Genomic DNA, 907,716 nt, shown 5'->3' with positions numbered 1-907,716 from the left:
TGGAAGTAGAAGATGTACCAAGATTGCGCGAGCTGCTTCAGCGCCTCACGGGATCGCCAGCGGGTCCGGAGGAAGTAGCCCGCGTGATCCAGCGACGGTCCCGAGATGGACACGAACGACGCGATCCGGCCGGCCAGCCGCTCGCTCGTGACGAAGTGCCAGGACTGGATCGATCCCCAGTCGTGGGCGAGCAGCTGGATCGGCTGATCGGGCGAGACGGCATCGATCACCGCGCCGAAGTCCTCCTCGAGCCGCTCCAGCCGGTACGCCGCCCGCTCCCGCGGGTGGTCCGACTCCCCGGCGCCGCGGACGTCGTACGCGACGACCCGGAAGTGTTCGGCCAGCCGGGTGGCGACCGGCTCCCACAGCTTCGCGTTGTCCGGGTAGCCGTGGACGCAGACCAGCACCGGAGCGCTCGGTTCGCCGTACTCGTAGAGCGCTATCCGGGTGCCGTCCGCACTGGTCACGTGCCGCATCCGTCAGTAGTCCTCGATGACGAGCGTCTCGAAACCGATGCCTGCGGCAACCAATCTGCGGCGCAGGGCGGGACCCATGGCGACCGCGGTGGTCACCTGGCCGGAGGTCTTCGGGAGGGTGTCGAGGGCCAGCGAGAGCGCACACTCGGCCAGCATCTTCGCCGTCTCGTCGTAGCCGGGATCGCCGCCGGACACCTCGGTGATGACCCGCTTGCCGCCGCCCTCGCCGACGAAGCGCGCCTTGAACCAGGACTTCGCCCGGCGCTCCTCGCTCGGTCCGTCACCGGCCTTGATCCGCTTGAGCAAGACCTTCCGGGCCGGCGGAAGCTGCGCGGCGGCCGCCAGCAGACCGATCCCCGCGATCCCGCCGACAACGGTGGGCAGCCGTTTCAGGGCGGCAAAGTGCGAGTAGCGGAAGTCGGGTCCGTAGTCGTCCAGGAGCAGTGCCGAGTTCGCCACGACCTGCGGGTCGACGGTCGGCAGCGGGACGGCCCAGAATCCTTGGCTGCGGTGGATCTTGCCGGTCACGACCTTGACCGAACGACCCTCCGGCCGAGGCTGGACCCGGCGACGGGCGCGGTGCGCCTCGAGGTGCTGCTTGCCGCGGGACAGCGCCGTCACCACTGTCTCCCACGTCCCGCCGGACGGCTTGCCACCGCCGCGGATCAGGCCCTTCACGGCGATCGGGACGTTCTTCGGCAGCTGCTCGACGGTGTACTGAACCCCCAGGTCGTACGGGATCGAGTCGAACCCGCAGCAGTGGATGATCCGCGCGCCGGTCGCCACCGCTTTCGCGTGATAGCCGACGTACATCCGGTCGACGAACTCCGATTCGCCGGTGAGGTCGAGATAGTCCGTACCGGCCTGCGCGCAGGCCGCCACCAGCGGTTCGCCGTACCGGGTGTAGGGGCCGACGGTGGTGACGACGATCCGGGCGGCTTCGGCCACCGCTTTCAGCGAGGCGGGGTCCTCCACGTCGGCGATGAGCAGGTCGACGTCGACGCCGAGCTTCTCGCGAACGGCCTCCAGCTTGGCGCGATTGCGTCCAGCCAGAGCCCACCTGAACTCGGCCGGTGCGTTCTTGGCGAGGTACTGCGCGGTGAGCGCGCCGGTGAATCCCGTCGCGCCGAACACGACGACGTCGTACTGGCGGCTCATCGCTTGGCTGCTTTCTCGGTGTCCGCGCGGCCGCCCGCACCGGAGGCGCGGGAGGAGGCTGCGGCGCCACGGGCCTCGATGTCGGCCAGCGCGGCCCGGTCGGACTTCGGCACGTTGAACCGGGCGCCGAGCTCGACCAGATGCGGAATCAGCGCGCGGAAGATCTTCAACGGCCCGATCCAGCCCGGCACGTGGACGACCCGGGAGCGTTTCCTGATGCCCACGGTGAACTTCTCGACCGCGAGGTCGAGCGGATAGGTCTTGCCGATCAGCGGAACGCCGGTGCGGACCTTGCCGAAGACCGGGTGCTCGTCGACGCCACGGACCATGTCGGTGTCGACGAAGGTCAGGTGCGCGACGCCGACGGCCACGCCGAGGTGCCGCAGCTCGGCCCGCAGGCTGTTGCCCATCGCCTCGACGCCGGCCTTCGCGACGTTGTAGGACGCGAGGCCGGGGATGTGCACGATGCCGGCCAGGGAAGACACCAGCAACAGGTACCCCTTGCTCGCCAGGAGATGGGGCAAGGTCAGGTGGACGGTCCGCCAGACGCCGTACAGGTCGACGTCGAGGACGCGCTCCCAGACGGCCGGGTCCATGCTCCGGGTGAAGCCCGGTGCGGCGATGCCCGCGTTCGCGACGACGACGTCGATCCGGCCGTAGCGTTCGGCGATCGCCTCGACCGCGGTGCGCAACGACTCGGCGTCGGTGACATCGGCCTCCCACCAGCCGGCGTCCGGTCCGCAGTCCTCGGCCACCTTCTTCAGCTCGTCGGGTTCGAGCCCGACCAGCGCCAGGGTCGCGCCGTCGCCGGCGAGACTGCGGGCGACGGCGGCGCCGATCCCGCGGGACGCGCCGGTGATGAGTACGACCTTGCCGGTCATCGGGAACCTCCGACTGTTGAGTGGATACTCAACAGTAAGTGCTTGTTGACGGATTACTCAATACACTGGCCGGGTGAGTCAACCCTCGTCCGCCCGGCTGCAGCCCGAAGAGCGCCGGACCCAGATCCTCGAGGCCGCGCGGCGCGTCCTGGAGGCCGACCCGCATCGCGAGCTGAGCGTCGAACTGGTCGCCGCGGAGGCGGGCGTCTCCCCCGCACTGCTGTTCCACTACTTCGGCTCCAAGAAGAAGTTCCAGTATGCCGTGATCGAGGCGGCCGCCGCCGAGGTGATGCTGCGCACCGCTCCCGACCTCTCGCTGCCCCCCGCCGAGCAACTCCGCAGCGGGATCCGGGCGTTCGTCCGGGCGGTGCTCGAGGCTCCGCAGCTCTACCGCGCGACGCTGCTGATGTCGGCGGCCGGCGACCCCGCAGTACGGGCTCTGCATTCGGAGTTGCGGCAGGTGTTCAGCCAGTGGGTGATCAACGCGGTGGCCGAACGCGGCATCACGGTCACCCCGAGGGTCGAGCTCGCTTGCCACGGCTGGCAGGGGTACGTCGAACAGACGCTGCTGACCTGGATCGACAACCCGACGGTGTCCGCCGCCGAACTGGAGGACCTCTGCGAGCGATCCCTCGACGCGATCCTCGGGACAGCGAAAGGCTAGCGCGCCGTGTCGGAAGTTGCGTTAGCGATAGCGGTGTCCAGGTGCGTGCATCGCGGTGGCGGAGGAGCGGCCTCGATGCTTTTCCATCATTGCCGTTTCTCCGCTGCCGCGAGGTGCGTGCCTGGGCGCGGGTAGCGCAACGCAACTTCCGACACGGCGCGCTAAGGTGCCCGGGTGCTGAAGGTTGCTACGGCGAACGTGAACGGGATCAGGGCGGCGTACCGGCGAGGGATGGCCGGGTGGCTCGAGGAGACCGATCCGGACCTGTTGCTGTTGCAGGAAGTCCGGGCGACGGACGAAGTACTGCGCGACCACCTCGGCGGCGACTGGCACATCGCGCACGCGGAGCCGGTCAGCGACGGGCACAAGGGCCGGGCCGGCGTGGCCGTCGCGAGCCGGCGGCCGATCAAGCAGGAGAACGCCGAGATCGGGCCCGAGCGGTTCAGCGGGAGTGGGCGCTGGATCGAGGCCGACGTCGTCCTGGACGACGGGTCGACGCTGACGGCGATCAGCACCTATGTCTTCACCGGCGAGTTCGAGACGCCGCCGCGGCAGGCCGAGAAGTACGCCTTCCTGGACGCCTTCACCGAGCGGTTGTCGGTACTGCGCGCCGACGGGCGGCACGTCCTGGTCTGCGGTGACCTCAACATCGCGCACCGCGAGGTCGACCTGAAGGCCTGGAAGGCGAACCGGAAGAAGAGCGGCTTCCTGCCCGAAGAACGCGCCTGGATGGATCGGTTGTTCGAGGCCGGCTGGGTCGATCTGGGCCGGCGGTTCGGCGGCGAGGGACCTGGGCCGTACTCCTGGTGGTCGTGGCGTGGCAAGGCGTTCGACAACGACGCCGGCTGGCGGATCGACTACCAGATCGCCTCTCCGGAACTCGCGACCGCTGCGACCTCGTGCGTGGTCCACCGGGCGCCGACGTACGCCGAGCGCTGGAGCGATCACGCGCCGGTCGTCGCGACGTACGAGCTCTGAGGCCGTCCACAGGGAAAGCCTGTGGAAACCCGCAGTACGCGGGCGGCAGGTGCGGGGTAGTCTCCCGGCATGTCCGAGTTGAAGCCACCAGTTGCCACCCGTAAGCCGATCGAACGCAGCCACCACGGAGACGTCTTCGTCGACGACTACGAATGGCTGCGGGACAAGACGAACGACGAGGTGCTGGACTACCTGCGCGCCGAGAACAGCTACACCGAGGCCCGCACCAAGCACCTCGAATCGTTGCGCGAGGCAATCTTTTCGGAGATCTCCGACCGGACCCTGCAGACCGACCTGAGCGTGCCCGCCCGCAGCGGCGGCTTCTGGTACTACACGCGCACCATCGAGGGCAAGCAGTACGCGATCAGCTGCCGGGTCAAGGCGACCGGCGACGAGCCGCCCGCGACCGACGGCGAGATCCCCGGCGAGGAGGTGCTGCTGGACGGCAACGAACTGGCCGGCGACTCCGAGTTCTTCTCCCTCGGCACGGTCGACGTCTCCCCCGACGGCCGGCTGCTGGCGTACTCCGTCGACCTCACCGGTGACGAGCGGTTCACCTTGCGCATCAAGGACCTGGACAGCGGCGAGCTGCTGCCGGACGAGTTGCCCGGCGTGCACTACGGCTCCGCCTGGTCGACCGACGGCTCGACCATCTTCTACACGAAGGTCGACGACGCCTGGCGCCCGCACCAGGTCTGGCGCCACACCCTCGGCGAGAGCGAGGACGTGCTCGTCCTGGAGGAGCCGGACGAGCGCTTCTGGGTCGGGGTCGACCTGACCCGCAACGAGCAGGCAATCCAGATCTCCCTCGGCAGCAAGCTGACCAGCGAGGTCTGGCTGCTGGACGCCAACAACCCGGCCGGTGAGCTGGTCGTGGTCGCGCCCCGCCGGGAGGGCGTCGAGTACGACGTCGAGCACGCCGGCGACCAGTTGCTGATCGTGCACAACGCCGACGCGTCCAACTTCTCGCTGGCCACCGCGCCGCTGGACTCCCCCGGCGACTGGACCACGCTGATCGAGGGTGACGAGTCGAGCCGCCTGCTGGGCGTCGACGCGTTCGCCGACCACGTCATCCTGTACCGGCGCCGCGACGCCCTCACCGAACTGGCGATCATGCGCCGCGACGGTGGTTCGTTCGGTGCGCCCGAGGCACTGACCTTCGACGAGCCGATCTACACCGTGTCACCGAGCCGGAACGACGAGTGGCACGACACCCGGTACCGGTTCGGCTACACGTCACTGGTGACGCCGGGGACGACGTACGACGTCGACGTGGTCACCGGCGAGCGGCGGATGCTCAAGCAGCAGCCTGTGCTCGGTGGAGTCGACCTGAGTGCCTACACGCAGTACCGGGAGTGGGCGACGGCGGCGGACGGGACCCGGGTGCCGGTCTCGCTGGTGGCCCGCAAGGACGTCGCCAAGGACGGGAACGCGCCGGTCGTGCTCTACGGGTACGGGTCGTACGAGAGCTCGATGGACCCGTGGTTCTCGATCCCGCGGCTGTCGCTGCTGGACCGCGGCGTCGTCTTCGCGATCGCGCACGTGCGCGGCGGCGGCGAGCTCGGCCGGAGTTGGTACGACAACGGCAAGATGCTGACCAAGCGGAACACCTTCACCGACTTCATCGCAGTCGCCGAGCACCTGGTCGAGGACGGCTGGTCGAAGCCGTCGCGGATCGTCGCCCAGGGCGGCAGCGCCGGCGGCCTGCTGATGGGTGCTGTCGCGAACCTGGCGCCCCAGGCCTTCGGGGGCATCGTCGCCGAGGTGCCGTTCGTGGACGCGCTGACGACCATCCTGGACCCGTCGCTGCCACTGACTGTGATCGAGTGGGAGGAGTGGGGCAACCCGCTGGAGGACCCCGAGGTCTACCGGTACATGAAGTCCTACGCGCCGTACGAGAACGTGACGGCCCAGCAGTACCCGCGCATCCTCGCGATCACCAGCCTGAACGACACCCGCGTCTTCTACGTCGAGCCGGCCAAGTGGGTGGCGAAGCTGCGCGCGACGGCCACCGGCGAGGTCGACGTCCTGCTCAAGACCGAGATGGAAGCCGGCCACGGCGGCCGCAGCGGCCGGTACGACGCCTGGCGCGAGGTCGCCTTCACCCTCGCCTGGGAACTGGACACCCTCGGCCTGGCCTGAAAGCTACGCAGCGGATGTGTCGTGTGACACATTCAAACGCCCCGAATGGCGCATTGAGCGGCCATTCGGGGCTTTTGACGGTGAAACCTGAGAACAGTTCTCAGCCCCTTTCCGGCCCCGAAAGCCCGCAAATCAAGCCGATCTTGTGCACAGCGGGCGTGCGGCGCGCAGAACCAGGGCACTGAGCGTGCAGCAGGCGGCGTTTCCGGTGCGCTGAGGGTGCCGGGAAATCTCAGGGAACGTTCAGGCTGTTTACACACTCATCGTGGAATCTTGAACCTCACTCGAGCGTTGCTCTCCATGTAACGACGAAGGGAGTTTCGGTGGCTCGCACGGCTCGTGTCCGTTCAACGGACGACGGTATCGACGGTAAGGACAGCGTCGGTCTCTACCTGGAAGAGATCGCTCGCACTCCTTTGCTGACCGCGGAAGAAGAAGTCGAGCTCGCTGAGACGGTTGAGGCAGGTCTCCTCGCGGAGCAACTGCTGGCCGAGGGGCGGGTTGGACGCAAGAAGGGCGGAGCGCCCAAATATGCGACGGAGGAAGAGCTCGAGTGGCTGGCCGAAGAGGGCCAGCGCGCGCAGCAGCGGTTCGTGACCGCCAACCTCCGCCTGGTGGTGTCGATCGCCCGCCGTTACGGACGGTCCCAGATGCCGCTCCTGGACCTGGTCCAGGAAGGCAACACGGGGCTGATCCGGGCGGTGGAGAAGTTCGACTACCGCAAGGGATTCAAGTTCTCGACGTACGCGACCTGGTGGGTGCGGCAGGCCATCACCCGCGGTATCGCGCAGCAGGCCCGAGTGGTCCGGCTGCCGGTGCACGTGGTGGAGCAGCTGAACCAGATCGGGTCGGCCCGGCGGACGCTGGAGCGCAAGCTCGGGCGTGAGCCGGAGATCGACGAGATCGCGGCGGAGCTGGACCTCGACCCGGAGCGGGTGACCGACCTGATCCGGATCGGCCGGGACCACATCAGCCTGGACAACCCGATCGACGACGAGGGTGAGACCTCGCTGGGCGACCTGATCGCGGCCGAGACCGCGCCGGGCCCCGACCAGCTGGTCGCCGACGCGTCGGACCGCTCGGGCCTGTTCAGCCTGGTCGATCAGCTCGACCCCCGGTCGGCTGACGTGATCCGGCGCCGCTACGGACTGCACGACGGCCGTCAGGCCAAACTCGCCGACATCGGCGCCGTGCACGGCATCTCCGCCGAGCGCGTCCGCCAGATCGAACGCGAGGCCCTAGGCCGCCTCCGCCTCCTGGCAGACCCAACCCTGGCCGCCTGACAATCCACCACCAACTCCCCCAGAACCCCCGAGCCGCCCCGGCCCGGGGGTTCTCCACACTCCCAGCAATCACAACGTCCAGCCAGCCAAGCGCCCGCATTGCCCAGCCAGCCCACCTGACCAAGCGATCCCAATGCCCAGCCAGCCAAGCGCTCGCGTTGCCCAGCCGGCTCGGACGATCGCGGTATCCAGCCGGCCGAGTGGACGCGGGTGCTCAGCCGTTCGGGCGGCTGATGATGCTCAGTGACTGTTCCAGGTGTCGATCAGCTTGAGCAGGTCGGTCAGCTCGTGAATGGTGGCGTCGGGGACGCCCTCGGTGTGGCCGATCTGGCTGGTGGGGATGGCGCTGTGGGGGATGTGGGCCGCGCGCATGCCGACGTTCTGGGCGCCCCAGACGTCGTCGAACAGGCGGTCGCCGACGAAGAGGCAGCGAGCGGGTTCGGTCAGGCCGACCGCTGTCATGGCGGCGCGGAACGCCTCCGGGTGCGGCTTCGTCCACGGCACCTCGCTGGTGTAGACGGCGCCGTCGATCAGCTCGAGGATTCCGTCCCGTTCGAAGATCTCCTCGTGCCGGCGGCGCGGCCAGATGGTGTTCGACAGCACGCCGATCTTCAGGCCGCGGGCGCGCAGCCCGCGCAACGTCTCGGCGGCATCCGGCGCCAGCTCGGTGTGCGGGTGCCACTGCAGGTCGTACTCCGTCAGTGCCTCCGCCGTCAGCTCCACCTCGGCGAGCAGGCAGACCTCTTCGAGCGTGCTGCTGCGGTGCTCGTCGCGGGACCGCAGCCACACGGACTCCTCAGCCGCGACCAGCTTCGCCGCCAACTCGTCGGCCCGCTCCTCGTCGACCAGGCGCGCCACCGACCGCCATACGTCGTACAGGTCGATGTCGTGCCAGGTCGCCAAGGTGCCACCCCAGTCGAACAGGACGGCCTCGATCGGTTCACTCTTCGCGTTCGTCACGGCGGACACCTTGCCAGATTCCGCCGACAGAACTCGCCCGAATTTCGCTCCCAGCTCAGCTGACGCGGGCGATCTTCTGGCGTTTGGCGAGCCAGAGCACGGTAACGGCGTACAGGGCGATGGCGGGGATGTCGAGCACGAACACGGGCCACGGCGCTCCGCCCTGGTCGGCCCAGCTGTCCAGGTCACCGACGGCCGCGGGCAGCATGAACGCGATCACGTTGTTGACCGTATGCAGCGCGATGCCGCTCTCCAGTCCGCCGGTCCGGATCGTCAGCCACCCGACGGTCATCGCGAACAGGAAGACGTCGGCCATCGCCCAGCCGGTGTAACCGTGCCCGAAGACGAACGCCACGCTGCTCACCACCAGCGCCGGCCAGGGCGAGCGGAACAGCCGCTTGATCGTCCGCACGAAGGGTTTGCCGTCGGTGTTGTCCGGACCGTAGGCACCCACCGCCTGGACCAGCCAGCCGCGGAACACGAACTCCTCGGCGGCCGACTGGAACGGGACCAGCAGGAGGATGACCAGCGCCGGTACGACGAACTTGGCCCAGCCGACGAACGTCCCCTCCTCGGCGACGTCGGGTCCGGTGTCGACGTTCGGGAAGAGCGCCTCGAAGGCGGCGCCCAGGGCGACGTTCGCGACCAGGTAGAGGAAACCGGGAAGGCAGCACAGCAACATCCAGCGCCAGCGGATCTTCAGCACCACCGAAAAGACGCTGAGCGCGGGACGCCGCTGGATCAGCCGGACCGTCAGCAGGACGAACGGGGTGAGGATGGCCAGCATCAGCAGGCTGACCGCAAGGTCCTCGGTCGAGTTGCCGAAGAATGAGTTCGGCCCTTCAGGCTCGGCGAACTCGCCGGTGATCGCCGCATGCGCGATCCCCCACACCGTCACCACGATCAAAGTGGCGGCGATCGCAAAGCCCGCCAGCGCCAACGTCCCCACCAGCGGACGCCACCACCGATGCCCGGGAGTCCGCGCCAACCGGTGGTACGGCGTCCCAGGAGGAGCAACCTCCAACGGCCGCTTAACCGGCTGATAAGGCACGCCGTACTGCGGATACCCCGCGTAGGGCCCCGGCACCCCCGGCTGCCCGTACGGCGGCGGACCGCCCGGCTGCCCGTACGGCGCTGGCGCCCCCGGCTGCCCATACGGCGGCGGCCCTGGCTGCCCGTACTGCGACGGCACCCCGGGTTGTCCGTACTGCGGTGGTCCTGGCTGCCCGTACGGCGGCTGCCCGTAGGGCGGGGCCCCAGGTGCGGTGCCAGGCACTACACCGCCCTGCACCGGAGCCCCACCCGGATGCGGCGCCACACCGCCGTACGGAGCCGGCTGCTGCGGCACGGGTTGCCCCGGCGCCTGCCAACCCCCCGACCCTGCAGCAGGCTGCCCAGCCGCCTGCCATCCCGCGGACCCCTGACCTGGCGCAGGCGCCTGCGACGGTTGCACCGAGTCCTGTACAGGCGAGGCGCCCGGAGCCGGCCGTGTGGACGGCTGTTCGGGGGAAGGCTGCCCAGGTGCGGGCCACGGTGAGCGTGTGGGCGTGGGATCAGCCGCCGGCTGCGACGGATCAGCCGACGGTTGCGTGGCCGACTGCTCGGCGGACTGCTCAGACGTCGGGGTTGTCTGCTCCGCGGGTGGCTGATCGGGGTTCGACCGGTCCGCGTTCGGCGGGTCCAGGTGGGGATCCATGGCCAGACTCTATGAGAGGCACGCAAAGTCGGGGCGAAGTGCGGTGGCAGGGCGGTTCGGGCTGGCATGCTTTGCGGATGAGTGGGGTGGCGGTTCGGGTCCGGGTCGGGTATGCGCTGGGGTCGGTCGCGACCGGATCGTTCGGGACCGTGCCGGGGTTGTTGCTGTTGCCCTATCTGACTGACACTCTCGGGATCGCCGCGGCCCTCGCCGGGGCGATCGTCTTGTTGCCCAAGGCGCTCGACGTCGTGCTCAACCCGGTGGCCGGCCGGATCTCCGACCGACACCAGTCCCCAAGAGGCCCGCGCCGCCCGTTCCTGCTCCGTGGTGGTCTCACCCTCGCGGCCTGCTTCGCTCTCCTGTTCGCAGTACCGGATCTGGATTCGAAACTGTTCGACGCCACCTGGGTGCTGCTCGCGTTCGTCGGTTGCGCGACGGCGTACGCGTTCTTCCAGGTCCCGTACGTCGCGATGCCCGCCGAGCTCACCGACGACTACGCCGAGCGCACTCGCTTGATGAGCTGGCGAGTCGCCGTGCTGACAATCGCGATCCTGGTCAGCGGCGGCAGCGCGCCCGCCATCCGCGACGCGATCGGTGGACGAGACGGGTACCGCGTCATGGGCCTCACCGTCGCCCTCCTCCTCGCCATCGGCACCGTCGGCGCGTACTACGGGACGCGCACCGCCCCCATCGGCCCTCCCCGCGAGACCACCGGCACCTTGCGTGAGCAACTCCAAGTGGTCGCGCACGCCGCCGACTTCCGTCGGCTCCTGACCACGCTGGTCCTGCAGGCTCTCGCCATCGGCACGATGCTCGCCGGCATCGACTACCTCGCCCGCTATGTACTGCGAGATCCGGGCGCCGCCACCATCGCCTTCGTCTGCGTGGTCGGTCCCGCGCTCCTGGTCAGCCCGCTGTGGCTTGCCATCGGCAACAAGCGTGGCAAGAAGCAGGGCTTCCTCATCGCGTCGGCCGTGCTCGGGTTGGGTGCGATCACCATCAGCTCCGCCCAGCATGTTCCGACGTGGTGCTTCTACCTCGCGACTGCCATCGTCGGGATCGGCTTCACCGGCGTACAAGTGTTCCCGCTGGCGATGCTGCCCGACGTCGCCGCAGTGGACGCGGCCCGCAGCGGGATCCGCCGAGCCGGCGTCTTCACCGGTATCTGGACGGCCGGTGAGACGCTCGGCCTCGCACTCGGCCCCGGCTTGTATGCGTTGGTGCTCGCGGCCGGCGGCTATGTTTCCTCGACCAACCGTGACGCCGTCCAGCCGGACTCGGCGTTGACGGCGATCGTGATCGGAATGTCGGTGGTCCCTGCTTTGCTGATCGGCGTCAGTTTCTTTGCGCTGCGGCGCTACCGGCTGACCGCCGACGAGGTTCTGGAGGCTCGATGAGCGACGTACTGGCCCGGCTGCGCGCATTGCAGCAAGGCGATCTGCCGACCCATGGCGGCAGCACGCTGGCCTATGTCTACGACTCCGGTCTCGCCGAGGCCGACGACATCGGCCGGCAGGCCCTCGCCCTGTACGGCGCGACGAACGGTCTCGACCCCACCGTGTTTCCCAGCTTGCGCACGTTGGAGAACGAGGTGGTCGGCTGGGCCGCTCGCCTGCTGCAGGGCGACGACGCGGTCGGCACCGTGACGTCGGGTGGTACCGAGTCGATCCTGCTGGTCGTCCAGACCGCACGCGACGCATCGCCTGGAGTCGCACAACCGAGCATGGTCTTGCCGAGTACTGCGCATGCCGCGTTCCACAAGGCCGCCCACTACTTCGGGGTGCGCGCGATCGTGGTCGACGTCGACCCGGCGACGTACGAGGCTCGCCCGGAGGCGATGGCGGCGGCTTGCGATGAGAGCACCGTGCTCGTGGTGGCGAGCGCACCGTCGTACGCGCATGGTGTCGTCGATCCGATCCCCGCCATCGCCGAGGCGGCCAGTGCACGGGGTATCCGCTGCCATGTCGATGCGTGTATCGGCGGGTGGGTGCTGCCGTATCTACGGGCCGATGGCGTCGACGTCGCGCCGTTGGACTTCGCAGTACCGGGAGTGACGAGCATTTCGGTGGACCTGCACAAATACGCCTACACGCCGAAAGGCGCGTCGATCCTGCTGCACCGGACGCCCGGGCTGCGGCGGGCGCAGTACTTCGCCCACGCCGACTGGCCCGGGTACACGATGCTCAACTCGACAACCCAGTCGACCAAGTCGGGTGCACCACTGGCCGCCGCGTGGGCCGTCATCCAGCACATCGGTGACGACGGCTACCAACGCCTCGCCCGTACGTCGTACGACGCGACCCTGCGCCTTGCCGAAGCAGCCGAGTCCGTGGACGGCCTCACGGTGCTGGCTCGCCCGGCGACGACGCTGATCGCCTTGCAGAGCGACGAACGCGCGGACGTCTTCACCATCGCCGACGAACTCGGCGCCCGTGGCTGGTTCGTCCAACCGCAACTCTCCTTCCGCGACCAGCCGGCCTCGCTGCACCTGTCCATGAGCGCCGCGACAGCGCCGCGCCTCGACGACCTCATCACGGCCCTCGGCCAGGCAGTAGCCGCAGCCCAGACAGCCGGACCCGTCAAGATCGCCCCCGAACTGGCCGAAGCAGCCCAAGCGATCGACCCCGCCCTCCTCGACGAAGCCGCCTTCGACGGCCTCCTCGAACTAGCTGGCCTAGGAACCGCCGAAACCCTCCCCGACCGCATGGCCCCAGTGAACGCGCTCCTCGACATCGCTCCCCCACGCCTCCGCGAAGCCCTCCTGATCGCCTACCTGGACCGCTTGATGCGCCCCACCTCCTGACATGAAAGAGTTGCGCGAATGGTGACCGATCCGACCCCTGGGCCGACAGCATCGACACGTGCCCTCCCGCAGGCCGTGCTGACTCCGCTGACTGGTTCGGCGATCTTCCTCGTCCTACGGATCGAGCCCGGTGGTGAGGAGGCGGCTCGCGAGTTGCTGGAGCGTGTTTCCGGGCTGACCAGGGCGGTCGGCTTCCGGGTACCGGCCGGCAACCTGTCCTGCGTCACCAGCATCGGCTCGGACGCCTGGGACCGGTTGTTCAGCGGACCGCGTCCCGCCGCGCTCCACCCCTTCACCGAGCTGCAGGGCGCCAAACACAAGGCCGTCTCGACTCCCGGTGATCTGCTGTTCCACATCCGCGCCGGCCAGCTGGACATGTGTTTCGAGCTGGCGCAGCAGATCATGAAGCAACTCGGTCCGGCCGCGACCGTGGTCGACGAGGTCCACGGCTTCAAGTACTTCGAGATGCGCGACCTGCTCGGCTTCGTCGATGGCACCGAGAACCCGACCGGCACCGAGGCCGACGAAGCGGTCCTGATCGGTGCCGAGGATCCGGAGTTCGCCGGCGGCAGCTACGTGATCGTGCAGAAGTACCTGCACGACATGACCGCCTGGCACGCGTTGACCGTCGAGCAGCAGGAGCGGGTGATCGGCCGGACGAAGCTCGAGGACATCGAGTTGGACGACGACGTGAAGCCCTCGAACTCGCACCTCGCCCTGACCGTCGTCGAGGACGCGGACGGCAACGAACTGCAGATCCTGCGCGACAACATGCCGTTCGGCTCGATCGGCAGTCAGGAGTTCGGCACCTACTTCATCGGCTACGCCAAGGACCCCGGCGTGACCGAGCTGATGCTGCGGCGGATGTTCTGCGGCGAGCCCGAGGGCAATTACGACCGCATCCTCGACTTCTCCACCGCCGTCACCGGCACGCTGTTCTTCACGCCGTCGGCCGACTTCCTCGACGACCTGCCACCCGCGCCCTGACGGCTGTGTCGCCGAAAAACTGTCGGTGGTGTGGGTGAGACTGGACTCATGTTGCTTGCGGATGTGGTCGCCACTTCGACCTCGCTGAGTCAGACCAGGTCGCGCCGCGCCAAGGCCGATCTGATCGCCACACTGCTCACCACCGCGACCGACCCGGTGGAGACCGAGATCGTGGTGACCTATCTGTCCGGTGAGCTTCGCCAGCGGCGGACGGGTGTGGGCTGGCGGACGCTGGCCGACGCGCCCGAGCCGGCCGTGGCACCGTCGCTGACGATCGAAGAGGTGGATCAGGCCTTCGCCGAGCTGTCGTTGTTCGCCGGTGCGGGGTCGCAGGCGAAGCGGCGGGAGGCGGTCGACGCACTCTTCGGCCGGGCAACCGCGGAGGAGCAGCGATTCCTGCGACTGCTGGTCAGCGGTGAGCTGCGGCAAGGCGCTCTCGACGGCGTGATGGCCGATGCGGTCGGCAAGGCGACCGGGATCCCGCTGGAGAAGATCCGCGCGGCGACCATGCTCCGGGGTGCGGCGGCGCCGGTCGCGGTCGCAGTACTGACCGAGGGCGAGGCAGGGCTCGAGCAGTTCGGGCTCGAGGTCGGGCGCGGAGTGCAGCCGATGCTGGCGCAGTCGGCGACGAGCATTGCCGAGGCACTCGCGAAGACCGGGACGCCGGCCGCGATCGAGTGGAAGCTGGACGGGATTCGTATCCAGGCGCACCGCAACGGCGACCAGATCGTCGTCTACACCCGCACCTTGGACGACATCACCAGCCGGGTGCCCGAGGTGGTCACCGCGGTGCTCGAGCTCAAGGCCGAGCAGCTCGTGCTCGACGGCGAGCTGATCGCGCTGCGCCCCGACGGCCGCCCAGAGGCCTTCCAGGTCACCGGTTCCCGTACTGCGACACGCGCCGCGACCGGCCCCGAGACGGTCCCGCTGACGCCGTACTTCTTCGACATCCTGCACCTCGACGGACATGACCTGCTCGGGCTCGACTCCACCGAGCGGCACGAGTGGCTGAGCACGGTGGTGCCCGAGGAGCGGCGGATCCCGCGGTTCGTGACCGAGGACGCGGCCGCGGGTGAGGCGTTCTTCGACGACGCGGTGAAGCGCGGCCATGAGGGCGTCATGGTGAAGTCGCTGTCGGTGCCCTACGAGGCCGGCCGGCGCGGGTCCGGTTGGGTGAAGGTGAAACAGACGCACACCCTCGACCTGATCGTGCTCGCGGCGGAGTGGGGGCACGGACGGCGTACCGGCTGGTTGTCCAACCTGCACCTCGGGGCGCGGGACGAGGAGACCGGCGAGTTCGTGATGCTCGGCAAGACGTTCAAAGGGCTGACGGACGAGCTGTTGCGCTGGCAGACCGAGCGGTTCCAGCAGCTCGAGGTCAGCCGCGACGAATACACCGTTTATCTGCGCCCCGAGATCGTGGTGGAGATCGCGTTCGACGGCGTCCAGACGTCGACCCGCTATCCGGGCGGGATGGCGCTGCGGTTCGCCCGGGTGCTGCGCTACCGCGAGGACAAGACCCCGGCCGAGGTGGACACTGTCCAGGCTGTCCGCGCGATCCACCAACCCAGCGAAGGACCGATCGATGAGCAGTGAATCCGTCGAGCCAGACCCCGAGGTCGAGACCCGCCGCCTGGCGAACGAGTCCCTGCGCCAGGACGACCCGACCGGCTGGTTCGAACGCCTGTACTCCGCCGCCTCCGACGGCGCGGCCGTCGTCCCGTGGGACCGCGGTGCCGCCCACCCGTTGCTGACCTCATGGATCGAGTCGGCCGCGCCCGCCGGTGAGGGTCGACGGGCGCTCGTCGTCGGCGCGGGCACCGGCTGGGACGCGGAGCTCGTCGCCGACCAGGGCTTCAGCACTACCGCCTTCGACATCTCCCCGACCGCGATCGAGACCGCCCGGCACAACCATCCGGACTCCAAGGTGGAGTACGAGGTCGCGGACCTGCTCAACCCACCGGCCGACTGGCAGCGCGCATTCGACCTCGTCGTCGAGATCTACACCGTCCAGGCGCTCCCGATCGCGCTGCAACCCGAAGCAACCAAGCGGGTCAGCGAGTTCGTCGCCGCCGGCGGCACCCTCGTGGTCATCGCCGCCGCCCGCGACGACAACACCCCGGACAACGCAATCGAAGGCCCACCCTGGCCCCTCACCCGAGCCGCCATAGAAGCCTTCACCACCCCAGACCTCCACCTGATCGACCTAGACCGCTCCCCCAGCCCCAACGACCCAACGCTGTACCGCTGGCGAGCCGAATACCTCCGCGACTAGACAGGTGCCGTGGTCAGCAGTCGGCGCACAGGCCCGGCGATGGTCACACCTCCTGTGACGCGCTCCGGGTGTCCCGGGCGACAGGAGATAGTCCGCACCGGGCGCGGACTGCACCCTCAGGGAGCGAGCCCGTGCGCAGGAATCGGGGACTATGTCCTGTCGGTCGGTGCACCAACAGTCGGACTCGCTGGCTTACGAACGCGGCTCGCGTTGATCAAGCCGTCGTTGCCGGCTTCTCGTGAAGGCGTCGAGCTCGGCGGTGCCAATCTCGCAGTCGGTCTGGTGGCGAGTTTCGCCGCCTTCCTGCGGTGCCGGCCGACCCTGAAGGCCAACAACTTCACCGGTTCGTCGGCGCGGCCAGAGCTCCCTCCAACGGGTACCAGCGTGGGATCTCCAGCTGGCAAGATGCTCGGCCTCACGAGCGCGGGTGCCTACTCTCGCCTTCGTGCGACGAAGGAGCGCCCAGGGCGGGTGGGAGCCAGCGCCGTGTGAGCGGCGCAGGAGCGAACGTGGCGTCGGCGTGGGGAATCTCCCCCGGGTCAGAGTGCCGGTGGGCGGCGTTCGTACGGGGTGCTGAGGACGATTGTGGTTGTGGTGGAGACGTTGGCGCGGGCTCGGATGACGGCGAGGAGATTCTCCAGGGCGGCTGGAGTCGCCACCCGCACGATCAGGACGTAGCTGGAATCGCCCGCCACCGAGTAGCAGGACTCGATTTCGCGGACATCCCGCAGTCGTTCCGGCGAGTCGTCCGGTTGCGACGGGTCGATCGGCCGGATCGAGATCAGCGCCGTCAACGGCAGGTCGAGCGCGGTGTGGTCGATCGTTGCCGCGTACCCCTGGATGATCCCCCGCTGCTCCAGCCGCTTGACCCGCTGGTGCACCGCCGACGTCGACAACCCGGTCGCCTTCCCGAGGTCGGTGAAGCTCATCCGGCCGTCCGAGGCGAGCAGCGCCACAATCTTGCGATCCAGGTCCTCCATGCGCCGACCCTACTCCGGCGGGGCCTCCGCATGTGAAAGCATCTCGCCATGGCTGACAGGTTGATGTTGCTGGACACCGCGTCGCTGTATTTCCGCGCCTTCTTCGGTGTCCCCGACACGATGAAGGCTGCCGACGGTACGCCGACCAACGCGATCCGGGGGCTGCTGGACTTCATCGCCCGCCTGGTCGAGAACCACCGCCCGACCCATTTGGTCGCCTGTTGGGACAACAACTGGCGCCCGTCGTGGCGGGTCGAGCTGATTCCGTCGTACAAGGCGCAGCGGGTCGAGTTCGTCACCGCGGGCGGGGATCAGGTCGAGGACGTCCCGGACCGGCTGGAGGTCCAGGTGCCGTACATTCGCGCCTGCCTCGAAGCCCTCGGCATCGCCATCGTCGGCGCGCCCGACCATGAGGCCGACGACGTGATCGGCACGCTCGCGCACCGCGCGACGATGCCCGTCGACGTCGTCACCGGTGACCGGGACCTGTTCCAGCTGATCGACGACGCGCGCGGCATCCGGATCGTCTACACCGCGGCCAAGGGTGTCGGTCGCGCCGACGTGTACGACGAGAAGGCGCTGCTCGCGAAGTACCAGATCCCCGCCAACCGGTACGCCGACTACGCGACTCTGCGCGGCGACGCGTCCGACGGACTGCCCGGCGTCAAGGGGGTCGGCGACAAGACGGCCGCGTCGCTCATCACGGCGTACGGCGATCTGGCCGCGATCCGCCTCGCGGCCGCCGACCCCAGTACGCCGATGTCGCCGTCGGTCAAGCGCAAGATCCTCGACGCGAGCGACTACCTCGATGTCGCACCGAAGGTCGTCGCCGTTGCCAAGGACGCCCCGGTGGGCACGTTCGACGCGACGATGCCGGCCGAGGTTCGTGATCCGGAGCGCTGGCTCGACCTGGTCGAGCTGCTCGAGCTCGGCGGCAGCGCCCAACGGGTCATGTCGGCCCTCAACCTCGTCCCGAAGGGAACTGCATGACGAGCACGCTCGAGTTGGCAGGCCGGTACGGCGACAGCATCATCGAACTCCGCCGGGCCCTGCACATGGTCCCGGAGTACGACCTCGAGCTGCCCAAGACGCAGGCGCTGATCCTGGCCGCGCTCGAAGGTCTCGATCTCGAGATCACCCTGGGCAAGGAGCTGTCCTCGGTCACTGCCGTACTCCGCGGCGGAGCCGGTCCCGGGCCGGTCGTCCTGCTGCGCGGCGACATGGACGCGCTGCCCGTGACGGAACGCGTCGACGTCCCGTACAAGTCGACGCATCCCGGGCTGATGCATGCCTGCGGCCACGATCTCCATGTCGCCGGCCTGGTCGGTGCTGTGAAGATCCTGCACGAGCTGCGCGACCAGCTCGCGGGCGATGTGGTGTTCATGTTCCAGCCCGGTGAGGAGACCACCGGTGGCGCGCCGATCATGATCCGCGAAGGGCTGCTCGACGTCGCCGGCCGGCGCGTCGATTCGGCGTACTGTCTGCATGTCCAGTCGGCGGGCGACCCGCTCGGCATGTGGAGCAGCAAGGCCGGCCCGCTGATGGCGGCCGCCGATCAGCTCAGCGTGCGGGTCGTCGGTGAGGGCGCGCACGGCTCGGAGCCGTTCAACGGCAAGGACCCGATCCCGGTGCTGTGCGAGATCGTCGGGGCGCTGCAGACCATGGTGACGCGGCAGTTCGACGTGTTCGACCCGGTGGTGCTGACGGTCGGCAAGATCGCCGGCGGCACGAAGGAGAACATCATCCCCGACGACGCGTTCTTCGACGCGACCGTCCGGAGCTTCTCGGCCGAGTCGCGAGCGAAGATGCAGGTCGCCGCACCGCGACTGGTCGAGGGCATCGCGGCCGCGCACGGGTTGACGGCGGAGGTCGAGTACCGGGTCGGCTACCCGGTCACGGTGAACGACGAGAAGGAGTACGTGTTCGCCCGTCAGGCGATCGTCGACCTGTTCGGCACCGACCAGTACCGGGAGCGGGAGCACGCCGAGTGCGGCGCCGAGGACATGTCCTATGTCCTGAACGAGGTCCCCGGCGCCTACGTGAACCTCAGCGCCTGCGCCGCCCCCGTCCCCGCAGCCGCCGCCGACAACCACTCCCCGCTGGCCGACTTCGACGACTCAATCCTCCCCAACGCCGCCGCCCTACTCGCCGAACTGGCCGTCCGCCGCCTCGCCCGCGGCTGATCCCAGGTCCTACTCAAGCAGGCCGAGGCGAGCCGGACCCACCGCCGGCGACTCAGCGGCCGAGGCCCGCGTCGCGAGCGCGGATGATCGCCTCGGCCCGGTCGGCCACGTGCAGCTTGGCGAAGATGTTCGACACGTTGTTGCGGACCGTCTTCGGTGACAGGAACAGCTCGGCCGCGATCTGGGCGTTCGACCGGCCGGCCGCGACCAACGCCAGCACTTGCTGCTCGCGGGAGGTGAGCTGAGGGAACGCGGCGGGCCCGGTCGCCACCGGAGCGCCGGCGAAGAACTCGGCCACCCGCCGGGCCAGCGCCGGCCCGAAGATCGCCTCGCCGCGCGCCACCGCGGTGATCGCCCGCAGGATCTCCGTCTGATTGGCGCCCTTCAGCAGGTAGCCCCGAGCACCTGCCCGCATCGCGGCGAAGAGTGTCTGGTCTTCCTCGGCCATCGTCAGGATGACCACGCCGATGTGCGGGCTGTCGGTGGTGATCCGCCGGGTGGCCTCGATCCCGTCCAGTTCCGGCATCTGCACGTCCATCACTACGACGTCCGGCTGCAGATCAGCGGCTCGGGCGACGGCCTCCAACCCATCGGCGGCCGTTCCGACGACCTCCACCCCGTCGAGCGATCCCAGCAGAGCGGCCAGACCGTCGCGGTAGACGGGATGATCGTCGACCAGCATCACCCGCACGACCTCAGACATGAACCAACTCCGGTACTGCGTCCAACGGCAACTGGACCCGTACTACGGTGCCGCCGCCTGCCGGGCTGCTCACACTGCACACTCCCCCAAGTTCCGCGGCGCGCTCCCGCAACGACAGCATGCCCACGCCCGCCGTCATCTCCTCGGCAATACCGATCCCGTCGTCCTGCACGGTCAGTTCGAGCGCCGGCCCATCGGTCAGACGCAGCGCGATGTCGCAGCGCGAGGCCGCCGCGTGCCTGGCCACATTGGTCAGCGCCTCCGAAGCGATCCGGTACGCCGCCACCTCGACCCCCGCCGGCAAGGCTCCCAGTGGCGACGCGTCGACCTGGACCTGGAGACCACCCAGCCGGAATCGCTCGGCCTGTTGCTCGATCGCCCGGACCAACCCGAGCTCGTCCAACGCGGGCGGCCGCAGGTCGTGCACCAACCGCCGGACGTCAGCCAGAGCGGCCGCAACCTCAGCTGTTGCGTGTTCGAGCATCTCGTCAGCCTGCTCGGGTGCGGACGAGGCGAGGTTCCGGGCGGTCTCGATCCGCAGTGCCACCGCGCCCAGGCCGGGACCCAGACTGTCGTGCAGATCCCGCCGGATTCGGCGCCGCTCCTCTTCTCGCGCGGCCACCAACCGGCTCCTGCCCTGCTGCAACTCCGCGCTCAGCTCACTCGCCCGAGCTGCGGCCGCCGCCTGACGAACCAGGTCACCCAGCAACCGCTGATCACGATCGGACAAGGCGGTTCCATCGCCCGGACACAGCACCAGTCGCCCCACCGACTCGCCGCGGTACCGGACCGGAAGCGCGATGGTCGGACCGGACTCGGTCCCATGCGCCACTACCGCCCGGCCTCCCGACGAGCGCTCGATCTCGACTCGAACGTAGGGCAGCCTGAACGCCTCGGCCAGGGTCCGTGCGACTGCCCGCAACTGCTCGTCGGGATCCGCCGCCGATTCGAGTCGTTCCGCCAGCGTCGACATTGTCGAGTACGGGTCCTCCCGCGAACCGCGAGCCAACCGGCGTACTGCGTGCCAGAGGCGGCTCCGCAGCGGCGCGTAGACCACAGCCACCACCGCGATCGCGGCGAGGGCGGCACCGCGCTCGCTCAGTACGCCGCCGGCCAGCGCGAAGACGGCGAGGTCCACCGCCACCACCAGGACTGCCAGCAGGCCGTAGAGAAAGGTGGCCGGCAGCAACCGATCGATGGCGTACAACCGGTGCTTGGCCACCGCGCCGACGATCGCGGCGGAGGTGAGGGCGATGGCGGTACCGAACAGGATCGCGGGCACCGCCGGCGGGTTCTCCAGCGGCACGAACAGCAGGACCATGTCCACCAACGCGGCCCACATCAGCCAGCGGATCTGCGCGCGCCGCTCCCGGGACGCGATGCGATAGCGATGCACCGTGACGGCGAACGGGACGAGCAGGCTCGCGATCACCGCCAGATAGGCGATCCGGAGCAGCGGCTCCCAGACCTCGTACGGCAGATCGACGCTGAAAGGATCGACCGCCAGCCGAGTGATCTCCGGTGGCAGCGCGGCATCGTGGTACCGGATCATCACCGACATCGGCACTGCCACCAGCAGCGCCGGCAGGAGCGCGGTCAGCGCGAGGCTGACGACTGAGAGCCGGCGCCACCATCGCGCCGTGACCAGGCGCCCATCCGGAAACAGCAGGATCAGCAACGGCAGGCCCAGCAACAGAACAGCGCCGAACCGCGAGTAGAACCAGTACGCCGCGGAAGCACCCGGCAGACCTGGTGAGGTGTAGATCGCGTACGCCGCCCAACTGGAGGCGAAGCCGTCCACGATCCACACCAGGCCGGAAAGCGTCAGCAGCCAGGCTATGGGGTGACGTGGCAGCCGATGCAGCAACAGAACGCCGGGCAGCGTCTGAGCGAGCCCGGACAGGACGGCCGCCCAGCCCGAATCCAGTTCGGCCGCGGCCGGTACCCCACCGCGGTTCCGCAGGTCGAGCACCACGGTCAGGACAGACAGCGCCACGGCAGCGATCGCGAGCAGTAGCTGGGAATAGTACGGCCTCTCGAGATTGTCAGAGAGGGCCGTGGAGCGCGGTGTCGAGCCAGGACATGAAGGCGCCGTAGTCGGCGCTGATCGACATCGTGATTTCGGTACCGTTGTCGCTGCGGCTCATGCGGGCAAGGGGATCAAGGGCGACCCGTTCCCGTACGAACCGGATGCCCGGCCAGAACAAGGCGGCCGCGAGTGTGAGGCCGTCGTGCTGCATCGACCCTGGGTACCGCTGCATCCACCGATCGGAGTGCGCTCGCAGGATCCCCGCCCAACGCGGCGCGTCGGGAGCTGTCCAGCACCGGTAGATCGTCGTGTCGGGCGTGATCTCCATTGCGGGATTGAAGGTCACGTCGGACACCACGAACGTCGGACGCCAAGGCTCGAGCACGGGCAACATCCGGATCGCCGCTTCCGGATCGACCCGGAAGTTGTGCTCGGCCCGCGACGGATCCCGGTAGAGGATCGCGCCACCCATCTGCGTGACCACCAACTGCGGGATCAGGTCCGGCCGTTCGGCGTACACCGTCGCGAGATTCGACAGCGGCCCCATCCCGACCCACCGCACCCGCCCCGGTGCCGCCGCACACACTTCCGCCACGGCCGAGACCACGTCGGTGTCCTGTTTCGCCATGTCGGGTGGGAACAACCCGTCCACGAAGTACAGCCGGCTGTTCCCGAGGTCCGACCCGGCAACCACCTTCACCTCCGGCCGCCCCACCAGATCGAGCAGATACCGCAGGAACCGCGCCCGCTCCCCGCCGTACTCGTCACTCGTGATCACCAACGCCAGCTCCGGCACCCGCCGCGCCGCAACCACCAGCGCCACCGTGTCATCCGGATCCCCACCGATATCCGTGTCGACAATCATCGGCGCCCTCGCGATCGCCGCCACCCCACCGTCCGGCGGCGGCCCACCCGCGATCAACGCATCGGCGCCCTCCCCGAACTCCTCAAAGCTCACGCCCAAGCCCGCGAGCGCCATCCACTCCTGGCCCGGATCTCCCTCGCCCTGGCTGCCGCTCATCAGTACCTCCGCGTGATTGTGCTGAACTGAGAACATTCTGTACGAACACTCGTTTGTCATCGTCGTTGCAACAACGGTCATAGGCGGCCCAGATCGCGGCGCCGTCGCCTGGAGACACCCGGGCGTGGTCCAGTGTCCGCTGCAAGAGCTCGACGTGTTGCTTGTCGCCACGACGGACGAACGAATCCAGAAACTCCTGGAGCCGAGGATCGGTGTCTCCACCGCTGATCCAAGCGCGGACCTCTGCGCGATATTGCAGCGCATCGTGCTCCAACTGAGGACGGTAATCCCGGCCCGCGTCTCGTGCGGATGCAGCGTCCTGCGCGCGATCAGCCAGTGCGAGGAGGTTGACGACCTTGATCCCCTCGCGCACCCGCGGGTCCTGCAGGCGCGGTGACACGCGTCCGCGGCTCAAGCCGGCGAGCAACTCCGGCGCGTTCCGCTGCCCGGTCTGGGCCGGCCCGTCGGCATTGATCCGCACCGGACTGGTCATCGGACCGTCGAACTGTTCCTCGATGCTGTTGATCGCCAACTGGTGGGCGAAGGTCTTCGTCTCCTCGACCGGCAGGACGTAGAAAGGCCGGCCTTGCCGCGTCTCCTCCGGCCTCAGGTGAAGCTCGTACCCCTTCTTGCTGCCGGGATGTGGATCGTGGGGAGATTCACCGAGGAAGGCATACCGGCCGTTGAAGGTCGTCTCGGGATAGACCGCGGAGAGGAGTTCCTGAACCGTCCCTTTGAAGCTGGTGTCGAACAGGGTGACCCTGCTGCCTGGGCGACCCACCGGTATCTGATTGGCCTGTAGATAGTCGCTGAGCACCCGGAAGCCACCGATGGTGTCCGCAGGATCCACCCGGGAAGCAACGCGTCGGTAGCCCTGCACCTCGGGGAACTGCAGCCCTTGATGGTGCTCCAGATCCTGCAGGGCGTTCTCGACGAGGGCGCGCGACAAGACGATGTTCGAGAGATGGCGCCGGACGAAGGGGCCGTCGAGTCTTCTCATCGCGATCGCGAGACCGTGTCCGTCCCGGCCGAGCGCGACAATACGATCGGTACGCCGGGAGCCGACGTCCTCGCGCAAGTCAGCGAGCATGTCGTCGGCGATCCTCACCAGCAACGCCGCCGGGAGCTTGTGAGCCACGACGTAGGCGTCCCGCAGCGTCCGCCTGTCGTCGTCATCGGCGATGTGCAGCTTCATAGCGACACGAAGAGCTGCCTTCTCGCCGCGGGCGAAGAGGGAATCCGTGAGATCAGTCGCCATGGCTCAAGTAGCTCAAATTTCGCGGCGGGCCGTTGTGAGTTATCCACAGGGGCCGACCCGGAGCGGGGACGCTGAGGGCGTCCCCGCTTGGCGGGGGTCAGCCTGCTGGTACTGCGGTTGCTGCGTTTTCCTCGTCGATGTCTACGACCGCGCCGCTGAACTGGGCGTTGTAGAGGCGGGCGTAGGCGCCGTCGGCGGCCAGGAGTTGTTGGTGGTTGCCTTGTTCGACGATTGCGCCGGACTCCATCACGAGGATCAGGTCCGCGTCGCGGATGGTCGACAGGCGGTGGGCGATGACGAAGCTGGTGCGGTCCGAGCGGAGGGCTGCCATTGCTCGCTGGACCAGGACTTCGGTCCGGGTGTCGACCGAGCTGGTCGCCTCGTCGAGGATCAGTAGTTGCGGGTCGGACAGGAACGCGCGGGCGATGGTGAGCAGCTGCTTCTCACCGGCGCTGACGTTGCTGCCTTCTTCGTCGATGACCGTGTCGTAGCCGTCCGGCAGGCTGTGCACGAAGCGATCCACGTACGTCGCCTTGGCCGCGGCGAGCATCTCCTCCTCGGTGGCGTTCAGGTTGCCGTAGAGGATGTTGTCGCGGATCGTCCCGCCGAACAGCCAGGTGTCCTGCAGCACCATCCCGATCCGGCGGCGCAGGTCGTGCCGGGTCAGTTCGGTGATGTCCACACCGTCCAGCGTGATCCGGCCGTCGTTCAGTTCGTAGAACCGCATGATCAGGTTGACCAGCGTCGTCTTGCCCGCGCCGGTCGGCCCGACGATCGCGACCGTCTGGCCCGGTTCGGCGACCAGGCTCAGGTCGGTGATCAGCGGCTTGTCCGGCGTGTAGGAGAACGACACGCGCTCGAACTCGACCCTGCCATGCGCCTCCGACAGCTTCGCCGGGGTTGCCTCGTCCGGCACCTGCTCGGTCGCGTCCAGTACTTCGAACACCCGCTCGGCCGAGGCCACGCCCGACTGCAGCAGGTTCGCCATCGACGCCACCTGGGTGAGCGGCTGGGTGAACTGGCGGGAGTACTGGATGAAGGCCTGGACGTCACCCAGCGACATCGTGCCCGACGCCACCCGGAGACCACCGATCACGGCGATCACCACGTAGTTCAGGTTCCCGATGAACATCATCGACGGCATGATCAGCCCGGAGATGAACTGCGCCCCGAACGAGGCCTGGTACAGCTGCTCGTTCTTCTCCGCGAAGCTCGCCTCGATCTCCTTCTGCCGGCCGAACACCTTGACCAGCTCGTGGCCGGTGAAGGCCTCCTCGATCTGGCCGTTCAGCGCGCCGGTATGACGCCACTGGTCGACGAACCGGGTCTGCGACCGTTTCGCGATCGCCGCCGTCAGGATCATCGAGATCGGGATCGTGACGAGCGCGATCAGCGCCAGTACCGGTGAGATCACGAACATCAGCGTGACCACCCCGATCACCGTCAGCAGCGAGGTGAGCAACTGGCTCAGGGTCTGCTGCAGGCTGGACGAGATGTTGTCGATGTCGTTGGTGACCCGGCTCAGCAGCTCACCGCGCGGCGCACCGTCGAAGTAGCTCAGCGGCAGCCGGTTGAGCTTGTCCTCCACGTCGGACCGCAGCTCGAACACCGTCTTCTGGACGACGCCGTTGAGGATGTAGCCCTGGATCCAGGAAAGCAGGAACGACCCGGCGTACAGAGCCAGGACCAGCAGCAACACGTTACGCAGGGCATCGAAGTCGATGCCGACGCCCGGGATCAGGTCGATCCCGCCGAGCAGGTCCGCGAACTGGTGGTTGCCCGAGGCCCGGGCCTGTTCGATCACCTGCTCCTTGCTCAGCCCTCTCGGCAGGTCCTTGCCGATGGCACCTTCGAAGATGATGTCGGTCGCCCGACCGAGGATCTTCGGCCCGAGCACGGACAGCCCGACGCTCGCGATCGCGAGCAGGATCACTCCGAAGACCTGGAACCGGTGCGGGCGCAACCGCCGCAGCAGCCGCTTCGCGGACGGGCCGAAGTTCATCGACTTGTCGCCGGGGATGCCGCCGGGCGGGCCGAACGCGCGTCCGGTGGTCGGGCGGTCGGTCGCCTTGACCGTCTCGGCCGGCTGGTCGTCGCCGGGCGCCTGTTCCAGCTTCTGATCCGTCATGCTGCTTCCTCCGCGGACCGCTGGGACTCCACGATCTCGACGTACGTCGGACAGTTCTCGAGTAGTTCGTGATGGGTGCCCTGACCGACGATCGCGCCGTCCTCGAGCACGATGATCTGGTCGGCGTCGATGATCGTGGACACCCGCTGGGCGACGATCACCACGCAGGCCTCGGCGGTCACCGGCGCCAGCGCGGCGCGCAGTCGCGCGTCGGTGGACAGGTCCAGCGCGGAGAACGAGTCGTCGAACAGGAAGATCTGCGGCTTGCGGACCAGCGCCCGGGCGATCGCGAGCCGTTGCCGCTGACCGCCGGACACGTTGGTACCGCCCTGCGAGATCGGTGCCTCGAGCCCCAGCGCCATCCCCTCGACAAAGTCTTTGCCCTGGGCAATCTCCAGTGCTTCCCAGAGATCCTCGTCAGTGGCCTCGGGGTTGCCGTAGCGCAGGTTGCTGGCCACCGTGCCGGAGAACAGGTACGGCCGCTGCGGCACCAGACCGATCCGCTCCCACAGCAATTCAGGGTCGATCTCCCGTACGTCGACGCCGTCCACGAGTACCCGTCCGCCGGTGGCGTCGAAGAGTCGCGGGACGAGCGAGAGCAGAGTGGTCTTGCCCGCGCCGGTGCTACCGATGATGGCGGTCGTCTGGCCCCGCGACGCGGTGAAGCTGACCTCCCGCAGTACGGGCTCGGCGGCGCCGGGGTACTGGAAGGACGCGCTGTCGAAGACCAGTTCGCCGGTGCCGGCGAACTTCCGGATCGGGGTGGCCGGCGGGCGGACCGACGACTCGGTGTTCAGCACCTCGCTGATCCGGTCCGCGCAGACCGCGGCCCGGGGCACCATGATCATCACGAAGGTCGCCATCATCACCGAGAACAGGATCTGGATCAGGTAGCTGATGAAGGCGGTCAGTGCGCCGACCTGCATCGCGCCGTCGTTGACCCGGGAGGCGCCGAACCACAGCACGGCGATCGTCGACAGGTTCAGGATCAGCATCACCACCGGGAAGACCAGCGCCATCAGCCGGCCGGCCCGGATCGCGGTGTCGGTGACATCGGTGTTCGCCTGGCCGAAGCGCTCGGTCTCGTGCGGTTCGCGGACGAACGCCCGGACCACCCGGATGCCGGTGATCTGCTCGCGCAGGACCCGGTTGACCGCGTCGATGTTGGTCTGCATCTTGCGGAACTGCGGCACCATCCGGCCGGCGATCAGGCCGATCGATGCCGCCAGCAACGGTACGGCGACGGCCACCAGCCAGGACAGGCCGACGTCCTCACGGACCGCCATGATGATGCCGCCGACCATCGTGATCGGCGCGGCGACGAGCATCGTGCAGGTCGTCACCACCAGCATCTGCACCTGGGTGACGTCGTTGGTACTGCGGGAGATCAGCGTCGGCGCACCGAACTGGTTCACCTCGCGGGCCGAGAACTCGCCGACCCGGTGGAACACCGCGGCGCGCACGTCACGACCGAACAGTGCGGCGGTCTTCGCACCGAAGTAGACCGCCGCGACGGTACAGATGATCTGGACCAGGCTGATGCCCAGCATCCAGCCGCCGGTCCCGACGATGTAGCCGGTGTCGCCCTTGGCGACCCCGTTGTCGATGATGTCGGCGTTCAGGCTGGGCAGGTAGAGGGAGGCGATCGTCCCGATCAGTTGCAGGACGACCACCATGGACAGGTTGCCGGCGTACGGGCGTAAGTGCGTACGCAGCAGGCGAAGTAGCATCAGCGATCCCCGGAGTCGTGGATTCGGACACCGTCGAGCGCGAAGTCGACGATCTCCTCGGCGGTCAGCGTCCGACCGGCCGAAATCATTGGGTGGGAGGCGGAGAAGATGACCAGCCGCATCCGGTGACAGACCTCTTCCGGCGTCAGCCGCAACTGGTCGGCGTCCGGCCGGATCAGGTCGGCGAAGACCTCGTCGGCGCGGGCGTTGTCGGCTTCGGCCCGGGCCCGGTCTTCGGGCGTGCCCTCGAAGTCCGCCCGCCGGTTCATCCGCAGCGCGAAGAAGAGTTTGAAGACCTTGCTCAGCCGGGTCTGGGAGATGTCGACGGCGGCGATCAACCGCTCCCGCAACGGGAGCTCCAGGTCGACCTGGCCGAGCGCCTCGATCAGCGGCTCGACGTCGAAGGCGGCCTTGAAGGTCGCCTTGATCAGCGCGTCCTTGCTGTCGAAGGCGCGGAAGATCGTGCCCTCGGCGACACCGGCGGCCTCGGCGATCTGCCGGGTGCTCACTTCGACGCCGTACTTCTCCAGCAACGGCAGGGTCGCCTGGACCAGCGCGGCGCGGCGCTCGTCGGGCGGCATCGGGGTAGCTCGTGGGCTCACCCGATCGAGGCTAACTGAGTGAGTACTCACTCACAACTGCATTTACCGATCTTTCAGCAGTGTCGCGATCCCGTCCAGCACCCAGGCCAGCCCGAACTCGAAACCGTGGCTCGAGTCGTACGGCGCGTCGAACTCCTGCCCGACCGTCGTCCCGACCCGGCTGGCCAGCGGAAACTTCTTCGTGTCACCGATCTTGTCGAGCAGCGGCTCGTGAGCCTCCCACCACTCCTTGTCGGTGATCCCCGAGCTCCGGATCACCTGAGCCGCCTCCACCGCACTCCGTACTGCGCCGTGGACGTACCCGTTGACCAGGGCGACCGCGGCATCCATCTCGACATCGGTCAGGCCGATCCCCTCGACCGCACTCAGTTCGTACTCGTACTTCGCCATCACGCCCGGGCCGAGCGGCGGCCGGCTCACCCCGACCTGGAGCAGCCAGGGGTGCTTCAGGTACATCTCCCGGCTCTCCCGAGCGACCTCGTCGAGTTTGGCCCGCCAGTCCCCGTCGACCTCGCGCAGCGGCAGTTCGCGGTACACGGTGTCGAGCATGACGTCGATCAGCTCGCCTTTGCCGGGCACATACCGGTACAGGGTCATCGCGCCGACGCCGAGCTCGTCGGCGACCCGGCGGATCGACATCGCGGCGAGTCCCTCCGCGTCGGCGATCCGGAGCGCGGCTGTGACGATCCTGCCGACGGTCAGGGCGGGCTTGGGCCCACGGGTCGGTTTCGCCTGGGTCCCCCACAGCAGCTCGAGGCTCTTCGCCGGGTCACCACTGCCGCTGTACTCCTGAACCATGTGCGCGATCCTCCCCCGTCTGGTTATACTCCCGCAGTTACTTCGTACAGCGTACTCAGTGAGGGTGGGGGAGCTTGACCTCTAGTTGTGTTGAGGTTCTACGGTCAGAAACTGTCGGTGGTCGAGAGGATCATCGGCCTTCCCTCGTCCTCGACACCGGAGCAACGCCGTGAGTATGGAAATGACCGCGTGGACCTCGATGTACCACGCCATGCACAGACAGGACGAGAAGCGGCCGTTCTCGAAGGAGACACTGCTCCGGATTCTCGCCTTCGCGCGGCCCCACCGGCGGCATCTGATCTTCTTCCTGATCCTGAGCGTCGCCGGCGCGGTCCTCGCGGTCGCGACGCCGGTGCTGGCCGGCCGGGTCGTCGACGCGATCGTCAAGGGGCAGGAGCTCAGCGTCCTGCTCTGGCTGGCCGGGGTGATCGCGCTGATCGCGGTCGCGGAGGCCGGCCTCGGGCTGGTCACCCGCTGGCTGAGCGCGGGGATCGGTGAGGGGCTGATCCTCGATCTGCGCACGGCGGTGTTCGACCACATCCAGAAGATGCCGATCGCCTTCTTCACCCGGACCCGGACGGGCGCGCTCGTCTCCCGGCTGAACAACGACGTGATCGGTGCCCAGCGGGCGTTCAGCGACACGCTGTCCGGCGTCGTGAGCAACCTGGTGATGCTGCTGCTCACCCTGTTCGTGATGCTGCGGATGTCCTGGCAGATCACCCTGCTCGCGCTGGTGATCCTGCCGGTCTTCGTGATCCCGGCCCGCCGGATCGGCAACCGGCTGGCCGCGCTGGAGCGGGAGGCGGCCAACTACAACGCGACCATGAGCACCCAGATGACCGAGCGGTTCTCGGCACCGGGCGCGACGCTGGTCAAGCTCTTCGGGCGGCCGGTGCGCGAGTCGCACGAGTTCGCCGTCCGGGCCCGGCGGGTGCGCGACATCGGCGTACGGACCGCGATGGTCCAGTGGGTCTTCGTCACCTCGCTGACCCTGGTCTCGGCACTGGCCCTGGCGGTCGTCTACGGGCTGGGTGGCTTCTACGCGCTCCGCGACCAACTCGACGCGGGCACGGTCGTCGCGATGGCCCTGCTGCTGACCCGGCTCTACTCCCCGCTGACCGCATTGGCGAGCGCTCGTCTCGAGGTGATGACCGCGCTGGTCAGCTTCGAGCGGGTCTTCGAGATCCTCGACCTCGAGCCACTGATCAAGGACAAGCCGGATGCCGGGGTCGTTCCTCCGGGGCCGGTGTCGGTCGAGTTCGAGAACGTCCGGTTCGCGTATCCGTCGGCGGACAAGGTGTCGCTGGCCTCGCTGGAAGAAGTGGCCAAGCTCGACACCCGCGGCGGCGTCGAAGTACTGCACGGCATCTCGTTCAAGGCCGAGGCCGGACAGATGGTCGCGCTGGTCGGATCCTCCGGCGCCGGCAAGTCGACCATCGCCCAACTGATCCCCCGCCTGTACGACGTGGACGAGGGCTCGGTGAAGCTCGCCGGAGTCGACGTACGCGACGTGACGGCGGAGTCGCTGCGGGACACGCTGGGGATGGTGACGCAGGACGGTCACCTCTTCCACGACTCCATCCGGGAGAATCTGCTGCTCGCGCGTCCCGAGGCCACTGAGGACGACCTGTGGGAAGCCCTGACGCGAGCACGCCTCGGCGACTTGATCCGGTCACTGCCTGATGGGCTGGACACGGTCGTCGGCGAGCGCGGGTACCGGCTGTCCGGTGGTGAGCGGCAGCGGCTGACGATCGCCCGTCTGCTGCTTGCTCAGCCGCGGGTGGTCTTGCTGGACGAGGCGACTGCGGCGCTGGACTCGACGTCGGAGGCGGCTGTGCAGGCGGCGTTGGCCGAGGCACTCGAAGGCCGGACGGCAGTGGTGATCGCGCACCGGCTCTCCACTATCCGGGCGGCTGATCAGATCCTCGTGATCGAGGACGGACGGATCGTCGAGCAGGGCACGCACACCGAGTTGCTGGCCGCGGCCGGAAGGTACGAGGAGTTGCACCGCACGCAGTTCGAGCAGGCGGGTGCGGGCGGAGAGGTTCCGGTCGCCGCGGTCTGAGCCGGTCGCCGCGGTCTGAGCCGGTCGCGGCGGTCTGAGCCGGTCGCGAGCGGTCGAAGTCAGGGTTTCGAGCGAGACAGGGAGTACAGGGTTGGCTGGGAATGTGCAGGCGGGGGCGCTGGCCGGGTTGGCAGCGGTGTTTGTTCCCTCCGACCCACCCCGCGAGGGACGAGTCGCCTTCTGGAACCCCACCGGAGGCGAGCTCCCCCTCGGCGTAGGTGAGCAGGCATCACTCGAACTGGCGGTGAAGGACGAGCGCCGCGACGGCGAGCGGAGCGAGCCGGGCGACGATGCCGAGCGTCGCGGTGGGTTGGTTGCTCGGGTGGTTCGGGTGATCGAACTGCCGGTTGACCAGGCTGTGGCTGTTCTCGGGCGTGCTCGGACTACTCCTGGGGCTCATCCTGCGGCAGCCTTCTGGGGTGCTGCCTCGCTTATCGCGCTGCAGTTGGTGGCTCGTGGGCGACTGCTTCCGGGGGTCTCCCCCGCCGGGCATGACGCCTGGCGGGTTGGGCCGTTGGATGCTGCTGATGTCGACCGGGTTCTGGCGCTCGCGGAGTCGATTCCCTTCGAAGCGCGTTGCCATCCGGTGGGTGAGCCCGAGTTGCGGGTGCCGATGGGTGAGGAGCTTGTTCGGCAGTTTCTTGATGCGGTTGCTGACGGGATGCCTCGCTCCCCCGGTGCTGTGAAGGCACACGGCACCACGCTCTTCGCGGCGAAGGCGCCGCAGCAGGTGCCGCGGCTGCGCGCCTGGGCGGACGAGGTGTCGGCCGGCCTCGACACCGGCGTGCGGATCTCGCTCCGCATCGAATTGCCCGAGTCGCTCGGTTTCCGGGCCGTAGTACAGCTGCACAGTCTGCAAGACCCGACCCTCGTGCGCGACGCCTCCGACGTCTGGGCGGAGGACGTCAACGGTTTCGGTCCGCGTGCCCGCATCGACGCCACGCTGGCGATCCGGCGTGCGTCTCGCGTCTGGTCTCCGCTGTCCCGGCTGCTCGACTCCGCAGTACCGGATCGGCTCGAGCTCGCCGATGAAGAGGTCGCCGGATTGCTGGCGACCGGTGCTCAGCGGTTGGCGGCCGCCGGCGTCGAGTTGCACTGGCCGCGCAATCTCGGGCGTGAGCTGACCGCTCGCGCCGCAATCACTTCAGCCGACGGACCACCGTCCGACATGCCGAGCTTCTTCGGTGGTGACAGCACCCTCGACTTCAGCTGGCAGGTTGCCCTTGGCAACGACCCGCTGACCCAGGCCGAGCTGGACCAGCTGGCCGAGGCGACCCGCCCGGTGGTCCGGCTGCGGGACCAGTGGATGCTCGTCGACCCCGAGCTGGCCCGCAAGGCTCGCGAGCGCATCCTCAAACCGGTCACCGCGATCGATGCGCTGAGCGCCGCCCTCACCGGCACCACCGAGGTCGACGGCAAGCAGATCGCCGTGACTCCGACTCGCTGGCTCGAAGAGCTCAGAGCCAAGATCGCCGACCCCGAGCGCTCGCAGGAGGCGATCGATCCGCCCGTGGCTCTGCAGGCGACTCTGCGCGACTACCAGCTCCGCGGCCTGCGCTGGCTCGCCCGCATGACGGACCTCGGCCTCGGCGGTTGTCTCGCCGACGACATGGGTCTCGGCAAGACGATCACCCTCATCTCTCTCCATCTGCACCGCCAGCAGACCGCCGACACCGAGGGCCCGACCCTCGTGGTCTGCCCCGCCTCACTCCTCGGCAACTGGGAGCGTGAGGTCCAGCGCTTCGCTCCCGGCACGCCGGTACTGCGCTTCCACGGCTCCGGCCGCTCACTCGACGGCGCCGATACCGGGTTCGTGCTCACGACGTACGGGACTCTGCGCCGCGATGCCGCCCGCTTAGCCGGTCACCGCTGGGGCCTGCTCGTCGCCGACGAAGCCCAGCACGTCAAGAACCCGACCTCCGGTACTGCGAAGGCGTTGCGCACAGTGCCCGCCCTGGCCCGAGTCGCCCTCACCGGTACTCCGGTCGAGAACAACCTCTCCGAGCTGTGGGCGATCCTCGACTGGACGACCCCCGGACTGCTCGGCCGCCTGAGCACCTTCCGCACCCAGTGGGCGACACCGATCGAAGCGGACAAGGACGAGGCAGTCGCCGAGCGGCTCGCGAAGCTGGTCAAGCCCTTCCTGTTGCGGCGGCGCAAGTCCGACCCCGGCATCGCACCCGAGTTGCCACCGAAGACCGAGACCGACCAGACCGTCTCGCTCACCCGCGAGCAGGTGGTGCTCTACGAGGCGACCGTGCGCGAACTGCTCGACGCCGTGGCCGCCAGCGACCAGATGGCCCGGCGCGGCCTGATCGTGAAGCTGCTGACCGCGCTCAAACAGATCTGCAACCACCCGGTGCAGTACCTCAAGGAGGGCGACGACGCGCGCCTGGCCGGTCGCTCCGGCAAGCTCGAACTGCTCGACGAGTTGCTCGAGACGATCGTCGCCGAGGACGGCGCGGTGCTCGTCTTCACCCAGTACGTCGCGATGGCGCGCCTGCTCGAGCGCCACCTCGCCGACCGCGGCATCGCCACCGAACTGCTCCACGGCGGTACGCCGGTGCGCAAGCGCGAGGAGATGGTCGAGCGGTTCCAGGCGGGTGAGATCCCGGTGTTCCTGCTGTCGCTCAAGGCGGCCGGCACCGGGCTCAACCTGACCCGGGCCGATCACGTCGTCCACTACGACCGCTGGTGGAACCCAGCCGTCGAGGACCAGGCAACCGACCGGGCGTACCGGATCGGCCAGACCCGGCCGGTGCAGGTGCACCGGTTGATTGCCGAAGGCACCATCGAGGACCGGATCGCGGCGATGCTGACCAGCAAACGCGCGCTCGCGGACGCAGTACTGACGGCTGGGGAGGCCGCGCTGACCGAGTTGACCGACACCGAACTGGCCGACCTGGTGGAACTGAGGGCAGCCCGATGAGCGGCGAAGCGGCCCGCGGATTCCCGGCCTTCCCCGCGCAGGGCGGCCGGCGCAGTACGCGCGGGAAGTCGTGGTGGGCGCGCGCCTGGGTGCAGGCTCTCGAAGACACCTCCCTGGACGCGGACCAGCTCCGCAAGGGCCGCCGTACGGCGAACTCGGGGCAGGTCGGCACGATCACCATCAGCCCGGGTCGGCTCGCGGCGACGGTGTACTCGCCCGAGGACGTCTACGAAGCCGTTGTCGAGATCGATCGGCTCGATGATGACGAGTGGAGCCGCTTCCTCGATCAGGTGGTAGCCCGTGCGGGGCACATCGCCGCGCTGCTCGACGGCGAGATGCCGCACGACCTGGTCGACGCGGCTGCAGATGCGGGTGTTCCGTTGCTTCCCGGGATCGGCGACCTCGACCCGAGCTGCACCTGCGACTCCTGGGAACTCCCCTGCCAGCACGCCGCCGGTCTGTGTTACCAGGTCGCGTGGCTCCTGGACGAAGACCCGTTCGTGCTGCTCCTGCTGCGCGGCCGCTCGCGGGAGACCCTCCTCGAAGACCTCCAGCGCCGGTCGTCGGGTCCGACACCTTCAACGGCTCCGGCATCTTCAGAGATACATCATGAAGGCGTTGTGGCGACTGACGCGGCAGCGCTCGAGCCCGCCCAGTTGCCAGAGCTGCCCGAGCTCCCACCCAAGGTCGCCATCGACGACCTGGTGGTCAGCGGCACGCAGCCGTTGGCGGAGCTGGAGGCAACCACCTTGCCGCTGCTGGTGCTCGACGCCGCCCGACGAGCCCGCGCCCAACTCAACGCCCTGCTGTCAGGCGCACCCGACCCCTGGGTCCTCGACGAGTGGCAGGACAGCATCCGCCTCGCCGCCGACCATCCGGTACTACGCGAGCGGGTGACCGCCACTTGGGATCGGCCGGACGCCGTCGCGCTCGGAGTACAGGCCTGGACGTACGGCGGGGCGCCGGGGCTCGACGTACTCGAGAACACGTGGACACCAGATGCCGGTGACCTCGCTCGGGCACGGACCGAGTTGCTCGCGGCTGCGGATGGCGAGCTGGAGATCGTTGTCGAAGGCAATCGGGTTACTACCGGGGGAAGCGTTCGCTGCCAAACCCGGTTGGACCGCACCGGCCGCTGGCACCCGTACCAACTCGTCGACGACGAATGGCACCCAGCCGGCCCACCCGACCGCGACCCCACGCCCGCCCTCGCAGCGCAGGACGCCTGGTAGTCGTTCCTCCTGGAGAGGCGGTGGCGTTCGGGGTAGTAAATCGCGTGCGCCGCCGGCCGTCGGCTGACTAGAGTGCCGAGTGATCAGGGAAAGGAGATGAGTTGATGACCGCCTTTGCGGCTGCTGCCGTGTGCAGCGCCCTGCCCCGAAACGGTCACCTCCATCTCTGAAAGGTCTTTCTGTTGTCTTGGATCACCCGTGCGGAAACTGCTGCCGATGTGGCTGCGATCCGCGAAGTCAACCTGCTCGCGTTCGGCAAGACCTACGAGCCGGACATTGTCGAGGCACTGCGCGCCGACCCCTCGGCCTGGCTGCCCGGCCTGTCGATCGTGGCCACCACCGCAGACGGCGAAGTGGTCGGTCACGTGCTGCTCAGTCGCTGCGCCATCGGCGAGAACCCGGTGCTGTGCCTCGGGCCCGTCGCGGTGTTGCCGGCGTACCAGGGTCAGGGTGCCGGCAGTGCCGTCATCTTGGCCGGGCTGGCGGAAGCTCGCCGGCAAGGTGAGCATCTCGTCGTCCTGCTGGGTCATCTCGACTACTACCCGCGGTTCGGTTTCCGGCCGGCCTCGGACTTCGGCATCGACGGGCCGATCAGCGGTCCGCACCTGATGGTGCTGCCGCTCGACGACCATCCGGTCCCGGCGGGCACCATCAGTTATCCGCCAACCTGGGAGCTGTAACTCCCGGTAAAAGGTTTCGGCGAACTCGCCGAATCACTTGCGCGCGCACCTTGTATACATGAAACAGTCGACGGAGCCGCCCCTACCCAGGAGGACGAAATGCCCCGTCGAACTCCGTCAGCACTGAACCGCTCCAGTCTCCGCACAGCAACCGGCCGCGCGCGCCGGCCGGTTGCTCTGACGGCCACCGCGGCCGGCGTCCTTGGGCTCGCGCTCATCGGCGCAGCATGTTCACCCGTCGAGCCGGCCGGAGACGAACCCGGCGGCCACGCCGCCGCCCCAGGGCAGGACGTCTTGGGTGACGCCGCGGACCCGGCCGCCGTCAAGAAGGGCGGCACCCTGACCGTCGCGCTCTCCGCCGACCCCGACAAGCTCGATCCGACCCTGTCCCGCAGCCTGTACTCGCGCTACGTCTTCCACACCATGTGCGAGAAGCTCTACGACCTCGGCCCGGACGCCAAGATCGTGCCGCAACTCGCGACGGCGCTGCCGGCCGTCTCCCCCGACGGGCTCAGCCTGACCATCCCGCTGCGGGAAGGCGTGAAGTTCGCCGACGGCGGCACGCTCGACTCCGATGCGGTGAAGGTCTCCATCAACCGTGGCCTGACCCTGGCCGGATCCGGGCGCAAGAGCGAGCTCGGCCCGATCACCTCGATCGACACCCCCGACCCGAAGACCCTCGTGATCAAGCTGTCCAAGCCGTTCGCGCCGCTCACTGCCGCTCTCGCCGACCGCGCCGGCATGGTGCTCAGCCCGGCCGCCGTCGAGAAGCTCGGCGCCAACTTCTCCACCGCACCGGTCTGCGTCGGCCCGTTCAAGTTCGCCAACCGCGTCGCGCAGAACTCGATCAAGGTGGTCAAGGATCCCCTGTACTACGACGCGTCCAAGGTGCACCTCGACGCGATCGAGTACCGGATCATCACCGACTCCAGCATCCGGTCGGCCAACCTGCGTTCGGGTGACGCCCAGGTCGCCGACTCGCTGTCGAGCCAGGATGCGCCGACCCTGCAGAAGGACAGCAACCTCACCGTGCTGCAGTCGCAGTCGCTCGGCTACCAAGGCCTGACGGTCAACATCGGCAACGCGGACGGCGTCGGCAACCCGACCAAGCAACTCGGCACCCCGATCGCCAAGGACCCCCAGGTCCGCCAGGCGCTGGAGGCGTCGATCGATCGCGAAGCACTGGTCAAGTCGATCTTCAACGGACTGAACGTGGTCGCCTGCTCGCCGATCTCCCCCAAGAGCGAGTTCAGTTCCGACGCCGCGCAGAAGTGCCCGTCGCACGACCCGGCTAGGGCGAAGGAGCTCCTGTCCCAGGCGGGCGTCAGTACGCCGTACAAGGTCACGATGATCACGTCGAACAATCCGGACAGCCTCCGGCTCGCCCAGGCGCTGCAGGCGATGGTGAAGGAGGGCGGGTTCGAGCTGATCATCAGGCCGGTCGAGTACGCGTCCCTGCTGGACCAGCAGGATCGTGGTGACTTCGAGCTGCTCCAGCTGGGCTGGTCGGGCCGGGTCGACCCGGACGCGAACATCTTCAACTTCGTCGGCTCGAGGGGTAGCCAGAACGTTGCCGGGTACAACAATCCCGAGGTGGACAAGCTGCTCACCGACGCGCGGCAGTCAACCGACAAGGCGCAGCGGGTGCAGCTGTACGGGCAGGTGGTGACCAAGCTGCAGGAGGACGACCCGCTGATCTACCTGTACCGGCAGCGCAACCTGACCGGCGTCACGAAGAAGGTGCTCGGCGTCCGCACCTTCCCCGACGGCGTCATCAGAACCGCCTTCGCCGGCTACGCCCAGTGAAGCATTACCTGCTCGGGCGGCTTTGGCAGTCGCTGGTCACCTTGCTGCTGGCAACGATTGTGGTCTTCCTCGGGGTCCGCGCGCTGCCCGGTGACCCGGCGCTTGCGCTGGCCGGTGAGGACCGCGATCCGGAGTCGCTGCGCGCGATCCGGGAGCAGTACGGGCTCGACGACTCGCTGCTCGTCCAGTTCTGGGAGTTCGTCAGCCATGCGGCGCGCGGCGATCTGGGCCGCTCGATCAGGACGGGAGAGAGCGTGACCTCGATGCTGTCCAGCGCTCTCCCGGTCACGATCGAGCTGTCCGCGCTGGCGATCCTCGTCGCCGCGGTCGTCGGCGTCGGCGCAGGTGTGGTCGCCGCCGTACGCCGGGGGCGCCCCGCCGAGTGGGCCGCCAACGCCCTTGCCCTGCTGGGTTTGTCGGTACCCAACTTCTGGCTCGGGCTGATGGCGATCCTCTACCTCTCGGTCGCCCTCGGCCTGTTCCCGGCATCGGGTTTCGTCCCGTTCTTCACCGACCCGATCGGCAACCTCCACCACCTGGTCCTGCCCGCCCTCATCCTCGGCACCGGCCTGGCTGCGGTGATCATGCGCCAGACCCGGTCCTCGATGCTGGACGCCCTTTCCGCCGACTACATCCGGACCGCCGAAGCGAAGGGACTCCCACCGCGAGCAGTGATCGGGCGCCACGCACTGCGCAACAGCCTGATCGTCGTGATCACGATCGTCGGCCTGCAACTCGGCGCGCTGATCTCCGGTGCCGTGGTGACCGAGCGCATCTTCGCACTGCCCGGCTTCGGCAAGCTCACCGTCGATGCCGTCTTCCAGCGCGACTACCCCGTCATCCAGGCGGTCGTGCTGGTCACCGCGACGGCGTACATCCTGATCAACCTGCTCGTCGATCTCCTGTACTCCGTAATCGATCCGCGCATCCGAGTCCGAGGTGAGGCGTGATGGCCGTCGCCGATGTCACCACGATCGCACCACCCCCGACCGCGTCGCGCCGTCGCAAGGTCGTACGCCGGATGCTCCGCAACCCGCTGGCGATCGCAGGACTCGTAGTACTGGGCATTGCTGTGGCGGCAGCCGCCTTCGCGCCGTGGTTGTCACCGCACGAACCGACGCTGACGCAGCTGGATCGAGCCTTCGCACCACCCGGTACCGCGGGTTATGTCCTCGGCACCGATGATCTCGGCCGGGACGTGTTGTCGCGGATCATGTTCGGCCTGCGTGCCTCCCTGCATGTCGGACTGCTCGCGGTCGCCACGTCACTGGTCGTCGGCGTACCGCTCGGGCTGATGGCCGGCTACTTCCGGGCGCTCGACGCGCTGATCTCGCGGTTCACCGATCTCGTGCTCGCCTTCCCGTTCCTGATCCTCGCGGTCGGGCTGGCCGCGATCCGCGGCGCGAGCCTCGGCAACGCGGCGATCGCGATCGGGATCGCGCAAATCCCCGGCGTGATCAGGATCGTCCGCTCGGAGACGCTGCGGCTGAAGTCGCTCGACTTCGTGGCGGCCGCGATCGTCGACGGCGCGGGTGATCTGGGGGTGCTGGGCCGGCACATCCTGCCCAATGCCGCGTCCGTCATCATCGTCCAGGCCACGGTCGCGATCCCGGCCGCGATCCTCGGTGAGGCCGTGCTGTCCTTCCTCGGGCTCGGCATCCAGCCGCCGGCGCCGAGTCTCGGCACGATGTTGTCGGATGCCCAGCAGTTCGCGGCGCGGGCGCCGTGGGCCGCGGTGATGCCCGGCGTGGCGATCATGCTGCTCACGCTGGCTTTCAACATCGTCGGCGACAGCCTGCGCGACGCGCTCGACCCGAAAGCGAGCCGCCGATGACCGGTCGCAGCTCGATCCGAAGGGGATGCCGCCGATGACCGGGTCAGCAGTCGAAGGGCGGCCGACGACCAGCAGCGCCGTCCTCGAGGTGAAGGACCTGTCGGTGACCTTCCGCACCGAGGACGGGCCGCTGTCGGCGGTCGATCGGGTCAACCTGCAGGTGAGCGACGGCGAAGTACTGGCCATCGTCGGCGAGTCCGGCTGCGGCAAGAGCGTGACGGCGATGAGCCTGGCCGGGCTGCTCCCCCGCACCGCGACCGTCGAAGGCTCCGTCCGGCTCGACGGCGTGGAACTCATCGGCGCCGACAAGCGAACCCTTCGCTCGATCCGCGGTCGCGAGGTGGCCTACATCTTCCAGGAGCCGATGACGTCGCTGAACCCGGTCTTCACGGTCGGCTACCAGATCAGCGAAGTACTGCGCGTGCACAGCGGACTGTCCAAACAAGCGGCCCGGAAGCGAGCGGTCGAGCTGCTCAAACTGGTCGGCATCCCGTCAGCCGAGCGCCGGGTCGGCGACTATCCGCATCAGCTCTCCGGTGGGATGCGCCAGCGCGTGATGATCGCGATGGCCGTCGCCTGTGACCCGAAGGTGCTCATCGCGGACGAGCCGACGACCGCGCTCGACGTGACGATCCAGGCGGGCATCCTCGACGTACTGCGGGCGCTGCGTGAACGACTCGGCACCAGCGTCGTACTCATCACCCACGATCTCGGCGTAGTCGCGGATCTCGCCGACCGAGTTGCCGTCATGTACGCCGGACGCGTGGTCGAGACGGCCGAAGTCCACGAACTCTTCGCCCGGCCTCAACACCCTTACACCGCAGGACTCCTGGGCGCATCACCGGCAGCCGGCCGCCACGCGGGCACCCATCGCCTCAACGAGATCCCCGGACTCGTTCCCGTCCTGGCCGAGCAACCCGACGCGTGCACCTTCGCCGACCGCTGCCCACGAGCCATCGACACCTGTACTACGAAACAACCCGCGCTGACCGCCGGCGTGGCCTGCTGGAACCCGGAGGGCAGATGACCGAGTACGCGCTCGAACTCGAGAACCTCGTCATGCACTTCGGGCCGGTCCGGGCCGTCGACGGCGTCTCGCTGCGGATTCCGAAGGGCTCTGTCGTCGCGCTGGTCGGCGAAAGCGGTTCGGGGAAGTCGACGGTCGGTCGCTGCATTGTGCGGTTGCTCGAGCCGACCGAGGGCACAGTCCGGCTCGCCGATGCCGACATCACCCACCTCAGCCGTCGACGGCTCCGCCCACATCGACGGGACGTGTCGATCGTCTTCCAGGACCCCGCGGGCTCCCTGGACCCGCGGCTGTCGGTCGGCGACATCGTCGGGGAACCACTGCGGCTGATGCGGCAGCGTGGAGCCCTGCCTTCCGAATTGCGGAACATCCCCTCCGCAGTGGCCGACGCGCTGCGCCGAGTCGGCCTTCGCCCGGAGGTCGCCCAGCGATCACCGCATGAGTTGTCGGGTGGCCAGCGGCAGCGCGTGAGTATCGCCCGGGCATTGATCTCGTCGCCGCGACTGCTGGTGGCCGACGAACCCACCAGCGCGCTCGACGTGTCCGTGCAGGCATCGGTACTCAACCTGCTGGCCGACCTGCAACGCGATCTCGGCTTCGCGTGTCTGTTCATCACCCATGACCTGTCGGCCGTCGAGTACCTGGCTGACGAGGTGGCGGTGATGTACCTGGGTCAGCTGGTCGAACAAGGCCCGCGCAAGCGCATCTTCGGCGTACCGGCTCACCCCTACACGCAGGCGCTGCTGTCGGCGGCTCCAGTGCCGGATCCGTCGACCCAGCGCGTACGGCGGCCCGTACTGCTCGGTGACGACCTGCCGTCGGCCATCGACCCGCCACCTGGTTGCCGGTTCCACACCCGCTGTCCAGTGGCGATCGACAAATGCCGGACGGTCGTGCCGGAGTCCCGGGTGATCGGGCAAGGTGGACACCAGGTCGCCTGCCACCTGGTCAACGACGACGGCACCGGACCCGACGTACGCCTCCCAGCGGACACAACGGCAGGCACGACTGCAGGCACACCGGCAGACGCAACGGCTGAGACGTCAACAGACACAGCAGACGAGGCAAGAGGAGTTGCTCGATGACCTTCACCACCCGGCCCACGCTGCGCGGCACGTTCGGGATGGTCTCGTCCACGCACTGGCTGGCCTCCCAGTCGGCCATGCGGCTCCTGGAGCTCGGCGGCAACGCCTTCGACGCCGCAGCCGCCGCCGGGTTCGTGCTGCACGTGGTCGAGCCGCACCTGAACGGTCCGGGCGGTGAGGTGCCGGCCATCATCGCTACTGCCGCTGACCCGACACCACGGGTGCTGTGCGGACAGGGGGCGGCTCCGGCGGGCGCCACGATCTCCCACTTCCAGGAGCTGGGACTGCAGCTCATCCCGGGCTCCGGGCCGCTGGCGGCCGCAGTACCGGGTGCTGTCGACGCCTGGTTGCTGCTGCTGCGGGACCACGGCAGTCTGCCGCTGCGGGCTGTGCTGGAGCCGGCCATCGGGTATGCGCGGCATGGGCATCCGGTGATCGCGCGGGTGGGCGAGACGGTGGAGATGGTGCGGGAGTTGTTCACCGGTCACTGGCCGACGTCGGCTGACCTGTGGCTGCAGGGCGGGGAGGCTCCGCGGGCCAACCAGTTGTTCCGCAATACGGCGTACGCGGAGACGCTTGAGCGGTTGCTGGCCAGTGCCGAGGAGGCCGGCTCGGATCGGGTGGCACAGGTCGAGCGGGCTCGGCGTACCTGGCGGGAGGGGTTTGTCGCGGAGGCGATCGACCGGTTCTCCCGCTTGCCGCATCGCGACTCGAGTGGCGAGGACCATGCCGGGTTGATCACCGGCGACGACATCGCGTCGTACGAGGCGAGCTGGGAAGCGCCCGCGACGTTCGACTGGCACGGGTACACCGTCGCCAAGACCGGCCCGTGGGGTCAGGGGCCTGCGCTGCTGCAGTCGCTGGCCGTGCTGGCCGAGTTGGGTGATCCAGCGTCGCTGGACCTGACGAGCGCTGAGGCGGTCCACACGACAACTGAGATCACCAAGCTGTCATACGCGGATCGCGAGGCCTGGTACGGCGACGGCGTCGACGTACCGCTCAAGACGCTACTCTCGCCGGGGTACTCCGCTGAGCGGGCTGCGCTGATCGGCCCGGACGCGTCGTACGAGCTGCGACCCGGCAGCCCGGACGGCCGGACGCCGCAGTTGCAGTCGATCGTGTCGGGGGTCGTGGGTGACGCGAGCACGGGTGAGCCGACTGTGTCGTCCAACGGCGTCACGCGCGGCGACACCTGTCATATCGACGTGATCGACCAGTGGGGCAACGTCATCTCGGCGACTCCGAGCGGCGGATGGCTGCAGTCCTCACCGACCATCCCTGAGCTCGGCTTCTGTCTGGGCAGCCGGTTGCAGATGTTCTGGCTGGAGGAGGGCCTGGCGTCGTCTCTTGCCCCAGGGCTGCGGCCGCGGACCACACTCACACCGACCCTCGTACTACGTGACGGTGCGCCGGTACTCGCCTGCGGGTCGCCCGGTGGGGATCAGCAAGACCAGTGGCAGCTGCTGTTCCTGCTACGGCACCTGGCCGGCGGGCAGGAGCTGCAGGAGGCAATCGATGCGCCTGCATGGCACACGACCGCCTTCCCGTCGTCGTTCTACCCGCGGGCCGCAGTACCGGGCAACGTGACGATCGAGAGCCGCCTAGGCCCGGTTGTGCGGGACACACTGATCAGCAAGGGCCACCAGGTCGTCGAGACCGACCCGTGGAGCCTCGGACGCCTCTGCGCGGTCTCCCGCACCCCGGACGGCATCCTCGCCGCTGCGGCGAACCCCCGAGGAATGCAGGGCTACGCCACCGGCCGCTAGCGCGGGGTAAGCGCGCTGGGTGCTAGCTGGCCGGCGTGCGGAGTGCTGGCGCGGCGAGAGGGGGCCGGGCGCGGGGGCAAGCGCCAGCGGCGCGCAGCGGGCTAGCCGGCCGGCGTGCGTAGTGCTGCCGCTGCAGCGGCTTCCACGTGTTCTCGGGCTGCTGTTGTGGCTTCTGCACGGTCGCCGGCCGCTATGGCGTCAACCAAGCGGATGTGCTCTTTCCACGAGTGCGGAGCGCGCTGGGCGGCGCCGAGGCGGAAGACCCAGTGGACGTGGTGATACATCGCGGCCGACAGCGACGCCAGCCAGCGGTTGCCGCTCATCTCGATGACCGCGAGGTGGAGCGCACTGTTGAGCTCGGCAACGAGATCGAAGTTCTCCGCCTCGGTCGCAGCTCGCGCGTCGTCCAGCAATTGCCGCAGTCGGGCGACATCCTCCTCGGTCGCCCGCTCCGCCGCCAGCCCGGCCGCGAGCGTCTCCAGCTGCTCCCGTACTGCGAACAGGTCCCGGATCGCGGTCTCGTCCAGCGTCGCCACCACCGCACCCCGGCGGGGCAGAATCTGCACGAAGCCCTCGGCCTCGACCACCCGCAGCGCCTCCCGGACCGGATTGCGCGACACGCCGAAGTCGTCGGCCAGCCGGTTCTCGGTCAGCCGTTCACCCTGCGCGTACTCACCGTCGACGATCCGCCGACGCAACTCGGCCAGCACCTGATCCCTGAGCGCGAGGTGGTCGCCACCGATCGTCCGCGCTCCCCCGTACTGCTGGTCCACCCGAGCTCCCCTCCTGTGCCATGGTTCCGCAGCACCCTACCGGTCCGGTCGACCAGGAACGCGCAACCGGGAGGACCGGAAACCCGCTTGTCCGCGCCGAACCGGTTCGGTTACCTTGCGGCCTTGACTACTACGATCACTGCCCTGTCGGATCCCGACTACCGGCCGTTCAGCCGGCGGCTCGCGTGGCTCGCGTCCGACGCCGACGGCAACCCGGTCGGCTCGGCTTACCTGACGTTGTTCACCAGGCCGAGCCAGGCCCACTTGTCCGAGCTCGAACTCGCGGTCCATCCCGCCGAGCGCCGCAAAGGCATCGGGTCGCAACTTGTTGCGGTCGCAGCCGATGCGGCCCGGGTGGCCGAGGCGCGGATCGTGCTCGCGGATGCTCGTGTCGGCTCGCCTGCCGATCACTTCCTGGCGCAGTGCGGTTTCACCGTCGGGCTCAGGCTGATCTTCACCAGGTTGCCGCTCGCCGACGTCGACACCGCAGTACTGGCTGCTGTCGCGGAGGCCGAGCATTCCGGCTACCGGCTCGTGTCCTGGCAGGGGGTGGTGCCGGACGAGCTCGGCCAGACGTTCACCGAGGCCCGATCCGCGATGGACGACGCGCCGGTCGGCGAGATCGACTACGGGCCCGACGTGTGGGATCTCGACCGGACGAAGGCCGCCGCGCTGCGGATCGAGCGGCGCGGCGAGCACCTCTCGACGGTCGCCGTGGTCGAGGAGGCCAGTGGACGCATCGTCGGATTCACCGAACTCGTCGTACCGGCTGACGGCCGCGGCGACGCGCAGAACTACAGCACGGCGGTGCTGAAGAACCACCGCGGCCACGGCCTGGCCCGCTGGCTGAAGGCGGAGTCGATCCGCCAGGCCCGCGACCGCTTCCCGAACCTCGGCGGCCTGCTCACCGACATGGTCGACACCAACGCCGCCATGCGCCGCGTCAATGCCGACCTCGGCTACCGCACCACTCACGAGGTCCACCGCTACAAGCTCACGCTCTCAGAGCAGACCGGCCAGGCGGTACAGGACCAGTGAGCCGGCCACCGCGACGTTGAGGCTCGCCCCGCTGCCGACCATCGGGATCTCCACCACGACGTCGAGCTGGTCGAGCGCCTCCGGCGGGATGCCGGTGCGCTCATGGCCCAGTACTGCGATCGTCCGGTTGCGAGCCGCCGGGAGATCGCCCAGCCGCACCGATTCCTCGGCCAGCTCGACCCCGACGACCGTCGTACCGGATTGTTTCTGGTCGATCAGCCAGCGCACCGGGTCGTGCCCGGTCCAGTGCACACAAGTCCTTGTTTTCAAGGTGTTTCCCAGTCCCAACGCCTCCGGCACCCACGGAAGCTTCGGTACGGCGAGACACGCACCGACCGCATCGCAGGTGCGCAGCAGCGTGCCGAGATTCACCCCGTGCTTGGGCCAGAGAGGCGCAATGAGCAAGTGATCCCAGCAAGAATGCGATCGCCGTCGCCTTTGCCGCTTCAGCTCCTTCGGGCTCCGCACCCGAACCTGCGCCCCACTCACACCCGAACGGGAGCAACCCTCCCGCACCACAAGCCAACCGTCATAGAAGAGATGCTTAGCGGCGCACCCAGGCCATCGACGGGATCAGAAACCATCCACAGTGTAGACCAGCTTGAAGGCCATCAGCTGCCGAGGACTCTTTGGACCGCGGCGGTGGTGATGGGGTGGTAGTTGGGGCGGGCCGCGGTGAAGACGTCGGTGGCGAAGGTGTGGCCGGATTCCGTGGCGGCCAGGGCTTTGTAGACGGGAAGGACAAGTTTCATCCGGCCTACCCGGGTGAGGAAGTTGGCCAGTTCCTCGTACGCCGGGGTGTAGTTGCTGGCGGCCACGATCGCGTACCAGCGCCGGGCGATCTCGCCGTTCGCGGTGCCGGTGAGGTCGAACTCCCGGTCCAGTTGCTGCAACTGCGCAGCGGTCAGTACGTCGGGGGCGGCGTCCAGGAAGCGGAGCCACTCCTGCGTCGTCCAGTGCTTGGCGCCGGCCGGTACCTCGCCGGTGGCCAGCCAGCGCTCGCGGAGCTCGTCGACGATCTCGAACCGGGCGGAGACCGCCCTCTCCGCGAAGGCCGGGATCCCCGGTTCGTCCAGCCAGGCCGCGAGTTCGGCCGGCCTGACCAGGCCGGGGTGCTTGTCCAGCAACTGCTCCTGCAGGTGCCCGACGAAGTCGTCGGTGTTGATGCTCCGGAACGCGAACCGGTCGAAGTACCCGCGCAGGAACGGATCGAAGATCTCCCGCGTGAACCGCTCCTCCAGCCAGGCCAGGAACCAAGCGCCCTTGAGCGGTCCGAGCCCGGTCGTGCCGTGATACTGCGACCGGTGGTTGAGCCCCGGCAGCTCGACCGCCTGCTGAGCAGCGGGAAGCGGATCCAGCTTCACCACCGTCGCGTGCTGCTTGATCGCGGTCTCCATCACGGCCAGCTCGTGACCGTAGACGGCCTCGACGATCCGGTTCTCGACGTACGACGTGAAGCCCTCGTTCAGCCAGATGTCGTCCCAGCTGTCCTGCGTGACCAGGTTGCCCGACCAGCTGTGCGCCAGCTCGTGCGCCACCACGCTGACCAGCGACTTGTCGCCGATCACCACGGTCGGGGTGGCGAACGTCATCCGCGGGTTCTCCATCCCGCCGTACGGGAAGGACGGCGGGAGCACCAGGATGTCGTAGCGGCCCCACCGGTACGGCCCGAAGAGCGCCTCGGTGACCCGCATCATCTCCTCGGTGTCGCAGAACTCGGTCGCTGCCCGCTTGGCCATCTCCGGCTCGGCCCAGACGCCCGCGCGGTCACCGATCGGCTCGAACACCAGGTCACCAGCGGCGATCGCCAGCAGGTACGACGGGATCGGCTCGGGCATCACCACGTCGTAGGAGCCGCTGCGGTGCGACGTCGTACCGTTGTCGGCGCTCATCAGCACCATCAGCTCGGGTGGTGCCGTCACGTGGGCGGCGTAGCCGAAACGGACGCTCGGAGTGTCCTGCACGGGCACCCAGCTCCGGGCGTGGATCGCCTGGGACTGGCTGAACATGAACGGCATCATGCCGCCGGCGGTCATCGACGGCTCGAGCCACTGCAGCCCGGTGGCAGTCGGGGCGGTCCGGTAGCTCACCCGCACCCGCTCGTGCTGCTTGGTGCGGATGGTCAGCGCGGAGCCCAGCTCCGCGTCGGGCACCGCGAGGCTGTACTCCAGCGGCTCCCACTCCCCGCCCGCACCGCCGGCGCCCTCCACGGCCAAGATGGTGAGATCTCGCGTATCGAGGACCAGCCGGTCACCAGGGCCACTCCAGGCCAGCGTGTGCGTGGCCGTGCCGGACAGCACCTTGGCGCTGAAGTCCAGGGCGAGGTCGAGCGCGAGGTGGGTGGTGCGCACCAACGCCGGCTCGGCGTAGGAGTGGCGGTCGTGGGTCACAAGGGCTCCCGAAGGCAGAATGTCGTTCGCAGGACACTACCCACGCAAAGGCCCGATGACGCGGCCGATCAGGGCCACGGGCAGCACCGTGCCAAAACTATTTCCGGCGGCCAGGCGCCGCTTGCCGGACCAGCAGACGGGGAGCATGGATGGCGCAGAGGCGACCGGAGCTCGTCCTCCAGCGGAAGCCGTTCGGTTCGTGGCTGCTCGGCCCGGCGGGCCAGAGCCCGCGGCAGCTGCGGATCCGCACCCAGCTGCTGCTGACCACATTCTCGCTCGGGACGAACATCGTCGGGGCGTCGGTCGTCTTCGTCCTGATGGTCTTCGTGCTGCCCGGGCCGCCCGCGAACCACGAGCTCCAGTTGGTCCGGGCGATCGCCTTCCCCGGCTATTTCCTGCTGGCCCTGCTGGTCGGTGCGATCTGGAGCACCCGGTACGCCGTCCGGGTCACCTCGTGGGTCCTCGAAGAGCGGCCGGCCACCCGCCAGGAGCAGATCGCGACCCTGCGGCTGCCGTTGCGGCTGACCATGATCGAGGTGTTCCTCTGGCTGCTGGCGACGGTGCTGTTCAGCGTGCTGGCCCTGATCTTCCAGCCCGACAACATCCTCCGCATCCTGGTCACGACCTTCGACGGCGGCATCGTGACCTGCGCAGCGTCGTACCTGCTGACCGAGTTCGCGCTCCGGCCGGTCGCCGCGAGGGCGCTGGCCGACCAGGCGCCACCCAAACGGTTGCTGGCCGCCGGTCTGAGCACGCGAACGGTGATCTTCTGGGCGGTCGGTTCCGGGGTTCCGGTCGCGGGTTTGATGCTGACGGCCGTGCTGGCCCTGATCGAGAAGGACGTCTCGGCCACCCGTCTCTCGGTGATCATCCTTGCCCTCGGCACCGTTGTGCTGGTGTTCGGCTGGCTGCTGACCGTCCTGACGGCCCGATCGGTCGTCGCGCCGGTCCGCTCGGTGCGCAACGCGCTCACGGTGATCGGTGACGGCGAACTGAACGTGACCATCCCGGTCTTCGACGGCACCGAGCTGGGCTCACTGCAGGCGGGCTTCAACCGGATGGCCGCCGGGCTGCGCGAGCGGGAGCGGATCCGCGACCTGTTCGGCCGGTACGTCGGTCCTGAGGTGGTGCGGGAAGCCTTGGCCGGCGACTCGCTCGGCGGCGAGGAGCGGTTCGTCGCCGTACTGTTCGTCGACCTGGTCGGGTCCACCGAACTCGCGGCTGTCCGGCCGCCGGCCGAAGTGGTCCAGCTGCTCAACAAGTTCTTCGAGATCGTCGTCGACGAAGTCGATCGCCAGGGTGGCTTTGTGAACAAGTTCGCCGGCGACGCCGTACTGGCCGTCTTCGGTGCGCCGGCCGAGCTGCCGGATCCGGCCGGGAGCGCTCTTCAGACCGGTCGCGCGCTGGCCCGGCGGCTGACCGAGGAGTTGCCTGAGGCAACGGCTGGGATCGGCGTCACCGCCGGTACGGTCGTCGCGGGCACCGTCGGCGACCTGCGCCGGCACGAGTACACGGTCATCGGCGACCCGGTGAACGAGGCCGCCCGGCTGACCGAACTGGCCAAATCCGTCCCCGGCCGGCTGCTTGCCTCGATGGCCGCGGTCGACGAGTCAGCGCCCGCTGAGGCGGCGTACTGGAAGGCGGGCGAGGAGGTCACCGTCCGCGGCCGCAATCGCCCTACTCAGCTGGCGATTCCCTGCTAGTCAGGTACTCGTGCAGCATCGCGGCACTGTGCAGCATCATGCGAGTACGCCCGTCATGAGCCGCGCGCCGCTCCGCCAGGGCGGCCCGCAACGCCTCCGTGCTGCCCGCCTTCCGCAACCCGTCCAGCACCGGCCGGATCTGCTCGAACCCGTACCGCCCACGCCGCAACATCGCGATGATCCGCGCATCCCGCACCTGCACAGGCCCATACCGCCGGTACTTCGTCCCCGCCTCCCGCACCGGCATGAGCAACCTCGCCGACTCCCAAACCCGCAGAGTAGACGTCCGTACGCCGAGGTGCGCAGCCAGTTCGCCGACCAGCAGCTCCGGCCCATTGATAACCGGCGGCCCGTCGAGGAACTCCTCGGCCGCGGTACCGAGCGCTTCGCTCGCCGCGTCCGTGGCGAGCCGCTGCTCGTGCAACGCGGCATGACTCGCGTCGATCAGCCGGAACGCCAGCGCCTGATCGTCGGCATGGACCGCGGCCATGATCGCGGTCGCGGTCTCCCGGCCGAACCCGGGCGCCAGCGCACGGTACGTGAGCAACGCGCGCAGATGCACGTCGTCGTACTGCCGATAGCCCGACTCGGTCCGCGGTACTGCGGGCAGGATGCCGACATCCTCGTAGTTGCGGACCAGTTGCGTCGAGATGCCGGCTCGCCTGGCCAGGTCGACCGGTCGCAGTCCCATTGCCTTGGGTCCGCGGCTCAGCGGCCGCCGGCCACGTCGACCATCGAGCCGGTCATGTAGGACGCTCGGTCGGAGGCGAGGAAGGCGATCAGCTCGGCGACCTCTTCCGCCTTGCCCGGTCGGCCCAGCGGCGGCGTACCACCGATCCGGTCGAGCCGTCCCTCCTCGTGGATCTCGGTCTCGATCAGCCCGGGCCGCACGCCGAGCACCCGAATGCCCTCCTTGGCGACCTCGTTGGCCAGGCCGATCGTCATCGTGTCGACAGCAGCCTTGCTGGCCGCGTAGTCGACGTACTCGCCGGCCGAGCCCAGCACGGCGCCCCGCGAGGAGACGTTGACGATCACTCCCCCCTTGCCGCCGGCAACCGTCGACATCCGGCGTACGGCGGCGGCCGCGACCAGGAACGCGCCGATCGTGTTGATCCGGAACACCCGCTCCAGCCGCGCCAGGTCGTAGTCGGCGACCCGGCCGCTCGGCGAGATGACGCCCGCGTTGTTGACCACGGCACCGATCGGACCGAGCTCGGCCGTCACCGCGTCGAAGAGCCGCTCGATCTGCTCGGCCTCGGCAACGTCGGCCTGGACCGCGAAGGCCCGCCGGCCGAGCTTCTCGCACGCGGCGACCACCTGGTCCGCCTCGTCCGAGCGAGTGCGATAGCTGACTCCGACATCCCAGCCGTCCGCCGCCAGCGCGACGGCCGCCGCCGCGCCGATCCCACGACTTCCACCGGTGACCAAGGCGGTTCCCCGCCGACCCTCATGCTTCGTCATGACCCCAGCTTTTCACGCCGTGGCAGGTGGCCTGGACAGCTGGAGCTGCACCTCGTTGTCGCCGAAGCCCAGCGCCCGGTAGATCCGGATCGCGTGGTAACCGGGATCGGCCACCATCACCAGCGTGTGCGCCCCGAGCTCGTCGAACCCGTACCGCGAGGCACGGTGCACGAGCGTGCTCGCGATGCCACGGCCCCGGTCGTCCGGATGCGTCTGCACGCTCTGGAACCGCGCCACGCCCGAGCCGTCCGACGCGAGACCGAGCGACGCCTGCAGCCGGTCCCCGTCGAAGGCGCCGAACCACCGCGCGTGGCCGGCGTCGCACAGCGCCCGATCCGCCGCGACACGTCGCCGATTGAACTCGCGATACCCGTCGTCGACCTCCATCGTCGCCGACGTCAGCGTCAGCTCGACCAACTGCTCCCAGTCGCCGTCACCGCTCAGGAACCGGTACTGCGACGTGTCGTTCGGGCGGGCCGGTTCGCGGACCTCGGTCGCGGTCATCACCGTGCTGCGCTCGATCTCGAACCCGGCCGCCTTGAGCTCCTCGTCGCTGCCGACCACACCGTCCGTGCTGTCGACCCCCAGCGAGCGATGGGCCGCGTCAGGGAACTCGTGCTCGAAGGTCTCCTCGCGCGCCACCGCGTCCCCCGGCGCGAACGGCGTACGGAAGAGCAGGTAGTTGCCCCACCAGAAGGTCGGGTTGCCCGGAGTCCTGACGACGACGTACTCGCCCTTGTCGGTCAGCACACTGCCGCTCATCTCGAGCAACATCAGGTCCGTCCGGAAACCAAGGCTGGTGATCGCGATATCCACCTCACCATCCTCGCCGGGACGTCAAGACGATTTGTGCTGGGCCGCGTTGGCGATGTTGCGTTGCATGCCGCCGAAGACGATGCCGTGGAACGGTTTGATCGCCCACCAGTACAGATGTCCGGGCAATCCGTGTGGATGGAAGAGCGCTCGCTGCCGGAACACGGTGCGCTGCTGGTCGTCGGTGTCGACGACCAGTTCCAGCCACGCCAGCCCTGGTAGCCGCATCTCGGCGCGCAGCCGGAGCAGCTTCAGGTCCTCGACCTCTTCCACCCGCCACCAATCGAGCGGGTCACCGACGGACAGGTCGTTCGGGTTGCGCCGCCCTCTTCGCAGTCCGGGGCCACCGACGACACGGTCCAGCACTCCGCGAGCCCACCAGCCCAGGCGCCAGGAGTACCAGCCGTTGGCTCCGCCGATGCCTTCGATCACCGACCAGAGCCGCTCCGGCGTCGTGGAGACCGCGCTCTCCCGCTCGTCGACGTACAGCGAACCGCCCGACCAGTCCGGATCTCCGGGCAGCGGGTCGCTGGGCGCGCCTGGCATGGCGGCCGAGGCCCAGCTGGTGCTGACGTCGAGATCCCGGACGCGCTTGAGGGCGAGCTCGACCGCCTCGTCGAAACCGATCAGGCCCGGCGCCGGATCAGCGACGTACTGCGCGATGTCGTGTTCCTTGCAGACCACTTCGTGGATGAGGCTGTCCACCAGCGGGCGGGCGATGCTGCTCGGTACCGGTGTCACCAGACCGACCCAGTGACTCGACAGCGACGGGGTCAGCAGCGGAAGGGTGATGATGCGTCGACTGGTGAGGTGAGCGACGGCGGCGTACCGCTGCATCATGTCGCGGTAGGTCAGGACGTCCGGTCCGCCGATGTCGAAGCCGCGGTTGACCGAGTCGGGCATCGCCGCACTGCCGACCAGATAGTGCAGGACGTCGCGAACCGCGATCGGCTGGATCCGGGTGGTCAGCCAGCGCGGAGTGATCATCACCGGTAGCCGGTCGGTCAGGTAGCGGAGCATCTCGAAGGACGCCGAGCCGGATCCGAGAATGACCGCGGCCCGGAGCACCGTCGTCGGCACACCCGAGGCGAGCAGGATCTCGCCGACCTCGCGCCGCGAGTCGAGGTGTCGGGAGAGTTCTTCGCCCTGCGGATAGAGCCCCCCGAGATAGACGATGCGGCCGACCCCGGCGTCGCGGGCCGCCGCGCCGAAGGTCAGGGCGGTGTGACGATCGCGCGACTCGAAACGCTTGCCGGTGCCGAGGGCATGGATCAGGTAGTAGGCGACGTCCACCCCTTCGAGCGCCGCGTCGACCTGATGGCGATCGCCGGCATCCGCCTCGACCACCTCGACCTGGTCGTACCAGTCGCGGTCCTGCAGACGGCGTGGGTTGCGGGCCATCGCCCGCACCCGGTACCCCGCCTTGAGCAGCTCGGGGACGAGTCGCCCACCGATATAGCCGGTGACACCAGTGACCAGAACCAGCTTCGACGTATCCATGGGAGCCGTCAGGTGCCCCTTCCGCGCGCGCTCATGCCCTTCCGGTTGACATGCAGCCTTCAGGCTGCCTATTTTGATTAGGCAGCCGATTGGCTGCATGAATGGAGTGGTGATGGACGACGAGGTGTTCCGGGCGCTGGCGGATCCGAGCCGCCGGCAGTTGCTGGACAGCCTGAACGAGCGGAACGGGCAGACCCTGAGTGAGCTGTGCGCCGGGCTCGACATGGCCCGGCAGTCGGTCAGCAAGCATCTGGCCGTGCTCGAGAGCGCGAACCTCGTCACCACCCTTCGGCGCGGCCGGGAGAAGTTGCACCACCTGAACGCCGAGCCGATCAACGCCATCGCGGACCGCTGGATCAACCAGTACGACCGTCGGCGCGTGCAACTGTTCGCCGATCTCAAGACAGCATTGGAGCAGGAACCCGTGAGCGACAACGACTTCGTCTACACGACCTACATCAAGACCACGCCCGAGCGGCTCTGGCGTGCACTCACCGACCCGGCCTTCACCCAGCAGTACTGGGGTGTACAACACCGGACCGACTGGAAGGTCGGCTCCCCGATCGATTGGGTGATGGGTGACGTCACGATGTCCGGACCCGGTCAGGAGGTCCTCGAGTACGACCCCTACCGCCGGCTCGCGTTCACCTGGCACCACATCACGCCGGAGTTCGCCCAAGCGGTCGAGATGCCCGACGACCAACGCGACAAGGCCGCCGCCGAACCACTCTCCCGAGCCAGCTTCGATCTCGAACCAGACGGCGACCAGGTGAAACTCACCGTCATCCACACCGGCTTCGACCCCGGCAGCGTCATCCGCGCCATGATCGACGAAGGCTGGACCAAACTCATCTCAGACCTAAAATCCTTCACCGAATCCCCCACCTTCGACCAGACCGCGGCCAGCGCCAACTAGCTGTGGGCGGCGGCAGCCGCATCCGACACCAACTGGCTAGGGGCGACGGCAGGCCGCGGCTGGCACCAACTAGTGCCTCGTCTAGCAAGGTTGGGGAGGTAGTCAGGTCGGCTGTGTCTGCTGGAGGTCAGGTCCTGCGGCTGGGTGGAGGGCAGCAGTTGGCCCTGAACTGGTTCGGGGAGGATTTTCGCCGGACTTGGGGAGGATCGTGCTACCGGTGTGGGGAGAAGATCCTCCCCGAATCGGTGGGAGCGGGCAGTCGACGGTTCGGGGAGGGGTCGGCCTGGCCGGGTCCGGCCTCTGCCGGCTTTGTGCACGGGCTGAGCGTTCGGAGCAGGGTGGAACGCTCAGGTCACGCACAAGGGTCGCCGGCAGGCTCGCCCCCGGGGGGTGGGCAGCGGAGCTTCAGCCCGTCAATCTGGATTGCTCGCGAGACTCGCCACGCTCAGCGGTGGGTCGTCCAGGGCGGCATTGATGTGGTGGGGATCCGTGGGTTCCGGGGCCCAGTCGGTTCACGGCGGCGTCGCCGGTTGACCGGCTCGCTGCTCGCGGGCCGGCAGCGCGCCTGGCACGGTCGGCGGCCCCGGCTCCGGATCCAGCTGCTGTCGTACCCACCCGCAAGACCTGTCGTCCAGCCGCCCTCAGCACACGACTACCTTCCCAACGTTGCTAGACCCAGCACTAGCTACGGACGGCGGTGGATTAGGAGGGGGAGTACTGCGGCGGCGCCTGATTCCCTGAGTTTGGCGGTGGCTACGGTGATTGGCCATTGGGAGGATGATGCGTCGACCACCAGGAGGACCGAGCGGCCGGTGATCGTCTGTGCTGTCGGGGCATCGACCGAGACGCCGTCGCGCCAGACCTTCGCCTCTTCCGCAGAGGAGAGGTCATCGCTGAAGGCAGTGCCGTCTACGGTCAGCTCGGCTCGTTCCAGGCGGCCGGTCTCGGCCAGGTGGTTGGCGACCTCGGTGACAAGCTGGCGATGGCCGGCCGCCGGCAGGGTCACCACGACCTCCGGGCGCCGGGACCACGCGTCCCGCCACCGGGAGAGCGCAGCAACGCACCCCGCCTTCAACGCCTCCAGGGCGGCAGGCTCCGGAGTGGAGCTGAAGACCGACCGGATGACCTCACGCCACTCCGGCGCATCCGCGTACACGATGCTCCGGCCCGGCTCGGCCGCCAGCGCCGGTGGGATCCGGCCCTTCGCACCGAACGCACCGCCGGGCCACATCTTGCGTGGCTCCAGGACGTGCGTCTCTCCGCGCAGCAACCGGGTGATCGCCTGCACCGTGTCCGGATCAGGCTTGGCGGTCAACGGGTCGGGCAGCAAGCCCAGACAGACCGAACACCGCCCACACCGCTCGGCGGACGGATCGTCCAGCGACTCCTGGAGTAGTTGCATGAGGCAACGTTCACCGCGGGTGTAGGCGCGCATGATGTCGGCCTCGCGGCGGCGTACCGAGACGATGCCGTCGTAGTGGGCCGCGTCGAAGGTCCAGTCGGCGGGCGTCCGGACCCAGCCGCGCTCGACCCGCTCGACCGCGCCGTCGACCGCCAACTGCTTCAGCATCAACTCGACGCGTCCCCGGCGCAGGCCCGTCTCAGCTTCCAGCGACGGCACGGTCGCCGGTTGGTCGGGCCCATAGGCCTCCAACCCGCGCAGCAACCTGTTCACCTGCTCGGGAATCGGAATGGTCGCCGTCGCGAAGTAGTCCCACACACCGGCATCCGCATCCGACGGCAGCAACGCCACCACGGCATGGTCGATGCCACGCCCGGCACGCCCGACCTGCTGGTAGTACGAGACCGGCGACGGCGGCGACCCGACGTGCACGACGAACCCGAGGTCAGGCTTGTCGTACCCCATCCCCAGAGCTGAGGTGGCCACCAACGCCTTCAACTCGTTGCCCCGCAAGGCATCCTCGAGGCGCTCCCGCTCCCCCGCCTCCAGACCGCCCGTATAGGCGGCGACCGGGACAGCCGCTCCATGCACCTCCTGGATCGCAGCGGCCAGCCGTTGCGCATCGGAGACCGTCAACGTGTAGACGATCCCCGAACCCGGCAGCTTCGGCAGATGGTCGACAACCCAGGCGAACCGGTCCAACGGCGACAACGCATCGACCACGGCCAGTTGCAGACTCGATCGCGCCAGCGGGCCTCGCAGTACGAGCGTCGACTCGCCCAACTGATGCGCGACGTCATCGGTCACTCGCGCGTTGGCAGTCGCGGTCGTCGCGAGCACCGGCGTCTGCGGGTTCAGCTTCTGCAGTACGTCGGACACGCGCCGGTAGTCCGGCCGGAAGTCGTGACCCCAGTCGGAGACGGCATGTGCCTCGTCGATCACCAGCAGACCGATCTGCCCGGCCAACCCGTCCAGCACCCGCCGCCCGAAGCCAGGATTGGCCAACCGCTCCGGCGACACCAGCAGTACGTCGATCGCCCCCGACCGCAGATCACCCTCGATGCCGGACCAGTCGTCCACGTTCGACGAGTTCAGCGTCGCCGCGCGCAACCCGGCCCGGCCGGCCGCGGCCACCTGGTCGCGCATCAGCGACAGCAACGGTGAGACCACCAGCGTCGGCCCTGCCCCCTCGGACCGGCGGATCGCCGTCGCCGCCCAGTAGACGGCGGACTTGCCCCAGCCGGTCGCCTGGACGACCAGCACCCGGGCATTCGGCTCGCACAGCGCGGCGACCGCGGTCTCCTGGTCGTCCCGCAGCCGCGCGCCGTCACCGGCGATCGCGCGGATCACTCCCGCGGCGGTCGTCGCCCGATCATCCGACAGCTTGATGTCACCCATGCCGACGACCTTAGACGTCGCCACTCCCAGCCTGCTCGGCCGCACGCGGTCGCTGTGGAAAACTCAGCGGCAAGTCCCCGGATGGCAAGGATTTCCGCCCGAATCGACCAGCCGTTGCGGGCCCGGGCCCTTGGTCGCCAGGACGTCGTACGGGTTGGCCAGGCCGCAGCGGTCGAGGGAGAGGCAGCCGCAGCCGACGCAGTCCTGGAAGTCGTTGCGCAACTGCTCCAGCTGGACGATCCGCCGGTCGAGCTCGGCCTGCCAGCACTCGGAGATGCGGGCCCAGTCCTGCCGGTTCGGCGTCCGGTTGTCCGGCAGCAGGGCGAGGATCGCGGCCACCTCGGACAGTGGGATGCCGACCCGCTGGGCGATCCGGATCATCGCCACCCGGCGCAGGCTGTCGCGCTTGTACCGGCGCTGGTTGCCCGAGGTCCGGCGGCTGACGATGAGGTTCTGCCGCTCGTAGAAATGCAGTGCGGAGATCGCCACCCCGCTGCGCTCCGCCAGTTGCCCGACCGTCAGCTCGCCCGGCTCGATGTCCACTCGTTCAGCCCTCCGCTCGAACCTCAACCATGGTCGAGGCTAGCCGAAGGAGTCAGCCGACGGGGATCCGGCGCCCGATACTCGCCGACATCAGGGCCGCGATCGCGCACAACCCGCCGGCCAGGTACCAGGCCAGGTTGTAGCTTCCCTGCACGTCCCGGATCAGCCCGGCACCCGAAGCCGCGATCGCCGCACCGATCTGGTGCGAGGCGAACACCCAGCCGAACACGATCGGCCCGTCCACCCCGAACCACTCCCGGCACAGCGCGACCGTCGGCGGAACCGTCGCTACCCAGTCGAGGCCGTAGAAGATGATGAAGACCCAGACACTCGGCTGCGCCGTCGGACCGAGCAGGGACGGCAGGATCAGCAGGGACAGCCCGCGCAGCGAGTAGTACGCGATCAGCAGGTACCGCGGGTCCCAGCGATCCGTCAGCCACCCCGACAAGATCGTCCCGGCGATGTCGAAGACCCCGACCAGGGCGAGCAGCGATGCGGCAGTGGTCGGCGGCATCCCGTGATCGTGGGCCGCCGTGACGAAGTGCGTACCGATCAAGCCGTTGGTCGACGCGCCACAGATCGCGAACCCACCGGCCAGCATCCAGAACGCAGGCCGATGCATAGCCGACCGGAGAGCAGTCAACGCCCGTACTGCGCTGTTCCCGGTCGCCTCGACCCGCAACCCCGCAGTACTCCCCTCCGGAGCGCCGTACGCCCGCAGCCCCACATCACTCGGGTAGTCCCGCATGAACACCAGCACCAGCGGTACTACGGCCAGCGCGGCACCCGCAGCGACCAGCGCCGGTACCCGCCACCCGTACGAGGTCGCCAGCCGGGCGATGAGCGGAAGGAACACGAGCTGACCAGTGGCGCCCGCTGCCGTCAGGATGCCGGTGACTAGTCCACGGCGCGCCACGAACCAGCGGCCGGTGATCGTGGCGACGAACGTCATCGACATCGAGCCGGTACCGATCCCGACGAGGAGGCCCCAGCAGAGCAGCAGTTGCCAGGCCGAGTCCATGAAGATGGTCAGACCGCTGCCGAGCGCGATCAGGACCAGCGCGCCGCTGACCACCTTCCGGAGACCGAGGCGGTCCATCAGCGCGGCCGCGAACGGCGAGATCAGGCCGAACAGCAGCAGGTTGATCGACACCGCCGACGAGATCGTCGCGTGCGACCAGCCGAACTCCTCGTGCAGCGGCTCGATCAGCACGCTCGGTACGGACCGGAAGCCGGCCGCTCCGATCAGGGTGACGAAACCGACCGCCGCGACAGGCCAGGCGCGATGCCACCGGACCGTCTTCTTCTCCAGAATCTGTGTCACCAGATGAGTTTGCGGTAGCTTCGGCCACCGAAACAGTGGCCAGATCGCCATCGTGTGTCAAAATGTGGCCATGGCTGTCCACATCACGCCACACCGCGTCGCCGTCCTGGCCCTCGAGCCGGTCGTCGGCTTCGACCTGACCATCCCGCCGACCGTGCTCGGCGAAGCGACCACCCCCGACGGCACCCGGCTGTACGACGTGAAGATCTGCGGGCTCGACAAGACCCCGATCCACGCCGGTGCGGGTTTCTCCCTGATTCCCGACCACGGCGTCGAGGCGCTCGCCGAGGCCGACACCGTGATCATTCCGGGCACCTACATCCACCAGCCGCGCCACGAGGGCACCCTGCCCGACGACCTGGCGGCCGCGCTCGCCACGATCCGGCCGGGCACGAGGATCGCCTCGATCTGCACCGGCGCCTTCGTCCTCGCCGCGGCCGGCCTGCTCGACGGCCGGCCCGCGACGACGCACTGGCGACGCGCCGACGCCTTCCGCGCGCTCTATCCGAAGGTGCTGCTCGACGAGGACCTGCTCTTCATCGACGACGGGGACATCATCACGTCAGCCGGGCTCGCGGCCGGCGTGGACCTCTGCCTCCACCTCATCCGGCGTGACTTCGGGAGTGAGGTCGCCAACCGCTCGGCCCGGCACTGCGTCGTGGCGCCCTGGCGTGACGGCGGTCAATCACAGTTCATCGAACGCGTAGTACCGGACGAAGGAACCGACGGTACTGCGCCTACGCGGGCCTGGGCGTTGCGGCACCTGGAGGAGGAGATCACCCTCAGCTCTATGGCGGCGCGGTCCGGGATGAGCGTGCGGACCTTCAGCCGCCGCTTCAAGGCCGAGACGGGCCAGTCGCCAGGGAGTTGGCTACTGCAGCAGCGTGTCCGCCATGCGTGTCATCTGCTGGAGACGACAAGCCTGTCGGTCGAGCGCGTTGCCGAAGCAGCCGGCCTGGGCACGGCCGCTTCGCTGCGCCATCACCTGCGCGGTGAGATCGGCGTCTCACCGCTCGCCTATCGCAAGACCTTCCGCGCCAGCTGACCCGCACGAGCTGATCGTCAGAGGATGATCAGCTCGTGCGGACGCTGGTTGAGCGACTCCACGCCGTCCTCGGTGACGACGACGATGTCCTCGATCCGGGCACCCCACCGGCCGGGCTGGTAGATACCCGGCTCGATGCTGAACGCCATCCCCGCTTCGAGGATGAGCTCGTTGCCACTCACGATGTACGGCTCCTCGTGGACGTCCAGCCCGATCCCGTGGCCGGTCCGGTGAATGAAGAACTCACCGAAGCCGGCTTTGTCGATCACGTCACGGGCCGCCGCGTCGATCGACTCCGCACTCACGCCCGGCCGCACCGCGTCGACCGCGGTCTGCTGCGCCACCCGCAGGACCTCGTACGTCGCCGCGACGTCGGCGTCTCGCGGTTCGCCGATCGCGTACGTCCGGGTCGAGTCCGAGTTGTAGCCCTCGGCGATCGGACCGCCGATGTCGACCACGACCACATCGCCCGGCTCGATCACCCGGTCCGACACCGAGTGATGCGGACTCGCGCCGTTCGGGCCGCTGCCGACGATCACGAAGTCGGCGAGCAGGTGTCCCTCCTCGACGATGGCCGCGGCGATATCCGCGCCGACCGCCGCCTCGGTCCGCCCGGCGCGCAGCCACTCGCCGACGCGGGCGTGCACCCGGTCGATCGCGGCGCCCGCCTTGCGCAGCGCGTCCACCTCCGCCGGGTCCTTGCGCATCCGCAGCTCCCGCACGATCGGTCCGGCGAGCACCTGCTCGGCTCCGGGCAGGGCTGCCCGCAAAGCGAGCACATGCAGCGCCGGCGTGAAGTCGCTGACCGCGACGCGATCGGGGGCGCCGAGGCGCTCGGCGGCCACGGCGTACGGGTTGTCGCCGTCGACCCAGGTGAGCACGTCGATGCCGAGCTCGTCGGTCGGTACGTCGGCGAATCCGGGCGCTTCGAGCTTCGGCACCACGAGTGCCAGCGGGCCGTCGGCGGGGATGACCAACGTGGTGAGGCGTTCGAACGAACCGCCTTCGCGGCCGAGCAGGTAGCGCAGGTCCGACCCCGGCGCGATGAGCAGACCGGTGCCGGCGGCAGCCTCCCTGGCCCGCTCCAACCGGGCACGCAGTACGGCGGAATCGGGGGCCGGTGGGTGTGCGGATCGACGTGACATGAGTCCGACCCTAAGCCAGATTCGCAAACTGTCCGAGGCGATTGTTAGAACTGTGGCTCGGTCGGATCGGTACTTGCGAAAGGGCACCACCATGGCGCTTCATCACGTCACTCACGGCGAGGGCACTCCGGTGCTCGCCCTGCACGGCTGGACTCCGGACCACCGGTTGATGACCGGTTGCCTGGAGCCGATCTTCGCGAACCGGCCCGGCTACCGGCGGCTCTATCCCGACCTGCCCGGCATGGGGCAGAGTCCGGCCGGAGAGATCGACAGCTCGGACGGCATCATGGCCGCGCTCCGGGACTTCGTCGACGCCGAGATCGGCACCGAGCCGTTCATCGTGATCGGCGAGTCGTACGGCGGCTACCTGGCCCGCGGGCTGGTCGCCGAGCGTCCGGACCAGATCCTCGGGCTCGGCCTGATCTGCCCGATCGGCGTCGCCCTGGAGCACGCCGACCGGACCGTGCCGGAGCATGTCGTCCTGGAGTCCGATCCGGCGGTGCTCGCGGGCCTGACCCCCGCGCAGGTCGAGGACTTCACCGGGATCGCCGTCGTGCAGACGGCTGAGACTCTCCGGCAGTATCAGCAGGACATCGAGCCGGGCCTCGACGCGGCCGACACCGAGGCGATGGCGCGGATCCGCAAGAACTGGGCGCTCACCATCGCGCCGGAGAGCGGCCCGGTCTTCACCAGGCCGTCGCTGATCCTGTGCGGCCGGCAGGACTCGAGCACCGGCTACGCGGATCAGTACCCGCTGCTCCCTCACTACCCTCGCGCCTCGTTCGTCGTCCTCGACAGTGCGGGCCACAACCTCCAGATCGAGCAGCCCGCGCTGCTGGCCGCCCTGATCGACGACTGGCTCTCGCGGATCGCCCGCGAGCCAGACTTTCCAGAAGGTCTGCCCACGGAGCCTACTAGCCGGTAATGTCGTGCCATGGAGACCGGAAGGCGCCCGATCGGCTGGCCGCTGCTCGTCGCGTTGACCAACGGGCGGACCAGGATTCCTGACCACCGGCTCGCGGCGGCGGTCCGCGACCAGGTCGTGCTGGTGACGGGTTCGTCGTACGGGATCGGCGAGGCGACGGCCAAGCGGCTGGCGCGGGCCGGTGCGACCGTGCTGTTGCTGGCGCGGACGGCCGGGCAACTGGAGACCGTCGCCGACGAGATCCGGGCCGAGGGCGGCAAGGCCTTCGCCTACCCGGCGAACCTGGCCGACCCGGTCTCGGTCGACGAGGTGGTCGCGAAGGTGCTGGCCGATCACGGTCACGTCGACGTCCTGGTCAGCAACGCGGGCAAGTCGATCCGCCGGGCGGTGGCGGACTCCTACCAGCGTTTCCACGACATCGAGCGGACCAATGCGGTCAACTACCTCGGTCCGGCCAAACTCGTGCTCGCGCTGCTGCCGTCCATGCGGGAGCGCGGCTCCGGCCACATCGTCAACGTGTCGACGGCCGGAGTGCGGACTCCGCCGATGGCGCGCTGGTCGGCGTACCTGGCCTCGAAGAGTGCGTTCGACATGTGGCTGCGGTGCGTGTCGCAGGAGGTGCGCGGCGACGGAGTGACGACCTCGACCATCTACATGGGTCTGGTCCACACCCGGATGAGTTCACCGACGCCGATTCTGAACCGGATGCCCGGGTTGAGCCCGGAGCAGGCCGCCGACCAGGTCTGTACCGCGGTGGCCGAGAGACCGCACAACATCACCCCACCCTTCGTCCGGCCGGCCGATGCCTTGGGCAACCTTTTCCGGGTGCCCACGGATCGCCTGTTCGAGCGGTACTTCCAGCTGACCAACCGCAACCGCAAGGACCGCTGATGAGGATGCGCCGGGTGGGAGTGCGGCCGATCGGGCCGATGCGGCCGCCTGACTGGCTGGTGCACTCGGCTGCCGAGCTGAGTGGCGTGTCGGTCGCGGTGGTCAGGTCCGGGGTTTGGCGGTCGGCGCGGCCGACGCAGCTCGTGCCGATCGAGCGGGCGTTGCGGCAGTGGGGTCAGTCGATCGCGGCGCTGGGCGCGATCGCGGCGATCCGGTTCCCGGACCGGCCGGCCGTGATCGACGAGCGCGGCACGATCACCTACCGGGAGCTCGACGAGCGGACTTCACGGCAGGCGGCCGCGCTGCACGCGCAGTACGGGATCGACGGCGGAAGTAAGGTCGCGGTGCTGTGCCGCAACCATCGGTGGTTTCTCGAGGCGACGCTGGCGGCCTCCCGGCTCGGGGCTGACGTGCTGTTCGTGAACACGGAGTTCGCGCCGCCGCAGCTCGCGAGTCTGCTGGAGCGGCATCGTCCGGATCTGCTGATCCACGACGAGGAGTTCACCGCCGGCGATGTTCCCTCTGTTGTTGCCTGGGGCAATGGTTCGGTGACGCTCGACGGGCTGGCCGAGGCCCAGGCGCCCACCGCGCCGCTGCCGGACAAACCTGGGCACGTCACGATCCTCACCTCTGGAACCACGGGCACTCCGAAGGCCGCGCCCCGAGCGCCGACTGCCTGGGGACTGGCCGGGCTGACCGCCAGCACGCTGAACCGGATCGGCTTGCGCGCCGGCGAGCCGATGATGATCTGCCCGCCGCTGTTCCACGGTCTCGGCCTGCTCAACTCGATGCTCGCACTGTTCCTCGGCTCCCCACTGATCCTGGCCCGCCGGTACGACGCGCAGGCGGTGCTCGCGTCGGTCGAGCGCAACCGGGCCGGCGCGATCGTCGCAGTACCGGTGATGTTGCAGCGGATGCTCGATCTCGGCCCCGAGGCGATTGCCGCGTATGACCTGCGATCGCTGCGGGCGGTGATCTCTGGCGCATCGGCATTGGGGCCTGCGTTGGCCGAGCGGTTCATCGCGCAGTTCGGTCCGGTCCTGTGCGATGCGTACGGGTCGAGCGAGATCGGGATCGCGACGATCGCCACTTCTGCGGACCTGATCGAGGCGCCGGGCACGGTCGGGCGGCCCTGCCTGGGCAGCTCGGTCCGGATTCTCGACGACCACGACCGGCCCGTCGACGCCGGCATCACGGGCCGGATCTTCGCCGGTGGCGGGCTGGTCTTCGGCGGCTACTCGGACGGCAGCAGCAAGACGGTGGTCGACGGCCGGATGAGCACCGGCGACCTCGGTCACCTCGACGCCGCCGGCCGGCTGTTCGTCGACGGCCGCGAGGACGACATGATCGTGTCGGGCGGCGAGAACGTGTACCCGGTCGAGGTCGAGAACTGCCTGATGAGACATCCCGGGGTCGCGGAGGCGGTGGTGATCGGCGTACCGGACGAGGAGTTCGGTCAGCGACTGGTCGCGTACGTCGTACCGGCTGCCGCGAGCGCCGTGACCGAGGACGAGCTGATCCAGCATGTCCGCAGCAACCTCGCCCGCTACAAGTCACCCCGCCAAGTGATCCTGGTGGATGACCTCCCCCGCAACGCCACGGGCAAGATCCTCCGCAGCAAGCTCCCCACGGACTAGTTCAGGGGCAGCAGCCGGCTGGTTCGCCTGGGGGCAAGGTGCGAGGTGGCGGGCCGGTATAGGTGATGGGGATGCTTTTCGGCAGCGGACCTTTGATGCGGACCTTGTCCAGTTGTTGCTCGCGGGCGTGGGCGAGCAGGCCGACGGAGCGGGAGAGGACGAACAGGCCGCGTGCGAGTTCGGGCGCCAGGCCGAGTTCGGCGTAGATGGTGGCGGTGGCGCCGTCGACGTTCATCGGGATCGGCTTCGAGCCTTCTGCCAGCACGCCCTCCAGCGCCAGGGCGACTTCCAGGAAGTAACCCTCGACGATCCCGTCGCGCGCGGCATGCTCGATCGCGTGCATCAGCGGATCGCGCCGCGGGTCGACGGGATGGAAGCGGTGACCGAAGCCGGGGATGAAAGCATTGCGCGACTTGTACGACGCCACGAGCGAGCGGGCCGCCGAGGTCGGTGACTCCCCCGCGTCGACCGCGGCGCGGAGCTCGTGGAGAACCTCCATGCACTGCTGGCCGGCCCCGCCGTGGACGTCGCCGAGCAGGTTCACCCCGGTCGCCATCGCGTTGTTGAGCGCGAGGCCGCAGGAGGCCGCCATCCGGGCAGCGGCGATCGAAGGAGCTTGCGGGCCGTGGTCGACGGCGGCGACGAGGGTGAGTTCGAGCAGTTTGGCCTCGTCCTCGGAGGGCAGTTCGCCGTTGACCATCAGCCAGATCATCTGCGGGAAGCTGACGGTACCGATCAGGTCCTCGATCGCGTATCCCCGCAGACGGATCTCACCAGGCTGGATGTCGGCGATCGACGTCGCCCACCAGTCCGCCGCTTCCTGAGCCTGGTCCGTCATACGGCTCCTCCCTCGTGAAGGCTGGTGATCTCGTCGGCGCTGTAGCCGAGCTCGGTCAGAATTTCGTCAGTATGCTCACCCAACCCCGGCGGCCGCCCACCCGGCCCCACCGACGCGCCGTCAACGTGAACGCTGCTCCCCAGCACCTGTAGGGACCGCTCTTCACCCGATGGCATGGGGACTTCGTGGAGCAGGCCGCGGGCGGCGATCTGCGGCAGCGACAACGCCTGCTCGACCGTGAGCACCGGCGCGACCGGCACCCCACTGTCCACCAGCAACTCGTCCCACTCCACCGCGGTGCGCTCGCTCAGCGTCTTCTCCAGCTCATCCTTCAGCTCCATCCGATGCACCTTCCGCGCCTCCCGCGTCGCGAACCGCACATCGTCGACCAACTCCGGCCGACCGAGCCGCCGGCACAGTTCGACGTACTGCTCCTGCTTGTTCGCCGCGATGTTCAGCGCCCCCGACGCCGTCGCGAACGTGCCCGACGGCGCCGACGTGACGTTTTCGTTGCCCATGGCAAGCGGTACGCGGCCGCCGATGACGAAGTCGGAGACCACCCAGCCCATCGCCGCGATCGCGGTCTCCAGCATGGACACATCCAGGAAGCTGCCGGCCCCGGTCCGAGCGCGCTTGACCAACGCGGCCGAGATCGCGAACGCGGCGGCGTACCCACCGAGCGTGTCGGCGATCGGGAACCCGGTCCGGAGCGGCGCCGTCTCCGGCGTACCCGTCACGCTCATGATCCCGGACAGCCCCTGAATGATCTGGTCGTACGCCGGCCGCGTGCGCATCGGCCCGGTCTGCCCGAACCCGGAGACAGCGCAGTACACGAGCCCTGGATTCAACTCCCGCAACACATCCCACCGGAATCCGAGTCGCTCCAGCACCCCCGGCCGGAAGTTCTCCAGCAGCACATCGGCTTCACGGACCAACCGCTCGAAGACCTCTTTGCCACCCGGCGACTTCAGGTCCAGCGTCAGCGACCGTTTCCCCGCGTTCTGCGCGAGGAACGAGACCCCCAGACCGGCCTTGCTCAGCTCCGGATCGGCACCGAGGTTGCGAGCCAGATCGCCCGCCCCGGGCACCTCGACCTTGATCACCTCGGCGCCCATCAGCGCCAGTTGGTAGCCGGCGAACGGTCCGGCCAGCACATTGGTCAGATCCAAAACCCGGACACCGGCCAGCAGGTCAGGAGGCACTGAAACCGCTCCAGCCACTGGAGGCGATCGTCGCGGCGCACCGGCGTACGGCGGCGACGTAGCCCGGCAACCGTTCGTCGTTGAATCGCGTCGTCGGCCCACCGACCCCGACAGCGGCGACCACGCGCCCATCGGACCGGAGTACCGGAGCGGAAACACCCGAAGCACCCAGTTCGCGCTCTCCGTGGGTCACCGCATAGCCGCGCTCCCCCGCCCGTACTGCGGCCAGCCGGAGCTGCTTGCCGAAGTCAGCCCCATGCGGCGACTCACCGGCGACCGCGTCGATCACCGACGGATCATCGGCGAGGACGGGCGGATCACTCAGCAGCACCCGCGCCGCAGCCCCACCCCACAACGGCAATGCGGAGCCGACCGCGATCGTGTGGCGAACACTCAATGTCCCCTGCGCTTGCGCGAGACACACCCGCGTCCGCCCCACACGGATGTAGAGGTTGGCCGTCTCACCGGTCTCCGTGGCCAGCTTGTTCAGTGCCGAACGCACGATCGGCGGAACCTCCATGCTCGCGCTGCTCAACCGAGACCAGCGCAGGAATCCAGGCCCGATGGCATAACGCCCGGGACCGGTCGAAGCGACCAGCCCGCGTTGCTCCAGGGTCGTCACCAGTCGCAGTACTGTCGTTTTCGGCAGTCCGCTCGCGACAGTCAGGTCGGCCAGCGTCCAGTGCGGGTGTTCGTCGTCGAAGCGCTCGAGCAAGTCCAGCGCCCGATGCACGCTGCGCACCCCGGGAAGCTCCCCGTCTCCGTCCATGCCACGCCCCTTCCGTTCCCCGCACGACCTTCCGACGATAACCCGCCGAACCACGGAACGGAATCTCTGTACCTCCTAGTGGAATATTGCTACGGTCGCTGCAGGCCTTTCCAAGGAGGTACCCAAGTGCCACGCTCTGTGATCGTCGCCGCCGGGTTGACCGTCAGCCTGCTGCTCAGCGGCTGCTCGGCTCTGGAGGGCGGCAGCGTCGCCGGCGACTTCCCGTCCCGCAACGTCGAGATCATGGTCCCGGCCGCTCCCGGCGGCGGCTGGGATCTCACCGCGCGGCAGCTGCAGCATGTGATCCAGGAGGACAAGCTGCTGCCCGATCGCTCCGTCTCGGTCGTCAACGTGACCGGCGCCGGTGGTGCCGTCGGCATCTCGAAGCTGGTCACCAAGAACCGCAAGGATCCGCACACGCTGATGATCACCGGCCTGGTCATGGTCGGCGCGCTGACCCTGAACCAGTCGAGGATCACGATCTCCGACACGACGCCGATCGCCACCATCACCGCGGAGCAGGAAGTCCTGGTGGTGAAGGCCGACTCACCGTTGAAGTCCCTGAAGGACCTGGTCGAGAAGTACCATGCCGACCCGTCCTCGGTCAGCTGGGGTGGCGGCACGATCGGCGGGACGGACCACATCACCGCGGGCACCCTGGTGAAGGCCGCGGGCGCCGATCCGTCGAAGGTCAAGTACATCTCGTACTCCGGCGGCGGCGAAGCCACAGCGGCGATCCTGTCCGGCGACGTCACGGTCGGCGTCTCCGGCGTGAGCGAGTTCGAGGAGCAGATCACCGCCGGCAAGATGCGGGTGCTCGCGACCACCGGCACCGAGCCGGTGACCCTGAACGGTAAGCAGCTCCCCACGATGAAGTCCGAGGGCTACGACGCCGAAGTACTGAACTGGCGTGCGATCGTCGCCCCACCGGACATCCCGGCAGCCGACCGGCAACGCCTGATCGAGTTCGTCAGTAAGGCGAACGCCTCCCCCGAATGGGCCGAGATCCGCAAGAAACAAGGCTGGACCGAATTCTTCAAGACCGGCGACGAGGCCACCAAGTTCATCGCCGACGAAACCACCCGCGTCGAGGCCCTGCTGAAGGAGCTCGGAATCGTATGAGCGCAACAGAAGAACCCGTGAAGGCGTCGGAAGTCGAGGTCGAGGCGTCGCGGTTGGTGCGGATCGTCGCGGCCGTGGTGCTGGTGGTGTTGAGTGGCACGTTCCTGGTGGGTGTGTTCGACATCCGCAGTCCCAAAGGCCTCGACCCGGCCGGGCCACGGTTCTTTCCGTTGCTGGTCACCTCGGCGTGGTTGTTGCTGTCGATCGGCTACCTGGTCGAAGGATTGCGCTCTCCCCGTACTACGGACGAGGGTGACCGCAGCTGGTTCGAGCCGGTGGCGATCTCGGCCTTGCTGGTGCTCTACGCGTTTCTGGTCGTGCCGCTCGGCTACCTGATCGCGACCGCTCTGCTGTTCTTCGTCGCGGCGCGAGTCCTCGGCAGCCGCCAGATCGCGCGCGACCTCATCGTCGCCGTCGTGATCTCGGTTGTCGTCTACATCGCCTTCACCCAGTTCCTCGACATCTCGCTGCCCGAGGGGGTGCTGGGACTGTGATCGCCCAATCCGTCTTCGGCGACCTCATGCACGGGTTCGGCACGGTCCTCGACCCGATGAACCTGCTCTGGGCAGTGCTCGGCGTCACGCTCGGCATGCTGGTCGGCATCCTGCCCGGCATCGGCCCGGCGCTGACGATCGCGTTGCTGCTGCCGATCACCTTCAACTTCTCCGACCCGATCGGCGCCTTCATCATGTTCGCCGGCATCTACTACGGCGCCATGTACGGCGGGTCGACCACCTCGATCCTGATCAACACACCCGGCGAGTCCGCCTCGGTGGCGACCGCGATCGAGGGCCACAAGATGGCGCTCAAGGGCCGTGCCCGGGCCGCGCTGGCGACGGCGGCCATCGGCTCGTTCGTGGCCGGCACCATCTCGACCGTGCTGCTGACCTTCGTGGCCAAGCCGATCGGCAACCTGGCCGGCCAGTTCCAGTCCACCGACTACTTCGCGATCACGCTGCTCGCGATGGTCGCGGTGACGGCACTGGTCGGTCACTCGCTCGTCCGTGGGTTGCTCTCGCTCAGTGTCGGCCTGTTCATCGGGCTGATCGGGCTGGACAGCCTGTCCGGCGCCCAGCGGTACACGTTCGGCACGTTGCGGCTGCTCGACGGGGTCGATGTGGTGATCGTCATCGTCGGGCTCTTCGCGATCGGCGAAACGTTGCACGTGGCATCGAAGTTGCGGAGCGCGCCGGATCGGCCCGCAGTACTGGAGAAGGGGCGGCTGCGGACCGGGTACCTGAACAAGAACGACTGGAAACGCTCGTGGGCGCCGTGGTTGCGGGGTACCGCGCTGGGTTTCCCGTTCGGGGCGATCCCTTCGGGCGGTGCCGAAGTACCGACGTTCCTGTCGTACACGATCGAGCGGCGGCGGGCCCGCAAGGCCGGGCGCAAGCATCCGGACGAGTTCGGGGACGGCGCGATCGAGGGCGTGGCCGGCCCGGAGGCGGCCAACAACGCGTCGTTCTCCGGCGTGCTGGTCCCGTTGCTGACGCTAGGACTGCCGACCTCGGCGACGGCCGCGGTGATGCTGGCCGCGTTCCAGATCTTCAACGTGCAGCCCGGCCCGCAACTGTTCGAGGACCAGGGCACTTTGGTCTGGACGCTGATCGCGTCGCTCTACATCGGCAACCTGATCCTGCTGATCATGAACCTGCCGCTGATCGCGATCTGGGTCCAGGTGCTGAAGGTGCCCCGGCCACTCCTGTACGCCGGGATCCTGGTGTTCGCGTGCCTCGGCGTGTACTCGCTGTCCGGCTCGGGGTACGAGGTCCTGATGGCGCTGCTGATCGGGGTGATCGGATTCTTCATGCGCAAGCTCGACTTCCCGATCGCACCCGTCATCCTGGGTGTCATCCTCGGGCCGGCGATGGAGGAGCAGTTCCGCCGGTCGCTGGTCATCTCCAACGGCGACGCGAGCGTGTTCTTCACCCGACCGCTCAGCCTGGTCATCATCATCTTGACCGTGCTCGCCCTGTTCGTTCCGTACCTGCCGCGGATCGTCGCCCGGGTCCGCGGTACGCAGGCGAGTCGCGACCGGCTGACTTTCGGTGAGGACGACTGATGAGAGAGTGGGCCTCGTGAAGATTCTGGTGGGCTACGTTCCGACGCCCGAAGGCGAGGCCGCGCTCGAGGCGGCCGCCGCCGAAGCCGAACTGCGCGGAGCGTCCGTCCTCCTGCTCAACACCAGCCGCGGCGACGCCTACATCGACTCCCGCTACGCGAACCAGCAGGAGCTCGACACAGCCGAGGCCCGGCTGCGCGAACGCGGCGTCGAGGTGACCATCCAGCAAGCGGTCGGCACCGGCGACGTGGCCACCGAACTGCTCCGCGCGGCCGAGCACAACGACGTCAAACTCATCGTCCTCGGCCTCCGCCGCCGCAGCCCGGTCGGCAAGCTCATCCTGGGCAGCACAGCCCAACGAGTCCTCCTCGAATCCCCCGTCCCCGTCCTAGCCGTCAAGGTCCCCTCCTCCCGCTACGACTAAATCCGTAGGAGCGGCTGGGTGGGGGCGCCTAAACTGGGCGACGACATGCCTGAAGCCCGGACCGAATCGCAGAGTCCTTCCCCCGCCACCGGTCCCTCCCCAGAGACCGGCCGGCGGCCGTCGCGACCGCGCCGTCGCCGTAAGAAGCCCGCCGGTACTGCGGGCGCGCCCGCCGCGTCAGCGCCGCCGTCTGGCGACCTGGCGGAGTTGGCGGCTCGGTTGCAAGAGCTGACCAACACCGATCGGGAGCAGCTCGGGCGGCGGTTGGAGCGGTTGCGGGGGTTGCGGGAGGAAGGCAAGCGCAAGAACGCGCTGTCCGACATCACCGCACGGATCGAGCAGGCCGAGCAACGCGTCGAGCAGCGCCGGCTCGCAGTACCGGAGATCTCGTATCCCGAGGAACTGCCGGTCAGTCAGCTCAAGGACGACATCGCGGCCGCCATCCGCGACCACCAGGTGGTGGTGATCGCGGGTGAGACCGGGTCCGGCAAGACGACCCAGATCCCGAAGATCTGCCTCGAGCTCGGCCGCGGCGTCCGCGGCATGATCGGGCACACCCAGCCGCGCCGGCTGGCCGCGCGCACGGTCGCCGAGCGGATCGCCGAGGAGCTCGACACCGACCTCGGCGAGACGATCGGGTACGCCGTCCGGTTCACCGACAAGGTCAGTGAGCGCTCGCTGGTCAAACTGATGACCGACGGCATCCTGCTCGCCGAGCTGCAACGCGACCGCGAGCTGAGCCGGTACGACACGCTCATCATCGACGAGGCGCACGAACGCAGCCTCAACATCGACTTCATCCTCGGCTACCTCCGGCAACTGCTCCCCCGCCGTCCCGACCTCAAGGTGATCATCACCTCGGCGACGATCGACCCCGAGCGGTTCGCCGAGCACTTCGCCGACGCCCAGGGCGAGCCGGCCCCGATCGTCGAGGTCTCCGGCCGCACCTACCCGGTGGAGACCCGCTACCGCCCGATCAACGACCCGGACGACCCGAGCACGCTCGACCGCGACCAGACCCAGGCGATCCTGGACGCCGTCGACGAGTTGGCGGGCGAGGCGCCGGGCGACGTACTGGTCTTCCTCAGCGGTGAGCGCGAGATCCGCGACACCGCCGACGCGCTGGCCGACCACAACCTGCGCAACACCGAGATCCTGCCGCTGTACGCGAGGCTCTCGAACGCCGAGCAGCATCGCGTCTTCCAGTCGCACGGCTCCAGCCGCCGGATCGTGCTCGCCACCAACGTCGCCGAGACCTCGCTGACGGTGCCCGGCATCAAGTACGTGATCGACCCCGGCACCGCCCGGATCAGCCGCTACTCGCACCGCACCAAGGTGCAGCACCTGCCGATCGAGCCCGTCTCGCAGGCCAGCGCCAACCAGCGCAAGGGCCGCTGCGGCCGGACCAGCGACGGCATCTGCATCCGCCTGTACTCCGAGGAGCATTTCGAGAGCCGCCCGGAGTTCACCGACCCCGAGATCCTGCGCACCAACCTCGCCTCCGTCATCCTGCAGATGACCTCGATCGGGCTCGGTGACATCGCCGCGTTCCCGTTCATCGACGAGCCCGACAAACGCAGTATCACCGACGGCCTGCAGCTGCTGACCGAGCTCGGCGCGATCGACTCGGCCAAGGCGAGCGACCGGACCCGCCGGCTGACCCCGGTCGGGCGCCAGCTGGCCCAGATCCCGCTCGACCCGCGTCTGGCCCGGATGATCGTCGAGGCCGACAAGCACGGCTGTGTCCGCGAGGTGATGGTGATCGCCTCCGCGCTCTCCATCCAGGATCCCCGCGAGCGCCCGACCGACGCCGAGGCGCAGGCCACCCAGGCGCACGCGCGGTTCCGCGACCCCGGCTCCGACTTCCTCGGCTTCCTGAATCTCTGGAACTACCTCAAGAAGCAGCAGAAGGAGCTGTCCGGCAACCAGTTCCGCCGGATGTGCAAGAGCGAGTACCTCAACTACCTGCGGGTGCGCGAGTGGCAGGACATCTTCGCCCAGCTCCGCCAGGTCGCCACCCAGATCGGCGTCACACTCAACACCGGCGAGGCCGCCGACCCGCAGGCCGTCCACATCTCGCTGATGTCCGGTCTGCTGTCCCACCTGGGCATGAAGGACCCCGCCAACCAGCACCAGTACCTCGGCGCGCGCGGCACCAAGTTCGCGATCTTCCCCGGCTCCGGCCTGTTCAAGAAGCCACCGCAGTTCGTGATGGCCGCCGAACTCGTCGAGACGTCCAGGCTGTGGGCCCGGGTGAACGCGAAGATCGAACCGGAGTGGGCCGAGGACATCGCCCAGCACCTGATCAAGCGCAGCTACTCCGAACCGCACTGGGAGCGCAAGGCCGGTGCGGTGATGGCCTACGAGAAGGTCACCCTGTACGGCGTACCGATCGTTGCCCGGCGCAAGATCAACTACGGCTCGGTGGACCAGGAGGTCTCGCGGGAGCTGTTCATCCGGCACGCGCTGGTCGAGGGCGACTGGGACACCCACCACAAGTTCTTCCACGAGAACCGCAAGCTGATCGAGGAGGTCGAGGAGCTCGAGGAGCGGACCCGGCGGCGCGACCTGCTGGTCGACGACGAGACGCTGTTCGCCTTCTACGACGAGCGGATCGGGCCGGACGTCGTCACCGGACGCCACTTCGACACCTGGTGGAAGAAGGCCCGGCAACGCGATCCCGACCTGCTCGACTTCGAGCGGTCGCTGATCGTCCGGGAGGGCGCTGAGGTCAAGGAGGAGGAGTTCCCGCTCACCTGGTCGCAGAACGGGATGACCTTCGACCTCACCTACGCCTTCGAGCCGGGCACCGACGCCGATGGCGTCACCGTGCACATTCCCCTGCTGGTCCTGAACCAGGTCACCGCCGACGGCTTCGAGTGGAGCGTGCCGGGCTTCCGCGAGGAGCTCGTCACCACCCTGATCAAGTCGTTGCCCAAGGCAATCCGGCGGAACATCGTGCCGGCTCCCGATCATGCCCGGCAGATCCTGCCTCAGCTCGATCCCGCCTCGGGCCCGCTGGTCGACGCGATGGCCCGCGAGCTGCGCTCACTGCGGGACGTGACCATCGAGACCGAGGACTGGGACTGGTCGCGGGTGCCCGAGCACCTGCGGATGACGTTCCGGGTGGTCGACGACCAGGGCAAGACAGTGGCCGAGGGCAAGGATCTTGCGGCGCTGAAGCAACGACTGAAGCCCAAGACCACGGCCGCGATCTCGAAGGTCGCGTCGAAGGCGGTCAGCGGTCTGGAGCGCTCCGGCCTGACCGACTGGACGTTCGGCGACCTGCCGCGGAGTTTCTCCGAGCATCGCAACGGGCTGACCGTGGCGGGTTATCCGGCCTTGGTCGACGAGGGTAAGACCGTGGCGATCCGCCTGCAGGAGACCGAGCGCGACCAGGCCGCGGCGATGTGCACCGGCACCCGGAAGCTCCTGCTGCTGACGATGCCGTCGGTGATCGACGTGGTGCAGCGCAACCTGACGAACCAGCAGAAGATGACCCTGCTGGCCGGTCCGCACCGCAACGTCGGCGAGCTGCTGGACGACGCGATCTCCGCGGCGGTCGACCAGTTGATGGCGAAGGCCGGCGGTCCGGTCTGGAACCTCACCGCTTTCTCGTTCCTCCGCGACGCCGTCCGTTCGGACCTGGCCGACACGGTGCTGACGATCCTGCATCAGGTCGAGCAGGTGCTCGGGCACGCACGCACGGTGGACAAGCAGATCTCCCGGTCGTCGAGTCCGGCCCTGCTCGCGGCGTTGTCCGACGTACGGGGTCAGCTCGAAGGGTTGGTGCATCGGGGGTTCATCACCGAGACCGGGGCGCAGCGGCTACCCGATGTGGCGCGGTACCTGCGAGGTATCGAGCAGCGCCTCGACAAGATCGGCGCCAACGCCATGCGCGACCGGTCCGGGATGGCGATCGTGCACATGCTCACCGACGAGTACCAGAAGCGCCTGAGGGCTGTTCCGACCGGGAAGTACCCGAGCCCGGAGCTCCTCGAGGTGCGCTGGATGCTCGAGGAACTCCGGATCAGCCTGTTCGCGCAGACCCTCGGTACGCCGTACCCGGTGTCCGAGAAGCGGATCCGCAAGGCGCTGACCAGCGCCTAGGGCATCGGGGCGTCCAGGAAGGTCACGACGACATCGCTGACCAGGTTGGAACGGGCCATGCCGGTGAAGTGGGTCGAGCCTGGGAACACCGCGAGCTGTGACGCCGGGACCCCGACGAAGTCTCCGTTGACGTCGCCGCCGCGCAACTGCAGGAACCGCACGGCGTGCTCGAGTTTCACCGCATCGCAGTCGCCCACGGTGATGAGCGTCGGCGCCTCGATTCCGCGAATCTCGTCCTCCGACCAGCCGTCACCGCCGATGTCGTAGCCGCCGAGCTTGGTCAGCAGGATCTGGAGGTGTTCGAGATCCGGATGCGGCGACTTCGCCAGGTAGGCGGCCTCCATCGGGGTCCCGGCGATCATCTCGACCTTCATCTCGCCGACCGCCTCGGCGTTCTCGACCCGGTCACCGTCGGGGTGAAAGGAGACGGAGGAGATGATCGCCTTGCGGATCAGGTCGGGGTTGCGGATGGTGAGGTACAGCGCCACGGCACCGCCGACGCTGAAGCCGAAGACGTCGACCTTGGCCACGCCGAGGTGCTCCAGCAGTCCGCGAACGTCGGAGGCCAGGTCGACCGTGCCGAGCGGCCGATCGATGTCATTCGTCCGCCCGTGCCCCTGGAAGTCCGCGGCGATCACCTGGCGGTTCTCGGCGAGCGCCGGCAGCACCTCGCCGAACTGCTGCTCGATGTCGAACAGACCACCGTGCAAGAGCAGCAACGGCGTGCCGCCCTCGCCGTGGATCTCGTAGTACATCTGCAGGCCGTTGACCGGGGCGTACCCGGTCTGCGGTGCGTTGGTCACAGCTCTTCTCCCCTTGATCGGATGCCCCATTTCCTATCAGGCCGTCGGGGCATCACACCGATGGGTCGGGAGTATCCGCGCAAGGGGTGAGGTCGAGGGCGTCGAGGGCCTCGGAGAGTTTCGTGAGGGCCGCGACCGCCTCGGCGAACGCCTCTTCGCCGAGCAGTTCGGCGAGCTGGGTCGCGTGGTGGAGGTGGTGCGGGTTGATCGCGGAGACGGCAGACCGGCCCTCGGCGGTGATCGCGACCAGCTTGGCCCGGCGATGAGCCGGATTGTCGCGGTACTCGATCAGACCGCGACCCTCCAGTACGTCGGCCGTGCGCTGGACCGCCTGCCGCGTGATACCCATCTGCCGGGCGATCCCGGAGACCGTCAGCGGGTCCCGCAGGACGGCCCCGAGCACCTGCCACCAGGCCGCCGTCACCCCGACCGGCCGAGCGAGATGCTCGGCCAGTTCGAGGAACTGCCCGCTGAGCTTGAACGAGGTCAACGCGGCGGCACCGAGGAGTTCCTGATCACGGTTCACGAAGAACCACCCTGTCAGGCCGACATCAGTTCGTAGAAGCCGGCCGGGTCCTGCTCGCCGTAGAGCTTGTACCAGGAGTCGAGCACCGGCGCCTTGTAGAGCTCCAGCCGCTCGAAGATCGCCCGCGCGAACTCCACCGGCGCGGTGGCACCAGCCGTGATCAGGTCGCGGTCGACGACGACACGCTCCTCCTTGTAGTGCTGCCCGCCCGCATAGCCGAGGCCGTCCAGGAACGCGGCCGCGTTGCTCGTGTGCGCCCGGTCGTCCAGCAGCCCGGCCAGCGCCAGCGCTCCGGTAGCCCCGCAGATCGCCGCCACCGGTACGCCGGCGTCGAGGAACTCGCGGGCCTTGTCGACGTACGGCTTGTAGGCATCGGTCGGCCACAAGTCGTTGCCCGGCAGGATCAACATCGCGCTGTCGGCAGGCTTCAGGTCCGCGAGCAGCGAGTCCGGCAGGACATGCAGCCCGCCCGCCGTGGTGACCGGCTCCAGCCCAGCGCTGACGGTCTGAATCTTGTACCGCCCCGGCGTCTGCTGCCACGTCTCGTTGTTGATGTGAGCCGTGACGTACCCAATCTCCCAGTCGGCCAGGGTGTCGTAGACGGCGAGGTGGACGATGGCGTTCTCGTTCGCATTCATGACAGCATCTTGTCACTTTGACAACCTGTTGTCAATGGTCTGGCTAGGGCACGAAGGCCCGTTGGGACTGATGGCGGAAGGCACGCGGCGAGACCGCATGGGCGGCGGTGAAGCAGCGGGTGAAGTAGGACTGGCTGGAGAAGCCGCAGCGGGTGGCGATCTCGGCGACCGGGGCGGAGGTTGCCGCCAGCAACGAGGCCGCCTGCTCGAGACGGAGGTTCGCGACGAAGTCCGTCGGGGTCGTCCCGTACGCCGCCCGCAGGGTGCGGGACAGGTGCGCGGGACTGACGCCGGCCAACTCCAGCAAGCGGGGCACTCCGCCGCGCAGGTTCTCCTCGGCTCGCATCGCAGTACAGGCTCGGGCCAGCCAGTCGGGGGCCGAACTGCCGGATGCTCGCGCCGGCAGCTCGTCGGGTGAGATGTGCGGCAGCAGGTCGATCCAGAACCGCATCAGGTCGAAGTGCTCCGGCTCGTCCGCGAAGCGTTGGAGCGCGCTCTCGAAGACCTCCGCCACCACGGCGGCATCGCGAGCCCGGAAGGCCACCGGCCGCGCGGCCGCGTCCCAGCTGCCGGTCGGGTTCGTCCGGGTCAGGTTGAGAAAGCCCTGCCAGGCGGAGCTCGGAAAGGCGACGTTGATGAACTCCAGGCCGTCCGGCGCCGAGCCCCTGATCGCATGCCGGTCGCGCGGCCGGACCAGCACGACATCACCGGCCACCAACGGCGTCGTACCGGTCGGGAGGAGATGTTCGCCGTGCCCGGTGAGCACGCCCATGAACTCGTGGAAGTCGGCGTGCGTGTGCAACTCGGAGTCGCGGGCGCGCGGCGCGAACCGGACCCGGGCCGCGTGGAAGGGCCGGCCCAACGCGGACCACTCGAAGCGCAGTACCTGGCTCACCTCAACAAGCTACAAGTTTGCGTCAGCGGATTGCTAGTACTCAGGCGCCGTCACGCGCAGGCTTTCCGGTATGACTTCAGTGGCAGACAACCAGGTCAGCGCGAGCGCGCTGGAGCGCTATGAACGCGACGGCTACGTCATCTTCCGCAACGTGATCGACGCCGAGTTGATCAAGGAAGTGAACGACCATGTCGCCTGGTTGCAGGCCCGGCACCCCGACGTCCGGCCCGAGCAACTCGGTCATGTGTTCCTGCGGGACGACCCGTTCTGGGTGCGGCTGGTCAGCGACCCGCGGCTGGTCGAGATCGCCTCGGCCTTCGTCGGGCCCGATGTCGCGCTGTTCGCCTCGCACTACATCTCCAAGCCGCCGTACTCCGGTCAGCCGGTGCTCTGGCACCAGGACGCCGCGTTCTGGCCGCTCGATCCGATGAGCGTGGTGACGCTCTGGCTCGCAGTCGACCACTCGACGCCGGCGAACGGCTGCGTCCGGGTGATCCCGGGCAGCCACCTCGGCCCGGTCGCACCGGTGCGCGACAACGACAGCGTCGCCAGTGTGCTGGGCCAGGAGATCGCCGTCGAGGTCGACGAGTCGCAGGCCGTCGACATCGTGCTGGCGCCGGGCGATGTCGAGGTGCACCACCCGAACATCGTGCACGGCAGTACGGCGAACACCTCGCCGGACCGGCGGTGCGGGCTGACCATCCGCTACATCCCGACCTCGACCCGGATCACCGCCCCCGAGGTCCCCTATCCCAGCGCGTTCCACCTGCAGGGGTCCCCGGGGGTGAACAGCTACCAGCCGCGGCCCCGGTACGTCGAGGGCCGCGACTATCCGTTCGTCGGTCGGTCCGAGTGGATCTAGCCCGTCACTCCAGGCAGATCCGGGTGGATCAGACCCGTCGCTCCAGGGCAGGTCCGAGTGGATCTAGTCCATCACTCCAGGCAGATCCGGAACGGGTGGCCGGCCGGGTCGGCGTAGACCCGCCAGCCGCGGTCGCTCCCGGCCGGTGGCGCGTCCACCGGGTCGAGGGGTTCGGCGCCGAGGGCGACGACCGTGGCGTGGCCGCTGGCCAGGTCCTCGACGATCAGATCCAGATGGAGCTGCTGCGCCTCCGTGCCCGGCCAGGTCGCCGGGACGTAGTCCTCCGAACGCCGGAAGCCGAGCGTCGACCCGGGGCCGGTCAGGCTCCGCCAGTCGCCGTCCCCGTGCTCGTCGATCTCCAGACCGAACAGCGTCGAGTAGAACCGGGCAAGCTCGAGCGGGTCCGGGCAGTCCAGCACCACCGAGCCGAGCCGCCCGGCACTGGTGCCCGGCTGCTCTGCCACCTGAGTCATCTGTTCCTCCAGCTTCCTGTTCAGGAAAAATCAATCGGGGTTACCGCGGCCAGGCCCGTCCTGGTCTGAAGGCCCGGCTGCAAACAATGGCAGGTCCGACCGACACTTCGCACCTTTCGACACGCCTTGTTGACCAGTCACAGAATCCCCGCCTGGCAGAGTCCACCCATGTCCTTCGTGAAGGAAAGGCCCGATGCCCCGCCAGGTTTCTTCGAGGTCGAGGCGGCGGGACTGCGCTGGCTGTCCGTGCCCGGAGGTGCCCCGGTAGTCCAGCCCATGGACGTCTCCCCCGGCCAACTCGTCCTGCCACGACTGACAACCACCGACCCCACCCCTGAAGCCGCAGAAGACTTCGGCCACCGCTTGGCCGTCACCCACGCCGCCGGCGCCGCGTACTTCGGAGTACCGCCTGACGGCTGGACCGGCGACGGCTACATCGGCAACGCCCCGCTGCCGCACCCGCCGGAGCCTGTGGAGTCGTGGGCGGAGTTCTACGTGACCTACCGCGTGCAGCCCTACCTGCGCATCGCCTACGACAGCGGCGCAATCAGCGACCTCTCACCGTTCGAGCGTGTCTGCAACAAGATCACCGACGACGCGCCGGAGTCGCCCAGCAGGATCCACGGTGACCTATGGTCGGGCAACGTCGTGTGGACCGGCCTGGGCGCTCACCTGATCGACCCGGCCGCGCACGGCGGCCACCGGGAGACCGACCTGGCCATGCTCGCCTTATTCGGCCTCCCTCACCTGGAACGCGTCCTGGCCGCCTACGACGAAGCACACCCGCTGGCAGCCGGCTGGCGCGAGCGGGTCGGGCTGCACCAGCTTCACCCGTTGCTGGTGCATGTGGTGCTCTTCGGTGGCTCCTACATCGACCAGGCGGTCGCGATCGCCAAGCGCTACGGCTGAGTAACGCAAGGAGTTTGCTGAAAGATCTTGACTCTAGGCGTGAGCGGACGAACACTTTCGGTCATGATACGACTCGTCCGCCCCCGTCGTCGGGTCTCGCTGGCCGGCCTTCTCACAGCCGCTCTGCTGGCGACTCCCCTGATCGCACTCACCACGCCTGCCGCCGCTGAACCGGCCGCAGTCCCAGCACCCGCCCTCATCCCGAAGCCGTCCTCGCAGCAGGCGCTGGCCGGCCAGGAGTACTCCCTGAAGCCCTGGAGCATCGTTGGCGTCACCGCCAGCTCCAAGGAGCGCCGCGCCGCCCAGAAAGTCGCTGACCAGCTCACTGCACAGCTGCGGCGCGCCACCGCCTACCCGCTGCCCGTAGTACCGGCTCCAGGCGTGGCCGACATCAGGCTCTCCACCAACGGACCGTCCACGCTCGGAGCCGAGGGGTACCAGCTCCGCGTCGACACCAAGGGCGTCAGCGTCACCGCTGCAACGCCCGAAGGCCTCTTCCGTGGCGTAACCACCCTGCGGCAGCTACTGCCCGCCAAGGCCGACGCAGCAACGCGCCAGACCGGCCCCTGGAAGTTGGCCGGTACTGCGATCGCCGACTCGCCACGGTTCGGGTACCGCGGCGCCATGCTCGACGTGTCCCGGCACTTCTTCTCCGTTGCCGAGGTGAAGCGCTACATCGACCTCATCTCGCTCTACAAGCTCAACAAGCTGCACCTGCACCTCGCGGACGACCAGGGCTGGCGGATCCAGGTGGACTCGTGGCCCCGGCTCACGACGTACGGGGGCAGCCTGGAGGTCGGCGGCACACCCGGCGGCTCGTACAGCAAGGCTGAGTTCGCCGAGATCGTCCGGTACGCCGCCGATCGCTACCTGACCGTCATCCCCGAGATCGACACCCCTGGCCACACCAACGCGGCCCTCGCCTCGTACGCCGAGCTGAACTGCGACGGGGTGGCTCCGCCGCTCTACACGGGCACCAGTGTCGGATTCAGCTCGCTCTGCGTGGGCAAGGACATCACCTACAAGTTCCTGGACGACGTGTTCCGTGAGGTCGCCCAGCAGGCGCCTGGTGACGTGTTCCACCTCGGCGGCGACGAGGCCCACTCCACACCGCACTCGGACTACCTGACCTTCGTCCCCAAGGCGGCTGCCTTGGTCACCAAGCAGCACAAGCGGGTGATGGGCTGGCAGGAGATCGCCGAGACACCTCTGCCGGCGGGCAGCATCGCGCAGTACTGGGGCACTGATGACGCACGCTCCCAGGAGCTCGCCCGCAAGGCCGGTGCTCAGGGCGCCAAGGTCGTGCTGTCTCCCGCGAACCGGGCCTACCTGGACATGAAGTACAACGCCAGTACGCCGTACGGGCTCGACTGGGCCGGTCTGGTCAGCGTGGAGAAGTCCTACAGCTGGAACCCGTCCACGCTGATTCCGAACCTGCCGGAGGGCGCCATCGCCGGAGTCGAGGCGCCGATCTGGACCGAGACGCTGGACGACCTGGACAAGCTCGAGTTCATGGCGTTCCCGCGGCTGCCGGGTGTGGCCGAGCTGGGCTGGTCGCAGGCCTCAGCACTCGACTGGACGGCGTACAAGGAGCGTCTGGGCGGGCAGGGGTCGCGCTGGGACGTGCTGAGCGTCAACTTCTACCGCGCACCGGAGATCAACTGGCGGTAACGCGGTACCCGCTGACAGCACCGCCTGGCTCTACGACTGCAGCACGCGGTCCAGGAGCCAGGCGGTGTCTTCGTCCAGGTCCTGCTCGGCCACGGTGAACTCTGACGGCTCGCTGTCGGCCGTGTCGCTCACCTGCAGGCGGTAGACGTACCTGTCGGGCTGTGGGCGGCCAGAGCCCAGCCGTGCCCCGGCCAGGCCGCGCGCGACCTTCTCCAGGCGCTCCCTGTCCGGCTCGGCCGAGGTGTCCAGCTCACCGCCGGCCACCAGACCGGCGAAGCCGCCGCTGCGTTCCACTCTGAGGATCACCCGGCCACCTTGTCCCGCTGCGGGTCCGCTGTCCAGAGCCGCACGACACGCCGGAGAAATTCACCCCGGCCGGGCAGCCATCACCCGGCGTACAGGACGCCTTGTCCAACCTTGTCGGCTCTCGGGGCCGCTCGACGGGCCGTTCGGCGGGACGAATCAGCAGGTCGGCCGGGGTTTCGTTGTCTTTCCGGCAGGCCCGCGCGGGCGCCCGGCGCGCGACCGCGCGTTTCACGGAGCGTGGCGGCAGGCAACTTTCCGCGACACGTGTTCGCGGTCACCCCCCACACGAGCCCCTGAATCGGCTACAGTTATCGCGTTGCAGTTTTGGACTCCCACTGACTTTTGCTGTGCTGTACGGCCGGTTTCGTCGTCTGGGGCCTTTCGGCGACACGCGGTTCATGAGGTGTGGATCGCGTCTTGTTACAAGCCATCAAGGAGATAGACAACAATGGCTGTCGGTACTGTCAAGTGGTTCAACGCTGACAAGGGCTTCGGCTTCATCACCCCGGATGACGGTGGCGCGGACGTGTTCGCGCACTACTCGGCCATCCAGACCTCGGGCTTCCGCTCGCTGGACGAGAACCAGCGCGTCGAGTTCGAGATCACCCAGGGCCAGAAGGGCCTGCAGGCGGAGAACATCCGCCCGATCTGATCCCCGGATCAGTCCTTCTAAGAACTGAAAACGAGAGGGCCGTACACCACCCGGTGTGCGGCCCTCTTCAGTAACTCAGCTTTCAGCGCAGCCGCGGGATGACCTCGGTGGCGATCTGCTCCAGCATGTCCTCGCTGCCGGCGTAGACGCCCTCAGCGCGAGGCCAGTGGGTGATGACGTCGGTGAAGCCCAGGGCTGCTGCACGCCCGGCTACGTCCTCGAAGGCGTCGCGGCTGCTCAGCGCGTAGCGGGCGGAGTCGAGGGAGAGGTACCGGTCGAACGGCCGGCCCTCCAGTACGTCGTCCAGCCGGTGGCTTAGGTCGCGGACCGAGCCGAACCAGGTCTCGAAGTCGTCGGACTTGAGGCCGGTGGTCACCCAGCCGGCGCCGTACCGGGCCGCGAGGCGCAGGGAGCGTGGGCCGTTCGCGGCCATCACGAACGGGATGCGGGGTTGCTGCACGCAGCCGGGCAGCGTGCGGCCGTTGCGGGTTGCGAAGTACTGGCCCCGGTAGTCGACCCCGTCGGTGGTCAGCAGCCGGTCGAGCAGGTCGACGAACTCCGACAGCCGGTCGACCTTCTGGCGTGGCGTCAGCTCGTCGCCGCCGAGGATGGTCGAGTCGATCCCGCCGCCCGAGCCGATCCCGCACAGGATGCGGCCGGCCGAGATGTCGTCCAGGGCCAGCAGGTCGCGGGTCAGCGTCAGCGGGTGCCGGAAGTTCGGCGAGGTGACGAAGGTGCCGAGCTTGATCGTCGAGGTGGCCAGCGCCGCCGCGGTCAGCGTCGGCGTCGTGCCGTACCAGGGTGAGTCCTGCAGACCGCCCCAGGTCAGGTGGTCGTAGGTCCAGGCGTGGTCGAAGCCGAGTTGCTCCGCGCGGCGCCACTTGGGCTCCGCCTCGGACCACCGGTACTCCGGCAAAATCGTGATTCCGAATCGCATGGTCGGCACAGTAACCCGCCGCCGCGCGGGCGGGACGCGCCGGTGTGGCCGAAACCACGATAGTTGCGTTTCGCCACAATCTTCGGCACGGTGCTTACGCAGTCCCCCCCGATAAACCTGACAAGGAGGCGCGCCGAAGCGAGGCGTGATTCAGCTGTGGCGATCGATTTCGACAGCCAGCAAGCAAACCCTGACCACGCAAGCGAGCACCCTGCTCTCGCCGCACCACCACCGCCCGGCAGCCGAAGTACCGGCTCCGGGCTCGACCGGATCGTCTTCGGCGTCACCGCCGTGATCGCCCTGGCCTTCGTGGCTTGGGGTTTCGCCAGCGCGACCAGCCTCGGTACGGCGTCCACCTCGGCGCTGACCTGGGTCGAGACCAACACCGGCTGGCTGTTCGTCCTGCTGGCCTCCGGCTTCGTCTTCTACGTGGTGTGGCTCGCGGCCGGCCGGTACGGGCGGATCCCGCTCGGCGCCGACGACGAGGAGCCCGAGTTCAAGACCGTCTCCTGGGTCGCGATGATGTTCAGCGCCGGGATGGGCATCGGCCTGATGTTCTACGGCGTGAGCGAACCACTCTCGCACTTCATGAAGCCGCCGCCGGGCACCGTCGAAGGTGGCACGGACGCGGCCCTGCAGACCGCGATGGCGACCACCCTGTTCCACTGGACCCTGCACCCGTGGGCGATCTACGCGGTCGTCGGTATAGCGATTGCCTATGGCACCTTTCGGCGCGGCCGCTCGCAGCTGATCAGCTCGGCGTTCGCGCCGTTGCTCGGCAAGCGCACCGAGGGACCGATCGGCAAGGTGATCGACAGCCTGGCGATCTTCGCCACGCTGTTCGGCTCGGCCGCCTCACTCGGGCTCGGCGCGCTGCAGATCGGGTCCGGCGTACAGATCCTGGGCTGGATGGACAAGACCGGGAACGCGGTGCTGGTCGGCATCATCGCCGTGCTGACCGCGGCCTTCGTCGCGTCGGCGGTGTCGGGTGTTGCCAAGGGCATCCAATGGCTGTCGAACATCAACATGGTGCTGGCCGTCTCGCTGGCCGGTTTCGTCTTCGTGGTCGGTCCGACCGTGCTGATCCTCAACCTGCTGCCGACCGCGATCGGCGACTACCTGCGCGACGTGGCCGACATGGCGGCCAGGACCGAGGCCAGCGGAGGCGACGCGATGGCGACCTGGTTGTCGTCGTGGACCGTCTTCTACTGGGCCTGGTGGATCTCCTGGACGCCGTTCGTCGGGATGTTCATCGCCCGGATCAGTCGCGGCCGAACGATCCGGCAGTTCGTCACCGGCGTACTGCTGGTTCCGTCGCTGGTCAGCCTGGTCTGGTTCTGCATCTTCGGTGGCGCGGCGATCGATTCCCAGCGGCACGGCGCCGACATTGCCGGCCAGTCGACGAGTGAAGGGCAACTCTTCGGGCTGCTGGACCAGTACCCGCTGGCGTCGGTGACCACGATCCTGGTCGTCGTCCTCGTGGCGATCTTCTTCGTCTCGGGTGCCGACGCGGCGTCGATCGTGATGGGCACGCTGTCGCAGCGCGGGTCGATCAACCCGCGGAAACCGCTGGTCATCTTCTGGGGCGTGCTGACCGGCGCGGTCGCCGCCGTGATGCTGCTGGTCGGCGGAGGCGGCGCGAAGGCGTTGCAGGGTTTACAGAACCTCACGATCGTCGCGGCCCTCCCCTTCGCCCTCGTGATGGTCGGCCTGGCGGTCGCACTGGCAAAGGACCTGCGGACCGACCCACTGATGCTCCGCAAGGCGATCGGCACCGAAGCAGTCGAGGCCGCCGTCATCGAGGGCGTCACCACCCACGGCGCCGACTTCTCCCTGGTCGTCACCGGCAACGGCGAGGAGAACCCACCGACCAAGAAGTAGCAGCCGGTCGCGTCAGCGCGTGGGGGTCGGGAAGGTGGCTAGGTGGGTGGTGCCGATGCTGCCTAGCCAGACCTTTCCGGCTCGCTCGCGGACGCCGGTCGGCATCCGGAAGTCGGGGTGCTTGCCTCGTAGGTCGTGGACCAGGTTGCCCTCGTCGTCGTACGCCTGGATCTCGATGATGTCGGCGGCCTTCGGCTTGAATGCCTCGGGCAGGGCCCAGACGACCTTCCGCAGTACCGGGGGTTTCGGCAGCAGGAGGTCGAGCAGGGCGTTGCGGGGCGAGCCGATCGCGACCCAGATCAGGCCGTCGGAGCCGCGCGCGATGTTGTCGGGCAGGCCGGGGATCGTCGTCACCAGTTCGGGCTCGGCGCCGGGATCGGTGAGGTCGAGCTTGAAGAGCCCGTAGCTGGCGGTCTCGGCGAAGAACAGGGTTTGGTGGTCGCTGCTGAGCGCCACGCCGTTGGGGAACGGGCGGTTCGTGGTCAGCCGGGTCACCTCGCCGTCCGGGGTGAGCCGGTACAGGCTGCCGGTCGCGGAGTGTTCGAGCAGGTCGGCCATCCACTCCTCGATACCGAAGCGGGTGGACGAGTCGGTGAAGTAGATGGTGCCGTCGGGCAGCACGTCCGCGTTGTTGCAGAACTTCATCGGCCGGCCGTCGATCTCGCCCAGCAGCGTCTCGATCCGGTTGTCCTGGTCGAGTGTCAGCAGCCCGCGATGGGCATCGCAGATCAGCACCTTGCCGTCGGGCAACCATTCCAACCCGAGCGGTCGGCCACCCGTGTCGGCGAGCACCTCGACCGTCGTACCGTCCGCGCTGACGCGAAGAATCCGCCCGTCCACCAGGCCGGTCAGAACGTTGCCATCGGCATCGATCAGCGGGTCTTCCGGTCCAGCACCTGGGACCGCGACGGTCCGTACTTCGATCCGCCGCGGCTGCCTGGCTTCGGGCGCGGGCGGCGGGGTCCACCGAACAGGGGCGATGCTCGACTTGCGGCTCATGCCCCGAGCCTAGTGGTCAAACAGTTTCAAGATCCTCGAAGCGTGGCGATTCCGCCCCCCGCGGCTGGACATACTGGCGCCGCGCTGAGATTCCGGCGCCCGATGAGGGGAGATACACGTGACATTCGGAAAGTCGAAGGCACTCGCCGTGGCCGGCTCCGTGGCGGTCCTGGCAGCAGGCGTCACTACGACGGCCTCAGCCGCTCCGGCGGTCTCCACGAGTCCGGCGGCGGCCGCAGCGTCGTGCTATGCCAGCAACGGCAGCCTGTACTGCGGTAATCGGGCCGGCGCCTCGATCTACCTGAGCCCGCGCTACGACACGCCGTCCGGCAACCCGGTCGAGATCGTCGACACCCTTCGGACCGGGTTCAGCTACTTCAAGTGCTACACGATCGGCCAGCGCCACGGCGGCGGCAACAGCATCTGGTACCACACGTACGGCGACGACAAGGGCCGCTGGGGCTACGTCCCGGCCGTGGACGTCTGGACCCCGACCGACCCGTTCCCGGGCGTCAACTTCTGCTGATCGACGGGTGAACGGTGCCGAACGCGGCTGCCAGCGGCGGGAACAAGCAGCGCACGTCGGCACCGTTGACCCAGACTCCGATCGCGAAGCCGGCAGTCGCCACGAGGAGGGGGGTCGCGACAGCGGCTGACTACTCCCCCGTGGCGCCGTCCAGGCGTTCGCGGAGGAAGTCGGCGTGGCCGTTGTGGCGCGCGTACTCCTCGATCATGTGGGCCAGCACCCAGCGCAGGGTGTAGCGGCCGTCCTCATCCTCACCGACGTGGCCGGGCTCGAGGTCCGCGATGGCGGCTCGCGCGCGGTCGAGCGCTTCGTCGTACCGGTGGAGGTCCGCGGCGAACTGGCGCGGCTCGAGGTCGAGCCAGTCGCCCTCCGGGTTCGTCGGCGTCGCGTAGAGGGTGGGGACCGGCTCGTCGGTGAAGGTGCCGACGAACCAGCCGAGCTCGACCTCGGTGAGGTGCCGGATCAGGCCGTGCAGCGTCATCGAGGACGGCGCCACCGTGGCCGCCCCGAGCTGCTGCGGGGTCAGTCCCTCGCACTTCCAGCGCAGGGTGGCGCGCTGGAACTCCAGGAAGCCGACCAGCGTCTCCTTCTCGCCGGCTTCGGTGGGCGGGTCGGGTCTGCCGTTGAGATCCATGACCCGGAACCTACCGCCTGCCACCGACATCCGGCCGACCATCGGGTCCGGCGGTCGGTCCGGCGGTCGGGTCCGGCGAACGGGTCCGGCGATTCCACCCAGCGGACGAGCCCATCCGGAGGCTCCTCCGATACGGCGTAGGCTGGTCCGCATGACTTCGACTGACTCCCCCCGCCCGTACGGAAAGTACCCGGTCCGGATCGGCGTCCAGATCCAGCCGCAGCACGCCGACTACGCCGTCATCCGGCGGACCGTGGCCGCCGCCGAGGAGATCGGCGTGGACGTGGCGTTCAACTGGGACCACTTCTACCCGCTCACGGGTGAGCCCGACGGCCTGCACTTCGAGGCCTGGACGATGCTCGCGGCCTGGGCCGAGGCGACCGAGCGGATCGAGTTCGGCTGTCTGGTCACCTGCAACTCCTACCGCAACCCCGACCTGCTCGCCGACATGGCCCGCACGGTCGACCACATCAGCGACGGCCGGCTGATCTTCGGGATCGGGTCGGGCTGGTTCGAGCGCGACTACGACGAGTACGGCTACGAGTTCGGTACCGCCGGCGGCCGGCTCGACATCCTGGGTGAGGCGCTGCCGCGGATCGAGCAGCGCTGGGCCAAGCTCAACCCGAAGCCGACCCGGGACATCCCGGTCCTGATCGGTGGCGGCGGCGAGAAGAAGACACTCAAGCTGGTCGCCCAGCACGCGAACATCTGGCACGGTTTCGGCGACGCCGAGACGATCGCCCACAAGCACGAGGTGCTGGACGCGCACTGCGCCGCGATCGGCCGCGACCCGGGCGAGATCGAGCGCTCCACCGCCGTCGGCCACAAGAGCCCGGAGCAGCTCGGCAAGGCGATGCTCGACGTCGGCACCCGCCTCTTCACCGTCCACACCTCCGGTCCGGACTACGACCTCGGCCTGCTCCGCGACTGGGTCGCCTGGCGCGACGAGGTCAACCAGGCCTGACGGCCGCACGTTCGGAGTACCGGCCGCGCGCCGGTACTCCGGACGTGGGCCTGACGCCCGGCTTCGCTAGGATTTCTGCCATGCCTACGCTGCCTACTGACGGTTCGGTGCTGCCCATCACCCGATGGGGCACGGACGTCATGCACCACGTGAACAAGCCGGTCACCGAGTTCGGCCCGGAGTTGCACAAGCTCGTCGCGGACATGGTCGCCACGATGAACGCGGCCGAGGGCGTCGGGCTGGCCGCGAACCAGGTCGGCGTCGACCTGCAGCTGTTCGTCTTCGACTGCCCGGACAAAGCCGGTCAGCGGCACCAGGGCGTCGTCTGCAATCCCGTGCTCGAGCTCCCCGAGGGCAAGGACCGTCAGCTCGACGAGGGCGACGAAGGCTGCCTGTCCCTTCCCGGTGCCTTCACCAAGTGCGCCCGTCCCGACTTCGCCCGGGTCACCGGCGTCGACGAGAACGGTGAGCCGGTGACGTACGAGGGCGACGGCCTGCTCGCGCGGTGCCTGCAGCACGAGACCGATCACACCCAGGGCATGGTGTTCGGCGACCGGCTGTCCCGCAAGTACAAGAAGCGCCTGTTCGCCGAGGCCGAGGAGTTCGCCGAGGACTACCCGGACGACTGGCCGGTCTCTCCCATGCTCAACCAGGAGGAGCACGACCACAGCGGCGAGGGGCTGAACGCCTGACCGCCGCCAGATCGACGGCCGCGGGGCTGGCGGCGGACGTCCGGGCGGGACGCCGTACTGCGCTCGACATCGTCGAGGAAGCTCTCGACGCGGTCGCCCGCCTCGATCCGGTGCTGCACTTCATCGACACCTTGGACGCGTCCGGCGCACGAGCAGCGGCCGGCCGCGTCGACCCCGGCCTGCCTCTCGCCGGCGTCCCCTTCCTGATCAAAGCCCGTACGCCGGCCGGCTCGCCCGTCGTCACCAGGTTGCTCGCGGCCGGTGCGATCGCGATCGGCACGTCGACCCGGGCACGTCTGGACGCCGACTCGCAGACGTTCGGCTGGAACGGCCGGGACTTCACCCGCAATCCCTGGGATCTGTCCCGGTCGCCGGGTGGATCGTCAGCGGGGGCCGCGGCGGCCGTCGCGGCGGGCGTAGTACCGATTGCCACTGGTGGGGACAGTGCTGGGTCGTTGCGGATCCCTGCCTCGTTCTGTGGCGTTGTCGGCTTCAAGGGAACGGCCGGCCGGGTGCCGCGACCGGGTGGCCGCTCGCTCGCCGGGTTGATGACGTCGGGCATCATCGGCGCGTCCTTGGAGGATGTCGCTACCGCGACGAGCTTGGTCAGTGGGCCGGATCGGCTTGATCCGAGTGCCTTGCCGCGCTGGCCGGTGCCGGAGTTGTCGGCTGGGCCGTGGCGGGTCGCGTACACAGCCACGCTCGGGCGGCATTCCGCGGACCCCGCTGTTGATCGCTTGGTGCGTGGCAGTTTGGCGGGCTTCGTAGTACAGGATCCTTCGCTTTCCTGGCTTGCTGTTGACGACGCTTGGCTGACGCTGCGGGCGCTTGATGCCGGGAAGGACGTGGACGGGGCGGTGTTGCGCGAGGCGGTGCGGGTGCGGAACCACAACAGCACGGCGCTGGCCGACCTCTTCGATCAGGTCGATGCGTTGGTCACGCCGACCACGTTGACGGTTGCGCACGGGTACAACCGGCACGAGGACAACATCATGGTGTGCGACCTCTGCTGGGGATTCAACGTCACCGGGCATCCGGCGGTCAGCGTGCCGGTCGGTCTCGTCGACGGTTTGCCGGTCGGGGCTCAGGTCGTCGCGCCGCATGGGCGAGATGACGTCGCGCTGTCCGTTGCCGCGAGCATCATGACGCCGCTGTCCCCGCCAGGTTTTCCGTTACCAGGCTGACGATTCGAGGTTGTCGAGGATGGCTTCGACGGATTCCTCGGGCGTCTGGCCGGTGGTGTCGAGCCAGAGGCCGCGGCGCGGAATGTCCTGGAGGCCTTCCTGGAGAGCACGCACCGCGTCGGTCAGGGTCATCCCGGGGCCTTGCCAAGCACTGTAGGAGCTGTATCCGCGGCCGAGTTCGCGTTCGACGATGGAGTCGACGGACGGCACGAGTACTACGAGGTGCGGGTCGGCGATGCCCTTGAAGGAGTCGAGCCAGCGGGCGACGTACTCGCCGAGAATGATGTCGGAGCAGACGAAATCGAAGCCCGCCTCGAGATAGTGGCGGGCCACCAGGGCGCTGGCGTCGTACCGGAGTTGAAGCTGGCGTAGCGCTTCGGGCTCCGGGTCGGGGGTCATGCCGACGGCGCCGGCCACCACAGCTCGGAAGTACACGTCGCCGTCGACCGTCGCGGCGGGCGGGCCGAGGCGGCTGGCGAGCAGTGGTGCGATGGTGGACTTCCCCGCGGCCTGCATTCCGGTGATCAGCACGACTTTCTGCATGCCGTCCATCCCATCATGCGCGTCCAGCGATTTCCGGAACTCCTGTCCCGACAGGGTGCGGCGCCGCTAGGCTGCGTGGGTGAAGGCGATGTCGGGTGATTCGGGGACCAGGCGCCCCGCAACGCTCGACGATGTCGCCCGTGCCGCCGGGGTCTCGCAGCCGACCGCTTCCCGGGTGCTGAACGGCTCCTCCCGCAAGGTCGCGGAGAGCTATCGCGAGCGGGTGCTGCAGGCGGCTCGCGAGCTTGGGTACACCCCGAACCTGCCGGCTCAGGCAATGGCCCGCGGTACTTCGCGGACGATCGCGCTGGTGCTCAGCCTGATCTCCGACCCGTATTTCTCCGCGATGGCGGCCGAAATCATGAAGCAGGCCGAGGCGATCGGGCTGCACGTCTCGATCGCGGTCACCGAGCGGCAGGCCGACCGGGAACTCGACCTGGTCCGCGAACTGCGCGGACAGCAGCCGCGGGCGATCATCCTGGCCGGCACCGGGTACGTCGATCCGCCGTCCTCGGAGCAACTCGTCGAGGAGCTGCGGCGCTATGAGGAGACCGGCGGGCGGGTCGTCCTGATCAGCCGGTCGGACCTGCCCTTCGAGACGGTCGACTTCGACAACCACGAAGGGGCCCGGCAGCTTGCCCGCGAACTGGCCGGCCTCGGCTACCAGCGGTGTCTCGTCCTGGGTAGCGGCACTCCCCTGTTGTCCATGCGGCAACGCGTCGAGGGTTTCGTGACCGGCCTGATCGAGTCGGGTGTCGCCGACGCGGCCACCCGGGTGCATAGCCCCGACTTCAGCTGGGTGGGAGCGCGGGAGTTCGTGCTCGGGTTGAGCGATGCCGAGCTCCGCGAGCTGCAACTTGTCTTTGCGGTCACCGACGACATGGCTCTTGGAGCGTTGGCCGGTCTGCGGGAGCGCGGGCTGCGGATCCCGGAGGACATCGGGGTGGCCGGCTTCGATGACATCAGCACGCTGCGCGACGTCGTACCGAAGCTGACGACTGTCCACGTGGCTCTGAACACCGTTGCTCAGGAGGCGGTTTATCGGGCGACCACGACAGATGCTGAGCTGGCTCGGCGCACCGTCCCGGCGTACCCGGTGATCCGGGCCAGTACGCCGCCTGTCTCTTAGGAAGCTAGGCGCTGACCTGGACTGGTTGGTTCGGCACCGGGCTCGGGGCGGTTGATCTCGGCCCAGACCGCGTCGAGGGACAGGCCGAGGACGTCGGCGATCGCGGCGATGGTCGGGAAGGCAGGGGTCGCCACCCGGCCGGTCTCGATCTTCCGGAGCGTCTCCGGGGAGACGCGGGCGTCCAGGGCGGTCTCGAGCATCGAGCGCTCGCCCCTGGCGCGACGCAGCAGGGCGCCGAGGCGCTGTCCGCGCTCGACCTCCGCGGACGTGAGCGGCAGTCTGACCATGACCCGATGATAGTACCGGCATAGTATGGCCGGTATAGTTATTGGCTCCGCGTGTGAAAGGCGCCGCATGATCGAGATCCTCACCCCCACCGAACTGCCCCGGGCGAAGGCGGCAGGTGCGCTGGTGGCTTCCATTCTGCAGACGATGAAGAGCCGCAGTGCGGTGGGTACCAACCTGCTGGACATCGACCGCTGGGCCGCCGAGATGATCCTCGACGCCGGAGCGCAGTCCTGCTACGTCGACTACGAGCCGTCCTTCGGGCGCGGGCCGTTCGGGCACTACATCTGCACGTCGGTCAACGACGCCGTGCTCCACGGCCTGCCGCACGACTACACGCTGGCCGACGGCGATCTGGTGTCCCTCGACCTCGCCGTCTCCAAAGACGGCCTTGCCGCCGACTCGGCCATCAGCTTCATCGTGGGCGATACCCGGCCGCCGGAGAGCGTCGCGATGATCGACGCCACCGAACGCGCCTTGACCGCCGGGATCGCCGCCGCCGGCCCGGGAGCCCGCATCGGCGACATCTCCCACGCGATCGGCACCGTGCTCAGCGAGGCGGGCTACCCGATCAACACCGAGTTCGGCGGACACGGCATCGGCTCCACGATGCACCAAGACCCTCACGTCTCGAACACCGGAAGGCCGGGCCGAGGCTACAGACTGCGCCCGGGCCTGCTGCTCGCCTTGGAGCCGTGGATCATGGCAGACACCGCCGAACTGGTCACTGACGAGGACGGCTGGACCCTCCGCAGCGCCACCGGCTGCCACACCGCCCACAGCGAACACACCATCGCCATCACCGACTCCGGAGCCGAAATCCTCACGCTGCCGAGGTAGGGCGGCGGCCGAAGGCGTCCAGGAGGAGAAGCTGGGCTGGGGCGTTCGGCGGCAGAGTGTTGCTGGCGCCGGGGCCGAAGGTGCCCATGGACTGCATCTCGGCTCGGTGGGGTTTGACCATCGCCCAGAGATGGTCGGTCAGTTGTCGGTCGAGGGTTGGGTCGAGGTCGGCGCCGATGGCGATGTCCCAGGCGTGGACGACGAGTTCGCCGAGGCGGAAGCGGACGAAGGTTTCGAGGGTGATGTCGCCGCTTGGATGGTGGAGCGGTCTGTCCTGGTCTGCCGTGGCGAAGGCGGCTCGTTGGGCTCCGCAGGAAGTGGCCAACGCGGTCAGCGGATCGGCGCCTAGCTGGTCTGCGTCCAGGTCGGCGGTTGCCTCGGTTGCGGATGCGCCGGACAGGAGGCGTACCGCGAAGATATTGCCGGCCACGATGTGGTTCACGACCTCGCGGATTGTCAGGTCGGCGGGTGTGGGGTTGTCCCAATCAGTTGCTGGTACAGCGCTGACGGTCCGTGTGAGTTGAGCGTCGGCTGCCGCGAAGAGGTTCACGACTGGTGAGGCTACCGGCATTGGCATCGGTACTGTCGGGATTATGTCTCGGGTCTTTCAGAGAATCGTGGCCGCGATGGATCGGTTCAATGGGGCTCATCCGTGGTCTCACAACGATGTGTATGCGGGCTTCGTCCCGCACCATGCGCGACGGGTCCGGGCTGCTGGTGGGACGGCGGCTCTGGATGTGGGGTGCGGGACGGGGAATCTCGTTCGGCGCCTTGCAGGTGTCTTTCCCGCGGTGACAGGGGTCGAGGCCGATGGCGCGACCGCGGCGCTGGCTCGGCGTACGACCGCGGACCTCACCAACGTCCGCATCCTGACGCAACCGTTCGACGAGGTCGACGAGGATCGCTACGACCTCATCACCTTCGTGGCGGTGCTGCATCATCTGCCGTTGCAGGGCACGCTCGAGAAGGCGCGGGAGTTGTTGCGCCCGGGTGGGCGGCTCGTCGTGGTCGGCGTCAGTCGGGGGTCGCGCGCCGATCTGCCGTGGGAGGTCGCCTCGCTGATGCTCAATCCGATCGTCGGTGCTGTCGTGCATCCGCGCCGAGCGAGCAAGCCTCCCGTCCAGATGACCGCTCCCACCACCACGGCCGCGGAATCGTTCGAGGAGATAGCCGGCACAGCTCGACGCCTCCTGCCCGGTGCGCGGCTCAGACGCGGTTTGTTCTGGCGTTACACGTTGTCCTGGACTGCTCCGCGCCAGGCCTCTTGAGTGATGGAGTAGACGACGGCGTCGAAGGTTTCGCCGTCGGCTTCCAGTACGGCGTTGTGGTCGAAGGTCATCCCGATTCGCTTCATCACCTCGACGCTCTTGGTGTTCGGAGTGTCGGTCGAGGCGAGGACCCGGGGTAGGTCGAGGTCGGTGAAGGCGTAGGCGAGCCACGAGGCCGCGGCTTCGGTGGCATAGCCGTGGCCCCAGTGGACGCGCGCCAGGCGCCAGCCGATCTCCAGGTCGTCCGGATGCCACGGTTCGCGGGTCAACCCGCCCGCGCCGAGGAACGCACCGTCGGTACGGCGTTCGATGGCGAGGAAGCCGATGCCTTCGGCAACGTACTGCCGGTTCACGGCCGCCGCGATCTCGTCCGACTCGGCCCGGCTGAGCGACTTGTCACCGAGGTACCGCATCACCTCGGGGTCGGCGTTCAGTTCGGCCCAGGCGGGGAGATCATCGTCACGGAAGGGCCGGAGCAGCAGGCGAGCTGTGGTGCGCAAGAAGACCTCCGCGGCCGTTTTCGGAAGGGACTGCTTCTCGCACGATCCCACGTTCGCGGGGCCGGCCCAACCTGTTGCTGCCCGCGAAATTGCGTGCTTCGACGGACTGCGGGCCTTATCGTGGGGTGATCAACGACCTTGCGCAGCTCGGCACGCCGCTCGGGCCGATGATCCGCGTCGGCGGCGGGTTCGCCAACCGGCTGTACCGGCTCGACACCGACCAGGGCTCGTTCGCGGTCAAGGAGCTGAACCTCGCCGACCGCCGTTCGGCGTACCACGGCGACGACGTGTTCAGGCTCGAGCGAGCAGCCTTCGCTGCCGGCATCCCGATGCCGGAGCCGATCTCGGCCGGCCGCCACACGCTCGTGCATCGGTGGGTCGAGGGCGAGAAGGTGGCCGAAGCGCCGGTCTCGGCGGCGTACGCGTTCGAGATCGGTGAGATCCTCGCGCGCCTCCACTCGCTCGACGTTGACTGGACCGCCGGCCCGAGCGAGGACCCGGTGGCCCGGGACTGGCCCGAGCTCGCCGAGCGGGCGACGGCGACCGACCAGCCGTGGGCCGACGAGCTCGCCTCCCAGGTCGAGACGTTCCTCGCGATCGCCCAGTTCGTCGACACCTGCGAACGCCCGGGCCCTGTCGTGCTGACCCACCGAGACATCCAACCGTGGAACCTGCTCGCGCGAGACGGCCGACCGGTGCTCCTCGACTGGGAGCTCTCGGGCATGCTCGACCTCTCCGGTGAACTCGGCTCAACCGCCCTGAGCCTTGCGAAAGGCCCCGGCTTCGACGACATCCAACCCACCATCTTCCGCTCAGTCCTCGACGGCTACGTCGCCGGAGGCGGAACCCTGCCGCCTTCAGGGCCCAGCTGGTTCGTATTCATGATCGGCGGCTGGCTGAGCTTCACCAGATGGAACATCCTCCGCTGCCTCGCCGGAGTCGAGGCGAGTACCGGTCCGGATCTCGCGCTGTCGCACGAGTCCGTCCGCAACGGCGTGCGCGGCCTCCCCGACCTGTTCGGCCGGCGTCCACAGCTCGAGGCCCTGCTCGTGTGACCGACCAGCACGCGGGGATCTGCCCTTTCGTGCAAGGGCTTTCAGTGCAGCCTCAAACTCCTGGTGGCCGGCGAGATGTCGGCGCTACGCTGCGCGAATGCCCGAGTTGGAGTCGAAGCGCGCCCAGGTTGCCCGCATTCGCCGTACTGCGGTGCGCGCGCTCGCGGACTTCCCGGTCGAGGAGCCGCGCCTCACGTTCATCGCGCACGGCGAGAACACCACGTTCCGGGTCGACTCCCGCGACGCCCGGTACCTGCTGCGCGTCCACCGGCCGAACCGGCACGGCCCTGGTGTCGATTCGCGGCTCGCGGTCGGATCGGAGCTGGACTGGCTGGCGGCTTTGCAGGCAGACACGGAGCTGAACGTACCGACGCCGATCCGGGCTCGCAGCGGACAGTGGACCACCGTCGCCGACGGCCTGGTCTGCTCGCTCCTCGGCTGGCAGGCCGGGCGGATGCAGTCGGCCAATCCGCGACCCGTGCACTTCCGTCGCTTGGGTGGTGTGCTCGCTCGCTTGCACGATCAGGCGTCGGGGTGGACTCCGCCCGCCGGGTTCGTCCGGATGCGGTGGGACTGGGAGACCTTCTTCGGCAACACGATGGAGTACGGCGGGGTATCCGCCGCAGGGTGCTGGGACCTGCTGCCGGCGCCGGTCCGTGCGCAATTCGACGAGATCGCGCGCCGGATGCGTACTGTCATGGCGGATCTTGGATCGGGGCCGGACGTCTTCGGGCTGATCCACGCGGACCTGCACCTGGAGAACGCCCTGTTCGACCGTGACACGGTCCGGCTGATCGACTTCGACGACTGCGGCTTCGGCTACTGGCTCTACGACCTCGCCGTACCACTGTGGGAGTACCGCAGCCACCCCGACCATGCCGAGATCCGAGCGGCCCTCCTCGCCGGCTACGCCGAAACCCGCGAACTCCCCGACCTCACCCACCTGGACAACTTCATAGCCACCCGAGACGTCGCCTTCGGCCTATGGTTCGCCGGCATGGCCCAGGTCAACCCATCCTTCGCAGCCGACCTCAACAAGGTGATGACGTCCATCCAAAAAGCCCTCACCCAAGCCCTGTAAAGCACCTGAGTTGTGTGCCGACCGACAGGATGTACCCCTCAATTTCTGTCCGTCAGCATGGCGGCTGAGCGTGCGCAGCGCCCCGACTGCCGTCTATGTCCTGTCGCTCGGGACGGGCTGGCGCCAGCAGCTTTCGCGGCAGACTAGGTGCGGCGGAGGAGCGCCGTAGCTGGGGGTGGCTAGCAGGCGACGGAGGAGCCCGGCGTGGGTGGGCGGTTTACGGGCGGGTGGCGTAGAAGGTTACTGCGGCGGCGGAGGCTACGTTGAGGGAGTCGACTCCGGGCGCCATGGGGATTTTGACGGTGAGGTCTGACTGGTCGAGGACGTGGGGTTTTAGGCCGTGGCCTTCGGTGCCGAAGATTAGGGCTAGCTTCTCGTCGTGGCGGGCGGTTAGGGCGTCCAGGGTGATGGAATTGTCGGTGAGGGCCAGGGCGGCGACGGTGAAGCCGTGGTCTTTCAGGACCTGCAGGGGCTCCGGCCAAGAGGTGAGGCGGGTCCAGGGGACCTGGAAGACCGTTCCCATCGAGACTTTGATGGAGCGACGGTAGAACGGGTCGGCGCAGGTCGGGGTGATCAGCACTGCGTCCACGCCCATCGCGGCGGCGGCGCGGAAGCCTGCGCCGACGTTGGTGTGGTCGACGATGTCGTCGAAGATCGCGATCCGCTGGCCGCCGAGGAGTTCTTCCAGCTCTGCGGGCGGCCTGCGCCGGTACGACGCGAGGGCGCCGCGGTGCACGTGGAAGCCGGTGACCTGTTCGGCCAGCTCCTCCGTCACCACGTAGACGGGTGTGGTGGGCCAGCGTTCCAGCACGTCTGCCAATGAGTCCAGCCAGCGCGGCGCGAGCAGGAAGGAACGCGGTTCGTACCCCGCCTCTGCGGCGCGCCGGATGACTTTGTCGCCCTCGGCAATGAACAGCCCGTGCTCCTCCTCGAGCAACCGGCGCAGGTTCACCTCGCGAAGCTGCACATAGTCCGCCAGCCGCCCATCCGCGGGATCGTCGATGGTGACGAGCGAGCTCATGACTCCTCGGAATCCTCGGAGGAGGAGGCAGAGCCGGCGCCGGGCGCGGACGCCGAGCCGGCCGTGGGCGCCGAGCCGGACGCGGTGGTCAGCGTGGCGGCGACGTCGACGACGTTGCCTATGACAACGATCGCGGGTGCGCCGACACCGGCTGCCGACATCGTCGTGGCGATCTCCGCGAGCGTCGAAGTCACTTGCTGTTGACCCGGTAGTGTTCCGTCTGCAATCGCGGCCGCCGGGGTTGCCGGGTCCTTGCCGTTGGCGATCAGCGTGGCTGCGATGACCGGCAGATTCTCCACCGCCATCAGCAGAACGAGCGTGCCCCGCAACTGAGCCAACGCCTCCCAGTTGATCAACGAATCCGGGTGTCCCGGCGGAATGTGCCCCGACACCACAGTGAACTCATGCGTCACCCCCCGATGCGTGACCGGGATCCCCGCCACAGCCGGTACTGCGATCGAACTGGTGATCCCCGGTACGACGGTCCAGCTGACCCCGGCAGCAGCACAAGCCAAGGCCTCCTCAAAGCCCCGCCCGAACACATACGAGTCACCACCCTTGAGCCGGACAACCACCTTGCCCTGCAAAGCCCGATCGACCAGGATCCGGTTGATCTCCTCCTGCTGCGCCGACCGCCCTCGCGGCAACTTCGCCGCGTCGATCAGCTCCACATCGGGATGCAACTCCTCCAGCAACGGCTGCGGCGCCAGCCGATCGGCGACCACGACATCCGCCTCGGCCAGCAACCGCCGCCCGCGCACCGTGATCAGATCCGGATCGCCTGGACCGCCACCGACGAGATAAACGCCCGGCTGCTTGGCCAGCGAATCCCGCGCACCGAGCGCGCCTTCGCGCAACTCCTCCAGGATCGCATCGCGCACCGCCGCCGACCGCCGGTGATCGCCACCGCCCAGTACGCCGATGGTCACCTGATCATGTTGCCCCGAAGCCGGCGTCCACGCCGTCGCTCGGGACCGGTCGTCCGAACGCACACAGAAGATCCGCCGCGACTCTGCCTCCGCCGACACCTGGTCGTTGACCGCGGCATCATCCGTCGCGACCACGACGTACCAGGCACCCTCCAGATCGCCGGCGGCGTACCCGCGCTCGATCCAGCGCAGGTCGGGATTGCTCAGCAGACCCTCGATCGTCGGCGTGATGGCCGGTGAGATGACGTCGATCTGCGCGCCCGTCTCGAGCAGGCGCGGCAGCCGCCGTTGCGCGACGCCACCGCCGCCCACGACCACCACGCGGCGGCCGGTGAGCACGAGACCGGACAGGTACGGCGCGGTCACGCCTCGATCCCCGCCGACTCGAAGGTCGCCATCTCCGCTAGCGCCCGGACGGCACAGGTGAGGATCGGATAAGCCAGTACTGCGCCCGTCCCCTCCCCCAGCCTCAAGTCCAGATCCACCAGCGGCTGCAGACCCAACGTCTTCAAAGCGACCGCGTGCCCAGGCTCGGCCGAGCGGTGCCCCGCGATGCAGTAGTCGATCACCGAAGGATGCAGCGCCTGAGCAACCAGTGCGGCGGCACCCGCGATGACACCGTCCAGGATCACCGGCACCTTGTTGGCAGCCCCACCGAGGATGTACCCGGCGAGCGCCGCGTGCTCCAGTCCGCCGTACGCCGCCAGCGCGGCCAGCGGCTCCGAAGCCGGTACGTCGTGCAACGCCAGCGCGGCCCGGACCACCTGGGTCTTGTGCGCGAGTGTGGCGTCGTCGATGCCAGTACCGCGGCCGGTCACCTCTTCGGCCGTCCCGCCACTGAAGGTCGCGATCAGAGCGGCAGAAGCAGTCGTGTTGGCGATCCCCATGTCACCGGTCAGCAGGCACTGGTAGCCGTCCAGCACCAGCTTGTCCGCCAGCTCGAAGCCGACGGTGAGGGCAGCCATCACCTCCTCCGCCGTCAATGCCGCTGCGACCGAAAGGTCCCTGGTCCCGGGGCGAACCTTCGCGTGCACGATGTCCAGCTCGGCAACGTCTGAGGCCACGCCGACATCGACCACCCGGACGTCCACGCGGTTGTTGGCCGCGAACGCGTTCACCGCGGCGCCGCCACCGGCGAAGTTCGCGAGCATCGCCGCGGTGACCTCCTGCGGCCAGGGCGACACACCCTGCGCGTGCACTCCGTGGTCGGCGGCGAAGACCGTCACGACGGCCGCGGTCGGGACCACGGGCGGGCAGAGCCCGGTCATCCCGGCCACCCGGACCGACAGCTCCTCCAGTACGCCGAGGGAACCGGCCGGTTTCGTCAGCCGCAGCTGACGCTCCGTGGCCGCCCGCATCGCGGCCTCGTCGGCCGGACCGATCCTGGCCAGATACTCCTCCACCGCTGATCCCTCCATCCGAGCGGTCGCCTGGACGCGACCAGCTCCGATCTTCGCATCCCGGAGCCGTTGTCCAAGCCAGGGTCCGCTCACTGACCGAGGTGGTGCCGCGCGGAACGCTTCCCCCAAGCCAGTAATGTCGGATTCACCACATGTCCGCGAGATTCCCGGAGGACCATCAGATGTCGCTCGATCGGCCAGTCGCACCGGACCCGTACCAGCTGCTTCCCGAGGTCGGCTCGTTCACGGTCACCAGTACCGACGTCACCGACGGCAAGCAGCTCGATGAGGACTTCGTCTTCGCCGGCGGCAACAAGTCCCCGCAGCTCAGCTGGACGGGCTTCCCTGAGGAGACCAAAGGCTTCGTCGTCACCTGTTTCGACGCGGACGCCCCGACACCGTCCGGCTTCTGGCACTGGGTCCTGGTCGGCCTGCCCACCTCGGTGACCGAGCTGCCGACGGGCGCCGGCACGACCGAGCGCCTGGAGAGCGGCGCCTTCCACCTCCGCAACGACTACGGCGCCAAGGCGTACGGCGGCGCAGCCCCGCCCCCCGGCGACCACGTGCACCGCTACTACTTCGTGGTGCACGCGATCGACGTCGAAGCCCTCGACATCGACGGCGACGCAAGCCCGGCCGTGGTCAGCTTCAACCTCGCCTTCCACACCCTGGCCCGCGCCATCATCACCCCGACGTACCAAATCCCCACCGAAAGCTAGCCCCCGGCCTCCGGCGCCGCCGCAATTTCGGCGGTCGACCCCCGGTCTTGTGGGTTGCCACCCCTGATTCAGGGGTGGCAACCCATCACTTCGGGGGTTGACCGCCGAAATGGCCAGCGCTAGGCGAACTTCTCGCCGGATTCTGCCTTCCGAACGAGGAGGGCTGGGGGTTCGAAGCGGGTGCCGTACGTCCGGGCGAGCTCGCGACTCCGGGCGACGAACCCGGCGAGGCCGCCCTCGTAGGCGTTGATGTACTGGAGTGCGCCGCCGTGCAGAGGCGGGAAGCCGATGCCGAAGATCGAGCCGATGTTGGCGTCCGCCGTCGAGCGCAGTACGCCCTCCTCGACGCACTTGACCGTTTCGAGCGACATCGCGAACGCCATCCGCTCCTGCAGGTCGATGAACGGTACGTCGGCGTCCTCCCGCACGAAGTGTTCCCACAACCCGGGCCACAGGTGCTTCGGCCCGTCCGCCGGGTAGTCGTAGAAGCCGGCGCCGGCCGCCTTGCCCTTGCGGTCGAACTCCGTCACCAGCCGGTCGGCCACCGCCATCCCCGGGTGGTCGTCGAACGCGCCGGCGTTGTCCCCGGCCGCGCGGGCCGCGTCCCGGATCTTCATCGGCAGCGTCAAGGTGACCTCGTCGAGCATCGCCAGCGGCGGCGCCGGGAAGCCCAGCTGGGTCGCCGCGCGCTCGATCGTCACCGGATTGACGCCCTCGGCAACCATCGCCGCGCCTTCCATCACCAGCGTGCCGAACACCCGCGAGGTGAAGAAGCCCCGGCTGTCGTTCACCACGATCGGCGTCTTCTTGATCTGCCGGACCACGTCGTACGCCTTCGCCAGCGCGCGGTCGGAGGTCTTCTCCCCCACGATCAGCTCGACCAGCGGCATCCGGTCGACCGGTGAGAAGAAGTGCATGCCGACGAAGTCGTCCGGCCGGTCGATGCCCTCGGCAAGCGACGTGATCGGCAGCGTCGAGGTGTTCGAGCACAGCAACGCGTCCGGCTCGACCACGCCGGCGATCTCCGCGAAGACCTTCTGCTTCAGCTCCTCGCTCTCGAACACCGCCTCGATCACCAGATCGCACCCGGCCAGGTCGTTCGGATCCGCGGTCGGCGTGATCAGGCTCAGGAACGCCTCCGCCTTCTCCGGCGTACTACGGCCCTTCTGCACCTGCTTGGCCAGCAGCTTCTCGGAGTACGCCTTGCCCTTCTCGGCCGCCTCCAGCGAGACGTCCTTGAGCACCACTTCGATGCCTACCTTCGCGCAGACATAAGCGATCCCGGCGCCCATCATCCCCGCGCCGAGCACACCGACCTTCCGGGCCCGGTACTCCGGTACGCCGGCCGGCCGCGACGCGCCAGCGTTGATCGCCTGGAGCTCGAAGAAGAACGCGTTGATCATGTTCTTGGCGATCTGCCCGGTCGCCAGCGAGACGAAGTACCGGGACTCGATCCGGCAGGCCGTGGCGAAGTCGACCTGGCTGCCCTCGACGGCGGCGCTCATGATCGCCCGCGGCGCCGGGTACGGCGCGCCCTTGAGTTGCTTGCGGAGATTCGCCGGGAAGGCCGGGAGGAACGCGGCCAGCTTCGGCGAGGACGGCGTACCGCCGGGGATCTTGTAGCCGTCACGATCCCACGGCTGCTTGGCGTCACCGTCGTACGCGTCGATCCACCGGTACGCCGCGGCGAGCAAGTCCTCGGCCGGGACGACCTCGTCGACGATCCCCACTGACTTGGCGTGCGCGGGCTTCATCCGCTGACCCTGGAGCAGGACCTTCATCAAGGCGTCCTGCAGGCCGAGCATCCGGACCGTGCGGGTGACGCCCCCACCGCCGGGCAGCAGGCCGAGGGTCACCTCGGGTACGCCGAGCTCGATCCGGTTGTCGTCGGCAACAATGCGGTGGTGGCAGGCGAGCGCGATCTCCAGCCCGCCGCCGAGTGCCGCACCGTTGATCGCGGCAACCACCGGCACACCGAGCGTCTCCAGGATGCGCAGCTGGCGCTTGACCTCCTCGACCGTCTCGAAGACCTCGGCCGCGTTCTCCGGCTGGATCTGGGACAGCATCTGCAGGTTGCCACCGGCAAAGAAGGTGGACTTGGCGCTGGTGATGACCACGCCCTTGAGGTTGTCCTTCTCGGCTTCCAACCGCTCCACCGTGGCGGCCATCGCGCCAAGGTAGGTGTCGTTCATGGTGTTCGCCGAGGCGCCCGGGTCGTCCATCGTGAGCGTTACAGTGTACTTTCCAGGGCCGTCAGCGTCCTGTGTCCAGTCGATCATGCCGCAAGCCTCTCGATGATGGTCGCGACGCCCATGCCGCCGCCGACGCACAGGGTGGCCAGACCGTAGCGCAGCTCGCGCCGCTCCAGCTCGTCCAGCAGGGTTCCGATCAGCATCGCGCCGGTGGCGCCGAGCGGGTGACCGAGCGCGATCGCACCGCCGTTGACATTCACCTTCTCGTGCGGGACGCCGAGATCCTTCATGAAGTGCAGCACCGCCGCCGCGAACGCCTCGTTCATCTCGAACAGGTCGATGTCACCGACTTCCAGCCCGGCCTTGGCCAGCGCCTTGCGGGCGGCCGGCGCGGGACCGGTCAGCATGATCGTCGGGTCGGTACCGCTGACCGCCGCGGCGACCACCCGGCCACGCGGTGCCCGGCCGAGCGCCTCGCCGGCCTTCTCGTTGCCGATGGCAACCAGAGCGGCGCCGTCGACGATGCCGGAGGAGTTGCCGGCGTGGTGCACGTGGTCGATCCGCTCGACCGTCACGTACTTCTCCAGCGCCACCGCGTCGAACCCGCCGTGCTCACCGATCGCGGCGAAGGAGGCCGGCAGCCCAGCCAGGGTCTCGGCAGTGGTGCCGGGCCGGACCAGCTGGTCATGGTCCAGGATGCGCAGTCCGTTGCGGTCGTCGACCGGTACGACGGAGCGTGCGAAGTACCCGTTGGCCCAAGCCTTCGCGGCCCGCGCGTGCGACTCGGCGGCGTACGCGTCGACGTCGGTGCGGGAGAACCCGTCGAGGGTGGCGATCAGGTCGGCGCTGATGCCCTGCGGGATGAAGTTGGTCTGCATCGCGGTCTCCGGGTCCATCGCCCAGGCGCCACCGTCGGAGCCCATCGTCACCCGCGACATCGACTCGACCCCGCCGGCCAGGATGAAGTCCTCCCAGCCCGAGCGGATCCGCTGCGCGGCCTGGTTCACCGCTTCGAGGCCGGAGGCGCAGAACCGGTTGAGCTGGACGCCGCCGGTCGTCTCCGGGTAGCCCGCCGCCAGCACCGCAGTACGGGCGATATCCATGCCCTGGTCACCGATCGGGGTGACCACGCCCAGGACGACGTCGTCGATCGCCTCTTCGTCGAGTTGCGGGTGTCTGACCCGCAGCTCCTCGAGCAGGCCGGTGACCAGCTGGACCGGCTTCACCTCGTGCAGCGCGCCGGCCGCCTTGCCCTTGCCGCGCGGTGTCCGGATCGCATCGTAGAGAAAGGCTTCAGTGCTCATGGGGATCCCGTCGGTCGAGTCGTCCCGTTGATTGTGACAGTTCTGGTGTCATGATCGTCAAGGGGGGCTCGTTATGATCTCCGCCATGTCAGAAACCACGGCGGACGAGGCGACCCTCACGGTCGACGAGCTGTCCGCACGGGTCGGGATGACCGTGCGCACGCTGCGCTTCTACGCCGGCCGCGGGCTGATCCCTCCACCGGTACGCCGGGGGCGGGTCGGGTACTACGGCCCCGAGCACATCGCCCGGCTCGACCTGGTGCGTGAACTCCAGGCGCACGGGTTCACACTGTCGGCGATCGAGGGCTACCTGGACCGCATCCCCCCGGACGCGACCCCGCAGGACATCGCGCTGCACCGGACGCTGCTGACACCCTGGATGCGCGACCTGCCCGAGACGCTGGACCGCACCGCGCTGGTACGGCGTACCGGCCGGGAGTTGAGTGACGACGACATCGAGATGCTGGTCGCTCTGGGGGTGGTCGAGCCGACGCCCGACGAGGACGTATTCCAGGTTGCGACGGCGCATCTCAGCCTCGGGGTCGAGCTCCTCGATCTCGATCTCCCGGTCGAGGCCGTGCTGGCCGCCGGCCGGATCTTCGCCGAGCACGGCCGCGCACTGGCCGAGGAACTCACCGAGGTATTCCGCACCAAGGTCTGGCCGCACTACCGCGACTCAGGCGGCCCTCCGGAACACATCCAGCAACTCGTCGAACGCTTCAAACCCGTGACGATCCAGGGCCTCGTGCTGGCCTACGAACGAGCGGTCGGGGAAACCCAACGCGACACCGTCCGCCGCTCCGGCACCAAACCACCCCGCCGCTGACGCGGCGGCTGCCGCGCCCGGGGGTCGGGGCGGCGCCGAGGCCGCGCTCGGTGCCAGCGGCAGCGGTCAGGCCGGGTTGGTGAAGCGGAGATAAGTGAGGCCCCGGAGGTCCAGGTAGGTATCGGTGGGGGTGGTGACGACGCGGAGCAGGACTTCGTCGCAGCCGGTGCAGCGGGCGATCATGCCGGGGGCATCGAGGTAGACGCGGGTTTCGGCGAAGGCGCCGGTTCGGCCGCAGCTGGTGCACTGGCCGATGGCGGCGGTGACGTCGACGGCGAAGATTTCGCGGAGCATGCCTGCTGCCGCGTTGCCGTCCAGATGGGTGGGAACGTCCGCGGTCATCGCGGTCCTCCTGTCGGTCCGAAGCGTTCGGTTCTGACTCGGGCCGGGTCGTGCCCGGCCGCGACGAGCAGGTCGGCCACCGTTTCGACGAATGGTGTCGGCCCGCAGACATACGTGGTCGGCTCGTCCTCGGGCCGGAAGGCCACCGCGTTGAGCAGCTCGGCGTCCACGCGAGCCGGTGGGCGCTTCTCCCCCGCCGGCGCCTCGCGGGTGTAGGCGAAGGTGATCTCGACGTCCTCGGACGCGGCGAGCTCCTTCAGTTCGGGCACATAGATCACCGACGCCGGCCCGCGTACGGAGTACAGGAGTCTTGCCGGGGTGGTGCTGGCGGCGGCCGCGTGGGCGCGCAGCATCGCCATCAGCGGTACGACGCCCGAGCCGCCGCCGATGAGCTGGATCGGGCCCTCCTGCTCGGGTTTCCACACGAACCAGCCGCCGACCGGGCCGCGGATCTCCAGCGGGTCACCGACCTTGAGCACCTCGACCAGGTACGGCGAGACTTCGCCCTCCGGCACCTGTTCGACCGTCAGTTCGATGGTCGTCCCCGTCGCCGCCCAGGCGGAGGCGATCGAGTACGACCGGGACGCGCGATAGCCGTCCGGCGCGGTCAACCGGACGTCCAGATGCTGCCCGGCCAGATGGCCGGGCCAGTCCGGTACGTCGAGAACCACGGTCCGGGCGGTCGCCGTCTCGGCCCGTACCTCGGTGACGGTGCCGACCTGCCAGGTCAGTCGCCGGCGTAGCGCTGTTCTTTCCATGGGTCTCCGTACTCGTGATAACCGGCCGTTTCCCAGAAGCCCAGGTCCTCGGTGTCGGACAGAACCAGGCCGCGCACCCACTTGGCGCTCTTCCATAGGTACAGGTGCGGCACCAGCAACCGGGCCGGCCCGCCGTGCTCCGCGGCCAGCGGCTCACCGTCGTACTCGTAGGCGATCCACGCCTGCCCGTCGAGCAGATCCTCCAGCGGCAGGTTGGTCGTGTACCCGCCGTAGCTGTGCACCAGCACGTAGTCGGCGGCAGTCTCGACGTCAGCCAGCAGGACGTCCAGCGAGACGCCCTTCCACTCCGTACCGAGCTTCGACCACCTGGTCACGCAGTGGAGATCCTTGGTGATCTCCTCGCTAGGCAGCGAGGTCAACGCCGCCCAGTCCCACCGACTCACCTCACCGGCCTCGTTCGCAACGGTGAACTCCCAGTGCTCCGGCAACACCCGCGGAGTAGGCCCCGCCGACAGCACCGGAAACTCATGAGTCAGATACTGCCCCGGCGGCAACTCGGCCCCACCCCGCCGACGACCGGTGAACCCAGGCGACACGATCCCCATGAACGGACCTCCTTCAAACCGAAACCACTCCCGGCAGTCAATCACGAACTGCCGGGATCACGCGGTTCCTACAGGCCCATGGTGCGGCCGATGATTTCCTTCATGATTTCGGTGGTGCCGCCGTAGATCGTTTGGATTCGGGTGTCGAGGTAGGCCTTGGCGATCGGGTATTCGGTCATGAAGCCGTAGCCGCCGTAGAGCTGGAGGCATTTGTCGACGACCTTTTTCTGGAGTTCGGTGGTCCACCACTTGGCCATCGCGGCCTCGGAGACGGTGAGGGTGCCGGCGTTGAGTTCCTCGATGCAGCGGTCGACGAAGACGCGGGCGATCTGGGTCTCGGTGGCCAGTTCGGCCAGGACGAAGCGGGTGTTCTGGAAGGAACCGATCGGGCGGCCGAAGGCCTGGCGGTCCTTCACGTACTGCAGGGTCGTTTCGAGGATGCTCTCGCAGGCTGCCGTCGCGACGACGGCGATCGTCAGGCGCTCCTGTGGCAGCTTCTCCATCAGGTAGACGAAGCCCTTGCCCTCCTCGCCGAGCAGGTTGGCGGCCGGGACCCGGACGTTGTCGAAGAACAGTTCGGCGGTGTCCTGCGCCTTCAGGCCGATCTTGTCCAGGTTTCGGCCGCGCTCGAAACCCTCCGCTCCGCGCTCGACCACGATCAGCGAGATGCCCTGGTAGCCGGCGTCGGTGTCGGTCTTGGCGACGACGATGACGAGGTCGGCGAGGATGCCGTTGGAGATGAACGTCTTCTGGCCGTTCACGATGTAGTCGTCGCCGTCGCGCCGGGCCGTCGTGGTGATGCCCTGCAGGTCGCTGCCCGCGCCCGGCTCGGTCATCGCGATCGCGGTGATCAGCTCACCGGAGCAGAACTTCGGCAACCAGCGCGCCTTCTGCTCTTCCGTCGCATAGTCGAGCAGGTACGCCGAAACGATGTCGGTCTGGATCGTGAAACCCGGGCCGCTCGCGCGCGCCTTGGTCAGCTCCTCCATCACCACGGCGTTGAAGCGGAAGTCACGAGCGCCACCACCGCCGTACTCCTCGGGCATCATGAAGCCCAGCAGGCCCGCCTGGCCGGCTGCCGTCCACAGTTCGCGCGGGACGATGCCGGCTTCCTCCCAGCTCTCGTGGTGCGGCATGATCTCCTTCTCGCAGAAGGCGCGCGCGGTCTCCCGGAAGGCATCGTGATCGGCGTCGAAGAGGTGACGTTCCACGGGCGGGTCTCCTTGGGTCGATCAGTCGGCTTGGGTTGGCCGGCTAGGGCTGGTCGGCTTGTACTGCGGCGCCGGAGGCGAGCAGGTCGTCGATTGCGGTGACGCCCCACTCCGCCAGGGCCTCGCGGGTGTGCTGGCCCGGTCGTGCCGGGGGCCGGTCGAGTTGCGCAGGTGTGCGGGAGAAGCGCGGCGCGGGGGCGGGCTGGCGGATGCCGTCGCGGTCCACGAAGGTGCCTCGGGCAACGAGATGCGGGTGGTCGCCCGCCATCCGTAGTACGGGTGAGACGCAGGCGTCGGTGCCGTCGAATCGTTCGGTCCACTCGGCCTGCGTGCGTTGGGCGAACGTCTCGGTGAGGAGCTTGTGCAACGCGGGCCAGTTCGCTACGTCGTACCGGTCGGGCGCCTCGATGCCGAGCAGGTGGATCAGTTCGTCGTAGAAGCGGGGCTCCAGCGCACCGACGGCCATGTACTCGCCGTCGGCGGTTTCGTAGACGTCGTAGAACGGGGCGCCGGTGTCGAGCAGGTTCGTACCGCGCTCCTGCTTCCAGCTGCCACCGGCGAGCGCACCGAGCAGCATCGTGGTGAGGTGCGCGGAACCGTCGACGATCGCGGCGTCGACCACCTGCCCACGCCCGCTCCCCCGCGCCTCGAACAGAGCAGCCAATACGCCGACCACGAGATAAAGCGAGCCGCCTGCGAAGTCACCGAGCAGGTTCGCCGGAACCTGCGGCGGCCCACCGGCGCGACCAATCAGATGAAGGGCACCCGACAGCGCGAGGTAGTCGATGTCGTGACCAGCCGACTGAGCCAACGGACCGTCCTGCCCCCAACCCGTCATCCGGCCGTAAACCAGCTTGGGGTTGATCTCGTGACAAGCCTCAGGCCCGAGCCCGAGCCGCTCGGCAACCCCGGGCCGGAAGCCTTCAACCAGTACGTCGGCCGACGCGACCAACTCGAGAACGGCGGCCACGGCTCGCGGGTTCTTCAGGTCGAGCGCGACACTCCGCCGCCCACGATTCACCAACTCGAACTCCGGCGCCCCCATCGCGAGCCCGCCACCGGGCCGATCGATCCGCAGGACGTCCGCCCCCAGCTCCGCCAGCATCATGCACGCGAACGGCGCCGGCCCGATCCCGGCCAACTCGACAACCTTCACCCCATCCAGTGGCCCCATCCACCCATTGTGACAGTACAACTGTCACAGTCGTCAAGTCATCTTCAGCTTGAGCGCCGCCGGGAGGAGGGCGAGCGGGAGCACGACCGACAAGGTGGTGACGGCGAGGAGCAGGGCGGAGAGCACCGGCGAGCCGGATTCCAGGTGGTGGGCATGGAAGGCGAGGTGCGGGATCGAGTAGGCGAGGTAGGCCAGCAAGGCCACGAGGACGAGACGGCGCTCGAGCCAGATCGCGGCGGCGGCGAGCACGATGCCGATGCCTAGCGTGGTGCTGCCGAAGTCGCGGAAGAGATGCTCGCTGTACGGCGGCGTCCAATCAACGGTCGGCACGTCGTTGTAGAAACTCGCGGGGAACACCAGGGTCCACACCCCGACAACCAGTTGGACTCCCGTCAGACACAGCAGGCCAACCCGTAGAACCCGCGCCGGACCCGGCCGGCTGCCTCTCGCCCTCGCGGCGTCCGGCTGGGCGCGCCTCCTCCCCTGGCGGCGCTCACTTCCCCGCCTCGCTCGGGAGACGGTCGTTGAGGTAGTCGGTGAAGGTCTTCTGGCCGAAGGGTGGGGTTTCGGCGATGGCGGCGCCGCGGGCGTAGGCGCGGAACGTCTTTCCGGGAAGGCGCACCGGGAGGATCGGGCGGTGGGGCTTGGCGGCTTGTTTCCAGAGGTGAGCCAGTGCCGGGAGAGTGTGTTGTTCTGGGCCGCCGATGTCGGGGGCTCGGCCGGTGGGTGGGGCGGTTGCCAGAGCGGTCAGGCGGGTGGCCACGTCCTCGACCGCGATGGGTTGGAGCTTGACGGCCGGCGCCAGCAGGACGGGGAGGAAGCGTTGGGCGGTGAAGATCCGGTCGATGAGGTTGTGGAACTGGGTGGCGCGGAGTACGGAGTACGGGATGGAGGACTGCTCGACCAGGCGCTCGACTGCGAGTTTGTGGCGGTAGTACGGGAGCGGGATGCGGTCGATGCCGACGATCGAGACGACGATCAGGTGTTCGACGCCGGACGGACGCAGCGCGTCGATCAGGTGCTGGGTCTGGGTGATGTCGGCGCGGCCGAGGCTGGTGGCGAGGTGGAGCACGGTGTCGACGCCGTTCACCGCTCCGCGCAGGCCGGTGCCTTTGGTGAGGTCGCCGGTGGTCAGGCCGGGGCCGCTGCGGCGGCTCAGCACCCGGACGTCGTGGCCGGCCGCGCGCAGGGCAGTGACCGTCGGGCGGCCGAGGGTGCCGGTTCCGCCGGTGACGAGGATGGTTCGCATGCTGGTTTCCTTTCGGTCACCAGCCCAGACCGGACGCCCCGCCGATTCGTGACAACTGTTTCTCGACGTGGCCGAGCTTGTCCGGGTTCATCGCGAGTTCCAGGCTGCTGAGCTCGTCGCCGTCGAAGGTCAGGTACACCACGGCTCGCACCCCATCAGGGCCGACGGCAACGAGTACGTGCTCGCCGTTGGCCTGTGCGAAGTACGGAAGGATGCCGGCGCCGAAGCGTTCCAGTACGCCGACCAGGTACCGCGCAACGCGCTCGCGACCCGCGACGGGATTGCGCGCGGCGTTGACCTTGCCGCCACCGTCGGCGCGGGAGACGACATCCGCGGCGAGCAGCGATTCGAGTCCCGCGATGTCGCCGAGCTGAGCGGCGGCGAGGAAGCGCTCGACGAGCGTGCGCCAATGACCCGGGTCGGCCCGGTGCGATCGGTGGTCGGCGGCGACCCGCTTGCGCGCTCGTGAATGGAGTTGGCGGGCGTTGTTCTCCGTCGTACCGATCAGGTCGGCGACCTCGCGGTGGGAGTAGGCGAAGGCCTCCCGCAGCACGTACGCCGCACGCTCGGCGGGCGTGAGCTTCTCGAGCACGGTGAGCAGCGCGAAGGAGACCGACTCGCGCTGCGCGACCTCGTCGAGCGGACCGAGATCGTCGAGCTTGCCGCCGGTCAGCACGGGTTCGGGCAACCACGGGCCGACGTACGTCTCACGCCGTGCGCGAGCCGAGGTGAGCTGGTTGAGGCAGAGGTTGGTGACAGTCTTCGCGAGGAAGGCGGCCGGCTCGCTGACCGTCCGATGGTCGACCGACTGCCACCGCAACCAGGCGTCCTGCAACACCTCCTCGGCCTCGCTCACCGACCCGAGCATCCGGTAGGCGATCCCGAACATCCGCCCCCGGCACCGCTCAAACACCTCCAGCTGCTCACTCACCCGTCCATCTTCACAGGCGAAGCGTCCGGACGTCGCGGGAGAGGAGGGCCGCCATGGTGATGATCACGAGAAGGAGTCCGCAGCCCAGCATCGCGGGCCGGGTGCCGAAGGCGACGACGGCCGGTCCGGCGAGCATCAGGCCGATCGGTGACATCAGCAGAGAGCCGAGCGCGTCGTACGAACTGACCCGCGAGAGGGTGTGGGCCGGGATCTTGACCTGGACCGTCACCGACCAGAGCACCGCGATGAGGCTCATCCCCACGCCAGTGAAGAACATCGCCACCATGACCGTGGGCAGCGGCGCGTCCACGCCGAGCAGGATGAACGGGGTCGGCATGGTGACAGCGAGAGCGACGACGCCGGCGAGGATCGTGCGGTGCGGCTTCCAGCGCATGGCCAGGACGGCACCCAGCAGGGTCCCCGCGGACTCGGACGCCAACAGCCACGACCAGGCCTTCGCGCCACCCAGCTCGGCCGTTGCCAGGGCAGGACCGATGACGCCGATTGCGGCGGCATAGCAGGCGAAGTGCAGTGAGGACTGCAGGACGACCACCCAGACCCACTCATGGCTGCGGAACTCGGACCAGCCGTCGCGCAGGTCGGCGATGAAACTCGTCCTGCTCTCCGGGAGCGGAAGCGCGTTGCGCGGGCGGACGAAAGCGAAGGGGATCGCGGCGGCGACGAGGGCCACCCCGCAGACGACGAGGGTCCATCCGCCGCCGAGCAGCGCGACGAGAAAGCCGGCCGCGACCACGCCGAGGATGCGGGCGGCGTTGCGGACCACGCCGATCAGGCTGTTTGCCGCATGCAACTGTTCGACGGCGACCAGCTCGGGCACGATGGCCGCCAGTGCGGGGTTCATGATCGCGAGGCCGATTCCGGACACAGCGGCGGCCACTCCGAGCAGCCACCACGGCGTGCGGGCGTCGATGAGCATGATGCCGAGGGCTGAGAACGACACCGCGGAGAGCAGCAGCCCGGCCACCACAACCTTGCTGCGCCGGACCCGGTCCGCGATCACGCCGCCGACCAGTACGAAGGCGAGCAACGGGATCGACTCGCAAGCCATCACGATCGACAGACGAGTAGGCGTACCGCCCGGCGAGGCGAGCACACCGAACGCGAGGGCGACCGGCGCCGCGACCGAAGCCGTGATGGCGAGGAATCTCCCAGCCAGCAGCAGGAGAAAGGGAACGTCGCGCAGCAACGCGGCTTCGGCCGTCCGGGTCGCCGTGGCGTCGGAAGTCATCCCACCCAAACCGTCTTCTGCACCACCAATACCTACAGGGCCGTCACGTCCGGGCGCACCTCGTTTTCTTTACTTGAACGTCTCGGCTGCTTGCTGGATCGTGCGGTAGTACTGCGTCCAGCCTGCCTCGTCGAGGACGTCGGCGTCGGGGCCGCCGGTGCCGTCGATGAGTTCGCGGACGATGTCGGCGTGGCCCGCGTGGTGAGCTGTTTCGTCGACCATGCGGATCAGGAGGACGCCGAGAGTCGTCGCGCGGCGGTCCTCCGGCCAGTGGGCGACCGAGCCCGGTGCGTCGAGGTCGAGGGAATTGATCGTCTCGTCGGCGAACAAGCAGGCGCGCTGGTACAGGCCGATCAGGTAGTCGCTCGTCTCCGTCGGCAGGGCCCACATGTCGGCGCCCTCCCAGATGGTGCCGTCCTCGACCCAGGCGAGCGTCTCCGGTGGGACCCGCCCGAAGCACTCCCCGAGGTACCCGTACTCAAGCCCGGCCAGGTGCTTCACCAGGCCCAGCAGGTTCGTCCCCGAGGGCACGAGTGGCCGGCGGCGGTCGTGCTCGCTCAGCCCGTCGAGCTTCGACAGCATGACCGCACGGCTGCCGCGGAGTTTCTGGTGTAGCTCTGCTTTGACGTCCACAGAACAGACGCTAGATCAGCCCGCCGACAATTTCGGCGCACCGGGCGGGACGAACGGAAGATCGCTCGGCGCGCCGCCTTCGATCAGAGCGAGCAGGGCCGCGGTGTCGAGGTGCTCGTCGATGGCGTCGGCCAGCAGGTCCAGCCGCGCCTCACGCTGGGCAGCGAACGACACCGAGCCGTCCGGTGCAGGCTTGCCGGTCAACGCCGCGACCTCCCTCAGAAAGGCATGCCGCCCGGCGTCGTCGTCGAAAAGCCCGTGCCAGATGGTCCCCCAGACCACCCCGTCCCGGCAGCCACCCGGGAACTCCGCCGCCGACCCGGTCACCGTCACGACGCCATGATGAATCTCGTACGCCGTCGGCGCCGGCCGCGCGAGCACCTTCTCGGCGAAAAAGGTGGTTGCCACTGGCAACAACCCCAGCCCGCGAGACGAACCGCCGCCCTCAACGCCCGCAGGATCCGAGATCGCCCCGCCCAGCAACTGATAACCGCCACAGATCCCCAGCACCGGCCGCCCCGCCGCGACGCGAGCAGTGACCGCGTCAGCCAGACCCGTCGAGCGAAGCCAAGAGAGGTCAGCGGCGGTCGCGCGCGACCCCGGCAGCACCACGAGGTCGGCATCGCGGACCTCCGCGGGGCTCGCGGTGAAGAACACGCTCGTGGTCGGCTCGACGGCGAGCGCGTCGAGATCGGTGAAGTTGCTGATCCGCGGGAACCGCACCACCGCGATCGTGAGCACCTCCGACTCCCCCGCCGTCCGCCGAGCGGGTACGTCGAGTGCATCCTCCGAGTCCAGCCACAGATCGGGCAGCCACGGCAGTACGCCGTACGTCGGCCGCCCGGTCACCGAGCCGAGCATGTCGATCCCGGGCTGCAGCAACGACACGTCGCCGCGGAACTTGTTGACCACGAAGCCGCTGATCAACCGCTGGTCGGCCGCGTCGAGCAAGGCGACGGTGCCGAACATCGATGCGAAGACCCCACCCCGGTCGATGTCACCGACCACCACCACCGGCGCGCCAGTGTGCTGGGCGAGCCCCATGTTCACGTAGTCCGACTGCCGCAGGTTGATCTCGGTGGGACTCCCGGCGCCCTCACTGATCACCACGTCGTATCGCGAGGCGAGATCGTCGTACGCCGCGAAGGCCGCCTTCGCCAGCTCGGCCCGTTCGGTGAGGAAGCCGCGGGCGGTCAGCTCACCCCACGGCTCCCCCATCAGGACGACGTGACTCTTGCGATCGCTGCCCGGCTTCAGCAGCACCGGGTTCATCGCGGCCTCGGGCTCGGCACCGGCCGCGACCGCCTGGATCCACTGGGCGCGACCGATCTCCGAGCCGTCAGCACACACCATCGAGTTGTTCGACATGTTCTGGGCCTTGTACGGCGCGACGCGGACGCCCTGGCGCGCCAGCCAGCGGCAGAGCCCGGTCACGACAGTCGTCTTGCCCGCGTCGGACGTAGTACCGGCCACCAGGAGAGAACCCACACGGGGATCCTAAGCGGCCGGTACTGCGGCTAATGTTCGGGACAGTCCTCTTCCGGACGGCTCTGCTCGGACGACGGCACCTTCGGGGTGACCGGCCGGTCCTGCGAGTCCGTGCTCGGCAGTCTCGGTGTCGCGCCCTGGAAGCGGGTCGCGGAGGTCCGTTCGGGGGCCGAGAGCGGCTTGGCCACGTTCTCCAGCGACTGGCCCTCGGCGTCGACACCGAAGAACCACGCGATCAGGCCGCCGATCAGCATCACCGCGGCGCCGATGATGTAGCCCCAAAGCGTGATCGCTGCTCATCCGTGCTCCCTCCCAGCCGGGCCCGATACTGTCCGTACGAGCCCGTACCCCAGGCGTCACCGAGCCGAAACGTGCGGTGTGGCAAGCCGGGTTCGGGTGGCTGGATACAGTGGCTGGCATGGAGAACGAGATCGCGATCACCGACGCCAAGGACGCCAGCCGGTACGAGGCGCGTGATTCCGAGGGCAACTTGATGGGGTTCGTCGACTACCAGTTGAGCGGCGACGTGATCGCCTTCCGGCACGCGGAGACGCTGCCGGAGTACCGGGGTCGTGGCGTGGCCGGCCGGATCGCCACCAAGTCGCTCGACGACGCGCGGGACGCCGGGCTGCGGGTCAACCCGTCGTGCCCCTACTACCAGGACTTCTTGAAGGAGCACACCGAGTACGCCGACCTCGTGGTGGCGCCGCAGTGACCGCGCCGGAGCTGGGCAGTCTCACCTGGCGACCGGCCGCTGAGGTGCCCGAGTTGCTGGCCGAGCCGGTCCGCGCGGCCCTGGGGGGCCTGCCTGCCTGGGCGGCCGCGATCGATCCCACACTGGCCGACACGGCCGCATTCTGCGCGGAGTACGACGTACCGATGGCTGCTTCGGCGAACTGTGTGATCGTGCACGGCAAGCGGGCCGGCGAGTCGACGTACGCCGCGGTGATGGTGCTCGCCACCCATCGGGCCGATGTGAACGGGGTGGTCCGCAAGCATCTCGGCGTACGGAAGATCTCGTTCGCCGCGCAGGATGACGCGGTCGGCGCGACCGGGATGGAGTACGGCGGCATCACGCCGATCGGCCTGCCCGGGGACTGGCCGGTGCTGGTCGACGACGCGGTGGCCCAGGCCGGGCTGGTCGTGATCGGCAGCGGCGTCCGCGCCTCCAAGCTGCTCGTCGACGGCGCGGACCTCGCGAAGCTCGCGAGCGCCACGGTGCTGGAACTCGGGACGCCCGGCTGATCTGGCGCTAACATGCTGGGGTGACGGTGGCGGGTGGAGAGGGTGGGCCGACCGCGCTGCGCATCATGCTCGGCGGGCACCTGCGCCGGATGCGTGAGGCCGCGGGGATCAGCCGCGCCGACGCCGGCTGGCAGATCCGGGCCTCGGAGTCGAAGGTCAGCCGGATGGAGCTCGGCCGGGTCGGCTTCAAGGAACGCGATGTCAGCGACCTGCTCGACCTGTACGAGATGAAGGACGCCCAGGAACGCGAGCGGCTGATGGAGCTGGCCCGGGCGGCGAACAACCCTGGCTGGTGGTCGCGGTACGGCGACGTGATGCCGAGCTGGTTCGCCAACTACGTCGGGCTCGAGGTGGCGGCCAAGCTGATCCGGACCTACGAGGTGCTGTTCGTTCCGGGGCTGCTGCAGACCGAGGACTACGCGCGGGCGGTCGTCCAGCTCGGCAAGGCGTATCTGCCGGCCGAGGAGATCAACCAGCGGGTGGCGTTGCGGGTGACTCGCCAGCAGATCCTGACCCGGCCCGATCCGGCCCGGTTGTGGGTGGTGATCGACGAGGCCGTGCTGCACCGGCCGGTCGGCGGCCGCGCGACCATGCGCGAGCAGATCGAGTACCTGATCAAGGTCTCGCAGCAGCCGAACATCACCTTGCAGATCATGCCGTTCAGCAGTGTCGGCTATCCCGGCGCGGGTGGCGCGTTCAGCATTCTGCGTTTCCCCGAAGGCGATCTGCCGGACGTGGTCTACATCGAGCACGCGGCCAGCGCGCTCTACCTGGACAAGCTCGAGGATCTCGACGAGTACGCCGCGATCATGGAGGCACTCACGATCGCGGCCGCCCCGGTCAACGCGACCCAGGCCCTGCTCGTCGAAGCCCTCGAGCGGATGAGCTGACCGCTCTCCACCATTTCGGCGGTCCACCGCCGAAATGGTGGGTTGCCACCCCTGAGTACGGGGTGATAACCCACAAGGTGGGGGGTTGACCGCCGAAATGGGTTCAGGCGACGGTGATGTCGACCTTGATGTTGCCGCGGGTCGCGTTGGAATACGGGCAGACCTCGTGCGCCTTGGCGACGAGTTGCTCGGCGGCCTCCCGCTCCAGCGCCGGCAGGGTCACGACCAGCTCGGCCTCGAGGCCGTAGCCGGCGCCGCCGTTGATCGGGCCGATGCCGACGGCCGCGGTGACGGTCGAACCGGTGACGTCCTGCTTGGTGACCCGGGCCACCGTCTTCAGCGCACTGTGGAAGCAGGCCGCGTAGCCGGCCGCGAACAGCTGCTCGGGGTTGGTGCCCTGGCCGTTGCCGCCCAGTTCCTTCGGCGGCGCGACGGTGACGTCGAGCTTGCCGTCGTCGGAGGCGGTGCGGCCGTCGCGGCCACCCTCGGCGGTGGCGCGGGCGGTGTAGAGAACCTTCTCAACTGCGATCGTCATGAACCAGACTTCCTTGTAGTGGGCGTGTTTCAGCGAGTGGGGTCGAGGATGAGCTTGCCGACGGTACGGCGGGCTCGCATGTCCTCGTGAGCGGTGGCGATCTCGGACAGGCCGTACTCGCCGCCGAGGATCGAGCGCAGCTTGCCGTCCTGGACCAGGCCGAACAGCTCGGACAACGGGTCGGCCAGCATGCCGGGAACCTTGAAGCAGTCGGCCAGCCAGAAGCCGGCGATCGTCTTCGAACCCTTCATCAGGCGGCCGGGCGCGATCGGCTCGGCCTGCTGACGCGACGCGGCACCGAAGGTGACCAGCCGGCCGAAGGGGCCCATGGCATCGAACGACTCGTCGAGGGTCTTGCCGCCGACCATCTCGAGCACGATGTCGATCGGCTTGCCGTTGTTGGCTTCGATGATCCGGTCCTTCAGGCCCTCGGGCTCGCCGTCGATCGCGGCGTCCGCTCCGAGCTCCAGGATCTGCTTGCGCTTCTCCTCGGTGGAGGCGGTCGCGATGACGCGACCCGCGCCCCAGAGCTTCGCCAGCTGGATCGCGAGCGAGCCGACACCACCAGCACCGGCGTGGATCAGGACGGACTCGCCCGGCTGCAGATGGGAAGAAGTCTTGAGGAGATGCCAAGCACTCGTGCCCTGGACGACGAGAGCCAAGGCGTCGGCGTCACTGACACCTTCCGGTACGTCGAACGCGGCCTGCGCGTAGCCGGTCACCTTCTCGGCATAGCCGCCGGTGCCGACCAGCGCGACGACCCGGCGCCCGTCCTCGGTGTGGCCGACGACCTCGCCGCCCGGGATCAGCGGCAGCGTCGCCTTCGAGAGGTAGCTGTTCTCCACCTGATGGGTGTCGGCGTAGTTCACCCCGGCCCGGTCGACGGTGATCAGGACCTGACCTTCGCCGGCCACCGGCTCCTCGATGTCGACGACCTGGAGAACCTCCGGTCCACCGAACTCGCTGATCTGTACGGCTCGCACTTTGTCGCGCTCCTTCGCTTTGCGTCTGTTGGAATCGCTGCTGCCTTACGCTGTACTATACACTGTACGTTATGGAGGTGAACGAGATGCCGGACACACGTCCCCGAACCCCGCGGAACACGCTCAGTCCCGAACTGATCGTCCGGACCGCGCTCGACCTGATGGAGGCCAAGGGCGCCGACGCCTTCAGCCTGCGCGGCCTCGCCGCCGAGCTCGGAGTCGGCCCGATGGCGCTCTACACCTACTTCCGCAACAAGGACGACCTGTACGACGCGGTGCGCGATCACCTGATGGCGCTGGTCCCCGGCGTACCGGAGGACGCGGCCTGGCCGGACCAGGTGCGAGCGGTCTGCCGCGGGCTGCGCGCGTTGATGCTGCAGCATCCTTGCCTTGCGCAACTACTCGCCGGCCGCCCGTTGAGCGGCCACGAGACGGCCCGGGTGGCCGAAGGCCTGCTCGGCGTACTGCGAGCTGCCGGGTTCGACGCCGAGACCGCGGCCCGGACCCACACGACGTTGTTCACCTATGTGCTGGGGGCAACGTCCTGGGAGATCCAGATGGCGGCCGAACGGCGCGACCCCGAAGCATGGCGCCGGCTGCGGACGACGATGGAGTCGCTGTCGTCCCGAACGTATCCGACGGTCGTCGAGCTCGCACCGGAGCTGGCCCGAACCACGGGTGGCGACGAGCAGTTCGACTACGGCCTCGACCTGTTGCTGGCTGGTCTCGAGGTCAGAAAACCATCGTGACGATGGCGACGATCCCGATGATCACGATCAGCGCGCGCAGGCCGGTCGGCGGGAGTTTGCGGCCGTAGCGGGCGCCGATGAACCCGCCGATCGTCGAGCCGACCGCGATCAGGGCGGCCGCCAGCCAGTCGACGTCCGCGACGATGATGAACAGGATCGCGGCCACCGCGTTGACGACGGTGGCGAGCACGTTCTTCAGGCCGTTCATGCGCTGCAGGTTCGAGTCCATGCCGATGCCGAGAATCGCCATCAGCAAGACGCCCTGAGCCGCGCCGAAGTAGCCGCCGTACACGCCGGTCAGGAAGACGGCCGGGATGACCCACCAGGCGCCGCGGTGGGTGTGCGTCGGCAGGATGATCCGCTTGGACAGCCACGGTTGCAGGGCGACAAGGACACAGCCGAGCAGGATCAGCCCGGGGACGACGGCGTTGAAGGCCGAGCCGGGCAGCTTGAGCAACAGGACGGCACCGACGATGCCGCCGATCAGCGACGCGGGGATGAGACGCAGCATCCGGCCGCGCTGGCCTTGGAGTTCGCGCCGGTAGCCGATCGCGCCGGCCGCAGTACCGGGTGACAGGCCGACGCTGTTGCTGACGTTCGCCAGGACCGGAGGGATGCCGACGGCAAGCAACGCGGGGAAGGTCAGCAACGTGCCGGAACCCACCACCGCGTTGATTGTGCCCGCGCCCACGCCCGCCACCAGGACGAACAGCGCCTCGAACCATGTCATCGCTGCCAGACTCTACGCACCTGACGCGTCATGCTGCTCATCAGTCCGGCTCGTGAGCAGGCGTTCGGTAGGGATTCCTGTTGGGGTGCGGTGAACGTCACACGGCCCGGCTCCCACCGGTTGGGTGGGGCCGGGCCGCGCGTCAGTACGTCGTACCGGAGGTCAGCGCTCCTGCGGAGGACCGTCCTGGACCGGCGGGGTCGGCTCGGGAGCCGACGTGACGGCCGGCGTCGCCTGGGCCTGCTGGCTGCGCGAACTGACTGCAGCGTTCTGCGCGGCCGCAATCGCTTCCTGTACTGCGTTGTCGGCCTCGGCGACCGCGGCGTCCGGGGTCGCCGCCGTGCCCATCCCGCTGTCGACCTGAACCGCGGCGGAGTCGCCCAGCTCGGGCTCCGGGAACGGACCCTCGGCCTTCTGGGTGATGCCGGCGATCTGGCCGACGGCACTGCCGAGGCCTTCCATCGCCTTGCCGATCTCGCTCGGGATGATCCACAGCTTGTTGGAGTCGCCCTGTGCGATCGACGGGAGCATCTGCAGGTACTGGTAGGCGAGCAGACCCTGGTCGGGCTTGCCGGCGTGGATCGCGTTGAAGACGGTGGTGATGGCCTGCGCCTCACCCTGCGCCTTCAGGATCCGCGCCTCCCGCTCGGCCTGCGCGCGCAGGATGCGGGACTCCCGGTCACCCTGGGCGGTGAGGATCGCGGACTGCTTCTGGCCCTCGGCCGACAGGACGGCCGACTGGCGCATACCTTCGGCAGTGAGGATCGCGGCGCGCTTGTCGCGGTCCGCGCGCATCTGCTTCTCCATCGAGTCCTGGATCGACGGCGGCGGGTCGATCGAGCGCAGCTCCACCCGGTTCACCCGGATGCCCCACTTGCCGGTCGCCTCGTCCAGCACGTACCGCAGCTTCTCGTTGATCTCCTCGCGGCTGGTCAGCGTCTGCTCCAGGTCCATGCCACCGATGATGTTGCGCAGCGTGGTCATGGTGAGCTGCTCGATCGCCTGGATGTAGTTGGAGATCTCGTAGGTGGCCCGGACCGGGTCGTTCACCTGGAAGTAGATGACGGAGTCGATCGACACCATCAGGTTGTCCTCGGTGATGACGCCCTGCGGCGGGAACGCGACCACCTGCTCGCGCATGTCGATCGTGTAGCGCACCTTGTCGACGAACGGCGTCAGCAGGTTCAGGCCCGGCTGCAGCCCGACCTTGAACTTCCCGAACCGCTCCACGATGCCGACAGTCTGCTGCTGCACGACCCGGACTGACTTGATCAGTGTGACGACCACCAGTAAGGCGACCAATGCCAGCACTATGAGGAACGCGGTCACGTGACCCTCCCACTCGAAGAACCCTCAGGACGGACAGTCTTTCCTATCGACGGGCCACTCCAGGCAACGGTTCCCTCACAATCCGAGAACCCACCCACCAACCCCCGCGCTGTCCGCACCCCCGACCCTACTTCCACCGCCGTCCCCATCCCCTCCCGCCACACCCCACCCGCCCACCCGAACCGGCCCCTGTTCGTCCCCGGGCTCGTGACGCTACGCGTCACCTCGCAGTACCGGATGCGCGGCGGCCTCAGCTGCTGCCGTGTGGTCGCGCCCCACCGTGGCGCCGGAGCTCGCACGCTCGCCGGCCGCCGGCTCACCTGCGGGCCCAACCTCGCCGTGCCCCCGTACTGCGAGGTAGATCGGGTTTGACCTCCAGTGCAGTTGAAGTCCGAGGATGCTCCCCATGGTGACTGTGAACCCGGAACTGCTGGCTCGGCTGGAGCGGGAGCGAAACGTGTGGATGTGCACCCTCCGACCGGACGGCTCACCGCACGTGACGCCCGTGTGGTTCGTGTACTCGGAGGCAACATGGTGGGTCGTCAGCGCGGAGCGAAACCGCAAAATCCGCAACCTGGCGCAAGACCCACGAGTCTCGCTAGCCCTAGAAGACGGCCGCACCCCCGCGGTAGCCGAAGGCCGAGCCCGCCTCCACCGCACCAACTTCCCCACCAAGATCAAAACCGCCTTCGCCGACAAGTACCAAGGCTGGGACATCACCACACCGGAGCCCGGCGCCGGCGCACGCGTCCTGATAGAGATCCCAGCAACCCGCTGGCTCCTCGAAGGCCGCGCCCAGTGAGCACCCACGTGCAGTCGGTCCGAGCTCCCCACGCAGGCCTTTCGGGCCCCTGTCACGGCCCCGGCGTCGTTGTCCACTGTTGCAGCGAGATAGGTGGACGCCGCGTGCCTTCGATGCCTCTCCCGTACTGCGAGCTGACGCGCAGCATCACGAGGTATGCGGGTGCCCCGCGCAGCCTTCCTCCCCCGGGTACTACGAGGTGACGCGAAGCGTCATGAGCCCGCGGACGGGCGGCACCGTCCCGCCTCCTGTACTGGCGAGGTGATGCGCAGCGTGCCCGATGGTCCTACCGAGCTGGCGGAAGGGCGCCGCCATCGCTCCCAGGCCCCGGATCCGTCTAAACCCTCGCGTGCGGGCTGAACTGTCTCACGGCGGATCCGGCCGCCGAGAGCTCGGCCCGGACTGCGGATGCTGGGCAGTGCGAGGGCCAGCCTGCGAGTCGACCGGCGACGCGAGGACGCGAGGACGCGGATCAGTGTGAGGCGCGGGATGTGCGGAGGCATGGGTTTGTGCCCATCGGCACGTGGCCGATGGGCGTCTCAGGCGGCGGCTTGAGTGCCGCCGCCCGATAGGCGCGGTGGTGCTACGGGCCGGCGGAGGGGGTGCCGCTGTCGCCCCAGGGGTCGAGCAGTGCGGTGGCTTCTGGGGTGAGCCAGGACAGGTCTCCAGTACCGGGCTGTACGCCGGTACCGGCGTACAGCTTGGGGTGTGGGGCGGGTTGCGCGCCGGGCGGGGCGGTGAGGTTGGTGGTGGGGATGCGGTTGGGCTGTTCGTGGTGGGGGTTGACGCTGACCTGCCCGGGCGAGGGCGAGGTGTACCTGGACAGGTCGGTGAGGTTGGCGAGATCCGCTGCGCTGGTGATGCCGGGGCTGGTCCAGGTCGGGCGGGCGACGTGGACGACGCCGCCGGTGATGGTGATGGCCCATTGCCCGGAGTGCACGGCGCGGTGGTGACCGGCGCACAGCAGCACCAGATTCGTGATCGAGGTCGGGCCACCGTCGATCCAGTGGATCAGGTGGTGGGCATGGCACTGCCACGGCGGCGCCTTGCAGACCACACAGCCCTTGTCCCGCCTCATCAAGGCCCGCCGGATCGGCCGCGTCACGAAACGCTGCTCGGTGCCGACATCCAGCGGTTGGGAATCCGAGCCGAGGACGATCGGCAGGATGGCAGCATCACAGGCCAGCCGCCGGATCGCGGAGGCGGACAGGTTGTCGCCGTACACCAACTCCCCCACCGCGTGGGCGGTGGCGGTGCGCAGGTCGTCAAAGTCGATGGTGATGATGATGTGCGGAACACCCGGCCCACCCGACGTACCAGGGTCGCTGTCGCTGCGGGGCGTGTTGGCGGCGGCGAGATCCAGAATCAAGCTCAACGCGTCGGCCTGGCGCTTGTCGTGCGGACGCGGGTCCAGCTCACCGTCAACGGTGCGGTGAGGCTTCGACAACCGGTTGATCTGGGTGCGGAACTGTTCAGCGTTCTCGCCGGCCAGGTAGCCGCTGAACTTCACGCCGCCGTCGGCCCGGTGCAGGGTAAGGGATTCGCGGGCGTGGGCGTCGTGTTCGGCGGGTTCGGGGCCGTCGGTGTCCAGCCGGGCCAGCACCTCGCGGCCGAAACCCAGCAGCCCGTCCGGGGTGAGCAGCTGAGCGGCTTCGATCATCTGCTCCTCGGCCACCCGCAGCAACTCGACCGGGACCGACGCCGGGGCCTTCTTCAAGGTGGTGACGATGGCTTCGGCCTGGCCCGGGTTCAACACCAGGGCCGGTGCCGGGGCGTCGGCGGTGGTGGGTGTCGGGTCGGCGGGTGCTGCCGGGTCCGGCAGCGCGGCGGTGACGGCGGTGTAGCTGCGGAGCGCCTCGGCGGTCGTGAGATCGCGCTTGATCTCGCGGCGGTTGCGGTGGTGACGCAGCGACAAGAACTCGACGGTGTCACGGGCGCCATGCTCGGCCGCGAGGCCGCGCTGGTCGAAGTCCGCGACCAACTGCAGGCGATACGCGGTCAGAGCGGAGAGGGCAGCCTCGACCGCGTCGAGAGTGGACAGCAAAGCGCTGTCACCGAGCCTCGACGGCGGGAGTAGCTGCGTGGTCTCCATGCAGCAAACTCTAGACACCGCCACCGACAATTTCCGTGCCCAGACCGCCTTGTTTATAAGGAGAATCGCGATTGGCAGGAAGTGGTCAAGTTGTACACAGGGAGGCCGATCCTGTGGACAGCGACGTGATGTTGCGTAGGGCAACCACTGGCCTGCCCGGCGGCACACACGTCCCAGTTTCTCCAGTTGCAAGACCAACGACGGCAGGCTGGTTCGTCGCGCCGCTTCCTGCTCGTCGCCTACCTCACGAGGTGATGAGAGGCGTCATAAGCGCTCGGCGGACGTTCGCGGCAGGTACGTGAGGGTTCGACGTACTCCGTCCCGTGTCCTGCACTGGCGAGGTGATCTGTAGCGTCACGAGGCGGAAGGCGACGGCGTACAGCCCGTACTCCGACCCTGCCTAGCGAGATCACGTGCCTCCCCCGGCGGACGCGATGCGGGGAGGCACGCAGGGGTTCGCCGTACTCCGTCATGCGTCTTGCGAGGTGACGCGCAGCGTCACGAGCCGGCTGGCTCGTGCAGCTCTTCGACAGATCGGTTTGATGCGAGTTGATGTGCAGCATCACGAGACACGCTGAGGCCCGCCGGGAAGGCCGTCTCGTACTGCGAGGTGACGCGCCGCGCCAAGCGCCTGGTGGCACACCACCTTGCCAGCCGGTCGCCGGGCTCCCCCTCCGCGGACTGCGAGGTGACGCGCAGCGTCACGAGCACGCCGGTCCCGGGCGCCGCGTGCTGCCTCTCCGGTGTTGCGAGGTGACGCGAAGCGTCACGAGCCCCGGTGGCGGATGCCTCACCCGGCCGGGGTGTCGGGCTGGCCGCGCCCTTCTCTACTGCGGGGTGACGCGAAGCGTCACGAGCCCCCGGCGGCAGACGCCTCACCCCGCCGGGTGACGGGCTGCCCGCGCTCCTCTTTGTACTGCGAGGTGACGCGTGGCGTCACGAGCCCGGCGGTGGAGTGGCTCGGCGCCCCTCGGCTTGGGTGGCTACTTCGGTGGGTCGGGGTCTTGAGTTTTGTCGGGGGTGCCTAGTTCGGGGTGGTGCTGGTTGAGGGGTTCGCCGATGGGGTAGACGACGGCGGTGGCGCCGTCGATGGACATCACCTCGACGCGGGTGCCGGGGGCGAAGGTGGACATCTCGTCGTACGGGCGGGCGGTCCAGAGTTCGCCGTTGAGTTTGATGGAGCCGCCGCCGTCGGGGTGGATCTCCTTGACGACGACGCCGCTGCGGCCGATCACGTGGGCCGAGCCGGTCATCAGCTGGGGGCCGTGGTGGAACTTGCGGTTCAGCAGCGGGCGGATCGCGGCCAGCATCGCGCCCGCGGTCAGCAACCCGACGACGATCTGCAGCCACAGCAGGCCGGGGAAGATCACCGCCACGCCGCCGGCGGTGACCGCGCCCGCGGCCAGCATCAGCAAGGTGAAGTCCAGCGAAGCGAGCTCCGCCAGGCCGAGTGCGGCGGCGAGCGTTAGCCATGCCGCCCAGACGTTCTCTCGCAGCCAATCCATCATTTGCCAACTCTATCCGCGATCGGGACCTCAAGCAGGCCCTCCGGCCGATTGGACGCGCGGCGGGCTCGTGGGGATTCGTTCAGAGGGCGCGGGCGAAGTACCGGCCGTCTTGGTGGTCGAGGCTGAGGGCGAGGTCGAAGGTCTCGCTCAGGGTCTCGGCGGTCAGTGCCTGTTCGATCGGGCCGGCGGCGACGACCCGGCCCTGCTTCAGCAGCAGGGCGTGGGTGAAGCCCGGTGGGATCTCCTCGACGTGGTGGGTGACGAGCACCATCGCGGGGGCGCCCTCGGCGGTCGCGATCGAGCTGAGTGACCGGACCAGGTGCTCGCGACCGGTGAGGTCAAGACCGGCCGCCGGCTCATCCAAAAGCATCAGTTCCGGGTCGGTCATCAGTGCGCGAGCGATCTGGACCCGCTTGCGCTCGCCTTCCGACAGCGTCCCGAAGGTGCGCTCGCTGAGGTGGCCGATGCCGAGTTCGGTCAGCAGCTCCTTGGCCCGCTGGTGGTCCAGCTCGTCGTACTCCTCACGCCACCGGCCCAGTACGGCGTACGAAGCGGAGACGACCACGTCGGCAACCCGCTCCCCCTTCGGCAGCCGGTCGGCGAGGGCCGCGCTGGTCAGGCCGATCCGCGGCCGCAGCTCGAAGACGTCGATCGCGCCGAGCACCTCGCCGAGCAGTCCGACGACGCCGGTGGTCGGGTGCATCTGGGCCGCGAGGATCTGCAGCATGGTCGTCTTGCCGGCCCCGTTCGGGCCGATCACGACCCAGCGGTCGGTCTCCTCGATGGACCAGTCGACGCCGTCCAGCAGACGCGCGTCACCGCGCACGATCGAGACACCAGCCATCTCCGCCACCGCAGTCATACGGCAAAACCTACGGGGTGCCCCCGAGCACCCGACGCCGACCCCGCCGAGTCGTCCGAAGAACCAGAAGCTACGGATGGGACAATGGCGGGTGTGCTGACCACTGCCGCCTCGGTGCGCTTCACCGTGTGGACCAACGCCATGCTGAACGGCGCCTGCGACCCCGACACGGCCGCGCACAAGATCCTCGGAGAGGACGTCGGGCATCACGTGTCCGGGCTGGCCGCGCATCCGGCGCCGGCGACGTTGCCGGTGGCACTCAACTTGTTGCGGGCGGCCGGTGCGACCCAGGCGCATCTCGCGTTGCCGATTCCGGGCCACCCGATTGGGCTAGCGGGGCCGCCGACGTTCAACGAGGCCGCGCTCGAGATGGGTGAGGCGGTTGTCCTGACCGGGGCGGACATCGGGCTCGTACCGGCGTACGTCGGACCGGCGGTGCAGTGGACCGTCTGGCCGGCGACCAGTCCGTTGCCGGCCGACTTCGGTGAGGCCGATCGCGGCCTTCGTACTGCGCTGATCGAGGCGGCCGAGTCGCTGGCCGCGTTGGATGTGGCCAAGTGGAAGCCGGAGGTCGCGGACGCGCTGATGGACATCCGCAGGATCGGATCGGGCAAGGGCGACGACCTTGCCCCCGGCTACGAAGCGCGGGCCGTGAAGACCGCCGCGACCGCACGTCGCTGCCTGGCCATTGCCGAGGCAGCGCTGGAGGACGACGGGTCAGCTGTCACCGGAGCCGAAGCAGACGCCCGCCGGCGGACCTTGCTCGACCTCGGCGCCGCCGCCCGCCGCGCCCTCGTTGCGGCCTGCGGCCCACCCCCCACGTCCCGCTGACCGGCCGACCCCTGACCCGCTGGCCGCACAGTCCAGCGAGCTCCCATCCAGGCGGCGGACGGATTGGCATGTGGACCGGTCACCTGGCGTTCACCGGATTTAGGTAGCGTCTTCCTTGTCATGACACAGGCTGCGCACGAATCGCCCCCCATCGATCGCCCGACCCTGCTGGTCACGTTGACCGGTACGGACCGCCCGGGCCTGACGTCCGCCGTCCTCTCGACGCTCGCGCTCCGCGGTCTGGACGTGATCGACGCGGAGCAGGTCGTACTGCGAGGCCGGCTGGTGCTCGGCGTCCTGCTGTCGGCGCCGCGGGACCACAAGGTGCTGAAGAAGGAGCTCAAGACCCTCGCCGAGAACCTCGACGTCGAGATCGACGTCAAGAAGGGGTTCGGCGACAACGAGCCGCGCCGCAAGGGCCGCACCCAGGTGACCGTGATCGGCAGCCCGTTGACCGCGCAGGGCTTCGCCGCGATCGCCGGCCGGATCGCCGACACCGGCGCCAACATCGACCGGATCAGCCGGATGGCGCGCTATCCGGTGACGGCGATGGAGATCGCGGTGTCCGGTGCCGACCCCGACTCGCTGCGCAAGGTGCTCGCGCTCGAAGGGGTCGTTCAGGGTCTGGACGTCGCAGTACAGCCCGGCGGTCTGTACCGGCGGGCCAAGCGGCTGATCGTGATGGATGTCGACTCGACCCTGATCCAGGGCGAGGTGATCGAGATGCTCGCGGCGCACGCCGGGCGGCTCGCGGAGGTCGCGGCGGTCACGGAGCAGGCGATGCGCGGGGAGATCGACTTCGCCGAGTCGCTGCGCAGCCGGGTCGCGGCCCTCGAAGGGCTGCCTGCCTCGGCGCTCGACGAGGTCTACGAGGCGATCGAGCTGGCGCCGGGCGCGCGCACGCTGGTCCGGACGCTGAAGCGGCTCGGGTACCAGTTCGCGATCGTCAGCGGCGGCTTCAGCCACATCACCGACAAGCTGGCCGCCGAGCTCGGCATCGACTTCGCCGCCGCGAACGTGCTGGAGATCGTCGACGGCAAACTCACCGGCCGGGTGCTCGGCGAGATCGTCGACCGGGCCGGCAAGGCGACCATCCTGCGCCGCTTCGCCGAAACCTCCGGTACGCCGTTGTCGCAGACGGTCGCGATCGGCGACGGCGCCAACGACCTGGACATGCTGGCCGCGGCCGGCCTCGGGGTCGCCTTCAACGCCAAGCCCGTCGTCCGCGCGGCCGCCGACACCCACGTCAGCGTCCCGTACCTCGACACCATCCTCTACCTGCTCGGCATCAGCCGCGAGGAGGTCGAAGCAGCCGACGCCGACCTCACCATCGACTGACCGAAGCAGCAGACACCGGCGCCGCCTAGGTACTACCGGCCGTCACCTTCCCGGCCGTCACCTCCCCGACCATCGCCGCGGGTGGCGCGGTGATCGGCAGGCCCTTGCCGTAGTCGCGCAACGTGAGCCGTACCCGGGTGGCCAGGTCGGCGCCGTCGTCATACACGTACTCGATCCGTCGCGGGAGATCCTTGGCATCCACCGCGACGGAGATTTGCATCTCCCGAGGCGCCGCCTCCTTGATCCGCGTGTTGAGCAGTTCGCCGAGGACGGCGGCCCTGGCCCCCAGGTGCGAATCGATGGTGATGATGTACTCCTGCGCGTGGTCGGCGCCGTCGATCACGATCTGCCCTCCACGCTGGAATTCGGTCACGAACATGGTGCCGCCGATCACCTGGTAGCCCGCCGCGAGGCCGATCACCGACTCCGCGACGAACACCGCCTCCTTTTCGGCCGGGTCGCTGCCGCGCGGGTTCAAGCGGGCCCACGGACGCTTCGGGTTGCCGGTCAGCTTGTCGTCCTTCGTGTACACGACGCCGCCGATCCGGATCATCGGAGGGTCTCCGGCGGGAATGGAGACGTCGGTCCCGGCCTGGGTCCAGCTCACGTTCGCCTTGATGGTCGCTTCGTCCGGCCCCTCCTTCGCAATTGCGACGGCTTCCACGCTGAAGGTGCCCTTGGCCCGCAGTGCACCCAGGACCCGCGGGCCGAAGTTCTCCTCTGTGAGTTCGGCAGGCGTGACAGACACCGGAGCGAGTTCCCCGTCCGCGTTCCCCTTCGTGCCCTGACAGCCGACGGACAGGAGCAGTACTGCACTCAACGCAAGGGCGCGTTGCAGGGTGATACGCACAGCCGACTCCTCGAGGACGGTACGAGGGTCGTGCTGCGAGCGGATACTCAGGCAGACCCGGGACGTGATCGTACGGCCATTTCGGCGCGGGAGTTGTACGGCGGGGAACGCTCCGTCGGCCCAATCGAGTGATGAAGCGTTGACAGGGGGCGATGAGAGCGCTCCCATTGATTCAACACCTGCCGTCGTTCGCGGCGCCCGCCCCTGGGAGGTTCACTGTGCGTTCCCGCCCCAACCGTCCGTCCACCCGCCGCACCATCCTTGCTGGTCTGCTCGCATCTGCCCTGGTTGCCACCGCGTTGACGGTTGCGGCGCAGGCCAGTGTTCCGCCGCCACCGCCGGGGTGGACGACGATCTGGAGCGACGACTTCAACGGCGCCAGCGGCTCGTTGCCGTCGAGCGCCAACTGGATCATCGACACCGGCCACTCGTACCCCGGTGGGCCCGCGAACTGGGGTACCGGCGAGGTCCAGAGCTACACCAACAGTCCGAACAACCTCAGCCTCGACGGCGCCGGCAACCTGCGGATCACGCCTCGCCGCGACAGCGCCGGCAACTGGACGTCGGGGCGGATCGAGACCCAGCGCAGCAACTTCAAGCCCCCGGCCGGCGGAGTGCTCGCGATGGAGAGCCGGCTCCAGATGCCCAACGTCACGGGCAACGCGGCACTCGGGTACTGGCCCGCGTTCTGGGCGCTCGGTTCGCCGTACCGGGGGAACTACTGGAACTGGCCGGGTATCGGCGAGTTCGACATCATGGAGAACGTCAACGGGATCAACTCGGTCTGGGGCGTGCTGCACTGCGGCGTGAACCCCGGCGGTCCCTGCAACGAGACGACCGGCCTCGGCGCCAGCCGGGCCTGCCCCGGGACGAGTTGCCAGTCGGGCTTCCACACCTACCGGTTCGAGTGGGACACGAGCATCTCGCCGAACCAGTTCCGCTGGTACGTCGACGGCCAGCAGTTCCACTCGATCAGCCAAGGGCAACTCCCGGCCGACACCTGGAACAACATGACCTCGCACGCGGGCTACTTCATCCTGCTGAACCTGGCTATCGGCGGCGCCTTCCCGGATGCGCTCAACGGCCCGACGCCCCGGCCGGAAACCGTCCCCGGCCACCCGCTGGTGATCGACTACGTGGCCGTCTCCACTCGCGGCGGTGGCGGCGGAGACCCGACCACTCCCCCGACCACTCCGCCTGGCGGCGGCAGCGCCTACAGCACCATCCAGGCCGAGTCGTTCAGCCAGCAGGGCGGTGTGGGCGTCGAGACCACCACCGATTCCGGCGGCGGGCAGAACCTGATGCAGGTCGGCAACGGCGACTGGGCGCTCTATCGAGGAGTGAACTTCGGCAGCTCGGCCGCGCGTCAGTTCATCGGCCGGGTGGCATCCGGGGCCGCGGGTGGCGTGAGCGGTCTGGTGGAGGTGCGGCTGGACAGCAGGTCGAACCCGCCCATCGGCAGCTTCGCCATCGCCAACACCGGCGGCTGGCAGAGCTGGCGAACAGTCCCGGCGAACATCACCGGCGTGACCGGGGTCCACGATGTCTATCTGACCTTCACCAGCGGCCAGCCGGCCGACTTCGTCAACCTCAACTGGTTCACCTTCAGCCAGTGAGCGCACCCGAGGATCAGTGATCGGAAGAAATCAATTCTGTTGCTGGGAGGGATATGGGCGGTAACCTGGAATCATAGCCAGAGGGGGGCTTGAATGGCCGCACGTCGATCAACACACATGGCGTTCGCCGTGCTGGCGACTCTGTTGCTCGTCGGCGGTACCTACGGGATCGCCCGTGTCGTCCTGATCGATTCATCAGGCCCTCCCTCACCATCACCGTCGGCCGGCAATTCCCCCGGATCGTCCAGTTCATCCGGATCGCCCACTTCGTCAGGCCATCCAGAATCACCTGGCGGCACCGGAGGAAGTACGCCGGACCAGCCCAGCGAAAAGCCCACCAGCGGTTCCAAGCCGAATGATACGAGGGCGATCAGGATTTCCGGCCCGACGGTCAATGACGAGTATCCCGTGACAAAGGGCGAGGGGTTCAGGTTCCCGGCACTGGGCGACTGCGCCGTTATCGTCAATGTAAAAGCCGAACTCCCGGTCCGGGTCCGGTCGTACCGCGTGCGAGGTGCGCAGGTCCGGATTTCCAGCGAGCCATGCTCCTTACAAGGTGGCTATGAATCCAATGATCTCGGTCGATGCTCGGCTGGGATGGTACTGAAGCCCCGGACGGACTCCCTGCAAGAAAGGCATACCTGCAACATTCGCTTCGCAAGACCTCCAGGACTTGAAACGGGAACCGCCACTCTGTCCATCGAGCTGGGAATAACCTGTACCTCGCGTTCCAAAGCGCCATGCCAGCGACTCGGGAAGGGACACACGCCAACTCCCCAGCAACCCGTCGAGGCGATCGTCAGCTCAAGAGTTACGCTCCGCTTCGCCGCCGACGAGTCGGTCGCCACCACAAACACCGATCCTCCGAGTCCATCCACGTCGGAGTCACCTTCAGAGCCCACCCCATCCCAGCCAGGTTCGCCGTTCGAGACGTCCTCGCCAACTCCCTCTGAACCTTCCGCGGATGGGACGTGATCCCAGTTCCCGAAACTGAGCCTGCTCCCGAAACCGAGGCGCCGGCAAGTTCGGTCCGGGAACGACTGTGGGCACTGGCCAACGTCATCGCCCCGACGACGGTGGTGACAACGCTGCTGTTCTACTTCGGCCAGGTGGCGACGACGGCGCGCTTTCGCTACTTCGGTGTCTACCTCGAGATGGTCGACCTGACCCTGCAGGAAATGCTGCTGTACGGGGTAGAGGCGGTCTATCCGCCGCTCATCGTCCTTGCGATTCTGTGCCTGCTCGTCCTTGCCGCCCACACAGTGATCCGGTGGCTGCTCTCGTCACCACAGCGCGACGCTGTCACCGGTGGATCGGTCTCCTGATGGTCCTCGCCGGGCTGCTGGCGTTCACCAGAGGTGTCATTGGGATCCTCGTGCCGCGGGTGGCCCGCACCGAGGCGATCGCAACGACTCCGGTGGCCCTGGGGTTCGGTGCCATAGCGCTCGCCTATGGTTTCTGGCTGCTGCGTACCGTCGGTATCCGCTGGGACCGGAGCCGTCAGACCCGTGGTGTCGTCACAGAAGATCCCGCTGAAGGTGATACCCCTCCTCGGACCGGCGGCGACTTGGCCGACTGGCTGGAATCCCCGGCCGTTCGGCAGATCCACAGGTATGCACTCGCCTGTGTGGCGGTGACTGTGGTGGCAGGATCCTTCTGGACAGTCAACAGTTTCGCCGCCGCCTACGGACGGGGCAGGGCCCTGGACGACGCCGAGTCACTCACCTTCCGTCCTGAAGTGGTGTTGTACACCAAGGAATCCCTCCGAGACCTTCCCGATGGCGTCGAACAGACGACGCTTCCGAAGGTGCCGACGGACTTGTTCCGCTACCGCTACCGAGGCCTGCGCCTTCTCGTCGAGTCAAATGGCCGACTGTTCCTGGTCCCCGCCCACTGGGTCGCCGGCACCAGCCGCACGCTGGTCATCCCCTACGACAACAGCGTCCGCATCGACCTCGTCGCGCGCTGACTGGTCCGGCGCGCAGGACGATCCGGCAGCCAACGGCTGGCCGTCGAGGGTGCAGCGCATATTCTTCGGCTATGTCAGAACAGCAGGTTGGGGTGACGACGAGCGGGCCGGGTGCCCTGTTCGCCATCGGCGGGGCCGAGGACAAGCTGAAGAAGCGGCTGGTCCTGCAGGAGTTCGTCGAGGCGGCCGGCGGGCCGAAGGCGCGGATCGTGGTGGTCCCGACCGCCTCCGCGCTCGGGCCGGACGTGATCGACGTGTACTCCGCCCTGTTCGCCGCTCTCGGCGCGGCCAGCGTGGTCGGTGTCCGGCCGGAGAACCGCGAGGACGCCGACGATCCCGCGTTCATCGAGCCGCTGACGAAGGCCACCGGCATCTTCATGACCGGCGGCAACCAGCTCAAACTGAGTGGTGTGGTCACCGGTACGGCGTTCGGCCGTGCCGTCACTGAAGCGCATGCGCGCGGTGCAGCGGTCGGCGGTACGTCGGCCGGCGCCAGCATCCTGGCCGAGCACATGATCGCCTTCGGCCGATCCGGCGCGACCCCGCGGCAGCGGATGAGCCAGCTGGCCGGCGGCCTCGGCCTGGTCCAGGGCGCGATCGTGGACCAGCACTTCGCCCAGCGCAACCGGTACGGACGGTTGCTGTCGCTGGTCGCGCAGTCCCCCGGGCTGCTCGGGATCGGCGTCGACGAGGACACCGCGGCCGTCGTACGGGGATCTCATCTGGAGGTTGTCGGGCGGGGTGCGGTGACGATCTTCGACGGCAGCCGCATCACCTCCAACGCGCACTACGCCAGCCGCTCGGAGGCGATCCTTGCCTCCGGCGTGGTCCTGCACGTCCTGCCGGCCACGGCGACGTTCGACCTGAAGGCGCGGGTGCTGCTGTCCTACGGCCCGCAGCCGCCGGCCGAGGAGATCGCCTCGATCGAGGCCGCCGAGGCGGACCTGCGCAAGCTGGCCAAGGAGATCGCCGCCGAGGGTGTCTCCCCGGCGTACTACGCCGAGCGCAAGCGGCGGGCGGGCCGTCGTACGGCGAAGTCGGTCGATCCGTCGAAGAAGGCGGCCGCGTCGAAGAAGTCCAGAACGTCGGCCGCGACCCAGTCCAGACCGGAGGCGACCGAGCCTCTGAGCGCGGCCGCCGAACTCAGCCGACCAGACACCGAACCCTCACCGACAGTGGGAACAGATGACTGAGCTTTTGGCCTCGCCTCCGGCTCGGCGGGTCATGGGGCTCAACTCCCGTCCTTCCCTCGTCGCTCCAGTCGCTTCGCTCCCTCCGCTCCTCAGTCCAGGCCGGGAGGCCCCATGACCGACAGCTCAGCCACCATTGAGGGCTCGCCGAGCCCCGACCTGAAGATCATTGAGACGCGGGTCTATCGCGGGCCGAACATCTGGAGTTACGAGCCGGCGATTCATCTGGTGGTCGACCTGGGATCGTTGGAGCAGTTCCCGTCGAACACCATTGACGGGTTCACCGAGCGGTTGCTCGAGTACCTGCCCCGGCTGGATCAGCACCACTGCTCGCGGGGCCGTCGCGGCGGGTTCATCGAGCGGCTGCACGAAGGGACCTGGCTCGGCCACATCGCCGAACACGTCTCGCTGCAGCTGCAGCAGGAGGCCGGCCACGACATGCGGCGCGGCAAGACCCGCCAGGTGAAGGGCGTGCCCGGCCGGTACAACATCGTCTACTCGTACGCCGACGAGGGCGTCGGGCTGGCGGCCGGCGAGCTGGCCATCCGGTTCGTGAACTATCTCGTCCAGCCCACCCCGGACTTCGACTTCACCACCGAGCTGGAGAAGTTCATCCGGCAGGCCGAGCGGAGCGCCTTCGGTCCGTCCACCCAGGCGATCGTCGACGAGGCGGTGTCCCGCGACATCCCGTGGATCCGGCTGAACAAGGCCAGCCTGGTGCAGCTCGGCCAGGGGGTGCACGCGAAGCGGATCCGCGCCACGATGACGTCGGAGACCGGTTCGATCGCGGTCGACGTGGCCGGCGACAAGGACCTGACCACCAAGCTGCTCGCCTCCGCCGGCCTGCCGGTCCCGCGCCAGGCCTCGGTCCGTGACGTCGAGGACGCCGTCTCGGCTGCGAACAAGATCGGCTACCCGGTCGTCTGCAAGCCGCTCGACGGCAACCACGGCCGCGGGGTCTGCCTGAACCTGCAGGACGCCGACGCGGTCCGCGCGGCGTTCCCGATCGCGGCCGACCAGTCGCGGCGCGGCTCGGTCATCGTGGAGAGCTTCGTCACCGGCAAGGACTACCGCTGCCTGATCATCAACGGGCGGATGGAGGCGATCGCCGAGCGGGTGCCCGCGCACGTGGTCGGTGACGGCGTCCACACGGTCGCCGAGCTGGTCGACATCACCAACGCCGATCCGCGCCGCGGTGTCGGGCACGAGAAGATCCTGACCCGGATCACGGTGAACCAGGCCGCCCGCGACCTGGTCCGCTCGCAGGGTTTCGAGCTGGACGACGTACCGCCCGAGGACACGATGGTGAAGCTCACGCTCACCGGCAACATGTCCACCGGTGGCATCTCGATCGACCGCACCTTCGAGGCGCACCCGGAGAACGTCGAGATCGCCGAGGAGGCGGCCCGGATGATCGGGCTGGACATCGCCGGCATCGACTTCATCTGTCCCGACATCACCCAGCCGGTCCGCGAGACCGGTGGCGCGATCTGCGAGGTGAACGCGGCACCCGGCTTCCGGATGCACACCAACCCGACGATCGGCGACCCGCAGTACATCGCCAAGCCCGTCGTGGACATGCTGTTCCCGCCGGGGGCGACCAGCCGGATCCCGATCGTCGCGGTGACCGGCACGAACGGCAAGACCACCACCTCACGGATGATCAGCCACGTCTTCAAGGGGATGGGGCGCAAGGTCGGGATGACGTCCACCGACGGCATCGTGATCGACGAGCGGCTGGTGATCCGGTCGGACGCGTCCGGGCCGAAGTCCGCCCGGATGGTGCTGCAGAACCCGCGGGTCGACTTCGCGGTGTTCGAGGTGGCCCGCGGCGGGATCCTGCGCGAGGGACTCGGGTACGAGCGCAACGACGTCGCCGTCGTGCTGAACATTCAGCCCGACCACCTCGGCATGCGTGGCGTGGACACCCTCGACCAACTGGCCGACGTGAAGGCCGTGCTGGTCGAGGCGGTACCGCGCAACGGCTTCGCGGTCCTGAACGCCGACGACCCGCTGGTCCGCAAGATGCGTCGCAAGTGCTCCGGCGAGGTGGTCTGGTTCAGCATCGCCGAGGCCGGCACCGAGGTCCGCGAGTACATCGAGGGGCACTGCCGGCGCGGTGGCCGCGCGGTCGTCCTGGAGCGGTCCGACCTGGGCGACATGATCATCATGAAGCACGGCCGGCGGTCGATGCAGCTGGCCTGGACACACTTGCTGCCGGCAACGTTCGGCGGCCGGGCGATGATGAACGTGCAGAACGCGATGGCCGCCGCGGCCGCCGCCTTCGCCGCGGGCGCGCCACTGCACGACATCCGGCAGGGGCTGCGGACCTTCAACACGTCGTACTACCTGTCCCCCGGCCGGCTGAACGAGATCGTCGTCGACGGCCGCACGGTGATCGTCGACTACTGCCACAACGCGCCCGCGATGCGGATGCTCGGCGACTTCGTCGACAAGCTCGGCGAGAGCCTGAACGCCTCGTCCGAACTCGGCAGGTCCTCGCGGATCGGCGTGATCGCGACCGCGGGTGACCGGCGTGACGACGACATGCGTGAGCTCGGCGAGGTCGCCGCGCATCACTTCGACGTGGTGATCGTGCGCGAGGACGCGCGGCTGCGCGGCCGCCAGCGCGGCGGTACGGCGGAACTGGTCGCCGAGGGCGTGCGGACGGCGATGGACAACGGCGCTCGTTGCCGTCAGGTCGAGATCGTGCTGGAGGAGCTGACCGCGGTCCAGCACGCGTTGTCGCGGTCGAACCCCGGCGACCTGGTGGTGCTCTGTGTCGACCAGCACCAGCGAGTGCTGTCGCACCTCGAGTCCGTGTCCCACCTCGCCCAGGCCGGTGCACGCTTCGGTGACGAGGGTGGCGATCCGGACTACGTGAAGGCGGAGCCGGAGGCCGAAGCCCCCACCGAGTAGACGGTTCGTGAGCGGGGACACACAGGGTGTCTCCGCTCACGGGAACTCGGGTGGGGCAAGCGTCGTTGGCCTGTCCGTGAAGACAAAGCTGCTCCTGATGACCGGGCTGGTCGTTGCCCTCCCCCTCCTGTTGAGCTCGTGCGGATCCTCCGAGCCGAAGACCGAAGAGGCCGCGGCGACGACGCCCGGCGTACTGGTCGCGGATGCCTGGGTGCGCGCGACCGTCGGCTCCAAGGACACCACGATGACGGCGGCCTTCATGGCGCTGACCAACCCGGGCAAGAACGACATCTCGTTGACCTCGGCAACCTCTCCGGTGGCCGGTATGGTCCAGCTGCACGAGATGGCGATGAAGGACGGCAAGATGGTCATGCAGGAGAAGACCGGTGGCATCAAGGTGCCGGCCGAGTCGCACGCGCATCTCAAGCCCAGCGGTGACCACGTGATGCTGATGGGCCTCAAGCAGGCGCTGAAGCCGGGCGACGAAGTACCGGTGACGTTGAAGTTCTCCGACGGTTCCTCGCACGACCTGACCGTGCCGGTGAAGGCGTTCACCGAGGAGGAAGAGCACTACCACCCGTCGACGACACCCAGCCCGACACCTTGACCGGACGCCCGTCCCGGCGGCAGCTCTTCGGGTACGCCGGAGCCGCCGCCGCAGGCGCCGCTGCCACCGGCGGAATCGTTGCGCTAGGCAATGACAGGCCTCAGGCGGTTGTTGCCCGGGACATCGACCCGCATGGCGATCACCAGCCGGCCATCGCAGCCGCCTCGCCCAAGCATGCCGAGCTGGTTGCACTCAATCTGCTGCCGACCGCCGACAAGGCAGCACTCGGCCGGCTGATGCGTCTTTGGACCAACGACATTGTGGCCCTGAGCGCCGGCCGTCCAGCACCTGGTGACACGGCTCCCGAGTTGGCCGTTCCCGGCGTGGCGTTGACCGTGACGGTTGGCTTCGGGCCCAAGGTCTTCACGCTGCCGGGACTCGCCAACCGCAAGCCGCGGGGGTTCAGCGAAGTACCGGCGATGTCGCATGACCGGCTGCAGCCAGGCTGGACTGGTGGCGATCTGCTGGTCCTGGTGGGTGCCGATGACGCGGTTTCGGTCGTCCACGCCGTACGGCGAATGGTGGCTGACGCGGCGCCTTTCGCGAAACCCGTGTGGCGGCAGACCGGGTTCTGGAACAGCACCGGGCCGGACGGCAAGCCGGTCACCGGGCGGAATCTGTTCAACCAGGTCGACGGCACCGGCAACCCCTCGCCCGGTACGCCGGAGTTCGACAGCACGGTGTGGGCCGCCGACGGCAGCACCACCCTGGTCGTCCGGCGGATCAAGCTCAACCTGGACACCTGGGACGAGTTGACGCGTTCGGAGCAGGAGCGTGTGGTCGGGCGAAAGCTGTCGAACGGCGCACCGCTGACCGGCGCGGCCGAGCACGACGAACTCGATCTGGAAGCGCGCGACGCCGACGGCCGCCTTGTCATAGCGGCGAACGCCCACTCGCGCCTGTCCCACCACTCGGAGAACGACGGCCGGCGGATCTTCCGCAAGGGGCTCAACTACGTCCAGGACACCGGAGCCACCCGCGAGTCGGGCCTCATCTTCCTCAGCTACCAGGCCGACCTGGTCAGCCAGTTCCTTCCGCTCCTGGCCCGTCTCGACGCCGCGGACGCCCTCAACGACTGGACCACCACCATCGGCTCCGCGGCCTTCGTGATCCCGCCAGGTTTCCGCAGCGGCGAGTGGCTGGGCCAGACTCTGTTGAGCTGACCCCGGAGGGTGAGTTCGCCATCACCCTGGGTGGCCTGAAGGGCCGAAATGCGGCAAGCTTGCTGTCGAATGAGGGGGGACTCGACAGTGAGGACCTGAGACATGCGCAAACAGCTCTCCGCCCTGACCTCAGCCACCGCCCTGCTCCTGGTGACGATCGCCCCGCCGGCCGCCGCCGCAGTACCGCCGACGCCCCGGATCACCGGGACGGTGGCGAGCGGGTTCCAGTCACCGTGGGGTCTCGCGATCCTGCCGGACGGTTCCGCCCTGGTCTCGGAGCGAGACACCGCCCGGATCAAACATGTCACCCCGGCCGGTGTGGTCCACCAGATCGGCACTGTGCCGGGCGTCCGGCACGGAGGTGAAGGCGGCCTGCTCGGTATCGCGGTGGCGCCCACCTTCGGCACCGACCGGCTGCTCTACGCCTACCACACCGCCTCGGGCGACAACCGTGTCGTCCGGATGACCTACAACGGGACCAGCCTCGGTACGCCGCAGACGATCGTCACCGGCATTCCGCGGGCCAACATCCACAACGGCGGCCGGCTGGCGTTCGGGCCCGACGGCTTCCTCTACATCAGCACCGGCGACGCCGCGAACACCGCCAACTCCCAGAACCCGAACTCGCTCGGCGGCAAGATCCTGCGGGTCACCCCGACCGGGAGCCCCGCGCCCGGCAACCCGAGCGATACCAGGGTGTACAGCCTGGGCCACCGCAACGTCCAGGGTCTGGCCTGGGACGAGGGCAGCCGGTTGTGGGCCAGCGAGCTCGGTCAGAACACCTTCGACGAACTGAACCAGATCAGGCCGGGTGGCAACTACGGCTGGCCGACCTGTGAGGGCACTTGCAACGACTCGCGGTTCATCAACCCGCAGGCGACCTGGTCGACTGCCCAGGCATCACCATCCGGCCTCGCCTTCGCCAGCAGCACCTTGTGGATGGCGGCGCTGCGCGGCCAACGGCTCTGGGCGATCCCGGTCAACGACGGCGCTCGCGACGGCTCACCCGTCGCCTCCTTCACCAACCAGCAGGGCCGGCTGCGGACCATCACTCCGGCCGCGGACGGCTCCCTGTGGCTGATCAGCGAGACCAACGGCACCATCCTGCGCGTCGTCCTCGGCTGACGGCCGGCGGCTGAGACGGACCGGGAGGAGACGGCGTTTGGGATCCTCCCGGTCGATCCAGTCGAGGTCGTCGGACAGTACTGCGTCGTTGCCGCGGCCGTCGTCGGAGCGAACAGCGGCCGGCAGCGGAGGAAGGGCTCGCACCTTGAGGGCGACCATCGGGATGGCGAGCAGGACGGCGAGCACCAGCCAGGGCCAGTACTCGCGCAGGATCGGCTCGAAGGTGTTGAAGAACGCGTCAGTGCCGGCGTTGGCGAGTTCGTCCGTCGACCGGCCCTTTGCCGAGCTCACTGCCTGCACAGCCTCGACGATCGCGAACGAGATCAGGTAGAACGCGGTCAACGGCAGCCAGGAGTACGCCGATGGCCAGCCGCGCCGCCAGCAGGCGACGTACAGAACGATGGTGAGGCCGATCGCGACGAGCAGGCCGTTGAGTTGCCACAGCCAGAGCCAGTCCACCAACTCATCGGCGGGACGCAACGCGTACCAGGCGACCGGCACGGACAACGCGAAGGCGGCGAGCACCGTACTACGGGTGCCCAGGGCACCCAAGGCGGCACCAAGAACGCTTGCCACCAGCAACGAGGCCGGCAAGTCCGTGGCAGACAATGCAGTGTCCGACAAGGTGGGGCCACTCAGCCACCAGGCGCCCCCGGCAACGACCAGCACCAGCGGCACCGCGATCCGGAGCCGCCCGATGATCAGCCCGGCCAGCACTCCCCCAGTGAATCCGCCCAGCACGAGCAGATCCAGCCGGGTCCCGACGAAGGTGGTCGAGCCGGCCGGCAGCCCGGTCAGGTACGTCGGCGCGAAGCCGGCCACGAACCAGGCGAGGACCGCCGCCGGTATCGACCACAAGTAGCGCATGGGAACCCCGTTCCGCCCCGGGCGGGTGGGGTCCCGGGGGTATCAGTGCTGTGCTCGTTCGACCTTCGCCTTCAAGGTCTCCGGGTTATCGACGGTAGCCCCCTCGGCCCGCAACCAGGCGTCAAGACTCGCCCGATCCTGCAGCGACATCACCGCGACCACGTCACCGGGCTGCGCCTCCCGGACGAGCGCCTGCGCCGCCTCGAGCTCGGTCGGGAAGGCCGGTACGTCGTCGACACCGACCGAGCTGGTGCCTTCGCGGAAGACCGCTTCCAGCTCCTCCGGCGGCCGGCCGCGCAGGTACTCGCCCTTGTGCCCGATCACCACCCGGTCCGCGCCGCGGGCGCCGATCGCGCCCATCGCGGTGACCATCTCGTCGGCCCGGTCCCCCGGTGAGCCCAGCGCCAGCAGCAGTCGCCCACCTGGCCGGCGCACACCGTTCATGATCTCCAGCAGCGCTTCCAGGCCGGCCTCGTTGTGCGCGAGGTCGATCACGACGGTGAAGTCGCGGACGGAGTACATGTTCATCCGGCCCGGGTTGTTCTCGGCCGGCGAGAACGTGCTCAGTCCTTCGATCACCGCGGCGCGCGGCAGCCCGAGACCGAGGGCGGCCGAGGCGGCGGCGAGCGCGTTCTCGACGTTGTAGTGCGACAGCCCGGACAGCGTCATCGGGACGTCGACGATCTTCAGCAACGGCTCGGCATCGCTGGACTGGTCGAGCACGGTGATGAACCCGTCCAGTACCGTGGTGGCGCGGCCGCCCTCGTCGAGCACGGTCCGGATCGACGGCGAGTCGGGATCGCGGGAGAACACCCAGCACTTGGCCGGCGAGTCGAGCCGCATCGCGAACGTCCGCGGGTCGTCGCCGTTCACCACGCACCAGCCGCGCGGCCGGGTGATCTTGGTGATCACGGCCTTCACCTCGGCGAGCTGGTCGACGGTGTCGATGCCGCCCAGACCGAGGTGGTCGGCGGTGACGTTGGTGACGACGGAGACGTCGTTGTACGCCACGCCGACGCCGCGACGCAGGATGCCGCCGCGCGCCGTCTCGGTGACGGCCAGCTGGACACCTGGCTGCGAGAGCACCTGACCGGCACCGCTCGGACCGGAGAAGTCGCCGTACTTGACCAGGTCGCCGTCGAAGTACACACCGTCGGTGCTGGACCAGCCGGTGTGCAGGCCGGCCGCGCGACCGATGTGCGCGATCATCCGCGAGGTGGTGGTCTTGCCGTTCGTACCGGTGACAGCGACGACCGGGACCTTCGGCCGCAGCGTCGGCGGGGCGTTGCCGGCCGGCTCGCTCCGGACCCGGTCGCCGACGGCGGCGACCACCTCGGGCAGATCGTCGGAGCCGAACGCGTCGATCACCTCGACGATCGCCGCGGCGAGGGCCCGAGCGCGGCCTTCATGCGCCCACGGGTACGCCACAACGAGCTGATGCACGTCCGTCCCGGACCGCACCCGTACGCCGATCCGCCCGATCCCCGCCTCCCGCGCGACCCGCCGGACGATGTGCCCGACGACCCGTACTGCGAACCGCTGCCGGAACCCGGAGCCAATGCGCCCCGGCCTGGTCGCGCCCAGCCCGAGCGCGGACGCGTACGCCTTCGCGGCCGGCGCCGGTGCGTCGATGAGTGCCGTCAGATCGAGCGTGAGCTTGACCGCGGCACGACTGAAGTAGAGGTTGGCCCCGTCCAGAACGCGGAGCTCTACCAGCGAGCTGGCCACTAGGCGCCCATCGCGTGGAAGCCGCCGTCGACGTGGATGATCTCGCCGGTGGTGGAGGGGAAGAAGTCGCTGAGCAGGCCGACGATCGTCTTGCCGGTCGGCTCCAGGTCGGACGGGTCCCAGCCCAGCGGGGCCCGGTCCAGCCACGGCTCCTCGAACTTCTCGAAGCCCGGGATCGCCTTCGCGGCCAGCGTCTTCAACGGCCCGGCCGAGACCAGGTTGCAGCGGATCCCCTGTGCACCCAGGTCGCGCGCGAGGTAGCGCGACGTCGACTCCAGTGCCGCCTTCGCGACACCCATCCAGTCGTAGCCCGGCCAAGCGACCGTCGCGTCGAAAGTCAGGCCGACGATGCTGCCACCGCGGCTCATCAACGGCGCACACGTCACCGCCAGCGACTTCAGGCTGTACGCCGAGACGTGCACCGCCTGCGCCACGTCCTCCCACGGCCCCTCGAGGAACTTGCCGCCGAGGATCGTCTCCGGGTTGCCGTAGGCAATGGAGTGCACGACGCCGTCCAGGCCGTCGACGTGCGCGCGGATCGCGTCCGGCAGCGCCGCCAGGTGCTCGGGATCGGTGACGTCCAGCTCGAGCACGGGCGGTTCGACGGGCAGCCGTTTGGCGATCCGTCTGGTGATGCCGAGGGCGCGACCGAAGTTCGAGATCAGCACCGTGGCGCCTTGTTCCTGCGCCACCTTGGCGGTCGCGAAACCGATCGAGGAGTCGAGCGTGACGCCCGCGACCAGGATGCGCTTGCCGTCGAGGATGCCCACCGGCATGCCCTTTCTAGAGGAAGGAAGGTGGTCAGTTGCCCATGCCGATGCCGCCGTCGACCGGGATCACCGCGCCGGTGATGTACCCAGCTTCCTCAGACGTTATCCAGCGGACGGCCTGGGCGATCTCCTCGGTCCGGCCGAACCGGCCGAGCGGGATCTGGCTCAGGTACTGCTTCTGGGTCTCCTCCGGCAGGACGGCGGTCATGTCGGTCTCGACGAAGCCCGGGGCGACCACGTTGGTGGTGATCCCGCGGCTGCCGAGCTCACGCGCCATCGAGCGGGCCATCCCGATCAGGCCGGACTTGCTGGCGGCGTAGTTCACCTGGCCGGGTGAGCCGAGCATGCCGACCACCGAGGAGATGAACACGATCCGGCCCCGGCGCAGCCGCAGCATGCCCTTGGCGGCCCGCCTGGCGACCCGGAACGAGCCGGTCAGGTTGGTCTGGATGACCGCGTCCCAGTCGTCGTCGGACATCCGGAGCAGCAGCGTGTCGCGGGTGATGCCGGCGTTCGCGATCAGCACCTCGACCGGGCCGTGCTCGGCCGCGATCGTGTCGAACGCGGCGTCGACCTGCGCGGCGTCGGTGACATCGCACTTCACCCCGAGAAAGCCCTCGGGCGGTTCACCGCTGCGGAAGGTGACGGCGACCTGGTCGCCCGCCTCCTTGAAGGCGGTCGCGATGGCCAGGCCGATGCCCCGGTTCCCGCCGGTGACCAGTACCGATCTCGCCACGTTTCCATCTCCTCACTCAACCGACCGCCGCCCGTACGGCGCTGCCGCACGAACGGTATCGCCCGCCCTGGCTGGTACTGCGAACCGGGCGGCCCCCGGCGGTCCGCAGTACAGCTGGTCAGGAGTCTTCGAGCCGGAAGCCGACCTTCAGACCGACCTGGTAGTGGTCGATCGCGTTGTCGACGATGTGGCCGCGGATCTGGGTCACCTCGAACCAGTCCAGGTGCCGCAGCGTCTCGCCGGCCCGGGTGATCGCGTTCGTGATCGCCGCGTCGACGCCCTCCTTGGAGGTGCCGACGATCTCGGTGACGCGGTAGGTCCGATCGGTCATGACAGTTCTCCTTCGCCTGGGTGCGCCGCGACTTCCGTGGCGGCGTACCGTTGGTGTTGGTGAGGAGAATAGATGCCACAGCGTCATAAGCGGGGTCGTGAACGGGCCGGCGAAACGGTCATCTCGGTGACCAGTGCGCAGCCCGGCCGGTCGGAGGACCTGGAGAGCCGCATCTTCCGGTATGCCTGGATGATGTCGCTGCGGGTGGTGTGTTTTGTCGGTGCCGTGCTGACCCCGTCACCGTGGCGCTGGATCCTGCTGGTCGGCGCGGTCTTCCTGCCGTCGGTGGCCGTTGTCCTGGCCAATGCGCGACGGACCACGAAGGTGTCCGGAGCCGACGTCTTCGTACCGCCGGCCCGGCCGGAACTGGGTCCGGAACGCGACACCAAAAAGTGATCCGCGTCGGGACTGGATTCTCACGATGGATCCGTGTCAGAATCTCCCGCGTGCTCTGAAGTGCATGGATGAAATTCAGAGACTTGATGCGGCGTCGGACGGCTCCCCCCGTGGCTGTCCGACGTCGCTTCATTTTGCCCAGGCTTTTGATTATTGAGTGGTCAGGAACAATTGCGCTGACCGACCGGAATGCCCCTCAGGAGACCCTGCCGTGACCGAAACCCCGTCCGACGAGGGACTGGCGTCCGTCTGCTCTGCAAGGGGATGCGGCCGGCCCGCCACCTGGGCCTTGTTGTGGAACAACCCGAAGATCCACACGCCCGACCGGCGGAAGACCTGGCTGGCCTGTGACGAGCACAAGCAGAGCCTGTCCGACTTCCTCGGCGCGCGTTCTTTCCTGCGCGAGGTGGAACCTTTCTCGGGCTGAATCCACGCCTTCGGCGGGCGTTACAGCAGAAAAAGTAAATTTCCGGTTCAGAATGGCGCAGAGCAGCATCACTGGCCAGCATCACTGGCCGGCCGGTGATGCCGGTCAGCCGCCGATCGCGGACATCGGCCGGACCGGCTGCAGAAAGCTCGGGTCGTTGATCCCGTGGCCAGGCAGTTTGCCCCGCATCGCGCGCCGCCAGCGATCGGCGAGTTCCTCGTCGCCGGCCCCCGCGCGCAGCGCCGTCCGGAGGTCCGACTCGGTCCGGGCGAACAGGCAGTCGCGCACCTGACCGTCGGCGGTCAGCCTGACCCGGTCGCAGTCGCCGCAGAACGGGCGGGTGACGCTCGCGATGATGCCGACCGTGGCGGGCCCGCCGTGCACGGTGAACGATTCGGCCGGCGCGCTGCCCCGGGCCGCCGCGTCGGTCGCTTCCAGGCCGAAGCGCTCGCCGAGCATCTCCAGGATCTCGTCGGCGGTGATCATCTGGTCCCGGCTCCAGCCGTGCTGGGCGTCCAGCGGCATCTGCTCGATGAAACGCAGCTCGTAGCCGTGGTCGAGACAGAACTGGAGCAGCTCGGGGGCCTGGTCGTCGTTCACACCCCGCATCAGGACCGCGTTGACCTTCACCGGCGCGAGCCCGGCTTCGTGAGCCGCCGCCAGGCCGGCCAGCACGTCCTTGAGCCGGTCCCGCCGGGTCATCTGCAGGAACGTGTCCTGCCGGATGGTGTCGAGGCTCACATTCACCCGGTCCAGTCCGGCCTCGCGCAATGCCTCCGCCTGCCGGGCCAGGCCGATCCCGTTGGTGGTCAGCGAGACCTGCGGGCGGGGCTGGAGTTGCGTAGTACGGGAGACGATGCCGACCAGGCCGCGGCGCAGCAGCGGCTCACCGCCGGTGAAGCGGATCTCGTCGACCCCGAGGTGGGTGACGGCGATCGAGACCAGCCGGACGATCTCGTCGTCGGTCAGCAGCTCGGGCTTGGCCAGCCAGTCGAGACCTTCCTCGGGCATGCAGTAGGTGCAGCGCAGGTTGCAGCGGTCGGTCAACGACACGCGCAGGTCAGTGGCGACCCTGCCGAAGTTGTCGGCCAGGCCTGAGTGGGGAGTACTGAGCGCCGTCACGTGCCCCAGCCTACGTCGCGGTGGGCAGCCGAGGGTGGGGCGTTTCGGTGGATGGCTTAAGTTCGAGCTGTGCGTCGTCTGATGAATCCCCGCTGGATCGCCGCCGCGTTGGTGATCCTCGCCCTGGCCGGAGCCTGTGTGGAGCTCGGCCGGTGGCAGCTGCACCGGCTGGATTCGCGCAAGTCGCACAACGGGATCACCCGGATCAACCTGGCCGCGCCGCCGGCTCCGCTGGCCGAGATCGTCGGTCCGCAGCGGGTGGTCGGCGAGCAGCACGACTGGCGTACTGCCGTGGTCACTGGGCGCTACGACGCCTCCAAACAGGTCGTACTGCGCTACCGGAACGTGAACGACCGGCCCGGCTTCGAGATCGTCACGCCACTGCTCCTGTCGGACGGCACCGCGATCCTGGTCGACCGCGGATTCCTGCCTCGGCAGGGTGGTGAGCTGGCCCCGAGCAGCATCCCCGCCGTACCGTCCGGCGAGGTCACGGTCACCGGCCGGCTGCGCCGCAGCGAGCGCGGCGGAAACACCAGCGGCGGTACGCCGAGCGACGGCACCGCCCGGCTGATCAACGGACCCGAGTTCGCCAAGGTGCTCGGGCTCACCCTGTACGACGGGTATCTGACGATCGACCAACAGGTTCCTGCCAACGACCCGGCCTTCCGCGGCTTCCCGGGGCCGCAGATCGACGACGGGCCGCACTTCTTCTACGCGCTGCAGTGGTTCTTCTTCGCGCTGCTGGCCCTCGGCGGGCTGATCTACTTCTCCCGGCGCGACGTGACGGAGGCCCGGTCCGGGCCCGACGATTCATTGCCCTCCGCAACGACTTCGGCGGAATCGCAGCGGAGTACGGCGGATTCGTAGCGGCGGTTGCCGTTGCCTGCGGCCACCACCGGCGTGTCGGCGCGGGATGGCGCGGTCTGAGGCAGGATGGTGCCGTGGACCTCGGACTTCGCGATCGCATCTACATCGTCACCGGTGCCAGTGGTGGGCTCGGCTTCGCTACCGCGAAAGCCCTGGCCGCCGAAGGAGCCCGGTTGGTGATCTCCAGCCGCAACGAGGAGTCGATCTCCCGGGCGGCGGCCGAGCTCGGCGACCAGGTCGTCGGCATCCCGGTCGACAACGCCGACCCGGAGAGCGCCGAGCGGCTGGCCGCGACCGCGATCGCCAAGTGGGGCGCGCTGAACGGCGCGCTGATCAGCGTCGGTGGACCCCGGCCCGGGACCGCGATGGACACCGAGGAGGACGACTGGCGGGCCGCCTTCGACAGCGTGTTCCTCGGCGGGCTGCGGATCGCGCGCTCGGTCGCGCGAGCGGGTACCGACGGGACGTCGATCGCCTTCGTGCTGTCGTCGTCGGTCAAGTCACCGATCACCGGACTGGCGATCTCCAACGGCCTGCGCCCGGGCCTCGCGATGGTGGCCAAGACGCTGGCCGACGAGCTCGGGCCGAACGGCGTCCGGGTCAACGGCCTGATGCCCGGCCGGATCGCGACCGACCGGCTGAAGGAGCTCGACGGCAAGTCCGGCGACCCTGACGCGGCCCGTCGCGCCGCCGAGAAGACGATCCCGCTGCGCCGCTACGGCATGCCCGACGAGTTCGGCCGGGTCGCCGCTTTCGTCCTCTCCCCCGCCGCGTCGTACCTGACGGGCGCCATCATCCCCATCGACGGCGGCGCCCTCCGCGCGCTCTGACGCACTAGGACCGCGCTACTCCTCGGGCTGGGCAGGCGCCGGCTCGGCAGGCTCCTTCGGGCGGTCGCGGTCCTTCGACGGCTGGACCCGCTTGGGCTCGCCGGGCATCTTCGGGTACTCCGGTGGGTAGGGCAGGTCGCCTTCGCCGAAGTCGCGTTCGTGTTTGGCGGACAGCTCCAGCAGCGAGTCCAGCGAGAACGCCTTCTCGCCGACGGCCGCGTGCAGATCCCCCACCTCGGCGAACCGGGCCGGCATCGTCAGTACGTCGAAGTCGTCCGGCTCCACCTCGGACACCTCCTCCCACCGCAGCGGCGCCGAGACGCGGGCCCGTGCGTTGGGGCGGACGGAGTACGCCGAGGCGATCGTGCGGTCGCGGGCCATCTGGTTGAAGTCGATGAAGACGCGTTCGCCGCGCTCCTCCTTCCACCAGTTCACCGTGACCTGGTCGGGCATCCGGCGGGACAGTTCGCGGCCGAGCGCGATGACGGCGCGCCTGGCCTGGATGAAGTCCCAGCGTGGCTCGATCGGGACATAGACGTGCAGCCCCCGACCGCCCGAGGTCTTGGGGTAGCCCTCGAGGCCGTGCTCGGCCAGCAGTTCACGGAGTACCGGAGCTACCACCGCCGCGCTCTTGAAGTCCGTGCCGGGCTGGGGGTCCAGGTCGATTCGCAGCTGGTCGGGTGAGTCCAAGTGGGGGCGCCGGACCGGCCACGGGTGGAAGGTCAGGGTGCCGAGGTTGGCCGCCCAGGCGACCACGGCCAGCTCGGTCGGGCAGACCTCGTCGGCGGGCCGGCCGCTGGGGAACTTGATCGTCGCCGTCTCGACCCAGTCGGGCGCGCCCTTGGCGACCCGCTTCTGGTAGAACGCGTCGCCCTTGTTGTCCATCCGGGTGGACAGCTTCGCGCCCTCGAACCAGCCGCCCGGCCAGCGCTCCAGCGTGGTCGGCCGGTCCCGGAGCGCACCCAGGATGCCGTCGCCGACCGCGACGAAGTAGTTCACGATGTCCAGCTTGGTCAGTCCCCGGTCCGCGAAGTACGGCTTGTCCGGATTGCTCACCCGGACGGTCCGCCCCGCGATCTCGAGCTCGATTGCCTTGGTCGCCGCCATGCCGCGACGCTACCGCCCGGCACCGACCAAAACCCCCGCAAGCACGGCGGAAAGGGAACTTTTCTCAAGGTCTACCCACGCTAGGTGACTGAGCGGTAACGTTCCTGCACCTCGTTCCTGGGGCGTGAGGCCTCCGGGACACTCTTGAAGGAGCACGAGGATGAAGAAATCCGCCCTGCTCGCCGCTGCCACCGCAGTGGTGACCACCACCGCCCTCGGGCTGACCGGGGCCGGCACGGCCACCGGTGCGCCCACCGCAGACCCGGGCACGACCCCCGCCGCCGCGGTCGCCCGGGCCAAGGCCGCGATCCCCGGCAATCTCGGGGCACTCAAGGCCACCGGCGCCGACACCTTCCTGGTGAAGGACGTCGTGCTCGACGCCGACGGCACCAGTCACGTCCGGATGGACCGGATGATCGGCGGCCTGCCCGTACTGGGTGGCGACGTCGTCGTCCACCAGACCAAGGACGGCGCCGTGAAGGACGTCAGCCTGACCCTCAGCCGGTCCGCGAACGTCGACCGGACGCCGAAGGTCAGCCCGGCGGCCGCCACCGCCAAGGCGGTTGCCCGCGGCCTCAAGGCCGAGGGCAAGCCGAGTCTGGTGATCGAGGCCCGCAAGGGCACGCCACGGCTCGCCTACCGGGTCGCCAGCGGCGGCACCCAGGCCGACGGCACGCCCAGCCACGTCACCACGACGATCGACGCCCTGACCGGCGCCAAGCTCGTCACCGAGCAGCACATCCACACCGCGACCGGCGACGGCCAGAGCCTGTACTCCGGCACGGTTCCGCTCGACAGCACCCCGGTAACGGGCGGGTTCAATCTGACCGACCCGGTCCGCGGCAACGCCCAGACCCTCGATGCCCAGAACAAGACCGATTCGATCTGGTGCCAGATCTTCGGGTTCGGCTGCCCGGTCGCGGCGAAGTTCCTCGACGCCGACAACCACTGGGGCAACGGCCTGAACAGCAACCGGGCCACGGCCGCGGTGGACGCGCACTACGGCGCGGCGACCACGTGGGACTACTTCAAGCTGAACCACGGCCGCAACGGCATCTTCAACGACGGCAAGGGTGTCCCGAGCCGCGTGCACTACGGCACGAACTACGTGAACGCCTTCTGGGACGGCAAGCAGATGACGTATGGCGACGGTGACGGCGTCGTCGCGGGCCCGCTGGTGTCGATCGACGTGGCCGGCCACGAGATGTCCCACGGCGTCACCTCGGCGACCTCGAACCTGACGTACTCCGGTGAGTCCGGTGGCCTGAACGAGGCGACCAGCGACATCTTCGGTACCGCGGTCGAGTTCTACTCCAACAACGCGAGCGACCCGGGCGACTACTACATCGGCGAAGAGATCATGAAGGACCGCCCGGCCCTGCGGTACATGGACAAGCCGAGCAAGGACGGCAACTCCAAGGACTGCTGGTACTCCGGGATCGGCAACATCGACGTGCACTACTCGTCCGGCGTGGCGAACCACTTCTTCTACCTCGCCTCCGAGGGCAGCGGCGCCAAGTCCATCGGCGGTCTGCCGCACGACTCGACCACCTGCAACGGGTCGACCGTGACGGGGATCACCCAGGCCAAGGTCGCCAAGATCTGGTACCGCGCGCTGACGGTGTACTTCACCACCAGCACGAACTACGCGCAGGCCCGGGTCGGGACGCTCAACGCGGCCACCGACCTGTACGGCGCGGCCAGCCCTGAGCGGGCTGCCATCGCGGCTGCCTGGTCAGCCGTGAGCGTCAACTAGCAGGCCGTCCGCCGGGTCCTGTCCCACTGGGGCGGACAGGACCCGGCGATCACGGCTGTCTTACGGCGGCCGGGCGGGCGGGGTTTTGGTTGACCGGCCGCAGATACTGGAGCCATGACCAAGAGCACCAGGCAGTACGCCGTACAGAAGTCCGACGAGGAGTGGCGCGCCCAACTCTCGCCGGCGGAGTTCCAGGTACTGCGCAAGGCCGGCACCGAGCGGCCGTTCACCGGGGAGTACACCGACACCAAGACGATCGGCGTCTACAAGTGCCGCGCGTGTGACGCGGAGTTGTTCCGCAGCGAGACCAAGTTCGACTCGCACTGCGGCTGGCCGTCGTTCTTCGCCCCACTGGCCGAGGACCGGGTGGAGTACATCGAGGACCACGACCTCGGCATGAAGCGGGTCGAGGTCCGCTGCGCCAACTGCGGCTCCCACCTCGGCCACGTCTTCGAAGGCGAGGGCTACGGCACCCCCACCGACCTCCGCTACTGCATCAACTCCGTCAGCCTGTCGCTCGCGCCTGCGGAGTAGGCACCTCGACGAGCCTCCGGTTTGCGATGATCTACGCAGCGGCGGTTGCCGCGGGGAGCCGGACAGGTGGGGTGCGATGCCGAAGGAAAGTCCGGCCGTGCAGTGGGCGGCTGAGTTACAGCAAACCAGCCGGCTGGTACTGGGCCTACGCCGCGACAAGGTCGCATGGCTGGCGTTCATCGCCCTCGTCGGCATCGTCAACGGCGTCAATGCTGTTCAGGAGCTCCAGGCCGACACCTGGAGTGCCTACGACTACGTACGCGCTGCCATCGCCGTCGGCGCGGTGTACCTGGTGCTGAGTTCGCTCAACACCGTGCGCGGCGGACGGTCGCGGGTGATCGTCGACGACGCTGGTGTCTCGGTCGGCCAGGGCCGGCTCGCCTGGTCCGAGATCGAGCGGATGGAGGTAGCGGACGGCAAGGTCGTCCTGTTCTCCGGTGAGCGGAAACTCGCGGTGAGCGACCTGGTCCTCCGCCACCCCAAGCAGTTCGCTGTCTGGCTGGACACCGAACTTCGCACCCGGGTCTGACGCAACCTGCGGAGGTCTCTCGGTAGCCCACCCCAAAGGTGGAGGCCGGTTCCCCCTCGAGGACGATGCCGGCGAGGGGCGCGGCAGGGGATGCTGCGGGCATGGAACTTAGGACTGGGCTTCCTCCGGGGCAGCGGCGGGTTGAGGGGTTTCCGCGGTTCGGGACGCATCTGTCGAAACCGCCGCCGGCTGTTCCCGCCGACCCGGTGATCAAGGTGCGCGGGGCGGTGACCGAGAAGTTCGATTTGCCACTGGCCGAGCTCTCGGCCCTGCCCCGCAAGGAGATCCGGGCCGACTTCCACTGCGTGGCGGGCTGGTCGGCGACCGATCTGCTCTGGGAGGGCGTCTTGTTCGAGACCTTCTATCGGGCCCACCTCGAACCAGTACTGCGCCCCGACGCCACGATCACGCATGTCGGGTGCCGGGGACTCGACGGGCACGAAGGCGCGTTGACGATCGAGGACATCCTGGCGGACGACGTACTGATCGCCGTGAATCTCAACGGCCGGCCGCTCGACGGGGATCACGGAGCACCGGTTCGCCTGGTCAGCCCTCGTCAGTACGGGTACCTCAACATCAAGCACCTGTCCCGTATCGCGCTGCTGACCGAGGCTCCGCCGATCACCGAAGGTCCGGTGATCAGGAGTCATCCCCGAGGCAGGGTGTGGGAAGAGGAGCGCCACGGCCTGTTGCCCGGCCGAGTGGTGCGGCCCTTCTACCGGAGTCTGATCCGGCCCATCCGGTACCTCAGTTCCCGCGGATCGCGCCCGTCCCAGTGACGGGTCAGATCGGGGTGGCGAGGGCGACCGGGTTGTTGTCCGGGTCGGAGACGTAGGCCTGGCGTTCGCCCCACGGCATGGTGGCCGGCTGCTGGAGCACGGTGTAGCCGGCGGCGCGGAAGGCCTCGACGGTCGCCTCGACATCGTCGACGTACACGAAGAGTTCGAAGCGTGGAGCCGTGCCGACGGTGATGCCGAGCTGCGCCTCGGGCCAGCCCGAGTCGGCGATGCCCAGTGAGGACTCGCCGCGCTCCAGCCCGACGTAGTGCGGCTCGCCTTCCAGCGGGAACTGGTACCGCGACTCGTAGCCGAGCAGTGCGTAGAACTCAAGTGACCGGCGCACGCTGGTCACGTACAGCACCGGGAAGGCTTTGCGCTCCATCGCCTCAGGCCAGGTTCGCGACGAGATCGCTCAGCTCGGTCCGCTTGCCGGTGTAGAAGGGGACCTCCTCGCGCACGTGCCGGCGAGCGGTCGAAGCCCGCAGGTCACGCATCAGGTCGACCATCCGGTGCAGCTCGTCGGCCTCGAAGGCCAGCATCCACTCGTAGTCGCCGAGCGCGAACGACGCGACCGTGTTCGCCCGTACGTCGGGGTAGGTGCGCGCCATCTTGCCGTGCTCGGCGAGCATGAACCGGCGCTCCTCGTCGGGCAGCAGGTACCACTCGTAGGACCGGACGAACGGGTAGACGCAGACGTAGCCGCGCGCCTCCTCGTCGGCCAGGAACGCCGGGATGTGGCTCTTGTTGAACTCCGCCGGCCGGTGCAGCGCGAACTGCGACCAGATCGGCGCGAGATGGCGGCCGAGCCGCGAGCGACGCAGTACGTGATAGGCCTTCTGTAGCGCGTCGGACGTCGGCGCGTGCCACCAGACCATGAAATCGGCGTCGGCGCGGAAGCCCTCCACGTCGTACCAGCCGCGGATCACCACGTCCTCGTCAGCCCCCAGCTTGCCCAACTGCTCGGCAAGCTCCGCCACCAGCTCGTCCCGATCCGCCTCACCGAGCGGCGTCTCCACCTTGAACACCGACCACATGGTGTAGCGGATCACATTGTTCAGCTCGCGCGCCTTCGGCTTCGTCTCGGTCACTCACCCATTGTCGCCATCCAATCGAGACACCGTGCACCCGGGTTGCCTCTAGGGTGCGCCAAACAGGCATCACAGGGGGGAAGCACAACGAGGGATCTGCCCAGGATCACAGCGGTTCTGGTCTGGCTCGCCGCACTCACCGCGATACTGGCGGCCGGCTGGCGGTGGTACGAGTATTTGACCTTCAAAGACGATCTCCAGAGCTATGACCCGGACGCCGTCCGTGCCGTCGAAGTGATCTGGGCCGTGTTCGGGGTCGCCGCAGCGGTGGTGTTCATCGTCTGGCTGCGCCGGGTCCGGGCGATCGCGGAGCGGCTCACCAAGGCACCGCACCGGCACGGCCGGGGCTGGGTGGTCGGCAGCTGGTTCGTGCCGGTCATCGCGTTCTGGTATCCCAAGCAGATCGTCGACGACGTCATCGCGGCCAGCGACCCCCGGACCCCTCCGCACGCCGAGGAACTCCCGCCGCTGCGGCTGAAGGTCGTCACGATCTGGTGGGCCACCTGGATCGCCGGCAACGTGATCGAGTTCGCCGACCCAGGTTTCTTCGCCGACCAGCCGTCCGCCCGCGATCTGCTCACCCAGACGCTGGCCATCACCGCTTCCTCGGTGCTGACGGTCGTCTGCGCGGTCTACGCCGTCCGGGTCATCCGGCTGATCACCGACCTGCAGGCATCCCGGCCACAGGTCGCCTGGTGGGAGACGGCCGACACCAGGCTCGGTTAGCGGGTGACGCGGCCGGTTTCGTAGGCCCACATGACGATCTCGACCCGGTTGCGGGCGCCTAGTTTGGTCATCACGCTGGCGAGGTGCGTCTTCACGGTGCTGAGGCTGATGTGCAGTTCCGCGGCGATCTCGGAGTTGGTCCGGCCGCGGGCCACCGTGATCAGTACCTCTTCCTCGCGGCTGGTCAGCGGCTCGACGGGCTGAGCCGGTGGCCGGCCGAGTCGCGTGTCGGAGAAGGCCGCGAGGAGCCTGGCGGTGATCTTCGGGGCGATCAGGGCATCGCCTTCGGCTGCGGCGTGGATCGCCTGGGCGAGGAGTTCGGGGCCGGCGTCCTTCAGCAGGAAGCCGCGGGCGCCGGCCTTCAGCGCGCCATGCACGTACTCGTCGAGGTCGAAGGTTGTGATCACCACGACAGCCAGTGGATCAGCCACCTCGGGTCCGGCCAACTCGCGGGTCGCCGCGATTCCGTCCATGCCTGGCATCCGGATGTCGAACAGGCACACGTCCGGTCGGAGCCGCCGCGCAAGCGCCACCGCTTCCAGCCCGTCGACGGCCTGGCCGACCACCTCGATGCCCGGCTGGGCGCCGAGGATCATCGACAACCCGGTACGGATGAGTTCCTGGTCGTCGGCGACCAGCACGCGGATCGTCATCTGGCCGCGCCCGATCTCGGCAGCACCGCTTCGACGGTCCAGCCGCGGTCCGGGCCGGGCCCTGCCTCGAAGGTTCCGCCCAGCAGCGTCGCCCGCTCGGTCATCCCGACCAGCCCGTACCCCGACGAGTTCCAGGCGCTGGCGCCGGCATCTCCGTCGTCGCGGACGGTCAGCCTCACGCAGCGCTCCTCCCCCGCGACCCGGACGTCGATCCGGGTGGCGTGGCGCGCGTGCCGGACGGCGTTGGTGATCGACTCCTGGGCGATCCGGTAGACCGCCGCACCGACGGCAGGCTGCAGGTCCGCGAGATCGCCGGTCAGTTCCAGCTCGACCCGCGGCCGGTCCCCGACGCTGCGGACCAGGCGCTCGAGATCGGCCACACCCTGGGGCGGGGCCATGGACGCCGCCTCGTCCTCCCGCAGATTGCCCACCATGACGCGCATTTCGGCGAGGGTACGCGAGGCCTCCGCCTCGATGACCATCAGCGCGTCGATGGCAGCCGACGGATCGGTCGCGGCGACGACTCGGCCGGCCTGGGCCCGGATCGCGATGGCCGACACGTGGTGGGCGACCGTGTCGTGCAGCTCGCGGGCGAGAAGCTCGCGCTCTCGCAGCCGCATCTCTTCGCGTTCCTGCAGCCGGGACGTGGTCCAGTAGCGAACGCCATGGCCGAGCGTCGCCGGGAAGAACAGGAAGACGCCGCCGGCGATCGCCTCGCCGAGGCCGTTGAAGTCGGCCGCGCTGCCGGTGACCAAGGCGATCAGGAGGATCACCAGCCCGATCCCGATCTCCCGTCCAGAGCCCCAACGGACGAGCGAGTAGGGCAGCAGGACCACGGCGACCATCGTGTTGAGGCCGATCGGCGGCAGATCGCTGACCAGGCTCACCACGCTTCCCAGCGTCACGACGCCGAACACGACGGCCGGCACCGTCAGCGGATGAGTGCGCCGCCACAGCAGCGCGAGGATCGACCCGGCGGCGAGCACTATTGCGACTGGTCGCCAGGGGACGTCCTCTCGCAGTACGCCCTCGAGGACTGCCGTGGGAAGCAGTACGGCGACCAGCGCCCAGTCACGCCAGACCCGCCGTGGCGGGTGCGGCGCACGCGGCACGGCCAAGAAGGACTGCACCGCGTTTCTCAGCATGGCCACAGCGTAGAGAGCCGGAGCGGATCAGGGATCGGCCGGAAGTACGGCACGCCGGTCGGCCGGACGGCCGAGACAGGTCCGGCCCTTCGTCCGAGGTGCGGAGGGCCGCGGCTGGCCAGGCTGAGAGCACTGTCCCGCTGGGCCCCGAGGAGAACACCGATGATGTCGAATGCTTTGTACCGCTTGGGCCGGTTCGCCGCCCGTCGTCCCTGGACGGTGATCGGAACGTGGGTCGCGCTGGCCGTCCTCGTCGTCACCGCGGCCGGCGTCTTCGGCCAGAAGCTGGAGAACACCTTCGGAGCGCCCGGACTCGACTCGCAGCACGCGACCGAGCTGCTGACCGCGGCCGGCAACGACCAAGCCGGCCTCACCGCCCAACTGGTCGTCACCCCGCGCGACGAGCAGGCGACCTTCTCCACCTCCGCGGAGACGCGGGCGGCCTGGACGAAGCTGCAAGCAGACGTCGCCAGTCTGCCCAAGGTGCTCGACACCAGCGGCGCGACGATCTCCCCCGACGGGCGCGTCGCGATCCTCCGGCTGCAGTACCCGGTGATCGAGGACCTGGCCGTGGCCGACCTGGAGAACCTGCAGGAGTTCGCGGCCAAGGAAGCCGCCGGCTCGCCACTCCGCATCGAGATGGGTGGCGACCTGTTCTCGGCGTTCGAGGAGGCGGAGACCGGCCGCGGTGAGCTGATCGGGCTGGTCGCCGCCGTGATCATCCTGCTGGTCGCGTTCGGCTCGCTGATCGCGATGGGGCTGCCGATCGGGCTGGCCCTGTTCGGGATCGCGCTCGGTACCAGTTCGTTGTCGCTGGTCACCTATCTGATCGACATTCCCAGCTGGGCGCCGGTGATCGGCAGCATGGTCGGTCTCGGGGTGGGCATCGACTACGCGCTCTTCCTGGTCACCCGGCACCGCGAGTACCTGACACAAGGACTCGCGGTCGACGAGTCGATCGGCCGGGCGGTCGCGACGGCTGGTCAGGCCGTCGTCATCGCCGGTGGCACCGTGGTGATCGCGATCCTCGGCCTGGCGGTCGCCGGCGTACCGTTCCTGACCGGTGGCGGGGTCGCCGTCTCGATCATCGTGCTGATCATGGTCGCCGCCTCGATCACCTTGCTGCCCGCGTTCCTCGGACTGGCCGGCCACTGGATCAACCGGCTCGCAGTACGGCGTCCGCGGACGACGGCCGGTGCCGGCTGGCAGCGTTGGGGCCGGCACGTCTCCAGGAACGCCAAGGCCTACGTCGTTGCCGCGACCGTCTTGCTGCTGGCTTTGGCCGCACCGGTGTTGGCTCTGCGCGTCGGTACGCCGGACGAAGGCACGCTGCCCGACAGCCGGACGGAACGCCGCGCGTACGACCTGGTTGCCAAGGGCTTCGGTCCCGGTCTGAACGGCCCGCTGGTCGTTGCCGTCGACATCTCGCGGGACGCCAGTGTGGTGCAGCCTCTGCTCAGCGCCATCACGGCCGACAAGGGCATCGCCGCTGCCGCGCCTCCTCAGGTGAAGCAGGGTGTCGCGACGATCGTGGCCTTCCCGACCACCGGGCCGCAGGACGACGCGACCGTGGCAACCATCCAGCGGCTCCGCGCCGACGTCTTCCCCGTCGTACTCGGGCAGAGCTCGGCTCGCGCCCACATCGGTGGCCAGACAGCGCTCTCGGCCGATCTCGGCGGCAAGGTCAGCGACCGGCTGCCCTGGTTCATCGGCGCTGTGGTCCTGCTGTCCTTCCTGCTGCTGATGCTCGTCTTCCGCTCGGTGCTGGTGCCGTTGAAGGCAGCCCTGATGAACCTGCTCAGCATCGGCGCCTCCTTCGGCGTGATGGTGATGGTGTTCCAGTGGGGCTGGGGCGCGGACCTGATCGGGCTGGAGTCGACCCTGCCGATCCTTCCGTTCATCCCGATGTTCATGTTCGCGATCGTCTTCGGCCTGTCGATGGACTACGAGGTGTTCCTGCTGTCCCGGATCCGCGAGCGCTACCTCGCCACCGGCGACAACGTCAGCTCGGTCATCGAGGGCATCGCGAGCACCGGGCGGGTGATCACCTCGGCGGCGCTGATCATGATCTCGGTCTTCCTCGGCTTCGTCCTCGGCGACGATCCGACCGCCAAGATGTTCGGGCTCGGCCTGGCGATGGCCATCTTCGTGGACGCGACCATCGTCCGGATGGTGCTGGTGCCCGCGACGATGAAGCTGCTGGGCGACGCCAACTGGTGGCTCCCGGCCTGGCTCGACCGGCTCCTGCCGCACGTCGACCTCGAAGGCGAGACGCCGCAGTCAGACCCCGGCCCTGCCAAGGAGGAGGTGCTCGTCTAGCGCTTAGAGGTTTTAGCTGGCTCACCGGCAGGCGACTGCAGGTGAGCCAGCACCCGCGTTGCCGCCTTCGCTGCCGACGCGACACAGGCTGCGATACCGACGCCCCGGTACGCCGCGCCGCAAACGGCCAGGCCGGGCTGATCGGCTACAGCCGCCTCCACCCGGTCGATCCGGTCCAGGTGCCCCACGGCGTACTGCGGAAGCCCGCCGCCCCACCTGGTCACCAGCGAGCCGACCACGGGTGCCTGCAGACCTATGGCTGTCCGCAGATCCGCAGCAGCGAGTGCTGTGAGCTCCTCGTCGGAGCGTTGGAGTACGTACTCCTCACCGAGCCGCCCGACAGAGCAGCGCAGTACTGCGAGGTCTCCCCCGGCGTCGGCGGACCACTGCCACTTGGCGTGGGAGTAGGTGGACGCCTTGATGGTGCGGCCCTCAACGGACGGCACCAAGAAGCCGGAGCCGGTCGCGTTGGAGGGCCAGTCCTCCTTGCGTACTGCGAGCGTGACGATCGCCATGCTCGCGTACTCGATGGCAGCGAGCTCCGTCGAAGCCTGCGGAACCACGTCGGCCAGCATGCGAGCCGCTGGGGTGGCAGGGACGGCTATGACGACGGCATCTGCTTGCAGGAAGGTCGGGGCCGGCACTGGGCCCGACTCCAGCTCGTAGCCGTTCGCAGTACGGCGGATTCGGCGTACGGTCGCTTGGCGCTGGATCTGGACTCCGCGCGCGACCAGGTCGGTCTCCAAGGCGGTGATGAGCCGGTTGATCCCGCCCCTCAGCCCGGCGAACACAGGTTCACCGGCAGCGTTGCGGCGCTGACCGGTCTCTCGCAGCTCAGCAGTTGCCGCCAGCAGGCTGGGAGCGGTCCGCAGCCTGGCGTAGAGCTCCGGTACTGCGGCCGCCAGCGAAATCTCCTCGGCGCGACCCGCGTAGACGCCGCCCAGCAGCGGATCGACCAGCCGGTCGGAGACGGCCTGGCCCATGCGTTCGGCAACGAACCGGCCGATCGCGACATCCTCCGTCAGCGCGGGCGCCGGAAGGTCAGGCTCGTGCGCGACCGCCTCGGCAGCCTCCTTGCCCAGTACGTCGACCGCGGCGCTCGCGTCGGAGGGCACGCCCATCACGGTCGGCGGGATGGCGCGGATGCGGTCGCCGATCCAAAGCCCGGCCGACGTCGTTGCCGGATGCACCAAGTCGTCACCGAGCCCGACGGCCCGGATCAGGTCGACCGCCTCGGGACGGCGGGCCAGCACGGACTCCGCGCCGAGGTCGACCGGGACACCCTCGAGCTCGCCGCCGGACAGCTTCCCGCCGAGCCGTGGCGATGACTCCAGCACGGTGATCTGCGGCGGGTTGGGTCCGGTGGCTAGCGCATGTGCCGCGGCCAACCCGCTGATCCCGCCACCGACGACAACTACAGAATGCTCCACGGGGGCAATCAGATCAGACCGTCAGAGAGCGGCGGTAAGTGAGGTTGGGGCGGCCTTGGTAGATGGTCTCGCCGACCACCTCGAAGCCGGTGCGGTCCAGCACGGCCCGGGATGCCGCGTTCTCCACATGGGTCCCGGCACGCAGCTCTCGGAGGCCGTAGTCGCGGGCTGCCAGGGCACACAGCTCGAGTACTGCGGCCGTCGCCAGCCCTCGGCCGGTGGCGCTCTCCGCGATGCGGTAGCCGAGTTCCGCCGAACCGTCGGCGACGTCGACCAGGTTCACCCGGCCGAGGACCTTGCCCTCGGCATCCACGAGCACGTGGAAGTGGAGCTCTCCCGCATCCTGGTCGTCCACCAGCGACTGATGCCTGGCGTCGAACTCCGCGAAGTACTCGTCACCACGGTCGGCGATGTGCTTCGCGAAGTACTCGCGGTTCTCCAGCTCGAACGCGAACACCGCCGGCGCGTGGTCAGCCCGAAGGCGCTCCAGCCGAATCCCGTCCGGCAACGCGCTGGTTTCAGCCACGGGCGGACTTGCTGTGGACCGCCTCGACCACCTTGAGGAGGACGTCGGGGTCGGTGTTCGGGGGGACGCCGTGGCCGAGGTTGAAGATGTGGCCGGGGGCGGCCTTGCCCTCGGTCAGGATGCGGTCGATCTCGGGCTCGATCGCGTCCCACCCTGCGAAGAGCAGAGCGGGGTCGAGGTTGCCCTGGACTGGCTTCGGCTTGCCGCCCGCCACCGTGATCCGGCGTACCGCCTCGTCCAGCGGCACTCGCCAGTCGACGCCGACGACATCCGCGCCGGCCTCGCTCATCAGACCGAGCAGCTCACCCGTGTTCACCCCGAAGTGCAGCCGCGGTACGCCGTACTGCGCCAGCGCGTCGAACACCTTCGCCGAGTGCGGCTGCACGAACTCCGCGTAGTCGCGCGCCGACAACCCACCGGCCCACGAGTCGAACAGCTGGATCGCCGAGGCGCCCGCCTCGATCTGCACGGACAGATAGGCGATCGCGACCTCGGCCAGCCGGTCGGCCAGCGCGTGCCAGAGCTTCGGATCGCCGTGCATCAGCGCCTTCGTCTTGGCGTGATCCTTGCTCGGCCCACCCTCGACCAGGTACGACGCGACCGTGAACGGCGCACCAGCGAACCCGATCAGCGGCGTCGCACCCAGCTGGGAGGTCAGCTCCTGGACCGACTCGGTGATGTAGGTGACGTCCGCCGGCGTGACCGGCCGCACCGCTTCGAGGTCGGCCAGCGACCGCACCGGCGAGGCGACCACCGGGCCGACGCCGGGCTGGATCTCCAGGTCGACACCCACCGCTTTGAGCGGCAGCACGATGTCGGAGAAGAAGATCGCCGCGTCGACGCCGTAACGGCGTACCGGCTGCAGCGTTATCTCCACAACGAGGTCGGGCCGCTTGCACGACTCGAGCATCGTGGTGCCTTCGCGGATCGCCCGGTACTCCGGCAACGAGCGACCCGCCTGGCGCATGAACCAAACAGGCGTATGCGGCACCGCCTCCCCCCGAGCAGCCCGCAGAAAGGCGGAGTCCACGAGGGCATCGGTAGCACTGGGTGATGAAGGAGATTGCGTCACAGGCACAAGACCGATGATCCCACGCTGTGATCACCCCGGTCACACGCGTTTCCCCCTCCCACCCACCGGATCCAGGAGCACCACAGAAGTCGCCGCCGGATCAGGAGCACCACCACGGTCCTGGGGCCTCCCGCCCTGGACTGAGGAACGGAGGGAGCGAAGCGACCGCAGAGACGAGGGAAGGGCGGGAGATAAAGCCCCAGGACCCGCCGAGCCGAAGGCGAGGCAGAAAGCACAGCGAGAGTTGAGCCTCCCGGATCACGAGCACCACCCGCCCCGCCCCTCGGATCACGAGCACCACCACGGTCCTGGGGCCTCCCGCCCTGGACTGAGGAGCGGAAGGAGCGAAGCGACTGGAGCGACGAGGGAAGGGCGGGAGTTTAGCCCCAGGACCCGCGGCGCCGGAGGCGACGCAGACAACACAGCCCGTGCCCGGAACCGGTCACCGGCGCGTCGTCGCCCGCGTCGGTGAGTAATCAGTCGTAGGCTGCGAAGCATGGGTGCCCGCAAGCAGGTCGACGCGCCACCCGCGGAGTTCGCCGAGGCTCTGACGCAGTTGCGTGAGGCCCGGTTCAGGCCCGAGGTGTTCGTCGAGGAGATGCCCGCGCCGCAGCGGATCGCACCGCACGCGGCCGCGGTCAGCGCTGACGTGACGGTCGACGGTGACGATGTCGCCACCGGCCGGCTGGTCGTCCTCTACGACCCGGCGGGGAACGACGCCTGGCAGTCGACCTTCCGCTGTGTCGCGTACGTGCGTGCTGCCGTCGAGCCGGAGATGGTGACGGACGCGCTGCTCGGTGGCGTGGGCTGGACCTGGCTGATGGAGGCTTTGGCCGACCGGGGCGCGGAGTTCCTGGCGCCGAGCGGTACCGTCACCAGGGTGGTATCCGAGAGTTTCGGCGGGATGGCCGACGACGACGCGACGGCGGAGATCGAGATCCGTGCGTCCTGGAGCCCTGTCCCGGGCCCGGACGGGATGGTCGACGTGAGCCCCCATGCCGAGGCCTGGGGCGAGGTGCTCTGTACGGCGGCGGGACTCCCGCCGGTACCGCCGGGGGTGGTCGCGATGCCGACCCGGCGCGGTCAGCGGGGCCGATGAGCCCGGCCGAGACCCAGCAGCAGCCGCCCGTCCCGGACGACCCGACCGAGAACCTGCCACTGCTCGAACTCCGCGACGGACTGTCGGACGTGATCGACACCGCCCCGGCCCTGGCCGAGGTCGTGGAGGCCTTCCGGGCCGGCGCCGGCCCGGTCGCGGTCGACGCCGAGCGCGCCTCCGGCTACCGCTACTCGCACCGCGCGTACCTGGTCCAGCTCCGCCGGGTGGGTTCCGGTTCGGCGCTGGTCGACCCGATTCCGTTCGGTGACCTGTCCTCACTCGGCGACGCGATCATCGACGCCGAGTGGATCATCCACGCCGCGAACCAGGATCTGGCCTGCCTGGCCGAGGTCGGCATGGTGCCGCGCACCGTCTTCGACACCGAACTCGCCGGCCGGCTGCTCGGCTACCCCAAGGTCGGGCTGGCCTCGCTGGTGAGCGAAGTCCTCGGCTACAAGATGCGCAAGGAGCACTCGGCGGCCGACTGGTCGACGCGTCCGCTGCCCGGCCCGTGGCTGATCTACGCCGCGCTGGACGTCGAGATGCTGATCGAGCTGCGCGACGCGATCGAGGCCGAGCTGCGCCGCGAGGGCAAGTGGGAGTGGGCGCAGCAGGAGTTCACCGCGATCCTGAACGCTCCGCCGCGCGAGCCGAAGCCGGATCCGTGGCGGCGTACGTCGGGCATGCACCGGGTGCGCAACCGCCGCAGCCTGGCCGTCGTCCGCGCTCTGTGGGAGGCGCGCGACCAGCTCGCCGCCTCCGCCGACATCTCCCCCGGCCGCATCCTCCCGGACGCGGCCATCGTCGAGGCCGCCGCCGCGATGCCGGTCGACCGCGACAGTTTGCAGCGCCTGACGGCCTTCAAGGGCCGCGGCGCGCACCGCCACATGCGCACGTGGTGGGAGGCGATCGACCACGCCCGCCGCCTGCCCGAGAGCGAACTCCCCAAACAAGGCCCCCGGTACGACGGCCCGCCGCCGGCTCGCGCCTGGGCCGATCGGGACCCGGACGCGGCAGCTCGGTTGTCAGCCGCCCGCGCGGCGGTCAGCGAGATCGCGGAGGCCCATCGCCTCCCGACCGAGAACCTGCTCTCCCCCGACACCATCCGCCGCCTCGCCTGGGCCCCACCGGCCGACGCGGACCTGGCAGCGGTCACGACCTTCCTGCGCGACCACAACGCCCGCGAATGGCAGATCGGCCTCACCGCCGAAGCCCTCACCGACGCCCTCGCCACCGAGGCCGCCCCGATCGAACCCCTCGACCCGGACGACGCTCCCTAGACTTCCCGCACGTCGTCGCCGGCTCGACATCGAGGACCTCGTCCGGCCTAGGACTCGACGTCGTCCGGCTGGAGTGCGCCGAGGATCAGCTCGAGGCCGAAGGCGAACTCGGCGTCAGGGTCGTAGCCGGGCGCAAGGAGCTGTCCGGCGACGACCTCCGCGAGATGCGGGTAAGTGTCGGCCGGGAGTTCCTGCGCAAGATCCCCCGCGACCTCCTCGAGCTCCGCGGAGTTCGCGAACGGCAGACTCACTTCCTGGATGACGAACCCGTACAGATAGCTGTCGATCACCGAGAAGGCCCGGGTCGCCATCGCGACGGAGAAGCCTCCTGCTCGCAGGGCTCCCAGGACCGCGTCGTGGTGGCGCAAGAGCGCCGGCCCGGTCGCCTTGCCGGAGTCCATCAGGCTCACGGCCCACGGATGGCGCCGCAGTACGGTGCGCGCCGAGTTCGTCCGGTCGCGGAGCGCCTGTTTCCAATCGTTGGTCGAGGCCGGCAGCTCGATCTCGCCGAAGACCCGGTCGACCATGCCGCCGAGCAGTTCCTCCCGACGGGCCACGTGGTTGTACAGGGACATCGCCTCGACGCCGAGCCGGGCGGCGACGGCCCGCATCGTCACGCCGGCCTCGCCCTTCTCGTCGGCCAGCGCCATCGCGGCGGTGACGATCCGCTCCCGGCTGAGCGGTGCCCGCTTCGCTCTCGCGCCCCGCTCGGCCATCTCTCCTGCTCCTCCACGGCTTGACGTACTTACAGCGTAAGTCTAGCGTGACTTACATCGTAAGTTCAGCACCAAGGGGGCAGCATGCGGAAGGTCTGCATCATCGGAGCATCGGGCAAGCTCGGGCGGTACATGGTCCGGCACGCGCTGGATCGCGGCTACGAGGTCGTCGGCGTCTGTCGCGAGCGCAGCGTCCCGAAGCTCGCCGAGTTCGCGGAGCGCATCACGGTCCACCCCGGCCCCACGAACGACCCAGCGGTGATCAAGCAGGCGGTCGCCGGATGCGATGGCGTACTGACCGTGCTCGTCCCATGGGGTGTGAAGCAGTACTCATCAGGTACTGCGCAGGCGGTGCTCGACCACGCCGAGCCCGACGCGCGTCTGGTCTTCTCCTGCGGCTGGCACGTCGCGCGCGACGGACAGGATCAGTACTCCAGGCGTTTCCGGGCGATGGTCCAGGTCGCCACCGTGCTGGCCCGGCTCGTGCGGGCGGTCGAGATCGACGACCAGGTGGAGGCCTGCCGGCGGATCTTCGCCAGCGACCGGCGGTGGACCGTCGTCCGTGGCAGCGACCTCGAAGAAGGCGAGAGTCAGGGCCTGCCGGTGTGGAGCCGCCACGTCGGCGACCCCATCCTGGCCAGCAACCTGACCCGACGCGTCGACTTCGCCCTCTTCATGGTGGAGGCACTCACCGACGACAGCCTCGTCCACGAAGCGCCGGCGATCGTCGGCCGGCTCTCCCCCAGCGCTACGGCAGCGTCGACTCGATCGCAGCGGTGAGCTCGGCCGACTCGGGCAGGGTCTGCGGGCGGAAGCGGGCCGCCACGGTCCCTTCGGGGGTGACCAGGAACTTCTCGAAGTTCCACTGGACGTCGCCGGCCGCGCCGTCGGCGTCCGGGCTCGCGGTGAGTTCGGAATACAGCGGGTGCCGGCCTTCGCCGTTGACCTCGAGCTTGGCGAGCATCGGGAACGTCACGCCGTACGTCGTCGAGCAGAAGGTCTCGATCTCTTCGGCCGAGCCGGGCTCCTGGCCCCCGAACTGGTTGCAGGGCACGCCGAGCACGGTGAAGCCACGGCTCGCGTACTGCTTCTGCAGCTTCTCCAGGCCCTCGTACTGCGGGGTGAGGCCGCACTTGGAGGCCACGTTGACCACCAGCACCGCCTTGCCCTTGTACTCACCCAGAGTGGTCTCGGCGCCGGACAGGGTCTGCAACGGGATGTCGTACAGGCTCATCGAAAGTCCTCAATCGGTGGGGAGGTGGCGGGCCAGGAAGATCTCGGTACGGCTCCATGCGAGCGCTGACGCCTCGGCATGATGGAAGGCGGGCAGCGGGTTGTCGAAGGCGTGCCCGGCTCCGGGATAGCGGTAGATCTCGTTGTCGGGCCCCTCGACCGCAGCCGCGATCTGGTCGACCGTCTCGCGGCTCAGGTACTCGTCGGCGTCCCCGAAATGATGCAGGCTGACCGCGTCCACCTTCGGCGCAAGGCTGACCAGCTGTGGGAGGGCAGACCCGTAGTAGCTCACCAGCACATCCGCGGACGACTCGGCAGCCACGTTGAAGCCCAGTCCTCCACCGAAGCAGAAGCCGACAATCCCGACAGGTGTCTCACGACTGCGCAGATAATCCAGTACGGCGATCGAGTCGGACACCGCGGTCGCCCAGTCGAGCTGGCTGGTCAGAGCGATGGCCTGGTCGAGCAGGTCAGGTGCCGACTCGTCCAGCTCCGCGTTGTCCAGGCGCCAGTAGATCTCCGGCGCGACGACGTAGTACCCGAGGGTGGCCAGGTCCAAGGCTCGCTGCTGGATGTAGTCGGAGACGCCAAAGATCTCCTGAAGCAGCAACAAGCCCGGCCCGGATCCACCGGCGGGCTCCCACACATGCGTCGGGATCAGCCCCGAGCCGGTATCGATCTCCAAGGTCACACAGCGAGCCTAGTCGACCACCCAATGATCAGTGTTCCGCCTCCACGGATTCCCGTCGCACTGCGGGCGCAGGCGCGGGCATCCACGCCGTGCACTCGGCGATGGCCGCGCTGAGCAGGTTGTAGAGGCGCTCATCGGGGTCTGGCACGCAGGCCTGCGAGATGCCCTCCACTGCGCACGACACTGCCCGCGGAGCAGTCCGGCGCGCGAAGTCCGGCGTACCGCGGTGTGGTCGGGCTGTGAAGGTCCGTGCCCACTTGGCAGCCGCCGGCACTGAGTCCAGCGCCTCCTGGGCCTCCGGCCGCAGGCTGTCGAGCGGCCGGCCGTCCAGTGCGGCCAGGTTGCGCTCCCCCACCAGCAGGGCGACAGCGAGGATGTACTGGCGCTCCTGAGAGACCACCGGCAGCGCTTGCTCTACGCACACGGCCGTCACCCGCGGTACGACATGCGGGTCGTCCGGCGTCAGGCCGATCACCGACGGGATCAGCGGAGCGAGCCGGACCCGGCCGGCGTCCGTCGTACAGTCGTTGACGTCCCGGGCCACATTGGCCAGCAGTGGATGAGTACAGGCCGGGTGATCCGACCAGGGTTCGCCCGCGAGGTACGAAGCGAACTCCATGAAACAGGCGCCCTTGCGAGGATTGCGGTGTTTGCCCCTGGACAGAACCGGGACGGCAAGCTCGAGATTGTTCATTGCGACTCCTGAGACGACTCCCTTCCCTTCAGCATGCGCCGGATCCGCGCCACGCGCCACGGGTTACGCCAACTCGCGCCGCCTGTGAGCAGTGGCACAGGCGTGGCGGGTTGGGAGGAGGTGTTACCGACGGGTAGCCTAGGCCTGCTCCCACTCCTGATTCACAGAGGAGGGCCCTCGTGCCCCGTGAGATCCGCGATGTCGTTTTCGTCGACGGCGTTCGCACCCCGTTCGGAAACGGCAAGGCCACCGGCCTGTACGCCGAGACGCGCGCCGACGACCTGGTGATCAAGTGCATCCGGGAAATTCTCCGGCGCAACCCGTCGCTGCCGCCGGAGAAGGTGGAAGAGGTCGCCATCGCGGCCACCACCCAGATCGGCGACCAGGGCCTGACCATCGGCCGGACCGCGGCCCTGCTGGCCGGTCTGCCGAACACCACTCCCGGGTACTCCGTCGACCGGATGTGCGCCGGCGCCCTGACCGCCGTCACCACCCTCGCGTCCGGGATCGCCTTCGGCGCCCAGGACGTGGTGATCGCCGGTGGCGTCGAGCACATGGGCCGCCACCCGATGGGCGAGGGCGTCGACCCGAACCCGCGGATCATCTCCGAGAAGCTGGTCGACACCAGCGCGCTGGTGATGGGCTCCACCGCCGAGAACCTGCACGACCGGTTCCCCTCCATCACCAAGGAGCGCACCGACGCCTTCGCCGTCGCCTCCCAGGAGCGCGCGGCCAAGGCTTATGCGAACGACCTGATCCAGCCTGACCTGGTACCGATCGCGATCCGCTCGGCCGAGAAGGGCTGGGGGCTCGCCACCACCGACGAGCCGATGCGCCCGGGCACCACGATGGAGGACCTGGCCAAGCTGAAGACCCCGTTCCGTCCGCACGGCCGGATCACCGCGGGCAACTCGGCCGGTATCAACGACGGCGCCACCGCGGCGCTGCTCACCTCGGCCGAAGCGGCCGAGGAGCTCGGCCTGAAGCCGAAGATGAAGCTGGTCTCCTACGGCTTCGTCGGCGTCGAGCCCGAGGTGATGGGCTTCGGCCCGGTCCCGGCCACCGAGAAGGCGCTGAAGCTGGCCGGCCTGACCATCGACGACATCCAGGCCTTCGAGGTGAACGAGGCGTTCGCCGTCCAGGTGCTCGCCTTCCTCGAGCACTACGGCATCGCCGACGACGACCCGCGGGTCAACCCGTACGGCGGTGCGATCGCGTACGGTCACCCGCTCGCGTCGTCCGGCATCCGGCTGATGACCCAGCTGGCCAAGCAGTTCGAGCTCAAGCCCGAGGTCCGCTACGGCCTGACCACGATGTGCGTCGGCCTCGGCATGGGCGGCACCATCATCTGGGAGAACCCGAACTTCGAGGGGACAAAGGCATGAGCGAGCTGCAGGCTCTGATCGACGAGGCGCTCGCGATCGAGAACGACGAGTTGGTCACGCTTGCGCCGAGCCGCGACGTCGTGCTGCCGAACAAGGCCGGCACGATGGCGCTGATCACCCTCGACAACGGCCACGACCACACCAAGCCGAACACCTTCGGCCCCAAGGGTCTGGCCGAGCTGAACAAGGCGATCGACGCCGCGCTGGCGCGTGAGGACGTCGTCGCGATCGGCGTCACCGGCAAGCCGTTCATCCTGGCGGCGGGCGCGGACCTGAGCGGCGTACCGAAGCTGGCCGGCCGGGAGCAGGCGCTCAACCTCGGCAAGATCGGCCACGGCGTGATGCGCAAGCTGACCGACGGGGGCAAGCCGTCGTTCGCGTTCGTCAACGGCGTGGCGCTCGGCGGCGGGCTCGAGGTCGCGCTGCACGCGCAGTACCGGACGATCTCCGTCGCGGCCGGGATGATCTCGACGCCCGAGGTGTTCCTCGGTCTGCTGCCGGGCTGGGGCGGCAACTTCCTGCTGCCGAACCTGATCGGCGGGGACTTGGCCGTCAAGGTCGTCGTCGAGAACGCGCTGAACCAGAACAAGATGCTCAGCGGTCCCGAGGCGGTGAAGTTCGGCATCGGCGACGTCCTGCTGGACTCGGCCGACTTCCTCGAGCAGTCGCTGTTGTGGGCGAGCAAGGTGCTGACCGGTGAGATCACCGTCGAGCGGCCGGAGATCGACCGGGGCGAGGCGTGGGACGCAGCCGTTGCCCGAGGCAAGGGTTTTGCCGACCTCAAGGTGAGTGGCGCGGCGCCCGCGCCGTACCGGGCGCTGGAACTGATCGCGGCCGCCAAGGACAACGACCGCGATCGCGGTTTCGCCGCCGAGGACGAGGCGCTGGCCGACCTGATCATGAGCGAGGAGCTGCGCAGCGGCCTCTACGCCTTCGACCTGGTCAACAAGCGCGCCAAGCGCCCCGCAGGTGCGCCGGACAAGTCGCTCGCCCGCCCGGTCAGCAAGGTGGGCGTCGTCGGCGCCGGCCTGATGGCGGGTCAGCTGGCGCTGCTGTTCGTGCGCCGGCTCGAGGTGCCGGTGGTGCTCACCGACCTCGACCAGGAGCGGGTGGACCGCGGCGTCGGCTACGTGCACGGCGAGATCGACAAGCTGCTGGGCAAGGGCCGGATCCGTCCGGACAAGGCCAACCAGCTGAAGGCGCTCGTCACCGGCTCGGTGGATCGTGCGGTCTTCGCGGACGCCGACTTCGTGATCGAGGCGGTCTTCGAGGAACTGCAGCTGAAGAAGACGATCTTCGCCGACCTGGAGAAGATCATCCGGCCGGACGCGATCCTGGCGACCAACACCAGCTCGCTCTCCATCACCGAGATGGCCGCCGGTCTGCAGCACCCCGAGCGGGTCGTCGGGTTCCACTTCTTCAACCCGGTCGCGGTGCTGCCGCTGCTGGAGATCATCCGCGCCGACCAGACCGACGACGCCGCGCTGGCGACGGCGTTCGCGGTGGGCAAGAAGCTGAAGAAGTCCTGCGTGCTGGTGAAGGACGCGCCGGCCTTCGTGGTGAACCGGCTGCTGACCCGCTTCCTGGGTGAGGTCAGCGCGGCGGTCGACGAGGGCACGCCGATTCCCGAGGCGGACAAGGCGTTGTCGGCCCTCGGGTTGCCGATGCCGCCGTTCGTCCTGCTGCAGCTGGTCGGCCTGCCGGTCGCGCTGCACGTCGCCGAGACGATGAACCGCGCCTACCCGGAGCGGTTCGCGGTGTCCGCGAACCTCGCCAAGGTCGTTGCCGCCGGCAAGAGTTCCTTCTACGTCTGGAGCGCCGAGGGCAAGCCGTCGGTCGACCCGGAGGTCGAGGCCCTCGTCACGGTCGGCGACCAGCCCTCCACCGCTGAGGAGCTGCGCACCCGGGTGCTGACCGCGCTCGCCGAGGAGATCCAGATCATGCTCGACGAGGGCGTGGTCGCGGAAGCCCAGGACATCGACCTGTGCCTGCTGCTCGGCGCGGGCTGGCCGTTCCACCTCGGCGGCATCACCCCGTACCTGGACCGCAGCGGCATCGCCGAAAAGGTCAACGGCAAGCCCTTTCTCCCGGAGGGACTAGCCAGCCTTCCCAAGGGCCTGGCCGGCCTCGCCTAACCGCAGGGCACTCTGATCCGCTGGGGGTCGGTCCGGCGCCGGAAGCCCGGTCCGGCCCCCAGCAAACCTTCTTCTGTTCGCAACACACCGGGCGGAACTTCCGTCCGGGGTGACCAGTTGTCCCTGGTGGACGTGACGAACTGGGGAGAACATGAGCAAGCATGCGGAACAGAAGTCTCAGGCTCGCGAGAAGGCGGCGGCGTTGCATGCCACGCAGTTGCGGGCTGAGCGTCGCCGGCGACTGCTGCTGGCCGTAGGGGCTGTTGCGGTGGTCCTCGTCGTCATCGGCGGGCTGGTCGCCGTGCGACTCGCCGGCGGTGGCAAGAAGGAGACCGCTGCCGAGCCGTCCGGGTCGGCCGACAGCAACCTGATCTCCACGCTGGCGAGTATCCCGGCCGAGACCTTCGCGGCCGTCGGCAGCGACGGAGTACAGGCTGCGCCGGCAGCCATCACCGCTCCGCACCTGCTCTCCCCCGACGGCAAACCCAAGGTCCTGTACGTCGGCGCCGAGTTCTGCCCGTACTGCGCCGCGGAGCGCTGGCCCGTCACGGTCGCGCTGTCCCGGTTCGGCACCTTCAGCAACCTCGGCACGACCCACTCGGCGGCTGCCGACGTCTACCCCAACACCGCATCGCTCTCGTTCCACGGCTCGACCTACACCAGCAAGTACCTCGCCTTCACCGGGGTCGAAACGACCACCAACGAAGAGGTCAACGGCCGGTACGCCCCGCTGGACAAGCTGACGCCGGAGGATCAGAAGACCTTCGACACGTTCAACCAGCCGCCGTACGTGAAGAGCTCGGGGTCGATCCCGTTCGTCGACCTGGGCGGGCAGTTCGCCAACGCCGGCGCGACGTTCACCCCCGAGGTGCTGGCCGGCAAGACCCAGAGCGAGATCGCGAACGCCCTCAAGGACCCGGCGAACCCGATCGCGCAGGCCATCGACGGCTCGGCGAACGTCTACACCGCCGCCCTGTGCCAGCTCACCAAGAACCAGCCGGCGGCCGTGTGTTCGACGGACGCGGTCAAGACGGCCGCCGGCAAACTCGGGCGGAGCTGACCAAGTGAGGGCTGACCAAGTGAGCGAGACCGCCACCCGCAAACCGCTTGGCTGGCTGCCCTGGACGACGTTGGTCCTGTCCGTCGCCGGGGTCGTCGTCGCGGCGTACCTGACCTATGAGCACTTCACGGCGGGCACGACCCTCGCCTGCCCCAACACCGGCGTGGTCAACTGCGGCAAGGTGATCAGCAGCGAGTACTCGAAGCTCCTCGGCATCCCGGTCGCGCTGCTCGGGCTCGGGTTCTTCGCCGCGATGACCGTGCTTTCCCTGCCGCCGCTCTGGCGTACGACGTCGCCGTGGCCCAGCTGGCTTCGGCTGGCCGCGGTTGCCGCCGGAGTCGTCTTCGTCCTCTACCTGATCTGGGCGGAGCTGTTCCAGATCGACGCCATCTGCCTGTGGTGCACGGTCGTGCACGCGCTCACCATCGTGCTGTTCGGCCTGGTCGTCGTCCGCCAGGCGCTGCCGCCGATCGAGGACTAGGACCTGAACTTCTTCACCGCCGCCACCAGCTGGGCCGGCGTCTTCCCCGTGTGTTTCTTGACGATCGCGGCGTACGACGACGGCCCGGTGTTGTGCAGCGCGAGATCGGTGTAGAGCGCCGCCATCCCCTTCACACCCTCGGTCGACACCAGGTACTCCGCCGCCCACCAGGACTGCCCGTACGACCGGTCCCCGTTCGCGTCGAACTCCGCGTCGCCGGGCAGCACCTTCATCGACGCCAGGTACTTCGACCGGACCGTCTTTCGATACGGATCGACGGTCCACCGTGGGTCGTCCTCGATCGACCGACAGCGCACGTACTCAGCGACGCCCTCGACCAGCCAGACCGGCGCCCGCACGCCGATCGGCACGGTCGCGACATGCGTCATCTCGTGCACCAGCAGGTCCTCTTCCAGATCCTTGCGCACGGCCGGGTTGATCACGATCCGGCTGCCGACGGGAGCCGCGGTCTGCGTGGTCAGCGGCTCACCGTCGTACAGGGTGACCGCCTTCGCCGCGATGGTCCAGCCTTTGCCCGTGCCGGTCGTCCAGAGCAGCGACATCACCCGGGGCTCGGACATCGCCACCACCATCACCGCGCCGTTCCAGGGTCGCGGCCAGTGCCGGCGTACGGCGCCAACCGCGGTTTGGGACACCCCGGCGATCTTCTGGCCGAGCGCGGCCTCGGTCTTGTCCACCACCACGACCACCCGGCCGCGACGGAGCACGGTGATCGGCTGGAAGTCCCAGGGCTGGCGGTGCCCGTCCTCACTCAGTGTCTCCTCGATCGCGTCGTCCGCGACCAGGATCCAGCGGCCGGCCCGGGCCACGAACGTGTAGCCGAGATCGGTCTGCACCGGCCGGGGATCGAGCTCGGACAGCTGGTAGCGCATCATCACCCGGGTGGAGAAGGCGGTCTTGCCGAACTTCTCCTCCATCGTCGGCGCCAGCCGCTCGTCGGCCACGAAGTACCGCAGCGTGGTGAACCGGAACTGCCGGAGGTTGCCGAACAACACCCGCTGCTCGGCCACGAACTTCGGCTGCTGCGGGTCGACCGAGGCCAGGAACCCTTTGAGATCACCGCGCAGTACCGCCGTCGCCCGCGTGGCCAGGATCGCGTCGAGCGCCGCCTTGCGCGCCTTCGGCGAAGCTTCCTGCGCCTGAGCCCGGGCGGCCCCCTCGACCGCGGACGCCGACCCACCGGGTGCGGTGCCGTCGTCCCACCTGGTCGCGACAACAGTCCCCGTGGCTGCCGCCAGCACAAGCGCAGCCGCGCCCGCCAGAAGGCGCCCCCGCTGCATCACCATGTCCTGCTCCTTGCCCACCCCGGTCCTGGCCGGACGGATACTACCCGCCAAATCGCCTGATGGGAGGGCGTTGTGCAGGACAGCTTCGGAGGCGCCTTCGCGATTGCGCTGGTCCGGGTTCTACGCCGAGGTGCTCTCGCCCGTGCGCTCGGTGTGGCCGACCCGGCTCTTGCGGTAGCCGTAGACGAAGTAGATGGCGAAGCCGAGGGCCATCCAGATGCCGAACCGCAGCCAGGTCTCCAGGGTCAGGTTCAGCATCAGGTAGATGCAGATCGCCGCGGCCAGCAGCGGCACCACCGGGTTGCCGGGCACCCGGAACGAGCGCGGAACGTCCGGCCGGCTGCGACGCAGCAACGGAACCGCGATCGCGACCATGGTGAACGCGGCCAGCGTGCCGATGTTCACCATCTCCTCCAGCTTGCCGATCGGGGTCAGCCCGGCCACCAGGGCGACCAACACGCCGATGCCGATCGTCAGCCGGTACGGCGTACCGAACTTCGCGTGCGTCTTGCCGATCTTGGCCGGCACCAGGTGGTCGCGGCTCATCGCGAACAGCACCCGCGCGGCGCCGATCATCAGTGTCAGCACGACGGTGGTCAGACCGGCCACCGCACCGGCGGAGATCAGCGTCGCGAAGCCGGGCCGGCCGACCGAGCGGAACGCCTCCGCCAGCGCGGCCTCACTGTGGATGTCGGTGTACTTGACCATGCCGGTGATCACGATGCAGACCAGCACGTAGAGCACCGTGCAGATCGCCAGCGACCCGATGATGCCGCGGGGCAGGTCGCGCTGCGGGTTCTTGGCCTCCTCCGCGGTCGTCGCGACCACGTCGAAGCCGATGAACGCGAAGAACACCAGCGACGCACCGGACACCAGGCCCATCACCCCGAAGGTCGACGGCGCGATCCCGAACAGCGCCTGGAACAACGGGGTGGTGATCGTCACCTCACCGGTCTCGGTCGGCACACCCGGCGGGATGAACGGGGTCAGGTTCGAGCCCTTGATGTAGAACAGCCCGGCGATGATCACGAACAGCACCACGAACAGCTTCACCGCGACCAGCACCAGGTTGACCCGCAGCGACTCCTTGATGCCGATCGTCGCCAGCGTCGCCAGCACGAGCACCAGCAGCATCGCCAGCACGTTCACGTCGCTGTCCGGCCCGATCGACTCCGGCCAGCCGAGCCCGATCTGTTCCAGGAACAACGCGGCGTACGACGACCAGCCCTGCGCCACCACACTTGCTCCGAGCATCAACTCGAGCAGCAGGTCCCAGCCGATGATCCAGGCGAAGATCTCGCCGAGGGAGAAGTACGAGAACGTGTACGCCGAACCCGACACCGGCACCGTCGACGAGAACTCCGCGTAACACAACGCCGCCAGGGCGCAACAGATCGCCGCCAGCACGAACGACAACGCGATGCCCGGACCCGCGTAGGCCTTGGCGGCCCGGCCGGTCAGGGTGAAGATCCCGGCGCCGATGATGACGCCGATGCCGAAGACGGTGAGGTCAAGGGCGGTGAGGCGTTTCTTGAGCTGGTACTCCGGCTCGTCGGTGTCCGCGATCGACTGCTCGATCGTCTTCGTTCGCAACAGACTCATCTGTACGCCTCCTCGTACTCGGACGGAACGCTCCGAGCCTGCCCGCCTGACGGCACGAGGTCAAACCGCCACTCAGCGTTGCGGGACGTACTCCTTGAGGTAGATCCACAGCGTCGCTTCGGTGAATCCGGTGCGGGTCAACAGGATCCGGTCGCGCGCGGCCTGGTCGGTTCCGTGCCGGGCCAGATCCTCGTACAGGTCCGCGACGGCGGTCAGCCCGAGCCGCTTCACCAGGAAGCGGACGGCCAGCCAGCTCACGCCGTACACGTCGGCGCTGCTCTGGTAGAAGCCGGCATCCGAGGGCAGGGCGGTGAGCTGCGGCAGCGCCTCGTCGATGACTTCCTGCTCCCACTTCGCGACCTCGCCCGGTCCGCTGATCGCTTCGATGCCGCGCCACGAGACGTACTCCGCGGCGCCCTCGGCCAGCCACAACGGCTCGTAGCCGCCGAGGTCCGCGGTCGCCACATGGGTGATCTCGTGCGACAGCAGGATCTCGTCGACGCGCTCGCGTTCCTTCGGGTTGATCACGATGTAGGCGCCGGCCACGGTACCGTCGGCGGTGTCCTGACCGGGCAGCGACGAGAAGGTCGACCCGGCGCTGGCGGCCGACTCGATGTCCTCGTCGGCGAACCGCGCGTCCCGGACCTCGGTGTCGTCCAGCGCCGCGATCAGCACCGAACCACGCCACTTGCGCGGCCAGTAGGCGGTGACCTCGGTCAGCGCTTCCTTCGCCTCCTCGACGATCGCGCGGCCGCTCCTGGTGTCGCCCTTGTTGACCAGCACGAGCACCCGCGGCGCCCGATGCACCTCGAACCGGCCGAGGTCCCAGGGCTCCTGGTGCGCGCCCGGACCGAGATCCTCGTCCAGGTCGTTGTCGTCGGCCATCACCCAGCGACCGGCACGCTGCACGAAGGTGTAGCCGAGCTCGGTGGTCACCGGCGTCATGTCGACGCCCGGGATCTGGTAGCGCATCAGCACCCGCACCAGGTACGCCGAGGAGCCGTGCTCGCGGACCGCGGCCTGGTCGAACCGCTCCTCGGCCTGGCTGTAGCCGATCTCCTGCAGGCTGAGCTCGACCAGGTTGGCGAACAGCACCTTCTGCGCCTGCCGAAGCTTCTTGTTCGCCGGATCGACGTCCTGCAAGAACATCCGCTCGTCGACGATCCGCACAGCCTTCGCCCTGCGCAGCAGAATCGTGTCGACAGCCATCCGCCGGGCAGCCACCGCGGCAGCCGTCTTCGAAGGCGGCTTGGTCCCCTGGTTCGGCTGGCTCACCGGCGGCGTGGTCAAGGGCGCGACAGGCCTGGCCCGGGCATCCCGCTCACGGTCCTCGACCGCGTAGACAACCCCGGCCGAGACCACGGCCACGGCAATCAGCAGGCCCAGCCAGCGGCGGGGCCCGTGGGGCGAAACCTCAGCGCCGGGCGGGGCGGCGCTAGGTGGTGTCGAACTCACGTCGGGTCGATTCCTCCGGTCCGCCCGTCTGTCACAGCCCGGCTACCCTACTCGCTCCAGCCAGATCCACCACCGACACGCCGTACAGACCTCCTGACGTACTGCAACAAATGCCCCGCGGGTCCGGTGGGAGCGACACTTCTCAGGTTAGGCCGCCGCGCGGAGGGCTTGGAAGAGGGCTTTTTCGGTGAGGCCGAGGTGTTCGAGCATGATGCGGTTGCGTTCGGCCTGGGTCGAGCCGAGGGCGGCCAGTTCCTGGTAGAGCGTGCCGACCTCGATGCCGCCGTACTTGGTGAACAAGTAGTCGACGGCCAGCCAGGACAGCGGGTACGAACTGCCCGAGTTCTTGAAGAACACCTCGTCGGCCGGCAACGCCTTCGCCTTCGCGAGGTACAGCGACCTGACCTCCACGCGGTACTTGTCGAGGGCAAGATCCTTGGCGCCGTCCATCGGCAGGAACTCGACGTACGTCGCCGCCCCCTCCACCAGCCAGCGCGGCGCATAGGCCCCGTACGACGCGCTGGCGACGTGCGTGAACTCGTGAGCCAGCGTGCGCGCGTCCACCTTGGCCCGGTTGCGCGGGTTGATCACGACGTACGAGTCGGCCCGCTCTCCCATCGCCGTCTTCTCGCCCGGCAACGTCCGGTAGACCCAGGTCGCCATCGCCAACGCGTCCTCGGCGTTCTTCGGCACTGTGTAGTCGGCGCCCCGGACCACCTTGTCGTCCAGCGCGATCACCACCCCGGAGCCGGTCCAGCCACCCGGCCAACTCCTACTGACAGCCTTTACTGCGCTGACCGCCTTGGTGGCCAGCGCGCCGGCGAGCTTCGCCTGGTCGCGCTCGACCACGATCAGGACTCGTGGCGCCCGCTTCACCAGCACCTCGCCGAGATCCCAGGCCTCTTGGTGGGAGCCGCGCGGAAGCAGATGATCCATGTCCGAGTCCGAAACCAGCAACCAGCTGCCGTCGGTCTTCTGCGTGAAGGTGTAGCCGAGCATCGTCCGGACCGGCTGGGGGTCGATCCCGGTGATCTGGTACGTCATCGCCACCCCGACCAGGTACGTCGACGGGCCGTACTTGTCGACCAGCCGCTGGTCGAACTGTTCCCTGAGCTGGTCGAAGCGCAGGCTCTGGAAGCCGAACTGCTGAAGGTTCGCGAACAGCATCTTCTGCCGGGCGACCAGCTTCTTGTTCGCGGTATCGACGTCGCGCAGGAACTCGGCCGGATCGTTCTCGCGGACCGCCTGGGCACGGCGTACCAGCACCTTGTTCACGCCGGCCGCACGAGCCGTCTCGTCGACCTCCGCCGGGCCGGTCGTCCGCGGCGTGGTGACGCCTGTCTGTCCGGCCGTGCCCGCACCGGACCGGTGCAGGGCAAGACCACCGGCGACAGCACCGGCGACCAGGACCAGCGACAGCAGCACCGGCCAGAGCCGATACCGCCGGGGAGCCGCGGAGTGACGCCCCCTCGCCGGTCCCCCGTCAGGCGCCGCCCGGCCTGCCGCTCGCTGTGTCTGACTCACTGCTGATCGCGTCCCCTTGATGCTTGGCGATCATCTCGATCACGTCCCGGGCCAGCCCTTGACCGGTCAGGCCGATCTGCTGCAGGACCGCGTCGCGCTTGGCGTGCTCGAGGAACTCCTGCGGGATGCCGAAGTCGCGGACCGGGGTGGTGACACCGGCGTCGCGCAGCGCCTGGGAGATCGCGGCGCCACAGCCACCGGCCCGGCCGTTGTCCTCGATCGTGACGACGAACTTGTGCTTGCCGGCCAGCTCGATCAGCTTCGGATCGACCGGCTTGACCCAGCGCGGGTCGACCACGGTGACGCCGAATCCCTGTGCCTGCAGGCGTCCGGCCACGTCCACCGCGGTCGCGGCCATCGAGCCGATCCCGATCAGCAGGACGTCGGTACCGGTCCGGACCAGCACGTCGCACCCGCCGACGCGGTCGATCGCGTCGATGTCGGGGAACACCTCACCCTTCGCGTACCGCAGTACGGTCGGGGCGTCGTCGACCTGGATGGCCTCGTTCAGCAGCTCGATCACGCGGGCGCCGTCGCGCGGCGCGGCCAGCCGGAGCCCCGGCACGACCTGCAGCAGCGACATGTCCCACATGCCGTTGTGGCTCGCGCCGTCGTCACCGGTGACACCGGCCCGGTCGAGCACGAAGGTGACACCGCACTTGTGCAGCGCGACATCGAGCAGCAACTGGTCGAAGGCACGGTTGAGGAAGGTCGCGTACAGGCCGACCACCGGGTGCAGCCCGCCCATCGCGAGGCCGGCGGCGCTGGTGACCGCGTGCTGCTCGGCGATGCCGACGTCGAAGATGCGGTCGGGGAACTCCTGCGCGAACGCGGCCAGGCCGGTCGGGTGCAGCATCGCGGCGGTGATCGCGACCACGTCCGGCCGGCGGTGCCCGATCTGGACGAGCTCCTCGGCGAACACGTCGGTCCAGCCGCGCGGCTTGTTCTTCGGCCGGACCTGGTGGAAGTTGTCCTCCTCGTCCTGCTCGGCAGCGGCGTACCCGAAGCCCTTCTGGGTGACCGCGTGCACGATCACCGGGCCGCCGAACGCCTTCGCCTTGGTGAGCGCGTCCTCCATCGCCTCCCGGTCGTGACCGTCCACCGGGCCGACGTACTTGAGGCCGAGGTCCTCGAACATTCCCTGCGGGGCGAGCACGTCCTTGAGGCCCTTCTTCACCCCGTGCAGCACCTCGTACATCGGCGGGCCGACGTACGGCGTCCGGCCGAGGTTCTTCTTGACCAGGTCGAGGATCTTCTCGTACCGCGGATTGACCCGCAGGCTGGTCAGGTGGGTGGCCAGCCCGCCGACGGTCGGGCTGTAGGAGCGGCCGTTGTCGTTGACGATGATGACGAGCTTGAGGTCCTTGGCCGCGGCGATGTTGTTGAGCGCCTCCCAGGCCATCCCGCCGGTCAGGCCACCGTCGCCGATCAGCGCGACGACATGGCGGTCCTCGCCGCGCAGCCGGTACGCCTTGGCCAGCCCGTCGGCGTACGACAGCGAGGTCGACGCGTGGCTGTTCTCGACGATGTCGTGCTCGGACTCGGCCTGGCTCGGGTACCCCGAGAGGCCACCCTCCTGGCGCAGGGAGCCGAACTCGGCCGCCCGGCCGGTGAGCAGCTTGTGGACGTACGTCTGGTGCCCGGTGTCGTAGATCAGCCGGTCCCGCGGCGAGTCGAACGCGCGGTGCATGGCCAGCGTGATCTCGACCATGCCCAGGTTCGGCCCGAGATGGCCACCGGTCCGCGACACGGTCTCGACCAGTACGTCGCGGATCTCCGACGCCAGCTCACGCAACTGGGACTCGGTCATCCGTTTGAGGTCCGCCGGCCCTCCGACCGTCTCCAGCACGCCCATCGAGCTCCTCCGCAGGTTGTCCTCGAACGCTTGAGTCTATGCACGGACAGCGACGAAACCGAACCCGGCAGCCGTCACGATGCGTTTCTCACACTCCAGCACGCTCCCGGGAGCGCCTTGCTCGCTTGTGATGTCGGCCTCACCTAATGTGATCGGTATGGACCCAGACCGGGGCGGTGGGGTGGGAGAAGTATGGACACAGTGAGGACCCTGTTCTGCAAGTACGACGGGACGCCGCACCGTCTGCTGGAGTCCATCAACCTCGGTGAGGACGACCACGGCCTCTGGGTCGGCTCCCTCCCCGGCTCGAGAGGCCAGCGCGCCGACGGCACCTGGGTCACCATCGACCACCACCGAGTCCGCCTCTACCCACGCGGCCAGTGGTGGAGCGCCCTCTTCAACGACGAGCCTCACCTCACCCGCATCTACTGCGACATCACCATGCCCCCGGTCTTCGGCGTCGACTCGGTCACGGCGGTCGACCTGGACCTCGACGTCCGCCTGCTCCGAGACGGCACCATCAAGGTGATGGACGAAGACGAGTTCCTGATCCACCAGAAGCTCTACAACTACCCACCCCAGGTAGTAGCCACCGCCCAAGCCACCTGCGCCTGGGTAGTAGCCAACATCGCGGTCTCCGAACCCTTCACCACGACGTACCAGACCTACCTGGAGAAGCTTCGCTCGCTCCCCACCACCCAGTGAGTACGGCGGCGGTGGGTCAGCGGCCGAGGAGTTTGTATTTGGCTTCTGTGGTGGATTTGGAGGGTTTCCACCAGGTGGGGTTTTCGCGGTACCAGGTGATGGTGGCGGTCAGGCCGGTGTCGAAGTCGTAGCTGGGGTGCCAGCCGAGTTCGGTGCGGAGTTTGGTGGTGTTGTTGGAGTAGCGCAGGTCGTGGCCGGGGCGGTCGGGGACGTGGTCGTAGGCGTCGGCGGGGTGGCCCATCAGGGTGAGGATCTTCTCGATGATCTGCCGGTTGCTGCGTTCGTCGCCCGAACCGATCAGGTAGGTCTCGCCGATCCGGCCGGCCGCCATGATGCGGTGCACCGCCTCGTTGTGGTCGTCGACGTGGGTCCATTCGCGGACGTTGTCGCCGGCGCCGTACAGCTTGGGTCTGTCGCCGAGCAGCACGTTGGTGATCTGGCGTGGGATGAGTTTCTCGACGTGCTGGTACGGGCCGTAGTTGTTGGCGCAGTTGGAGATGGTGGCCTGTACGCCGTACGAGCGGACCCAGGCGCGGACCAGCAGGTCGGAGCTCGCCTTGCTGGCGGAGTACGGGCTGGACGGGTCGTACGCCGTCTCCTCGGTGAACTGTTCGTCCGAGTCGAGCGGGAGGTCGCCGAAGACCTCGTCGGTGGAGATGTGGTGCAGGCGCTTGTCGTACCGGCGTACGGCTTCCAGCAGCGTGAAGGTGCCGAGGATGTTGGTGCGGACGAACGGGGACGGGTCGTTCAGCGAGTTGTCGACGTGCGACTCCGCCGCGAAGTGCACGACCACGTCGGTGGCCTGGACCAATCCGTCGATCAGCGGCGCGTCGCAGATGTCGCCGTGGACGAAGGTGATCCGGTCCGACACCGGATCGAGGTTGCGCTGGCTCCCGGCGTACGTGAGCGCGTCGAGCACGGTGACCGCAACCTCAGGAAACCTCCGCACGGTGTCGTGCACGAAGTTCGACCCGATGAATCCGGCGCCGCCGGTGACCAGCATCCGCTGCATGCCGGTCACGATATTCCAGCCTCGGCGTGACCGGTCGCACCGGTACGGTGACCGCATGCGGAACGTCCGGGTGGTCTATCGCAAGTACGACGAGAAGCTCCACTGGCACCAGTGGATGCGCTACCTCGGCGAGGACCAGTACGGCGTCTGGCTGGGTGCCCCGCCGAACTCGGTGTCCCAGCGCGGCGACGAGCCGGTGGTGACGCAGGAGCAGGCCCACGTCCAGCTGTTCCCGCGGGACGGCTGGTTCACCGCGCTCTTCAACGACGAGCCGCGCTCGACCGAGGTCTACATCGACGTGACCACACCGGTCGAGTTCGGCGACGACCTGTTCACGATGATCGACCTCGACCTGGACGTCGTCCGCAAGCGCGACGGCTCGATCTACGTCGACGACGAGGACGAGTTCGCCGAGCACCAGGTCAAGTACGGCTACCCGGCCGACGTGATCGACCGGGCCCAGGCCACCGCGGACTGGCTGGTCACCGCGGTGGTCACCGAGGAGCCGTTCCTGACCGTCTTCAAGACCTACCTCGACAAGGTCCGCTGAGCAGAGCCCTCGACGTCAGCGGACCTGATGGACGCGCACCGTCACGTCGTCCAGGCGTAGCGGGTTCGGCACCCGGCCGTTCTGGCCGGCGAACATGTCGGCGACCGGCGAGACGGTGAGGAACAGCGACTTCCCCGCCGGGACGTCGACCGCGATGCCCGGTAGGTCGACCGTCCGCTTCGCGCCGCGAACGACGCGCGGTTCACGCAGCGGCATCGTGTTGTTCTGGATGATCTTCGCGTCGAGCGGAGTCGTGCCGACGCTGAGCGCGAAGAAGGCACCCGCATCCGGCAGCAGGCTGCTGACCCGGGCCTTGAGCCGAGGCACTCCGGCAACAGTGATCGGCCCCTTAGCCAGCACCGTCGACACCGGCACCGCGGTACTGATCCGGCCCAGCCGGTACTGCGTGTTCGCGATCAAGTGTCGTTGCGTCAGGCAACGACCATCGGCGGTGGCCAGGTGGTAGCTGCCGAAGCCGCGCAGGCCGGTCTGCACGCCCTTGAGGTTGAGCGCCATGAACCGCTGCGCCAGCGCCCCGAACGACGGGCTGCCGAGCGCGATCGAGCACGGGTCGCCGGGAGTCACGAAGCCGGGCGGAACAACGCTCGGAAGGGTGTGGCCGCCGTTGTAGCCGACGAGGAGTGACTTGGCCCGGGCCCGCCGCGTCAGCGCCAGGTCGAAGTTCTTCAGACCCTGGTTGAGGTTGAACAAGTTGTCCGGCAGGCCCTGCCCGATCAGGACAGGGATGTCGAGCTTGCGGCCCTGCCGGACATGCCAGGCCGGGCCGTTCTTGGCGAAGAAGGCGTCGAGGTCGCGACCGGCCTGTCCGCTCGGCCACTGGCCGGTGGTGACCAGCCCGACGAACGCCGCCGCCACGGCCGGCGGGAGGTTCTTGCCACCGCCGGCGAACAGGATCGACAGCCACATCGTCCGGGCCGCCTCGTCCGGCGCGAGGCTCTCCTTGAGGTCCCACCAGGTGACCTCGGGCGCCAGCGCGTCGAACCGGGTCCGGCCCTTGTCGCGCAGTTCGGTGAACGCGCCGGCGAACTGGAAGCCGCCGCCGTACGAGCCGCCGATCGCGCCGATCAGCGGGTCACCCGGGCGCTGCTTGGTGACCCAGTCGAGGGCGGCGATCAGATCGACCAGCTTGATCACGTCGCGGCCTTCGAGATCCGGGTTCATCACGTGCGCGACCCCGGTCGACTCGCCGAAACTCCGCTGGTCGAAGCTCAGTACGCCGTACCCGGCGTCGAGCCACGACTTGAAGGCGGCGGGGTCCTTGGTGCGGCTCCCACCCCAGCCGTGGCTGTGGATGATCAGCGGCACGGTCTTGGCCGCCGACGCTCCGGCCGGCTGGAAGAGCGAGTAGCAGATTCGCACCGGCGTCGTCGTACCCGGCTCGGGCACGCTGGCCACGCAGGCATTGGTGGTGGCGACCGTGGCCGCCTGAGCGGTGGCGTTCGTGGTGCTGACGGTGTCGGCGTGAGCCGTGGCCGGCACCAGCGCCGGGGTGACGAGGGCAAGGACAGTGACCAGACGGGCGGCAGTACGGCGGCGCATGTGACCCCCAGTGAGCACGGTATTCCGGTGCGGACACGCTAGATCATCGGGGACGGCTCGAAAAGATCGAGTGCTCCGCTGTGGGCGAACCGGCCCGTGCCGGCTGGTTGTCCCCTGCGACACTGAGGCCGTGCATATCGCGATCGAGATCGTCGCCCTCGTCGCCGTGGTGGCAGCCGGGGCCGCGCTCGCCCGGCGGATCGGGGTTTCGGCGCCCCTGCTGCTCGTCGTCGTCGGCGTCGCGGCGTCGTACCTGCCGTTCGTCCCGCGGGTGGAGCTGTCCCACGAGGTCGTCCTGGTCGGCTTCCTGCCGCCACTGCTGTACTCCGCGGCGATCAAGACCAGCCTGGTGGACTTCTCCAAACACCGGCGATCGATCGGCCTGCTCTCCGTCGGCCTGGTGGCCTTCACCGCGGTCGGCGTCGGGCTGGTCGCCTACTGGCTGCTCGGAGCGCCCGCTGTCGCTGACGGCCAGGAGGCGCTCCCCCTGTGGGCCGCGTTCGCGATCGGCGCGGTCGTCGCGCCGCCCGACGCGGTCGCCGCCACCGCGATCGCCAAGAAGGTCGGCCTGCCGAGGCGCGTGGTGACGATCCTCGAGGGCGAGAGCCTGCTCAACGACGCGACCGCCCTGGTCTGCCTGCGGACCGCGATCGCCGCCGCCCTGATCGCGCCGACCTTCCTGCACGTCAGCCTCGACTTCCTCCGCGCGGCCGGCGGCGGCGTCGTGGTCGGTCTGATCGTCGCGATCGTGCTGGCAAAGGTCCGCAAGCGCTTCACCGACCCGGTGATGGACACCACGCTCAGCCTGACCGCCCCGTTCATCGCGTACGTCGCGGCCGAGAATCACTACGTGCACGCCTCCGGAGTACTCGCGGTCGTGGTGACCGGTCTGCTGCTCGGCCACAAGGCGCCGATCATCCAGTCGGCGGCCTCGCGGATCTCCGAGCGGACCAACTGGCGCACGATCCAGTTCCTGCTCGAGAACGCGGTGTTCCTGCTGATCGGCCTGCAGACCCGGTGGATCCTCGACGATCTCTCGGAGAGCCCGCTGTCGGCGTGGACCATCGCGACGGCCACGGTCGGCGTCTTCCTCGCCACCGTCCTGCTCCGGCCGATCTGGGTCTTCCCGGCCACCTACCTGTCCCGCAAGGTGCTCGGCCGGTCCCGTCCGGGCCCGATCAGCTGGAAGGCGATCGCCGTCGTCTCGTGGGCCGGCATGCGCGGTGTCGTCACGCTCGCGGCCGTGTTCATCCTTCCGGAGAACACCCCGCATCGCGAAGTACTGGTCTTCATCGCGCTGGTCGTGACCGCCGGGACTCTCCTGCTGCAGGGCTCGACTCTGCCTTGGCTGGTACGCCGGATGGGGCTGCCCGGCCCCGATCCGGCGGAGGACGCGTTGCAGGAGGCCGCAGTACTGCAAGCAGCTCATCGCGCGGCAGAAGTCACGCTCGACGAGCTCGTCACCCCCAACGACCCGCCGGAAGTCGTCAACCTGTTGCGGCAGCGCGGTGAAGCCCGCGCGCTCGCCGCCTGGGAGCGGCTCGGCCGGCCGGAGACGGATCTGGAGACGCCGAGCGAGGCCTATCGCCGGTTGCGGATGGCGATGCTGGAGACCGAGCGGGCGCACATCCTCAAGGTCCGCGACGACGGCCTGGTCGCCGACGAGGTGCTGCAGCGGGCCCAGATCGCGCTCGACATCGAGGAGTCGATCCTGGACCGGGCGGAGGCCGACGACGTCGGTGGGCAGTCGGAGAACCTCACCGCTCCCCCGTCGCAGACCGGCGACTGCGAGCACCTGGCCTCAACTCCTTGCGTCCTGACGCCCAGGACGCCTGAAGGCTGCGAGGAGTGTCTGGCCGAGGGCGGCACCTGGGTCCACCTGCGGCTGTGTCTGCACTGTGGTCACGTCGGCTGCTGCGATTCCTCGCCCGGTCGGCACGCCAGCAAGCACTTCGACGAGACGACTCACCCGGTGATGCGCAGCTTCGAGCCGGGCGAGACTTGGCGTTGGTGCTTCGTAGACGAGAAGCTGGGCTGATGGCGGACTGTCTCTTCTGCTCGATCATCGCCGGTTCGACCCCGGCCCACCTCGTCTACGACACCCCTGAGGTGCTCGGGTTCCTCGACATCAGGCCGGTGTTCAAAGGGCACACGCTGCTCGTACCGCGCGAACACATCGCGACCATGGTCGAGTTGCCCGACGAGCTGGCGCTGCCGCTGTTCGGCGCCGCCCGCTCAGTCGCGGCCGCGGTCCGTACTGCGTTCGACGCGCAGGGCTCCTTCGTTGCCGTCAACAACGTCGTCTCGCAGTCGGTGCCGCATCTGCACGTCCACGTGGTCCCGCGGACCAAGGGCGACGGGCTACGTGGTTTCTTCTGGCCGCGCACCAAGTACGCCGACGACGCCGAAGCAGCGCAGTACGCGGAGAAACTCCAGAGCGCACTCGCCGAGTGAGCTCTGGAGTCTCTGATCCTTACGGCCGCTCGGTTTCCCAGGCGACGGTGTCGGTGCCGGCGGCCAGGGTGCGCAGCGCGGCTGCTGCGGCGGGCGGGGTGTCGGCGGTCTGGTGCAGGCCGGGCTTGCGGTCCTCGATCGTGAACTGGGCGCGGGTGAAGACCTCGGCGTCCTTGGTCTTGACCGCGCGCACGCAGCGGAAGTCGGCGACCATGGCCTCGCGGGTGATCGTGGTGTTCACGTAGCCGCGCAGGTTGTTCTGGAAGCGCAGGTGCGGGTTCCAGCGCAGCCACGGATGCGAACCGGATGCCGAGTCGGCGCCGTTTCCGCCGCTGGTGATCGACGAACAGACCAGCTCGGAGCCGACCGTCCGCGAGGTCGGGTCGTCGTAGTTCAGCTTCAGGTCCGAAGCCCAGTGCGCGTGCACGTCACCGGTCAGGACGACGGGGTTGCGCACCCGCGCGTCGAGCCAGCCGCGGGTGATCCGCTCGCGTGAGGCGACGTACCCGTCCCAGGCATCCATCGAGGTGCGCTTCAGCGGGCCCTCGGTGTTGTCGCGCTGGGCGAAGAACACCTGCTGGCCGAGCACGTCCCAGCGCGCTTCCGAGCGGCGGAAGCCGTCGATCAGCCACTTCTCCTGCCGGTCGCCGGTGATCGAGCGCTTCGGATCCGCAGCCTCCGGGCAGTCCTTGTAACCGTCGCCGCAGCCCTGGTCGTCGCGGTACTGCCGGGTGTCGAGCATGTGGAAGGTTGCCAGCTCACCCCACTTCACCCGCCGGTAGAGCTGCATGTCGATGCCCCGCGGCTTCGAACTCGCCCGCAGCGGCATGTTCTCGTAGTACGCCTGGAAGGCGGCGGCCCGTCGCTCGAGGAAGCCGTCCTCCGGCTTCTCCGGAATCTCGTCGGCCCAGTTGTTGTCGACCTCGTGGTCGTCCCAGACGACCAGCCACGGCGCGACGGCGTGCGCGGCCTGCAGGTCCAGGTCGGTCTTGTACTGCGCGTGCCGCTGCCGGTACGACGCCAGGTCCGTCGTCTCCGGTCCGTCGTGGTCGCGCACGTTCCCACCCGGCGCGACGTAGGTGTTTTTCGTGTACTCGTACTGGTAGTCGCCCAGGTGCAGCACCAACTCGGGCCGGTCCTCGGCCAGCCGCCGGTACGCCGTGAACCAGCCGTGCTCGAACTGCGAACACGACACGAAGGACATCCGCAGTTCGCGCGGAGTCGTCCCACGAGCCGGCGCGGTGAGCGCACGGCCGGCGCGCGACACCCAGTTGCCGACGCGGAAGCGGTACCAGTACTCGCGTCCCGGCCGCAGCCCTTCTAGGGTCACGTGGATCGAGTGCGCGTGCTCCGGTCGCGCCGCGGCCACACCGGCCCGGACGACGTGGTGGAAGCGCTCATCGGTCGCCACCTGCCACTGGACGGCGTACGAGCGGGCCGGCATGCCGCCGAGACCACTCTCGGCCAGCGGGTCGATCGCGAGCCGGGTCCAGAGCACGAACCCGTCAGGCCACGGGTCGCCGCTCGCGACGCCGAGCGTGAACGGGTTCCGCGGGATCGGGGTAGCGGCTGCGGTGCTCGGCGTGGCCAGGCCGGACAGTCCGGCAACGGCCGCAGTGGAAGCCAGACCGGCTTTCAGGACGGTTCTACGGGAGGTCTGCATGGCACGACGCTTCCCGCCCAGGGCGGCCAACGATTGACATCCAGGTGACGACTGAGTGACACCAATTGACGAAGTCAGTGGTCAGTCCATGGTGCGGTCCAATCTGCGAGTCAGACGCTCGATGGCACGCTCGACCGCCGCACGGACGGTGACATCCGGATCGTCCAGCAGGTCCCGCAATGCCTCCGCGTGCTCGAACTCCCCGGCAGCACCGATCGCCCGTACTGCGGCGGCGCGCACCCGGGGCAGCTCGTGCTCCAGCATCGGCAGCAGCACATCGATGAGCTGCCCCAGCTCTCGTTGGGCCGCGATCCGGGCAACGTGTTCGCGCACCCGCCACGCTGGATCGTCCGCGACGAGCAGCAACGCGTCGACCACATCGTCACGCCAGATATAGAGGAAAGCGCGCGCTGCCCACACTCGGATCCAGTAGTAGTTCACCGGGTCGACCGGCCGCGACCACCCACCCGGATTCGCGAACCCCGTGATCGCCACCAGCTTCGGCAGGTCGGCACCGAACGCGTCCTCACCCGAGATCTCGCCGGTGAGGAACGCGACGCACCAGTCGATCACCACGTCCTCGCCGTACTGCGCGCAGGCCGCGGCGATCACCTCTCGCGGGTGCTCGCGCTCCTTCATGCCGGACAGTCAACCCGATGCCACCGACAGTTTCCGGTCCCTGCGAGTTTCAGCCGCGGGCGAGGACCTCGATCATGAACGCCTTGATCGTGCCGACGCTGGACTTGCTGCCCGCGCCAGAAAGCTGCACCCCGGTCAGCCGGTCGGCATGCACCACGGCGGCGTACCAGATCGGTACTCCGCTGACCGAGGCGCCGATCGCGAAGCCTTCGTCGCCGACACCTTCGAGCTGCTTGCGTCCGCGCGCCTTCTTCGACTTGGCCTCGGCGACCATCTCGCGCGAGAACGCGGCGTACTGGCCGGCGTCGGCGCGAGTGATGCTGACGATCCCGCCGCCCTCGACCGGCTTGACGGTGGTCCAGGTGCAGACGGAGTACGGGCCGCGTTTGCCGGCCACGACCTTGCGCACCGGAAGGCCGAGCCGCGCGCTGATCTCCGCCGTACTGAACATCTCGCACAGCGGCTTGGCGGCAGCCTGCGTCGGCTCCTCGATCTCCGGCAGGCTCGGAGCGGGCTCAGGGGCGGCAGTCTTCGGCCGCGTGACCGGCCCGGCTGTGGTGGGCCCGTAGGTGGTCGGTTCCTCCCCAGCACACCCCGCGACCAGCAAGGCGCCCGCAACGAGCAGTACTGCGAACCGCACGATTCCCCCCGGAAACAAGACCCGGTACGGCGTACTCGGGTGGCTGCCCAGAGTACGCCGTACCGGTGTCTGCTCAGTTGCCGATCAGTGGCCGATCAGCTGGTGATGAGGGAACGCAGTACGTACTGCAGGATGCCGCCGTTGCGGTAGTAGTCCGCCTCGCCGGGGGTGTCGATCCGGACCACGGCGTCGAACTCCTTGACCGAGCCGTCGGTGCCGGTGACCTTGACGTGCACCGTGCGCGGGATCGTGCCGTCGTTCAGCGCGGTCACCCCGGTGATGTCGAAGGTCTCCTCGCCGGTCAGGCCGAGGGACTCCGCATTCTCACCCTCGGGGTACTGCAACGGCAGGACGCCCATGCCGATCAGGTTCGACCGGTGGATGCGCTCGAAGGACTCGGTGATGACCGCCTTCGCGCCGAGCAGCGCCGTACCCTTCGCGGCCCAGTCGCGCGACGAGCCCGAGCCGTACTCCTTGCCGGCCAGGATGACCAGCGGGATGCCGGCCGCGACGTACGCCTCGGAGGCCTCGTAGATCGAGGTGACCGGCGCGTCGTCCTTGGTGAAGTCGCGGGTGAAGCCGCCCTCGGTGCCCGGCGCGATCTGGTTGCGCAGCCGGATGTTGGCGAACGTGCCCCGGATCATCACCTCGTGGTTGCCGCGCCGCGAACCGTAGGAGTTGAAGTCCTTGCGGTCGACCCCGTGCTCGGCCAGGTACTTGCCGGCCGGGCTGTCGGCCTTGATCGAGCCGGCCGGGGAGATGTGGTCGGTGGTGACCGAGTCGCCGAGCTTGGCGAGCACCCGCGCACCGGCGATGTCGGTGACCGGCGACGGCTCCTTGGCCATCCCGTCGAAGTACGGGGGCTTGCGCACGTAGGTCGACTGCGGATCCCAGTCGAACGTCTTGCCCTCGGGCGTCGGCAGCGACTGCCAGCGCTCGTCACCGGTGAAGACGTCGGCGTAGTCCTTGGTGAACATCTCCTTGTTGATCGAGGAGGCGATCACCTTCTCGACCTCTTCGGCGCTCGGCCAGATGTCGCGCAGGAACACGTCGTTGCCGTCCGTGTCCTGGCCCAGGGCATCGGTCTCGAAGTCGAAGTCCATCGTGCCGGCCAGCGCGTAGGCGATCACCAGCGGCGGCGACGCCAGGTAGTTCATCTTCACGTCCGGGTTGATCCGGCCCTCGAAGTTGCGGTTGCCGGACAGCACCGAGACGACCGCGAGGTCGGCTTCCTGGACCCCGGCCGAGACCTCCTCGGGCAGCGGGCCCGAGTTGCCGATGCAGGTGGTGCAGCCGTACCCGACCAGGTGGAAGCCGAGCTTCTCGAGGTACGGCGTGACGCCGGCCTTGTCGTAGTAGTCGGTGACGACCTTCGAGCCCGGCGCGAGCGACGTCTTGACCCACGGCTTGCTGCTCAGGCCCTTGTCGACCGCGTTCTTCGCGAGCAGCGCGGCGGCGAGCATCACCGACGGGTTCGAGGTGTTGGTGCAGGAGGTGATGCTGGCGATCACGACGTGGCCGTGGTCGAGCTCGACCTCCTGGCCGTTCAGGCTGATCTTGGTCTTCTTCGTCGGCCGGCCGCCGGTGCTCGAGCCGTGCGGGACGTGCGGCTCGTCGTCGGTGTTGCCGTGGCCGTTCGGCGCGTCACTGGCCGGGAAGCTGCCCAGCTCGGACGGGTCCACTTCCAGCTCTTCGGTCGCGTAGTCGACCAGCGCGCCGCGGAAGCCTTCCTTGGCCTCGCTCAGCGCGACCCGGTCCTGCGGCCGCTTCGGGCCGGCGATCGACGGCACGACGGTGGACAGATCGAGCTCGAGGTACTCCGAGAAGCGCGGCTCGACGGCGGCGTTGTGCCACAGGCCCTGCTCCTTGGCGTAGGCCTCGACGAGCGCGACCTCGTCGTCGCCGCGGCCGGTCAGGCGCAGGTACTCCAGCGTCACGTCGTCGATCGGGAAGATCGCGCAGGTGGAGCCGAACTCGGGGCTCATGTTGCCGATGGTGGCCCGGTTGGCCAGCGGCACGGCCGCGACGCCGTCGCCGTAGAACTCGACGAACTTGCCGACCACACCGTGCTTGCGCAGCATCTGGGTGATCGTCAGCACGACGTCGGTCGCGGTCGCGCCGGCCGGTACCGCGCCGGTCAGCTTGAAGCCGACGACCTTCGGGATCAGCATGCTCACCGGCTGGCCGAGCATCGCGGCCTCGGCCTCGATACCGCCGACGCCCCAGCCCAGCACGCCGAGGCCGTTGACCATCGTGGTGTGCGAGTCGGTGCCGACGCAGGTGTCGGGGTACGCCTGGCCGTTGCGGACCATCACGGTCCGGGCCAGGTGCTCGATGTTGACCTGGTGCACGATGCCGGTGCCCGGCGGGACGACCTTGAACTCGTCGAACGCGGACTGGCCCCAGCGCAGGAACTGGTACCGCTCCTTGTTGCGCCCGTACTCCAGCTCGACGTTGCGCTCGAAGGCGTCCTGGCGACCGAACACGTCGATGATCACCGAGTGGTCGATGACGAGCTCGGCCGGCGCGAGCGGGTTGATCTTGGTCGGGTCGCCACCGAGCTCGGCGACGGCCTCCCGCATGGTGGCCAGGTCGACCACACACGGCACCCCGGTGAAGTCCTGCATGATCACCCGCGCCGGGGTGAACTGGATCTCGGTGTCGGGCGCCGCGTTGGCGTCCCAGTTGCCGAGCTTGGTGATGTGCTCGGCGGTGATGTTCGCGCCGTCCTCGGTGCGCAGCAGGTTCTCGAGGAGCACTTTGAGCGAGTACGGCAGCGTCTCAGCGCCCTCGATACCCGCCAACCTGAAGATCTCGTACGACGTTCCGTTGACCTCGAGTGCACCCTTGGCACCGAAGCTGTCGACGCTGGCCATCAACCTGCTCCTCTATCCGGTCCTGTTCCGCTGACACCATCCTGCCGAGTCCACCCGCCACCCAACAGCTCAGGCTGCCCTAACCTCCGGGCCCACAAACTCTCTCGACATCAAGATACACGATATCAAGCCACCCCCACGAGCCCGAATTTCAAGTCACTGCGGCGGCCGCGATCCGCGCACCCAGTGCTTCAAGCTCGTCCAGTACGTCGATCGCGCCCCAGACCTGGTTGCGAACGCGTCTGGTGAGCGGGCGGATCACGCCGGCCCGGTGCAGCCGCTCGATGGCGGAGTACACGCTGCTCAACGGTCCGCCGATCGCTTCCACGGCATCGTCGGCGGAGAAGACCGGCGTGGCGGCGAGACCGGCCAGCAGTCGCGCCGCGGCACTCCCCCGGCGTGCCGCGACCGCCATCTGCCACAAGTCCGGCATGTCAGCGATTCTCCGAGCGGTCACCTGCGACTCCCGCGCGGCGACGGTCGCTGCGGTCGAGAAGGCCAGGATGAGCGGCTCGATCCGTCCGGCGCGGTACTCGGTCAGCAGGCCGAAGTACTCGGCTCGCCGTGCGACGAGCGCTGACGCGAGGGGCACCACCACCTGCCGGGTCGCGCCGCGACGACGCAGTACGGCGTTGATCAGCGCCCGCCCGATCCGGCCGTTGCCGTCGGTGAACGGGTGGATCGACTCGAACTGGGCATGCACGATGGCCGCCTGCGCGATGATCGGCACATCGGTGCGGTTGGCAAACGCAACCAGGTCTTCCAGGTGGCCGTCTACCGTGTCTGCCGCCGGGGGCACGTACAGGGCGATCCGGGGCGAGTAGTCGCTGCCGCCGATCCAGTTCTGGACATCACGGAAGCGCCCGGCGTAGGCGCGCTCGTACTCGTCGTCGGCCATCAGCGCCCGATGCGCGGTCAGCAGGTGGTCGACGCGGAAATCGGCACCCGCCTCGACCGAACTGATCATCGCCACGAGCGCTTCCGTCGCCGCGACCATCGACGTAGCGGACGAGTTCGACTTGATCCCGTGCAGCGCCCGGGCGAAGTCGTCGACGGACGCCTCGATCCGCTCGATCTTCGACGAAGCGACCGACTCGGTCCGCAACAGCAGCGTTTCCAGAGCTTTCAGGTCGGCGCCGTGCGAATGGTCGAGCGCGACGACCTCCCGGACACACGCCTCCATTGCCACGCCCACGGCAGGCGTCACCTGAACATCCAGGTCCGCAATCAGCGGTGGCCGCATGGTGACGACCTCTCGCAGCATCCGGTCCTCGATCGTCCCGCCGCGCTGCGACTGGCGCCATGGCCGCACCTCCGGCACATGCGGAGGCCAGGTCTCCCTCGTCATCGGACCGTCCTAAGTCGGAATAGCGCCGGAGTTATTCCGACTTAGGGAGTCTAACTCGGAATAACTAGTTCTTTATTCCGACTTACCGGCGCCGTCAGGAGATCCCGGGGAGGACTGTGGAGGCGATCAGGTCCAGGTGGTCGAGGTCGGTGAGGTCGAGGATTTGGAGGTACTGGCGGGTGGAGCCGGCTTCGGCGTACTGGTTGAGGCGGTCTACGACCTGGGTGGGGGTGCCGATGATGGCTGTGGTCTGGAGGTCTTCGGGGTTGCGATTGATGGCGGCTGCGCGGGCTTTGACCTGGGCGTCGTCCTTGCCGACGACGACGGTGTGGGCGGTGGAGAGTGCCAGCGTCTGCGGGTCGCGGCCGATGGCGCGGCAGGCCTCTTGGACGCGGTCGAACAGGACTTTGGTGTCCTCGGCCGTCTTGAAGCCGGCGTTGAACTCAGCGGCGTACTGCGCGGCGAGGGCGGGCGTGCGCTTCTTGCCGGCGCCGCCGACGATGATCGGCGGATGCGGGTCCTGGAGCGGCTTCGGCAGGGCCGGGGAGTCCGTGAGTCGGTAGTGCTTGCCGTCGAAGTTGTACTGCTCCCCCGCCGGCGTCGTCCACAACCCGGTGATCAGCTCCAGCTGCTCGGTCAGCCGGTCGAAGCGGCCGGGCGTGTCCGGGAAGTCGATCCCGTACGCCGCGTGCTCCGCCTCGTACCAGCCTGCGCCGAGCCCGAGCTCCACTCGGCCGCCGCTCATCTGGTCGACCTGCGCCACCGAGATCGCGAGCACGCCGGGATTGCGGAACGTCGCCGAGCTGACCAGCGTGCCCAGCTTGATCCGGCTCGTCTCGCGGGCCAGGCCGGCCAGCGTGATCCACGAGTCGGTCGGGCCGGGCAGGCCGTCGCCGTCGCCCATCGCGAGAAAATGGTCCGACCGGAAGAACGCGTCGAAACCGCACTCCTCCGTCTTGCGGGCCACCGCGAGCTGGTCGTCGTACGAGGCACCTTGCTGGGGTTCGATGAAGATCCTGAGCAACATGCGGATAACGCTATCTCGCGGTTGTGTACAACTTCTCCAGGTACGACGGCTGCCAGTCCGGACCGCGATCGTTCAGCCGCCTGACGAGCCCGTGGACGTCGAGCCGCGACTCGACCGGGTTGTCCCACCAGTCGGGCACGCTGTCGTACCACCGGTCGATCCGCAACGTCCGCCCGGCCGCGTCGACCCGCGCGAACAACCACCCACCCTGCTCACCCTGCGACTCCGCGATCCAGAGGTCACCGAGAAGTTCGGTCAGCAGCTCGTCCCCGTGCTGCGGGTCGTCCACCGCGGGCGGCTCGAGGTCGAACCGGTAACTCGGCGCGGCCGGATCGAGCACCTGCACCTGAATCGTGAACCCGGACGGCACGATCTTCGTCCGGGCGCGACACCAGTCCCGCAAAGCCCGGAACGCGGCAGTCTCCTTCGGCCGAGGCCGAGGCCGCTCAACCTCAGCCCGCATGGCCTCCTCGATAGACCCCGGCACCGGCTCAACCCGAGGCCCGTCCCCACCCACAACCCCCAGCCCCGGAATGGCAACCGAACCCCCCGAATCCGGCACCACCAACCTCTCCGGCACCCCGGTCCGCGCACCCCCCGAACCCTCACCCTCAACCTCAACTTCACTCGTCACCACCGCGTCCGCGGCAGCTCGCGGATCGGCGCCCGCTCCTGCAGTCGCGCGAGCATCCGCAGACCCGCCGGCGTGGGCAGTCGCGCCAACTTCGGCACCGCCCGCAGCCGACCCCGGACCCGCGCCAGCATCCACAGAATCGTCGGCGTCGGCGTAGGTAGTCGCGCCGGCGTCGGCAGACGTGCCGGCTTCGGCACTGCTGCTCGCATTTGCCAGCTCATGATCCGAGAGCTGACCGTTCGGCAGCCGGCCGTTGTGCGCGGCAGTGTCCTGGGAGTCGTATTGGAGCGGGCCTCCCTGGATCTCGCCGCTCTCGAGATCGCGCGGGTCGGTCGGCGGCTGCGGGTCGGCGTACTGATCTGGCTCGGAGTCTTGGGTTGCTTCAGAGTCCTGAATTGGGGCGATTTGGGCGGTTACTTCAGTGGCGGGGAGGTCGCCGAGTTGGTCCGCGGTCCAGTCGGCGTCGCCGATGATCTGGTCGTGGAACTCGTCCTCGCCCATCCGGTAGTCGGGTTCACTGAACGGTTCGAGGCTGCTGAACCCGTTCGGCGGCAGATCCCGAGCCTGCGGCGCAAACGGCGAGCTCCCCGAGGCGTAGTACTCGTCCTCCGGATCCTCCTCGACAATCGCCGCAATCTCAGCCGTCGGAGCCTCATCCTCAACCTGAGCCCGGCCGTCCTCCAGCTCACCACGCGCGAGCGAGCCATCCTGCAGCGCGTCGTCCCGTACTACGACCTGCTCCGAGCCGTCATCAGTTGCCTCGTCAGACGCCTCATCGGCGAGCCCTCCAGACTCACTGAGCCCGAGCACACTCTGCTCGGCAGAAGCCTCCTCGTCAGACACCTCTTGATCGGAAGCCACCAGCTGGGCACGCGCCTCTCCGGGGGCGTCGAACGCAGCACGATCGAGGTCCAGGAAGCGCTCCTCAGTCGGAGGCTCATCGGCGTGAAGCTGTTCGCTGGGACGTCCGTCGGTAGGAGCCGCTTCGGTGGGAGGCGCTTCGATGGGAGGCGCTTCGGTGGGGCGCCGCTGGGCGCGGAGATCCTCGGCGCGAACCTCTTCGGTCAGAGGCTCCTGGTCGCGGTTGTCCTCGGTACGGAGCTCCTCGGCCGGCGCGCGGTGGTGAAGATCTTCGGCACGGAGGTCTTCGGTCGGAGGGTCCTGGGCGCGGATGTCCTCGGTGTGGACTTCGGTTAGGGGGTCTTGGTCGCTTGGTTCCTCAGTGCGGAGGTGGTCGGCGGTTGGTTGCTCGGTGGGAGCGGGTTCGGTGGGTTGGGTTGGGCCTGCGGCGTTTTGGGCTGCTAGGTAGGCCGCTACGTCTTCCACCCATACGCCGTTGATCCAGGCGCCGCCGATCCATTCCCGTTGTGCCGGGGCTGGGGCTGGGGCTGGTTCTGGCTCAGGTTCCGGCTCGGCGTCTGCGGCCTCGTCGTACTCCGTGATGGGCTCGAGCGGACCGGTGGGGGCATCGAACAGCTCCGGGGCCGCGTCGGGCTCACCGGGCGCCGGCTCGTACGACGCTGAGGTCGGGGCGAACGGGCTGGAGGGTGCCTCGTGTGAGTCCGCGGTCGCCTCGGGCTCGTGGCGCTCCGGCGCGAGCGCGGACGGCTCGGGGGCGGGCGCGAACGGAGAGGAGGTTGCGGCCGGCTCGTGAGTGGGGTCGTGCGGGGTGGGAGCTTGTCCGTACCGCTCGTGGGTGCTCTCGTCCAGGTCCGGTCGTCGCTGAAGCGGCCCGAGGTCACCCTGCCGCGTCTGCGGGGTGCCGGTTTGGGTGGGTGGGTCGAGGGGTGGGGCGAATGGCGAGGAGATCGGTGGCGACGACTCGTGGCGTGCCTCGGGGTGGCTTTGGTCGCGGGTTGCGTGGAGCGCGGCGGGTGATTCGGAGGGGGCCGCGGTCTGGGCCTGCGGGGTGTTGTCGGGGATGGGGGTGATTACGCCGGTGTCGTCGTCGGGGGTTACCGGGGCGGGTGGGGCGACCGCGGCGGGGGCGTCTGGGACTGCTGTTAGTTCGCTGGTGGCGTCGTCGGCTGACCATGCCGGTGGGGTGGCGGGGGTGTTGCGGACTACGTCCGGTACGTAGGTTGCTGCCGCTGGGGCGTCTGCGAAGAGGCTCGCGTAGAAGTCCTCGCCGTCGTTCACCGGGCCGCCGACGCGGGGCGGCTCGGAGGACGGGAGCGGGCGGTCCATCGGTGGGGTCTGCGCTTCGTGCCGAGCGGGCGCGGAGTACGGCGTACCAGCGGTCGGGTCGCCATCGCTGTACCGCTCGTCGCCTTCCGCCCGTCCCCCGGCGTATGGCGAACCGGATCCCGGCGCGTGCGGCGCGTCAGAGGATCCGTACGGGGCGTCGCTAGGCCCCGCGGGATACGGCGCGCCGGCGGGAGCCGGGCCCGCGGAGTACGGCGTGCCTGCGGGCGGGGGCGCAGCGTTGGGTGCGGGGGCGGGTGCGGGTTCTTGGTCTTCGTGTTTGCGGCGGCGGAAGAGGCGGGGTTTTTTGGCGACTACGCCGTAGCCGTCGGCTCGGGGGTCGGCGGTTTCGGGCTGGTACGGCGGGTCGTCTTCCGGCTGGGGTTCGTAGGGCGGCTCGGGTGGGTGGGGCGGGGGCTCGGGGGCGAAGGGTGAGGCCGGGCGGAACGGCGGCTCGGGGGTGAACGGAGGCTCGGGGGTGAACGGGGGCTCGGGCTTGAACGGCTCGCTCCCGCCGATCACCAGGTTGGCGTCGTCGCCGATCGGCTGGCCGGTGAACGGGCTGATTCCCGGCGGTACGACGACAGACTCCTCGTCCTCGTCCTCGTCGATCGGCTCGAACCCGGCGCCGTCAGTCGGCGCGTCCTCGTCCGCGGAGCCGTTTGGCTGGGCGCCCGCGCCCTCGCCCCCGTAGGCAACCGACCCAGCCCCAGCACCAGCAGCCGACCCGGCTGCATCAACCGAGCGGGCGCCGGCCGCAGGAGCGCCAGCCGCCGGGGCACCGACCTCGTAGTCACCAGCCGGATAGGCGCCGATTGGCGCCGCGGCGGGGGCGGTGGGGTGGGTGGTGGTGTTGTCGAAGGCGGCTGCTGCTGTTTGGGCTGCCTGGATGTCTGGGTGTTGGGGTGAGTGCGGTCCGATGCCCAGTCGGTCGAACAGAGCGAGTAGGGACTCCAGGGTGATGCCGGTGGTGGCTGCTGTGCGGATCAACTCGACGCCGACCGGGAGGAGGTCGTCCAGACCGCCGAGGTAGTCGGCCCACTCCGCCGCCCACTCGATCATTTCGCGGGCGGCCTCCTCGTCGGAGGTGAGCCATTCGCCGATCGGGAGGAAGCCGTCGTCCAGTGGCTGCCAGGGGTCACCCGGGTACGACGCGCGCGCCCACGTCCCGTTGAAGCTCCCGTACACGAACCCCAGGTCGCCCGCCGCGATCCGCCGCTTGACCTCCGGCTGGCCGATCCAGTCGGGTGCCCCGGCCAGCAGGTCGGCCTCAGCAGTTTGCGTGTGCTGCGTGTGGAACCCGAACAGCACCGCCCGCCCACCGTCGAGGCGGACCATCCGCAGGTCGCTGCCGGTCTCGTCCTGGTGGTACCAGCCGTGATCGTCGGCGTACCAGCGCCGGTCGAAGCCGGTGGCATGGGCGACGGCGGCGAGCGCGCTCCAGCGGGCGCGCAACTCCTCCGGGTCGTCCAGGTCGACGAGCGGCATGGGGTCTCCTGCTCAGGTACCAGTCCAGCGATTCCAAGCCAGCACGCTACCCGAGACCACCGACAGCTACACGGGACGCTCAGCGGGTCGGGGTTCGAGCACAGCCACGCACTCTATGTGATGCGTCATCCCGAACAAATCGAACGCCCGCAGCGAGGCCACGCCGTACCCGAGACCCCCGAACGTCTTCAGGTCCCGCGCCAGCGCCGCCGGGTCGCACGCCACGTACGCGATCTTGCGTGGCGTGAGCGCGGCGATCCGCCGTACGACGTCCTTGCCCGCACCGTCGCGCGGCGGGTCGAGGACGACCAGGTCGACCGACTCCAGCCCTTGCCGCGCCGCGTTGTTGAGCACCTTGGCGACATCACCCGCCTCCAGCGTCACCGCCGGCAGGTCGTGCAGGTTCCGCCGGGCGTTCTTCACCGCGGCCTTGCTGCCCTCCACAGCCAGTACTGCGCACCCCGCCTCCGCCAGGAAGGCCGCGAACAGCCCCACTCCGGAGTACAGGTCCATGGCCGTCTCACCCTCGCGCGGCTCGAGCCCGGACAGTACTGCGTCCACCAGCATCTCGGGAGCGGCCGGGTGAGCCTGCCAGAACCCATCGGCCTCTACCCGGAACCGCCTGTTGCGCACGACCTCCACAACCCGCCCACCGGAGTTGTCGTCGGTCAGTACGGCCGTCTTGCCCTCTGACGACACCACTGCCTTCACCGACGAGGCGTCCGGCCACTGCTCGTGCAGTACTTCGGGAGTGCCCGGGTGCGCGATCAGGCACCTGTCGATCTGGATCAGGTCGTGGGAGCGGTGCCCGTACATGCCGGGCCGGCCGTCGACCACGGCGTACCGCATCCGGGTCCGCCAGCCAAGGCCGTCGTCGCCGGGCGACTCCATCACGATGTTGCGCTCGATCCCGCCGATCCGGCGCAGCGTGTCCGACACCACGGTCGCCTTCAGCCGGCGCTGCTCGACGATGTTGGCGTGCTGGAAGTCGCAGCCGCCGCACCGGCCCGGCCCGGCGTACGGGCAGGGCGGTTCGATCCGCTGCGGGGAAGGGGTCAGTACCTGTACTGCGTCCGCCCGCAGGTACTTGGCGTTCTGCTCCGTCACGCGGGCGTGCACCAGTTCCCCGGGTAGCGCGTGCCGCACGAAGACCACCTGGCCCTCGTAGCGCGCGACACAGTGCCCGCCGTGGGCTACCGGCCCCACTTCCAGCTCCAGTAGCGTCCCGACGATCTGCTCTGCCGTCACCTGTCTCCTGAACTCTTGCGCGCGCCGCGCCGTACTTGGCCGGCTACGCGGTCAACACGATCCTGCCGCTCCTCAGCCGCCTGGGACGAGATCAGCTGGTACGGAACGGACGTAACCATCACACCAGGTGTGAACAAGAGCCGGCCCTTGAGCCGTAGTGCGCTCTGGTTGTGCAGGATGTGCTCCCACCAGTGCCCGACGACATACTCGGGGATGTACACCATGACTACATCCCGAGGCGACTGCCGCCGGATGTCTCGAACGTACTGCACGATGGGGCGAGTGATCTCCCGGTACGGCGACGCGAGCCGCTTGAGCGGTACCGGGATGTCCCGGGCCTCCCACTCGGCCTGCAGCGCCTCCGACTCGGACCGGTCGACGTCGACGGTGACCGCCTCGAGCATGTACGGCCGGGCCGCCTTGGCGAAGGCCAGTGCCCGCAGGGTCGGCTTGTGCAGCTTGGAGACCAGCACGATCGAGTGCACCCGGGCCGGCAGCGTCAGCTGGTCGCTGGCATCCACTGCCATCTCCCGGCCGACCGTGTCGTAGTGCTTGCGGATGCCCTTCATCATCGCGAACAGCACGGCCATCGCGATGATCGCGATGTAGGCGCCGTGGGTGAACTTGGTGACCAGCACGATGACCAGCACGGTGGCGGTCAGCGACAGGCCGATCGCGTTGATGATCCGGGACCGCATCATCTTGCCCCGCTTGGCGCTGTCGGTCTCGGTCTTCAGGTGCCGGGTCCAGTGCCGGATCATGCCGAACTGGCTGAGCGTGAACGAGACGAAGACGCCGACGATGTAGAGCTGGATCAGCTTGGTGACCTCGGCGTCGAAGGCGATGATCAGGCCGATCGCGGCCAGCGCCAGCAAGACGATGCCGTTGCTGTAGGCGAGCCGGTCGCCCCTTGTGTGCAGCTGCTTGGGCAGGAAGCCGTCCCTGGCCAGGATCGACCCGAGCACCGGGAAGCCGTTGAACGCCGTGTTGGCCGCCAGCACCAGGATCAGCATGGTCGCGGCGATCACCAGGTAGAAGCCAGGCGGGAAGCTGGAGAAGACCGAATCGGCGATCTGGGCGATCACCGTCTGCTGGTTGTACGAGTCGCCGACCGGCCTGCCGTCCCGGTAGAGCTGGGTCGCGGGATCCTCGGCGTACCGGAGATGGATCTTGGAAGCCAGGTACAGGATGCTCATCAGCATCGTGATCGCGATCGCGCCGAGCAGCAGCAACGTGGTCGCGGCGTTCTTGCTCTTCGGCTTGCGGAACGCCGGTACGCCGTTGCTGATCGCCTCGACCCCGGTGAGGGCCGCACAGCCCGACGAGAAGGCGCGCGCCAGCAGGAACGCCGCCGCGAGGCCGGTGAAGACCTCGTGACCGGGCTCGGGATGGATGTCGAAACCGGCACTCTCGGCCTGCGGAAGGCTGGAGTTGGCCAGCCGGATCAGACCCCAGACCGACATCCCGATGATGGCCGCCATGAAGATGTACGTCGGGATCGCGAACAGCGCACCGGACTCACGGACCCCCCGCAGGTTCAGCGCGGTCAGGATCAGCACCAGACCGACCGCCACCGATGCTTCGTGCCCGGCCAGGAAGGGTAGCGCGGAGCGCGCGTTCTGGACGCCGGACGAGATCGACACGGCGACCGTCAACACGTAGTCGACCATCAGCGCACTGGCCACCGTCAGTCCGGCGGTCGGGCCGATGTTGACCGTGGCCACCTCGTAGTCGCCGCCGCCGGACGGATAGGCGTGCACGTTCTGCCGGTACGAGGCCACCACGACCAGCATCACGAAGGCGACCAGCAGGCCGATCTTCCAGGAGAACGAGTACGCCGCCAGACCGGCCAGCGACAGGGTCAGGAAGATCTCGTCCGGGGCGTACGCGACCGACGACAGAGCGTCGCTGGCGAACACGGGGAGCGCGATCTTCTTCGGAAGCAGCGTCTCGCCCAGCTGCGTACTGCGCAGCTTGCGTCCGATCAGGATGCGTTTGCCGATGTCGCCTAGTGCGGGGGTCACACCGGTGATGTTAGAGGGAGCCCCGGTCCGGTGTAGCGTCTATCCCTGCCGAGACCGATGCCAGCGGCCCCACCGGGGCAAGGAGTGATCACGGAGTGCACGTCGTCATCATGGGATGCGGCCGCGTCGGGTCGACACTGGCCCGGACGCTGGAGAAGCGCGGCCACACGGTCGCCATCATCGACCAGTCCGCCGACGCCTTCCGCCGGCTGAGCCCGAACTTCGCCGGCCGCACCGTCACCGGGATGGGGTTCGACCGCGAGGTCCTGACCGACGCCGGGATCGAGGACGCCGAGGCGTTCGCGGCGGTCTCCAACGGCGACAACTCCAACATCCTGGCCGCGCGTGTCGCCCGGGAGAACTTCGGCGTCGAGAACGTCGTCGCCCGGATCTACGACCCGGGCCGCGCCGAGGTCTACCAGCGGCTCGGCATCCCCACCGTCGGCACGGTGAAGTGGACCGTCGACCAGATGATCCGGCGGTTGCTGCCGAGCGGTTCGGAGCCCGAGTGGCGCGACCCGTCCGGTACGGTCCGGCTGGCCGAGGTGCACGTGAACTCCGGCTGGGTGGGCCGGCTCGCGCTGGACATCGAGAAGGCCACCGGCGCGAAGGTCGCGTTCCTGACCCGGCTCGGCGAGGGCCTGATCCCCAAGCCGGACACGGTGATCCAGGAAGGCGATCTGGTCCACGTCGTCATGCTCGAGCGCGACGCCGTGGCGATCGAGTCCCAACTCGGTACCAAGCCTGAGGAGCTGTGATGCGGGTAGCCATCGCCGGCGCTGGCAACGTCGGACGATCGATTGCTGCGGAGCTGCTGGAGAACGGCCACGAGGTCCTGCTGATCGACAAGGACCCCCGGGCGATCAAGGCCGAGTCGGTACCCCGGGCCGAGTGGCTGCTCGCCGACGCCTGCGAGCTGTCCTCCCTGGAGGAGGCCGCCCTGCAGCGCTGCCAGGTGGCGATCGCCAGCACCGGTGACGACAAGACCAACCTGGTCGTGTCGCTGCTGGCGAAGACCGAGTTCGGCGTTCCGCGGACCGTTGCCCGGGTCAACCATCCGCGCAACGAGTGGATGTTCAACGAGGCCTGGGGTGTCGACGTCGCGGTGTCCACGCCGCGGATCATGTCGGCACTGGTCGAAGAGGCGGTCTCGGTCGGCGACCTGGTCCGGCTGTTCACCTTCCGCCAGGGCGACGCGAACCTGGTCGAACTGACCCTGCCCGAGGACTCCCCGATGATCGGCCTGCGGGTCGGCGACATCGACTGGCCGATCGACACGGCCCTCGTCACCATCATCCGCGAGGGCCGCGTCCTGCGCCCCGACCCGGAAGGCACCCTCGAGCTCAACGACGAACTCCTCTTCGTCGCCGCCGACGAAACCGAGGAGCAGCTCGAGGACATGCTCTCCCCGCACCACCGCAACAAGTAGTCGTCCGCCACCGCCCGGGAACTACTGGGCGGTGGGGACTGTGCTCGTTTCGATGGGTGGGTAGGGCGACTCCGCGAGGCCGAGGTTTCGCCAGACGAAGCGGGGAATGCGGGCGAGGAAGCCGCGGAGGAACAGGGAGCTGTGGGCGACCGTCGGCTGGCTGTGAACGCCGGGTGAGAACCAGGCCCAGTCGCCGGCGAGCTCGAAGGACGCCGGTGAGCTGGCCATCAGGTACTCCATCTGCCGTGGGTGAATCACGTCGTAGGCGTACTTCGTGTCCTGGGCGTGCACCCCGAACTGCTCGTTGAAAGCGCCGCTCTCGAAGCTGATGCCATGGCCCAGCCCGCGCCGGCCGACTCGCAGCGGCGGCATCTGGGTAGGCAGCTGGAACCCGAGGATCGCCTCGCTGTGGTTCTCGGTGACGGTCCTGGTGTGGGACCGGCCCTCGCTGTCGGTGGTGGTCTCGGTGCGAGTGGTCTTCCAGTGGTGGGTGAAGGCGACGAACGGCGGCCCGTCACCATCACGTCCCCGGATCACCTCGCTGGTGCTGTGATCATGACCCGACCGCGTCACCGGTGTGACTTGCAGCAGGCTGTCGTCACGGCCGATCCAGTACCAGTCCGGGTGATGGTAGAAGGTCAGCCGCGGCGGCTGCTCCGGCTCGATCCAGTGGTCCAGCGGAGCCGCGTCGACCGCAGCGGCGACGGTGTCGAGTTGATCCAGCCACGGGCCGAGCAGGTCGACCTCCTTGCGGGGCGGGTCGAGCACAACCAGCTGGTCGCCGTCGATGCTGAGGTTCACACCGGGCTGGCCCGCCGCCATCGCGGTCAGCCGCTCGCACAGTTGCGGCGTCACGGCCTCCGCGGCGAAGGCCGGGTTCATCGCTCCGAGCTGCCAGCCAGGACCGAGCTGCGCCGGCGTGGGTACGCCGACGACGGCAACGCCGTACCGGGGCTGGGTTTGGCCGCCGGTGATCCACAGCTCGGGGAGGCGGCGGGACAGGGTGACCATCCCGACCCAGCCGGACCAGTGCTCCGAGCGGTACTCGATGACCTGGAACGGCCTGCCGGAGGTGGTGAAGCCGGTGATCTGGTCGTCCGGCTTGCGGTGGAAGCCGATGCCGAAGGGCGGGTTGTGGAGTCTGGCCACCGCGTCGAAGGTAGGGCTGTTCACGAACGCCCAGCCACGATCCCGCAGCGACTGGATGTACCGCTGTCGCCGGAGGAGCAGCACGACCGCGACGGCGACTCCAACGCCTACCAGCAACAGGATGATCAGACCGGTGACGCCCACAACCACTTCCTTGCCTCGCACCCGGACCCCCGACCGGCCCGATTGTTCCCCATCACGAGGGCTAACCGAGCGAGTCAGCCGCGAAGGTGAGCTCCGAGAGCACCGCCTGGATGGCCGGACTGGCATCGGCACTGCGCCGCCAGGCCGCGTGCACCTCGCGCCTGGGCTGCCGCCGCAACGGCCGGGACGCCAACTCCTCCCCCAGCGGCGGACGGGCCAGGCGAGGGATCAGAGCGATCACATCGCCGGAGGCGACCAAGGACAGCTGCGTGGCGAAGTCGTCGACCAGATGCCGTACGTCGGGCTCCTCAGCCCCATCGGCGAACAGCCGCCGGAACCACTGGTGACAAACCGTGCCAGGCGGGCTGGTCACCCACGCGTGGCGAGTCAGCTCGGCAGCGGTCAGCGGTGTGTCGAGCTGCGCCAGTGGATGCGTCCGACTCATGACGACGTCACCGTGGTCGGTGTGCAGGTGGCGCTGGGTCAGCGATCCCGGCAGCGAGACGGGGAGCCCGTCGGCATCGTGGAGCAGAGCGAGGTCCGCAGTACCGGCGTCGACGCTGCGCAGGGCCTCGTCGGGATCCTGCTCGGTGATCTGAACCCGCAGGTCCGGACAGCGGGTCGACAGCGGCAGCAGGGTCGGCGCGAGGAGCCCACGGATGGCGGTGGAGAACGCGACGATTCGCAGTACGCCGCGGGGCGCACCATCCGCGACGGACGCGGCGGCCTCGGCGCAACGCTCCAAGGCCTGGAAGACGTCAGGCGCCGAATCGACGATCGCCTGCCCGGCCGGTGTCAGCACGACCCCACGCCCGGACGGAGCAAGCACCGGTACGCCGACCTGGCGCTCGAGCCGCTTGAGTTGCTGCGACACCGCCGATGCCGTGAAGCCCAGCTCGTCAGCAGCCCGCGCGAGCGTCCCGAGAGCCGCCACCGACCGCAATGCCCGTAGTGCACCCACTTCGATCATGAAGCACAGCTAAGCACTATCGCCAAAAAACCATCGCTGGACCGCAGCTGTCAGGCCACGGCAGGCTCATCCCCATGACGTCTGCAGCGCACCTCTTCGGCACCAACCTCGTCGCCATGGTCACTCCGATGGAACCCGACGGCTCGATCAGCCAGTCCGGGGTCGGCAGTCTGGTCGACCACCTCCTGAGCACCGGCTGCGACGGCATCGTCGTCGCCGGGACGACCGGCGAGTCCCCCACCCTGACCGAAGCCGAGACCAACAACCTCATCCGCACGGTCGCGGCCCGGGCCGGCGACCGGGCACGGGTCATCGCCGGTATCGGCACCAACGACACCGCCTCCAGCGTCCGCCGCGCACGCGAAGCCGAGGCCGCCGGAGCCGACGCGCTCCTGCTCGTCTGCCCGTACTACAACAAGCCGACCCAAGCCGGCGTGACCGCCCACTGCCTCGCGATCGCCGACGCCACCGAGCTCCCCGTCATGCTGTACGACGTCCCGCCGCGGGCCGGCATCGCGATCGAACGGGCAACCCTGATCGAGCTGGCCGGCCACCCCAGGATCCGCGCGGTCAAGGACGCCAAAGGCGACCTGTTCGAGGCGATGACCGTGATGGCCGGTACGTCGCTCGCGTACTACTGCGGCATCGACGAGCTCAACCTTCCGTACCTCGCCGCGGGCGCCGTCGGTGTGGTCAGCGTCGTGGGCAATGTCGCCGCCAAGCACAACGCCGACCTGATCGGGGCCATCCAAGACAGTGACCTCGAGTCGGCGCGGGCGATCCAGTACTCGCTGCTCGGCCTGGCCGACGCGATCATGGGCACCGCCCAGGGCGCGGCGATGGCCAAGACGGCACTGGCCGAGCTCGGCATCATCCCGCACCCGACCGTCCGCCTCCCCCTCCTCGAGCCCGCCCCCGCCAACCGCGACCACCTGACGCAAGCGCTAAAGGCCATCGCCCTACCCGCCTAGCCGACCGCCACTCGGACTTTGTGCACCAGCTGAGCGTTCTGGCGGGCCAGATCTGCTCAGGCCGTGCACAAAGTGCCGGTTTCAGGTGGTGCGGGGGTGGGGGGTGGCTGGGTCGGGTGGGGAGGGCGGCGCGTGGTGGCCGAACCAGGCGTCGAGTACGGCGTCGTCGCCCAGCTCGCCGAACGGCGCGGGCTCGCGCTCGACGATCCGCAGGAACGCCAGCAACCGCCGCGCTGTCTCCCCCATCCACATCACCCCTCCCAGATTGTTGTATCGGGCAACGAGCCCGCAACGTTTCACCGGGAGGGGAATCCGCTACTTCTTCACGCCCCGCAGCAGACCGGTCACATGATCGCGGGTCTCGTCCCACTTGTCGGGCGGGAGGGAACCACGAAGGACGGAGTACGCGAGCCAGAGCGCCAGCGCGTAGAGCGGGAGGCCGAGGCCGATCTTCGCGATGCCGAGGGCGTTCAGCTGCTCGGTGAGGTACAGCGGGATCTGGATCACCAGCCGGAGCGCGAAGAGACCGGCGAAGACCATGGTGGCCCGGTTGAAGCCGCGGTACATGTCCGGATCGCGACGCCAGGCGCCGCCGGTCTGGGTGATCAGGCCGTAGAGGGCCCCGAACAGTGGCCAGCGGACGGCGATCGAAAACCCGTAGATCAGCAGGTAGACGCCGCTGAGGATCATGCCGGGCAGGTAGACGTTCTCGGCCTTGCCGCTGCGGTGCGCGACCCAGGCGGAGAAGGCGACCCCGATGAAGCCGCCGAGCACGTTGCGCAGCGGCTGCTTGCGGACCAGGCGGAGCAGCGCGACCGCACCACCGCAGGCGACCGCGACGATCAGCGCGAGGCGGAGGTCGTGGTCGGAGGCCGCGTAGACGACCATGAACGCGATCCACGGCAGACCGATGTCGAGCAGCGCACCCCAGCCGCCGAGGGCGTGGAAGAAGTCCTTGTCACTGCTCGCCGCCGGCTTGGCGGGAGTCTCCGGGGATTCCTCCGTGGAGGCAGCAGACGACTCTTGCATCGAATCACTGGCCGGTTCGTCGGTGGCGGGCGGCACGGTACCGACCGCTTCCATCTCCGGTTTCAGAATCTCGACGAGCTTCTCGTTCAGGTCCTCGTCGAGCTGGTCGCGTTGGGTGCCGCGCGGGTCAGCCATGCGCGGCCATCGGACGGAGCTCGTAACGCGGGTTGAACATCACCCGGTCCCCGTCCACGACACCGATCCGCCCGGACGCGATCAGCTCCGAGCCAGGATGGATGCCGGCGATCTTGCGCCGGCCCAGCCAGACCAGCTTCACCGTGCCGGTGCCGTCGTACAGCTCACCCTCCAGCGCCGGTACGCCGCCGCGCGGGCTGAAGGTGATCGTGCGCAGCGTGCCGTACAGCGTCACCAGCTCCCGGTCCTGACAGCCGGTGATGGACCGCGCGCCACAGTCGTGCGCGTAGTCCTGCAGTACTTCGGCGTCCCGCTGGTCCCGGTCGCCGGCCAGGCCCCTGAAGGCGCGCTTCCACAGCCCCCCGGGTTTCTCGCTACCCATGAGGCCAGTGTAATCCGCTCGGGCGGGAACTCGGCCGGTATCCGGACATTCGCGTCAGGCCTCTTCCTCGGTGGCCGCCTGGGCCCCGGCCGGCAGCCGCAGCGCGAGCGATTCGCGCGGCGCCATCGGCTCGTTGCCACGGACCACGACGACGTTGCGCAGCGACTGCTCCATCGGCGGCGCGGCGTCCGGCTCGACCGCGGCGCGGCCCAGCACGGTGGCCCGCAGCAGCCAGCGGGGGCCGTCGATACCGATCACCCGCGAGGTCTGGCTGAAGATCTGGCCTTCGGGGTCCTCGACCGGGACGACCAGCACCAGCTCGGTGCCGAACGGTCCCTCGGTCTCCGACGCGGTGCCACCCATCCGGGTCGCCTCGGCGGCGATCTCGCGCCGGACCTCGGCCCAGATGCCGCTCGTCTTGGGGGCGGCGAACGCGCGCAGCTCGAGCGCGGAGTCCTCCAGCACCAGCAAGACGGCCTGGACGTCGCCGCTGGCCTCGTCGACCTGCAGCCGCAGCTCCATCCCGGGCATCCCGGTGATCACCAGCGCGCCGAGATCGATCCGGTCCTCGGCCTCCAGCGTCGTGGCGTCGACCTCGGTGGAGTCGAACGGGCCGGCGCTCCGGCCGACCGGCGCAGCGGCCTCGGCCGCTTCGTCAGAAGCACCGCCTTCAGCGGCGGCGTCCTCCTCGTCGCCGAAGAAACCGCCGGTCGTCTCGGCCTCGTCGTTCTTGCCCTTGCGACGGAAGATCACTGCCTTGCCCCTCTACGTCTTTGTGAATTGCCACAGCCTTGTGAGATCACAGGCTCGTTCGTCGTACGGATGGGCCGGCACCTGTCGCGGCCCGCCGTAGTCTCGCGCATGCCGCAGGTCAACGGCGTGCACCTGATCAGCGTGTCACACCACCGAAGCCACCGGTCGAGCCGTGCCCGCCGTCGCCCCGAGCCGACCCCGGCAGCGTCCGCACCTCGACGAACCGGACCTTCTCGACCTGCTGGACGACCAGCTGCGCGATCCGGTCGCCCCGCTTGACGGTCACCTCGGTGGCGGGATCCAGATTGATCAGGCACACCTTGATCTCGCCACGGTAGCCCGCATCCACAGTGCCCGGTGCGTTGACGATCGACACCCCGTGTTTCGCGGCCAGCCCGGACCGCGGGTGCACGAACGCGGCGTACCCGTCCTGCAGGGCGATCGCGATACCGGTACCGACCAGGGCCCGCTCCCCAGGCTTCAGGGTCACGTCACTGGCCGCGACCAGGTCGGCTCCCGCGTCCCCGGGATGCGCGTACGCCGGTACGGGCAGGTCTTCGTCGAGCCGCTGGATCAGTACCTCAGTCATGGGAGGTGACCCTATCGACGCGGTCCGGCAGGTCACGTGCCAGGCTGGTGCCGTGGAGCACTATCGGGAACGGCTGAGCGTGCCAGTGCGCTGGTGGATCATCGCGGCTGCCTTGGTGGTCACCCTGTACGTCATCATCGCCGTCCCTGCCGGCGTCGGCGCGGGCATAGCGGTCGCCGGGATCGCGGCGGCCCTCCTGATCACCTTGTTCATCCGGTACGGCGGTGCTGTGGTTGCTGTCGACTCCGAGAAGCTCCGGGCCGGCCGGGCCGTCATCGAGCGGGAGTACCTCGGCAAGGCGGAGCCCCTCACGGGTGAAGCCGTCCGCACCGCGTTCGGCCGCGACTGCGACCCGGCCGCCTACCTGGTACTCCGCAGCTACGTGCGGGGCGCAGTACGGGTCGGGATCACCGACCCGCAGGACCCAGCGCCGTACTGGTTGATCGCTACCAGGAACCCCGAACGGCTCGCAGCGGCTCTGACAGCCGACAGCGTGGCAAGATCCTGAGTGTCGGACTAAGGAGGCAGTCATGGTCGGAGCCAAGATCGGCTGGAAGCTCGTACTGATGGCGTTCACGATCGTGGTGTCGCTGGTCGCCAACAAGGCGGTGACGACCGCCTGGAAGCTCGGGTCGGGAGGTCAGCCGCCCAAGGGCAACAAGGCCGGCTACATCGAGATCGTCACCTGGGCTGTCGCCAGTGGCGCCTCCGCGGCCGCTGCCAAGCGGTTCGCCGAGGACCGCGCGGCGAAGTACTGGCTCAAGTCCACCGGGACGCTCCCGCCCGGCTACGACAAGCAGGACTAGATACCGAACTCCTGTCGCAGCGACTCAGCGATAGGGCCTGTCGGCGGCTCCCGAAGCTTGCCGTCGACGTACACGTCCAGCACGTCGTCATAGAAGGCCAGGAGCCCGGCGAGCTCCCGGACCTCCTTGAGAGGCTCCGGGTAGCTCCAGATCAGGTCCTTGCTGCCCACGACCGAGTAGTACCGCGCATGCCCCTTGTAGGCGCAGGCACTACGCCGCTCGCTCGGCAGCAGCTCTGCCACCACGTCTTCACGCGGCAGGTAGAAGCGCGTCGGCAGGTTGGTCTCGAACACCAGGGTTGGCCTGCTGCTCTCCGCCAGCAGTACTCCGTCAAGCTCCAGCCGGACCGTCCGCGAGCTCGGCCGGACCGCCACCCGGTGGTACGGCTCCCGCGGATGCGAAACGAGCGGCTCATCCTCCTCGTACCACTCGTCGATCGCCCCGAAGTCCAGTACTACGTACTCGGCCAGCTCCGGATCGTCGGGCCGGAAGCCGGTACCCGCCAGCCCGGCAACGTCCACCACCTGGCCAGGACAGGAGTGCGCCAGGAACGGGATACCCGGATGCAGGATGCCGTCCGGCGCCGGTACTGCCTCCACTGAGGACTCAGCCAGCTCGGCGCGCAGCTCAGCCACCGGTACGGCGTACGAGGCCACCACCCGGCGTGGCTCCCAGACCAGCACGGCCTGGACGGTGTCCACCAGCTCGCGGCCGCCGGCGCTCGCCCGGAGCCGCATCTCGGTCGGTTCGTAGCGCAGCAGCCCGAGTCCGGCCGCCCACAGGTCACCCATCCGCGTGCTCATGGCCTCAGGCTAAGCACCCGCCGCGGCATCTGTAAGAGGACATGACAACGGGACCGTCCCCCCTTGGTCGGGGGGACGGTCCCGTAAGCCGGTACGGACTCAGCCGAGCAGGGCGAAGGCGCTGGGGTTCAGGCAGCGCAGTCGCGGCAGATCAGCTGTCCGTTCTTGCTGTTCGCGAGCTGGCTGCGGTGGTGAACCAGGAAGCAGCTCGAACAGGTGAACTCGTCGGCCTGGCGCGGGAGGACCCGTACCGCCAGCTCCTCGTGGCTCAGGTCGGCGCCGGGCAGCTCGAAGCTCTCGGCGGCCTCGGCCTCGTCCTCGTCGACCTTGCCGGAGTTCTTGTCGTGACGGCGAGTCTTCAGTTCCTCGATCGACTCTTCGCTGGAGTCCTCGTCCGTCTTGCGCGGGGCGTCGTAATCAGTCGCCATGGTGTTCCCTGCCCTCTTCGTACCCGTGGTGTTGCCTGCTGAGCCCTTGAACGGGTAAAGCGGCCGAGAAATTCCGTCCTGGAAGCTCTCGTCGCCCGAAACCCTTGACAGACAGGCTGGCAGCGGCATCAATACCGCCCCCGAGGCAGGGATTGTGCCCTATCGACAGGCCTTCACGCGCGCCGGGGTCCACCTTTCTGCCCGCGTGTCGCGGATTGAGACAGTACCGAACAGTCGATTGCTCATTAGTGTGCGGAATGCGCAGTAACGAGCAGTTCTACGATCTCAGTGGGTTGGCGGCAGCGAGAGCATCGTGCAACGCGCTGAACACGGCCGGGGTGGCGGCGATCGACATCTCCGGCGAAACCGGGGCTCCGTGCAGGCCGCCGACGGTCGCGCCGGCCTCGGCGGCGATCAGTGCGCCGGCGCCGTAGTCCCACGGGTTCAGGCCGCGCTCGTAGACCGCGTCGAGCCGGCCGCAGGCGACGTAACACAGGTCGATCGCGCCGACCCCGATCCGGCGGATGTCGCGGACCTTGGCGATCAGCGACTGGACGACCTCGGCCTGGACCTCCCGCCGGGGCGCGTCGTACCCGAAGCCGGTGCCGACCAGCGCCTTGCTCAGGTCTGAACAGTCCGACACCTGGATCGGCTTGCCGTCCAGATACGCGCCGCCACCCAGTGTCGCGGTGAACATCTCGCCCTTGGGCGCGTCCACGACCACGCCGGCCACCGTTCGGCCGTCGTACTCGACCGCGATCGAGACGGCGTACGTCGGGATGTCGTACAGGTAGTTGACCGTGCCGTCGATCGGGTCGACCACCCAGCGCACGCCGCTGGAGCCGTTGACGTCGTCACCCTCCTCGCCCAGGAACGAGTCGTCCGGCCGGGCGGCCAGCACCCGGGCCCGGATCAGCTCCTCGGACTCCCGGTCGACGGCGGTGACGATGTCCGTCGCGGTGCTCTTCGTGTCGGCCACCGTGATCGTGCCCCGGCGACGCTCGACGATCAGCTGGGCCGCTTCGGCGGCGACCTCGACCGCCAGTTTCAGCAGGTCCTGGGGGTTCTCGGAGTTCATGCAGATTCCTTCGCGGCCGGTGCGGCTTGGTCGGTGACAGTTGGCTTGTGGGAGGTGGGTGCTCCGGGGCGGCGGAGGGCAGGGCAGCAGTCAGGGCGGCAGTTGTCCCAGCCGGGGCCGAGCTTGCCGACACAGGGCCGCGGCGGCTGTTCACCGCGCTCTGCGGCGGCCCTCTCGACGATCAGGTCGCGCAGCATTGTCACGAACTGGTCTCCGGTGCCAGGAGTCGCAGCACGCGCCATCGGAAGGCCGAGCTTCTTCGCAGTCGTCAGTGCCTCGGTGTCGAGGTCGTAGATGACCTCCATGTGGTCACTGACGAACCCGATCGGTACTACGGCGACACCGGGCACACCGGCGGCTGCCAGCTCCTCCAGGTGGTCGTTGACGTCCGGCTCGAGCCACGGCACCTGCGGCGGACCGGACCGCGAGCAGTAGACCAGGTCGGTCCTCCGCTCGACGCCTGTACGCCGCTCCAGCGCCGCGCTGATCTCGGCGGCCACGTCCTCGTGCCAGCCGACATACGCGTTGCCGTCGGGTCCGCTGGTCGCGTTCATCGCGGTCGGGATCGAGTGGGTCACGTAGGCGATGGCGGAGCCCTCAGGCAGCTTGCTGAGTGCCTCGGCGGTCGACTCGACGAACGAGCCGACGAACCCTGGGTGGTTCGCGTAGTGGCGCAGCTTGTCGAGCACCGGCGCCCCCTCGACCGCTGCGGTCGCGTCGGCCAGGTTCTCCCGGTACTGCCGGCAGCCGGAGTACGACGGGTAGGCGCTCGTGACGATCACCACAGCCCGCCGTACGCCGTCGGCCGTCATCTGGCGCAGCGTGTCGACCAGGTACGGCGCCCAGTTGCGGTTGCCCCAGTAGATCGGCAGGTCGAGGCCGGCCTCGTCGAACGAGCTCCGGAGAGCCTGCAGCAGCTCCCGGTTCTGGTCGTTGATCGGGCTGCGGCCACCGAACGAGTAGTAGTGCTCACCGACTTCCTTGAGCCGCTCGTCCGGGATGCCCCGGCCGCGGGTCACGTTCTGCAGGAAGGGCAGCACGTCCTCGGGCTTCTCGGGGCCACCGAAGGACAGCAGCAGGACGGCGTCGTACGGAGTCGGGTCAGGGGATGGATCAGGCGTCGGCTCGACGGGCATACCTCGATGATCCCAGGCGCGCCGGAAATCGATGCGCCTGGACCCCCGGGTGCCAGCTAGGGTGAGCACGATTTCCCATGCTGAAGCCCTACGTACACCTCATGCGCCGCCCCGGCGCCCGTGCCTTCTTCGTCGCCGGGATCGTCGGGCGTATGCCGATCTCGATGATCGGTCTGGGCATCGTCATCCTGATCGCCCGGGAGAGTGGCTCCTACGGTCTGGCCGGAGCGGTCTCCGGCGTCGCGGTGGTCGCCGGCGCGCTCACCGGGCCGATCCAGGGCCGGCTCGTCGACCGGTTCGGCCAGCGCCTGCTGCTGCTCGTCGGCACGGTGCTCTGCACGATCGGGCTGGTCGGTCTGCTGGTCGCGGTCCGCGCGGACGCGCCGTCCTGGGTGCTCTACCTCGTCTCGTTCGTTGCCGGTGGCACCCGTCCGCAGGTCGGCTCGTTCGTCCGCGCGCGCTGGACTCATCTGCTCGGCCGCGGCCGGGCCCTGCAGACGGCATTCGCGCTCGAGGCAGTCGGCGACGAGGTCGTCTTCATCGTCGGCCCGGTCCTGGTCACCGCCCTCGCCACCCAGGTCAACCCGTACGCCGCCCTGGCGTCGGCCGGCGTCCTCGGTCTGGGTGGCGGCATCTGGCTGGCGGCGCTGCGGGGCTCCGACCCGCCTGGCCGGGGCAAGTCCGACGGTACGGAGAAGGCGCCACTCCCCTGGCTCTCGTTGCTCCTGCTCAGCATCATCGGGCTGGGTCTGGGAGCCACGCTGGGAAGCGCTGAGGTGGTCACTGTCGCGTTCACCGCCGAGGCGGGACAGCCGGGCATGTCGGGTGTCGTACTGGCTGTGTGGGCGCTTGGGTCGCTGCTGGCCGGGCTCTGGTACGGGTCGGTGCACTGGCGGGCGCCGGTCGAGCAGCGGTTGCTGCTCGGGACCATCGCGCTGGCCATCACCTTGGCTCCGCTGCCTTGGGTCGGCAACATCTTCGCGCTCGGCGCGGTCCTGTTCGGGGCCGGCCTGACGATCGCGCCGACCATGGTCGCGGTCACCGCCTGCGTCGAGGAATGGGTGCCACCGCAACGCCTCACCGAGGCGATCACCTGGACCGTCACCGGCCTGCTCCTCGGTGTTGCCCCGGGCAACGCCGCGGCCGGGCACGCAGTCGACCTCTGGGGCGCATCGACGGCGTACTGGGTGCCGGTCACGATCGGGATCGCGTGCGCGCTGATCGCGAGCGTCTCGGTCACCTTCGCCCGGCCGCGGACCCGCTTCGCCCACAACTGACGACTTGAGTCTCCCCCGGTGGGAGACGCGAGGGTGGTGGCATGAACGAGCTCTACTCGATCGGTGAACTGGCCCGGCGGACCGGACTGACGGTCAAAGCCATCCGGTTCTACTCCGACCGCGGGCTCGTACCGCCGACCGACCGCAGCCCTGCCGGCTACCGCCGCTACAGCCTCGCCGACGTCGCCCGCCTGGATCTGGTCCGCTCGCTGCGTGAGCTCGGGCTCGATCTCGGCACCATCCGCCAGGTCCTGGATCATGAGCTCGAGCTCGCCGACGTCGCCGCCGCGCACGCCGAGGCGCTCAGCGTCCAGATCCGGAGCCTGCGGTTGCGGCGCGCGATCCTCACCGCGGTGGCCGAGCGCGGCTCGACTCCCGAGGAGCTGAACCTCATGCACCGCCTGGCCCGACTCTCCGACACCGAACGGCAGCACCTGCTCGACGACTTCCTCGACAGCGTCTTCGGATCCGACCCGCGCTTCGCCGGACCCCGGCGGACGCTCACCGCCGAGCTCCCGGACCATCCGACGTCCGAACAACTCGACGCCTGGATCGAACTCGCCGAGCTCACCCAGCAGCCCGGCTTCCGCGACACGGTGCGGCAGCTCGTAACCGTCTACCCGTTCGGCGATCTCCGGCGGCCGGATCTCGTCGCGAGGATCCGCTCGCAGGCCGGGTCCGCGATGGCCGCCGGCATCGCACCCGACTCGGCCGAGGCCCGCCCGATCGCGACGGCCATCGTGTCGGAGTACCAGGCGACCGTCGGCGCGGACTCGGCTGAGCCGCTGATCGAGTTGCTGACGCGAGCGAACGACCCGCGCTGGGCCCGGTACCTCGAACTGCTTGCCATCATCAACGAATGGGCGCCACCCGAGCCGCTCGCGCCGACGTACGAGTGGGCCATCGGGGCTCTAAGTCATGCGGGGTAGTGGGGCGTTCCAGCCGCGGCGGATCGCGAACAGGCGGATGACGAAGCAGACGATCGCGGCCGCGAGGGTGGTCCAGGCCGCGTTGTAGCCGAGGGCGTCGACGACCACCACGATGCCGGCGCCCAGGAAGGCGGGAGTCGCGTAGATCTCGCTGCGCAGTACGACGGGGACGCGGTTGGAGAGCAGGTCGCGGATGACTCCGCCGCCGATCCCGGTGATCGTCCCGACCAGGGCCGCGGACAGTGGCGGCAGGTCGTACTCCAGCGCCTTGCGCGCGCCGGTGACGCAGAACAGCGCGAGCCCGGCGGCGTCGAAGATGTTCACCAGCCGCTCGACCCGCCCGATCCCGGGATGCAGGAAGAACGTGATCAGCCCGGCCGCCACCGGCACCACCAGGTATCGCCAGTCGACCAAGGCGGCCGGCGGCGTCGCCCCGATCAGTACGTCGCGGATGAACCCGCCACCCAGGCCGGTCACCAGCGCGAGCACCTGGATGCCGAACACATCCAGCTTCTTCCGCACGCCGACCAAGGCTCCCGTGATCCCGAACACGAAGATCCCCACGAGATCAAGCACCTGCAAGGCCCACCCGTTCACTCCCGAACCGTAGCGACCCAGCGCCGAGCCGTACTACACAGGGCCTTCCCCGACTTTGTGCACCGCCCGAGCGGCCAGCCGGCCGGAATCCGCTCGAGCGGTGCACAAAGTGCACCAAAATCCAGCGGCGCCGGGCGGGGTGGGCGACTAGGGTTCGGGGATGAGTGGACCGCCCGTCGTTGACTACACCGCCACCTCGGCCAGGCCGCACTGGAGCGCTCTCCCCGAGGCACTCCGTACTGCGCTGGCCGTTGCCCTCGGCACCGAGATTGCCCAGGCCGGCCCTCCGGTCGGGTCCGGCTTCACCGGTGGCTTCGCGGCCCCGCTCACGCTGGCCGACGGTCGCGAGATCTTCGTGAAGGCCGCCCACGAGTCCCAGCACCCCTACACGGCGTACCAGCGCGAGGCCGAGCTGGTCCCGCGCCTGCCCAGCACCATCCACGTCCCCCGCATCATCGCCACCGCCCACGCCACCGAACTCGCCGATCCGGTGACCAAAGGCCGGTGGTTCGCAGTCGCGGCCGACCGGATCAGCGGCCGGATGCCGGGACTCCCGTGGACTCCCGAGGACTTCGCGACCGTGACCGCCACCTGCGAGTCGATGGCCGCCGCCCTGACTCCCAGCCCGTACGCCGACCTCGAACCGTTCACCGCCCAGATCGAGTCGCGCGACTTCCCGCGCCGGCGACCGGCCGAGATCCTGGCCGGCGAGGAACCGCTTCCCGACGGGTTCCAGCCCTGGCTGCCCGCCCGTCTGCGGGAGCTTCAGGACCTGGTCGATCTCTATCCGACGGCACTGGCCGGAGACTCGGCGGTCCACTGCGATATCCGTCCCGACAACCTTCTGATCGACCAGGACAACACCTGCTGGACGCTCGACTGGAACTGGCTCTGTCTCGGCCCGGCCTGGTTCGACTGGGTCGGCCTACTTCCGTTGGCCCACCGCGACGGCATCGACACGTTCGCCGCGCTCGAGGCGAGCCCGCTGACGTCCGCCGTACGGGCTGAGGATCTCGACTGTTACGCGGCCACGATCGCCGTCTACATGCTTCACAAGCTCGACGCGCCGCCACCACCCGGCTGCACCCCGGAGATCCGCCGGCATCAGCGTCTCTACGCCTGGGCGTTCCTCGACTGGCTCGCCATCCGTCGCGAGTGGGCGTAAGGGCCTAACTTGGAGGTATGAGCAAAGGGCCGACCACCAGGTACAAGGTCGAGGTGCAGGACGGTGCGCGGACGTCCCGGCGTGAGGACATGGTGGTCACCGAGGAACCGCTCGAGCTCCGCCTCGAGTGGCCCGGCCGTCCGCCCGAGCCGCTGGTCGTCACCATGCGGACGCCCGGATCGGACTTCGAGCTCGCGGCGGGCTTCTGCCTGGGCGAGGGTTTCGCCGTACGGCCTGGCGCGATCTCGACGGTCGCCTACTGCACAGACGTGAAGCTGACCCGCGAGCAGCAGTTCAACACGGTCACGGTCACCTTCGACGGGCCGCCCGACCGCGAACCACCCCAGCGGTACGGCGTCACCTCCGCCGCCTGTGGTGTGTGCGGCCAGCAGAGCCTGGACGAGCTCGCCGAGCGCGACTACGACCCGGTCGACCCGGTGGAGGTCCCGCTGGACGTCGTACTGCGGCTGCCCGAACTCCTCCGCGAGGCGCAACCCACCTTCGGCCGGACCGGCGGGCTGCACGCGGCCGGGCTCTTCACGGCCGGGCGCCGCAAGGTCGTAGTACGGGAAGACGTCGGCCGTCACAATGCTGTCGACAAGGCGGTCGGCTGGACCGTCCTCAACCAGCACAGCCGCAAAGGTCTGGTGCTCGTCGTGAGCGGCCGGATGGGCTACGAGATCATCCAGAAGGCGGTCGCCGCGGGGATCGGGATGATCGTCGCGGTCGGCGCGCCGTCGAGCCTGGCGGTCGACCTGGCCCGGCGGTTCGACGTCACGCTGGCCGGTTTCACCCGCGGTGAGCGGTGTGTGCTCTACAGCGCGCCCGACCGCGTCCTGCGCTGACCCAAGATGATCCGCGCCGACCCAAGGCGCTGACCCATCCGGTGGCCGTTCCGCTCCGAACACCATCCGACCACAGTCACCGACGACCCCGAGGATGCGACCGTGAGCGAGGAAACGGCCTTACCGTGGCCGCGGGTGGTCGATCCGGCCGCCGGCAGCCCGGCCGACCTGATGGCGCGGGTGGCCCGCGGTGACACCGACGCGTTCGCCGAGCTGTACGACCTGATGGCGCCGCGCGTCTACGGCGTGATCCGGCGGGTACTGCGCAACCCGGCCCAGTCCGAGGAGGTCACCCAGGAGGTGATGGTCGAGATCTGGCGCACCGCCACCCGGTACGACGCCGACCGCGGCTCGCTCACCTCCTGGGTGCTGACGATGGCGCATCGCCGGGCGATCGACCGGGTCCGCTCCGAGCAGTCGTCCACCGACCGCGAGCAGGCGATCGCGGCGGCCAGCGCCACCACGGAGTACGACGAGGTGGCCGAGGCGGTCACCACGAATCTCGAGGTCGAACAGGTCCGGCACTGTCTGTCCTCACTGACCGAGCTGCAACGGGAGTCGGTGACGCTGGCCTACTACGGCGGATACTCGTACCGGGAAGTGGCCGAACTGCTGGACGCCAAACTGGCGACGATCAAAGCACGCATGCGCGACGGCCTGATCCGGCTGCGCGACTGCCTGGGTGTGACGGGGAGGTGAGGGCCATGACGACACCGGAAGTGCACGCGCTCACCGGACCCTACGTACTGAACGCTTTGCCCGAGGACGAGCGAGTTGGTTTCGAGGCGCACCTCGCCGACTGCCGGTCCTGCAGCGCCGAGGTCGCCGAACTGCGGGAGGCCGCCAACAAGCTCGGCACTGCGGTCGCCGCCGACCCGCCACCGGCGTTGAAGGCGCGGGTGCTCGCCGAGATCGCCACCACCCGGCAGCTCCATCCGCTGGTCAGACCCGAAGCACCGGCCCCCGAGCCGGCGGTCCAGGTACGCCGGAAGTTCAACCGCCGCTCGTTCTTCAGCCTCGCCGCGGCCGGTCTGGCCGTCGCCGGAGCCGGCGGCGTCGCGATCGACCAGTACCGCGACAACCGCCGCACCCAGCAGGAGAACGAGCAACTGGTCGCCCTCCTGGCCGAGTCGGACGCCCAGACCGTCCGCGGCCCCCTCAAGAGCGGCGGCCAGGCAACAGTCGTGATGTCACCCGGGAAGGACCGCGCCATCGTCCTGCTCCACAACCTCCCCGAGCTCCCGGAGGACAAGACCTACCAACTCTGGCTGATGGACAAGTCCCGCGACATGCACTCAGTAGGCCTGGCCACCACCGACCAGCCCAAACTCATCCAGGGCGGCATCGTGGGCAAGATCGCCCTGGGTGTCACCGTGGAGAACAAACCAGGCGCCACCGAACCCACCCTCAGCACCGCCACCGTCATTCCGATGGCCTGATCAGCGACGCTCGGGGGAATCGGCCAGCAGGGTGTCGATTTCCTCCCGGGTGGCGGCTGGGAGAGGTCCGAAGGGGATGGCGGCGGCGTGTTCGGCGGCCTGGTCGGGGGTGCGGGCTCCGGGGAGGGGGACGATGCGCTCGTCGAGGGCCCAGAGGTAGGCGAGGGCGCCTTGGGTGAGGGTTCGGCCGTCGGTGGTGAGGAGTTCGCGGACGGCTTCCAGGCGCTTGAGCCAGTCGGCCATCGCGTCATCGTCGAAGTAGGTCCACCACGGGGTGTGCCGGCGGACGTCCTCCTCGCCCGGGCGGTTCGACACGTTGTACTTACCCGTCAGCAGGCCCATCGCGAGCGGGGTGCGCGCGAGGACGGCGAAGTCCTGCTCGTGAGCCGCCTTCAGCACCTCCGGGTTGTGTCCGAAGACGTTGAGCTGCGACTGCACACTGACCGCCGCCGACTTCCCGAACGTCGCGATCATCTCCGGCGCATCGACGCTCGTGCCGAAGTCCTTGACCTTGCCATCGGCAACAAGTTGCTCGAGGGTCGCGACTACTTCCTCAGCCTCGGCCTGCGTCTCGGCGCCGCCGTGCAACTGGTAGAGGTCGATCGCCTCGACACCCAGCCGGCGCAGGCTTGTCTCACAAGCGGCCCGGACAGCCGCCGGCGAGACGTCCTTCCCACCGCCCGTCCGAGTCTCCTCGTCGAACAGATTGCCGAACTTGGTCGCCACCACCACCTCACCACGCACACTGGACGGCAGCTGACTCAGCGCCCTGCCGACCACCCGCTCGCTGTGCCCGGCGCCGTACACGTCCGCGGTGTCCAGCAACCTGATGCCGGCCTCGACCGCGGTGTGGATCATCCGGATGCTGACGTCGTCGTCCACCTCGCCCCAGCCCGCGGGCCGGCCGTCGAACTGCCACGGTCCCCCGATCGCCCAGCACCCGATCCCCAACGCACCGGTACGCCGTCCGCCGCGCCCGAGTCCTCGTTCTGTCACGTCTGTCATCGTCTTCTCCCAATCCTCCGCAGGGCATGCGGAGCCACGGCACACGCGGTCCGCGTGTGCCTGATCGTCAATCAGTGAGTTTTGTGCAGTAGTTCAGTCGCGAGGTGGCGGGTCGACGCCGTCCTCCGCGGCCTGGTAGGCCGCGATCTTCCAGTCGATCACCTCGAGGTCGGCTTCCAGTTGCCGCAGATCCGCGATCACCTTCGCCCGGTGCTCCCGCAGCAACGCGAGCCGCCCGGCCCGGTCCCGGTCCCCCTCGCGCACGTGCTTGGTGAACCGCCGCACCTGCTCGATCGGCATCCCGGTCCGCCGCAACCGGATCAGCACGTCCAGCAACCCGATGCTGAGCTCGTCGAACCGCCGCCGCCCACCACCGTCCCGCGGCAACTCCCCCAGCAGCCCTTCGCGGTCGTAGTACCGCAAAGTGTCGATGGACAACCCGGACAACCGAGCCGCCTCACCGATCGTCACCCCACCGTCCGGCACCTGGATCGAGGTCATGCCTCTACCCAACTACCTGGACCCCACTCCAGGTCAAGCCGATCAGGACTCGAGTTTGAGGAAGGTGGCTCGGGGGACGTATTCGTAGCGGTCGGGCATGCAGGTGAGGATGATGACCTGGCCGTGGTCACCGGCGCGGCCGAGCAGGGTGCCCATGTCGCGGAGGCGGGCCTTGTCGGACCAGCCGAGGGCGTCGTCGAAGATGACCGGGACGCTGCCTTCGCCGGTGCTGACCAGGTGGCTGATCGCCAGCCGGGTGATGATCGCGAGCTGCTCCTGGGCGCCGGTCGAGAGTGCGTCGACGCGGAGCCGGGCGCCGTCGAGTTCGCGTTCGGCGACGGCCAGGTCGTCGTCCAGCCAGACCCGGAACGACGGTCCGTAGACGCTGCGGCCGAGCGCCTCGATCCTGGTCTGCAACGGCTCCGAGTACTTCGTCTGCGCCTCCGCGCGATGGCGGCCGAGGGTCTCATAGACCCGGCGAGCCGCATCGGCGCGACGCTTCAGGCTCTCGTGCTCGGAACGGATCGCGGCCAGATCCAGCTCGGCCGTGTCGCGCCGAGTCGCCAACCCGTCCCGCCCGGACTGCTCCAGCCGGCCCTCGGTCGTCCGCAGCGAGTCGCGCAGTACGTCGCGCTCGCCCTGCAGCCGGGTCGCGACAGCCAGCGCATCGGCCAACTCCCCAGCGACCTGGTCGGCCCCGGCAGCGTCGACCTGCTCCTGTACTGCGGTCAGCTCCTCGAGAACCGCCTCGACCTCAGCAGTCGCCTCGACCTCAGCCGCGTCAACCTCGTCGTCGGCCAGCACCGACCGCGCAGCCTCCAGCGCCTCGACGGCAGCAGCCAACCGCTCCCCCGCCAGCTCGGCGCGCGCCCGCGCCTGCTGTGCCTCCGACCGGTCCTCGTCCGCCGCCTTCCGCGCCTGAGCCGCCGCGAACTCCGCATCCGCCAGCAACCGCTCCGCCTCGGCCAGCCCGGACCGCGCGTTCTCCAGCCGCCGTTGCGCGACCGCGAGCTCGCCGACATCCATCGGCTCGGGGATCTCGAGGTCGGCGAAGTCGAAGGCGTTCTCGTCGGGCTCGAACTGCTCGAACAGCGACATCTGCCCAGGAACGTCCTCGACCGCGGCCTGCTTGGCCGGCGGCTCCTCGACCGGCTCGCCTTCGACGAACCCGAGCCGCGAGGTCAGCACAGCGATCCGCTCCGCGGGGTCGCCGCCGGACGTCAACGACCGCTCGGTACGCCGGGCCTCCTGCAACTCCGCCGACGCCAGATCGGCCTTGCGCAACAACTCCCGCGCGGCCGGCAGATCCTTGACCCGGGCCTTCTTCAGCAGCTCCTTCTCGCGCCGGACCGCCTCGTCCACAGCAGCCCGCAACGTCGCCGCCTCACCACCCGCACGCACCTTGACCTCGAGCAGCCCCGGTACGCCGACCACCAGCTCGCCGGACACCAGCAACTCCGCCGAGCCGTCCTCATCCAGCGACGCCGGCACCTTGCGACCGGACCCGGCATCCAGCCCGGTCCCCGACAACTCGACCGCCTCGCCACCAAGCCGCCGTACCGACACCTCCGGTACTCCGGCCGCCAGCGCCGCGCGGGCCTCGACGACCTTCGCGCGCGTGTCTTCCAGCGCGTTGACCAGCTCGTCGTCAACCAGAATCGCGTCGAGCACCGCCCCGGCCGCAGCGATCCGGCCGCGCACCTCGACCAGCTCGGCCTGCTGACCGAGCAACCGATCGAGCTCGGCCCGATCCATCAGCGACGAGACGAGCCGCTCCACGTCCTGTACTTCGGCCCGCCGCTCGTCCCGGAGCTCGAAGACCTCCGCGAGCGCGGCCTCGGCCGCATGCACGGTCTCCGCCGCCTTCCGCGCGACCTTGTCCGCTTCCTTCCACCGCTCGGCCAGTTCGCCGTCGGCCTTGGTGAACCGCTCGACCTCGGCCAGCAGGCGCCCGCGCTCGAGCCTGGTGCGCGTGTGGTTCTCCAACCGGGCGCGCGCGGTCTCGGCACGGCTCCGGATCGAATCGCGCCGGAGCAGGATCTCGTCGGTCGCCTTCTTCCGCTCGCGCAACTCCTCGACGGTCAGCAGGTGCTCGTCCAGCCGGGCCGACAGATCGGCCAGGTCGAGAGCGAGCCGCTCGGCGCGGCGGATGTCGGCGACCACTTCGTCCATCGCCTTGAGCGCCTGCTCGGCCGCGAGCTCGGCGTCCGCGACGTGCTTCGCCGACCTGGCGAAGTCGCCGGTCGGGCGGCCACCACGGGTCCAGTAGCGCAGGTACTCGTGCTCCACGGCGCTGACCAACGGCATCGAGGCGCCGTCGACCGGCGTACCGGATTCCGCGGTCACCGCGGTGATCAGGGGCTCGGCGTCGGCCGGGGTCGGCAGGACCAGCGACTGCCCCTGGCCGACCATCAAGGTCTGCCACAAGACCGGATCGACGTTCTCGGCGAACAGCCGCTCGGCCTCGTTGTGCGCCTCGCGCCCGGTCCAGGTCTGCCGCCGGCCGGCCGGATCGACGACCGACAACTCGGTGGAGCGGTTCTTCAGCCAGCGCTTGGTGTAGGTCAGCTCGCGCCCGCCCAGGGTCAGCTCGACGGTCACCTCAGGTGCGACGTCCTGGCCGACCGGCTGGATGTCGCGGATCCGGGTCGACTTGGAGTCGTCGGGGAAGTCGAAGACCAGCGCGAACGCCTCGACCAGGCTGGACTTGCCGACCTCGTTGTCGCCGACGATGACTGTGGTACCGATTGCAGGCAGGTCGACCGTACGGTCCTTGACGCCACGGAAGTTCCGCAGCGTCAGTCGATGCAGCCTCATCCCGCGTCCCGCGCCAGCCGGTGCATCAGCGTGAGGGCCGCGCCCGCGCCCTCGTCACCGCCGGCCAGCGCCTGTCGCAACTCCTCCATCGCGGCCCGTGCGGGACCGCTCAACTGCAACGCGTCCAGGTCCGCCGCGTCGGGCGCCGGCCGGACAGTCCAGAACTTCGCCCACCGCTCGACACTGGCGAACACCTCGCCCTGCGCGTCCACCATCGCGTCCAACCGGCTCAGCAGCGGCAACGGGAGCGACCCGTCGGCGGCAAGCCGGACGTAGGTCCGCTCCTTCTCCGGCAGTTCGGCGAAGAAGTCCTCCAGCGCGGTCAGCGACTCCTCGTCGTACAGCTCCGCGTGGTGCTCGACCATGTGCCAGGCGCCGACCCGGATCGGCTCGACCTCGATCGTCGCCGGCTTCTTGCCCGTGGCCGGCCCCAACGTCACCTTCAGCACGTTGCCCGGATGCGTCTCCTCGGGCGCGGTGACCTCCTGCGTCCCGGAGAACCAGATCCGCTCGGTCACCTCGGTGGTCGAGTGCCGATCGCCCAGCCCGACGTAGTGCAGCCGCCCGTCGGCCACCGCTGCTTCGAGCGCCGCCTGGTCGATGGTCGGTACGTCGGACATCCCACCGCTGAGGCTGGTCAGTTGCCCGTGCGCGAGCAGGATCCGCGTCGTGCCGGCAGGCGCGGGTTTCAGCTCGGCGTACCCGGGAGCGGCCGGGTCGGAGACCGGCCGGCGTGAGCGCCAGGGCGCGCCGACGATCTCGACGCCCGGCACGATCTCGAACGGCCTGCTGTCGGTCACCACGATCACGTGGTCCGGCGCGTGGCCGGACCACTGCGCGGACGACCAGAGCGAGCCGGGCTCGAGGGCGTCGTGGTTGCCCGGCAGCAGCACCACCGGTACCTCGATCCGCTTCAGTGCCTCGCAGGCCCGCAGGATGGTCTGCCGCTCGACCTGGTTGTGCTCGAACACGTCCCCGGTGACGACCACGAAGGCCGCGCCGGTGTCCTTGGCGACGTCCCCGATCCGCATGACGGCGTCCAGCCGCGCCTGAGCCCACCGAGCCTGACCGTCCGGCCCCAGGAACCGGCGCATCATGCCCAGCTGCCAGTCCGAGCTGTGCAGAAAGGTGATCGAGTCGTTCATCGCGTTGAGAACGCTAACCCGCCCCACTCGGCTGCGCCCAATCAACACACCCACAACCCCCGGAGTGCCCGCCATCCGAACACCGAAATCGGGTTGAAGCGGCGGTAACCGGCCGCGAGGATCACTGTATGGACACCTACCTCGAGACGGAGCGGCTCGTGCTGCGGCGGTTCACGGCCGGGGATGCCGAGCTGCTGGTGGAGCTCGACTCCGATCCCGAGGTGATGCGGTACATCACCGGTGAGCCGACGCCGCGGGACGAGATCGTGCAGTTGGTGCTGCCGGAGATCCTCGCGCAGTACGCGACGCATCCCGGGCTCGGCACCTTCGCCGCGTACGAGAAGGCGAGCGGGCAGTTCCTCGGCTGGTTCGGGCTGAAGCCGACCGGCGAGGCGGGCACGGTCGACGTCGGGTACCGGCTGAACCGGTCGGCCTGGGGCAAGGGCTATGCGACCGAGGGCACCCGCGCGCTGATCGACAAGGCGTTCGGCGAGCTCGGGCTGGCGCGGGTGATCGCCGACACGATGGCGGTCAACACGAAGTCCCGCCGGGTGATGGTCAAGTCCGGGCTGCGGTTCGTCCGGGTCTTCCACGAGCACTTCGACGACCCGCTGCCGGGCACGGAGTACGGCGAGGTCGAGTACGCGATCGACCGCGGTACCTGGCAGGCTGCCGCCCTGAGATGATGCCGTGGTGCCTGACGACCAACGCCCGTACGCCGTACTGGACATCGACGCGACGCTGTCCGACACCAGCCGGCGGATCAAGTTCCTGAATCGCAAGCCGAAGGACTGGGACTCGTTCTTCGCGCACGCCAAGGACGATGCCGTGCTCGAGGAAGGTCTCGCGGTGGCCACGACGCTGGCCGCGGACCACGAGATCGTCTACCTGACCGGCCGGCCCGAGCGGCTGCGGCGGGACACGGTGAAGTGGTTCGAGGACAACGGCTTCCCCGAGGGCAAGCTGCTGATGCGCGGCAACAACGACCGGCGCCCGTCAGCGGTGATGAAGCTGGCCCGGCTCCGGACGCTCGCGCAGCAGCGGCGGGTCGCAGTACTGGTGGACGACGACGTGAAGGTCTGCGACGCGGCCGAGAAGGCCGGTTATCCGGTGATGAGGGCCGACTGGGGACTCGATGCCGAGACCCAGCCGGCCCTCTTCGAAGCTCAGGAGAAGGAAGGCCGCACCTGAGCTACCGGCCCTGGGCTACTTGCTGAGACCCATGATCAGCGTGTTCGGGTACGGCGGGTATGCGGGCAGGTAGAAGTTCTGCACCTTCGAGCCGTGCAGGAACGCGTTGCGGGCGTAGATGAGCGGGACCAGCGGCGCGTCGGCCATGATCTGCTTGTCCAGCGCGCCCCACATCCCGGCGGCCCTGGCCCGGTCCTGCTCGGCCGTCGCCGCGTTGATCGCGGTGTCGACGGCCGGGTTGGAGTAGCGGGACATGTTGTAGCCGCCGTTGCCGATCTCCGAGGTCGCGAACAGCGGCTGGATGTTGCCGAGTGCGCTCGGGAAGTCCGCCTGCCAGCTCGAGACGGTCAGGTCGTAGTCGCCCTTGGCGCCGGTGACCAGCTCGGTCCACGGCTCGTTGGCCAGCGGCTTGAGGGTGACGGTGATCCCGGCCCGCTTCAGGCCCTGCTGGATCGCCTGGGCGACCGCCGACCCGGTGGGCTGGTCGGTGTCGACGGCCAGGACCAGGCTCAGGTTGCTGACGCCGGCCGCGGCCAGCATGGACTTCGCCTTCTCCGGGTCACCCGCGGGCGGAGCCTCGTACTGGTCGTACTTGCTGTAGCCCTCGATGCCGGGGGTGATCAGCGTGGTGGCGATCTCGCCACCGAACTCCGGGCCGCCCTCGGCGACCTGGACGGCCTGCTTGTCGACGGCGTACTGGATCGCCTTGCGGACGGCCGGGTTCGACAGGGCCGGGCGCTTGTTGTTCATCGCCAGGTACTGCAGCGCGCCGGACGGCGAGGTGGCGACCCGCGCCTTGACCGCCGGGTTGCCCGACACGGTCGGGATCAGCGCGGCCGGGACCGACGTACCGGTGGTGGCGGCGAACTTGTCGTCACCGGAGTCCGCGATCAGCCGCTGGTTGACGACATCGGCCTGCAGGCCCATGGTGAACACGATCGAGTCCGGCAGACCGGTCCGGGCCGGGTCGGTCGCCTTGTCCCAGGAAGGGTTGCGCTCCAGCTCGAGCTTCGAGCCGGGCGCGTACGACTTGACCTGGTAGGGGCCGCTGGCAACGGGTTTCTCGCCGTAGTGCGCCGGGTCGGTGTCGGCCTTCTTCGGGACCGGCGAGAACGCGGGCATGCTGACGATCCAGGGCCAGTCGCCGAACGGCTTGTTCAGCTTGAAGACGATGGTCGTGTCGTCGGGCGTCTCGACCGAGGCGAGGGAGCCACCCTTGTACGGACCGGTGTACTTGTCGCCGCCGACCAGCAGCGACTTGTGGTACCCGAGGCCGCCGCTCAGTTCCGGAGCGAAGGACCGCTCGATGCCGTACTTGATGTCGGCGGCAACGATCGGCGAACCGTCGGCGTACTTGAGGCCGGGCTTCAGCTTGTACGTCCAGGTCTTACCGCCGTCGCTGACCTGGCCGGTGTCGGTGGCGAGGTCGGGGACCAGTTCGGCCGCCTTGCCGGGCGCGGTCTTCCACGAGGTCAGGCCGCGCAGGATCAGGTGGATCGAGCTCGTCCCGAGGTTCTGGCTCTTGGCCGGGTCGAAGCTGATTTCCTTGCTGGTGGTGAGTATCTGGAGCGTGCCGCCCTGCTCGGCGACCGCGGTGCCGCCACCGCTGGGAGCGGACTTGTCATTGGCGTTGCAAGCAGTAACCGCCAAAGCCAGCGAGGCCACAACGGCAACCGCTCGGGTAATGCGTTTCATAGTGTCCTCTCAGACAGTGGGGGGCTCGAGAGTTCCAGGGAGGCAGGCGGTTCGGGGAAGTAGCACGCGGCTTTGTGGTCGGTGCCGCCGCCGACGGGCTCCAGTACCGGCCGGGTCGTCGCGCAGACGTCCTCGGCCTTGTAACAGCGGGTCCGGAACGGGCAGCCGGACGGCGGGTCGATCGGCGTCGGCACGTCACCGGTCAAGACGATCCGGTCGCGCACCGCACCAGGCTCCGGCACCGGTACTGCGGACAGCAGCGCGCGCGTGTAGGGATGAGCCGGCGACGAGTAGACCTCGGCGGCCGGCCCTTCCTCCACGATCGTGCCGAGGTACATCACCGCGAGCCGGTCGGCCACCTGGCGAACCACGGCCAGGTCGTGGGCAACCAGTACATAGGACAGGCCGAGCTCGTCGCGCAGATCGGCCAGCAGATTCAGCACCTGCGCCTGGACCGAGACGTCGAGCGCCGAGACCGGCTCGTCGCAGACCAGCAGATCGGGCTTCACGGCAAGGGCTCTCGCGATACCGATCCGCTGACGCTGACCGCCGGAGAACTCATGCGGGTACCGCTCCAGGTGTTCCGCGGACAGGCCGACCTGGGTGAGCAGCTCGACCAGTTGGGCACGGGTCGGTTTGATGCCCTGCGCACGAAATGGCGTGGTGAGGATCGTGCCGACGGCCTGACGCGGATTGAGCGAGGCCTGCGGGTCCTGGAAGACCATCTGGATCTTGCGGCGGACCGGCCGGAGCCGACGACCGCGCAGCTTGGTGACGTCCTGGCCGGCGATGAAGACCTTGCCGGCCGTGGGATCGAGGAGTCGCGTGGAGAGCCGGGCAAGCGTTGACTTGCCGGAGCCCGATTCGCCCACCAGGCCGACGGTTTCGCCGCGGCGTACGACGAAATCGACGTCGTCGACGGCCTTCACCGACTGCGATCGCTGCCAGGGCACCGTGCCCAGGCCGAAGTACTTCTTCACCCCGTCCAGCCGGAGCAGCTCGTCCGTTGACGTCTCGGTCATGGCGCGACCTCCGGCCGGCGGCCGAGATGGCAGGCGGCCTCGTGGTTGCCTTCACCAGGTCTCGGCGTGAGCTCTGGGCGCTCGGTGATGCAGCGCTCCCCCACGCGTTCGGTGTAGGCGCAACGCGGCTGGAACGGGCAGCCGGTCTTGACCGATCCGGGCGACGGCGGACTGCCGGGGATCGTGGTCAGCCGGTGCCGCGGCGGTACGTCGACCCGCGGCATCGCGCCGAGCAACCCGAGACTGTAGGGATGGGCCGCGCGATAGAACAGGTCCTTCACCGAACCACGCTCGGCCGCACGACCGGCGTACATGACCAGTACGTCGTCCGCCACCTCCGCGACGACTCCGAGGTCGTGCGAGATCAGCACCAGCGCGGTCCCGAACTCCGTCTGGACGTCCTCGAGCAGCCGCATGATCTGCGCCTGGACGGTGACATCCAGGGCAGTCGTCGGCTCGTCCGCGATCAGGACCTTCGGGTCGTTCACCAAAGCCATAGCAATCACGACCCGCTGCCGCATTCCCCCGGAGAACTCGTGCGGGTAGTCCTTCGCCCGCTGGGCCGCCCCGGGGATGCCGACCAGGTCGAGCATCCGGACGGCGCGCTGGAAGGCTTCCTTCTTGGAGACGTCGTGGTGCAGCCGGTACGCCTCGGCGACCTGCCAGCCGACGGTGTAGTACGGATTGAGCGCGGAGAGCGCGTCCTGGAAGACCAGCGCGATGTCGTTGCCCCGGATCTTGCGCAGCTCCTCGCCGGGCAGGCCGACCAGCTCGCGACCGCCCAGCAGCACCTCGCCCTTGACCTCGGCGTTGCTGGGCAGCAGGCCCATCACCGCGGCCGACGACACGCTCTTGCCCGAACCGGACTCGCCGACGATCGCCAGCGTCTTGCCCGGCGCGACGGCGAAGTCGATCCCGGCCACGGCCGGCACCAGACCGCCTTCGGTCCGGAAGGTGACGTGCAGGTCGTGCACCTCGAGGACGGGTTGGTCAGCCATGGGTCACCCTCGGGTCCAGTACGCCGTGCAGCAGGTCAACCACCAGATTCGCCATGATCACCAGGAACGCCGAGAACAACGTCACACCGACCACGACCGCGACGTCGAGCTGGCCGACGCCGCTGATCAGCAACTCGCCGAGTCCCTGCATGCTGAACACCTTCTCGGTGATGATCGCCCCGCCGAGCAGGGTGCCGAGATCGAGCCCGAAGATCGTCACGATCGGGACCAGCACCCCGCGCAGCCCGTGGACCAGCACCACCCGCCGCTCACCGGCGCCCTTGGCTCGCGCGGTGGTCACGTGGTCGAGATTCATCTCTTCCAGCATCTGCGCCCTGGTCAGCCGGATGTACGACGCCGACGAGAGCGCGGCGAGCACCAGCCAAGGCGTGATCAGATGCCAGGCCCAGTCGATCGGGCTCTCCGAGAACGGCACGTAGCCGTTGACCGGCACCATGTTGAGCCAGAACCCGAACACCAGGATGGCCAGCAGCCCGACCAGGAACGACGGTGCCGAGACCCCCACCAGCGCCGCACCGACGGCCAGCCGGTCGAACAACTTGCCACGCTTGAGGGCTGCCCCGACGCCGAGCGAAACACCGACGACGAGCCAGATCACCGCGGCACCGAGCGCGATCGACGCGGTGATCGGCAGCCGGTCGAGAATCAGCGTGGTGACCGGCCGGGCCAGCGGGAACGAGTACCCGAAGCAAGGCGCATTGCACTGCACCGCCGCGGCGCCCTCGCCATAGGTTCGGCCGGCGACGATGCCGCGCAGGAACGCGAAGTACTGCTGGATCGTGCTCTGGTCGAGCTGCATGAAGTGCCGCGCCTGCTCCAACCGGTCCGGAGTACAGGGTTTGCCGCAGGCGAGCCGGGCGGGATCGGCCGGCAGCGCGTAGAAGATCAGGTAGACCGCGAAGCTGAGCGCGAGCAGCACCAGCAAGGTCGCGAACAGCCGGCGGATCAGGAACCAGACGAGATCAGGCATCAGTTCGCCCTCCGCAGCCGCACGTCGAACGCATCCCGTACTCCGTCGCCCAGCAAGGTGAATCCCAGCACGGCGAGGAACAGCATCGCGCCCGGGAACAACAGGAACCACGGGTCAGCACCCGTGTAGACCCAGGCGATCGAGTCCGAGATCGACCGCCCGAGACTCGGTGTCGGCGGTGGTACTCCGACGCCCAGGAACGACAGCGCCGCCTCCAGCCCGATGTAGCCCGGAATCGCCATGGTGGCGACCACGAGCACCGGTCCGAGGAGATTCGGCAGCAGCTCTCGAACGATCACGTGCCAGCCGCTGGAGCCGACGCTGCGGGCCGCTTCGACGAACTCGCGGGTGACCAGCGACCTGGCCTGGTTGCGGATCAGCCGGGCCAGACCGGCCCAGCCGAACACGCTGATCACCAGGATGAGCAGCAACCAGCGCGGGAAGCCGGCCGGCACAATGATGCCCAGGGCAATCATGAAGACGAGCTGCGGGAAGCCGAACAGAAAGTCCAGCAGCCGCGACACGACCGCGTCGTACCAGCCACCGAAGTACGCCGCGCTGATCCCGACCAGGGTGCCGACGACCGTGGTCACCACCGTGCAGACCGCGGCGATGAACAACGAGGTGCGAAGACCGAGGACGACGATCGAGAACAGGTCCCGGCCGGTCAGTGGCTCGACCCCGAACCAGTGGTCGGCGCTGACCCCACCGGCCACACCCTGCGGCGCGTTGCCGCGGGCGGGGTCGAGCAGATTGATGTTGTAGGTATAGGCGTCCTGACCGGCCAGCCTGACCAGCAACGGCGCGGCGGCCGCCACCACGACCAGCCCGATCACCAGCCAGGCCCCCACCCGCGCACTCCGGTCCCGCCGGACGCGACGCAGAGCCTGACGGGTCGGCGAGACGGCCGCGGGGACCGAGGAACTCACGTGCACTCCTGACAACGATGGACTGAGACGCCAGCCGAACGACGGTAGGCCAGAGTCTCCCACCATCCAGCTCACATCTTGGATGATGAGAATGTCAGTCCACGCACAAGGGTTTGCCCGCGGGTCCTTTCAGAGCGCGGCGAGTTACTCCTCGTCGATCAGTTGCCAGTTGCGGCGGGGCAGGTAGCGAAGCGCCAGATAGGCGGCGGCTGCGCCCAGCAGGAACCCGGGGATCGACCAGCGCCACCCGAGCAGCGGCTTCTCCTCGATCTTCAGAGCGGTGACCGGCGTGTCACCCGCGACCGCCACGTCCGGCGATGTCTCCGGTACGGCGGGCGCGGTGGTCGGTGGCGCGGTGGTCGGCTGGCGGCCGGTCTTCGGTTTGCCATGAAGCAGGTCGAGGGAGACCAGCAGTTTGATCAGCTGGACGCCGTCGGTGGGGCGGTGCCAGACCGGTGTGCCGTTCAGCCCGTCGGTGCCGTTCACGTCCACGACGGTCGCGATCCACGGCCCGCCCGGCGCGTCCGGATAGATCACGTCGCTCCGCCACGGCGTCTCGTCGTGGATGAGCCAGGTCGCCTTGATGGCCGGCCCGATGGCGTGTTCCCCGCCTTCCGGTGCCGCTGGAGTGTCGAGCAGTCGCTGCAGCTGCTCGTAGGCCTTGTCCTGGTAGCCGGTGGCAGCCAGTTTGCCCACCTCCGGCGCACTCAGCAGCACGCTGGTCGGCCCACCGGCCTGAGCCGGCAGCACGCCGACCCCGACGATGCCCAGCACGATCAGCAAGACGGTACGGCGTACCCAGTGCCTCATGGCGGTCTCCTGTCCTTCGACTACCTCTGGTACACCGCCGCCGGCGTGCTGGTTCCCGGTTACTTGGTCAAGTCGACCGCTCGCGCCTTGTCCGGCACGCCTTCGAGGCGGAAAGTCACGCCGTTCCGTACCCAGACGAGCGTCGGCCCGGCGACTCTGACTCGCTGCTCGTCACCGGTCGTTTTCAGCAGCACGAGTTCATGCGGCGTACTGAACCAGTACGCGTCAGCCGCCGGCAGGTACTCCAGCTCCGAGTAGTACTTCTTCAGGTACATCGGCGACAGCTCCGCCTGGAACTGCTCCAGCCGTACGCCGGCCGGCCGCCAACTCATGGCCACGAAACCAGGTGTGGCCTCTATCCCCGTCGGCGTCCCCAGAGCAGCTGGGACGACCGGTGTGAAGCCGGCAACCTTCGACGCTTCAGCCATAGTCAGCTGGCCCGCAACCGTCGGCGGAGGAGGTGCACTGGACGGCCCGCTGGGGACCTGCACCGCCCCCACTCCCCCGATGTTGAGCCACTCAGCCACGGCAGCACGCACTGGCGGCGCAACCAGAGCACCCGCCAGCAGCAGAGCCACCAGCGCCAGCAACGCGCGCCACTTCTCCTTGACGGCTGCGGCGAAGGTACGGCGTACGGGAGGCTCTGCAACTCGCTCGAGCACCTTGGCGGCCACCCCGTCGGCGACAGGTGGCACGGCAGCACTGCGGCCGAGTGCGCGGAGTTCATCCTCCAACGAGCTCATCGCTGCACCTCCTTGTCCGGCAGCTGCGCCCGCAAGCGCCCCAACGCCCGATGCAACCGCGACTTGACCGTGCCCCGCGGCCAGCCCAACACAGTGGCTGTCTCCTGCTCATCCAGCTCCAGCAGATAGCGACAGGTCACCACCAGCCGGTACTGGTCAGGTAGCGCCTGTACTGCGGCCAGCAGCTCGGCCCTCCGCTCATTGGACAAGGCCTGGTCGGCCGGATCGAGCACTACGTCGTGCAACACCGCCGACTCTTCCCGACGCGCCCGGCGACCGCGCGAGCGCAGGACATTGCGGGTCTCGTTGGCCACGATGCGCAGCAACCAGGGCCGGAAGGCCGCGTCCTCCCGGAAGGTGTCCAGCGCCCGGTACGCCTTGACGAACGACTCCTGGACGACGTCGTCGGCGTCCGCACCGGCCCCCAGGAAGACGGCCGCCCGCTTCGCTACCGGGGCGTGCAGCATCACCAGCTCGCCGTACGCGGCAGTCTCCCCACCCCGCACCCGAGCCAGCACCGCCGCCTCGTCACCTGCGCTGATCACGCCTCCCGTCCGCTTCCACACTGTCTCTACACCACGGACATCCTTCTGGTTCCACAAATCTTCTGGGGTGTGGGGGTCGGCTGCCATAAGGTCGAGGTTGTGCCAGAAGTCGATGCTTCCTTCCTAGACCTTCCCCGTCACGAACTGGCCGGTGCTGCCTTGCAGCGGGCCAAGGATCTCGGGGCCACCTTCGCCGAGTTCCGGCTCGAGCGCATCCGGTCGGAGTCGATCACGCTCCGGGACGCCGTGCTGGAGAGCGCGAGCGACGACGAGGATCTCGGGCTCGCCGTCCGGGTGATCCACGACGGCACCTGGGGGTTCGCCGCCGGTGTCGCGCTGACGACCGACGAGGCGGTCCGCGTCGCCGAACAGGCCGTCCATATGGCTCAGGTGTCGCGGCCGATCAACTCCGAGCCGATCGAGCTCGCGGACGAGCCCGTCTACGACGACGTCAGCTGGATCTCGTCGTACGAGGTCGACCCGTTCACCGTGCCGCGGTCGGAGAAGGTCGCGCTGCTCACCGACTACAGCAACCGGCTGCTCCAGGCGGACGGCGTCTCGCACGTGACCGCGCACGTCGACTCGGTCCACGAGTGCAAGTTCTATGCGAACTCCGAAGGCACCTCCGCCACGCAGCAGCGGGTCCGGATCGGCCCGGACATCCAGGCGGTCGCAGTGGACGCCGAGACCGGCCGGTTCGACTCCATGGCGAGCTGTGCGCCACCGGTCGGCCGTGGCTGGGAGTACCTGACCGGCACCGGCTGGAACTGGGATGAGGAGCTCGCCCAGATCCCCGGCTGGCTGGCCGAGAAGATGAGTGCGCCGAGCGTCGAGGCCGGGACGTACGACGTGGTGATCGACCCGAGCAACCTGTGGCTCACCATTCACGAGTCGATCGGCCACGCGACCGAGCTGGACCGCGCCCTCGGGTACGAGGCCAACTACGCCGGTACGAGCTTCGCCACCATCGACAAGCTGGGCAACCTGCGGTACGGCTCCCCCATCATGCACGTCACCGGCGACCGTACTGCGGCGCACGGCCTGTCCACTGTCGGGTACGACGACGAGGGCGTTGCCGGTCAGCAGTGGGACCTGGTCAAGGACGGCATCCTGGTCGGCTACCAGGTCGACCGCCGGATGGCGAAGGTGAACGAGGACCTGCTCGGCACGGCCCGCTCCAACGGCTGCGCGTACGCCGACTCCGCCGGGCACATCCCCATCCAGCGGATGGCCAACGTGTCGCTGCAACCCGCTCCGGACGGCCCGTCGACCGAGGAGCTGATCAGCCAGGTGAAGAACGGCATCTACATCGTCGGCGACAAGTCCTGGTCGATCGACATGCAGCGGTACAACTTCCAGTTCACCGGGCAGCGGTTCTACAAGATCACCGACGGCAAGCTGGCCGGGCAGCTGCGCGACGTCGCCTACCAGGCGACCACGACCGACTTCTGGGGCTCCATGGAAGCAGTGGGCGGCCCCCAGACGTACGAGCTGCACGGCGCCCTCAACTGCGGCAAGGCCCAGCCCGGCCAGAGTGGCGCGGTCAGCCACGGTTGCCCGTCCGCACTGTTCCGTGACGTCCGCATTCTCAACACCACGCAGGAGGCCGGCCGGTGACGACCGCCATTCAGCTCAGCCCGCAGGACACCATCGAGCGCGGCCTGGACCTGGCCGCGGCCGCAGGGGCGTCGGGGTGCGTAGTACTGGTCGCTGAGACCTCCAGTGCCAACCTGCGCTGGGCCAACAACACCCTGACCACCAACGGCGCCATGCGCGGCTCCACAGTGACCGTGATCGCCACTGTCGGCGCAGGCGAGGGTACTGCGGCCGGTGTGGTCGGTCGCTCGTCCACGACCGAGTCCAGCCTCGGGGAGCTCGTGTCGGCGGCTGTAGCGGCCGCACGCGAGTCCAGCCCTGCAGAGGACGCACGGCCGCTGGTGGACGGCGCTGTCAGCCCAGACTGGGACGCAGAGCCGGACGAGACCTCCGTCAACGTGTACGGCGACTTCGCACCCGCACTCGGCGAGGCACTCCGCAAGGCCGGCAAGGAGAACCGCTGGCTCTACGGCTTCGCCGACCACGAGGTCGTCACCCTGTACGTCGGGTCGTCCACCGGACTCCGGTTGCGCCAGAGCCTGCCTCGCGGCTTCGTCTCGGCAACGGGCAAGGCAGGCGACCTGAGCCAGTCGGCCTGGGTCGGAGCGGCCACTCGCGACTTCAGCGACATCGACCCGCTGGCGATCGACACCGAACTCAACCGCCGGCTCGGATGGGCCACCCGGACCGTGTCGGTCGACGCGGGCCGGCACCCGACAGTGCTCCCGCCTGCTGCGGTGGCTGACCTCGTGACCTTCCTGTACTGGCGTCTGGAGGGCCGCGACGCGTACGAAGGCCGCAGCGTCTTCTCCAAGCCGTCCGGCGGGACCCGGATCGGTGACGTCCTGTCTCCGCATCCGGTCGGCCTGCGCTCCGACCCGAACCTGTCCGGGCTGGAGACCTTCCCGTTCGCCGTGGCCAGATCGTCAGGCGGCTCGTCAAGCGTCTTCGACAACGGCCTCACCCTCAGCGCGACCGACTGGATCCGCGGCGGCAAACTCGAGAACCTGATGCAGAGCCGCTTCACCGCCGACCTGACCGGCGCGGCCGCGGTGACCCCGTCGATCGACAACTACGTGCTCTCCGTCGACGGCGCGACCGGTACGACGGACGACCTGGTCGCGGGGCTGGACCACGGTCTCCTGCTCACCTGCCTGTGGTACATCCGCGTGGTCGACCCGCAGACCCTGCTGCTGACCGGCCTGACCCGCGACGGCGTCTACCTGGTCGAGGGTGGCGAGGTCACCGGCGCGGTGAACAACTTCCGGTTCAACGAGAGCCCGGTCGACCTGCTGGCCCGCTTCACGGCGGCCGGCGCCACGGTCCCGTCGTTCTCCCGCGAGTGGGGCGACGACTTCTCCCGTACTGCGACCCCGCCGCTGCTGGTGCCCGACTTCAACATGTCCAGCGTCAGCCAAGCCTCCTGATCAACACGAAGGCCCGGCGCCCCGTAGTACGGGGTGCCGGGCCTTCGTCAACCCAGACGACTCGCGAGCCGGCGTCTCTCAACCAGGTTCGCGGATCAGCAGGCGTCGATCAGACCTGCGGGCCGCCCTGCGGCGCCGGCGGGTAACCCGGGTAGCCCGGCTCGCCGGTACCGCCCGCGGCACCGAAGCGCTCGGCGGCCTTCGGGTCCGGACCGTACTGGTTGTCGCCGGCGTTGCCCTCCTGCGCGTAGAACACGATGAGGACGATCCAGCCGATCACGATGGCGAAGATCAGCAGCAGCCACCACGCGGAGCGGTTGGTGTCGTGCAGGCGCCGGGCGGCGACCGCGAGCGACGGGATCAGGATGGCGAGGCTGAAGATGCTGCCCAGCAGACCGGAGCCGGTGTCGTTCGTGGTGCCGAGGGCCCGGTCGATGATGCTGATGACGATGCTGATGAGCCAGCTGAACAGCACGAACATCCAGAATTCTTTACGCCGGGCCCGGCCACTGAACTGCGCGTACTTCTTGAGGGGATCCAGAAACCAATGCATGTGGTGACTCCATAGCTTGAAGGTGAGACGCGGACCGAGCCTGTCGGAACACACCGGGTTCGTCAATGCAACATTTCGCTTTGGTGACCACACCGCAACACGGCACGCCGCACAGTTAGAGCCGGCTTCAGGTTGGCGGTGTGGGATTTTCAGGTTGGCGGCAAGGGTTTCGCCTGAGTGACCCGCCACAGGGTGCGGCCGTCCTCGGTGTACGCGTCGGCGCCGCCGAGCTCCCAGCGGTCGGCCAGTTCGTGCACCAGGTCGAGGTCGAAGAACCGGCCGGCGAACCCGTCCTTGGCGTACAGACCGTCGCCGATCTCCTGGCAGCTGCCGAAACGGCTGTCATCGGTCGACCACACCGTGTAGACGAAAAGCCCACCCGGCCGCAGCACCCGGCGGATCTCGTTGACCAGGGCCCGTAGTTCGGTCCGTGAGAAGGCCATGTTCAGCACGACGTTGGCGTACACCGCGCCGACGGTCGCGTCGGCCGGCGGCAGCGGGTCGCGGACGTCGTGCAGCGCGGCGGTGACGCGATCGTCCAGTCCCTCGCGCTGCGCTTCGAGCCGCAGCCGGTCGAGCGCCGCCTCGCTGAAGTCGGTGGCATGGACGCTGAACCCCTGCCTGGCAAGGTAGAACGCGTCCCGTCCCTGCCCGGCGCCCAGCTCCAGCACATCATCGATGCCTGCGGCACCGAACAGCTTGGCCGTCCAGCGGGCTGCCGCCGACGGTGCCGAGCCGTGCAGGCTCGGATCCTGTGCGTACGCCGCCTGCCACCGCTCTTGCTGAGCCCTTGCGAGCTCCACGTATCCAGTCTTCATCTTGCTCCCCGTGTTCGCCTCGCCGCTCTGATCAACCGGCAGACCCGCAGCAGCCTACGCGACGAATTGAGTAGACGTACTCAAGCGTGCACCCGTTCCACCTGGCGATAGTGAGCTTGACCATCGAGGAGGCCGCCAGATGAACGCCCACCCCACCCACTTCCAGTGCCCTGTCTGCCGCACCCCACTGCAGTTGGACGTCCGCCTGACCCCCCAGCCTCAACCATTCCGGCAACCCACAACTGCAGCCGCCTCGGCCACACGCCCGATGCCCGCACCGCCTCCACCCGCAGCGCCTGTGGCAGCACAACCGCTGCCCGCAGCGTCCGTCGCGACACCACCGCTGCCTGCAGCTCCCGTGACGACATCGCCGCTGCCCACAGCGCGCTTGGCCACTCCAGCGTTGCCGCCGCGCTCCTTCGCCCCGGCCACGCAGCCAACGCGCCCGCCAGCACCGCCGACGCCTGCGCGGCCTGCTGCGGCAGCCCCGACGCCCAAGCGCGCAGCGTCGCCCACCTACCAAAGCTCCCTGCGCCAATCGGCACCGCCGAAACCCAAGCAGCCCCGCAGGCGTCTGAGCCCGCAGGCGACACTTCTCAGCCTCGGTGTCCTGCTCCTGCTCGCCGCCGGCGTCACCTTCCTCGCCGTCAACTGGGACAGCCTCTCGATCCCGGTCCAGGCTTCGATCATCGCCACGCTGGCCGCACTCTCCCTGGCCGGTTCCGTCCCGGCCGCGCGCCACAAACTGACCGGGACAGCCGAAGCGCTCGCCATCCTCGGCATCGGTCTGCTCGCCGTCGACCTGTACGGCGCCCACGCGCTCGGCCTCACCCCCGCCCGGGCCGTCGACGGCCTCGTCTACGTCGGCCTCGCCGCCGCACTAGTTGCCGCGGCCAACCTTCTGATGTCACGCATCGCACCCACAGTTGTCACGTACGGTGTCGCCACCGTCATCATCGGCCAATTCGCGTTGCCGTTCATCATGGCCGGCCAGACCGGACTGGCGCTCTTCTTGTTCGGCCTGTTGCTCCAGGTGACGATCACCGTGTACTGGTCCACCGAGGGAACGAAGGCCGTCCGCGTCACCGGCGCCATCTGCGCGGCCCTGGTGTTCTGGGCCCTGATGATCACCGGCACGGTCCGCATCTACCTCAGTCTCGCTGCCCACTACTCAGCCCAGGCCCGCGCGGACTTCGGCGACTTCTTCGACGGCTCCCTGACAGCGCTCCCTCCGGTCCTGTTCACCACCGTCGTCATCGTCCTGGCCGCGGCGACCGGCATCTTCCTGCTCCGCAAGTTCGCACTCCCCCGCGCCCTACCACCAGCACTCGGCGAATCCACCTGTACTGCGGCCGCCGCCTTCGCGGTGGCAGCATGTCTGCCTCAGCTCCCCACTGTCGGCCGCTGGCTGGACACCGCCCTCGCCACAGCCCTGGCACTCGTCGTGCTGCTGATGGCCCAGCGGACCGGCGTACGGGCTGCTATGGCCTGGACCGCGGCCGGAGTCGTTGCCATGGTCAACCTCTTGTTCTGCCTCCTCGTTGCGGACGTCGTCCAGCTCGGCCTGATCTCCGCGATCGCCGCCGGACTGGCCGTCATCGCCGTCTGGCGCAAGCGGCTGAACCGACTGCCGGGTTCGATCACCGCGAGCCTCGCTGCCCAACTGGCGGTAGTCCTGCTGACCTACGACGACGTCTTCAACCTCTGGACCGGCGGCATCCTGCTCTCAGTCGTCGGTGCCGTCTCCATCACCGTCGCGTGCCTGATAACGGAGCCGCCTTTGGAGCGCTGGCTACTCGGATGCGCGGCCGCCGCGGCCGTACTGGCCGGAGTCTTCGCGGTACTGGAAGGCAGCACCAGCCTCTTCGGCGCCACCCTCACCATCACCGCCGCCCCCTTGGTTGCCTACGGCATGCGCCCAGCACGCCGGCAGGCCCACCTCACGGCCGTGCTACTGCTCGCCATCGCCAACACCGCCTTCGCCCTAGGCGCCGGCGCGACCACCATTGAATGGTTCACCCTGCCACCAGCAGCCGTCATGCTCGCGGCCGGCATCTACAGCTGGCGCGACCAGTCAAGCTGGATCTTCCTGGGCCCCGGCCTCCTACTCGGCTTGGTCCCCTCAGCACTAATTGCCAACAGCAACGACGACTACCTCCGCACCACTTTCGTAGTAGCAGCCGCCGTAACCATCATCCTGATCGGCACCCACTACGCCTTACAGGCCCCCTTCATCATCGGCGCCGGCGTCCTCCAAAAAATCGCCCTCTGGCAACTCCTCGAAGTAGCCCCGCTCATCCCCCGCTGGATCACCCTAGCCACCGCCGGCCTAATCCTCCTCACCGTCGGAGCCACCTACGAACGCCGCCTACAAAACGCCAAACAAGCAGCCCGCTGGCTAACCGCCCTCCGCTGACCGGCAATCCGACAGGCCGAGCGGTGTCACTGCGCAGAGTTCTTGCGCATACTGGAAATTCCGGACAGCGGCGACGCGGGGGGCGTATGGAAGACCAACACGACCCGCCTGAGTCATCGCAAAGCCAGATCCTCACGCATACCTTGCTGAAGCTCAGAATGCACGAGGGCCTGACTCCCGCCCGCCTGCAACGAGACCACCGCAACTCCGCACCACTCCTCAACCTGCCCGCAGTCCAGCAGTTGGCAGCAGCCGATCACACAGACCCGTCCGAGGCGGCACTGGAAATCGTGCGCCAATGCGTCCACTCCCTCGACGACCCCACCCATCGCCTGGTCGCCGACGCTGTCCTTGCCCTCCGCCTGTTCTCGGACGACTACCGGGCATCCGGCATCCCGGAGCGAACGATTCGCGACCTCGAATCCGACGGCCTCGGACGCCGGCGTACCGCGCTGCTGCGCGACTGGCAACGATTACATACCGCCCTCGGATCGGCAGCCGACTCCCCACCCGCCGACCGCACGCTCCGCGAAACAATCGAACTCCGCGTCCTCAGCCACCTCGCCGCCAAACTGGCCGAACTCGGCGACCGCCCTCCGTCCGTGCCGCCGCAGCCGGCTGCGCGGACCACGGTTCCGCACCCCGCAGGTCCCAGGCACTTCAATCAAGTGCTTGTGATCGGCGGCGCGGTGATGGACGCCATCTTCCGCACCAAGCGAATCCCCGGCCACGAAACCTCCGGCCGGGCCTACGACTTCAGCCTTTCCCCCGGCGGCAAAGGGCTCACCCAAGCCGTCGCAGCCGCACGGCTCGGCTTGGACGTGGCGTTGGTAGCGGCCCTCTGCGACGACCAGTTCGGCGACCAGATCATCGACCACCTGCAGGCTGCGAACGTCGACATCTCCCTGATCAAACGAGTCCCCTCGGCCCGGACTCCATTCACCGGGGTCTTCGAGCAGGGCGAGGGCGACAGCACCGCCCTGATCTGGCGCAACGAGGAGGAGGTCAGCCTCGACCCACGCGACATCGTCGAACTGACCCCGAACCTGGTGAACTGCGAGGCGCTCCTACTCACCTTCGAGATTCCCCGCGAATCAGTCCAGCAAGCTCTCGCTGTGGCCCACACCGATCCACGGTCGAGGCCGCTGACCATCGTGACTCCCGGCCAGCCCTACGTGGACGAAGAGCTCTCCCGGCCCTCTCTCCGGATGATCGACTTCATGGTCGCCCACGCCTGGGAGCTTGAACAGTACGAACCGGCCAGGATGACTCACTTCGACCCTGACCGGGTCGGACAACACGTCCTGTCCCGAGGCGTCGAGACTCTCTGCCTCCTCCGCAACAACGGCGGCTCGATCTATTCGGATACCAAATCCCTGCCGGGCACCTTCCGCCTGCCGACGTTCGGATCACCTTCCAGAGAATCGTCCAGAGCAAGAGACGTCTTCTGCGCGGCCCTCGCGACCAAACTCCTCGAACACGACCGAACCCTCACCCCCGAGGTAGCCAAATGGGCCACCGCCGCCATGGCCTGCACCACCGACCCCCTGGGCCGGCCGGTCCAACTCCCCGACCGCTTTCGCGTCGACCAGCAACTGGCTGCCCTTAGTTAGAAAACGACTCGCGGCATTACTGTTCCCCGGCGCGGAGATGCAACGATTGTGACCACACATAACGGAGGAGGGTTCAACGGGTGGCGGAGCGCAATGACGAATGGGAACCGCCGAGTGCGCTGGTGCTGACTCACGTCCTGCAAAAGATGCGAGCGCGGGGTGGGCTCACCATCGCCCGGCTGAACGATGATCCTGGTCGTATCGCTGCTCCGCTGTTGCAGCTTCATGCCAGTCAGCGTTTCGCCAATGTGCACAAGGTCGATCTCCCCGCTGCTGCCTACGGAGTCGTCTCCCAATGTGTTCTGGAGACAATCGATGGGACCCATCGGATCGTGGCCGACGCAATCCTCGCGCTCGGGCTGTTCTCCGAGCAGTATCTGGCTCACGGCATCGAGGAGCGAGTCGTTCAGGCCTTGCGCGCCGATTCCCTCGGTACGCGCCGCGGTGCACTGCTGGGCAATTGGGTTCGTCTGCACGATGCGCTGGGTCTGCCGGCCGCCGAAGCACCTAGCGATCGCACCCTGCGTGGCACGACCGAGCGCGAGGTGCTGGACGAACTAGCTCGGCAGCTGATCCGACGAGAGGTGAACTCGGTCGGATCGCAAAGCGTGTCCACGCCGACATCAGTTCACGCCCGCACCAACAGCTCGGCCGGACCGCGAGGACGCGTGATCGTTGTCGGTGGCGCGGTCATGGACGCTACCTTCCGCACCAAGTCGCTACCGCAGAACGAGACGTCCAGTGAGGCCTACAGTTTCGACCTGTCCCCTGGGGGCAAAGGCGTCTCGCAGGCAGTCGCAGCCGCTCGTCTTGGCTTGGATGTCTCGCTGATCGCCGCGGTGGCCGACGACCGCTTCGGGCACGGAATCATCGACTATCTCCGCGGCGAGCGGGTGAACACATCGCTGCTCAAGATAGTCCGCCAGGCCCGCACACCGTTTACCGGCATCATCGAGATGGAGCTGGGTGACAGCATCGCCGTGAACTGGCGGAACCAGACGGAGATCAGGCTCGAGGTTCGCGACGTAGAGGGCATGCTGCAGGAGCTGACCACCTGTGATGCGGTCCTGGTGACTTTCGAAATTCCTCGGGAGACGGTACAGCGGACCCTGGAACTGGTGCATTCCGTCGATCATGACCGTCCATTGGTGATCGTCACCCCAGGACAGCCGTATCCGGACGACGACATCTCGCGCCATTCACTGGCCCAGATCGATTACATGGTGGCGCACGCCTGGGAGCTCGGACGCTACTCCCCGCCTGGCCAAGACAGGTTCGACCCAGATCCAGTGGCCCGGAATCTTCTGGCCTACGGGGTGGAAACTCTCTGCATCCCCGGCAACGGCGGGTGCACGATCTACTCCAACACCGAACTCGAGACCTTCAGCGTCCCCAGCTTTCCTTCGATCTACAAGGAGTCGTCAGCGGCTCGCGACGCCTTCTGCGCCGCGCTCGCGGCCCAACTGATCGACGGCGGAGGCGTCTTCTCCGAACAGCGAGCCATGTGGGCGACGGCAGCCATGGCGTGCGCGACCGCCGACTTCCCACTCTCCAACTCGATGCCCGACCGCGGCCGAGTCGAATCTCTGCTCAGTCGCTCACGCTTCATCGTGAGACCGCAGGCGACTGGTGACCGCGACTCAGCGATGCAACCGCCGCTGTAGCTCCGGTGGAACGAACTCCGTCGTACCTGTGACCCGGCAGCAGAAAATCATCGAGTCGAGCAGGCGAGCCCTACTCTGCTGAAACTCTCCGCCGTGCATGGCTCCCAACTCCGCCACATTGGTTGTGTCGAATTGTGCACGCAACTGACGCGGGCTCACATAGCGGTTCCGATAGTACATGTACGGCCGAGCCTTGATGGTCATCCATCGTTGCCAGTTCGCAGCAAGATAACTGGAACCGGTGAATCCAAGGTTAGGGTCCACAGCCGTCGTAAGTAACTGAACGTCGGACCTGCGTCGCCGCATATCACTACGCACCCTGGCCAGCAGATACGAAATAGCATTGGGGGGCGCGACGTCGAACGAGTAGACGCGGGATATGTCCCACACCCCCGCCATCGGTACCTTGAACTGGGTGGCGATCTGACGTCCGACACGACGCCACTCCAGCGGAGACACGCTGCACAGACTGATCGGCTGGCCGTAGACGGGATCAACCAAGGCGTAGTTCAAGGCGCCGGGACGAGCGTTTCGCAAGTAGTGCAGGTGCGTGAAGACCGCCTCGGCATCGGCGCCGCTGTAGTCCGCGACGAATCGCAGGTCCTGCAACTCGAAGACTCCGGCCGGCACCAGACGCTCCACTTTTGCCTGATCCGACAACAGTTCATCCGCACTCCTGGCAATCTCCGCCCCCACCTGTCGCCGCGTCAACCGTCCGCCGAACCCGGCGACGCGTGGCAGATGCAGCAAGGCTCGCACTGCGAGCGCTCGCGGCTCAACCCCCCGCCGTCGGGCAGCCTCCTTGACCAGTCGGCCGAACTCGGAGGAAGGGTCACGGCAGTCGTCGAGCGACAAGTTCGCACTCGGAGTGGCCGTGCGGGGCGACGTCATAGTTGCGAGGGGCATCTGATCGGTTGCCTGACGCTGCTGCGTTGCCGGCGCGATCGCCAGCTGTGTGGAATTGCCACTCACTCAGAGCGCCTGCCCGTCCGTTCATTACTGCGATCAACAGTGTCAACCAAAGCGGCCAGGCACTGGCCAGTGCTCACTTCTACAAGCTCCGAGCCCTGCGCACCCCCGCGACACGCCGGCTTGTTAAACCCGAGACCTCATGACCTTCAAGTAACGATCCAGCAGAGAGAGGGTCACGACACCGTTCGAGCTGCCAATTGGCAACTGCCTCGGCCACTTGGCAACGTCCCCCACGGAACTTGCTGTGGCATGACGGAATTCAGGCAATTCCCCCGCGAAACCTGGCGTTCCGGCATACACCAATACTTCGCATTGACACCCTTTTGACCTGTCGTTCACTGGAATCAACGCAAAACAGACGGGGCACCGGGCCAATCTAGCTCAGTACCGGTGAAAAGCAAGTACTTGTCGTACGCGAATCGGAGGGATCCTCTCATGCCGCAGAATGACATTCTGGTGACGCTCGTCGTACTGGCCACCGCGGTGCTTCTCATCTCGTTCTGGAGGCAGATCCTCTTCATCCTTCTGTTCGGGGTGATCGTGGTCTTCTGCTTCGGCCTCTACAGCGTCGCCGCAGCCGTTCAGCACTGATCCGACGACCCGCCCGGGCCCGCCCCGGGCGGGTTATTTTCGTACGCTCGTCGGGTGACCGAAGACGCCGCGGACCTCAGCCTGGTCGAGATTCTCGATCAACTGGACGGTCACAAGCTCTCGGCCCGCGAACTCGTCACCGACTGTCTGGACCGGATCGAGAAGTCCGAGCCCGAGATTCGCGCCTTCGTCACCAGGACGCCAGAACTGGCGATGGCCGCCGCGGACTCCGCGGATGAAGCTCGTGCGCATCACCGGACCGTGGGCGTGCTGGCCGGCGTTCCGGTGGCGGTCAAAGACCTGTTTCTGACCAATGGAATCCTTACCACAGCGGGAAGCAAAGTCCTCTCTGCTTTCTATCCCGAAGAGGACGCAGCGGTCTGGGAGCGGTTGGCTGGGGCGGGGGCCGGCCTGCTGGGGAAGACCGCGACTCACGAGTTCGCATACGGCACCGGTTCCGCGTTGACCCGGAATCCCTGGGACATCCGGAGAAGTCCTGGAGGTTCGTCCGGCGGATCGGCTGCAGCGTTGGCCATGCGGATGGCTCCGTTGGCGATCGGTACAGACACCGGTGGCTCGTTGCGGATTCCGGCCGCGGCGTGCGGGGTATCGACGTTGCGGAGCGGCGCCGGCCGAGTGTCGCGGTTCGGCGTCATCCCGCTGAGTCGGTCGTTCGACGTCAGTGGACCGATGGCTCGGCGGATGCTCGACGTGTCGCTGGTGATGCGAGTACTGGCCGGCTTCGACCCGCGAGACCCGGGCAGCAGGGACGTTGCCATCCCGGCGTACCCGCTGGCACCACCCTCGGATCTGGGCGGTGTGCGGATCGGCTTGCCGATCGAGATGTCGTGGAAGGAAGTCGACGAGCAGTTGGCCGACGTCTGCCGAGACGCCTTGGGAGAACTGGTCCTTCGGGGTGCCGAACTCGTGGAGATCGGCACCCCGACCCTTGCCGAACAGATCCTGCGAGATTCAGTCGGAGTGTTCGACACGATCACGACGGTTGAGGCCTTGGAGGTTCACGATCAGCTGCTGCGTCCGCACAGCCACTTGTACACGCCGCAGGTTCTCGGGCGGGTCCAGATGGGTGCTGGCATCACTCCCGAGCGGTATGCCGAAGCGCAGCGTCTTCGCGGGCTCTGGGAGGACAGATGGCGGCAGATCATGGCCGACCATCGGCTGAATGCGATCGCCCACCCGACCCTCGACGCACCGCCTCCACTGCTCACTACGACAGGTGAGCCGAAGGGCCCGCACATCCGCCTTTCCGTGCCTTGGTCGGTAGCCGGCTTCGCTGCCCTCAGCGTCCCTGCTGGCCTGGATGAGCGAGGTCTCCCAGTAGGCCTCTCACTCGCGGGACTACCCGAGCGAGAGGGCGAGTTGCTCGGCCTGGCAATCGTCATCGACGAAGAGCTACAGAGCTGGCGTAAGCAGCCCAACTCACCACGGGCGGCTCGGGGGAATGCCTAGTATCTCGTACAAGGGGTTGGGCATTTGGCCGGTTACTGGGATGGGTGGGCGGGTGTCCAGGTCGGTGTAGCCGAGGGTTAGGCGGTAGCCGTTCAAGGGGTAGCGGGCGAAGGTTTTGTCCAGGAGGGCTGTTGCGGTTAGGCGGTCGAGGTGTTCGGGGTGGGCGGTGGTGTAGGCCTCGATTTCGCCGCGGAGTAGGCCCCAGAAGGTGTCTGGGGTGAGTAGGTCGGCTTCGGAGAGGATGTCGGCCAGGGGGTTCAAGACGCCTAGGAAGAGGGCGTCTACCAGGTACTGGCGGAGGATGTGCCAGGGCTTGCGTGGGAGGACTCGGTCGTGGGTGTCGGGTTCGGGGCCTCGGGCCGGGATGGGGGTGGTGGAGATGTTGATGTCGTCGACCAGGTCCTTGACGACGAGGCGGGTGGGGACGCCTTCGGGGCCGCAGATGATCGAGAGGTTTTCGCCGTGCGGGTTCACCGTGATGCCGTAGTGGTGCATCAGGTGGAGTAGTGGGCGGACGAGAGTGGAGATGAGTTCGGCTACCCAGGTGGTGGCGTCAGCGGTGGAGGCGGCGATCATGGCGGCCACCAAGGGCTCGCCTGCTGCGTCTCGGTGTAGTACTGCGGCCAGCGGCCATGCCGTCTCGCCCGCCTGCAGGCGTGGCGTCAGCGGGTCTCGCCAGATGCAGCCGAGCGTCTCAGTCCACTGGTAGGGCACGCCCTCCGAGAGCTGCGGGTGGCGAACAGTCACCGACGCGACCTCACCCAGCAGTTCGGTCCCCAACCGGTTGAACACCTCGTCGCGATACCAGAGCCCTCGCAGCCACTGGGTCACCATCGGGGCCGCCAGAGTGCAGTGTGCCGGGATCCCGCGATACACCGAGGTGTTGAGGATCTTCAGTGGCAGTTTCACCTGGTAGCGCAGGGGTTGCGAGACGTTCACCATCGTCCGGATCGACTGCGTGGGCAGGTATTCGTCAGGCCCCTCCCCCAGTACCACGATCTCGCCAGTTGCCAACTCACGAGCCCACTGCGTCCGTACTACGTGGTCAAGCTGCCACGGATGACAAGGCAGCCACACATACGAGTCCGGGTCGACCAGTTGCGAGCGGAACGCTTCAAGTGCTTCCGGCGAAAGCTCCCGGCCAACCACCGCGTGCTCCGACAGCTCCGGGGTCCCCCGGAACTCGGCCAGCCCGCGACGTACGGCCAGCCAGACCAGGCGGAGCGGAGTACGGGCTTCGGGGGTGTAGCGGAGGCTGTCGGCGGCGGAGAAGCCTAGGCGGCCCTTGTTGGCCACCAGGAGTGGGTGGCCGGTCAGGTGACCCTCTAGCTCCGAGTGCGACAGGCCTAGGAGGTCTGCGTTCGGCACGGCAGTAGAGGCCATCCGTACGTCGGCAGCGAGCGTGCTCGACAGCTCGGCCACATAGCCGGCCACTGTGGACCCGGCGAGCCCCAGGATCCCCGCTGCGTCCACCAGGAACTGCACCGGGTCAACAGCCTCCTCACTCTCGTCGTTGCCGAGAATGCCGGTGGCAGTACGCCGTACCGAGCCGGGGACGACCTGGTAGCTCCCGAAGGCGCCACGCGTCGCGGAGAACGTGTAGGTCGCCGGGCCGAGCACAAGCCGCTCACCGTCGGACCCATCACCGTCGGGCTGCAGGAGGTCCTCCGTGCAGAGCTGCGAGATCAGCTGGGCCAGCAGTTCCGTGGACCGCTCTGTCCAGCTCATGCGGGGACGGAGAAGGTCGTGAACGCAGTGGACTTGGGCAGCCGGAAGATCTCGCGTCCGGCAACGCTGTTGAGGATGGTGGCGTTGCGGATCGCCCCGATGCCCAGGTCGGGTGCTGCAACACCGTGACTGTGCAGGTCCGCGTTCGCCACGAACAGCCTGCCGGTCAAGGGATCCTCTGTACCGACACTGTGATCCCGGTTGACCACCCAGCGCCCGGCCGCGTCCTTGTGCACCAGCGGCTCCAGCGCTGACAGGAACGGCAGCGGCCGGTTGCGGTAGCCAGTAGCGGCCACCACTGCGTCTGTCACGTGCTGGAAGGTTCGGCCGCTGTCAGCGTGCCGCATGGTCAGCTCGATCCCGTCAGCACGGGCAACCGCCGACTCCACTGCCACCCCGACCTGCAGCTCCACGGGCGCCACAGCCGCAGTACCGAGGTCGCGTTGGTAGAGCACGTCGTGGATCTCCTCCAACGTGTCCGAGGAGATGCCCTTGTAGTGCCGCCACTGGTCCTTAACCAGCTTGTCGCGCACCGGCTCCTCCAACGCGTGGAAGTAGTCGACGTACGACGGTGTCGTCATCTCCAGCACCAGCTTGGAGTAGTCCAGAGGCGTGTACGCCGCTGTGCGGGTCAGCCAGCTCACGCCCGGCCCACCAGCTGCGTTGGCCCGCAGGAGGTCCAGCGCGCACTCTGCGCCCGACTGCCCCGATCCGACGACTGTCACGCGTCCTGCGCGCAGCAACTCGTCCCGGCGATACAGGTAGTCCGCAGAATGCAGGAACCTCTCCTCCGGCAAGTCGGCCAGTGCAGCCGGTACTGCGGGCTCAGTGCCGACACCCAGCACCAGGTGCCGAGCCCTGAACACCTCGACGGACCCAGCGCGCTCCACGGTCAACGCGAAGACATCACCGTCGAAGACCACCTCGGTCACCTGATGCCCGAAGTGCAGTGAGTCCAGTTGCGCAGCACACCAGCGCAGGTAGGCCTCGTACTCCAGCCGGGTCGGGTGGAACTTCTCCCGCACGTAGAACTGGTACAGCCGGTCGTTGTCCCGCAGGTACGACAGGAACGACAGCGGGTGCGCCGGTTCCACCAGGCTGACCAGGTCGGCCAGGAACGACACCTGCAACATCGCGTCGTCGAACATGAGGCCGCGATGCCAGGTGAACTCCGGCCGGCCGTCCAGCACGGCCAGGTTCACCTCGTCGACACCACTGGCCAATGCGGCCAGGCCGAGGTTGAACGGCCCGCAGCCGATCGCGATCACGTCGTACGGGGCGGTAGTCATCTCAGGCCTCCACTGCGCGGTTGCGCATCATCAGTAGTGCTGTCTTCTCGGGGAGCTGTAGCTCCCCCTGGGGGTCGAAGCCGGCAGCTCCGAAGGCGCGTACCGAGCCGACATTGGTGATGTCCGGCTCCGCGACCACCCGCGTGCACCGGGGATCGGCCCGGAACAACGCGTCGGTCAGCGAACGCAGCAACCTGCGACCCAGTCCCTTGCCCAGACGTCCGGGGTCGCCGATCGCCACGTGCAGGCCCCAGTCGTGCTCCTGCCAGTCGTAGTACTCGGCGAGCCTGTCGTGCCGCACGCGGTACAGCTCGACGTAACCGAGGTCGTCGCCGTCGATCGAGGTCAGGCAGGGGATGGAATGCTCACCCGCGGCCTGGTTCTCGATCTCCTGCGTCCAGCGCTCCACCGACCAGTGCTGTTCCCACCACTTCTCGATGTGAGGCTGGGCCATCCACCAGGCGACGGTCGAGGCGTCTGCCGCGGTTGCGGGCCGCAGGTCGAAGCCGTTGTCCAGGTGCAGCAACGGCGCGACATCACACATCACCGTGCGTCCAACCGAAGGGGGTTCGGCACCTCCAGGTAGACCGACTGCGCGTCCAGGGGCGCCACTACCTCGTCGATACCGCGCAACCTGGTCATCATGTTCGCCTTGCAGGGCAGCTGGTCCGCGGAGAGCCAGCGCTGCGCCAGACGATCCCCATCCGGCCCGGCAGCCTTCAATGACGGCAGTGCCTCCGACAGCCGGTCACGGACCACACCGAGCAGCTTGTCCTCGTCCGCGAGCCCGTCAACGGCCAGCGAGCCCACGACGGCCAGCGCCTGGTTGTGGAGCATGTAGTAGGTCAACCGGTCGTCCACGATGGCGTCTTCCACCACGGCCAGCGTCGAGTCTGGCAGGCCGGTGACCTCGAGCAGACCCTTCAGGTACGACGAGGCAAGGTAGTAGCCCTGGTTGTCCCGATAGGCCCCGCCCACAACGCGCCCGGCGTCGTCCAGGCGAACGAGAGTGTTCTGCTGGTGGGCCTCCAGCCCGATCCCCGTCTCGGCGTACAGGTGGAGCATCGGGACGAGTAGCTCATCCACGTACGACGCCACCCACGCCTCTGCCCCGCCATCGCCATGCCCAGCGACAGCATCGCCTAGACGGCTGAGCTCTCCAGGCCGCGGCGCTACCAAGCCGGCCAGACACATGTAGTCGTCAATGCCAGCCGGTACTTCGCGCACAGCGACGTCCAGCCCGGTCAACAGAGGGCCACCCTCATCCAGCGCGATCCAGGCCGGGTCGCGCACGATGGAGAACCGCGGATGCGCAGTCGCAGTACCGGCGTCGTAGGCGGCATCCAGGAGCCGGTTGATCTCCAGGCCGCGGCGCAGCTCGGTCGGCGTCGACTCGCGCCGGGAGTTCGTGATGCGCAGGCCCAGTGAGAGCTTGAGCATCACGGGCAGGTCCGGGTGGTAGACCGTGCGCAGGCTCGACGTCGGGTACCACTGGGCACCCAGCGGGCCCAGCGGCTCCATCCGACCGTCAGCGATCAGTGCGGCGACCCGTGGGCGCTTGACCAGGTCAGCGGCCTGCCACGGATGGGCCGGCACCAGGACCCGGCCGTCGGGCGGAGTGATACCGGCCAGCGCGGCCATCAACTGCGGGGCGTCCAGTCCCTGCAGCGATGGCGCGCCGGCCACCTGGTCCGACGAGACCAACTCGGCGTCGATCGCGAACCAGTGCACCGCGAAACGGCCACCGAGCTCCGGCGAGTACTCCGCCAGCTCGGCCCCGCTCAGTCCGTCCCGGCTCTTCGGAGCCGGGTGGTTCAGATGGCCGTACAGCAACGCCTGCTCGCCCTCGAGGAAGCGGCCGGGGCCGTACTCCACCGGCTCGGCCACGAAGGTCGCCACGTTGCGGACCGACTCCGCCGTCCGGGCGGCCAGGTCGTCGATCTCGCCCGGGTCCGCATCGACGGACAGCAACCGCACGAGGCGCTCCGGCGTCACCGGTACGTCGTCCACGCAGACGTCGGTGAACTGGTGCAGCCCGGTCCTCGACGCGTGCAGCACGGTGGCCGTCACGGTCGAGTCGCCGACCTTCAGGGTCAGCAGACCGGGGTCGACGGAGACGGAGGTCTCCCGGGTGTAGCAACGCAGGATCGCGTTGAGGTGGGCTTCGGCCGATACCGCGGCTGGTGAGATCACGCTGCTCCCTCGCAAGACAGAACGTCGTGGCCGGTCGCCACGACCTGGTCGAGCAGTTCCCCGATGTCCGTCGCGGTGGCGTTCGGGTTGAGCAGCGTCAACTTCAACGCCACCGCCGCCGGCCGGCCACCGCGGGCCGGGATCCTGGTCCGGCCGATCAGCACCCGCCCGGACGTCAGCAACCGGCGCCGGACCTCACCCTGGACGGCATCGAGCTGACCCGCTGTCAGCCCGTCCGCCGCCAGTCCCCGCCCCGCGATCCGGAACAGCACCGTGGTCAGCGTCACCGGCGCCAGCAACTCAAGGTTGCTGTCGGCAACGATCCTGGCCGCGGCGGCGTGCGCGAGCTCGTGACAGGTGTCGAGCATCCTGCCCAGTCCGGTCCGGCCGTATGCCGTCAGCGTGGTGGCGACTTTCACCGCGTCCGGCCGCCGGGTGGTCTGCAGGCTGCGGCCCAGCAGGCCGTCCAGCCCGGAATCGATGTCATCGGAGGGGTTCAGGTAGTCCACCGACCGGCCCAGTGCGGCGAACCGCTCCCGGTCCGCGACCAGCAGCATGCTCGTCGCCGCGGGCTGCCAGCCGATCTTGTGCAGGTCGAGCGTCACCGAGTCGGCGGCCGGCAGCTCGGCCAGCAACGGCGCGAGCCGGTCCGAGAACAACGCGCCGAACCCGTACGCCGCATCGACGTGCAGCCAGACACCGTGCCGGCGAGTCAGCGCGGCGATGTCCGCGATGGGGTCGACCGAGCCGTAGTCCGTCGTACCGGCGGTGGCGACCACCGCGACCGGCGTCCGGCCGGGCTTGCCGAGCTCGTCGGCGAGGATGTCGGGGCGCATCCGGAAGTCGGCGTCGCCCTGGATCGAGATGGCCGCGTCCTCGCCGAGCCCGAGCGCCGCGCACGCGCGCTGGACCGAGAAGTGAGCGAACTCGGAGCAGAACACGACCGGCTTCTCGAGACCGTGCAGGCCGTCGGCCCGGACGTCGATGCCGACGGCCGCCGCCGCGCTGTCGCGGGCGATCAGCAGCGCGAGCAGGTTGGAGATCGAGCCGCCAGGCGTCAGCACGCCGTCGGCAGTGGGACCGAAGCCGGCCATACCGGCCAGTGCCTGGACCACCCATCGCTCGATCGCGAGCGTCGCCGGACCGGAGTCGTAGGTGTCCATCGACGCGTTGCTCGCGGACGCCAGCGCATCGGCGTCGACGGCGACCTGGAGCACCGGCGGCTGTAGGTGGGCCGCTGCGTGGGGGTGGCTCAGGTCGATCCCGTCCTGGTCGAGCAGACCGGCGATGAGGTCCAGCGCGGCCGACTCGCCGACGCCGGTCGACGGGACTCGCGGCGCGCCCAGCAAATCCGCAGTACGCCGAAGGACGGTGGCCGGCGTACCGGCCGGCAGTGGGCCGCGGTGGCGGTCACTCACTGCCGAGGCCAATGGCCAGCGGGGCCGGCCATCCACCCCCTGGTCGCTATCGATCGGGCTGTGCAATGCGTCGACGGACGGCATCCAGCTTCTCCTGGGAAAGTTGTTGAGTAAGGCAGCCCTTACTTAGGTGGCCCTAACTTACTAACCTCGGAGCTGTGGGTGTCAACCGGGGTGCTGTGCGTGATGTCACACATGCGAGAGCCGCCGCCCGGCCCTGCCCGGAGCGGCGGTGGTTGGCGAACGACTCAGCGACCGTAAGGGGTCCGGGTCAACGTGAAAGTCGCCACATTCAGATGTGTGATGGCGTCGCCCTCGCGGACGACGCGAAGCTTCTCGCCGGCGAAGTAGCCGTCCCGGCCGCGATAGAGATCGGGACCGAGCGGCGAGAAGCGGCAGGACATCGCTCCGGACAGCTGCAGGATGCCGCCCGAGACGGACATCGTCAGCGGCGTGTTGCCCCAATACCAATGCCCCAGCAGTTCCCCGCCCTGAGCGAGCTCCGGCTCGGGCAGCCACTCGGCCGGCAGCGGCGGCTCGTACGTCGCGAGCGTGCGCATCAGGTCGAGCGGCACCGACGCGCACTTCCCGTACGTCGCATTGCCCAGCGTCACGGCACCGATCCGCCGGGCCCGGTCGACGAACAACCCGGCCAGGAAGCCAGGCATCGACCCCGTGTGTCCGACGAACAGGTGTGGGTCGTCGGCATGCAGCCGCAACCCCAACCCGTACGACGCGGTCAGCGCCTCGCGCGGATCCGATGCCGCCGGCGCGGCCATCTCGTCGACGGTGTCCCGGTTGAGGATCTCGTAGCCGGGATCGATCCAGAACGCGGCGTACTTCGCCAGGTCCTCGATCGTGCTCCACAACTGCCCGGCCGGCGCCATCGCCATCGAGTCGTACGCCGGCTCCGGCTCGAGCCGGCCACTGAACGGATGCACCGAGAACCCCTGCGCGGCGGGCGCCACCGGGAAGTACGTCGTACGGCGCATCTCCAGTGGGTCGAGGATTCTCGACGCCACCAGCTCCATCCAGGGGGCGCCGCGCAACCGGGCGGCGATCTCACCGAGCAACGCGTAGCCGAGGTTCGAGTAGTGGTGCCGCCGGTCGGGTTTGCCGGCCGCCTGCGACTCGTCCATCGCGGCGGTCAGCTCGTCGAAGGAGACGCCCGGATTGCGTTCCCACCAAGGGCCTTCGGGCTCGGCGTTCATCCCACCCGAGTGCGCCAGCAGTTGCCGAACACTCAGGTCACCGAACGCCACCCCCGGAAGATGCTTGCCCACGGCATCATTCAGGGTGAGCAAACCGTCGTCGCGGCACTGCATGATCAGTACCGCGGTCAGCGTCTTCGTGATCGACCCGATCCGGTACTGCACGTCCGGCCCGGGCGCCAGCCCTTGCCCGTCCGCGAACTGCCCGCGCGACCCCGTCCACACCAGTGCGCCATCCCGCAGTACACCGGCATTGATCGAGGGCAACCGCCACTCACTCTGGGCTGCCGCAACGTCGGCGTACAAGGCTGCGGCAGTGTCAGGGCGAAGCGTCACTCAAAGGCCTCCGGGGAAGGGCAGGAGCAGATCAGGTTGCGGTCGCCGTAGGCGCCGTCGATCCGGCGGACCGGCGGCCAGTACTTCGTGGTGCGGTCGACCGACTGCGGGAACGCGGCCTCTTCGCGGGTGTAGGCGTGCTCCCACTTGTCGTTGATCACCGACGACGCGGTGTGCGGCGCGTTCACCAGCGGGTTGTCGCCGGCCGGCCACTCCCCCGCCGCGACCCGGTCGACCTCGTGCCGGATCGCGATCATCGCGTCGCAGAACCGGTCCAGCTCGCCCAGATCCTCGGATTCGGTCGGCTCGACCATCAGCGTGCCCGCGACCGGGAACGACATCGTCGGCGCGTGGAAGCCGTAGTCGATCAGCCGCTTCGCGACGTCGTCGACGGTGATCCCGGTCTCCTTGGTCATCGGCCGCAGATCCAGGATGCACTCGTGCGCGACCAGGCCGTTCTCACCGGTGTAGAGCACCGGGAAGACGTCCTCGAGCCGCTTGGCCACGTAGTTCGCGGTCAGCACCGCGGCCTTCGTCGCCGAGGTCAGCCCTTCGGCGCCCATCATCCGGATGTAGGCCCAGGAGATCGCCAGCACGCCGGCCGACCCGAACGGCGCCGCGCTGATCGGACCGACGCCCGACTCGGGGCCGGCCTGGTCGAGCAGCGGGTGGTTCGGCAGGTACGGCGCCAGGTGCTCGGCAACCGCGACCGGACCGACACCCGGACCACCGCCGCCGTGCGGGATGCAGAACGTCTTGTGCAGGTTCAGGTGGCTCACGTCGCCGCCGAACTCACCGGGCTTGGCCAGCCCGAGCAGCGCGTTCAGGTTCGCGCCGTCGACGTACACCTGGCCGCCGTGGTCGTGGACGATCTGGCAGACCTCGGTCACGCTCTCCTCGTACACGCCGTGCGTGGACGGGTAGGTGATCATGATCGCCGCGAGCTTCTCGGCGTGCTCGTCGGCCTTGGCGCGCAGGTCGGCCAGGTCGATCGTGCCGTCGTCGTTGCCCTTGACAACAACCACCTTCATCCCGGCCATCACCGCGGAGGCCGCGTTGGTGCCGTGCGCGCTGGCGGGGATCAGGCAGACGTTGCGGTCTTCGTTGCCCTGGGCCCGGTGGTAGCCACGGATCGCCAGCAGACCCGCGAGCTCACCCTGCGAGCCCGCGTTCGGCTGGATCGAGACCTTCGCGTACCCGGTCACCTCGGCCAGCCAGCGCTCCAGCTGGCCGATCAGCTTCACGTACCCGGCGGCGTCCTCGATCGGCGCCAGCGGGTGCATGTCGGCGAACTCCGGCCAGGTGACCGCTTCCATCTCGGTGGTCGCGTTCAGCTTCATCGTGCAGGAGCCGAGCGGGATCATGCCGCGGTCGAGCGCGTAGTCGTAGTCCGACAGCTTGCGCAGGTAACGCAGCATCGCCGTCTCGGACCGGTGGGTGTTGAAGACGGGGTGCGTCAGGTACTCCGAGGTCCGGAGGACCGTCTCGGGCAGGCTGCCGCCGCCGAGGGTCGCGTCGTACGTGACTCCGAAGGCGCGGCAGACCCGGCCGAGCGCGGTGGCGTCGGTCTTCTCGTCGCAGGAGATGCCGACATGGTCCGCGTCGACGAGCCGCAGCCAGATGCCGTTCTGACGGGCGTTGTCCACGACGTCAGCCGCCCGGCCGGGCACGCGAGCCAGCACGGTGTCGAAGAACTGCTCGTGCACAACCTCGACGCCACCGGCCTTGAGCGATGCGGCGAGGCTGTCCGCGTTGCGGTGCACCCGGTCGGCAATCGCCTTCAGTCCGTCAGGACCGTGGTAGACGGCGTACATCGAGGCGACGACGGCCAGCAGCACCTGCGCAGTACAGATGTTGGAGGTCGCCTTCTCGCGACGGATGTGCTGCTCGCGCGTCTGCAAAGCCAGCCGGTACGCCGGTGCACCGTCCGCGTCAACCGAGACGCCGACCAGCCGGCCCGGCAGTGAGCGCTCGAGGCCGGAACGCACGGACATGAATCCCGCGTGCGGGCCACCGTAGAAGAGTGGGACACCGAAGCGCTGGGACGAGCCGATGACGATGTCGGCCCCGGCCTCACCCGGCGCTTCGAGCAGCGTCAGGGCGAGCAGGTCGGACGCGACGGCGACGAGGGTCTCCCGCTCGTGCGCCGCGGCGATCAGCGGCTTCAGGTCGCGGACGACACCGCCGGACCCGGGGTACTGGACCAGGAACCCGAAGAAGTCGCCCTCGGGCAGTCCGTCGGTCGTGTCGGCGGCGACGACCTCGATGCCGAGCGCCTCGGCCCGGGTCTCGACGACGGCGATGGTCTGCGCGAAGCAGTCGGCGTCGACCAGGAAGCGGTTGCTCTTGCTCTTGCGGTTGGAGCGGTGGGCCAGCGTCATCGCCTCAGCGGCGGCGGTGCCCTCGTCGAGCAGCGACGCGTTCGCGGTCGGCAGGCCGGTCAGGTCCGACACGACGGTCTGGAAGTTCAGCAGCGCCTCCAGCCGGCCCTGCGAGATCTCCGGCTGGTACGGCGTGTAGGCCGTGTACCAGGCCGGGTTCTCGACCAGGCGGCGGACGATCACCGACGGGGTGAACGTGCCGTAGTACCCCTGGCCGATCATCGAGGTGGCGACGGTGTTGCGCGCGGCGAGCTGGCGCAGCTCGGTCAGCGCGTCGACCTCGGAGGCCGGCTCGGGCAGCCGGAGCGGCTCGGTCGACCGGATCGACGCGGGCACGGCGGCATCCACCAGCGCGTCGACATCGGCGTACCCGAGGGCCTGTACCATCCGGGCGACCTCGTCCGGGCGCGGGCCGATGTGCCGGTCGGCGAACACCGCCGAGACCGGCGACTGGGGCGTTGGGGTGGAGGAATCTGACGCAGTCATTGAAGAGGCTCCGTTGCTGACAGTTGCCGGTGGCCTCCCCCTCTGTCACGCAGCGCACGCTTCAGAGTCGCCTAAGGCACTCGGTCCATGGGCCTGAGAGGTTCCGGGGAGGAATTGCCCCTTCGGCGCCCAGCCAAACAACGTTGCTGAGACTCTCCCGAGTGCTGTGTACGGCTGTGGTCGAGCGTACCTCAGCCGGTCATCCGGGCGCGGCGACGGGCAGCCAGCTCGTCGTTCGCGTGCGCCTGGTCGGTCTCGCCGTGCGCGTCGAGCCGCTCGGTCGGCAGCTCCGACAGCGAACCCTCGACCTCCCGCCAGACGCCACCGAGCGCGATCCCGAAGACCCCCTGGCCGCCGGCCAGCAGATCGATGACCTCGTCCGGCGAGGTGCACATGTAGACCGAGGCGCCGTCGCTCATCAGCGTGATCTGGGTCAGGTCATCGATGCCACGCTTGCTCAGGTGGGCGATGGCACTGCGGATCTGCTGCAGCGAGATGCCCGCGTCGAGCAGCCGCTTGATCACTTTGAGCAACAACACGTCGCGGAAACCGTAGAGCCGCTGGGTGCCGGAACCGGTGGCCGGACGCACGGACGGCGAAACCAGCCCGGTCCGGGCCCAGTAGTCCAGCTGGCGGTAGGTGATCCCCGCCGCGGCACACGCGGTCGGGCCGCGGAAACCGACGTCGTCGGGCATCGGCGACAGGTCGTCGTCGAACAGCAAACCCTGGACGCCGGCGCTGGCGGCCGCCTCGGCGTGTGCTTCGGACGTCGACTGCGCCGTCAGATCAGTGTCGCCGGTGCGTGTCACGCCTGAGCCTCCCTGGGTACCGACTGGAACGGATCACATCCGTGGAGTTACAACACCCCACAACTCCTTCAAGGTAAGCCGCCACCCAGGCCCGGTCAACGACAACCGCCCCGAGCCGGAGGCGTGTCGCGCCACCGACACGAATCGTTACCTGTCCGGCCTTGTACCACCCTGACTCAAACCGGCTGTCACGACCTCTCCGCCGGCAGCCGAGGGAGCCTGCTGGTCAGCTCTTGTCGAAGTCTTCCGGGGTGACCTGGTCGAGGAACTCGCGGAAGCGTTCGACCTCTTCCTCTTCGACCACCTCGTCGTCCTCGTTCTCGCTGTCCGGGACGGGGATGCCGGCCTCGGCCAGGATCTCCTCGGTGCAGAAGACCGGGGTCCCGGTGCGCAGGGCCAGCGCGATCGAGTCGGACGGGCGGGCGGAGATCTCGGTCTTGTCGTCGAAGACCAGGATCGCCTCGAACACGCCGTCGGTCAGGTTGACGATCCGGACCTGGCTCAGGGTGTGACCGAGCATCCGGATGGTCTCCGCGAACAGGTCGTGGGTCAGCGGCCGGGGTGGTTCCATCCCCTGCTGGGCGAAAGCGATCGCGCTCGCTTCGGCCGCACCGATCCAGATCGGCAGGTACCGCTCGCCGCCGACCTCCCGGAGCAGCACGATCGGCTGACTCGAGGGCATCTCAACCCGGACTCCGACCACGTCGACTTCGCGCACACGTCCAGCCTACTCTGCGCACCAGGCCGGGGCTGCCCCACCGCCGCCCGGCGGCGCGTAGTACCGGGGTCAGCGGGTGAGGCGGGAGCGGACCAGTGCCGCGTGCAACCGAACCGCCAGGGCGGCCAGTTCCAGCGTCTTGTCCTCGCGCCGCGGCTGGACCACCTGCTCGATCAGGCCCACCTCCCGATCGGCCGCCGCCCGGAACGGCCGCAGGTGGCGTGGCTCCACCCCGTACTGCGCGAACTCCGCGGCCGCCTTGGCGATCAGGATCGCGTCCCCGTCGTAATGGTTGCCGCGGGCCACCACGAGGTTGTGACTCTCCAGCTGTTCGAGCAGTTCGGCGGTGATGCCCGCCGCTTCGCGCAGCTCGTCCCGGGTCAGCTTCAGCTCGGTCCCGTACGTCGAGAAGTCCTCGGCATCCGGCAGACCAGCGGGCTGAGGCAACTGTTCCGGCGCCGCGGGCCGGCCACCGGCGGCAGGCGGCCGCAGTCCCCGGTCCATCGCGCTCAGGTGCTCCTTGATCACCTTCAGCGGCAGGTACTGATCACGCTGCGCCGTCAGCACATAGCGCAGCCGCTCGATGTCGGCCGCGCTGAACTTGCGGTACCCCGACGCCGTCCGGGCCGGGGTCACCAGCCCCTCCGCCTCGAGGAAGCGGATCTTGGAGATCGTCACGTCGGCGAACTCGGTCTGCAGGAGCCGCAGCACCTCACCGATGCTGTGGCTCCCGACGGCGTTCGCCCCGGCCCCGACCCCGTCGCGCCAGCCGGAGTCTCCGACCGCTGGGTCAGGCCTGACCACTGGCGTAGTAGACCAGGCGGTACTTGCCGATCTGCACCTCGTCGCCGTTCGACAGTTGCAGCTCGTCGATCCGGTCCCGGTTGACGTAGGTGCCGTTCAGGCTGCCCACGTCGCGGACCTTGACACCGGACGCGTCACGGCGGAACTCCGCGTGCCGCCGGGACACGGTGACGTCGTCCAGGAAGATATCGCTGTCGGGGTGCCGGCCGGCCGTGACCACGTCGACGTCGAGCAGGAACCGGCTGCCCGCGTTCGGGCCGCGCTGGACGATCAGCAGGGCCGAGCCCTGCGGCAGCGCGCCGACGGCGGCCTCGTCCTCGGCGGACAGTTGCTCGCCGGAGTCGAACCGCTCGGTCTCCGGCTCGACGCTGATCGGTGTGAGCATCGCGGTGTCGGTCACGCCGGGGGCGGTCACCGGACGGTCCGCGCCAGGGAGCATCGTTCCGCACTGCGAGCAGAACCTGCTGCCCTCGGAGTTCTCGTGCCCGCACTGGTTGCAGAACGGCATGCTGTGATCCTCCCGATCGCCGGCGGTCCGGCGACGTTCTCAGTTGGCCCCGTATGACAAGTGTGGACTGCGACCCCAACCCTCGACCGGCGGTTGAGGTCTGATGAACCTACCAGCTAGCGCCCCGCGACCGAAGTTGGCCGAGGGTTGGCGGGGCGCCGGCGGCCGGTCAGCTCTGTTCGAGCTGTCCCTTGTAGGTCTCGGCGTCCATCAACGCCTCGATCTCCTCGTCGTCGTCCACCTCGATGTCGAGCAGCCAGCCCTCGCCGTACGGGTCGGTGTTGACCAGGTCGGGCTGGTCGGCGAGCGCCTCGTTGACGGCGCGCACGGTGCCGTTGAGCGGCGCGAACAGGTCGCTGACGCTCTTGGTGGACTCGAGCTCACCGCAGGAGTCGCCGGCCCGGACCGCGGTCCCGACCTCCGGCAGCTGCACGTACACGATGTCGCCGAGCGCGTCCTGCGCGAAGTCGGTGATACCGACCCGCACCGGGCCCTCGCCGCCCTTCACCCACTCGTGCTCGGCCGTGTACTTCAGGTCTTCGGGGTACACCTCGGTCCTCCATCACTCAAAGGGAACTGCAGCTGAGGAAATGCGCGGTACTGCGGTACTGCGGTACTGGTCCGGCTACTTGGTCGGGCTGGGCGCCGGGCGAGCGTAGCGATGCTCCTCCGGGACGTGCAAGGCAGTGATCTGGACCTGCGGCAGCTCGGTCACCTCGGCCGTGCCGCCGATCTGCGGACCGGTCACCTCACTGACCAGCCCACCGGGGAAGTTGGCCGCCTCGGCCAGGTTGTGCGACTCCCCGATCGCCTCGATCACGTACGGCGACTGCACCTTCTCGCCGTCGATCTTCACCCCGGGCGCGTCGTCGACCAGGTCGGTACTGGCCACCACCCGGACCTGCCCGTTGATCTGGATCGCCTCGGCGCCCGCGTCGCGCAGTTCCTCGATCGCGTCCAGCAGGTTGCTGGACTGCATCTTGGTGTTCGGGTCGTTCAGGGTGATCCGGACGCCGGGGCCCTGGGCAGGCAGCGTACCGGCCAGGATGCCGAGCACGCGCACCTGCTGCTCGGCCTGTTCGCGGGCGGTCTGCGCCTTGTCCGCGCTGGAGGTCAGCGTGTTCTTGCGCGCCTCCAGCTCGGTGATCTCGGTTTCCAGCCGGCGGGTGTTCTGGCCCAGGCCGTCGAGGATCGCGATCAGGTCCTCGCGGCGGGCGTTCTGGTAGCCGTCGTCGGCCCGGTTCACCCGGACCTGCACGACCGCCATGCAGGCGACCAGGGCGAGCACAACGGCCACGATCGCCTGACCGCGCGACGGCTTGAACCCGGCCCGCAGTCGCCGCAGCGCCAGGTTCGGCGTCTTGGGCTTGGGCATCGGCGTCGGCTTGACCGGCGCCTCCTGCTCGGACGCAACAGGCTTCACTTCATCCGGCTTGTCCGGTACCGCGGGCTTCGGCTCCGCCGGCTTCTCGGGCACGGCAGGCCTCGGCTCGGCCGGCTTGCCCGGTACGACGGGCTTCGGCTCGGCCGGCTTGTCCGGTACTGCGGGCTTCGGCTCGGCCGGCTTCTCCGGTACGGCAGGCTTCGGCTCGGCCGGCTCCGGTACGACGGGCTCCGGCTCGGCCGGCTTGTCCGGCTTCGGCTGCTCGGGTGGCGGGGTGGGGTCGTCGGTACTCATGTCAGGCCCTGAAGACGTGGCGGCGGATCGCCGCCATGTTGGTGAAGATACGGATGCCGAGCACGACCACCACGCCGGTCGACAGCTGGGAGCCGACGCCGAGCTGGTCGCCCAGGTAGACGATCAGCGCCGCGATCAGCACGTTGGAGACGAACGACACGACGAACACCTTGTCGTCGAAGATGCCGTCCAGGAACGCGCGCAGCGCACCGAAGACGGCGTCCAGCGCCGCGACCACCGCGATCGGCAGATACGGCTGGGCCCAGTCGGGCACGTCGGGAGCGACCAGCAGACCGACGACGACGCCGATCACCAGGCCGAGGACGGCGATCATCTCGGACCCACCTTCGCGTACCGCAGCGCGATGGTGGAATCGGCCGGCACCAGCAAGGAATCCTCCGTCGTGATGGTCATCCGGATCTGGAAATTGCTGACCAGGTACTGCACCCACTGGCCACCCGAGCTCTGCGCGAACCGGGCCGGCATGGTCGCGGTGTCCCCGATCGCGAGCACCGTGTACGGCGGGGTCAGGGAACTGTAGTCGACCGTGATGGCACTGCCCGCACCCCGGATCGCGGTCAGCGACGTGAGCCGGTGACCGTTCACCGAGATCGCCTCGGCCCCCGCCGTCCACAACCCGTTGACGAGTTGCTGCAGGTCGACGTCGAGGAGCCGGCCCTGCTTGTCGTCGGAGTCCTTGGCGTCGTCGACGACCGCCTTCAGCCCCGGACCGGTTGCCGCGACGGCACCGGTCTGCAGTTCGAGGTCGTCCAGCTTCTGCTGCAGCGCGGCACCCTCGCTCGTGTTGCTCAGCCCGCCGGCCTGCAGGCTCCGGACCTCGTCGGCCAGCTTGGTCTGCCGGCCCCGCAGGTCGTCCAACCGGCCGTCGGCCTGGTTGATCCGGGCGATCAGCTCCTTGCGCTGCTTCTCGGCCTCGGGCGCGCTGCGATAGTTCTGCGACGCGGCGACGGCCAGCAGGAACCCCAGGAAAAGCAGCGCGATCACCAGGATGATCCGGTGCGACCTCTTGGGCTTCTCCCCCTGCGGACGCCGCGAGCGCGCCGCGACGGCGTACCCCTCGTCCAGCGGGTGGGCCATCAGGTTGTTCAGCAGCGACATGGACGCGTCGACGCGGCGCTGCCCGGGTGGAGCCTGGCCGGGGGGAGATCCGGGTGGAGACTGGGTCACGACTAACCCGCCGGGTCCTTGATCGGCTTCACGGTCTGGATCAGGTGGCGCAACTGAGCGAAGTACAGAGCACCGGCCCAGTAGTACAGAGCGGTCCCCCAGATCGCGAAGGCCCAGCCGAAGACGCGGGCCAGCATGTTCAGCGTGCTGTCACCGTCGCCGAGCAGGAGCAGCGGGAAGGCGTACAGCAGGCAGAAGGTCGCGGACTTGCCGAGGAAGTGCACCGGCAGCGCGTTGAAGCCGCGGCGGTGCAGCGCCGGCAGGGTGAAGGTGAGCAGCAGGTCCCGCAACGGCAGCGCGATCGCCAGCCACCACGGGATGATGTCGCGCAGCGCGAGACCGAGCACGGTGGCGAAGATGTAGAGCCGGTCGGCGACCGGGTCGAGCATCTGACCGAGCCGCGTCGTCTGGTTCATCCGGCGCGCGATCTGGCCGTCGGCCCAGTCGGTGAAGCCGGAGATCATCAGCACGACCAGGGCCCAGCCGTCCTCCTCCGGACCGAGGATCAGCCACAGGAACAGCGGTACGCCGAGCAACCTGATGAAGCTGAGCGCGTTCGGGATCGTCAGCACCCGGTCGGACACTTCCAACTCCGGCACGCGATCCTCTCCCCCTGCTCCCGAATCGGGCGACCGCGAGCGGCGCCCCTGTCCCGGTCGCTACTGTACTTGGGCCCGCCACGGGGTTTCGCCCGGCCACACCGGGGAAGGCCGGGTTCTTCCCCGACTAGGTGAACGCATTCACAACAGCGGGGCTACGGCGCCCGCGGACCGGTGACCCGAAGGTGATCCGATCGAGATCTTCCCGTAGCTGGAGCCCGTACTACGGCCGCCGGCCGACGAAGCAGAGGAACTCGGTCTGCAGGTCGGCGCCGGCCGGCGGCGGGACCTTCGGACCGAACGCCCAGGGCTGCCGCAGCGCCTCGTCCATCGGCTTGAACTTCTCGTAGACGTGCGCAACCACCTCCTGATCGAGCCGTTCGTCTCCCCCGGTCGCCCGAGCCAGATCCCAGCTGTGGATCAGTACGTCCTCGGGCAGCGCACCGAGCATCTCGCCGAACGGCATGAACCCGACCGGCGTCGGCAACTGGGCATCGGCACAAGCCGGGTCGTCGATCGCCTCGACGAGTCCCGCGCCGATCTCACGCCAGGCAGCGGCCAAGTCGGCATCGGGTTCCGGCTCGGGGACCACCCCCATCTCGGTCACCGGTACGCCGTACAGGCTCTTGGGCTCGGTGCCGCGCACGGTGGCCAGCACGCGACGTTGCTCGTTGATGACGTGGGCAACGACCTGGCGTGCGGTCCAGTTCGGGCACGGGGTCGGGTCGTCCCAGCGATCGGCGGGAACTGCCTCGATCCGGTCGAGGAAGCCGCGGGCGACCCGGGCGAAGCGGTCAGCGTTTTCGGACATGACGAAGTAGACCTTCCTGCAGGTGATGTGAGGTGGTGATGGATTCAGAGCGAGGCGAGCAGGGATTCCAGAGCCTTCGGTACGCCGGTGCGCCAGCCGCCGTTCATGATCGTGTGGGCCTGGCGTTGGAGTGGATCGTCGGGGTCGAAGCCTTCGTGCAGGAGGAACAGCCGGGTGCCGCGACCTTCGGGCTCGAGCGTCCAGGTCAGGGTCCAGTCCACCCGGTCCGGATCGGCCGCGTCGCGCCAGCCGATCCGCACGACCTTCTCCGGTTCGAAGCCGAGCACCTCGGCCTGGACCAGCCCGGAGAATCCGGTCGACGGAATCGCCCGGCTCTCCATCGTGTAGTGGTGCCCGACCTCCAGCCGGAAGTCACCGGGCATCAGCCACTGCGCGATCAGCTCGGGCTCGGTGAGCGCCCGCCAGACCTTCGCCGGCGGATGCGGATAGTAGGTGTCGACCTCGATCGTGGTCGGGTCGCTCATGCGTCCTCCATCCGGTCGAGCACCTTGCCCAGCTCGGACATCCGCTCACGCCAGAACCGTTCGTACGGACTCAGCCAATCCTGTACTTCGGCCAGCGGAACGGGCTCCAGCCGGTAGATGCGCTGCCGCCCCTCCTTGCGCTCGCTGACCAGCCCGGCGTCGCGTAGTACGCGCAACTGCTCGGAGAAGCTCGGTCTTGCCATCTCGAAGTGGTCGGCGAGCTGCTGCACGGGCTGGGGCCCGTCGTCGCGCAGCAGCCGGAGCACCTCCCGGCGGACCGGACTGGCGAGCGCGGCGAACACGCGATCCTCGATGCCATCGGCAACAACACTCGGGCGGGCCATAGGCTCGAGTATAGGTAGGTTTTCTCCTACATATCAACTCCGGCCCTTCCCCGTTCTATGGTGGGCTGAGGTTTTGTCGAGGGGAGTCCGCGTGAAGTTCCTGGTGCTGATCTATGGCAACCCCGAGTCCCGCAAGGTCTGGGACGGGCTGTCGGACGAGCAGAAGCGGGAGTCGATGACCGGCTACACCGCCCTGAACGAGGCGCTCACTTCCGCGGGCGAGCTGGTCGTCTCGCACTCGCTGGCCGAGCCCGAGGCCACCAAGCAGGTGCGCTTCGACAGCGGCCGGCCGATCACCACCGACGGCCCGTTCGCCGAGGTGAAGGAGCAGTTGGCCGGCTTCTACCTGCTCGACTGCGACAGCATGGAACGCGCGCTGGAAATCGTGCCGCAGATCCCCGAGGCGCCGTACAGCATCGTCGAGGTCCGGCCGATCCGGGACCTGAGCGCACTCGGCTGATGCCCGCCATCGAGGAGCTGCTGCGCGAGCTGGCGCCGCAGATCGTCGGCCCACTGGTCCGCCGGTACGGCGGGTTCGACACCTGCGAGGACGCAGTACAGGAAGCGTTGCTGGCCGCGTCGCAGCAGTGGCCCGTCGACGGGGTGCCGGACAACCCGCGGAGCTGGCTGATCACCGTCGCGTCCCGGCGACGGATCGAGATCCTGCGGAACGAGGCGGCCCGGCAGCGACGCGAGGAAGCCGTCGCTCTGTCAGCCGTGGAGCCCGCCGCCGCTCCGGCAGTTGACGACACGCTCACACTGCTCTTCTTGTGCTGCCATCCGTCCCTCACTCCCCCGTCCCAGATCGCGCTGACCTTGCGTGCGGTCGGCGGGCTCACGACGGACGAGATCGCGCGCGCGTTCCTGGTGCCGGAGTCGACGGTCGGGCAGCGGATCAGCCGGGCCAAGGCGTCGATCAAGAAGGCCGGCGCGGAGTTCCGGATGCCACCGGCCGACGAGGTGCCGGAGCGGCTGACGGCGGTCCTGCACGTGCTCTACCTGATCTTCAACGAGGGCTACACGGCGAGCTCGGGCGAGAGCCTGCATCGCGTCGAGCTGAGCGCCGAGGCGATTCGGCTGACCCGGCAGCTCTACGCCCAGCTCCCCACGGAAGGCGAGGTGGCAGGGCTGCTCGCACTGATGCTCCTGACCGACGCCCGTCGTCCGGCCAGGACCTCGCCGGACGGCGCGCTGGTCCCGCTGCCCGAACAGGACCGCTCGTTGTGGAACCAGGCATTTGTTACTGAGGGCACCGAGTTGATCGAGGCAACGTTGCGGACGGCACCGATCGGTCCCTATCAGTTGCAGGCGGCAATCGCCGCTGTCCACGGCCAGGCTGCGAGAGCTGAGGACACCGACTGGCGCGAGATCCTGGTGCTCTACGAACTCCTGGAGACGCTCGCTCCCGGCCCGATGGTGAGTCTGAACCGGATCGTGGCCGCGGCGATGGTGCACGGCCCGGCGTACGGGCTGGAGCGGTTGTCGGCTGCCGCTGATGATCCGTCGCTGAAGAACCACCACCGGGTCGAGGCGGTCCGCGGCCATCTGCTGGAGCTTGCGGGCGACAAGGATGCCGCCCGCGATGCCTACCGCCGTGCCGCCCGTCTGACTCTCAGCACCCCGGAGCAGCGCTACCTGACAAGTCGCGCCGATTCGCTCTAGCTTTCTTTGAGCGCTTGGTGGAGGCGCTGGACGCCTTCCTCCAGCTGGGCGGAGTTTGGCGTGCAGACGTAGCTCAGGCGGAGGTGCGGCGCCGGTGGTTCTGCTGTGAAGTATGGAGTGCCTGCCGTGATCGCTACCCCGCGGCGCAGGGCTGCGGCGGCGATGGCACGGTCGTTGGAGCCGTCTGGCAGGCGCAGCCAGAGGTGATAGCCGCCTCTGGGTTCGTTGGCCGGTAGTAGTTGCGTGGTGGCCAGTGCCTTGAGTAGGACGAGCCGGCGGTCGCGCAGTGCATCAGTGAGCGTGCGGAGATGACGGGCCCAGGCAGGCGAGCCGACCAACTCCAACGCGGTCTCCTGCAGCGGCCTTGGCACGAACAGGCTGTCGACGGCCTGGACCGCCCGCAACCTCTCGTACGCCGGGCCGCGCGCGGTCAGGGCTCCGATTCGCAGACTGGGCGACGCAGCTTTGGTCAGCGACCGGACATGGACCACTACGCCGTCCGGGTCGTCTGCTGCCATTGCGGGCTGAAGGGGTGGGGAATCGCTGTGCACCAGGCGGCGGGCGAAGTCGTCTTCGATCACGAAGGCTCCTGCGGCTCGAGCGACCTCAACCACCTCGCGACGCCGCTGTGGCGACAGGACTGTCGCAGTGGGGTTGTGGAAGAGCGGCTGGCAGACGAAGACCCGCGCCCTCGTGGCCTCGAAGGCGTCAGCCAGCAGGTCTGTTCGGACGCCGTCTGCGTCTACCGGCACAGGGACTGGGCGCAAGCCGGCCGCGCGAGCTACGGCGAGCATGCCGGGGTAGGTGGGTGACTCAACGAGTACTGGCGAGCCCGGGACCGCTAGTGCTCGCAGCGCGGTGGTCAGCGCGCTCTGGGCTCCACTGGTGATCAGTACGTCGGAGGCATCGAGTGAACCGGACAGTCCGCCGATGTCCCGAGCGAACCACTCCCGAAGCTCAGTGACTCCCTCCACCGGCGGCCGCGACCAGGTGCCTGGTCTGCGACCCGCTCTGGCTAGTGCGGCGGCTAGTGCGCGCTCCGGCTGGAGTACGACGTGGAGGTAGCCGCCGTTGAGGTCGATGACCTCGGGTGGTGGGGAGGTGAGGGTGGCGAGCACCCCGGCGGCGTCCGCAGTACGGGGGCCGACGTCTAGAGCTGCATGGGGCGGGTCGGCGCTGAGGGCGACCTCTTGCCAGGACAGGTCTCCCGGCGCGACTCTTCGGCGTGCAGCCGCCTTGAAGACACCGGCGCCCGGCTGGGAGCTGACGAGCCCTTCGGCAACCAGCGAGGCGATCGCCCGCGAGACCGTCACCGGACTGACCTGGTACTGCGTCACGAGGGCCCGGCTGGACGGGATCTTCTCGCCTTCGGAGTAGCGGTCCAGCTCATCGCGCAGAGCCGCGACCAGACGAGCCACACTGCTACTGTTGTTCATGACAGCCCAAGATAGCGCTACTGTCCCGATCGCGATATCGGTGCGCACCGGAACGCTCCTCGCCGCGCTCGGAGTCGTCGCCTTCTCGCTGAGCTTCCCGGCCACGGTCTGGTCACTGGACGGCTTCGGGCCGTGGACGTCGACCGGCCTACGGGCGCTCCTCGCCGGCCTGGTGGCGGCGATCTGTCTGGGTGCAGCGCGAGTGCCTGTCCCTGCCCGGGCTGACTGGCCGGGTCTGCTCACCGTGGCTGGCGGCTGCGTGATCGGCTTCCCTCTGCTGACCACCCTGGCCCTGCAGACCTCCACGACTGCCCACTCAGCCGTAGTCATCGGCATCCTGCCGCTGGCCACTGCAGTCATCTCATCTCTACTGACCGGCCGCCGCCCCTCCCGCACCTTCTGGACGGCCGCCTGCCTCGGTGCTCTTGCAGTGGGCGCCTTCACTCTCCTGCAAAGCCACGGCCGGCCGACAGCCGGCGACGCCTACCTCATAGGCGCTCTACTCCTGTGCGCCGCCGGCTACGCCCAGGGCGGCCGCCTAGCGACCCACCTCCCCGGCTGGCAAGTGATCGCGTGGGGAGTCGTAGCGGCCCTCCCGGTCTCCGCCGCTGTCACTTTTCTAGCCCTCCCCCACGAACCAATCCACCTGACCACCAAGGCACTGACCGGCATGACCTACATCGCCCTCATCTCCCAATTCGGCGCCTTCGTCGCGTGGTACCGCGGCATGGCCCTCATCGGAGTCCCCAAAGCCAGCCAACTCCAACTAGCCCAACCCCTGATCACCCTCCTCTGGGCCGTACTCCTGATGAACGAACACCTCCCCCCACTAGCCATAGCCACCGCCCTAATCGTCCTAACCTGCATAGCCACCACCCAACGAACCCGCGCCTGAAGCAACCCGGTCGCGGCAGTCCGCGCACAACCTTCATGCAGCGACGCCTGGCCTCCAGTCCGTCCCGGGCCGCGGCGGCAATCCGTGCCCGCCGTCGGCCCACCCCTCTCGCCGCATACCCTGCCTCGATGATCGTTGTCCCACAGGCGTTCGCCCGATCCACGGTCGACCGCGAAGGAGACGCCGGCACGCGGTGGCTCATGCTGCTACCCGAGTTGGTGGCCGAACTGCTGGAGCGCTGGGACTGCGAGCCACACGGTGAGCTGATGTACGGCGGCGTCGGAGTTGTTGTTCCGGTCCGTCGGCGGGACGTCGGAGACGCAGTACTGAAGGTGTCGTTTCCTCATCCCGGCAACGTGTATGAGCCGGATGCCTTTGCGGCATGGCGCGGATGCGGTGCCGTGGTGCTGCACGAGCGGGACGATGCGCAGTACGCGATGCTGTTGGAGCGGGCTCACTCGATGACGCTTGCGTCGGTCGGTGACGAGGATGAGATCGCTCGCGTTGCCGGTCGGCTCAACCATCGGCTGGCGATCGCCGGTCCGCCGGAGCTGCCCAGGCTTCGGGACCAAGCCGATGAGTGGGACGAACGGCTTGTGAGGGATGCAGGCGAGCTGTCGCATGGGATGTCGCGCCGCGTGGTGGACGCTGCCAGGGCGACGATCCGGGAGTTCGGGCGTGTCCAGCCGGAGCTGCTGGTGCATGGTGATTTCCATGGCAGGAACATCCTGCGCGCCGATCGCGAACCCTGGCTGGCCATCGATCCCAAGGGCTGCACGGGCGATCCGGCGTACGACGCCGGCACTCTGCTCAAGACGCGCGCGCTGACCCTCCTGGTGACTTCCGATCCTGCGAAGGCTGTCTTTCGCTTTCTGGATGTCTTCAGCGAAGCCGCCGAGCTCGATCGGGAACGCGTCCAGCGGTGGTCGCAGCTGCACGCCGTCCAGACCGCGTTCTGGGGCCGCCGCCACGGTTTCCGGCGGGCTCGCTCGGGACCGGAGTTGCCGCGTTACATCAACCTCGCGGAGAGGCTAGCGGAACTCCTCACCGAACCGAGGCCGGTGTAGCGGCGTCTACCTGGTTGACGAGGTCTTTGGATACCAACTGGAGGCGCGCTGTGAGGCAGCAAACTGGGGTTATCGGCCGGCGGCTCGCTCTGCTGGGTTCGGTGGTGGCGTTGACGGTCACCGGTTCGACTGTTGCTGGGGCGACTGGTGCCGGCTCAGCTGACGCCGGTGCGGCTGATGCCGGGGCGACTGGTGCCGGTTTGACTGGTGCCGGTTTGACTGGTGCCGGTTTGACTGGTGCCGGGGCCGGGCGGGTGGCGGCTTCGTTTGTGTGGACGGAGACTCCGGTCGGTCGGGGAGCCGGGTTCCTCAACGACGTGGCTGCGCATCCCGCGGCGACCTGGGCGGTGGGCGGCGATCTGGTGGACGACGAACAAGAGCGGCCGTTCGCGCTTCGGTGGAAGGCCGGCCGGTGGGTTGCGACGCCGCAGCCGATGCGGACCAACTCGACACTGGAGAGCGTCGCGATCGCCGGGCCCACCGACGTCTGGGCAGTCGGTGAGAATCGCGCCGACCCCGCCCGGCCGAAACCGCTCGTCATGCACTGGAACGGGTCCGCGTGGCGCGTCGTACCGGGGCCGCGCGTACCGACCGGCTCGTTCGGCGACGTCACGATCGCACCCGACGGCACCCCGTGGATGACCGGCTGGGCCGACGTCAACGGAGCGGAACACGCAGTCGTCTACCGGTACGCCGGGCGCAAGTGGCACCGGCTGGCCAGCGGCTTGGAACAATCCATCAATGGCAACGCCCTGACGGTCATCTCCCCGACCGACGCCTGGCTCGGTCTCAATGCCGGGATGGCTCACTACGACGGCAAGAGCTGGAAGCTGGTAGACGACGTGCCGAGCGACGGTTCCCACATTCCGACCGCGCTGGCGGCCGTGGGACCGAAGGACATCTGGGCGGTCGGCGTACACCATGGCGGTGGTCCGACTGGCGAACGCCCGATGATCCTGCACTACGACGGAGTGTCGTGGAAACGAGTGCCCGCACCAGCCGGCCCGGCCCAGCTCCATGACGTTGCCCTACGCAACAATCGTCCAGTCGCGGTCGGCGAGCGCTTCGAGATCGACGGCGACATCATCAAGGCCAAGCCCCTCGTACTGCGCCTGCGCGGCTCGGCCTTCGTCGACGCCGGCAGCCCGACCAACGCCGAAGGCGTCCTGACAACGGTCGCCACGACCCCGACCAAACTCTGGACAGCTGGCATCACCATCACCGACCAGTTCGTCCCGTACGCCGCCTACACCAAGTAGCCCGTCGACTCCGTGCACCGCCTGAGCGTCGGGTTCGCTCAGCGACGCTCAGGTCGTGCACAAGGTCAGCCCGGCTGGTGCGTGTGGGTTGCTGGGTAGGTGATGGTGCGGAGGACCTTGGCGGGGGCGCCGGCCGCAACGGAATACGGCGGGATGTCTTGGGTGACAACGCTGTTGGCGCCGATGACGCATCGCTCGCCGATGGTCACGCCGCTGGTGACGACGACATTCGCACCGAGCCAGACGTTGTCGCCGATCCGGGTCGGTCCCTTGGAATCGAACCCTTGCCACGGGACCGGCCGGTCGGGGTCATCGAAACGATGGTTGGCGTCCGTTACGAAGCACCCGTTGGCGAGCATGCAGTGCGAACCGATCTCGACCGAGTCCACGGCGGCAACCATCACCGCGATGTTGAGGAACGCCCCCTGGCCGATCCGCACCCTGCCCTCGTCCCCGATCGTGATCCACACGTCCGGCTCGAACATCGTGTTCGCACCGACCTCGAGCCGCCCGTCCGCGAACGCCTCGAGCACGTTGCCGTGCAACGGCCAGCGAGCAAAAGCCTCCCGCCGCATCAGGTGCCAGTTGATCCGCGCCCGGTTCCAGGGAAACGCATTGCGCTGATACCAACGCCACTTCTGCGCCCACAACCTGACCTGACCGCGAAGATCGTCCACGCCCTCAGGCTACGTCTTGGAGGCCGACGGGCTGTTCAGTCAGCGGCCACGCTCGGGCCAGGTTTGCTTCAACCCATCGACGAGCTCGACGAACAGCGCGAAGGCTCGGTCCACCCGGTCACGATCGTTGGTGGCGAGGAGGTCCAACTGCAGCCCGCGCGCCTGGGCCACGATCATCGAGGCCACCAGCGGCGCTTGCTCGCGAGGACACCCGTCGGCCCCGACCAAGCCTTCCATCAAGGTCAGCGAGTCCCGGACGACTTGCTGCAGGAAGCGCTCGTACTGCGCCGGCTCCCGCACGGCCTGCGCGAACACCTCGAACAGCAGCCGGTAGATGGGCAGCCGCTCAGCACTCGTCGTCTTCTGCCACCAAGAGGCGAGGCTTCTCAGGTCGGCAGGCGAGCCGGCCAGCTCAGCCGCGTCGGCCAACTGCTGGCGCAGCAGCTCGATCACCTCGGTGATCAGGTTCTCCTTCGTACCGAAGTGGTGCAGCAGAGTGCCATGACTGACACCCACCTCCGCGGCCAACGGTCGCATCGCCAGCCCGGCGAAACCGTGCGTCAGGACGTAGCCGGCCACCGCGGCGAGCAGTTCGGGCCGCCGGTGCTGGTACCGAACCCGCCGGCCGTCGATGTGCTGGTCTGTCTGTTCGCCCACCTGGGTGACGGTACGCCCTCCGGAGATAGTTTGACCATTCGGTCGAGCTACTTCTAGGGTCACTTTCATGGCAGCTGAGTTGCTTCGTCTGCACCATGTCGGCCACGTCGTTCGCGACATGCCTGCCGCGCTCGCCTTCTACCGCCGGCTGGGATTCGTCGTACCGGCACCGAGTTATCCCGCGATGCCGAGCCGGGAAGGCGCCGAGCCCGAACCTTTCGGCGCGGCGAACACCCATGCCGACTTTCCCCGCGACTTCCTCGAGTTGGCCACGGTCGTCGACGCCGGCGGGCACGTGCCGGTGGACGCATCGCTGGTTCCGTTGCAGGCTCCGCCCGAGGTGCTGCCCACCTTGCTGGAGCGAATCAACGCCACCAGCGCCAACTTGGCCGCCTGCCTGGAACGCTTCGAGGGTCTGCACATCCTGATGTTCTCCTCGCCCGACATCGACCTCACCGCCGCGCGGCTGGCAACCGCCGGCGTGCGGCACGGCGGGGTGAACACTGTGCGCCGTCCGGCCGGCACCGAGATCGAGACCGTCCGCTACCTGGAAATCGATGGGGAGCAGCCGGGCGCGGTGGCCGAGGGCAGGATCGGCGTCGTCGCCGAGCTGGACCAACGGATCCAGGCGACCCGACTGACCGATCACCCCAACGGCGCAGTCGGTCTCGTCGGAGCGACGCTCTGCTGCGCGGACTCCGAACTGAACGCAATCCAGACCCGGTACGAGAGCTACCTCGGCCGCCCACCCCGCACAGACGGCTCCACCCGGGTCTTCGACCTCGACGGAACCACGCTGACCCTGCTACCCGAATCGGCACTCGACACCTCATTACCCGGCGAACGCCCGCCCGCTCTACCCGCTCTCGTCGCCTGCACAGTCGCCGTCCGCGACCTCACCACAACCCAAAACCTGCTGCGTGACCACGCAATCCCAGTACGACGAACGCCGACCGGTGACGTCTTCGTCCCAGCCACCACCGCCTTCGGCGCCACCATCACCTTCCGCCAAGCCGTCTAACCCCCACCCCATCTCAAACCACCTGACGCCACCAGCAGGACCAGACCAACCTGCGCTGCCGACGCGCCCTATCGTTAGGCAGCATGACCCAGCAGCAGCCGCCGCCGTTCCAGCCACACCCGCAGCCGCAGCAGTACCCGCCTCCGTACCAGCCGCCGGCTCCGATGGGGATGCTTCACCTGACCATCCAGGGCAGCTCGCTGACGAGCAACATGATCCCGCCGACAGTCCACCTGAACGGCTACCCAGTACCGGTCAAATACGGCCGGAACGATATCCCGGTACCTGCCGGACCGCTGCGCATCGGCATCTACTCGCAGTGGATGCGCGTCTTCGGCAAGGCGATGCTCGACTGCACAGTGCAGCCGAACCAGGTGGTACCGGTGTTCTACGCATCCCCGTATCACCAGTTCGCCTCAGCCGGCAGCATCGGCCACAGCAAGGTAAAACGCAACGGCATCGGCGCAATCTTCGGCCTGATCGGCGTCGTCTTCGCCGTAATCCTGCTGATAATCGTCCTCTCAGCACTCAGCTAATGTCCCGCGGCGGACCGTCAACCTCGACAGCAACTCGTGGATGAGGCCGACGCCCTACGCCCGCTGGCAGCCGAACGCAGTACAACCGGCACCCGGTCGCCATGCGCGCTCCGGCCGGCTCACCCCGAACCGGATCACCGAGAAGACGATCGCCAAGCGCCCACTGGCAGACGCGACCAGCGCCGTGGTGAGTGGGACGGCGGCGACGCACGCAGTACAACCGGCACTCCGGTCGTGATGGGCTCCGGCCGATGCCGAGCAGGTTCAGGAGATTTCGCGCAGACCTCGACCTCGCGGCTGCGGTCGTGCGCGCGTCAGCGGAAGTCGCGGGAGGTGGTTTTGGCGGCTAGGGGGAGGCGTTCCAGTTTGTCGGCGACCAGGTTGGTGACGCCGGAGGAGCGTTCGAGGCGTCCCCGGATGATCATCGCGCTCGACTCCCGGGCGATCCGGCGATAGCGGTTCCAGACGCCGCCGGAGCAGACGACGTTGATCATGCCCGTTTCGTCCTCCAGGTTGAGGAAGGTGACGCCGGCCGCCGTGGCTGGGCGCTGGCGATGGGTCACCACCCCACCGACGTACACGCGGCTGCCGTCCTCGGCGGTGGACAGCTGGTTCGCCCGCAGGATGCCCCGCGCGTCGAGGGCGGCGCGGACGTGGCGGATCGGGTGGTCGTCGGGTGAGATGCCGGTGGCCCACAGGTCGGCCATCGTCGTCTCCATCCCGGTCATCCCGGGCAACATCGGCGGCGGACCGGAACTGCTCACCCCAGACAAATGCCCAGGCCGCTCCTCGGCAGCACGTCCCGCATTCCACAACGCCTGCCGCCGCGACAACCCGAACCAGTCGAACGCCCCCGCAGTAGCCAAAGCCTCCACCTGTACTGCGGTCAGCCCGGTCCGCCGCACCAGATCCGCCATGTCGGCGTACGGCCCGTTCTTCTCCCGCTCCTCCACGATCACAGTCGCCGCCGGCACCCCCACCGACTTCACCCCAGCCAACCCCAACCGCACCACCAACCCCCCATCCCGCCGATGCACATCCGCATCGAACGGCACCTCCGGATCAAACTTCCCCACCTCACCCTGCTTCTTCTCCAAACAACCATCACTACCAGTAGCAACCACGATGGAGCCTGGTTCGAGGGTGGGGTGGATGTGGGAGGTTTGGATGTCGGGGCGGAGGACTTGTACGCCGTGGCGGCGGGCGTCGGCTACCAGGGATTGGGGGGAGTAGAAACCCATGGGCTGGGCTCGGAGGAGGGCGGCTAGGAAGGCTGCTGGGTAGTGGAGGCGGAGCCAGGTGCTGGCGTAGACGAGGAGGGCGAAGCTGATCGAGTGGGATTCGGCGAAGCCGAAGTTCGCGAAGGCTTCGATTTTTTCGTAGATCTGGTCGGCGGTCTCGCCGGTGATGCCGTTCGCCGCCATCCCCTCGTACAGCTTGGTGCGCAGCGAAGAGATCTTCTCCACGCCTCGCTTGGAACCCATCGCGCGCCGGAGCAGATCGGCATCCTCGCCGGTACACCCGCCGACCGTCATCGCGATCTGCATCAGCTGCTCCTGGAACAGCGGCACGCCCAGGGTGCGCTCCAGGACCGACTCCAGCTTGGGATGCAGGTAGGTGACCGGCTCCTCCCCCAGCTTGCGGCGGATGAACGGATGCACCGCGCCACCCTGGATCGGCCCGGGTCTGATCAGCGCGACCTCGATCGCCAGGTCGTAGAAGCTGCGCGGCCGCAACCGCGGCAGCGTGCTCATCTGCGCCCGGCTCTCCACCTGGAACACCCCGACCGAGTCCGCCTTGCAGAGCTGGTCGTAGACGCCTTTCTCCTCCTTCGGGATCGTGTCCAGGGTCCAGTCCTCGCCGAGATGCTTGCGGACCAGGTCCATCGCGTACTGCAGCGCGGCCAGCATGCCGAGCCCGAGCAGGTCGAACTTCACCAGCCCCATCCAGGCGCAGTCGTCCTTGTCCCACTGCAGCACGGTCCGGTTCTCCATCCGGGCGTGCTCGACCGGTACGACGTGCCCGACCGGGATGTCGGTCAGCACCATGCCACCGGAGTGGATGCCGAGATGCCGCGGAAACTTCAGCAGATCCTCGGCCAGCGCCACCACCGGCGGCGGGATGTCGTGATCGACACTGCTGCGCACCGCGCCCCACGCATCCACCTGTTTGGACCACGCGTCCTGCTGCCCGGTACTGAACCCGAGCGCCTTGGCCATGTCCCGTACTGCGAGCTTCGGGCGGTAGGTGATCACGTTCGCCACCTGGGCCGCGTTGCGCCGGCCGTACTTGCCGTAGACGTACTGGATCACCTCCTCGCGCCGGTCGGAGTCGAAGTCGACGTCGATATCGGGCTCCTCCTCGCGTGCCGCGGACAGGAAGCGCTCGAACGGCAGGTTGTAGAAGACCGGGTCGATCGCCGTGATCTCCAGCGCGTAACAGACCACGGAGTTCGCCGCCGAACCACGGCCCTGGTAGAGAATCCCCTTGCGCTGGGCGAACTTGACGATGTCGCGGACGATCAGGAAGTAGCCCGGGAACTTGAGCGTCTCGATCACCGTCAGCTCGCGCTCGACCCTGGCGGCGGCCTCCTCGCGCAGCCAGGGCTTGTCCGCGTAGCGCTTCTTCACGCCGTCGCGGCACAGCTTCTTCAGCCACTCCATCGGGGTGAACCCCGGTGGCACCTCCTGGTGCGGCAGGTTCGGCTTGGCCGCGCGCAGGCTGAACGCCAGTTGGTCGGCCAACTCGACGGTGCGCGCGACGGCACCGTCGTACCGGTGGAATCTGGCGAGCATCTCCTCTCCGGATCGCAGGTGCGCCGTGCCGGCCGGTGGCAGCCAGCCGTCCATCGCGTCGAGGCTGCGCCGGGCCCGGACGGCGGCGATCGCGGCGGCGAGCTTGTGCCGCCGGGGCTGGGCGTAGTGCACGTTGTTGGTGGCGATCACCGGCAGGCCGGCGTCGGCCGCGAGCCGCGCGAGGATCGCGTTGCGCGTGCTGTCGGTCGGCAACTGGTGGTCGATCAGCTCGACCACCACCCGTTCTTTGCCGAACAAGGCGGTCAGCCGGTCGAGCTCCCGCGCCGCGGCGGCTGGTCCCTCCGCTTGACCGCCCAGCTCGAGCGCCCGGCGTACCAGGCCCTTGCGGCAGCCGGTGAGGATCATCCAGCTGTCCCCACCGATGGCCGCAAGCTCCTCCAGGTCATAGATCGGGCGACCCTTCTCTTTGCCCCGCAACTGCGCCTCGGTGATCGCGCCGGCCAGCCGGTGATACCCCTCCTGGCGCTCGGCCAGCACCAGCAGATGGCTGCCCTCGGGGTCGGCCATCCCGTTCTGCGGTTTGGTCAGCTCGAGGGACAGTTCGGCGCCGAACACGGTCTGCAGCTCGGCGTACTCCTCCGCGGCCTCGGCCATCCGGACCACGCCGTAGAACCCGTCGTGGTCGGTCAGCGCGAGCCCGTTCAGGCCGAGCCGGACCGCCTCCTCCACCAGGTGCTCCGGGGAGGACGCGCCGTCGAGAAAGCTGTAGTACGAGTGGCAGTGCAGCTCGGCGTACGGCACCACCGGGCCCTCCGGGGGACGCGGTTTGTCCGCCGGATCCGGATCGTACGGCGGGCGGTGCCGCGACCAGGCCGGCCCGTCTCCCCCGTCGGCGTCGAGCAGCTCGTCAGCGGGCCCGGGCGGCCGTGACCGGTCCGACAACTTCCGCTCCAACTCCGACCACGGAATCGGCGGGTTGTCCCACCCCATCAGAGAACTCCGGCGCCTGACGTCATACTCCGATGTTCGAACATCTGTTCGAAGGAGTCAAATCGGGGATCCTAGGGCCGTCCGACGCCGGGGACGGTGACCGGGAGGGTAAGAACCGCGCCGGTCCGAGGCCCGTTGATCAGCCGGTCAAGGTTGTCGGCGATGCTGTCGGCCGGCCGCCACTCAGCGGTCAGGATGAACAGCGTCCGCCGGTCGGGGCCGCCGAGCGCGAGAGCGAACGAAGACTGACTTTCGGTCAGTTCGACCCGCTGCAGGATCTCGCCCCCCTCGGCGACGCGCACGATCGACGAGTCGGCGGCCGAGACCCAGATCGCGCCCTCCGCATCGAGGCAGATGCCGTCCGGCCCGAGCCCCTCGGCGAACACCCGCCGGTTGGACAGCCCACCATCCGGGTCGATGTCGAACGCGGTCAGCCGGCCGGCAAACGACTCCGCGATGATCAGCGTCCGATCAGCGGGCGTGATCACCATTCCGTTCGGGAACTGGATGTCGTCCGCAACCTGACGGACCGTGCCATCCGGCGTGACAAGCTTGATGTAGCCGGGTTTGGGTGCCTCACCGCCGGCGAAGTCGAAGTCCGCGCCGTTGACGTACGTGTTCCCGCGCCCGTCGACGACGATCTCATTGCCGCCCTGCTCGGCATGGACGACCACCGACCCGTCGGGCTCGTGACGCCGCAACTTGTCGCCGGTCGTCAGCAGTCGGCCGTCGGGCAGCCAGTCGATCGACCAGCCCATCGACGGCTGGTCCGGCGCGGGCCTGTACTCCGGCGTACCGTCCGGACTGACGGCGACGATCTGCTGGTCGATCCAGTTGCAGAACCACAACCGGCCGTCATGCCACCGGGGCGACTCCGGGATCCCCAGCCCACTCAGCAGGATTGTCGGTTCGGTCATCACGCCACCTCTCATCAGTTTCCATCGGCCACTTCCTCCCTCTACACGAACGGCGACCACCCCGATCGACAGCTACGCCGACTTCAGGATGATTTCATCGGCGACCCACTGAGCAACACCTGCGGGATAGGGCGCCGGAAGGCCGAGGATGACGTGCTGGAAACCGGCATGGCCGGCCTTGGTGATCGCTTCGCGAGTGGCGACGGGCTGCTCATAGGACACCGGCAGGTGGATCGAGCGAGTGATCGAGGCTGGGTCGCGGCCGATCTCGGCGCAGTACTTGTCCAGTAACGCGCTGCGGCTGACGGCATCGTCCAGGTCTTCGCCGGTGTGGTTCCAGAGGTCGGCGTGCTCGGCGACCACGCGCAGCGTCGCCTTCGACCGTCCGCCGATCATGATCGGCGGGTGCGGGCGCTGGACAGGCTTCGGGTTGCCGAACGCCGTGGTGAGGTTGTGATGGCTGCCCTGGAAGTCGAACGGCTCGGTCTCGGTCCACAGGCGGCGGATGATTGTGCACGCCTCGGCGAGGCTGGCCACGGCGTGGGCGGCGTCGTTGTACGGGAGGCCGTGGGCGTCGTACTCGCGTCGGGCGGCCGGAACGCTGGGGCGGGAGCCGGCGCCGATCCCGAAGTCGAGCCGGCCGGCGGAGACGATGTCGACGGTCGTGGCGATCTTGGCCAGCAGCGCGGGTGGGCGGAAGCGGTTGCTCGTCACAAGGAGGCCGAGGCGCAGGCGCTGGGTCTGCGCGGCCAGGGCCGACAGCAACGTCCAGCCTTCCAGGATCGGGCCGTCCGGATCACCGCCGATCGGCATCAGGTGATCGAACAGCCAGGCGTGCTCGATCGCCGGGATCGCATCAGCCTCGCGCCAGACCCGGAGCACTTCGGCGTACGAGACCTGTTGTGCGGCGGTCATGATCCCGCAACTCGGTGGCATGAAACTCCTTTCCGCGAATGCGGATCAGCGGCGGCGGAGGCTGGGGTCGAGCAGGGCAGGCGGGGCGTCGAACTTCTCCTGCGGAGCCAGGTCAGTGCCGGGGGCAACGATTTCATCGATGGCGTCGAGCAGGTCGCCGGGCAGGACGGTGTCGGCCGCGGCGAGCTGTGACCGCAGGTGCTCCAGCGTGCGCGGGCCGATGATGGCGCTGGTGACGGCCGGATGGGCGGTGACGAAACCGAGCGCCAACTGGATCATCGTCAGCCCTGCCTCGTCGGCGACCTTCGCCAACCGCTCCACCGCTTCGAGCCTGGCGCGATTGGCGGCGAGGGTGAGATCGAAGCGTTCCGGCAGGATCGCCGAGCGACTGGTGGTGATCTCGCGGCCTTCGCGGATCGCACCCGACAGCCACCCCGACGCCAACGGGCTCCATGCGAGCACGCCGAGCCCGTACTCCGCGGTCACGGGCAGCACGTGCGTCTCGATGCCGCGCTGGAGGATCGAATAGCTGGGCTGCTCGGTGACATAGCGACTCAAGTGGTTCGCCCGGGCGGCCCATTCGGCCTGCACGATCCGGTACGCCGGGAACGTCGAGCTGCCGAAGTACCGGATCTTCCCGGCGCGTTGCAGATCGGTCAGGGCCGAGAGCGTCTCCTCGTCGCTGGTCGCCGGGTCCCACCGATGCATCTGGTAGAGATCGACATGGTCGACCCCGAGCCGGCGCAGGCTGTCGTCGAGTGCTGTGACGATCCAGCGACGCGAACTGCCCCGATGGTTGCGCTCGGCACCCATCGGCATGGTTGCCTTGGTGGCCAGCACGATCTCGTCCCGGCGGCCGGCGATGGCCTTGCCGACCATCTCCTCGGACTCGCCCTGGCTGTACATGTCGGCTGTGTCGATGAGGTTGACCCCGGCTTCGAGCGCGGCGTCGACGATGGCGGTGGCCTCGTCCTGGGTGGTGCGGCCGATCTGCCCGAAGTTCATCGCGCCGAGCGCGAGAGTACTGACCTGTACGCCGGTCCGGCCCAACGTGCGGTACTGCATGGTGATTCCTCCTGAAGACTCTGGCATCATGAGAGCGAAGCGGAACGATGTTCCGTTAACGACTATACGGAACGTTGTTCCGTTTGCAAACCGGAGGACGGCACGGTGGCTGACAGCAAAGACGGCTCGGGGGTGCCCACTGCGCGGAAGCGAGCAGACGCGGGGCGCGACACGCCTGCGCCGCCGAAGCAGTCCGATGGCGGGCGCGACGTGGCTGCGCCGCGGAAGCGGGCTGATGCTCGGCGGAACGAGAAGACGTTGCTGGATGCGGCGGCCGAGGCGTTCGTCGCGTCCGGTGTCGACGTGCCCGTCCGGGACATCGCGGCCAGGGCCGGCGTGGGGGTCGGCACGATCTACCGCCACTTCCCGACCCGCGCCGATCTCATCGTCGCCGTCTACGAGCACCAGATCGAGGCGTGCGCCGAGGCCGGCCCGGCACTGCTGGCCAGCTCCAGTACGCCGCACGCCGCGCTGGCGAGCTGGATCGACCTGTTCGTCGACTTCCTGGTGACCAAACACGGCCTGGCCAAGGCGATCCAGTCCGACGACGCCGCCTTCCAGACTCTGCACGCGCGGTTCATCGACCGGCTCGTTCCCGTCTGTGCCGAGCTACTCGACGCCGCCGCGGCTGCAGGCGAGATCCAGCCCGGCACCGAGGCCTACGAACTGATGCGCGGAGTAGGCAACCTGTGCATCGGCGCCGACGGCGATTCCCGCTACGACGCCCGCCGCATGGTCAATCTCCTGATCGCGGGCCTCCGCACTCTTTGATCCCACAGCTCTGCCGCGGCGAGTAAATGGCGGCGAGCGCAGAAGAGGTGATGCTGGGCGGCCAGCCGATGGCGCTGGCGATGCGCGGCGAGCAGGTGGCGCCGGGCAATCCACAGATGACGCTGGACCGGGAGCCGGTTGCGCTGCCGTTGGGAGACGAGCAGGCGCCGTGGAGCGAACGACGGCTGGCGTGCGGCGGAGTACTTGTGGTGTCTGTGGATGGGTGGGAGGTGATGCCGGGTGGTGCGATCAGTCATAACTGGCTTCTGTCCACCACTGGTTGTTGCGGACCGCGAAAAGCCAGGCGCGCCCGTCGGCGCCTACCAGCTGGAAGCGAGCCAGGCGGTTCTCGGCGGCGGGATCCCACCAGTGTTCGTCCACCGGCCAAGGACCGGCCCAGGCGACGACCGGGTGAAGTTTGTTGCTATCGGCAACTTGTGGTGCCGGTTCGAAGCGGAAGGCGGCCGGAGCACCGGACAGCACGCCGCGGGCGCTCACCGAGACCTGGCGGCCGTCCGCCGAGAGCACCTCCGCGGGTTTCGGTACCGGATAGACCGAGCTGGGCGCCGGGGTCGGCCAGCGGCTCCCGGTCTCGGTGATCGCGCCTGGCCACGGGAGCTCCGGCGGATTGGCCGGTACCGGGCGATCGCCCCAAGGGATCAGCGTCTGCCGCTCCAGGAATCCTCTTCCGCCGCCGACCACGACCGAGACGACCCCGCCGTGCCCGAGCATGCTCTGCACCCGGGACAGCGCCCGGTGGATCCGCTCGTCCGGGCCGCCTCCCCAGAGGCCTTCGGCATGGGCGCCGACCGGGTCGATCTGCTCCGGGATCAGCCGGATCCGCACCACCGCTGACGTCAGCTCACTGGTCGCAGTACCGCTGCCCTGCAGTTGCCAGCGGACCCGATCGACGAGATCGGTGGCGCTGAACCAGCGGGGATGCAACCACTCCCGCTCGTGCACCTGACCCGACTCGGTGCCGACCTCGACCCGCAGAGTGGTGCAGACGAGACCGACCTTGGTCAGTTGCTCGATGAGCTCGTCGGCCACGGACCGCACCGCGAAGGCGACCTGGTCGACGCGATCCACAGGCGGCTCGAAGTCGAGTTTGCGGGCCAGCTCGGGAGGCGCCTGCCGGGCGACCACCGGGCGGTCGTCGTCACCACGGGCCAGCCGATGCGCAAACTCGCCGTCCGGTCCGAATCTGGTCAGTACTTCGGTCGCGGGCAGGCGCGCGAAAGCACCGAGCGAGCGCAGCCCGAGCCGGCGGAGCAGATCGGTGAGCGCGGGCCGCTCGAGTGTGTCGACCGTGAGCGGCGCGAGGAACTCCGCCGACCCACCTCGCGGGATCACCATCACCCGCGTCCGCGCCGAACTCGCCCGAGCCGCCTGCTCGGCAGCGAAAGGCCCATCGGCGACTCCGACCCGGCCACCCGGTACGTCGAACGTCTCGAGCCGGTCGAGCAGCTTCTCCGCCGCGGCGGCCTCGCTGCCGTAGAACCTGCTCGGTCCGCGCGCCTTCAGGGCACACATCCCCGGGCGGATCACCTGGATGCCTGGCGTGAGCGCCTCCAGGCAGCTGATCACCGGGTCGAAGGCGCGGGCGTCGATCACCGGGTCGTACTTCAGCACCACCAACTCCGGACACCTCGACTGCGCGTCCCGCGCCCGCAACCCACGGCGTACCCCCTCGGCTCTGGCAGTCGCCGAACTGGCCAGGACCCGCCCCTTCGCCAGGACTGCGAGCGGCGCGTCCGGCGAACATCCTGCCGCCACAGCAGCCGCCGTGACCGGCCAGTCGGGTATCCACACCACCATCACCCGATTCCCTCGCTCCGGCTGGTTGGCAGGCGAGGCGGGCTGGGGGTGGAGCGGCGAAGTGCGGAGTGTGCTCATCAGCCGATGACTCCGCGGTGGGCGACGTCTTCGAGCAGACGGACCAGCTCGTCCGAGCAACTCCCCGCAGCCGAAGCAAGAGCCTCAGCTTCCAGCGATACCAACTCTTCCCGCCCAACAGCCGCCTCCGGAACAAGCACCGGAGGAACAGCCTTCGGCCGCGGAACAACAGGCGGAACAACAGAACGTCGTCGTGGATGGCGAGGCATGGTCAAAGAAGTGCGGGTACGCATTAGCTGACGGCTTCCCAGTGGGTTGGGGTTTCTTGGGGGGTGGAGGTAGTGGCTGGGCGGATGGTGCCGTCGGGGGCTGGGAGCCAGAGGTGGTGTTGTTGGGGGCGGACGGCGGCGCCTCGGCCGGTGACTGCGACGGTTGCCTGCCGACCGGTCAGGTAGCCCTCGCCTTCGCCCAGGCCGGTCCAGGTGTTGGTCTGCACCTCCAGGCGGGCTTCGCTGCCCGGCCAGGAGCCGACCGCGATCAGCATCGCGCCTCTGGTCCGCAGCCGGGCCGACAGCCGGGACGCCTCCCCCGGCGTGACCTCCCCCGGCGGCCGGACCACCACGACCGTCAGGGCGTCGACCAGGGCGGCGACGACGCTCAGCCAGTCACGCTCCGGATCGGGCACCAGCACCAGCCGCTCGAGATCGACGCCGAGCCCGCGGGCCGCTTCCGCCCCGAACGAGGGCATCCCGACCACTCCGCACCAGGCACCCTCGGCGGACGGCCCGGCCATCATCGCCATCACCAGCGCCGTGGACCCGCGCACGGAGTACACCGAGCCACCTCGCAGTACGGATCCGGGCAAAAGGTCGGAGATGGCTGGCAGAGTGGGCAGGGCCCGGTCGACGGTGGCCGTGTCCAGCGCTTGCTGGACCCGCGTCTCGGTCGTCCGTGGCGCCAGCACGGTCGGCACCACCCGCTCATCCGACGCCTCCCGGAGCCGCGCGGCCTTCTGCTCCTTGGCCCGGGCGAGCAGCGTGCGCGCTTGATCCAGCGCGGTCACCGGGCTCCGATCAGCCGGACGCGCGGGCAGCTCAGCAGCAGAAGTCCCCGTCACACCCCCATGTTCGAACACCTGTTCGACTCCTGTCAATCGGCCGCCCAGCAAGCTGTGGACAACTAGACTCACGGGCGTGCGAAGGGTCGAGCATCCGCGGTACCAGGACGCGGTACGGGAAGTCGAGCAGAGCATCGACCGGGCCTGGGAAGACCTCCGCGCCGAGTTCGGTACGACGGACGAGCAGGAGCTGGCCGAGCTGGTCCTGCAGGATCCCGCCGAGTTCGACTGGCGGGTGGTCGACGGCGCACTCGACCGGCTCACCTGCGACGAGTGTGGCGCGCGCCTCGGCGCCGGACCGCACGGCTGCGCGAATTGCGATCTGGCGAACGGCTTCCGGTTCGCCGCCCGCGAAGTGGACCGCCCGAACGTGCCACCAGGCAACGAACACGCGATCCGGGTCGCCTCGGCGGTCGCCCGGACCAGGCACCGGTACTCACCGCGCGCCCGCTGCGGCTACGAACTCGCGCTGCCCGACCTCCTCGCCGGCACGCAGCCCACGACGGCCGAGGCGCAGCGCTACAAGGCACTGATCAACCAACTCGCCGACCACGAGCTCGAGGAGCTGATCACCGTGGCGGATCTGCAGCGAAAGGACCGGGTGTGAAAGAGCTTCTGGCCGAGGTCGAGCAGCACCACGACGACTTGGCCCGCTGGCTGGGCAGCGAGGCCGGGCCGGCTCTGCTCGACACGATCCAGGCCGCCCATCTGCCGGAGTTCTCGCTCGTCACCATCGACGGCGACCAACTCGACCTGGCGGCTCTGAACGAGGCGCTGGCCGGCAGCAACAACGCAGTACCGGGGCTGACGATCGGGATCGAGGAGTTCGAGGTGGCGATCCGGACCGCCGAGGTGGCCGTCTGCCGGTTCCTCGAGGTGCACTCGATCGGCACGTCGCGACGCTCCACCGCCGTACTGGTCACCGATCCCACCGCCCGGTACGGCGTGCGCTGGCTGAGCGTGCAGGAAACCGCGGCGCCCTGAACCCCCGGCGAGGCGGCGGAATCTGAGAGGGTAGAGCCATGCCGAGATCGATTGCCACCAACACCGAGGTCGACACCGAAGCGCTGCTGGAGTTCGTCCGCCCGCGCCACCACATGCTGCTGATCACCCGCCGCGCGGACGGTACGCCGCAGGCCTCGCCGGTGTCGGGTGGCGTCGATCCGGAGGGCCGGATCGTCATCTCGTCGTACCCGGAACGGGCCAAGAGCAACAACGTGAAGCGGGACGCGCAGGCCAGCGTCGTCGTGCTGTCCGACGACTGGAACGGCCCGTGGGTGCAGATCGACGGCAGCGGCGAGGTGATCGACCTGCCGGACGCGGTGGAGCCGCTGGTCGAGTACTTCCGCTCGATCTCGGGCGAGCACCCGGACTGGGAGGAGTACCGCGAGGCGATGCGCAAACAGGGCAAGTGCCTGATCCGCATCACCCCCGAACGCTGGGGCCCGGTCGCCACCGGCGGCTTCCCCGCGCACCTGGCCTAGTCACCGGAACAGGCCGACCACCAAGCTGATCACCAGGAGCTTGAGCAACCAGTCGCCTGCGTGGATGGCGGCAAGCCGAGGGTTCACGCCGTCCCAGATGACCGAGCCGGTCAGCAGGACGAAGGGGAAGCCGGCGAAGAGCGCGAGGCCCAGGACGAGTACCGGGCCGACACTGGTCAGCTCAAGTTGGGACGCCAGCCCGGCGATCACGGCTGCCACCAGCGCACTCCGTCCCAGTTCCAGCAGCACCTTGGCCGGTGACGGCTTCTCCTCAGCCGAGGCAGGAGAACCGAGCAGAGCACTCCGGGACTTGGCGAAGACGACGTACCAGACACTGCTGACCCCGAACACGGCGGCGGCTGCGACGACAACAGCAAGAACGACCTTCATCTCGGGTATCTCCCAGGTTCTGGGGCCTCAACGAGGCCCTCACATCCCTAGGTAGAAGCCGGGCCAGGCTTTTCGACATCACCCCTTGGTGTAGCGGCGGGCCATGGTTTCGGTGATGCGTTGCATGGCGCCTTCGAGGTGTTCCCGCAGCGCCGCTTCGGCGCCGGGCTCGTCATGGGCCAGGCAGGCGTCCAGGATCGCCTGGTGCTCGCGACGGGTCTGCTCGATCCGCGCCTTCGTCTGCCGTGAGCCGAACCTGTACCGCTCGCTGTTCTGCCAGACCGGCTCGATCGCCCTCGGTAACCACCGCGAGCCGCCGGCCCGGTAGATCGCGAAGTGGAACTCCGTGTGCGCCTGCCGGGAGGCGATGATGTCGCCCACCTTCGACAGCCGCACATGCTCGGCCAGGGCCGCCCTGGCCAGCGTCGCGTCGGCATCGGTGAACCTGCTCGCCGCGGCCCGTACTGCGAGGGTCTCGAGCGCGAGCCGGGTCTCGTGGGTGTCGCGGAGGTCCTCCATCGACAGCTCGCGTACCCACGCGCCCTTGTGCGGCACGATCTCGACCAGCCCGAGCGCCTGCATCCGCCGCAACCCCTCGCGGATCGGCATCTGGCTCATGTCGAGTCGCTTGGCCAGCTCCTCCAGCCGCAGCGCGGTACCGCTCGGGAGCTCACCGGACAGGATCAGCTCGTGCAACTCGGCGGCGGCTTCCTCCGCGAGTGTGCGCCGGCCGCTCGGTCCCCCGGGCGTGAGCTCGAGTCGTCGGGTCATGGGGTGTGGGCTGCCTCTCTCCTCCACTGCACCGCGTCTGGGAGGTAACCGTAACTGCCCGTGGGCAATCTGCGGCACATCTGACCCCCGCACTCGCCGATTGCCCACCCGCTGTCTCAAAAACACCCGTGCCAACTGCCGCCGCAGCTCAGAACCGGGTGAGGTCGAGCAGCACCCGCCTGTCCGCGGACCCAGCGGCCAGCAGGTCCAGTGCAGCCTCCACCTGCGGCGCAGCCACGATCTCGAGCACCGGGCGCACCCGTGACGGCGCGATGTCGGTCAGTACGGCGGTGACGGTCCCCGCCTCGATCGTGGTCCGCTGCATGTTCACCGGCAGCACCCGCAGGTCCCGGCCGATCAGCTGGTGCAGGTCGAGGGTGGCGAACTCCCCTGCCGTGTAGCCGAGCGCCACCAGCCGTCCGCCCGGCGTGATGTGGCTCATCACCCCACTGGTGACCGGACCGCCGACAGTGTCGATCACCGCGTTGCACCAGGGCAGCTCGCGGCCGACCTGACCCAGCTCGTCGACCCGGACGATCTGGTCGACCAGGCCCTCCAGCATCTCCACTGACTCGTCGCTGCGGGCCAGTCCGATCACCTTCATCGCCCCGGCCGCCCGGGCCACGGCGGCACACAGCTGGCCGACCAGCCCGGTGACGCCGGTGACGACGACCGTCTCGTTCTGCACGATCTGACCGACCCGCCGTACTGCGGTGTGCGCGGTCAACGCAGGAGCCAGCATCGCCACAGCAGAAGCCGGATCCAGCCCACTGGGCAGCAGGTGCACCGACGGATCCGGTACTACGGCCAGCTGTCCCCACGTCCCGGACCGGGAGACCCCCAGTCCTCCGCCACGGACCACCACCGGCGTACCGGCCGCATAGACGCCTGAGCTCACCACTACGCCGGCACCCTCGGATCCCGGGATGAACGGCGGCTGCATCTGCTGGGCCAGCTTGCCGGCCAGCACGGTCCGGTCGAGCTGCGTGACGGCGGCGTACTGCATCTCCACCAGCGTCTCGCCTTCGCCGGCGGCGAACTCCAGCTCCTCGATCTTCAACTGCTGGCCGGGCCCATAGCAGCGAAGCGCCAAGCCCCGTCGCACACTCATCCGGCCACCCCGCTCATCCCCGTGTCGATCAACCCTGCAGCGGGTCCCTGGATTTGATATCTGATCACATCTCGGTCCTGCGGAAAAGCCCTGTTCACGCCGAAAAGCCCCCCTTCTTCAGCGGCCGGGTGAGCTGCTCGCACACCGTTGATCGAGCTGCCGCCCGGCCTCGGTCCACCTGATCGCCCATCGGGAAAGGCCAGTCGCTCCCGGCCAGCACCCGATCCGCACCGAAGGTCGCCCCCAGCAACACCCGTACGCCGTCGTCGTGCACCAGGTCGTCCACATAGAACCGCTGCAGCGCCTGCGGCACCGTCAGCGAGAGTGGTCCGATCCCTGGTCGTGCAGTGTCGATCCCGCGCTGCCAGCGGCCGGCCAGCGCGGCCGTGACGCCACCACCGTGGCACAGGCAGAACCTGATCCCCGGGAAGCGCCCGACAACATCCCCGAACACCAGCTCCGCCACGGCAAGCCCTGTTTCATAAGGGTTTCCCAGCAGGTTCGACAGGTAGTACCTGCCGAGCCGTTCGTCGTGGCTGTGGCTCGGGTGAATCAAGGTGAAGGCCTCCAGCTCGTGGAGCACCTCCCAGACAGCGTCCAGCCCGGCAACCCCCGCAGTACCAGCCGGCCCGGCCCCAGCGGCTGGCCCGGTGAGGCCCGCAGTACCGAGGGCGAAGCCGCTGAAGACGCCCTCGCTCGCCAGTGCGGAAGCAACGGCCGCAGCGGACGGGTCATGGAGCGGCAGCTGTCCGAGCACACGCAGCTGCGGAGTAGCCAACTCCCGCATCCCCTGGTTGACCAGCGCGGCCCACTCGACGCCCTGGTCGTAGCGGAACAGCGCAGGCGGCACGGAGACCACAGCACCGTCCAGCTCCTGCTCGTCGACCCACGCCAGCAGTGCAGCGGGATCAGCCAGCCGCTTCAGCGGCAGCCGCTCACCGTCCACCAGCAGGAAGCCGTCATCCACAGCAAGCCCGAACAACCCCTGATAGGCCGCCGCGAGCACAGTCGGCGGTATGAGGTGAGTGTGGACGTCCCAGCCGGCCATGTCAGCGGGCATCCTCGTCGTTGTCGTAGAACGACGGCCGCACCGGGTAGTGCGGCCCGTCGTACACCTCGAGCAGGACAGAGGTCTCCTCTGCCCTGGTCGGCCCGTGCACGACGCCCTTGGGGTTCCAGTAGAAGCTGCCCTTGGTCAGGGTCGTCCCGGTCGGCAGGTACACGTACCGGCCGGACAGGCAGAACATGAACTGGTTCGACGCGTGCTGGTGCGCCTCCGGAATCCCGGAGCCCTTCTCGAAGCGGACCAGCGCGATCGACGCCTCCGACTCCTCGTCCCGCCACAGCATCTTGTGCGACAGCCCGGCCAGCGACTTCTCGACCCACTCCAGGTCGTCCGTCTGCAGCAGCACCTCGCTCAACTGCTCGTCGAAGGAGCTCATCAGACACCCTCCCGCGGTACAGGACGGCCAGTGATCCCCGTGTAGAGCTCCTCGGCCACACCTGCCGCCATAGGAGCCACTGCAGCGATATGCCCATCCGGCCGAACCAGTACGACGGTGTCAGCCGGTACGCCGTACCGGCTGGTCGCGATGCTGCCCGGGTCGAACAGCGAGCGGTCGCGAAGGCCGGAGTCCAGCGGTGCATCCCACCGCGACACCGCGAAGTGCTTCAGCGCAGGCGAGTCGTTGACCGGCACAGCAGGCCGCCGCCGTACGTCGGTGAAGTACAGCGCGACGAACGACTCCCGGCACAACCCATGGATCGTCTGCCGTCCACGCGGCCCCTGCAACGCCAGGTCAGGCGCCCTGTCCCCGGCCCGTACTGCGGGCGGCTCGGCACTGGTCATCACCATCGACCAGTCGCACACCCCGTCCACATCCAGCCGTACGCCGAGCAGCGTGCGCGTGTACGCCGTCGCCCAGTCGCTACCGGCTGCGGTGACAGCGCCCCGCTGGTGGGACATGTACTTGCGGGCAGCCTCGGCCATCTCGCCCGACCCGTTGATCGCCACCGGCCGCTGCTCCTGCTCGTACCCGTCCAGCAAGGACGGGTCGGCCCATCCGCGCATTACCCAGGCAAGTCGCCAGGGCAGGTTCGAGGCGTCCAGCGCGCCCGTGTTGAGGCCCAGCGCCCACATCGGGGTGATCAGGTGGGCCGCGTCGCCCATCAGGAACACCTTGCGCTCGGCGGACCAGCGGTCGGCCACCCGGTGGTGCACGTTGTAGACGACCGAGCCGAGCAGCTCGATCCGGTCCACCTCGCCGATGAACTGCTTGACCTTCACCAGCATGTCTTCCTCGCCCGGCTGGTCCGCGCCCTCGGCCAGTGGGAAGAGGAACCGCCAGCAGTTGGGCTGGCGGATCAGCACCATCCACTCGGACCGGTCGGAGAAGTAGGCCAGGTACGGGTAGTCGCGGGCGTTCGAGACGTCCAGGTCGACCACCACGTCGATCAGCATGTACCGCTCGGGCAGGGTCTCCCCCGTCACCGTCGCACCCAGCGCGTCTCGCACCTTGCTGCGGCCGCCGTCGCAGGCCAGCAGGTGCGACGCCTCGATCTCCCGCGTCCCGTCCGGGGTGGAGACCGTCAGCACCACCCGGTCGTCGAGCACCTCGAAGGACTCCAGCCGGTGCTGCTTGCGCACGACACCGGCGCCACCGGACCGCTCCAGCGCGGCCTCCAGGATCGGCTCCATGTGCTGCTGCGGCAGGTTGATCACAAACGGGTACTGCGTGTCGTTGACCAGCTCGGCCAGCTGGACCGAGGCCCGCGGTGTGTTGGTGGCCCGGTCGATGTCGCCGATCTCGTCGATCCGCAGCGCGGCCTCGAGGATGCCCTCCAGCGCGCCGTACCGGTCCCAGATCTCCAGCGTCCGGGTCAGCGTCGTACCGGCCTTGGTGTCGGAGGAGAGCGTCGCGTCCTCCTCGAGCAGCACGAACGGCACGCCGTAGTGGGCCAGGCCGAGCGCGGTCGTCAGGCCGATCGGCCCGGCGCCGACGACGGCGACGGGCAGCTGGTGGTCAGCGCTCACTCAGGACTCCTTGAAGGTGTCTAGCCGGGCGAAGACGCGCTCGCGGGTCAGCTGCGAGCCGGTCATCGCCGCCGCGTCGGACAACAGGAAGAGCAACGGTCCGACCACATCCTCGGGGTCGCCGATCCCGGTCGTGTCACGCCAGTGCTCCAGGTCCGCACCGATGTTCGCAGAACGGAACTGCTCGGTGTCGACCACCCCCGGCGCGATCACGTTCACCCGGACCCGGTACTCCGCGACTTCGGCGGCCAGTGTCCGGGCGAAGGCACCCAGGGCCGCCTTGCTCGACGCGTATGCCGCCGCGCCCGGGAACCCGGTCGCCGCCATCCCCGACGTGAACACGATCACGGACCCGGTACGGCGCTCCACCATGTGCGGGACCACCGCCTGGCAGACCCAGACGACACCGTCCAGGTTCACCTTGAGCGTCTGGGTCCACTGCTCGGGATCGGTGTCGAGCACAGCGGCACGCGGCTGTACTGCGGCGCCGGCGACCAGCCCGTCGATCCGGCCGTGCCGCTCGACCACGCCACTGACCGCCTCGAGCACGGCCTCCCGGTCCGAGACGTCTACCTCCACGTACTCGACACCGGCAAGGCCAAGACCACGGGTGAGGTCGAATACGACCGCAGTACCGCCACAGCCGGCCACTGCGGAGGCCAGCGCAGCGCCGATGCCGTGCGCTCCACCTGTGATGACGACAACCTCGCCGGTCGCGTCGAAACTCACCTTCATGACGTCCCCTCGCGCTGGGAGCTCTGCAAATTCTGACCCCGCCCCGCCACCCCGGTCAGGTTGGAGGTCATCGTCTCGGTGATCCGCTGTACTGCGCCAGCCAGGTGGTTGCGCAGCGCCCGCTCGGCAGCATCGGCGTCACGGGCGATACAGGCATCCAGGATCGCCTGGTGCTCCTGCCGGTTCCGCTCGATCTGGAAGGCGGTCTGGCGGCTCCCGAACCGGTAGCGCTCACTGTTCTGCCATACCGGCTCGATAGCGCGGGCAAGCCACTGCGACCCACCGGCCCGGTACAGGGCAAAGTGGAAGTCCGCATGCGCCTGCCGAGCTCCGACGGAGTCCTCCGACCGCGAGAGCTGCAGGAGCTCGTCCAGCGCAGTACGGGCTTTCTCCGCATCCTCTTCACTGAAGTGCTCAGCCGCAGCCCGTACTGCGAGACTCTCCAGCGCCAGCCGGGTCTCGTGGGTGTCGTGCAGGTCCGCGATCGACAGTTCCCGCACCCAGGCGCCCTTGTGCGGAATGATGTCGACCAGTCCGAGCGCCTCCAACCGGCGGAGGCCTTCCCGGACAGGCATCTGGCTCATCTCGAGCCGGTTGGCCAGCTCGACCAGGCGGAGCGGAGTACCGCTCGGAAGCTCGCCGGACAGGATGAGCTGGTGCAGCTCGGCCGCTGCCGTCTCGGCCAACGTACGGCGACCACCACGGCCTCCGCCGGGCAGCAGGGCCAGCCGGCTGCTCATGCGAGGTCCCGCCGGACCAGGGTGTTGCGCAACTCGCCGATCTTGTCGGCCCGCGTCACCACCTCGTCGCCTTCCGCCAGGAACACCTGCGGCTCCCGCGCGTTGCCGATCCCTGCCGGCGTCCCTGTCAACAGCAGGTCGCCAGGGCGCAGGGTCATCCCGAACGAGAGCTCGCTGATCAGCGTCGCCACGTCGTACGCCATCTGCTTGGTTGAGGCGTCCTGCATCACCACACCGTTCAGCAGGCACTGCAGGTGCACGTCCTGCGGGTCGCCGAACTCGTCGGCCGTCACGATCCACGGGCCGAGCGGCATGGTCTGGTCGATGCTCTTGCCCTTGAGCCACTGGCCGCCGTGCTGACGCTGCAGGTCCCGCTGCGACACGTCGTTGGCCAGCGTGTAGCCCCAGACGTGGTCGAGCGCGTCGGCGACGGGGATGCTGCGCCCGGCCTTGCCGATCACCAGCGCGAGCTCGGCCTCGTAGTCCCACTTGGCCGAGATCGCCGGGTCGTACGCGATCTCGTCGTACGGGCCGACCACGACGTCCGGTCCCTTGGTGAAGAAGGTCGGGTGGTCAGGCCGGTCGACGTCCTGGCCCTCGCGCTTGCCCTTGCTCTCCTCGAAGTGGTCCCAGTAGTTCCAGCCGGTGCACAGGATGTCCCGGCGGAACCGCCGCAACGGCGCGCACAACCGGACCGATGCCAAGGGCAACCGTTCGGCGGTGGCGATCTCGTTGCGCACAGCAACCAGCCCGGCCGGACCCGCCTCGATCACCGAGACCAGGTCGGCCGCGTTCAGCAGGACGACGTCCTCGCCGTCCACACCAGTGCCATCCAGTACGGCGGGCAACTCCCGCCCGGCGTGTTCGATCGTCACGAACCGCATGTCAGGTCCACTCGACGCCGCGCACGTGATCACCCCCTCCCGGGCTGCGTCGGCCGGCTGTCTTGTCTGTTCGCTTGCTCATGGGATCACCGCGATCGCGCTGATCTCGATCAGGTAGTCGGGGTGGGCCAGCTTGCTGACCTCGACCATGGTCGAGGCGGGCAACGGCTCGTGGAAGAACTGCGCGCGGATCTCGTGGATCTTGGCGAAGTCCTCCATGTTGCGGACGTACACATCCACCCGGCAGACGTCGTCCAGCGTGCCGCCGGCCTCCCTGACCGCGGCCTGCACGTTCTCGCACACCTGCCGGGTCTGCTCGCGGACGTCGCCGAGGCCGGCGATGCTGCCGTCCGGCCGCCGCGCGGTCATCCCGGACACGAACACCAGCCGGCCGGTCGCCTCGATCGTGGTCGCCTGTGAGAACACCCCGTTCGGGCTCCGCAGCGCCGCACTGGTCAGTTGCCTCTTCGCCATCAGCTCAGCACTCCTCCGGTCGGGACGACGGCGCCGACCGCCCGCGCGGCCTGCAGCAAACCGTCCAGCCCCGACCTTTCGATCAGTACGCCGTTGCGCCGCTGCTGCGCCGCGCGTTCGGCCTCGATCTCCCCCGGCACATACAGCCGGTCCACTCCGGGAGCCGTCGCACTGGCATGCACCTTCGCGGCCAGCGCGGACGACCGCTGCCGGAACCCCTCGACGCCACCCAGAAGTTCCGGGTCGATCGCGAAGAAGAGATGCGCGCAGTCGTTCGGCCGATCCGGCTCCCGGTACAGCGGCCGCACCTGGTCACCCCAGCCACCACCACTCAGTACTCCGGTCAGCACGTCGATCATCAACGCCAGCCCGAACCCCTTGTGCCCGGCCGCGGGCAGCAACATCCCCAGTACCGCGGCCTCCGGGTCCGTGGTCGGAAGCCCGGACGGGTCGGTGGCCCAGGTGTCGGGAATCGGCCGGCCCGCCGATGCCGCCAGCCGGATCTTGCCCAGGGCAACAGCCGACAGGGCCATGTCGAGCACGATCTCCGGCCCGCCGTCGGTCGGTACCGCGATCGCCAGCGGGTTGTTGCCGACGATCCGCTCGGCCCCGCCGGGAGCCGGCATCAGCGGCGTCGTGTTCGACATCGCGATGCCCAGACAGCCGGCTTGGGCCGCCTGCATCGCCCACCGGCTGGCCGCGCCGAAGTGGTGCGCGCTGCGGACCGAGACCAGACCGATCCCGTACCGCCCGGCCCGCTCGATCGCGTGCCCCATCGCCTGCGGGCTGGACAGCTGGCCCATCCCGCCGCGCGCGTCGACCACCAGGGCCGCGCCGGCGTCGTGCAGGATGTCCAGCTCGTGTTCCCGGGTGACCCCACCGGCGTTGAGGCGTTCGACGTACATCGGGACGAGCATCACGCCGTGCGAGGTGACACCGCGCAGGTCGGCCTCGACCAGCGCGACCGCGATCCGGGTCGCGTCGGCCGGCTCGAACCCGAGGGCGCCGAAGACGGCGGAGACGGTTGCCTCCAGCCAAGCGGGCCGGACGAGCACGCGGCGATCGGCGTCGGAGGCCTGGGTGGTCACCTGGTCTCCCGTGCCCACGGCAGCAGCAGGTGCTCCAGCAGCACGAGCAGGTAGAACAAGACGATGGCCACGATGCTGAGCATCGTCATCGCGGCGAAGGCCAGCGCGGTGTCGGCATTGGCCCCCGACTGGGTGATCACGTAGCCCAGGCCGGAGGTGGCGCCGACGAACTCGGCGATCACCGACCCGATCACGGCCAGCGAGATCGCGACCTTCAGGCCGGTGAAGATCTGCGGCATCGCGTACCGCAGCCGCAACTTGAAGAACTCCTGCGACTTGCTGGCGTTCAGCGACTTGAGCAGCTCGACCAGCTCGACCGGTGTCGACTTCATCCCGCTGGCGGTCGAGATCACGATCGGGAAGAAGGCGACCAGCAGCACCATCAGCACCTTCGGTGCCTGACCGAACCCGAACCACACCACCAGCAGCGGCGCGATGGCTACCTTCGGGATCGCGTTGACGGCCAGCAGCAACGGATAGAGCAGCCGCTCGACGACCACCGACCGGACGATCAGCAGCGCGACCGGTACGCCGATCACGATCGACAGCAGGAAGCCCTCGACCGTCTCCACCAGCGAGACCCAGGTGTGCTCCAGCAGATATGCGGGCTGGGCCAGGAAGGCAGCAATCACGTCGCCCGGATTGGGCAGCAGGTAGGCCTCGATCGAGAACACGATGGTGGCAAGCCACCACAGTCCGAGCGCCAGGACCAGACCGACCAGCGGCAGCAGCACCGCCGCAGCACGGGAGTGCGTGAGCCAGGAGCGCTTCGTCATCGCTGCGCCTCGGGCAGGTCGACGGGGCGCTCCTGCTCGGACAGCAGGCTGTGCAGGTGCGCGCTGATCTGAGCCACCTCGGTCAGGTGGGCGTTCTGGCCCAGGGTGCGCGGCCGCGGGATGTCGATGGTGACGATCTCGCGCAGGCGCCCCGGCCGCGGGGTCAGCACCGCGACCCGGTCGGCCAGGACGACGGCCTCCTCGATCGAGTGGGTGACGAAGACGATCGTGGTGGCCAGCTCCATCTGGATCCGTTGCAGTTCCGCCGACAGCTCGGTCCGGGTCAGCGCGTCGAGCGCCGAGAACGGCTCGTCCATCAGCATCACCTTGGGGCTGCGGATCAGCGACCGGCACAGCGACACGCGCTGCTGCATGCCGCCGGACAGCTCGTGCGGCAACCGCCGCTCGAACCCCTTCAGCCCGACCAGTTCGAGCAACTCGTGCGCCCGGTCCCGGTACTGCGCCTTGTCCCGCTCGGCGTCGCCGCCGGAGATCTCCACCGGCAGCATCACGTTCGACACGACCGACCGCCACGGCAGCAGGGCCGGTCGCTGGAACATGAAGGAGACGTCCCGGCGCGGGCCGGTGACGGCCTCACCGGCCACCTCGACCCCGCCGGACGTCGGCGACAGCAGTCCCGCGATCAGCCGGAGCAGTGTGGACTTGCCACAGCCGGACCGGCCGATCAACGTGACGAACTCGTTCTCCCGGACGTGCAGGTCGATGTTCTCGAGAGCCCGGACCCGACCCCCGCGACCCTCGAAGACCTGTCCCACACCGTCCAGCCGGATCATGTCAGCCCTTGGGTGCCAGTGCGGCGTCCACCACGTCGGCCGGCTTCATCGAGCCCTCCTTGATGACCTTGTACTTGGTCAGGGCGTCGATGATGCTCTGCACCCGGGCCGTCTCCACCTCACCCGAGGCACCCTTGAAGTTGTCCGGCTTGACGAACGGCCTCATCAGCTCCAGTTCCTTGGTGGCCACCTCGGCGTTGGTGTCCGGAACGTACTTCTTCAGGATCTGCGCGGCGGCCGCCGGGTCCTTCATCGCCTCGTCCAGACCCTTGAGCAGGGCCGCGGTGAACTTCTTCACCTGGTCGGGGTGCTCCTTGACCAGGTCGTCCCGGACGATGATCGAGTTGCCGTAGAGCTCCTGCACCTTCGCGCCGTACGACAGCACGACGGCCTTGCGCTTCTTGTCCTTGTCGGCCGCCTCGAGCAGCGGCACGCCGACCACGAACTGGCCGATGCCGTCGACCTTGTCCGCAGCGAGCAGCGCGGGCAGACCCCCGGGCGGGGAGGGAACGAACTCGACGGCGTCCTCGGGGATGCCGACCTGCTTGGCGTAGAGCGGGAAGGTGACCTGGTTGGTCGAACCCGGCTGGTCACCGATCCGGAGCTTGGGCGTGGTGACCAGCGACTTGGGGTCGCCGGCCTTGATCTTGCCGCCCTCGAAGGCGGCGATCGCGGCCATCGAGCGCTGGTGGATCATCCCGACCGTGGTGACCGGCAGCTTCTGCTTGGCCAGCGTGATCACCAGCGCGGTGAAGTCCCCGATGCCGTAGTCGGCCTGACCGCCGGCGACCAGCTTCATCACGTCGACGGTGCCGCTGCCGGGCGTGATGGTGACGTCGAAGCCGGCTTCCTTGAAGTAGCCCTTCTCCAGGGCGACATAGGCATAGGCCTCACGGCCGAAAGTCTTGAACGAGGTCAGGTAGCTGACCTTCTCCAGTTTCGTGTCCCCGTCCGTGCCTGCCTTGCTGTCGGCATTGCACGCGCTCACTCCGGTTGCGAGTGCAAAGACCGCCACCAGGGCGACGGCCGAACGTCTGAACCTCATGCTGGACCTCTCCTCTCCGATATTTGATCAAACATCAAATATGGAAGGGTGGTCAATCGGCCCTCGGGGACTTCACAGTGTCTTTACGTGCACCATCCGACACTGTCCGGATCCCCTCAGAATCCGACTGCCGCCCGTCCTGGAGCCGCTTCCCCATGCCGTCCCGTCACCGGGCCGGCACCCCGCCCCGACCACAGACCGTACCCGCCCGGACAGCAGATCGCGACGCCAGTCAGCCCCCAACGTGCCCCACCCACGACAAATTTGTGTAAACCCGAACCAACTGTGATCTCCATCATGCAAACGCTCTCTACCCACGGGAACTGTGCTCAGCTCGCGAACGTATAGACCCCGCCGTCCCAATCCCACCACCCACAGAATCGTTGCCACCCACCCACGTGCGCGGCCTTCTGCAGTCGGACCTGCCCTCCACGCACGGTCCGGCCACGCTGATCGTTCGTTCCGACCTGATGATTTGGTGTGGGGATGAGGACGGCGCTGGTGGTGCATCCACACCCGGACGATGAGGTGTTCGCGACAGGAGCGGCAACGATTGCGCTTGCCGACGCGGGATGGCGGGTGGTGCTGCACGTCGCGACCGGAGGTGAGGCGGCGGAGAGTCGAGCGCTCGGTGAGGTCGACGCTCGGACGCTTCGGACAGCGAAACTCGGCCGATCCTGTGAGCTGCTGGGAATTGCGGAGTGGGGCTGGCTGAGCGAGCCGGGGCGATGGGTCGACCGAGGCGGGGTGGGGCCGGGGACGCTTGCAGCCGCAGGCAGCAGGGTGGTGGCGGATGCCGTTCGCCAAGTGCTGACGGTGCTGCAACCCCAGCTCGTGGTGACCGTTGGTGTCGACGGTCTGACTGGGCATCCCGATCATGTCGCGGTCGGCGCGGCCGTCCGCGAGGCTGCGGCAGGTGAGTTCGATGTGCTTGGGGCTCGACTCCGGGCGGTTGATGTCGCGGCGGCGCGGGCGGAATTGGAGCGGCTCGTCGCGCAGGCTGACCGTTCGCGACCGGGAAAGCCACGGACGGTGGGGTCTGGGCGGGTGGTCGGCGTGGCAAGTGGTGTGGAGTTGGAGGAGGTTCGCGCCGCCCAGGACGACGTACGCCGAGCGAGCGCGGTACTCCGTCGCCAGCAGGCGCTGGATGTCTATCAGGCGGGGTTGGGGACCTTGCCACTCGAGCAGGTGGTCGAGGCGTCGGAACGCCTTGGCGACTCTGTTCTGCTCCGAGCCATCCTTGATCGCGGCCGGTGGGACCGAGATCTGTTCGCGCGCACGCCGGCAGTGCGTGCTACCTCCGTGGAAGGACAGTAGGCGGCGGTCACTCGGAGGAGGGAGCCGGGAGGCCGGGGCGGGCTGCGAGGATGAGTTCGTGGCGAATGTGTTGATGCGCGGGTCGACCTACCTGCGCTGGGTCTACCTGTTGCTCGGTGCCGCTCTGGTCCTCGCCTTCATCCTGGTCGACAGCGGTCTCGTCTCGTTGCTCGACGACCTCGGCATGCCGAACGTCCTGACCGGCATCCTCGCCGCGATCGTCGTGGCCGCCCCGCCCCTGATCCTCGGTGCCCTGCCGGCCGTTCGGGAGGTGGAGGGGATCGCGGTCGAGTCGTTGCTGGGTGTCCGGTTCGAGGAGCGCCCGCTCGGCCCGTCCCGGACCTGGGCGCAGCGCCGGCGGACCACGCTCTGGTTCTGCATCCACCTGGTCGCGGGCGGGTTCGTCGGCGTCCTATCCACGATCGTCTTCGGCATCGGCGCCGTGTTGCTGGCGGCCCCCTTCCGCGCCCCCGGCTCGCGGGAACTCCTGCCCGGCCTGAACTACCAGGTCACCGGCCGCTGGACCGACGTGTGGATGCCGCTGGCAACCATCGTGGCGATCGTCGCGCTGTTCCTGCTGTCGTCTGCCATCGGCGCCCTGCTCGCGTACGCAGCCCCGCGGCTGCTCGGGCCGACCCCGGCCGAGCGGATCGAGCTGCTCGAACGCCGTACCGCGACCCTTGCCGAGCGCAACCGACTCGCTCGCGAGCTCCACGACAGCGTGGGTCACGCGCTCAGCCTGGTCACCATCCAGGCGGCCGCCGCCCGGCGGGTACTGGCGACCGATCCAGCCTTCGCCGAGACCGCCCTGGCCGCGATGGAGACTTCGGCCCGGGCCGCACTCGCGGATCTGGACCACGTTCTCGGGCTGCTCCGCGACGATCGCCGGCCAGGCTCGCAGACCGCGCCGCAGGCGACACTCGGCAACCTCACCAGGTTGGTCGAGGCGACTCGCGCCGGTGGCATCACGGTCGGCGTACGGCGTACCGGGGATCTCGAGGAGTTGCCCGCGGCGGTCTCGCGGGAGGCGTACCGGATCATCCAGGAGGGCCTCACCAACGCGATCCGGCACGCGGGCCGACCGGCCGACGAGGTCAGTGTCGACCTGGTGATCAACCTCGACGAGTCCGGCCTGCAACTGGAACTGACCAACCCGGTGACCGCGGGCACCACCGACCACTCCGGCGGCGGCCGTGGGCTGGCCGGGATTCGTGAAAGGGTCGCCGTACTGCGCGGCACGGTCGAAGCCGGCCTCGTCGCCGGCACCTGGCGGCTTGCGGTGACCCTCCCGGTCGCCGTCACCACGAGGCGCGGTTGAACACACGGTGGTTGAGGTGGGGATGAACATGGAGGAGACAGTGCAGATTTCGGTGGTCGTGGTGGACGACGAGCCGCTGATCAGGAGCGGCCTGCGCGCCATCATCGACGCGGAGGCCGACCTCACGGTCGTCGGCGAGGCCGGTGACGGCGCCGAGGTGCTGCCGGTGGTTCGCCGTACCCGGCCCGACGTCGTCCTGATGGACGTCCGGATGCCCGCCGTCGACGGCATCCAGGCGACCCGTCTGCTGCTGGACGGCCTCAACCCCGCGCCGCGCGTGCTGGTCGTCACGACCTTCGAGAACGACGACTACGTGTACGACGCACTGCGGGCCGGCGCATCGGGCTTCTTGCTCAAGCGCACTCCCCCGGACGACATCATCGCGGCGATCCGCACGGTCGCGGGTAGCGAGTCGCTGCTGTTCCCCGAGGCGATCCGCGCCTTGGCTCTCGCGCATGTGAACGAGCAGCAGAAGCAGCCGACCGGGCTCGACGAGTACCAACTCACCGAACGCGAGCAGGAGGTACTACGCCTGATGGCGCGCGGCCTGTCGAACGCGGAGATCGCCGCCGAACTCATCCTCGGCGTCCAGACGATCAAGACCCACGTCGCCAACCTGCTCGCCAAACTGGGCGCCCGCGACCGCACCCAGGCAGTCATCCAGGCCTACGAGTCCGGCTTCGTCCCCCTGCGCTGAAAGCCGTTGCTGGGAGGCCAGGCGGCACCACGGGCCGCCCGTCCAGCGGTGACCGGGCACCGCGCGCACGCCCAGTCCGTGAGCGGTCAGGTGTCCAGGGCCTCGTCGGCGAGGTCGCAGGCGTTGTGTAGGGGGTCGATCTGGTCGGCCTGGACGGCGATCCGCTGCAGCAGCATCCGGAAGATCATCCGCTCGCCGTCGTCGAGGCTGCCCATCACGGCGTCCTCGCTGGCCGAGAGCCGGCGCTCCAGGTCGCAGAGAGTCTCCCTGCCCTGCTCGGTCGGCACGATCAAGCGCGCCCGGCGGTCACTCGGATCCGCCTGCCGCTGCACCAGACCGGCTTTCTCCAGGTCGTCCAGGAGATACGTCATCACCGTGCGGTCGACGTCGAGCTGGGCCGCCAGGTCGAGCTGACGCTTCGGGCCCTCGCTCACGCTGGTGGCCAGCACCTGGTAGCCCCGCGGCCCGCCCGGTACGTCGGCCAGCGCCTCGGCCGCCGTCTTCGCGTAGCGCCGGAACACGACGCCCAGCGCCCAGCCGAGGTCAGCCTCGACCGAGGTTCCGCGAGCTGCCCGGGCTCCTGCCTCCGGCGACGAACTGGTCATGGGACCCATCGTACGTGTTCATGCATCTCGGAATACGATCTGCCTTGAATATGTTCTGCTCGACAGACTATCTTCAGAGCAGCTCAGATTGAGCGACTCACCGTTGTGTTGCAGAGAGGAACGACATGACCACCCTCCTTCGCGTCGACGCCAGCATCCGGATCGACGGATCCGTCAGCCGGGCGCTGGCCGACAGTGCCGAGGCCGCCTGGCGCGCGGAGCACCCGGACGGCGTCGTGGTCCGGCGGGATCTCGGCCGCGATCCGCTCCCGTCCAACGTCTGGCCTGCCGTGGCCGCACTGTCGATGGGGCTGGACGCAGGTCCTGACGCCAACCGCGCCGACACCGCCGAGGCGAGCGCCCTGGCCGCCGAGCTCTCGGCCGAACTCAGGAACGCCGACGCGGTGCTGCTCGCAGTACCGCTCTACAACTACGGAATCTCCCAGCACGTGAAGACCTGGATCGACCTGCTGCTGCTCGACAGCGACCTGCTCAGCGGGTCCTCGCTCCAGGGCCGACCGGCCATCTTCACGCTGGCTCGCGGCGGTGGCTACGGCCCCGGCACCCCGCGCGAAGGCTGGGACCACGCCACGCCGTACCTGGAGCGCATCTTCGGAGACCTGCTCGGCATGACCGTCCGGCAGGCCGTCGCCGAACTCACGCTGGCACCGGTCACCCCGGCGATGGCGGACCTGATCCCCGCGTCCAAGGCCGCCCAGGAGGAGGCGCACCTCGCTGCCAAGGACCACGGAGTCGCCGTCGCGAAGGAACTGATCGCCGCCACGGTCTGATCCAGTCCCAGCAGCGCAGGTCAGGGTGATCGCGCTGGACGTCTGTTGATTGTTGCTAGTCGCCTGCAGGTGCCGTGCTCGAGCCGGCGCTCTGCCAGACAGACAGCGTCACCGACAACGTCACCTCGGCAGGATCAGCCAGTACTGCGATCCGCTCCGTCAGCTCGGCCTTGGCCGTGTGCCGCGCACTCGGTGTCATCGCCACCAGCCGCTCGACCGCGGCATGGTCCAGCCGCATCGCAACCTCCACGACTTCGCTACCGGTCCGCACGAACGAACCAGCCAGCGAAGCGGTCAGCCGCTGCTCCTTCTCCTGATCCACCCGAACCAGCCCCAGTACTTCGACCAGCTCGGTCAGGTGGGTCTGGTTGGGCGTCACCACCAGGAGCGAACCACCGGGCGCGAGGATGCGGGCCATCTCCTGGGCGTTCCGAGGCGCGAACACGTTCAGCACCAACGCGGCGGCCTGATCCTGCACGGGCAACTCACGCCATGCATCACAAACCACGGCCCCGATCCGCTCCGGATCCACCCGAGCCGCCCTCCGCGCCGCATACCGCGACACATCCAACGCCAACCCCCACTGCCCGCTGGCGGCTCCAACCACCCCCGCCAGGTAATACCCAGTGCCAGCCCCCACCTCCACCACCAGCCCACCCTCCACGGCGCTCCCCTCGCCGCCGCTGCCCTCGCCGACGCGGCGCACGCCAAACTCGCCGCGCTTGTGCGCAAGCGCCTTGGTGCTGGCAGCGATCAGTGCGTCGCGGATCGGGGTGTAGTGGCCGGCGGAGAGGAAGGCCTCGCGGGCTTCGATCATGTCCGCCGAGTCGCCCTCGATGCCGGTCGAGGCCGAGGGCAACAAGTTGAGATAGCCCTGCTTGGCGAGGTCGAACGCATGCCGTCGCGGGCAGACCGCAGTACGGGCTGTCAGGGACAGTGCGTCACCGCAGACCGGGCAGCGCAGTACGGAGACCAGGTCGGGGTGCACACCCCGGAGACTACCTACTACCGCCGTCTTGAAAGGCTTGCGCACCATGCGCCTGACCGCTGAGACGTCGTCCGACGGAGTTCGCCAACAGCTCTTCACTCTTGGTGAGCTGCCCGGCGTGCTGTGGACGCCGGAAGGCGCCGTCGGTGCACGCCCGCTCATCCTGATGGGACACGGCGGTGGCGAGCACAAACTGGCGCCCGGCATGCTCGCCCGTGCGCGCCGCTTCGTGATCGAGTGTGGAGTTGCAGCGGTGGCGGTTGACGTGCGCGGCCATGGCGAACGGCCGCGAGACGCGGCGTTTGACCGGCTGGCAAGTGAGGAGCAGGCTCTGGTGGCGGCCGGCGAAGAGACGTCTCCGCTGCTTGCCGACTTCCAGGCGCTCGTCGCGCGCCCGACTGTGACGGAGTGGCAAGCGGTCCTGGACGCGGTCCAGCAACTCGATCACATCGGCGCCGGTCCGGTGGGTTATTGGGGGCTCTCGCTCGGGTGCGGGCTCGGTGTTCCGTTTGTTGCCGCGGAGCCCCGAGTCCGCGCTGCGGTGTTGGGTCTGTTCGGGGCGCTTGCATCGGTCGAGGCTGCCGCAGAGATCACTGTGCCGGTGGAGTTCCTGGTGCAGTGGGACGACGAGCGCGTGCCACGGCACGAGAGCCTGGCCCTGTTCGACGCCTTCGGCTCAGCCGAGAAGACGCTGCATGCCAACCCCGGTCAACACGGTGAGGTTCCGGGGTTCGAGCTGGACAGCGCGCTGAGGTTCTTCGCCCGGCAGCTCGGGAGTTAGCCGTTGATGTCGCGACTGGTCAGGCGGGCCCAGGCTGCGGCATAGAAGACTGCCAGGTAGGCGGCTTGCACCAGGAGGTTGCGCACGATCGCGTCCCAGTACGGCGGGTCGCGCAGCAGGTCGGCGAACGAGGGCCAGCCGTACATCAGCAGCCACGGGTGGATCTCGTCGATCTGCGGGATCGCACCCAGGATCCCGAACACGATGAACGCACCGAACGTCGCCGCCATCGCCGCGAGCGGAGTCGACGTCAGCGACGAGACGAACAACCCGATGCCGGCCAGTCCGAGCAGCGACAAGGCGACCAGGATCGCGATCCCGAACGCGCGCAGCAGTCCGTCGGCCAGCGACACCGTCGTCCCCGACAGCAACACGACATCGCCGACCGGGAACAGCACGACCCCCGCGATCAGCCCGGAGAGCCAGATCGTCAACGTCGCGGTCACACAGAACACCACAAGCGCGACCATCTTCGCCGCGAGCAGCCGGGATCGTCCGGCCGGCGCGGTCAGCATGTTCCGCAGGGTGCCGAGACTCGCCTCGCCCGCCAGCGACTCCCCCGCCACGACCGTGACGGCGGTGGGCAGGAAGAACGGCAACGACAACGCGAGGCTCGCGACCACAAGGAAGAAACCATTGCCGGCGACCTGACCGATGAACCCGTCGCCGCCCTCGGCTCCGGACAACCTGATCGCGACACCGACCAGCACCGGTACGCCGGCCAGCACCGCGAGGGTGACCCAGGTCCGCGCCCTGCCGAAGACGAGATGCAGCTCGGAGGCGAACAGCGCGATCGTGTGCCGGCCGGCGGTCGGCCGGCGGGCGCCACGGTCGCTCACCTTGGCCAGATCGCGACGATCGGCGGTTTCACTCAGCGACATCGAAACCCTCCCCGGTCAGCGCCACGAACGCATCCTCCAGGCTGGGATGCTCGACCCCGAACCCGTGGATCCGGACGTCCGCGGCGACCAGCGCGGCGGCGAGCTTGTCGATCGGCAACTCCCCCGGATCACCGTCGACAACTTCTTCCAGCGTCCGTACGTCGGTCAGCCCGAGGCCGGTCAACGTCGTCGCGGCCCGCTCGAGGTCGGGCGTCCGGACGACGAGGCGTGGCCGCAGCTCGGAACGGAGCTCGGCCATCGTCGACTGCCGGACGATGCGCCCGCGGCTCATCACGGCGGCATGCGTGCAGAGCTGTTCGACCTCGGCCAGCAGGTGGGTGGAGGTGAAGATCGTCGTACCGTCGGCGGCCAGCTCGCGAATCAGCGAACGGACCTCGCGGGTGCCCTGCGGGTCGAGACCGTTGGTCGGCTCATCCAGTACGAGCAGGTCGCGGCGCTGCATCAGCGCGACGGCGATCGCCAGCCGCTGGCGCATGCCGAGCGAGTAGGCGCGGACCTTCTTCCCCGCGGCGTTGGACAGGCCGACCCGTTCAAGGGCCTGGCCGGCGCGCAGCTTGCGCGTTCTCGGGTCGGCGGTGCGGTCGGCGGCGTCGAAGCGGAGCAGGTTGGCTTGTCCGGTCCAGAACGGGTAGAAGGCCGGGCCTTCAACCAACGCTCCGACCCGGGGCAACACGGACAGCTGAGCCTTCGGCATCGGCTCGCCCAGCAACTCCACCGACCCCGAGGTCGGCGTGATCAACCCGAGCAGCATCCGGATCGTCGTCGTCTTCCCGGATCCGTTCGGCCCGAGAAACCCGAAAATACTCCCGGCCGGAACTTCCAGATCAATACTGTCCACCGCCACCTGCCCACCCCGAAACCGCTTGGTCAGCCCCCGAGTGACAATCGGCAACTCACCAACCGCACTGGCCCTCGGAACAGCCGACCGATCAGCACTGCCGGATGACGCCAGAGCCGCCCCACCGGCGTGGGTGGGTGTGGCCGTAGCTGGCGGGCCGACCTGGGTGGACGCAGCGAGAGCCGATCCGCCGGCCTCGGCGGACGAGCTCGGAGCTGACTCGTCCGCCTGGGTGGGCATGGAGGGAGCTGGCTCGCCGGCCTCGGCTGGGGTGGGGGGCACGGTTGGCACCGGGGTGGGGAGTTGGGGACTCAGCGGGGGGCCTTGGTGGCGGCTGCTTGGAGGGCTTCGGGGGTGACCAGGCCGGCGAAGACCCGGCCGTCGGTAGTGATCAGCGCGTTGACCATCTTGCTCGACACGATCTTGCCGGTCCCCCACGAGCCCTGGACGGTCGGTGACTTCGCCAGGAGCTGGTCGAGCATCGGGTTGCTCGGCGCCTTGCCGCGCAGTACGACGACGCTGTTCCAGCCTTCGCCGATGACGGTCGGGCGATCAGCGGACGGCTTCGCGGGCACCGGGGTGCCGGGCTTCGGCTTGATCGGCGGAGTCTGCTTGCCCTCCACCTTCGACTTGCCCTCCAGCTTCGACGGGAGCTGCTTCTCCGTCACCTTCACACCCTTCGGCGGCGTGAACGCGAACGTGCTCGCCGACGGTACGTCGAAGGAGACCGCCGAGAAGCCGAGCTGCACCGCCGGGTCCTTGCCGGTCCGCGGCATCACCGTCACCTGCAGCGGGATCCAGTTCTTCGAGTCGACCGCGAGCGTCACCGAGCCGACAGTGGTCTGATCCGTCTTCGGCACCAGCCGCAGCTTGTACGCGTCGCGGCCGGCCACCTTCTCCGTGCCGCTGACCTCGACCTTCGTCGACGGGTCGATCGCGGCCAGGAACTTCTTCGCCACGGCCTGCGGGTCGTAGGTCTGCTTCTCCGGTGCGATCTCCGGCTTGGCCGGGCGCGCCGTGCGCGCCGGCAGCGTCAGCTTGGTCGCCTCGCGCCGGGCCGAGTCGTAGACCCAGGCGGTCTTGCCGTCCGTGGTCAGCACGCGCTCGGCCATGTCGTCGAGCACCGAGACGCGAGCCTTGTCCGGCCCCGCGAAGGCCACCCGCGCGGTGTGGTCACCGGTCAGCAGGTCGAGGAACTGGTTGGCCTCGCCCTCCATCCCGGGCAGCGACGGCAGGCCGAGATCGGTCGAGGACGTGACCGTGCCCGACAGCCCGTCCACCTTGGCCGTCTGGACTCGCGCCAGCAGCTCCTGCGCGGTGATCTTCGGCAGGTCCGGAGACGCGTCCGCGACCATCGGCCCGAACGCCCCCACGCCTGCGACCACCGCAACTGCCGTAGCCGGAACCAACCACCGTCGACCGCGCTTCGCTGCACCCATGTCTACAAGACTCGCACCGCGCACCCGCCGAACCAAGCCGCTCAGGGTCGGTTCACCCAAAAGAGTGAGCGCCAACTACAACGCTCGCAGTACGTCCCCGGCGGAACGTACTACGAGCGTCGGATTCCCAAAGGTCAGCGGCTCTGCAGTGCGTCCAGCGCGACGGTCATCGCCGCCGCCACCCGGAAGTCGAGCCGCGAGTCCGGCACGCTGACCCGGTACCGGTCACGCACGGACACCTTGCGCTCGACCGACAGCACCGGCTGACCGCTGGCCCGGTCCACGAAGTCGAAGTGGAAGATGAACGGCAACGGGATGTCACCGACGATCGGGACGAACTGCCAGACCCGCCGGACGATCGCGATGGTCGGGTTCCGCTCGGCCCCGTCGGCCTCCAGGCCCGGGCCGGCCAGCTGCCAGCTGGACCGCAGCAGGCTCTTGCCGAACTCCTTCTTGAACCAGCCGATGGACTGACCGTTCGCGTCGAAGACGTCGTACCCGGCGCCGAGGTCGAGCCGCTTGCGGGCCTTGAAGGAGAACACCGCCTGGCTCTTGGTGTCGTCGGCGTAGAAGGTGACCTCCTCCTTGAAGGCCATCCGCTTCTGCTGGGCGAACGCGAGCAGCTGCCCGTCGGTGCCGTCGGGGTTGGTGACGATCAGCTCGTACCTGTTCGCCATCATCGTGATCCGCTGCTTCATCGAGAAGGCGGGGACATACATAGGCGCAGGGCCTTGAGGTGGGACGGTCATGCGGACGAGTCTTTCATCTCCACCGGCTCATCCACCGCAGCTCCACACGCCAGTGCCCCGAGCCGTACGCCGCGGGCCAGTCCTGCCGCCTCCACGGAGTCCGAGGCCAGCTCCAGCTGGATCGACCCAACTCCTTGCAGTACGAGGTCACGCGCTAACTCCACGCCAAGCTCCACTGCCTCGTCCACTGTCCGCGCCGGCCGCCACAGCACCCCGAAGTCCGCTGCAGGCTTCTCACCCCCGACCTGTACTACGAGTGCCTCCGCCGCCTCCAGGTACGCCGCTGCCGCGACCTCCGCCACGATCAACCGCACAGCCTGAGTCCCCACAGTCCGTACTGCGCCCGCAGCCGCCGCAGCGTCGCCAGCGATCACCGCACCGGGCTCTGACCCCGGCAGGCCGCGCTGACCCCAGGCCTCCTGATGCACAGCCCAGGACAGCGGCCTCCGCGCAGCCCAGCCACTGCGAACCAGCTCCGGCGCCGCAGCGAACTCCTCCACATGGCCCACGCACAGGTAGCCCACCAGCTCCACGTGCGACGGCAGGTCCAGCACTGCAGCGACCTCGCCCGGCTCGAAGAACGACACCCAGCCGACGCCCAGTCCTTCCGCACGCGCCGCAAGCCACAGGTTCTGGATAGCGATCGCCGCGGAGAACCAGGTGGTCCGCGGATCGGCATGGCGGCCCAGCACGTGCCTGCCGCCTCGTCCCGGGTCGCAGGTGACGGCGATGTTGAGTGGTGTCTCCAGGATCGCCTCGATCTTGAGCCCGTCGAACGCACTGCGCCGGTCAGCGGGCAGTGAAGCGGCGAACGCGTCCCGCTGGGCAGCGGCGAGGTCCCGGATCTTGCGGCGAGTGGCGACGTCCCTGATCAGCAAGAAGTCCCATGGCTGACTCAACCCGACACTGGGCGCCCTATGCGCCGACTCCAGCACCCTGGTGAGCACATCGTCGGCAACAGGCTTGGCCAGGAACCCACGCCGCACATCACGCCGCTCGGCCAGTACCCGGTGTACTACGTCCCGCTCCCCCACCGGGTAACCAGGAGCAGCTGTAGTCGCCGGGAGTCGGCCCACGGCGACAGTGGCCCGCTCGGAAGCCCGCTTGGGTACTACGAGCTCAGCCCCGCTCAGCACCACGGCTGCCTCCGCGACACTCGCAGTACCGGCTAAGCGACTGACCTGGTCGCTTGGAGTCGGCACTGCTTGGGCGGCGAGTTCCTGCTTGGTTGCAGTCACCAGTGATGCGCTCAGTGACGCCGCCAGGCGTTGCAGCCCGGGCTCTGTCTCTCTGCCTTCGACCGTGAGCACGTGAGTCACGTCCGCAGGGTCCAGCTCACCCAGGGCCGAGTGCACGAGATCCCGCAGCTCCCGGTACGACGTACCCGAGCGCAGGCCGACGCCTAGGACGAGGCTCACTTCTCTAGTCCCGCGTGGATCCTGGCGGCCGCCACGAAGCGGGCCGGTACGTCGGGGGTCGCCGTCCAATGCAGGTGCAGGTAGGAGGCGTGGATCTGCGAGCGGGCGAAGCCCTCCTGACCACCGGGCAGATACCACGCGGCCGGGACCCCGCTGTCGAACTCCACCGTCGTGCGGTGGAACTCATGTCCGTGCACGCGGCGGCCCTCGTCGAAGAGCGCCGTGGTTGACGCGGCGACGGCGGTGCGGTAGCCGAGCGTGAGGCGGCTCGTCATCTGTGCCTTGGCTGGGAGGACGCCGGTCAGTTGGTGGCCGTCGAGTTCGCGGCACAGGTAGAGGAGGCCGGCGCACTCGGCGACGACCGGCAGGCCGCCCGCGATCTCGGCGGCCACCTGCTCGCGCAAGACAACGTTGGCGGACAGTGCTTCGGCATGCAGCTCGGGGAAGCCACCACCCAGATAGAGGGCTGACGTTGCCTCGGGCAACGACTCGTGCAGTGGGTCGAAGGTGACGACGTCGGCGCCGGCGGCGGTCAGTAGCTCGGCCGTCTCGGTGTAGCGGAAGGAGAAGACGGGACCGCCGGCCATCGCGATGACCGGTCGACCCTCTTCGGCCGGCGCGACCTCGGCCGATGGTTCCCAAGGGACCACGTCGAGCGGTGCCGCTGCCCGTGCGGCAGCGATGAACGCTTCCAGATCGACCCCTTGGCGAACCAGCTCAGCCGCCGCGTCGACGGCCGCCGAAGCCTGCTCGCGCTGCTCGTCGGCCGGCACAAGACCGAGGTGCCGACTCGGAACGGTCAGCCGCGTGTCCCGGCGCAGTACGCCGAGCACCGGTACGCCGGTCGGCGCGACGCCGGCCCGGACCTCGGCCTCGTGCCGGTCCGACCCGACCTTGTTGAGAATCACGCCGACGATCCGGACACCGGTGTCGAAGGCCACAAACCCCTGGACGACCGCCCCGACGCTCCGGCCGGCCGCGGACGCGTCGACCACCAGCACAACCGGTGCCTGCAGCAACTTCGCGACGTGCGCGGTGGACGAGAAGCCTTCGGTGCCGAGAGCGCCGTCGTAAAGGCCCATCACCCCTTCGACCACAGCGATGTCAGCCCCGGCGCACCCATGCGCGAACAGCGGCGCGACCCGCTCCTCGCCCGACAACATCGGATCGAGATTCCGCCCGGGCCTGCCGGTCGCCACCGCATGGAAGCCGGGATCGATGTAGTCCGGCCCGACCTTGAATCCCGCCACCACATGCCCGGACCGGCGCAGCGCAGCCATCAAGCCGACGGCCACTGTCGTCTTCCCAGCGCCCGAAGACGGCGCCGCCACCACAACCCGCGCAGTCACCACTCGATGCCCTTCTGGCCCTTCTGGCCGGCGTCCATCGGGTGCTTGATCTTGGTCATCTCGGTGACCAGGTCGGCGGCGTCGAGCAGTCGCTGGTCCGCGTTCCGGCCGGTGATCACGACGTACTGGTGGCCCGGCCGCGACGTCAGCGTCTCGACCACCTCGTCGACGTCGACCCAGCCCCATTTCATCGGGTAGGTGAACTCGTCCAGCACGTACAGATCGTGCGTCTCTGCGGCGATCCGGCGCTGGATCTCCCGCCAGCCCTCGAGCGCGTCGGCGGCGTGGTCCTCCTCGGAGCCGGCCTTGCGCGACCAGCTCCAGCCCTCGCCCATCTTGTGCCACTCGACCGGCCCGCCCCGGCCCGTTGCCTCGTGCAACTGTCCGAGCGCCTTGAAGGCACCCTCCTCGCCGACCTTCCACTTCGCGCTCTTGACGAACTGGAAGACGCCGATGTTCCAGCCCTGGTTCCAGCCGCGCAGCGCCATCCCGAACGCCGCGGTCGACTTCCCCTTCATCTCCCCGGTGTGCACCATCAGCAGCGGCCGGTTCCGGCGCTGCCGGGTGGTCAGCCCGTCCTGCGGTACGACACTCGGCTGTCCCTGCGGCATCAGGCGGCGCTCCGATCGGTGACGGCGCGAACAAGATTGCCCGCGGCAACTTCTCCCAGGTCCAGGTACTCCGCGCCGAGGTCGGCGGCGAGTTCCGCGGCGAGCCCGAGCCGGACGCCACGACGCGGCTCGCAGTCGACCACGACCGACGCGATCCCCTGCTGAGCCAGCCATCCGGCCGCCTGCTTCGCCTTCGCAAATGCCTTGTCGCCGGCCGTCGCCCGGCCGTCCGTCACGAGCACCAGCAAGGGCCGGCGACGCGGATCGCGGATCGCGGCGATTCGCAGTACGTCGGAAGCTTTCAGCAGGCCCTCTGCCAGCGGGGTGCGACCACCGGTCGGCAGCGATTCGAGCCGCCGTACTGCGGCTTCGACGCTGCCCGTCGGCGGAAGGGCGACGGTCGCGTCGGCTCCGGCGAAGGTGACCAGGCCGACCGTGTCGCGGCGCTGGTAGGCGTCGAGCAGGAGCGAGACGATCGCGGTCTTCACCTCGGTCATCCGCTTCTTCGTGCCCATCGAGCCGGAGGCGTCGACGCAGAAGAGGACGAGATTGCCTTCGCGCCCTTCGCGGACCGCGAGCCGTACGTCGGAGGTGCGGACGGCGAGACCGGGTCCTTTGCGACCGCGAGTGTGCTGGTGGGCAGCGGCGCTGCGGATGGTCGCGAGGAGGTGCGGACGGCCCGATTCGCGACCGACACGGGCACGGTCGCCGACCACGCGGCCGACCTCGGTCAACGCCCTCGAACGCCGTCCGGCAACACCGGCTCCGGCACCTTGGACACTCAGCAGACGAGCCTTGTACGGCGTGGAACTGGCGGCCACCTCGCCCGTCGGCGCGGCACCGGAGTTGGCGCCGTCAGCGTTCTCGCCGGGCTGCCCCGGGACGCGGTCCGGCTCCCCCGAGTCGGCGTCGGTCGATGCGCGTGAGGCGTCGGCTCGATTGTCGGGGCTCGCCGGATCGTCGGCGCTGTCGTCGTTGTCTGCTCCTGGCGGCGTCTCGGGGCCGTCGCCCTTGGAGTCGCCGTCCGGGCCTCCGCCTGAGCCGCCGCCGCCTGAGTCGCCGCCGTCTGGGCCGCCGCCGTCGGGGTCGTCGTCCGGGTCGGGGTCTGGTGGAGTGCTGTTCTGGATGGCTTGTTCGAGTTGCTCGTCGTCCAGGCCGGGAGCGTCGAAGGGGTTGCGGCGCTTGCGATGCGGGAGGGCGAGTTTCGCGGCGGCGCGGACGTCTTCCACCTCGACGACGGTCCGGCCCGACCAGGCGGCGTGGGCGATCGCAGTACGGGCGGTGACCAGGTCCGCGCGCATCCCGTCGACGTCGAACGAAGCGCAGATCTCGGCGATCTGGCGCAGCGCGGCGTCGGTGAGGATGACGTCCGCGAGGCGGGACTTGGCCTTGGCGATGCGCTCGGACAGTTCGGCCTGCGCACCGGAGTACTTGCTGATGAAGGCAATCGGGTCCGCTTCGTAGGCGAGCCGGGCGCGCATCACCTCGACGCGGACGGCCGGGTCGCGGCTGGCGACCACGTCGACGGTGAGACCGAAGCGGTCGAGCAGTTGCGGGCGGAGTTCGCCCTCTTCTGGGTTCATCGTGCCGACGAGGACGAAGCTCGCCGGGTGGGTGATCGAGACGCCGTCGCGCTCGACGGTCGCGCGACCCATCGCGGCGGCGTCGAGCAGTACGTCGACCAGGTGGTCGTGCAGGAGGTTGACCTCGTCGACGTACAGGAGCCCGCGATGCGCGGCCGCGAGCAGGCCGGGTTCGTAGACCGTGACGCCTTCGGAGAGTGCTCGCTCGAGGTGCAACGAGCCGAGAACACGATCCTCGGTGGCCCCGACCGGCAACTCAACCAGGCGAGCCGGTCGCGAAACCGCCGTCAACTGCGCCTCGGCGTGAAGGCGGTCGGTTGGCGCCGAGTGGGGGGCATCCGGGCAGGTGGGGTCGGGGGCGATGGGGTCGCAGGAGAAGCGGCAGCCCTCGATCACCTCGACGGGCGGGAGGAGCTCGGTCAGCGCGCGGACGGCCGTCGATTTCGCCGTACCCTTCTCGCCGCGGATCAGCACGCCACCGATCGCCGGCGAGACCGCCGCGAGGATCAACGCAAGCTGAAGATCCTCCATCCCGACCACAGCGGTGAACGGAAATCCCATCGACACCGGCCGGCCGCTGAAGGAGCTCGACACCGCCGCCACCGGACGGCCGCTGGACGAGCCGGGCTCCGTCGCGATCGGAGTGCCGGACCCGGTCGGCGCCGGGCGGCCGTCGGGTGAGCTGGGATTTGTCGGAGCAGACCGCATGGGCGGTGGTTCCCTTCGTCCTGCGGGTGTCCACGCCCGCCTCGGCACTTGGCACGCCGGGCGCGCGGAGAGCGCTCCCTGACGGACGATCGCGGATGTCCTGGCTTCCGGGCCTGAGCCCGGTCACAGTGGCGGGACCGCCCCGGAATCCAGCCCCGACAGGGCCGTCACCGGTGTTCCTCCACAACCGTCCCGGCGATCATTCCACACCACCCACACGCCGGACCGCCCGGAGCAGGTGAGCGTCATCACCGACAGACGACAAAACCACCCTGCCGGCTCCGTCGGGGTGCCCAGCAGGTGAGCAGCCCGCGCCGACGGTCCGCCCACACCCGAGGGGCTGCGGGGATGCGGCTCTCGCCGAGCGGCGACGGAGCTGCCGCCCCATCCCGCCGGCAGCGGCGGGAATCGCCGCGAGGGGTCTAGTTGGTGAAGGCGGCTGAGAGGTGGGTGGCCGCTGAGTCGCCGGGGAGTTCGCCTACGCCGGTGAGGGGGGTGACGGTGATGTAGCCGGCCAGGAGGAGGGTCTCGTCGGTGTCGGGTTCGGTGGGGGGTGGGAGGGTTCGCAGGGTGATGAGCTGGTCGCCGGTCGGGGTTGTTTCGAGGACCAGGCGGGAGCGTTCGTACGGCGCCAGTCGGGCCCAGCGGGCGCCTTTGAGTTCGCTCACCGGTACGTCGGGCACGTTGACGTTGATCACCGTGCCGACCGGCTGGTCCCGCAGCCAGGTGAGCGCTTCCGCGGCGACGGTGCCCGCGGTTTCGAAGTACGAGGGATCCTCGGAGTCGATGCTGATCGCGAGCCCGGACAGCCCTTGGGTGGCGGCTGTCAGCGCGGCGGCGACGGTGCCGGAGTGCAGGATCGGGCCGATGTTGTGGCCGTGGTTGATGCCGGACACAACGATGTCCGGCGGCGGCCCGAAGGCGCCCAGCCGGGCCAGTGTCACCGCGATCCCCGGTGTCCCGTCGATCCCGACGAACCCGTTCTCGCCGACCTTCGACGCGATCCGCCGGCCGATCATCCGGGCCCGCGACGATCCGACCCCACTCTGATCGTCCCAAGGCGCCACCACCTGGACTTCGTGGCCGGCCTCCTCGATGGCCGCGGCGAGCGCCTGGATGCCCAGGGACTCGTAACCGTCGTCGTTGGTGACCAGGACTCGCAACTGTTCGGGCGCCATACCTCAACCCAACCACACCCCGGACGCCTCCGCGCCGACTCGCGCCACCCCGGAAACCGCCTCACCCAGGCAAGCGGGCTGTCCCGTACGCCGCGCCGCGAGACGAGATGTCCGGATCCGGCCAACACTCCTGGTGATCAACCGGTTACGAACGCTTGACGCCCGAGTGAGCACGTCGGAACAATCCGAGACGCCGGAAAGCGGTTGCCGCCCATCCTGGCGCTCCGCCTACCCACCCCCGGCGCTCCGCCCGCCCACTCCTCGGAGGCCCCCAATGCCCACATTCCAACGGCGTACTGCCGCCACCCTCCTCTGTCTGGCGATGCTCGGCGCAGCGGCGCCCGCGGCGGCCCACGCCGCCGGCCTCGCCGAGCAGCGAGACCGAGCGGCCGACAGTGTGAACGCCGACTGCGGCACCGGCACCTACCACGCAGAGGTAACACTCAGCGGCAGCACCTGGACGGCCAGGAACGGCAGCACCACCACCTACACCGGCACCAGCATGGCCACCGCGATGCAGACGGCGATCAACCGGCTGACCGCGGGCCGTACCTCCAAGCAGCGCGTGGTGGTGCGCGGCTCGGGATCGATCAGCAAGGACGCCCGGGTGTCGCTCGCCAGCTACACCACCGTCGACATCTGCGGCACGATCAACGTCACCGGCTCCGGGACCGGCGACAAGGCCCCGATCTACGCCCGCAACGTCAACGACATCGAGGTCCAGCACCTGACGATGACCGGTGCGCCGCTCTACGGCATCTTCCTGCGCAACGTCAGGAACGTCGTCATCGGCCAGGTGGACATGCGGCTGTCCGGCGGCCTCGGCATCCGGATCGACAACCGCGGCGACACCAGTCAGTGGACGAGAAACGTGCGCATCGACAACGTCTACGTCTCGGGCACCGGCACCCACGGCGTCGAGACGTACGGAGTCGACGGGCTCACCATCGGTACCGTGACCGCCCGCAACACCCGCGACTCCGGCCTGCTGCTCAACCAGACCATCAACGCCACCATCGGGACGGTCGATGCCGACGGCGCCGCCACCGGTACCGGGTACGCGGCGTTCCGGATGGCCAACCGCAACGGCCGGGTCGCCACCAGTTACCCGACCAACATCCGCGTCGGCACGGTCATCGCGCGGGGCGGCGGTCGCGGTGTCTTCTGCGTCTCGGAGAGCGGCGGCGCCGTCATCGACCGGGTGACGATCTCGAACACCGGCAACAACGCCATCCTGATCGAGAACTGCTACAACGTGAATATCGCGGCCGTCGGCGGCACCGTCACCGGCGGCGGGGAGATCCGGCTGGCCGCCCGCACCGAGTTCGCCAACAACCGCGACATCCTGATCCAGAACCTCACCGTCCGGAACTCCCGGATCACCGAGAACCCGTGCGGAACGAACACCACCTTCCGCGCCATCACCCTCGACAACAGCACGATGAACGTCTGCTAGCCCCGACACCGACACCGGACCGCGCCTGCCTCAGGCGCGGTCCGCGATGCCTACCTCAGCCGCGGTCCTCGATATCGCCTTCGGTTTCCAGTACTGCGGTGCGCAGCGTCTCGAGTGCCTCTGCACTCGGCTCCGACCACAGTCCGCGCTGAGCCGCTTCGAGCAGCCGCTCGGCGATCCCGTGCCGGGCCCACGGGTTCGACTTCCGGAAGAACTCGGCGACCTCCGGGTTCGCGACGTACTCCGTGGTGAGCGTCTCGTACATCCAGTCGTCGACCACGCCGGCCGTCGCGTCGTACCCGAACAGGTAGTCCACCGTCGCCGCCATCTCGAAGGCGCCCTTGTACCCGTGCCGCTGCATCGCTGCCATCCAGCGCGGGTTCACCACCCGGGCCCGGAAGACCCGCTTGGTCTCCTCTTCGAGCGTCCGTGTCTTCACCTGCGCCGGTACTGCGGAGTCGCCGATGTACGCCTTGGGGTTGGAGCCGGTCAGGTGCCGGACCATCGCGACCATGCCACCGTGGTACTGGAAGTAGTCGTCGGAATCCATGATGTCGTGCTCGCGGGTGTCCGCGTTCTTGGCCGCGACCTGGATGCGGGCGTAGGCGCGCTCCATCGACGGTCGGGCCTCGGCGCCATCGAGATCCTTGCCGTACGCGTACCCACCCCAGACGGCGTACACCTCGGCGAGCTCCGCGTCGGTGCGCCAGTTCCGCGCGTCCACGAGCGGCAGGAGCCCAGCCCCGTACGAGCCGGGCTTGGAGCCGAACACTCGCGCAGTTGACGACCGTACGTCGTTGCCCGCAGCAACGTCGGCGTCGACGTGCGCCTTCAGGTAGTTGCTCGCGGCATCTTCATCGAGCGCGGCCACAGTACGGACGGCTTCATCGAGCAGTGAGACGACGTGGGGGAAGGCGTCGCGGAAGAAGCCGGAGATGCGGATCGTCACGTCGACCCGTGGTCGCCCGAGCTCGTCGAGCGGGACGACCTCGAAACCGGTCACCCGCCGGGACGCCTCGTCCCAGACCGGGCGGCAGCCCAGCAACCAGAGCACCTCGGCGAGGTCGTCGCCCTGGGTGCGCATCGCGGACGTCCCCCAGATGGTCAGGCCGACCGACCGCGGCCACTCCCCCGTCTCGGACTTGTGCCTGGCGAGCAACGAGTCGGCCAGCGCGACGCCGACGTCCCACGCGTTGCGGCTCGGGATCGCCTTCGGGTCGACCGCGTAGAAGTTGCGGCCGGTCGGCAGGACGTTCACCAGACCACGAGTCGGCGACCCGGACGGGCCGGCTTCGACGAAACGGCCGGCCAGCGCGCGCAGTACGTTGGTCAGCTCGTCACCGGTCCGCGCGAGCCGCGGTACGACCTCGTCTGCAGCGAACTGCAACGACGCCTGGACCTGCGGCGCCTCGCGGCCGAGCACCTCCGCGATGACGACGGGCACCTTGCCGGCATCCCACGAGAGTGTCTCCATGCCCACAACGAGCTTGCGCGCAACGGATTCCAGCAGGTCGACGCCGTCAGCTCCGCTCACCGCAGGAAGGTCCGCCAGCGTCGCCAGGTCAGCGAGCTCCGGTACTGCGGCTCCGGGGTCCGCCAGCATCGCGGCCTCGTCGACTCCGAAGGTCTTTGCGAGTGCCGCGCGCAGACCGGGCACTGCGCCCGAGACGCCGCCCCACATCTGCTGCGCACGCAGTACGGCGAGAACGAGGTTGACCCGCGCTTCGCCGGCCGGCCCGCCGCCGAGGATGTGCAACCCGTCGCGGATCTGCACGTCCTTGATCTCGCAGAGGTAGCCGTCGAGGTGCAGGACGAACTCGTCGAACTCCTCGTCCTCCGGCTTCTCGGAGGTGTGCAGGTCGTGATGCAGCTGAGCCGCCTGGATCAGGGTCCAGATCTGCGCGCGCAGGGTCGGTACCTTGTCCGGGTCGAGCGCCGAGACGGTGGCGTACTCATCGAGCAAGTACTCCAGCTTGGCCATGTCGCCGTACGTCTCGGCCCGCGCCATCGGCGGTACGAGGTGGTCGACGATGACGGCGTGGCCGCGACGCTTGGCCTGCGTGCCCTCACCCGGGTCGTTGACGATGAACGGGTAGACGAGCGGAAGGTTCCCCAGTACTGCGTCCGGCGCGCAGTCGGCCGCCATGCCGATGCCCTTGCCCGGCAGCCATTCGAGCGTGCCGTGCTTGCCGAGGTGAACGACCGCGTGTGCGCCGAAGCCGCCTTCCTCCTCGGGCGCTTCCAGCCAGCGGTACGCCGCGAGGTAGTGGTGCGAGGGCGCCATGTCCGGGTCGTGGTAGATCGCGACCGGGTTCTCGCCGAAACCGCGGGGCGGCTGAATCATCAGGACGACGTTGCCGAACTGAAGGGCTGCCAACGCGATCGCCGGCTCCGGACCGGACTGGTCGACGTACAGGGAACCGGGCGCCTCACCCCAGGCCTCGATCATTGCCTGCTGCAACGTTTCTGGGGTCTTGCTGAACCATTTGGCGTAGGTGGAGAGCGGGATCTTCGCGACCGCGCCTTCGAGCTGGTCGTCGGTCAGCCAGTCGACGTCGTGACCGCCCGCCGCGATGAGCCGGTGGATCAGGCCGTCAGCGCCGTCCGCGCCCTGCAGGTCGTCGAGGTTGAGGTCCGGGCCGAGGTCGTAGCCGGCGTCCTTGAGCTGGCCGAGCAGGACGACGGCCGAGGCCGGGGTGTCCAGGCCGACTGCGTTGCCGATGCGCGCGTGCTTGGTCGGGTACGACGAGAGGACGAGTGCGAGCTTCTTGTCCTTGGGCTCGACGTGCCGGAGCTTCGCCTGGCCGACCGCGATACCGGCGAGCCGGGCGCAACGCTCCTCGTCGGGCGCGTAGCTGGCGATGCCCTCGGCGTCGTACGCCTTGAACGAGAACGGGATCGTGATCAGCCGTCCGTCGAACTCCGGGATCGCGACCTGCGTGGCGGCGTCGAGCGGGCTGATCGCGGCGTCGCTCTCGAGCCACTGCTCACGGGTCGAGGTCAGCGCGAGCCCTTGGATCAAGGGGATGTCGAGTGCGGCGAGCGCGCCCGCGTCCCAGGAGTCGTCGCCACCGGCTGTCGCGTTGGAAGCGACCGTGCCGCCTGCTGCGAGGAGGGTGGTGACCAGGACGTCGCATTCGCGGAGGTGTTGGAACAGCTCCGCGTTGTCCTCGTGGGTGGGGTCGAGGCCGCGCAGCGTTCCGCAGTACACGGGGAGAGGTTGCGCGCCGGCCTCCTCGATCGCGTCGGCCAGGGCGTCCACGAAGGCGGTGTTGCCGGAGATCTCGTGCGCGCGGTAGTAAACGATGCCGACCACTGGGCGGGTGTCTTTGGTGTATTTGCGGCCGGCGCGGATCCCGTAGGTCGGGAGCGTCTTGGGCGGGTCGAAGGCGTCGCCGGTGAGCAGGAGGGTGTCTTTGAGGAAGCCGGCCAGGTTGCCGAGGTTCTCGGAGCCGCCCTCGCGGAGGTAGCCGAGCGCTTCGGTGACAGCGCCCGCCGGGACGGTGGAGAGCGACATGAGCTCGGCGTCCGGGGCCGCCTCGCCGCTGAGCACGACGGTGGGGATACCCGAGGCGATGACCGCGTCGAGCCCTTCCTCCCAGGCGCGGCGACCACCGAGCAGGCGGACCACTACGACCTCGACGCCGTCGAGGAGAGTGGGGAGCTCCGCCAGGTCGACGCGGGCAGGGTTGGCGACCTTCCAGCCTGCCTGCGCCTGCGAGGCGGCCAGCAGATCGGTATCGGCAGTGGAGAGCAGCAAAAGGTTCGCGGGCACGCGCGGCCGGTCCTTCCTCGGGGTGTCCACGCCCCAGGTGGCAGGTACGACAGCAGCAGTTCCTGACTCCCACGCAAGCGCGGTCACAGTGGCGGGACCGTCCCGGACTCACACCGGGTTCCTGCTCAAGCCGTCGATGACGTGGGTGACTCTAGCCGACCCACCCGCCGGCTACTCCGCCACGGTCGCCCCACACGAAAAGCGTGTGTGCCCCCGGGACTGGGCGCACACGCCGCGGACGGGTGCCTAGATCATTACGCCCACGTGACCGGCACCTTCAGGTACATGCACCAGTTCCCACTGCCGTTGTTGGCGCGGGCCTTCATCTTGCTGCGGGTCGCCGGGCCGTACGATCCGTCGGCGGTCACACCTATGTACGACTGCACGGTCTCCAACGCCGCCTCGGTGGCGGAACCGAACTGCCCGTCCACAGCGAGCGCCGTGCTGAACTTCTTGACGCCGCCACTCAAGGGGCGTGGCCCGTAGCACTCGTTGAGAGTCAACTGGAGCTGTCGGACCCCATCGCCGCTCGTACCCCGGTAGAGATGGCAGTCCAGGCTCCTGTGGGTTGCCGACCTCCAGGTCGGCACGACGTTCGCGCCGTTGCTGACGTTCTTGACTCGTCCATAGGTGCCGCAGACGACGCCCGCCTGGGCGGGACCTGCGGCCACGAGGGATCCGGCCGCGCCAACGGCCGAGACCATGCAGATCATCAGGATCTTCCGTGGAGCTTTCTTCAACCGGAGCAGACCGCCGAAGATCGCTGTGAGCTTGGTGCTGAACGTTCGCATCGACATGATCCTCTGTGAGAGACAGGCAACACCGCGAACCTATGCACACCCACTTTCCACTCGATTTCTGTTCGCTTTCCACTGAGGATTGAGTCAGCCCCGCGATCGCCCTGGTGCCGGCCCGACGATCGCGTCCTCCGCACGACCGGCGAGCCCGGTGCTGGATCGAGCGAGCTTGGTGCCGGATGCGGTGAGCTTGGTGCTGGATGCGGTGAGCTTGGTGCCGGATGCGGTGAGCCCGGCGAGGAGATCGACCATCGCGATGGGCCATCCGATGAGCCGGCCAACTTGGAGCTGACGTGCCAGCCGTGTCACCGGCGCAAGTCGGCGACGAAGGTCGTGCGGGTCAGCAGCGCCTCGGTCTGGCGGATGCAATGGCGCTGCGGGATCTCTGGGAACAGGCGGCCCTCGCGCTGCGCCCGGCGGCGACCCGGCGACCCCGGCGACCCCGGCGACTGGAGCCTGACCTGGTGGGCCTGACGCGGGTTCGCCGCCGTCGACGGGTGACAATCCGCCCGATACGTTGATCGTCCGGTTGGCGGCGGCGTACGGGATCCAGGGTTGCTCAAGTTCCCCTAGATGGCGTCGGCGCGGCTGCGGGACGAGCCGCTGAACTGGTCGATCCGGCTCCTCGGGTGGGCACGCAGGACGGTGCTGACCGCGGACGACTACCTCTCCGCGTACGTCTTGGAGTGGACGCTGCACCACCTAGGTATAGCGACGGAGAATGCTTGCCATAAGCAACATTAGCCGGTTACCCACAGACGGAGGCCTCCTTGTGCACAACTTGGCCAGTTCCTGCCAACTCCGATTCTCCTTATAAACAAGGCGGCATGAGCACAGAAACTGTCGGAGGCATTGTCTAGAGTTTGCTGCATGGAGACCACGCAGCTACTCCCACCGTCGAGGCTCGGTGACAGCGACCTGCTGTCCACCCTCGACGCGGTCGAGGCTGCCCTCTCCACTCTGACCACGTACCGCCTGCAGTTGGTCGCCGACTTCGACCAGCGCGGCCTCGCGAGCGAACACGGCGCCCGCGACACCATCGAGTTCTTGTCGCTGCGTCACCACCGCAACCGCCGCGAGATCAAGCAAGACCTCACGACCGCCGAGGCGCTCCGCAGCTACACCGCCGTCACCGCCGCCCTGCCCGACCCGGCAGCACCCGCCGACCCGACACCCACCACCCCCGACGCCCCGGCCCCGGCCCTGGTGTTGAACCCGGGCCAGGCCGCAGCCATCGTCACCACCTTGGAGAAGGCCCCGGCGTCGGTGCCGGACGAGTTGTTGCGGGTGGCCGAGGAGCAGATGATCGAAGCCGCTCAGCTGCTCACGCCGGACGGGCTGCTGGGTTTCGGCCGCGAGGTGCTGGCCCGGTTGGACACCGACGGCCCCGAACCCGCCGAACACGACGCCGCCGCCCGTGAGTCGCTCACGCTGCGCCGGGCCGACGGCGGCGTGAAGTTCAGCGGCTACCTGGCCGGGGAGAACGCGGAGGAGTTTCGTACCCAGATCAATCGGTTGTCCAAGCCTCACCGCACCGTCGACGGTGAGCTGGACCCGCGTCCGCACGACAAGCGCCAGGCCGACGCGTTGACCTTGATTCTGGACCTGGCCGCGGCCAACACACCCCGCACCGACAACGACCCCGGCACCGCGAATTCACCCGGCGTGCCGCACATCACCATCACCATCGACTTCGACGACCTCCGTACCGCCACCGCCCACGCCGTCGGCGAGCTCGTCTATGGCGACAACCTCTCCGCCTCCGCCATACGCCGCCTCGCCTGCGACGCCGCCATCCTGCCCATCGTCCTCGGCTCGGACTCCCAGCCCTTGGACGTCGGCACCGAACAACGCTTCGTCACCCGCCCGATCCGGCGCGCGCTGATGAGGCGGGACAAGGGCTGCGTGGTCTGCAAGGCCCCGCCGTGGCAGTGCCACGCCCACCACCTGATCCACTGGATCGACGGCGGCCCGACCTCGATCGCCAATCTGGTGCTGCTGTGCGCCGGCCACCACCGCGCCGTGCACTCCGGCCAATGGGCCATCACCATCACCGGCGGCGTCGTCCACGTCACCCGCCCCACCTGGACCAGCCCCGGCATCACCAGCGCCGCGGATCTCGCCAACCTGACCGACCTGTCCCACTACTACCCGCCGACCTCTCGCCAGCCGGTCAGCGTCAACCCGCAGCACGAACACCCCAACCGGCTCCCCACCACCAGCCTCACCCCGAAGACCGGCTCACGCCCCAAGGTGCAGGCCGGTACCGGAGACCTGTCCTGGCTCACCCCAGAAGCCACCGCACTCCTCGACCCCTGGGGCGACAGCGGCACGCCATCCGCCGGTCCGTAGTACCACCCGCGCCTGCGGCGCCTCGGGAGCCGCTGGCGGTACCACCCGCGCCTCGCAAAACCTGTCGGCGCAAACGCACCACCCAAGCGCCCGTCGACCACAGACCGGGCGCCAAGAGCCGCGCCCGGACGCGGCGCCGTCGACGCAGTGACGTGACAGGTGACCGATGGGCAGTGGGCAGGGACGGTGATGGGTAGGCGGTGAAGGTGGTGGGTGGGCAGTGGGCGGTCAACGGGAGCGGTCGGCGGTGCCGGGTGGCGGTGACGGTGACGGGTGGGCGGTGACAGTGACCGGTGGCGGCGGCGGTGATGGGCGGGCGGTCACAGTGACCGGTGGCGGCGGCGGTGATGGGCGGGCGGTCACAGTGACCGGTGGCGGCGGCGGTGATGGGCGGGCGGTCACAGTGACCGGCGGCGGCGGCGGTGATGGGCGGGCGGTCACAGTGACCGGTGGCGGCGGCGGTGATGGGCGGGCGGTCACAGTGACCGGCGGCGGTGGGCGGTGATGGGTGGGCGGTGACAGCGACCGGTGGCGGTGGCTGTGCATCTGGCATGGAGGGCGTGTCACGGGAGGCGTGTTCGGATCTGTTGGCTGGAAGTGCCTTGTGCGGTTTCCGGGCGAGTACGGGATCTGTTCCGTCGACCAGAGCTCAGTGTCGATGGCAGAGTCGGGTGAATCGTCGGTGCCTGAGCTCTTACCTTTGACACCGGTCAGCTCACTCCTGAGGAATGGCCGGGCTCCGGGTTGTAACGCTGATTGATCTGGCTCTTGTCATCGGCGGCTGGCTGGTGGGCTCGTCGCAGGTCGGGTTTCTGAAGTCCGCCGTGAGCTAGTCGACGTCCTCGGCTTCCGGGGTGCTGGAGGACGGTTGGAGACTCGGTGGCATCGGCAGGGCGTACTTGGCGGAGAGGAAGCTCGTCTGCGCGAAGTAGGTCGCTTGCTTCGCCACGTCGCCGAGAACGTAGGCGTTGGTTCCCGCGCCGGCGACCATCGAGATGAGCGGGATCGCCTTGGTGACCTTCTCCACGGGGACACGCTGACCACGGGCGAACTGTTGCATCAGCTTTTCGACGGCCGCCATGAGCTTCTGATCGTCCCGAAGCTTCTGGCTCCACTTTGTGCGGCCGAGACCCGCGTTGAAGGCCGATGACGCCTCGTACATGGTGACGGCCTTTGTGCTCTGTTCCTTGTACGCGCGCAGCACCATCCGGTCGACGAACTGACGCTGATCCGGGTCCATGGCGTCGAACCCGTAGGCATACGCCACCCGAGTGGCGATCGCCGTGCTGAGAACCTGCATGACCACCACGTCGAGGGTGATCGCGGCGACCCCTCCGGCCACCGGTACGAGCGCCAACGCACCCAGGGCACCGCCCTCGGCTGCGCCAATGGTTCGCCAGCGGAGGGCCATCCGGCGTGTCATGTCGTCGAGATGCTTCAGGTCGAGCGTTTGCAGGTCCGCCAAAGTCGACACGTCATGCCCTTTGGACCTGTGGTGCGCCAGCACGGTCTCGGGGTCCATGAGTTCGGCCGTCCACTCGGTGGCGAGTTCCAGCAAATGGACGGCGCCCTTCGCGACTGGAACAAGCGCACCATCGAGAGCCAGCTCGGCGGTGTCCTTGACGCGTTGCGGTGTGATGTCGGTCAGCATTCGCCCGGCCTTCGTTGCCGCCCCGCGCGCCGAACTCCCGGCAGCACTCAACGCGGAGCGAGCCTTGGGCGGGAGCAGAGAGCTGGGCTGCGATTTCTTCAACCAGTGTTCCTGCAGTTCCTCCCACCGTTTGCGCTCGTACTCCAACATCTCCGGCGGCAGTCCGTCGAGTTGGCTCACGGCGACGAGACTAGTGCCGATTCCCGACTTCCGGCCGCCCTGCGCGGAATCACCACATTTGCTAGTTGGTGGGGGCAGATTGGAGGAAGGTCCAGTGGTGGCCTTCTGGGTCGGTGGCGGTGTAGGAGCGGTAGCCGTGGTGGGTGATTTCCTTGGTGATGGTTGCGCCGTTCGTCGTACTGCGGGTGTAGTGCGCGTCAAGGTCGTCGACGTAGACCCAGACGGCGTGGTCGATCGGACGAGGGCCGGCGGGGCGCTCCTTCTGTTCGAAGAGCAGGACCATCGAGGTACCGACGCGGAGTTCGTTCCAGGCGGGGTGGTTGGTGTCGGCGGGGATTTGCGACGAGGAGTCCAGGCCGAAGGCTGTTTGTAGCCAAGTGGCCGCGGCGGTGGGGTCTTCGTAGTACAGGGCGATGCCTAGGCGGTCGATCTCGCGGGGTTTCTGCACGCCTGAGGCGCGGTCGGCGAACCAGGGGATGACGCTCTCCCAGAAGTAGAACGCGTTCTTGCCGCCCGGTACCAGGGACTGCTCGACGCTCACCCGGGTGCCACCGTCGAACGGTTCGAAGCGGATCTCCGTCGCGGTGTCGTCCACCGAACTGCGGTAGGCGAGCAGCGCGCCTGGTTCCCACTGGGTGATCCGGCCGAGCTCGAGTACGTCCTCGTCGACGCCTTCGCCGCCGTGCCGGTAGATCTCGAGGATCCGGCCGCCGACGCCGGGCTCGATCGCCATTCCGATCGCGCGGGCGGCGTCGAAGAAGTTGATCGGGCCGCGGACCCACCACAGGTCGATCTCGGCGGTGAAGACGCGGAACGCCGTCGCCGGATCGGTGGCCACCTCGACGGATGCTGACGCGGATTGCTTCGTCACGATGTCTCCTCCCGCTCGATGTGCTTCTTGAAGGCGCCCAACTGCTCCTGCCAATGCGCCTGAACCTGATCAAGCCACGCCTGTACTGCGACCACCGGCTCCTGCCGCAGCCGGAAGATCCGCACTCGGGCATCGTCCGGAACCCGCTCGTCGGTGATCAGGTCGGCGGACAGCAGGATCCGCAGATGCCGGCTCATCGCCGGTGCCGACGTCCCGGTCGCCGCGGCCAGCCGGCCGGCCCGCTGTGGTCCCTCCCCCAGCAGCCGGACAACCTGCCGCCGCGTCGGATCAGCCAGTACTTCGAAGAAGCGATCCACGTCGTCTGCCATGCGACAATAGTTACACTACGCGTTAACTATTAACAACACCTCAACCTAAAGTCCGACGTTGGAAGACAGCCGGGCGTCAGGCGAGGACGAAGTACCGGAGCCAGAGGTACGGCGCGGCGTACGAGTCAGCGGCGGACTAGTTGGACGTGGGTGGCGGCGGGCGAGCTGGTCTGTTCGGCGACGCGGTACTTCGTGAGAGCGTCCTCGAGGTTGTCGAAGAGGCGGATGCCGGCGCCGGCGAGGATCGGGACGATGACTACGTGCAGTTCGTCGATGAGGCCGGCGCGGAGGTACTCCTGGATCGTGGTCGCACCGCCGGCGATGACGACATCCTGACCAGCGGCCGCGGCGAAGGCGCGCTCGAGGACCTTCTCGGCGGGCTCGTCGGTGAAGTGGAAGGTCGTGCCGCCCTCCATCGGGATCGACGGGCGCAGGTGGTGGGTGCGGACGAAGGTGTCGTGGTGGTACGGCGGGTTGGGTCCCCACCAGCCCGTCCACGACTCGTCCTCCCACGGGCCGCGGTGCGGGCTGAACATGTTGCGGCCCATGATTGTGGCGCCGACGTTCTGGTCCCATCGCTTGAGCTGAGCGCTGTCGAGTCCGGTCGCGCCCTCCTCCATCGCCGCGAACATCCAGTCGTGCAGCCCCTCCATCCCGTCCCCGAACGGCGCGTCCAGCCGCTGGTTGAGGCCGGTCGCGAACCCGTCGACCGTGATCGAGAAGTTGTGGACCCGTACCTTCGCCATGGCTTGTCTCCCAAAGAGTTTGTTTGCCTTCACCCCCACGTCGGAACCACCCGAGCGACTTTGACATCGCCCAGCGACGATTTATCCGGTGGACAGTGCCCGGCGGGTTCAGCAGGCTTCACATCATGACAAGCAGCGAGGTTTGGGACGAGGACACGGCGATCCGGTACGACGCGTCGTCGGCCGAGATGTTCGGACCGGAGGTACTCGACCCGACTGTCGACTTCCTGGCAGACCTGGCGGGGTCAGGTGCCGCACTCGAGTTCGCGGTCGGTACCGGCCGCGTCGCCATCCCACTCGCGACCCGCGGCGTGGCCGTCACGGGGATCGAACTGTCCGAACCGATGGCGGCACAACTGAGGCAGAAGGTCGACGAGACAACGCTGCCCGTGGTGATGGGCGACATGGCAACGACTCGAGTGCCTGGCGAGTTCGACTTGGTCTACTTGGTTTTCAACACCATCTCGAACCTGCGCACCCAGGCCGAGCAGGTCGAATGCTTCCGCAACGCGGCCCGCCACCTCAAGCCGGGCGGCCGCTTCGTCATCGAACTCTGGGTGCCCGCCATCCGCCGGATGCCACCGGGCCAGTCCGTAGTACCGATGAGCATGGGTGAGAACGGGCATCTGGTCTTCGACACCTACAACCTGGCCACGCAGGCGTGCACCTCACACCACTACTTCCACGAGGCAGACGGCACAACGCGCTACGGCTCCGGAAACTTCAGATACATCTGGCCGGCCGAGTGCGACCTGATGGCCCAACTGGCCGGCCTGGAGTTCGAGGCCCGGTACGCCGACTGGCACCGCGCACCTTTCACCTCGGACAGCGACAGCCACATCTCGGTCTGGCGAAAACCGGCAACGAGCTGACCAGCAGTGCCGCGGCGGCGATTGCGCCGACCAGCACAGCGGAGGCAGCGCGGGGGTTTTAGTGGGCCGCGTAGTGGGCTGCCAGCAGGTCGAGGCCCCAGTCGTTGCGGAGGTCTCGCCAGACTGAGTGGATGTGGTTGGCGTCGTCTTGGGTGTTGTCGTACTCCGCCAGAAACGTCGGGCCGGCGATCGAGTAGTAGTGTCCGCCGCCCGGCTCCGTCGCGCCGGCCCACGCGAAGGTCAGGCGCTCGATCCCGTGCTCGGTGATGTCCTGCCACGTCTGCAGGCCGATCGGGCCGGCGGCTCGGCCGATGTACTGGCCGATCAGCAGGCTGAAGAGCTGTCGCTGCTCGGGGTTCAGTTCGCCGTACGGGAGGCCTCGCAGCAGCACCTTCGGGTCCGCGATCGGGTCGAAGCGAGTGAGGATGTCGTCCGGTGCTTTCTCGGAGACGATGGCGAGCTCGCGCTGCCCGGCCTCCAGCGAGTTCAGGAACTCGAAGCCCAGGTCCTGCTCAGCAGCCAGCGTCCGCAGTCCTTTGTGCGGCCCGGACAGCACCATCGCCGGCTCCGCGCCGAAGAACTGCGGTGTGAAGCCGACCGCACCGGCCACAAACGTGACATGCAAGGCGACGTGATGCCCGTTGATCCGCCACGCCCACGGGTCGAAGCCGGACGGATCGCCAAGGATCCGGAGGAAGTAGCGCTGCTCGGAACCGAGATCGACCGTTGAGCCCGGCTCGGACTGAGGCAGCGATCGCCGGATCGCCTCGGTGAACATCACCGCCCGCGCGTCCGCCAGACCGCGCTCGCTCAACGCGATCTCGAGCAACCGCAGGGCAAGCCGGCGCTGTTCGAGGGACAACTCCCCCAGCGTCACGCCAGGGCGGTCGCCGGGCAGGTAGGTCCAGGTCTGGTGGTCAGGCGTGTCGACGGGCGCCGTGATCTTGGCGCGCAGCTCCGGGCTGAGCGCGGCCAGCAACTCAACAGCTGCATCGCGGGATTGTTCTACAACCATGCCGATCGCTCCCGTTCCGTGGGTTCGTGGACCGTCCACTGCTCGAACGGACGGTCCAGCTTGTAGCGGTAGTCGGGCTGCCGCAGCAGGACCCGGGTCTCGGCGTTGCCCGGATTGCGCAGCGTCTCAAAGAACCTAACCGACCAGTGGAACCACCGCATGCAGAAAAGCCGCATGGTCAGCCCGTGCGACACCAGCAGCACGTTCCGCGGCGAGTCAGGCGTCTCGAAGTCGCGATGCATCGTCTCGAGGAAGCTGGACACCCGGTCGTAGACGTCGGAGCCCGACTCGCCGTGCGTGAACCGGTAGAAGAAATGCCCGTACGAGTTCCGCAGCGCCTCCTGCCGGACGATGTCCTCGGTGTCCTGGAAGTTCGCCCAGTCCTGCTCGCGCAGCCGCGGCTCCTCCCGAGCGAGCCCGATCAGGTCGTCCAGCCCGAGTGAGTCGAGTGTCTGCAAGGCCCGCAGGTACGGCGAGACGTAGACGCGCACCGGCTCCCCCTCGAACAGCTCGCGCAATTGCTTGCCGGCCTCGGCCGCCTGCTCATGCCCGTAGGCGGTAAGCGGGACGGCATGTCGGGCGTCGTCTCGTACACCTGCTTGTCCAGGTTCGCCGTTGACTCCCCGTGCCGGATCAGCGCGATCCGCAGTGGCCGATGACTCAGATCCATGGCCGCTCCCCCCGTCGTGGACGCATCGCCAGGATTGCCGCGGTCGCGGCCGCGGCGTAGGAGACACGCCGGGCCAGCGACGCAGTACGCCGGATGTCGCCGACCCCCGGCGGGAGTCCGTCGCCCAGCGTCCCGCGATCCTCGACCTCGTCGCCGTAGGTGTTCGTCCCACCCAACCGCAGATCGAGCGCCCCCGCGAACGAGGCCTCGACCGGCCCCGCGTTCGGGCTCGGATGCCGCCCCGCATCACGACGCCAGATCCGCCACGACTCCCCCGGCCGCCCTGACACCAGCCCAGTCAGTACTGCGCACGCCCGCGCCGGCCCCAGATTCGCCAGATCGTCGAGCCGCGCCGACGCCCAGCCGAAGTTCCGGTACTGCGCGGACTTGTAGCCGACCATCGCGTCCAGCGTGTTCACCGCTCGATACCCGACCAACCCGGGGATCCCGAGCAACCCGCCCCACACCAACGGCGCGACAGTCGCGTCCGAAGTGTTCTCCGCCACGGACTCGACAGTCGCCCGCGCCAGCTCATCCGCGGACAGATCCGTCGCATCCCGGCTGCACAAGTAGCTGAGCCGCCCTCGCGCCGCGTCAAGGTCCTTCGCCTCGAGCTCCGTCACCTCGAGAAGGGCCGCCATCAACTCAGCCTCGCGCTCAAGACTCCGCCCACCGAGCACGGCCCACGTCGCGGCCGCCGTCAACACCGTCCGCGCAACCGGCCGGCCACTCGTCAGCCGCTCGGCAACCACTCCGGCCGCCACGACCGACCCGACCAGCACCCCCGCGTACGCCGTACCGGCCGCGCGCGAATCGGAGTACAGCCTGGTCTCGAGCCGGCCCGCGACCTGGCCGAAACCCGCCACCGGGTGGAAGCGACGCGGGTCGCCGAGCCAGCGATCAGCCGCAAAGCCGAGGAGAACACCTAACGCTCTGGACACCTCGCGAAGTCTGCCAGGCCCGGCAAGTTCAAGGGTGGTCGCAGTGTGGAAGGGTGACGATCATGGGAATCGCAGACCAACTGCTCGGGGTGGCGGGGCGCGGCGAGTTCGGTGTCTGGCTGGGGCGGCTCGACGGGATCGCGGTGTTCAGCCACCAGGCGGAGCGCACGCACTATGCCGCGAGCACGATGAAACTGCCGGTCGCGGTCGCGATGATGCGCAAGGTCGAGGCCGGCGAACTCGCACTCGACCAGCCGGTCACCGTGCACAACGACTTCGCGTCGGCGGCGGGCGGCCGGTTCGGGGTGAACCCGGCTGAGGACGAGGCGCCGGCGACCTGGGCCCGGATGGGCGAGCAGGTCGAGCTCGGCTGGCTGGCGACCGAGATGATCACCAACTCCAGCAACCTCGCCACCGACCTCGTCCTGGAACTGACCGGCGTCGACGCGGCGAACGCAGTACTGGCCGAGTACGGCTCCGGTGCGAGCGTGATCCGCCGTGGCATCGACGACACGGCCGCGCAGGCCGCCGGGATCAGCAACCTGATGAGCCCGGCCGACCTCGCCGGTGTCTTGGTTGCTGTCGGCAATGACAAGAGTGCCGAGGGCGACTATGTGCGCGATCTGCTGGCGGCCAACAGCTGGAACGGCGAGATCCCCGCGCTGCTTCCGGCCGGCACCCGGGTCGAGCACAAGAACGGCTGGGACGTCCGCATCCGGCACGACGGCGGCATTGTCCGGCCCGCTGACGCCGAAGCGTTCGTCCTCGTCGTCTGTACGACGTCCGAGCTGCCCGATCCCGAAGCGCAGAAGCTGATCGCCGAGATCGCCGCCGAGGCCTGGGCTCACCGACACGACTTGGAGGCGATCCGGTGAAGCTCACCACCCACCTGATCTCCGCGCGCCTGCACACTCCTTTCGTCACTGCATTGCGTACTGCGACGCACGCCGACTCGCTGCTGGTCGAGCTCAGCGACGGTTCGCTGAGCGGCTGGGGTGAGGCCCCGCAGGTCTGGAAGGTGACCGGCGAGTCGCTCGCCGGTGCGCAGGCCTGTGTCGAAGGTCCCATCGCCACAGCGCTGGACGGCCTGGAACCCGACGACTTCACCGAGGCCTTGCGACGGATCCAGGGCGCCGCGCAAGGCAACTTCGGCGCCAAAGCGGCGATGGATGTTGCACTGCACGACCTCGTGGCGCGCCGTCGCGGGCAGACCTTGCACGGCTTCCTCGGCTCCACGGTCGAGACGGTCCGCACCGACGTGACCTTGTCCGCGGGCGACCCGGAGTCGTTGGCCGCGGCCGCCGAGGCACGGATCGCGGACGGGTTCGACGTACTGAAGGTCAAGGTCGGCACGGGCGACGCGAAATCCGACTTGCACCGGGTACGCCGGGTGCGCGAGGCGATCGGCCCCGATCCCAAGCTGCGCCTCGACGCGAACCAGGGCTGGAGCCGTCGCGACGCGGTGAACGCGATCCGGGCGATGGAGGACGCCGGCTGCGATCTCGAACTGGTCGAGCAACCGGTCGTCGCGGCCGATCTCGAGGGGATGGCCTGGATCACCGACCGGGTCAGTACGCCGATCCTGGCCGACGAGTCCGTGTACGGCGTACGGGACCTGGTCGCGGTGATCCGGCACGGCGCGGCTGACCTGATCAACGTGAAGCTGGCCAAGTGCGGCGGCCTCGGACCGGCCCGGACCCTGCTGGAACTCGCCCGTGAGCACGGGCTCGGCGCGATCGTCGGCTCGATGATGGAGAGTCACGTCGGCATCGGCGCGGCGGCCGCGCTCGTGGCGGCGTACCCGACGACCGCGGTCAACGACCTGGACGCCGCCTGGTGGCTGGAGCAGTCGCCGGTCGTCGGCGGCGTCCGGTATGAGGGCTCGATGATCCACCTGCCGACCGGCGCTGGACTGGGCGTGACAGGCTTGGCCTCATGAAGTTAGTTTCTTCCAAAGTTCCGGTCAGCACCGTATGGACTTCACCGGATGCCCCCCGGGAGATCGACGCCCCCGCGGTCGCTGCCGAACCCGATGTCGCCGCCTGGGCCAAGTCGATGGACATCGAGACCCGCCTCGGCCTGCACGGCCGCACCCTGACGCAACTGCTGTTCGCCGAGCCGGTGCTCGTGCGCTCCGAGCGCAACGGCTGGTCCGAGATCATCGCGCCGTGGCAACCGTCCTCGGCCGATGACCTCGGCTACCCGGGCTGGGTGCCGTCGAGTCACCTCGGCGAACTGCCGGACAGCGCCACCGCGCCCGTCGCGATCACCGTCCCGACCGCCGAACTGTTCGCCGAGCCGGGCTCAGGGCACCTCGCCGACCTGTCGTTCGCGACGATCATGGCATCGGTGGACCACGCCGACGGGTTCACCCGCGTCGCCCTTCCCGACGGCGGATCGGGCTGGCTCGCGGACGACGTACTGCGCCCGGTCGACTCCCCCTCCGTGCCGGCCGACCGGATCCGTCTCGGTTCACTCTTCCTGGGCCTCGAGTACCTCTGGGGCGGTACGTCGAACCACGGGCTGGACTGCTCGGGTCTCATCCACGCCGTCAGCCGGGTGCTCGGTCAACGCGTGCCGCGCGACGCTCACGACCAGTGCGCGGCGCTGGAACACATCCCGACCGAGGAGGCCCGTCCCGGCGACCTGTACTTCCTCGCCCGCCCGGGCAAGGAGGTCCACCACGTCGGCTTCGTCTCGCCGGAAGGCATGCTGCACGCCTCCGAGACCGGCAAGCGGCTGGAAAACGAGCCCTTGCTGCCCGTACGCCGCGAAACTCTGGTCGCCACGGCCCGGCTGTAGCTCTCGCAGCTACACCGGCGGCGACTTCTCCGAGCTTGAACACCACCGCAAGTTCTCCGAGCTGAAAACGACGGCGCCCGACCCCTTCGAGGGATCGGGCGCCAACAACGTTCGGAGTCTGCGCGGAGCTAGGCCTTCTTGGAGTCGGACTGCTCCGGCTCCTTGAGCCCGTCGAGCTCGGCGCGGGTGGCCTCGTCCAGCTGGCCGTTGGTGCCGGGTAGCTGCCCGTTGGTGCTGGGCGCTTCCGTAGTACCGACGGTGTCCTGCGGCCGGTCGTCGTCGCCGGGGACCGGGGTGTGGTGAATCGGCATGTTCCGCGACTTGCGCAGGCTCAGGATCGTGGTGATGCCCAGCGTCACGATGATGAAGCCCAGCGAGACCCAGATCGGGATCTCCGGCGCCCACTTGATGTGCTCGCCACCGTTGATGAAGGGCAGCTCGTTCTCGTGCATCGCGTGGAAGACCAGCTTCACGCCGATGAAGGCGAGCACGACCGACAGGCCGAGCGACAGGTACACGAGCCGCCGCAGCAGGTCGCCGAGCAGGAAGTACAGCTGGCGCAGACCCATCAGCGCGAACACGTTGGCGGTGAAGACCAGGAACGGCTCCTGGGTCAGACCGTAGATCGCCGGGATCGAGTCCAGCGCGAACAGCAGGTCCGTCGTACCGAGCGCGATGATGACGATGGCCATCGGGGTGACGAGGCGCTTGCCGTTCTTCACCACGGTCAGCTTCACGCCGTTGTACTCGTCGGTCGCGTTCAGCCGCCGCTTGGCGAACCGGATGACGGCGTTCTCCTTGTAGTCCTCGTCGTCGTTCTCACCCTGCTTGGCCAGGTGGATCGCGGTGTAGACCAGGAACGCGCCGAACAGGTAGAAGACCCAGGAGAACTGGTTGATCGCGGCCGCGCCGACGGCGATGAAGATGCCGCGGAAGAACAGCGCCAGGATGATGCCGACCAGCAAGGCGGTCTGCTGATATTTCCTGGGCACCTGGAACCTGGCCATGATGATCAGGAAGATGAACAGGTTGTCGACACTGAGGCTGTACTCCGTCAGCCAGCCGGCGAAGAACTCACCCGCGTACTGCCCGCCTGAGAAGACCCAGACGCCGAGCCCGAAGAGGATGGCCAGCGAGACGTAGAACGCGATCGCGCGGGCGGATTCTTTGGTGCTGGGCTCATGTGGCCGGCGCCCGATGACGAAGACATCGAAGGTCAGCAGGGCAAGGAGCAGCCCGACGGTGATGTACCAGACATAGTCGGCAACGTGCACAGCAAACCTCCGGAGCGCAGACGGACCATTGGACTCCGAAGGTCTCTTCCGCCTGGCTCGATCAGTTCGGCCCGGCCGGCGGCACCGGGCGCGGAGAACGAACTCCTGACCGTGATGACGATACCGCCGCGAAAGGAATACTCCCCTTCAACAGTCCCTATTCTGGCTGGTCGGTGTCCAAGTTTCCAAATCGACGTCTCCTATCAAGGCTGTCGCCATGATCACGTCGAGCGACGGGAATATCTCACCTGAGTAGTCAGGCAGTCACTCCGCGACCGGCGGCCGCCGGGATTTCGGCAGTTTCGCGACGATCAGCTCGTACGACGTGTCGACGAGCTCCAGGATCTCCTCGTCGGGCACCGAGCCGCCGAGCCGGACCGTGTTCCAGCCCGACCGGCCGATGTACGCGGACTTGGTGACATCGCCGGGATAGGTGTCGACCAGTTCGTCGGCCTCCTCCCGGTTGGTCCCGCACTTGACGCCGACGGCGTCACCGGATCCGAGGAACGCGAAGATCTTGTCGCCGACCTTGGCGACGACATCGCCTTCCCACGGCTCGTCCTGCCACGTACCCGGTTTGGCCAGGCAGTACTCCAGTACGTCGCCGCCGGTCAGCCGCGCCATCGCTACTCCTTCGCTGGGTCCAGTCCGAACAGCGCCGCGGCGTTGTCGTGGGCGATCATCCGCACCTCGTCGTCGGTGAACCCGAGCTCCTCGACCGCACCGAGCGCCTCCACCGGGCTCTCCAAGGGATAGTCGCTGCCCAGCAGCAACCTGTCGACACCGACTTGCCGCACAGCCCACGCGAACTGCTCGGCGTACGGCGAACCCGCGAACAAGTTGCCCGAGAACGACAGATCCACCCAGACATTGGGGGTCCAGAAGCCCGGAAAGCGGCCGAGAGCCTCGAAGACGATCAGCTCCAGGAACCGCGGGCCGTACGCGTGCGCGATGATGATCCGCGCGTCCGGGTGGTCGACGCTCAGCTGGACGAACTTGCCCGGCTGGTTCGCGTCGAACGGCGAGTAGCCGTCGAACAGGACCGGCAGGCCGTGACCGGCGATCCGCTCGACGACCCTTGCGACGCGCGGATCACCGAGGTCGAAGCTCTGCGTGTTGGGGTGCAGCTTGAACCCGCGCGCTCCGGCCTCGGCGACCCGGTCGATCTCCTCGAGCGCGAGCTTCTCGTCGAACGGGTGCACCGAGCACAGCGGCAGCCAGCGCGAGTCGGTTCGGGACAGGTCCAGGGCGAGATCGTTCATCGTCCGGGTTCGGTCGAGGTCGCCCTTCGGCGCCATCACGAGCGCGGCGGCAGCTCGGAGATCGAGGCCGGCCGCAGCCTCGTAGTACCGGTCGGGGCCGTGCGGCGGCATGCCGGGTGTCCGCATGCCCTCGTCGAGTTCCAGGTGTACGTGAGTGTCGATGACTGGTCCGGTGTAGCGAGCCATGTCATCAGCTCATCACATGGGGAGGCCATGCTCCTGCCGCTGCCGGTGACGGCTGGTTGCCATGCTCCTGCCGCGCGGCTTCAGCTCGCGTAGGCTCCGGGAATGGGGTCTGTCGTGGTTGCTGCTGTGCAGGCTGGGTCGGTGCTTTTCGATACTCCGGCGACGCTGGCGAAGGCGGAGCGGCTTGTCCGGGAAGCCGCCGCGGGTGGGGCGCGGTTGGCGGTGTTGCCGGAGGCGTTCCTCGGTGGCTACCCGAAGGGCGTCGACTTCGGGGTGACGGTGGGGTCGCGGTCTGCTGAGGGGCGCGAGTTGTTCCGCCGCTATCGGGAGGCGGCGATCGCAGTACCGGGTGTGGAGACTGCGCGGCTGGCGGAACTGGCCAGTCAGCTCGGGATCGACATCGTCATTGGCGTCATCGAGCGCGACGGCGGCACGCTGTACTGCACGGCACTGTTCTTCACCGCCGCCGCCGGCTTGGTCGCCAAGCACCGCAAACTCCTGCCGACCGCCGCGGAACGCTACCTCTGGGGCCAGGGCGACGGATCGACGATGCCCGCGGTTCACGCGGAGTACGGCGTACTCGGCGCCGCGATCTGCTGGGAGAACTACCTGCCGCTGTTCCGTCAGGCGATGTATGCCAAGGGCATCGACATCTGGTGCGCACCGACCGTCGACGAACGCGACCAGTGGCAGGCCACGATGCGGCACATCGCCCTCGAGGGCCGGTGTTTCGTGATCAGCGCCAACCAGTACCTCACCCGCGCGGACCTCCCGCCGGACGTCCACCCCATCCAGGGCGACTCCCCCGACACTGTCCTGATCAACGGCGGCAGCACGATCATCTCGCCCCTAGGCGATATCCTCGCCGGCCCCGCCCGAGCCGGCGAGGCCGTCCTGCTAGCCGAAATCGACCTAGCCGATCGCGACCGCTCCTTCCTCGACTTCGATGCCGTAGGCCACTATGCGCGCCCCGACATCTTCACCCTCACCGTCAACGAATCCCCCCAACACACGGTCATCCCGCGCCCAACCATGTGATCCGGCCTGCAGTCACAGGTCTTCGATCACTTTCTTGAGCGCACGGAGATCGGCCTGTACTGCGTTCAGGTCGCGGGCGAAATCGTCGTCGGTCACCTCCGGTCGCCGGCGGAGGGTGAAGACGACCTCGCAGCCTTCACCGTCGGCAATGACGCGCATCGGGTTGTAGAAGGTTTCGCCCGACGGCAGCGTCACATCATGGTCGAGAACACCATACTCGTTGCCCTCGGCAAATTTAACGACGATCTTCCCCATCGGAGACTCGGCAACCCAATCCCCGCCGACCTGCTCAATCGAACTGCACAACCCGGGCGCCCACGCGGGCAGATTGGCCGGGTCGGACGCGTACGAGTACACGTCTTTGACGGGCCGATCGATATACGTGCTGAGATGTCGTGAAGTCCTCATGCTCCCTGACACTAGCCAGCCACCACCACCTCCGTCTTGAACAAATCAGCCACCACCCCGGACCCGCCAACACCTGAGTGATGGACTGGCGGGTCCTGCGCCCGATGCAACCGGCCCGGTTGCTACTACGTCCGCCGGCCGGGCAGCGACCTCAACGTCTAATGGTCGAACGGCCGGCCAGGCAGCGGGCCAGAGAGCTGAAGATGATGCTCGGGTCAGCTGATGATGCGGCTTCCCACCGGGCAGTGATTACCGCTCCGGCGGGTGATCGAAAAGGTCTTGTCGGTGAGGAGGCCGTGCTGACCTGCAGCGTGCCTATCGGCACGGCCGCAGCCATCAAAGCCGTGGCGATCAATGCGGAGATCCGAAGAAGTCGTTGCTTCATGGTCAAGCCCTTCGGGTTTGGAACCCGACCAGACCGCTTCGCGTTTGCCCTGATAAATATGGGACTACCAGGTGGTAGCCGACTTCGAGAGTTCGGCTAGGACCGGTCTGGTTCGGCCTGATACGACCTGAGTTGTGGTCGCCAGGTGGGGTGGTGTCTAGGCAGACGTGGGCGACGGTGGCATGGAAGACTCGGGTTAGCAACTTTTCGCAACATCGATGCAGGCAACTTCGCGGAACCCCAGACTTGGCATCGCAAGCTCAAGCAACCATGAAGACAGGGGATCATCATGAAACTGACTCTCGTTGCGGGCGACCCGAACTCCTACCCGGAGAACAGCCCCACGCTCTACAAGACCGACCGGGGAAGCTGGGTCGTGCAGGGATGGGTCGTGACTGACCCGGAAGCGCTGTCCCACCTGAACACCCCGGAGGGCGAGGCTGTGGTCGAGATCCCTGACCGGATGATTCCGTTCTTCACCAACCCGTAGGGCGACGACGTGGAGGAGATCACCGCAGCCGACCTAAGCAAGCTCACCGGCAGCTTCAAATCCCACATGGTGCACCTTGAGACTCGCGATGCCTACGGCACCGAGGTCGAGATACCGCACATGGCCAAGTGGAAACGAGGCGAACCGGACGACTTTGCCTGGCTGGAAGCTTGGTGCGGGAAGATTCGCGATCACGTCCGAGCCGGCCGAACTGCGAGGCGCGCGAAGATCGTCTCCGAACCCCTCAGCGAGTACCAACGCTGGACCTACGACCTCATCCCGCCGATTGTCGAGGCCGGTGAAGATATCCGGTGGGTGCCGCGACGGGTGGTCTCGGAGTTGTGCATCCCCGGCAATGACTTCTACCTGTTCGATGATGAACGGGCAGTGTTCCTGCACTACGCCGGGTCCGGCCTGAACACCGCATTCACCACCACAACCGACCCAGCAGTCATCGAGATGTGCTCTACGGCTTTCGAGAAGATCTGGGCGCTGTCCATCCTGCAACGTGACTATCAACCCTCCTGATGCTGCGAGGAAGGCGCGCGAGGCACTGGGGTTGCGCCTTCGGGAAATAAGGAAAGATGCCGGGCTGACCGGTCGCGAGCTAGCCGCCGCGACCGGTTGGCATTTCACGCGTGTCTCGAAGCTAGAACACGGAGTACAGGTACCCTCCAACGAGGACATTCGCTTGTGGTGCGCGGCCTGCTCTGCCGAGGGCCACAGCACGGACCTCATCGCCCGGGCTCGCGCAGTGGAATCGACGTACCTGGAGTACAAGCGCCAGACTCGCGCAGGCATGAAACAACTCATGCTGAAGCCGGTGCCGTTGTACCAGCGCACCAGTAGGTTCCGAATCTACGAGCACCGCGTCATGCCCGGACTGTTCCAGACGAGCGGCTACGCCCGCGCCATTCTGGAGTTCTGGTCGGGCTTTCTGGATATCAAGAGTGACGTTGACGAGGCTGTTGCCGCACGCATGGATCGTCAGCACGTGCTCTACGACAACAGCAAGACCTTTGCCGTTGTTCTCGAAGACTCGGTACTGACGACGCGGTTCTGCGAAGCTGACGCACTCGCCGGGCAGCTAGACCGGCTGCTGTCGGTGATGAGCCTTCCGAACGTCTCGATCGGTATCGTGCCCGCGACGCGGCAACGCGAGGCAATCGGGCAGGTCAGCTTCTGGATGTTCGACGACAGGCTGGTGAGCCTCGAGACCCCAACCGCCAGTATCGAAGTCACCGCGCCGCAGGAGATTGCGCTCTATGGGCGCATGTTCGATCTACTTCACCAGTCTGCGGTCTACGGGAAAGACGCCCGCGCGCTCGTCATCAAGGCGCAAAGTGAACTAGCCGACAGCAACTAATTGCAACTCTCTAGCTGGATGCGGACCACCGTCCCTACCGTTCCAGGCATGACATCAACGGGTACCAGCCATCAACTTGGGGTGGAGTGGGCAGGAACCGGCGAGAATGAGAGCCATCCCGAATGCGATGCGCGAGGATGGCCGATCCTGCACGCCAACGACCCCTGCGATGGCATCAATCCATTGACCGGTCGCCCCTGCATCCGCAATTGGCACAACGCGTACCACCGTGATGCCGTCGGCACGGAGTGGCTGGACGATGAGTAGAACGCGCAACGTCCGGGCCCGTCAGCTTCGCCGCTGGCTAATCCGGCACGAGACGACGGGACGCCGGAACGGCGTAGACGAGGACGGGTACGACCCGAATTGGCTCGCGTATGTCCTTCCGTGGAGCGTCGAGGCCTATTTGGAATCGCAGGGCGTGCTGAGCCCGCGGATGTCCACCCGCAGGTATCGGCGGAGCGAGTGGCGCATGGTCACCGGAGCCCGGCTGCGTAACACCTAGACCGGCGGGGCGTGCGTGTCGACCCCTGCATCCACGCCCGCCCTGCCCACCAACCGAATGAGCGCCGGCCTGACCACCTGACAGGCTGGAGGTCGCTCATCGTTATGACCTATGCCATCACGTCCGTGAGGACCCCCTTGCCCACACCGGCTACAGCCTCGGCCCGCGTCGCAGCTTGCCCTTCTTTTCCTCATCCGGCTCATTGTCCGCAGCGTCGTTGAGAGCGGCGATGATCCGATCTGCCAGCGCGTCCGGTGTCGGCCAAGCACCAACCACCCGTCGAGCGTGACCGGTCGGGGCGCCTATCAGAATGATTCCGCCACCAAACGACCCCGTCATCTTGGTGACGAACGGTGGGTCGTTGTGCTCGAGAGCGCGGAGAGCGCGTTGAAGATCATCATCGTCCGAGAGTCCAGCGGCTGCACCGACAGCCGCCGCCCGCATCGCGCTCCCGGTCTCGTCGTACAGTCGAACGATCGCCTCAAGGACAGGCTGCTGGACTTCGGACGTGAGGTCTTGGCCCGGCTGGACACCGACGGGCCCGAGCCGGCCGAGGACGACGCTCATGCGGAAGAGTCTTTGTACTTCGCCGCGCGAGGAAGGGTGGAAATCCGTGGCTACCTGGCCGGTGAGACCGCCGAACTCCAGCAGCGGTGGGTCAAGATAATGCCGCGACTAGACGCCGTGCTCGTTTCCTTGCTTGCGGGTCCGATTGGAGAAGTCCCCAATGACCTTCCCCTTGGTGTTGCGGACCCTGCCGTCCTCCCCCAAGCGGCCGGCTCCATGCTCGCGAGCGGCCTTCTTGGCCTGGCGACCCGACAGCGTGCCACCGGACTCAACGGCATCGCGGCGGGCTTCCTTCTTCTTATCTCCCCATGCCATGACTCTTCTCCTTCTTCCAAGTTTCAGGACGAATGTCGTCTGAACTGTATAACCGCTGCGGGGGCATGGAGGCGGTGCAAAATGCAGTGAAAATCCGGATGCCCGGGCAGCGGCCGAAACTCGTTCGGTACGGAACTACCTGCCGCGCCGCCGGCCGCTGCCGCGGTCCTCGCGGGAGCCGCAGAGCCGGCACCGCAAAGCGCGCATGCACAACAGCGAACGCCGCGGGCGGTTGCGCTTGAACCGCACTGGAGACGAGGTGCACCGCAAAGCGCGGGTGCACGACAGCGAACGCCGCGCGCGGTTGGGTGCGTGACGGTTGCAAGCCCGCCACGTGACAGACGGCAGCCCGCCCGAGGGGTGTCCCCCACCCCGGGCGGGCTGTCGCTGGACTTCTACTTGGCGCCGGCGTTGACCATTTGGCGTAGTTCTTTCTTCAGTTCTGAGATTTCGTCGCGGTAGCGGGCTGCTACCTCGAACTGGAGTTCGGCCGCCGCGTTGTGCATTTGGTCGGTGAGTTGCTGGATGAGGTCGGCCAGGTCGGAGGATGGCAGGCCGCCGGCCAGTTCCTTGGCCTTGTCGCCGGCGCGGGACTTGCCGGCGCCTGGCACTGGTGCCTTGCCGCGGGACTGGGTGCGGCCGTTGCCGAGGAGTTCGGCGGTGTCGGCATCCTCGCGGGCGAGCATGTCGGTGATGTCGGCGATCTTCTTGCGCAGCGGCTGGGGGTCGACGCCGTGTTCGGTGTTGTAGGCGACCTGTTTCGCGCGCCGGCGGTTGGTCTCGTCGATCGCCATTTCCATCGACGGGGTGATCTTGTCGGCGTACATGAACACCGCACCCGACACGTTTCGGGCGGCACGGCCGATGGTCTGGATCAGGGAGCGGCCGGAGCGCAGGAAGCCTTCCTTGTCGGCGTCGAGGATCGCGACCAGCGACACCTCGGGCAGGTCGAGGCCTTCTCGCAGCAGGTTGATGCCGACCAGTACGTCGTACTCGCCCATGCGCAGTTCGCGGAGCAGTTCGACCCGGCGCAGGGTGTCGACCTCGCTGTGCAGGTACCTGGTCCGGATGCCCATCTCCAGCAGGTAGTCGGTCAGGTCCTCCGACATCTTCTTGGTCAGCGTGGTGACCAGAACGCGCTCGTTCTTTTCCACCCGCAGCCGGATCTCGTGGATCAGGTCGTCGATCTGGCCCTTGGTCGGCTTGACGATCACCTCGGGGTCGATCAGGCCGGTCGGGCGGATGATCTGCTCGACGAAGCCGTCCGACTTGTCCTGCTCGTACTGGCCCGGGGTCGCCGACAGGTAGACGGTCTGGCCGATCCGCTCCAGGAACTCCTCCCAGCGCAGCGGCCGGTTGTCCATCGCCGACGGCAGCCGGAACCCGTGCTCGACCAGGGTCCGCTTCCGCGACATGTCGCCCTCGTACATCCCGCCGATCTGCGGCACGGTGACGTGCGACTCGTCGATCACCAGCAGGAAGTCTTCGGGGAAGTAGTCCAGCAGGCAGTGTGGCGCCGTCCCGGGCTCTCGTCCGTCGGTGTGGCGGGAGTAGTTCTCGATGCCTGAGCAGGTGCCGATCTGGCGCATCATCTCGATGTCGTACGTCGTCCGCATCCGCAGCCGCTGGGCCTCCAGCAACTGGCCGCCACGCTCCAGCTCGGCCAGCCGCTGCTCCAGCTCGGCCTCGATGCTGGCGATCGCGCGTTCCATCTTCTCCGGCGCGGTCACGTAGTGGGTCGCGGCACCGATGTAGAGCTCGTTCTCCTCGCTGAGGATCTCGCCGGTCAGCGGGTGCAGCGTCATCACCCGCTCGATCTCGTCGCCGAAGAATTCCACCCGGACGGCCAGCTCCTGGTAGACCGGGAACACCTCGAGCGTGTCGCCGCGGACCCGGAACGTGCCGCGGGTGCCGGCCAGGTCGTTGCGCGCGTACTGCACGCCGACCAGCTTGCGGAGCAGACCGTCGCGGTCCATCTCGTCGCCGACCTTGACGTGGATCATCCGGTTCAGGTACTCGTCGGCGGACCCCAGGCCGTAGATGCAGGAGACGGTCGCCACCACGATCACGTCGCGCCGGGTCAGCAGTGACCAGGTCGCTGAGTGCCGCAGCCGCTCAACCTCCTCGTTGATCGAGGAGTCCTTCTCGATGTAGGTGTCCGTCTGCGGGACGTACGCCTCAGGCTGGTAGTAGTCGTAGTACGAGACGAAGTACTCGACCGCGTTCTGCGGGAAGAAGTGCCGCAGCTCGGTCGCGAACTGCGCGGCCAGCGTCTTGTTCGGCTGGAGGATCAGCATCGGCCGCTGGATCTTCTCGGCCAGCCACGCCATCGTCGCCGTCTTACCCGTACCCGTGGCGCCCAGCAGCACCACGTCCTGCTCGCCGGCGTTGATCCGCCGCTCGAGCTCGGCGATCGCGGCCGGCTGGTCGCCGGCCGGCTCGAAGTCGGACACGACCTTGAGGGGCGCGACCATACGCTGGAGATCGGTGACCTGTCTCATGACAACCACCGTACGGCCCACCGCCGACAGTTTCGAAAAACAGCCCTGCCGGCTGCGGACCGAAGACGGGGATCTCCGCCCGGAAGCGGCTCCCCGGACAGCTAGGAGTAGCTCTTGACGACCGAGTTGTTCATCGCGATCAGCTGGTTGAGGCGCCGGTTGTAGACCCGCGTCTCCAGCCCCGCGTCCGTGGCCGTGACCTGCCCGAACTTGTCCTCGTACGCCGTCACGAAGCCCCGGAACGGGATCAGCGTGCCCCGGCTGGTCGGTACGTCGGCGGAGTAGTTGATCGCGTAGCAGGCCTTCAGCGCCTCCGACGCGCACTTGAGCGCCACGCCCTTGCCGATCCGGACGTTCTTGAACGAGTTCGACTCGATGTCGACCAAGTGCTCGGCGAAGCCCTTGGCGTCGTACAGGGTGGTCTGCCGGACCCAGAAGTACCCGTCGATGAGCCCGCGCACGTTGAACTGCTGCAGCATCCAGTACTTGCCGGGCAGCGTCTTGTCCGGTCCCTGCAGCCAGCCCTTGGCCGGGGTGAACCAGACGCCCTTGCCGACCTCGACACCGACGTCGTACGGGCCCTTGGTGTACACCGGCTTCTCCGGCGTCGGCGGCGTGTACAGCGTGCCGACCGGGTCGGGGGTGATGGTGTCTCCCGCGGTCGGTGTGCCGCCCTCCTCCTTGCCGCCGGTGACCAGCAGCACCACGCCGACCGCGATCAGCAGCACCGCCAGCACGGCACCGCCCATCACGATCCAGGGCGTCTTCGACGACTTGGCCGGCGACCGGAACTGCGGCCCGGCGGGGCCCGGACCCCAACCGCCCTGGGCGGGCGGTTGCTGCGGAGTGCCGTACTGCGTGCTCATGGGCGTCCCTCGTGGTGTGTCAGGGGTTGGTCGTTAGGTGATCGCGGGTCACAGGCTGTCGATGACGGACTGTTTCATCGGTCCCACGGCCGCGTCGGAAGTCGGTGCGTAGTCGGAGCGGGTCTGGTAGTCCAGGGCGGTGACCAGGCCGTCCTTGCGCCGGTACGCCTCCACCTCGCCCTTGACCGAGGTCCCCTGCCCCGGGGTGATCGTGTAGGAGAGCGCGACGCACTCCACCAAGACGTCCTTGGGGCACGGCAGGTTCCGGACGTTGCCGAGCTGGGCGATCTTCTGCTCGGTCTCGCCCTCGACGATGCCGATCGCGAACGCGTTCGCGGTGACGTTCTGCTTCTGCCGGACCCAGAGGAACGCCCGCGGCTCACCGTTCGGCGCGTAGGTGGCCACCTGCTTGCCCCTGGTCTCCTTGGCCACGACGCTCCAGCCCGGCGCCGGCACGATCGAGGCGCCGAACTCGACCGGAATCGCGTTCGCGGGCGGCGTGTACGACGCCGAGGGCTTCGGAGTGGTCGACTGGACCGGAGGGGGATCCGCCTTGTCGTCTCCCCCGGTCAGCAGGACCAGCGCAACAGCAACCAGTACTACGACCAGCAGGCCGGCCGCGATCGGGAGGACAACCGGCGGAAGCTTGAACCCCTTCTTGACCGGCTCCGGCCGCCGCCGCAAGGACGGCGGGCTGATCCGGTCTCCCCAGCTGTCGCCCGGTACTCCGGTACCGCCCGCCGCGGGCGCACCCGGAGTAGCGCCGGCCGCGCCCCACGTGGACGGCGCCGAACCCGCAGCACCGGGCGCCGGATCACCAGCACCCGCTTTGCCGCCTGCACCGCCAGGTGCTGTACCGCCAGGCGCAGCCCCAGCACCGGGCACGGCCCCACCGCCGGGCGCGGTCCCGCCACCGGGTGCTCCCCCGGCAGCGGGCGTAGTACCGGCGTCGGGTGTGGTCCAGGGTGACGCCGGCTGGGCCGGGACCTCGAGGGACCACGGCGAAGGCGGAAGTTCCGGCTCCGGGGTGGGCTCCTCGGTGTCCTCGGCATCGGTCTTGCGGACCCACGGGTTCCGTGGGCCCTGACCCTTGTCGCGCTTTCCGTTCACTGGCTCTTGATCACCGAGTTCAGCATCGCGGAGACGTCCTTCTGGATGGTCTCGCCCTTGTCCTTGCGGCCGTACACCCGGACGAGCGACATCACGCCGTCCTTGCGCTCGATCACGGCGACCAGGCCGATCACCGGCAGGGTGCCGTTCTGCGTGGTGGCGGTCCCGCTGTAGCTCTGGGACGTCATGAACTTGATGTTGCCCTGGGTGGGAGTCACCTCCACCGGCTTGTTCTGCTTGACCTGCGACAGGGTCTTCGTCTCGACCTTGCCCAGCTGCTGCAGGACGCTCGCGGCGGTGTCGTTGTTGGTCGACTTGTAGGTCTCCACCATGAAGTACGCCTCGCCGGCCTTCAGCAGGTAGACGCCGTTGAACTTCTGCAGCGTCTTGCGCAGGTAGCCCGGCTGGGGCTTCACGAACACGCCGTCGGAGACCTCGATGCCCTCGTCGGCGGGCCCGCTCGGCTCGTTCGTCGGCTGCGAGGTCGGCGGGCTGGTGGGCTCGCCCGTCGGCTGGGACGTCGGCTCGCCGGTCGGCTGGGACGTCGGCTCGGACGTCGTCGGCTCGACGGGCGGCGGCTGCACCTGCGTGTCGTCACCACCGCCGAACACAAGCGCCAGCACGACACCGATGATCGCTACCGCGACCAGGCCTCCACCGGCGAGGAACACGATCTTGTTCGTGCCCTTGCCACGGGCACCAGCGCCACCGCCGTACTGCGAAGCAGGCTGGCCCCACTGCTGCTGCCCAGGCTGCTGCTGCCCTGGGTAACCCTGCTGCTGCGGGTAACCCGGCTGCTGCCCCGGGTACGGAGCCTGCTGGCCGGGGTACTGCTGCGGCGGCCCCTGCGCAGGCACACCCTGCGCAGGCACACCCTGCGGAGGCACACCCTGGTACGGCGGCTGCCCAGGCTGGCCCGGCTGCCCATAGGCGGGCGGCTGCCCGGGCTGACCCGGCTGCCCATACCCAGGCGGCGGCCCATAACCCGGCTGCCCCTGCTGCGGCGGCTGCCCCGACTGACCGTGTCCCGGCTGACCCTGACCCTGGCCCGGGCTCGGCTGCCCGTAGCCCGGCTGGCCCCCGTACGGCGGCTGGCCGGGCTGACCCGGTCCGCCCTGACCGTACGGCGGTTGCTGGTTGCTCATGCCTGCGTCTCCCCAGTCGTCCCATCGAAGCCGGCGGCCGGCGCACTGCTCTGCACTGCTGCCACTCCGCGCTCGGACTTCGGCACGGAACGCACCGAGTTGCCACAGGCGGAGCAGAAGTCCGAGTGCGGCAGCAGCGGCATCTCACAGCGCGAGCAGAAGGCCAGCTCGCCCGAGGCGTGGTTGGAGCCACCGCGAGCGGCGGACTCGAGGGCCGCCTCGAGCAGACCCTTGTGCAGCACGGTGCGGACCAGGATGATCAGCGCGCCGAGCAGGAGCAGACCCCAGACCACGCCGAGGACGGCGCCGATCGTCGAGCCACGCCCGCCGACGAAGCCGAGCAGGTAGACACCACCCTGGAAGACGGCGTTGACCACCATCGCCTGGAGTACGCCGAACACCCAGCGCGGCGTGAAGCCGTCGTACTTATCACCCAGGCCGGAGAACTCCGCGACCGCGAGGCCCGTCGCCGAACCGTAGATCAAGGGCTTCACGAAGCCCTGCAGCAGGACGACCGAGATCCACGTCCCGGTGCTGCTGCCCGGACCGGCGAAGCCGCCACTGATCCAGCCCCAGTGCAGGACGAGCGTCTCGAAGCAGGCGAACCCGACCCCGGCCACCACGCCGAAGGTGAAGCCGTCCATCAGGTCGTCGTACCGGGGCCGCGAGGCCAGGTAGATCGGGCCGAGCTGACGGATCAGCTCCGACACGACCGGTACCAGCAGCATCAGGATCAGCAGGTCGCGCCCGGACGGACCGGCCGACGTGGCGCCGGCCAGGTCGGTCGACAGGCCGATGCGGTCGGACCAGAGCCAGGTGAACAGCCAGGCCAGGCCGCCGGTCAGTACGAACGCCGCGGCGACGACCGGGATCGGTTCGTCCTCCCACAGGTTCACGTCGTACAGGTACAGGATGTAGACGATCGGGATGGCGAAGGCAGCCACCATGATCGCGACCGGCAACGCACCCAGCGCGGCCGTCACCACGGTCGCCAGCAGGGCGATGCCCAGCGCGACCTTGTAGGTGTACGGCTGACGGCCGGCGCCTTGCGGCATGATCGTCGAGACCAGTTTGAACGAGGCCACCGGTTCGTCCGGCCTGACCGCGTACGCCTTCTTGCGCTGAACGTCCGTGGACTGCAGATCATTGCCACAGTGATGGCAGAAATGCGAGACCTCGGGGACGTCAGAGCTACAGCGCGGACATTCCACGCCATCCTCCCAACCTTGGACTTGCGGACCGGCGCGGAGCACGCGCCGAGGGGTGGTCTGCTCGGCCGGACCTCAGACCGGGCGAACCCGGACAGATTCTCGTACAGCCCGGCCGGGATTCATCATTTCCCGCCCGAGGGTCACCTTTTCGTGTCCAGACCGTGCCCTGCGGACGTCATCGCGCGCGTTCGGCGAGCGTGGGCCAGATCTCGTCGACCCTGGCGTCCAGCTCGGCCAGGCTCCCGGAGGTGTCCACCACCACATCCGCGACCGCCAGCCGCTGCTCGCGCGTTGCCTGACTAGCGATCCGGGACTCGGCTTCCGCGCGCGTCATTCCCCGGTCCCGGGTCAGCCGCTCGACCTGGACCTCGACCGGTACGTCGACCACGAGCAGCAGATCGAACTTGTCGCTCTGCCCGGTCTCCACCAGCAAAGGGATGTCGTGAACCACCACGGCGTCCGCCGGTGCGCCGGCCTCGATCTCGGCCGCCCGGGCCCGCACCCGGGGGTGGATGATCGCCTCGAGCTTGCGCCGGGCAACCTCGTCCCCGAACACGATCCGGCCGACCGCGGGCCGGTCCAGCTCGCCGTCGGCCGTCAGCACGTCACCGAACGCCTCGACCACCTCGGCCAGCCCGTCGGTGCCGCGGGCAACAACTTCCCGCGCGAGCACGTCCGAGTCGATCACCACCGCGCCGCGCTCCCGCAGCCGCGTCGCCACCGAACTCTTGCCCGCCCCGATCCCCCCGGTCAACCCGACTCTCAGCACCCCCGCACCCTATCCAGTCCCGGCCCCGGGACAGGCGAGACCCCCACACCCAGTACGGGGGTGCGGGGGTCTCGGGTCCTGCGGTACTACGGGTACTGCGGTGGATCAGCCCTGGCCGGTCAGCTTCTCGCGGAGAGCCTGGAGCGCCTCGTCGGAAGCGAGCGCACCCTCGACGGGAGCGTCGTCCTTCGGAGCAGCGGCGGACGAGTACGTGGAAGCCTCGCCGGCCTCGACGTCGGCCGTCTTGGCGTCCTCGATCTGCTTCTTGTGGGCCTCCCAGCGCGTGTGGGCCTCGGCGTACTGCCGCTCCCACTCCTCACGCTGCTTGTCGAAGCCCTCGAGCCACTCGCCCGTCTCGGGGTCGAACCCGTCCGGGTAGATGTAGTTGCCCTGCTCGTCGTACGTCGCCGCCATGCCGTACAGCGTGGGGTCGAAGTCGTCGGAGACCGGGTCGACACCCTCGTTGGCCTGCTTCAGCGACAGCGAGATCCGGCGACGCTCGAGGTCGATGTCGATGATCTTGACCATCACGTCGTCGTTCACCTGAACGACCTGCTCCGGGATCTCGACGTGACGCTCGGCCAGCTCGGAGATGTGCACCAGACCCTCGATGCCCTCCTCCACCCGGACGAACGCACCGAACGGCACCAGCTTGGTGACCTTGCCGGGCACGATCTGGCCCATCTGGTGGGTCCGGGCGAACTGCTGCCACGGGTCTTCCTGGGTCGCCTTCAGCGACAGCGAGACGCGCTCGCGGTCCATGTCGACGTCCAGCACCTCGACGGTGACCTCCTGGCCGACCTCGACGACCTCGGTCGGGTGGTCGATGTGCTTCCAGGACAGCTCCGAGACGTGCACCAGACCGTCGACGCCACCCAGGTCCACGAAGGCACCGAAGTTGACGATCGAGGAGACGACACCCTTGCGGATCTGGCCCTTCTGCAGCTGGGTGAGGAAGTTCATCCGCACCTCGGACTGCGTCTGCTCCAGCCACGCGCGACGCGACAGAACCACGTTGTTGCGGTTCTTGTCGAGCTCGATGATCTTGGCCTCGATCTCCTGGCCGACGTACGGCTGGAGGTCGCGGACCCGGCGCATCTCGACCAGCGACGCCGGCAGGAAGCCACGCAGGCCGATGTCCAGGATGAGTCCACCCTTGACGACCTCGATGACGGTACCGGTGACGACGCCGTCCTCTTCCTTGATCTTCTCGATCGTGCCCCAGGCCTTCTCGTACTGGGCGCGCTTCTTCGAAAGGATCAGGCGGCCTTCTTTGTCCTCCTTCTGGAGAACCAGGGCCTCGACGTGATCGCCGACGTTGACGACCTCGTTCGGGTCGACGTCGTGCTTGATCGACAGCTCGCGCGACGGGATGACGCCTTCGGTCTTGTAACCGATGTCGAGGAGAACCTCGTCCCGGTCGACCTTGACGATGGTCCCCTCAACGATGTCGCCGTCGTTGAAGTACTTGATGGTCAGATCGATCGCCGCGAGGAAGTCTTCCTCCGACCCGATGTCATTGACCGCTACCTGCGGGGTGGTGCGTACTGCGGGGTCGAGAGGTGCCTCGATGCTGGCCGTCATGTGGTGGGTTGCTCCGTGGGCTGATGGTGTCGTACGGGTGCACCCGGGCCGTTGGATCGCATCACACCGCTGGATAGCCTGAACAGGACAGAATCACCACCGACTTGCTGCGAGCACGAGCCTGCTCCGTCCGAGGTCGCGCGGGCCCATAGCGCATCTCACAGAATACGTGTAAGGACGAGGACACGGCAACCCGGGGCACCCGGTGACGACCGGCCGCCCACCGAGCCCGCCGGCCCTGCTGAGCCCGGCGCGCCGACAACGACAGCTGATCTCAATGTACGACGTCCAGCTCCGGCCGCCCGCCCGCGAGGTCACCCGTGTCGCCGATCCGGGCGACCAGCGCGTTCGCCGCGGCGGCCACCGGGTTGGCCGCCGGGCGGGAGGCGAGATCGATCAGGGCCCACAGATCGGCCGCCCGCGCCCGCTCCACCAACCTGTCCCCCAGCTCAGGACCAGCCCGTACTACGCCGAGCACCGCGCGCGCGAGCACCGGATCGGTACAGAACCGCAACAGATTCCCCAGGTCCGCGTACGGCGAGCCGGCATGCGCGAACTCCCAATCGATCAACCCGGTCAGCCGCGCCGCCGAAGGGTCAACGAGCAGGTTCTTCGGGTTGAAGTCGCTGTGCACCAGGCAGACCCGGTCCACCCCGGTCTCGGCCAGCTCCTCCGCCTGATCAATGACCGCCTCGAAGCCCGCCCGCTGCGCCCGGCTCAGCCCGATCGCCTCGGCGTGCGAAGCGAAGAACTCCTCCAGCCCACCGACCCCGAACGGCACGGTCGCCAGCTCGCGCCCGGCGAAGTCCCCGAAGGTCAGGAACGGCATGCCGTTCAGCCGGACGAGAAGTTCCCCGAGTTGCTCCCCCACCTTCCGCCGCTGATCCTCGCCGGCGCCCTCGAGATAGGTCTCGAGGTTCACGCCAGGCAGCCGCTCATACAGAACATAAGGAGGAGCCCCGTCGCCTGCGGGCTCCGGCATCGCGTCCAGCACCCGCGGTACCGGCAGCAGGCCGCGCACCAGCCGCATCAGCGAGATATCGACCGCCGCCCGCTCCGGACGCCTGCCGTAGAGCTTCAGCACGGCATCCTCACCGGCCGCACTCACGGCGTACGTCTCACCGCCGTATCCACCAGTCAGCGGCACGGCGCTGGCAGCGATCGCCTCGAATCCATCCACCCGCACGATCTTGCCGCACCGCACCGCACCGCCAACCGCGGATGTCCTAGGCCTTGGTGGGCACTGTGATGCCGGCCGCCGCCAGAACCGTCGGTACTGCGTTCCGCAGGCCGGCCGCGTTCGGGTGCAGCGGGACCAGGCCGTTGGTGGTCACGCTCGGGATCAGCCCTTCGATCCACCGCGTCGATGCGCTCTTGCACATGTCATGACCCACACTCGGCGTGGCCAGGTCGACGTACGTCGCACCGTGGGCTTGAGCCTGCTGGGCCATCCGGGTGTTCAACCGCGTCAGGGCCGCCTGCAGGTAGTCCGCGTCCATGCCCCACACCGGTACGACGGGCCAGCAACCGCCCTTCTTGATCCCGGTCGGGTAGCCGACCATCAGGATCTTCGCCTGCGGAGCGCGTTGCCGGATCTGCTCGATCACGGTGCCGTAGGTCGGCGCGAACGCGTCGATCTTCTGGGCCAGCAGGTCCACCCCGCCGGACGTGTTGGCCGCCTTGCACGACTTGCCGACGCCCGGCGGCAGCAGGTTCACGCAGGAGAAGGCGAGCCCGACCAGCCCGATGTCGTTGCCACCGATGCCGACCGTGACGAGGGTGGTGTCCGCACTCAGGGCGTCGTACTGCGGTGCCGCCGTGCCCAGCACGATCCCGGGTTGCGGGTTGGCGAAGTGCTTGGTCTCCGCGGCGCCACAGGTGACGTCCCGGAACTTCGCCGGCCGGAGCTGGGCGGCGATCAGCGACGCGTAGTTGACCGCCGACCGCGCGCAGGTGAGCACCTCCTTCGCGGGAAGCACCAGCGAGCCGGCCGCGAACGAGTCACCCATCGCGACATAGACGAGCGGCGGCGCGGCTGCCTGCGCCTGGGCCTGGGTGGTGAGCGGACCGGCGACCAGGGTCACCGCCGCACCGAGTACCGCAACCATCCGCGCACGTGCTGATCTCTTCTGCATGCTGCCCGCCTTAGACGTTAAGTGACTGGTCGGTAACAGTTCGCGTGCGAGTCAGCATGAAGAAAACTCACCTCCCCGGCAAGACCTGGAGCCGAACAATCTGGGTTGCGCTAATTACGCTACCGAAGTAGCGTAAAGGCATGCCACGAGGAAGACCCCGCGACTCCGCCATCGAGGGCAAGGTGCTCGCAGCCGCGGCTGCGGAGCTTCAGCACGGCGGCTACGACGGGTTGTCGATCGACCGGGTGGCCGAGCGGGCCGGGGTCGCGAAGACGACGCTGTACCGGCGCTGGCCCTCCAAGGCCGAGCTCGTGGTGGCACTGATCACCAGCCTCCGCGAGGAGATCCCCTTCGAACCGTCCGACGACCCCCGGCGCGACCTGACGGCGCTCGTCACCGCGATCGCCGCCGGCCTGACCGAGACACCCACCACCCTGGTGGCCGACCTGGCGGCGGCGGCTGCTCGCGATCCGCGCGTCGGCGAGAGCGTCCGCACGTTGTGGGCCGAGCGGCACCGCGCCGTGACAGCCGTGGTCGCCAAGGCCCAGGAGGCCGGCCTCGTGCTCGACCACGTCTCCCCCGCGGTGCTGGTCGACCAACTGGTCGGCCCGCTGTACTACCGGCTCCTCGTCACCGGCGAGCCACTGTCCCCCGACTACGCCAGGACGCTCGTACGCAGCGTCCTCGGTCCTGAGGAGTCCCGATGACCACCGCCGACACCACTGTCACCACCGTCACCACCAAGAAGAAGTCCCCCGTACGCCGCCGCGTCCTGACCGCGCTCGCCGCGATCGTCGTCCTGCTGGCCGGGTACTGCGTCTACGCGATCGCCCACACCACCGTCCTGCGCACCGAGATCGAGATCGCGGCCACCCCGGACGACGTCTGGAAGGTGCTCGCCGACCGCGCGGCGTACCCGGAGTGGAATCCGTTCATCATCTCGTCGACCGGCGAGCTGACGGCCGGAGCGACCATCACCAACGTCCTGAAGGACACCAAGGGCGCGGAGACGACCTTCTCCCCCAAGCTGCTGGTGGTCGAGCCGGGCAAGGAGCTGCGCTGGATCGGCAAGCTCGGCTTCGGCGGCATCTTCGACGGCGAGCACTCGTTCCGGATCGAGGCGCTGCCGGGTGGACGCTCGAAGCTGATCCACGAGGAGAAGTTCAACGGCATCGCGGTCCCGCTCTCCACCGGCATGCTGAACTCGACCATCAAGCCCCAGTTCGTCGCGATGAACGAGGCCCTGGCGAAGCGGGCTGCCGGCTGAGGCCATCACAGCAGCGGACCGCTGGATAGGGTGACGGCGTGGTGGAGCCGCAGCGGGTGGAACTGACGGAGCTGGAGACGTCGAAGGCGAGCCGGACCTACTGGGACTCGGCCGCGGAGGAGTATCTCGAAGAGCACGGTGAGTTCCTCGGCGACGACCGGTTCGTCTGGTGTCCCGAAGGGGTCGACGAGGCCGCGGCGCACCTTCTCGGCCCGGTCCGCGGCAAGCGGATCCTCGAGGTCGGCTGCGGAGCGGCGCAATGCGCTCGCTGGCTCGCCGGTCAGGCGGCCGACGTGGTCGCCTTCGACATCTCCGTCGAGCAACTCCGGGTCGGGCGGCAACTGGACCGGCGTACCGGGACCGCCGTACGGACTGTTGCTGCTGACGCCGTCGCCATCCCGTTCCGGGACGGCAGCTTCGACATCGCCTGCTCGGCGTTCGGCGCCTTGCCGTTCGTCGCCGACGCGGAGGCGGCACTGCGGGAGATCGGCCGGACTCTGAAGCCCGGCGGTCTGCTCGTCTTCTCCGTGACACACCCGATCCGCTGGACCATGCCGGACGATCCCACCCCGGCGGGCCTGCGGATCACCCACTCGTACTTCGACCGCCGCCCGTACGTCGAGCTCGACGGCCAGGGCACTCCCGTGTACGCCGAGCACCATCGCACCACCGGCGACTGGATCCGGGCTCTCACCGGCGCCGGTTTCGTCATCGACGACCTGCTCGAACCCGAGTGGCCGGCCGGCCACGACCAGGTCTGGGGCGGCTGGGGACCAGACCGCGGCCGGCTCGTCCCCGGTACCGCGATCTGGTCAGCCCACAAGAGCTAGCGCCCAACATTCTTGGGCACTTGCGGCTAGTCCGACTCGTTCCGGCGTGCCCGAGCGGCGACCGGCTGGGGACGCAGCATCGCCGCGGCGACCAGGGCGAGCAGCAGCAACCCGATGATCAGCGAGATGAGCGGGACCCAGAAGCCGATCAGGTTCAGCTGCGAGGCCTTCGCCTGGTAGCCACCCTCTTCGACACCGTTCTCCTTGGCGCCCTTGACGTTCTTCTTCACCGTCGCGTCGTCGTACGCGATGGTCACCTCGGTCGCGGTCGCCCGCGGCTCGCCGTTGTACTCGAGCGACGCGAGCTGCTTCTCCTGGCCCTTGATGATCGCGCCGGTGACCGGCTCGATCCACAGCGTCCGGGTGTTCTGGTAGCTCCGCTTGACCTCGACCGCCGCGTCGCCGGTCTCGTCGACGACCTTGGCCGGCACCATCAGCGGCCTGGCCAGCGGGATCTCCTGCTTCGGCACTTCCTGCTCGAACACGTACACCTTGAGGCCGTGCAGCTTGTCCTCACCCTTGTACTTGATCGGGAAGGCCTTGCGCGTGGTGGAGTCCCAGAACTTGTACTCCTTCTTCTCGGTGCCGAACGGGAACTTCAGCACCAGGCCCTCGTGCCCGCGGAAGAACTCGTCGCCACCGTTCTCGGCCGTCTTGCGGTCGGCCTTCTCCAGCGACGTGGCGATGTACTCCCCGGTCTCCGAGTCGGTCCAGCGCACCGACTCACCGGTGTGCGCGTCCAGCACGACCCGCTCCTGGACGAAGCTCAACGGCAACTTGGACGTGTCCGTCTTGTCGTCCGGGAACTGGTAGTTCGGCTCGTCGTCCGTGACCACCGCGGTGTCGAAGACGACGACGTCACGATTCAGCTTCTTGCTGATGTCCTGCGCGGCCTTCACGTCGCCACGGACGGTCCGCTTCGCCTCCAGCGTCACACCCTTTTTCTCGGCCAGGTCCGCGACGCTGAAAATGGTCGCGTCCGGGCCGGTCGACACGGTGTGCGCGACCTGGTCCGCCGGCGCCACCGCCAGCGTCGGATACGCGTAGAACTTGGCCAATGCCGCGATCCCCACGAAGAAGATCCCCAGTGCGATCATCAGCACCCGACTGCGATTCCCCACAACTACCCCTCCCGGTCTGTTCGCGGGACGCTACCAGCGAGTAGGGGCGGTTGAACAGGGACCGGCGGCGAGAAAATCCCGCAGTGGCCGAACTGTCATATAGTCCGGCCCCATGAGTGGCATCTGGGGGGCGTCCGGCCGGCTGCGTGCCGCACCGGACGATGCGGTACTACGAATCGCGGTGGTGGCGATCGCGGTCATCCAGGCCGCCGTGCTCGGTTTGCTGGCCCGGCGCGGCTCCTGGCAGAGCGACGACCTCGACTTCCTGGTCCAGGGCGGCAAGGGCTTCGCACCGAGCGACCTGCTCACCCCGGTGAACGATCACATCGCCCCCGGCCTGCGCTTCGTCTATGCCGTCTTCGCCCACGTCGCCCCGCTGAACTACGACGTCACGGTCGCCTGGCGGGTGCTGATGCAGGCGATCGCGATCATCCTGTTCGGCTTCCTGCTGCTCCGCCTGCTCGGCCCGACCTGGTGGACAGTCATCGGCACCGCCCTCTACGCGCTGACGCCGGTGACCATGCCGTCGTTCATGTCCCTGTCCAGCGCGGTCAACAACCTGCCGGCCCACGTCTTCGGCCTCCTGACCCTGCACGCAGGAGTCGACTGGTACGCCGGTCGCCGGCGCCGAGCGGTTGCCTATGGCCCCCTTTCGCTGCTGATCTCGTTGGCCTGCTGGGAGAAGTCGGTCGTCATCCTCTTCACCGTGCTCGCGCTGGCGCTCTACCTGCGCAAGACCTCGCTGCGCGAGTGGGTCCGGCAGAGCTGGCCGCTCGGCGCCGCTTTCGCCGTACCGCTCGTTGCCTTTGGCATTCTTTATGCCAGTCACGGCCGGCCGTCCGAGGGCAACTGGCCGGGCGTGGGTCAGTTGCTCAAGCTGGCTTGGCGCGCGTTCGCAGTACCGGTCGGTGCGCTGACTGGTGGGCCGTGGCGGTGGAGTGAGGCAGCGGTGCCGTTCGGCTTGGCTGATGCTCCTGCCGCGGCAGTGGTGCTCGGGTCGGTCGTGCTGGTGGTGCTGCTCCTCATCGCGTGGCGGTCGAACCGGCGGGCCCTGCTGTTCTGGGGATCGGTGGCCCTCTATGTACTGACAACCTGGCTGCTGTTGTCCTACGGGCGATTCGAGGTCTTCGGTGCGGTATTCGTCCTGCACTACCACTACTGGTCGGACCTGGCGATCCCACTGATCCTCGCCGTCGTCCTGACCGTCCGATCCGTCCGGCTGGGCGCACGGCTGTCCAGACTGGCACCCGTCGCGGTCGCCTGCTGCCTGACCGCCTGGACCGGCGCGGTCGTCGTGTCGGACGCCGGTTTCGCCCAACTCTGGGGCAAGAACCCGTCCCGCGCGTACTTCGACAACCTCACCGCCGACCTGGAGAAGGCCGGTCCCTCGGTGAACCTGTGGGACATCTCGATGCCGTCGACGGTCTCCACGATCCTGTCCGACGACAGGCGCCTGTCCCCCGTACTGCGCACCGCCGGCATCCCCTTCCGCCTGCAAGGCCCCGGAGATCCGTTCACCGTATCCGCCGACGGCCACCTCCAGCGTGCGACCTTCGTCACCTGGGTGAAGACCAACACGCCGGGCAACTGTGCGCGGGCGCTGCAGGGGACGACGCCGGTGACGCTGCCGCTCCAGATCCTCGTACCTCACGCCCCGACGAGCTGGTTCGCCAAGCTCTCCTACAGTTCCCCGCGGGAAGACCGCGTGCTGGCCGAACTCATCGATGCCGACGGCCAGGTGGTGCCGATGCCGGTCCCCGCCGAACCCTGGCCGAGCAGCAGTCTCGCCAACATGTACTTCGGCCCATCTGAACCCATCCGTCCGGTCGCCGTCCGGCTGCGCGCCCTGGATCCAGCGGCTACCGTCTGTCTGGGCGATTTCGAGCTCGGCCTACCCAAGGGGACTTGATGAGACGCATGAGGTTCCCGGCACTCGACGGGCTGCGCGCGATCGGCGCGGTCGCCGTGCTGACGACGCACGTCGGGTTTCAGAGCGGTGACGCGTTGAACGGCCCTTTCGCTGGGTTGTTGTCGCGCCTGGACATCGGGGTCGCCATCTTCTTCGCGATCTCCGGCTTCCTGCTCTACCGTCCGCACGTCGTCGCCTGGTTCGAGGAGACCGAGCCGCCGCATCTGTTGCCGTACCTGCGCAACCGGGCGCTGCGCATCCTGCCCGCGCTCTGGATCGCCGTGATCCTGGCCGCCTTGCTGGTCCCGAACGACAAGCCCGTCGACTGGGTGTACTACCTGCACCACGCCTTCTTCACCCAGATCTACGTCAACGGACCGACCGTGCACGGGTTGACGCAGCTGTGGAGCCTCGCCGCCGAGGTGTCGTTCTACTTGCTCCTGCCGTTCCTCGCGAAGCTGCTGACGAGCTACGAGCGGCCGACCCGGCGCGCGGTGCGCTGGCGACTGGCGGTGCTGTTCGGCCTCACCCTGCTGGGTCCGATCTGGATGGGTTCCATCACCGCGACCGGCAACCCGCTGGCGGGGCTGTGGCTGCCGGGCTACATCGGCTGGTTCGCGGTCGGGATGGGGTTCGCGCTGTGGCAGGTCGCGCGGGCCAGTGGCCGGCTCAACCCGTCCCTGCTGGACACACTCGTCAAGATTCCCGGCACCGTCTGGGGGATCGCCGTCGCGCTGTTCCTGATCGCGTCGAGCCCGATCGTCGGCCCGTACGGTCTGAGCCTCCCGAGCGTGGGTCAGGCGGTCATGAAGAGCCTGCTCTACACCGGGATCGCCGCCTGCGTGGTGTTCCCCGCGATCACCCCGACCCGCCGCACTGTCGCAGTACTGGGTGGCAAAGCCGGTCACTTCGCGGGCGACATCTCGTACGGCGTCTTCGTGTACCACCTCATCGTGCTGAGCCTGGTGCAGCAGATCTTCGGCCAGACCCTCTTCGGTGGCAGCTTCGCGGCGCTCTTCTGGCCGACGCTCGCTGCCTCGGTCGCGGTGGCCGCGGTGAGCTACTACGGGATGGAGCGGCCGATCATGCGCTGGGGACGGAAGGACCGGAGCTACGACGTCTCCGGGGTCGGCCGGGAGAGCAGCGCCAACGCGCAGCCGAAGAGGATCGACGACTGGACCAAGCCCGAGGTCAGGCCCGCTCCCCCGTCCGGCCAGGGCTGAACCGCGGCGACCAGCGATCCCAGCAGGACCACGCCGGTCACGACTGCGATCAGGACGAGCCGGCGTCCGTCGAGGAACCAGGCGGCCAGTGCTGCGACCAGAGTCGCCGCTAGCCCGATCCAGCCGGCCATGAACGTTCCGGCTGTCACCGCCAGCACAGTGGCGGCCCACGGCCCGATCGACCGGCCCTCGCGGAGCCTGTGCCCCGAGCGCCGCGACAGCCCGAGGCGGGCGAAGAGCGCCAGCCCCACAACACCCAGGAAGAGGAACAGTCCGACCAGCAGCCCGGCGCGGTAGTCCCGGTCCGGAGTGAACCGTGCCGTGACCACTTGCTCCGGCCCAGCCGGCAGGATCCAGCCCTGTTGCCAGCCGCCCACCCGCAGCGGGACCAGCTTGCGGCCGCTGCTGTCGTAGGCCTCCCAGCCAGTACTGAAGTTCTGCCCGACAGCCAGCACAGATTGCTCGTCCGCCTGCGGTACTTCGAGGGTCAGTGATGCCGGCGTCGAGCGCCAGATCTCGACTCTCTTGACCGGCGTGACCGCCGCGGCCCGGGATCCCGGCTTGGTCAACTTGACCTCCACCGGTACGAAGTCGGCACTGGCCACGGCATCGACCGTGTGCCGACCGGCGGGCAGCCGGACGGTGCTCTGCTGGCACAGGGTGAAACTGAGCGGCCGCCGCTGCAGTGCGTCGCGAACGGTCCCGGTGAGCCGGGTAGGCAGGTCCACGCCGTCGATGCGGACCGACGGGCCGAAGCCGCACTGCGCACCGGTCGTGGCCGTCAGGTCGACCGGCTTACGGAGCTGGTCGGCGCCGATCACCCGCAGTTCGGAGACACCGACCGGGAGGTACCGGGAGAATCCGCTCGCGGAGTCAACATCGACGGACAGGTCGTGGCCGGTGAAAGTGACTCCGATGCGTTTCCGCACGGTGGTCCCGGCGGGGAAGGTCACGAAGCCTTGCGGATCGATCCTGTACTCGACGCTCGGCCGGCCGTCCAGACGGACGGAGACGGTAGTCGCCCGGGAGGCCGCCAGGTACGGGTCGTGGAGGAACTGCAGCCCCGACACCGGCTTCTTCCTCACCCCGGGCAGCCTCAGCGTCAGCGTCGGTCGCAGGTCCTCCGTACCGGCCACCCAGCCGGTGCCGAGGTCCCGGTCGACGACAGCGCCGGGCCGTCCCTCGGGCGCGGTGACCGCGCGAGAGGACGCAGCGGCGCGAATGGGGGCCGGGCGGTCCAGGAGGCGTTCCAGCGCGTCACCGTCCTTCGGCAACGCCGTCCCCTGCAACTGGTACGACCCTGCGGCCGGCAGGTCGACGCTGCGCAGTAGCCCTGTCGCCTCTTCGGAGTCGCGCGCGACCCCTTCGCGGCACAGCGGCCGCGTGCCGGCGTGCAGGCAGGCCGAGCGGCCGATCTGCTGGTTCCGGAAGAGCAGGGTGTCGGGCTGACGATCGAGCCCGGGCGGGATCACCAGCCTGCTCACCGGGTTCAGGCCGGGCAGCGAGATCTCGGAGATCGAGACTCCGTTGGGGTTTCTCCCGTCGGTCACCCCGACCGTGATCCGCAGCCGCTGGGTCGTCCCGGCCGGCGCCGGGATCAGCTGCGGCGCGGCTGTGTCCTGGACGGCCGCGGTCAGCAACCCACGATCGGTCTCCACGGTCAGTGTGCGGACCGACTCGTTGGTCGGCGCGGCCAGCGAGAACCGCACCGAGAGGTCGTCGACCGGCCGGGGCGAAGCGAAGGTGAGTTCGAGCCATTCCCCGCTGCTGCGCCCGAAGTTGCCGGAGACCCAGCGCGTCGACGGATCGCCGTCGACCGCCGCCGAGGGTCCGTTGCCAGGCCCCATCCGCAGCGTCGCATCCGCATCAGCCGCCGACGACGAGGCCCGTACGCCGATCAGTCCGCCCTGCCAGGACCTCGTCGTCAGGGCCGCTGCCGGATCGACGACGTAGTCGAGAGCACGCCGTTTCTGCCGGCCCGGGTCATCCGCGGTGAGGACCGGCGACACGTTCTCGGCAGGTCGGCCGACAGTCACCTCACGACGCTGCAGGCCGTCCGTCTGGACCAACGGAAGGTTGACGAGGCCTTTGGCGTCCGTGCTGGTCACTGCTTCCCGGTCGCCGCCCAGTGCGGCCAGCACCCCCGGTACGTCTTCAGGAGCGCCGCGAACCTCCACCAACTGCGACTGCGGGACCAGCCGGGCCGGGCTGACCTCACCGACGTCGTAGATCTCCACACTCGGGTACGGCAGCCGGGTGCGCTCGTCCAGCGTCAGACCTGTCTGCTCGATGGAGCTGCCCGTCGGCGGTCCGAAGTGCGCGACTCGCTTGAGGCCGGACTCGTCCAGGCTCTCGTGCACGGCCATGGTCGGCGTCACCTGCGCATCGACACGCAGATCATTCCGTACGACGACGTACTTCACGCCCACCCGGGCCAGTGCCTGCTGCAGCGTGGCGTCGCCGACTCCTGAGCCCAGTCGACGCTCCACCTCGTCCAGCCAGCGCGTAGTACCGGCAGACCCGAGCGGTACTGCGTCCCTGACCGCCATCGGCCGCTTGAGCAACGCCTGGAACGGCTCATCCTTCGTAGAGCCCCAAGTGAAGTCAGCAAACGAAGCAGCCGGTACTACGAGCACGCTGCCGCTGGTCGGTTGGCTGTCGAGCCAGGTCGCGGCCTCACGCCAGTGGGCCGGGATCGCCTCATAGGACTCGGGTCGCGGCAGCTGGGCGAACAGCGCAGGCGTGGCGATCGAGACGACCATGAAGGCCGCCACTACTGGCACGATGCGGCGGTGGACGCCCCGGGCCGTCGCCCAGCTTGCCAGGCGGGTCAGGGCGTGCGCTGCAGCCAGCACGAGCGGCAGCCGGACCACCAGCTCGAACTTGTGGGTGTTGCGGACAGCTGCAAGTGGTCCGTCCAGCAGCTCTTGCAACTGGGGAGCCAGCGGCGAACCGGCCGTGCCGGCGTGGCCGAGGGTCAGCAGCAGCAGGCCGACCACCAGCGAGAGCTGGAGGAAGCCCCGATGCTTCAGCGTGCCCATCGCGAGGCCGACCAGACCCACCAGCGCTATGGCGGCTGACGTGAGGATGAGGGCCGGCTGAGTGACGTAGAGCCAGCCGGCAGGCCAGGTGGGGCCGTCTCCGGCCAGCAGGAAGTTCAGCCACTGCGACGTACCGCGGAACGACTCGAAGACGCTCGCCTTGCTGGTCGTGACGGCCGCGTTCTCGATCCAGTCGAGGAAGGGCGGGCTGTAGCGGCCCAGCATCGCCAGTGGGACCAGCCACCAGAAGGAGACGGCCAGCACACAGCCGAACCAGGCCACGGCGACCTTGAGCGTCGACTTGTCCAGCCGCCGGGTGATCAACCACAGCGCAGGCAGGATCAGCGTGGCGCCCGTGGCTACCGCGTTGACTCCCCCGACCAGTCCGAAGGCCACGGCTGACCAGCCGACCCGCCACCAGCCGGAGCGGGCCTTGGGCGTCACCAGCGGCAGCAGCACCCAGGGAGCCATCGCCAGCGGCCAGACCTCGATCGAGGTGATCGCCACCTCGCCGAGCATCCGTGGGCTCAGCGCGTAGAACAGCGCGGCAGCGAAGCGCGCCCACGGAGCGCCGTACCCGAGAGCGCCGCAGAGCTTCCAGACACCAAGGAAGGCGACGCACATAACCAGTGACCACCAGAGCCGCTGGGTGACCCAGTCAGGCACGGTCAGCGTGTCCAGCAGCCAGTGGAACGGCCCCATCGGCATCAGGTAGCCGTAGGCCTGGTTCTGCAGCTGGCCGAAGGCACCCTGGGGATCCCACAGGTGCAGCGAGCGGGCCAGGAACGGGCCGGGGCCGGCCGTGAGGTCCAGCTTGGTGTCCGGGACGATCTTGCCGGGCGCCTGATGGAAGCACAGGGCGATCAGGACCAGGCAGGCCAGCAGCAGCCGGGTCCGCCAGATCACCTTCTCCCTGCCGGCCTTGGTGATCGGCGGTGTCTTCGTCGACGCAGGCTTCGTCCGCGCTGCGCTCGTCGGCGCTGTGCTCATCGGCGGCTCATCGGCGCCGGAGGACCACGACGAGGTTCCAGGTCGCGAACTCCCGGACCCCGGGCACCGCCAGTACGCCGTACGCCCAGCGCGGGTGGTAGCGCGGGAACGCCGCCACCAGGTCGGCGTCGCCGCACGAGCGGGCCCAGCGCAGGCCGCCGGCAACGGTGATCGGGAAGAGCGATTCGCCGAACTTGTTCTTCGGCGGCTTGCCCTGCTTCCGCTCGTACCGCCGGGCAGCGCGGTGGCCGCCCAGGAAGTGCCAGGGCGCGGTCTCGTGGCCGCCGTGCGGGCCCCACCAGCCGGTGTAGGACAGGAAGATCGTGCCGCCGGGCCGGGTGACGCGGACCATCTCGTCGGCCATCAGCCACGGGTCCGGTACGTGCTCGAGGACGTTGGACGAGAAGCAGACGTCGATCGTCCCGTCGCCGATCGGCAACGCCATCCCGCTGCCGAGGACCGTGCCGGGCACGGGTTCCCCGCGGCCGCTGAGCTCGCCGAGGTCGGAGTCGATCGCGTAGTAGGTCGCGCCCGCCGCGCGGAAGGCGTCCGCGAAGTACCCGGGGCCGCCGCCCACGTCGAGCATCCGGGCGCCGCGCAGGTCGACGTACGAGGAGAGCTGGCCGACCGAGTCCGCCGCGAGCGTCCCGTAGAAGTGGTCCGGGTCGGTCTGCTCGACCCCGAAGGCCCGGAACAGCCGGACGGCGCGGCCGAGATCGGCCGTCCAGTCGACGGTGGTCACAGGGCTCGGAATCGCATCGGGCACAGGCCGGACCCTAACCGATTTCACGACCCCTGGCGGACATCGTTACTCCCTGGTAACCTCGCGGCCTTGTAACCCGGGGGTAACCAACGTGAGGGTGGGCATCAGAAGTGCGTGAGCAGACGGTGTTGTTGCTGAACTGGCGGGACACGACGAACCCCGAGGGTGGCGGTTCGGAACGGTGTGTCGAAGAGGTCGCGAGAGGCCTTGCAGCGATGGGCTGGTCCGTCACGATGCTGTGCGCCGCCTACCCCGGCAGCCCGCGGGAGGCCCGCCGCCACGACGTCCGGTACCTGTACCGCGGCAGCAAGGTGACCGTCTACCTCCAGGGCCTGCTCTACACGTTGCTGCACCGCCCTGACCACGTCATCGACGTGCAGAACGGTCTCCCATTCTTTACCCGCCTCGTACGTCGTACCGGGGTGGTCGTCCTCGTGCACCACGTTCACGAGGAGCAGTGGCAGGTCGTTTACCCCGGCTGGCGAGGCCGGCTTGGCTGGTGGCTGGAGTCCCGCGTGGCGCCCTGGCTCTACCGCGACTGCCGGTATGTCACCGTGTCGTCGGCCTCGCGGGACGAGCTGCAGGCCCTTGGTGTGGACGCAGCACGCATCGACGTGATCCACAACGGCACCGACCCCGCTCCGCCTCGCCAGGTGGCGCAGGCGAGTGTCCCGACCGTGGTCTGCATCGGGCGGATCGTGCCGCACAAGCAGGTCGAGCACGCGGTCGACGCCATCGCCGAAGCCAGGAAGGTGCTGCCGGACGCACGGCTGCTCGTCGTCGGCTCCGGCTGGTGGGAGGACTCGCTACGGTCGTACGTAGAGGAACGCGGGCTGCAGGACGCAGTGGAGTTCCGTGGCCACGTCAGCGAGGCTGACAAGCACGCGGCGTACGACGAGGCCTGGGTGCTCGCGCTGCCGAGCCTCAAGGAAGGCTGGGGACTCGTGGTCGGCGAGGCGGCAGCGCACGGCGTACCGACGGTTGCCTATCGCAGTGCGGGCGGGCCGACCGAGTCGGTGCAGCACGACGCCACCGGTGTCCTGGTGGACGACCCGGCCGAGTTCAGCAGCGCAGTACTGGCCCTGCTGGAGGAGGAGTCGTACCGGCGCCGGCTGTCAGCTGGAGCGCTCGCCTCGGCGGGCAACTTCACCTGGGCCGCGACGGTCCGCGGGTTCGACCGGGTCCTCACCGGGTCGGTCGTGACAGCAGAAGAGCCGGCCAGCGAATCGCTGACCGGCCTCTGAAGATCCCCGCGTCCAGGGCGTTCCAGCCGGAGCGCCCTGAGGCGGGCGCTCGCGCCTACTTGGTGCCGTAGCCGACGATCGGGTCGTCCACCAAGCCCTTGCTGGTCTGGCCGGCAGGCGACTTCGGCTCGTCCTTCACCGTCTGGACGACCCCCACGACGGCGACGGTCGAAACGGCCATACCAGCGATGACGGCCAGCGCGGCAGCGATCAGAGTTCCCATGAAGCGTGTCCCCTCCTTGACAAGTAAACCGGATGGTAACAACCGGCCAGTAACTTCGCTAGAGCCTGGCGCGGACTCTTACCAGCGCTGTGGACGCGCTTACGGTAGCGGCCGCTAGTACAGCACCAGCGAGGGTCCAGGCGGTGAGGACCAGGACCACTGACCACGGGCGGGCCTTCTGCTCGGCGGGTGTGCCGGGCAAGCGATAGATGCTGACGGTCGGGCCGCTGAAGATCTCGGACAGTTGTGGGGTGAAGTTGCGCGGGGACGGGCCGCCCGCCTCGCGGTCCACCACCAGCCAGGCGACCCCCTGCTGCTTCAGCACCGCCGTCGGGTCGCTGCCGTCGCGGACCGCCTCACGCAGGGCGGTGGCGATGGCGGTAGCCCGCGGGTCCTCACCGGCCAGGCGATGGCCGTCGACGATCAACTCGTCGGGCACCACCGACGGCTTGGAGAAGTACCTCGGCATCGGGTCGAGCACCGGCCGCCGCTGGTTCCAGTCGGGCGCCCGGTAGGACTCGTACGGCCATGGGATGAACTCCCCCGGCCCTTTCTCGTTCGCCAGCACCCGCCGGGCCTCCGCCCAGTCAGCCGGGTACTGCGCGGCCTTCAGCCCGTCGCCCCCAGCCAGCGAAGGCAGCGCCGCGATCGGTACCAGCGCCGCCGTCGCGCCCACAATCCACTTCACCGGTACGACGCGCAGTACCGCCGCCATCGCCGCACCGAAGCCGACCGACTCGAGCAGCACCAACGGCGCGAGGTACCGCTGTCCGTCCCTGAACAGCCCACCGCCGGGCACCTCGCGCACGATCCACGCCATCGCACCGGGCGCCACCACACCAGCCATCGCCACGACAACAGCCAGGAGGGCCACCACCACCAGCGCCCGTACTGCGCGGTCCCACCGCCACCAGATCACCACGCCCGCAACTGCCGCCACCAGCAACACGAACCCGAGCACCATCGGCACCAGATCACCACGGCTCGCCGGGACCACGTCCGCGTTCCAGACGCCGCCCAGCGTGAGCAGTGTGGGCAGCGTTCCGCCGTACCCCTCGTCCCGCGCAGCGAAGGCCGACACCGCCGCCGGATCGGAGGTAGCGGCCGCAGTACGGGCCAGGCCTGCCACCAGCCAGGGCAGGTTCAGGGCCACCGCTCCCCCGAGCGCGTACTTCACATACCGCCAGTACCGGGGCCCTTCGTACTCCGGAAGCTCCGCCTGCCTCGGCAACAGCAGTACTGCGGCGCCGACGAGCAGACCGGTGATCCCACCGGCAGCGGTCAGCGCGCAGGCTGCAGAGGCCAGCAAGAACCCCGCCAGGCCCTGCCCATGGCGGAGCCTGAGCGCCGAGCGCACCAGCCACGGCAGAGCGGCGTACCCGAGCAGGAGCGCCCAGGCGCCCAGGTGGTAGCGCTCGGCGACGAACGGGTTCCATACGTACAGCGCAGTGGCTGCAGCACCGGCCAGCGGACCACCGAAACCCAGTGCGCGCCACAGCGCAGTCATCCCCAGACCGCTCAGCAGTGGGATCGCCACCAGGACCAGCTTGTTCAACGCCTGGCCGCCCGCGACTTCGTCCAGTACTGCGACCAGCACGTCCGACGGGACCGCGCGAGGCAAGGCGGTTGTGACACCGAACAGGTCAAGTCGTAGCGTGAGGTCCGGCACGAAGACCATGTCGTAGCCGACCACGTACCCGGGAGCGAGTAGCGGCGCAGTGATCAGCACGGTCAGCAGCACGGGCCAAATCCACGGCAAGAACCGCGCCAGCCGAGTGGTTCCCCCCTCCACGGCTACCTCCTCGCCAGTACTGTACTCATGCCTCCGTTTCCTTTGCTTTCCCCGCCCCGGGAGCGCGACCTGTCCGCCAGCCAGCAGAACAGAAGCCGCATGACCTCTGAGATGACTCCCGACCAGCAGCCTGCCGCGCCGAAGCTCGGCTTCCTGCGCAGCGCCACCGTGGTAGCGGTCGGCATGGCCATCATGAACGTAGCGGCCTACGGTTTCACCTTGTTTGCGGTCCGCCGCCTCGTACCGGAACAGTTCAGCGCTGTCATCGCCCTGCTCGGCCTGCTGCTGATCGGCAACGTGGTCCCGCTCGGCCTGCAGGCGTCCGGTGCTCGCCGGATCGCCACCCACACCGGCGCCGGCCGGGATGCGCTGGCGGACTCACTGCTGAGGGCCGGTCGTCGCTCCGCCCTCGCGCTGACCACGCTGTGCCTGCTGGTCAGCCCTCTGCTGGTCTGGCTGCTGCACATCGACTCAGTGCTCGCAGTACTGCTGCTGGCCCCGACACTCGGTGGGCTGACCCTCATGGGTTCGCAGCTCGGCGTACTGCAGGGCAGCGAGCGGTGGTCCGAACTGGCCGCCATGTACACGGCAGTCGGTGTCGGGCGCTTCGCCTTCGGTGCCGGTGCCCTGGTGATCCACCCCAGCCTCACGTCGGCCATGATCGGTGTCGCCGTCGGAGCCGCGGTACCGCCTCTGGTGGGCTCCTTCCTCCTGCGCGGCTCCACCGGCGGTACGCCTGACCAGGTGAAGGAAGTACTCCGCGAGACCGTGCACGGCACCCACACACTGCTCGCCTTCTTCGCCATCGCCAACGCTGACGTCCTGCTGGCCCGCTCCCTCATGGACGGCCAGCACAGCGGGTACTACGCGGCCGGCGTGATCGTGGCGAAAGCGTGTCTGTTCCTGCCCCAGTTCGTCATCGTGGTCGTGTTCCCGTCCTTGGCCAGCGAACCTGGCGACACCTTGCGGCTCCGCCGGGCGATCCAGGCGGTGGGCGCCCTCGGTGTCTGCTGCGTACTCGGCGCGCTCCTGCTCCCCGATCTGGTCGTGACAGTTGCCGGCGGCAAGGAGCACTACTCGAACCTCGGCTCGTTCGCGTGGCTCTTCGCCCTCGCCGGTTCCTCGTACGCCGTCCTGCAACTGGTCGTGTACGCCGCGATCGCACAGCAGGAGAAGCGTGCCGCGCTGCTGATCTGGATCGGGCTGATCAGCCTCGCCATCGCAGCGCTGATCGTGCTGGGCGCCGACCTGGTCACCGGCATCGCCGCCATCAAGGTCCTGGTCGCGATGAGCGCCGCTTGCGCACTCGCGCTGTCGGCCGCACTGGCGGCGGGACTCCACCGGCAGACGGCCGACAACGCGTAGCACGACTCACCAGAGGCTGGACTTGGCGAACTTGCGCGCCAGCGTGTTCGCCAGCACCAGCAGGACCAGACCGATCACCGACCGGAACAGCCCGATCGCGGCGGCGTAGCTGAACTGCGGGACCTGTGAGGCGAAGCCGAGCTTGTAGACGTAGGTGTCGATGACCTCCGACGTCTGCAGGTTCAGCGTGTTCTGCAGCAGCAGCACCTTCTCGAAGCCGACCGACATGATCGAGCCGATGTTCAGGATCAGCAGGATCACCGCCACCGGCCGGATCGCCGGCAGGTCGATGTGCCAGATCCGGCGCAACCTGGACGCACCATCGACGATCGCCGCCTCGTGCAGCTCGGGCGAGACGCTGGTCAGCGCGGCCAGGTAGATGATCGCGGAGAAGCCCATCGTCTGCCAGGCACCGGACCAGACGTAGAGGTGCCGGAAGTAGTCCGGGTTGCTCAGCACGTCGATCGGCCCGATCCCGAACTGGCCGAGGAACAGGTTGAGCACACCGCTGTTCGGGTCGACGATCACCACGATCAGGCCGACCACCACGACGGTCGAGATGAAGTGCGGCGCGTAGGTGATCAGCTGTACCGACCGCCGGTACCAGCGGCGCCGGGCCATGTTCAGGCCGAGCGCCAGCAGGATCGGCAGCCAGAACGTGGCGACCAGCTCGTAGACGTGCAGGATCAGCGTGTTCTTGATCAGCCGCCAGAACTGGTACGACTCGACGAACCGCTCGAAGTGCTTCATCCCGACCCAGCGGCTGCCGAGAATGCCGTCGACGATGTTGTAGTCCTTGAAGGCGATGATCGCGCCGTACATCGGCCAGTAGGCGAAGATCGCCAACCAGACCAGCGGAATCGCCAGCATCGCGTAGAGCTGCCAGTTCCGGCGCATCCGCGCGCCCAACCCCATTGCCTGCTTGGCGGGCCGCGCGCCGCTGCGCATCGGAGTACGGCGTACCAGAGTGTCCGTTGCCATAACCCCTCAACCCTTCAACGAGCCGACCATGGCCCCCTTGACGAAGTGCTTCTGCACGAAGGGGTAGATCAGCAGTGGCGGAATGGTGGCGATCACGATCAGCGAGAACTTCAGCTGTTCCTGCAGTTCCTTCATCCGGATCAGTTCGGCGGTGTCGCGGACCTGGGACGGGTCGAAGTTGTTCTGGATCAGGATCTGCCGCAGCACCAGCTGCAACGGGAACAGGTGCTCGTTGGTCAGGTAGATCAGCGCGTTGAACCAGGAGTTCCACTGGGCCACCGCGTAGAAGAGCAGGTTCACCGCGATGATCGGTTTGCTCAGCGGCAGCACGATCCGCCAGAAGAAGCCGAAGTCGGTGCAGCCGTCGACCTTCGCGGCCTCCACCAGTTCCTCGGGAATGGTCGACTGGAAGTAGGTCCGGGTGATGATCATGTTCCAGACCGCCAGCGCGGCCGGCAGGATGATCGCCCAGCGGGTGTTCAGCAGACCCATCCGGTCCACCACCAGGTAGGTCGGGATCAGGCCGCCGTTGAACATCATCGTGAAAACGAACAGCGCCATGATGATGCCCTTGCCGGGCAGGCCTTTGCGCGACAACGGGTACGCCGCGAACAGGGTCAGCACGGTGGCCAGCACGGCACCGCCGGCCGCGTAGACGACGGAGTTGCTGAAACCGCTGACGATCGAGTCGTAGTCGAAGACCGCCTTGAACGCCTCGACGCTGAAGCCGACCGGCCAGAGCCAGACCTGCCCGGAGACGACGTTCTTCGGCTCGCTCAGCGACGCGCTGGCGACGTACACCAGCGGATACAGCACGGCCAGCGTGAACAGGCCGAGGGCGGTGTAGTTGCAGATCATCACGATCCGGTCGCCGCGCGTCTCGCGGACGGGGGTGGGCGCGCCGGTCGGTGTCGATGTCGCCGTGGCCATCGCCATCACCCCTGGTAGGTCTCGTAGGCGGCCTGCTGGATCTCCAGGTAGGGCTGCAGCCCGATGCGGCCGATGCGGTCCTTGTAGTCGCGCCAGTGCCCGTCGTCGGACGGGTCGAGCTTGCCGGTGACGAACTTGGCCAGCGAGGTGGTCACCTCACCCTTGAGGTTCAGGCCGATCTCGGCGTCCTGCGCGGCCTGGTCGGCCTCCAGGGTGACCGGCGGGAACTCCATCTCCACCGGCTGCTTGTAGGGGAACAACTGGTCCCGGGTCTGCTCGTACAGCGGCGACTCGAAGGTCGCCTTCTGCGGATTCACCCGTTCGGCCAGCCGGAAATCGCCGGAGCGGTACATCACGCCGTACTGGTCCCAGGTCTTGCCCTTGGTGGCGTCGGAGTTCCAGGTGGCGTCGAAACCGTAGATCGCCTGCTTGCCGTTGATGCCCTTGTCACCCTTGACCGACCAGCGGAACTCGGGCCCGGCGTACGAGCGCAGTACCGCCTCGAGATCCATCTGGAAGTCGGCCCAGCGGACCAGCAGGTCGGGGCGCTTGCATCTGCGGGTGACGACGAGGGTGGAGACCTCGAGGCCGACCTTGAGGTGGTTCCAGGCGGCGTACCGGGTGCCGCCGGGGCCTTCGAGGGGCGGGATGGTCGCGTACTGGTGCCAGCGCGCGTTCGGGTCGGTCTGGTCGATGGTGAGGAACGAACCCCAGTAGTAGCCGCGCGCTCCACCGATCACGGGCGCGCCCGGGCTGTTGCCGTACCGGTTCATCTGGTCCTGGTCGGCGGTGAAGATGTCCTTGTTCAGCAGGCCGTCGGCGTACAGGCCGCGCAGGTACTTGAGCGCCTCGCGCCATTCGTCCTTGACGTAGTTGGCCTCGACCTTGCCGTCGTTGACCACCAGCCAGGGATCGCCGGGGTTGTAGAGGAAGGCGTTCATGAAATAGGTGTCCAGCGGCGCGTCCTTGTAGCCGGCGAACGGGATGGTCTTGCCGCGGCCGCCGAGCTCGGCCTTCTTGAACGCGAGCAGGACCTCGCGGAACTCGTCGGTCGTCTTCGGGACCGCCAGCCCGACCTTGCGCAGCCACTCGGTGTTCAGGAAGGTCCGGCCGTTGGAGGCGCGGCAGTGGTAGCAGTCGTTGAAGTCGGGAAAGCTGTAGATGCCCTTGTCCGGCGACACCATCAGCTTGCGCGCCTCGGGGTAGTCCTTCATCGCCTGGCCGAGGTTCGGCGCGTACTTGCCCAGGTACGGGGTGAGGTCGACGAAGAGGTTCTGGGTGCCGTACAGGTAGAGCTGCGAGCGGGTGAAGGTGATGCCGAGGAAGGCGTCCGGGATGTCGCCGGCCGCCATCATCGCGTTGACCTTCGTCATCGTCTCCGGGTCGTCGCCGTTGCCGGCCACCTGGCGGAACTGGATCTTGATCCCGGTCTGTTGCTCCATCCACCGGGTGAAGGCGTTCTTCGACCAGTCGCCGACGGTCAGGTTCTGCGGCACGACCAGCGTGAAAGTGACCGGTTCGGTGACGATCGCGCGCTGCTCACGGGCGACCGGGCCGATGTAACCGGGCGGGTAGTTGATGCCGGGCTTCTTCGGTCCGAGCTCGACCGGCGGCGCACTGAGACTCTCGGGCGACGCTCCCGCCGACGCCTCGGTCGAACTGCAGCCGCTGAGCAGCCCGCTGCTGCCGGCCGCCGCGGTGATCCCGAGTGCTCCGGCGACGAACGAGCGTCGCTTCACCCCGGCTGTTCTCAGGTCTTCTTGCATCCCGCCTCCTGATGCAGACAATGAGATATCCGATAGGATCTCGGATCTTTGAAAGAGGAGGTTGCCACAGAATCATTGACAACGAAAGACCTGACGGCCGACCAACCGGTTGCCGACCGAAATCGGCCGGTCACCGCTGGTTCCTTGCAGCAGGCGCTCTCCGGCTTTCTGCTTGGCGGTCATCTTCTTGCGTGAGGCAACCCTGACCTGACTAGGCTCGGCCCATGACGACCCCGAAGTTCATCCTCGAACTCCGCGAGAAGATCGGCCACGACCTGCTCTGGCTGACCGGTATCACCGGCGTCGTCCTCGACGACGAGGACCAGGTCCTGCTGGTACGCCGCGCCGACGACGGCCGCTGGGCACTACCGGCCGGCATCCTCGAGCCCGGCGAGCAACCCGCGATCGGGCTGGTGCGGGAGATCCAGGAGGAGACCGCGGTCGAGACGGAGGTGGTCCGCCTGATCAGCATCGACGCCCTACCGCCGTCCTCCTACCCGAACGGCGATCAGGTCCAATACCTAGACCTCTGCTTCCACTGCCGCCCCCTCCGAGGCGAAGCCCAAGTCAACGACGACGAGTCCCTCGAGGTGGCCTGGTTCCCCCTCACCACCCTCCCCACCGACCTGGCTCCCCGCGAACACACCAACATCACCAACGCCCTGAACCCCACCACCCTCCCCATCTTCGCCCGCTAACCCGGCACTGAGGAGTTCTCCCGTGGATCTCGAATTCCCCGAACTGCTGTCGGCCGGGAGGCGCACGCTCATCGCCGATGCCGCGAAGCGGATGGATGCGGAGTACGGCGAGGACTTCCTGGGCCTGGTGCTGTCAGGCTCCGCCGGCCGCGGCCTGGACACACACCTCTCGGATCTCGACGTACTGGTGATCCTGACGGCTGAGGTGGCGAGCAGCCCACGAGCACCCTCGCTCCACACGGCGGAGCTGGAGCTCATCCCGTTGAGTCTGGAGCATCTCGAGACGGTCGCCGGGTTCGGCAGCGCGCAGTACGGGTATCGCTGGACCTACGCGTGGGCGCCGACCCTGCTGGACCGCACCGGCGGGCGGATCACCCACGCGATCGAGCGTCAGACCAAGTTGGGTCACGACGAGAGCATGTTCATCCTCATCGACCACTCTCGCCTCGATGGCTGGATCAATCTCGTGTATCGCGCGCTGAAGTCAGCTCGCGATGGGAACGACTTCGAGGCTGCGTTGGACGGGGGCGAGTCGATCCACCTGTTCCTCGACGTGATCTTCGCTCTCGAAGGGCAGGTCCGGCCGTACAACAAATACCTGCGCTGGGTACTGCGGAACCACCCGCTCGCCGGCTGGCCGGCTGAAGCGCTGCTCTCGCTGTTGCCACGGTTCGGGGCGGGTGATCCGGCGGCGTTGCGGTATGCCCTTGAGCACCTGCAGAAGCTCTGCGCGGAGTTCGGCGATCGCGAGGATCAGCGCGCACTCCAGGCTGTCTTCGACGGCTGGGCGCCCGCCGAGTACGACGTACTCCGGGGCTAGTGCGTGGCAGCGCTTCAGGCAGCTGCGGCCAGTGACCCGGCCCACCCCAGACCGCAGTCTGGGGTGGATCCCCGCTGGTGAATTCCTAGTGGGCGGCTTCGTGCCAGGTGCGGCCGACGCCTACCGAGACGTCCAGTGGGACTGCCATCTCGACGGCGGCGCCCATGTCGCGGCGGACCAGCTCCTCGAGTGCTTCGCGCTCGCCCGGGGCGATCTCGAAGACCAGTTCGTCGTGCACCTGCAGCAGCATCCGCGACTTCAGCCCGGACGTCTTCAGCGACGCGTCGACCTTCAGCATCGCCATCTTGATCACGTCCGCGGCCGACCCCTGGATCGGTGCGTTCAGCGCCATCCGCTCGGCCATCTCGCGCCGCTGACGGTTGTCGCTGGTCAGGTCGGGCAGGTACCGGCGCCGGCCGAGAATCGTCTCGGTGTACCCGCTCTTGCCGGCCTCCAGCACGATGCTGCGCAGGTAGTCGCGAACCCCGCCGAAGCGCTCGAAGTACTCGTCCATCAAGCCCTTCGCCTCGTCCACGCCGATCTTCAGCTGCTGACTCAGCCCGTACGCCGACAGCCCGTACGCCAGGCCGTAGTTCATCGCCTTGATCTTGGCGCGCTGCTCCTGCGTCACGTCGCCGGCCTCGACCGAGAACACCCGCGCCGCGGTGACCGAGTGGAAGTCCTCACCGGAGTTGAACGCGCTGATCAGGCCCTCGTCCTCGGACACGTGCGCCATGATCCGCATCTCGATCTGGCTGTAGTCGGCCGACATCAGCGCCTCGAAGCCGTCGCCGACCACGAACGCCTCGCGGATCCGGCGGCCCTCCTCGGTCCGGATCGGGATGTTCTGCAGGTTCGGGTCGGTCGAGCTGAGCCGCCCGGTCGCCGCGATCGTCTGGTTGAACGTGGTGTGGATCCGCGCGTCGGCCGGGCTGATCGTCTTCAGCAGGCCCTCGACGGTCTGCCGGAGCCGGGTCGCGTCGCGGTGCGCCAGCAGGTAGGCCAGGAACGGGTGCTCGGTCTTCTCGAACAGCGACTGCAGCGAGTCCGCGTCGGTCGTGTAGCCGGTCTTGGTCCGCTTGGTCTTCGGCATCTGCAGCTCGTCGAACAGCACCACCTGCAGCTGCTTGGGCGAGCCGAGGTTGATCTCCTTGCCGATCACCTCGTACGCCGCGGTCGCCGCCTCCTTGACCCCGGTCGCGAACCGTGACTCGAGCTCCTCCAGGTACGGCCGGTCGACCGAGATGCCGTCCCGCTCCATCGACGCGATCACGTCGATCAGCGGCAGCTCCACGTCGGCGAGCAGCGCCGTACCGGCCTGCTTGGCCAGCTCGGCGTCGAGGGTGTCGGCCAGGTCGGCGATCGCCCGGGCGCGCAGCATCGTCGCGTCAGCGGCCGGCCCGCCCTCGACGTCGTCGAAGCTGAGCTGCCCGTTCTCGGGCTCCTCGGTGCGCAGCTCACGCTTCAGGTACCGCACGGTCAGGTCGGCCAGGTCGTACGACCGCTGGTCCGGGCGGGCCAGATACGCGCTGAGCTGGGTGTCGGAGGTCAGCCCGCCGAGCGTCCACCCACGCTCCAGGAACCCGAGCAGCGGGCCCTTCGCGTCGTGCAACGCCTTCGGCTGCTCCGGATCGGCCAGCCACGCCTGCCACGCGGCGTCGTCGTCCGCCGTCAGCGTGGCCGGGTCGAACCAGGCCGCCGCACCCGTCGACGTCGCGAGCGCGAGACCGGTGATCTCGCCGGTCCCACGACCCCAACTCCCCTGTACTGCGACGCCGGTGCGCGCGCCGGTGGAGACGTGCTCCTTGATCCAGGCCGCGAGCTCGCCCGGCTTCAGCTGGGTGCCCTCGAGATCGAAGCCTTCCTCGATCGTCTCGTCGACCTGCTCGTGCTCCGCGACCAGCCGCTCGCGGAGGACCCGGAACTCCAGGCTGTCGAACAGCGTGTGCACCTTGTCCCGGTCCCACGGGTGCCGAACCAGGTCGTCGACCGTGACGTCCAGGGTCAGGTCCCGGACCAGCTCGTTGATCTGCCGGTTCCGGATCACGTCGGACAGGTGCTCGCGCAGCGACTCACCGGCCTTGCCCTTGATCTCGTTCACCCGGTCGATCAGGTCGTTCAGCGAACCGAACTGGTTCAGCCACTTCGCCGCGGTCTTGTCACCGACCCCCGGCACGCCGGGCAGGTTGTCGCTCTTCTCCCCCACCAGCGCGGCCAGGTCCGGATACATCCGCGGCGGGATCCCGTACTTCGCCTCGACCGCGGCCGAGTCCATCCGGGCGATCTCGGAGACGCCCCGCTTGGGGTACAGCACGGTGATGTTGTCGTTGATCAGCTGGAACGAGTCGCGGTCACCGGAGCTGATCAGCACCTCGAAGCCCTGCTCGTCGGCCTGGGTGGCGAGCGTCGCGATGACGTCGTCGGCCTCCCAGCCGTCGATCTCGGTGGTCGGGATGCGCAGCGCCTCCAGCACCTCCTTGACCAGCGAGACCTGTCCCTTGAACTCGTCCGGCGACTTCGACCGGCCGGCCTTGTACTCCGTGTACTGCTCGGAGCGGAAGGTCTTGCGGGACACGTCGAACGCGACGCAGATGTGCGTCGGCTGCTCGTCGCGCAACATGTTGATCAGCATCGAGGTGAACCCGTACACCGCGTTGGTGTGCTGACCGGTGGTGGTGGAGAAGTTCTCCACCGGCAGCGCGAAGAACGCCCGGTAGGCGAGCGAGTGCCCGTCGAGCAGCAGGATCCGCGGCCGGGTGGCGGCGCCGTCCACCGCCGTACCCGGGTCCTTGGTCATCGTCGAGGAGTCTGTTTCTGGAGCCACGTAGAGACTCTAGTGGGTCCCGCCGACAGTTTTCGCACCCGCACGCTGGGGCTCACGTAGCCTTCTGCCATGAGTGACGAGAAGACTGCTGCCGAGCTGCCGCCGGGGATGCTGACCGAGGGAACCCTGCTCGATCTGATGGGCATCGTCGTCAGCGAGGCGTCGCCGGAGCGGATCGTGGCCACCATGCCGGTCAAGGGCAACGTGCAGCCGTACGGGCTGCTGCACGGCGGCGCGTCCTGCGTGCTGGCCGAGAGCCTCGGCTCGATCGGTTCGGCGCTGCACGCCGCGGCGTACGGCAAGGTCGCGGTCGGCGTCGACATCAACGCGACCCACCACCGCGCTGTCCGTGACGGTCTCGTCACCGGGGTGGCCACGCCGATCTACCTCGGCCGGACCACCACGTCGTACGAGGTCGTCATCACCGACGACCGGGACAAGCGGGTCTGTACCGCCCGGATCACGTGCCAGCTGATTCAGGTTCCGCCGGGAGCCTGACATCCCCGTACTGCGCGTCGTCGTGCTCCTCCGGCAGTGGCGACCGGGCCAGCTGTGCGCGGCGGGCCATCACTGAGCGTCTCGACGAGAGCAGGGCCAGCAGGTTGGGCGCATGCTCGGCCGCGAGCCGGCGCCGGACAGTGTGGGTGCTCGCGAACCGCAGTACGCCGGCCTGTCCCAGCCCCAACCGGGCAAGGAACCTGTTCGCCTCGCGAGCGATCGGCGGGGCGACCACTGCCAGGTGCGGGCAGCTCTCGTGCTCGGCCCAAGCGGCCGCCTCCGCGATCAGCGCCTTGCCCAAGCCATGCCGGCGGGCGTGGTCGGTGACATGCAGGTACTCCACCGTCACCGTGACTTCGTCGTGCAGCGGGCTGATCGGGGTCTGGCGCAGGTACGCCATCGCGCCCAGTACGCCGTCGATCTCGCCGACGACCAGCCGGCTCGCCGGATCTTCCGCATGCCTGTTCACCGACGACCGCACCGACTCCACGGACGGCGCCGCCAGCAGCCGGGCCTGATGCCCGGTACCGAGCGCCATCTCGCGCCACAACGTCACCAGGGCGTCGGCATCATCGGGACGGGCGTCACGCACCTCGATGGCTGGTGCCACGTGGCCCCTCCTAGCTGTGATTCACCCCCGAGGTGAACGGTGCGGCGGATACGCTCATCCCCCGCGCAACAGTAGGGCTTCGAGGGTCACTTGCAAAGCTGTGACCCGCCCGTACGACGGTGCGGGTGAACTGAATCGGGAGGCAGGCGTTGTTCATCGGTATCGGCACTGTCGTGAACGTCGCGACGGTGCTCGTCGGCTCGGTCCTCGGCGTCCTGATCGGCCACCGGTTACGGCAGCGGACCCGTGATCTGGTCACCGACGCGCTCGGCCTGGTCACGTTGCTGATCGCGATCACGTCCGCGCTCACCGTGGCCGACGCGGCGCTCAGCGACGCGGTCGGGGACAGTGCGCCGGTGCTGATCGTGCTCGGCGCGATGCTGATCGGCGGTATCACCGGCTCGCTGCTGCGGATCGAGGAACGGCTGGAGGGATTCGGCTCCTGGCTCCAGCACCGGTTCAGCCGCGACGACGGTGAGAGCACCTTCGTCGAAGGATTCGTCACGGCCTCGATGGTGTTCTGCGTCGGCCCGCTCACCTTCCTCGGCGCGCTGTCCGACGGTCTCGGCCGCGGCGCCGACCAGCTGTTCCTCAAGGCGATCCTGGACGGCTTCGCCTCGATCGCCTTCGCCGCGTCGCTGGGCTGGGGCGTCGCGGCCTCCGCCCTCGTCGTACTGGTCCTGCAAGGGCTGATGACGGCCGTCGGCGCAGTACTGGGTGATGTCCTTCCCGAGGCGCACGTCACCGCGCTGGGCGCCACTGGCGGCCTCCTACTGGTCGGCGTGGCCCTGCGCCTGCTCAAACTCAAGCAGATCGCCGTCGCGGACCTGCTGCCGGCTCTGATCGTCGCGCCTCTGCTGGTCCAGTTGCTTGTTGTCATCCGCAACTGATCTGGTTGCCGACAGCAAGAATGCCCCGGTCTCGTCTCCGAGACCGGGGCTTCCGGCAACCAGTACTGCGGGCTGCCTAGTCCTCGCCGAGGTACGCCTTGCGCACGTCGTCGTTGACCAGCAGTTCGCTGCCCGAACCGGACAGCACGATCTTGCCGACCTCGAGCACGTAGCCGTAGTCGGCGCGCTTGAGCGCCGCCTGGGCGTTCTGCTCCACCAGCAAGATGGTGGTGCCCTGCCGCTGCAGTTCCGTCACGGTCGACATGATCCGCTTCATCATGATCGGCGACAGACCCATCGACGGCTCGTCCAGCATCATCAGCTTGGGCTTGCTCATCATCGCCCGGCCCATCGCGAGCATCTGCTGCTCACCACCGGAGAACGTCCCGGCCGGCTGCTTGCGGCGCTCCCCCAGGATCGGGAACAGGTCGTAGGCCGCGTCCAGATCCTTGCGGATCGCGGAGTGGTCGTTGCGCGCGAACGCGCCGAGCAGCAGGTTCTCCTCGACCGACAGCCGCGGGAAGATCCGCCGGCCCTCGGGCGAGTGCGCCAGCCCCATCGTGACGATGTCGTGGGCCGGCATCTGGTCGATCCGCTGGCCCTGGAAGAGGATCTCGCCGTGAATCGGCCGAAGCAGCCCGGAGATGGTCCGCAGCGTGGTCGTCTTGCCGGCACCGTTGGTGCCGATCAGGGTGACCACCTGACCCTGCTCCACCGAGAAGCTGATCCGCTTCACGGCAACGATCTTGCCGTAGGCAACTTCGAGGTCCCTGACCTCGAGCATCGCGGTCATGGCCGGTCCTCCTGCTCGGTCACCGTGGTGTCCTGGACGTGCGCGCTGCCGGGGTCCACCGTGTCCTCGTCGTCGTCCTCGCCGGTGCCGATGTAGGCCTCGATCACCCGCGGATCGGACTGCACCTCGGCCGGTGTGCCCTCGATCAGCGCCTCCCCGCGGACCAGGCAGAGCACCCGGTCGCACAGGTTGAAGATGAACCGCATGTCGTGCTCGATCACGACCACCGACAGGCCCGAGTCCCGGATCTTGAAGATCAGGTCGCTGGCCTGCCGGGTCTCCTGCGGGTTCATTCCGGCCGTCGGCTCGTCCAGCAGGATGAGCTTCGGGTCGGTGGCCAGCGCCCGGGCGATCTCGAGCCGCCGCTGGTCGCCGTACGGCATGTTGCGGGCCAGGTGCTCCGACGACTTGCCGAGCCCGACGAACTCCAGCAACTCCTGGGCCCGGGCGCGGGTGGCGGCTTCCTCGCGGCGGAACTTCGGCCCGCGCAGTACGGACGTCAGGGCACCGGAGCTGGTCCGGCAGTACCGGCCCACCATCACGTTCTCCAGCGCCGTCATGTTCGCGAACAACCGGATGTTCTGGAACGTCCGCGCCATCCCCGCCCGCACCACGGCCCGCGGCTTGGGTGGCAGCGGCTGCAGTGCCCCGATCGGCTGCTTCAGCTCGACCGTGCCGGAGTCCGCCGGCTGCCTCGACGCCTTCGGGGCACTGGCGAACCGCACCTGGCCGCTGGTCGGCTTGTACAACCCGGTCAGGCAGTTGAAGAAGGTCGTCTTACCGGCCCCGTTCGGGCCGATCAGTCCGACGATCTCGCCCTCGCGGACGGTCAGGTCCACCTCGTTGACCGCCAGCAGACCACCGAACCGCATGGTCACGCCGGAGGCCTCCAGGACCGGCTCACCGATCGCCGACGCAGCGCGTACTTCGTTCGTGACGGTCATCTCGCCTCCTCGGCCAGTTTGGTCTCGGCTGCGACCGCGAGTTCCTCGTCCTCTTCGTGGAACTCCAGCTGGCGGCGTCTGCTGGCCACCAGGCCTTCCGGCCGGAACCGCATCATCAGCACCAGCAGCAGCCCGAACAGCAGCAGCCGGTACTCGGAGAAGAACCGCAGCTTCTCCGGCAGCAGCTTCAGGATCGTCGCACCGAGCAGGACACCGGCGATGGTGCCCATACCGCCCAGCACGATCGCCGCGAGCAGGAACGCCGACTCCAGGAAGATGTACTGATCGGGGCTGACGGCAACGTCCTGGTGCGCCTTGATGGTGCCGGCCAGGCCGGCCAGGAACGCACCGATCGCGAAGGCCAGCAACTTCAGGCCGAAGACGTTGACGCCCATCGCCTCGGCCGCCTTCTCGTCCTCGCGGATCGCCACCCAGCCACGGCCGATCCGGCTGTCGTTGAGCCGGGCGAACACCAGGATGACGAAGCCGATCAGGACCAGCAGCAGGAAGTAGTAGTTCGAGAACCGCCCGAGCTCCAGACCCGCGATCGTGTGCTCGTCACCGAAGTTGAAGTTGCCGACCTGCAGCTCCGGGATGCCGGCGATGCCGTTCGGGCCGTTCGTCAGCAACGGGCCGTTGATGCCGTCCAGGTTGAGCATCGCCAGCCGGAAGATCTCGCCGAAGCCCAGCGTCACGATCGCCAGGTAGTCCCCGGAGACCCGCAGCGTCGGCGACCCGATGATGAGGCCCAGGGTGGCCGCGACGCAGCCGCCGATCAGCACCACGACCAGGAACGGGGGGTGCCAGTCGATCGTGGCGAACGCCGACTCCGACAGCATCGCGGCGACGTACGCACCGGAGCCGAGGAAGGCGATGTAGCCGAGGTCGAGCAGACCGGCCAGGCCGACCACGATGTTCAGGCCCATCGCGGTGGCCGCGAAGATCAGCACCTGGGTCGCGATCGACATGTTGGCGTCCGAGCCACCCTGGGTGAACGGGAAGAAGAACGCCACCGCGAAGGCGGCCAGCGTGAGCACCTTCTTGTGCCGCTGCGCCACGTGACCGAACCAGCTCATCGTTCCGGTCCGGAACAGCACCGCCACCACGGCGGCGATGAAGACGAGGCAGAGCACGAACGCCCAGGCCTCGGTCAGGCCCAGCGCGTACGCCGCGCCGAACAGGATCGCCGCCATCAGCAGCGCGATGGTGAGGATCTCGAACCAGGCGGGCAGTCTCGCCTTGCTCAGGTCGTGCAACTGCCGCAACGGCAGCAGCCGCGAGCTGACCAGCAGCAGGACGGCACCGACCAGGCTGGCGTAGCCGCCGGGGTTGACGTTGATCAGGCCGTCGGACTCGACGGAGATCGCGATCAGGACCAGCACCATGTAGAGGGTCAGCGTGATGCCGAGCGCCCGCAGGCCGAGGGTTGCGTCGAGCCACCGGCCGAGCCGGCCGGCCAACGGGCCCTTCTCGGTCAGCAGCAGCACCAGCCCGAGCAGCGCCAGGATGATGGCGAGAATCTGCAACGAGCCCGGGTAGAAGTTGATCGACAGGTCACCGAGGATCGAGCTGTCGTAACTCCAGGACAGGAACGATCCGACGATCACCAGCGCGACACCGGCCAGGCCGAGCGGCCAGGCCAGGCCGGTCGCGCGCGGAGAAGCAGTACTCACGTCGCTCATGCGCGGTCCACCACCCTTGCTCCGAGAAGACCTTGCGGCCGGAAGACCAGCACCAGGATCAAGATCACGAAGGCCCAGACGTCCTTCCAGGAACCACCGCCGAACTGACCCGGGATGTACTGGGTGGCCATCGCCTCGACGACGCCGAGGACCAGCCCACCGACGACGGCGCCCTGGATGTTGCCGATGCCACCGAGGACCGCGGCGGTGAACGCCTTCAGACCGGCCAGGAAGCCCATCCGGAACTCGATGTTGTTGTTCTGCAGGCCCTGGGAGATGCCGGCGACCGCGGCCAGCGCCGCGCCGAGGGCGAACGCGACCACGATGATCCGGTCGACGTTGATCCCCATCAGCCGGGCGGTGTCAGGGTCCTGCGACACCGCCTGCATGCCGCGGCCGAGACGGGTCCGGTTGATGAAGTACCACAGCAGCGCCGAGCAGATCACCAGCGCCGCGATCGTGAAGATCGCCGACCGCTGGATGGTCACCCCGGCCACCTCGAGCGCGGTACCACTGACCACGTCGAGCTGGGGGAAGGGGATCCGCAGCTTCGCGCTGGGCCACTCGATGGTGGCGATCAGCTCCTTGAAGGCCAGCCAGAAGATCTCCATCCCGACGACGGTGATCACGGCGGTCACGGCCAACGGGCGCAGCAGCACCCCCGCGCGCTCTGCTCCGCCGGTCAGCCGGGCGACCACGAAACCTGCCGCCGTACCGAGAACCAGACCGCCCACGACGACGACGGCGGTGGCCAGGAAGGACAGCTCCCGCTCGGCCAGCCGGGTGCCGATCCAGACCAGCAGCGCCACCGCGGGCGCGGTGATCAACGGCGAGCGGTCGGTCCACTTGGTGAGCGGGTTGTTCAGCGAGACCGGGGCCAGCTTCGCGCCGGCCAGGTAGGCCACCATCACGGCGATCGCAGCCGCCACCGGCACGGTCCAGCCCGGGTCTTCGTAGAACAACCGGATGAACTCCTGCAGGAAGACCGAGATGCCGATCGCGGTGATCAGCGGTGCGAGCCGGGGCGCGTTCCGCAGGGGACGGTACGCGACACGTTCCATCGCCACCGCGGTACCGACCGAGGCGATCATGGCGCCGACCAGCATGATCGGCAGGATCCACACGCCGGTCTGGTCGTCGAAGAACAACAGGTACGTCGTCAGTGCGCCGAACGCACCGATCATGAAGACCTCGCCGTGGGCGAAGTTGATGAGCTGCACGATGCCGTAGACGACGGTGTACCCAACCGCGATCAGGGCGTACAACGATCCAAGTGTCAGCCCGTTCACGAGCTGCTGAAAGAACTGGTCCACGTCGACCTCCCAACTACCTAAGTTTTCCGGCATGCCACGGGGGTGGGACGGAATGCGTCCCACCCCCGGGTCATGAGGTCGGCTACTTGGTCTCGAAGTCCTTGGTCTCCACGGTCGCCCACTTGCCGGCGTCGACCTTGTAGACGGTCAGGACCTTGGAGGTGGTGTCGCCGTACTGGTCGAACGCGACCTTGCCGGTGACTCCGTCGAAGGAAACCTTGCCCAGGGCATCGAGGGTGGCCTGGCGGGCACTCTCCACGTCCTTGGCGTCCTTCAGCGACGTCTTCAGCGCGTTGATGATCGCGTTGGCCGCGTCGTAGGAGTAGCCGCCGTAGGCCGCGTAGGGCTCCTTGAAGTTGGCCGCCTTGTAGTCCTCGACGAACTTCTTGGCCGAGGGCAACGTGTCGACCGGCGCACCGACCGAGGTGGCCAGGTCGCCGTTGGAGGTCTTACCACCCAGCTGGATGTACTTCGGGTCGTAGATGCCGTCGCCGCCCATCAGCGGGACGTTCAGGCCGGCGGCCTTCATCTGCTGCGAGAGGGGACCCGCCTGCGGGTACTCACCGCCGTAGTACACCGCCTGCGGGGCACTCGGCTTGACCGCCGAGACGACGGCCTGGAAGTTCGAGTCGTCCGGGTTGATGGTCTCGGCCGCGACGACCTGACCGCCCAGCTTCTTGAACTCCTCGGTGAAGGTGCCGACCAGGCCCTGGCCGTACGCCTTCTTGTCGTGGATCGTGGCGACCTTGGTGATCTTGGCCGTCTCGAACAGGTACCGGGCCGCGAACGGGCCCTGGACCGCGTCGGTGGTGCAGGTACGGAAGTAGGTCGGGTACGGCCGCTTGGGGTCCTTCTGCCAGGCGGCACCCTGGGTCAGGCCCGGGCCGGTGTTGGCCGGCGAGACCTGGACGATGTTCTTCGGCGCGAGCACCGGCTGGACCTGCTGGCTCACGTTGGTGTTCAGCGTGCCGACGACGCCGATGACGTCCTTGTCCGAGGCGAGCGCGGTGGCCGCGTTCTTGCCGACGTCCGGCTTGGCCTCGTCGTCCTTGGCGGCAACCTCGAGCTTCCAGCCCGGGATCGCGTTCGAGTCGTTCGCCTGCTTCACGGCCAGCTCGACCGAGTGCTGGATACCCAGACCCAGCGCCGACAGGTCTCCGGACAGAGGTGCGATCACGCCGATCTTGGCGATCTTCGTCTCGCTGCCAGAACCTCCACCGTCGTCATTGCTGCGTGAACCGCAGGCAGTCAGGGCCAACGACGCAACGATCAGCGACGCGCCGACCCGTACTACGGAACGCTGCTGCACTGTTCCTCCCATGTCTGGATAGTCCGAGCAAACCCCCGGACTCCCGCGAATGCCGCGAGCACCCGCAGGTTAGACCTCGGGGACCATTTCAAGCGACGTGACGGAGCGTGTGTTGTGAGGTCGTTACAGCGGTAAGCAGCGTGAGGACAAGTGACGACTGTTGAAGGCCGGTAAGCGCCGATCCCGGGTGGACACAGAGTGATTCAGCCGTCACTGCCCGCCTCGTCAACGACCAACTCGGCGACCTGGCGCATGGAAACTCTCTTGTCCATGGCGGTCTTCTGGATCCACCGGAACGAGTCCGGCTCGGACAGCCCGAACTTGGTCTGCAGCACCGACTTGGCCCGGTCGACCAGCTTGCGGGTCTCCAGCCGCTCGGCCAGGTCGGCCACCTCACGCTCGAGCTCGGCCAGTTCGACGTACCGGGAGGCGGCGATCTCGATGGCCGGCAACAGGTCGGCCTTGGAGAAGGGTTTGACCAGGTACGCCATCGCCCCGGCGTCCCGGGCCCGCTCGACCAGCTCCCGCTGCGAGAACGCGGTCAGCATCAGCACCGGCGCGATCCGCTCCCCGGCGATCTTCTCGGCCGCGCTCAACCCGTCCAGCTTCGGCATCTTGACATCGAGAATCACCAGATCAGGCCGCAACTCCGTCGCCAGCCGGATGGCTTCCTCCCCATCCCCCGCTTGCCCGACGACGTCGTACCCCTCTTCCGCCAGCATCTCCGCCAGATCCATCCGAATCAAAGCTTCGTCCTCAGCGATCACCACACGCTTAGCATTCACACCAGCCACCCTATCGATCCAACGCCTAGGACTTCCCCCCGACGAACCGATCAAGCACCTCAACACCTTCCCGCCGACTCACAGCCACCACATTCACCCGCGGCCTCCGCCACGGAATACCCAACAGATCCAGGGCGTCCGTCAATATCCTCCGGATGTCCTCGGACTCGTTCGAGAACATGTACCGGACGTAGTAGTACCGCTTGACCTCGCCGTCCACCTGCGGCTTGCTGGCCCAGTTGACGAACCGGCAACCGTCCGAATGCAACAGTCCCCGCAGGAGCTGTTCGGGGTACTGGGCAACTATTTCCTGCTGCCAGTCGGCCAACTCGATTCTGCGCAGGTGCTTCCGTCCCGGCCCATGCTGGGGAAACAAGCAAGGCCAGTGCTTCCAGCGCACCTCGATCCGCGTCGCGGTCGAACCGCCGCGCAGGCAGGGACCTAGCGGTCGGCTTCACCAACCGCATCGTCGCCGCGACTTCCTGGCTGAGCACCGGATATTTCTGGTCGTTCGCGATCTGCAGCGTGTACACCCCACGCCTGGCCGCAACGATGTGCCTATCCCCCAGGTACCACCCCAGCAGTAGCGCGTACGCCGCCTCGTTGAGCGCAGCACCGTCACACCGCGGACACGGGGTCGGCCGGAATGCCTGTCCCCGCGGCAACCCAAGTTCTTGGTACTGCCGCCGCCACCGCTTGATCGTCTTGACCGCCACACCATGAATCTCGGCGTTGGCGCGATCACTCACCCCGTTGTCGGACATCCGCAAGGCGGAGTCGACCGTCTCCTGCGACCGAAAGTGAGGCACGGCAGCATCGTCTCGGTGACCACCGACAGTTTCGCCGGCTGCCGGCGAGCCAGAATCGATTTGCGAGAAAGCGAACAGAACAAGGAAGATGGTGCCTGCTCGGCTCGGCCACTCCTACGGAAGGTGCCGCAGCGGATAGCGCGTGCCCCTGCGTTATCCGGACCTGCTCCATGGGTTAGGATCTTGGGCGCAGAGCCCTGGTAATCCAACCGGCAGAGATAATGGTCTCAAACACCATACAGTGTGGGTTCGAATCCCACCCAGGGCACATGGTCAGCCTCGAACCCCTTGGGTTCGGGGCTTTTCGTATCCCCGGGTCTGTCGGTGGGCGCTGGGATGCTCAGGTGATGTACGACAGGCGAGTGCGGCGGCTCGCAGTGGAGGCGCTGGCGGCTGGTGAGACTCTGAGCGCTGTCAGTCGGCGGCTCGGGGTGAGCCGGGCTACTCTGCGTGACTGGCTTAAGCGTCCAGATCCGAAGCTTCGCCCGACCGAATGCCCGCGCTGCGCCGAGGGGCAGCTTCCCAGTGCGGACTATGCGCACCTGCTCGGCCTCTACCTGGGTGATGGCTGTCTGTCCGCGTTGAAGAAGGGCGTCTACTCGCTGCGGATCGCCTGCGACGACAGGTACCCACGCTTGATCGACGAGGCCGCCGGCGCCATCGAGGCGATCCATCCGAATCGGCCGGTGCACCGCGTTCAGGCGGTCGGCTACACGGCGGTCGTCTCGTACTGGAAGCACTGGCCGTGTCTGTTTCCTCAGCACGGTCCGGGGCCGAAGCATCTGCGCAGGATCGAACTGGACGGCTGGCAGCGGGAGTTGATTGTTGCTGAGCCTGGCCTGTTCCTTCGTGGGTTGTTCAACTCCGACGGGTGCCGGGTGGCGAACTGGACGGCTCGACGTGTCGGCGGTGAGCTGAAGCGGTACGAGTATCCGCGGTGCCAGTTCTCCAACGAGTCGGCAGACATCATGGCGTTGTGCCAGTGGGCGCTGGACCTGGTCGGAATCCCATGGCGGATGCCTCGGCGCAACGCGTTGTCAGTCGCCAGGCGAGAGGCGGTCGCGGCGCTCGACCTCTGCGTCGGCCCGAAGTCCTGAACAGCCGTCGACGGCCGGCGCCACCACACAAAGATGTTGAGGCGGCCGGTCGATTGACCGGCCGCCTCGAGGTTTGCTGTTCAGACCCGGTACGCCGGGGCGGCGCCGCCGATGGCGTCGCCCATTCGGTGGATTCTGAGGGCGTTGGTGGAGCCGGGGATGCTGGGTGGGGAGCCGGCGACGATCACTACCAGGTCGCCCTTTTGGAGTTTGCCCAGTTCCAGGAGGCGTTGGTCTACCTGGCGGACCATGTCGTCGGTGTGTTCGACGGTGGGGACGATGTGGGTCTCGATGCCCCAGACGACGCTCAGCCAGGAACTGACCGACGGGACCGGGGTGAAGGCCAGGACCGGGATCTCGGTGCGGTAGCGGGCCAGCCGGAGGGCCGTGTCGCCGCTCTGGGTGAAGGCGACCAGGTACTTCGCCTCCATCCGGTCGGCCACCTCCGCGGCGGCCTTGGCGATCACGCCGCCCTTGGTGCGGGGTTCCCAGTCGATCTCGGCGACCCGGCCGAGGCCGTGCTGCTCGGTCGAGGAGACGATCCGGGCCATCGTCTTGACCGTCTCGATCGGGAACCGGCCGACGCTGGTCTCACCGGACAGCATCACCGCGTCGGCGCCGTCGAGCACGGCGTTGGCGACGTCGGAGGCCTCGGCCCGGGTCGGGCGCGGGGCGGAGATCATCGACTCCAGCATCTGGGTGGCGACGATCACCGGCTTCGCGTTCAGCCGGGCCTGGTCGATGATCAGCTTCTGGACCAGCGGGACCTCTTCCAGCGGGAGTTCCACGCCGAGGTCACCGCGGGCGACCATGAAGCCGTCGAAGGCCTCGATGATCTCGTCCAGGTTGGCGACCGCCTGCGGCTTCTCGATCTTGGCGATCACCGGGACCCGGTGACCTTCCTCTTCCATGATCTTGTGCACCAGCTGGATGTCGGAGGCGTCCCGGACGAAGGACAGCGCGATCATGTCGGCCGGCAGGTGCAGGGCCCAGCGCAGGTCCTCGATGTCCTTCTCGGACAGCGCCGGCACGCTCACCGCGACGCCGGGCAGGTTGATGCCCTTGTGGTTCGACACCGGTCCGCCCACGGTGACCCGGCAGATCACGTCGGTCTCGGTCACCTCCTCGGCGACCAGTCCGATGCGGCCGTCGTCGATCAACAGCGGATCGCCGGGCTTCACGTCGCCGGGCAGCCCGTCGTACGTCGTACCGCAGATGGTCACGTCACCGGGGACCTCCCGGGTGGTGATGGTGAAGCGCTCGCCGTAGGTCAGGTTGACCTTGCCTTCGGCGAACTCGGCCAGCCGGATCTTGGGGCCCTGCAGGTCGACGAGGATGCCGACGTTGTGGCCGGTCTCCTCCGCTGCAGCGCGAATCCGGTGGTAGATGCGCTCATGCTCGGCGTGGGCGCCGTGGCTCAGGTTCAGCCTTGCGACGTCCATACCTGCTTGGACGAGTTCCAGGATGCGCTCAGGGGCGGCCGTAGCCGGGCCGAGCGTACAAACGATCTTTGCGCGACGCACGTCACAAAACCCTACTCCTACAAGACCACTGTCTCGCTGGTCCACCCCTGAAGTTCTTGAAAATTGGACACTGTCTGGACGGTTAACAACGTGGGTCAGGAGGCAAGTGGCTTGTACGGGGCGACCTTGACCTCGCCCGTCAGCTCGGCCGTGACCGTCTGCAGCCCGATCGGCCGACCCTTCACGTAGGTGATCAACGTGACCTCGCCGGGCCGCCTCAGCGTGTACCCCAGGGCGAACGCGTACGCCGCTCCGCCGGTGGTCCCGTTGGTGAAGGTGGTGACGGCCTTGCTGTCGACGACCTTCGTCTCGGGCCCGACCTGACGGTGCAGATGACCGGACAGCAGGAGTGACGCGCACCCCCGGTTCGCGGTGTCCTGGAAGGACGCCGGGTCGTGCACGAGCAAGGTCGAGATGCGCTCGTCCTCAGGTTGCCCGCAGGCCACGTCGGCCAGCCGCTCGGACTGCTCGGCCGTCGTCTCGTCACCCGGCGTGTCGGCGCTGCCGAGTCCGGTCCGGGTCGGGTCGCTGTCGCCCAGGAAGCGGATGCCCTCGACCTCGACCGGTTTGCCGTCGAGCACGGTGAACTCGTTCTTCCGCATCGCGTCCTCGATGTGCCCGCCGGCGTCGTGGTTGCCGGCCACCGCGACCACCTTGAAGTCCCGGAAGTGCTGGGCCAGCGAGTTGATGCTGAACACCTCCCACGCCTGCCCCGACGACGAGTCGTCACCGGCGTCGATCAGCACCTTCGCACCGGCGACCTTGGCGACCTCGGCGGCGAACGGGTCCATCCCGATGTTGTCGTGCCGGTCGGACACCATCAGCGCGACGGTCTCCGCCTCCCCCGCCTGCCGGATCCGGCCACCCACCCGGCTGACCCGGTCGCGGAGCTGGCCGTAGAACTCGGTGGACCGCTCGTAGGTCTCGACCGCGGTACGGATCACCCCGACGCCGCCGTTGGTGGAGAAGCCGGAGGCGACCTCGACGCTCTTCAGCCGATCGTCGAAGGACAGCTCGGGCAGCAGTTTCGACAGCGGCTGCCACTCCGTCGGCGGCACCTCGGGCGTGCGCATCCGGCCCGGCCCGAAGATGGACGCGATCGTGATCAGCATCGCGACCAGTACGACGATCGCCCGGTGCTGCACGCGGCGTTCGGAGTGGTGCAACGCCACCCAGAGCTCGCGGCGGCGGCGTGGACCGACCATCGCCCACGCGGTCGCGACCACCACCGCCACCAGCAGCCCGGAGCCGGCCCCGGCCACCGCGTTGTCGACGGCCATCTCTTCGATCACCTGGCGGATCCGGGCGATCTCACCATCGGGCTGGGAGGCGATCAGGGCGTCGCGGGTGAGCAGCTCGTTCAGGTTGCCGGCGTCGGTTTCCTGGACGTCGACGTTGATGCCGAGCCCTGCCGGCAGGTCCATCGGCAACCGGAACCGGGGCAGGACGGCGCCGAGGTCGAGGGTCGCGTGACCGTCGAAGGTGGGTGACACGTTCGCGGCGTGGGCGCCGATGGTGACCCGCTCGGAGTCGTTGGCGAAACCGAGCAGCCCGATCGAGACCGACACGATCAGCCAGAGCAGGACCAACCCGGCCCAGGGCGCCGACTTGCGGAACCGGGACCTGGTCACCAGCCGTCCAGACACGGTCCCCAACCTATTGCCCGAGTTCAAGCACTCGCACCACGCCGCGCGGCGCCCCCGCCCATCCCCGCGACATTTCGGCGGTCAACCCCCGAAATGGTGGGTTGCCACCCCGGAGTACGGGGTGGCAACCCACAAGGTCAGGGGGTGACCGCCGAAATGGCACGGGGTGGGGGCGGGGGGTCAGACCGCGAGGGGGCGGGCCGTCGGTGGGATGGGCGTCGGCAACGTTGAGCTGCCGGTGAGGTGGGTGTCCACGCCGGCGGCGCAGGAGCGGCCTTCGGCGATCGCCCAGACGATCAGCGACTGGCCCCGGCCCGCGTCACCGCAGGCGAAGACACCGTCGACCGAGGTCTGGTAGGACTTGTCGCGCTTGACGTTGCCGCGCTCGTCCAGTTCCACCCCGAGCTGCTCGAGGAACCCTTCCTTCTCCGGACCGAGGAAGCCCATCGCGAGCAGCACGAGCTGCGCGGGAATGGTCCGCTCGCTGCCCGGGACCGGGGTGAACCGGCCGTCGACCAGTTCCACCTCGACCAGGTCGAGACCGGAGACGTTGCCCTCGTCATCGGCCACGAAGTTGTTCGTGGAGACGGCGTAGACGCGCTCGCCGCCCTCCTCGTGCGCCGAGGCGACCCGGTAGATCATCGGGTACGTCGGCCACGGCTGCCCGGCCGGCCGCTCCTCGGAGGGACGCGGCATGATCTCCAGCTGGGTGACGCTGCGGGCACCCTGGCGGTGCGCCGTACCGAGGCAGTCCGCGCCGGTGTCGCCGCCGCCGATGATCACCACGTCCTTGCCAGTGGCAACGATCTGGTTCTCGACCGTCTCCCCCAGGGCGACCCGATTGGCCTGCGGCAGGTACTCCATCGCCTGGTGGATACCGCCGAACTCGCGTCCGGGGACCGGCAGGTCGCGGGCCGCCGTGGCGCCGGTGGCGATCACGACCGCGTCGTACCGCTGCTTGAGCTGGGTGCCGGTGACGTCCACGCCGACGTTGACGCCGGAGCGGAAGACGGTGCCCTCTTCCTTCATCTGCTGGATCCGGCGCTCGACCTGCACCTTCTCCATCTTGAACTCGGGGATGCCGAACCGCAGCAGCCCGCCCGGTGCCGAGGCGCGCTCGTAGACGGCCACGGTGTGACCTGCCCGGGTCAGCTGCTGGGCGACGGCCAGACCGGCCGGGCCGGAGCCGACGACCGCGATCGTCTTGCCGGTCAGCCATTCCGGCGGCTGGGGCCGGACGTCGCCGGCTTCCCAGGCCTTGTCGATGATCGCGACCTCGACGTTCTTGATCGTGACCGGCTCCTGGTTGATGCCGAGCACGCAGGCCGGCTCACACGGTGCCGGGCACAGCCGCCCGGTGAACTCCGGGAAGTTGTTGGTCGCGTGCAGCCGCTCGATCGCGCCGGTCCAGTCGTCGCGCCAGACCAGGTCGTTCCACTCCGGGATCAGGTTGCCCAGCGGGCAGCCGGAGTGACAGAACGGGATGCCGCAGTCCATGCAGCGGCCGGCCTGCTTGCCGATGATCGGCAGCAGCGCCTTACCGGGCCCACCGGGGTAGACCTCGTTCCAGTCCTTGGTGCGCTCCTCGACCGGGCGGCGTGCCGCCACCTCGCGCGGAGTGGTCAGGAATCCCTTCGGGTCAGCCATCAGATGGCCTCCATCATCGCTCGCGTGGTGGCGTCCTCGTCCAGCCCGTCGCGTTCGGCAGCCGCCTTGGCTGCCAGCACCCGGGCGTAGTCACGAGGCATCACCGTGGTGAAACGGGCAGCCGCGGCAGGCCAGTCGCCGAGCAGCTTCGCCGCCCGCTCCGAACCGGTCTCCTCGTGGTGCCTGCGGACCAGGTCCTGCAACAGCTCGGCCTCGTCGTCGGTGAGCGGGAGCAGGTCGACCAGCTCCGGGTTCACCAACGCGGGGTCCAGATCCAGCACGTGGGCCACGCCGCCCGACATGCCGGCCGCGAAGTTCCGGCCGACCGCGCCGATGACGACGACGCGACCACCCGTCATGTACTCGCAGGCGTGGTCGCCGACCGACTCGACGACCGCGGTGGCACCGGAGTTCCGGACACAGAATCGTTGCCCTGCGCCACCATTGATGAACAGCTCACCGGACGTGGCGCCGTAGGCGATCACGTTGCCGGCGATGATCTGGTCGGCCGCGTCGAACCGCGCGTTGCGGTCCGGGCGGATCACCACCCGCCCACCGGACAGGCCCTTGCCGACGTAGTCGTTGGCGTCGCCCTCCAGCCGGAGCGTGACACCGCGCGGTACGAAGGCGGCGAACGAGTTGCCGGCCGACCCGGTGAAGGTCAGGTCGATGGTGCCGTCGGGCAGCCCGGCGGCGCGGTACTTCTTGGTGATCTCGTGGCCGAGCATCGTGCCGACGGTCCGGTTCACGTTCCGGATCGCCAGCTGCGCCCGGACCGGCTCGCCGCTGTCGATGGCCGGCGCGCAGATCCGGATCAGCTCGTTGTCGAGCGCCTTGTCCAGCCCGTGGTCCTGCAGCACGGTCTGGTGCCGAGCGGCACCTTCGGGCAGCACCGGCACGTGCAGGATCGGCGACAGGTCGAGCCCGTCGGCCTTCCAGTGGTCGACCGCGCGCTGGATGTCCAGTACGTCGGCGTGCCCGATCGCCTCGTCCAGGCTCCGGAACCCCAGCTCGGCCAGGTACTCGCGGACCTCCTCGGCGACGAACTCGAAGAAGTTGACGACGAACTCGGGCTTGCCCGCGAAGCGTTCCCGCAGTACCGGGTTCTGGGTGGCGACGCCGACCGGGCAGGTGTCCAGGTGGCAGACGCGCATCATGATGCAGCCCGACACGACCAGCGGCGCGGTGGCGAAGCCGTACTCCTCCGCACCGAGCAGGGCCGCGATCACGACGTCCCGGCCGGTCTTGAGCTGACCGTCGGTCTGGACCACGATCCGGTCCCGCAAACCGTTCAGCAGCAGGGTTTGCTGGGTCTCGGCCAGGCCGAGCTCCCAGGGTCCGCCCGCGTGCTTGAGCGAGGTCAGCGGAGCCGCACCGGTACCACCGTCGTGACCAGAGATCAGTACGACGTCCGCGTGCGCCTTGCTGACACCGGCCGCGATCGTGCCGACCCCGACCTCGGAGACCAGCTTCACGTGGATCCGGGCCGACGGGTTGGCGTTCTTCAGGTCGTGGATCAGCTGGGCGAGATCCTCGATCGAGTAGATGTCGTGGTGCGGCGGCGGCGAGATCAGGCCGACGCCCGGTGTCGAGTGCCGGGTCTTGGCCACCCACGGGTACACCTTCTGCCCCGGCAGCTGACCACCCTCGCCGGGCTTCGCGCCCTGCGCCATCTTGATCTGGATGTCGTCGGAGTTCGTCAGGTACTCCGCGGTGACGCCGAACCGGCCCGAGGCGACCTGCTTGATCGAGCTCCGGCGGGCCGGGTCGTGCAGCCGGTCGGAGTCCTCGCCGCCCTCACCGGTGTTCGACTTGCCGCCGAGCTGGTTCATCGCGATCGCCAGCGTGGTGTGCGCCTCGGCGCTGATCGAACCGTAGCTCATCGCGCCGGTGGAGAACCTGCGCACGATCGCCGACACCGGCTCGACCTCGTCGATCGGAATCGGCTTGCGGTCGGTTTTGAAGCCGAACAGACCGCGCAACGTCATCAGCCGCTCGGACTGCTCGTCGACGCGGGACGTGTACTGCTTGAAGATGTCGTACCGGCCGGTGCGGGTAGAGTGCTGCAACCGGAACACGGTCTCGGGGTCGAACAGGTGCGGCTCACCCTCACGCCGCCACTGGTACTCGCCGCCGATCTCCAGCTGGCGGTGCGCGGTGACGATGCCGTCGGCCGGGTAGGCCCGCAGGTGCCGCTGGCGGACCTCTTCGGCGATGACGTCGAGACCGATCCCGCCGAGCTTGGACGCGGTACCGGTGAAGTAGCGGTCGACCAGCTCCGGGGAGAGGCCGTTCGCCTCGAAGATCTGGGCACCCGTGTACGACGCGACGGTGGAGACACCCATCTTCGACATCACCTTGAGCACGCCCTTGCCCAGCGACTTCACCAGGTTGCGGACGGCCTGCTCGGGCTCGATCCCCGGCAGGTAGGTGCCCCGGCGGCAGAGGTCCTCGACGGACTCCAGCGCGAGGTACGGGTTGACGCCGGCCGCGCCGTACCCGATCAGCAGGGCGACGTGGTGGACCTCGCGGACGTCTCCGGCCTCGACGACCAGACCGACCTGGGTACGGGTCTTCTCCCTCACCAGGTGGTGATGAACCGCGGAGGTCAGCAGCAGCGACGGGATCGGCGCGTTCTCGGCGTTGGAGTGCCGGTCGGACAGCACCAGGATCCGGGCACCGCTCGCGATCGCGGCATCGGCCTCGGCGCAGATCTCGTCCAGCCGGGCCTTGAGCGACGCGCCGCCGCCCTCGACCTCGTAGTGACCGCGCAGCACGGTGGTCGCCAGGCCGGGCAGGTCGCCGTCCAGGTTGATGTGCCGCAGCTTGGCGAGCTCGTCGTTGGTGAGCACCGGGAACGGCAGCACCACCTGACGGCAGGACGCCGGGGTCGGGTTGAGCAGGTTCGCCTCCGGCCCGAGCGACGAGGACAGCGAGGTGACGAGCTCCTCGCGGATCGCGTCCAGCGGCGGGTTGGTGACCTGGGCGAACAGCTGGGCGAAGTAGTCGAACAGCAGCCGCGGCCGGTCACTCAGTACGGCGATGGGGGTGTCGGTGCCCATCGAGCCGATCGGCTCCGCGCCCGCCTTGGCCATCGGGGTGAGCAGGACGCGCAGCTCCTCCTCGGTGTAGCCGAACACCTGCTGGCGCCGGGTGACCGAGGCGTGGCTGTGCACGACGTGCTCGCGCTCGTGCAGGTCCTCGAACCGGATCAGGCCGGCGTGCAGCCATTCGTCGTACGGGTTCTCACCGGCCAGCGCCGACTTCACCTCGTCGTCGGTGATGATCCGGTGGCCGTCGACGTCGACCAGGAAGATCTTGCCCGGCTCGAGCCGGCCCTTCTGGACCACGGTCGCCGGGTCGATGTCCAGGACGCCGGCCTCGGAGGCCAGTACGACGAGTCCGTCCTCGGTGACCCAGTACCGCGAGGGGCGCAGGCCGTTGCGGTCGAGCACCGCGCCGACCTTGGTGCCGTCGGAGAAGACGACCGAGGCCGGCCCGTCCCACGGCTCCATCAGGGTCGAGTGGAACTCGTAGAAGGCGCGGCGCTGGGGATCCATCGTGGTGGCGTTCTCCCACGCCTCCGGAATCATCATCAGCATCGCGTGCGGCAGCGACCGGCCGCCCAGGTGCAGCAGCTCCAGTACTTCGTCGAACGACGCGGAGTCGGACGCACCCGGCGTACAGATCGGGTAGAGCTGCTCCAGGTCGCCCGGGATCAGGTCGCTGGCCAGCAGCGCCTCGCGGGCGCGCATCCAGTTCCGGTTGCCCTGCACGGTGTTGATCTCGCCGTTGTGGGCGATGTACCGGTACGGGTGGGCCAGCGGCCAGGACGGGAACGTGTTGGTGGAGAACCGGCTGTGCACGACGCCGATCGCGGAGGCGAGGTCGGGGTCGGTCAGCTCGGGGAAGAACTTGTCCAGCTGGTCGGTGGTCAGCATCCCCTTGTAGGTGATGGTGCGACTCGACAGCGACGGGAAGTAGGTCTCGGTCTCCTTCTCGGCCCGCTTGCGCAGCCGGAAGGCCATCCGCTCCAGCGCCAGGCCGAGCACCCGGCCGGCCTTGGCCGCCACGAACAGCTGGCGGAAGGTCGGCATCACCGAACGCGCGGTGGCACCCAGCAGCTCCGGGGTGGTCGGCAGCTCGCGCCAGCCCAGGACGGCGAGATTCTCCTCGGCGGCCAGCTCCTCGATCCGGGCGATCGCCTTGGCGGCGTCGTCGGGATCCTGCGGGAGGAAGCCGATACCGGTGGCGTAGCCGCGGGCGACCGGCAGCTCGAAGTCGCACACCTTGCGGTAGTACGCGTCCGGGATCTGGATCAGGATGCCGGCACCGTCACCGGAGTCCGGCTCGGCGCCCGAGGCGCCACGGTGCTCGAGGTTGCGCAGGGCGGTCAAGGCCTTCGCCACGATGTCGTGGCTGGGTTCTCCGGTCAGGGTTGCGACGAAGGCAACACCACACGCGTCGTGCTCGTGGCGTCCGTCGTACAGACCCTCACTCGGAAAGGGGGCGCGACCAAACATTCAGGGGCTCCCGTCGTCCTACGGTCAACAACTGGCCGCGGGACAACATTGGCCCAAGCCGGGTGTCCCGAGACTACCTCATGACGACCGACAGGCGGACAGACATTCCACCGCCGGAGCGCCTTTCACAGTCCACAGTCACGCCTTGTAAGCAAGCGCTCACTGCGCAGTCTCCCCATGGTGACAGAAACGAGCGGCTCGTCGCCTCGCGAAGTGGTAAATCTGGACAGATGCACTGGGAGCCGGAACCTGGATGGACGCCGCTGACGGCGGGCACGGGCGTGTCCAATGGCGGGGTGTGGCTGACCTCCGACGGGCTGGTGGTCAAGAGGCTGCTGCGGGGCATTGGGCGGCCGGACCACTATGCGTACTGGCGGCGGCAGGCCGAGGTGGCAGCCAGTGGGGTTGTCGAGGCAACGGTGGGGTTGCGGGCTCCGCGGTGTGTGAAGGTCGACAGCGATGCCGACGGGGTGACGGTGTGGACCGAGGCGGTCACGACGGTTGCTCTGTCGGGTGTGGAGCTGGCGACGGCTGTCGGACGGTTCGGGCGGAACGAGATCGAGCCCGCCGACTGGTTCGCGCGGCGGATCCTGCGGGATCGGCTGGCGAATGACGAGCAGGGTCCTGGGTGGGCGCCGTTGGCTGTTGAGGAGCGCTTGCCTGCCGGGCTTCGGCGGGATTGCGGGGTTTTGTGGACTCGGCGGCACGAGTTGCTGGCCGAGCTCGATCGGCTGCCGCAGCAGGTGATTCATGGCGATGCGCATCCGGTGAATCTGCTCGGGCGTGCGGGTGACGACGTGATCGCGGTCGACTGGGAGCAGTTCGGGATCGGGCCGCTCGGTTTCGATCTCGCCTATCTGCTGCTGTCGACCGATGCGCCGGTCGACGCGCTGGTTTCGGCGTACCAGCTCGGGAGTGGTTCCGCTTGGCCGATTGATGCGGTACGCCGCGGCGCGGTGGTGACCGCCGCGATCACGGCCGTCGCCCGGGCCGCCTGGTCGCTACGCCAACCCGATCCCGGCGACCACCTCGATCGCCTCTGCCGAATGGCTCACCTGGTCGACGAGGCTGCTCGCCAGGCCGCGTAGAAGCGTTCGTAGCTCGGGAATCGGGTGGTGACGGCTTCCTGGAGTACGGCGTACAGGGCGTCGGAGCCGCGGAACGCGGGGCGGTCGAGGGTGCCGTCGGAGAGGAAGACCAGCGCCGTACGGGCCATCACGAAGGCGGTGGTGCGGTCGTCGATCGGGGCGCCTCGGGAGAACTCTTCGGGTGCCATGAAGCGGGTGGAGCGGAACATGCGGCCCATGTCGTTGCGGTAGGCACCGAAACCGTAGCTGTCGAGGTCGATGACGGTGAGAGAGCGGGTGCCGAAGTCGTAGAGCAGCGAGCCGTCGTAGAAGTCGCCTTCGACCCAGCCTTGCGTGGTGAGCAGATCGTGCAGGTCGTACAGCTGATCCAGCGCGGTGACGATCTGCTCGACGGGCAGAGCGCGGAACCGCTGGGCGGCGCTGTCCTCCCCTGGCTCACGAGGACGTCCGAGGAGTTCACCGTCACGCCATTCGTAAACCAGCAGCGGACCGGCCGGTGATTCGATCAGACCGTGGTACTCCGGGAGCAGGGGGTGCCTGACCGAGTCGGCGAGGCGAGCGGCGTTGCGGAGGATCTCGACGCGTCGCTCGAAACCAGTCGACGGCTCAGGATCGGCCGGGTCCCCGGCAGTCTTGACGAAATAGCGCCGGCCGGCTTGCTGTACGCCGTACGAGACGTTGCCGGAGTCCTGGGTATCGCCCCCGAAACGCGCGAAGACCTCGCCGAACTGGTGGAGGTAGGTGTCTGGCTGGTCACCGATCGCCGCTGGAAACACCTACGCGAGGCTAGCCGATTTGCGGGCCTTCAGTTGGCGCCTGCAGGCGTGGAGGATGTCTTGCGGTGGTGGGAGGCGCGGGCTTTGGCGCGGTTGCCGCAGAGGTCCATGGAGCACCAGGTGCGGCGGCGATTGCGCGAGTAGTCGTAGAACGCCCACCGGCAACTGGGCTCCCGGCAGGCCTTGAGCCGGCTCCACGTCCCGGCGGCCACGGCTTCTGCGACCAGGCCGAGCAGTGTGGCGAGCGCATTGTCGACCGGCTCCGGGCTCTGCGGGGTGAGCCGCGGTGGATGTGCGCTGAGGTCGAGCGCCAGAGGGAGCTGGCGGGCGAGCTCGGCGAGGTTGCTGCGAGCGGCGGGGTCGAGACCGTCCGGACGCGGGCTGGCAACGGGTGGTTCGTTGTTCTCGGCGATGAGCGCCCGCAGGCCCTCACGGACGGTTTCGGCGCGGTCGCGTTGCTCTTCGGTGATCACGATGCCGGCAGCGATCAGGTCTTTGGTCTGCAACCAGTACGCCAGTTGGGCGGGGGTGGCGAAGTCGTCCCCGTCCGCGCGGCGGGTGTTGATGAACTCCTCGACCTGACGCAGCGGCATCGGCGCCGGCGTGCGTTCGTGCTCAGCCATACCGGCAGTCTAACCGTCCATTGACAATAGCTGGGTACCTAACTAGCGTTCCGGCTACATCAGTTAGATCAGTGATCGCGCAGAGGAGAAGACATGGCCACCGTCATCCGGGAAATCGTCATCGACGCCACGCCGAGCGAGGTCTGGGCCGTCATCGGCGACTTCGCCACCGGACCCACGGAGATGGCGCCCGGCTTCGTCACCGCTACCGAACTGGAGGACCCCGCCACCCGGTTGGTGACCTTCGTCAACGGGGACGTGGCGCGGGAACGGCTCATCGGCCGTGACGCCTCAGCCCGGCGCATCGTGTGGGCGTTCACCGACGGTTGGGCGCGCCCCATCCACAACAACGCCGCAATGCAGATCCACGCCGAAGGCGACCACGGCAGTCGGCTCGTGTGGACCCACGACGTACTCCCCGACAACCTCGCCGCACGCTTGGCCGCAGCGATGGATGGCGGCCTGCCCGTCATCAAGCGAACCATCGAAAAACGCGCCACAACCACCTAGCCCGCGGCCAACCCGCCACTTTGTGCACCGGGTGACTGTCTACTCGCCAGTAGGGTGCCTGGGTCGTGCACAAAGTCGCGTGTTAGCCGATGCCGGGGCCTACGAGGGTGCCTACGAAGTAGGTGAGGGCTGCGGCTGCTCCGCCGAGGATCAGTTGGCGGAGGCCGGAGTACCACCAGGAGCGGGTGGTTACGCGGCTTACTACTGCGCCGCAGATGAAGAGGGCGGTGAGGGACATGATCAGGGCGGGGAGGACTGAGCCGGCGCCCAGGAGGTACGGGAGGACTGGGATGAAAGCGCCGATGGCGAAGCAGATGAAGGACGAGGCTGCGGCGGTGACCGGTGAGGGGAGGTCGTTGGGGTCCAGGCCGAGTTCCTCGCGGACGTGCTCTTCGAGGGCCTGGTCCGGGTCTTTGTGGAACTGCCGCGCGACCTTGTCCGCCAGCTCTGGGTCGAAACCCTTGTCCTGGTAGGTCTCGGAGAGTTCGCGCTCCTCGTCGGTGGGGTGGCGCTGGATCTCGCGGCGCTCGACCTCGATCTCGGCGCGGGCGAGTTCGCGTTGTGAGGCGACCGAGGTGTACTCCCCCGCCGCCATCGAAAACGCACCCGCGGCCAGCCCGGCGAGTCCCGCGAGCACGATGAACCTCGAACCCGAACTGGTACCGCCGTCCATCCCGGCGATCAGAGCGAAGTTGGAAACCAGCCCATCCATCGCCCCGAACACCGCCGGCCGCAACCACCCACCAGTCACATCCCGGTGAACATGATCCCCGGAATGCTCACTACCAACTACGTCAGCCACGCTCCCCATCATCACCGCTGGCCGCACTACCGCCAGTTCCCGCGCCGGAGACCTTGGGCGGGCTGTCGGCGGAGCCCGCACCGGAAGCGCCGGGCGGAGTGGCGGTGGAGCCCGCGTCGGAGGTGCTGGGCGGGGTGTTGGTGGAGCGGGCCTGCGTCACCTCCGCAGTAGACGGTGCGGAGCCGGCGGCGGGTCCGCCTTCGGTGGGACTGCTGGTGACGCCAGCGCCGTCAGCCGGGCGGCTGTCGCCGGCCAGCGCGTCGCCGGAGCCCGCGCCGGAGGGGCTGGGCGGGGTGTCGCCGGCGCCCGCGTCGGAGGTGCTGGGCGGGGTGTTGGTGGAGCGGGCCTGCGTCACCTCCGCAGTAGACGGTGCGGAGCCGGCGGCGGGTCCGCCTTCGGTGGGACTGCTGGTCTCGCCGGTAGTTGGCTCCGGGTCGGCGGAGTCGCCTGCAGTGTCGTCCGCAGGAGACGGTGTGGAGACGGTGGCGGGAGTGACGTCTTCCTGGCCGGGGTAGCGGCGGGTGGCCACGATGAAGTACGCGGTGGCCAGGAGGAAGAGGATGATCGACGTCCAGACGTTCAGCCGGAGGCCGGCGAATTCGTTGACTGTGTCGATGCGGAGGTTTTCGATCCAGGCGCGGCCCGCGCAGTAGCCGGCGACGTACAGGGCGAAGGCGCGGCCGTGGCCCAGTTTGTAGCGGCGGTCGACCAGGATGATGACGGCGATCAGGGCCAGGTTCCACAACGCTTCGTACAGGAAGGTCGGGTGGAAGGTGCCGAAGTCCTGGTAGCCCTCGGGGCGGTGGTCCGGGTCGATCTCCAGCGCCCACCACGCGTCCGTCGGCTTGCCGAACAGTTCCTGGTTGAAGTAGTTGCCGAAACGCCCGAGCACCTGGGCCAGCGCGATTCCCGGCGCCATCGCGTCCGCGACGGCCAGGAAGGGCACCTTGTGCCGGCGGCAGGCGATCCAGGCGCCGAGCGCGCCGAACGCGACCGCACCCCAGATCCCGAGCCCGCCGTTCCAGATCTTCAGCGCGTCGATCGGGTTCTTGCCCTCGCCGAAGTACAGCTCGGCGTCGGTGATCACGTGGTAGATCCGCGCGCCGATCAGGCCGAACGGCACCGCCCACATGATCACGTCGGCGAGCACCTCGGCCGAGCCGCCGCGGGCGACCCAGCGCCGCCGGCCCAGCAGGTAGCCGGCGAAGATGCCGAGCAGGATGCAGATGGCGTAAGCACGCAGCGGCACTGGTCCGAGGTGCCAGACACCCTGGCTGGGACTGGGGATGAACGCCGGTGCGATCACGGCGGGCAGCAGACTAGACATGGCAGTCGGACCCTACTCGGTCCGCCCCGATCGCGACCACAAGCCCGTGGTCACGATTGGGAACGGAGCGTGTCAGTTGATGCCGCTCACGGCGGCCTTGATGCCGTCGGCGGTCAGCCGGTCACCGGGCAGCATCTTGTCGTTCACGAACACGGTCGGGGTGCCTTCCACCTTGCGCTCGGTGGAGACCTTGCTGAGCGACTCCAGCCAGCCCTGGTAGCTGTTGTCCTTGACCGCGGCCTCGAACTTCGCGTCGTCGATGCCGAGCTTCTTGCCCAGCTCGATCAGCTGCTCGGTGGTCCACGCCTTGGTGAAGTCGGCGTACAGCTGGCTGGCGTAGCTCACCGCCTTGCCGTTGGCGGCCGCCGCGGCGAACGCGTTCGCCAGCCGGGGCGAGGCCTCCGGGTTGACGAACCCCATCGGCCAGTACGTCACCGTCGCCGTACCGTCCGCGAGCAGCTGGTCGAGCACCGGGCCGGTGTCCTCCTCGAACTCCGCGCAGTGCGGGCAGCGGAAGTCCAGGAACACGTCGATGTTCGTCTTGGCCGTGTCCTTGCCGACCTTGACGCCTTCGCCGGTGGTCCCCGGTGCGGTGATCACGGCCGGTTCGGGCCGTCCGCTCGAGGTGACCTCGACCGAGGAGTTCTTCCGCCAGTAGTCGACGCCGACAGCGCCGATCAGCGCCAGCAGCACCACGCCGACGATCACGACGCCCGGGCCGATCCGGCGTTTCTTGCTCTGCACCAGCGGATTGGCGGGGGCTTTGGCTCTACCTTTGGCCTTGGCCTTGCTCACGACGCGACGACTCCTGTCGGGGTGTGTTGATCCGATTCGAGCGAGAACTTGCTCGCCGGCTGCCAGTACAGCCACCCGGCGAGCACCAGCAGACCGACGTCCCGCAGGATCTCCTGCAGGTACTTCGTCTGGCCGGGCGCGACCTGACCGCCGCCGCCGAAGCAGCCGCAGTCGATCGCCAGACCACGAGCCCAGGCGGAGGACACCGCGGCGATGAACAGCACCATCAGTACGCCGGCGGCCACCGCGGCCGGCCGGACGGCATAGCCGACGATCAGCAGCAGGCCGATCGCGATCTCCAGGAACGGCAGCAACATCCCCACGATGCCGTCGAAACCCTGCGGCAGCAGCTCGTAGGCCCGGACCGCCTGCGTGGCGGCCTCCGGGTCGGGAACCTTCAGCCCGCCGGCCACCACCAGTACGACACCGAGAACGACGCGGGCCACCAGCGACACCCAGGGAAACCGCTGTCTCACCGGTTGTCCTCCACGAGCTTGCCGAAGTCGTGGGCCAGGTCGCCGATCGCGGCGTTCGACAGCCAGAGCACGCCGGCCTTGTCGTTCTTGCCGAACCCGAGCACCTGCGCGCCGTGGCCGACCTCGTAGCCACCCGACGGCAGCTTCTTCATCCCCTCGACCGGTACGCCGACCGCTTTGGCGATCTCCTTGATCGAGTCCAGCGACCCGGTCAGCCCGACGAACGCCGGGTCGAACCGGTCCAGGTACTTGCGGATCACCGGCCCGGTGTCCCGCGACGGGTCGGTCGTGATGAACAACAACTGCACCTGGTCACGCACCGACTCGTCCAGCTTGGTCAGCGCGGAGGCGACGTCGGCCATCACGGTCGGGCAGACATCCGGGCAGTTGGTGTACCCGAAGAACACCAGCGTGACCGGCTTCTTGGTCGAGGTGACCAGGTTGAACTCGTTGCCGGCCGTATCGGTCAGCGACTTGGCCGGTAACGCGTACGGCCGGTCCAGCGTCGCGCCCCGCAAACCGCTCGGGTCGCCCGCCGGCGTACGGATGATCGCGCCACCCGGGTTGTCCGCTGACTGTTTCGGCTCGCCACTGCAGGCCACGAGGGCAAGCAGAGCCACCGCGGCGAAGAGTACGGCCGCGTTTCTGGTTCGACTCACGAGTGCTTTAACGGTCAACGGGCGTGCGGGGTTCCCCGCCGGACTCCTTCGGCAAGACTTTCCGTCAGTTCCCGTACGCCGGTCGCCCCGCCGCCCTGCTCGAGCACCTTGACGAAGGCCGACCCGACGATCACCGCATCCGCGTACGCCGCGATGCCGGCCGCCTGGTCCGCGGTGGAAACGCCGAGCCCGACGCCGACCGGCAACCCCGTCGTGGCCTTCGTGCGGGCCACCAGCGGCTCGGCCAGGTCAGAGGCCTGGTCACGAGTCCCCGTGACGCCCATCACGGCGGTCGCGTAGACGAACCCCCGGCAGTTCGACGTCGTCAGCGCGATCCGCGAGTCGGTCGAGGACGGCGAGACCAGGAACACCTTGTCCAGTTCGAACTTGTCGGCCGCCGCGATCCACTCGGCCCCTTCGTCGGGGATCAGGTCGGGCGTGATCAGCCCCGCTCCCCCGACGCCGGCGAAGTCGGCCGCGAACCGGTCCACGCCGTACCGCTCGATCGGGTTCCAGTACGTCATCACCAGCACCGGTACGTCGGAGTACGCGGCAACCTTCTCGACCGTCGAGAGCACGTCGCGGGTGCGCAGTCCACCAGCGCGGGCGATCTCGGTCGCGCGCTGGATCGTGACCCCGTCCATCACCGGGTCGCTGTACGGCAGGCCGATCTCGATCACGTCGGCCCCGCCGTCGACGAGTGCCTTGATCGCGTCGACACCACCGTCGATGGTCGGGTAGCCCGCCGGCAGGTAACCCACCAAGGCCGCGCGCCCGGACTCGTTGGCCTTCCGGATCGCGCTGCCAGCGTTGCCTAGGGCAACTACGTCGTTCATGCCTTGCCGTTCCCGTCGATCAGGCCGAACCACTCACCGGCGGTGTCCATGTCCTTGTCGCCACGCCCCGACAGGCAGACCAGGATGGTCGCGTCCGGGCCCAGCTCCTTGGCGATCTCCAGCGTGCCGGCGATCGCGTGCGCCGACTCGATCGCGGGGATGATGCCCTCGGTCTTCGCCAGCAGCCGGAACGACTCCATCGCGTCCGCGTCCGTCACCGGCCGGTACGACGCCCGCCCGGTCGCCGCCAGCCACGAGTGCTCCGGACCGACGCCCGGATAGTCGAGCCCGGCCGAGATCGAGTGCGACTCGATCGTCTGCCCGTCCTCGTCCTGCAGCAGGTAGGACCGGGCGCCGTGCAGTACGCCGATCTGCCCAGCGGTGATCGTCGCCGCGTGCCGACCGGTCTCGTACCCGTCGCCGCCCGCCTCGATGCCGAACAGCTTCACCTCGGTGTCGGGCACGAACGCGGCGAACAGGCCGATCGCGTTCGAACCGCCGCCGACGCAGGCGACCGCCGCGTCGGGGAGCCGGCCGAGCAGCTCCAGCGACTGGGCCCGGGCCTCGTCGCCGATGCCCCGGACGAAATCGCGGACCATGGCGGGGAACGGGTGACCGCCGGCCGCCGTACCGAGCAGGTAGTGGGTGTTGTCGACGCTGGCGACCCAGTCGCGCAGCGCCTCGTTGATCGCGTCCTTCAGCGTCCGGCTACCGGTCTTGACCGGGATGACCTCGGCGCCGAGCAGCTTCATCCGCGCCACGTTCAGCGCCTGCCGCTCGGTGTCGACCTCGCCCATGTAGACCACGCACTCGAGGTCCAGGTAGGCGCAGGCGGTCGCCGTGGCGACGCCGTGCTGGCCCGCGCCGGTCTCGGCGATGACGCGGGTCTTGCCCATCCGCTTGGTGAGCAGCGCCTGGCCGAGCACGTTGCGGATCTTGTGCGCGCCGGTGTGGTTCAGGTCCTCGCGCTTGAGCAGGATCCGGGCGCCGGCCACCTCGGACAGCCGGGTCGCGTCGTACAGCAGGCTCGGCGTGCCGGCGTACTCGCGCAGCATCCGCTCGAACTCACCGGTGAACTCCGGGTCGGCCATCGCTTCCTGCCAGGCGGCCGTCAGCTCGTCGAGCGGCGCGATCAGCGCCTCCGGCATGAACCTGCCGCCGAAGCGGCCGAAGTGCCCGAGCTGGTCGGGCAACACAGCAGTCATGGGACTCGCCTTCCAGAAAACCCCTGCTCACGCAGGGGTTCTCACGACACTTAGTGACGCTGCTGGATGGCGGGGTGCGATCCCGCAGCGACGAGATCGGCGACCGAGGCCCGCGGATCGCGGCCGGTCACCAGGGTTTCACCGACGAGGACGACATCGGCCCCGGCGCGCGCGAACTCGATTACATCATGCGGACCCCGCACCCCGGACTCCGCCACCCGGATCAGGTTGGTCGGGATCACCGGCGCGACCCGCGCGAAGGTCGAGCGGTCCACCTCGAGGGTCTTCAGGTTCCGGTTGTTGACGCCGATCAGCTGGGCCCCCGCGTCCACCGCACGCAGGGTCTCCTCCTCGTCGTGCACCTCGACCAGTGGCGTCAGCCCGATCGACGAGGCCCGCTCGATCAGCGAGACCAGCGCCTCCTGCTCGAGCGCCGCGACGATCAGCAGGATCATGTCGGCACCGGCGGCCCGGGCCTCCCAGAGCTGGTACGAGGACACGATGAAGTCCTTGCGCAGCACCGGGACGTCGACCCGGCCGCGGACGGCGCGCAGGTCCTCCAGGCTGCCACCGAAGCGGCGACCCTCGGTCAGCACGCTGATCGCGGCGGCACCACCCTCGGCGTACTCCGACGCGAGCGCGGCCGGATCGGCGATGTCGGCCAGCGCGCCCTTGGACGGGCTGGACCGCTTCACCTCGGCGATGATCGCGATCCCCTCGCCGCGGAACACCGGCATCGGGTCCTTGGCGTCAGGCTTGCGCTGCGCCTCCAGCTTCAGATCGTCCAGGCTGACCAGCGCCTGGCGCTCCGCGAGGTCCTCCCGGACCCCGGCGAGGATGTCGTCAAGCACAGTCATGATTCGGTCCGCCCGTCAGTGGTGGTCGCTGGACTTGGCACCGAAGCCGAGCAGCTGCATCACCTTGCCGACCAGGCCGCCGGCGACGGCGATCCCGACCGAGATCCAGAACAACAGCCAGTTCGGGCCCATCACCATCGCGATGGCTCCGAGGGTGAAACCCACCAGCACGATCACAACGGCCGTCCAGGCCGCCGGAGTGCTGCCGTGCAGGCCGCCCGCGTGAGCTTCGTCGCTCTCGTACGTCACCGCTTGATCCGTGGTCGTATTGTCCATCTTGGGCCACTCCTCGTCGTCGTCCCGTCCTATTGTGGCGGTTGCCTCCGACAGTCAGATCGTCGGGTCCTCACCTGCGTCGATCGCTTTCCATTGGTCTGCCGGTGTAGCGGCCGGATCACGCTCGTACCGGCGGGTCGGCTGCTTCCAGCGATGTGCGGTCAGCAACCCGGTCAGTCCCGCGGCTATCAGCACCACGCCCCCGGTCAGCGCCAGCCACGGCGCCGGTCCGGTGAGGATCTCGAACGAGTCCGTGTTCGCGTTGTGCGTGAGCCCGGGCTTCAGCCGGCTGAGCTCCTCGAGATCCGGCCGGACCTGCAGCGCAACGGCGATCACCACTCCGCCGATCAGCAGGAGCAGGGCCGACATCACCCGGCGCAGCGCCGTACCGCCGAGCTTGGTGATCACCACGGCGGCCACAGCGGTCGCCGCCAGCAGGATCGGTGCGCTGGTGAGGTCCTTCCCCTTGAAGTCGACGGCCGGCCCGCTGCCGACGTCCACCGAGCTCCAGGTCAGGTACGCCGAGACGCCCAGCAGGACAAGCGCCACCAGCGCGAGGAGGTCGACCAGTCTTTGCGGGCGCATCAGACCTCGGAGAACGTGCCCGCGACAGCGATCGCGTTCAGCACGGCTGCTGCCTTGGTGCGGCACTCGGCGTCTTCCGAGGCCGGGTCCGAGTCGGCGACGATGCCCGCGCCCGCCTGCACGTAGGCCGTCGGGCCGCGCAGGACCGCGGTACGGATGGCGATCGCCGTGTCGGCGTCACCGGCGAAGTCGAGGTAGCCGACGACACCGCCGTACACGCCGCGTCTGGTCACTTCGAGCTTGTCGATGATCTCCATCGCCCGCGGCTTGGGCGCGCCCGACAGCGTCCCGGCCGGGAAAGCGGCGGTCAGCGCGTCGAAGGCGGTCTTGCCGGCCTGCAGGCGGCCGGTGACGGTCGATTCCAGGTGCATCACGTGGCTGTACCGGCGGACGTCCATGAAGTCGACCACCTCGACCGTGCCCGGCGCGCAGACCCGGCCGACGTCGTTGCGGCCCAGATCGACCAGCATCAGGTGCTCGGCACGCTCCTTGGCGTCCGCGCGGAGCTCCTCCTCCAGCGCGCGGTCCTCCTCCGGCGTCCCGCCGCGCGGGCGGGTGCCGGCGATCGGGTGCAGGATCACCTTGTTGTCGGTGACCTTGACCAGCGCCTCGGGGCTGGAGCCGACGATGTCGAAGCCGTCCAGGCGGACCAGGTACATGTACGGACTCGGGTTCGACCGGCGCAGTACCCGGTAGATGTCCAGGGCGCTCGCGCTGGTCTGCAGCTCGAACCGCTGCGAGACGACGATCTGGAACGCCTCACCCGCCCGGATCTCCTCCTTGGCGTGCTCGACGGCCTCCCGGTACTCCGCGCTGGACCGCTGCCGGTGCGGGTCGGGTTGCGCGTGGCGGTCCGCGTGGACGACGTACGACGGGGTGGGCTGGGCCAGGTCGCGTTCCATCGCGTCCAGGCGGCGGACCGCGTCGGCGTACGACTCGTCCACGCGCTCGTCGGAGTCGTCCCAGTTGACCGCGTTCGCGATCAGCCAGATCTCGCCGGTCTCGTGGTCGAGCGCGGCCAGGTCGGTGGCGAACAGGAAGGTCAGCTCGGGCAGGCCGAGGTCGTCGGTCGTTGTGTCCGGCAACTTCTCCAGCCGGCGCACGGCGTCGTACCCGAGGAAGCCGACCATGCCGCCGGTCAGCGGGGGCAGATCGGGCAGTCGCGGCGTGTGCAGGATCTCCAGCGTCTCGCGCAGCACCTTCAGCGGATCACCGCTCTCGGGCAGTCCCACGGGCGGCTTGCCGGTCCACATCGCCTGGCCGTCGCGCTCGGTCAGCGTCGCGGCACTGCGCACCCCGATGAACGAGTACCGGGACCAGACCCCACCGTTCTCCGCCGACTCCAGCAGGAACGTCCCTTCCCGCTCAGCCGCCAGCTTCCCGTACACCCCGATCGGAGTCTCCGCATCAGCCAGCAGCCGCCGCGTCACCGGAATAACACGACGATCCTTTGCGTACTCGCGGAAGGTCTCCAGCGTTGGGGAGTTCATGGGTGGACCTCGAATTCGCCGTGTTCGAAGCAGCTGCGGGTGCCTGTGTGGCAGGCGGGGCCCTCCTGGTCGACCAGGACGAGCAGGGTGTCGGCGTCGCAGTCCACCAGGATCTGCTTGACGTGCTGGCGGTGGCCGCTCGTCTCGCCCTTCACCCAATACTCCTGCCGGCTCCGCGACCAGAACGTGCTGCGTCCGGTCTCGGCGGTCCGGCGGACGGCCTCGGCGTCCATCCAGCCGACCATCAGCACCTCACGCGTGTCGTACTGCTGCACCACCGCGGGGATCAGCCCCGCCGCATCGAAGGTGAGTTCCTCGGTCTCCACCGCCCCATTGTCTCGTACTGCGTGAGACCGGCGGACCACGCCCTCCGCGGTGGGCACAACGCACTCGCGCCAGGCCGTGCGAGCGGCCGCCGGGACTGACAAGATGTCCGGATGACCTCCAGTGTTGCCCGGGTGCAGGGGCTCTTGCAGGACCATCCGTTGATCGACGGACACAACGACCTGCCGATCGCCTTCTACGAGTTGGCCGAGTACGACCTCGCCAAGTACGACCTGAGTGTCTCGGTGCCGAAGCTGCACACCGACCTGCCCCGGTTGCGGGTCGGTCAGGTCGCGGCGCAGTTCTGGTCACTGTGGGTGCCGCAGGACGCTGACGCGGTCAAGCGCACCTTCGAGCAGATCGACTTCGTGCACCGCCTGGTCGCGCGCTACCCCGAGGCGATGCAGCTGGCCTCGACCGCCGACGACGTCGACGCGGCGTTCAAGGAGCGCCGGATCGCCTCCCTGATGGGGATGGAGGGCGGCCACTCGATCGGTGAGTCGCTCGGCGTCCTGCGGGTGATGCGCGAGCTCGGCGTCCGGTACATGACGCTGACCCACAACAACAACGTCTCCTGGGCCGACTCGGCGACCGACGAGCCGGTGCTCGGCGGGCTGAACTCGTTCGGCGAGGAGGTCGTCCGAGAGATGAACCGGATCGGCATGCTCGTCGACCTGTCGCACGTCTCGGCCGACACGATGCGGCACGCGCTGCGGGTCACCAGCGCGCCGGTCATCTTCAGTCACTCGTCCGCACAGGCGGTCTGCGACGTACCGCGCAACGTCCCGGACGATGTCCTGCAGACCCTGACCGGCAACGACGGCGTCTGCATGGTGACCTTCGTCCCGTACTTCGTCTCGCAGGCGTACGTCGACTGGGTCGCCGGGGCCCGCGAGGTGGCCGGCCAGCTCGACCTCGACCCGTTGGTACCGGCCCAGCAGAAGCTGCTGAAGGACGCGTACGACGTACCGAAGCCTCGCGTCACGCTCGACGACGTGGTCGCGCACGTCGAGCACGTCCGCGAGGTGGCCGGCGTCGACCACATCGGGATCGGCGGCGACTACGACGGCTGCCCCGAGTTCCCGGACGGCCTGCCGGACGTGGCGTCGTACCCGTCATTGTTCTACGCCCTCGCCGACCGCGGCTGGAGCGACGAGGACCTGGCAAAGCTTGCCGGTGGCAACATCCTTCGCGTCCTCCGGGCGGCCGACGAGGTGGCCGGCTAGCCGGCTGACCAGAGCGGCTGACTAGCGCGGCCTGACCAGTGCCGCTGACCAAGGCGGCTGGCTGACCGGCTGACTAGGCGGGGCGGTACTGGTCGCGGACCTCGGCCAGCGGCTCGAAGCCGGCCGCCTGGTAGGTGGCGACCGCCCCGATGTTGGAGCTCGGCGTGTTGACGAACGCGGTCGACGCGCCGAGGTCCCGGAGTGCAGCCGCGGCCGCCCGGGTGATCGCCTCGCCGTACCCGCGGCCACGATAGTCCCGGTGCACGCCCATCGGCTCGAGCAGACCGGGCTTGCCCTCGCCCGCCGACCAGACCGTCACGCCGGCCACCACCGTGCCCTGCTCGTCCCGGCCGACCAGACACCGCGCCGCCGCGTACGCCGTACCGGCTGCCATCGCGTGCCAGCGCTCGTCGGTGAAGGTCGAGCCGTCGAAGGATGCGCGCTGGAGTGCGGTGCGCTCGGAGGCCGTCTCCGGGCCGATCACCTCGATGGTCAGCGCGGACTGCTCCAGCCCTTCGGTCAGCGGATGGCGCAGCGGCTGCCACGGATCGTCCTGGATCCAGCCGTCCTTGGTGAACAGTTCCTGGACCAGGGCGTCCATCGGCGCCTCGACGTACACCTTGCCCTCGATCAGCACCCCACGCTCCGGGTCACGGCAGTCGTCGAAGAGCCGGTGGTTGAGCTCCTCGTCCTGCAGAGCGTCCGGCGAGTAGGCGACCCGGAGCAGATCCGGCTCGTCCAGCATGCCGATCGCCAGCAACTCACCATCACGCTCCCAGACCCGTATTGCGTTCGCCGCGCGGTCCACCCCGAACCGCCAGAACCACCCGAGATCCCCCGGATGCAACTGCACCGGCCCGTCGTCGCTCTGCCACTCGCCCAGCTTCACAACCAAGGGCGCCAGCCCGTCCACGCCGGGTGTCCGCAGTGAAATCGTCATCCCGCCATCAGACACCACCCCACCGCCCGAACGCACCCGACTTTCCCCCCGACGCCCCGACGCCCGACGCCCGTGGCCCCGACGCTCGTCCTTGTGCTCCGCCTGAGCGTCCACCACCGTCCGGCGACGCTCACCCGGTGCACAAACTCCACGTAGGCGTCCCGACCACGCACGGCGGGACCGACCTTGTGCACCGGGTGAGCGAGTTGCGGCCGTCGAGCGGCTCAGGCGGTGCACAAGGTGGAGGGGCGGAGTTGTCCACAGGGAAAGGGATGCGGGGATGCGGAGGGAAGGGCAGGCGGGGAGAATCGGTGGGTGGAGAGGCTTCGGGACGAGGTACGAGGTCGGGTGCGGGCAGTCCTCGGACGCCCGCTGCGCCATAGTGAGCTCCGGCTGCTCGGGCTGGCTGACCACGACGTTCAGCGGCTGCTGCGCAACGGCGTACTGCAGCGAGCACACGGGCGGTACATCGATGGCGCCATGGACGAGCGACTCGCCACGATCCGGTGCGCCTTGGCAGCACATCCACGATCCGTCGTCAGTCACTTGACCGCCGCCGAGCTGCACGGACTTCACGTGTGGAGCGACAGTTCACCCGGTACGCCGGAGGCCTCGCAAACCGTGTGGCTCACCTGTCCGCCCGGCAAGAACCGTCGGAACCAGAAACGGGACGACGTCGTATTGCGCCGCGCCGGACTGCCGCCGGCCGATCTGCAAGACCTCACGGGCGTGTCGGTTACCTCCGCCGCGCGTACCACGGTCGACCTTGCCCGCGATCTTCCATTACGCGAATCAATGGTCACCGTTGACCATGCCCTGGCAACCGCGGTGTGCCGCGACGACCTCGACTCGGTACTCCGTCGCCAGCAGCGCTGGCCAGGCATCCAGACGGCACGCCGGGCGATCGCGTTCGGGGATCCGCGGTCCGAATCAGCCCTGGAGTCGATCGCCCGGGTCCTGTTCGCGGAAGCCGGACTGCCGGCGCCTGTCCTGCAGGCGCAGTTCTGGGACGGTCAGCGGTGGACGCCGGAGCGGGTCGACTTCTGCTGGCCGAAGTTCCGCACTGTGGTCGAGGCGGACGGACTGGCGAAGTTCGACGCGCCGACTGTCAAGCAACGCCGACGCATCCTGCGCAAGGCCTTCGAGCGGGATCAGCGGCTCGCCGACCTGGACCTGGAGCTGGTCCACTTCGGCTGGGAGGACGCAGTACTGAAGCCTAGCCAGCTCGCCGGACGTCTCCGAGCCGCCTTCACCCGAGGCAACCGCCGTACCGGCGACACCCTCACCTGGCGATCCACCGATCCCGCCCTCTACCCCCTGCCTCACGATTCCACCCCCGCCTTGTACGCCTAACCCCACGACCGACCATCCCGACCACACCCGCCTTGTACGCCTAGCCCGCCGACCGACCCCCGCCTTCTACGGCTAGCCCCACGACCGACCCACCCCGACCACGCCCCCGCACCCGCCACGCCGCCACGCCGCCACGCCGCCACGCCGCCAGCGACTTTGTGCTCCACCTGAGCGGATCTTCGCGAGCCAGCCACTCACGCCGAGCACAAAGTCGCGCAAACGACCGGGGCCGGCGCCGGGGTCGCGGGGGTCGCGGGGGTCGCGGGGTCGCGGAAGTCGCGGGGTCGCGGGGTCGCGGGAATCGCGTCGACCTTGTGCATCGGCTGAGCGAATTCGGCGCCGCCAGGGACTCAGGTCGAGCACAAAGTGGCCGTTGGCGGGCTGACGAGGCGGGCGGGGTGGGGGTCGGGGCGGGGGGTGGGTGGCGATGTTTGGGGATTTCGGGTTCGGGCACGGGACGCGCTCACCGCAATCTACGGTAGGAGAAGTTGTGCTAACCCTGACTGAGAACGCCACTCTGGTGATCAAGAGCATCACGGGCGTCGAGGGCGCTCCCGAGGGTGCCGGGGTCCGGATCTCGCAGGACAACCCGACCGACCCCGCGCTGGCGGTCACCACGACGGAATCGCCGGTGCAAGGCGATCAGGTCGTCGAGGAGAGCGGGGCGCGGGTGTTCCTCGAGGCCAACGCGGCCGCCGCCCTGGACGACAAGATCCTGGACGCCGCCGTCGACGACAAGGGCGGTGTCGAGTTCCTGCTGGTGCCGCAGCCCGGCGCCGGGCGTGAGAACGGCTCGGCTCCGGCCTACTGAGCACAGGCGCGGCTCCGGCCTACTGAGCAAAGGCGCGGCTCCGGCCTACTGATACCAGCGGGGCCGACGGGCTATCCCCTTTCCAGCCTGCCGGCCCGTGCCCTCCCGGGCGTCCACCCGTCTTCACGTCCTCCCACGGGTGGGCGCCCGCGAGGCGCAGTGCCGGCTACAGGCCGGTGCGTTGAGCAATCCAGCTGGCATGCAGATGGCTGTAGACGCCGCCTGCGTTGACCAGTTCGGCGTGCGGGCCGCGCTCCACGATGCGGCCGTCGTCGAAGACCAGTACTTCGTCAGCCGCCTCAGCCGTCGAGAGGCGGTGTGCGATCGTCACCGAGGTGCGGCCGCTCATCAGCCGTTCCAGCGCAGCGTTCACGCGGACCTCGGTGCCGGGGTCGACCGCTGACGTCGCTTCGTCCAGCACCAGCAGGTCAGGGTCGGCGATGTTCGCGCGCACGAGCGCGACCAACTGACGCTCCCCCGCGGACAGCGACTCACCCCGCTGGCCGACCGGCGAGTCGAGACCGTCCGGCAGCGATTCGAGCCAGTCCGTCAGGCCGAGGGACTCGAAGGCGTCGAGCAGTTGCGCGTCGGTCACGTCCGGCCGGCCGAAGCGCACGTTGTCCGCCAGCGACGAGTCGAAGAGATACCCCTCCTGCGGCACCATCACGACCCGCTCCCGCAGTGAGGCGAACGCGATCTCCCGGGCGTCCACCCCATCCAGCAGTACCGCGCCCGAGGTCGGGTCCATCAACCGGGTGAGCAGCTTCGCGAAGGTCGTCTTGCCCGAGCCGGTCTCGCCGACCACCGCCACTCGCCGGTGCGGTTCGAGTCGCACGTCGACATCGCGCAGTACGAGCTCGCCGTCGGGGTAGGCGAAGTTCACCTCGCGGAACTCCACCGAGATCGGGCCGCGGGCCTGATGGACGCCCTCCTCGCCCGGGTCGACCACGTCGGCCGGTGTCGCGATCACGCCGAGCACGCGGCGCCACCCGGCGAAGGCGCTCTGCGCGTCGGTGAGCACCTGAGTGGCGATCTGGACCGGGTCGGAGAACAGCGCGACCAGGAACATGAACGCGAGGATCTCCCCCAGCGTCGCCTTGCCGTCGACCCCGAGCAGCACGCCGGCGGTCAGTACGCCGGCGTTCGCCAGCCCGGCCGCGATACCACCGATCGAGAAGGTGATCCCGGTGATCGCCTGCGCCTTCGTCGCGGTCTTGCGGTAGCCCTCGATCGAGGCGTCGATCCGCTCCTGGGTGCGCTGCTCGATCGCGTACGCCCGCACCACCTGCGCGCCGACCACCGGCTCGGCGACCGCGGACAGCATCTCGCCGACCTTCGCCCGCACCACGCCGTACGCCGCGGACATCAGCCGCTGCAGGTACTTCAGGCTGGCGAACAGCGGCAGGAAGCAGATCAGTACGACCAGCGCGAGCTGCCACGAGTAGACGAACATCACCACGGTGGCGAGCAGCATCTGCCCGATGCTGACCAGGAAGATGAAACCGCCGAACTGCAGGAACTGCGAGACCGTGTCGACGTCCGAGGTCACCCGGCTGACCAGCGCGCCCCGGCGCTCGGTGCTCTGGGTCAGCACCGGCAGATCGTGCACGTGCCGGAACGCCTTGATCCGCATCGTCGCGAGCCCGCGTTCGGAGTTCGTCGCGAGCCGGACCGTGGTCAGGTACGACGCGAACGCCGTCACCAGCACGCCGCCCAGGCACGCCACACACATCCACGCCACGAACGACATGTCCGGACCACCAGGACCCGACAGTCCCCGGTCGATCGTCTGCTGGACCGCGATCGGTACGACGATCCGCCCGCCCGTCATGACCAGCGCGAGCAGCCCGGTGATCCACCAGCCGCGGGCGAGCTCGGGCGAGACCCGCAAACCCTGCTTCAGGGTCTCCAGGCCACCGGCATTGTCACCGGCATCGAGCCGACTGGCCTCTGCGGCGCTCACGCGGACGCTCCTTCTGAATCCAGATCATCGAGTTCTGCTTCCAGCGCGGCTTCTTCCTCACGCCGCGCCGCATCCTTCTCGTAGGCGTCCACCAGATCCCGGTACGCCGCCGACCGCTCCTGCAACTCCAGGTGCGAACCCTGCTCCGCGATCCGCCCCTCGTCGAGGAACAGCACCTCGTCGGCCAGCGCGATCGTCGCCTTGCGATACGCGATCACCAGCACGGTCGTCGCCGCCTCGGACCCCTGTACTGCGGTCCGCAGGCCGGCCAGGATCCGTGCCTCGACCTGCGGATCCACCGCGCTGGTCGCGTCGTCGAGGATCAGCAACCGGGGCCGCCGGACCAGCGCGCGAGCCAGTGCGATGCGCTGTCGCTGCCCGCCGGACAGCGTCGTACCGCGCTCCCCGACCTTCGTGTCGAGCCCGTTCGGCAGGGACTTCACGAAGCCGTCGCCCTGGGCGACCCGCAGCGCGTCCCAGACTTCCTCGTCGGAGTACTCCCCGCCGAGCGTGACATTGCCGCGGATGGTGTCGTCGAAGAGCCACGCGGTCTGGGCGACCAGCGCGACCGAACCGGCCAGCTCGTCGCGCGCCAGCGAGCGCAGATCGAGTCCGTCGACGGCGACCGACCCCTCCTCGGGGTCGACCAGCCGGGTCAGCAGCGTGGTGAGGGTCGACTTGCCGGAACCGGTCGGCCCGACCAGCGCGACGGTGCGGCCGGGCTCGACGGTGAAGTCGACTCCGACCAGGACGTCGCGGTCGGGGAGGTATCCGAACCGGACGTCCGAGACGTCAAGACGAGCGGCCGACGACGCGGTGAGCCGCTGATCGCCGTACTCCATCCCGCCCTCGGCGGTGAGCACGCGCTGGACGCGGTCCCAGCCGACCACCGAGCGCGGCAGCTCGCCGAGCACCCATCCGAGCGCCCGGATCGGGAACCCGATCAGCATGAACAGGAACGCCACCTGCACGACGTCACCCGCATCGGCCGCGCCCGACCGGACCCGCCCGACGCCGACCAGCAGGACCGCCAGCACCCCGATCCGCGGCAACCCCTCGATCACCGGGTCGAACGCGCCACGCGCCTTCATCACCGCGATGTTCGCATCCCGGAGCGCGTACGTCGGGGTGCGGAAGCGCTCGGTCTCGGCGGCCTCGCGGCCCAGCGTCTTGACCACCAGCGCGCCGTCGAAGGACTCGTGTGCGACCTCGGAGACGTCGGCGCGCAGCTCCTGGGCGCGGGTGGCGAGCGGCTGGAGGGTGCGCTGGAAGATCACGTTCGCGAGGAAGACGAGCGGGAAGACCAGGCAGCCGACCAGCGCGAGCCAGGGGTCCGCGGCGAACATCGCGCCGATCGCGAAACCGAGCATCGCGATCACGCCGACCGCCATCGGCAGCGGGGCGATCGGGTACCAGGCCGACTCGACGTCCGAGTTCGCGTTGGACAGCAGCTCGCCGGTGGGGTGCTTGTGGTGCCAGCTCAGCGGCAGCTTCAGGTACTGCCGGGTGACCCGGCGCCGGTACGTCGCCTGCAGCCGGAACTGCATGATGCCGGCCCCGATCCGCCGGCCGACCACGCCGATGGCGCGCAGGATCGCGATGCCGAGGAACAGCGAGACCAGCCCCGCGATCGCGCCGAAGGTGGTGTCGCCGCGCTCCAGGGCCGGCCGGATCACCTTGTCGGTGGCCCACCCCAGCGCCCAGCCGTCGGCCACCGTCATCGCGCCGTACAGCATGCTCGCGACCACCGAGAACGCGAACACCCACGGCTCTTCCCAGATCGCGACCCGCAGGACCGCGAACCCCCGCCGGGTCACGCTCCCCTTGCTGGGAACTTTCGGCTGGCGCACGCAAACATCCTTAGGACGACAACTGTCAGGTCCGTAGCCAGCCACGAGACTGACAACGATCGACATTCTGCCACTGTGCGCCGACAGTTACGATCGAGTTGTGGCTGACTACAGCAAGGTGGAGCGACTCGCCCTGTGTGATCTCTTCGATCAGGTCGGGCCCGATCAGCCGACGCTGTGTGACGGGTGGACGACGCACGACCTGGCCGTCCACCTGTACGTCCGGGAGGCGGATCTGCTCGCCGGGCCGGGCATCATGATCCCGTCGCTGGCCGACACCACCGAGCGGCGGATGGCGCAGGCGAAGGCGAAGTTCAGCTTCACCGAGGTGGTCGACAAGGTCCGGAACGGGCCGCCGACGTTCTCGATCTACTCGTTCCCCGGCCTCGGGCACAACCTGAACACCACCGAGTACTTCATCCACCACGAGGACGTCCGCCGCGCGGTCGAGGGCTTCACCGTGCGCGAGCTGCCCGCCGCGCAGCAGCAAGCGTTGTGGCGGGCGGTGAAGGTCGGCGCCAAGACGATGACGCGCAAGGCACCGACCGGCCTCGTACTGCGCCTGCCGGACGGCACCGAGTCGATCGGCCGGAAGCCCACCGAGCTGGGCTCCGTCACCGTGACGGGTGAGCCGGCCGAGCTGCTGCTGTTCTGCTTCGGCCGCCAGACCGTCGCTCAGGTCGCGCTGGACGGTGACTCGACAGCAGTCGAGCGCCTCCGCTCAACCTCGTTCGGCATCTGAAACCGGCTCCCCCGAAACCGGCTCCCCTGGAATCGGCTCCCCCGAAGCGGGCTCGGCGGGGGCTGCCGTTCCGGAGGCCGGCTTGTCCGCCTTCTTCCTCCGCAGCCGCTGGACCACGCTGCTGATCACCGTGGTCAGCAGCACCAGTACGATCGCCGCGACGACGCCCTGCCACGGCTCGGGGAACAGCGCGTATCCGAGCAGCCCGATCGCCATGTAGACCGCTGCCCACAGCGACGAGGCCGCCAGGTCGACCACCGCGAAGCGGTGCCAGCGATACCCCGACAACCCGGCCGCGAGCAGCACGGGCACGCGACCGCCCGGGATCAGGCGTGAGGTCAGCAACACCGTGATCTCATGCTCCGCCAGCCGCACCCGCAACGCGTCGAGCGAGGCGTTGTCCCGCAACCACCCGACCCGTTGGGCGAGCTTCTTCCCGCCGGCCCGGCAACCGGCGTACACAATCAAGTCGCCGAGATAAGCACCCCCGGCACCAGCGATCAGTACTCCGACCAGCCCGATCGGACTGCTGTGGACCGCCAGTACTGCGCCCGCCGACACAGCCGCGCCGGTCGGGACCACCGGGAGCACAGCACCGAGCAAGACGGCCCCGGCCAGCGCCGCGAGGTACACCCAGCCGAACTCCTCGCCCGTCATCGCGCGCCCACCTCGGTCGACTCCCCTGGCGCCAGCAGGTCCACCCGCACAGCGGGATCCACCTCCGCCATCGCCTTCTTGAACTGCTCGCCCGGCGGCAGGAAGAGCTCAGGCTTCATCCAGTCACAGCCGATCGGCCAGAACGTCCCGAAATGCACCGGTACGGCGATCCGCGCCCCGACCCGCCGGACCGCCTCGGCGGCCCGCTCCGGATCGAGGTGCCCCGGCCCGAGCGACGGCCCCCACCCGCCGACCGGCACCAGCGCCAGGTCGACCGGGCCGGCCTCGGCCGCCAGGTCGTCGTACAGGTCGGTGTCGCCGGCGAACCAGACGCTCGGGGTGCCCTCGACGCGGAAGCCGAGGGCCGGTCCGCTGTGCGCCGACCAGGGCAGCCGGCGACCGTCGTGATGGGCGGTGACGACGGTGATGTCGAGCCCGCCGATCCGCAATTGGTTGCCGGGGGCAACCTCAATGCACCGCTCTGAGTACGACGCGCCGCTGTCCGCGTGGATCAGCTTCGCGGCGCCGCGCGGGACGACCAGCGCGGCGTCGGGCGAAATCAGTGGCAGCGAGGTCAGATGCAGATGATCGGCATGCATGTGCGACACCAGTACTGCGTCGCAATGCCCGGCCTCAGCGGTCGGAGTGGGCCCCCGGCGCCGGCGGACGTGCGCGATCCGGGAGGTCAGCACCGGGTCGGTCAGCAGCCGCGTGCCGTTCGACTCGATGGTGGTGGTGCTGTGCCCCCACCAGGTGATCCGCACGCTCAGGCCTCCACGCTTGCATCCGTCACGCTTGCCTCTGTCACGGTTGCACCCGCCACGGATCCATCCGTCGAAGGGGCCACCGCGGCCGCCCTGAGCTCGGACTCGTGCTTGCGCTGGCCGAGCTGGTCGAGCCAGCCGATCAGCAGGTGGTGCACCGCGTCGGAGCCTACGGGTGGTTCGTCGACGACCCAGCGGCGCGGGTGGACCAGGACGGCCTCGGTCTGCCAGCCGCCGATGCCTCCGTGGCAACCGACCAGTTCCTCGAAGGCCGCGACCTCGTGGGTGTACTCGTCCAGCCGGCTGATCACCACGATGTCGCCGTTGTGCGGCATCTCGGCCTGCCGGAGCATCGACGCTGCCGCCCGCAACCCGTACTGCGCCAGTGGGTCGACGCCTTCGATCCGGCCTGAGCGCAGGACGTGGACACCGGCGCTGCCGATCGCGACGGGACCCTCGGCCAGCGAGTCGACCACAACGAAGCCGATCCCCGGATGCGTCGCCAGGCCCGGGATCAGCTTCGGGTGGAGCAGCTCGATCTCTTCCAGCGGAACCCGGCCGGGCGTGGTCGCCAGGTAGATCAAGGCCAGGTTGCCCGACGCGGTGACGACCATTTGCTCGTCGGCGGCGACCGGCGGCTCGCAGTCGGCAGGGCCGAGCTCGACCTCGCCGCGAGTGGCTTTGCCGTGCAACGCCCGGCGAGTCATCGTGCCGGCCACGCTGCGGCGCAGGCTCAGCTCGGTCAGGAACGCGTTGACCGGACCCCAGCCCTCGGACGGGCGGGTCGCCGCCACCGGCTCCTTCGTGGTGTCGACCAAGTCGTCGACCACCTGGGTCAGCGTCCGGCCGTAGCGCTGCAGGAAGGTCGAGCCCTGGCTCTGGCCGTGATCGGACAGCACCACGATCTCGTACGAGTGCGGCAGGATGTCGATGATTCGCTTGAGCGCGCCCAGCACCCGGTCGAGACCTTCGAGCGTCTGCAGCGACTCCGGCCGGGTCGGGCCAGCATGGTGGGCCACCTCGTCGTAGTCGACGAAGTCGCAGTAGATGACCGGCGTGCCCTTGATCAGCTCGTCGGTGACGAGAGAGACGTTCAGGTCGCGCAGCAGGACGTTGGAGATGGCTCGCAGGAAGATGTAGGACCCGCCGCGATTGACCCGCGGTACGAGATTGCGCCGGCGCTGCCTGCGCGCCTGGTGCAGCTCCTTGACCATCTCGGCGACACACAGCACAAGTCCTCGGGCAGCACCGTGCGGGCTGGAGAAGAAGCGGACGTACCCGCGGCTGCGACCGTTGGGCAACGCCGCCCGGCTGAACACGAGCTCCGACTTGGGTGCGTCCCCGGACCAGTTGTTGCTGATGCTCGCGCCACCGTCGGCCAGCAGCCCACGGCCGGTCGACATCCGCGCCTCGATCTCGGCGGCGTCCCGGGCCCGGTTCGTCACCATCACCCGGCCGGTTTCCTTCTCGTACCAGCGGAACGCCGGGATCTGCCCCGAGCCGGCGTGCAGGATGCCCGCCTGACTGGCCGGCGTCGTCGCCGGTACGCCGGTGTGCCAGCCGACCAGCGAATGGCTGCCGTCCCGGACCCAGCCACCCAGATGCGGCAGGTTGCCCGACATCACCATCCAGTTGAGCAGCGGCGCGGACAGCCCGTCGATCTGGATGATCAGCATCCCGGTCTTCGGCGCGGCCTGGATCTTGCGGGCCCGGCGGCGGACCACCCGCATCACCTCGGAGACGTAGGCGTCGTCGCTCCCGGCGTACGCGATCCAGCCGACGAACGCGCTGACCGACGACATCACGATCGAGACCAGCCAGACGGCCTCGACCCCGCCGTGCAGGTTGACGCCCGGATCGAGCGTGACGCCGAGGTAGACAACGCCGAACTGGCTCAGCAGCCCGCCGATCAGGACTCCGACGGAGCCGATCAGGACCGCGATCCCGGCCAGGATCCAGCGCACCACCAGGCCGATCACCGCGAGCAGCACCACCAGCCGCAGGATCGGCAACCGGCCGTCACTGCTGATCTGCGGCAGCGTCCAGAACGTGATGATCAGCGAGACCAGCGAGGCCAGCCCGCCGAGGATCATCGCCTGGATACCGCGGGTGGTACGGCGCAGGTCGAACCAGACCGGGCGGCGTTGCCGTCGGTCGGTGAACACCTGCTCGGGTGGTTTTGCCATCAGGTACTTCGGACTCCCGTTCGTGCGTTGTGCACCCCGAGCCTACGAGCCCCGAGCCGACTCCGGCGTACTGCGCCACGCAACGGACGGGTGCGACCAGGGTTCACCCGGAGTCCGATCCCGGGTGAACCCGTAGGCCGGGTCCTGGGTGAAGCCGTAGCCGTGGCCTACTGGAGCTCGAGGTAGTCCACTTCGGCGTACAGGTCGCCCTTGGTCAGCCGGATGGTGTTCCAGCCGGCGTTCAGCGTGACCGGGGCGGAGGTCTGGCGCCAGTTGTCCCAGCCGGTGACCGGGTAGCTCACCGTGCCCTGACTGTTGCCGTTGACAACCAGACCGTGGGTCGAGCGGGAGCCCATCCCGTTCGCGTAGCCGACCCACAGGGTGTAGCCGCCGGCTGACGGAGCGAACACCGAGACCTGGACCCAGGAGTCCGCGTAGTCGATGTAGGCGGCGACCGCTCCGCCCGATGCGCCGGCGGCTCCGGTGCGGACTACACAGCGGTTCAGCGTGCCGCGTTCCGCTTCGGTGCGGACCCGGCTGCCGCGGACCACCGGGAAGTCGTTCGCCCAACCGAGATCGGCGACGTACAGGTGTCTCGAGCCGTTGACCCAGCCGTGCAAGAACACTGTGCTCGATTCCTTCCCCGCCCCACCGCCCCAGTCGTCGCCAACGAAGTCCGCGCCGCCGGGACCGCAGACGCGGTTGTCGAAACTCGCTGTGGTCATCAACGGGCGGTAGGCGACGGTCCACGGGCCGCTGAGGCTTGGTGCGGTCGCATACGACGTCAGGTAGTTGCAGTCGGTATAGCCGCCGCCGGAGTAGAAGAGCACGAACTGACTCCCCCGCTGGACCAGATCGGGTGCCTCGATCACGCTGCTCGACGTGAGCATCGCCGTGTTGCCACCGGTGAGGCTCGTGCCGTTGTTCGTGGTCCGGGTCAGCCAGAGCGTCGAGGGCTGGCCGATCGCGTTGCCGTCGTTCTTCCAGGTCAGGTACCGGGTGCCGTCGTTCGCGACGAAGGTGTTCGCGTCGATCGCGCCGCCTTGGCCGAGCGGGCAGATCAGCGGCTGGGTGCCGACCGGTGTGAACGGGCCGAGCGCCGAGCTCGCGGTGGCGACTCCGACGCACTGGCGGCCGGACGACTTGTGCCAGGCGGTGTAGGTGAGGGTGAAACTGCCGTCCGGGTTCGGGTGGACGTCGGGAGCCCAGGTGCGGCCGGGCTGGGCCCAACTCGCCGCCGGACCGCCGGGCATCGCGTCACCGCGGATGGTCCACGGACCGGTGGCACTCGGCGCGCTGGCGACCGGAACGTGGCCGCGCCCGTTGTTGGTCGAGTACGCGTACCAGGTGCCGTTCTTCTGGAAGACGTCCGGATCGGGGAAGTCCTCGCCGATGACGACCGCCGGGAACACCGCGGCCGTCGTCCGCTGGCTGCTCGCCTGGGCGGGCGCACTGAGTGAGGTGACGGAAAGGACGAGGGCGGCGAACGCCGCGACGACTCTGGAGCTGCGCATGGGGACTCCTCAGGTGGGGCGGTACCTGTGACCCCCACTTTTACATCGATTCACCTGAGAATCGAGGCCTGGAAATAATTTCGATCCCTTGACAGATCCTCCGGTTGGGTGGAAATTCCTTTCACATGACGGACATCCTCCAGCGGTTGCGCGAGCTGCGGCCGGCGATGGGCGGCGCGCTGGTCCGGATCGCCGACTTCCTGCTGGCCGAGCCGGCCGAGGCCGCCCGGCTCACGATCACCGACCTCGCCGACCGCACCGGCACGTCGCCCGGCACCGTGACCCGGTTCTGCCACAGCGCCGGGCTTTCGGGGTTCGCCGCACTGAAGGTCGCACTGGCCGAGCAGGTCGGCCGGTCCGGCACCAGTCGCTGGAGCACAGACATCGGGCGGGAGATCGATCCGGCCGACGACCTCGATCAGGTCCTCAAGGTGATCGTCGCCGCCAACACGCAGGCGTTACTCTCCACCGCCGACCAGCTCGACCTGGCAGCCATCGACGAGGTGGCCCGGGCGGTGACCGAGGCGCGGGCGATCCATCTGTTCGGGGTCGGCACCAGCGCGATCACCGCCGACGAACTGCGGATCCGGCTCCAGCGGATCGGGTTCGCCTGCTGGCTCTGGCCGGAGGTGCACGGCGCCCTCGTCTCGGTCACGCTGGCCGACGAACGCGATCTGGTCATCGGCGTCTCCCACTCGGGTCAGATCGCCGAAACCATCGACGTACTGCGGGCCGCCGCTGCCCGTGGTGCCCGCACAGTCGCGATCACCAACGACCGGACCTCCACCCTGGCGGCCGAAGCCGGGCTCGTCCTCACCACGGCCCAGACCGGAGCCGCGCCGGCCGACGCCCTGGCCGACCGCCACGCGCAACTCCTGGTGCTCGATGTCCTCTACACGCGAGTCGCCCAACTGAACCACCCCCGCACCCTGACGGCCCTCGAATCCACCGCCGCCGCCATCGACCCCCGCCGCCACCCCAAACCCAAACGCCGCCGTTCAACCACGTAAGGACCGCGATGATCCCCGCCCGCACCCCCACCCGCCGTACTCTTCTCGGTGGTTTTGTTGCCCTCGGCACCCTTTTGGCCGCTCCCCCGGCCCTCGCCGCCCGCCGCCCCGCCGATGCGTCGACCAGCGCCGCTTTCACCTTCCTGGCCGAGAAGATCGACCAGTACGGCAGCGGCACCACCCTGCGCGTCCCGCAGAGCTACACCGGCGGCTTCTTCGCCGGTATCAACTTCGTCTCGTCCTTCCTGTACGACGACGCGCTCACCATCATCGCCCTGACCCACGAGGGCTCCCCCGCCCAACTGGCCCGCGCGCAGATGCTCGGTGACGTCCTGCTCTACGTCCAGGCGCACGACCCGATCGCCGACGGCCGCACCCGCGCGTCGTACCAGCCCAACCCGCTGATCACCGCGGACGGCACGCCGTACATCGGCTCGCCCGCCGCCTACAGCGGCAACCAGGCCTGGGTCGGGATGGCGCTGTGCCACCTCTACCAGCGCACCGGCCGGCGGAAGTACCTGACCGGCGCGCTCACCGCCGCCAACTGGATCCACTCCAAGACCTGGTCCGCGGCAGGTATCCCCGGCTACACCGGCGGCCGCAGCGCCGACGACCAGCCGCTGACATTCAAAGCGACCGAGCACAACATCGACATCGGCGCGTTCTTCGCCATGCTGGCCAGGCAGACCGGCGACCGCGTCTGGACGACCCGCTCGGCCCAGGCGTTCGCCTTCGTCCAGGCGATGTGGGACAGCCCCGGCAGGATGCTCTGGACCGGCACCAATCCCGACGGCGTGACGATCAACCACTACCCGATCCCGGCCGACATCCAGGTATGGGCCTATCTCGCCCTCCGCGATCGCCGCTCCAGCCAGGCGGTCGACTGGGTGATCGCGAACCTCAGCGCCTCGGACGACGGTTTCACCGGCATCTCCTTCAGCAACACCGACACCAGCAAGGTCTGGTTCGAGGGCACCGCCCACCTCGTCGCCGCGCTCCAGCTCCGCCGCGGCCCCGGCGACCAGGATCGCGTCACCAGCTACCTCGCCAGCCTCCGCGACGCCCAGCTCCGCGCTCCCAACGCCGACGGCAAGGGACTCGTCGCCGCCTCGTCCGACGGCCTCGACACCGGCTTCGGTGACCTGTACTACGCCTCCCTGCACACCGGCGCGACCGCCTGGTACCTGCTCGCCAAGCTCCGCATCAATCCTTTTGTGCTCTGAATGCGCGTGATCACTGGACCGGAGCGGCCGTGGGATAGAGACTCCGGGGTAGTTGGTTTCCGCCTGAGGGTTGAGGGGTTCTTGTGAAAATATTACCGAGTGTGTCGGGCCGGGGGTTGGTGGCGTTCGCGGCGGCCGCGGTGGCCACGGCGGGACTGGTAGGGCAGTCGGCCAGTGCGCCGACCGCAGTACAGGGACCGGCCGCAGTCCAGCAGGTTCAGGCGACCGCGCTGCAGCAGCAGTTGGACACGTTGCTGACCGATTCGCGGTTCCAGGGATCGATGGTCGGGCTGGTGGTGCGGGACGCGACCACCGGCGAGACGTTGTACGACCGCAACGGCGGGACGCGGTTGCTGCCCGCGTCCAACACGAAGCTGTTCACCTCCGCGGCCGCGATGGAAACATTGGGGACCGGCTTCCGGTTCCACACCGACGTACTGGCGACTGCGCCGGTCAGGGCCGGCAAGTTGCGCGGAGACCTTTATCTGAAGGGATTCGGGGACCCGACGGCACTGGAGTCCGACTACGTCGCGCTGGCCAAGCAGATCGCCGCGGCCGGCATCAGGCGGGTCGACGGGAACCTGATCGCCGACGACACGTACTTCGACCAGGTGCGCCTCGGCGACACCTGGGCCTCGGACGACGAGTCGTTCTACTACAGCGCCCAGATCTCCGCCCTCACCCTCGCGCCGGACACCGACTACGACTCCGGTACGGCGATCGTCGAGAGCCTTCCCGGCGCGACGGTCGGAGCCCCGGTGCAACTGAAGATGGTTCCGGCCAATGGCATCCTCAAGCTGATCAACACCGCCACCACCGGAGCGGCCGGCTCGAGCAACACGCTGAGCGTCGAGCGTGACCACGGCACCAACATCGTCCGGATCACCGGTTCGGTACCGGTCGGCGCCTCCGTCGGGCAGGACTGGGTCACCGTCTGGGAGCCGACCCTGTACGCCGCGGACGTGTTCCGCCGCGCGCTCACCGCCCAAGGTGTCCGCGTCGACGGCAAGATCCGCGCGGCGGCGGCCCCGGCCACTGCCCGGCGCCTCGCCCGCGACGAGTCGATGACCGTCGGCGAGCTGATGAACCCGTTCATGAAGCTGTCCAACAACATGCACGCCGAGACTCTGACCAAGGCGATGGGCGTGGTGGCGAAGGCGAACGGCAGCTGGCCGGCGGGACTCGAGGTCACCACGGAGTACGCGAAGAGCGTCGGGGTACCCACCGACACGATCCGCTTGTCGGACGGCTCCGGCCTGTCCCGCAAGGTGAACGTGACGGGGAAGAGCGTCACCGACCTGTTGATCGCCACCCAGCAGGAGCCTTGGTTCCAGCAGTGGTACGACTCGCTGCCGATCGCGGGCAACCCGGACAGGTTCGTCGGCGGCACGCTGCGCAGCCGGATGCGCAACACCCCGGCGGCGAACAACCTGCGCGCCAAGACCGGCTCGCTGACCGGGGTCACGGCGTTGTCCGGCTACGTGTCGAACAAGGACGGCCGCAAGCTGGTGTTCTCGATGATCTCGAACAACTACCTGACCACGCCCCGCCCGGTCGAGGACGCGGTCGGCGTCACGCTGGCGTCCTGGAGCGAGAAGGCTCCGGTCGCGGCAGTGAAGGCGGACCCGAGCAGGACGGCGCAATCGGAGGACGCGGGCTGCGGCAACGACTGGATCAAGGCTTGCTGATCCGTCGCGGTTGAAGGTCGCGGTTAAAGGGTTAGACAGTGCGGCGGTCGTTCAGGACTATGAGGGGATGACCGCTGCGCTGCCTGCTGGGTATACCTTTCGCCGACCGAGCAAGGACGACGTGGAGGCGATCTACGAGCTTGTCGCGGCGTGCAACACGGCGGCGATCGGGTTCGCCGACTTCACCCTCGACGACATGGCCGACGAGCTCACCGAGCCCGGGTTCGACCTCGATCAGGACGCCTGGCTGGTCTACGCCGGCGAGACGCTGGTCGGTTACGGCGCCGCTTACGGCAAAGGGGATGATCACCGGATCGTCGATGTTGATGCCTACAGCGCCGAGCGCGACGTGGCCGAGTGGCTGCTGGCCGGGACCACCGCGCGGGGCCAGGCGCTGGCCCGGGCCAACGGGCTGACCGAGGTCTCGATCGATGCGAACACGTACCGCACCGAGACCGCCAAACGCGAGCTGCTCGCGGACAACGGCTTCACCCCGACGACGACGTACCAGCGGATGCGGATCGACCACACCGGGCCGGTGGCGGCACTGTCGTACCGGAGGGTGTGGTGCTGCGGCATGGGGCGCCGGACGAGGAGACGCGGCGGGTCGCTCATGCGGTCCTCACGGAGAGCTTCACCGGGCAGTACGGGTTCGTGCCGAGCTCCTTCGAGCAGTGGCACGCCGCGCACGAGTCGCAGTCGACGTTCGACTGGTCGCAGGTGACACTGCTGGAACTGGACGGCCGGGTGGTCGGATTCCTCGAGAGCAACGACCAGTTCATCGAGGACGAGAACTGCAACTACGTACCCCGGCTCGGCGTTCTCGAGGAAGCGCGGGGTCGCGGGCTGGCCAGGCTCCTGCTGCGCGATGCCTTCGCCGCCGACGCCGCAGCCGGTCGAGCCGGCACGATCCTGCACGTGGACACCAACAACCCGACTCCCGCACTCGGCCTCTACCTCTCGGTGGGCATGAAGTCCGTCCTGATCATCGACGTCTGGCGCCGCACCCTGCCGGCCATCTGATGCCCGACCTCCCTCCGGGACCTCCTACCGACCCGCACCCCGACCGCTCTCCCGGGCCGCACGCCGACCGGTCTCCTGGCCCGCTTCCCGATCTCCCTTCCGGTCTGGCCGTCCGGCCGATGCGGATCGAAGACGCCCCGGCCGTCCAGGCGCACCTGGCCGGCCACAGCGTCGCGCTCGTCGGCGCCCACCAGTTCAGCCCCGAAGGCGTGGCCAACTTCCTCCGCGACCCAGCACTCGACCTGCCCACCGACACCTGGCTGGTCACCAGCGGCGACCGGGTTGTCGGGTCGGCGGCGGCCGTGCGCGCTCCGGGGCGAACCAGTGTCGAGGTCTGCTCGGCCGACCGCGAGGTCGCCACCTGGTTGCTCGACCGGACGATCGAGCGCGCCGTCGAACAGGCTCACTCGGAAGGACGGACCGAGCAGCAGGTCCGGCTCGGCATGCTCCGCGCGGACCGGCAACTCGCCGAAGTGGCCGCGGACCACGGGCTGGCGCTCGAGACCTCCACCGACCGGATGAGGATCGAGCACACCAGCCCGGTCGAACCGCCTGCCGTGCCTGACGGGGTGACGGTGCATCGCGGCGGATTCGACGAGACGATCCGGCGCGCCGGCCATCAGGTGATCGCCGACTCGTTCGCGACCCAAACGGCCTCGGTTCCCCGCCCGTACGACGAGTGGGTCGTGTCGCGAGAGAGCCGGTCCACGTACGACTGGTCCTGCCTGACCGTGCTCGAACTGGGCGGCCGGCCGGTCGCGGTCCGGGAGTGGGACCGCAACTTCGTGAGCACGGAAAACTGCGGCTACATCGGCCGGATCGGCGTACTGCCCGAAGCTCGGGGCCGGGGCCTGGCGAAGTACCTGCTCAAGGACCAGTTCGCCCTCGACGCCGCAGCTGGCCTCAGCGGCACCCTCCTCCACGTCGATACCTCGAACCCCACGCCCGCGGTAGGCCTCTACCTGGCGGTCGGCATGCGACCGGACATCACCAACGACATCTGGACCACAACCCTGCAGGTTTGAGCGGCGGTGTTGCCGAAGAGAGATGTGAGAGATTACTCTCGAAACATGTCTCTCAGAAATCCGTACGGCGACTTCGAGATCACCGACCCGCAGGCGATGCGGGCGCTGGCGCATCCGGTCCGGCTGGCCGCGCTGAGTTATCTGCAGAAGAACGGCCCGGCGACCGCCACCCAGCTGTCGGTGCATGTCGGCGCCTCGCCGTCGGTGACGAGCTGGCATCTGCGGCATCTCGAGTCGTTCGGGCTGGTCAGTGATTCCGCGCCACCCGAGGGTGGGGCGGACAAGCGGCAGCGGTGGTGGAAGGCGATCGCTCGCGGCTTCCGGTTCGAGATGCCGGACACGCCGGACGGTGCCGAGGCCGGCCGGATGCTGCGCACCGAGGTGATGAGCCAGGCGCTCGACCACGTCCAGCAATGGCTCTCCGACACCGAACCCGCCCTCGACCCCGCCTGGAGCCGCGCCAGCGGGTCGTCGAACACGCTGGTGACGATCACCGTCGCCGAGGCCGAGGAGATCGAGAACGCGATCCAGGAACTGCTGGCGCCCTACGTCCAGCGCGGCCCGGACGGCGCGCCCGACGAGGCCAGGCCGGTCCGGCTGATCCGTATGAACTTGCCTGAGGCAACCAACTGAGTTGGTGAGGAACCCGCCATGTCGAGCACCGTCCCGCAGGCTCCGCCTGCCCCCAGCCTGTGGCGAGACCGCCGGTTCCGGACGTTCTGGTCCGCCCAGGGCGTCTCCGAGTTCGGCGACCGGATCAGTGAACTCGCGCTGCCGTTGATCGCGGTCACCCTGCTGAACGCCTCCCCCAGCCAGGTCGGCTTCCTGACCGCCGCGGTCTGGCTCCCGAATCTCGCCTCGCTGTTCATCGGCACCTGGGTCGACCGGCATCGGGACAAGCGTCCGCTGATGATCGCGGCCGACCTGAGCCGGACCGTGCTGCTGTTGTCGCTGCCGGCGGCGTACTGGCTGGACATCATGACTCTCGGCCAGCTGTACGCGATCGCGATCCTGGCCGGTACTGCGCACGTCGTCTTCAACACGGCGTACGCGTCGTTCTTCGTGCGACTGGTCAGCCGCGATCAGTACCTGGAGGCAGGCAGCAAGCTGTCGGCGACCAGGTCGATCTCGTACATGGCCGGTCCGGCTGCCGGCGGCCTGATGGTTCAGTGGCTGACGGCACCGATCGCGCTCGTCGTCGATGCGCTGTCGTTCGTGTTCTCCGCGGTGCAGGTGAGCCGATTGAAGGTGACGCCGGGAGAGGCTGACGAGGGTGAGGAGTCGTTGCTGTTCAGGGCGCGGGCGGGGATGCGGTACCTGTTGCGGCATCCGTACCTGCGGGTGAGCCTGGGCTGCGCGACCACGGTGAACTTCTTCACCATGATCGGGATGGCGTTGCTGGTGCTGTTCGCCAGCCGTGACCTCGGCCTGTCCGCGGGGGTCATCGGCCTCGCTCTCGGGATCGGTGCGTCCGGCGGGCTGATCGGAGCGCTCGCCGCCAAACGGCTGGCCGAGCTGATCGGCGCCGGCCGGCTGATCGCCGTCGGCGCAGTCGTGTTCCCCACCTCACTTGGGCTGGTGGGACTGGCCGACGGGCCGGTCTGGTTGCGGGCGGGCATCCTGGCCGGCGCCGAGTTCGTGGCCGCGTTCGCGGTGATGTGCTTCGACGTACCGCTGAACTCGCTGCAGGCGGCGGTGACCCACGATCACATGCGCAGCCGGGTCGCCGGAGCGTTCAGCAGCATCAACTACGGAGTACGGCCGCTCGGCGCGGTGGTCGGCGGTCTCCTGGGCACCTGGCTGGGTGTCCGCGAGACCTTGCTCATCTCCGCGGCAGGCGGCCTGTTCTCCGTACTGTGGCTGATCGGCTCCCCCATCATCCGGACCAAGGAGCTGACCGGCCTGGAACCGCCAGAACTCTGACTACTGGGTTTTGGCGACCGTGCGGCGGAGCGGGATCTCCTTGATGAACAGGACGGCAACCAGGCCGATCAGGGCGCAGCCTGCCGCGATCAGGAAGATGCGGCCGGTGGCGTCGCCGTACGAGTGGCGGACGAGCTCGGCGAGCTGCGGCGGGAGGTGATTGACGTCCAGCAGGCTGGTGCCGCCCGAGCCGCCGTCCTGCAGCTTGCGGGCCGCTTCAGCACCGCCCGGGCCGTGGAGCAGCCCTTCGATCATCAGGTTCTTGACCCGGCTGGCCAGGACGGCACCGAGCACCGAGACGCCGACCGCGCCGCCGAGATTCCGGAAGAAGGCCACGGACGCGCTGGAAGCACCGATCTCGCTCACGTCGACGGTGTTCTGCACCGCGAGCACGAGGTTCTGCATCATCATGCCCATCCCGATGCCCATCAGGAGCATGCCGAGGCCGACGTACCAGTACGGGCTGGCGTGGTCGATCGTGCCGAGCAGCGACAGGCCTGTGGTGAGCAGGGCGCCACCGATGACCAGGTACCGCTTCCACTTGCCGAACCGGCTCACCAGCTGACCTGCCCCGACCGAGCCGATGAAGGAGCCGAGCATCATCGGGATCGTCAGCAGGCCGGCCTGGGTCGGGCTGTAGCCGCGGGCGACCTGGAAGTACTGGCCGAGGAACAGCGCGCTGCCGAACATCGCGACACCAACAGCGAGGCTGGCTACGATGGCCAACGCGGTGGTGCGCTGCTTGACGATCTTGAGTGGGACGAGCGGCTCCGCGGCGCGGCTCTCGACGACGACGGCCAGGATGCCGAACAGCAGCGTGCCACCGACGAACAGTGCGGACTGCCAGGAGAACCAACCGAAGTCGTGGCCGGCGAACGTCACCCAGATCAGCGGCAGGCTGGCCGCGATGCTGATCAGGACCGCGCCGAGGTAGTCGATCTTCACCCGGCGCCTGACGAGTGGCAGATGCAGGTAGCGCTGCAGGATCACGAGACTGATCACGGCGAGCGGGACGCAGACGTAGAAGCACCAGCGCCAGCCGAGCCAGGAGGTGTCGACGATGACACCGCCGATGAGCGGGCCACTGACGGTCGCGACGGCCATCACGGCACCCATGTAGCCGGAGTACCGGCCGCGGTCGCGCGGTGGGATCGCCGCACCGATGATCGCCTGGGCCAGAGCCATCAGGCCACCCATGGCCAGGCCTTGCAGGGCGCGGGCACCGATCAGGAACGGCACGTTGTGCGCCATCCCGGCCAGCGCCGAGCCGATCACGAACAAGACGATCGAGAGCTGCACGAGCAGCTTCTTGCTCACCAGGTCGGACAGCTTGCCCCAGATCGGAGTGGAGACGGTCGTAGCCAGCAAGCTCGCCGTCAGGACCCAGGTGTACTGCGTCTGGCTCCCTTCGAGATCGGCGATGATCGTCGGCAGCGCGTTGCTGACGATCGTCGAGCTGAGCATCGCCGTGAACAGCGCGGCGAGCAGCCCGGCCAGGATCTCGAGGATCTCGCGATGGGTGAGTTCGGGCGCGGCTTGGCCGACCGGGCCGGCGGGCCGGGTCTCGGTGACAGTCATCAATCTCCAGTCGATTCAGTTCGGGTACTTCGCGCCGGCGGTCGCCTGGCCGACGGCGGAGGCGACGCGGCGCAGTACTGCGGCAGCCGCGGCCATCTCGTCGTCACCCCAGTCCGCCAGGGACTCGCGAAGCCGGCGGGCGTACTCCGCGTAGAGGGCCTCGAGCCGGGCGCGGCCGCCGTCGCTGAGCTGGACGAGCGACACCCGGGCATCAGCCGGATCGGGCCGCCGACTCACCAGCCCGTCGCTCTCGAGCGCACTCAGTTGCCGGCTGACCACCGAGGCGTCGACCCCCAGCTTCGCGGCGATCTCCCCACCCCGCTGCTCGCCACCTTTGGCCAGCACCTTCAAGACGCTCGCATCAGCCCGTCGCAATCCGGAGTCAGGCCACAACTGCCGATGCTCGATACACCGCACCGCCCGCACTACCGAGCTGAGTCCCTCAATCACATCTTGGGCCGCCCCATCCCGCTCAACGTCCTGAGCTAGTTGCATAACCCAACTATAGAACCAACTAGTTGGTTTCTGCAACCATATGGTCGAGCGACACCGCCAGGAGGTCGGGCAGGAACTAGCTGAGGTCGAGGTTCAGGCGGCTGAGGAGGCGGGCCAGGTCGGACAGGTCCGCGGTGTCCCAGCGGGCGAGGATGGCGCGGAACTCTGCCTGGCGCTGGGCTCGCATGGCGCCGAAGCGGGTGGCGCCGGTTTCGGTGAGGCGGAGCAGGCGGGCGCGGCCGTCGTCGGGGTCGCCTACTCGTTCGATCAGGCCGAGGGACTCGAGGTGGCTGAGGCCGCGGCTGACCGTGGACTTGTCCAGGCCCAGCGCCTGGGCGACGTCGGAGGCTCGCACGCCCGGCCGGCTCGTGCTGGTGCCCAGCTCGATCTGGGAGATCAGGGCGTAGCCGGCCGCGTCCATCTCGGGGTGGACGCGACGGGCGAGTTGCATCTGGGCGGAGCGGGAGCGGCGGAACAGGTTCGAGAGCTCGTGCTCGACGTCCGCGACCAGTTGCTGGTTCTGGTCAGCGACCATCTCGCTCACCGGACCACGATGCCGGCATCACGCAGGGCCTTCTTGACGTCCGCGATCCGCAGGTCGCCGAAGTGGAAGACGCTCGCGGCCAGTACCGCGTCCGCCCCCGCCTCGACGGCCGGCGGGAAGTGCTCGGGCAGGCCCGCTCCCCCGCTGGCGATCAGCGGGACGTCGACCACCGCACGCACCGCCCGGATCAGCTCCAGGTCGAAACCCTGCTTGGTGCCGTCGGCATCCATCGAGTTGAGCAGGATCTCGCCCGCCCCGAGCTCGGCGCCACGGCGGGCCCACTCGATCGCGTCCAGCCCGGCCGACTTGCGCCCGCCATGGGTGGTCACCTCGAAACCGCTCGGCTGGCCGGCGGAGCGGCGTACGTCGAGGGACAGGACGAGGACCTGGTTGCCGAAGCGCTTCGCGATCTCCGAGATCACCGCCGGTCGCGCGATCGCGCCGGTGTTGATGCCGACCTTGTCCGCGCCGGCGCGCAGCAGCCGGTCCACGTCGGCCGCCTCGCGCACACCGCCGCCGACGGTGAGCGGGATGAACACCTGCTCGGCGGTCCGCCCGACCACCTCGTACGTCGTCTCGCGCGACCCCGACGAGGCGGTGATGTCGAGAAAGGTCAGCTCGTCGGCACCCTCGGCGTCGTACAGCCGGGCCATCTCCACCGGGTCACCGGCGTCGCGCAGGTCGGCGAAGTTGACGCCCTTGACCACCCGGCCGGCATCAACGTCGAGGCAGGGAATCACACGCACGGCGAGGCTCACGCGGAAAGGGTACCGAGTCCGGCCCGGCTGACCCGGCCGATAGGCCAAACTTCGGACGGTGAAGATTCCCAAGTGGGGGCGCCGCAAGCCGGCCCCCGGGCTGGCCGCCGAAGCCGCCCGTACTCCCGGCGGCTGGGTCTACGAGATCGACGCGGAGTGGGTCGACGACCCGGACGGGTACGTACCGCCCGAGGCGATCAAGGGCGGCTGGAAGGTCGACGACGCCGGCCGGCTCACCGACGAGTACGTCGCCAACGAGAACCACGGCCCGCCGCGGGACGATTTCAGCGCACTCACCGAACCCGGCCACTGGCTCGACTGGCTGGGCGACGACCCTGCCCAAACGGTGCGAGACAGCATCGAACTGTCCCTGGCCGAACAGGTCGTCGGAGCCAAGGTCCAATGGCTGAAGGTCACCGCCGATCCCCAGTTCCTCACCGGCGGCAAACCGCTGCCCGACGATCCTGGAAAGGCCCAGGTAGTCCGGACCGCGCTGGCCGTGGAGTTCGCGTTGTCGGTCCTGCATCCGAAAGGCGGGCGCGACATCCTGACAGGCGTCTACAGCCTGGCCGTCGCCGGAATGGACGAGCCAGTCGCCCGAGAGCGCTCCTGGCTCGACCTCGGTGCCACCATGGACCAGATCGGCCCCCTGCTGGAAGAACGCCTCTACACCCTGGATCTGGAGAGCTAGATGAGCACGCCGACGACCAGGCCGAGGCAGGCGGAGAAGGCCAGGAAGACGAGGACCAGCGGCAGGTAGGTGTAGCTCTTGTTGCGGCGTGCGCCCGGCATCTCCGGCAGGCTGAAGATCGTCGTCACCCGCCGTGGCAGCAAGACGCCGCGCTGAGCCGCGGCCGTCAGGCCCTCGCGGATCGGCTCACGGACCGGCAAAGGAGGCGGCAGCGTGATGACCACGTCGGTGAGCTGGTCGCGAAGCCGCAACGACTGCGTACCGCCGTGAGCGCGTTCCCACCGAACTCCGGTCAGCGCCGCAAGGTCCAGCGACTGCCGTCCGATCACGGTGAGCACGTCGAGGTACTGACCCTGGACCCGCGGCCGGATGCCGACGTTGCCGACCAGCAGCGAGACGAAGAGGATCCCGGCCGCCGCCGCACCGAAGGCCAGTAGCGGGACCGCCCCGCCGTCGCCCGAGTAGCGGAGGGCGATTGTCAGCGGGGCGGCCAGCGACAGCGTCACTACCGTGGCCAGAGCGAATCGCAGAGTGCGCGAGACGCGGCGTGGCCGGTTCACTTCCCGGCGCGTCACTTCCAGGCGCGGCGCTTCGACCCAGCGGGCTGCACCGGAGCGGTTGACTCCCAGACTCGGCGCCAGCGGGCGGCGTCGGGGCCGGACTGGGATGGGGAGGCTCCGGCGGCTACTCGGCGGCGGGCTTCCCACCAAGTGGAGGACTCTTCGTCGAGCAGAGCTGAGACGGCTGCGGAGATGCGCGGTGCGAAGTCGCGGGCGCTTTCGCCCTCGGCCGGGTACAGCGGGTCGCCGTACCGGACTGCGACGGTCGGGCGACCCGGGACGGGCCAGCCGCGGCCGCGGGGCATTGCGGCGAAGGAACCCTTGATACCAACGGGAATCACCGGTACGCCGTGCTCGACCGCGATGTAGGCCGCGCCCATCCGGAAGCGCTCCATCCAGCCGTCGGGCGAGCGGGTGCCCTCGGGAAAGACGACCACGTTCCAGCCGTCGTCCAGCAGGTCACCCGGCGTCGAGCTGAGCTTGCCGCCGCGGCGCTCGATCGGGAAGGTGTTGAACACGATCGCCGACGCGGTCGCCCGCCACCAGGTGTCGAAGAAGTAGTCGGCAGCGGCGGCGACAGCGGTCTTGCGGCGCATGTCGTCCGGCAGTGTGCAGAGCACCAGGGGCGTGTCCAGGTGGGACGAGTGGTTCGCCACGATGACGGCCGGTCCGTTCACCTTCCGCAGCGAGTCGAGCCCGCTGACCTGCGGGTTCACCTCGAAGCGCAGGACCGAGTTGAGCGCGCCCTTCTGCAGCACCTCGCGGACCGCGATCGCCGCCGGCGTACGGGCCCAGCGGGTCGGGAAGACCGAGGTCTCCTTCTTGACCACGTACGGCTCGGCCGACCGCGGTACCTGCGGCCGCCGGCCCCAGCGCCAGCCGCGCGCCACCACTCGGACGTCCCGAGCGGTGTCGCGGCTGAACTTCACCAGGTTCGTCCCCATCAGCGGACGTCCGCGAGCAGGTGCGGCGGGTTGTGCAGGTACGTGATGGACGGCGACCGGCCGACCGAGTGGCTGACCATCTCGAGCGCGTCCTGCAGCGTCGACGCGGACCGGAAGCCCATCCGCTCGACCGTCTTGCGGTTGCCGCCGACCCAGACGATGTCGCCGCAGTGGTCCAGGGCGTGCGAGATCCAGTACCACATGTAGAACGGGTGCACGCCGTGGTACGCGTACGACGTCCGGTACAGGTGGATGTACCACGGGTCCTCGGCGTACTGCTTCTCGAACTTCGCCTCGATGGTGGCCGGGTCGGTCGACTCCGACAGCACCTCCTCGAAGAAGTCCACGTACGACGGGTGGTGCAGCTGGCTGAACTCGTAGTCCACCGGGTGGTACAGGATGACCGCGCCGTCCTTGCGGACGACCGGGTTGCCCCGGTAGGAGTTGAAGTAGTAGCCCAGGCCCATGCAGGCGGCCAGGATCGGGTTCATCACCGAGTTCACGTTGTACGGGCCGACGAACGGCACGCCCATGATCGCGACGTCGGACTGACCCTGCACCTCGACCAGGTGCTGCTTGTGCACGTTCTCGATGGTCTTCTCGTGCACCGGCTCGATCGATCCGGCGTGGATCCCGGTCAGCCCGTAGTTCGACCGGACGTCGGTGAAGATCTTGTGCCGGACCTTGGCCGGGGCCAGGTCGAGGCCGCGCTTGGTGGCCAGCATCGAGGCCTGGTCCTTGATCGACCACTCCCACTCGCGCTTCTGCAGGAACTCCAGCGGGCCGCCGAAGATGTCGTTGTTCAGCGTGGTCTCGATCTGGAACACCTTGACGTGCTCGGTCAGCACCGCGCCCATCCGCCAGGCCGAGTGGTGCATCTTCGAGGCCTTGTGGTCCATGAAGGAGCGCGAGTGGATCATCGTGTGGCTGTTGTGGTGGTGCTTCAGCGACTTGTACGACGCCAGCCCGATCGACGTCGACTTGTGGCCGCCGTCCATCGCCACCAGGTTCACGTTCACGTAGACCAGCAGGTCGGACTCGGCCGCCCGCTTGGAGATCTCGACGTCCTCGCCGTGCTTGGTCTGACCCAGGTGGGTCAGGTTGTCGGCGTCCTCGGCGTCGAAGTTGTAGAGCTTGCCGTCGGGGAAGAACGACCGGAAGACCCGCTCGCCGACGATCTCGCGCAGCTCGTTCGGAGTGAGCCGGCGGTGCAGCGCGTTCGCGGAGATCAGCTCGACGTCGTCGACGCCGGCGTCGGCGGCCATCGTCAGGACGGCCTCGATCACCCGCTGACGGATGTCCGGCTTCTTCATCGGCGGCAGCGGCAGCGAGATGTCGTCGAACGCGATGGTCAGCCGCATCCCCGGCCGCAGCAGCTCCGGCAGCGGCTCGGACTCCAGCGGGTGCAGGAGCGCGTTCTGGATCGCCTCCTCCACGTCGCGGACCGGCGGCAGCGCCTCCGGCGGGTACACCACCCGGGTACCGAGCGGGAACCGCTCCAGCAGGAAGCCCTCACCGTTGTGCACGAGCAGCGGCGGCGTCCGGTCGTCCACCTCAAGCACAAACCCTGGCCGAGACATGTCAGAACCTCTCTCGTCGTACGTTCAACGGGCCCGTCATCAGGAAGCCCTCACATCGAAGGCGACCTTGACGGTCCCCAGGCGGCCGGCGGACTGCGCGTGGTCCAGCGCCTCACGCCACCGATACAGCGGGTACTTCGCCCCGACGATCCCGTCCAGCGGGGCCTTCGCGGCCATCTCCAGCGCGGTCTCGAAGGCGGGGCGCTCGTTCGGCTCCTCCCGCGAGGACGCGTACGTGCCGGTCAGCTCCAGTTCGCGGAACCACACCGGCGACAGGTCCGCACCCGTCGACGGCATGCCCGACAGGACGACCCGGCCACCGGCCTTGGTCACCCGCAGCACGGTGTCGATCGAGTCCTTGCTGCCGACCGCGTCGACGGCGATGTCCACGCCGCCGAGCAGGAACTCCTTGGCCATCTCCGGCTTCAGCCGGAAGGCGCCGGTGGCTCGGCGTACGCCGCGGAAGACCTCGTCGGGAGCGACCACGTCGCTCGCGCCGAACGCCCGGGCCAGCTCACGCTGCTTGGGGTGCTTGGCCACGACAGTGATCCGGCCGGCCTGAGTCAGCTCGCGCAGCGCCAGCGTCGCGAACAGCCCGACCGCCCCGGCGCCACTGACCAGTACTGACTGGCCCGGCTCGACCTTCGCCTTGAGCGCGAGGTGCACAGCACACGCAAGCGGCTCGGTGAGCACAGCCCGCTCGTCCGAAAGATCATCCGGTACGGCGTACAGCTGGCTGCGGTGAGCCACCATGACGTTGCCCCAGCCGCCACCGGTGTCCTGGCAGAAGCCGGTCTGCAGTCCGGGCGAGACATGGCCGACCGTGATCCGGTCGCAGCGGTTGGTGTGGCCGGAAGCGCAGCCCTCACAGGGCGCCACGCCACGCGCCGCGCAGGTGAGCACGGAGTCCATGACCACCCGGGTGCCCTTGGGCAAGTCCTCGCAGTCCTCCAGCAGCACGCCGACGATCTCGTGGCCGGGCACGAACGGCATCGACACCATCGCCGAGAAGTACAGCTTGGTGTGGCCGGTGACCATGCCGAGGTCGGAGCCGCAGATCCCGGACAGGATCGGCCGGATCTTCGCCCAGCCGTCCCGGTCGGAGCGCGGCTCCTCGATCGTGACCAGGCGCAGCGGTGCGGCCGGGCCGGTCAGGATGCCGGGGATCCGGCTTCCCATCGCCTTCGCCGCCAGGAACTTGGCCGGCGAGCGGTACATCTCGAGCGCGAGCATCATCGCGAACTCACCCCGGGGATCTCCAGACGTGAAGAAGTGGCGGGTGTCTTCCAGTCGACGATCTGCCAGCGCGCAGCCCGGGCGGCCCGGAACAGCGACACGTCCGGCGACACGGCGACCGGGTTGCCGACGGTGGTCAGCATCGGCAGGTCCGAGTGGCTGTCGGCGTAGGCGTACGACTTGGACAGGTCGATATTCGTACCGCGGGCGCGGTGCTTGATCCAGGCTGCCCGGGACTCGCCGACCAGCGGCGGCCCGGTCAGGAAGCCGGTGCAGCGACCGCGATCGTCGACGGCCAGCTCGGCCGCGACGATCTCGTCGAACAACGGCTCCAGCGGCCTGGTCAGCGGCCGGACCGCGCCGGTGATCAGGATGGTCCGGTGACCGGCCGCCTTGTGCTCGCGGATCCGGCGAACGGCCGCACCGCTGAGCCGCTCGAGCACGTGCCCGGCCAGCACCTCGTCGACGATCTTGTTCAGCTCTTCCAGATCCGCGCCCTGGTAGCGGCGGTAGATCGTGCGCAGGAAGGTGCCACGGTCCTTGCGCTCGGCCGAGATCAGCTTCGGCAGCTTGCGCAGCATCGCGCCGATCTCACCGACCCGCTGGTGGCTGTCCAGCTCGGGCAGCCGCATCCACAGGTAGGTCTCGATCACGTTCGAGGACAGCAGCGTGCCGTCCATGTCGAACGCGGCGATGATCTCGGCATCCTCCGACGGCGCGACCTTCCTCAGGGTGCCGGCCGACTCGGCCAGCGCCTTGTTCCGCTTCTTCCGGACGACGTCCAGCCGGCGCAGCGAGTCGGTCACGCTCGGGCAGTGCACTTCCTGCAGGTAGTGCTGCCAGTCGACGATCGAGGTGTCGCACCAGAACTTCTCCCGGTCGTCACCCTCCAGCGCGTTGTGCAGCGCCAGCACGTTGTCGTCGATGAACTGCAGCTCGGCCTGCGCGTACTCGGAGTACAGGTCCATGTAGCGGCGGAGGAAGTCGATCCGGCGCTTCTGGACGTCCAGCTCGCGGGCGTACTTGCGGGTGCGCTCACCGCGCGGTACGTGCGTGATGATCTGGTCGGCGATCTTGTGTGCCTTCTCGCCGTACCGGAGCATGCTCTCGACCGAGTCGCCGCCGGGGAACTTCCAGACCGGCAGCCGGACCGCGCCGCGCTCGCCCAGGTCGAAGGGGTGCTTGGAGAAGTACGCGCGGACGCCGGCGTACAGCTGCTCGAAGGTCAGCGGGTTCCGGGCGCCGGAGCTGACGTGGTAGTACTCCGGCTTCGACAGCTCGGGCTCCGTCGCCATCACCGCGCAGATCGCGCCGACCACGTGGTCGACCGGGATGATCTCGACCACCGAGTCGGGGCTGGCCGGGAACTCCGGCAGCTCGCCGCGGCCGTACGCCAGGATCAGCGGCTCGGCCATCTTGAAGCCCTCGATCCAGCCCGGGTGCGGGCTCTGCACCGCGGACTCGATGATGGCGGGCCGGACGATCGAGGTCGGCAGCTTGGCCGCGAACTCCTCCACGACGCGCTCGCCGAGCGCCTTGGTGAAGGTGTAGCAGTCGGTCCAGCCGAGGCTGCGGGCGCGCTCGGTGCCGGTCTCGACGAGCTTCTTGGCGACCCACTCGGTACGCCGGCGCTCGGTGTCGGCCGCCGCGGTCAGGTGACCGGCCCGGCGGTGCAGCTTCTCCGACTCCTTGCGGAACTTGATCAGCATCGCGGCGCTGCGGGATGCCTCCTCGATCCGGGCCTTCATCGCCATCCCGGCCTCGGCCTCGGTGCGCCAGTCGACGTTGTGGTCGACCGGTGCCTCGGGGATCGCGCCCCGGCGGCGGCCGGCGGTGTAGGCGGTGGAGATGTGCACGTAGTGGACCGGCCGGTCCCCGCTCGCCTCGACGATCCGCTCGAGCAGGCTCTTGGTGCCCAGCACGTTGGTGGTGAACGCCTCGTGGATCGGCGGGTCGAAGGAGACGTCACCGGCACAGTGCACGACGATGTCGAGATCGCTCGGCAGCGCCGGTACGTCGGACAGGTCGCCCTCGACGACCTCGACCCGGGCGGCGGTCAGCTCGGCGGCGTCGGCGTACGGGGTGCCCTCGCCGTAGAACGGCTTGAAGATGTCCTTCTTGAGCATCTGCGCCATCCGGTCGGTGCCCTTGAGGGAACCCTTCGGACGGATGATCGCGACCACGGTGGTGTCCGGCAGATCACCGATCATCCGGTGCAGCAGGGCCTCACCGACGAAGCCGGTGACACCGGTGACCAGGACCTTCTTGCCTGCCAGCTTGTCGGCAAGACTCACTTGTCGCCTCCACGGGTGAGTTCGAGTGCCTCGGTCAGGGTGAACGCGCCGGCGTACAGGGCCTTGCCGACGATGACGCCCTCGACGCCGTCGCTCACCAGCGTGCTCAGCGCGCGCAGGTCGTCCAGGCTGGAGACGCCACCGGAGGCGACGATCGGCTTCTCGGTCCGCGCGCACAGGTCGCGGTACAGGTCCAGGTTGGGCCCCTGGAGCATGCCGTCCTTGGTCACGTCGGTGACGACGTACCGCTCACAGCCGGCCCGCTCGAGCCGCTCGAGCACCTCGTAGAGGTCGCCGCCCTCCTTGGTCCAGCCGCGCGCGGCCAGCGTCCGGCCGCGGACGTCCAGCCCGATCGCGACCCGGTCGCCGTACTGCGCGATGATCCGGTCGCACCATTCCGGATCCTCCAGCGCGGCCGTGCCGATGTTCACCCGGCGGGCGCCCGTCGCGAGCGCGGCCTCCAGCGACTCGTCGTCGCGGATACCACCGGACAGCTCGACCTGAACGTCCAGCTTGCCGGTCACCTCCGCGAGCAGCTCGCGGTTGCTGCCACGCCCGAAGGCGGCATCCAGGTCGACCAGGTGGATCCAGTCCGCGCCGGCCTCCTGCCACGCCATCGCGGCGGCCAGCGGGTCGCCGTACGAGGTCTCGCTGCCGGCCTCACCCTGCACGAGCCGGACAGCCTGCCCATCCGCCACATCCACGGCAGGGAGCAGCACCAGGTTTCCCGACCGGGGCGGTGGGGTGGGGGTCGAATCCAACACTGACATGGCCCACACCCTAGATGGCGGAGTCAGCGCTTTCGTAACCCACTGCCCCACTGAGTCGTTGAGATCGGATCTGTCGCAGCCAGACCAGTACCCATAGTGGTCCTAGCCAGTCCGCGGTGATTTGTAGGCTGCTGAGCATGACCACGGTGGACGAACTGTCGCACGACCCGCACGACTTCCTGGCGCGGGTGCGGCCGGCCGGATGGAGCGCGGCGCTCAACGGCTGGGTGGTCAGCGGGCGGGAACTGGCGATGCGGGTGATGCGGGATCCGGACACCTTCACGGTGGACGACCCGCGGTTCTCGACCGCTCAGGTGGTGGGTCCGTCGATGCTGTCGCTGGACGGTGAGCCCCATGCGGCGCATCGGGCGCCGTTCGAGCATCCGTTCAGCCTCGCGCAGACGCGCGCCCGGTTCACCGACTTCGTCGCGGAGGAGACCGATCGCCTGGTGTCGGCGATCGCTCCCCTGGGCGCCACCGATCTGCGCCGGACCGTCGCCGGGCCGCTGTCGGTCGCGGTGGTCGCCTATTCACTCGGTCTCGAACGGACTGACGCTGTGACGGTGCTGGACTGGTATCAGGACATCTCCTCGTCGGTGAGCGGTGTCGCCGCCGGACACGCCGTCACGGCCGAAGGCGCCGCGGCCTTCACCAAGCTGCACCGGCATGTTGCCGGAAGCATCGATCACGCCGACTCGCTGATCGCCGAGGCGGCGCGCGCCGGGCTCGGGACGGACGAGGTGGTCGCCAACGCCGCGGTGCTGATGTTCGGCGGTATCGAGACCACCGAGGCGATGATCACCAACTGTCTGTGGCATCTCCTGACCATCCCGGACCAGCTGGCCATCGTCCTCGCCGACCTCTCGCTGATCCCCAACGCGATCGAGGAGTCACTCCGGCTGGAGCCCGCCGCGGCCGTGGTCGACCGCTATGCGACCCGCGACGTCTCACTGGCCGACGCGGAGATCAAGCGCGGCGACTTCGTCGTCGTCTCCCTGGCCGGCGCCAACCGCGACCCGGCCGTCTTCCCGGACCCCGACCGGTACGACGTCCGCCGCGCCAACGCCCGTCGTCATCTCGCCTTCGCCAGCGGGCCGCACATCTGCCTCGGCATGCACCTCGCCCGGCTCGAAGCGGTCAGCGCGATCACCGCGGTACTGACCCGCTTGCCCGGCCTGCGTCTCGAGCCGACCTCTCCCCCGCCGTACGGGCTGGTCTTTCGCAAGCCGTCCGCGGTCGACGTCAGCTGGAAGGTCGCCTGAGCAGCAGGACGCCGGCCGGGAAGGACGGGAGCTCCCGGTCGGGGTCGGCCGCCGCGTCGCGTTCGAACTCGGCGAAGCCGCGGTCGAGCTCGTCCTCGGGGAGGTGCTCGAAGGTGGAGAAAGCTCGCAGCTTCAGTCGGTCGTACGTCGCTCGCAGGGTCCGCGGCTCGGTGACGTCCACCCAGTGCGGCTGCTCCTCGGCGACGAGACCCGCCTGCTCTGCCAAGGCCCGGACCTCATCGAACGGGAGGTACATCGACGCATCGACTTTGCGCGCGTTCGGGAAGTACCGGTACCAGTAGAGATCCGGCATCCGGTCACCGAACTGGGTCCGCAGGATGACGACTCCCCCGGGCCGGAGGACTCGGCTGACCTCGCGCAGGCCCTGCAGCGGATCCGCCCAGTGGTGGATCGTCAGGAACAGCCAGACCAGGTCGCAGGACTTGTCGGCCAGCGGGATCGACTCGGCCGAGCCTTCGAGGTACGTCACCGCAGGGTGCTCAGGCGCCTGCCGCAGCATCATCGTCGACGGCTCAACGCCGTACGCCGGGCCGCCGAAGGTCTCGGCCAGGGCGGGCGTGAAGCGGCCGACCCCGCACCCGAGATCGAGAACGGTCAGCGGCCGCGCGGCCGGGGCGAAGCTGACGGCGGTCTCCATCCAGGTGCGCAGGCCGTCCGCGGGAAGGGCCCGGCCTGTCGCGTAGACCTGGTGCAGCCGATCGTCGTAGTTCACCATCAGCCGATCCTCTCGGTGGGAACGTAGCCGGTCTCGGCGCTGATCTTGGTGGCCTCGGCGGCCAGGCTCTCGGCCTCGCCGAGGTCTCCGCTCCGGCGGCTCGCCTCGGCCAGCAGGATCAGCGCACGGCATTCGACGATCCGGTGGTGCATGTCCCGCGCGAGCTCCCGCACCTGCAGGGCCAGCTCGCGTGCATCCGACAGCTCACCGCGGGTGAAGGCCACGGTCGCCAGGCCGAGCAACGCTTCCGCCTCGGTCCCCCGATGACTGAGCCGCGCCGCGATCTCGTGGGCCTCGGTGTGATGACGGGCCGCCTCGTCCCACCGGCCGAGGCCGAGGACCGCTGACCCGAGCGCGTTCAGCGACGCGGCTTCGTGCCACTCCATCTCGTCCCGGCGACTGATCCGCAACGCTTCGAGGGCATTCGACTCGGCCTCGGCGAACCGGCCGAGATCGGCGTACAGGTAGGAGATTTCGTAGAAGCCCGCGACGGCGGGTCGGTCCGTCACGGTGAGGGCGGTGCTGAGGTCGGCTTCCGCCTCAGCGAAATACCCTTGCAGGCGAAGGGCCGCTCCGCGATTGATCAGCGAGACACCGTCGCTGCGCTCCCCCGGCGTGAGCTCGAGGGCCTCGTTCGCGACGGCGACCGCGGAATCCAGCTCGCCGAGGTTGTAGTGCACGTTGCTGAGGCTTTGCAGGCCGGGCCCGAGCACGGCCGTCTTGCCGAGGTCGCGGAAGAGCTTGAGACCGCGGCTCAGCAACTCGGCCGCTTCCACCGGCCGGCCGGCGTCGTCGACGGCCATCCCCAGATTGCACAGCAGAGCAGCCTCGCCCAGTACGAACCCGGCCTCTGCATAGCGCTCGCGCGCGATCCTCGACGCCTCCATGGTTCCTTCGAGATCACCAACGGTGTGCAGCAACGTGGCCAGGCTGTGCCGCATCGCACCCTCACCGCCGATGCTGCCGGTGGCCAGGGCGGCCTTGAGACCGGCTGTCGTGGTGTAGCGCCAGGGCACGACGCGATCGGTCGTCGCGAAGTAGTAGCGCAGGACGTCCGCCAGCTGCCAGGCGGTGTCGTACGGGCCGATCTCGGCGGCGTGGTTGATGACGGCAACCAGGTTCGGCTCCTCGGCCTCGAGCCAGGCTTCGGACTGGTTGGCATCGGCGAACGGGTTGTCGTCGAAGAGCCGGCCGGTCAGCCGGACGAAAGGCTTGAACGCAAACTCAGCCGCTGCGTCGGTCGTGCGCAGGTACCAGCCGGCCAGCCGCAGCCAGGCTTCCTCGGCATCCGGCTCGGATTCGGCGCAGGCCGCGGAGTACAGCCGGATCAGGTCGTGCATCCGGTACCGGCCACGCTCGCGCTCGACCAGGTTGACACTCACCAGCGACTCGAGCAGTACGCCGGCCTCACGCGGCGGGCAGTCGAGCAGGGCCGCGGCCGCGGGAGCGGTGAAGTCGCCGCCCGGGATGACGCCGAGCAGAGCGAAGAGGCGGCGCACCGGTGGCTCCAACGCCTCGTAGGACAAGGCGAAAGTGGCTGCCACCGCGGTGTCGGGTTCGTCGCCGATCGCGAGGCCGGCCAGGCGATCGCCGCTGCGGAGCTCCCAGGCGTACTCGGCGATCGACTGCTCCGGCTGGCCTTTGAGGAGACCGGCGGCGATGCGGAGGGCGAGCGGAAGCCGCCCGCAGACTTCGGCCAGCTCGACCGCGGCGGCCGGCTCGGCCATCACCCGCTCGGCGCCGAGCATGCCCGAGAGCAGATCGGTGGCCTCGATCGGGTCGAGCATGGCCAGGCGCGTGCCGCGCCCGCCGACCGCGACCGTGAGGGCGGTGAGTTCGTTGCGGCTGGTGACCAGGACGGCGTTGCCCGCAGTACCGGGGAGCAGCGGGAGCACTTGCCGTGCGTCCTTGGCATCGTCGAGCACCAGCAGAACGCGGCGATCGGCGAGGACGGACCGCAGCAGGGCGGCCCGGCGTTCGAGGTCGGCGGGGGTTTCGTACGGGTCGATGCCCGCCAGGCCCAGCAGTTCGCCGAGTACGTCGAGTGGCTCGCGCGGTGACCCACTCGCGCCGGCCAGCCGGACATGCCACTGGCCGTCCGGGAAATGCGCTCGCAACCGGTGACCGATGTGAACGGCGAGCGCCGACTTCCCCACCCCTGGCGCTCCGGACACGATCGCGACGGGCATCGAGCCGGTGTCTTGCAGCCGGGCGGTCAGCTCGCCGATCACCTGGTCCCGGCCGACGAAGTCGATCAGGTCCATCGGCAGTTGCCAGTGCGTCTGCCAGCCGTCGCCATCCGTTGCCTGAGGCCCCTTTTCGGGACCGGCCGCGGGCACGTCACCGGCGAGGATCGCCTGATGCAGCCGGCGCACCTCGACGGCCGGCTCGACCCCGAGCTCCTCGGCGAGGATCTTGGCCAGGTCCCGGTACGCCGCCAGCGCGTCGGCCTGCCGGCCACTCCGGTACAGCGCGAGCATCAGGTGGATCCAGCTCCGCTCGCGCAGCGGATGCTGTTTGGTCAGCAGGGTCAGTTCGGCAATCACGGCCGCGTGCTCGCCGAGCGCGAGTCTTGCGTCGACGAGCTTCTCCATCGCGCGCAGCCGCTCCTCGACCAGCCAGAACCGGCTGGTGATCGACTCGACCACGCCGTTCGGCTCGCTCAGCAAGGGCACATCGCGCCACAGCTCGAGCGCGCGGGTGAGCAGGTCAGCGCGCTCGCGGGGCTCGGTCACGGCGTCGGCCGCTGCCACCAGCGCCTGGAACTCGGTGAGGTCGACCTGCTCCTCGCTGACCTCGATCCGGTAGCCGCCGGGCACGGTCTCGATCAGCTCGGCCGCGGGGCCCAGCGCAGCCCGCAGCCTCGAAACGGCCGTGTGCAAGGCCCGCTCCGGACCTGCCGGCGGCTCCCCCGCCCACAGTTGCTCGATCAGCTTGTCGATCGTCACCACTGTGTTCGGCTCGACGAGAAGCGTGGTCAGCAAGGCGCGGAGCCGCTTCGCCTTCAGCGGCAGCACCACCCCGTCCACCCTGACCTCGGTGGCACCCAGCACGCGAAACCGGATCTGTGCTGTCATCGCGTCAGCCTAGCCTCGCGCAGGTAGCCCGTCGCGGCGGCGCCCTCGGCGGCTCTCGCGCCGTGACGGTCGGCCTCCGCGGCGTTGTTCGAACGGCGGTGGGCCTCGGCCAGCAGCAGGTTCACCCGGGCCTCAATGATTCTGAGGTCCAACTCGACAGCCAGAGTCAGCACCTGGTTGCCGTGGTCGAGGGCGGCCGACAGGTCGTTGCGGGCCAGCGCGACAGCAGCCAGCCCCAACCGAGCGTCGACCTCCGTGCTGTGATGCTTCAGCCGTACTGCGATGTCGCGCGCGGCCGCATGGTTCTCGATCGCCTCGTCGCATCGGCCGGCCAGCGTGCAGGCGATGCCGAGCACGTTGAGCGAGACGGCTTCGTGCCACTCCAGCCCGTCCCGCCGGCTGATCTCCAGCGAGATGGCGGCCTGCTCGAGCGCCTCGGCGGGGCGGCCGCGGTCGGCGTACAGCAGGGCGAGTTCGTAGTACGCGGCCACCACCGGCCGTTCGACCATCGCGATCGCCGCGGTGAGGTCGGCCTCCGCGTGGTCGAGGTCGCCGAGCAGCCGGTACGTCGCGCCGCGGTTGATCAGCGAGATCTGCTGCTGGAACGGGTCGGGGCTGACCTCCCACGACTCGTTCGCGGCCTGCATCGCGTTGTCGAGCTCGCCGAGATTGCGGTACACGTCGCTGAGCGAATGCAGCCCGGGGCCGAGCCGGTCGGTGTGGCCGAGGGCCCGGAAGAGCTCGATGCCGCGCGACAGGTGGTAAACGGCTCCTCCTAGCCGGCCCATCTCCAGGTTCGCCATCCCGGTGTTGCACACCAGGGCCGCCTCTCCCATCCCGAAGCCGACCTCGGCGTAGCACTGCGAGCCGACGGTGTACTCCGCGATCGCCTTCTCGTGGTAGCCGGTGTTGAAGTTCAGCACGCCGAGGCTGTGGTGCATCGCGCCCAGGCCGCCCCGATCACCGGCCGCCGCCGCGGCTTGGGCTCCTGCCTCCGCGAAGCGCCGCCACGGACCGATCCGGCGCCGGCGGGCGCAGTACTGCCGCAGCACGTCGGCCAGTTGCCATGCGGACTCGTGTGGGCCTTGGGCGGCAGCGCGTTCGACCACGGCGATCAGGTTGAGCTCTTCGGCTTCGAGCCAACTGCCGGCCTGAGTCGCGTCCGCGAATGGGTTCTCGTCGAAGAGCCGCTCGGTCAGCCGGACATGGGCCCGGTGGGCGAAGTCGACGGCCGCGTCGGCGGTCCGCAGGTACCACCGGATCAGTCGTTGCCAAGCGGGGCCGGCCTCGGGCTCGACCTCGGCGCGACCGGCGGCGTACAGGCGGATCAGGTCGTGCATGCGGTAGCGGCCGCGTTCGCGTTGGACGAGGTTGACGCTGACCAGCGAGTCGAGCAGGCCATTCGCTTCCCGCGTTGAGCAGTCGAGCAGGGCTGCTGCTGCGGGAGCCGTGAAGTCGCCGCCGGGAATCACGCCGAGCAGGGCGAACAGGCGTCGTACCGGCGGCTTGAGAGAGTCGTAGGACAAGGCGAAAGCGGCTGCGACCGCAGTGCCTGGCTCGTCGCCGATGGCCAGGCCTTCGAGGCGATCGCCGGTGCGAAGCTCTTCGCTGTACTCCGCGATCGACTTGTCGGGATGGCCTTTCAGCAGACCGGCAGCGATTCGGAGGGCTAGCGGCAGGCGGCCGCAGATCTCGGCTAGGTCGTCGACAGCGTCTGGTTCGGCCGTAACGCGCTCGGTGCCGAGCATGCCCGAGAGGAGCGTGGTCGCCTCGGCCGGATCGAGCATTGTCAGCCGGGTGCCACGGGCACCGACCGAGACGGCCAGTGCAGTGAGCTCGTTGCGGCTGGTGATCAGCACGGCGTTGCCCGCCGTACCGGGGAGCAGTGGCAGTACCTGCCGAGCGTCTCGGGCGTCGTCGAGCACCAGGAGGACCCGGCGGTCAGCGAGTGTCGAGCGCAACAGGGCAGCTCTGGGATCCAGGTCCTCGGGGATCGCCTGTGGTTCAAGGCCCGCCAGCCCGAGCAGCTCGGCGAGAACATCGAGCGGTTCCCGGGGTGAGGCACTGGCGCCGGCCAGCCGGACATGCCAGTGACCGTCCGGGAAGTGCGCCCGCAGCCGATGGCCGATGTGGACCGAGAGGGCCGACTTCCCAACACCGGGAGGACCCGACACGACCGCGACCGGCATCGCGCCGTCGTTGACCAGCCGGCTGGTGATCTCGTGGACCACCTGCTCGCGGCCGACGAAGTCGCTGATGTCCATCGGGAGCTGCCAGTGCGTGCGCCAGCCGTCATCAGCAGGTTGAGCGGGCGCCACCTGACCGGCCGGGACCTCACCCCTGAGGATCGCCTGATGCAGAGCCCGTACTTCGGTTGCCGGCTCGACGCCGAGCTCCTCGGCCAGCACAGCCGTCAGCTCCCGGTACGCCGCGAGCGCCTCGGCCTGCCTGCCACTGCGGTAGAGCGCGAGCATCAGGTGGATCCAGATGCGCTCCCGCAGCGGATACTCCTTGACGAGGACCGTCAGCTCCGGGATCACGGCCGCGTGTTCGCCCAGCGCGAGTCTCGCCTCGTTCAGTTGCTCCATCGCCCGCAGCCGTTCCATCACCAACCACGGCCGGCCATGGATCGACTCGGCCGCGCTGCCGCCGGCCAACGGCACGTCGCGCCACAGGTCCAGGGCCTTCGTGAGCACCCGCACCCGGTCGCGGAGATCGTCGATGCCCTTGGCCTGCTCGACCAGCGCGCGGAACTCGGCCAGGTCGAACTGGTCGTCGGTGACCTCGATCAGGTAGCCGCCCGGCACCGTCCGGATCAGCTCCGCGGCCGGACCGAGCGCGCCGCGCAGGCGGGAGAAAGCCGTGTGCAAGGCCTGCTCAGGACCCGTTGGCGGATCGCCGTCCCACAACGTGTCGATCAGCGCGTCGGGCGTCACCACCCGGTTCGCCTCGACGAGCAGCGCCGTCAGCAGGGCTCGGAGCCGCTTGGCCCGCAGCGGCACGACGCCGCCGTCGACGCGTACCTCAGTGGGCCCGAACACCCGGAACCGCAGCTGCTCCATACCTCGCCACCCACCTCCTGTGCCGCGAGACTAAGGCATGGCCGGCTGATCAGTTCGAAATTACGTCCGCCGCGAGACGGAGAGATTCAGAGCAGGGCGATCCGGTCAGAGCGCCGCGGTCAGGCCACCGTCAGGGCTTCTTGCCGACGCCGACCCACAGGCTGCAGCTGACATCGGTGAAGATCCGGCGCTCGACCAGGGCCTCGGTCTCGTCGTCCGGGTGCCAGCGGTAGGGCACCTCGAGGCCCGGCTCGACCAGCTCGAGGCCGGTGAAGAACCGCTCGATCTCCTCGCGGCTGCGCACCTGCGCGTCGCCACCGTCGGCCTTGTAGACCTGGATCGCCTGCTCCCACATGGCCGGCGCGAAGTCCGGGGTGCAGTGGGAGAAGATCAGGTACGACCCGGGAGCCAGCGCGTCGACGAACTGCTGGACGATCTCGTAGGGCTTCAGGTCGTCCGGCAGGTAGTGGAAGACGCCGACCAGGCTCAGCGCGACCGGCTTGCTCAGGTCGAGCACCGTGCGGACCTCTTCGGAATCCAGGATCGCCTGCGGGTCCGTGACGTCGGCTTCGAGGTAGGCGGTCTCACCCTCCGGCGAGCTGACCAGCAGGGCGCGCGAGTGGGCCAGCACGATCGGGTCGTTGTCGGCGTACACGACGCGTGCCTCGGGCACGATCTCCTGCACGACCTCGTGCAGGTTCGGGCTGGTGGGGATGCCGGTGCCGATGTCGAGGAACTGGGTGATGCCGCGCTCGGCGACGTACCGGGCGGCCCGGTGCATCCACATCCGGTTGGACTGGGCCGCGGTCCGGAAGCCGGGGAACGCCTGGAGCAGGTGGTCGCCGGCCGCGCGGTCGACCGCGAAGTTCGACTTGCCGCCCAGGAAGTAGTCGTAGACCCGCGCGCTGTGCGGCACGCTCAGGTCAAGCCTGTTGTCGACTCCGGTCTCGTCGGTCTGGTCGCCCATCACTGCTCCTCGAAGATCTGCCCGTGCACTAGGTGGAATCGTAGCGGGCCATCAACAGTCCGTAGGCACTACCCGGCCGTTTGATCAGACCTCGATCGGGCCGGCCGGTCGGCGAGGCGTCAGTTCCAGAAGACGTCGTAGGCGAGCCGGAGGATCAGGGCGCTCACGACGACCAGGAAGATGACGCGGACGAAGCGGCTGCCGCGGGCGACGGCGGTGCGCGCTCCGAGCAGTCCACCGACCATGTTGGCCAGCCCCATGATCAGGCCGAGCCGCCACAGCGGGGCGCCGTGGGCGGCGAAGACGAGGATCGCGCCGAGGTTCGTGGCGACGTTGGCGATCTTCGCCTTGGCGCTGGCGCGGAGGAAGTTGTAACCCATCAGGCCGACCAGCGCGAAGATCAGGAACGAGCCGGTACCCGGACCGACCGCGCCGTCGTAGAACCCGATCAGCAGGCCGACCAGGCCGGCGGTGACGTAGTGGGCCCGGCCGTCGAACCGCAGTACGGTCGCGGAGCCGAGGTCGGGCTTGACCCAGGTGTAGATCGCGACGCCGACCAGCAGGACGAGCACGATCGGCTTGAACCACGACATCGGGATCTGGGTCGCCACCAACGCACCGGCTGCGGACCCCAGTGCCGCGAGAATGGCGAGCGGCAGCACAGTGCGGCGGTCGGGTCTGACCTTGAGGCCGAAGGTGACCGCGCTGGTCGTGGTACCGAAGAGCGAGGAGATCTTGTTGGTGGACAGGATCTGCGCGGGCGAGGCGTTCGGCAGACCGAGCAACATCGCGGGAAGCTGGATCAGTCCTCCTCCCCCGACGACGGCATCGACCCAGCCGGCCGCGAAGGCCGCGATCACCAGCAGGACAACGGTCAGGACGGAAACATCAGGCACAGCGGCACCACACACAGGGGGCACAGGGGCGTTGCAGGAGGACGGTCATGACGACCATTGTTCAGTAAGGCCATTGTTCCGCTCTACCCTTACAGGTTTCAGCGCCTCTCGGAGGTTCCCTTGGAAGACGTCACGCCAGCCATCCAGGAACGGATCAGCTCGAGTTTCGGGCGTCAGGGGCTGATGGCCCATTTGGGCGCGCGACTGAGCCACATCGGGCCGGGGCGCGTGCACATCCAGCTCCCCGCCCGCCCTGAGGTGACCCAGCAGCACGGCTACTTCCACGCGGGTGCGACCAGCTCGATCGCCGACAGCGCGGGCGGGTATGCGGCCTTCACGCTGTTCCCCGAGAACAGTTCGGTGCTCACCGTGGAGTTCAAGATCAACCTGCTCGCGCCCGCCGAGGGCGAGCACCTCGAAGCCATCGGCCAGGTCCTGAAGTCCGGCCGCACCCTGACCGTCTGCCAACTGGAGGTCTTCGGCGTCCAAGGCGACCGGCGCACCTTGGTCGCCGTCGGCCAGCAAACCGTCATGTGCATCCACAACCGAGCCGACCACTGACCGCCTGTGGGCCGACTCTCCGCATGATCGGCGAGCCGGAGTTGACCTTCACACCGCGTCAAGGCTCACTCTGAAGCCATGTTCACCATCGGAGACTTTGCCGCCTTCGGGCGGGTGTCGGCGCGGATGCTGCGGCACTACGACGAGCTCGGGTTGCTGCGGCCGGCTGTCATCGACAGCTACAGCGGCTACCGCTACTACAGCGCGGATCAGCTGAAGCGGCTCAACCGGATCATCGCGCTCAAGGATCTGGGCTTCACGCTGCGGCAGGTCCACGACATCGTCGACGCCAAGATCGGTCCGGAGGAATTGCGCGGCATGCTCCGGCTCCGCCGGGCAGAACTCGAGGCGCGGCTGGCCGATGACGCGCTGCGGCTGGACGCCGTGGAGGCGAGGCTCCGAATCATCGAAAGGGAGGGTCACATGTCAACCGACGACGTCGTCCTGAAGTCTGTACCGGCCATCCGGGTCGCCGAGCTGTCTGCCACCGCCGCGAGCTACGACGGGGTGGACATCGGTCCGGTCATCCAGCCGCTCTACGCGCAGGTCTGGGAGCGGATCAACGCCGCCGGGGTGAAACCGGCCGGGCCACCGGTCGCCTACTACGAGCAAGCCGAGGGTGACGCGGTCGTCGTCCACGCCGCTGTCACCGTCGACGCGGCCGAGCAGGGCGGCGCCGACTTCCAGGTGCTCGATCTGCCGGAGCTCCCGACCGCCGCCACCATCGTCCACCAAGGCTCGATGGACCAGGCGGACGAGAGCATGCAACTGCTGGCCCGCTGGATCGACGACGGCGGCTACCGCAGCGTCGGCTACGCCCGCGAGGTCTGCCTCGCCTTCGACCTGGACAACCCCGACAACTGGGTGCACGAGTTCCAGATCGAGGTCACCCGCCCCTGAACAAGAGCTCGCCGAAGCCCCGGACCGCCAGACGGACGGTCCGGGGCTTTCGCCGCGTAACTCCGGCCACGGTGAACTCTCCGCCACCACCCTCGGTGGCGGCGGAGAGTTTCGCGTCACCTGCGGACTACGGAGACCAGGTGGTCGACGATGTCGGCGACCGGGACGTCGGTGCGGTCGCCCGAGCGGCGGTCCTTGACCTCGATGGTGCCGTCGGCGAGACCCTTGCCGACGACCGCGATGGTCGGGATGCCGAGCAGTTCGGCGTCCTTGAACTTGACGCCCGGCGCTGCCTTCCTCCGGTCGTCGTAGAGCACCGACAGACCGCGGGACTCCAGCTCGGTGGCGATCGACTCGGCCTTCTCGAACAGTTCGGCATCCTTGCCGGTGGCAACCAAATGCACATCCGCCGGCGAGATCTCGCGCGGCCAGATCAGCCCCAGCTCGTCGTTGTTGCCCTCGGCGATCGCGGCCACGGCGCGCGTCACGCCGACGCCGTACGACCCCATCGTGACGGTGACGAGCTTGCCGTTCTGGTCCAGCACCTTGAGGTCCAGCGCCTCGGCGTACTTCTTACCGAGCTGGAAGATGTGGCCCATCTCGATCCCGCGCGCCGTCGCCAGCGGACCCGAACCGTCGGGCGCCTCGTCCCCGTCGCGCACCTCGGCGGCCTGGATCGTGCCGTCGGCGGTGAAGTCGCGGCCGTACACCAGGTTGATCACGTGGTAGCCGGTCTTGTCCGCGCCGGTCACCCAGGCCGAACCCTCCGCGACCCGCGGGTCGAGCAGGTACCGGATCTTGGCCGTGTTCTCCGCGCCGAGCACGCCCGGGCCGATGTAACCCTTGGCCAGGGCCGGGAACTTCACGAAGTCCGACTCCTCGAACGCGACCACCTCGGCGGGCTCGACCTGCGCACCCAGCCGCTTCTCGTCGATCGCCCGGTCACCCGGTACGCCGATCGCCAGCGGCTCGCGCGTGCCGTCGGGGTGGACCAGCATCACCAGCACGTTCTTCAACGTGTCCGCGGCGGTCCACTCGCGACCGTCGGTGCGGGCGTGCTTCGCGTTCAGCGCGTCGACCAGCGTCTCGATGGTCGGGGTGTCCGGTGTGTCGACCACCTCGGCCGCGGGCACGCCCGACGCGTCGACGGCCGGCGACTGCGGCACCACGACCGCCTCGACGTTGGCCGCGTAACCACCCGGCGAGCGGACGAAGGTGTCCTCACCGTTCTCGGCGATCGCGAGGAACTCCTCCGACCGCGAGCCACCCATCGCGCCGGACATCGCCTTGACGATCACGTAGTCGAAGCCGAGCCGGTCGAAGATCTTGATGTAGGCCTCGCGATGCGCCTCGTACGACGCCGCCAGACCCGCGTCGTCGACGTCGAACGAGTACGAGTCCTTCATCACGAACTCGCGCCCGCGCAGCACGCCGGCCCGCGGCCGCGCCTCGTCGCGGTACTTGTTCTGGATCTGGTAGATCGACAGCGGCAGATCCTTGTACGACGAGTACAGGTCCTTCACCGCGAGGGTGAACATCTCCTCGTGGGTGGGACCGAGCAGCATGTCGGCGCCCTTGCGGTCCTTGAGCCGGAAGATGTTCGGCCCGTACTCCGTCCAGCGGCCGGTCGCCTCGTAGGGCTCGCGGGGCAGCAGCGCCGGGAAGATCAGTTCCTGCGCGCCGATCGCGTCCATCTCCTCGCGGACGATCTTCTCCACGTTGCGCAGCACCTTCAGGCCCAGCGGCAGCCAGGTGTACATGCCGGGCGCGGTACGACGGATGTAGCCGGCCCGGACCAGCAGCCGGTGGCTCGGGACCTCCGCGTCCGCCGGGTCCTCGCGAAGGGTGCGAAGGAACAGCGACGACATGCGCAGTATCACGGGAGTCTCCAAGCGAGTGACAAGTGGTGGAACTGACTGGGGTGGTGGGGCGGGAGATGTAACTGTACTGACGGCAAAGAGGATATCCGGCCGCGCCCAGTGCTCTCACCACTTTTCCACAGGCCCGCCCGGCCGAGGGGTCAGCCGCCCTCGCGCGAGGCCTTCAGCGCGGCCCGGATGAGCGGGATCTGCAGCGGCAGCCGGGCGAACCCGATCGCCTTCGCCCGCGGCGAGCCCTTGCGGTTCAGATCGAGCGCCATCTGCACATTTGCCGGGAACACGGCGGCCAGCAACCCCGCGCTGAGCAGGCCCGCCGTCCGCCGCGTCCGAGGATGCAGCAGCCCCGCCGCGCAGACGATCTCAGCGACGCCCGAGGCGTACACGAGTTCCTTCTTGCGCGGAAGCTGCCGCGGCACGATCCGCTCGAACGGCTCCGGCTTCACGAAATGCAGCACCCCCATCACGCCGAACATCACTGCCAGCCCGGTGGTGCTCCTGCTCCGTGTACTCATGCCGATGACCCTAGCGGATTGTGTTACCCACGAGTAAGGAACCTACGGAAGCTGACCGTACGGCGTCGCGGCAGCGCGGGCGGCGTACAGGAGGGCAGGTTTCTGCGCCGGCCACAGCGTCTTCGTGAAACAGGTGTACGCCGGGAAGAAGCCGGCACCGCTGCCCGAGTCCGGGCCGATCTCGAACGTGTACGACGGCACGCCCCGCGTCCCGTACAGCCAGTCGTCCGTCGCACCAGGCGCGAAGTACCCGACCCCGGCGTCCCCCGTGCTGACCGGGAACCCGTTCAGCGCCCCCATCTTCTTGCCCAGGGCAACCAACGCGGCACGGTCCGGCGCCGCCGTATTGGTGTAGCTGTACGGCGCGAGGATGTCGTTGCCGAAGCTGTGCAGCGTCAGGAAGACGCCGGTGGTACCCGCCGCGGCCGGCTCCCCCACCTCTCCCTTCGTGTCGCGAAAGATCTTCTCCAGCAGGCCTTGTACCGCGATCGTCTCGGGCTCGGACCCGGCCTTGGTACCGGGGTAGGTCTCATCGCACGGACCACCCTGCTGGACATCCCACTGGAAGCCCGAGTTGCGGTTCAGGTCCACGCCCGCATCGCCGGCCGGGCAACCGCCGGTGGAGTTGTTGACGTTCTTGCGCTGCAGCACCGGTTCGGCCGGGTTGGCGGCGACCACGTCGACACCGTCCGGGTTCGCGATCGGAATCACCCACAGCTCGCGGGTGCCCAGCAACGACGTGATCTCCGGATCGGTCCCGTACGACGTGACGAGCAGGTCGATCCACTGGTACGCGATCTCGCCGGTCGCGATCTCCCGAGCGTGGATCTGCGAGAGCAGCACGAACTTCGGCTTCTTGCCGGTGCTGTCCAGTGCGCAGTCGCCGGGGGCGCGTTTGGTGATGCACAGCGCCTGGATGTCGTGCCCGCCTTGGCCTTTCGTCTTCTTCCACGAGTCGCCGATGTCGTACAGCTTCACCAGGTCGGGGTGGGCAGCTGTCACGGCCGCGTTGTGCTGCTCGTGTCCTGCCGTGGTGTGGTAGCCGCCGTAGTACGTAGTACCGGCTGCGTCGGTGGCCGAGCGGATCACTGGCTGGTAGACGTTGCCGGTCTTGCCGACGACCACGCCGCGATCGCGCAGGCGATCCACCTCAGCTGGTGTGGCGACTACGGTCGGGCGGGAGCCGTGACCGTGGCTGATGTCGTAGCCGTCGCGGATCAGGTCGGCGATGGTCACGCCGGCGGGCAACTTCAGTGAGTAGTAAGACGGGTTGTCTGCAGACGGCGTGGCAGCCGAGGGCCCGGGGGCAAAACCGGCGACGGCCATCGCGACAGCGGCCAGGGCGGCCAGTGACACTGCAAGTCTTCGCATTCAGGCTTCCTTCGGCTGGGCGGGGCGGCGCTGCCGATCAGCAAACCTCACCAGTGGTCACTGCAGCATCACAGTGAGCGCTCAGCCTCAGAACAGGATCGTCGCGAAGGTCTCGATGGTCCGGAACCCGACCCGCTCGTACGCCGCCCGCGCGGGGGTGTTGAACGCGTTGACGTAGAGCGTCACCACCGGAGCGATCTCCCGCGCGAGCTCGACGACGGCCGCCATCCCCGGGGCAGCCAGGCCCTGACCGCGCCGTTCCGGATCCACCCAGACGCCCTGGATCTGGCAGACGCCGGTGCCGACCGACCCGATCTCGGCCTTGAAGACCACCTTGCCGTCCTCGATCCGCGCGAACGCCCGGCCGGCCCGGATCAGCTCGGCGACCCGGGACCGGTAGAAGGTGCCGTCCGGCCCGGTCTGCGGCGGTACGCCGACCTCCTCGGTGTACATCGCGACGCAGGCCGGGTACAGCACCGACAGCTCGACCGGCTCGACCTGACGGACCAACGGGTCGGGCGCGATCGCCGGCGCGTCCTCGATCACCATGAACGGCTGGTCGTCGCGAACCTCGCGGGCCGGACCCCACTGCGGCTCGAGCGCCGCCCACAGCTGCTCGACGGCCCGGGCCGGGCCGAGGATCTGGAAGCAGTTCCGGCCACGGCGCAGCGCGTACGCCGCGAACGCCCGCAGCGCGGCCTCCCCCGCGCCGACCGGCACCATGTTGCCGCCGGCGTGACACAGAGCCTCGATCTCGCCCTTCTCGACGTAGCCCCAGACCTCGGCACCACGGCGCGGATCGAGTCCGGAAGCCTGCACCAGACTGTCCACGAAGACGTTGACGACCGGATCACGGGCGATGACGGCCCTCGCTGCTGAGAGGTCGCGAGGACCCAGTACCCGTACGCCCACGCCGCAGAACCTAGCCGATCACCCGCCTGATGGCGCGCAACGGGCGGTGACCCGCCGCAAATCAGAGGTCGCGACTCATCCACATCAGCTCGGCGCCGAGGTCGCGGTCCGGCGTACTGCGCGCCTCCCGGAAGCCATGTTTGCGGTAGAAGCCGATCGCTTGTTCGTTGCCGACCATGACGTCGAGCATGAGCTGTGTCGCCTCGGCGGGGAGGGCCGCGATGGCAGCGTCGAGCAGCAGACTGCCGATGCCCTTGCCCTGATACTCGGGCAGCACGTAGAGCTTCCACATCACCCAGAACTCAGCCTCGCGCCCCACCCCGACCATCCCGACGATCCGCTCGCCATCATCCGGCTGACCCGCTGCGTCGTCGACGGCGACCAGGGTGATTCCGCGGCGGATCCCGCCCTCGACCATCTCGGGTGACCACCACTGGGCGATTCCGTCGGCGATGAACTCGGGCGACGCAATACCGGCGTATGCGACCGGCCAGGTCTTCACCCCGACCTCCCGCACCGCCTCCACATCCGCGATCTCGGCCCGGCGGACCCGGATCATCCGTGCACTCGCACGGTCTGGCCGTCCGGATCCACGACCGACAGACCATCGGCTCCCGGCTCAGGCTGATAAGCGGCCAGCCGCCGGGCGACCTCGTCCAGGTCCTCTGTCGTCGTGAATTCGATCCGTACGTCGAACTCCGCGGCGGTCCGGAACAGCACCGGCCCTGCGTTCAGAGTGCTCAGCAGACGCTCCCAGCCGGCCTGGTCCGAAACGCCGAGCGACGGGGCGACAGACCAGCGGGGGTCCGGAGCCGAGTCGTGCAGCGTGTAGCCGTAGAGATCCTTGCTGCGTTCATCGATCCAGAGCTTGGTCCCATCGGGCCCGCTCGCCGTCAGCACCCGCCCGAAGGCCTCGTCGACGATGCCGGCGTCCTCGTACCCGGCGGCCTCGAGCCGATCCTTCAGCTCCTCGATGTCATCCGCCTCGAACGCCAGCGTCGTCTCTCCCGGCTTCGCGCCCATGTCACTACCGGCAGCGTCGTGCAACGCGACCATGCCGCGCCCGGCGACCAGCTCGACCCAGCCGCCCCGGTCCGACTCGATCCGGGACCGCAGCCCCAGTGTTTCCAGGAACGCCCGCATTGCCGGTACGTCGTCGGTGAATCTCAGCGGACGGATCACCACCTCGTTCATCCTCGCTCCTTTCCCTGCTCATCCAGCCTCTGCTCATCCAAATAGGCCGCCAGCGCCTGCTCGACCAGCGCGGACAAGCTCATGCCGTCGTCGATGGCCCGGTGCTTGGTCCGGCGGATCAGCTCCGGCGGCAGATAGACGTTGAACTGCGCCTTCTTGGCAGCTTCTTCGACCATGCCTAGGATGCTAGCAATCTAGCCAGGCCAAAAACAAGCCCCCTGATCGCCAGGCGACCAGGGGGCTTGCCGAGACCGTTCAGACCGCGGTCAGGAGCGCGTCGTCGAGTTCCTTGAGCAGTTTCGCCTTCGGGCGGGCACCGACCACCGACCAGATCAGCTCGCCGTGATGGAACAGCATCAACGTCGGTAGCGCCATCACGCGGTACCGGGCCGAGATCGCCGGGTTCTCGTCGGAGTTCACCTTCACCACGGTCAGCCGGTCGGCGCGCTCGGCGGCGACCTGCTTCAGGATCGGCACGATCTGGTGGCACGGCGGGCACCACTGCGCCCAGAAGTCCACCAGCACGGGCTTGTCAGCCCCCAGCACCAACTGGTCGAAGTTCGCCTCGTCGGCCTCGAGTAGTTCGGTCATACCTTGGTCCTCCAGTTCTCGGCATCGGTCAGGAGGTCGGCGAGTTTCGCCCGCAACTCGGTCAGCTCGGCGATCCGCCGGTCGACCTCGGCGATCCGCGTCCGGTACGCCGTCAGTGACGCCGGGCAGACGTCGGCGCGATCGTTGCCGGCCCGCAGGCACTCGATGAACGGGTAGGTCTGCTCCGCGGTCAGCCCGAGCGACAGCAGCGCCTTGACCTCCCGCACCACGACCACGTCCTCGGCGCTGTACGTCCGGTACCCGTTGGGCTCCCGCCGGGGCTTCAGCAGCCCCTGCGACTCGTAGTACCGGACCGCCTTGATCGTCACTCCGGCCGCGGCCGCCAAGTCACCGATGTGCATCCCGCCTCCTCATCACCGACGCTAAACCCTGCCCCCAAGGTCAAGGTCAAGCGCTGGGTCACCATCGAGGATGCGCTGCAGGCCAACCGCGAGGTCATGGCCGGCGGTGTCGGCGTGATGCGATGGCTGGTGCGCGAGACGCGGGTGCTGGAGTTGCTGCTCAGCTGAGCTCGGCCTGAAGCCATTCGCCGAGGACCTTGGCGCTGGCGTCGACCTGGGCGGGCCAGTCCATCGCCGTCTCGTCAGCCGAGTCCGACACATGCTTGACCAGCCGAACCGGTACGCCGAACTGACGGCAGGCGAACACCACGCCGTACGCCTCCATGTCGACCAGGTGGGCCCGCTCGGCGAGGCGGGCCCGGATGATCGGGTCGGTGACGAACACATCCCCCGAAGCAAGCACCGTGCCGTCGCCACCCTCCACCTGCAAGGACTCCTGCGGATCCAGCCCGAGCGCCCGGATGGCATCCGCGTTCAGGTCGTGGTTGATCACTTCACTGGGCAGGTAGAGCCCGGTGAGTCCGTCGCGCAGCGCACCCGTAGTACCGACGTTCAGCACCACCAGGTCCGTGGTGTCCCGCCCCGCCAGCGCCTTGGCGACAGCCACCGCGGCAGCCGTCTTCCCAATCCCCGTCACCAGCACCGGAACCCCTTCCGGCACATACTTCGCCTCAGCCCGAAACGCACTGACCACCAGATACTCAGTCACGCGGCGAAGGCTATCCGGTACGAGCAAGGCGGCGCCCTGCCCGTACCGGCTAGGTCAGGGCAGCGCCACGTACGGCGCGAGGAACGTCCGGGCGGACGGGGTGTCGAGGCGATAGGTCACGTTGGTCGCGTAACAAGGGCTGTCGCCGGTGATCGTGGTTGCCGCAAGCACCAACTTGCCGCCGAGCTTGACGAAGTTCGGGCCGCCCGAGTCGCCGTAACAAGCGCCACCGTTGCCCTGGGGTGCGGTCATCGCCAGCCGTACCCAGGTGTTGTTCAAGGCGTTGAAGTCGACTGGCGCCTTCATCCGCACGCCACCACCCGGGTGAGTGTGACCGCCGGGACCACGGACGGCCTCCTGCGTGCCGTAGCCGACCACGAGCCAGGAGGCGGCATCCAACGCGCGACTACCCAACGCGCTGAGCTGGCCGGCCGTCGGCAACGTCGCGGGAGTGAAGCTCCAGACGTCAGCCGGGTCGGTCTGCCGCGTCGCGAAGTCGATGACTCCGATGTCGTGCGAGTCCGCCGAGTTCCCCGGGAACGCGGGGTCCTGGTGCGGGTCTCCCTGGACCGCATGCCCGGCCTGGACGAAAGCAGCGGCCGTCTGGGCGGGGGTCAGGCCTTGCGCCGCGGCCTGGTCGAGGAGCGACTGCACGTCCTGCTCGAGCGACACGTAGAAGCGAGTGCCGGCGGGCCAGTCGTCGGTGCAGTGGGCCGCGGTGAGGTAGGTGTCACGGTCGACCATCGTCCCGCTGCAAACCCAGTCGAACCGGTCTGGCACACCGTCACCCGTGGTGTCCCACAGCGCCATGAACGCGCCGACCTCGGTCCGTTCGGGGGCCGGCGACGCGTTGTACGAGTTGATCGCGGCGGCGGGCAGCGTGGCCGCACCGACAGCGACACAGGTTGCGAGTACGGCGAGCAGCTTGGTTCTCATGATCGGCCTCCCGGAGCGGCCCACCACCAGATAGGTGGGCCGTTGGCACCATAAGCCCGTTCCGGGAGTCCAGGGAAGCGGTCAGCTGACGGTGACGGTGGGTTCTCCGCCGGTGGCGGTTTCGCCCATCTCCTCGGCGATCCGCATCGCCTCTTCGATCAGGGTCTCGACGATCATCGACTCGGGCACCGTCTTGATCACCTCGCCCTTGACGAAGATCTGGCCCTTGCCGTTGCCGGAAGCAACACCGAGGTCGGCTTCGCGGGCCTCGCCCGGGCCGTTCACGACACAGCCCATCACGGCGACGCGGAGCGGCACCTCCATGCCCTCGAGCCCGGCGGTGACCTGCTCGGCCAGCGTGTAGACGTCGACCTGGGCGCGACCGCAGGACGGGCAGGAGACGATCTCCAGCTTGCGCTCGCGCAGGTTCAGCGACTGCAGGATCTGCAGGCCGACCTTGACCTCCTCGACCGGCGGCGCGGACAGCGAGACGCGGATCGTGTCGCCGATGCCCTTGGCCAGCAGGGCGCCGAACGCGACCGACGACTTGATCGTGCCCTGGAACGCCGGCCCGGCCTCGGTGACACCGAGGTGCAGCGGCCAGTCGCCCCGCTCGGCCAGCATCTCGTAGGCCTTCACCATCACGACCGGGTCGTTGTGCTTGACCGAGATCTTGAAGTCGTGGAAGTCGTGCTCCTCGAACAGCGACGCCTCCCAGACGGCCGACTCGACCAGCGCCTCGGGGGTCGCCTTGCCGTACTTCTTCAGCAGCCGCGGGTCCAGCGAGCCGGCGTTGACGCCGATCCGGATCGAGGTGCCGTGGTCCTTCGCGGCGGCCGCGATCTCCTTGATCTGGTCGTCGAACTTGCGGATGTTGCCCGGGTTCACCCGGACCGCCGCGCAGCCGGCCTCGATCGCGGCGAACACGTACTTCGGCTGGAAGTGGATGTCGGCGATCACCGGAAGCTGCGAGTGCTGCGCGATCTCGGCCAGCGCGTCGGCGTCGTCCTGGGACGGGCAGGCCACCCGGACGATGTCACAGCCGGCCGCGGTGAGTTCCGCGATCTGCTGCAGCGTCGTGTTGACGTCCGAGGTCAGCGTCGTGGTCATCGACTGCACCGAGATCGGGGCGTCGCCACCGACCAGCACCTTGCCCACCTTGATCTGGCGGGTCTTGCGGCGCGGGGCGAGGGTCGGCGGAGGCAGCGCGGGCATGCCCAGGGAGATGCTCATTTTTCCTTTGTCCGTTGGAGTTTCATCAGCCGTTGAAGAGCTTGATCGGGTTCACGATGTCGGCGATGACGAGCAGCACGCCCATCACCACGATGACACTGGCCGCCACGTAGGCGATCGGGAGCAGCTTGGCCACGTCGACGTAGCCGGGATCGGGCCGGCCGAACAGCTTCGCGAACCCGCGCCGGATGCCCTCCCAGATCGCGCCGACCATGTGCCCGCCGTCCAGGGGCAGCAGCGGAATGAAGTTGAACAGCGCGAGGAAGAGGTTCAGCGAGGCGAGCAGCAGGATCAGCCCCGAGCCCTTCTGGCCGAGGGTCAGGTCGCTGGACGCCACCTCGCCGGCCACCCGGCTGGCGCCGACGATGCTCATCGGGCTGTCCTGCTCGCGCTCGCCGCCGACGATCGCCTTGGCCACGCCGACCAGCTTCTCCGGGAAGCGGCCGAGCGCCTGGACCGTGCCGACGGTCATCTCGCCCATCTTGTCCACGACGTACCCGAAGTCCTGCCGGACCACCTTCTGCTCGGGCGAGACACCGAGGAAGCCGACCGAGACGAACTTGTCCGAGCCGGGCTTTTCCACCACCTGATTGAGAATGGTGTTGGTGGTCAGCGTCTGCTGCCGGCCCTCGCGCTCGACCACGATGCTGGCCGGCCTGTCGGTGTTGGCGCGGATCAGCGGGGTCAGGTCGTCCCAGCTGCCGATCGGGGTGCCGTTGAAGGACAGGATCTTGTCGCCGACCTTGAACCCGGCGGCCTTCGCCGGCGACTCCTTGTCCGTCGGCTCGCACTTGCGGCCGGACTTGGCCGCCTCCGAGGCAGGGATCACACAGTCGGTGACCGTGGCGACGGTGGTCTGCGCGACGGGAGCGCCGTACATCATGTACAGGCCGCCGAACAGGACGAACGCGATCAGCACGTTCACCAGCGGTCCGGACGCCATCACGAGCAGCTTCTTCCACCACACCTTCTGGTAGAACAACCGGCCGTCGTCGCTGGGCTGGATCGTCTCGTACTCCGCGGAGCGCGCGTTCTCCACCATCGACTGGATGGGACCCGTGTTGGCCTTGCGCACCTTGGTCGGGTCCTGGCCCTTGGCCGGCGGCAGCATCCCGATGATCCGGACGAACCCGCCGGCCGGGATCGCCTTGATCCCGTACTCGGTCTCGCCCCGCTTGAACGACCAGAGGGTCTTGCCGAAGCCGACGAAGAACTGGGTGACCTTCATGCCGAACGCCTTGGCGGGCAGCATGTGACCCATCTCATGCAGGCCGACCGAGACCAGGACGCCGATGACGAACAGCACCACGCCGATGAAAGTGAGGAGTGCGCTCATACCTTGGTGATCTCCTGGCCCTGGTCGTTCGTCGGGTCGTCGGTGGTGGTGCCGGTCAGTTCACGGGCCCGGACGCGGGCCCAGGCGTCCGCGGCGAGTACGTCGTCGATGGACAGTTCCACATACGAGGGTACGTCGTGCTCGGTCACGATCCGGGCCACGGTGTCGACGATCCCCAGGAACGGCAGCCGCCCGCTGCGGAACGCCTCGACGCAGACCTCGTTCGCCGCGTTCAGCACGGCCGGCGCCGTACCGCCCCGCTCCCCCGCCTCGCGGGCCAGCTGGACCGCCGGGAATGCCTCGTCGTCGAGCGGCTCGAACTCCCAGGAGGCCGCCTTGGTCCAGTCGCAGGCCGGCGCAGCGTCCGGTATGCGTTCGGGCCAGCCCAGCGCGAGTGCGATCGGCAGCCGCATGTCGGGCGGCGAGGCCTGGGCCACAGTCGAGCCGTCGACGAACTCGACCATCGAGTGCACGATCGACTGTGGGTGCACGACCACCTCGATCCGGTCCATCGGCAGCCCGTAGAGCAGGTGCGCCTCGATCACCTCGAGGCCCTTGTTGACCAGGTTCGCCGAGTTGATCGTGATCACCGGACCCATGTCCCAGGTCGGGTGGTTGGCTGCCTGCTCAGGGGTCACGTCGGCCATCTCGGCCCGGCTCCAGCCGCGGAACGGCCCACCGCTCGCGGTCACCACCAGACGGCGTACCTCGTCGGCGGTGCCGCTGCGCAGGCACTGGGCGATCGCACTGTGCTCGGAATCGACCGGCACGATCTGGCCCGGCTTCACCCGCTTCACCACGAGTGGACCGCCGATGACCAGCGACTCCTTGTTGGCCAGCGCGAGCGTAGTACCGGCGTCGAGTGCGGCCAGGGTGGGTTGCAGGCCGACTGATCCGGTGATGCCGTTCAGGACGACATCGCAGGCCATCCCGGCGAGTTCGGTCGAGGCGTCCGGGCCGGTGAGGATCTTGGGGATGCGGAACTGGCCCTGGGCGTACCCGCGCTTCTGCGCCTCGGCATAGAAGGCCAGCTGCAGATCCTGCGCGGTGGTGGCCTTGGCGACGCCGACCACCTCGACCTCGAACTCCAGCGCCTGCTGCGCGAGCAACGCCACGTTGTCCCCGCCCGCGGACAGTGCGAGCACCCGGAACCGGTCGCGGTTCCGGCCGATCAGCTCGAGTGCTTGTGTGCCGACCGAGCCGGTCGAACCGAGGATGACGACGGTGCGTTGATTCACGCCGCCTATTGTCACAGGTCGTGGACCCCGGCCGGCTCGCGGCAGCGCTACCTTTGCTCCTATGAGTCTGGAACAGCCGCCGCCCGGGCATCGAGCCTCTGACAACGACCGCGAACGGGCCGCCGCGGTGATCCAGGAAGCGCACGGCGACGGCCGGCTGGACTTCGAGGAGATGGACGAGCGGCTGAGCAGGATCTACGCCGCGAAGACCCAGCTCGAACTGCGCGACGCCACCGCGGATCTGGTCCCGGTCGCCCGGGGTGGTGCGGCCGAGTTGACGATCCGGGCCAAGCACAGCGCGCAGAAGCGCGAGGGCGCCTGGACCGTGCCGGAGCGGGTCACGGCCCTGCCCGAACACTCGTCGCTGCGGCTCGACTTCACCGACGCGGTGGTCCACTGGCCCGAGATCCACGTCGAGGCCCGGCCGAAGCACAGCTCGATCCTGATGATCGTTCCCGAGGGCTGGAGCGTCGACCTGGACCAGATCGACATGGTCGGCAGCAGCGCGTCCAACAAAGCCGGTACTGCGAAGCCTGGCGGTGTCCGGTTGCGTATCACCGGGGAGGCTCGCTACAGCAGCATCACGGTCCGGCATCCTCGGAAGCGCCACTGGTGGTGGCCCTGGTATCGAAAGTGAGCCTGGTTGCGGGGTGAGGTGAACCCCACCTGGAGTGTGAGGTCTTCCTCAGGGTGTGGCGGCGCGGTTGCGGATAGCGTGTGGGCATGACGGTTTCGCTGGATCTCGTGGACGTGGATTCGCTGCTCACCGAAGAGGAAGTCGCCATCAGAGCGACGGCCCGGCGGTTCGCGGACGAGCGGTTGCGGCCGCAGCTGCCCGAGTGGTTCGAGTCGGCCACCATCCCGGCGCGCGAGCTGGCGAAGGAGCTGGGCGCGCTCGGCCTGCTCGGTATGCATCTGACCGGTTACGGCTGTGCCGGCCTGGGTCCGGTGGCGTACGGGCTGGCTTGCCTGGAGATCGAGGCGGCCGACTCCGGGATGCGCTCGCTGGTGAGCGTGCAGGGTTCACTGGCGATGTACGCGATCTGGAAGTACGGCAGTGAAGGGCAGAAGAACGAGTGGCTGCCCCGGATGGCCGCCGGCGAGGCGATCGGCTGCTTCGGGCTGACCGAACCCGACTTCGGGTCGAACCCGGGTGGCATGCGGACAAACGCGCGGCGCGACGGCGACGACTGGGTGCTCAACGGTTCGAAGATGTGGATCACCAACGGGTCGGTGGCCGATGTGGCCGTCGTGTGGGCCCGCACGGACGACGGCGTCCGCGGGTTCGTCGTACCGACTGATGCGGCCGGCTTCTCGGCTCCGGAGATCACCCGGAAGATGTCGCTGCGGGCGTCGGTGACGTCGGAGCTGATCTTCGATGATGTGCGGTTGCCGGCGTCGGCTCTGTTGCCTGAGGCCCGTGGGCTGTCCGGTCCGTTGGGCTGCCTGAACGAGGCGCGTTTCGGGATCATCTTCGGCGCGATGGGCGCGGCCCGCGACTGCCTGGAGACCGCGGTCGCCTATGCGGCCGAGCGGCAGGTGTTCGACAAGCCGCTGTCGGCGTACCAGCTGACGCAGGCGAAGTTCGCCGACATGGCCGTTGAGCTGAACAAAGGCGTTCTGCTGGCAGTGCACCTGGGCCGGCTGAAGGAGAAGGGCACGCTGCGCCCCGAGCAGGTCAGCGTCGGCAAACTGAACAACGTCCGCGAAGCGATCGCGATCGCCCGCGAATGCCGCACGATCCTGGCCGCGAACGGCATCAGCGGCGAGTACCCGGTGATGCGCCACGCGAACAACCTCGAATCCGTCCTCACCTACGAGGGCACTTCCGAAGTCCACCAACTGGTGATCGGCCAGGCCCTGACCGGCCAGTCCGCCTTCCGCTGAGTACCCCCTGCATGACTCTCCGTGGTTTTGGGTACCGAACGTAAGCAACTATCCGCAGAAGTCACTCCTTGGAGGTGACGATGAGGATCCACGGGGGAATTGCACTGACGGTGGTGGGCGCGCTCGTCGCGTTCGCGATCCGCGACACGTCCAGCCGGATCGACCTCACCGCCATCGGCATCATCATCATGCTCGGCGGCGGGCTGTGGCTGTGGTTCTCATATCAGCTCGTCCGCGACAAGGACGAGGAGGAGATCGAACTGATCAAACCCAAGGTCGAGGAGCAGTACACGACCGAGCCGCACGAGTACGCGATCGAGGAACAGATCGACGTCACACCCAGCCACATCAAACCGCCCCAGGAGCCGTGACGCAGGAGCCGTGACGCAGGAGCCGTGACGCAGGAGCGGTGACGCGGGTCAGACCAGGCGCGCGCCACCGTCGAGGTGCAGGACGGTACCGGTCAGGAACTGGTTGCTGATGGCATCCAGGACCGCACCGGAGACCTCCTGCGACGTACCGATGCGGCGAGCCGGGTTCCGCGCTGCCGTGTCAGCGAACAACTTGTCCTTGCCCGCTGCACCCAACGCGTCCCAGGCGCCGGAGTCAACGACGCCCGGGGACACCGCGTTCACCCGGACCGGGGCCAACTCGACCGCGAGCGCCTGAGCAAGGAAGGCGACCGCGCCGTTGCTGGTAGCCGTGACAGCCATGCCGGGCCGCGGCCGCCAGGCGACGATGCCGGAGAAGAGTGTCACCGAGACCGTCGGCCGCAAGTGCTTGACCAGTAGCAGGGCGCCGATCACCTTCGCGTCGAAGGCCCCGATGATGGCGTCCCGCTCCAGCTTCTCCACCGGCCCTTTCGCCGGTGCGTTGGCCAGCGAGATCAGATGGTCGACCACCACGTCGCGCCGAGCGAGCTCGGTCGCCAGCTCCTCGATCGACTCTTCGTTGCTCAGGTCAACGACCGCAGTCGCTACCTCTCCCTCGATCGAATCGGCCACCGCCCGGACCGCATCGGCATCGCGGCCGGTGATGGTCACGCGGGCACCGCGCCCGATGGCGTCCTGCGCCAACTGCCGGCCGATCCCCGACGTTCCCGCCACGATGACCACCTGCTGGTTCTCGATTCCTGCCGTTGCTGTTGTCATGCGTCTCAGGCTCGTTGGTTTTAGCCATTACCACAAAGACCAGTTTCCGATGCCTGACATAGGATTCTTCTATGCCAACGCTGCGAGCCCTCGAATGCTTCGTCGCCACCGTCGAGGCCGGGTCGATCACCCGAGCCGCCGCGCAGCTTCACCTCTCGCAACCAGCGCTGTCCCACCAGATCGCAGTACTGGAGAATGAGTTGGGTTCGCCCCTCCTGGAGCGGCTCCCCCGTGGCATCCGCCCGACCTCCGCGGGACGAGAGGCGTTGCGGCATGCACGGGAAGCGCTCGGGGCCGCCGAACGCGTAGTACAGGCAGGGCGTGCCGTGGCCGCTTTGGATGAAGGCCACCTCAGGATCGGCTGCGCCGGCTCGATGACCGCCGGTCTGCTGGCGCCGATGCTTCGCACCTGGCGAAGGCGCCACCCGCGCGTGCGCCTCGTCCTGCAGGAGCGGTCGAGTGCCGATGCTCTCGCCGCGATGATCACGGCCGACGAGATCGATGTGGCGATCAGCCCACGCCCGACCCGCTGGGACGGCCCGGTCGAACTGCTCGCCGGCGAAGAGGTCGTCATCGTCTTCCACACCGGCGATCCGCTCGGCGACCGGCCCGGCCCGATCCCGATCACCGCCCTGCACGGCTACCCCGTCATCCAGTACGCCGGTCCGCATGGCCTGGCCGGTTGGCTCGACGGGCTCTTCGCCGAGCACGACGTGTCACCTGACATCGTGATCCGCACCCAGCAGACCACGTCGGCGCCGGCCCTGGCAGCGGCGGGACTCGGGGCGGCCGTAGTACCGGTGAGTGGGGTTCCGGCCGGGTTTGCGGGCACCGTGCATCGACTCGACCCACCACAGTCACGCGATGTCGTCGCGCTGACGGCCGGGCGGAGCGACGTACTGGTCGAGCAGTTCGTGGGGTTTCTGAAGGCGGCCGGTCTGCGGGTTCCCGCGGCCGTGGCGCGTCAGTTGGAGGCGGTTTAAGACTGGCTGAAGGTGCCGGCGCAGGCTGGGCGGAGAAGGGCAGGTGGTCGTCATGACCGACAAGAACCGCGCGCTGCTGGAACGCCTCTGGCCGATGGACGGGCAACTGGCACTGTCCGCCGAGGCCGAGTACGAAATGCGGGCCGACGACTACATCCTGGAGATGCCCCAGTCCGGCGAACGAATCATCGGCCGAGACAAGATGCGCGCAATGCAACAGGAGTACCCCGCCCCGCCGTCCATCGACGTCCACCGCATAGTCGGCGCCGGCGACCACTTCGTCCTACTCGGCCGGGCAGACTACGGCGACGAGACCTACCACGTAGCCAACATCGTAGAATTCACCAACGGCCGGATATCCCGGGAAACGCGCCTCTACGGCACACCTTTCGAACCACCGGCCTGGCGGTCGAAGTACGCGGACTAGGTCGCCGCGCAAGCAGTACCTGTGGATAACGCCGCGAGCGAGGTGATCCGGCGGATACACTCAGTTAGGAAGGACAGGGGGCGCGGCAACCGGTTTCGCCTCAGCGCGGTCGGCAGCACTCGCCCCTGTCGCGATCGGCAGCAACGGGACGGGCGTGATGCCGCCCCTCGCCTACTTGGCGACCTCGGTGGCGCGGGATTCGCGGACTACCGTGACGCGGATCTGGCCGGGATAGGTCAGCTCCTCCTCGACCTGCTTGGCGATGTCGCGTGCCATCACCTGGGCGGCGATGTCGTCGACCGCGTCCGGCAGCACCATCACCCGGATCTCCCGGCCGGCCTGCATCGCGAAGACCTTCTCCACGCCGTCGTGGTGCATCGCGATCTCCTCGAGCCGCTCCAGCCGCTGCACGTACGCCTCGAGCGACTCCCGCCGCGCACCCGGCCGGCCACCGCTGACCGCGTCCGCCGCCTGGGTCAGCACCGCTTCGACCGTGCGCACCTCGACCTCGTTGTGGTGCGCCTCGATGCAGTGCACGACGTCGTCGTCCTCGCCGTACTTGCGAGCCAGCTCCGCCCCGACGATCGCGTGGCTGCCCTCGGACTCATGGGTCAGCGCCTTCCCGATGTCGTGCAGGAACGCGCCGCGCTTGCACCGCTTGGCATCCAGCCCCAGCTCGGCCGCCATCATCCCGGCGATGTGCGCCGACTCGACCAGGTGCTTGAGCACGTTCTGCCCGTACGACGTCCGGTAGCGCAGCAGACCCATCGTGCGGATCAGCTCCGGGTGAAGATCGGTGATCCCGACCTCGGCCATCGCGTCCTCGGCGGCCCGCTCGCACAGTTCGGCGACCTCGCCCTTGCTGCGCTCGTAGATCTCCTCGATCCGGCTCGGGTGGATCCGGCCGTCGAGCACCAGCGAGTCCAGAGTCAGCCGCGCCGTCTCCCGGCGTACCGGGTCGAAGCAGGACAGCAGCACCGCTTCGGGGGTGTCGTCGATGATCAGGTTGACGCCAGTGGTCTGCTCGAACGACCTGATGTTGCGGCCCTCACGGCCGATGATCCGGCCCTTCATGTCGTCACTGGGCAGGTGCACGACCGACACGACAGACTCACTGGTCTGCTCCGACGCCAGTCGCTGGACGGCGCCGGTGATGATCCTGCGCGCCTTGACCTCGCCCTCGTCCTGCGCCTGCCGCTCGATGTCGCGGACGATCGTGTGCGCGTGCCGCTTCGCCTCCGCCTCGATCGCGGCGACCAGCTCCGCCTTCGCCTGCTCGGTGGTGAGGTTGGCGACGCCTTCCAGGATCCGGCGCCGCTCGTCCTCGAGGTCGCGGATCTCGGCTCTGCGGCGGTCCAGCTCGGCCAGTTGCGCGGTCAGCTCGGCCTGACGTTCCTCGATCGACCGATGCTGCTCGTCGAGCCGCTCCTCGCGCTCGGTCAGCCGGTGCTCGCGCCGCTCCATCTCGAGCCGCTGCTCCCGCAGGTCCTCGCGGATCGACTGCGCCTCGGACTCGGCCTTCTGGCGAACATCGGAAGCCCGTTGATCCGCCTCACGCCGTACTTCGGTGGCCCGGTTCTCCGCATCGCGGCGGATCTCCTCGGCTCGCTGCTCGGCGGCCTCGGCGCGGACACGCAGTACGGCGGCCGCTTCTTCCGCCTGCCGAGTCACCAGCTCGGCAGCGGACCTGGCGTCGGCCGTGATGGTCGCGGCCTCCAGCTTGGCGTTCGCCTCGGCAGCAATGGCGGCCGAGGACAGGTCGGCGCTCTTGCGGCGGGACAGCGTCAGGCCGATCCAGGCGAGCAGGACGACGATCAGCAACCCGATCAGGACGGGCCCCACAGATGCCGCCGTCAGCATGACCGCGAGTGACATCGGCGTCTCCCCTCTGCGAGTCGCGCCCAGGGGCGTGACGTTGTCGGCGTCGAAGGGAGCTTCACAGCGATCGGCAGGACGGTACGACGAAGAGCACCACCCAGTTCGGCGGTGCATCGAGCACCCGGCGGGGCCGGGTCGTCCTATACGGCAGCTCGGTCGAGCGTTGGTCTCGCGTCCCCCGGGCCACGTGGTGTCCCGGGTGTCTGGCCGGTCAGCCGGCGGTCGACCGGCCGATCGGTGCTATGTACGCCACCTTGCGGTGGAGTGATCCCTTACTGATTCCGAGGCTAGGCGCGCCCACCGACCCGGTCAAGACGAACACCCGTGCACACCATCCCCGCCCAAATCGAGACCTCCCCCCAACCCCACCCCACAGCCACCACCCCCTCACCCTCCGACACCCCACCCCACAATTCGGGCAAACGGAGGCGACCCGGTCCTCCTGCCGCGCCGAAGTGGCGGGGCTCGGAGTACCGGGTCGCCGAGAGTCTGTCCAGCGAGTGTTACCTCGGTCCGGGCAGCCCACCCTCCGCAGTTCCAGCGGACTCATCGCCGGGCTCGGCGCCGTTCGCCGTGCCAGTCTCGGCATCGCCAGTGTCGGCGCTGTCCGCAGTACCGGTGGCGGTTTCGCCGGAATCGGCGCTGTCCGCAGTACCGGTGGCGGTTTCGCCGGAGTCGGCGTTGTCCGCCGTGCCGGTTGGGGCTGTGGTGTCCGTGGTGCCGGTGGCGGTGCTGCCGGTTGCGGCGCCTTCTGTGCCGGAGCCGGCTGAGCTGCTCGGGTTGGCCGCTACGTCGGGTGCTTTCCCGCCGACAACAGTCCCGTCTACAGCGGCCGGGTCGGCCTCATCGACCTCTGCTCCGCCTGCAGCGGAGTCGCTGTCAACTGCTTCCGCGCCGGACGAACCAGCCTGCGTCGCGGCATCCGGCGCACCGTCTTCAGGTCCGGTTGGTGGTTCCTGCGCCCGGCCTGTGACTCCTGTCCGGCCGGAGGTTCCTGCCCGGTCGCACCGGGACTGTCGGAGGGCTGCGCGGACTGCGAGGACCCGGCTTGGTTGTCGACATAGCTGCCGACCTTCTGCTGCACGGCATCAACCTTCTCGGCGTACTTCCCGCCGGTCTGCTTGTCGATCAGGTCGCCGGCCTTCTCCACGCCTGCCTTGATCTTGTCCGGATTTTGGTTGACGACATTCCGGAGCCAGTTCTTAGCCTGTTCCTGGAAATCGGTCATTTGCACCCTCCGAGAGGTGTCAGGGGCGGATCGGACGAAAATCCCAGCCTACGGACCGCCCAAAACCCGATCCGTACTTCGGATCAGACACCGTCAACCCCCACCCGTCAACGCCCCTCGCCGCAACCACCCCCACCAGCCCGGACCGTGCACTCATTTCACAACCTCACAAACGGCGTCATGCGCACGCGTCGGCACCGTCGCCGCGCTCATCTGAGCTACCGACTCAGACGGACTGAAGCTCCTCGTCCGGCCGCAGAGGACGGGCATTGCATCCGCCCGTTCCACCTGCCCGTTCCATCTGCCGGTCCCTCCGCAGATCTACCGCTCGTCGCCGGCAGCGCTGTCGAGGAGCTTGTCGAGTACTTCGCCGGCCTCGTCGTACCCGGCATCCGAGATCCGCTGCAGCTCCCGCAGATCCCGACCAGCCACAGCCCGCCGAGTCAGCAACTCCCCCGCCCGCTCGGAACCCTCATCGAGCAGCTCGCTCAACTCCTCGAGATCCCCACGCTCGTCGGCGAGCTCAGCCAGCCGATCCAAAGCCTTCTCGTTCCCCTCATTCGCCAGCGCCTGAAGAGTCTCCCGATCACCCTCGAAATTCGTCATCCCCCATAGTCCACCAGCCACCTCCCCCACCCCCGCAGCACCTGCTCTCTGCAGCTAGCGGTTGCCTTGGGCACCGATGTCAGTGCCGGATCAGACCGCCAACCTGGACGGAAGGGACATGCCCGGTGGCCGGGGCCGTCTGTGACAGCGCGATGCCGATGTCGACCACCACCGAGCGGTCCAGTCCGGTGACCTCCGCTATCGGCGTCCAGACCGATTCGGCGGTTTCGCCGTTCGGCTCGGGCCGGAACTCACCACCGGTAATCCGGACTCCGTAAAAGATCCCGACATTCTGGTGCTCAGATCCCGAGGTGCTCTCAGCCATACCAATCACCCGCGAATCCACCCCCAGCAGCCGCTCCACCACCGCATCACACCCGGTCTCCTCAAGAACCTCCCGGATCACCGCATCAAACGGATCCTCAGCCGGCTCGACCCTGCCCCCAGGAAGAGTCCACCAACTCCCCTCCCCCTTCGGCGACACGTACCGAGCAAGCAGCACCCGCCCGTCGTCAACACAAACCGCATAAGCCGCCAACCGAAAACTCATCCCCGCACCCTAAAGGAACCCATCCTTCCGGCAGGACAAGAAGACCAGCAGCGGAAGACCCAGAGGGCGTGCGGCCACGGCAGCCAAGCACACCACCGGTGAACCACCGAAGGGGCGCCGGTGACTGTAGCGCGGCCGGGAACGCCCGGTTCATGAGCCGCGCCTACACCGTCGGTAACCCTGTCAGTTGCGGCACCTTCACGGCTTCCCCGCGCCGACGTCAGCCGGTTTCCCAGGCAGTACAGTTCGCCGGTGATCAAGACGGAACATCTCGACGGCGTGCGGCTGCTGCGGCACCGGCAGCCACAGGAGCACACCGACGTCACCCTGACGTTCGCGGTCGGGGCCCGGGACGAGACGCTGCGCACCGTCGGGGTCGCGCACACCGTCGAGCATCTGGTGATGAGTACCGTGCGGCAGTTGCCGATCCAACTCGAGGCTGAGGTCGATCTGATGACGACCACCTTCGCGGCGTCGGGATCGCCCGCGCGGGTCGGAGAGTTCCTGAACCGACTCTGCGCCGCGCTGGCCGACCCGCCAGTGGATCGGCTCGCGGTCGAGGCCGGAGTACTGGCTGCCGAAGACGGCTGGGCCGCGCATCCGATGGCCGCCTTCCTGCTGTTCGTCCGGTACGGCGCTGATGGTCCGGGGCTGGCATGGCTGGAAGGCGCCGGGTACGACGGCCTGACGGCGGAGCACGTGACCTCCTTCGCGCAGAAGTGGTTCGTGCCTGGCAACGCAGTACTGCGGGTCAGTGGGCCGCTGCCGGAAGGGCTGGAGCTGAAGCTGCCGCAGGGGTCCGCGCCTATCAGGGAGTACCCCATCGGACGGTTGCCGGATGGACCGTCAGCAGTCGGGTACGGCATCCCGGGCGCCGCAGTGCTGCTCACTCTGCCGCCTCGAGATGCTGCACGCGTGCCCAGTCTTGCGATGAGCGTGCTGGAGAAGAGGATCGAGGAGCAGTGTCGTCACGTCGCTGGGCACAGCTACGTCGTCGACAGCCAGGTTGTGGGTAGGGACTTCGTGATCTTTGCCGAAGCCCGCGAAGGCACCGAGGAACAGGTAGCGCGGGCTGTGGGAGAGGCACTGACCGATCTGGCTGCCCACGGGCCCAGCGAGGAAGAGTTGGCGTTGGCGGTTGCCCGCCTGGAGGAGGACCTCGCCACCACCGACAGAGAACTGGCCGCGGCCTTCGGCACCACGATGCGCCAGCTGATGGGCGACGAGCCGCTGCCACCGGCTGACGTAGTACTGGCCAAGCAGGTCCGCCCGGCGGACATTGCCGCAGTACTGCGGGATGCTCTGCCTTCGGCGATCGGGTACGCCGACCAGGAGGTGCTCGACGTCTGGAAGGCACACGGGTTTCGTCCCGAGGCGCACTGCCCAGTGATTCCCGAGCTGCCGGCGGGGAAGGTCTACAAGCCGTCCCTCTCAGCAAGGACCTTCTTCAAGGACGCTCGCTCGCTCGTCCTGGTGCAGACCGAACAGGGACTCGCACTGCGCGACCATGACGGCATCCACGAGATCCGCTGGGAAGAGGTGGCCGGCGTGATGCGCACGGACGGCCCTACCGTGGTCCTTGGCATCAACGGCTGCGCGATTCCGGTGGACCCCCAGGTCTTCCGTGGCTCTGGCGCCACCCTGGAAGTACTCGCGAACCACACCGATCCCGGCCTGTGGTTCAACGAGTCGTCCTTCTCCCGCGACGAGGACGACCACTAGCCGCCCTCGGCACCCAACAACTGCAGGACGTCAGGCAGCGCCTCCGCAAGAAGACCTGCTGTCCCACAGCACGCTTCGCCGTGGTCGGGTCGTCTCTAGCTCAGCGGCGTTTCGCGCGGCCGGCAGTTGGACGACATCGGAGGACGCCGAAGTCTGTAGGTGGAGGCGTTCCTGAGCGACAGCAGGAGCCCAGTCGCCTGTGGGTGAGTTGTTTGGCGTGCAACGGCGAACGGTCCCACCACTCCAGTCGAGCTTCTTGTACTGCGCGTCGGCTGGGCTGCGACGGTTAGTCGGCTTCTAGGCCGGAGTCGTTGAGGAGGGGGAGCTCTTCGTCGGAGGCGTCTAGTTCTTGTTTGACGATGGTCATGGCCAGACTGCCGGGGTAGCCCTTGCGGGCGAGCATGCCGATCAGGCGGCGCATGGCGACCTGGCGTTCCAGGGATCGCATCGAGCGGAGCTTCTTGCGGACCAGGGCGCGCGCGGTCGCCTCTTCCTGGTCGGGGTCGAGCTCTTCGAGGGCGTCGCGGGTCAGTTCGTCGTCGACTCCCCGGCGACGCAGCTCCTGAGCGAGAGCGCGCTTGCCAAGGCCTCGACCGCGGTGGCGTGACTCCACCCAGGCGGCGGCGAATGCGGCGTCGTCGATCAGCCCGACCTCGGTGAACCGATCGAGCACCTCGTCGGCCACCTCGTCAGAAATCTCCCGCTCGGCCAGCAGCCCGGCCAGCTCGGCGCGGGTGCGCGGCTGGCCGCTCAGCTTGTCCAGCAGGATCGTGCGGGCCGCCGAATGCGGGTCCGCCGACCGATCGAGCTCAGGATCCGCCGGCGCAGTCGGCCGACGATCCCCGAACCGCCGGGTCGCCCGCGTCCCCGGCCGCCGCCGGTTACTACTTGTTCCCGAAGGCTCGGCAGGTTCAGAAGAACGCCGAACACTCGGAGCAGAGATCCCCGCAGGTGGACCAGCAGAGTCGTCAGCGTCGCCCTCGCCGGCAGCCCACTCCGGCATGCCATCGGGACGCCCTTCGAAGGCATCGAAAGTGCCACCATCGGCCGGACCACTACCGGCCGGACCCCCGGTGACCAGGCCACCGGTGGCCGCGCCGGCCCGCCCGCCTTTGGACCGCCGGGACTTACCCGAGCGGCCCCCAGCGGACTTCTTGGCAGCCTTGACGTCCTTGGTGTCATCAAGTGACCAAGGAAGTGGCTGGACGGGAGGCAGCTCCGCTACCGGATCGGCCTCCACCGGCGTCGGCGGAGTGATTCCCGCCAGTCCCCGGCGGACTCCGTCGGGCAGCTCCGGCAAAGCCTTCTTGGAGCTGCCCGGACGGTTGTCGCCGGAAGACATCGGGTGATCAGAAGTCGACATCGACCTCGGCCGCAGCCTCGGCCGGTACCTCGACCGCCACACCGATGCCCATCTTCTCCTTGATCTTCTTCTCCAGCTCGTTGGCCAGATCCGGGTTGTCACGCAGGAAGTTCCGCGCGTTCTCCCGGCCCTGTCCGAGCTGGTCGCTCTCGTAGGTGAACCAGGCGCCGGCCTTGCGGACGAAGCCCTGCTCCACACCGAGGTCCAGCAGGCTGCCCTCGCGGCTGATGCCCTGGCCGTAGATGATGTCGAACTCGGCCTGCTTGAACGGCGGGGCCACCTTGTTCTTCACGACCTTGACCCGGGTCCGGTTGCCGACGAAGTCGGTACCGTCCTTCAGCGACTCGATCCGGCGTACGTCGAGCCGCACCGAGGCGTAGAACTTCAGCGCCTTACCACCGGTCGTCGTCTCCGGGGAGCCGAACATCACGCCGATCTTCTCGCGCAACTGGTTGATGAAGATCGCGGTGGTGTTGGTCCCGCTGACCGCACCGGTCATCTTCCGCAGCGCCTGGCTCATCAGCCGGGCCTGCAGACCGACGTGGCTGTCACCCATCTCACCCTCGATCTCGGCCCGGGGCACCAGCGCGGCCACCGAGTCGATCACGACGATGTCGATCGCGCCGGAGCGGATCAGCATGTCGGCGATCTCCAGCGCCTGCTCACCGGAGTCCGGCTGCGAGACCAGCAGGGCGTCGGTGTCGACCCCGAGCTTCTGTGCGTAGTCCGGGTCGAGCGCGTGCTCCGCGTCGATGAACGCCGCGATCCCGCCGGCCCGCTGCGCATTCGCCACCGCGTGCAGCGCGACCGTCGTCTTACCGGACGATTCCGGACCGTAGATCTCCACCACACGACCGCGGGGCAGGCCGCCGATGCCGAGCGCGACGTCGAGCGCGATCGACCCGGTCGGAATGACCTCGATCTTCGCCCGCTCCTGATCGCCCAGGCGCATCACCGCGCCCTTGCCGCAGTTCCGCTCGATCTGCGTCAGCGCGGTCGCCAGCGCCTTCTCGCGATCCGCGGCCTTGCGGTCTTCCTTCGCCGCTGCACCAGCCATGTGACTGCCACCTAACCCATCTACTATCGGGGCCGCTGTGCCAGCCGCCCGGAGGAAATTCGTTGTCGCCAGAGACGGTATTGGTTCCGACGGACAGTTTTCGGTGCCGGAGTGAATCTGTGGACAAACCGGCCGATCCGGGGAACTCGTACGAGACAAAATAGCCCGAACACCTGTTCGAATCACAACTGACACGCCGAACACCCCGCAGATCGTGCTGAACCGCCCACTCCCTACCCTGGCGGACGTGACCGACCGTCCCGACATCCCCGACTCCGCCGTCATCCTCGCCCTCAGCCGGGTAGAGTTCGGCATCGACTCGGTGCTCGACGCGCTCCGTAGCCAGGACCCGTTCGGCATCCGCACAGTCCTGGCTGAGTACTCCGCTCAAGAGCAGCCCAACCTGGCCGAGAAGGGCCTGATCCTCGCGATCGACAGGTTGCTGCAGATGAAGGTGCCCGGTCACGCCGAGTGGCCGACGCTGCCACTGGCCAAGCGCTGCGACTGGTGGGTGGAGCGCCTAGGCGGGTTCGCTGCGGTCGTAGCGGGTCTCCCCCGGCTCAGCGGTGCCGCCGCCGACGCCCTGCCCATCAAGGACACTCTCGGCGCCGCAGTACAGGCCATGGTGATCGGGGCTGTCTGCCGCGAGTACGGCGTCGAGGCGCATGCCGACCGTACTGCGGTGATCGCCCGCGTACTCACCGGCCGTGCGATCACGCCGGACGACGTACTCCGGTACGACGACCCCACCGCCGCCGGCAAGGACGTGGCGGAGCAGCTCGGGCTAGGGAACGAGTCGGAAGAGGCAGGTCTCCGCAAGGGGGTCCGCCTGGTCTGGCGGATCAGCAAGCTCTTCGGTGGCCTCGGAGAGGTGTTCGAGGACCGCCCACGCGGCAGTATCGGCGCCAGGATCATCGGCAAGCTGCCCGCGGTGGGAGTGGTCGGCGGCTTCTTCGACGAGCGCAAGGGCATCCGCAAGGCCGCGTACGCCGCTGCCGAGCTGCTCAGCTCGAGCGCATTCCGGGTCCGCCCGATCGGAGACAGCGGCCCCGGCGCACTGCGATGATCACCCCATGAACGCGATCGCCATCGTGAACCCGGACGCCAACTGGCCGGCGCAGTACGAGAAGACGGCCGAGGTGCTCGGCAGGATCCTCGGCGACACGGTGGTACGGATCGACCACATCGGTTCGACCTCGGTGCCGGGACTGCCTGCCAAGGACGTCCTCGATATCCAGGCGACAGTCGCTGCGGAGTCCGAGCTGGATGACGCGGTGGAGTTGCTGGTGGCAGCCGACTGGGAAGCCCGGCCGCCGCGTCGCGACCATCCGGTGCCCGGCCTGCCGACGGACGAGTTCCAGTGGGTCAAGCGGTTGGTGATGGAGCCGCAGTACCGGCGCAGGGTGAATCTCCACGTGCGGGTGGCCGGCCGCGCGAACCAGCGATACGCACTGCTCTTCCGGGACTATCTGCGTGCCCATCCGGACACCGCCGCGGCGTACGGGGAGTTCAAGCGGCGGGCCGCTGCGTTGCGTCTGGAGTCTGTCGGTGAGTACGCCGACCTGAAGGATCCCGTGTGTGACCTGATCTATCTGCCGGCCGAGGAATGGGCAGCCCGCACCGGCTGGTCCGTCTGAGACAGACGTAGTTGCTGCTGGCAACTCCCCTGGTCAGCGCTCGCTGGAGGGGAGTTGCAGGTGCGCCCAGACGGCGCGCCAGACAGCTTTGGCGGCTTCGCCGTCGGCGAGGGCCTCCTCGACCGTGCGGCCCCCGAGTTCGCTCAGTGCCTGGGTCTCGGCCCAGGTCCGCGAGTAGGCAGGGCCCAGATGGTGGTCCATCCGGGCCCAGAACTCCGTCAGTCTCATTACTGCCTATCGTTGTCCGGCGGCCGGTTCCAACCGCCTTGCTGTCCGCCCTGCTGCGGCGGCTGACCCCATCCACCCTGCCCCTGCTGCGGCGGCTGCCCGTGCGGTGGCTGGCCCTGCGGCGGCTGCCCCTGGGCGGGCGGCCCCTGAGGCGGCTGTCCCCAGCCACCCTGGCCCTGCTGCGGCGGACCTTGCGGCGGCTGCTGCGGACCCCACTGACCGGGCTGACCCTGCTGCGGGGGCTGCGGCTGCCCAGGGTACTGCCCCGGGGCAGGCTGACCGTACTGCTGCGGCGGCTGGCCCGGCTGGCCATACGGCCCCGGCTGGCCCTGGCCGTACTGACCCGGCTGACCGTACCCACCCTGCTGCGGCGGACCGTACGGACCAGGCGCACCCGGCTGGCCGCCGTACTGGGGGCCCCACTGGCCCTGCTGCGGCTGGCCTGGGTACTGCCCGTACTGCTGCGCCTTGGCCTTGCGACCGCGCAGTACGAAGAAGGCCACGGCTCCGGCGGCGAGCAGCAGAAGCACGATGAGGAGGATCCACGCCCACGCCGGGAAACCGCCGCCGGCCTCGGAGGTCAGTGACACGTTGCCCAGCTTGTCGAGACTGTCGTACGTCGCCGTGCGCCCGTCGACCTTGGCACCCGAGTCGTGCTCGATGATCTTGCCCGGCATGGTGATCTTGAAGTTGACCGCGGGCGTCGCACCGCCGGTGTTCCGGCCGAGGTTCGCCTGCTTGACCGTGACGACGAACTTCTCGCCGTCCTTGCGGAAGCCCACGCCCTGGCCGGTCGAGGTGCCCATCTTGCTGAACGGCACGTTGTCGAACTTGCAGTTCGATCCGATGTACTTGTCGTCCTGGAAGGCCTCGCAGGTGACGCCCTCGGTGGCGGTCTGCTTGATGCCCCGCTCCACCTGTGCGCGGATCTCGTCGATCGACTGACCACTGCTGGTCAGCAACTGCTTGTCGATGCCGATCTGCATCGTGCCGGAGACGGTCTCGTTGGAATTCACCTTCAGGTCGCCGTCGAGCTTCACGCAGCCGGTCAGAGCAACCAGGCAGGCCACGACGACGAGCGCTGTGCGCACGCGGTTCATCATGGCGCCGATCATTCCAGAAGGAGGGGACAGGATGGGCCTTGGGAACCCTCCTGGCCGAAAACTGTCGGACCGGCCGGGCAAGATGGTGGACGTGCAGAGATCCAGCGCGTTGAGCCGCTTCTCGCCCGCGACCCGGGCGTGGTTCGGCGACGTCTTCGAAGCGGCCACCCCGGCCCAGCTCGAGGCGTGGGACGCCATCACCGCGGGCCGGGACGCGCTGGTGGTCGCCCCGACGGGTTCGGGCAAGACGCTGGCGGCCTTCCTGTGGGCGCTCGACCGGCTCGCGACGACGCCACCACCGGAGGATCCGAAGCTGCGCTGCCGCGTGCTCTACGTGTCGCCGCTGAAGGCGCTGGCGGTCGACGTCGAGCGCAACCTGCGGGCGCCGCTGATCGGCATCCGGGAGACCGCGCGGCGGCTCGGCGAGGCGCCGATCGACGTCGAGGTGGCGGTTCGGTCGGGTGACACGCCGGCCAACGAACGGCGGCGGTTCGCCACCAAACCGTCCGACGTACTGATCACCACGCCCGAGTCACTGTTCCTGCTGCTCACGTCGCAGGGACGGGAGTCGTTGCGGGGTGTGGAGACGGTCATCGTCGACGAGGTGCACGCGGTCGCCGGCACCAAGCGCGGCGCGCATCTGGCGCTCACACTCGAGCGGCTGGACGCCCTGCTGCCCCAGCCGGCCCAACGGATCGGGTTGTCGGCGACGGTTCGCCCGGTCGAGGAGGTCGCGCGCTTCCTCGGCGGCGAGCGGCCGGTGAAAGTAGTGCAGCCGAAGTTCACCAAGCAATGGGACCTGAGCGTGGTCGTGCCGGTCGAGGACATGGCCGAGCTCGCCAACACCGAGATCGAGACGTCCGGGTCGGCCGCCGGGCCGCCCCGGCACGCGTCGATCTGGCCGCATGTCGAGGAGCACGTCTTCGACCTGATCTCGGCGCACCAATCCACCATCGTCTTCTCCAACTCCCGTCGGCTGGCCGAGCGCCTGACCGCCCGGCTGAACGAGATCGCCGCCGAGCGCGCCGACCTCGAGCTGCCCGAGGCCGGTTCGCCGGCCCAGCTGATGGCTCAGTCGGGCGCCTCCCTGGCCGCTCCCCCGCTGATTGCCCGCGCTCACCACGGCTCGGTCAGCAAGGAGCAGCGAGCGCTCATCGAGGCCGATCTGAAGTCCGGCCGGCTGCCGTGCGTGGTCGCGACCAGCAGCCTCGAGCTCGGGATCGACATGGGTGCGGTCGATCTGGTCATCCAGGTCGAGGCACCGCCCTCGGTCGCGAGCGGGCTCCAGCGGGTCGGTCGCGCCGGTCACCAGGTCGGCGCTGTCTCGCGCGGCGTACTGTTCCCGAAGTTCCGTGGCGACCTGATCGACACCGCCGTCGTGGTCCAGCGGATGCGCGACGGGCTGATCGAGAGCCTGCACATCCCGGCGAACCCACTCGACGTGCTGGCCCAGCAGATCGTCTCGATCGTTGCCCTCGACACCATCGACGTGGACGAGCTCTACACCTTGGTACGCCGCTGCGCCCCGTTCGCGACGCTGCCACGATCGGCGTACGACGGCGTGCTGGACATGTTGTCCGGGCGTTATCCGTCGGACGAGTTCGCCGAGTTGCGGCCGCGGATCGTGTTCGACCGGGTCAGTGGCGAGATCTCGGGCCGGCCCGGTGCGCAACGGCTCGCGGTGACCAGTGGCGGGACGATCCCGGATCGAGGACTGTTCGGCGTCTTCCTGGTCGGCGAGTCCACCAACCATCGGGTCGGCGAGCTCGACGAGGAGATGGTCTACGAGTCCCGCGTCGGCGACGTCTTCACGCTGGGCGCGTCGAGCTGGCGGATCGAGGACATCACCCACGACCGGGTGCTGGTCTCCCCCGCTCCCGGCCAGCCCGGCCGCCTCCCGTTCTGGAAGGGCGACGCGGTCGGTCGCCCCGCGGAGCTGGGAGCGGCGACCGGTGCGTTCGTTCGGACAATTGCCGCTCTGCCGCCGGCGAAGGCGGTCAAGCGGGCACGGGACGCAGGCCTCGACGAGTACGCCGCCAACAACCTGGTCGCCTACCTCGGCGAGCAACGCGAGGCGACCAGCCGGGTGCCCGACGACATCACCATCGTGGTCGAGCGGTTCCGCGACGAGCTCGGCGACTGGCGGGTCTGCATCCATTCGCCGTACGGCGGTCAGGTGCACGGCCCTTGGGCGCTGGCGATCGCCGCGCGGCTGCGCGAGCGGTACGGCATGGATGCCCAGTCGGTCTCGGGTGACGACGGCATCGTGCTGCGCCTGCCGGAGACGGACGAGCCGCCGCCGGGTGCCGATCTGGTGCTGTTCGATCCGGCGGAGATCGAGGATCTGATCACTGCGGAGGTCGGCGGCTCGGCACTGTTCGCCGCGCGCTTCCGTGAATGTGCGGCCCGCGCGCTGCTGCTGCCCCGGCGCAATCCGGGCAAGCGATCACCACTGTGGCAGCAACGGCAGCGATCGGCGCAGTTGTTGAGCGTGGCCAGCAAGTACGGGTCGTTCCCCATCGTGCTGGAGACTCTGCGCGAGGTGCTGCAGGACGTCTACGACCTGGCTGCCTTGAAGGATGTGCTGACGGGCATCAGCGAACGCCGGATCTCCGTGGTCGAGGTGGAGACGCCGGAGGCTTCACCGTTCGCGAAGTCGCTGCTGTTCGGCTATGTGGGCGCATTCATGTACGAAGGCGACACCCCGCTCGCCGAGAAGCGCGCGGCAGCACTCTCGCTCGACCAAGGTCTGCTCGCGGAGCTGCTGGGCCGCACCGAGCTGCGTGAGCTTCTCGACGCCGAGGTCGTACTGCGCACCGAGGCCGAGCTGCAACGCCTGGCCGAGGACCGGCGAGCCCGTGATGCCGAAGGGCTTTTCGACGTACTCCGCTTGGTCGGGCCGCTGTCGTTGTCCGAGGCAACTCAGCGCTGCGTCGACGGTTCAGATGCGGAAGCCTGGTTGACCGAGCTCGCCGCGGCCCGCCGGGTCGTGCGGGTGCGGGTGGCCGGTGAACACCGGTGGGCTGTGGTGGAAGACGTCGCGCGCTTGCGTGACGCCCTCGGCGTACCGCTGCCACCTGGTATCGCCGAGGCGCATGCGGAGTCAGTCGCGGATCCCCTAGGCGATCTGGTGTCGCGTTATGCCCGCACCCACGGGCCTTTCCGCGCGATCGACCTGGCGACACATCTCGGGATCGGCGTTGCCGTCGTGAGTGAGGCGCTGCGCCGGCTGGCCGCGGCTGGGCGAGTGGTCGAGGGCGAGTTCCTGCCGGGTGGTGTCGCGACAGAGTGGTGCGACAGCGAGATCCTGCGACTGCTGCGCCGCCGATCGCTGGCGGCCCTGCGCAAGGAGGTCGAGCCAGTCGATCCGGCCGCCCTCGCGCGGTTCCTGCCTGCCTGGCAGGGAATCACGAGCAGCCGCGGCCGCGGGTACGACGTATTGCTGGGTGCTGTCGAGCAGTTGGCGGGATGTGCTGTGCCCGCGTCGGCGCTGGAGTCGATCGTGTTGCCGTCGCGGGTACCTGGGTACCAGCCGTCAATGCTGGACGAGCTGACCGCGACCGGAGAGGTGGTGTGGGCCGGCTCGGGTTCGCTGCCGGGCACGGATGGCTGGGTTTCGTTGCACTTGGCAGACAACTGCGATCTCACGCTGCCCGATCCTGACCCGTCCTTCGAACTGGGCGAGACCCATCAGGCCGTGCTCGACGCGTTGGCCGGCGGGGGCGCGTTCTTCTTCCGTCAGTTGAGCGATGTCGTCGGCGCCGCGTCCGGGGTGGTCGACGACAACACGATGGTCGGCATCCTGTGGGATCTGGTCTGGGCCGGGCACCTGACCAACGACACACTCGCACCGGTTCGATCACTGGTCGGCGGGGGCCGAGGTGCCCACCGAACCCGCCGAGCTACGCCTCGCGCGCGACCTGGACGAGGGCTGAGACCAGGACGACCCGCAATGCCTGCACGCAGTGGTCCGCCGACAGCCGGTGGACGGTGGTCGTTGCTGCCAGAGCGCAACGAGGATGCGACTAGGCGGGCCCATGCGGCAGCAGAGACGCTGCTGGATCGCTACGGGATCGTCACGCGCGGCTCGGTGATGACCGAGCGGACGCCGGGTGGGTTCGCGGCCGTCTACAAGGTGCTGAGCGCCTTCGAGGAGTCCGGGCGATGCCGTCGCGGGTACTTCGTTGCCGGGCTCGGGGCCGCGCAGTTCGCTTTGCCCGGCGCCGTCGACCGGTTGCGGGCGATGGCCGAGTTGCCGACGAGCGGATCGATCAGCCGGCCGTCGAAGGAGCAGCCGGCGGCGCGGGCCGTAGTACTGGCGGCTTCTGATCCGGCCAATCCGTATGGCGCGGCTCTGCCCTGGCCCGAGCGGGATAACGCCGGTGGTCATCGACCAGGGCGGAAGGCCGGTGCACTCGTCATGCTCGTCGACGGACGCCTCATCGTGTACGTCGAACGCGGCGGGCGGACGGTGTTGAGCTTCACCGAGGATCCGGACCTGCTGCAGCCGGCCGTCGACGCACTGGCCCTGGCGATCAGAGACGGGCATCTCGGCAAGCTCAGTGTGGAGACGGCCGACGGTGAACAGGTGCGGCACACAGCCTTTGGCGATGCACTGGCCAAGGCGGGATTCCATGCGACGCCGCGCGGTCTGCGGCTTCGGGCCTGAGCCATGCCCGAAGGAGACACCGTCTGGCGGGCCTGCAAACGGCTGGACCAAGCCTTGGGCCGGCAGGAACTGACACGCACGGACTTCCGGGTGCCGTCCTTGGCCACGACCGATCTCAGCGGCCGGAGCGTGCTCGAGGTGATTGCTAGAGGCAAGCATCTGTTGATGCGACTGTCGGGCGGCGTCACCATCCACAGCCATCTCCGGATGGATGGCAGCTGGCATCTGTACCGTCCGGGCGAGAAATGGCGAGGCGGTCCGGACCACCAGGTCAGGGCGGTGCTGGAGACCGCGGCCTGGGTGGCCGTGGGATATCGGCTGCCAGTGCTGGAACTGGTCGCGACCGATGCCGAGGGCACCGTCGTCGGTCATCTCGGACCTGACCTGCTGTCCCCCGACTTCGACCGGGACCTGGCGCTGGCCAATCTCGCTGCCGAACCTGATCGGACGATCAGCGAGGCCCTGCTGGACCAGCGGAACCTGGCCGGGATCGGGAACTTCTACCGGGTCGAAGTCTGTTTCCTGCTCGGCCTGCATCCATGGCGCAAGGCCGGCTCGGTGGACCTGGCGGCCGCGGTCGACCTGAGTCGCCGACTGATGAAGGCCAATCTCCGGAACGCGACTCAGGTATCGACCGGTATCGACCGGCCGGGGCAGCGTTCCTATGTGTTCGAGCGGGCCGGTAAACCGTGCCGTCGGTGCGGGACGACGATCCAGACAGCCCCGATCGGCGAGCCGCCCAGGGAACGGGTCAGCTTTTGGTGCCCCACCTGTCAGCCCGAGGCGTGAAATTCACCTGTGGATGACCAGCTGGTTCGGCGGAAAGACGGATACGTTCTCTGACGAGTCGAACATCTGTTCGAGTTCGAGAGGAGACGGTCATGTGCGACATCTGCGGTGGGATCACCAACCCCGAGTACGAGCAGCAACTGCTGACCAACATCCAGCGCTTCGGCTGGACGGTGCAGTTCATCGAGGGTGAGCACGGCGGGCGGAACCCGTCGTACGCCTACACCCTGGGGCTGAGCCTGCACGGGCACCCGGAGTTCATCACCTTCAACTGCCATCCGGACTTCGTCGGGCGTGAGCTTCAGCCGCTCGCGGAGTCAGTGCTCGCCGGAAGGCAGTTCGACGAGGGTGATCATCTCGGCGATCTCTTCCAGCCGCAGTTGCTGCGGATGCCGGATTCGACGACTCATCTCTACACGGCGAACACGATGTTCAGGCGGCCGGGTGATCCACCCATCGAAGCGCTCCAGCTGGTCTGGCCCACCAGGACCCCATGGCTGGAGAGCGGGCGATGAACACCCGCGAGCTGCCGGGATCAGGCGGCGGCAACGACCTCGGGCTCGATCGCCGGGTGCGCCAGGACGAGCGCCTCTTCCCGGGCGAGATCCTCGCTGACCTCGGCGAAGACCGTCGACAGCGGAACGTCCAGTGCCATGCAGATGGCCGCAAGCAACTCGCTCGAAGCCTCTTTCTGGCCGCGCTCGACCTCCGAGAGGTAGCCCAGGCTGACCCGGGCGTCGGCGGACACCTCGCGCAGAGTGCGCCCTTGGCGCAGCCGCTTGCGCCGCAGGACGTCGCCCAGGAGGCCACGAACCAGCACCATGAGGTTTCTCCCTTCCGCCTGTCGGATCGAACCTACTCGCACCGTAGCTCGACCGTGGGGACCAACGGTACCCGTTGCTGGGTCACTACTCCTCGCAATGTCCAGCTTCGGTGCGCCGTGCCAGTCTGCCTTACCTGTTCCCATGCTGGTCTCAACACTCCGATCAAGCCAGTTCTTCCGCCACCAACTCGGCGGCAAGTTCCAGCACAGCCTGCACACTCCCCCGCCGGACAGCCGTCCGGTCACCACTCAAAGCCAATTTACGCACCTGTACTCCGTCCGGTCCGGCGGCGGCGACGTAGACGGTGCCGGCCTCGACGCCCGCTTGAGGGTCAGGACCGGCAACACCGGTCGTTGCCAGGCCGTAGGTGGCGCCGAGGCGCTCTCGCACACCCATGGCCAGAGCTGCGGCCGTGTCGGGGTGCACAGGTCCCACAGCGGCCAGCAGTTCCTCTGGGACACCGCAGAGGGTGGCTTTCAGATCGGTCGCGTAGGCAACAACTCCACCGCGGTAGACCGCTGACACACCCGGCACGTCCGTCAGGGCCGCACCCACCAGCCCACCGGTCAGAGACTCCGCCGTCGCCAGAGTCTCGCCACGCTCCTTCAGCAACCCCACCAGTCTCTGCAAGACCTCAGAGGACGACGCGGCTGGCTCAGCGGACGCGGACGGCGCAACGGAGCTGGAGGGCGCAGCGGACGCGGTGGCCCCGGGGGGTGCAGCAGGCGCGGAGGACCCCAGGGGCGCAGCCGGCGCGGAGGGCGTGGCTGGCTTGGTGGGTGAGGCCACGGAGCTGGAATCGGTGGGAGTCGAGGGGTGGTTCTGGGTCATGGGAGGGGGCGTTTGGCGGCGGCTCGGAGGCGGAGGGCTCGGCCTACGTAGTCGAGGCCGGTGATGATCGTGACCAGGACGGCTGCGGCCATGAAGACGATCGCGGTCCAGTGCAGGACTGCGACCGACTGCCACGGAAGGAGGTAGAGGCCCAGGGCGATCGCCTGCAGGACCGTCTTCAGCTTGCCGCCGCGGCTGGCCGGCATGACGCCGTGCCGGATCACCCAGAAGCGGAGCAGGGTGACGCCCCACTCACGAACCATCACCAAGGCGGTGACCCACCAGGGCAGCTCGCCGAGGATCGAGAGGCCGATGAAGGCCGCGCCGGTGAGGGCCTTGTCGGCGATCGGGTCGGCGATCTTGCCGAAGTTGGTGACCATGTTCCAGCGGCGCGCGATATCGCCGTCGAACCGGTCGGTGACGATCGCGACCACGAAGGCCGCCGTGGCCAGCAGCCGGTTGCCGTCGGTGGCCCCGGCGTCGCGGAGCAGCAGCCAGACGAACAAGGGCACCAGGACGAGCCGCAGCACGGTCAGCGCATTGGCCACGTTCCAGGCGCTGGGCGCGGTCAGCGGCCCGGCGGCGGCGCGTGGCACCGGGTTCGTCGGCGGGATGGTCACGCGGTCAGGTTAGCTGCCGGAACGCTCTCTCGGGGGCTCACCTGCGCGGCGTAGGTGGCGATCAGGTCGACCCCTTCGCTTCCGACCACCTCGGCGGCGACCAGATCACCGATCGCAAGATCCGCCGGGAACCCGGTCAGCGTGGTGGAGCCGTCCACCTCCGGGCCCTGGTGGGCAGCGCGACCTTCGGCGGTGTCGCCGTCGATCGACTCGACCATGATCTCGACGGTCTCCCCGATCCGCGCCTCGGCGCGGGCCGAAGTCAGATCCTCCGCGAGGCGGGTGACCCGGTCCAGGCGGGCCGCGATGGTGTCCTCGTCCAGCTTGCCGTCGTAGGTCTCCGCCTCGGTGCCGTCCTCGTCCGAGTAACCGAACACTCCGATCGCGTCGAGCCCGGCGCGGGAAAGGAAGTCGCAGAGAATGTCCACGTCCTCCTCGGTCTCCCCCGGGAACCCGACGATCACATTGCTCCGGATACCGGCCGTTGGTGCCTGGGCGCGAACCTGCTCGATCAGTTCGAGGAAGCGCTCGGAGTCGCCGAAGCGACGCATCCGGCGCAACAAGGGGCCGGACGCGTGCTGGAAGGACAGGTCGAAGTACGGGGCGACGCCGGGCGTCGATGCCATCGCGGTGATGAGCGTGGGGCGCATCTCCGCGGGCTGGAGGTACGAGACCCGCACGCGGGTCAGGCCAGGCACCTCGGCGATCTCCGCGACCAGTGTCTCCAACAGACGCAGGTCGCCCAGGTCCTTGCCGTACGAGGTCGAGTTCTCGGAGACGAGGAAGACTTCGCGGACACCGTTCTCGGCGAGCCAGTGCGCCTCGCCGAGGACCTCGGTCGGGCGACGGGAGACGAAGGCGCCACGGAAGGCCGGGATCGCGCAGAACGCGCAGCGACGGTCACAGCCGGATGCCAGCTTCAACGGAGCCATCGGACCGCCATCGAGCCGGCGCCGGACGACGCGTGGGCCGCTGGCGGGCGCGGAGGCGAGGTCGGGGGCGTCGATGGTCAGCTCGGTCGGGTCCGACGCCTTGAGCGTGCGTCCCTTCAGGCCCTGCTCCGCGGTGGGTGCCTGGGCGGCGTCACCGTGGCCGGGGACGGAGACGCCGTGGGTGTTCGCGCGGTCGGCGGGAGCGAGCGGGAGGAGCTTGCGGCGGTCGCGCGGGACGTGCGACTCGTGCTTGGTGCCGGCGAGGATTGAGCGGAGCTTGTCGGAGATGTCGGCGTAGTCGTCGAATCCGAGCACCGCGTCGGTCTCCGGAAGCGCCTCGGCCAACTGCTCGCCGTACCGCTCAGCCAGGCAGCCGACCGCCACGACGGCCTGCGTGCGACCCGAGTCCTTGTAGTCGGAGGCGGCCAGCAGGGTGTCGACGGAGTCTTTCTTCGCAGCCTCGACGAAGCCGCAGGTGTTCACCACCACGGTGTCCGCGTCGGCAGCGTCCTCGACGAGCCGGAAGCCACCGGCCTCGAGCCGGCCGGCCAGTTCCTCGGAGTCGACGTCGTTGCGGGCACAGCCCAGCGTGACCAGGGCGACGGTGGTGGGAGTCGTAGTCATCACCCCGAGTATGACTGCTCCACCGACCGCATAGAAATCAACCGCCACCGGACGGGACCCGCGCTGAGCCCGGGGGCGCTGCTGCTGTGCGGTATGGGAGTGGACGGCGGGTTCACAGCACTAGCTGATTGCGGCACCCGTCCTGATTGGAGGCGGCACCTGTGCTGACCGAATGCGTTTTCCTGAACGCAGTGCTCGGGCTTCTTGATCGCTCTGCTCAGGCGCGGCGAGTGATACCTAGCTGGTGCGCAAGCTGCGCGGCGGCCCGGAGTTGTTCCTGGGTGCTCTGCTCCCCGCTCGGGGAGGGCGATGGGCGGGCACCCGGCACCGGCCATGCGGCGGTCAGAGGTGGTCTCTGGGGGTGCTCTGCTCCCACATCACGGGAGATGCGATGGCTGAAGTGGTGTGCTGGCCGTGCGGCGGCCGGGTCCTCCCTGGGTGCTCTGCTGCACCCATCGCGGGAGGTGCGATGACTGAGCTGGTGGAGCGGCGCGCTGGCACCTAGTGCTTGCCTCTAGGTCGCCGGGCTCAGAGAGCAGGTCGTGCTGGTCGAGAGGTGGAGGTGGTGGTTCCTGGATGCGCTGCTCTCCCGGCAGTACTCGTCGGGTGGATGCGTCCTGTCGCTCGATCACACCAGCGGACCGCACATCGTTGCCAGCTCAGTCGACGAACAACCGCCGGGCGGAGTGGCGGTGGAGCGGGCCAGTGCCTAACGCCTGCACTGCGCCTGCGATGGGGCGCGGGGTTAGGTGTTGGGGGTGGTTAGTTTGCCGGTGGGGAGGATGGTGAAGCGTTTGTTGGGTGGGGTGGCTTTGGTGCCGTTGATGTAGACGGTGATGTTGGTGCCGTTTTCGAGGGTGACCCGGATTTCGCCTTTGTGGGTGATGGTTTGGGTGGAGCCGGGGCCTAGGAGGCCCTGGAAGAGTCTTTGGCCTTTGGCAGTGCGGATGGTGACGTAGGAGCCGTCGCCTCGGGCTGTGAGGGTGAGCTTCGTGGCGGCCGGTACGGCGGGCTTGACGGGCTTGGGTGCGGGTGGATTGACGCTGGGCTTGGGTATCGCCTTGGGTGCCGGAGTCGTGACCGCGACCGTGGGGGTGGTCTTCGAGGCATTTGCTTCGACGTCGCTGGGGAGGGTGAAGAGGCGGACCATGCCCCAGCCCATCAGGCCGACCAGGATCGCGCCCAGGACGACTGCCCAGCGCGGGCGGGCCGGGTGCAGGGTGGGGCGCTTGGACTTCGCGCGTTCCTCGCGACGGACGCGGTCCGGCTGGGGTGCCGGGTGGGTCTCGTCGAACGTCGCCAGCAGGGCTTCCGGATCGGCCTTGACCACGCGGGCGATCGCCCGGATGTGACCGCGGGCGTAGAAGTTGCCGCCGCAGCGGGAGAAGTCATCGGCCTCCATGGCGGTGAGCAGCCCGGATCTGATCCGGGTGGACGCACTCAGCTGCTCGATCGTCATGTCAGCCCGTTCGCGGGCCGCCGTGAGCTCGCTGCCGATGCTCACGCCCACCACCTCTTTCCACCGTCCGAAGTTGAATGCTCCGGATTCGCTGACATCACACAGTCAACGGCCGGGGTTCGACGGGGTCACGCGTAGCTCAGAGTTGTTCCCTGACCGGACACCTGGTGTCCGCCAGCATGTGCAGAGCCTGTACCACTTCCCCGTTGGACGGCTTGGCCGTCAACCCGAACGGTACCGCGAGTGACGTGCCGGTCAGTCGCCGGTTGGCATCGGTGACCTTGCGCGTCGCGGCCGGCATCTCGCTGAGCACCGGTCCGGGATCGAGCAGATGGACCGCGATCCGGCCGTCGTCGAACAGGTGCCGCCGGCGCAGTACGGTCACCTCCTCGATCTCCTCCCACCGGGTGCCGACCCACTCGTTGCGGATCCGCAGCCGGATGCCGACGTCGTCGGCGACCAGCAGCGCGCCGACGGTCAGCGCTCGCGCGCACACCACGGCCAGCAGCGCGAAGGCGGCCGCGGCGATCCAGCGCAGTACGCCGGTGGGGCTGCTCGACGCCGAGGCGGCGAAGCCGATCGCGACCAGGCCGGCGCCGGCCGCGAGGGCTCCGTGCACCGGCTGGGAGGCACGGACGGTGAACTCGTGGGTGACGGAATCGGTGTCGACAGCGTGCTGCTCAGACCGGGGCATCGCGGTATGGGCGGTCACGGGTCACTCTCCTCGCAATGTGGCGACGAAGTCCTCTAGGTCGTCCGGTTTCACCAGTACGTCGCGGGCCTTGGATCCTTCGCTCGGCCCGACCACACCCCGGCTCTCCAGGATGTCCATCAGCCGGCCCGCCTTGGCGAAACCGACCCGGAGCTTACGTTGCAGCATCGACGTCGAGCCGAACTGGGTGGAAACGATCAGTTCGGCCGCCTGGACGACCAGGTCGAGGTCGTCGCCGATCTCGTCGTCCAGGTCCTTGCTCGGGCCCGGCGCGACGGTGACGTCTTCCCGGTACGTCGGCTGCAGCTGCTCCTTGCAGTGCTCGACGACAGCCCGGATCTCGCTTTCGGTGACCCAGGAACCCTGGATCCGCATCGGCTTGCTCGCGCCCATCGGCAGGAACAGACCGTCACCCTGCCCGACCAGCTTCTCCGCGCCGGGCTGGTCCAGGATGACCCGGCTGTCGGCCAGCGACGAGGTGGCGAAGGCCAGCCGGGACGGCACGTTCGCCTTGATCAGGCCGGTCACGACATCGACCGACGGCCGCTGCGTGGCCAGCACCAGGTGGATACCGGCCGCACGCGCCAGCTGCGTGATCCGGACGATCGAGTCCTCGACGTCGCGCGGCGCGACCATCATCAGGTCGGCCAGCTCGTCGACGATCACCAGCAGATAGGGGTACGGCGTGAGCACGCGCTCGCTGCCTGGCGGCGGCTTCACCTTGCCGGTACGGACCGCCTTGTTGAAGTCGTCGACGTGCCGGAACCCGAAGGCGGCCAGGTCGTCGTACCGCATGTCCATCTCGCGGACGACCCATTGCAGCGCCTCGGCCGCCTTCTTCGCGTTCGTGATGATCGGCGTGATCAGGTGCGGGATGCCCTCGTAGTTGTTCAGCTCGACCCGCTTGGGGTCGACCAGGATCATCCGCACCTCGTCGGGCGTGGACCGCATCAGCACCGAGGTGATCAGCGAGTTCACGAACGAGGACTTACCCGAGCCGGTGGCGCCCGCGACCAGCAGGTGCGGCATCTTCGCCATGTTGGCGACGACGAACCCGCCCTCCACGTCCTTGCCGAGCCCGGCGACCATCGGGTGGTGGTCGTTGCGCGCGGTGGCCGACCGGATCACGTCGCCGAGGCTGACGATCTCCTTGTCGGTGTTCGGGATCTCGATGCCGATCGCGGACTTGCCGGGGATCGGCGACAGGATCCGGACGTCGGCCGAGGCGACCGCGTAGGCGATGTTCTTCGACAGCGCGGTGACCTTCTCGACCTTCACCGCGGAGCCGAGCTCGACCTCGTACCGGGTGACGGTCGGGCCACGGGTGTAGCCGGTGACCTGGGCGTCGATGCCGAACTGGTCGAACACCTCGGTCAGCCGGTCCACGACGGCGTCCGACGCCTTGGTCCGGGCCTTGTGGACCGAACCGGGCTTCAGGATCTGGCCGTCGGGCAGCGTGTAGGTGATGTCGCCGGACAGGCTGAGCTGCTCCACCCGCTGCGGCAGCGGGGTGTGCGGCGGCGGCTCGCCGGGCGGCTCCGGGTCGGAATCCTTCTTCGCGCCGGCCTTCATCGCGCCCGCCACGGCACCGTAGATCGGCGGGGCGGCGGCCGCGGCAGCCGCAGCGGCATCCGCGTCGACGTCGTACGGGTCCTCTTCGGGCTCGACGGCGGCCTTCTTGCGGCCGCGTTTGGAGATCTCGCGACCCTCGAGCACCGGCGAGTCGTACGGCTTGATGGTCGGCTCGCCGTCCTCGTCGAGAGCGGCCTTCGCGCGCCGCTCCTTGCGGGTCAGGCGCACGGTGTCGTCGGCCTGCGCGGCGACGGACGGAGCATCAGCCGGGAGCTCGGTCCGGCCGAGCAGTACGTCGAAGGCGGCGCGCACGCGGAGCGGGATCGCGTAGATCGGAGTACCGGTGACCACCAGGGCACCGAAGATCGCGAGCAGGACCAGCAAAGGCGCTGTCACGTACTGCGTGAGCAGGTCGGACAGGAACGCGGAGACGAAGTACCCGATCGCTCCCCCGGCGTCCTGCAGCCGGCCGTCGGCCGGGTTGTTGGGACGCGGTAGGCCATTGGCGATGTGGACCAGGCCGAGCACTCCGATGGAGACGGCACTCCAGCCGATGACCTGGCGTCCCGCCGGGCCGTTGCGGTCCGGGTGGCGCATCGTGCGCAGGGCGATGAACAGGAGCATCAGCGGGACGGCCCAGCCGAGCATGCCGACGCTGCCGCCGACCACTGTCCGTACGCCGTTGCCGACCGCGCCTGGCAGGTCCCACCAGATTGCGGCTGCCACTACCAGCGACAGACCGATCAGGGTGAGGCCGGCGCCGTCGCGGCGGTGGGCCGGGTCGAGGTCGCGGGCGCCGTGCCCGATACCGCGAACCATGCCGCCGAGCAGATGGGCGATCCCGATCCAGAGCTTGATCAGCCCCCGGCCGAGGGCGAGCATGGCGGTCGCGAACGGACCCGCACCGCCCGCCTTGGGCGTGGCAGTACGCGCAGCGGTAGAACCGCCGCGCTTGGTGCTCTGCCCACGCTTCTGGGCGCCTGACGGACGGGAGCGGCCACCTGCCGCCGAACGGCCCGATGCAGGGCTGCTGGCTGCGGACTTCCGCGCCCGCGCCGGGGAAGACGTGCGGGTCGCCATGTCTAGCAGGCTACCCCGACTACCACTCGAGTCACACGTGTCACACGCCGATCACACCACCCCATCCGTAGCGTCACAGCACAAACACCACCCTCCCGAGCGGAGAGTCAGGCGCCCGTGGTTCCGTCCAGTTGTTCGCGGAGGAGGTCGGCGTGGCCGCAGTGGCGGGCGTATTCGCCGATCAGGTGGAGGTAGATCATCCGGAGCGAAGAGAGTTCGCCTCTGACGGTGAACTGCTGGTCGAGCGAGTAGCCCTCGGCTGCTTTGTCGGACAGCGCCCACTCGTCGACGAGGGCCTCGTACTCCGCCTGCGCCTGGCCGGCGTCGATCAGTTCGAAATCCGCGTCCTTGCCCAGCGCGGGATCGAAAGCGGGCTCGGCCGGCGAAGTCGTGGAGGCGGACGCGAAGTGGATGCGGAACCAGATCCGCTCCACCTTCCGGGCATGCCGGATCAGGCCTAGTAGCGAGAGGTTGGAGGGCGGTGACGGCCGGTTGGCCAACTGCTCGGCGGTGAGGCCGGCGCATTTGTGCAGCAGCGTGGTCCGGTAGAAGTTCAGGTAGCCGGCCAGCAGTTCCTGTTCGGGGGCGACCAGCGAGCCGCCGGGCCGCTCGACTTCAGGTGCGATCCAGGTCATGCCGTCATCCTTGCCCGGCAGCCGTCACGACGGACCGGTGCCCCACCCAACGACACGAAAGGCCCCACCGCCACGCCTGTCGTCTCACGATACGTTCGAGTATCCCACGATACGAGACTTGCACTGGCGTCGGCGCCAGCCAGGCGGTTACCGTCTTCGGCAGGTCATGAGTGCCAGCGCGAAGCCCCGGCTTGCTGGCCGGCAACCCTCCTCCGCGGTGGGGTGCCCCGGGTGAGGACCCGGCCGTTCGGACACCCCGATCGGCAAGTGCGGACCACCCGGGAGCAGAACCATGTCGATCCTCTCCATCCTCGAGCCGGCCACCAGCACGGCCGCCGTCCGGCCCACCGTCGCCCGGCTCACCACCGGCAGCGTCCCCGCCACCGTCGCGAATGACCTGCTGGTCCCGCTGGCCGACGGCCGCGTGACGGACTACGCGAACTTCGACCACGGTGCGAGCGCGCCGTGTCTGGAGTCGGTACGAGCCGCGGTCGAGGCCGCGCTCCCGTCGTACGCGTCGGTGCACCGGGGCAACGGCTACGCCTCGCGGATCACCACGCAGTGGTACGAGCGGGCTCGCGCCGAGGTGCACGCCTTCGTCGGCGCGCGCCCAACGGACCAGGTCATCTTCACCCGTCAGACCACCGATGCGCTGAACCTCCTGGCCCGGGCAGTCCCGGAAGACGCGACCGTGATCGTGTTCGAGTCCGAGCACCACGCGGCCCTCCTCCCCTGGCCGGCCGAGCGGACCGTCCGGCTCGCAGCGCCGACAAGCCAGACCGCAGCGGTGACTGCAGTGGCCGATGCCCTGCGCGCCGCCCCCGAGGGCCCTCGCCTCGTCGTCATCACCGGCGCATCGAACGTCACCGGCGAGATCTTCCCGATCGCTGAGATCGCCGCCGTCGCCAAGGCCCACGGCGCGCGAGTCTGCCTCGACGCCGCGCAGCTCGCCCCGCACCGCCAAGTAAACATCCAGGAGCTGGACGTCGACTGGGTCGCGCTGTCCGGTCACAAGCTCTACGCCCCGTACGGCGCCGGCGCCCTGATCGGCCGCGCCGACTGGCTCAACGCCGCAGACCCCTACCTGTACGGCGGCGGCGCGACCGCTTCGGTGACCAGCGAGGCAACCGTCTGGAACGAAGGCCCCGCGCGGCACGAAGGTGGCTCCCCCAACGTGATCGGCGCGATCGCCCTGGCCACCGCCTGCGCCACGATCAGCAAGCACCGCGAGGCGATCGAGCAGCACGAGCGCAGCCTGCTCGCTCGGCTCCGCACCGGCCTCGCCCAGATCGCCGGCGTCAGGACGTACGACATCTTCGGGGTCGACGCGGATCGGGTCGGCACCGTCTGCTTCACGGTCGAGGGCGTCAGCTCGAACCTGGTGTCCGCGGCTCTGAGCGCGGAGTACGGGATCGGCGTGCGGGACGGGAAGTTCTGCGCGCACCAGCTGGTCGGGCACCTGCTCGCCGGCTCGCCGGAGCACTGTACGGCGGTCCGCGCGAGCCTCGGTCTCGGTACGACGCGTGAGCACGTGGACCGCCTCGTAAACGCCGTCCGCAACCTGGCTACCAATGGCCTGACGGCGGAGTACGAGGAGTCGGCCCACGGTTGCCAGCCCGTCGGCGACCCCCGCGACCTCGAGGCTCCCCGGATCTGGTGAACCACCGAGGGACCCAGCGCCACCGCTCGGCGCAGACCCCTCAAACCAGCTAGACCCCCGGCTCCAGACCTGTGTGGTGAGCGGCAAACGCCAGCAGGTCTGCCCACTCCGAAGCAACCATGGCGGCGGGCTTCCCGAAACCGTGGCCGGTGTTGACTTCGATGCGGCTCAGGACCGGGTTCTGCCCTGCCTGCACGTGCTGCAGGGTCGCCATGAACTTGTGGCTGTGCAGCGGCACCACCCGGTCGTCATGATCGCCGGTGACGACCAGGGTGGCCGGGTACGCCGTGCCCTCGCGCAGGTTGTGCAGCGGCGAGTAGGCAAGCAGGTCCTCGAACTGTGCCGGGTCGTCGGGCGACCCGAAGTCGGATACCCAAGCGGCGCCGACCGTGAAGAGGTGGAAGCGCAGCATGTCCATCACACCGACACCGGGCAGCGCTACTGCGAACAGGTCCGGCCGCTGAGCCATCACTGCTCCGACGAGCAGCCCGCCGTTGCTGCGGCCGTGGATGGCCAGCTTGTGCGGCGTGGTCACCTTGGTCTTGGTCAGGTGCTCCCCGACCGCGATGAAGTCGTCGAACACGTTCTGCTTGTTGGCCAGCCGCCCCTCGTCGTGCCAGGAGCTGCCGTACTCGCCACCGCCCCGCAGGTTCGTGATCACCAGTACGCCGCCTGCCGCGATCCAGGCCGGCCACCCCGGCCGGTAGTCGGCCAGCACCGGGATCCGGAACCCGCCGTACCCGTACATCAGGGTCGGCCGCGGCTGGTCGAAGGTCAGGTCGGCCCGGCTGATCAGGAAGTACGGCACCTCACGGCCCGGCTCGACCCGGCGGGTGACGATGATCTCCGGCGAGACGAAGCCCGAACCGGGCGGCACGAGCTCGGGAAGCGCCCGGAACTCGCCCGTCTCCGCCGAGACCAGGTAGGAGACCGTCGGGTCGGTGGTCGAGGAGAGACCGACAAAGACCTCGTCGTACTTCGGTGACGCGTTCAGCCCGACGACGGCCCCACCCGGCACCGGGATGACCCGGGCGTTGCCCCCGTCGAGATCGTGCAGCGACAGAACCGGCTGGGCGTCGATCAGCGAGAGCACGGCCAGCCCCGACCCGGTGCCGCTGACGGCTTGCAGCGCGCCCTCACCCTCGGGGATGAGATCGGTGAAGGTGCCGGCCAGGTCCGACTGAACCACCCGGCCGCGGGACGCGTCGCGGTCGGTTCGCAGTACCAGCTGCTCACCGGACATCCGGACGAAGACGGTCTCGTCGCGGAACTCGTCGATCACCTTGATCGGCTCGCCCAGCGCGCCATCCGTGATGGGGTAGAACCAGAGCTTCGTGGCGGGGTCCGTGCCCTGGCTGATCGTGATCACCAGGTAGCGGTCGTCGTCGGACACCTCGGGACCGATGAAGATCCGGTCGTTGTCCGGGAAGCTCAGAATCAGCTCGTCGTCCTGCTGCGGCGTACCAACCTTGTGCAGCTTCAGCTGCCCGCCACCGAGCGCCTTCGTCTCAGTGCCCTCAGCGCGCCCACTGGTCGGGTAGTGCAGGTACAGGTACGCCGACGAGTCCGGCAGCCAGGTGGCCTCGCAGAACTTGGCCTCTGTCACCACGTCGTCAACGTCAGCGCCGGTAGCGACCTCCCGGAGCCGGAAGGTGATCCAGTCGCTACCACTCTCGTTGACGCCGTACGCGAAGTACCGGCCGTCCGGGCTGACCGTGAAGCTGCCCAGGGAGTCAGTGCCGTCCTCGGACAGCGTGTTGGGGTCGACGATGACCCGGCCGCCGTCGAGCAGCCCCTGCAGCGAGTCGGCGACATAGATGACGTCCTGCGCCTGGGAGCCGTCGTTGCGACCGACGAAGTACCAGCCGGCCTTCCGAGCCGGTACGCCGGCCCGCGGGCGCGCCAGGATCGCCGTCATCGTCTCCCGGAACCACGCCCGCTCGGGGTAGCCCGACAGCTCCGCCTCGAACGCCTCGTTCTGCCGGCGGACCCAGTCCTTGGTCTCGGCCGAGTCGGCGTCCTCCAGCCAGCGGTAGGGATCAGCGATCTGACGGCCGTGCAGGGTGTCGACGACGGTCTCGTCACGGCGGCTCTCGGGGTACTCGGCGCTCATGCCACCAAACCTAACCCGCTGCCCGGATCACAGTCCCGGCTGCAGCTCCTTACGCCAGAGCACCTTGCCGTACAGGTCCCGCAGCGAGGTGGTGAAGACCTCTGTCCGGGGGTCGATCTCGACGTGCCCGAAGAACTGGTTTCCGCCGGACGGCGGCTGATTGGGGAAGTCGGCCGCCTTCACGAACTCCAGCCGCGGACCGAAGGTCGAGTCGAGCGCGTTCGGCCCGAAGGTGCCCGCGTTGACCGGACCGGCGACGATCTCCCAGAACGGGTCGAAGTCGGTGAAGGCGGCGCGGGACGGGTCGTAGTGGTGCGCAGCGCAGTAGTGCACGTCCGCGGTCAGCCAGACGGTGTTGCGGACCTTGCGGCGCTTGAACTGCGAAAGCACCCAGGCGATCTCGTGCTCCCGGCCGCCAGGCGCTCCGGCCTGGCCGTTGGCGACAGCCTCGATGTCGGCACCGTCCGGCACCAGCAGTCCGATCGGCATGTCGCTGGCGATCACCTTCCAGGTCGCCTTCGAAGCGGCGACCTCGCGGACCAGCCAGGCCGCCTGCTCGGCACCCAGGATCGCGACCGGCCCGGCCACGCCCGGTGCCGGGTTGGCGTCGCGGTACGTGCGCATGTCCAGGCAGAAGACCTCGAGCAGCGGGCCATAGCTCACCTTGCGGTAGATGCGGTTACGGCCGGCCGTGTGGGCCATCGGCAGGTACTCCAGGAACGCCTGCCGCGCACGAGCGGCCAGTACGTCGACCCGCTTCTCGGTGTAGCGCGCGTCGGTCAGGATCTCGCCGGGGTACCAGTTGTTGACCGTCTCGTGGTCGTCCCACTGGCTGATGATCGGCACGTCGGCGTACAGGTCACGGACGTTGTGGTCGAGCAGGTTGTACTTGTACCGCCCCCGGTACTCCGCCAGCGTCTCGGCGACCTTGCTGACTTCCTCGGTCACCAGGTTCTTCCACACCGTGCCGTCGGGGATCTTCACCTCGGCGGCGATCGGGCCGTCGGCGTAGATGTTGTCGCCGGAGTGCAGGAAGAAGTCCGGCCGGGTCCGGTGCATCGCCTTGTACGCGATCATGCCGCCGAAGTCGGGGTTGATGCCGTACCCCTGGCCGGCGGTGTCACCGGTCCACACGAAGCTCACGGGGCGGTTGCGGCCCGGCGTACTGAAGGAGCCTTCGGTGGTCTCGCCGCAGCGGCCGTAGGCGTCCTCGAAGCCGATCCGGTAGTCGTAGCGCTGGCCGGGCCGCAGGCCACGCAGCGGCAGCTGGGCGGTGTAGTCCTGCGAGGCCGAGGTGACCGGCCCCCGCAGCCGGATGGCCCGGTCGAACCGGCCATGGCTGGTCAGGTCGACCACCATGCGGGCCGGGCGGTCGGTACGGGACCAGACGACGGCCGAGTTCGCGGTGACGTCGCCACTGGCGATCCCTGACGGCAGGCCGGGACGGCCGCGGCGAACAATGGCCGGGGCGGCTGCGGCGGAGGTGGCGGAGGCAGAGGCAGTCGTCAGGCCCGGTACTGCGGCGGCGGCACCCGCGACGGCAGTGGCGGCCAGCAACTGGCGGCGGCTCAAGTTCATGATGCCGAAGGTGCTCTGCCCGGATGACGCGCGGATGACGGCCGGGCGAACTACCTGACAACTCAGCCACGCTGTTGCCGGCCTTGTCCGAGGACAGATGATGGAGTGACGCTGGACGAAAGGCGCGCTCAAGGAATGACACGGGAACACCGCCTCACGCAGATCTTCATCAAGCTGGCCGACACGCTCGTCGCCGAGTTCGACCTGGTCGACTTCCTCGGCATGCTCGCCGAGGCGACCGTCGAGCTGCTCGACGTCCAGGCGGCCGGCCTGATGCTTGCCGACGACAACGGAACGCTGCACGTGATGGCCTCGTCGGACGACCAGACCGAGCTGCTGGAACTGTTCGAGCTGCAGCAGAACGAAGGGCCCTGCCCGCAGTGCTTCCAGACCGGCGTACCGGTGGTGAACGTGGACCTGCGGGGCTGGCCGCAGTTCGCGGAGGCCGCTGCGGCCGGAGGGTTTGTCTCGGCGCACGCCGTGCCGCTGCGGCTGCGCGGGCAGGTGATCGGCGCGATGAACGTGTTCCGGACCAGCCGCGGTCCGCTCACCGACCAGGACGTCGCGCTCGCCCAGGCACTGGCCGACATGGCCACGATCGGCCTTCTGCACGAGCGGGAGCTGCGCGACCGGCGGGAGCTCGCCGAGCAGCTGCAGCATGCCCTGGACAGCCGGATCGTGATCGAGCAGGCCAAGGGCATGCTCGCCGAGCGGACCGGCTTGACCCTGCCGGAGGCGTTCACCGCGATGCGATCTTATGCACGTGGCCGGGGTCACGGACTGACCTCGGTGGCCCACAGTGTGCTCGACGGCACGCTCCAGACCTCCGCATTGCTGACCCGCTGAGCCCGGCCGCGCCACGCACCAGCCGGGCGGTCGGTTGCGTAGCGCCGGTCGGCATGGTTCCGTTGGGGGCAACAGCCACTCTTCTCGTGGCGCTGCCCTGGACCCGGTGGCGCATCTCGACCGATGCACTCCGGATGGGGCGTTCTCCTTGTCACAACTGCTCGCTGAAGACCCGCACGCCCAAAGACCGCAGCAACGGCATGCGAGTCTTTACAGCGATCTGCTCACCACGGTGCGTGAGCTCGGCCTGTTGCGGCGCCGCTACACCTACTACTGGACCCGGATCGGTCTGGTCCTGGCCGCGCTGGGCGGTGTGATCGCCGGCTTCGTCCTGCTCGGCAACTCCTGGTTCCAGCTGCTGATGGCCGGCGCGCTGGCCCTCATCCTGGTCCAGGTCGCGTTCCTCAGCCACGACAGCGCGCACCGGCAGATCTTCCACTCCGCCGCCTGGAACGACTGGACCGCCCGCCTGCTGGCCGGTGGCATCGCCGGGATGAGCATCACCTGGTGGAAGAACAAGCACAGCAAGCACCACAACGCGCCGAACCAGATCAGCAAGGACCCGGACATCGGGATCGGCGTGATCGCCTTCACCCCGGACCACGCCGACAGCCGCCGGCGCGGCTTCATCAAGTGGTTCGGCGACCGCCAGGGCTGGCTCTTCTTCCCGCTGCTGACGCTGGAAGGCCTCAGCCTGCACGTGTCGAGCCTGCAGCACCTGTTCCGTCGCGGCGCGACCAGAGTCGAGCGCGTCGAGGCCGCGGTCGTCGTCTCGCGCCTCGGCCTCTACATCACCGCCCTGTACGTCGTCCTGCCGTTCGGCAAGGCCAGCGCGTTCCTCGGACTGCAACTGGCCGTCTTCGGGGTCTGCCTGGGCGGCTCGTTCGCGCCGAACCACAAGGGCATGCCGCTCGTCCCGAAGACGATGAAGCTCGACTTCCTGCGCCGCCAGGTGCTGATGTCCCGCAACATCCGCGGTGGCGCTGTCGTCGACTTCGCCATGGGCGGCCTCAACTACCAGATCGAGCACCACCTGTTCCCGAGCATGCCGAGACCGACCCTGCGCAAGGTTCAGCCGATCGTGCGCGAGTACTGCGCGCAGAATGGCGTGAAGTACACCGAGGTCGGCTTCTTCGAGTCGTACACGATCATCGTCGACTACCTGAACAACGTCGGCCTGCGAGCCCGCGACCCGTTCCAGTGCCCGCTGGTCAGTCAGTACCGCGACTAGACGACAGCAACGGCAGGGCGGCGGCCAGTGCGTCATCGGCCGCCGCGCGGCCCAGTTGGTGATGGTCTGCCATCACCGTCGCGCCTTCGAGCAGCATCAGCAACTGACGCCCGACCCGGTCCGGATCGGCGACCCCGGCCTGGGTCGCGATCTCGGTGAGCAATTCCTGATAGCGGTCGAGATGGCGGACCGCCATGCTGTGGGCCGGCTCGAAATGCCGCTGGGTGGCGGCGTTCAGCAGCGCACAGCCGCGGTAGTTCGCCTGCTCGAACCACTCCCCCAGTACTGCGAACACAGCGGTCAGCCGGGCGACGGGATCATCCCCGCCCGAGTCGGCCGCCCGCCGGAGCCAGGCGTTGTTGCGATCGCTCCGAGCCTGCAGGACCGCGGCGATCAGCCCGTCCTTGGAGCCGAAGTGCCGGTACAGCGTCTCCTTCGACGCTCCCACGGACGCGCACAGCTCGGCGATCCCGACGCCGTCCAGGCCGCGCTCGTAGAAGACCACGCTGGCGGCCTCGAGCATCGCCGCCCGGGTCCGTTCAGGATCCAGTGAGCTTCCTTTGGCGACAGGCATGAGACAGATGGTACCGACCGGGACTATCTCTTGCTAGCGTGGTGATGGTACCGACCGGTTCGATCAGATGAGGTGCCCCCTTGACGCACGCCAGCACGTCCGCCTTCCCCGTTGCCAGCGGCGGGCACCAGCTCCCCGGAGTGCTGCATCTCCCGGCCGGTGACGGGCCCCATCCGGCCGTCCTGCTGTTGCACGGGTTTCCGGGGTGGGAGCGCAACTTCGACCTCGCCCATGCCTTCAAGCGGGCCGGCTACGCCACCCTCGTCTTCCACTACCGCGGCTCGTGGGGCGCGGCCGGCACGTGGTCGTGGAGCAACGTGCTCGAGGACGCGGCGACCGCCGTCCAGGTACTGCGCAAAGACCCGCGCATCGATCCCGCCCGGATCGCCGTCGTCGGCCACAGCATGGGCGGATTCGCCGCCTTGCGGACCGTCGCGGCCGACCCCACGATCCCCGTCGTCGCCTCGATCGCCGGCTTCGACTTCGGCGCCGCGGCCACCGCACCGAACCCGGACCAGTACGTCGAGCCGTTCGACAGCGATCTGCTCCCCCTGCAAGGCACCAGCGGCCGCGCCCTGGTCGACGAGATGGTTGCCCACGGCCCCGAATGGCGCCTGGCGCCGCTCGCCCCGAAGCTGGCCGACCGCCACGTCCTCCTGATCGCCGCCGATCGCGACGCGGCGGCGCCGCATGAGCAGCACCACGTACCGCTGGTGGCCGCCTACCAGAACGCCGAGCATCACCTGTTCCCTACCGACCATGCCCTGTCGGACCATCGTGAGCAGCTGGCCGAGGCGGTGCTCGCCTTCCTGAAACCCAGGCTATGAGGTCTGAAGCGCAAGCTGTGAAGTACCGCCTCGCGCTGGGATCCGCCGTCGCGCTGGGCTTCGCGCGCTTCGCCTACGGACTGGTCGTGCCCGCCATGCGCGACCAACTCGGCTGGTCCCTGGCCGATGCCGGCCTGCAGACGACGGCGAACGGCGTCGGCTACCTGCTCGGAGCGATCGTGGTGGCGATGGTCGTCCGCCGGCTCGGCACGGCGCGCTCCTTCCGGCTGGGCATGATCGTCACCACCGCCTCCCTCGCCGCGACCGCGGCCACCGCGATCCCGCTGCTCCAGCTGTTGCTCAGAGCAACGGCCGGTTTCTCGGGCGCGCTGGTCTTCGTCGCCGGCACGGTGATCGCCGCGAGAATGGCCGACCGCTCCGCGATCACCGTGTACTTCGGCGGTGCCGGGCTGGGCGTCGCGCTCAGCGGACTCGCGCTCCCACTCCTGCTGGACGGACACCCGAGCCGGTGGCCGGTCGCCTGGCTGCTGCTCGGCGCGGCCTCGCTCGCTGCCACGGCGGTCTCCTGGTCTGCGGTCACCTCAGTAGTACCGGCGGCCGAAGCCAAGGCCAGGCTGGGGAATCTCTGGCCGATCGGCGTCGCCTATGTCTTGTTCGGCGCCGGCTACATCGTCTACATCACGTTCCTGACCGCCTACCTCAAGTCGGAACACAGCACCGCACCCGAGATCGCCGCCACCTGGACGCTGATCGGACTGGCCGCGATCGTCGCACCACCGGTCTGGAGCCGCCCGCTGGCCAGCTGGGCCGATGCCCGCGCAATGGCAGTTCTTCTGATCCTGCAAGTGGTCGCAGCGATACTCCCCCTCATCGACCGCACACTAGTGCTGCTTTCGGCCGCGATCGTGGGCTTCACCTTCCTCAACGTTCCCGCCTCGGTCGCCGCGCTGGTCCGGCGTACCAGACCTCCGCAGGAGTGGACCGCCGTCGTCGGCGCCCTCACCGTGCTGTTCGCCGCCGGACAGACCATCGGACCGTGGCCCGCCGGACTGCTCGCCGACCGCCTCGGTCCGAGCGCGACCCTCAACTGGACCGCTGCCCTCTGCCTCGCGGGCGCGTTGGTTGCGGTCTGCTGGAAAACGGCTAGCTCCGCGGCGGGATCTCCCCCGAGCCGCGAATCGTCAGTTTCACCGGCACCCTGACGGTTCGGCCCGGGCGATGTGGCTCGGGGAGGCGCTCGGTCATCAACTGGATCGCAGTACGGGCCATCACGTCGGCCGACTGTGCGACCGCGGTGAGTCCCGGGCTCAGCAGGTCGCCGAGCGCGAGGTCGTCGAACGACACCAGGGCCACCTGGTCACGACGGCCGGCCATGCCCCGCAGTACCTCGGCGGTGGTCATGTTGTTGGCCGACAGGATCGCCGTGGCGGCCTCGGGCCGGTCCAGTACTGCGGACAGCGTGATCCCGATCCCCTCGGTCGTCGGCTCGGACAGGTGGACCAGGTCCTCGTCGACGTCGATCCGGTGCCTGGCCATCGCGGCCCGGTAGGCCACCACCCGCTCGCGTGCCGTGAAGATCCGCTCGTCGTCACCGAGGTAGGCGATCCGGCGGTGCCCCTGGCGGACCAGGTGGTCGATCGCCTGGTCGATACCGCCCGCGTTGTCGGCGAGCACCGCGTCGGCCTCGATACCGTGTGCCGGCCGGTCGATCGTGACGACGGCCATGCCGGCATCCACGTGCGGCGCCAGGTAGTCCTGGGTCTCGCCGATCGGCGCCATGATCAGCGCGTCGGGACGGCGGGCGACGAACTCGAGACAGACGTCCCGCTCGCGGTCGGGGTCCTCGTCGGTCAGGCCGATCATCACGACCGAGCCGCTCCCCCGCGCCCACAGCTCGACCGCACGGCCGAGCGAGGCGAAGAACGGGTCGCCGATGTCGCGGATCACCACCGCGATCGTGCCGGTCTTGCCGCGGCGCAGCATCCGGGCGCTCTCGTTCGGCGTGTAGTTGAGTTCCTTGATCGCGGCCTGGACCTTCGCGGTCAGCTCGGGGCTGACGTTCGGCTCCTCGTTGACCACCCGGGACACGGTCTTGAGCGCCACCCCCGCCCGGGCCGCGACCTCTTTCATGGTGGGCCGGCGCTGCCCGGCTCCATTCACACCAGTGATGCTCACAGGCCCACCTTCTCCGTCTAACTCTCGACCACGACAGGGATGATCATCGGCCGCCTGCGATGAGTATCGCTGACCCACTTGCCGACCACCCGGCGGATGACCTGCTGCAACTGGTACATGTCGTCCACCCCGCCCCCGATCGCCTTCTCGATCTCCGCCTCGATCCGCGGCTTCAGCTCGTCGAAGACGGCATCGTCCTCGGCGAATCCGCGCGCGTGGATCTCCGGACCGGCGGTCAGTTTGCCGGTGACCGAGTCCATCACGGCGATCACCGAGATGAAACCCTCGTCGCCGAGAATCCGGCGGTCTTTCAGCGACGTCTCGGTGATGTCGCCCACGGTCGAGCCGTCGACGAACACGTACCCGCACTCCACCTTGCCCGCCACGACGGCCTTGCGGTCGACCAGATCGACCACCACCCCGTCCTCGACCACCACGACGTTCTCGGCCGGTACGCCGGTCTGCCGGGCCAGCTCGGCGTTCGCGTGCAGGTGCCGGATCTCGCCGTGCACCGGCATCACGTTGCGCGGCTTCACGATGTTGTAGCAGTACAGCAGCTCGCCCGCCGATGCGTGACCGGACACGTGCACCAGCGCGTTGCCCTTGTGGATCACGTTCGCGCCGTGCCGGGTCAGCCCGTTGATCACCCGGAACACCGAGTTCTCGTTGCCCGGGATCAGCGACGACGCCAGTACGACGGTGTCGCCCGGCTGGATCTGTACGACGTGGTGGTCGTTGGCCGCGATCCGGGACAGCGCCGACATCGGCTCGCCCTGCGACCCGGTGGACACCAGCACGACCTGCTCGGGCGGGTAGTTCTCCAGCTCGCGCATGTCGATCAACGTGTCGCCCGGCACGGTGAGGAAGCCCAGATCGCGGGCGACCGCCATGTTGCGCACCATCGAGCGGCCGACGTACGCGACCTTGCGGTGGTGCTTCACGGCCGCGTCCATCACCTGCTGGACCCGGTGCACGTGCGAGGCGAAGCAGGCGACGATGATGCGCTGGTTCCGCGCCTTGGTGAACACGCCGTCCAGGACCGGCGCGATGTCGCGCTCGTGGGTGGTGAAACCGGGCACCTCGGAGTTGGTGGAGTCGACCATGAACAGGTCGACGCCTTCCTCACCGAGCCGGGCGAACGAGCGCAGGTCGGTGATCCGGTGGTCCAGCGGCAACTGGTCCATCTTGAAGTCACCGGTGTGCAGGACCAGGCCGGCCGGCGTCCGGATCGCGACCGCCAGGGCGTCCGGGATCGAGTGGTTGACCGCGACGAACTCACACTCGAACGGCCCGAAGCGCACCGTCTCGCCCTCGACCACGGTCTGCTGCGGCACGTTGCGGTGCCGGTGCTCCTTGAGCTTGCCCTCCAGCAACGCCAGGGTCAGCTGCGAACCGACCACCGGGATGTCGCCGCGCTCGCGCAGCAGGTACGGCAGACCGCCGATGTGATCCTCGTGCCCGTGCGTCAGGACGACCGCCACGATGTCGTCCAAACGCTCCCGGATCGGCTGGAAGTCCGGGAGGATCAGGTCGACACCGGGCTGGTTCTCGTCCGGGAAGAGCACTCCGCAGTCGACGATCAGCAGCTTGCCGTCGTACTCGAAGACGGTCATGTTCCGGCCGACCTCGCCGAGACCGCCGAGTGGGATGACGCGGAGCGCGCCGGGAGCCAGTGGTCCCGGCGCGGACAGATCGGGGTGCGGGTGACTCATGCAATCAGTCCTGCCGTCTTGAGGTCGGTGGTGAGCGCGTCGATCTGCTCGCCGGTCGCCTCGACCAGCGGCGCCCGCAGCGTCGCGTGCTCGATGACGCCGGCCAGCTTGAGGGCGGCCTTCACCATGATGGCGCCCTGCGTCCGGGTCATGATCGCCTCGACCGCGGGCACCAACAGCCGGTCGATCCGCCGCGCGGTGGCGAGATCCCCGGCCACAACGGCGTCGATCAACTGCCGGTACTGCGGACTGGCGACGTGCCCGACGACGCTCGCGATCCCGACCGCGCCCATCGCCAGCCAGGCCAGGTTCAGCTCGTCGGCACCGCAGTAGTAGAACAGGTCGGAGTTCGCGAGCACCTTCGTCGTCGCGGCGACATCCCCCTTGGCGTCCTTGACCGCGACGATCCGCGGGTGCTCGGCCAGCGCGAGCAGCGTCTCGGTGGTGATCGGTACGCCGGCCCGGCCGGGGATGTCGTAGGCCATCACGGGGAGGCCGGTGGCATCGGCGACAGCGGTGAAGTGCAGCTTGATGCCCTCTTGCGGAGGCTTGTTGTAGTACGGGGTGACGACGAGCAGGCCATGCGCGCCGGCGGCCTCGGCGGCCTTCGCGCACTGCACGCTGTGGGCGGTGTTGTTCGTGCCCACGCCGGTGATCACCTGGGCGCGGTCGCCGACCGCCTCGAGGGTGGCGCGGATCAGCCGCACCTTCTCCTCGTCCGTGGTGGTCGGTGCCTCACCGGTGGTGCCGTTCACGATGAGGGAATCGTTGCCCTCGTCGACCAGCTTGGTGGCGACCTGCTGCGCGGCGTCGAGATCCAGCGAGCCATCGGGGTGGAACGGAGTGATCATCGCCGTGGTCAACCTGCCGAAAGGCAGGGCCGTCGAGGCGGTGGGTTCGCTAGAGGACATGGGGCTCAGATTACCGCTCCCAGCACCTCAGGAAATGAGTAGGCCTGGTGGCTGTCCGCTCGGGGGTCCGGGCAGCCACCAGGCTCACTCGTCCTATCGCCGGAGCCCCCGGAGTCGTTACAGCTTCGGGGAAAAAAGTCAGAAAAACTTTCTGCAAATACTCTTCGTGCCGAAATGATGACTCTGTGTGGATTTCCGGTGACATTCCGGCCCGATAGCCTCTGCCGGTGTCCACACCGCAGCTTGCTCCCCGCCCACCGGCCGGCCAGTCGACCCACACGCTGATGCTCGGGTTGCTCTTCCCCATACCGATGACCGCGCTCGTCGTGTGGTTCGTGCTGGGGAGGATCCACGGCCTCGGTGAGTTCCCGGCGAGCTGGACGGCCCTGGTCCCGCTCGCACTGGCCGTCGGTGCCTACTCGTTCTGCGAACTTGTCGGCTTCCGCGCCACCCCCGTGCAGCCGGGTGGAACGCCTGCCCAGGTCGAGAACCAGTCCTGGCTGGCCTTCAACAAGTCGACCTTGACGCGCTTCCTGGTGTGCGAGGCGGTCTTCTTCGCGTCGATCTCGATCGCCTTCGTCGCGACCAGCTACTGGCCCGTGCTGATCGGCGCCGCACTGGCGCTCGCCCTGATCGGCTGGGAAGCGTGGCCCACCCAGCGCAACCTCCAACGCTTCGCCGCCGCCCTCGAGTCCGGCGGCCACCCGTCCTACCTCCTCGGCCGCCCGATGGACCGGACCTAGGCCGTCGCCTCGGCCAGCGCTGCCAGCAGGTCGAGCGGTCGCTGATCCGGCGCTGCCACGCGGACCTCGTTCATCAGATAGGAGAAGCTGATCCCGCGGCTCGGCCAGGCCCCATGACGGGACCCGCCGGCGCCGGCGTGACCGAAGGCGTCAGCGGGTGCGCCGAGATACGCAGCCGCGGCCTTCAGCTCGAAGCCCGCGCCGTAGGCCATCTCGCTCCCCCAGAACGGTTCGATGCCCCGGCGGATCTCCCGCCTGCCCAGCTCGACCGTCTCCGGTCGCAACACCCGCACGCCGTCGACTTCGCCGAGCAGCGATGCGTAGAACCGGGCCATCCCACGCGCCGTCGCGAACGCGCCGACCGCCGCCAGCCCCGCACTCCGGTACTGCGGACTGTTCCAGATCTCGTCGGCTCCCGGCACCAGCAGTGGGTTCCGCAGCAATTGCCGCAACGGATCGACTTCCGCGGGATCGGCCAGTACGCCGTCCGCAGCCACCATCGTGGAAGCCTTTGAATGCAGGTCTTCCGGCAAGCCGATCCACACCTCCAGCCCCAACGGAGCCGCGAACTCGTCGGCGAAGAACGCGCCCATCGGCCGGCCGTCGGTACGTCGCACGAGCTCGTCGAGCAGCCAGCCCCAGGTGGTCGCGTGGTACATGAACTCTGCCCGCGGATCGTCCGACGGAGCCTGTGCCGCAAGCTGCGCCGCGACCGCGTCATGGTCGAGCAAGTCCACTTTGCTGAAGTCGGTCCCCGGCAACCGCGCCTGGTGGGACAGCACCTCGGCGACCGTGATCGCCTCTTTCCCAGCTGCTCCGAACTCCGGCCAGTACTTGCTGAGCGGCGCCTCCAACGCGACTACACCACGCTCCACCAGTAACAACACGGCAGCCGCCGCCAGGCCTTTGGTACCGGAGAAGATCAGCTGGACCGTGTCCTCCGCCCAAGGCACGTCGGGCCGAGCCAGTCCACCCCACAGGTCGACCACGAGTTGCCCGTCGCGGTACGCCGCGAACCCGGCGCCGCGTTCGCCTTGTTCGGTGAAGTTGCGCTCGAACGCCACCGCGACAGCGCCGAACCCGTCAGCCGTCCAGCCAGAGGTCATGGCTGAGATAGTACCGACCGGTTCGATCTATTGGCTACCCGCGATCCAGACCGATGTCGTGGACAAGATGGCGGCGTAGATGTCCTGCACGATCGGCATCGCGCCCGGCAGCAGGAGCACGCCCGCGATGATCAGAGCGGGGGCGATCAGCAGATTCTCCACCCAGCCGCCGGTGCGGAAGCGGAGATGGCGAGGCAAGCGGATCTCGTACCAGGTCTCGCCGCGGATCGGCAGCGGCCACAGCCACGGGCAGCCGGAGCGCGTGAGACTGTCACCGAGGCAGTGCACGAACATGCCGACCGTGACCGCCGCACCGATCCAACTGCCGATTCCGTCGAGCCCCGCATGCAGGTTGTGGACCGCCGACTCACCAGGCAGCCACGTGCCGGCGATCGTCCACGCACCCGCCCCGAGCACCACCAGCAGGACCCAGTCCCCCAGCGCACCGGCGGCAAGGATCAGCCCGAACAGAGCAACAGCCAGTACTGCGCGCCAACCACCCGCCGCGCCGGCACTCGAAGTCGCGATACCGAGCAGAACGGCGGCCGCCAGCGTGTGACTCGCATGCCGATGCTGACCCGTGCTGTCCTCGTCGCGCGGCCCCTTCGTGAGCGAGTAGAGCAAGCTCGAGAAGGCCCGCACCACACTGGAGACGAACCCGGTGATCGGACCGAGCAACCGGGACGCGCCCGCGCCCGGATGATCAAGGTCCGGCAGTAACGCGTAGCCCGCCGTCGCCGCGGCGAACGGCACCACCTCGGCGACCGAACTGAGCCCCACGAGCGGCGCGACCGCAAGCCCCGCGCACCAACCGGACAACGCATGCGAACGCCCCATCACGGCGCCCCACCCCCATCAGTCGTGAGCCGCCAATCCTTTCAGCGTTCACCGACAGTTCCGGGGAGCCACACGGGTCGTGCCCGGCAGTTGCCTACGGCACAGGTGCCTACCGCTGCCTACCGCTCAGGCGTCGAAGTCGAGGGTGACCTTCTCGCTGGTCGGGTGGGACTGGCAGGTGAGGACGTAGCCGGCCCGGATCTCGTCCTGTTCGAGAGCCCAGTTGGTGTCCATCCGGACCGAGCCCTCGATCACCTTCGCCCGGCAGGTCCCACAAACGCCACCCTTACAGGCGAACGGCGCATCGGACCGTACTGCGAGCGTCGCGTCCAGCACGGCCTTCGCGTGCTCGCCCAGCGGGAACGTCGACCGGCGCCCGTCGAGGATCACCGTCACCTCGGCCGCCTCCGCGTCGATCACGGTCTCCTCGGCCCGGGCCACCGGTGCCTCATCACCGACGTGGAACAGCTCGGCGTGCACGGTCTCGCGCGGCACCCCTTGCTCCAGCAGCAACTCCTGGGCACCGACGACCATCGCGTACGGCCCGCAGAGGAACCACGCGTCGACGGACTTCACCGGCAGGATCGTGGCGAGCATCCGGCGCAGCCGATCGCTGTCGATCCGCCCGTTGAACAACTCGACCTCGGTCGACTCACGAGACAGGACGTGCACCAGATGCAGCCGCTCGGCGTACACGTCCTTGAGGTCGGCGAGCTCGTCGGCGAACATCACCGAGCCCGCCGTGCGGTTCCCGTAGAGCAACGTGACTCGGCTCTGCGGCTCGACTCGCAGGATGGTGGCGACCAGCGAGAGCACCGGCGTGATCCCGCTGCCCGCGGCAACGAAGGCGTAGTGCTTCGCGTTCGCCGGGTCGAGCGGCGTACCGAACCGGCCGAGCGGGGTCATCACGTCGACGGTGTCGCCGGGTTTCAGATCGGACGCGGCGTACGACGAGAACTCGCCACCGGGGATCCGCTTGACCGCGATCCGCAGGACGCCGGAACCGGCCGGCGAGCAGATCGAGTAGCTGCGCCGGACGTCGTCGCCGGGCCGCCGGACGGTCAGGTGCTGACCCGCGGCGAACTCGTACTCCGCCTCGAGCTCCGGCGGCACGTCGAAGGTGATCGCCACCGAGTCCTCGGTGATCAGGTCGACCGCCTTCACCGTCAACGGATGGAAGGTCGCCCTGCGGCGCGTCATCGTCGTCGTCATGTCAGATCGCCTTGAAGTGATCGAAAGGCTCACGGCAGCTGTTGCAGCGCCAGAGCGATTTGCAGGAGGTGGAACCGAAGCGGCTCAGCTCCGAGGTGTCCGGCGACCCGCACAGCGGGCACCGCAGCGTCAGGCTCACCGACACCGGCCCACCGACCGCGCGACGACCCGTCGGCGGCGCGATCCCGTACTCCGTCAGCTTGGCCTTGCCCTCGTCGCTCATCCAGTCCGTCGTCCAGGCCGGGGACAACACCGTCTCGACCCGGCCTTTGAGATGGAGCGAGTCCAGCGTGAGCTCGACCTCGTGCTTGATCAGGTCCATCGCAGGACAGCCGGAGTACGTCGGGGTGATCGTGACGACCACCTCGTCGCCCTCGTGCCGGACGCCGCGCAGGACGCCGAGATCCGCGATCGTCAGGACCGGTACTTCGGGATCCGCGACCTCGCCGACTGCCTCGAAGATCGCGGTGTCACTCACCACGACGCTCCTGGGTGGGCGCGCGCGATGTGCTGCAGCTCGGCGAGCAGATAGCCGAAGTGCTCGGTATGACGGCCGTCCCGGCCACCGCTGTGCTGGTACGCCGACGTCGGCCGCTCGCAGGTCGACTCGTCGATCACCTGGGTGACCCGGCGCAGCCACTCCTCTTCGAAGCTCGACGGATCGACAGCGACCTCGAGCCGTTGCACCAACGCGTCGGAGGCGAACATCTCCGCCGTGTACGGCCACATCGCGTCGAGGCCGGCCTGCATCCGGCGGTGGCTCTCCTCGGTCCCGTCACCGAGTCGCAGCACCCACTGGGTCGCGTGGTCGACGTGGTACGCGACCTCCTTCACCGCCTTGCCGGCCACTCCCGCCAGGGTCTCGTCGGCGCAGCCACGCAGCTCTTCGTAGAGCAGGTGCTGGTACGTCGCGAAGTACAGGAGCTTGGCGATGCTCTGGGCGAAATCGCCGTTGGGCAGCTCGCACAGCTGGAGATTGAGGAACTCGCGCTCGTCGCGGAAGTAGGCCAGGTCGTCCTCGGAGCGGCCCGCACCCTCGACCTCACCGGCGTACTGGAGCAGTGAGCGGGCCTGGCCGAGCTGATCCAGGGCGATGTTGCCCAGGGCAACGTCTTCCTCGAGCTGGGGCGCGGCCGCGATCCACTCGGCGGTCCGCTGCGCCGCGATCAGCGCGTCGTCGCCGAGCCGGAGCGCGTAGCTGACGAGATCACTCACAGGTGCTCGACGCCTTCCGGGACCTGGTAGAAGGTCGGGTGCCGGTAGACCTTGTCGGCCGCGGGGTCGAAGAACTCGTCCTTCTCGTCCGGGCTGGACGCGGTGATGTCGGTGGCCGGCACGACCCAGATCGAGACGCCTTCCTGCCGCCGGGTGTAGACGTCGCGGGCGTTGCGCAGCGCCATCGTCGCGTCCGGCGCGTGCAGGCTTCCCACGTGCACGTGCGAGAGCCCCCGACGGGAGCGCACGAACACCTCCCAGAGCGGCTCGATCGGCGAGCGCTTCACGTCTTCCGTCATGCCGCACTCCCCTGCAACTTCTTGGCCTGCTTCTCCGCGTACGCCGCGGCCGCCTCGCGGACCCAGGCGCCGTCCTCGTGCGCCTTCACCCGGTGCGCCAGCCGCTGCTTGTTGCACGGACCGTTGCCCTTGACAACTTCGTAGAGCTCGCTGAAGTCCGGCTGGGTGAAGCTGTAGTGCCCGGTCGCCTGGTCGTAGCGCAGCCCGTCGTCCGGCACCCGGAGGCCGAGCACGTCGGCCTGCGGCACGGTCATGTCGACGAAGCGCTGCCGCAGCTCGTCGTTGCTGTGCCGCTTGATCCCCCACGCCATCGACTGCTCCGAATGGGTCGAGCTGGCGTCCGGCGGGCCGAACATCATCAGGCTCGGCCACCACCAGCGGTCCAGCGCGTCCTGCGCCATCGCCTTCTGCGCGTCGGTGCCGTTGCACAGCGTGTGCAGGATCTCGAACCCCTGCCGCTGGTGGAACGACTCCTCCTTGCAGACCCGGACCATCGCCCGCGCGTACGGCCCGTACGAGCAGCGGCACAGCGGCACCTGGTTGACGATCGCGGCGCCGTCGACCAGCCAGCCGATCGCGCCGATGTCGGCCCAGGTCAGCGTCGGGTAGTTGAAGATGCTGGAGTACTTCTGCCGGCCGCTGTGCAGCAGGTCGAGCAGGTCGGCGCGGTCCACGCCGAGCGTCTCGGCCGCGGCGTACAGGTAGAGGCCGTGGCCGGCCTCGTCCTGGACCTTCGCCATCAGGATCGCCTTGCGGCGCAGTGACGGCGCCCGGCTGATCCAGTTGCCCTCGGGCTGCATGCCGATGATCTCGGAGTGCGCGTGCTGCGCGATCTGCCGGATCAGGGTCTTGCGGTACCCCTCGGGCATCGCGTCGCGCGGCTCGATCCGGCCGTCGGCGTCGATCGTCGCCTGGAAGCTGTCCATGATTCCGAGCATAGCCGACTTGTGACACTTCGTCTGCCGATTCGACGACAAGTGTCACAAGGTGGTGCTGGAACCACCGGGAAAGGGGGTTCAGGCCGCTGGGACCGCACCCAGTTGCCCGCGCAGGATTGAGGACAACAGCTCAACCCCTCCACAGTTTCTGAAAAGGACAACTCCCGTGACCCAGCTCAGCATTTCGCCACCAGCGGCCGCCGACCACCGCGGGCCGGTCACCGGTACCGAGCGCGCACTGGCGCCGGACCTGATCCGCGGTGGAATGCTGCTGCTGATCGGCCTGGCCAACGCCGCCAACTACGCCTTCGCCGGCCAGCCCGGCCTGAACGGCAGCCCGCACGGTCTCGAGCGGATGCTCAACTTCCTCAAGATCACCCTGGTCGACGCCAGGGCCTATCCGGTCTTCGCGGTGATGTTCGGCTACGGCCTGGTCCAGCTCGCTCGCCGCCAGCGCAACTCGGGCACCACCGCGAAGGGCGTACGGCGGATCCTGCTCAAGCGGAACGCCTGGCTGGTCGCCTTCGGTCTCGCCCACGCCACGTTCCTGTACTTCGGCGACTTCCTCGGCGCCTACGGATTGGTCGGCATCCTCTGCACGCTGGTACTGCTCAATCGAGGCGACAGGTTCCACAAGATCGTTCTGTGGATCTGGGGAGCCCAACTCGCCTACACCATCGTGCTGGCCGGCATGGCCCTGTTCGCGGTCTTCACCAGCTCGGGTCCGGCCCAGCCGGTCGAGAACAGGCCGAACCCGTCACTTGCCGCGACCAGCTACGCATCGAGTCTGGTTCACCGGCTGCAGGAGTACCCGACGCACACCGCGACCGTGCTCGGCTTCACCGTCATCGTCTGGCTCGGCATCTGGGCCGCTCGCCGGCAACTGCTGGAGAACCCCAACGCCCACAAGGCATTGCTGACTCGCGTTGCCGTCGTCTGCATGAGCATCACGGTCCTCGGTGGCACGCCACTCGCCCTGGTCGCGGCCGGCTGGCTGCACGTCGACGCTGCGGCTCTCGAGTCGGTGACCTTCCTGCAGAACGTCAGTGGGCAGTTCGGTGGCCCCGGGTACATCGCGCTCTTCGCCCTGCTGGTCGGCAAGCTCACCGCGAACCGCCGTCCCTCGGAACTCGGCCTGCCGGTGCAGGCGATCACCGCGCTCGGCCAGCGATCGATGACGGGGTACCTGTTCCAGTCGGTCGCGTGGTTGGTGCTGCTGGCGCCCTTCACGCTGAACCTCGGCGACCGCCTCGGCAGCACGGCCTTCACCGCCGCAGGTGTCGCAGTACTGGTCTGGACGGTCTCGGTGATCGGGGCCTACCAGATGAAGAAGCGTTCGTACCGCGGTCCGGCCGAAACGCTGCTCCGGAAGCTCACCTACTGACCACTCCCCCAGCCTCCTCCGGCAGGGCACCCCCCGACGGGTGTCCTGCCGGAGGCCTTCGTCATCGGCTTTGAAAGGATGGCGGCATGAACCACGACGACTTCGGCGTACCGGAACCGGAAAGCCTGACCGCGATGGGCGCCGCTGACGAGCCGATCGCCGAGTCGAGCGTGCGGCTGGCGCTGCCGGCCGAGGCGGATGCGATCGGCGAGATCCAGGTGGCCGCGTGGCGCCGCTCGTACGACGGCCTGCTGCCCGCGGACGTGCTCGCCGATCTGAACCCGGCGCAGTTCGCCGCGCAATGGCGGGCCGCGCTGATCGCTCCGGGCGAGGCCCGCAACCGGGTGATGGTCGCGCTGGCCGGCCGGACGCTGGTCGGCTTTGCCGCGATCACCGCCTCCGATGACCCGGATTCCGATCCGCGCCACGACGCCGTGATCGCCGAACTCGCCGTCGATCCCGAAGCGACCCGCGCCGGTCACGGTTCGCGGCTGCTGAACGCGGTCGTCGACACGATCCGCGCCGACGGCTTCAGCCGGGTGACCGTCTGGGTGAACTCGACGGACGACGTACTGCGCGCCTTCTACACCGAGGCCGGCTGGGCGGCCGACGGCGCGAGCCGCGAGCTCGACCTGTACGGCGACGGCTCGGTCCGGGTCAAGCAGGTCCGCTTGCACACGGACCCTTCTACGGAAGATTGAGGGCGAACCGCCGGCGATAGTCGCTCGGCGTCAATCCGGTACGCCGTCGGAGCTGGAGGCGCAGGTTCGTCGCCGTACCAAGACCGCATTGGCGTGCGACCGCATCGAGGCGAACCTCGCCGGCCTCCAGCAATCGGCAGGCCAGGGCGACCCGCTCCGCGGTCAGCCAGGCGAGCGGCGTCGTACCGAGTTCCGCCTGGAAGCGGCGATGCAGGGTGGCCTGGCTCATCGCCGCGTGATCCGCGATGTCGGCGATGGTCAGCGGGCTGGCCAGCTCCTCGCGAATCCAGGCGAGCAGCGGAGCCAGTGAGGTGTCGGCAACCACTGGCACCGGCTGATCGATGAACTGACGCTGGCCGCCGTCGCGATGGGCGGTGTAGACGAGCCGGCGGCTGACGGCGTTGGCGATCTCGGCGCCGTGGTCGCGGCGGATCAGGTGCAGGCCGAGATCGAGCGCCGCCGCACTTCCGGCCGCGGTGAGAACGTTGCCTTCATCAACGAACAGGACGTCGGGTTCCAGCTTCACTTCCGGATACATCGCACTGAAGAGCCCGGCCCAGCGCCAATGCGTGGTTGCCCGCCGCCCATCGAGTACGCCGGCCGCCGCCAGGGTGAAGGCTCCGGTGCAGAAGCTCACCAGCCTGGCGCCGCGCGCGGCAGCCCGGCGTACCGCGTCGAGCACTTCGGGTTTGGCCGTCGTCTCGGGGTCGGGCCGGTTCGGCACGATGACGGTGTCCGCGGTGTCGACCTGGTCGAGCCCGGCGACGCCGGTCAGCGTGAAGAAGCCGAAGTGCATGCCGATCGCCGGCTCCGGCGTACACAGGACCAGGTCGTACCACTCGCGGTCCAGCTCCGGGCGGCGCAGGCCGAACAGTTCGGTCGCGACGCCGAGCTCGAACGGGTTGGAGCCGTCGTCGACGATCGCCGCGACGCGATGCGAGGATTGTTTCGACATGTGCTATTCCTAGCACTCACGCCCGATCCCCGCAGCCGGTCACCCTGGACGGGTGACCAACGAACCGATCGACCTGCGGGCCGCCCTGTCCACCTTCGACGAGCTCTGGAGCCCGCGGATCGCCGCGCGGATCAACGACTACGACGTCCGCGTGACACACGTGAAGGGCTCCTACATCTGGCACGTGCACGACACCACCGACGAGCTCTTCCTGGTCCTCGAAGGTCAGCTCAGCATCGCCGTCCGCGATCCCGACGAGCGCGTCGTCTCACTGCCGGCCGGCTCGCTCTTCGTCGTACCGAAGGGCATCTACCACCGGCCCTTCTCCGACGGCGGCGCGCAGATCGTGGTGATCGACCCAGCCGGTACGCCGACCACCGGCGACACCCACGATCCGCTGCCGGACCACATCCAGACCCACACTGGCGTGGATCTCTAGACCGCCTGCAGCGAGCCGGCGGCGCGGAGCAGCAGGGTCTCGTAGACGGAGGGATCGTCGGCGGTGGCGATCGGGAAGCCGGTGCCGTAGTCGCCGGTGTAGTGGACCTCCACACCTGGGTTCGCCTGGTTCGTGCCGTCGGCCAGGAACAAGTGCGGGCTGCACTGGACGGTGTCGGTCTGGGAGATGACGAAGTCGGCCATCACCAACTTCCGGGCGCGGCCGTCGTCCAGCGCAGCCGCCAGGTGGTCGACGTCGACGACGGTCGTCTCGGCCGCGACGTCCAGCAGCACCGAACGCAGGCTGATGCACCGGCTGTCCAGCCAGAACGCCTTGCGCAACGCGAGATCCAGCGCCTCGCTCACTGCCAACCCTTGCTCCTTGGCGGCCTGGACCGCCTCGAGCGCCGGCAACGTGGTCGTCGGGTAGGACCAGTCGGGCGCCTGCCACAACTTCCACCCGGCCTCCGGATCGAGCCGGCCGATCGCCGACACCTCCGAGTCGGTCCCCGGCCGTGGACTGCTGTGCCCGTTCAGCAGTTCCAGCGGGAACGCGTGGTGATCGAATGCCACCACACCTTCGAGCCCGAGCCGGGCCCGCGTCGCGTGCAGCCGGTGGACAGCAAGATGAGCAAACGAGCACCAGATGTCCGAGAACACGACGATGGTCCCCGGCGCGACAGCAACAGTCATGAGTTTTCCCTTCACCACAACGAAAACCCACCGTAGCACAGATCCGGACTGCAGTCCGGTTCAGGCGACGCAGAACTCGTTTCCCTCGGGATCCTGCATCACCAGGTGGAAGCCGTCCGGTTCGTCGACCCGCCGGGCGACCGTCGCGCCCAGCCCGATCAGCCGCTCCCCTTCCTCCTCGACCTTCACCCGCCGGCTGTCACCGCCGAGGCCCGGCGCCACCTTGATGTCCAGATGCAGCCGGTTCTTACCGGCCTTGGGCTCCGGCACCTTGAGGAAGAAGATGTCCGGCCGATCGCGCACCTTGTCGACCAGCGTCCGCCCGGTCGGCCGCTGCTCCTCCGGAATCCCTTGCGCATCAGCCCACTCCGGCCAACTACTGAAGCCGTCCGGCACCTGCATCGGATAGTCGTACCCACCGAGCGCCTCCCGCCAGAACTCCGCAACCCGATCAGGATCCGCACAGTCAAAAACCACATGAAGATCGAAGGCCGTCATTTCGTCACCATCCCAGCACGGTAGAGGTCGCGCAGCAGGCAGATCTCCGCGCCGTGATGCATCACTTCGCGGTTGAGGTGGGTAATGAGGGCCAGCATCGAGTCGTCGGCGAACGGGCCGCCGTTCGGCCCGAGAGGTCGCATCAGGCCATCGTCGTCGAGGGCCCGGATGGCGTCGTGCCAGCGGCCGTACCAGTGGTCGAGGAAGGCGAGGCCGGCGTCCGCAGTACCGGGGAGGTCTGACGGGATGTGGCGTGGATCGAACATCGGCGCGTCGACCGCGTCGTCGAAGAAGGTGCTCACCCGGGTCGCGAAGCAGCCGACGCCGATGTGCACCAGTCGCCAGGCGATCGTCGGCACCGGCGGGGGCGACGGCTCGTCACCGTAGTCGGCGACCACCCTGCCGGCGGCATCCCGATGCACCGTCCAACTCGGCTGAGCCGGCTCCCACAGGTACTCCTCGTCCGTCAGCCCGTCGAGGCGTGGGCGTAGGTGCACGTCCCAGTAGAACTCCAACTGTCCGATCAGCAACTCGCCACAAGTGCTCATGCGAAGGAACCTAGAGGCTGGCGCCGACATCTAGGGGGTTGCGGGGGCCCGGCAGGGCGGCCGGGCTCTCGCGGTGAGCTGGTTGTCAGCGTTCTTCGATCAGGTCGAGGCGTTCGACGGTGGCGTCGGCTACCAAGGCGAAGGCTGCTTGCGCCTGGGGTAGTTGCGGGGCCGTGGCTACTGCCGCTTGGAGGGCTTCGTCCGACTCCCAGCGCCACAGGTCGAGCCAGGTGCTGTCGTCGGCCTTGGCCAGGCGGGTTTCGACCAGGCCCGGGTACGTCGCGCGGACGGCGTCGATCAACTCGGCGCGAACCTTCAGCATCTCGGGCTGCTCGACCGACGGCTTGAGGGTGAAGCGGGTCAGGCGCAGAATCGTCATCGCAAACTCCTTGTAGTTGAACTCTAGTGAATGACTCTAGAGGTACACTACAACCATGAAGGCGGTCAAGAAGGTCGACGGGCGCTCCGAGAAGGCGCGGCAGACCCGCGCGCGCATCCTCGATGCGGCGGGAGTGCTGTTCCTGCGCGATGGCTATGGCGCAACGGCGTTGCAGGACATCGCCGACGAGGCCGGCTGCGCGGTGCAGACGATCTACTACAGCTTCGGCAACAAGCAGACGGTCCTGAAGGAGCTGGTCGACCGCACGATTGCGGGCGACGACCAGCCCGTGGCGACCATGGACCGGGCCTGGTTCCGCGAGGCGATGGAGGCAGCGACGGCCGCCGAACACCTCCGGCTTCATATCAGCGCCACGCGGGCAGTCCTCGAGCGAGTCGCCCCGATCATGAAGGTCCTCGAGGCAGCCGCGGCGACGGACCCCGGGATCGCGGCACTGTGGCCCGACCAGGAGGATCCCCGCCTCACCGTCCAGACCGCGGCCGCCACCAGTCTCCTCGGCAAACCGGGCGCCCGATCGGATCTCACCGTCGACCGCGCCGCCGACCTCCTCTTCGGCCTGCTCAGCCCCGAGCTGTACCTGCTGCTCGTCGCCAACCGCCGATGGTCGCCGGCGGACTGGGAGACCTGGACCCGGCAAACCCTCGAAACCCAGCTCTGCGAGCCAAATAAGAGGGCCTAGCCTCCAGAGATCGGCGCCGGGCCGGGGGTGGTGCTCGACCGCGAACTGCTGACATGACAGATTGCGACGGTCCGATCACGCTTGGCCATCCGTTGGAGGATGTATGAAGTTCCGTACCCTGGCCGCCGGCCTCGGTATCAGCGCCACCGCCCTGTTCGCGATCCCGGGCTCGGGAGCGACAGCCTCGCTCCAGGCCGGTACTGCGACCGTGCAGAGCGGACCCAACCAGGTGGCCAACCGGTATCTGAAACAGAAACCGGTCTGGAAACAGTGCGGCGACCCGGAGTACCGCACCTTCTGCGCCAAGATCGCCGCGCCCCGCGACTGGTCGAACCAGTACGCCGGCAACGACATCGAGATCGCCGTCAGCAAGGTCACTCCCGTCGGCAACACCAAGCCCAGCCGGGTCGTGTTCGGCAACCCCGGCGGTCCCGGCGGCCCAGGGCTGGGTATGGCGCCCTACCTGGCCTCCCAGCCCGGCATCGGCAAGAACCACCTCTTCGTCGGCTTCGACCCGCGGGGCACCGGCGACAGCACCAACGTCAGCTGCAAAGGCGCCCCCGGCTTCACCATGGACGCGCGCGACCGGGACAGCGACAACCTCGACCTGATCGCCGAGGCCTCCAACCTCGCCAAGCCGTACTGCGAACGGCAGTCGCGCGGCCTGCTCCCCTACGTCAACACCCTGCAGACCGTCCAGGACATCGACCTGATCCGCCAGTTGCTCGGCTACGACAAGATCGACTGGGTCGGCTACTCGGGCGGCACCTGGCTAGGCGCCTACTACCAGACCTATTTCCCGGCCCACGTCGGCCGTTTCGTGCTCGACTCGAACACCGACTTCACCCGGCCGTGGTCGGACACCTTCCAGGCTCAGCCGGAGGGGTTCGAACGCCGCTTCCGGGAGGACTTCGCACCCTGGGCCGCGAAGTATGACGACCAGCTCCATCTGGGTTCGTCACCACGCTTGGTGATCAGGACCTATGAGCGGCTCCGCCGGGAACTCAAAAGGAAGCCGGCCGTCGAGGAGTTCATGGACGGCTCGGTACAGCTCAGCTACGACCAGAATACGCTCGACAACCTGATCGCCAGCGATATGTATACAAAGGCGGATTTCCAGTCACTGGCCCTCGATCTCGCATTTCTCCGGGAACTGTCCGCCGCCCAAGCGGCCGGCGGACCGAAGGCCGCGCAACGCAAGGTCGACGCCTTGCCGCTCGCGCGTCAGCACCAGCTCGTCCAGCGCGCGACCCGCGGTACGGTCGGGCTGCCGACGATCGCCCGGGCCTTCGCCGACGATGCCGATGACGCCACCTTCACCGCGGTCACCTGCAACGACACCCCCTGGCCACAGGGGCGCGACTACGGCGACCAGCTCGCCGCACGCCTCGGACCGAAGTACCCGCTGCTCGGCTGGGGCATGAACGAGAACCCCTGCTTGTACTGGGATCGGCCCGCCCTCGACATGCCGACGCCGACCGGCAAAGGCTTGCCGACCACGTTGATGGTGCAGTCGCAACACGACCCGGCCACCAACGTCTCGCTGGCCGCCTCGGCTCACCGCCGGTACGCCGGATCGCGGCTGCTCACCATCACCGGCGAGGGCGACCACGGCATCTACGGTGGCGTCAACAAGTGCGCGGACAAGATCATCAACACCTTCCTCACCACCGGCGTGGCCCCGGCCAAGGACCTCAGCTGCAAGGGCGAGGGAATTCCGGCACCGTCGCTGGGGGAATCGGAATCCGAGCCGCAGGACGCGCCACTGCGGCGGATCACCGGATTCACCAAAGCAGTCTCGGGATATCTTCACTGACGTACCGTCTCGGGGTGAAGGAACTGTTTGAATTCGGCACGGAAAGCAAACACCCCAATACGGTCGGCGAGATTGTGATCAGGCCTTCGTTGTCACCCGCGACTTGTCAGGGCGATGTCAGGGTAGCGTCCCTGTGCGACAGAGCGTGACCACGGCAACCTTGAGTCAGCGCGGGAGAACCAAGCGGGTGGCGGGGAGGGCCCACTGCTTGGCTCACATCGCCGAACGGGCTTCGGCCGGCTGTGGGGTGGGGGGACTGCCTGGGGGGTCAGACAGACACAGCCGGCCGGGACCCGTTCAACGATGAGCGTCCCGGCTCCGAGATCCCTCGCGAGGTACCTTCGATCCCCCAGGTCGTGGTGCCTCGCGAGGCTTTGTCGTGTCTGCAGGACCGGTTTGCCGTGGTCATCAACGGCAGTTTGCCGTGATCAGCGATGGCGGTCCAGGTACTGCGCCTGGTACAGCGACGGCGGGAACAGTCCGGTCCGGTTCGCACCTTCGATGTAGCCGGCCGGCTGGCTGAACGGGCCGTCTCCGGTGACCACGCCGCGGCAGCCGATCGCGTAGTTCTGCGCTGTCGGCGGTTTCTGGACGACGAGCCTGGCCGTTGCGGTGTCGCAGTTCCAGCCGACCGAATGCACGGTCGCCCAGCCATGGCCGGTGCCGTAGTCGCCTCGGTTGTAGATGCCCAGCGCGAGGTTGACCTGTGGCGCGATGTCACGGTGGTTGTCCCAGAGCAGGCCTTGGCTCCACCGCCGGTGTCCTTCACTCGACGCGAGGGCACCTTCCGAAGTACCGCGCAGGAAGACGATGCCCGAGGCGCTGCTCGTTCCGTTCGAGATGAAGGCGTGCCGGGCCTTGCTGGCATGGCAGTCCGCGAACAGCACCTGCTGGGAGAACGCCTCGCAGTTGAAGTTGTAGCGCAGTCCCCCGGTGATCACCGAGGCCGGATCGAGGGCACGGCAGTTGCGCACCGTCACGCGGGTCGCCTCGTAGGTCTCCACGCCGGCCTTGGCGAAGTGCAGGAACGTGCTGTCCCGCACCCAGGCGTCCTCGACCTGACGGACCTTCACCCCGACCCACGCGTGCGCCTCATCCAGGTCCGGATCACCGGCGAACTGGATGTCGATCCGCAGACTTTCGACACCGACGCCGGTCACCAGGCCGGCGCGGTCCCAGACGTACAGGTAGGACTGGGAGAGATTCCGTCGCAGGTGATCGAACAGCGGTACGTCGACGGTGACGGTGTTGCCGCGGATCGACTGGACGTAGCGGTTGGCGATGATCGGCTGACTGTCGACGGTCCAGCCTGCGTCCGTCGCCGTACCGCCATGGTCGACCGCAGCCAGCCACGCCTCCGTGCACGGATGGACCACGATGATGTTGTCGCCTCGCTTGAGCGCACTCGCGTCGGCGACTTCGAACGAGCGCGAGCCCACCTGGACCCATTGACTCGTGATGTCGGTCCGGGTGCCCGGCACCTGGCCGCGCCAGCCGGTGTTCGCTCCCCCGCCGCCGAGCACGATCACGTCCCGCGCGACAGGTGTGTTGCCCGTCGCCTGGATGATGGTGTGCCGCGCCGGATCGGCGCCGTCGCCGGAGCCGCGCAGTACGACGCCCGAGCGGTTGACGCGCAGCGTGCCGCCGACCGGATAGTTGCCTGGGGCAAGCAGTACGGCGCCGCGGAAGCCGGTGGCGTCCGGCGTTCGCAGGCCGACCTGGTCGATCGCGGCCTGCAGGTGCGCGGTGTTGTCGCCCTTGACCGGCTCGACCCTCTTCACCGTCCGGACGTGCGGGATCGGGCTGTCACCGTTCTTGTAGCCGGCGTGGCTGAAGTCGGGGATGCGGTTCCCCTCGGCGTCGGCGGTGTAGACGAGCCGGTACTTCGCGTCGTACCTGACCAGTTTTGATTGCCACAGGCCACTGGTCTTCGGGGTGCTCCCGGTCGCCTGGCTGATACCGAGCGAGTTCAACGCCGCTCCCCCGGCCACGACTCCCCCGGCTCCGAGCAGACTCCTCCTACTGAACGTCGTCATCGAGCACCTTCCTGATGGGCGGATCAGAATGCCCATCCTGAGGCCGCTCGCGCCGCCTGGCAAGCGCTTACCGGCGCGTCGCGGGACTGACTCAGCAGCAGGCGGAGTTGGCGCAGCGGCGGCTCTGGAGGCGAAGCAGCTGGTGCTTGGTGAGTGGCCGGTCAGAAGTGGGTGGAGCGGTCCGGGGTGCCGCCGGTGCCTGGGTAGCCGTCGGCTACCGCGGCCAGGGGTGCCGCACGCCCCGCGGACCAGGCAGCGCGGAAGGCGCGCCGGTCCAGTGTCTGCTCGATCGCACGACGCGTCGCGAGCAGATCCGGCTTCTCGACCTCGGGCACCGGCGCGCCGATCACCTCACGGATCCCGTCCGCGGCACCGATCAAGAAGGCCGCGTACTCCGTCCGGTCGCGCTGCTGAGCGACCGTCGCCAACTCTTCCAGCACACTCGCCGAGCGCCAGCGGTCGCCGAGATCGCGATGCTCGGCGAGGCTCTCGTCGAGCAGATGCACCGCACGATCGATGAACCCGCGGCGGCGCTCGACGATGCCCAACTGGTTGAGCGACCAGGCGACGCCTTCGCGATACCCGAGCCGCTGCGACAGCGCGAGACTCTCGGTCAGCAGGTCCTCGGCCTCGGTGAGTTCTCCGCTGTACTGCGCGATCGTGCCGAGGCTGATCAGCGACCAGGCCAGCCCTTCGCCGTCACCGAGCACCCGGAAGCTGTCCCGCGCCCGGCGGCAGCGCCGAGCCGCGATCTCCAGATCCCCGCGCAACCAGGCAACGAACCCGAGATGGTTGTGCGCCCAGGACATCCCCGACCGATCGCCGAGACTCTCGAACAGGTCGTAGCTCTGGCAGTGCAGGTTCTCGGCGGTGACGTAGTCGCCACGCTCGCGGGCCACTCCCCCGAGCCGCTGCATGACCAGCGCAGTACCGGCTGTGTCCCCGAGTTCCTTGTACTGCGCGAGCGCCGACTCGAGCCGGGTCGTGGCCACGTCGTACTCGCATTGCAGGAACGCCAGCATCCCCGCCCCGAGCAACGCCTTCGCCCGGTACTGCGGCTCGACGCCGGCCGTGCCGCGCAGGGCCAGCGCGCGTTCGAGCCACTCGCCACCCTCGGCGTAGTGGCCGCGGAGGTAGCAGAACAACCACAGTTCACCCGCGAGACGGACGGCCTCGCCCGCGGTACCGGATCGCAGCGACCACGCCATCGCGGCGCGGAGGTTGTCGAGCTCGCTGTCGAGCCGGTCGAGCCATTCGGCCTGGTCGGCGCCGCGGAGGTGATGCTCGGCCTCTTCCGCGAGCGCGATGTAGAACGCCGCATGATGCTGTGCCGCCTCTTCGCCCCGGCCGCTCGCGGCCAGCTGACCCGCGGCGAACTCGCGGATCACGGCGAGCATGTCGTACCGCGCGATGCCGCGGTCACGGCTGACCCGGATCAGCGACTTGTCGACGAGCCGGCTGGTCAGGTCGAGCGCCCTCGCCCGCTCCAGCGGACCGGGCACCACCGAACCCGACAGCACCGACGCCGCCGCGTTCAGGGTCCAGCCGCCGGCGAAGACCGACAGCAACGCGAACAGTTCGCGCTCCGGCGGGGTCAGCAGGTCGTGGCTCCACTCGATCGCGCCGTACAGGGACTGCTGCCGCGGACTCGCGGTGCTGGCGCCACCGGCGAGGATGCCGAACGACGTCTCCAGTTCGGTGGCGAGCTCTTCGACGGTCAGCACGTTCGTGCGGGCGGCGGCCAGCTCGATCGCGAGCGGCATGCCCTCCAGCCGGCGGACGACGCGGGCGACCTGATCGAGCTGCCCGGCCGGCGCGTTGCCACGCGCGGTGGCCCGGTCGACGAAGAGCTTCACCGCGGGCGAGTCGTCCAGCTCGTCGTCGGAATCCGGCAGAGCGAGCGGCGGTACGACGTACACGCTCTCGCCGCCGATGCGCAGGAGTTCGCGACTGGAGGTGAGGATCGACAGGTTCGGGCAGGACTCCAGCAGCGCCGCACAGATCGTCGCAACCTCGCCGACCACATGCGCGCAGTTGTCGACCACGAGCAGCAGGGTGCGCCGGCCGATGTGCTCGGCGATCTCCTGGACCAGCCGGCCCGCGTCGAGCGGATGCAGGCCCAGGGAGGCCGCCACCGCCGGAGCGACTCCGGCTTTGTCAGAGACCGGGGCGAGCGGCACCCAGCAGGCGCCGTCCTCGAAACGGTGGGCAACGGCCGCGGCGACGCCCAGCATCAACCGCGTCTTCCCGACGCCTCCGGGACCGCTCAGAGTCGTCAGCCGGGCGACTCGGTCGCCGACCAGCCGGGCGGCCATGGCCAGCTCGTCCGCGCGGCCGACGAGCTCGTTGGCAGGGACGGGAACGGCCCGCATCGCCGCCGCGGATCCGGCGTCGCCGTCCCGGCGAGCGGCGGCGGTGAGCTGTGCGCGCTCGGGCGCGCCGAGGTGGAGAGCGTCTCCGAGCAGCCTCAGCGTGTGTGGTCTGGGCGCTCGTCGGCGACCTCGCTCCAGCGCCGCGATGGCGTCGACGCTCACGCCGGCGAGCTCCGCCAGTCCCTCCTGCGACAGTCCGGCCTCGCGCCGGTGCCGCCGGAGCAGATCGCCGAAACCCGTTGCCTGGGCGTCGTCCGAGCCGCGGCGAGACCCGTCTGAAGGCAAAGGACGGCCCACCCAGTCTCCGACCTCGTCCGTGGCGGTTGCCACGCACACCCCGAAGGTATCCCGTTCCGCACCGGGTTGTCAGGCGATGTAGTCCGTTCCCAGCCAACTCCCAGGAAACTCCCGGCTCACCGCCTCACCGGCTCCCGGCTCCGGCTCCGGCTCAGCGGTTCCCGGACCAGCGGCCGGCGTCGGCTCCCGGCTCACCGGCCGGCGTGGTGGGCGATTGCCGTGCGCATCGAAGAGCGGGCTCGTTTGCGGTCACCGGCCGCGTCGTACGCGGTCGACAGCCGGAACCAGACCCGCCAGTCGTCCGGCGCCGCCTCGGCCTCGCCCTTGTACTTCGCGAAGGCCGCGTCCGCCGCGGCTCGGTCGATCCGCCCCGACGGCCGCCTGGGCAGATCGTCGACAGGCAGCCCGCCCGACGCGGCCAGCTCTCGGGCGAGCACCTCGGTCTGCCGACCGAACTGGACCTCGCGCCAGACCAGGTAAAGCCCGACGATCGGGATCACCAGGACCGCGATCCCGAGCCCCACCGCGACCGGGTCACCCGTGCCGATCAGCAGGACGCCGCGCCAGCCGAGCAGCCCGGCGTACGCGACGAAGACCACCGCGATCACGGCGACTGTGCCCTTCGGCTTCACCAGCGCAGACATCTTCAGCCGAGGTCCAGGAAGTGCTCCAGCCCGACCGTCAGGCCGGGGGTCGCCACGATCTTCCGTACGCCGAGCAGCACGCCGGCCATGAACGACTCGCGATGCATCGAGTCGTGCCGGATCGTCAGAGTCTCGCCGACATCGCCGAACAGGACCTCCTGGTGCGCGACCAGACCGCGTGCCCGGACTCCGTGCACGCGGATGCCGTCGATGTCAGCACCGCGAGCACCCTCGACGCCGGTGCTGGTGGCGTCCGGGATCGGACCGGATCCGGCCTCCCGGCGGGCTTCCGCGATCAGCTGGGCGGTGCGCTGCGCAGTACCGGAGGGTGCGTCGACCTTGTCGGGGTGGTGCAACTCGATGATCTCGACCGATTCGTAGTACGGCGCGGCCTTGGCGGCGAACTGCATCATCAGCACCGCACCGATGGAGAAGTTGGCGGCGATCAGTACGCCGGTCCCGGCGCTCGCCTCGAGTTGCGTACGCAGCGTGGCCAGCCGCTCCTCGGTGAAGCCGGTGGTGCCCACGACGGCGTGGATGCCGTGCTCGATGCACCAGGCAAGGTTGTCCATCACGACCTCGGGCCGGGTGAAGTCGACCACCACCTCGGCGCCGGAGGCGGTCAGCTCGGACAGCTCGTCGCCCTGGTCGATCGCGGCGACCAGCTCCAGGTCATCGGCGGCCTCCACGGCCTGGCACGTCTGAGCGCCCATCTTCCCCTTGGCACCCAGCACCGCAACCTTGATCATCCGTACCCTTCCCTAGCGCACACCGGTCTTGCCAAGGATCTCACTGGGCCTCGCGGGGCTTGCTGTCAGGGAGTCTGCGTGGTCAGTTCGGCGGTCGGGACGTAGATCTGCAGGTTCATCGTGCTGGCCGGCGGGGCGATCAACTTGTAGTCGGCCTTGAAGTCCAGCCCGCAGCTGCGGAGCGTGTCGATCTCCAAGGGGGTGACCCGGCGGTTGAAGAACAGCAGCGGCGGACGGTTGCCCGGCCAGGGCTCCTTGGTCGAACAGACTTCCGTGATGCCCGCCGCGGTCCGTTGACGTTCCTTCGGCGCCACCCAGGCTTCGCCGAACGGCCGGCCGCCGAGCATCAAGATGATGCCGGCCATCTTGTCGAAGGCGATGATCGGACGCCCGGACGGCGTCGTGTACGGCTTCAGCAAGGTGTCAAGCGCTCGGTATTCGTCGGCCGTCTCCCGGGTCAGCTTGAGGTCGCTGAGCGGCTCGATCCCCGTCGCCGTGGTCAGGTCGCGGAGCGGTGGGGATCGGTAGGGGTTGACGGTCAGGCCGCTGTACGTGATCGCCGCGACGGCGACGAGCGCGCCGACGCTCGCCAGCGCAGTCGTCGTACGGGCGACCGCTGGCGCCTTGTCGATGCTCGTCAGGACGGCGATCATCACCGCGGCCCAGACGGCGAACGCGTTGAAGCCGTTCATGTAGATCGCGGTGTTTGTCCCGAACGCCTGCATGAACGGCAGCACGGTGAGCAGGCCGAGGATGACCCACGCCCGCGCGTTCTCCTTGCCAGGCGACCATTGCCGGGTGATCAGGGCGACGACGGTGGTGATGACAGCGACCAGCACTGCGGCCATGAGGGGCACCTGGTACTTGCCGTTGTTGATCGCGCCGCCGTCGAGCCCGCCCTCGGTGAAGGTGCGGTAGATCGACAAGGCGAGGGCTGCCGCGGTGAGCAACCACGCGCCGGTTCGTAGTACGGGCTGGCGGGCGACAACGGCAAAACCCGCCGCGATGAGCAGCAGAAAGTGCTGCTTGATCGTCTCGCCGGCGAGCTTGCCGGCTGTGGTCAGGTACATCTCCACCAGGTCGGCCGGGGCGTAGGAGGTGCCGGCGATGAAGCGGTTGACCGCGAGGATGCCGGGAATCGCTTCCGTCAACGGCACCACCAGGAGGTGCACGGCCACGGCCACCCCGGTCGCGCCCACCAAGGCCCAGAAGATGCCTCGGGCAACTGCTTGGGAACCCTGCGCAGTGAGCACAACCACCGCCGCGGCGACGATCAGCGCAAGCACCGCCGCCGACGACCACTTGGTAAACACCATCACGGTGATCAGCCCGCCGGCGAGGAGGAACGCCCAGATCGGCGGCTTGCGATCCTTCTCGATCGCGGTCGCGGCCCAGAGCACACATGAGACCACACTGAGCGAACCGAGCAGGATGACATCGTTGTACCCCGGACTCATCGGCAGCCAGCTGTACATCATCCCGCCCGCCGCCACGATCACGGCGATCCCGGCGACCTCCCACAGCTTGGTTTGCGGCGCGTCAGGGCGGCGCACCCGCAGCCACCGCATGAAGCTCCAGCCGAAGAACGCATGCCCGACCACTACCGTCCCGAGCCGGAACAGCCGAAGACTGACAATGTCGTGCCGCAGGAACTCAAAGATCGGACCGTAGACGTACTGCATCCCGGTCAACGCCAGAGGATTGCTGTCCCACCAGGTGTAGGACAGCAGGTAATACCCCTCGTCAGTGGTGTCGAACCCATGCCCAACAGTCCGCGCAACAGCAGCCACCCACACCGCCATCACCACACACGCAACACCAACCACACCCCAAAGCACCCCACGAACACGCAACGTGACCCGCTCAGCGCTCTCGGCAATCACTTCGGAACTCACTGGAGAACCCTAGTCCGCGGACGCCGAGCGCCGGCAGCCCGTCACTTGATCGGTTGCGCTGGATCCGCCTTCACACTGCCGAGGTGGGGTGCGTCGGGGTCGATACCCAGTGCGGTGAATCGGCCGGCGAGGTCGTCCACCCAGCAGGCCGGGGTCCGATGATCCGGCAGCGGGACCCCAGCCTCACTACGCCACAATGCATCACCAAGAGCCGTACGCAGATGCCAGGCCATCACCCGCTCAGCCGACAGCTCGCCGCCGGTGATCTCCTGGTAGTGGCGAAGCGTGGCAGTCAGCAACTCGACGCCCGGACCCGTTCCCGGGAAGCAACGCAGGTCGTACTCCGCCTCAGCAAGCCCAGCCGTCTCGAAATCAACCACCACGCGAAGCTGCCCGCCTTCCCACACCTGATTGCCGCCATGCAGATCCGCATGCGCCAACACACCCGGCCGCGGCGCCGCCAGGACTTCGTCCGCCCAGTCGCACCACCGCAGTACGGCCGATCGCTGATCCGGACGAGCCCACTGCACAAACCGCTCACGCAACACGTCAGTCGAGACAGGCTGCAACGACGCCGGGGGAAGCCCACCCATGACGGACTCGACCCGCTCCCGCGTCGCCGGCCGATGCAACGCAGCGACAAACTCGGCGAGCTGCCGCCCCACATCGTCCCGATCGACCGAACCGACGACATCGAACAACGCCTCGCCCGGCACCAACCTGGTCACCAAGAGCACCGGATCGGTGCTGCTAGCAACAACCTCCGGCAGGAACGGAACCCGCGCACGCCCCAACGCGGCCAAGATGGCCACCTCATGTGCCACCCGAAGCGCGGCAGGACGCGACCACGCAAACTTCACCACAAAGCGCCCGCCAACCACAGCGCTGCCCGACCACCACAAGGGATCGTCCTCACCAGGCAACTCACGAACCACGATCGGAAGACCCGCCAACGCAGGCGCAACCTCCCCCAGCGCAGCCCCAACCGCCTCCGCCGACCCCTCCTCCAACCACCCCACACTCTCCACGCTTGCCGAGGCTACCCGCCTCGGAGCGGCGGATTGTGTGCCGAACGACAGGATGTACTGCCTGTTCCACAGCCGCCAGCAGCCCTCCGCCGCCTGAGCCGAGCCCGCAACGGCGACTACCTCCTGTCCCTCGGCACACTATTTTCTCCGGCCTGTCCCTCGAAGATGCGGGCGAATCGGCCCTCCGGTACTGCGAGCAGTTCCTCGTAGCGTCCCTCCTGGACCACCCGTCCCCCGTCGATGACGTAGATCCGGTCCATCTCGCGCAGGGTCCACGCCCGGTGCGAAACCACGATGGTGATCCGGTCGCGGCGGGTCCGGCTGAGTTCTGCGAAGATCTGCCGTTCTGCCTCCGCATCGATCGCCGAGGTGGGTTCGTCGAGGATCCAGATTCCCGCGTCGCGCAGGTAGATGCGCGCGAGCGCGAGCCGTTGCCACTGACCGCCAGAGATGCCTACTCCGCCCCACTGCTGCCCGAGCTGGGTGTCCAACTTCATCCGGCTCGTGAACCCCGCGGCTTCGGCAGACGCGAGCGCCTGCCGCACGTCCTCATCCGGTACGCCGTCCGCCGGCGACCCGAGCCGGACAACATCGCCCAGGGTGAACTCGAACTTCCCGAACTCCTGCACCAGCAGCCCGCAGTACCCAAGCCGATCCCCTGCCGAGATCACCTCGCCGTCGATCAGGACTCGCCCCTCGGTGGGCGTCAGCAGGCCGATGAGCGTGTTGATCGCGGTCGTCTTACCGGCACCGTTGACCCCGACCAGCGCGATCATCTCGCCTCGCTCGGCCCGGATCGAAACATCGGTGAGGGCCGCCTCGGCCGCACCGGGATAGCTGTAGCTGACGTGTTCGAGGCGCACCGACCCCACGTTGCGGATGACCTGCTGCTTCGGTGCCGGTGGGATGCTCGCCAGGAAGCGGCGATAGATCATCGCTTGCGGAGTCGTCGTGACGATCGAGCCGAACGCGTAGCCGCACAGGCGGATCGCGTTCAGTCCGGAGATCGTTCCCGCGACCGCCGCGGCCGCTCCCGCACCGCTAGCTCCACCGAGCACGAGTGTGACCAAGGCTCCGCCGAAGAGCAGCGCTGTCCCACAGGCGGCGACCAACTCCATCAGCATGGCCGTCCGCGTCAGCTTGTCGACGATGCGCATCGCGTCGCCACGCAGCGAGGCGACCAGCGCCGCGACTTTGTCGCCTGAGCCGAGGACGGAGAGTTCCGTACCAGGGCGTTGCTGCACTAGTTGTTCGGTGGCGTAGTTGGCACGGCGCTCGAAGACCGCGAACTTCGGCCAGCCCTTGGCCTCGGCGCGCGACACAGCGGTGAAGGCGAGCACGGTCGGGACCAGCGCAGCGACGACCAGCAGGCCAGACCACGGGTTGATCGCCCAGATCACCACGCAGAGCATGGCTGACGTGATCCCCGCGCCCAGCACGCGCAACGTCTTCCCGGCGACGTCGTCCATGGCAGCAGTCGCCGTCTGACTGGCTTCCAGAGCTGTTGTCACGTCGGGGCGTGCCAGCTGGCTCGGACTCAGCCGCGCGGCGGCGTACGCGAGGTCCGTGCGATAGCGAAGCCGCAGACGCATCGCCATCCGCTGCATCGCGGCCAATCCGACCTGACCGAGCGGGAACATCAGTCCGACCACGATGGTCAGACCAATCAGCGGCACCCACGGGTCGTCGGCGATGCGCTCGACCAAGCTCTCCAGCAGGATGACCTGGACTGCCGGGAGCAGCGATTGTGCCAGCACGAGCAGGGAGCAGGAGACGAGCCAGCCGGGAGTGAACCTGGCGGCGTCGCGGATCGACTCGATCGAAGTACGAACGGAATCCAGCACGAGATCCTCTTTCGCAGAAGGGCAGGCGACATCTCACCGGGGTGAGATACGTCGGCCGCAAATGCGATGAGATCCCGTTCAGAGTGGAACCCAGAGGCAGATAGCGCTATGACGCAACAGGCAAAAGCCTAGCAAGGGAAGGCTCACAGCATCGGGGCGAAAGCGTGGCGAGTACTTCGCGCAGGACACTGACCCATGGCACCTCTCCCACGCCCGCCCCGCGACAGGACGGACCTCGGCAACCACCCGCGGCATCACCCATCCGCGCCCGCTTCTCGCAACAGGACTGGCCCGCCAACCCCTGCCCTCACCAAGAGGGCGACGGAGGAGCCCACGCCCCGGGGTGGGCGGGAGCCTGCGCATAGTGAGCGACGCAGGAGCGAGCGGAGCGCCAGCGTGGGCGAGTACCTCACGCAGGACACCGACCCGCGCCACCACCCATCCCACGCCCGCCTCCGCGACAGGGCGGGCCAGCCAACCACACCGCTTTCACCAAGTGGGCGACGTAGGAGCCCGCGCCTCGGGGGTGGGTGGGAGCCAGCGCATAGTGAGCGACGCAGGAGCGAGCGGAGCGCCGGCGTGGGGAAGTGCGTGCGGTCAGACGGTGAAGAGGGACTTGTCGGTGAAGGGGCCCATGGCTGTCAGGGTTTGGGCGCCGGCGTAGAGCTCGGCGGCCAGGGTGGTGACGTCGTCGAGGGTGACTGCGTCGATGCGGCTCAGGATCTGGTCGACCGTCGGCAGTTCGCCGTACACCAGTTCGGCCTTGGCGATCCGCGTCATCTTGGCGCCCGTGTCCTCCAGGCCCATCACGACCGACCCGCGCATCTGCCCCTTGCCCCGCAACAACTCATCAGGCGTGATGTTGCCGCTGGCAATGTTCTCCAGCTCGGCCCGCACCACCTCGAGCACCTCAGGCGCCTTCTTCGGCAGACAGCCCGCATACACACCGACCATGCCGGAGTCCGCGTACGCCGCACCAAAGGTGAACACCGAGTAAGCCAGCCCGCGCTTCTCCCGCACCTCCTGGAACAACCGCGACGACATCCCGCCGCCAACAATCCCGTGCAGCACACCAGCGGCGTACCGGCGCTCATCACTGCGCACCAAGCCAGGCATACCGAGCACAAGATGCGCCTGCTCAACGTCCCGGTGGTGCACCTGCACTCCCCCGTACGTCGCTACGCGGCGCGCCGAACCCCGGCGTACCGGTGCCGGCTCCGACTCGGCGGTGACCCAGTGGCGCTCAAAAGCCTTGCGGACAAGGCGAACCACGTCGGAGTGCTCGACGTTGCCGGCGACCGAGACGACGATGTTGGCCGGCAGGTAGCGGCGCCGGTACCAGCCGCGGACCTGGCGCGGGGTCAGGCCGGCCACCGATTCCGGCGTACCGGTGATCGAGCGGCCGAGTGGGGTGTTGCCCCACAGTTGCTCGGCGAACAGGTCGTGGATGTGGTCCGACGTCTCGTCGGCGTGCATCGCGATCTCTTCGTCGATCACGTCCCGTTCGCTCTCGATGTCCTCCTCGGTGAGCGTCGCGGAGGTGATCATGTCGCAGATCACGTCGACGGCCAGCGGAAGGTCGGAGTCGAGCACGCGGGCGTAGTAGCAGGTGTACTCCTTGCCGGTGAACGCGTTCATCTCGCCACCGACGGCGTCCAGGGACGCCGAGATCTCCAGCGCGTCGCGACGCTCGGTGCCCTTGAACAGCAGGTGTTCGAGGAAGTGCGTGGCACCGGACAGGTGGACCGGTTCGTCCCGCGAACCGACGCCGACCCACACGCCGAAAGTGACCGAGCGGAAGCCCGGTACGGACTGGGAGAGCACGCGAAGCCCGGAGGGCAGGACGGTCCGTTTGACCGGACCGCCCTCCTCCGGGCTCAGCAGCGTGCTGGTGATGGCACGTGTCACTCGGCGGGAGCGACCTCTGCGTCATCGGCCTTGTCCGCGTCAGCGGCCTTGGCGTCCTCGTCCAGGACCGGGATCAGCGACAGTTTGCCGCGGTCGTCGATCTCGGCGATCTCGACCTGGAGCTTCTGGCCGACGGACAGGATGTCCTCGACGGCCTCGACCCGCTTGCCACCGGCCAGGCCGCGCAGCTTCGAGATGTGCAGCAGACCGTCCTTGCCGGGGAGCAGGGAGATGAACGCACCGAAGTTGGTCGTCTTCACGACCGTACCCAGGTAACGCTCGCCCTTCTCCGGCATGGTCGGGTTGGCGATCGCGTTGATCATCGCGCGCGCCGCGTCGGCCGAGGGGCCGTCGGTCGCACCGATGTACACCGTGCCGTCGTCCTCGATGGAGATGTCGGCGCCGGTCTCGTCGGTGATCTGGTTGATCATCTTGCCCTTCGGGCCGATGACCTCTCCGATCTTGTCCACCGGGACCTTGACCGAGATGACCCGCGGGGCGAACTCGCTCATCTCACCCGGGGCGTCGATGGCCTTGGCCATCACGTCGAGGATGGTCAGGCGGGCTTCCTTGGCCTGGGTCAGCGCGCCGGCCAGCACGCTGGCCGGGATGCCGTCGAGCTTCGTGTCCAGCTGCAGCGCCGTGACGAAGTCCTTGGTACCGGCGACCTTGAAGTCCATGTCGCCGAACGCGTCCTCGGCACCGAGGATGTCGGTCAGCGCGACGTACTCGGTCTTGCCGTCGACCTCACCGGAGATGAGGCCCATCGCGATCCCGGCGACGGGAGCCTTCAGCGGCACACCGGCCGAGAGCAGGGACAGCGTCGAGGCGCAGACCGAGCCCATCGAGGTGGAGCCGTTCGAGCCGAGCGCCTCGGAGACCTGACGCAGCGCGTACGGGAAGTCCTCGCGCGACGGCAGCACCGGCACCAGGGCCCGCTCGGCGAGCGCGCCGTGACCGATCTCGCGACGCTTGGGCGAACCCACCCGGCCGGTCTCACCGGTCGAGTACGGCGGGAAGTTGTAGTTGTGCATGTAGCGCTTGCGCGTCTCCGGGGAGAGCGTGTCGAGCTGCTGCTCCATCCGGAGCATGTTCAGCGTGGTGACACCCATGATCTGGGTCTCGCCGCGCTCGAAGATGGCCGAACCGTGCACCCTCGGGAGCACCTTGACCTGCGCCTTGAGCGGGCGGATGTCGGCCAGACCGCGGCCGTCCATCCGGACCTTGTCCTTCAGCACGCGGTTGCGGACCAGCTTCTTGGTGAGCGAGCGGAAGGCTGCGGACAGCTCCTTCTCGCGCCCCTCGAAGGACTCGGCCAGCTTGGCGACGACCGCGGCCTTGACTGCCTCGGTGGCCTCTTCGCGGTCGTGCTTGCCGGTGATCGTGAGGGCCTGGGTCAGCTCCTCGGTCGCGGCAGCCTCGACGGCGGCGAACGCGTCGTCCTGGTAGTCCGGGAAGACCGGGAACTCGGCGGTCGGCTTGGAGGCCTTGGCCGCCAGCTCCGACTGCGCCTCGACCAGCGTCTTGATGAACGCCTTGGAGGCCTCGAGGCCCTCGGCCACGATCTCCTCGGTCGGCGCCTGCTTGCCGGCGGCAACGGCGTCGAAGGTGCCCGGGGTGGACTCGGCCTCGACCATCATGATCGCGACGTCACCGGTGTCGGTGACACGACCGGCGACCACCATGTCGAAGACGGCGTCCTCGAGCTCGGTGTGCGTCGGGAAGGCGACCCACTGCTTGTCGATCAGGGCGACGCGGGTGGCGCCGATCGGGCCCGAGAACGGCAGCCCGGCGATCTGGGTGGACATCGACGCGGCGTTGATCGCCAGTACGTCGTACAGCTTGTCCGGGTTGAGCGCCAGGACCGTGATGACGACCTGGATCTCGTTACGCAGGCCGGAGACGAACGACGGCCGCAGCGGGCGGTCGATCAGCCGGCAGGTCAGGATGGCTTCCTCGGAAGGACGGCCTTCGCGACGGAAGAACGAGCCCGGGATGCGACCGGCGGCGTACATCCGCTCCTCGACGTCCACCGTCAACGGGAAGAAGTCGAACTGGTCCTTGGGCTTCTTGCTGGCCGTGGTGGCCGAGAGCACCATCGTGTCGCCGTCGAGGTAGGCGGCGGCGGAGCCGGCGGCCTGCTGGGCCAGACGGCCCGTCTCGAAGCGGATGGTGCGGGTGCCGAAGCTGCCGTTGTCGATGACGGCTTCAGCGAATTCTGCGCCCTCCATGGGCGCGTTTGTGGATCCCGACACGGGATACCCCTCTCTCACTTGAGACGACTGTGAGGCGCGAGTTCCTCCGGGGGTGCCGGTCTTCGATCGAGGCCCGCGGGTGCCGCGCCGTCGTGCTGGGCGCTGTCCCGAAAGCCACTACCGAGGACCGGTCGTCGGCCCGGTACGCGTATCGCGTCGTCTCGTTGTCGTTGATTATTCAGTTGTGCCACGGACCGGCGTTTTCATGCCCGGCCGTGGATACGCGAGAAGCGGCCACCAAGAACGCGGTGGCCGCTTCTCACGACGTCAACGGCGAAGGCCGAGCCGCTCGATCAGGGACCGGTAGCGGTTGATGTCCTTCTTCGCCAGGTAGTTCAGCAGCCGGCGGCGCTGACCGACCAGGAGGAGCAGGCCACGACGGCTGTGGTGGTCGTGCTTGTGCTCCTTCAGGTGCTCGGTCAGGTCCGCGATACGGTGCGTGAGGAGCGCGACCTGGACCTCGGGAGAACCGGTGTCGCCCTCGGTCAGGGCGTACTCGCCGATGATCTTCTTCTTCGCCTCAGGATTGGCTGACGACACGTGTGATCCTCTCGATGTCCGTTGCGCGGCGCACCGGGGCTTTTGTCACCCGGGCACTCTCGATCCGCGGCCGTTCAGACGGCAGCGTCCAGAGTATCAGTCCGTGGACGCGTCACCCTAATTCGGTGAGGACGCGGCGTGCCTGGTCGACGTCGGCTTTCATCTGGACCAGCAGGTCGTCGATGGTGTCGAAACGGATCTGGCTGCCGCGCAGGCGGGTGACGAAGTCGACCGCGATCCGGGCGCCGTACAGCTCCAGGTCGTCGCGATCGAGCACGTACGACTCCACCCGGCGGTCGACGCCGTCGAAGGTGGGGTTGCTGCCGACACTGATCGCCGCCGGCAGCGGTTCGGCGTACTGCGGGGCGCCGGGTGCCGGTTCGAGCACGGTCAGCCAGCCGGCGTACACGCCGTCCAGCGGGACCGCGGCGGTTGCCAGGGCAGGAATGTTGGCCGTCGGGTAGCCGAGTTCGCGACCGCGTTTGTCGCCCTCGACGACGACCCCGGTGACCCTGAGCGGCCGGCCGAGCGCCTCGGCAGCACCCTCGACGTCACCGGCGGCGATCAGCTCCCGGATGTACGTCGAAGACCACGGCTGAGCGTCGCCCGCCAGGCTCAGACCCTCGACCTGGAACCCGTAGGCCGCCCCGGCCGCGACGAGCGTGTCGACGTGGCCGGCCGCCCTGTGGCCGAAGCGGAAGTTCTCCCCCACGACGACCGCCTTGGCGTGCAGCGTGCCGACCAGGACCTTGTCGATGAACTCCTCCGGCGACCAGGACGCGACATCCCGGTCGAACGGCAGGATCAGTACGGCGTCCGCGCCGGCCGCGCCCAGCAGTTCGGCCCGCTGGCCGGGTTCGCTGAGCATCGCGGGCGCCTGGCCGGGCCGCAGTACCGACATCGGGTGCGGGTCGAACGTCATCGCGACCACCGGCAGCCCACCGAGTTCGGCCGCTCGCGCCCGGGCGTGGCGCAGCACCTCCTGATGACCGCGGTGCACGCCGTCGAAGTTGCCGATGGTGACGACCGACGGCCCGTAAGCGGGGTCCACTTCGCCCAAACCGTGCCAGACATGCATGAGAGAAGGATTCCACGGGCCGGGTCGGCTTCGTGCAAGAGGTCCCATGGTCACCCCTTGTAATCACCTGGTAACTCAACTTAGGGTGGGCCCGCAATCTTTCGCACCCTCGGAGGTCCCGTGAAAGTTCAGCGCCTTGCCGCCGCCTGTACCGCGGCGGTCCTGGTCGGCTTGATGTCCGTCACGAGTACCGCTCAGGCTGCCGCCCCGGCCGCGACCCCCTTTGCTCCTGTCTCGTTCACCAAGTACGTCGCGCTGGGCGACTCCTACACGTCGGCTCCGCTGGTGCCGCTGCCCGAGCTGCTGTCGCTGGGCTGCCTGCGGTCCAGCAGCAACTACCCGAAACAGCTCGCGGGCTTGCTACGGGTGCCGTCGTTCACCGATGTCAGCTGCGGTGGCGCGGACACCACGAACATGACTCAGCCTCAGGTGACGCCACTGGGGACGTTCCCGCCGCAGTTCAACGCGCTCACGCCCGAGACCGACCTGGTCACACTCGGGATCGGTGGCAACGATTTCGGAGTGTTCGGTGACGTCATCGGGACCTGCCCGGGCCTGCGGGCCGTGGACCCGACCGGGTCGCCGTGCAAGAAGCACTTCACGGTCAACGGCGAGGACACGCTCGCGACCAAGATCACGCAGACCCAGGCCCGGATCACCGAGGTGGTGAAGGGCATCAAGCTGCGGTCACCGCGGGCGACCGTAGTACTGCTGGGTTATCCGAAGATCGCGCCGGAAAAGGGGGTGTGCCCGGCCGTCCTGCCGTTCTCGGACGGGGACTACGCCTATCTCTACTCGGTCGAGCAGAAGCTCAACCAGGCGGTCTCGAACGCGGCCGCCGCTGGTGGCGCTGTGTATGTGGACACCTTCGGGCCGTCGACCGGGCATGACGCGTGCGCTCCGGACGGGCAGGCGTGGATCCAGGGCAAGGACATCAATCTGCTGCGAGCGCTGAACTACCACCCTCGCTTCGAGGGGCAAGCCGCGGTGGCGTCCCTGACCTACAAGAAACTGACCGGCGCGAAGGAGACCGTGACCCCGGCCGAGCAGGCCCGCTGGGCCTCAGAAGCCCGCAAACTCAGCCAAACGGCTGCCCAAACCAAGTCCAACCCGGCCATGAAGGCCCACCTGGACCGCCTACGGACCGGCGCGCAACGCTGACCCTTTCCAATCCGTACGGCGGACACCGGACCAGAACCCTCCACGCAAGGGTCCTGGTCCGGTGCTTTTACCCGCACGCGCCGCATGCCCGGGCCTCTGCGTCGGCTAGCGGGGTTTCAGGGGAGTGCGGTGGTGAGGTTGGTTAGGGCTTCGCCTAAGGGGAGGTTCACGCGGATGGTGGCGTAGGGGTCGCCTCGGGTTAGGCCCTGGTTGATGATGTGGACCGGTTTGCCGGACTTGGCGGCGTAGCGGACGAAGCGGAAGCCCGACATCACTGTTAGGGAAGAGCCGAGGACTAACATTGCGCGGGCCTCGTCGATGAGGCGGTAGCAGCGTTCTACTCGTGGCTTGGGGACGTTTTCGCCGAAGAAGACCACGTCCGGTTTCAGGAGGCGGGAGCTGCAGTTCGCGCAATCGACCAGGTGGAAGTGCTTGACCACCTCGTCGGGTAGGTCGACGTCGCCGTCGGGGTTGATCCTGGTCGCTTGGGCCTCGAAGGTCGGGTTGGCTTCGCGGAGCCGTACGTCGAGTTCTTCACGGGGAGTTGTTTGGCGGCAGTCCAGGCAGATGACTCGGTCGAGGTTTCCGTGCAGCTCGATGACGTCCCGCGCGCCGGCCGCACCGTGCAGCCCGTCGACGTTCTGGGTGATGATCCCGTCGAGATAGCCGCGAGCCTGCAACGCAGCGACCGCCCGGTGACCCGCATTGGGGTGCGCCCGGGCGATCGTCCGCCAGCCGAGGTGGCTCCGGGCCCAGTACCGCTGTCGCCCCGACTCGCTTCCCACGAAGTCGCCGTACGTCATCGGGGTGTGGGTGCGCAGACTCCCGGTCTCACCGCGATAGTCGGGGATCCCTGACTCGGTGGAGATTCCCGCCCCGCTGAGCACCACCACTCCCCCGTCACGGATCGCGTCGACGACGGGTGCGACGTCCGCAGTACCGGGAGCGAGTGAAAGCACGTCTGGCCCTGGAGACCAGGTCAGTGTCGGACGCGAACGCACCCCTCCAGCGTACGACGCCGAGCAACGCCCCAGGACCCGCCGACGCCCTCGACCGTCAGTAGGCCTTCTCGGTCCAGCCGAGCAAGCCGAGCCAGCCGCCTTTGATATCGGTACCGACACCGTCCTTCTTGTTGGCGTCGAAGTACACGGCTGCCCTGCCGGTGGCGGTGATGCCCATCAGCGAGCGGCCGTCGGGGTGCGAGGGGCAGTGGCCGATGGTCAGGCTGGTGAAACTCCCCCAGCCGGTGCTCTGCAAGACCGTCGAGGTGACCGTTGCCGGGGTCGCCGCGCTGATCCGCCACTGTTTGAGCTCCCCATTGGTCCTGGTGCCGAGCAGCACGTGCACCGGGGCCGCCGCCGTTCCGCCCGTGCGGGCGTACTGCAAGGTTTTGACCGAGTCCCAGCCGCTGCCGGGCATCTTCTCCGGCGTCGAGACAGCGGGAGGCTGACCCGCGCTGTAGGTCACCTTGAAGCGGTAAAGCGAGTTGCCCGCGACGCGATAGTAGTAGGGGTTGGGGAACCCTCCACCCATGAGGATCCGGGTGCCGGCAAACCCGGGCGCCAGTCGGGTGGTTCTGTGCGTCGTGACCCTCCAGACCCCGTCGATCCGCTCACCTTGGCGCTTCAGCAGGTACAGGTATCCGTCGGTCGGATGCGTGAACAGGCTAGAGCCCTCCCACCAATCCGCACCCCCGGAATTGATGCCTCCCCACTCTGCCGTTGGCACGAAGCCGAGATTGTCGCCGGGGAGCGCCTCGGTGCTGGTCTTCCGATCGGAGCGCTTATAGGCGAGACGCTGTCCGTCGGAACGGTACGCCGTGGTCCAGTTCATGCAGTCCGCCGGTACATCGCCGACTGCCGCACTCGACGGGCGGGCGGTTCCGACGACTCCGACCACGGCAAGACCGGTCGCGACAACAGCCAGTGCCGTAGCCGAAGCCACGATGGATTTACGCATCAGGAAAGTTCTCCAGGGAGGTTGGGGTTGAGGGCGGAGCGCGCCGGGCTGTTGCCCCCCAGCAACATCGCCCGAACAGCAGCCCAACTTATGGACCCCGATCTCCTCGGCTCTGCCCGTACTCCACCCGTACCGACGGTCGCGGACACCGGGTCAGTCGAGCCAGGTGCCAGTCCAGTCGTACAGTGGCGCCGTGGTCGAGTACTCCCGGAGGTAGCTGATCCGTCCGTCCTCGAGCCTCGCCACCGTGGAGCCGTCGAACGCCCCCGGGCTCCCCTTCCAGGTGCACTCGAAATGCCACTCCGCCACGAGCGAGTCCCGTACGACGGACCTGACGGTTGGCCGCAGCCGCTTGCAACCGTTGCACCGGCTTGTACGTCGTACCCGCCGGACCAGCAAAACGGCCGCCCGGCCAGAACTCTCGTGGAGGTAGCGATGGTAAGCAGGATCAGCAGACGGCAAGCGTTGATGCTCGGCGGTGGCGCATTGGCCGGCGCCGCGACTGTGGGGACCGCGGCTGTCGGGACCGCGGCCGGGGCGCGACCGGCCGCAGCGGCGACCGCGGCTGCGACCGACTGGCTCCGGCTTCCGGTGATCACGGCCAACATCGGGCGCAAGAACCTCGGAGCGCGCGAGGCGGCGATCCGGGCTGTGCGCAACGGTGATCCGGGCAACCGGCCGTTCGTCGGCTGGCAGGAGATCCGCGAGGGCGACGAAGGCGAGCCGGCGATCATCTCGCAGTACTTCGGACCGAAGTACCAGAACGCGTTCCTGCACCACAACACCGCCTATCGCGTGCCGATCTCGGTACCGCTGCCGTGGAAGGTCGTCAACTCGCGAGCCACCTTCGTCCACGGCGGGATCAAGGGCGTGACCCCGCCGCGCTGGATCAACGAGGTCGTCGTCGAGCACCGGGCCCACGCCGGGCTGAAGTTCGTCCTGATCAACTCGCACTACCTCGCCAACGCGTACAACGGCGGGCAGAACCCGAGCCTGCGCGACGAGTGGGAGCTGCACAAGAAGACCCATCGCGAGCGGGTGATGGCGCACCACGACCGCGGTCACCTGGTGATCTGGACGGCCGACACCAACAACCCCGACTACGACCGGGCGACGGGTCAACCAACGGAGCGCAAGGTCTTTGCCCGCGGCATCGACCGGATCAACTGGCTGCCCGGCGACGGCAGGGTCAAGCTGGACCTGGTCACCACCCGGACCATCCCGATGAACGTCGACGGTCACGACGCCCGCGCCGCGATCTTCCGGGTCCGCCTCGCCTGAGCCGGCCCGCAGGTACCGCGGACGGCGCGCCCGCGGTCGTAGTACCGGTCGTTTGAGACGGCCGGATCAGCCACCGGGCAAATCGGTAGGGTTCGAGGACTGCCGGGGTGAGGGAAGCTGATGGTTGACCGGTCCGAGTCTGTGCTGGGGATTGTCGTCCGGTCGCGGTTCTACCGTTCGGCATTCGTGGCGTTGCTGATCGCCGGCATCGGGACGTCGGCCGCGACACCGCAGCTGACCCTGTTCCTCGTCCGCGAACTCGGCACGCCGCTGCCCGTGGCCGGCCTGTACTACGTGACGAACCTGGCCGCTCCTTTCGCCGGCTACCTCGTCGGCCGGTTGTCCGATCGCAGTCCTGATCGGCTGCTGTGGTTCCGGGTGTGCGCGCTCATCGGTACGGCGGGGTGGCTCGCGATGGCGGCCGCGAACTCGGTGTGGCTCCCGTTCGTGATCAGCGCGGCCGCCTTGAGCATCGCGGGCGGCTCGATGGCCCAGCTGTTCGCGGCCTGCCGCGACGAACTGAGCCGGAACCCGACGAAGGCCGACAACCGCGTCGTCGCGGCGATCCGGATGGCGTTCACGGTCGGCTGGATGATCGGGCCAGTCGTGGGCAGCTGGTTCGGCGGGGTCTTCGGCCTGCGCGCCCTGCTGGTGGCGACTGGTTGCTGCGTCTTCGCGCAGATGATCCCGTTCGGCCGGCAACGCGTGGAGCGGTACCACGACCTGTCGCTTCCTCCGCGCCCTAGTCGACGCCGCCTCGATCACATGAAGCCGTTGCTGGTCTTCACCGCGGTCTGCGTCCTGGCGATGACGGGCGACACGATCAAGTTCGGCTACCTGCCCATCTACATGGCCGACGAGCTCCACGTCTCCGACGCGATGCGCGGCGCGGTGATCGGCATCCAGCCACTCCTGGAGTTGCTGCTGCTACCGATCGCCGCCCGGCTGGCCGACCGCTACGGATCAATGTGGGTGATGACCGGCGGCGCAGCACTGGGCCTAGCCGGCAACCTCGCCTACGCAACCGGCAGCTCGGTCGCCGCTCTGTTCGTAGGCCAAGCCCTCACGGCCGGCCTCTGGGCCTGCGTAGGAGCACTCGGAGTATCAATAGCCCAACGCCTGTACCCCGAGGGCGTCGGCACCGCATCCGGCATCTTCCTCAGCGCCATCCCCGTCAGCTCCGCCATCGGGGGCACCATCGGCGGCCTCGGAGTAGCAGCAATCGGCCTGCCGCACGTCTTCTACATCCCAGCCGCTTTAACCGCCCTAGCCACATTCGCCTTCGCCTACCTCAGCACCCGCCCCCAGCCCAGCGGCCCCGGCTAGCGTGGGGAGGAGGTAGTACTAGCTGACGAAGACGGCGGTGGGTTTGGCTAGGGGGCCGTGGGGTTCGTATAGGGCTAGGAAGGTGCCGTCTGGGTCGAACATGGCGGTTTGCTGGCCTGCTGGCAGCTTCAGGCCGGGTAGGGGGCGGCCGGTGCGGATGGCGGCTGCTTGGGTTGGGTCGGCGTCGAAGCGGGGGAACGTGTCGGCGGCGACGTCGGCGATTGGGAGCAGGGCGAAGGACTCTGCCAACTCCTCCAACGTGTGCGCCGAAGACATACCAAACGCCCCGACCCGGGTACGGCGCAGCATCGTGAGATGCCCGCCAACACCGAGGTCGGCACCCAGATCGCGTGCCAGGGCACGGATGTAGGTCCCGCTGGAGCAGTCCACCGAGATGTCCACCTCGATGCCACCGGCAACAGTCCGTACGTCGACGATGTCGTACCGGCTGATCGTCACGGTCCGGGCCTTGAGGGCGACCTCTTCGCCGGCGCGCACCCGCTCGTACGCCCGCTTCCCGTCGACCTTGATCGCCGAGACCTTCGACGGCACCTGCGAGATCTCTCCCCGATACCCGGAGACGGCCGCCTCGATCGCCTCGGCGGTCACTGCGGCCAGCTCGGCGGCGGAAGCAGAGACCTCGAGCTCCCCTTCAGCGTCGTCCGTGCTGGACGTGGCGCCGAGGAGGATGGTCGCGTCGTACGACTTGTCGGCCAGTTGCAGATGGCCGAGCAACCTGGTGGCCCGGTTGAGACCGACCACCAGTACGCCGGTAGCCATCGGGTCGAGGGTGCCCGCGTGGCCCACCTTGCGGGTTCCGGCCAGCCGGCGGATCCGCGCCACCACTGTGTGTGACGTCAGACCGGCCGGCTTGTCGACCACAACGATGCCGTCGGCAACAGAAGGATCAACCCCACCGGAAGCGCCAGAACCACCCAATGTGTCAGCACCACCAGTTACGTCAGAACCACCAGAAGCGATCACGTCACTCGTCGTCGGAGTCATCGTCCTCGCGGCGCTTGTACGGGTCGGCGTCGCCGGCCGGCTTGGCGCCGGCGGCGGCCTTGGCGACCTCGGCGTCGGCCTGGCGGGCCTTGGCCAGCAACTCCTCGATCTGGCCGGCCGTCTCCGGTACGGCGTCCAGGTAGAACGCCAGGGTGGGCGCACGGCGCAACCCCAGTGCCTTGCCGACCTCGCTGCGGATCAGCCCACGGGCCGACTCCAGCGCGGCTGCGGTGCTGGCGCGCTCTTCCTCGCCGCCGTACACCGTGTAGAAGACGCTCGCCTCGCCCAGATCGGCGGTCAGCTTGGCGTCCGTCACGGTGACGAAGCCGAGCCGCGGGTCCTTGACCCGGCGCTCGAGCAACTCCGCGACCAGGACCTGGATCCGGTCGGCCAACTGCTTCGCCCTTGCTTGACCCATCAGGGCTCACTCCCTCGGTAACTGCTGGTGGTCATTCATGCGTAACGTCCGGAGCGACGGGTGTGACACCGCCACTCCGGACGTTACTCGTGCATCAACCGCGGTCGATCAGCTCCGCGCCTTTTCACGCAGTTCGAACGCCTCGACGACATCGCCGACCCGGATGTCGTTGTAGTTCTGCACGGTCAGACCACACTCGAAGCCCTCGCGGACCTCGGAGGCGTCGTCCTTGAACCGCTTGAGCGACGACAGGTCGCCATTCTCGACCACCACGGCACCGTCCCGGATCAACCGGATCTTGGCGTTGCGGCGGATCAGGCCACTGGTCACCCAGCAACCGGCGATGTTTCCGACCTTCGACGACTTGAAGATCTCGCGGATCTCCGCCTGACCCAGAGTGACTTCCTCGTAGATCGGCTTCAGCATGCCCTTCAGGGCCGCCTCGATGTCGTCGATCGCCTGGTAGATGACCGAGTAGAACCGGATGTCCACGCCCTCGCGCTCGGCCACGTCGCCGGCCTTACCGGCAGGCCGCACGTTGAAGCCGATGATGACGGCGTCGGAGGCGATGGCCAGGTTGACGTCGTTCTCGTTGATGGCACCGACGCCACGGTCGATCACCCGCAGGTTGACCTCGTCGCTGACCTCGATCCGGACCAGCGCGTCTTCCAGCGCCTCGACCGAACCGGAGCCGTCGCCCTTGAGGATGAGCAGCAACTCCTGGCTCTGCCCCTTCTCCATGGAGGCCATGAAGTCCTCGAGGGTACGACGCGCGCGCCGCTTGGCGTTGGCGGCCGCACGAGCCCGGGCTTCCCGCTTCTCAGCGATCTGCCGGGCCATCCGGTCGTCCTCCACCACCAGGAACTTGTCACCCGCACCGGGCACGGCGGTCAGACCGAGGACGAGCACCGGCCGCGACGGCAGGGCCTCCTCGACCGAGTTGCCGTGCTCGTCGAGCATCGCCCGGACCCGGCCGTACGCCGGACCCGCGACCATCGAGTCGCCCACCTTCAGCGTTCCGCGCTGCACCAGCACGGTCGCCACCGGTCCACGGCCCTTGTCCAGGTGCGCCTCGATCGCCAGACCCTGCGCCGGCATGTCCGGGTTGGCCCGGAGATCCAGTGCGGCGTCCGCGGTCAGTACGACACCTTCGAGCAGACCCTCGATGTTCAGCCGGGCCTTCGCGGAGACGTCGACGAACATCGTGTCGCCGCCGTACTCCTCGGGGACCAGGCCGTACTCCGTGAGCTGGCCACGGACCTTGGTCGGGTCCGCACCCTCGACGTCGATCTTGTTCACCGCGACCACGATCGGGACGTTCGCCGCCCGGGCGTGGTTCAGCGCCTCGATCGTCTGCGGCATCACGCCGTCGTCGGCCGCGACCACCAGGATGACGATGTCGGTGGCCTGCGCACCACGAGCACGCATGGCGGTGAACGCCTCGTGACCCGGGGTGTCGACGAAGGTGATGGCGCGCTGCTGACCGTCGACCTCGGTGGTCACCTGGTACGCACCGATGTGCTGGGTGATGCCACCGGCCTCGCCGGCCACGACGTTCGCGTGCCGGATCGCGTCCAGCAGCTTCGTCTTACCGTGGTCGACGTGACCCATCACGGTCACCACCGGCGGCCGGGCGGCCAGGTCGGTGTCGTCGCCCTCGTTGGAGCCGAAGTCGATGTCGAACGACTCGAGCAGCTCGCGGTCCTCGTCCTCGGGCGAGACGACCTGGACGTCGTAGTTCAGCTCGGTACCCAGCAGCTGCAGGGTCTCCTCGTTGACCGACTGGGTCGCGGTCACCATCTCGCCCAGGGCGAACAGCACCTGGACCAGCGATGCCGGGTCGACGCCGACCTTCTCGGCGAAGTCCGTCAGCGAGGCACCACGGGCCAGCCTGACGACCTCGCCGTCACCGTGCTTGACGCGCACGCCGCCGACGGCCGGAGCCTGCATGTTGTCGAATTCCTGGCGCTTGGCGCGCTTGGACTTGCGACCACGACGGGCCGGACCGCCCGGACGCCCGAAGGCACCCTGCGTTCCGCCACGGCCACGGTTGCCCGGGCCGGGACGACCGCCACCGCCACCGCCGGGGGGACCGCTGGGGCCACCACCCGGACGGAAGCCGCCACCGCCACCGCCGCCACCGGGACGAGGAGCGCCGCCACCACCGGGACCACCGGAACCGCCGCCGGGACGGCCACGGCCGCCACCACCGGGGCCACCGGAGCCGCCGCCCGGACCAGCCGGACGACCGGTGAAGGTGCCGGCCGAGGACTTCGGCATCATCGCCGGGTTCGGACGCGGGGCGCCCGGAACGCTGCCCGACGGACGCGGTCGGTCGGAACCGCCGCTACGAGCCTGCGGTGGCCGCGGCGGCATGCCTGCCGGGCTGCCACCCTGGGCCGGAGCCGCCGGAGCGCCACCCGGACCCGGACGGGAGCCAGGACGGGTCATGCCCTGGGTCGAGCTGAAGGGGTTGTTGCCCGGACGCGGAGCACCCGGACGTCCACCGGCGGCACCCTGGCCACCAGGACGCGGCGCGCCACCCGGGCGAGGTGCACCCGGACGGGGAGCGCCACCAGGACGCGGTGCGTTGCCCGGTGTGCCGGGACGCGGTGCACCCGGACGCGAGTCGCCCGCAGGACGCGGAGCGGCCGGACCAGGGCGCTGTGCCGGAGCCGGAGCCGACGGCGCCGCGGAGGCGGCCGGAGCCTGTACCTCGGGCGTCTGCGGAGCAGGAGCGGCCGGAGCCTCTGCTGCCGGAGCAGGAGCGGCCGGGGCCTCGGGGGCCTTGGCAGCCGGTGCCTCGAACGCCGGAGCGGCCGGGGTCTCCTGGCGCGGGCCAGGCTTCGGGCCGGGCCGCGGACCCGGGCGAGCCGGGGACGGCGCCGGAGCGGAGCCAGTGGACGGCGCGGCCGGAGCCGGTGCGGACGTGCTGGTCTCGGCACTGGCCGGGGCCGAGGGGGCCGGAGCGGCCTTCTCGGTGACCTCAGCGCCGGACGTGGCGGAGCTTGCGGAGGTCTCGACCACCGTGGGCTCTGCCTTGACCGGAGCGGCCGGGGCCGGTGCTGCGGGCGCGCTGCTCTCAGCAGCCGGCGCCTGCGGCGTGGCTGCGGGAGCGACCGGTGCGGTCGCCTGCGGCGCTGCTGACGTGCTGGCGGCGGCCTTCTTGGCCGCGCGCTTCTTCGGCGGGTTCTTCTCGAACTCCTCCGCCAACCGTCGGACGACGGGTGCCTCGATCGTCGAGGACGCCGATCGGACGAACTCTCCCATGTCGTTCAGCCTGGTCAGGACGACCTTGCTGGTAACTCCGAGCTCTTTCGCGAGCTCGTAGACTCGGACCTTTGCCACTACTCTCCCTCTGGTCCGAGCCTTGGGGGCGCGGACCGTTAGTTGACGTACATGCTCATCGCATTGCACTCATCGTTCGACACTCATCGAGTGGTCATGAGTCGATGACCCGCCTTCATGTCTTCACGGCTTTCGCCATGGGCGGCCGGGCGGCCGCTCTTGTTCGTGCAACTCATTGCTCTACTGCTTCCCGCACCAGCGTGATGTCCAGCGGTCCCGGAACCTTGAAGGCCCGGGGGAACGCCTTCCGCCGCTCGGCGAGCTGGAGACACTCGGTCGCCGGGTGCAAGTGCGCCCCACGGCCGGGTGCCCGATGCTCGGGATCCGGGAGGACACGTCCTCCGGAAACCGTCATCCGCAGCAAGCCGGTCGGACTGTCCCGCTTCCGACACCCGATACAGGTGCGCTCCTGAACCTTCTCAGAGCGCGCGTCTGCAGTTTGGATCACTGTTCCTCAGGGTGTGGTGACGACTCAGTCGACCGACCGAGAGATCAGTCTACCTTCTCGTCGGCACGAGTCACATCGGTATCCGGCCGGATGTCGATCCGCCAGCCGGTCAGCCGGGCCGCGAGCCGGGCGTTCTGGCCCTCTTTGCCGATCGCCAGCGACAACTGGTAGTCCGGTACGACGACGCGCGCGGCGCGGGCCGCCGCGTCCACGACCTCCACCGAGGAGACCTGCGCCGGTGAGAGCGCGTTCCCGACGAACGTCGCCGGGTCGTCGCTGTGGTCGATGATGTCGATCTTCTCACCGTGCAGCTCGTGCATGATGTTGCGTACCCGCTGGCCCATCGGGCCGATGCAGGCGCCCTTGCCGTTCACGGACGGGTTCAGCGTGCGGACCGCGATCTTGGTCCGGTGCCCGGCCTCGCGCGCGATCGCGGTGATCTCCACCGTGCCGTCGGCGATCTCCGGTACTTCGAGCGCGAACAGCTTCTTGACCAGGTTCGGGTGGGTCCGGGAGACGGTGATCTGCGGGCCCTTGAAGCCCTTGCGGACGCCGACCACGTAGACCCGCAGCCGCGAGCCGTGCTCGTACTTCTCCCCCGGCACCTGCTCCGGGGCCGGCAGCACGGCCTCGATCTTGCCCAGGTCGACCATCACCGAGCGCGGGTCGCGGCCCTGCTGGATCACCCCGGACAGGATGTCGCCCTCCTTGCCGGAGAACTCGCCGTACCGGACGTCGTCCTCGGCGTCGCGCAGCCGCTGCAGGATGACCTGCTTGGCCGTGGTCGCGGCGATCCGGCCGAAGTCGGCCGGGGTGTCGTCGAACTCGCGCGCCACCGTGCCGTCCTCGGCGAGCTCCTTGGCGAACACGGTCACGTGCCCGGTCTTGCGGTCCAGCACCACCCGCGCCTGCTGCTGTGCGCCCTCGGTCCGGTGGTAGGCCACCAGCAGCGCCTGCTCGATCGCCTCCACGACGATCTCGAAGGCGATGTCCTTCTCGCGTTCCAGGGACCGCAGGACGGCCATGTCGATGTCCATCAGTTCTCCTTCACCGTGCCGTCGGCGGTCGCGTCGGCGTCCGATTCCGGGGCAGGTTCGTCGTTGCCGGCTGGCCGGTTGAACTCGATCTGGATCTTGGCCTTCGTCACATCGGCGTACGCGATCGTGCGCGGCCGCCCTTTGACGTCCAGCTCGGCGGCCTCGTCGGTCGCGGACTTGATCCGGCCGGTCACCTTGCCGCCGGCCACCAAGGTGACCTCGACCAGGCGGGAGACGTTGCGCCGCCAGTGCCGCGGCAGCGTGAGCGGCCGGTCGACGCCGGGGCTGGACACCTCCAGCGTGTACGCGCCGTTGCCCATCACTTCGTCCGCGTCGAGCGCCTTGGAGATCGCTCGCGTCACCTCGGCGACGTCGTCGAGGGTGATGCCGCCGTCGCGGTCCACCAGCACGCGCAGCAGCCGCTTCTTACCGATCGGCGTGACTTCGGCGGCCTCGAGGTCGCAGCCGAACTGCGAGACGATCGGCCGCAGGAAGTTTTCGAGGCTCTCGGGGTCCGTGTGGTCAGTCCTTCGGCTCACAGGTAGACCTGCCTCTCTCTCCAGTTGTGCACCCGTTACGCGCCCCGGCAATCCGACCGAGGGCAGTAGCCCACCATATCCGGACAACCGGGATGTCCCTGCACGCGCCTCCGGTCGGGATAGGGTTTCGGCCGTGCCGAACCATCCTCAGTTTCTCACCCGCTGGCCGGTGGCGCCTGTCTCCCGCCGGACCACGCTGCGGGCCGCGGCGCTCACAGCCGGTACTGCGGCCCTGCTGGCCGGCTGCAGCGACGACCCGGCTGAGCCCGGAGCTGGGGGCACCACGCAAGGCGGCGGCACCAAGGGCCCGGACGGCACCAAGCAACCCGAGCCGAGCACCGACCCGGCCGTGGTGGCCGCCCTGTCGACTGCGGCCGGCCAGGTGGCCCAGGCTGCCCAACGGCTGAGCGCCGCTAGCAAGACCTACCCCGCCTTGGCAGCCCAGCTCGCCACCGCAGCGAAGTACCACGCTCAGCACCTGGCGAAGCTCAACGAGGCGTCCGGTACCGCTCCGGCGGCTGTCGGGAAGCTGCCGGCGCTGCCGAAAGGGTCGGCGGCTGCACTGGCCGACCTGGCGAGCCGGGAGCAGAAGCTGGCGGTAGCCCACGCCCTCGCCGCAGCGAAGCTCTCCGGCCCCAACGCCCGGCTGCTGGCGATGATTGCCGCCTCCGAGACCCAGCTGGCCGCCTCCCTGACCGTCAAGAAGAAGGCTGCCCGGTGACTCAGGTCGAAGCACTCCAGGCAGCCCTGGCCGGCGAGCACGCCGCCCTGTACGGCGTCGGCGTAGCCGGCGGCAAGCTGAGCGGCGCCAAGTTCCAGGCGGCGTCCGAGCTCGACGAGCGCCACCGGCGGCAGCGGGACAAGCTCACCGACCTCCTCACCGCCGCCGGCGAGACCCCAGCCGCAGCCGAACCGGCGTACGACCTGCCGCTCGTTGTGACCACCCCAGCCACCGCCACGGCCCTCATCCTCCTGATCGAACGCCGCCTGACAGCCGTCTACGCCGACCTGGTCGAAGCGGCCGAGCAGGAGCCGGTCCGTGCCCTGGCAATCCAGTACCTCCTCACCACCGCAGCCACCCAAACCACCTGGGGCGGCGCCCCCACCGCCTTCCCCGGCACCGTCTGATCCCAGAGCTCGGGCTCAGGGCGTCGGGAACGCGGCTTCTAACACGCCTGTCGCCTCGTCGACGACAGCCGTCAGAGCCCGCGGTGACGGCGTCAAACCGCTGACTATGCGGTCGAGCTCTCGAAGCCCGGCTCGGTCCAGCAGGGCCTTCTCGTTGGTCACCCAGTTGCCTCGGGCAGCCAGGATCGCGTGGGCTGCCTGACAGCCGGCGGTGGCGATTGCCCCGGCGGTTTCGGCGAGGTGCCCCTGTTCGGCATGCGCGGTCCGGGCGTAGTCCAGGGTGAGGCGGGCCTCGCCCCACCAGCGTTCCAATGCCGTCCACCGCAGAGCTTCGGGAAAGTCGGGCTTCGGGAGGGTGCCGTGAAGGACCTGGTTGATGGCCAGTTCCGCTACGACGATGTAGCTCGGGATACCTGCCAGGTGGAACAGCAGCCTCTCGACGTGGAAGCGGCCCTCGCGAGCTTCCGCGAGCTGATGCTCTACATCGTCCAGGTCCCGATAGTGCACGTCGATGCGTCTGCCGTCAGCCTGCAGCCAGGCGCCGCCGTTGAACACTCCGCCACCCCAGCCGCCGATCTCGGAGGCTTCTCCCGGCCATCCAAGCTTCCGCACGTCTTGTGGAGAGAACGCTCCGCGGTAGTAGACCGCGAAGTCCCAGTCGCTGTCAGGACCATGCGTTCCAACGGCGCGCGACCCGCCCAGCGCGACGGCATGGACCTGCGGCAGCGTTGCGAGTCGCTGCGTGACCTGGGCGAGGAAAGCGCTGTCGTCGTGGGCCTGCATGGCCGGAGCCTAGGCGTGCTGGTCCGACGCAGCCGAATTGCGTCTCCCCCGGGGTGGGAGTGGTTGCTGAGGGTTTGCCTGCTGGACACCGGGGCGCGGGAGGGTTCGGTGTATGAGGCTTGGGCGGCTGGTGGCTGAGCGGCGGCGGTTGGCGGCGTACTGGGGGGCGGCTGTCGTCCAGGTGGCGGCGGTTGCGGTTGATGCGAAGTTGTTGAAGCGGGCAAGCAAAGCGACGTTGATGCCGTTGCTGTTGTCCTGGATGCGGACGCAGGGCGCATCCACGCTCATCCAGGCAGCACTGCTCGCATCCGCGGCCGGTGATCTTCTGCTGGAGACTGAGTTTCAGACAGCCGGGATCGCCGCGTTTGCCGCGGCGCAGGCTTGCTACCTTGCGGTCTTCCTCGACAAGCCGGGCGAGCGATCTTGGCGGGTGCTTGCGGCGTACGGCGCACTCTGGGCCGCTCTGATCGCGTTGCTGGGCCGGGATCTCGGGTCCCAGCGAGTCCCCGTCGCCGCCTACGCGTTGTTGCTCACAGCAACAGCAATCGCGGCGAAATGGCACAACCCGCGCAGCGGAGTCGGTGGCGCGCTCTTCCTCGTCTCCGATGCGCTCATCGCGATGCGGCTCGCAGGCCGTGACTTCCCGGGTCGGGGCGTCCTGGTGATGTCCACCTACGCCACCGGTCAGTACCTACTCGTCTCCGGCACGAGGAAGGGAACGCGGCAGCCCGAAGTACGGGAACAAGCTGGTGTCGAAGCGGGTGAACGCTGAGATCCGGTCGCCCGCGAGGGTGAGGACGAACAGTCCGCCGCCGTGGCGGGTGGCGCCGCGGAGGTAGACGCCGAACGCCGGCTGGCCGTTTGCTCGCGTCGGTACGAGGCTGACCCGGCGGCCGGAGCTGAAGATGGTCGCGAACAGCCGGGCCGCGGCCTCGCGCCCTTCGTACTCGAGTGGAATCGGCGGCATCGAGACGAAGACGTCATCGGTGAACAAGGCAACCAACCGCTCCACGTCACCGGACTCGTACGCCGCCACGAACTCGGCCACCAACGCCTGCTCCACCGCTGATCCGGGAGTCGGTTCACGCTCAGGAGCCAGCCGCCGCAGACCCGCTCTGGCCCGTTTCAGCGCACTGGTGACCGACTCGACCGTCGAATCGAGCATCTCGGCCACTTCGGCGGCGCGGAAGCCCAGTACGTCGCGCAGGACCAGCACGGCAACCTGCCGAGGAGGCAGCGCCTGCAAAGCGGTCACGAAAGCCAGCGAGATCCCCTCGGTCTGTTCGTACTCCGCCTCCGGACCGAGCAGCGCGTCGGGATACGGCTCGAGCCACGGGAGTTCGCCGTACCGGGTCGGTTCGGGTGGTTCGACGGCTGGCATGGCGAACTCCTCAGGCGGCCGCCGGCTGGCGGAGCGGCGCGCGTTGAGGCAGCGGTTGGTGGCGATCCGGTATAGCCAGCTGCGGATCGACGCGCGCCCTTCGAACGCGGCGATCCCGCGCCACGCGGCGAGCAGTGAGTCTTGCAGGGCATCCTCGGCGTCCTGCAGCGAGCCGAGCATCCGGTAGCAATGCACCTGCAGCTCACGCCGGTACGGCTCGGTCAACTCGCGGAACGCCTCACCATCGCCGGCCCGCGCCCTGTCGATCAACTCCTGCGTCACCTTCACCACTGTATGGACACCGGCAGCGCCAAGAACTGGGCTCCCGCGGTGTCTCTATCCCCATGATGCTCAAAGACAAGATCGCAGTGGTCTACGGCGCCGGCGGCGGGATCGGCGGCGCCGTAGCGCGACACTTCGCCCAAGAAGGCGCCAAAGTCTTCCTCACCGGCCGGCGGCTGGCGTCTGTCCAAGCAGCCGCCGATGACCTGCTTGCCGACGCAGCAGAGGTCGATGCCCTGGACGAAGAGGCGGTGGAGAGCCATCTCGAGTCCGTCGTCAAGAAGGCCGGCCGCGTCGACATCTCCTTCAACGCCATCGGCCTGCCGAACGCGAACATCGTCGGCACCTCACTGACCGATCTGGACGCCACCCTCTTCACGCAGCCACTCACCGGGTACGCCCTGTCCTACTTCCTGACCGCACGCCTGGCCGCCCGGCGGATGATCGCGCAGAAGTCGGGCGTCATCATGACCGTCACCGCGCTCCACTCGAGGATGGGCCTCCCGCTGGTCGGCGGCTACGGCCCGGCAATGGCCGCCAAGGAGGCGCTCACCCGAGACCTGTCCGCCGAGCTCGCCCCGTACGGCGTACGCGTGGTCGGCCTGCGTCCGCAGGGTATGCCCGAGACCCGCACGATCCGCGACGCCTACGAGCCCCGAGCCAAGGCCTCAGGCCTGACCTGGGACCAGTGGCAGGAACTACTCGCCGCCCGGACCCACCCGCGACGCCTGATGACGCTGGAGGAGATGGCAAACCTCGCCACCTTCCTGGCCTCCGACAAGGCCAGCGGCATGACCGGAACGACCGTCAACCTGACCATGGGCAGCCTGGACGACTGACACAATCGAGGGATGGCCAAACGCCCCACCACCTGTCCGTGCGGTCTCCCCGCCCCGTACGCCGACTGCTGCGGCAGCCTCCACACCGGCCGGACGACGGCGATCACCGCCGAGCAACTCATGCGCTCGCGGTACTCCGCGTTCGTCGTACGCGATGCGCCCTATCTCCTCCGCACCTGGTACTCCGAAACCCGCCCGCGCACCCTCCCGTTGAACGACGACTTCGAGTGGACCGGCCTGGAGATCCTGAGTAGTACGGGCGGAACCGCCTTCCACACCGAAGGCACCGTCGAGTTCCGCGCGTACTACCTCACCGACAACCAGGCCGGCAGCCAACACGAGAACAGCCAGTTCACTCGCGAAGACAGTTTGTGGGTCTACGTGGCACCAGTCAGCGGCGGCGGCGCCACGGGCCGGTGATGGCGTAGGTGATGCCGGGAGAGTAGACGTTGAAGAACATCGTGCGGCCGTCGGCGGAGAAGCCGGCGCCGGCCAGTTCGCCGTACTCCGGGTCTTCGGGGGTGCCGTTGTTGACCCGGTTGCGGGCGAACTTGAAGACCTCGCCGTCCTCGGTGGTGCCGAGGATGTGCTGCTCGCCGAGGCCGTCCTCGCACATCATCAGCCCGCCGTACGGCGACATCGTGATGTTGTCGGGGGCATCGAACTCGGGGTCGTCCGAGCCGGGCTTCGGCCGGGTGAAGATGACCTCCAGGCGCAGCGTCCTCTTGCGCGGGTCGTACCGCCAGACCTGGCCGTCGTGGTCGACCTTCGGGCCGAGCTCGGTCCGGGCGAACGACGAGACGAAGTACACGCAGCGGTCCAGTGCGCCCCACCAGCAGCCCTCGAGCTTGTAACCGCCGGTGATCGGCTTGGCGTAGTCCTGCGCCCGCACCGACTCTGTGGTCGCGAGCGGGTCGGGCACCTTCACCCACTGCACGTTGTGGAAGGTCGTCCCAGGCTCCTGTACTACGGACAGGTCGGGCAGCCCGTCGATGTGCATGGCCTCGAGTTCGCCGCCGGCTCGCAAGCTCCCCCAGCCACCGCAAGGACGGTTGGGGAGGAAGCGGTAGAAGCCGCCGAGCGGCGCGACGAACGCGTCCTCGGTCTCGTAGACGATGCCGGTGCGCGGGTCGAGCGCGACCGCTTCGTGCTGGAAGCGGCCCATCTCCTTCAGTGGCGTCGGGTTCCGGTTGCGGCGGTTGTCGTACGGGTCGACCTCGAAGATGAAGCCGTGGTCCTTGGTGTAGCCGCTGGTGCCGGCCTTGAGCTCGGTCTCCTCGCAGGTCAGCCAGGTGCGCCACGGGGTGAGACCGCCGGAGCAGTTGATCGCAGTACCGCCGAGGCTGACGTACTCGCTGGTGGCGTTGTTGTGCCGGTCGGCGACGATCGTGGTGGTACCACCGGCCGCACCCGGGTCGTAGGTGCGCTCCGGCGGGGCGACGACCTTGATCTTGGCGGTCGGGCTGCACTCGTGGTTGCGGACCAGCCGGTTGCCGCCGTGCCGGTCGGGGAAGGTCCCCATACCGTCGAAGCGGCTCGGCACCGGCGGGGTGCCCGGCTTCGCGACCGTACCCTCCCGCGAGAGGACCTTGTAGCTGAAACCTCGCGGCAGGTCGAGCATGCCCGCGGGGTCCTCGACGAGCGGCCCGTAGCCGAGCTTCGGGCCGGACGTACCGAGCGCGGGCTCCGCCGTGTAGAGGGCCTCCACGGACCCGATCACACTGACGGCAACACCTGCCGCGGCCGCACGGGCGACGAACTGCCGCCGGGACAGGGGATTCGACTGCGGTTCCACGGACACGCGGGCCTCCTTGGAGCGAAGTATCTTTCGATCACCAGCGAACGTATGGTGAACGGCCGATGACTACAAGGTGAACCGCGCGCCGTGGACAGAAAATACTTACTGGTAGCAGGGCTTGCTGAACTCGTGCTTCTCGGCGGTCTTGCCGGTGAAGAAGTCCTTCTCGACCTTCACGCCGGTGGGCGCCGCCGGGTCCACCTTGGAGATGATGCTCTGCCGGAAGACCCGCTCGCTCGGCTCACCACCGAACCGGCCCGCCTCCGCCGGCAGCATCCCTTCGTAGTCGACCGTCTCCAGCGACTTCACCGCCGCCAGCAGCCCCGCCCGGGTGAGGTCCTTGGAGTCGACGGCCTTCTGCAGCGCCGCCTTCAGCGGGTAGGACCAGACCCAGCCGGCGGTGTAACCGTCGTTGGGTGCGGCCTTGAACATCGCCTGGTCCAGCGACTCGGTCAGCGCCTTGTGACCCGCCGTGTCCGTCCCGTACGGCGCCCACGGGCCCGACTGCCGGTAGAGCGCGGTCAACGCGGGAGCGGCCGGGCTCTTCAGCAACGCCGGGTTCCAGGTCGGGCTCGTACCGATGAACTGCCCCTTGAACCCAGCCTGAGCGGCGCCACCGACGATCGTGGCCGCCTCGGTCGGACCGGTGCTCAGGATGACCAGATCAGGCTTGGCGGCCATCAGCTTCTGGATCGCCGCGCCCTGGTTCTCCTGGCCGGGCGCGGTCGGGATGTCGGTGAACTTCATCCCGTTGCCCTCGGCCGCGATCTTCGTCCCGGCCGCCGCGTCGTCGCCGTAGTCACCCGGGAAGTGCACCGCGGCCACGCTCTTGGCCTGCAGGGTCTCGGCGCCGAAGTCGACGGAGTTCATCGACTCGAAGCAGTAGTTCGTGCCCGACTCCAGGATGACGTCCTCGAACGCCCAGGCCGACGTCCACGAGGCCGGTACGCCGATCATGTTGCTGGACTTCAGGTCGGCCAGGATGGCCGCGGTGGTCGGCGAGCCCAGCGTCTGGGCCAGGCCGAGCACGTCCGGCTTGATCTCGGAGTACACCTCGTTGTGGATCTGCGGGTTGTACTTGTTGTCCTTGGTGTACTTCGTGACGTCGACCTCGTAGCCGCCGATCCCGCCCGCGGTGTTGACCCGCTTCCAGAACGCCTTCTGACTCTCGGTGATCGGCACCCCGAGCGCCTTGAACGGGCCCTCGGTCAGGTCGGAGATCGAGCCGAGGTAGATACATCCCTTCGCCTTGTCCACCGCCGCCGGGCACGGCTCCTTGGTGACGCCGACGTCGAACTTGACGCCTTCGCTGCCCTGCTGCGTCTCCGGGGCGTCGCTGCGGCACCCTGCGACGGCCAGTACGGCGGCCACCAGGCCCACCGCGACCGTCCTGCGACTTCTGTACATCGCTCTTCCTCCTCGGGCTGCCGGCACCGACTGGTGAGTCAGTGCGAGAACGGCCATGACTTCCAGTAGGTGCGGATACGGATCCAGATCCCGAACAACCCCCGTGGTTCGAAGATCAGGAAGCCGATGATCAACAGGCCGTACAGAATCGTCTCGACCTGGAAGATCGTGATGCCGCCGGCCGTCGAACTGCTGCTGATGAACGGCAGCACGGCCGGAAGTTCGCGGGTGACCCGGGGCAGCAGCGTGATGAACACCGCGCCCATGATCGATCCCGAGATGGTGGCCACGCCGCCGACCAGGATCATCGCGATGTACTGCACCGACATCGCCAGGTTGAACGAGCCGGGCTCGACGAAGCCGATCATCACGTACAGCAGTGCCCCCGCGACGCCGGCGTAGAACGACGACACCGCGAAGGCGAGCATCTTGTACCGGGTCACGTCGACGCCGATCACCTCGGCGGCCAGATCGCGATCGCGGACGGCGGCCAGCGCGCGGCCGATCCGCGAACGGACCAGGTTCCGGGCCAGGACACCGAAGATCACCAGCAGGACGAACATCAGCAGGTAGAGCTTCTGCGCCTTGGTGAACATCGCGCCGTCGACCGCGAACTGCAGCCCGAACAACTCCGGTACCGCGGCCGGCCGCCCGACGCCCACTCCCCCGGTCAATTCCCGCCAGTGCTTGAACAAGTGCTCCCCGATGAACACCAGGCCGAGCGTCACGACAGCCAGGTACAGCCCTCGCAACCGAGCCGCCAGCGGAGCCACGATCAACCCGGCCAGCCCGGCCACCAGCCCCGAGGCCAGCAGCCAGATCGGCAGCGAGGTGATCCCGAAGCCGATCAGCCGGGTGCTGTCCGGATCGCCCGACAAGGCCGCCGCGGTGTACGCCCCGATCGCGAGGAAGAACGCATGCCCGAGTGACACCTGACCGGCGTACCCGGTGACGAGGTTGAGCCCGATCGCGCCGATCGCCGCGACGAACGCGGTCGCCAGGACGACGAGCAGATCGTCCTCGAGCATGAACGGCATCAGTACCGCGACCACGACCAGCCCGAGCGTCCACCACCGTTTCGCCGGCGTGTTGAGCAGCGCCATGTCCTGCCCGTACGACACGTAAAGCAGCGGGCGACCTCTCATATTCGCTCGACCTCCCGGGTTCCGAACAGGCCGTAGGGTTTGACCAGGAGGACGAGGAGCATCAGCAGGTAGGGCACGACCAGGAAGAAGTCGCCGCCGAAGATCGGGCTGAGGTCGCCGCCGTAGTTGCCGACGAGCGCCTCCACGACGCCGATCGCCAGGCCTGCGATCACCGCGCCGCCCAGTGAGTCCAGACCGCCCAGAATGATCACCGGCAAGGCCTTCAGAGCGGTGAGCCAGAGGTTCTGTTCCAGCCCGATGCCGGTCGACAGGAAGACGCCGGCGAGTCCGGCCAGCATCGCCGCGAGGGCCCACGACAGGGAGAAGACCCGCCCGACCGAGACCCCCTGGGCCAGCGCGACCTCCTGGTCCGAGGAGGCGGCGCGCATTGCCAGACCGGTCCGCGACCAGCGGTAGAAAGCGAACAAGGCGGCGACCACCACGAGCGTCGTCACCAACGTCGCGAGGTGCCGCTGGTCGATGGTCACGCCGAGCAGATTCAGTTGCTTCAGGCCCCAAGGGTCGCCCATCTGGCGGATGTCCAGGCCGATGAAGGAGTTCACCACCGTCCGGATCACGATGTCGACGCCCAGGGTGATGATCGCGATCACGAAGACCGGTTTGCCGATCATCGGCCGCAGCGCGATCCGCTCCACACCGGCCCCGAGCAGGGCGGTGAGCAGCAGCGCGACGAGCACGGCCAAGAAGAAGTTCATCGACAGCACCAGGTGGCTGACCAGTACGCCGCCCGCCATCATGAAGGCCGGCTGGGCGAAGCTGATCACCCGCATCGACTTGTAGATGATCACGAACCCGAGCGCGAGCAGGGCGTAGATCGAGCCGTTGCCCAGACCGCGGACCACGGTGGCGACGAACTCGTTCACCGCACGCCCCCTTCGTACATCGACTCGACCAGCTCGGCGAAGGTGTCGGAGACGGCACTGCGCTTGACCTTCATCGTCGCGGTCAGCTCGCCGTCCTCGTGGTCGAGCAACTTCGGCAGCATCCGGAACCGCTTGATCTGCTCCACCGAGGCGAACCGCTCGTTCACCTCGTCGACAACGCCCTGCACCAGCTCGATCACCTCAGGCTTCGAGGACAGATCGTGGTACGTCGAGTACGGCAGCCGGCGCAGCTGGGCCCAGTGGCCGACGGTCTCCGGCTCGATCCCGATCAGCGCGGCCAGGTACTTGCGCCGGTCCCCGATCACCACCGCTTCCTTGATGTACGGCGAAGCCTTGAGCGCGTTCTCCAGCTCGGACGGCGCGATGTTCTTGCCGCCGGCCGTGATGATCAGGTCCTTCATCCGGTCGGTGATCCGCAGGTGGGTGCCGTCGACCCACTCCCCCACGTCACCGGTGTGCAACCAGCCGTCCGCGTCGATCATCCGCGCGGTCGCCTCCGGGTCGTTCCAGTAGCCCGCGAAGGTGCCCGGATGCCGGGTGAGGATCTCACCGGTGTGCTCGTCGATCCGCAGCTCGACCCCCTGGTGCGCCTCGCCGACCGTGCCGACCTTCACGCGCCCCGGACGGTTCGCGGTGGCGACGGCCGAGTTCTCCGTCATCCCGTACACCTCGTACATGGGCAGGCCCAGGCCCATGAGGAACCGGAGTACCTCAGGCGCGATCGGCGCGGCACCCGAAGCGGCGTACCGGACCTTGCGCAGGCCGGTGCGGTCCATCAGGGCGCGGTAGCAGAGCACGTAGCCGATCGCGTAGACCAGCCGGGACTTCGCGGTGTGCCTGCCCCCGTTGGCGGCGAGAACCCCGCCGATCCAGTCCGCCCGGCGCAGCCAGTACCCGCCGACCTTCCGCTTCAGCCAGGTCGCCGAGCCGACCCGGATCTGCACGCCGGCGGTGATCTTCTCCCAGATCCGCGGTACGCCGAACAAAATCGTCGGCTGCACCTCGTACAGATTGGTGGTGACGGTCTCGATCGACTCCGCGAAGTGCACGGTGACCCCGGCGCCGGCGCCGAACCAGCAACTGAAGACCCGCTCAGCCAAGTGGCACAGCGGCAGGTACGACAGCACGCAGTCCTTCGGCGACGGCGGCGGCGAGGTGAAGCCGCCCTCCTCGACGAGCTCCCGGATCGCGTAGTCGACGTTGGCCACGGTCAGCATCACGCCCTTGGGCGGACCGGTGGTGCCCGACGTGTAGACCAGCATCGCCACGTCGTCCGGGCCGGCTTCGGCCATCCGCTCCTGGACCGCGTGGGGATGCGTCTCACCATGTTCGTTGCCCAGCGCAAGGAAATCGGGCCAGGCCAGCAGCCGCGGATCGTCGTACCGGTGCCTGATGCCGCGGGGCTCCACGAAGACGATGCGCTCGAGGTCGGGGAGCTCGTCGGCCACCGCGAGCGCCTTGTCGACCTGCTCCTGGTCCTCCGCGATCAGGATCCGGGTGCCGGAATGACGGAGCAGGTAGGCGACCTCGGAAACCGGGTTGGTCGGGTAGAGACCGACCGTCACCGCGCGTACCGAGACCGTGCCGACGTCGGTGTAGAGCCACTCCCGCCGGTTCTCCGAGTGGATCGCCACCCGGTCGCCCGGCTCGATGCCGAGGGCAAGCAAAGCGTGACCGACCAGCTCGGCGGTGGCCCAGTACTGCGACCAGCTGACCTGTTGCCACAGGCCCATGTCCTTTTCCCGCAACGCGATGACGTTCGGCGTCGCAATCGCCCGGTCGCGAACGCGGGTGGCGATAGTGGTCGTGCTCATGATCGCTCCACGATCCGGTGCTCCTCGCCCAGGTAGGCGCGCACCACGTCGGGGTCAGCCGCCACGTCCTGCGGCTTGCCGGTCCGGATCTGGCGGCCGAAGTCGATCACCATGATCCGGTCGGCCAGGTCCATCACCAGGCCCATGTCGTGCTCGACCATCACCATCGGCAGGCCCAGCTCATCGCGGATGTCGAGGATGAACCGGGCCATGTCCTCGGTCTCCTCCAGGTTCATCCCGGCGACCGGTTCGTCGAGCAGCAGCAGTTTCGGCTCCGAGGCCAGTGCCCGGCCGAGCTCGACCCGCTTCTGTACGCCGTACGGGAGCAGACCGACCGGCATCCGCCGCCACTGCGCGAGTTCGAGGAAGTCGACGATCTCCTCGACCGCGCGGCGGTTGGCGAACTCGTTGCGCCGGGCCTTGCCCAGCCAGGCGAACGCGGACAGTACGCCGTACGGGTGGTGGTGATGGCGGCCGAGCATCAGGTTGTCGAGCACCGTCAGGTTCGAGAACAGCTCGATGTTCTGGAAGGTCCGGGCGATCCCGAGCCGCGCGATCGCGTGCGGACGCAGGCCGAGCAGCTCCTGGTCGCCGAAGCGCACCGAGCCGCGTTGCGGCCGGTAGACCCCCGAGAGCACGTTGAAGATGGACGTCTTGCCCGCGCCGTTCGGGCCGATCACGGCGAACAGTTCGCCCTCGTCGACGGTGAAGCTGACCCCGTTCAGCGCGGTCACCCCGGAGAACTCGAGCAGCACGTCGTCAAAGGTCAGCACGCTCATGACAGCCACCGCTTCCGCCGGCGGTAGTGCTTGACGTCCCGGAACGATCGGGAGGCGCCCTCGGCACCGAGGCCGAGGTAGAACTCGCGGACGTCGCTGTCGTCGAGCAACTGCGCGGCCGGCTTGTCCATCACCATCGCGCCGTTCTCCAGCACGTAGCCGTGTTCGGCGATCGACAGTGCCATCGCGGCGTTCTGCTCGACCAGCAGCACGGTGGTCCCGGCGGCGTTGATCTCGACGATCACGTCCCGGATCTGCTGGACGATCATCGGCGCCAGGCCGAGACTCGGCTCGTCCATCAGCAGGTACTTCGGGTCCGACATCAGCGCCCGCCCGATCGCGAGCATCTGCTGCTCGCCACCGGACAGGTACCCGGCGGTCCGGCGCCGCCGGTCGGCCAGCACCGGGAAGAGCTGGTACGTCCGGTCGAGATTCGCCTTCATCGATCGCGGCGCGACATGCCCGCCGACCCGCAGATTCTCCTCGACCGTCAGGTCGGCCAGGATCCGCCGGCCTTCCATCACCTGCTTGATGCCCAGCGTGGCGATCCGGCTGGCGCCCAGGCCGTGGATGGGCTCGCCGTCCAGGGTGATGGTGCCGCGGCGGACCTCGCCGTCGTGCACGTCGAGCAACCCGGAGATGGCGCGCAGCAGCGTCGACTTGCCGGCCCCGTTGGCCCCGAGCAGGGCAACGATCTGCCCCTGCGGGACCTCGAGGCTGACGCCCCGGAGTACCAGCATCACATCGTCGTAGACGACCTCGAGATTCGTCGCTGCCAGCACGTACGGCCTCCTGGATCCCCGAAGGTTCCAACCGTCCTGGCGAGTGAGTGTGACAGCACCGGTGTCATCTGCGGAAGAGTTCCGGCCCGAAAATCGGACGCCGCTCCCCAAACTGTGATCGCCGCATGACTACACCTTGATGTGATCGCTCACAGTAACCACCGGGCTACGAGCGGCCGCCGCGTTGCCAGCGGTGGGAGGTGATCAGCATCGCCGATTGGCCGCTCAAGAGGTCGGCCACCGGCGCGACGACGCCCGCGGCTTCCTCCGGCAGAGCGGTGAGCGCCGCGACGAGTCCGACGGAGTTGGCACCGTCGTCATCGACGAGCAGCGCCAGGAAGCTCAGCTCGCTGTCCGCGAACCGCGGGCTGACCGCCTCGACCGGCGCCCACTCCGCGGTCACCAGCGTCCGCGGCGCGTCCTCCGGCCGGTCGACCAGTACGACGGCCCGCACCACCGTCAGCGGCTGGTAGTAGCCGGCCGACCAGTAGGGCTCCTCGTAGGCGAACCGCTCCGCGGCGGCGCGATCGTCCACGTCGACGACATGGACGCTGCCGGTGTGCTCCTCGCCGTCATCGGACAGCGTCGGCCCGCGCAGGATCAGCCGATCGGCGTACTGATCCATGTAGGACCAGTGCTTCTCGGCGTTCTCGATCAGTCCGGCGAGGACGTCCGGCTTGTCCTCGCCGTGAACGTAGTACGGCATCAGAGGGATCCGATCCAGTTGGCGAGCAGTTCGGCACCGGCGTCACCGGACTTCTCCGGGTGGAACTGGGTCGCGGTCAGCGGCCCGTTCTCGACCGCGGCGACGAACCGGTCTCCGCCGTACTCCGTCCAGGTGACCGTCGGCGTCACCGACTCGCGGGTGCCGGTCAACTGCCACTCGCGGACGCCGTAGGAGTGCACGAAGTAGAAGCGCTCCTTCTCGATCCCGTCGAACAGCTTGGTCTTGCCGTCGACCTCAACGGTGTTCCAGCCCATGTGCGGGACCGGCTCGTCACCGGTCGGCCGCAGCCGCTCGACCACGCCCGGCCATTGCTCGCAGCCCTCGGTCTCGACGCCGTGCTCGATGCCTATGGCAAACAAAATCTGCATGCCGACGCAGATCCCGAGCACCGGCCGCCCGGCGGCCAGCCGGCGATCGACCAGTACGTCGCCGCGCACGCCGCGCAGACCCGTCATACAGGCTTCGAAGGCGCCGACGCCGGGGACGAGCAGCCCGTCGGCGTTCAGCGCCTCGTCGAAGTCGGCCGTGACGGTGACGTCGGCGCCGACCCGCTCCAGCGCGCGTTCACCGGAGCGGATGTTGCCCGAGCCGTAGTCGAGCAGCACGACCTTCTTGCTCACAGCGCCCACCTCACAGGGCGCCCTTGGTGGAAGGGATGCCAGGCTGCCGTGGATCCAGCTCGGCGGCATCGCGCAGCGCCCGGGCGAACGCCTTGAACTGCGCCTCGACGATGTGGTGCGGATCGCGGCCGGACAGCACCCGGATGTGGATGCAGATCGCGGCGTTGAAGGCGAGCGTCTCGAACACGTGCTGGGTCAGCGAACCGGCGTAGTCGCCACCGATGATCGCGTACACCTGACCGTCGGGCTCGCCTGTGTGGACGCAGTACGGCCGGCCGGACAGGTCGACCGTGCAGTGCACCAGCGCCTCGTCCAGGGGGACGGTCGCGTCGCCGAAGCGCCTGATCCCGCGCTTGTCGCCGAGCGCTTCCTTCAACGCCTGGCCGAGGCCGATCGCGGTGTCCTCGACGGTGTGGTGCGCATCGATCTCGAGGTCGCCGACCGTGTTCACGTGCAGGTCGAGCAGCGCGTGCTTGGCCAGCGCGTTGAGCATGTGGTCGTAGAAGCCCACCCCGGTGGAGATGTCGGCGCGCCCGGTGCCGTCGAGATCGAGCTCGACGAGCACCTTGGACTCACTGGTCTCCCGGTCGACCCGGGCCGTTCTCGTCATGATGACCTTCCTAGATCAGTCTTGAGCACCTTCTCCATCGAGGCGCGGAACGCGGCCATCTCGGCGCCGGTGCCGATCGATACCCGCAACCACCCGTTGGGTCCGGTCTCCCGGATCAGCACGCCGTCGTCCAGCAGCGACTGCCAGACCGCGTGCCGGTCGGCGAAGGTGCCGAAGAGTACGAAGTTCGCATCCGAGTCGACCGCGCGCAAACCCTGTGTGCGCAGCCAGTCGACGGTCTCGTCCCGCTCGATCCGCAACTGCTCCACGCGGCCGAGCAACTCGTCGGAGTGCCGCAGCGCCGCCCGGGCGACCGCTTGGGTCACGGCCGACAAGTGGTACGGCAGCCGAACGATGCGCAGGGCATCGACCAGTTGCTTGCTCGCGGCAAGGTAACCGACCCGCGCACCGGCCAGCGCGAACGCCTTCGAGGTCGTCCTGGCCACCGCCAGATTGGGGTACGACGGCAACAACGTGACAGCACTCGGCGTCCCGGTACGCCGGAACTCCGCGTACGCCTCGTCAACCACCAGGACCGCCCCGATCGCGGCTGTCCGGGCGGCGACCGCCTCGACCAGCTGGATCGGCAACGCAGTACCGGTCGGGTTGTTGGGTGAGGCAAGCAGGACGACGGACGGGCGGTGACGCGAGATCGCCGCCAGCGCCTTGCTCTGGTCGAGGGTGAAGTCCTCGGATCGCCGGCCGGTCACCCAGTTGGTGTTCGTGTCGCGGGCGTACTCCGGGTACATCGAGTACGTCGGCGCGAACGACAACGCAGTACGGCCTGGTCCTCCGAAGGCCTGCAGCAGGTGCAGCATGACCTCGTTGGAGCCGTTGGCCACCCACACCTCCTCGGCCGTGAGCCGAGCACCCGACTCGCGCCCCAGGTACGCCGCGAAGTCGGCGCGCAGGGCAAGGAACTCGCGGTCGGGGTAGCGGTTCAGCCCGCGGGCCGCCTCGGCCACCGACGCGGTGATGTCCGCGACAGTCGCCTCGCTCGGCGGGTACGGGTTCTCGTTGACGTTGAGCAGGACGGGGACGTCCAGTTGCGGTGCGCCGTACGGCTCGAAGCTCTTCAGCTCGTCGCGGATCGGCAGCCCGTCGAAGCGGCCCATCAGGTCCCATCCTTGCTAGGCGCATTCTTGAAGCGCACTGACACGGCCGCACCGTGGGCCGGCAGGTCCTCGGCGTTCGCGAGCGCGACCACGTGCCCGGCGACCTCTTGCAAGGCCTCGCGGGAGTAGTTCACAACGTGCATCGCCTTCAGGAAGCTGCGCACCGACAACCCGGACGAGTGACACGCGCAACCGGCGGTCGGCAGCACGTGGTTCGACCCCGCGCAGTAGTCGCCCAGCGACACCGGCGACCAGCCGCCGACGAAGATCGCACCGGCGTTGCTGATCAGCTGGGACCGCTCCTCCGCGTCGACCGTCTGGATCTCCAGGTGCTCGGCCGCGTACGCGTCCACGACCGCCGTCCCCTGCTCCAGATCATCGACCAGTACGACGGCCGACTGCTGCCCGCCGAGCGCCTCGGCCACCCGCTCCGAGTGCCTGGTCTGCGGAACCTGGATCGCCAGCTCAGCCTCAACCGCGGCGGCCAGCGTCTCGCTCGGCGTGACGAGGATGCTCGCGGCCATCGGGTCGTGCTCGGCCTGGCTGATCAGGTCAGCCGCGACGTGAGCGGCGTCGGCCGAATCGTCAGCCAGTACTGCGATCTCGGTCGGACCCGCCTCGGAGTCGATCCCGACCTCGCTCTGCACGAACCGCTTGGCCGCGACCACGTAGATGTTGCCCGGACCCGTGATGAGGTTGACCTTGCGGCACCCCTCGAACCCGTAGGCGAAGCCGGCGATCGCCTGCGCGCCACCGATCGCGTAGACCTCGTCGATCCCCAGCATCGCGCACACCGCGAGAATGGTCGGGTGAGGAAGGCCACCAAAGTCCTTCTGCGGCGGTGATGCCAACGCCAACGACGTGACCCCGGCAACCTGCGCCGGTACGACGTTCATCACCACGCTGGACGCGAGCGGCGCACGGCCGCCCGGGACGTAGAGCCCGACCCGCTGCACCGGCACCAGCCGCTGGGTCACCCGGCCACCCGGCGCGGGCTGCGACTCGACATCGGCACCGCGCTCGTCCTCGCTGACAGCGCGCACCCGGCGGATCGACTCCTCCAGCGCGCTGCGCACCTCGGGGTCGAGCTCTTCGAGCGCCGTCTTGAGCGCCTCGGCGGGGACCCGCGGGTCCGCCACGCTGACATGGTCGAACTTCTCGCCGTACTCCCTGATCGCCTCGAGGCCGCGATGACGGACGTCCAGGCAGATCGGTCGGACGACGTCGAGGGCGGCCTCGACGTCGAACACGGCTCGGGGGACCAGGGCTTGGAGGTCGAGGACCTCTCCGGCTGCCACTCGGCCCCGCAGGTCGACGCGGCGAATCATGCCGCTCAGTCTACGGGGCCGCCACTGCCTCACTCGCCCGCTGTCCGCCTGGAGGAAACCGGCCCGCCCGGCGCTCCGCACCCGCCGTTGCCGGAGGCCCCGGACCGCCCCCACTCACCAACCTGGGCGGGCCGGTGCCGGCCAGGCATGAGCGGATGCACCTCGCGCCGCGGAGAGCGGGTTTGTGAGTGGGGGCGGTCCGGGCTCAATGGCCTAGGCTCGACGGTATGGACTCCCGCCTGCCGTTACTCACTGTCGAGACAGTGATCTTCCCCGGGCTGGTGCTCCCGATCCCCGTCACCGATGTGCAAGGCCGGTCGGTGATCCGCGACCTGGTCGAGAACGGTGGCGAAATGGTCTGCGGCGCGGTCGCCGTCCGGGACGGCTACGAGCTCGGCGACCGGGTCTTCCGCTCGCTGTACGGAACCGGCTGCGCGGCGACCATCTCCGAGATCTCGCTGGATGCCGACGACGACGGCCCGGTCGAGATCACGCTGACCGGCAACCGCCGCTTCAAGGTCGCCGAACTCGACAGTGGCGGCGATTACCTGATCGCCGACGTCGAGTGGCTGACCGAAGAGCCGGGCGACGATCCCCTCGGTACTGCGACCGTGGCGGTCCAGCGCTTCCGCCGGTACGCCGCGGCGGTCACCGAGATCTCGCAGCCCGGCCTGCGGATCGGCTCACTCCCCGACGATCCCAGCACCCTGTCGTACCTGATCTCGGCCGCGATGACCCTGGTCACGCCCGACCGGCAGAAGCTCCTCGAAGCCGTCGACACCACCACCCGCTTGGCCCATCTCGTCGGGCTGCTGGACAGCGAGCTCTCCGCCATCAGCGCCCTCCCCTCCCTCCCGGCCGCCGACCTGGCCTGGTCGGACATGTCCCCCAACTGACCTGACCAAGGAGCCCCGGAGTCCGACGTGGGCGAGATCATCACGGTGGTCAGCACCGCCTGTGCGAAGGCCCTCGCCGCCGACCTCTCCCCCGTCGTCCGCACACACTCCTCGAAACCGCCGCCGACTGGGAACCGATCCCCCGATCCCACGACACCCCCTGGCGCCTGCTCGCCTGGTCCCTCGTCTCCGAGGTCAACCCGTACTGAGCCCAGACCCTGGTCGGTCCGAGACTTGATCCGAGTTATTCCTTGACACGAATATTCTCCTTGGTGAATAGTTTGGGTCATGGACGCACTTCTGATCGCTCTGGCGGATCCGGCTCGGTGGCGGCTGGTGGGGTTGCTGGCTGAGCGACCCCGCTCGGTCGGGGTTCTGGCTCAGCTCGCGGATGCCCGGCAGCCGCAGACGACCAAGCACCTGCAGACGCTCGAGCGGGCCGGCGTCGTCACCTCGGAGCGGACCGGTCAACGACGGGTCTACGCACTGCGGGCCGATCCGCTGCGAGAGCTCGCCACCGAACTCAACCGGCTCGCCGACACGGTCGACCAGGCCGGTGGGGCGTACGAGGCCTTCGGGCGGCACGGACTCAGCCTTGCGGCCGAGCGACTGGCCGCGGACGAACCCGGCTGGGCCGACGCCCGATCGTTCAAGTTCCAGCGGTCGATTGCCGGGAGCCCCGACCTGGTCTGGCGCCATCTGACCGAGCCGGCCCTGCTCGAACACTGGTGGACACCCGACGACCTCCGCATCTCAGAGCTCGTCTTCGAGGCACGACCGGGCGGCCGGTTGTTCCTCGAGTACCGCGATGTCGAGGACCTCGATGGCTCCGACCAGATCGCCGGGCGCGCCGAAGGAGTCGTCACCGCGGTACGCCCCGGTGAGCACCTCGCCTACCGCAACTCCCCGCTGCTTCCCGACGGAAGCCACGCCTTCACCGCCCACGTCGACCTCGCGCTCCGGCCGAGCGAGACGGGCACGGAGCTCGACGTCGACTTCCGGATCACCGGCAGCACGGTCGAGTCCGCCGACTTCATCGCAGGAATCGAGCTCGGCTTCGGCCAGAGCCTCGACCAGCTCGCCGCGACCGTCGCCGCGAGCACCGCCACAGACACCCCAAGGAGCACGAAATGACCGACCGCCTGGTGACCGCGAACCTGAACCTGTCCCTCGACGGCCGCTACAACGGCCCGGGCGGACCCGGCGACCTGAGCGCGATCATCCCGTACGCCGTGACGGAGGTCGCCCGCGACCACATGGACCGCCTGCACGAGAACGCGACGACCGCCGTCCTCGGCCGGCTGAACGCCGAAGGCTTCCTCGGCTACTGGCCGTCGGTCGCCGACGACGAGAAGGCCGATCCACGGGACCGCGGCTACGCGCAGTGGCTGCGCGACACCGAGAAGGTGGTCTTCTCGACCACGCTGACCGAGTCACCGTGGGACCGCACGCGGATCGTGAACGCTCCCGTCGCGGACGTCATCACCGAGCTGAAGCAGACCGAGGGCGGCGAGATCCTGGTCAACAGCAGTGCGAGCATCATCAAGCCGCTGCTCGCGGCCGACCTGCTCGACCGGTTCTACCTGATGATCGCCCCGCAGATCGCCGGCGGTGGCCAGCGACTGTTCGAGGACGGGCTGCCCGCGACGCGCTGGACGGTCACCCACCAGGAGACCGGCAAGCTCGGCGAGCTGGCCATGGTCTACGACCGGGTCCGCTGACAGACTGAATCCCAATCCGGTATGACCCTGGTATGCTCTTGGTATGAGCAAGCAGATCACCGTGCGGTTGCCGGACGAACTCGTGGAGTTCATGGACCGGCTGGTCGACGACAACAAGGCGGCCAGCCGGGCCTCTGTGGTCGCGCGCGCGATGGAGCGCGAGCGGCGGCGTGAGCTGGCCGAGCGAGACGCCGCCATCCTGGCGGCCCACGGCGACTATGACGACCTCGACGGGCTGGCGGTCGCCGCCGGCGGGACTGTGCTGGCCGACCTCGACTGATGCGACCGCTGCACATCGCGCGGCTGGACAAGCCGCGCCCGGTCGTCGTGCTGACCCGCGAACTGATCCGTCCCCGGCTGACCAACGTCACCGTCGCACCGATCACCAGCACCATCCGCGGCTTGTCGACCGAGGTCCTGGTCGGCGCCCAGAACGGCCTGGATCATCCCAGCGCGATCAGCTGCGACAACATCCAGACCATCCCGAAACTCCAGCTCGGCCGCCTGATCGGCTACCTGCTCCCCGACCAGGAAGCAGCGTTGGCCGAAGCCATCACCCTCGCCTTCGACCTCGAGCCTTAGATCCGAGCCGCACCTTGTGCACCGTCTGAGTGCGACAGCTGGGCTGATTCGCTCAGCTCGTGCACAAAGTTGAGCTAGGCCAGCTTGGTGACATCCCGTACTGCGCCCTTGTCGGCGCTGGTCGCCATCGCGGCGTACGCGCGGAGCGCGGCGGACACCTTGCGGTCGCGCGCCTTCGGGGCATAGACCCCACCGAGCGCCTCACGCCGTGCGTCCAGTACGTCGTCCGAGACGAGCAGCTCGATCGAGCGGTTGGGGATGTCGATGCGGATCCGGTCGCCGTCCTCGACGAGGGCGATGGTGCCGCCCGATGCCGCCTCCGGTGAAGCGTGGCCGATGGACAGACCCGAAGTACCGCCGGAGAAGCGGCCGTCGGTGACCAGCGCGCAGACCTTGCCCAGCCCGCGGCCCTTGAGGAACGACGTCGGGTAGAGCATCTCCTGCATTCCAGGACCGCCCTTGGGTCCTTCGTAGCGGATGACCACCACGTCGCCGGGCTGGACGGCCTTGGCGAGGATCTTCTCCACCGCCTCTTCCTGCGACTCACACACGACGGCCGGGCCCTCGAAGGTCCAGATCGACTCGTCGACGCCGGCCGTCTTCACCACACAGCCGTCGACGGCCAGGTTGCCCTTCAGGACGGCGAGGCCGCCGTCCGCGGAGTACGCGTGCTCGACGTCGCGGATGCAGCCGCCGGCCGCGTCGGTGTCCAGGGTGTCCCAGCGCTCGGACTGCGAGAACGCCGTGGCCGACCGCTTGCAGCCGGGCGCCGCGTGCCACAACTCGACGGCCTCGGCCGACGGCGAGCCGCCGCGCACGTCCCAGTTCTTCAGCCAGTCGTCGATCGAGGCGCTGTGCACGGTGTGGATGTCCTCGTTCAGCAGCCCGCCCCGGTACAACTCCCCCAGGATCGCCGGGATGCCACCGGCGCGGTGCACGTCTTCCATGTAGTAGGTGCCGCCCGGAGCCACGTTCGGCGCGACCTTGGCCAGGCACGGCACGCGGCGCGAGACGGCGTTGATGTCGTCCAGGTCGAAGTCGACCTCGGCCTCCTGGGCCGCGGCGAGCAGGTGCAGGATCGTGTTCGTCGAGCCGCCCATCGCGATGTCGAGCGCCATCGCGTTCTCGAACGCCGCCCGCGAGGCGACGGTCCGGGGCAGCACGGTCTGGTCGTCGGATTCGTAGTACCGCTTGGCGATCTCGACCACCGTGCGGCCGGCGTTCTCGTACAGCGCCTTGCGGGCGGTGTGGGTGGCGAGGACCGAGCCGTTGCCGGGCAGGGCCAGGCCGATCGCCTCGGCCAGGCAGTTCATCGAGTTCGCGGTGAACATGCCCGAGCACGAACCGCAGGTCGGGCAGGCGTTCTCCTCGATCCGCTGGATGTCGGCGTCGGAGACGTTCTCGTTGACAGCCTCGGACATCGCGTCGATCAGGTCGAGCTTGCGCACGGTGCCGTCGACCAGGGTGGCCCGGCCGGCCTCCATCGGCCCGCCGGAGACGAACACGGTCGGGATGTTCAGCCGCAGCGCGGCCATCAGCATGCCCGGGGTGATCTTGTCGCAGTTGGAGATGCAGATCAGCGCGTCGGCGCAGTGCGCCTCGACCATGTACTCGACCGAGTCGGCGATCAGGTCGCGGGACGGCAGGCTGTAGAGCATGCCGCCGTGGCCCATCGCGATGCCGTCGTCGACGGCGATGGTGTTGAACTCGCGCGCGATCCCGCCGGCCGCGTGGATCGCCTCGGACACGATCCGGCCGACCGGCTGCAGGTGGGTGTGGCCGGGGACGAACTCGGTGAAGCTGTTCGCCACCGCGACGATCGGCTTGCCGAAATCCGCTCGGGCGACGCCGGAGGCCATCATGAGGGCGCGGGCGCCCGCCATGTTGCGGCCGTGGGTGACGGTACGGGACCTCAGTTCAGGCACGACGATCTCTCCAGATTCGCAAGCTTCGACTCCCTGCATGGTGCCACTTCTCGTCCAGATACCGAAACGCCGGTCCCAGATGACGGAGTGTCGGGTCGCCACGGGAGGCTTTTGTCGGAGCCCGGATCTAGCCTGGGGAGCATGACGGCCTTCGAGCTGCACGCGCGCCGGGTCCATCCCGCCCTGCGCCCGTACCTCGGCGACCTGATCGGCTACGCGTACTGCGGCCCGCCGGCTGAGCTGCATCGCGGGCTGCCGACGCAGTACCTGACGGTCGTGATCAGTCTTGACGAGCCGTTGGGCATCGCCTGGCCGGGCCAACCGGTGGAGAAGTTCCAGACCGTGGTCAGCGGCCTGCATTCGACCGCGGTGCGGATCGGCGACTCCCCCAACTTGTCGGGGATCCAGCTCGCGCTCACGCCGGCCGGGTCGAGAGCGCTGCTCGGGCAGCCGTCCGGAGAGCTCGCGGCGACAATGCTGGATGTCGACACGCTGCTCGGCGTTCCGGCTCAGGAGGTCGTCGAGCGGCTCCGGGCCACACCGCACTGGCATGAACGGCTCGAGATCGTGGAGCGGTTGTTGCTCGAGGCCTGGCGGGACGAGCTGTCCGGCGAGCCACGCGCCGAGCTCGGCTGGGCCTGGAAACGGTTGTGCGCGACGGCGGGCGGCGTCGGCGTACAGGAGCTGGCTCAGGAGGTCGGGTGGAGCCGGCGGCATCTGACCGAGCGGTTCCGGGCGGAGTACGGATTGACGCCGAAGGTCGCGGCGCGGGTGCTGCGGTTCGAGCAGGCGGTCCGCCGGCTCAAACAGAAACCGCACACCAGGCTGGCCGACCTCGCGGCCGATCTCGGGTACGCCGATCAGGCGCATCTCACCCGTGAGTGGCATGCCCTGGCCGGATGCTCTCCTCGGCAGTGGATGACCGAGGAACTCCCATATGTTCAAGACGGCGCCCATCCGGTGGCGGCACAGTCGGGGGTATGAACACGACAACGAAGGAAACCGTGATCGGGGTCTGGCCGACACTGGTCTACCGCGACGGCCAGGCCGCACTCAAGTTCCTCACCGAAGGGCTGGGGTTCACCCTGGTCGCCTCGTACCCCGGGGAGGCCGAAGGCTCGATCGCCCATTCCGAGCTGGCCTGGCCGGCCGGTGGTGGCGTGATGGTCAGTTCGCTCGACCGGAACAAGGAGCCGAACGAGTTCGACAAGCTGGCGGACCAGATCGCGTCGGTCTACCTGGTCTGCGACGATCCGGACGCGCTGTGGCCGCGCGTGATGGCGGCGGGCGCGACCGTCGTCCGCGAGATGCGCGAGGAGGACTACGGGTCGCGGGGGTTCAGCGTGGCCGATCCGGAGGGCAACGTGTGGAGTATCGGCACGTATCGCGGCGAGATCGGCGCGTTGTCCACAGGCGGCCAACAGTGACGGCCGGATCTCCGTAGAATCGCCGGGTGACAGAGACGACCCAGCCGCTGGACGACACCTCGAGCGAGGCCTTGCAGGTCTTGCACCGGGTGTTCGGGTACGACTCGTTCCGGGGTGAGCAGCAGGACATCATCGAGACCGTGGTCGGTGGCGGTGACGCCCTGGTGCTGATGCCGACCGGCGGCGGGAAGTCACTGTGCTACCAGATCCCTGCCCTGGTCCGGGCCGGTGTCGGGGTGGTCATCTCGCCCTTGATCGCGTTGATGCAGGACCAGGTCGATGCGCTCACGGCGCTCGGGGTCCGGGCCGGGTTCCTCAACTCGACCCAGGACTACGAGCAGCGCCGTGAGGTCGAGCAGGCCTTCCTGACCGGTGAGCTCGACCTGCTCTACCTGGCGCCCGAGCGGCTCCGGGTGGAGGCGACCACACGGCTGCTGGACCAGGGCAAGATCGCGCTGTTCGCGATCGACGAGGCGCACTGTGTTTCCCAGTGGGGCCACGACTTCCGGCCCGACTACCTGATGCTGTCCGAGCTGCACGAGCGCTGGCCCGACGTACCGCGGATCGCCTTGACGGCCACCGCGACCGAGGCGACCCACGCCGAGATCGCCACCCGGCTGAATCTGAAGGCCGCCCGGCACTTCGTCGCGAGCTTCGACCGGCCGAACATCCAGTACCGGATCGTTCCGAAGGACAACCCGCAGCGACAGTTGCTCGACCTGCTGCGCACCGAGCACGCGGGCGACGCCGGCATCGTCTACTGCCTGTCCCGCAACAGCGTCGAGAAGACCGCGACCTTCCTTACCCAGAACGGGATCGAGGCAGTCCCGTACCACGCCGGTCTGGACAGCCGGGTCCGTGCGAAGAACCAGTCGCGCTTCCTCCGCGAGGACGGTCTGGTGGTGGTCGCGACGATCGCCTTCGGGATGGGCATCGACAAACCCGACGTCCGGTTCGTCGCGCATCTGGACCTGCCGAAATCGGTCGAGGGCTACTACCAGGAGACCGGTCGCGCCGGGCGTGACGGCCTGCCCTCCACCGCCTGGCTGGCGTACGGGCTCCAGGATGTCGTCCAGCAGCGCAAGATGATCGACACCTCCGAAGGCGACGCCGCCCACCGCCGTCGTCTCGGCACGCACCTGGACGCGATGCTCGCGCTCTGCGAGACCGTGCAGTGCCGCCGGCAACAACTGCTCGCGTACTTCGGCCAGACCGGGGCGGTGGGGCGGGGATCGAATGCAACACAGACCGGTGAGCCCTGTGGCAACTGCGACACCTGCCTGACGCCGCCGGAGTCATGGGACGGCACGATCCCGGCGCAGAAGCTGCTCTCGACGGTCTACCGGCTGCAGCACGAGCGCAACCAGAAGTTCGGCGCCGGTCAGGTGATCGACATCCTGCTCGGCAAGACGACCGAGAAGGTGAAGCAGTTCCGGCACGACGACCTGACCGTGTTCGGCATCGGCACCGAACTCAAGGACACCGAGTGGCGCGGCGTGATCCGCCAACTGCTCGCCCAGCGGTTGCTCACGGTGGAAGGCGACTACGGCACGCTGCTGCTCACCGAGGACAGCGCCGAGGTGCTCGGCCGCCGGCGCGACGTGATGATGCGCCGCGAGCCGGAGCGGGCCGCGCGCTCGTCGCGGTCCAGTGGCGGTGGTGGTGGCGGCAAGAAGAAGGCTGTGGTCGACCTCTCCCCCGAGGCTGCCCCGGTGTTCGAGCGGTTGCGCGCCTGGCGGGCCGCCGTCGCGAAGGAGAGCGGCGTACCGGCGTACGTGATCTTCCACGACGCGACACTGCGGCAGATCGCGACCGACCTGCCGAGCAGCCTGGCCGAGCTCGGCAAGGTCAGCGGCGTCGGCGAGAACAAGCTCGCGAAGTACGGCGAAGGCGTGCTGGAGGCGCTGGCCGCGGATTAGCCAACGGCAGAAGCCGAAACTCTGCGGACACCGCCGCCGTTGGAGGGACATGGGCAACCTTACGAGCGCTTACGAAGAGCTGGCGGATATCTACCACGCGACTGTTGACCCGGATGGTGCCGGGCTGAGTGATCCGGTGTTCGACGAACTGGTTGGCGACGTCGCCGGGCAGCGGGTTGCCGCGGTGGCTTGTGGGCAAGGGCGCGATGCGCGGCGGCTGGCTGATCTCGGGGCGCGGGTGGTCGGGATCGATGCGTCGGAGTCGTTGTTGGCGCACGCTCGAGAGCTGGAGCGGCAGGTACCGCGCGGGATCGACTACCTCCATGGCGATGCTCACGATCTGCGGCCGCTCGCCGACGGGGACTTCGACGGGGTGGTCTGCTACATGGCGCTGATGGACATTCCTGAGCTGGAACCGACGATCCGGTCGGTCGCGCGCATTCTCAAGCCGGGCGGCTGGTTCGTGGCCGTGATCACGCATCCCTGCTACAAATCGCCCGCCCACGGCGAGCTGATCGACCACGTCGAGGGCACCTACCGGCGCATCTCCGGCCGGTACTTCGAGGAAGGCCCTCACCACACCGTCACGCGGTGGGAGATCCTGCCACGGGTGTCGTACCACCGGACGCTGTCGACGTACGTCAACACTCTCGTCGCCGCGGGCCTGCAGGTCGTGCGGCTGGCCGAGCCCATCGGCGACAAGCCGGGCTGGAAGGAAGCAGCGGGAGTGCTCTACTTCCGTTGCCTACTTGCCGAGTAGAGGCTGCAGGGCGGCGACCAGCTCGGTGACCACGGTCTCGGTCCGTTTGTTGCCGTCAGCAAGGATCACGGTGACGGACACCTTGTGCTCGGGGATGGTCACCAGCAGGCTGCTGTAGTCGGGCAGGCTGCCGCGATGCCCGTACGCCGTACCGAGTCCGAAGGTCTGCGAGAACAGCATCGTGCCGAGCCCGTACTCGCCCTCACCATCCGTCAACTGCTTGACCAACTCAGCCGGTACTACGCGTCCGCCGTACAACTGATATCCCCACCGTGCGACAGTCGGCGCGTCGGCGGCGAGCCCTGCGCTGGCAGCCGAGAGGCTCGCCATCGCCCGGCACGGGATGAACCCGTCGATCGCCTTCCCGCAGATCGGGTTGGCGTCCTCCGCGATCGGCGGCTTCGGCTTCTCGCCATCCTGGAAGGCCGCGCGGTCCAGGCCGGCCGGCGTCGCGAGGTCGCGGCGCAGTACGGTCGCGAGCGGTTCACCGGTCAGCTTCTCGATCAGCAGGCCGAGCAGGAGGTAGCTGGGATTGCTGTAGTTGTAGGGACTGTTCGCCTGGGTCGGCTCGGCGGTGTCGTAGGACAACGCCTCGACGGCCGTCCGGTGCTTGCCGGGCGCGGCCTTGATCACCCCGTTCATCGCGTCGTAGTCGGCCGGCAGGTAGTTCGGTACTCCGGCCCGCATCGCGAGGTGCTGCCGCACGGTCGCGTTGTTGGCGGTCAGCTTGTGCTTCACGTACTGCGACAGCGGCGCGTCGAGGTCGATCTTCTTGGCCTGCGCGAGCAACAGGACCTCGGCCGCGACAAACGTCTTGGTGATACTCGCAACGCCCATGCTCGTCTGCGGGGTCAGCTTGGCACCGGCCGCATCCGCGCCGGCCGCTCCCGACCAACTCCATTGGTCGGTCACCACGGCCGCGGTCACCCCACGCGCTCCGGCCTCCGTCGTCGGCGAAGCGACCACCTTTGCCAACACCGCCTGCAGAGCTGCCGCCTTACCCGGATCCAGCACAGCCGTCGCCGGATCAGGCAGCCTCTGGTTGGTGGACGTCGAGACGGTGGGTGGCGGCGCGGCTCTGTCCGCCGACGAGCAACCACCCGCCAGCACCACGACCGCGACCGCCAGCACCACCCCTGATCTGACCATCTCCCGATGGTCCCGCTACCCGAGGGTCATTCCTGCACCAGATAGAGCCGGTTGCCATCCTGATCCTGCAGGGTGAACATCGGCGGCACTCCGGGCCAGGAGATCAACTCACTGGTCTCCACTCCCTGGCCGGTGAGCGCTTCGTGAGCCTCGACCGCGTCGCCGGTCGCCAGCCTGATCCCCGTGTCGACGCCGACCGCCGTGTCCTCCGAGGCGGCCAGCAGGGCGATCGAGGCACCCCCACCCGGCAGTCCCACGACCAGCCACCGCCCACCCATCTCCGGCAGCGGAGCGTCCATCAACTTCTCGAACCCCAGCTTCTGCTGGTAGAAGTCCAACGCCCGATCCTGGTCGCTCACCTGGATCGCAACGATCCGGACAGCAGTGATGTAGCCCATGACTCCTCCTAGGTGCGTTTACCCCTAGGTAGAACCCAGCTCCCAGATTTCGACATCAGGTCCGGCTAGATTTCGGCGGGTGCTCCAGCCGCGAGGTAGGCGTCGAGGGAAGGGTCGCCGTTGAGGACGTGCTCGACCCAGGCCGTGCGCTCGTGGTTGGTGAGGGCCAGTTCCCAGACGCAGCCGGTGGAATGCTCCGGCATCGGGCTGAGCTCAGCAGGCCTCTCCAACGGCGAGCGGAAATAGGCCAAGCAGAGATCCACGGAGCTGGCCCACCAATAGACCAGGACGAAACAAGCCGGGCGGGCCTGGTGCGCAATCACGAAGGCGGCGGCCCGCTCGCCTTCGTCGCCGGGGTCGAGCCCGCCCCTGTCGCCGGGGTCGAGCCCGGCCCTGTCGCCGGTGGTGCCGCCGGTCGTCGTGGGCAGGCTGGCTCCCGCGGCGGATCGGGCGGCGGCGACCAGCTCCTGCCCGGGCTCACCCTCGACGGCAAGCCCGTAGAGCTTGGTCGGCCATCCGTTGATCGTCTCCACGCCGTACTGCGTCACCGTCCGCGGGCTGTAGCCGTTCACAAGGTTCCTCTGGGGTTGGGGTCTCCAGGGCTGGGCACTGGGTGGAACGCGAAGACCCGGACGGCTATGTCTCGGCCGTCCGGGTCTTCTTCGCGGTAGGGCTACTTCGCGACCACTCGCACGGTGAACTCGCCTTCGCCGTCGTCCGTCACCCGGCTGCTGATGCCGGCTGAACGGAGGGCGGCGTAGTCCGGGTTGGAGCTGGTCCGCTTGGACAGCGAGGAGATCGCCTCGAAGTCCACGTAGCCGACCATCACCGCGCCGGAGGTGTCCGGGACCGCCTGCTTGAAGGCCTCGGTCCCACCGAGGTTGCCACCCTTGAGCACCAGGTCGGCGTAGTCCTGGTCCGTCGCGATGACGAAGGTCTTGTCGTCCTTCGCCTTCCGGATCGGGATGTTCGCCGAGGTCCGGGAGCGGATCAGGTTGGTCACCTTGTCCACCACCTGCTCGGCCTGCGCCGGGTCGGTCTCCATCCGGGCCGCGATCTTCGGGCTGTCACTGCTGCCCTTGTCGATCGCGATCGCCACGTTCTTGCCGAGCAGCGGCTTCAGGTCGTCCGGCAGCGTCAGCCCGTACTGCGAGCCGAACTTCTTGGCCATCTCGGGCAGGTTCGCGCCGCCGGCGGACTTCTGCAGCTGCGTCCACATCGTGTCGACCAGGTTCGCACCGTCGGACAGCGCGATCGCCCCGGCGGTGGTGTCCGGCAGCTTGGCGATGTGATCGCCGGCGCCGCTCGCGTTGACCTTGACCGACTTGTCGCCGTGGGCGATGCCCTTCAGCTCGACGTACTGCGAGTCGAACCGCAGCGCGGCGGCCATGCTGCCACTGGGCAGCGCGTTGCGCTGTGCCTCGGGAAGCCGCTCACCGGCCGCGGCGGCGACCCCCTTCATGTCGGCCCAGAAGGACGCGAAGCCCTGCTCGCCGAGCGAGTCCATGTCGGCCTTGAAGGTGGCGTTCTCCGACAGCGGGGTTTCCTTGCTGTTGGCAACGGCCGCGTCGACGATCGACTGCTCCTCGGAGATCAGCACGTAGCCGTTGCTGAAGGCCCGGCCGGGCTTCTTCTCCTCCTTCGAGAACAGCTTGTCCAGGCCCGCGTTGGCCTTGTCCTGGTCCTTGACCTCGATCGCGACCAGCGCGTCCGGATCCTTGCCGTCCTGGCCCGGGATCGCGGCGACACCGGCCCGGTCACCCAGCCACGGCTTGATGTCCTTCTCGAAGTCGACGTCGGCCAGGTCGTCGCCGGCGTCCTTCTTGATCAGGTCGAACAGCTTCTGGCGCAGGTCGTCCTGGTCGCTGGTCAGCCCCATCTTCTCCTTGGCCGACGGGAACTTCAGCATGAACCGGACAGCGGCGACCTTCTGGCCGGCCGACGGGTTCAGGTCGATCCGCGCGTAGGCCATCGAGTTGCCCGGCAGGACCGCGGCCGGCTGGTCGCCACCGGCGAGCCGTGCGTAGGCGAAGATGCCACCGCCCGTCACCACGGCCAGGACAGCAAGCACCGCGATCAGCGGGACGAGCTTGCCGCGCTTCTTCGGCTCCGGCTGCCACTGCATGGTCTCCGGGGAGCCGTACGGCGGCTGTCCCCCGCCACCGTGCATCTGCTGGGGGTAGTCGGGCTGCTGCCACGACTGGCCACCCTGCTGGTACTGCGGCTGCCCCTGCCCAAACTGCGGGGCCTGGGGTTGCCCAGCTCCGTACTGCGGCGCCTGCGGCTGCCCAGGCTGCCCCGCCTGGTACGGCGGCTGCCCCTGCTGCGGCTGACCCGGCTGGTACTGCGGCTGACCCGGCTGGTATTGCGGCTGGCCGTGCGGCGGCTGCCCACCGCCTGCGTAGCCAGGCTGTTGCCCCTGCGGCTGCCCACCGGCGTAGCCGGGTTGCTGCCCCTGCGGAGCGGAGTACGGGTTGTGTGGCGGCTGGCCGCCCTGCGGTCCGCCTGCGGCACCCGGGTGGTGCCCACCGGCCGGCGGATTGGTGTAGTCGGACATATGACCCCTCACGTCTCCGGCGGCGTCACCGCCGGGCCGAAACAGGCTAATGCACCTGCGTCGAAGACTCTGACGCGGCAGATACCGATCCGGTTGCAACCGGATCTGCCCGCCACGTCGTGGCCGCGATGATCGCGGCTGCGAGGGCTGCGCCGACCAGCCAAGCGGCCAGCGGCGTCCAGGTGTGCAGCTCGAGAGGAGCGTCCAGCAGGTCCCCCGGCTTGGAAGCCTCCAGCCGCGGCTGCAGCGGATCATGGCCGAGCAGCATCCCGACGCCCCACGCCACCCCGGCACCCAGACCCGAGCCGAGTACGACGATGCCGACCGCCCACGGACCGTAGTTGCGCAGCCACCAGAACAGCAACCCGCCCAGCACGAGCGCGGTCAGGAACCCGATCGCGGTGAACAGGCCGTCGGGTCCGAAGACCTTCGTCATCTGCTCCTCGCCGAGCGACCCGCCGTTCTCGTCGACCGTGTACTTCGCGAGCGGCGCGAACTGCTGCCACGCCCAGCCGGCGATCGCACCGGCGACCAGGAACGCGGCGATCGTCACGGCGATCGCCTTGCTCCACGGCATCTTGGGCTCCTGCACGACCACCGGCTGCCCGAACGGATGGTGCCCGAGCGGGTGGTGACCGTAGCTCTGGCTGTACGGCGCCGGACCGCCGGACGGGTTGTGCAGGTTGTCCACTGGCTGACTCACGTCGCCAGTGTTGCAGGTCGGGTCAGCTCGCCAGGCACGACGGGCCCAGCAAGGCCTTGAGGTCGGCCATCAGCGACGAGGTCGGAGTCACCCGGAACCGGTCGCCGATCCGCATCACGGTCGTCTTCTGGCTGGCCTGCAACCGCAGCTGCACCTCGGTCATCCCTGGATGCGACTTCAGCACGTCGCGCAACTGGTCGACCACCGGCGGCGTACAGCGGTTGATCGGCATCGTGATGACCACCGGGCCACTCGGCCCCTGGGTCAGGTCGGGCACGGTCACGTCGGACCCGCTCAGCTCGACCCGGTCGTCGCGCCGCCGCAGCCGGCCCTTCATCAAGATGATCGCGTCGTTGGTGAGCAGGTGCGCCGCGAGCTGGTACGCCGAGGAGAACATCATCACCTCGATCGAACCTTCCAGGTCCTCGATCGTGACGATCGCGTAGATGTCGCCGCGCTTGTTCACCTTGCGCTGGACCGCGGTGACCAGGCCGCCGATCGTCACCTGGGTGCCGTCGGGCCGGTCGTCGTCGGCGAGCAGCTGACCGATCGTGCAGTCGGTGCCGTTGGTCAGCACGTGCTCGACCCCGAACAGCGGATGGTCGGACACGTACAGACCGAGCATGTCGCGCTCGTGGGCGAGCTTGGTCGCCTTGTCCCACTCCTCGATCTCCGGCACCGTCACGGTGAGCCGGCTGTTGCCCTCGCCCTCCTCGGCGTCGTCACCCATCGAGAACAGGTCGAACTGGCCGTGCGCCTCGTTGCGCTTGAGGTCGATCGCCTCGTCGACGGCCTGCTCGTGCACCGCCACCACCGCGCGCCGCGCGTGCCCCATCGAGTCGAACGAGCCGGCCTTGGCCAGCGACTCGATCACCCGCTTGTTGCAGACCGGCAGCGGCACCTTGTCGATGAAGTCGACGAAGTCGGTGAACCGCCCCTCGGACTCGCGGGCGGCGACGATCTCGGCCACCACGTTGACGCCGACGTTGCGGATCGCGGACAGGCCGAAGCGGATGTCGGTGCCGACCGGGGTGAAGTTCGAGTCGGACTCGTTCACGTCCGGCGGCAGCACCTTGATGCCCATCCGGCGGCACTCGTTCAGGTAGATGGCCATCTTGTCCTTGTCGTCCTTGACGGACGTCAGGACAGCGGCCATGTACTCCGCGGGGAAGTTCGCCTTCAGGTAGGCGGTCCAGTACGAGACCAGCCCGTACGCCGCCGAGTGCGCCTTGTTGAACGCGTAGTCGGAGAACGGGACCAGGACGTCCCACAGCGCCTTGATCGACTGGTCGGAGAAGCCGTTGGCCTTCATCCCCTCGGAGAAGCCGACGTACTCCGCGTCCAGCACCTCGCGCTTCTTCTTGCCCATCGCCCGGCGGAGCAGGTCCGCCTTGCCGAGCGTGTAGCCGGCGAGCTGCTGGGCGATCGCCATCACCTGCTCCTGGTAGACGATCAGCCCGTACGTCGTCCCGAGGATCGGCTCCAGCGCCACCGCCAGCTCGTCGTGCGGGTAGCTGATCTCCTGCTGCTTGTTCTTGCGGAGCGCATAGTTGGTGTGGCTGTTCGCGCCCATCGGGCCGGGCCGGTAGAGCGCGCCGACGGCCGAGATGTCCTCGAAGTTGTCCGGCTTCATCAGCCGCAGCAGGGCCCGCATCGGGCCGCCGTCGAACTGGAAGACGCCGAGCGTGTCACCGCGACCGAGCAGCTCGAAGGTTGGTTTGTCGTCCAGCGTCTTGGCCAGCTCGTCCAGGTCGAGCGTGATGCCGCGGCTGGCCTCCACGTTCTTGACCGCGTCGTCCATGATGGTCAGGTTGCGCAGACCCAGGAAGTCCATCTTGACCAGGCCGAGCGTCTCGCAGCTCGGGTAGTCGAACTGGGTGATGATCTGGCCGTCCTGGTCGCGGCGCATGATCGGGATCAGGTCGATCAGCGGCTCGCTGGACATGATCACGCCGGCCGCGTGCACGCCCCACTGGCGCTTCAGGTTCTCCAGGCCGCGGGCGGTGTCGACGATCTTGCGCACGTCGGCGTCCGACTCGTACAGCTGGCGGAACTCGCCGGCCTCGGAGTACCGCTTGTGGGCCGGGTCGAAGATGCCGGACAGCGGCACGTCCTTGCCCATCACGGCCGGCGGCATCGCCTTGGTGATCCGGTCGCCCATCGCGAACGGGTAGTCGAGCACCCGGCCGGCGTCCTTGATCGCCTGCTTGGCCTTGATCGTGCCGTAGGTGACGATCATCGCGACCCGGTCGTCGCCGTACTTCTCGGTGACGTAGCGGATCACCTCGGGCCGGCGGCGGTCGTCGAAGTCGATGTCGAAGTCGGGCATCGACATACGTTCCGGGTTCAGGAAGCGCTCGAAGATCAGGCCGTGCACCAGCGGGTCGAGGTCGGTGATCCGCATCGCGTACGCGCACATCGAACCGGCACCGGAGCCACGGCCCGGGCCGACCCGGATCCCGTTCTCCTTGGCCCAGTTGATGAAGTCGGCGACGACCAGGAAGTATCCGGCGTACCCCTTCGAGGTGATCACCTCGATCTCGTACTCCGCCTGCTTGCGCACGTGGTCCGGCACGCCGTCGGGGTAGCGCCTGTGCAGGCCGGTCTCGACCTCGGCGACGAACCACGATTCCTCGTTGTGCCCGTCGGGGCAGGGGAAGCGCGGCATGAACCGGCCCTCCCCCTCGGTGAAGGAGACGTCGCACTGCTCGGCGATCAGCAGGGTGTTGTCACACGCCTCGGGGAAGTCCTTCCAGACCTCGCGCATCTCGGCGGCCGTCTTGACGTAGAACTCGTTCGCGTCGAACTTGAAGCGGTTCGGGTCGGACAGCGTCGAGCCGGACTGCACGCACAGCAGCGCCGCGTGGGCGACCGCGTCCTCGGGCTTGGTGTAGTGCAGGTCGTTGGTCGCGACCAGCGGCAGGCCGAGCTCCTTGGCCAGCTTCAGCAGGTCGCCCTGGATGTTGCGCTCGATGCCGAGGCCGTGGTCCATCAGCTCGCAGTAGTAGTTCTCCTTGCCGAAGATGTCGCGGAACTCCGCGGCCGCCTCGATGGCCTCCTTGTACTGCCCCAGCCGCAGCCGGGTCTGCACCTCACCCGACGGGCAGCCGGTGGTGGCGATCAGGCCCTTGCCGTAGGTCTGCAGCAGCTCGCGGTCCATCCGGGGCTTGAAGTAGTAGCCCTCGAGACTGGCCAGCGACGACATCTTGAACAGGTTGTGCATCCCGGACGTGTTCTTCGCCAGCAGCGTCATGTGCGTGTACGCACCGCTGCCCGAGACGTCGTCGCGGCCCGAGTTCGCGTCGCCCCACTTGACCCGCTTGCGCTCGGTCCGGTGGGTGTGCGGCGTCAGGTACGCCTCGACGCCGATGATCGGTTTGACGTCGTACTTCTTGGCGGTCTTCCAGAACTCGTAGGCACCGAAGACGAACCCGTGGTCGGTGGTCGCGATGGCCGGCTGACCCATCTCCTGGGCCGTTTTGAACAACTCGTCGATCCGCGCGGCGCCGTCCAGCATCGAGTACTCGGTGTGCACGTGGAGATGCACGAAACTGTCGCTGGACGCCATGTCTTCGCAGACCTCCCAGAGGCGTGAGTGAGCGGGACTGGGACAGCCTATGCGGGTCCACCGACAGTCCTTGAACCGGCTCACCGAGCGCCCGCGACGCTGCCCGATATCCGGGCGTGGACCGGACCAGGACAACACCAGTTGGCGCCGCTGGGGTGGATGCTCCACCCTCTCCGCCCGGAAGGTGGCGGAGAGGGTGGAGCGGCGTACCCGGGGCTGAGGCAGGGGGGTTTCACAGACCGCCGGGTCCGCCGGTCTTTAGTGGTCCCGCAGCAGGAACCAGGCGGCGCTGTTGGCCGGGAGCTTCTCCCCCGCTTCCGGATCGCTGGCAAGCACCAGGTCGCCGTCGACCGGAGTACAGACCGGTCTGGACGAGCAGTTGACGACACAGGCGAACCCGTCGCCCCGGGTGAAGGCCAGGACGCCCGGCTCGGTCGGCAGCCAGCGGAAGTCGCTCGAGGAGAGGGCGGGAATCAGCCGCCGCAGCGCGATGGCCTCGCGGTACAGGTGCAGCATCGAGCTACCGGAGTCGAGCAGGAGGTCCACAGCGTGGTCCGCGAACCAGTCGGGCTGCGGCAGCCACGGTGTCGAGGCCGCAAGGCCCGCGGAGAATCCGAAGTGGTCCTGGCCCATTGCCCAGGGCAGCGGCACCCGGCAACCGTCCCGGCCACGCCGTACGCCGTTGGTGCGGTGGAACATCGGATCCACCAGCACCTCGTCCGGCAGGTCGGTGACCTCGGGCAGGCCGAGCTCCTCCCCTTGGTAGAGGTAGGCGGATCCCGGCAGGGCGAGCATCAGCAAGGCGGCAGCGCGGGCACGGGTGAGTCCGAGCTCGACATCACCGGCGTGGGCACCGGGCGCACCACCGGCGTATCGGGTGACGGACCGGGGCATGTCGTGGTTGTTGAGCACCCAGGCGACGGCGGAACCAGAGGCGGCGATCGTCTCCAGGCCCCGGTCGATCACCTCCGACAGCGTCCGGTCGTCGAAGTCGGCGCGGAGGAACTCGAAGAAGAAGTTCTGGTGCAGCTCGTCCGGCCGCTGGTACTGCGCGACCTGCTCCGCGTCGAGCACGCCGACCTCACCGACCAGGACCCGCTCCCGGCCGGTCCGGGCGGTGTACTCCTCCGCGATCGTCCGCCAGCTCCGCCACACATCGTGCACCTCCGGCTGGTTCCAGGCGTGCGGGTTGACCGGGTCGCCGGTGAGCTCGTCGTGACCCGCGTGCTCGTGGTCCGGCAGCCCGTCGCGCTTGTGCAGCCCGTGCGCCACGTCGATCCGCAACCCGTCGACGCCTCGGTCGAACCAGAAGCGCAGTACCTGCTCGAAGTACGACGCGACGTCGGGGTGGCGCCAGTTGAAGTCGGCCTGCTCGGCGGCGAACGTGTGCAGGTACCACTGGCCATCGGGCACGCGTCGCCAGGCGGACCCGCCGAAGATGGAGCGCCAGTTGTTCGGCGGCAGTTCGCCGTACCGGCCGGTGCCGTCGGCGAAGTGGAACCGGGCGCGCTCCGGACTGCCCGGTCCGGCGGCCAGTGCCTCGGCGAACCACGGGTGCTCGATCGAGCAGTGGTTGGGGACGACGTCGATCATGACCTTGAGGTCCAGCCGGTGAGCATCCCGGATGAGCCGGTCGAAGGTGTCGATGGTGCCGTAGTCCGGGTGCACCGCGCAGTAGTCCGACACGTCGTACCCGTGATCGTGCTGCGGGGAGGGGAAGAACGGGTTCAGCCAGAGGCCGTCGACGCCGAGGGAGCGCAGATAGGGCAACCTGGCCCGGACGCCGCTGAGATCACCGATGCCGTCGCCGTCGGAGTCGTGGAAGCTGCGCACGTAGACCTGGTAGATCACCGCGTTCCGCCACCACCCTGGGCCGGCGCTCGGTTGGGTCTGCATAGGGGCCTCGCCACGATCTGTCGGACGTTGTTAGCGCTAACCGTCCCCTGCCGAGCGCGCCGCGGCATCCGTAGCCCTACGGGTTTCGCTACGGACTCCGTGGGAGCGCACCCACACTCGGCAGTTCGTGGCGGCGCGTCAGTCGGTGCGTTGCTCGGCGATCCAGCGGGCGACCTGGGCCCTGGAGCTGAAGCCGAGCTTGCCGAGAATGTGCTCGACATGCGTCTCGGCGGTGCGCCGGCCGATCACGAGCCGGGCGGCGATCTCCTTGTTGCTCAGCCCCTCGCTGAGCAGTTCCGCGATCTCGTGTTCCCGGCGCGTCAGTCCGCCGGCCCGGCCTGGACTCACGGACTCCGCGCGTTCGGTCTCTTGGCCGAGCGCGAGCGACACCGCCTCCTCGAACGAGTAGGCCGCACCCTGCTCGAAGGCCTGCCTGAAAACGTCGTCACCCACCGCGGCCCGGACGCGCTGCCGGGACTGCTCGTCGAACTGGCTGTACGGCGTGGTCTCGTCGACGTGTGCGCCACTCGACCGCCAGACCGCTCGGGACGCGCCCATCAGCCGGGCAGCGAGCTCGTTCGGCGATGCCGTGCTCGCACACCAGGAGAGCGCCTGGACGCAGAAACCGATCCCGGTCCGGTCGTTCAGCGGCAGCCACAGCCGGATGGCCTCGCGGAAGGATCGGGCGGCCTGCTCGGCATCGTCGTGGTCACGCCACTGGACGATGCCGAGGGTCCACAGCGCATAGGCCTTCGACGACGCCGCGCCGCGGCTGTCGGCCAGCGCGAACGCCTGCCGGCTGAACTGCTCCACCCGGGGATCGCCGAGGAAGAAGGTGGCCGCCGCCAGCAGGATCAGGGCGTCGAACTCGCCGAGCTGGTCGTGGACGGCGCGGAAGCCGGCCAAGGCCTCCTCCAGCCGTGCCACCGCGGCCGGGAGCTCGCCGGCGTAGTTGAGCGCGTGGCCCGAGACCTCCGCGATCCTCGCCCGCAGCAGATCGTCGCCGAACCGCTCGGCCAGCGCTTCACACTCGGCCAGCATCCGGCCCAGCTGTTCTGTCTCCCCCAGGAACATGGCCAGGTAGCTACCGGCCCAGAGCGCCTTGGCCCGGGCGGGTGTCGGCTCCGGGGCGAGGTCGAGGGCGTGCACCAGATAGCGATGACCCTCGCGGAGGAATCCCGCGAACCAGAAGTTCCAGACCGGCGCGGCGATCTCCAGCGCCGCCGGCGCCTCCCCCGGTTCCGTGAGGCAGAAATCCAGCGCGGCCCGGAAGTTGTCGTGCTCGCGGCGCAACCGGATGAACCAGTCGGCCTGGCGGGGGCTGAAGCTGTCCGACTCCCACTCCGCGGCCATCGCCCGGTAGTAGTCGCGGTGTCTCACCCGCAGCGCTCGCGCCCGGCCCGCGGCGGTGAGCCGCTCCACGCCGTACTGGCTGATGATGCCGAGCATGTCGTACCAGGCGACGGTGTGATCCGTCATCGCCTTCCGGGTGATGATCGACTTGTTCATCAGGCCGGCGATCAGCTCGAGTACCTCCGAGCGGTCGATGCCGTCTCCTGAGCAGACCTGCTCCGCGCCGTCGAGGTCGAATCCACCGGCGAACACGGAAAGCCGCTCCCACAGCGCTTGCTCGGCCGGCGAGCAGAGGTCGTAGCTCCAGCCGATCGCCGCATCCAGCGCCTGCTGTCTGGCCGGCGCGACCGGCTTGCCGGAGGCGAGCAGCTTGAAGCGGTCCTCGAGCCGGTCGAGAATCTGCGCCGGTGACAGCGTCCGCATCCAGACCGCCGCCAGTTCGAGAGCCAGCGGGATGCCGTCGAGACGCCGGCACAGGTCGATCACCAGCGGGCGGTTGGCGGCGTCGATCTCGAAGTCCGGCACCACTGACTGCGCGCGAGCCGCGAAGAGTGCCAGCGACTCGTACCGGCCGGCGTCGCCCGCCGTCAGGTCGTTCTCCGGCGGTGTCGACAGTGGCGGAACCGGGAAGACCTGCTCTCCCTCGACACCCAGCACATGCCTGCTGGTGGCAATGATCCGGAGCTGCGGGGCGGCCGCGAGCAACTTGCTCGCCAGTACTGCGCACGCGTCCGCGAGGTGCTCACAGTTGTCGAGCACCAGCAGCAGGTGCTTGTCCTCCAGGTACTCCGCGAGGTCAGCCGCCGGGTTCGCCGACACCTGGCTCAGTTCGAGTGCTCCTGCCAGTGTGTGTCCCAGCAGACCCGGGTCGTGCAAGGGGGCGAGCTCGACGAACCACGCGCCATCCGCGAACGTCCGCCGTACGTCGGCAGCCAGCCGCATCGCCAGCCGGGTCTTGCCGACCCCACCCACTCCGGTCAGGGTCAGCAGGCGGCTGCTCGCCAGCAACCGCCTGGTGCCGGCCAGTTCGCGCCGCCGCCCCACGAAACTCGTCAGCTCGGCCGGTAGCCGTCCGCGACTTGTTGCCGTGGGCTTCGTTTCCGCCATCCCGATCGCATCCCGCCTTCACTGTCCGTCCCAGCGTAGGCCCGAACTCCAGTCTTCAGGCCGACCGAAGGCACCGGGCACACTGAGAGCGTGGTCAAGGTGGCGGTGGTCGCGGCTGCGGTGGTGCTGCTGATCCTTGCCCTGATCTGGGGACTTCAGCGCCACCTCATCTATCTGCCCGACACGACCACCGCCGGCTCGGCGGCCCTCGCGCTACCGGGTGCTCAGGACGTGGTGCTCGAGGCCGACGACGGCGTACGGCTCGGTGTCTGGCTCGTTCCGGCGGGCGAGCCCGACCGCGGCATCGCAGTACTGGTCGCCAATGGAAACGCGGGAAACCGGGCCGGCCGGGCGCCGCTGGCGCGAGCTTTGGCTGCTGAAGGGCTGACGGTTCTGCTCTTCGACTATCGCGGCTACGGCGGTAACGAAGGCGGTCCCAGCGAGCGTGGATTTGCCCGCGATGTCCGCGCGGCCCAGCAGTACCTGACTCGGGAAACCGGTCTGCCACCAAACCGCATCCTGTACTTCGGCGAAAGCCTCGGCGCCGCCGTCGTCACCGAGCTGGCCACCGAGATCCCACCCGGCGGCCTTGTACTGCGCTCACCCTTTGTCGATCTGGCCTCGGTCGGCCGGGTGCACTACCCGTTCCTTCCGGTCCGGCAGCTGCTCCGCGACCACTATCCGCTGGCCGAACAACTGGCCAGCGTGAAAGTCCCGGTCGTGGTGATCTACGGAGCCGACGACTCGATCGTCCCGCCGGAGCAGAGCCGCAGGGTCGCCGATGCAGCACCGATGCTCCACAAGCAGGTCGAGATCCCAGCCGCCGACCACAACGACGCCGTACTGGTGCACGGCCCAGCCGTAGTCGCAGCCGTCGCCGAACTCGCCGGACAAGTCGCCAGCAGCTAGTCGAGCACGGCGGTGGCCTCCACCTCGACGAGGAGATCGGGTTCCCCGAGCGCCGCGACACCGAGCAACGTGATTGGTTTGACCGGGTCGACGCCCAGCTTGGCCGCCGCGCGGGCGACGCCTTCGCCCAACTGCGGCATCTTGTCGGCGCCCCAGTCGACGACATAGACCGTCAGCTTGGCCACGTCGTCGAAGGATCCACCGATCTCAGTCAAGGCGTTGCCGATGTTGAGGTAGGCCTGCTCGACCTGAGCTGCGAGGTCGCCCGCACCGACCGGCCGGCCCTCGCTGTCGCGCGCCACCTGGCCGGCCAGGAAGACCAGCCTCGAACCGGTCGCGATGGACAACTGCCGGTAGACCTCGGGCTTGGGCAGGCAGTCGGGGTTGATCAGGGTCACGGCCATGGCGGGCTCCAAAGAGTCGGGGAAGCTAAACCATAACAGCGTTATGTATACTGCCGCCATGGCCAGGCTGAAGGATCCGGGGGTGCGGTCGCTGCTGATCGAGCGGGCCGCGCAGATGCTGCGGGCGCGGGAGCCGATCACGCTGCGAGCGCTGGTCGACGGGACCGGCGTGTCGACGATGGCTGTCTATACGTACTTCGACGGGATCGGCGGCCTGTGGAAGGCGGTGCGGCAGGAAGGGTTCACGCGGCTCGCCACGGCCCTCGACCAGCTCGCTCCGACGACCGACCCGGTCCGCGATCTGGCCGCCCTGGGGTCGGCGTACGTGGCGAACGCGGAGGCCAATCCCGATCTCTACCGAGTGATGTTCGATGCCGAGGTCGAGTTGGAGGACCTCGCTGCCGCGGACGCGACGCTGCATCGACTCGTCGAGGCGGTCAGCCGGGCTAAGGCCGACGGACGCTTCACCCGCGAGGTTGAACCGCTCGATCTCGGCACTCAGAGCTGGGTCATCGGCCACGGGCTCGCGTCTCTGACGGTGACCGGGCCGCTGCCACGCGCGGCACTCGGGTACGCGGTGCCGATGCTTACGGCGTTGTTCGTCAGCGCTGGGGACGAGCCTGCCCGGTGCCGGCGGTCGGTCAGCCAGGGTTGGGGTTAGACGAGTTCGCGAGTGGGGCCGTCGATGAGGAGGGCTTGGCCGTCGCGCAGCGGGAGATGGGGTATGCCGGTCTGCTCGTAGTGCGCGCGGACCTGCTCGACCAGGTCGGTCTCCGGGTGGCCCGGCGAATCAACGTGCGGGACGATCGCCTCGTCGAGCACGGCTAGGCCGTCCCAGATCGGGTCGCCGTCCACCTGGGTGGGGTCGTCGCAGAGTTCGAGGCCTCGGAGGCTCGGAGCCAGGACGCAGGCGCCTGCGCTGTAACCGGCGTACACGACTTCCTCGGAGTGGATGAGCTCGGGCAGGAGCTTGTCGGCACCGCTGGCCGCCAGCGCGGCTCGGAGGACGAAGACGTTGCCACCGCGGACCCACAGGCCGTCGTACTGCGTCAGTCGCGCGCGGAGGTCCTGGCCGAAGCGGGCGCCGCGTCCGGAGTACGAGCGGAGGTCGAGCTCCTCGGGGCGGAGGCCGAGTTCGCTGAGCCAGGTGAGCTCCGCCGCGACATTTTCCCGGCGTACCGGGGGATCTTCGGCGTCGATCGCGTTGCCGATGACCGCGACCCGTCCTCCCGCCGGGAGCAGGGCGACCAGCCGCTCGGGATGGTCGCCCAGGCGGAACGAGGACAGGTACAGCTTCACTGGGTGGCAGCGAGCTGGTTCAGGGCCTGGTCGAGATCCTCGGGGTACTGCGACGTGTACTCGACGTACTCGCCGCTGCCCGGGTGATCGAAGCCGAGGCGCATCGCGTGCAGCCACTGACGGCTGAGTTGCAGGCGCTCGGACAGGACCGGGTCGGCGCCGTAGGTGAGATCGCCGCAGCACGGGTGGCCGATAGCGGACAGGTGGACGCGGATCTGGTGCGTCCGGCCGGTCTCCAGCGTGATCTCGAGCAGGGTGGCGAACCGGAACGCCTCGAGCGTCTCGTAGTGAGTGATGCTCGGTTTGCCGCCGGCCACGATGCCGAACTTGTAATCGTGGTGCGGGTGCCGGTCGATCGGCGCGTCGATGGTGCCGGTGAACGGATCCGGGTGGCCCTGGACCAGCGCGTGGTAGATCTTCTTCACCGTGCGCTCCTTGAAAGCGCGCTTGAGCACGGTGTAGCTGTACTCCGTCTTGGCGACCACCATCAACCCCGAGGTGCCGACGTCGAGCCGGTGCACGATGCCCTTGCGCTCGGCGGCACCGCTGGTGGAGATGTTGAAGCCGGCTCCGGCCAGGTGCCCGATCACGGTCGGCCCGGTCCAGCCCGGCGACGGGTGTGCGGCGACCCCGACCGGCTTGTCGACGACCACGATCTCGTCGTCGTCGTGCACGATCCGCAGGTTCTCGACGGTCTCCGGTACGACGGTCATCTCGGCCGGCGGCGCGGGCAGCTCCACGTCGAGCATCACCCCGGCGGAGACCCGGGCGGACTTGAGCGCGGGCGAACCGTCCATCTGGACCAGGCCGGACTCGATCATCTCGACCGCCTTGGTCCGGGAGACGCCGAACAGCCGGGACAGAGCGGCGTCGAGCCGCTCACCGGCGAGGCCGTCGGGAACCATCACCGTGCGTGCGTCGCCGCTCATTTCCTGCCCGTCTCTTTCGTGCCGTCGAGCTTGATGCCGCGCAGGGTCTGGATGACCAGCAGGATCGCGGCGGAGGTGACGGCCATGTCGGCGACGTTGAAGATCGCCCAGTTCGGGGTCTGCAGGAAGTCGACGACGTGCCCGTGGAACGGCGACGGCTCCCGGAAGATCCGGTCGGTGATGTTGCCGATCGCACCGCCGAACAGCAGCCCGAAGGCAACCGCCCAGCCGATCGAGCCGAGCTTGCGGGACAACCAGACGACACCGAGCGCGACGATGATCTGGATCGCGCTGATCACCGGCGTGAAGTCCTCACCCAGGCTGAACGCGGCACCCGGGTTGCGGATCAGGTTGAACTTCAGCAGGCTGCCGATCACGTTCACCGGCTCCCCCGGCGTCAAGTGCTGCAACGCCAGCACCTTCGTCAACTGGTCCAGCCCCAGCACCAGCAACCCCACCACCGCAAACAGAACCACCAAGCGCTTGGAGGTTCGGGGCGGGGACGACGAGGAACCGGCCGACTCGAGGTCGGCCGGTTCTGTCGAAGGGGGTGCCTCGTCCCCTGGCAGGTGGGAGGGGTCTGGTTCGCTCAGCGGCGTTCTTCGCGTTCTTTGCATGACACGCACAGTGTCGCACGCGGGAACGCCTGCAACCGACCCTTGCCGATCGCCTTGCCACAGCTCTCACAGACGCCGTAGGTGCCGTCGTCGATCCGGGACAGCGCCCGCTCGATCTGGTCGAGCATGTCGCTCGCGTTCCTGGCCAGCGACATCTCGTGGTCGCGCTCCAGGGTGGTCGACCCGACATCGGCCTGGTCGTTGCCGGCTCCGTCGCCGCCGTCGCGGAGCAGCCCGACGATCTCCTGCTCGGCGTCGCGGATCTCCTGCTTCAGGTGCACCGCGTCGGCCTCGAGCTCACCACGGAGCTCTTCCATCTCGGCCGCGGTCCACGGGGTCTCGCCGTCCTTGACGGTCAGGTTTCCGGCGGGCTTGCCGGGCGACTTGGCCGGCGCCGTCGCCGGGGTGCGGTTCTCGTTCGTCTTCATGGCCACCCTCTTCGTCGGAGTCTGCTTGGCAGGGGCCTTCTTGGTGGAAGGCGGTTTTGCTGGCTGTTTCGCCGGCGCCTTCTTCGCGGCCGGCTCAGCGGAGGTCGCGGCACTCTTCTCGGCCGCGCTGGGACGTCTGGGGGCGGACTTCTTCGGAGCCGATGTAGCCATGGTCGACTACCCCCTGCCTTCGTCGGAGACTGAAGCGGACTGGTCGCAAGACAGTAGGTCACGTGAAGGCCACGTGCCAGCCCGACGCGCAGACCGTGGGGATACGGTAGTCGCTTCTTCAAGCTTGCTCGACGTTCCGCGCGTCACAGCCACATCTCGGACGTTCTTCAGCGGAATTGTGAGTGAGAAAATCGCGCTTGGCCAGCGATTAACGATTCGTGACCGGACGGTGCGAAGTCGTACACTGGCCAGGCACACCGCAAGGCAGTGATGGGGCCATCACCCCGGAGCCGCCGGAAGAACGGTCCTTCACCGGACTCACTAGACCCGGCAGCGGAGCGTAACGAAGTGGGCGGTTCCCCGCGCGGGAGTCGCCAAGGAGGGTGGTACCGCGGAGCCCGGCGACGATGCCGGCGCCTCGTCCCTTCGTCCGGCAAGCACGACGCTCGACGAAGGACGAAGGAACATGGCGGAAACCCCCAGCACTCCGTGGCGACAGATCCCGGCTCAGGTCGATCTACCCGCGATCGAGCGCGACGTCCTCGCGCACTGGGACGCCCAGGACACCTTCGCGAAGAGTCTCGAGCAGACCGCCGGCGGTGAGCCGTGGACGTTCTTCGAGGGTCCGCCGACCGCGAACGGCATGCCCGGCACGCACCACATCGAGGCGCGCGTCTTCAAGGACGTCTTCCCGCGCTACCGGACGATGAAGGGCTTCTCGGTCGAGCGCAAGGCCGGCTGGGACTGTCACGGCCTGCCGGTCGAGGTCGCGGTGGAGAAGGAGCTCGGCTTCAACGGCAAGAAGGACATCGAGGCGTTCGGGATCGCCGAGTTCAACGCGAAGTGCCGCGAGTCGGTACTCCGGCACGTCGACGCCTTCGCCGACCTGACCACCCGGATGGGCTACTGGGTGGACATGGATCACCCGTACCGGACGATGGACCCGGAGTACGTGCAGTCCGTGTGGTGGTCGCTGAAGCAGATCCACGACAAGGGCCAACTGGTCGAGGACTACCGCATCACGCCGTACTGCCCGCGCTGCGGCACCGGCCTGTCCGACCACGAGCTGGCGCAGGGCTACGAGACCGTCGTCGACCCGTCGGTCTACGTCCGCTTCCCGCTCACCTCGGGCCCGCAAGCTGGTAAGGCCTCGCTCCTGGTCTGGACGACGACTCCCTGGACCCTGGTGTCCAACACGGCGGTCGCAGTACACCCGGACGTCGACTACGTGGTCGCCACTGACGGCAACGAGTCGCTGGTCGTGGCTGAGCCGCTGCTGAGCACACTGGGCGAGGGCTGGACGGTCACCGACCGGTACGTCGGCCGCGACATGGAGCGGTGGAACTATCAGCGGCCCTTCGAGCTGGTGGAGTTCCCCGAGCCGGCGCACTTCGTAGTACTGGCTGAATATGTGACCACTGAGGACGGTACTGGTCTGGTGCACCAGTCTCCCGCGTTCGGTGCCGACGACCTCATCGTCTGCCGCGCCTACAACCTCCCGGTGGTCAACCCGATCGAGGCCGACGGCACCTTCAAGGCTGACGTGCCGCTGGTCGGTGGGCAGTTCTTCAAGAAGGCCGACGAGGACCTGGTCAACGACCTGCGCGACCGCGGCGTCCTGTTCCGCCACGTGCCGTACGAGCACCCGTACCCGCACTGCTGGCGCTGCCACACCCCTGTCATGTACTACGCCCTGCCGTCCTGGTACATCCGCACCACCCAGGTGAAGGACGCGCTGCTCCGCGAGAACGAGAAGACCAACTGGTTCCCCGAGTCGGTCAAGTGGGGCCGGTACGGCGACTGGCTGCGCAACAACATCGACTGGGCCGTCTCCCGCTCCCGCTTCTGGGGTACGCCGCTGCCGATCTGGCGCTGCGCCGACGACCACCAGGTCTGCGTCGGCTCGCTGGCCGAGCTCGGTGAGCTGGCCGGCCGCGACCTGAGCGCGACCGACCCGCACCGGCCGTTCGTCGACGACATCACCTTCGCCTGCCCGACCTGCGGCGAGGAGTCGACCCGGGTGGCCGAGGTGATCGACGCCTGGTACGACTCGGGCTCGATGCCGTTCGCGCAGTGGGGTTACCCGTGGGCCGAGGGCTCGAAGGAGAAGTTCGCCAAGTCGTACCCGGCCGACTTCATCTCCGAGGCGATCGACCAGACCCGCGGCTGGTTCTACACGCTGATGGCGATCGGCACGCTGGTCTTCGACGAGTCGTCGTACCGCAACGTCGTCTGCCTGGGCCACATCATGGCCGAGGACGGCCGGAAGATGTCCAAGCACCTGGGCAACATCCTCGAACCGATCCCGCTGATGGACAACCACAGCGCCGACGCGGTGCGCTGGTTCATGGCCTGCTCCGGCTCGCCGTGGAAGGCGCGCGGTATCGGCCCGAACGTGCTGAACGAGATCGTCCGCAAGGTGCTGCTGACCTACTGGAACACGGTCGCCTTCCACGCGCTCTACGCCCGGCTGGCCGACTGGTCCCCCAGCACGGCATCGAATTCAACTGGTGCCCCGCCGGTGGCCGAGCGCTCGGTGCTCGACCGCTGGCTGGTCAGCGAGACCAACCGGCTGGTGCGCGACACGGATGAGGCCTACGCGGCGTACGACACCCAGAAGCTCGGCTCGTTGATCAGCTCGTTCGTCGACGTGCTGTCCAACTGGTACGTGCGCCGCTCGCGCCGCCGGTTCTGGGCCGGTGACGCCGGCGCGCTGGCCACGTTGCACGAGACGCTCGACGTACTGACCCGGCTGATGGCGCCGCTCACCCCGTTCGTCACCGAGCGGGTCTGGCAGGACGTGTTCCGCCCGGTCACGCCGGAGCTGGCCGAATCGGTGCACCTGGCCGCGTTCCCGCAGTACGACGCATCGGTGATCGACGACCGGCTCGCGACCCACGTGTCGATGGCGCGACGGGTTGTCGAGCTGGGCCGGTCGGCCCGGGCCGAGGCGAAGGTCCGGACCCGGCAGCCGCTCAGCCGCGCGCTGGTCGGATCGGCCGCGATCGCCGACCTGTCCGACGAACTGCTGCAGGAGATCGCCGACGAGCTCAACGTGGGCTCGGTCGAGCCGCTGTCCTCGGCGGGCGCGGACCTGGTCGAGTACTCCGCGAAGGGCAACTTCCGCGAGCTCGGCAAGCGGTTCGCGAAGCAGACCCCGGTGGTCGCCGGCGCGATCGCCGCAGCCGACGCAGCCGCCCTCGCCGCAGCGCTGAAGGCATCCGGTACTGCGACCGTGGTGGTCGACGGCACGGACGTCGAGGTCAGCGCGGACGAGGTGCTGCTGTCGGAACGGCCCCGCGAAGGCTGGTCGGTCGTCAACGAGCAGGGCGAGACGGTGGCACTCGACCTCGAGGTGACGCCCGAACTGAAGCAGGCCGGCCTGGCCCGCGAGGTGGTCCGGACACTGCAGGAGGCCCGCAAGAACGCCGGCCTGGAGGTCTCGGACCGGATCACCGTCTGGCTGACCAGCACCGACACCGAACTGTCCGATGCCCTGGGCAAGCACGCCGACGAGATCGCCCGCGAGATCCTCGCCACCACCCTGACCCAATCGGCGCCCCCGGCAACTACTTCCGCCACCCCGGGCACCGACGAGGACCTCTCCCTCACCTACTGGATCAGCAAAGCCTGACCAGGCCGTGACCCGGTCCAGCCCCAGCCGCGAAAGCGTCTCGGGGCTGAGACTGGTGCGAAAACACAAAAGGCCCCACTGACCTGGCCGTGGAACCCGGCGGCCGGTCGTGGGGACCCTCAGTGACTTCTGCGCGACGGTCAGTCAGGAAAGTCCGGACATGACAAAGAGGCGGTGCTGCCGGATTAGCACCGCCCCTAGTCAAGCCAAGACGAACCGACGCGTGGAGACCAGGTACTGCTTAGACGCCGTGACCGTGAGCCTGGGCGCGGGCCTCCGGGCGGAAGCCGTTGCGCGGGCTGAGCGTGTCGTCGCCGTTGCCGAGCGCCTTGAGCTGCTCGGTGAAGTACGTCTTCAGGCGGCTGCGGTACTCACGCTCGTACGCGTGCAGGTCGTCGATGGTGCGCTCGAGCTGACCCTTCTGCTTCTCCAGCGTGCCGAGCATCTGAGCGCGACGCTCGGCGATCTCGCCGTCGAGCTTCTCGGCGCGGGCGCGGGCCTCACCGGTCATCCGGTCAGCCTTGCCGCGGGCCTCGTTCTCCAGCCGCTCGGCCTTGGCGCGGGCCTCGCCGATGATCTTGTCGGCGGTGTCCTTCGCCTCCTGGACCAGGTCGTCGGAGTGCTTGGTGGCCATCTCCAGCAGCCGCACGGCGGAGCTGGAGGCGTCGCCCACGGTTCCTGCTGCCGCAGCAGCCCCCGCGGCCGCTACTGGCGGAGCGACAACTGGCGGCGGCTTCTCCTCTGGCTTCTCGACGACCACGGGGGCCGGCTTGGGCTGCTGCACGACAGGCGGCAGGGCGGCGGTCTGGTCGACCACCGGTCGGTCCTGCCCACTGCCGGCACGCTGGGCCGCGGCCAGTTTGGCCCGCAGCTCCTCGTTCTCGGCGAGAAGGCGCTCGAGCTCGGCTTCCACCTCGTCGAGGAAGGAGTCGACCTCAGTGACGTCGTAGCCCTCCCGCAATCGGACGGGCGTGAACTGCTTCGAGCGGACGTCATCCGGCGTCAGCGGCATCTTTCACCTCGTTTGTCTGTGTCTTGGCGGAGTCGTCATGGCCTGAACCTGGCGACTCAGTAGATCACGTTATCGCTTCGTTGTGTTCTGACGGAATCCGGGCGGGCGATAACTGCTGTTCGATCTCCCCGATGTCCGGTCTGGTCCTACCCAGGTGGTGGAGTCCTCATGCTCCGACTGCCCTGTGATCTGGTCGGTTCCGCCGATCTCACAACGACCCGATCGCGGTCGAGTTGATCGACATCGCCAGCGAGACCAGCACGAACAGCATCAGCATCGACAGGTCGATCCGGATACCACCTGCGCCGATCGGCGGCAGGATCCGCCGCAGTGGCCGAAGAAACGGATCGGTCACCGAGTAGATCAGCTCGAACAGCAGCAGCATCGGCCCTTTCGGGTGCCACTGCGGTGCGAACATGACGATGAGACTGAGTACGAACCGCGCCACCAGGGTCAGGAAGAAGGCGAACAGTACCCAGTAGAGAACACCGAGGACGAGCACGAGAGCATCCATGTCAGACACGAGTGTAGAAGACGGCCGAAGCCGCGTCCTCAGCTCTGGTTGTAGAACCCGTCCGCGGCGATCTTTTCCTTCTCCTCCGCGGCCAGCGTCACGTTCGGCGGGCAGACCAGGAACACCTTGGTGGTGATCCGCTCGATCGAACCACGGCAGCAGAAGATCAGCCCGGCGGCGAAGTCCACCAGCCGCTTGGCGTCCGCGTGGTCCATCTCGGTCAGGTTCATGATGACGGGCGTGCCGTCACGGAAATGCTCACCGATCACGCGCGCTTCGTTGTAGCTGCGCGGGTGCACGGTGGTGATGCGGGCCAACTCGGTAACCTCCGGGGGTGATGCCGTGACGCCACGTCGATCTGGGAACTTGCTGACCGTGCCGACCTGACCTGCGTGGACCGGTTCGGCGCGACGATCCGGCACCGGCTCGGTTTCGTCGGTCTCCCCGTCGACGGCTTCGTCCTCGTACTCGTCGTAGCCGTCGTCGTACTCGTCGTCATAGCGCGCGTTGTACCGCTCGCCGTCCTCGACCAAGCCGAGGTACACACCCATCTTGCGCAACGCGCCGCTCATGGCCCTCCAGCCCTTCGGTCGAAGTCTCGATGTCGACACTAGCCCAGAGGAGTACGTGTACCGAGTAATGCGCGCCCGAGCCGAACGTGTGTCGCCCCACGCCTGATCGCGGCCTCCAGATCGCCGCTCATCCCGGCCGAGATCCAGTCGGCTCCGGGGTGTTCGGAGCGTAGTCGAGAGGCTACTACTTCCAGTCCCCCGAATGCCTCGTCGGGGTCCGAACCGAGCGGAGCCACGGCCATCACCCCGCCCAGCTCCAGCCCCTCCGCCGCCGCGACCTCAGCGGCCAACTCCGGTACTGCGGCCGGCTCGACGCCGCCACGACTCCTACCGGTGGCAGCCTCCTCCGGCCCGTACTCCGCCAGGCTCACCTGCAACAGACAGCGCAGTACCCGGCCTTCGTCGACGGCGGCCCGGGACAGCGCCTTCAGCAGCGACGACCGGTCGACCGAATGCAGGACAGCCGCATTCCGGACGACCGAACGCGCTTTGTTCGACTGCAGCTGCCCGACGAAGTGCCAGGTGACATCCGGACAGTCCGGCGCCTTGGCCTTGAGCTCCTGCTCCCGGTTCTCCCCCAGGTCCCGGACGCCGAGCTCCGCCAGCGCCCGCACATCGCTGATGGGGAAGGTTTTGGTGATCGCCACCAGGGTGACCGCGTCCTCGGGCCTCCCGGCCGCCACACAGGCCGCCTGGATCCGCTCGCGCACGGCCGACAGGTTGTCCCGGAGCTCGGCCTCGCGGCCCGGCGTACTGGTGGTGGTCATGCGACCAGCCTGACGAGGCCGGCCATCCGGCCGCTGACGGGACCTTCGCGCCGGTACGAGTAGAAGTTCTCCGACTCGATCGTGCAGCTGGTCGCGTCGACGACGGCACAGTAGAGCTCGGCCAACTGAGCCGCGACGCCCGCGGCCACGTCGATCGATGGAGTCCCCCAACTCGTTTCGGCGTACGCCGCCGGGACCCGCTCGGCCACTTCGGCGCGCATCTCCTCAGGGACCTCGTAGCAGTTGCCACAGGCGTACGGCCCGAGTACTGCGGTGATCCGCTCGGCGCCGAGAGCCCACATCGCCTCGACAGTCGCCGGTACGACGCCGGCGTACAGGCCGCGCCGTCCTGAGTGGGCCGCGCCGATCACGCCGTTGGCCTGGTCGGCGAGCAACACCGGAAGGCAGTCGGCGGCCCGGACACACAGGGCCACGTCGGTCCGGGTGGTGACCAACGCGTCGGCTCGCGGCATCGGCCGCACCGGCAGTTCGTCGCCGGGTCGCAGGACATGAACGTCGTTGCCGTGCACCTGGCTGACCCGGACCACTCCGTCGGCCGCGACCCCGAACGCGGCACCGAGCCGGCGGAAGTTCTCCGCGATCGCGTCGGCCTCGTCCCCCTGGGCACTACCGAGATTCAGTTCGCCGTACGGCGGCCTGCTCGCTCCCCCGAAGCGATCGGTGAAGGCGAAGCGGACCCCATCGAAAACCTCGTCGTAACCGAACACACCTGAAGGCTATCCCGCATGCTCGGCCAGCTCGGCGAGTGCTTCGCGCGCCTCCTCGCTGAGCGCGCGGCGATGTGGAGTGCCGGCCAATCCGATCACGTGGTCGAGCGCCTGGCGATACGCCTCGGCGAACGCGTCCGCGGCCGGCACCTCGACATCGGGTGCCACCCCGACGCCCTCCCAGTTCGTGCCGCTGACCGGGTTGATCGCGCGCATCACCGGGATCGTGGCCTCCAGGTGCGGGTGGAGCTTGATCCCGTCGCGGGGATGGGCGCCGCCGCCGGTGCGTTCACCGACGATGCGCGCACGGCCCAGTTGCTGCAGGTCGTAGGACAGTTCCTCGCCACCGGAGAAGGTGGCCGGACTGGTCAGCACCCAGATCGGCTTGCTGCCGCCGAACCGCGGCCCCGGCACGTGCGGGACGGTCCAGAACTGGTGGACCGAGCCGTCGGCCGGCGTGACCAGATCGTTCAGGTGAACCGGATCGTCGTCGAACAGGTGGCTGCACACGAAGGCGACCATGTCCGGCGAGCCACCCACACAGCGGCGCAGGTCGATCACCAGCGCATCGGTTGCCGACAGCAACGACATCGCCGCGGTCACAGCGGCACCGGCGTGCCGGGGATCGAAGAGCAACGGCCGGATCTCCAGCAGCCCCACGTTCCCGGCCAGCCGTTCGACCCGGGCCATCCCGCCCGCGGACTGCTCGGCGTGATGCCGCCAAGCCGCCTCCTCCGCGACCGGATCGGTCTCGTCGACCACCTCGTCGACATGGAACTTCAGCCGCAGATGCTTGTCCCGGTTTCCCTCCTGCAGGTGAGCCGTCACCTGCGCGGCCAACTGAGCTGGCTCGGCCAGTACGTCGTACTGGCCGTCCGCGGCGGCCTTGGTCAGGCGTTCGGCGACCTCGGCGCCGACGTCTCGGAACACATAACGCTCGGCGACCAGGGTCGCGAGCTGGTTGATCACTGAGCGGATCTCGTCTGGATTCATGCGAGGAGTGAACCACCGGGATTGACAAAGCGTCAAGAAATCTCGACGCTTGATCTCATGGCAGAGCAGATGGCGGACCGGCTCGAGGTTTCGAGCGCGGCGCAGTTCAAGGCGCTGGGGCACCCGTTGCGGCACAGGTTGCTGTTCGCGCTCGGGCAGGAGCCGGCCACGATCAGCCAGCTGGCGACCGCGCTCGGGACGGCCAAGGGCAATGTCGCGCATCATCTCGGCGTACTGCGCGACGCCGGGATGGTCCGCGTCGTCGAGACGCGGCAGGTGCGGGGTGGGACCGAGCAGTACTACCAGCGGGCGGCGAAGCTGTTCGACTTCACCGGGGAGGGCGAGCGCGCCAACGCGCCGGTCGCCCTGCAGGCCGTGGCGGCCGACCTGCAGTCGGCGAGCGGGCAGCCGATGCTGCATCTCCGCAACATCCGGCTGACCGAGGCCCAGGCCGAGGAACTCCAGACCAAGCTGTCCGAGCTGGTCCACGAACTGCAGGATGCCGGTCCGGGCGAGGCCCGGTACGGCGTGGTCGTCTCGGTCTACCGTCCGCAGCAGACCGAGCCGACCGATTGACTACTTGAGGCTGCTGCTATTTCAAGAAATCGGGGATGTCGAGCTCGTCCTCGTCGTTGTCGGGCTTGCGCGGCTGGCGCTGCGGAGCCGGCTGCGAGGACGGCGAGTTCGACGGGCCCGTGGTCGGCCAGCTGTGCTGGGTCGGTGCGGGCGCCGGCGTCGTGTGCGGCACCGGCGGCTGGTTGGTCTGCGGCTGCGGGGTCCGCACCGGCTCGCCCGCCTGCGGCCGGGCCGAGTGGGTGGTGCCACGGTTCTGGTCGGTGTTCGGCACCGGCACGGTGTCGTCCGTCACCGGCGTACCGGCCGGCGGCTGGTAGCTGGGCGAACCCTGCCCGAAGCCACCCTGCCCACCGGCACCCTGAGTGCCCGGACCACCGGCAGTCTGGCCGGCGTTCTGCCCCGCGCCGCCCTGACCTGCCCCGCCCTGGCTTGCACCCTGGCCAGCCGCGTCGCCGCCCTGACCAGCACCGGCCCCGGCGACCGGCGCCTGGCTCGTGGTGTTCGCCGGAGCAGTCCCGTACGGCGGGGGCTGGTTGCCCGGCTGCTGCGCCTGTGCGTGCGCCTCCGACTGGGAGGCGCGCGGAATCCCCTGGGTGGCGACGTCGCCGCCGGCCGCGGGCAGCCGGTTCTGCGGACGGGCCTGGTTCATCGCCTGCTCACGGCGCTTCGGCATCCCGCCGTCGAAGCCGGCCGCGATCACGGTCACCCGGACCTCGTCACCGAGCGCGTCGTCGATCACCGCGCCGAAGATGATGTTCGCGTCGGTGTGCGCGGACTCCGAGACCAGCTGGGCCGCCTCGTTGATCTCGAACAGACCGAGGTCGGAGCCACCGGCGATCGACAGCAGCACCCCGTGCGCGCCCTCGATGCTTGCCTCCAGCAACGGCGAGGAGATGGCCGCCTCGGCCGCCGCCACCGCGCGGTCCTCGCCGCGGGACGAGCCGATGCCCATCAGCGCCGAGCCGGCGTTGGACATGACCGCCTTGACGTCGGCGAAGTCGACGTTGATCAGGCCGGGGGTGGTGATCAGGTCGGTGATACCGGAGACACCCTGCAGCAGCACCTGGTCGGCCTGCTTGAAGGCGTCCAGCACGGAGACGGCGCGGTCGGAGATGGTGAGGAGGCGGTCATTCGGAATCACTATCAGGGTGTCGACCTCCTCGCGGAGGGTCGCGATGCCGTCCTCGGCCTGGGTCGCGCGGCGCTTGCCCTCGAACGAGAACGGCCGGGTCACCACACCGATGGTCAGCGCACCGAGCGAGCGGGCGATCCGGGCCACGACCGGCGCTCCACCGGTGCCGGTGCCACCACCCTCACCCGCGGTGACGAAGACCATGTCGGCGCCCTTGAGCGCCTCCTCGATCTCCTCCGCGTGGTCCTCGGCGGCCTTCTGCCCGATCGCCGGGTTCGCGCCGGCGCCGAGGCCCCGGGTCTCCTCCCGGCCGATGTCGAGCTTGACGTCCGCGTCGCTCATCAGCAGCGCCTGGGCGTCGGTGTTGATGGCGATGAACTCAACGCCCTTCAGACCGTGCTCGATCATCCGGTTCACGGCGTTGACGCCGCCTCCGCCGATGCCGACGACCTTGATGAGTGCCAAATAGTTCTGCGGTGCCGCCACGTCCGCGCCTCTCGCCTCGTTCTGTTCCCGTTATGGCCGGTTGGCCGTCCGAGCTGCGCTGCCTCGGACCCCTCCGTTCACCGATCCCCATCGTCCGGCGTACGGAAAAGCCTGAACCTAAAGTGGATGGTTAGAGATATGTCAACCCTAGATTTCCTCGAACGCTACGGGAGTGGCTCCGGCAATGTCCACGCGCCTCGCCGCCCGCCGTGCGATGTGTGCCCGATGTGGGCACGCTCACTTCTTTTCCCCTTTGGTGACAGGGAGATCGGGCGCCGAGACGTCGTACACCTGGGCGTCCCGCTTCATCAGCACGCTGAGTACTTCGGCTTTGCGCGCACTGTCATCGGCGCTGCCCCAGACGACCTTCACCAACGACTCGAGGTTCAGTGTGATCGAGTCGGGTGAGGTCGCCGAAATCGTCTCGACCCGTGAGCGAAGGGCGGCGGGCAAGGCGGCGGAGACCGTCACCACCGAACTGATGGTGACCTCGCGCCGGCGCCCGACCACCAGCGCCTCGGGCAGGCCGTCCGGCTTGGCCGGCACGGTTTTGAAGGCCACCCCGGTCGCGTCCACCAGCTCGAAGTTGCTGCCGTCGGTGACGACCACCACCGCGACCCGCTCGGTCACCACGATCTTCAGCTGGTCCGGCCAGGCCCTGGTCACCTGCGCGTCCGCCACCGACTGGATGCTCCGGACCCGTTCCGCGATCGCGGTCAGGTCCACCTTGGCCAGCGGCGTCCCGATCGGTGCCGCCGCCACCTCGGTGATCGTTGCCTCAGGCACCGTGTCGGCGCCGGCCACCTTGACCCCGGAGACCGCGAGCACGGAGGAGAAGTAGAACAACCAGACGGTGATCCCGCCGACCAGGACGACCAGGCCACCGATCGCCCAGGGCAGCCAGCCGCGCCAGCGCACCAACCGCTGCCGGCGCGCGAACCGCTCCTGTGCCCGGGCAAGGTCAGTGCTTTGACTCATCCCCCGCTCACCACCGGATCACTCCCCGGCCGCCGCCGCGAGCGCCGCGCGTTCGGCCAGCAGGTCGACTACCTCGGGACCGATCAGGGTGACGTCGCCGGCACCGAGGGTGACCACCAGGTCACCCGGCTCGGCCAGGTCCGCGACCAGCCGCGGTACGGCGGACCAGGACGGCTCGAACCGGACCTGTTCCGGCTTCAGCGGGACGTGGTTGGCGATCAGCGCACCGGTGACACCGGGCTCGGGATCCTCGCGGGCCGCGAACACGTCCATGACGACCACCTCGTCGGCCAGCGCCAGCGCCTCGGAGAACTCGGTCGCGAAGATCCTCGTCCGGCTGAACAGGTGCGGCTGGAAACAGGCGATCACGCGCCCCTCCCCCGCCACCGTGCGCGCCGCGGTCAGGTCGACGGCGAGCTCGGTCGGATGGTGCGCGTAGGAGTCGAAGACCCGGACGCCGTCTTCCAGGCCCTTGAACTCGAACCGCCGGCCGGTGCCGGTGAAGGACGCGAGCCCTTCGGCCAGATCCGCGGCCGAGAAGTGCAACCCGAGCCCGACGGTCAGCGCGGCCGCGGCGTTCAGCGCGTTGTGCTTGCCGGCCTGCTGCAGTCTCACGATCGGCAGCTTGCGGCCGCGGAACACCGGGACGAACGACTGGGTCGCCCCGGTCGCGGTGATCTCGGTGACCCGGGTGTCGGCATCCGGCGCCTCGCCGTACGTGCGGACGTCGATCCCCCGCGCGCGGGCGAACTCGGCCAGCTTGCGGGCGCCCGCGTCGTCGATGCAGATGACCATGAAGCCGCCGGGGATCAGCCGGTCGCAGAACTGCTCGAAGGCGAGCAGGTAGCTGGCCTCGTCGCCGTAGTTGTCCAGGTGGTCCGGCTCGACCGACGTGACGATCGACACCTCGGGCCCGTAGGTCAGGAAGGACTTGTCGGACTCGTCGGCCTCCGCGACGAACAGGTCGCCACTGCCGTCGTGGGCGTTCGAGCCGGACTCGTTGAGGTTCCCGCCGATCGCGTACGACGGGTCCGCGCCGCAGTGCTGCAGCGCGACGGTGAGCATCGAGGTGGTGGTGGTCTTGCCGTGCGTGCCGGCCACGGCGATCGTGCGCCGGCCGACCATCACCGAGGCCAGCGCGGCGGCGCGGGGCAGGATCGGGATCCCGGCGGCCAGGGCGGCGACGACCTCGGGGTTGTTCTCCCGGATCGCGGTGGAGACCACCACAGTGTCCGCTTCGGCGACGTGCTCGGCGGCGTGACCGACCCAGCAGGTCGCGCCGAGCGCGCGCAACGCGCCGAGCACCTTGCTGTCCTTGCCGTCCGAACCGGAGACCTCGATCCCGCGGGCCGCCATGATCCGGGCGATCCCGGACATCCCGGCGCCGCCGATACCGACGAAGTGCACCCGGCCGAGCTTCTCGGCGGGCAGATGGGTGTCAGGTGCGGTGACGATCACGAGGCAGACCTCACCACATCGAGGATGAGGTTGGCCAACCGGTCGTCGGCGTCGGTCCGGATCACGCCGCGGGCAGCTGTGGACATAGCTGTCAGACGCTCCCGGTCGTGCAGAAGTTGCGGAACCGTCGCGCGCACCCACTCCGGCGTCACCGCGGCGTTGTCGACGATCAGGCCGCCGCCCGCGTCGACCACGGGCTTGGCGTTCTGCACCTGCTCACCGTTACCGTGCGGCAACGGAACGTAGATGGCTGGCAGCCCGACGCCGGAGACCTCGGTGACGGTGTTCGCGCCGGACCGGCAGACCACCAGGTCCGCGGCGGCGTAGGCCAGGTCCATCCGGTCGACGTAGGGCAGCACCTTGTACGGGTACCCACCTGTCTGCGCGACCTCCAGCGAGTTCTTCGGCCCGATCGCGTGCAGCACCTGGATGCCGGCCGCCTGCAGGTCCGCGGCGGCCCCCGCGAAGGCTTCGTTCAGCCGCTGGGCGCCCTGCGAACCGCCGGTGACGAACAGGGTCGGCGCCTCCGGGTCGAGCCCGAAGAACTGCCGCGCCTCGGCCCGCAACGCGGCCCGGTCCAGAGTAGAGATCGCGCGCCGGATCGGCAGGCCGACGTACGAGGCGTGCGGGAGATCCGTGCCGGGGAAGGAGGTCGCCACGTGCTGGGTGCAGTAGCGGGCGGCGAACTTGTTCGCGATGCCCGGCAGGGCGTTGCCCTCGTGCACGACGATGGGGGTCTTGCGGCGCCAGGCGGCGACGTACGCCGGCATCGACACGTAGCCGCCGAAGCCGACCAGCACGTCGGCCTTGGCCTCGTCGAGCACCTTGCGGGCCGCGCTCACCGAACTGAGCATCTTGCCCGGTACGGCGAACAGCGCCGGCGTGGGTTTGCGCGGCAGCGGGACGGGCGGGATCAGCTCCAGCCGGTATCCGGCCTCGGGGACGACGCGGACCTCGAGTCCCCGTTCGGTGCCCAGCGCGATGATGTCGATGGTCGGGTCGATCCGGCGCAGGGCGTCGGCGGTAGCGATCAGGGGGGAAGTATGGCCGGCGGTACCACCACCGGCCAGGACGATGCTCGGCACAGCTTTCAACGCTCCCGCGTGTTCTCACGGCCAGTGCGGCCAGGTGTGCGCCACGAAGACATCCATCCGAGCCGAGGCCGCCGGATCTCCTTGAGGGCGGCCTGCGCGCCGGGTTCGGCCTTCGCGAAGGACAGCAGCATGCCGACCGCGATCAGCGACGGCAGCAGTGCGGACCCACCGTACGACAAAAGCGGGAGCGGGATACCCACGATGGGTAGCAGTCCGATCACGGCGCCCAGGTTGACCAGCGTCTGGGCCATCAGCCAGACCGTGATTCCGGCGGCCGCATAGCGGACGAACGGGTCCGTGTTCCGGGTCGCGATCCGGACGCCGACGTAGGCCAGGGTGAGGAACAGCGCGAGCACGGTGAGTGAACCGATCAGGCCCAGCTCCTCGCCGATCACGGCGAAGATGAAGTCGGTGTGGGCCTCGGGCAGGTTGCCCCACTTCTGCCGGCTGTTGCCGATCCCGACGCCCCACCAGCCACCGGTGGAGAGCGCGTAGAACGCGTGGTAGGCCTGCCAGCCGACGTTGCTCGGGTCTGCGAACGGGTCCATGAACTGGGTGACCCGCTGCATCCGGTAGCTCTCCTGGCCGACGAAGAACGCCGCCACCGCACCGACCGCGAGCATCATCGCCACGAACAGCCTGGTCGGCGCACCGACCACCCAGATCATGCCGACCATCACGGCCATCAGCACCAGGGACGTGCCCAGGTCACGCTGACCGACGATCAGCGCGATCACCAGACCGCAGACCGGCACCATCGGGACGAGCAGGTGCTTCCACTGGGTGAGCAGCTTCTGCTTGCGGGCGTAGAGATCCGCGCACCACATCACCAGCGCGAGCTTCGCGAACTCACTCGGCTGCAGCTGCAGTGGGCCGCCGAAGCTGACCCAGTTGGTGTTGCCGTTGACGTTCTTGCCCAGGCCCGGGATGTAGGTGAGGACGAGCAGGAACACCGACCCGAGCAGCGCGACGTACGCGAGCATCCGGAAGTGGCGCGGCGTCATCCGGGACGCGACGTAGGCCATCGGCAGGCCGACGCCGACCCAGATCAGCTGACGGTAGAAAATCGTGTAGCTGTTGCCGTTCGAGCGCAGTGACAGCACGCTCGAGGCCGACAGCACCATCAGCAGCCCGAGGACGAGCAGCAGCCCGGTCGCGCCGAGCAGGATGTGGTACGACGTCAGCGGCCGGTCCAGCACGTCCTTGATCGCCGCCAGCCAGGGCCGTTCGGGCGCGCCGGGCTTCTTCTTCGGCTGATCCGTGATCGTCGTCATGCGATCACCTCCGGATCAGTTGTCGCCCAGCCGCAGTACGGCTTCGGCGAAGGCGTCTCCGCGGGCTCCATAGTTGGCGAACATGTCCCACGAGGCGCAGCCGGGCGCGAGCAGCACGGTGTCCCCCACCTGAGCCAGCTTCGTCGCCTCCCCCACCACGGTCTCCATGGCACCAGTGTCCGTTGCCTCCACGATGATCACCGGCACATCCGGCGCGTGTCGGGCAAGTGCTTCGGCGATCACGGCCTTGTCCTGGCCGAGCAGCACGACCCCCCGCAAACGCTGCCTGGCCGCGGTGACGAGCTCGTCGAAGGTCGCTCCCTTGGCCTGCCCGCCGGCGATCCACACCACGTGCTCGTAGGCGAGCAGCGAAGCCTGGGCGGCATGCGGGTTGGTCGCCTTGGAGTCGTCCACATAGTTGATTCCGGCAACCTCACCGACGGACGCGATCCGGTGCGCGTCCGGCCGGAACACCCGCAGCCCTTGGCGCACCGCACTCGCCGGTACGCCGAACGACCGGGCCAGCGCGGCCGCCGCGAGCGCGTTGGCCACGTTGTGCGGTGCGGCCGGGGTGATGTCGGCCAGGGCCGCGATCTCGAGGGCCGAACTGGCCCGCTGCTCGACGAAGGCGCGATCCACCAGCAGGTCGTCGACCAGGCCGACCATCGAGATGGCCGGCGTACCGAGGGTGAAGCCGATCGCGCGGCAGCCCTCGATCACGTCGGCGTCCACCACCAGCTGCTCGGTCGCGGGGTCGGCGACGTTGTAGATACAGGCGATCTGGCAGTTCTCGAAGATCTTGCCCTTGGCCAGCGCGTAGGCGTCCATCGAGCCGTGCCAGTCGACGTGGTCGGGTGCGATGTTCAGTACCGCGGCCGAGTGTGCCGACATCGAGTCGGTGAAGTGCAGCTGGTAGCTGGACAGTTCGACCGCGATCACGTCGTACGGCTCGGGGTCCATCACGACCTCCAGCAGCGGCAGGCCGACGTTGCCCGCGGCAACGGCACGGTGGCCGGCGGCGGTCAGGATCGAGGTCAGCATCTGGACCGTCGTGGTCTTGCCGTTGGTGCCGGTGACACACAACCAGGGCGCGGCGGTGGCGGGATCGCGCAACCGCCAGGCGAGCTCGATCTCACTCCAGACCGGGATCCCCCGCTCGACGGCGGTCGCGAGCAAAGGTGCGTGGGGCGGGATGCCAGGTGAGGTGACGACGATCTCGACGTCCGCCGGGAGTTCCGCGGTACTGCCCGGGCCGAGCTTGATGGTGGCACCCAGCGTCTCGAGGATCTGCGCCTTCTCGCGCAGCGGCTCGGTGTCGCGGTCGTCCAGCACGGTGACGTGCTCGGCACCGGCCTGCAGCAGCGAGTCGGCACACGCGTAACCCGCAGTACCGAAGCCCAGTACGACGAAGCGGGTGCCCGACCAGCCATCGTCTACACGTGATTGCAGAGTCACGGGGCCTCCCGGCCTGGACTGAGGAGTGGAGGGAGCGAAGCGACCGGAGCGACGAGGGAAGGCCGGGAGGTCGAGCCCCGTGACACGCCGTGCCGGAGGCGCGGCCATTGGACACAGCTCATTGCGCCACCCATTCTGCGTAGAACAGCCCGAGCCCGGTGGCGACGCACAGGCCGGAGATGATCCAGAACCGGATCACCACGTTGACCTGTTCCCAGCCGAGCATCTCGAAGTGGTGGTGCAGCGGCGCCATCCGGAACAAGCGCTTGCCCTTGGTCAGCTTGAAGTAGCCGACCTGCAGGATCACGGAGGCGGTGATGATGACGAACAGGCCACCGAGGAGCAGCACCAGCAGTTCGGTCCGGGTCATCACCGCGAACCCGGCCAGCGCGCCACCCAGCGACAGCGAACCGGTGTCACCCATGAAGATCTTGGCCGGTGACGCGTTCCACCACAGGAAGCCGAACAGCGCGCCGGTCAATGCGGCCGCGACCACGGCCAGGTCGAGTGGATCCCGGACCTCGTAACACTTGATCCCCGGCGCGGTCAGGCAGCTCTGGTTGGACTGCCAGATGCAGATCAGCGTGTAGGCGCCGAAGACCATCATCGAGGCGCCGGTGGCCAGACCGTCCAGGCCGTCGGCGAGGTTGACGCCGTTCGACATGCCCGCGATCAGCAGCAGGATCCAGATCACCACCAGCACCGGCACCAGGTGCAGCCAGGAGATGTCGCGGATGAACGAGATGAACGGCGAGGCCGGCGTCTGCCCGCGGGCGTCGGGGAACTGCAGGGCCAGAATCGCGAAGGCGACCGCGACCAGGGTCTGCCCGGCCAGCTTCGCCTTGCTGCGCAGGCCGAGGCTGCGCTGCCGGAAGATCTTGATGAAATCGTCCAGGAAGCCGACCCCGCCCATCCCGGCGAACAGGAACAGCACCAGCAGGGCCGAGGCGCTCGGCGGCTTGCCGGTGAACAGCTTCGCCACGAAGTACCCGGCGATGGTGGCGACGATGAAGACGGTGCCGCCCATCGTCGGCGTACCGCGCTTGGTGTGGTGCGAGGTCGGGCCGTCGTCGCGGATCTCCTGGCCGTACCCACGTTTGGACAGCAGCTTGATCGCCTGTCGCGTGCCGAGCAGCGTGAGCGCCATCGACACGGCGCCCGCGAGCAGGATCTGGATCACTGCGAAGCCTCCTCGAGCAACGCGTCGGCCAGCCGTCTGAGACCTGCCGCCTTCGACGACTTCACCAGCACCAGGTCTCCCGGCCGCAGTTCGGCGCGGAGCAGCTCCAGCGCGTCCTCGATGGTCGGCACGAACGCCGACTCGTTGCCCCACGATCCTTCCAGGGACGCGCCCAGGTGGATCGGCCGGGCTCCCTCGCCCACCGCGACCAGGCGGTTCACGTCCAGCCGGACGGCCAGCCGGCCGATCCCGTCGTGCTCTTCGGTACTGGTGTCGCCCAGCTCGAGCATCTCGCCGAGCACCGCCCAGGTGCGGGCGCCCCGGCTCCGGCCGATGGCGACCAGCGACTTGAGCGCGGCCCGGACCGAGTCGGGGTTGGCGTTGTAGGCGTCGTTGATGATCGTGACGTCGTCCGGCCGCTGGGTGAGCTCCATGCGCGCCTTCGACACCAGGGTCGCGGCGTTCAGCCCGTCGGCGATCTGAGCCGGCGTCAACCCGACAGCTTGTACTGCGGCCGCGGCGGCGAGCGCGTTCGCAACGTGGTGCTCCCCGATCAGCTGGAGCTGTACTGCGTGCTCTTCGCCGCCGATCTGCAAGGTGAAGCCGGCCCGGCCGAGCGGGTCGAGCTCGATCCCGCTGGCCTTGACGTCGGCGCCGGGTGCCTCGCCCCAGGTGACCACAGTCTCCTTGGTCCGGCTGGCCATCGCGGCGACGCGTTCGTCGTCCGCGTTCAGGACCGCCGTACCGCCGGGCAGGACGGCCTCGATCATCTCGCCCTTGGCGGCGGCGATGGCGTCCCGGCTGCCGAACTCGCCGATGTGCGAGTAGCCGACGTTGAGCACCAGCCCGACCTTCGGCGGCGTGATCCGGCACAGGTAGGTGATGTCACCGACGTGCCGGGCCCCCATCTCGGCGACCAGGTAGCGGGTCTTCGGATCCGCCTTCAGCGCGGTGAGCGGGTGGCCGAGCTCGTTGTTGAAGGAACCGACCGGTGCCACCGTCTCGCCGTACGGCTGGAGCAGCTGGGCGATCAGGTCCTTGGTGCTGGTCTTTCCCTGCGAACCGGTCAGGCCGATCACGGTGAGGTCGGGCAGCTGGGCGACGACGAACCGGGCGAGCTCGCCGAGTGCCTTCTCCGCGTCGGCGACGACGATGCAGGGACTGCCCTCGACCGGCCGGGTGGTGAGCGAGACGGTCGCACCGGCCGCGGTCGCCGCCGGCACGTACTCGTGGCCGTCCGCGTTCTCGCCGACGAGGGCGACGAACAGCCCGCCCTCGACGACCTTGCGGGAGTCGATCTCGACGCCGGCGTCGACCACGGCCGACGGCTCGACGCCGGCCAGCTCACCACCGACCGCCTCGGCGATCTGACCACAACTGACGGGGATCACAGGGTTGCCTCCGGGGTCGCCGCGATCAGCTCGCGAACGGTCTGCCGGTCGTCGAACGGGTGGATCACGCCGCCGACGTCCTGGCCGGTCTCGTGGCCCTTGCCCAGCACCACCACGGTGTCGCCGGGTCCGGCCAGCTCGATCGCGGTGGCGATCGCCTCACGGCGGTTACCCACCTCGCGCAGATCGACGGTCGGGACAGCGGCTCTCGCGCCCTCGATCGTCACCGCACGGATCGCCGCAGGTTCTTCGCTGCGTGGGTTGTCGTCGGTCACGATCACCACGTCTGCCGCTCGGGCCGCGGCAGCGCCCATCGCGGGCCGCTTGCCGGGGTCACGGTCGCCGCCACAGCCGACCACAGCGAACAGCCGGCCCTTCGTAGCGGTCCGAGCGGCGCGCAGTGCGAGCTCGATCGCGTCCGGCGTGTGCGCGTAGTCGACGATCACGCTCAGCCCGTCGGCCCGGGTGAAGGTCTCCATCCGGCCCGGTACGGCGGCGTGCAGCAGGCCGGCGGCGATCGCCTCGGCCGGTACGTCGATCTGCCGCAGCATCACGGTCGCCAGCAAGGCGTTGGCGACGTTGAAGTCGCCGGGCAGCCCGATCTCGACGGTCAGCGTCTCGGCTGGGCCCTGGATGTCGATCACGGTGGTGCCGTGTTCGGACTGATGCGTCCCAGCGACGGTCCAGTCGGCGTCGCGCGTGGTCGAGACGGTCACCAGCGGTACGACGGTCTGCGCGGCGAGCCGGCGGCCGTACTCGTCGTCGATGTTCACCACGGCCAGATCGCAGCGCTCAGGGGTGAACAGCGACGCCTTCGCGGCGAAATACTCCTCGAACGTCTTGTGGAAGTCGAGGTGGTCCTGGGTCAGGTTGGTGAACCCGGCCACCGCGAATCGCGCGCCGTCCACCCGGCCCATCGCCAGCGCGTGGCTGGAGACCTCCATGGCGCACCACGCGACGGCGCGCTCACGCATCACCGCGAACAGGGCCTGCAGGTCGGTGGCTTCCGGCGTGGTCCGGGCGCTCTTGACCGCCTCGGTGCCGATCCGGGTCTCGATCGTGCCGATCAGGGCGGACTGACCGAGCGTGCGCAGTACGGCGTCGAGCAGGTAGCTGGTGGTCGTCTTGCCGTTCGTGCCGGTGACGCCCAGCAACCGCAGCCCGCTGGTCGGCTCGCCGTAGATCCGGCTGGCGACCGCGCCCAGCACATCGCGCGGCTTTGCGACCACCAGCACGGGCAGGCCGGTGGCCCGAGCCCGATCCTCACCGTCCGGATCGGTCAGTACTGCGACCGCGCCGGCTGCCGCGGCGTTCGCGGCGAAGGCGGCTCCGTGGGTCAGCGCACCCGGCAGGGCGGCGTACAGGTCGCCCGGGAGGATCGACCGGGAGTCGAGTGACACACCGGTCACGGAGACGTCGGCGAGCTCCGTCGGAGCCTTGGCTCCGGCGGTCTGGGAGAGGTCGGCGAGGCCGACCGGCACGGTCCGTTGCGGCCTGATCGCGGCAACGGCTCCGCCTGCGGCGGTTGGGGTGGACACGGGCCCAGAGGCTACCGCTCCGGGCCCGGTGACACCTACCTGACCCGGCGTCACCAGGTCAGCGGGGTGTGCGGCTGCTTCGCGCCGGTCGGCGGAACTGCGTACTTCTGCAGCGCGAAACTCATCACGTCGCGGAACACCGGGCCTCCCTGCAGACCACCACCCCGGCCGTTCGCCGGGTTGTGGAGTACGACGTAGGTGACGAAGCGCGGGTTGTCGGCGGGAGCGAATCCGGCAAAAGAAGTCGCCCACTTGCAGTACTTGTTGCCGCACGACGGGTCCGTCTGCTGGGCCGTTCCGGTCTTACCGGCGACCCGGTAACCGGCGATCGCGGCCTGCTGCGCGGTGCCCCCGGGGGAGGTCACCGACTCCATCATCGTCCCGACCATCTTGGCCGCTTCCTCGCTCACCACCCGGCGCGGCGGCGTTGCCGTCGGATTCGGGATCTCGTTGCCGTCGGCGTCGACGTAGTTCTTGACCAGCTTCGGCGGCACGTAGACGCCGCCGTTGGCCACCGCGTTCACCGCGGCGGTCATCTGGACCGCGTTCGCACCCAGGCCCTGGCCGAAGGAGACCGTCGCCTTGGTCAGGTCGTCCCACTCGTCACCCGGCGGCATCAGCCCGCGGCTCTCGCCGGGGAACTTCAGCCCGGTCGGCTCACCGAAGCCGAAGTTCTTCAGGTAGCGGACGAACTGCGCGGTCGGCATCTGCTCGGCCGCCAGGATGGTGCCGACGTTGGACGACTTCGCGATCACTCCGGAGATCGTCAGCTTCTCGTTGCCGTGCGGGTAGTGGTCCTTGATCCGGTGCCGCTCGACCATGAGGGTGCCCGGCACGTCGAGCTTGGTGTCGAGGTCGATCCACCTGGCGTCGGCGAGCGCCGCCATCGTGACCACCTTCTGCACGCTGCCCGGCTCGTAGACGCGGTCGAGCGCGGGATTCTTCATCTCGCTCGGCTTGAGCGCCTTGTTCGGGTCGTACGTCCGGGAGTTGGCCATCGCCAGGATCTCCCCGGACTTCACGTCCATCACGACCACCGTGCCGGACTCGGCCTTCCACTTGGTGACCGCCTCCTGGATCCGCTTCTCCGCGACCCACTGCAGGTCGGAGTCCAGGGTGAGCTGCACACCGACCCCGGGCTTGGGCTCCTGGACGGTGTGGTCGGCGTTCGGGATCTTGTTGCCCTTGGCATCGACTTCGTACATCGCCTTGCCGTCGGTGCCGGACAGCTTGTCGTTCAGCCCGTACTCGAGACCGGCCAGGCCCTTGCCGTCCTTGCCCACCGCGCCGACCACACCGGCCGCCACGGTGCCGAGCGGGTGGCTGCGGATCGGGTCCGACTCGGTGAACAGGCCGGCCAGCAGCGGCGCCTTGGCGTCCTTCGGCTTGCCCTTGTTCTGGGCGTTGATCGCGACGTTCTGCTTCTTGATCTCCTGCTCGATCTCGTTCCAGGTCGGCGGGCTCACCTTGTTCGCGAGCAGCACGTAGCGACCCTTCCGGGTCAGGTCGGCGTGGAGCCTGCCGTACGTCGTACCGGGCAGCTTGGCGGCCAGGATGCTGGCCAGCTGGGTCGCGACCGGGCCGGTCTGCATCGGGTCGGCGGTGATCGCCACCGCTTCCTCCGACGCCGCCAGCGGGACGCCGGCACGGTCCACGATGTCGCCGCGCGGGGCGTGCAGCTCGAACGGCTTGGTGTTCTCCTTGGTCGCGGCGAGCGCGTAGGAGTCCGGGTCGACCCCCTGCAACAGGATCAGCCGGCCGGCGAACAGCGACAGCACGAAGGCCATCACGCCGAACGTCAGCCGCAGCCGCAGCGTCGGGCGGCCCAGCTTCAACGTGCGGGGTGGCTTCTTGACCTTCGGCTTGCGCGGTGGGCGCCGGTTCTGCGGCGGACGCTTCCTGGGGCCGCTACCGCTGCTGGTCCGTTTGCGTGGTGGTTCGCCGGTACGGCGCGGCGCTCCACTGGCGGCCTTCGCCGGACGCGCGGCAGCAGCCTTCTTCGCAGTACGGCGAGATGCGTCGGCTACGGCCTTCTTCGCAGTGCGCCTGGGCGGGTCTCCCGCAGCCCGCTTCGCCCGGGGCGAATCGGCAGGACTCGCCTTCCGCAGGCGCGGCTCGCCGCTGCGCCCCGCGGACTTGCGGGGATCGGCGGCGCGGCCTGCGGCCTTGCGGGGTTCTGCTGGGCGGTTTGCGGACTTGCGAGGCTCTCCCGTGGCCTTGCGGGTCCTGCCGACCGGCTTGCGTCCTTCTTTGTCCGGCGGAGGTCCTGCCCGGCCGGAGCGAGGAGTACTGGAGCGGGTGCTGTCCGTAGCGGACGGGCGGCGCGGCGGGGTAGCGCGGCGCGGGTTGTCCCGGCCAGAGTCGCCGCCACGCTTCCGTGGCGGCTCGCTGCCCCGTCGCTCCGTCATCCGATCATCCCCCGGTCGTTGTGGTCGCCCCAGTCGCAGGCTTGTTGGTCGTGGCCGGCTTGTTGGTGGTCGGCTTGTTGGTGGCAGGTTTGTTGGCGGTCACCGGAGGCTTGGTGGCTGTCACCGGTGGCTTGATGGTGGCGGCCGGTGGCTTGACGACCGGCTTGGGCTTCGCCGCCGGAGCACCGAACAGCGCCGCGCCCGTCCCCGCCTTACCCTCGGCGGGTACGCCGAGCACCTTGCCGTCGGACAGCTGCAGGAACACCGGGTTCGGGTTCGGCACCATGCCCATCTTGTACGCGCGCTCCGCCAGATTCTGCGGCGACTCCAGCGTGCGGACCTGTCGCTCCAGCTGCTCCTGCTGGTCGCGCAGCTGATCCGCCTGCGTGTTGAGGCTGGTCACCTGGAACGTGCCGCGCTGCAGCTCGGTGTTGAGCAGCAGCAGGCCGACCAGGCCGGCCGCCAGCAGCGCCACCACGAACAGCACGAACGGCATCCGCGGCGGGCGGAACGGCGCTCCGTAGACGACCCGGAGCTTCGGCTCCGACCTGGCCACCGGCTGCGCGGGGGTGACCCGTGCCTTCGACGGGCTGAACACTGTGCTCATCAGGCCACCAATCCCTTCTCGCGAACGCGCTCTGCCGCGCGGACCCGGGCCGAGGCGGCCCGTGGGTTCTGCGCGACCTCTTCATCGGTCGGTTTCTCGGCTCCTCGCGTGAGCAGCTTCAGATACGGTTCATGACCCGCCGGGATCACCGGCAGGTCGTCCGGTACATCGCTCTTGGCAGCAGCCGCAAGCGTTTGCTTGGCGATCCGGTCCTCGAGCGACTGGTAGCTCATCACCACGATCCGGCCGTGCAGCGCGAGCGACGCGACCGCGGCGGGCAGGGCGCGCCGCAGTACCTCCAGCTCGCCGTTGACCTCGATCCGCAGTGCCTGGAAGGTCCGCTTGGCCGGGTGCCCCCCGGTCCGCCGGGCCGCCTGCGGGATCGCGTCGCGGACCAGCTCGGACAGCCGCGCACTGTTCGTGAACGGCTCGGTCTCCCGGGCCTTCACGATCCGGTCCGCGATCCGGCGGGAGAACTTCTCCTCGCCGTACTGGAACAGGATCCGGGCCAGGTCGGCCGCGCTGTAGGTGTTCAGGATGTCGGCGGCCGTGGTCGGCGCGGTGCTGTCCATCCGCATGTCCAGCGGCGCGTCCTGGGAGTAGGCGAAGCCACGGTCGGCCTCGTCCAGCTGCATCGAGGAGACGCCGAGGTCGAAGAGGATGCCGTCGATCGCGGGGACGCCGAGGTCGCCGAGTACGCGCGGCAGCTCGTCGTACACGGCGTGCACCAGCGTGGTGCGCTCGGCGTACGGGGCCAGCCGCGCGCCGGTCAGCCGCAGCGCCTCGGGATCCCGGTCCAGCCCGATCAGCCGGATGTCGGGGAAACGCTGCAGGAAGGCTTCGGCGTGTCCGCCCAGGCCGAGGGTGGCGTCGACGAGGACGGCGCCGCTGTGCTGGAGGGAGGGGGCGAGCAGGGCGACGACGCGATCGAGCATCACCGGGACGTGACGTCCCTCCGCTCCGCGCTCAGCACCGTCCATCTCGACCCTTCCATCGCCGCGGGAGCGACCCTGCCCCCGCGGGTTCTCTGTGAACTGCGTCTGCTGTTCTGGTCCTGCCGGGGCGGTGGTGTCGGGTAGGGGTGAGCCGCTGCGACTCCTCCAGGTGGAGGACTGCCTCCGTGGAGGACAGGGAGCGAGTTCGTCCGGTCAGATCGCGGGTTCGCCTTCCGGGGAAGTAGCTGTCGTCTTGGCGCCGGGGAAGTGACGCCAACACGCGAGCTCGGAAGTCGGACCCGTGATCTCACCGGACGTCCGGCGCCATCGCGGGGCTGCTCAGAAGATGCCGGGCAGTACCTCCTCGGACAGGTCGGCGAATGCCTGCTCCTGCGCCGCGGAGTACGTGTTCCAGTTCTCCGTGTTCCAGATCTCCACCCTGTTCATCGCCCCGATGACGACACAGTCGCGATCCAGTCCTGCGTAATCGCGCAGCATCGGCGGGATGGTGACCCGGCCCTGCTTGTCCGGCACCTCGTTCGAGGCACCGGCGAACAGCATCCGCAGGTAGTCCCGGGCACCTTTGTTGGTGATCGGGGCCTGCTTCAACTGCTCGGTCAGTTGTACGAACTCGGCTTCGGGCCACACGGACAGCGACCGCTCCTGCCCACGCGTGATCACCAGACCGTCAGCCAGTTCGTCGCGGAACTTCGCCGGCAGGAACAGCCGTCCTTTGTCGTCGAGCTTGGGGAAGTGAGTTCCGAGGAACATCGCTCCACCTCCCCGTTGCGGACTCTCCGTCTCAGGTCGAGCTTGTTGTCCACCATTTCAGTACCACTGCGCTCCACCTTACTCCACTTTGCCCCACCGTCAACCAGATTCGCCCCGTTTCGCTCCCCCGTACGCTGGAGGTCACGAACCGGCAACAACGGGTGAGGGGCTTTTTCATGAACGCCGAAACGCCTGGTAACGAAAAGCGCGTAGATCTAGGCCCGACCCCCGCGCCGGGTCAGAATGAGTCGGCCATCAACCAATGGGGAGGACTCAGGGTGAGCACCACCGCGACCAGCTCGGCCATGGATTTCGACGAGCTGACGGAGGTGGCGGGACGGGTCCGCCGAGCCATCGAGACTGTGATCGAAGGCAAACCCGATGTCGTCGAAGTAGCCATCACCGTGCTGCTCGCCGAGGGACATCTGCTGATCGAGGACGTACCGGGCGTCGGCAAGACGATGCTGGCCAAGGCGCTGGCTCGGTCGATCGACTGCACCGTGCGCCGGATCCAGTTCACGCCCGACCTGCTGCCGTCGGACATCACCGGCGTGTCGGTGTTCAACCAGGAGGTCCGCGACTTCGAGTTCAAGCCCGGCGCGGTGTTCGCGAACATCGTCGTCGGTGACGAGATCAACCGCGCCTCGCCGAAGACGCAGGCCGCGCTGCTGGAGTCGATGGAGGAGCGCCAGGTCACCGTCGACACCACGACGTACCAGCTCGAGGCACCGTTCATGGTGATCGCGACGCAGAACCCGATCGAGATGGAAGGGACCTATCCCCTTCCCGAGGCGCAGCGCGACCGCTTCATGGCCCGGCTGTCGATGGGCTACCCGGAGCCGGCCGCCGAGCTGCGGATGCTGGACGGGCACGCCGCTGCCGAGCCGCTGGCCAATCTGCAGCCGGTCACCGACGGGCAGCAGATCCTCCGGCTGGTGAAGACGGTGCACTCCGTGCACGTGTCGGAGTCCGTCAAGGAGTACGCCGTCGCGCTCGTCGGGGCGACCAGGCGGTCGCAGGAGCTGCGCCTGGGTGCGAGCCCTCGCGCCACGCTGCACCTGGTCCGGGCTGCCCGGGCCGCCGCCGCGCTGGACTCGCGCGAGTTCGTCCTGCCGGACGACCTCCAGGAGCTCGCCGTACCAGTCCTTGCTCACCGGGTACTGCCTGCCGCCGAAGCCCACCTCGGTGGGCGTGGTGCGGCCGACATCATCTCCGGGCTCGTGGCCTCCGTGCCGCTGCCCCGTGCTCGTCGGGACTGAGACATGCGGCAGGCACTGCGCGGACTGACCACCCGAGGGCGGGCGTTCGTCGCAGCCGGGATCACTGCTTCTCTGTGTGCGCTACTGCTCGGCCAGAAGGACCTGCTGCGCGTCGGCATCCTGCTGGTGGCCTTGCCGCTCGTGGCAGCACTCGTCGTCGGCCGGACCCGGCTGCGCCTGCAGGTACGGCGCAGCCTGGCTCCGGACCAGGTCCCGGTCGGGACTCCGTCGACGGTGGAGCTGACGCTGTCCAACCAGGGCCGGATGCCGGCCGGCCTGTTGCTGCTCGAAGACCGCATTCCTTATGTCTTGGGACACCGGCCACGTTTCGTGGTCGACCGGGTCAGCCCGAACTGGAAGCGGACCGTCACCTACCCGGTGAAGTCCGACGTCCGGGGACTGTTCCAGGTCGGGCCGCTGATGCTCACGGTGGCGGACCCGTTCGGGCTGGTCGAGACGAGCAGGACGTTCACCCGGAGTCAGCACTTGCTGGTGACGCCACGGGTGTACCAGCTGCCCGAAGTACGGCTTGGTGCTGATCGCGCGGGTTCCGGTGAGAACCGGCCGCGGGCGATCGCGTCCGCGGGTGAAGAGGACGCGACTGTTCGCGAGTACCGCGACGGCGACGACCTGCGCCGGGTGCACTGGCGGTCGACCGCGCGCCGCGGCTCGCTGATGGTTCGCCGGGAGGAGCAGCCCTGGCAGAGCCGGTGCGCGATCTTCCTGGACGCCCGCACCACGTCGCACCACGGGCATGGTCCTTCGTCCAGCCTGGAGTGGGCGGTGAGCGCGGCTGCCTCGGTTGGTACCGACCGGATCCGACGCGGGTACGTCACGACCTTGCTGGGCGGCCCGACCACTCTGTCGGCGATCAGCCACCGCAGTTCGACGGCTGTGCATCAGCCACTCAGTGCTCAGCAGTTGCTGACCGAGTGCGCGACGGTGGAGGAGCACAAGTACGCCGAGATCGGTCCGCTGCTCACTGTCGACCGGCACATCCAGGAGCCGAGCCTGGTCGTCGCGATCCTCGGCGCGTGCAGTACTGACGACATCACCGCGCTGAACCGCTGGCGGACCAGCCAGGCGACCGGGGTGGCGCTCTTGCTCGATGGGGCAAGCTGGTCTGTGGGCGCGGAGGGCACCGAGAAGGCAGCCCGCCTCACCACCGCCACAGACGCCACCGAAAACCAACTACGCCGCAACGGCTGGCGAGTAGCCAGAGTCCAACGAGGAGACCATCTCCCGACCGTGTGGTCCACCCTAGGACTACGGAGCGGAAGGATCGCATGACCGGCCACGTCAGAATCTCGATCGCCGCTTGGGTGGCCACTGTGCTGGGGGCGCTGGTGCTTACGCCGGTGTTCTCTGGGCCTTTTCTGTTCATCAGTGCCTTCCTGTGTGCGGCGGTGACGGGGGTCGGGGTCCTGTTGCAGAACTGGCGGGCGCCGCGTGTGGTCGTGCCGGTTGTGCAGCTCGTGGTGCTGGTTGAGCTCATCTCGTTGTTCTTCCTGCGTGACACCCTGCGGTACGGCGTCGTGCCGTGGCGGGAGACTGCGCTGGCCTTCAACAGCCAGATGGTCGACGCGATGGACTCCATCAACCGGTACAGCGCGCCGCTGCCGCCTGAGTCGCACCTGACGTTGTTCGCAGCGTCGGTGATCGCCGCTGCGGGGTTGCTGATCCATCTGGTCGCAGTACAGATCAGGCAGGCTGCGTGGGCCGGTCTGCTGCTCCTGACGATGTACACGGTGCCTGCTGCGACCGTGCACGGTGGTCTGCCGGCTCTGCTCTTCGTACCGCCGGCCGTCGGCTACATCGTGCTGCTGTCAGCGGAGGGGCGCACCAGACTCAGCCGTTGGGGCCGCCGCATCTCCGGGGTCTCGCACCTCGACGCCGCCGAGCCGATCGAGGCATCTGCGCTCGGCCAGGCCGGACGACGAATAGGCCTGAGCGTAGTCGCGCTGGCCGCGCTCCTGCCGGCGCTGATCCCCTCACTGCCGGAAGGCGTCATCGGCAACGGGCTGGCCGGCGGTGGCAGCGGTTCGGGCGGCGGCGCCGTCATCTCGGCGGGCAGCCCGATGCTGGACATGGGCAAGAACCTGAAGCGGGGCGACAACGTCACCGCACTGACCTACACCGGCGGCCCGACAGGCGGGGTCTATCTGCGCCTGACCGCACTGGATCTCTTCGACGGCAACACCTGGCAGATGTCACCCAGGACCGAGGGCCAGCGGATCGGCGACGACGTACTGAGCGCACCGCCCGGCTACCAGGGCGACCTCAGCAAGGTGCCGCAGCACAAGCTCAAGATCGACGTCAGCCGCAACTTCCGGTCGCCGTACGCGCCGGTGCCGTACCCGGTCCGCTCGATCTCGCTGAAGAAGAACTGGCGGTACGACGCCACCGCGCTGGACATCGTCTCCACGAACGGCCAGACCATCGGTGGCCAGGACTACAACCTGTCCTGGTACGACCTGCAGCCGACCGCGCAGGAGCTGAACGACAGCGTCAGTGGCGGTGACCCCGACCAGATCACCAGCCAGCTCCCCCGGCTCCGCGACGATCGGCTGGTCAAGCTGGCCCAGCAGGTCACCGCCGACGCGAAGGGCAACCGGTACCAGCAGGCTGCCATGCTGCAGAACTGGTTCCGGTCCGGCCAGTTCACCTACAGCACCGAGAGGGACAGCGCGAGCGGTATGCGCGCGCTGACCGAATTCCTGCTCGAGAACAAGACCGGGTACTGCGAGCAGTTCGCGACCGGAATGGCCTTGATGGCCCGCATCCTCGACATCCCGTCGCGGGTCGGCATCGGCTTCCTGCCCGGGCAGCCGGTCAAGGACAACGAGTACGTCGTCAGGATGCACGACATGCACGCCTGGCCGGAGCTGTACTTCGAAGGCGTCGGCTGGGTCCGGTTCGAGCCGACCCCGTCGGCCCGGGTCGCGAGCGCGCCGAACTGGACGAACCCGCTCAACGTCGGCCCGACCAGCCCGACCACCGCGCCGACCACGGCACCCACGACGCCGGGCGCGACCGCCGAGACCGAGGCCCCCAAGCCCAACCAGGGCCGCAACCTTCCCGACGAGACCGGCATTGCGGCAACCGGCGGCGGGAACTGGTTCACCAACGGCGGCGGCAAGGTGATCGGCCTGACGCTGGCCGCAATCCTGCTGCTCTGCGTTCCCTGGCTGGTCAGGGTCCTCACCAGGCGCCGCCGGTTCAGCCGGCCGCCCAGCCGCCTCGGAGTCGAAGGACTGTGGGCAGAAGTCCGCGACACGACCCGCGACCTCGGGCTGGAGTGGTCGGAGATCTCCACACCACGCCAACTCGGCGACTGGCTGGTCACCAACGTCCCGGCCGAAACCCAGCCGGCCGCGCTGCGCCTGGCTCGCGGAGTCGAAGCCATCCGGTACGCCGGCCAGGACGACACCTTCCCCGATCTCCGCCTCGAGACCGAGGCGGTTCGCAAGGCCTTGTGGGCTGACGCGCGCTTCGTCCGCCGCTGGCGGGCACGGCTGCTGCCACCGTCCTGGCGCTGGTACCTCAACCGGGGCAGCTCCGAGGCCTCCGACCTCCTGGACGAGTTCGACCTCCTCCTGGCCCGCCTCCGCTCAGCCCTCCTCCCCCGCCGAGCAGGCCGCCACGCCGGCTAGGCACCGTCCACAGCTCTCCCAGCACACACCAGTCGGCTGAAGGCACCTCGCCTCCAGCCGACTGCTGCATTGAGCCACAACCACGTTCCATCCGGCCGACAGCTGCAGGAGGGCGTCTGCTTTCAGCTGCGGGGCAGCCGACAGCGGCGGGGCGGGTTCGTAGTACGGGGCAATGCAGAACCACACCCGGCGCGGTGCGCGGGTGTGGTTCGGAGGTACTGCTAGCAGGCGCTCAGAGGTCTTCGTCGCGTCGACGGCGCCAGCGGTCTTCCATCCGCTCCATGAAGCTGCCGGACGAGTCGTGCCTGGTCCGGTGCCGCTTGGACTGCGGCGGTGGAGGCGGCGGTAGGTCGTCGCCGTCGCTCGCGTTGCTGATCCGCTTCATGCTCAGCGCAGCGATGTACAGGCAGGCGACCATCACGACGAAGCCGATCACTCCGATGATGGTGTTGGGGATGATCGCGCCGGTCATCAGTACAACGATGCCCAGCACAAATCCAACGCCGGCAAGAACTGCCCGGCGCTTGTAGTACAAGCGCACATTGGTCCCTCGCATGGCGGAAACAAACTTCGGGTCTTCCGCAGCGAGGGCGCGTTCGAGCTGCTCGAACTGGCGCTGCTCTTCTTCCGAGAGGGGCACCGTCGATCCCTCCATGGTGAGCGCGATCTCGATAGGCCGAGTCCAGTCTAGGCCGACCATGCGGTCCACGAAACCCTGACCGCCTGTCCCGCGCGTCACGGTCCCACAACTCCACCCCAGAACCCTCAGTTTCCCTCACCCCTACCCCGCCTCAAACAAGCCAGCGGACACCATCAGTAACCGTGCACCTTCGCACGGTTACACGGGGTGTCGCCGGGGTTCGGGGTGCTAGCGGGTGGCGAGGATGTGGAGTTGGGGAGCGAGCGCGCGGAAGGCTGGGTGTTGGCTGGCGGCTCGTTCCAGTTCGCCCAGGGCTTCGGGCGCGCCCGGTTCGGAGTCGACGAATGCTGCCGGCACCAGGTCGGCGAAGGTGCGGACCCCGTGCACCGTGTGCACCATGAAGCCCGCCTCGGCGAGCTGCGCGATGATCCCCGCCTCGTCGAACCGGCGCGGCATCGGGTCGCTCGGACCCCATCGACCGTCCGGGTCCTGGAGCGCCACCCGCGCCTCGGTGAGATGGCCGGCCAGCGCCCGGGCCAGCACCACAGCGTTGCGCTGGGCAACCAAAAGGCTGAGCACGCCGCCATCGCGCAGTACGGATCCCATCGCGTGCAGCGCCTGCATGGGATCGTCGACGACCTCGAGCACGCCGTGGCAGAGAACCGCGTCGGCGCTCGACTCGCCCGCAACCTGCGAGAGCTCGGCCGCGTCGCCCTGTACCCCACGGACGAGCTTGCTCACCCCCTCGTCGGCGGCCCGCCGCTCGAGCGACGCGAGTGCGTCGGCGCTGGGGTCGACCACGGTGACGCGGTGTCCCTCAACCGCCAGCGGTACAGCAAATCCACCGGTACCGCCGCCGAGGTCGACGATGTCCAGACCTGCCCCGGGATCGATACGCGCCCTGCCCGCAAGTGCCACTCGCAGAGCCTCGGCGACCAGCGCCGTTCGCACCGAGCGCCGACGTCGGTCGACCATCCTGAAGCCCTCCTCGACTACGACACCATCCGAGCCACACCCTACTTGCCGAGCGCCGGCCCACCTCACCACCACTGCCGTTCAGCGACGGCGAGACAGTTGCCTGCCGAGGCAGTCGATGGCGGTCTCTGCCTCGTCAAGCATGAGAGTGGCCGTTTCCGCGGAGCGCTCAGCAACCGCACCGACGAACATCGCGTTGCTCACAGCGGTCGCCCAAGCCTGACCAGTCGCCAACTCCCAGGCATCCATCGGCGTACCGCTCGCCGAAGTCCACGCCTCCCCGTACGCTGCTACGCCAGCCGGCCCTGCTGCCAACATCACATCGAGCATGGCCGGCCCAACACGAGCGCTCCCCCAGTCGATCAACCGCACCGACCCGCCAGAAGCCACCTCTGAAGCTGGCGCGATGACGTTGTCCCCATGCACATCACCGTGGAGAAGCGTTGCCGGCAGGACATCGAGGCCGGCGCGCAGCCGTTCGTCAACTGCAAATCTGGCGAGCAACTCAAGCGCACGATCCTGCACCGGATGAGGTGCCTCCCTCGCGGCACGGCGAATGCCACTCGGCGCGAACTCCGTGAACGTCATCCGAAGAAACTCGTCGTCAACCCGCGGAAGCTCTGTTGGAAGCTCGTCAGTGCGCCCCAGATGCCGCAGATGAACCCGAGCAAGAGCCGCATACACAGCCCTCGGCGGCTCAACCGTCCACCCGATCGGCTCACCCGGCTCAAACGGTACGACGATCCAATGCCCGTCCTCGTCCAAGCCCGAATCAATCAACCGAGGAAACACCGGATCCACAACCCCCAAACACTCCAGCGCCGCAACCTCGCCCGCCGTAGCCCGCTTGGCCACCACGTCGAACTCGTCCACCCCACCAGACCCCGCCACCCTGAACCGCACACAAACCCGCTCAACAACCGGCGCCGTCCGCCCACCCTCCAACGCCACCCGCTCGCCCACCCCAACAAACTCCCCCTCCCACCCCAACCACCGCCGAACCACATCCCCCCGAATCGGCACCCTCCCAGTCACCCACCAGACCCTAGGCCCACCCCACCAACCCAAACACCCGTTTTCCGCCCACCCCACTTCAAATCCGCACGGCCGGGCAACCTCCTGCTCGATCGCCGCCTCTGGCCAACCCAGGTCACCACCGCCACAAGCTCGAATGCTTGGTCAGCTGAACCCAGCCCCTCCAACACCTCCAGCCGAGCGCGATGCCAAGCCGTCGAACGCAGGCGGCATCTACAACGGATCGGAGATTCACACCTAACCGGAGGTGAAGACGCCAAGGCGAGTGCAGACCTGCTCATCGTCCCCCGCAGCCACCTGCCAAACCAGGCAAGCGGAAGGCAGGCACCAACCCAACTCTGCAAGTGGACGAGACGCCCCCAAGGCGGGCTGCTGCACAAGATGCCGCGGCGACACGAGGCGTCGGAGGCACTGATCCAGCCAGCACGCCGTCTGAGCAGGCGCCAGGCGAAGTACGCCCTACCGGGCTGGCCGCCGTGGGCCGGCCAAGCAGGCACCGAGCGCGTACGCCGCACCCGGAGCTGACTCCCGCCGGCCGACCCAGCAGGCCCAGGCGTAGTACGCCGTACCGGGGCTGGCTGGCCTCGTCGCGTTAGTCGCTTCGAGAAGGCGGCACAGTCAGCTTTTGATGCGAGGTGAAGGGTCGTGCCTGCACGTCGCATCAAAGGCGTGGCCGACGGGATGTTCGCCAGCTCGGGCTCGACGAGGCTGCTGCCGCAAGGGACGACGTCGGTGCGCTGGCCGGGCCCGTGGAGCTTGGCGACTACCCGGGTTCTCGACGAGCTGGACGTGCAAACGCCCGCAGGAACGGGGGGCCTGCGGGCGCTGCGTTTGGGGGGTGCGGGGCGGTTAGCTGGCCTGCATCCAGGGTTGGGCTAGGACTGATTGGGGGTCGGACGACGCGGGGAGTACGGGTTGGGTGGTGAGGTTCAGGCTGGATTCGACCAGTTCGTAGAAGGTCTCGGCGGCTCGGATCAGGTCGTCGGCTTCGCGGGTTGTGACGGCTCGCTCCAGGCCCGCTTCGGCAGCTGCGCGTTGCGCGGCGCCGGCTGCGAAGAAGGAGGCCCACTCACCGAACTCGGGCGCCACCTCGGACAGCAACACCCAGGCGTTGCGCTGGACGCGGCGGCGAGGGCCGGAGCGCACCGGGCGAGCGCGGACGGCGAGCACCGCCGCGGCAACCCGGAGCGCGGCCACGTGGGCGCTCGAGTACCGGATCAGGTGGTCGTCCGCCTCGCGGGCCTCGGCGAGCGCAGTACGGGCCCGGGAAAGATCGCGGCTGGCCGATCCCGCGGCCGCCGGTGAAACCGGTGAAACTGTCATCGGTCCGTCACCCTCTCGAGTTGCCAACGTCCGGAGTCCGGGTCGTGCGCGAGATCGAACATCTCCCGCCGGCCGTGCCGGCCGCACCCTGCCTCCACGCGGTAGACCGCCCGTTGCGGCCCCCAATCCGCGTCCAACACACCGACGGCCGCGGATGATCCCGCGACGGCGGTCGCGGCCGCGGCTCCGACACCTGAGCCGATCACGCCGCGCTCCCACCAGGCCGCCGTCTCCACCCACTGGGCTTCGATCGAACAGACCCTCCACAGCCGCCCACGCCACAGGAACTGCTCTGGAGCCTCGATGCCGTCCACGACGCCTGAACGCACCTCAACGGCTTCGTCGAACTCCCACATGCTGCATCGCCTCCTGTGCGCGAACTTCTTCCCCTGGTCAGCGGCCCGGTGGGTGGACGCGAGGTGGGGGTCGAGGTCCACCTCGGCGCCCGGCCCACCGGGACCACCGGTTTCCGATGCGGCCGCAACTCCGCACCGGAGTCCTTCAGTTGCTCCGATCACCGCCGACCGGCCTCCCGACGAGTCCGGCACTGCGGCAATCGAACATCTGTTCGAACACTGAAAGCGTAACCCTGCCCGCCGACAAACGTCAACGGGCCGTAAGCGCCGAAGCACGCGCGGCGCGCACCCGGTCGGCCAGACTGAACCCAGCGGCCGGACCGGCCGACCGAAGGACTGGAGACGATCGATGCCGAGAACCCGCCGCCGCACCCTGGCCGTCGTCACGGTGGCAGTCGCCGCAGTGGTCGCGGCCGTCGCGCTGCCGCTCTTCCAGCCTTGGCGGCTCTTCACCGGCAAGGTGGTCGACGAAGCGCTCCCGGGCGCCGATCCGATCTCCATGACCACATCCTCGTCGGCGCCACCGACAATTTCTGACGACCGCCGCAAGACCCCGGCCACTCCCCCGGCGACCCCGCCCACAACGACCTCGCCGCCGGCCCCGCCCACCGCGCCCCAGCGGGTATCCACCGGTCGCTTCATCAGCCACGAACACGACACAAGCGGCAGCGCTTCGATTCTCAAGCTCCCCAACGGCTCCCGGGTACTGCGCCTGGAAGGCCTGGACACCTCGGACGGCCCCGACCTGAAGGTCTGGCTCACCGACGCCAAGGTCGTCCCTGGCAAAGCCGGCTGGCACGTCTTCGACGACGGCAAGTACGTCAATCTCGGCAAGCTCAAAGGCAACGCGGGCAACCAGAACTACGTCATCCCGCCTGACGCCGACCTGACCGCGCTCCACAGCGTCTCGATCTGGTGCGACCGCTTCAACGTCTCCTTCGGCGCCGCGGAGCTGGCGCCGGCCTGAGCCGAAAACAGGATGGAGCCAACCCGCAGCCGGAACTAAGGTCGGCTCCATGACTCCTCACTTCGTTTCGGGGCGGGAGCTTGGGGCCGCCTTTCATGACGAGGTCGTCCGGCCGTTGCTAGGAGCAAGGCCTTACGCGGCTGGACTGTTGGGGTGGGGTTCGGACGTTCTCGGCTATGACACCTCCCGTTCGACGGACCACGGGTGGGGACCTCGGTTGCATGTGTTTGTGGACGCGCACGAGGTTGATCGGGTCACGAGGGCGATCGACAGTGGCCTGCCGTCGGAGTACCGGGGGTACGCCGTGCGGTTCGGTTGGGACGCTCAGGAGCCGGTGCACCACATCACTGTGACCACCGTTGATGCGTGGCTCGAGGAGGAGCTTGGGGTGCGCAACGGGCGGCATCTGAGTCTCCACGACTGGTTGGTGACGCCGCAGCAGAAGTTGCTCGGAGTGGTGGCCGGTGCCGTGTACGCCGATGACGGCCGTCTGCAGGTGGTCCGTGATGCGCTCCGCTGGTATCCCGACGACCTCTGGCTCTGGATTCTGGGTTGTCAGTGGTCCCGGATCGCTCAGGAGGAGGCCTTTGTCCAGCGGGCCTCGGAGGTCGGCGACGAGCTCGGTTCGCGGATGGTCGCGGCCCGGTTGACGCGCGATCTGATGAGGCTCGCGTTGCTGATGGACCGCACCTACGCGCCCTACACGAAGTGGCTCGGTACTGCGTTCGCGCGCCTCGGTCATCCGGATGGTCTGGATCGCGATCTCGAGGAGGCCCTTGCCGCGGACACCTTGGCCGATCGGGAGCGGGCGCTGACGACGGCGTACGAGAAGCTTGCGGTGCGGCACAACGGGTTGAAGCTGACCGAGCCGGTCGATCCGGCGGCGCGTCAGTACTTCGATCGGCCCGCGATGGTGCTGGGCGCCGGGCGGTTCGTTGCGGCGTGTCTGGCGGCTGTGAAGGACCCGCAGGTCCGGGACCTTCGAAGGCTCGTCGGTGCGATCGACCAGTTCGCCGACAACACCGACGTACTCAGCAATCCGGCTGTGTATCGCAAGCTGATCAGCATCTACGAGAAATAGGATTTCGCCCGTGAGCACTCATCCCAACGTTCAACTGGTGGCGGACGCCCTCGCGGCGGCCGGTGCCACCGGGGAGATCAAGATCCTCGACGACGCGGTACCGACGGCTGCCGCCGCGGCAGCCGAACTCGGCTGCGAGGTCGGAGCGATCGCCAACAGCCTGATCTTCGACGGCGACGGCTCCCCCGTCCTGATCCTCACCTCAGGTGCCCATCGCGTGGACACGGCCAAGGTCGCCGCGGAGCTCGGCATCGGCAAGCTGCGCCGGGCGACACCGGACTTCGTGAAGGAGCACACCGGACAGGCGATCGGCGGCGTCGCCCCGGTCGGCCACCCGCGTCCGGTGCGCACACTGGTCGACACCAGCCTCGACCAGTACGCCGAAGTCTGGGCTGCTGCCGGCATTCCGCATTCCGTCTTCCCGACCACGTACTCCGAGCTCCTCAGGCTGACCGACGGCACGCCGATCACCGTCAACTGACAAACCAAAGCGGCGCCGGAGCGATGATTCCGGCCGCCGGCGGGAGTCTCATCTGTCGACCGGGCCACGACGGCCCGGCAACGGACGGATGGGAGCCGGGAGATGGCCAAGGAACAAGGACCGCTCGATCACGCGTTCGTCGCGGCAGTGGAGAAGGACGGAGCATTCGCCACGTTCATCACCGTGCCGGATTCGGCCGAGGTGCTGGGGACGCGACGAGCGGTGAAGGTGAGCGGGACGATCGACGGGCACCCGTTCGACGCGACACTGATGCCTTCGGGCGACGGCCCGCACTGGATGCCGCTGCGCGTCGCCATCTGCAAGCAGATCGGCAAAAGCCAGGCCGGCGAAGAGGTCAAGGTGCACCTCACCCAGCGGCACACCTGACCCCAGCCAAAGCGATGGAAGCCGCCCAGCAGACCTGCCGGGCGGCTCCATCAGTAACCAACAATCAGCGGGCGAGCTTCAGATCTACGTCGGCTGCGCGGACGTAGGCCATCCGGTGGCCGAACCAGATCTGGTAGTAGCGGTCATTGCCCAGCACCTGCACGTGGTCCGTCGGTGGCTGGCCGTCGAAGGTCGTGGCGCGGTAGTAGTCGGTCTCGATGCTGGCATCACCCACCGGGTAGGCCTGCCCCTCGCCGATCGAGTACTGCAGCGGCGTCACGGGCTGGTACGGAATCCCAGCCGGGTAGGCGGCCTGCTCCGGGTAGGCCCGCCCGTAGACCGGCACCGACGTCTTCCCGGCCTTCGGCTTCACCACAAGTCCCGGCTTGGCAAAGGCGTCCGGCGCACTAGCAGGACTCTTGAACCAGGCCTTGGCACCCAGATACCAGATCGCCACCCAGTCGCCCGAGCGCTCAGCCACCACGTACTCCGAACCAGCAGCCGCCCGCGCTCCGATGTCCGAGACCTGTGTGGTGCTGTCGGCCCCGTTCGGCCGGAGCCCGATGTCCTTGACCAGTGGAGCAGCGTCGTCCGGCGCCTGGCGCAGGTAGACGAAGTTGGTGCCCTGCGGCGTGCACTGCACCCCGGCGGTGGTGCAGCCGACCAACACCTGCTGGTTGTCGGCGAACCCCGGCTTCACCGTCACGACCGACCCCGGCTTCACCGGGAACACCTTGTGCCCGTAGATCGGCGCGCCCAGCAGGTCGAAGTAGTGCTCCCAGTCCCAGTACGGTCCGGGATCCCAGTGCATGCCCCGGACCGTCGACGGCAGGGTGCCCGGGACCTGGTCGTGGCCGATGATGTGCGCCCGGTCGAGCGGGATGTTGTTCTTCTTCGCCAGGTACTTCACCAGCTTGGCCGAGTTGCGGTAGAGCGCCTCCGTGTACCAGGTCGCGCCCTGGGCGGCGAAGCCCTCGTGCTCGATCCCGATGCTGTGCATGTTCACGTACCAGTTGCCGGCGTGCCAGGCGACGTCGTTCCAGTTCACGTGCTGCCAGGTGTACCCGTCGGACGAGCGCATCGTGTACTGCCAGGACACGTACGTCGGGTCCTGCACCATGTTGAGCGTGCCCTGCCAGCCGCCCTCGGTGTCGTGAATGATGATGTAGTCGATCTTGCCGGTCTTGGGCCGGTTCGCCTTGTCGTGGTTGCCGTAGTCGCCGTCGGTGCCATTGAGTTGGTACGGCGCCGGCAGCCACTCACAAGCGAGGTCAGCCGGGCACTGCGCAGCACCGTCGGCTGTCATGCGCGCCGGACCTGCCGGCAGCGCCGTCTTGGCCAGCTGAGCCTTGTCCGGCGTCACCTTGACCGCTGGCATGACCAACTGCTGACCAGTGTTCGTAGTACGGGCAGCGCCGCGGGCGAGGATCGCGTAGACGTCGTCTGCGAAGGCAGCGGCGCTAGTGCGATCTGCTGCACCCGCGTAGATGCTCACTGCGCCGTACCACTCAGCAGGAGAGGTAGAAGCGCCGACAGGCAGGTCCATCGAGCGCTGGTACGACGCCAGCAGTGCGGCGCCTCCCTCGATGTTGGCCGCAGTGTCGTTGCGCAATGCAACCGGATCGATCCCGGTCAGCTCAGCCGCCTTGTACAGCGTCAGCAGCGAATCGGCCTTGGCCAGCTTCGGGCCGGTCGACCGGTCCACCGTCCTGCCGGGAGACACCGCGGTGAGGTGCATCGGCCCGAAGCCGCCCGACGTACTCGACTTGCCCTGATGGTCGTCCCAACGGCTCTCCGCATAGGAGACAGCCATCAGCACGGACTCCGGTACGCCGTACTTCGCTGACGCGGCACGGAACGCCTCCGCCGCCGAGGCGGCCACCGGTCCTGGGCTGGCGGCGGTCGCCGCGGGTGGACCAAGAGACGACACGCCGGTCATGCTGATGGGCAGCGCTACCGCTGCGAGTGCGGCGAGAATCTTCGGACGACGACGCATGTTCAGTTCTCCCTGACCTGAGGGGACGACGGTCACGCGGACCGGCAACCCGTTCACTCTGGGTCGCGGAGGACGCGATGTCAACGGTTAACCAAATTTGGCGGCCGCGTGTTCGATTCTGACAACAAGTGAGGGGTCATGGAAGCGTTGCCGTTGGCTTTCACGACTGGCTGGGCCAGTGGCATCAACGCCTACGCCTGCGTGCTGATCCTCGGCCTGCTGGGCCGGTTCGCGGATGTCGACGACATTCCCACCGCGCTGACCAGCAACGGCGTACTGATTGCCGCCGGCGTCCTGTTCGCGTTCGAGTTCGTCGCCGACAAGATCCCCTACATCGACTCGGCCTGGGACACGATCTCCACAGTGATCCGGCCGACCGTCGGCGCGATCATCGCCGCCCTGCTCGCCGGCGAGGCCAGCACCCTGAACCAGGCGGTGATCGCCACCACCGGCGGCGTGGTCGCGCTGCTCTCGCACCTGGTGAAATCCAGCCTGCGGCTGGCGATCAACACCTCACCGGAGCCGGTCACCAACATCGCCGCCTCGTCCGGTGAGGACGTGGCCGTCGCCGGTGTCGTCACGCTCGCGGCGTTCCACCCGACCGCCGCCCTGATCATCGCCGCCGTCCTCCTGCTGCTCGGCTTCGTCGCCGTGTTCTTCGCGTTCCGCGCGATCCGCCGGGGACTGGCCAGATTCCGGGCCTGGCGCGAGAAACGAAGCAATCCAGCAACGGGGAGCAGTGCAGTCTGATGGCCCGCGTGATCGTCATCGGGGCCGGCCTAGCCGGTCTCGCCACCGCCGTACGGCTGGCCAAGCTCGGCCACCAGGTCACCATCTGCGAGAAGGACAACCGCCTGGGCGGCGCCCTGGGCCGGGTAGAGGCCGACGGATTCTCCTGGGACGCAGGAGCAGCCAGTACTACGCTGCCGGCCGCCCTGCGCGACCTGTTTCGCAAGAGCGGCCGACCGATCGAGAGCCTGGCCCAGCTGGAGCCGGTCACCGAGCCGAGACGCCACCTGTTCGGTGACGGCTCGGTGCTCGACCTGCCGATCGCGGATCGCGCCGGCCAGGTAGAGGCCTGGACCAACCTGGCCAGCGACAAGACGGCGCAGCAGTGGACCGCACTGGTCGACAAGTACGGCGAGACCTGGCAGATCCTCCGCAAGGCTTCGCTGGAGCCGCCACTGCTGGACAAGCTGCCGCTGACCGCCATCCGCAGCCTCAAGCCTTGGCAGTCGCTCGAGCGCACGGCACAGCGCAGCCTCGACGACGAACGCGCCCGCGCCGTACTGCGGTACTACGCCATCCAGCACGGCTCCGACCCGAAGCTCACCCCCGGCTATGTCGGGGTGTGGTCCTACCTGGAGCGCACGTTCGGCCGCTGGACCATCGACGGCGGATTCGGAGTACTGGCCGATGCCCTGGCGCAGCGGGCGAGCGAGCGCCGGATCGACGTCCACACCGGCACAGAGGTGGTAGGAGTCGACACCGACCACGGCCAGGTGACAGGGGTCAGGCTGGCCGACGGCAAGACGTTGCCGGCCGACGTCGTGGTCAGTGACATCGATCCACGGGACCTCTACGGGCAGCTGGTCGACGACGCGAAGGCCAAGAAGGTCCGGCGCCAGGTGCTCTCCACTCACCAGGCCCAGGCGGCGTACGTCGTCCACCTCGGCCTACGGGAGCCAGTCCCGTCCCTGCCCTTCGAGACCGTCCTGCACGGCAGCCCGACGGTGGTGGTTCGCACTGGCGGCCAGGCACCGGCCGGGCACCAGGCGTGGTCGGTACTCGTCCACGGCTACCCCACAGACGACGTACTGGACCTCCTGGTGGCCCGCGGACTCCACATCCGGGACAAGGTCGTTTCCCGGCAGACCTCGCCCTCCTGGTGGGCAGGAGTGGCCTGGGAGGGCTACAAGACCGCCAAGCGCCGAGCCGGGAACATCTCCCCGGTCAAGGGCCTGTACTGCGTCGGCGCGGGCGCCCACCCCGGCGTCGGCGTACCGGCTACCACGCTCGGCGCGGCGATCGTGGCGGACGCCGTCGGCAAGGCTTGAACGCGGCGCACTACGATTGATCGTTCATGTGTTCCGTGCCGGGACCGGCTGGCAAGAAGGCCGGCCCGGCAGTAGAGAGGACCCCGGTGGATCAATCCCCCACATCGACCGATCTGGAGAACGTCGAGCGCGCTGAGCTCGAGGCCGAGCAGCAGCACGTCGACCGGGTCTACACCCGGGTCGCCGAGGCTGCCCGGTCCGCCTCCCGGATCGCGGTCGAAGGGCACCAGCGCGGTCAGGCGCAGAATGTCGGCCGCGTCCGCGACGAGGAGCAGACCGGCCTCTACGAGCGCGACGTCCTGGTGTTCGCCGCCGCCCGCCGGATCGCCGAGCTCGACGCCGAGCACGAAGGCCTGGTGTTCGGCCGGCTCGACTCCGACCAGGGCGACGAGACCGAGCCGGTCGCGGCCGCGGCGGACCTGGAGAAGCTGTACGTCGGCCGGATCGGCGTCCGCGACGCCGAGTACGAGCCGCTGGTGATCGACTGGCGCGCCCCGGCGGCCGAGCCGTTCTATCGTGCGACCGCGACAGACCGGCTGAAGGTCGTCCGGCGCCGCGTCCTGCGCAACAAGGGGCCGCGGATCGCCGGGCTCGAGGACGACCTGCTGGCTCCCGACCGCGCTCCCGCCGACCTGCCCGTGATGGGTGAAGGTGCCCTGATGGCGTCGCTGTCGCGGGCCCGTGGCCACACCATGCGCGACATCGTCGCCACCATCCAGGCCGAGCAGGACGAGGCGATCCGCGCCCCTGCCCGCGGCGTCACCGTCATCGGCGGCGGTCCTGGCACCGGCAAGACAGTGGTGGCACTGCACCGGGCCGCCTACCTCCTGTACTCCGACCGCAGGCGTTTCGAGCGCGGCGGCGTCCTGGTGGTCGGCCCGTCGGCTGCCTTCATGGCCTACATCGAGCGGGTCCTCCCGAGCCTCGGCGAGAACACTGTCTCGCTCAGAGCAGTCGGTGAGCTCGTGGACGGCGTACGGGCGACTGCTGTCGACGACGCCGACGTGGCGGCCGTCAAGGGTTCGCTGCGGATGCGTGGCCTGCTCTCCCGAGCTGCTCGCGACCGGGTGCCGGATGCGCCCACCAGCCTGCGGATCTTCATCAACGGCGCCACCGTCGAGCTGGACGCGAACCAACTCGACAACGTCCGCCGCAACGCACTGCGCCGCACTCCCCGCAACCGGGCCGCCGCTGAAGCCCGCAAGGGGCTGGTGGCCGCACTGTGGCAGCGGTTCCCGGACGACCTGCGCAACGGGGTCTACGGCGACCGGGAGTCGTTCGGCGACATCGCCACCGACCTGCCCGCGTTCAAGTCGTTCTTCGCCGCCTGGTGGCCAGTACTCACCCCTGGCGCCGTACTGCGCTGGCTGGGCGACTCCCGGCGCGCACAGCGCTGGGGCCGCGGCGACTTCACTCCGGTCGAGATCGACCAGCTTTCGGCGGCAGTTCGCAGTACCAGCGAATTCACCATTGCTGACGTCGCGTTGCTCGATGAGTTGAGCACACTGCTCGGCAGGCCGCCTGTGGTCGAGGCGGGCAAGGATGAGGAGTTCGACTGGCTCGAAGGGCTCTCGGACGGGGTGAACGAAGTACTGACGACCTCTGAGCGACGTGCTCGTGCAGTAGCGGCAGCAGACGCCGACGAGCCGGACGAGTACGCCCATGTGCTGGTCGACGAGGCACAGGACCTCTCCCCCATGCAGTGGCGCATGGTGACGCGCCGCGGTCCGCAGGCGAGCTGGACGATCGTCGGCGACCCTGCGCAGAGCTCCTGGCCCGACCCGGCCGAGGCACGTGCCGCGATGGACTCGATGCTGTCGCACCTGCAGCGGCACACGTTCCGGCTGTCGACCAACTACCGGAACTCGGCGGAGATCTACTCGTTCGCCGGCCAGGTCATCCGTCAGCAGATCCCGGACGCCGACCTGCCGAACGCGGTACGGCAAACCGGCGTGGATCCCGAGCACCGGATCTTCGACGCGGACAAGGTCGCCGAGGCAACGGCCGACGCCGCCGGTGAGCTGCTCCAACTGGTCGAGGGCACCGTCGGCGTCATCGTGCCGCCCAAGCTCCGCCCGATGATCGACCCGGTCCTCGCCGAACTCGGAGACCCCCGCGTGGTCGCACTGAGCCCCCTGGACTCCAAGGGCCTCGAGTACGACGCCGTCGTGGTCGTCGAGCCGGACCGGATCGTCAGCGACACCCTCGGCGGCGTCCGGGCGCTGTACGTCGTCCTGACCCGCGCCACTCAGCGAATGGTGACGATCAACAGCACGACCAGTTGGTTGCCGAGCTAGCCGCGGGGGATCACGTAGTCGACCAGGTCGGCCTCGTCGGGTGCGAGGTCGGCCCAGCGGCTGGTGTGGTGCAGCACGGTCAGGCCTGAGGTCGGGTACTTCTGGGTGAGCTCGACGCGGTTCGGGCTGGTGCCGTCGAGGGCCAGCTCGTCCGCGAGCCACGGGATGCCGGGCGCGTGGCCGATGATGACCACAGTCCGCAGCTCGGCCGGGACGTCGTGGATGACGTCGAGCAGTTCCTCGGTACCGGCGCTGTAGATGCGCCGGTCGTACCAGATGTCGGTGGCGATCGCGCCGGCCTCGGCGGCGTACTGCCAGGTCTCCCGGGTACGGATCGACGGCGAGCACAGGACCAGGTCAGCCTCGATGCCTTGGGCAACCAGATAGCGGCCGGCCGCGGCGGCGTCGGCCCGGCCGCGCTCGGCCAGCGGCCGGTCGAGATCGGGCATCGATTCGGGCGGCACCGCTTTCGCGTGCCGCAGCAGCACCAGCGTGCGGTCGATCAGGAGGTCGGACGGATCAGCCATCGGCCCAGGATAGGGCGTCGGTCCCTCGCGGCCCTCAGACCACGGTCGACTGCAGGTTGCGGTAGACCTGACGGGTCGCGGTCGACCGGTTCAGGGTGATGAAGTGGATGCCCGGCGCGCCGCCGGCCAGCAGCCGGTCGGACAGCTCGGTGGCGATGTCGATGCCCACCGAACGGACCGCCGCGGGGTCGTCCCCGACCGCGTGCAGCCGGTCCGTGACGGCCGTCGGCAGCGCCATCCCGGTCAGCTCGGCCATCCGGTGGATCTGCTTGAGGTTCGTCACCGGCATGATGCCAGGCAGGATCGGGATGTCGCAGCCCAGCGCCGCGACCCGGTCGACCAGGCGGAAGTAGTCGTCGGCGCCGAAGAACATCTGGGTGATCGCATAGTCGGCCCCCGCCGCCGCCTTCGCCGCGAGAACCCGGGCGTCGGCGGTGAGGTCGCTTGCTTCCGGGTGCTTGTCGGGGAAGGCCGCGACGCCGACACAGAAGTCGCCGAGCTCCTTCACCAGCTCGACCAGCTCGACCGCGTGGTTCAGGCCCTCGGGATGCGCGACCCAGGGCTGCGACGGGCCGCCCGGCGGGTCACCCCGCAAGGCGAGCACGTTGCGCACCCCCGAACCGGCGTACGCGCCGATGACGGAGCGCAGCTCGTCGCGCGAGTGCGACACGCAGGTCAGGTGCCCGAGCGGGGTCAGCGAGGTGTCCTGGGCGACGCGCTCGGTGACCCGGATGGTGCCGTCGCGGGTGGTGCCGCCGGCGCCGTACGTGATCGAGACGAAGGTCGGCCGCAGTTGCTCGATCTCGCGGATCGAGCGCCACAGCACCTCCTCGGCCTCGGGCGTCTTGGGCGGGAAGAACTCGAAGGAGAAGGAGGGTTCGCCGGTCGCGAGCAGCTCACGGATCGTCGGCGTGTTGCCGGGGAGCGTGGACGGGAGACCGGTTGCCATGGCGTCAAGGCTACCGGGGCGTGGGCCGCGGCGCCGGGACCGACTACTCTCCGAGACGTGTATGCCGACGCGGACATCCCGACCGAGATCCAGCGCACGCTGACCAGCTTCCTGGACATCCAGCAGGAGAGACTGGCCGCCATCGGGCCAGAGCTCGACGAGCAGGTCCAGGCGGCACGGGACGCGACCAGCGGCGGCAAACGGCTGCGTCCGTCCTTCTGCTACTGGGGTTTCCGGGCAGCAGGCGGCGATCCCGACCAGCAGCCGATTCTGAAGGCAGCGGCCAGCCTGGAGATGCTGCACGTCAGCGCACTCGTCCACGACGACGTGATGGACTCCTCCGACGTACGCCGGGGCGCCCCGGCTGCGCACCGGCGATTCGAGGCGCTGCAACGAGCCCGGTCGGCGAAGACCGGCAGTGGTGGCGACCCGGTCGGATTCGGGATCGGCGCGGCCATCCTGCTCGGCGACCTGTGCCTGATCTGGGCCGACGAGATGATGCACACGTCCGGCTTCGACGCGGCCTCACTGGCCAGTGCCTCCAAGTTCTTCGACGCGGTCCGGGTCGAGGTGACGGCCGGGCAGTACCTCGACCTGGTCGCGCAGGCGTCGGGCGAGGCTGACATGGACCGGGCTCTGCGCGTACTGCGGTACAAGTCGGCCACCTACACCGTCGAGCGGCCGCTCCACATCGGGGCGGCTCTGGGTGGCGGCGGGCAACACCTGATCGACGCGTTGTCGGCGTACGGGCTGCCGTTGGGTGAGGCCTTCCAGTTGCGGGACGACCTGCTCGGCGTCTTCGGCGATCCGGCGCTGACCGGGAAGCCGGCCGGCGACGATCTGCGTGAGGGCAAGCGGACGGTGCTCACGGCGTACGCGGTCGAGCACGCGTCGGAGGTGCAGCTGGTCGAGTTCGACCGGCTGTTCGGGCGGCCCGATCTGGACGACGACGAGATCCAGCTGCTCCGGGAGATCCTGCAGGACAGCCGCGCGGTCCAGGCGTGCGAGGACCTGATCACCGAACGCACCGAGGACGCCCTCGAAGCGCTCGACCGCGCCCCGATCGACGACGAGACCTCCCGCAAGGCCCTCGCCGACCTGGCGATCGCCGCGACCGCACGGCACGTGTGACGGTCAGGCTTTCGCCAGCACGCTGATCAGCCGCAGCAGCTCGGCGCTCGCCTCGGGATCGCCGAGAACGATCAGCTTGAGCCTGCCGCGGTCCTCGTCGTACGCCGATTCGACCCGCGCCCGCGCGAGGCCGCCCTGGCCCATCGCTGCGTCCAGGTGCTTGCTGATCCGATCGGCGCCGGGCCGGTCGATCGCGTCGACCTGCACGATGCTCGTCACCTCGATCTGGCGCTCCCCCGAGCCGACGGCTGCGCCCGTGAAGGCTTCGAGGTCCTCGCGGCTGATCCGGTACTGCTTGCCGATCCGGACCGCGTCAAGCTTCCCGTCCCGGATGTAGTTGCGGACCGTCCGCACATGCAACCCCAGCTGATCCGCCACCTGCTCGACCGACAACAGCACGCTAGATCTCCATCACATACCGTAGAATTCCCTATAGTTAACTTCTCAGGGAACGATAGGGTACTTTGCACATCATCCGACAGAAGTGGCTCGACCTGTCCTTCCTCCACTGGGCCGTCGAGCCGGCCGCTGTCGCCCACTACTTCCCGCCAGGCACCAGGCCGGACACCTTCGAGGGACGGACGTACGTCGGGCTGGTGCCCTTCCGGATGGTCATGCTCAGGTCGTTCCTGGAGACCAACATCCGCCTGTACTCCGTGGACACCGCCGGCCGGCAAGGGGTCGTGTTCCTCAGCCTCGACGCCAACTGGCTCCCGCTGGTGGTGGGCTCACGCGCCACCCTGGGCATCCCCTACCGCTGGGCGCGCATGCAGCACCAGCAGGACGGCGGCTGGCACACCTACACCTCAACTCTTCTCAGGCCGCACAGCAAGGCCAGCAGCAAGATCGAGACGCAGGTGGGCGAGCGACTGGAGCCAGGTCCGCTGGAGCACTTCCTGACGGCCCGCTGGGGGCTGCACCTCCACAGGGCCGGCCGCACCTGGTACATGCCCACTGAGCACCCGCCCTGGGTCCTGCACCGAGCAGAGCTCATGGGCTTCGAGGACAGAGGCCTATTCGCCTCTGTCGGGCTAGGCGAGCTCAGCCGGCGCCCGCCAGACCACGTGGCCTTCAGCGCCGGAGTACCGGCTCGCTTCGGGTTGCCTAGAGGACCGGTACTTCCCTGACCACATCCGGTACGTCGTCCGCCTCGCGCAGGACGACCCGGAGCTGGCCGGACTCGTTCGCGTCCTCGGTGAAGATCTGCAAGGCGACATCGACCGTGTCGTGGTCGTGGTCGAGCAACTCGCGCCAGCCCTCCCACAGCACGACCTCCGGCTCACCGGTCGAGCGGTCGCCGAGCGAGTCGGCCAGCGCGTCCCAGTTGCGGCCGAACCAGCGCGGCAGGTCGAAGGCGGTCGCACAGATGTCCAGGAAGCCGGTCTTGTCGTTGACGCTCGTCGTGTCGAGCAGGACGAAGTTCCAGCCTGCGGTCTCGACGTCCCGGCGTACCTGGTCGGCGGTGAGGTCGGCCTTCCAGCGGTACACGCCCGGCCGCAGGCCCTTGGTCAGCAGCGTGCGCAGCTCAGTCATCCGTCGGTCCCCCCGTCCGCCTGGATCCGGCGGAACGACTTGTAGTGATCGTCGGTGTAATAACGCTCATCGCCCTTCCCTGTCACGATCCTGCGGGCGCCGCGGTCGTTCTCGCCGGGGGTCTTCACGGTGAACTCGCGGTAGTACCCTGCCTGCTGTTTCGGCAGGATCTTCTCGCGGTTCTGGAACACGACGCCGTCCCGGCGGTACGGGTACGGCCCGCCCTGGTCGATCAATTGGAGCGTCTGCCGGGCCTCCGGGGGAAGGTCGGCCACGGCGACATAGGGAAGGCCGCTGACCGGATCCTTGGTCGGTTTCTCCTCGGTCGTCGCGCCGGAGGCACCGCAGCCGAACAGGGACGCGGCCAAGGTGATCACCAGCATCGCGATCACGACAGCGGCGACGATCCGGGCCGCCTTCGGGTTGTTGATCATCCGGCGCTCCGCAGTCGCCGGCTGAACTCCCCTGCCGCCGCGGCCGGATCGTCCGCCTCCGTGATCGCCCGTACGACGACCACCCGGTGCGCGCCGGCCTCGATGACCTGGTCGAGCCGGTCGAGGTCGATCCCGCCGATGGCGAACCACGGCTTGACCGACTGGCGACTGGCGGCGTACGAGACGAGCTCGAGGCCCGCGGCCGTGCGGCCGGGCTTGGTCGGGGTTTCCCAGGTCGGGCCGACGCAGAAGTAGTCGGAGCCCTGCTCGTCGACCGCGGCGTTCACCTGGCTGAAGCTGTGCGTGGAGCGGCCGATGACCGGCTCCATCCCAGTGATCGCCCGCGCCGCGCGGACCGGCAGGTCGCGCTGGCCGAGGTGCAGGATGTCAGCCCCGGCAGCGAAGGCGATGTCGGCGCGGTCATTGACGGCCAGCAGCTTGCCGTGCCGCTTGCAGGCGTCCGCGAAGACCTCGAGCGCCGCCAGCTCGTCAGCGGCCTCGAGGTCCTTCTGCCGTAGCTGCACGATGTCGACGCCACCGCCCAGTGCGGCGTCCAGGAACTGCTCCAGGTCGCCCTGCTTCTCCCGTGCGTCCGTGCACAGGTAGAGGCGGGCATCGGCCAGTCGGTCACGCAATCCAGCGTCCACGGTGTGCTCAGTCACAAGGCCAGCCTGCCATGCGCCCCTGCTGTCGCGGTGTCAGGCGTCGTAGTCTTGGCCGCATGGCTGAGCGAACCTGCGATGTCGTCATTGTCGGCGCGGGGCTGATCGGCCTCGCTACCGCCTGGCGACTCGCTGCAGACGGTATCCAGGTGACGGTATGTGACCCGACACCCGGCAGCCAGACCTCTTCGGTGGCGGCCGGCATGCTCGCCCCTGTCACCGAGGTCGAGTACGGCGAGGACGCCCTGCTCGCCCTCAACCTGGCCAGTGTCGCCGCTTGGCCCGGCTTCGCCCAGGAGCTGGAGACCCTCACCGGGCAGTCCGCCGGACTCCACCGGACGGGGACTCTCTCGATCGCGTACGACGCCGACGACGCCGCCGCGATCCACAGGCTGGCCGACTACCAGCGCAGGCTCGGCCTGGAGGTGGAGGAACTCACCGGCCGCGAGGCCCGCAAGCGCGAGCCCCTCCTCGCAGCAGGCGTCTCCGCCGGCATCTGGGTGCCTGGAGACCACTCCGTGGATAATCGCCAAGCAGTCGCAACCCTCCTGCGCGCTGCCGAGCTGACAGGGGTGCAGCTAGTCCGCCAACGCGTCAGCAGAGTTCTGGTGAGCGGTACTACGGCAGTCGGAGTCGAGCTGGAGGATGGGTCAGGCATCCACGCCGGCCAGGTCATCGCGGCCACCGGCCCCTGGTCGGGGCAGCTGGAGGGCGTCCCGGCAGAGCTCCGCGTGCCTGTCCGGCCCCTCAAGGGCGAGATCCTGCGCCTGCGGGTGCCCGAGGCGTACCGGCCGGCCCTCAACCACACAGTGCGAGCCACTGCGCGTGGGTTCGCCGTCTACCTGGTACCTCGGCCCGGTGGCGAGCTCGTCGTCGGTGCGACCACCTCTGAGCTTGGCTACGACACCAGAGTCCTGGCCGGTGGAGTGTTCGCGCTCCTGCGCGACGCCCGGATGATCCTGCCGATCACGGATGAGCTGGAACTCGTGGAGGCAGTCGCCGGGCTGCGACCGGCTACACCCGACAACGCCCCGATCCTGGGGCCGTCCGGCCTCGACGGACTGCTGTGGGCGACCGGGCACTACCGCAACGGAGTACTGCTGACTCCGATCACTGCCCAGCTCCTTGCCGAGACTGTCCGTACCGGGGCCGTTCCTGAGCTGGCGGCACCGTTCCAGGCGAGCCGGTTCAGCGAAGTTAAGCTAACAAGGTGAGTGAGGCCATGAACGTGCTCGTCAACGGGAGTTCCGAGCAGCTCGCGGCGGGCACCACCGTCGCCGAGGTGGTCGAGCGCTGGGCTCGCAGCCCGATCGGTGTAGCGGTGGCAGTGAACGAGGCCGTGGTGACCCGGACAGAGTGGCCCGGGACGACACTGGCCGAAGGCGACCGGGTGGAGATCCTCACCGCGGTCCAGGGCGGTTGAGGAGGACCCGTGAGTGACGACACCCTGGTGATCGCAGGTCGTGAACTGACGTCCCGGCTGGTGATGGGTACTGGCGGCGCGCCGAGTCTCGAAGTACTGGAGGAGGCGCTGGTCGCGTCTGGTACGCAGCTGACCACGGTCGCGTTGCGGCGGCTCGACCCGAATCAGCAGGGGTCTGTGCTCGATGTACTGCGCAAGCACGACATCGCAGTACTGCCCAACACTGCTGGGTGTTTCACTGCTGGTGAGGCCGTGCTGACTGCCCGTTTGGCTCGTGAGGCCTTGCAGACGGACCTGATCAAGCTGGAAGTGATCGCGGACGACCACACCGCCCTGCCCGACCCGGTGGAGTTGCTGGATGCCGCGGAGACCTTGATCGCCGACGGTTTCACGGTGCTCGCCTACACCAACGACGACCCGATCCTGGCGCGCCGGCTGGAGCAGCTGGGCTGTGCCGCGGTGATGCCACTGGGCTCGCCGATCGGGTCGGGACTGGGGATTCGCAACCCGCACAACATCAGCATGATCGTCGAGGCGGCGAACGTCCCGGTCGTACTGGACGCCGGCATCGGTACGGCGAGCGACGCCGCGCTGGCGATGGAGCTCGGCTGCGACGCGGTCATGCTGGCCACGGCCGTCACCCGGGCCGAGCGGCCGGCCCTGATGGCGGCCGCGATGCGCGACGCGGTGACCGCGGGCCGCAACGCCCGGCTGGCCGGCCGGATCCCGCGCCGGTACCACTCCGCGCTCGCCTCGTCGCCGCTCGAAGGCCGCGCCTCGCTCTAAGCCGCGGCGCTCTAGCCGGATCATCTGGTTGCCGAGGGCTCCTGTTGCCCTGGGCATCTATTGCTGTAGGCAAGCGGCTACTCAGCGTCGATCGATTGTGAAGTACAACCGTGTAGTTCAGCCTTAAATTGTAAACATTGCATTACAGCCGTAACAAGTGCCCCATGCGCACCTGTTGTCACATCTGTACCACCACTTACCGTCAAGGGACATTCACACGGGGAGATGGACAGATGAGCAACACGTGGCGAAAAGTCCTACGGGTATCGACCGGCTTCACGGTCCCCCTGCTCGCGGCCGGGGTGATCACCGCCGGGTCGCCCGGCTTCGGCCAGTACAAGGTGAAGAACGGTGACACGCTCAGCCACATCGCGGCGACGTACGGGACCGACGTCCGGACTCTCGTCGCGCTGAACCAGCTGCCCGGCAACGGCAACGCGATCTACGCCGGCGAAGTGCTCAAGCTGCCGGGCAAGAAGACCTCGGCCCGAGGCAAGGCGCGCTCGACCAAGCGTTCGCAGGTGGGCCGCGTCACGTACGTCGTCAAGCCCGGCGACACGATCAGCAAGATCGCCAAGCGCTACCGCATCACGCAGGCCAAGCTGCTCGCCGCGAACGGGTTGCGCGCCCGCGACCACATCTACGCCGGCAAGCCGCTCTACATCCCGGTGAAGGTGCAGGCCAAGCCGGTCGTCAAGAAGCCGGCCAAGAGCAAGAAGCGGAACAACACCTTCGCCGGCCGCACCTACGCCGACCACATCGTCGACGCGGCCGACCGCAACCGCGCCGTACTGCGCAAGCGCAACCTCCCGACCCGCGGCCAGATCCGCTCGCTGATCATCTCGACGGCCAGACGGCACGGCGTCGACCCGGAGCTGGCGCTGGCGATCTCCTGGCAGGAGTCGGGCTGGAAGCAGCGGGTCGTCTCCCCCGCCAACGCGGTCGGCGCGATGCAGGTGATCCCCTCGACGGGCAAGTTCGTCTCTAGCCTGGTCGGCCGCAAGCTCGATCTGCTGAAACCGCAGGACAACGTCACAGCCGGTGTCGTCCTGATCGGCCGGCTGACGGCGGCGGCGAAGCTCGACATCGCGGTGGCCGGCTACTACCAGGGCCTCGGCGGCGTCCGGCGGAACGGGATGTACCCCGACACGGTGCGGTACGTGAAGAGCGTTCTACGCCTCAAGGGACAGCTCGAGAAGGGCTGGAACCCGGTCGGCTAGCCGGGCTGCGGCGCGGCGATGGAACCGTCGCCTTGCGCCTTATTTACACTCTCAGAGCAGACAGCTTCGAGAGGCGGCTCACCGCACGTGACGGATGACGTGAACACCCAGGTCGGCGACCGCCTTGCCGGGCGAGTGCTCGACGGCCGGTACCGGGTGGGTTCGCGCGTCGCCAAAGGTGGCATGGCGACCGTCTACGAGGCGCTGGACATGCGGCTCGACCGGATCATCGCGCTCAAGGTGATGCATCTGGGTCTGGGCGACGACGCCGAGTTCGGGCGCCGGTTCGTCGCCGAGGCCCGGGCGGCCGCCAAGCTCTCGCACCCGAACGTCGTCGCCGTCTTCGACCAGGGCGACGACAACGGGACGCTGTTCCTCGCGATGGAGTACGTGCCGGGCCGTACGCTGCGTGACGTCATCCGTCAGCAGTCGCCGCTGCCACCGGCCCGGGCGCTGGACCTGCTCGCGCCCGTCCTGTCGGCGCTGTCGGCAGCCCACGACGCTGGCATCGTCCACCGCGACATCAAGCCCGAGAACGTGCTCATCTCCAACGAGGGCGTCATCAAAGTCGCCGACTTCGGCCTTGCCCGGGCGGTGACGACCACCGGCAACACGGCCACGCAGGGTCTGCTGATGGGCACCGTGTCGTATCTCGCCCCCGAACTCGTCACCGACGGCAGTGCTGACGCCCGCTCGGACGTCTACTCCGCCGGCATCCTGCTGTACGAACTCCTGACCGGCAGCAAGCCCCACACCGGCGACAGCCCCATCCAGGTCGCCTACGCCCACGTCCATGCCGATGTGCCCCCGCCCTCGCAACTCGTCAACGGCATCCCGCCGTACGTCGATGCCTTGGTGCAGCGGGCCACCGCGCGGGATCGCGACCTCCGGCCGGCCGACGCGCGAGTGTTCAGCCGCCAGGTCCACCGGGTGCGCAGCGCGATCGAAGAAGGCCTGCCGGACGACCCGGAGCTGACCGGCGACCTGACCATTCCGCTCCAGCAGATGCGCCAGAGCACCGAGTACGACGACGGCTACACGCGCGGGAACGGGTACGTCGAACAGCAGCCGCGCAACGACACCATCGTCGTACCGTACGAGCCACCCTCCTCCGTCCTGCGGCCTGCTTCTGCCACCAGGACTGCTACTGCCAGACAGGGGCCGCCTCCGGGCAGGCCGGCACCTCAGCAGCAGGGCGGGCGTGGACGTGGGTTGATCGCGTTACTCGCCATCCTCGCGCTGGCGATCGGCGTCGGCTCGGCGGCGTGGTTCTACGGCGTACATCGCTACACGTCGACGCCGCTCCTGGTGAACATGTCGACGGCCGAGGCGAGCACCACGGCCGCCCAGTCCGGGCTGACAACGACCTTGGCGAACCAGGACTTCTCAGAGACCGTGCCGCTAGGCGCTGTCATCAAGACCGATCCCGAGCCGGGCGCCCGGATCCGCAAGGAAGGCGAGATCGCCCTCACTGTGTCGAAGGGGCCCGAGCGGTACCGCGTGCCGCAACTCGCCGGGCTCGATGAGGACGCGGCCAAGCGTGCGTTGGAGTCGATCAAGCTGGTGGTCGGTGAGATCCGGCAGTCGTACAGCGAAACGGTGCCGGCCGGCCGGGTGATCGTGTTCTCGCCGAAGTTCGACACGGTGATGAAGCCTGGTGACGTGGTCAACCTGGCGATCAGCAAGGGCCGGAAGCCCATCGCAGTACCAGACCTGACCGGCAAGTCGTTCCGCGAGGCAAGCCGGACTCTGAAGAAGGCGGGCTTCACGGTCGGCCGCACCGACCAGTTCGACGAGAAGGTCCCCGAGGGCCGGGTGATCAGCCAGACCCCCAACAACGGCACCCTCTTCGCCAAGGACAAGGTCCAACTGGTCGTCTCCAAGGGCCCGGCCCTGCGCGATGTCCCCAACGTCCGCAGCAAAAAACTAGCCGAAGCCGAAAAAATCCTCACCGACGCCGGCTTCAAGGTAAAGGTCGAAAAAGCCCCCTTCAACCTCGGCCTCAACCTGGTAGCCGGCCAAAACCCAGCCGCCGGCACCAAAGCAAAACCCGGCACCACCATCACCGTCACGGTGCTGTAATACCCCAAAGCGCCCCCGCCGCTCGCTCCTCCGTCGCTCACCACTCGGTCGCTCCCACCCGCCCCCGTTTGAGCGCTCCTACGTCGCGCCGAGAGTAGGCACCCGCCCGGTCAGAGCCGAGCCTGTCGCGAGCTCTCCGGCGGCAGGGGTGCCCCGATCGCGGCCACCGCCGGGCCACGCCGCAGCCCCGCGCTCCTTCGTCAGGCGCCTGGTGCGCCGAGCGACGAGGCCGCCGCTAGCGCTTTGGCGGGCCGATAGCCTGCTGCAGCGGGCCAGCGGTGACGGAACCCGGCCATCGAGGCAGCCGCTCGGGGCGGGCTCCTACGTCGCGCCGAGAGTAGGCACCCGCATACCGGGGGCTAGCTCGTCGCCTGTGCCGATCGACAGGAGGTGCTCCTTCGGATCGTGGACTCGCACGCTCAGGGAACAGGCTGGTGGACCGGAATCGGGGACTATCTCCTGTCCTTCGGCACACCGCCCGCCCGTTCCGCGAGCACGTCGGCGATGAAGGTGCGCATCAATGCGGCGCACTCGGGAGCATGGGTTTCCAGCAGTAGATGGCCGGCGTCGTAGATGTGGATTTCCAGGCGGTCCAGGGCCTGGGAGTACGCCAGGACTTCGGGGAGGTCGAAGAAGGGGTCGTGGCGGCCCCAGAGGAGTAGAGCCGGGGGTTGGTGTTGGGCGTGGTAGGCGGCTAGGTCGTCGAAGCGGGCTACGTGGGTGGCGTAGTCGCAGAACAGGCGGAATTGGGCGTCGATGATGCCCGGGCGGGACAGGCGGTCCCAGTCCAGGTGCCAGGACTCGGGTGGCTGGAGGAGCTGGAGTCGGTCCGACAGGCCGCCGAGGTACTGGTAGCGGGTGCCCTCGAAGTTCAGCCACTCGGGCAGCGCGGCGCGGTTGGCTTCTGATGGGTCGGCCCAGAAGGCTTTGGCGGTGTCCCAGTCGCTGCCCAGGCCGGCCTCGTGGGCGTTGCCGTTCTGCACGATGAGGCCGAGGATGCGCTCCGGCCGCCGGGTGGCGAGGTGGTAGCCGACCGGCGCCCCGAAGTCGTGCAAGTAGACGAAGAACTCGTCGACACCGAGCTGCTCGAGGAACGCCTCGATCGTGTCGGCCAGGTTGGCAAACGTGTACTCGTACTCATCCACCCCCGGCGCCGACGAGAACCCGAACCCCGGCAGATCAGGCGCCACAACCCAGCTCACCTCAGCCAACGGCGACAGCACGTCCCGAAAGGTATGCGAGGAACTCGGAAACCCATGCAGCAACAACACACACGGCTTGTCCCGCGTGCCGGCCTCCCGATAGAACACCTCCACCCCACCGACGTCGACCGCCCGATGACGCGGCTTGTCAACCACACGCATCCCAACAACCCTCCTCAACTGGTTCACCGATCGCCCAACCAGCCCAGTTTCTCCTCCCACCCCGCCCAGGCAAGGCGCCGGCATCAGCCCTTCAGTCAACCGGCGAAGTGTTGGGAAAATCCCAACACTTCGCTACAGTTGAGGTATGGACCAGCAACTGATCGCAGTTGGCGAACGCATCCGCTCCCAGATGCCGCCTGGGCTCAGTCAGCGGCGCCTGGCGGGCCTCGTGGACATGACGCCGGATGCCTTGTCGCGTGCTCTCAACGGACAGCGCGGGTTCTCGTCGATCGAGCTGGCTCGAATCGCTGACTCACTCGGGGTTGACGTCTACTGGCTGATCACCGGCCGGGAAGATCCGCAGCGTGTCGACATCGCGGCCCGGCACGTGTGGGATCCGGTGCAGGCAGAGCGGGTCAATCCTGGCCGCGAAGCCGACGACAAGATCTTGGAGAGAGTCGTCGCCGTCTATCGCGATGCCTATCCCGACGGGCCACCGAGGTCTCCGGACCTTCCCGCCGATCCTGACGCACTACGGGGCCGGTTGGGCGCCAACTTCGTTCGGCACTTCGCTGGGCAGATCGAAGCTGCCTTCGCCATCGACGTGATCCGGATCCCCGAGCTCTCCACCGACTATTCGCTGCGCATCGGTGGCCGCTCGGTGATTCTTCTGGTCAGCACGCCGAACTGGTTCAGGAACAACTGGTCCGTAGCGCATGAGCTCGGTCATCTCGTTCTCGGCCACCATGCCGGGCAGGGCGTCGAGAAGGCGAACGAACAACCGGCCGACGACTTCGCCGCAAGGCTGCTCCTGCCGGAACAGCGCATGCGGGAGATCAAGTGGTCACAGCTCAGTGAGATCGAGTTGGCCGAATTCGTCTGGGAGGCGGGCGTCTCCACCGAGGCGCTGCGAAACCGCCTGCGCAAACTTCGGATCAGGCTGAGCGCCAAGGTCACTGCCGCTCTGGGACAGCCGACACAGCACCTACTTCGCCGCCACCTCCCCTCAACGGCCAGCCACGACCCAGCTGTAGACCCAGTGATCGAGCGCGAAGCCGAGTCCACCGGCCGAACCTTTCCCCTGCGACTGCTTGCTGACCTGTCCCAGCGCGTGCGAGCCGGACAAGCCGATCCAGCAGCACTCGCCTGGCTTTTGGACGTGCCCCTCGACGAGATCGACTTCCCTGAGCCGGATGAGGACGCGGCCTCACAGCAGTACGAGGAAGTGCTCGCGGCCCGGCCAAGCGCCGCCGCCTGGAAGGACAGGCTCGCCGCCGACCCGACCAACGCGGCACCGCGGTGAACGAACGACTCCTGATGTGGGAGGACATCGACAAGCACCAAGCCATTGAGCTTCAGGCCTTCACCTGTACGAGCGATTGGCCACGTACCGCCAAAGGGCGGAAGCTCCCGAAACATCCTCGCGAATGGGAATGGCACGCGCAGAGACACTTTCGCACCGTCAGTCGACGCCTACTGGCCGACCAGACACTCCTTGTCGGACGAGATGACGAACAGGTGATCGGGGCTGCCGTGCATCTGTCGTTCGAAACGCAAGAACAACTGGTTGTCGCGACGATCGAGGCCGGCGCCGTCAGTACCCGCTACCGGAACATCAGAGACCGGTACATCGGTGACGAGATCATGGAAGTCGCGCAGGCCGAAGCCCGGATCGGAGCGGTCGGCCTGGGCGCCTCCACACTCGTGCTTCAGGGATACATCCACGAACGGAACTGGGCCAGCATGCGAATGGCCGAGCGGGCGCGCTGGGAGCCGGATGGGCTTCCTCTGACCAATGGATATCAACTCTGGGCGCGCGTCTTGGATCCGCGGGAAGAGTCGAGGTAGCTCGCGAGGTGGGTTGAATGCCGCGATCTGAGTGCCTACCTTCGCGCGACGCAGGGGCACACCGATGGGTGGGTGGGGCGCCGAGGGGTGAGCGACGGAGGAGCGAGCGGCGAGGCAGCGTGGGGGCTCTTCCCCGGTGGGTGTCAGGGGTCTGAGAGGGTTTGGTCGTGAATCGATCGCGGATCGCTGTGCTGGCCTTGCTTGCGGTGGCGGCGGCTTGGGGGTCTACGTTCTTTTTGACCAAGGATCTGCTCGAGCGGATGGACGTCGCCGACTACCTTGCGTTGCGGTTCGCGATTGCGGCGTTGGCGTTGATTTTGATTCATCCGCCGGCGATCTCGAAGCTCAGTCGGCTGGATCGTGGCCGGGGTGTTGCCCTTGGCATCGTTTACGGGGTCGCGCAGCTGGTGCAGACCGAAGGCTTGCGGCACACCTCAGCTAGCGTGTCCGGGTTCGTGACCGGCATGTACGTGGTGTTCACTCCGTTGCTCGCGGCCGTGATCCTGCGGCACCGGATCGGGCGGTGGGCGTGGGTGGCGGTGGTGCTCGCGACCATCGGGCTCGCGGTTCTTTCGTTGCGCGGGTTCAGCATGGGGACGGGCGAGTTGCTGACGCTGGCCTCGGCCGGGCTCTACGCGCTCCACATCATCGGGCTCGGGGCGTGGTCGACCTCCGCCAACGCCTTCGGGCTGTCGGCGCTGCAGATGGTGACGATCACCGCCGTGTGCGCGGTCGGAGCCATCCCCGGCGGGTTCTCCCTCCCGGGTGGTGCGGGAGACTGGGTCCGGGTGGTCTACATGGCGTTGATCGCGGGGGCGCTCGCGCTGATCGTGCAGACCTGGTCGCAGGCGTACCTGACTCCGACCCGGGCGGCAATCGCGATGACGATGGAGCCGGTGTTCGCGTCAGCGTTCGCCGTACTGTTCGGGTCGGACAGCCTGACCCTGCGGATGCTGATCGGTGGGGCGCTGGTGATGTCGGCGATGTACCTGGTCGAGCTCGCGCCGCGGCGCAAGTTCGAGGCCGAGGTCCAGCATCTCGGCCAGTAGCGGCACGTAGACGGAGGAAGGGACGAGATGCGGGACAACAGCGCGCGGCGGGTGCGGTACTTCCCGTACGCCGTGATCGCGCTCCTGCTCGCCGTCCTGGCCACCGGCACCGCGGTGAACCTCGATCGCAACCCCCAACCGCAGCTGGTTGCCGAAGGCATCACAGGACGGTCGGGACCGGTCGTGGTCGGTACGCCGATCGACTCGGCCGACCTGTCCAGGCCGGAGCTGATCCGCGCCGCACTGGCCGATCTCGACGCGCTCACCCTGCCGGACGGCGCGACGCTGGCCGGCTGGGACGGGCCGTGGCGTTACGTCTGGCCGCGCGACGCGTCGTTCGTGGCTGCCGCGCGGTGCTCGGTCGGCCAGTACGCCGAAGCCGACAAGGTGCTCGGATTCCTCGCCAAGATCCGGCCGTCGTCAGGTCGCTGGGGTGCCCGGTACTCCGCTCCGGAGGGCACCGAGCCCCGAGACGGCCGCGAACCCCAACTCGACGGCTCGGGCTGGGTGCTCTGGGCAACGTGGTTCTGCGCCGAAACCCGCGCCAAAGCAGGAGCCAACACAGGAGCCAAGGCGGGAGCCACCTCAGGCGGAAACGCAGACCCGGCCCTCACTCCCCTGGCCGACTACTGGCCGATGGTCCGCGAATCAGGTGACCAGATCGTCGCCGAACTGGGTGACGACGACCTGCCCGCGGCCTCGCCCGACTACTGGGAGCGGCCGGAGCGCAACGTCACGCTCGGGACCATCGCACCGTTGATCACCGGCCTCCGGTCCGGACTGGCCATCGCGAAAACGCTGGATCGCAGTACCGAGGTCACCGCCTGGCAGGACGCGGCCGACAGGTTGTCCAAGGCAACCGATCGGACCTTCGGGCCTGACTATCCGCGGACCCCGGCGGAGGCGGTCAGCTTCGTTGAGCCAGGCATCGAACCCATCGCGATCGAAGGTGGCGCGGACGCGATCGTGACCATTCTCGGACCGCCGTTCGCCCCCGCCCGCGAGGTCGTCACCAAGGCGATCGAGCGGACCCACAAAGCGCTCTCCCAGCCCAACGGCGGCGTCACACCCGGCGAGCAGTGGCGGACCGACGGCGTCGCCTGGACGCCGCAGACCGCGCTGTTCGCGCTCAGCGCCGCCGCACGGGGCGACCGCGGTACGGCGGAGGAACTGCTCGCCTGGCTCGACGCGCACCGTACCGCCACCGGATCCCTTCCAGAGAAGGTCAACCGCGACGTCAAGCCGGCCGGCGAGGCACCCCTGGCCTGGACCACAGCCCTCGTGGTCCTCACCGCCTCGGCCCTGGATCACCCCCTACCGATTCCATAAGCAATTAGAGGATCTCCATCACGTCATGCGTCGGCGCTTCGGGCCGCGTAGTACTGGTCGCAGTGGAGTAGAAGAAAGCGGTCGACGCGATGTCGTCCTGCAGCGGCAGGTAGCGGCCTCCCGAGCGCCAGCCCAGCGCCTGGACGTCGACGCGCAGCTTGGTGCGGAAGCGGATCGGGTCAGGCAGGTGGAACCGGTACATCCCGAACCGCTGCTGGCTCTGGTACTGCCCGTCCGGCCGGATCACCTGCGGCAGCCCGAGGTACGGCGTACTGAACTCCGTGTAGCCGCCGCGGTCCTCGCCCAGGTCGAAGTTCCAGGCGCCACCGAAGTAGTCCTCGGTCCCCGTGCCGCAGATGGTCGGGAACTCGTCGTCGTCATCGACGTAGAACTTGACCTCACCCTCACCCCACCACCCACTGCTGTTCACACCCCAGGCCAGATACGTCCCCACGTAATGCCCCGGCCCCTCCACACCATCGAGCAAGGTGTGGACGGTCTTCGAAGGCAGCGGATTGCTCCGCCGCCACTGCGTGTGGAGGTACGCCGATCCCTGCGCCAGAGCGCCCAGCCAGTAGTCCACCTGGAAGTACACGACGACCGCCTCGTCATGCGTGTTCTCCAGCGTCAACCGGGCCTGCGAGCTGAACGGCATCTCCCAGTAGCAGTTGAAGCCGCCATTGGGGTTCACCGACACCGGCAGCGCGTTGACCTGGGCGAACCGCCCCCAGCCGGAGCAGAAGAAGTCCCCTACCGGCGCCTCGATCGCCGGTGCCTCGTCGCCGTCCCAGTGACCGCGCAGGACGAGTCTGCGCCAGTTGTCGCTGTGCGTGGTGAGCCAGATGTGCGTGATGCAGCCGGGGCCGGCGATGTCCGCGAGCGTCACGGTCTCCCCCGCGGCGATCTCGATCGACGGCGAGACCTTCCAGCCGATCCCGAGATCGCGGGCGGCCCGCGCCCCGGTTCCCTCCGTACGCCGGCCGCCCTGGCCGGGCTCGCCGGTCGGGTTCTCCGCGCTGATGGAGCGGGTCTGGACGTCGACGACCGCACTGATTCCGGACAGGCTGGGAAGAGTCATGAGCCAGAGCCTAGGGTCCGAACCACTCCGCAGGAGATCTGGAAATCGATTTCTCACACTGTGGTCAGCAGGAGCGAATCTTGGCGTCCAGGCCGTGTTCGAAGCTCAGGCAGACCCGGGGCCGGCCCTCGTCCTTGCGGGGCCGGATGATCAGCGGGTAGGAGTCGGCGCCGCGGATCTCCGGGTTCCGCTCGGTTGCCAGCGAGCCGACCGCTCCGCCGCGCGCCTCGGTGGCCGCCTTCACCTGGGCGACCGACACCGCGCTGGCGACCTCCTTGAGAGCAGCGGCCTTCGCGTCGTCGGCGACGGCCAGCGCGAACTTGATCTCCGGTGGCTGCGACCAGGTGGTCGAGGTGATCGGGAAGACCAGCCCGAACATCAGGATCCCGGCGAACCCGACGATCGCCCGCAGTTTCCGCCGCTCGTCACTCCACAGCACGGCCGCACAGCACAGCGCCAGGACCAGCGTGATGCCCCTGAGGACCCAGTGCCGATCGAGGCGGCTGTCCACCGCGAGGGCCGCCGCCAGCGCGACCACCACACAGACCACAGCCGCAGTGACGGCACGAACGGGCGGCGACACAGATTTCATGCCGCCGACGATAGAGGTCAGCCTCTGCGGGCAGCGAATCCGGACCCGGTGCCCAGGGCATCACGGACGGCTACCGGCGCCGGCCGTCCATCTGTTCGAGGATCCTCGAATTGTCTGGGCAGCCGGCAACCAACCGACCTAGAGTGCAAACGGTCTCCGCTACCGTGGGGCCGACCGACCGAAGGCCACTGACTTGCTGACCAAGGAATCCGCGCACTTTCACAGCCAGGTCTCCGCCCGGATGCTGGAACTGTCCGTCGGCCTGCCCTCACCCTCCCAGCAGGTTGTCGAAAAGCTGCTCGCGGGCCAGGGCCTGCGCCGTACTCTCGTCGAAGCCTGTGCCGGTCACACCCCGGCCGCCGCGCTGCCGCCGGTCGTCACGCACTTCGCGGTCCGCGCCGCATCGATCGTCGAGTTGCTCCACCTGGCGTCCCAGCTGCACGAGGACGCCGGGACCGAGGTCGAGCTGCTGACCCGCGTCGCCCTCTTCGGCCTGGCCGCCAAAGAGGCCGCCGAGCTCGGCCAGACGGTCAGCGAGACCGTCGCGGCCACCGCGGCCGATCTCGCGCGCGGGCAACTGCTGGACGTCCAGCGCACCTTCGACAGCGGCTTCTCGCTGTCCGACTACGAGGAGCTGGCGCGGCAGAAGACCGGGCAGCTGCTCCGGTTGGCCTGCGTGCTCGGCGGCCAGGTGGCCGGCCGCAGCCTGGCGGACCTCGAGGTACTGGGCCGGTTCGGGATGGAGCTGGGTGCGGCCGTCCAGACTCTCGACGACGCCTTCGAGCTCGAGCTGGCGCTCGGCGGGCCGGAGGAGGCCCGCGAGCTGGCCGGCGCGTACTTCCGGCGTGCCCTCGCCCAGCTGGACGAACTCGGCGATGAGCAGGTGCGCGAGCGGATCGTGGTCGTCGCCCGGACGGAATGGGTCAAGCTGCAGTGACGATGCCCACTCCCGACGTGCTGGTGATCGGTGGCGGTCCCGCTGGAGCCGTAGCCGCCACCCGGCTGGCCGGGATGGGCGTCTCGGTGCTGCTGGTCGACTCGGCCAGCGGATTCAGACCGCCGTACGACGTGGTGCTCAGTGAATCGACGATCAGCGGTCTGCCGGTCGAGCTGCCGACGCGGCCGGTGAACTCGTTGCGGCTTAGGTTCGGCAGCCGCGACTCACGGGTGGTGCCCGTTCCTGAGCTCTATCTGTGCGATCAGGCGATCTTCCGCGAGCGGCTTCTGCAAGCTGCGGCCGATGCCGGCGTCACCGTGGTCAAAGGCACGGCGACCCTGGAAGCTGGGTCGCGCCTCGTGGTCCAGGATTCCGACGGTACGACGTTCGCCCCGGACGCCGCTCACGTCGTTCTTGCGACAGGTGGCTCCGGGCCCTTGACGCGGCCCCCGGCTCAGCAGGCGAGCGGCTTCACCTATTCACGTCTTGTCTACGGTTCTGAGCGCAGCCCCGAAACAACCCTGTACCTCTCGGCACCGACAACACCCGGAGGTACGACGACCTCCGCCTGGGTGCTCCAAGGGCCTGACGACACCTGCACCTTGACCATCACCACCTCGAACCGGGACAGGTCCGGCGAGGAACTTTTCGCCGAGACTGTGGCCGAACTGTCCGCGGTCGAGCCGTACTTCGCCAAGATCCGCGCGACCTGTCCGGGCGTCGGTGCGGACACGAACTTCGGTTTCAGCGCGGATACCTGCGTCGACCAGGGCCGGATCCTGGTCGGTGACGCCGCCGGGCTGACGAATCCCTTCACCGGCGAGGGAATCAGCTCCGCCGTACAGAGCGGCACGATCGCCGCGAACTGCATCGCCCAGGCACTCGACGACCCGGCGGCCGCGGCTTCGCAGTACCGGGACGAGGTGACTCGGACCTTTGTCGGGTACTTCGAAACGAACGAGCACGCCGTCCGTCGCTACCAGCTCGCCTGGCGGACGATGGCGGCCACGCTGACCGACGACAGCCCGTTCTTCACCAAGGCCCGTCGCGCGATGATCCTTCCTGCCGGGCTGCGGAGCGTCGGCAGCCGCCAGGAGATCGACCTGAACCCGGCGGATTCCTTGCTGGTCAAGTCGTTCATCACCACCTGCGACTCGCTCGAGAGCGCCGCTGTCCGAACGGAGTGGCCGCTCCTGGTCCGGCTGCTGGCCGCCAACGAGGGCCCGCTGGCCCACGGGCTGCGTCCGGCCGTTCCCTTCCTGGCCGCCGTGGTCGCGGGTGGATCACCACCGCCGGAAGCCGCTGCTCAAGTGGCGGCCGGGATCGAGCTAGCGACACTCGCGATACTGGCCTTCGTCGGCGCTCCCGAGGCGCCGGGCAGCCCCGAACGCGGAATCGACTGGGCCCGAGCCACAACGGTCGTGGCCAGCGACTTCCTGCTCAGTGTCGCGGCGGACCTTGTCGTCGGCGTCGGCCACCCATCACTGCCCTGGGCCTTCGCCGACTGGGTGCGCGAACTCACCGCCCTGCGGATCGGCCGGCTCCAGCCCGACGGGCTGCTCCGGACGCCGGCGGCCGAGCTCTTCGGGGCGCTCTTCGAGTTCCCCTGCCGAGCCGGCGCCGAGCTGGCCGGCCTCCCGTTGAACCGGTCCGCGCAACTGCGCGACCACGGCTACCACAGCGGCAAGGCATTCCTGTACGCCGAAGACCTGCGCGCCCTGCATGCCCGCCCCACCCGCCTCGACACGACCCACGACCACTTGCTGCGCAGCCGCGTCTCGGCGCTCCCCGATCTCCTGCCGGGCGCCACCGACTTCGATGCCGGCCAAGCCGACCCGGTACTCCGGAAAGCGCTGGCGAACGAACTGTCCCGGACCACCGTGACCGGCCTCGCGGCCCGGTCCACCAGGATCCTGAACGCCTTCGTCCGAGCACTCGCCGAGCCCTGATCCACCCGCCTCAGCGCGGCGCGGACACGCCGGTGAGGAGTGTCCCGGCGGGTCGGGCCTGGCAGATTCGATGCTGTCCTTGACCGCCCCCAAGGGAATGGATGCCGGTGTGAAGAACGATGACCCAGGTACTTGGAGTGTCTCCCGACGCCGGGCTCTGCAGCTGAGTGGTGGCGCGGCCGCGGTCGGTGCCCTACCGATCACCTCGGCCACCGCCGCGCCCCGCAGTACGGGTGGGCAGGCAGTGTTGACCGAGGGCACCAACTTCATGGTTTCGGTGTCGCCCGACGGGCAGTGGCTCGCGTTCGATCTGGTCACAGCCATCTGGGTGACGCCGGCCGGTGGCGGGCGTTCGCGGCGGCTGACCGATGACCTGCAGGATGCGACCCGGCCGCGTTGGTCTCCCGACGGCTCGACCATCTACTTCCAGTCCTATCGGGACGGCAACTTCCATCTGTGGTCGATCCGGCCCGACGGTTCGGGGCTGCGCCAGCTGACGACCGGGCGCTTGGACCACCGCGAGCCTGCGGCGTCGCCGGACGGGAAGTCGATCGTGTTCTCGTCCGACCGCGGTGGCACCGGCAGCTACGGGATCCATCGGCTCAGTCTGAGCAACGGGACCATCGTCGCGCTGACCGATGACACCAGCGAAGAGGCCGAGCCGGTCTACTCCCCCGACGGCCGGAAGATCGCCTTCACGGTCGACGCGACGTCGATCGTCGAGCTGGACCTGACCACCGGCCAGCGCCGTACGGCGGTCCCTGCTCGGACCGGGAGCACTGTCTACGGACCGGCGTACTCCGCTGGCGGTCAGCTTGCCCATGTCCGGCTGACCGGCCCGGTGAGCGAACTCGTCGTCGGCGATCAGGCGGTGACGACCGGCAAGGACGTCTTCGCCGTACCGCCCTCCTGGGAGGGTGGCGGTGACATCTTCTACACCGCGGACGGCTTGGTCCGAAGGCTGCGGCTCGGTGGAGCTGACACCGCGATCGCGTTCACGGCCGTGGTCCCGGTGACGTCACGGCGGCCGCGGCCGAAGTCGCCGGACATCGAGTCGGTGCGGCGCCGGCCAGTTCTCGGGATCGCCGGTCCTGCGGTCTCTCCGGACGGTCGCTGGATGGCCTTCCGGGCGTTGAACGCGCTCTGGCTGGCGCCGACCAGTGGCCGGGGGCAACCACGCAAGATTGTTGCCGACGGCTACTTCAACTCGGATCCCGACTTCTCGCCGGACGGCAAGAAGTTGCTCTATGCAAGCGATCGGGACGGCACCGCCGATCTCTGGTTGCACGATCTGGCGACCGGTGCCGACAGCAAGCTCTCTTCGTTGCCCGGGGCACAGACCGCGCCCAGGTTCTCCCCCGATGGCCGGCAGATCGCCTACCAGGACCAGGACGGCATCGCGTGGGTGCTCGACATCGGCTCGGGTGAGGTCCGGCAGCTCACCCCGACGCTGTTTCAGCCGGGCCGGGTGAGCTGGTCCGCCGATGGCCGCACGATCGTGCTCGCCGCGGTCAAACCGTTCTCCAAACGCTTCCGCGAAGGCACCAGCCAGCTCCTGTACGTCGACGTGGCAACGACCGCTCTCGAGTACGTCGAACCGATGCCGTTCCGCTCCCTGGCCACCAGAGGCGACGACGGCCCAGTCTTCTCGCCCGACGGCAAATGGCTCGCCTTCGTCGTCGAGAGCCTCCTGTACGTCGTACCGGTGGATGGCCGGGGTCGCTTCACCGGTCAGCCGCGGGCGGTCACCTCGGAGGTGACCGACTCGCCTGTATGGCAGGACGGTCGGACGCTGCTCTACCTGCATAACGGTCAGGTCCGGCGTACCGATGTGCGGGGGTCGCGGCCGCAGACGGTCAAGGTCGACCTGCATTGGCAACGCGCCACGGTGAACCAGCGCGTGACGATCCACGCCGGTGCGCTCTGGGACGGGCGAGCCGAGGAGTTGCGACGCGACGTCGACATCGTCGTGGACGGGTCGAAGATCGCCGCGGTCCGTCCACATCAGGGCAAGGCGGACATCGACGCGAGTGCGCTGACGGTGATGCCGGGGCTGATCGACTCCCACAACCACTGGCACCTTCGCGGCCGCGCCTGGGGTGCACGGCAGGGCAATCTGTGGCTTTCCTACGGGATCACGACCACGCGCTCCCCCGGCGATCCCGTCTACCAGATGCAGGAAACCCGGGAAGCCCTCGCTGAGGGATCTCTGACCGGTCCGCGGTTCTTCGCCACGGGTGAGGCGATCGACGGGTCCAGGGTCTTCTACAACTTCATGCGTCCGACGCTGTCGATGCGCCAGCTCGGTCTGGAGCTCGACCGGGTCGAAGGGCTCGCGTACGACTTGGTGAAGACGTACGTGCGGTTGCCGGTGGAGTACCAGCGACGGGCCATCGCGGCGGTTCACCGGCTGGGGCTGCAGTTGTCGTCGCACTACCTGTATCCGGCCGAGCACCTTGGCATGGACGGGATGGAACACACCGGCGCGACCAACCGGCTCGGGTACTCGCACACGGTCAGCCGGCTCGGGCGCGCGTACTCCGACGTGATCACGCTGTTCACGAAGGCCGGGCTGTCGGTCACGCCTACGCTCTTCAACTCGACGATGGCACATGTCGACGATCCGTCGCTGCTCACCGACCGGCGGACCACCACGCTGTTCCCCTCCTGGGAGTACGCCGCGCTGCAGGCGGAGGTCAGCACGGCCTCGGGTCCGGCCGGGGTCACTACGCGGGCTCTGCTGGCCGGCAACGTCGACATGGTGTTGCGCATCCATCGGGGTGGGGGCCTGGTCATCGCAGGTACGGACGCTCCGCTGGACAACATCGCGATCTCGCTCCATGCGAATCTGCGGTCGATGGTCGCGGGCGGCTTCACGCCGTACGAGGCGTTGACGACCGCTACCCGCAATCCGGCCAAGTGGCTGGCGCTGGAGGACAAGCTGGGCGTCGTACGGGCCGGGGCGCAGGCGGATCTCGCGTTCGTGAAGGGTGATCCGCTGGCGGACATCCGGCACGCGGCCGCGGTCGAGCAGGTGATGCTGGCCGGGAGGCTGCACACCGTCGACTCGTTGCTCGCGCCCTACACCGGGCAGCAGGTCGCTCCGGCATTGGTTGCTTCAGGCAACACGCCGCGGCCGCTCAGCCGGGAGCAGGCGCACGCCCACGACCCGCAGTACTGGTGGCACGAGCCCGAGTGGCTGCACCGGCTTTGCTGCGAGGGGTAGCGGCTGCCTGGAGGAGGCGGTTGCCCAGGACCGTGAGGGCCTCGCGGAGTTCGGGCGGGGTCACGACGGTGAAGGACTGTTCGAGGGAGGCGAGGCGGTAGGCGTACCACTCGGGATCCTCGGTGCTGCCCGTGAGCCGGGTGCGCTTCTCGTCGATCGGCTCGAGGCGGCCCAGGGTGCGGGCCAGGACGACCTCGGCGATCGGGGCGTCGATCACCACCTCGACTGGGTACTTCCAGCCCTGGGCGAAGTGGTCCTGGATCGCGGTGACCGGATCGAGGTCGTCCGGCGGGATGAAGGTGTCGGGCAGCGTCTCGGTGGTGGTCACGCGGTCGACCCGTAGCACGCGCTGTGCGTCCTTCGTGTGCGACCAGCAGAGCAGATACCAGAGGCCGTGGCGCACCGAGACGGCCCAGGGGTCGACGTCCATGGTGATGGTGTCGCGGTCTCCCCGGCGATAACCGATGCGCAGCCGGCGGCCGGCAGTACAGGCTTGGACCAGGGCCGCGGTCGTCTCCGGGTCGGGGTAGGTGCCCTCGGCGGCCTGCGGCGGAGTGATCAGCCGGCGCATCGACTCGGCCGGCTCGGCGACCGGCTTCGGCAGCACGCGGATGATTTTGCTGAGCGCGCTCCCGGCCGGGTCCGTCGGGTCGGACGCGCGGTGATGGCCTTCGAGCGCGGCCATCATCAACCCGAGCGCCTCGGCGGTCGAGAACATCAACGGCGGCAGCCGGAAACCACGGCCGAGGCGATAGCCGCCGTACCGGCCTGGGGTGGACTCGACCGGGATGCCGGCCTCGCGCAGGATTCCGACGTACCGCCGCGCGGCCCGGTCGCTGACGCCCAATCGGTCCCCGAGCCGCTCGCCGCTGATGCCCGGGCAGTCCTGGATCAGCTCCAGCGCCAGTAACGCTTTCGCCGTCGGGCTCACTTCGTCCACAATCACAGTAGAACCCACATCCCGGAAGCTGAACGTCCGGAATGGAGATTACCGTCTGGGCCATGACAGAGCACGACCTCCCCCATGAGGCCCCCATCGCCGGCACCGAACTCGAGACCATGCTGGGCTCGCTGGAGCGGCAACGCGCGATCTTCGCCTGGAAGTGCGGCGGGCTGGACTCCGCCGGGCTCCGGGCCTCGCATCCGCCGTCGAAGCTGACGCTGGGCGGCCTGGTCAAACACCTGGCGCTGGTCGAGGACGAGTACTTCACGCGGAGGTTGCTCGGCGAGGAGTGGGGTTCACCGTGGGACAGCGCGGACTGGGATGCCGACCCGGATTGGGAGTGGCACTCGGCGGCTGAGGATTCGCCGCAGGAGCTCTACGCGCTCTGGCAGGAGGCGACTGACCGGTCGCGGGCGGCTGTTGCCGCAGTACTGGACAACGGCGGGCTGGATCAGCTGGCGGCGTACAAGAACGGGAACGGTGAGTCGCCCAGTTTGCGGCGGATCATGATCGATCTGATCGAGGAGTACGCCCGGCATGCGGGCCATGCCGATCTGATCCGCGAGTCCGTGGACGGGCTGACCGGCGAAGACCCGCCGCGGTAGCCGGGCCGGCCGCGCTGGCCGAGCCGGCAGTTAGAAAGGGAGCTTGGGCTGTGGCGGGGCGTGGGTGGGGTCGACGCCGTCGAAGAGGCTGCTGACCGACTCGCCCTCGTGGATGCGTTTGATCGCCTCGGCGAACAGGCCGCTGACCGAGCTGACCTGCAGTTCGGGGAAACCTTCGGGACGCGGGACGGTGTCGGTGCTGATCACCTCGGTGATGGACGGGTGGGAGCGCAGCCGCTCGACCGCCTTGCCAGCGAACAGACCGTGGGTCGTCGCCACCGCGGCCTGCGTGCACCCAAGGTCCTTCAGCCGGTCGAGAAGCTCGATGATCGACCCGCCTGTCGCGATCTCGTCGTCCAGGATGATCGCCTTCTTGCCGGCCACGTCACCGACGATCGCATCGATCACCACCCGGTCGTCGGACAACCGCTGCTTGCTGCCCGCGGCCACCGGCAGCCCGAGCAGGCGGGCGAACTGGGTCGCGGTCTTCGCGTTGCCGAGATCCGGGCTGACCACGACGGTGTTGCTCAGATCGGTACCGCGGAAGTGCTCGGCCAGGACGCCGATCGCGGTCAGGTGGTCGACCGGTACGGAGAAGAACCCGTGCACCTGCGGCGCGTGCAGCGTCATCGTCAGCACCCGGTCGGCACCGGCCGCGACCAGCAGGTCGGCCACCAGCCGGCCCCCGATCGAGATCCGCGACGCGTCCTTCTTGTCCGAGCGCGCGTAGGCGTAGTGCGGCATCACCGCGGTGATCTGGGCGGCCGAGGCACCCCGGGCGGCGTCGATCATCAGGAGCAGCTCCATCAGGTGCTCCTGAGTCGGCGGAACCAGCGGCTGGACGATGTACACGTCCCGCTGGCGGCAGTTCACCTGCAACTGGACCTGTAGGCAGTCATTGCTGAACCGGTGGATCTCCACCGGCGACAGCTCCACGCCGAGATCGGCACAGATCTGCTTGGCAAGGCTGGAATGGGCACTTCCGCTGAACACGACGATCTCTCGCACGGCTCTCCCCGAATGCTGCGTCCCGACAGCGGTGAGCCTACCTGCCGACTGTTGAGTTCCAGCAGTCGGCAGGTGGCACTTGGACCTTGCGAATAGCTATCAGTGCAAGAGGCCGGCGACCACTTCGGCTGCCCGGCGGCAGTCCGTGGTCGAGGCATCCAGATGAGTGACGAGACGGAGCTGGGTGACGCCCACTCCGCCGATCAGTACGCCTTCCGCCTTGGCCTTGGCGACGACCTCGGCGACCGTCTTGCCGGTGGCGGCAAGGTCGGCGACGACGATGTTGGTGTCGACCTGGTCCGGCTTGACCGAGCCCGGCGCGGCGTCGGCGAGGATCTCCGCGATCTGGCGTGCATGAGCGTGGTCCTCGGCGAGGCGATCGACGTTGTGGCGGATCGCGTACAGCCCGGCGGCAGCCAGTACGCCGGCCTGACGCCAGCCAGCACCCAGTCGCTTGCGCCAGACCCGGGCCTCCTTGATCAGCTCGGCCGAGCCGACCAGCACCGAGCCGATCGGTGCGCCCAGACCCTTCGACAGGCACACACTCGCTGCCGCGGCCCGGCCCGCGTAAGCAGCCATCGGTACGCCGGTCGCCACCGACGCGTTCCACAGCCGGGCCCCGTCGAGGTGGAGCGGGACGCCGAGCGAGTCCAGCTCGTCGGCCAGGGCGTCGTACGAGGTCTGGATGGTGCCGCCGCCGAAGTTGTGGGTGTTCTCGACCGAGACGGCGGCGGTTGGAACGAAGTACGGGCCGAGGTCGGGGGCGATCAGGGCGCGGATCTGGTCGAGGTCGATCTGGCCGCCGGGCGCGCTCCAGGTGCGGGTGGTGATACCGCTGATCGCGGCGTGCGCACCCAGCTCGGCACGCGCGACGTGCGCGCTCGCTTCGCAGAGCACCTCAGTGCCAGGAGCAGCAAGCGCCCGTACGCCGAGGATGTTGGCCAGCGACCCGCTGACCGTGAACAGCCCGGCCTCGTGCCCGAGCAACCCGGCGACGGCTTCCTCGAGCTCCGTGACCGTCGGATCCTCGCCGTAGACATCGTCACCGACAGGCGCACTTGTCATCGCCGCCAGCATCCCGGCGGACGGTTTGGTGACGGTGTCGGACCGGAGATCGATCACGCTCGTGCGCCTCGCAGGCGTTCGGCTACCAGGAAGGCGAGTTCGAGGGACTGGTGGCGGTTCAGACGCGGGTCGCAGGCGGTTTCGTAGCGATTGACCAGGTCCTCGGCGACCAGCTCCTCGCCGCCGCCCAGACACTCGGTGACGTCGTCGCCGGTGAGCTCGATGTGCATGCCACCCGGCCAGGTGCCGACCTGCTCGTGGGCGTCGAAGAAGCCCTGCACCTCGTCGATCACGTCGTCGAAGTTGCGGGTCTTGTAGCCGTTCGGCGTCTCGTAGGTGTTGCCGTGCATCGGGTCGCACACCCACGCGATCGGCGAGCCGTGGTCGCGGACCGCCTCCAGCAGCGGTGGCAGTCCGGCGCGGATCTTACCCGCGCCCATCCGGGTGATGAAGGTCAGCCGGCCCTCGATGCCCTTCGGGTTCAGCTTGTCGATCAGCGCCCGGATGTACTCCGGGGTCGTGGTCGGGCCGATCTTCACGCCCAGCGGGTTGCTCAGCGTCGACAGGAACTCGATGTGCGCGCCGTCCAGCTGCCGGGTCCGCTCCCCCACCCAGAGCAGGTGGCCGGACACGTCGTACGGCTGCTGGGTCCGCGAGTCGATCCGGGTCAGGGCGTGCTCGTACTCCAGGATCAGCGCCTCGTGCGAGGCGTAGAAGTCGACCGTCTTGAACTCGTCGGCCGTGCCGCCACAGGCCCGCATGAAGGCGAGGGCGCGCTCGATCTCGCTGGCGAGCTGCTCGTACCTCTGCCCGACCGGCGAGGCCTTCACGAAGTCGGTGTTCCAGGCATGCACCTGGTGCAGGTCGGCGTACCCACCGGTGGTGAACGCGCGAGTCAGGTTGAGCGTCGCGGCCGCCGCGTTGTAGACACCGCGGAGCCGCTGCGGGTCCGGGATCCGCGCCTCGGGCGTGAAGTCCAGCCCGTTCACGGCGTCCCCCCGGTACGACGGCAGCGTCACGCCGTCGCGGGTCTCCTCGCCACTGCTCCGGGGCTTCGCGTACTGGCCGGCGATCCGGCCGACCTTGACGACCGGCACGCTCGCGGCGTACTGGAGCACGACCGACATCTGCAGCAGCACCCGGAGCTTGGCCCGGATGTTCTCGGCGGTCACCCCGTCGAAGGTCTCGGCGCAGTCACCACCCTGCAGCAGGAACGCCTCACCCCGCGCGACGGCCCCGATCTTGGTGGTCAGATCGTCGCACTCACCGGCGAAAACCAGCGGCGGCAACGTCCGCAACTGCCCGATGACGTGGTCGAGCACGACCTGGTCCGGCCACTCCGGCTGCTGCAACGGCTTGAGCCCGCGCAGCTCCTCCAACGAAGGAACCCCCGGCACCAACCCAGCACTCAACTCCGCAAATTGCATACCCCAACCCTATTCGAGCCCGCGGATCCCCCACCCACCCGTCTCACCCCCCACCGGCTGAGCCGTCAAACCTCGGGTCGACCGGGGCGGGAAATACCCCCGAACTGGGCCAGGATGCTCCCCGGAATCGGGCAAGTTCCTCCCCGGACGGGTTGTCCACAGGGTGCCTTGCGGAGTTCGGTACTGCGGGAACGGCGGGCATCTTCTTTGGTGTGGAGAGCGAAGAGCCAGATCACAGCGAATCGGTGCCGGAGGGGGACGGGGGTGGGGAGACGGTTCGGTTGTTCGTGGAACTGCGCAAGCGGCAGAAGGGAGCGTTCAGCCGGGCTCAAGCGTTGGAGCACAGCATCTCGGACAAGGTACTGCAGAGGCGGTGCCGGGCGCGGCAGGTGCAACGCGTGCATCACGGCGTCTACGTGGATTTCACCGGGCCTCTGCCCTGGGAAACCAGAGTGTGGGCCGCCTGGCTGGCGTACGGGCCTGACGCTGCCCTGACGGGTGCGACTGCGCTACGACGGTTCGGGTTGGAGGGTGACTGGGACGACGGTGCCATCCACCTGGCGGTCCCGCACACCCGCCGCGTCAATCGCCGAACAGGAGTGGCCGTACGCCGTTCCCGGGACCTCGCCTCGCAACTGCACCCGACGCGCCGGCCACCGACTGTGCGTCTGGAGGTGGCGTTGCTGACGACCGCGGGCCAGGAACCGGCAACAGCGAGGAAGGCAGCGATCCTGCTCGACGCCTGCCGCCAGCGCCGGACCACTCCGCAACGACTGCTGACCGAACTGGAGTCGCTGAGTCGGCTCCCCGGTCGTGGACTCCTTCAGCAGATCCTGCTCGACGCCTGCCGCCAGCGCCGGACCACTCCGCAACGACTGCAGACCGAACTGGAGTCGCTGAGTCGGCTCCCCGGTCGTGGACTCCTTCAGCAGATCCTGCTCGACGCGGCCGAGGGCGTTCAATCGTTTCTCGAGCAGTCCTACCTGCGCCGGGTGGAACGCGCTCATCGGCCCCCATCGCCGAGCGGCAGGTCCGCGTCGTGACCAAGGCCGAGTCGGCGAGCGAAGTCGTCTATCGGGATGTGGAGTACACGCCGTACGGGCTGATCGTCGAACTCGACGGCAGGCTGGGGCACGCCGATGCGCTGTCCCGCTGGCGTGACATGAGCAGGGACAACGCAGCCGCGACCAGCGGGAAGCTGACCCTGCGGTTCGGCTATCAGTTGACGAGTCTGCCTTGTGCGACCGCGGCCCAGGTCGTCGCTGCACTCCACCGCCTCGGCTGGAACGGCGCGCCCCGCCGATGCTCCCCCACCTGCTCGCTGGACGATCTTGTCGCCGACCGGGGAGACGTTTCTCCGGATCCGGGGGCAATATCCTCCCCAGGTCCAGGTCTGGCTTAGCCGAGGGCACTGGGGTCCGCGGGGACGTCTACGGCGTGGGCGCGGAGGACGCTCAGGGGGATGGTGTCGAGGGCTCGGAGGTGAGTGGAGGCCAGTACTACGGGGGCTGCGGCGCCGGCGTGGTACGCCTGGAGCCAGCGGGCCGCGACCACGCACCAGCGGTCGCCGGGGCGTAAGCCGGTGAAGTTCAGCTCGGGGCGTGGGGTGGTCAGGTCGTTGCCGACCGCGAGCTGGTGCGCCAGGAACTCGGTGGTCATCACCGCGCAGACCGTGTGGCTGCCGAGGTCCTCGGGACCGGTGGTGCAGCAGCCGTCGCGGAAGAATCCGGTGACGGGGTCGGTCCCGCACTCCTGGAGGCTCTCGCCCAGGACGTTCAGGTCCCTCTCCATTCGGGTCAGCCCATCCGCGGGTCAGGAGGCCTTGGTGTCGCCGTGCCGGGGCTTGATGTGGTCGTCGACGGACTCGCCGGCCTTGATGAGCTCCTTGGCCTTCTCGGCGTACATGTCGACATACTCCTGGCCGGACAGCTCCATCAGCGCGTACATGATCTCGTCGGTGACCGAGCGCAGGACGAAACGGTCGCGCTCCATCCCCTCGTACCGGGAGAAGTCGAGCGGCTCACCGATCGCCACGCCCGGGCGGATCAGCCGCGGCAACCGGCGGCCTGGCTCGCGGATCAGGAACTTCGGCCAGACCGTACCGGGCGGGTTCAGCTTCTCGGTGTCGATCATCGCGACCGGGATGACCGGTACGCCGGCCACGATCGCCATCCGCGCCACGCCGGTCTTGCCCTTGTAGAGCCGGCCGTCGGGCGACCGGGTGCCCTCGGGGTAGATCCCGAACAGCTCGCCCTTGGCGAGGATCTCCAGCCCGGTGTTCAGCGCGGCCAGCGAGGCACGCCCGCCGGACCGGTCGATCGGGATCTGGCCGATCGAGCGGAAGAAGGTCGCCATCAGGCGGCCCTTCAGCCCGGGCGCGGTGAAGTACTCCGACTTGGCCGGGAAGATGATCTGACGCGGTACCGCCACCGGCAGGAACACCGAGTCGGTGAACGCCAGGTGGTTGCTGACCAGCAGCGCCGGCCCGGTCTTGGGAATGTTTTCCAGCCCCTCGACCCTGGGACGGAAGAGGAGCTTCGCAATCGGTCCGACGAAGAACCGCCTGAGGAACAGGTACAGCAACGCCTTCACCTCCGTCACTCGGCCGACACCCAGTGTGCTGGACCGGCGGTGGGTGTGCCAGCTCCGGTGACCAGGGAGGTAGCTCGCAAGGCGGGGTGGCTGCCTCGATGCGGTGTTCATCGTGGCAGTCACCCCAACGCAGCGAGGTGCCTTCCTGGGTGCCGGAGATGGTGCGCCCACCGCCGGTCCAGGACACTACGTTCCACTCTCCTCCTCAGGCAACGTCACCGCCAGGAATAGCGGGGCAACACTCTGTGTTGGCACCTGTTTGCAGACTGGGTGCGATGTCGGTCACGGGATCGAGCGACACTCGTGACGGGGTGGGCGGGTGACCTCGTGGCTGCGACCATTGGCGTCTCAGGATCTATGCGACTCATCAAGGAGTACCCGTGCCAGTGCAAGCTCACGCGGAGGAGTTCCGCAGCCCAGGTTCCGGTGCGAGCGCCGCGACCGGGATCCTGCTGAGCCACGGCTTCACCGGCTCGCCGAAGTCGATGCGGCCGTTCGGCGAGCACCTGGCGGCCGAGGGCTACGGGGTCTCCGTACCGCGCCTGCCAGGCCACGGCACCCGCTGGCAGGAGATGAACACCACCCGCTGGCAGGACTGGTACGCCGTACTGGAGAACGAGCTGACCCGGCTGCGCAAGGAGCACGACCGGGTGTTCGTGGGCGGCCTGTCGATGGGCGGCTGCCTCGTACTGCGGCTCGCGGAGCAGCACGGAGCCGACATCTCCGGTGTGATCCTCGTCAACCCGTCCGTGCGCACCGACGACAAGCGACTCGCGGCGCTCCCGGTGCTGCAGCGGCTGGTGCCGTCGTTCCCGGGCATCTCGAACGACATCAAGAAGCCGGGTGTCGACGAGGGCGCGTACGACCGGATGCCGCTGAAGGCACTCCACTCGCTCTCCCAGCTGTGGACCCTGACCCGGGCCGACCTGGCGAAGGTGACCCAGCCGGTCTTGCTCTTCCGAAGTACCGTCGACCACGTCGTCGAACCGAGCTCAGGCCGGGCCATCCTGGCCGCGATCTCATCCCGCGACGTCACCGAGACCCTGCTCGAGGACAGCTACCACGTGGCCACTCTGGACAATGACGCCGACCGAATCTTCACCGACACCGCCGCCTTCATCCACCGGATCACCCATGCGTGACAACGGCCTGACCGCCGAGGCATACACGTCCCTGGGCCGCATCAGCCCCGCCTTGGCCACCCCAGCCCTAACAGCCCTAGCCAAAGCCGGCATAGCCGCCTACTGCCAAACTCCCGCAGAGGCTGCGGAGGCTAGCACCTCGCTCCCCCAGCCGAACGGCGCCGAAGGCGAGGCGACGGCGGACGCGACCGGGGCAGGCGAACTGGCGGGCAAGCCCGCCGTGTCAGCTCGCACGGCTGATCCCGCCGACGCTGCGCAGTCTGGCCGGGAAGCTGATCCTGCCGACGGCAAAGCCGAGGCAGCGGAGGCCACCACCTCACCCCTCCCCCAGCCAAGCGCCGAAGGCGCCGCGACGGCGGAAGCTGCCGACGGCAGTGGGCTGGCGGGCAAGCCCGCGTTGTCCGCTCGCACTGCCGATCCCACCGATGGCGGAGCCGAGGCAGCGGAGGCGACCTCCTCGCCGCTTCCCGAGCCGAGCGGCGCCGGAGGCGCCGCGAAGGCGGAGACGGCTGACGGCGAGAGCGCTGAGGCCACCTCAGCTCTTCCCAAGGCGGGAGTGCCGGTGGGGTTTGAGGAGATTTTTGTGGCGGCTCAGGCTGTGGTTCGGGCTCGGGCTGTTATTGCTCGGAGTAGTGAGGATGCTGAGTGGGCTTCGTTGGTGGAGCAGTTCAATGCGCCCTCGGCCGAGGGACACGGGGCTACGCCGGTGCCGCGGTGGCCGGCTAGTGAGGATGTGGAGGAAGGGTCCTACGAGCCGTTGATCGATGTGCCGGCTGGGTTGATTGTCGGGGATACGGACGAGGAGCCGCCCGAGGAGCCGCCGGCTCGGCGTACGGATGATCCGCATGATCACTTCATCCCGCCGGAGCCGCCGAGAGGGCCGCGGCTCGACTGGATCAGTCGCCTCGCCTGGCTCGGGCTGTTCGGTGGTCCGTTGCTGCTGATCGCCGCCGCGTTGCTCGACTTCGGTACCGGCCGGGTGACCACCGTCGCGGTCGTCGGTTTCGTCGGCGGGTTCCTCACCCTGGTACTCCGGATGCCCGACAAGCTCCCGCCCGAGGACACCCCCGACGACGGCGCCGTGGTCTGACGCCCAGCCGAGCACGCTAGAGTGCGGGATCGTCGGACAATCCGACGAACCCCAAGGCGAGGGAGGCACCCGTGCAGGTCACCGAGACGGTCGAGATCACCGGCCACCTGATGGATTCCGGGTTGCTGTCCCGGGTCCTGGACGACATCCGCGGGTACGGCGGTGAGTACACGCTGGACAAGTTCGACCTCGGCTACGACAAGGACGACCCGTCGACCGTGCGGATGACCGTGGGCGCCGAGGACGACGAAGCCCTCCAGCGACTGCTGATGCGGATCCAGACCAAGGGCGCGAACCTGGTCAACCCCGGTACGCCGGAGATCTCCGAGGTGCTCCAGGACGGCGTCTTCCCCGACGGTTTCTACTCGACCACCAACCTGCCCACCAGCGTCCGGCTGGGCGGCCACTGGGTCTCGGTGCGCAACCCCGAGATGGACTGCGGCCTGCTGGTCGACGGTGAGGACGTCCGGACCATCCCGATGTCCGAGGTGAAGGCCGGGATGAAGATCATCACCAGCGCCCAGGGCGTCAAGGTCACGCCGCCGATCGTGGCGAACGACGAGGGCGCGTTCGGCTTCATGGAGTCGGAAGTCTCCAGCGAGAAGCCGCAGCGGGTGCTCGTCAAGCAGGTGGCGGACGGCATGCGCGAGGCGAAGGCGGCTGGGCTGAAGGTGCTCTGGGTCGGCGGCCCGGGCATCGTGCACACCGGTGCGGCGCCGGCGATGGTCGCCATCGTCGAGGCGGGTTTCGTCGACGTGATGTTCGCCGGCAACGCGCTCGCCACCCACGACATCGAGTCGTCGCTCTACGGTACGTCGCTCGGCGTCGACCTGGCCCGCGGCCGGGGCGTGGAGCACGGGCACGAGCACCACATCCGCGCGATCAACACCATCCGCAAGGCCGGCTCGATCGCGGCGGCCGTCGAGTCCGGCTTGCTCACCTCGGGCGTGATGCACGCGCTGGTGAAGAAGGGAAACAAGTTCGTGCTGGTCGGCTCGGTCCGCGACGACGGCCCGCTGCCGGACGTCTACACCGACGTGCTCGAGGGCCAGCGCGCGATGCGGGCCGAGCTGGACGGCGTCGGTTACTGCCTGATGGCCGCGACCATGCTGCACTCGGTTGCTACCGGCAACATCCTCCCGGCGTCCGTCCCGCTCACCTGTGTGGACATCAACCCGGCCACCGTCACCAAGCTCGCCGACCGGGGCTCGGCCCAGGCCCGCGGCATCGTCACCGACGTCGGCCTGTTCATCGAGCACCTCGCCCGCGAACTGTCCCCGACGTACGCCGACACGAAATAACTCGGTTTCTGTCGGTCCTCGGTGCCATGGTTGATCCATGGCTCTGAGAACAAAAGCGAACTGGTTCGGAGTTGCGCTCAACTCCCCCGACCCGCAGGCGCTCGGCCGCTTCTACGTGCGCCTGCTCGACTGGGAACTGCACACCGACACGCCGGGCTGGGTCACGGTCGCCCCGTCCAAGGACGCCGGGTACAACCTGGGCTTCCACCTCGAGAAGCAGTACGAGCGACCGGTCTGGCCGGGCGAGAAGGGCAAGCAGCAGATGCAGATGCATCTGGACCTCGAGGTGGACGACCTCGATCAGGCGGTCGCGCACGCGATCGAGGCCGGTGCGGAACTGGCGGAGTACCAGCCGCAGGAGGACGTTCGTGTGATGCTCGACCCAGATGGTCATCCGTTCTGCCTCTATCTCGACTGAGCAGGCAAGATGGGCGCCATGACGGAACTGGTGCACCTGGACGTTGCCGGCGGGGTCGCGACGATCACGCTGGACTCGCCGCACAACAAGAACGCGCTCTCCCAGCAGTTGACCGGCGAGCTGCTGGCTCACCTGGCGGCGGCTGACGCCGATGACGACGCGCGGGTGATCGTGATCCGGTCGGCGCTGGACGTCTTCTGCTCGGGCGCCGATCTGTCCGAGGCGACGACGGTCGGGATGGGTGTCGGGGCGCAGCGGATGGTCGACGTGCAGCGCGCGATCGTGGCGAACTCCAAGCCCGTGGTCGCCCGCGTCACCGGGCCGGTGCGGGCCGGTGGTATCGGGATCGTGGCGGCGGCCGACATCAGCGTCGCCGGGCACAGCTCGACGTACGCGCTGACGGAGGTCCGGCTGGGGTTAGCGGCCGCGACGATCTCGCTGACGGTGATCCCACGGCTGACGGATCGCGCCGCCTCGCTGACCTTCCTCACCGGCGACGGCTTCGGCGGCGAGGAGGCTGCCCGGCTTGGGCTGGTCACCCAGTCGGTCGCCGACGAGGAGCTCGACGGTGCGCTGGACGCGGTCCTGAAGTCGTTGCTCAAGGGCGCGCCGCAAGGTCTGCGCGAGACGAAAAAACTGCTCAACCGCGAGCTCCTCGCCGACATCGATGCCCGAGGCACCGAACTGGCCGAGCTCTCGGCCGGCCTGTTCGGCTCCCCCGCCGCCCAGGAAGCGATGCTTGCCTTCCTCAACCGCAAGAAGCGCTAGTGCGCCGGTAGCGCAACAGGGCTTCCGGCACGACATGCTAGGCCCAGCCGCCGTTGCTGTGCAGGAGTTGCCCGTTCACCCAGCCGCCCTCGGGTGAGCAGAGGAAGGCGACCAGGTTGGCGGTGTCGACCGGTCGCCCGGGGCGCTTCAGCGGATTCTCAGCCGCGAACTGCTCGACCATTTCCGGCGTCATCCACCCGGTGTCGATCGGACCGGGGTTGATCACGTTCGCGGTGATGCCCAGGTCGCTGAGTTCACGCGCCGCGGCGAGGGTGATTCGGTCGAGAGCACCTTTGCTGGCGCCGTACGGGAGGTTGCCCGCGGTGTGATCGCTGGTCAGGGCAACGATCCGGCCGTCGCCGTACGGCGCGGCGTACTGCTCCGCGAACGCCTTGATCAGTAGCCAGGTCGCTCGCGCGTTGACCGCGAAGTGCCGGTCGAAGCTCTCGACGGTGGTGTCGAGGATGCCGCTGTCGACCGACTCGCAGTGCGACATCACCAATGCCTGCACCGGCCCGAGCGCCTCACCGGTGGCCCGCAACACCTCACCCGGCGCGGCGACATCCTCGAAGTCAGCCTCCACCGAAAACACCCGCGCCCCGTGCCCAGCCAGTACTCCGGTGATCTCGTCCCGGGCCGAAGTGTCCGCCCCCCACGGCATCCGCTCGTCGTACCCACCGAAGTACGTGAAGCCGACATCCCACCCGGTCGCCGCCAACCGCTCGGCGAGTCCAGCCCCGATCCCGGCCCGTCGACCAACACCCGTCACCAACGCCACCGGTCTCATGGGCTCCATCCTGCCGTCCGTTTCCTCAACCCACAAAGGATTTATTCAGTTGCAACCCGCAGAGAGGTGCTGGTGCACTGCGCTTCATGGCGATGACCGCGAGCATGCGCACGACATTCCGCGAGCAGGGCTTTGTGGTGGTACCCGATGTGCTCACCGACGAGCAACTCGCGACCGGACGCAAGTTGGTCGCGGCAGAGCTCGAGAAGGAGCCGCCGGCGCCGGGTCACACGGGCATTCAGTTCGCCTGGCCGCGATTCGAGGATGGCTCGCATCCGCTGCTGGACTTCTATCGGGAGACGGTGGCTCCGCTCGCAGGCGAGTTGATCCGGCCAGAGCTCGGGGTGGACGATCCCGACTTCGCGCAGATCGCGACCACGATTCCGCCGTGGTCTCATCGACCCGGTGCGCCGCACGTCGACGGGGTGAGCCCGCTGGCGCCGGACGGTACGCCGTACACGTTCTCGATGCTCGCCGGGGTCTGGCTGACCGACCAGCAGGAGGAGTACCACGGCAACCTGCATGTCTGGCCGGGTACGCATCTGCGGTTCGGGGAGTATCTCGCCGAACGCGGCGCCGACGCCCTGGCCGAACTAAGCCAAGACACCAGCGGTGCGCCGTACCCGAAGATCGAGCTTGGCGAGCAGATTCAGACGTTCGGCACCGCCGGGAGTGTGCTGTTCGCGCACTACCTGCTCGGGCACAACATCGGTGGCAACACCGGGCCGGACCGGCGCGAGACGATCTACTACCGGCTGCAAGCCCACGGACACAGCGATCGGTGGCGCGATGTGGTCGTCGATCCGTTGAGCGAGTTCAGGGCAGGGTGAGCTCGAGCAGCATCGGCAGGTGGTCGGAGCCCGCGATGAGGTCGTCGCGGGTGACGCCCTCGATCGAGTCGAGCGGGATGACGCGGCCGGCGAGGCCGGGTGAGAGGTGCGCGCCGTCGATGCGCTTGACCGGGTTGTCGGAGTGGAAGGTCGGGCCGGCGTCGACGCCCAGGTCGGTCAAACCCTCTGCTGCAAGGCGATTCCAGACAGGGCCGCCTGGCTCCTCGTTGAGGTCGCCGACCAGCAGGTAAGGCAGGTTGAAGGACTTGCAACCGCGCAGTACCTGGTCGAGTTCGTGCTCCCGACCGCGGATGTGCAGGCCGAGGTGGCAGACCACCAAGGCGACAGCGACGTCACCGAGCGTCGTCCGGCCGCCGACCGAACCGCCGGGCAGCTGGGTTGCGATGAAGCGCAGCCGGCGGCGGACGAAGGGCCGCCAGACCCGCCAGTGCAGGGGATCCTGGAGATCGATGCCGTCGGCAATCAAGATCGCGTTGCGCGCCGACGCCGCGACGTACCGGAGGCCGAACGTCGCCGCCATCGCCTCGCGTTTGCGCCGCGTGCCCCACCAGGTCGGTGCTTCCTGGATCAGCGCGACGTCAGGCGCGCAGGCCCGCACGACCCGGGCCAGCGCCTCGCGGTCGTCGCCCCAGCGGTGCACGTTGTAGGACAGCACCCGCAGCGACGGGCCATCACTCATGCCTCGCTGTCACCGTTCAGCTCGGCCGTTTCCTTCACCGAAGGCTCCGCCGTCCGCATCCCCGTACGCCGTCCGACCGACTTGCGGGTGGCCCGCTCGAGCCGGGTCGACCGTCCACTGCGCGCGGCCGTCTTCGCGGTCACCGCAGTCGTCTTGACGCGCACCCGGCGCAACCAGGTCGCCTCTTCCCGCGCAAGGTCAGCAGCACCCACCATGCCCGCCTCAGGACCCAGTACTGCGCGAACAATGCGCGCCTCAGGCCTGAACCCACGGCCGGTCAGCGTTCGCTTGAACGCCTCGCGGGCCGGAGCGAGCAGCAGCTCCCCCGCATCCGAGACGCCACCACCGATCACGAACGTCCCGGGATCGAGCGCGGCCGCCAGATTGGCCAGCCCGATCCCAAGCCAGCGGCCGACATCCTCCAGCAGCTCGATCGCGACGGGGTCGCCGTCCTTGGCGAGCTCCGTCACCATCGGCCCGTTGATCTTGAGCGGATCGCCGGCCGCGGCCCGCAGCAGGTTGTGCGCGACCGGCGAACCGGACAGCGCCAGCTCGCGGGCCTCCCGGGTCAGCGCGTTGCCCGAGGCGTACTGCTCCCAGCAGCCCCGGTTGCCGCACTCGCAGCGATGCCCACCGGGCACCACCTGCATGTGCCCGAACTCGCCCGCGATGCCGAACTTGCCGCGCTGCAAGGCGCCGTCGTTGAGGATCGCGCCGCCGATCCCGGTGCCGAGCGTGACACAGACCAGGTGGCTCTCGCCCTGACCGCCACCGAAGCGCCACTCCGACCAAGCCGCCGCGTTGGCGTCGTTCTCGACCACCACGGGCAGCCCGAGACGACGCTCGACGGCGTCCCGCAACGGCTCGTGCCGCCAGGCCAAGTGGGGTGCGAACAGCACGGATGAGCGGGTGCCGTCGACGAAGCCGGCCGCGCCGATCCCGACCGCGATCACGTCGTGCCGCGACTCCAGGTCGTGCACGATCTCGGCGATCGCGTCCTCGGTCTCGCGCGGGTCCTTGGTCGGGGTGTCGCGGCGCAACCGGTCCAGGATGTTGCCCTCCGGGTCGACCACACCGGCGGCCACCTTGGTGCCACCGATGTCGATCCCGATTGTCAGCGCCTGCGTCAGAGCCATCGCACGACCTCCTTAGCCGTACCCCCAGAGACTCCTGAAACGGTACAGCTCACCGAGAGCTCTCCAGGGTCGGCACCGGCCGGCGGGCCACGTCGGCGGCGCCGATCAGGCCCGCGTCGTTGCCGAGCTGGGCCAGCCCGAACGCCGGGTGCGGCCGGTTCGCCTTGGCGGGCAGGTTCTTCTCGAAGGCGACCTGCGCCGACTTCACCAGCAGCTCCTTGGCCGCGCTCACGCCGCCGCCGATCACGATCGTGCTCGGGTCGAACAGCGTGGCGATACTGGCCAGCCCCTCACCCAGCCACCGGCCGAGGTCGTCGAGCAGTTCCACCGCGCACGGATCGCCCGCGGCAGCCGCCTCGGTGATCATCGGGCCGGTCAGCTCGGCCGGGTTGGTGATCCCGCAGACACTCAGCATCTGAGCGGCGGCCAGCGAGCCCGACTCGGCCTGCGCACGTCCTTCGCGGACCAGCGCCCGCCCCGACGCGTACTGCTCCCAGCAGCCCCGCGCACCACAACCGCAGCGGTGACCGCCCGGCACGACCCGCATGTGCCCCAGCTCCGCCGCGACACCGTGCGCGCCGCGCAGCAGCTGTCCGTCGATCACCACGCCGCCACCGATCCCGGTGCCGACGGTCACGCAGACCATGTGCTCGACGTCCTTGGCCGCGCCGAAGGCGAACTCGCCCCACGCCGCCGCGTTGGCGTCGTTCTCCACGACCACCGGCACCTGCAGCGTTTCGGCCACCCGGGCGCCCAGCGGCTCGTCCCGCCACGCCAGGTTCGGCGCGAACAGCACCGTCGACCGGTCGGAGGACACGAACCCGGCGGCCCCGATGCCGACCGCTTCCACGTCGTGGTCGGCGATCAGTTCCGCGGCCGCCGCGCAGATCGCCCGGGCCGTCTCGTCGACCGAGTCGGCGGGCGTGTCGCGCTGCGTGCGCGCGAGGATGGTGCCGTCGTCGTCGACCACGCCCGCGGCGATCTTGGTACCGCCGACATCGATGCCGATACTCAATCCCATGGTTCTGGGTCCTCACTCACGTCGATCCGGTCCACGCGGGACCGGGCGGGCCGTTCGGGATCCTGCGCCTTGGCGGTCCGCGACTCTGCGTCCTCCCGGGCCTGCCGCGCGGCCTCCGCGGCAGCTTCCAGCAGCGACCGTACCGATCCCAGTACGCCGGCCGCCGCCGTCGACAGCTGCTCGATCGTCTCGGGGCTGGTGGTCCGTACTTTGGCGATCAGCTGACACACCGGACACCACTGACACTCCGGCCCACCACTGCGCGCAGTACCGTGCTCGTGCTCGTCCGGTACTGCGTGCGCCGGCTCCTCGTCGGCCAGCGGCTCGTCCTGGTGCGAGTCCGGCTGGTGCGGGTCCTGCTGGCGGGCGGCCTGCTGCAGTACGGCGAACAGCTTGGCCGCTTCCTCGGCGACCGAGCCGACGGGCTCCTTGCTCATCTGGTGCCCTCCGAGATCGCCGTCGGCTCGTTGTCGAACTGCTGGCTCATCTGCTCGCGGATCTCCTGCGCCAGCCCCTCCACCGAGTCCAGCGGGCTGCTCACCGGCGGCGTCTCCACCACCCGCGGCAGCGGCTCGCGCGGCGCGAAGCGCACCTGCAGCTGCCCCTCGTCCAGCCGGGCACCTGCCACAACCCCACGCGCCAGTGCGGCCGGCAGCGGCAGCACCCGGCGGTACGAGCCCACAGTGATGATCAGCTCGTCACCGTGCCGGGCCAGCTCCAGGTCATTCGCCGATGCGAGCGGCAGCGGCATGGTGAGCGTGTAGGTGCGGCCGTCGGTGTCGATGTGCCGATCCACCCACAACGAGGTCTCGTCCGTGGCCCGAGCGAACGGGTCGTCCTTGCCGTACATCTCCACCGCGAACGCGGCCAGCTCCTCGACACCGACCGGCTCGCAGGCGCGGTACGGCGACTCCCAGATCGGCAGCGGGCGGAACGAGTCGGCGACGTCGTCCAGGATCCCGCGCTGAGCCGCGACCCACTGCCGCCGCCAGTTGTCGGCACCGGCAGCCGGGAAGACCCGGTTCGCGATGACGCCGTCCACGCGGTAGCCGTACAGGGACAGCGTCGTCAGCGAGCGCCGCGCCTCGGCGACCACGACGGCCTCCGGGGTGAGCACGAGTCGCACGGACGCGTCGGGACCGGTCAGCAGCGCGCGGATGTCGGCCAGGTCGCCCTGCAAGCGGCGCAGCGCATCGAAGACGGTGTCATCGGGCATCGGCAGACCGGATGCCTTGCTGAGCAACGGACGGAAGGTCCGCACGACCTTGCGCTCGGCGTTGAAGATGCGGTCCATGTACCAGCTGAGCGCCTCGGGCAGCGCGAGCAGCCGCAGCGTCTCGGCGGTCGGCGCGCAGTCGACCACGATCACGTCCCAGCGGCCGGACCGGACGTGGTCGCGTACCTCGAGCAGCGCGAGCACCTCCGCGGCGCCCGGTAGTACGGTCAACTCCTCGGCCTCGATCGGATCCACACCGATCACCTGCAGCACTGAGCGCAGGTACGCCTGGATGTCACCCCACGAGCGCTCGAACCGGCGCTGCGCGTCGATCTGCTGGACGAACAGCAGGTCGTCGATCTCGGTCGGCTCGCCACCCACCTCGTTGTCGAAAGCGTCCGACAGCGAGTGCGCGGCATCCGTGGACAGCACCAGCGTGCGCAGCCCCCGCAACGCGGCCAGCGTCGCAGTACCGGCCGCGGACGTGGTTTTTCCCACGCCACCCTTTCCTGTGTACAGCAGAACCCGTGTCACGAGATCAGGACTCGACGCGCTTCTTGAGGCCCTTCAGGGCGGTGTCGATGATGACTTTCTCGGCCTTGCGCTTGAGCATGCCGATCATCGGGATCGCCACGTCCACCGCCAGCCGGTACGTCACCTCGGTGCCCTGGTCGCCGAGATCGCGCAGAACGTAGGCGCCGTCCATGCCCTTGACCATCTTGGCCTGCACGAGGGTCCAGTGCACCTCGTTGCGGGACCAGACGTAGTCCAGCGTGTACTCGTCGGAGATCGCGCCGGCATCCACCTTGAACCGGACCTGTTTGGGCCGGCCCGCCTCGTCCGTGGACAGCACCTGGGTCTCCCGCATCGAGTCGGCCCATTCCGGATACGCCTCGAAGTCCGCGATCACCGCCATGATCTCCTTCGGGGTCGCGTTCACCACGATGGTCGAGGTGGTCTGCTCTGCCATCGATTCACCTCTCCGCTGCCGGTCCGGGTTCTGCTCATGGGAGACTATCGCGGGTTCGCAGTCCGGCCTGCCCTCGCCCGCGGCGCGGCCACTCTCGAGTTCGTCCTTCAGCCGCCACAGGTTCTCCCGGTACTGCGCGACGTACCGCTCCCGGAGCCTGCGCAACCGGCGCGGGCCCACCGGCCGGGTCGGGTCCACCCGCAGGTACCAGTGCACGACGACTCCGTCGCGGACCTGCTCCAGCCACCACTCCGCAGTACCGATCGCCGCGCCGGTGACGGCCCACCGGACTCCCTCCAGGCCGCGGCGCTCCGACGGGATCAGGACCAGGTCCGGCCACCACTCTTGCCAGAGGGTGTCCGCGCCGAGCCGCTGGGCGACGTAGGCTGGATCAGCAACGACCAAGTCGTCGCAACTGAGGTCGAGCGCCGGCATGCCTGAGTCCTAGGTTGTCCTGTGTCCTGTGGGTCACACTGATCTGGCTACTTGTGGGTAGGTGACTGTAGCGTGCGCCGGAGCCGACCCTGCCCGACCGACATCGTCGTGACCGACCGAGGAGACGCGGATGCGCGAGTACACCACCCCTGCTGTGATCGAGCCACCGACCAGCGGCAGCCTGAGCGATCCCGTCTGGGCGAACGCGTCCTCCCATCCTGACACCGCGGTGTTCAGCCGCCGGGTCGAGGGCGGCTGGCTGGACGTGAGCGCGGCCGAGTTCGCCCGTCAGGTGACCGCCGTGGCGAAGGGCCTGATCGCGGCCGGCGTCAAGCACGGCGAGCGGGTCGCCCTGCTGAGCGCCACCCGGTACGAGTGGACCCTGATCGACTACGCGATCTGGAGTATCGGCGCGGCCACCGTGCCGATCTACGAAACCTCGTCGACGTCGCAGATCCAGTGGATCCTGACCGACTCCGAGGCGGTCGTGGCGATCGTCGAGAACGCCGCCCACGGCGCCGTCGTCGAGGCGGCCCGGGCCGAGGCGCCGTCGCTGCAGGAGATCTGGCAGATCGAGGCCGGCGCCGTCGACCAGCTCACGGTGCTCGGCCAGGAGATCAGCGACGCCGAGTTCGACAAGCGGCGTACGGCGGTCCTCCCCCGCGACCTCGCCACCCTGATCTACACCTCCGGCACCACCGGCCGCCCCAAGGGCTGTGAACTCACCCACGGCAACTTCATGCACGAGCTCGAGCCGGCGGTGAAGGTGCTGCCCGACCTGTTCCGGCTCAACGGCGCGACCACCTTGCTGTTCCTGCCGCTGGCGCACGTGTTCGCCCGGATCATCCAGGTCGGCTGCGTGATGATGCGGGTCAAGGTCGCCCACTCCTCCGACGTGAAGAACCTGGTCGCGGACCTGGGCGAGGTCAAACCGACCTTCATCCTGAGCGTGCCGCGGGTGTTCGAGAAGGTGTTCAACTCGGCCAGCCAGAAGGCGCACTCGGCCGGCAAGGGCAAGATCTTCGATGCCGCCGCCGAGACGGCCATCGCCTACTCGCAGGCGCAGGACAAGGGTGGCGCGGGGTTCGGGCTGAAGGCGAAGCATGCGCTGTTCGACAAGCTCGTCTACTCCAAGCTGCGCGCCGTACTGGGTGGCGACGTCGATTACGCCGTCTCGGGTGGCGCGCCGCTGGGCGAACGCCTCGGGCACTTCTACCGCGGCATCGGCGTACCGGTGCTGGAGGGCTACGGGCTCACCGAGACGACCGCCGCGCTGAGCGTCAACCTGCCCGACGACATCCGGATCGGCACCGTCGGCCGGCCGCTGCCGGGCGTGACGGTGGGTGTCGCCGATGATGGCGAGCTCTGCTTCAAGGGTGGCCAGGTGATGGTCGGCTACTGGCGCAACGAAGAGGCGACCAAGGCGACGATCGACGACGACGGCTGGTTCCACACCGGCGACCTCGGTGACTTCGACGCCGACGGGTTCATCACGATCACCGGGCGGAAGAAGGAGATCCTGGTGACCGCGGGTGGCAAGAACGTGGCGCCCGCAGTACTGGAGGACCAGATCCGGCAGCATCCGCTGGTCAGCCAGTGCATGGTGGTCGGCGACGGCAAGCCGTACATCGCGGCCCTGGTCACCATCGACCCGGAAACCATCGGCGACTGGGCCGAGAAGCACGGCAAGCCGAACGAGATGTCGGTCCTGGTGGACGACAAGGACCTGAAGGCCGAGATCCAGAGCGCGATCGACGACGCCAACACGGCCGTCTCCAAGGCCGAGGGCATCAAGAAGTTCACCATCCTGCCGACCGACTGGACCCAGGAGAACGGCGAACTCTCGCTCAAGCTCTCGCTGCGCCGGCACATCGTGATGGAGAAGCACGAGGCCGACGTCGAGGCGCTCTACGCGAAGTAGCCCGCCATCAGAGGATTCTGAAGACGACCTCGGAGGCGTGTTCGACGATTTCGAGGTCGTTGCCCAGGGCCCATTCCGCGACCCGGGAGACCGTCTCCGGCGGGATGGCCGGCGAGGTCGCGGTGGCCGGGATCCCCGTGGTGGTGTGGGCGTCGTGCGGTAGGACCACGCGGTAGTCGCGCGCCAGCGCAGTACGGGCTGTGGCGCTGACGCACATCTCCGACATGAGGCCGCAGAGGACCAGCGACTGGATCCTCTGCGCAGTCAGCAGATCCCCGAGCGAGGTCTCTGCGAACGAGTCGTCGCGGGGCTTGCGGATGACTACCTCGCGGTCGCTCGGCTTGACCGGGAAGTGGAGTTCCCAGCCTGGGGTCTCGGGCTCGTCCGGGGTGCCTGGGGCGCCATCGTTCTGGATGTGGACGATCAGCGCGTTTGCTGCTCGGGCCTCGTCCAAGAGGTGGCCTGCCCGGTCGAGGAGACGCGCTGCCTCTGGTACTGCGGTGTCGCCGGTGACGCCGCCTTGCTGGATGTCGATGATCAGGAGGGCGTCAACGGGTTCGACCATAGCGTGATCATCGGGAGCGGTGCGCGGGTTGGTCAACTCAATTCGAGGAAGCGGGTGACGGTGCTGATCCGGTCGCCGCTGATGGTGAGCACGATGTGGCCGGTGAAAACGCGACCTGACGGGTTGACGAAGTAGCAGGCGAACGCGGGCTGGCGGTTCGCGCCGGCGGGTTCGAGGAGCAGCTCGGATTCGGTGCGAGCCGAGGCGCTGACCTCGAGGAACGCGGCGATCGCCGACGGGCCGTAGTACTGGTGTGGGGCCGGTGGCATGGTCAGCCAGGCGTCGTCGGTGAGCAGGGTGGTGATGGTGGCGATGTCGTCGGCCATGAAGGCTTCGGCGAAGCGTTTGGCGAGCTGGCGTTCGGTCTCGGTGTCGCGGGGCGGGGACGGGCTGTGGAGTGAGGCGCGGGCTCGTTGGAGGGCGCCTTTGACCGCCGTCGGGGTGGTGTCGAGGAGGTCGGCGGCTTCGGGGGTGGAGAAGTCGAGGACGTCGACGAGGATCAGTGCGGCCGCCTGGCGCGGTGGCATCCGCTGGAGAGCGGTGATGAAGGCGAGTTCGATGTTCTCCCGCTGAACGAGTCGGTCGTCCAGGAGTGCGTCGGGGTAGGGCTGGAGCCAGGTGACCTCGCCGCGGCTGGTCGGCGGGGGTGGTTCGAAGGGTGGCAGCGGTTCGGGGGGTGGGCGGCGTTTGCCGTCGCGGATCGCGTTCAGGCAGCGGTTGGTGGCGATCTTGTAGAGCCAGGTGCGCAGCGACGATCGGCCGGCGAACGAGTCCAGGCCGCGCCAGGCGGCGACCAGGATCTCCTGCATCACGTCGTCCGCGTCGGTGACGGAGCCGAGCATCCGGTAGCAGTGCACGTGCAATTCCCGCCGGTACGGCGCGATCAGCTCGTCGAAGGTCTGCTGCTCACCCATCGCCACATCGTGCCAGGCCGACCGTTCCGATCGCGGCCGGCCTGGTGTCTACCCAGGCATCACCTACTTCTGGAAGGACTACTCCTCGATGACTCCCCTCGACACTGTGCTGGCGTACTACAAGGCTTGGACCTCGCACGACTTCGACCTGGCGATGACCTACATCGGCGACGACATCACCTGCCACGCTCCGGCCGGCCCGATCGTCGGCGCCGAGGCGTTCCGGGCGTTCATGGAACCGTTCTCGCAGATCCTCCGCAGCTCCGAACTCCACGCCGCGTTCGGCGATGAGACGACCGCGCTGCTGATGTACGGCACCAGCACGCATCCGGTCGCCGACGCTCCCGGCGCGGAACTCCACACCGTTCACGACGGGAAGATCAGCACGCTGCGCATCATCTTCGACCGCCTCCCGTTCGAGCAGGCCCGCGGCTGAGAACAGCTCATCGGAAACTGGGCAGAAAAGTGCTCACTTGGTGAGCACTTCTGTGGCTGATGATGGAGTCAACGAGGTGGAACGACCGCCTCGACACCGATTCAGGGAGTTCCGATGTTCCGAGGATTCGCCACCATCAGCTTCTACGCCGACGACGTCGTCGCCGCCCGCGACTGGTACGCCGAACTGCTCGGTCAGGCCGAGGACTTCCAGTTCCCGCCGGCGCCCGCCGCACCGGCGTACATCGAGTTCCGGATCGGCGACGACGCCGACGAGCTCGGCTTCATCGACCGCAAGTACGCGCCGCCCGGCGCCTCCAACGCCCCCGGTGGCGCGGTCATGCACTGGCACGTCGACGACCTGCAGGGCACCTTCGACAAGCTGCTCTCGATGGGCGCCAAGGAGTACACCCCGATCACCTCCCACTCCGGCAGCGACTTCACCACCGCGGCGGTCGTCGACCCCTTCGGCAACATCCTCGGCATCATGCACAACCCGCACTACCTGGAGATCCAGGCCGCGCGCGCCAAGTAGCCGTGACACCCCGGCGTTCGGAGCAGCGACCCCGAACGCCGGGATAATCGGTGGATGGCAAAGCCCTCTCGGAACCTGCCGCCGGAGCACCCGTACGAGTCCGAGGCGTGGCGCCGGTACCGGATCGACTATGCCAACCGGATCGACCGCGAGGCCGAGAGTCGCCGGATCGTCACCGGCGTACAGGTCTGCTCCCGGCTGCTGATGCTCGGCAGTGGGCTCACCCTCGCCACCATCGTCGGCAAACTGCTCGCCGACGGCTCGACACTGTCGATCGGCGTGGTCGACGTGCCACTCGGGTACGCCTGGGCCGCGTTCCTGGCCCTCACCGCCGCACATGTCTTCAACGCGGTCTTCCTGACGAAACGCATCTTCGCCTACCTGCCGCACCTTCCCACCGGCGAGCACGCCAGCCAGATGTTCCGCGACGTCACCACCACCAGCAACCCTTTCCTCTTCGGCCTCCGCCCCCGAGCGCTACCGCGCCGGCCCGGCGGCATCTACCACCCGATGAGCCGATCCGATCCTTCCGCGTGGGTCGCGTACGGCGCGGCGCTGCTGCTCCTGATCGCCTTGCTGCCTTGGACTCTGGCCGACGGGCGTCTGAGCTGGGCCGACGGATTTGCCCTCTGGGCCCAAGTGGCGCTCGCCGGCCTGCTGATCCTGGTCAACTGGTGGGCAGGCTCGATCTGGATCGTCTCCTTCTCCCGCCTGCACCATCTCGGCAGCGAGCTTCGCGACCTGGCGGACGGCCCACTCGACCCCGAAGACGTGAAGCAACTGGTCGAACCGTTCGGGCCGGACTGGGACGTCTGGTCCCTGTCCGATCCGGCCGCCTACCGGCTGGCCAATCTGTTCCTGCGGTACGCCGAGTTCCCGCTGGCCGAGAGCAGCCGCGACCAGTGCCTCATCCCCCATCGCAACCAGCGTCCTGAGTACTGGGGCCGCGGACTGTGCCGCTTCCACTCCAAGCAGATCGCCTTGGCCTACAAGGCTTTGCGCAAGGCCTACCCCGACCTGGCCCTCCCGGATCACATGGTGTTCGTCGCCCGTGATCTTCCGCCCGTACCGTCCCCCGGTCGGGGAGAACGCTTCCTCGAGTGGCTCGACGATCGCAGCTACTACCGCGAATTCAAGCCGTCACGCCGCAAGCGCAACCGCACCCGCAACCGCTGGTGGGAATTCGCCTCCTGACCCGATCACCTCAGCGCCCTCCTCGCGAGGAGCAAGGTGACCGCCGTGCCGATGACGGCGGCGAAGCTGATGGTCAGGCTCGGGCGGAGGAAGGTGCCGATCGCACCGGCCAGCGCGATGCTGACGCCCTGGATCGCCATCAGCCCGCTGGTCTGCACAGTGAAAAGCCGACCCCGGTGCTCCGGTCCGGTGACGTTCAGGATGAGTGGATCGATGCCCTGGTTGAACGCGTACCCGCTACCCGAGAGCGCGAGCAGGACCGCTGCGACCGGGATGGACGGTTCGGCGATGAATGCGATCGCTGGAGTCTGGCTGAGCAGGATCAGCGGGATGACGAGTTTCCGTCTGGTTGCCGGGGTGAGGCGGGCCGCAGCCAGTTCGCCCAGGACGCTGCCGACGGAGTACCCGGCGAAGAGGGCGCCGGCGGCAGTTGCGGCCGCGCCGGTTTGGACGGTGTAGGCAACAGCCAGTCCGTCGGGCATCGACGAGAACGCGGGGACTACCCAGGAGAGCAGGATGAGCCGGCGCAGCGGCACGTTGCCGCGCAGATATCTCAAGCCGGTCAGGGAATCCTGCCAGGTGCTGCCGGTTCGCCCGACGGCCGGCGTGAACGGCGTACCGAAGCCGATCAGGGCAGCGGAGGCAACGAAGGTGACCACGTCGAGGGCGAGCAGCCAGGTGGGGCCGATCGCCGCGACCGCGACGGCGCCGAGCGCGAAGCCGATCAGCACGGTGACCTGAGCGATTGCCCTGAGCAACGAACGCCCGATCGGGAACAGTTCGGCGTCGAGCAACTGGGCCAGGCTGGCGGCGCGGGCGCCGGCGAAGACCGGTGCGACGATCCCGGTCAGCAACAGGAGGCCGAGGAGTGCTCCGATCGGGAGGCCGGGGATCAACATCGTGGCGATGCATGCGGCGCTGACCAGATCGCAGCAGACCAGGACGCGGCGGGCGGGGAAACGGTCGGCGAGCGACGAGAGGGCGATCCCGCCGACGGCGTACGGGACGAACGAGCAGACCAGAACGAGAGCGGACAGCAGCGGCGAGCCGGTCCGCTCGAAGACCAGAATCGACAGTGCGACCTGGGCCGCGACGGTGCCCGCCATCGAGACGGCATGAGCGACGAACACGCTGCGCAATCCGGGAACCCGCAGAACGGCGCGATACCCGACGGGAGGAGAAGTAGTACTCACGCGACTGAGCCTGGAACGCCAGCGCCCAGCGAGAGTACCGTTTCGGTTGTGACCGAAAGAACCGGCTCGCGATGACGGTGCTGAAGTTCAGCCAGGCGGATACCCTGCGCTGCCGGTTCGGTACGTCGCCGCTGTGGGAAACGATGTCGGCGGTCAGGGTGCTCAACCAGCATCAGCGTCGGCCGCTCTACTCCCCCTGGGTCGCCGGAAAGAAAGAGCTCGCGGCCGAGCTCGACCTCAGCCTGCTCCGGGCAGTCCAACCGCGCTCCGGCTTCACCCCTGACTTCCTGACCCCACCGCCGAGGGCTTCGCGGGCCAAGTTCGCGACCGAGATCGCCCGCGTCCGGAGTACGCCGCTGGACCGGGTCCGGGCAGAGCTGATCCGGTCCCGGGACGAGCAGAACAATCCGGCCGGCCCGGAGATCGACCGGATGCTCGAGGATCCGGCCGGAACACGGGACCGGATGGCCGACCAGATCGAGCAGGCGTGGGAAACGCTGATCAGGCCGGACTGGCCGATGATCAGCCGCGTACTCGACGACGACATCGCCCATCGTGGCCAGCAGCTCACCGCGGGCGGCCTGGCGAAACTCTTCGACGATCTGCATCCGACGGTGATCTGGGAGGACGGCCGGCTGATCGCATCCAACTATCGCGCCGCCGACGCCGAGTTGACCGGGCAGGGGCTGCTGCTGGTCCCGGGGGTTTTCGCGTGGCCGTTCCTCGTGATGGTCGTTGCCCCCAGCTACCAACCGACGCTGGTCTACCCGGCTCGTGGTGCGGCCCGGCTGTGGTCCGACGTACCGGCTCCGCCTGATCCGCTCGCGACGTTGCTCGGCCGGACCCGGGCAACCCTGTTGGTCGCGCTGGATCCACCCGCGACGACGAGCGCGCTGGCGGCGCAGTACGGGCTGGCCTTGGCGACGGTGGCTGAGCATCTGGCCGCGCTGCACGGTGCTGGGCTGGCGACTCGGCGGCGTACCGGGCATCAGGTGCACTATCGGCGGACCGAGGTCGGGCAAGCCGTCGTCGACGCGGCCATCGGGTGAGTGACAATGCTCCGGTGAGCCGACAGGCGCGGAACGCATGAAGGTCCCGAAGGCGGCCGCCAGCCGTCACACCCGCCGCTGGCCGGCCTCACTCGCGGTGGTCGTCGCGCTCGGGCTGCAGCTCGCCGTACCGGCGCAGCTGATGGACACGCCGCGCTGGATCATGCCGGCCATCGGCGCCGCGCTGTTGGTCCCACTGGTGTGGACGAACCCGTTCCACCTGCGCCGGGACGAGGTCTGGCTGCGCTGGGTCGAACTGGTGCTGCTGGCGGTCCTGGTGGGTGTCAACGCCGTGTACCTGGCCAGCCTGATCGTCCTGCTGGCCTCGGGCGATACCGCCGACGGCAAGGTACTGGTCCAGGCCGCGCTGCTGATCTGGGTGACGAACGTGGTCGCCTTCGCGCTCTGGTACTGGGAGATCGATCGGGGCGGGCCGTTCGCGCGGATGCCCGAGCACGAGCACGAACTGGAGCGCGCGGACCTGCTGTTCCCGCAGATGACCGTCGACCTGCCGGGCTGGGAGCGCTGGCTGCCGGGCTTCACCGACTACCTGTTCGTCGCCTTCACGGCCGCGACCGCGTTCAGTCCGACCGACACGATGCCGCTCACCGCGCGGGCCAAGACACTGATGGGGATCCAGTCCGCCATCTCGCTGCTCACCATCGCGGTGGTCGCCGCCCGCGCGGTCAACGTGCTCTGAGCGCGCTGTCCAGCCGGCGAGTATCCCCCTCGACGCCCATGTAATGGGTGTGACATGGTTATGCCCATGTACAGGTTCCCCGGCCGGCACGGTCGGGTGGAGTAGGTGGGAGGTGGGATGGGGATGGCGCAGGATGCTGCTCGGACCAAGTCCGTCGGGCTGGGGTTCGCTGTGTTCTCGGCGATCACTTTCGGCGGGTCGGGGCCGTTCGCCAAGGCGCTGATCGAGGCCGGGATGTCACCCCAGCAGGCCGCCTGGCTCCGGATCCTGGGCGCCGCCGCGCTGCTCGTCCCGCTCGTGCTCATCTTCCGCGGCCGGGCCGGCCTGCGCTCCGCCAAGGCGTCCTGGCCGCAACTCGTCTTCTACGGCCTGACCGGGATCGCCGGCTGCCAGACGCTGTTCTTCGTCGCCGCCAGCCGGCTGCCGGTCGGCGTGGCGATCCTGCTCGAGTTCTCCGGCCCGGTACTGGTGGTCGGCTGGCTGAAGTTCGGCCGCAAGGTCGCGGTGCCGAAGTCCGCCGCGCTCGGCGTCGCGATCGCCCTCGTCGGCCTGGCCACGGTGGTGGAGATCTGGTCCGGGCTGCAGCTCGACCTGATCGGCCTGCTCGCGGGTCTGGGTGCGGCCGCCTGCCAGGCGACGTACTTCATCCTGATCGACAAGCTCACCGGCGTCGCGGATCCGCTGGTCATGACGGCGGCCGGTAGCGTCGTCGGCGCGATCATGCTGACCGCGATCGCCGCCCCGTGGTCGATCCCGTGGAACGTCCTGAGCGACACCATCGCGATCGGTGAGCGGTCCGCGCCCGGCTGGGTCTTCGCGACCTGGCTGATCGTGATCAGCACAGTGGTCGCCTACCTGGCCGGTGCGGCGGCGGTCCAGCGACTGTCGGCGGCCATCGGCGGAGCGGTCGCGTACGTCGAAGTGGTGGCGGCGAGCGTGTTCGCCCTGCTCCTGCTCGGCGAGAAGCTCTCGACCATCCAGATCATCGGTGGGGTCATCGTGTTGCTGGGCGCGTTCGTCGCGCAGTCCTCGGTCGGCAAGGTTGCGCCCGCGATCCCCGACGACGACCGGGACGACAGTGATGAACTCCGGGGGCTCCGCGGCGACACCGTCGGCGCGGCTCCAGGAAACTGATTCCGGTTTCCTGGAGCCGACCTGGCCGGCATCACCCCACCAACGACCGGACCAGCTCGCGCGGTAGTCCGTGGGTCTCGTGCAGGTACTCGAAGTCGCCGTCGTCGAGCGGCTTCTGGAACCGTTCGTGGCTGAGGATCCGCCGGCCCCGGTCGAGCAGGTTGCTGAACCGGATCTCCTCGTCGATCAGGATCCGGCGGACCAGGCTGAGCACCTCACCCTGGTGGAAGTGCCGGCTGGTGTGCTCGAACAACTCCATCGGCAGGTCGGACAGTGTCCGGGTGTCGTCGGAGCGCCACAGCAGCGTCAGCACCCGGCGGATCAGCCGGCGCAGCACGTAACCGCGGCCGGTGTTCGAAGGGTGCACGCCGTCGCCGATGATCACCATGCTGGAGCGCAGGTGGTCGATGACGATCCGCTCGTCCTCCTCGTCGAGCTTCCACAGCTCGGGCACGATCCGCTGCCAGGGCTCGAACAGCTCGGTCTCGTAGACCGACTCCTTGCCCTCCAGCAGCATCGACAGCCGCTCCAGCCCGAGGCCGGTGTCGATGTTCTGCTGCTGCAGCGGTTCCAGCGAACCGTCGTCGAGGCGGCGGTAGCGCATCATCACGTGGTTCCACACCTCGACCCAGCGGTTGTCGGTGGTCGGAGTACCCTCCGGGCCGCCCTCGCCGGTCCAGACGAAGATCTCCGAGTCCGGCCCGCACGGACCGGTCGGGCCGTTCGACCACCAGTTGTCGTCGGTGGTCAGCTCGATCGGCAACCCGAGGTCCTGCCAGGTCCGCAGCGACTCCTGGTCGAGCGGCACCTGGTCGTCGCCGCCGAACACGGTCACGGACATCCGGCCGGGCTCGATGCCGAAGCCCTGGGTCAGCAACTCGTACCCCCAGCGCAGGGTCTGCTCGGAGCCGTAGTCGCCGAGCGACCAGGAGCCGAGCATCTCGAAGACGGTCAGATGGGTCGGATCACCCACCTCGTCCAGGTCGGTCGTGCGCAGACATCGCTGCACGCCGACCAGCCGGCGGCCGAGTGGATGCGGATCGCCTTCCAGGTACGGCGTGAGCGGATGCATCCCCGAGGTGGTGAACAGCACCGGGTCGCCGGGCCTGGGGATCAGCGAGGATCCCGTGGTCGGCACATGCCCGTGGCCGGTGAAGAAGTCGATGAAGGTCTGGTCGATGGTCATCGCGGTGGTCCTTAACTGGTGAGGGACCGGAAAGGGACCGCGGGCCGGGACAACAGAAACCGGCGGACCGTTTCCGGTCGCCGGTTGGAGTGAAGCAGATGTCAGGCAGCGGCAGCCGGAGAGCGGGAAGCTCGTACGGCTGCTGCGATTCGGGACATCTGATGCATGACGCCAAGAGTACATGATCGCGTTCGCAGGTCCAGCAGCATTGTCAGCGCACGTCCAGCAGCTCGCGGAGTAGCCGGCCCGACCGGGCCCAGGTCCACTCGTCCTCGACCCATTCGCGACCTGCCTCGCCCATCGCCTGTGCCCTGGCCGGATCGGTCAGCAACTCGGTCAGGCGAACCGCCGTGGCGACCGGGTTGTACGGGTCGACCAGATAGCCCGTCTCGCCGTGCCGGACAGTGTCGGAGGCTCCCCCGGAGTCGCCGACGATCACCGGCTTACCGGTCGCCGAGGCCTCCAGCGTGACGATGCCCAGCGCCTCCGGTTCCAGCCCGAAACGCCTTGTTCTACAGGGCATTGCGAACACATCGGCAGCATCGACGTACGGCGGGATGTCCCGCCACGGCACCGCACCGGTGAAGCGCACCGCGCGTGTCACCCCAGTCTTCCGCGCGAGGGCTTCCAGCCGATCCCGGTCCGGGCCGCCACCGACGAGCAGCAGGACGGCATCCGGTACGACGGCGAGCACTCGCGGCCAAGCCTTGATCAGCGTGTCCTGCCCCTTGCGCGCCACCAACCGGGACACGCAGGCAACCACCGGCACGCCTTCCAGGCCGAGCCTTTTGCGCATCTGCTCTCCCCCACAACCGGGGAAGAACCTCGCCGTGTCGACGCCCGGTGTGAGTCGCCGCATCCGGCCGGCCGCAGCGGGCGAGAGCGCCGGAGCGATCTGTTCCTCGCACCAGGCCGAGACCGATGTCAGGGTGTCGGCCGCGTCGCCGATGCGCCTGAGCGCTTGGCGCGCTCCCGGCGTACCGGCCCACCAGGTCTCGTGCCCGTGGGTGAGCCCCACGATCCGCCGAGCGCCCGCCTTGCGGAGGGTCGCACCCATCAGGCCGAGTGGCGCGGCGGCTCCGAAGACGACCCGGTCGGCGCCGCACTCACGCATCACCCGTACTGCGTTCCGCGTGACCCGCGGCGTCGGCAGCAGCATCCGCGTACGGTCTCGCACGACTGGGAAAGGAAGCGACGCGTCGTACTGCGCGGCGCCCGGCATCCGGGACGTGAACACCACCGGCTCGGGCAATTCGTCGCACAACGAGCGGACGAACGTCTCGATCCCGCCCTGGCGCGGCGGGAAGTCGTTGGTGACGACCAGGACGGTCACTTCTGGACCAGCGGCGGGACTGTCTTGCCGTGCTCGGCGGCCCAGGCCCGGCCCATCGCGATCCGCTCGGGCGGCGTCGGGTGGCTGGCGAACATCCAGTACCGCCAGCGGCTCGGCTCCAGGCCGGAGATGTTGCGCACCGAGAGCTGATGCTGCATCTCGACGAAGTCCGACGGGTCCTCGGTCAGCCGCAGCGAGCTGTAGTCCGCGCGGGCCTCGATCTTCCGGCTGACCAGATTCTGCACCGGTGAGGCGAGCGTCGTAGCGGCGACGATCAGGGCGAGCAGCAGCGCGGTGTTGCGCGGGTCGGCCATTCGGGCCCCGAGCAACAACCTCAGCAGGACGACGGCGAAGGCGGAACCTAGTGCGCCGATCAGCGTGCCGTGCAGGACGTCGCGCTCAGCGGCGTGCCCGAGCTCGTGCGCGACCACCAGCCGGACCCGCGCCGGCGACGCGTCCTTCAGCAACGTGTCGTAGACCACCAGCCGCCGCGTCGACCCGAACCCGGACACATAAGCATTGAGGGCCGTCGTCCGCTTGGACGCGTCAGCGACCAGCACGTCCTTCACCGGTATGCCGTCCTGGCGGGCGAGCTCCATGAAGTCGTTCCGCTGCGGCCCGGCCTGCATCGAGGTGAACTCGTTGAACCGTGGCTCGACCAGCACCGGATAGGCGAACGAGACGCCCAGCACCAGCACGCCAGCGCCGATCGCCGCAGGCGCCCACCACCAGGTCCGCCACCGTTTGGCCAGGGCAACCAATCCGAGGCTGATGGCAACCAAAGCCAGGGACATCAGCAACCAGTTGGTCAACCGGTCCCGCAACCACAGACTCCAGGGCTCCGTCGACAGGCCGTACTTCTGGGTGACCCGCTCGGCCAGGATGTCCGTGGGCAACGTCACCAGACTTACCAGCAGGCCGAGCGCGAGCACGACCACCGGGACGGCCAGATACCAGCGGCGGGTCCGCGTCACGGCGTACAGGCGGCGGCCGAGGGGGCTGAAGCCGATCGCCAGCGGGACCAGCAGCGACAGGATCCAGGAGGTCGTTGACCAGGGCAACAACTCCTCCCGGAACTGTTGCTGCCGGTCGATCTCGGCGGTGCTGAAGTCGAGGGCGGCGTCCGGCTTCGGCAGGTCGATCAGGTGCCACGGTGTGGTCGCGATGATCACGACGGCGAGGGCCGCGGCAAGGACCAGCGCCGCCCCGACCGGAGCCAACCGGGCGGCTCGCAGCGGAGCCGGCCCGGCAGCCGGCTCGGTGGCAGGCTCCCCGGCCGGCTCAGACACCGGCGAGCCTCTTCAGGTATTTCTGCCAGTCGGCCGTGAACTCCTGCTCGGTGGTGCCGAGCACGGTGCGGAAGGCGTCCGCCAGTCCGGTCGGGCTCTTCGACGCGTGCACCGCCCGGTAGAACTTCACCAACTTGCTCTGCCCCTCCCGCTCGCTGATCAGCCGGCAGGCCAGCCAGCCCGACTCGTAGGCCAGGGGCAGCTCGGTCGACGAGGCCGCGAACGCTTCCGGGGAGGGCAGCGCCTTCGGTACCTTGCCGGCCCGGACCGCCTTGAACAGTTCCTTCGCCGCCGATTCGTCCTGGACGGACACGGCGTCGAAGGCGACGTAGTCGGCGAAACCCTCGGCCAGCCACAACGGTACCGGCGAGGCGGTGGCCACCGAGGCGACGTGGGTGGTCTCGTGGGTCAGCACGATCCGGCGGCCCTGCTTGCCAAGCTCCTCGAACAGCTTCGGGTTGGCGACGATCCGCAGCGGCGCACCGACCTGCGGGGTGTCCAGCTCGGCCATCGTGACCGCGGCGATCTGCGTGTAGGTGCCAGGCTGGGCGCCGAGCACCGACTCCATCTCGGACTGCTTGGCCGGCAGGTAGACGACCGCCTTCTGCTTCCAGTTCTTGCCCCAGACCTCGGTCACCGACTCGACCGCGCGATCCGTCACCGCCGCGTAGTCGTCCGCGTCGGCCTGCGAGTCGAGGCTGATCACCAGGCTGCGCTCCCCCTTGGCGACCTCGATCCCGCCCATCGCCCAGATCGGCCGCCGCTGCCCGGCCACGAACCGGTCACTGAAGGATGCCGCGTACGTCGTACCGTCGCGGGTGACGAACGTCACGGGAAGGGTCTCCCGGGCGGGCTTGGTGTCGAAGCCGGTCAGTTGCCAGGACACCTCGACCTGGGCCAGCCAGGACTCGCTCCCGCCCAGCTCGCTGCGCCGGTCCGGCGTCAGCGCGCCGGGGTCATCGCCCACGTAGCGCAGCTGGAAGGTGGTCAACGGCAACTTGCCGAGGTTGCTGTAGATGGTCCGGGCCTGGGTGTCGAAGTCACCGGCCTTCGGGTCGATGGTGTCCAGGAAGCTGGCCTTGCGTTCCTCCTCGATCGCGTCGGCCATCTTCTGCAGCACCGCCTGGCCCGCGGCGGCCCGGCGTACGCCCTCGGCCGCCTCGTCCGGAGTCGACTTCTCGGCGGACGGCGTCTGGACACTGGTGCCCTGGGCCCCTGGATCGGCGGGCGCGTCGGCGATCTTGCGCAGGCCGGCGAATCCGGCCACCCCGACCAGGCAGACCGCGACGCCGATCGCGACCTTCTGGACGATCGGCCCGTGCGCGGAGCTCCAAGCGCCGGCCACCCGGAGCGCCTCCGCCAGCGGCGGACGCTGCTGACCGTTGCCCGCGGCATGCTGCGCGGGGATCTGGATCGTGGTCTGCTCCGACGGCGAAACCCGCTCGTCACCGTCCGTGGCGGACGCGGTCCTACCGTGCTCGTCCACCACCTCGGCCCCTCGCTGCTCGCCTGCCCCAGTCAGAGAGGTCACGCTGGTCCTTCACTGGAGATGGTCCGACCGGCCGCAGCGAAGGGCACTGAGTGCCTCCTGGGACAGTCAAACACGGGCGTGGGCGGAGTCGGCAAACGAGGCGGCTCCGGGGGCCTGTGTTCCCCCGGAGCCGATGATCATGCAGAGGTGCGGGTCAGCCCGGACGGACCGCGCCGGTGTACCCGCTCATGTAGTCGATGTCGTCGGTCTTGACCGGCCGGCCCGGGTTCGGTGCGTGCACCATCCGGCCGTTGCCGATGTACATGCCGACGTGGCTGATCGGGCTGTTGTAGAAAACGAGGTCGCCGGGCTGCAGCTCACCGCGGCTGACCCTGCGGCCCTCGCCGAACTGCGCCTTCGACGAGTGCGACAGCGAGACGCCGGCCTTGCCCCAGGCGTACTTCGTCAGGCCGGAGCAGTCGAACGAGCTCGGACCCTCGGCGCCCCACACGTACCGGTCGCCGAGCTGGGCCATCGCGGCCTGGACCGCGACACCCGCGCGGCCGTTGGCCGGTACCGGGGTGGTGTCTTCCTCGTCGTCCATCCGGTCGTTGCTGCGGCTGGCGCGCTTACGCTCGTCGTTGGCCTTCTCGACCTCGCGCTCCTGCTCCTCCCGGAGCTTGGCGCGCTCGGCGTCGGTCAGCTTGTCGAGCACCTTCTCGGCGGCGGCGACGTTCGCGTCGAGCTGCTTCTTCAGCGCCTGCTGCTGGGCCTTCACGGCCTCCAGCGCGGCGAGCTCGCTCTGCTCGCTGGCCTGCAGGTCGGTGAGCTTGCCCTGGGCGGCCTGGAACCGGCGGAGGGCCGAGTTCTGCTGGCCGGCGAACGCCTGCGCGGTGGAGGCCTGGCTGAGGAACTGGTCCGGGTTCGTCGACAGCAGCAACTGCGCCGTCGTCGTCATCCCGGAGGTCTGGTAGCCGGCGACCGCGAGGGAACCGATCTGCCGCTTGACCGTGTCGACCTGGGCCTGCTGCTTGGCGATGCCAGCCTGCAGCGCCTTCACCCGGATCTGCGCTGCGGTGATCTGGCCGCGGAGGTCGTTGGCCGCCTCGCCGGCGGCCGACGCCTTCTCCTGCAGCGCGGCGACCTGGGCCTTCGCCTGCTCCAGGTTCGGTTTCGGCTCCGCCTCAGCACCGGTCTGGATGAAGATCACTCCGGCGACGACGGCGGTGGAGGTGATGGCGGCGAGGGCAATGCCCCTGAAGCGCTTCGTGCGGCCGATGGACACAGCCCGGTCGGTCCCTTCCTCTGCTCGTTGCCGTCCCCGTCAACCCGCCTGGTCCGTTCGACCGGCCGGTCACTCCCTCGGCGCTGAATCTTCGCTGCCCGCGCGGTCTGGTCGACCGACACTGTGAGGCAACGAGAGGTAACAGTAGTAACCGATTCGTGACCGGTGCAATTCGCCCCTCTGGTTTGATCCAAACTTAACGTCAGCAAACCCTTTCCCCAGCCCCGAATCACCCCCAGCAGCAGCGTCCTCTCCCAGACTCCTGACACGAAGCCCGTTCGCGCGGCACGGAGGCCCCTCCGCGGGGGTGCGGAGGGGCCTCCTGTTGGGGCTGACGGAGGGCTAGGGGAAGGGAAAGGGGAAGGGGAAGGTGATGCCCAGGAGCTTCGCGAGCTTCTCGTATTCCTGGACGACCTGGCCGCACTGGACGCGCCGCGCCCGAAGCCGGCCCGGGCTGACATCAACAACGACGGCCGGGCCGACGTGAGCATGGTGCTCGACCACGGGTTCGGGCGGACCGCGGTCTGGAACCTGTCGGCGAAGGCCGACGGATTCCGCACCGGCACGCTGGCTTGGGACAGCGGCGACAACGGCGGGTTCCCCCTGTTCCGGACCCGCTCGGTGCAAGGCGACTTCGACGACAAGGGCGGCGCGGACATCGGCCTGTTCCGGGAGGAGCCCGGCCGCCGCATCTCGCTCTACCTGCTGAACTCCGACGGCAACCGGTACGCCGCACCGGCAGCGCCGGCCTGGACGAGTGGGGGCGCGGCCTGGCCGCTCAGTACCGCCGCGTCCTCGGCGGAGAGGTCACTGGCGACACCAAGGCGGACATCATCGTCCAACTGGCCAGCGGCACCGGGAGTTGGCGCACCCGGGTGCAGTCGCTCGACGGTGGCGGCCGCGCAGTACACGTGCTGGATTCGACCGGGGCTGCCTTCACCCAGCCGGTGGCGCGCTGGCCAGGAGGCAAGGGTCGGTGCCAGCCTGGGCCCGAAGTTCGACATCGAGCACCGGACGTACGAGCTGGTGGCGAGGAACAGCGGCCGCTGCCTCGAGGTGGCCGGTGCCAGTCAGACGAACCCGGCGAACCTGCAGCAGTGGGATTGTGCCGGCGGGTTGCACCAGCGGTTCCGGATCGTGCCGCAGGCAGGAACGGATCAGTTCGAGGTCCAATCGGTGCATGTGAACGTCGCGCCGAGCGACGGCAAGGCGCGCTGCCTGGACGTCGGCGCGCAGAGCACCCCGGTAATCCAGTGGCACTGCGCCGGGACCGCCAATCAGCAGGTGCTGCTGGAGTATGCCGAAGGCAGTAGCTACGACACGGTGGTCCGGATGAAGTTGCGCACAGCAACAAGTGCGGTGCGATCGCGGGTGGCGCCACCGGCGACGGCGCCAAGGTGGTCCAGCAGCCGTGTGCCGCGGTGGCCAGCCAGCAGTGGATCCTGCGGGCTGCCCTCAACACTCCGCAACTCGAGGGCAGGTACAAGGTCTCGCCGGTGATCAGCAACTACGTGCTGGACATCAAGGACTGCATCCCGGACCGGGGCATCAGATAGTGGGACTGGCTGAACAGCTCCAGCCAGAAATGGCAGCTCAAGCCGCTGGGCGACGACCTCTACCAGATCATCGACACAGGCAGCTCGACGGCGGTACAGGTCAGCGGCTGCTCGACCGCCAACGGAGGACACGTCGTCCCCTACCCGGTGGATCGCTCCGATTGCCTTGCCAGCAATGGAGATTGGAGAAACAAGGGTGAACCGGTGACCGGTGGTAGACCGAGCGGTTCGCGGACAAAGCTGGGTCAGGCGTGCGGGTCAGGCGGTGTCCGCGGACGGCTCCGGTCTGTGCCGGTGGCCCGGCTCCAGCTCCGCGCTGTCGACCGCGTGCACCAGGCGCAGCGGCGGCACCAGACCGGACTGGGCCAGTACGTCGAGAGCGGCCAGCTCCTCGTCGTCGATCCGCAGGGAACTCTGCTCGGGTGGCATGCCGAGCACCACGCTGACCACGCAGTCCCGGCAGCCGGGACCTCTCATCACACATGCGTCGCAGTCGATCAGCACAACGTCCTCCTCAGTACAGTCCTTCAGGTGGGGAAGCCCCGGACTTGCATCCGGCTGAGAAGGACGCTAGAGAACCCCACCGACAGTTTTTCGCCGACCGCGCGTCACCGGCCCGCTACGACGCAGTACGGACCGGTCTCAGACACGTTCGACGACGGGTAGATCGTCTTCGCGCAGAGGCCGGAGCTGTACGCCGGGCACTAGCCGCGGGCGATCCGGGCGATCAGGGTGGTGGCGGACAGCGCGCGGGCGCCCATGGTGACGGTGCTCTCGGCAACTTCGCGGTCGGTGGAGACGACGACGATCGGGCGACCGGGCGGCTCGGCCCGGACCAGTTGCCTGATCACGTCGTCGGCGATCACCCCGGCCGGGCTGAACCGGACCCGTACGCCGCGGGGCGGGTTCAGCTGGACCGGGCCGGACAGCTCGGCGCCGTCGAAGACCACGGTGACCTCGATCCGTCGCTGGGCCACCAGCGCGCCCAGTGCGGTGACAAGCCGCTGGCGCTGGGAGTGCAGCGGGGAGTTCGGCCAGGCGGTCTTGGTGACGTTGTAGCCGTCGATGATCAGGTGCACCTGCGGCAAGGCGAGCAACTCGTCGAACAGCGCCGGGTCGTCGTCGGGCGCAGTACGGCCGACTGGTGCGTGCGATGGCTCCACGCCGGCGACCGTGTCGGCCGGGCGGAGCTCTCCCCCGGGCGGCAGGGCCAGCTCGCGACGGAGTCCTCCTGCTGCTTCTACCAAGGTGTCCAGGAGCAGGCGCGTTCTGGTCGAGGCCATTTCCCGTTCCTGCCCTGCAGTACGGCGGGCTGCGTGCTCTACTGCCTCCAGCTCGGTGATGCGGGCGCGCAGCTTGCGCAGTTCGCGCTCGACCTCGGCCCGGGCCGCGTCCACGCGTTCGTCGGCGGTCGCTGCCTCAGTGGTGCGCAGCGCGAGATCCTCCTGCAGACCGGTGATCCGCTGGCGCGCCTCGTTCAGCTTGCGGCGCAGTGTGACGTTCTCGGCCTTCAGCTCCGACACCTGCTCGCGCAGGCGCTCGCGCACCTGGCGGGTCTCCGTGCGCGCCTGGTCAAGCTGGTCCTGCAGCCGCTTGACGACGTCCTCGTCCACGGCGGGCTTCTCCGGCGGCAGCTGGGCGGCCTCGGCTACCCGCTGCTCCCAGTCGTCCGGGCGGAGCAGATACGCCAGCGCAGCCACCTCAGTCGGCTCCGCGGCCGGTACTGCGAGTCCGTCGGCGACAGCGTCACCCAGTGCCTGGTGCTCCTGGCGCACCTCGAAGGCGACCAGCTTGCGGAAGTGGTCGTCGGTCTCGAGGATCGGGCCGAGCACGGAGGCGGACAGCTTCGCGCGCTTGCCAGGAGCGAAGCTGGCGAACCGCCGCAGCGGTGGTGGGATGTCGGTCGCGGGCATCTGCCCCAGTGCCTGGGCGGCCAGTTGCAAGACCCGTTGCCGGACGGGTTCGGGCAAGGTGGTGGCAGCGGAGCTCGCGGCGGTGCCTGCCTCAGCCACCGGTCCGCAGTCTGGTCGGCACGGCCCTCTGGCACAGCCAGTGATGCGGACCACAGTGACCGGGCGCGCGGCCCGGAATCACAGTGATCGCTTGTGTACGCATACAGAGAGCGTAGTCGGTAGCGGCGGGTCTGCCATGTTGATTGCGGGTTGATCCCGGTCGCCGGCCGGCCGCCGCTCGGCGCCGGGCCGCGTGTCCGGACCGGAATTGTCGGTGCGGGCTTCTAGCGTCGTGGTCATGAGCAGCCCCCTGCCGGATCGCGCCGCCGCCCCGGCCTCCGGACCGGCGACGCCGATCCGCGGCGTCCAGCCGAGTTTCGACGACCTCGGTACGCCGTTGCGCGACGTCACGTTCTGCGTCGTCGACCTGGAGACGACCGGCGGCGCGCCGGGCGAATCGGGGATCACCGAGATCGGCGCGGTCAAGGTCCGCGGCGGCGAACTGGTCGCCGAGTTCCAGTCGCTGGTCAATCCGGCCGAGCCGATCCCGCCGTTCATCGCCGTACTGACCGGGATCACCGACCTGATGGTGGCCGGCTCGCCGCGGATCGAGTCGGTGCTGCCGGCCTTCCTGGAGTTCGCTCGCGGCTGTGTGCTGGTCGCGCACAACGCGCCCTTCGACATCGGCTTCCTCAAGCACGACACCCAGGTGAACGGCTACGACTGGCCGGACTTCGCCGTCGTCGACACCGCGACGCTGGCCCGGCGGGTGCTGAGCCCGGACGAGACCCCGAACTGCAAGCTCAGCACGCTGGCGAAGTTGTTCAGGGCAACGGTCACGCCGAACCACCGGGCCCTGTCGGACGCGCGCGCCACGGTCGACGTACTGCACGGACTGTTCGAGCGGGTCGGGTCGCTCGGCGTGCAGACGCTGGAGGATCTGCAGACGTTCTCGTCGCGTGTCGCCCCGCAGGTGCGGGCCAAGCGGCACCTGGCCGAGTCGTTGCCGCACGCCCCTGGTGTCTATTTGTTCACCGACGATCGCGGCGAGGTGCTGTACGTCGGCAAGTCGAAGGATCTGCGCACTCGCGTCCGGTCCTACTTCACCGCCTCCGAGCAGCGGACCCGGATCGGCGAGATGATCGGGATCGCCAGCGGGGTGCGCGGCATCGAGTGCGGTACGGCGCTCGAGGCCGAAGTACGCGAGCTGCGGCTGATCGCCGAGCACAAACCGCGGTACAACCGGCGCTCGAAGTTCCCCGAACGGCAGCACTGGCTGAAGGTGACGGTCGAGCCGTTCCCGCGGCTGTCACTGGTGAAGCAGGTGCGCGACGACGACGCGGGGTACCTCGGGCCGTTCACTTCGCGGAAGACGGCCGAGCGGGCGATGGCCGCGCTGCACGAGGCGTTCCCGATCCGGCAATGCACGGACCGGATGTCGCGGGCGCCGCAGGGTTCGCCGTGTGTGCTGGCCGAGATGGGCCGGTGCGTGGCGCCTTGTGACGGGCGGATCTCGCCGGAGAGCTACGGATCGTTCGTGGCGTCCCTGCGCGCTGCGCTGACTCATGATCCGGCGCCGGTGATCGCGGCGCTGGACCGGCGGATCGACCTGCTGTCCGCCGACGAGCGCTTCGAGGACGCCGCGGTCCAGCGCGACCGGCTGAGCGCCTTCGTCCGGGGCAGCGCGAAGATGCAGCGGATGGCCTCGGTCACCGGCTGCGCGGAGATCTGCGCGGCGAAGCGAACTGACGACGGCGGCTGGGAGCTGCACGTGATCCGCCGGGGCCGCCTGGCCGCGGCCGGAATCAGCCCGCGCGGCACGGATCCCCGCAAGTACCTGGACATGCTGCGAGCTTCCGCCGAGACGGTCCTGCCCGGTATCGGCCCGGTGGCGTCCGCATCCCCCGAAGAAATAGAGCTCGTACTGCGCTGGCTCGACTCCCCCGGCGTCCGGCTGGTCGAAATGGACGGCACCTGGAGCTGCCCGATCAGCGGAGCCGGCCGGCACGTGGCCCGGTTGGACAACTCGCACTCCGAAGAGCACCACCACCCCAGCGAACGCCGCCGCAGAATGCGCCCCCTCGGCATCACCGCCCGCTGAGTACTTACTGAGGCAGTCCCTCCGCACCCCCTGGCGTCATTACACTCAGTGTCTGTTCCACTACCCATGAGGCTGCCCCGTTCGCACTCCTCTCCCCGCCACTGCACTGACCATGGCGTGCTGCTGACCGGATGCACGTCCAGCGGCGACTCGCCGCCGGACCGGGCCACGGGCACCCCCGAACGGCAAGTGCTGACCTTCGTGGTCCAGCGCTGGCTCAAGACCTGAGCGATCGCGACGCACATACCGGGAGCAGGCGTTGGCGGCACTATGCTTCAGCGCGGTAGGGGGCTGGTTTCGAGGAGAGGACGACATGGTCACCGCGATCGTGTTCATCAAGGCCGACGTCGCACGCATCCCGGAGGTCGCCGAGCAGGTGGCGGCGATCGAGGGCGTCAGCGAGGTGTACTCGGTCACCGGCGGGCTCGACCTGATCGCGATGGTCCGGGTCGCCCACCACGACGACCTCGCCTCCGTCATCCCCGACCACGTCAACCGGGTGCCCGGCGTACTGAGCACCGAGACGCACATCGCCTTTCGCGCGTACTCGACCCACGACCTGGAGGCCGCCTTCAGCCTCGGCGAGGAACAGGGCTTCTGAGCACCCGAATCCACGGGCTGACTGACACGCGCTGAAGTTACGGTGAACGCATGAGCAACCCTCCCGCCGGCTGGTATCCGGACCCCACCGGACAGCCCAACACCATTCGCTGGTGGAACGGGACGCAGTGGACCAACCGGACCGAAAAAGAACCAGACCCGGCCGAACCCCCCACTCCCGAACCGGCCCCAATCCCCTCAACGGGCGCAGCCTCGACCGGCGGAACCTCCGCAGCCGTCCCCTCCACCGGCGCCACCTCGTCAACTGACGCTGCTGCCGCGACAGGCGCCAGCTCCGCGACCGGCACCGGCTCCTGGACCGGAGCTACCTCGTCGACCGGAGCTGCCTCGTCGACCGGGGCTACCACCGCGACCGGTGGCGCCTCCTCGACCGGAGCTGACATGGAAACGGGCGCTGGCTCCGCAAGCAGGGTCGGGTCGTCGACGGGGGCTGACTCGTCACCTTGGGCTGCAGGCGCTACCGGGGCCGGCTCCTCGACCGGGGCTGACTCGTCGACTCAGGCTGCGGCCGTCAGCGGGGCTGGTTCGTCGGCGGTTGCCCCTGCGAACGGCGGTGCTGGTTGGGCTGCTGGGGTTGAGGGCGCGGGTGCTGGTTCTGGTTGGGGTGCCGAGTCGGACGGCGCGGGTTCGGGCACCGGCTCGGCTGGGGCGGCCGCTGCGTCTACCGCTGAGGCGGCTGACACGGCTGACACGGGTACGGCAGCCGGTACTTCGGGGCCTCGGTTGAGTCCTGCGGAGAAGGCTAAGTCGACGTGGATGGCACCAGTAGAGGTTCCGGCCGCGGCCGGCCACTGGACCCAGCGTCCCGCGCCGCCTGAGGATGCCGAACCCATCACGCAGGCCCAGGCCGAGCTCGCCAACGAGCAGGCCAACCAGCAAGCGCAGACTGCCCAGCAGACCGGCTGGAAGCTGACCCTGGCGCACGACTCATCCAGTACTGCGCCGACGCCGACCCCCAAGCCGGAGCCCGACAAGTCGTGGGCCGCCACCAACTGGACGCAACCACCCACCGAGGCGCCGACCCCGAAGGACCCGACGCCTGACGCGGACACGACCCAGGAGATCAGCACCACGACGCAGCAGCCCACCACGCGTTGGTCACAACCGACCGGCGACGACGCAGCGGCGGGTTCTGCTGCTTGGGGCTCGACGCCGACCGGTCGGACCGACGATTCGTTGCTGTCGGACGAGAACGTGCCGACGTCGGACAGCAGCGCCACTCCGTGGGGTTCGCCGGTCGAGGTCACGCCAGCTCAGAGCTCCAGCGATCAGCAGGAAACTGCTCCGCAAGGCGACTACGCCCAGAGCGGCACCGCTGGCACCACGCAAGGCGACGACGGCGGCTGGGGCACCAACGCCCAAGAAGCCAGCAACGGTTGGGGTAGCAGCAACACGCAGCAGGCAGCTGCTGACGGCTGGGGTGCCGCTAGCACGCAGCAGGGCAGCGGCGACGCAAGCGGTTCCAGCGCGTCGGGCAGTTCCAGCGCTTCGGGTGGTACAGCCGCGGGTGGCTGGGGCACGCCCCCGCAGGAGACCGGCACGGATGGCTGGGGCACACCCTCAAACCAGCAACCGGCGACGCAAGACCCGACTGCCGACGGGTGGAGTGCATCCGCACGGCAGGAAGGTGCTGCTGATGGATGGGGTGCAGCGACTCAGCAGGAGACGGCTGCTGGTGGCTGGGGCGCAGGTGCACCGCAGGAGACGGCTGCTGGTGGTTGGGGCGCATCTGCGACCCAGCAAAGTGGTGCCGGTGGCGGAGACGCCTCTGGTGCGCCGCAGGAGACTGCTGCTGATGGGTGGGGTGCGGCTGCGGGCCAGCAAGGTGGTGCTGGGGGCGGGCACGCGGCTGGTGCGCAGCAGGGTGGTGCTGGTGGGTGGGGTAGTTCCGGCTCGCCGCAGACGAGTGGCGACGGATGGGGCGCATCCGCAGTACAGATGCCTGATCCGCCGCAGCCGACCACTACGCAGTGGGGTGCGGCCGGCGCGACTGGGCCGCAGGCAAGCACTCAGTGGGGTTCCACCGGCCAGCAGACCCAGCAAACCGCTGGCACTTGGCAGAACACCGGCCCGTCACAGTGGCAAGGAGACGGCGGCCCACAGGGCGGCGGTGTCCGCAAGGGCAGGGACAAGAGCAAGGACAGCGACAGCGGCGGCGGCATGAACAAGACGCCGCTGATCATCGGCGGTGCTGTCGCGCTGGTGATCCTCGTCGCGGTGGCAGTCCTCCTCATCGTCAACGGCGCCGACAAGAAGACCGCCGACCCGGGCACCACCCCCGCACCGCAGCCGACCGGCAGCGCCCCGACAACACCGGCGACGTCGGGTGCGCCCGGCACCAAGCCAGGCCAGTCGAAGGACCCCAAGCTGCACGAGGGAAGCCGGATCAGCTCGGACGCGATCTCGTTCCCGCGTCAGGGTGGCGGCTGGTCGGATCGCAAGCGGCTGATCCCGCAACTGTTGAACTCCAGCGGCCAGTACGTCCTGCTGCAGAGGGACTTCGACGGCAGCAACGACTGGTACGCGGACATGTTCGTCGGCGGGCTCGGTACCGCGACACCGTTCAGCGGCGACCCGAAGGCGACTGCGCAGGCGCTGCTGACCCAGGTGCACAACATGAACTACGGCAACATCCCGGTCAGCTACAAGGCGGTGAGCAACGGCGCGGTCGAGCGATCGGGCAAGAAGGGCTGGTACTTCCAGGAGACCGTCACGGCGAAGTCCCCGAAGGTCACCTCGGTACTGCTGCTGACGGTCGCGGTCTTCGACCTCGGCGACGGCACCGCGGTCGCCTACATCAGTGACATCCCCACGAACCGGCCAGATCTGAAAACGGCCGAAAGCCAGGTCTACAAGGGAATCAACGTTGGCTGAGAACGAAACCCCCACGCCCCGCCCACCAGCCCGCCACAGCGCCCCACCCCCACCCACCAACCAGCCAACCGACCCGTCGTCGACCGACCCGTCGTCGACCGATCCGTTGTCGACCGCGCCTTCGTCGCCTGGTCCTTTGCCGACCGCCCCTTCGTCGGCTGGCCCGCTGTCGCACGGCTCATCGCCAACTGCTCCTCTGTCGGCCGGCCCGTCCTCATCCGATCCCTTGTCGACCACGCCTTCGTCGGCTGGTCCGCTGTCGCACGGCTCTTCGCCGACTGATCCTCTGTCAGCCGGCCCATCGTCGACGGATCCGTTGTCGGCTGGTCCGTTGTCGTCGGGGCCGCCGCCGAGCCCGCCACAGGACTGGCGTTCCGCAGCACCACCGGCCGCCGGCCAGGTCCCCTCAACGTCGTTCCCTCCCCCACCCCCAAGCTTCACCCCAGACGACGCCCCTACTGACCCTCGCCCGTCAAGCACCTCGACCGGCGCCGGCCAGGACTCGTCCGACCCTCTACTCGGCCAGTCACGCGCCCCAGCTCCACCGCCCCTGCCCTCACACAGACCAGACACCGATACGCCGCAACCGCCAGCGGACAACCGCAGCACATCGCCAGGACCTGACCCCGCCGGACCAACCCAACCTGGTCAGCAGCAATGGTTCCAACCGAGCCAGCCCCCGCAGGGTCAACCCGGCCCGGCACCGCAGAGCCAGCCCGGGTCAGCACCGCAGGCCCAGCACAACTCGGCGCCGCAGGGCCAGCACGGGTCAGCGCCCCAGGCCCAGCACGGGGCCGCGCCCCAGAGCCAGCACGGACCGGGAGCTCACGGCCAGACCGGCCATGGGCCGCTGGGCGCAGGGCCCGGCACCGGGCAGGGCGCACAGTCCGGCGCCGGCCTGCAGGGTGCGCAACCCAGCGTCGGCCCGCAGGCCCAGCACACGCCGGCACCGCAGAGCCCGCAGCACCGTCAGGCGTCGCCGGGCCAACTGCCGGAGAGTCAGCGGGGCGCGGGACCACACGGTCAACACAGCGCCGGGCCGCAGAGTCCCCAAGGTCCTCTGCGGGCGGCCGGTCCGCAGAATCCCCAGCAGGCGGCGGGACCACAAGATCCTCGGCAGGTAGCGGGACCGCAAGGTCCTCAGCAGGTAGCGGGACCGCAAGGTCCTCAGCAGGTAGCGGGACCGCAGGGTCCTCAGCAGGTAGCGGGACCGCAAGGTCCTCAGCAGGTGGCGGGACCGCAGGATCCTCAGCGTGGGCAAGCGCCGCAGGCGCCCGGCTACGGGCAGCCGAATCAGCAACCCCGCCAAGCAAACCAGCAATCGCAGCCCTCCCGCCCGAACCAGCCGCCGCAGCCCGGACAGCAATCGCAGCCGGGAGTACCCGCCAACGGACCAACCGGTCCGCAGCCATGGCCGGGGCAGGCCGGAGCCAGCGGTCCAGGCAGCACGCAGCCCCGGGCCGGACAGCCAGTTGGAAACGCACCGGTCGGCTCGCAAGGGCAGGCCGGCCAGCGGCCGCAAGGTCAGCAAATGCCCTATAGGCCAGGCAATCAGCCGGGCCAGCCAGCGGGCGGAGGCTCCGGCGAACAGCCCGGGCAACCGGGAGCCGGCCCGGGCAACCAGTCGGGGCAGCCGATGCCGCAGTACGGCACCGCCGAGCAGCCGATGCCGCGCTACGGGTCCGCCGAGCAGCCAGGGCGGTCCTCGCCGTACGGCGCTGGCGGGCAGGTTGGCCAGCCGATGTCCGGAGGGTCAGGTGTGCAGCCGGCAACTGCGTCGGGTAACCAGCCTGGGCAGCCAATGCCGCGCTATGGGTCCGCCGAGCAGCCAGGACAGTCGATTCCCCGTCACGGCTCCGTCGAGCAGTCGGGGCAGTCTGCGCCGTACGGCGCGGGCGGGCAGGCCGGCCAGTCGATGGCCGGAGGGTCAGGCGAGCAGCCTGGGCGGCCGAGTGGTCAGCCGGGGCAGTCGATGCCGCGTTACGGGCCCGCCGAGCAGGCGGCGCAGTCCGCGCCGTACGGCACGGGGGCGCGGCCTGGGCAGCCGGCGTTTGGTGGCCCGGGCGGGCAAGGTGGGCCGTTGTCGCAGGGTGGGGAGCCGCTGCGGGGTGCGCCGGTGTCTCAGGGTGGGGAGCCTCGGCGGAGCGCGCCGTTGGCGCGCGGGGACGAGGGTGTGGGCGAAGAGGCTTATGGGATTGTGGATGATCCTAAGTACGGGCCGGGTGGTGGGGGTGCGCGTAGTTCGCGGTTGGTGGGGGCTGTTGGGTTGGTCGTGGGGGCTCTGGTGGTTACCGGGCTCAGTGCTAGTTGGATCTGGAACAAGGCTGATGCGGTGACGCCGGTTTCGTTGCCTTCGGCCAAGTCGGAGCCGTTGACTACGGTCAGTCCGTCGGCGCGGCCGACCACGCCGCCACCACCGCGGGGGCAGGTGCTCGGTTCCAACATGGTTGCCTTCAACAAGGACACGATGCCGCTGCTGGGTTCGGAGTGGGAGGACTACGGCAGCGGGTTCCAGGCCGGCCTCAACGGTGGTGCGGCGACCTGGCTGACCGTGCACGACAAGTACGACGGCAAGAAGGCGAAGTGGGGCAACTTCGTCGCCTTCGGCGGGCTCAACCCGAAGATCAAGGTGGTGAGTACCCCGGCAGGGCTGAAGGCGGCGACCATCCAGGCGGCCAGCCGGGCGATCGTCGGGCTGTACGACGAGAACGTGAAGTTCATCGGCAAGTCCACCCACACGCCGATCACCGTCGACGGGCACACCGGGCACGAACTGAGTATCAAGGTCGCCGTCAGCGTGCCCAAGTTGCCGGAGACCTTCTCCACCGTCCTGGTCACCGTGATCGACCGCGGGGACGGCACCGCCGACGTCGCGATCGGAGACATCGCCGGCAGTACGCCGCAGTGGATCGAGATCTGGCGCTCCAAGGTCCAGGAGATCAAGATCGCCGGCTGACACACGACAAGAGCCCGCCCCCGCGAACACTCGCGGGAGGCGGGCTCTGACCGAGGTACACCGAAACTACGAACGGACCTCGACGCAAGCAGCGATCCAGCGGTCCAGCACGCTCTTGGCCTCGCCGGAGTCGATCGCCTCGGCCGCCCGGTCCATTCCTGCACGGATCCGCGCAACCAGCGGCCCGGTGCTGCCCTCATGCGCCGCCAGCGCCGCACCCGCGTTCAGCAGTACGACGTCGCGCACCGGCCCAGGCTCGCCGTCCAGCAGAGCTCGCACGACCTTCGCGTTGTACGTCGCGTCCGCTCCCCGCAACGCATCAGCCGGCACCGGCGCGATACCCAGCTCCCGCGGATCCAGCGTCTCCGGTCCTTCGACTGCCCCGCGCCCGACCGTCCAGACCTGCGACGTCGTCATCGTGGTCAGTTCGTCGAGCCCGTCGTCCCCGTGGAAGACCAGCGCGTCGATCCCCCGCCGAGCCAGTACGCCGGCCATCAGCCCGGCGATTCGCCCGTCCCCGACCCCAACGGCCTGCGCCGACGGATTACCGGGGTTGGCCAACGGGCCCAGGAAGTTGAACGTGGTCGGCACGCCGAGCTCACGCCGCGGTACCGCGGCATGCCGCAACGCCGGGTGGAACGCGGGAGCGAAGCAGAACGTGATCCCGGCCAGCTCCCCCACGGCCGCCACCTGCGCGGCGGTGAGGTCGAGCGGGATACCCAACTCCTCCAGCACGTCCGCGGCACCACAAGCCGACGAGGCGGCCCGGTTGCCGTGCTTCAGCACCTTCGCCCCGGCGCCGGCCGCGACGATCGCCGACATCGTGGAGATGTTCACAGTGTGGGCTTGGTCACCACCGGTACCGACGACGTCGAGCGTCCGGCCCGGTACGTCGATCCGGGTGGCGAACTCGCGCATGGTCGCGACCATGCCCTCGACCTCGGTCACCGTCTCGCCCTTGGAGCGCAGCGCGATCACGAAACCCGCGAGCTGCGCGGGCGACGCGGCGCCGGACAGGATCTGCTCCATCGCCCAGGCGGTCGCGGCGGAGTCGAGGTCCTGGTGCCGCAGCAACGGGTTGAGTACCTGCGGCCAGGTCAGCGCGCGCCCGCCAGGCGCAGTACCGGCGGGGGGATCCAGAGGGGCGGCCATGGCGCCGGGATCAGGTGGTCGCGGGCAGCTTGGCGACCCGCTGCCGGAGCAGCTCGGCGGTTGCCTCGGCCAGCCGGATCGGGTCGATCGGGTGCGACACGGCCGCCTCGGCGCGCGACCAGGTCGCCAGCCACGCGTCCTGCGGGCGGCCGATGATCACCAGGATCGGCGGGCACTGGAAGATCTCGTCCTTCAACTGGCGGGCGATGCCCAGGCCACCGGCCGGGACGGCCTCACCGTCGAGGATGGCCAGGTCGATGCCGCCGGCGTCCATGAGTTTGATCACGGCCGGCTCGGTCGCGCACTCGAAGTACTCGAGCTCGGGCAGATCGGCGGCGGGCCGCTTGCCCAGGGCCAGCCGGACGGACTCCCGCGTGGTGCGGTCGTCGCTGTAGACCAGCACCTTCAGCGGACGCTCTGAACTCATCGATTCATCCCAAGCTGTGTCTGTGACGAGTGGACATGCGGACAACACCGCGAATGCTACCGGGGAGGCTGTCCGGCTCTGCGCGCCTGCTCCTCCAACCGGTCCAGCCGGCGGTCCTCCCGCTTGGCCTCGCGCTGCGACTGACGGACCCACTGGACGAACAGCACCCCGAAGAAGATCAGCCCGATGATGTCGCCGGAGCCCCAGAGCAGACCGCCCGCGACGTACTGGTCGCGCAGCGGCGACGGTGGCCAGGAGCGCCCGAAGGCCGTGTACCAGTCCTCCGCGATCAGGCGGTTCGCGGACATGATCGTGATCCCCAGGAAGGCGTGGAACGGCAGTGTGAGGAAGGTGAGGATCAGCCGGAAGGGGTAGATCACCCGGCCGGGCACCGGATCCAGGCCTAGCAACGGCCAGAAGAACAACGCGCCGACCGCGATGAAGTGCACGTGCAGAAGATCGTGGAGCAACGTCGAGCGGAGCGTCGCGTCGTACCAGCCGCTGAAGTAGAGCGCCCACGGGCTCAGCACGAACAGGGTGAAGCCGATCATCGGGAAGCAGATCACCTTGGCGAAGCGAGAGTGCAACACGGAGAGCAACCAGCCCCGCGGCCGCTGCGGAAGGGTGCGCAGGGCAAGCGTCACCGGCGCGCCGAGCGCCATCGCCAGCGGCGTCATCATCGACAGGATCATGTGCTGGACCATGTGCACGCTCAGCAGCACGGTGTCGTAGCTGCCGATTCCCGACTGGGTGGCGATCAGCGCGCTGCCCAGGCCGAGGCCGACGAACGAGAAGGTCCGGGCGCGCGACCAGTTGTCCCCGCGCGCGCGGAGGCGGTGGACGCCGTACAGATAGAGGGCGCCGACGACCACGATCACCGCGAGTAACACCGGCTCGAACGTCCAGGCGGTCAGCAGCCTGACCGCGGTGAACGGCTCGATCTGGTCGCCGGGTTGGGCGTGGAGGGGAAGCACGGTTCAACAGTAGGAACAAGATCACGCCGACATGCATGGGGGTGGGCGTGCTGTCGGATACCCGGACCGACATAATGACGCCGTGGCCACTGCAACCGCGCTCCCAGCGTCTCGTGAACACGGACACCACGACCGTCCCAGCATGGTCAGTGTCGGCACGATCGTCTGGCTCTCGAGCGAACTGATGTTCTTCGCCGCCCTGTTCGCGGCGTACTTCACGATCCGGTCGGTGACGACCGCTGCCGCGGCACCGGGGGTGGAGACGCTCTGGGACGCGTCCACCGAGATGCTGAACATCCCGTTCGCGGCGATCAACACGACGATCCTGGTGCTGTCCTCGGTGACGTGCCAGCTCGGTGTGTTCGCCGCCGAGCACGGCAAGGTCGGCCGGACCGGATCGGTCGCGAACGTCCGCGGCTGGGGCATGCGCGAGTGGTTCGTGCTCACCTACCTGATGGGCGCGGTCTTCATCGCCGGCCAGGTGACGGAGTACGCGACCCTGATCCACGAGGGCATGACGATCGCGTCCTCGCCGTACGGGTCGGTGTTCTACCTGACCACCGGGTTCCACGGTCTGCACGTGACCGGCGGTCTCATCGCTTTCGTGTACGTCCTGGCCAGGACGTACATGGCTCGTAAGTTCACCCACGAACAGGCCGTCTCCGCGATCGTCGTGTCGTACTACTGGCACTTCGTCGATGTGGTCTGGATCGCCCTGTTCGCGACCATCTACCTGCTCAAATGAGTGAGAAGAGACTTTCCTTGTCACCGGCGCGCTTCCTCTCCGCGCGACGACGGCACCGGTCAGCCGGCCTCGTCGTGCTCCTGTTCGGCCTCCTGGCGGTGGGGACGGCGTACTCCGCCTTCGCCCCCGACAACGCGGTGGCGGACAACTCGGCCCAGTCCCAGCAGATCGAAGAGGGCAAGAAGCTCTTCGCGGTCGGCTGTGCGAGCTGCCACGGTCTGAACGCCGAGGGTGCTGGCAACGGCGAAGGCAAGATGGCCGGGCCGTCCCTGATCGGTGTCGGCGCGGCCGCTGTCGACTTCCAGGTCGGTACCGGCCGGATGCCGGCCATGCAGCCCAACGCGCAGGTCCCGCGCAAGGCCCCGGCGTACACGCCCGAGGAGATCGAGGCCCTGGCGGCGTACGTCGCCTCCCTCGCTCCCGGCCCGGCGGTACCGGCCGAGGAGTCGTACGACATCAGCAAGGTCACCGACGAGCAGGTCACCCGCGGTGGCGAGCTGTTCCGGACGAACTGCACGGCGTGCCACAACTTCGCCGGCAAGGGCGGCGCGCTGCCGAACGGCCGCTACGCCCCGTCGCTGATGAACGTCGACCCCAAGCACATCTACGAGGCCATGCTCACCGGCCCGCAGCAGATGCCGGTCTTCTCCGACCAGGTCCTGCAGCCGGACGACAAGCGTGACGTGATCGCGTACCTGCACGCGCTGCAGGAGCAGAAGGACCCGGGCGGCTTCGGCCTCGGCCGGCTCGGCCCGGTCTCCGAAGGCCTGTGGGGCTGGCTCGTCGGCATCGGCCTGCTGGTCGGCATGGCGGTCTGGATCGGCGCGAAGGGCGTCAAGGCCAAGGGGGTAAAGGCAAGTGAGTGACGACAAGGACAATCTGCCCGCCGTGAAGGCGGAGCAGGGTCACGACGGCCAGGTGGTGCTGGCGGAGCCGATCCCGGACCCGGGCATCGAGCCGCACGAACTCCGCATCACCGACATCGACCCGTTGGCCGCCGACCGGGTCGAGCGCCAGGTCGCGACGATGTTCGGCCTGGCCGGGCTGCTCGCGCTGGGTTCCTGCGTCGCGTACTTCGCCATCCCGCGCGACGCCATCCTCGAGTTCGGGCCGCTGACCGGTAACGCGAACAACATGACGCTCGGGCTCTGCCTGGGCATCTCGCTGTTCCTGATCGGCGCCGGCGCGATCCAGTGGGCCAAGAAGCTGATGGTCGACACCGAGATCGCCGAGGACCGGCACGACGCGCACTCCACGCCGCAGCAGAAGACCGAGATCGTCGACGCGTTCCAGGTCGGCGTGGCCGAGTCCGGCTTCACCCGCCGCAAGCTGATCCGCCGGTCGCTGATCGGCGCGATGGGCCTGCTCGGTCTGCCGGCCATCGTGCTGCTCCGCGACCTCGGCCCGCTGCCCGGTCGCGCCCTCTACAACACCATCTGGGCCAAGGGCATCCGGGTCGTCAACGACGTCACGCTGCGCCCGATCAAGCCGTCCGACCTGGTCGTCGGCCAGCTGGTCAACGCGGCCCCGGCGAACCTGGAGCCGATCCAGCACGAGAGCCCGGTCGAGTACCAGAACGCCAAGGCCAAGGCCGCGGTGATCGTGGTCCGGATCGAGCCGGACAAGATCCGGCCGCCCGCCGGCCGGGAGAACTGGGGTATCGACGGCATCCTGTGCTACTCCAAGATCTGCACCCACGTGGGTTGCCCGATCTCCCTGTACGAGCAGACCACGCACCACGTGCTGTGCCCGTGCCACCAGTCGACGTTCGACCTGGCCGACGGTGCCAAGGTCATCTTCGGCCCGGCTGCCCGTCCGCTGCCTCAGCTACCATTGGCCGTGGACGCAGAGGGCTACCTTGTCGCGCAGAGCGGCTTCACCGAGCCGGTCGGCCCGAGCTTCTGGGAACGAGGGTGACAACCGTGGCTGAGAAAGAATTCCCCCCGCCGGTCAAGTATCTGGACGACCGTCTGGGCATCGGGAAGATCGGTAAGAAGAACCTTCGCAAGGTGTTCCCGGACCACTGGTCCTTCATGCTCGGTGAGATCGCTCTCTACAGCTTCATCATCCTGCTGCTGACCGGGGTCTTCCTGACCTTCTGGTTCAAGCCCTCGATGGCCGAGATCGAGTACCAGGGCTCGTACAGCCTGCTCAAGGGCCTGCACATGTCGGAGGCCTACGCCTCCACCCTGGACATCTCGTTCGACATCCGCGGCGGTCTGCTGATGCGGCAGATCCACCACTGGGCGGCCGTGCTGTTCGTCGCCTCGATGATGGTCCACCTGCTCCGCATCTTCTTCACCGGCGCGTTCCGCAAGCCGCGTGAGCTCAACTGGGTGATCGGCTTCGGGATGCTGTTCCTCGGCATCATCGAGGGCTTCCTCGGTTACGGCCTGCCCGACGACCTGCTGTCCGGTACCGGTCTTCGCATCACCCAGGGCATGATCCAGGCCTCCCCGGTGATCGGCACCTACCTGAGCTTCTTCATCTTCGGTGGTGAGTTCCCGGGTGACGACATGGTGTCCCGGTTCTTCACCGTGCACGTGCTGCTGATCCCAGGTCTGATCCTGGCCCTGGTGACGGCGCACCTGTTCCTGGTCGTGTACCACAAGCACACGCAGTACCCGGGTCCCGGCCGGACCGAGAAGAACGTCGTCGGCTACCCGCTGATGCCGGTCTACATGGCCAAGGCCGGTGGCTTCTTCTTCGTCGTCTTCGGCATCACCGCCCTGATGGGCGCACTGCTGCAGATCAACCCGGTGTGGCTGTACGGGCCGTACAACCCGGCCGAGGTGACCGCAGGCTCCCAGCCCGACTGGTACATGGGCTGGCTGGAGGGCTCCGTGCGCCTGATGCCGGGATTCGAGTCCGAGTTCTGGGGCGTCACGCTCAGCTGGAACCTGCTGATACCGGCGCTGATCATCCCGCCGGCGTTCGTCACCCTGGTCGCCCTGTATCCGTTCATCGAGGCCTGGATCACCGGCGACAAGCGCGAACACCACCTGCTGGACCGGCCGCGCAACATGCCGACCCGGACCGGTATCGGCGCCGCGTTCATCACGTTCTACGGCCTGCTCTGGATCGCCGGTGGCAACGACCTGGTCGCCACCCACTTCGGGGTCTCGCTGAACAACGTGACCTGGTTCCTGCGGTTCGCGGTCTTCCTCGGCCCGATCCTCGCCTTCTGGGTCACCCGGCGGATCGCGATCTCCCTGCAGCGCGCCGACAACGAGCGGCTCCTGCACGGCCTCGAGTCCGGCATCATCGTCCGGACCCCCGAGGGCGAGTACTACGAGAAGCACACCCCGATCTCGAAGTACGAGGCCTACGAGCTGACCGCCCGCGACCGGATCCTCCCGCTCGAGATCGGCCCGGAAACGGACGAGAACGGCGTACGGGCTCCGAAGCGGGCGTTGAACAAGGTCCGCGCCAAGCTGTCCAAGTTCTACTTCGCCGACGCGGTCCAGAAGCCGACGGCGGCAGAGATCGAAGAGGCCCACGCGCACGGCCACCACGACGAGCACGAAGCGGTGGAAGGCGTCACAGGCACCGTCGAGCTGGACGAGGACACGACCCGCGAGGTCAGCAGCACCAAGCAGCACTGATCCACGCACCACCCAGAAGACCCCGGCTCCGGCCGGGGTCTTCTGCTTTTTCCGGCCGTGTCAGCGCGATGGCGGCTCGGCGTCAGGGGTCGCCACCAGGGTGATTGTCATGACCACTTCGAAGATCGCGGCCTTGGGGCTGCGCAAGATGTTCTCTGATCGGGTGCCGGGACTCCGCCGGCGGGCGGGGGTTGCGGCTGTGGCTGCCACGCTGGTGGCGGGGGTGGCTGTGGCGCCTTCGGCTCACGCGGCTGACACCGCGCACGCCGCGCACGCGGCGCGTGGCGGCGTACCGGGGGCTTCTGCTGGGCAGGAGCGGCCGGAGCTGCAGGAGGCTCTTCAGGCTTTTGTGGATGCCGGTCTCGGCGGGGTGCAGCTTCGTTTGAAGGACGAGCGAGGCGAGTGGGTTGGTAGTGCTGGGGTACGCCGTCTGGGCTCGCCTGCGAAGCCGCCGACCAATGGGCGCACGTGGGTCGGGAGTGTCACCAAGACGTTCACCGCGACCGTGGTGCTACAGCTGGTGGCCGAGGGGAAGCTGAAGCTGGACGCCTCGGTGGCTGGCTACCTTCCCCGGCTTGGGCTCGACCGCCGGATCACCGTGCGGATGCTGCTGCGGCACACGAGCGGGCTGTTCAACTACACCGGCGAGACCTACAACGGCGTCAGCCAGCCGGGCCTCCCCGCGGTCGGCAAGGACTGGGTGGAGAACCGTTTCCGCTCGTACCGTCCGGAGCAGCTGGTGCAGTTCGCACTGTCCAAGCCGCTGGTGTTCGCGCCTGGTACTGATCAGAACTACTCCAACACCAACTACACCGTCGCCCTGCTCCTGATCGAGAAGCTCACCGGCCGCTCGTACGCCGAGGAGATGCAGCGACGGATCATCCGCCCGCTGAGGCTGACCGGCACGTCGGTCCCAGGCAACCGAACCCAACTCCCAGGTCCCCACGCCCACGGCTACTACCGCTACCAGGACGCCGGCGAATGGAAGGTCGTCGACGTCACCCGCCAGAACCTGTCCCTGCTGGCCGGCGCCGGCGACATGATCTCAACCACCCAGGACCTCCAGACCTTCATCACCGCTTTGATGACCGGCAAGCTCCTACCGGCCCCACTGCTGGCCGAGATGCGCGAGCCGCACGGGAAGATGGGCTATGGGCTGGGGTTGTTCGTCCAGGACCTGGGGCCTGCATGTGGCGGCACGTTCTACCAGCACAACGGCAGCCCGCCTGGCGGCTACGGCGCGTTGATGTACAGCACGGCAGATGGCAGCAAGACCCTGACCGCGTCAATCACCACAGGAGACGCCGACATCGACCTCCTGAAGGACTTCCCTGTGGCGTTGGGGAAGCTCTTGAACGCCACCCTCTGCACATCAGCTTCCTGAGCTAGCCGTTCTTGCGAGCCAGTCGACTGCGGTCGGCTGGCTCGTATCGCGCTGAGGCACCGCGTGCCGAGGCTCGCGTGCCGACGGACAGGAGGTGCTTCACCGGAAGGTAGTGCGGCCACGCTTGGACGATGCGGACGAGACAGCGCACACCAGGTGCACTACCTGTCCGTCGGCACACCAAGAATCATCTCCAGGCTCCCCCAGCGCTCGGGCGCCGGGCCAGCGGCGGGAGCGAGCGCGACAAGTCGTAGACGCGACCGAGACCGAGACCGCGAGCGCGACGGCGACCGAGGCGGCGACGACCACGGCGGCAGCGACCGCGGTTTAGGCTTACCGTCAGCGCGGTCTGAGACGCGACTAGAGCCAGGTACGCGACTGAGAGCCCGCGCTGCTCCCCCACCCAGCAGGACCCACTGCCGCGCCCCCACAGCCACCCCGCTACGCCTTCGCAGCCGCGCGACGCAGGAGCGCCTCAGGGTGGGCACCCCACACGCCCACCGCAGCCACCAGGCGCACCCCCGTCCCGCCTTCGCAATCGCGCGACGTAGGAGCGAGCGTCGTGCCGGCGTGGGGATCGACGTACAAAAGCAAACCGACCGGATCACAGGATCCGGTCGGTCACCATAAAGCTTCAGCTCACCTCAGGCGAGGGCCGAGCCCGCCTTGTACTTCGCCCACGGCTCATTCCAGTCAGTCCAGCCATTGTTGGGCTCCATCATGCGAGTGGTGCCAACAACCACGACAGGGTCGCCCCGCAGCGTCTGGGCGAAGTACCACTGGCCGTTGGGGAGGCTCATCCCGATGCAGCCGTGGCTGACGTTCTCCGTGCCCTGGCTGCCGGATGACCACGGTGCGCCGTGGATGAACTCACCGGAGCTTGTCACCCGCTGAGCCCACTTCACGTCGTGGATGTCGTAGTACTCCGGGTCACCGGGCTTGATGCCGACGGTCCGGGCGTCCATCCGCTTGACCGGGTACTTCTCCATGATGACCTTGGTGCCGCTCCGGGTCGTGAAGCCGCTCTTCCCCGCCGTGATCGGGATCGTCCGCGCCAGTTTCCCGTTGATCGCGACCGTCATCGTGTGCTTCTTGACGTCGATCTTGGTGATCACGGACCTGCCGATGGCGAAGTCGATCTTGCGGCTCGCGGAGCCCCAGATGTTGGCGCCGGCGTTGACGCCCTGGGTGTCGATGAGGACGGAGACCTTGGTCCCGGCGGGCCAGTACGTCTTCGGCCGGTAGTTGACCTGCTTGTTGCCCACCCAGTGCCAGCTGCCCTCGACCGGGACCGAGGTCTTCACGGTGAGGCGCTTCTCGACGGCGGCGCGGTCCTTGACCGGGTTGTTCCAGAAGATCTGGATCGGCATCGCGACGCCGACGGTTTCGCCGTTGAGCGGTGCCACCGAGGCCTTCAGGTTGCGGGCCGCGGACAGCGTCCTGAAGTCCGACTTGATCGGGACGCTGTTGCCGTCGCTCCCCTTCGCCGTACCGGTGAGCGTGTACTTCGCGCCGGGCTTCAGCTCGGGCTTGGAGGTCCACTGCGACTTCTCGGCGTTCAAGGTGCCGTCGACCGTGCCGCCGTTGGAGTCCTTCAGCGTCACGTCGGACAGCTCGCCACCATCGCTGGTCACGGTGACCGGCTGGTCCGGGCGGACCGCGGAGGCGCCCTTGGCCGGCACGACCTTGACGTTCGCGGCGGCCGGGTCGTCGGACGGCGTCGTGGAGGGATCCGGCGTACTGGACGAGCCGGGGGTGCTCGGGTTCGTGGTACCAGGCGAGCTGGATGGTGCTGGATCGGCCGCCTTGATGTCGCTGCAGGCGGTGCCGACCACCAGCATCACGCAGATCCCCGCCACGGCAAGACCGTGTTTCCGGACCGTACTACTCAACACCTGAGCTCCCCTGTATAAACCGATCGTCCGCCGCGCAAAGCCTAGCTCGCCCAACGGACATACCCACGCACTGAAAACGTCACCAGTACGGCGGAGCCACTACGGCCCGCTGTACTGGTGACGTCCGGACAGCCAGAAAAGTTGACCTCAGTGAGCGTGGTCACCACGGTAGTACTCGAAAACCCAGCCACTCAGCGTGATGATGCCGAGCCCCGAGCCGATGATGAACAACCACCAGCCGAAGACCAGTCCGAGCACGATCACCGACAGGGTCAGCGCGCACCACAGCGGCCACCACGAGTACGGCGGGAAGAAGCCCAGTTCACCGGCTCCTTCGACGATCTCGGCTTCCTTGCGGTCCTCCGGACGGGCGTCCATCCGGCGGCCGGTGATGGCCAGGTAGTAGGACACCAGCAGCGCCAGGAAGAACGTCATCACCAGCGCGGTGGTACCGGTGGGGTCCTCGGACATGAACCAGTAGATCGGCGTCACGATGAGGACGAACAGCGTCAGGATGCCGAAGACCCAGGCCTCCGCCTTCATGCCTTACCCTCTCCGTCCGTGCTCGTACCGGCTTCGACGTTGCGCTCGAGATTCTCGACCCGGCCCTGGTCCTCGCCGGCGTCCAGCAGGTTGTCCCGCGGAGCACCGCTGTCCGGGTACTCCGACATCGCGATCTCCGGGTGATGCAGATCGAAAGCAGGGCTCTCCGACCGGATCCGCGGCAGGCTGACGAAGTTGTGCCGCGGCGGCGGTGAACTCGTTGCCCACTCCAACGAACGGCCCCAGCCCCACGGGTCGTCGACACCCACCAGCGGCGCCTTGCGCGACTTGTAGACGTTGTAGAAGAACGGCAGCATCGACAGACCGAGGACGAAGGCACCGATGCTGGACACCTCGTTCAGCGTGGTGAAGCCTTCGTTCGCCCCGTACGACGCGTAGCGCCGCGGCATCCCCTCGACACCCAGCCAGTGCTGGACCAGGAAGGTGGTGTGGAAGCCGATGAACAGCAGCCAGAAGTGCAGCTTGCCGAGCTTCTCGTCGAGCATCCGGCCGGTCATCTTCGGCCACCAGAAGTAGAAGCCCGCGAACATCGCGAACACCACCGTCCCGAACACCACGTAGTGGAAGTGCGCGACCACGAAGTACGAGTCGGACAGCTGGTAGTCCAGGGCCGGCGACGCCAGGATGACGCCGGTCAGGCCACCGAACAGGAACGTGGTGAGGAAGCCGACCGACCACAGCATCGGGGTGTCGAAGGACACCGAACCGCCCCACATCGTGCCGATCCAGTTGAAGAACTTCACCCCGGTCGGTACCGCGATCAGGAACGTCATGAAGGAGAAGAACGGCAGGTTCACCGCTCCGGTGACAAACATGTGGTGCGCCCACACCGCCACCGACAAGACGGCGATCCACAGCGTCGCGCCGACCAGACCGATGTAGCCGAAGACCGGCTTGCGGCTGAAGACCGGGAGGATCTCGGTGATGATGCCGAAGAACGGCAGCGCGATGATGTAGACCTCGGGATGCCCGAAGAACCAGAACAAGTGCTGCCACAGCAGTGGTCCGCCGTTGGCGGCGTCGAAGACGTGAGCCCCCAAGGCTCGATCCGCCTCCAGCATCAGCAGCGCGCCGGCCAGGATCGGGAACGCGATCAGCACGAGGATCGACGTCACCAGGATGTTCCAGGTGAAGATCGGCATCCGGAACATCGTCATCCCCGGTGCGCGCATGGTGATGATCGTGGTGACGAAGTTCACCGCACCCAGGATCGTGCCCAGACCGGCCATCCACAGACCCATGATCCACAGGTCGCCACCGATACCGGGTGAGCGGACCGCGTTGGACAGCGGCGCGTAGGCGAACCAGCCGAAGTCGGCGGCGCCACCCGGAGTGAAGAAGCCGGAGATGGTGATCAGGCCGCCGAACAGGAACAGCCAGAAGCTGAACATGTTCAGTCGCGGGAACGCCACATCGGGAGCACCGATCTGGACCGGCATGATCACGTTGGCGAACCCGACGAACAGCGGTGTCGCGAAGAGCAGCAGCATGATCGTGCCGTGCATGGTGAAGAGCTGGTTGTAGACCTCTTCGTTCACGATCTGCAGGCCCGGCTTGGCCAGCTCGGCCCGGATCAGCAGCGCCATCACGCCGCCGATCAGGAAGAACGCGAACGAGGTCAACAGGTACAGATGACCGATCAGCTTGTGGTCAGTGGTGGTCATCCACTTGACCGCGATCTGGCCCTTGCTGCGCCGCCTGGGCAGCGCGGTCGCCGCGCTGACGGCGCCTGAGCGCTCGGCGAAGTCGGTCACTTCTCGCCCTCCTGCTTCCCGTGGCCGGGAATGGTGGTCGCGTCCTGGCCACCGGTCGCCGCGCCGGTCTGGCCCTTGGCGGCCAGTTCTCTCAGGTGCGCCTGGTACTCGTCGGCGGTGACCACCCTGACGGTGAACACCATCCTGCTGTGGTACAGACCGCACAGCTCCGCGCACTTACCCGCGAAGGTGCCGGTCTTGGTCGGGGTCAGCTCGAGCCGGTTGGTCCGGCCGGGGATGACGTCCAGCTTGAAGTAGAACGCGGGCACCCAGAAGGAGTGGATGACGTCCGGCGAGGTCAGCTCGAAGTGCACCGACTCGTTCACCGGCAGCACCAGCTCGGCGGGCTTGTCCAGCGTGCCGGTCTCCCAGACGCCTTCCTTGCCGTCGACGGTCTCCTTGTAGTTGAACGTCCACTGCCACTGCTGGCCGACCACGTTGATCGTGTGCGCCGGGTTGTCCGACATCGCGGTGATCTTGTTGCCGTTCTCTACCGTGTAGAAGAAGAGCACACCGATGATCGCGAACGGCGCCAGCGTGTAGAGGACCTCCAGCGGCAGGTTGTAGCGCGTCTGCCGCGGCGCGTCCTCGTTGCGCCGGCGGTACCGGACGGAGGCGAACAGGATCAGGCCCCAGACCGCCACACCGATGATCAAGGCAGCGATCCAGGCGCCGATCCACAGGCTCCTCACCGCCTCGGTCCGGTCTGATGCGCCCTCGGGCAGACCGAGTCGTTTCCACTGCGCGTTGGTCTCCGACGAGCAGCCGGTCAGCACCAAAGTGCCGACCACTACCGCCGCACCGACCAGCAGGCGTCGCTTCGCCGGACGTACTGCGGCGCGGGCCCTCTTCAGACCTGCTGCGCGCACCACTCCGGGCGTGCCGTTCGAACCCACGGGGCGCCTTTCCCTTCCCAGGTGAGACTGACGACAGAACACTACTGGACACCTTCCGGCGTTCCGCGCATAGGTAGGGCTAGAGCATGTCCGCCCGTCCACTGCGTGCTGCGCGGCACTCGGTGGGCGCCTCGCCGCACTGGAGGACCGGTCACGATGCTGGGCATCGAGCCCGGCCCTCCAGCACACCGAGTCACTCCACCGAGCACCTGCTCGCGACTGCAGTGGACGGGCGGACATGCTCTAGCGTTTCCCGTGTGACCAGCCGTGCGTACCTCGATGCCGCGACAGCCGAACCGCTGCATCCTGCCGCGCGGGAGGTCTTGCTGGCCGCGCTCGATTCCGGGTGGGCCGATCCGGCCCGGTTGCACCATGAGGGACGGACCGCCCGGCTGCTGCTCGACAACGCCAGAGCGGTCCTTGCCGAGAGCATCGGAGTACGGCCTGACGAGGTGTTCCTGACCACCTCCGGGACGGCCGCGATCCACTCCGGACTACTCGCCGTGACAGCCGCCCGGCGCCGCGTGGGCGACCGTGTCGTGCACTCGGCGGTCGAGCACTCCGCGGTACTCCATGGGGCCACAGCAGCCGGTACTGCGAACGAAGTCGCCGTCGACGCCCTCGGACGGGTCGACGTGGAGGCCTTCGCCGCCCAACTCCAGCAACCCGGTGTAGCCGTGGCCGCGCTCCAGTCGGCCAATCACGAGGTCGCCACCCGGCAGCCGATCGCCGAAGTAGCCGAGCTTTGCCAAGCCCACCAGGTGCCGCTTTTCGTCGATGCGGCCGCCTCCATCGCGCACGACGCAGTACCGGCTGGTTGGTCTGTGTTGACTGCGAGTGCTCACAAGTGGGGTGGGCCGGCCGGCGTCGGAGTGCTCGCAGTACGGAAGGGGACGCGGCTGGCGCCGACGTGGCCTGTGGATGAGCGGGAGGACGGCCTCTCCCCCGGCCACCCGAACGTCCCCGCCGCCCTGGCCGCCGCAGCCGCTCTGCAGGCTCGCCTCACTGAGGCTGACGAGCTCAACAAGCAGCACCGAGCGTGGATCGACGAGCTGCGTCACCGGGTCGCCGCCGACATCCCCGATGTCGAGGTGGTCGGCGATCCGGAGGACCGGCTGCCGCACGTCCTCACCTTCTCCTGCCTGTACGTCGACGGCGAGGCCCTCGTCACAGCCCTGGACGCCGAGGGCTTCTCCGTGTCGAGCGGCTCAGCCTGTACTGCGAGCACGCTCCGCCCGTCGCACGTCCTGGCGGCGATGGGCGTACTCACGCACGGCAACGTCCGCATCTCCCTCGGCCGCACCAGCACCCACGAAGAGGTCGACCGGTTCGCGACCGTGCTGCCCCGCATCGTCCAGCGGATCCGCGCGGAGGTGGGCCTGTGACGACGCTCGACTGCCGCGGCATGCTCTGCCCACTCCCTGTGATCAAACTCGCCCAGGCCTTCCCCGACCTAGCCATCGGCGACACCATCACCGTCCTGGCCGACGACCCGGCAGCCGCCACCGACATCCCCGCCTGGTGCCGCATGCGCTCCCAGGAGCTCGTCTCTGCCGACGACAACCAGTACGTCGTACGCCGCCTGAGCTAAACCGGTGGCTGCCGGGCCCACCAAGGGCGAGACTTCGGGGCATGACCGACTTTGCGTACAAGCCGACGTTGACCGGTGAGCTGGTCGAGCTGCGGCCCGTGACCGAGGACGACTATCCCGCCATGCAGGAGGCGATGGACGACCCGGAGGTGGTCAAGCTCACGGCGAGTCGCGGGGAGATCGGCGAGGAGGCGGCGCGGAAGTGGTACCGGACGCGGGGTGAGCAGACCGATCGGCTGGACCTGGCGATCGTCGACCGGGCCTCGGGTGAGGTGGTCGGCGAGGCGGTGCTCAACGACTGGAGCCCGGAGGACGAGAGCTGCAACTTCCGGATCTTCATCGGTCCGAAGGGCCGGGGCCGCGGGCTCGGTACCGAGGCCACCCGGCTGATCGTGGACTACGGGATCCAGGAACTCGGGCTGCACCGCATCGACCTCGGCGTGTACTCCTTCAACCCGCGGGCGGTGCGCGCGTACGAGAAGGCCGGCTTCGTCGTCGAGGGCGTCAAGCGGCAGTCGCTGAAGTGGGAGGGCGAGCGGTACGACGAGATCGTCATGTCGGTGCTCGCCCCGGAGTGGAAGGCCGCTGCGCTACGTTCGGAGGCGTGACCGAGCTCGTCGCCAAGGCCCAGCGGATCGCCGTCCTGACCGGCGCCGGCATCTCCACCGCGTCCGGGATCCCGGATTTCCGCGGCCCGCAGGGCCTGTGGACGAAGAACCCGGCGGCGCAGGCGATGTTCGACATCGACGAGTACGTCGCGTCGGCGGCGGTCCGGGCCGAGGCCTGGAAGTTCCGCCGGGTGGCGGCCGCGTGGGACGCCGAGCCCAACGCCGGTCACCGCGCCCTGGTCGAGCTCGAACGCCAGGGCCGGCTGACCGGTCTGATCACCCAGAACGTCGACGGGCTGCACCAGAAGGCCGGCTCCTCCCCCGCGCTCGTCCACGAGCTGCACGGCACCGTCTGGTACGTCGACTGCCTCACCTGCGCCCGCCGCATCCCGATGGCCGATGTCCTGCCCCGGCTCGAGGCCGGCGAGGAAGACCCTGCCTGCGAGATCTGCGGTGGCATCCTCAAGTCCGCCACGATCTCGTTCGGCCAGTCGCTTGACCAGGAGGTCCTCGACAGCGCGGCCGAGGCCACCCGCCAGGCCGACCTGTTCCTGGCAATCGGCACCTCCCTGCAGGTCTACCCGGCCGCCGGACTCTGCGACCTCGCGATATCGCACGGCATCCCGCTCGTCATCCTGAACGCCGAGCCCACCCCGTACGACGAAGAGGCCACCGCCGTCATCAGCACTCCGATCGAGGAGAGCCTCCCCGGTCTCGTCACCTGACCGCGACCTTCGAGGCCTTCCAAACTGTCGGAGGCGCGGGTTAGCGTCCCCGACAGGTTGCAGTGTTGTCGGAGGGGACCGTCATGCGTGGTTTCAGGCAGTGGACAGCGGGTTTCACAGCGATAGCGGTGGTGGCGCTCGGGTTGGGAACGGCGACGGCCGCCACGGCCCGGCAGGCCGCGGATCGGGTGATCACGGTCGCCGGTTCGCTGCAGAGTGAGCTGGGGTGCCCGGGCGACTGGGATCCGGGCTGTGCGGCGACCAGGCTCGGGACGGCCGCGCCGTACACGAAGGTGTTCGACGTACCGGCGGGCAGCTACGAGTACAAGGTGACCGTGAACGGCGCCTGGGACGAGAACTACGGTGCCGGGGGCGTTCTCAACGGCGCCAACATCCCGTTGCGGCTCGAGGGGCCGGCCAAGGTTCAGTTCAGCTACGACGACACCACCCATGTGGTCTCGGTCAAGCCGGTCGACGTGGCCGGACCTGTGGTGACCGCGGCCGACAAGGCGCTCGCCTCGCCGAGTCTGCGCCAGGACCTGACCAAGGAACGCTTCTACTTCCTGATGGCCGACCGGTTCGCGAACGGCGACAAGACCAACGACGCCGGCGGTCTGACCGGTGACCGGCTGGCGACCGGGCTCGACCCGGCCGACAAGGGCTTCTACCACGGTGGCGACCTGGCCGGCGTGATGCAGAAACTCGACTACATCAAGTCCCTCGGTACCACGTCCATCTGGCTGACCCCGTCGTTCAAGAACCGCCCGGTCCAGGGCGAGGGCGTCAACGCCAGCGCCGGGTACCACGGCTACTGGATCACCGACTTCACCCAGATCGACCCGCACCTGGGCACCAACGCGGACATGCAGCAGCTGATCAAGCTGGCGCATGGCAAGGGGATGAAGGTCTTCTTCGACATCATCACCAACCACACCGCAGACGTGATCGCCTACCGGTCAGGCCAGTACGGCTACATCCCGAAGTCCACCAGCCCGTACAAGGATGCCCAGGGCAACGTCTTCGACGACCGGCAGTACGCCGCCGGCGACACCTTCCCGCCGCTGGACCGGAACATCTCGTTCCCGAACGTGCCGGTCTTCAAGACCCCGGCCGACGAGACGGTCAAGGTGCCGGCCTGGCTGAACGACCCCACGCTCTACCACAACCGGGGTGACTCGACCTTCGCCGGCGAATCCGCGGAGTACGGCGACTTCGTCGGGCTGGACGACCTGTTCACCACCCAGCCGAAGGTCCGCGACGGCATGATCGACGTCTACAAGACCTGGGCCGAGATGGGCATCGACGGGTTCCGGATCGACACCGTCAAGCACGTCAACCTGGAGTTCTGGCAGAAGTTCTCGCCGAAGATCCTGGAGGCCGCCAAGGCGAAGGGGACGAAGAACTTCTTCATGTTCGGCGAGGTCTTCGACGCCGACCCGAAGTTCATGTCCACCTACACCACCTCCGGCGCGCTGCAGGCGACCCTCGACTTCGGATTCCAGCAGAACGCGGTCGCCTTCGCGAAGGGCGATCCGAGCACCAAGCTGCGCGACCTCTACGCGAACGACGACTACTACACGGACGCCGACTCGAACGCGTACCAACTGCCGACCTTCCTCGGCAACCACGACATGGGTCGCGTCGGCACGTTCCTCAAGCAATCCGGCGCCAATGGCAGCGAGTTGCTCGCCCGGGACAAACTGGCCCACTCACTGATGTTCTTGACTCGCGGTCAGCCGGTGATCTACTACGGCGACGAGCAGGGCTTCACCGGTCCGGGTGGCGACAAGGACGCCCGGCAGGACATGTTCGCCACCAAGACCGCCGAGTACACCGACGACGAGGTTGTCGACGGCACCGGCACGACGACCATCGGCAGCAAGGACCGTTTCGACGCGAACGCGCCGATGTACAAGCACATTGCCGCGCTGCAGAAGCTGCGGGCGCAGTACCCGGCGCTTGCCGACGGCACCCAGGTGCATCGCTACTCCTCCAACACCGGCGGGCTCTACGCCTTCAGCCGGTATGGGAAGGACAACACGGAGTACCTGGTGGTTGCCAACAACGCGACGACCGCCAAGTCGGCCACCGTTCCTACCTACATGAAGTACGGCCTGTTCAAGCCGATCTACGGTGGCAGTGGTCTGCTGAAGGCCGACCGTGAAGGCCGTGCGGTCGTCACCGCGGCTCCGCTGTCCGTGTCGGTCTACAAGGCGATCAGCCAACTGCCGAGCCGCCGCAGCGCTCCCCCGGTCTACATGAGCTCCCCGGAGCCGGGCGCAACGGTCGGCGGCCGCGCAGAGATCGCCGCAGCCGTCCCGGAGAACACCCCAGTCACCGTCACCTTCGGCTACCGCCCAGTCGGTACTACGAGTTGGCAGCGGCTCGGGTCGGACGACAATGCGCCGTACCGGGTGTTCCAGGACGTCAGCAAGTTGCCGAAGGGCACGCTGCTCGAGTACCGCTCGGTGCTGAAGGATGCGTCGGGCAACTACTCGGTGTCGGGTTCGTACGGGATCGTCGGGGACGCCCCGGCGCCCGCTGGCGGCGGAGGCGGTCCCACCGGCCCGGTCGTGCAGCCGGCGAACGTGTCGGTGCCAGGCGACCACAACAGCGAGATGGGCTGTCCGGCGGACTGGTCACCGGACTGCGACCAGGCGCAGCTGGCGCTGGACCCGAAGGACAAGGTGTGGAAGGGCACGTACACGATCCCGGCCGGTGAGCACGCCTACAAGGCGGCGCTCAACAAGAACTGGGACGTGAACTACGGCGCCGGAGGTGCTCAGAACGGCGCCAACATCTCCTACACCGCACCGGCCGGCCCGGTCAGCTTCTACTACGAGCACGGCCGGCACTTCGTCACCTCCTCCGCGGAGGGGCCGATCATCACGGTGCCCGGCTCGTTCCAGTCCGAGTTGGGCTGTCCGGGAGACTGGGATCCGTCCTGTATGCGGCCGTGGCTGACCGACGAGAACGGCGACGGGACCTACACCTGGTCGACCACCGAGCTGGGAGCGGGGAGCTATGAGGCGAAGGTCGCGCACAACCTGTCCTGGGACGAGAGCTACCCGGCGAACAACGTGCCGATCACCGTTCCCGGCGACGGGCTCGTGGTCACGTTCTCGTACGTACTCGCGACCCACACCCTCACGGTGACGACCTCCAAGCCCGGCGCCCAGCCGGATCTCAAGCAGGCCAAGGCGTACTGGCTCGGCAAGGACCTGCTCGCAGTACCGGCGGTCGCGCACCCCGAGCGCTCCCGCTGGCGGCTGCACTGGTCGCTGACCGGATCGCTCGCGATCGATGCCGATGACATCGGCGGCCGCTCGGCCGGGCTGCGCGTCGACCCCGCCGGCATCCCACCGGCAGTGCTCGCCAAGTTCCCAGCGCTGGCCGGATACGTCGCGCTGAGACTGGATCGTGGTGACGCCCGGAAGATCCTGACGGGGCAGCTCGGGCTTGCGCAGTACGACGATGCGGGGCGGTTGCTCGACGCGACCGGCGTGCAGATTCCCGGCGTACTGGATGACCTGTACGCCGGTGCGGCGACCGCACGCTCGTACGGCGTGACGTGGCGCGGCGGGACTCCCCGGTTCACGGTGTGGGCGCCGACCGCGCAGAACGTGACCCTGTTGATCGGCTCGCAGCGCGTCGCGATGCAGCGCAACTCCGACGGCTCGTGGTCCGCCGACGGGCGGCGCAGCTGGGCGAACACGCTCTACCGGTTCGAGGTGAAGGTGTTCGCACCGAGCACCGGCAAGGTCGAGACCAACGTCGTCACCGATCCGTACTCGGTTGCCCTGAGCACCGATTCGGCGTACTCGGTGGCGGCGAATCTCGACTCCCCGGCCGGCAAGCCCGCGCTCTGGTCGGCCACCCCGTCGCCGAAGCTCGCCCGAGCGGTCGACTCGACGATCTACGAGTTGCACGTGCGGGACTTCTCGATCAACGACCCGACCGTGCCGGCGGCTCATCGCGGCACCTACCTGGCATTCGCGGACGAGGGCAACGGCACGAAGCATCTGCGCAAGCTTGCGCAGGCAGGGCTGAACACGGTGCATCTGCTGCCGACGTTCGACATCGCGTCGATTCCGGAGACGGGTCAGCAGCAGCCGGCGTGTGATCTCAAGTCCTTCCCGCCGGACTCGGAGCAGCAGCAGGCCTGCGTTTCGGCCGTGGCCGCCAAGGACGGTTTCAACTGGGGTTACGACCCGTACCACTGGCTGGCGCCCGAAGGTTCATACGCCACGGCGAAGGACGGGCTGGCCCGGGTCGCCGAGTTCCGCACGATGGTCGGCGGGCTGCACAAGTCCGGGCTGCGCGTGGTCCTGGACCAGGTCTACAACCACACGCCGGCCGCCGGTCAGGCGCCGACCTCGGTGCTCGACAAGGTGGTGCCCGGCTACTACCAGCGGCTCAACAAGACCGGTGGGGTCGAGACCTCGACCTGTTGCAGCAACATCGCCACCGAGCACGCGATGGCCGAGAAGATCATGATCGACAGCACCGTCTCGTGGGCCCGCAACTACCGCGTCGACGGCTTCCGCTTCGACCTGATGGGCCATCACAGCAAGGCGAACATGCTCAAGGTGCGGGCCGCGCTCGACAAGCTCACACTCGCCACGGACGGCGTCGACGGCAAGAGCGTCTACGTGTACGGCGAAGGCTGGAACTTCGGCGAGGTCGCCAACAACGCCCTCTTCGTCCAAGCCACCCAGGGCAACCTCGGCGGCACCGGCATCGGCACCTTCTCCGACCGGATGCGCGACGGGGTCCGCGGTGGCGGACCGTTCGACGAGGACCCGCGGATGCAGGGCTTCGGCTCCGGTGCCGCGAGTGACCCGAACGGTGCCCCGGTCAACGGTTCACCGGCTGACCAGGCGAAGCGCCTCGCCCACGACACCGACCTGGTCCAGCTCGGGCTGGCGGGCAACCTCCGGTCGTTTACCTTCCGCTCCGCGGACGGCGGCGCCGTCGTACGGGGTGATGGGGTGGACTACAACGGTTCACCGGCCGGGTACGCCGATGAGCCGGTCGAGGCGGTCAGCTATGTCGATGCCCACGACAACGAAACGCTGTGGGACTCGCTCACCTACAAGCTGCCCGCGACGCTGCCGATGGCCGATCGGGTCCGGATGAACACGTTGTCGTTGGCAACGACCGCGTTGGCGCAGACGCCGGCGTTCTGGCATGCGGGGTCGGACCTGCTGCGCAGCAAGTCGCTGGATCGCAACTCCTACGACTCGGGCGACTGGTTCAACACGCTGGACTGGACGGGCGCCGACAACGGCTTCGGCCACGGCCTGCCGCCCAAGACCGACAACGAAGCCAAGTGGTCGTTCATGAAGCCCTTGCTGGCCAATCCGGCGCTGAAGCCGTCGGCGGCCGATGTGGCGACCGCGAGCGCGGCGGCCACCGACCTGCTCAAGCTCCGCTTCTCCACTCCGCTGTTCCGGCTCGGCTCGGCGGACCTGATCAAGCAGAAGCTCTCCTACCCCTTGAGCGGCACCGCGGCAGCCGAGCCAGGCGTCGTCGTACTGCGGATCGACGACACCGTCGGCCCGGACGTCGACCCCGCGCTGAAGGGCGTTGTCGTCGTCTTCAACAGCACCGGATCAGCCCTCACCCAGCAGGTGCCCGGCCTGTCGGGTGTCAACCTGGCCCTCTCCCCCATCCAGGCTGCAGGGTCCGACCCTGTCGTCAAACAGACCGCTTGGACTGCGGGCACCGGGACGGTCACGGTGCCGGCTCGCACGGTCGCAGTACTGGTTCAGCACTGACACCGCGAGCCGCTCGCGCAGGATGCGGGCGGCTCGCCGTCAGGGCACCCGGACCAGGAGCGCTCCGGGGTCTACCGAAGCGGACAGGGTGTGGCCGTCGGTGATCTCGTCGCCGTCCAGCTGGCGGCGGACGGTGGTGGCCGCGCGGACCTGGATCGTCTCGCCGCTGAAGCGTTCGATGTGCCGCCCTTCCTGCATCGACTTGATCAGCAGGCTCAGGGCGAGCCGTGGCCAGTGCGCGAGGCGGCGCGGGGCCAGGACGACCGCATCGATCCGCCCGTCGTCGGGGCGGGCATCGGGCAGCAGCGGGATGTTCGCCTGCAAGGTGCCGACATTGCCGATCACCACGGTCCGCGCGCGACGGCGTACCGGCGGCCGGTCGTCTACGGTGATCTCGACCCGGACGAACGGGTGGTTGAGGTTCTTCAAGGTCGAGACCACGTACGCCGCCCAGCCGATCTGCTTCTTCAGCCCGTCGCGGGCGTCGGCGATGATCGCGGCGTCGAGCCCGAGGCCGGCCATCACCACGAACCGGTCGGTCTCCAACTGGTCGCCCTCGATCTGCACGCTGTCGATCCGCTGCTCACCACCGTCCAGCAGCTCGGCCAGCGCCTGGTCCAGATCGAGCGAGATACCGAGGTTGCGGGCCAGCAGGTTGCCGGTGCCGGCCGGGAGGACCGCGACCGGGATGCCGCTGCGGGCCAGCTCGGCGCAGACCACCCGCACGGTCCCGTCACCGCCGGCTACCACGACCAGGTCGACGGTCTCGTCGATCGCCCGCTTGGCCATCGCCGAGCCCGCGTCGTCCACGGTCGTCTCCAGCCACAGCGGTTCGTCGAAGCCGCGCTCGGTGAGGGCGGACACGACCTTGCTGCGGAACTCGTCGGGATCGGGGACCTTGATCGGGTTCAGGATCACGGCGGCGCGTGAGATCACGTGGTTTCTTGTCCGTTCCAGGGGATGACCGGGGCGGTGGGGTGGGAAAAGTATTGGATACTGTGCTCGGGGTGAGCAGCCTTCCAAGGAGTACCCCAGAAGAGCAAGGCCTATCCACCGACGCGCTGGACGCGTTCGTCGCCGCGCTCGACGCGTCCGAGCAGGAGATCCACACGGTGATGCTGCAGCGCCACGGTCAGGTGGTGCTGGCCGAGCAGTGGTCGCCGTACCGGCTCGAGGACCGGCATCTGCTGTTCTCGGTGTCGAAGAGCTTCACCTCGATCGGGATCGGACTGCTGATCGCCGACGGCAAGTTGTCGCTGGACGACAAGGTCGTCTCGTTCTTCGGCGAGGACGACCTGCCGGAGAAGGTCAGCGACAACCTGGCCGCGATGGAGATCCGGCACCTGCTCACGATGACCAGCGGCCACGCGGAAGACGCCGTGGTGGCCATGACCAGCGGGCCTGGGCAAGACTCCGTTGTAGTCGGTGCGGGTCGAGCCGTCCGGGCTTTCCTCGGCCTCGAAGTGGAGCACCAGCCCGGCACCCATTTTGTCTACAACAGCGGCGCGACGTACATGCTGTCGGCGATCCTGCAGGGGATCACCGGCGAAAGCCTGCTCGACTACCTACGGCCGCGCCTGTTCGAGCCGCTCGGCGCCGGCGAGGCGATCTGGGAGCAGTCGTCGGAGGGCATCAGCTTCGGTGGCTGGGGGCTGAGCCTCAACACCGAGTCGCTGGCGAAGTTCAGCCAACTCCTGCTGCAGCGCGGCGAGTGGGACGGCAAACAGCTCGCGCCGGCCGCCTGGATCGACGAGGCGACGAAGAAGCAGGTGCCGAACGACACCGAGACCAACCCGGACTGGAAACAGGGCTATGGCTTCCAGTTCTGGCGCGCGCGGCACAACGCGTACCGAGGCGACGGCGCCTTCGGCCAGTTCTGCCTGGTCTTCCCCGACCACGACGCCACGCTCGTCATCACCAGTGCCTCGCCGAACATGCAAGCCGTCATGGACATCGTCTGGTCGCACCTGCTGCCCGCCCTGCAAGGCGAGTCAGGCGACGGTACTCCGCGCCCGGCGAAGCTGGAGATCCTGCCGCCCACCGGGCCCGCCCCGAGCGGCGACGGGCGAACGTACGAGTTCGACCCGAGCGTCACGGGAATCAAGTCCATCAGGCTGGACCCCGACGGCACCGGCATCATCACCCTCGAGGCCGGGCCACTGACGGAGTACGCCGAAGCTCCCGAAGGCACCACCCAGGAGCTCGTCTTCGCACCCGGCGACTGGCGCGAGTCCATCGACGAGTTGCGCGATCCAGCGCAACGCGTGGTGACCAGCGCCTATGGGGACGGTGACACCTTCGTCGCGACCCTGCGCCACCTCGAGACGCCGTACGTCGTCACCCTGCGCTGCCGCCCCGAGGGCGACGTGCTTCAGGTCAGTGCGAAGTTCAACGTCTCCTTCGGCTCCCCGGAACTCACCTTGCGCTCGCGCTGACTATGTGAGGCAGGTCATGTCACAGACCCTGCCGCCCGCCGTGTCCCTGGGATCAACAACAGAGACATCGGAGGAAATGACATGAAGGTCTTGGTGGCAGGAGCAACCGGTGGGCTCGGCCGTTCGCTGGTCCCGAAGCTGATCGCGGCGGGGCACGAGGTGACCGGGATGATCCGGTCCGAGTCCGGCGCGGCCGGAGTGCGGGCGCAGGGTGCCGACGTGGTGATCGCGGACGGGCTGGACGCCGCAGCGGTGAAGGCGGCGGTGGTGTCCGTCCGTCCCGAGGTGGTCGTGCACCAGATGACCGCCTTGAAGGGCGGCATCAACTTCAAGAAGTTCGACGAGAGTTTCGCCCTGACCAACCGGCTGCGCACCGAGGGCACGGACAACCTGCTGGCCGCCGCGCACGCGGCCGGAGTACGCCGGTTCATCGCCCAGAGCTACGCCGGCTGGAACCTGCAACGCGGTGGCTCGACCATCAAGACCGAGGCCGACCCGCTCGACCCCAACCCGCATCCGGCGACCCGCCAGTCGATGGCCGGCCTGCGCTACGTGGAGGACACGGTCACCGGGGACAAGGAGCTCGAAGGCCTCGTCCTGCGGTACGCGAGCTTCTACGGCCCGACCGGTGCTGTCGGCAAGGGCGGTGAGATCGTCGAACTGATCGAGAAGCGCAAGCTCCCGCTGGTCGGCGACGGGGCCGGCATCTGGTCGTTCATCCACTACGACGACGCGGCCGACGTGACCGTGCGCGCGGTCTCGACCGGCGATCCCGGCATCTACCAGATCGCCGACGACGATCCGGCGTCCGCGGCGGTCTGGATTCCCGAGCTGGCCCGCATCCTCGGCGCGAAGGCTCCCCGCAAGATCCCCGTCTGGCTGGCGAAGCTCGCCATCGGCCAGGTCGGCGTCGACTTCTTCACCAAGATCCGCGGTGTCGACAACTCCCTGGCCAAGGACACCTTCAGCTGGCAGCCCGGCTACGCCAGCTGGCGGCAGGGCTTCCGCCACGGTCTGTAGATCGGTTGAGGGAGTGCTTGGGCGAGCGAGCGTCGATAGGGTGCGCTTGTGATCACTTCGGCCGAGCAGACTGTCCTTGATCGCATCGACGGGGAGCTTGTCGTCGAGCTCACCCAGCGCCTGCTGCGGGCAACCGGGCAGAACCCGCCTGGCGAAGAAGCGGCGACTGTGGCGGTGTTGAGCGCGGCTGCGGCTGAGCTCGGGCTGGACGTGGTCGCCACTCAGGTCGAGCCCGGGCGGGACAACGTCAGCATCACCCTTGCCGGGGGCAACGGACCTGGACTGCTCTTGCTCGGCCACACCGACGTCGTACCGGTCGGTGACGGCTGGACGAAGGATCCCTTCGGCGGCGTACTGGTCGACGGCCGCCTGTACGGGCGAGGCGCATCGGACATGAAGGGCGGACTCGCGGCCGCCCTCGTCGCGCTCGCGGCTTTGCGCGGTACCGGGCTTAGCGGTCCGGTCGAGCTGGCTGCCCTGATGGACGAGGAGGAGACCGGCAAGGGCATCCGCTCGTACGTCGAAACTGCGGGCCGCTCCTGGATCGGCTGCATCACCGCTGAGCCGACTGATCTGCAGACCATCATCGGCGCGCGAGGCGACTCCTATCTGAAGGTCTCGGTGCACGGAAAGGCCTGCCACGCGGGCAACCCCGCCGATGGCGCCAACGCGATCTACGGCGCAGCGGCTGTCGTTGCCGAGATCGAACGTCTTCATGCCGAGCTGGCGGCTCGGCCGCATCCGCTGCTGGGCGCGGCGACGTGGAGTGTCGGTCAGATCCAGGGCGGTACCGGCGGTTCGATCGTGCCGGCCGAGTGCACTCTCGTCGCCGACCGTCGGCTGCTTCCGGGTGAGTCACCTGCTGGCGTTCTCGACGATCTGCGGGCGCGGGTGGCGGCGCTTCGCCTGGAAGATCGCGGTCTGTCGGTCGAACTGGAGATGCCGATGGAGATGCCTGCGTTCCTGACCGCCGCCGATACGGATCTGGTCAGGGTGACTGACGCTTCACTGGCCGACGCCGGCGGGCCGGGGCTGCCGTTGGGCGGATGGACGGCGGCTTGCGACGGCGGCTTCATCGCGCGCGACTTCGGCGTACCGGTGGTGGTGCTCGGTCCTGGATCGGTGACCGACCAGGCTCATCGAGCCGACGAGTCCGTCGGCGTCGATGAACTGCTGGTCGCGGCGAAGGCGTACGCGTTGACTGCGCTACGTCTGCTGGGCTGACGCTTGGTCAGTGCTGCGGCTGCTGGGTGGGAAGCGCCGACGCTTCGTCAGTGCTGCGGCTGCTGGGGTGGGAAGAACTCCGAGCCTTGGACGTAGTCCATCGCCTTGGTGAACTCCGGGTCGGCGAAGCGCTCGGCCAGTTGCTCCTCGGTGACGTCCTCGATCCGGGTCATGATCCAGAAGAGGTTGCCGAACGGGTCGCGGACCCGGCCGATCAGGTCACCGAAGGCCAGGTGGGTGACCTCGGTGACCGACGTCCCGCCCGCCTCGACGGCTTGCCGGTGCACGGCGCGCGCGTCTTCGACGTACAGGCGCAGGTACGCCGGGGTCGGCGGCCAGTCCGGCCGGGCGTCGAACATCATCACCTTCGCGTCGCCGATCTGCATCTCGGCGTGACCGATGACACCGTCTTCGTCGGCGACACGGAAGAGCTCCTCGGCCCCGAAGGCACGGGTCAGGTAGTCCATCAAGGCGTTCGTGTCCTTCGAGATGATCCAGGGCGTGATCGTCGTGTAGCCCTCGGGGATCGCCTTGACGGTCATGGGTGCTCCTCCTGCGTCGTGAGTTGGTGAATCAGACGCTACGGCGAGAAGCGGACAATGTTTGTCCTCTACTTTTCTTGGTGGAGAGCGATGGCCAGGAGTTGGGCGAGGTGCAGCGGTCGGCGGTCGGTGCCGTGAGAGATCTGGGTTCGGCAACTGAAGCCGTCGGCGAGGATCGCGGTCCGCGGGTCGGCCTCGCGGACGGCGGGGAGCAGAACCCGCTCTCCGACGGCCTTGGAGACGTCGTAGTGGTCAGCTTCGAAGCCGAAGTTGCCGGCCAGGCCGCAGCAGCCCGCATCGGGCACGACCGCTTTGATCCCGGCTGCCGCCATCAGCGCCTTGTCCGCGTCGAAGCCGAGCACGGCGTGCTGGTGACAGTGCGGCTGGACCAGCGCCTCTCCCCCGACCTGCGGCGGCTCCCAACCTGCGTTGATGAGGAATTCGGCCAGCGTGTACGTCGAGGCTGCGGCCGCCGTGGCGAGGGGGTTATCCGGCAGGAGGTCGGGCGCGTCCTGCCGCAGGGCTGCCGTGCAACTCGGCTCGAGCCCGACGATCGGCGTACCGGCTGCAAGAGCTGGGGCCAATGCGGCGAGGGAGCGCTCGAGGACGCGTTTGGCCACGCCGAGCTGGCCGGTCGAGATCCAGGTGAGGCCGCAGCACACGGGCTTGTCCGGCAAGACGACCTCGAAACCGGCCGCCTCCAGCACCTCGACGGCGGCCTTGCCGATCTCTGGTACGAGGAAGTTCGTCAGGGTGTCCGGCCACAACAAAACCTTGCCTTGGGCGCCTGCTTTGGCTGTGCGGGTGGCGAACCATGCCTCGAAGCTCTGGTCGGCGAACTGCGGGATCTCACGTTGCACTGCGATCCCACCCAGACGTTTCACCAGCTTCCGGTTGGCGACGGCGTTGACCAGCTTCGGCGCGCGGGCAGCCAGTCGCGACCAGAGCGGGAGCCAGCCCATCGACCAGTGCGACAACGGCCTCGCCCACGGCCGCCGCGCATAGTGGTGATGGGTGAACTCGGCTTTGTACGTCGCCATGTCGACGTTCACCGGGCAGTCCGACAGACACCCCTTGCACGACAGACACAAATCGAGCGCGTCACGTACTTCGGTCGAGCGCCAGCCGTCCGTGACCAGATCGCCCTCGAGCATCTCCCAGAGCAGATGCGCGCGACCCCGCGTCGAGTGCAGCTCTTCCTTGGTCACCTGGTAACTCGGGCACATCACGCCGCCCGAGCTCTGCCGACACTTGCCGATCCCGACACAACGCCGCTGCGCCTGGGCGAAACTGTGCTCATCGTTGCCATAGGCAAACACAGTGAGAAGTTCGCGGTCCTTGGCCGGCCCGCTGTGCCTGATCTGCTCGTCCAGCGGCGGCGGATCGACGATCATCCCCGGGTTCATCACGCGGGTCGGGTCCCACAGGTCCTTCATTTCGCCGAACAGCCGCACCCCGTCGGCGCCGTACATGCGAGTCAGCAACTCGGACCGCGCCCGCCCGTCTCCATGCTCACCCGAGACCGATCCGCCAAGCTCCACGACGAGATCAGTGGCCTGCTCGACGAACTCCCGGTACGTCGTGAGCCCACGCCGGCTGAGCAGGTCGAAGTCGATCCGCATGTGCATGCAGCCCTCACCGAAGTGCCCGTACGACGCACCGGACAGGCCGTGCCTCGAGAGGAGTTCGTCGAGACCGCGGAGGTAGGCACCCAACCGCTCGGGCGGCACGGCGGCGTCCTCCCAACCACCCCACGCTTCGGCACCGTCGGCCCGACGAGTCGCCAACCCGGCCGCGTCGGTCCGGCAGCGCCACAGGACAGCCTGGGCTTTCGGGTCTGTGACCAGCGAAGCAGTCGCCGGCGAACCGGAGTCCCGGAGCTCTTCAAGCATCGGCTCGGCGGCTTTGGCTGCGGCCTGTTGATCTGGACCACCCATCTCGACGAGCAACCATGCGCGACCGGCAGGCAGGCCGGCATGAATCGCCGCATTCCGTACTTCGGTCGGCAGCCGCTCGACGAGATCGTGATTGATCGACTCCATCGTCAATGGCCCGTGCCGCAGCACCACCGGCACACAATCCGCCGACGTCACCGAGTCCGCAAACCCGAGCACACACAAAACCTTTGCCCGAGGCAACCGAGTCAGCCGGACGGTCGCCTGCAGAGTCGCCGCGAACCCACCCTCACTCCCACACAACAACCCCGCCACGTTGTACCCGTGCGCAGGCAACAACCACTGCAACCCATAACCCGAAATCTGCCGCCCGAACAACCCGAACCGACGCTCGATCACCAACTGGTTCCGGTCGACAAACCCCTGCAACCCCCGATGCAACTCCCCCTCCCGCCCCGGCTTCCTCGCGTAGTACTCCCGCCGCGCCGCAACATCCACTCCACCAGCGGCTGCAGTTCCTGCGGCCCTCGCCTTCCCACCCGCGCCCGCCGCCGCGCCAGCGGCGTCGGGCGCGTCTACCGTCAGGCGGGTGCCGTCCGGGAGCAGCACCTCGAGTGCCAGCACGTTGTCGGCGGTGGTACCCCAGGCGACTGAGTGTGCCCCGCACGCGTTGTTCGCGATCATCCCGCCGAGTGTCGCCCGGCTGCCTGACGACGGATCGGCGCCGAACGCGAGCCCGTGGGGTTTGGCCGCCGCCAACAGGTCTGTCAGGACAACGCCGGGTTCGACGACCGCAGTACCGGCTGCTGGGTCGAGGTCGACGATCTTGTTGACGTGCCGCGAGGCGTCGATGACCACCCCGCCGATCGCGTTGCCCGCCATCGACGTACCGCCGCCGCGCAGCGTGACCGGCGCCCCGGCCGCCGCCGTCAGCGCCACCGCCGCAGCAAGATCCGCCTGATCCACCGGCACCACCACGAGCTCCGGCACAGCACGATAGTTAGACCCGTCCGCCGCATACAGCGCCCGACTCCGCGCGTCAGTACCGACCGTGCCACGCTCCTGCGCCCGCAACTCACCCGCCAGCCGCACCACGTCGTACTGGAGGACCTGCCGCTCGCCGCCCTGCCGTGAGTTCGACATCGCCCACAATCTACCGGTGACGTATGCCCCCACCCGTACTCACATCCCGGGCAGGACGCTTTGCCCCCACCCGAACCATTGGGGTCGACCGCACACTGCCACCGAACCACCTCGCCTCACCGCGCGGTGAGTGTGCCGAGCGACAGGAGATGGTTGGGTCTGCTCGGCTCGCTCACGCTCAGCGGGGGCTTGGAAAGCTTGGAAGTCGGCACTATGTCCTGTCGGTCGGGACAGTGTTCGGGGCGAAGAGTTCGAGTTGGATGTTGTCCTGGTCGCGGAAGACGAGGACCGAGGCGTAGGGCTCGTCGGCGATGGGTGATTGGGTCAGCGGCTTGTCGGCCGTCTCCGCGCGCACCACGCCGTGTGCTTCGAGGTGGTCCTGCCACTGCTCGAGATCGGCCCGGCTGCCTACGGTGAAGCCGGCGTGGTCGAGCCCGGTGGTTGTCTCGGCGCTGAGCCGGCCGTCGTTGGTCTCGTGCCGGTGCAGCGCGATCATCAACCGGTGATCCGCATCGGCGAGGATCCGCCCGACGCCGCCGCGGTGCGGGATGTCCATGATCGGGTGAACGTCGAAGACCTCGCCGTACCAGGAGACGCTGGCCTCCAGGTCGGTCACGGTGAGGGCCAGATGGTGCAGCGTGGGCTGGGTGACTGTGGACATGATTGCCCCCTTCAGGTACTTGCTCACGCCTTCGCGTAGCGAGCAAGGAACATCTGCGTCACGTCCTCGACGAGCCGGGTCCATCGGTCGCCACCAGGCTCGTTGGAAACCTGCTGATCGACCAGACCGGTCGTGATGGCGGTCCAGATGTCGAGGTACTTCGGATCGTGCACGCCGTTGCGTGCGAGGAGCTCACGGGTGTTCGCCAAGGCGCTCACGGCAAGCTCATAGGACTCCGGCGACGGCGTGAACCCGGGCACGGAACGCTGGAACAGCAACTGGTACCGCGGTACATCCTCAACACAGAACCGAACAAAGGCTTCAGCCTCGGTCAACAGATCCCGCGCCGGATCATCGGTGACGGGCAAGCCGGCCTTCAACTCGACAAAGGCCCGCGCGGCCTCGGCGAACATGGCGTCAAAGATCGCATTCTTCGACTCGAAGTACGCGTAGACGGTCGGCGTAGTGATCCCGGCCCGCCGAGCAAGCTCCCGCAACGACAACGCCGCCAGCCCGTCCTCCCGAACCAACTCCCAAGCAGCCGCCAGCACCGAAGCCCGAGCACTCTCCCGCCGAGCCTCCCGCCACCCCCCAACCTCTTTCTTTAACACAGTCAGCATTATTTGCACGCTGTATAAAGGTTGTCAACAGGTACATCTCCCCACCCGTACTCGCATCGCGTGTCAACGCGTCGCGCCCACCCGAACCTGTCAGAGGTCCAACCCGGCACGCTCGACCGCAACGACTGGAGACCGCATGGGGACTCCTGCTGCGGTCGCGCACGCAAACCGATGGGGATCTACAAGCCAGCCTCCTCGTGACGTCGCTCCGCTTCACAGTCCCCTGATTGAGAGACTGAGAGCAGTATTGCGAGATGTGCCGGACGAGGTGAGGGCTGTCGGAGGCCGGAACGCAGGGCACACAAAGCGCGACTCAGAGACCGGCAGACGCCTACCGCGATTCTACGAATACCCAGACCGTCAGGGCCGATCGTGGGCGCGTCGATGGCGGCGCCAGGTCTGGTCAGATCCGGGCGCGACAGGCATGATTCTCAACAGCACGGTAATCTCAGCGGTTTGCAGAAAGGTGGCGCTTCGGAAGTGGATACATTTGACAGTGAAGTGACAGGGTTGCTGTCAAATCAACTCGACGAGCCACGTTCTGTACTGACCACCCTGGATGAACTGATCAATTCCGGCCGACTTGCGACCTATTTGAAATCGTTGTTGGTTGGTCGATCATCTCATCGCCTGGAAGAGATCTATGCCTTCGAACATCCAAATGGATTCACGAAGGTCGTGCTTGCCGACCGATCTGGCGCGTGGAGTCTGCGCCTTCATTACTGGCCTCCTGGTGTCGGTGATGTCGACATTCATTCACACAGATGGCATTTCGCTTCTTTTGTACTGAAGGGGACGATCCAGACCTCGTCTCACCAAGTATCGGTTGGCACTGAATTTGAAATGCTCGACTGCTTCCCCTCAGAGCGGGGAGACTATCGCATGGAACATCGCGGCATTGTCGGGCTGACGACACTAATCGAACAGCATCATTCAACAGGTGACACCTATTTCCACTCGCTGGAGGGACTTCACAAAGCCTCCGTAGAAACCGAATCATTCACGATGGTGCTCCACGGAATGGACCTCTTGGATCATAGTACGGTCATTCGCCGGCGGCATTCTCAGCCGCGACTTCAGGAGGGCTCGAGCGTGGTACCCAATCCTCGCTTGAGGAAGTTGCTCGAATTCTCATTGGGAGGGCTTGATGGCGAAAGATCAAAATGAGCGGATGATGCATTCGTACGCCAAGATCTGGGCGGTACTGGTGGTTTTGGTGGTGCTTGGCTTAGGCGTATTCGGAACTTTGGCCGGCCGTATCTTTCATCTGACGACGGAGTGGAACGAATACGTTCAGGCGATCGGCGGCGGATTGATAGCGTCTATCACTGTCTTCGTCTTCATTTCCCTCCTTCTCGAGCCGAGGCGCGATCAGGTTCGATCAATGACCATCAGCAAGTATGCAATTGAAACCGCCAATCGACAGTTCCAGGATTACTTCGAAGCCGCATTGCCCTCCGCGTCTTATGAATCCTCAGCAGAGCCAAAGTCTGATTTCAGGGAGGCTTTCGTAAAATTCCTATCCAACTCCAGCAGGTACGACTACAAAGGCGACAGCGCAAACGTGACAATGGCGCGCCTTGTGTTACTGAAGAACCGTCCAGAGGTGAAGGATATCGAGCGGGTTCGGCTGTGCTTGCTCGACCCTCGGGCGACTGAGCCATTGCGCGCTCATGCCGAATACCGGTTGCAACGGACCGGAGTAGAGCCGACCGCGAGTGCTGTCGCCGCAGAGCAAGAGTCCCTGCAGGTCGATATATGGGTATCTCTAGTCGGCCTGTTCGACATTCGCCACACTCGACCTACGGCGATCTACCTTCATCGGGATCTGCCATTCTTCCGTTGCGAATACTTCGATGACGGCATGTTTCTTAGTTACTATGTCGGCACCGCATTTTTTCCAGAGACCCTAGAGTTCCACAGCCGCTCACGCCCGTTCGACGCGTATCAACGAGCACTCGAACTGTCTCGACGATTTGCGACCAAAGTCGCCGTCTTTGCGCCTAACGGGCCGTCAGCCGACCTGGTATCGGACGACAAATCGATGACTGCGATGTTGTCAGACTTGGGCTGCACGGACACCCTCGTCAACCTTCGAACTCTCGCACAGGAGCGGGTCGAGCGACAGAAGGGTCGCCTGAAAAAGGCTGGGATGAGCCCAGATGATCTCTTCTGAGCAGGCTCAGTCACTCTGGCCGGATAACTGAGCCGACTCGTTCACCCTTGGCCGCACGGAAGATGCTCGACTCGGTTTGCGCGTTGACCACATGCAGCTTTATGTGGAGCTCGCCAGCAAGCAGCAATGCTTCTGGATCGGTAAAAGAGAGTTGGCGACGATATGCTTCTGTCGCCGAGATTTCTTCAATTAGTTTCGCATTGGGACTGCGACGCGGGTCGCTCGTATAGACTCCATCTACCTCATGTTTTGCCAGCACAAGACAGCCCACCCCCGCGTCAGCAGCGAGCTGAACAGCAGACACATCGGACGATATTCCGCCGATCCCGAGGCCGCCTGCCAGCACAACGGCGTCATTTGTCGCCAATGCCTCTGCGAGGCTTCGTTGTGTCCACGGGATTCCAAAGGAGACACACGGCCCGCTCGTGAGAACAACGGACCGTAGTCCGACAGATTTACATCTGGCCGCGAAGACCAGCGCATTGACCCCCGTCGCGAGCATCGCGGCCTGATCGCCGTCGTCTGAGTTGATACTCATCGTGGCCGAATCCCTCCCGCGGAATATGTTGCCGGCACCTAAGACGACGACGCACTTGATTCCGAAATCAACCAGTCGACGGATTTGCGAAACGAAGCGGGTGAATGCGAGGTGCGATAGCGCGTACTGCTCGCCCCTCAGTGACTCACCGCTAATCTTGACTACCACGGTTTGTGTCATATCAACTCCAGATGGGTGGACCGGCCGATTGGCAATGTGCCCGCTAAACTGCCAAAGTCGAAGCCTGAAATGGTCAGTGGCCCTGACCGCAGTGACTTTTGCTGAGCTGCTCCGGAGCCTGAACTGATTTCCCCCGTGCAGCGGTCGGAACTGAGGGAGCTACGCGGCAATCGCCGAATTCAGCCACCGCACTCCGCACAAGACGATCCGGTGCAAAGGTCGTCGGTGCTCGCATCATGTGCCGTGCTTCGAGCATTTGCAAGGGAAGACATAGAGCGGAGGAGCGGTGCAGCCTTGAAGCGCAGACGCCAGCCGCACCGAGGTGTCGCCGACCATACGAGATGCGGGTGCGCGCCCCGTGACATCAACTGCCAAGGCCGTCGAACGGCCGGCGCTACCTCGACGGGTGGGTGGGCACCGGCGCGCTAGGTCGGCATACGAGCATGGGCGCACAGCACACCAGCCATGCAACGGACACGAGTTAGCTACGCGTGCGCCTCGCATTGCCAGAGGTTCGGGCGGGCACGACGCGCCCGCCCGGAACACGAGCACGGGTGGGTGCAATACTCCAGCCCATACACCCGCGGCGAGCGCCGTCGGTAGCTCAGTTTTCGGCCAGTGTTGCCAGGCCGGCGACGATTACCTGTAGGCCGAACTCGAACCGTTCGTCGCCCAGTGCCCCCGTGGTGAGTGCGCCGGCCAGGGCGATTGTGAACGGGAACTTATCCGGGGGCAGGCCTTCGAAGAACTGCCGCAGCTCGCCGACGAATCGGGTCACATCCTCCTCGGTCCACCCGGACGCGCCCTGGACGCTTTCCTCGAATGCCGTCGCCGCGACGAATAGCCCGATCATGTCGACCGCCCACGCGGCCGCCTGGTCCGGCAACCCACCCGCCTTGAGGATCGCGAGCATGCTCTCCGTACTGCGCAGCGCGCGTTCCCCGAGCGGCACCTGACCGATCGCGGCGCGGGCCACCCCTGGATAGGCGCGCATCACGGTGACCATCGACCGCATCGCGTCCTTCAGTTGCTCCTGCCAGCGCTCCGGGTCGGCCTCCTGGATCTCGATCCCCTCGGCGGCCCGGTCGACCAGCAACTGGTCGAGCTCCCGCTTGTTGGCGACGTGCGCGTAGAGCGAAGCCGGCCCGGTGTCGAGCACCTGGGCGACCTTGCGCATCGAGACGGCCTCGTAGCCCTGCTCGAGCAAGACCTCCATCGCGGCGTCGACGATCCGCTCCCGGCTCAGCGGCTCGCGAGCACGGCGGGCCGGCTTCTCGGGGCTGATCGGCTGCCACGGCGACTGGTTCATGCGGGTCACTCTAGCGAACGGCGTACTTGACGAGAACGGCGTTCGCGGATAGAACAGTGTTCGTGAACGAACACCGTTCGAATCAAGAAACGCGAAAGGGGCGCCATCGATGAGCACCTCAACAACCGCCGGCCCGGCCGACACGGCCGCGGCCGGCACCGCACCGGCGTACAAGTGGCGCTGGATCGTGCTCGGGACCGTGCTGGTCGCCGAGATCATGGACCTGGTCGACGCGACGATCGTGAACATCGCGGCGCCCTCCATCCGCGCCGAGCTGGGCGGGTCGGAGGCGGCGATGCAGTGGATGCTGGCCGGCTACACGCTCGCGTTCGCGATCGGCCTGGTCTCCTTCGGCCGGCTCGGCGACCTGGTCGGGCGGCGCCGGCTGTTCGTCATCGGCGCCGTCGGCTTCACCGTCGCCTCGGCCGTTTGCGGGCTGGCCACCTCGCCGGAGATGCTGATCGGCAGCCGGATCGCGCAAGGCCTGCTGGGAGCGGTGATGATCCCGCAGGGATTCGCGATCCTGAAGGCGGTCTTCCCACCGCAGGAGATCGGCAAGGCCTTCAGCCTGTTCGGCCCGGTGATGGGCCTGTCCGCGGTGGCCGGCCCGATCATCGCGGGCGTGCTGATCGACGCGGACTGGTTCGGTACCGGCTGGCGGATGATCTTCTTCATCAACGTCCCGATCGGCGTACTCGCCCTGTTCGGCGCCCTGCGATACATGCCCGAGGTGAAGACCGAAGGTGCCTCCCGGCTCGACCTGCCCGGCGTGATTCTGGTCAGCCTCGCCTGCGGGTTGCTGATCTACCCGCTGGTGCAAGGTCGCGAACTCGGCTGGCCGGCTTGGTCGGTCGTGATGATGGTCTCGTCCGTGGCCGTGTTCGCGCTGTTCGGCTGGCGGGAGCGAAGGTCCGGCAACCCGGTCATCGACCCGTCGCTGTTCCGCAGTCGCGGGTACGTCGCGGGGCTCGGCGTGATCACCACGTTCTTCCTGGCGATGTCCGGCTTCCTGCTGGTCTTCAACCTGTTCACCCAGCTCGGGCTGCACTACAGCCCGCTGCGGGCCGGCCTCGCGATGGTGCCGTTCTCGCTCGGGATCGCGATTGGCGCGCCGCTGTCCGGCGGGCTGCTCGCGCCGCGCTGGGGACGCAAGGCGCTGCAGCTGGGGATCGTGGTGATGACGCTGGCGATGGTCGGGGTCTGGTTCACCCTGCACGCCTACGGTGACGCGACGACGGTCTGGAACCTCGTACCGGCCACGCTGGTCTGCGGGATCGGCGCGGGCATGGTGTTCGCTCCGCTGTTCGACATCATCCTGGCCTCGATCGACGACCAGGCGGCGGGCTCGGCGTCCGGCGTACTGACCGCGATGCAGCAGTTCGGCGGCGCGATCGGCGTGGCCGTGATCGGCACGATCTTCTTCCAGCTGCTCCCGGCCCACCAGTTCCTCGGCGCCACCAAGTCGGCCACCCTGGTCGCCGTCGCCCTCTTCGCACTCAGCCTCCTGGTCACCTTCGCCCTGCCGAAGCGAGCCCGCGAGCAGACGACGCACTAGCCCCCGGACCGCCCCCACTCACAAACCTCGTCCGGGCCAGCCGCGGCCGACCGAGGCCGAGCGTGGGTGGGCGCGCCACGGGCTGCGGAGCGAAGGTTTGTGAGTGGCGGCGGTCCGCTTCGCCCTGCGGCAGGCATGCCGAAGCCCCGCTCACCGAGGGTGAGCGGGGCTTTGGTGGGTGCTTAGTTGAACGAGTCGCCGCAGGCGCAGGAGCCGGTGGCGTTCGGGTTGTCGATCGTGAAGCCCTGCTTCTCGATCGTGTCCACGAAGTCGATCGAGGCGCCCTTGAGGTACGGGGAGCTCATCCGGTCCGTGACCACGCTGACGCCACCGAAGTCGGTCACCACGTCGCCGTCGAGCTGACGCTCGTCGAAGAACAGCTGGTACCGCAGGCCTGAGCAGCCGCCCGGCTGCACGGCGACCCGCAGTGCGAGGTCATCGCGGCCTTCCTGCTCCAGCAGCGCCTTCACCTTGGCGGCGGCGCCGTCGGTCAGCTGGATGCCGCTGGCCGTGGTGGTGCCCTCCGCAGTCTGCACTGCCTCGGTCTGCGCTTCAGTCATTCCTGACTCCAAGTCATCTCATGAGCGCCCGGCCGCTCTGAGCAGGCGGCCACGCGCGGAAAGTCCGCTGTCATTCGGGCCAACATCAGCCGGTCCCGAACCATTCCCATGGTCGCACACCATTTTCAGGGATCAACTTCGCGCCACCCGCTGGAACAGCCGGTACGCCGTACCGGCCGCCTTCGGCGAGCCCAGGACTCGAGCGGGCGCGGGTCTCGAGCGGGCCTAGGTCTCGGGCGGGCGCGGGTCGTCAGCGGGCCCAGGTCTTGGCGACGCGCTCGGCGACGGTGGCCAGTGAGCCATGCGGGTCGGCGAAGGCGCGCTCCTCGCCGACCGCGTCGACCAGCGAGTACGCCGACTCGACCCCCATCGTGCGCATCTCCCGAGCCCCGATCTGGACCTTGCCGGCCAGCACCACACACGGCCGCATCGCGTCGTTCGCGACCTTCGCCACCCCGGAGATGACCTTGCCGTCACGGGACTGGAAGTCGAACGCCCCCTCCCCCGTCAGGACCAGATCGACCTGCCCGGCCTTCACCTCGAGCCCGGTCAGCGACGCAACGAGATCGATCCCGGAGACCCGCTCGGCTCCGAGCAGCAGCAGCGCGTACCCCAGCCCGCCCGCAGCCCCAGCGCCCTTCTGGTCAGCCGTCTTGCGTCCAGCCAGCTCGGCGAACCTGGTCAGATACCCATCGACCGCGGGCTTCCGCTCGTCGGTGATGCCCTTCTGAGTCCCGAAAATATTCGTCGCCCCACGCAGCCCGAGCATCGGGTTCTCCACGTCACTCGCCGCGACGAGCTCGACCCCGGCCAGCCGCGTCCGCGCCGGTTCCAGGTCCACCTCGGTCAGTTCAGCGAGCCCTTTGGCTCCCGCCTCCAGACTGCCGCCGACCGCTGTCGCACCAAGCGCCGCCAGCAGGCCAGCCCCCGCGTCGTTCGTGCCCGAACCACCGAGGCCGAGGATGATCCGCTTGGCACCGGCGTCCACGGCCGCGGCGATCAACTGCCCCACGCCGTACGTCGAAGCGTCCTCCGGCCGCCGATCGGCCGGCTCGACGAGATGCAGACCACACGCCTGAGCAGTCTCGATGTACGCCGTCTCGCCGCCCACCAGCACGGTCGCCGGGACCTCCGCACCGAGCGGCCCACGCACGACCACCGAGAGCAGCCGCCCATCCACGACCGTGGACAGTACGTCGATGAACCCAGGCCCGCCGTCTGCCATCGGCGCGATCAGTACTTCGGCCTGCGGGTCCCGTCGCCGCCAGCCTTCCTCGATCGCGGCCGCGGCCTCGACAGCAGTCAACGTCCCAGCGAACTTGTCCGGAGCAATCAGCACGCGCATGGGCACATCCTCTCCTACCCCCGACTCGTGCCGCCGCCCACCGCCATCCCCCGGACAACCAGCCCGGCGGGGTAGCGTCCGCGGCGTGCACGGGCCGACGACAGCAACCGAAGCGATCGCAGTACAGGAGCAACTCCGAGGTCGCGTCGACACGACCGGACCTGGGCCGTCGCCGGCTGATACGCAGTACGTCGCCGGGCTCGATGTCGCGTACGACGGTGACGCCCTGGCCGCCGCGATCGTCGTACTCGACGGCCACTCGTTGACCGAGGTCGACCGCGCGATCGTGCTCGGCCGCACCGCCTTTCCCTATGTCCCGGGCCTGTTCGCCTTCCGCGAGATCCCCGCACTTCTGGAAGCTCTGGGGAAGCTGACAATCACCCCCGACTTGCTCGTCTGCGACGGCCAAGGCCTGGCCCACCCGCGACGCTTCGGCCTTGCCTGCCACCTCGGCGTACTGACCGGCCTGCCCACGATCGGCGTCGCCAAGACCGCCTTCGTCGGCACGTACGCAGAGCCTGGACCGAAACGCGGCGACTCCTCCGACCTCCTCCTGGACGACGAGGTCGTGGGCCAAGTGCTCCGGACCCAGACCAACGTGAGGCCGGTCTTCGTCTCAGTGGGCCACCGCGTCGACCTCCCGAGCGCCGTCGCTCACACGCTCCACCTCGCCCCGAAGTACCGCCTGCCCGAAACCACCCGAGCCGCCGACCACGCCTGCCGCCAAGCGCTGTCCTGACCGTCTGCTGTCCGCAGATCTCCCCCGCTGGCGGTCCACCTCGACCTAGCCTCGCTCTATGCAGATCGAACAACTCAGGCCAGAGCTGCATCTCCTCCGCTTCGAGGTCGGCCAGGCGTACCTCTGGCAGGACGAGGACGGACTGACCCTGATCGACACGGGACCGCTCGGGATGGGCGAGGCGATCCGGCTGGCGATCAAGGACCTCGGCCGCGATCCCGCCGAACTCCGACGGATCGTGCTCACCCACGCCCACGGCGACCACGCGGGCTCCGCTGCCGAGATCAGGCAGTGGAGTGACGCGCCGCTGCTCGTCCACCGGTACGACGCTCCGCTGGTCGAGGGGGTCGCGCCGATCCCACCGCCCGTACTGCTCGATTGGGAGCGGCCCCTGTTCGCGGAGGTCGACGGGCATCTCGCGGCGCCGCCGATCCCGGTGGACACCGAACTGGCCGACGGCGACCTCCTCGACTTCGGCGGCGGTGCGCAGGTGATCTCGATCCCGGGGCACACCGAGGGCAGCATCGCCGTGTCCCTGCCGCAGCACGGCGTCCTCTTCACCGGCGACGCGGTGGCCGAATACCAGGGCCGCGTGATCCTCGGTGTCTTCAACCAGGACCGGACCGCGGCGATGCACTCGCTCAGCCGGCTGGCCGGGCTCGACACAGAACTGCTGTGCTTCGGTCACGGTGAGCCAGTTCGCTCCGGCGGCACCGCGCGACTGCGAGAACTGGCGGTAATTTCGCATTCTGAGCAGTGACGTGGGACATGCGGGGGAAGAGCTCCGGCGTGGCACGATGGTTGACGTGACCACCATTGCTGACGGCTCGAAGTCTCTTCCCCTGCTCTTCCTGGGCCGTGACACCGACCCGCACTCGGAGCGCGGAGTGGAGTGTCCGGGCGCGCTGCCGCCGGCCTCCGACCCGAACCTGGTCGAGCGGGCGCTGAAGGCGAAGGCGGCGCTGGGCGACCAGGTGTTCGTGCTCGGCCACCACTACCAGCGCGACGAGGTGATCCAGTTCGCCGACGTCACGGGTGACTCGTTCAAGCTGGCCCGCGACGCCGCGGCCCGGCCGGACGCGCCGTACATCGTCTTCTGTGGTGTGCACTTCATGGCCGAGTCGGCGGACATCCTGACCAACGAGAACCAGACGGTGATCCTGCCCGACCTCGCGGCCGGCTGCTCGATGGCCGACATGGCCCGCATCCAGCAGGTCGAGGCGGCCTGGGACGCGCTCGCCGACGCGGGTGTCGCGGACGTCACCGTGCCGGTCACCTACATGAACTCCAGCGCCGACATCAAGGCGTTCTGCGGCCGCAACGGCGGCGCGGTCTGTACGTCGAGCAACGCCGACGTCGCGCTCGACTGGGCCTTCCAGCAGGGCGAGAAGGTGCTCTTTCTGCCCGACCAGCACCTCGGCCGCAACACCGCAGTACTCAAGATGGGCATCAGCCTCGACGAGTGCGTCGTCTACGACCCGCACAAGCCGGGCGGCGGGCTCCCCAAGGAGCAGCTCGCGAAGGCCAAGATGATCCTGTGGCGCGGGCACTGCTCGGTGCACGGCCGCTTCACCGCGGCCTCGGTCGACGACGTGCGCAGCCGCGTCCCGGGCGTCAACGTCATCGTGCACCCCGAATGCCAGCACGAGGTCGTCCTGAAGGCTGACCTGGTCGGCTCGACGGAGTACATCATCGAGACCCTGGCAGCGGCCGAGCCCGGTACGTCGTGGGCCGTCGGCACCGAGCTCAACCTGGTCCAGCGGCTCGCCAAGCAGCACCCCGACAAGAACGTCGTCTTCCTCGACAAGACCGTCTGCTACTGCGCCACGATGAACCGCATCGACCTCCCACACTTCGTCTGGGCCCTGGAAAACCTCGTCGCCGGCCACGTCGTCAACCCGATCAAGGTCGACGCCGACACCGAGAAGTACGCCAAGATCGCCCTCGACCGCATGCTCGCCCTCCCCGGCAAAACCGCCAAGGACTGAGCTCCCCGGAACCTGTCCTCCGGTCCGCCGGAGTACAGGTCAGTGGGGCACGCGGGTTGTGTTGTACCAGGTGGCGAGGATGTCGGGGATTCGGTCGGGGGCCCAGCGGTTGACTGGGGCGATCCGGCCGGTGAGGGAGGCTAGGCCCTTGGCCAGTTCGCCGACGACGTCGCCTTGCCACGGTACGACGGCGCCGTGCTCCGGCGCGACGATGACCGAGGGGCCCGCGCGATCGACGCAGACCACCGGGCACCCGCTGGCCAGTGCCTCAGCCACGGCCCAGCCGGCCGCTTCACGCATCGCAGGCGCCAGCAGGGCGTCAGCGCGGAGCAGGGCGGTGAGGACGTCCTCGCGCGGCAACTGCCCAACAAACTCCACCCGATCCCGTACGCCGAGCTCCTCCGCGAGCCGCTCGGCACGGCGCCAGTCCGGGCCGTCACCGATCACGCGGAGCTCCCAGCCGGCCGCTTCCGGGCGGGCCAGGGCACTGATTGCCATCAGCAACCCTTTCCACGGGATCAGCCGGCCGACGAACAGCGCGGTTTTGATGCCCGGGGCACCATAAGGCTCGCGGGGACCGCTGGCCGCCGCGAACTGACTGATCGCGACGTTCGGCTGGACGGTCACCTCGCGCGCGTACCGGCCGAAGTACTCGGCCACATCCTTGTTCTGGGCAACGACCAGATCGGCGCGCTGGGCAAGCTTCCGGCCGACCACCCGGCGCAGCAGGCCGGTGTAAGCCCGGCGTACCAGTTCGTTCAGCAGGCCCTTCGAGCCGAGCCAGTGCGCCATCGACATCGGTACCGTCGTCGAACCGCCGACCGGCCCCCAGATCACCTTGGCCGTCGACTCCTGAACCACGCCGGCCGGCATCCAGTCGGTCGCGAAGGTCAGGTGGTGGATGACGTCGAAGGAGTGCTCGGCATGCAACCGGCGAGCCGTCCGCCCGGCGAGCCGCTGCCAGAGCGGGTAATACCAGTACACGTCAGCGTGCCGGCGGCGGAGCTTGAGCAGCCAGTTCGGCAGTTCGAGCGGTACGACCGTCAGCGACGGGATCGGCCGCGCGGCCAGCTCCTCGGTGATCTCGTGCGCGAACTTGCCGCGAGTGATCAGCCAGACGTCGTGATCGCGGGCCGCCGCCTTCGCCCAGGCCCAGCCGGCACCCGGTTCGGAGCCGCCCTTCGGCCGGCACGCATAAGCGCTCAGCAGGACCTTCGGCCGGGTCGACATCACAGCGTCCCCTCCAGGAGCCGGCGGAGATCCGTGCTCGAGGTGGAGGCCGTGTAGGGGAAGTAGTGCACGCTGGCACCGACCTCACCGAGCAGCTTCTCCAACCGGGTCCCCTTCTCGGTGCCCTTCCAGTCGTCACCCTTGAAGAGCACGTCGTAGCGCAACTGCTTCCACATCTCGAACTTGTCGCTGGACCAGTCGCTGACCACCTCGTCGACCAGGCCGATCGCCCGGACGACCTCCATCCGCTCGTCGTGCGGAACCACCGGCGGCCGGCCCTTGATCCTGGTCACCACGTCGTCCTCGACCACCCCCGCGATCAGGTAGTCGCAGTGCTCGCTGGCCCGGCGCAGGATGTTCAGGTGACCGATGTGGAACATGTCGTACACGCCGGGGGCGTAGCCGATCACGCCCATCAGCCGTTCACCCCGGTACGCCGCGAAGCCGGCTGCAACGCGGCCATCTCCTTGTACCACTTGGAGATCGCGAGCAGCAGGAAGAGCAGGTTGGCCGCCAGCAGTGCGCCGTACAGGGCGGTGAAGAGCGTCGGCCAGGCGAAGGTCAGGAAGACCAGGCACAGGACGCCGTAGTCGGTCGGTGCTATCAGCAACGACTTCAGGACCGAGTCGCCGCGCACGTTGGCCGTGCTGGCGCCGTGCCGGCGACGGAGCTGGTCGATCAGGATCAGCCCGAAGAACATCACCGCCGAAACGCACAGGTAGGCCAGCGGGACGAGCAGGACCAATTCGTTGCTGAAGGCATCGAAGCGGTAGAGCGAGATCAGTACGGCGCTGTGCAGCAAGGCGATCTTGACGCAGTCGATCATGTGGTCGAGCCACTCACCCAGCGGCGAGCCACCGCCGCGCAACCGGGCCAGCTGCCCGTCCGCGGAGTCGAAGGCGTAGCCGAGCACCAGCAGCGCGGTGACCGCCAGCGCGAGCGGCAGGCTCGGCTCGACGGTCGCGATGAGAACGATGCCGACCAGCGAACAGAATCCGCTGGTCAGGCTGACCTGATTCGGCGTACGGCCGGCCAGGAACGCACCGGCGGCCAGGTAGCGGCCGATCCGCCGGTTGATGAACCGCGAGTACGCCGGAGTGCCGGCCGACGGCTTCTGTGCGCGCGACAGCTCCGCGACCACGTCGCCGATGGAGCGCCCGCTCATGCGACCGAACTGCGTGACTGCCGCTGGTCGATCGCGGCACGCAGGATCTGGCTGCGGGAACCACGGCCGGACGCCAGCACGCTGACCAGACCGGCGGGCACCCCGTCGAGCTCGTCCGGACCCAGTACGCCGTCGGTCCCGTCGGCCGCGAAGACGGTGGCGACTCCGAGCTGACCGGTCAGCAACTCCGTCTCGACCCCGTCGACCACGACGACCTCGTCGACGCAGCGCAACTGCTCGAGGATCTGCGCGCGCTCGATCACCGGCACGAACGGCCGGGCACCCCAGGCGTCGACAGCCCAGTCGTCGGTCAGAACGCCGACCACCAACCGGTCGCACTGCTGGCTGGCCCGTTCCAGTACGTCGAGATGACCGACGTGGAACAGATCGAATACGCCGGTCAGATAGCCGATGCGTTGCGGCATCCTGTGCTCCCCCACTAAGCCCTCCCGGGCTATGCCCCGTCGCCCCCCGGGCGAGTTGAACAACGAACTTCTGGTGAACATCCCGACAACCGGGCCCCACCAGCGACCGACGTGACCCCCCACGTCAGCGCTGACCATACACCGGGAGACGGCTCGCGCCCTAGCTACTCGGCTCACCGCGTGCCGAGCTGCGACGACCGGTCCGCGGGCCTGTCCGTGGGTCGGCCGCGTGCCGGGCGATCGCATTAGCGTAGATCCTCTCCGTGGCCGCCAAGTCGCGCTCCGGAGTGAAGCGGTCGAGATACACCTGACGTGCTCGTTGGCCGAAGGTTACCGAAGTTGCACGCTCGGTTAGCAACCCGAGGGCCTTTCGGAGCGTCTCGGTGTCGCCCGGAACGACCAGTGCGCCCGTTTCGCCGTCGTCGACCAGCTCCGCCAGCGCCCCGATCCTGGACGCGATCACCGGTACTCCGTGCGCGAACGCCTCGATCACCACCAGTCCGAAAGTCTCATAGGCCCGCGCCGGTACGACGACGGCGCGGGCGGACCGTAGTACCTCCATGCACTCGGCCCACGGCAACCCTCCGAGCACCTTGACCGAAGAGTCCCGCCGGGCCCGCTCGTCCGCGTCGGCGCGCAACGGCCCGTCCCCCACCACGACGAGCTGCCCTAGCGACGCATCCCAGGCTTCGAGGAGATCCGCGAAGCCCTTCTCCTCGGTCAGCCGCCCGAGAAAGACAACAGCCTCCCCCGCGCCTTCCCGTACTGCGCCCGAGTGGGCGACAGCGTGTGGCTTCACGACGATCTGGTCGGCGTCGAACCCGGCGGCGACGTACCGGGAGCGGACGAACTCCGACGGCGCGATCAGTGTGGTGACGTGGCGCTGCCAGGTGTGGAGCGCGTTGTGCACGGTGATGCCGGCGACCAGCGGGAGGCTCTGCACCTTGGAGTCGCGGTAGCAGCCGTGGACAGCACCACGCCACGGAATCCGCCCGACGCAGGACTCGCACGGGCCGCCGGCACGCTGCAGCACTCCGTTGGCACACATCAGCCGGAAGTTGTGGAGGGTGGCGACGACCGGGAGGTCCTGGCGCGCGGCGGCCCGGAGTACCGACGGGCTGAAAAGCGGGAAGGTGTTGTGCACGTGCACGATGTCCGGACGCGCCGACTGCAATCGGAATGTTAAATCGCGTTCATCGGAAAATGACCAGATGGAGCGGAACGGTAACAGTGCGCGACGCTTTCGGCTCATGTGCGCAATGTCGTCGCTGTGCTGTGCGTACAAGTCGACGACATGTCCTGAGCTACGCAAAAGTTCAGCCGTTTGATCGACGACGGTGTTTTCGCCACTGGGTTGACCCGAACGATAACGGTTGTGCAACATGGCGACCCGCATGGCACCACCTTAAGTCTCGCGGTGGTGACAACTGGTACATGACTGGCCGCACCTGGGGATGAATGACCGCGCGCCGTGACACCCGGAGGGTGCTTTGAGCAGGTTTGGTCCGAGAAGGGTGTTGTTCGTTGCCCTTATCGCCATGGTGGTGGCCGGCGTTACAGTCGCCTACCCCGTCATCTCTCATCAAAAGAACGCGGCATCCGCCGATAAGTCACGCGACACAGTTCAGAACGGCCCGGACGGCCCCGCGGTCCTCCCCTCGAAACTCCCGACCGCGAAACCGACCGCCAAGCCGACCAAGGTCCCTGGCACCGTTTCGAGCAAGCCTCCGACAGTTGCCCCGTCGACGAAGCCTGTTCCGAGCGGCAAGCCCACCAGTGCTCCCACCACGACGGAGCCGACCGCCACCGCTCCGCCGACCAAGCCGGAGCCGTCCATCGACGAAACCGCAGCCGGGCCCGCGGTCGCCGGCTCGTGTAGCGGGGTGGTGATCAAGCCCGGCCAGAACGCCCAGGCCGTGGTCAACTCCCAGCCCGCCGGTTCGACCCTCTGCTTCGCCGCGGGTCTGCACCGGATCAGCCAGACCATCCGGCCGAAGGCGAACATGACGATCGCCAGCTCGGCCCGCGCGGTCCTGACCGGCTCGGTGCCGCTCACCAGCTGGGCCAAGTCGGGCACCCGCTGGGTCAGCCGCGGCGCGTTGCCGGCGGCGTACGGGAAGAGTGGGCAGTGCGAGGACGACAAGGCGAATATCTGCCACCTGCGTGAGCAGGTCTATCTCGACGGCACCCACCTGACCCGGGTCGCCTCCCTCGCCGCGGTCAAGGCCGGTACGTTCTACGCCGACTATGCGGCCAACGCGATCTACCTCGGCAGCAACCCGGCCGGGCGCGCGGTCGAGATGGCGAAGACCGCGACCGCGATCCAGTCCAACCAGCTTGGCGTGACTGTCCGCGGCCTGACCATCGAGCACTTCGCCAGCCCGCCCCAGGCCGGCGCGCTGGTCTCCGGCCCCGGCTGGACCGTCAAGGCCAACGAGGTGCGCTGGAACAAGTCGGTCGGCCTGATGCTGGTGAAGGCGAACAACGCCCGGATCGACCGCAACCTGGTGCACCACAACGGCCAGCTCGGCCTCGGGCAGTACAACTCACTCAAGGCGAACGTCACCCGCAACGTGATCACCTCCAACAACACCGACGGCTTCTGGATCGCCGACTGGGAGTCGGGCGGGATGAAGTCGACCCGCTCGTCGGGCACCGTCAGCGGCAACCTGATCCGCGCCAACAAGGGCGTCGGGCTGTGGGCCGACGTCGCCGACGACGGCCGGGTGATCAGCTCCAACAAGATCACCGGCAACGCCGCCGACGGGATCCGGTTCGAGATCAGCCGCAACGGGGTGATCGAGAACAACACGATCACCGGCAACGGCTTCGGTACCGGCCGCGGTTCCGGTACGTCGCTGTGGGACGGCGGCGGCATCAATGTCAACACCTCGGTGAACGTGACGATCCGGAACAACACCGTGTCCGGCAACGTCAACGGCATCTCGATCCAGTCCCGCACCCGGGGCGACGGACCGTGGGGCCGCTACCTGCTCCGCAACGTGCGCGTCACCGGCAACACGATCGGGATGACCGGCGGTACCCAGTCGACCGGCATGGTGCAGAACTCCGGCGCCGAGGTACCGGCCGGGCAGCTGACCTTCAGCGGCAACCGTTACCTGCTGGACAAGCTGGCCGCCCAGCGGTTCGCGAAATTCGGCACCAAGCTGAACGCCGTCGGCTGGCGCAGTGCCGGTCTCGACACCACCGGAAGTTTCCTCACCAGCTGAGTCTTGGTCACGCAGGCCCGATGCCCAGGTCTTGCATCACGCAGCGCAACGTCGATAACAGAGCGCAATTGATGCACCCGGCAACTACAAACATGCCTGGGGCAACCGATCCGGGAGAATTGTTGGCCGACGCAACGACATTGCGTATTGCCACGACTACCTGACGTAGTAGTCTTCCGGAGAAGGCCGCACCAGGGGGGTGCAGAAATGAAGTCCCTACCCCCGGAGGGTCGTCAGTGAAAAGATCAGTGACCATCATCTGCGTCATGGCAGCCGGTGCGGTCGCCGTGACGGGGATCGTGGCCGGGTCGCGCATCAACAGCGCCTCGGCCTTCGGCCAGGACAAGTCCGGCATCCTGCCGGGTGAGCACCCGCGCAAACCCTGGCCGCGCCCCACTCCCGCCCCGAGCACCCCGACTGCCCCGACGGTCAGTGTGCCCAGCACGCCCGCCCCTACGCCCACTTTTTCGCCCACGGTTTCCCCGAAGCCGACGCCCACCGCTACGCCCACGCCCACGCCGACGCCAACCCCGACGGCCTCGCCGAAGCCGACCCTGCCCCCGCTCCCGCCGGGCAGCTTCCCGGCCGGCCCGACGCTGGCACCGGCCTGCAACGGCACCACGATCACGACCGACCAGAACGCGGCCGACGTGATCGACAAGGCCGCGACCGGTACGACGTTCTGCTTCGCGGCCGGCCTGCACCGGATCGACCGCCCGTTGCGTCCGAAGGCGAACTCGACCCTGGGCAGTGACGAGGGCGCAGTACTGACCGGCTCGGTCCCGCTGACCAGTTGGACCGCTGACAACGGCGACTGGGTCACCCGCGGCGCGCTGCCACCGGCGTACGGGATGACCGGGCAGTGTGAGGACAACGTCGCTAACATCTGCTACCTGCGCGAGCAGGTCTTCCTGAACGGCAAGCACCTGCAGCGGGTGAAGACCCGCGACAAGGTTGCCCCTGGCACCTTCTACGCCGACTACGCCGGCAACGCGATCTACCTGGGCGACAACCCGCAGGGCAGGTCGGTGGAGATGTCCAAGACGAAGACCGCGATCGAGCCGGGCGGCGCCAACGTGGCCGTCCACGGGCTGACGGTCGAACACTTCGCGAGCGCGCCCCAGGCCGGCGCAGTGGTGCTCGGCACCGGCTGGCGGGTGTTCGCCAACGACATCCGCTGGAACCACGCGGTCGGCGCGATGCTCGTCAACGCCGACGGCGCGACCCTGGACAAGAACCTGATCCAGCACAACGGCCAGCTCGGCGTCGGCCAGTACAGCACCACCAACGGCAAGATCGTCGGCAACCAGGTCAGCAACAACAACACCGACGGCTTCTGGATCGCCGACTGGGAGTCCGGCGGGATCAAGACCACCTGGTCCACCAACGGCACGGTCGCGGGCAACCTGATCAAGCAGAACCGCGGCGTCGGGCTCTGGAGCGACGCGTACGACGACGGCCGGGTGTTCCGGGACAACCGGATCGTCGACAACGCCGCCGACGGCATCCGCTACGAGATCGGCCGCAACGGCGTCATCGAGGACAACGTCATCACCGGCAACGGGCTGGGGACCGGCCGCGGCTCCGGCCGGTCGCTGTGGGACGGCGGCGGGATCAACGTGAACACGTCGACGAACGTGACGGTCCGCAACAACGTGCTGTCCGGCAACGTGAACGGCATCTCGATCCAGTCCCGCACCCGCGGCAACGGCCCGTGGGGCCTGAACGTACTCCGCGACGTGATCGTCACCGGCAACAAGGTGACGATGCGCGGCGGCACCACGTCAACCGGCATGGTGCAGAACTCCGGCGCCGCGATCCCGTCCGGCGAGGTCGTGCTGAAGGACAACAGCTACGTACTCGACAGCCTGAGCGCCGACCGCTTCCAAAAATTCGGCCAATGGTTCAGCGCCACCGAATGGCAAGCCGCAGGCCTAGACACCGGCAGCAACTTCACCACCGGCTAACCACCCCACCACCCCAAGCTGGCCTGCCCCCACCAACCCCACCACACCCAGCCGGCCTGCCCCTACCAACCGACCACACCCAGCCAGCCTGGTCCCACCAACACCCACCACACCCAGCTCGCTTGCTCCCACCAGCCCCCACCCCACCCAGCTGGCCTGGCCCCCCAACCCGACCACACCCAGCTGGCTTGGTCCCACCAGCACCGCCGGACCGGGCCCCCACCCAGCCCCCAGCTGGCTTGATCCACCAGCATCGCCGGACCGGGACGACCCGGCATCCCCCAAGCTGGCCTGCTCCACCTGCATCGCCTCACCCGGAGGTCCGGCCCGCCAACCTCGCCCCACCCAGGCGTCCCGGCCGCCCAACCTCGCCCCACCCGGGCGTCCCGGTCCACCAGCATCCGGACCGGGCCCCCACCCGGGGATCCCCCAGCAGGCGGCCGCCGCGAGCAGCATCTCGCGACGGCCGCCCTCCATCTGGGCTTACCCCGCCGCCGAACTGACTCGTGAGGGCCGAACGTCAAAGCTGCAACCAGGCCGGCGCGCCGAACCGCCAGCCGCCGGGCCGGAGCCGCTGGGCCGAGCGCGCGAACCGTCAGCCGCCCGGCTGGAGCACGTCGAACCGCCAGTCGCCGGGCCGATCCAAGCAGAACTTGCTGCTGACAGTGTCCGGTCATCCGCTTTCGCCGGCACACCGGCAGATGCGAGCATGCCCGTCATGACGAGTTTCACGCAGGCCGACGACCTCGAAGGTGCAGAGTTCGTCGACGTGAATGCGCGCGGGGCCCGGTTCACCCGTTCCGACCTCAGCGAGGCCGTGATGCGGGCGGTCGAGATCAACGGCGCGGACATCGACGCTCCGTGGCTCCTCGAGCCAGGCAATGTCCTTCTGGTGAACGGTGTGAACGTCGTCCCACTGGTCGACGCAGAACTCGATCGGCGCTTCCCCGGCCGATCCCAACGCAAAGCCGCGACGCCCGAAGGGCTGCAAGACGCCTGGGCCGCCCTGGAGAAAACCTGGTCCGCCACGCTGGATCGAGTCCGCGCGATGCCAGCCGGCACCCCCGACCGGTCAGTCGACGGCGAGTGGTCCTTCGCGCAAACCCTGCGCCACCTGGTGATGGCCACCGACACCTGGCTCGGCCGCGCGATCAAGGGACTCGACCAGCCCTACCATCCGATCGGCCAGCCCAACATCGAGTACGAGACCGACGGCAACGACATGACCGTGTTCTCCGCCACCCAGCCGCGATACGACGAAGTACTCGCGGTACGCGCCGAACGCATAGCGATGGTCCGCGACTACTTGGCGGACGTCACCGAGGACGACCTCGCCTCCACCCGCCCCAACCCCTGGGCACCCCAACACCCCGAAACAGTCCTGTCCTGCCTACACACCATCCTCGAAGAGGAATGGGAACACCACCGCTACGCCACCCGCGACCTCAGCAGGCTTTGACCCCTCACCCGCCCGCCTGTCCGGCCTTGGCGAGAACGGGGCGACCGCCTGCTCGGGCGGAGTTGGCTTAGTGGGTGAGGGTGGTTACGTGGTCGGTTAGGAGGGCTCGGAAGGTTTGGTTTGCGGGGAGGTCTGGGCCGAAGACGGAATCGACGTTCAGTAGGGCGTTGACGATGGCGGCTGGGTTAGTGCCGGCGCCGTCGAGGGCCGAGCGGAGCTTGGTGGCTTGGGGGTCGTCTAGGGAGAGAGGCTTGCCGTTGGCGTCTGTTCCCCTGGCGACGTAGACCATCCATGCGGCGACCGCGAGTGCCGCGAGGCGGGGCTCGGCGTTGGCTGCCAGGCGGTCGCGGACTGTCCCGAGAAGGCGGACGGGCAGCTTCACCGAGCCGTCCATCGCGACCTGCGCCGTACGGTGCTTCAAGGCAGGGTTCGCAAAGCGCTCCAGCACACTCTGCCCGTACGCCGTCAGGTCCAGCCCGACCGGCGGCGTGAGGGTTGGGATCACGTCGGAGGTCATCAGCTCCGTGGCCAGCCCGGCCAGTTTCTCGTCGCGGACTGCTTCGGCGATGGTCTCGTAGCCACGCAAAGCACCAAGGTACGCGAGCATCGAGTGCGTCGCGTTGAGCATCCGCAGCTTCGCCTGTTCCCAGGGCTCGACGTCGTCGGTCAGGATCGCGCCAGCCTTCTCCCAGTCCGGACGCGGACCGGCGAAGTCGTCCTCGATCACCCACTGCAGGAACGGCTCCGCGACAACCACAGCCTCATCCCGTACGCCGAGCAGCACCGCGGTCTCGTCGCGATCGGCATCGGTGGTCGCCGGCACGATCCGATCGACCATGCTGGCGGGGAAGCGGACCACCTCCAACTGCTCGTGCAGCGCCTTGGCATGGGGCAACTCGGCGGCGTAGTCCTCCACCAGTCGGCGGAGATAGTGGCCGTTGGCCACCAAGTTGTCACACGAGAGCACCGTGAAGGGCCCAGCACCGATGGCGGCGCGCTTCGCAAGCCCCGCCGCCAACTGGCCAACGACGGTCCTGGGCGGGCGTCCGGCGAGGTCCGCCTGAATCTCTGGGTCGGTCAGATCGAGACCACCTTGCGCCGCGGCCCGGTAGCCCTTCTCGGTCACGGTCAGCGTCACGACCGAGACTGCTGGGTCGGCGACCCGGTCGACCACGGCCTGTGGGTCCTCAGGTGCCGTCAGGACATCACGAATACTCCCGATCACCCGGACACCCGGGTCGCCTTGGCCACGCGTCAGTACGGAGTACAGGCCGTCCTGGGGAGCGAGTTGGTCGCGGACCGTCGATGAGCGCTGGCTGATGCCGCAGATCCCCCAGCGCGTGTCGCCGGTGAGGATCGCTGCCTGCTCGGTGAAAACCGCTTGGTGCGCACGGTGAAAGGCACCCAGCCCGAGATGGACGATCCCGACGGACAGCCCTCGTGGATCGACCCCGGGCCGATGCCCGGCGGGAATACTCGCCAGACTCAGTCGTTCGGTCATGCCGCTACCTCCGCTGCTCCATTGGCGGCCGCGGTGGTCAGTTGGTCGGGGCGCATCGGTGCTCCTCTCGATCAGGGGTTGGCCGGGGAGGAGGCCACGCCGGTGGAGTCTCGGACCATCAGTTCGCCCTGCAGCGTGCCGCGGGTGCCGATGATCGTGTCCGGATCGGGGTCGTCGATCATGGCGAGCAGCAACTCGACCGCGATCTCTCCCGACTTCTGTTTGGGCAGCCGCACCGTGGTCAGCGCGGGGCGAGCCATCGCGGCCATGGCGATGTCGTCGATTCCGACCACGCTCACGTCGCCGGGCACCGAGATTCCCCTTGCGTGCAAGCGGGCCAGCAGCCCGATCGCGACAAGGTCGTTGTAGGCCACCACGGCGGTCGCGCCAGTGGCTACCGCTTGGTCGGCGGCCGCCATCCCGCCCTCATAGGTGGGAGCGAAGTGGCCGACGTCGGTCAGTTCGGCGCCGTGGTCGCGAGCCGCGGCGAACAGGCCGATGTTGCGGTGGGCGCCGGACCAGGAGCTCATCGGTCCGCCGACCCAGGCGATCTTGCGGTGGCCGAGCGCGACGAGGTGAGCGATCGCCTGCCGCATCCCGCCCTCGTTGTCGAAGGTGACCGCAGGCACGCCCTCGACCAGCCGGTTCACCAGTACGACGTTCGACTCCGCCGCTATAGCGCCCAGCTCCTCATCGCTGGATCGCGGTGAGCAGAGAATCATGCCGTCGACTTGTTTGGCCAACGCATTCACCAGGCTGACCTCGGAGGCGACGTCCTCGTCGGTGTCGGCGAGGAAGACCGCCACGTCGTGCATCCTCGCCCGCGCCTGGACGCCCTTCACGACACTGGGAAAGAACGGGTTGGCCATGTCTGGCACAACTAGGCCGATGTTGCCGGTCCGGCCCGTGATCAGACCGCGGGCGGCCCTGTTGGGCGCGTACCCCAGCTGGTCCGCCGCTGCCTGGACTCGGGCCCTGGTCGCGGCGTTCACGACATCGGGCAAGGACAGCGCGCGGGACACCGTCGAGGGCGATACCCCGGCCAGGCGGGCGACATCGCGGATCGTCGCTGGCATCCCCCACCTCCTGCCGTCGAATCGGGTGCTGGATCGAGTCTGCAATCGGTTGCATCACTGTGTCAAGTTGCCGCAGCGCGATGCAGGAATGAGCGACTGCCTTCCTTTATTTACTGGACTTGCGTGTTGGCGTGATGACTGCAATCCTTTTCAGCAGTCGTTGCAGCCGACCCATACGGAGGAATCATGCCGAAGGCTCTGCAGCCCCATCCGGACCGTGCCCTGCCCGCCGGCGAGGCGCGCGAGGTGGCTCGCCGGATCCACGGGTCCACCCGGGATCTGCCGTTGCTCTGTTTCCACGGGCACGTCGACGCCGGGCTGTTCGCGACCGACGAGGCCTTCGGTAACCCCGCCGATCTACTCGTGGTGCCGGACCACTACGTCACCCGCATGCTGGTCTCCCAGGGCGTCTCCCCCGACCGGCTCGGACTCCCACGCCGCGACGGCGTGCGGACCGCGGAGCCACGCGACATCTGGCGGGAGTTCTGCTCGCGCTGGCACCTGTTCCTCGGAACCCCGAGCCGGTACTGGCTGGAGCACGAATTCGCCGAGGTGCTCGGCCTCGAGGTGGCGCCCTCCGAAGAGACCGCCGACCAGCTGTACGACGAGATCTCGGCCCGGCTGGCCGAGCCGGAGTTCCGGCCGCGCGCGCTCCTCGACCGGTTCGGCATCGAGGTCATCTCTACCACCGACGCGGCGACCGACGACCTGGCGCAGCACGCGAAACTGGCGACCGACCTGCCTGGGCGGGTCATTCCCACTTTCCGGCCGGACGCCGTCGTCCATCTCGACCGACCGGACTGGCGCGAATTGGTCCGGGAGCTTGGCGCACGGGCTGACGTGGACACCTCGTCGTACGCGGGCTATCTGGAGGCGCTCCGGCAAAGACGGCAGGCTTTCATCGCGGCCGGCGCGCTGGCGACGGACCACGGGCACCTGACCGCGGCGGCGATTCCGCTCGACGATGGCGCCGCTACGCGGATCTACGAAGCCGCGTTGCGGGGTGAGGTGACGGCGGACGACGCGGCTGCGTTCGCCGGGCACATGCTGTTCCAGATGGCGGCGATGTCCGCCGAGGACGGGCTGGTGATGCAACTGCACCCCGGGGTACTGCGGGATCACCACCCGGAGATCCACGCGACGTATGGGCCTGACCAGGGGCATGACATTCCGGTGGCGACGGAGTTCACTCGGTCGTTGCGGCCAGTGCTGGAGAGATTCGGTCACGTTGATGGTTTTCGGATGGTGCTGTTCACCGTCGACGAGACGACGTACTCGCGGGAGCTCGCGCCGATCGCCGGGGTCTACCCAGGCGTGCGGCTGGGTGCACCCTGGTGGTTCCTGGACAGCCCGGACGGGATGTGGAGGTTCCGCGAACTGGTGACGGAGACTGCCGGGTTCTACAACACCTCTGGGTTCGTCGACGACACCCGAGCGTTCCTGTCGATCCCAGCCCGGCACGACCTCGCCCGCCGCATCGACGCCGGCTACCTCGCCAAGCTCGTCGTCGAACACCGCCTGGAGGAGGACGACGCGTTCCGGGTGGCGCAGGACCTGGCCTACAACCTCGCCCGGGACACGTACATCCGCTGAAGCTTCACCGAGCGCACTCTCCTGCCTGGCAGGCTCGGGTTGAACGGACCTGCACGCCATCAAACGTGCGCTCGCGGGTCTCGGGTTGAGCGCGACGGCTGAGGACTCCAGCCTCGGTTTGATGGCCTGGAGGCCCGCGTTCGGTTTGATGGCCTGGAGGGCGGCGGCATTCGGTTGCTGGCCTGGAGGCTGGGCCAGCATTCGGCGGCCGTGGCACTTCTCGCGGCATGTCCCGGGCACCTCGGGCAGTTCGGGCACCTCGAGCACTCGGCGTACTCCGGTACTCCGGTACTCCGCGTACGTCAGCCACCTCGGGCCCTTCGAGCACTCGGCGCATCCCTAGTATCTCGGGCAACTCGAGCACTCGGCGTACTCCGGTACTCCGGTACTCCGCGTACGTCAGCCACCTCGGGCACTACGAGCACTCGGCGTAGCTCGGGCAGTACCAGCACTCGGCGTACTTCGGGCCCCTCCGGCTAGGACCCGAGCTCGGCCGGCTGCGCCATCCACGCGACACCGCGACGTCGGTCCGCGACCGCGCTTGGAGGTCCGGGCTCGGTCCGGTCCACCTTCGGGGGCTTCGGGGGCTTTGCCGGTGAGGGTCGTGCTGAGGGTCAGGCCACTGGGGGGCGGGTGGTCAATTGGTGGCGGGCGCGGGCTTCTACTGCGTTCAGGATGGCGATGTAGGTGGTGCTCTGCGGAACGGCGATGCGTAGTACGAGGGTGTTGTTGAAGGCGGGATGGTAGGTGAAGGTGAAGAAGTTGCAGCAGCTCACCTCGCGGGTGGTCAGGTCTCGGGCGGTGGGTTCCGCGGTGGAGGTGAGGGTTAGGTCGAGGGTGGTTGGGGTTGAGCGGTTGATGGTGGTGACGGCTTCGGTGAAGAGGGTGTCGAAACTCGGCTTCTCGGAGCGGTTGTTCGACGGTCGGCAACGTGCAGGACGTTGGCGCCCAGGTGATGGGTTCGGGTGGGGTGACAGGTCGAGGCGCGAGTGGGATGGCAAGCGGTGTTCAGGTCGGGGCCTCAGTGCGGTGGCAGGACGGGGCGTCAGTTCGGTGGCGGGTGGGGTGTCGGGAGTGGGCATGGTTTGACGGTAAGGCTGTACGGCGGTACCGATTGCAAGGGTTTGGAGGACCCCGACCTACACAGGCTTGGAGGACCCGACCACGGGTTTGGAGTAGCCCGACTTGCATGGGTTTGGAGGAGCGGACATGCAAGGGCTCGGCGGGGTTGGGACGGCGAGAGATTGGGCGGAGGAGTCGGGAGGTGCAGCGCTTGCGGCGGGGCGCGCGGGAGAAGTCGCGGGGCCAGATCGCCGGATGTGCAGCGTCGGTGGGGGTGGCTGGGGGCTGACCTATAGTTGGGCAACTTTGGGGTCGGCTTTGTGTGGGGGAATTGATGGGACGCGGGTTCACGTCGGCGAGTGGTGTTGTGCTGGCCGTCTTCTTGTTGGCCGGGTGTGCCGACGACAAAGGGGCGGCACCGCCACCGCAGGGGTCGCCTAGTCAGCCGACGGTTGGTGTGCCGACTGCTGTTCCGTCGGCGGCGAAGGTGATGCTTGGGCCGACCGGGCCCGCCACGGCGGGCGAGTGTGTTGGGGTGGCGATTCCGGTTGGGGTTGATCCGCAGAAGGTGATTGATGGCAACCCGGCGGCCAAGACGTTCTGCTTTGGCAAGGGGGTCCATCGGATTGGTCGGGCGATTCGGCCCGTAGATGGGTCGACGTTGGGTAGTAGTGAAGGTGCGGTGCTGAGCGGGTCGGTGCGGCTTGCTGGGTGGCGGGCTGAGGGTGGGCATTGGGTGGTGGACGGGGTGTTGCCGGCGCCGTACAAGTTGAAGGGGAAGTGCGAGGACGAGAAGACGAACCCGTGCCAGCTCGCCGAGCAGTTGTTTGTCGATGGCAAGCACCTCAGGCGGGTGATGAGTCTTGACCAGTTGAAGCCTGGGACGTTCTACGGCGACTACGAGGCCAACGCCGTTCATGTTGCTGACGATCCGACGGGCAAGGCGGTCGAGATGTCGCGGACGCGGACGGCGATCGAGAAATCCGCCCACGACGTCACGATCAGCGGGCTGACGATCGAGCACTTCGCGAGCATTCCGCAAGGGGGCGCGCTCGAGGTCGGTACTGGCTGGAAGGTCGTCGCCAACGAGGTCCGGTGGAACCATGCGGTCGGCGTCATGGTGATCGAGGGCGACCGGGCGACGGTCAGCGGAAATACGGTTGCGGACAACGGGCAGCTCGGCATTGGGCAGTACCAATCTGCCGATGTGAAGATCACTGGGAATCTGGTCACCCGGAACAACACCGACGGGTTCTGGATCGCTGACTGGGAGTCGGGTGGGATCAAGTCGACCCGGTCGTCGGGTGAGGTGTCGGGGAACGACATCGTGGCGAACCGCGGGATCGGGATGTGGAGCGACATCGCGGAGTACGACCGTCGGATCGTTGGTAATCGGATCCGGGACAACGCTGCGGACGGGATCCGGTACGAGATCAGTTATCAGGCGGTGATCGAGGAGAACGTTGTTGAGGGCAACGGGTTTGGTACCGGGCGCGGATCGGGGCCGAGTTTGTGGGACGGCGGCGGGATCAATGTGAACACGTCGTCCGGGGTGCGGGTCGTTGGCAATCTGATCCGCGGGAATCGGAACGGGATTGCGCTGCAGTCGCGGACTCGTGGGGACGGGCCGCGTGGGGTGTATGTGCTGAGCGATGTGGTGATCGAGGCGAACCAGGTCGTGATGGACGAGCAGACGGCGAGCACCGGGGTGGTGGAGAACAAGGAGTCGCCGGCGCGGGAGGGGGCGGTTCGGTTCAGCCGGAACAGTTACCGGATTGGTGATCGGGCGGCGGAGCGGTTTGCGTACCGGGGGAAGGCCATGACTTGGAGCCAGTGGCAGGCGGCTGGGTTCGACCAGGACGGTGTCAGTAGCTGAGTGCCGGGCTGGGCGGCGCTAGTTGGTGATCATTCGGCGGAGGGCTGAGGTAGCTTCCATCCGCTGAGATGTTTCGTCCCTGGCCATCCGCTTAGCAGGGCGGATGGAAGCCGGTTGTGGTGAAGGCGGACGCGCGGCGAGCTGACAGTTGGTGGCGGGTCGTGCGGATGAGGCTGCCGCCCCGCGCATGTGTTGCCGCAGGGGGGCTAGATGTATTGGGTGGGGCGGGGTTTGGGTGGGGGTGGGTTGGCTTGGGCTCTTACTCGGTCGGCGTCGCAGACTGCGGCTGCTACCAGGAGGTGCAGGGTCATGGAGCTTAGGTCGGAGAGGCCGCTCTCGTTGAGGGAGGCGACCGTTACGTAGCCGAGGAGTAGGGCGCCGCCTGCTTTGATGTACGGGGTGGGGGCTCGGAGGACTGAGATCCAGGCGACTATGAAGGCGATGCCTACGATGGCTACGGCTAACAGGCCGGTTTCCCAGTAGAGGCTTAGCCAGCTGTTGTCGATGGCCATCACGTCGATGTCGCCCTCGCCGCGACGTAGCAGGACGCGTTTGTTGCCGAGGCCGTGGCCGATGATCGCGGTCTGGAGTGACACCTCCTCGTCCAGGACGTACTGCCAGCTGGTCGTCCGGCCGCTCAGTGAGCTGATCTGCTTGGTGCCCTGGCCGCGCAGCAGCCAGTTGTGCAGCGACGGTACGACGAGAAACGCCAGCCCCATCAGCGCCGGCGCCGAGATCGACGCGATCCGGCCGAACCAGGTCTTGCGGGTCAGGAACAACGCCAGCACGAGCCCGACGGCGACCGCGGCAGCCGCGGTGCGGGTGCGGCTCAGCGCCACCAGCACGATCCCGAGGCCGATCATCGCGCTCGCGGGGATGAAGGTGATCTTGCGGTAGACGAACGCGATGAGCGCCAGCCCCAGCAGGATCGCGCCGACCTCGCCGACGCGGGGCGGCAGCATCGGGATGAGAACGCCTTGCAGGCGATACCCGGTGCCAAAGGAACTGAGCGGCCGCCAAGCCACCTCGGGACGCCAGACGACGCTCAGGACGACCGTCAGCGCGAGCGCGAGGTGCGCGAACATATGGGCCCGCAGCAACCGCTCCGGCACCCGGATCAGCGGTCGCCAGAGCATCAGCAGGAGCAGCAGCCCGATCAGCAACCGGGCCAGCCGCAGCAGCGGGCCGCCCGGTTCCGAGAGCAGGAACGCCGTGGCGGTCGCGGACATCGCGTAGACGACGTACAGGGTCGTCGAGGGACTCGCGCGGGTGCGGAAGCCAGGCTTCGTCGCTGCCAGCGTGACCAGGAAGATCGCCCCGAGCAGGACGCCCTTCATCAGGCTGTTGTTCGAGCCCGTCTCCCCCTGCGGCGCGGCGGCGCGCGCGGACCACGGCTGCACGCCGAGCACCAGCAGGCACCACATCGCCATCCAGAGCCAGGTGGCCTTGCCCCTGTCCGGTTCGCTGGTGGTCCCCGGCACCGGCGGTGCCGTCAGCGTCATCCCATCACCGTCAACGCAGCCCCATCAACACAAGTCAGCGCAACGGCGGTGCGACGGTCTCGGCGGGAACGAAGTTCAGCGGGATACCGAGCGTCTCGTCGTGCTTCGAAGCGCCGATCAGTACTACGCCCAGCACCGGCGCGCCCGCGAACCTCAAGGCAGCCGTGAGCCGCGTGACGTCCGTCTCCTTGTCCTGACCGACCTGGACCACCAGCACCGATGCGTCGACGGCCGAAGCCAGCGGCGTGATCCCGTGCCCGCCCACCGCGGCCGGACCATGGATGACCACCGAGTACCCCGGGGGCAGATCGGCCACAACGCCAGGCACGAGCGAAGGCGCAACGGCCTGCGCGCCTTCGTCATTGCTCAACCCAGGAGGCAGGACATAAAGGTCAGCCACCGTGCCAGGACGGAACAACTTCCGAGCCCGTACTGCGCGAGTCGCGGCCGGCTCGTTGACGAGATCCGTAAGGCCTTCGTGGTCGGTCACGTGCGACAGCACCGGAGTACCGCGAAGATCTGCCAGCACCAGCAACGTTTCGCGGCCGTCGCGGGCACTCGCCTCGGCCATGGCCAGTGCGATGCCGGCAGAGTTCCGAGTGGGTGAGGCAGAGACAACCAACAGGGCACCGGCGCCACTGGCCCCGATCCCCTTCGGGTTCAGCTCGCGACGGGCAAGCGCGCCGCTCGCCTCTGTCCCCAACCCAGTGATCTCTGACGGCGGCAACTGCGGCGAAGCACGAAGCCAGAAGCGCCAGCGGAAGCCGAGCCGGAAACGCCGGTTTCCGATCGAGGCGGCAATCACCGGCGAAGCGGCCGCGCGCGCGGCCTGGTCGCGGGTCAGGACGAACGGGCTCAGGTGCGTGCTGATCAGTGCCAGACCGAAGCCGAGCACCAACCCGAGGATCCCGCCGACAGTGATGTCGCGCGACACCAGCGGCGAAGACGACGCCGTGTCCTTCGTGGCGGGCGTGACGAGTGTGCTGCTCGCGCCCACACCCGACAGGGCCTTGTTCATCGCGGCTGCCTGGTCGGTGGCCTGCCGGGCCTCCGTGGCCAGGCCGACGCGCTGGTCGCGCAACGAACTGGCGCCCTGGCTGTCGCCACCCTTCTGGACTTCGTTGATCTGGGCGGCGAGAGCCTTCGACTGCTGGTTCGCGGTCTTGGCCCGGTCGCTGGCCTGGCTGGCGAGCGTGGTCAGCAGGGCCTTGGCCTCACGGCTGCGCTGGGCCAGGTAGATCTGGGCGATCGCGTTGGCCCGGCGTACCGCTTCGTCGGCGGTCGGGCCGTCGATGGTGATCAGGTAGGCGTTGTCGGTGACCGCCTTGACCCGGGTCACCCCGGCCAGCGCCTGGACCGAGTCGTCCGTCGTCGGCATCTGCAGGAACTTGGCGACCTCACGCAGGATCGCCGGGCTCGCCATCACCCGGGCCTGGGTCTCGGCCGGCAGGTCAAGACCCAGCGGGCCGGTCTTGTCGGTACCCGTCGGCAGATCGCCGACCAGAGCCGGCGGCACGGCCGGGCCGATCACCACCTGGCTGGACGCGGTCCAGCGCTCGGTCTGCGACAGCGAGAACACCGCGGCGCCGCCGATCCCCAGCAGGATGCAGCCGATGATCAGCCATTTGTGCCGCAGAAGTGACTGCGCGGTGTCCCGCCAGACGACAGTGCCCGGTTCCATCCGTCCCCCAAGAGATTCCTCAGCCAGCGCTTTCCGTGGACCAGGATTGCGCCGCCCTCCGGGTGACCGGATCCTTGCCGGGGTCAGGATATAGGCATCGGCAGGGCTCCGACACCGAAGCCAGGTCACGGTCCGTCCTGCGACCCACGCCACCCCGCTCCACCCGCCCCGCGCCTGCCCGCGCGCCCGCCAAAGCGCCCGCCCGCACGGGGTGACACCGAAGAAGTTGAAGCTGCAATCGCCTGTAACGTTCACACACCGTCACGAGAGTCGATCGGCCGTCGATTCCAGCCGTTTGCCGACTGGTCAAAGCTCATTTTCTGTGGCCTACTCTGTCCTCGGGGGACGACGGATCAGCACGCAACGGGAATCACTTGTAGGGCGCCGTGACTGGCGCCTGTCCGAGGGGGGACACCGCAGGATGAAGAAGAGATGGCTTTTCGCGCGCCTGGGAATGGCCGGCGCGCTGGTGGCCGCGGCCGGGGTGATGGTGCTGGCACCGCCGGCCCAGAGCATCGAGGCCTCGCTGTCGGCGCAGGCCAGCCCGGTCTGGCAGACCAATGCGAGCGTTCAGGGTCTCGCAGTGGCCGCCGGGAAAGCCTATGCCGGTGGGCGGTTCACCAGCGTCCGGCCGCCGGGCTCACCGCTCGGCACCAACGAGGTGAGCCAGGCCTACCTGGCCGCCTTCGACGCGACCACCGGTGAGCTGGCTGCCTCCTTCAACCCGGTCCTCAACGGCCAGGTGTACGCCGTGGCCGCGTCGCCCGACGGCTCGCGGATATTCGTCGGCGGTGACTTCACCACCGTCAACGGCGTGACCCGCAACCGGATCGCCGCCTTCGACACCGCCACCGGCGCGCTGGTGACGAACTGGAAGCCCTCGGTCTCGTACCGGGTCAAGTCGATCGCCGTGTCCGGCGACGGCGAGACCGTGTACTTCGGCGGCTCGTTCGGACTCGTCAACGGCATCGACCGGCTCCGGCTCGCAGCGGTCACCGCCGACCTCGGCACCTTGTTGCCCTGGGCCCCCTCCGCCAACGGCGACGTGTACGCCGTGGACATCGCCGACGACGGCTCCAAGGCCTACGCCGGTGGCCAGTTCAGCACTGTCAACGGCACCAACCAGAACACCGTCTCGAGCCTCGACCCGGTGACCGGCGCGGTACTCCCCTTCCCGGGCGCCACCGCGGTCCCGCCGCCGAACGGCTCCTGCACCACCCGGGTCAAGTCGATCGACGCCAGCGGCGACACCGTCTTCTTCGGCAACGGCGGTGACGGCGCCGGCTGCTTCGACGGCACCTGGGCGGTCGACATCGCGACCAACACGCTCAAGTGGAAGAACCAGTGCCTGGGCGCGACCGAGACGGTCAAGTTCGTCAACGGCTGGCTCTACAAGGGTTCGCACGCGCACGACTGCGCCTACAACGGCGCCGGCGCCTTCCCGCAGGGCTTCGGCTACCGCTTCCTGCTCACCGAGAACCCGGTCGACGGCAAGATCGGCCCCTGGTTCCCCAACACCAACGCCGGTCCGCCCACCGAGGTCGGCCCGCTGGCGTTCGCGACCGGCGGCACGGACCTGTGGGTCGGTGGAGACTTCACCACCACCAACGGCACCGGCCAGCAGGGCCTGACCCGGTTCACCAGCTCGGGCCCGGGTGCCGCTCCGGCCAAGCCGGCCAAGCTGCTCCCGTACTCCGTCCAGCCGGGCACCGTCCAGATCCACTTCCCCACGGTCGTGGACAACGACGACAGCACGCTGACCTACCGGCTGCTGAGGGGCTTCAGCAACACCACCATCGCGACCTGGACCGCCACCTCCACTCCGTGGGACCGGCCCTGGCTGCACTACACCGACACCGCCGTCACTCCTGGCGAGGTGACCAACTACCGCGTCGAGGTGACCGACGGCACCACCACGATCCGGGGCAACTACTCCGACCCGATCACGGTGGCCAGCACCGCGAGTACGGCGTACGACAAGCTCGTCAGTGCCGACGGCCCGCAGGCCTACTGGCGGCTCGGTGAGGCGGCCGGTTCGACCACCTCGGTGGACGCCTCCGGTCAGAGCAACAACGGCACGTTCACCGGTATGACGCTGGGCTCGGCCGGCAAGGTCAGCGGCAACTCGGCGGCCACGATCAGCTCGAGCACCGGCCGGATGGCCGGCGAAAAGGGCTACAGCATGCCGCAGCAGTTCACCGTGGAGGCCTGGTTCAAGCAGAGCATCTTCCGCGGCGGACGGATCATCGGCTTCGGCAACTCGAAGACCGGTAACAGCAGCATGAACGACCGGATGCTCTACCTGCGGTCCAACGGTACGGTCACCTTCGGCGTCAACGACGGCAGCCAGCGGACCCTGAACAGCACGTCGAACAAGAACAACAGCGCCTGGCACCACGCGGTCGGAACCTTCGACAACGGCGTCATGAAGCTGTACGTCGACGGCGTGCTGGCCGGCAGCCAGACAGTAGGACAGGCCTCCCTGTACTACGGCTGGTGGCGGGTCGGGTACGACAACAACAACAGCTGGTCCGGTGGCGGAGCGACGCAGACGGGCATGGTCGTGGACGAGGCGGCGGTCTATCCCTACGCGCTCACGGCGGACCAGGTGGTTGCGCACTACAACGCCGGCTGACCGGCAGCCGCGAACGCACGCTGAGCGGACGGTCGTGCTGCCATAGCACAAAGTCATAACGCAGGTGGGAGACCGGGTTCCGGTGGTCTCCCACCGGCGTTAGATTTCGGGCTGCTACTGGCACCATCTCCCCCGCCCAGTCCTAAGGACGTTGATGAAGAAGCTAGTTCTGGCAGTTGTGACCGCTGTCGCCGTGCTCGGCGCGGCGCTGATCCCCTCCGGAGCACCGGTGGAGGCCGCCTCGGCCGGGTTCGGCTCGGCCGTGTCCGCGATCAAGCAGCCGTCGTGGCAGACCAACTCCAGCGTGAACGCGCTCGCCGTCGCGGGTAACACCGTGTACGCCGGTGGGCTGTTCACCCGCATCCGGCAACCTGGCAAGCCGGCCGGTCAGGGCGAGATGGCCCGGACCTACATCGCCGCCTTCGACCGCACCACGGGCGCGCCGACCGGGTTCGCACCGAAGCTCAACGGCGCTGTCTGGTCGATCGCGACCAGTCCGGACGGCAAGTGGGTCGTGATCGGCGGTGACTTCACCACCGTCAACGGCATCAAGCGCAACCGGATCGCGATGTTCAGCGTGTCCACCGGCCGGATGGTCGCGGCCTGGGACCCCTCGGTCAGCAGCCGGGTCCGGGCGATCACCATCTCCAACGCCGCCGTCTTCTTCGGCGGCTCGTTCGGCCTGGTCGACAACGTCGGCCGCAACCGGCTCGCCGCGGTCCGGCTGATCTACGGCGACCTGCTGCCGTGGAACCCGAACGCCAACGACGACGTGTACGCGATCGACATGGCCGACAACCTCAGCCGGGTGTTCGTCGGCGGCCCGTTCAGCAGACTCAACAACAAGGACCACTACTCGCTGGCGATGGTCAACATCTCCAGCGGCGCCACCTACTCGATGCCCGCCGCGGCAGCCATCCCGAAGCCGACCGCGACCTGCACCACCCGGGTCAAGGACATCGACACGCTCGGCAACAAGGTCTTCGTCGCCAACGGTGGTGACGGCCGCGGCTGCTACGACGGCGTACTGGCGGCTGATGCCACCACTGGTCAGCTGCTCTGGCAGAACAAGTGCCTTGGCGCGACCGAGGCGATCAAGGCGATCGGCAACTGGGTCTACAAGGGCTCGCACGCTCACGACTGCAGCTCCAGCGGCGCCTTCCCCGAGGGCACCGGCACCCACTACCTGCTGGTGGAGAGCGGCATCGACGGCAAGATCGGGCCGTGGTTCCCGAACACCGACGCCGACCCGAACAGCAGCACCCAGGTCGGCCCGTTGGCGTTCGCGTCCGGCGGCAACGACCTTTGGGTCGGCGGTGACTTCCTGAACGTCAACGGCAAGATCCAGCAGGGGCTGACCCGGTTCACCAACGCCCTGGGAGGCGCGGCGCCGTCGACACCGAAGGCACCCGCGCTGTCCAGCACGGTGGCCAACCAGGTCTCGGTGAGCTTCAAGGACGGCTACGACCTGGACAACCTGACGCTGACCTACAACGTGTTCCGGGGTGCGACCAACATCAGTTCGCAGAAGCGGACCACGTACTTCTGGGAGCCGCGCAAGACGATCACGGTCGTCGACACGGGCGTGAAGAGCGGCCAGACGGTCAGCTATCACATCGAGATCCACGACGGGCGCAACCTCAGGAAGGGCCCGGCGTTCTCGGTGAAGGTCCGGTGAGCCGGGCCGACTGACTTCCGGCCGCACCAGGCGGCCCGGAAGTACATCCTTGAGGGGGGATGTTGTGAAGAAGGTGGGGATAATCGAGGGCACTCTCGACGAGGTGGCCGTCTACCCGGTCGCACTGGACGCCGATCAGGTCCGGGCGCACTATGAAGCACACTGAATCGGGGGGAACAACCATGCGACTACGAAGGATGACTGCTGCACTTGCCGCGACCGGCCTGGCACTGGCGATCGTGCCCGCACTGCCGGCGCCCGGTACCGGAGCATCGCTGACCGCGGTGGCCAACTCCGCCTGGCAGACCGACGCGAGTGTGCTCGGTCTCGCGGTGGCGAAGGGCAAGGCGTTCGTCGGGGGCCGGTTCACCCGGGTCCGCCCACCAGGCGCGGCGCCCGGCACCAGCCAGACGGTCCGGACCTACCTGGCGGCCTTCAACCAGACCACTGGCGCCCTCGACACCGGCTTCAACCACACGCTGAACAACGTGGTGTGGTCGATCGTCGCCTCGCCGGACGGTACGAAGATCTACGTCGGCGGTGACTTCACCCGCGTCGACGGCCAGGTCCGGAACCGGATCGCCGCCTTCGACGCCACCACCGGTGCCTTGCTGCCGAACATCAAGCCGAGCGTCTCCTACCGGGTCAAGACCCTCGCCGTCGGCGGCAGCAATCTGTACTTCGGCGGCTCGTTCGGCCTGGTCAACGGCGTCGCCCGGAACCGCGTGGCGGCGATCAGCACGATCAACGGCAGTCTGTTGCCGTGGAACCCGAACGCCAACGGCGACGTCTACGCCATCGACGCGGCCGACGACAACTCCAAGGTGTACCTGGGCGGCAACTTCTCCAGGATCGGCAGCACCAACCGCTGGGCCGTGGCGAGCGTGAACAACTCGACCGGCGCGTTGCTGCCGTTCGCGGCCGCGGCCGCGGTCCCGCTGCCGACCAGCCGGTGTGTCTCACGGGTCAAGGACATCGAGACCAGCGGCGGGGTCGTGTACTTCGCCAACGCCGGCGACGGTGGCGGCTGCTTCGACGGCACCTGGGCGGCCAACATCGCCACCGGAAGCCTGGTGTGGAAGAACAACTGTCTGGGTGCCACCGAGGCGATCACGATGGTCAACGGCTGGCTCTTCAAGGGCTCGCACGCGCACAGCTGCCCGGGAGCCTTCTCGGACGGCACGGGAGCTCACTTCCTGCTGCTGCAGAACCCGGCCAACGGCAACCTGGGCCCGTGGTTCCCGAACACCAATGCGGGACCGCCCACAGAGGTGGGCCCGCTGGTCTCGGCAACCGGCGGTGCCGACCTGTGGGTGGGTGGCGACTTCACCAGGGTCAACGGCGTCAACCAGCAGGGCCTGACCCGCTTCACCAACCTGGGTGCGGGCGCCAAGCCGCTGGGGCCGATCCTGCCGACCCTGACCAGTCCTACGACCGGGCAGGTGCGGGCCACAGTGCAGACGTCACTGGACAACGACGACATCACCCTGACCTACCGGTTGCTCCGCGGCGGAACCAACACGGTGGTGGCCACCACGACGGCGAACTCCACCTTCTGGAGCCGCCCGACGGTGACACTGACCGACACCACTGCCCCGTCCGGGACGTCGCAGCAGTACCGGATCGAGGTCTACGACGGGAACAACGCAGTACGAGGCGGCTACGCCACTGTCACTGTGCGGTAGCCCACAGCATCATTTAGCCGCTCCGCGGTGGACTGCGATGGCGCGATGGGCTTCGTGCCACCACAGCAGCAGAGTGCAGAACGACGCGGCGGCCAGCCCCCAAGCAGCACCCTTGGAGCCGTCCAGGAAGGCGCCACCGACGCCTGCGGCGATCAGGATGATCGAGGAGATCAGCCTGACCCGCAGGCCTCGCGTCGCCGCCGCCAGAGCACGCATGATGGCGAACGCGCCCGCGTTGGACGCTCCCAGGGCCTGCAGCAGGATGACGGGCACCAGCACGGTCCTGGCTTCAGCCCAGACGCCAGGACCCAGCAGTTCCCTTCCCACGACCTCAGGAAGCAGCAGGAACACAGCACCCCAGGCCAGTGCGCCTGCGCCGACTCCTAGCGAGATCGCCAGGCCGACAAGCCACAGGCGCCGGTAGGAGTGCTTGAGAGCCCGCGCAGCCTCCGGTACGGCGATCATGCGGATCCCCTGGTTCAGCACGTTCACAGGACCCAGCAAGACCTGCGCCCCGCGGATGCCGGCAGTTGCCGCGAGACTGGCAGCGACGGTGATCCCCACCATGTACACCTGGATCGTGCCGCTGACAGCCAGCATCTCCCCGACGTACTTCGGCGTGAGGTCCCGGTGACTCAGCAGCCACTCCCGGATCAACTGGCGACGTGGCATGACGCCTGCTTGGAACCGCCCGGCTACTGCGGCGATCACGGCACCCAGACCCCAGCCGAGCGTCAGCGAGAACGCAGTGGCCGACCCGGTGAGGTAGAGCCCGGCGAAGATCGCCCCCATCGCGAGCAGCCAGATCAGGTCGTTCAAGAAGGCCTTCTGGCCCTCCCCCACGACGAAGAAGGCCCACCGCCAGGCGTCCTGCAGCAGCAACCCGGGCAGGGTCACCGCGAAGGCGATCAGCACGCCTTTGGACGGTACGCCGGGGAACAACGCGATCGCGAGTCCCACGAGCATGCCGACCAGGCCGGCGAAGACGGCGGTCGCAGTACTGGCTCGGACGGCTCGTTCCCAGGCTGGGCTGCGGTCGCCGGAGTGGCGGACCGACAAGGGCTCGGTGGCGACTGCCCGGGAGACGTTGAGGGCGATCGTGTAGCCGCCGAACGCGAGCGCGTAGATGCCGAAGTCCGCCACACTGCTGCTGCGCGCGACGAACACGCCGACCGCCAGATTGCTCAGGCTGGACAGCGCTTGGTCGGCGAGCCCCCAACTCGCCCGGCCGGCCGGACCGGCCAGCCGCGACAGCTTCACAACGGAATCTTCAAGAGACCGGCCGCGGCGGGCGGCGCAGAATACCGACCGCGAACCGCGGGATCCCCAGCACGTAGCGGCGCCACAGCCGGCGCGGTTCCTTGTAGACCCGGTAGCTCCACTCGAGCCCCGACCGCTGCATCCATTGCGGTGCGCGGTCCACCCGGCCGGTGTGGAAGTCGAAGGCGGCGCCCACGCCGATCAGGATCGCCGCGTCCAGCCGGTCGCGGTGCTCGGCCATCCAGCGCTCCTGCTTCGGCGCGCCCAGCCCGACCCAGATGATGTCCGGCTCGGCCGCGTTCAGCCGCTCGACGATCTCAGCGTCCTCGGCCTCGGTCAGGGCCCGGTACGGCGGGGAGTAGGCCCCCACCACCTTCAGATCCGGGTGTTTGGCGACGAAGTTGTCGCGCAGCTTCTCGGGGACACCGTCGGCGCCGCCGTAGAAGTAGTGCGTCCAGCCGCGCTGCTCGGCCTCCGCCATCACGCGCTCGATCAGGTCCGGCCCGCACACCCGCGCCATCTGCTCGAACCCGGCCTTGCGGCCCGCCCAGACCAGCGGCATGCCGTCGGGCAGGGTCATCCCGGAGGTGTTGTAGACCTCCGTGAGCCGGCCGTCGGCGCGGGCGTGCAGCAACGCGTTCATGTCCGACACGCAGACCAGGTGCCGCTCGCCGTCGTCGATCCAGCGGGCGAACGTCTCGACGGTGTGATCCATGTGGGTGACGCTGACGTGGATGCCGAGCACGTCGACGCGCGGCTCGGTCGCCTGGACGGTCATCGCTCAGTCCTCGCTGGTCAGCGCGGCCAGGTCGGCATCCACCATGATCCGAACGAGTTCCGGCACGTGCACCTGAGCCTTCCAGCCCAGGTCCTCACGGGCCTTGGAGGGGTCGCCGATCAGCGAGTCGACCTCGGTCGGCCGCTCGTAGCGTGCGTCGTAGTCGACGAACTCCTTCCAGTCCATCCCGGCGTGCTCGAAGGCCAGCGAGACGAAGTCGCGGACCGAGTACGACGTCCCGGTGGCGACCACGTAGTCACCCGGCTGGTCGTGCTGCAGCATCCGCCACATGCCTTCGACGTACTCCGGTGCGTAGCCCCAGTCGCGGCAGGCATCCAGGTTGCCGAGGTACAGCCGCTTCTCCTGGCCGAGCTTGATCCGCGCCACCGCCCGGGTGATCTTGCGGGTCACGAACGTCTCGCCCCGGCGTGGGCTCTCGTGGTTGAACAGGATCCCGTTCACCGCGAACATGTCGTACGCCTCGCGGTAGTTCCGGGTCATCCAGTACCCGTAGAGCTTGGCCGCGCCGTACGGCGAGCGCGGGTAGAACGGGGTCTCCTCGTTCTGCGGCGGCGGGGTCGCGCCGAACATCTCCGAACTGCTCGCCTGGTAGAAGCGGCAGTTCAGCCCGATCATCCGGATCGCCTCGAGCAGCCGGGTGGTACCCATCCCGGTGGTGTCACCGGTGTACTCCGGCTCGTCGAAGCTGACCCGGACATGGCTCTGCGCGGCCAGGTGGTAGACCTCGTCGGGCTGGATCGCGGCGAGCAGCGTGACGAGGCGCGAGCCGTCGGTCAGGTCGCCGTAGTGCAGGAACAGCCGCTTGTCCTGCTCGTGCGGATCCGTGTACAGGTGGTCGATCCGGTGGGTGTTGAACGTGCTGGCGCGGCGGATCAGGCCGTGCACCTCGTACCCCTTGCCGAGCAGCAACTCGGCGAGGTACGAGCCGTCCTGGCCGGTGATCCCCGTGATCAGCGCCTTCTTCATGCGTTGTCTCCCAGCTGCTCGAGGTACCAGGCGTAGGTGCTGGCCACGCCTGGTTCGAGATCGATGTCGGGCTTCCAGCCCAGCGCCCGCAGCCGGCTCACGTCGAGCAGCTTGCGCGGGGTGCCGTCCGGCTTCGAAAGGTCGTTGCTGATGGCACCGGTGTAACCGACCACCCGGGCCACCAGCTCGGCCAGCTCGCGGATCGTGACGTCCTCGCCGACGCCGACGTTGATCGGCTCCGGCGCGTCGTAGTGCTCCAGCAGGTGCAGGCAGGCGTCGGCCAGGTCGTCCACGTGCAGGAACTCGCGCCGCGGCGTACCGGTCCCCCACAGCACCACCTCGGCCGCCCCCGCCCGCTTGGCGTCGTGGAACCGCCGGATCAGCGCCGGCAGCACGTGCGAGCTGGTCAGGTCGAAGTTGTCGTTCGGCCCGTAGAGGTTGGTCGGCATCGCCGAGATCCAGGACAACCCGTACTGCCGGCGGACGGCCTGGACCTGCATGATGCCGGCGATCTTGGCGATCGCGTAGGCGTCGTTGGTCGGCTCCAGCTCACCGGTCAGCAGGCTCGACTCGCGGATCGGCTGCTCGGCGTACTTGGGGTAGATGCAGGACGAGCCGAGGAACAGCAGCCGCGGCGTCCGGACCTCGAGCGCCGCGTCCATCAGGTTGACCTGGATGCGCAGGTTGTCGCTGAGGAACTCGGTCGGGTGGTCCCGGTTGGCCAGGATCCCGCCGACCCGGGCGGCCGCGTCGATCACCGCGACCGGGCGGTGCTCGGCGAGGAACGCGAAGGTCGCGGCCCGGTCGCGCAGGTCCAGCTCCGCGGAGGTGGCACCGATCAGCTGGGTGAAACCTTCCGCCTCGAGCCGGCGCCAGATGGCCGACCCGACCAGCCCGCGGTGGCCCGCGACGTACACCGGCGCGCTTCGGTCGATCGACATCAGTAGGCTCCCGAGCCGTAGATCACCGCACGCGCGGTCTTCCAGAGGATGAGCAGGTCCAGGGTCATCGACCAGTTGTCGACATAGCGCAAATCCAGCCGGACCGATTCGTCCCAGGACAGGTCGCTGCGGCCGCTCACCTGCCACAGCCCGGTGATCCCGGGTTTGACCAGCATCCGCCGGGTGTCGTCGGCGGCGTACAGCGCGACTTCCTCCGACAGCGGCGGCCGCGGGCCGACCAGGGACATGTCGCCCTTGAGGACGTTGAACAACTGGGGCAGTTCGTCGAGCGAGAAGCGCCGGATGTACCGGCCGAGCGGGGTCACCCGGGGGTCGTCGCGCAGTTTGAACATCACGCCGTTGCCGTCGCTCAGCGAGTACAGGTCGCTGAGCCGCTGCTCGGCGTCGGAGTACATGCTGCGGAACTTGAACATGGTGAACTCGGTGCCGGCCCGGCCGACCCGCGTCTGACGGAACATCACCGGCCCCGGGCTGGACACCTTCACGGCGATCGCGAGCCCGAGCAGCACCGGGGCCAGCAGCGCCACCATCAACGCGGCGGACACCCGGTCGAAGACAGCCTTGAGCAGGTGCGGTCCACCACTGACCGACGGACGCTCCAGGTGCAGCAGGGACAGGCCTGCCACCGGCCGGACGGAGATCCGTGGTCCGGCCACCTCGATGATGCCGGGCGACACGATCAGTTCGACGCCGCGTTGCTCCAGCGCCCACGACAACCGGCGCAGCGACTGCCCGGCCAGCTCGGGATCGGTGGTGACCGCGACGACGTCCACGGCATGCCGGTCCACCGCGGACAGGATGTCCGCCTCGTCCAGTTCGTCGGGAAGCAACGGCCCAGTGGCCTGGCCGTCCTCGCGCGGGCGGCAGAAAGCGATCACCCGGAACCCGTCGGTCGGACGGTTCTCGAGGTGCTCGCACAAGGTGGCCGCCGGTCCTCGGCGACCGACCACGAGAACCCGGTGCATGCACCGGCCGCTCACTCGGTGCCGGTGCAGATCCTTGCGGAGCGAGTACCGCAGCACCATGGCGACCGCGACGGTCGCCGGGATGGCCAGCACGACGAAACCACGGGCGATCTCCGCCCTGGTCGCGTAGGACACCATCGCCACCGCGGCGGTCAGTCCGACCCCCGAACGGAGAAGAGCCCGGAACTCGTCGGGTCCGGCACCGAAGTAGCGGGAGTCGTAGCCCTTCGACAGGGCCACGACGCCGACCCAGGCCAGTGGCAGCAGGCTGCTGATGACCAGGTAGCTGCTGCCGACCTGGTAGCCGAAGCGGCTCAGCAGGGCGATCGAGATGCCGACGACGGCGGCCAGGAGATCACCGCCCAGTGCGGCCCATCGGTAGACGCCGACCCAGCGGGGCTCGGTCGACCGGGACGGGGCCGGCACGATCGCGGGAACTTCGTGGGGCATGACCCACAGGGGAACAGTCCCGCCCGCGCGGGCGGGGGTGGTCACCTGGGCCGGCTCGCGCAACGGCGAGTCGGTCGAGGAGAGGTTCCGGGCGGTGGGGGCCTCCGCCGGCGAGGCGTCGTGGGGCGTCGCGGGCACATGTTTCCCTGCGCTCACACCAGCCCCTCGTCGTCACTGCGCGCCGACGCGCGCCTACAGCACTGCCGGGGCAGTCTTCAGGTTCGGCGATGACCGTGTCAAGTACGCTGGCGATTCACAGCGTCACGGCGTGTCGAACCCTGCCATGGCAGGCTTTCGGGCGACTTGCCGGGGTCAGCGGGTCGAGACTGCCTCCCGGGATTGCCGGCTCCGTCGAAGTCCGGTGCGCCCGAGCAGGACAGCGAAGTACAGGGCGGGGAGCAGGACGCCGATGAAGGACTCGTGGATGCGGCCGAGATAGGACAGCCCGGCGTGCACGCCGCCCCCCTCGCGCTCTGCCATCCCGAGCGCGGACACCGTCACCGGCACCACGGTCAGCACGGCATAGGTCAGGTAGCGGGTCGGCGGTGAGGTCTCGGCCGCCGGATCCAGGATTCCCTTGTCCGTAAGGTCGAAGACGATCGGCACCAGGAACCAGTAGCCAAAAGTCTCGGCGAGGTTGATCACCAGGCCGTCGGGATCGAGGATCAGGCCGACGATGACGCCCAGCAGGATCAGCGGTGGTACCAGCAGGAGCGCCCTGGGCACGGCCCGCCGGAGCGTGAGGTACGGCAGGACCAGCGCCAGCGCGATCATCGGCTCGTTGAGAGTCTTGAACCTGCTGGGCAGTTCGCTGTCGAGCAACAACAAACCGACGACCAGACAGCTGAGCGCGGCGACTGCGGTCAGCAGCCAGCGAGACCGGTCGGACAGCCTCGGCCTGGCGAACTGGATCCAGGCTGCCGCCACGAGAGCGAACAGATAGCCCTCGCTGTTGTAGCCGATTCTGCGAGCCAACCTGGCCGGCAGGACGTCGGCCAGCAGGTCGAGCAGGATCAGCCCGAGCAGCAGCGCCAGTCCCCCGTAGAAGATCCACCCCACCACAGCGCGCAGTCCGGCGCGGTCAGCCCCCATGTGACAACCCCTCCCCCAACACACCGGGCGAGTGACGTCGGGCCACCGATCACCCTGCGTGTTGCCGAGCATCGTACGAAGCGCTGGGCCGGGACGGTAGATCTGAGCCGTGATTCCTCCCGATCCGCGGGTCCGGGGAACCCCGTTGTCATCCGGCCTGCACGGGCAGTGACGCACCGCAGTCGGATTCCGCCCATTGCTGGCGGATCGCGCCCAGGTAGGCCAAACTGGGCGGGTGGCCGTTCAGGCCACCACGCCGGGGGGCGGGGATTCACTGCACAGCTGGGGGGCTGATGGCGTGCTGAGCCAATCAACTGATCGCCGAGAACATTTCGACGTGGCGGACCTGTCGCTGACGGCTGCCCGGATCAGCCCGGACCGGCGCGTCCTCGCTGATGTCCGGCTCGCGCTCGACGGCATCCAGTTGCCCTTCGACGATCTCGGCAGCGCGATCTCCGCACCGGACCCGGCGCCGGCCGGCCGGGTCCGGCTGATCGTCAGCGCCGAGCTCGCCGAAACGGCGATGCGCACCGGCTGCCTGGTCATCACCGACGACCAGGCCGGGCCGATCGCCACCTTGTCCGAGCTCGGACGGCATGATCAGAGTGATTCGGTAGCCCTCGAGGGCCGGCTGAGCCCGGTCCGGCGCGAGCGGCCGGCCGACGATCGCCACCTGGCGCCGGCGGACCTCACCACCACCGCGGCGCGTTTGGTCGTGGTGGTCGCCCGGCCCTTGACCAGCACGGATCTGGCCACCATCGAGCGCGAGTCGCACCGGCTCGACGCCGAGGTGGTCATCGTCGTCCCGGACGCCGGGCCGAGCCCGGACGGCGTACCGGCGCACGTGCTGCTCGCGTGTGTGGACACGGCTGCGGCCCGGTTGGGCGTCGCCGTCACCGTGACCACGAGCCCGCTGCTGTGGCGACCTGCCGCGGAGGCCGACCTGGCTCATCGGGTCGGTCAGGCCTACTCCGCCTCCGAGGTACTAGTCATCGGCGACGGCGACCCCGCGACCGCCTGGTCGACCCTGTACGCCGAACTGGTGGCGGGCCACTCCATCGCCACGGACGACGACGTGCTCGCGGCCCAGCTCCCCCAGTTGCTGAGGTGGAAGCCGCCGCGAGCGAGCCGCGGTTTGGTGGTGCTCTTCACCGGGCTGTCCGGCTCCGGCAAATCGACACTCGCCCAGTCGCTGGTCGACCACCTGGTCCGCACCAGCGGACGGACCGTCACCCTGCTCGACGGCGACGTGGTCCGCCGGATGCTGTCGTCCGGGCTGGGATTCACCCGCGGCGACCGTGATCTCAACGTCCGGCGGATCGGCTTCGTCGCGGCGGAGATCGCTCGGCACGGTGGCATCGCCGTCTGCGCTCCCATCGCGCCGTACGCCGACAGCCGGGCCGCGGTGCGCGAGATGGTCGAAGCGGTCGGTGATCTGGTGCTCATCCACGTCTCCACGCCACTGGAGGAGTGCGAACGGCGTGACGTCAAAGGCCTGTACGCCAAGGCCCGGGCGGGACTGGTCGAGCACTTCACCGGGATCACCGACGACTACGAGCTGCCCGCGGACGCGGATCTGCGGATCGACACCTCGCGGCTGGACCGGCAGACCTCGCTCGCGACCGTCGTCGATCATCTACGGACCGGCGGCTGGATCGCACCGGCGACCGGCTGATCATGGACATCGCGCTCGCGGTGGCCGCCTTCGGGATCGGCTTGGTGGTGGGGATGACGGGCATGGGCGGCGGCGCCCTGATGACTCCGGTCCTGGTGCTGTTCTTCAACGTTCCGCCGCTGACCGCCGTGTCCAGCGACCTGGTGGCCGGAGCGGTGATGAAGCCGGTCGGTGCCGCGGTGCACATGCGGCGGGGCACGGTCAACCTGCGGCTGGTCGCGTGGCTGTGTGTGGGATCGATGCCCGCGGCCTTCTGCGGCGTGCTGCTGGCCCGGGCACTGGGCGACGGCGAGCAGATGCAGGTGATCATCCAGCGCGCGCTCGGCCTGGCGCTCCTGATCGCGGCCGCCGGCCTGACCGTCAGGGCCTATCTGCGGCTGGTCGAGCGGGCCCGCAAACGCGACGGCACCGCGCCCCGGACACCGTCCGGACCGCCGGTGATCACGGTGCGCCGGCTGCCCACCGTTGTCGTAGGCATCATCGGCGGACTGGTCGTCGGCCTGACGTCGGTCGGGTCGGGTTCGCTGATCATCATCGCGCTGATGGCGTTGTATCCCGGTCTGAAAGCCGGTCAACTGGTCGGCACGGACCTGTTCCAAGCGGTCCCGCTGGTTGGCTGCGCCGCCCTCGGCCACCTGCTGTTCGGGGACTTCTCGATGCACCTGACCGGCGCGCTGCTGCTGGGCAGCATTCCCGGGGTCTGGCTGGGTGCCCGGATCTCGTCACGAGCACCCGGCGGATTCATCCGCCGGGTGCTCGCGTTCGTCCTGCTGGCCTCAGCGCTCAAGATGCTGGGCGTCGGCACGCTGACGACCGGTGTACTGCTCGCCGCGGCGCTGCTGGTCGCCCCTCCGTTGTGGATGGTGATCCGGCGGCGTCACGGGTTCCCGATGCTGGCGCGGCGGGAGACCGCCGCGCCGGCATCACCTCAGGGGGCCTTGGCGAGCGACGGGGACGGCCCGACGAACCGCGGGTCGCGACCCAGCGTGCGGTAGGCCGCCAGTGCCGAGGGCGAACTGTTGGCACTGGTGTTCTTGCCGGTGTCCGGGCCCCGCGGCATGTCGAAGTAGACCAAGGCCTTCAGCTTGGGGAACTTGTCGATCTGCGCGGCCACCGACTGGTAGTACTCGGCCTTGCCGGTCGGGTTCTCGGCACTCTCGTAGATGCCCCACTCGGCCAGCATCACCGGCTTGCTCGGGTGCATCTTGACCGACCAGTTGTAGGAGCCCTCCCAGCTCAGGCCGTCGGTGCGGTTGATCAGCTTGGTGAAGTCACCGGCCAGGTACGCCGAGTCCGGCTCACCCGAGCCGTACGGGTCCCAGCCGATCCAGTCGACCACGTCGTCACCGGGGTAGAGCGAGTCGAACCAGTCGGTCGCGCCCCACTTCGGGAAGCCCATGTAGGCGACGACGGTGACCGCGTTCGTCACGCCGCCGGCCCGAAGCCGCTGGACGGTGTGCCGGAACATCGCCGCGTAGTCCTGGGCGGTCATCCCCGAGCCGGCGGTCGGCCGGACATCGTTCTCGGGCTCGTGCCACACGGCCAGGAAGAACTTGTCCTGGTAGGTGGTCTTGATGTGGTTCGCCAGCTTGTCGATCCGGGCGTCGGCCGCACCGTTGGCGATCTGGCGCCACGTCATGTCCGTGGCCGGCTTGTAGTTCAGGAACAGCATCCGGCCCCCGGCGGCGGCAGCCTTCTCCTCCGCGGTCGGGAACAGTTCGTTGTTCGTGTGGTAGCGGTGCAGCATGTCGTACGGACGGCCGGCGTCGGCCTCGGCCTGCTTCAGCGCCTCCGGCATGCTCAAGCTGGTGAACACCCGCGGTGCCACGCCCCACCACATCGCGCACGACGGCACGAGTTTGTCCGACACCGAACAGGTCGGCCGCGACAGACCGCCGCCGGTCGGCGGAGTCGTCGTGGGAGACGCGGTCGGGGTCGGCGTCGTGGTGGTCGGTGAGGCCGTCGGCTTGGTCGGCGAGCTGGTCGGCGTGGCCGTCGGCGTCGTGGTCGGCTTGGTGGCGGTCGGCGTCGGCGAGGGCGAGGCCGTCGGCGTCGTGGTCGGCTTCGGCGACTGCGGCGTGCCGGACCGCAGCACCAGCTTCGGGCCCAGCGGGCCGTCCTCACTGGAGCGGAACCGGGCCACGTCGTCGGTAGCGGCCGAGGTCACGGCCAGCGAGTAGTCACCCGCTTTGGTGATCAGCGAGGACACATCGAACTGCGCCTGGGTGCTGGAGTAGGTCGGCCGGACCACACCGAGAGGGGCACCGAGCTTCGGCGCCGTGGCCGCGGTCAGCGTCTTCTCGGACCAGTCGTTGCTCGCGACAGCGAACAGGCGGACGTCCGCCGGGAGGTGGTGAAGGTCGCGGGTCAGGACGAGCTTGGCGCTCTCGCGGGCCGCCAGATCGCTGTCCTTGACGCGGAACTTCAGGTAGATGACCTTGCGGTCGGTGGCTTTCGAGGTGGCCGCCAGCTTGACCGAGTCGCCGACGGTCCGGCTCGGCACGGCGTACGAGGCGTAGCTGTCGTCCAGCGCGGGGAGCTCGACCGGCTGCGCGGTGGCGGCCGCCAGTTCGCTCGGCTGGGTCTGGGACGGATCGCTCAGCGAGCCGGTCACGGCGACGGCCGCGCCGGTGAAGGTCAGGACCGAGGCGACGCTGAGGACGACGCTGCGGGTGGCGACTGATCGCTTGGACGGTGATCTGGGGGTTCGAGGGGGTCGGGGAACGGAATGACGTGCGCTGCGGGGAGACATGACATCCAAGGGGTGGGGGGCAGAATCTGAGCGACCCCCAGTCGCTCGACGTCAAATACCACGACGCTCCGACTGCCGATGTCAAACTTTCACAACGATTTACCGACTATCGTGCATCGTTCAAACGCGTGATTCGACCCCACTGTGGCACTTTTCCCACTCCCTGTCACCAGCGAGGCCTGTTCTCGTGACAGTGTGTCCCGGAACAGGCCTCCGCAGGTTAGACGAACGTTAAGGTTCGTCTCCAGCTCCAACAACGCGAGCCGGTCAGCCGGGGCACCCCACGGCGCCGGCCGGAGGTGCGGCGGGCAGACCGGCGATCACCTTGTCCGCCCGGGCGACCGCCGCGGCCGCCGCCTTCTTGTCCCCCTCGTCGTACGCCCGGACGGCGGCCCGCCAGAGCGCGATCAGCGACTCGGCCTGCTGGATCAACGGGGTGATCCGCGCATCGCCGGAGGCGGCGTACCGCCAGTTCTCCAGGTTCTCCTCGAGCGCCGAGATCCCGTTGCGCAGCCGCATGTCCTCCGACGACACCCCGGCCGGACCGAGGACACCGCGCGCCTGGGCGCGGGTCAGCATGCACAACGTCACCGCGACCTCGGGCCCTGGCGGCGGCTCCTCGTTCTTCACCACCGGCGCCGGCTGCGTCTTCTTCGCCGCGGGCGGCACGCTCTGCGCCGGCGGCGCGGGCGGCCGGACCGACGACTTCGGCGCCACCCTCGCCGAAGGAGCTACCTTCGGCGAGGGGACGGCCGGCCCGCCCGACGGCTGCACCTTCGGCGCCGGAGCGCTGGTGGTGGCCGCCGGGACCGGCGCGGTCGCCGGTGTCGTCGCCGCGGGGGTGACGGACGACGATGCCGAAGCGGCCGCGGGCTCCGGATCCGAACCACAACCGGTGAGACCGAGGGCCGACACCCCGAGGACAGCCAGACCGAGGAACGCTCCGGCCCGATGGCGCTGTCCTGCCGACCGCGAGGTCATGCCGGCGGTCCGGTGAAGATCGTGGCGTCGCTCCAGTTGGCTCCGTCCACCGCCGGTCCGCTGATCACCGACACGGCACCCTGCGGCGCTCCGTTCACCCACGCCACCCGCGACAAGGTGCCCGTCAGGCTGTTGGTGAAGTAGAGGTTGCCGCCACTGAAGAAGATCGCCCGCACGTTGGCCGAGGAGAACCCCGCCACCGTGCCGGTCGCCTCGGTCATGATCCCGCTCTCGGGCGAGAAGTCCCGGGAGAAGATCTGCGACGAACCGGTCCGGGTGTAGTACAGCTTGCCGCCGGTGTAGGCGATCCCCCGGATCGAGGAGATCTGGCTGTAGTAGCTCGGCTTCACGCCCCGGTAGGTGCCCGAGCCGGATCCGGTCCGCACCGAACTCCACAGCGGGTCGTTGTAGGGATCGATCAACCGGTCAGGCCCGTAGTTCACACCGTCGAAGGTGCGGCGGTGGAAGTTGCCGTCCGCGGTGTTGTAGAACAGCTCACCGTCGATCATCACCGCTCCCCGCACGCCGCTCCAGGTGATCCCGCCCTGCGGCGCGGCTGTGGCCGCCGACGGTGGATTGACTCCGTCGTACGAGGACCGCGTGAGCGTGACCGTCCCGCGGTAGACCGTCGCGGGGAGCTGGACCGTCTGCCCCGGACCCACCACCTTGCCACCGGTCACCGGGAAGAACGCGAGCCTCGGACGCCAGTACTGCCCGTTGCCGATGTAGTCGGTGTCGCTGCCCATCCACAGACCGGCGGCGGTGACCAGCAGCGCCTCGGCGCCGATTCCCCGCGGCTGGCGGGCCGGGTTCCACGACAGCGGTACGCCGTTGCGGAGGTCGAACCCACCCAGGCCCGGCCGCGGGACCGCGCCGGGGCCGGCGGTGTCACGGGCGCCGGCGTTGTTGTGCCAGCGCTGATGACCGCCGGCGTAGACGGCTGCGCCGCTGTCGGCCACCGAGTACATCGTGTCGCCGCCGGTGTCCTGGATCCAGAGTGGTTCGGCGGTCGGGCTCGCCGCCGTGGTCCAGCGCGTCGCCGTGTCGCACAGGGTGCCGGGGAACGGCGCTCCGGTGGTCACCACGGAGAAGTGACCGCTGGGACCGAAGGCCACGTCCCTGATGTAGAAGTCGAACGCCCAGTAGGCGCAGCGTGGTTCGAACCGCAGCGTCCGCCAGTCGGGTCGCACGACCGCCGTGGCCCCGGCCAGGTCGATCATCACCATCTGGTCGCGATCGAGGCCGTTCGCCTTCTTGAAGTTGCCGCCGACGACAAGCCAGCGGCCGTCCGGGCTGATGTCCATGGACCGGGCGCCGACCGCCCCGGCCGCCTCACCCGGCTTACCGGTGTAGTTGTGGTTCACCTTGAGCGAGACGGTCAGGAAGGTGTCCATCACCCCGGTCGTCGCGTTCAGGGTGGCCAGGCCACCGCGAGCGGTGTTGGCGACCGAGGTGAAGTTCCCCGCCACGAACAGCCGGTTGCCGGCCTTGACCAGGTCGTTCACCGCGCCGTTCATGTTCGGCGCCCGGAAGGTGCCCACCGTCAGACCGTTGGTCAGGTTCAGCAGGAACACCTTTCCGGCCACGCCGTTCACCGAGGAGAACGCGCCGCCGATGTAGACGGTGTTGGCCACCGGGCCGGGTGCCAGCGCCGCCACCTGACCGGTGATCCTCGGATTGAACGTGGTGATGACCGCACCGGTGGTGGCGTTGAACGCGACGATGTTCTGCCGGGTGGCCAGCCCGCCACCGCCCGAGTTCGACACCCGGGTGAAGCCGCCGCCCACCACCATGACGTTGCCGACCTGGGTGATGGAACGGACCTTCCCGTCCTTGATCTGCGGTGTCCACGACGCCGGCACGGGTGACACCACCCGGTCGTGAGCCGCGTGTGGGACGGGCACCGCCTCGGCCGACACCGGCACCGGGCTGGTCAGAGCGACGGCCAGCACGGCAAGCGCCGTACCGGTCGCCACGATGGCGCGACTCCTTTTCATACCTGTTCCCCCCACAGTTCTCTCCCCCTGTTCCAGGCCGCGCGTCAGCCGGCCGGTGCGAGCAGCACGGTGTACATGACACCGCGCGAACTCACCTGATCCGTCATGGCGGTCTTGCCGCCGTAGGTCGCCGCTCCGCCGGGTACCTCGGCGTCTGCCAGCAACGTGGTCAAGCGTCCGCTCCCTGCGCCCAGTTGCTCGGCTCGCACCGAGACACCGGCCGGTGCTGTCCAGTCGGTCGTCGAGCTGGACTTGTCCGCCCAGAACGAGACGGCCAGTTGACCGCCGCCGCTCACCGCGGCGGCCGGCGTGGTGTGCGACGCGGTGCTCACGTCGGCCGCACTCGCCACCGTCGCGACCGGATCGCCGGCCGAGGCTCCGCGGTAGACGACCAACTGGAGGTCGATCTTCTGCAACGCCGAGGTCAGCGTCAGTTCCTTGCCGGCGTCGCCGGTCTGCGCGACCTTGCTGTACAGCGTGGTCGCCATCGAGGCAGCTTCGCGACGGTGTTCGAGCGCCCAGGTCCCCGCGCCGGCCGGAGCCGACGTCTGGCCGAGCGAGTTGGTCGTGACGAACAGCAGCAGGGCGTCGCCGGGCTGCACACCGGCCGGGACGGTGACCTTGGCGGCCGTCGTGTTGCCGGTCGACATCGCACTGGCTGCGAACTGTGCCGCGCCGACGGACACCGGCACGGTCGCCGTACCGACGCCGCCCTCGTTGTCCGTGACCGTCAGCTCGACCTGGTAACCGCCGGATGCGGCGAAGTCGCGCGAAGCGGTGGCACCGCTCGCGGTCGCCCCGTCGCCGAAGTCCCACGCGTAGGACACGATCGTGCCGTCCGCATCGGTGCTGCCTGAGCCGTCGAAGTCGCAGGACAGCTCCGAACACTGCGGGGCCGCGATCACAGCAACCGGCTTCTGGTTCGGCGCGGTGACACTCACCGCACGGGTCGTCGACGCCTGGCCCCCGCGGTTGTCGGTCACCGTCAGCGAGACGGTGTACTCGCCGGCCGCGGTGTAGGAGTGGTTCGGCTGCGCACCGGTGCCCTCGGCGCCGTCGCCGAAGCTCCACGCGTACGACGCGATGCTGCCGTCGGGGTCGACTGATCCCGAACCGTCGAAACCGCAGTCCAGATCCGTGCAGGACGGGTTCCCGATAGTTGCCGTGGGCATCTGATTGGCCGTCGGCCCGGGGAAGACGGTGCGCGAGCTCCAGTCGAGCGAGTCCACGCCCGGACCGCTGACCACCGTCGCCGCGCCCTGGGGAGCACCGTTGGCCCACTCCACCCGGGACAGCGTGCCGGTGCCGCTGTTGGTGTAGTACAGCCAACTGCCGCTGAAGAAGATCGACTGCACGTTGGTGACCGAGAAACCGGGCACCGTGGTGGTCGCGTTGCTCTGGATCGCGCTCTCCGGGGAGAACCGTCGCGAGATGATCTGCGACGAGCCGGTCCGGGTGTAGTAGAGCCGCCCGTCCAGATAGGCCATCCCGCGAATGTTCGGGATGTCGTTGTAGTAGGTCGGCTTCTTGCCGGTGTAGACGCTGCTGCCCGACCCGGTCGAGACGCCGGTCCACTCGGTGTTGGTGTACGGGTCGATCAGCTGGTCCGGACCGTACGTCGTACCGTCGAAGGTGCGGCGGTGGAAGACACCGTCGGAGGTGTTGTAGAACAGCTCGTCGTCGATCATGGTCGCGCCGCGGACGGCGCCCCAGTTGATCGTCCCGGCCGGCGCGGCCGTGGGCGTCGCGGGCGTGGTCACCCCGTCGTACTGGGTGCTGACCAGGTACGCGCTCGGCGGCGTCACCGAGCCGGCCTTCACCACCTCGATGCCGTTGATCAGCGGGTTGCCGACGACGTGCTTGAACTCGATCCGGATCGAGCCGTCGGACACGACCGAGAACTGCCGCATCGTGCCGGTCTCGTGTCCCGCGGCGGCCGCGATGTCGAAGTCGTCCAGCCGGGTGACGTTCTCGATCAGGACGTCGAAGACCCGTTGCCCCGGCTGCGACCCGGACGCCGATCGGTTGGCGAAGAACAGCCTGATGTCGACCGGCTGACCGTTCGGCACCGACAAGGTCCAGATCATCTCGGGCGAGCCGGCCGGGTCGTACCGCTCGGTGTCGAAGACGGCTCGAGGGACCTGGTCGCTCACGGTGGCGTCGACGGCCGGCACTGCCGGGTAGCTGGCCCTGCTGCTGCCGAAGTTGTGGACCGAACTGAACAGTCCGTTGTCGCTGGACCAGTTCGGGCCGCTGTCCAGGCTGGTGAGGCTGGGACCACCCGCGTTGATCCGGTGGTAGAAGTTGGTGGCCGGCGGGTTGGTGCCGGCGCTGTAGACGCTGGCCGGCAACTGCGTACCCGCACCCGGGCCGTACTTCTTTCCCCCCGCGACCGGGAAGAAGGCGATCCGCGGCCGCCAGTGTTCCTGGTTGCCGATGTAGTTGGTGTCGCTCCCGACCCAGAGTCCGGCGGACGTGACGAGCAGCGCCTCGGCGCCGATGCCGCGCGGCTGACGGCCGGGGTTCCACGACAGTGGGGTACCTGACCTCGGGTCGTCCGCGCCCATGCCGGGCCGCGGCACGGCGCCTGCCGCCGAGGAGTCGGTGCCACCGGCGTTGTTCATCCAGCGTTGGTGACCGCCGTTGTAGACGGCGGCACCGGAGTTGGCGACGGAGAAGATCGTGTCGCCGCCGGTGTCGTCGACCCAGGTCGGCTCCACTGCGTCGCCGGTATCAGCCATCGACCACTGGGTCACGGTGTCGCACAGGGTTCCCGGGTACGGGGCGCCGGTCGACGCGACGTTGAACGACGAGCCGTCGGGAGCGATCGACACGTCCCGGACGTAGTAGTCGAAGGATCGGTAGGAGCACCGCGGCTCATAGCGGCGGGTCCGCCAGTCCGGCCGGACCTCGGCGGTCTGGCCGGCCAGGTCCAGCATCACGATCTGGTCGCGGTCCAGCCCGTCGACCTTCTTGAAGTTGCCGATGGCAACCAACCAGCGGCCGTCGGGTGACACGTCGAGCGCCCGGACGCCGACCGGCGCGATCGCCTCGCCGTCCTGGCCGGTGTAGTTGTGGTGTTCGGCCACATGGACGTCCAGGAAGGGATCCAGCGCGCCCGTGGTCGCGTTCAACGTAGCGAAGCCGCCACGCGGCGTATTGCCGACGGAAGTGAAGTTCCCCCCGACGAACAGCCGGTTGCCGGCCTTCACCAGGTCCTGCGGAGCACCGTTCATACCGGGCGCCTTGAAGGTGGTGACCGTCTGGCCGGTGCTGACGTTCAGCAGGAACACCTTGCCCGCAACGCCGTTCACCTGACTGAAGGCACCGGCGATGATGACGGTGTCACTGGTTGGACCAGGCGCCAGCGCCTCGACCTGGCCGGTGATGGACGGGTTGAAGCCGCTGTTGATGGCGCCGGTGGTCGCGTTGAACGCAACGATGTTGGTCCGGGCGACGACGCCGTTGCCGGTCCACGACGACACCTCGGTGAAGGTGCCACCCGCGACCAGCGTGTTGCCGGTCTGGGCGAGCGCCCGGATCTTTCCGTCCCTGATCTGCGGGGTCCACGGCGCCGGTTCCTCCGACACCACCCGGTCGTGCGATGGGTGATCAGCAGGTATGGTGTCCGCGGCGGCTGGTCCCGCCGCGCCGGTCACCACCAGGCCCGCGGTCACGACGCTGACAACTACAGACAGTGCCAAGCCCGTTCGATATGAGCGCATGATTCCCCCATCGATTCCCCTGCCACGGCTGGCACTTCTTCCCCCCGGAATCAGCACTGCTATGTGGCCCCGATCGGAGAGTACACTCAGTTACTTCGGGGACGCCATGGCCACGGCCGGGCAAAAACCGCTTCTCTTCTGGGGGGAATCCAGTAGATGCTTTGCTTCGTATTTTCTTCGCCACCCACCGTCACGTCGTCACTGTGTGTGGACAGATCGATGACGGAATCACCCTCTCGACACGCCGGCCGCTGATGTGACCGGCGTCAGCAGGCGAACCGTCATCGCGGGCTCGGCGCTGGCCGCCGTCTCGGCCGCGACAGCGATCGGCGCCAAGCGCTGGTGGCCCGAGCTCGGTTCCGCCGACGGACCCTTTCCCAGCACCGGCAAGCCGTACTGCATGGCCATGCACGTCCACGCTTCCTTCAGTGAAGGTCCGGGGAGCATGGAGGCACAGCTGGACCAGGCGGTGCGCTCCGGCGTCGACGTGATCTGGTGGACCGAGCACGATCACCGGATGCGCGCCCACGGCTACCAGCAGGAAGTGACGTTCGGCGCCCAGGTGGAACGTGAGAACGACCTGGCCTGGCGCTGGATCCCCAGTGTGCAAGGCAAACCGGTGGCCATCCGCCGCTTCGGCCCGCTGGCCGACCCGCCACCGGGCAGGAGCCGGTCCAGGGGTCTGCGGCTCGGTGTGACGGGTACGGGCACGGGCACGGTCGAGCACCGGCTGACCGGTCAGGCCGAGAACGACCGGTACCGCGCGTCGCTGGACGGCCAGGTCCTCGAGATCGACATCTTTCCGGTGACTGTGTCGGCCGCCGCCTACCTGGCGATCGAGATCCTGAGCTCGCACCGGCCCCGGCGCAACGGCCGGTCCGCCGGGCGGTACCGGCTGTCGTACCGAGTCGGCGGCGGCGGTCTGCCGGGCGCCCGCAAGGTCCGCAACCGCACCGGCATCGTCGCTCTCGAGGCGCCGACCGGTCAGTGGACCACGCTGCGGCTCATCCCGGCCGACGACCTCGGCGCTCTGTGGCCCGGGCTCGACGGGCGGGACGCCTCGATGTTCGAGCTCAGTGTGGTGGCGGTTGCCGACGGCAAGCAACAGGCGACCGCGGACTTCGCCGGACTGCGGTTCCTGCGCACGCGCACCACGAAGACCTATCCGCTGCGGACCCAGGCCGATCTGATGACGGCCTACTCCCCGCAGTTCCCCACCGTGCGGCAGATCCAGGCCCTCGAGCTGTCCCTGACCACGCCGCACCTCGGCTGGTACGGCGGCAAGCTCGCGCTGCCGGATCTGTCCGGCCGGGAGATCGAGGCGACGCAGGATCCCGCTGACGCCACCGCGTCGGTCGCGATGGTGCACCGGTCCGGCGGCCTCGCGTCGTACAACCATCCGTTCGGAACCGATGGCGGGCGGCTGGGCGCGACCGAGCAGCTGAAGGCGACCAGGATCAAGGCGGCCGAGATGATCGCCAACCGGGCGCTGAAGTGCGACCTGCTCGAGGTCGGCTACCGGTTGCGCGGAGGCTGCGACCTGAGCCGGCACGTTTCCTTGTGGGACAGCCTTTCGCGCAACGCCGTCTATCTCACCGGCACCGGCGTCAGCGACGATCACAAGGGCATCGACTGGTCGAAGGAACTGCTGAACTTCGTCACCTGGGCCTGGGCCACCGGGACCAGTACGGAGGAGCTGCTGGCCGCGCTGCGGGGCGGTCGCGCGTACTTCGGTGACCCGAACCTGTTCCGTGGCTCGCTCGACATGCTGGTCGACGACCGGGTCAGGATGGGATCGGTCAGCGTGTCCGGTGAAGCCACCCGGACGTTGCGAATCCTCACCACCGGTCTGCCGGACGGAGGGCGGGTGGAGACCGTGCAGGGCATCGTCGACCGGGCCGGGCCCGACCAGACCGATCCGCCAGTGGTCCGAACAGCCCTGGACCCGGCGACCTTCGACCGGGACGGCGTCGCCACCGTCGAGGTCGACACCTCGAAGTCGGTCTTCGTGCGGGTCGAGATCCTCACCAAGGAAGGGATTCCGGCCGCGTTCGGCAACCCGGTCTGGCTGTTGCGCGACGCACCGGCCAAGTCGATTCCGAAGGACCGAGCGGTGTGAACGGCCCTCGGGTCCTCGTCGTTGCCCACTACGCCTCGGCCCGGCTGGGCGGCGAGGCCGCGATCCCGTTGGAGCTGTTCGGCCGGCTGCGCGATCGTGGCGTCGAGGCCTGGCTCCTCACCCATACCAGTTGCGGCGCCGAGTTGCGGGCCACGCGGCCGGACGATGCCGACCGGATCTTCTGCGTCGACTCGCTGCCAGGATTCGGGCCGCTGTTGCCGATCGGCGAACGGCTGCCCGTCGCAGGGCGCGCACTGGCCTGGAGCGTCACCCAGCTCGAGCGTCAGCAGGCGATGATGCCGGCGGTACGGCGATTGGTTCGCGAGCTCGGCATCACCGTGGTGCACCAGCCGATCAGTGTCTCGCCCACCATCCCCTCCCCTGTGCGCCGGGTCGGCGTACCGGTGGTGATGGGTCCGTTGAACGGCGGAATGGATCTGCCACCGGCTTTTCGTGGCCGGGACTCGCGGTTCGACCGGGTGCGGAAGCTGTCCGCCCCACGACTCCGCGGCGTACTCAACCGGCTCCTTCCGGGGCGGCTCGAAGCTGCTGTCGTCCTGGTGGCCAACGACCGGACCCGCGCCTTGCTGCCAACGGGTCTTCGCGGCGAGGTCCGGCGGCTGAGCGACATCGGGGTGGACCTCGGCCGGCCACCGGTCGAGGCAACAGAAGGCGAGGTGCCGCAGCTCTGCTTCGTCGGACGGCTGGTGCCGCTGAAGGGCGTCGACCTGCTGCTGCGGGCTTTTGCGGAGGTGGCCGACGAGTTGCCGGCCGGGCTCACCATCGTCGGCGACGGCCCGCAGCGCAAGGAGCTGGAGGCGCTGACCGCCACCTTGGGAGTCGAGCAGCAGGTGGCCTTCACCGGCTGGCTTGCCCCGGAGGCTTGCGCCCAAGCGTTGAGCGACTGCGACCTGTTCGTCTTCCCGAGCTTGCAGGAAGCCGGCGGGGTGGTGGTCCTGGAAGCCATGGCGGCTGCCCGTCCGGTGATTGCGGCGAGGTGGGGCGGTCCTGCCGAGCTGCTCGACGACGACTGCGCGATCCTGCTGGACGTCGACAACCGGGAGAGCTTCCACCGGGAGCTGGTGTCCGCGATCCGCGCTCTGTGCGCCGATCCGGTGCGCCGTCGGCGGATGGGGCAGGCAGGACGTCGCCGAGCAGAGGGTGAGTACGACTGGAACGGCCTGGTGGACCGCACACTGGCTGTCTACCAGGAGGTGTCGGTTCCGTCAGATGCCTGGGCGGGACGGACACAAGGGGTTAGCATCAAAAGCAGTGACTGAGGGGACCGGCGTAAAGCGTCACACAGAGTCACGTTGCAGGGGGGAAACGCAGCATGGGGTCATCCACCACACACGTTCCGGCGACCGACGGGTTCGCCGACTACCTCGGCATGGTGCGCCGAGGCTGGCCGGTGATCGCGATCGGCGCGGTACTGGGTCTGCTGGGCGCGTTCGGGTATCTGCAGCTCCAGCAGGGGCAGTACACGTCAGTGGCGAGTGTGCTCGTCACGCCCACCGGTGTGCAGAACACCGCCGACCTGGCCAACGGGCGGACGAATTCCGAGATCAACCTGGACACCGAGGCACGGCTGGTCCGGTCGACCGAGGTGGCCACCAAGTCGCGGGAGCTGATGAAGAGCTCCGGCGAGCCGGGTGACCTGGCCGCGGCCGTGGCGGTCGCAGTACCGCCGAACACGGAGGTGCTGTCGATCTCCTTCACGGCGGTCACCCCGGCCGAGGCCCAGCAGGGTGCGCATGCGTTCGCGCAGGCGTACCTGAGCAGCCGGGCCGCTTCGGCACAGGCCAGCCTCGACGCCCAGATGACGGCGATCAAGAACCAGCAGACCCTGACCCTGCGAAGCCTGCGGACTGTCGTGGAGACGCTGGCCAAGCTCCCCAACGGCTCGGCCGAGCGCGCCTACTACTCGGCCCAGCGTGATCTGCTCACCCAGCAACTGCAGGGCCTCAACCAGTTGATGGGCAAGCTGACCACGACGGTCGTGACGCCGGGCCGCGTGCTGAACGACGCGGAGCTGCCGGGTCGCAGTGCGGGCCCCGCCGCCTGGACGATCCTGGTCGCCGGCCTGTGCCTCGGGCTTCTCCTCGGTCTGGCCGTCGCGGCCCTCCGGATGCGTACGGACCGCCGGGTCCGCAGCGCCTCCGAGGTCGAGCAGTTGTTCGCGCTGCCGGTGGTCGGCGAGCCCGGAGCACTGGACCGGCTGGTGCCGGCCGCTGTGGGCACCACCACCTTCGAAGCGTTCCGGCGGGTCTCGAACGCCCTGCCGAAGAAGCAGGGCAGCGCACCGGTCACTGTTCTCGTCACCGGTGCGACCGAGACAACTGCGCCGGCAGCGGTGGCGGTGAACCTGGCGCTCACCCTGCACAGCAGCGGTCAGCGGGTGCTGCTCATCTCCACCGATCACGACGACAACACCCTCAGCCAGATGATGGGTGCCCCGCACGCCCGCCCGTTGGCCGAACTGCTCGCGGTGGTCGACCCGGCTGCCGCCGAACCGACCGTCGTACGGGAAGATCCCGCGCTGGCGATCGTCTCCCCCGGTGTGCCGAGCTCCGGCGCCTCGGCGGCTCTGCTCGGACTTCGCGGTGGTGGGCTGCTGCGGGCGCTGGGCAACGGGTACGACTACGTCATCATCGCGGTCGCTGCCACCAGTACGAGCGCGGACGCCCAGTCGCTGGCCGGCCTCGCCGATGCCGTCCTGCTGGTGGCCGAGCTCAAGCTCACCACCCGGGCCCAGCTGGAGGACGCGCGACACCAGTTCGAGGAGATCGGCAAGCCGGTCCACGGTGTCGTCCTGGTCCGGCGCGGACGCAAGCAGCGTTCGAACGGAGCGGCACCGGCCGTCGTCGCCTCCCCTGCCACTTCGGTAGAGACCGATCCGGTGGAGAGCGAAGTCCCGAAGCCTGCCGGCGAGCAGGCGATCGAGCCGGCCGCGGGCCAGGCCGAGGACCAGGTCACCGAGCCGCTCGAGGGGCCCTTCCGTGAGCCGTTCAGTGAACGGATCACGGAGCAGATCGCCGTACCGGACGACTTCGACAAGAACGTCGACGAGGTTCCGCAGCCCGAGGCGCAGTCGGCCAACGGCCACCAGCCGCAAGGTGCCGGCGACGGGAGCGATGACGACGATGCCGACGGCCGCGGCAACTCGCCCGACGCGTCCGTGGTCGCCCGCCGCGGCTGAGCGCGATGACCATCGGTATCGGGCAGCCGGCCAGGATCGTCCGGCCTGCCCCGGCCCGGCTCTCCCGGTCGGCCCGCGGCTGGCCGCTGTTCGCGCTGCTCTGCCTGTTCCCGCTGTGGTGGGCGCTCGGCCTGTCCACCTTCATCTTCCCGATCCTGGCCGTGCCGATGGCACTGCATCTGCTGCGCAACCGGCCGGTCCGGGTCCCGCCCGGATTCGGCATCTGGCTGCTGTTCTGCCTGTGGATCCTGATCTCGCTGATCATGCTGCCGTTCGACCCACCGGGGACGATCGCCGGCAGCGCGATCGGGAGACTGATCTCCGTCCTGCTGAACATCGGCGAGTTCGCCGGTATCACCGTCACGTTGCTGTACGTCGGCAACCTGGACACCACGATCGTGACCCAGCGCCGGGTGATCAGCTGGCTCGGCACCCTCTTCATCGCCACCGTCATCGGCGGTCTGCTCGGGGTACTGGTGCCGACCCTGTCGTTCACCTCGCCGATCGAGTACCTGCTGCCCGGTTCGCTGCGGGCGGACCCCTACATCCAGGCGATCACCCATCCGACCGTCGCGCAGGTTCAGGCCGTGCTCGGCTACGAGAACCCCAGGCCGTCCGCGCCGTTCGGCTACACGAACTTCTGGGGCAACAACCTCTCGCTGCTGCTGGTCTGGTTCGCGGCCGGCTGGTGGGCGCTGAGGTTGCGGGGCGGCCGGGTGTTCTGCGTCGTCGTCCTGGCCATCGCGATGGTTCCGGTCGTCTACTCCCTGAATCGCGGCCTGTGGCTCGGCGTCGGCCTGTCCGTGCTCTATCTGGTCGGCCGGCTGATCCTGCTGGGCCGTCTCGGTGCGGTCGCGGTGGCCACCGCTGCCCTGCTGCTCGGCACGGTGGCGTTCGTCGCCACGCCGTTGGGCACGATGGTCAGTTCCCGGTTCGAGCACGGGCACAGTGACAACATCCGCGGCTTCCTCAACGGCCGCGCCCTCGACGGCGCGAAGTCGTCACCGATCCTGGGCTACGGCGGCACCCGCAAGACGATGGGCAGCGACAAGACGATCACGGTCGGCAAGACGCCGAAGTGCCCGCAGTGCGGGAACTTCGCCATCGGCAGCACCGGTCAGTTCTGGTCGTTGCTGTTCTCGCACGGGTTCGTCGGCACCGGCCTCTTCCTGAGCTTCTTCGCCTACTCCTGCTGGCGCTACCGGCGCGACGTGTCGCCGATCGGGATCGGCGGGGTGCTGGTGGTCGGCCTGACCTTCGTCTACATGTTCTTCTACAACAGCGTTCCGGCGGCCCTGACCATCACGATGATCTCGGTCGCCCTGCTCTGGCGCAACGATCTGATCCGGCGCGGGATCCTGCCGGACGGTGACGCGATCCCGGCCGGACCGGTCCGGGAGAGGATCCGCCGTGCTGACCACTGACGGCGCGACCGACGCGACTCGACGGCTGGACTGGCTCCACGACATCGCGGCGCTGCTGTGGCCTGGTGCGCACGACATGTCGACCGGCGTCCCCGCGGCCGAGGCAGACTTCTGGCTGCTGCCGAACGCGAACCGGCCGAGGCTTTTGGTACCAGGCGGATCACGACGCGCGGCCGCCGCGGCAGTCCGGCACTACGGCGAACAACTTTCTTTTCAAGGCCGGGTCAAAGCAGCTGGGCTGGCCGCCGGGCTGCGAACCGGTGCGGTCCAACGGTTTCTGGCCGACGGAGTCGCCCTCGGCCGGGGAACTGACAACGGCATCACCGCGCACCTGGCGGACAAGCTCGGGCAGGACGTGCTGGTCAGTCTGCATCTGTCAGCGCCGCGAGCGAATCGCAAACCCGTGCTCCAGGTGCTCTCGACCAGCGGCGAGACCATCGCCTTCGTCAAGATCGGTGTCGATGCCCGCACCTCCGGCCTGGTGCGGCACGAGGCGTCGGCCTTGCGCCGGTTGTCGGACGCGAGCTTCCAGACAGTCCGTACGCCGCCTCTGCTGGCTCACGACGTCTGGAACGACCTCGACGTCCTGGTGATCGGCGCGCTGCCGGTCTGGGGCAAGCGGGACAACGACAGCAGCCGGGGACACCGAGCAATGACCGAGATCGCGGGGCTGGTGCCCGCGACCGAGCAGACGCTGGGTGCGAGCGAGTACCTGCGACGACTCCGTCTTCGGCTGGAGCAATGCAACGCCACGCCCGCGCAGGCGTCGGTGGTCGACCAACTGACCGACCTGGTGACCGTCGCCGGTGAGCAGCCGTTGACCTTCGGAGCCTGGCACGGCGACTTCACACCGTGGAACTGCGCCCCGGTCGATGGCCGGCTGCTCGTCTGGGACTGGGAGCGCCTGACGGACCCGGTCCCCTACGGCTATGACCGGCTTCACCATGATCTGCAGAGCGCGACTGTCCAGCGAGGAGTTCCACTGGCTCAGGCCGCGGCCACTGTGATCGACGGAGCACCCGCCGGCCTGCGGGCCTTCGAGGTCGCCGAGCGTGCGGCCAGGACAACGGCGGCGTTGTACCTGGTAGAGCTCGGCACCCGCTACCTCAACGACGACCAGGCCGCCGCCGGGGGACACGGCGGCCGGATCGAGGACTGGCTGGTCCCCGCACTTCGCACGGCGGTCCACAAGCTGTGAAACTCACTGACGCACGGAGGAACTCGCGATGATCAGCGCTCGCACTCTGCCCGCTCCCGTCCAGCGCTTCGGCCAGGACGTCGCGGTGACGTTCGGCCGGATCACCGCGCAGGCCCGGATGACCCCCGGCTTCCTGATCTGCGGCGCCCAGCGCTGCGGTACGACGTCGATGTACCGCACCCTGAGCCAGCACCCGGGCGTGCTGAAAGCCGTGCTGCACAAGGGCATCCACTACTTCGACAACCACTACGACCGCGGATTCGGCTGGTACAAGGCGCACTTTCCGCTGGAGCTGTCCGCGCGCCGCGTCGCCCAGCAGGTGGGGTACCGGCCGCTGACGTTCGAGTCGAGTCCGTACTACATGTTCCACCCCCTGGCCGCCGAGCGGATCAACGCGGATCTGCCCGGCGTCAAGCTGGTGGTGCTCCTCCGCGACCCGGTCGAGCGCGCGTACTCCGCCCACGCGCACGAGCTCGCCCGGGGTTACGAGACCGAGCCGTTCGAGCGCGCGATCGAGCTCGAGGAGTCCCGCCTGGAGGGGATGGCCGAGCGCCTGTCCACCGACCCGGCGTACCAGAGTCATTCGCACCAGCACCACGGCTACGTCAGCCGCGGCCAGTACGTCGATCACCTGGTCCGGCTGGAGAGCATCGTCGGTCGGGACCGCCTGCACGTCGTGGACAGCGGCGACTTCTTCACCGACCCGGAGCCCGCCTTCGCCGGCGTACTGGAGTTCCTCGGCCTTCCGGCGGCGTCGGGGATCCGCTTCGAACGCCACAACGCCAGGCCGCGCTCTCCCCTGCCTGCCGAGCTCCGGGACCGGCTGGACGCGCACTTCCAGCCGTACGACGAGAAGCTGGCGGCGTGGTGGGGCCGGACCCCGTCCTGGCGGCGCTGATCCGGCCCTCCTCCGTCAGCCGGTGGTGAGATCCAGGCTCTGGTTCGTGTTGATCCCACTGCCCGGCACGACCGGAAGCCCGAGTAGCTCGGTGATCAGGTTGCCCGCCTCGGCCGTGCGGACCGGCTGACCGCTCGCCGTGTACGTCGGCCTGCCGGTGCCGGGATCGGTGCGGTCGGGGTTCAGCTGGTAGAGATCGTTGCCTCGGGCCACGCCCGCGCCCCAGGCGAAGAACGGCACCCGGTAGTTCGCCAGTTGGGTCGCGTCCGCATGCGAGGTGCCGAGTCCGCCGTGGTCGGAGGTGACCAGCACTGTGGTCCGAGCCGCGAGCGAAGCATCCCCTGCGATTGCCGTGAGCAACTGCCCGATCCAGGCGTCGGTGCGGGTGACTGCTTCGAGATACGTCTGGCTCATGAAGCCGCTGCCGTGCCCCGCCCCGTCGGGCTCGTGGAAGTGCAGCATCGTGAAGCCAGTCAGCCCTGCCCGCAGCCGGTCGATGACCGCCGGCGTGTTGGTACCGCCGGTGCCGACGACGTAGGTGTCCACCTTGTCCCGGCCGTTGTCAGGACCGGTGACGTCGGGCGCGCCGTTGGTCGGGTTCCAGGACCGGTCGTGGAAGTCGAACTTCGTCTTGCCGACGTACAGCGAGGTGGGCAGTCCGGCGTCGTGCGCGACATCGAAAGCGCCGGCGACGTAGCCACCCGCGCTGACGTGGACCGTCGAGCCGTTGTCCTCGTTGAAGGTGACCTGGTGCCCGCCCGGCTCGGTGACCGGCCGGCCGGTCACCATCGAGGTGTGGTTCGGCAGGGTCTGGGTCGACTCGTAGGTGGTCCGGGCGTTCAGGGTCGAGACGCCCTCGGCCATCAGCCGGTGGAACGCCGGAGTGCCGGCGGGACCGAGGGTGGTGATGGCATCGGGGTTGAGCCCGTCGACGGAGATCAGCAGAACGAGTTTGCCGTCTACCGGTTCGACCGGCGGTGTGCCGCAGTCCGCACCGGCGTACCGGTCGGTGGCGTCGAACAGGGCCCAGTAGTGGGTGGTCCCTCCGGCAGCGTTGGCAGGCAAGGGGAAGGTCAGCCGGCACCCGGGTGCTGCCGTACCAGCGGCCAGCGTCCCGCCCTGGGCGATGACGAACGCCGTGGCGCGAGTGGCTCCGGCTGCGGCGACGGTGACGACCTGGGTGGCCGACGCCGCCGGCCGGCCCCAGCCGATGGTCTGGTTGGCGCTGAACAGAGTGACCACGCCCGACCGGCCGGCCGACATCGGATGGCCGGCGATGACGGTACCTGTCCGCACGCTGGTGTTGCCGTAGTCGCTCTCGGCCTTCTTGCCGGTCAAGCCGTAGTTGTCGAGCAGGTAGGGCTTGGCCACCCACACCGGGCGGGTGGACGCCGCCAGGCCGGTCGCCACCCCGGGGGCACTGCTGCTGACCGACTGGCTGATGACGACGTAGGTGTGCGCGGCTGCCGACTGCGCCGTCACGGTGTTGTCGTCGGCAACGACCACGCCGGCGCCGTTCGAGCGCAGTCGCGCGGCGATCGAGTTCTCGACCGCGGTCGGCGCCGCCGGGTTCGCGACCACCAGCAGAACGGACCTGGACGTCGAGTTCCGGACGGTGACGGTCACCGTCGAGTCGACCGACTGGCCGACGGCATCGACCGCGCGGGCGCGCAGGGTGTGCGTCCCGTCCGCCACCGCCGTCGTGTTCCAGTCCGCTGCCCAACCGTCCTCGGCCGTCGTGTCCGTGGCCAGGTTGTTGCCGTCAACGGCAAACGTCACCGAGACGACGCCGACGTCGTCGGTCGCCGTGGCGCGGATCGTGATCGTCCCGGCCACCGTGGCCTGGGCGACAGGACTGGTGATCGACACGGTCGGTGGCGTGTCCACCGGCACCGCCCCACAGCCGTCCCCGGCGTACTGCGCGGTCGCGTCGAACAAGGCCCAGTAGTCCGTCGTCACCACCGTCGGCGAGCCGAACAACGGGAACGTCAACCGGCACCCGGCGGCACGAGCACCGTTGGCCAGCAGTTCCTCCTTCGGTACGACGAACGCGGTCTGCCGCGTCGCCCCGTTGACGACCACCGTCGCCACCTGGGTCGAGCCGGTCACGGCACGCCCCCAGCCGATGGTCTGGTTGGCACTGAACAAGGTGACGAGCCCGGAGCGGCCCGCCGACATCGGATGACCACCGGTCACGGTGGCTGTTCGGGTGCTGATGTTGCCGTAGTCCGTCTCCGCGACCGGCCCGGTGAGACCGAAGTTGTCCAGCAGGTACGGTTTCGCGACCCAGACCGGATCGGCCGAGCCGCTCAGCTGCGAGATCAGGTTGGCCGAGTTGCTGCTGACCGAACTGCTGATCAGCGTGAAGCTGTGCGCCCCGGCCTGGGCGGCCGTCACCGTGTCGTCGTCGGCCGGCGTGACGGTTCCCCCGGCCGCTTGCAGGCGGGCGACGATGGCGTTCTCCGCCGTCGTCGGCGAGGCGGGCGAGGCCGTCACGAACAGGACTGCCCCGGGCGCGGCGGTGGCCGGGATCGACGGCGTCGCGGCGAGGGAGAACGAAACCAGCGCGAGCGCGGTGAGGCCGACCACTGCCGGCCGGTACTTCACAACTCTGTCCATCAGAACCTCCCGGGCTCAGTCCGGCGACCGGACCACCCGACCGACCGCGACGGTGCCCAGCAGGCGCAGGGCGAACCACGCGTCGTCGACGAGATAGCGGTGCGCCAGCCGTCGCGGTTCCGCGGCCAGCCGGTAGCACCACTCCAGACCACGGTCCTGCATCCACCGTGGCGCCCGGCGTACGTCGCCGGCCGCGAAGTCCACCGCTGCGCCGCAGCCGATGAACCACGTGTGCGGGAACGCGTCGCGAAGGGTCACGATCAGCCGTTCCTGCTTGGGAAAACCGAAGCCACAGAACACGATGTCCGGCGCGGCCTCGGTCAGCCGGCGCCGGATCTCCTCGTCACCACCCGGAAGCCGGTCGAACCCCATCGGGGGCGAGTAACCGCCCACCACCAGCCCGCCCACCTCCGGCCCGGACAGCACCTTGCAGGCCCGTTCGGGCACCCCCTCGGCACCGCCGAGGACATAGACGCTCCGATGGCAGAGTCCGGCCGCCGCCGTCAGCGACCAGATCAGCGAGGCGCCGGTGACCCGCTCAGGCAGCGGATCCCCGGCCAGTCGCGACGCCCAGATCAGCGGCATCCCGTCGGCCACGACCAGATCCGCTCCCGCGACCAGGTCGCGCAGCGACGGGTCGCGATCCAGGGCATGCATGATGTCGATGTTCGGGGTGACCACCCAGCCGCCCTGTCCCTCGTCGATCGCCCGGACGATCGCCTCGACCGCCTCGGCCTCGGTACAGCAGTCGAACGCAACGCCCCGCAGTACCTTGCGCACCGGCATCAACGGGACGGCCATCAGACACCGCGCCCGTGCCGATGCAGCCGATCCAGGACGGTCTCGCTGGACACCACGCCGCCCGCCACCGCCAAGGCGATGAAGGCCCGCGGCTCGCACCAGCGGGCCCGGACGGATCTGATCGCCCAGCCGACCGCGCGGCGCCGTTCCCCGAGGGAGGCCGACGCGAACGCCAGTTGCCCGTAGACCCGCGCCGCCCCCGGGCCGGACGCGCCGATCGCCGGGTAGCGGTCGAGCATCCACTCCAGCGAGTCGATCTTGGTCTCCCACTGCCGGCCGAAGAAGGACGTCCTCCCCCACAGGACCTCGACCAGTGGACTGTCCACGTGCACGATCGGTCGCCGGGAACTTGCCCTGAGCAACAGATCCCAGTCCTCGTTCTGGCTCCCCGGGATGGATTCGTCCAACAGGCCGATCGTGCCGAGCAGCGCAGCACGGGCGACGACGAAGGTGGAGGAGTGCGCCATCGCCATCCGGGAGCGGAGCAGGTCCTGGTGGCTGATCCGGTTCTGACCCGCCACCCTGTCGCTCAGCGAGTCGCCGAAGCGCACTCTGATGCTGCAACTGCAGAACTCGGCACCCTGGTCCGATTCGAGCGCCGCCAGTTGCGCGGACAGTTTGCCGTCCAGCCAGACATCGTCGTCGTCGCAGAAGGCCACCCAGGGAGCGGTTGTCGCGAGGATGCCGGTGTTGCGCGAGCCCGCCAGTCCCGGCGTCCGGTTGTTCTCCAGCACAGTGATCGGCAGCTGCGGGAACTCCGCGGGCAGTGCGGTGTCCGGCTCGGTCCCGTCGTGGACGACGACCACGTCGACCGGACCGGAACAGTCCTGCGCCGCGATCGCGGCGATCGCTCGACGCAGCAACGCCGGGCGATCCCTGGTGGGGATCACCACGGTCACCGCGGCCTGGCCTGTCATGGCCGGGCTCCGGCCGGGTAGCCGTAGCGCAGCAGCAGCGGCCAGGTCACCGCGGTCACCTGCCGTCGGTGGGAGCCGCTCAGCCGCGACCGCCAGGCGTCATCGGTGCGCAACTCGAGCCGCCCGGTCTGGAACCGCATCGGATTGCCGGCGACGGTGTGCGACGCCTCGAGCATGACCGAACCGTCCGCCGCGAACGGCAGTTCGGCAGCCGGCAGATCCAGCCAGGAAAGGATCCCGGCCAGCGTCCGCCGTGGGCCGGCGGTCAACTGCTCGTAGCGCACCTGCCGGGTCGCCACGCCGCGCCGCCGCAGTACCTCGAAGGCGAGATTGTGAACGGTCCACAGGACCGCGGACTGCAAGGCGGTGTACTTGTCCATCGACCGCTGCTCGGACCGCGCCTCGGGCCGCGGCACGTCCTTGGACCACGAGTGCGCCACCCCCCGCGCGTCCCGTACCACGTGCAGCACGCGCAGGTCGATCCCCTCGTGATCGCGCAGTACGTAGGCCAGGGAGGCGTTCTTGCTCGAGTCGACGACCAGCTCGGCACCGCTCACGATGGCTGCCGCCGAGTAGATCCGCGCGTACCAGTCGGCGTACTCGCGGGCCCTGCGGCGCAGGCCGGAGGTGCTGGGCAGGGTGGCGAGCTGCGGCAGGTACCGGCTGCGGTCCACCTCCAGGCCCAGCCGGTGGACGCCGTCGGCGTCGACCTTCTTCCACCCGCCGAAAGCGACCTCTCCGACCTGCTGCCAGAAGTCGCAGCGGGAGAACGGCTGTCCGCACCCGCAGCTCTCGTCCCAGAGCAGGCCCCGGAACCACAGGTGCGTCACCTCGCCGAGTGCGCAGACCTCCGGCAACTGACCGATCACCCGCTCGACGAGTGTCGTCCCGCTGCGGCCGAAACCGCCCAGGTAAAGGAGTTTGGTCATCCGCCCGCCCTCCGCATCGGATCGAAGTACGGCTGCGCCGCGGTCTCGGCCAGCGCGGCCGTCGCGGTCGGGTCGCCGTTCAGGTGGAAGCGGTAGTAGGGCGGGCTCTCCGGCCGGGACTCGGCGTAGTAGACGAGCGCCTTGATCTGCGGATGGGCCTTCACATAGGTCGCCATCGCCCGGAGCCAGTCCGCCCGGCGGCCGGCATAGCTCTCCGCCACGCCGAACTCGCCGATCACGATCGGCTTGCCGCGGGCTGCGGCCCACTTCACGAACGGGTCCGCGAGTGCCCCGAACGGCTCGTAGCCACCCTTCACCCAGGCCTTCTCCGGGTAGACGTCCGCACAGAGCCAGTCGACCTGGTCATCGCCCGGGTAGTACCGCTGCGCCCGGCCGTCGGCGAAGCCCTGGGCGGTCGGGCACCAGATCCACCCGACGTTGCTCGCACCGGCCTCGGCGAAGATCCGGTGCACCCGCTGCCAGGCGCGGACGAAGTCGGCCGGCTGATGCACGACCGACCGCAGGTTCGGCCGGTCCATCTCCCACCGCCAGCGCAGCAGCACAGGCTTGGCGAACTTCTTCACCGCCGCGGCCTTGGCCTGGAACAGGGCGTCGTGCCGGCCGTCGTTCACCTCGAGGATGTCGGGACTCGCCCAGGACAGCTGCAGGATCGCGTTCCGGGCCAGGATGTGGTCGCTCTCGGTCGGGAACGGGTCGTTCACCTTGCGGTAGAGGCCGACGATGTCGAGGGGCCGTCCGACCGAGCCCTCGAAGCTGCGGACGGCCGCGACCCGGCCAGGCTGCGAGTACGGCGTCGGCTGGACCCAGGCACCGACGTACACGCCGTGGGTGGGGACCTTGGGACGGCCCGGTGCGAGCACCGCGGACTCCGGCATCGGCTCAGGCAGGGTGCCCGGATCGGCTGTCGACGGTCCAGCCGCACTCGGCGTGACGCTCGCCGGCACCTGGATCCCGCCGAGCTTGGCCTGCTTGGTCTCCCCCGGCCAGGCCGCCCACGCCACCACACCGAGCAGGACGGCACCGACGGGTACGACGACGGTCAACCACTTGCGCTTGCTCATACCGATCCCCCAGCGATCGCGGATTCAGTGCGACGCCCGGGACGGCCGATCGCCCGTAGTGCGTCCAGTTGCATGACGTCGCGGAACCGCCAGACGGCCACGCCGTACGCCGCGGTGCCGATGCCGCCGGCCAGCAGCAGTTGCCAGCCGCCGACGCCGAGAGTGGCGCCGACCGTGAACGGAACAGCCCAGAAGCACAAGCCGGACAGCACCATCGAGGTCAGCGTCCCGGCCCCGAAGGGGTGCAGGCGTTCGGAGCGCCAGACCTGGGCCAGCGGAACCAGGTTGGCCGCCAGCAGCGCGACCGCCCAGCCGATCGCCGCGCCGACGATCCCCAGCGTCGGAACGAGGGCCAGGTCGATGCCGATGTTCAGAACGAGGGCCAGCAGGGTGTTCCACAGGTTCCAGACCGTCTTGCCGGCCATGATCAAGACGATGCTGACCACTCCGCAGGCGGTGGCGACCATCATCGCGACGGACAGGATGACGACCACGGACGATCCCTCGTCGTACCCGTCCCCGAACAGATCGAGGATCCAGGGGGCGAAGGCGGCGGCGATGCCGAAGATCGGCCAGCTGATCGCCACCAGCCACGCCGTGGAGATCTGGTAGAGACGCCCGGCCTGGACCATGTCGCGCAGCGCGAGCAGCCCGCTCAGCCGTGGCTGGACCGCGGTCGAGATGGCCTGGTTGCCGAGCTGGCCCGCGACCAGGAAGCGGGTCGCCGCCGCATAGATCGCCGCGTCGGCCGGTCCCCGCAACGCGGCCACGATGATGATGTCCAGCCGCTGCAGGAGGATCTGGGCACAACTCGCGACCGCCCGCGGCGCGGTGAAGCGCCAGAACGAGGCAGTGAACGACGTCCGGCCGCCCGACAGATGCTTAGCGGGCAGCGCGCGACGAGCGCTTCCCAACGCCAGTACTGCGAACGGCAGGAACGGCAGTCCCCAGGCAACCGCAAGGGCGACCGGACCGCCTCCTGCCAAGGCCACCGCGATCATCGCCGTCAACTGCAGCACCGGCCGGCCGATCTTCTCCAGCAGCACCGTCGGCCTCATCCGGCTGTAGCCTCGGCTGATCGACAGCAACAGGTCGTACCCGACGGCCAGCGGCAGCAGCACGGCCAGCAACCGGATCATCGTGACCGCGCCGCCACCGTCGCCGTCCAGGGCCCAGCGAGCCAGCGGATCCGCTGCCAGCGCCAGACCGCCACCGAGCAGACAGGCGACCAGCAGGACCGGCCCGAAGGCGGCGCGCAGGCAGGCGCTCACCCGCTCTTCGTTGCCAAGGGCACGGAATCTGGCCAGGAAGTAGACCAGGCCGAGGTCGGCGCCGAGCCTCCCCACCGTCTGCAGAACCAGGAAGATCGAGATGACGGTGAAGAACCGGCCGGCCTCGGCCAGGCCGAGCGCCCGGGTCGCCACCACGACGAGCGCCAGCCCGGCAACCCCGGCAACGACCGCGCCCACCAGGTTCAGCGCACCGCCACGGGCGAGCACCTCGGCCTCGGCGTCGCCGCCGGCCGAGTTGCGCGACCCGAGCCGTTGGCTGCTCATGCAGACCCGTTGATCATGCCGGCCCCGACGGTCCGGTTGGTGGCCTCGTCCACCAGGATGAAACCGCCGGTCGAGCGGTTGCGGCGGTACTCGTCGCAGAGGAGGGGCTGGGTGGTCCGCAGCCCGATCCGGCCGATGTCGTTCAGCCCGAGCTCGGCGGCGTCCCGGTCCCGGTGCAACGAGTTCACGTCGAGCCGGTACTGCAGTTCCTTGACCTGCGTCCGGGCCGTCCGGGTGGTGTGCTTGATGACATACTTCTGCCCCGCCCGCATGGGCGCGTCGGCCATCCAGCAGACCATCGCGTCGACGTCCTGCACCATGCTCGGCGCGTTCATCACCCGGCAGATCATGTCGCCGCGGGAGACGTCGAGCTCGTCCTCCAGCCGGATGGTGACCGACATCGGCGGGAACGCCTCGGCCACCGGCCCGTCGGCGGTCTCGATCGAGCTGATCCTCGACGTCAGCCCGGACGGCAGCACCATCACCTCGTCGCCCGGCTTCATCACCCCACCGGCCAGCTGACCCGCGTAGCCGCGGTAGTCGCGGTGCCGCTCGGACTGCGGCCTGATCACGTACTGCACCGGGAACCGGACGTCGATCAGGTTGCGGTCGCTGGCGACGTGCACGTTCTCGAGGTGGTGCAGCAGGCTGGGCCCTTCGTACCAGGGCATGTTCACCGAGCGGGAGACGATGTTGTCCCCGAGCAGCGCGGACACCGGGATCACCGTCAGGTCGGCGACGTCGAGCTTCGCGGCGAACTGGGTGAACTCCGCGCGGATGCTCTCGAAAACCTCCTCGGAGTAGCCGACCAGATCCATCTTGTTGACGCAGAGCACCAGGTGCGGGACCTGGAGCAGTGTGGTCAGGAAGGCGTGCCGGCGACTCTGCTCCTGCAGGCCCTTCCGGGCGTCGACCAGGATCAGTGCGAGTCCGGCCGTCGAGGCGCCGGTGACCATGTTCCGGGTGTACTGGATGTGGCCCGGGGTGTCGGCGACGATGAACTTGCGGCGCGGCGTGGCGAAGTACCGGTAGGCCACGTCGATCGTGATGCCCTGTTCGCGTTCGGCCCGCAGGCCGTCGGTCAGCAGGGCCAGGTTGACGTAGTCGTCGCCACGGTCGCGACTGGCCCGTTCGACCGAGTCCAGCTGGTCGGCGAAGACCGTCTTGGTGTCGTAGAGGAGCCGGCCGATCAGCGTGCTCTTCCCGTCGTCCACCGAGCCCGCGGTGGCCAGTCTGAGCATGTCCATCAGAAGTACCCCTCACGCTTGCGGTCTTCCATCGCCGCCTCGCTGAACTTGTCGTCGCCGCGGGTGGCACCGCGCTCGGTGATCCGGGTGACCGCGATCTCGGCGATCACCTTCGCCACCGTGTCGGCGTCCGACCGGACCGCCGCGGTCAGCGTCGCGTCGCCGACGGTGCGGTACCGGACGGTGGCCGGGAAGGTCTGCTCGCCGGCCCGCGGCCGGCAGAACTCGGTCACCGCGAACAACATCCCGGCGCGCTCGAACACGTCGCGGTCGTGCGCGTAGTAGATCGACGGGAGCCGCAGGTTCTCCCGCTCGATGTACTCCCAGATGTCGAGCTCGGTCCAGTTCGACAGCGGGAAGACCCGGATGCTCTCCCCGACGTGGACCCGGCCGTTGTAGAGATTCCAGAGCTCCGGGCGCTGGTTCTTGGGGTCCCACTGGCCGAACTCGTCCCGGAACGAGAAGACCCGTTCCTTGGCCCGGGCCTTGTCCTCGTCCCGCCGGGCGCCGCCGAACACCGCGGTGAACCCGTGCTTCTCCAGCGCCTCCAGCAGCACCGGCGTCTGGATCCGGTTGCGGGTGCCGTCCGGCGGCTCGTGCACGATGCCGCGGGTCAGCGCGTCCGGCACGCTGGCGACGATCAGCTGGACACCGAGCTCGGCGACCCGGGTGTCGCGGAACTCGAGCACCTCGGCGAAGTTGTGGCCGGTGTCGATGTGCATCACCGGGAACGGGATGCGGGCCGGATAGAAGGCCTTCTCCGCCAGCCGGAGCATCACCACCGAGTCCTTGCCGCCGGAGAACAGCAGCACCGGCCGCTCGAACTCGGCCACCACCTCACGGATGATGTGGATCGCCTCTGCTTCCAGCGCGTCCAGCTGGCTCAACTGGTAGCTGAAGGTGCTCATGCGACGCTCACATCATTGGTGGAACTGGCCGCCACCGCGGCCAGGAGCAGGCCGGCGATCTCGGGCCTGCACACCAGAAGATCCGGCAGGAGCGGATCAGGCTGGTTGTAGCGCAGGCCGGTTCCGTCGACCCGGCTGCAGTGCAGTCCAGCGGCCTGGCACACCGCGACCGGAGCGGCCGAGTCCCACTCGTACTGGCCGCCCGCGTGGATGTAGGCGTCGACCTCGGCCCGCAGTACTGCGGCTGCCTTGTAGCCGGCGGAGCCCATCGGGACCAGTTCGGCGTCCAGCTCCTCAGCCAGTGCCTCGACGAACTGCGGCGGCCGGCTGCGGCTGACCGCAACCCGCAACCTTCCCGGTCGCCGTGCCGGCAGGAGGGACGGTGGATCCGAGCAGTGCACCACTCCCAGCGCGGGAAGCGCGACGGCTCCCGCTGTGAGTCGGCCCGCTTCCCACAACGCCACGTGGACAGCCCAGTCGTTGCGCGGCGGCTCCCCGTACTCCCGGGTGCCGTCCAGCGGATCGATGATCCACACCCGCTCGGCGGCCAGCCGGACCTGATCGTCCGCGGCCTCCTCGCTCAGAACCGCGTCGGCCGGCCGCTCGTCGGCCAGCCGTCGCAGCAACAGTTCGTTCGACCGGAGATCACCCGCGGCCCCCAGTTCGCGACCACGCTCGGCACCCGCGCGCACGTGGAGCAGTAGCTCCCCGGCCTCCCGCGCAAGATGCCCGGCCAGCGCCGCGTCGGACTTCGTCGACATAGTCCCCCCTCGTCAAGAGCCACCCCCCGGTGACTACTGCCGGCGATGCCGGCCTTCGATCAGTAAGCGCCCCTCCGCCCCACCACGGCACGCAAGGTCTTCCACAAGATGAGCAGATCCAAAGTCATCGACCAGTTGTCGACGTAGCGCAGGTCCAGCCGGACCGACTCCTCCCAGGACAGATCGCTGCGACCGCTCACCTGCCACAGTCCGGTGAGTCCCGGCTTCACGAGCATCCGGCGGCTGTCGTCGGCGGCGTACACGGCCACTTCCTCCGGCAGCGGGGGTCTCGGGCCGACCAGGGACATCTCGCCGCGGAGTACGTTGACCAGCTGCGGCAGCTCGTCGAGGGAGAACCTCCGGATGAAGCGGCCAAGCGGCGTCACCCGCGGGTCGTCGCGGATCTTGAACAGCACGCCGTTGCTCTCGTTCAGCGCGTGCAGCTCATTGCGCCGTTCCTCGGCGTCCACCGTCATGCTGCGGAACTTCAGCATCCAGAACTCCGCCCCCGCGCGGCCCACCCGGCGTTGCCGGAACAGCACCGGCCCCGGGCTGGTCAGCTTCACGGCGATCGCCACACCCACGAGAATCGGCAAGAACAGCACGACCAGCGCGACCGCGCCGGCCCGGTCGAAGATTGCCTTCAGCACGTGTGGTCCCCCGCTCACCGACGGCCGTTCGAGGTGCAGCAGCGACAGCCCGGCGACCGGGCGGATCGAGATGCGCGGACCCGCGACCTCGATGATCCCGGGCGAGACGATCAGCTCCACGCCGCGCTGTTCCAGCGCCCAGGACAGCCGGCGCAACGACTGACCGGCCAGCTCGTGGTCGGTGGCCACCGCGACCACGTCGACCTGGTGACGGTCGACGGCCGCCAGGATGTCCGCCTCGTCCAGCTCACCGGCAATGAGCGGACTCGCTGCCAGATCGCCCCGCGGCCGACAGGTCGCCACCACCTGGTAACCGTCCAGCGAACGACTTCCGAGGCGCTCGGCCAACGTCTCCACCTGATCGTTCCGGCCGACGGCCAGCACCCGGCGCATGCAGCGTCCGCGGGCGCGGTGGCGGTGCAGATCCCGGCGCAGCATGTACCGCAGCAGGCAGGCCAGTACGACGGTCGCGGGAATCGCCGCGACCACGAAGCCACGGGCGATCTCGCTCTTCGTCACGTACGACGTGATGGCGACCGCGGCGGTGAGGCCGACTCCGGCCCGGAACAACGACCGGAACTCGTCCGGACCAGCGCCGAAGTACCGGGAGTCGTAGCCTTTCGACAGGCCGACCGAGGCCACCCAGACCAGCGGCAGCAGACTGCCGATCACCAGGTAGGCGTTGCCGACCTCGTAGCCGAACCGGGTGACCAAGGCAACGGAAACCGCGATCAACGCCGCCAGCAGATCACCGCCCACGGCGGCCCAGCGATAGACACCGACCCAGCGTGCCTCGGTCTGCCGCGAGCTGCGCGGCACGATCGCCGGCACCTCGTCGGGCACGACCCAGACCGGCCGGCGGCGATCGGCCGACTCAGTAGGCACCTGCGGCCAGACAGCGGCCGCGTCCTCCCCTATGACGGAATGCTCCGTCACCACACTCACCCCCCGGCAAGCCGCAGAACGCATTGTTGCGTGCTACGTGATGTCGTCGCGCCTGGTCCCCACCTGCGACGACTGCCCGAAGACTACTACGCGTACCCGCTGTCCGGACAGCATTAACGGCAAGTTCGCCGTCAACTGCACGTCGACCCGGGTTTTCACCCGGGTCGACGGTTGTTCATGTCACTGCTGGTGATCAGCCGGCGATCAGGCCGTCGCCGCTGATCAGCTCGCGCATCTCGGCCAGCGTGCTGTCGCTCGGCGGCAGGATCGCGTCCGAGTCGTGCAGCACCTCGTCCGGGACGCGGTCACCGCTGCGGACGAAGTCCAGCAGCGCGGCGAACGCAGTACCGAAAGCCTCCTCGTCACCGGCCGAGACAGCCTTCTCCAGCTCGGTGTCGACCACGTTCAACTGGTCGAGCTTGTCGTCGGCCAGCTGGTACTGACCTTCGCCCATGATCCGGACGATCATCACGCGTCTCCATCCTGCGGTCGGGCCGGCTGCTGCACGGGCTGCTGAGCCGGTTGCTGCGGCTGAGCCGCGCCGGGGGTGTCCTGGGCGATCTGCTTGGGCGCCTCGGCCGGAGCCAGCTGCGCCTTCATCGCGGCCAGCTCGGACTCCACGTCCGAACCGGTCGACATCCGCTCGAGCTCGAGCGTGATGCTGTCCTTCGAGGACCCGGAGGCGTCGTCGAGCGCGCCCGAGGCGAGCAGCTCGTCGATCGCGCCGGCCCGGGCCTGCATCTGCTGGGTCTTGTCCTCGGCGCGCTGGACCGCGAGGCCGACGTCGCTCATTTCCTCGGAGATGCCGGAGAATGCCTCGTTGATCCGGGTCTGCGCCTCGGCGGCCGTGTAGGTGGCCTTGATCGTCTCCTTCTTCGTGCGGAAGGACTCGACCTTGGCCTGCAGCCGCTGCGACGCGAGGGTGAGCTTCTCCTCCTCACCCTGCAGCTGGGCGTGCTGGGCGGTCAGGTCGTCGATCTGGCCCTGCAGCCCCGACTTGCGGGTCAGAGCCTCGCGGGCAAGATCCTCACGGCCCATCGAGAGCGCCTTCTGGGCCTGGTCCTGCAGCTTCTGCGACTGCGACTGCAGCTGCGAGGCCTGCAGCTCGACCCGCTTCCGGCTGGTGGCCACATCAGCCACGCCACGGCGTACCTTCTGCAGCAGTTCGAGCTGCTTCTGATACGAGTAGTCAAGGGTTTCGCGAGGATCTTCGGCCTTGTCCAAAGCCGTGTTGGCCTTGGCCTTGAAGATCGTCGACATCCGCCTGAAGATGCTCATCGATATCCGTACCCCTTCTGTGCCGGAGAGTGGACCCGGCGTGCGTGTCAACCACCCTATGTCCCTGCGGGTCACCACACCATCAGGACCGGCCCGGATAAAGTGGTGCAAAGCTCCGGGGACCACCCCGAGGCCGGCGTGTTAGTTCCCGAATGAGGTTCAGTCTCCGTGTTCCGTCGTACCAAGTCTGAGACATCGTCCCAAACCGAGTCCACGGCCCCCCAGCCGAAGGCCGGTGGCAAGGGACGTCCCACCCCGACCCGGCGGGAGGCCGAGGCGGCCCGGAAGGCCGCGCTGAAGAAGCCGCGCAACCGCAAGGAGGCGGCGGCGTACCGGCGGGAGAAGGTCCGGATCGAGCGCGCCAAGATGCAGGAAGCCCTGAAGACCGGCGACGACCGGTACCTGCCGGCCGCCGACAAGGGGCCGGTGCGCAGGTTCGCCCGCGACTTCGTCGACGCCCGCTGGTCGGTGATGGAGTTCGCGCTGCCGGTGCTGCTGGTGGTCTCCCTGCTCGGCGTCGTCTTCTCCCAGGCGTTCCTGTGGCTGCCGGGCCTGGTGAACATCCTGTTCCTGGTGATGATCGTCGCGATCGCCGCCGACTGGTTCCTGCTGACCAGCAGCCTCAAGCGGGCGGTCGCCAAGAAGTTCCCGGACGAGTCCGCCAAGGGCATCGGCTTCTACGCGGTCCGCCGGACCATGCAGATGCGCCGCTGGCGCCTCCCCAAGCCCATGGTCGCCCGCGGCGAGAAGCCCGCGTAGTACGCCGGCAACTTTCCGTCGGTTTCGCGTATCGAGGTGGGTAGAACCACCACCTCGTACCGCGAACCGAGAGGCTGACCATGCCCGGTCGACTGACCACAGCCCTACACGCGGCAACCGCTGCGTTGCTGGTAGCCACAATCGCCCCCGGCGCCGCGAATGCCTCAGAGACGGCGGCGGCTGCCGGGGCGGGAGCCTCGGCAGGGAATGCGGTCGCCGCCGCCTGCAAACTGGTGAACGGGTCGGTGACGCCCGGGGGCGACCAGACGGCGACGGTTGTCACTGCCGGCTCGCCGCCGGTGGTGCAGGTGAAGGCGCGGTATACCGACATCTATCCCGATGGTCAGCCGCGGTTGAGCAGTTTGTTCGCCAGTGGACTCGTGCTGCCCAGCCCCGGCCGGATGTACTACGGCCACGTGGTGATGGGGACGGGGCTCTACAGCAGCCACTACCTCGTCGGGGAAGACGGTCAGGTCGACCGGTCGCAAGCGCTCAATGACCGGAAGGGTGGCGGGTGGGGTGACACGACCTATCTCGAGACGAGCCACCCGAGGGATCCCGATCCTTGGGCCTTGACCAACCACTACCGGCTCGGCGCGGACGGCACGATCACCCGGTGGGACGCCAAGGGTGGGCTCGGCTGGGTCAACATGCAGACCGCGGGTGGGTTCGCTTCGGTGAAGACGATGGTGCTGATCAGCCAGACCGCGACGTACGACACCTTCCTGGCCACCACCCGCGGTGGAGCGCTCTACACCATCAGGCTGCCCCTGACTTCGCCGCTGAAGCCCATCGTGAAGAAGGTCCGCGACTCCACCTGGCAGGGCTTCGACGCGCTGATCGCCGAGAAGTGCGGCCAGTACGGCACCCTGTTGCTCGGCATCGACAAGGACACCAAGTCCGGCTACCTGTACGCCGTGGGTCACGCGAACGGAACCGCCACGGTCATCCAGGCACTCGGTAAGGTGCCGGCCACCTTCGCCGACCCGGTCTACTTCCGCCACATCGACGATCCCGATGTCGCCCCGCTCCTGTTCGGGGAGTGATCAGGCGTCGAAAGGCGTGACCTCGATGGGTCGCCCGCAGGCCTTGCTGGCTCGGGTGGCCCAGGACTGGGCGGTCTCCACGTCCGGGGCCTCGATGACCCAGAAGCCGGCCATGTACTCCTTGCTCTCGGCGAACGGCCCGTCGGTGACCAGTACGTCGTTGCCCTGGTGGGCGCGGACCACCGACGCGGCCGAGCGGGCCTCCAGGCCCCCGCCGAACACCCACACGCCCTGGGCCACCATGTCCTGGTTGACCGCGTCCACGGCACCCGGCGCGCTTTCGGCCGGCTCGCCCTCCACCATCATCACGCCCAGCAGGTACTGCGTCATGTCGGTTCTCCTTCGGATTGTTCGTGCGCTTACTGCCTACACGAAACGGGCGGGCGCGGATCGACACCACGTCGGCAACTTTCTCGCAGTAGGGTCGGGGTATGGACTTTCGATATCTCGGAAACAGTGGGCTGAAGGTCAGCGAGATCTCGTACGGGAACTGGCTCACGCACGCCTCACAGGTGGAGAACGACCAGGCCAAGGCCTGCGTGCAGGCGGCCCTGGAGGCCGGGATCACGACGTTCGACACGGCCGACACGTATGCCAACACCGCCGCGGAGGTCGTCCTCGGGGAGGCCCTGGAGGGCCAGCGGCGGGAGTCGCTGGAGATCCTCACGAAGGTCTACTGGCCGACCGGGCCGGGCGGACCGAACGACGCCGGGCTGTCCCGCAAGCACATCCACGAGTCGATCAACGCCTCGCTCAAGCGGCTGAAGACCGACTACGTGGACGTCTACCAGGCGCACCGGTACGACACCGAGACGCCGCTGGAGGAGACGATGGAGGCCTTCGCCGATGTCGTCCGGGCCGGCAAGGCGCTCTACATCGGCACCTCGGAGTGGACCGCGGAGCAGCTCCAGGAGGGCCACCGGCTGGCTCGTGAGCTGCACATCCCGCTGGTCTCCAACCAGCCGCAGTACAGCATGCTCTGGCGGGTGATCGAGGCCGAGGTGGTGCCGGCGTCGGAGGAGCTCGGGATCGGCCAGGTGGTCTTCTCGCCGATCGCGCAGGGCGTGCTGACCGGCAAGTACAAGCCGGGCGAGCAGCCGCCGGCCGGGTCGCGGGCGACCGACGAGAAGGGCGGCGCGAACTTCATCGGCCGCTTCCTCAACGACGACGTACTGACCCGGGTGCAGGAGCTCAAGCCGATCGCGGACGAGGTCGGCCTGTCGCTGTCGCAGCTGGCCATCGCCTGGGTCCTGCAGAACCCGAACGTCTCCTCGGCGATCACCGGCGCCTCCCGTCCCGAGCAGGTCACCGAGAACGTGAAGGCCGCCGGCGTGAAGCTGGAGGACGCGGTGATGAAGCGGATCGACGAGACCCTCGGCACCATCGTCGAGCGCGATCCGGCCAAGACCGAGCAGAACGCCCCGCAGACCCGGCCGGGCTCATGAGCTGGACGTGGCGGTTCGAGACCGCGACCGGTGAGCCGGCCGACCCGGGTGAGCTGACCGGCGCGGAGTTCTCCGCCCAGGGCGATGCGGAGAGCTGGCTGGGCGAGATCTGGCGTGAGCTCGCCGAGAAGGGAGTCGGTCAGGTCTACCTGCTCGAGGACGGCCGTGAGGTCTACGGCCCGATGAGCCTGTCGGCCGCCTCGGAGTAGTCCGCCCGACGATCAGTACGGCCGGGAGCCCGTACGCCGGTGTGTGGCCTGCCGCACGTCCCGCGTCCGGGCTCCCGCTGTGTCCGCATGCTGAGCGATAGGCTGCGGCGATATGACTGCAAAGTGGACCAAACGACTGGTCCTCACCTTCCTGGCCGGCCTTCTGTTCGCGGGAACCGCCGCCACCACGGCACAGGCCGAGGACGGCTATCGCTTCTGGGGCTACTACCAGTACTCCGGCGGCCAGTGGGCCTTCGCGCAGAAGGGCTCCGAGGTCGTAGTACCGGCGGACGGGTCGGTGGAGGGGTGGCGGTACGCCGTTGGCGGCGTCAAGCCCCGAGTACCCCGGGCAGCCGGCGACTTCGCCACGATCTGTGGAGCCACCCCAGCCGAGGCCGGCAAGAAGCGCGTCGCCCTGGTGATCGACCCCGGTACTCCGGCCGACTCCCCCTCGGGCGAGGCTCCTCCCCCGGCCACCGGCACCTGTGTCGTCACTGACCCGAAGGCGACCGGCGCGAGGATCCTGGCGGCCGTGAAGCCCGTCCGGATCGAGAAGGGCCTCACCTGCGGGATCGGCGGCTACCCGGCGAAGGGCTGCGGCGACCCGGTCAAGGACATCAAGGTGCCGGCCAGCGACGAGCAGGTGAAGCTGGAGATCGGCCCGGCCGTCGGCTCGACCGCTACGCCGAGCCCGGCCGCAGTACCGACGAACTCCAACCAGGCACCGACCGCCGACGACGACAGCGGCACCCCGTGGACCGGCATCATCATCGCCGCGCTGGTAGTCGCCCTGCTGGCCGGTGGCGGGCTGGTACTCAGCCGCCGACGTAGTGGCAGCTAGGTGCGCGCTGCTCATCAACTGACACTCCCCCGGGCTCTGCACCCGGGGGCTTGGTGGCTTTGGGCCCTGGGGCTCGCGGTAGCGGCCAGCAGGACTCGCAACCCGGTCCTGCTGATCCTCATCCTGGTGATCGCCGGTTTCGTAGTTGCCGCGCGCCGCAGCGACGCTCCCTGGGCCAACAGCTACGTGGCCTTCCTGAAGCTCGGTCTGGTGGTCATCGCCATCCGGGTGGTGCTGCAGGCGTTGCTGTCAACCCGCTCGCAGGGCAACGTCGTGATGTTCACGCTGCCGCAGCTCCCGCTGCCCGACTGGGCCAGTGGTGTGAAGCTCGGCGGCGAGGTCACCGCAGAGGCAGTCCTGACTGCCCTGTACGACGGGGGCCAGCTCGCGGTGATGCTGTGTTGCATCGGCGCGGCCAATGCGTTGGCCAGCCCGCGCAGACTGCTCAAGTCGCTACCGGGCGCCCTGTACGAGACGGGCGTCGCGTGTGTCGTCGCACTGACCTTCGCGCCCCAACTGGTCACCGATGCTCGCCGTATCCGCGCTGCCCGACGGCTGCGCGGCCGTAGCCGCGGTTCCTTCCGTACTACGGCCATGCCGGTCCTGGAAGGCGCTCTGGACAGGTCGGTCGAGTTGGCTGCAGCCATGGACTCCCGTGGCTACGGCCGAACCGCTCAGGTCCCCCGCCGACAGCGACGGATCACTGGTGGCGCAGTGCTTCTGGGACTGCTCGGAATCGCACTGGGCGTCTACGCACTGCTGACTGACGCAATGGCCTTCCCTGCTGCCGCCGGTGCGCTAGCTGTCGGCTTATTGCTCGCTGTGGCCGCCATGGCTGTTGGACGCCAGCGGGTGACCCGCACTCGCTACAGGCCGGATCCCTGGGCACTGCCGGAGTGGCTGGTGACAGCGTCCGGCGCCTTGGCTGCTGCGGTCATGATCGTCGCTGCAGCTCGCGGAGTGGAGGGCTTGGTGCTGGCAGGCCCGTTGGTCGTTCCGCCGGTTCCTGTGCTGCCGGTTGTCGGCTTGCTGCTTGGCCTGGCGCCCGCAATCGCTGCACCGCCGCTGACCCGACGGCAGGAGGTGGTGGCGGCATGATCGAGTTCGACCGCGTGACGGTCACCTACGACGGCGCCACCGAGCCCGCGGTCCGCGACGTGAGCTTCACCATCCCCGAAGGCGAACTCGCCCTGGTCATCGGCCGGACCGGCTCGGGCAAGTCCACTCTGCTGCGGACCATCAACGGTCTCGTCCCGCACTTCACCGGCGGGACGCTGGCCGGCCGGGTGCTGGTGAACGGCCGGGACACTCGCGAGTACCGGCCGCGGGATCTGGCCGATGTGGTCGGCATCGTCGGGCAGGACCCGATGTCCGGGTTCGTCACGGACACGGTCGAGGACGAGCTCGCCTACAGCATGGAGTCGCTCGGGATCGCGCCCGACGTCATGCGCCGCCGGGTCGAGGAGACACTCGACCTGCTGGGGCTGGCCGACGTACGGGATCGGGCCTTGACCTCGCTGTCCGGTGGGCAGCGGCAGCGGACGGCTATTGGTTCAGCACTGACGGCGCACCCCGCAGTACTGGTCCTGGACGAGCCGACGTCGGCTTTGGACCCACAGGCTGCCGAGGAAGTCCTGGCCGCGCTGCAGCGGCTGGTGCACGACCTGGGCGTCACGGTCGTGATGGCCGAACACCGGCTCGAGCGGGTCATCCAGTACGCCGACCGCGTGATCGAGGTGCCGGGAGGCTCTGCTGCGGTCTCCACTGGACTACCGGTCGACCAGATGGTCACAGCTCCGGTCGCGCCGCCAGTGGTCGAGTTGGGCCGCCTTGTAGGCTGGTCACCTCTGCCATTGTCCGTGCGAGACGCCCGTCGTGCTGCTGTCGCCCTCCGCACCCGGCTGACTAACCTGGCGCCGCCACGGCCGCCCGCTGTCGAGGGGCGCGAGTTGGCACAGTGCAAGGACCTAGTAGTGGCCTACGGCAACACTCCTGCGCTCCGTGGGGTCTCACTGAGCATCAGGTCCGGCGAGGTGGTCGCGCTGATGGGCCGGAACGGCGCCGGCAAGTCCACTCTGCTCAACGCGCTCGTGGGGCTCGTGCAACCCCGCTCTGGCAGCGCAACCGCAGCAGGCGCCGACCCGCGGCGTACCAAGCCCGCCAAGTTGGTCAAGGCAGTAGGACTCGTACCGCAGGAGCCGGCCGACCTCCTGTACGCCGCGACTGTGGCGGAGGAATGCGCTGGAGCCGACAGCGACTTCCAGGTGCCGTCAGGTAGTTGCTGGGCGCTACTGGAACGCCTTGCTCCCGGCATCGATGACCAGATGCATCCGCGAGACCTGTCCGAGGGACAACGGCTCTGCCTGGCATTGGCCGTCGTACTGTGTGGCGCTCCTCCCCTGCTGCTGCTGGACGAGCCCACTCGTGGGTTGGACTACGGCGCGAAGCATCGGCTGGTCGAGATCCTGCGGGAGCTGGCACTGGCCGGGCATGCGGTCGTGCTGTCGACGCACGACGTGGAGATGGTGGCAGAGGTCGCCACGCGCGTACTGGTCTTGGCAGAAGGCGAACTGGTGAGCGACGGCGAGACTGCCACTGTCATTGCGGGATCTCCCGCGTTCGCTCCCCAGGTGGCCAAGATCCTGGCGCCCCTGCCGTTCCTGACAGTCGGCGAAGTCGCCACCGCACTGGAACGGGCCTCGTGAGACTCGTCCGGCTCAAGCCTCGCAGTACGGCGACTCTGGTCCTGGCCTCAGTCGTAGGCATCCTCGCCTTCGGCTGGCCGCTGTTGTGGTCGACGTCCCAGGTCGGCGAGTCAGCCATCGGGCACACCACCGATGCGCCCTGGCTCTTCGTGCTGCTCCTGCCGCTGCTGGTGGCCGTAGTACTGGCTGAGCTGTCCGAGGCGGGGATCGACGCCAAGGTGATCTCCCTGCTCGGCATGCTCGCTGCAGTGAGTGCAGCACTGCGCGCACTAGGGCCTGGTACGGCGGGGCTCGAGCCTGGGTTCTTCCTGTTGATCCTGGCTGGGCGGGCGTTCGGTGCCGGCTTCGGGTTCGTGCTGGGAGCTGTGTCGTTGCTGGCCGGCGCCATGGTCAGTGGCGGCGTCGGGCCGTGGATGCCGTTCCAGATGTTCGCCTGCGCGTGGGTCGGCTGTCTTGCTGGGCTGCTGCCTCGGGTGGGCGGCCGGTTGGAGGTGCTGTTACTGGCGGCGTACTCCCTGGTCGCGGGCGTGCTCTACGGCCTGGTGATGAACCTGTGGTTCTGGCCCTACGCGACTTTCGGCAGCGACTTCTCCTTCATCCCGGGTGACTCGCTGGCCGACAACCTGCATCGGTACGGGTTGTTCGTGGTGGCCACGTCACTCGGGTGGGACATCCCGCGGGGGGTGCTGTGCGCAGTACTGGTGCTGTTCCTCGGCCGGCCCATCCTGAACGCCTTCCGCCGGACTGCCCGCAAGGCGGCGTTCGACGTACCGGTGGTGTTCGATAGGTGACATGGCTGAACTGATCACCGGTCCCGACGGCGCTGTGGTGGACGGCGTACTGCGGCTCGGGGCCGACGGCACGGTCGGCGCCGCCGGGTACGAGGTGACGACGACCAGGACCGCCCGCGGACTCCGGTACGACGTACTGACGCCCGCCGGCGAGCAGGTGTCGTGGACAGCCCCGACGGCTGCGCAGCGGACCCTGGTTCTCGGTGGTGCCCGCTCGGGCAAGTCCACGGAGGCCGAGCGTCTGATGGCCGACCACCCCGACACCGTGTATGTCGCAACGGGCGGCGATGGTTCGGCCGACCCGGAGTGGGCCGAGCGCATCGCCCTGCATCGCAGTCGCCGACCCGCAAGCTGGGGACTCGTCGAGACGATCGACCTCGAGCCGCTGCTCGAAACGCCCGGCCCACCGTTGCTGATCGACTGTTTCACGCTGTGGCTCTCGCGCACGATGGACGCCTGCGAGGTATGGGCGGACCACAGCCGCGCCGCCGACGTGGAGAAGCGGATCGAGCAACTGGCCGAGGCCTGGTCCCACACCCCTCGCCTGGTAGTTGCCGTGAGCAACGAGGTAGGCGGCGGCGTGGTGCCCGCCGATGCCGGCACCCGGCTCTACCGCGATCTGATGGGCCGCTTGAACGCTACCCTCGCTCGACGGTCGGAAGCGGTGCTGTGGTGCGTCGCCGGCCGAACCGTCGCGCTCTGAGGGGACCTACGGATGATGGATGGGCTCAAGCTCGCGTTCGGCACGCTCTCGGTGCTGCCCGCCGGCGTGCCCGGGAAGGTGGACCGGCGAGTGGCCGGCCGGGCGATGACGCTGGCGCCGCTGGTCGGGCTGGTGCTCGGCGGGATCGCCGGGCTGGTGGCCGCCACCGCCGTCGAGCTGCGGCCCCAGTCGCCGTTGCTGGCCGCAGTGCTGGGCGTCGTCGTACTGGTCGGGCTGTCCGGTGCACTGCATCTCGACGGGCTGGCTGACACGGCCGACGGCTTCGGCAGCCGGCGGGATCGCGAGACCAAGCTGCGGATCATGAAGCAGAGCGACATCGGCCCGTTCGGGGTGATCTCGATCGTGGCCGTCCTGCTGATCGACGTGGCCGCGCTGCACGCCTGCATCCAGAACGACTTCGGCTGGCAGGCACTCCTGATCGCCGGCGTCGCCAGCCGGCTCACCCTCCCCTGGTCCTGCCGTACGTCGGTCCCGTCCGCCCGACCCGACGGCCTCGGCGCAATGGTCGCCGGCACAGTCCGCCCGTACGCCGCCGCCTTGGTCACGCTCACGAGCGTCGCGTTCGCCGCAGTACTGGGCTGGCTCACCTCCTGGGCGGCCCTGCACCCCTCGACGGCAGTCAGGGGTGACCTTCCCTGGTACAGCAACGGCTATCCCGTCATCCGGTCGACAGAGGTCTCCAGCGACCACTGGATTGGCGTATCCGCCAGTTCGGTCAGTAGATCGTCCGGCATCTCCACACTGGAGCTCGCCGTGCTCGGCTCGACCGCCGCCGTCCTGGTCGCCGTCCTGCTCGCCCTCGCCATCACTCGCCGGACCCGCAGATCCCTCGGCGGCATCACCGGCGACACCCTCGGCGCGACCGTCGAACTCGCCCTCCCTCTGACACTCCTCACGCTGGCCTTCACCACCTGACCCCCCGCTCCAGTCCCCTGCCCCACTTTGTGCACCACCTGAGTGCTGGACCGCGCTTTCCCGTGCTCAGGCCGTGCACAAGGTCGGTCGTTTTGTCCCGGCGAGGTCGTGCCAGCGGAGTGGGCGCGCTCTCATCGCGTGGGGTGGGTGGGGGCCGGGTGCCGGTGCATTAGTGTCCTTCCGGGCATGGGGACGGGCAGCACTACGCGTGACAGTGAGGACACATGACGGGCGTCTGCAGAATCGATACCGCAGGTTCGGGAGCGAAAGCCCCGCGATCCGTTATCTTTATGTAATGAACGCAACCCGCCCAGCGCCTGGCTCGCAGGCTTCGCTCCGCGAAGCCAACCGCGAGCGCGTTCTGGGGGTTGTCCGGCAACACGGTCCGCTCACGCAGGTCGAGATCGCCGCCGCCTCCGGGTTGTCCGCCGCCACCGTCTCGAACATGGTCAAGGAGCTCGACCAGGCCGGGATGGTCGGGCTCTCGCGCAGCATCCGCAACGGGCGCCGCGCAGTACTGGTGTCGTTGGCTTCTGGTGGTGGCCTGCTGGCCGGGGTCGCCTTCGGCGAGCGGGACGTCCGGGTCGCGATCGCCTCGGAGAGCCGCGAGATCCTGGCCCAGCAACTGATGCCGCTGCAGGCCGATCACGTGGCCGACGACGGGATGGAACGCGCGGCCCGGTTGCTCGCCGACCTGTGCGAGACGGTCGGCGCGAGCGTCGAGGACATCGGCGCCATCGGCTTCGGCCTGCCCGCCCCGGTCGACTCGGTCAGCGGTGAGGCCGGTTCGGACGCCGTCCTGCCCGGCTGGCGTGGGGTCAACGTCGCCGAGGCGATGGCCGGCCATCTGCGCGCTCCGGTCGCGCTCGACAACACCGCCAACCTGGCCGCGCTCGGCGAACTCCGCGAAGGCGCGCTGCGCGGAGTCCAGCACGGTTGCTACATCAAGTTCTCCTACGGCGTGGGCGCCGGCATCGTGCTCGGCGGCGAGATCTTCCGCGGCTCCGCCGGTACTGCGGGCGAGATCGGCCACCTGACCATCGACGAGAACGGCCCGATCTGCCGCTGCGGCAACCGTGGCTGCCTGGACACCTTCGTCGGGTCACGCGCGCTGCTCAGCTCGTTGCAGGCCTCCCACGGCGCACTCCGGCTCAGGGACATCGTCACCCGGGCCGTGGCTGGCGATCTCGGCTGCCGCCGGGTGATCGAGGACGCGGGCCGCCGCGTCGGGGTGGCTGTCGCGGGACTGGTGAACCTGTTCAACCCCGAGGTGATCGTGGTCGGCGGCAAGATGGCCGAGGCCGGCGACCTGATCATGCAGCCCCTGCGCGAAGCCCTCGATCGGTGCGCGATCCCGAGCGCCGCCGCGACGGTCGAGCTACGGCCCGCCGAACTCGGTGACGACGCCGACGTCCTCGGCGCGATCCAGCTGGCTTCGGTGCTCAGTCACGCGACGGCAGCCAGGTCGCTGGAGACAACCGTGTAACAACGATATGTCTATTTCTTGAATTCAAGCCTTGACGTCAAGCGCGTTCTGCCTTTGACTCTGCTCAGGCCTACTCGGGCCCTCACGTCAAGGAGTCGCTCTATGTCCGTCTCACCAACCCGTCTTGTCGGTCTCGGCATCGCCGTCTCGGCGCTCGCCCTCTCCCTGGTGGCCTGTGGGTCGGACGACAAGCCGTCCGACGCGGCCGGAGGCGCCGCCGGCGGCAAGGTCGCCCTGCTGCTCCCCGAGTCGAAGACGACCCGCTACGAGTCGCTCGACCGGCCGCTGTTCACCGAGGCCCTCAAGACCGCGTGCGCGAACTGCGAGCTGATCTACAGCAACGCCGACCAGGACGCCTCGAAGCAGCAGCAGCAAGCCGAGGCCGCGCTGACCCAGGGCGCCAAGGTGCTCGTGCTCGACCCGGTCGACGGCAAGGCCGCCGCCGCAGTGGTCGCCGCCGCCAAGGCCCAGAGCGTCCCGGTCATCGCCTACGACCGGTTCATCGAGAACGCGGACTACTACGTCTCCTTCGAGAACGAGGCGGTCGGCAAGCTCCAGGCGCAGACCCTGGTCGACACCCTGAAGGCGGCCGGCAAGACGTCGGGCAACATCGCGATGATCAACGGCTCGCCGACCGACCCGAACGCGGCCGACTTCAAGAAGGGCGCGCACAGCGTGCTCGACAGCTCCGGCTTCAAGGTCGCGGCCGAGTTCGACACCCCGGACTGGAGCCCGGACAAGGCCCAGGCCTGGATGGAAGGCCAGCTGAGCGCGATCAAGGCCGGCCTGGTCGGCGTCTACGCCGCCAACGACGGCACCGCCGGTGGCGCCATCGCCGCCCTCAAGGGTGGTGGCGTGAAGCCGCTCCCGCCGGTCACCGGTCAGGACTCCGAGCTGGCCGCGATCCAGCGGATCATCGCCGGCGACCAGGCGATGACGATCTACAAGGCCGTCAAGCCACAGGCCGAGGCCGCCGCCAAGGCCGCTGTCGCGCTGGTCAACGGTGGCAAGCCCGAGTCGACCACCGAGAAGTCCGGCGTTCCGGCGACGATTCTCGACCCGGTCGCCGTCACCAAGGCCAACATCAACGACACTGTGGTCAAGGACGGTATCTACAAGGTCTCGGACATCTGCACCGCGTCGTTCGCGGCCGCCTGTACCGCCGCCGGCCTCAAGTAACTCCCGGCCTCACGGAAGCCGGCCCGCCCCCGGGCCGGTGCACCAGCAGAGCCGAGGTCCGGGTGGGCACTGCCCACCCGGACCGACGCCGGATAGCAAGCCCTCAGGAGGCTGATCGATGACTGTCACACCCACCCCCGTCACGACCGCCGGTACGGTGCTCGGGCTGCGGGGCGTGTCCAAGCGCTTCGGCGCCGTCCAGGCGCTGAAGAACATCGAGCTGGACGTGCGCGCCGGTGAGGTGCTCGCCCTGGTCGGAGACAACGGCGCCGGCAAGTCGACGCTGGTCAAGACCATCGCCGGCGTCTACACCGCCGACGACGGCCAGATGGTGTTCGACGGACGGGACGTACGGGTGAACAGCCCGGCCGAGGCCCAGCAGCTCGGCATCGCCACGGTCTTCCAGGACCTGGCCCTGTGCGACAACCTCGACGTGGTCGCGAACCTGTACCTCGGCCGAGAACTCCGCAAGGGCGGGGTGATGGACGAGGTCGAGATGGAACGCTCCGCCTGGGAACTGCTGCGGCAGCTGTCCGCCAAGATCCCCAGCGTCCGGATCCCGGTCGCCAGCCTGTCCGGCGGTCAGCGCCAGACGGTCGCGATCGCCCGCAGCCTGCTCGGTCAGCCGAAGGTCGTGATGCTGGACGAGCCGACCGCCGCGCTGGGCGTGGCGCAGACGGCCGAAGTGCTCAACCTGGTCGAGCGGCTCCGCGAGCGTGGCCTCGCGGTGATCCTGATCAGTCACAACATGGCCGACGTGATGGCGGTCGCGGACCGGGTCGCGGTGCTGCGGCTCGGCCGCAACAACGGGATCTTCACGGTCAGCGAGACCAAGACCCAGGACATCATCGCCGCGATCACCGGTGCCACGGACAACGCAGTCTCCGAGCGCGCGGCGCGCCGGACCCAGCAGGAAGGTTCCGCATCATGACCACCCCGGTCGACGGTTCGACGGCTGCCGTGCAGGACACCGTGCCGGAGGCGCAGGACCCGGCCGCGCTGCCCGCCGACCTGCAGGACGAGCGCCTGATCGCCAGCCACGGCGTCAGCGGCGCGATCTCGGCCTTCACCTCCCGGCTCCGGTCCGGCGACCTGGGCTCGGTCCCGGTGGTGGTCGGGCTGATCATCATCTGGGCGGTCTTCCAGATCGCCAACAGCTCCTTCCTGTCCAGCCGCAACCTGGTCAACCTGACCCTGCAGACCACCTCGGTCGGAGTGATTGCCCTGGGCATCGTTCTGGTCCTGCTGCTCGGTGAGATCGACCTCTCGGTCGGCTCGGTCAGCGGCCTGGCCGCCGCGGTGATGGCGGTGACCTTCGTCAACGAGGGCTGGCCACTGGTGCTGTCCCTGCTCACCTCCGTCGGCCTCGGGGTGCTGATCGGGTTGTTCTACGGCGCGCTCTACAACCGCTTCGGCGTTCCCAGCTTCGTGATCACCCTGGCCGGTCTGCTCGGCTTCCTCGGCCTGCAACTGCTGGTGCTGGGCAAGCAGGGCACGCTCAACATCCCGTTCGACTCCAGCATCGTCAAGTTCGCCACCCAGGACTTCCTGCCACCGGCGATTGCCTACGGACTGGTCGTGCTGGTGGTCGGCATCTACGTCCTCACCCGGCTACGGACCAGTAGCGCCCGAGCGGCCGCCGGGCTGTCCGCCGCGCCGACCGGGATGATCGCGCTCAAGGCGGCGGCGCTGGCAGTCGTCCTGCTGGTGCCGGTCATCGTGCTGAACCGTGACCGCGGCGTGTCGGCGATGTTCCTCCTCTTCGTCGTCCTGGTGGTGGCCACCGACTTCATGCTCCGGCAGACCCGCTGGGGCCGCTCGGTGGTCGCAGTCGGCGGCAACGTCGAGGCCGCCCGCCGCGCCGGTATCAACGTCCGGATGATCTACCTGTCGGTCTTCGCGGCCTGTTCGACCTTCGCCGCGGTCGGCGGCATCCTGGGCGCCGCCCGGCTGATCGCGGTCAACCAGAACACCGGTGGTGCCGACACCAACCTGAACGCGATCGCCGCCGCCGTCATCGGTGGTACCAGCCTCTTCGGCGGCCGCGGTTCGGCGTACTCCGCACTGCTCGGCGCGTTGGTGATCATGTCGATCGCCAACGGCCTGGCACTGCTCAGCCTCGACTCCCACGTCCGCTTCATGGTGACCGCCGGCGTCTTGCTGATCGCCGTCACCATCGACTCACTCAGCCGCCGCAGCCGGCAGTCACACGGCCGCGCCTAAGCCCGGTGGGCTGCTACCTGACCCCTGCCTCGGTAGCAGCCCGCCGTTCCAACGACGGATCGCCACTCCCCGCCCGGAGTGGCGATCCGTTCTCGTTCCGCAGTACCGCAGAATGTGCGGCATGACGCCACGCAAGAACCCGATCCACGCATCGGTCACCTCCGAGCACCAGTCGGTCACCACGCTGGAGCTGTTCTTCGATCTGGTCTTCGTCTTCGCGCTGACCCAGATCACCGCGCTGATGGCGCACGACCTGACCTGGACCGGGGTGATCCGCGGGGTGCTGCTGATCGGCATGCTCTGGTGGAGCTGGATCGGCTTCTCCTGGCTGTGCAACCTGGTCAAGGCCGACGAGGGCGCGGTCCGCGGCGTCGTACTGGCCGCGATGGGCGCGATGTTCGTGATCGCGCTGGCCATCCCGGAGGCGTTCCACGACCTCGACGGCGGCCTGCCCGGCCCGGTGGTGATCGCCCTGGCGTACTTCGCCTTCCGGACGCTGCACCTGTGGTTGTTCTGGCTGATCGCGGACGGCGACAAGCAACTGCGCCGGACGCTCACCCGGTTCGCCCCGTCGATGCTGGCCGGTACTGCGCTGCTGCTGGTCGCGTCGCAGTTCCACGGCACCACCCAGACACTGCTGTGGGCTGCCGCACTGGCCGCGGACTACGGCGGCACCTACCTGATCGATGCGCGTGGCTGGCGGCTGCGCTCGGCCGTTCACTTCGCCGAGCGGCACGGCCTGATCATCATCATCGCGCTGGGCGAGTCGATCGTCGCGATCGGCGTCGGTGTCACCGACCTGCCGATCTCCTGGCCGATCCTGGTCGCCTCGCTGCTCGGCCTGACCGTCGCCGCGGCCCTGTGGTGGATCTACTTCGACGCGACCGCCCACTACGGCGAGCGGGCGCTGGCCGCCGAGCCGGTGGAGACCCGGCCGAAGCTCGCCCGCGACGCCTACACGTTCCTGCACTTCCCGATGGTGGCCGGCATCGTGCTGCTCGCCCTCGGCCTGAAGAAGGTCCTCGAGTACGTCGGTGACACCGAGCACCACCACCTGGACGACCCGCTGAAGGGCATCGGCCTGTACGCCTTGTTCCTCGGCGTCGTCCTGTACCTACTCGGCCATGTGGGCTTCAAGTGGCGCACCACCCACCGGCTCGGAATCAGCCGTCTGATCACGGCTGCCCTATGCATCCTCGCGCTCCCCCTGCTGGCCAAGGTGCCGGCGCTCGGCCAGCTCGCAGTACTGGCCGCACTGCTGATCGGCCTGGTCGCCTTCGAAACCGTCCGTTTCGCCCAGGAGCGCGAGGAGGTCCGGCACGGCGACCACGCCTGAACAGCAGGACCCCGCAGACCGGAGAGGTCGGCGGGGTCCAGCAGCGATAGTGCGGTGGTGCTCAGGCCGTGGCGGCGGTCAGGTCCACCTTCGGCTCGGCGAAGTGGCAGGCAGCCGCGTGGCCGGGGCCGGACTTCGTCTTCGGCGTGAGCGGCGGCTCCTGGGTGGCGCAGATGTCCTCGGCCTTCCAGCAGCGGGTCCGGAACCGGCAGCCGCTCGGCGGGTCGATCGGCGACGGCACATCGCCGACCAGCCGGATCCGCTCCTTCGGCGGGATCCCACGGATGGTGCCCAGGTCCGGAGCGGCCGACAGCAATGCCTGGGTGTAGGGGTGCTGCGGAGCGGTGTAGATCTGCTCCCGCGGGCCCTGCTCGACGATCTTGCCCAGGTACATCACCGCGACCTCGTCACAGAAGTGCCGGACCACACCGAGGTCGTGCGCGATGAAGACGAACGCGATACCCAGATCGCGGCGCAGGTCCTCCAGCAGGTTCATCACCTGGGCCTGGATCGACACGTCCAGCGCCGACACCGGCTCGTCGGCGATGATCACCTCGGGCTCGACGGCCAGCGCCCGGGCGATCCCGATCCGCTGCCGCTGACCGCCGGAGAACTCGTTCGGGTAGCGGTTGTGGTGCTCGGGGTTCAGCCCGACCCGCTCCAGCAACTCCTGGACCCGGGCCAGCTCCTTGCCCTTCGGGACCAGGTTGTGCACCCGCAACGGCGTGGTGATGATGTTGCTGACCGTCTGCCGCGGGTTCAGCGAGCTGTACGGGTCCTGGAACACGATCTGCAGCTGACGCCGGAACGGACGAAGATCCTTCTCCTTCATCTGGGCGATGTCGGTGCCCTTGAAGAGGATCTGGCCGGCTGTCGGCGTCAGCAGCCGGGTGATCATCCGGCCGGTCGTCGACTTGCCGCAGCCGGACTCGCCGACCAGGCCCAGGCTCGCGCCCGGCTTGAGGTCGAAGCTGACGCCGTCGACGGCCTGGACGACCTTGCGGGTCCGGCCGAGCCCGGCGGCCTCCTTGATCGGGAAGTGCATCTTGAGGTCGCGGACCTGCAGCAGCGGGCTGGCCGTAGTACTGGCGTCAACGGGACGCATGGTGTCGCTCATTTCTCTCCTCAGCCCAGTCTCGGCTCGACCTCGGCCTCGTAGATCGAGGCCTTGTCGTGCAGGTGGCAACGCGACGTGTGCGCTCCGGCACCGTCGACCGGAAGCAGCTCGGGCAGGTCGGTGGTGCAGCGTTCGCCCTTGACCCGGTCCTTGTAGGGACAGCGCGGGTTGAACGAACAGCCGTCCGGCAGGGCCAGCAGGCTCGGCGGCAGACCCTTGATCGGGCGCAACCGCTCGTTCGCGGCCGACACCGTCGGGATCGACTCGAGCAGACCCCAGGTGTACGGCATCCGCGGCCGGGCCAGCACGTCCTCGGCGGTGCCGTACTCGACGCAGCGGCCGGCGTACATGACCAGGACGTCGTCGGCCATCTCGGCCACCACGCCCAAGTCGTGCGTGATCAGTACGATCGCCGAGCCGAACTCCTTCTGCAGGTTGTTCAGCAGGTCCAGGATCTGCGCCTGCACGGTGACGTCGAGCGCGGTGGTCGGCTCGTCGGCGATCACCAGCTTCGGGTCGTTGACCAGACCCATCGCGATCATCGCGCGTTGCCGCATCCCGCCGGAGAACTCGTGCGGGTACTGCTTGAACCGCCGGACCGGGTTCGGGATGCCGACCAGGTCGAGCATCTCCAGCGCGCGCTTCTTCGCCACGTCCTTGGACACCTGGTGGTGCACCCGGTACGCCTCGGAGATCTGGGCGCCGATCGTGTAGAGCGGGTGCAGCGACGACTGCGGGTCCTGGAAGACCATCGCCACCGCGTCGCCGCGGACCTTCATCAGCTCGGCCTCGGACAGCCCGACCAGCTCGTCGCCGCCGAGCCGGATCGAGCCGGTGATCCTGGTCCGCCTGGGGTCGTGCAGGCCCATCACGGCCATGCTCGACACCGACTTGCCGGATCCGGACTCACCGACGATCGCCAGCGTCCGGCCCAGCGGAACGGAGTAGCTCAGCCCGTTCACCGCGCTGACCAGCCCGTCGGCCGTCGGGAACTGCACGGTCAGGTCCTCGACCACCAGGTACGGCGTCTCGCCGCTCGGCGAGATCGCCGTGGTCCGTCGTTCGCGGGTCGCGATCGACGGGTTGCGCTGCTCGGCGGCGACCTGGCCGGCCGTCGGGCTGCCGGTCGGGCCGTCGCTCGGTGCGGTACCGGCCATGGTGTCCTGGAGGTCCTTCCGTCCGTCGTTGCCGGCTGTGCTCACGAGAGCCTCACCCGCGGGTCGATCACGCTGTAGGCCACGTCGACGAGGAAGTTCATCGTGACCAGGATGACCGAGGAGACCAGTACGACGCCCATGATGACCGGCAGGTCGTAGGTGGTCAGGCTTTCCAGTACCAGGTTGCCCAGGCCGGGCAGGTCGAAGATGCGCTCCGTGAAGATGGCCCCCGACAGGCTGACGGCCACATCCAGACCGAAGATCGTGACGACCGGGATCAGGCCCGACCGCAACGCGTGCTTGTAGGTGACCACCCGATCCGAAAGCCCCTTGGCGCGAGCCGTCCGAATGTAGTCCTCGCTGAGCGTCTCCACCATCGAGCCACGCGAGTACCGCGCGTACTGCGTACAGCCGTAGACCCCGAGGACGAGCCACGGCGTCAGCAACCCGGTGAACCAACTGCCTGGACTCTCCGAGATCGGCGTATAGCCACCCCGGGGCAGGATCGGGTAAAGGATCGTCAGATAGAGCGAGATCATCAGCGCGACGATGTAGTACGGGATCGAGCTGAGGACCAGCGTGCTGCTCATCAGCACCCGGTCCCCGGTCGTACCGCGTCTCTTCGCGGCCAGTGACCCGATGGCGACTCCCAGCGTCAGCACGATGACGGCGTACCCGGCCACGAGGGAGACCGTCACCGGGAGCCGGGACTGAAGCATCTCGGTGACCGGCCGGTTGTTCTTGAAGGAGAAGCCCAGGCAGGGCGCGTTGCAGTCCTGCTTGACGCCGGACGTCTCGAAGGTCCGCCCGGCGAAGATGCCTGCCGTGTACTCGGCGAACTGCTGCACCTTGGGCCGGTCCAGGTGCAGGTTCTTCTTGATGTCGTCATAGCGCTGCTGGGTGCAGTTGCGCTCACCACAGATCGCCGCGGCCGGGTCGGTCGGGGCGATGAAGAACAGCGCGAAGGTCGCGATCAGCGTGACCAGCACGACACTGAGCGCGCTGACCAGCCGGCGCGCCACGAAGTAGAGCACAGGGTTTCTCCTCACCGATCGGGGTGGTGGCCGGACTCGGTCCGGCCACCACCCCTCCGTTCAGATCAGACGACTGCCTTCGGCAGCGTCGATCAGGGCTGCTTCAGGTACAACGAGGTGAACTCGGGCATGCCCTGGGTCGGGTCGTTGACCGCGTGACCGATGTTCTTACCGACCGGGAAGGCGCTGGCCGAGTAGTACAGCGGGACCGACGGCAGGTAGTCCTGCATGATCATCTTGTCGATCTTCGGCCATTCCTTCAGCTGCTCGTCCGGGCTGAGGGCGGCGACCCGGTCGATCTCGGCGTCCAGCTTCGGGTCCTGCAGCTGACCCTGGCTGTTGCCCAGCTCGATCGCGTCGGACTTGTACAGCACCGGGAACCAGCTGGTGCCGGACGGCCAGTCGGAGCACCAGCTGCCCGGAGCCTTGCCGATGTTGACCGGACCGTTCTGGTTGCCGATCAGGGTCCGGATCTTGGCCTTCGGCACACCGATCGCCTTGACCTTGAAGCCGGCCTTCTCGAACGTCTGGGTGCGCAGCTGGTTGACCTGGGTGGTGATCGGGTCGTCGTTGGAGTAGTACCAGCTGAGCTCGAAATTCGACTTGCCGAGCTCCTTCAGCTTGTTCTTGACCTCTTCGGCGATGGCCGGGTCCTGGGCGCCCTTGCCCTTGCCGGTCAGGCCCGGGAGCTCGTACTTCTCGTAGCCCGGAACGGCCGGCGGCAGGTAGGTGGAGGCCGGGACCGCGGTGTCCGGCGTCAGGCCGGCGACCTTGCGCCAGTCGTCCATCGGGTAGGCCTTGGCGATCAGCTTGCGGACGTCCAAGGGGATCTTCCGGGTGTCCATCGAGAACGTGATGACGCACGGAGAGTCGCCCTTGATGATCTGGCTCTGGTCCTTGACCTCGTTCAGCAGGCTGGCGTCCAGGTTGCTGTAGTTCAGCGCGTTCGCGTCCACACCGGAGCTGGCCAGTACCTGGCGCTGCACCTTGATGGTGTCCTGGGCGAACTTGAAGTTGAAGCCGTCGACGTACTGATACCGCACCGGGTCGGTGTTGGGGTCCCAGTGCTCGTTCTTGACCAGCTTCAGCTCCGAACCGGGCGTCAGCGACGCGAGCTTGTACGGGCCGGTCGACTTCGGCTTGAGCTCGTACTCCTTCTTCGTGTCCGCGGCCTGCGGGATCGGCGTGAACAGCGGGAAGGCGGCGTAGAACGGCAGATCGTCGAACTTCTTGCGCAGGTGGATGATCAGCGTCTTCTCGTCCGGCGTCTCGACACCGGCGTAGTCCGCGCCGTTCGCGCCGTACGGGCCCTTGTACTTGTCGCCGTCCTTGAAGAACTGCAACTGGTAGGCCGGACCCTGGTCGTACAGGTCGTGGGCGAAGGACCGCTTGATGGCGTACGCGTAGTCGGCGGCCTTGACCGGCGTGCCGTCGTCGTACTTGATGCCCTGCTTCAGCTTGAAGGTCCAGCTCAGACCGTCGGCCGACTTGGTGCCCAGATCCTCGGCGAGGTCGGGAACCAGGGTCGGCTTCTGCGTCTTCGGGTCCAGCTTGTACTGCGTCAGCGCGCGCATGTACAGCTTCGCGATCTGGTTACCGTCGGTGTAGTAGATGTTCGTCGGGTCGAAGGTGTCCGGCGTCACGTCGGACAGGATCGTGATCGTCCCGCCCTTCTTGGCGCCCTCGAGCTCCGGCGCCGGGCCCTTGGCCGTGGCGTCGGTGGCCTTCACCTGCGCGCCGCCCAGGTTGCCTTCGTCGCTGCCGCCTGACTTGTTGCTCGCCGACGGGCTGCCGCAAGCCGCGACGGCCAGCATGACCGTCGCCGCGACCGCGGTGATCCGTTTCCACTGCATTGTCGTGTTTCTCCTTTTCTGCCGCTGGGGCAACGCCGGGCTACCGACGAGTCTTGGGGTCGAAGGCGTCGCGCACCGCGTCACCCAGCAGGGCGAGGGCGAGCACCAGGACGGTGATGCCCAGTACGGGAAGCCACAGGTAGAGGGGGTCGGCCTTGAACCAGTTGGTGGCGTTGGCGATCGTCTGCCCCCAGGACGGGATCGGCTCGATCAGCCCGACGCCCAGGAACGACAGACCGGCTTCGGCGGTGACGTAGGCCGGCAGGGACAGCGAGGCCGAGATCACGATCGGGGCGACCAGGTTCGGCAGCAGTTCCTTGAACAGCACCTGGTGGGTCGGTACGCCGATCGCCTTGGCGGCGAGCACGAACTCGCGCTCGCGCAGGGACAGCACCTCGCCCCGGATGATCCGGGCCAGCCCGGCCCAGCCGAAGAACGAGAGCACGAAGATCAGCACCAGGAACCGGGTCGAGGCCTGCTCGGCCGGACTGAGGTTGAACGAACCGCCGCGCAGCGACTCGACGATCGGCACCATCGCGATCGCGAACAGCAGGTAGGGCAGGCTCAGCACGAAGTCGATGACCCAGGAGATGATCCGGTCGACCCAGCCGCCGAGGAAGCCGGCCAGCAGGCCCATCACGACACCGGTGATGGTGCCGATCACGGTCGCGACGAAGGCGACGGCCAGCGACGGCCGGGCGCCGTACACCCAGCGGGCGAAGTTGTCCCGGCCGGTCTTCGGCTCGACGCCGAACCAGTGCTGGGCGTTCGCCACGAACGTCGGGTAGCCGTACTCGTCGACCAGGTCGGCGTTGAAGGTGCTGATGTCGCTGCCCTCGAGCTTGGCCAGCAACGGGGCGAAGAGCGCGATCAGGACGAAGCCGAGCACGATGACGGCGCAGGTGACCGCGACCTTGTCCTTGCGGAGCCGGTCCAGCGCGATCCGGGTCGGGGACTTGCCGTGCGGCACCGTCGCCGGACGAACCGGCTCGGCCGACGCCGGGTGGTCCTCGACGCCTACGGTCGAGTCGGGTGACCCAATAGTCATTCGCGCTCCGTCAGCTTGGTCAGCCAGAATTCCGGGAAGTCAGAACCGGCTGCGGTCGGTGGATCGGGCCAGGCGCCGACCCTTTGCACCTTCGTGCAAATCCCTTGACAAGGGTCGATCCCCCACAGCCGCGCGCTAGCCTGCCCGACGCCGTGACGGCAAACCAGCGGGTTCTGGCAGCAGTGCACAAATCGTTACCGGAACACATACCGGACCGGAACATTTGTCGCCAATGGTTACTGTGCGCACCCGAATCAGCGCGAACAGCGTCGGCACAGCGCGGTCAGTGGCCCTTTTGTGCCAAATTGTCACTGAACGTGCAACCAATAGGACGGAATCGGTATTTGCGGCACTCGTCACTCATCGTGTTCAGCAAGCTCAGCCGGACAGCCTTCGGGGTCGAACAGAGCCCACTGATGCAAGATCGCGTGCCGGTTGAACGGGAAGTGACCGGTGCCGGATTCCTTCAATTCGGTGCGCAGGGTGTTCCGCGCCGGCTCGATTTGCCCCGCGGTGAACTGCAACGCCGCGATTCCCATCGCGTTGGCTACCTCGCCGGCTCTGGCTGGTCTGTCCCGGAATATCGCCGCGGCTTGTTCCAGCAGCTCCCCAGCGCTGTCGAGTTCGCCGAGCGCCACCATCAGCCGTCCCTGCGCCGTACAGACATAGGCCAGCCCCAACGTGTCACCGAGTCGCTCGACGGTCTCGCGCGCCTGGGTGAGTACCGCGCTCAGTTCGTCGACGTGCGCCGAACCCCGGTCGGGGCCTGCGAGCAGCGCGTCCGCGAGATTCACCTGACGAATCGCCTGCACGCGGCTTCCAGCCGGCGTCGCCCGGATTCCCTCGCGAAAGGCCTGCTGCGCCTCGGCGATTCGCCCCAGCAGCATCATGGCCCCGCCCTGATGGTCGAACGCCCTCGCCCGCGACGCGGCCGCTGAAGGATCCTCGTCGAGCAACGCCAGCATTCGCTGGGCCGCCTCGAGCTGACGCTTACCGTCCGCGGCGGCCTCGGCCGCCCAGCCGACCTGGCCCAGCGCGAGAATCCGCGCCTCGGCCGTGCCTGTTCGGACCGCCGAGGCCAGACTCCGCTGCGCAAGCTCGCTCAGCTCGGCCAGCGGAGCGGTGAATCGAGCTCTGACACCGAACAAGGCCCGGTCGAGTTCCGACTCCAGCTCGGGCGAACCGCTGACGGCCACCGCGTCCCGGACCCGCCGCAAGATGGCTTCGGCAATCTCTCGATGGTCGCGGACTGTCAGGTAGCCCTGGAGTCGAAGGGTCAGCATGGCTGCCAGGCGCACCTGTCGCTCCGCCGCAAGAGCGATGGCAGCCTGGATCACCGGTAGTTCTCCGTCGAGCCAGTCGGCGCCCTTCGCGGCGGCTACGTCCGCCGCCGGCAGCGTCCTGGAGCTGCCGCTGTCGATCGGGATCAGCAGCATGACCCCGTGCTCGATCTGCTCGTCGGCGATCGTCAGTAGACGCAGGACGGTGGACAAGTACCGCTCTTCGATGCCCGCTAGAACCTCCGGGGAGATCTGGGCCAGCAGCTCCCCGGAGTACGAGCGGACCAGGCCGTGCATGCCGTACGTCGCGGGCTCCGTCCGCCGCTGTTGCAGCAGGCCGAGGGCGACCAGTCCGTCGAACACGGCATCGGCCTGGGCCTCGCCGAGCCCGAGCAGTGGCGCGGCGACCCAGGACGAGAACTCGTCGGCGCCGACCAGGTACAGCAGCGCGAACAGTCTCTGGGCGACTGGGTCTGCACTCCGCAGGGTGAGCTCGAGGCTGGCTCGGACCGCACGGTCCCCGGCCACGAGGTAGTCGAGTCGCCGGGTGTCGTCGGCCAGGCTGCGAAGTACCTCGGCGACGTCCTCGCGGGCGATGCCGAGACGGGCTCCGACGATGCGCAGGGCCAGCGGCAGGCCGGCGCAGTACTGGATGATCTGGGTGAGGTCGGTGGGCTGTATGCCGGTGAGGGAGCCGAGTAGTTGCGCACTGGGCTCCTCGCCCAGCGGCTGGACCTCTCGGTGGACGGCGTCCTCCAGGCCCAGCAGAGGCTGCCGCGAGGTGGCGATGACGGCGCAGCGGCCGCCGGCCGGCATGAGCGGCCTCAACTGGCCTGCGTCCAGTACGTCGTCGAAGACCAGGAGGACAGCTCGCCCTGCCAACGTACTGCGGAGCAGTGACGACCGTTCTTCCAATGAATCAGGGATCTCCTGCCCGTCGACACCCAGCGACCGCAGCAGCCGCCCGAGGACGGTCCGGGCCGGTACGGCCTCCCCATTGACATCCTGCAAGCGGACGAAGACCTGCCCGTCCGAGTACTGCTCAGCGAGCCGATGCCCCAGACGGACCGCAGCTGCCGACTTGCGGTCCCCGCCCCGCCGTACAGACACACCACAACCGGTACGCCGCTCTGGCGTCCTGCGCGCGTCAGTACTCCGGACAGCTCGGCCAGGAGTTCGTCACGCCCGACCAGCAGACCCACATCGGCGGGGAGCTCCCGTGGGCCAGCCGAGTGTGCGGAGAGGCTCAGCGACTCGTCATGCCGCAGTATCGCCACCTGGAGCTCGCGGACCGCAGGACCTGGCTCGATCCCCAGGTCCTCATCGAGATGACGCGCGAGCTCGGCGTAGGCGGCCAGTGCTTCGGCCTGCCGACCGGAGCGGTACAAGGCCAGCATGCGTGCCGCTGCCAGGCCTTCCCGGGTCGGCTCGCCACTGGTCAGTTGCGCAAGCTCAGGAAGCAGTTCCTGGTGACGCCCCAGGGCAAGGTCGGTCGTCAGCCGCAGCTCCAAGGCTGCCCACCGCGACTCGTCGAGTCCGCCGCACAGCCGTCGGCGTACGTCCTCGGAGGCGACATCAGCAAGGGCAGGGCCGCGCCACAGAGCCAGCGCCTCGACCAGTAGCTCGCGGCGCTGCTCGAGGTCTGGCAACCCGCGAGCCCGGTCCACCAAGGCGACGAACTTCTCGACATCGGTCCGCCCGCCCGCACCTTGGAGCGCATACCCCTGAGCCCCACCGGTCAGCTGTGCTTTGGGGTCTTCGGTTGTCAGGACCGAACGAAGGCGGGAGACGTAGACCTGCAGTGCCCGCTTCGGATTGCCCGGCTGCTCCTCCGGCCACAGCAGGCCGATCAGCCGGTCTGTCGACACGATCTTGCCCGGCTCCAGCAGCAGGACAGCTAGCAGAAGCCGCTCCTGTCGCCGCTTGAGCTCCACCTTGCGGCCGGACGCCCAGACCTCCACCGGACCTAGCAAGCGGTAATCCACTTGCGCAGGGTAGCCCGGTGGTAGGCGCTGGGTAACAGCTTTCACACATGCTGCGACTATGCGCTGGTTGAGCGGTACTGCGGTGGCCCTGCTGGGAGTGGTGTCCACACTGTTGTCGCCCGTGCCGGACCCAGGGCGGGGTTGGTGCTTGAGCGCAGACGGAGTACGGGCTCATTGCCGCGGTACGGCGGCTCCGCGCATGCGCGACGAACCCCGGGTCCGACTGAGCGGTACCCGGGGTCGGCGGCGCCGGGGTCAGCTCTCGCGGACGTGGACCGTGACGAACGGGGGCTTGACCACCTCGAAGGGCTCCTGCCGGCCGCGGATGTCCACGGCGACCTGGTCACCTTCCTTGACGGCGGCGTCGAGCAGCGCCAGGGCGATGCCCTTCTTGAGGGTTGGGGAGAACGTCCCGGAGGTGACCTCGCCCAGCGCCGTACCGGCCGGGTCGACCACGGTCATGTGAGGCCGCGGGATGCCGCGGCCGACCGCACGCAGGCCGCGCAGGATCCGGGCCGGGCCGGCCTCCTTCTCCGCGCGCAGCGCCTGGTCGCCCCAGAAGTGCTCCTTCTTCCAGCCCACTGCCCAACCCGAGCGGGCCTGGACCGGCGTGATCTGCGGCGAGATGTCTTGGCCGTGCAGCGGGTAGCCCATCTCGGTCCGCAAGGTGTCACGGGCGCCCAGGCCGGCCGGGACCAGACCGTACTGCTCCCCTGCCTTCAGCAGCGCGTCGAAGACGGCTACTGCGGCCTCATTCGGTACTACGAGCTCGTAGCCGCGCTCACCGGTGTAGCCGGTGCGGCAGACGACTACCGGAGTACCGGAACCGTGCTCATCGGGGAAGGCAGCGACGGCAAAGGACATGTAGTCGTGGCCGGTGGGCAGGCCGATCGCGCCGACGACCGCGTCGCTGTCGGTGCCCTGGACGGCGAGGATCGCGTAGTCGTCGTGCGTGTTGGTCACCTCTACGCCGTCGGGCGCCTGCTCGGCCAGCCGGCGGACGACCTCGGCGGTGTTCGCCGCGTTCGGGATGAGGAACACGTCGTCGTCGGCGTGCAGGTACGCGATCAGGTCGTCGACCACGCCACCGTCCTCGGCACAGCACAGCGTGTACTGCGCCTGGCCCGGCGCGATCTTGCCCAGGTCGTTGGTCAGACAGGAGTTCACGTACGCCGCGGCGCCCGGGCCCTTGACGGTCGCCTTGCCCAGGTGACTCACGTCGAAGACGCCGACGGAGGTCCGGACCGCGGTGTGCTCGGCGACGACCCCGCTGAACTCCAGCGGCATCTCCCAGCCGCCGAACTCGGCGAACTTGGCGCCGAGGGCGACGTGCCGCTCGTGCAGAGGGGACTTCTTCAGAACGGGAGACTCGGTCATGCAGCGGAACTTACCGGACCCGGCCGCCTCGCGATGCGGCCGACATCACTGGCTGCGCGTCGCGGTTGGTGCTCCCGACACGGCGCACTCGGGGGTGCGCCGCGTAGCATGCGGAGGCAGCATTCACGTACCGTCACGACCGGCACCTGCCACCCGGTCAAGGAGGACTGAGGATTTCGTGAGCACCATCACCCTGAGCAAGTCCGATCCGGCCGGCGTCAAGACCGACGTCCTGGTGATCGGCGTGGTCAAGCTCGACGGCGGAGTGGCTCTGCCCGCCGGCACCGAGTCGCTGAACGCCGCCTACGGCGGGAAGCTGGTGGAGGTGCTGGCCGGGCTCGGCGCCACGGGCAAGGCCGGTGAGGTCACCAAGGTCCCGGGGCCGAAGCCGGGCAAGTCGGCGATGCTGATCGCGGTCGGGCTGGGCAGTGCCCCTGACGGCGCGCTGAAGACCGAGGACCTGCGGGTCGCCGCGGGAGTCGGCGTCCGTGCCGCCAAGAACGGCCAGTCGATCGCGTTCGCGCTGCCGACGCCGGACGCCGAGTGCGTCCGCGCGGTCGCCGAGGGCGCGCTGATCGGCCGCTACGCGTTCACCGCCTACAAGTCCGAGGCGAACAACGACGTACCGGGCAACGTGGTCGTGCTGACCGACCTGGCCCGCGGCAAGGACGCCAAGGCCGCGCTGGAGCGGGCCGAGGTGACCGCCGACGCCGTCCACCAGGTCCGCGACTGGGTGAACACTCCCCCGTCCGACCTGCACCCCGCCGAGTTCGCCGCGCACGCCCAGAAGCTGGGCAAGGAGCACGGCGTCAAGGTCGAGGTGATGGACGAGAAGGCGCTCGCCAAGGGCGGGTACGGCGGCATCCTCGGCGTCGGTCAGGGCTCGGACAACCCGCCGCGGCTGGTCCGGCTGACCTATACGCCGAAGAAGCCGGTGACGCACCTGTCCTTCGTCGGCAAGGGCATCACCTTCGACTCGGGCGGCCTGTCGCTGAAGACGGCCAACGGGATGATCTCGATGAAGTCCGACATGGCCGGCGCCGCCGCCGTGATCGCCGCCACCGTGGCGATCGCGCGACTCGGCCTGCCGGTGCAGGTGACGACGTACGCCGCGATGGCCGAGAACATGCCGTCCGGTTCGGCGGCCCGGCCGTCCGACGTACTGACCATGTACGGCGGCAAGACGGTCGAGGTGCTGAACACCGACGCCGAGGGCCGGCTGGTCCTGGGCGACGCCCTGGTCCGGGCCTGTGAGGACCAGCCCGACCTGATCGTCGACGTGGCCACCCTGACCGGCGCCTGTGTCGTTGCCCTGGGCACCAAGGTGGCCGGCGCGTTCGCCAACACCGACACCGCCCGCGACCGGGTGGTCGACGCCGCCGTGGCCGCCGGCGAGGCGATGTGGCCGCTGCCGATCCCCACCGAGATGCTGGAGAAACTGCGCTCCCACTCGAAGATCGCGGACCTGGCCAACATCACCGGCGAAGCCTGGGGCGGCGCCCTGGCAGCAGCCGCCTTCCTCGGCGACTTCGTTGCCGACGGCATCGACTGGGTCCACCTCGACGTAGCCGGCCCAGCCTTCAACGAAGGCGCCCCCACCGGCTACACCACCAGCGGCGGCACCGGCTACTCAGTCCGCACCCTCATAGAACTAGCCGCCGCAGCCAGCTAGCCCGAGCAACTCCCGCCTGGCCCAGAACCCTGGGTCAGGCGAGCTCGGTGCTTTGGCGTCGCGTCGGGGCGAGCCCAATGTCGCGCCCCTGTCGCCGGCCGCGCGCTCTGCCCACTCGGGTCAGAGCAGGCCTTCTCGCTTTTTGCGGGCGTTGTACTCGCGCATGCGGGGTGGGTAGCCGACGACGGCGGCGTCGTACGACGGGATGCCCATCTTGTTGGCGAAGTTGTGGGCCCATTGGACCGATGGGACGCGGCGGCGGGTCCATTCGCCGTCGATGGCGACCAGGAGCAGTGTGTAGTCGGTCACCGCCGTGCGGGGCTCGACGAAGCCTTCGACACCCTGCCGGGTCTGGGCGAACTCTCGCAGGTGCGCTTGGTCGGGCGTGTCCGACTTGCGCATCGTGCCGGGCTTCTGCCGGCGACCGAACCACTTCATGGGAGACAGTGTCCACCATTCCCGCAAATCCGGCCCGGGAGCGACGCGGACGGCCGGCGGTGACAAGATGACGCCCGGGCCGGAACTCCGCGATCCGGGGCCGCCCGCCGACCTTGACGCCCACGGAGGAACTCGTGACGAACACGGCAGACAGCAGCACGACGTACGACCTGGTGATCCTCGGCGGAGGCAGTGGTGGCTACGCCGCCGCGCTGCGCGCCGCAGTACTGGGTATGTCAGTGGCTCTGGTGGAGAAGGACAAGCTCGGCGGCACCTGCCTGCACCGCGGCTGTATCCCGACCAAGGCGCTGCTGCACGCGGCCGAGGTCGCGGACTCGGCCCGTGAAGGCGAGCAGTTCGGGGTCCGGTCGACGCTCGAGGGTGTCGACATGGGCGGGGTGAACAAGTACAAGGACGGGGTCGTCGACCGGCTGTTCAAGGGGCTGCAGGGGCAGATCAAGGCCCGCGGCATCACCGTGATCGAGGGCGAGGGACGGCTGACCTCCCCGACGACGGTCGCCGTCGGCGGTACGACGTACACGGGTCGCAACGTCATCATCGCGTCTGGCTCGTATTCCAAGTCGCTGCCGGGCCTCGAGCTCGACGGCCACCGGGTGATCGCCAGCGAGCACGCGCTGACACTCGACCGGGTGCCCGAGTCCGCGGTGATCCTCGGCGGCGGCGTGATCGGCGTCGAGTTCGCCAGCGCGTGGACCTCGTTCGGCACCAAGGTGACGATCGTCGAGGCGCTCCCCCGGCTGGTGCCGGCCGAGGACGCCGACTGCAGCAAGACCCTCGAGCGCGCCTTCCGCAAGCGCAAGATCGCCTTCAAGACCGGTACGCCGTTCGAGTCGGTCGAGGTCGTGGACAACGGCGTCCGGGTGACCGTCGCCGGTGGTGAGGTGATCGAGGCAGAGCTGCTGCTGGTCGCCGTCGGCCGTGGCCCGAACACCGCCGGACTCGGCTACGAGGAGGTCGGCGTCGCGCTCGACCGCGGCTTCGTCACCGTCGACGAGCACCTGCAGACCAGCGTGCCGGGCGTCTACGCCGTCGGCGACATCGTGCCCGGCCTGCAGCTCGCGCACCGAGGTTTCCAGCAGGGCATCTTCGTCGCCGAGCACATCGCCGGGCTCAACCCCGCGCCGATCGACGAGGCCGGCATCCCGCGCGTCACTTACTCCGAGCCGGAGGTCGCCTCGGTCGGGCTGACCGAGGAGCAGGCGAAGGCGAAGTACGGCGAGGTCGAGATCCTCAACTACAACCTCGGCGGCAACGGCAAGAGCCAGATCCTCAAGACCCAGGGTTTCGTGAAGCTGGTCCGGGCCAAGGACGGCGCCGTGGTCGGCCTGCACATGGTCGGCTCGCGGGTCGGCGAACTGATCGGCGAAGCGCAGCTGATCTACAACTGGGAGGCCTTCCCCGCCGACGTCGCGCCGCTCGTGCACGCCCACCCGACCCAGAACGAAGCCCTCGGCGAAGCGCATCTCGCGCTGGCCGGAAAGCCTTTGCACTTCCACGAGTAAAGTTTTGCCGCCCGGCCCGGCGGGTCTCGTGTGACCCAGATCCCGCCGGTTCGAGCGGCACCGTAGGCTGACACTCGTACCGATCAGACGAAGGAGCTAACGACCGTCATGCCGACCTCAGTATCTCTGCCGGCCCTCGGGGAGAGCGTCACCGAAGGAACCGTCACCCGCTGGCTCAAGCAGGTCGGTGACACGGTTGCCGTCGACGAGCCCCTGCTGGAGGTCTCGACCGACAAGGTCGACACCGAGATCCCCTCGCCCGTGGCCGGCACCCTGCTGGAGATCAAGGCCGCCGAGGACGAAACCGTCGAGGTCGGCGCGGAACTCGCCGTCATCGGCGACGCCGGCGAATCCACCGCCTCCGACTCCAACCAGCCGGCCGCCGAGCAGGACGAGGCCCAAGCTCCGGCCGAGGCCGAGCCGCAGGCCGCACAGCAGACCGACGCCCCCGCCGAGCAGCAGGCGGAGGCCGAGCAGACCTCCGCGCCGCAGGAGCAGGAATCCTCGGGCGATGCGGCCACGGAGCAGCCGGCCCCGGCCGAGGCCGCTCCCGCGCAGCAGGCATCCTCCGGGGGCAACTCCGGTACGTCGGTAACGCTCCCGGCGCTCGGTGAGAGCGTCACGGAAGGCACCGTCACCCGCTGGCTGAAGCAGGTCGGCGACGACGTCGCGGTCGACGAGCCGCTGCTCGAGGTCTCCACCGACAAGGTCGACACCGAGATCCCGTCCCCGGTCGCCGGCAAGCTGCTGGAGATCAAGGTCGCCGAGGACGAGACCGTCGAGGTCGGCGCCGAACTCGCCATCGTCGGCTCCGGCGACGCAGCCCCCGCCTCGGCCCCCGCAGCCCCGGCAGCCCCCGCCCAGTCGGCCCCGGGCCCGGAAGCTCAGGCCCCGGCCCAGCAGGCTCAGGCTCCCCAGGCTCAGGCTCCGGCCCAGCAAGCTCCGGCACCGCAGGCCCAGGCAGCTCCCGCTCCGCAGTCGGCACCCGCCCCGGCGCAGCCCGCCGCTCAGGCTCCCGCCCCGCAGGCGGCTCAGCCCGCAGCCCAGGCTCCGGCACCGCAGGCGACCCGCACCCAGGCACCCGCACCGCAGGCCGTACCTTCGGCCCCGGCAGCGTCGTCGAACGGCTCCTCCTCCGACAGCCCGAACTACGTCACCCCGCTGGTCCGCAAGCTGGCCGCCGAGCACCAGGTCGACCTCGGCTCGGTACAGGGCACCGGCGTCGGCGGCCGCATCCGCAAGCAGGACGTGCTTGCTGCTGCCGAGGCCCAGAAGGCCGCGGCAGCCGCAGCTCCGGCCCCGGCCGCCGCGTCCAGCTCCGCCCCCGCGGCGAAGTCGGCTCCGGTGGTCAGCCCGCTGCGTGGCACCACCGAGAAGATGAGCCGGATCCGCAAGGCCATCGCCAACCACATGGTCAACTCGCTGCACGTCTCGGCGCAGCTGACCACCGTGGTCGAGGTGGACGTCACCGAGATCGCCAAGCTCCGGAACGCGAAGAAGGCCGAGTTCCGGGCCCGCGAGGGCGTCAAGCTGTCCTTCCTGCCGTTCTTCGCGCTCGCCGCGGTGGACGCGCTGAAGCAGTACCCGAAGCTGAACGCGTCGATCAACGACGAGGCCGGCGAGGTCACGTACCACGCGGCCGAGCACCTGGGCATCGCCGTCGACGCCGAGAAGGGCCTGATGGTCCCGGTCGTGCACAACGCCGGTGACCTGAACATCGCCGGCCTGGCCAAGAAGATCGCCGACCTGGCCGAGCGCACCCGGACCAACAAGGTGCTCCCGGACGAGATGGCCGGCGGGACGTTCACGATCACCAACACCGGCAGCCGCGGCGCGCTGTTCGACACCCCGATCCTGAACCAGCCGCAGGTCGGCATGCTCGGGACCGGCGCGGTCGTCAAGCGCCCGGTCGTGATCACCCACCCGGAGCTCGGCGAGACGATCGCGATCCGGCAGATGGTCTACCTGGCGCTGACCTACGACCACCGCCTGGTCGACGGCGCCGACGCGGCCCGCTACCTGACGGCGGTCAAGCAGCGCCTCGAAGAAGCCCAGTTCGACGTCTGACCAACCCGAGAAGCCGGAGCTGTGTGACTCGTGAAGTACGTGCTCGCCGGCTCTTCCGGCTTCCTCGGTAAGGCACTCGCGCGGGACCTGGTGGCTGACGGCCACCAGGTCACCCGCCTGGTACGGCGCGAACCGTCGCAGCCGAGCGAAGTCCGCTGGGACCCGGCTCGTGGACAGCTCGATCCCGCCGCGCTCGAGAATGCCGACGTCATCGTCAACGTGGCCGGCGCGAACATCGGCCGGCCCTGGACGCCGGCGTACCGGAAAGTCATCCGGGAGAGCCGGGTCAGCACGAACGCCACGCTCGCCGCGGCGGCCGCGCAACTGGAGCAGCGGCCGGTGTTGATCACGCAGAGCGGCATCGGCGGCTACGGCAAGGACTGCGGCGACCGCATCCTCACGGAGGAGTCCGAACTCGGCGAAGGCTTCCTCTCCGACGTAGTACGAGTCTGGGAAGGCGCCACCGACCCAGCCCGCGATGCCGGCTGCCGAGTCGTCGCGCTGCGGACAGGCGTAGTACTAGACCGCGCAGCCCCAGCTTTCCAACTGCTCTCCCTGCCGTTCCGCCTAGGCTTCGGCGGCCGCCTCGGCTCAGGCAAGCAGTACTTCCCCGTCGTCTCCCTAACCGACTGGCTCCGAGCCGTCCGCCACTGCGCCGAAACCAACCACGTAGCCGGCCCAGTCAACGTGGCCCTCCCCAACCCAGTCACCAACCAAGACTTCACCAAGGCCTTGGGCGCAGCCCTACACCGCCCAACCCTTGTCCCAGTCCCCTCCTTCGCTCTCAAAACCCTCCTAGGCGAATTCGCCTGGGAACTACTAGGCAGCAAACGAGCCCTCCCCAACGCCCTGCTGTCCTCCTCCTTCACCTTCACCCACCCCACCGCAGCAACAGCCCTAACCGCAGCCCTGACGTAACCCCCGCTCGACCGTCGTCCGCCAAGCGTGTGTTGTGAGGGTCGGGCAGGGAAAGGCTTGGCATCGCACCTCGCGGTGGTGTGGGTTGAGGTCAGGCTCTGGTTATTGCGGCTATTCGCCAGTGGCCGGCGGTGGTGGTGACGGTGAGGCGGCGGGTGGTTGGTTGGCCTGGTGGGAACTGGGTTCGCTGGCCGGAGGCGGTGACTGCTGCTCCGGAGATGAGGCGGTCGACTATGCGTAGTACGACGGTTGTTTGGCCTGGGGTCTCTACAGTCACCGCGTGGATTTGTAGGCGGAGTGCTTCGATGCGGATGTGCTGCTTGCGGTAGGAGGCGAGGAGGGCGCGGTCGGCGGACCACGGTGAGCTGCCGCGGACGTAGACGGCGTCGAGTTGAGCTGGGTTGAGGGTCGCGAAGGCGCGGGACCGGCCGGCATCCAAACCCTCCAAGATGCGCAGCCATTTGGCGCTCTCCGCCGACCTCGATGGATTTGTTGGGGTTGTATGCGGGCCACCTCGTGGGTGCGTCGGCTTGGTACGTGAGACGGGTGGAGTCGGCACTGGCGTGGGGGTTGATTTCGGCGGCGTCCGCGGTGGGGTGGTGGGTGCGGAGGGCGTGGGCGCGGATGGGGTGCGTGAGGTCGGCGTGGTGGTGGGCGTCGAGGTGGCTGCGGAACCTGCGGTGGGTTGGCCGAGAACGCCGAGGGTCGCGAGGGCGATGACGAGTGTCGTCAGAGCACCTGCGCCGCAGGCTGCGAGGATCCCGTACGCCGCGCGCCTCGTCCGCAGGGTTCGGAGTACTGCGCGACTTGTTCTTTGCCGACTTGATTCGCGTCCGATCGTTCTGCGGTGACCGGAACGGTGTCGGTTTCGAGCGGGGCTCGCCCGCGCGAGGCGGCCGCTCTCCTGCGTTCGCCGGGCGAACCTACGCCGCAGTCCGCGGCCTCCGGACCTCCGCGAAGAACCTCGCTGACTCTTCGTACCAACTCCGGTGGAGTACGAGCTGACAGCGGTGGAATCCCAAGCGGGCCAGCTGTTGAACGCAGAAGAGGACGCCGCCGAGGTGTCGCTTGGAGGTGACGCCTTAGTCGGCCCGCCGGAATCTGTGGATAGCGCCGACCAGGTGTGGCCGACGGGCAAGCCTGTTGAGTTGGTTGCGGCGGGCGAGCCGGCGGGTGCAGGCGACGATGCCGACGGGGTCGAGGGCGGGGTCGGTATCCGCGTCGGGGTCGGGGTCGGCGTGGGGCGCGGGATGGGGACGTCGTTGGTGGGCGGCTTCGTTGGGGTGGGTGGAGTTGGCGAGGGGGTGAAGATCGAGCGCCAAGCATTCCAGGTGTCGGAGTCAGTGGATGGTGGCGATGGCGGGCTGGCTTCGGGGGCGGGCGGCTCGGCTGAGGGGCGCGAGACGGCGGGCGTCGGCCGAGAGGTGGGTGAGGTGGTGCTTGTGGCCGTTGGCTCTGTCGGGGAGATCGGAGCAGACGGGGCCCTCGGCTCGCGGGATGGGAGCGAGGGGACGTGAGCAGGCGATGGACTCGCCTCGGTAGTTGAGGTGGGTGAGGGGGTGGAGTGCGGCGCGAGCTGGTCGGCGTCGGTCGCGGGTGAGTTGGTTGGGGTCGGTGGGAGGGCGGGGTGGGTTGGCGGGGTTGCGGGGGCGGGGCCGGGTGCTCGCGGGGTGGGTGAGTTGGTTGAGGGTGGACGAGTTGCGAGGGCTGGGCGAAGTGCTTGTGCAGTGGCGTTGGGGATGGGTGAGGCGATGCTTGTGCTCGGCGGATCTGCCGGGGAGACCGCAGTCGGCGCAAACCCAGATTCGGTGGTGGTAGGAGCGGGTGGGTCGGTTGGCTGGATGGTGGGGGTTGGGTTGTCTTTGGTGAAGCCGAGGTGGATGGGGAGGGGGTGGGCGCGGAGGAGGGATTGGTGGGTGAGGGTTTCGGGTGTGGTGGTGAAGAGGGACGGGGGGAAGGTTTTGGGGTCGCCGCCGGCTTGGTAGGTGATGGTGGCTAGGGCGGTGAGGTCGGCTTGGGGGGTGAGGTCGGTTTGGGGGGTGGGGTGGGCTTTAGAGGTGAGGTCGGCTTCGGGGGTGCTGGGTGGGGCTTGGGTTCGGAGGCCGGCGTCGGTGATGACTGGGCGGCCGTCGGCGTCGAACATGATGTCGCCGATGTTGAGATGACCGTGGGTGAGGCCGGTTTTGTGCAAGGTGGAGAGGGCTTCGGCCAGTGGGCTGATCAGGGTCACCAGTTCGCCGGGCGAGAGGGCGCCTCGGCGTTCCAAGAGCGACGTGAGCGTGCCGGCGGCGACGTACTGGCTGAAGAGGAGCCACTCGCGGTCGGACTCTCTGACTTCGAGGAGTCGGGCGATGTGGGGGTGGTCGATGGTTCGGACGAGGTCGAGGTCTGCGAGGAGGTCGCCGGGGACCGCGACGGCGGCCTTGGGGATGCGTTTGAGCACAGCGTGCCGCCCGGTGGCCAGGTCCCGGAGCAGCCAGACGGTGCCGGCTGATCCAGACCCGAGCCCCCGGCGCAGGCTGTAGCCGGAGAGGTCTTCGAGTGCCATACCCAAGAGAGTGCCCGGATCGGCGCCGGCGGGCCGGAAGTTATCCACAGGCACCGGGCCGAACGCGGGGCTGTGGACGGCGACGAACGAGCGGCGAACCGGACGCCTACACTCGAAGGCGTGAGGGCTATCAAGTTTGTGGAGGCCGGCTTCGGAGCCGACGCGGTGGACTACGAGCAGGCGTGGGCAGAGCAACGGCGTCTGCATGCGGAGGTTGCCGAGGGCACCGGTTCTGACACGGTCATCCTGCTCGAGCACCCGCCGGTCTACACGGCCGGCAAGCGCACCGAGCCGCACGAGCGACCGCTGGACGGTACGCCGGTGGTCGACGTCGATCGCGGCGGCAAGATCACCTGGCACGGGCCGGGTCAACTGGTCGGCTATCCGATCGTGAAGCTCGCCTCACATGTGTACGTCGTGGACTACGTCCGCCGGCTGGAGGAAGCGTTGATCGCGGTCTGCGCCGACCTCGGCGTGCGGACCGGGCGGGTCAAGGGGCGCAGCGGCGTTTGGGTGCCGGCCGATGAGCGTGGGCGGGAGCGCAAGATCGCGGCGATCGGGATCCGGGTGGCGCAGGGCGTGACGATGCACGGGTTCGCGCTGAACTGTGGGAACGACCTGACCTGGTTCGACAGGATCGTGCCGTGCGGGATCTCCGACGCCGACGTCACCACACTGTCGAAGGAGCTCGGCCGGGAGGTGCCGATCGCGGAGGTCGTTCCCCCGGTACGACGCCACCTCGAGGTGCTGCTGTCCTGGCAGGACTACGACCGTTCTCCCGACCTGGGCCAGGAGAACGACCCAACCCCCACCGGAATCACCTACGGCCTCACCGTCTGACCATCTGACCGTCTGACCGTCGTCGAGCATTCACTGACGCGCTCGGTGAGTTGCTGGGTGGTGGCTGCGTTGGGCGCTGGAGTGTTTCGCCGCGGGCCGCGGGCCGCGGCGGCTGGCGCCTGGACTGGTTACCGGCGGCGGTGTTGGGGGTGGCGCTGCTTGCGGTGGCGGGTCTTATCGGGTGGCACGGGCGGGATCTGTTCGGCACTGCGGCATTCGGGTGGTTGGCGGGTCTCGGCGGTGCGGTCGTCGTGCTGCTGGTCTGGCTGGTGACAGCTGGCGATCCGATGCCCTGAATCAGCGGACGGTGGAGACGTAAAGATTGCGCGAAGTGTCGTCGCTGTGCGGAGGGTAAACGTCGCTACGGTGGGGATGTGTCCAAATTTCTCGGCTTCCTCCTTGGCATCGCCGTAGCGCTCGTCGGGCCGGCCATGTTCGGTGTCCTCGCGGCGGACGGCGGTATCAAGCTGAATGCGAAGGAGATGGCGCTTGCCTATGGCATCGGTGCGCTGATCTTCTGGACCGTGGTGTCGTACTTCTCGGGTGCCGCCGCACTCGGTGCGGCGCTGACCTTCGGCGCGATGATCTACACCGTGCACTGGATCCCCAACCGCACGACGAACTTCCTCAACGACGTCCCCGGGGTGACCACCGGGATGATCGACGGGATCAAGCAGTACACGCAGAACGGTGTCGTGCCGATCCTTGCGGTGATCTCGTTGGTCTTCGCCATCCAGTCGATCGTGCGGACGGTGCAGCAGCGCCGGCGGGAGCGCGCCGAGGCGGAGCGCCTGCAGCGTGAGCAGGAGGCCGCGGTCCAGGCGCAGCAGGTGCCGGAGGCCCCCGCGGCGCCGGCGGCGTACCCGGTTGCCGGGGGCGACTACCAGCCGGACAGCCGGTTCGCGAGCAACTTCGGGAACAGTAGCTACGACGACCTGTTCGAGGAGGAGCCGACGCCGTTCAAGCCGCGCAGTCAGGCGGATGAGCAGACGGCGCAGTTCGCTCCTGGTACTGCGGTGATGCCGGCTGACCGGGACGAGACGCCGGAGGCCGAGGAGACGCGGCTGGTACCCACGGATGCCGATGAGACGGTGATGGTGCCGACGGCGGACAAGACGGTTGCCGACGGCTCCGATGCGGACCAGACAGTAGTTGCCGCTCCCCCGCAGTCTGAGGCGGAGCAGCCGGTTCCGGTGCCGGAGCCCGAGGAGCCTAGGCAGGTCGCACCGCGAGTCGCAGGCGGAACACCGGAAGCCGGTACGCCGCAGGCAGGCGGCCCGGAAGCCGCACAGGGTGTGGCACCGCAGACGGAGAGGCCCGAAGAGCAGCAGGTGCCGGCAGGTGAGCCGGAGGCTCCCGAGCGCATGGCGCCGTCAGCAGCACCGATGCAAGGCGGGCCGGCTGCGGGGGCGCAGGTAGGCGGGCAGGGCGCCGCTCCGCAGGAGCACGCGGAAGAGGCTGCTACGCAGCAGGTACCGGTAGATGAGCCGCGCGCGGAAGAAGCTGCTGCGCAGCAGGTGCCTGTGAGTGAGCCGGAGAGGCAACCGATGGAAGAGACGCAGCCGATGCCGGTCAATGAGCCTAAGGAGTCGAGGCCTCAGGCGCCTCAGGCTGCTTTCAACCGGCGGGAAGAGGTTGGGCAGCAGTATCGGGAGCGGATGGATCCGCCGGATGTCGACGACACCGGCGAGTTCCACGTCGGCGCGTTCGAGGCTCCCCCGAAGCAGACGATGATGGAGTTCCCGGGCCAGTTCCGGTCCTGAACCCAAAAAGCAGCCCCGCTGAGAACCTCAGCGGGGTTGTTCTAGCTTTCAGGCAACGTGCATACGTTGGTGCTGCCCCCAGCGGGCATGTTCGGCGAAGGCCTCGTCATAGGCGTGCACCGCCATCTGGCAGACATCCCCAGCCATCTGGGCCCGGGGCGAATCGGTGCTCCAGGCAATCATCAGCCGCCGGTGGATCGGGTCGCCTGCCAGCGGACGGGTGATCACGTCGCTGGACAGCATCCGGTACGACGTCGGCGAGATCAGCGCCACCCCCTGCCCACTCGTGACAAACCCCATCAGTACCGACGTGTCCACCGAGTGATGCTCGATCTTCGGCTGGAACCCAGCCTGCTCACAAGCAGCCCGGAAGAGCACATGGAACCCGCTGTCATCCGGCGGCTCCCCGATCCACTCCTCGTCGGCCAGCTCGGCCAGGTCGATCTCCCCGCGATGCCGGCTGGCCACCGCCTTCGGATGATCAGCCGCCAGTACGACGTACGCCGACTCCGATTCGACGATCGTGCACGCGTCGACACCGGTCGGCAACCGCAGCTCGAACCCCGGGAACTCCCGCAGCAGAGCGAAGTCGAGTCGCCCACTCTCCAGTTGCTGCAGCAGCACACTGGTGGCCCACTCGACCTCGATGCTGACCTGCTCGATCTCGCCGTGATCGCGCAACCGGCTGGCGATCCCCGACATCGGTGCGGTCGGGAAACCGCCCAGCCGTACTGCGCTGGACTCGACCGCGGTCATCGCCGACACCGTCGCGGACAGATGGTCCACGTCGACGAGGATCGCGCGCGCCCGGTCCACGGCGTACCGGCCGAGGGCGGTCGGGGTGACCCCGGTGCGCGAACGCTCGAACAGGGCACCGCCGAACGCCGACTCGATCCGTTTGAGCTGCGCGGTCAGGCTCGGCTGGCTGACCTTCAGCCAACGGGCGGCCCGCCCGACGGAGCCCGCTTCTGCCACCAGGACCACTACCCGCAGGTGGCGCAACTCGACGTTCATGCGTTGTGACCGTAGTCGAGGTCCGCCGTCCGGACACAGTTATCCCGTATTGCGGTTTCGTCACAGCATCCACAAACGGTGTAACACTCGCCGCCCCAGCGCGATAAGTCATGACGCGTCGAGCGAGATCGCCTCCCGGTACCCGAGACGTCGGCCGGTCTGCAGCAGTGTCCGCTCGTACAGCCGGGCCCCGAGCCGGACCACCAGCACCGTCGTCACCAGCAGGATCGCGATCGCCAGCAGCGGCTGCCACAGCGGCACGTTCTCGGTCAGCATCCGTCCGGGCATCGCCATCGACGACGCGATCGGGACAAACGAGGCCCACTCCTTGGCCTCCGCGCCGGCGAAGGCCGAGAAGAAGAACGGCACCATCAGTACCATCTGCCCCGGCAACGTCGTCGAGCCGAGGTCCTCCTGCCGGGTGGCCAGCGAGCCGGCCACCGCCCACAACCCCGCCAGCGCGACGAAGCCGAGCACGAAGAACACCACGAACCAGCCCGCCACCGGCGCGATCACCGAGAGGATGTCGGCCTGTCCAGTCGCCAGCAGCCCGATCAGCGAGGCAGCGGCGATCACCACGATCTGGCTCAGCGCCAGCACCGTGTTGCCGATGATCTTGCCCCACAGCAGCGCCCGGATCGGGATCGCGGCGGCCAGGATCTCGACCACCCGGCTCTCCTTCTCCTGCACGACGCTCTGCGCGATCATCATCCCGAAGCTGAGCGCGGTGATGTAGAAGACCAGCGCGAGCCCGATATTGACGAAGTCGGCAACGACCTCGGGCAGTGGCCCGGGATCCAGCAACCGCTCCTGCACCTGGGTCCCAGCCCGCAACTGCTCAGGCGTCAGACCGGCACGCGCCGCGTTCTGCTCCATCCCGAGGTTCCCGGCCGCTTCCCGCAGGTTGTTCTGCAGGCTCGTCGAGACCCGCTGCTTGCCCAGTACTTCGAATCCGTCCTTGCCCGGCAGCAACGCGGCGTCCACGTCACCGTTCAGGACGAGCTGCTCGGCCGCCGCGACATCCGCGGTACGGGTGGCTTCGTAGCTGTCGCCGCCCTTGATCGAGTCGGCGACGGCCACCACCTTGGCGCCGGCGTCGTCCACCACCGCGATCTTGTCGGGGCCACTGTTGCCCGCGATCAGGGCCGGCAGGATGATCGCGGCCAGCACGACGATCAGCATGAACGCCGTCGAACCGAGGAACGTCTTGTCGCGGATCTTGGTACTGATCTCGCGCTGGGCCACCAGTTGCCACGGGTGCCGCAAGGTCTCGCTCATCGGGTCGCCTCCCGGAACACGTCGCTCAAGGCCGGCCGCTCGGGACTGAACTCGAGCACCGGCCCCCGGCTCATCGCCTGCTGCAGAACTTGTTGCACAAGGCCCCCATCGTCATCCCCCTCGACCTCGAACAGCGCCGTACTCCCAGCCACGTCACGAACTACCACACCTGATACGTCGCGCAGCCAGCCGGCGTCACCGTCGACCACCAGCCGGTACGCCGTCGTCGGCCCAGCCGCGAGTTCCGAAACGGGGCCTGCGGCAACGACCTTGCCACGGGACAGCACCACCAGGTCGTCGCAAAGCCGCTCGACCAGCTCCAACTGGTGACTGGAGAACAGCACCGGTACCTGCGGGGTGACCTCTTCGCGGAGCAGGTCCACCATTGCGTCGACGGCCAATGGGTCGAGGCCGCTGAACGGCTCGTCCAGCACCAGCGCGATCGGCTCGTGCACCAGCGCCGCGGCGATCTGCACCCGCTGCTGGTTGCCCAGCGACAACGTCTCGAGTGCGTCGCCCGCGCGCTCGGCGAGCCCGAGCCGGCCGAGCAGCTTGTCGGTCCGCTCCCCCGCCCGCAGCGAGTCCAGCCCGTGCAAGCGGCCGAAGAACACCAACTGGTCGCGGATCTTCATCTTCGGGTACAGCCCGCGTTCCTCCGGCATGTAGCCGAAGTCGCGCCGTACGCCGGCCGTCAACGGCTCGCCGTTCCAGGTCACCGCACCGCTCCCGGCCGCGAGCACGCCGAGAATGATCCGCATCGTCGTCGTCTTGCCGGCCCCGTTCGCTCCGACGAACCCGGTCATCCGGCCGGGCCGTACGTCGAAGCTCACGCCGTCCAGCGCGAGGTGATCACCGAACCGCCGGGTCAACCCAGCCACGCTCAGCATCCCGTTCACCGTTCCTCTGCTACTCCGGCCCCCTGGACCCGGACGCACGCCCGGACCGCTCCCATCCCTGGGAGTAGCCACCACGCTAGCCAGCCCGCGCCTCGCAGTACGTCGGCCCGCAGGGTGATCAGTCATGTCATCCGCACGACGGACAGCCCAGGCCCACAGCTCGCCACTCCAGAGGAACGTCCTGGTCGGCCCCCGGCCCACTACGGTTGGCTGGTGAGGTCCGTCCGCTCCGCACTACGAACCGTCCACCGCCTGTTGACCGACGACAACGTCGATCTCTGGTTGCTCACCGCGGCAGCCGGTGTCTTCACCGTTCTCGGCATCGTCGACGTCGCCAGCATGAGCGTGCTGAGCTCGGCGATCCTCGCCCTGCTCGCAGCCCTGGCCGTCGCCCAGATCCGCTCTCGCAAACTGGTCGCGGAGATCGCGTCCCATCGCTCCGGGGCCAAAGAGGTACTGCTGCGCGACTTCCCCGCTGACCTGATCAAACGCCGCGCCGAGGCCGACGACGTGCTTCTCATCGGCATCTCGATGGCACGCACTGTCCAGGGCGCCCGCGACGACTTCTACCGCGCGCTGCTTCGAGGCGCGACGATCCGGGTCCTGCTGGTGGACCCGACCGACGAAGCGCTGATCAGGCAAGCGTCGCTGCTCCGCCCAGCCGGCCGAGCCGCGTTGCTGGCACAGCGGATCAGCTCGACTCTGGACGAACTGACCGAACTCAAGGACAGCACCAACGGCAAGCTGGAGATCCGGGTGGCGCAGTTCATCCCACCCATCGGCGTCAACCTCCTCCGCGGCCGCGCCCACCCAGCCAGCATCACGATCCAGCACCCCGAACTCCGCCCAGCCACCGAACCCGGCCCCATCCTCCACTTCGAAGAACAAGACGGCGGCTGGTTCACCTTCTACGCCGAAGAAGCCGAACGCCTCTGGACAACCGCCACCCCCTGGCCACCAACCCAGCAACAGAAGCTCGCCGCGATCGCCCGGCCCACCTTCGTCGATTCGTTCGGGCCGGAACTCCTCACGGCGATGGACTCCGCCCAGGACCTGTTCATCACCGGCGTCGGGCGGACGACGCTGCTGACGCAGCATTACAGCAAGTTCGAACGCTGGCTCAAGCGCGGCTGCAGGATCCGGATGCTGCTCATCGAACCCACCTCGCAGGCGGTCGAAATCGCTGCCGAGCGGTACTACGCCGAGCGATCACCGGAGTCGGCCAGAGCCCGGATCGAGCAATCGCTGCGTCTGCTCGCCGAACTCGCCGACACCACCGGCGGTGAACTCGAAGTACGCCGGACGCAGCACCCGATCCCGCTCGGCATCATCGCCGTGGACGCGCCAGAGTCCCACCGCGGCCCGTCCTCGGCGCTCTTCGCGGAGTATTACACCTACCAAGCCGAGGGTGAGCCGAAGTTCGTCCTGCAGCCCGCCGACCCGTGGTTCGGCCAGTTCCTCGCCGAAGCCGAGCAAGTCTGGACCAGCGCGTCCTCGTAGCTCAGTGCTCGTCGCCCGGTACTACGAGGCCGCATTCGTAGGCGAAGACGACTGCCTGGACTCGGTCGCGGAGGCCGAGTTTGAGGAGGACTCGGGAGACGTGGGTTTTGACGGTGGCCTCCCCGACGAACAACGACGTGGCGATTTCGGTGTTGGTCAGGCCACGGGCGATCAGGCCGAGGACCTCGCGTTCGCGTTCGGTCAGGTCGGCCACCAGATCCGGGCGGTAGACGCGTTCGCCGCCGCCGGTGAATCGCTTGATCACCCGGCGGGTCACCTCAGGTGCCAGCAGCGCGTGGCCGGAGTGGACCACCTCGATGGCTTCGACCAGATCCTCGGGAGCGGTGTTCTTCAGCAGGAAGCCGCTGGCGCCCGCGCCGAGTGACTCGAACAGGTAGTCGTCCCGGTCGAAGGTCGTCAGGATCACCACCTTGCCCGCGTCGGCGGCCACGATCCGCTGCGTCGCGGCGATGCCGTCGAGGCCGGGCATCTGAACGTCCATCAGGACGACATCCGGCCGCAGCTCCAGCGCCAGCTCGACCGCCTTCTCGCCGTCGGCGGCCTCGCCGATCACCTGGATGCCCGGCTCCACCGACAGGATCATCTTGAAGCCCGCCCGGACCAGGTCCTGGTCATCCACCAGCAGGACGCGCATCGGCGTACCGGCCTCACTCATTTCTCTGGTTCTCCTTCGGGAGGTACTGGCTGCAACGGGATCCTGGCGCGGACCCGGAAGCCGCCGACCGGGCGGGGCCCGATCTCGGTTTCGCCGCCGAGCAGGCTGACCCTCTCACGGATCCCGACGTGGCCCAGCCGGCTGCCGACCGGCGCGTGCTTCGGGCGGCCGTCGTCGATCACCTCGACCTCGACCGCGGTGTCGTCCAGGTAGCGCAGCGTGACGTGCGCACTGCGCGCGGTCGAGTGCCGCCGGACGTTCGTCAGCGCCTCCTGCGCGATCCGGTAGACCGACACCGAGATCGTCTCCGGCAACTTGATCGGCTGGCCGATCTGATGGAACCCGACCGACAGGACGTCACTGTTCGCCGACGAGACCAGGGCCGGCAACCGGTCCGCGTTCGCCTGCGGAGCCTTCCCGACCGGTACGCCGAGCTCGTCGTCCAGCTCGGGATCGGCGGCGCGGAGCATGCCGAGGAGTTGCCGCATCTCGTTGACCGCGGTCCGGCTGGAGTCCTCGATCACGCTCAGCGCGTTCTTGGCCGCCTCGGGATCGGACTCCATCACCCGGCGCGCGCCGCCGGCCTGGATACCGATGCTGCTGATGTGGTGCGCGACCACGTCGTGCAGTTCCCGCGAGATCCGCAGCCGCTCGTCGATCACGGCCCGCCGCGCGTTCGCCTGCTGCTGGGTGGCCAGCTCGTCGGCCTGCTGCTGGAGCTCGTGACGCTGCCGGGCGACTCCCCACGCAGTACGGCCCCAGAAGTAGGCACCGAAGAAGTAGAGGATGTTGATCGCGGTGTTCAGCACCACGAACGACACGTACGGCGACAGCAAGCCCTGATCGGCACCCTTGATCGCATCCGTCTGCAGTGCCTTGACGAAGCCGTGGAAGAGCCAGACGAACATCATCACGAAGACCAGGACCAGCACGATCTTCATCCGGCGGCGGTCCTGCGCCCAGGCGACCGCGGAGTACATCGCCATGAACTGTGCGATCTGCGTCACAAGATTCCCGGCGAAGGCGAACGGCACCCGCTCGCCGGCCACGAAGAAGATGACCGACACGAGCAGTACGACGGTCAGCGGGAAGCGCCGGCGGAAACACAACGGCAGGGCGATCGCGGCGCTCAGGACGTACGCCTCGATGCCACCGGCCCCCATGTCCACGTCACCGGGCGCGACCGACTTCGCCAGCTCGGTGGCGATCAGTCCGGCGACGGCCATCCCCAGCCCCAGCGCGATGTCCCGGTTCAGCCCGCGACGATCCGGCATCGGCCGCGGCCAGACGCCGCCCGACGTACCGGTCCCTGGCGGCGTGCCGGGCTGCGAAGTGGACACGGAGGTGGACATGGTGGCCCAGCCTACGGGTGGGCTCGCCCGGGTCGCGGGAGCGCCGCGTACTCTGGTGGGCGTGACGATCGCCCCAGAAGGACGGAAGCTGCTCAGACTCGAAGTGCGCAACGCGGAGACCCCGATCGAGCGCAAACCCGAGTGGATCAAGACCCGCGCGAAGATGGGCCCGGAGTACCAGAAGCTGCAGGCGCTGGTGAAGTCCGAGGAGCTCCACACCGTGTGCCAGGAAGCCGGCTGTCCCAACATCTTCGAGTGTTGGGAAGACCGTGAGGCCACCTTCCTGATCGGTGGCGACCAGTGCACCCGGCGGTGCGACTTCTGCCAGATCGACACCGGCAAGCCCGAGGCGCTCGACCGCGACGAGCCCCGCCGGGTCGCCGAGTCCGTCACCAAGATGGGCCTGCGCTACGCGACCGTCACCGGGGTCGCGCGCGACGACCTCCACGACGGCGGCGCCTGGCTGTACGCCGAGACGATCCGCCAGATCCACGCGCTGAACCCCGACACCGGGGTGGAGATGCTCGCGCCCGACTTCAACGCGGTGCCCGAGCAGCTGGCCGAGGTGTTCTCCTCGCGGCCCGAGGTGTTCGCGCACAACGTCGAGACGGTGCCGCGGATCTTCCGCCGGATCCGGCCCGGCTTCCGCTACGAGCGCTCGCTCGACGTGATCACCCAGGCTCGCGACTACGGCCTGGTGACCAAGTCGAACCTGATCCTCGGCATGGGCGAGACCCGCGAGGAGGTCAGCCAGGCGCTGACCGACCTGCACGAGGCCGGTTGCGAGATCATCACCATCACCCAGTACCTGCGCCCGTCGGTGCGGCACCACCCGGTCGAGCGCTGGGTCCGGCCGGAGGAGTTCGTCGAGATGAAGGAGGAGGCCGAGGAGATCGGCTTCGCCGGAGTCATGTCCGGACCGCTCGTGCGTTCGTCGTACCGGGCCGGTCGGCTGTACCGTCAGGCTGTGGAGTCGCGGATGACGTCGGCGGCCCAGGATGCCTAGGACCTCGATCAAAAACGGACAAAGGTAGAGATGGCCAAGAACGACGCGCCCGCAGAGAAGAAGACCGGCCGGCTCAAGCAGATCCGGTCGGCGTACCAGCTGACCAAGAAGTCCGACCCGCGGATCGGGCTGATCCTCGCCGGGATCTTCCTCGGTGTGTTCGCGATCTTCTTCGCCCTCGGCTGGTTCGTCGGCCCGCTGATGATCTGGCTCCCGCTGGGCGTCGCGCTCGGCTTCCTGGCCACCACGGTCATCTTCGGCCGCCGGGTCGAGAAGGCGGCGTACAGCCAGATCGAGGGGCAGACCGGTGCGGCCGCCTCCGCGCTGCAGACGCTGCGCCGCGGCTGGAACGTGACGCCGGCCGTCGCGGTCACCAAGAACGCCGACATCGTGCACCGCGTCGTCGGCCGGCCGGGCATCGTGCTGGTCGGTGAGGGCCAGCCGAGCCGGGTGAAGAACCTGCTCGCCGCCGAGGGCAAGAAGCACAACCGGGTCGCCGGTGGCGCCCCGGTGATCCAGATCGTCGCCGGCCAGGGCGAGGGTGAGATCGACATCCGCAAGCTGACCAAGCACGTGATGAAGCTCCCGCAGGCGCTGCAGCCGTCGGAGATCACCGATCTGCTCCAGCGGCTGAAGGCGCTCGACGCCGTCCGCCCGCAGGTGCCGATGCCCAAGGGTCCGGTGCCGACCAGCATGAAGGGCGCCCGGCAGGCCATGAAGGGCCGCTGAAAGGCCGCAACGGTCGCTGATCCGCGGTCGGTCAGCCGGTCGATCGACGCGGTCCTCGTTCGTCAGACAGGGTGAGAAACATCCTTTTTCGAGCGAGGAGGTAACGCAATGGTGGTCGACGACGTTTTCCCTATCGTGACCAGTGCTGACCTGGAGCGGCTGCTGCCGTTCTACACCGACGTGCTCGGCGGCGAGCTGGTTTACCAGTTCCCGCCGCAGGGCGCACCGGCGTACGTCAGCCTGCGCTTCGGGACGGCCTCGCTGGGGCTTGGCCACGACCCGGAGTACAAGGCTGCCTCGGGGACGCCGGCGATCTCGCTGTGGCTGTACGTCGACGACTGTGATGCCACGGTCGAGCGCGTCCGGGCCGCGGGTGGACGGATCACCGAGGAAGCGACCGACCAACCGTGGGGCGAGCGGATCGCGCGCGCCGAGGACCCCGACGGCAACCTGCTCATCTTCGGCCAGCGAGCCGGCCAGCCCGCCCCGTAGCGAGTGCCGTTCCTCGTGTCGCACCCGCTGGTCGTCGTCCGGCCTTAGGGTGCGACCAGGAACGGATGAAACCCGAGGTAGACAGATGACCGACCTATACCCCGCCGTGCACCAGCCGGCGGTGGAGACGTGGCCGTCGTTGACGGCGCCGCGCTCCAACCCGGTACGCCGGGCCGGCGCGCACGCCGCGTTGCGCCTGATCGCGCGAGATCTGCCTGCCACCATCACGCTGGACAACCGCCGGTACGGGCTGGGTGGTCCCGCGATGCTGGTCCACCGGACCGGCCCGTTCCTCGACCGGCTCGGCCACGACGCGGGCTCCGGCTTCGGCGAGGCCTACCTGGCCGGCGACTGGGACCCCGAGCCGGGCACCGACCTGGCCGACCTGCTCGTGCCGTTTGCGCAGCGGTTCAGTTCTGAGCAGGACCGCCATCTGCTGCCGAAGTGGGCCCAGTCGCTCCGCTGGCTGGTGACCCGCTCGCAACCGTCCGACCAGGAGAACGACCGGGCCGGCGCCCGGGAGAACATCTCCCGCCACTACGACCTGAGCAACGCGATGTTCGCGGAGTTCCTCGACCCCACGCTGACGTACTCCGCGGCGCTGTTCGACCAGCAGCCCGAGTCCGACCTGGCGACGGCGTCGTACGACGAACTGACCAACGCGCAACTGCGCAAGCTCGACGCGATCCTGGACGCGGCCGGCGTACGGTCCGGGTCCCGCGTGCTCGACATCGGCTGCGGCTGGGCGAGCCTGGCGATCCGGGCGGCGCAGCGCGGCGCCTGGGTCACGGCCATCACCATCGCGTCGCAGCAGGCGCTGCTCGCCCAACGGCGGATCGCCGATGCTGGGGTGAGTGACCGCGTGCAGGTCGCGCTGCGCGACTACCGCGACCAGATTGGTGTCTTCGACGCGGTGCTCAGCGTGGAGATGATCGAGGCGGTCGGCGAGAAGTACTGGCCGGTGTACTTCGACGCGATCGAGCGGCGGCTCGCACCGGGCGGCAAGGCCGTCGTCCAGGCGATCGTGATGCCGCACCAGCGCATGCTGGCCACCCGGAACACCTTCACCTGGGTGCAGAAGTACATCTTCCCCGGCGGCCTGATCCCGTCGGTCGACGTGATCGAGCAGGTCACCGCCCAGCACACCGGCCTGCAGGTCGAGGTACTGCGGCACCTCGGCCCCGACTACGCCCGGACCCTGCGGATCTGGCGCAACCGCTTCATCGAGCGCTGGCCCGCCATCGCCGACCTCGGCTTCGACGGCACGTTCCGGCGGATGTGGGAGTTCTACCTCGCCTACTCCGAGGCCGGTTTCCGGGCCGGCTACCTGGACGACGTACAGATCCTGCTGACCAAGCGATTCGGCTAGCGGGCTCAGCGGCGGACGACGATGGTGCCCGCGGCGAGGTCGTGCAGGCCGCGGCGCTCCTTGTCGAAGATCACGGCCGGCAGGACCAGGCAGATCAGCAAGGTGCGGATCGCGCCGCCCAGGAGACCCACCTGCGCGGCGTACCCGGTGCCGCCGCCCTTGGTGCGGATCACCCGCAGGCCGAGCAGGCGGTGACCGATGGTGGCGCCGGCCAGGCCGGTCAGGATCGCTGACATGGCGAAGAAGATCACCAACTGGGCGGTGTTGAAGTCGTTGCCGCCGGCCCAGATCGGTTTGCCGACCACGGCCGAGGCGATCAAGCCGGCCAGCAGCCAGTCGGCGAGCAGGGCGCCGAACCGGCGGGCCCAGCCGGCCACCGAGCCCGGTCCCGCCTCGGGCAGACCGAGACGGTTGCCCGGATATCGGTACTCCTCGGTGGGTCCCGCCCCGGATTGCGCAGATGATGCCATGATGACGAGGCTAGTGCCTCGGGTCAGAGGTCCTAACGAGGTGGTCCGGGGATCTCTCAGCCCCGTCCGCCGCACACCAGTGGGTCAGCGCGGACACGCTGGGCGTAACATCCGCGAAACATTGGGGTCACTGCCGAGTAATGCGCAGGGCCTACGTTCAGAACAATCTCTGAGCCACCCCGAGGAGTATGTATGTTTTCCAGCGCTGAGGAGCTGCTCGCCTACGTCAAGGACGAGGGGGTCGCGTTCATCGACGTCCGGTTCTGTGACCTGCCGGGCATCATGCAGCACTTCACCGTCCCGGTGTCGTCCTTCGGCCCGGAGGTCTTCGAGGACGGTCTGCAGTTCGACGGTTCGTCGATCCGTGGCTTCCAGCAGATCCACGAGTCGGACATGTCGCTGCTGCCCGACCCGACCACGGCGTACCTGGACCCGTTCCGCCGGGACAAGACGCTGATCGTCAACTTCTTCGTGCACGACCCGCTGACCGGTGAGGCCTACAGCCGCGACCCGCGCAACATCGCCCGCAAGGCGCAGGAGTACCTGAAGTCGACCGGCATCGCCGACACCGCCTTCTTCGCGCCCGAGGCCGAGTTCTACGTCTTCGACGACGTGCGGTTCGAGACCCGGCAGAACGAGAGCTACTACCACATCGACTCCGTGGCCGGCGCCTGGAACACCGGCCGGGTCGAAGAGGGTGGCAACCGCGGGTACAAGGTCCGTTACAAGGGTGGCTACTTCCCGGCGCCGCCGGTCGACCACTTCGCCGACCTGCGCAACGACATCACCAAGCACCTCGAGACCAGCGGGCTGATCGTCGAGCGGGCCCACCACGAGGTCGGCACCGCGGGCCAGGCGGAGATCAACTACCGCTTCAGTGAGCTGCTGAACGCCGCCGACGACGTGATGAAGTTCAAGTACATCGTCAAGAACACCGCCTGGGACGCCGGCAAGACCGCGACCTTCATGCCGAAGCCGATCTTCGGTGACAACGGCTCGGGCATGCACTGCCACCAGTCGCTGTGGAGCAACGGCGACCCGCTGTTCTACGACGAGTCCGGCTACGGCGGCCTGTCCGACGTCGCCCGCTGGTACATCGGCGGCCTGCTCAAGCACGCCCCGTCGCTGCTGGCCTTCACCAACCCGACGGTGAACTCCTACCACCGCCTGGTCCCGGGCTTCGAGGCGCCGGTCAACCTGGTCTACTCCCAGCGCAACCGCTCGGCCTGCATCCGGATCCCGATCACGGGTTCGAACCCGAAGGCGAAGCGGATCGAGTTCCGCTGCCCCGACCCGTCGGCCAACCCGTACCTGGCCTTCTCGGCCCAGCTGCTGGCCGGTATCGACGGTATCCGCAACAAGATCGAGCCCGCGGACCCGATCGACAAGGACCTGTACGAGCTGCCCCCGGAGGAGCACGCGTCGGTCAACCAGGTCCCGACCTCGCTGCCGGCCGTGATCAACTCCCTGGAGGCCGACCACGAGTTCCTGCTCGAGGGCGACGTCTTCACCGCGGACCTGATCGAGACCTGGATCGACTTCAAGCGCGAAAACGAAATCGCCCCGATCCAGCTCCGCCCCCACCCGCACGAGTTCGAGCTCTACTACGACGTCTGATCGGTACTACGAACCACCAGCGGCGGTCGGCCTTTTCGGGCCGGCCGCCGCTGTGTGTTGTCAGACGGTTTGCCGGCGGCGGACCATTTCGGTGATCCAGCTGGGGGCGAACGGCGAGGTGCAGCCGCGGGACGTCGGGTAGTCGGCCAGGACCTGGAGGCGCTCGCCGATGTCGATGGCGCGGGCGCGGTACTGCGGGTGTTCGATCCCGATGTGGCCCAAGGACTCGTTCATCGCCCACTGAAGCCGCCCGGGCGCATCCTTCATCTCGGCCTCGATGACGTCCAGCAGTTTCGCGAGATCCAGGCCCTCGGGTTGTTTGCGGACGCGGTCAGTGGTCAGCATCCAGCCGGCGGCGGCAACCATCGGGTCGGGGTCGTCGACCCACGTCAGGCGCAGGTCTTCCGCGTGGAGGTGTTTCTTCACCACGTAGTTGACCAGCCAGTCCAGCTCTTTCGGCGTCCTTGCCGCGCGCAGCATGGCGTCGAGCTCGACCGGTTCGAACGCCTTCGGCCGGCAGATCAGGATTGCCAGCAGTCTCGCCGCGCCGTCGCCGGTCGCCCAGAGTTGGCGAGCCAGCTCGTGCTGCGTCTTCAGGCGCTTCGCCACGGCGCGCAGTTCGCTCAGGTTCACCCCGTGGTCGTCCCCGTGCTGCTGATTCACCGCGCGGACCTTCGGGTCCTCGAGCGCAGCCAGCTCGACCATCACCTCGGCAACAGTCATGCTTCAGTCCTCCGCGGGCTCGCCGAGGTAGAAGGCCGTAGTGCGCTTCGCGGCCGCGGTCGCCGCTTCGTCCGGAGTACCAGCCTTGACCGACGCCTCGCCCCAGCGGTCGCTCACGGTGCGGATGAACTGCTGCGCCGCCGCTGTCTTGCCGAACTCCTCCGGATCCTCCGGGCGGTCCTCGCCGGTGATCAGGTGCATCGCGAGACCCAGTACGGCGAGGTCCCAGCCCACTCCGGTCGCACCAGGGCCGAACTGCGTCCAGAAGTCCGAGTCGGCGTCGCCGGTGTGCTCGTGCTCGAGGGTGAACCGTGCGCCGTCCCCGTCCGGCGTGAGCCGCACGGTCACCTGGCTGGAGTCGCTGCCGTACTCCCACGTCACGGTGTAGAACCGCGGCGGCTCGCACGCCAGCACCTCCCCGGAGGCGTTCCCCTCGACCTGGTAGCGGCCGCCCAGCCGGAAGTCACCGGTGACCGGCCCGAACCAGCGCTTGAGCCGATCCGCTTGCGTGCAGGCCTCCCAGAGGTCCTCGACACTGGTCGGGTACGCCTGGCTGATGGTCTGAACCGTGTGCTGCGTGCTCCCATCGCGCTTGACGGTGAGCCCACGATCGACCTCTCCCGGCTGCGAGGCGATGAGCTGGTCGGTCGACTCCGTCATGATTGCTCCTGTTCGTTGGTCGGTGCCGGCGGATTGCCGTCTCGTCGTGCCTTCTTGCCGCGGGCGATCTCGGTCGCGAGTGCGTCCAGGCGCGGCGCCCAGAACCGCCGGAACGGGTCCAGCCACTCGTCGACATCGCGCAGCGGCGCCGCGTTCAGCGAGTAGAGCCGGCGGGTGCCCTCGGCCCGCACCCCCGCGAATCCGGACTCCCGAAGCACCTTCAGATGCTGGGACACCGCGGGCTGGCTGATCCCGAACTCCTCGCCGACCGTCCGGACGACGTCGCCGGCCGGCAGCTCACCGTCGGCCAGCACCTCGAGGATGCGCCGGCGAACGGGGTCCCCGAGGACGTCGAAAGCGTGCACGACCTAAATATAAGCCCGATCCAATATAAGTCAACCCTGATGATTATCCGGCTCGGAGACTGGACTTCCTTCCGCGTGCGACGACTTCAAAGCCGTCGGTCGTCCGTTGCGGCGACCAACTCCTCCCACTGCGGGACCATGACCCCGCGGCTCGGTAGGTTTCCTGGGGCTTCGCGGGTGTGCGGGGTTTGAAAGTCACGGTACGGTGGAAATCACCGCATGTAGGGGACCCGCCACTCCCTGTTGCCGGAGGGGTGGGCCTCGCGCCGCCAAATGCAAGGAGCCCCGATGGTTGTCTACCTACCCCGTTCGGCGTGGGGTGCCCGGGCGCCGAGATCTGGTCCGGGTGGGCTGGTCGCCTCCAGGGTCAGCGGGGTCGCGATCCACTGGCCCGGGACGGGGTCCACCAGACCGATCCACAGCCAGTCCGCGGTCGCGTCCGCGTTGCGCGGCTGGCAGGCGTTCCACATGGACAGCCGAGGCTGGTCCGACATCGCATACCAGGTCGCCGTCGACCAGGCCGGCCGGGCCTGGGTGTTACGCGGCCTGCGGATGCAGTCCGGCGCCAACGGCAATCTCACCCTCAACCAGCAGTACGGCGCAATCCTGCTCGTGCTCGTCACCGGCGAGCAGCCGTCCAGCGCAATGAAGGCGACGGTCCGCGGAGTCGTCGCCGACTTCCGCCGGTCGTTCCCCCGCGGTACCAGGATCGTGGCGCACTCGGCGATCCGCCCCGGCGGCACCGACTGCCCAGGACCCGCAGCCCGCGCCGCGATCGCCCGCGGGGACTTCACCCCCAGAAGCTCATCGGAGACACCTATGACGCCTGCTCAAATGACGGAACTGAAGAACTTCATCGAGGCCCGCAACAAGGCGTACGCCCTGTGGGTCCACAAGGCGCTGACCCGGCAGATCGACGTCAGCAACCAGGCGTACACCCTGTGGCTGCACCGGCAACTGTCCCGCCAGATCGCGCTGGCCACCCAGTCCACACCGAACACGCCGGTCGACCCGGTCGACCCAGAGCCAGAGATCCCGACCGAAGAGCCGATCCCCTTCCCCGAACTCCCGCCCGAAGAGGAAACTCCCGCCAATCCGGAGGACGGTACGCCCGAGGAGCCCGGTACTCCGGAGGAGCCGGATGATCTGGAAGAGCCGCCGAACCCAGACCCCGATGCGGTGCCCTCCGCCCCGCAGGCCGAGCGGTAACCCGGCGGGCGGAGTACCGGGAGCGGTTCCGAAACTTCGGGGGACTTCGTCTAACTCTTGAATTAAGTGGGGAAGTTGGCTTTCCTGGGAGCGCGCTGGTCTGAATGCGCATTCCGCCCCACAAAAATTCAAGAGGAGAGTCAATGACTCCAGGAGGCGCCCCACTCCGCCCGCCGCCGCGAGCCCGCCGGTTCGCGGTGATCGCCGCTGCCCTGGTGACCGCCGTGGTCGCGACAGCTCTGACCGTGGCCGCATCGCCCGACGCGAGCGCCGCGATCTCGCCGACCGGCTGGAACACCGTGGTGAGCAAGAACAGCGGCAAATGCGTCGATGCGCGCGCCGCCGCGACAGCGAACGGTACGGCGGTCCAGCAGCAGGCGTGCAACAGCACCAACGCCCAGCAGTGGCAGTTCCAGCCGACCAGCAACGGCTACGTCCGGGTCAACGCTCTCAACAACGCGGCCCAGGCTCTCGACGTCACCAACGTCTCGACCGCCGACGGCGCACCGATCCAACTGTGGACCTACGGCAACGGCCTCAACCAGCAGTGGCTGCCGGTCGAGGAAGCCGACGGCGCCTACCACCTCGTCAACCGCCACAGCGGCAAGTGCCTCGACGTACCGGGCGCCTCGACCGCTGACGGACTCCAACTGCAGCAGTACACCTGCAACGGGACCGCTGCCCAATCGTTCAGGATCAACCCCGTGGACGGCACTCCCCCGACCGACCCGCCGACGGGTCAGCCCGACCTCGGCCCGAACGTGTCGATCTTCGACCCGTCGATGCCGCAGAGCACCATCCAGGCCAAGCTCGACTCGGTCTTCCGGCAGCAGGAGACCAACCAGTACGGCGAACAGCGGTACGCGCTGCTCTTCAAGCCGGGCACCTACAACGTCAGCGCCAACGTCGGCTTCTTCACCCAGGTCGCCGGGCTCGGGCTCACGCCGGGCAGCGTGAACATCAACGGCGCCGTGCACGTGGAGGCCGACTGGTTCCCGCCGCAGAACGCGACGCACAACTTCTGGCGCGGCGCCGAAGGGCTGACCGTCACTCCCCCGGGTGGGCTCGACCGCTGGGCGGTCAGCCAGGCATCGGCGTACCGGCGGATGCATTTGAAGGGCAATCTCGCGCTGGACGACGGCGGCTGGGCCAGCGGTGGCTTCATGGCGGACACGCTCGTCGACGGCCAGGTCCGCTCCGGCAGCCAGCAGCAATGGCTGTCCCGCAACACCAACTGGGGTAGCTGGACCGGCCAGAACTGGAACCATGTTTTCGTCGGAGCCCAGAACGCTCCCGCCGGCGGCTTCCCGGATCCGGGGTACACGAAGATCGCGCAGACCCCGATCATCCGGGAGAAGCCCTATCTGTACATCGATGCCGCAGGCAACTACAAGGTGTTCGTCCCGGCACTCAAGGCGAACTCGGCCGGCCCGGGCTGGACGAGGGGCAACCCGGCCGGTGAGTCGCTGCCGATCGACCAGTTCTACATCGCCAGGCCAGGCGTCACCGCGGCGACTCTCAACGCACAACTTGCCGCCGGCAAGAACCTGCTGTTCACGCCGGGCGTCTTCAAGCTCAGCGACACGCTGCGGATCACCCGCGCGAACACCGTCGTCCTCGGTCTCGGTCTGGCGACCCTGATGCCGACCAACGGGACCCAGTCCATCACCGTCTCCGATGTCGACGGCGTCAAGCTCGCGGGTCTGCTGATCGACGCGGCACCGACTAATTCGCCGCTGCTGATGGAGATCGGCCAGGCGGGCTCGTCGGCCAACCACTCGGCTAACCCGACCTCGCTGCACGACGTCTACTACCGGATCGGCGGCTCGGCCGTCGGCAAGGCGACCGAGACGTTGCGGATCAACAGCAACAACGTGATCCTCGACCACGTCTGGCTGTGGCGGGGTGACCACCGCGACGGGGTCGGCTGGAACGTGAACACGGCCGACACCGGCTTGGTTGTCAACGGCAACGACGTGACGGCGTACGGGCTGTTCGTCGAGCACTACCAGAAGTACCAGACGATCTGGAACGGCAACGGCGGGCGGACGTACTTCTACCAGAACGAGATGCCGTACGACCCGCCGAACCAGGCGGCCTGGATGAACGGCTCGACCCGCGGCTACGCGGCGTACAAGGTCGCGGACTCGGTCACCACCCATGAGGCGTGGGGGCTGGGCAGCTACTGCGTCTTCACCTCGGACGCGAGCATCGTGGCCGAGCGGGCGTTCGAAGTACCGGTCAAGCCTGGCGTGAAGTTCCACAACATGATCACCGTCTCCCTCGGCGGTCGCGGAACGATCAACCGGGTCATCAACAACACCGGCGGACCGTCCAACTCGGCCGGCAACGAAGCCACGGTCGTGAACTTCCCCTAAGGAACACCTTCAACGCCCTGCGGCCGCCAGGGTTCGCAGGGCGTTGAGGGTGACCATCTCGTTCGGACCGGTGCGCCCCCAGTTCACAACCTCCTGAGCGTTGGTCCCCCCAGCAGGACGCCACCACTGCAACCTGGTGTGCCAGAGACCGTCCGGCTGCCGCTGGCTCTCCAACTCGTCCAGTGCGTCGCCGGCTCGCTCGTCCTTGATCAGCCCGAGCCGCGACAACACCAGCAGGGCTTGCAGGATGTCGTAGTGCCAGTACGGCGGATAGCTCGGCTGCAGCCATCGCTTGTTGATCACCTCCCCCGTGCTGAGGCTCCGGAACACCCGGTGCTCCAGGAACAACTCCCCAGCCCGCACTGCGGCCTCGCGCGCCGCCTCGTCGCCAGTAGCCCGCCAGTACTCGTGCAAGCCCCACGCAGCCGCATGTGTCTCGTGGAATGAGGACCGGTGCGCAGCAGGATTCTTGTCGCAGTTCCAGCCGCCGTCAGGCCACTGCCACTCGATCAGGCCCTCCGCCAGCCGCTGTACCCGCGGGTCCTCGGCTAGCCCGAGCCTGGAGCAGGCAGCCAGCGCGTTGCCCTCGATTGACCCGCACCGTCGCGGCAGCCCTTCGATGATCTGCACCTTGTACTGCAGCGAGGCCATCCGGTCCGTCAGCACCTGATCCGCAGCAGCGACCGCTCGCGGCTCCCCCGCCGGTACTTCGAGCTCCACCAGCGACACGATCCGCCAGTGCGCGCCCTTGTACTTCTGGTACGTACGCCGCTCCGGCGGGGCCGCCAGCAACGCCTCCACCTTGGCGCCGCGCAGTACGTCCTCGCCGAACTCCTGGCCCAACAGGTCCCGGCGCACCATCCCACGAACTGCCGGCTCATCAGAAGCCAGCAGCCACTTCACAGCCTTGTCCATCTCCCCATTCTGACTCTCCCCGGGCTGTCGGAGCGCTGTGATTGGGTAGGCCGGTGGAAATCATGGAGTTGTCAGACCGGCTGGAGAAGCTGTCGGCGCGGTACGGGGAGCACGTGGGGTTCGAGCGGGACGGCGACTGGTTCCTGTTGAAGCTCCAGGAGGAGATCGGTGAGCTGACGCAGGCGTACCTGCAGGTGACCGGTCGGTCACGCGCCAAGGGCAAGTCGCCCGAGGAGCTCCGTGACGCCTTTCAGTTGGAGTTCGCGGACGCCTTCTGCCAACTCCTGCTGCTCGCCCGCCACTTCGACATCGACGTACCGCGGGAGATCGAACGGAAGTGGCTGTCCCACGAGTGAGGCTCACGCCTGTTTGGGGCGGATGGCGAAGAGGATCATCAAGACGATCGACGGGATGACGACGATCCAGGTGCTGCTCAGCCCGAGGAGCACGGGGGCCAGGCAGATCAGGAGAAGGTCAAAACCGCGCATCGGGGTGGAGAACAGGCCTGGCGGGATGGCTCCCATCGGTGAGGCGACCAGCGGGCCGCTGTACGACGGTGGCCGGGCTGACGCTTGACGGACGGCGCCCGTGAGCATCCCGGCCGCAACGGCGAACGCCACCGACGGACTCCCGAGTGCCGGCTCAGCCAGCGTGGCCCACAGAACAGCAAACCCGCCCGGTACTACGGACATGATCACGCGCAACTCGCGGAGTTCGAACCCAAGCGCCCGCACCAACCCACCAGACCGGCAAACCGAGCGCAGCCCGTCCATCAACGGCCGCACCGCCCCGAACCCGGCCAACCCGGCAGCGATGGGCACCAGTACGTCGTACCCGGTGCCGGCGACGGCGTACGGGACAACCAGGAGCGCAAAGGCAATCACCAGCCGACGCGGCCAGCGCTGCACGCGGACGAACTCCCGGTGGATCAGCGCCACCGCGTTGGAGCCTCGTCCCCGCCGCGACTTCAAACGACCCTTCATCCGCCAGTGGCGTCCGGCAACAACGTCGGCGAGCAGACTGACGTCCAAGGTGATAGCTGCACCGGCCAGCCCCTGAAGCAGATCACCACCAGCCACCACCGTCTGCCGACTGAGCTTGCTGAGTGTGCGGCCGGTGAACACGGCCAGGACAACGGCAAGCAGCAGGCCTACGAGGCCGACGGCCAGCAGGCGCACCTGCTCAGCAGACAGGCCCGCCTGCTGAGCAGGGAGCGCCTGTAGGCCGAGTGTGGTCTCCGTAGTTCCGCCGCCTCTTCCGAGCGCCAGGAGCAGAGCCGGTACGGCGGCGAGGATCAAGAGACCATCTGCGATCCGTAGAGCCCAGCGGGAGCGGGTGGCTGTTTGTTGTGCCCAGACTGTGGCGCAAGCCGTGACGACCAGCAGGACCGTCGTCAGGACGGCCGCCTCGCCCACCGTCGACCAGGCGGCGCCGAAGAGCGCCCAGCCCACCACCGCCGCCAGTGCTCCCACCACTGCCGCTACAACGACCACCAGCCGGTACGACGGTCGCAGTAGCGACGCACGGTCAACCGGTGTCGCCAGTAACCAGAACGCGGTAGCACGGGAAGCTGACACGGGTCCGATGCTCAACAGGGCCCGCAGCATGGTCGAGACGAGTAGCGGCACCAGGATGTACGGCACCGTGTCGAGCAGCCAGGAACACGACCCCGAGGTACAGGCTGCTGATTTCTCGTTGAGGTCCAGCAGCACGCTGGAGCCGGTGGCACCGACCATGGCCACGGCGAAGAGGATCAGGTAGACATCCTCGAACTGCTGCCAGAACGTGCGGTCCGCCTTGCCCCGGCCGACCTTGCGCATCCAGCGGCGCAACGATCGCGACGAGGGGATCGCGCCGAAGTCAGCCGGATCGAAGACGACCGGGCCGTCCGCAGTACTCATGGCAGCGGGGTCAGGGTGACGGTCTCGTCCGCGACGGCCTCCACCAGCGCCGCGTCGTGACTGGCGAACAGGATCGACGTACCGGTCTTCTTCTCCTCGACCAGCTTGGTGGTCAGCCAGGCGACGCCCTCGGCGTCGAGGCGGGCCTCGGGCTCGTCGAGTACCAGCAACTTCCGCGGCCGGACCAGAGCCGTCGCCAGCGCGAGGCGGCGCCGCTGGCCCGACGACAACGACCCGGGCAGCTGGTCCGCCGCACTCAGCAGGCCGACGTCGTCGAGCACCGTGTCGACCAGGTCCTCGGGCTCGGCGTTGCCGTGGGCGCGGGCCAGCAGGTCGAGGTGCTCGGCGGCGGTCAGGTCGGGGAAGAAGTCGAGGTCGTCGAGCAGCGAGGCGACATCCCGGCGTACCGACTCGGCGCGTTCGTCGATCGGCGCGCCGTCCAGCAGGATCTCACCGGCGGCCGGCTCGGTGGAGCCGACGATGCACTTGAGCACCGTCGTTTTGCCCGACCCGTTGGGGCCGACCAGGGCGATCGCCCGGCCGGCCCCCAGCGTGAACGTGAGATCCTCGATCACCGGGCGATCGGCGTACAGGTGCCGAAGGCCGATCACAGACAGACGCGGTACCGCCAGCCGTGGTTCGGCCTTCGTCACCGCTTCCGGACCAGGGTGAGTCCGTCGCCGATGCCGAGGATGACCACGTCGACCCGCTCGTCCGCGGCGATGTGCGCGTTGAACTCCTTGCGGTCGACCGGGTCGTCCCCGTGCTCGCCGACCACCCGGCCGCCGGCCAGCGTGTTGTCGAACAGCAGCAGGCCGTTCGGGCGGATCTTCGGGACGAGCTGCTCGAAGTAGTCGATGTAGCCCGGCTTCTCGGCGTCCACGAAGGCCAGGTCGAACTCGCCCTCGAGCTTGGCCACCGATTCGTGCGCGTCGCCGATCCGCAGCTCGATCTTGTCCGCGACACCGGCCCGCTCCCAGTACCGGCGGCCGATCGAGGTCCACTCGTCACTGACGTCGAGGCAGAACAGTTCGCCGTCGGCCGGCAGTCCGCGGGAGATCGCCAGCGCCGAGAACCCGGTGAAGGTGCCGATCTCGACCGCGCGACGGGCCGACACCAGCCGGGTCAGCGTGGTCAGCAGCGCCGCCTGGTCCGCGGTGGTCAGCATCACCGACACGCCACCGAGCGCGCGGGTCTCCTCGACCAGGTCGCTCGCGACCTCGTCCAGCGGCATGCCGTGCGCGATCATGTAGTCGTGCAGCTCGTCGGTGACCAGAACCTGATTGCCCATCGAAACCCGCCATCCTGAATGTCGTCGTTGTCTCGCCTGTAGTCTCTACGGGTTGTCCAAGAGCACGACACCCACCCCTCCGAGGAGACCTCCGTATGCGCATCGCCGTCGCCGGATCGATCGCGACCGACATCCTGATGACCTTCCCCGGACGCTTCAAGGACCAGTTCCTCGAAGAGCAGATGCACAAGGTGTCGCTGTCGTTCCTGGTCGACGAACTGGTCGTGCACCGCGGCGGGGTCGCCGCCAACATCTGCTACGGGATGGCCCAGCTCGGCCGGCCGTCGCTGCTGGTCGGCTCGGTCGGGTCGGACTTCGCGGAGTACGGCGCCGCGCTGGCCGCCGCCGGCGTCGACATCTCGCACGTCCGCATCTGCGAGAACGTGCACACCGCCCGCTTCACCTGTACGACGGACCTCGACGCCAACCAGATCGCCTCCTTCTACACCGGCGCGATGGCGGAGGCGCGCGAGATCGACCTCGGCGCGATCCACGCCGCCACCGGCGGGATCGACCTGGTGCTGATCGGCGCGGACGACCCGGACGGGATGCTGCGGCACACCAAGCTGGCCAAGGCGAACGGCATCGCGATCGCCGCCGATCCGTCGCAGCAGCTGGCCCGGATGGACGGCGAGCCGATCCGCGAACTGATCGACGGCGCGACGTACCTGTTCAGCAACGAGTACGAGTCCGGTCTGATGGTCCAGAAGACCGGCTGGAGCCACGACGAGATCCTGTCCCGGGTAGGAGTACGGGTCACCACCCACGGCGGCGACGGCGTGGTGATCGAGAACGCCGACGGAATCCTGGCAAAGGTCCCGGCCGTACCCACCCCCGGCCTGGTCGACCCCACCGGCGGCGGCGACGCCTTCCGCGCGGGCTACCTCACCGGCCGGGTAGCCGGCCTCGACCACGAAGCCTCCGCCCAAATCGGCTGCACGCTGGCCACCACCGTCCTCGAAACGGTAGGCACCCAGGAATACACCCTCGACCGCCCCACCTTCCTCACCCGCCTCGCCTCGGCGTACGGCGAAGAAGCAGCCACCAAAGCAGCCTCCACCCTCAACCTGGGCTGAATCTGCTGGTGAACGAGCTTGCCGTCCGGCGGTACACAGCCGCCGACGAAGCTGCGGTTCTCCAACTCATCAACGCCGACCGCCTGCCGGGGCAGCCGACGGTCACTCCCGAGATGCTGGCCGAAGCGCTGGCGGGCCGCTCCACCGTGGACAGCAACTGGTGGAAGGAACTCGACCCACCGATCACCGAGGTCGCGCAGACCACAGGCGGCGAGGTGATCGGTGTGGTGTCCTCCGCGACTCGTCCCACCGACGACGCCGGCGTGATTCTGTGGCTGCATTGCGCCGAGGACCCCAGCATCGCCCGCGCGTTGATCCAGCACGCGATCAGCCGGCTCGGCGACCGGACGATTCACGCCTTCGACTTCGCCACAGCCTTGTCGCTCGGTCTGGAGGGTCTACCGAGACGGCACCGGGCAGCGACCCACGCCGCGCTGACCGCGGCAGGCTTCACCGGTGAAGATCTCTGGCGCTACCTGCGCGCTCCGCTCCCGCTCGATGGCCTCCCCCCTGCCGGGAACGTGCAGGCCGGTCCGGCTGACGACGGCATCGGTACCCACCTCGAGATCCGGCAGGGAGGCAAGGTGCTGGCCGAGGCCACCGTCGGTCCCCCGTTCCAGGCGACTGCAGTGCTCCGGTGGATCAGCGTCGATCCGGCGGCCCGCGGCCGCGGACTCGGGCGACAGCTACTCGGCACGGCCCTCGACTTGATGAGTCGGCAGGGCGCGGAGCAGGTGATCCTGTACGTCGACGACGACGCCCCCGCAGACGATCCGGAGCGCGACCGTACCGCGGCCAACGCGATGTACGACCGGGCCGGCTTCACCGAGGTCGATCGCCTGTGGTCCTATCGCCGAAGCGCCGACTGACCGCCATCCGTGCTTGCAGCGCTTGGCGAACTACGGTGAGGTGCAGGTCCAGTTGATTTGAGGAGATCGCATGACGGATGTGGTTGCGGCGGCGGCCGGTGAGATTGTCATCGGGGGCGACCTGACGGTTCGGCGGCTTGGGTACGGGACTATGCAGTTGCCTGGGCCTGGGGTTTGGGGTGAGTCGAAGGATCCGGACGAGGCGGTTCGGGTTTTGCGGCGGGTGGTGGAGTTGGGGGTCAACTTCATTGATACGGCTGATGCGTACGGGCCGTTTACTGCGGATTTGTTGCTGAAGAAGGCGTTGCATCCGTACGCCGATGATCTGGTGATCGCCACCAAGGCGGGCTTTACCCGGAGTGGGCCGGGGAAGTGGGCTCCGGTGGGGCGGCCGGAGTATTTGCGGCAGGCTGTTGAGTTGAGTCTTCGGCATCTGGGGCTGGAGCGGATCGATTTGCTGCAGTTGCACCGGATTGATCCGAAGGTTCCGCTGGCCGATCAGGTCGGTGAGCTGGCGAAGATGCAGGCGGAGGGGAAGATCCGGCACATCGGCTTGTCCCAGGTCAGCGTCGAGGAGATCGAGGAAGCGACCAAGACAGCTCCGATCGTGTCGGTGCAGAACCTCTACAACCTCAGTCAGCGCAATGACGAGCCGGTGCTGGAGTACGCCGAGCAGAACAATCTCGCGTTCATCCCGTGGTTCCCGCTGGCCACCGGTGACCTCGCGAAACCCGGCGGGCCGCTCGACTCGATCGCCAAGGAGCACGGATCCAGCCCGTCACAGCTTGCACTCGCCTGGCTGCTCAAGCGCTCCCCCGTGATGCTGCCGATCCCCGGCACCTCCTCGGTCGCGCACCTCGAGGACAACGTGGCAGCCGCGAAGGTCGAGCTCACCGACGACGAGTTCAACCGTCTCACCGCAGCGGTCAGCTGACTCCGACGGCTGGCGCCAGCGGTCCGCTAAAAGGCCAGCCAGCCAGCGCCCCGACCAGGCGGCTCAGGACTCCGGTTGAGGATGCCCGGCCCAGAGGCCGCGGACGTGGCCGATGTGGCGGAGCATGAGTTGTTCGGCGCCGGCGGCGTCGCGGGCGGCCACCAGGTCGACCAGCTCGTGGTGTTCGGCGGCCGACTGGACCAGGCGGCCGCTCTTCACCAGCGGAGTCAGGCCGAGCAGCCTGGTCTGTGACCGCAGGTCGGACACCACGTCCACCAGCCGAGGGTTGCCGCTGTACGCGAGCAGCGTGACGTGAAAAACCCGATCTGCCTCGATGTAGTCGACCAGGTTGCCCGCCTCGGCCGCGACCACGATGTCCTCAGCCAGCTCCCGCAACCGGGGGATGTCCCCGGCCGGGATCAGCGGTACGACGTCGCGCACGGTCGGCGGCTCGATCAGCAGCCGCAGTTTGGTGACGTTGTCGAGGTCCTCGTCCGACATCTCGGTCACCCGGAAGCCCTTGTTGGGCAGCGAGATGACCAGGCCCTCCTTGACCAGGTCGAGCATCGCCTCGCGCACCGGCGTGGCCGACACCCCGAACTTCGCCCCGAGCATCGGCGCGGAGTACACGGTGCCGGGCTCCATCTCACCGGAGATGACGGCGGCTCGCAGGGCGTGCGCGACGCTGTCCCGCAGGTTCTCCCGCTTGAGCCTGCGAACGCTCGGCAGCGGCTGGACCGAATCCGCGCTCATCCCTTGCTCACCCGCACAGTCCCCCGCTCGTGGTCGACACGGCCATATTGTCGGCCATGACGTGCCCGGGAGCGAATCTCCCGGGCTCCGGCGAGCCGGTCAGACTCCGCCACCGACGGATCGGACCATGTCGGTCAGGTGAGCGAAGACCCGGTCGGACAGCCGCAGTCCATCGTGCTCGAACTCGTTCGTCACCCACGGCCGCACATTCCCGACCCGCCCGGCAGTGTCGAGCTGCAGACCCGAGTCGACGTACATGTCGTCGAAGTACACCGCGGCAACCACCGGTACGTCGTTCGCCGCCAGCCGGTGCAGGTCGTACAGCTCGCTCCACTCGGTGCGAGCCGCCAGCAACTCCGCGCCGGCCCGGAACGGACGCAGTACGCGGATCTCCTCGAACATCCAGGGGTAGATCATCTCGCCGGTGAACAGCAGCGGCCTGGCCGACTCCGCGAACTGCGGGTGAGCCGCCCGCTCCCGCTCGGCCGCCCAGCCGGTCGCACCCGGCCCCGACCCATAGCAAGCCTCCTGCAACGCGGCGAACAGCGGACCATCGGCGTACGAGCTGAGCGCCATCACCTGGCTCAGGAACGTGTCGGACAGCTCGTCACCGGCAAACGCCTCGTCGATCAGCCAGTGGATCCGCTCGTAACCGGGCTTCATCCCGAAGTCGATCCCGAGCGACTGGAGCCGCCGTACCGTCAGCAGGTCGCCGTCCGGCAGCCGTACGTCGCCGGCCGCGAGCCGGTCCGCGATCGCCGCCACCCGCTCGACGTTGTGCGGGTACCGGGCATAGAACTCCCGGTTCTTGGCCTCCACCCGCGGATAGGTCCGCCGGTACACCTCGGCGGCGTTCGGCGTCACCGAGGGAAGCCCGCCGGTCACATAGCAGGCCGTCAGCGCCTCAGGAGCCCGTGACAGGTAGGCCAGCGTGATGAAGCCGCCATAGCTCTGCCCCAGCGTCGACCACTTCGCGCCGCCGAACACGGTACTGCGAAGGTGCTCGGCGTCGGCCACGATGGAGTCGGCCCGGAAGCACGCCAGGTAGTCAGCCGCCTCCTCGGCCGACGCGAAGGACTCCATCCGCCGCCCAGTGACCGGCGTACTGCGACCCGTTCCGCGCTGGTCGAGCAGCACCACTCGGTACGACTTCAACGCCTGGCCGATCCACCCCGACGGGTCGAGCGGCCGTGGCGACTTGCCACCCGGTCCACCCTGCAGGAACAGCAGGCAGGGCAACTCCTCGTGCTGCCGCATGGGGTCCACCAGTTCGCGGGCGAAGACCGTGATCCGCCGTGGATCGCTGTCGTCCCACCAGTTCAGCGGGACCTCCACCGAGTGCTCACGGACGTGCATGCCTGGAATCGTGTAGCTGGTCATCTGCTCCGCATCCGTTCCTGTTCGCGCAACCGCCGCTTGCGGTCCCATTCCGGGTTGATCCGCGGAACCGCCGCCAGCAGCGTCTTGGTGTACTCGTCCTGGGGCCGGTCGAAGACCTCGTCCCGCGACCCCAGCTCCACGATTCTGCCCTTGTTCATCACCGCGACCCGCTGCGCGATCTGCCGGACGACGGCCAGATCGTGCGCGATGAAGATGTAGCTGAACCCGCTCTCCCGTTGCAGCCGGACCAGCAGCTCCAGGATCTGCGCCTGGATCGAGACGTCCAGCGCCGACACCGCCTCGTCGCAGATCACCAGCTTCGGGCCGACCGCGAGCGCCCGGGCGATACCGATCCGCTGCGCCTGGCCGCCGGAGAACTGGGACGGGTACCGCGAGGAGTGGTCCGGGTTCAGCCCGACCCGCTCCATCAGCTCCTTGGTGAAAGCCCGCCCGCCACCCTTCGGCGCGATGCCCTGGTAGGCCAGCGGCGCCGTGACGATCCGCTCCACCGTGTACCGCGGGTTCAGCGACGAGAACGGATCCTGAAACACCACCTGGACGTCGTTGCGGAACCGCGCCAACTGCTTCCCGGTCGAACGGGTGATGTCCTCATTCTCGAACTCCAGCGTCCCACTGGTCGGATCCAGCAACCGGGCCGCGATCCGGGCGGTGGTCGACTTCCCGCTGCCCGACTCCCCCACGATCGCCAGCGTCTCCCCCAACTCGACGTCGAAGCTGACCCGGTCCACTGCCGTGAACGGCACCTTGGGCGCCAGCAACCCGCCTTGGCCCCGAGTGACGAACTGCTTGGTCACATCCTTGACCCGCAACAGACTCACGCCGGCACCTCCCCGGCGGCGGCCTCGACGGCCGGTACCAGATCGTCGATCCGCGGTACTGCGTCCAGCAGCGCGCGGGTGTACTCGTGCTGCGGATCGGAGAAGATCTGCTCGGCCGTGCCGTACTCCACCGCGTTGCCCTCACACATCACCAGCACCCGCCGCGCGATCGAACTGATCACCGCCAGGTCGTGCGTGATGAAGATCAGGCCGGTACCGGTCTCGCGCTGCAACTCGGCCAGCAGCTCGAGGATCTGCGCCTGGACGGTCACGTCGAGTGCCGTGGTCGGTTCGTCCGCGATCAGCAGCGCGGGCGAACAGCACAACGCCATCGCGATCATGATGCGCTGCCGCTGACCACCGGAGAACTGATGCGGGTAGTGGTCGATCCGGCGGCCCGGGTCGGGGATGTGGACCCGCCCCAGCGCCTCGATCGCGACCCGGCGAGCCTCGCGCCGCGAGCCGCCGCGATGCGCCCGATAGCCTTCCTCGATCTGTAGTCCGACGGTGTAGTAGGGATTCAGCGCCGACAGCGGATCCTGGAAGACCATCGAGATCTCGTTGCCGCGGATGCTGCGCAGCTCCGCCTCGGACCGGCCCACCAACTCCTGACCGTCCAGCCGGATGCTCCCCGTAGTACGGGCTCCTGGGGGCAGCAGGCCGAGGACGGCCAGTGAGGTCATCGACTTGCCGGAGCCGGATTCGCCGACGATGCCGACGGTGTCGTCCCGGTCGACGGTGAACGAGACGTTCTTCACCACGTCGACCGGACCACGGCTGGTGGGCAGCGTGACGGTGAGATCCTCCACCACGAACAGTGCGTCGCTCATGCTGTCGTGATCCTCACTCTCGGATCGAGGGCGGTGTAGACGAGGTCCACCACAACGTTGCCGACGACAACGAAGAAGGCGGCCAGCAGGGTGACCGCCATGATCACCGGCTGGTCGTTCTTCGCGATCGAGTCGGCGGCCAGCTTGCCGATTCCGTTCAGGCCGAAGACCGTCTCGGTGATCAGCGCGCCGCCGAGCAGCCCGGCGAAGTCCATCCCGAAGATCGTGGTGATCGGCGTCAGCGCCGGCCGGAGCGCGTGCCTGCGCAGGATCAGCGAGCGATGCAGTCCTTTCGCCCGAGCGGTCCGGACGAAGTTCTCGGCCAGCGTGTCGATCACGTTGGCCCGGGTCAGCCGGGCGTACAGGCAGGCGTAGCCGATCGCCAGTACGGTCCACGGCATCAGGTAGGACTCGAACCACAGCGCCGGGTTGTCACCGAACGCCGGTGCCGACGGGAACGGCAGGACCTGAAGTTTGACGACCAGGACGTACTGCAGAACGAGCGCGAGCACGTAGTTCGGAACGCTGACCCCGGTCAGGGCCAGGGCCATCGCGCTCCGATCCCACCAGGTGCCCTGCTTGACCGCGCTGATCAGGCCGCCGACCACTCCGGCGAGCAGCCACAGGACGGCCGCACCGACCGCCACCGTGATGCTCACCGGGAGCCGCGAGGTGATCATCGACCAGACGGGCTCGTTGGTCTGGAAGCTGTACCCGAGACAAGGAGCCGAGCAGTGCGCCGTACCGTAGTTGCGGCCGGCAAAGATCCCCTGCAGGAACTCCCAGAACTGGGTCAGCAGCGGCTGGTTGAGACCCAGCACGGTACGGATCGAGTCGATCCGGTCCGGCGTACAGGTCTTGCCGCAGATCATCACCGCGGGGTCCGGCGAGAGCTTGAAGAAAATCAGATAGGTGAACAGGCACACCGCGAGCAGGATCAGCAGGACGCCGCCCAACCGGCCGATCACGTACCGCGTCATCAGACCGCCTCCCCGGCGTCGATCAGCGAGCGGATCTTGTCGCCGAGCACCGTCAGCGACAGCACCGTGAGGAACAGGAACGCACCGGGGATGGCGAAGAACATCGGATCCACCGAATACCAGCTCACCGAGCTCGCGATCATCTGGCCCCAGGACGCGGTCGGCGGCGTCACGCCGACGCCGAGGAACGACAGGCCGGCCTCCGTCCCGATGTAGCCCGGTACGGCGAGCGTCGACATCACGATGATCGAGCCGCGCAGGTTCGGCAGGATCTCCCGGAACACCAGCGCCAGGTTCTTCGCCCCGGACGCGCGGGCCGCCTCGACGAACTCCCGGTTGGCCAGCGTCATCGTCTGACCGCGGATCACCCGGGCCAGGTACGGCCAGCCGAACGCGCTGATCACCACGACCAGCAGGACCGGACGGTTGCCGGCCGGCAGCGAGGACAGGATCGCGATCATGAAGATCAGCGCCGGGAACGCCATCAGGAAGTCCATCAGCCGCGAGATCAGCTGGTCGACCCAGCCGCGGTAGAAGCCGGCCAGCATGCCGAGGACGACACCGAGGACGCCGGTCAGCACGGTGGCCGAGATCGCGATCGTGATCGAGACCCGGGCGCCGTACACGATCCGGGCGAACAGGTCCCGCCCGTTCTGCGGCTCGACGCCGAACCAGTGCTCGCCGCTGACCCCGCCGAGTGCTCCGTGCGGCACCCCGCCCAGTGCGGAGTCGATCGCGCTGGAGTCGAACTCGTACGGTCCCCAGCCACTGAGCCTGGTGATCAGCGGCGCGAACGCGGCCATCAGCACCACGACCAGCAGGAACGCCAGACACAGCAGCGCTGCCTTGTCGCGGGCGAGTCGGGCCAGGATCGGCCGGGCCTGGGGGCCACCGGTGGTGGTGGCCCCCAGCTCCTCGACCTCGAGCAGGGTCGGGCTCGTCGACATCGGCTACTTCCCGGCGTCCGTCAGACCGACCGAGACCAGGTCGATGCCACCGGAGAACCCGTCGTGCAGATAGGCGCCGGCGATGTTGCTACCGACAACGATCAGCACCTTCTCGTACAGCAGCGGGACCATCGGGGCGAGCTTCATGATCTGCTGGTCCAGCTCGCCGTACGCCGCGTTGGCGGCGTTGACGTCCTTCATCGCCGCGATCTCGTCGATCTTCGCGTTCACCGCCGGGTCGTTCAGCTGGGACAGGTTCCCGTTGCCCTTGGCGGTGATGTTGCGGCCGTCGAACAGCGGTGGCAGGAAGGTCGCACCGGACGGCCAGTCCGGGCACCAGCCGGTGATCGCCGCGTCGTGCTGCTGCGACGGCGTACCGATCACCTCGTAGTACGTGGAGGTGTCGATGATGTTGATCTTGACGGTGATCTTCAACGGCGCCAGGGCCTGCTGGATCGCCACCGCCATCGCCTGCATCTTCGGCTGGGCGCGGGTGTCGAGGGTGAAGCTGAACCCGTCGGCCAGACCCGCCTCCGCGAGCAGCTTGCGCGCGGCCTCCAGGTCACCCTTGCCGTCCGGACTCGGGTACGGGTCGTAGTCCACCCGGCCGACCACGGTCGGCGGCTGGATGCTGGTGGCCAGATCGGCCAGGGTCGAACCGCCGACCGCGTCCCGCACGGTCTGCTTGTTCACGGCGAAGTTGATCGCCTGCCGGACCTTCAGGTCGTTCAGCGGCTTCTTGGTGGTGTTCAGCCCCATGTACGTCGTACAGCCACCGAGGCCGGTCAGCGTCCGTTGCTTCAGCTGGGGCGTCTGCACCCGGGCCACCGAGGCGGCCTGGATGGTGCCCGCGATGGCGTTGGCGTCGGTGCCCTGGCCGGCGATCATCCGCTCGTCGATCGTGGCCGCGTCCAGCCCGAAGGTCCACTGGAACCCGTCCGGCTTCGCCGCGCGGACCGAGTCGGTCTTGACGTCCCACTTGTCGTTGCGGACCAGCTTCAGCGCCGCACCCGGCTTGTACTCCGCCACCTTGTACGGACCGGACGCGATCGGCTTGCTGTCCAGCGACGTACCGGCGCCGGCGCCCTTCGGGACCGGGACGAAGGTGTTCTGCGCGACAACACTGCCGAAGTCGGCGTACGGCTTCTTCAGGCGGAAGACGACGGTCTTCGCGTCCGGCGTCTCGATGGTCGGCAGCTCGCCCGACTTGTACGGACCCTGGTAGCTCGCGGGCGCGGCGATGATCTGCTTCGCGTACGGCGAACCGATGCCGATCTCCGGATCCCAGGCCCGCGAGACGCCGAACTTCACGTCCGCGCTGGTGATCGGGGCGCCGGTCTCGAAGGCCACGCCGTCCTTCAGCGTGAACGTCCAGGTCTTGCCACCGTCACTCGGCTTGCCGGTGTCCGTCGCGAGATCGGGCACGATCTTCGTCCCCTCCGCGCCGGGCGCGGCACCCTGCGTGGTCAGCGTGCGGTAGATCAGCCGGTAGAAGTTGTTCACCCCGCCGTCGAAACCGCGCACCGGGTCGAGGTGCGAGAAGCCGGCGTTGGCGAGGACCTGGACGGTCCCGCCGGTGGCGGCCGGCCCGCCGGGGCCGGCGGAGTTCTTGGCCGCGCCGGTCGCGTTCCCCGAGCAGGCGGTCAGTGCGAGTGAGCCGGACAGCAGGAGTCCTGCCAGCATCGTCGATCTTTTCATCGGCACTTCTCCCAGTTCGCGGGCTCGACGAGCCCCGGGTGGTTGGTGAGTCAGGCCTGGCGCAACCAGACGCGCATCGCCTGCGCCTTGCGGTTGCCCCAGAGGAAGTACGGAACGAACGTGGCCGTCACTTCGCTGTCCGGGCTGCTGACGGCGGGCGGTTCCCGTAGTACGGGGTAGAGGTCGTTGGGTGGCGTCGGGGCGACACCCGCTGTGACCGCGAGCGCGACGGCGTTCGGCGCGATCGGGCTCTTGGTGGTCCGAGCAGCGGTGACGGAGGCGGGGTCGAGGAGCAGGTCGTCGACCGGCGCATCGGAGTCTTGTTGCTCCAGGCAATAGACAAGAGGGCCGCGGGCAACGGCGATCGCGCCGCGGGTCGCGTCGAGGTACGGGTGCGAGCCGTGGGCGCGGGCCGGCATCCGTAGTACGAGCTGGATCTCGTCGCCGGCTTGGAAGACTTGGCTCACGGTCAGCCAGCCGTCTTCGGTCTGGTGGTCGGCGGACGTGCCGTTGATCGAGAGCTCGGTCTCGTCGGCCCAGTTGGGGATGCGCAGGGCGAGGGTCTGCTCGTTCTCCGGCGCGCGCTCCACGGTGACCCGGATCTCGCCGTCCCACGGGTAGCTGGTTCGCATCCGGACGGCGAACGCGCCGGTGTCGACGCGCGCATCGGCGTACAGGCCGAGGTAGAGCGTGTCGCCTCGCTGTGCTGCCAGGTAGTCCTGGAGTTGCGCCATCCAGCGGACGACGTTCGGCGGGCAGCAGGGGCAGCCGAACCAGGATCGCCGCAGCGGTTCGCCGCCGTCCTCCGCGCCACTGCGCTGCTCGTGATCGGGGCGGCGTTGCAGCGGGTTGTCGTAGAAGAACGCGGCGCCGTCGAGCGAAAGCCCAACAGCATAAGCGTTGTAGAGGACCGTCTCGAAGACATCCAGGTACTTCGCGGCGCCGGTGGCGAGGAACATCCGCCATCCCCACTGCATGGTCGCGATCGCGGCGCAGGTCTCGCTGTAGGAGCGCTCGGACGGCAGCTCGTACCGGTCGCCGATCGCCTCGTCGGAGTGCCGGCTGCCGAGGCCGCCGGTGAGGTAGAGCTTGGTCGCGACCATGTCGTCCCAGAGCCGCTCCAACGCGGTCAGCAGCGTCTTGTCGCCCGTCTCCAGGTGGACATCCGTCGCGCCGGCGGCGAGATAGGCCATCCGTACTGCGTGGCCGATGACCGACGGGAGTTCGCGGAAGGGCGCGTTCTCCTGGAAGTACTCGGCCGGCATCAGGGCGTACTTAAGATTGCCGTGACCACGCCGGTCGACGAAGAGCTGGGCCTGCGTGAGGTAGTCGCGGTTGCCGGTTTCGCGGTACAGCTCGACCAGGGCCATCTCGACCTCGGGGTGACCGCAAACCGCCTCGGCCCCGTCGGCGCCGAACTTCTGGACCACCAGGTCGGCGAACCGGCAGGCGATGGTGAGCAGTCTGGCGTCGTCCAGCTGGCGGTTCGCCGCGACGGCTGCCTGGATCAGGTGGCCGAGGTTGTACAACTCGTGGCCCCAGGCAAGATCTTCCCACGACTTCTTGGCCTGGTCGGGGTCCTGGAAGTACGAGTTGAGGTAGCCGTCGTCGGCCTGAGCCTGCTCGAGAAGCTCAACGGCCTCCTCGAAGAAGGCCCGCGCGTCGGCCGGCTCGCCGTCGCCGCCGAGCTCGTAGGCGAGGCCCTCGAGCGTCTTGTAGATGTCCGTGTCGAGGAACGGGTAGCGGCCGCGGTACGGCTCGGCGGAGGGCTCGAGCAGGCGGCGCAGGTTGTCCAGGTTGCCTGCGTTCCGGAGCTCGGTGATCGCGTGCGGGATGGTCGCGGTCCGGTTCCGGCGCTGCCAGTCGGCCAGCAGGCCGCCGGTCAGCTGCACCGCGTCAGTGGCGAGCGGCTCGACCGCGCCCGTGCTCGTCCGGACCGCCCCAGCTCGTTTCATCGGATTCCTCCAGTGCCGTGTGACATTGCACAGACCCTAGAGGGAAAACCTTTGCCTTGACAAGCACTTCCGAAAACGAGGCCTCGAAACCCGGATAGCCCCCTGAGCGACGCCAGCGGCGGGGGTCGGCGCTCGCGGCGGGCGCTGGCGCTGGCGGCGGGGGTGGCGGACCGCCGCCACTCACAAAGCTGCGGTTCCGCCTCAGCCGCGCGCTTGCGCACGGCTGGCCGGAGGCCCTGAAACGGGGTTTGTGAGTGGGGGCGGTCCGGGGTGCCGGCTAGAGGCGGGGGTCTACTGGTTCTGACTCGAGGGCGAGGACGGCGAAGACGCACTCGTGGATGCGCCAGAGGGGTTCGCCGCGGGCGGCTCGTTCGAGGGCTTCCAGGCCTACGGCGTACTCGCGCAGCGCGAGGGACCGCTTGTGACCGAGCTTGCGGTCGCGCAGCCGGGCGAAGTTCTCCGGCTCGGTGTAGTCCGGGCCGTAGATGATCCGCAGGTACTCCTGCCCGCGGACCTTCAATCCAGGCTGCGCCAACCCCTTCGCGGTCCGGACCAGGTTGGCCGCGGGCTTCACCACCATGCCCTCGCCGCCGGCGCCGGTCAGCTCCTCCCACCACTCGATCCCGGCGTCCCAGGTCTCCAGATCGACAGACAGCCGACGGGTCGGCGCGACCAGAGAGGGGCCGGCGGCAACCAATCGGTCGGCCAGCGCGAGGTGCCAGGCGTGCGGCTTCCCCTGGTACGTCGCGCCCTCCGACGCCAGCAACTGGAACGGCGCCAACCGCACCCCGTCCAGCCCTTCGGTCGGCCAGCAATACCGCCGGTACGCCGCGCTGAAGAGCTCGACGTTCGCAGTACGGCGTTGAGTCCGGGCGAGCAGCTCGGCGACGTCAAGCCCTGCTGCTGCAGCCGATTCGAGGGCAACTGTTGCGGCTGGCAACGACGATCGCGCGGCCGCGCCGACAGCGGCGTACTGGTTGCGAAGGAGCTCGCCTGCCTTCGCACTCCACGGCAACAGCTCGGCGTCCAGCAGCAACCACGAGGTGTCCAGCTCGTCGAAAACGCCGGCCTCCTCCACGACGGAACGCAGCCGGAGCAGCAACTCGTCCGTCAGTGTCGCGTCGAAGAACGAGCGCCCGGTGCGCGTGTGAACGGCTCCTCGCCCGGCGAGCCCGAACCGCTTCTCGGCGACGTCGTCATCACGGGTCAGCAGTACGACGGCCCGCGAGCCCATGTGCTTCTCTTCGCAGACCAACTCGCTGACGCCCTGAGCCTTGTACGCCTCGAACGCCTGGGCCGGGTGCTCCAGCAGTCCGGGCAGCGGCGAGGTCGCGACGGGGCTCATCGTCGGCGGCAGATAGAGCAGGAACCGCGGGTCGATCGCGAACCGGCTCATCACCTCCAGCGCCGCGCCGGCCTGCTCCGCCCGGACACTGATCCGGCCGTGGGTCCCGGTCTCGATCACGCGCCGGCCGACCACGTCGGTGATGTCGAGGACATCGGGTTCGCGCTCGGGTGCGGACGGTACGTGGAGCGGTTTGGCCGGCTTGTAGTACTGCTCGGCCGCATCGACCTGGACCAGCTCGCGCTCGGGATAGCGCAGCGCGGTCAGCGAACCGCCGAACACGCATCCGGTGTCGAGGCAGATCGTGTTGTTGATCCACTCCGGTTCCGGCGTGGGCGTGTGACCGTAGACGACCATCGCGCGACCGCGGTACTCGTTGGCCCAGGGGTAGCGGATCGGCAGGCCGAACTCGTCGGTCTCGCCGGTCGTTTCGCCGTACAGGCAGAAGGAGCGGACGCGACCCGACGTACGGCCGTGCATGCGCTCGACCAGGCCGGCGTGGGAGACGACCAGGTTGCCGCCGTCGAAGACGTAGTGCGAGATGAGCCCGTCGATGAAGGTGGCGACCTCGGCGCGGAACTCCTCCGGCTCGGCGGCGAGCTGCTCCAGCGACTCGGCCAGACCGTGGTTGATCCGGACCTTCTTGCCGCGCATCGAGCGGAGCAGCTTGTCCTCGTGGTTGCCGGTCACGCAGTACGCGTTGCCGGCGGCAACCATGCCCATCACGAGCCGTAGTACGCCGGGGGTGTCCGGGCCGCGGTCGACGAGGTCGCCGACGAAGATCGCGCGTCGGGTGGGGTGCTCGGCGTTGATCGGGCGGCCCTGCTCGTCGCGGGTGAGGGTGTAGTCGAGGGTGGTGAGCAGTTGCTCCAGTTCGGCCCGGCAACCGTGGATGTCGCCGATGATGTCGAACGGGCCGGTCTGGTCGGTGAGGTCGTTGAACAGCCTGGTGCGTTCGATGCTGACGGCATCGATCTCCTCAACCGAGGACAGCAGGTGGATGGCGCGGAAACCCTCGCGCTTAAGACTTTTCAGCCCGCGCCGCAGCTGCGACCGTTGCCGGATCACTACTTGTTTGCCGAACTGCCGGTCCGGGCGCAGCTCGTTGCGCGCCACGCAGACCTGCTCGGGCGGATCGAGAACGATTGCCACCGGCAACACGTCGTGCTCGCGGGCCAGCGCGACCAGTTCCTTACGCGCCTCCGGCTGCACGTTGGTCGCGTCGATCACGGTCAGCCGACCCGCCGCCAGTCGTTTGCCGGCGATGAAGTGCAGGACCTCGAACGCGTCCTTGGTGGCGGCCTGGTCGTTCTCGTCGTCCGAGACGAGGCCGCGGCAGACGTCGCTGGAGATCACCTCGGTGCCGAGGAAATGCTTACGGGCAAAGGTCGACTTGCCGGAACCGCTGGCACCGACCAGCACGACCAGACTCAGCGCCGGTACGCCGATGGTCGCCATCAGACGGCCTCTTTCCGGCGGAACAACGCGAGCTGCGTCGGCGGTCCGACCTCCGGATCGTCGGGCCCGACGGGGCGGAACTCGACCGAGTACCCGTACGACCGGCAGACCGACTCGGCCCACTCGTGGAACTCACCACGCGTCCACTCGAACCGGTGATCAGGATGCCGGAACTCCCCCGCGGGCAACGTCTCGAACCGCACGTTGTACTCCGAGTTCGGCGTAGTCACCACCACCGCCCCCGGCCGAGCCGCCCCGAACACCGCCTTCGCCAACGCCGGCAACCGCGGCGGATCCACATGCTCGACAACCTCCATCAACACGGCCGCATCAAGCCCGGCCAACCGCGCGTCCGCATAAGTCACCGAAGACTGAAACAACCGAAGCCGCTCCCGCTGCCGATCAGACATCTCGTCAACATGAAGCCGCCGCTCCGCAAACCCCAGCGCCCGCGACGACACATCAGTAGCCACCACCAGGTCATACCGCCCATCCTTCAACAACTCCCCCACCAACACCCCCTCCCCACACCCCAAATCCCCCACCCGCCGCCCCCCAATCTCCCGCAACACCTCAAGCACACACAGCCGCCGCTGCGCGGCGAGAGTAGGCGCCGGCGGAGTCGCACCAGCGCTGGAAGGCGAGCCGGACCCAGCCGAGCCAGAGGAGGCGGCGGAGCCGCCGAACTCGCCGCGGGCACCGGCATCTGCACCCACAGCGATGCCAGCGGGCGTCACCGGGCTGGTCAAGGAATCGGTCGCGTCACCCGCAGCGACCACAGCCGACCCGGCCGAGTCGGAGGAGGCGGCGGAGCCGCCGAACTCGCTGCGGGCACCGGCATCTGCACCGACAGCGGTGCCAGCGGGCGTCAGTGGGCTGGTCGAGGAAATGGGTGGGGTACCCGCAGCGGCCACAGGCTCGTTGGTCGTGCCGGGGAGGTTGTCGCCTACTTCGGTGGTGGGGTCTTCGGGGAGGACTTCGCCGTCGGCTTCAGTGAGGCGTTCGAGGGCGGTGTCTGTGAGGGTTCGGCGGTGGGCGAGGTAGCGGCGGGAGATCAGCGCTTTCTCGGGGTGCGTGCCGAGCCAGCCTTCGCCGGCCCGGATGAGTTTGTCGACCTCGTCGGTGCCTACCCAGTAGTGCTTGGTGTCGTCGAGCACCGGGAGGAGGACGTAGAGGTGGTTGAGTGCGTCGGCCAAACGCAGGACGCCGGTCAGCCGGAGGTCGACATAGCGCGAATCACCCCACGACGGGATCTCCGGGTCGAGCGGGATCGGCCGCGCATCGACACTCCACCCAAGCGGCTCGAAGAAGCGGCCCGCCAGCGCGACACCGCCCCGGCACGGGAGCGCGGGGAGGTGGATCTCCAGCGGAATCGACTGGCCCGCCAGCTCAGGACGCGCGTCGCAGCGACCGTTCATCGCAGTACGGAAGAGTTTTCCGAGGGCGACCGCGAGCAGACTGGACGCGGCGTACGGGCGGTCGTTGACGTACTGCCCGAGCGTGAATCCCTCCGCAGCGCGCCCCTTCCCCGAGCGGACCAGCGCGATCGGGTCCACCTCGAGCAGCACCGCCGCGGTACAGCGCTCCGCCGTCGCCTCCGGGTACACCACATGCGCCACCCCGCCGGCGACCTCCACCGACTGAGGTCGCGCCGGATTCTTGTGCAACAGGAATCCGAGGTCGGTCGCGGGAACATCGGCGCCAATAGTGCGGGTGGCGATTGTCAGGAACACCTCGCCATTCGATCACGCGAGCCGTCCATCCGGCGCCTGCTTTGTCAGGAGCTGAGCGCGCCGCCCAGGTCAAACCGGGCCGAAGATTGAGACACGCCCGATGACCTCTGGCGCGTCCGGCCGGTTGGTTCTACCTTGATTTGCAGTGTATGAGTCGCTACAGACCGTCCTTCCCCGCTGACAGTCCGTACCGGTCCCCGGTTTGTGGCGAATGCCCTGAACCACGCCGACTTCCGGGGAAAGGACCATGGCTACTCCCTCAGGCCATCCCAGTAACGACTCCAGCAAGGCATCCAGTACTGCGCAGCGGGCCCCTCGCCCGGCCGGGACCGAAGAGGTCCGCCGGTGAAACCCCAGACTTTCGAACTCGTCAGGTACGCCGACATCAGCGGCGTCTCCGGCACCGGAACGGTCGCCGAAGGGTGTGTCTTCACCGACGGCTCGGTCGCACTGCGCTGGCACGGCCCGAACCCGTCGACAGCGGTCTGGCCCGACCTCGACTCCATCCTCGCCGTCCACGGCCACTGCGGCTCGACCGTGGTCCGCTGGCTCGACGTCTCCGAGATGGAACCGGTCCCCGGCACCGATCTGTTGCCCGGGGAGGTCGCCCACATCCTGGCCACCGGCCGCCACACCCACCACCCATCGGCGGTGGTCACAGCCTGACCCTTACGCCGGACCCCGCGTCATCCAGCCGGCCCCCAGACCGGGGACGGCGGAGAACTCAGTTCGCGGAGATACCGGTGAGCGCGAAGAACTCCTGACGCGAGCCAGGGCTGTCGCGCAGCATGCCGTGCAGTGCCGAGGTGACCGTCCGGGAGCCGAGCGCTCGGACGCCACGCAACGACATGCACTGGTGCTCGGCCTCGATCACCACGCCCACACCCTTGGGCGCGAGCTGGTCCCGGAGCCAGTCGGCGACCTGCTTGGTCAGCCGCTCCTGCACCTGCAGGTCACGCGCGAACAGCTCCACCACGCGGGCCAGCTTGGACAGCCCGAGAATGCGTTCGCCCGGCAGATAGCCGACGTGCGCGACGCCCTGGAACGGCAGCATGTGGTGTTCGCAGAGCGACTGGACCGGGATGTTCCGGGCCAGCACCAGTTCGTCGTACCCCTCGTCGTTGGGGAACGTCGTCAGCTCGAACTCCCGCGGCGTCAGCATCTCGGCGTACGCGTTGGCCACCCGCCGCGGGGTCTCGGCCAGGTGCGCGCTGTGCGGATCCCGCCCGAGCGCCACCAGCAGATCGGCCACTGCCCGCTCAGCGGCGGCCAGGTCGATCTCCGGCCGGCCACCGACGACGTGCAGTGGGGTCCGCCGGCCACCCGCCGGCTGCGCGCCGGCCGGCTCGTCGAGCCCGGCCGGATCGAGCTCCGTACGAATCATGGTCATCTGGCGCCTCCACTGTTCGAGAACGATCGACCTTAAAAGCCATCCGGGTGTTTCGTCAACGGAAGTTGGCGATAGAATCGCAGGGTGGACCAGCCGACGGACGCGAGCATCCAGGCGGTGGCCGCGCTGGACGAACCGACCCGGCGGCGGCTGTACGACCATGTCGTCGCCGAGCCGGCCCCGATCAGCCGCGAGGACGCCGCCACCGCGCTCGGGCTGCCCCGGACCACGGCCGCGTTCCATCTCGACCGGCTCGTCGACGAGGGCCTGCTCACGGTCACCCACGAGCGTCGTACCGGCCGGACCGGACCCGGCGCGGGCCGCCCGGCCAAGCTCTACCGACGCTCGGACCGCGAGATCGGCGTGTCCCTCCCCGAACGCCAGTACGACGTCGCCGGGCAACTCCTCGCGGCCGCGATGGAGGACGCCGAAGCATCGGGCGGCTCACCCCGCAAAGCGCTGGACCGGCGAGCCCACCAGTACGGCGAATCCGTCGGCCGAACCAATCCTGGTACGCCGCTCGCCGAGGTTCTGCAGGCGCACGGCTTCGAGCCCCGACGCAACGGCTCGGCCATCGAGCTGGCCAACTGTCCCTTCAAGGCGCTGGCCAAGAACCACCCCGACCTGGTGTGCACCATGACGCTGCACCTGCTCGGCGGGCTACTCGACGGGCTCGGCGGCACCGGGCTGCAGGCGGTCCTCGAGCCTCGACCCGCGCACTGCTGCGTGCGCCTCATGCCGGACAGCCAGAACGCGCAGGTCCGGACGTCGTAGGGTTCTGGCGTGGCGAAAGGGAAACAGAGCGGACAGGGCACCCCGGCGACCGTCGCGCTGACGAAGGCCGGCATGACGTTCACGACGCACACGTACGACCACGATCCGGCGGCCAAGTCGTACGGGCTGGAGGCTGCCGAAGCTCTCGGCCTTCAGCCGGAGCAAGTCTTCAAGACGCTGCTCGTCGATGTCGATGGGAAGCTGTCGGTGGGTGTCGTGCCCGTCGACAAGCAACTGGACCTGAAGGCGGTCGCTGCCGCGCTGAACGGCAAGAAGGCGACGATGGCGGATCCCGCGGCGGCCGAGCGGATCACCGGCTACGTGGTCGGCGGCATCAGCCCGATCGGCCAGAAGCGGCTGCTGCCCACGGTGGTCGACGAGACCGCGTCGGTCCACGACACCGTCTACGTCTCCGGCGGCCGCCGAGGCCTCGACCTCGGCCTCTCCCCCGCCGACCTGATCAAGCTGACCGCGGCCCGCACCGCCCCGATCGCCCGCTGACCGGACTACGTCTTCTTCTTCAGGACGGACCTGAAGAACGCGACCAGATCCTCGGCCAGCAGCTCGGGCTCTTCCCACGCGGCGAAGTGGCCGCCGCGGGGCATCGCCGTGTAGCGGGTGACGTTGTAGGTGCGCGCTGCCCAGCTGCGCGGTGGCCGGACCAGGTCTTCGGGGAAGACGGCGATCGCGGTCGGCACCGACACCGAGGTCACCCGCTCACGCAGGCCGCGGTGGAACTCGTAGTACGGGCGGAACGAGGTCGAGATGGAGTTCGTGAACCAGTACAGCGACGCCTGGGTGAGGATGTAGTCGTCGCTGAACCGGGTGTTGACCTCGCCGTCGCAGTCGCTCCACGCCCGGTACTTTTCGAGAAGCCAGGCAAGCAGTCCCGCCGGTGAGTCCGACAGTCCCGCGCTCAGCGTGAGCGGCCGGGTCATCTGCTCGTGTTCGTAGCCGCCCTCTTCGGCGAACCACTCGGCCTCGGCGTCGAGGTACGCCTGCTCCTCCGGGCTCAGCTCGTCCGGATCGACCGGGGCCGGATTCGCGACCGCGAGCAGGTGGATGCCGACCACCTCCTCCGGGTACGCCTGGCCGAGCAGTGAGCTGATCCCGGCACCGAGATCACCACCGTGCGCACCGTACCGGGCGAAGCCCAGCTCGTCGCGCATCAACCGGTGCCACAGCTCGTGCGTAGCCGTTGCTGGTGGCAACGAAGGTCGTTGCGGCGAGAACGGGAACCCCGGCAACGAAGGCACGATCACCGTGAAGGCTTCCTCCACCGGCCGCCCGTACTGCGTGGGCGACGCGAGCCGGTGCGCCAACTCGGTCAGCTCCAGCACCGAACTCGGCCAGCCGTGTGTCAGGACGAGCGGCAACGCACTGGGCTGCTCGCCGTCGTACCGGAGGTAGTGCACCGGTACGCCGTCGAAGTCCGCAAAGTGGGAGGGCAGCGCGTTGAGTGCCGCCTCCTGCTTGCGCCAGTCGAAGCCGTCGGCCCAGTACGCGACGAGCCGGCGCAGCTCGTTGCCATCGGTACCGGCTTCCCAGCCGGTACCGGGCCAGCTCGTCGCCCACCGCGTTCGCCGCAGTCGCGACCGCAAATCCTCCAACTCGTCCTCGGCAACAGCAAGAACATCCACGCGATCCTCCCCAAAATCGCCCCGATGGCTGCCACCTTTCCGTAGATTTGGCCGAATCGCCAGAGGTAATGACCAGCCGGTAACCGCCAGGTCAGCCAGTCACGCTCGGGGAGCCGTTCTCCAGGTGACCGGTCAGGCGGCGACGGTACGTCGGGTCCTCGGCGGTGGTGACCTCGACGTCGTACCAGCCGTGGTCGGTCGGCCAGGCGAGCGCCCGGGTCTGCTTGCCGCGGACATCCTGGTTGATCGTCCGGCTGCCGTAACCGCGCGCCTTCAGCTTCACGCTGAGCGGCTTGGTGCCGGTGTTCTCCAACTCGACCTTCAGCGAGCCCCGGTCCTCCCTGATCCGTACGTCGAGACCGGCCGCGACCCCTTCGACCGAGCCGGCCAGCTCGACCCAGAACCGGTTCGGACCCTGCACCGCGAGCTCGTACGGGCCACTGACCGGCACCTCTTGGGCGAGCTCACCCTTGACGTCGAGATGCGCCGGCGCGGGCAGCTCCCCGCCGTACGGGTAGATCGCGAAGTGCGCCGCCTCGGGCGCATCGTTGCCGAGTCGCAGTTTCAGCTTGCCTTTGGCAACGAAGCCGGAAACCGACGGCTGGTAAGGCAATGGACGGGCCGGGCGGCGGCCGGGCTCCTGGCCTGGCAGCGCCTGGGTTGCCGGCGGCACCGGCTTCCACCGGGAGATGGGCGCCGGAACCGGACCAGGCGCGTCGACCGACGGCTGACGATGCGTCCGCTTGAAGTCGAAGGCCGAGGTGAGGTCACCGCAGGCCGTCCGGCGCCAGGAACTGATGTTCGGTTCCTTGATGCCGGTCCAGCGCTCGAGGAACTGCAGCACCGAGGTGTGGTCGGACACCTGCGAGTTGATGTGCCCGCCGACCGACCACGGCGAGACCACGGTCATCGGGACCCGCGGTCCGAGACCGATCGGGCGGCCGGCGTACCAGTCGTCGCCGTCGCCGGAGTCAGGGCGCGGCGCGACCGGTGGCGGGACGTGGTCGAAGTACCCGTCGTTCTCGTCGAAGTTGATCAGCAGCACGGTCTTGGACCAGGTCTCGGGGTCCGAGGCGATCGCGTCGAGCAGGTCGTAGACCAGGTTCGCGCTGCCGATCGGCGTCGACGCTCCGGGGTGCTCGGAGTCGATGGCCGACGGGACGAGCCAGCTCACCGCGGGCAGCTTGCCGGCCAAGATGTCGGCCCGCACGCGCGGCACCAGCGACTCGGGCTCGCTGCGGTACATCGCTTTGAAGAAGAGCTTCTGGTCGGCCAGCGGCTGCTTCGCGACGGCGTCTTCGAGCAGCTTGAGCGCGGCCGCCCGCTCCGCCGGGGTCTTCGCGAAGAGCTTGTCGTAGAACTCCTCGGTGGTGCGGTAACCCGGCACGGAGGCGAGGATCCGGCGGCCGAGCTCCTTGAAGGTCTTGAAGTACTCGACCGCGTTGTCGGTGAAGTTGTCCCACTCCTGGTAGATCTGCCAGGAGACACCGGCCGCTTCCAGCCGTTCCGGGTAGGCCGTCCAGTCGTAGCCCTGGTGGTCGTAGGAGTACGCCGCGTTGGTGACCGCGCGTTGCGTCGTACCGGGCTCGTAGCCCGTCGTACCGGACATCAGGTAGTTGCGGTTCGGGTTGGTCGAGCCGTTCACCGAGCAGTGGTAGGCGTCGAGGATGGTGAAGGTCTCGGCCAGCTCGTACTGCAGCGGGATGTCGCGGCGGTCGTAGTACGTCATCGTCGCGGCCGTCTTGGCCTGCACCCAGTCGTCGTTCCAGCCGTTGTTCCAGGCCTTCGTCGCATCGGTGAAGCCGTGCGGCAGGTCGCCGAGGTACTGGATGTCGTCCGGTTTGCGCCCGGCATCGGCGGCCGCCTTGCGGAGCGAGAACGGCAGCACCTCGCCACCACCGGTGACCG

General features: G+C 68.5%; 828 protein-coding genes, 1 tRNA gene, 6 pseudogenes and 4 riboswitches (2 of these 839 cut by a window edge). Of the genes and pseudogenes, 332 read left to right on the top strand and 503 right to left on the bottom strand.

The annotated features are described in order from the left end of the window. The 3 genes in view from ACQPYM_RS20435 to ACQPYM_RS20425 are tightly spaced (at most 3 nt apart) and all read right to left on the bottom strand, a layout consistent with a single transcriptional unit that may run on beyond the window. On the bottom strand, window positions 1-476 hold the 5' portion of the coding sequence (locus ACQPYM_RS20435) for an alpha/beta fold hydrolase (protein ID WP_433023008.1). The gene continues 379 nt to the left of window position 1, outside the view; only the first 476 of its 855 coding nucleotides appear in the window; its start codon is at window positions 474-476; its stop codon lies off the left edge, out of view. A gap of 3 nt (window positions 477-479) precedes the next feature. Beyond that, window positions 480-1,634: a saccharopine dehydrogenase family protein gene (locus tag ACQPYM_RS20430; protein WP_433023006.1), complete on the bottom strand. Its 1,155-nt coding sequence runs from the start codon at window positions 1,632-1,634 to the stop codon at window positions 480-482. Beyond that, entirely contained in the window at window positions 1,631-2,515 is an 885-nt protein-coding gene (locus tag ACQPYM_RS20425; RefSeq protein ID WP_433023004.1) for an SDR family oxidoreductase, read from the bottom strand. The genes ACQPYM_RS20430 and ACQPYM_RS20425 overlap by 4 nt, the downstream gene beginning before the upstream one ends. Before the next feature lie 73 nt (window positions 2,516-2,588). On the opposite strand from ACQPYM_RS20425, the gene ACQPYM_RS20420 reads away from it, so the two are divergent. From ACQPYM_RS20420 to ACQPYM_RS20405, 4 genes are all read left to right on the top strand, one after another. Continuing rightward, on the top strand, window positions 2,589-3,179 hold the full coding sequence (locus ACQPYM_RS20420) for a TetR/AcrR family transcriptional regulator (protein ID WP_433023002.1): 591 nt from the start codon (window positions 2,589-2,591) through the stop codon (window positions 3,177-3,179). Window positions 3,180-3,353: 174 nt separating this feature from the next. Continuing rightward, window positions 3,354-4,157, top strand: coding sequence for an exodeoxyribonuclease III (gene xth, locus ACQPYM_RS20415; protein WP_433023000.1), 804 nt, complete (start codon window positions 3,354-3,356; stop codon window positions 4,155-4,157). Between the two features lie 69 nt (window positions 4,158-4,226). Then, window positions 4,227-6,299, top strand: a complete 2,073-nt coding sequence (locus tag ACQPYM_RS20410; protein WP_433022998.1) for a S9 family peptidase — start codon at window positions 4,227-4,229, stop codon at window positions 6,297-6,299. Window positions 6,300-6,622: 323 nt separating this feature from the next. Further along, window positions 6,623-7,582, top strand: coding sequence for a sigma-70 family RNA polymerase sigma factor (locus ACQPYM_RS20405; RefSeq protein WP_360274321.1), 960 nt, complete (start codon window positions 6,623-6,625; stop codon window positions 7,580-7,582). Window positions 7,583-7,822: 240 nt separating this feature from the next. On the opposite strand, the gene ACQPYM_RS20400 is transcribed toward ACQPYM_RS20405, so the two are convergent. Together ACQPYM_RS20400 and ACQPYM_RS20395 are read right to left on the bottom strand one after the other, a co-directional pair. Next, the gene (locus ACQPYM_RS20400; RefSeq protein ID WP_433022996.1) at window positions 7,823-8,542 is read right to left on the bottom strand and encodes an HAD family hydrolase; all 720 of its coding nucleotides are present in this window, start codon (window positions 8,540-8,542) and stop codon (window positions 7,823-7,825) included. A gap of 55 nt (window positions 8,543-8,597) precedes the next feature. Further along, window positions 8,598-9,818, bottom strand: coding sequence for a lysostaphin resistance A-like protein (locus ACQPYM_RS20395; RefSeq protein ID WP_433022994.1), 1,221 nt, complete (start codon window positions 9,816-9,818; stop codon window positions 8,598-8,600). A gap of 497 nt (window positions 9,819-10,315) precedes the next feature. Here ACQPYM_RS20395 and ACQPYM_RS20390 point away from each other — a divergent pair, with 497 nt between their 5' ends. Genes ACQPYM_RS20390 through ACQPYM_RS20370 form a run of 5 tightly spaced genes read left to right on the top strand, consistent with a single transcriptional unit; the run spans window position 10,316 to window position 16,303 of the window. Next, window positions 10,316-11,635 carry an MFS transporter gene (locus ACQPYM_RS20390; RefSeq protein WP_433022992.1) on the top strand — a complete coding sequence of 440 codons (1,320 nt, stop codon included), beginning with the start codon at window positions 10,316-10,318 and terminating at the stop codon, window positions 11,633-11,635. Next, complete coding sequence (locus tag ACQPYM_RS20385) at window positions 11,632-13,041, top strand: pyridoxal phosphate-dependent decarboxylase family protein (RefSeq protein ID WP_433022990.1); 1,410 nt, start codon at window positions 11,632-11,634, stop codon at window positions 13,039-13,041. Before ACQPYM_RS20390 ends, ACQPYM_RS20385 begins: the two co-directional genes overlap by 4 nt. An 18-nt stretch (window positions 13,042-13,059) precedes the next feature. Then, a complete protein-coding gene (locus ACQPYM_RS20380) occupies window positions 13,060-14,028 on the top strand; it encodes a Dyp-type peroxidase (protein WP_433022988.1) in 969 nt (322 codons plus the stop codon). A gap of 48 nt (window positions 14,029-14,076) precedes the next feature. Beyond that, window positions 14,077-15,624 carry an ATP-dependent DNA ligase gene (locus tag ACQPYM_RS20375; RefSeq protein ID WP_433022986.1) on the top strand — a complete coding sequence of 516 codons (1,548 nt, stop codon included), beginning with the start codon at window positions 14,077-14,079 and terminating at the stop codon, window positions 15,622-15,624. Further along, complete coding sequence (locus ACQPYM_RS20370) at window positions 15,614-16,303, top strand: class I SAM-dependent methyltransferase (protein WP_433022983.1); 690 nt, start codon at window positions 15,614-15,616, stop codon at window positions 16,301-16,303. Before ACQPYM_RS20375 ends, ACQPYM_RS20370 begins: the two co-directional genes overlap by 11 nt. A gap of 539 nt (window positions 16,304-16,842) precedes the next feature. Here the strand turns inward: ACQPYM_RS20370 and ACQPYM_RS20365 are convergent. Further along, window positions 16,843-17,283: an Lrp/AsnC family transcriptional regulator gene (locus tag ACQPYM_RS20365; protein WP_360274345.1), complete on the bottom strand. Its 441-nt coding sequence runs from the start codon at window positions 17,281-17,283 to the stop codon at window positions 16,843-16,845. 63 nt (window positions 17,284-17,346) lie between these two features. On the opposite strand from ACQPYM_RS20365, the gene ACQPYM_RS20360 reads away from it, so the two are divergent. Continuing rightward, on the top strand, window positions 17,347-18,273 hold the full coding sequence (locus tag ACQPYM_RS20360; RefSeq protein WP_433023345.1) for a 5'-3' exonuclease: 927 nt from the start codon (window positions 17,347-17,349) through the stop codon (window positions 18,271-18,273). Beyond that, window positions 18,270-19,466 (top strand): M20 metallopeptidase family protein, encoded by a 1,197-nt coding sequence (locus ACQPYM_RS20355; protein ID WP_433022980.1) that lies wholly within the window; start codon window positions 18,270-18,272, stop codon window positions 19,464-19,466. The genes ACQPYM_RS20360 and ACQPYM_RS20355 overlap by 4 nt, the downstream gene beginning before the upstream one ends. A gap of 52 nt (window positions 19,467-19,518) precedes the next feature. Here ACQPYM_RS20355 and ACQPYM_RS20350 read toward each other — a convergent pair whose 3' ends face one another. The 8 genes from ACQPYM_RS20350 to ACQPYM_RS20315 all read right to left on the bottom strand — a co-directional run bounded on the left by ACQPYM_RS20350 (window position 19,519) and on the right by ACQPYM_RS20315 (window position 29,735). Continuing rightward, window positions 19,519-20,169 (bottom strand): response regulator, encoded by a 651-nt coding sequence (locus ACQPYM_RS20350; protein ID WP_433022977.1) that lies wholly within the window; start codon window positions 20,167-20,169, stop codon window positions 19,519-19,521. Continuing rightward, a complete protein-coding gene (locus ACQPYM_RS20345) occupies window positions 20,162-22,165 on the bottom strand; it encodes a sensor histidine kinase (protein ID WP_433022975.1) in 2,004 nt (667 codons plus the stop codon). The genes ACQPYM_RS20350 and ACQPYM_RS20345 overlap by 8 nt, the downstream gene beginning before the upstream one ends. Before the next feature lie 49 nt (window positions 22,166-22,214). Continuing rightward, complete coding sequence (locus tag ACQPYM_RS20340; protein WP_433022972.1) at window positions 22,215-23,219, bottom strand: nucleoside hydrolase; 1,005 nt, start codon at window positions 23,217-23,219, stop codon at window positions 22,215-22,217. Continuing rightward, complete coding sequence (locus ACQPYM_RS20335) at window positions 23,146-24,327, bottom strand: hypothetical protein (protein WP_433022971.1); 1,182 nt, start codon at window positions 24,325-24,327, stop codon at window positions 23,146-23,148. Before ACQPYM_RS20335 ends, ACQPYM_RS20340 begins: the two co-directional genes overlap by 74 nt. Before the next feature lie 247 nt (window positions 24,328-24,574). Beyond that, a complete protein-coding gene (locus ACQPYM_RS20330; protein ID WP_433022969.1) occupies window positions 24,575-26,605 on the bottom strand; it encodes an ABC transporter ATP-binding protein in 2,031 nt (676 codons plus the stop codon). Then, entirely contained in the window at window positions 26,602-28,335 is a 1,734-nt protein-coding gene (locus tag ACQPYM_RS20325; RefSeq protein ID WP_433022966.1) for an ABC transporter ATP-binding protein, read from the bottom strand. The genes ACQPYM_RS20330 and ACQPYM_RS20325 overlap by 4 nt, the downstream gene beginning before the upstream one ends. Continuing rightward, window positions 28,335-28,937, bottom strand: coding sequence for a TetR/AcrR family transcriptional regulator (locus ACQPYM_RS20320; RefSeq protein ID WP_433022964.1), 603 nt, complete (start codon window positions 28,935-28,937; stop codon window positions 28,335-28,337). Before ACQPYM_RS20320 ends, ACQPYM_RS20325 begins: the two co-directional genes overlap by 1 nt. A gap of 42 nt (window positions 28,938-28,979) precedes the next feature. Beyond that, entirely contained in the window at window positions 28,980-29,735 is a 756-nt protein-coding gene (locus ACQPYM_RS20315; RefSeq protein WP_433022962.1) for a TetR/AcrR family transcriptional regulator, read from the bottom strand. Window positions 29,736-29,916: 181 nt separating this feature from the next. On the opposite strand from ACQPYM_RS20315, the gene ACQPYM_RS20310 reads away from it, so the two are divergent. From ACQPYM_RS20310 to ACQPYM_RS20265, 10 genes are all read left to right on the top strand, one after another. Then, on the top strand, window positions 29,917-31,800 hold the full coding sequence (locus ACQPYM_RS20310; RefSeq protein ID WP_433023343.1) for an ABC transporter ATP-binding protein: 1,884 nt from the start codon (window positions 29,917-29,919) through the stop codon (window positions 31,798-31,800). A 91-nt stretch (window positions 31,801-31,891) separates the two neighbouring features. Then, complete coding sequence (locus ACQPYM_RS20305) at window positions 31,892-34,729, top strand: DEAD/DEAH box helicase (protein WP_433022959.1); 2,838 nt, start codon at window positions 31,892-31,894, stop codon at window positions 34,727-34,729. Next, on the top strand, window positions 34,726-35,961 hold the full coding sequence (locus tag ACQPYM_RS20300; protein WP_433022957.1) for an SWIM zinc finger family protein: 1,236 nt from the start codon (window positions 34,726-34,728) through the stop codon (window positions 35,959-35,961). Before ACQPYM_RS20305 ends, ACQPYM_RS20300 begins: the two co-directional genes overlap by 4 nt. A gap of 182 nt (window positions 35,962-36,143) precedes the next feature. Continuing rightward, a complete protein-coding gene (locus ACQPYM_RS20295; protein WP_433022955.1) occupies window positions 36,144-36,641 on the top strand; it encodes a GNAT family N-acetyltransferase in 498 nt (165 codons plus the stop codon). A gap of 99 nt (window positions 36,642-36,740) precedes the next feature. Continuing rightward, a complete protein-coding gene (locus ACQPYM_RS20290; protein ID WP_433022953.1) occupies window positions 36,741-38,447 on the top strand; it encodes an ABC transporter substrate-binding protein in 1,707 nt (568 codons plus the stop codon). Further along, the gene (locus ACQPYM_RS20285) at window positions 38,444-39,397 is read left to right on the top strand and encodes an ABC transporter permease (protein ID WP_433022951.1); all 954 of its coding nucleotides are present in this window, start codon (window positions 38,444-38,446) and stop codon (window positions 39,395-39,397) included. Before ACQPYM_RS20290 ends, ACQPYM_RS20285 begins: the two co-directional genes overlap by 4 nt. Beyond that, entirely contained in the window at window positions 39,397-40,281 is an 885-nt protein-coding gene (locus ACQPYM_RS20280; RefSeq protein WP_433022949.1) for an ABC transporter permease, read from the top strand. Before ACQPYM_RS20285 ends, ACQPYM_RS20280 begins: the two co-directional genes overlap by 1 nt. A gap of 34 nt (window positions 40,282-40,315) precedes the next feature. Beyond that, window positions 40,316-41,308 carry an ABC transporter ATP-binding protein gene (locus tag ACQPYM_RS20275; protein ID WP_433022947.1) on the top strand — a complete coding sequence of 331 codons (993 nt, stop codon included), beginning with the start codon at window positions 40,316-40,318 and terminating at the stop codon, window positions 41,306-41,308. Beyond that, window positions 41,305-42,393, top strand: a complete 1,089-nt coding sequence (locus ACQPYM_RS20270; protein WP_433022945.1) for an ABC transporter ATP-binding protein — start codon at window positions 41,305-41,307, stop codon at window positions 42,391-42,393. Before ACQPYM_RS20275 ends, ACQPYM_RS20270 begins: the two co-directional genes overlap by 4 nt. Next, entirely contained in the window at window positions 42,390-44,159 is a 1,770-nt protein-coding gene (locus tag ACQPYM_RS20265; RefSeq protein ID WP_433022942.1) for a gamma-glutamyltransferase family protein, read from the top strand. Before ACQPYM_RS20270 ends, ACQPYM_RS20265 begins: the two co-directional genes overlap by 4 nt. 101 nt (window positions 44,160-44,260) lie before the next feature. Here ACQPYM_RS20265 and ACQPYM_RS20260 read toward each other — a convergent pair whose 3' ends face one another. Beyond that, window positions 44,261-44,932: a GntR family transcriptional regulator gene (locus ACQPYM_RS20260; protein ID WP_433022939.1), complete on the bottom strand. Its 672-nt coding sequence runs from the start codon at window positions 44,930-44,932 to the stop codon at window positions 44,261-44,263. 123 nt (window positions 44,933-45,055) lie between these two features. On the opposite strand from ACQPYM_RS20260, the gene ACQPYM_RS20255 reads away from it, so the two are divergent. Then, on the top strand, window positions 45,056-45,970 hold the full coding sequence (locus ACQPYM_RS20255) for a GNAT family N-acetyltransferase (RefSeq protein ID WP_433022936.1): 915 nt from the start codon (window positions 45,056-45,058) through the stop codon (window positions 45,968-45,970). On the opposite strand, the gene ACQPYM_RS20250 is transcribed toward ACQPYM_RS20255, so the two are convergent. Beyond that, on the bottom strand, window positions 45,935-46,375 hold the full coding sequence (locus ACQPYM_RS20250) for a TrmH family RNA methyltransferase (protein WP_433022934.1): 441 nt from the start codon (window positions 46,373-46,375) through the stop codon (window positions 45,935-45,937). The two genes, ACQPYM_RS20255 and ACQPYM_RS20250, sit on opposite strands and share 36 nt — an antisense overlap. 206 nt (window positions 46,376-46,581) lie before the next feature. Beyond that, window positions 46,582-48,360 carry a M1 family metallopeptidase gene (locus tag ACQPYM_RS20245; RefSeq protein ID WP_433022932.1) on the bottom strand — a complete coding sequence of 593 codons (1,779 nt, stop codon included), beginning with the start codon at window positions 48,358-48,360 and terminating at the stop codon, window positions 46,582-46,584. Window positions 48,361-48,509: 149 nt separating this feature from the next. On the opposite strand from ACQPYM_RS20245, the gene ACQPYM_RS20240 reads away from it, so the two are divergent. Beyond that, window positions 48,510-50,063: an adenylate/guanylate cyclase domain-containing protein gene (locus ACQPYM_RS20240; protein ID WP_433022930.1), complete on the top strand. Its 1,554-nt coding sequence runs from the start codon at window positions 48,510-48,512 to the stop codon at window positions 50,061-50,063. Here ACQPYM_RS20240 and ACQPYM_RS20235 read toward each other — a convergent pair. The 4 genes from ACQPYM_RS20235 to ACQPYM_RS20220 are packed head-to-tail and all read right to left on the bottom strand — an operon-like array spanning window position 50,038 to window position 53,837. Further along, on the bottom strand, window positions 50,038-50,754 hold the full coding sequence (locus ACQPYM_RS20235) for a MerR family transcriptional regulator (RefSeq protein ID WP_433022927.1): 717 nt from the start codon (window positions 50,752-50,754) through the stop codon (window positions 50,038-50,040). The genes ACQPYM_RS20240 and ACQPYM_RS20235 overlap by 26 nt on opposite strands. A 17-nt stretch (window positions 50,755-50,771) precedes the next feature. Next, a complete protein-coding gene (locus ACQPYM_RS20230) occupies window positions 50,772-51,524 on the bottom strand; it encodes an SDR family oxidoreductase (RefSeq protein WP_433022925.1) in 753 nt (250 codons plus the stop codon). A 12-nt stretch (window positions 51,525-51,536) separates the two neighbouring features. After that, complete coding sequence (locus ACQPYM_RS20225; RefSeq protein WP_433022922.1) at window positions 51,537-52,340, bottom strand: GNAT family N-acetyltransferase; 804 nt, start codon at window positions 52,338-52,340, stop codon at window positions 51,537-51,539. A 21-nt stretch (window positions 52,341-52,361) separates the two neighbouring features. Beyond that, window positions 52,362-53,837, bottom strand: a complete 1,476-nt coding sequence (locus tag ACQPYM_RS20220; protein WP_433022919.1) for an SDR family oxidoreductase — start codon at window positions 53,835-53,837, stop codon at window positions 52,362-52,364. Between the two features lie 112 nt (window positions 53,838-53,949). Between ACQPYM_RS20220 and ACQPYM_RS20215 the strand changes: the two genes are divergently transcribed. Beyond that, on the top strand, window positions 53,950-54,753 hold the full coding sequence (locus tag ACQPYM_RS20215; RefSeq protein ID WP_433022917.1) for an ArsR/SmtB family transcription factor: 804 nt from the start codon (window positions 53,950-53,952) through the stop codon (window positions 54,751-54,753). Between the two features lie 685 nt (window positions 54,754-55,438). On the opposite strand, the gene ACQPYM_RS20210 is transcribed toward ACQPYM_RS20215, so the two are convergent. The 3 genes from ACQPYM_RS20210 to ACQPYM_RS20200 all read right to left on the bottom strand — a co-directional run bounded on the left by ACQPYM_RS20210 (window position 55,439) and on the right by ACQPYM_RS20200 (window position 59,420). Next, the gene (locus tag ACQPYM_RS20210) at window positions 55,439-57,553 is read right to left on the bottom strand and encodes a RecQ family ATP-dependent DNA helicase (RefSeq protein WP_433022915.1); all 2,115 of its coding nucleotides are present in this window, start codon (window positions 57,551-57,553) and stop codon (window positions 55,439-55,441) included. Window positions 57,554-57,616: 63 nt separating this feature from the next. Next, the gene (soxR, locus tag ACQPYM_RS20205) at window positions 57,617-58,096 is read right to left on the bottom strand and encodes a redox-sensitive transcriptional activator SoxR (RefSeq protein WP_433022913.1); all 480 of its coding nucleotides are present in this window, start codon (window positions 58,094-58,096) and stop codon (window positions 57,617-57,619) included. Between the two features lie 52 nt (window positions 58,097-58,148). Further along, window positions 58,149-59,420 (bottom strand): MFS transporter, encoded by a 1,272-nt coding sequence (locus ACQPYM_RS20200; RefSeq protein WP_433022910.1) that lies wholly within the window; start codon window positions 59,418-59,420, stop codon window positions 58,149-58,151. A gap of 70 nt (window positions 59,421-59,490) precedes the next feature. Here ACQPYM_RS20200 and ACQPYM_RS20195 point away from each other — a divergent pair, with 70 nt between their 5' ends. Next, window positions 59,491-60,465 carry a GlxA family transcriptional regulator gene (locus tag ACQPYM_RS20195; protein WP_433022907.1) on the top strand — a complete coding sequence of 325 codons (975 nt, stop codon included), beginning with the start codon at window positions 59,491-59,493 and terminating at the stop codon, window positions 60,463-60,465. A 17-nt stretch (window positions 60,466-60,482) separates the two neighbouring features. Here the strand turns inward: ACQPYM_RS20195 and ACQPYM_RS20190 are convergent, their stop codons facing one another. Continuing rightward, complete coding sequence (locus ACQPYM_RS20190; RefSeq protein ID WP_433022904.1) at window positions 60,483-61,610, bottom strand: M24 family metallopeptidase; 1,128 nt, start codon at window positions 61,608-61,610, stop codon at window positions 60,483-60,485. A gap of 91 nt (window positions 61,611-61,701) precedes the next feature. Between ACQPYM_RS20190 and ACQPYM_RS20185 the strand changes: the two genes are divergently transcribed. From ACQPYM_RS20185 to ACQPYM_RS20175, 3 genes are read left to right on the top strand one after another with little or no spacing between them, the layout of a single operon-like run. Beyond that, the gene (locus ACQPYM_RS20185) at window positions 61,702-62,535 is read left to right on the top strand and encodes an alpha/beta fold hydrolase (RefSeq protein WP_433022902.1); all 834 of its coding nucleotides are present in this window, start codon (window positions 61,702-61,704) and stop codon (window positions 62,533-62,535) included. 9 nt (window positions 62,536-62,544) lie between these two features. Continuing rightward, window positions 62,545-63,426: an SDR family NAD(P)-dependent oxidoreductase gene (locus ACQPYM_RS20180; protein ID WP_433022899.1), complete on the top strand. Its 882-nt coding sequence runs from the start codon at window positions 62,545-62,547 to the stop codon at window positions 63,424-63,426. Continuing rightward, the gene (locus tag ACQPYM_RS20175) at window positions 63,426-65,063 is read left to right on the top strand and encodes an AMP-binding protein (protein WP_433022897.1); all 1,638 of its coding nucleotides are present in this window, start codon (window positions 63,426-63,428) and stop codon (window positions 65,061-65,063) included. Before ACQPYM_RS20180 ends, ACQPYM_RS20175 begins: the two co-directional genes overlap by 1 nt. Before the next feature lies 1 nt (window position 65,064). Here ACQPYM_RS20175 and ACQPYM_RS20170 read toward each other — a convergent pair whose 3' ends face one another. Genes ACQPYM_RS20170 through ACQPYM_RS20160 form a run of 3 tightly spaced genes read right to left on the bottom strand, consistent with a single transcriptional unit; the run spans window position 65,065 to window position 67,872 of the window. Further along, window positions 65,065-65,901 (bottom strand): citryl-CoA lyase, encoded by an 837-nt coding sequence (locus ACQPYM_RS20170; protein ID WP_433022894.1) that lies wholly within the window; start codon window positions 65,899-65,901, stop codon window positions 65,065-65,067. Next, window positions 65,898-67,103 carry a CaiB/BaiF CoA transferase family protein gene (locus tag ACQPYM_RS20165; RefSeq protein WP_433022891.1) on the bottom strand — a complete coding sequence of 402 codons (1,206 nt, stop codon included), beginning with the start codon at window positions 67,101-67,103 and terminating at the stop codon, window positions 65,898-65,900. The genes ACQPYM_RS20170 and ACQPYM_RS20165 overlap by 4 nt, the downstream gene beginning before the upstream one ends. Continuing rightward, window positions 67,093-67,872: an IclR family transcriptional regulator gene (locus ACQPYM_RS20160; protein WP_433022888.1), complete on the bottom strand. Its 780-nt coding sequence runs from the start codon at window positions 67,870-67,872 to the stop codon at window positions 67,093-67,095. The genes ACQPYM_RS20165 and ACQPYM_RS20160 overlap by 11 nt, the downstream gene beginning before the upstream one ends. Before the next feature lie 126 nt (window positions 67,873-67,998). Between ACQPYM_RS20160 and ACQPYM_RS20155 the strand changes: the two genes are divergently transcribed. From ACQPYM_RS20155 to hrpA, 5 genes are read left to right on the top strand one after another with little or no spacing between them, the layout of a single operon-like run. After that, the gene (locus ACQPYM_RS20155) at window positions 67,999-68,994 is read left to right on the top strand and encodes a Bug family tripartite tricarboxylate transporter substrate binding protein (RefSeq protein WP_433022886.1); all 996 of its coding nucleotides are present in this window, start codon (window positions 67,999-68,001) and stop codon (window positions 68,992-68,994) included. Then, window positions 68,991-69,488 (top strand): tripartite tricarboxylate transporter TctB family protein, encoded by a 498-nt coding sequence (locus ACQPYM_RS20150; RefSeq protein WP_433022884.1) that lies wholly within the window; start codon window positions 68,991-68,993, stop codon window positions 69,486-69,488. Before ACQPYM_RS20155 ends, ACQPYM_RS20150 begins: the two co-directional genes overlap by 4 nt. Next, window positions 69,485-71,056, top strand: a complete 1,572-nt coding sequence (locus ACQPYM_RS20145; RefSeq protein ID WP_433022881.1) for a tripartite tricarboxylate transporter permease — start codon at window positions 69,485-69,487, stop codon at window positions 71,054-71,056. Before ACQPYM_RS20150 ends, ACQPYM_RS20145 begins: the two co-directional genes overlap by 4 nt. A 16-nt stretch (window positions 71,057-71,072) precedes the next feature. After that, window positions 71,073-71,480, top strand: coding sequence for a universal stress protein (locus ACQPYM_RS20140; RefSeq protein WP_433022879.1), 408 nt, complete (start codon window positions 71,073-71,075; stop codon window positions 71,478-71,480). Between the two features lie 45 nt (window positions 71,481-71,525). Beyond that, a complete protein-coding gene (gene hrpA / locus ACQPYM_RS20135; protein ID WP_433022877.1) occupies window positions 71,526-75,590 on the top strand; it encodes an ATP-dependent RNA helicase HrpA in 4,065 nt (1,354 codons plus the stop codon). Here the strand turns inward: hrpA and ACQPYM_RS20130 are convergent. From ACQPYM_RS20130 to ACQPYM_RS20115, 4 genes are read right to left on the bottom strand one after another with little or no spacing between them, the layout of a single operon-like run. Continuing rightward, entirely contained in the window at window positions 75,587-76,393 is an 807-nt protein-coding gene (locus ACQPYM_RS20130) for an alpha/beta fold hydrolase (protein WP_433022875.1), read from the bottom strand. The two genes, hrpA and ACQPYM_RS20130, sit on opposite strands and share 4 nt — an antisense overlap. A 52-nt stretch (window positions 76,394-76,445) precedes the next feature. Next, the gene (locus tag ACQPYM_RS20125; protein WP_433022873.1) at window positions 76,446-76,919 is read right to left on the bottom strand and encodes a MarR family winged helix-turn-helix transcriptional regulator; all 474 of its coding nucleotides are present in this window, start codon (window positions 76,917-76,919) and stop codon (window positions 76,446-76,448) included. 14 nt (window positions 76,920-76,933) lie between these two features. Beyond that, complete coding sequence (locus ACQPYM_RS20120; protein ID WP_433022870.1) at window positions 76,934-77,557, bottom strand: DJ-1/PfpI family protein; 624 nt, start codon at window positions 77,555-77,557, stop codon at window positions 76,934-76,936. 43 nt (window positions 77,558-77,600) lie between these two features. Then, window positions 77,601-78,452 (bottom strand): AraC family transcriptional regulator, encoded by an 852-nt coding sequence (locus ACQPYM_RS20115; protein WP_433022868.1) that lies wholly within the window; start codon window positions 78,450-78,452, stop codon window positions 77,601-77,603. 70 nt (window positions 78,453-78,522) lie between these two features. Between ACQPYM_RS20115 and ACQPYM_RS20110 the strand changes: the two genes are divergently transcribed. Continuing rightward, a complete protein-coding gene (locus ACQPYM_RS20110) occupies window positions 78,523-79,314 on the top strand; it encodes a phytanoyl-CoA dioxygenase family protein (RefSeq protein ID WP_433022865.1) in 792 nt (263 codons plus the stop codon). 71 nt (window positions 79,315-79,385) lie between these two features. Here ACQPYM_RS20110 and ACQPYM_RS20105 read toward each other — a convergent pair whose 3' ends face one another. After that, a complete protein-coding gene (locus tag ACQPYM_RS20105) occupies window positions 79,386-79,787 on the bottom strand; it encodes a VOC family protein (RefSeq protein ID WP_433022863.1) in 402 nt (133 codons plus the stop codon). A 168-nt stretch (window positions 79,788-79,955) separates the two neighbouring features. On the opposite strand from ACQPYM_RS20105, the gene ACQPYM_RS20100 reads away from it, so the two are divergent. Both ACQPYM_RS20100 and ACQPYM_RS20095 read left to right on the top strand, forming a co-directional pair. Continuing rightward, window positions 79,956-80,696 (top strand): fructosamine kinase family protein, encoded by a 741-nt coding sequence (locus ACQPYM_RS20100; RefSeq protein WP_433022861.1) that lies wholly within the window; start codon window positions 79,956-79,958, stop codon window positions 80,694-80,696. Between the two features lie 63 nt (window positions 80,697-80,759). Further along, window positions 80,760-82,367, top strand: coding sequence for a beta-N-acetylhexosaminidase (locus tag ACQPYM_RS20095; protein ID WP_433022859.1), 1,608 nt, complete (start codon window positions 80,760-80,762; stop codon window positions 82,365-82,367). Between the two features lie 30 nt (window positions 82,368-82,397). Here the strand turns inward: ACQPYM_RS20095 and ACQPYM_RS20090 are convergent, their stop codons facing one another. Then, window positions 82,398-82,673, bottom strand: a complete 276-nt coding sequence (locus tag ACQPYM_RS20090; protein ID WP_433022857.1) for a protealysin inhibitor emfourin — start codon at window positions 82,671-82,673, stop codon at window positions 82,398-82,400. Window positions 82,674-83,121: 448 nt separating this feature from the next. Here ACQPYM_RS20090 and ACQPYM_RS20085 point away from each other — a divergent pair, with 448 nt between their 5' ends. Further along, the gene (locus ACQPYM_RS20085; RefSeq protein ID WP_012921273.1) at window positions 83,122-83,325 is read left to right on the top strand and encodes a cold-shock protein; all 204 of its coding nucleotides are present in this window, start codon (window positions 83,122-83,124) and stop codon (window positions 83,323-83,325) included. Between the two features lie 82 nt (window positions 83,326-83,407). Here ACQPYM_RS20085 and ACQPYM_RS20080 read toward each other — a convergent pair whose 3' ends face one another. Continuing rightward, a complete protein-coding gene (locus ACQPYM_RS20080) occupies window positions 83,408-84,262 on the bottom strand; it encodes an LLM class flavin-dependent oxidoreductase (RefSeq protein WP_433022854.1) in 855 nt (284 codons plus the stop codon). Window positions 84,263-84,418: 156 nt separating this feature from the next. On the opposite strand from ACQPYM_RS20080, the gene ACQPYM_RS20075 reads away from it, so the two are divergent. Next, a complete protein-coding gene (locus ACQPYM_RS20075; protein ID WP_433022851.1) occupies window positions 84,419-86,143 on the top strand; it encodes a BCCT family transporter in 1,725 nt (574 codons plus the stop codon). A gap of 12 nt (window positions 86,144-86,155) precedes the next feature. Here the strand turns inward: ACQPYM_RS20075 and ACQPYM_RS20070 are convergent, their stop codons facing one another. Then, complete coding sequence (locus ACQPYM_RS20070; protein ID WP_433022849.1) at window positions 86,156-87,142, bottom strand: SMP-30/gluconolactonase/LRE family protein; 987 nt, start codon at window positions 87,140-87,142, stop codon at window positions 86,156-86,158. 118 nt (window positions 87,143-87,260) lie between these two features. Between ACQPYM_RS20070 and ACQPYM_RS20065 the strand changes: the two genes are divergently transcribed. Further along, complete coding sequence (locus ACQPYM_RS20065; protein ID WP_433022846.1) at window positions 87,261-87,668, top strand: hypothetical protein; 408 nt, start codon at window positions 87,261-87,263, stop codon at window positions 87,666-87,668. A gap of 130 nt (window positions 87,669-87,798) precedes the next feature. On the opposite strand, the gene ACQPYM_RS20060 is transcribed toward ACQPYM_RS20065, so the two are convergent. Then, the gene (locus ACQPYM_RS20060) at window positions 87,799-88,302 is read right to left on the bottom strand and encodes a DinB family protein (RefSeq protein ID WP_433022844.1); all 504 of its coding nucleotides are present in this window, start codon (window positions 88,300-88,302) and stop codon (window positions 87,799-87,801) included. A gap of 151 nt (window positions 88,303-88,453) precedes the next feature. Here ACQPYM_RS20060 and ACQPYM_RS20055 point away from each other — a divergent pair, with 151 nt between their 5' ends. The 3 genes from ACQPYM_RS20055 (at window position 88,454) to ACQPYM_RS20045 (ending at window position 91,142) form a co-directional block, all read left to right on the top strand. Continuing rightward, window positions 88,454-89,266, top strand: coding sequence for an LLM class F420-dependent oxidoreductase (locus ACQPYM_RS20055; protein WP_433022841.1), 813 nt, complete (start codon window positions 88,454-88,456; stop codon window positions 89,264-89,266). Window positions 89,267-89,346: 80 nt separating this feature from the next. Further along, window positions 89,347-89,958 carry a peptide deformylase gene (gene def / locus ACQPYM_RS20050; RefSeq protein ID WP_433022839.1) on the top strand — a complete coding sequence of 204 codons (612 nt, stop codon included), beginning with the start codon at window positions 89,347-89,349 and terminating at the stop codon, window positions 89,956-89,958. A 110-nt stretch (window positions 89,959-90,068) separates the two neighbouring features. Continuing rightward, window positions 90,069-91,142 carry an amidase family protein gene (locus ACQPYM_RS20045; RefSeq protein ID WP_433022836.1) on the top strand — a complete coding sequence of 358 codons (1,074 nt, stop codon included), beginning with the start codon at window positions 90,069-90,071 and terminating at the stop codon, window positions 91,140-91,142. On the opposite strand, the gene ACQPYM_RS20040 is transcribed toward ACQPYM_RS20045, so the two are convergent. Continuing rightward, the gene (locus tag ACQPYM_RS20040; protein ID WP_433022834.1) at window positions 91,131-91,685 is read right to left on the bottom strand and encodes an AAA family ATPase; all 555 of its coding nucleotides are present in this window, start codon (window positions 91,683-91,685) and stop codon (window positions 91,131-91,133) included. The two genes, ACQPYM_RS20045 and ACQPYM_RS20040, sit on opposite strands and share 12 nt — an antisense overlap. A gap of 88 nt (window positions 91,686-91,773) precedes the next feature. On the opposite strand from ACQPYM_RS20040, the gene ACQPYM_RS20035 reads away from it, so the two are divergent. Then, on the top strand, window positions 91,774-92,814 hold the full coding sequence (locus tag ACQPYM_RS20035) for a LacI family DNA-binding transcriptional regulator (protein WP_433023341.1): 1,041 nt from the start codon (window positions 91,774-91,776) through the stop codon (window positions 92,812-92,814). Here ACQPYM_RS20035 and ACQPYM_RS20030 read toward each other — a convergent pair. After that, a complete protein-coding gene (locus ACQPYM_RS20030) occupies window positions 92,811-93,101 on the bottom strand; it encodes a helix-turn-helix domain-containing protein (RefSeq protein WP_433022832.1) in 291 nt (96 codons plus the stop codon). The two genes, ACQPYM_RS20035 and ACQPYM_RS20030, sit on opposite strands and share 4 nt — an antisense overlap. Before the next feature lie 67 nt (window positions 93,102-93,168). Here ACQPYM_RS20030 and map point away from each other — a divergent pair, with 67 nt between their 5' ends. Then, window positions 93,169-93,939, top strand: coding sequence for a type I methionyl aminopeptidase (map, locus tag ACQPYM_RS20025; protein ID WP_433022829.1), 771 nt, complete (start codon window positions 93,169-93,171; stop codon window positions 93,937-93,939). Here the strand turns inward: map and ACQPYM_RS20020 are convergent. Further along, window positions 93,923-94,489: a TIGR03086 family metal-binding protein gene (locus ACQPYM_RS20020; RefSeq protein ID WP_433022826.1), complete on the bottom strand. Its 567-nt coding sequence runs from the start codon at window positions 94,487-94,489 to the stop codon at window positions 93,923-93,925. The two genes, map and ACQPYM_RS20020, sit on opposite strands and share 17 nt — an antisense overlap. A gap of 43 nt (window positions 94,490-94,532) precedes the next feature. On the opposite strand from ACQPYM_RS20020, the gene ACQPYM_RS20015 reads away from it, so the two are divergent. After that, window positions 94,533-95,207, top strand: a complete 675-nt coding sequence (locus tag ACQPYM_RS20015; RefSeq protein WP_433022823.1) for a class I SAM-dependent methyltransferase — start codon at window positions 94,533-94,535, stop codon at window positions 95,205-95,207. Here ACQPYM_RS20015 and ACQPYM_RS20010 read toward each other — a convergent pair. Then, window positions 95,168-95,707 (bottom strand): GNAT family N-acetyltransferase, encoded by a 540-nt coding sequence (locus tag ACQPYM_RS20010; RefSeq protein ID WP_433022821.1) that lies wholly within the window; start codon window positions 95,705-95,707, stop codon window positions 95,168-95,170. The two genes, ACQPYM_RS20015 and ACQPYM_RS20010, sit on opposite strands and share 40 nt — an antisense overlap. Window positions 95,708-95,832: 125 nt before the next feature. Between ACQPYM_RS20010 and ACQPYM_RS20005 the strand changes: the two genes are divergently transcribed. Beyond that, entirely contained in the window at window positions 95,833-96,762 is a 930-nt protein-coding gene (locus ACQPYM_RS20005) for a phosphotransferase family protein (protein WP_433022818.1), read from the top strand. A gap of 97 nt (window positions 96,763-96,859) precedes the next feature. After that, window positions 96,860-97,843 carry a phosphotransferase enzyme family protein gene (locus ACQPYM_RS20000; RefSeq protein WP_433022816.1) on the top strand — a complete coding sequence of 328 codons (984 nt, stop codon included), beginning with the start codon at window positions 96,860-96,862 and terminating at the stop codon, window positions 97,841-97,843. A gap of 217 nt (window positions 97,844-98,060) precedes the next feature. On the opposite strand, the gene ACQPYM_RS19995 is transcribed toward ACQPYM_RS20000, so the two are convergent. The 3 genes from ACQPYM_RS19995 to cobT are packed head-to-tail and all read right to left on the bottom strand — an operon-like array spanning window position 98,061 to window position 101,196. Beyond that, window positions 98,061-98,864 (bottom strand): TrmH family RNA methyltransferase, encoded by an 804-nt coding sequence (locus tag ACQPYM_RS19995; RefSeq protein ID WP_433022813.1) that lies wholly within the window; start codon window positions 98,862-98,864, stop codon window positions 98,061-98,063. After that, window positions 98,861-100,159, bottom strand: a complete 1,299-nt coding sequence (cobA, locus tag ACQPYM_RS19990) for a uroporphyrinogen-III C-methyltransferase (protein WP_433022811.1) — start codon at window positions 100,157-100,159, stop codon at window positions 98,861-98,863. Before cobA ends, ACQPYM_RS19995 begins: the two co-directional genes overlap by 4 nt. Continuing rightward, complete coding sequence (cobT, locus tag ACQPYM_RS19985; protein ID WP_433022808.1) at window positions 100,156-101,196, bottom strand: nicotinate-nucleotide--dimethylbenzimidazole phosphoribosyltransferase; 1,041 nt, start codon at window positions 101,194-101,196, stop codon at window positions 100,156-100,158. Before cobT ends, cobA begins: the two co-directional genes overlap by 4 nt. 179 nt (window positions 101,197-101,375) lie before the next feature. On the opposite strand from cobT, the gene ACQPYM_RS19980 reads away from it, so the two are divergent. Beyond that, on the top strand, window positions 101,376-101,912 hold the full coding sequence (locus tag ACQPYM_RS19980; protein WP_433022805.1) for a YbhB/YbcL family Raf kinase inhibitor-like protein: 537 nt from the start codon (window positions 101,376-101,378) through the stop codon (window positions 101,910-101,912). A gap of 119 nt (window positions 101,913-102,031) precedes the next feature. On the opposite strand, the gene ACQPYM_RS19975 is transcribed toward ACQPYM_RS19980, so the two are convergent. Continuing rightward, window positions 102,032-104,134, bottom strand: coding sequence for a 3-hydroxyacyl-CoA dehydrogenase NAD-binding domain-containing protein (locus tag ACQPYM_RS19975; protein ID WP_433022803.1), 2,103 nt, complete (start codon window positions 104,132-104,134; stop codon window positions 102,032-102,034). A 53-nt stretch (window positions 104,135-104,187) separates the two neighbouring features. Continuing rightward, window positions 104,188-105,408 (bottom strand): acetyl-CoA C-acetyltransferase, encoded by a 1,221-nt coding sequence (locus ACQPYM_RS19970; RefSeq protein WP_433022801.1) that lies wholly within the window; start codon window positions 105,406-105,408, stop codon window positions 104,188-104,190. Window positions 105,409-105,493: 85 nt separating this feature from the next. Here ACQPYM_RS19970 and ACQPYM_RS19965 point away from each other — a divergent pair, with 85 nt between their 5' ends. Next, window positions 105,494-106,234, top strand: coding sequence for a MerR family transcriptional regulator (locus ACQPYM_RS19965; protein WP_433022799.1), 741 nt, complete (start codon window positions 105,494-105,496; stop codon window positions 106,232-106,234). Between the two features lie 66 nt (window positions 106,235-106,300). On the opposite strand, the gene ACQPYM_RS19960 is transcribed toward ACQPYM_RS19965, so the two are convergent. The 12 genes from ACQPYM_RS19960 to ACQPYM_RS19905 all read right to left on the bottom strand — a co-directional run bounded on the left by ACQPYM_RS19960 (window position 106,301) and on the right by ACQPYM_RS19905 (window position 116,092). Continuing rightward, the gene (locus ACQPYM_RS19960; RefSeq protein ID WP_433022797.1) at window positions 106,301-106,576 is read right to left on the bottom strand and encodes a DUF6510 family protein; all 276 of its coding nucleotides are present in this window, start codon (window positions 106,574-106,576) and stop codon (window positions 106,301-106,303) included. Beyond that, window positions 106,573-107,334 (bottom strand): ferredoxin reductase, encoded by a 762-nt coding sequence (locus tag ACQPYM_RS19955; protein ID WP_433022795.1) that lies wholly within the window; start codon window positions 107,332-107,334, stop codon window positions 106,573-106,575. The genes ACQPYM_RS19960 and ACQPYM_RS19955 overlap by 4 nt, the downstream gene beginning before the upstream one ends. Continuing rightward, a complete protein-coding gene (locus tag ACQPYM_RS19950) occupies window positions 107,304-107,900 on the bottom strand; it encodes a molybdopterin-dependent oxidoreductase (protein ID WP_433022793.1) in 597 nt (198 codons plus the stop codon). The genes ACQPYM_RS19955 and ACQPYM_RS19950 overlap by 31 nt, the downstream gene beginning before the upstream one ends. Before the next feature lie 68 nt (window positions 107,901-107,968). After that, on the bottom strand, window positions 107,969-109,111 hold the full coding sequence (locus ACQPYM_RS19945; protein WP_433022791.1) for an acyl-CoA dehydrogenase family protein: 1,143 nt from the start codon (window positions 109,109-109,111) through the stop codon (window positions 107,969-107,971). 43 nt (window positions 109,112-109,154) lie between these two features. Beyond that, window positions 109,155-110,285 (bottom strand): CaiB/BaiF CoA transferase family protein, encoded by a 1,131-nt coding sequence (locus tag ACQPYM_RS19940; RefSeq protein ID WP_433022790.1) that lies wholly within the window; start codon window positions 110,283-110,285, stop codon window positions 109,155-109,157. A 33-nt stretch (window positions 110,286-110,318) separates the two neighbouring features. Continuing rightward, window positions 110,319-110,642, bottom strand: a complete 324-nt coding sequence (locus tag ACQPYM_RS19935) for a hypothetical protein (RefSeq protein ID WP_433022788.1) — start codon at window positions 110,640-110,642, stop codon at window positions 110,319-110,321. A 136-nt stretch (window positions 110,643-110,778) separates the two neighbouring features. Next, the gene (locus ACQPYM_RS19930; protein ID WP_433022786.1) at window positions 110,779-111,534 is read right to left on the bottom strand and encodes an SDR family oxidoreductase; all 756 of its coding nucleotides are present in this window, start codon (window positions 111,532-111,534) and stop codon (window positions 110,779-110,781) included. A 16-nt stretch (window positions 111,535-111,550) separates the two neighbouring features. Continuing rightward, window positions 111,551-112,465 (bottom strand): RNA polymerase sigma-70 factor, encoded by a 915-nt coding sequence (locus ACQPYM_RS19925; RefSeq protein WP_433022784.1) that lies wholly within the window; start codon window positions 112,463-112,465, stop codon window positions 111,551-111,553. 10 nt (window positions 112,466-112,475) lie between these two features. Then, window positions 112,476-113,714, bottom strand: coding sequence for an MFS transporter (locus tag ACQPYM_RS19920; protein ID WP_433022782.1), 1,239 nt, complete (start codon window positions 113,712-113,714; stop codon window positions 112,476-112,478). Window positions 113,715-113,783: 69 nt separating this feature from the next. Next, window positions 113,784-114,347, bottom strand: coding sequence for a DinB family protein (locus ACQPYM_RS19915; RefSeq protein ID WP_433022780.1), 564 nt, complete (start codon window positions 114,345-114,347; stop codon window positions 113,784-113,786). Between the two features lie 15 nt (window positions 114,348-114,362). Beyond that, a complete protein-coding gene (locus ACQPYM_RS19910; RefSeq protein ID WP_433022778.1) occupies window positions 114,363-115,835 on the bottom strand; it encodes a cobyric acid synthase in 1,473 nt (490 codons plus the stop codon). 29 nt (window positions 115,836-115,864) lie between these two features. Next, a complete protein-coding gene (locus ACQPYM_RS19905) occupies window positions 115,865-116,092 on the bottom strand; it encodes a hypothetical protein (protein WP_433022776.1) in 228 nt (75 codons plus the stop codon). A 161-nt stretch (window positions 116,093-116,253) separates the two neighbouring features. Here ACQPYM_RS19905 and ACQPYM_RS19900 point away from each other — a divergent pair, with 161 nt between their 5' ends. From ACQPYM_RS19900 to ACQPYM_RS19890, 3 genes are all read left to right on the top strand, one after another. After that, window positions 116,254-116,550, top strand: coding sequence for a GNAT family N-acetyltransferase (locus ACQPYM_RS19900; RefSeq protein WP_433022774.1), 297 nt, complete (start codon window positions 116,254-116,256; stop codon window positions 116,548-116,550). After that, a complete protein-coding gene (locus ACQPYM_RS19895) occupies window positions 116,547-117,080 on the top strand; it encodes a YbaK/EbsC family protein (RefSeq protein ID WP_433022772.1) in 534 nt (177 codons plus the stop codon). The genes ACQPYM_RS19900 and ACQPYM_RS19895 overlap by 4 nt, the downstream gene beginning before the upstream one ends. Before the next feature lie 65 nt (window positions 117,081-117,145). Further along, the gene (locus ACQPYM_RS19890) at window positions 117,146-117,970 is read left to right on the top strand and encodes a helix-turn-helix domain-containing protein (RefSeq protein ID WP_433023339.1); all 825 of its coding nucleotides are present in this window, start codon (window positions 117,146-117,148) and stop codon (window positions 117,968-117,970) included. Window positions 117,971-118,073: 103 nt separating this feature from the next. Here the strand turns inward: ACQPYM_RS19890 and ACQPYM_RS19885 are convergent, their stop codons facing one another. Beyond that, on the bottom strand, window positions 118,074-118,505 hold the full coding sequence (locus ACQPYM_RS19885) for an organic hydroperoxide resistance protein (protein ID WP_433022770.1): 432 nt from the start codon (window positions 118,503-118,505) through the stop codon (window positions 118,074-118,076). A 29-nt stretch (window positions 118,506-118,534) separates the two neighbouring features. After that, entirely contained in the window at window positions 118,535-119,488 is a 954-nt protein-coding gene (locus tag ACQPYM_RS19880; protein WP_433022768.1) for a quinone oxidoreductase family protein, read from the bottom strand. An 86-nt stretch (window positions 119,489-119,574) separates the two neighbouring features. Between ACQPYM_RS19880 and ACQPYM_RS19875 the strand changes: the two genes are divergently transcribed. Further along, entirely contained in the window at window positions 119,575-120,237 is a 663-nt protein-coding gene (locus tag ACQPYM_RS19875; RefSeq protein WP_433022766.1) for a TetR/AcrR family transcriptional regulator, read from the top strand. On the opposite strand, the gene ACQPYM_RS19870 is transcribed toward ACQPYM_RS19875, so the two are convergent. Both ACQPYM_RS19870 and ACQPYM_RS19865 read right to left on the bottom strand, forming a co-directional pair. Continuing rightward, the gene (locus tag ACQPYM_RS19870) at window positions 120,221-120,967 is read right to left on the bottom strand and encodes a sulfite exporter TauE/SafE family protein (RefSeq protein ID WP_433022764.1); all 747 of its coding nucleotides are present in this window, start codon (window positions 120,965-120,967) and stop codon (window positions 120,221-120,223) included. The genes ACQPYM_RS19875 and ACQPYM_RS19870 overlap by 17 nt on opposite strands. A 162-nt stretch (window positions 120,968-121,129) precedes the next feature. Then, window positions 121,130-122,296 carry an SPFH domain-containing protein gene (locus tag ACQPYM_RS19865; protein ID WP_433022762.1) on the bottom strand — a complete coding sequence of 389 codons (1,167 nt, stop codon included), beginning with the start codon at window positions 122,294-122,296 and terminating at the stop codon, window positions 121,130-121,132. Between the two features lie 406 nt (window positions 122,297-122,702). Between ACQPYM_RS19865 and ACQPYM_RS19860 the strand changes: the two genes are divergently transcribed. Continuing rightward, window positions 122,703-123,098 (top strand): pyridoxamine 5'-phosphate oxidase family protein, encoded by a 396-nt coding sequence (locus ACQPYM_RS19860; RefSeq protein ID WP_433022760.1) that lies wholly within the window; start codon window positions 122,703-122,705, stop codon window positions 123,096-123,098. 583 nt (window positions 123,099-123,681) lie between these two features. Here ACQPYM_RS19860 and ACQPYM_RS19855 read toward each other — a convergent pair. The 3 genes from ACQPYM_RS19855 to ACQPYM_RS19845 form a co-directional block, all read right to left on the bottom strand. Continuing rightward, window positions 123,682-125,190 carry a DUF222 domain-containing protein gene (locus ACQPYM_RS19855; protein WP_433022758.1) on the bottom strand — a complete coding sequence of 503 codons (1,509 nt, stop codon included), beginning with the start codon at window positions 125,188-125,190 and terminating at the stop codon, window positions 123,682-123,684. Window positions 125,191-126,173: 983 nt separating this feature from the next. Further along, window positions 126,174-126,698, bottom strand: a complete 525-nt coding sequence (locus tag ACQPYM_RS19850; RefSeq protein WP_433022756.1) for an NfeD family protein — start codon at window positions 126,696-126,698, stop codon at window positions 126,174-126,176. Between the two features lie 79 nt (window positions 126,699-126,777). Further along, window positions 126,778-127,560 (bottom strand): ABC transporter ATP-binding protein, encoded by a 783-nt coding sequence (locus tag ACQPYM_RS19845; protein WP_433022754.1) that lies wholly within the window; start codon window positions 127,558-127,560, stop codon window positions 126,778-126,780. 84 nt (window positions 127,561-127,644) lie between these two features. Between ACQPYM_RS19845 and ACQPYM_RS19840 the strand changes: the two genes are divergently transcribed. Next, window positions 127,645-128,391, top strand: a complete 747-nt coding sequence (locus ACQPYM_RS19840; protein ID WP_433022752.1) for a hypothetical protein — start codon at window positions 127,645-127,647, stop codon at window positions 128,389-128,391. Between the two features lie 120 nt (window positions 128,392-128,511). Further along, on the top strand, window positions 128,512-129,729 hold the full coding sequence (serB, locus tag ACQPYM_RS19835; protein ID WP_433022750.1) for a phosphoserine phosphatase SerB: 1,218 nt from the start codon (window positions 128,512-128,514) through the stop codon (window positions 129,727-129,729). Between the two features lie 25 nt (window positions 129,730-129,754). Here serB and ACQPYM_RS19830 read toward each other — a convergent pair whose 3' ends face one another. Next, on the bottom strand, window positions 129,755-130,579 hold the full coding sequence (locus ACQPYM_RS19830) for a hypothetical protein (RefSeq protein WP_433022748.1): 825 nt from the start codon (window positions 130,577-130,579) through the stop codon (window positions 129,755-129,757). Between the two features lie 218 nt (window positions 130,580-130,797). On the opposite strand from ACQPYM_RS19830, the gene ACQPYM_RS19825 reads away from it, so the two are divergent. The 8 genes and pseudogenes from ACQPYM_RS19825 to ACQPYM_RS19790 form a co-directional block, all read left to right on the top strand. Further along, the gene (locus ACQPYM_RS19825) at window positions 130,798-132,195 is read left to right on the top strand and encodes a glycoside hydrolase family 16 protein (protein ID WP_433022746.1); all 1,398 of its coding nucleotides are present in this window, start codon (window positions 130,798-130,800) and stop codon (window positions 132,193-132,195) included. Between the two features lie 971 nt (window positions 132,196-133,166). Beyond that, complete coding sequence (locus ACQPYM_RS19820) at window positions 133,167-133,520, top strand: hypothetical protein (RefSeq protein ID WP_433022745.1); 354 nt, start codon at window positions 133,167-133,169, stop codon at window positions 133,518-133,520. Continuing rightward, window positions 133,520-134,164: a hypothetical protein gene (locus ACQPYM_RS19815; protein ID WP_433022743.1), complete on the top strand. Its 645-nt coding sequence runs from the start codon at window positions 133,520-133,522 to the stop codon at window positions 134,162-134,164. The genes ACQPYM_RS19820 and ACQPYM_RS19815 overlap by 1 nt, the downstream gene beginning before the upstream one ends. A 71-nt stretch (window positions 134,165-134,235) precedes the next feature. Next, the gene (locus ACQPYM_RS19810) at window positions 134,236-135,357 is read left to right on the top strand and encodes a cyanophycinase (protein WP_433022741.1); all 1,122 of its coding nucleotides are present in this window, start codon (window positions 134,236-134,238) and stop codon (window positions 135,355-135,357) included. Between the two features lie 111 nt (window positions 135,358-135,468). Continuing rightward, window positions 135,469-138,273, top strand: coding sequence for a cyanophycin synthetase (gene cphA / locus ACQPYM_RS19805; RefSeq protein WP_433022739.1), 2,805 nt, complete (start codon window positions 135,469-135,471; stop codon window positions 138,271-138,273). 97 nt (window positions 138,274-138,370) lie between these two features. Continuing rightward, a complete protein-coding gene (locus tag ACQPYM_RS19800) occupies window positions 138,371-138,880 on the top strand; it encodes a copper chaperone PCu(A)C (RefSeq protein ID WP_433022737.1) in 510 nt (169 codons plus the stop codon). Continuing rightward, on the top strand, window positions 138,877-140,043 hold the full coding sequence (locus ACQPYM_RS19795; RefSeq protein WP_433022735.1) for a Dyp-type peroxidase: 1,167 nt from the start codon (window positions 138,877-138,879) through the stop codon (window positions 140,041-140,043). Before ACQPYM_RS19800 ends, ACQPYM_RS19795 begins: the two co-directional genes overlap by 4 nt. A gap of 102 nt (window positions 140,044-140,145) precedes the next feature. Then, a pseudogene (locus ACQPYM_RS19790) lies at window positions 140,146-141,093 on the top strand (PQQ-dependent sugar dehydrogenase); the annotation flags it as partial. Here ACQPYM_RS19790 and ACQPYM_RS19785 read toward each other — a convergent pair. The 5 genes from ACQPYM_RS19785 to ACQPYM_RS19765 all read right to left on the bottom strand — a co-directional run bounded on the left by ACQPYM_RS19785 (window position 141,046) and on the right by ACQPYM_RS19765 (window position 145,600). Next, the gene (locus tag ACQPYM_RS19785; RefSeq protein WP_433022733.1) at window positions 141,046-142,035 is read right to left on the bottom strand and encodes a hypothetical protein; all 990 of its coding nucleotides are present in this window, start codon (window positions 142,033-142,035) and stop codon (window positions 141,046-141,048) included. The pseudogene ACQPYM_RS19790 and the gene ACQPYM_RS19785 sit on opposite strands and share 48 nt — an antisense overlap. Before the next feature lie 42 nt (window positions 142,036-142,077). Beyond that, on the bottom strand, window positions 142,078-143,763 hold the full coding sequence (locus ACQPYM_RS19780; protein ID WP_433022731.1) for a Mur ligase family protein: 1,686 nt from the start codon (window positions 143,761-143,763) through the stop codon (window positions 142,078-142,080). Further along, complete coding sequence (gene fabI, locus ACQPYM_RS19775; RefSeq protein WP_433023337.1) at window positions 143,763-144,533, bottom strand: enoyl-ACP reductase FabI; 771 nt, start codon at window positions 144,531-144,533, stop codon at window positions 143,763-143,765. The genes ACQPYM_RS19780 and fabI overlap by 1 nt, the downstream gene beginning before the upstream one ends. A 31-nt stretch (window positions 144,534-144,564) precedes the next feature. Then, entirely contained in the window at window positions 144,565-145,269 is a 705-nt protein-coding gene (gene fabG / locus ACQPYM_RS19770) for a 3-oxoacyl-[acyl-carrier-protein] reductase (protein ID WP_433022729.1), read from the bottom strand. Between the two features lie 118 nt (window positions 145,270-145,387). Continuing rightward, window positions 145,388-145,600 (bottom strand): dodecin, encoded by a 213-nt coding sequence (locus ACQPYM_RS19765; RefSeq protein ID WP_020386292.1) that lies wholly within the window; start codon window positions 145,598-145,600, stop codon window positions 145,388-145,390. Between the two features lie 72 nt (window positions 145,601-145,672). Here ACQPYM_RS19765 and ACQPYM_RS19760 point away from each other — a divergent pair, with 72 nt between their 5' ends. Both ACQPYM_RS19760 and ACQPYM_RS19755 read left to right on the top strand, forming a co-directional pair. Further along, the gene (locus ACQPYM_RS19760) at window positions 145,673-145,996 is read left to right on the top strand and encodes a DUF3099 domain-containing protein (protein WP_433022727.1); all 324 of its coding nucleotides are present in this window, start codon (window positions 145,673-145,675) and stop codon (window positions 145,994-145,996) included. 211 nt (window positions 145,997-146,207) lie between these two features. Further along, window positions 146,208-146,423, top strand: coding sequence for a hypothetical protein (locus ACQPYM_RS19755; protein ID WP_433022725.1), 216 nt, complete (start codon window positions 146,208-146,210; stop codon window positions 146,421-146,423). Between the two features lie 105 nt (window positions 146,424-146,528). On the opposite strand, the gene moaA is transcribed toward ACQPYM_RS19755, so the two are convergent. Continuing rightward, window positions 146,529-147,545 (bottom strand): GTP 3',8-cyclase MoaA, encoded by a 1,017-nt coding sequence (gene moaA, locus ACQPYM_RS19750; RefSeq protein WP_433022723.1) that lies wholly within the window; start codon window positions 147,543-147,545, stop codon window positions 146,529-146,531. A 69-nt stretch (window positions 147,546-147,614) separates the two neighbouring features. On the opposite strand from moaA, the gene ACQPYM_RS19745 reads away from it, so the two are divergent. Beyond that, window positions 147,615-148,412, top strand: coding sequence for an SURF1 family cytochrome oxidase biogenesis protein (locus ACQPYM_RS19745; protein WP_433022721.1), 798 nt, complete (start codon window positions 147,615-147,617; stop codon window positions 148,410-148,412). Between the two features lie 74 nt (window positions 148,413-148,486). Beyond that, on the top strand, window positions 148,487-149,242 hold the full coding sequence (locus ACQPYM_RS19740; RefSeq protein WP_433022719.1) for an SDR family oxidoreductase: 756 nt from the start codon (window positions 148,487-148,489) through the stop codon (window positions 149,240-149,242). Window positions 149,243-149,257: 15 nt separating this feature from the next. Here ACQPYM_RS19740 and ACQPYM_RS19735 read toward each other — a convergent pair whose 3' ends face one another. Continuing rightward, window positions 149,258-150,349 carry a DNA polymerase domain-containing protein gene (locus ACQPYM_RS19735; protein WP_433022718.1) on the bottom strand — a complete coding sequence of 364 codons (1,092 nt, stop codon included), beginning with the start codon at window positions 150,347-150,349 and terminating at the stop codon, window positions 149,258-149,260. 160 nt (window positions 150,350-150,509) lie between these two features. Between ACQPYM_RS19735 and ACQPYM_RS19730 the strand changes: the two genes are divergently transcribed. From ACQPYM_RS19730 to ACQPYM_RS19715, 4 genes are all read left to right on the top strand, one after another. After that, a complete protein-coding gene (locus ACQPYM_RS19730) occupies window positions 150,510-152,105 on the top strand; it encodes a M4 family metallopeptidase (RefSeq protein WP_433022716.1) in 1,596 nt (531 codons plus the stop codon). 114 nt (window positions 152,106-152,219) lie between these two features. Further along, the gene (gene msrB, locus ACQPYM_RS19725) at window positions 152,220-152,639 is read left to right on the top strand and encodes a peptide-methionine (R)-S-oxide reductase MsrB (protein ID WP_360272994.1); all 420 of its coding nucleotides are present in this window, start codon (window positions 152,220-152,222) and stop codon (window positions 152,637-152,639) included. Window positions 152,640-152,715: 76 nt separating this feature from the next. Then, window positions 152,716-153,168: a hypothetical protein gene (locus tag ACQPYM_RS19720; protein ID WP_433022714.1), complete on the top strand. Its 453-nt coding sequence runs from the start codon at window positions 152,716-152,718 to the stop codon at window positions 153,166-153,168. Window positions 153,169-153,395: 227 nt separating this feature from the next. Further along, entirely contained in the window at window positions 153,396-153,947 is a 552-nt protein-coding gene (locus tag ACQPYM_RS19715; RefSeq protein WP_433022712.1) for a molybdopterin-dependent oxidoreductase, read from the top strand. A 4-nt stretch (window positions 153,948-153,951) separates the two neighbouring features. Here ACQPYM_RS19715 and ACQPYM_RS19710 read toward each other — a convergent pair whose 3' ends face one another. Then, entirely contained in the window at window positions 153,952-154,329 is a 378-nt protein-coding gene (locus ACQPYM_RS19710) for a VOC family protein (RefSeq protein WP_433022710.1), read from the bottom strand. 4 nt (window positions 154,330-154,333) lie between these two features. Beyond that, window positions 154,334-154,981 (bottom strand): hydrogen peroxide-dependent heme synthase, encoded by a 648-nt coding sequence (hemQ, locus tag ACQPYM_RS19705; RefSeq protein WP_433023335.1) that lies wholly within the window; start codon window positions 154,979-154,981, stop codon window positions 154,334-154,336. Between the two features lie 231 nt (window positions 154,982-155,212). Here hemQ and ACQPYM_RS19700 point away from each other — a divergent pair, with 231 nt between their 5' ends. After that, on the top strand, window positions 155,213-155,761 hold the full coding sequence (locus ACQPYM_RS19700) for a DUF4328 domain-containing protein (protein ID WP_433022708.1): 549 nt from the start codon (window positions 155,213-155,215) through the stop codon (window positions 155,759-155,761). On the opposite strand, the gene ACQPYM_RS19695 is transcribed toward ACQPYM_RS19700, so the two are convergent. Together ACQPYM_RS19695 and ACQPYM_RS19690 are read right to left on the bottom strand one after the other, a co-directional pair. Continuing rightward, window positions 155,758-156,414 carry a response regulator gene (locus ACQPYM_RS19695; protein ID WP_433022706.1) on the bottom strand — a complete coding sequence of 219 codons (657 nt, stop codon included), beginning with the start codon at window positions 156,412-156,414 and terminating at the stop codon, window positions 155,758-155,760. The genes ACQPYM_RS19700 and ACQPYM_RS19695 overlap by 4 nt on opposite strands. Next, complete coding sequence (locus ACQPYM_RS19690; protein ID WP_433022704.1) at window positions 156,411-157,559, bottom strand: sensor histidine kinase; 1,149 nt, start codon at window positions 157,557-157,559, stop codon at window positions 156,411-156,413. The genes ACQPYM_RS19695 and ACQPYM_RS19690 overlap by 4 nt, the downstream gene beginning before the upstream one ends. Before the next feature lie 165 nt (window positions 157,560-157,724). On the opposite strand from ACQPYM_RS19690, the gene ACQPYM_RS19685 reads away from it, so the two are divergent. Further along, window positions 157,725-159,878, top strand: a complete 2,154-nt coding sequence (locus ACQPYM_RS19685) for an MMPL family transporter (RefSeq protein WP_433022702.1) — start codon at window positions 157,725-157,727, stop codon at window positions 159,876-159,878. Here ACQPYM_RS19685 and hemG read toward each other — a convergent pair. From hemG to hemE, 3 genes are read right to left on the bottom strand one after another with little or no spacing between them, the layout of a single operon-like run. Then, window positions 159,875-161,308 carry a protoporphyrinogen oxidase gene (gene hemG / locus ACQPYM_RS19680; RefSeq protein WP_433022700.1) on the bottom strand — a complete coding sequence of 478 codons (1,434 nt, stop codon included), beginning with the start codon at window positions 161,306-161,308 and terminating at the stop codon, window positions 159,875-159,877. The genes ACQPYM_RS19685 and hemG overlap by 4 nt on opposite strands. Window positions 161,309-161,321: 13 nt before the next feature. Beyond that, a complete protein-coding gene (locus tag ACQPYM_RS19675; protein WP_433022698.1) occupies window positions 161,322-161,834 on the bottom strand; it encodes a GNAT family N-acetyltransferase in 513 nt (170 codons plus the stop codon). Beyond that, window positions 161,827-162,912 carry a uroporphyrinogen decarboxylase gene (gene hemE, locus ACQPYM_RS19670; RefSeq protein WP_433022696.1) on the bottom strand — a complete coding sequence of 362 codons (1,086 nt, stop codon included), beginning with the start codon at window positions 162,910-162,912 and terminating at the stop codon, window positions 161,827-161,829. Before hemE ends, ACQPYM_RS19675 begins: the two co-directional genes overlap by 8 nt. Window positions 162,913-163,402: 490 nt before the next feature. On the opposite strand from hemE, the gene ACQPYM_RS19665 reads away from it, so the two are divergent. Continuing rightward, window positions 163,403-164,005 (top strand): DUF3000 domain-containing protein, encoded by a 603-nt coding sequence (locus tag ACQPYM_RS19665; protein WP_433022694.1) that lies wholly within the window; start codon window positions 163,403-163,405, stop codon window positions 164,003-164,005. After that, entirely contained in the window at window positions 164,002-165,285 is a 1,284-nt protein-coding gene (locus ACQPYM_RS19660) for an HRDC domain-containing protein (protein ID WP_433022693.1), read from the top strand. The genes ACQPYM_RS19665 and ACQPYM_RS19660 overlap by 4 nt, the downstream gene beginning before the upstream one ends. A gap of 47 nt (window positions 165,286-165,332) precedes the next feature. On the opposite strand, the gene ACQPYM_RS19655 is transcribed toward ACQPYM_RS19660, so the two are convergent. Beyond that, window positions 165,333-166,001 carry a TetR/AcrR family transcriptional regulator gene (locus ACQPYM_RS19655; protein WP_433022691.1) on the bottom strand — a complete coding sequence of 223 codons (669 nt, stop codon included), beginning with the start codon at window positions 165,999-166,001 and terminating at the stop codon, window positions 165,333-165,335. A gap of 84 nt (window positions 166,002-166,085) precedes the next feature. Here ACQPYM_RS19655 and ACQPYM_RS19650 point away from each other — a divergent pair, with 84 nt between their 5' ends. Continuing rightward, window positions 166,086-166,781 carry an NAD(P)-dependent oxidoreductase gene (locus tag ACQPYM_RS19650; protein ID WP_433022689.1) on the top strand — a complete coding sequence of 232 codons (696 nt, stop codon included), beginning with the start codon at window positions 166,086-166,088 and terminating at the stop codon, window positions 166,779-166,781. Here ACQPYM_RS19650 and ACQPYM_RS19645 read toward each other — a convergent pair. From ACQPYM_RS19645 to ACQPYM_RS19635, 3 genes are read right to left on the bottom strand one after another with little or no spacing between them, the layout of a single operon-like run. Continuing rightward, window positions 166,750-167,235 carry a glutathione peroxidase gene (locus tag ACQPYM_RS19645; protein WP_433022687.1) on the bottom strand — a complete coding sequence of 162 codons (486 nt, stop codon included), beginning with the start codon at window positions 167,233-167,235 and terminating at the stop codon, window positions 166,750-166,752. The genes ACQPYM_RS19650 and ACQPYM_RS19645 overlap by 32 nt on opposite strands. Window positions 167,236-167,244: 9 nt before the next feature. Then, the gene (locus ACQPYM_RS19640; RefSeq protein WP_433022685.1) at window positions 167,245-167,925 is read right to left on the bottom strand and encodes a dienelactone hydrolase family protein; all 681 of its coding nucleotides are present in this window, start codon (window positions 167,923-167,925) and stop codon (window positions 167,245-167,247) included. A gap of 28 nt (window positions 167,926-167,953) precedes the next feature. Further along, window positions 167,954-168,619, bottom strand: coding sequence for a hypothetical protein (locus ACQPYM_RS19635; protein WP_433022683.1), 666 nt, complete (start codon window positions 168,617-168,619; stop codon window positions 167,954-167,956). A 179-nt stretch (window positions 168,620-168,798) separates the two neighbouring features. On the opposite strand from ACQPYM_RS19635, the gene ACQPYM_RS19630 reads away from it, so the two are divergent. The 4 genes from ACQPYM_RS19630 to ACQPYM_RS19615 all read left to right on the top strand — a co-directional run bounded on the left by ACQPYM_RS19630 (window position 168,799) and on the right by ACQPYM_RS19615 (window position 173,680). After that, a complete protein-coding gene (locus ACQPYM_RS19630; RefSeq protein WP_433022681.1) occupies window positions 168,799-170,004 on the top strand; it encodes a thiolase family protein in 1,206 nt (401 codons plus the stop codon). Further along, a complete protein-coding gene (locus ACQPYM_RS19625; protein WP_433022679.1) occupies window positions 170,001-172,139 on the top strand; it encodes a 3-hydroxyacyl-CoA dehydrogenase NAD-binding domain-containing protein in 2,139 nt (712 codons plus the stop codon). Before ACQPYM_RS19630 ends, ACQPYM_RS19625 begins: the two co-directional genes overlap by 4 nt. 151 nt (window positions 172,140-172,290) lie before the next feature. Continuing rightward, window positions 172,291-173,199 carry a DUF929 family protein gene (locus ACQPYM_RS19620; protein ID WP_433022677.1) on the top strand — a complete coding sequence of 303 codons (909 nt, stop codon included), beginning with the start codon at window positions 172,291-172,293 and terminating at the stop codon, window positions 173,197-173,199. A 19-nt stretch (window positions 173,200-173,218) separates the two neighbouring features. Next, on the top strand, window positions 173,219-173,680 hold the full coding sequence (locus ACQPYM_RS19615; RefSeq protein WP_433022675.1) for a vitamin K epoxide reductase family protein: 462 nt from the start codon (window positions 173,219-173,221) through the stop codon (window positions 173,678-173,680). On the opposite strand, the gene ACQPYM_RS19610 is transcribed toward ACQPYM_RS19615, so the two are convergent. The 5 genes from ACQPYM_RS19610 to dxs form a co-directional block, all read right to left on the bottom strand. Continuing rightward, window positions 173,677-174,987: a hypothetical protein gene (locus ACQPYM_RS19610; protein ID WP_433022673.1), complete on the bottom strand. Its 1,311-nt coding sequence runs from the start codon at window positions 174,985-174,987 to the stop codon at window positions 173,677-173,679. The genes ACQPYM_RS19615 and ACQPYM_RS19610 overlap by 4 nt on opposite strands. A gap of 120 nt (window positions 174,988-175,107) precedes the next feature. After that, window positions 175,108-176,589, bottom strand: a complete 1,482-nt coding sequence (locus ACQPYM_RS19605; protein ID WP_433022671.1) for an amino acid permease — start codon at window positions 176,587-176,589, stop codon at window positions 175,108-175,110. Between the two features lie 72 nt (window positions 176,590-176,661). Next, complete coding sequence (locus ACQPYM_RS19600; RefSeq protein ID WP_433022669.1) at window positions 176,662-178,044, bottom strand: hypothetical protein; 1,383 nt, start codon at window positions 178,042-178,044, stop codon at window positions 176,662-176,664. 147 nt (window positions 178,045-178,191) lie between these two features. Beyond that, window positions 178,192-179,469, bottom strand: coding sequence for a hypothetical protein (locus tag ACQPYM_RS19595; protein ID WP_433022667.1), 1,278 nt, complete (start codon window positions 179,467-179,469; stop codon window positions 178,192-178,194). A gap of 58 nt (window positions 179,470-179,527) precedes the next feature. Then, window positions 179,528-181,423, bottom strand: a complete 1,896-nt coding sequence (gene dxs / locus ACQPYM_RS19590; RefSeq protein WP_433022665.1) for a 1-deoxy-D-xylulose-5-phosphate synthase — start codon at window positions 181,421-181,423, stop codon at window positions 179,528-179,530. 192 nt (window positions 181,424-181,615) lie between these two features. Between dxs and ACQPYM_RS19585 the strand changes: the two genes are divergently transcribed. Beyond that, complete coding sequence (locus ACQPYM_RS19585) at window positions 181,616-182,128, top strand: DUF402 domain-containing protein (protein WP_433022663.1); 513 nt, start codon at window positions 181,616-181,618, stop codon at window positions 182,126-182,128. A 16-nt stretch (window positions 182,129-182,144) separates the two neighbouring features. On the opposite strand, the gene rfbB is transcribed toward ACQPYM_RS19585, so the two are convergent. After that, window positions 182,145-183,140 carry a dTDP-glucose 4,6-dehydratase gene (gene rfbB, locus ACQPYM_RS19580; protein ID WP_433022661.1) on the bottom strand — a complete coding sequence of 332 codons (996 nt, stop codon included), beginning with the start codon at window positions 183,138-183,140 and terminating at the stop codon, window positions 182,145-182,147. Between the two features lie 55 nt (window positions 183,141-183,195). Between rfbB and ACQPYM_RS19575 the strand changes: the two genes are divergently transcribed. Continuing rightward, the gene (locus ACQPYM_RS19575; RefSeq protein WP_433022659.1) at window positions 183,196-183,690 is read left to right on the top strand and encodes a DUF402 domain-containing protein; all 495 of its coding nucleotides are present in this window, start codon (window positions 183,196-183,198) and stop codon (window positions 183,688-183,690) included. Window positions 183,691-183,705: 15 nt separating this feature from the next. Here the strand turns inward: ACQPYM_RS19575 and ACQPYM_RS19570 are convergent, their stop codons facing one another. Beyond that, entirely contained in the window at window positions 183,706-185,268 is a 1,563-nt protein-coding gene (locus ACQPYM_RS19570; RefSeq protein WP_433022657.1) for a CocE/NonD family hydrolase, read from the bottom strand. 112 nt (window positions 185,269-185,380) lie between these two features. Here ACQPYM_RS19570 and ACQPYM_RS19565 point away from each other — a divergent pair, with 112 nt between their 5' ends. Beyond that, window positions 185,381-187,288, top strand: a complete 1,908-nt coding sequence (locus ACQPYM_RS19565) for a Na+/H+ antiporter (RefSeq protein WP_433022655.1) — start codon at window positions 185,381-185,383, stop codon at window positions 187,286-187,288. Then, on the top strand, window positions 187,288-187,704 hold the full coding sequence (locus ACQPYM_RS19560; protein WP_433022653.1) for an HIT family protein: 417 nt from the start codon (window positions 187,288-187,290) through the stop codon (window positions 187,702-187,704). The genes ACQPYM_RS19565 and ACQPYM_RS19560 overlap by 1 nt, the downstream gene beginning before the upstream one ends. A gap of 19 nt (window positions 187,705-187,723) precedes the next feature. Here ACQPYM_RS19560 and ACQPYM_RS19555 read toward each other — a convergent pair whose 3' ends face one another. The 9 genes from ACQPYM_RS19555 to ACQPYM_RS19515 all read right to left on the bottom strand — a co-directional run bounded on the left by ACQPYM_RS19555 (window position 187,724) and on the right by ACQPYM_RS19515 (window position 203,475). Beyond that, window positions 187,724-189,367: an alkaline phosphatase D family protein gene (locus ACQPYM_RS19555; protein ID WP_433022652.1), complete on the bottom strand. Its 1,644-nt coding sequence runs from the start codon at window positions 189,365-189,367 to the stop codon at window positions 187,724-187,726. A gap of 81 nt (window positions 189,368-189,448) precedes the next feature. After that, entirely contained in the window at window positions 189,449-190,006 is a 558-nt protein-coding gene (locus tag ACQPYM_RS19550) for a HEAT repeat domain-containing protein (RefSeq protein WP_433022650.1), read from the bottom strand. Window positions 190,007-190,055: 49 nt separating this feature from the next. Further along, window positions 190,056-190,646 (bottom strand): hypothetical protein, encoded by a 591-nt coding sequence (locus ACQPYM_RS19545; protein WP_433022648.1) that lies wholly within the window; start codon window positions 190,644-190,646, stop codon window positions 190,056-190,058. 95 nt (window positions 190,647-190,741) lie between these two features. After that, window positions 190,742-193,522: an aconitate hydratase AcnA gene (gene acnA / locus ACQPYM_RS19540; protein ID WP_433022646.1), complete on the bottom strand. Its 2,781-nt coding sequence runs from the start codon at window positions 193,520-193,522 to the stop codon at window positions 190,742-190,744. A gap of 151 nt (window positions 193,523-193,673) precedes the next feature. Then, window positions 193,674-194,870, bottom strand: a complete 1,197-nt coding sequence (locus ACQPYM_RS19535) for a Fic family protein (RefSeq protein WP_433022645.1) — start codon at window positions 194,868-194,870, stop codon at window positions 193,674-193,676. Between the two features lie 94 nt (window positions 194,871-194,964). Then, complete coding sequence (locus ACQPYM_RS19530; RefSeq protein ID WP_433022643.1) at window positions 194,965-195,897, bottom strand: LLM class F420-dependent oxidoreductase; 933 nt, start codon at window positions 195,895-195,897, stop codon at window positions 194,965-194,967. Window positions 195,898-195,907: 10 nt separating this feature from the next. Continuing rightward, a complete protein-coding gene (locus ACQPYM_RS19525; RefSeq protein ID WP_433022641.1) occupies window positions 195,908-200,203 on the bottom strand; it encodes a hypothetical protein in 4,296 nt (1,431 codons plus the stop codon). A gap of 66 nt (window positions 200,204-200,269) precedes the next feature. After that, complete coding sequence (locus ACQPYM_RS19520; protein WP_433022639.1) at window positions 200,270-201,451, bottom strand: class I SAM-dependent RNA methyltransferase; 1,182 nt, start codon at window positions 201,449-201,451, stop codon at window positions 200,270-200,272. Further along, complete coding sequence (locus ACQPYM_RS19515; protein WP_433022637.1) at window positions 201,448-203,475, bottom strand: APC family permease; 2,028 nt, start codon at window positions 203,473-203,475, stop codon at window positions 201,448-201,450. Before ACQPYM_RS19515 ends, ACQPYM_RS19520 begins: the two co-directional genes overlap by 4 nt. A gap of 95 nt (window positions 203,476-203,570) precedes the next feature. Here ACQPYM_RS19515 and ACQPYM_RS19510 point away from each other — a divergent pair, with 95 nt between their 5' ends. Continuing rightward, window positions 203,571-204,233: a potassium channel family protein gene (locus tag ACQPYM_RS19510; protein ID WP_433022635.1), complete on the top strand. Its 663-nt coding sequence runs from the start codon at window positions 203,571-203,573 to the stop codon at window positions 204,231-204,233. Further along, window positions 204,233-204,904: a potassium channel family protein gene (locus ACQPYM_RS19505; protein WP_433022633.1), complete on the top strand. Its 672-nt coding sequence runs from the start codon at window positions 204,233-204,235 to the stop codon at window positions 204,902-204,904. Before ACQPYM_RS19510 ends, ACQPYM_RS19505 begins: the two co-directional genes overlap by 1 nt. A gap of 21 nt (window positions 204,905-204,925) precedes the next feature. Here ACQPYM_RS19505 and ACQPYM_RS19500 read toward each other — a convergent pair whose 3' ends face one another. Together ACQPYM_RS19500 and ACQPYM_RS19495 are read right to left on the bottom strand one after the other, a co-directional pair. Further along, the gene (locus ACQPYM_RS19500) at window positions 204,926-206,197 is read right to left on the bottom strand and encodes a hypothetical protein (protein ID WP_433022631.1); all 1,272 of its coding nucleotides are present in this window, start codon (window positions 206,195-206,197) and stop codon (window positions 204,926-204,928) included. Window positions 206,198-206,258: 61 nt separating this feature from the next. After that, on the bottom strand, window positions 206,259-207,167 hold the full coding sequence (locus ACQPYM_RS19495; RefSeq protein ID WP_433022629.1) for a LysR family transcriptional regulator: 909 nt from the start codon (window positions 207,165-207,167) through the stop codon (window positions 206,259-206,261). 74 nt (window positions 207,168-207,241) lie between these two features. Here ACQPYM_RS19495 and dapA (ACQPYM_RS19490) point away from each other — a divergent pair, with 74 nt between their 5' ends. Then, window positions 207,242-208,138 carry a 4-hydroxy-tetrahydrodipicolinate synthase gene (gene dapA / locus ACQPYM_RS19490; RefSeq protein WP_433022627.1) on the top strand — a complete coding sequence of 299 codons (897 nt, stop codon included), beginning with the start codon at window positions 207,242-207,244 and terminating at the stop codon, window positions 208,136-208,138. Window positions 208,139-208,219: 81 nt separating this feature from the next. Here the strand turns inward: dapA (ACQPYM_RS19490) and ACQPYM_RS19485 are convergent, their stop codons facing one another. From ACQPYM_RS19485 to dut, 5 genes are all read right to left on the bottom strand, one after another. Continuing rightward, window positions 208,220-208,384, bottom strand: a complete 165-nt coding sequence (locus ACQPYM_RS19485) for a hypothetical protein (RefSeq protein WP_433022625.1) — start codon at window positions 208,382-208,384, stop codon at window positions 208,220-208,222. A 69-nt stretch (window positions 208,385-208,453) separates the two neighbouring features. Beyond that, window positions 208,454-209,302, bottom strand: coding sequence for a DUF3159 domain-containing protein (locus tag ACQPYM_RS19480; RefSeq protein WP_433022623.1), 849 nt, complete (start codon window positions 209,300-209,302; stop codon window positions 208,454-208,456). Continuing rightward, window positions 209,295-209,684 (bottom strand): OB-fold nucleic acid binding domain-containing protein, encoded by a 390-nt coding sequence (locus ACQPYM_RS19475; RefSeq protein WP_433022621.1) that lies wholly within the window; start codon window positions 209,682-209,684, stop codon window positions 209,295-209,297. The genes ACQPYM_RS19480 and ACQPYM_RS19475 overlap by 8 nt, the downstream gene beginning before the upstream one ends. 54 nt (window positions 209,685-209,738) lie before the next feature. Beyond that, on the bottom strand, window positions 209,739-210,437 hold the full coding sequence (locus tag ACQPYM_RS19470) for a DUF3710 domain-containing protein (RefSeq protein ID WP_433022619.1): 699 nt from the start codon (window positions 210,435-210,437) through the stop codon (window positions 209,739-209,741). A 136-nt stretch (window positions 210,438-210,573) separates the two neighbouring features. After that, window positions 210,574-211,026 carry a dUTP diphosphatase gene (dut, locus tag ACQPYM_RS19465; protein WP_433022617.1) on the bottom strand — a complete coding sequence of 151 codons (453 nt, stop codon included), beginning with the start codon at window positions 211,024-211,026 and terminating at the stop codon, window positions 210,574-210,576. A 52-nt stretch (window positions 211,027-211,078) separates the two neighbouring features. Between dut and ACQPYM_RS19460 the strand changes: the two genes are divergently transcribed. After that, window positions 211,079-211,534 carry a DUF3093 domain-containing protein gene (locus tag ACQPYM_RS19460; protein WP_433022615.1) on the top strand — a complete coding sequence of 152 codons (456 nt, stop codon included), beginning with the start codon at window positions 211,079-211,081 and terminating at the stop codon, window positions 211,532-211,534. Between the two features lie 22 nt (window positions 211,535-211,556). After that, on the top strand, window positions 211,557-211,832 hold the full coding sequence (locus ACQPYM_RS19455) for a DUF4235 domain-containing protein (protein WP_433022613.1): 276 nt from the start codon (window positions 211,557-211,559) through the stop codon (window positions 211,830-211,832). Here the strand turns inward: ACQPYM_RS19455 and ACQPYM_RS19450 are convergent. The 4 genes from ACQPYM_RS19450 to ACQPYM_RS19435 all read right to left on the bottom strand — a co-directional run bounded on the left by ACQPYM_RS19450 (window position 211,829) and on the right by ACQPYM_RS19435 (window position 215,277). After that, window positions 211,829-212,635: a DUF427 domain-containing protein gene (locus ACQPYM_RS19450; RefSeq protein ID WP_433022611.1), complete on the bottom strand. Its 807-nt coding sequence runs from the start codon at window positions 212,633-212,635 to the stop codon at window positions 211,829-211,831. The two genes, ACQPYM_RS19455 and ACQPYM_RS19450, sit on opposite strands and share 4 nt — an antisense overlap. Window positions 212,636-212,763: 128 nt before the next feature. Beyond that, entirely contained in the window at window positions 212,764-213,063 is a 300-nt protein-coding gene (locus tag ACQPYM_RS19445; RefSeq protein WP_012921380.1) for a DUF4193 domain-containing protein, read from the bottom strand. 277 nt (window positions 213,064-213,340) lie between these two features. Further along, complete coding sequence (locus ACQPYM_RS19440) at window positions 213,341-214,141, bottom strand: inositol monophosphatase family protein (protein WP_433022609.1); 801 nt, start codon at window positions 214,139-214,141, stop codon at window positions 213,341-213,343. Further along, the gene (locus ACQPYM_RS19435; protein WP_433022607.1) at window positions 214,138-215,277 is read right to left on the bottom strand and encodes a ferrochelatase; all 1,140 of its coding nucleotides are present in this window, start codon (window positions 215,275-215,277) and stop codon (window positions 214,138-214,140) included. Before ACQPYM_RS19435 ends, ACQPYM_RS19440 begins: the two co-directional genes overlap by 4 nt. Before the next feature lie 77 nt (window positions 215,278-215,354). Between ACQPYM_RS19435 and ACQPYM_RS19430 the strand changes: the two genes are divergently transcribed. Continuing rightward, window positions 215,355-216,554 (top strand): MFS transporter, encoded by a 1,200-nt coding sequence (locus tag ACQPYM_RS19430; protein ID WP_433022605.1) that lies wholly within the window; start codon window positions 215,355-215,357, stop codon window positions 216,552-216,554. 41 nt (window positions 216,555-216,595) lie between these two features. Then, a complete protein-coding gene (locus tag ACQPYM_RS19425) occupies window positions 216,596-217,483 on the top strand; it encodes a MerR family transcriptional regulator (protein ID WP_433022603.1) in 888 nt (295 codons plus the stop codon). Here ACQPYM_RS19425 and ACQPYM_RS19420 read toward each other — a convergent pair. Continuing rightward, window positions 217,466-218,080: a trimeric intracellular cation channel family protein gene (locus ACQPYM_RS19420; protein WP_433022601.1), complete on the bottom strand. Its 615-nt coding sequence runs from the start codon at window positions 218,078-218,080 to the stop codon at window positions 217,466-217,468. The genes ACQPYM_RS19425 and ACQPYM_RS19420 overlap by 18 nt on opposite strands. A 160-nt stretch (window positions 218,081-218,240) precedes the next feature. Here ACQPYM_RS19420 and ACQPYM_RS19415 point away from each other — a divergent pair, with 160 nt between their 5' ends. The 4 genes from ACQPYM_RS19415 to ACQPYM_RS19400 all read left to right on the top strand — a co-directional run bounded on the left by ACQPYM_RS19415 (window position 218,241) and on the right by ACQPYM_RS19400 (window position 221,529). Continuing rightward, window positions 218,241-219,245 carry a phosphotransferase family protein gene (locus ACQPYM_RS19415; RefSeq protein ID WP_433022599.1) on the top strand — a complete coding sequence of 335 codons (1,005 nt, stop codon included), beginning with the start codon at window positions 218,241-218,243 and terminating at the stop codon, window positions 219,243-219,245. A 17-nt stretch (window positions 219,246-219,262) separates the two neighbouring features. Beyond that, complete coding sequence (locus tag ACQPYM_RS19410; protein WP_433022597.1) at window positions 219,263-220,090, top strand: formate dehydrogenase accessory sulfurtransferase FdhD; 828 nt, start codon at window positions 219,263-219,265, stop codon at window positions 220,088-220,090. A gap of 102 nt (window positions 220,091-220,192) precedes the next feature. Continuing rightward, window positions 220,193-220,789: a sigma-70 family RNA polymerase sigma factor gene (locus tag ACQPYM_RS19405; RefSeq protein ID WP_433022595.1), complete on the top strand. Its 597-nt coding sequence runs from the start codon at window positions 220,193-220,195 to the stop codon at window positions 220,787-220,789. A gap of 5 nt (window positions 220,790-220,794) precedes the next feature. After that, complete coding sequence (locus ACQPYM_RS19400) at window positions 220,795-221,529, top strand: anti-sigma factor (protein ID WP_433022593.1); 735 nt, start codon at window positions 220,795-220,797, stop codon at window positions 221,527-221,529. On the opposite strand, the gene ACQPYM_RS19395 is transcribed toward ACQPYM_RS19400, so the two are convergent. The 4 genes from ACQPYM_RS19395 to ACQPYM_RS19380 form a co-directional block, all read right to left on the bottom strand. Next, window positions 221,530-222,534, bottom strand: coding sequence for an aldo/keto reductase (locus ACQPYM_RS19395; RefSeq protein WP_433022591.1), 1,005 nt, complete (start codon window positions 222,532-222,534; stop codon window positions 221,530-221,532). Between the two features lie 93 nt (window positions 222,535-222,627). After that, window positions 222,628-223,035 carry a MerR family transcriptional regulator gene (locus tag ACQPYM_RS19390; protein ID WP_433022589.1) on the bottom strand — a complete coding sequence of 136 codons (408 nt, stop codon included), beginning with the start codon at window positions 223,033-223,035 and terminating at the stop codon, window positions 222,628-222,630. A gap of 42 nt (window positions 223,036-223,077) precedes the next feature. After that, on the bottom strand, window positions 223,078-225,852 hold the full coding sequence (locus tag ACQPYM_RS19385; protein WP_433022588.1) for an AAA family ATPase: 2,775 nt from the start codon (window positions 225,850-225,852) through the stop codon (window positions 223,078-223,080). After that, the gene (locus ACQPYM_RS19380; protein WP_433022586.1) at window positions 225,849-226,997 is read right to left on the bottom strand and encodes a metallophosphoesterase family protein; all 1,149 of its coding nucleotides are present in this window, start codon (window positions 226,995-226,997) and stop codon (window positions 225,849-225,851) included. Before ACQPYM_RS19380 ends, ACQPYM_RS19385 begins: the two co-directional genes overlap by 4 nt. Before the next feature lie 128 nt (window positions 226,998-227,125). On the opposite strand from ACQPYM_RS19380, the gene ACQPYM_RS19375 reads away from it, so the two are divergent. Beyond that, on the top strand, window positions 227,126-227,683 hold the full coding sequence (locus ACQPYM_RS19375; RefSeq protein WP_433022584.1) for a GNAT family N-acetyltransferase: 558 nt from the start codon (window positions 227,126-227,128) through the stop codon (window positions 227,681-227,683). 7 nt (window positions 227,684-227,690) lie between these two features. Next, window positions 227,691-228,188, top strand: a complete 498-nt coding sequence (locus ACQPYM_RS19370; RefSeq protein WP_433022582.1) for an HAD family acid phosphatase — start codon at window positions 227,691-227,693, stop codon at window positions 228,186-228,188. A 15-nt stretch (window positions 228,189-228,203) separates the two neighbouring features. Here the strand turns inward: ACQPYM_RS19370 and ACQPYM_RS19365 are convergent, their stop codons facing one another. The 8 genes from ACQPYM_RS19365 to ACQPYM_RS19330 form a co-directional block, all read right to left on the bottom strand. Continuing rightward, a complete protein-coding gene (locus ACQPYM_RS19365) occupies window positions 228,204-229,883 on the bottom strand; it encodes an ABC transporter substrate-binding protein (protein ID WP_433022580.1) in 1,680 nt (559 codons plus the stop codon). Next, window positions 229,880-230,905 carry an ABC transporter ATP-binding protein gene (locus ACQPYM_RS19360; RefSeq protein WP_433022578.1) on the bottom strand — a complete coding sequence of 342 codons (1,026 nt, stop codon included), beginning with the start codon at window positions 230,903-230,905 and terminating at the stop codon, window positions 229,880-229,882. Before ACQPYM_RS19360 ends, ACQPYM_RS19365 begins: the two co-directional genes overlap by 4 nt. Further along, a complete protein-coding gene (locus ACQPYM_RS19355) occupies window positions 230,902-231,903 on the bottom strand; it encodes an ABC transporter ATP-binding protein (RefSeq protein ID WP_433022576.1) in 1,002 nt (333 codons plus the stop codon). Before ACQPYM_RS19355 ends, ACQPYM_RS19360 begins: the two co-directional genes overlap by 4 nt. Continuing rightward, window positions 231,896-232,894 carry an ABC transporter permease gene (locus ACQPYM_RS19350; RefSeq protein WP_433022574.1) on the bottom strand — a complete coding sequence of 333 codons (999 nt, stop codon included), beginning with the start codon at window positions 232,892-232,894 and terminating at the stop codon, window positions 231,896-231,898. The genes ACQPYM_RS19355 and ACQPYM_RS19350 overlap by 8 nt, the downstream gene beginning before the upstream one ends. Further along, complete coding sequence (locus ACQPYM_RS19345; RefSeq protein WP_433022572.1) at window positions 232,894-233,823, bottom strand: ABC transporter permease; 930 nt, start codon at window positions 233,821-233,823, stop codon at window positions 232,894-232,896. The genes ACQPYM_RS19350 and ACQPYM_RS19345 overlap by 1 nt, the downstream gene beginning before the upstream one ends. A 144-nt stretch (window positions 233,824-233,967) precedes the next feature. Further along, a complete protein-coding gene (locus ACQPYM_RS19340; protein WP_433022570.1) occupies window positions 233,968-234,633 on the bottom strand; it encodes a hypothetical protein in 666 nt (221 codons plus the stop codon). A 59-nt stretch (window positions 234,634-234,692) separates the two neighbouring features. Further along, window positions 234,693-235,376 carry a hypothetical protein gene (locus ACQPYM_RS19335; protein WP_433022568.1) on the bottom strand — a complete coding sequence of 228 codons (684 nt, stop codon included), beginning with the start codon at window positions 235,374-235,376 and terminating at the stop codon, window positions 234,693-234,695. Then, complete coding sequence (locus tag ACQPYM_RS19330; RefSeq protein WP_433022566.1) at window positions 235,373-235,921, bottom strand: RNA polymerase sigma factor; 549 nt, start codon at window positions 235,919-235,921, stop codon at window positions 235,373-235,375. The genes ACQPYM_RS19335 and ACQPYM_RS19330 overlap by 4 nt, the downstream gene beginning before the upstream one ends. Before the next feature lie 99 nt (window positions 235,922-236,020). Here ACQPYM_RS19330 and ACQPYM_RS19325 point away from each other — a divergent pair, with 99 nt between their 5' ends. Together ACQPYM_RS19325 and ACQPYM_RS19320 are read left to right on the top strand one after the other, a co-directional pair. Further along, complete coding sequence (locus ACQPYM_RS19325) at window positions 236,021-237,538, top strand: TldD/PmbA family protein (RefSeq protein WP_433022564.1); 1,518 nt, start codon at window positions 236,021-236,023, stop codon at window positions 237,536-237,538. Further along, window positions 237,535-238,944 carry a metallopeptidase TldD-related protein gene (locus tag ACQPYM_RS19320; RefSeq protein ID WP_433022562.1) on the top strand — a complete coding sequence of 470 codons (1,410 nt, stop codon included), beginning with the start codon at window positions 237,535-237,537 and terminating at the stop codon, window positions 238,942-238,944. The genes ACQPYM_RS19325 and ACQPYM_RS19320 overlap by 4 nt, the downstream gene beginning before the upstream one ends. A 109-nt stretch (window positions 238,945-239,053) precedes the next feature. Here ACQPYM_RS19320 and ACQPYM_RS19315 read toward each other — a convergent pair whose 3' ends face one another. Both ACQPYM_RS19315 and ACQPYM_RS19310 read right to left on the bottom strand, forming a co-directional pair. Then, the gene (locus tag ACQPYM_RS19315) at window positions 239,054-239,497 is read right to left on the bottom strand and encodes a DUF805 domain-containing protein (protein ID WP_433022560.1); all 444 of its coding nucleotides are present in this window, start codon (window positions 239,495-239,497) and stop codon (window positions 239,054-239,056) included. 149 nt (window positions 239,498-239,646) lie between these two features. Further along, window positions 239,647-240,315, bottom strand: a complete 669-nt coding sequence (locus ACQPYM_RS19310; RefSeq protein WP_433022558.1) for a class I SAM-dependent methyltransferase — start codon at window positions 240,313-240,315, stop codon at window positions 239,647-239,649. Between the two features lie 358 nt (window positions 240,316-240,673). Between ACQPYM_RS19310 and ACQPYM_RS19305 the strand changes: the two genes are divergently transcribed. The 3 genes from ACQPYM_RS19305 (at window position 240,674) to ACQPYM_RS19295 (ending at window position 246,008) form a co-directional block, all read left to right on the top strand. Beyond that, a complete protein-coding gene (locus tag ACQPYM_RS19305; RefSeq protein WP_433022556.1) occupies window positions 240,674-242,731 on the top strand; it encodes an SCO7613 C-terminal domain-containing membrane protein in 2,058 nt (685 codons plus the stop codon). A gap of 158 nt (window positions 242,732-242,889) precedes the next feature. Further along, a complete protein-coding gene (locus tag ACQPYM_RS19300) occupies window positions 242,890-244,344 on the top strand; it encodes a PfkB family carbohydrate kinase (RefSeq protein ID WP_433022554.1) in 1,455 nt (484 codons plus the stop codon). 80 nt (window positions 244,345-244,424) lie between these two features. Further along, entirely contained in the window at window positions 244,425-246,008 is a 1,584-nt protein-coding gene (locus ACQPYM_RS19295) for a PfkB family carbohydrate kinase (protein ID WP_433022552.1), read from the top strand. On the opposite strand, the gene ACQPYM_RS19290 is transcribed toward ACQPYM_RS19295, so the two are convergent. Continuing rightward, window positions 245,985-246,863 carry a hypothetical protein gene (locus ACQPYM_RS19290; protein ID WP_433022550.1) on the bottom strand — a complete coding sequence of 293 codons (879 nt, stop codon included), beginning with the start codon at window positions 246,861-246,863 and terminating at the stop codon, window positions 245,985-245,987. The genes ACQPYM_RS19295 and ACQPYM_RS19290 overlap by 24 nt on opposite strands. 552 nt (window positions 246,864-247,415) lie before the next feature. Between ACQPYM_RS19290 and ACQPYM_RS19285 the strand changes: the two genes are divergently transcribed. After that, window positions 247,416-247,571 carry a hypothetical protein gene (locus tag ACQPYM_RS19285; protein WP_433022548.1) on the top strand — a complete coding sequence of 52 codons (156 nt, stop codon included), beginning with the start codon at window positions 247,416-247,418 and terminating at the stop codon, window positions 247,569-247,571. A 54-nt stretch (window positions 247,572-247,625) separates the two neighbouring features. After that, window positions 247,626-249,041, top strand: coding sequence for an amidase (locus tag ACQPYM_RS19280; RefSeq protein ID WP_433022546.1), 1,416 nt, complete (start codon window positions 247,626-247,628; stop codon window positions 249,039-249,041). Here ACQPYM_RS19280 and ACQPYM_RS19275 read toward each other — a convergent pair. From ACQPYM_RS19275 to ACQPYM_RS19185, 19 genes are all read right to left on the bottom strand, one after another. Beyond that, a complete protein-coding gene (locus ACQPYM_RS19275) occupies window positions 249,012-250,769 on the bottom strand; it encodes an IucA/IucC family protein (RefSeq protein WP_433022544.1) in 1,758 nt (585 codons plus the stop codon). The genes ACQPYM_RS19280 and ACQPYM_RS19275 overlap by 30 nt on opposite strands. Further along, entirely contained in the window at window positions 250,766-252,058 is a 1,293-nt protein-coding gene (locus tag ACQPYM_RS19270) for a lysine N(6)-hydroxylase/L-ornithine N(5)-oxygenase family protein (RefSeq protein WP_433022542.1), read from the bottom strand. The genes ACQPYM_RS19275 and ACQPYM_RS19270 overlap by 4 nt, the downstream gene beginning before the upstream one ends. Window position 252,059: 1 nt before the next feature. Then, window positions 252,060-252,602 (bottom strand): GNAT family N-acetyltransferase, encoded by a 543-nt coding sequence (locus tag ACQPYM_RS19265; RefSeq protein ID WP_433022540.1) that lies wholly within the window; start codon window positions 252,600-252,602, stop codon window positions 252,060-252,062. Continuing rightward, the gene (locus tag ACQPYM_RS19260; protein ID WP_433022538.1) at window positions 252,602-254,251 is read right to left on the bottom strand and encodes an IucA/IucC family protein; all 1,650 of its coding nucleotides are present in this window, start codon (window positions 254,249-254,251) and stop codon (window positions 252,602-252,604) included. The genes ACQPYM_RS19265 and ACQPYM_RS19260 overlap by 1 nt, the downstream gene beginning before the upstream one ends. After that, window positions 254,248-255,753, bottom strand: a complete 1,506-nt coding sequence (locus tag ACQPYM_RS19255) for a pyridoxal phosphate-dependent decarboxylase family protein (RefSeq protein WP_433022536.1) — start codon at window positions 255,751-255,753, stop codon at window positions 254,248-254,250. The genes ACQPYM_RS19260 and ACQPYM_RS19255 overlap by 4 nt, the downstream gene beginning before the upstream one ends. Before the next feature lie 164 nt (window positions 255,754-255,917). Then, window positions 255,918-257,216 (bottom strand): serine hydrolase domain-containing protein, encoded by a 1,299-nt coding sequence (locus tag ACQPYM_RS19250; RefSeq protein WP_433022534.1) that lies wholly within the window; start codon window positions 257,214-257,216, stop codon window positions 255,918-255,920. After that, window positions 257,213-260,083 (bottom strand): aminomethyl-transferring glycine dehydrogenase, encoded by a 2,871-nt coding sequence (gcvP, locus tag ACQPYM_RS19245; protein WP_433022532.1) that lies wholly within the window; start codon window positions 260,081-260,083, stop codon window positions 257,213-257,215. The genes ACQPYM_RS19250 and gcvP overlap by 4 nt, the downstream gene beginning before the upstream one ends. A 71-nt stretch (window positions 260,084-260,154) precedes the next feature. Continuing rightward, window positions 260,155-260,253: riboswitch (glycine riboswitch) on the bottom strand. Between the two features lie 21 nt (window positions 260,254-260,274). Continuing rightward, entirely contained in the window at window positions 260,275-260,892 is a 618-nt protein-coding gene (locus tag ACQPYM_RS19240; protein WP_433022530.1) for a MerR family transcriptional regulator, read from the bottom strand. 226 nt (window positions 260,893-261,118) lie between these two features. Further along, the gene (locus ACQPYM_RS19235) at window positions 261,119-261,610 is read right to left on the bottom strand and encodes a bifunctional nuclease family protein (protein ID WP_433022528.1); all 492 of its coding nucleotides are present in this window, start codon (window positions 261,608-261,610) and stop codon (window positions 261,119-261,121) included. Between the two features lie 69 nt (window positions 261,611-261,679). Beyond that, window positions 261,680-262,414 carry a transcriptional regulator FtsR gene (gene ftsR, locus ACQPYM_RS19230; protein WP_433022526.1) on the bottom strand — a complete coding sequence of 245 codons (735 nt, stop codon included), beginning with the start codon at window positions 262,412-262,414 and terminating at the stop codon, window positions 261,680-261,682. Then, complete coding sequence (locus tag ACQPYM_RS19225; protein WP_433022524.1) at window positions 262,401-262,922, bottom strand: FHA domain-containing protein; 522 nt, start codon at window positions 262,920-262,922, stop codon at window positions 262,401-262,403. The genes ftsR and ACQPYM_RS19225 overlap by 14 nt, the downstream gene beginning before the upstream one ends. 169 nt (window positions 262,923-263,091) lie before the next feature. Further along, window positions 263,092-263,472 carry a glycine cleavage system protein GcvH gene (gene gcvH / locus ACQPYM_RS19220; protein WP_433022522.1) on the bottom strand — a complete coding sequence of 127 codons (381 nt, stop codon included), beginning with the start codon at window positions 263,470-263,472 and terminating at the stop codon, window positions 263,092-263,094. Between the two features lie 75 nt (window positions 263,473-263,547). Next, entirely contained in the window at window positions 263,548-264,600 is a 1,053-nt protein-coding gene (locus tag ACQPYM_RS19215) for a DUF881 domain-containing protein (protein WP_433022520.1), read from the bottom strand. 1 nt (window position 264,601) lies between these two features. After that, complete coding sequence (locus ACQPYM_RS19210; protein WP_270130514.1) at window positions 264,602-264,934, bottom strand: small basic family protein; 333 nt, start codon at window positions 264,932-264,934, stop codon at window positions 264,602-264,604. Continuing rightward, window positions 264,931-265,788, bottom strand: a complete 858-nt coding sequence (locus ACQPYM_RS19205; RefSeq protein ID WP_433022518.1) for a DUF881 domain-containing protein — start codon at window positions 265,786-265,788, stop codon at window positions 264,931-264,933. Before ACQPYM_RS19205 ends, ACQPYM_RS19210 begins: the two co-directional genes overlap by 4 nt. A gap of 2 nt (window positions 265,789-265,790) precedes the next feature. Further along, entirely contained in the window at window positions 265,791-266,387 is a 597-nt protein-coding gene (locus ACQPYM_RS19200; RefSeq protein ID WP_433022516.1) for a CDP-alcohol phosphatidyltransferase family protein, read from the bottom strand. A 223-nt stretch (window positions 266,388-266,610) separates the two neighbouring features. Continuing rightward, window positions 266,611-267,198, bottom strand: a complete 588-nt coding sequence (locus tag ACQPYM_RS19195) for a TIGR03086 family metal-binding protein (protein ID WP_433022514.1) — start codon at window positions 267,196-267,198, stop codon at window positions 266,611-266,613. 44 nt (window positions 267,199-267,242) lie between these two features. Next, the gene (locus ACQPYM_RS19190) at window positions 267,243-267,683 is read right to left on the bottom strand and encodes an SRPBCC family protein (protein WP_433022512.1); all 441 of its coding nucleotides are present in this window, start codon (window positions 267,681-267,683) and stop codon (window positions 267,243-267,245) included. Next, window positions 267,680-268,027: an ArsR/SmtB family transcription factor gene (locus tag ACQPYM_RS19185; protein WP_433022510.1), complete on the bottom strand. Its 348-nt coding sequence runs from the start codon at window positions 268,025-268,027 to the stop codon at window positions 267,680-267,682. Before ACQPYM_RS19185 ends, ACQPYM_RS19190 begins: the two co-directional genes overlap by 4 nt. A 91-nt stretch (window positions 268,028-268,118) precedes the next feature. Between ACQPYM_RS19185 and ACQPYM_RS19180 the strand changes: the two genes are divergently transcribed. Together ACQPYM_RS19180 and ACQPYM_RS19175 are read left to right on the top strand one after the other, a co-directional pair. Then, entirely contained in the window at window positions 268,119-268,487 is a 369-nt protein-coding gene (locus tag ACQPYM_RS19180) for a YciI family protein (protein WP_433022508.1), read from the top strand. Further along, window positions 268,487-269,689 (top strand): RNA polymerase sigma factor, encoded by a 1,203-nt coding sequence (locus ACQPYM_RS19175; RefSeq protein ID WP_433022506.1) that lies wholly within the window; start codon window positions 268,487-268,489, stop codon window positions 269,687-269,689. Before ACQPYM_RS19180 ends, ACQPYM_RS19175 begins: the two co-directional genes overlap by 1 nt. Here the strand turns inward: ACQPYM_RS19175 and ACQPYM_RS19170 are convergent. Beyond that, complete coding sequence (locus ACQPYM_RS19170) at window positions 269,686-271,125, bottom strand: PLP-dependent aminotransferase family protein (protein ID WP_433022504.1); 1,440 nt, start codon at window positions 271,123-271,125, stop codon at window positions 269,686-269,688. The two genes, ACQPYM_RS19175 and ACQPYM_RS19170, sit on opposite strands and share 4 nt — an antisense overlap. 40 nt (window positions 271,126-271,165) lie before the next feature. Between ACQPYM_RS19170 and ACQPYM_RS19165 the strand changes: the two genes are divergently transcribed. From ACQPYM_RS19165 to ACQPYM_RS19155, 3 genes are all read left to right on the top strand, one after another. Continuing rightward, window positions 271,166-272,020: a DMT family transporter gene (locus ACQPYM_RS19165; RefSeq protein ID WP_433022502.1), complete on the top strand. Its 855-nt coding sequence runs from the start codon at window positions 271,166-271,168 to the stop codon at window positions 272,018-272,020. Between the two features lie 128 nt (window positions 272,021-272,148). Next, entirely contained in the window at window positions 272,149-273,087 is a 939-nt protein-coding gene (locus ACQPYM_RS19160; RefSeq protein WP_433022500.1) for an aminoglycoside phosphotransferase family protein, read from the top strand. Window positions 273,088-273,404: 317 nt separating this feature from the next. Further along, window positions 273,405-274,346: a hypothetical protein gene (locus ACQPYM_RS19155; protein WP_433022498.1), complete on the top strand. Its 942-nt coding sequence runs from the start codon at window positions 273,405-273,407 to the stop codon at window positions 274,344-274,346. Window positions 274,347-274,411: 65 nt separating this feature from the next. Here ACQPYM_RS19155 and ACQPYM_RS19150 read toward each other — a convergent pair whose 3' ends face one another. Beyond that, on the bottom strand, window positions 274,412-275,023 hold the full coding sequence (locus tag ACQPYM_RS19150) for an acyltransferase (RefSeq protein ID WP_433022496.1): 612 nt from the start codon (window positions 275,021-275,023) through the stop codon (window positions 274,412-274,414). A gap of 39 nt (window positions 275,024-275,062) precedes the next feature. Next, on the bottom strand, window positions 275,063-275,680 hold the full coding sequence (locus tag ACQPYM_RS19145; protein ID WP_433022494.1) for a TetR/AcrR family transcriptional regulator: 618 nt from the start codon (window positions 275,678-275,680) through the stop codon (window positions 275,063-275,065). Between the two features lie 67 nt (window positions 275,681-275,747). On the opposite strand from ACQPYM_RS19145, the gene ACQPYM_RS19140 reads away from it, so the two are divergent. The 3 genes from ACQPYM_RS19140 (at window position 275,748) to ACQPYM_RS19130 (ending at window position 277,475) form a co-directional block, all read left to right on the top strand. Further along, on the top strand, window positions 275,748-276,701 hold the full coding sequence (locus ACQPYM_RS19140; protein ID WP_433022492.1) for a VOC family protein: 954 nt from the start codon (window positions 275,748-275,750) through the stop codon (window positions 276,699-276,701). An 83-nt stretch (window positions 276,702-276,784) separates the two neighbouring features. Further along, window positions 276,785-277,237, top strand: coding sequence for a hypothetical protein (locus tag ACQPYM_RS19135; protein WP_433022490.1), 453 nt, complete (start codon window positions 276,785-276,787; stop codon window positions 277,235-277,237). Between the two features lie 40 nt (window positions 277,238-277,277). After that, entirely contained in the window at window positions 277,278-277,475 is a 198-nt protein-coding gene (locus ACQPYM_RS19130; protein ID WP_433022488.1) for a hypothetical protein, read from the top strand. A gap of 76 nt (window positions 277,476-277,551) precedes the next feature. Here the strand turns inward: ACQPYM_RS19130 and ACQPYM_RS19125 are convergent, their stop codons facing one another. The 4 genes from ACQPYM_RS19125 to ACQPYM_RS19110 form a co-directional block, all read right to left on the bottom strand. Then, window positions 277,552-280,983 carry an error-prone DNA polymerase gene (locus ACQPYM_RS19125; protein ID WP_433022486.1) on the bottom strand — a complete coding sequence of 1,144 codons (3,432 nt, stop codon included), beginning with the start codon at window positions 280,981-280,983 and terminating at the stop codon, window positions 277,552-277,554. A gap of 71 nt (window positions 280,984-281,054) precedes the next feature. Beyond that, window positions 281,055-281,900, bottom strand: coding sequence for an SMP-30/gluconolactonase/LRE family protein (locus tag ACQPYM_RS19120; RefSeq protein ID WP_433022485.1), 846 nt, complete (start codon window positions 281,898-281,900; stop codon window positions 281,055-281,057). A gap of 72 nt (window positions 281,901-281,972) precedes the next feature. Continuing rightward, entirely contained in the window at window positions 281,973-282,815 is an 843-nt protein-coding gene (locus tag ACQPYM_RS19115) for an LLM class flavin-dependent oxidoreductase (protein WP_433022483.1), read from the bottom strand. A gap of 45 nt (window positions 282,816-282,860) precedes the next feature. Next, window positions 282,861-283,880, bottom strand: coding sequence for an aldo/keto reductase (locus ACQPYM_RS19110; protein WP_433022481.1), 1,020 nt, complete (start codon window positions 283,878-283,880; stop codon window positions 282,861-282,863). Between the two features lie 105 nt (window positions 283,881-283,985). On the opposite strand from ACQPYM_RS19110, the gene ACQPYM_RS19105 reads away from it, so the two are divergent. Further along, entirely contained in the window at window positions 283,986-284,651 is a 666-nt protein-coding gene (locus tag ACQPYM_RS19105) for a TetR/AcrR family transcriptional regulator (RefSeq protein WP_433022479.1), read from the top strand. Window positions 284,652-284,900: 249 nt separating this feature from the next. On the opposite strand, the gene ACQPYM_RS19100 is transcribed toward ACQPYM_RS19105, so the two are convergent. Together ACQPYM_RS19100 and ACQPYM_RS19095 are read right to left on the bottom strand one after the other, a co-directional pair. Beyond that, on the bottom strand, window positions 284,901-286,547 hold the full coding sequence (locus ACQPYM_RS19100; RefSeq protein ID WP_433022477.1) for a DNA polymerase Y family protein: 1,647 nt from the start codon (window positions 286,545-286,547) through the stop codon (window positions 284,901-284,903). Between the two features lie 232 nt (window positions 286,548-286,779). Next, window positions 286,780-287,604 (bottom strand): hypothetical protein, encoded by an 825-nt coding sequence (locus ACQPYM_RS19095; protein WP_433022476.1) that lies wholly within the window; start codon window positions 287,602-287,604, stop codon window positions 286,780-286,782. A gap of 76 nt (window positions 287,605-287,680) precedes the next feature. Here ACQPYM_RS19095 and ACQPYM_RS19090 point away from each other — a divergent pair, with 76 nt between their 5' ends. Genes ACQPYM_RS19090 through ACQPYM_RS19080 form a run of 3 tightly spaced genes read left to right on the top strand, consistent with a single transcriptional unit; the run spans window position 287,681 to window position 289,088 of the window. Further along, entirely contained in the window at window positions 287,681-288,211 is a 531-nt protein-coding gene (locus tag ACQPYM_RS19090) for a hypothetical protein (protein ID WP_433022474.1), read from the top strand. Then, window positions 288,208-288,588 carry a hypothetical protein gene (locus tag ACQPYM_RS19085; protein WP_433022472.1) on the top strand — a complete coding sequence of 127 codons (381 nt, stop codon included), beginning with the start codon at window positions 288,208-288,210 and terminating at the stop codon, window positions 288,586-288,588. The genes ACQPYM_RS19090 and ACQPYM_RS19085 overlap by 4 nt, the downstream gene beginning before the upstream one ends. A gap of 38 nt (window positions 288,589-288,626) precedes the next feature. Beyond that, window positions 288,627-289,088 (top strand): PPOX class F420-dependent oxidoreductase, encoded by a 462-nt coding sequence (locus tag ACQPYM_RS19080; RefSeq protein WP_433022470.1) that lies wholly within the window; start codon window positions 288,627-288,629, stop codon window positions 289,086-289,088. Here the strand turns inward: ACQPYM_RS19080 and ACQPYM_RS19075 are convergent, their stop codons facing one another. From ACQPYM_RS19075 to ACQPYM_RS19010, 14 genes are all read right to left on the bottom strand, one after another. Further along, the gene (locus tag ACQPYM_RS19075; protein ID WP_433022468.1) at window positions 289,089-289,478 is read right to left on the bottom strand and encodes a DUF1761 domain-containing protein; all 390 of its coding nucleotides are present in this window, start codon (window positions 289,476-289,478) and stop codon (window positions 289,089-289,091) included. Between the two features lie 78 nt (window positions 289,479-289,556). Further along, entirely contained in the window at window positions 289,557-290,249 is a 693-nt protein-coding gene (locus ACQPYM_RS19070) for a GntR family transcriptional regulator (RefSeq protein WP_433022466.1), read from the bottom strand. 148 nt (window positions 290,250-290,397) lie between these two features. Further along, window positions 290,398-291,360 (bottom strand): zinc-binding dehydrogenase, encoded by a 963-nt coding sequence (locus ACQPYM_RS19065; protein ID WP_433022464.1) that lies wholly within the window; start codon window positions 291,358-291,360, stop codon window positions 290,398-290,400. Window positions 291,361-291,454: 94 nt separating this feature from the next. Beyond that, a complete protein-coding gene (locus tag ACQPYM_RS19060) occupies window positions 291,455-292,420 on the bottom strand; it encodes an amidohydrolase family protein (RefSeq protein WP_433022462.1) in 966 nt (321 codons plus the stop codon). After that, window positions 292,410-292,802 carry a cupin domain-containing protein gene (locus ACQPYM_RS19055; RefSeq protein WP_433022460.1) on the bottom strand — a complete coding sequence of 131 codons (393 nt, stop codon included), beginning with the start codon at window positions 292,800-292,802 and terminating at the stop codon, window positions 292,410-292,412. Before ACQPYM_RS19055 ends, ACQPYM_RS19060 begins: the two co-directional genes overlap by 11 nt. Continuing rightward, on the bottom strand, window positions 292,802-294,394 hold the full coding sequence (locus tag ACQPYM_RS19050) for an FAD-dependent monooxygenase (protein WP_433022458.1): 1,593 nt from the start codon (window positions 294,392-294,394) through the stop codon (window positions 292,802-292,804). Before ACQPYM_RS19050 ends, ACQPYM_RS19055 begins: the two co-directional genes overlap by 1 nt. Further along, entirely contained in the window at window positions 294,395-295,129 is a 735-nt protein-coding gene (locus ACQPYM_RS19045) for an SDR family NAD(P)-dependent oxidoreductase (RefSeq protein ID WP_433022456.1), read from the bottom strand. Then, entirely contained in the window at window positions 295,126-295,869 is a 744-nt protein-coding gene (locus ACQPYM_RS19040) for a GntR family transcriptional regulator (RefSeq protein WP_433022454.1), read from the bottom strand. The genes ACQPYM_RS19045 and ACQPYM_RS19040 overlap by 4 nt, the downstream gene beginning before the upstream one ends. Next, window positions 295,866-296,753, bottom strand: coding sequence for a fumarylacetoacetate hydrolase family protein (locus ACQPYM_RS19035; protein ID WP_433022452.1), 888 nt, complete (start codon window positions 296,751-296,753; stop codon window positions 295,866-295,868). Before ACQPYM_RS19035 ends, ACQPYM_RS19040 begins: the two co-directional genes overlap by 4 nt. A 78-nt stretch (window positions 296,754-296,831) precedes the next feature. Beyond that, window positions 296,832-297,227 carry a RidA family protein gene (locus ACQPYM_RS19030; RefSeq protein ID WP_433022451.1) on the bottom strand — a complete coding sequence of 132 codons (396 nt, stop codon included), beginning with the start codon at window positions 297,225-297,227 and terminating at the stop codon, window positions 296,832-296,834. Next, window positions 297,227-298,315: an Ldh family oxidoreductase gene (locus ACQPYM_RS19025; RefSeq protein WP_433022449.1), complete on the bottom strand. Its 1,089-nt coding sequence runs from the start codon at window positions 298,313-298,315 to the stop codon at window positions 297,227-297,229. Before ACQPYM_RS19025 ends, ACQPYM_RS19030 begins: the two co-directional genes overlap by 1 nt. Then, a complete protein-coding gene (locus tag ACQPYM_RS19020; protein WP_433022447.1) occupies window positions 298,312-299,091 on the bottom strand; it encodes an ABC transporter permease in 780 nt (259 codons plus the stop codon). The genes ACQPYM_RS19025 and ACQPYM_RS19020 overlap by 4 nt, the downstream gene beginning before the upstream one ends. Continuing rightward, entirely contained in the window at window positions 299,088-299,885 is a 798-nt protein-coding gene (locus tag ACQPYM_RS19015; protein WP_433022445.1) for an ABC transporter ATP-binding protein, read from the bottom strand. Before ACQPYM_RS19015 ends, ACQPYM_RS19020 begins: the two co-directional genes overlap by 4 nt. 1 nt (window position 299,886) lies before the next feature. Next, window positions 299,887-300,930 carry an ABC transporter substrate-binding protein gene (locus ACQPYM_RS19010; protein WP_433022443.1) on the bottom strand — a complete coding sequence of 348 codons (1,044 nt, stop codon included), beginning with the start codon at window positions 300,928-300,930 and terminating at the stop codon, window positions 299,887-299,889. A gap of 486 nt (window positions 300,931-301,416) precedes the next feature. Here ACQPYM_RS19010 and ACQPYM_RS19005 point away from each other — a divergent pair, with 486 nt between their 5' ends. From ACQPYM_RS19005 to ACQPYM_RS18995, 3 genes are read left to right on the top strand one after another with little or no spacing between them, the layout of a single operon-like run. Next, window positions 301,417-302,247: a PIG-L deacetylase family protein gene (locus ACQPYM_RS19005; RefSeq protein ID WP_433022441.1), complete on the top strand. Its 831-nt coding sequence runs from the start codon at window positions 301,417-301,419 to the stop codon at window positions 302,245-302,247. 58 nt (window positions 302,248-302,305) lie between these two features. Beyond that, window positions 302,306-303,565: a sensor histidine kinase gene (locus tag ACQPYM_RS19000; RefSeq protein WP_433022439.1), complete on the top strand. Its 1,260-nt coding sequence runs from the start codon at window positions 302,306-302,308 to the stop codon at window positions 303,563-303,565. 28 nt (window positions 303,566-303,593) lie between these two features. Then, window positions 303,594-304,262, top strand: a complete 669-nt coding sequence (locus tag ACQPYM_RS18995; RefSeq protein ID WP_433022437.1) for a response regulator transcription factor — start codon at window positions 303,594-303,596, stop codon at window positions 304,260-304,262. A gap of 86 nt (window positions 304,263-304,348) precedes the next feature. Here ACQPYM_RS18995 and ACQPYM_RS18990 read toward each other — a convergent pair whose 3' ends face one another. Continuing rightward, window positions 304,349-304,867, bottom strand: coding sequence for a MarR family winged helix-turn-helix transcriptional regulator (locus tag ACQPYM_RS18990; RefSeq protein WP_433022435.1), 519 nt, complete (start codon window positions 304,865-304,867; stop codon window positions 304,349-304,351). Window positions 304,868-304,992: 125 nt separating this feature from the next. Here ACQPYM_RS18990 and ACQPYM_RS18985 point away from each other — a divergent pair, with 125 nt between their 5' ends. Beyond that, a complete protein-coding gene (locus ACQPYM_RS18985) occupies window positions 304,993-305,658 on the top strand; it encodes an NAD(P)H-dependent oxidoreductase (RefSeq protein ID WP_433022433.1) in 666 nt (221 codons plus the stop codon). A 55-nt stretch (window positions 305,659-305,713) separates the two neighbouring features. On the opposite strand, the gene ACQPYM_RS18980 is transcribed toward ACQPYM_RS18985, so the two are convergent. Then, on the bottom strand, window positions 305,714-306,646 hold the full coding sequence (locus tag ACQPYM_RS18980; protein ID WP_433022431.1) for a putative RNA methyltransferase: 933 nt from the start codon (window positions 306,644-306,646) through the stop codon (window positions 305,714-305,716). Window positions 306,647-306,692: 46 nt separating this feature from the next. Between ACQPYM_RS18980 and ACQPYM_RS18975 the strand changes: the two genes are divergently transcribed. Beyond that, window positions 306,693-307,427: an alpha/beta hydrolase gene (locus tag ACQPYM_RS18975; protein ID WP_433022429.1), complete on the top strand. Its 735-nt coding sequence runs from the start codon at window positions 306,693-306,695 to the stop codon at window positions 307,425-307,427. On the opposite strand, the gene ACQPYM_RS18970 is transcribed toward ACQPYM_RS18975, so the two are convergent. The 9 genes from ACQPYM_RS18970 to surE form a co-directional block, all read right to left on the bottom strand. Next, window positions 307,424-308,308, bottom strand: a complete 885-nt coding sequence (locus tag ACQPYM_RS18970) for an ABC transporter permease (RefSeq protein ID WP_433022427.1) — start codon at window positions 308,306-308,308, stop codon at window positions 307,424-307,426. The two genes, ACQPYM_RS18975 and ACQPYM_RS18970, sit on opposite strands and share 4 nt — an antisense overlap. After that, window positions 308,295-309,173 carry an ABC transporter ATP-binding protein gene (locus ACQPYM_RS18965; RefSeq protein ID WP_433022425.1) on the bottom strand — a complete coding sequence of 293 codons (879 nt, stop codon included), beginning with the start codon at window positions 309,171-309,173 and terminating at the stop codon, window positions 308,295-308,297. Before ACQPYM_RS18965 ends, ACQPYM_RS18970 begins: the two co-directional genes overlap by 14 nt. Before the next feature lie 305 nt (window positions 309,174-309,478). Further along, window positions 309,479-310,606, bottom strand: a complete 1,128-nt coding sequence (locus ACQPYM_RS18960) for a LolA family protein (protein WP_433022423.1) — start codon at window positions 310,604-310,606, stop codon at window positions 309,479-309,481. A 134-nt stretch (window positions 310,607-310,740) separates the two neighbouring features. Next, entirely contained in the window at window positions 310,741-311,355 is a 615-nt protein-coding gene (locus ACQPYM_RS18955; protein ID WP_433022421.1) for a hypothetical protein, read from the bottom strand. Next, entirely contained in the window at window positions 311,352-312,773 is a 1,422-nt protein-coding gene (gene bluB, locus ACQPYM_RS18950; protein ID WP_433022419.1) for a 5,6-dimethylbenzimidazole synthase, read from the bottom strand. The genes ACQPYM_RS18955 and bluB overlap by 4 nt, the downstream gene beginning before the upstream one ends. Continuing rightward, the gene (locus ACQPYM_RS18945; protein ID WP_433022417.1) at window positions 312,770-314,122 is read right to left on the bottom strand and encodes a cobyrinate a,c-diamide synthase; all 1,353 of its coding nucleotides are present in this window, start codon (window positions 314,120-314,122) and stop codon (window positions 312,770-312,772) included. Before ACQPYM_RS18945 ends, bluB begins: the two co-directional genes overlap by 4 nt. Next, window positions 314,119-314,733, bottom strand: a complete 615-nt coding sequence (cobO, locus tag ACQPYM_RS18940; protein WP_433022415.1) for a cob(I)yrinic acid a,c-diamide adenosyltransferase — start codon at window positions 314,731-314,733, stop codon at window positions 314,119-314,121. The genes ACQPYM_RS18945 and cobO overlap by 4 nt, the downstream gene beginning before the upstream one ends. After that, window positions 314,733-316,877, bottom strand: coding sequence for a magnesium chelatase subunit D family protein (locus ACQPYM_RS18935; RefSeq protein WP_433023333.1), 2,145 nt, complete (start codon window positions 316,875-316,877; stop codon window positions 314,733-314,735). The genes cobO and ACQPYM_RS18935 overlap by 1 nt, the downstream gene beginning before the upstream one ends. A 220-nt stretch (window positions 316,878-317,097) precedes the next feature. Beyond that, window positions 317,098-317,228: riboswitch (cobalamin riboswitch) on the bottom strand. Between the two features lie 218 nt (window positions 317,229-317,446). Then, the gene (gene surE / locus ACQPYM_RS18930) at window positions 317,447-318,202 is read right to left on the bottom strand and encodes a 5'/3'-nucleotidase SurE (protein WP_433022413.1); all 756 of its coding nucleotides are present in this window, start codon (window positions 318,200-318,202) and stop codon (window positions 317,447-317,449) included. A gap of 274 nt (window positions 318,203-318,476) precedes the next feature. Between surE and ACQPYM_RS18925 the strand changes: the two genes are divergently transcribed. Further along, on the top strand, window positions 318,477-319,658 hold the full coding sequence (locus ACQPYM_RS18925; protein WP_433022411.1) for a hypothetical protein: 1,182 nt from the start codon (window positions 318,477-318,479) through the stop codon (window positions 319,656-319,658). Between the two features lie 55 nt (window positions 319,659-319,713). On the opposite strand, the gene cobN is transcribed toward ACQPYM_RS18925, so the two are convergent. The 3 genes from cobN to ACQPYM_RS18910 form a co-directional block, all read right to left on the bottom strand. Beyond that, complete coding sequence (gene cobN, locus ACQPYM_RS18920; protein WP_433022409.1) at window positions 319,714-323,433, bottom strand: cobaltochelatase subunit CobN; 3,720 nt, start codon at window positions 323,431-323,433, stop codon at window positions 319,714-319,716. A 37-nt stretch (window positions 323,434-323,470) separates the two neighbouring features. Further along, window positions 323,471-323,602: riboswitch (cobalamin riboswitch) on the bottom strand. Between the two features lie 85 nt (window positions 323,603-323,687). After that, the gene (locus tag ACQPYM_RS18915) at window positions 323,688-324,224 is read right to left on the bottom strand and encodes a peptidoglycan-binding domain-containing protein (protein WP_433022407.1); all 537 of its coding nucleotides are present in this window, start codon (window positions 324,222-324,224) and stop codon (window positions 323,688-323,690) included. Between the two features lie 93 nt (window positions 324,225-324,317). After that, entirely contained in the window at window positions 324,318-324,539 is a 222-nt protein-coding gene (locus ACQPYM_RS18910) for a hypothetical protein (RefSeq protein WP_433022405.1), read from the bottom strand. A 561-nt stretch (window positions 324,540-325,100) separates the two neighbouring features. On the opposite strand from ACQPYM_RS18910, the gene ACQPYM_RS18905 reads away from it, so the two are divergent. Then, window positions 325,101-326,582 (top strand): DUF222 domain-containing protein, encoded by a 1,482-nt coding sequence (locus ACQPYM_RS18905; RefSeq protein WP_433022403.1) that lies wholly within the window; start codon window positions 325,101-325,103, stop codon window positions 326,580-326,582. A 220-nt stretch (window positions 326,583-326,802) separates the two neighbouring features. After that, on the top strand, window positions 326,803-327,087 hold the full coding sequence (locus ACQPYM_RS18900; RefSeq protein ID WP_433022401.1) for a hypothetical protein: 285 nt from the start codon (window positions 326,803-326,805) through the stop codon (window positions 327,085-327,087). A 324-nt stretch (window positions 327,088-327,411) separates the two neighbouring features. Here the strand turns inward: ACQPYM_RS18900 and ACQPYM_RS18895 are convergent, their stop codons facing one another. From ACQPYM_RS18895 to ACQPYM_RS18880, 4 genes are all read right to left on the bottom strand, one after another. Then, on the bottom strand, window positions 327,412-328,413 hold the full coding sequence (locus tag ACQPYM_RS18895; protein WP_433022399.1) for an EcsC family protein: 1,002 nt from the start codon (window positions 328,411-328,413) through the stop codon (window positions 327,412-327,414). A gap of 61 nt (window positions 328,414-328,474) precedes the next feature. Then, complete coding sequence (locus ACQPYM_RS18890; protein WP_433022397.1) at window positions 328,475-329,284, bottom strand: VOC family protein; 810 nt, start codon at window positions 329,282-329,284, stop codon at window positions 328,475-328,477. Further along, window positions 329,281-329,613: an ArsR/SmtB family transcription factor gene (locus ACQPYM_RS18885; protein WP_433022395.1), complete on the bottom strand. Its 333-nt coding sequence runs from the start codon at window positions 329,611-329,613 to the stop codon at window positions 329,281-329,283. Before ACQPYM_RS18885 ends, ACQPYM_RS18890 begins: the two co-directional genes overlap by 4 nt. Window positions 329,614-329,738: 125 nt before the next feature. Further along, on the bottom strand, window positions 329,739-330,359 hold the full coding sequence (locus ACQPYM_RS18880; RefSeq protein ID WP_433022393.1) for a dihydrofolate reductase family protein: 621 nt from the start codon (window positions 330,357-330,359) through the stop codon (window positions 329,739-329,741). A gap of 125 nt (window positions 330,360-330,484) precedes the next feature. On the opposite strand from ACQPYM_RS18880, the gene ACQPYM_RS18875 reads away from it, so the two are divergent. Continuing rightward, window positions 330,485-331,231, top strand: a complete 747-nt coding sequence (locus tag ACQPYM_RS18875) for a class I SAM-dependent methyltransferase (protein ID WP_433022391.1) — start codon at window positions 330,485-330,487, stop codon at window positions 331,229-331,231. A gap of 58 nt (window positions 331,232-331,289) precedes the next feature. Here the strand turns inward: ACQPYM_RS18875 and ACQPYM_RS18870 are convergent, their stop codons facing one another. Genes ACQPYM_RS18870 through ACQPYM_RS18860 form a run of 3 tightly spaced genes read right to left on the bottom strand, consistent with a single transcriptional unit; the run spans window position 331,290 to window position 333,857 of the window. Beyond that, the gene (locus ACQPYM_RS18870; RefSeq protein ID WP_433022390.1) at window positions 331,290-332,246 is read right to left on the bottom strand and encodes a DUF3500 domain-containing protein; all 957 of its coding nucleotides are present in this window, start codon (window positions 332,244-332,246) and stop codon (window positions 331,290-331,292) included. Further along, window positions 332,237-332,983, bottom strand: coding sequence for a phosphoglycerate mutase family protein (locus ACQPYM_RS18865; protein WP_433022388.1), 747 nt, complete (start codon window positions 332,981-332,983; stop codon window positions 332,237-332,239). Before ACQPYM_RS18865 ends, ACQPYM_RS18870 begins: the two co-directional genes overlap by 10 nt. Beyond that, a complete protein-coding gene (locus ACQPYM_RS18860) occupies window positions 332,907-333,857 on the bottom strand; it encodes a cobalamin biosynthesis protein (RefSeq protein WP_433022386.1) in 951 nt (316 codons plus the stop codon). Before ACQPYM_RS18860 ends, ACQPYM_RS18865 begins: the two co-directional genes overlap by 77 nt. Window positions 333,858-333,919: 62 nt before the next feature. On the opposite strand from ACQPYM_RS18860, the gene ACQPYM_RS18855 reads away from it, so the two are divergent. The 3 genes from ACQPYM_RS18855 to ACQPYM_RS18845 are packed head-to-tail and all read left to right on the top strand — an operon-like array spanning window position 333,920 to window position 336,659. Continuing rightward, window positions 333,920-334,732 (top strand): serine hydrolase, encoded by an 813-nt coding sequence (locus tag ACQPYM_RS18855; protein ID WP_433022384.1) that lies wholly within the window; start codon window positions 333,920-333,922, stop codon window positions 334,730-334,732. Then, a complete protein-coding gene (locus ACQPYM_RS18850) occupies window positions 334,729-335,796 on the top strand; it encodes a mandelate racemase/muconate lactonizing enzyme family protein (protein WP_433022382.1) in 1,068 nt (355 codons plus the stop codon). Before ACQPYM_RS18855 ends, ACQPYM_RS18850 begins: the two co-directional genes overlap by 4 nt. Then, window positions 335,793-336,659 carry an NlpC/P60 family protein gene (locus ACQPYM_RS18845; RefSeq protein ID WP_433022380.1) on the top strand — a complete coding sequence of 289 codons (867 nt, stop codon included), beginning with the start codon at window positions 335,793-335,795 and terminating at the stop codon, window positions 336,657-336,659. The genes ACQPYM_RS18850 and ACQPYM_RS18845 overlap by 4 nt, the downstream gene beginning before the upstream one ends. Before the next feature lie 128 nt (window positions 336,660-336,787). Here the strand turns inward: ACQPYM_RS18845 and ACQPYM_RS18840 are convergent, their stop codons facing one another. From ACQPYM_RS18840 to ACQPYM_RS18830, 3 genes are all read right to left on the bottom strand, one after another. Further along, window positions 336,788-337,933 carry a TerC family protein gene (locus ACQPYM_RS18840; RefSeq protein WP_433022379.1) on the bottom strand — a complete coding sequence of 382 codons (1,146 nt, stop codon included), beginning with the start codon at window positions 337,931-337,933 and terminating at the stop codon, window positions 336,788-336,790. A gap of 264 nt (window positions 337,934-338,197) precedes the next feature. Beyond that, window positions 338,198-338,557, bottom strand: a complete 360-nt coding sequence (locus tag ACQPYM_RS18835; protein WP_433022377.1) for an MmcQ/YjbR family DNA-binding protein — start codon at window positions 338,555-338,557, stop codon at window positions 338,198-338,200. 2 nt (window positions 338,558-338,559) lie between these two features. Beyond that, window positions 338,560-339,381, bottom strand: coding sequence for an amidohydrolase family protein (locus tag ACQPYM_RS18830; protein ID WP_433022375.1), 822 nt, complete (start codon window positions 339,379-339,381; stop codon window positions 338,560-338,562). Between the two features lie 102 nt (window positions 339,382-339,483). On the opposite strand from ACQPYM_RS18830, the gene ACQPYM_RS18825 reads away from it, so the two are divergent. Further along, the gene (locus tag ACQPYM_RS18825) at window positions 339,484-340,419 is read left to right on the top strand and encodes a nitrilase-related carbon-nitrogen hydrolase (RefSeq protein WP_433022373.1); all 936 of its coding nucleotides are present in this window, start codon (window positions 339,484-339,486) and stop codon (window positions 340,417-340,419) included. Between the two features lie 12 nt (window positions 340,420-340,431). Here the strand turns inward: ACQPYM_RS18825 and ACQPYM_RS18820 are convergent, their stop codons facing one another. Then, entirely contained in the window at window positions 340,432-340,827 is a 396-nt protein-coding gene (locus ACQPYM_RS18820; protein WP_433022371.1) for an SRPBCC family protein, read from the bottom strand. Between the two features lie 674 nt (window positions 340,828-341,501). Here ACQPYM_RS18820 and ACQPYM_RS18815 point away from each other — a divergent pair. From ACQPYM_RS18815 to ACQPYM_RS18795, 5 genes are read left to right on the top strand one after another with little or no spacing between them, the layout of a single operon-like run. After that, window positions 341,502-341,702 (top strand): hypothetical protein, encoded by a 201-nt coding sequence (locus tag ACQPYM_RS18815; protein ID WP_433022369.1) that lies wholly within the window; start codon window positions 341,502-341,504, stop codon window positions 341,700-341,702. A 9-nt stretch (window positions 341,703-341,711) separates the two neighbouring features. Then, window positions 341,712-342,230, top strand: coding sequence for a DUF6879 family protein (locus ACQPYM_RS18810; RefSeq protein WP_433022367.1), 519 nt, complete (start codon window positions 341,712-341,714; stop codon window positions 342,228-342,230). Next, complete coding sequence (locus tag ACQPYM_RS18805; RefSeq protein WP_433022365.1) at window positions 342,211-343,068, top strand: helix-turn-helix domain-containing protein; 858 nt, start codon at window positions 342,211-342,213, stop codon at window positions 343,066-343,068. Before ACQPYM_RS18810 ends, ACQPYM_RS18805 begins: the two co-directional genes overlap by 20 nt. A gap of 48 nt (window positions 343,069-343,116) precedes the next feature. Beyond that, the gene (locus ACQPYM_RS18800) at window positions 343,117-343,335 is read left to right on the top strand and encodes a hypothetical protein (RefSeq protein ID WP_433022363.1); all 219 of its coding nucleotides are present in this window, start codon (window positions 343,117-343,119) and stop codon (window positions 343,333-343,335) included. After that, window positions 343,328-343,573 (top strand): hypothetical protein, encoded by a 246-nt coding sequence (locus tag ACQPYM_RS18795; RefSeq protein ID WP_433022362.1) that lies wholly within the window; start codon window positions 343,328-343,330, stop codon window positions 343,571-343,573. Before ACQPYM_RS18800 ends, ACQPYM_RS18795 begins: the two co-directional genes overlap by 8 nt. A 150-nt stretch (window positions 343,574-343,723) precedes the next feature. Here the strand turns inward: ACQPYM_RS18795 and ACQPYM_RS18790 are convergent, their stop codons facing one another. The 11 genes from ACQPYM_RS18790 to ACQPYM_RS18740 form a co-directional block, all read right to left on the bottom strand. Then, a complete protein-coding gene (locus tag ACQPYM_RS18790) occupies window positions 343,724-344,140 on the bottom strand; it encodes a hypothetical protein (protein WP_433022360.1) in 417 nt (138 codons plus the stop codon). Between the two features lie 108 nt (window positions 344,141-344,248). Beyond that, window positions 344,249-344,455 carry a hypothetical protein gene (locus ACQPYM_RS18785; RefSeq protein ID WP_433022358.1) on the bottom strand — a complete coding sequence of 69 codons (207 nt, stop codon included), beginning with the start codon at window positions 344,453-344,455 and terminating at the stop codon, window positions 344,249-344,251. A gap of 395 nt (window positions 344,456-344,850) precedes the next feature. Continuing rightward, window positions 344,851-346,956 carry an excinuclease ABC subunit UvrB gene (uvrB, locus tag ACQPYM_RS18780; protein ID WP_433022356.1) on the bottom strand — a complete coding sequence of 702 codons (2,106 nt, stop codon included), beginning with the start codon at window positions 346,954-346,956 and terminating at the stop codon, window positions 344,851-344,853. A gap of 101 nt (window positions 346,957-347,057) precedes the next feature. Continuing rightward, window positions 347,058-347,822: a hypothetical protein gene (locus ACQPYM_RS18775; protein WP_433022354.1), complete on the bottom strand. Its 765-nt coding sequence runs from the start codon at window positions 347,820-347,822 to the stop codon at window positions 347,058-347,060. Window positions 347,823-347,870: 48 nt separating this feature from the next. Next, window positions 347,871-348,932, bottom strand: coding sequence for a hypothetical protein (locus ACQPYM_RS18770; protein ID WP_433022353.1), 1,062 nt, complete (start codon window positions 348,930-348,932; stop codon window positions 347,871-347,873). After that, window positions 348,929-350,077 (bottom strand): PT domain-containing protein, encoded by a 1,149-nt coding sequence (locus ACQPYM_RS18765; protein ID WP_433022351.1) that lies wholly within the window; start codon window positions 350,075-350,077, stop codon window positions 348,929-348,931. Before ACQPYM_RS18765 ends, ACQPYM_RS18770 begins: the two co-directional genes overlap by 4 nt. Next, window positions 350,074-351,162: a PrsW family glutamic-type intramembrane protease gene (locus ACQPYM_RS18760; protein ID WP_433022349.1), complete on the bottom strand. Its 1,089-nt coding sequence runs from the start codon at window positions 351,160-351,162 to the stop codon at window positions 350,074-350,076. The genes ACQPYM_RS18765 and ACQPYM_RS18760 overlap by 4 nt, the downstream gene beginning before the upstream one ends. Window positions 351,163-351,463: 301 nt before the next feature. Beyond that, on the bottom strand, window positions 351,464-352,057 hold the full coding sequence (gene coaE, locus ACQPYM_RS18755; RefSeq protein WP_433022347.1) for a dephospho-CoA kinase: 594 nt from the start codon (window positions 352,055-352,057) through the stop codon (window positions 351,464-351,466). Window positions 352,058-352,162: 105 nt separating this feature from the next. Next, window positions 352,163-353,641 carry a 30S ribosomal protein S1 gene (rpsA, locus tag ACQPYM_RS18750; RefSeq protein ID WP_433022345.1) on the bottom strand — a complete coding sequence of 493 codons (1,479 nt, stop codon included), beginning with the start codon at window positions 353,639-353,641 and terminating at the stop codon, window positions 352,163-352,165. A 274-nt stretch (window positions 353,642-353,915) separates the two neighbouring features. Further along, window positions 353,916-354,821 carry a phosphotransferase family protein gene (locus ACQPYM_RS18745; protein WP_433022343.1) on the bottom strand — a complete coding sequence of 302 codons (906 nt, stop codon included), beginning with the start codon at window positions 354,819-354,821 and terminating at the stop codon, window positions 353,916-353,918. A gap of 46 nt (window positions 354,822-354,867) precedes the next feature. Further along, a complete protein-coding gene (locus tag ACQPYM_RS18740) occupies window positions 354,868-355,776 on the bottom strand; it encodes an SGNH/GDSL hydrolase family protein (RefSeq protein WP_433022341.1) in 909 nt (302 codons plus the stop codon). Between the two features lie 140 nt (window positions 355,777-355,916). On the opposite strand from ACQPYM_RS18740, the gene ACQPYM_RS18735 reads away from it, so the two are divergent. Genes ACQPYM_RS18735 through ACQPYM_RS18725 form a run of 3 tightly spaced genes read left to right on the top strand, consistent with a single transcriptional unit; the run spans window position 355,917 to window position 357,873 of the window. After that, the gene (locus ACQPYM_RS18735) at window positions 355,917-356,483 is read left to right on the top strand and encodes a TetR/AcrR family transcriptional regulator (protein ID WP_433022339.1); all 567 of its coding nucleotides are present in this window, start codon (window positions 355,917-355,919) and stop codon (window positions 356,481-356,483) included. Continuing rightward, complete coding sequence (locus ACQPYM_RS18730) at window positions 356,480-357,043, top strand: SRPBCC family protein (RefSeq protein WP_433022337.1); 564 nt, start codon at window positions 356,480-356,482, stop codon at window positions 357,041-357,043. The genes ACQPYM_RS18735 and ACQPYM_RS18730 overlap by 4 nt, the downstream gene beginning before the upstream one ends. A gap of 38 nt (window positions 357,044-357,081) precedes the next feature. Continuing rightward, window positions 357,082-357,873, top strand: a complete 792-nt coding sequence (locus ACQPYM_RS18725; protein ID WP_433022335.1) for a class I SAM-dependent methyltransferase — start codon at window positions 357,082-357,084, stop codon at window positions 357,871-357,873. 26 nt (window positions 357,874-357,899) lie between these two features. Here ACQPYM_RS18725 and ACQPYM_RS18720 read toward each other — a convergent pair whose 3' ends face one another. Further along, entirely contained in the window at window positions 357,900-358,994 is a 1,095-nt protein-coding gene (locus ACQPYM_RS18720) for a DUF3068 domain-containing protein (RefSeq protein WP_433022333.1), read from the bottom strand. A 112-nt stretch (window positions 358,995-359,106) separates the two neighbouring features. On the opposite strand from ACQPYM_RS18720, the gene ACQPYM_RS18715 reads away from it, so the two are divergent. Continuing rightward, a complete protein-coding gene (locus tag ACQPYM_RS18715) occupies window positions 359,107-360,903 on the top strand; it encodes a hypothetical protein (RefSeq protein WP_433022331.1) in 1,797 nt (598 codons plus the stop codon). After that, a complete protein-coding gene (locus ACQPYM_RS18710) occupies window positions 360,903-362,126 on the top strand; it encodes an acyltransferase family protein (protein ID WP_433022329.1) in 1,224 nt (407 codons plus the stop codon). Before ACQPYM_RS18715 ends, ACQPYM_RS18710 begins: the two co-directional genes overlap by 1 nt. On the opposite strand, the gene ACQPYM_RS18705 is transcribed toward ACQPYM_RS18710, so the two are convergent. Then, on the bottom strand, window positions 362,015-366,157 hold the full coding sequence (locus ACQPYM_RS18705; protein WP_433022327.1) for an alpha-(1->3)-arabinofuranosyltransferase: 4,143 nt from the start codon (window positions 366,155-366,157) through the stop codon (window positions 362,015-362,017). The genes ACQPYM_RS18710 and ACQPYM_RS18705 overlap by 112 nt on opposite strands. A gap of 7 nt (window positions 366,158-366,164) precedes the next feature. Further along, complete coding sequence (locus tag ACQPYM_RS18700) at window positions 366,165-366,923, bottom strand: class I SAM-dependent methyltransferase (RefSeq protein ID WP_433022325.1); 759 nt, start codon at window positions 366,921-366,923, stop codon at window positions 366,165-366,167. A gap of 107 nt (window positions 366,924-367,030) precedes the next feature. Here ACQPYM_RS18700 and ACQPYM_RS18695 point away from each other — a divergent pair, with 107 nt between their 5' ends. Next, window positions 367,031-368,164: a glycosyltransferase family 4 protein gene (locus tag ACQPYM_RS18695; protein WP_433022323.1), complete on the top strand. Its 1,134-nt coding sequence runs from the start codon at window positions 367,031-367,033 to the stop codon at window positions 368,162-368,164. A gap of 55 nt (window positions 368,165-368,219) precedes the next feature. On the opposite strand, the gene ACQPYM_RS18690 is transcribed toward ACQPYM_RS18695, so the two are convergent. Together ACQPYM_RS18690 and ACQPYM_RS18685 are read right to left on the bottom strand one after the other, a co-directional pair. Next, entirely contained in the window at window positions 368,220-368,387 is a 168-nt protein-coding gene (locus ACQPYM_RS18690; protein ID WP_360272490.1) for a DUF2613 family protein, read from the bottom strand. Window positions 368,388-368,445: 58 nt separating this feature from the next. Beyond that, on the bottom strand, window positions 368,446-370,179 hold the full coding sequence (locus tag ACQPYM_RS18685; protein WP_433022321.1) for a hypothetical protein: 1,734 nt from the start codon (window positions 370,177-370,179) through the stop codon (window positions 368,446-368,448). Window positions 370,180-370,278: 99 nt separating this feature from the next. Here ACQPYM_RS18685 and ACQPYM_RS18680 point away from each other — a divergent pair, with 99 nt between their 5' ends. Continuing rightward, window positions 370,279-371,544 (top strand): lipopolysaccharide biosynthesis protein, encoded by a 1,266-nt coding sequence (locus tag ACQPYM_RS18680; protein WP_433022319.1) that lies wholly within the window; start codon window positions 370,279-370,281, stop codon window positions 371,542-371,544. 6 nt (window positions 371,545-371,550) lie between these two features. On the opposite strand, the gene ACQPYM_RS18675 is transcribed toward ACQPYM_RS18680, so the two are convergent. The 3 genes from ACQPYM_RS18675 to ACQPYM_RS18665 are packed head-to-tail and all read right to left on the bottom strand — an operon-like array spanning window position 371,551 to window position 375,221. Beyond that, window positions 371,551-372,525, bottom strand: a complete 975-nt coding sequence (locus ACQPYM_RS18675) for an ABC transporter permease (RefSeq protein ID WP_433022317.1) — start codon at window positions 372,523-372,525, stop codon at window positions 371,551-371,553. Between the two features lie 6 nt (window positions 372,526-372,531). Beyond that, window positions 372,532-373,455 (bottom strand): carbohydrate ABC transporter permease, encoded by a 924-nt coding sequence (locus ACQPYM_RS18670; protein WP_433022315.1) that lies wholly within the window; start codon window positions 373,453-373,455, stop codon window positions 372,532-372,534. Between the two features lie 5 nt (window positions 373,456-373,460). Beyond that, a complete protein-coding gene (locus ACQPYM_RS18665) occupies window positions 373,461-375,221 on the bottom strand; it encodes an extracellular solute-binding protein (RefSeq protein ID WP_433022313.1) in 1,761 nt (586 codons plus the stop codon). Window positions 375,222-375,445: 224 nt separating this feature from the next. Between ACQPYM_RS18665 and ACQPYM_RS18660 the strand changes: the two genes are divergently transcribed. Together ACQPYM_RS18660 and ACQPYM_RS18655 are read left to right on the top strand one after the other, a co-directional pair. Then, window positions 375,446-375,919, top strand: coding sequence for an NUDIX hydrolase (locus ACQPYM_RS18660; RefSeq protein WP_433022311.1), 474 nt, complete (start codon window positions 375,446-375,448; stop codon window positions 375,917-375,919). Between the two features lie 22 nt (window positions 375,920-375,941). Then, window positions 375,942-376,739, top strand: a complete 798-nt coding sequence (locus ACQPYM_RS18655; protein WP_433022309.1) for a hypothetical protein — start codon at window positions 375,942-375,944, stop codon at window positions 376,737-376,739. Between the two features lie 85 nt (window positions 376,740-376,824). Here ACQPYM_RS18655 and polA read toward each other — a convergent pair whose 3' ends face one another. Then, entirely contained in the window at window positions 376,825-379,536 is a 2,712-nt protein-coding gene (gene polA, locus ACQPYM_RS18650; protein WP_433023331.1) for a DNA polymerase I, read from the bottom strand. A 96-nt stretch (window positions 379,537-379,632) separates the two neighbouring features. On the opposite strand from polA, the gene ACQPYM_RS18645 reads away from it, so the two are divergent. Further along, the gene (locus tag ACQPYM_RS18645) at window positions 379,633-380,061 is read left to right on the top strand and encodes a hotdog fold thioesterase (RefSeq protein WP_433022307.1); all 429 of its coding nucleotides are present in this window, start codon (window positions 379,633-379,635) and stop codon (window positions 380,059-380,061) included. Here the strand turns inward: ACQPYM_RS18645 and ACQPYM_RS18640 are convergent. Further along, entirely contained in the window at window positions 380,024-380,671 is a 648-nt protein-coding gene (locus ACQPYM_RS18640; protein ID WP_433022305.1) for an N-acetyltransferase family protein, read from the bottom strand. The two genes, ACQPYM_RS18645 and ACQPYM_RS18640, sit on opposite strands and share 38 nt — an antisense overlap. Before the next feature lie 149 nt (window positions 380,672-380,820). Here ACQPYM_RS18640 and ACQPYM_RS18635 point away from each other — a divergent pair, with 149 nt between their 5' ends. After that, window positions 380,821-381,561, top strand: a complete 741-nt coding sequence (locus ACQPYM_RS18635) for a DUF554 domain-containing protein (protein WP_433022303.1) — start codon at window positions 380,821-380,823, stop codon at window positions 381,559-381,561. Between the two features lie 76 nt (window positions 381,562-381,637). On the opposite strand, the gene ACQPYM_RS18630 is transcribed toward ACQPYM_RS18635, so the two are convergent. The 7 genes from ACQPYM_RS18630 to ACQPYM_RS18600 all read right to left on the bottom strand — a co-directional run bounded on the left by ACQPYM_RS18630 (window position 381,638) and on the right by ACQPYM_RS18600 (window position 388,715). Further along, window positions 381,638-382,354 carry an ABC transporter ATP-binding protein gene (locus ACQPYM_RS18630; protein ID WP_433022301.1) on the bottom strand — a complete coding sequence of 239 codons (717 nt, stop codon included), beginning with the start codon at window positions 382,352-382,354 and terminating at the stop codon, window positions 381,638-381,640. Beyond that, window positions 382,351-383,298, bottom strand: a complete 948-nt coding sequence (locus tag ACQPYM_RS18625) for an ABC transporter ATP-binding protein (RefSeq protein WP_433022299.1) — start codon at window positions 383,296-383,298, stop codon at window positions 382,351-382,353. Before ACQPYM_RS18625 ends, ACQPYM_RS18630 begins: the two co-directional genes overlap by 4 nt. Further along, the gene (locus tag ACQPYM_RS18620; RefSeq protein WP_433022297.1) at window positions 383,295-384,980 is read right to left on the bottom strand and encodes a branched-chain amino acid ABC transporter permease; all 1,686 of its coding nucleotides are present in this window, start codon (window positions 384,978-384,980) and stop codon (window positions 383,295-383,297) included. Before ACQPYM_RS18620 ends, ACQPYM_RS18625 begins: the two co-directional genes overlap by 4 nt. Then, window positions 384,977-386,293: a branched-chain amino acid ABC transporter permease gene (locus tag ACQPYM_RS18615; protein WP_433022295.1), complete on the bottom strand. Its 1,317-nt coding sequence runs from the start codon at window positions 386,291-386,293 to the stop codon at window positions 384,977-384,979. Before ACQPYM_RS18615 ends, ACQPYM_RS18620 begins: the two co-directional genes overlap by 4 nt. An 82-nt stretch (window positions 386,294-386,375) precedes the next feature. After that, entirely contained in the window at window positions 386,376-387,614 is a 1,239-nt protein-coding gene (locus ACQPYM_RS18610; protein ID WP_433022293.1) for a branched-chain amino acid ABC transporter substrate-binding protein, read from the bottom strand. A gap of 191 nt (window positions 387,615-387,805) precedes the next feature. Further along, window positions 387,806-388,339, bottom strand: a complete 534-nt coding sequence (locus tag ACQPYM_RS18605; RefSeq protein ID WP_433023329.1) for an ANTAR domain-containing response regulator — start codon at window positions 388,337-388,339, stop codon at window positions 387,806-387,808. Window positions 388,340-388,412: 73 nt separating this feature from the next. Next, window positions 388,413-388,715 carry a hypothetical protein gene (locus ACQPYM_RS18600; RefSeq protein ID WP_433022291.1) on the bottom strand — a complete coding sequence of 101 codons (303 nt, stop codon included), beginning with the start codon at window positions 388,713-388,715 and terminating at the stop codon, window positions 388,413-388,415. Window positions 388,716-389,390: 675 nt separating this feature from the next. Between ACQPYM_RS18600 and ACQPYM_RS18595 the strand changes: the two genes are divergently transcribed. Continuing rightward, window positions 389,391-389,464, top strand: a tRNA-Leu gene (locus ACQPYM_RS18595). 79 nt (window positions 389,465-389,543) lie between these two features. Then, the gene (locus ACQPYM_RS18590; protein ID WP_433022289.1) at window positions 389,544-390,293 is read left to right on the top strand and encodes a helix-turn-helix domain-containing protein; all 750 of its coding nucleotides are present in this window, start codon (window positions 389,544-389,546) and stop codon (window positions 390,291-390,293) included. 80 nt (window positions 390,294-390,373) lie between these two features. Here ACQPYM_RS18590 and pyk read toward each other — a convergent pair whose 3' ends face one another. From pyk to gltB, 4 genes are all read right to left on the bottom strand, one after another. Then, a complete protein-coding gene (gene pyk, locus ACQPYM_RS18585; protein ID WP_433022287.1) occupies window positions 390,374-391,816 on the bottom strand; it encodes a pyruvate kinase in 1,443 nt (480 codons plus the stop codon). A gap of 95 nt (window positions 391,817-391,911) precedes the next feature. Beyond that, window positions 391,912-393,462 carry a metallophosphoesterase family protein gene (locus tag ACQPYM_RS18580; RefSeq protein ID WP_433022285.1) on the bottom strand — a complete coding sequence of 517 codons (1,551 nt, stop codon included), beginning with the start codon at window positions 393,460-393,462 and terminating at the stop codon, window positions 391,912-391,914. 180 nt (window positions 393,463-393,642) lie between these two features. Next, entirely contained in the window at window positions 393,643-395,109 is a 1,467-nt protein-coding gene (locus ACQPYM_RS18575; RefSeq protein WP_433022283.1) for a glutamate synthase subunit beta, read from the bottom strand. After that, window positions 395,109-399,632: a glutamate synthase large subunit gene (gene gltB, locus ACQPYM_RS18570; protein ID WP_433022281.1), complete on the bottom strand. Its 4,524-nt coding sequence runs from the start codon at window positions 399,630-399,632 to the stop codon at window positions 395,109-395,111. Before gltB ends, ACQPYM_RS18575 begins: the two co-directional genes overlap by 1 nt. A gap of 230 nt (window positions 399,633-399,862) precedes the next feature. Between gltB and ACQPYM_RS18565 the strand changes: the two genes are divergently transcribed. Continuing rightward, entirely contained in the window at window positions 399,863-400,720 is an 858-nt protein-coding gene (locus tag ACQPYM_RS18565; RefSeq protein WP_433022279.1) for a phosphotransferase family protein, read from the top strand. On the opposite strand, the gene ACQPYM_RS18560 is transcribed toward ACQPYM_RS18565, so the two are convergent. Together ACQPYM_RS18560 and ACQPYM_RS18555 are read right to left on the bottom strand one after the other, a co-directional pair. Continuing rightward, the gene (locus ACQPYM_RS18560) at window positions 400,684-401,496 is read right to left on the bottom strand and encodes a hypothetical protein (protein WP_433022278.1); all 813 of its coding nucleotides are present in this window, start codon (window positions 401,494-401,496) and stop codon (window positions 400,684-400,686) included. The two genes, ACQPYM_RS18565 and ACQPYM_RS18560, sit on opposite strands and share 37 nt — an antisense overlap. A 29-nt stretch (window positions 401,497-401,525) precedes the next feature. Then, window positions 401,526-402,119: a CGNR zinc finger domain-containing protein gene (locus ACQPYM_RS18555; RefSeq protein WP_433022276.1), complete on the bottom strand. Its 594-nt coding sequence runs from the start codon at window positions 402,117-402,119 to the stop codon at window positions 401,526-401,528. Between the two features lie 93 nt (window positions 402,120-402,212). On the opposite strand from ACQPYM_RS18555, the gene ACQPYM_RS18550 reads away from it, so the two are divergent. Further along, complete coding sequence (locus ACQPYM_RS18550; RefSeq protein ID WP_433022274.1) at window positions 402,213-402,629, top strand: SRPBCC family protein; 417 nt, start codon at window positions 402,213-402,215, stop codon at window positions 402,627-402,629. 82 nt (window positions 402,630-402,711) lie between these two features. On the opposite strand, the gene ACQPYM_RS18545 is transcribed toward ACQPYM_RS18550, so the two are convergent. The 12 genes from ACQPYM_RS18545 to hisI form a co-directional block, all read right to left on the bottom strand. Then, window positions 402,712-403,440 carry a VIT1/CCC1 transporter family protein gene (locus tag ACQPYM_RS18545; protein WP_433022272.1) on the bottom strand — a complete coding sequence of 243 codons (729 nt, stop codon included), beginning with the start codon at window positions 403,438-403,440 and terminating at the stop codon, window positions 402,712-402,714. Beyond that, window positions 403,424-404,758, bottom strand: a complete 1,335-nt coding sequence (gene lgt / locus ACQPYM_RS18540) for a prolipoprotein diacylglyceryl transferase (RefSeq protein ID WP_433022270.1) — start codon at window positions 404,756-404,758, stop codon at window positions 403,424-403,426. The genes ACQPYM_RS18545 and lgt overlap by 17 nt, the downstream gene beginning before the upstream one ends. A 72-nt stretch (window positions 404,759-404,830) precedes the next feature. Next, a complete protein-coding gene (locus ACQPYM_RS18535) occupies window positions 404,831-405,553 on the bottom strand; it encodes a DsbA family protein (protein WP_433022268.1) in 723 nt (240 codons plus the stop codon). Further along, window positions 405,550-406,029 carry a MauE/DoxX family redox-associated membrane protein gene (locus tag ACQPYM_RS18530; RefSeq protein WP_433022266.1) on the bottom strand — a complete coding sequence of 160 codons (480 nt, stop codon included), beginning with the start codon at window positions 406,027-406,029 and terminating at the stop codon, window positions 405,550-405,552. Before ACQPYM_RS18530 ends, ACQPYM_RS18535 begins: the two co-directional genes overlap by 4 nt. Next, the gene (locus ACQPYM_RS18525) at window positions 406,026-406,688 is read right to left on the bottom strand and encodes an SCO family protein (RefSeq protein ID WP_433022264.1); all 663 of its coding nucleotides are present in this window, start codon (window positions 406,686-406,688) and stop codon (window positions 406,026-406,028) included. The genes ACQPYM_RS18530 and ACQPYM_RS18525 overlap by 4 nt, the downstream gene beginning before the upstream one ends. Window positions 406,689-406,702: 14 nt before the next feature. Then, a complete protein-coding gene (gene trpA / locus ACQPYM_RS18520) occupies window positions 406,703-407,524 on the bottom strand; it encodes a tryptophan synthase subunit alpha (protein WP_433022262.1) in 822 nt (273 codons plus the stop codon). After that, window positions 407,521-408,729 carry a tryptophan synthase subunit beta gene (gene trpB, locus ACQPYM_RS18515; protein ID WP_433022260.1) on the bottom strand — a complete coding sequence of 403 codons (1,209 nt, stop codon included), beginning with the start codon at window positions 408,727-408,729 and terminating at the stop codon, window positions 407,521-407,523. The genes trpA and trpB overlap by 4 nt, the downstream gene beginning before the upstream one ends. Window positions 408,730-408,779: 50 nt before the next feature. Beyond that, on the bottom strand, window positions 408,780-409,586 hold the full coding sequence (gene trpC / locus ACQPYM_RS18510; RefSeq protein ID WP_360272406.1) for an indole-3-glycerol phosphate synthase TrpC: 807 nt from the start codon (window positions 409,584-409,586) through the stop codon (window positions 408,780-408,782). A gap of 15 nt (window positions 409,587-409,601) precedes the next feature. Next, the gene (locus ACQPYM_RS18505; protein WP_360272403.1) at window positions 409,602-409,862 is read right to left on the bottom strand and encodes an HGxxPAAW family protein; all 261 of its coding nucleotides are present in this window, start codon (window positions 409,860-409,862) and stop codon (window positions 409,602-409,604) included. Between the two features lie 54 nt (window positions 409,863-409,916). Continuing rightward, window positions 409,917-410,447 (bottom strand): Trp biosynthesis-associated membrane protein, encoded by a 531-nt coding sequence (locus ACQPYM_RS18500; RefSeq protein WP_433022258.1) that lies wholly within the window; start codon window positions 410,445-410,447, stop codon window positions 409,917-409,919. Next, window positions 410,447-411,937: an anthranilate synthase component I gene (locus tag ACQPYM_RS18495; RefSeq protein WP_433022256.1), complete on the bottom strand. Its 1,491-nt coding sequence runs from the start codon at window positions 411,935-411,937 to the stop codon at window positions 410,447-410,449. The genes ACQPYM_RS18500 and ACQPYM_RS18495 overlap by 1 nt, the downstream gene beginning before the upstream one ends. Continuing rightward, window positions 411,934-412,263: a phosphoribosyl-AMP cyclohydrolase gene (gene hisI / locus ACQPYM_RS18490; RefSeq protein WP_433022254.1), complete on the bottom strand. Its 330-nt coding sequence runs from the start codon at window positions 412,261-412,263 to the stop codon at window positions 411,934-411,936. The genes ACQPYM_RS18495 and hisI overlap by 4 nt, the downstream gene beginning before the upstream one ends. Window positions 412,264-412,374: 111 nt before the next feature. On the opposite strand from hisI, the gene ACQPYM_RS18485 reads away from it, so the two are divergent. Continuing rightward, complete coding sequence (locus ACQPYM_RS18485; protein WP_433022252.1) at window positions 412,375-413,487, top strand: dipeptidase; 1,113 nt, start codon at window positions 412,375-412,377, stop codon at window positions 413,485-413,487. Between the two features lie 73 nt (window positions 413,488-413,560). Here the strand turns inward: ACQPYM_RS18485 and ACQPYM_RS18480 are convergent, their stop codons facing one another. Then, window positions 413,561-414,427, bottom strand: coding sequence for a GNAT family N-acetyltransferase (locus ACQPYM_RS18480; RefSeq protein ID WP_433022250.1), 867 nt, complete (start codon window positions 414,425-414,427; stop codon window positions 413,561-413,563). A 315-nt stretch (window positions 414,428-414,742) separates the two neighbouring features. Here ACQPYM_RS18480 and ACQPYM_RS18475 point away from each other — a divergent pair, with 315 nt between their 5' ends. Next, the gene (locus ACQPYM_RS18475; protein WP_433022248.1) at window positions 414,743-415,780 is read left to right on the top strand and encodes a type IV toxin-antitoxin system AbiEi family antitoxin domain-containing protein; all 1,038 of its coding nucleotides are present in this window, start codon (window positions 414,743-414,745) and stop codon (window positions 415,778-415,780) included. A 490-nt stretch (window positions 415,781-416,270) separates the two neighbouring features. Next, a complete protein-coding gene (locus tag ACQPYM_RS18470; protein WP_433022246.1) occupies window positions 416,271-416,591 on the top strand; it encodes a Fe-S cluster assembly protein HesB in 321 nt (106 codons plus the stop codon). A 166-nt stretch (window positions 416,592-416,757) separates the two neighbouring features. Here ACQPYM_RS18470 and ACQPYM_RS18465 read toward each other — a convergent pair whose 3' ends face one another. Further along, window positions 416,758-418,554: an ABC transporter ATP-binding protein gene (locus ACQPYM_RS18465; RefSeq protein ID WP_433022244.1), complete on the bottom strand. Its 1,797-nt coding sequence runs from the start codon at window positions 418,552-418,554 to the stop codon at window positions 416,758-416,760. Continuing rightward, the gene (locus ACQPYM_RS18460; protein ID WP_433022242.1) at window positions 418,551-420,404 is read right to left on the bottom strand and encodes an ABC transporter ATP-binding protein; all 1,854 of its coding nucleotides are present in this window, start codon (window positions 420,402-420,404) and stop codon (window positions 418,551-418,553) included. The genes ACQPYM_RS18465 and ACQPYM_RS18460 overlap by 4 nt, the downstream gene beginning before the upstream one ends. Before the next feature lie 100 nt (window positions 420,405-420,504). Between ACQPYM_RS18460 and ACQPYM_RS18455 the strand changes: the two genes are divergently transcribed. After that, window positions 420,505-421,146: a TIGR03085 family metal-binding protein gene (locus ACQPYM_RS18455; protein ID WP_433022240.1), complete on the top strand. Its 642-nt coding sequence runs from the start codon at window positions 420,505-420,507 to the stop codon at window positions 421,144-421,146. Here the strand turns inward: ACQPYM_RS18455 and ACQPYM_RS18450 are convergent. From ACQPYM_RS18450 to ACQPYM_RS18435, 4 genes are all read right to left on the bottom strand, one after another. Continuing rightward, window positions 421,126-421,803: a DedA family protein gene (locus ACQPYM_RS18450; protein WP_433022238.1), complete on the bottom strand. Its 678-nt coding sequence runs from the start codon at window positions 421,801-421,803 to the stop codon at window positions 421,126-421,128. The genes ACQPYM_RS18455 and ACQPYM_RS18450 overlap by 21 nt on opposite strands. Continuing rightward, the gene (locus tag ACQPYM_RS18445; RefSeq protein WP_433022236.1) at window positions 421,800-422,567 is read right to left on the bottom strand and encodes an MBL fold metallo-hydrolase; all 768 of its coding nucleotides are present in this window, start codon (window positions 422,565-422,567) and stop codon (window positions 421,800-421,802) included. The genes ACQPYM_RS18450 and ACQPYM_RS18445 overlap by 4 nt, the downstream gene beginning before the upstream one ends. Before the next feature lie 2 nt (window positions 422,568-422,569). Next, window positions 422,570-424,753: an alkaline phosphatase family protein gene (locus ACQPYM_RS18440; protein WP_433022234.1), complete on the bottom strand. Its 2,184-nt coding sequence runs from the start codon at window positions 424,751-424,753 to the stop codon at window positions 422,570-422,572. Window positions 424,754-424,920: 167 nt separating this feature from the next. Then, window positions 424,921-426,267 (bottom strand): family 43 glycosylhydrolase, encoded by a 1,347-nt coding sequence (locus ACQPYM_RS18435; protein ID WP_433022232.1) that lies wholly within the window; start codon window positions 426,265-426,267, stop codon window positions 424,921-424,923. A gap of 125 nt (window positions 426,268-426,392) precedes the next feature. Between ACQPYM_RS18435 and ACQPYM_RS18430 the strand changes: the two genes are divergently transcribed. The 8 genes from ACQPYM_RS18430 to ACQPYM_RS18395 all read left to right on the top strand — a co-directional run bounded on the left by ACQPYM_RS18430 (window position 426,393) and on the right by ACQPYM_RS18395 (window position 434,159). Beyond that, window positions 426,393-427,277, top strand: a complete 885-nt coding sequence (locus ACQPYM_RS18430) for a MurR/RpiR family transcriptional regulator (RefSeq protein WP_433022230.1) — start codon at window positions 426,393-426,395, stop codon at window positions 427,275-427,277. An 8-nt stretch (window positions 427,278-427,285) separates the two neighbouring features. Beyond that, window positions 427,286-428,500 carry a hypothetical protein gene (locus tag ACQPYM_RS18425; protein WP_433022228.1) on the top strand — a complete coding sequence of 405 codons (1,215 nt, stop codon included), beginning with the start codon at window positions 427,286-427,288 and terminating at the stop codon, window positions 428,498-428,500. Between the two features lie 101 nt (window positions 428,501-428,601). Beyond that, window positions 428,602-430,188: a D-alanyl-D-alanine carboxypeptidase/D-alanyl-D-alanine endopeptidase gene (gene dacB, locus ACQPYM_RS18420; protein WP_433022226.1), complete on the top strand. Its 1,587-nt coding sequence runs from the start codon at window positions 428,602-428,604 to the stop codon at window positions 430,186-430,188. A gap of 67 nt (window positions 430,189-430,255) precedes the next feature. After that, window positions 430,256-430,912: a hypothetical protein gene (locus tag ACQPYM_RS18415; protein ID WP_433022224.1), complete on the top strand. Its 657-nt coding sequence runs from the start codon at window positions 430,256-430,258 to the stop codon at window positions 430,910-430,912. Beyond that, window positions 430,909-431,211: a GNAT family N-acetyltransferase gene (locus tag ACQPYM_RS18410; protein WP_433022222.1), complete on the top strand. Its 303-nt coding sequence runs from the start codon at window positions 430,909-430,911 to the stop codon at window positions 431,209-431,211. The genes ACQPYM_RS18415 and ACQPYM_RS18410 overlap by 4 nt, the downstream gene beginning before the upstream one ends. A 119-nt stretch (window positions 431,212-431,330) precedes the next feature. After that, window positions 431,331-432,236: a GNAT family N-acetyltransferase gene (locus ACQPYM_RS18405; protein WP_433022220.1), complete on the top strand. Its 906-nt coding sequence runs from the start codon at window positions 431,331-431,333 to the stop codon at window positions 432,234-432,236. A 45-nt stretch (window positions 432,237-432,281) separates the two neighbouring features. Beyond that, window positions 432,282-432,869, top strand: a complete 588-nt coding sequence (locus ACQPYM_RS18400) for an ArsR/SmtB family transcription factor (RefSeq protein ID WP_433022218.1) — start codon at window positions 432,282-432,284, stop codon at window positions 432,867-432,869. Window positions 432,870-432,887: 18 nt separating this feature from the next. Further along, window positions 432,888-434,159 (top strand): MFS transporter, encoded by a 1,272-nt coding sequence (locus ACQPYM_RS18395; RefSeq protein WP_433022216.1) that lies wholly within the window; start codon window positions 432,888-432,890, stop codon window positions 434,157-434,159. On the opposite strand, the gene ACQPYM_RS18390 is transcribed toward ACQPYM_RS18395, so the two are convergent. From ACQPYM_RS18390 to hisF, 4 genes are all read right to left on the bottom strand, one after another. Continuing rightward, window positions 434,160-435,737, bottom strand: coding sequence for a DHA2 family efflux MFS transporter permease subunit (locus tag ACQPYM_RS18390; protein ID WP_433022214.1), 1,578 nt, complete (start codon window positions 435,735-435,737; stop codon window positions 434,160-434,162). 15 nt (window positions 435,738-435,752) lie between these two features. After that, a complete protein-coding gene (locus ACQPYM_RS18385; protein ID WP_433022212.1) occupies window positions 435,753-436,082 on the bottom strand; it encodes a MarR family winged helix-turn-helix transcriptional regulator in 330 nt (109 codons plus the stop codon). 226 nt (window positions 436,083-436,308) lie between these two features. After that, window positions 436,309-436,767 (bottom strand): MarR family winged helix-turn-helix transcriptional regulator, encoded by a 459-nt coding sequence (locus ACQPYM_RS18380; protein WP_433023327.1) that lies wholly within the window; start codon window positions 436,765-436,767, stop codon window positions 436,309-436,311. Between the two features lie 5 nt (window positions 436,768-436,772). Next, a complete protein-coding gene (gene hisF, locus ACQPYM_RS18375) occupies window positions 436,773-437,534 on the bottom strand; it encodes an imidazole glycerol phosphate synthase subunit HisF (RefSeq protein WP_433022210.1) in 762 nt (253 codons plus the stop codon). Window positions 437,535-437,592: 58 nt separating this feature from the next. On the opposite strand from hisF, the gene ACQPYM_RS18370 reads away from it, so the two are divergent. Beyond that, window positions 437,593-438,225: a hypothetical protein gene (locus ACQPYM_RS18370; RefSeq protein ID WP_433022208.1), complete on the top strand. Its 633-nt coding sequence runs from the start codon at window positions 437,593-437,595 to the stop codon at window positions 438,223-438,225. Here ACQPYM_RS18370 and ACQPYM_RS18365 read toward each other — a convergent pair. The 6 genes from ACQPYM_RS18365 to priA are packed head-to-tail and all read right to left on the bottom strand — an operon-like array spanning window position 438,222 to window position 445,609. Further along, window positions 438,222-438,785, bottom strand: a complete 564-nt coding sequence (locus ACQPYM_RS18365) for a hypothetical protein (protein WP_433022206.1) — start codon at window positions 438,783-438,785, stop codon at window positions 438,222-438,224. The two genes, ACQPYM_RS18370 and ACQPYM_RS18365, sit on opposite strands and share 4 nt — an antisense overlap. Before the next feature lie 11 nt (window positions 438,786-438,796). Further along, on the bottom strand, window positions 438,797-439,729 hold the full coding sequence (locus ACQPYM_RS18360) for a lysophospholipid acyltransferase family protein (RefSeq protein WP_360272332.1): 933 nt from the start codon (window positions 439,727-439,729) through the stop codon (window positions 438,797-438,799). Next, entirely contained in the window at window positions 439,729-441,309 is a 1,581-nt protein-coding gene (locus ACQPYM_RS18355; RefSeq protein WP_433022204.1) for a lactate racemase domain-containing protein, read from the bottom strand. The genes ACQPYM_RS18360 and ACQPYM_RS18355 overlap by 1 nt, the downstream gene beginning before the upstream one ends. Window positions 441,310-441,348: 39 nt before the next feature. Continuing rightward, window positions 441,349-442,545 (bottom strand): zinc-dependent alcohol dehydrogenase, encoded by a 1,197-nt coding sequence (locus ACQPYM_RS18350; protein WP_433022202.1) that lies wholly within the window; start codon window positions 442,543-442,545, stop codon window positions 441,349-441,351. After that, window positions 442,542-444,839, bottom strand: a complete 2,298-nt coding sequence (locus tag ACQPYM_RS18345; RefSeq protein ID WP_433022200.1) for an HAD-IB family hydrolase — start codon at window positions 444,837-444,839, stop codon at window positions 442,542-442,544. Before ACQPYM_RS18345 ends, ACQPYM_RS18350 begins: the two co-directional genes overlap by 4 nt. Then, window positions 444,836-445,609: a bifunctional 1-(5-phosphoribosyl)-5-((5-phosphoribosylamino)methylideneamino)imidazole-4-carboxamide isomerase/phosphoribosylanthranilate isomerase PriA gene (priA, locus tag ACQPYM_RS18340; protein WP_433022198.1), complete on the bottom strand. Its 774-nt coding sequence runs from the start codon at window positions 445,607-445,609 to the stop codon at window positions 444,836-444,838. Before priA ends, ACQPYM_RS18345 begins: the two co-directional genes overlap by 4 nt. Before the next feature lie 137 nt (window positions 445,610-445,746). Between priA and ACQPYM_RS18335 the strand changes: the two genes are divergently transcribed. After that, window positions 445,747-446,871 (top strand): cytochrome P450, encoded by a 1,125-nt coding sequence (locus tag ACQPYM_RS18335; protein WP_433022196.1) that lies wholly within the window; start codon window positions 445,747-445,749, stop codon window positions 446,869-446,871. Here the strand turns inward: ACQPYM_RS18335 and ACQPYM_RS18330 are convergent. The 5 genes from ACQPYM_RS18330 to ACQPYM_RS18310 form a co-directional block, all read right to left on the bottom strand. After that, entirely contained in the window at window positions 446,852-447,607 is a 756-nt protein-coding gene (locus tag ACQPYM_RS18330; RefSeq protein ID WP_433022194.1) for a methyltransferase domain-containing protein, read from the bottom strand. The two genes, ACQPYM_RS18335 and ACQPYM_RS18330, sit on opposite strands and share 20 nt — an antisense overlap. Continuing rightward, window positions 447,607-450,684, bottom strand: coding sequence for a BTAD domain-containing putative transcriptional regulator (locus ACQPYM_RS18325; RefSeq protein WP_433022192.1), 3,078 nt, complete (start codon window positions 450,682-450,684; stop codon window positions 447,607-447,609). The genes ACQPYM_RS18330 and ACQPYM_RS18325 overlap by 1 nt, the downstream gene beginning before the upstream one ends. After that, window positions 450,681-453,746 carry a BTAD domain-containing putative transcriptional regulator gene (locus tag ACQPYM_RS18320; protein ID WP_433022190.1) on the bottom strand — a complete coding sequence of 1,022 codons (3,066 nt, stop codon included), beginning with the start codon at window positions 453,744-453,746 and terminating at the stop codon, window positions 450,681-450,683. The genes ACQPYM_RS18325 and ACQPYM_RS18320 overlap by 4 nt, the downstream gene beginning before the upstream one ends. A 130-nt stretch (window positions 453,747-453,876) precedes the next feature. After that, on the bottom strand, window positions 453,877-454,713 hold the full coding sequence (locus ACQPYM_RS18315; protein ID WP_433022188.1) for an SAM-dependent methyltransferase: 837 nt from the start codon (window positions 454,711-454,713) through the stop codon (window positions 453,877-453,879). A gap of 119 nt (window positions 454,714-454,832) precedes the next feature. Continuing rightward, the gene (locus tag ACQPYM_RS18310; RefSeq protein ID WP_433022186.1) at window positions 454,833-455,609 is read right to left on the bottom strand and encodes a sulfite exporter TauE/SafE family protein; all 777 of its coding nucleotides are present in this window, start codon (window positions 455,607-455,609) and stop codon (window positions 454,833-454,835) included. A 120-nt stretch (window positions 455,610-455,729) separates the two neighbouring features. On the opposite strand from ACQPYM_RS18310, the gene ACQPYM_RS18305 reads away from it, so the two are divergent. Beyond that, window positions 455,730-456,170 (top strand): PaaI family thioesterase, encoded by a 441-nt coding sequence (locus tag ACQPYM_RS18305; RefSeq protein WP_433022184.1) that lies wholly within the window; start codon window positions 455,730-455,732, stop codon window positions 456,168-456,170. 78 nt (window positions 456,171-456,248) lie between these two features. Further along, entirely contained in the window at window positions 456,249-457,070 is an 822-nt protein-coding gene (locus ACQPYM_RS18300) for a MerR family transcriptional regulator (protein ID WP_433022182.1), read from the top strand. Between the two features lie 116 nt (window positions 457,071-457,186). Here the strand turns inward: ACQPYM_RS18300 and ACQPYM_RS18295 are convergent, their stop codons facing one another. The 9 genes from ACQPYM_RS18295 to ACQPYM_RS18255 form a co-directional block, all read right to left on the bottom strand. Continuing rightward, window positions 457,187-458,950: a proline--tRNA ligase gene (locus ACQPYM_RS18295; RefSeq protein ID WP_433022180.1), complete on the bottom strand. Its 1,764-nt coding sequence runs from the start codon at window positions 458,948-458,950 to the stop codon at window positions 457,187-457,189. Window positions 458,951-459,090: 140 nt separating this feature from the next. Next, window positions 459,091-459,462 (bottom strand): DoxX family protein, encoded by a 372-nt coding sequence (locus ACQPYM_RS18290; RefSeq protein ID WP_433022178.1) that lies wholly within the window; start codon window positions 459,460-459,462, stop codon window positions 459,091-459,093. Window positions 459,463-459,504: 42 nt separating this feature from the next. Then, the gene (locus ACQPYM_RS18285; RefSeq protein WP_433022176.1) at window positions 459,505-460,833 is read right to left on the bottom strand and encodes a M14 family zinc carboxypeptidase; all 1,329 of its coding nucleotides are present in this window, start codon (window positions 460,831-460,833) and stop codon (window positions 459,505-459,507) included. A gap of 87 nt (window positions 460,834-460,920) precedes the next feature. Then, entirely contained in the window at window positions 460,921-461,745 is an 825-nt protein-coding gene (locus ACQPYM_RS18280; RefSeq protein ID WP_433022174.1) for a GNAT family N-acetyltransferase, read from the bottom strand. A 61-nt stretch (window positions 461,746-461,806) separates the two neighbouring features. Beyond that, window positions 461,807-462,304, bottom strand: coding sequence for a GNAT family N-acetyltransferase (locus ACQPYM_RS18275; protein WP_433022172.1), 498 nt, complete (start codon window positions 462,302-462,304; stop codon window positions 461,807-461,809). Continuing rightward, window positions 462,301-462,939 carry a VOC family protein gene (locus ACQPYM_RS18270; RefSeq protein ID WP_433022170.1) on the bottom strand — a complete coding sequence of 213 codons (639 nt, stop codon included), beginning with the start codon at window positions 462,937-462,939 and terminating at the stop codon, window positions 462,301-462,303. Before ACQPYM_RS18270 ends, ACQPYM_RS18275 begins: the two co-directional genes overlap by 4 nt. Next, entirely contained in the window at window positions 462,936-463,115 is a 180-nt protein-coding gene (locus ACQPYM_RS18265) for a CopG family transcriptional regulator (protein WP_433022168.1), read from the bottom strand. Before ACQPYM_RS18265 ends, ACQPYM_RS18270 begins: the two co-directional genes overlap by 4 nt. A 79-nt stretch (window positions 463,116-463,194) precedes the next feature. After that, window positions 463,195-463,530 (bottom strand): thioredoxin, encoded by a 336-nt coding sequence (gene trxA / locus ACQPYM_RS18260; protein ID WP_433022166.1) that lies wholly within the window; start codon window positions 463,528-463,530, stop codon window positions 463,195-463,197. Then, entirely contained in the window at window positions 463,527-463,892 is a 366-nt protein-coding gene (locus tag ACQPYM_RS18255; protein ID WP_433022164.1) for a MerR family transcriptional regulator, read from the bottom strand. The genes trxA and ACQPYM_RS18255 overlap by 4 nt, the downstream gene beginning before the upstream one ends. On the opposite strand from ACQPYM_RS18255, the gene ACQPYM_RS18250 reads away from it, so the two are divergent. Next, entirely contained in the window at window positions 463,887-464,060 is a 174-nt protein-coding gene (locus tag ACQPYM_RS18250) for a hypothetical protein (RefSeq protein ID WP_433022162.1), read from the top strand. The two genes, ACQPYM_RS18255 and ACQPYM_RS18250, sit on opposite strands and share 6 nt — an antisense overlap. Here the strand turns inward: ACQPYM_RS18250 and ACQPYM_RS18245 are convergent. The 5 genes from ACQPYM_RS18245 to dxr all read right to left on the bottom strand — a co-directional run bounded on the left by ACQPYM_RS18245 (window position 464,053) and on the right by dxr (window position 469,344). Further along, on the bottom strand, window positions 464,053-464,601 hold the full coding sequence (locus tag ACQPYM_RS18245) for a nucleosidase (RefSeq protein ID WP_433022160.1): 549 nt from the start codon (window positions 464,599-464,601) through the stop codon (window positions 464,053-464,055). The genes ACQPYM_RS18250 and ACQPYM_RS18245 overlap by 8 nt on opposite strands. 54 nt (window positions 464,602-464,655) lie before the next feature. Next, on the bottom strand, window positions 464,656-465,537 hold the full coding sequence (locus ACQPYM_RS18240; protein WP_433022158.1) for a trypsin-like serine protease: 882 nt from the start codon (window positions 465,535-465,537) through the stop codon (window positions 464,656-464,658). Between the two features lie 81 nt (window positions 465,538-465,618). After that, window positions 465,619-466,770: a flavodoxin-dependent (E)-4-hydroxy-3-methylbut-2-enyl-diphosphate synthase gene (ispG, locus tag ACQPYM_RS18235; protein WP_433022156.1), complete on the bottom strand. Its 1,152-nt coding sequence runs from the start codon at window positions 466,768-466,770 to the stop codon at window positions 465,619-465,621. 25 nt (window positions 466,771-466,795) lie between these two features. Further along, window positions 466,796-468,106, bottom strand: a complete 1,311-nt coding sequence (locus ACQPYM_RS18230) for a M50 family metallopeptidase (RefSeq protein ID WP_433022154.1) — start codon at window positions 468,104-468,106, stop codon at window positions 466,796-466,798. After that, on the bottom strand, window positions 468,103-469,344 hold the full coding sequence (gene dxr, locus ACQPYM_RS18225; RefSeq protein WP_433022152.1) for a 1-deoxy-D-xylulose-5-phosphate reductoisomerase: 1,242 nt from the start codon (window positions 469,342-469,344) through the stop codon (window positions 468,103-468,105). The genes ACQPYM_RS18230 and dxr overlap by 4 nt, the downstream gene beginning before the upstream one ends. A gap of 61 nt (window positions 469,345-469,405) precedes the next feature. On the opposite strand from dxr, the gene ACQPYM_RS18220 reads away from it, so the two are divergent. The 3 genes from ACQPYM_RS18220 to ACQPYM_RS18210 all read left to right on the top strand — a co-directional run bounded on the left by ACQPYM_RS18220 (window position 469,406) and on the right by ACQPYM_RS18210 (window position 471,602). Next, a complete protein-coding gene (locus ACQPYM_RS18220; RefSeq protein WP_433022150.1) occupies window positions 469,406-469,981 on the top strand; it encodes a DUF1707 SHOCT-like domain-containing protein in 576 nt (191 codons plus the stop codon). 86 nt (window positions 469,982-470,067) lie between these two features. Next, window positions 470,068-471,231, top strand: a complete 1,164-nt coding sequence (locus tag ACQPYM_RS18215; protein WP_433022148.1) for an acyl-CoA dehydrogenase family protein — start codon at window positions 470,068-470,070, stop codon at window positions 471,229-471,231. A gap of 80 nt (window positions 471,232-471,311) precedes the next feature. Continuing rightward, entirely contained in the window at window positions 471,312-471,602 is a 291-nt protein-coding gene (locus ACQPYM_RS18210; RefSeq protein ID WP_433022146.1) for a DUF6458 family protein, read from the top strand. 48 nt (window positions 471,603-471,650) lie between these two features. Here ACQPYM_RS18210 and ACQPYM_RS18205 read toward each other — a convergent pair whose 3' ends face one another. Beyond that, a complete protein-coding gene (locus ACQPYM_RS18205) occupies window positions 471,651-472,382 on the bottom strand; it encodes an SDR family oxidoreductase (RefSeq protein ID WP_433022144.1) in 732 nt (243 codons plus the stop codon). A 71-nt stretch (window positions 472,383-472,453) separates the two neighbouring features. On the opposite strand from ACQPYM_RS18205, the gene ACQPYM_RS18200 reads away from it, so the two are divergent. Both ACQPYM_RS18200 and ACQPYM_RS18195 read left to right on the top strand, forming a co-directional pair. Continuing rightward, window positions 472,454-473,365, top strand: a complete 912-nt coding sequence (locus ACQPYM_RS18200; protein WP_433022143.1) for a LysR family transcriptional regulator — start codon at window positions 472,454-472,456, stop codon at window positions 473,363-473,365. Between the two features lie 52 nt (window positions 473,366-473,417). Then, entirely contained in the window at window positions 473,418-473,792 is a 375-nt protein-coding gene (locus ACQPYM_RS18195; protein ID WP_433022141.1) for a nuclear transport factor 2 family protein, read from the top strand. A gap of 171 nt (window positions 473,793-473,963) precedes the next feature. Here ACQPYM_RS18195 and rny read toward each other — a convergent pair whose 3' ends face one another. The 4 genes from rny to ACQPYM_RS18175 form a co-directional block, all read right to left on the bottom strand. Further along, window positions 473,964-475,667: a ribonuclease Y gene (rny, locus tag ACQPYM_RS18190; protein ID WP_433022139.1), complete on the bottom strand. Its 1,704-nt coding sequence runs from the start codon at window positions 475,665-475,667 to the stop codon at window positions 473,964-473,966. Between the two features lie 826 nt (window positions 475,668-476,493). Continuing rightward, a complete protein-coding gene (locus ACQPYM_RS18185; protein ID WP_433022137.1) occupies window positions 476,494-476,898 on the bottom strand; it encodes an antitoxin in 405 nt (134 codons plus the stop codon). Between the two features lie 321 nt (window positions 476,899-477,219). Beyond that, the gene (locus tag ACQPYM_RS18180; RefSeq protein ID WP_433022135.1) at window positions 477,220-477,504 is read right to left on the bottom strand and encodes a hypothetical protein; all 285 of its coding nucleotides are present in this window, start codon (window positions 477,502-477,504) and stop codon (window positions 477,220-477,222) included. 79 nt (window positions 477,505-477,583) lie between these two features. Continuing rightward, the gene (locus ACQPYM_RS18175) at window positions 477,584-478,042 is read right to left on the bottom strand and encodes an NUDIX hydrolase (RefSeq protein ID WP_433022133.1); all 459 of its coding nucleotides are present in this window, start codon (window positions 478,040-478,042) and stop codon (window positions 477,584-477,586) included. 264 nt (window positions 478,043-478,306) lie between these two features. Here ACQPYM_RS18175 and ACQPYM_RS18170 point away from each other — a divergent pair, with 264 nt between their 5' ends. Then, window positions 478,307-479,776: a hypothetical protein gene (locus tag ACQPYM_RS18170; protein WP_433022131.1), complete on the top strand. Its 1,470-nt coding sequence runs from the start codon at window positions 478,307-478,309 to the stop codon at window positions 479,774-479,776. 286 nt (window positions 479,777-480,062) lie between these two features. Here ACQPYM_RS18170 and ACQPYM_RS18165 read toward each other — a convergent pair whose 3' ends face one another. Together ACQPYM_RS18165 and recA are read right to left on the bottom strand one after the other, a co-directional pair. Further along, a complete protein-coding gene (locus ACQPYM_RS18165) occupies window positions 480,063-481,118 on the bottom strand; it encodes a regulatory protein RecX (protein WP_433022129.1) in 1,056 nt (351 codons plus the stop codon). 7 nt (window positions 481,119-481,125) lie between these two features. Further along, complete coding sequence (gene recA, locus ACQPYM_RS18160; protein ID WP_433022127.1) at window positions 481,126-482,196, bottom strand: recombinase RecA; 1,071 nt, start codon at window positions 482,194-482,196, stop codon at window positions 481,126-481,128. A gap of 247 nt (window positions 482,197-482,443) precedes the next feature. On the opposite strand from recA, the gene ACQPYM_RS18155 reads away from it, so the two are divergent. Together ACQPYM_RS18155 and ACQPYM_RS18150 are read left to right on the top strand one after the other, a co-directional pair. Next, window positions 482,444-483,262 (top strand): hypothetical protein, encoded by an 819-nt coding sequence (locus ACQPYM_RS18155; RefSeq protein ID WP_433022125.1) that lies wholly within the window; start codon window positions 482,444-482,446, stop codon window positions 483,260-483,262. A gap of 7 nt (window positions 483,263-483,269) precedes the next feature. Next, the gene (locus ACQPYM_RS18150) at window positions 483,270-483,833 is read left to right on the top strand and encodes a GrpB family protein (protein WP_433022123.1); all 564 of its coding nucleotides are present in this window, start codon (window positions 483,270-483,272) and stop codon (window positions 483,831-483,833) included. Between the two features lie 33 nt (window positions 483,834-483,866). Here ACQPYM_RS18150 and ACQPYM_RS18145 read toward each other — a convergent pair whose 3' ends face one another. Both ACQPYM_RS18145 and ACQPYM_RS18140 read right to left on the bottom strand, forming a co-directional pair. After that, window positions 483,867-484,061 (bottom strand): DUF3046 domain-containing protein, encoded by a 195-nt coding sequence (locus ACQPYM_RS18145; RefSeq protein WP_433022121.1) that lies wholly within the window; start codon window positions 484,059-484,061, stop codon window positions 483,867-483,869. After that, the gene (locus ACQPYM_RS18140; protein WP_433023325.1) at window positions 484,061-485,161 is read right to left on the bottom strand and encodes an LppM family (lipo)protein; all 1,101 of its coding nucleotides are present in this window, start codon (window positions 485,159-485,161) and stop codon (window positions 484,061-484,063) included. The genes ACQPYM_RS18145 and ACQPYM_RS18140 overlap by 1 nt, the downstream gene beginning before the upstream one ends. A gap of 85 nt (window positions 485,162-485,246) precedes the next feature. Between ACQPYM_RS18140 and ACQPYM_RS18135 the strand changes: the two genes are divergently transcribed. The 3 genes from ACQPYM_RS18135 to ACQPYM_RS18125 all read left to right on the top strand — a co-directional run bounded on the left by ACQPYM_RS18135 (window position 485,247) and on the right by ACQPYM_RS18125 (window position 491,137). Beyond that, window positions 485,247-489,833, top strand: a complete 4,587-nt coding sequence (locus ACQPYM_RS18135) for an ATP-dependent helicase (RefSeq protein ID WP_433023323.1) — start codon at window positions 485,247-485,249, stop codon at window positions 489,831-489,833. 3 nt (window positions 489,834-489,836) lie between these two features. Next, window positions 489,837-490,622, top strand: coding sequence for an Fpg/Nei family DNA glycosylase (locus ACQPYM_RS18130; RefSeq protein WP_433022119.1), 786 nt, complete (start codon window positions 489,837-489,839; stop codon window positions 490,620-490,622). 92 nt (window positions 490,623-490,714) lie between these two features. Further along, a complete protein-coding gene (locus tag ACQPYM_RS18125; protein WP_433022117.1) occupies window positions 490,715-491,137 on the top strand; it encodes a DUF4262 domain-containing protein in 423 nt (140 codons plus the stop codon). A gap of 20 nt (window positions 491,138-491,157) precedes the next feature. On the opposite strand, the gene ACQPYM_RS18120 is transcribed toward ACQPYM_RS18125, so the two are convergent. From ACQPYM_RS18120 to rimO, 4 genes are all read right to left on the bottom strand, one after another. Next, window positions 491,158-491,445 carry a helix-turn-helix domain-containing protein gene (locus ACQPYM_RS18120; RefSeq protein ID WP_360272207.1) on the bottom strand — a complete coding sequence of 96 codons (288 nt, stop codon included), beginning with the start codon at window positions 491,443-491,445 and terminating at the stop codon, window positions 491,158-491,160. Between the two features lie 163 nt (window positions 491,446-491,608). Then, window positions 491,609-492,076 (bottom strand): CinA family protein, encoded by a 468-nt coding sequence (locus tag ACQPYM_RS18115; RefSeq protein WP_433022115.1) that lies wholly within the window; start codon window positions 492,074-492,076, stop codon window positions 491,609-491,611. 197 nt (window positions 492,077-492,273) lie between these two features. Continuing rightward, entirely contained in the window at window positions 492,274-492,897 is a 624-nt protein-coding gene (gene pgsA, locus ACQPYM_RS18110; RefSeq protein WP_433022113.1) for a CDP-diacylglycerol--glycerol-3-phosphate 3-phosphatidyltransferase, read from the bottom strand. Then, window positions 492,894-494,453 (bottom strand): 30S ribosomal protein S12 methylthiotransferase RimO, encoded by a 1,560-nt coding sequence (gene rimO / locus ACQPYM_RS18105; protein WP_433022111.1) that lies wholly within the window; start codon window positions 494,451-494,453, stop codon window positions 492,894-492,896. Before rimO ends, pgsA begins: the two co-directional genes overlap by 4 nt. A gap of 542 nt (window positions 494,454-494,995) precedes the next feature. On the opposite strand from rimO, the gene ACQPYM_RS18100 reads away from it, so the two are divergent. Next, complete coding sequence (locus ACQPYM_RS18100) at window positions 494,996-495,166, top strand: hypothetical protein (protein ID WP_433022109.1); 171 nt, start codon at window positions 494,996-494,998, stop codon at window positions 495,164-495,166. Between the two features lie 32 nt (window positions 495,167-495,198). On the opposite strand, the gene ACQPYM_RS18095 is transcribed toward ACQPYM_RS18100, so the two are convergent. From ACQPYM_RS18095 to ACQPYM_RS18080, 4 genes are all read right to left on the bottom strand, one after another. Continuing rightward, window positions 495,199-495,957, bottom strand: a complete 759-nt coding sequence (locus ACQPYM_RS18095) for a helix-turn-helix domain-containing protein (protein ID WP_433022107.1) — start codon at window positions 495,955-495,957, stop codon at window positions 495,199-495,201. A gap of 94 nt (window positions 495,958-496,051) precedes the next feature. Further along, window positions 496,052-496,624, bottom strand: a complete 573-nt coding sequence (locus ACQPYM_RS18090; protein ID WP_433022105.1) for a hypothetical protein — start codon at window positions 496,622-496,624, stop codon at window positions 496,052-496,054. Window positions 496,625-496,627: 3 nt separating this feature from the next. Continuing rightward, the gene (locus tag ACQPYM_RS18085) at window positions 496,628-499,276 is read right to left on the bottom strand and encodes a DNA translocase FtsK 4TM domain-containing protein (protein WP_433022103.1); all 2,649 of its coding nucleotides are present in this window, start codon (window positions 499,274-499,276) and stop codon (window positions 496,628-496,630) included. Between the two features lie 107 nt (window positions 499,277-499,383). After that, complete coding sequence (locus ACQPYM_RS18080; RefSeq protein WP_433022101.1) at window positions 499,384-499,911, bottom strand: DinB family protein; 528 nt, start codon at window positions 499,909-499,911, stop codon at window positions 499,384-499,386. Between the two features lie 162 nt (window positions 499,912-500,073). Further along, window positions 500,074-500,187: riboswitch (SAM riboswitch) on the top strand. A 16-nt stretch (window positions 500,188-500,203) separates the two neighbouring features. Between ACQPYM_RS18080 and ACQPYM_RS18075 the strand changes: the two genes are divergently transcribed. Then, a complete protein-coding gene (locus ACQPYM_RS18075) occupies window positions 500,204-501,571 on the top strand; it encodes an aminotransferase class V-fold PLP-dependent enzyme (RefSeq protein WP_433022099.1) in 1,368 nt (455 codons plus the stop codon). Between the two features lie 49 nt (window positions 501,572-501,620). Here ACQPYM_RS18075 and ACQPYM_RS18070 read toward each other — a convergent pair whose 3' ends face one another. Together ACQPYM_RS18070 and ACQPYM_RS18065 are read right to left on the bottom strand one after the other, a co-directional pair. Continuing rightward, window positions 501,621-503,684, bottom strand: coding sequence for a prolyl oligopeptidase family serine peptidase (locus ACQPYM_RS18070; protein WP_433022097.1), 2,064 nt, complete (start codon window positions 503,682-503,684; stop codon window positions 501,621-501,623). Window positions 503,685-503,711: 27 nt separating this feature from the next. Continuing rightward, the gene (locus ACQPYM_RS18065) at window positions 503,712-505,262 is read right to left on the bottom strand and encodes an alkaline phosphatase D family protein (RefSeq protein WP_433022095.1); all 1,551 of its coding nucleotides are present in this window, start codon (window positions 505,260-505,262) and stop codon (window positions 503,712-503,714) included. 135 nt (window positions 505,263-505,397) lie between these two features. Between ACQPYM_RS18065 and ACQPYM_RS18060 the strand changes: the two genes are divergently transcribed. Next, window positions 505,398-506,108 carry a GAF domain-containing protein gene (locus ACQPYM_RS18060; RefSeq protein WP_433022093.1) on the top strand — a complete coding sequence of 237 codons (711 nt, stop codon included), beginning with the start codon at window positions 505,398-505,400 and terminating at the stop codon, window positions 506,106-506,108. A gap of 148 nt (window positions 506,109-506,256) precedes the next feature. Further along, the gene (locus ACQPYM_RS18055) at window positions 506,257-507,339 is read left to right on the top strand and encodes a fatty acid desaturase family protein (RefSeq protein ID WP_433022091.1); all 1,083 of its coding nucleotides are present in this window, start codon (window positions 506,257-506,259) and stop codon (window positions 507,337-507,339) included. Here ACQPYM_RS18055 and ACQPYM_RS18050 read toward each other — a convergent pair. Then, window positions 507,320-507,913, bottom strand: coding sequence for a TetR/AcrR family transcriptional regulator (locus ACQPYM_RS18050; RefSeq protein WP_433022089.1), 594 nt, complete (start codon window positions 507,911-507,913; stop codon window positions 507,320-507,322). The genes ACQPYM_RS18055 and ACQPYM_RS18050 overlap by 20 nt on opposite strands. An 80-nt stretch (window positions 507,914-507,993) precedes the next feature. Between ACQPYM_RS18050 and ACQPYM_RS18045 the strand changes: the two genes are divergently transcribed. Together ACQPYM_RS18045 and ACQPYM_RS18040 are read left to right on the top strand one after the other, a co-directional pair. Further along, window positions 507,994-508,740, top strand: a complete 747-nt coding sequence (locus ACQPYM_RS18045) for an alpha/beta hydrolase family protein (protein WP_433022087.1) — start codon at window positions 507,994-507,996, stop codon at window positions 508,738-508,740. Further along, window positions 508,737-509,903, top strand: a complete 1,167-nt coding sequence (locus ACQPYM_RS18040; protein ID WP_433022085.1) for a YbfB/YjiJ family MFS transporter — start codon at window positions 508,737-508,739, stop codon at window positions 509,901-509,903. The genes ACQPYM_RS18045 and ACQPYM_RS18040 overlap by 4 nt, the downstream gene beginning before the upstream one ends. On the opposite strand, the gene ACQPYM_RS18035 is transcribed toward ACQPYM_RS18040, so the two are convergent. The 3 genes from ACQPYM_RS18035 to dapA (ACQPYM_RS18025) are packed head-to-tail and all read right to left on the bottom strand — an operon-like array spanning window position 509,845 to window position 513,499. Continuing rightward, window positions 509,845-510,876 (bottom strand): LacI family DNA-binding transcriptional regulator, encoded by a 1,032-nt coding sequence (locus ACQPYM_RS18035; protein WP_433022083.1) that lies wholly within the window; start codon window positions 510,874-510,876, stop codon window positions 509,845-509,847. The genes ACQPYM_RS18040 and ACQPYM_RS18035 overlap by 59 nt on opposite strands. A gap of 17 nt (window positions 510,877-510,893) precedes the next feature. Next, window positions 510,894-512,588: a ribonuclease J gene (locus ACQPYM_RS18030; protein ID WP_433022081.1), complete on the bottom strand. Its 1,695-nt coding sequence runs from the start codon at window positions 512,586-512,588 to the stop codon at window positions 510,894-510,896. Then, window positions 512,585-513,499, bottom strand: a complete 915-nt coding sequence (gene dapA / locus ACQPYM_RS18025) for a 4-hydroxy-tetrahydrodipicolinate synthase (RefSeq protein WP_433022079.1) — start codon at window positions 513,497-513,499, stop codon at window positions 512,585-512,587. The genes ACQPYM_RS18030 and dapA (ACQPYM_RS18025) overlap by 4 nt, the downstream gene beginning before the upstream one ends. A 227-nt stretch (window positions 513,500-513,726) precedes the next feature. On the opposite strand from dapA (ACQPYM_RS18025), the gene ACQPYM_RS18020 reads away from it, so the two are divergent. Then, window positions 513,727-514,242: a hypothetical protein gene (locus ACQPYM_RS18020; protein ID WP_433022077.1), complete on the top strand. Its 516-nt coding sequence runs from the start codon at window positions 513,727-513,729 to the stop codon at window positions 514,240-514,242. Here the strand turns inward: ACQPYM_RS18020 and ACQPYM_RS18015 are convergent. The 7 genes from ACQPYM_RS18015 to paaA form a co-directional block, all read right to left on the bottom strand. Then, window positions 514,239-515,348, bottom strand: a complete 1,110-nt coding sequence (locus ACQPYM_RS18015; RefSeq protein WP_433022075.1) for a serine hydrolase domain-containing protein — start codon at window positions 515,346-515,348, stop codon at window positions 514,239-514,241. The genes ACQPYM_RS18020 and ACQPYM_RS18015 overlap by 4 nt on opposite strands. Window positions 515,349-515,375: 27 nt before the next feature. Next, window positions 515,376-516,185: a metal-dependent hydrolase gene (locus tag ACQPYM_RS18010; RefSeq protein WP_433022073.1), complete on the bottom strand. Its 810-nt coding sequence runs from the start codon at window positions 516,183-516,185 to the stop codon at window positions 515,376-515,378. 126 nt (window positions 516,186-516,311) lie between these two features. After that, window positions 516,312-517,397: a 1,2-phenylacetyl-CoA epoxidase subunit PaaE gene (paaE, locus tag ACQPYM_RS18005; RefSeq protein WP_433022071.1), complete on the bottom strand. Its 1,086-nt coding sequence runs from the start codon at window positions 517,395-517,397 to the stop codon at window positions 516,312-516,314. Between the two features lies 1 nt (window position 517,398). After that, window positions 517,399-517,875: a 1,2-phenylacetyl-CoA epoxidase subunit PaaD gene (paaD, locus tag ACQPYM_RS18000; RefSeq protein ID WP_433022069.1), complete on the bottom strand. Its 477-nt coding sequence runs from the start codon at window positions 517,873-517,875 to the stop codon at window positions 517,399-517,401. Continuing rightward, entirely contained in the window at window positions 517,872-518,612 is a 741-nt protein-coding gene (gene paaC, locus ACQPYM_RS17995; protein WP_433022067.1) for a 1,2-phenylacetyl-CoA epoxidase subunit PaaC, read from the bottom strand. The genes paaD and paaC overlap by 4 nt, the downstream gene beginning before the upstream one ends. Next, entirely contained in the window at window positions 518,609-518,911 is a 303-nt protein-coding gene (gene paaB, locus ACQPYM_RS17990) for a 1,2-phenylacetyl-CoA epoxidase subunit PaaB (RefSeq protein ID WP_433022065.1), read from the bottom strand. Before paaB ends, paaC begins: the two co-directional genes overlap by 4 nt. After that, window positions 518,908-519,837, bottom strand: coding sequence for a 1,2-phenylacetyl-CoA epoxidase subunit PaaA (gene paaA, locus ACQPYM_RS17985; protein ID WP_433022063.1), 930 nt, complete (start codon window positions 519,835-519,837; stop codon window positions 518,908-518,910). Before paaA ends, paaB begins: the two co-directional genes overlap by 4 nt. A 178-nt stretch (window positions 519,838-520,015) precedes the next feature. Here paaA and ACQPYM_RS17980 point away from each other — a divergent pair, with 178 nt between their 5' ends. Together ACQPYM_RS17980 and ACQPYM_RS17975 are read left to right on the top strand one after the other, a co-directional pair. Continuing rightward, entirely contained in the window at window positions 520,016-521,233 is a 1,218-nt protein-coding gene (locus ACQPYM_RS17980) for a DUF418 domain-containing protein (protein WP_433022061.1), read from the top strand. 86 nt (window positions 521,234-521,319) lie between these two features. Continuing rightward, a complete protein-coding gene (locus ACQPYM_RS17975; protein ID WP_433022059.1) occupies window positions 521,320-521,934 on the top strand; it encodes a GNAT family N-acetyltransferase in 615 nt (204 codons plus the stop codon). Here the strand turns inward: ACQPYM_RS17975 and ACQPYM_RS17970 are convergent. Next, window positions 521,921-522,889, bottom strand: a complete 969-nt coding sequence (locus ACQPYM_RS17970; protein ID WP_433022057.1) for a helix-turn-helix domain-containing protein — start codon at window positions 522,887-522,889, stop codon at window positions 521,921-521,923. The two genes, ACQPYM_RS17975 and ACQPYM_RS17970, sit on opposite strands and share 14 nt — an antisense overlap. A gap of 52 nt (window positions 522,890-522,941) precedes the next feature. On the opposite strand from ACQPYM_RS17970, the gene ACQPYM_RS17965 reads away from it, so the two are divergent. After that, window positions 522,942-523,328 carry a cupin domain-containing protein gene (locus ACQPYM_RS17965; RefSeq protein WP_433022055.1) on the top strand — a complete coding sequence of 129 codons (387 nt, stop codon included), beginning with the start codon at window positions 522,942-522,944 and terminating at the stop codon, window positions 523,326-523,328. Here ACQPYM_RS17965 and ACQPYM_RS17960 read toward each other — a convergent pair. The 4 genes from ACQPYM_RS17960 to ACQPYM_RS17945 form a co-directional block, all read right to left on the bottom strand. Continuing rightward, window positions 523,325-524,020, bottom strand: coding sequence for a DsbA family oxidoreductase (locus tag ACQPYM_RS17960; protein WP_433022053.1), 696 nt, complete (start codon window positions 524,018-524,020; stop codon window positions 523,325-523,327). The two genes, ACQPYM_RS17965 and ACQPYM_RS17960, sit on opposite strands and share 4 nt — an antisense overlap. A gap of 60 nt (window positions 524,021-524,080) precedes the next feature. Beyond that, window positions 524,081-524,518 carry a VOC family protein gene (locus ACQPYM_RS17955; RefSeq protein ID WP_433022051.1) on the bottom strand — a complete coding sequence of 146 codons (438 nt, stop codon included), beginning with the start codon at window positions 524,516-524,518 and terminating at the stop codon, window positions 524,081-524,083. Further along, window positions 524,515-525,066: a DinB family protein gene (locus ACQPYM_RS17950; protein ID WP_433022049.1), complete on the bottom strand. Its 552-nt coding sequence runs from the start codon at window positions 525,064-525,066 to the stop codon at window positions 524,515-524,517. Before ACQPYM_RS17950 ends, ACQPYM_RS17955 begins: the two co-directional genes overlap by 4 nt. An 85-nt stretch (window positions 525,067-525,151) precedes the next feature. Then, the gene (locus ACQPYM_RS17945; protein WP_433022047.1) at window positions 525,152-525,445 is read right to left on the bottom strand and encodes a hypothetical protein; all 294 of its coding nucleotides are present in this window, start codon (window positions 525,443-525,445) and stop codon (window positions 525,152-525,154) included. A gap of 55 nt (window positions 525,446-525,500) precedes the next feature. On the opposite strand from ACQPYM_RS17945, the gene ACQPYM_RS17940 reads away from it, so the two are divergent. Both ACQPYM_RS17940 and ACQPYM_RS17935 read left to right on the top strand, forming a co-directional pair. Then, a complete protein-coding gene (locus tag ACQPYM_RS17940; RefSeq protein WP_433022045.1) occupies window positions 525,501-526,145 on the top strand; it encodes a TetR/AcrR family transcriptional regulator in 645 nt (214 codons plus the stop codon). Window positions 526,146-526,248: 103 nt separating this feature from the next. Beyond that, window positions 526,249-527,961 (top strand): alpha/beta hydrolase, encoded by a 1,713-nt coding sequence (locus ACQPYM_RS17935; protein WP_433022043.1) that lies wholly within the window; start codon window positions 526,249-526,251, stop codon window positions 527,959-527,961. A gap of 428 nt (window positions 527,962-528,389) precedes the next feature. On the opposite strand, the gene ACQPYM_RS17930 is transcribed toward ACQPYM_RS17935, so the two are convergent. The 11 genes from ACQPYM_RS17930 to ACQPYM_RS17880 form a co-directional block, all read right to left on the bottom strand. Further along, window positions 528,390-529,997: a hypothetical protein gene (locus ACQPYM_RS17930; RefSeq protein ID WP_433022041.1), complete on the bottom strand. Its 1,608-nt coding sequence runs from the start codon at window positions 529,995-529,997 to the stop codon at window positions 528,390-528,392. Between the two features lie 161 nt (window positions 529,998-530,158). Then, window positions 530,159-532,699: an ATP-binding protein gene (locus ACQPYM_RS17925; RefSeq protein WP_433022039.1), complete on the bottom strand. Its 2,541-nt coding sequence runs from the start codon at window positions 532,697-532,699 to the stop codon at window positions 530,159-530,161. A 158-nt stretch (window positions 532,700-532,857) separates the two neighbouring features. Then, a complete protein-coding gene (locus tag ACQPYM_RS17920; protein WP_433022037.1) occupies window positions 532,858-533,310 on the bottom strand; it encodes a hypothetical protein in 453 nt (150 codons plus the stop codon). A gap of 2 nt (window positions 533,311-533,312) precedes the next feature. Continuing rightward, window positions 533,313-534,059 (bottom strand): 4-hydroxy-tetrahydrodipicolinate reductase, encoded by a 747-nt coding sequence (gene dapB, locus ACQPYM_RS17915; protein ID WP_433022035.1) that lies wholly within the window; start codon window positions 534,057-534,059, stop codon window positions 533,313-533,315. A 65-nt stretch (window positions 534,060-534,124) separates the two neighbouring features. Then, complete coding sequence (locus tag ACQPYM_RS17910) at window positions 534,125-535,954, bottom strand: hypothetical protein (protein ID WP_433022033.1); 1,830 nt, start codon at window positions 535,952-535,954, stop codon at window positions 534,125-534,127. Window positions 535,955-535,995: 41 nt separating this feature from the next. After that, on the bottom strand, window positions 535,996-536,835 hold the full coding sequence (locus ACQPYM_RS17905) for a phosphotransferase family protein (protein WP_433023321.1): 840 nt from the start codon (window positions 536,833-536,835) through the stop codon (window positions 535,996-535,998). Between the two features lie 263 nt (window positions 536,836-537,098). Further along, window positions 537,099-538,826, bottom strand: a complete 1,728-nt coding sequence (locus ACQPYM_RS17900; protein WP_433022031.1) for an ATP-binding cassette domain-containing protein — start codon at window positions 538,824-538,826, stop codon at window positions 537,099-537,101. Between the two features lie 597 nt (window positions 538,827-539,423). After that, window positions 539,424-540,734 carry a M16 family metallopeptidase gene (locus ACQPYM_RS17895; RefSeq protein ID WP_433022030.1) on the bottom strand — a complete coding sequence of 437 codons (1,311 nt, stop codon included), beginning with the start codon at window positions 540,732-540,734 and terminating at the stop codon, window positions 539,424-539,426. After that, a complete protein-coding gene (locus ACQPYM_RS17890; protein WP_433022028.1) occupies window positions 540,731-542,965 on the bottom strand; it encodes a polyribonucleotide nucleotidyltransferase in 2,235 nt (744 codons plus the stop codon). The genes ACQPYM_RS17895 and ACQPYM_RS17890 overlap by 4 nt, the downstream gene beginning before the upstream one ends. 291 nt (window positions 542,966-543,256) lie before the next feature. After that, window positions 543,257-543,529: a 30S ribosomal protein S15 gene (gene rpsO, locus ACQPYM_RS17885; protein ID WP_012920573.1), complete on the bottom strand. Its 273-nt coding sequence runs from the start codon at window positions 543,527-543,529 to the stop codon at window positions 543,257-543,259. Window positions 543,530-543,641: 112 nt separating this feature from the next. Further along, window positions 543,642-544,607 carry a bifunctional riboflavin kinase/FAD synthetase gene (locus ACQPYM_RS17880; protein ID WP_433022026.1) on the bottom strand — a complete coding sequence of 322 codons (966 nt, stop codon included), beginning with the start codon at window positions 544,605-544,607 and terminating at the stop codon, window positions 543,642-543,644. 120 nt (window positions 544,608-544,727) lie between these two features. Here ACQPYM_RS17880 and ACQPYM_RS17875 point away from each other — a divergent pair, with 120 nt between their 5' ends. Continuing rightward, complete coding sequence (locus ACQPYM_RS17875; RefSeq protein ID WP_433022024.1) at window positions 544,728-545,768, top strand: SGNH/GDSL hydrolase family protein; 1,041 nt, start codon at window positions 544,728-544,730, stop codon at window positions 545,766-545,768. 116 nt (window positions 545,769-545,884) lie between these two features. Here ACQPYM_RS17875 and ACQPYM_RS17870 read toward each other — a convergent pair whose 3' ends face one another. The 3 genes from ACQPYM_RS17870 to ACQPYM_RS17860 form a co-directional block, all read right to left on the bottom strand. Beyond that, entirely contained in the window at window positions 545,885-546,769 is an 885-nt protein-coding gene (locus tag ACQPYM_RS17870; protein WP_433022022.1) for an NAD-dependent protein deacetylase, read from the bottom strand. A 55-nt stretch (window positions 546,770-546,824) separates the two neighbouring features. Further along, a complete protein-coding gene (locus ACQPYM_RS17865; protein WP_433022020.1) occupies window positions 546,825-547,727 on the bottom strand; it encodes a hypothetical protein in 903 nt (300 codons plus the stop codon). A 153-nt stretch (window positions 547,728-547,880) separates the two neighbouring features. Continuing rightward, window positions 547,881-548,036, bottom strand: coding sequence for a hypothetical protein (locus ACQPYM_RS17860; RefSeq protein WP_433022018.1), 156 nt, complete (start codon window positions 548,034-548,036; stop codon window positions 547,881-547,883). A gap of 126 nt (window positions 548,037-548,162) precedes the next feature. On the opposite strand from ACQPYM_RS17860, the gene ACQPYM_RS17855 reads away from it, so the two are divergent. After that, on the top strand, window positions 548,163-549,008 hold the full coding sequence (locus tag ACQPYM_RS17855) for a hypothetical protein (protein ID WP_433022016.1): 846 nt from the start codon (window positions 548,163-548,165) through the stop codon (window positions 549,006-549,008). 120 nt (window positions 549,009-549,128) lie between these two features. Then, window positions 549,129-550,334 (top strand): MFS transporter, encoded by a 1,206-nt coding sequence (locus ACQPYM_RS17850; protein ID WP_433022014.1) that lies wholly within the window; start codon window positions 549,129-549,131, stop codon window positions 550,332-550,334. Between the two features lie 18 nt (window positions 550,335-550,352). Here ACQPYM_RS17850 and truB read toward each other — a convergent pair whose 3' ends face one another. The 6 genes from truB to rimP form a co-directional block, all read right to left on the bottom strand. Beyond that, window positions 550,353-551,273 (bottom strand): tRNA pseudouridine(55) synthase TruB, encoded by a 921-nt coding sequence (gene truB / locus ACQPYM_RS17845; protein ID WP_433022013.1) that lies wholly within the window; start codon window positions 551,271-551,273, stop codon window positions 550,353-550,355. A gap of 46 nt (window positions 551,274-551,319) precedes the next feature. Beyond that, window positions 551,320-551,757 (bottom strand): 30S ribosome-binding factor RbfA, encoded by a 438-nt coding sequence (gene rbfA, locus ACQPYM_RS17840; RefSeq protein ID WP_433022011.1) that lies wholly within the window; start codon window positions 551,755-551,757, stop codon window positions 551,320-551,322. A 108-nt stretch (window positions 551,758-551,865) separates the two neighbouring features. Continuing rightward, window positions 551,866-555,105 carry a translation initiation factor IF-2 gene (infB, locus tag ACQPYM_RS17835; protein ID WP_433022009.1) on the bottom strand — a complete coding sequence of 1,080 codons (3,240 nt, stop codon included), beginning with the start codon at window positions 555,103-555,105 and terminating at the stop codon, window positions 551,866-551,868. 172 nt (window positions 555,106-555,277) lie between these two features. Next, window positions 555,278-555,460: a YlxR family protein gene (locus ACQPYM_RS17830; protein ID WP_433022007.1), complete on the bottom strand. Its 183-nt coding sequence runs from the start codon at window positions 555,458-555,460 to the stop codon at window positions 555,278-555,280. A gap of 137 nt (window positions 555,461-555,597) precedes the next feature. Then, window positions 555,598-556,590 (bottom strand): transcription termination factor NusA, encoded by a 993-nt coding sequence (gene nusA, locus ACQPYM_RS17825; RefSeq protein WP_360272059.1) that lies wholly within the window; start codon window positions 556,588-556,590, stop codon window positions 555,598-555,600. Beyond that, window positions 556,590-557,129 carry a ribosome maturation factor RimP gene (rimP, locus tag ACQPYM_RS17820; RefSeq protein ID WP_433022005.1) on the bottom strand — a complete coding sequence of 180 codons (540 nt, stop codon included), beginning with the start codon at window positions 557,127-557,129 and terminating at the stop codon, window positions 556,590-556,592. Before rimP ends, nusA begins: the two co-directional genes overlap by 1 nt. A gap of 133 nt (window positions 557,130-557,262) precedes the next feature. On the opposite strand from rimP, the gene ACQPYM_RS17815 reads away from it, so the two are divergent. Further along, the gene (locus ACQPYM_RS17815; RefSeq protein WP_433022004.1) at window positions 557,263-557,850 is read left to right on the top strand and encodes a cell division protein FtsK; all 588 of its coding nucleotides are present in this window, start codon (window positions 557,263-557,265) and stop codon (window positions 557,848-557,850) included. Beyond that, window positions 557,847-558,257: a ferritin-like domain-containing protein gene (locus ACQPYM_RS17810; RefSeq protein ID WP_433022002.1), complete on the top strand. Its 411-nt coding sequence runs from the start codon at window positions 557,847-557,849 to the stop codon at window positions 558,255-558,257. Before ACQPYM_RS17815 ends, ACQPYM_RS17810 begins: the two co-directional genes overlap by 4 nt. Before the next feature lie 15 nt (window positions 558,258-558,272). On the opposite strand, the gene ACQPYM_RS17805 is transcribed toward ACQPYM_RS17810, so the two are convergent. After that, window positions 558,273-559,040 (bottom strand): nucleotidyltransferase domain-containing protein, encoded by a 768-nt coding sequence (locus ACQPYM_RS17805; protein WP_433022000.1) that lies wholly within the window; start codon window positions 559,038-559,040, stop codon window positions 558,273-558,275. A gap of 112 nt (window positions 559,041-559,152) precedes the next feature. Here ACQPYM_RS17805 and ACQPYM_RS17800 point away from each other — a divergent pair, with 112 nt between their 5' ends. After that, on the top strand, window positions 559,153-559,812 hold the full coding sequence (locus tag ACQPYM_RS17800; protein WP_433021998.1) for a lysoplasmalogenase family protein: 660 nt from the start codon (window positions 559,153-559,155) through the stop codon (window positions 559,810-559,812). Here the strand turns inward: ACQPYM_RS17800 and ACQPYM_RS17795 are convergent. Next, the gene (locus ACQPYM_RS17795; RefSeq protein WP_433021996.1) at window positions 559,732-560,703 is read right to left on the bottom strand and encodes a sigma-70 family RNA polymerase sigma factor; all 972 of its coding nucleotides are present in this window, start codon (window positions 560,701-560,703) and stop codon (window positions 559,732-559,734) included. The two genes, ACQPYM_RS17800 and ACQPYM_RS17795, sit on opposite strands and share 81 nt — an antisense overlap. 62 nt (window positions 560,704-560,765) lie before the next feature. Between ACQPYM_RS17795 and ACQPYM_RS17790 the strand changes: the two genes are divergently transcribed. Beyond that, entirely contained in the window at window positions 560,766-561,542 is a 777-nt protein-coding gene (locus ACQPYM_RS17790; protein ID WP_433021994.1) for an SDR family oxidoreductase, read from the top strand. Between the two features lie 12 nt (window positions 561,543-561,554). Continuing rightward, a complete protein-coding gene (locus tag ACQPYM_RS17785) occupies window positions 561,555-561,962 on the top strand; it encodes a YchJ family protein (protein WP_433021992.1) in 408 nt (135 codons plus the stop codon). On the opposite strand, the gene ACQPYM_RS17780 is transcribed toward ACQPYM_RS17785, so the two are convergent. The 12 genes from ACQPYM_RS17780 to hisD all read right to left on the bottom strand — a co-directional run bounded on the left by ACQPYM_RS17780 (window position 561,934) and on the right by hisD (window position 574,572). Then, complete coding sequence (locus tag ACQPYM_RS17780; RefSeq protein ID WP_433021990.1) at window positions 561,934-563,343, bottom strand: alkaline phosphatase PhoX; 1,410 nt, start codon at window positions 563,341-563,343, stop codon at window positions 561,934-561,936. The two genes, ACQPYM_RS17785 and ACQPYM_RS17780, sit on opposite strands and share 29 nt — an antisense overlap. A 99-nt stretch (window positions 563,344-563,442) precedes the next feature. Next, window positions 563,443-564,747: an ABC transporter substrate-binding protein gene (locus ACQPYM_RS17775; protein WP_433021988.1), complete on the bottom strand. Its 1,305-nt coding sequence runs from the start codon at window positions 564,745-564,747 to the stop codon at window positions 563,443-563,445. Between the two features lie 38 nt (window positions 564,748-564,785). After that, the gene (locus ACQPYM_RS17770; RefSeq protein WP_433021986.1) at window positions 564,786-565,892 is read right to left on the bottom strand and encodes a branched-chain amino acid ABC transporter permease; all 1,107 of its coding nucleotides are present in this window, start codon (window positions 565,890-565,892) and stop codon (window positions 564,786-564,788) included. Next, window positions 565,889-566,776: a branched-chain amino acid ABC transporter permease gene (locus ACQPYM_RS17765; RefSeq protein ID WP_433021985.1), complete on the bottom strand. Its 888-nt coding sequence runs from the start codon at window positions 566,774-566,776 to the stop codon at window positions 565,889-565,891. Before ACQPYM_RS17765 ends, ACQPYM_RS17770 begins: the two co-directional genes overlap by 4 nt. After that, window positions 566,773-568,611 (bottom strand): AMP-dependent synthetase/ligase, encoded by a 1,839-nt coding sequence (locus ACQPYM_RS17760; RefSeq protein WP_433021983.1) that lies wholly within the window; start codon window positions 568,609-568,611, stop codon window positions 566,773-566,775. Before ACQPYM_RS17760 ends, ACQPYM_RS17765 begins: the two co-directional genes overlap by 4 nt. Continuing rightward, window positions 568,608-569,390 carry an ABC transporter ATP-binding protein gene (locus ACQPYM_RS17755; protein ID WP_433021981.1) on the bottom strand — a complete coding sequence of 261 codons (783 nt, stop codon included), beginning with the start codon at window positions 569,388-569,390 and terminating at the stop codon, window positions 568,608-568,610. The genes ACQPYM_RS17760 and ACQPYM_RS17755 overlap by 4 nt, the downstream gene beginning before the upstream one ends. Further along, window positions 569,387-570,172, bottom strand: a complete 786-nt coding sequence (locus ACQPYM_RS17750) for an ABC transporter ATP-binding protein (RefSeq protein ID WP_433021979.1) — start codon at window positions 570,170-570,172, stop codon at window positions 569,387-569,389. The genes ACQPYM_RS17755 and ACQPYM_RS17750 overlap by 4 nt, the downstream gene beginning before the upstream one ends. A 166-nt stretch (window positions 570,173-570,338) precedes the next feature. Continuing rightward, window positions 570,339-570,878, bottom strand: coding sequence for a YciI family protein (locus ACQPYM_RS17745; RefSeq protein WP_433021977.1), 540 nt, complete (start codon window positions 570,876-570,878; stop codon window positions 570,339-570,341). After that, the gene (gene hisH / locus ACQPYM_RS17740) at window positions 570,878-571,519 is read right to left on the bottom strand and encodes an imidazole glycerol phosphate synthase subunit HisH (RefSeq protein WP_433021975.1); all 642 of its coding nucleotides are present in this window, start codon (window positions 571,517-571,519) and stop codon (window positions 570,878-570,880) included. Before hisH ends, ACQPYM_RS17745 begins: the two co-directional genes overlap by 1 nt. A 10-nt stretch (window positions 571,520-571,529) precedes the next feature. Next, the gene (gene hisB, locus ACQPYM_RS17735) at window positions 571,530-572,129 is read right to left on the bottom strand and encodes an imidazoleglycerol-phosphate dehydratase HisB (RefSeq protein ID WP_433021974.1); all 600 of its coding nucleotides are present in this window, start codon (window positions 572,127-572,129) and stop codon (window positions 571,530-571,532) included. Continuing rightward, window positions 572,126-573,244, bottom strand: coding sequence for a histidinol-phosphate transaminase (locus tag ACQPYM_RS17730; RefSeq protein WP_433021972.1), 1,119 nt, complete (start codon window positions 573,242-573,244; stop codon window positions 572,126-572,128). Before ACQPYM_RS17730 ends, hisB begins: the two co-directional genes overlap by 4 nt. Beyond that, window positions 573,244-574,572: a histidinol dehydrogenase gene (gene hisD / locus ACQPYM_RS17725; protein WP_433021970.1), complete on the bottom strand. Its 1,329-nt coding sequence runs from the start codon at window positions 574,570-574,572 to the stop codon at window positions 573,244-573,246. The genes ACQPYM_RS17730 and hisD overlap by 1 nt, the downstream gene beginning before the upstream one ends. Window positions 574,573-574,799: 227 nt before the next feature. Between hisD and ACQPYM_RS17720 the strand changes: the two genes are divergently transcribed. The 5 genes from ACQPYM_RS17720 (at window position 574,800) to ACQPYM_RS17700 (ending at window position 577,771) form a co-directional block, all read left to right on the top strand. Further along, a complete protein-coding gene (locus ACQPYM_RS17720) occupies window positions 574,800-575,468 on the top strand; it encodes an LON peptidase substrate-binding domain-containing protein (protein ID WP_433021968.1) in 669 nt (222 codons plus the stop codon). 288 nt (window positions 575,469-575,756) lie between these two features. Beyond that, complete coding sequence (locus ACQPYM_RS17715) at window positions 575,757-576,602, top strand: metalloregulator ArsR/SmtB family transcription factor (RefSeq protein WP_433021966.1); 846 nt, start codon at window positions 575,757-575,759, stop codon at window positions 576,600-576,602. Beyond that, window positions 576,599-577,189 (top strand): dihydrofolate reductase family protein, encoded by a 591-nt coding sequence (locus tag ACQPYM_RS17710; protein WP_433021964.1) that lies wholly within the window; start codon window positions 576,599-576,601, stop codon window positions 577,187-577,189. The genes ACQPYM_RS17715 and ACQPYM_RS17710 overlap by 4 nt, the downstream gene beginning before the upstream one ends. A 43-nt stretch (window positions 577,190-577,232) precedes the next feature. Beyond that, window positions 577,233-577,469 carry a ribbon-helix-helix domain-containing protein gene (locus tag ACQPYM_RS17705; RefSeq protein ID WP_433021962.1) on the top strand — a complete coding sequence of 79 codons (237 nt, stop codon included), beginning with the start codon at window positions 577,233-577,235 and terminating at the stop codon, window positions 577,467-577,469. Continuing rightward, a complete protein-coding gene (locus ACQPYM_RS17700) occupies window positions 577,469-577,771 on the top strand; it encodes a type II toxin-antitoxin system PemK/MazF family toxin (RefSeq protein WP_360271990.1) in 303 nt (100 codons plus the stop codon). The genes ACQPYM_RS17705 and ACQPYM_RS17700 overlap by 1 nt, the downstream gene beginning before the upstream one ends. A 74-nt stretch (window positions 577,772-577,845) precedes the next feature. On the opposite strand, the gene ilvD is transcribed toward ACQPYM_RS17700, so the two are convergent. Continuing rightward, a complete protein-coding gene (ilvD, locus tag ACQPYM_RS17695) occupies window positions 577,846-579,696 on the bottom strand; it encodes a dihydroxy-acid dehydratase (RefSeq protein ID WP_433021960.1) in 1,851 nt (616 codons plus the stop codon). A 141-nt stretch (window positions 579,697-579,837) separates the two neighbouring features. Between ilvD and ACQPYM_RS17690 the strand changes: the two genes are divergently transcribed. The 4 genes from ACQPYM_RS17690 to ACQPYM_RS17675 are packed head-to-tail and all read left to right on the top strand — an operon-like array spanning window position 579,838 to window position 583,802. After that, on the top strand, window positions 579,838-580,680 hold the full coding sequence (locus ACQPYM_RS17690; protein WP_433021958.1) for a helix-turn-helix domain-containing protein: 843 nt from the start codon (window positions 579,838-579,840) through the stop codon (window positions 580,678-580,680). Beyond that, window positions 580,677-581,123 carry a VOC family protein gene (locus ACQPYM_RS17685; RefSeq protein WP_433021956.1) on the top strand — a complete coding sequence of 149 codons (447 nt, stop codon included), beginning with the start codon at window positions 580,677-580,679 and terminating at the stop codon, window positions 581,121-581,123. The genes ACQPYM_RS17690 and ACQPYM_RS17685 overlap by 4 nt, the downstream gene beginning before the upstream one ends. Window positions 581,124-581,149: 26 nt before the next feature. Beyond that, the gene (gene recQ, locus ACQPYM_RS17680) at window positions 581,150-583,042 is read left to right on the top strand and encodes a DNA helicase RecQ (RefSeq protein ID WP_433021954.1); all 1,893 of its coding nucleotides are present in this window, start codon (window positions 581,150-581,152) and stop codon (window positions 583,040-583,042) included. 49 nt (window positions 583,043-583,091) lie between these two features. After that, entirely contained in the window at window positions 583,092-583,802 is a 711-nt protein-coding gene (locus ACQPYM_RS17675; RefSeq protein ID WP_433021952.1) for a class I SAM-dependent methyltransferase, read from the top strand. Here ACQPYM_RS17675 and ACQPYM_RS17670 read toward each other — a convergent pair. From ACQPYM_RS17670 to ACQPYM_RS17635, 8 genes are all read right to left on the bottom strand, one after another. Next, window positions 583,788-584,951 (bottom strand): serine hydrolase domain-containing protein, encoded by a 1,164-nt coding sequence (locus ACQPYM_RS17670; protein ID WP_433021950.1) that lies wholly within the window; start codon window positions 584,949-584,951, stop codon window positions 583,788-583,790. The two genes, ACQPYM_RS17675 and ACQPYM_RS17670, sit on opposite strands and share 15 nt — an antisense overlap. 26 nt (window positions 584,952-584,977) lie before the next feature. Then, window positions 584,978-585,349: a VOC family protein gene (locus ACQPYM_RS17665; RefSeq protein WP_433021948.1), complete on the bottom strand. Its 372-nt coding sequence runs from the start codon at window positions 585,347-585,349 to the stop codon at window positions 584,978-584,980. A gap of 65 nt (window positions 585,350-585,414) precedes the next feature. Next, on the bottom strand, window positions 585,415-585,921 hold the full coding sequence (locus tag ACQPYM_RS17660; RefSeq protein ID WP_433021946.1) for a hypothetical protein: 507 nt from the start codon (window positions 585,919-585,921) through the stop codon (window positions 585,415-585,417). Window positions 585,922-586,022: 101 nt separating this feature from the next. Then, complete coding sequence (locus ACQPYM_RS17655; protein WP_433021944.1) at window positions 586,023-587,906, bottom strand: DUF3352 domain-containing protein; 1,884 nt, start codon at window positions 587,904-587,906, stop codon at window positions 586,023-586,025. A 46-nt stretch (window positions 587,907-587,952) separates the two neighbouring features. Then, a complete protein-coding gene (locus ACQPYM_RS17650) occupies window positions 587,953-588,609 on the bottom strand; it encodes a hypothetical protein (protein WP_433021942.1) in 657 nt (218 codons plus the stop codon). Window positions 588,610-588,631: 22 nt separating this feature from the next. Beyond that, entirely contained in the window at window positions 588,632-592,177 is a 3,546-nt protein-coding gene (gene dnaE / locus ACQPYM_RS17645) for a DNA polymerase III subunit alpha (RefSeq protein ID WP_433021940.1), read from the bottom strand. A gap of 258 nt (window positions 592,178-592,435) precedes the next feature. Continuing rightward, window positions 592,436-594,073 (bottom strand): glycoside hydrolase family 13 protein, encoded by a 1,638-nt coding sequence (locus ACQPYM_RS17640; protein WP_433021938.1) that lies wholly within the window; start codon window positions 594,071-594,073, stop codon window positions 592,436-592,438. A 138-nt stretch (window positions 594,074-594,211) separates the two neighbouring features. Next, complete coding sequence (locus tag ACQPYM_RS17635) at window positions 594,212-596,533, bottom strand: ATP-binding protein (protein WP_433021936.1); 2,322 nt, start codon at window positions 596,531-596,533, stop codon at window positions 594,212-594,214. 90 nt (window positions 596,534-596,623) lie between these two features. Between ACQPYM_RS17635 and ACQPYM_RS17630 the strand changes: the two genes are divergently transcribed. After that, on the top strand, window positions 596,624-597,442 hold the full coding sequence (locus ACQPYM_RS17630; RefSeq protein ID WP_433021934.1) for an alpha/beta hydrolase: 819 nt from the start codon (window positions 596,624-596,626) through the stop codon (window positions 597,440-597,442). Here ACQPYM_RS17630 and ACQPYM_RS17625 read toward each other — a convergent pair. Then, window positions 597,439-597,846, bottom strand: coding sequence for a RidA family protein (locus ACQPYM_RS17625; protein ID WP_433021932.1), 408 nt, complete (start codon window positions 597,844-597,846; stop codon window positions 597,439-597,441). The genes ACQPYM_RS17630 and ACQPYM_RS17625 overlap by 4 nt on opposite strands. 58 nt (window positions 597,847-597,904) lie before the next feature. Between ACQPYM_RS17625 and ACQPYM_RS17620 the strand changes: the two genes are divergently transcribed. After that, window positions 597,905-598,507: a TetR/AcrR family transcriptional regulator gene (locus ACQPYM_RS17620; protein WP_433021930.1), complete on the top strand. Its 603-nt coding sequence runs from the start codon at window positions 597,905-597,907 to the stop codon at window positions 598,505-598,507. On the opposite strand, the gene ACQPYM_RS17615 is transcribed toward ACQPYM_RS17620, so the two are convergent. The 4 genes from ACQPYM_RS17615 to ACQPYM_RS17600 all read right to left on the bottom strand — a co-directional run bounded on the left by ACQPYM_RS17615 (window position 598,504) and on the right by ACQPYM_RS17600 (window position 601,119). After that, window positions 598,504-599,145 (bottom strand): Type 1 glutamine amidotransferase-like domain-containing protein, encoded by a 642-nt coding sequence (locus ACQPYM_RS17615; protein ID WP_433021928.1) that lies wholly within the window; start codon window positions 599,143-599,145, stop codon window positions 598,504-598,506. The genes ACQPYM_RS17620 and ACQPYM_RS17615 overlap by 4 nt on opposite strands. After that, entirely contained in the window at window positions 599,142-600,074 is a 933-nt protein-coding gene (locus ACQPYM_RS17610) for an RluA family pseudouridine synthase (protein ID WP_433021926.1), read from the bottom strand. The genes ACQPYM_RS17615 and ACQPYM_RS17610 overlap by 4 nt, the downstream gene beginning before the upstream one ends. After that, complete coding sequence (gene lspA, locus ACQPYM_RS17605) at window positions 600,071-600,550, bottom strand: signal peptidase II (RefSeq protein WP_433023319.1); 480 nt, start codon at window positions 600,548-600,550, stop codon at window positions 600,071-600,073. The genes ACQPYM_RS17610 and lspA overlap by 4 nt, the downstream gene beginning before the upstream one ends. Window positions 600,551-600,663: 113 nt before the next feature. Beyond that, a complete protein-coding gene (locus tag ACQPYM_RS17600) occupies window positions 600,664-601,119 on the bottom strand; it encodes a TraR/DksA family transcriptional regulator (RefSeq protein ID WP_433021924.1) in 456 nt (151 codons plus the stop codon). A 637-nt stretch (window positions 601,120-601,756) separates the two neighbouring features. Here ACQPYM_RS17600 and ileS point away from each other — a divergent pair. Beyond that, window positions 601,757-604,924, top strand: a complete 3,168-nt coding sequence (ileS, locus tag ACQPYM_RS17595) for an isoleucine--tRNA ligase (protein WP_433021922.1) — start codon at window positions 601,757-601,759, stop codon at window positions 604,922-604,924. A gap of 241 nt (window positions 604,925-605,165) precedes the next feature. Here the strand turns inward: ileS and ACQPYM_RS17590 are convergent, their stop codons facing one another. The 6 genes from ACQPYM_RS17590 to ACQPYM_RS17565 all read right to left on the bottom strand — a co-directional run bounded on the left by ACQPYM_RS17590 (window position 605,166) and on the right by ACQPYM_RS17565 (window position 609,510). Beyond that, window positions 605,166-605,936, bottom strand: coding sequence for a DivIVA domain-containing protein (locus ACQPYM_RS17590; RefSeq protein ID WP_270130925.1), 771 nt, complete (start codon window positions 605,934-605,936; stop codon window positions 605,166-605,168). 208 nt (window positions 605,937-606,144) lie between these two features. Then, complete coding sequence (locus ACQPYM_RS17585) at window positions 606,145-606,450, bottom strand: YggT family protein (protein WP_360271925.1); 306 nt, start codon at window positions 606,448-606,450, stop codon at window positions 606,145-606,147. A gap of 38 nt (window positions 606,451-606,488) precedes the next feature. Continuing rightward, window positions 606,489-607,022: a cell division protein SepF gene (locus tag ACQPYM_RS17580; protein WP_433021920.1), complete on the bottom strand. Its 534-nt coding sequence runs from the start codon at window positions 607,020-607,022 to the stop codon at window positions 606,489-606,491. A 38-nt stretch (window positions 607,023-607,060) separates the two neighbouring features. After that, complete coding sequence (locus ACQPYM_RS17575) at window positions 607,061-607,789, bottom strand: YggS family pyridoxal phosphate-dependent enzyme (protein ID WP_433021918.1); 729 nt, start codon at window positions 607,787-607,789, stop codon at window positions 607,061-607,063. Beyond that, window positions 607,786-608,517, bottom strand: coding sequence for a peptidoglycan editing factor PgeF (gene pgeF / locus ACQPYM_RS17570; RefSeq protein WP_433021916.1), 732 nt, complete (start codon window positions 608,515-608,517; stop codon window positions 607,786-607,788). The genes ACQPYM_RS17575 and pgeF overlap by 4 nt, the downstream gene beginning before the upstream one ends. A gap of 9 nt (window positions 608,518-608,526) precedes the next feature. Then, on the bottom strand, window positions 608,527-609,510 hold the full coding sequence (locus ACQPYM_RS17565; protein ID WP_433021914.1) for a S41 family peptidase: 984 nt from the start codon (window positions 609,508-609,510) through the stop codon (window positions 608,527-608,529). Window positions 609,511-609,567: 57 nt separating this feature from the next. Here ACQPYM_RS17565 and ACQPYM_RS17560 point away from each other — a divergent pair, with 57 nt between their 5' ends. Further along, entirely contained in the window at window positions 609,568-610,086 is a 519-nt protein-coding gene (locus ACQPYM_RS17560; RefSeq protein WP_433021912.1) for an ArsR/SmtB family transcription factor, read from the top strand. A 673-nt stretch (window positions 610,087-610,759) separates the two neighbouring features. Here ACQPYM_RS17560 and ftsZ read toward each other — a convergent pair. From ftsZ to mraZ, 13 genes and pseudogenes are all read right to left on the bottom strand, one after another. Next, window positions 610,760-611,704 (bottom strand): annotated as a pseudogene (gene ftsZ / locus ACQPYM_RS17555) (cell division protein FtsZ); the annotation flags it as partial. A gap of 237 nt (window positions 611,705-611,941) precedes the next feature. Next, entirely contained in the window at window positions 611,942-612,682 is a 741-nt protein-coding gene (locus ACQPYM_RS17550; RefSeq protein WP_433021910.1) for a cell division protein FtsQ/DivIB, read from the bottom strand. 18 nt (window positions 612,683-612,700) lie between these two features. Further along, the gene (gene murC, locus ACQPYM_RS17545; RefSeq protein WP_433021908.1) at window positions 612,701-614,140 is read right to left on the bottom strand and encodes a UDP-N-acetylmuramate--L-alanine ligase; all 1,440 of its coding nucleotides are present in this window, start codon (window positions 614,138-614,140) and stop codon (window positions 612,701-612,703) included. Further along, a complete protein-coding gene (murG, locus tag ACQPYM_RS17540; RefSeq protein WP_433021906.1) occupies window positions 614,137-615,225 on the bottom strand; it encodes an undecaprenyldiphospho-muramoylpentapeptide beta-N-acetylglucosaminyltransferase in 1,089 nt (362 codons plus the stop codon). The genes murC and murG overlap by 4 nt, the downstream gene beginning before the upstream one ends. 5 nt (window positions 615,226-615,230) lie before the next feature. Beyond that, on the bottom strand, window positions 615,231-616,508 hold the full coding sequence (gene ftsW / locus ACQPYM_RS17535) for a putative lipid II flippase FtsW (RefSeq protein WP_433021904.1): 1,278 nt from the start codon (window positions 616,506-616,508) through the stop codon (window positions 615,231-615,233). 15 nt (window positions 616,509-616,523) lie between these two features. Continuing rightward, window positions 616,524-617,963: a UDP-N-acetylmuramoyl-L-alanine--D-glutamate ligase gene (gene murD, locus ACQPYM_RS17530; protein WP_433021902.1), complete on the bottom strand. Its 1,440-nt coding sequence runs from the start codon at window positions 617,961-617,963 to the stop codon at window positions 616,524-616,526. Between the two features lie 118 nt (window positions 617,964-618,081). Further along, complete coding sequence (gene mraY, locus ACQPYM_RS17525) at window positions 618,082-619,143, bottom strand: phospho-N-acetylmuramoyl-pentapeptide-transferase (protein ID WP_433021900.1); 1,062 nt, start codon at window positions 619,141-619,143, stop codon at window positions 618,082-618,084. Next, the gene (locus ACQPYM_RS17520; protein ID WP_433021898.1) at window positions 619,140-620,534 is read right to left on the bottom strand and encodes a UDP-N-acetylmuramoyl-tripeptide--D-alanyl-D-alanine ligase; all 1,395 of its coding nucleotides are present in this window, start codon (window positions 620,532-620,534) and stop codon (window positions 619,140-619,142) included. Before ACQPYM_RS17520 ends, mraY begins: the two co-directional genes overlap by 4 nt. Beyond that, complete coding sequence (locus ACQPYM_RS17515) at window positions 620,531-622,072, bottom strand: UDP-N-acetylmuramoyl-L-alanyl-D-glutamate--2,6-diaminopimelate ligase (RefSeq protein WP_433021897.1); 1,542 nt, start codon at window positions 622,070-622,072, stop codon at window positions 620,531-620,533. The genes ACQPYM_RS17520 and ACQPYM_RS17515 overlap by 4 nt, the downstream gene beginning before the upstream one ends. Window positions 622,073-622,122: 50 nt before the next feature. Beyond that, entirely contained in the window at window positions 622,123-624,480 is a 2,358-nt protein-coding gene (locus ACQPYM_RS17510; protein ID WP_433021895.1) for a penicillin-binding transpeptidase domain-containing protein, read from the bottom strand. A 4-nt stretch (window positions 624,481-624,484) separates the two neighbouring features. Beyond that, on the bottom strand, window positions 624,485-625,087 hold the full coding sequence (locus ACQPYM_RS17505; protein WP_433021893.1) for a hypothetical protein: 603 nt from the start codon (window positions 625,085-625,087) through the stop codon (window positions 624,485-624,487). Then, window positions 625,087-626,067 carry a 16S rRNA (cytosine(1402)-N(4))-methyltransferase RsmH gene (gene rsmH, locus ACQPYM_RS17500; RefSeq protein WP_433021891.1) on the bottom strand — a complete coding sequence of 327 codons (981 nt, stop codon included), beginning with the start codon at window positions 626,065-626,067 and terminating at the stop codon, window positions 625,087-625,089. The genes ACQPYM_RS17505 and rsmH overlap by 1 nt, the downstream gene beginning before the upstream one ends. A gap of 294 nt (window positions 626,068-626,361) precedes the next feature. Continuing rightward, entirely contained in the window at window positions 626,362-626,793 is a 432-nt protein-coding gene (gene mraZ, locus ACQPYM_RS17495; protein ID WP_433021889.1) for a division/cell wall cluster transcriptional repressor MraZ, read from the bottom strand. Window positions 626,794-627,113: 320 nt separating this feature from the next. Between mraZ and ACQPYM_RS17490 the strand changes: the two genes are divergently transcribed. The 3 genes from ACQPYM_RS17490 to ACQPYM_RS17480 are packed head-to-tail and all read left to right on the top strand — an operon-like array spanning window position 627,114 to window position 631,705. Further along, window positions 627,114-628,052 (top strand): AAA family ATPase, encoded by a 939-nt coding sequence (locus tag ACQPYM_RS17490; RefSeq protein ID WP_433023317.1) that lies wholly within the window; start codon window positions 627,114-627,116, stop codon window positions 628,050-628,052. Window positions 628,053-628,055: 3 nt separating this feature from the next. Further along, window positions 628,056-629,342, top strand: a complete 1,287-nt coding sequence (locus ACQPYM_RS17485; RefSeq protein WP_433021887.1) for a DUF58 domain-containing protein — start codon at window positions 628,056-628,058, stop codon at window positions 629,340-629,342. Beyond that, on the top strand, window positions 629,339-631,705 hold the full coding sequence (locus ACQPYM_RS17480) for a transglutaminaseTgpA domain-containing protein (RefSeq protein WP_433021885.1): 2,367 nt from the start codon (window positions 629,339-629,341) through the stop codon (window positions 631,703-631,705). The genes ACQPYM_RS17485 and ACQPYM_RS17480 overlap by 4 nt, the downstream gene beginning before the upstream one ends. Before the next feature lie 232 nt (window positions 631,706-631,937). Here the strand turns inward: ACQPYM_RS17480 and ACQPYM_RS17475 are convergent, their stop codons facing one another. The 5 genes from ACQPYM_RS17475 to ACQPYM_RS17455 form a co-directional block, all read right to left on the bottom strand. Next, complete coding sequence (locus ACQPYM_RS17475; RefSeq protein ID WP_433023315.1) at window positions 631,938-632,405, bottom strand: DUF3040 domain-containing protein; 468 nt, start codon at window positions 632,403-632,405, stop codon at window positions 631,938-631,940. A gap of 168 nt (window positions 632,406-632,573) precedes the next feature. Then, complete coding sequence (locus ACQPYM_RS17470; RefSeq protein ID WP_433021883.1) at window positions 632,574-633,320, bottom strand: methyltransferase domain-containing protein; 747 nt, start codon at window positions 633,318-633,320, stop codon at window positions 632,574-632,576. 81 nt (window positions 633,321-633,401) lie between these two features. Further along, window positions 633,402-634,193 (bottom strand): aminoglycoside phosphotransferase family protein, encoded by a 792-nt coding sequence (locus ACQPYM_RS17465; RefSeq protein ID WP_433021881.1) that lies wholly within the window; start codon window positions 634,191-634,193, stop codon window positions 633,402-633,404. 1,011 nt (window positions 634,194-635,204) lie between these two features. After that, the gene (locus tag ACQPYM_RS17460; protein WP_433021879.1) at window positions 635,205-635,678 is read right to left on the bottom strand and encodes an SAV_6107 family HEPN domain-containing protein; all 474 of its coding nucleotides are present in this window, start codon (window positions 635,676-635,678) and stop codon (window positions 635,205-635,207) included. Then, the gene (locus tag ACQPYM_RS17455; RefSeq protein ID WP_433021877.1) at window positions 635,675-636,115 is read right to left on the bottom strand and encodes a DUF6504 family protein; all 441 of its coding nucleotides are present in this window, start codon (window positions 636,113-636,115) and stop codon (window positions 635,675-635,677) included. The genes ACQPYM_RS17460 and ACQPYM_RS17455 overlap by 4 nt, the downstream gene beginning before the upstream one ends. A gap of 268 nt (window positions 636,116-636,383) precedes the next feature. On the opposite strand from ACQPYM_RS17455, the gene ACQPYM_RS17450 reads away from it, so the two are divergent. From ACQPYM_RS17450 to ACQPYM_RS17435, 4 genes are all read left to right on the top strand, one after another. After that, a complete protein-coding gene (locus ACQPYM_RS17450; protein ID WP_433021875.1) occupies window positions 636,384-637,001 on the top strand; it encodes a DM13 domain-containing protein in 618 nt (205 codons plus the stop codon). Window positions 637,002-637,224: 223 nt separating this feature from the next. Further along, window positions 637,225-638,082 carry a DUF4037 domain-containing protein gene (locus tag ACQPYM_RS17445; protein WP_433023313.1) on the top strand — a complete coding sequence of 286 codons (858 nt, stop codon included), beginning with the start codon at window positions 637,225-637,227 and terminating at the stop codon, window positions 638,080-638,082. Between the two features lie 10 nt (window positions 638,083-638,092). Continuing rightward, window positions 638,093-638,563: a YbaK/EbsC family protein gene (locus ACQPYM_RS17440; RefSeq protein WP_433021873.1), complete on the top strand. Its 471-nt coding sequence runs from the start codon at window positions 638,093-638,095 to the stop codon at window positions 638,561-638,563. A gap of 102 nt (window positions 638,564-638,665) precedes the next feature. Then, window positions 638,666-638,950 (top strand): DUF1905 domain-containing protein, encoded by a 285-nt coding sequence (locus ACQPYM_RS17435; RefSeq protein ID WP_433021871.1) that lies wholly within the window; start codon window positions 638,666-638,668, stop codon window positions 638,948-638,950. A 64-nt stretch (window positions 638,951-639,014) separates the two neighbouring features. Here ACQPYM_RS17435 and ACQPYM_RS17430 read toward each other — a convergent pair whose 3' ends face one another. Then, on the bottom strand, window positions 639,015-640,946 hold the full coding sequence (locus tag ACQPYM_RS17430; RefSeq protein WP_433021869.1) for an N-acetylmuramoyl-L-alanine amidase: 1,932 nt from the start codon (window positions 640,944-640,946) through the stop codon (window positions 639,015-639,017). A 138-nt stretch (window positions 640,947-641,084) separates the two neighbouring features. Here ACQPYM_RS17430 and ACQPYM_RS17425 point away from each other — a divergent pair, with 138 nt between their 5' ends. The 3 genes from ACQPYM_RS17425 to ACQPYM_RS17415 all read left to right on the top strand — a co-directional run bounded on the left by ACQPYM_RS17425 (window position 641,085) and on the right by ACQPYM_RS17415 (window position 645,300). Beyond that, window positions 641,085-641,696: a DUF4126 domain-containing protein gene (locus ACQPYM_RS17425; protein WP_433021867.1), complete on the top strand. Its 612-nt coding sequence runs from the start codon at window positions 641,085-641,087 to the stop codon at window positions 641,694-641,696. Continuing rightward, complete coding sequence (locus tag ACQPYM_RS17420; RefSeq protein ID WP_433021865.1) at window positions 641,696-643,003, top strand: phytoene desaturase family protein; 1,308 nt, start codon at window positions 641,696-641,698, stop codon at window positions 643,001-643,003. The genes ACQPYM_RS17425 and ACQPYM_RS17420 overlap by 1 nt, the downstream gene beginning before the upstream one ends. An 86-nt stretch (window positions 643,004-643,089) precedes the next feature. Continuing rightward, on the top strand, window positions 643,090-645,300 hold the full coding sequence (locus ACQPYM_RS17415) for a HelD family protein (protein WP_433021863.1): 2,211 nt from the start codon (window positions 643,090-643,092) through the stop codon (window positions 645,298-645,300). Here ACQPYM_RS17415 and ACQPYM_RS17410 read toward each other — a convergent pair. Further along, complete coding sequence (locus tag ACQPYM_RS17410) at window positions 645,297-645,827, bottom strand: SixA phosphatase family protein (protein WP_433021861.1); 531 nt, start codon at window positions 645,825-645,827, stop codon at window positions 645,297-645,299. The genes ACQPYM_RS17415 and ACQPYM_RS17410 overlap by 4 nt on opposite strands. Before the next feature lie 34 nt (window positions 645,828-645,861). Beyond that, window positions 645,862-646,776: a methylenetetrahydrofolate reductase [NAD(P)H] gene (metF, locus tag ACQPYM_RS17405; protein ID WP_433021860.1), complete on the bottom strand. Its 915-nt coding sequence runs from the start codon at window positions 646,774-646,776 to the stop codon at window positions 645,862-645,864. Window positions 646,777-646,833: 57 nt separating this feature from the next. Between metF and ACQPYM_RS17400 the strand changes: the two genes are divergently transcribed. Beyond that, the gene (locus ACQPYM_RS17400) at window positions 646,834-647,907 is read left to right on the top strand and encodes a polyprenyl synthetase family protein (protein ID WP_433021858.1); all 1,074 of its coding nucleotides are present in this window, start codon (window positions 646,834-646,836) and stop codon (window positions 647,905-647,907) included. A 3-nt stretch (window positions 647,908-647,910) separates the two neighbouring features. On the opposite strand, the gene ACQPYM_RS17395 is transcribed toward ACQPYM_RS17400, so the two are convergent. Beyond that, window positions 647,911-648,306, bottom strand: coding sequence for a helix-turn-helix domain-containing protein (locus ACQPYM_RS17395; protein ID WP_433021856.1), 396 nt, complete (start codon window positions 648,304-648,306; stop codon window positions 647,911-647,913). Between the two features lie 65 nt (window positions 648,307-648,371). On the opposite strand from ACQPYM_RS17395, the gene ACQPYM_RS17390 reads away from it, so the two are divergent. Continuing rightward, window positions 648,372-649,034: a YqjF family protein gene (locus tag ACQPYM_RS17390; RefSeq protein WP_433021855.1), complete on the top strand. Its 663-nt coding sequence runs from the start codon at window positions 648,372-648,374 to the stop codon at window positions 649,032-649,034. Here ACQPYM_RS17390 and ACQPYM_RS17385 read toward each other — a convergent pair. Genes ACQPYM_RS17385 through thiE form a run of 3 tightly spaced genes read right to left on the bottom strand, consistent with a single transcriptional unit; the run spans window position 649,012 to window position 650,536 of the window. Beyond that, window positions 649,012-649,440: a barstar family protein gene (locus tag ACQPYM_RS17385; protein WP_433021853.1), complete on the bottom strand. Its 429-nt coding sequence runs from the start codon at window positions 649,438-649,440 to the stop codon at window positions 649,012-649,014. The genes ACQPYM_RS17390 and ACQPYM_RS17385 overlap by 23 nt on opposite strands. Further along, window positions 649,437-649,874, bottom strand: a complete 438-nt coding sequence (locus ACQPYM_RS17380) for a ribonuclease domain-containing protein (protein WP_433021851.1) — start codon at window positions 649,872-649,874, stop codon at window positions 649,437-649,439. Before ACQPYM_RS17380 ends, ACQPYM_RS17385 begins: the two co-directional genes overlap by 4 nt. Then, entirely contained in the window at window positions 649,871-650,536 is a 666-nt protein-coding gene (gene thiE, locus ACQPYM_RS17375; RefSeq protein WP_433021849.1) for a thiamine phosphate synthase, read from the bottom strand. Before thiE ends, ACQPYM_RS17380 begins: the two co-directional genes overlap by 4 nt. Before the next feature lie 59 nt (window positions 650,537-650,595). On the opposite strand from thiE, the gene thiO reads away from it, so the two are divergent. The 5 genes from thiO to pknB all read left to right on the top strand — a co-directional run bounded on the left by thiO (window position 650,596) and on the right by pknB (window position 656,047). After that, window positions 650,596-651,750, top strand: a complete 1,155-nt coding sequence (gene thiO / locus ACQPYM_RS17370) for a glycine oxidase ThiO (protein WP_433021847.1) — start codon at window positions 650,596-650,598, stop codon at window positions 651,748-651,750. Beyond that, window positions 651,747-651,959 carry a sulfur carrier protein ThiS gene (thiS, locus tag ACQPYM_RS17365; protein ID WP_433021845.1) on the top strand — a complete coding sequence of 71 codons (213 nt, stop codon included), beginning with the start codon at window positions 651,747-651,749 and terminating at the stop codon, window positions 651,957-651,959. The genes thiO and thiS overlap by 4 nt, the downstream gene beginning before the upstream one ends. Window positions 651,960-652,022: 63 nt before the next feature. Continuing rightward, window positions 652,023-652,745 carry a thiazole synthase gene (locus ACQPYM_RS17360; RefSeq protein ID WP_433023311.1) on the top strand — a complete coding sequence of 241 codons (723 nt, stop codon included), beginning with the start codon at window positions 652,023-652,025 and terminating at the stop codon, window positions 652,743-652,745. A 233-nt stretch (window positions 652,746-652,978) separates the two neighbouring features. Beyond that, complete coding sequence (locus tag ACQPYM_RS17355; RefSeq protein WP_433021843.1) at window positions 652,979-653,965, top strand: LysM peptidoglycan-binding domain-containing protein; 987 nt, start codon at window positions 652,979-652,981, stop codon at window positions 653,963-653,965. Between the two features lie 87 nt (window positions 653,966-654,052). Continuing rightward, the gene (gene pknB / locus ACQPYM_RS17350) at window positions 654,053-656,047 is read left to right on the top strand and encodes a Stk1 family PASTA domain-containing Ser/Thr kinase (RefSeq protein ID WP_433021841.1); all 1,995 of its coding nucleotides are present in this window, start codon (window positions 654,053-654,055) and stop codon (window positions 656,045-656,047) included. A gap of 452 nt (window positions 656,048-656,499) precedes the next feature. Here pknB and ACQPYM_RS17345 read toward each other — a convergent pair whose 3' ends face one another. Further along, the gene (locus tag ACQPYM_RS17345) at window positions 656,500-657,411 is read right to left on the bottom strand and encodes an alpha/beta fold hydrolase (RefSeq protein WP_433021839.1); all 912 of its coding nucleotides are present in this window, start codon (window positions 657,409-657,411) and stop codon (window positions 656,500-656,502) included. Between the two features lie 145 nt (window positions 657,412-657,556). On the opposite strand from ACQPYM_RS17345, the gene ACQPYM_RS17340 reads away from it, so the two are divergent. From ACQPYM_RS17340 to ACQPYM_RS17325, 4 genes are all read left to right on the top strand, one after another. Next, window positions 657,557-658,714, top strand: a complete 1,158-nt coding sequence (locus tag ACQPYM_RS17340) for a helix-turn-helix domain-containing protein (RefSeq protein ID WP_433021838.1) — start codon at window positions 657,557-657,559, stop codon at window positions 658,712-658,714. Between the two features lie 14 nt (window positions 658,715-658,728). Next, window positions 658,729-659,259, top strand: a complete 531-nt coding sequence (locus tag ACQPYM_RS17335) for a hypothetical protein (RefSeq protein WP_433021836.1) — start codon at window positions 658,729-658,731, stop codon at window positions 659,257-659,259. Between the two features lie 167 nt (window positions 659,260-659,426). After that, complete coding sequence (locus tag ACQPYM_RS17330) at window positions 659,427-660,308, top strand: DMT family transporter (RefSeq protein ID WP_433021834.1); 882 nt, start codon at window positions 659,427-659,429, stop codon at window positions 660,306-660,308. 27 nt (window positions 660,309-660,335) lie between these two features. Next, window positions 660,336-661,637 (top strand): glucoamylase, encoded by a 1,302-nt coding sequence (locus tag ACQPYM_RS17325; protein ID WP_433021832.1) that lies wholly within the window; start codon window positions 660,336-660,338, stop codon window positions 661,635-661,637. Window positions 661,638-661,641: 4 nt separating this feature from the next. On the opposite strand, the gene ACQPYM_RS17320 is transcribed toward ACQPYM_RS17325, so the two are convergent. Further along, window positions 661,642-662,715 (bottom strand): glycoside hydrolase family 172 protein, encoded by a 1,074-nt coding sequence (locus ACQPYM_RS17320; RefSeq protein ID WP_433021830.1) that lies wholly within the window; start codon window positions 662,713-662,715, stop codon window positions 661,642-661,644. A 64-nt stretch (window positions 662,716-662,779) separates the two neighbouring features. Beyond that, window positions 662,780-663,307 (bottom strand): hypothetical protein, encoded by a 528-nt coding sequence (locus ACQPYM_RS17315; RefSeq protein ID WP_433021828.1) that lies wholly within the window; start codon window positions 663,305-663,307, stop codon window positions 662,780-662,782. 193 nt (window positions 663,308-663,500) lie between these two features. Here ACQPYM_RS17315 and ACQPYM_RS17310 point away from each other — a divergent pair, with 193 nt between their 5' ends. The 3 genes from ACQPYM_RS17310 (at window position 663,501) to ACQPYM_RS17300 (ending at window position 669,419) form a co-directional block, all read left to right on the top strand. Continuing rightward, a complete protein-coding gene (locus tag ACQPYM_RS17310; protein WP_433021826.1) occupies window positions 663,501-664,244 on the top strand; it encodes a polyprenyl synthetase family protein in 744 nt (247 codons plus the stop codon). Window positions 664,245-664,246: 2 nt separating this feature from the next. Next, window positions 664,247-666,193 carry an FAD-dependent monooxygenase gene (locus ACQPYM_RS17305; RefSeq protein ID WP_433021824.1) on the top strand — a complete coding sequence of 649 codons (1,947 nt, stop codon included), beginning with the start codon at window positions 664,247-664,249 and terminating at the stop codon, window positions 666,191-666,193. A gap of 70 nt (window positions 666,194-666,263) precedes the next feature. Beyond that, on the top strand, window positions 666,264-669,419 hold the full coding sequence (locus ACQPYM_RS17300) for a DPP IV N-terminal domain-containing protein (RefSeq protein ID WP_433021823.1): 3,156 nt from the start codon (window positions 666,264-666,266) through the stop codon (window positions 669,417-669,419). Here ACQPYM_RS17300 and ACQPYM_RS17295 read toward each other — a convergent pair. Continuing rightward, window positions 669,334-670,359 carry a helix-turn-helix transcriptional regulator gene (locus ACQPYM_RS17295; protein ID WP_433021821.1) on the bottom strand — a complete coding sequence of 342 codons (1,026 nt, stop codon included), beginning with the start codon at window positions 670,357-670,359 and terminating at the stop codon, window positions 669,334-669,336. The two genes, ACQPYM_RS17300 and ACQPYM_RS17295, sit on opposite strands and share 86 nt — an antisense overlap. Window positions 670,360-670,421: 62 nt before the next feature. Between ACQPYM_RS17295 and ACQPYM_RS17290 the strand changes: the two genes are divergently transcribed. Then, window positions 670,422-670,967, top strand: a complete 546-nt coding sequence (locus ACQPYM_RS17290; protein WP_433021819.1) for a DinB family protein — start codon at window positions 670,422-670,424, stop codon at window positions 670,965-670,967. A gap of 30 nt (window positions 670,968-670,997) precedes the next feature. Here the strand turns inward: ACQPYM_RS17290 and ACQPYM_RS17285 are convergent, their stop codons facing one another. The 3 genes from ACQPYM_RS17285 to ACQPYM_RS17275 form a co-directional block, all read right to left on the bottom strand. Then, on the bottom strand, window positions 670,998-671,975 hold the full coding sequence (locus ACQPYM_RS17285) for a ribose-phosphate diphosphokinase (RefSeq protein WP_433021817.1): 978 nt from the start codon (window positions 671,973-671,975) through the stop codon (window positions 670,998-671,000). Window positions 671,976-672,074: 99 nt separating this feature from the next. After that, the gene (locus ACQPYM_RS17280) at window positions 672,075-673,097 is read right to left on the bottom strand and encodes a threonine aldolase family protein (protein WP_433021815.1); all 1,023 of its coding nucleotides are present in this window, start codon (window positions 673,095-673,097) and stop codon (window positions 672,075-672,077) included. Next, a complete protein-coding gene (locus tag ACQPYM_RS17275) occupies window positions 673,094-674,467 on the bottom strand; it encodes a class II 3-deoxy-7-phosphoheptulonate synthase (protein ID WP_433021813.1) in 1,374 nt (457 codons plus the stop codon). Before ACQPYM_RS17275 ends, ACQPYM_RS17280 begins: the two co-directional genes overlap by 4 nt. Before the next feature lie 212 nt (window positions 674,468-674,679). Between ACQPYM_RS17275 and ACQPYM_RS17270 the strand changes: the two genes are divergently transcribed. Together ACQPYM_RS17270 and ACQPYM_RS17265 are read left to right on the top strand one after the other, a co-directional pair. Beyond that, window positions 674,680-675,510, top strand: a complete 831-nt coding sequence (locus ACQPYM_RS17270; protein ID WP_433021811.1) for a hypothetical protein — start codon at window positions 674,680-674,682, stop codon at window positions 675,508-675,510. Next, window positions 675,507-675,869: a hypothetical protein gene (locus ACQPYM_RS17265; protein WP_433021809.1), complete on the top strand. Its 363-nt coding sequence runs from the start codon at window positions 675,507-675,509 to the stop codon at window positions 675,867-675,869. The genes ACQPYM_RS17270 and ACQPYM_RS17265 overlap by 4 nt, the downstream gene beginning before the upstream one ends. Here ACQPYM_RS17265 and ACQPYM_RS17260 read toward each other — a convergent pair. Together ACQPYM_RS17260 and ACQPYM_RS17255 are read right to left on the bottom strand one after the other, a co-directional pair. Continuing rightward, a complete protein-coding gene (locus ACQPYM_RS17260; RefSeq protein ID WP_433021807.1) occupies window positions 675,866-676,258 on the bottom strand; it encodes a DUF2237 family protein in 393 nt (130 codons plus the stop codon). The two genes, ACQPYM_RS17265 and ACQPYM_RS17260, sit on opposite strands and share 4 nt — an antisense overlap. Window positions 676,259-676,279: 21 nt before the next feature. After that, window positions 676,280-677,068, bottom strand: a complete 789-nt coding sequence (locus ACQPYM_RS17255) for a lysophospholipid acyltransferase family protein (protein ID WP_433021805.1) — start codon at window positions 677,066-677,068, stop codon at window positions 676,280-676,282. 371 nt (window positions 677,069-677,439) lie between these two features. Here ACQPYM_RS17255 and ACQPYM_RS17250 point away from each other — a divergent pair, with 371 nt between their 5' ends. The 5 genes from ACQPYM_RS17250 to ACQPYM_RS17230 all read left to right on the top strand — a co-directional run bounded on the left by ACQPYM_RS17250 (window position 677,440) and on the right by ACQPYM_RS17230 (window position 681,778). After that, entirely contained in the window at window positions 677,440-678,201 is a 762-nt protein-coding gene (locus ACQPYM_RS17250) for an alpha/beta hydrolase (protein WP_433021803.1), read from the top strand. After that, a complete protein-coding gene (locus ACQPYM_RS17245) occupies window positions 678,194-679,291 on the top strand; it encodes a hypothetical protein (protein WP_433021801.1) in 1,098 nt (365 codons plus the stop codon). Before ACQPYM_RS17250 ends, ACQPYM_RS17245 begins: the two co-directional genes overlap by 8 nt. A 71-nt stretch (window positions 679,292-679,362) precedes the next feature. Then, window positions 679,363-680,592: a TIGR00300 family protein gene (locus tag ACQPYM_RS17240; protein ID WP_433021799.1), complete on the top strand. Its 1,230-nt coding sequence runs from the start codon at window positions 679,363-679,365 to the stop codon at window positions 680,590-680,592. Window positions 680,593-680,629: 37 nt separating this feature from the next. Beyond that, entirely contained in the window at window positions 680,630-681,010 is a 381-nt protein-coding gene (locus ACQPYM_RS17235) for a VOC family protein (RefSeq protein ID WP_433021797.1), read from the top strand. An 18-nt stretch (window positions 681,011-681,028) separates the two neighbouring features. Further along, window positions 681,029-681,778: an enoyl-CoA hydratase-related protein gene (locus ACQPYM_RS17230; protein ID WP_433021795.1), complete on the top strand. Its 750-nt coding sequence runs from the start codon at window positions 681,029-681,031 to the stop codon at window positions 681,776-681,778. A gap of 37 nt (window positions 681,779-681,815) precedes the next feature. Here the strand turns inward: ACQPYM_RS17230 and ACQPYM_RS17225 are convergent, their stop codons facing one another. Beyond that, window positions 681,816-682,565 (bottom strand): SDR family oxidoreductase, encoded by a 750-nt coding sequence (locus ACQPYM_RS17225; RefSeq protein ID WP_433021793.1) that lies wholly within the window; start codon window positions 682,563-682,565, stop codon window positions 681,816-681,818. A gap of 86 nt (window positions 682,566-682,651) precedes the next feature. On the opposite strand from ACQPYM_RS17225, the gene ACQPYM_RS17220 reads away from it, so the two are divergent. Next, on the top strand, window positions 682,652-683,395 hold the full coding sequence (locus ACQPYM_RS17220; RefSeq protein ID WP_433021791.1) for a phytanoyl-CoA dioxygenase family protein: 744 nt from the start codon (window positions 682,652-682,654) through the stop codon (window positions 683,393-683,395). On the opposite strand, the gene ACQPYM_RS17215 is transcribed toward ACQPYM_RS17220, so the two are convergent. Genes ACQPYM_RS17215 through ACQPYM_RS17190 form a run of 6 tightly spaced genes read right to left on the bottom strand, consistent with a single transcriptional unit; the run spans window position 683,382 to window position 688,873 of the window. Next, window positions 683,382-684,095, bottom strand: coding sequence for an endonuclease/exonuclease/phosphatase family protein (locus tag ACQPYM_RS17215; RefSeq protein WP_433021789.1), 714 nt, complete (start codon window positions 684,093-684,095; stop codon window positions 683,382-683,384). The two genes, ACQPYM_RS17220 and ACQPYM_RS17215, sit on opposite strands and share 14 nt — an antisense overlap. Beyond that, entirely contained in the window at window positions 684,092-685,231 is a 1,140-nt protein-coding gene (locus tag ACQPYM_RS17210) for an ROK family glucokinase (protein WP_433021787.1), read from the bottom strand. The genes ACQPYM_RS17215 and ACQPYM_RS17210 overlap by 4 nt, the downstream gene beginning before the upstream one ends. Window positions 685,232-685,280: 49 nt before the next feature. Then, window positions 685,281-686,252 (bottom strand): ROK family glucokinase, encoded by a 972-nt coding sequence (locus ACQPYM_RS17205; RefSeq protein WP_433021785.1) that lies wholly within the window; start codon window positions 686,250-686,252, stop codon window positions 685,281-685,283. Continuing rightward, a complete protein-coding gene (locus ACQPYM_RS17200) occupies window positions 686,243-686,689 on the bottom strand; it encodes a hypothetical protein (protein WP_433021783.1) in 447 nt (148 codons plus the stop codon). Before ACQPYM_RS17200 ends, ACQPYM_RS17205 begins: the two co-directional genes overlap by 10 nt. Next, on the bottom strand, window positions 686,686-688,002 hold the full coding sequence (locus ACQPYM_RS17195; RefSeq protein ID WP_433021781.1) for an ArsA family ATPase: 1,317 nt from the start codon (window positions 688,000-688,002) through the stop codon (window positions 686,686-686,688). Before ACQPYM_RS17195 ends, ACQPYM_RS17200 begins: the two co-directional genes overlap by 4 nt. Before the next feature lie 4 nt (window positions 688,003-688,006). Then, the gene (locus tag ACQPYM_RS17190) at window positions 688,007-688,873 is read right to left on the bottom strand and encodes an SRPBCC family protein (RefSeq protein WP_433021779.1); all 867 of its coding nucleotides are present in this window, start codon (window positions 688,871-688,873) and stop codon (window positions 688,007-688,009) included. A gap of 130 nt (window positions 688,874-689,003) precedes the next feature. Here ACQPYM_RS17190 and ACQPYM_RS17185 point away from each other — a divergent pair, with 130 nt between their 5' ends. Next, window positions 689,004-690,794: an AMP-dependent synthetase/ligase gene (locus tag ACQPYM_RS17185; RefSeq protein WP_433021777.1), complete on the top strand. Its 1,791-nt coding sequence runs from the start codon at window positions 689,004-689,006 to the stop codon at window positions 690,792-690,794. 7 nt (window positions 690,795-690,801) lie between these two features. Here ACQPYM_RS17185 and ACQPYM_RS17180 read toward each other — a convergent pair whose 3' ends face one another. Both ACQPYM_RS17180 and ACQPYM_RS17175 read right to left on the bottom strand, forming a co-directional pair. After that, the gene (locus tag ACQPYM_RS17180; RefSeq protein ID WP_433021775.1) at window positions 690,802-691,359 is read right to left on the bottom strand and encodes a cysteine hydrolase family protein; all 558 of its coding nucleotides are present in this window, start codon (window positions 691,357-691,359) and stop codon (window positions 690,802-690,804) included. Between the two features lie 32 nt (window positions 691,360-691,391). Continuing rightward, entirely contained in the window at window positions 691,392-692,273 is an 882-nt protein-coding gene (locus tag ACQPYM_RS17175; RefSeq protein WP_433021773.1) for an RNA polymerase subunit sigma-70, read from the bottom strand. An 88-nt stretch (window positions 692,274-692,361) separates the two neighbouring features. On the opposite strand from ACQPYM_RS17175, the gene ACQPYM_RS17170 reads away from it, so the two are divergent. The 3 genes from ACQPYM_RS17170 to ACQPYM_RS17160 all read left to right on the top strand — a co-directional run bounded on the left by ACQPYM_RS17170 (window position 692,362) and on the right by ACQPYM_RS17160 (window position 694,437). Next, a complete protein-coding gene (locus ACQPYM_RS17170; protein ID WP_433021771.1) occupies window positions 692,362-692,709 on the top strand; it encodes a nuclear transport factor 2 family protein in 348 nt (115 codons plus the stop codon). A 114-nt stretch (window positions 692,710-692,823) separates the two neighbouring features. Continuing rightward, window positions 692,824-693,243: a VOC family protein gene (locus ACQPYM_RS17165; protein ID WP_433021769.1), complete on the top strand. Its 420-nt coding sequence runs from the start codon at window positions 692,824-692,826 to the stop codon at window positions 693,241-693,243. A 54-nt stretch (window positions 693,244-693,297) separates the two neighbouring features. After that, the gene (locus ACQPYM_RS17160) at window positions 693,298-694,437 is read left to right on the top strand and encodes a hypothetical protein (protein WP_433021767.1); all 1,140 of its coding nucleotides are present in this window, start codon (window positions 693,298-693,300) and stop codon (window positions 694,435-694,437) included. Window positions 694,438-694,442: 5 nt separating this feature from the next. Here ACQPYM_RS17160 and ACQPYM_RS17155 read toward each other — a convergent pair whose 3' ends face one another. Continuing rightward, window positions 694,443-695,630 carry an MFS transporter gene (locus ACQPYM_RS17155; protein ID WP_433021765.1) on the bottom strand — a complete coding sequence of 396 codons (1,188 nt, stop codon included), beginning with the start codon at window positions 695,628-695,630 and terminating at the stop codon, window positions 694,443-694,445. Between the two features lie 71 nt (window positions 695,631-695,701). On the opposite strand from ACQPYM_RS17155, the gene ACQPYM_RS17150 reads away from it, so the two are divergent. The 3 genes from ACQPYM_RS17150 to ACQPYM_RS17140 all read left to right on the top strand — a co-directional run bounded on the left by ACQPYM_RS17150 (window position 695,702) and on the right by ACQPYM_RS17140 (window position 698,513). Then, window positions 695,702-696,679 (top strand): DUF5937 family protein, encoded by a 978-nt coding sequence (locus ACQPYM_RS17150; protein WP_433021763.1) that lies wholly within the window; start codon window positions 695,702-695,704, stop codon window positions 696,677-696,679. 37 nt (window positions 696,680-696,716) lie between these two features. Then, window positions 696,717-697,379, top strand: a complete 663-nt coding sequence (locus tag ACQPYM_RS17145; RefSeq protein ID WP_433021761.1) for a hypothetical protein — start codon at window positions 696,717-696,719, stop codon at window positions 697,377-697,379. A gap of 123 nt (window positions 697,380-697,502) precedes the next feature. Continuing rightward, window positions 697,503-698,513, top strand: a complete 1,011-nt coding sequence (locus ACQPYM_RS17140) for an EamA family transporter (protein WP_433021759.1) — start codon at window positions 697,503-697,505, stop codon at window positions 698,511-698,513. A gap of 31 nt (window positions 698,514-698,544) precedes the next feature. Here ACQPYM_RS17140 and ACQPYM_RS17135 read toward each other — a convergent pair whose 3' ends face one another. The 5 genes from ACQPYM_RS17135 to ACQPYM_RS17115 form a co-directional block, all read right to left on the bottom strand. After that, on the bottom strand, window positions 698,545-699,699 hold the full coding sequence (locus ACQPYM_RS17135) for an alanine--tRNA ligase-related protein (protein WP_433021757.1): 1,155 nt from the start codon (window positions 699,697-699,699) through the stop codon (window positions 698,545-698,547). A 211-nt stretch (window positions 699,700-699,910) separates the two neighbouring features. Further along, window positions 699,911-701,032, bottom strand: a complete 1,122-nt coding sequence (locus tag ACQPYM_RS17130; protein ID WP_433021755.1) for a glycosyltransferase family 4 protein — start codon at window positions 701,030-701,032, stop codon at window positions 699,911-699,913. Continuing rightward, entirely contained in the window at window positions 701,029-702,321 is a 1,293-nt protein-coding gene (locus tag ACQPYM_RS17125; RefSeq protein WP_433021753.1) for a M48 family metalloprotease, read from the bottom strand. The genes ACQPYM_RS17130 and ACQPYM_RS17125 overlap by 4 nt, the downstream gene beginning before the upstream one ends. Next, entirely contained in the window at window positions 702,314-703,852 is a 1,539-nt protein-coding gene (locus ACQPYM_RS17120; protein ID WP_433021751.1) for a hypothetical protein, read from the bottom strand. Before ACQPYM_RS17120 ends, ACQPYM_RS17125 begins: the two co-directional genes overlap by 8 nt. A gap of 154 nt (window positions 703,853-704,006) precedes the next feature. Continuing rightward, window positions 704,007-705,077, bottom strand: a complete 1,071-nt coding sequence (locus tag ACQPYM_RS17115; protein ID WP_433021749.1) for an NlpC/P60 family protein — start codon at window positions 705,075-705,077, stop codon at window positions 704,007-704,009. A 489-nt stretch (window positions 705,078-705,566) separates the two neighbouring features. Between ACQPYM_RS17115 and ACQPYM_RS17110 the strand changes: the two are divergent. The 3 genes and pseudogenes from ACQPYM_RS17110 to ACQPYM_RS17100 form a co-directional block, all read left to right on the top strand. Continuing rightward, window positions 705,567-706,301: pseudogene (locus tag ACQPYM_RS17110) on the top strand (RICIN domain-containing protein); the annotation flags it as partial. A gap of 173 nt (window positions 706,302-706,474) precedes the next feature. After that, window positions 706,475-706,633 (top strand): RICIN domain-containing protein, encoded by a 159-nt coding sequence (locus tag ACQPYM_RS17105; RefSeq protein ID WP_433021747.1) that lies wholly within the window; start codon window positions 706,475-706,477, stop codon window positions 706,631-706,633. Window positions 706,634-706,642: 9 nt separating this feature from the next. Then, window positions 706,643-706,711 (top strand): annotated as a pseudogene (locus ACQPYM_RS17100) (hypothetical protein); the annotation flags it as partial. A gap of 180 nt (window positions 706,712-706,891) precedes the next feature. On the opposite strand, the gene ACQPYM_RS17095 reads toward ACQPYM_RS17100, so the two are convergent. Both ACQPYM_RS17095 and ACQPYM_RS17090 read right to left on the bottom strand, forming a co-directional pair. Further along, window positions 706,892-707,110 carry a hypothetical protein gene (locus ACQPYM_RS17095; RefSeq protein ID WP_433021745.1) on the bottom strand — a complete coding sequence of 73 codons (219 nt, stop codon included), beginning with the start codon at window positions 707,108-707,110 and terminating at the stop codon, window positions 706,892-706,894. 227 nt (window positions 707,111-707,337) lie between these two features. Continuing rightward, entirely contained in the window at window positions 707,338-708,645 is a 1,308-nt protein-coding gene (locus ACQPYM_RS17090; RefSeq protein ID WP_433021743.1) for an NYN domain-containing protein, read from the bottom strand. 238 nt (window positions 708,646-708,883) lie between these two features. On the opposite strand from ACQPYM_RS17090, the gene ACQPYM_RS17085 reads away from it, so the two are divergent. The 4 genes and pseudogenes from ACQPYM_RS17085 (at window position 708,884) to ACQPYM_RS17070 (ending at window position 714,181) form a co-directional block, all read left to right on the top strand. Further along, window positions 708,884-710,686: a DEDD exonuclease domain-containing protein gene (locus tag ACQPYM_RS17085; protein ID WP_433021741.1), complete on the top strand. Its 1,803-nt coding sequence runs from the start codon at window positions 708,884-708,886 to the stop codon at window positions 710,684-710,686. A 313-nt stretch (window positions 710,687-710,999) separates the two neighbouring features. Then, a complete protein-coding gene (locus ACQPYM_RS17080; protein ID WP_270131066.1) occupies window positions 711,000-711,287 on the top strand; it encodes an Lrp/AsnC family transcriptional regulator in 288 nt (95 codons plus the stop codon). Between the two features lie 50 nt (window positions 711,288-711,337). Beyond that, window positions 711,338-711,406: pseudogene (locus ACQPYM_RS17075) on the top strand (DUF2510 domain-containing protein); the annotation flags it as partial. A 657-nt stretch (window positions 711,407-712,063) separates the two neighbouring features. Further along, window positions 712,064-714,181, top strand: a complete 2,118-nt coding sequence (locus ACQPYM_RS17070) for a hypothetical protein (protein WP_433023540.1) — start codon at window positions 712,064-712,066, stop codon at window positions 714,179-714,181. A gap of 769 nt (window positions 714,182-714,950) precedes the next feature. Here the strand turns inward: ACQPYM_RS17070 and ACQPYM_RS17065 are convergent. Beyond that, window positions 714,951-715,442 (bottom strand): hypothetical protein, encoded by a 492-nt coding sequence (locus tag ACQPYM_RS17065; protein ID WP_433021739.1) that lies wholly within the window; start codon window positions 715,440-715,442, stop codon window positions 714,951-714,953. 1,071 nt (window positions 715,443-716,513) lie between these two features. On the opposite strand from ACQPYM_RS17065, the gene ACQPYM_RS17060 reads away from it, so the two are divergent. After that, the gene (locus ACQPYM_RS17060) at window positions 716,514-717,137 is read left to right on the top strand and encodes a hypothetical protein (RefSeq protein WP_433021737.1); all 624 of its coding nucleotides are present in this window, start codon (window positions 716,514-716,516) and stop codon (window positions 717,135-717,137) included. Window positions 717,138-717,203: 66 nt separating this feature from the next. Here the strand turns inward: ACQPYM_RS17060 and trpD are convergent, their stop codons facing one another. Genes trpD through ACQPYM_RS17045 form a run of 3 tightly spaced genes read right to left on the bottom strand, consistent with a single transcriptional unit; the run spans window position 717,204 to window position 719,690 of the window. Then, on the bottom strand, window positions 717,204-718,289 hold the full coding sequence (trpD, locus tag ACQPYM_RS17055; RefSeq protein ID WP_433021735.1) for an anthranilate phosphoribosyltransferase: 1,086 nt from the start codon (window positions 718,287-718,289) through the stop codon (window positions 717,204-717,206). A gap of 10 nt (window positions 718,290-718,299) precedes the next feature. Next, a complete protein-coding gene (locus tag ACQPYM_RS17050) occupies window positions 718,300-718,716 on the bottom strand; it encodes an Rv3143 family two-component system response regulator (protein ID WP_433021733.1) in 417 nt (138 codons plus the stop codon). A gap of 56 nt (window positions 718,717-718,772) precedes the next feature. Continuing rightward, on the bottom strand, window positions 718,773-719,690 hold the full coding sequence (locus ACQPYM_RS17045; protein WP_433021731.1) for a cytochrome c oxidase assembly protein: 918 nt from the start codon (window positions 719,688-719,690) through the stop codon (window positions 718,773-718,775). Between the two features lie 142 nt (window positions 719,691-719,832). Here ACQPYM_RS17045 and ctaE point away from each other — a divergent pair, with 142 nt between their 5' ends. From ctaE to ACQPYM_RS17020, 5 genes are all read left to right on the top strand, one after another. Continuing rightward, entirely contained in the window at window positions 719,833-720,435 is a 603-nt protein-coding gene (gene ctaE, locus ACQPYM_RS17040; RefSeq protein WP_433021729.1) for an aa3-type cytochrome oxidase subunit III, read from the top strand. After that, window positions 720,432-721,301, top strand: coding sequence for a cytochrome bc1 complex diheme cytochrome c subunit (gene qcrC, locus ACQPYM_RS17035; protein ID WP_433021727.1), 870 nt, complete (start codon window positions 720,432-720,434; stop codon window positions 721,299-721,301). The genes ctaE and qcrC overlap by 4 nt, the downstream gene beginning before the upstream one ends. 22 nt (window positions 721,302-721,323) lie before the next feature. Then, window positions 721,324-722,352 (top strand): cytochrome bc1 complex Rieske iron-sulfur subunit, encoded by a 1,029-nt coding sequence (gene qcrA / locus ACQPYM_RS17030; protein ID WP_433023309.1) that lies wholly within the window; start codon window positions 721,324-721,326, stop codon window positions 722,350-722,352. Then, window positions 722,349-724,040 carry a cytochrome bc1 complex cytochrome b subunit gene (qcrB, locus tag ACQPYM_RS17025; RefSeq protein WP_433021725.1) on the top strand — a complete coding sequence of 564 codons (1,692 nt, stop codon included), beginning with the start codon at window positions 722,349-722,351 and terminating at the stop codon, window positions 724,038-724,040. Before qcrA ends, qcrB begins: the two co-directional genes overlap by 4 nt. A gap of 109 nt (window positions 724,041-724,149) precedes the next feature. Beyond that, entirely contained in the window at window positions 724,150-725,424 is a 1,275-nt protein-coding gene (locus ACQPYM_RS17020; RefSeq protein WP_433021723.1) for a serine hydrolase domain-containing protein, read from the top strand. Window positions 725,425-726,068: 644 nt separating this feature from the next. Here ACQPYM_RS17020 and ACQPYM_RS17015 read toward each other — a convergent pair. The 4 genes from ACQPYM_RS17015 to ctaC all read right to left on the bottom strand — a co-directional run bounded on the left by ACQPYM_RS17015 (window position 726,069) and on the right by ctaC (window position 730,533). Continuing rightward, the gene (locus ACQPYM_RS17015; protein WP_433021721.1) at window positions 726,069-727,319 is read right to left on the bottom strand and encodes an Ig-like domain-containing protein; all 1,251 of its coding nucleotides are present in this window, start codon (window positions 727,317-727,319) and stop codon (window positions 726,069-726,071) included. A gap of 147 nt (window positions 727,320-727,466) precedes the next feature. Beyond that, window positions 727,467-727,862: a cytochrome c oxidase subunit 4 gene (locus tag ACQPYM_RS17010; RefSeq protein ID WP_433021719.1), complete on the bottom strand. Its 396-nt coding sequence runs from the start codon at window positions 727,860-727,862 to the stop codon at window positions 727,467-727,469. Then, window positions 727,859-729,589 (bottom strand): aa3-type cytochrome oxidase subunit I, encoded by a 1,731-nt coding sequence (gene ctaD, locus ACQPYM_RS17005; protein WP_433023307.1) that lies wholly within the window; start codon window positions 729,587-729,589, stop codon window positions 727,859-727,861. Before ctaD ends, ACQPYM_RS17010 begins: the two co-directional genes overlap by 4 nt. Window positions 729,590-729,633: 44 nt before the next feature. After that, entirely contained in the window at window positions 729,634-730,533 is a 900-nt protein-coding gene (ctaC, locus tag ACQPYM_RS17000; RefSeq protein ID WP_433021717.1) for an aa3-type cytochrome oxidase subunit II, read from the bottom strand. 257 nt (window positions 730,534-730,790) lie between these two features. On the opposite strand from ctaC, the gene ACQPYM_RS16995 reads away from it, so the two are divergent. The 5 genes from ACQPYM_RS16995 (at window position 730,791) to pulA (ending at window position 739,237) form a co-directional block, all read left to right on the top strand. Then, window positions 730,791-731,918 carry a cysteine desulfurase family protein gene (locus tag ACQPYM_RS16995; protein ID WP_433021715.1) on the top strand — a complete coding sequence of 376 codons (1,128 nt, stop codon included), beginning with the start codon at window positions 730,791-730,793 and terminating at the stop codon, window positions 731,916-731,918. Then, a complete protein-coding gene (locus ACQPYM_RS16990) occupies window positions 731,915-732,124 on the top strand; it encodes a sulfurtransferase TusA family protein (RefSeq protein WP_433021713.1) in 210 nt (69 codons plus the stop codon). Before ACQPYM_RS16995 ends, ACQPYM_RS16990 begins: the two co-directional genes overlap by 4 nt. A 41-nt stretch (window positions 732,125-732,165) precedes the next feature. Further along, window positions 732,166-732,732 carry a GNAT family N-acetyltransferase gene (locus ACQPYM_RS16985; protein WP_433021711.1) on the top strand — a complete coding sequence of 189 codons (567 nt, stop codon included), beginning with the start codon at window positions 732,166-732,168 and terminating at the stop codon, window positions 732,730-732,732. Continuing rightward, complete coding sequence (locus tag ACQPYM_RS16980) at window positions 732,729-733,457, top strand: SIR2 family NAD-dependent protein deacylase (RefSeq protein WP_433021709.1); 729 nt, start codon at window positions 732,729-732,731, stop codon at window positions 733,455-733,457. Before ACQPYM_RS16985 ends, ACQPYM_RS16980 begins: the two co-directional genes overlap by 4 nt. Before the next feature lie 83 nt (window positions 733,458-733,540). After that, entirely contained in the window at window positions 733,541-739,237 is a 5,697-nt protein-coding gene (gene pulA, locus ACQPYM_RS16975) for a pullulanase-type alpha-1,6-glucosidase (RefSeq protein ID WP_433021707.1), read from the top strand. Window positions 739,238-739,276: 39 nt separating this feature from the next. Here pulA and ACQPYM_RS16970 read toward each other — a convergent pair whose 3' ends face one another. Continuing rightward, entirely contained in the window at window positions 739,277-740,173 is an 897-nt protein-coding gene (locus ACQPYM_RS16970) for a diacylglycerol/lipid kinase family protein (protein ID WP_433021705.1), read from the bottom strand. A 71-nt stretch (window positions 740,174-740,244) separates the two neighbouring features. Here ACQPYM_RS16970 and ACQPYM_RS16965 point away from each other — a divergent pair, with 71 nt between their 5' ends. The 3 genes from ACQPYM_RS16965 (at window position 740,245) to ACQPYM_RS16955 (ending at window position 743,916) form a co-directional block, all read left to right on the top strand. After that, window positions 740,245-741,672, top strand: a complete 1,428-nt coding sequence (locus ACQPYM_RS16965; RefSeq protein WP_433021703.1) for a serine hydrolase domain-containing protein — start codon at window positions 740,245-740,247, stop codon at window positions 741,670-741,672. An 81-nt stretch (window positions 741,673-741,753) separates the two neighbouring features. Next, window positions 741,754-742,692, top strand: a complete 939-nt coding sequence (locus tag ACQPYM_RS16960) for an NAD-dependent epimerase/dehydratase family protein (RefSeq protein WP_433021702.1) — start codon at window positions 741,754-741,756, stop codon at window positions 742,690-742,692. A 48-nt stretch (window positions 742,693-742,740) separates the two neighbouring features. Continuing rightward, a complete protein-coding gene (locus ACQPYM_RS16955; RefSeq protein ID WP_433021700.1) occupies window positions 742,741-743,916 on the top strand; it encodes a M20 family metallopeptidase in 1,176 nt (391 codons plus the stop codon). A 47-nt stretch (window positions 743,917-743,963) separates the two neighbouring features. On the opposite strand, the gene ACQPYM_RS16950 is transcribed toward ACQPYM_RS16955, so the two are convergent. The 4 genes from ACQPYM_RS16950 to ACQPYM_RS16935 all read right to left on the bottom strand — a co-directional run bounded on the left by ACQPYM_RS16950 (window position 743,964) and on the right by ACQPYM_RS16935 (window position 748,777). Continuing rightward, complete coding sequence (locus ACQPYM_RS16950) at window positions 743,964-744,458, bottom strand: VOC family protein (RefSeq protein ID WP_433021698.1); 495 nt, start codon at window positions 744,456-744,458, stop codon at window positions 743,964-743,966. A 68-nt stretch (window positions 744,459-744,526) separates the two neighbouring features. Further along, window positions 744,527-747,496 carry an FAD-binding and (Fe-S)-binding domain-containing protein gene (locus ACQPYM_RS16945; protein ID WP_433021696.1) on the bottom strand — a complete coding sequence of 990 codons (2,970 nt, stop codon included), beginning with the start codon at window positions 747,494-747,496 and terminating at the stop codon, window positions 744,527-744,529. A 211-nt stretch (window positions 747,497-747,707) separates the two neighbouring features. Next, window positions 747,708-748,157 carry a VOC family protein gene (locus ACQPYM_RS16940; RefSeq protein ID WP_433021694.1) on the bottom strand — a complete coding sequence of 150 codons (450 nt, stop codon included), beginning with the start codon at window positions 748,155-748,157 and terminating at the stop codon, window positions 747,708-747,710. A gap of 23 nt (window positions 748,158-748,180) precedes the next feature. Beyond that, window positions 748,181-748,777 carry a TetR/AcrR family transcriptional regulator gene (locus ACQPYM_RS16935; RefSeq protein ID WP_433021692.1) on the bottom strand — a complete coding sequence of 199 codons (597 nt, stop codon included), beginning with the start codon at window positions 748,775-748,777 and terminating at the stop codon, window positions 748,181-748,183. Window positions 748,778-749,149: 372 nt separating this feature from the next. Between ACQPYM_RS16935 and ACQPYM_RS16930 the strand changes: the two genes are divergently transcribed. After that, complete coding sequence (locus ACQPYM_RS16930) at window positions 749,150-749,944, top strand: hypothetical protein (protein ID WP_433021690.1); 795 nt, start codon at window positions 749,150-749,152, stop codon at window positions 749,942-749,944. Then, window positions 749,925-750,953: a hypothetical protein gene (locus ACQPYM_RS16925; RefSeq protein ID WP_433021688.1), complete on the top strand. Its 1,029-nt coding sequence runs from the start codon at window positions 749,925-749,927 to the stop codon at window positions 750,951-750,953. The genes ACQPYM_RS16930 and ACQPYM_RS16925 overlap by 20 nt, the downstream gene beginning before the upstream one ends. A 10-nt stretch (window positions 750,954-750,963) precedes the next feature. Here the strand turns inward: ACQPYM_RS16925 and ACQPYM_RS16920 are convergent, their stop codons facing one another. Both ACQPYM_RS16920 and ACQPYM_RS16915 read right to left on the bottom strand, forming a co-directional pair. Continuing rightward, window positions 750,964-751,671, bottom strand: coding sequence for a hypothetical protein (locus ACQPYM_RS16920; protein WP_433021686.1), 708 nt, complete (start codon window positions 751,669-751,671; stop codon window positions 750,964-750,966). A gap of 604 nt (window positions 751,672-752,275) precedes the next feature. Next, a complete protein-coding gene (locus ACQPYM_RS16915) occupies window positions 752,276-752,980 on the bottom strand; it encodes a TetR/AcrR family transcriptional regulator (protein WP_433021684.1) in 705 nt (234 codons plus the stop codon). Window positions 752,981-753,089: 109 nt separating this feature from the next. Here ACQPYM_RS16915 and ACQPYM_RS16910 point away from each other — a divergent pair, with 109 nt between their 5' ends. After that, complete coding sequence (locus ACQPYM_RS16910) at window positions 753,090-754,535, top strand: MFS transporter (protein WP_433021682.1); 1,446 nt, start codon at window positions 753,090-753,092, stop codon at window positions 754,533-754,535. Window positions 754,536-754,717: 182 nt separating this feature from the next. Here the strand turns inward: ACQPYM_RS16910 and erpA are convergent, their stop codons facing one another. Both erpA and ACQPYM_RS16900 read right to left on the bottom strand, forming a co-directional pair. Next, complete coding sequence (gene erpA, locus ACQPYM_RS16905; RefSeq protein WP_360271585.1) at window positions 754,718-755,095, bottom strand: iron-sulfur cluster insertion protein ErpA; 378 nt, start codon at window positions 755,093-755,095, stop codon at window positions 754,718-754,720. Between the two features lie 250 nt (window positions 755,096-755,345). Continuing rightward, on the bottom strand, window positions 755,346-756,440 hold the full coding sequence (locus ACQPYM_RS16900) for a glycerate kinase family protein (RefSeq protein ID WP_433021680.1): 1,095 nt from the start codon (window positions 756,438-756,440) through the stop codon (window positions 755,346-755,348). An 85-nt stretch (window positions 756,441-756,525) separates the two neighbouring features. On the opposite strand from ACQPYM_RS16900, the gene nfi reads away from it, so the two are divergent. Genes nfi through nadA form a run of 3 tightly spaced genes read left to right on the top strand, consistent with a single transcriptional unit; the run spans window position 756,526 to window position 759,167 of the window. Next, on the top strand, window positions 756,526-757,179 hold the full coding sequence (gene nfi / locus ACQPYM_RS16895; RefSeq protein ID WP_433021678.1) for a deoxyribonuclease V: 654 nt from the start codon (window positions 756,526-756,528) through the stop codon (window positions 757,177-757,179). Between the two features lie 58 nt (window positions 757,180-757,237). Next, window positions 757,238-757,939 carry an MBL fold metallo-hydrolase gene (locus tag ACQPYM_RS16890; RefSeq protein ID WP_433021676.1) on the top strand — a complete coding sequence of 234 codons (702 nt, stop codon included), beginning with the start codon at window positions 757,238-757,240 and terminating at the stop codon, window positions 757,937-757,939. 46 nt (window positions 757,940-757,985) lie between these two features. Further along, entirely contained in the window at window positions 757,986-759,167 is a 1,182-nt protein-coding gene (gene nadA, locus ACQPYM_RS16885; RefSeq protein ID WP_433021674.1) for a quinolinate synthase NadA, read from the top strand. Window positions 759,168-759,206: 39 nt separating this feature from the next. Here the strand turns inward: nadA and ACQPYM_RS16880 are convergent, their stop codons facing one another. The 5 genes from ACQPYM_RS16880 to ACQPYM_RS16860 form a co-directional block, all read right to left on the bottom strand. After that, the gene (locus ACQPYM_RS16880; protein ID WP_433021672.1) at window positions 759,207-760,397 is read right to left on the bottom strand and encodes a glycosyltransferase family 4 protein; all 1,191 of its coding nucleotides are present in this window, start codon (window positions 760,395-760,397) and stop codon (window positions 759,207-759,209) included. Continuing rightward, window positions 760,397-760,813, bottom strand: a complete 417-nt coding sequence (locus ACQPYM_RS16875; RefSeq protein ID WP_433021670.1) for an adenylyltransferase/cytidyltransferase family protein — start codon at window positions 760,811-760,813, stop codon at window positions 760,397-760,399. Before ACQPYM_RS16875 ends, ACQPYM_RS16880 begins: the two co-directional genes overlap by 1 nt. Beyond that, window positions 760,813-761,562, bottom strand: a complete 750-nt coding sequence (locus ACQPYM_RS16870; RefSeq protein WP_433021668.1) for a CDP-alcohol phosphatidyltransferase family protein — start codon at window positions 761,560-761,562, stop codon at window positions 760,813-760,815. Before ACQPYM_RS16870 ends, ACQPYM_RS16875 begins: the two co-directional genes overlap by 1 nt. Further along, on the bottom strand, window positions 761,559-761,987 hold the full coding sequence (locus tag ACQPYM_RS16865; protein WP_433021666.1) for an adenylyltransferase/cytidyltransferase family protein: 429 nt from the start codon (window positions 761,985-761,987) through the stop codon (window positions 761,559-761,561). The genes ACQPYM_RS16870 and ACQPYM_RS16865 overlap by 4 nt, the downstream gene beginning before the upstream one ends. Before the next feature lie 160 nt (window positions 761,988-762,147). Then, window positions 762,148-763,371, bottom strand: a complete 1,224-nt coding sequence (locus tag ACQPYM_RS16860) for a glycosyltransferase (RefSeq protein WP_433023305.1) — start codon at window positions 763,369-763,371, stop codon at window positions 762,148-762,150. A gap of 154 nt (window positions 763,372-763,525) precedes the next feature. Between ACQPYM_RS16860 and ACQPYM_RS16855 the strand changes: the two genes are divergently transcribed. From ACQPYM_RS16855 to ACQPYM_RS16845, 3 genes are all read left to right on the top strand, one after another. Then, entirely contained in the window at window positions 763,526-765,217 is a 1,692-nt protein-coding gene (locus ACQPYM_RS16855) for a right-handed parallel beta-helix repeat-containing protein (protein ID WP_433023303.1), read from the top strand. 266 nt (window positions 765,218-765,483) lie between these two features. Further along, window positions 765,484-767,184, top strand: a complete 1,701-nt coding sequence (locus tag ACQPYM_RS16850) for a right-handed parallel beta-helix repeat-containing protein (RefSeq protein WP_433021664.1) — start codon at window positions 765,484-765,486, stop codon at window positions 767,182-767,184. A 718-nt stretch (window positions 767,185-767,902) separates the two neighbouring features. Then, a complete protein-coding gene (locus ACQPYM_RS16845) occupies window positions 767,903-768,643 on the top strand; it encodes a DinB family protein (RefSeq protein ID WP_433021662.1) in 741 nt (246 codons plus the stop codon). Between the two features lie 67 nt (window positions 768,644-768,710). On the opposite strand, the gene ACQPYM_RS16840 is transcribed toward ACQPYM_RS16845, so the two are convergent. Both ACQPYM_RS16840 and ACQPYM_RS16835 read right to left on the bottom strand, forming a co-directional pair. Continuing rightward, window positions 768,711-770,144: a mannitol dehydrogenase family protein gene (locus ACQPYM_RS16840; protein ID WP_433021660.1), complete on the bottom strand. Its 1,434-nt coding sequence runs from the start codon at window positions 770,142-770,144 to the stop codon at window positions 768,711-768,713. 71 nt (window positions 770,145-770,215) lie between these two features. Continuing rightward, the gene (locus ACQPYM_RS16835) at window positions 770,216-771,220 is read right to left on the bottom strand and encodes a LacI family DNA-binding transcriptional regulator (protein ID WP_433021658.1); all 1,005 of its coding nucleotides are present in this window, start codon (window positions 771,218-771,220) and stop codon (window positions 770,216-770,218) included. A gap of 186 nt (window positions 771,221-771,406) precedes the next feature. Here ACQPYM_RS16835 and uxaC point away from each other — a divergent pair, with 186 nt between their 5' ends. Further along, entirely contained in the window at window positions 771,407-772,813 is a 1,407-nt protein-coding gene (gene uxaC, locus ACQPYM_RS16830; RefSeq protein ID WP_433021656.1) for a glucuronate isomerase, read from the top strand. Window positions 772,814-773,427: 614 nt separating this feature from the next. Here the strand turns inward: uxaC and ACQPYM_RS16825 are convergent. Next, window positions 773,428-773,895: a hypothetical protein gene (locus ACQPYM_RS16825; RefSeq protein ID WP_433021654.1), complete on the bottom strand. Its 468-nt coding sequence runs from the start codon at window positions 773,893-773,895 to the stop codon at window positions 773,428-773,430. A gap of 716 nt (window positions 773,896-774,611) precedes the next feature. Here ACQPYM_RS16825 and ACQPYM_RS16820 point away from each other — a divergent pair. Beyond that, window positions 774,612-775,751, top strand: coding sequence for a right-handed parallel beta-helix repeat-containing protein (locus tag ACQPYM_RS16820; protein ID WP_433021652.1), 1,140 nt, complete (start codon window positions 774,612-774,614; stop codon window positions 775,749-775,751). Between the two features lie 206 nt (window positions 775,752-775,957). Here ACQPYM_RS16820 and ACQPYM_RS16815 read toward each other — a convergent pair whose 3' ends face one another. Together ACQPYM_RS16815 and ACQPYM_RS16810 are read right to left on the bottom strand one after the other, a co-directional pair. Next, window positions 775,958-777,253, bottom strand: a complete 1,296-nt coding sequence (locus ACQPYM_RS16815) for an O-antigen ligase family protein (RefSeq protein ID WP_433021650.1) — start codon at window positions 777,251-777,253, stop codon at window positions 775,958-775,960. A gap of 34 nt (window positions 777,254-777,287) precedes the next feature. After that, window positions 777,288-778,934 carry a Wzz/FepE/Etk N-terminal domain-containing protein gene (locus tag ACQPYM_RS16810; RefSeq protein ID WP_433021648.1) on the bottom strand — a complete coding sequence of 549 codons (1,647 nt, stop codon included), beginning with the start codon at window positions 778,932-778,934 and terminating at the stop codon, window positions 777,288-777,290. Between the two features lie 421 nt (window positions 778,935-779,355). Between ACQPYM_RS16810 and ACQPYM_RS16805 the strand changes: the two genes are divergently transcribed. The 3 genes from ACQPYM_RS16805 to ACQPYM_RS16795 all read left to right on the top strand — a co-directional run bounded on the left by ACQPYM_RS16805 (window position 779,356) and on the right by ACQPYM_RS16795 (window position 784,932). Continuing rightward, window positions 779,356-781,569: a LamG-like jellyroll fold domain-containing protein gene (locus ACQPYM_RS16805; RefSeq protein ID WP_433021646.1), complete on the top strand. Its 2,214-nt coding sequence runs from the start codon at window positions 779,356-779,358 to the stop codon at window positions 781,567-781,569. 154 nt (window positions 781,570-781,723) lie between these two features. Continuing rightward, window positions 781,724-783,247, top strand: a complete 1,524-nt coding sequence (locus tag ACQPYM_RS16800) for a fibronectin type III domain-containing protein (protein ID WP_433021644.1) — start codon at window positions 781,724-781,726, stop codon at window positions 783,245-783,247. A gap of 197 nt (window positions 783,248-783,444) precedes the next feature. Then, entirely contained in the window at window positions 783,445-784,932 is a 1,488-nt protein-coding gene (locus ACQPYM_RS16795) for a fibronectin type III domain-containing protein (RefSeq protein WP_433021642.1), read from the top strand. 9 nt (window positions 784,933-784,941) lie between these two features. Here ACQPYM_RS16795 and ACQPYM_RS16790 read toward each other — a convergent pair whose 3' ends face one another. From ACQPYM_RS16790 to ACQPYM_RS16765, 6 genes are all read right to left on the bottom strand, one after another. Beyond that, window positions 784,942-786,192 (bottom strand): hypothetical protein, encoded by a 1,251-nt coding sequence (locus ACQPYM_RS16790; protein WP_433021640.1) that lies wholly within the window; start codon window positions 786,190-786,192, stop codon window positions 784,942-784,944. A 10-nt stretch (window positions 786,193-786,202) separates the two neighbouring features. After that, window positions 786,203-786,970 carry a WecB/TagA/CpsF family glycosyltransferase gene (locus ACQPYM_RS16785; protein WP_433021638.1) on the bottom strand — a complete coding sequence of 256 codons (768 nt, stop codon included), beginning with the start codon at window positions 786,968-786,970 and terminating at the stop codon, window positions 786,203-786,205. Between the two features lie 3 nt (window positions 786,971-786,973). After that, window positions 786,974-787,957 carry a GDP-mannose 4,6-dehydratase gene (gene gmd / locus ACQPYM_RS16780; RefSeq protein WP_433021637.1) on the bottom strand — a complete coding sequence of 328 codons (984 nt, stop codon included), beginning with the start codon at window positions 787,955-787,957 and terminating at the stop codon, window positions 786,974-786,976. Then, on the bottom strand, window positions 787,954-788,898 hold the full coding sequence (locus ACQPYM_RS16775; RefSeq protein ID WP_433021635.1) for a GDP-L-fucose synthase family protein: 945 nt from the start codon (window positions 788,896-788,898) through the stop codon (window positions 787,954-787,956). Before ACQPYM_RS16775 ends, gmd begins: the two co-directional genes overlap by 4 nt. Beyond that, window positions 788,898-790,490 carry a sugar transferase gene (locus tag ACQPYM_RS16770; protein ID WP_433021633.1) on the bottom strand — a complete coding sequence of 531 codons (1,593 nt, stop codon included), beginning with the start codon at window positions 790,488-790,490 and terminating at the stop codon, window positions 788,898-788,900. The genes ACQPYM_RS16775 and ACQPYM_RS16770 overlap by 1 nt, the downstream gene beginning before the upstream one ends. Before the next feature lie 156 nt (window positions 790,491-790,646). Further along, window positions 790,647-791,426 carry a hypothetical protein gene (locus tag ACQPYM_RS16765; RefSeq protein WP_433021631.1) on the bottom strand — a complete coding sequence of 260 codons (780 nt, stop codon included), beginning with the start codon at window positions 791,424-791,426 and terminating at the stop codon, window positions 790,647-790,649. A gap of 337 nt (window positions 791,427-791,763) precedes the next feature. On the opposite strand from ACQPYM_RS16765, the gene cysC reads away from it, so the two are divergent. Together cysC and ACQPYM_RS16755 are read left to right on the top strand one after the other, a co-directional pair. Then, the gene (cysC, locus tag ACQPYM_RS16760; protein ID WP_433021629.1) at window positions 791,764-793,101 is read left to right on the top strand and encodes an adenylyl-sulfate kinase; all 1,338 of its coding nucleotides are present in this window, start codon (window positions 791,764-791,766) and stop codon (window positions 793,099-793,101) included. Window positions 793,102-793,103: 2 nt separating this feature from the next. Then, window positions 793,104-794,096, top strand: a complete 993-nt coding sequence (locus ACQPYM_RS16755) for a sulfite exporter TauE/SafE family protein (RefSeq protein WP_433021627.1) — start codon at window positions 793,104-793,106, stop codon at window positions 794,094-794,096. Here the strand turns inward: ACQPYM_RS16755 and ACQPYM_RS16750 are convergent. The 4 genes from ACQPYM_RS16750 to ACQPYM_RS16735 all read right to left on the bottom strand — a co-directional run bounded on the left by ACQPYM_RS16750 (window position 794,030) and on the right by ACQPYM_RS16735 (window position 802,535). Further along, on the bottom strand, window positions 794,030-795,853 hold the full coding sequence (locus ACQPYM_RS16750; RefSeq protein WP_433021625.1) for a CBM96 family carbohydrate-binding protein: 1,824 nt from the start codon (window positions 795,851-795,853) through the stop codon (window positions 794,030-794,032). The genes ACQPYM_RS16755 and ACQPYM_RS16750 overlap by 67 nt on opposite strands. Before the next feature lie 267 nt (window positions 795,854-796,120). Further along, window positions 796,121-796,834 carry a hypothetical protein gene (locus ACQPYM_RS16745; RefSeq protein ID WP_433021623.1) on the bottom strand — a complete coding sequence of 238 codons (714 nt, stop codon included), beginning with the start codon at window positions 796,832-796,834 and terminating at the stop codon, window positions 796,121-796,123. Further along, on the bottom strand, window positions 796,831-798,831 hold the full coding sequence (locus ACQPYM_RS16740; RefSeq protein ID WP_433021621.1) for a hypothetical protein: 2,001 nt from the start codon (window positions 798,829-798,831) through the stop codon (window positions 796,831-796,833). Before ACQPYM_RS16740 ends, ACQPYM_RS16745 begins: the two co-directional genes overlap by 4 nt. Before the next feature lie 44 nt (window positions 798,832-798,875). Beyond that, entirely contained in the window at window positions 798,876-802,535 is a 3,660-nt protein-coding gene (locus ACQPYM_RS16735; RefSeq protein WP_433021619.1) for a PKD domain-containing protein, read from the bottom strand. Between the two features lie 277 nt (window positions 802,536-802,812). On the opposite strand from ACQPYM_RS16735, the gene ACQPYM_RS16730 reads away from it, so the two are divergent. The 6 genes from ACQPYM_RS16730 to ACQPYM_RS16705 are packed head-to-tail and all read left to right on the top strand — an operon-like array spanning window position 802,813 to window position 811,394. Continuing rightward, window positions 802,813-804,675: a hypothetical protein gene (locus ACQPYM_RS16730; protein WP_433021617.1), complete on the top strand. Its 1,863-nt coding sequence runs from the start codon at window positions 802,813-802,815 to the stop codon at window positions 804,673-804,675. After that, entirely contained in the window at window positions 804,672-805,955 is a 1,284-nt protein-coding gene (locus ACQPYM_RS16725) for a glycosyltransferase family 4 protein (RefSeq protein WP_433021615.1), read from the top strand. Before ACQPYM_RS16730 ends, ACQPYM_RS16725 begins: the two co-directional genes overlap by 4 nt. Before the next feature lie 53 nt (window positions 805,956-806,008). Beyond that, the gene (locus ACQPYM_RS16720) at window positions 806,009-807,874 is read left to right on the top strand and encodes a Wzz/FepE/Etk N-terminal domain-containing protein (protein WP_433021613.1); all 1,866 of its coding nucleotides are present in this window, start codon (window positions 806,009-806,011) and stop codon (window positions 807,872-807,874) included. Window positions 807,875-807,879: 5 nt separating this feature from the next. Continuing rightward, window positions 807,880-809,298, top strand: coding sequence for an O-antigen ligase family protein (locus ACQPYM_RS16715; protein WP_433021611.1), 1,419 nt, complete (start codon window positions 807,880-807,882; stop codon window positions 809,296-809,298). Beyond that, a complete protein-coding gene (locus ACQPYM_RS16710) occupies window positions 809,285-810,496 on the top strand; it encodes a hypothetical protein (RefSeq protein WP_433021609.1) in 1,212 nt (403 codons plus the stop codon). Before ACQPYM_RS16715 ends, ACQPYM_RS16710 begins: the two co-directional genes overlap by 14 nt. A 28-nt stretch (window positions 810,497-810,524) precedes the next feature. Further along, window positions 810,525-811,394, top strand: a complete 870-nt coding sequence (locus ACQPYM_RS16705) for a sulfotransferase family protein (protein WP_433021607.1) — start codon at window positions 810,525-810,527, stop codon at window positions 811,392-811,394. A gap of 15 nt (window positions 811,395-811,409) precedes the next feature. On the opposite strand, the gene ACQPYM_RS16700 is transcribed toward ACQPYM_RS16705, so the two are convergent. The 12 genes from ACQPYM_RS16700 to ACQPYM_RS16645 form a co-directional block, all read right to left on the bottom strand. Beyond that, window positions 811,410-814,013 (bottom strand): alkaline phosphatase family protein, encoded by a 2,604-nt coding sequence (locus tag ACQPYM_RS16700; protein ID WP_433021605.1) that lies wholly within the window; start codon window positions 814,011-814,013, stop codon window positions 811,410-811,412. A 15-nt stretch (window positions 814,014-814,028) separates the two neighbouring features. After that, the gene (locus ACQPYM_RS16695; RefSeq protein WP_433021603.1) at window positions 814,029-814,814 is read right to left on the bottom strand and encodes a WecB/TagA/CpsF family glycosyltransferase; all 786 of its coding nucleotides are present in this window, start codon (window positions 814,812-814,814) and stop codon (window positions 814,029-814,031) included. Further along, window positions 814,814-815,731 carry a glycosyltransferase family 2 protein gene (locus ACQPYM_RS16690; protein WP_433021601.1) on the bottom strand — a complete coding sequence of 306 codons (918 nt, stop codon included), beginning with the start codon at window positions 815,729-815,731 and terminating at the stop codon, window positions 814,814-814,816. The genes ACQPYM_RS16695 and ACQPYM_RS16690 overlap by 1 nt, the downstream gene beginning before the upstream one ends. After that, window positions 815,728-816,660, bottom strand: a complete 933-nt coding sequence (locus ACQPYM_RS16685; protein ID WP_433021599.1) for a sulfotransferase — start codon at window positions 816,658-816,660, stop codon at window positions 815,728-815,730. The genes ACQPYM_RS16690 and ACQPYM_RS16685 overlap by 4 nt, the downstream gene beginning before the upstream one ends. Beyond that, window positions 816,657-817,742 (bottom strand): glycosyl hydrolase, encoded by a 1,086-nt coding sequence (locus ACQPYM_RS16680; protein WP_433021597.1) that lies wholly within the window; start codon window positions 817,740-817,742, stop codon window positions 816,657-816,659. The genes ACQPYM_RS16685 and ACQPYM_RS16680 overlap by 4 nt, the downstream gene beginning before the upstream one ends. After that, window positions 817,739-819,298 carry a lipopolysaccharide biosynthesis protein gene (locus ACQPYM_RS16675; protein ID WP_433021595.1) on the bottom strand — a complete coding sequence of 520 codons (1,560 nt, stop codon included), beginning with the start codon at window positions 819,296-819,298 and terminating at the stop codon, window positions 817,739-817,741. The genes ACQPYM_RS16680 and ACQPYM_RS16675 overlap by 4 nt, the downstream gene beginning before the upstream one ends. Beyond that, complete coding sequence (gene cysN, locus ACQPYM_RS16670; RefSeq protein WP_433021593.1) at window positions 819,295-820,545, bottom strand: sulfate adenylyltransferase subunit CysN; 1,251 nt, start codon at window positions 820,543-820,545, stop codon at window positions 819,295-819,297. Before cysN ends, ACQPYM_RS16675 begins: the two co-directional genes overlap by 4 nt. Next, window positions 820,545-821,453, bottom strand: coding sequence for a sulfate adenylyltransferase subunit CysD (gene cysD / locus ACQPYM_RS16665; RefSeq protein WP_433021591.1), 909 nt, complete (start codon window positions 821,451-821,453; stop codon window positions 820,545-820,547). The genes cysN and cysD overlap by 1 nt, the downstream gene beginning before the upstream one ends. Continuing rightward, window positions 821,450-822,214 carry a 3'(2'),5'-bisphosphate nucleotidase CysQ gene (locus ACQPYM_RS16660; RefSeq protein WP_433021589.1) on the bottom strand — a complete coding sequence of 255 codons (765 nt, stop codon included), beginning with the start codon at window positions 822,212-822,214 and terminating at the stop codon, window positions 821,450-821,452. The genes cysD and ACQPYM_RS16660 overlap by 4 nt, the downstream gene beginning before the upstream one ends. Window positions 822,215-822,273: 59 nt before the next feature. Further along, entirely contained in the window at window positions 822,274-823,800 is a 1,527-nt protein-coding gene (locus ACQPYM_RS16655; protein ID WP_433021587.1) for a sugar transferase, read from the bottom strand. A 202-nt stretch (window positions 823,801-824,002) separates the two neighbouring features. Beyond that, window positions 824,003-824,278: a PspA-associated protein PspAA gene (pspAA, locus tag ACQPYM_RS16650; protein ID WP_433021585.1), complete on the bottom strand. Its 276-nt coding sequence runs from the start codon at window positions 824,276-824,278 to the stop codon at window positions 824,003-824,005. Further along, a complete protein-coding gene (locus ACQPYM_RS16645) occupies window positions 824,278-825,087 on the bottom strand; it encodes a PspA/IM30 family protein (protein ID WP_433021583.1) in 810 nt (269 codons plus the stop codon). Before ACQPYM_RS16645 ends, pspAA begins: the two co-directional genes overlap by 1 nt. Window positions 825,088-825,255: 168 nt before the next feature. On the opposite strand from ACQPYM_RS16645, the gene ACQPYM_RS16640 reads away from it, so the two are divergent. Both ACQPYM_RS16640 and ACQPYM_RS16635 read left to right on the top strand, forming a co-directional pair. Continuing rightward, entirely contained in the window at window positions 825,256-825,846 is a 591-nt protein-coding gene (locus tag ACQPYM_RS16640; protein WP_433021581.1) for a DUF3043 domain-containing protein, read from the top strand. 80 nt (window positions 825,847-825,926) lie between these two features. Then, the gene (locus tag ACQPYM_RS16635) at window positions 825,927-826,892 is read left to right on the top strand and encodes a hypothetical protein (protein ID WP_433021579.1); all 966 of its coding nucleotides are present in this window, start codon (window positions 825,927-825,929) and stop codon (window positions 826,890-826,892) included. Here the strand turns inward: ACQPYM_RS16635 and ACQPYM_RS16630 are convergent, their stop codons facing one another. Next, window positions 826,893-827,222: a YciI family protein gene (locus ACQPYM_RS16630; protein ID WP_433021577.1), complete on the bottom strand. Its 330-nt coding sequence runs from the start codon at window positions 827,220-827,222 to the stop codon at window positions 826,893-826,895. It lies immediately after the preceding gene. A gap of 101 nt (window positions 827,223-827,323) precedes the next feature. Here ACQPYM_RS16630 and ACQPYM_RS16625 point away from each other — a divergent pair, with 101 nt between their 5' ends. The 13 genes from ACQPYM_RS16625 to ACQPYM_RS16565 all read left to right on the top strand — a co-directional run bounded on the left by ACQPYM_RS16625 (window position 827,324) and on the right by ACQPYM_RS16565 (window position 840,746). Further along, complete coding sequence (locus tag ACQPYM_RS16625; RefSeq protein ID WP_433021575.1) at window positions 827,324-828,337, top strand: aldo/keto reductase family protein; 1,014 nt, start codon at window positions 827,324-827,326, stop codon at window positions 828,335-828,337. Then, window positions 828,334-828,546 (top strand): hypothetical protein, encoded by a 213-nt coding sequence (locus ACQPYM_RS16620; RefSeq protein WP_433021573.1) that lies wholly within the window; start codon window positions 828,334-828,336, stop codon window positions 828,544-828,546. Before ACQPYM_RS16625 ends, ACQPYM_RS16620 begins: the two co-directional genes overlap by 4 nt. 112 nt (window positions 828,547-828,658) lie before the next feature. Then, the gene (locus ACQPYM_RS16615; RefSeq protein WP_433021571.1) at window positions 828,659-829,387 is read left to right on the top strand and encodes an SCO2322 family protein; all 729 of its coding nucleotides are present in this window, start codon (window positions 828,659-828,661) and stop codon (window positions 829,385-829,387) included. Then, window positions 829,388-830,485: an energy-coupling factor transporter transmembrane component T gene (locus tag ACQPYM_RS16610; RefSeq protein ID WP_433021569.1), complete on the top strand. Its 1,098-nt coding sequence runs from the start codon at window positions 829,388-829,390 to the stop codon at window positions 830,483-830,485. Continuing rightward, complete coding sequence (locus ACQPYM_RS16605; protein ID WP_433021567.1) at window positions 830,482-832,092, top strand: ABC transporter ATP-binding protein; 1,611 nt, start codon at window positions 830,482-830,484, stop codon at window positions 832,090-832,092. The genes ACQPYM_RS16610 and ACQPYM_RS16605 overlap by 4 nt, the downstream gene beginning before the upstream one ends. After that, on the top strand, window positions 832,089-832,883 hold the full coding sequence (locus tag ACQPYM_RS16600; protein WP_433021565.1) for an ECF transporter S component: 795 nt from the start codon (window positions 832,089-832,091) through the stop codon (window positions 832,881-832,883). Before ACQPYM_RS16605 ends, ACQPYM_RS16600 begins: the two co-directional genes overlap by 4 nt. A 1-nt stretch (window position 832,884) precedes the next feature. Beyond that, the gene (locus ACQPYM_RS16595; RefSeq protein WP_433021563.1) at window positions 832,885-833,586 is read left to right on the top strand and encodes a bifunctional adenosylcobinamide kinase/adenosylcobinamide-phosphate guanylyltransferase; all 702 of its coding nucleotides are present in this window, start codon (window positions 832,885-832,887) and stop codon (window positions 833,584-833,586) included. A 12-nt stretch (window positions 833,587-833,598) separates the two neighbouring features. Then, on the top strand, window positions 833,599-834,522 hold the full coding sequence (locus ACQPYM_RS16590) for an adenosylcobinamide-GDP ribazoletransferase (protein ID WP_433021561.1): 924 nt from the start codon (window positions 833,599-833,601) through the stop codon (window positions 834,520-834,522). Between the two features lie 295 nt (window positions 834,523-834,817). Next, window positions 834,818-836,008, top strand: coding sequence for an ROK family transcriptional regulator (locus tag ACQPYM_RS16585; protein ID WP_433021559.1), 1,191 nt, complete (start codon window positions 834,818-834,820; stop codon window positions 836,006-836,008). Window positions 836,009-836,110: 102 nt separating this feature from the next. Beyond that, on the top strand, window positions 836,111-837,187 hold the full coding sequence (locus tag ACQPYM_RS16580) for an ABC transporter substrate-binding protein (RefSeq protein WP_433021557.1): 1,077 nt from the start codon (window positions 836,111-836,113) through the stop codon (window positions 837,185-837,187). A gap of 118 nt (window positions 837,188-837,305) precedes the next feature. Beyond that, window positions 837,306-838,118 carry an ATP-binding cassette domain-containing protein gene (locus ACQPYM_RS16575; protein ID WP_360288716.1) on the top strand — a complete coding sequence of 271 codons (813 nt, stop codon included), beginning with the start codon at window positions 837,306-837,308 and terminating at the stop codon, window positions 838,116-838,118. Further along, window positions 838,115-839,410, top strand: coding sequence for a sugar ABC transporter permease (locus tag ACQPYM_RS16570; protein WP_433021555.1), 1,296 nt, complete (start codon window positions 838,115-838,117; stop codon window positions 839,408-839,410). Before ACQPYM_RS16575 ends, ACQPYM_RS16570 begins: the two co-directional genes overlap by 4 nt. A 121-nt stretch (window positions 839,411-839,531) precedes the next feature. After that, window positions 839,532-840,746 (top strand): low temperature requirement protein A, encoded by a 1,215-nt coding sequence (locus tag ACQPYM_RS16565; RefSeq protein WP_433021553.1) that lies wholly within the window; start codon window positions 839,532-839,534, stop codon window positions 840,744-840,746. Window positions 840,747-840,807: 61 nt separating this feature from the next. Here the strand turns inward: ACQPYM_RS16565 and ACQPYM_RS16560 are convergent, their stop codons facing one another. From ACQPYM_RS16560 to gcvT, 8 genes are all read right to left on the bottom strand, one after another. Further along, the gene (locus ACQPYM_RS16560; protein WP_433021551.1) at window positions 840,808-841,863 is read right to left on the bottom strand and encodes an ABC transporter ATP-binding protein; all 1,056 of its coding nucleotides are present in this window, start codon (window positions 841,861-841,863) and stop codon (window positions 840,808-840,810) included. A gap of 8 nt (window positions 841,864-841,871) precedes the next feature. Beyond that, entirely contained in the window at window positions 841,872-843,065 is a 1,194-nt protein-coding gene (locus tag ACQPYM_RS16555) for an ABC transporter ATP-binding protein (RefSeq protein ID WP_433021549.1), read from the bottom strand. Continuing rightward, window positions 843,062-844,054: an ABC transporter permease gene (locus ACQPYM_RS16550; RefSeq protein WP_433021547.1), complete on the bottom strand. Its 993-nt coding sequence runs from the start codon at window positions 844,052-844,054 to the stop codon at window positions 843,062-843,064. Before ACQPYM_RS16550 ends, ACQPYM_RS16555 begins: the two co-directional genes overlap by 4 nt. 92 nt (window positions 844,055-844,146) lie before the next feature. After that, window positions 844,147-845,907, bottom strand: a complete 1,761-nt coding sequence (locus tag ACQPYM_RS16545) for an ABC transporter substrate-binding protein (RefSeq protein WP_433021545.1) — start codon at window positions 845,905-845,907, stop codon at window positions 844,147-844,149. 40 nt (window positions 845,908-845,947) lie between these two features. After that, window positions 845,948-846,955, bottom strand: a complete 1,008-nt coding sequence (locus ACQPYM_RS16540; protein ID WP_433021543.1) for an ABC transporter permease — start codon at window positions 846,953-846,955, stop codon at window positions 845,948-845,950. 356 nt (window positions 846,956-847,311) lie between these two features. Continuing rightward, window positions 847,312-849,150, bottom strand: coding sequence for an NB-ARC domain-containing protein (locus ACQPYM_RS16535; RefSeq protein WP_433023301.1), 1,839 nt, complete (start codon window positions 849,148-849,150; stop codon window positions 847,312-847,314). After that, window positions 849,060-850,220, bottom strand: coding sequence for an AfsR/SARP family transcriptional regulator (locus tag ACQPYM_RS16530; RefSeq protein ID WP_433021541.1), 1,161 nt, complete (start codon window positions 850,218-850,220; stop codon window positions 849,060-849,062). Before ACQPYM_RS16530 ends, ACQPYM_RS16535 begins: the two co-directional genes overlap by 91 nt. 255 nt (window positions 850,221-850,475) lie before the next feature. After that, a complete protein-coding gene (gene gcvT, locus ACQPYM_RS16525) occupies window positions 850,476-851,597 on the bottom strand; it encodes a glycine cleavage system aminomethyltransferase GcvT (protein WP_433021539.1) in 1,122 nt (373 codons plus the stop codon). A gap of 178 nt (window positions 851,598-851,775) precedes the next feature. Between gcvT and ACQPYM_RS16520 the strand changes: the two genes are divergently transcribed. After that, window positions 851,776-853,269, top strand: coding sequence for a leucyl aminopeptidase (locus tag ACQPYM_RS16520; protein WP_433021537.1), 1,494 nt, complete (start codon window positions 851,776-851,778; stop codon window positions 853,267-853,269). A gap of 120 nt (window positions 853,270-853,389) precedes the next feature. On the opposite strand, the gene ACQPYM_RS16515 is transcribed toward ACQPYM_RS16520, so the two are convergent. Then, window positions 853,390-853,707, bottom strand: coding sequence for a hypothetical protein (locus ACQPYM_RS16515; RefSeq protein WP_433021535.1), 318 nt, complete (start codon window positions 853,705-853,707; stop codon window positions 853,390-853,392). A 134-nt stretch (window positions 853,708-853,841) separates the two neighbouring features. Here ACQPYM_RS16515 and lpdA point away from each other — a divergent pair, with 134 nt between their 5' ends. The 3 genes from lpdA to ACQPYM_RS16500 all read left to right on the top strand — a co-directional run bounded on the left by lpdA (window position 853,842) and on the right by ACQPYM_RS16500 (window position 858,215). Continuing rightward, window positions 853,842-855,230 carry a dihydrolipoyl dehydrogenase gene (lpdA, locus tag ACQPYM_RS16510; protein WP_433021533.1) on the top strand — a complete coding sequence of 463 codons (1,389 nt, stop codon included), beginning with the start codon at window positions 853,842-853,844 and terminating at the stop codon, window positions 855,228-855,230. 108 nt (window positions 855,231-855,338) lie between these two features. Further along, window positions 855,339-857,297, top strand: a complete 1,959-nt coding sequence (sucB, locus tag ACQPYM_RS16505; protein WP_433021531.1) for a 2-oxoglutarate dehydrogenase, E2 component, dihydrolipoamide succinyltransferase — start codon at window positions 855,339-855,341, stop codon at window positions 857,295-857,297. 30 nt (window positions 857,298-857,327) lie between these two features. Then, window positions 857,328-858,215 carry a TIGR01777 family oxidoreductase gene (locus ACQPYM_RS16500; RefSeq protein WP_433021529.1) on the top strand — a complete coding sequence of 296 codons (888 nt, stop codon included), beginning with the start codon at window positions 857,328-857,330 and terminating at the stop codon, window positions 858,213-858,215. Window positions 858,216-858,306: 91 nt separating this feature from the next. Here the strand turns inward: ACQPYM_RS16500 and ACQPYM_RS16495 are convergent, their stop codons facing one another. Next, window positions 858,307-858,654, bottom strand: a complete 348-nt coding sequence (locus ACQPYM_RS16495) for a hypothetical protein (RefSeq protein ID WP_433023538.1) — start codon at window positions 858,652-858,654, stop codon at window positions 858,307-858,309. 550 nt (window positions 858,655-859,204) lie between these two features. On the opposite strand from ACQPYM_RS16495, the gene ACQPYM_RS16490 reads away from it, so the two are divergent. Then, complete coding sequence (locus ACQPYM_RS16490; protein ID WP_433023536.1) at window positions 859,205-859,732, top strand: hypothetical protein; 528 nt, start codon at window positions 859,205-859,207, stop codon at window positions 859,730-859,732. A gap of 617 nt (window positions 859,733-860,349) precedes the next feature. On the opposite strand, the pseudogene ACQPYM_RS16485 reads toward ACQPYM_RS16490, so the two are convergent. Next, window positions 860,350-860,763: pseudogene (locus ACQPYM_RS16485) on the bottom strand (protein kinase domain-containing protein); the annotation flags it as partial. A gap of 120 nt (window positions 860,764-860,883) precedes the next feature. On the opposite strand from ACQPYM_RS16485, the gene lipB reads away from it, so the two are divergent. From lipB to ACQPYM_RS16470, 3 genes are all read left to right on the top strand, one after another. Beyond that, window positions 860,884-861,603 (top strand): lipoyl(octanoyl) transferase LipB, encoded by a 720-nt coding sequence (gene lipB / locus ACQPYM_RS16480; protein WP_433021527.1) that lies wholly within the window; start codon window positions 860,884-860,886, stop codon window positions 861,601-861,603. A gap of 149 nt (window positions 861,604-861,752) precedes the next feature. Further along, the gene (locus ACQPYM_RS16475) at window positions 861,753-861,899 is read left to right on the top strand and encodes a hypothetical protein (protein WP_433021525.1); all 147 of its coding nucleotides are present in this window, start codon (window positions 861,753-861,755) and stop codon (window positions 861,897-861,899) included. Between the two features lie 78 nt (window positions 861,900-861,977). Then, complete coding sequence (locus ACQPYM_RS16470; RefSeq protein ID WP_433021523.1) at window positions 861,978-863,366, top strand: hypothetical protein; 1,389 nt, start codon at window positions 861,978-861,980, stop codon at window positions 863,364-863,366. A gap of 48 nt (window positions 863,367-863,414) precedes the next feature. Here ACQPYM_RS16470 and ACQPYM_RS16465 read toward each other — a convergent pair whose 3' ends face one another. The 3 genes from ACQPYM_RS16465 to ACQPYM_RS16455 form a co-directional block, all read right to left on the bottom strand. After that, a complete protein-coding gene (locus tag ACQPYM_RS16465; protein WP_433021522.1) occupies window positions 863,415-864,380 on the bottom strand; it encodes a LysR family transcriptional regulator in 966 nt (321 codons plus the stop codon). A 108-nt stretch (window positions 864,381-864,488) separates the two neighbouring features. Further along, window positions 864,489-865,658: an ABC transporter permease gene (locus ACQPYM_RS16460; RefSeq protein ID WP_433021520.1), complete on the bottom strand. Its 1,170-nt coding sequence runs from the start codon at window positions 865,656-865,658 to the stop codon at window positions 864,489-864,491. Continuing rightward, window positions 865,655-866,545, bottom strand: coding sequence for an ABC transporter ATP-binding protein (locus ACQPYM_RS16455; protein WP_433021518.1), 891 nt, complete (start codon window positions 866,543-866,545; stop codon window positions 865,655-865,657). The genes ACQPYM_RS16460 and ACQPYM_RS16455 overlap by 4 nt, the downstream gene beginning before the upstream one ends. Before the next feature lie 222 nt (window positions 866,546-866,767). Between ACQPYM_RS16455 and ACQPYM_RS16450 the strand changes: the two genes are divergently transcribed. Further along, entirely contained in the window at window positions 866,768-868,054 is a 1,287-nt protein-coding gene (locus ACQPYM_RS16450; RefSeq protein WP_433021516.1) for a hypothetical protein, read from the top strand. A 1-nt stretch (window position 868,055) separates the two neighbouring features. On the opposite strand, the gene ACQPYM_RS16445 is transcribed toward ACQPYM_RS16450, so the two are convergent. Both ACQPYM_RS16445 and ACQPYM_RS16440 read right to left on the bottom strand, forming a co-directional pair. After that, on the bottom strand, window positions 868,056-868,730 hold the full coding sequence (locus ACQPYM_RS16445) for a response regulator (protein ID WP_433021514.1): 675 nt from the start codon (window positions 868,728-868,730) through the stop codon (window positions 868,056-868,058). After that, window positions 868,727-870,082 (bottom strand): sensor histidine kinase, encoded by a 1,356-nt coding sequence (locus ACQPYM_RS16440; protein ID WP_433021512.1) that lies wholly within the window; start codon window positions 870,080-870,082, stop codon window positions 868,727-868,729. The genes ACQPYM_RS16445 and ACQPYM_RS16440 overlap by 4 nt, the downstream gene beginning before the upstream one ends. Window positions 870,083-870,143: 61 nt before the next feature. Here ACQPYM_RS16440 and lipA point away from each other — a divergent pair, with 61 nt between their 5' ends. The 4 genes from lipA (at window position 870,144) to ACQPYM_RS16420 (ending at window position 873,678) form a co-directional block, all read left to right on the top strand. Further along, window positions 870,144-871,088 (top strand): lipoyl synthase, encoded by a 945-nt coding sequence (gene lipA, locus ACQPYM_RS16435; protein ID WP_433021510.1) that lies wholly within the window; start codon window positions 870,144-870,146, stop codon window positions 871,086-871,088. A gap of 30 nt (window positions 871,089-871,118) precedes the next feature. Beyond that, window positions 871,119-871,817 (top strand): DUF4191 domain-containing protein, encoded by a 699-nt coding sequence (locus ACQPYM_RS16430; protein WP_433021508.1) that lies wholly within the window; start codon window positions 871,119-871,121, stop codon window positions 871,815-871,817. Between the two features lie 108 nt (window positions 871,818-871,925). Beyond that, window positions 871,926-872,309 carry a VOC family protein gene (locus ACQPYM_RS16425; protein ID WP_433021506.1) on the top strand — a complete coding sequence of 128 codons (384 nt, stop codon included), beginning with the start codon at window positions 871,926-871,928 and terminating at the stop codon, window positions 872,307-872,309. Between the two features lie 85 nt (window positions 872,310-872,394). Beyond that, on the top strand, window positions 872,395-873,678 hold the full coding sequence (locus ACQPYM_RS16420; RefSeq protein WP_433021504.1) for a class I SAM-dependent methyltransferase: 1,284 nt from the start codon (window positions 872,395-872,397) through the stop codon (window positions 873,676-873,678). Window positions 873,679-873,683: 5 nt separating this feature from the next. Here the strand turns inward: ACQPYM_RS16420 and ACQPYM_RS16415 are convergent, their stop codons facing one another. Continuing rightward, window positions 873,684-874,148, bottom strand: coding sequence for an RDD family protein (locus ACQPYM_RS16415; RefSeq protein ID WP_433021502.1), 465 nt, complete (start codon window positions 874,146-874,148; stop codon window positions 873,684-873,686). A 192-nt stretch (window positions 874,149-874,340) separates the two neighbouring features. Here ACQPYM_RS16415 and glnA point away from each other — a divergent pair, with 192 nt between their 5' ends. Then, a complete protein-coding gene (gene glnA, locus ACQPYM_RS16410) occupies window positions 874,341-875,765 on the top strand; it encodes a type I glutamate--ammonia ligase (protein WP_433021500.1) in 1,425 nt (474 codons plus the stop codon). A 60-nt stretch (window positions 875,766-875,825) separates the two neighbouring features. Here glnA and ACQPYM_RS16405 read toward each other — a convergent pair whose 3' ends face one another. From ACQPYM_RS16405 to ACQPYM_RS16395, 3 genes are read right to left on the bottom strand one after another with little or no spacing between them, the layout of a single operon-like run. Then, window positions 875,826-876,488, bottom strand: a complete 663-nt coding sequence (locus tag ACQPYM_RS16405; RefSeq protein WP_433021498.1) for a DNA alkylation repair protein — start codon at window positions 876,486-876,488, stop codon at window positions 875,826-875,828. 3 nt (window positions 876,489-876,491) lie between these two features. Beyond that, window positions 876,492-877,148, bottom strand: coding sequence for an SRPBCC family protein (locus tag ACQPYM_RS16400; RefSeq protein ID WP_433021496.1), 657 nt, complete (start codon window positions 877,146-877,148; stop codon window positions 876,492-876,494). Next, window positions 877,145-877,513: an ArsR/SmtB family transcription factor gene (locus ACQPYM_RS16395; protein WP_433021494.1), complete on the bottom strand. Its 369-nt coding sequence runs from the start codon at window positions 877,511-877,513 to the stop codon at window positions 877,145-877,147. The genes ACQPYM_RS16400 and ACQPYM_RS16395 overlap by 4 nt, the downstream gene beginning before the upstream one ends. 288 nt (window positions 877,514-877,801) lie before the next feature. On the opposite strand from ACQPYM_RS16395, the gene ACQPYM_RS16390 reads away from it, so the two are divergent. Both ACQPYM_RS16390 and ACQPYM_RS16385 read left to right on the top strand, forming a co-directional pair. Beyond that, window positions 877,802-878,722 carry a peptidoglycan recognition protein family protein gene (locus ACQPYM_RS16390; protein WP_433021492.1) on the top strand — a complete coding sequence of 307 codons (921 nt, stop codon included), beginning with the start codon at window positions 877,802-877,804 and terminating at the stop codon, window positions 878,720-878,722. Between the two features lie 143 nt (window positions 878,723-878,865). Further along, a complete protein-coding gene (locus tag ACQPYM_RS16385; RefSeq protein WP_433021490.1) occupies window positions 878,866-881,100 on the top strand; it encodes an RICIN domain-containing protein in 2,235 nt (744 codons plus the stop codon). Window positions 881,101-881,109: 9 nt separating this feature from the next. On the opposite strand, the gene ACQPYM_RS16380 is transcribed toward ACQPYM_RS16385, so the two are convergent. Continuing rightward, window positions 881,110-882,015, bottom strand: coding sequence for a hypothetical protein (locus tag ACQPYM_RS16380; protein WP_433021488.1), 906 nt, complete (start codon window positions 882,013-882,015; stop codon window positions 881,110-881,112). Between the two features lie 62 nt (window positions 882,016-882,077). On the opposite strand from ACQPYM_RS16380, the gene ACQPYM_RS16375 reads away from it, so the two are divergent. Then, on the top strand, window positions 882,078-882,371 hold the full coding sequence (locus ACQPYM_RS16375; RefSeq protein WP_433021486.1) for a pyrophosphatase: 294 nt from the start codon (window positions 882,078-882,080) through the stop codon (window positions 882,369-882,371). Window positions 882,372-882,374: 3 nt separating this feature from the next. On the opposite strand, the gene ACQPYM_RS16370 is transcribed toward ACQPYM_RS16375, so the two are convergent. Genes ACQPYM_RS16370 through ACQPYM_RS16360 form a run of 3 tightly spaced genes read right to left on the bottom strand, consistent with a single transcriptional unit; the run spans window position 882,375 to window position 885,207 of the window. After that, window positions 882,375-883,916, bottom strand: coding sequence for a DUF6297 family protein (locus ACQPYM_RS16370; RefSeq protein ID WP_433021484.1), 1,542 nt, complete (start codon window positions 883,914-883,916; stop codon window positions 882,375-882,377). After that, on the bottom strand, window positions 883,913-884,548 hold the full coding sequence (locus ACQPYM_RS16365) for an ABC transporter ATP-binding protein (protein WP_433023299.1): 636 nt from the start codon (window positions 884,546-884,548) through the stop codon (window positions 883,913-883,915). The genes ACQPYM_RS16370 and ACQPYM_RS16365 overlap by 4 nt, the downstream gene beginning before the upstream one ends. 17 nt (window positions 884,549-884,565) lie before the next feature. Continuing rightward, window positions 884,566-885,207 carry an O-methyltransferase gene (locus ACQPYM_RS16360; protein ID WP_433021482.1) on the bottom strand — a complete coding sequence of 214 codons (642 nt, stop codon included), beginning with the start codon at window positions 885,205-885,207 and terminating at the stop codon, window positions 884,566-884,568. Between the two features lie 95 nt (window positions 885,208-885,302). Between ACQPYM_RS16360 and ACQPYM_RS16355 the strand changes: the two genes are divergently transcribed. From ACQPYM_RS16355 to ACQPYM_RS16345, 3 genes are all read left to right on the top strand, one after another. Continuing rightward, window positions 885,303-886,283 carry a carbohydrate kinase family protein gene (locus ACQPYM_RS16355; protein ID WP_433021480.1) on the top strand — a complete coding sequence of 327 codons (981 nt, stop codon included), beginning with the start codon at window positions 885,303-885,305 and terminating at the stop codon, window positions 886,281-886,283. Between the two features lie 8 nt (window positions 886,284-886,291). Then, window positions 886,292-887,152, top strand: coding sequence for a GNAT family N-acetyltransferase (locus ACQPYM_RS16350; RefSeq protein WP_433021478.1), 861 nt, complete (start codon window positions 886,292-886,294; stop codon window positions 887,150-887,152). A gap of 70 nt (window positions 887,153-887,222) precedes the next feature. Continuing rightward, on the top strand, window positions 887,223-888,086 hold the full coding sequence (locus ACQPYM_RS16345) for an aldo/keto reductase (RefSeq protein ID WP_433021476.1): 864 nt from the start codon (window positions 887,223-887,225) through the stop codon (window positions 888,084-888,086). Window positions 888,087-888,149: 63 nt separating this feature from the next. Here ACQPYM_RS16345 and ACQPYM_RS16340 read toward each other — a convergent pair whose 3' ends face one another. The 10 genes from ACQPYM_RS16340 to ACQPYM_RS16295 form a co-directional block, all read right to left on the bottom strand. Beyond that, on the bottom strand, window positions 888,150-888,839 hold the full coding sequence (locus tag ACQPYM_RS16340; RefSeq protein ID WP_433021474.1) for a GntR family transcriptional regulator: 690 nt from the start codon (window positions 888,837-888,839) through the stop codon (window positions 888,150-888,152). Between the two features lie 99 nt (window positions 888,840-888,938). Further along, on the bottom strand, window positions 888,939-890,219 hold the full coding sequence (locus ACQPYM_RS16335; RefSeq protein ID WP_433021472.1) for an alpha/beta fold hydrolase: 1,281 nt from the start codon (window positions 890,217-890,219) through the stop codon (window positions 888,939-888,941). Next, entirely contained in the window at window positions 890,216-891,058 is an 843-nt protein-coding gene (locus ACQPYM_RS16330) for an ATP-binding cassette domain-containing protein (RefSeq protein ID WP_433021470.1), read from the bottom strand. The genes ACQPYM_RS16335 and ACQPYM_RS16330 overlap by 4 nt, the downstream gene beginning before the upstream one ends. Beyond that, on the bottom strand, window positions 891,055-891,888 hold the full coding sequence (locus ACQPYM_RS16325) for an ABC transporter ATP-binding protein (RefSeq protein WP_433021468.1): 834 nt from the start codon (window positions 891,886-891,888) through the stop codon (window positions 891,055-891,057). Before ACQPYM_RS16325 ends, ACQPYM_RS16330 begins: the two co-directional genes overlap by 4 nt. Then, window positions 891,885-892,868 (bottom strand): ABC transporter permease, encoded by a 984-nt coding sequence (locus ACQPYM_RS16320; RefSeq protein ID WP_360287725.1) that lies wholly within the window; start codon window positions 892,866-892,868, stop codon window positions 891,885-891,887. Before ACQPYM_RS16320 ends, ACQPYM_RS16325 begins: the two co-directional genes overlap by 4 nt. After that, window positions 892,868-893,815 (bottom strand): ABC transporter permease, encoded by a 948-nt coding sequence (locus ACQPYM_RS16315; RefSeq protein ID WP_433021466.1) that lies wholly within the window; start codon window positions 893,813-893,815, stop codon window positions 892,868-892,870. The genes ACQPYM_RS16320 and ACQPYM_RS16315 overlap by 1 nt, the downstream gene beginning before the upstream one ends. Before the next feature lie 3 nt (window positions 893,816-893,818). After that, on the bottom strand, window positions 893,819-895,513 hold the full coding sequence (locus ACQPYM_RS16310; RefSeq protein WP_433021464.1) for an ABC transporter substrate-binding protein: 1,695 nt from the start codon (window positions 895,511-895,513) through the stop codon (window positions 893,819-893,821). 50 nt (window positions 895,514-895,563) lie between these two features. Next, window positions 895,564-897,468: a glycoside hydrolase family 127 protein gene (locus tag ACQPYM_RS16305; RefSeq protein WP_433021462.1), complete on the bottom strand. Its 1,905-nt coding sequence runs from the start codon at window positions 897,466-897,468 to the stop codon at window positions 895,564-895,566. A 277-nt stretch (window positions 897,469-897,745) separates the two neighbouring features. After that, window positions 897,746-900,271, bottom strand: coding sequence for a polynucleotide kinase-phosphatase (locus ACQPYM_RS16300; protein ID WP_433021460.1), 2,526 nt, complete (start codon window positions 900,269-900,271; stop codon window positions 897,746-897,748). Next, the gene (locus ACQPYM_RS16295) at window positions 900,271-902,004 is read right to left on the bottom strand and encodes a 3' terminal RNA ribose 2'-O-methyltransferase Hen1 (protein WP_433021458.1); all 1,734 of its coding nucleotides are present in this window, start codon (window positions 902,002-902,004) and stop codon (window positions 900,271-900,273) included. The genes ACQPYM_RS16300 and ACQPYM_RS16295 overlap by 1 nt, the downstream gene beginning before the upstream one ends. 345 nt (window positions 902,005-902,349) lie before the next feature. Here ACQPYM_RS16295 and ACQPYM_RS16290 point away from each other — a divergent pair, with 345 nt between their 5' ends. Next, window positions 902,350-902,670, top strand: a complete 321-nt coding sequence (locus ACQPYM_RS16290) for a hypothetical protein (protein WP_433021456.1) — start codon at window positions 902,350-902,352, stop codon at window positions 902,668-902,670. A gap of 58 nt (window positions 902,671-902,728) precedes the next feature. Here ACQPYM_RS16290 and folE read toward each other — a convergent pair whose 3' ends face one another. Next, the gene (folE, locus tag ACQPYM_RS16285; RefSeq protein ID WP_433021454.1) at window positions 902,729-903,394 is read right to left on the bottom strand and encodes a GTP cyclohydrolase I FolE; all 666 of its coding nucleotides are present in this window, start codon (window positions 903,392-903,394) and stop codon (window positions 902,729-902,731) included. Window positions 903,395-903,478: 84 nt separating this feature from the next. Between folE and ACQPYM_RS16280 the strand changes: the two genes are divergently transcribed. Together ACQPYM_RS16280 and ybaK are read left to right on the top strand one after the other, a co-directional pair. Continuing rightward, window positions 903,479-904,168, top strand: a complete 690-nt coding sequence (locus ACQPYM_RS16280) for a helix-turn-helix transcriptional regulator (protein WP_433021452.1) — start codon at window positions 903,479-903,481, stop codon at window positions 904,166-904,168. Window positions 904,169-904,240: 72 nt separating this feature from the next. After that, window positions 904,241-904,669, top strand: coding sequence for a Cys-tRNA(Pro) deacylase (gene ybaK, locus ACQPYM_RS16275; RefSeq protein ID WP_433023297.1), 429 nt, complete (start codon window positions 904,241-904,243; stop codon window positions 904,667-904,669). A gap of 5 nt (window positions 904,670-904,674) precedes the next feature. Here ybaK and ACQPYM_RS16270 read toward each other — a convergent pair whose 3' ends face one another. Then, on the bottom strand, window positions 904,675-905,808 hold the full coding sequence (locus ACQPYM_RS16270) for an epoxide hydrolase family protein (RefSeq protein WP_433021450.1): 1,134 nt from the start codon (window positions 905,806-905,808) through the stop codon (window positions 904,675-904,677). 91 nt (window positions 905,809-905,899) lie between these two features. Continuing rightward, window positions 905,900-907,716 carry the 3' portion of a phosphocholine-specific phospholipase C gene (locus ACQPYM_RS16265; protein WP_433021448.1) on the bottom strand. It continues 256 nt past the right edge of the window, so the window shows 1,817 of its 2,073 coding nt (coding positions 257-2,073); its start codon lies off the right edge, out of view; it ends in the stop codon at window positions 905,900-905,902.

It is taken from the genome of Kribbella sp. CA-294648 (assembly GCF_050943845.1).
GTDB lineage: Bacteria > Actinomycetota > Actinomycetes > Propionibacteriales > Kribbellaceae > Kribbella.
This window is presented reverse-complemented; position numbering and strand designations above follow the sequence as displayed.

What these genes read in the sequence shown, in the direction of transcription:
- ACQPYM_RS20430 (WP_433023006.1), bottom strand. Translation starts at nt 1,634, where the DNA reads ATGAGCCGCCAGTACGACGTCGTCGTGTTCGGCGCGACGGGATTCACC.
- ACQPYM_RS20425 (WP_433023004.1), bottom strand. Translation starts at nt 2,515, where the DNA reads ATGACCGGCAAGGTCGTACTCATCACCGGCGCGTCCCGCGGGATCGGC.
- ACQPYM_RS20410 (WP_433022998.1), top strand. Translation starts at nt 4,227, where the DNA reads ATGTCCGAGTTGAAGCCACCAGTTGCCACCCGTAAGCCGATCGAACGC.
- ACQPYM_RS20390 (WP_433022992.1), top strand. Translation starts at nt 10,316, where the DNA reads ATGAGTGGGGTGGCGGTTCGGGTCCGGGTCGGGTATGCGCTGGGGTCG.
- ACQPYM_RS20385 (WP_433022990.1), top strand. Translation starts at nt 11,632, where the DNA reads ATGAGCGACGTACTGGCCCGGCTGCGCGCATTGCAGCAAGGCGATCTG.
- ACQPYM_RS20380 (WP_433022988.1), top strand. Translation starts at nt 13,060, where the DNA reads ATGGTGACCGATCCGACCCCTGGGCCGACAGCATCGACACGTGCCCTC.
- ACQPYM_RS20375 (WP_433022986.1), top strand. Translation starts at nt 14,077, where the DNA reads ATGTTGCTTGCGGATGTGGTCGCCACTTCGACCTCGCTGAGTCAGACC.
- ACQPYM_RS20370 (WP_433022983.1), top strand. Translation starts at nt 15,614, where the DNA reads ATGAGCAGTGAATCCGTCGAGCCAGACCCCGAGGTCGAGACCCGCCGC.
- ACQPYM_RS20365 (WP_360274345.1), bottom strand. Translation starts at nt 17,283, where the DNA reads ATGGAGGACCTGGATCGCAAGATTGTGGCGCTGCTCGCCTCGGACGGC.
- ACQPYM_RS20360 (WP_433023345.1), top strand. Translation starts at nt 17,347, where the DNA reads ATGTTGCTGGACACCGCGTCGCTGTATTTCCGCGCCTTCTTCGGTGTC.
- ACQPYM_RS20355 (WP_433022980.1), top strand. Translation starts at nt 18,270, where the DNA reads ATGACGAGCACGCTCGAGTTGGCAGGCCGGTACGGCGACAGCATCATC.
- ACQPYM_RS20350 (WP_433022977.1), bottom strand. Translation starts at nt 20,169, where the DNA reads ATGTCTGAGGTCGTGCGGGTGATGCTGGTCGACGATCATCCCGTCTAC.
- ACQPYM_RS20340 (WP_433022972.1), bottom strand. Translation starts at nt 23,219, where the DNA reads ATGAGCGGCAGCCAGGGCGAGGGAGATCCGGGCCAGGAGTGGATGGCG.
- ACQPYM_RS20330 (WP_433022969.1), bottom strand. Translation starts at nt 26,605, where the DNA reads ATGACGGATCAGAAGCTGGAACAGGCGCCCGGCGACGACCAGCCGGCC.
- ACQPYM_RS20325 (WP_433022966.1), bottom strand. Translation starts at nt 28,335, where the DNA reads ATGCTACTTCGCCTGCTGCGTACGCACTTACGCCCGTACGCCGGCAAC.
- ACQPYM_RS20315 (WP_433022962.1), bottom strand. Translation starts at nt 29,735, where the DNA reads ATGGTTCAGGAGTACAGCGGCAGTGGTGACCCGGCGAAGAGCCTCGAG.
- ACQPYM_RS20310 (WP_433023343.1), top strand. Translation starts at nt 29,917, where the DNA reads ATGACCGCGTGGACCTCGATGTACCACGCCATGCACAGACAGGACGAG.
- ACQPYM_RS20300 (WP_433022957.1), top strand. Translation starts at nt 34,726, where the DNA reads ATGAGCGGCGAAGCGGCCCGCGGATTCCCGGCCTTCCCCGCGCAGGGC.
- ACQPYM_RS20290 (WP_433022953.1), top strand. Translation starts at nt 36,741, where the DNA reads ATGCCCCGTCGAACTCCGTCAGCACTGAACCGCTCCAGTCTCCGCACA.
- ACQPYM_RS20280 (WP_433022949.1), top strand. Translation starts at nt 39,397, where the DNA reads ATGGCCGTCGCCGATGTCACCACGATCGCACCACCCCCGACCGCGTCG.
- ACQPYM_RS20275 (WP_433022947.1), top strand. Translation starts at nt 40,316, where the DNA reads ATGACCGGGTCAGCAGTCGAAGGGCGGCCGACGACCAGCAGCGCCGTC.
- ACQPYM_RS20270 (WP_433022945.1), top strand. Translation starts at nt 41,305, where the DNA reads ATGACCGAGTACGCGCTCGAACTCGAGAACCTCGTCATGCACTTCGGG.
- ACQPYM_RS20265 (WP_433022942.1), top strand. Translation starts at nt 42,390, where the DNA reads ATGACCTTCACCACCCGGCCCACGCTGCGCGGCACGTTCGGGATGGTC.
- ACQPYM_RS20240 (WP_433022930.1), top strand. Translation starts at nt 48,510, where the DNA reads ATGGCGCAGAGGCGACCGGAGCTCGTCCTCCAGCGGAAGCCGTTCGGT.
- ACQPYM_RS20235 (WP_433022927.1), bottom strand. Translation starts at nt 50,754, where the DNA reads ATGGGACTGCGACCGGTCGACCTGGCCAGGCGAGCCGGCATCTCGACG.
- ACQPYM_RS20230 (WP_433022925.1), bottom strand. Translation starts at nt 51,524, where the DNA reads ATGACGAAGCATGAGGGTCGGCGGGGAACCGCCTTGGTCACCGGTGGA.
- ACQPYM_RS20220 (WP_433022919.1), bottom strand. Translation starts at nt 53,837, where the DNA reads ATGGATACGTCGAAGCTGGTTCTGGTCACTGGTGTCACCGGCTATATC.
- ACQPYM_RS20215 (WP_433022917.1), top strand. Translation starts at nt 53,950, where the DNA reads ATGGACGACGAGGTGTTCCGGGCGCTGGCGGATCCGAGCCGCCGGCAG.
- ACQPYM_RS20210 (WP_433022915.1), bottom strand. Translation starts at nt 57,553, where the DNA reads ATGGGTGACATCAAGCTGTCGGATGATCGGGCGACGACCGCCGCGGGA.
- ACQPYM_RS20195 (WP_433022907.1), top strand. Translation starts at nt 59,491, where the DNA reads ATGGCTGTCCACATCACGCCACACCGCGTCGCCGTCCTGGCCCTCGAG.
- ACQPYM_RS20190 (WP_433022904.1), bottom strand. Translation starts at nt 61,610, where the DNA reads ATGTCACGTCGATCCGCACACCCACCGGCCCCCGATTCCGCCGTACTG.
- ACQPYM_RS20185 (WP_433022902.1), top strand. Translation starts at nt 61,702, where the DNA reads ATGGCGCTTCATCACGTCACTCACGGCGAGGGCACTCCGGTGCTCGCC.
- ACQPYM_RS20180 (WP_433022899.1), top strand. Translation starts at nt 62,545, where the DNA reads ATGGAGACCGGAAGGCGCCCGATCGGCTGGCCGCTGCTCGTCGCGTTG.
- ACQPYM_RS20175 (WP_433022897.1), top strand. Translation starts at nt 63,426, where the DNA reads ATGAGGATGCGCCGGGTGGGAGTGCGGCCGATCGGGCCGATGCGGCCG.
- ACQPYM_RS20170 (WP_433022894.1), bottom strand. Translation starts at nt 65,901, where the DNA reads ATGACGGACCAGGCTCAGGAAGCGGCGGACTGGTGGGCGACGTCGATC.
- ACQPYM_RS20160 (WP_433022888.1), bottom strand. Translation starts at nt 67,872, where the DNA reads ATGGACGGAGACGGGGAGCTTCCCGGGGTGCGCAGCGTGCATCGGGCG.
- ACQPYM_RS20150 (WP_433022884.1), top strand. Translation starts at nt 68,991, where the DNA reads ATGAGCGCAACAGAAGAACCCGTGAAGGCGTCGGAAGTCGAGGTCGAG.
- hrpA (WP_433022877.1), top strand. Translation starts at nt 71,526, where the DNA reads ATGCCTGAAGCCCGGACCGAATCGCAGAGTCCTTCCCCCGCCACCGGT.
- ACQPYM_RS20120 (WP_433022870.1), bottom strand. Translation starts at nt 77,557, where the DNA reads ATGAATGCGAACGAGAACGCCATCGTCCACCTCGCCGTCTACGACACC.
- ACQPYM_RS20110 (WP_433022865.1), top strand. Translation starts at nt 78,523, where the DNA reads ATGACTTCAGTGGCAGACAACCAGGTCAGCGCGAGCGCGCTGGAGCGC.
- ACQPYM_RS20105 (WP_433022863.1), bottom strand. Translation starts at nt 79,787, where the DNA reads ATGACTCAGGTGGCAGAGCAGCCGGGCACCAGTGCCGGGCGGCTCGGC.
- ACQPYM_RS20100 (WP_433022861.1), top strand. Translation starts at nt 79,956, where the DNA reads ATGTCCTTCGTGAAGGAAAGGCCCGATGCCCCGCCAGGTTTCTTCGAG.
- ACQPYM_RS20095 (WP_433022859.1), top strand. Translation starts at nt 80,760, where the DNA reads ATGATACGACTCGTCCGCCCCCGTCGTCGGGTCTCGCTGGCCGGCCTT.
- ACQPYM_RS20085 (WP_012921273.1), top strand. Translation starts at nt 83,122, where the DNA reads ATGGCTGTCGGTACTGTCAAGTGGTTCAACGCTGACAAGGGCTTCGGC.
- ACQPYM_RS20080 (WP_433022854.1), bottom strand. Translation starts at nt 84,262, where the DNA reads ATGCGATTCGGAATCACGATTTTGCCGGAGTACCGGTGGTCCGAGGCG.
- ACQPYM_RS20070 (WP_433022849.1), bottom strand. Translation starts at nt 87,142, where the DNA reads ATGAGCCGCAAGTCGAGCATCGCCCCTGTTCGGTGGACCCCGCCGCCC.
- ACQPYM_RS20060 (WP_433022844.1), bottom strand. Translation starts at nt 88,302, where the DNA reads ATGGATCTCAACGGCAGACCCGACCCGCCCACCGAAGCCGGCGAGAAG.
- ACQPYM_RS20055 (WP_433022841.1), top strand. Translation starts at nt 88,454, where the DNA reads ATGACTTCGACTGACTCCCCCCGCCCGTACGGAAAGTACCCGGTCCGG.
- def (WP_433022839.1), top strand. Translation starts at nt 89,347, where the DNA reads ATGCCTACGCTGCCTACTGACGGTTCGGTGCTGCCCATCACCCGATGG.
- ACQPYM_RS20040 (WP_433022834.1), bottom strand. Translation starts at nt 91,685, where the DNA reads ATGCAGAAAGTCGTGCTGATCACCGGAATGCAGGCCGCGGGGAAGTCC.
- ACQPYM_RS20035 (WP_433023341.1), top strand. Translation starts at nt 91,774, where the DNA reads ATGTCGGGTGATTCGGGGACCAGGCGCCCCGCAACGCTCGACGATGTC.
- ACQPYM_RS20030 (WP_433022832.1), bottom strand. Translation starts at nt 93,101, where the DNA reads ATGGTCAGACTGCCGCTCACGTCCGCGGAGGTCGAGCGCGGACAGCGC.
- map (WP_433022829.1), top strand. Translation starts at nt 93,169, where the DNA reads ATGATCGAGATCCTCACCCCCACCGAACTGCCCCGGGCGAAGGCGGCA.
- ACQPYM_RS20015 (WP_433022823.1), top strand. Translation starts at nt 94,533, where the DNA reads ATGTCTCGGGTCTTTCAGAGAATCGTGGCCGCGATGGATCGGTTCAAT.
- ACQPYM_RS20000 (WP_433022816.1), top strand. Translation starts at nt 96,860, where the DNA reads ATGCCCGAGTTGGAGTCGAAGCGCGCCCAGGTTGCCCGCATTCGCCGT.
- ACQPYM_RS19995 (WP_433022813.1), bottom strand. Translation starts at nt 98,864, where the DNA reads ATGAGCTCGCTCGTCACCATCGACGATCCCGCGGATGGGCGGCTGGCG.
- ACQPYM_RS19980 (WP_433022805.1), top strand. Translation starts at nt 101,376, where the DNA reads ATGTCGCTCGATCGGCCAGTCGCACCGGACCCGTACCAGCTGCTTCCC.
- ACQPYM_RS19975 (WP_433022803.1), bottom strand. Translation starts at nt 104,134, where the DNA reads ATGGACGACCCGGGCGCCTCGGCGAACACCATGAACGACACCTACCTT.
- ACQPYM_RS19970 (WP_433022801.1), bottom strand. Translation starts at nt 105,408, where the DNA reads ATGAGCACTGAAGCCTTTCTCTACGATGCGATCCGGACACCGCGCGGC.
- ACQPYM_RS19965 (WP_433022799.1), top strand. Translation starts at nt 105,494, where the DNA reads ATGTCAGAAACCACGGCGGACGAGGCGACCCTCACGGTCGACGAGCTG.
- ACQPYM_RS19960 (WP_433022797.1), bottom strand. Translation starts at nt 106,576, where the DNA reads ATGACCGCGGACGTTCCCACCCATCTGGACGGCAACGCGGCAGCAGGC.
- ACQPYM_RS19955 (WP_433022795.1), bottom strand. Translation starts at nt 107,334, where the DNA reads ATGGAAAGAACAGCGCTACGCCGGCGACTGACCTGGCAGGTCGGCACC.
- ACQPYM_RS19950 (WP_433022793.1), bottom strand. Translation starts at nt 107,900, where the DNA reads ATGGGGATCGTGTCGCCTGGGTTCACCGGTCGTCGGCGGGGTGGGGCC.
- ACQPYM_RS19940 (WP_433022790.1), bottom strand. Translation starts at nt 110,285, where the DNA reads ATGGGGCCACTGGATGGGGTGAAGGTTGTCGAGTTGGCCGGGATCGGG.
- ACQPYM_RS19930 (WP_433022786.1), bottom strand. Translation starts at nt 111,534, where the DNA reads ATGCGAACCATCCTCGTCACCGGCGGAACCGGCACCCTCGGCCGCCCG.
- ACQPYM_RS19920 (WP_433022782.1), bottom strand. Translation starts at nt 113,714, where the DNA reads ATGACTTCCGACGCCACGGCGACCCGGACGGCCGAAGCCGCGTTGCTG.
- ACQPYM_RS19900 (WP_433022774.1), top strand. Translation starts at nt 116,254, where the DNA reads ATGGAGAACGAGATCGCGATCACCGACGCCAAGGACGCCAGCCGGTAC.
- ACQPYM_RS19890 (WP_433023339.1), top strand. Translation starts at nt 117,146, where the DNA reads ATGCTCGGCGGGCACCTGCGCCGGATGCGTGAGGCCGCGGGGATCAGC.
- ACQPYM_RS19885 (WP_433022770.1), bottom strand. Translation starts at nt 118,505, where the DNA reads ATGACGATCGCAGTTGAGAAGGTTCTCTACACCGCCCGCGCCACCGCC.
- ACQPYM_RS19875 (WP_433022766.1), top strand. Translation starts at nt 119,575, where the DNA reads ATGCCGGACACACGTCCCCGAACCCCGCGGAACACGCTCAGTCCCGAA.
- ACQPYM_RS19870 (WP_433022764.1), bottom strand. Translation starts at nt 120,967, where the DNA reads ATGACATGGTTCGAGGCGCTGTTCGTCCTGGTGGCGGGCGTGGGCGCG.
- ACQPYM_RS19860 (WP_433022760.1), top strand. Translation starts at nt 122,703, where the DNA reads ATGGTGACTGTGAACCCGGAACTGCTGGCTCGGCTGGAGCGGGAGCGA.
- ACQPYM_RS19855 (WP_433022758.1), bottom strand. Translation starts at nt 125,190, where the DNA reads ATGGAGACCACGCAGCTACTCCCGCCGTCGAGGCTCGGTGACAGCGCT.
- ACQPYM_RS19850 (WP_433022756.1), bottom strand. Translation starts at nt 126,698, where the DNA reads ATGATGGATTGGCTGCGAGAGAACGTCTGGGCGGCATGGCTAACGCTC.
- ACQPYM_RS19845 (WP_433022754.1), bottom strand. Translation starts at nt 127,560, where the DNA reads ATGACTGCGGTGGCGGAGATGGCTGGTGTCTCGATCGTGCGCGGTGAC.
- ACQPYM_RS19840 (WP_433022752.1), top strand. Translation starts at nt 127,645, where the DNA reads ATGGCGGGTGTGCTGACCACTGCCGCCTCGGTGCGCTTCACCGTGTGG.
- serB (WP_433022750.1), top strand. Translation starts at nt 128,512, where the DNA reads ATGACACAGGCTGCGCACGAATCGCCCCCCATCGATCGCCCGACCCTG.
- ACQPYM_RS19815 (WP_433022743.1), top strand. Translation starts at nt 133,520, where the DNA reads ATGGTCCTCGCCGGGCTGCTGGCGTTCACCAGAGGTGTCATTGGGATC.
- ACQPYM_RS19810 (WP_433022741.1), top strand. Translation starts at nt 134,236, where the DNA reads ATGTCAGAACAGCAGGTTGGGGTGACGACGAGCGGGCCGGGTGCCCTG.
- cphA (WP_433022739.1), top strand. Translation starts at nt 135,469, where the DNA reads ATGACCGACAGCTCAGCCACCATTGAGGGCTCGCCGAGCCCCGACCTG.
- ACQPYM_RS19800 (WP_433022737.1), top strand. Translation starts at nt 138,371, where the DNA reads ATGACCGGGCTGGTCGTTGCCCTCCCCCTCCTGTTGAGCTCGTGCGGA.
- ACQPYM_RS19785 (WP_433022733.1), bottom strand. Translation starts at nt 142,035, where the DNA reads ATGCGCTACTTGTGGTCGATACCGGCGGCGGTCCTCGCCTGGTTCGTG.
- ACQPYM_RS19765 (WP_020386292.1), bottom strand. Translation starts at nt 145,600, where the DNA reads ATGACCGATCGGACCTACCGCGTCACCGAGATCGTCGGCACCTCCAAG.
- ACQPYM_RS19760 (WP_433022727.1), top strand. Translation starts at nt 145,673, where the DNA reads ATGCCACAGCGTCATAAGCGGGGTCGTGAACGGGCCGGCGAAACGGTC.
- ACQPYM_RS19735 (WP_433022718.1), bottom strand. Translation starts at nt 150,349, where the DNA reads ATGGCGGCGACCAAGGCAATCGAGCTCGAGATCGCGGGGCGGACCGTC.
- ACQPYM_RS19730 (WP_433022716.1), top strand. Translation starts at nt 150,510, where the DNA reads ATGAAGAAATCCGCCCTGCTCGCCGCTGCCACCGCAGTGGTGACCACC.
- msrB (WP_360272994.1), top strand. Translation starts at nt 152,220, where the DNA reads ATGACCAAGAGCACCAGGCAGTACGCCGTACAGAAGTCCGACGAGGAG.
- ACQPYM_RS19720 (WP_433022714.1), top strand. Translation starts at nt 152,716, where the DNA reads ATGCCGAAGGAAAGTCCGGCCGTGCAGTGGGCGGCTGAGTTACAGCAA.
- ACQPYM_RS19710 (WP_433022710.1), bottom strand. Translation starts at nt 154,329, where the DNA reads ATGGAGCGCAAAGCCTTCCCGGTGCTGTACGTGACCAGCGTGCGCCGG.
- hemQ (WP_433023335.1), bottom strand. Translation starts at nt 154,981, where the DNA reads ATGTGGTCGGTGTTCAAGGTGGAGACGCCGCTCGGTGAGGCGGATCGG.
- ACQPYM_RS19695 (WP_433022706.1), bottom strand. Translation starts at nt 156,414, where the DNA reads ATGACGATCCGCGTGCTGGTCGCCGACGACCAGGAACTCATCCGTACC.
- ACQPYM_RS19690 (WP_433022704.1), bottom strand. Translation starts at nt 157,559, where the DNA reads ATGCTGAGAAACGCGGTGCAGTCCTTCTTGGCCGTGCCGCGTGCGCCG.
- ACQPYM_RS19685 (WP_433022702.1), top strand. Translation starts at nt 157,725, where the DNA reads ATGTCGAATGCTTTGTACCGCTTGGGCCGGTTCGCCGCCCGTCGTCCC.
- ACQPYM_RS19665 (WP_433022694.1), top strand. Translation starts at nt 163,403, where the DNA reads ATGGGTGCCCGCAAGCAGGTCGACGCGCCACCCGCGGAGTTCGCCGAG.
- ACQPYM_RS19660 (WP_433022693.1), top strand. Translation starts at nt 164,002, where the DNA reads ATGAGCCCGGCCGAGACCCAGCAGCAGCCGCCCGTCCCGGACGACCCG.
- ACQPYM_RS19655 (WP_433022691.1), bottom strand. Translation starts at nt 166,001, where the DNA reads ATGGCCGAGCGGGGCGCGAGAGCGAAGCGGGCACCGCTCAGCCGGGAG.
- ACQPYM_RS19650 (WP_433022689.1), top strand. Translation starts at nt 166,086, where the DNA reads ATGCGGAAGGTCTGCATCATCGGAGCATCGGGCAAGCTCGGGCGGTAC.
- ACQPYM_RS19645 (WP_433022687.1), bottom strand. Translation starts at nt 167,235, where the DNA reads ATGAGCCTGTACGACATCCCGTTGCAGACCCTGTCCGGCGCCGAGACC.
- ACQPYM_RS19635 (WP_433022683.1), bottom strand. Translation starts at nt 168,619, where the DNA reads ATGAACAATCTCGAGCTTGCCGTCCCGGTTCTGTCCAGGGGCAAACAC.
- ACQPYM_RS19625 (WP_433022679.1), top strand. Translation starts at nt 170,001, where the DNA reads ATGAGCGAGCTGCAGGCTCTGATCGACGAGGCGCTCGCGATCGAGAAC.
- ACQPYM_RS19620 (WP_433022677.1), top strand. Translation starts at nt 172,291, where the DNA reads ATGAGCAAGCATGCGGAACAGAAGTCTCAGGCTCGCGAGAAGGCGGCG.
- ACQPYM_RS19610 (WP_433022673.1), bottom strand. Translation starts at nt 174,987, where the DNA reads ATGGTGATGCAGCGGGGGCGCCTTCTGGCGGGCGCGGCTGCGCTTGTG.
- ACQPYM_RS19605 (WP_433022671.1), bottom strand. Translation starts at nt 176,589, where the DNA reads ATGAGTCTGTTGCGAACGAAGACGATCGAGCAGTCGATCGCGGACACC.
- dxs (WP_433022665.1), bottom strand. Translation starts at nt 181,423, where the DNA reads ATGGGCGTGCTGGAGACGGTCGGAGGGCCGGCGGACCTCAAACGGATG.
- ACQPYM_RS19585 (WP_433022663.1), top strand. Translation starts at nt 181,616, where the DNA reads ATGGACACAGTGAGGACCCTGTTCTGCAAGTACGACGGGACGCCGCAC.
- rfbB (WP_433022661.1), bottom strand. Translation starts at nt 183,140, where the DNA reads ATGCAGCGGATGCTGGTCACCGGCGGCGCCGGATTCATCGGGTCGAAC.
- ACQPYM_RS19575 (WP_433022659.1), top strand. Translation starts at nt 183,196, where the DNA reads ATGCGGAACGTCCGGGTGGTCTATCGCAAGTACGACGAGAAGCTCCAC.
- ACQPYM_RS19560 (WP_433022653.1), top strand. Translation starts at nt 187,288, where the DNA reads ATGGCGGACTGTCTCTTCTGCTCGATCATCGCCGGTTCGACCCCGGCC.
- ACQPYM_RS19555 (WP_433022652.1), bottom strand. Translation starts at nt 189,367, where the DNA reads ATGCAGACCTCCCGTAGAACCGTCCTGAAAGCCGGTCTGGCTTCCACT.
- ACQPYM_RS19550 (WP_433022650.1), bottom strand. Translation starts at nt 190,006, where the DNA reads ATGAAGGAGCGCGAGCACCCGCGAGAGGTGATCGCCGCGGCCTGCGCG.
- acnA (WP_433022646.1), bottom strand. Translation starts at nt 193,522, where the DNA reads ATGGCCAGCGTCGACAGCTTCGGTGCCAAGGGTGCACTCGAGGTCAAC.
- ACQPYM_RS19535 (WP_433022645.1), bottom strand. Translation starts at nt 194,870, where the DNA reads ATGACGAGGGAGACCTGGCCTCCGCATGTGCCGGAGGTGCGGCCATGG.
- ACQPYM_RS19530 (WP_433022643.1), bottom strand. Translation starts at nt 195,897, where the DNA reads ATGTTGCTCAGGATCTTCATCGAACCCCAGCAAGGTGCCTCGTACGAC.
- ACQPYM_RS19525 (WP_433022641.1), bottom strand. Translation starts at nt 200,203, where the DNA reads ATGCCGCTCGTCGACCTGGACGACCCGGAGGAGTTGCGCGCCCGCTGG.
- ACQPYM_RS19505 (WP_433022633.1), top strand. Translation starts at nt 204,233, where the DNA reads ATGCGGGTAGCCATCGCCGGCGCTGGCAACGTCGGACGATCGATTGCT.
- ACQPYM_RS19495 (WP_433022629.1), bottom strand. Translation starts at nt 207,167, where the DNA reads ATGATCGAAGTGGGTGCACTACGGGCATTGCGGTCGGTGGCGGCTCTC.
- dapA (WP_433022627.1), top strand. Translation starts at nt 207,242, where the DNA reads ATGACGTCTGCAGCGCACCTCTTCGGCACCAACCTCGTCGCCATGGTC.
- ACQPYM_RS19485 (WP_433022625.1), bottom strand. Translation starts at nt 208,384, where the DNA reads ATGGGGGAGACAGCGCGGCGGTTGCTGGCGTTCCTGCGGATCGTCGAG.
- ACQPYM_RS19480 (WP_433022623.1), bottom strand. Translation starts at nt 209,302, where the DNA reads ATGGCTGACCCGCGCGGCACCCAACGCGACCAGCTCGACGAGGACCTG.
- ACQPYM_RS19475 (WP_433022621.1), bottom strand. Translation starts at nt 209,684, where the DNA reads ATGGGTAGCGAGAAACCCGGGGGGCTGTGGAAGCGCGCCTTCAGGGGC.
- dut (WP_433022617.1), bottom strand. Translation starts at nt 211,026, where the DNA reads ATGACTGAGGTACTGATCCAGCGGCTCGACGAAGACCTGCCCGTACCG.
- ACQPYM_RS19455 (WP_433022613.1), top strand. Translation starts at nt 211,557, where the DNA reads ATGGTCGGAGCCAAGATCGGCTGGAAGCTCGTACTGATGGCGTTCACG.
- ACQPYM_RS19450 (WP_433022611.1), bottom strand. Translation starts at nt 212,635, where the DNA reads ATGAGCACGCGGATGGGTGACCTGTGGGCGGCCGGACTCGGGCTGCTG.
- ACQPYM_RS19445 (WP_012921380.1), bottom strand. Translation starts at nt 213,063, where the DNA reads ATGGCGACTGATTACGACGCCCCGCGCAAGACGGACGAGGACTCCAGC.
- ACQPYM_RS19440 (WP_433022609.1), bottom strand. Translation starts at nt 214,141, where the DNA reads ATGAACTCCGAGAACCCCCAGGACCTGCTGAAACTGGCGGTCGAGGTC.
- ACQPYM_RS19435 (WP_433022607.1), bottom strand. Translation starts at nt 215,277, where the DNA reads ATGCCCGTCGAGCCGACGCCTGATCCATCCCCTGACCCGACTCCGTAC.
- ACQPYM_RS19430 (WP_433022605.1), top strand. Translation starts at nt 215,355, where the DNA reads ATGCTGAAGCCCTACGTACACCTCATGCGCCGCCCCGGCGCCCGTGCC.
- ACQPYM_RS19425 (WP_433022603.1), top strand. Translation starts at nt 216,596, where the DNA reads ATGAACGAGCTCTACTCGATCGGTGAACTGGCCCGGCGGACCGGACTG.
- ACQPYM_RS19415 (WP_433022599.1), top strand. Translation starts at nt 218,241, where the DNA reads ATGAGTGGACCGCCCGTCGTTGACTACACCGCCACCTCGGCCAGGCCG.
- ACQPYM_RS19410 (WP_433022597.1), top strand. Translation starts at nt 219,263, where the DNA reads ATGAGCAAAGGGCCGACCACCAGGTACAAGGTCGAGGTGCAGGACGGT.
- ACQPYM_RS19400 (WP_433022593.1), top strand. Translation starts at nt 220,795, where the DNA reads ATGACGACACCGGAAGTGCACGCGCTCACCGGACCCTACGTACTGAAC.
- ACQPYM_RS19395 (WP_433022591.1), bottom strand. Translation starts at nt 222,534, where the DNA reads ATGACAGACGTGACAGAACGAGGACTCGGGCGCGGCGGACGGCGTACC.
- ACQPYM_RS19390 (WP_433022589.1), bottom strand. Translation starts at nt 223,035, where the DNA reads ATGACCTCGATCCAGGTGCCGGACGGTGGGGTGACGATCGGTGAGGCG.
- ACQPYM_RS19385 (WP_433022588.1), bottom strand. Translation starts at nt 225,852, where the DNA reads ATGAGGCTGCATCGACTGACGCTGCGGAACTTCCGTGGCGTCAAGGAC.
- ACQPYM_RS19380 (WP_433022586.1), bottom strand. Translation starts at nt 226,997, where the DNA reads ATGAACGACTCGATCACCTTTCTGCACAGCTCGGACTGGCAGCTGGGC.
- ACQPYM_RS19375 (WP_433022584.1), top strand. Translation starts at nt 227,126, where the DNA reads ATGGACACCTACCTCGAGACGGAGCGGCTCGTGCTGCGGCGGTTCACG.
- ACQPYM_RS19365 (WP_433022580.1), bottom strand. Translation starts at nt 229,883, where the DNA reads ATGAAACGCATTACCCGAGCGGTTGCCGTTGTGGCCTCGCTGGCTTTG.
- ACQPYM_RS19360 (WP_433022578.1), bottom strand. Translation starts at nt 230,905, where the DNA reads ATGACCGAGACGTCAACGGACGAGCTGCTCCGGCTGGACGGGGTGAAG.
- ACQPYM_RS19355 (WP_433022576.1), bottom strand. Translation starts at nt 231,903, where the DNA reads ATGGCTGACCAACCCGTCCTCGAGGTGCACGACCTGCACGTCACCTTC.
- ACQPYM_RS19350 (WP_433022574.1), bottom strand. Translation starts at nt 232,894, where the DNA reads ATGCCTGATCTCGTCTGGTTCCTGATCCGCCGGCTGTTCGCGACCTTG.
- ACQPYM_RS19340 (WP_433022570.1), bottom strand. Translation starts at nt 234,633, where the DNA reads ATGAGGCACTGGGTACGCCGTACCGTCTTGCTGATCGTGCTGGGCATC.
- ACQPYM_RS19335 (WP_433022568.1), bottom strand. Translation starts at nt 235,376, where the DNA reads ATGAGCTCGTTGGAGGATGAACTCCGCGCACTCGGCCGCAGTGCTGCC.
- ACQPYM_RS19315 (WP_433022560.1), bottom strand. Translation starts at nt 239,497, where the DNA reads ATGCATTGGTTTCTGGATCCCCTCAAGAAGTACGCGCAGTTCAGTGGC.
- ACQPYM_RS19310 (WP_433022558.1), bottom strand. Translation starts at nt 240,315, where the DNA reads ATGAAGACTGGATACGTGGAGCTCGCAAGGGCTCAGCAAGAGCGGTGG.
- ACQPYM_RS19300 (WP_433022554.1), top strand. Translation starts at nt 242,890, where the DNA reads ATGCACGAGGGCCTGACTCCCGCCCGCCTGCAACGAGACCACCGCAAC.
- ACQPYM_RS19285 (WP_433022548.1), top strand. Translation starts at nt 247,416, where the DNA reads ATGCCGCAGAATGACATTCTGGTGACGCTCGTCGTACTGGCCACCGCG.
- ACQPYM_RS19275 (WP_433022544.1), bottom strand. Translation starts at nt 250,769, where the DNA reads ATGAGCTGGACAGAGCGGTCCACGGAACTGCTGGCCCAGCTGATCTCG.
- ACQPYM_RS19270 (WP_433022542.1), bottom strand. Translation starts at nt 252,058, where the DNA reads ATGACTACCGCCCCGTACGACGTGATCGCGATCGGCTGCGGGCCGTTC.
- ACQPYM_RS19265 (WP_433022540.1), bottom strand. Translation starts at nt 252,602, where the DNA reads ATGTGTGATGTCGCGCCGTTGCTGCACCTGGACAACGGCTTCGACCTG.
- ACQPYM_RS19255 (WP_433022536.1), bottom strand. Translation starts at nt 255,753, where the DNA reads ATGCCGTCCGTCGACGCATTGCACAGCCCGATCGATAGCGACCAGGGG.
- gcvP (WP_433022532.1), bottom strand. Translation starts at nt 260,083, where the DNA reads ATGACTGCGTCAGATTCCTCCACCCCAACGCCCCAGTCGCCGGTCTCG.
- ACQPYM_RS19225 (WP_433022524.1), bottom strand. Translation starts at nt 262,922, where the DNA reads ATGCCGTTCTGCAACCAGTGCGGGCACGAGAACTCCGAGGGCAGCAGG.
- ACQPYM_RS19215 (WP_433022520.1), bottom strand. Translation starts at nt 264,600, where the DNA reads ATGAGTACCGACGACCCCACCCCGCCACCCGAGCAGCCGAAGCCGGAC.
- ACQPYM_RS19210 (WP_270130514.1), bottom strand. Translation starts at nt 264,934, where the DNA reads ATGATCGCCGTCCTCGGCCTGGTGATCGGCGTCGTCGTCGGTCTGCTG.
- ACQPYM_RS19195 (WP_433022514.1), bottom strand. Translation starts at nt 267,198, where the DNA reads ATGTCCGAAAACGCTGACCGCTTCGCCCGGGTCGCCCGCGGCTTCCTC.
- ACQPYM_RS19190 (WP_433022512.1), bottom strand. Translation starts at nt 267,683, where the DNA reads ATGAGCGACCCGACCACGATCGAGGTCGACACCTACTATCCGCATCCG.
- ACQPYM_RS19185 (WP_433022510.1), bottom strand. Translation starts at nt 268,027, where the DNA reads ATGGCCCGCCCGAGTGTTGTTGCCGATGGCATCGAGGATCGCGTGTTC.
- ACQPYM_RS19175 (WP_433022506.1), top strand. Translation starts at nt 268,487, where the DNA reads ATGCCCGCCATCGAGGAGCTGCTGCGCGAGCTGGCGCCGCAGATCGTC.
- ACQPYM_RS19170 (WP_433022504.1), bottom strand. Translation starts at nt 271,125, where the DNA reads ATGAACAACAGTAGCAGTGTGGCTCGTCTGGTCGCGGCTCTGCGCGAT.
- ACQPYM_RS19160 (WP_433022500.1), top strand. Translation starts at nt 272,149, where the DNA reads ATGATCGTTGTCCCACAGGCGTTCGCCCGATCCACGGTCGACCGCGAA.
- ACQPYM_RS19140 (WP_433022492.1), top strand. Translation starts at nt 275,748, where the DNA reads ATGGCAGCTGAGTTGCTTCGTCTGCACCATGTCGGCCACGTCGTTCGC.
- ACQPYM_RS19135 (WP_433022490.1), top strand. Translation starts at nt 276,785, where the DNA reads ATGACCCAGCAGCAGCCGCCGCCGTTCCAGCCACACCCGCAGCCGCAG.
- ACQPYM_RS19130 (WP_433022488.1), top strand. Translation starts at nt 277,278, where the DNA reads ATGAGGCCGACGCCCTACGCCCGCTGGCAGCCGAACGCAGTACAACCG.
- ACQPYM_RS19125 (WP_433022486.1), bottom strand. Translation starts at nt 280,983, where the DNA reads ATGGGGTGGGACAACCCGCCGATTCCGTGGTCGGAGTTGGAGCGGAAG.
- ACQPYM_RS19120 (WP_433022485.1), bottom strand. Translation starts at nt 281,900, where the DNA reads ATGACCGAACCGACAATCCTGCTGAGTGGGCTGGGGATCCCGGAGTCG.
- ACQPYM_RS19115 (WP_433022483.1), bottom strand. Translation starts at nt 282,815, where the DNA reads ATGACCGCCGCACAACAGGTCTCGTACGCCGAAGTGCTCCGGGTCTGG.
- ACQPYM_RS19110 (WP_433022481.1), bottom strand. Translation starts at nt 283,880, where the DNA reads ATGCAGTACCGCACGTTGGGCCGGACCGGCGTACAGGTCAGTACTCTC.
- ACQPYM_RS19100 (WP_433022477.1), bottom strand. Translation starts at nt 286,547, where the DNA reads ATGAGCACACTCCGCACTTCGCCGCTCCACCCCCAGCCCGCCTCGCCT.
- ACQPYM_RS19080 (WP_433022470.1), top strand. Translation starts at nt 288,627, where the DNA reads ATGCCGAGATCGATTGCCACCAACACCGAGGTCGACACCGAAGCGCTG.
- ACQPYM_RS19075 (WP_433022468.1), bottom strand. Translation starts at nt 289,478, where the DNA reads ATGAAGGTCGTTCTTGCTGTTGTCGTCGCAGCCGCCGCCGTGTTCGGG.
- ACQPYM_RS19070 (WP_433022466.1), bottom strand. Translation starts at nt 290,249, where the DNA reads ATGACCCGACGACTCGAGCTCACGCCCGGGGGACCGAGCGGCCGGCGC.
- ACQPYM_RS19065 (WP_433022464.1), bottom strand. Translation starts at nt 291,360, where the DNA reads ATGAGTGTGCGACGGGGCTTGGCGCTTCGCTGCTATGGGCCCGGCCAG.
- ACQPYM_RS19060 (WP_433022462.1), bottom strand. Translation starts at nt 292,420, where the DNA reads ATGCCCGCTGACATGGCCGGCTGGGACGTCCACACTCACCTCATACCG.
- ACQPYM_RS19055 (WP_433022460.1), bottom strand. Translation starts at nt 292,802, where the DNA reads ATGAGCTCCTTCGACGAGCAGTTGAGCGAGGTGCTGCTGCAGACGGAC.
- ACQPYM_RS19045 (WP_433022456.1), bottom strand. Translation starts at nt 295,129, where the DNA reads ATGAAGGTGAGTTTCGACGCGACCGGCGAGGTTGTCGTCATCACAGGT.
- ACQPYM_RS19040 (WP_433022454.1), bottom strand. Translation starts at nt 295,869, where the DNA reads ATGAGCAGCCGGCTGGCCCTGCTGCCCGGCGGAGGCCGTGGTGGTCGC.
- ACQPYM_RS19035 (WP_433022452.1), bottom strand. Translation starts at nt 296,753, where the DNA reads ATGCGGTTCGTGACGATCGAACACGCCGGGCGGGAGTTGCCCGCCGTA.
- ACQPYM_RS19030 (WP_433022451.1), bottom strand. Translation starts at nt 297,227, where the DNA reads ATGGCGAAGAGGCAACTGACCAGTGCGGCGCTGCGGAGCCCGAACGGG.
- ACQPYM_RS19020 (WP_433022447.1), bottom strand. Translation starts at nt 299,091, where the DNA reads ATGACGAAGCGCTCCTGGCTCACGCACTCCCGTGCTGCGGCGGTGCTG.
- ACQPYM_RS19015 (WP_433022445.1), bottom strand. Translation starts at nt 299,885, where the DNA reads ATGATCCGGCTGGACGGTGTGGGACAGGTCTTCGAGGGTCGCGGGGGT.
- ACQPYM_RS19010 (WP_433022443.1), bottom strand. Translation starts at nt 300,930, where the DNA reads ATGAGGTTCAGACGTTCGGCCGTCGCCCTGGTGGCGGTCTTTGCACTC.
- ACQPYM_RS19005 (WP_433022441.1), top strand. Translation starts at nt 301,417, where the DNA reads ATGAGGACGGCGCTGGTGGTGCATCCACACCCGGACGATGAGGTGTTC.
- ACQPYM_RS18995 (WP_433022437.1), top strand. Translation starts at nt 303,594, where the DNA reads ATGGAGGAGACAGTGCAGATTTCGGTGGTCGTGGTGGACGACGAGCCG.
- ACQPYM_RS18990 (WP_433022435.1), bottom strand. Translation starts at nt 304,867, where the DNA reads ATGACCAGTTCGTCGCCGGAGGCAGGAGCCCGGGCAGCTCGCGGAACC.
- ACQPYM_RS18985 (WP_433022433.1), top strand. Translation starts at nt 304,993, where the DNA reads ATGACCACCCTCCTTCGCGTCGACGCCAGCATCCGGATCGACGGATCC.
- ACQPYM_RS18975 (WP_433022429.1), top strand. Translation starts at nt 306,693, where the DNA reads ATGCGCCTGACCGCTGAGACGTCGTCCGACGGAGTTCGCCAACAGCTC.
- ACQPYM_RS18970 (WP_433022427.1), bottom strand. Translation starts at nt 308,308, where the DNA reads ATGTCGCTGAGTGAAACCGCCGATCGTCGCGATCTGGCCAAGGTGAGC.
- ACQPYM_RS18960 (WP_433022423.1), bottom strand. Translation starts at nt 310,606, where the DNA reads ATGGGTGCAGCGAAGCGCGGTCGACGGTGGTTGGTTCCGGCTACGGCA.
- ACQPYM_RS18955 (WP_433022421.1), bottom strand. Translation starts at nt 311,355, where the DNA reads ATGACCGTCCCACCTCAAGGCCCTGCGCCTATGTATGTCCCCGCCTTC.
- cobO (WP_433022415.1), bottom strand. Translation starts at nt 314,733, where the DNA reads ATGCCGCAGGGACAGCCGAGTGTCGTACCGCAGGACGGGCTGACCACC.
- ACQPYM_RS18935 (WP_433023333.1), bottom strand. Translation starts at nt 316,877, where the DNA reads ATGGGATTTCCGTTCACCGCTGTGGTCGGGATGGAGGATCTTCAGCTT.
- surE (WP_433022413.1), bottom strand. Translation starts at nt 318,202, where the DNA reads ATGGCGCCCGAACAGTTGCGAGTCCTGGTCACCAACGACGACGGTTAC.
- ACQPYM_RS18925 (WP_433022411.1), top strand. Translation starts at nt 318,477, where the DNA reads ATGCCCACATTCCAACGGCGTACTGCCGCCACCCTCCTCTGTCTGGCG.
- ACQPYM_RS18915 (WP_433022407.1), bottom strand. Translation starts at nt 324,224, where the DNA reads ATGCGAACGTTCAGCACCAAGCTCACAGCGATCTTCGGCGGTCTGCTC.
- ACQPYM_RS18905 (WP_433022403.1), top strand. Translation starts at nt 325,101, where the DNA reads ATGGAGACCACGCAGCTACTCCCACCGTCGAGGCTCGGTGACAGCGAC.
- ACQPYM_RS18885 (WP_433022395.1), bottom strand. Translation starts at nt 329,613, where the DNA reads ATGGCAGACGACGTGGATCGCTTCTTCGAAGTACTGGCTGATCCGACG.
- ACQPYM_RS18880 (WP_433022393.1), bottom strand. Translation starts at nt 330,359, where the DNA reads ATGGCGAAGGTACGGGTCCACAACTTCTCGATCACGGTCGACGGGTTC.
- ACQPYM_RS18875 (WP_433022391.1), top strand. Translation starts at nt 330,485, where the DNA reads ATGACAAGCAGCGAGGTTTGGGACGAGGACACGGCGATCCGGTACGAC.
- ACQPYM_RS18870 (WP_433022390.1), bottom strand. Translation starts at nt 332,246, where the DNA reads ATGGTTGTAGAACAATCCCGCGATGCAGCTGTTGAGTTGCTGGCCGCG.
- ACQPYM_RS18855 (WP_433022384.1), top strand. Translation starts at nt 333,920, where the DNA reads ATGGGAATCGCAGACCAACTGCTCGGGGTGGCGGGGCGCGGCGAGTTC.
- ACQPYM_RS18845 (WP_433022380.1), top strand. Translation starts at nt 335,793, where the DNA reads ATGAAGTTAGTTTCTTCCAAAGTTCCGGTCAGCACCGTATGGACTTCA.
- ACQPYM_RS18835 (WP_433022377.1), bottom strand. Translation starts at nt 338,557, where the DNA reads ATGGCGCGGCTGACCGGCGGCGACGTACTGGAGTACTGCCTGGCCAAA.
- ACQPYM_RS18830 (WP_433022375.1), bottom strand. Translation starts at nt 339,381, where the DNA reads ATGGCTCGCTACACCGGACCAGTCATCGACACTCACGTACACCTGGAA.
- ACQPYM_RS18825 (WP_433022373.1), top strand. Translation starts at nt 339,484, where the DNA reads ATGGGGTCTGTCGTGGTTGCTGCTGTGCAGGCTGGGTCGGTGCTTTTC.
- ACQPYM_RS18820 (WP_433022371.1), bottom strand. Translation starts at nt 340,827, where the DNA reads ATGAGGACTTCACGACATCTCAGCACGTATATCGATCGGCCCGTCAAA.
- ACQPYM_RS18815 (WP_433022369.1), top strand. Translation starts at nt 341,502, where the DNA reads ATGAAACTGACTCTCGTTGCGGGCGACCCGAACTCCTACCCGGAGAAC.
- ACQPYM_RS18800 (WP_433022363.1), top strand. Translation starts at nt 343,117, where the DNA reads ATGACATCAACGGGTACCAGCCATCAACTTGGGGTGGAGTGGGCAGGA.
- ACQPYM_RS18795 (WP_433022362.1), top strand. Translation starts at nt 343,328, where the DNA reads ATGAGTAGAACGCGCAACGTCCGGGCCCGTCAGCTTCGCCGCTGGCTA.
- ACQPYM_RS18790 (WP_433022360.1), bottom strand. Translation starts at nt 344,140, where the DNA reads ATGAGCGTCGTCCTCGGCCGGCTCGGGCCCGTCGGTGTCCAGCCGGGC.
- ACQPYM_RS18785 (WP_433022358.1), bottom strand. Translation starts at nt 344,455, where the DNA reads ATGGCATGGGGAGATAAGAAGAAGGAAGCCCGCCGCGATGCCGTTGAG.
- uvrB (WP_433022356.1), bottom strand. Translation starts at nt 346,956, where the DNA reads ATGAGACAGGTCACCGATCTCCAGCGTATGGTCGCGCCCCTCAAGGTC.
- ACQPYM_RS18775 (WP_433022354.1), bottom strand. Translation starts at nt 347,822, where the DNA reads ATGAGCACGCAGTACGGCACTCCGCAGCAACCGCCCGCCCAGGGCGGT.
- ACQPYM_RS18765 (WP_433022351.1), bottom strand. Translation starts at nt 350,077, where the DNA reads ATGAGCAACCAGCAACCGCCGTACGGTCAGGGCGGACCGGGTCAGCCC.
- rpsA (WP_433022345.1), bottom strand. Translation starts at nt 353,641, where the DNA reads ATGACGGCCAGCATCGAGGCACCTCTCGACCCCGCAGTACGCACCACC.
- ACQPYM_RS18740 (WP_433022341.1), bottom strand. Translation starts at nt 355,776, where the DNA reads ATGCAGAAGAGATCAGCACGTGCGCGGATGGTTGCGGTACTCGGTGCG.
- ACQPYM_RS18735 (WP_433022339.1), top strand. Translation starts at nt 355,917, where the DNA reads ATGCCACGAGGAAGACCCCGCGACTCCGCCATCGAGGGCAAGGTGCTC.
- ACQPYM_RS18730 (WP_433022337.1), top strand. Translation starts at nt 356,480, where the DNA reads ATGACCACCGCCGACACCACTGTCACCACCGTCACCACCAAGAAGAAG.
- ACQPYM_RS18715 (WP_433022331.1), top strand. Translation starts at nt 359,107, where the DNA reads ATGAGTGGCATCTGGGGGGCGTCCGGCCGGCTGCGTGCCGCACCGGAC.
- ACQPYM_RS18710 (WP_433022329.1), top strand. Translation starts at nt 360,903, where the DNA reads ATGAGACGCATGAGGTTCCCGGCACTCGACGGGCTGCGCGCGATCGGC.
- ACQPYM_RS18705 (WP_433022327.1), bottom strand. Translation starts at nt 366,157, where the DNA reads ATGAGCACAGCGCCGACGAGCGCAGCGCGGACGAAGCCTGCGTCGACG.
- ACQPYM_RS18690 (WP_360272490.1), bottom strand. Translation starts at nt 368,387, where the DNA reads ATGGGAACTCTGATCGCTGCCGCGCTGGCCGTCATCGCTGGTATGGCC.
- ACQPYM_RS18680 (WP_433022319.1), top strand. Translation starts at nt 370,279, where the DNA reads ATGACCTCTGAGATGACTCCCGACCAGCAGCCTGCCGCGCCGAAGCTC.
- ACQPYM_RS18675 (WP_433022317.1), bottom strand. Translation starts at nt 372,525, where the DNA reads ATGGCAACGGACACTCTGGTACGCCGTACTCCGATGCGCAGCGGCGCG.
- ACQPYM_RS18670 (WP_433022315.1), bottom strand. Translation starts at nt 373,455, where the DNA reads ATGGCCACGGCGACATCGACACCGACCGGCGCGCCCACCCCCGTCCGC.
- ACQPYM_RS18665 (WP_433022313.1), bottom strand. Translation starts at nt 375,221, where the DNA reads ATGCAAGAAGACCTGAGAACAGCCGGGGTGAAGCGACGCTCGTTCGTC.
- ACQPYM_RS18660 (WP_433022311.1), top strand. Translation starts at nt 375,446, where the DNA reads ATGACGACCCCGAAGTTCATCCTCGAACTCCGCGAGAAGATCGGCCAC.
- polA (WP_433023331.1), bottom strand. Translation starts at nt 379,536, where the DNA reads ATGACCAAGGACCCGGGTACGGCGGTGGACGGCGCCGCCACCCGGCCG.
- ACQPYM_RS18645 (WP_433022307.1), top strand. Translation starts at nt 379,633, where the DNA reads ATGAGTGACGAGAAGACTGCTGCCGAGCTGCCGCCGGGGATGCTGACC.
- ACQPYM_RS18630 (WP_433022301.1), bottom strand. Translation starts at nt 382,354, where the DNA reads ATGACCGCGATGCTCGAGGTCAGGGACCTCGAAGTTGCCTACGGCAAG.
- ACQPYM_RS18625 (WP_433022299.1), bottom strand. Translation starts at nt 383,298, where the DNA reads ATGACCGTCACGAACGAAGTACGCGCTGCGTCGGCGATCGGTGAGCCG.
- ACQPYM_RS18620 (WP_433022297.1), bottom strand. Translation starts at nt 384,980, where the DNA reads ATGAGCGACGTGAGTACTGCTTCTCCGCGCGCGACCGGCCTGGCCTGG.
- ACQPYM_RS18610 (WP_433022293.1), bottom strand. Translation starts at nt 387,614, where the DNA reads ATGGGAGGAACAGTGCAGCAGCGTTCCGTAGTACGGGTCGGCGCGTCG.
- ACQPYM_RS18605 (WP_433023329.1), bottom strand. Translation starts at nt 388,339, where the DNA reads ATGGATCTGGCGGAGATGCTGGCGGAAGAGGGGTACGACGTCGTCGGG.
- ACQPYM_RS18590 (WP_433022289.1), top strand. Translation starts at nt 389,544, where the DNA reads ATGTACGACAGGCGAGTGCGGCGGCTCGCAGTGGAGGCGCTGGCGGCT.
- ACQPYM_RS18575 (WP_433022283.1), bottom strand. Translation starts at nt 395,109, where the DNA reads ATGGCTGACCCGAAGGGATTCCTGACCACTCCGCGCGAGGTGGCGGCA.
- gltB (WP_433022281.1), bottom strand. Translation starts at nt 399,632, where the DNA reads ATGTTTGGTCGCGCCCCCTTTCCGAGTGAGGGTCTGTACGACGGACGC.
- ACQPYM_RS18565 (WP_433022279.1), top strand. Translation starts at nt 399,863, where the DNA reads ATGCACTGGGAGCCGGAACCTGGATGGACGCCGCTGACGGCGGGCACG.
- ACQPYM_RS18555 (WP_433022276.1), bottom strand. Translation starts at nt 402,119, where the DNA reads ATGGCTGAGCACGAACGCACGCCGGCGCCGATGCCGCTGCGTCAGGTC.
- ACQPYM_RS18550 (WP_433022274.1), top strand. Translation starts at nt 402,213, where the DNA reads ATGGCCACCGTCATCCGGGAAATCGTCATCGACGCCACGCCGAGCGAG.
- ACQPYM_RS18545 (WP_433022272.1), bottom strand. Translation starts at nt 403,440, where the DNA reads ATGGGGAGCGTGGCTGACGTAGTTGGTAGTGAGCATTCCGGGGATCAT.
- lgt (WP_433022270.1), bottom strand. Translation starts at nt 404,758, where the DNA reads ATGTCTAGTCTGCTGCCCGCCGTGATCGCACCGGCGTTCATCCCCAGT.
- trpA (WP_433022262.1), bottom strand. Translation starts at nt 407,524, where the DNA reads ATGAACGACGTAGTTGCCCTAGGCAACGCTGGCAGCGCGATCCGGAAG.
- trpB (WP_433022260.1), bottom strand. Translation starts at nt 408,729, where the DNA reads ATGACTGCTGTGTTGCCCGACCAGCTCGGGCACTTCGGCCGCTTCGGC.
- trpC (WP_360272406.1), bottom strand. Translation starts at nt 409,586, where the DNA reads ATGACTGTGCTTGACGACATCCTCGCCGGGGTCCGGGAGGACCTCGCG.
- ACQPYM_RS18505 (WP_360272403.1), bottom strand. Translation starts at nt 409,862, where the DNA reads ATGGACAATACGACCACGGATCAAGCGGTGACGTACGAGAGCGACGAA.
- ACQPYM_RS18500 (WP_433022258.1), bottom strand. Translation starts at nt 410,447, where the DNA reads ATGCGCCCGCAAAGACTGGTCGACCTCCTCGCGCTGGTGGCGCTTGTC.
- ACQPYM_RS18495 (WP_433022256.1), bottom strand. Translation starts at nt 411,937, where the DNA reads ATGAACTCCCCAACGCTGGAGACCTTCCGCGAGTACGCAAAGGATCGT.
- ACQPYM_RS18485 (WP_433022252.1), top strand. Translation starts at nt 412,375, where the DNA reads ATGACCTCCAGTGTTGCCCGGGTGCAGGGGCTCTTGCAGGACCATCCG.
- ACQPYM_RS18480 (WP_433022250.1), bottom strand. Translation starts at nt 414,427, where the DNA reads ATGACGATTTCACTGCGGACACCCGGCGTGGACGGGCTGGCGCCCTTG.
- ACQPYM_RS18450 (WP_433022238.1), bottom strand. Translation starts at nt 421,803, where the DNA reads ATGACGGGCGAGGAGTTCGGCTGGGTGTACCTCGCGGCGCTGGCCGGG.
- ACQPYM_RS18440 (WP_433022234.1), bottom strand. Translation starts at nt 424,753, where the DNA reads ATGGCAAAACCACCCGAGCAGGTGTTCACCGACCGACGGCAACGCCGC.
- ACQPYM_RS18435 (WP_433022232.1), bottom strand. Translation starts at nt 426,267, where the DNA reads ATGCGCAGCTCCAGAGTCGTCGCGGCGTTCGCCGCCCTCGTCCTTTCC.
- ACQPYM_RS18430 (WP_433022230.1), top strand. Translation starts at nt 426,393, where the DNA reads ATGACGGACATCCTCCAGCGGTTGCGCGAGCTGCGGCCGGCGATGGGC.
- ACQPYM_RS18425 (WP_433022228.1), top strand. Translation starts at nt 427,286, where the DNA reads ATGATCCCCGCCCGCACCCCCACCCGCCGTACTCTTCTCGGTGGTTTT.
- ACQPYM_RS18415 (WP_433022224.1), top strand. Translation starts at nt 430,256, where the DNA reads ATGACCGCTGCGCTGCCTGCTGGGTATACCTTTCGCCGACCGAGCAAG.
- ACQPYM_RS18405 (WP_433022220.1), top strand. Translation starts at nt 431,331, where the DNA reads ATGCGGATCGAAGACGCCCCGGCCGTCCAGGCGCACCTGGCCGGCCAC.
- ACQPYM_RS18400 (WP_433022218.1), top strand. Translation starts at nt 432,282, where the DNA reads ATGTCTCTCAGAAATCCGTACGGCGACTTCGAGATCACCGACCCGCAG.
- ACQPYM_RS18395 (WP_433022216.1), top strand. Translation starts at nt 432,888, where the DNA reads ATGTCGAGCACCGTCCCGCAGGCTCCGCCTGCCCCCAGCCTGTGGCGA.
- ACQPYM_RS18390 (WP_433022214.1), bottom strand. Translation starts at nt 435,737, where the DNA reads ATGACTGTCACCGAGACCCGGCCCGCCGGCCCGGTCGGCCAAGCCGCG.
- ACQPYM_RS18380 (WP_433023327.1), bottom strand. Translation starts at nt 436,767, where the DNA reads ATGGTCGCTGACCAGAACCAGCAACTGGTCGCGGACGTCGAGCACGAG.
- ACQPYM_RS18360 (WP_360272332.1), bottom strand. Translation starts at nt 439,729, where the DNA reads ATGGGGACGAACCTGGTGAAGTTCAGCCGCGACACCGCTCGGGACGTC.
- ACQPYM_RS18355 (WP_433022204.1), bottom strand. Translation starts at nt 441,309, where the DNA reads ATGTCTCGGCCAGGGTTTGTGCTTGAGGTGGACGACCGGACGCCGCCG.
- ACQPYM_RS18350 (WP_433022202.1), bottom strand. Translation starts at nt 442,545, where the DNA reads ATGATGCTCGCGCTCGAGATGTACCGCTCGCCGGCCAAGTTCCTGGCG.
- priA (WP_433022198.1), bottom strand. Translation starts at nt 445,609, where the DNA reads ATGTCAGTGTTGGATTCGACCCCCACCCCACCGCCCCGGTCGGGAAAC.
- ACQPYM_RS18335 (WP_433022196.1), top strand. Translation starts at nt 445,747, where the DNA reads ATGACCACGGTGGACGAACTGTCGCACGACCCGCACGACTTCCTGGCG.
- ACQPYM_RS18330 (WP_433022194.1), bottom strand. Translation starts at nt 447,607, where the DNA reads ATGGTGAACTACGACGATCGGCTGCACCAGGTCTACGCGACAGGCCGG.
- ACQPYM_RS18325 (WP_433022192.1), bottom strand. Translation starts at nt 450,684, where the DNA reads ATGACAGCACAGATCCGGTTTCGCGTGCTGGGTGCCACCGAGGTCAGG.
- ACQPYM_RS18320 (WP_433022190.1), bottom strand. Translation starts at nt 453,746, where the DNA reads ATGGAGCAGCTGCGGTTCCGGGTGTTCGGGCCCACTGAGGTACGCGTC.
- ACQPYM_RS18315 (WP_433022188.1), bottom strand. Translation starts at nt 454,713, where the DNA reads ATGGGCGACCAGACCGACGAGACCGGAGTCGACAACAGGCTTGACCTG.
- ACQPYM_RS18300 (WP_433022182.1), top strand. Translation starts at nt 456,249, where the DNA reads ATGTTCACCATCGGAGACTTTGCCGCCTTCGGGCGGGTGTCGGCGCGG.
- ACQPYM_RS18290 (WP_433022178.1), bottom strand. Translation starts at nt 459,462, where the DNA reads ATGAGTACACGGAGCAGGAGCACCACCGGGCTGGCAGTGATGTTCGGC.
- ACQPYM_RS18285 (WP_433022176.1), bottom strand. Translation starts at nt 460,833, where the DNA reads ATGCGAAGACTTGCAGTGTCACTGGCCGCCCTGGCCGCTGTCGCGATG.
- ACQPYM_RS18275 (WP_433022172.1), bottom strand. Translation starts at nt 462,304, where the DNA reads ATGATCCGGGTCCGCCGGGCCGAGATCGCGGATGTGGAGGCGGTGCGG.
- ACQPYM_RS18270 (WP_433022170.1), bottom strand. Translation starts at nt 462,939, where the DNA reads ATGAACGAGGTGGTGATCCGTCCGCTGAGATTCACCGACGACGTACCG.
- ACQPYM_RS18265 (WP_433022168.1), bottom strand. Translation starts at nt 463,115, where the DNA reads ATGGTCGAAGAAGCTGCCAAGAAGGCGCAGTTCAACGTCTATCTGCCG.
- trxA (WP_433022166.1), bottom strand. Translation starts at nt 463,530, where the DNA reads ATGACCGAACTACTCGAGGCCGACGAGGCGAACTTCGACCAGTTGGTG.
- ACQPYM_RS18255 (WP_433022164.1), bottom strand. Translation starts at nt 463,892, where the DNA reads ATGCACATCGGTGACTTGGCGGCCGCGGCCGGAGTGACGATCAAGGCG.
- ACQPYM_RS18240 (WP_433022158.1), bottom strand. Translation starts at nt 465,537, where the DNA reads ATGAGAACCAAGCTGCTCGCCGTACTCGCAACCTGTGTCGCTGTCGGT.
- ispG (WP_433022156.1), bottom strand. Translation starts at nt 466,770, where the DNA reads ATGAGCATCTCCCTGGGCATGCCCGCGCTGCCTCCGCCGACCCTCGCC.
- ACQPYM_RS18230 (WP_433022154.1), bottom strand. Translation starts at nt 468,106, where the DNA reads ATGAGCGCACTCCTCACTTTCATCGGCGTGGTGCTGTTCGTCATCGGC.
- ACQPYM_RS18220 (WP_433022150.1), top strand. Translation starts at nt 469,406, where the DNA reads ATGAGTCTGGAACAGCCGCCGCCCGGGCATCGAGCCTCTGACAACGAC.
- ACQPYM_RS18215 (WP_433022148.1), top strand. Translation starts at nt 470,068, where the DNA reads ATGACGGTTTCGCTGGATCTCGTGGACGTGGATTCGCTGCTCACCGAA.
- ACQPYM_RS18210 (WP_433022146.1), top strand. Translation starts at nt 471,312, where the DNA reads ATGAGGATCCACGGGGGAATTGCACTGACGGTGGTGGGCGCGCTCGTC.
- ACQPYM_RS18205 (WP_433022144.1), bottom strand. Translation starts at nt 472,382, where the DNA reads ATGACAACAGCAACGGCAGGAATCGAGAACCAGCAGGTGGTCATCGTG.
- ACQPYM_RS18200 (WP_433022143.1), top strand. Translation starts at nt 472,454, where the DNA reads ATGCCAACGCTGCGAGCCCTCGAATGCTTCGTCGCCACCGTCGAGGCC.
- ACQPYM_RS18195 (WP_433022141.1), top strand. Translation starts at nt 473,418, where the DNA reads ATGACCGACAAGAACCGCGCGCTGCTGGAACGCCTCTGGCCGATGGAC.
- rny (WP_433022139.1), bottom strand. Translation starts at nt 475,667, where the DNA reads ATGTCACTCGCGGTCATGCTGACGGCGGCATCTGTGGGGCCCGTCCTG.
- ACQPYM_RS18185 (WP_433022137.1), bottom strand. Translation starts at nt 476,898, where the DNA reads ATGACCGATTTCCAGGAACAGGCTAAGAACTGGCTCCGGAATGTCGTC.
- ACQPYM_RS18180 (WP_433022135.1), bottom strand. Translation starts at nt 477,504, where the DNA reads ATGACGAATTTCGAGGGTGATCGGGAGACTCTTCAGGCGCTGGCGAAT.
- ACQPYM_RS18165 (WP_433022129.1), bottom strand. Translation starts at nt 481,118, where the DNA reads ATGTCTTCCGGCGACAACCGTCCGGGCAGCTCCAAGAAGGCTTTGCCG.
- recA (WP_433022127.1), bottom strand. Translation starts at nt 482,196, where the DNA reads ATGGCTGGTGCAGCGGCGAAGGAAGACCGCAAGGCCGCGGATCGCGAG.
- ACQPYM_RS18150 (WP_433022123.1), top strand. Translation starts at nt 483,270, where the DNA reads ATGAACGCGATCGCCATCGTGAACCCGGACGCCAACTGGCCGGCGCAG.
- ACQPYM_RS18145 (WP_433022121.1), bottom strand. Translation starts at nt 484,061, where the DNA reads ATGAGACTGACGGAGTTCTGGGCCCGGATGGACCACCATCTGGGCCCT.
- ACQPYM_RS18140 (WP_433023325.1), bottom strand. Translation starts at nt 485,161, where the DNA reads ATGAACCGCGTGCGCACAGCGCTCGTCGTCGTGGCCTGCCTGGTTGCT.
- ACQPYM_RS18135 (WP_433023323.1), top strand. Translation starts at nt 485,247, where the DNA reads ATGGTGGACGTGCAGAGATCCAGCGCGTTGAGCCGCTTCTCGCCCGCG.
- ACQPYM_RS18130 (WP_433022119.1), top strand. Translation starts at nt 489,837, where the DNA reads ATGCCCGAAGGAGACACCGTCTGGCGGGCCTGCAAACGGCTGGACCAA.
- ACQPYM_RS18125 (WP_433022117.1), top strand. Translation starts at nt 490,715, where the DNA reads ATGTGCGACATCTGCGGTGGGATCACCAACCCCGAGTACGAGCAGCAA.
- ACQPYM_RS18120 (WP_360272207.1), bottom strand. Translation starts at nt 491,445, where the DNA reads ATGGTGCTGGTTCGTGGCCTCCTGGGCGACGTCCTGCGGCGCAAGCGG.
- rimO (WP_433022111.1), bottom strand. Translation starts at nt 494,453, where the DNA reads ATGACTACGACTCCCACCACCGTCGCCCTGGTCACGCTGGGCTGTGCC.
- ACQPYM_RS18085 (WP_433022103.1), bottom strand. Translation starts at nt 499,276, where the DNA reads ATGGCGACCCGCACGTCTTCCCCGGCGCGGGCGCGGAAGTCCGCAGCC.
- ACQPYM_RS18080 (WP_433022101.1), bottom strand. Translation starts at nt 499,911, where the DNA reads ATGACCTGGATCGCACCTGAAGTCGAGCGGCCCGGCGGCTCGCTGGTC.
- ACQPYM_RS18075 (WP_433022099.1), top strand. Translation starts at nt 500,204, where the DNA reads ATGTCGATCCTCTCCATCCTCGAGCCGGCCACCAGCACGGCCGCCGTC.
- ACQPYM_RS18070 (WP_433022097.1), bottom strand. Translation starts at nt 503,684, where the DNA reads ATGAGCGCCGAGTACCCCGAGAGCCGCCGTGACGAGACCGTCGTCGAC.
- ACQPYM_RS18065 (WP_433022095.1), bottom strand. Translation starts at nt 505,262, where the DNA reads ATGAACTTGAGCCGCCGCCAGTTGCTGGCCGCCACTGCCGTCGCGGGT.
- ACQPYM_RS18060 (WP_433022093.1), top strand. Translation starts at nt 505,398, where the DNA reads ATGACACGGGAACACCGCCTCACGCAGATCTTCATCAAGCTGGCCGAC.
- ACQPYM_RS18050 (WP_433022089.1), bottom strand. Translation starts at nt 507,913, where the DNA reads ATGCCTGTCGCCAAAGGAAGCTCACTGGATCCTGAACGGACCCGGGCG.
- ACQPYM_RS18040 (WP_433022085.1), top strand. Translation starts at nt 508,737, where the DNA reads ATGAGGTCTGAAGCGCAAGCTGTGAAGTACCGCCTCGCGCTGGGATCC.
- ACQPYM_RS18030 (WP_433022081.1), bottom strand. Translation starts at nt 512,588, where the DNA reads ATGAGTCACCCGCACCCCGATCTGTCCGCGCCGGGACCACTGGCTCCC.
- dapA (WP_433022079.1), bottom strand. Translation starts at nt 513,499, where the DNA reads ATGTCCTCTAGCGAACCCACCGCCTCGACGGCCCTGCCTTTCGGCAGG.
- ACQPYM_RS18015 (WP_433022075.1), bottom strand. Translation starts at nt 515,348, where the DNA reads ATGACCTCTGGCTGGACGGCTGACGGGTTCGGCGCTGTCGCGGTGGCG.
- ACQPYM_RS18010 (WP_433022073.1), bottom strand. Translation starts at nt 516,185, where the DNA reads ATGGGGCGTTCGCATGCGTTGTCCGGTTGGTGCGCGGGGCTTGCGGTC.
- paaE (WP_433022071.1), bottom strand. Translation starts at nt 517,397, where the DNA reads ATGACGACGACGATGACGCGCCGCAGGGCGACCTTCCATCCGTTGACG.
- paaB (WP_433022065.1), bottom strand. Translation starts at nt 518,911, where the DNA reads ATGACGGAAGACGTGAAGCGCTCGCCGATCGAGCCGCTCTGGGAGGTG.
- paaA (WP_433022063.1), bottom strand. Translation starts at nt 519,837, where the DNA reads ATGGACAGCTTCCAGGCGACGATCGACGCCGACGGCCGGATCGAGCCG.
- ACQPYM_RS17975 (WP_433022059.1), top strand. Translation starts at nt 521,320, where the DNA reads ATGAACCACGACGACTTCGGCGTACCGGAACCGGAAAGCCTGACCGCG.
- ACQPYM_RS17970 (WP_433022057.1), bottom strand. Translation starts at nt 522,889, where the DNA reads ATGTCGAAACAATCCTCGCATCGCGTCGCGGCGATCGTCGACGACGGC.
- ACQPYM_RS17960 (WP_433022053.1), bottom strand. Translation starts at nt 524,020, where the DNA reads ATGACTGTTGCTGTCGCGCCGGGGACCATCGTCGTGTTCTCGGACATC.
- ACQPYM_RS17955 (WP_433022051.1), bottom strand. Translation starts at nt 524,518, where the DNA reads ATGACGGCCTTCGATCTTCATGTGGTTTTTGACTGTGCGGATCCTGAT.
- ACQPYM_RS17950 (WP_433022049.1), bottom strand. Translation starts at nt 525,066, where the DNA reads ATGAGCACTTGTGGCGAGTTGCTGATCGGACAGTTGGAGTTCTACTGG.
- ACQPYM_RS17945 (WP_433022047.1), bottom strand. Translation starts at nt 525,445, where the DNA reads ATGACGATTCTGCGCCTGACCCGCTTCACCCTCAAGCCGTCGGTCGAG.
- ACQPYM_RS17940 (WP_433022045.1), top strand. Translation starts at nt 525,501, where the DNA reads ATGAAGGCGGTCAAGAAGGTCGACGGGCGCTCCGAGAAGGCGCGGCAG.
- ACQPYM_RS17935 (WP_433022043.1), top strand. Translation starts at nt 526,249, where the DNA reads ATGAAGTTCCGTACCCTGGCCGCCGGCCTCGGTATCAGCGCCACCGCC.
- ACQPYM_RS17930 (WP_433022041.1), bottom strand. Translation starts at nt 529,997, where the DNA reads ATGACGACGTTCAGTAGGAGGAGTCTGCTCGGAGCCGGGGGAGTCGTG.
- ACQPYM_RS17920 (WP_433022037.1), bottom strand. Translation starts at nt 533,310, where the DNA reads ATGTCTGCGCTGGTGAAGCCGAAGGGCACAGTCGCCGTGATCGCGGTG.
- dapB (WP_433022035.1), bottom strand. Translation starts at nt 534,059, where the DNA reads ATGATCAAGGTTGCGGTGCTGGGTGCCAAGGGGAAGATGGGCGCTCAG.
- ACQPYM_RS17890 (WP_433022028.1), bottom strand. Translation starts at nt 542,965, where the DNA reads ATGGAGGGCGCAGAATTCGCTGAAGCCGTCATCGACAACGGCAGCTTC.
- ACQPYM_RS17880 (WP_433022026.1), bottom strand. Translation starts at nt 544,607, where the DNA reads ATGCATGTCTGGCACGGTTTGGGCGAAGTGGACCCCGCTTACGGGCCG.
- ACQPYM_RS17865 (WP_433022020.1), bottom strand. Translation starts at nt 547,727, where the DNA reads ATGCGTAAATCCATCGTGGCTTCGGCTACGGCACTGGCTGTTGTCGCG.
- ACQPYM_RS17855 (WP_433022016.1), top strand. Translation starts at nt 548,163, where the DNA reads ATGGTAAGCAGGATCAGCAGACGGCAAGCGTTGATGCTCGGCGGTGGC.
- ACQPYM_RS17850 (WP_433022014.1), top strand. Translation starts at nt 549,129, where the DNA reads ATGGTTGACCGGTCCGAGTCTGTGCTGGGGATTGTCGTCCGGTCGCGG.
- rbfA (WP_433022011.1), bottom strand. Translation starts at nt 551,757, where the DNA reads ATGGGTCAAGCAAGGGCGAAGCAGTTGGCCGACCGGATCCAGGTCCTG.
- ACQPYM_RS17830 (WP_433022007.1), bottom strand. Translation starts at nt 555,460, where the DNA reads ATGACGGTTTCCGGAGGACGTGTCCTCCCGGATCCCGAGCATCGGGCA.
- nusA (WP_360272059.1), bottom strand. Translation starts at nt 556,590, where the DNA reads ATGGACATCGACATGGCCGTCCTGCGGTCCCTGGAACGCGAGAAGGAC.
- ACQPYM_RS17805 (WP_433022000.1), bottom strand. Translation starts at nt 559,040, where the DNA reads ATGCAGGCCCACGACGACAGCGCTTTCCTCGCCCAGGTCACGCAGCGA.
- ACQPYM_RS17800 (WP_433021998.1), top strand. Translation starts at nt 559,153, where the DNA reads ATGAGGCTTGGGCGGCTGGTGGCTGAGCGGCGGCGGTTGGCGGCGTAC.
- ACQPYM_RS17790 (WP_433021994.1), top strand. Translation starts at nt 560,766, where the DNA reads ATGATGCTCAAAGACAAGATCGCAGTGGTCTACGGCGCCGGCGGCGGG.
- ACQPYM_RS17785 (WP_433021992.1), top strand. Translation starts at nt 561,555, where the DNA reads ATGGCCAAACGCCCCACCACCTGTCCGTGCGGTCTCCCCGCCCCGTAC.
- ACQPYM_RS17775 (WP_433021988.1), bottom strand. Translation starts at nt 564,747, where the DNA reads ATGTACAGAAGTCGCAGGACGGTCGCGGTGGGCCTGGTGGCCGCCGTA.
- ACQPYM_RS17770 (WP_433021986.1), bottom strand. Translation starts at nt 565,892, where the DNA reads ATGAGAGGTCGCCCGCTGCTTTACGTGTCGTACGGGCAGGACATGGCG.
- ACQPYM_RS17760 (WP_433021983.1), bottom strand. Translation starts at nt 568,611, where the DNA reads ATGAGCACGACCACTATCGCCACCCGCGTTCGCGACCGGGCGATTGCG.
- ACQPYM_RS17755 (WP_433021981.1), bottom strand. Translation starts at nt 569,390, where the DNA reads ATGAGCGTGCTGACCTTTGACGACGTGCTGCTCGAGTTCTCCGGGGTG.
- ACQPYM_RS17745 (WP_433021977.1), bottom strand. Translation starts at nt 570,878, where the DNA reads ATGCCGTACTACGTTCACGGCGAGGACAAGCCGGACGTCCTCGCCGGA.
- hisB (WP_433021974.1), bottom strand. Translation starts at nt 572,129, where the DNA reads ATGACGAGAACGGCCCGGGTCGACCGGGAGACCAGTGAGTCCAAGGTG.
- ACQPYM_RS17730 (WP_433021972.1), bottom strand. Translation starts at nt 573,244, where the DNA reads ATGGGCCGCTTCGACGGGCTGCCGATCCGCGACGAGCTGAAGAGCTTC.
- hisD (WP_433021970.1), bottom strand. Translation starts at nt 574,572, where the DNA reads ATGATTCGCCGCGTCGACCTGCGGGGCCGAGTGGCAGCCGGAGAGGTC.
- ACQPYM_RS17720 (WP_433021968.1), top strand. Translation starts at nt 574,800, where the DNA reads ATGGACTCCCGCCTGCCGTTACTCACTGTCGAGACAGTGATCTTCCCC.
- ACQPYM_RS17715 (WP_433021966.1), top strand. Translation starts at nt 575,757, where the DNA reads ATGGACGCACTTCTGATCGCTCTGGCGGATCCGGCTCGGTGGCGGCTG.
- ACQPYM_RS17710 (WP_433021964.1), top strand. Translation starts at nt 576,599, where the DNA reads ATGACCGACCGCCTGGTGACCGCGAACCTGAACCTGTCCCTCGACGGC.
- ACQPYM_RS17705 (WP_433021962.1), top strand. Translation starts at nt 577,233, where the DNA reads ATGAGCAAGCAGATCACCGTGCGGTTGCCGGACGAACTCGTGGAGTTC.
- ACQPYM_RS17700 (WP_360271990.1), top strand. Translation starts at nt 577,469, where the DNA reads ATGCGACCGCTGCACATCGCGCGGCTGGACAAGCCGCGCCCGGTCGTC.
- ACQPYM_RS17690 (WP_433021958.1), top strand. Translation starts at nt 579,838, where the DNA reads ATGACGGCCTTCGAGCTGCACGCGCGCCGGGTCCATCCCGCCCTGCGC.
- ACQPYM_RS17685 (WP_433021956.1), top strand. Translation starts at nt 580,677, where the DNA reads ATGAACACGACAACGAAGGAAACCGTGATCGGGGTCTGGCCGACACTG.
- ACQPYM_RS17675 (WP_433021952.1), top strand. Translation starts at nt 583,092, where the DNA reads ATGGGCAACCTTACGAGCGCTTACGAAGAGCTGGCGGATATCTACCAC.
- ACQPYM_RS17670 (WP_433021950.1), bottom strand. Translation starts at nt 584,951, where the DNA reads ATGGTCAGATCAGGGGTGGTGCTGGCGGTCGCGGTCGTGGTGCTGGCG.
- ACQPYM_RS17665 (WP_433021948.1), bottom strand. Translation starts at nt 585,349, where the DNA reads ATGGGCTACATCACTGCTGTCCGGATCGTTGCGATCCAGGTGAGCGAC.
- ACQPYM_RS17655 (WP_433021944.1), bottom strand. Translation starts at nt 587,906, where the DNA reads ATGTCCGACTACACCAATCCGCCGGCCGGTGGGCACCACCCGGGTGCC.
- dnaE (WP_433021940.1), bottom strand. Translation starts at nt 592,177, where the DNA reads ATGGCGTCCAGCGACAGTTTCGTGCATCTCCACGTGCACACCGAGTAC.
- ACQPYM_RS17640 (WP_433021938.1), bottom strand. Translation starts at nt 594,073, where the DNA reads ATGCAGACCCAACCGAGCGCCGGCCCAGGGTGGTGGCGGAACGCGGTG.
- ACQPYM_RS17635 (WP_433021936.1), bottom strand. Translation starts at nt 596,533, where the DNA reads ATGGCGGAAACGAAGCCCACGGCAACAAGTCGCGGACGGCTACCGGCC.
- ACQPYM_RS17625 (WP_433021932.1), bottom strand. Translation starts at nt 597,846, where the DNA reads ATGGCCGTGACCCTGATCAACCCCGACTGCCTGCCCAAGCCCGAGGTC.
- ACQPYM_RS17620 (WP_433021930.1), top strand. Translation starts at nt 597,905, where the DNA reads ATGGCCAGGCTGAAGGATCCGGGGGTGCGGTCGCTGCTGATCGAGCGG.
- ACQPYM_RS17610 (WP_433021926.1), bottom strand. Translation starts at nt 600,074, where the DNA reads ATGAGCGGCGACGCACGCACGGTGATGGTTCCCGACGGCCTCGCCGGT.
- ACQPYM_RS17600 (WP_433021924.1), bottom strand. Translation starts at nt 601,119, where the DNA reads ATGAAGACGAACGAGAACCGCACCCCGGCGACGGCGCCGGCCAAGTCG.
- ileS (WP_433021922.1), top strand. Translation starts at nt 601,757, where the DNA reads ATGGCGGAAACCCCCAGCACTCCGTGGCGACAGATCCCGGCTCAGGTC.
- ACQPYM_RS17590 (WP_270130925.1), bottom strand. Translation starts at nt 605,936, where the DNA reads ATGCCGCTGACGCCGGATGACGTCCGCTCGAAGCAGTTCACGCCCGTC.
- ACQPYM_RS17585 (WP_360271925.1), bottom strand. Translation starts at nt 606,450, where the DNA reads ATGGATGCTCTCGTGCTCGTCCTCGGTGTTCTCTACTGGGTACTGTTC.
- ACQPYM_RS17580 (WP_433021920.1), bottom strand. Translation starts at nt 607,022, where the DNA reads ATGAGCGGCGCGTTGCGCAAGATGGGTGTGTACCTCGGCTTGGTCGAG.
- ACQPYM_RS17575 (WP_433021918.1), bottom strand. Translation starts at nt 607,789, where the DNA reads ATGACCACCACCAGTACGCCGGGCCGCGAGGCCGAGCTCCGGGACAAC.
- ACQPYM_RS17565 (WP_433021914.1), bottom strand. Translation starts at nt 609,510, where the DNA reads ATGAATCCAGACGAGATCCGCTCAGTGATCAACCAGCTCGCGACCCTG.
- ACQPYM_RS17560 (WP_433021912.1), top strand. Translation starts at nt 609,568, where the DNA reads ATGGCAGAGCAGATGGCGGACCGGCTCGAGGTTTCGAGCGCGGCGCAG.
- ACQPYM_RS17550 (WP_433021910.1), bottom strand. Translation starts at nt 612,682, where the DNA reads ATGAGTCAAAGCACTGACCTTGCCCGGGCACAGGAGCGGTTCGCGCGC.
- ftsW (WP_433021904.1), bottom strand. Translation starts at nt 616,508, where the DNA reads ATGACGACGATCACGGATCAGCCGAAGAAGAAGCCCGGCGCGCCCGAA.
- ACQPYM_RS17510 (WP_433021895.1), bottom strand. Translation starts at nt 624,480, where the DNA reads ATGACGGAGCGACGGGGCAGCGAGCCGCCACGGAAGCGTGGCGGCGAC.
- ACQPYM_RS17505 (WP_433021893.1), bottom strand. Translation starts at nt 625,087, where the DNA reads ATGAGCACAGTGTTCAGCCCGTCGAAGGCACGGGTCACCCCCGCGCAG.
- rsmH (WP_433021891.1), bottom strand. Translation starts at nt 626,067, where the DNA reads ATGGACGGTGCTGAGCGCGGAGCGGAGGGACGTCACGTCCCGGTGATG.
- mraZ (WP_433021889.1), bottom strand. Translation starts at nt 626,793, where the DNA reads ATGTTCCTCGGAACTCACTTCCCCAAGCTCGACGACAAAGGACGGCTG.
- ACQPYM_RS17485 (WP_433021887.1), top strand. Translation starts at nt 628,056, where the DNA reads ATGCGGCAGGCACTGCGCGGACTGACCACCCGAGGGCGGGCGTTCGTC.
- ACQPYM_RS17480 (WP_433021885.1), top strand. Translation starts at nt 629,339, where the DNA reads ATGACCGGCCACGTCAGAATCTCGATCGCCGCTTGGGTGGCCACTGTG.
- ACQPYM_RS17475 (WP_433023315.1), bottom strand. Translation starts at nt 632,405, where the DNA reads ATGGTCGGCCTAGACTGGACTCGGCCTATCGAGATCGCGCTCACCATG.
- ACQPYM_RS17470 (WP_433021883.1), bottom strand. Translation starts at nt 633,320, where the DNA reads ATGGTCGACCGACGTCGGCGCTCGGTGCGAACGGCGCTGGTCGCCGAG.
- ACQPYM_RS17460 (WP_433021879.1), bottom strand. Translation starts at nt 635,678, where the DNA reads ATGACAGTTTCACCGGTTTCACCGGCGGCCGCGGGATCGGCCAGCCGC.
- ACQPYM_RS17450 (WP_433021875.1), top strand. Translation starts at nt 636,384, where the DNA reads ATGCCGAGAACCCGCCGCCGCACCCTGGCCGTCGTCACGGTGGCAGTC.
- ACQPYM_RS17435 (WP_433021871.1), top strand. Translation starts at nt 638,666, where the DNA reads ATGGCCAAGGAACAAGGACCGCTCGATCACGCGTTCGTCGCGGCAGTG.
- ACQPYM_RS17430 (WP_433021869.1), bottom strand. Translation starts at nt 640,946, where the DNA reads ATGCGTCGTCGTCCGAAGATTCTCGCCGCACTCGCAGCGGTAGCGCTG.
- ACQPYM_RS17425 (WP_433021867.1), top strand. Translation starts at nt 641,085, where the DNA reads ATGGAAGCGTTGCCGTTGGCTTTCACGACTGGCTGGGCCAGTGGCATC.
- ACQPYM_RS17420 (WP_433021865.1), top strand. Translation starts at nt 641,696, where the DNA reads ATGGCCCGCGTGATCGTCATCGGGGCCGGCCTAGCCGGTCTCGCCACC.
- ACQPYM_RS17410 (WP_433021861.1), bottom strand. Translation starts at nt 645,827, where the DNA reads ATGGCTGATCCGTCCGACCTCCTGATCGACCGCACGCTGGTGCTGCTG.
- metF (WP_433021860.1), bottom strand. Translation starts at nt 646,776, where the DNA reads ATGGCAACCGGTCTCCCGTCCACGCTCCCCGGCAACACGCCGACGATC.
- ACQPYM_RS17385 (WP_433021853.1), bottom strand. Translation starts at nt 649,440, where the DNA reads ATGACTGAGCTGCGCACGCTGCTGACCAAGGGCCTGCGGCCGGGCGTG.
- ACQPYM_RS17380 (WP_433021851.1), bottom strand. Translation starts at nt 649,874, where the DNA reads ATGATCAACAACCCGAAGGCGGCCCGGATCGTCGCCGCTGTCGTGATC.
- thiO (WP_433021847.1), top strand. Translation starts at nt 650,596, where the DNA reads ATGGCTGAGCGAACCTGCGATGTCGTCATTGTCGGCGCGGGGCTGATC.
- ACQPYM_RS17360 (WP_433023311.1), top strand. Translation starts at nt 652,023, where the DNA reads ATGGGTACTGGCGGCGCGCCGAGTCTCGAAGTACTGGAGGAGGCGCTG.
- ACQPYM_RS17355 (WP_433021843.1), top strand. Translation starts at nt 652,979, where the DNA reads ATGAGCAACACGTGGCGAAAAGTCCTACGGGTATCGACCGGCTTCACG.
- ACQPYM_RS17345 (WP_433021839.1), bottom strand. Translation starts at nt 657,411, where the DNA reads ATGCGTGTGGTTGACAAGCCGCGTCATCGGGCGGTCGACGTCGGTGGG.
- ACQPYM_RS17340 (WP_433021838.1), top strand. Translation starts at nt 657,557, where the DNA reads ATGGACCAGCAACTGATCGCAGTTGGCGAACGCATCCGCTCCCAGATG.
- ACQPYM_RS17335 (WP_433021836.1), top strand. Translation starts at nt 658,729, where the DNA reads ATGTGGGAGGACATCGACAAGCACCAAGCCATTGAGCTTCAGGCCTTC.
- ACQPYM_RS17325 (WP_433021832.1), top strand. Translation starts at nt 660,336, where the DNA reads ATGCGGGACAACAGCGCGCGGCGGGTGCGGTACTTCCCGTACGCCGTG.
- ACQPYM_RS17320 (WP_433021830.1), bottom strand. Translation starts at nt 662,715, where the DNA reads ATGACTCTTCCCAGCCTGTCCGGAATCAGTGCGGTCGTCGACGTCCAG.
- ACQPYM_RS17315 (WP_433021828.1), bottom strand. Translation starts at nt 663,307, where the DNA reads ATGAAATCTGTGTCGCCGCCCGTTCGTGCCGTCACTGCGGCTGTGGTC.
- ACQPYM_RS17305 (WP_433021824.1), top strand. Translation starts at nt 664,247, where the DNA reads ATGCCCACTCCCGACGTGCTGGTGATCGGTGGCGGTCCCGCTGGAGCC.
- ACQPYM_RS17300 (WP_433021823.1), top strand. Translation starts at nt 666,264, where the DNA reads ATGCTGTCCTTGACCGCCCCCAAGGGAATGGATGCCGGTGTGAAGAAC.
- ACQPYM_RS17290 (WP_433021819.1), top strand. Translation starts at nt 670,422, where the DNA reads ATGACAGAGCACGACCTCCCCCATGAGGCCCCCATCGCCGGCACCGAA.
- ACQPYM_RS17275 (WP_433021813.1), bottom strand. Translation starts at nt 674,467, where the DNA reads ATGCAATTTGCGGAGTTGAGTGCTGGGTTGGTGCCGGGGGTTCCTTCG.
- ACQPYM_RS17260 (WP_433021807.1), bottom strand. Translation starts at nt 676,258, where the DNA reads ATGGAGAGGGACCTGAACGTCCTGGGCGAGAGCCTCCAGGAGTGCGGG.
- ACQPYM_RS17245 (WP_433021801.1), top strand. Translation starts at nt 678,194, where the DNA reads ATGCGTGACAACGGCCTGACCGCCGAGGCATACACGTCCCTGGGCCGC.
- ACQPYM_RS17235 (WP_433021797.1), top strand. Translation starts at nt 680,630, where the DNA reads ATGGCTCTGAGAACAAAAGCGAACTGGTTCGGAGTTGCGCTCAACTCC.
- ACQPYM_RS17230 (WP_433021795.1), top strand. Translation starts at nt 681,029, where the DNA reads ATGACGGAACTGGTGCACCTGGACGTTGCCGGCGGGGTCGCGACGATC.
- ACQPYM_RS17225 (WP_433021793.1), bottom strand. Translation starts at nt 682,565, where the DNA reads ATGAGACCGGTGGCGTTGGTGACGGGTGTTGGTCGACGGGCCGGGATC.
- ACQPYM_RS17220 (WP_433021791.1), top strand. Translation starts at nt 682,652, where the DNA reads ATGGCGATGACCGCGAGCATGCGCACGACATTCCGCGAGCAGGGCTTT.
- ACQPYM_RS17215 (WP_433021789.1), bottom strand. Translation starts at nt 684,095, where the DNA reads ATGAGTGATGGCCCGTCGCTGCGGGTGCTGTCCTACAACGTGCACCGC.
- ACQPYM_RS17210 (WP_433021787.1), bottom strand. Translation starts at nt 685,231, where the DNA reads ATGGCTCTGACGCAGGCGCTGACAATCGGGATCGACATCGGTGGCACC.
- ACQPYM_RS17205 (WP_433021785.1), bottom strand. Translation starts at nt 686,252, where the DNA reads ATGGGATTGAGTATCGGCATCGATGTCGGCGGTACCAAGATCGCCGCG.
- ACQPYM_RS17200 (WP_433021783.1), bottom strand. Translation starts at nt 686,689, where the DNA reads ATGAGCAAGGAGCCCGTCGGCTCGGTCGCCGAGGAAGCGGCCAAGCTG.
- ACQPYM_RS17190 (WP_433021779.1), bottom strand. Translation starts at nt 688,873, where the DNA reads ATGCCGGCGCTCGACCTCAGTTGCGACGACTTGGTCGTTGCTGATCCA.
- ACQPYM_RS17185 (WP_433021777.1), top strand. Translation starts at nt 689,004, where the DNA reads ATGCGCGAGTACACCACCCCTGCTGTGATCGAGCCACCGACCAGCGGC.
- ACQPYM_RS17180 (WP_433021775.1), bottom strand. Translation starts at nt 691,359, where the DNA reads ATGGTCGAACCCGTTGACGCCCTCCTGATCATCGACATCCAGCAAGGC.
- ACQPYM_RS17175 (WP_433021773.1), bottom strand. Translation starts at nt 692,273, where the DNA reads ATGGGTGAGCAGCAGACCTTCGACGAGCTGATCGCGCCGTACCGGCGG.
- ACQPYM_RS17170 (WP_433021771.1), top strand. Translation starts at nt 692,362, where the DNA reads ATGACTCCCCTCGACACTGTGCTGGCGTACTACAAGGCTTGGACCTCG.
- ACQPYM_RS17165 (WP_433021769.1), top strand. Translation starts at nt 692,824, where the DNA reads ATGTTCCGAGGATTCGCCACCATCAGCTTCTACGCCGACGACGTCGTC.
- ACQPYM_RS17160 (WP_433021767.1), top strand. Translation starts at nt 693,298, where the DNA reads ATGGCAAAGCCCTCTCGGAACCTGCCGCCGGAGCACCCGTACGAGTCC.
- ACQPYM_RS17150 (WP_433021763.1), top strand. Translation starts at nt 695,702, where the DNA reads ATGACGGTGCTGAAGTTCAGCCAGGCGGATACCCTGCGCTGCCGGTTC.
- ACQPYM_RS17145 (WP_433021761.1), top strand. Translation starts at nt 696,717, where the DNA reads ATGAAGGTCCCGAAGGCGGCCGCCAGCCGTCACACCCGCCGCTGGCCG.
- ACQPYM_RS17140 (WP_433021759.1), top strand. Translation starts at nt 697,503, where the DNA reads ATGGCGCAGGATGCTGCTCGGACCAAGTCCGTCGGGCTGGGGTTCGCT.
- ACQPYM_RS17135 (WP_433021757.1), bottom strand. Translation starts at nt 699,699, where the DNA reads ATGACCATCGACCAGACCTTCATCGACTTCTTCACCGGCCACGGGCAT.
- ACQPYM_RS17095 (WP_433021745.1), bottom strand. Translation starts at nt 707,110, where the DNA reads ATGAGAGGTCCCGGCTGCCGGGACTGCGTGGTCAGCGTGGTGCTCGGC.
- ACQPYM_RS17085 (WP_433021741.1), top strand. Translation starts at nt 708,884, where the DNA reads ATGAGCAGCCCCCTGCCGGATCGCGCCGCCGCCCCGGCCTCCGGACCG.
- ACQPYM_RS17080 (WP_270131066.1), top strand. Translation starts at nt 711,000, where the DNA reads ATGGTCACCGCGATCGTGTTCATCAAGGCCGACGTCGCACGCATCCCG.
- ACQPYM_RS17070 (WP_433023540.1), top strand. Translation starts at nt 712,064, where the DNA reads ATGGCACCAGTAGAGGTTCCGGCCGCGGCCGGCCACTGGACCCAGCGT.
- trpD (WP_433021735.1), bottom strand. Translation starts at nt 718,289, where the DNA reads ATGGCCGCCCCTCTGGATCCCCCCGCCGGTACTGCGCCTGGCGGGCGC.
- ACQPYM_RS17050 (WP_433021733.1), bottom strand. Translation starts at nt 718,716, where the DNA reads ATGAGTTCAGAGCGTCCGCTGAAGGTGCTGGTCTACAGCGACGACCGC.
- ctaE (WP_433021729.1), top strand. Translation starts at nt 719,833, where the DNA reads ATGGTCAGTGTCGGCACGATCGTCTGGCTCTCGAGCGAACTGATGTTC.
- qcrC (WP_433021727.1), top strand. Translation starts at nt 720,432, where the DNA reads ATGAGTGAGAAGAGACTTTCCTTGTCACCGGCGCGCTTCCTCTCCGCG.
- ACQPYM_RS17020 (WP_433021723.1), top strand. Translation starts at nt 724,150, where the DNA reads ATGACCACTTCGAAGATCGCGGCCTTGGGGCTGCGCAAGATGTTCTCT.
- ACQPYM_RS17010 (WP_433021719.1), bottom strand. Translation starts at nt 727,862, where the DNA reads ATGAAGGCGGAGGCCTGGGTCTTCGGCATCCTGACGCTGTTCGTCCTC.
- ACQPYM_RS16985 (WP_433021711.1), top strand. Translation starts at nt 732,166, where the DNA reads ATGACCGACTTTGCGTACAAGCCGACGTTGACCGGTGAGCTGGTCGAG.
- pulA (WP_433021707.1), top strand. Translation starts at nt 733,541, where the DNA reads ATGCGTGGTTTCAGGCAGTGGACAGCGGGTTTCACAGCGATAGCGGTG.
- ACQPYM_RS16960 (WP_433021702.1), top strand. Translation starts at nt 741,754, where the DNA reads ATGAAGGTCTTGGTGGCAGGAGCAACCGGTGGGCTCGGCCGTTCGCTG.
- ACQPYM_RS16950 (WP_433021698.1), bottom strand. Translation starts at nt 744,458, where the DNA reads ATGACCGTCAAGGCGATCCCCGAGGGCTACACGACGATCACGCCCTGG.
- ACQPYM_RS16945 (WP_433021696.1), bottom strand. Translation starts at nt 747,496, where the DNA reads ATGTCGAACTCACGGCAGGGCGGCGAGCGGCAGGTCCTCCAGTACGAC.
- ACQPYM_RS16940 (WP_433021694.1), bottom strand. Translation starts at nt 748,157, where the DNA reads ATGTCCACAGTCACCCAGCCCACGCTGCACCATCTGGCCCTCACCGTG.
- ACQPYM_RS16935 (WP_433021692.1), bottom strand. Translation starts at nt 748,777, where the DNA reads ATGCTGACTGTGTTAAAGAAAGAGGTTGGGGGGTGGCGGGAGGCTCGG.
- ACQPYM_RS16925 (WP_433021688.1), top strand. Translation starts at nt 749,925, where the DNA reads ATGGCGAAAGATCAAAATGAGCGGATGATGCATTCGTACGCCAAGATC.
- ACQPYM_RS16920 (WP_433021686.1), bottom strand. Translation starts at nt 751,671, where the DNA reads ATGACACAAACCGTGGTAGTCAAGATTAGCGGTGAGTCACTGAGGGGC.
- ACQPYM_RS16915 (WP_433021684.1), bottom strand. Translation starts at nt 752,980, where the DNA reads ATGAACCAGTCGCCGTGGCAGCCGATCAGCCCCGAGAAGCCGGCCCGC.
- ACQPYM_RS16910 (WP_433021682.1), top strand. Translation starts at nt 753,090, where the DNA reads ATGAGCACCTCAACAACCGCCGGCCCGGCCGACACGGCCGCGGCCGGC.
- erpA (WP_360271585.1), bottom strand. Translation starts at nt 755,095, where the DNA reads ATGACTGAAGCGCAGACCGAGGCAGTGCAGACTGCGGAGGGCACCACC.
- ACQPYM_RS16900 (WP_433021680.1), bottom strand. Translation starts at nt 756,440, where the DNA reads ATGCGCGTGCTGATTGCTCCGGACAAGTTCGCTGGGACGTTGACTGCT.
- ACQPYM_RS16890 (WP_433021676.1), top strand. Translation starts at nt 757,238, where the DNA reads ATGCAGATCGAACAACTCAGGCCAGAGCTGCATCTCCTCCGCTTCGAG.
- ACQPYM_RS16880 (WP_433021672.1), bottom strand. Translation starts at nt 760,397, where the DNA reads ATGTCGACCCGGCCGAAGGTCCTGCTGAGCGCTTATGCGTGCCGGCCG.
- ACQPYM_RS16875 (WP_433021670.1), bottom strand. Translation starts at nt 760,813, where the DNA reads ATGGGCGTGATCGGCTACGCCCCCGGCGTGTACGACATGTTCCACATC.
- ACQPYM_RS16870 (WP_433021668.1), bottom strand. Translation starts at nt 761,562, where the DNA reads ATGAGCGGGCGCTCCATCGGCGACGTGGTCGCGGAGCTGTCGCGCGCA.
- ACQPYM_RS16865 (WP_433021666.1), bottom strand. Translation starts at nt 761,987, where the DNA reads ATGCCGCAACGCATCGGCTATCTGACCGGCGTATTCGATCTGTTCCAC.
- ACQPYM_RS16860 (WP_433023305.1), bottom strand. Translation starts at nt 763,371, where the DNA reads ATGTTGCACAACCGTTATCGTTCGGGTCAACCCAGTGGCGAAAACACC.
- ACQPYM_RS16855 (WP_433023303.1), top strand. Translation starts at nt 763,526, where the DNA reads ATGGTGGTGGCCGGCGTTACAGTCGCCTACCCCGTCATCTCTCATCAA.
- ACQPYM_RS16850 (WP_433021664.1), top strand. Translation starts at nt 765,484, where the DNA reads ATGGCAGCCGGTGCGGTCGCCGTGACGGGGATCGTGGCCGGGTCGCGC.
- ACQPYM_RS16845 (WP_433021662.1), top strand. Translation starts at nt 767,903, where the DNA reads ATGACGAGTTTCACGCAGGCCGACGACCTCGAAGGTGCAGAGTTCGTC.
- ACQPYM_RS16840 (WP_433021660.1), bottom strand. Translation starts at nt 770,144, where the DNA reads ATGACCGAACGACTGAGTCTGGCGAGTATTCCCGCCGGGCATCGGCCC.
- ACQPYM_RS16835 (WP_433021658.1), bottom strand. Translation starts at nt 771,220, where the DNA reads ATGCCAGCGACGATCCGCGATGTCGCCCGCCTGGCCGGGGTATCGCCC.
- uxaC (WP_433021656.1), top strand. Translation starts at nt 771,407, where the DNA reads ATGCCGAAGGCTCTGCAGCCCCATCCGGACCGTGCCCTGCCCGCCGGC.
- ACQPYM_RS16825 (WP_433021654.1), bottom strand. Translation starts at nt 773,895, where the DNA reads ATGCCCACTCCCGACACCCCACCCGCCACCGAACTGACGCCCCGTCCT.
- ACQPYM_RS16815 (WP_433021650.1), bottom strand. Translation starts at nt 777,253, where the DNA reads ATGACGCTGACGGCACCGCCGGTGCCGGGGACCACCAGCGAACCGGAC.
- ACQPYM_RS16810 (WP_433021648.1), bottom strand. Translation starts at nt 778,934, where the DNA reads ATGGAACCGGGCACTGTCGTCTGGCGGGACACCGCGCAGTCACTTCTG.
- ACQPYM_RS16805 (WP_433021646.1), top strand. Translation starts at nt 779,356, where the DNA reads ATGAAGAAGAGATGGCTTTTCGCGCGCCTGGGAATGGCCGGCGCGCTG.
- ACQPYM_RS16800 (WP_433021644.1), top strand. Translation starts at nt 781,724, where the DNA reads ATGAAGAAGCTAGTTCTGGCAGTTGTGACCGCTGTCGCCGTGCTCGGC.
- ACQPYM_RS16795 (WP_433021642.1), top strand. Translation starts at nt 783,445, where the DNA reads ATGACTGCTGCACTTGCCGCGACCGGCCTGGCACTGGCGATCGTGCCC.
- ACQPYM_RS16785 (WP_433021638.1), bottom strand. Translation starts at nt 786,970, where the DNA reads ATGACCGTCCAGGCGACCGAGCCGCGCGTCGACGTGCTCGGCATCCAC.
- gmd (WP_433021637.1), bottom strand. Translation starts at nt 787,957, where the DNA reads ATGAAGAAGGCGCTGATCACGGGGATCACCGGCCAGGACGGCTCGTAC.
- ACQPYM_RS16775 (WP_433021635.1), bottom strand. Translation starts at nt 788,898, where the DNA reads ATGTCGATCGACCGAAGCGCGCCGGTGTACGTCGCGGGCCACCGCGGG.
- ACQPYM_RS16765 (WP_433021631.1), bottom strand. Translation starts at nt 791,426, where the DNA reads ATGGGGGCTGACCGCGCCGGACTGCGCGCTGTGGTGGGGTGGATCTTC.
- ACQPYM_RS16755 (WP_433021627.1), top strand. Translation starts at nt 793,104, where the DNA reads ATGGACATCGCGCTCGCGGTGGCCGCCTTCGGGATCGGCTTGGTGGTG.
- ACQPYM_RS16750 (WP_433021625.1), bottom strand. Translation starts at nt 795,853, where the DNA reads ATGTCTCCCCGCAGCGCACGTCATTCCGTTCCCCGACCCCCTCGAACC.
- ACQPYM_RS16745 (WP_433021623.1), bottom strand. Translation starts at nt 796,834, where the DNA reads ATGACCTCGCGGTCGGCAGGACAGCGCCATCGGGCCGGAGCGTTCCTC.
- ACQPYM_RS16740 (WP_433021621.1), bottom strand. Translation starts at nt 798,831, where the DNA reads ATGAAAAGGAGTCGCGCCATCGTGGCGACCGGTACGGCGCTTGCCGTG.
- ACQPYM_RS16720 (WP_433021613.1), top strand. Translation starts at nt 806,009, where the DNA reads ATGGGGTCATCCACCACACACGTTCCGGCGACCGACGGGTTCGCCGAC.
- ACQPYM_RS16715 (WP_433021611.1), top strand. Translation starts at nt 807,880, where the DNA reads ATGACCATCGGTATCGGGCAGCCGGCCAGGATCGTCCGGCCTGCCCCG.
- ACQPYM_RS16705 (WP_433021607.1), top strand. Translation starts at nt 810,525, where the DNA reads ATGATCAGCGCTCGCACTCTGCCCGCTCCCGTCCAGCGCTTCGGCCAG.
- ACQPYM_RS16700 (WP_433021605.1), bottom strand. Translation starts at nt 814,013, where the DNA reads ATGGACAGAGTTGTGAAGTACCGGCCGGCAGTGGTCGGCCTCACCGCG.
- ACQPYM_RS16695 (WP_433021603.1), bottom strand. Translation starts at nt 814,814, where the DNA reads ATGGCCGTCCCGTTGATGCCGGTGCGCAAGGTACTGCGGGGCGTTGCG.
- ACQPYM_RS16690 (WP_433021601.1), bottom strand. Translation starts at nt 815,731, where the DNA reads ATGACAGGCCAGGCCGCGGTGACCGTGGTGATCCCCACCAGGGATCGC.
- ACQPYM_RS16685 (WP_433021599.1), bottom strand. Translation starts at nt 816,660, where the DNA reads ATGACCAAACTCCTTTACCTGGGCGGTTTCGGCCGCAGCGGGACGACA.
- ACQPYM_RS16680 (WP_433021597.1), bottom strand. Translation starts at nt 817,742, where the DNA reads ATGAGCAAGCGCAAGTGGTTGACCGTCGTCGTACCCGTCGGTGCCGTC.
- ACQPYM_RS16675 (WP_433021595.1), bottom strand. Translation starts at nt 819,298, where the DNA reads ATGAGCAGCCAACGGCTCGGGTCGCGCAACTCGGCCGGCGGCGACGCC.
- cysN (WP_433021593.1), bottom strand. Translation starts at nt 820,545, where the DNA reads ATGGACATGCTCAGACTGGCCACCGCGGGCTCGGTGGACGACGGGAAG.
- cysD (WP_433021591.1), bottom strand. Translation starts at nt 821,453, where the DNA reads ATGAGCACCTTCAGCTACCAGTTGAGCCAGCTGGACGCGCTGGAAGCA.
- ACQPYM_RS16660 (WP_433021589.1), bottom strand. Translation starts at nt 822,214, where the DNA reads ATGTCGACGAAGTCCGACGCGGCGCTGGCCGGGCATCTTGCGCGGGAG.
- pspAA (WP_433021585.1), bottom strand. Translation starts at nt 824,278, where the DNA reads ATGATCGTCCGGATCATGGGCGAAGGTCAGTACCAGCTGGCCGACGAC.
- ACQPYM_RS16645 (WP_433021583.1), bottom strand. Translation starts at nt 825,087, where the DNA reads ATGAGCATCTTCAGGCGGATGTCGACGATCTTCAAGGCCAAGGCCAAC.
- ACQPYM_RS16635 (WP_433021579.1), top strand. Translation starts at nt 825,927, where the DNA reads ATGCCCGGTCGACTGACCACAGCCCTACACGCGGCAACCGCTGCGTTG.
- ACQPYM_RS16630 (WP_433021577.1), bottom strand. Translation starts at nt 827,222, where the DNA reads ATGACGCAGTACCTGCTGGGCGTGATGATGGTGGAGGGCGAGCCGGCC.
- ACQPYM_RS16625 (WP_433021575.1), top strand. Translation starts at nt 827,324, where the DNA reads ATGGACTTTCGATATCTCGGAAACAGTGGGCTGAAGGTCAGCGAGATC.
- ACQPYM_RS16620 (WP_433021573.1), top strand. Translation starts at nt 828,334, where the DNA reads ATGAGCTGGACGTGGCGGTTCGAGACCGCGACCGGTGAGCCGGCCGAC.
- ACQPYM_RS16615 (WP_433021571.1), top strand. Translation starts at nt 828,659, where the DNA reads ATGACTGCAAAGTGGACCAAACGACTGGTCCTCACCTTCCTGGCCGGC.
- ACQPYM_RS16605 (WP_433021567.1), top strand. Translation starts at nt 830,482, where the DNA reads ATGATCGAGTTCGACCGCGTGACGGTCACCTACGACGGCGCCACCGAG.
- ACQPYM_RS16595 (WP_433021563.1), top strand. Translation starts at nt 832,885, where the DNA reads ATGGCTGAACTGATCACCGGTCCCGACGGCGCTGTGGTGGACGGCGTA.
- ACQPYM_RS16590 (WP_433021561.1), top strand. Translation starts at nt 833,599, where the DNA reads ATGATGGATGGGCTCAAGCTCGCGTTCGGCACGCTCTCGGTGCTGCCC.
- ACQPYM_RS16585 (WP_433021559.1), top strand. Translation starts at nt 834,818, where the DNA reads ATGAACGCAACCCGCCCAGCGCCTGGCTCGCAGGCTTCGCTCCGCGAA.
- ACQPYM_RS16580 (WP_433021557.1), top strand. Translation starts at nt 836,111, where the DNA reads ATGTCCGTCTCACCAACCCGTCTTGTCGGTCTCGGCATCGCCGTCTCG.
- ACQPYM_RS16575 (WP_360288716.1), top strand. Translation starts at nt 837,306, where the DNA reads ATGACTGTCACACCCACCCCCGTCACGACCGCCGGTACGGTGCTCGGG.
- ACQPYM_RS16570 (WP_433021555.1), top strand. Translation starts at nt 838,115, where the DNA reads ATGACCACCCCGGTCGACGGTTCGACGGCTGCCGTGCAGGACACCGTG.
- ACQPYM_RS16565 (WP_433021553.1), top strand. Translation starts at nt 839,532, where the DNA reads ATGACGCCACGCAAGAACCCGATCCACGCATCGGTCACCTCCGAGCAC.
- ACQPYM_RS16560 (WP_433021551.1), bottom strand. Translation starts at nt 841,863, where the DNA reads ATGAGCGACACCATGCGTCCCGTTGACGCCAGTACTACGGCCAGCCCG.
- ACQPYM_RS16545 (WP_433021545.1), bottom strand. Translation starts at nt 845,907, where the DNA reads ATGCAGTGGAAACGGATCACCGCGGTCGCGGCGACGGTCATGCTGGCC.
- ACQPYM_RS16540 (WP_433021543.1), bottom strand. Translation starts at nt 846,955, where the DNA reads ATGACTATTGGGTCACCCGACTCGACCGTAGGCGTCGAGGACCACCCG.
- gcvT (WP_433021539.1), bottom strand. Translation starts at nt 851,597, where the DNA reads ATGACCGAGTCTCCCGTTCTGAAGAAGTCCCCTCTGCACGAGCGGCAC.
- ACQPYM_RS16515 (WP_433021535.1), bottom strand. Translation starts at nt 853,707, where the DNA reads ATGAAGTGGTTCGGTCGCCGGCAGAAGCCCGGCACGATGCGCAAGTCG.
- sucB (WP_433021531.1), top strand. Translation starts at nt 855,339, where the DNA reads ATGCCGACCTCAGTATCTCTGCCGGCCCTCGGGGAGAGCGTCACCGAA.
- ACQPYM_RS16465 (WP_433021522.1), bottom strand. Translation starts at nt 864,380, where the DNA reads ATGAACGTCGAGTTGCGCCACCTGCGGGTAGTGGTCCTGGTGGCAGAA.
- ACQPYM_RS16460 (WP_433021520.1), bottom strand. Translation starts at nt 865,658, where the DNA reads ATGAGCGAGACCTTGCGGCACCCGTGGCAACTGGTGGCCCAGCGCGAG.
- ACQPYM_RS16455 (WP_433021518.1), bottom strand. Translation starts at nt 866,545, where the DNA reads ATGCTGAGCGTGGCTGGGTTGACCCGGCGGTTCGGTGATCACCTCGCG.
- ACQPYM_RS16445 (WP_433021514.1), bottom strand. Translation starts at nt 868,730, where the DNA reads ATGAGTGAGGCCGGTACGCCGATGCGCGTCCTGCTGGTGGATGACCAG.
- ACQPYM_RS16440 (WP_433021512.1), bottom strand. Translation starts at nt 870,082, where the DNA reads ATGTCCACCTCCGTGTCCACTTCGCAGCCCGGCACGCCGCCAGGGACC.
- ACQPYM_RS16430 (WP_433021508.1), top strand. Translation starts at nt 871,119, where the DNA reads ATGGCCAAGAACGACGCGCCCGCAGAGAAGAAGACCGGCCGGCTCAAG.
- ACQPYM_RS16425 (WP_433021506.1), top strand. Translation starts at nt 871,926, where the DNA reads ATGGTGGTCGACGACGTTTTCCCTATCGTGACCAGTGCTGACCTGGAG.
- ACQPYM_RS16420 (WP_433021504.1), top strand. Translation starts at nt 872,395, where the DNA reads ATGACCGACCTATACCCCGCCGTGCACCAGCCGGCGGTGGAGACGTGG.
- ACQPYM_RS16415 (WP_433021502.1), bottom strand. Translation starts at nt 874,148, where the DNA reads ATGGCATCATCTGCGCAATCCGGGGCGGGACCCACCGAGGAGTACCGA.
- glnA (WP_433021500.1), top strand. Translation starts at nt 874,341, where the DNA reads ATGTTTTCCAGCGCTGAGGAGCTGCTCGCCTACGTCAAGGACGAGGGG.
- ACQPYM_RS16405 (WP_433021498.1), bottom strand. Translation starts at nt 876,488, where the DNA reads ATGACTGTTGCCGAGGTGATGGTCGAGCTGGCTGCGCTCGAGGACCCG.
- ACQPYM_RS16400 (WP_433021496.1), bottom strand. Translation starts at nt 877,148, where the DNA reads ATGACGGAGTCGACCGACCAGCTCATCGCCTCGCAGCCGGGAGAGGTC.
- ACQPYM_RS16390 (WP_433021492.1), top strand. Translation starts at nt 877,802, where the DNA reads ATGGTTGTCTACCTACCCCGTTCGGCGTGGGGTGCCCGGGCGCCGAGA.
- ACQPYM_RS16385 (WP_433021490.1), top strand. Translation starts at nt 878,866, where the DNA reads ATGACTCCAGGAGGCGCCCCACTCCGCCCGCCGCCGCGAGCCCGCCGG.
- ACQPYM_RS16380 (WP_433021488.1), bottom strand. Translation starts at nt 882,015, where the DNA reads ATGGACAAGGCTGTGAAGTGGCTGCTGGCTTCTGATGAGCCGGCAGTT.
- ACQPYM_RS16375 (WP_433021486.1), top strand. Translation starts at nt 882,078, where the DNA reads ATGGAGTTGTCAGACCGGCTGGAGAAGCTGTCGGCGCGGTACGGGGAG.
- ACQPYM_RS16370 (WP_433021484.1), bottom strand. Translation starts at nt 883,916, where the DNA reads ATGAGTACTGCGGACGGCCCGGTCGTCTTCGATCCGGCTGACTTCGGC.
- ACQPYM_RS16360 (WP_433021482.1), bottom strand. Translation starts at nt 885,207, where the DNA reads ATGGGCAATCAGGTTCTGGTCACCGACGAGCTGCACGACTACATGATC.
- ACQPYM_RS16355 (WP_433021480.1), top strand. Translation starts at nt 885,303, where the DNA reads ATGCGCATCGCCGTCGCCGGATCGATCGCGACCGACATCCTGATGACC.
- ACQPYM_RS16345 (WP_433021476.1), top strand. Translation starts at nt 887,223, where the DNA reads ATGACGGATGTGGTTGCGGCGGCGGCCGGTGAGATTGTCATCGGGGGC.
- ACQPYM_RS16340 (WP_433021474.1), bottom strand. Translation starts at nt 888,839, where the DNA reads ATGAGCGCGGATTCGGTCCAGCCGCTGCCGAGCGTTCGCAGGCTCAAG.
- ACQPYM_RS16335 (WP_433021472.1), bottom strand. Translation starts at nt 890,219, where the DNA reads ATGACCAGCTACACGATTCCAGGCATGCACGTCCGTGAGCACTCGGTG.
- ACQPYM_RS16325 (WP_433021468.1), bottom strand. Translation starts at nt 891,888, where the DNA reads ATGAGCGACGCACTGTTCGTGGTGGAGGATCTCACCGTCACGCTGCCC.
- ACQPYM_RS16320 (WP_360287725.1), bottom strand. Translation starts at nt 892,868, where the DNA reads ATGACGCGGTACGTGATCGGCCGGTTGGGCGGCGTCCTGCTGATCCTG.
- ACQPYM_RS16315 (WP_433021466.1), bottom strand. Translation starts at nt 893,815, where the DNA reads ATGTCGACGAGCCCGACCCTGCTCGAGGTCGAGGAGCTGGGGGCCACC.
- ACQPYM_RS16310 (WP_433021464.1), bottom strand. Translation starts at nt 895,513, where the DNA reads ATGAAAAGATCGACGATGCTGGCAGGACTCCTGCTGTCCGGCTCACTC.
- ACQPYM_RS16305 (WP_433021462.1), bottom strand. Translation starts at nt 897,468, where the DNA reads ATGAAACGAGCTGGGGCGGTCCGGACGAGCACGGGCGCGGTCGAGCCG.
- ACQPYM_RS16300 (WP_433021460.1), bottom strand. Translation starts at nt 900,271, where the DNA reads ATGGCGACCATCGGCGTACCGGCGCTGAGTCTGGTCGTGCTGGTCGGT.
- folE (WP_433021454.1), bottom strand. Translation starts at nt 903,394, where the DNA reads ATGACCATGATTCGTACGGAGCTCGATCCGGCCGGGCTCGACGAGCCG.
- ybaK (WP_433023297.1), top strand. Translation starts at nt 904,241, where the DNA reads ATGACGTTCACGACGCACACGTACGACCACGATCCGGCGGCCAAGTCG.